The organism is Microbacterium sp. 05T445 (genome assembly GCF_056395865.1).
The window spans coordinates 1-913,132 of record NZ_JBFTKJ010000002.1; the positions used below are offsets into that span (position 1 = coordinate 1).

829 protein-coding genes, 3 tRNA genes, 1 rRNA gene, 4 pseudogenes and 3 riboswitches (1 of these 840 cut by a window edge) are annotated in these 913,132 nt (G+C 71.1%); of the genes and pseudogenes, 482 read left to right on the top strand and 355 right to left on the bottom strand.

Features of this window, described 5'->3' with window-relative positions; all coding sequences use genetic code 11:
- The 5 genes from rrf to AC1DDU_RS09565 form a co-directional block, all read left to right on the top strand.
- A 5S ribosomal RNA gene (rrf, locus tag AC1DDU_RS09545) occupies positions 1-97 on the top strand; the annotation flags it as partial.
- A 151-nt stretch (positions 98-248) separates the two neighbouring features.
- Positions 249-1,007 carry a DUF2520 domain-containing protein gene (locus AC1DDU_RS09550; RefSeq protein WP_477433493.1) on the top strand — a complete coding sequence of 253 codons (759 nt, stop codon included), beginning with the start codon at positions 249-251 and terminating at the stop codon, positions 1,005-1,007.
- Positions 1,004-1,870: a pantoate--beta-alanine ligase gene (gene panC, locus AC1DDU_RS09555; RefSeq protein ID WP_477433495.1), complete on the top strand. Its 867-nt coding sequence runs from the start codon at positions 1,004-1,006 to the stop codon at positions 1,868-1,870. The genes AC1DDU_RS09550 and panC overlap by 4 nt, the downstream gene beginning before the upstream one ends.
- On the top strand, positions 1,870-2,730 hold the full coding sequence (panB, locus tag AC1DDU_RS09560) for a 3-methyl-2-oxobutanoate hydroxymethyltransferase (protein WP_477433497.1): 861 nt from the start codon (positions 1,870-1,872) through the stop codon (positions 2,728-2,730). The genes panC and panB overlap by 1 nt, the downstream gene beginning before the upstream one ends.
- 84 nt (positions 2,731-2,814) lie before the next feature.
- Positions 2,815-3,453 carry a pyridoxamine 5'-phosphate oxidase family protein gene (locus AC1DDU_RS09565; protein ID WP_477433499.1) on the top strand — a complete coding sequence of 213 codons (639 nt, stop codon included), beginning with the start codon at positions 2,815-2,817 and terminating at the stop codon, positions 3,451-3,453.
- Between the two features lies 1 nt (position 3,454).
- Here AC1DDU_RS09565 and AC1DDU_RS09570 read toward each other — a convergent pair whose 3' ends face one another.
- From AC1DDU_RS09570 to AC1DDU_RS09580, 3 genes are read right to left on the bottom strand one after another with little or no spacing between them, the layout of a single operon-like run.
- On the bottom strand, positions 3,455-4,444 hold the full coding sequence (locus tag AC1DDU_RS09570) for a phosphotransferase family protein (protein ID WP_477433501.1): 990 nt from the start codon (positions 4,442-4,444) through the stop codon (positions 3,455-3,457).
- Between the two features lie 22 nt (positions 4,445-4,466).
- Complete coding sequence (locus AC1DDU_RS09575; protein ID WP_477433503.1) at positions 4,467-5,588, bottom strand: Gfo/Idh/MocA family protein; 1,122 nt, start codon at positions 5,586-5,588, stop codon at positions 4,467-4,469.
- Positions 5,588-6,394: a sugar phosphate isomerase/epimerase family protein gene (locus AC1DDU_RS09580; RefSeq protein WP_477433505.1), complete on the bottom strand. Its 807-nt coding sequence runs from the start codon at positions 6,392-6,394 to the stop codon at positions 5,588-5,590. Before AC1DDU_RS09580 ends, AC1DDU_RS09575 begins: the two co-directional genes overlap by 1 nt.
- 112 nt (positions 6,395-6,506) lie before the next feature.
- Between AC1DDU_RS09580 and AC1DDU_RS09585 the strand changes: the two genes are divergently transcribed.
- The 6 genes from AC1DDU_RS09585 (at position 6,507) to AC1DDU_RS09610 (ending at position 13,358) form a co-directional block, all read left to right on the top strand.
- Positions 6,507-7,130, top strand: a complete 624-nt coding sequence (locus AC1DDU_RS09585; RefSeq protein ID WP_477433506.1) for a TetR/AcrR family transcriptional regulator — start codon at positions 6,507-6,509, stop codon at positions 7,128-7,130.
- An 86-nt stretch (positions 7,131-7,216) separates the two neighbouring features.
- Complete coding sequence (locus AC1DDU_RS09590; protein ID WP_477433508.1) at positions 7,217-9,340, top strand: MMPL family transporter; 2,124 nt, start codon at positions 7,217-7,219, stop codon at positions 9,338-9,340.
- Positions 9,341-9,447: 107 nt separating this feature from the next.
- On the top strand, positions 9,448-10,542 hold the full coding sequence (locus AC1DDU_RS09595; RefSeq protein ID WP_477433510.1) for a sensor histidine kinase: 1,095 nt from the start codon (positions 9,448-9,450) through the stop codon (positions 10,540-10,542).
- The gene (locus AC1DDU_RS09600) at positions 10,539-11,162 is read left to right on the top strand and encodes a response regulator (protein WP_477433512.1); all 624 of its coding nucleotides are present in this window, start codon (positions 10,539-10,541) and stop codon (positions 11,160-11,162) included. The genes AC1DDU_RS09595 and AC1DDU_RS09600 overlap by 4 nt, the downstream gene beginning before the upstream one ends.
- A complete protein-coding gene (locus tag AC1DDU_RS09605) occupies positions 11,159-12,802 on the top strand; it encodes an MFS transporter (RefSeq protein ID WP_477433513.1) in 1,644 nt (547 codons plus the stop codon). Before AC1DDU_RS09600 ends, AC1DDU_RS09605 begins: the two co-directional genes overlap by 4 nt.
- Before the next feature lie 100 nt (positions 12,803-12,902).
- Positions 12,903-13,358, top strand: coding sequence for a DUF2871 domain-containing protein (locus AC1DDU_RS09610; protein WP_477433515.1), 456 nt, complete (start codon positions 12,903-12,905; stop codon positions 13,356-13,358).
- A gap of 74 nt (positions 13,359-13,432) precedes the next feature.
- On the opposite strand, the gene AC1DDU_RS09615 is transcribed toward AC1DDU_RS09610, so the two are convergent.
- On the bottom strand, positions 13,433-14,176 hold the full coding sequence (locus AC1DDU_RS09615) for a YidC/Oxa1 family membrane protein insertase (protein ID WP_477433517.1): 744 nt from the start codon (positions 14,174-14,176) through the stop codon (positions 13,433-13,435).
- Between the two features lie 91 nt (positions 14,177-14,267).
- On the bottom strand, positions 14,268-14,639 hold the full coding sequence (locus tag AC1DDU_RS09620) for a DUF6412 domain-containing protein (protein WP_477433519.1): 372 nt from the start codon (positions 14,637-14,639) through the stop codon (positions 14,268-14,270).
- A gap of 64 nt (positions 14,640-14,703) precedes the next feature.
- Here AC1DDU_RS09620 and AC1DDU_RS09625 point away from each other — a divergent pair, with 64 nt between their 5' ends.
- Positions 14,704-16,806 (top strand): DEAD/DEAH box helicase, encoded by a 2,103-nt coding sequence (locus AC1DDU_RS09625; protein WP_477433521.1) that lies wholly within the window; start codon positions 14,704-14,706, stop codon positions 16,804-16,806.
- Positions 16,807-16,821: 15 nt separating this feature from the next.
- On the opposite strand, the gene AC1DDU_RS09630 is transcribed toward AC1DDU_RS09625, so the two are convergent.
- Positions 16,822-17,406, bottom strand: a complete 585-nt coding sequence (locus tag AC1DDU_RS09630; protein ID WP_477433523.1) for a hypothetical protein — start codon at positions 17,404-17,406, stop codon at positions 16,822-16,824.
- A gap of 179 nt (positions 17,407-17,585) precedes the next feature.
- On the opposite strand from AC1DDU_RS09630, the gene AC1DDU_RS09635 reads away from it, so the two are divergent.
- The 15 genes from AC1DDU_RS09635 (at position 17,586) to AC1DDU_RS09705 (ending at position 34,756) form a co-directional block, all read left to right on the top strand.
- Positions 17,586-18,446 (top strand): sulfurtransferase, encoded by an 861-nt coding sequence (locus tag AC1DDU_RS09635; protein ID WP_477433525.1) that lies wholly within the window; start codon positions 17,586-17,588, stop codon positions 18,444-18,446.
- Positions 18,443-19,849 (top strand): NtaA/DmoA family FMN-dependent monooxygenase, encoded by a 1,407-nt coding sequence (locus tag AC1DDU_RS09640; protein WP_477433527.1) that lies wholly within the window; start codon positions 18,443-18,445, stop codon positions 19,847-19,849. The genes AC1DDU_RS09635 and AC1DDU_RS09640 overlap by 4 nt, the downstream gene beginning before the upstream one ends.
- Positions 19,850-20,079: 230 nt before the next feature.
- Positions 20,080-21,720, top strand: coding sequence for a TIGR04028 family ABC transporter substrate-binding protein (locus AC1DDU_RS09645; RefSeq protein ID WP_477433529.1), 1,641 nt, complete (start codon positions 20,080-20,082; stop codon positions 21,718-21,720).
- Between the two features lie 18 nt (positions 21,721-21,738).
- Positions 21,739-22,716: an ABC transporter permease gene (locus tag AC1DDU_RS09650; RefSeq protein ID WP_477433531.1), complete on the top strand. Its 978-nt coding sequence runs from the start codon at positions 21,739-21,741 to the stop codon at positions 22,714-22,716.
- Positions 22,713-23,684, top strand: coding sequence for an ABC transporter permease (locus tag AC1DDU_RS09655; RefSeq protein ID WP_477433533.1), 972 nt, complete (start codon positions 22,713-22,715; stop codon positions 23,682-23,684). The genes AC1DDU_RS09650 and AC1DDU_RS09655 overlap by 4 nt, the downstream gene beginning before the upstream one ends.
- Positions 23,681-25,333, top strand: a complete 1,653-nt coding sequence (locus tag AC1DDU_RS09660; RefSeq protein ID WP_477433535.1) for a dipeptide ABC transporter ATP-binding protein — start codon at positions 23,681-23,683, stop codon at positions 25,331-25,333. Before AC1DDU_RS09655 ends, AC1DDU_RS09660 begins: the two co-directional genes overlap by 4 nt.
- The gene (locus AC1DDU_RS09665) at positions 25,330-26,385 is read left to right on the top strand and encodes a putative FMN-dependent luciferase-like monooxygenase (protein WP_477433537.1); all 1,056 of its coding nucleotides are present in this window, start codon (positions 25,330-25,332) and stop codon (positions 26,383-26,385) included. Before AC1DDU_RS09660 ends, AC1DDU_RS09665 begins: the two co-directional genes overlap by 4 nt.
- Positions 26,382-26,990, top strand: coding sequence for a CMD domain protein (locus AC1DDU_RS09670; RefSeq protein WP_477433538.1), 609 nt, complete (start codon positions 26,382-26,384; stop codon positions 26,988-26,990). Before AC1DDU_RS09665 ends, AC1DDU_RS09670 begins: the two co-directional genes overlap by 4 nt.
- Positions 26,987-27,613: an alkylhydroperoxidase domain protein gene (locus AC1DDU_RS09675; RefSeq protein WP_477433540.1), complete on the top strand. Its 627-nt coding sequence runs from the start codon at positions 26,987-26,989 to the stop codon at positions 27,611-27,613. Before AC1DDU_RS09670 ends, AC1DDU_RS09675 begins: the two co-directional genes overlap by 4 nt.
- On the top strand, positions 27,610-28,215 hold the full coding sequence (msuE, locus tag AC1DDU_RS09680) for an FMN reductase (protein WP_477433542.1): 606 nt from the start codon (positions 27,610-27,612) through the stop codon (positions 28,213-28,215). Before AC1DDU_RS09675 ends, msuE begins: the two co-directional genes overlap by 4 nt.
- Before the next feature lie 41 nt (positions 28,216-28,256).
- The gene (locus AC1DDU_RS09685) at positions 28,257-28,727 is read left to right on the top strand and encodes a helix-turn-helix domain-containing protein (RefSeq protein ID WP_477433544.1); all 471 of its coding nucleotides are present in this window, start codon (positions 28,257-28,259) and stop codon (positions 28,725-28,727) included.
- Between the two features lie 169 nt (positions 28,728-28,896).
- Positions 28,897-29,922 carry a pyridoxal-phosphate dependent enzyme gene (locus AC1DDU_RS09690; RefSeq protein WP_477433546.1) on the top strand — a complete coding sequence of 342 codons (1,026 nt, stop codon included), beginning with the start codon at positions 28,897-28,899 and terminating at the stop codon, positions 29,920-29,922.
- Positions 29,919-31,079 (top strand): cystathionine gamma-synthase, encoded by a 1,161-nt coding sequence (locus AC1DDU_RS09695; protein ID WP_477433547.1) that lies wholly within the window; start codon positions 29,919-29,921, stop codon positions 31,077-31,079. Before AC1DDU_RS09690 ends, AC1DDU_RS09695 begins: the two co-directional genes overlap by 4 nt.
- Before the next feature lie 41 nt (positions 31,080-31,120).
- Positions 31,121-33,148: an oxidoreductase gene (locus tag AC1DDU_RS09700; protein WP_477433549.1), complete on the top strand. Its 2,028-nt coding sequence runs from the start codon at positions 31,121-31,123 to the stop codon at positions 33,146-33,148.
- 48 nt (positions 33,149-33,196) lie between these two features.
- A complete protein-coding gene (locus AC1DDU_RS09705; protein ID WP_477433551.1) occupies positions 33,197-34,756 on the top strand; it encodes an SLC13 family permease in 1,560 nt (519 codons plus the stop codon).
- 53 nt (positions 34,757-34,809) lie between these two features.
- Here the strand turns inward: AC1DDU_RS09705 and AC1DDU_RS09710 are convergent, their stop codons facing one another.
- Positions 34,810-35,844 (bottom strand): SDR family NAD(P)-dependent oxidoreductase, encoded by a 1,035-nt coding sequence (locus tag AC1DDU_RS09710; protein WP_477433553.1) that lies wholly within the window; start codon positions 35,842-35,844, stop codon positions 34,810-34,812.
- Between the two features lie 105 nt (positions 35,845-35,949).
- On the opposite strand from AC1DDU_RS09710, the gene AC1DDU_RS09715 reads away from it, so the two are divergent.
- Together AC1DDU_RS09715 and AC1DDU_RS09720 are read left to right on the top strand one after the other, a co-directional pair.
- Positions 35,950-36,525: a TetR family transcriptional regulator gene (locus AC1DDU_RS09715; protein WP_477433555.1), complete on the top strand. Its 576-nt coding sequence runs from the start codon at positions 35,950-35,952 to the stop codon at positions 36,523-36,525.
- A 20-nt stretch (positions 36,526-36,545) separates the two neighbouring features.
- Entirely contained in the window at positions 36,546-36,866 is a 321-nt protein-coding gene (locus tag AC1DDU_RS09720; RefSeq protein WP_477433557.1) for a DUF7882 family protein, read from the top strand.
- 144 nt (positions 36,867-37,010) lie between these two features.
- On the opposite strand, the pseudogene AC1DDU_RS09725 reads toward AC1DDU_RS09720, so the two are convergent.
- The 3 genes and pseudogenes from AC1DDU_RS09725 to AC1DDU_RS09735 form a co-directional block, all read right to left on the bottom strand.
- Positions 37,011-37,307, bottom strand: a pseudogene (locus tag AC1DDU_RS09725) (DUF7882 family protein); the annotation flags it as partial.
- 78 nt (positions 37,308-37,385) lie between these two features.
- Positions 37,386-38,789 carry an aspartate aminotransferase family protein gene (locus AC1DDU_RS09730; RefSeq protein ID WP_477433559.1) on the bottom strand — a complete coding sequence of 468 codons (1,404 nt, stop codon included), beginning with the start codon at positions 38,787-38,789 and terminating at the stop codon, positions 37,386-37,388.
- Positions 38,790-38,901: 112 nt separating this feature from the next.
- The gene (locus tag AC1DDU_RS09735) at positions 38,902-39,900 is read right to left on the bottom strand and encodes a LacI family DNA-binding transcriptional regulator (RefSeq protein ID WP_477433561.1); all 999 of its coding nucleotides are present in this window, start codon (positions 39,898-39,900) and stop codon (positions 38,902-38,904) included.
- A gap of 80 nt (positions 39,901-39,980) precedes the next feature.
- Between AC1DDU_RS09735 and AC1DDU_RS09740 the strand changes: the two genes are divergently transcribed.
- Genes AC1DDU_RS09740 through AC1DDU_RS09755 form a run of 4 tightly spaced genes read left to right on the top strand, consistent with a single transcriptional unit; the run spans position 39,981 to position 44,459 of the window.
- Positions 39,981-41,192, top strand: a complete 1,212-nt coding sequence (locus tag AC1DDU_RS09740; RefSeq protein WP_477433562.1) for a Gfo/Idh/MocA family protein — start codon at positions 39,981-39,983, stop codon at positions 41,190-41,192.
- Positions 41,189-41,881, top strand: a complete 693-nt coding sequence (locus AC1DDU_RS09745; protein WP_477433564.1) for a ThuA domain-containing protein — start codon at positions 41,189-41,191, stop codon at positions 41,879-41,881. Before AC1DDU_RS09740 ends, AC1DDU_RS09745 begins: the two co-directional genes overlap by 4 nt.
- Positions 41,878-42,957 (top strand): Gfo/Idh/MocA family protein, encoded by a 1,080-nt coding sequence (locus AC1DDU_RS09750; protein WP_477433566.1) that lies wholly within the window; start codon positions 41,878-41,880, stop codon positions 42,955-42,957. The genes AC1DDU_RS09745 and AC1DDU_RS09750 overlap by 4 nt, the downstream gene beginning before the upstream one ends.
- A complete protein-coding gene (locus tag AC1DDU_RS09755) occupies positions 42,954-44,459 on the top strand; it encodes an alpha-N-arabinofuranosidase (protein ID WP_477433568.1) in 1,506 nt (501 codons plus the stop codon). Before AC1DDU_RS09750 ends, AC1DDU_RS09755 begins: the two co-directional genes overlap by 4 nt.
- A gap of 69 nt (positions 44,460-44,528) precedes the next feature.
- Here AC1DDU_RS09755 and AC1DDU_RS09760 read toward each other — a convergent pair whose 3' ends face one another.
- From AC1DDU_RS09760 to AC1DDU_RS09775, 4 genes are read right to left on the bottom strand one after another with little or no spacing between them, the layout of a single operon-like run.
- A complete protein-coding gene (locus AC1DDU_RS09760) occupies positions 44,529-46,826 on the bottom strand; it encodes a beta-xylosidase/alpha-l-arabinosidase (protein ID WP_477433570.1) in 2,298 nt (765 codons plus the stop codon).
- Positions 46,823-47,638: a carbohydrate ABC transporter permease gene (locus tag AC1DDU_RS09765; RefSeq protein ID WP_477436787.1), complete on the bottom strand. Its 816-nt coding sequence runs from the start codon at positions 47,636-47,638 to the stop codon at positions 46,823-46,825. Before AC1DDU_RS09765 ends, AC1DDU_RS09760 begins: the two co-directional genes overlap by 4 nt.
- A gap of 47 nt (positions 47,639-47,685) precedes the next feature.
- A complete protein-coding gene (locus AC1DDU_RS09770) occupies positions 47,686-48,711 on the bottom strand; it encodes a carbohydrate ABC transporter permease (RefSeq protein ID WP_477433572.1) in 1,026 nt (341 codons plus the stop codon).
- Between the two features lie 12 nt (positions 48,712-48,723).
- Entirely contained in the window at positions 48,724-50,013 is a 1,290-nt protein-coding gene (locus tag AC1DDU_RS09775; RefSeq protein WP_477433574.1) for an ABC transporter substrate-binding protein, read from the bottom strand.
- 172 nt (positions 50,014-50,185) lie between these two features.
- Here AC1DDU_RS09775 and AC1DDU_RS09780 point away from each other — a divergent pair, with 172 nt between their 5' ends.
- The gene (locus tag AC1DDU_RS09780; protein WP_477433576.1) at positions 50,186-51,181 is read left to right on the top strand and encodes a LacI family DNA-binding transcriptional regulator; all 996 of its coding nucleotides are present in this window, start codon (positions 50,186-50,188) and stop codon (positions 51,179-51,181) included.
- A 15-nt stretch (positions 51,182-51,196) separates the two neighbouring features.
- Here the strand turns inward: AC1DDU_RS09780 and AC1DDU_RS09785 are convergent, their stop codons facing one another.
- Positions 51,197-52,360, bottom strand: a complete 1,164-nt coding sequence (locus AC1DDU_RS09785) for an ROK family protein (RefSeq protein ID WP_477433577.1) — start codon at positions 52,358-52,360, stop codon at positions 51,197-51,199.
- A 102-nt stretch (positions 52,361-52,462) separates the two neighbouring features.
- Here AC1DDU_RS09785 and xylA point away from each other — a divergent pair, with 102 nt between their 5' ends.
- The 5 genes from xylA (at position 52,463) to AC1DDU_RS09810 (ending at position 57,222) form a co-directional block, all read left to right on the top strand.
- On the top strand, positions 52,463-53,653 hold the full coding sequence (gene xylA, locus AC1DDU_RS09790) for a xylose isomerase (RefSeq protein WP_477433579.1): 1,191 nt from the start codon (positions 52,463-52,465) through the stop codon (positions 53,651-53,653).
- Positions 53,654-53,770: 117 nt separating this feature from the next.
- Positions 53,771-55,075: a xylulokinase gene (locus tag AC1DDU_RS09795; RefSeq protein WP_477433581.1), complete on the top strand. Its 1,305-nt coding sequence runs from the start codon at positions 53,771-53,773 to the stop codon at positions 55,073-55,075.
- Positions 55,076-55,132: 57 nt separating this feature from the next.
- Positions 55,133-55,450, top strand: a complete 318-nt coding sequence (locus tag AC1DDU_RS09800) for a hypothetical protein (RefSeq protein ID WP_477433583.1) — start codon at positions 55,133-55,135, stop codon at positions 55,448-55,450.
- Positions 55,451-55,491: 41 nt separating this feature from the next.
- Complete coding sequence (locus AC1DDU_RS09805) at positions 55,492-56,337, top strand: transposase (RefSeq protein ID WP_477433585.1); 846 nt, start codon at positions 55,492-55,494, stop codon at positions 56,335-56,337.
- A gap of 72 nt (positions 56,338-56,409) precedes the next feature.
- Complete coding sequence (locus tag AC1DDU_RS09810) at positions 56,410-57,222, top strand: GTP pyrophosphokinase (RefSeq protein WP_477433587.1); 813 nt, start codon at positions 56,410-56,412, stop codon at positions 57,220-57,222.
- Between the two features lie 27 nt (positions 57,223-57,249).
- On the opposite strand, the gene AC1DDU_RS09815 is transcribed toward AC1DDU_RS09810, so the two are convergent.
- Positions 57,250-57,840, bottom strand: a complete 591-nt coding sequence (locus AC1DDU_RS09815; protein WP_477433589.1) for a TetR/AcrR family transcriptional regulator — start codon at positions 57,838-57,840, stop codon at positions 57,250-57,252.
- 65 nt (positions 57,841-57,905) lie between these two features.
- On the opposite strand from AC1DDU_RS09815, the gene AC1DDU_RS09820 reads away from it, so the two are divergent.
- Genes AC1DDU_RS09820 through AC1DDU_RS09830 form a run of 3 tightly spaced genes read left to right on the top strand, consistent with a single transcriptional unit; the run spans position 57,906 to position 60,760 of the window.
- The gene (locus AC1DDU_RS09820; protein WP_477433591.1) at positions 57,906-59,024 is read left to right on the top strand and encodes a hypothetical protein; all 1,119 of its coding nucleotides are present in this window, start codon (positions 57,906-57,908) and stop codon (positions 59,022-59,024) included.
- Between the two features lie 54 nt (positions 59,025-59,078).
- Entirely contained in the window at positions 59,079-60,278 is a 1,200-nt protein-coding gene (locus tag AC1DDU_RS09825; RefSeq protein ID WP_477433593.1) for a cation:proton antiporter, read from the top strand.
- Positions 60,275-60,760, top strand: coding sequence for a glutaminase (locus tag AC1DDU_RS09830; protein ID WP_477433595.1), 486 nt, complete (start codon positions 60,275-60,277; stop codon positions 60,758-60,760). The genes AC1DDU_RS09825 and AC1DDU_RS09830 overlap by 4 nt, the downstream gene beginning before the upstream one ends.
- A 3-nt stretch (positions 60,761-60,763) precedes the next feature.
- On the opposite strand, the gene AC1DDU_RS09835 is transcribed toward AC1DDU_RS09830, so the two are convergent.
- Entirely contained in the window at positions 60,764-61,513 is a 750-nt protein-coding gene (locus tag AC1DDU_RS09835; RefSeq protein WP_477433596.1) for a glutamine amidotransferase-related protein, read from the bottom strand.
- A 13-nt stretch (positions 61,514-61,526) separates the two neighbouring features.
- Between AC1DDU_RS09835 and AC1DDU_RS09840 the strand changes: the two genes are divergently transcribed.
- The 4 genes from AC1DDU_RS09840 (at position 61,527) to AC1DDU_RS09855 (ending at position 66,978) form a co-directional block, all read left to right on the top strand.
- Entirely contained in the window at positions 61,527-62,255 is a 729-nt protein-coding gene (locus AC1DDU_RS09840; protein ID WP_477433598.1) for an RNA polymerase sigma factor, read from the top strand.
- Positions 62,245-62,712, top strand: a complete 468-nt coding sequence (locus tag AC1DDU_RS09845; RefSeq protein WP_477433600.1) for a hypothetical protein — start codon at positions 62,245-62,247, stop codon at positions 62,710-62,712. The genes AC1DDU_RS09840 and AC1DDU_RS09845 overlap by 11 nt, the downstream gene beginning before the upstream one ends.
- 72 nt (positions 62,713-62,784) lie before the next feature.
- Positions 62,785-64,416 carry a S8 family peptidase gene (locus AC1DDU_RS09850; protein ID WP_477433602.1) on the top strand — a complete coding sequence of 544 codons (1,632 nt, stop codon included), beginning with the start codon at positions 62,785-62,787 and terminating at the stop codon, positions 64,414-64,416.
- An 84-nt stretch (positions 64,417-64,500) separates the two neighbouring features.
- Positions 64,501-66,978, top strand: a complete 2,478-nt coding sequence (locus AC1DDU_RS09855; RefSeq protein WP_477433604.1) for a CHAT domain-containing protein — start codon at positions 64,501-64,503, stop codon at positions 66,976-66,978.
- Positions 66,979-67,196: 218 nt separating this feature from the next.
- On the opposite strand, the gene AC1DDU_RS09860 is transcribed toward AC1DDU_RS09855, so the two are convergent.
- Positions 67,197-68,021, bottom strand: coding sequence for a LysR substrate-binding domain-containing protein (locus tag AC1DDU_RS09860; protein ID WP_477433606.1), 825 nt, complete (start codon positions 68,019-68,021; stop codon positions 67,197-67,199).
- 35 nt (positions 68,022-68,056) lie between these two features.
- Between AC1DDU_RS09860 and AC1DDU_RS09865 the strand changes: the two genes are divergently transcribed.
- Positions 68,057-68,455, top strand: a complete 399-nt coding sequence (locus AC1DDU_RS09865; RefSeq protein ID WP_477433608.1) for a DUF1304 domain-containing protein — start codon at positions 68,057-68,059, stop codon at positions 68,453-68,455.
- 4 nt (positions 68,456-68,459) lie between these two features.
- Here AC1DDU_RS09865 and AC1DDU_RS09870 read toward each other — a convergent pair whose 3' ends face one another.
- From AC1DDU_RS09870 to AC1DDU_RS09885, 4 genes are all read right to left on the bottom strand, one after another.
- Complete coding sequence (locus tag AC1DDU_RS09870) at positions 68,460-69,029, bottom strand: thermonuclease family protein (RefSeq protein ID WP_477433609.1); 570 nt, start codon at positions 69,027-69,029, stop codon at positions 68,460-68,462.
- 43 nt (positions 69,030-69,072) lie between these two features.
- The gene (locus tag AC1DDU_RS09875; RefSeq protein WP_477433611.1) at positions 69,073-69,480 is read right to left on the bottom strand and encodes a transferase; all 408 of its coding nucleotides are present in this window, start codon (positions 69,478-69,480) and stop codon (positions 69,073-69,075) included.
- 144 nt (positions 69,481-69,624) lie between these two features.
- Positions 69,625-71,034: an aminotransferase class III-fold pyridoxal phosphate-dependent enzyme gene (locus AC1DDU_RS09880; protein ID WP_477433613.1), complete on the bottom strand. Its 1,410-nt coding sequence runs from the start codon at positions 71,032-71,034 to the stop codon at positions 69,625-69,627.
- Between the two features lie 28 nt (positions 71,035-71,062).
- The gene (locus AC1DDU_RS09885) at positions 71,063-72,616 is read right to left on the bottom strand and encodes a CoA-acylating methylmalonate-semialdehyde dehydrogenase (protein WP_477433615.1); all 1,554 of its coding nucleotides are present in this window, start codon (positions 72,614-72,616) and stop codon (positions 71,063-71,065) included.
- A gap of 166 nt (positions 72,617-72,782) precedes the next feature.
- Between AC1DDU_RS09885 and AC1DDU_RS09890 the strand changes: the two genes are divergently transcribed.
- Positions 72,783-74,366 (top strand): PucR family transcriptional regulator, encoded by a 1,584-nt coding sequence (locus tag AC1DDU_RS09890; RefSeq protein WP_477433616.1) that lies wholly within the window; start codon positions 72,783-72,785, stop codon positions 74,364-74,366.
- A 73-nt stretch (positions 74,367-74,439) separates the two neighbouring features.
- Here AC1DDU_RS09890 and AC1DDU_RS09895 read toward each other — a convergent pair whose 3' ends face one another.
- The 10 genes from AC1DDU_RS09895 to AC1DDU_RS09940 all read right to left on the bottom strand — a co-directional run bounded on the left by AC1DDU_RS09895 (position 74,440) and on the right by AC1DDU_RS09940 (position 88,789).
- Entirely contained in the window at positions 74,440-74,781 is a 342-nt protein-coding gene (locus AC1DDU_RS09895; RefSeq protein WP_477433618.1) for a cupin domain-containing protein, read from the bottom strand.
- Complete coding sequence (locus tag AC1DDU_RS09900) at positions 74,778-76,208, bottom strand: NAD(P)/FAD-dependent oxidoreductase (RefSeq protein ID WP_477433620.1); 1,431 nt, start codon at positions 76,206-76,208, stop codon at positions 74,778-74,780. Before AC1DDU_RS09900 ends, AC1DDU_RS09895 begins: the two co-directional genes overlap by 4 nt.
- 169 nt (positions 76,209-76,377) lie before the next feature.
- Positions 76,378-76,935 (bottom strand): cysteine hydrolase family protein, encoded by a 558-nt coding sequence (locus AC1DDU_RS09905; RefSeq protein ID WP_477433622.1) that lies wholly within the window; start codon positions 76,933-76,935, stop codon positions 76,378-76,380.
- A 29-nt stretch (positions 76,936-76,964) separates the two neighbouring features.
- Positions 76,965-78,617 carry an amidohydrolase gene (locus tag AC1DDU_RS09910; RefSeq protein ID WP_477433624.1) on the bottom strand — a complete coding sequence of 551 codons (1,653 nt, stop codon included), beginning with the start codon at positions 78,615-78,617 and terminating at the stop codon, positions 76,965-76,967.
- Between the two features lie 83 nt (positions 78,618-78,700).
- Positions 78,701-79,618, bottom strand: a complete 918-nt coding sequence (locus AC1DDU_RS09915; RefSeq protein WP_477433626.1) for an ABC transporter permease — start codon at positions 79,616-79,618, stop codon at positions 78,701-78,703.
- Positions 79,615-80,538 carry an ABC transporter permease gene (locus AC1DDU_RS09920; protein WP_477433628.1) on the bottom strand — a complete coding sequence of 308 codons (924 nt, stop codon included), beginning with the start codon at positions 80,536-80,538 and terminating at the stop codon, positions 79,615-79,617. Before AC1DDU_RS09920 ends, AC1DDU_RS09915 begins: the two co-directional genes overlap by 4 nt.
- Positions 80,531-81,709, bottom strand: a complete 1,179-nt coding sequence (locus AC1DDU_RS09925; protein WP_477433630.1) for a polyamine ABC transporter substrate-binding protein — start codon at positions 81,707-81,709, stop codon at positions 80,531-80,533. The genes AC1DDU_RS09920 and AC1DDU_RS09925 overlap by 8 nt, the downstream gene beginning before the upstream one ends.
- 40 nt (positions 81,710-81,749) lie before the next feature.
- Positions 81,750-82,925 (bottom strand): ABC transporter ATP-binding protein, encoded by a 1,176-nt coding sequence (locus AC1DDU_RS09930; protein WP_477436789.1) that lies wholly within the window; start codon positions 82,923-82,925, stop codon positions 81,750-81,752.
- A gap of 310 nt (positions 82,926-83,235) precedes the next feature.
- Positions 83,236-84,024, bottom strand: a complete 789-nt coding sequence (locus AC1DDU_RS09935; RefSeq protein ID WP_477433631.1) for a DNA-formamidopyrimidine glycosylase family protein — start codon at positions 84,022-84,024, stop codon at positions 83,236-83,238.
- The gene (locus AC1DDU_RS09940; RefSeq protein WP_477433633.1) at positions 84,017-88,789 is read right to left on the bottom strand and encodes an ATP-dependent helicase; all 4,773 of its coding nucleotides are present in this window, start codon (positions 88,787-88,789) and stop codon (positions 84,017-84,019) included. Before AC1DDU_RS09940 ends, AC1DDU_RS09935 begins: the two co-directional genes overlap by 8 nt.
- A 143-nt stretch (positions 88,790-88,932) precedes the next feature.
- On the opposite strand from AC1DDU_RS09940, the gene AC1DDU_RS09945 reads away from it, so the two are divergent.
- The gene (locus AC1DDU_RS09945) at positions 88,933-89,409 is read left to right on the top strand and encodes a hypothetical protein (RefSeq protein WP_477433635.1); all 477 of its coding nucleotides are present in this window, start codon (positions 88,933-88,935) and stop codon (positions 89,407-89,409) included.
- A gap of 9 nt (positions 89,410-89,418) precedes the next feature.
- Here AC1DDU_RS09945 and AC1DDU_RS09950 read toward each other — a convergent pair whose 3' ends face one another.
- Positions 89,419-89,601, bottom strand: coding sequence for a PspC domain-containing protein (locus AC1DDU_RS09950; protein ID WP_477433637.1), 183 nt, complete (start codon positions 89,599-89,601; stop codon positions 89,419-89,421).
- 263 nt (positions 89,602-89,864) lie between these two features.
- Between AC1DDU_RS09950 and AC1DDU_RS09955 the strand changes: the two genes are divergently transcribed.
- Positions 89,865-90,767 (top strand): hypothetical protein, encoded by a 903-nt coding sequence (locus tag AC1DDU_RS09955; RefSeq protein WP_477433639.1) that lies wholly within the window; start codon positions 89,865-89,867, stop codon positions 90,765-90,767.
- Here the strand turns inward: AC1DDU_RS09955 and AC1DDU_RS09960 are convergent.
- On the bottom strand, positions 90,650-92,353 hold the full coding sequence (locus AC1DDU_RS09960) for an ABC-F family ATP-binding cassette domain-containing protein (protein WP_477433641.1): 1,704 nt from the start codon (positions 92,351-92,353) through the stop codon (positions 90,650-90,652). The genes AC1DDU_RS09955 and AC1DDU_RS09960 overlap by 118 nt on opposite strands.
- Positions 92,354-92,652: 299 nt before the next feature.
- Between AC1DDU_RS09960 and AC1DDU_RS09965 the strand changes: the two genes are divergently transcribed.
- Positions 92,653-92,892, top strand: a complete 240-nt coding sequence (locus AC1DDU_RS09965; protein ID WP_477433643.1) for a hypothetical protein — start codon at positions 92,653-92,655, stop codon at positions 92,890-92,892.
- Here the strand turns inward: AC1DDU_RS09965 and AC1DDU_RS09970 are convergent.
- The gene (locus tag AC1DDU_RS09970) at positions 92,889-93,560 is read right to left on the bottom strand and encodes an alpha/beta hydrolase (RefSeq protein ID WP_477433644.1); all 672 of its coding nucleotides are present in this window, start codon (positions 93,558-93,560) and stop codon (positions 92,889-92,891) included. The genes AC1DDU_RS09965 and AC1DDU_RS09970 overlap by 4 nt on opposite strands.
- A gap of 92 nt (positions 93,561-93,652) precedes the next feature.
- On the opposite strand from AC1DDU_RS09970, the gene AC1DDU_RS09975 reads away from it, so the two are divergent.
- From AC1DDU_RS09975 to AC1DDU_RS09985, 3 genes are all read left to right on the top strand, one after another.
- Positions 93,653-94,240, top strand: a complete 588-nt coding sequence (locus AC1DDU_RS09975) for an NUDIX hydrolase family protein (protein ID WP_477433646.1) — start codon at positions 93,653-93,655, stop codon at positions 94,238-94,240.
- Between the two features lie 63 nt (positions 94,241-94,303).
- Entirely contained in the window at positions 94,304-96,247 is a 1,944-nt protein-coding gene (locus AC1DDU_RS09980; protein WP_477433648.1) for a M3 family metallopeptidase, read from the top strand.
- A gap of 256 nt (positions 96,248-96,503) precedes the next feature.
- Positions 96,504-98,189: a coiled-coil domain-containing protein gene (locus AC1DDU_RS09985; RefSeq protein ID WP_477433650.1), complete on the top strand. Its 1,686-nt coding sequence runs from the start codon at positions 96,504-96,506 to the stop codon at positions 98,187-98,189.
- A gap of 92 nt (positions 98,190-98,281) precedes the next feature.
- Here the strand turns inward: AC1DDU_RS09985 and AC1DDU_RS09990 are convergent, their stop codons facing one another.
- The 3 genes from AC1DDU_RS09990 to AC1DDU_RS10000 all read right to left on the bottom strand — a co-directional run bounded on the left by AC1DDU_RS09990 (position 98,282) and on the right by AC1DDU_RS10000 (position 101,708).
- Entirely contained in the window at positions 98,282-99,352 is a 1,071-nt protein-coding gene (locus tag AC1DDU_RS09990; protein WP_477433652.1) for a threonine aldolase family protein, read from the bottom strand.
- Between the two features lie 106 nt (positions 99,353-99,458).
- Entirely contained in the window at positions 99,459-100,145 is a 687-nt protein-coding gene (locus AC1DDU_RS09995; protein WP_477433653.1) for an SDR family NAD(P)-dependent oxidoreductase, read from the bottom strand.
- Between the two features lie 126 nt (positions 100,146-100,271).
- A complete protein-coding gene (locus tag AC1DDU_RS10000) occupies positions 100,272-101,708 on the bottom strand; it encodes a DUF6421 family protein (RefSeq protein WP_477433655.1) in 1,437 nt (478 codons plus the stop codon).
- A gap of 126 nt (positions 101,709-101,834) precedes the next feature.
- On the opposite strand from AC1DDU_RS10000, the gene AC1DDU_RS10005 reads away from it, so the two are divergent.
- Entirely contained in the window at positions 101,835-102,305 is a 471-nt protein-coding gene (locus AC1DDU_RS10005; RefSeq protein ID WP_477433657.1) for an Lrp/AsnC family transcriptional regulator, read from the top strand.
- Positions 102,306-102,347: 42 nt separating this feature from the next.
- Here the strand turns inward: AC1DDU_RS10005 and AC1DDU_RS10010 are convergent, their stop codons facing one another.
- The 10 genes from AC1DDU_RS10010 to AC1DDU_RS10055 form a co-directional block, all read right to left on the bottom strand.
- Entirely contained in the window at positions 102,348-103,865 is a 1,518-nt protein-coding gene (locus AC1DDU_RS10010; protein WP_477433659.1) for a CoA-acylating methylmalonate-semialdehyde dehydrogenase, read from the bottom strand.
- A 46-nt stretch (positions 103,866-103,911) separates the two neighbouring features.
- Positions 103,912-105,228: an aminotransferase class III-fold pyridoxal phosphate-dependent enzyme gene (locus AC1DDU_RS10015; protein ID WP_477433661.1), complete on the bottom strand. Its 1,317-nt coding sequence runs from the start codon at positions 105,226-105,228 to the stop codon at positions 103,912-103,914.
- Between the two features lie 76 nt (positions 105,229-105,304).
- Positions 105,305-105,970 carry a uridine kinase family protein gene (locus AC1DDU_RS10020; protein ID WP_477433663.1) on the bottom strand — a complete coding sequence of 222 codons (666 nt, stop codon included), beginning with the start codon at positions 105,968-105,970 and terminating at the stop codon, positions 105,305-105,307.
- Between the two features lie 240 nt (positions 105,971-106,210).
- Positions 106,211-107,386, bottom strand: coding sequence for an ABC transporter substrate-binding protein (locus AC1DDU_RS10025; RefSeq protein ID WP_477433665.1), 1,176 nt, complete (start codon positions 107,384-107,386; stop codon positions 106,211-106,213).
- Between the two features lie 40 nt (positions 107,387-107,426).
- Complete coding sequence (locus AC1DDU_RS10030) at positions 107,427-108,248, bottom strand: ABC transporter permease (protein WP_477433666.1); 822 nt, start codon at positions 108,246-108,248, stop codon at positions 107,427-107,429.
- The gene (locus AC1DDU_RS10035; protein ID WP_477433668.1) at positions 108,245-109,084 is read right to left on the bottom strand and encodes an ABC transporter ATP-binding protein; all 840 of its coding nucleotides are present in this window, start codon (positions 109,082-109,084) and stop codon (positions 108,245-108,247) included. Before AC1DDU_RS10035 ends, AC1DDU_RS10030 begins: the two co-directional genes overlap by 4 nt.
- Positions 109,081-110,010: an ABC transporter permease gene (locus AC1DDU_RS10040; RefSeq protein WP_477433670.1), complete on the bottom strand. Its 930-nt coding sequence runs from the start codon at positions 110,008-110,010 to the stop codon at positions 109,081-109,083. The genes AC1DDU_RS10035 and AC1DDU_RS10040 overlap by 4 nt, the downstream gene beginning before the upstream one ends.
- Positions 110,007-111,026: a TIGR03842 family LLM class F420-dependent oxidoreductase gene (locus AC1DDU_RS10045; protein WP_477433672.1), complete on the bottom strand. Its 1,020-nt coding sequence runs from the start codon at positions 111,024-111,026 to the stop codon at positions 110,007-110,009. Before AC1DDU_RS10045 ends, AC1DDU_RS10040 begins: the two co-directional genes overlap by 4 nt.
- A 105-nt stretch (positions 111,027-111,131) precedes the next feature.
- Positions 111,132-112,574, bottom strand: a complete 1,443-nt coding sequence (gene hydA / locus AC1DDU_RS10050) for a dihydropyrimidinase (protein WP_477433674.1) — start codon at positions 112,572-112,574, stop codon at positions 111,132-111,134.
- A gap of 10 nt (positions 112,575-112,584) precedes the next feature.
- On the bottom strand, positions 112,585-113,433 hold the full coding sequence (locus tag AC1DDU_RS10055) for a nitrilase-related carbon-nitrogen hydrolase (RefSeq protein WP_477433676.1): 849 nt from the start codon (positions 113,431-113,433) through the stop codon (positions 112,585-112,587).
- 300 nt (positions 113,434-113,733) lie between these two features.
- Between AC1DDU_RS10055 and AC1DDU_RS10060 the strand changes: the two genes are divergently transcribed.
- From AC1DDU_RS10060 to AC1DDU_RS10070, 3 genes are read left to right on the top strand one after another with little or no spacing between them, the layout of a single operon-like run.
- Positions 113,734-114,972, top strand: coding sequence for a sensor histidine kinase (locus AC1DDU_RS10060; RefSeq protein ID WP_477433678.1), 1,239 nt, complete (start codon positions 113,734-113,736; stop codon positions 114,970-114,972).
- Between the two features lie 40 nt (positions 114,973-115,012).
- Positions 115,013-115,651: a response regulator gene (locus tag AC1DDU_RS10065; RefSeq protein ID WP_477433680.1), complete on the top strand. Its 639-nt coding sequence runs from the start codon at positions 115,013-115,015 to the stop codon at positions 115,649-115,651.
- 22 nt (positions 115,652-115,673) lie between these two features.
- Positions 115,674-116,084, top strand: a complete 411-nt coding sequence (locus AC1DDU_RS10070) for a VOC family protein (protein ID WP_477433682.1) — start codon at positions 115,674-115,676, stop codon at positions 116,082-116,084.
- A 24-nt stretch (positions 116,085-116,108) separates the two neighbouring features.
- On the opposite strand, the gene AC1DDU_RS10075 is transcribed toward AC1DDU_RS10070, so the two are convergent.
- Complete coding sequence (locus AC1DDU_RS10075; protein ID WP_477433684.1) at positions 116,109-116,798, bottom strand: hemerythrin domain-containing protein; 690 nt, start codon at positions 116,796-116,798, stop codon at positions 116,109-116,111.
- 141 nt (positions 116,799-116,939) lie between these two features.
- Between AC1DDU_RS10075 and AC1DDU_RS10080 the strand changes: the two genes are divergently transcribed.
- Both AC1DDU_RS10080 and AC1DDU_RS10085 read left to right on the top strand, forming a co-directional pair.
- The gene (locus AC1DDU_RS10080) at positions 116,940-117,725 is read left to right on the top strand and encodes an ABC transporter ATP-binding protein (RefSeq protein ID WP_477433686.1); all 786 of its coding nucleotides are present in this window, start codon (positions 116,940-116,942) and stop codon (positions 117,723-117,725) included.
- 29 nt (positions 117,726-117,754) lie between these two features.
- Positions 117,755-119,212, top strand: coding sequence for an ABC transporter permease (locus AC1DDU_RS10085; RefSeq protein ID WP_477436791.1), 1,458 nt, complete (start codon positions 117,755-117,757; stop codon positions 119,210-119,212).
- Between the two features lie 64 nt (positions 119,213-119,276).
- Here AC1DDU_RS10085 and AC1DDU_RS10090 read toward each other — a convergent pair whose 3' ends face one another.
- From AC1DDU_RS10090 to AC1DDU_RS10100, 3 genes are all read right to left on the bottom strand, one after another.
- Positions 119,277-120,608: an MBL fold metallo-hydrolase gene (locus AC1DDU_RS10090; protein ID WP_477433688.1), complete on the bottom strand. Its 1,332-nt coding sequence runs from the start codon at positions 120,606-120,608 to the stop codon at positions 119,277-119,279.
- Positions 120,605-122,392, bottom strand: a complete 1,788-nt coding sequence (locus AC1DDU_RS10095; protein ID WP_477433690.1) for a hypothetical protein — start codon at positions 122,390-122,392, stop codon at positions 120,605-120,607. The genes AC1DDU_RS10090 and AC1DDU_RS10095 overlap by 4 nt, the downstream gene beginning before the upstream one ends.
- A gap of 184 nt (positions 122,393-122,576) precedes the next feature.
- A complete protein-coding gene (locus AC1DDU_RS10100; RefSeq protein WP_477433692.1) occupies positions 122,577-123,080 on the bottom strand; it encodes a hypothetical protein in 504 nt (167 codons plus the stop codon).
- Between the two features lie 66 nt (positions 123,081-123,146).
- Here AC1DDU_RS10100 and AC1DDU_RS10105 point away from each other — a divergent pair, with 66 nt between their 5' ends.
- Positions 123,147-123,806: a 2-phosphosulfolactate phosphatase gene (locus AC1DDU_RS10105; RefSeq protein WP_477433694.1), complete on the top strand. Its 660-nt coding sequence runs from the start codon at positions 123,147-123,149 to the stop codon at positions 123,804-123,806.
- A 5-nt stretch (positions 123,807-123,811) separates the two neighbouring features.
- On the opposite strand, the gene AC1DDU_RS10110 is transcribed toward AC1DDU_RS10105, so the two are convergent.
- The 3 genes from AC1DDU_RS10110 to AC1DDU_RS10120 all read right to left on the bottom strand — a co-directional run bounded on the left by AC1DDU_RS10110 (position 123,812) and on the right by AC1DDU_RS10120 (position 125,860).
- Positions 123,812-124,300: a SprT-like domain-containing protein gene (locus AC1DDU_RS10110; protein WP_477433696.1), complete on the bottom strand. Its 489-nt coding sequence runs from the start codon at positions 124,298-124,300 to the stop codon at positions 123,812-123,814.
- 50 nt (positions 124,301-124,350) lie between these two features.
- Positions 124,351-124,878: a hypothetical protein gene (locus AC1DDU_RS10115; protein WP_477433698.1), complete on the bottom strand. Its 528-nt coding sequence runs from the start codon at positions 124,876-124,878 to the stop codon at positions 124,351-124,353.
- 118 nt (positions 124,879-124,996) lie between these two features.
- Positions 124,997-125,860 carry a spermidine synthase gene (locus AC1DDU_RS10120; protein ID WP_477433700.1) on the bottom strand — a complete coding sequence of 288 codons (864 nt, stop codon included), beginning with the start codon at positions 125,858-125,860 and terminating at the stop codon, positions 124,997-124,999.
- Positions 125,861-125,936: 76 nt separating this feature from the next.
- Between AC1DDU_RS10120 and AC1DDU_RS10125 the strand changes: the two genes are divergently transcribed.
- Together AC1DDU_RS10125 and AC1DDU_RS10130 are read left to right on the top strand one after the other, a co-directional pair.
- Positions 125,937-126,692 carry a LamB/YcsF family protein gene (locus AC1DDU_RS10125; protein ID WP_477433702.1) on the top strand — a complete coding sequence of 252 codons (756 nt, stop codon included), beginning with the start codon at positions 125,937-125,939 and terminating at the stop codon, positions 126,690-126,692.
- A 40-nt stretch (positions 126,693-126,732) separates the two neighbouring features.
- The gene (locus AC1DDU_RS10130; RefSeq protein WP_477433704.1) at positions 126,733-128,298 is read left to right on the top strand and encodes a 5-oxoprolinase subunit B/C family protein; all 1,566 of its coding nucleotides are present in this window, start codon (positions 126,733-126,735) and stop codon (positions 128,296-128,298) included.
- Between the two features lie 9 nt (positions 128,299-128,307).
- Here the strand turns inward: AC1DDU_RS10130 and AC1DDU_RS10135 are convergent, their stop codons facing one another.
- The 3 genes from AC1DDU_RS10135 to AC1DDU_RS10145 all read right to left on the bottom strand — a co-directional run bounded on the left by AC1DDU_RS10135 (position 128,308) and on the right by AC1DDU_RS10145 (position 135,550).
- Positions 128,308-130,494 (bottom strand): caspase family protein, encoded by a 2,187-nt coding sequence (locus AC1DDU_RS10135; RefSeq protein WP_477433706.1) that lies wholly within the window; start codon positions 130,492-130,494, stop codon positions 128,308-128,310.
- A gap of 43 nt (positions 130,495-130,537) precedes the next feature.
- Positions 130,538-132,745, bottom strand: coding sequence for a CHAT domain-containing protein (locus AC1DDU_RS10140; RefSeq protein WP_477433707.1), 2,208 nt, complete (start codon positions 132,743-132,745; stop codon positions 130,538-130,540).
- A gap of 165 nt (positions 132,746-132,910) precedes the next feature.
- Positions 132,911-135,550 (bottom strand): ATP-binding protein, encoded by a 2,640-nt coding sequence (locus tag AC1DDU_RS10145; RefSeq protein WP_477433709.1) that lies wholly within the window; start codon positions 135,548-135,550, stop codon positions 132,911-132,913.
- A gap of 297 nt (positions 135,551-135,847) precedes the next feature.
- On the opposite strand from AC1DDU_RS10145, the gene rpoB reads away from it, so the two are divergent.
- The 3 genes from rpoB to AC1DDU_RS10160 all read left to right on the top strand — a co-directional run bounded on the left by rpoB (position 135,848) and on the right by AC1DDU_RS10160 (position 144,044).
- Positions 135,848-139,348, top strand: coding sequence for a DNA-directed RNA polymerase subunit beta (gene rpoB / locus AC1DDU_RS10150; RefSeq protein ID WP_477433711.1), 3,501 nt, complete (start codon positions 135,848-135,850; stop codon positions 139,346-139,348).
- 41 nt (positions 139,349-139,389) lie between these two features.
- Positions 139,390-143,262, top strand: coding sequence for a DNA-directed RNA polymerase subunit beta' (gene rpoC, locus AC1DDU_RS10155; RefSeq protein WP_477433713.1), 3,873 nt, complete (start codon positions 139,390-139,392; stop codon positions 143,260-143,262).
- Positions 143,263-143,429: 167 nt separating this feature from the next.
- On the top strand, positions 143,430-144,044 hold the full coding sequence (locus tag AC1DDU_RS10160) for a hypothetical protein (RefSeq protein WP_477433715.1): 615 nt from the start codon (positions 143,430-143,432) through the stop codon (positions 144,042-144,044).
- Positions 144,045-144,060: 16 nt separating this feature from the next.
- Here the strand turns inward: AC1DDU_RS10160 and AC1DDU_RS10165 are convergent, their stop codons facing one another.
- Positions 144,061-144,651 (bottom strand): hypothetical protein, encoded by a 591-nt coding sequence (locus tag AC1DDU_RS10165; protein WP_477433717.1) that lies wholly within the window; start codon positions 144,649-144,651, stop codon positions 144,061-144,063.
- A 135-nt stretch (positions 144,652-144,786) separates the two neighbouring features.
- On the opposite strand from AC1DDU_RS10165, the gene AC1DDU_RS10170 reads away from it, so the two are divergent.
- The 46 genes from AC1DDU_RS10170 (at position 144,787) to rplQ (ending at position 185,975) form a co-directional block, all read left to right on the top strand.
- Positions 144,787-145,767, top strand: coding sequence for an ABC transporter (locus tag AC1DDU_RS10170; RefSeq protein WP_477433718.1), 981 nt, complete (start codon positions 144,787-144,789; stop codon positions 145,765-145,767).
- 42 nt (positions 145,768-145,809) lie between these two features.
- Complete coding sequence (locus AC1DDU_RS10175; protein WP_477433720.1) at positions 145,810-146,364, top strand: hypothetical protein; 555 nt, start codon at positions 145,810-145,812, stop codon at positions 146,362-146,364.
- Positions 146,365-146,435: 71 nt separating this feature from the next.
- The gene (locus AC1DDU_RS10180; protein WP_477433722.1) at positions 146,436-147,104 is read left to right on the top strand and encodes a spermidine/putrescine ABC transporter substrate-binding protein; all 669 of its coding nucleotides are present in this window, start codon (positions 146,436-146,438) and stop codon (positions 147,102-147,104) included.
- A gap of 155 nt (positions 147,105-147,259) precedes the next feature.
- A complete protein-coding gene (locus AC1DDU_RS10185; RefSeq protein ID WP_477433724.1) occupies positions 147,260-148,396 on the top strand; it encodes a serine/threonine-protein kinase in 1,137 nt (378 codons plus the stop codon).
- Complete coding sequence (locus tag AC1DDU_RS10190) at positions 148,396-154,353, top strand: Ig-like domain-containing protein (protein ID WP_477433725.1); 5,958 nt, start codon at positions 148,396-148,398, stop codon at positions 154,351-154,353. The genes AC1DDU_RS10185 and AC1DDU_RS10190 overlap by 1 nt, the downstream gene beginning before the upstream one ends.
- Before the next feature lie 41 nt (positions 154,354-154,394).
- Positions 154,395-155,360, top strand: coding sequence for an AAA family ATPase (locus AC1DDU_RS10195; protein ID WP_477433727.1), 966 nt, complete (start codon positions 154,395-154,397; stop codon positions 155,358-155,360).
- On the top strand, positions 155,357-156,790 hold the full coding sequence (locus AC1DDU_RS10200) for a DUF58 domain-containing protein (protein ID WP_477433729.1): 1,434 nt from the start codon (positions 155,357-155,359) through the stop codon (positions 156,788-156,790). Before AC1DDU_RS10195 ends, AC1DDU_RS10200 begins: the two co-directional genes overlap by 4 nt.
- Positions 156,787-159,333: a transglutaminase domain-containing protein gene (locus tag AC1DDU_RS10205; RefSeq protein WP_477433731.1), complete on the top strand. Its 2,547-nt coding sequence runs from the start codon at positions 156,787-156,789 to the stop codon at positions 159,331-159,333. Before AC1DDU_RS10200 ends, AC1DDU_RS10205 begins: the two co-directional genes overlap by 4 nt.
- Entirely contained in the window at positions 159,330-160,967 is a 1,638-nt protein-coding gene (locus tag AC1DDU_RS10210; protein ID WP_477433733.1) for a DUF5684 domain-containing protein, read from the top strand. The genes AC1DDU_RS10205 and AC1DDU_RS10210 overlap by 4 nt, the downstream gene beginning before the upstream one ends.
- Positions 160,964-161,638, top strand: coding sequence for a hypothetical protein (locus tag AC1DDU_RS10215; protein WP_477433735.1), 675 nt, complete (start codon positions 160,964-160,966; stop codon positions 161,636-161,638). The genes AC1DDU_RS10210 and AC1DDU_RS10215 overlap by 4 nt, the downstream gene beginning before the upstream one ends.
- Before the next feature lie 292 nt (positions 161,639-161,930).
- Positions 161,931-162,299: a 30S ribosomal protein S12 gene (gene rpsL, locus AC1DDU_RS10220; RefSeq protein WP_071044913.1), complete on the top strand. Its 369-nt coding sequence runs from the start codon at positions 161,931-161,933 to the stop codon at positions 162,297-162,299.
- Between the two features lie 5 nt (positions 162,300-162,304).
- Positions 162,305-162,775, top strand: coding sequence for a 30S ribosomal protein S7 (gene rpsG / locus AC1DDU_RS10225; protein ID WP_106816549.1), 471 nt, complete (start codon positions 162,305-162,307; stop codon positions 162,773-162,775).
- A gap of 83 nt (positions 162,776-162,858) precedes the next feature.
- A complete protein-coding gene (gene fusA, locus AC1DDU_RS10230) occupies positions 162,859-164,973 on the top strand; it encodes an elongation factor G (RefSeq protein ID WP_477433737.1) in 2,115 nt (704 codons plus the stop codon).
- A gap of 155 nt (positions 164,974-165,128) precedes the next feature.
- Positions 165,129-166,322: an elongation factor Tu gene (tuf, locus tag AC1DDU_RS10235; RefSeq protein ID WP_477433739.1), complete on the top strand. Its 1,194-nt coding sequence runs from the start codon at positions 165,129-165,131 to the stop codon at positions 166,320-166,322.
- A gap of 153 nt (positions 166,323-166,475) precedes the next feature.
- Positions 166,476-166,694 (top strand): hypothetical protein, encoded by a 219-nt coding sequence (locus AC1DDU_RS10240; RefSeq protein ID WP_477433741.1) that lies wholly within the window; start codon positions 166,476-166,478, stop codon positions 166,692-166,694.
- 471 nt (positions 166,695-167,165) lie between these two features.
- Positions 167,166-167,474 carry a 30S ribosomal protein S10 gene (gene rpsJ / locus AC1DDU_RS10245; protein ID WP_106816553.1) on the top strand — a complete coding sequence of 103 codons (309 nt, stop codon included), beginning with the start codon at positions 167,166-167,168 and terminating at the stop codon, positions 167,472-167,474.
- An 8-nt stretch (positions 167,475-167,482) separates the two neighbouring features.
- On the top strand, positions 167,483-168,142 hold the full coding sequence (gene rplC, locus AC1DDU_RS10250; RefSeq protein ID WP_477433743.1) for a 50S ribosomal protein L3: 660 nt from the start codon (positions 167,483-167,485) through the stop codon (positions 168,140-168,142).
- Between the two features lie 4 nt (positions 168,143-168,146).
- A complete protein-coding gene (rplD, locus tag AC1DDU_RS10255) occupies positions 168,147-168,809 on the top strand; it encodes a 50S ribosomal protein L4 (protein ID WP_477433745.1) in 663 nt (220 codons plus the stop codon).
- Positions 168,806-169,105, top strand: coding sequence for a 50S ribosomal protein L23 (gene rplW, locus AC1DDU_RS10260; RefSeq protein ID WP_045301485.1), 300 nt, complete (start codon positions 168,806-168,808; stop codon positions 169,103-169,105). The genes rplD and rplW overlap by 4 nt, the downstream gene beginning before the upstream one ends.
- Positions 169,106-169,129: 24 nt before the next feature.
- Positions 169,130-169,969 (top strand): 50S ribosomal protein L2, encoded by an 840-nt coding sequence (gene rplB / locus AC1DDU_RS10265; RefSeq protein ID WP_477433747.1) that lies wholly within the window; start codon positions 169,130-169,132, stop codon positions 169,967-169,969.
- A gap of 12 nt (positions 169,970-169,981) precedes the next feature.
- Positions 169,982-170,263, top strand: coding sequence for a 30S ribosomal protein S19 (rpsS, locus tag AC1DDU_RS10270; RefSeq protein WP_045275479.1), 282 nt, complete (start codon positions 169,982-169,984; stop codon positions 170,261-170,263).
- Positions 170,264-170,285: 22 nt separating this feature from the next.
- Positions 170,286-170,684, top strand: a complete 399-nt coding sequence (gene rplV / locus AC1DDU_RS10275; RefSeq protein ID WP_109210486.1) for a 50S ribosomal protein L22 — start codon at positions 170,286-170,288, stop codon at positions 170,682-170,684.
- Complete coding sequence (gene rpsC, locus AC1DDU_RS10280) at positions 170,684-171,466, top strand: 30S ribosomal protein S3 (RefSeq protein ID WP_426323912.1); 783 nt, start codon at positions 170,684-170,686, stop codon at positions 171,464-171,466. Before rplV ends, rpsC begins: the two co-directional genes overlap by 1 nt.
- The gene (gene rplP / locus AC1DDU_RS10285) at positions 171,466-171,885 is read left to right on the top strand and encodes a 50S ribosomal protein L16 (protein WP_029145865.1); all 420 of its coding nucleotides are present in this window, start codon (positions 171,466-171,468) and stop codon (positions 171,883-171,885) included. Before rpsC ends, rplP begins: the two co-directional genes overlap by 1 nt.
- A complete protein-coding gene (gene rpmC, locus AC1DDU_RS10290; RefSeq protein ID WP_045301493.1) occupies positions 171,885-172,199 on the top strand; it encodes a 50S ribosomal protein L29 in 315 nt (104 codons plus the stop codon). The genes rplP and rpmC overlap by 1 nt, the downstream gene beginning before the upstream one ends.
- On the top strand, positions 172,199-172,531 hold the full coding sequence (gene rpsQ, locus AC1DDU_RS10295) for a 30S ribosomal protein S17 (protein ID WP_477433750.1): 333 nt from the start codon (positions 172,199-172,201) through the stop codon (positions 172,529-172,531). The genes rpmC and rpsQ overlap by 1 nt, the downstream gene beginning before the upstream one ends.
- The gene (gene rplN / locus AC1DDU_RS10300) at positions 172,528-172,896 is read left to right on the top strand and encodes a 50S ribosomal protein L14 (protein ID WP_191172194.1); all 369 of its coding nucleotides are present in this window, start codon (positions 172,528-172,530) and stop codon (positions 172,894-172,896) included. Before rpsQ ends, rplN begins: the two co-directional genes overlap by 4 nt.
- Positions 172,897-172,899: 3 nt before the next feature.
- Positions 172,900-173,259, top strand: coding sequence for a 50S ribosomal protein L24 (gene rplX / locus AC1DDU_RS10305; protein WP_159846873.1), 360 nt, complete (start codon positions 172,900-172,902; stop codon positions 173,257-173,259).
- 2 nt (positions 173,260-173,261) lie between these two features.
- Positions 173,262-173,852 (top strand): 50S ribosomal protein L5, encoded by a 591-nt coding sequence (gene rplE / locus AC1DDU_RS10310; protein ID WP_477433753.1) that lies wholly within the window; start codon positions 173,262-173,264, stop codon positions 173,850-173,852.
- A 131-nt stretch (positions 173,853-173,983) separates the two neighbouring features.
- Positions 173,984-174,382 carry a 30S ribosomal protein S8 gene (gene rpsH / locus AC1DDU_RS10315; protein ID WP_318354393.1) on the top strand — a complete coding sequence of 133 codons (399 nt, stop codon included), beginning with the start codon at positions 173,984-173,986 and terminating at the stop codon, positions 174,380-174,382.
- Positions 174,383-174,388: 6 nt separating this feature from the next.
- Positions 174,389-174,925, top strand: coding sequence for a 50S ribosomal protein L6 (gene rplF / locus AC1DDU_RS10320; RefSeq protein WP_477433755.1), 537 nt, complete (start codon positions 174,389-174,391; stop codon positions 174,923-174,925).
- A 2-nt stretch (positions 174,926-174,927) separates the two neighbouring features.
- Entirely contained in the window at positions 174,928-175,287 is a 360-nt protein-coding gene (gene rplR, locus AC1DDU_RS10325; RefSeq protein WP_336398083.1) for a 50S ribosomal protein L18, read from the top strand.
- On the top strand, positions 175,284-175,973 hold the full coding sequence (gene rpsE, locus AC1DDU_RS10330; RefSeq protein WP_141892567.1) for a 30S ribosomal protein S5: 690 nt from the start codon (positions 175,284-175,286) through the stop codon (positions 175,971-175,973). Before rplR ends, rpsE begins: the two co-directional genes overlap by 4 nt.
- Positions 175,973-176,158 carry a 50S ribosomal protein L30 gene (rpmD, locus tag AC1DDU_RS10335; RefSeq protein ID WP_018171461.1) on the top strand — a complete coding sequence of 62 codons (186 nt, stop codon included), beginning with the start codon at positions 175,973-175,975 and terminating at the stop codon, positions 176,156-176,158. Before rpsE ends, rpmD begins: the two co-directional genes overlap by 1 nt.
- Positions 176,158-176,793, top strand: coding sequence for a 50S ribosomal protein L15 (gene rplO / locus AC1DDU_RS10340; protein WP_477433757.1), 636 nt, complete (start codon positions 176,158-176,160; stop codon positions 176,791-176,793). Before rpmD ends, rplO begins: the two co-directional genes overlap by 1 nt.
- A 99-nt stretch (positions 176,794-176,892) precedes the next feature.
- Complete coding sequence (gene secY, locus AC1DDU_RS10345; protein ID WP_477433759.1) at positions 176,893-178,215, top strand: preprotein translocase subunit SecY; 1,323 nt, start codon at positions 176,893-176,895, stop codon at positions 178,213-178,215.
- Positions 178,212-178,805, top strand: a complete 594-nt coding sequence (locus AC1DDU_RS10350; protein WP_477433761.1) for an adenylate kinase — start codon at positions 178,212-178,214, stop codon at positions 178,803-178,805. Before secY ends, AC1DDU_RS10350 begins: the two co-directional genes overlap by 4 nt.
- 3 nt (positions 178,806-178,808) lie before the next feature.
- Positions 178,809-179,651 carry a type I methionyl aminopeptidase gene (gene map / locus AC1DDU_RS10355; RefSeq protein ID WP_477433763.1) on the top strand — a complete coding sequence of 281 codons (843 nt, stop codon included), beginning with the start codon at positions 178,809-178,811 and terminating at the stop codon, positions 179,649-179,651.
- A 14-nt stretch (positions 179,652-179,665) separates the two neighbouring features.
- The gene (locus AC1DDU_RS10360; protein ID WP_477433765.1) at positions 179,666-180,364 is read left to right on the top strand and encodes a DsbA family protein; all 699 of its coding nucleotides are present in this window, start codon (positions 179,666-179,668) and stop codon (positions 180,362-180,364) included.
- An 88-nt stretch (positions 180,365-180,452) separates the two neighbouring features.
- Positions 180,453-182,696 (top strand): choice-of-anchor A family protein, encoded by a 2,244-nt coding sequence (locus tag AC1DDU_RS10365; protein WP_477433767.1) that lies wholly within the window; start codon positions 180,453-180,455, stop codon positions 182,694-182,696.
- Positions 182,697-182,846: 150 nt separating this feature from the next.
- Positions 182,847-183,068, top strand: a complete 222-nt coding sequence (gene infA / locus AC1DDU_RS10370) for a translation initiation factor IF-1 (RefSeq protein WP_018171468.1) — start codon at positions 182,847-182,849, stop codon at positions 183,066-183,068.
- Positions 183,069-183,157: 89 nt separating this feature from the next.
- Positions 183,158-183,274 carry a 50S ribosomal protein L36 gene (rpmJ, locus tag AC1DDU_RS10375; protein WP_005050492.1) on the top strand — a complete coding sequence of 39 codons (117 nt, stop codon included), beginning with the start codon at positions 183,158-183,160 and terminating at the stop codon, positions 183,272-183,274.
- Positions 183,275-183,432: 158 nt separating this feature from the next.
- Positions 183,433-183,807 (top strand): 30S ribosomal protein S13, encoded by a 375-nt coding sequence (rpsM, locus tag AC1DDU_RS10380; RefSeq protein WP_141892573.1) that lies wholly within the window; start codon positions 183,433-183,435, stop codon positions 183,805-183,807.
- Positions 183,808-183,840: 33 nt separating this feature from the next.
- Positions 183,841-184,239, top strand: a complete 399-nt coding sequence (rpsK, locus tag AC1DDU_RS10385) for a 30S ribosomal protein S11 (RefSeq protein ID WP_018171470.1) — start codon at positions 183,841-183,843, stop codon at positions 184,237-184,239.
- Between the two features lie 142 nt (positions 184,240-184,381).
- Entirely contained in the window at positions 184,382-185,371 is a 990-nt protein-coding gene (locus AC1DDU_RS10390; protein ID WP_116194480.1) for a DNA-directed RNA polymerase subunit alpha, read from the top strand.
- A 46-nt stretch (positions 185,372-185,417) separates the two neighbouring features.
- Complete coding sequence (rplQ, locus tag AC1DDU_RS10395; protein WP_477433770.1) at positions 185,418-185,975, top strand: 50S ribosomal protein L17; 558 nt, start codon at positions 185,418-185,420, stop codon at positions 185,973-185,975.
- A 313-nt stretch (positions 185,976-186,288) separates the two neighbouring features.
- On the opposite strand, the gene AC1DDU_RS10400 is transcribed toward rplQ, so the two are convergent.
- A complete protein-coding gene (locus AC1DDU_RS10400) occupies positions 186,289-188,325 on the bottom strand; it encodes an acyltransferase family protein (protein ID WP_477433772.1) in 2,037 nt (678 codons plus the stop codon).
- A 145-nt stretch (positions 188,326-188,470) separates the two neighbouring features.
- On the opposite strand from AC1DDU_RS10400, the gene truA reads away from it, so the two are divergent.
- Both truA and AC1DDU_RS10410 read left to right on the top strand, forming a co-directional pair.
- A complete protein-coding gene (gene truA, locus AC1DDU_RS10405) occupies positions 188,471-189,331 on the top strand; it encodes a tRNA pseudouridine(38-40) synthase TruA (protein ID WP_477433774.1) in 861 nt (286 codons plus the stop codon).
- A 68-nt stretch (positions 189,332-189,399) separates the two neighbouring features.
- On the top strand, positions 189,400-189,993 hold the full coding sequence (locus tag AC1DDU_RS10410; RefSeq protein ID WP_477433776.1) for a hypothetical protein: 594 nt from the start codon (positions 189,400-189,402) through the stop codon (positions 189,991-189,993).
- Here AC1DDU_RS10410 and AC1DDU_RS10415 read toward each other — a convergent pair.
- Together AC1DDU_RS10415 and AC1DDU_RS10420 are read right to left on the bottom strand one after the other, a co-directional pair.
- Positions 189,971-191,146, bottom strand: a complete 1,176-nt coding sequence (locus AC1DDU_RS10415; protein WP_477433777.1) for a hypothetical protein — start codon at positions 191,144-191,146, stop codon at positions 189,971-189,973. The genes AC1DDU_RS10410 and AC1DDU_RS10415 overlap by 23 nt on opposite strands.
- Positions 191,143-192,804 carry a sensor histidine kinase gene (locus AC1DDU_RS10420; RefSeq protein WP_477433779.1) on the bottom strand — a complete coding sequence of 554 codons (1,662 nt, stop codon included), beginning with the start codon at positions 192,802-192,804 and terminating at the stop codon, positions 191,143-191,145. Before AC1DDU_RS10420 ends, AC1DDU_RS10415 begins: the two co-directional genes overlap by 4 nt.
- A gap of 223 nt (positions 192,805-193,027) precedes the next feature.
- Here AC1DDU_RS10420 and AC1DDU_RS10425 point away from each other — a divergent pair, with 223 nt between their 5' ends.
- Positions 193,028-194,476, top strand: coding sequence for a glycosyltransferase family 2 protein (locus tag AC1DDU_RS10425; protein ID WP_477436793.1), 1,449 nt, complete (start codon positions 193,028-193,030; stop codon positions 194,474-194,476).
- Positions 194,477-194,646: 170 nt separating this feature from the next.
- On the opposite strand, the gene AC1DDU_RS10430 is transcribed toward AC1DDU_RS10425, so the two are convergent.
- From AC1DDU_RS10430 to AC1DDU_RS10440, 3 genes are all read right to left on the bottom strand, one after another.
- A complete protein-coding gene (locus tag AC1DDU_RS10430) occupies positions 194,647-195,552 on the bottom strand; it encodes a response regulator transcription factor (protein WP_477433781.1) in 906 nt (301 codons plus the stop codon).
- Between the two features lie 121 nt (positions 195,553-195,673).
- A complete protein-coding gene (locus tag AC1DDU_RS10435; RefSeq protein WP_477433782.1) occupies positions 195,674-196,678 on the bottom strand; it encodes a glycoside hydrolase family 6 protein in 1,005 nt (334 codons plus the stop codon).
- 56 nt (positions 196,679-196,734) lie between these two features.
- Entirely contained in the window at positions 196,735-197,184 is a 450-nt protein-coding gene (locus AC1DDU_RS10440; RefSeq protein WP_477433784.1) for a hypothetical protein, read from the bottom strand.
- Between the two features lie 187 nt (positions 197,185-197,371).
- Here AC1DDU_RS10440 and AC1DDU_RS10445 point away from each other — a divergent pair, with 187 nt between their 5' ends.
- Positions 197,372-198,088, top strand: coding sequence for an endonuclease/exonuclease/phosphatase family protein (locus AC1DDU_RS10445; RefSeq protein WP_477433786.1), 717 nt, complete (start codon positions 197,372-197,374; stop codon positions 198,086-198,088).
- A 3-nt stretch (positions 198,089-198,091) separates the two neighbouring features.
- On the opposite strand, the pseudogene AC1DDU_RS10450 reads toward AC1DDU_RS10445, so the two are convergent.
- The 3 genes and pseudogenes from AC1DDU_RS10450 to AC1DDU_RS10460 all read right to left on the bottom strand — a co-directional run bounded on the left by AC1DDU_RS10450 (position 198,092) and on the right by AC1DDU_RS10460 (position 200,826).
- Positions 198,092-199,401, bottom strand: a pseudogene (locus AC1DDU_RS10450) (UDP-glucose dehydrogenase family protein).
- 124 nt (positions 199,402-199,525) lie between these two features.
- The gene (locus tag AC1DDU_RS10455; RefSeq protein WP_477433788.1) at positions 199,526-200,374 is read right to left on the bottom strand and encodes a hypothetical protein; all 849 of its coding nucleotides are present in this window, start codon (positions 200,372-200,374) and stop codon (positions 199,526-199,528) included.
- A gap of 89 nt (positions 200,375-200,463) precedes the next feature.
- Positions 200,464-200,826, bottom strand: a complete 363-nt coding sequence (locus AC1DDU_RS10460; protein ID WP_477433790.1) for a hypothetical protein — start codon at positions 200,824-200,826, stop codon at positions 200,464-200,466.
- 241 nt (positions 200,827-201,067) lie between these two features.
- Between AC1DDU_RS10460 and rplM the strand changes: the two genes are divergently transcribed.
- The 5 genes from rplM (at position 201,068) to AC1DDU_RS10485 (ending at position 205,329) form a co-directional block, all read left to right on the top strand.
- A complete protein-coding gene (gene rplM, locus AC1DDU_RS10465; protein WP_045301568.1) occupies positions 201,068-201,514 on the top strand; it encodes a 50S ribosomal protein L13 in 447 nt (148 codons plus the stop codon).
- A 25-nt stretch (positions 201,515-201,539) separates the two neighbouring features.
- Positions 201,540-202,016 (top strand): 30S ribosomal protein S9, encoded by a 477-nt coding sequence (rpsI, locus tag AC1DDU_RS10470; RefSeq protein ID WP_477433792.1) that lies wholly within the window; start codon positions 201,540-201,542, stop codon positions 202,014-202,016.
- A 16-nt stretch (positions 202,017-202,032) separates the two neighbouring features.
- Positions 202,033-203,391, top strand: coding sequence for a phosphoglucosamine mutase (gene glmM / locus AC1DDU_RS10475; RefSeq protein WP_477433794.1), 1,359 nt, complete (start codon positions 202,033-202,035; stop codon positions 203,389-203,391).
- A gap of 126 nt (positions 203,392-203,517) precedes the next feature.
- Complete coding sequence (locus AC1DDU_RS10480) at positions 203,518-204,357, top strand: universal stress protein (RefSeq protein ID WP_477433796.1); 840 nt, start codon at positions 203,518-203,520, stop codon at positions 204,355-204,357.
- Between the two features lie 210 nt (positions 204,358-204,567).
- Positions 204,568-205,329, top strand: a complete 762-nt coding sequence (locus AC1DDU_RS10485; protein ID WP_477433798.1) for a hypothetical protein — start codon at positions 204,568-204,570, stop codon at positions 205,327-205,329.
- Between the two features lie 21 nt (positions 205,330-205,350).
- Here the strand turns inward: AC1DDU_RS10485 and AC1DDU_RS10490 are convergent, their stop codons facing one another.
- From AC1DDU_RS10490 to AC1DDU_RS10515, 6 genes are all read right to left on the bottom strand, one after another.
- A complete protein-coding gene (locus tag AC1DDU_RS10490; protein WP_477433800.1) occupies positions 205,351-206,295 on the bottom strand; it encodes a Ppx/GppA phosphatase family protein in 945 nt (314 codons plus the stop codon).
- A 31-nt stretch (positions 206,296-206,326) separates the two neighbouring features.
- Positions 206,327-207,085 (bottom strand): SDR family NAD(P)-dependent oxidoreductase, encoded by a 759-nt coding sequence (locus AC1DDU_RS10495; protein WP_477433802.1) that lies wholly within the window; start codon positions 207,083-207,085, stop codon positions 206,327-206,329.
- Positions 207,075-208,220, bottom strand: coding sequence for an ATP-NAD kinase family protein (locus AC1DDU_RS10500; protein ID WP_477433804.1), 1,146 nt, complete (start codon positions 208,218-208,220; stop codon positions 207,075-207,077). Before AC1DDU_RS10500 ends, AC1DDU_RS10495 begins: the two co-directional genes overlap by 11 nt.
- 6 nt (positions 208,221-208,226) lie before the next feature.
- Positions 208,227-209,801, bottom strand: coding sequence for an aminomethyl-transferring glycine dehydrogenase subunit GcvPB (gene gcvPB, locus AC1DDU_RS10505; protein ID WP_477433806.1), 1,575 nt, complete (start codon positions 209,799-209,801; stop codon positions 208,227-208,229).
- Complete coding sequence (gcvPA, locus tag AC1DDU_RS10510) at positions 209,798-211,192, bottom strand: aminomethyl-transferring glycine dehydrogenase subunit GcvPA (protein ID WP_477433808.1); 1,395 nt, start codon at positions 211,190-211,192, stop codon at positions 209,798-209,800. Before gcvPA ends, gcvPB begins: the two co-directional genes overlap by 4 nt.
- A 91-nt stretch (positions 211,193-211,283) precedes the next feature.
- Positions 211,284-213,497, bottom strand: coding sequence for a beta-galactosidase (locus AC1DDU_RS10515; protein WP_477433810.1), 2,214 nt, complete (start codon positions 213,495-213,497; stop codon positions 211,284-211,286).
- Between the two features lie 180 nt (positions 213,498-213,677).
- Between AC1DDU_RS10515 and AC1DDU_RS10520 the strand changes: the two genes are divergently transcribed.
- From AC1DDU_RS10520 to AC1DDU_RS10535, 4 genes are all read left to right on the top strand, one after another.
- Positions 213,678-214,334 carry a GntR family transcriptional regulator gene (locus AC1DDU_RS10520; RefSeq protein ID WP_477433812.1) on the top strand — a complete coding sequence of 219 codons (657 nt, stop codon included), beginning with the start codon at positions 213,678-213,680 and terminating at the stop codon, positions 214,332-214,334.
- Between the two features lie 121 nt (positions 214,335-214,455).
- A complete protein-coding gene (locus tag AC1DDU_RS10525) occupies positions 214,456-215,769 on the top strand; it encodes an ABC transporter substrate-binding protein (RefSeq protein WP_477433814.1) in 1,314 nt (437 codons plus the stop codon).
- Positions 215,770-215,849: 80 nt separating this feature from the next.
- Complete coding sequence (locus AC1DDU_RS10530; RefSeq protein ID WP_477433816.1) at positions 215,850-216,683, top strand: carbohydrate ABC transporter permease; 834 nt, start codon at positions 215,850-215,852, stop codon at positions 216,681-216,683.
- Positions 216,680-217,588, top strand: coding sequence for a carbohydrate ABC transporter permease (locus tag AC1DDU_RS10535; protein ID WP_477433818.1), 909 nt, complete (start codon positions 216,680-216,682; stop codon positions 217,586-217,588). Before AC1DDU_RS10530 ends, AC1DDU_RS10535 begins: the two co-directional genes overlap by 4 nt.
- A 59-nt stretch (positions 217,589-217,647) precedes the next feature.
- Here AC1DDU_RS10535 and AC1DDU_RS10540 read toward each other — a convergent pair whose 3' ends face one another.
- From AC1DDU_RS10540 to AC1DDU_RS10555, 4 genes are read right to left on the bottom strand one after another with little or no spacing between them, the layout of a single operon-like run.
- Positions 217,648-219,327, bottom strand: coding sequence for an amylo-alpha-1,6-glucosidase (locus tag AC1DDU_RS10540; protein ID WP_477433820.1), 1,680 nt, complete (start codon positions 219,325-219,327; stop codon positions 217,648-217,650).
- Entirely contained in the window at positions 219,327-220,271 is a 945-nt protein-coding gene (locus tag AC1DDU_RS10545; protein ID WP_477433822.1) for a carbohydrate ABC transporter permease, read from the bottom strand. Before AC1DDU_RS10545 ends, AC1DDU_RS10540 begins: the two co-directional genes overlap by 1 nt.
- Positions 220,268-221,227: a carbohydrate ABC transporter permease gene (locus AC1DDU_RS10550; RefSeq protein ID WP_477433824.1), complete on the bottom strand. Its 960-nt coding sequence runs from the start codon at positions 221,225-221,227 to the stop codon at positions 220,268-220,270. Before AC1DDU_RS10550 ends, AC1DDU_RS10545 begins: the two co-directional genes overlap by 4 nt.
- 2 nt (positions 221,228-221,229) lie before the next feature.
- Positions 221,230-222,531 carry an ABC transporter substrate-binding protein gene (locus tag AC1DDU_RS10555; protein WP_477433826.1) on the bottom strand — a complete coding sequence of 434 codons (1,302 nt, stop codon included), beginning with the start codon at positions 222,529-222,531 and terminating at the stop codon, positions 221,230-221,232.
- 161 nt (positions 222,532-222,692) lie between these two features.
- Between AC1DDU_RS10555 and coaA the strand changes: the two genes are divergently transcribed.
- From coaA to tsaE, 5 genes are all read left to right on the top strand, one after another.
- On the top strand, positions 222,693-223,646 hold the full coding sequence (coaA, locus tag AC1DDU_RS10560; protein WP_477433828.1) for a type I pantothenate kinase: 954 nt from the start codon (positions 222,693-222,695) through the stop codon (positions 223,644-223,646).
- A 60-nt stretch (positions 223,647-223,706) separates the two neighbouring features.
- Positions 223,707-225,557, top strand: a complete 1,851-nt coding sequence (gene glmS / locus AC1DDU_RS10565; protein WP_477433830.1) for a glutamine--fructose-6-phosphate transaminase (isomerizing) — start codon at positions 223,707-223,709, stop codon at positions 225,555-225,557.
- Positions 225,558-225,657: 100 nt separating this feature from the next.
- On the top strand, positions 225,658-226,038 hold the full coding sequence (locus tag AC1DDU_RS10570; protein ID WP_477433832.1) for a holo-ACP synthase: 381 nt from the start codon (positions 225,658-225,660) through the stop codon (positions 226,036-226,038).
- On the top strand, positions 226,035-227,159 hold the full coding sequence (gene alr, locus AC1DDU_RS10575; protein ID WP_477433834.1) for an alanine racemase: 1,125 nt from the start codon (positions 226,035-226,037) through the stop codon (positions 227,157-227,159). The genes AC1DDU_RS10570 and alr overlap by 4 nt, the downstream gene beginning before the upstream one ends.
- The gene (gene tsaE, locus AC1DDU_RS10580; RefSeq protein WP_477433836.1) at positions 227,156-227,689 is read left to right on the top strand and encodes a tRNA (adenosine(37)-N6)-threonylcarbamoyltransferase complex ATPase subunit type 1 TsaE; all 534 of its coding nucleotides are present in this window, start codon (positions 227,156-227,158) and stop codon (positions 227,687-227,689) included. Before alr ends, tsaE begins: the two co-directional genes overlap by 4 nt.
- Here the strand turns inward: tsaE and csrA are convergent.
- The 28 genes from csrA to AC1DDU_RS10720 all read right to left on the bottom strand — a co-directional run bounded on the left by csrA (position 227,686) and on the right by AC1DDU_RS10720 (position 249,902).
- Positions 227,686-227,934 (bottom strand): carbon storage regulator CsrA, encoded by a 249-nt coding sequence (csrA, locus tag AC1DDU_RS10585; protein ID WP_477433838.1) that lies wholly within the window; start codon positions 227,932-227,934, stop codon positions 227,686-227,688. The genes tsaE and csrA overlap by 4 nt on opposite strands.
- 9 nt (positions 227,935-227,943) lie before the next feature.
- On the bottom strand, positions 227,944-230,010 hold the full coding sequence (locus AC1DDU_RS10590) for a flagellar biosynthesis protein FlhA (RefSeq protein WP_477433840.1): 2,067 nt from the start codon (positions 230,008-230,010) through the stop codon (positions 227,944-227,946).
- Positions 230,007-231,098 (bottom strand): EscU/YscU/HrcU family type III secretion system export apparatus switch protein, encoded by a 1,092-nt coding sequence (locus AC1DDU_RS10595; RefSeq protein WP_477433842.1) that lies wholly within the window; start codon positions 231,096-231,098, stop codon positions 230,007-230,009. The genes AC1DDU_RS10590 and AC1DDU_RS10595 overlap by 4 nt, the downstream gene beginning before the upstream one ends.
- Positions 231,095-231,856 (bottom strand): flagellar biosynthetic protein FliR, encoded by a 762-nt coding sequence (locus tag AC1DDU_RS10600; protein WP_477433844.1) that lies wholly within the window; start codon positions 231,854-231,856, stop codon positions 231,095-231,097. Before AC1DDU_RS10600 ends, AC1DDU_RS10595 begins: the two co-directional genes overlap by 4 nt.
- Position 231,857: 1 nt before the next feature.
- Complete coding sequence (gene fliQ, locus AC1DDU_RS10605) at positions 231,858-232,133, bottom strand: flagellar biosynthesis protein FliQ (RefSeq protein ID WP_477433846.1); 276 nt, start codon at positions 232,131-232,133, stop codon at positions 231,858-231,860.
- Complete coding sequence (gene fliP / locus AC1DDU_RS10610; RefSeq protein ID WP_477433848.1) at positions 232,130-232,972, bottom strand: flagellar type III secretion system pore protein FliP; 843 nt, start codon at positions 232,970-232,972, stop codon at positions 232,130-232,132. The genes fliQ and fliP overlap by 4 nt, the downstream gene beginning before the upstream one ends.
- Complete coding sequence (locus tag AC1DDU_RS10615; RefSeq protein ID WP_477433850.1) at positions 232,969-233,394, bottom strand: flagellar biosynthetic protein FliO; 426 nt, start codon at positions 233,392-233,394, stop codon at positions 232,969-232,971. The genes fliP and AC1DDU_RS10615 overlap by 4 nt, the downstream gene beginning before the upstream one ends.
- A gap of 49 nt (positions 233,395-233,443) precedes the next feature.
- Positions 233,444-234,106 carry a FliM/FliN family flagellar motor switch protein gene (locus tag AC1DDU_RS10620; protein ID WP_477433851.1) on the bottom strand — a complete coding sequence of 221 codons (663 nt, stop codon included), beginning with the start codon at positions 234,104-234,106 and terminating at the stop codon, positions 233,444-233,446.
- Complete coding sequence (locus AC1DDU_RS10625) at positions 234,103-235,032, bottom strand: flagellar motor switch protein FliM (protein WP_477433853.1); 930 nt, start codon at positions 235,030-235,032, stop codon at positions 234,103-234,105. Before AC1DDU_RS10625 ends, AC1DDU_RS10620 begins: the two co-directional genes overlap by 4 nt.
- Before the next feature lie 70 nt (positions 235,033-235,102).
- A complete protein-coding gene (locus AC1DDU_RS10630) occupies positions 235,103-235,909 on the bottom strand; it encodes an OmpA/MotB family protein (protein ID WP_477433855.1) in 807 nt (268 codons plus the stop codon).
- On the bottom strand, positions 235,906-236,739 hold the full coding sequence (locus AC1DDU_RS10635; protein ID WP_477433857.1) for a motility protein A: 834 nt from the start codon (positions 236,737-236,739) through the stop codon (positions 235,906-235,908). The genes AC1DDU_RS10630 and AC1DDU_RS10635 overlap by 4 nt, the downstream gene beginning before the upstream one ends.
- Positions 236,739-236,963 carry a flagellar FlbD family protein gene (locus tag AC1DDU_RS10640; RefSeq protein WP_477433859.1) on the bottom strand — a complete coding sequence of 75 codons (225 nt, stop codon included), beginning with the start codon at positions 236,961-236,963 and terminating at the stop codon, positions 236,739-236,741. The genes AC1DDU_RS10635 and AC1DDU_RS10640 overlap by 1 nt, the downstream gene beginning before the upstream one ends.
- Positions 236,964-237,089: 126 nt before the next feature.
- A complete protein-coding gene (locus AC1DDU_RS10645) occupies positions 237,090-238,250 on the bottom strand; it encodes a flagellar hook protein FlgE (RefSeq protein WP_477433861.1) in 1,161 nt (386 codons plus the stop codon).
- 21 nt (positions 238,251-238,271) lie between these two features.
- Positions 238,272-238,691, bottom strand: a complete 420-nt coding sequence (locus AC1DDU_RS10650) for a flagellar hook assembly protein FlgD (protein WP_477433863.1) — start codon at positions 238,689-238,691, stop codon at positions 238,272-238,274.
- 12 nt (positions 238,692-238,703) lie between these two features.
- Positions 238,704-239,966 (bottom strand): flagellar hook-length control protein FliK, encoded by a 1,263-nt coding sequence (locus tag AC1DDU_RS10655; RefSeq protein ID WP_477433865.1) that lies wholly within the window; start codon positions 239,964-239,966, stop codon positions 238,704-238,706.
- Positions 239,963-240,385, bottom strand: a complete 423-nt coding sequence (locus AC1DDU_RS10660; RefSeq protein ID WP_477433867.1) for a flagellar export protein FliJ — start codon at positions 240,383-240,385, stop codon at positions 239,963-239,965. The genes AC1DDU_RS10655 and AC1DDU_RS10660 overlap by 4 nt, the downstream gene beginning before the upstream one ends.
- A complete protein-coding gene (locus tag AC1DDU_RS10665) occupies positions 240,382-241,677 on the bottom strand; it encodes a FliI/YscN family ATPase (protein WP_477433869.1) in 1,296 nt (431 codons plus the stop codon). The genes AC1DDU_RS10660 and AC1DDU_RS10665 overlap by 4 nt, the downstream gene beginning before the upstream one ends.
- Positions 241,674-242,276, bottom strand: a complete 603-nt coding sequence (locus AC1DDU_RS10670) for a FliH/SctL family protein (protein WP_477433871.1) — start codon at positions 242,274-242,276, stop codon at positions 241,674-241,676. The genes AC1DDU_RS10665 and AC1DDU_RS10670 overlap by 4 nt, the downstream gene beginning before the upstream one ends.
- Positions 242,266-243,267 (bottom strand): flagellar motor switch protein FliG, encoded by a 1,002-nt coding sequence (gene fliG, locus AC1DDU_RS10675; protein ID WP_477433873.1) that lies wholly within the window; start codon positions 243,265-243,267, stop codon positions 242,266-242,268. The genes AC1DDU_RS10670 and fliG overlap by 11 nt, the downstream gene beginning before the upstream one ends.
- Positions 243,264-244,910 (bottom strand): flagellar basal-body MS-ring/collar protein FliF, encoded by a 1,647-nt coding sequence (gene fliF, locus AC1DDU_RS10680; RefSeq protein ID WP_477433875.1) that lies wholly within the window; start codon positions 244,908-244,910, stop codon positions 243,264-243,266. The genes fliG and fliF overlap by 4 nt, the downstream gene beginning before the upstream one ends.
- The gene (fliE, locus tag AC1DDU_RS10685) at positions 244,910-245,212 is read right to left on the bottom strand and encodes a flagellar hook-basal body complex protein FliE (RefSeq protein WP_477433877.1); all 303 of its coding nucleotides are present in this window, start codon (positions 245,210-245,212) and stop codon (positions 244,910-244,912) included. Before fliE ends, fliF begins: the two co-directional genes overlap by 1 nt.
- Positions 245,212-245,604: a flagellar basal body rod protein FlgC gene (locus AC1DDU_RS10690; protein WP_477433879.1), complete on the bottom strand. Its 393-nt coding sequence runs from the start codon at positions 245,602-245,604 to the stop codon at positions 245,212-245,214. Before AC1DDU_RS10690 ends, fliE begins: the two co-directional genes overlap by 1 nt.
- Positions 245,601-245,945 (bottom strand): flagellar basal body rod protein FlgB, encoded by a 345-nt coding sequence (locus tag AC1DDU_RS10695; RefSeq protein WP_477433881.1) that lies wholly within the window; start codon positions 245,943-245,945, stop codon positions 245,601-245,603. The genes AC1DDU_RS10690 and AC1DDU_RS10695 overlap by 4 nt, the downstream gene beginning before the upstream one ends.
- Before the next feature lie 106 nt (positions 245,946-246,051).
- On the bottom strand, positions 246,052-246,327 hold the full coding sequence (locus AC1DDU_RS10700; RefSeq protein ID WP_477433883.1) for a hypothetical protein: 276 nt from the start codon (positions 246,325-246,327) through the stop codon (positions 246,052-246,054).
- Positions 246,324-246,716 carry a flagellar export chaperone FliS gene (gene fliS / locus AC1DDU_RS10705; protein WP_477433885.1) on the bottom strand — a complete coding sequence of 131 codons (393 nt, stop codon included), beginning with the start codon at positions 246,714-246,716 and terminating at the stop codon, positions 246,324-246,326. The genes AC1DDU_RS10700 and fliS overlap by 4 nt, the downstream gene beginning before the upstream one ends.
- Entirely contained in the window at positions 246,713-248,095 is a 1,383-nt protein-coding gene (gene fliD / locus AC1DDU_RS10710; protein WP_477433887.1) for a flagellar filament capping protein FliD, read from the bottom strand. The genes fliS and fliD overlap by 4 nt, the downstream gene beginning before the upstream one ends.
- Before the next feature lie 73 nt (positions 248,096-248,168).
- Positions 248,169-248,993 (bottom strand): flagellin N-terminal helical domain-containing protein, encoded by an 825-nt coding sequence (locus AC1DDU_RS10715; RefSeq protein ID WP_477433889.1) that lies wholly within the window; start codon positions 248,991-248,993, stop codon positions 248,169-248,171.
- 102 nt (positions 248,994-249,095) lie between these two features.
- Positions 249,096-249,902, bottom strand: coding sequence for a sigma-70 family RNA polymerase sigma factor (locus AC1DDU_RS10720; protein ID WP_477433891.1), 807 nt, complete (start codon positions 249,900-249,902; stop codon positions 249,096-249,098).
- A 218-nt stretch (positions 249,903-250,120) separates the two neighbouring features.
- Between AC1DDU_RS10720 and AC1DDU_RS10725 the strand changes: the two genes are divergently transcribed.
- The 8 genes from AC1DDU_RS10725 to AC1DDU_RS10760 are packed head-to-tail and all read left to right on the top strand — an operon-like array spanning position 250,121 to position 256,104.
- Positions 250,121-250,603, top strand: a complete 483-nt coding sequence (locus AC1DDU_RS10725; protein ID WP_477433893.1) for a flagellar protein FlgN — start codon at positions 250,121-250,123, stop codon at positions 250,601-250,603.
- Positions 250,604-250,616: 13 nt separating this feature from the next.
- The gene (gene flgK, locus AC1DDU_RS10730; RefSeq protein WP_477433895.1) at positions 250,617-252,026 is read left to right on the top strand and encodes a flagellar hook-associated protein FlgK; all 1,410 of its coding nucleotides are present in this window, start codon (positions 250,617-250,619) and stop codon (positions 252,024-252,026) included.
- 13 nt (positions 252,027-252,039) lie between these two features.
- Positions 252,040-252,924 (top strand): flagellin N-terminal helical domain-containing protein, encoded by an 885-nt coding sequence (locus AC1DDU_RS10735; protein ID WP_477433897.1) that lies wholly within the window; start codon positions 252,040-252,042, stop codon positions 252,922-252,924.
- Positions 252,921-253,292: a flagellar assembly protein FliW gene (fliW, locus tag AC1DDU_RS10740; protein ID WP_477433899.1), complete on the top strand. Its 372-nt coding sequence runs from the start codon at positions 252,921-252,923 to the stop codon at positions 253,290-253,292. The genes AC1DDU_RS10735 and fliW overlap by 4 nt, the downstream gene beginning before the upstream one ends.
- A gap of 52 nt (positions 253,293-253,344) precedes the next feature.
- On the top strand, positions 253,345-254,004 hold the full coding sequence (gene tsaB, locus AC1DDU_RS10745; protein WP_477433901.1) for a tRNA (adenosine(37)-N6)-threonylcarbamoyltransferase complex dimerization subunit type 1 TsaB: 660 nt from the start codon (positions 253,345-253,347) through the stop codon (positions 254,002-254,004).
- The gene (gene rimI, locus AC1DDU_RS10750; protein WP_477433902.1) at positions 254,001-254,486 is read left to right on the top strand and encodes a ribosomal protein S18-alanine N-acetyltransferase; all 486 of its coding nucleotides are present in this window, start codon (positions 254,001-254,003) and stop codon (positions 254,484-254,486) included. The genes tsaB and rimI overlap by 4 nt, the downstream gene beginning before the upstream one ends.
- Positions 254,483-255,550, top strand: a complete 1,068-nt coding sequence (gene tsaD, locus AC1DDU_RS10755) for a tRNA (adenosine(37)-N6)-threonylcarbamoyltransferase complex transferase subunit TsaD (protein ID WP_477433904.1) — start codon at positions 254,483-254,485, stop codon at positions 255,548-255,550. Before rimI ends, tsaD begins: the two co-directional genes overlap by 4 nt.
- Positions 255,547-256,104 (top strand): hypothetical protein, encoded by a 558-nt coding sequence (locus AC1DDU_RS10760; protein ID WP_477433906.1) that lies wholly within the window; start codon positions 255,547-255,549, stop codon positions 256,102-256,104. Before tsaD ends, AC1DDU_RS10760 begins: the two co-directional genes overlap by 4 nt.
- A gap of 21 nt (positions 256,105-256,125) precedes the next feature.
- On the opposite strand, the gene AC1DDU_RS10765 is transcribed toward AC1DDU_RS10760, so the two are convergent.
- Positions 256,126-257,313 carry a THUMP-like domain-containing protein gene (locus AC1DDU_RS10765; RefSeq protein WP_477433908.1) on the bottom strand — a complete coding sequence of 396 codons (1,188 nt, stop codon included), beginning with the start codon at positions 257,311-257,313 and terminating at the stop codon, positions 256,126-256,128.
- A gap of 163 nt (positions 257,314-257,476) precedes the next feature.
- Here AC1DDU_RS10765 and AC1DDU_RS10770 point away from each other — a divergent pair, with 163 nt between their 5' ends.
- The 4 genes from AC1DDU_RS10770 (at position 257,477) to AC1DDU_RS10785 (ending at position 262,510) form a co-directional block, all read left to right on the top strand.
- Positions 257,477-258,538: a hypothetical protein gene (locus tag AC1DDU_RS10770; protein ID WP_477433910.1), complete on the top strand. Its 1,062-nt coding sequence runs from the start codon at positions 257,477-257,479 to the stop codon at positions 258,536-258,538.
- A 211-nt stretch (positions 258,539-258,749) separates the two neighbouring features.
- Positions 258,750-259,019, top strand: coding sequence for a hypothetical protein (locus tag AC1DDU_RS10775; RefSeq protein WP_477433911.1), 270 nt, complete (start codon positions 258,750-258,752; stop codon positions 259,017-259,019).
- Positions 259,020-259,101: 82 nt separating this feature from the next.
- The gene (locus AC1DDU_RS10780) at positions 259,102-260,967 is read left to right on the top strand and encodes a dynamin family protein (protein WP_477433913.1); all 1,866 of its coding nucleotides are present in this window, start codon (positions 259,102-259,104) and stop codon (positions 260,965-260,967) included.
- Positions 260,968-260,980: 13 nt separating this feature from the next.
- A complete protein-coding gene (locus tag AC1DDU_RS10785) occupies positions 260,981-262,510 on the top strand; it encodes a GTPase (RefSeq protein WP_477433915.1) in 1,530 nt (509 codons plus the stop codon).
- On the opposite strand, the gene AC1DDU_RS10790 is transcribed toward AC1DDU_RS10785, so the two are convergent.
- The 4 genes from AC1DDU_RS10790 to AC1DDU_RS10805 form a co-directional block, all read right to left on the bottom strand.
- On the bottom strand, positions 262,451-263,086 hold the full coding sequence (locus AC1DDU_RS10790; protein ID WP_477433917.1) for a hypothetical protein: 636 nt from the start codon (positions 263,084-263,086) through the stop codon (positions 262,451-262,453). The genes AC1DDU_RS10785 and AC1DDU_RS10790 overlap by 60 nt on opposite strands.
- Positions 263,087-263,094: 8 nt before the next feature.
- Entirely contained in the window at positions 263,095-263,883 is a 789-nt protein-coding gene (locus AC1DDU_RS10795; RefSeq protein WP_477433919.1) for an IniB N-terminal domain-containing protein, read from the bottom strand.
- 106 nt (positions 263,884-263,989) lie between these two features.
- Positions 263,990-266,527 (bottom strand): LuxR C-terminal-related transcriptional regulator, encoded by a 2,538-nt coding sequence (locus AC1DDU_RS10800; RefSeq protein WP_477433921.1) that lies wholly within the window; start codon positions 266,525-266,527, stop codon positions 263,990-263,992.
- On the bottom strand, positions 266,527-268,269 hold the full coding sequence (locus AC1DDU_RS10805) for an Hsp70 family protein (RefSeq protein ID WP_477433923.1): 1,743 nt from the start codon (positions 268,267-268,269) through the stop codon (positions 266,527-266,529). The genes AC1DDU_RS10800 and AC1DDU_RS10805 overlap by 1 nt, the downstream gene beginning before the upstream one ends.
- Before the next feature lie 439 nt (positions 268,270-268,708).
- On the opposite strand from AC1DDU_RS10805, the gene groES reads away from it, so the two are divergent.
- A complete protein-coding gene (groES, locus tag AC1DDU_RS10810) occupies positions 268,709-269,005 on the top strand; it encodes a co-chaperone GroES (protein ID WP_045275440.1) in 297 nt (98 codons plus the stop codon).
- Between the two features lie 107 nt (positions 269,006-269,112).
- Positions 269,113-270,120, top strand: a complete 1,008-nt coding sequence (gene rarD / locus AC1DDU_RS10815) for an EamA family transporter RarD (RefSeq protein ID WP_477433925.1) — start codon at positions 269,113-269,115, stop codon at positions 270,118-270,120.
- 15 nt (positions 270,121-270,135) lie between these two features.
- Here the strand turns inward: rarD and AC1DDU_RS10820 are convergent, their stop codons facing one another.
- Genes AC1DDU_RS10820 through AC1DDU_RS10830 form a run of 3 tightly spaced genes read right to left on the bottom strand, consistent with a single transcriptional unit; the run spans position 270,136 to position 273,022 of the window.
- Positions 270,136-270,456 (bottom strand): metal-sensitive transcriptional regulator, encoded by a 321-nt coding sequence (locus AC1DDU_RS10820; RefSeq protein WP_477433927.1) that lies wholly within the window; start codon positions 270,454-270,456, stop codon positions 270,136-270,138.
- Between the two features lie 44 nt (positions 270,457-270,500).
- The gene (locus AC1DDU_RS10825) at positions 270,501-272,813 is read right to left on the bottom strand and encodes a heavy metal translocating P-type ATPase (protein WP_477433929.1); all 2,313 of its coding nucleotides are present in this window, start codon (positions 272,811-272,813) and stop codon (positions 270,501-270,503) included.
- A complete protein-coding gene (locus AC1DDU_RS10830) occupies positions 272,813-273,022 on the bottom strand; it encodes a heavy-metal-associated domain-containing protein (protein ID WP_477433931.1) in 210 nt (69 codons plus the stop codon). The genes AC1DDU_RS10825 and AC1DDU_RS10830 overlap by 1 nt, the downstream gene beginning before the upstream one ends.
- Positions 273,023-273,258: 236 nt before the next feature.
- Here AC1DDU_RS10830 and AC1DDU_RS10835 point away from each other — a divergent pair, with 236 nt between their 5' ends.
- The gene (locus AC1DDU_RS10835; protein ID WP_477433933.1) at positions 273,259-274,536 is read left to right on the top strand and encodes an ABC transporter substrate-binding protein; all 1,278 of its coding nucleotides are present in this window, start codon (positions 273,259-273,261) and stop codon (positions 274,534-274,536) included.
- A 180-nt stretch (positions 274,537-274,716) separates the two neighbouring features.
- Here the strand turns inward: AC1DDU_RS10835 and AC1DDU_RS10840 are convergent, their stop codons facing one another.
- The 4 genes from AC1DDU_RS10840 to AC1DDU_RS10855 form a co-directional block, all read right to left on the bottom strand.
- A complete protein-coding gene (locus AC1DDU_RS10840; RefSeq protein ID WP_477433935.1) occupies positions 274,717-275,454 on the bottom strand; it encodes an ABC transporter ATP-binding protein in 738 nt (245 codons plus the stop codon).
- Positions 275,455-275,525: 71 nt separating this feature from the next.
- Positions 275,526-276,473: an ABC transporter ATP-binding protein gene (locus AC1DDU_RS10845; RefSeq protein ID WP_477436795.1), complete on the bottom strand. Its 948-nt coding sequence runs from the start codon at positions 276,471-276,473 to the stop codon at positions 275,526-275,528.
- 103 nt (positions 276,474-276,576) lie between these two features.
- A complete protein-coding gene (locus AC1DDU_RS10850) occupies positions 276,577-277,584 on the bottom strand; it encodes a branched-chain amino acid ABC transporter permease (RefSeq protein ID WP_477433937.1) in 1,008 nt (335 codons plus the stop codon).
- A 2-nt stretch (positions 277,585-277,586) separates the two neighbouring features.
- Entirely contained in the window at positions 277,587-278,951 is a 1,365-nt protein-coding gene (locus AC1DDU_RS10855) for an ABC transporter permease subunit (protein ID WP_477433939.1), read from the bottom strand.
- Between the two features lie 298 nt (positions 278,952-279,249).
- Here AC1DDU_RS10855 and guaB point away from each other — a divergent pair, with 298 nt between their 5' ends.
- The gene (guaB, locus tag AC1DDU_RS10860; RefSeq protein WP_477433941.1) at positions 279,250-280,752 is read left to right on the top strand and encodes an IMP dehydrogenase; all 1,503 of its coding nucleotides are present in this window, start codon (positions 279,250-279,252) and stop codon (positions 280,750-280,752) included.
- A gap of 110 nt (positions 280,753-280,862) precedes the next feature.
- Positions 280,863-281,486, top strand: a complete 624-nt coding sequence (locus AC1DDU_RS10865) for a TMEM175 family protein (RefSeq protein ID WP_477433943.1) — start codon at positions 280,863-280,865, stop codon at positions 281,484-281,486.
- Positions 281,487-281,615: 129 nt separating this feature from the next.
- On the opposite strand, the gene AC1DDU_RS10870 is transcribed toward AC1DDU_RS10865, so the two are convergent.
- Positions 281,616-283,082, bottom strand: coding sequence for an MFS transporter (locus AC1DDU_RS10870; RefSeq protein ID WP_477433945.1), 1,467 nt, complete (start codon positions 283,080-283,082; stop codon positions 281,616-281,618).
- Between the two features lie 97 nt (positions 283,083-283,179).
- Here AC1DDU_RS10870 and AC1DDU_RS10875 point away from each other — a divergent pair, with 97 nt between their 5' ends.
- From AC1DDU_RS10875 to AC1DDU_RS10925, 11 genes are all read left to right on the top strand, one after another.
- Positions 283,180-283,857 carry a TetR/AcrR family transcriptional regulator gene (locus tag AC1DDU_RS10875; protein WP_477433947.1) on the top strand — a complete coding sequence of 226 codons (678 nt, stop codon included), beginning with the start codon at positions 283,180-283,182 and terminating at the stop codon, positions 283,855-283,857.
- 175 nt (positions 283,858-284,032) lie between these two features.
- Positions 284,033-284,317 (top strand): DUF2277 domain-containing protein, encoded by a 285-nt coding sequence (locus tag AC1DDU_RS10880; protein WP_477433949.1) that lies wholly within the window; start codon positions 284,033-284,035, stop codon positions 284,315-284,317.
- Positions 284,318-284,442: 125 nt separating this feature from the next.
- Positions 284,443-286,131: an ABC-F family ATP-binding cassette domain-containing protein gene (locus tag AC1DDU_RS10885; RefSeq protein WP_477433951.1), complete on the top strand. Its 1,689-nt coding sequence runs from the start codon at positions 284,443-284,445 to the stop codon at positions 286,129-286,131.
- 235 nt (positions 286,132-286,366) lie between these two features.
- Positions 286,367-287,485: a GuaB3 family IMP dehydrogenase-related protein gene (locus AC1DDU_RS10890; RefSeq protein ID WP_477436797.1), complete on the top strand. Its 1,119-nt coding sequence runs from the start codon at positions 286,367-286,369 to the stop codon at positions 287,483-287,485.
- A 59-nt stretch (positions 287,486-287,544) separates the two neighbouring features.
- Positions 287,545-288,366, top strand: coding sequence for an SURF1 family protein (locus AC1DDU_RS10895; protein ID WP_477436799.1), 822 nt, complete (start codon positions 287,545-287,547; stop codon positions 288,364-288,366).
- Positions 288,367-288,421: 55 nt separating this feature from the next.
- Entirely contained in the window at positions 288,422-288,922 is a 501-nt protein-coding gene (locus AC1DDU_RS10900; RefSeq protein ID WP_477433953.1) for a DUF3817 domain-containing protein, read from the top strand.
- A complete protein-coding gene (gene guaA / locus AC1DDU_RS10905) occupies positions 288,919-290,502 on the top strand; it encodes a glutamine-hydrolyzing GMP synthase (protein WP_477433955.1) in 1,584 nt (527 codons plus the stop codon). Before AC1DDU_RS10900 ends, guaA begins: the two co-directional genes overlap by 4 nt.
- A 70-nt stretch (positions 290,503-290,572) precedes the next feature.
- Positions 290,573-291,964, top strand: a complete 1,392-nt coding sequence (locus tag AC1DDU_RS10910; RefSeq protein ID WP_477433957.1) for a glycosyltransferase — start codon at positions 290,573-290,575, stop codon at positions 291,962-291,964.
- Positions 291,965-292,129: 165 nt separating this feature from the next.
- Positions 292,130-293,422, top strand: a complete 1,293-nt coding sequence (locus AC1DDU_RS10915) for a hypothetical protein (RefSeq protein ID WP_477433959.1) — start codon at positions 292,130-292,132, stop codon at positions 293,420-293,422.
- 77 nt (positions 293,423-293,499) lie between these two features.
- The gene (locus AC1DDU_RS10920; protein ID WP_477433961.1) at positions 293,500-294,129 is read left to right on the top strand and encodes a ClpP family protease; all 630 of its coding nucleotides are present in this window, start codon (positions 293,500-293,502) and stop codon (positions 294,127-294,129) included.
- Complete coding sequence (locus AC1DDU_RS10925; RefSeq protein ID WP_477433963.1) at positions 294,126-294,728, top strand: ClpP family protease; 603 nt, start codon at positions 294,126-294,128, stop codon at positions 294,726-294,728. The genes AC1DDU_RS10920 and AC1DDU_RS10925 overlap by 4 nt, the downstream gene beginning before the upstream one ends.
- A 155-nt stretch (positions 294,729-294,883) precedes the next feature.
- Here the strand turns inward: AC1DDU_RS10925 and ligD (AC1DDU_RS10930) are convergent, their stop codons facing one another.
- Together ligD (AC1DDU_RS10930) and AC1DDU_RS10935 are read right to left on the bottom strand one after the other, a co-directional pair.
- Positions 294,884-296,140 carry a non-homologous end-joining DNA ligase gene (gene ligD / locus AC1DDU_RS10930; RefSeq protein ID WP_477433965.1) on the bottom strand — a complete coding sequence of 419 codons (1,257 nt, stop codon included), beginning with the start codon at positions 296,138-296,140 and terminating at the stop codon, positions 294,884-294,886.
- Positions 296,141-296,194: 54 nt separating this feature from the next.
- Complete coding sequence (locus tag AC1DDU_RS10935; protein ID WP_477433967.1) at positions 296,195-296,536, bottom strand: helix-turn-helix domain-containing protein; 342 nt, start codon at positions 296,534-296,536, stop codon at positions 296,195-296,197.
- Between the two features lie 250 nt (positions 296,537-296,786).
- On the opposite strand from AC1DDU_RS10935, the gene AC1DDU_RS10940 reads away from it, so the two are divergent.
- Entirely contained in the window at positions 296,787-299,903 is a 3,117-nt protein-coding gene (locus AC1DDU_RS10940) for a S8 family peptidase (protein WP_477433969.1), read from the top strand.
- 129 nt (positions 299,904-300,032) lie between these two features.
- Here the strand turns inward: AC1DDU_RS10940 and AC1DDU_RS10945 are convergent, their stop codons facing one another.
- Together AC1DDU_RS10945 and AC1DDU_RS10950 are read right to left on the bottom strand one after the other, a co-directional pair.
- On the bottom strand, positions 300,033-300,371 hold the full coding sequence (locus tag AC1DDU_RS10945; protein ID WP_477433971.1) for a hypothetical protein: 339 nt from the start codon (positions 300,369-300,371) through the stop codon (positions 300,033-300,035).
- Positions 300,372-300,560: 189 nt separating this feature from the next.
- Positions 300,561-301,478 (bottom strand): Bax inhibitor-1/YccA family protein, encoded by a 918-nt coding sequence (locus tag AC1DDU_RS10950; RefSeq protein WP_477436801.1) that lies wholly within the window; start codon positions 301,476-301,478, stop codon positions 300,561-300,563.
- A gap of 156 nt (positions 301,479-301,634) precedes the next feature.
- Here AC1DDU_RS10950 and AC1DDU_RS10955 point away from each other — a divergent pair, with 156 nt between their 5' ends.
- From AC1DDU_RS10955 to AC1DDU_RS10965, 3 genes are read left to right on the top strand one after another with little or no spacing between them, the layout of a single operon-like run.
- Entirely contained in the window at positions 301,635-302,645 is a 1,011-nt protein-coding gene (locus tag AC1DDU_RS10955) for a glycerophosphodiester phosphodiesterase family protein (protein WP_477433973.1), read from the top strand.
- 54 nt (positions 302,646-302,699) lie between these two features.
- Positions 302,700-303,776: an ABC transporter ATP-binding protein gene (locus AC1DDU_RS10960; protein ID WP_477433975.1), complete on the top strand. Its 1,077-nt coding sequence runs from the start codon at positions 302,700-302,702 to the stop codon at positions 303,774-303,776.
- Positions 303,773-304,867, top strand: coding sequence for an ABC transporter permease (locus tag AC1DDU_RS10965; protein ID WP_477433977.1), 1,095 nt, complete (start codon positions 303,773-303,775; stop codon positions 304,865-304,867). Before AC1DDU_RS10960 ends, AC1DDU_RS10965 begins: the two co-directional genes overlap by 4 nt.
- A 75-nt stretch (positions 304,868-304,942) precedes the next feature.
- On the opposite strand, the gene AC1DDU_RS10970 is transcribed toward AC1DDU_RS10965, so the two are convergent.
- Entirely contained in the window at positions 304,943-305,407 is a 465-nt protein-coding gene (locus AC1DDU_RS10970) for an SRPBCC domain-containing protein (RefSeq protein ID WP_477433979.1), read from the bottom strand.
- A 16-nt stretch (positions 305,408-305,423) separates the two neighbouring features.
- Here AC1DDU_RS10970 and AC1DDU_RS10975 point away from each other — a divergent pair, with 16 nt between their 5' ends.
- Positions 305,424-305,747 carry an ArsR/SmtB family transcription factor gene (locus AC1DDU_RS10975; protein WP_477433981.1) on the top strand — a complete coding sequence of 108 codons (324 nt, stop codon included), beginning with the start codon at positions 305,424-305,426 and terminating at the stop codon, positions 305,745-305,747.
- Positions 305,748-305,749: 2 nt separating this feature from the next.
- On the opposite strand, the gene AC1DDU_RS10980 is transcribed toward AC1DDU_RS10975, so the two are convergent.
- On the bottom strand, positions 305,750-306,526 hold the full coding sequence (locus AC1DDU_RS10980) for an alpha/beta fold hydrolase (RefSeq protein WP_477433983.1): 777 nt from the start codon (positions 306,524-306,526) through the stop codon (positions 305,750-305,752).
- A gap of 157 nt (positions 306,527-306,683) precedes the next feature.
- On the opposite strand from AC1DDU_RS10980, the gene AC1DDU_RS10985 reads away from it, so the two are divergent.
- Positions 306,684-307,328 carry a hypothetical protein gene (locus AC1DDU_RS10985; RefSeq protein WP_477433985.1) on the top strand — a complete coding sequence of 215 codons (645 nt, stop codon included), beginning with the start codon at positions 306,684-306,686 and terminating at the stop codon, positions 307,326-307,328.
- Positions 307,329-307,367: 39 nt separating this feature from the next.
- On the opposite strand, the gene AC1DDU_RS10990 is transcribed toward AC1DDU_RS10985, so the two are convergent.
- Positions 307,368-308,978 carry a LuxR C-terminal-related transcriptional regulator gene (locus tag AC1DDU_RS10990; protein WP_477433987.1) on the bottom strand — a complete coding sequence of 537 codons (1,611 nt, stop codon included), beginning with the start codon at positions 308,976-308,978 and terminating at the stop codon, positions 307,368-307,370.
- A 205-nt stretch (positions 308,979-309,183) separates the two neighbouring features.
- On the opposite strand from AC1DDU_RS10990, the gene AC1DDU_RS10995 reads away from it, so the two are divergent.
- On the top strand, positions 309,184-314,925 hold the full coding sequence (locus tag AC1DDU_RS10995; protein ID WP_477433989.1) for a DUF7507 domain-containing protein: 5,742 nt from the start codon (positions 309,184-309,186) through the stop codon (positions 314,923-314,925).
- Positions 314,926-314,982: 57 nt separating this feature from the next.
- On the opposite strand, the gene AC1DDU_RS11000 is transcribed toward AC1DDU_RS10995, so the two are convergent.
- On the bottom strand, positions 314,983-315,720 hold the full coding sequence (locus AC1DDU_RS11000) for a TetR/AcrR family transcriptional regulator (protein WP_477433991.1): 738 nt from the start codon (positions 315,718-315,720) through the stop codon (positions 314,983-314,985).
- 66 nt (positions 315,721-315,786) lie between these two features.
- On the opposite strand from AC1DDU_RS11000, the gene AC1DDU_RS11005 reads away from it, so the two are divergent.
- From AC1DDU_RS11005 to AC1DDU_RS11015, 3 genes are all read left to right on the top strand, one after another.
- Positions 315,787-316,167, top strand: a complete 381-nt coding sequence (locus AC1DDU_RS11005) for a VOC family protein (RefSeq protein WP_477433992.1) — start codon at positions 315,787-315,789, stop codon at positions 316,165-316,167.
- 249 nt (positions 316,168-316,416) lie between these two features.
- A complete protein-coding gene (locus AC1DDU_RS11010; protein WP_477433994.1) occupies positions 316,417-317,790 on the top strand; it encodes an aspartate aminotransferase family protein in 1,374 nt (457 codons plus the stop codon).
- Positions 317,791-317,898: 108 nt separating this feature from the next.
- On the top strand, positions 317,899-318,927 hold the full coding sequence (locus tag AC1DDU_RS11015; RefSeq protein WP_477433996.1) for an NADPH:quinone reductase: 1,029 nt from the start codon (positions 317,899-317,901) through the stop codon (positions 318,925-318,927).
- Between the two features lie 9 nt (positions 318,928-318,936).
- Here the strand turns inward: AC1DDU_RS11015 and AC1DDU_RS11020 are convergent, their stop codons facing one another.
- Positions 318,937-319,404: an Hcp family type VI secretion system effector gene (locus AC1DDU_RS11020; protein ID WP_477433998.1), complete on the bottom strand. Its 468-nt coding sequence runs from the start codon at positions 319,402-319,404 to the stop codon at positions 318,937-318,939.
- A gap of 155 nt (positions 319,405-319,559) precedes the next feature.
- On the opposite strand from AC1DDU_RS11020, the gene AC1DDU_RS11025 reads away from it, so the two are divergent.
- The 3 genes from AC1DDU_RS11025 (at position 319,560) to AC1DDU_RS11035 (ending at position 325,714) form a co-directional block, all read left to right on the top strand.
- Positions 319,560-321,800, top strand: coding sequence for a hypothetical protein (locus AC1DDU_RS11025; RefSeq protein ID WP_477434000.1), 2,241 nt, complete (start codon positions 319,560-319,562; stop codon positions 321,798-321,800).
- 92 nt (positions 321,801-321,892) lie between these two features.
- On the top strand, positions 321,893-323,281 hold the full coding sequence (locus AC1DDU_RS11030) for a sigma 54-interacting transcriptional regulator (protein WP_477434002.1): 1,389 nt from the start codon (positions 321,893-321,895) through the stop codon (positions 323,279-323,281).
- 390 nt (positions 323,282-323,671) lie between these two features.
- A complete protein-coding gene (locus tag AC1DDU_RS11035; RefSeq protein ID WP_477434004.1) occupies positions 323,672-325,714 on the top strand; it encodes a vWA domain-containing protein in 2,043 nt (680 codons plus the stop codon).
- Positions 325,715-325,776: 62 nt separating this feature from the next.
- Here AC1DDU_RS11035 and AC1DDU_RS11040 read toward each other — a convergent pair whose 3' ends face one another.
- Positions 325,777-325,911, bottom strand: a complete 135-nt coding sequence (locus AC1DDU_RS11040) for a hypothetical protein (protein ID WP_477434006.1) — start codon at positions 325,909-325,911, stop codon at positions 325,777-325,779.
- Positions 325,912-326,047: 136 nt separating this feature from the next.
- Between AC1DDU_RS11040 and AC1DDU_RS11045 the strand changes: the two genes are divergently transcribed.
- Positions 326,048-326,212 carry a hypothetical protein gene (locus AC1DDU_RS11045; RefSeq protein WP_477434008.1) on the top strand — a complete coding sequence of 55 codons (165 nt, stop codon included), beginning with the start codon at positions 326,048-326,050 and terminating at the stop codon, positions 326,210-326,212.
- A gap of 79 nt (positions 326,213-326,291) precedes the next feature.
- Positions 326,292-326,606: a TraR/DksA family transcriptional regulator gene (locus tag AC1DDU_RS11050; protein ID WP_477434010.1), complete on the top strand. Its 315-nt coding sequence runs from the start codon at positions 326,292-326,294 to the stop codon at positions 326,604-326,606.
- A gap of 231 nt (positions 326,607-326,837) precedes the next feature.
- On the opposite strand, the gene AC1DDU_RS11055 is transcribed toward AC1DDU_RS11050, so the two are convergent.
- Positions 326,838-326,913 (bottom strand) — tRNA-Met (locus AC1DDU_RS11055).
- Positions 326,914-327,445: 532 nt separating this feature from the next.
- Between AC1DDU_RS11055 and AC1DDU_RS11060 the strand changes: the two genes are divergently transcribed.
- The 4 genes from AC1DDU_RS11060 (at position 327,446) to AC1DDU_RS11075 (ending at position 331,273) form a co-directional block, all read left to right on the top strand.
- Positions 327,446-327,997, top strand: a complete 552-nt coding sequence (locus tag AC1DDU_RS11060) for an RNA polymerase sigma factor (protein WP_477434012.1) — start codon at positions 327,446-327,448, stop codon at positions 327,995-327,997.
- On the top strand, positions 327,984-328,760 hold the full coding sequence (locus AC1DDU_RS11065; protein WP_477434014.1) for an anti-sigma factor: 777 nt from the start codon (positions 327,984-327,986) through the stop codon (positions 328,758-328,760). Before AC1DDU_RS11060 ends, AC1DDU_RS11065 begins: the two co-directional genes overlap by 14 nt.
- 136 nt (positions 328,761-328,896) lie before the next feature.
- Positions 328,897-329,487 (top strand): fasciclin domain-containing protein, encoded by a 591-nt coding sequence (locus tag AC1DDU_RS11070; RefSeq protein WP_477434015.1) that lies wholly within the window; start codon positions 328,897-328,899, stop codon positions 329,485-329,487.
- Positions 329,488-329,725: 238 nt separating this feature from the next.
- Positions 329,726-331,273, top strand: a complete 1,548-nt coding sequence (locus AC1DDU_RS11075) for a hypothetical protein (protein WP_477434017.1) — start codon at positions 329,726-329,728, stop codon at positions 331,271-331,273.
- A 119-nt stretch (positions 331,274-331,392) separates the two neighbouring features.
- Here AC1DDU_RS11075 and AC1DDU_RS11080 read toward each other — a convergent pair whose 3' ends face one another.
- The 5 genes from AC1DDU_RS11080 to AC1DDU_RS11100 form a co-directional block, all read right to left on the bottom strand.
- On the bottom strand, positions 331,393-331,884 hold the full coding sequence (locus tag AC1DDU_RS11080; RefSeq protein ID WP_477434019.1) for a heme-degrading domain-containing protein: 492 nt from the start codon (positions 331,882-331,884) through the stop codon (positions 331,393-331,395).
- Positions 331,885-331,967: 83 nt separating this feature from the next.
- Positions 331,968-332,720 carry a patatin-like phospholipase family protein gene (locus tag AC1DDU_RS11085; protein WP_477434021.1) on the bottom strand — a complete coding sequence of 251 codons (753 nt, stop codon included), beginning with the start codon at positions 332,718-332,720 and terminating at the stop codon, positions 331,968-331,970.
- A gap of 236 nt (positions 332,721-332,956) precedes the next feature.
- Entirely contained in the window at positions 332,957-333,397 is a 441-nt protein-coding gene (locus AC1DDU_RS11090; RefSeq protein WP_477434023.1) for a MarR family winged helix-turn-helix transcriptional regulator, read from the bottom strand.
- Positions 333,398-333,407: 10 nt separating this feature from the next.
- On the bottom strand, positions 333,408-335,132 hold the full coding sequence (locus AC1DDU_RS11095) for an MDR family MFS transporter (RefSeq protein ID WP_477434025.1): 1,725 nt from the start codon (positions 335,130-335,132) through the stop codon (positions 333,408-333,410).
- Positions 335,133-335,339: 207 nt separating this feature from the next.
- Positions 335,340-336,329 carry a helix-turn-helix transcriptional regulator gene (locus AC1DDU_RS11100; protein ID WP_477434027.1) on the bottom strand — a complete coding sequence of 330 codons (990 nt, stop codon included), beginning with the start codon at positions 336,327-336,329 and terminating at the stop codon, positions 335,340-335,342.
- A gap of 61 nt (positions 336,330-336,390) precedes the next feature.
- On the opposite strand from AC1DDU_RS11100, the gene AC1DDU_RS11105 reads away from it, so the two are divergent.
- From AC1DDU_RS11105 to AC1DDU_RS11170, 14 genes are all read left to right on the top strand, one after another.
- Positions 336,391-337,500 carry an ATP-binding cassette domain-containing protein gene (locus AC1DDU_RS11105; protein ID WP_477434029.1) on the top strand — a complete coding sequence of 370 codons (1,110 nt, stop codon included), beginning with the start codon at positions 336,391-336,393 and terminating at the stop codon, positions 337,498-337,500.
- Complete coding sequence (locus AC1DDU_RS11110) at positions 337,497-338,291, top strand: ABC transporter permease (protein ID WP_477434031.1); 795 nt, start codon at positions 337,497-337,499, stop codon at positions 338,289-338,291. Before AC1DDU_RS11105 ends, AC1DDU_RS11110 begins: the two co-directional genes overlap by 4 nt.
- Before the next feature lie 153 nt (positions 338,292-338,444).
- Positions 338,445-340,616, top strand: a complete 2,172-nt coding sequence (locus AC1DDU_RS11115; RefSeq protein WP_477434033.1) for an adenylate/guanylate cyclase domain-containing protein — start codon at positions 338,445-338,447, stop codon at positions 340,614-340,616.
- 3 nt (positions 340,617-340,619) lie between these two features.
- Positions 340,620-342,041: a mechanosensitive ion channel domain-containing protein gene (locus tag AC1DDU_RS11120; protein ID WP_477434035.1), complete on the top strand. Its 1,422-nt coding sequence runs from the start codon at positions 340,620-340,622 to the stop codon at positions 342,039-342,041.
- A 191-nt stretch (positions 342,042-342,232) separates the two neighbouring features.
- Positions 342,233-345,271, top strand: coding sequence for a hypothetical protein (locus AC1DDU_RS11125; protein WP_477434037.1), 3,039 nt, complete (start codon positions 342,233-342,235; stop codon positions 345,269-345,271).
- Positions 345,272-345,408: 137 nt separating this feature from the next.
- Positions 345,409-346,698, top strand: a complete 1,290-nt coding sequence (locus AC1DDU_RS11130) for a sugar ABC transporter substrate-binding protein (protein WP_477434039.1) — start codon at positions 345,409-345,411, stop codon at positions 346,696-346,698.
- A 12-nt stretch (positions 346,699-346,710) separates the two neighbouring features.
- A complete protein-coding gene (locus tag AC1DDU_RS11135; protein ID WP_477434041.1) occupies positions 346,711-347,685 on the top strand; it encodes a carbohydrate ABC transporter permease in 975 nt (324 codons plus the stop codon).
- A complete protein-coding gene (locus AC1DDU_RS11140; protein ID WP_477434043.1) occupies positions 347,682-348,509 on the top strand; it encodes a carbohydrate ABC transporter permease in 828 nt (275 codons plus the stop codon). Before AC1DDU_RS11135 ends, AC1DDU_RS11140 begins: the two co-directional genes overlap by 4 nt.
- A gap of 1 nt (position 348,510) precedes the next feature.
- Entirely contained in the window at positions 348,511-349,917 is a 1,407-nt protein-coding gene (locus AC1DDU_RS11145) for a glycoside hydrolase family 3 N-terminal domain-containing protein (protein WP_477434045.1), read from the top strand.
- On the top strand, positions 349,914-351,104 hold the full coding sequence (locus AC1DDU_RS11150) for an anhydro-N-acetylmuramic acid kinase (RefSeq protein ID WP_477434047.1): 1,191 nt from the start codon (positions 349,914-349,916) through the stop codon (positions 351,102-351,104). Before AC1DDU_RS11145 ends, AC1DDU_RS11150 begins: the two co-directional genes overlap by 4 nt.
- The gene (locus AC1DDU_RS11155) at positions 351,101-351,997 is read left to right on the top strand and encodes an N-acetylglucosamine kinase (protein ID WP_477434049.1); all 897 of its coding nucleotides are present in this window, start codon (positions 351,101-351,103) and stop codon (positions 351,995-351,997) included. The genes AC1DDU_RS11150 and AC1DDU_RS11155 overlap by 4 nt, the downstream gene beginning before the upstream one ends.
- Positions 351,990-352,922 (top strand): N-acetylmuramic acid 6-phosphate etherase, encoded by a 933-nt coding sequence (gene murQ / locus AC1DDU_RS11160; protein ID WP_477434051.1) that lies wholly within the window; start codon positions 351,990-351,992, stop codon positions 352,920-352,922. The genes AC1DDU_RS11155 and murQ overlap by 8 nt, the downstream gene beginning before the upstream one ends.
- Positions 352,922-353,803 (top strand): MurR/RpiR family transcriptional regulator, encoded by an 882-nt coding sequence (locus tag AC1DDU_RS11165; RefSeq protein ID WP_477434053.1) that lies wholly within the window; start codon positions 352,922-352,924, stop codon positions 353,801-353,803. The genes murQ and AC1DDU_RS11165 overlap by 1 nt, the downstream gene beginning before the upstream one ends.
- Positions 353,804-353,874: 71 nt before the next feature.
- Positions 353,875-354,390 (top strand): hypothetical protein, encoded by a 516-nt coding sequence (locus AC1DDU_RS11170; protein WP_477434055.1) that lies wholly within the window; start codon positions 353,875-353,877, stop codon positions 354,388-354,390.
- A 154-nt stretch (positions 354,391-354,544) separates the two neighbouring features.
- On the opposite strand, the gene AC1DDU_RS11175 is transcribed toward AC1DDU_RS11170, so the two are convergent.
- From AC1DDU_RS11175 to AC1DDU_RS11185, 3 genes are all read right to left on the bottom strand, one after another.
- A complete protein-coding gene (locus AC1DDU_RS11175; protein ID WP_477434057.1) occupies positions 354,545-355,714 on the bottom strand; it encodes a Cmx/CmrA family chloramphenicol efflux MFS transporter in 1,170 nt (389 codons plus the stop codon).
- A 252-nt stretch (positions 355,715-355,966) separates the two neighbouring features.
- Positions 355,967-356,632 (bottom strand): hypothetical protein, encoded by a 666-nt coding sequence (locus AC1DDU_RS11180; RefSeq protein WP_477434059.1) that lies wholly within the window; start codon positions 356,630-356,632, stop codon positions 355,967-355,969.
- Positions 356,633-356,640: 8 nt separating this feature from the next.
- Entirely contained in the window at positions 356,641-358,224 is a 1,584-nt protein-coding gene (locus tag AC1DDU_RS11185) for a PspC domain-containing protein (RefSeq protein WP_477434061.1), read from the bottom strand.
- A gap of 114 nt (positions 358,225-358,338) precedes the next feature.
- Here AC1DDU_RS11185 and AC1DDU_RS11190 point away from each other — a divergent pair, with 114 nt between their 5' ends.
- Complete coding sequence (locus AC1DDU_RS11190) at positions 358,339-359,688, top strand: ATP-binding protein (protein WP_477434063.1); 1,350 nt, start codon at positions 358,339-358,341, stop codon at positions 359,686-359,688.
- Positions 359,681-360,361 (top strand): LuxR C-terminal-related transcriptional regulator, encoded by a 681-nt coding sequence (locus tag AC1DDU_RS11195; RefSeq protein ID WP_477434065.1) that lies wholly within the window; start codon positions 359,681-359,683, stop codon positions 360,359-360,361. The genes AC1DDU_RS11190 and AC1DDU_RS11195 overlap by 8 nt, the downstream gene beginning before the upstream one ends.
- A gap of 3 nt (positions 360,362-360,364) precedes the next feature.
- Here AC1DDU_RS11195 and AC1DDU_RS11200 read toward each other — a convergent pair whose 3' ends face one another.
- Complete coding sequence (locus AC1DDU_RS11200) at positions 360,365-361,072, bottom strand: DUF1684 domain-containing protein (protein ID WP_477434067.1); 708 nt, start codon at positions 361,070-361,072, stop codon at positions 360,365-360,367.
- Between the two features lie 89 nt (positions 361,073-361,161).
- Between AC1DDU_RS11200 and AC1DDU_RS11205 the strand changes: the two genes are divergently transcribed.
- The 5 genes from AC1DDU_RS11205 to AC1DDU_RS11225 are packed head-to-tail and all read left to right on the top strand — an operon-like array spanning position 361,162 to position 368,302.
- Positions 361,162-363,807, top strand: a complete 2,646-nt coding sequence (locus AC1DDU_RS11205; RefSeq protein WP_477434069.1) for an ABC transporter substrate-binding protein — start codon at positions 361,162-361,164, stop codon at positions 363,805-363,807.
- Entirely contained in the window at positions 363,804-364,799 is a 996-nt protein-coding gene (locus AC1DDU_RS11210) for an ABC transporter permease (protein ID WP_477434071.1), read from the top strand. Before AC1DDU_RS11205 ends, AC1DDU_RS11210 begins: the two co-directional genes overlap by 4 nt.
- Positions 364,796-365,659 (top strand): ABC transporter permease, encoded by an 864-nt coding sequence (locus tag AC1DDU_RS11215; RefSeq protein ID WP_477434073.1) that lies wholly within the window; start codon positions 364,796-364,798, stop codon positions 365,657-365,659. The genes AC1DDU_RS11210 and AC1DDU_RS11215 overlap by 4 nt, the downstream gene beginning before the upstream one ends.
- Positions 365,656-367,233 carry a dipeptide ABC transporter ATP-binding protein gene (locus AC1DDU_RS11220; protein WP_477434075.1) on the top strand — a complete coding sequence of 526 codons (1,578 nt, stop codon included), beginning with the start codon at positions 365,656-365,658 and terminating at the stop codon, positions 367,231-367,233. Before AC1DDU_RS11215 ends, AC1DDU_RS11220 begins: the two co-directional genes overlap by 4 nt.
- A gap of 1 nt (position 367,234) precedes the next feature.
- The gene (locus AC1DDU_RS11225; RefSeq protein WP_477434077.1) at positions 367,235-368,302 is read left to right on the top strand and encodes a peptidase C39 family protein; all 1,068 of its coding nucleotides are present in this window, start codon (positions 367,235-367,237) and stop codon (positions 368,300-368,302) included.
- Positions 368,303-368,379: 77 nt separating this feature from the next.
- Here the strand turns inward: AC1DDU_RS11225 and AC1DDU_RS11230 are convergent, their stop codons facing one another.
- Entirely contained in the window at positions 368,380-368,772 is a 393-nt protein-coding gene (locus AC1DDU_RS11230; RefSeq protein ID WP_477434079.1) for a YccF domain-containing protein, read from the bottom strand.
- 82 nt (positions 368,773-368,854) lie between these two features.
- On the opposite strand from AC1DDU_RS11230, the gene AC1DDU_RS11235 reads away from it, so the two are divergent.
- Both AC1DDU_RS11235 and AC1DDU_RS11240 read left to right on the top strand, forming a co-directional pair.
- A complete protein-coding gene (locus tag AC1DDU_RS11235) occupies positions 368,855-369,736 on the top strand; it encodes a CHAD domain-containing protein (RefSeq protein WP_477434081.1) in 882 nt (293 codons plus the stop codon).
- A gap of 70 nt (positions 369,737-369,806) precedes the next feature.
- A complete protein-coding gene (locus AC1DDU_RS11240; RefSeq protein ID WP_477434083.1) occupies positions 369,807-372,296 on the top strand; it encodes an ATP-dependent helicase in 2,490 nt (829 codons plus the stop codon).
- A gap of 106 nt (positions 372,297-372,402) precedes the next feature.
- Here AC1DDU_RS11240 and AC1DDU_RS11245 read toward each other — a convergent pair whose 3' ends face one another.
- The 4 genes from AC1DDU_RS11245 to AC1DDU_RS11260 form a co-directional block, all read right to left on the bottom strand.
- Positions 372,403-374,331, bottom strand: coding sequence for a glycoside hydrolase family 5 protein (locus AC1DDU_RS11245; RefSeq protein WP_477434085.1), 1,929 nt, complete (start codon positions 374,329-374,331; stop codon positions 372,403-372,405).
- A gap of 222 nt (positions 374,332-374,553) precedes the next feature.
- Positions 374,554-375,021, bottom strand: coding sequence for a peptidase inhibitor family I36 protein (locus AC1DDU_RS11250; RefSeq protein WP_477434087.1), 468 nt, complete (start codon positions 375,019-375,021; stop codon positions 374,554-374,556).
- Complete coding sequence (locus AC1DDU_RS11255; RefSeq protein WP_477434089.1) at positions 375,018-376,040, bottom strand: hypothetical protein; 1,023 nt, start codon at positions 376,038-376,040, stop codon at positions 375,018-375,020. The genes AC1DDU_RS11250 and AC1DDU_RS11255 overlap by 4 nt, the downstream gene beginning before the upstream one ends.
- Positions 376,027-376,548 carry an RNA polymerase sigma factor gene (locus AC1DDU_RS11260; RefSeq protein ID WP_477434091.1) on the bottom strand — a complete coding sequence of 174 codons (522 nt, stop codon included), beginning with the start codon at positions 376,546-376,548 and terminating at the stop codon, positions 376,027-376,029. The genes AC1DDU_RS11255 and AC1DDU_RS11260 overlap by 14 nt, the downstream gene beginning before the upstream one ends.
- A 292-nt stretch (positions 376,549-376,840) precedes the next feature.
- On the opposite strand from AC1DDU_RS11260, the gene AC1DDU_RS11265 reads away from it, so the two are divergent.
- Positions 376,841-379,096, top strand: a complete 2,256-nt coding sequence (locus tag AC1DDU_RS11265; protein ID WP_477434093.1) for an MSCRAMM family protein — start codon at positions 376,841-376,843, stop codon at positions 379,094-379,096.
- Positions 379,097-379,177: 81 nt separating this feature from the next.
- On the opposite strand, the gene AC1DDU_RS11270 is transcribed toward AC1DDU_RS11265, so the two are convergent.
- Entirely contained in the window at positions 379,178-379,822 is a 645-nt protein-coding gene (locus AC1DDU_RS11270) for a MerR family transcriptional regulator (protein WP_477434095.1), read from the bottom strand.
- A 76-nt stretch (positions 379,823-379,898) separates the two neighbouring features.
- Between AC1DDU_RS11270 and AC1DDU_RS11275 the strand changes: the two genes are divergently transcribed.
- The 3 genes from AC1DDU_RS11275 (at position 379,899) to ligD (AC1DDU_RS11285) (ending at position 382,884) form a co-directional block, all read left to right on the top strand.
- Positions 379,899-380,315, top strand: a complete 417-nt coding sequence (locus tag AC1DDU_RS11275; protein WP_477434097.1) for a hypothetical protein — start codon at positions 379,899-379,901, stop codon at positions 380,313-380,315.
- 67 nt (positions 380,316-380,382) lie between these two features.
- On the top strand, positions 380,383-381,510 hold the full coding sequence (locus AC1DDU_RS11280) for an SseB family protein (protein WP_477434099.1): 1,128 nt from the start codon (positions 380,383-380,385) through the stop codon (positions 381,508-381,510).
- A gap of 330 nt (positions 381,511-381,840) precedes the next feature.
- Entirely contained in the window at positions 381,841-382,884 is a 1,044-nt protein-coding gene (gene ligD, locus AC1DDU_RS11285) for a non-homologous end-joining DNA ligase (protein WP_477434101.1), read from the top strand.
- Between the two features lie 149 nt (positions 382,885-383,033).
- Here ligD (AC1DDU_RS11285) and AC1DDU_RS11290 read toward each other — a convergent pair whose 3' ends face one another.
- From AC1DDU_RS11290 to AC1DDU_RS11315, 6 genes are all read right to left on the bottom strand, one after another.
- Positions 383,034-384,083 (bottom strand): serine hydrolase domain-containing protein, encoded by a 1,050-nt coding sequence (locus tag AC1DDU_RS11290; RefSeq protein ID WP_477434103.1) that lies wholly within the window; start codon positions 384,081-384,083, stop codon positions 383,034-383,036.
- Positions 384,084-384,252: 169 nt separating this feature from the next.
- The gene (locus tag AC1DDU_RS11295; protein ID WP_477434105.1) at positions 384,253-385,299 is read right to left on the bottom strand and encodes an ATP-dependent DNA ligase; all 1,047 of its coding nucleotides are present in this window, start codon (positions 385,297-385,299) and stop codon (positions 384,253-384,255) included.
- Positions 385,300-385,418: 119 nt separating this feature from the next.
- A complete protein-coding gene (locus tag AC1DDU_RS11300) occupies positions 385,419-388,325 on the bottom strand; it encodes a helix-turn-helix transcriptional regulator (RefSeq protein ID WP_477434107.1) in 2,907 nt (968 codons plus the stop codon).
- Between the two features lie 58 nt (positions 388,326-388,383).
- Positions 388,384-388,605 (bottom strand): hypothetical protein, encoded by a 222-nt coding sequence (locus AC1DDU_RS11305; protein ID WP_477434109.1) that lies wholly within the window; start codon positions 388,603-388,605, stop codon positions 388,384-388,386.
- Positions 388,606-388,816: 211 nt separating this feature from the next.
- A complete protein-coding gene (locus tag AC1DDU_RS11310; protein WP_477434111.1) occupies positions 388,817-389,020 on the bottom strand; it encodes a hypothetical protein in 204 nt (67 codons plus the stop codon).
- A gap of 165 nt (positions 389,021-389,185) precedes the next feature.
- Positions 389,186-390,418, bottom strand: a complete 1,233-nt coding sequence (locus AC1DDU_RS11315) for an acyl-CoA dehydrogenase family protein (protein WP_477434113.1) — start codon at positions 390,416-390,418, stop codon at positions 389,186-389,188.
- A 131-nt stretch (positions 390,419-390,549) separates the two neighbouring features.
- On the opposite strand from AC1DDU_RS11315, the gene AC1DDU_RS11320 reads away from it, so the two are divergent.
- Positions 390,550-391,086: a GNAT family N-acetyltransferase gene (locus AC1DDU_RS11320; RefSeq protein ID WP_477434115.1), complete on the top strand. Its 537-nt coding sequence runs from the start codon at positions 390,550-390,552 to the stop codon at positions 391,084-391,086.
- 25 nt (positions 391,087-391,111) lie between these two features.
- Here the strand turns inward: AC1DDU_RS11320 and AC1DDU_RS11325 are convergent, their stop codons facing one another.
- A complete protein-coding gene (locus tag AC1DDU_RS11325; RefSeq protein WP_477434117.1) occupies positions 391,112-393,832 on the bottom strand; it encodes a cation-translocating P-type ATPase in 2,721 nt (906 codons plus the stop codon).
- 65 nt (positions 393,833-393,897) lie between these two features.
- Complete coding sequence (locus AC1DDU_RS11330; protein ID WP_477434119.1) at positions 393,898-394,587, bottom strand: TetR family transcriptional regulator; 690 nt, start codon at positions 394,585-394,587, stop codon at positions 393,898-393,900.
- Between the two features lie 211 nt (positions 394,588-394,798).
- On the opposite strand from AC1DDU_RS11330, the gene sucC reads away from it, so the two are divergent.
- Together sucC and sucD are read left to right on the top strand one after the other, a co-directional pair.
- On the top strand, positions 394,799-395,962 hold the full coding sequence (gene sucC, locus AC1DDU_RS11335) for an ADP-forming succinate--CoA ligase subunit beta (protein ID WP_477434121.1): 1,164 nt from the start codon (positions 394,799-394,801) through the stop codon (positions 395,960-395,962).
- 32 nt (positions 395,963-395,994) lie between these two features.
- A complete protein-coding gene (gene sucD / locus AC1DDU_RS11340; RefSeq protein WP_477434123.1) occupies positions 395,995-396,897 on the top strand; it encodes a succinate--CoA ligase subunit alpha in 903 nt (300 codons plus the stop codon).
- 59 nt (positions 396,898-396,956) lie between these two features.
- Here sucD and AC1DDU_RS11345 read toward each other — a convergent pair whose 3' ends face one another.
- Positions 396,957-397,193 (bottom strand): tautomerase family protein, encoded by a 237-nt coding sequence (locus tag AC1DDU_RS11345; RefSeq protein WP_477434125.1) that lies wholly within the window; start codon positions 397,191-397,193, stop codon positions 396,957-396,959.
- A 56-nt stretch (positions 397,194-397,249) separates the two neighbouring features.
- Here AC1DDU_RS11345 and AC1DDU_RS11350 point away from each other — a divergent pair, with 56 nt between their 5' ends.
- Positions 397,250-397,690 (top strand): nitroreductase family deazaflavin-dependent oxidoreductase, encoded by a 441-nt coding sequence (locus AC1DDU_RS11350; RefSeq protein WP_477434127.1) that lies wholly within the window; start codon positions 397,250-397,252, stop codon positions 397,688-397,690.
- 81 nt (positions 397,691-397,771) lie between these two features.
- A complete protein-coding gene (locus AC1DDU_RS11355; protein WP_477434129.1) occupies positions 397,772-398,515 on the top strand; it encodes a formylglycine-generating enzyme family protein in 744 nt (247 codons plus the stop codon).
- Between the two features lie 169 nt (positions 398,516-398,684).
- On the opposite strand, the gene AC1DDU_RS11360 is transcribed toward AC1DDU_RS11355, so the two are convergent.
- Entirely contained in the window at positions 398,685-400,160 is a 1,476-nt protein-coding gene (locus AC1DDU_RS11360; protein WP_477434131.1) for an NCS2 family permease, read from the bottom strand.
- A gap of 126 nt (positions 400,161-400,286) precedes the next feature.
- Between AC1DDU_RS11360 and AC1DDU_RS11365 the strand changes: the two genes are divergently transcribed.
- The 7 genes from AC1DDU_RS11365 to AC1DDU_RS11395 all read left to right on the top strand — a co-directional run bounded on the left by AC1DDU_RS11365 (position 400,287) and on the right by AC1DDU_RS11395 (position 410,525).
- Positions 400,287-401,930 (top strand): cell division protein PerM, encoded by a 1,644-nt coding sequence (locus AC1DDU_RS11365; protein ID WP_477434133.1) that lies wholly within the window; start codon positions 400,287-400,289, stop codon positions 401,928-401,930.
- A gap of 46 nt (positions 401,931-401,976) precedes the next feature.
- A complete protein-coding gene (purN, locus tag AC1DDU_RS11370) occupies positions 401,977-402,579 on the top strand; it encodes a phosphoribosylglycinamide formyltransferase (protein ID WP_477434135.1) in 603 nt (200 codons plus the stop codon).
- A 26-nt stretch (positions 402,580-402,605) separates the two neighbouring features.
- The gene (gene purH / locus AC1DDU_RS11375; RefSeq protein WP_477434137.1) at positions 402,606-404,210 is read left to right on the top strand and encodes a bifunctional phosphoribosylaminoimidazolecarboxamide formyltransferase/IMP cyclohydrolase; all 1,605 of its coding nucleotides are present in this window, start codon (positions 402,606-402,608) and stop codon (positions 404,208-404,210) included.
- Positions 404,211-404,319: 109 nt separating this feature from the next.
- Positions 404,320-405,888 carry an AlkA N-terminal domain-containing protein gene (locus AC1DDU_RS11380; protein ID WP_477434139.1) on the top strand — a complete coding sequence of 523 codons (1,569 nt, stop codon included), beginning with the start codon at positions 404,320-404,322 and terminating at the stop codon, positions 405,886-405,888.
- The gene (locus AC1DDU_RS11385; RefSeq protein ID WP_477434141.1) at positions 405,885-406,394 is read left to right on the top strand and encodes a methylated-DNA--[protein]-cysteine S-methyltransferase; all 510 of its coding nucleotides are present in this window, start codon (positions 405,885-405,887) and stop codon (positions 406,392-406,394) included. The genes AC1DDU_RS11380 and AC1DDU_RS11385 overlap by 4 nt, the downstream gene beginning before the upstream one ends.
- 436 nt (positions 406,395-406,830) lie before the next feature.
- Positions 406,831-408,717, top strand: a complete 1,887-nt coding sequence (locus tag AC1DDU_RS11390; RefSeq protein WP_477434143.1) for an ABC transporter ATP-binding protein — start codon at positions 406,831-406,833, stop codon at positions 408,715-408,717.
- A complete protein-coding gene (locus AC1DDU_RS11395; protein WP_477434145.1) occupies positions 408,714-410,525 on the top strand; it encodes an ABC transporter ATP-binding protein in 1,812 nt (603 codons plus the stop codon). The genes AC1DDU_RS11390 and AC1DDU_RS11395 overlap by 4 nt, the downstream gene beginning before the upstream one ends.
- Before the next feature lie 207 nt (positions 410,526-410,732).
- Here the strand turns inward: AC1DDU_RS11395 and AC1DDU_RS11400 are convergent, their stop codons facing one another.
- The 4 genes from AC1DDU_RS11400 to AC1DDU_RS11415 all read right to left on the bottom strand — a co-directional run bounded on the left by AC1DDU_RS11400 (position 410,733) and on the right by AC1DDU_RS11415 (position 415,963).
- Positions 410,733-411,623, bottom strand: coding sequence for an endonuclease domain-containing protein (locus tag AC1DDU_RS11400; protein ID WP_477434147.1), 891 nt, complete (start codon positions 411,621-411,623; stop codon positions 410,733-410,735).
- A gap of 230 nt (positions 411,624-411,853) precedes the next feature.
- The gene (locus AC1DDU_RS11405) at positions 411,854-414,331 is read right to left on the bottom strand and encodes a glycoside hydrolase family 2 protein (RefSeq protein WP_477434149.1); all 2,478 of its coding nucleotides are present in this window, start codon (positions 414,329-414,331) and stop codon (positions 411,854-411,856) included.
- A gap of 48 nt (positions 414,332-414,379) precedes the next feature.
- Complete coding sequence (locus AC1DDU_RS11410; RefSeq protein ID WP_477434151.1) at positions 414,380-415,348, bottom strand: acetylxylan esterase; 969 nt, start codon at positions 415,346-415,348, stop codon at positions 414,380-414,382.
- Positions 415,349-415,510: 162 nt separating this feature from the next.
- The gene (locus AC1DDU_RS11415) at positions 415,511-415,963 is read right to left on the bottom strand and encodes a GNAT family N-acetyltransferase (protein ID WP_477434153.1); all 453 of its coding nucleotides are present in this window, start codon (positions 415,961-415,963) and stop codon (positions 415,511-415,513) included.
- A 148-nt stretch (positions 415,964-416,111) separates the two neighbouring features.
- Here AC1DDU_RS11415 and AC1DDU_RS11420 point away from each other — a divergent pair, with 148 nt between their 5' ends.
- Positions 416,112-418,325 carry an NADP-dependent isocitrate dehydrogenase gene (locus tag AC1DDU_RS11420; protein WP_477434155.1) on the top strand — a complete coding sequence of 738 codons (2,214 nt, stop codon included), beginning with the start codon at positions 416,112-416,114 and terminating at the stop codon, positions 418,323-418,325.
- A gap of 75 nt (positions 418,326-418,400) precedes the next feature.
- Here the strand turns inward: AC1DDU_RS11420 and AC1DDU_RS11425 are convergent, their stop codons facing one another.
- On the bottom strand, positions 418,401-420,629 hold the full coding sequence (locus AC1DDU_RS11425; protein WP_477434157.1) for a L,D-transpeptidase family protein: 2,229 nt from the start codon (positions 420,627-420,629) through the stop codon (positions 418,401-418,403).
- 221 nt (positions 420,630-420,850) lie between these two features.
- Between AC1DDU_RS11425 and AC1DDU_RS11430 the strand changes: the two genes are divergently transcribed.
- From AC1DDU_RS11430 to AC1DDU_RS11460, 7 genes are all read left to right on the top strand, one after another.
- Complete coding sequence (locus AC1DDU_RS11430; RefSeq protein ID WP_477434159.1) at positions 420,851-422,050, top strand: ROK family transcriptional regulator; 1,200 nt, start codon at positions 420,851-420,853, stop codon at positions 422,048-422,050.
- A 105-nt stretch (positions 422,051-422,155) separates the two neighbouring features.
- Complete coding sequence (locus AC1DDU_RS11435; RefSeq protein ID WP_477434161.1) at positions 422,156-423,493, top strand: extracellular solute-binding protein; 1,338 nt, start codon at positions 422,156-422,158, stop codon at positions 423,491-423,493.
- Between the two features lie 75 nt (positions 423,494-423,568).
- A complete protein-coding gene (locus AC1DDU_RS11440) occupies positions 423,569-424,525 on the top strand; it encodes a carbohydrate ABC transporter permease (protein WP_477434163.1) in 957 nt (318 codons plus the stop codon).
- Positions 424,525-425,445, top strand: coding sequence for a carbohydrate ABC transporter permease (locus AC1DDU_RS11445; protein WP_477434165.1), 921 nt, complete (start codon positions 424,525-424,527; stop codon positions 425,443-425,445). Before AC1DDU_RS11440 ends, AC1DDU_RS11445 begins: the two co-directional genes overlap by 1 nt.
- 43 nt (positions 425,446-425,488) lie before the next feature.
- The gene (locus tag AC1DDU_RS11450; RefSeq protein ID WP_477434167.1) at positions 425,489-426,439 is read left to right on the top strand and encodes an ROK family protein; all 951 of its coding nucleotides are present in this window, start codon (positions 425,489-425,491) and stop codon (positions 426,437-426,439) included.
- On the top strand, positions 426,432-427,211 hold the full coding sequence (locus tag AC1DDU_RS11455) for a glucosamine-6-phosphate deaminase (protein ID WP_477434169.1): 780 nt from the start codon (positions 426,432-426,434) through the stop codon (positions 427,209-427,211). Before AC1DDU_RS11450 ends, AC1DDU_RS11455 begins: the two co-directional genes overlap by 8 nt.
- Positions 427,212-427,227: 16 nt before the next feature.
- Positions 427,228-427,935, top strand: a complete 708-nt coding sequence (locus AC1DDU_RS11460; RefSeq protein ID WP_477434171.1) for a hypothetical protein — start codon at positions 427,228-427,230, stop codon at positions 427,933-427,935.
- 26 nt (positions 427,936-427,961) lie between these two features.
- Here AC1DDU_RS11460 and AC1DDU_RS11465 read toward each other — a convergent pair whose 3' ends face one another.
- From AC1DDU_RS11465 to AC1DDU_RS11485, 5 genes are all read right to left on the bottom strand, one after another.
- Positions 427,962-429,353: an FAD-binding oxidoreductase gene (locus AC1DDU_RS11465; RefSeq protein WP_477434173.1), complete on the bottom strand. Its 1,392-nt coding sequence runs from the start codon at positions 429,351-429,353 to the stop codon at positions 427,962-427,964.
- Positions 429,350-429,760 carry a YrdB family protein gene (locus AC1DDU_RS11470; protein ID WP_477434175.1) on the bottom strand — a complete coding sequence of 137 codons (411 nt, stop codon included), beginning with the start codon at positions 429,758-429,760 and terminating at the stop codon, positions 429,350-429,352. The genes AC1DDU_RS11465 and AC1DDU_RS11470 overlap by 4 nt, the downstream gene beginning before the upstream one ends.
- Positions 429,761-429,851: 91 nt before the next feature.
- Positions 429,852-431,687 (bottom strand): sigma-70 family RNA polymerase sigma factor, encoded by a 1,836-nt coding sequence (locus tag AC1DDU_RS11475; protein WP_477434177.1) that lies wholly within the window; start codon positions 431,685-431,687, stop codon positions 429,852-429,854.
- 350 nt (positions 431,688-432,037) lie between these two features.
- Complete coding sequence (gene nagA, locus AC1DDU_RS11480; protein ID WP_477434179.1) at positions 432,038-433,174, bottom strand: N-acetylglucosamine-6-phosphate deacetylase; 1,137 nt, start codon at positions 433,172-433,174, stop codon at positions 432,038-432,040.
- A 14-nt stretch (positions 433,175-433,188) separates the two neighbouring features.
- Positions 433,189-434,703, bottom strand: coding sequence for a family 20 glycosylhydrolase (locus AC1DDU_RS11485; RefSeq protein ID WP_477434181.1), 1,515 nt, complete (start codon positions 434,701-434,703; stop codon positions 433,189-433,191).
- A 219-nt stretch (positions 434,704-434,922) separates the two neighbouring features.
- Positions 434,923-435,008, top strand: a riboswitch (ZMP/ZTP riboswitch).
- A gap of 37 nt (positions 435,009-435,045) precedes the next feature.
- Here AC1DDU_RS11485 and glyA point away from each other — a divergent pair.
- Both glyA and AC1DDU_RS11495 read left to right on the top strand, forming a co-directional pair.
- Positions 435,046-436,320, top strand: a complete 1,275-nt coding sequence (gene glyA, locus AC1DDU_RS11490) for a serine hydroxymethyltransferase (protein ID WP_477434183.1) — start codon at positions 435,046-435,048, stop codon at positions 436,318-436,320.
- A 149-nt stretch (positions 436,321-436,469) separates the two neighbouring features.
- Positions 436,470-437,351: a bifunctional methylenetetrahydrofolate dehydrogenase/methenyltetrahydrofolate cyclohydrolase gene (locus AC1DDU_RS11495; RefSeq protein ID WP_477434185.1), complete on the top strand. Its 882-nt coding sequence runs from the start codon at positions 436,470-436,472 to the stop codon at positions 437,349-437,351.
- Positions 437,352-437,389: 38 nt separating this feature from the next.
- On the opposite strand, the gene AC1DDU_RS11500 is transcribed toward AC1DDU_RS11495, so the two are convergent.
- The 3 genes from AC1DDU_RS11500 to AC1DDU_RS11510 all read right to left on the bottom strand — a co-directional run bounded on the left by AC1DDU_RS11500 (position 437,390) and on the right by AC1DDU_RS11510 (position 440,016).
- Positions 437,390-438,802, bottom strand: a complete 1,413-nt coding sequence (locus tag AC1DDU_RS11500; RefSeq protein WP_477434187.1) for a flavin monoamine oxidase family protein — start codon at positions 438,800-438,802, stop codon at positions 437,390-437,392.
- A gap of 93 nt (positions 438,803-438,895) precedes the next feature.
- Positions 438,896-439,543, bottom strand: coding sequence for an NAD(P)H-dependent oxidoreductase (locus tag AC1DDU_RS11505; RefSeq protein ID WP_477434189.1), 648 nt, complete (start codon positions 439,541-439,543; stop codon positions 438,896-438,898).
- Positions 439,540-440,016, bottom strand: coding sequence for a MarR family winged helix-turn-helix transcriptional regulator (locus AC1DDU_RS11510; protein ID WP_477434191.1), 477 nt, complete (start codon positions 440,014-440,016; stop codon positions 439,540-439,542). Before AC1DDU_RS11510 ends, AC1DDU_RS11505 begins: the two co-directional genes overlap by 4 nt.
- A 160-nt stretch (positions 440,017-440,176) precedes the next feature.
- On the opposite strand from AC1DDU_RS11510, the gene AC1DDU_RS11515 reads away from it, so the two are divergent.
- Positions 440,177-440,479 carry a hypothetical protein gene (locus AC1DDU_RS11515; RefSeq protein WP_477434193.1) on the top strand — a complete coding sequence of 101 codons (303 nt, stop codon included), beginning with the start codon at positions 440,177-440,179 and terminating at the stop codon, positions 440,477-440,479.
- A gap of 48 nt (positions 440,480-440,527) precedes the next feature.
- Here AC1DDU_RS11515 and AC1DDU_RS11520 read toward each other — a convergent pair whose 3' ends face one another.
- The 13 genes from AC1DDU_RS11520 to AC1DDU_RS11580 all read right to left on the bottom strand — a co-directional run bounded on the left by AC1DDU_RS11520 (position 440,528) and on the right by AC1DDU_RS11580 (position 454,184).
- Positions 440,528-440,908: a hypothetical protein gene (locus AC1DDU_RS11520; RefSeq protein WP_477434195.1), complete on the bottom strand. Its 381-nt coding sequence runs from the start codon at positions 440,906-440,908 to the stop codon at positions 440,528-440,530.
- A gap of 52 nt (positions 440,909-440,960) precedes the next feature.
- Complete coding sequence (locus AC1DDU_RS11525) at positions 440,961-442,199, bottom strand: MFS transporter (protein WP_477434197.1); 1,239 nt, start codon at positions 442,197-442,199, stop codon at positions 440,961-440,963.
- Between the two features lie 142 nt (positions 442,200-442,341).
- The gene (locus tag AC1DDU_RS11530; protein ID WP_477434199.1) at positions 442,342-443,922 is read right to left on the bottom strand and encodes a hypothetical protein; all 1,581 of its coding nucleotides are present in this window, start codon (positions 443,920-443,922) and stop codon (positions 442,342-442,344) included.
- Position 443,923: 1 nt separating this feature from the next.
- Positions 443,924-445,087: a hypothetical protein gene (locus AC1DDU_RS11535; protein ID WP_477434201.1), complete on the bottom strand. Its 1,164-nt coding sequence runs from the start codon at positions 445,085-445,087 to the stop codon at positions 443,924-443,926.
- 37 nt (positions 445,088-445,124) lie between these two features.
- Positions 445,125-446,183, bottom strand: coding sequence for an RNA polymerase sigma factor (locus tag AC1DDU_RS11540; protein ID WP_477434203.1), 1,059 nt, complete (start codon positions 446,181-446,183; stop codon positions 445,125-445,127).
- Positions 446,183-446,563, bottom strand: coding sequence for a YciI family protein (locus tag AC1DDU_RS11545; protein ID WP_477434205.1), 381 nt, complete (start codon positions 446,561-446,563; stop codon positions 446,183-446,185). Before AC1DDU_RS11545 ends, AC1DDU_RS11540 begins: the two co-directional genes overlap by 1 nt.
- Positions 446,564-446,636: 73 nt before the next feature.
- Positions 446,637-447,200: a hypothetical protein gene (locus AC1DDU_RS11550; RefSeq protein ID WP_477434207.1), complete on the bottom strand. Its 564-nt coding sequence runs from the start codon at positions 447,198-447,200 to the stop codon at positions 446,637-446,639.
- Between the two features lie 45 nt (positions 447,201-447,245).
- Positions 447,246-448,049 carry an HpcH/HpaI aldolase family protein gene (locus AC1DDU_RS11555; protein ID WP_477434209.1) on the bottom strand — a complete coding sequence of 268 codons (804 nt, stop codon included), beginning with the start codon at positions 448,047-448,049 and terminating at the stop codon, positions 447,246-447,248.
- On the bottom strand, positions 448,034-448,819 hold the full coding sequence (locus tag AC1DDU_RS11560) for a 2-keto-4-pentenoate hydratase (RefSeq protein ID WP_477434211.1): 786 nt from the start codon (positions 448,817-448,819) through the stop codon (positions 448,034-448,036). Before AC1DDU_RS11560 ends, AC1DDU_RS11555 begins: the two co-directional genes overlap by 16 nt.
- Positions 448,820-449,123: 304 nt before the next feature.
- Positions 449,124-450,269 carry a 3,4-dihydroxyphenylacetate 2,3-dioxygenase gene (gene hpaD, locus AC1DDU_RS11565; RefSeq protein WP_477434213.1) on the bottom strand — a complete coding sequence of 382 codons (1,146 nt, stop codon included), beginning with the start codon at positions 450,267-450,269 and terminating at the stop codon, positions 449,124-449,126.
- A gap of 81 nt (positions 450,270-450,350) precedes the next feature.
- Entirely contained in the window at positions 450,351-451,883 is a 1,533-nt protein-coding gene (gene hpaE, locus AC1DDU_RS11570; RefSeq protein WP_477434215.1) for a 5-carboxymethyl-2-hydroxymuconate semialdehyde dehydrogenase, read from the bottom strand.
- 58 nt (positions 451,884-451,941) lie between these two features.
- On the bottom strand, positions 451,942-452,652 hold the full coding sequence (locus AC1DDU_RS11575; RefSeq protein WP_477434217.1) for a GntR family transcriptional regulator: 711 nt from the start codon (positions 452,650-452,652) through the stop codon (positions 451,942-451,944).
- Positions 452,649-454,184, bottom strand: a complete 1,536-nt coding sequence (locus AC1DDU_RS11580) for a fumarylacetoacetate hydrolase family protein (RefSeq protein ID WP_477434219.1) — start codon at positions 454,182-454,184, stop codon at positions 452,649-452,651. Before AC1DDU_RS11580 ends, AC1DDU_RS11575 begins: the two co-directional genes overlap by 4 nt.
- Positions 454,185-454,300: 116 nt before the next feature.
- On the opposite strand from AC1DDU_RS11580, the gene AC1DDU_RS11585 reads away from it, so the two are divergent.
- On the top strand, positions 454,301-455,683 hold the full coding sequence (locus AC1DDU_RS11585; protein WP_477434221.1) for an MFS transporter: 1,383 nt from the start codon (positions 454,301-454,303) through the stop codon (positions 455,681-455,683).
- A gap of 514 nt (positions 455,684-456,197) precedes the next feature.
- Here the strand turns inward: AC1DDU_RS11585 and AC1DDU_RS11590 are convergent.
- Positions 456,198-456,806 carry a TetR/AcrR family transcriptional regulator gene (locus AC1DDU_RS11590; protein ID WP_477434223.1) on the bottom strand — a complete coding sequence of 203 codons (609 nt, stop codon included), beginning with the start codon at positions 456,804-456,806 and terminating at the stop codon, positions 456,198-456,200.
- A gap of 112 nt (positions 456,807-456,918) precedes the next feature.
- On the opposite strand from AC1DDU_RS11590, the gene AC1DDU_RS11595 reads away from it, so the two are divergent.
- The 11 genes from AC1DDU_RS11595 to AC1DDU_RS11645 all read left to right on the top strand — a co-directional run bounded on the left by AC1DDU_RS11595 (position 456,919) and on the right by AC1DDU_RS11645 (position 467,232).
- Positions 456,919-457,656, top strand: coding sequence for an enoyl-CoA hydratase/isomerase family protein (locus AC1DDU_RS11595; RefSeq protein ID WP_477434225.1), 738 nt, complete (start codon positions 456,919-456,921; stop codon positions 457,654-457,656).
- Positions 457,653-458,573 carry a 3-hydroxyacyl-CoA dehydrogenase family protein gene (locus AC1DDU_RS11600; RefSeq protein ID WP_477434226.1) on the top strand — a complete coding sequence of 307 codons (921 nt, stop codon included), beginning with the start codon at positions 457,653-457,655 and terminating at the stop codon, positions 458,571-458,573. The genes AC1DDU_RS11595 and AC1DDU_RS11600 overlap by 4 nt, the downstream gene beginning before the upstream one ends.
- Positions 458,570-460,681: a phenylacetic acid degradation bifunctional protein PaaZ gene (paaZ, locus tag AC1DDU_RS11605; protein ID WP_477434227.1), complete on the top strand. Its 2,112-nt coding sequence runs from the start codon at positions 458,570-458,572 to the stop codon at positions 460,679-460,681. The genes AC1DDU_RS11600 and paaZ overlap by 4 nt, the downstream gene beginning before the upstream one ends.
- A complete protein-coding gene (gene paaI, locus AC1DDU_RS11610; protein WP_477434228.1) occupies positions 460,678-461,103 on the top strand; it encodes a hydroxyphenylacetyl-CoA thioesterase PaaI in 426 nt (141 codons plus the stop codon). Before paaZ ends, paaI begins: the two co-directional genes overlap by 4 nt.
- 22 nt (positions 461,104-461,125) lie before the next feature.
- Positions 461,126-462,436: a phenylacetate--CoA ligase PaaK gene (gene paaK, locus AC1DDU_RS11615; protein WP_477434229.1), complete on the top strand. Its 1,311-nt coding sequence runs from the start codon at positions 461,126-461,128 to the stop codon at positions 462,434-462,436.
- Between the two features lie 72 nt (positions 462,437-462,508).
- Positions 462,509-463,483: a 1,2-phenylacetyl-CoA epoxidase subunit PaaA gene (gene paaA / locus AC1DDU_RS11620; RefSeq protein ID WP_477434231.1), complete on the top strand. Its 975-nt coding sequence runs from the start codon at positions 462,509-462,511 to the stop codon at positions 463,481-463,483.
- Positions 463,483-463,788: a 1,2-phenylacetyl-CoA epoxidase subunit PaaB gene (gene paaB / locus AC1DDU_RS11625; protein ID WP_477434233.1), complete on the top strand. Its 306-nt coding sequence runs from the start codon at positions 463,483-463,485 to the stop codon at positions 463,786-463,788. Before paaA ends, paaB begins: the two co-directional genes overlap by 1 nt.
- A 59-nt stretch (positions 463,789-463,847) precedes the next feature.
- On the top strand, positions 463,848-464,759 hold the full coding sequence (gene paaC, locus AC1DDU_RS11630) for a 1,2-phenylacetyl-CoA epoxidase subunit PaaC (RefSeq protein WP_477434235.1): 912 nt from the start codon (positions 463,848-463,850) through the stop codon (positions 464,757-464,759).
- Positions 464,753-465,265 carry a 1,2-phenylacetyl-CoA epoxidase subunit PaaD gene (gene paaD, locus AC1DDU_RS11635; protein WP_477434237.1) on the top strand — a complete coding sequence of 171 codons (513 nt, stop codon included), beginning with the start codon at positions 464,753-464,755 and terminating at the stop codon, positions 465,263-465,265. Before paaC ends, paaD begins: the two co-directional genes overlap by 7 nt.
- Positions 465,265-466,461 (top strand): 1,2-phenylacetyl-CoA epoxidase subunit PaaE, encoded by a 1,197-nt coding sequence (paaE, locus tag AC1DDU_RS11640; RefSeq protein WP_477434238.1) that lies wholly within the window; start codon positions 465,265-465,267, stop codon positions 466,459-466,461. The genes paaD and paaE overlap by 1 nt, the downstream gene beginning before the upstream one ends.
- A gap of 9 nt (positions 466,462-466,470) precedes the next feature.
- On the top strand, positions 466,471-467,232 hold the full coding sequence (locus tag AC1DDU_RS11645; protein ID WP_477434240.1) for an enoyl-CoA hydratase/isomerase family protein: 762 nt from the start codon (positions 466,471-466,473) through the stop codon (positions 467,230-467,232).
- Here the strand turns inward: AC1DDU_RS11645 and AC1DDU_RS11650 are convergent.
- The 5 genes from AC1DDU_RS11650 to AC1DDU_RS11670 are packed head-to-tail and all read right to left on the bottom strand — an operon-like array spanning position 467,219 to position 472,715.
- Positions 467,219-468,643, bottom strand: coding sequence for an aldehyde dehydrogenase family protein (locus AC1DDU_RS11650; protein ID WP_477434242.1), 1,425 nt, complete (start codon positions 468,641-468,643; stop codon positions 467,219-467,221). The genes AC1DDU_RS11645 and AC1DDU_RS11650 overlap by 14 nt on opposite strands.
- A complete protein-coding gene (locus tag AC1DDU_RS11655; protein ID WP_477434244.1) occupies positions 468,627-469,532 on the bottom strand; it encodes a fumarylacetoacetate hydrolase family protein in 906 nt (301 codons plus the stop codon). The genes AC1DDU_RS11650 and AC1DDU_RS11655 overlap by 17 nt, the downstream gene beginning before the upstream one ends.
- A 36-nt stretch (positions 469,533-469,568) precedes the next feature.
- The gene (locus tag AC1DDU_RS11660; protein ID WP_477434246.1) at positions 469,569-470,441 is read right to left on the bottom strand and encodes an SMP-30/gluconolactonase/LRE family protein; all 873 of its coding nucleotides are present in this window, start codon (positions 470,439-470,441) and stop codon (positions 469,569-469,571) included.
- Positions 470,438-471,496, bottom strand: a complete 1,059-nt coding sequence (locus AC1DDU_RS11665; protein WP_477434248.1) for a zinc-binding dehydrogenase — start codon at positions 471,494-471,496, stop codon at positions 470,438-470,440. The genes AC1DDU_RS11660 and AC1DDU_RS11665 overlap by 4 nt, the downstream gene beginning before the upstream one ends.
- A gap of 19 nt (positions 471,497-471,515) precedes the next feature.
- A complete protein-coding gene (locus tag AC1DDU_RS11670) occupies positions 471,516-472,715 on the bottom strand; it encodes a mandelate racemase/muconate lactonizing enzyme family protein (RefSeq protein WP_477434250.1) in 1,200 nt (399 codons plus the stop codon).
- Between the two features lie 137 nt (positions 472,716-472,852).
- Here AC1DDU_RS11670 and AC1DDU_RS11675 point away from each other — a divergent pair, with 137 nt between their 5' ends.
- From AC1DDU_RS11675 to AC1DDU_RS11700, 6 genes are all read left to right on the top strand, one after another.
- Entirely contained in the window at positions 472,853-474,688 is a 1,836-nt protein-coding gene (locus AC1DDU_RS11675) for a right-handed parallel beta-helix repeat-containing protein (protein ID WP_477434252.1), read from the top strand.
- Between the two features lie 70 nt (positions 474,689-474,758).
- Positions 474,759-476,075, top strand: a complete 1,317-nt coding sequence (locus AC1DDU_RS11680) for an ABC transporter substrate-binding protein (RefSeq protein ID WP_477434254.1) — start codon at positions 474,759-474,761, stop codon at positions 476,073-476,075.
- Positions 476,076-476,999: a carbohydrate ABC transporter permease gene (locus AC1DDU_RS11685; RefSeq protein ID WP_477434256.1), complete on the top strand. Its 924-nt coding sequence runs from the start codon at positions 476,076-476,078 to the stop codon at positions 476,997-476,999.
- Positions 476,996-477,919, top strand: coding sequence for a carbohydrate ABC transporter permease (locus AC1DDU_RS11690; protein WP_477434258.1), 924 nt, complete (start codon positions 476,996-476,998; stop codon positions 477,917-477,919). Before AC1DDU_RS11685 ends, AC1DDU_RS11690 begins: the two co-directional genes overlap by 4 nt.
- A 55-nt stretch (positions 477,920-477,974) precedes the next feature.
- Positions 477,975-478,772, top strand: coding sequence for a FadR/GntR family transcriptional regulator (locus AC1DDU_RS11695; protein ID WP_477434260.1), 798 nt, complete (start codon positions 477,975-477,977; stop codon positions 478,770-478,772).
- A 258-nt stretch (positions 478,773-479,030) separates the two neighbouring features.
- Positions 479,031-480,425 carry a glyceraldehyde-3-phosphate dehydrogenase gene (locus AC1DDU_RS11700; RefSeq protein WP_477436803.1) on the top strand — a complete coding sequence of 465 codons (1,395 nt, stop codon included), beginning with the start codon at positions 479,031-479,033 and terminating at the stop codon, positions 480,423-480,425.
- A gap of 209 nt (positions 480,426-480,634) precedes the next feature.
- Here AC1DDU_RS11700 and AC1DDU_RS11705 read toward each other — a convergent pair whose 3' ends face one another.
- Positions 480,635-481,450: an LLM class flavin-dependent oxidoreductase gene (locus tag AC1DDU_RS11705; RefSeq protein ID WP_477434262.1), complete on the bottom strand. Its 816-nt coding sequence runs from the start codon at positions 481,448-481,450 to the stop codon at positions 480,635-480,637.
- Between the two features lie 81 nt (positions 481,451-481,531).
- Positions 481,532-483,202 carry a thiamine pyrophosphate-binding protein gene (locus AC1DDU_RS11710; RefSeq protein WP_477434263.1) on the bottom strand — a complete coding sequence of 557 codons (1,671 nt, stop codon included), beginning with the start codon at positions 483,200-483,202 and terminating at the stop codon, positions 481,532-481,534.
- A gap of 141 nt (positions 483,203-483,343) precedes the next feature.
- Between AC1DDU_RS11710 and AC1DDU_RS11715 the strand changes: the two genes are divergently transcribed.
- The 3 genes from AC1DDU_RS11715 (at position 483,344) to AC1DDU_RS11725 (ending at position 484,891) form a co-directional block, all read left to right on the top strand.
- Positions 483,344-483,652 carry a hypothetical protein gene (locus AC1DDU_RS11715; RefSeq protein WP_477434265.1) on the top strand — a complete coding sequence of 103 codons (309 nt, stop codon included), beginning with the start codon at positions 483,344-483,346 and terminating at the stop codon, positions 483,650-483,652.
- Between the two features lie 105 nt (positions 483,653-483,757).
- Positions 483,758-484,327 (top strand): VanZ family protein, encoded by a 570-nt coding sequence (locus AC1DDU_RS11720; protein WP_477434267.1) that lies wholly within the window; start codon positions 483,758-483,760, stop codon positions 484,325-484,327.
- Between the two features lie 60 nt (positions 484,328-484,387).
- On the top strand, positions 484,388-484,891 hold the full coding sequence (locus AC1DDU_RS11725; protein WP_477434269.1) for a DUF2510 domain-containing protein: 504 nt from the start codon (positions 484,388-484,390) through the stop codon (positions 484,889-484,891).
- Positions 484,892-484,946: 55 nt separating this feature from the next.
- Here AC1DDU_RS11725 and AC1DDU_RS11730 read toward each other — a convergent pair whose 3' ends face one another.
- Positions 484,947-485,657, bottom strand: a complete 711-nt coding sequence (locus AC1DDU_RS11730) for an IclR family transcriptional regulator (RefSeq protein ID WP_477434271.1) — start codon at positions 485,655-485,657, stop codon at positions 484,947-484,949.
- A 149-nt stretch (positions 485,658-485,806) separates the two neighbouring features.
- On the opposite strand from AC1DDU_RS11730, the gene AC1DDU_RS11735 reads away from it, so the two are divergent.
- The 3 genes from AC1DDU_RS11735 to AC1DDU_RS11745 all read left to right on the top strand — a co-directional run bounded on the left by AC1DDU_RS11735 (position 485,807) and on the right by AC1DDU_RS11745 (position 490,798).
- Entirely contained in the window at positions 485,807-487,699 is a 1,893-nt protein-coding gene (locus AC1DDU_RS11735; RefSeq protein ID WP_477434273.1) for an FAD-dependent monooxygenase, read from the top strand.
- 123 nt (positions 487,700-487,822) lie between these two features.
- Complete coding sequence (locus tag AC1DDU_RS11740; protein ID WP_477434275.1) at positions 487,823-489,265, top strand: aldehyde dehydrogenase family protein; 1,443 nt, start codon at positions 487,823-487,825, stop codon at positions 489,263-489,265.
- A gap of 3 nt (positions 489,266-489,268) precedes the next feature.
- On the top strand, positions 489,269-490,798 hold the full coding sequence (locus AC1DDU_RS11745) for a GMC family oxidoreductase (protein ID WP_477434277.1): 1,530 nt from the start codon (positions 489,269-489,271) through the stop codon (positions 490,796-490,798).
- A 61-nt stretch (positions 490,799-490,859) separates the two neighbouring features.
- Here AC1DDU_RS11745 and AC1DDU_RS11750 read toward each other — a convergent pair whose 3' ends face one another.
- Genes AC1DDU_RS11750 through AC1DDU_RS11760 form a run of 3 tightly spaced genes read right to left on the bottom strand, consistent with a single transcriptional unit; the run spans position 490,860 to position 494,867 of the window.
- Entirely contained in the window at positions 490,860-492,503 is a 1,644-nt protein-coding gene (locus tag AC1DDU_RS11750) for an amidohydrolase (RefSeq protein ID WP_477434279.1), read from the bottom strand.
- Positions 492,504-492,505: 2 nt separating this feature from the next.
- Positions 492,506-493,339: a MoaF C-terminal domain-containing protein gene (locus tag AC1DDU_RS11755; RefSeq protein WP_477434281.1), complete on the bottom strand. Its 834-nt coding sequence runs from the start codon at positions 493,337-493,339 to the stop codon at positions 492,506-492,508.
- Positions 493,340-493,385: 46 nt separating this feature from the next.
- Positions 493,386-494,867, bottom strand: a complete 1,482-nt coding sequence (locus AC1DDU_RS11760; RefSeq protein WP_477434283.1) for an APC family permease — start codon at positions 494,865-494,867, stop codon at positions 493,386-493,388.
- 211 nt (positions 494,868-495,078) lie between these two features.
- On the opposite strand from AC1DDU_RS11760, the gene AC1DDU_RS11765 reads away from it, so the two are divergent.
- Together AC1DDU_RS11765 and AC1DDU_RS11770 are read left to right on the top strand one after the other, a co-directional pair.
- A complete protein-coding gene (locus tag AC1DDU_RS11765; RefSeq protein WP_477434285.1) occupies positions 495,079-495,852 on the top strand; it encodes an SDR family NAD(P)-dependent oxidoreductase in 774 nt (257 codons plus the stop codon).
- Positions 495,853-495,863: 11 nt separating this feature from the next.
- Complete coding sequence (locus AC1DDU_RS11770; RefSeq protein WP_477434287.1) at positions 495,864-496,676, top strand: SDR family NAD(P)-dependent oxidoreductase; 813 nt, start codon at positions 495,864-495,866, stop codon at positions 496,674-496,676.
- Positions 496,677-496,740: 64 nt separating this feature from the next.
- On the opposite strand, the gene AC1DDU_RS11775 is transcribed toward AC1DDU_RS11770, so the two are convergent.
- From AC1DDU_RS11775 to AC1DDU_RS11840, 14 genes are all read right to left on the bottom strand, one after another.
- Positions 496,741-497,439: an ABC transporter ATP-binding protein gene (locus tag AC1DDU_RS11775; RefSeq protein WP_477434289.1), complete on the bottom strand. Its 699-nt coding sequence runs from the start codon at positions 497,437-497,439 to the stop codon at positions 496,741-496,743.
- Positions 497,436-499,223, bottom strand: coding sequence for a branched-chain amino acid ABC transporter ATP-binding protein/permease (locus tag AC1DDU_RS11780; protein WP_477434291.1), 1,788 nt, complete (start codon positions 499,221-499,223; stop codon positions 497,436-497,438). The genes AC1DDU_RS11775 and AC1DDU_RS11780 overlap by 4 nt, the downstream gene beginning before the upstream one ends.
- Positions 499,210-500,070 carry a branched-chain amino acid ABC transporter permease gene (locus AC1DDU_RS11785; protein ID WP_477434293.1) on the bottom strand — a complete coding sequence of 287 codons (861 nt, stop codon included), beginning with the start codon at positions 500,068-500,070 and terminating at the stop codon, positions 499,210-499,212. Before AC1DDU_RS11785 ends, AC1DDU_RS11780 begins: the two co-directional genes overlap by 14 nt.
- A 77-nt stretch (positions 500,071-500,147) precedes the next feature.
- Positions 500,148-501,326 carry an ABC transporter substrate-binding protein gene (locus tag AC1DDU_RS11790; protein ID WP_477434295.1) on the bottom strand — a complete coding sequence of 393 codons (1,179 nt, stop codon included), beginning with the start codon at positions 501,324-501,326 and terminating at the stop codon, positions 500,148-500,150.
- A gap of 169 nt (positions 501,327-501,495) precedes the next feature.
- Complete coding sequence (locus AC1DDU_RS11795) at positions 501,496-501,897, bottom strand: nuclear transport factor 2 family protein (RefSeq protein WP_477434297.1); 402 nt, start codon at positions 501,895-501,897, stop codon at positions 501,496-501,498.
- A gap of 11 nt (positions 501,898-501,908) precedes the next feature.
- Positions 501,909-502,718, bottom strand: coding sequence for a MoaF C-terminal domain-containing protein (locus AC1DDU_RS11800; RefSeq protein ID WP_477434299.1), 810 nt, complete (start codon positions 502,716-502,718; stop codon positions 501,909-501,911).
- 219 nt (positions 502,719-502,937) lie between these two features.
- Positions 502,938-503,888, bottom strand: coding sequence for an AraC-like ligand-binding domain-containing protein (locus AC1DDU_RS11805; protein ID WP_477434301.1), 951 nt, complete (start codon positions 503,886-503,888; stop codon positions 502,938-502,940).
- 61 nt (positions 503,889-503,949) lie between these two features.
- Entirely contained in the window at positions 503,950-505,971 is a 2,022-nt protein-coding gene (locus tag AC1DDU_RS11810) for a primary-amine oxidase (protein ID WP_477434302.1), read from the bottom strand.
- Positions 505,972-505,994: 23 nt separating this feature from the next.
- A complete protein-coding gene (locus AC1DDU_RS11815) occupies positions 505,995-507,185 on the bottom strand; it encodes a multidrug effflux MFS transporter (RefSeq protein WP_477434304.1) in 1,191 nt (396 codons plus the stop codon).
- Positions 507,186-507,276: 91 nt separating this feature from the next.
- Complete coding sequence (locus AC1DDU_RS11820; RefSeq protein WP_477434306.1) at positions 507,277-508,245, bottom strand: alpha/beta hydrolase; 969 nt, start codon at positions 508,243-508,245, stop codon at positions 507,277-507,279.
- A 1-nt stretch (position 508,246) separates the two neighbouring features.
- The gene (locus AC1DDU_RS11825) at positions 508,247-509,248 is read right to left on the bottom strand and encodes an alpha/beta hydrolase (protein WP_477434308.1); all 1,002 of its coding nucleotides are present in this window, start codon (positions 509,246-509,248) and stop codon (positions 508,247-508,249) included.
- Positions 509,249-509,257: 9 nt separating this feature from the next.
- The gene (locus AC1DDU_RS11830; protein ID WP_477434310.1) at positions 509,258-510,208 is read right to left on the bottom strand and encodes an aldo/keto reductase; all 951 of its coding nucleotides are present in this window, start codon (positions 510,206-510,208) and stop codon (positions 509,258-509,260) included.
- A complete protein-coding gene (locus tag AC1DDU_RS11835; protein WP_477434312.1) occupies positions 510,205-511,323 on the bottom strand; it encodes a zinc-binding dehydrogenase in 1,119 nt (372 codons plus the stop codon). The genes AC1DDU_RS11830 and AC1DDU_RS11835 overlap by 4 nt, the downstream gene beginning before the upstream one ends.
- Positions 511,324-511,352: 29 nt before the next feature.
- Positions 511,353-512,096 carry an SDR family NAD(P)-dependent oxidoreductase gene (locus AC1DDU_RS11840; RefSeq protein WP_477434314.1) on the bottom strand — a complete coding sequence of 248 codons (744 nt, stop codon included), beginning with the start codon at positions 512,094-512,096 and terminating at the stop codon, positions 511,353-511,355.
- 105 nt (positions 512,097-512,201) lie between these two features.
- Here AC1DDU_RS11840 and AC1DDU_RS11845 point away from each other — a divergent pair, with 105 nt between their 5' ends.
- From AC1DDU_RS11845 to AC1DDU_RS11885, 9 genes are all read left to right on the top strand, one after another.
- Positions 512,202-513,176 (top strand): aldo/keto reductase, encoded by a 975-nt coding sequence (locus AC1DDU_RS11845; protein ID WP_477434315.1) that lies wholly within the window; start codon positions 512,202-512,204, stop codon positions 513,174-513,176.
- A 164-nt stretch (positions 513,177-513,340) separates the two neighbouring features.
- Positions 513,341-514,876 (top strand): ABC transporter substrate-binding protein, encoded by a 1,536-nt coding sequence (locus AC1DDU_RS11850; RefSeq protein ID WP_477434317.1) that lies wholly within the window; start codon positions 513,341-513,343, stop codon positions 514,874-514,876.
- A gap of 77 nt (positions 514,877-514,953) precedes the next feature.
- Positions 514,954-515,895: an ABC transporter permease gene (locus AC1DDU_RS11855; protein ID WP_477434319.1), complete on the top strand. Its 942-nt coding sequence runs from the start codon at positions 514,954-514,956 to the stop codon at positions 515,893-515,895.
- Entirely contained in the window at positions 515,892-517,802 is a 1,911-nt protein-coding gene (locus AC1DDU_RS11860) for a dipeptide/oligopeptide/nickel ABC transporter permease/ATP-binding protein (RefSeq protein ID WP_477434321.1), read from the top strand. Before AC1DDU_RS11855 ends, AC1DDU_RS11860 begins: the two co-directional genes overlap by 4 nt.
- The gene (locus AC1DDU_RS11865) at positions 517,799-518,644 is read left to right on the top strand and encodes an ATP-binding cassette domain-containing protein (protein ID WP_477434323.1); all 846 of its coding nucleotides are present in this window, start codon (positions 517,799-517,801) and stop codon (positions 518,642-518,644) included. The genes AC1DDU_RS11860 and AC1DDU_RS11865 overlap by 4 nt, the downstream gene beginning before the upstream one ends.
- A 23-nt stretch (positions 518,645-518,667) precedes the next feature.
- Positions 518,668-519,255: a TetR/AcrR family transcriptional regulator gene (locus AC1DDU_RS11870; protein ID WP_477434325.1), complete on the top strand. Its 588-nt coding sequence runs from the start codon at positions 518,668-518,670 to the stop codon at positions 519,253-519,255.
- 37 nt (positions 519,256-519,292) lie between these two features.
- Complete coding sequence (locus tag AC1DDU_RS11875) at positions 519,293-520,024, top strand: alpha/beta fold hydrolase (protein WP_477434326.1); 732 nt, start codon at positions 519,293-519,295, stop codon at positions 520,022-520,024.
- Positions 520,025-520,089: 65 nt separating this feature from the next.
- Positions 520,090-521,079, top strand: coding sequence for a methyltransferase family protein (locus AC1DDU_RS11880; protein ID WP_477434328.1), 990 nt, complete (start codon positions 520,090-520,092; stop codon positions 521,077-521,079).
- Positions 521,080-521,327: 248 nt separating this feature from the next.
- Positions 521,328-521,690 (top strand): hypothetical protein, encoded by a 363-nt coding sequence (locus AC1DDU_RS11885; RefSeq protein WP_477434330.1) that lies wholly within the window; start codon positions 521,328-521,330, stop codon positions 521,688-521,690.
- Between the two features lie 33 nt (positions 521,691-521,723).
- Here AC1DDU_RS11885 and AC1DDU_RS11890 read toward each other — a convergent pair whose 3' ends face one another.
- Positions 521,724-523,070: an amidohydrolase gene (locus AC1DDU_RS11890; protein ID WP_477434332.1), complete on the bottom strand. Its 1,347-nt coding sequence runs from the start codon at positions 523,068-523,070 to the stop codon at positions 521,724-521,726.
- Between the two features lie 258 nt (positions 523,071-523,328).
- On the opposite strand from AC1DDU_RS11890, the gene AC1DDU_RS11895 reads away from it, so the two are divergent.
- Positions 523,329-524,798, top strand: a complete 1,470-nt coding sequence (locus AC1DDU_RS11895) for an NAD-dependent succinate-semialdehyde dehydrogenase (RefSeq protein WP_477434334.1) — start codon at positions 523,329-523,331, stop codon at positions 524,796-524,798.
- Between the two features lie 167 nt (positions 524,799-524,965).
- Positions 524,966-525,292 carry a hypothetical protein gene (locus AC1DDU_RS11900; protein WP_477434336.1) on the top strand — a complete coding sequence of 109 codons (327 nt, stop codon included), beginning with the start codon at positions 524,966-524,968 and terminating at the stop codon, positions 525,290-525,292.
- Positions 525,293-525,435: 143 nt separating this feature from the next.
- Here the strand turns inward: AC1DDU_RS11900 and AC1DDU_RS11905 are convergent, their stop codons facing one another.
- On the bottom strand, positions 525,436-525,705 hold the full coding sequence (locus tag AC1DDU_RS11905; RefSeq protein ID WP_477434338.1) for a hypothetical protein: 270 nt from the start codon (positions 525,703-525,705) through the stop codon (positions 525,436-525,438).
- Positions 525,706-525,923: 218 nt separating this feature from the next.
- On the opposite strand from AC1DDU_RS11905, the gene AC1DDU_RS11910 reads away from it, so the two are divergent.
- Both AC1DDU_RS11910 and AC1DDU_RS11915 read left to right on the top strand, forming a co-directional pair.
- Positions 525,924-526,346, top strand: coding sequence for a VOC family protein (locus tag AC1DDU_RS11910; protein WP_477434340.1), 423 nt, complete (start codon positions 525,924-525,926; stop codon positions 526,344-526,346).
- A 19-nt stretch (positions 526,347-526,365) separates the two neighbouring features.
- Positions 526,366-526,683, top strand: a complete 318-nt coding sequence (locus tag AC1DDU_RS11915) for a hypothetical protein (RefSeq protein ID WP_477434342.1) — start codon at positions 526,366-526,368, stop codon at positions 526,681-526,683.
- 424 nt (positions 526,684-527,107) lie between these two features.
- Here AC1DDU_RS11915 and AC1DDU_RS11920 read toward each other — a convergent pair whose 3' ends face one another.
- Positions 527,108-527,473 carry a DUF7882 family protein gene (locus AC1DDU_RS11920; RefSeq protein WP_477434344.1) on the bottom strand — a complete coding sequence of 122 codons (366 nt, stop codon included), beginning with the start codon at positions 527,471-527,473 and terminating at the stop codon, positions 527,108-527,110.
- 617 nt (positions 527,474-528,090) lie between these two features.
- On the opposite strand from AC1DDU_RS11920, the gene AC1DDU_RS11925 reads away from it, so the two are divergent.
- Positions 528,091-528,600, top strand: a complete 510-nt coding sequence (locus tag AC1DDU_RS11925; protein WP_477434346.1) for a MarR family winged helix-turn-helix transcriptional regulator — start codon at positions 528,091-528,093, stop codon at positions 528,598-528,600.
- Between the two features lie 46 nt (positions 528,601-528,646).
- On the opposite strand, the gene AC1DDU_RS11930 is transcribed toward AC1DDU_RS11925, so the two are convergent.
- A complete protein-coding gene (locus AC1DDU_RS11930) occupies positions 528,647-529,000 on the bottom strand; it encodes a protein-L-isoaspartate carboxylmethyltransferase (RefSeq protein WP_477434348.1) in 354 nt (117 codons plus the stop codon).
- 191 nt (positions 529,001-529,191) lie between these two features.
- Here AC1DDU_RS11930 and AC1DDU_RS11935 point away from each other — a divergent pair, with 191 nt between their 5' ends.
- Positions 529,192-529,776, top strand: a complete 585-nt coding sequence (locus AC1DDU_RS11935; RefSeq protein ID WP_477434350.1) for a sugar O-acetyltransferase — start codon at positions 529,192-529,194, stop codon at positions 529,774-529,776.
- A gap of 74 nt (positions 529,777-529,850) precedes the next feature.
- Positions 529,851-530,561: a lysophospholipid acyltransferase family protein gene (locus tag AC1DDU_RS11940; protein ID WP_477434352.1), complete on the top strand. Its 711-nt coding sequence runs from the start codon at positions 529,851-529,853 to the stop codon at positions 530,559-530,561.
- A 455-nt stretch (positions 530,562-531,016) separates the two neighbouring features.
- Here the strand turns inward: AC1DDU_RS11940 and AC1DDU_RS11945 are convergent, their stop codons facing one another.
- Positions 531,017-531,556 carry a YdeI/OmpD-associated family protein gene (locus AC1DDU_RS11945; RefSeq protein WP_477434354.1) on the bottom strand — a complete coding sequence of 180 codons (540 nt, stop codon included), beginning with the start codon at positions 531,554-531,556 and terminating at the stop codon, positions 531,017-531,019.
- 125 nt (positions 531,557-531,681) lie between these two features.
- On the opposite strand from AC1DDU_RS11945, the gene AC1DDU_RS11950 reads away from it, so the two are divergent.
- Together AC1DDU_RS11950 and AC1DDU_RS11955 are read left to right on the top strand one after the other, a co-directional pair.
- Complete coding sequence (locus AC1DDU_RS11950; protein WP_477434356.1) at positions 531,682-532,362, top strand: DUF2461 domain-containing protein; 681 nt, start codon at positions 531,682-531,684, stop codon at positions 532,360-532,362.
- Between the two features lie 66 nt (positions 532,363-532,428).
- A complete protein-coding gene (locus AC1DDU_RS11955) occupies positions 532,429-532,896 on the top strand; it encodes a hypothetical protein (protein WP_477434358.1) in 468 nt (155 codons plus the stop codon).
- A gap of 22 nt (positions 532,897-532,918) precedes the next feature.
- Here the strand turns inward: AC1DDU_RS11955 and AC1DDU_RS11960 are convergent, their stop codons facing one another.
- The gene (locus tag AC1DDU_RS11960) at positions 532,919-533,680 is read right to left on the bottom strand and encodes a hypothetical protein (protein ID WP_477434360.1); all 762 of its coding nucleotides are present in this window, start codon (positions 533,678-533,680) and stop codon (positions 532,919-532,921) included.
- 183 nt (positions 533,681-533,863) lie between these two features.
- On the opposite strand from AC1DDU_RS11960, the gene AC1DDU_RS11965 reads away from it, so the two are divergent.
- Together AC1DDU_RS11965 and AC1DDU_RS11970 are read left to right on the top strand one after the other, a co-directional pair.
- A complete protein-coding gene (locus AC1DDU_RS11965) occupies positions 533,864-535,237 on the top strand; it encodes an FAD-binding oxidoreductase (protein ID WP_477434362.1) in 1,374 nt (457 codons plus the stop codon).
- A 57-nt stretch (positions 535,238-535,294) separates the two neighbouring features.
- The gene (locus tag AC1DDU_RS11970; RefSeq protein ID WP_477434363.1) at positions 535,295-535,672 is read left to right on the top strand and encodes a hypothetical protein; all 378 of its coding nucleotides are present in this window, start codon (positions 535,295-535,297) and stop codon (positions 535,670-535,672) included.
- A gap of 137 nt (positions 535,673-535,809) precedes the next feature.
- On the opposite strand, the gene AC1DDU_RS11975 is transcribed toward AC1DDU_RS11970, so the two are convergent.
- The gene (locus AC1DDU_RS11975) at positions 535,810-536,829 is read right to left on the bottom strand and encodes a helix-turn-helix transcriptional regulator (RefSeq protein WP_477434365.1); all 1,020 of its coding nucleotides are present in this window, start codon (positions 536,827-536,829) and stop codon (positions 535,810-535,812) included.
- Positions 536,830-536,891: 62 nt separating this feature from the next.
- On the opposite strand from AC1DDU_RS11975, the gene AC1DDU_RS11980 reads away from it, so the two are divergent.
- Positions 536,892-538,088 (top strand): epoxide hydrolase family protein, encoded by a 1,197-nt coding sequence (locus AC1DDU_RS11980; protein WP_477434367.1) that lies wholly within the window; start codon positions 536,892-536,894, stop codon positions 538,086-538,088.
- A 92-nt stretch (positions 538,089-538,180) separates the two neighbouring features.
- On the opposite strand, the gene AC1DDU_RS11985 is transcribed toward AC1DDU_RS11980, so the two are convergent.
- From AC1DDU_RS11985 to AC1DDU_RS11995, 3 genes are all read right to left on the bottom strand, one after another.
- Positions 538,181-538,675: a hypothetical protein gene (locus tag AC1DDU_RS11985; protein ID WP_477434369.1), complete on the bottom strand. Its 495-nt coding sequence runs from the start codon at positions 538,673-538,675 to the stop codon at positions 538,181-538,183.
- Between the two features lie 77 nt (positions 538,676-538,752).
- Positions 538,753-539,169 carry a VOC family protein gene (locus tag AC1DDU_RS11990; RefSeq protein ID WP_477434371.1) on the bottom strand — a complete coding sequence of 139 codons (417 nt, stop codon included), beginning with the start codon at positions 539,167-539,169 and terminating at the stop codon, positions 538,753-538,755.
- 41 nt (positions 539,170-539,210) lie between these two features.
- Entirely contained in the window at positions 539,211-539,882 is a 672-nt protein-coding gene (locus AC1DDU_RS11995; protein WP_477434373.1) for a VOC family protein, read from the bottom strand.
- Positions 539,883-540,045: 163 nt separating this feature from the next.
- On the opposite strand from AC1DDU_RS11995, the gene AC1DDU_RS12000 reads away from it, so the two are divergent.
- The 6 genes from AC1DDU_RS12000 to AC1DDU_RS12025 all read left to right on the top strand — a co-directional run bounded on the left by AC1DDU_RS12000 (position 540,046) and on the right by AC1DDU_RS12025 (position 544,214).
- Positions 540,046-540,186, top strand: a complete 141-nt coding sequence (locus tag AC1DDU_RS12000; RefSeq protein WP_477434375.1) for a hypothetical protein — start codon at positions 540,046-540,048, stop codon at positions 540,184-540,186.
- Between the two features lie 72 nt (positions 540,187-540,258).
- Positions 540,259-541,785 carry a M1 family metallopeptidase gene (locus AC1DDU_RS12005; RefSeq protein ID WP_477434377.1) on the top strand — a complete coding sequence of 509 codons (1,527 nt, stop codon included), beginning with the start codon at positions 540,259-540,261 and terminating at the stop codon, positions 541,783-541,785.
- A gap of 85 nt (positions 541,786-541,870) precedes the next feature.
- Positions 541,871-542,077, top strand: coding sequence for a dodecin family protein (locus tag AC1DDU_RS12010; RefSeq protein WP_477434378.1), 207 nt, complete (start codon positions 541,871-541,873; stop codon positions 542,075-542,077).
- 98 nt (positions 542,078-542,175) lie between these two features.
- The gene (locus tag AC1DDU_RS12015) at positions 542,176-542,775 is read left to right on the top strand and encodes an N-acetyltransferase (RefSeq protein ID WP_477434380.1); all 600 of its coding nucleotides are present in this window, start codon (positions 542,176-542,178) and stop codon (positions 542,773-542,775) included.
- The gene (locus AC1DDU_RS12020) at positions 542,772-543,095 is read left to right on the top strand and encodes a hypothetical protein (RefSeq protein ID WP_477434381.1); all 324 of its coding nucleotides are present in this window, start codon (positions 542,772-542,774) and stop codon (positions 543,093-543,095) included. Before AC1DDU_RS12015 ends, AC1DDU_RS12020 begins: the two co-directional genes overlap by 4 nt.
- Before the next feature lie 51 nt (positions 543,096-543,146).
- Positions 543,147-544,214 carry a winged helix DNA-binding domain-containing protein gene (locus AC1DDU_RS12025; RefSeq protein WP_477434383.1) on the top strand — a complete coding sequence of 356 codons (1,068 nt, stop codon included), beginning with the start codon at positions 543,147-543,149 and terminating at the stop codon, positions 544,212-544,214.
- Positions 544,215-544,223: 9 nt separating this feature from the next.
- On the opposite strand, the gene AC1DDU_RS12030 is transcribed toward AC1DDU_RS12025, so the two are convergent.
- Both AC1DDU_RS12030 and AC1DDU_RS12035 read right to left on the bottom strand, forming a co-directional pair.
- On the bottom strand, positions 544,224-545,918 hold the full coding sequence (locus AC1DDU_RS12030) for a vWA domain-containing protein (protein ID WP_477434385.1): 1,695 nt from the start codon (positions 545,916-545,918) through the stop codon (positions 544,224-544,226).
- Between the two features lie 219 nt (positions 545,919-546,137).
- Complete coding sequence (locus AC1DDU_RS12035) at positions 546,138-546,503, bottom strand: DoxX family protein (RefSeq protein WP_477434386.1); 366 nt, start codon at positions 546,501-546,503, stop codon at positions 546,138-546,140.
- Between the two features lie 114 nt (positions 546,504-546,617).
- Between AC1DDU_RS12035 and AC1DDU_RS12040 the strand changes: the two genes are divergently transcribed.
- Positions 546,618-547,049, top strand: a complete 432-nt coding sequence (locus AC1DDU_RS12040; RefSeq protein ID WP_477434388.1) for a winged helix-turn-helix transcriptional regulator — start codon at positions 546,618-546,620, stop codon at positions 547,047-547,049.
- A 54-nt stretch (positions 547,050-547,103) separates the two neighbouring features.
- On the opposite strand, the gene AC1DDU_RS12045 is transcribed toward AC1DDU_RS12040, so the two are convergent.
- Positions 547,104-547,892 (bottom strand): FadR/GntR family transcriptional regulator, encoded by a 789-nt coding sequence (locus tag AC1DDU_RS12045; RefSeq protein WP_477434390.1) that lies wholly within the window; start codon positions 547,890-547,892, stop codon positions 547,104-547,106.
- Between the two features lie 105 nt (positions 547,893-547,997).
- Here AC1DDU_RS12045 and AC1DDU_RS12050 point away from each other — a divergent pair, with 105 nt between their 5' ends.
- From AC1DDU_RS12050 to AC1DDU_RS12070, 5 genes are all read left to right on the top strand, one after another.
- The gene (locus tag AC1DDU_RS12050) at positions 547,998-549,098 is read left to right on the top strand and encodes an enolase C-terminal domain-like protein (protein WP_477434392.1); all 1,101 of its coding nucleotides are present in this window, start codon (positions 547,998-548,000) and stop codon (positions 549,096-549,098) included.
- A gap of 37 nt (positions 549,099-549,135) precedes the next feature.
- Entirely contained in the window at positions 549,136-550,479 is a 1,344-nt protein-coding gene (locus tag AC1DDU_RS12055; protein ID WP_477434394.1) for an ABC transporter substrate-binding protein, read from the top strand.
- A gap of 89 nt (positions 550,480-550,568) precedes the next feature.
- The gene (locus tag AC1DDU_RS12060) at positions 550,569-551,480 is read left to right on the top strand and encodes a carbohydrate ABC transporter permease (protein ID WP_477434396.1); all 912 of its coding nucleotides are present in this window, start codon (positions 550,569-550,571) and stop codon (positions 551,478-551,480) included.
- On the top strand, positions 551,480-552,397 hold the full coding sequence (locus AC1DDU_RS12065) for a carbohydrate ABC transporter permease (protein ID WP_477434398.1): 918 nt from the start codon (positions 551,480-551,482) through the stop codon (positions 552,395-552,397). Before AC1DDU_RS12060 ends, AC1DDU_RS12065 begins: the two co-directional genes overlap by 1 nt.
- Before the next feature lie 117 nt (positions 552,398-552,514).
- Positions 552,515-553,528, top strand: coding sequence for a winged helix DNA-binding domain-containing protein (locus tag AC1DDU_RS12070; RefSeq protein WP_477434400.1), 1,014 nt, complete (start codon positions 552,515-552,517; stop codon positions 553,526-553,528).
- 318 nt (positions 553,529-553,846) lie between these two features.
- Here the strand turns inward: AC1DDU_RS12070 and AC1DDU_RS12075 are convergent, their stop codons facing one another.
- Positions 553,847-555,283 carry a helix-turn-helix domain-containing protein gene (locus AC1DDU_RS12075; RefSeq protein ID WP_477434401.1) on the bottom strand — a complete coding sequence of 479 codons (1,437 nt, stop codon included), beginning with the start codon at positions 555,281-555,283 and terminating at the stop codon, positions 553,847-553,849.
- Positions 555,284-555,425: 142 nt separating this feature from the next.
- Here AC1DDU_RS12075 and AC1DDU_RS12080 point away from each other — a divergent pair, with 142 nt between their 5' ends.
- From AC1DDU_RS12080 to AC1DDU_RS12100, 5 genes are all read left to right on the top strand, one after another.
- Complete coding sequence (locus tag AC1DDU_RS12080) at positions 555,426-557,315, top strand: phosphoenolpyruvate carboxykinase (GTP) (protein WP_477434403.1); 1,890 nt, start codon at positions 555,426-555,428, stop codon at positions 557,313-557,315.
- A gap of 131 nt (positions 557,316-557,446) precedes the next feature.
- Positions 557,447-559,189, top strand: a complete 1,743-nt coding sequence (locus AC1DDU_RS12085; RefSeq protein ID WP_477434405.1) for a class I mannose-6-phosphate isomerase — start codon at positions 557,447-557,449, stop codon at positions 559,187-559,189.
- A 41-nt stretch (positions 559,190-559,230) separates the two neighbouring features.
- Entirely contained in the window at positions 559,231-560,082 is an 852-nt protein-coding gene (locus tag AC1DDU_RS12090) for an ROK family protein (protein WP_477434407.1), read from the top strand.
- Complete coding sequence (locus AC1DDU_RS12095) at positions 560,079-561,089, top strand: LacI family DNA-binding transcriptional regulator (protein WP_477434409.1); 1,011 nt, start codon at positions 560,079-560,081, stop codon at positions 561,087-561,089. The genes AC1DDU_RS12090 and AC1DDU_RS12095 overlap by 4 nt, the downstream gene beginning before the upstream one ends.
- A gap of 147 nt (positions 561,090-561,236) precedes the next feature.
- Positions 561,237-561,572 carry an L-rhamnose mutarotase gene (locus tag AC1DDU_RS12100; RefSeq protein WP_477434411.1) on the top strand — a complete coding sequence of 112 codons (336 nt, stop codon included), beginning with the start codon at positions 561,237-561,239 and terminating at the stop codon, positions 561,570-561,572.
- Between the two features lie 40 nt (positions 561,573-561,612).
- Here the strand turns inward: AC1DDU_RS12100 and AC1DDU_RS12105 are convergent, their stop codons facing one another.
- Both AC1DDU_RS12105 and AC1DDU_RS12110 read right to left on the bottom strand, forming a co-directional pair.
- A complete protein-coding gene (locus AC1DDU_RS12105; protein ID WP_477434413.1) occupies positions 561,613-563,613 on the bottom strand; it encodes an ABC transporter ATP-binding protein in 2,001 nt (666 codons plus the stop codon).
- 26 nt (positions 563,614-563,639) lie between these two features.
- Positions 563,640-563,855 carry an AsnC family protein gene (locus AC1DDU_RS12110; RefSeq protein WP_477434415.1) on the bottom strand — a complete coding sequence of 72 codons (216 nt, stop codon included), beginning with the start codon at positions 563,853-563,855 and terminating at the stop codon, positions 563,640-563,642.
- A 151-nt stretch (positions 563,856-564,006) separates the two neighbouring features.
- Here AC1DDU_RS12110 and AC1DDU_RS12115 point away from each other — a divergent pair, with 151 nt between their 5' ends.
- From AC1DDU_RS12115 to AC1DDU_RS12135, 5 genes are read left to right on the top strand one after another with little or no spacing between them, the layout of a single operon-like run.
- Complete coding sequence (locus tag AC1DDU_RS12115; RefSeq protein WP_477434417.1) at positions 564,007-564,948, top strand: ABC transporter ATP-binding protein; 942 nt, start codon at positions 564,007-564,009, stop codon at positions 564,946-564,948.
- A gap of 50 nt (positions 564,949-564,998) precedes the next feature.
- Complete coding sequence (locus tag AC1DDU_RS12120; RefSeq protein ID WP_477436805.1) at positions 564,999-565,886, top strand: ABC transporter permease; 888 nt, start codon at positions 564,999-565,001, stop codon at positions 565,884-565,886.
- Positions 565,883-566,710, top strand: coding sequence for an ABC transporter permease (locus tag AC1DDU_RS12125; protein ID WP_477434419.1), 828 nt, complete (start codon positions 565,883-565,885; stop codon positions 566,708-566,710). The genes AC1DDU_RS12120 and AC1DDU_RS12125 overlap by 4 nt, the downstream gene beginning before the upstream one ends.
- 48 nt (positions 566,711-566,758) lie before the next feature.
- Entirely contained in the window at positions 566,759-567,163 is a 405-nt protein-coding gene (locus AC1DDU_RS12130) for an ArsR/SmtB family transcription factor (protein WP_477434421.1), read from the top strand.
- Entirely contained in the window at positions 567,100-567,642 is a 543-nt protein-coding gene (locus tag AC1DDU_RS12135) for an SRPBCC domain-containing protein (protein WP_477434423.1), read from the top strand. The genes AC1DDU_RS12130 and AC1DDU_RS12135 overlap by 64 nt, the downstream gene beginning before the upstream one ends.
- 53 nt (positions 567,643-567,695) lie before the next feature.
- Here the strand turns inward: AC1DDU_RS12135 and AC1DDU_RS12140 are convergent, their stop codons facing one another.
- The 6 genes from AC1DDU_RS12140 to ribD form a co-directional block, all read right to left on the bottom strand.
- Entirely contained in the window at positions 567,696-569,192 is a 1,497-nt protein-coding gene (locus AC1DDU_RS12140; RefSeq protein ID WP_477434425.1) for an MFS transporter, read from the bottom strand.
- A 213-nt stretch (positions 569,193-569,405) separates the two neighbouring features.
- Complete coding sequence (locus tag AC1DDU_RS12145; protein WP_477434427.1) at positions 569,406-569,759, bottom strand: Fe-S protein; 354 nt, start codon at positions 569,757-569,759, stop codon at positions 569,406-569,408.
- Between the two features lie 72 nt (positions 569,760-569,831).
- Positions 569,832-570,308, bottom strand: coding sequence for a 6,7-dimethyl-8-ribityllumazine synthase (gene ribH / locus AC1DDU_RS12150; RefSeq protein WP_477434429.1), 477 nt, complete (start codon positions 570,306-570,308; stop codon positions 569,832-569,834).
- Positions 570,305-571,579 carry a GTP cyclohydrolase II gene (gene ribA, locus AC1DDU_RS12155; RefSeq protein ID WP_477434431.1) on the bottom strand — a complete coding sequence of 425 codons (1,275 nt, stop codon included), beginning with the start codon at positions 571,577-571,579 and terminating at the stop codon, positions 570,305-570,307. Before ribA ends, ribH begins: the two co-directional genes overlap by 4 nt.
- Entirely contained in the window at positions 571,576-572,265 is a 690-nt protein-coding gene (locus AC1DDU_RS12160) for a riboflavin synthase (protein WP_477434433.1), read from the bottom strand. The genes ribA and AC1DDU_RS12160 overlap by 4 nt, the downstream gene beginning before the upstream one ends.
- The gene (gene ribD, locus AC1DDU_RS12165) at positions 572,265-573,311 is read right to left on the bottom strand and encodes a bifunctional diaminohydroxyphosphoribosylaminopyrimidine deaminase/5-amino-6-(5-phosphoribosylamino)uracil reductase RibD (protein WP_477434435.1); all 1,047 of its coding nucleotides are present in this window, start codon (positions 573,309-573,311) and stop codon (positions 572,265-572,267) included. The genes AC1DDU_RS12160 and ribD overlap by 1 nt, the downstream gene beginning before the upstream one ends.
- 65 nt (positions 573,312-573,376) lie before the next feature.
- A riboswitch (FMN riboswitch) is annotated at positions 573,377-573,539 on the bottom strand.
- 138 nt (positions 573,540-573,677) lie between these two features.
- On the opposite strand from ribD, the gene AC1DDU_RS12170 reads away from it, so the two are divergent.
- From AC1DDU_RS12170 to AC1DDU_RS12190, 5 genes are all read left to right on the top strand, one after another.
- On the top strand, positions 573,678-575,402 hold the full coding sequence (locus AC1DDU_RS12170) for a glycerol-3-phosphate dehydrogenase/oxidase (RefSeq protein WP_477434437.1): 1,725 nt from the start codon (positions 573,678-573,680) through the stop codon (positions 575,400-575,402).
- A gap of 64 nt (positions 575,403-575,466) precedes the next feature.
- Positions 575,467-577,002 (top strand): glycerol kinase GlpK, encoded by a 1,536-nt coding sequence (glpK, locus tag AC1DDU_RS12175; RefSeq protein ID WP_477434439.1) that lies wholly within the window; start codon positions 575,467-575,469, stop codon positions 577,000-577,002.
- 65 nt (positions 577,003-577,067) lie between these two features.
- A complete protein-coding gene (locus AC1DDU_RS12180) occupies positions 577,068-577,832 on the top strand; it encodes a GntR family transcriptional regulator (protein WP_477434441.1) in 765 nt (254 codons plus the stop codon).
- A 148-nt stretch (positions 577,833-577,980) separates the two neighbouring features.
- Positions 577,981-582,798 carry a LamG-like jellyroll fold domain-containing protein gene (locus AC1DDU_RS12185; protein ID WP_477434443.1) on the top strand — a complete coding sequence of 1,606 codons (4,818 nt, stop codon included), beginning with the start codon at positions 577,981-577,983 and terminating at the stop codon, positions 582,796-582,798.
- The gene (locus AC1DDU_RS12190) at positions 582,788-584,158 is read left to right on the top strand and encodes a HupE/UreJ family protein (RefSeq protein WP_477434445.1); all 1,371 of its coding nucleotides are present in this window, start codon (positions 582,788-582,790) and stop codon (positions 584,156-584,158) included. Before AC1DDU_RS12185 ends, AC1DDU_RS12190 begins: the two co-directional genes overlap by 11 nt.
- A 7-nt stretch (positions 584,159-584,165) precedes the next feature.
- Here AC1DDU_RS12190 and AC1DDU_RS12195 read toward each other — a convergent pair whose 3' ends face one another.
- The 9 genes from AC1DDU_RS12195 to sdhC form a co-directional block, all read right to left on the bottom strand.
- Positions 584,166-585,026: an Fpg/Nei family DNA glycosylase gene (locus AC1DDU_RS12195; protein ID WP_477434447.1), complete on the bottom strand. Its 861-nt coding sequence runs from the start codon at positions 585,024-585,026 to the stop codon at positions 584,166-584,168.
- A gap of 50 nt (positions 585,027-585,076) precedes the next feature.
- Positions 585,077-585,643 carry a GNAT family N-acetyltransferase gene (locus AC1DDU_RS12200; protein ID WP_477434449.1) on the bottom strand — a complete coding sequence of 189 codons (567 nt, stop codon included), beginning with the start codon at positions 585,641-585,643 and terminating at the stop codon, positions 585,077-585,079.
- 22 nt (positions 585,644-585,665) lie between these two features.
- A complete protein-coding gene (gene trpS / locus AC1DDU_RS12205; protein WP_477434450.1) occupies positions 585,666-586,673 on the bottom strand; it encodes a tryptophan--tRNA ligase in 1,008 nt (335 codons plus the stop codon).
- A 78-nt stretch (positions 586,674-586,751) separates the two neighbouring features.
- The gene (locus AC1DDU_RS12210; protein ID WP_477434452.1) at positions 586,752-587,618 is read right to left on the bottom strand and encodes an exodeoxyribonuclease III; all 867 of its coding nucleotides are present in this window, start codon (positions 587,616-587,618) and stop codon (positions 586,752-586,754) included.
- 41 nt (positions 587,619-587,659) lie between these two features.
- Positions 587,660-588,994, bottom strand: coding sequence for a YihY/virulence factor BrkB family protein (locus AC1DDU_RS12215; protein WP_477434454.1), 1,335 nt, complete (start codon positions 588,992-588,994; stop codon positions 587,660-587,662).
- A 143-nt stretch (positions 588,995-589,137) separates the two neighbouring features.
- Complete coding sequence (locus AC1DDU_RS12220; RefSeq protein ID WP_477434456.1) at positions 589,138-589,908, bottom strand: succinate dehydrogenase iron-sulfur subunit; 771 nt, start codon at positions 589,906-589,908, stop codon at positions 589,138-589,140.
- The gene (sdhA, locus tag AC1DDU_RS12225) at positions 589,908-591,731 is read right to left on the bottom strand and encodes a succinate dehydrogenase flavoprotein subunit (protein ID WP_477434458.1); all 1,824 of its coding nucleotides are present in this window, start codon (positions 591,729-591,731) and stop codon (positions 589,908-589,910) included. Before sdhA ends, AC1DDU_RS12220 begins: the two co-directional genes overlap by 1 nt.
- Positions 591,732-591,774: 43 nt before the next feature.
- Complete coding sequence (locus AC1DDU_RS12230; protein WP_477434459.1) at positions 591,775-592,224, bottom strand: succinate dehydrogenase hydrophobic membrane anchor subunit; 450 nt, start codon at positions 592,222-592,224, stop codon at positions 591,775-591,777.
- On the bottom strand, positions 592,224-592,649 hold the full coding sequence (gene sdhC / locus AC1DDU_RS12235) for a succinate dehydrogenase, cytochrome b556 subunit (protein WP_477434461.1): 426 nt from the start codon (positions 592,647-592,649) through the stop codon (positions 592,224-592,226). Before sdhC ends, AC1DDU_RS12230 begins: the two co-directional genes overlap by 1 nt.
- A gap of 395 nt (positions 592,650-593,044) precedes the next feature.
- Between sdhC and AC1DDU_RS12240 the strand changes: the two genes are divergently transcribed.
- The 9 genes from AC1DDU_RS12240 (at position 593,045) to AC1DDU_RS12280 (ending at position 604,139) form a co-directional block, all read left to right on the top strand.
- A complete protein-coding gene (locus AC1DDU_RS12240; RefSeq protein ID WP_477434463.1) occupies positions 593,045-594,208 on the top strand; it encodes an endo-1,4-beta-xylanase in 1,164 nt (387 codons plus the stop codon).
- A 100-nt stretch (positions 594,209-594,308) separates the two neighbouring features.
- The gene (locus AC1DDU_RS12245; protein WP_477434465.1) at positions 594,309-595,424 is read left to right on the top strand and encodes a mannose-1-phosphate guanylyltransferase; all 1,116 of its coding nucleotides are present in this window, start codon (positions 594,309-594,311) and stop codon (positions 595,422-595,424) included.
- Between the two features lie 175 nt (positions 595,425-595,599).
- The gene (locus AC1DDU_RS12250; RefSeq protein WP_477434467.1) at positions 595,600-596,748 is read left to right on the top strand and encodes a BMP family lipoprotein; all 1,149 of its coding nucleotides are present in this window, start codon (positions 595,600-595,602) and stop codon (positions 596,746-596,748) included.
- Positions 596,749-596,841: 93 nt separating this feature from the next.
- On the top strand, positions 596,842-598,359 hold the full coding sequence (locus AC1DDU_RS12255; RefSeq protein WP_477434469.1) for an ABC transporter ATP-binding protein: 1,518 nt from the start codon (positions 596,842-596,844) through the stop codon (positions 598,357-598,359).
- Positions 598,356-599,756, top strand: a complete 1,401-nt coding sequence (locus AC1DDU_RS12260) for an ABC transporter permease (protein WP_477434471.1) — start codon at positions 598,356-598,358, stop codon at positions 599,754-599,756. Before AC1DDU_RS12255 ends, AC1DDU_RS12260 begins: the two co-directional genes overlap by 4 nt.
- Positions 599,753-601,036: an ABC transporter permease gene (locus AC1DDU_RS12265; protein WP_477434473.1), complete on the top strand. Its 1,284-nt coding sequence runs from the start codon at positions 599,753-599,755 to the stop codon at positions 601,034-601,036. The genes AC1DDU_RS12260 and AC1DDU_RS12265 overlap by 4 nt, the downstream gene beginning before the upstream one ends.
- Before the next feature lie 207 nt (positions 601,037-601,243).
- On the top strand, positions 601,244-601,645 hold the full coding sequence (locus AC1DDU_RS12270) for a cytidine deaminase (RefSeq protein WP_477434475.1): 402 nt from the start codon (positions 601,244-601,246) through the stop codon (positions 601,643-601,645).
- Positions 601,642-602,931: a thymidine phosphorylase gene (locus AC1DDU_RS12275; protein WP_477434477.1), complete on the top strand. Its 1,290-nt coding sequence runs from the start codon at positions 601,642-601,644 to the stop codon at positions 602,929-602,931. Before AC1DDU_RS12270 ends, AC1DDU_RS12275 begins: the two co-directional genes overlap by 4 nt.
- 92 nt (positions 602,932-603,023) lie before the next feature.
- Complete coding sequence (locus AC1DDU_RS12280; protein WP_477434479.1) at positions 603,024-604,139, top strand: adenosine deaminase; 1,116 nt, start codon at positions 603,024-603,026, stop codon at positions 604,137-604,139.
- A gap of 63 nt (positions 604,140-604,202) precedes the next feature.
- Here AC1DDU_RS12280 and AC1DDU_RS12285 read toward each other — a convergent pair whose 3' ends face one another.
- The 11 genes from AC1DDU_RS12285 to AC1DDU_RS12335 all read right to left on the bottom strand — a co-directional run bounded on the left by AC1DDU_RS12285 (position 604,203) and on the right by AC1DDU_RS12335 (position 614,828).
- Positions 604,203-605,159, bottom strand: a complete 957-nt coding sequence (locus tag AC1DDU_RS12285; protein WP_477434481.1) for an SDR family oxidoreductase — start codon at positions 605,157-605,159, stop codon at positions 604,203-604,205.
- A complete protein-coding gene (locus tag AC1DDU_RS12290) occupies positions 605,156-606,142 on the bottom strand; it encodes a bile acid:sodium symporter family protein (RefSeq protein ID WP_477434483.1) in 987 nt (328 codons plus the stop codon). The genes AC1DDU_RS12285 and AC1DDU_RS12290 overlap by 4 nt, the downstream gene beginning before the upstream one ends.
- Positions 606,139-607,512, bottom strand: coding sequence for a flavin-containing monooxygenase (locus AC1DDU_RS12295; RefSeq protein ID WP_477434485.1), 1,374 nt, complete (start codon positions 607,510-607,512; stop codon positions 606,139-606,141). The genes AC1DDU_RS12290 and AC1DDU_RS12295 overlap by 4 nt, the downstream gene beginning before the upstream one ends.
- A 115-nt stretch (positions 607,513-607,627) precedes the next feature.
- On the bottom strand, positions 607,628-608,350 hold the full coding sequence (locus AC1DDU_RS12300; protein ID WP_477434487.1) for a TSUP family transporter: 723 nt from the start codon (positions 608,348-608,350) through the stop codon (positions 607,628-607,630).
- 40 nt (positions 608,351-608,390) lie between these two features.
- On the bottom strand, positions 608,391-609,137 hold the full coding sequence (locus AC1DDU_RS12305) for an alpha/beta hydrolase (RefSeq protein WP_477436807.1): 747 nt from the start codon (positions 609,135-609,137) through the stop codon (positions 608,391-608,393).
- Between the two features lie 61 nt (positions 609,138-609,198).
- Positions 609,199-610,353, bottom strand: coding sequence for a mannitol-1-phosphate 5-dehydrogenase (locus tag AC1DDU_RS12310; protein ID WP_477434489.1), 1,155 nt, complete (start codon positions 610,351-610,353; stop codon positions 609,199-609,201).
- Positions 610,353-610,790: a PTS mannitol transporter subunit IIA gene (locus AC1DDU_RS12315; RefSeq protein WP_477434491.1), complete on the bottom strand. Its 438-nt coding sequence runs from the start codon at positions 610,788-610,790 to the stop codon at positions 610,353-610,355. Before AC1DDU_RS12315 ends, AC1DDU_RS12310 begins: the two co-directional genes overlap by 1 nt.
- Positions 610,791-610,904: 114 nt before the next feature.
- Positions 610,905-612,461 carry a PTS mannitol transporter subunit IIBC gene (locus AC1DDU_RS12320; protein WP_477434493.1) on the bottom strand — a complete coding sequence of 519 codons (1,557 nt, stop codon included), beginning with the start codon at positions 612,459-612,461 and terminating at the stop codon, positions 610,905-610,907.
- A 40-nt stretch (positions 612,462-612,501) separates the two neighbouring features.
- Positions 612,502-614,157, bottom strand: coding sequence for a phosphoenolpyruvate--protein phosphotransferase (gene ptsP, locus AC1DDU_RS12325; RefSeq protein WP_477434495.1), 1,656 nt, complete (start codon positions 614,155-614,157; stop codon positions 612,502-612,504).
- Between the two features lie 2 nt (positions 614,158-614,159).
- Positions 614,160-614,438 carry an HPr family phosphocarrier protein gene (locus AC1DDU_RS12330; RefSeq protein WP_477434497.1) on the bottom strand — a complete coding sequence of 93 codons (279 nt, stop codon included), beginning with the start codon at positions 614,436-614,438 and terminating at the stop codon, positions 614,160-614,162.
- A 30-nt stretch (positions 614,439-614,468) separates the two neighbouring features.
- A complete protein-coding gene (locus AC1DDU_RS12335) occupies positions 614,469-614,828 on the bottom strand; it encodes a PTS sugar transporter (RefSeq protein WP_477434499.1) in 360 nt (119 codons plus the stop codon).
- A gap of 118 nt (positions 614,829-614,946) precedes the next feature.
- Between AC1DDU_RS12335 and AC1DDU_RS12340 the strand changes: the two genes are divergently transcribed.
- On the top strand, positions 614,947-616,890 hold the full coding sequence (locus tag AC1DDU_RS12340; protein ID WP_477434501.1) for a BglG family transcription antiterminator: 1,944 nt from the start codon (positions 614,947-614,949) through the stop codon (positions 616,888-616,890).
- 131 nt (positions 616,891-617,021) lie between these two features.
- Here the strand turns inward: AC1DDU_RS12340 and AC1DDU_RS12345 are convergent, their stop codons facing one another.
- Together AC1DDU_RS12345 and AC1DDU_RS12350 are read right to left on the bottom strand one after the other, a co-directional pair.
- On the bottom strand, positions 617,022-617,567 hold the full coding sequence (locus AC1DDU_RS12345) for a hypothetical protein (RefSeq protein ID WP_477434503.1): 546 nt from the start codon (positions 617,565-617,567) through the stop codon (positions 617,022-617,024).
- A gap of 723 nt (positions 617,568-618,290) precedes the next feature.
- Complete coding sequence (locus AC1DDU_RS12350; protein ID WP_477434505.1) at positions 618,291-618,875, bottom strand: GNAT family N-acetyltransferase; 585 nt, start codon at positions 618,873-618,875, stop codon at positions 618,291-618,293.
- A gap of 148 nt (positions 618,876-619,023) precedes the next feature.
- On the opposite strand from AC1DDU_RS12350, the gene AC1DDU_RS12355 reads away from it, so the two are divergent.
- From AC1DDU_RS12355 to AC1DDU_RS12375, 5 genes are all read left to right on the top strand, one after another.
- The gene (locus tag AC1DDU_RS12355; RefSeq protein ID WP_477434507.1) at positions 619,024-620,589 is read left to right on the top strand and encodes an ABC transporter substrate-binding protein; all 1,566 of its coding nucleotides are present in this window, start codon (positions 619,024-619,026) and stop codon (positions 620,587-620,589) included.
- A 104-nt stretch (positions 620,590-620,693) separates the two neighbouring features.
- A complete protein-coding gene (locus AC1DDU_RS12360) occupies positions 620,694-621,653 on the top strand; it encodes an ABC transporter permease (protein ID WP_477434509.1) in 960 nt (319 codons plus the stop codon).
- Positions 621,650-622,519, top strand: coding sequence for an ABC transporter permease (locus AC1DDU_RS12365; RefSeq protein WP_477434511.1), 870 nt, complete (start codon positions 621,650-621,652; stop codon positions 622,517-622,519). Before AC1DDU_RS12360 ends, AC1DDU_RS12365 begins: the two co-directional genes overlap by 4 nt.
- On the top strand, positions 622,516-623,358 hold the full coding sequence (locus tag AC1DDU_RS12370; RefSeq protein ID WP_477434513.1) for an ABC transporter ATP-binding protein: 843 nt from the start codon (positions 622,516-622,518) through the stop codon (positions 623,356-623,358). Before AC1DDU_RS12365 ends, AC1DDU_RS12370 begins: the two co-directional genes overlap by 4 nt.
- Positions 623,355-624,272 (top strand): ATP-binding cassette domain-containing protein, encoded by a 918-nt coding sequence (locus AC1DDU_RS12375; protein WP_477434515.1) that lies wholly within the window; start codon positions 623,355-623,357, stop codon positions 624,270-624,272. Before AC1DDU_RS12370 ends, AC1DDU_RS12375 begins: the two co-directional genes overlap by 4 nt.
- Positions 624,273-624,323: 51 nt before the next feature.
- On the opposite strand, the gene AC1DDU_RS12380 is transcribed toward AC1DDU_RS12375, so the two are convergent.
- On the bottom strand, positions 624,324-626,255 hold the full coding sequence (locus tag AC1DDU_RS12380) for a phospho-sugar mutase (protein ID WP_477434517.1): 1,932 nt from the start codon (positions 626,253-626,255) through the stop codon (positions 624,324-624,326).
- The gene (locus AC1DDU_RS12385) at positions 626,252-627,085 is read right to left on the bottom strand and encodes a purine-nucleoside phosphorylase (RefSeq protein WP_477434519.1); all 834 of its coding nucleotides are present in this window, start codon (positions 627,083-627,085) and stop codon (positions 626,252-626,254) included. Before AC1DDU_RS12385 ends, AC1DDU_RS12380 begins: the two co-directional genes overlap by 4 nt.
- 114 nt (positions 627,086-627,199) lie before the next feature.
- On the opposite strand from AC1DDU_RS12385, the gene AC1DDU_RS12390 reads away from it, so the two are divergent.
- Entirely contained in the window at positions 627,200-628,648 is a 1,449-nt protein-coding gene (locus AC1DDU_RS12390) for an NAD(P)H-quinone dehydrogenase (protein WP_477434521.1), read from the top strand.
- A gap of 123 nt (positions 628,649-628,771) precedes the next feature.
- Here AC1DDU_RS12390 and AC1DDU_RS12395 read toward each other — a convergent pair whose 3' ends face one another.
- The 4 genes from AC1DDU_RS12395 to AC1DDU_RS12410 form a co-directional block, all read right to left on the bottom strand.
- Positions 628,772-629,071, bottom strand: a complete 300-nt coding sequence (locus tag AC1DDU_RS12395) for a hypothetical protein (protein ID WP_477434523.1) — start codon at positions 629,069-629,071, stop codon at positions 628,772-628,774.
- 41 nt (positions 629,072-629,112) lie between these two features.
- Positions 629,113-629,616: a hypothetical protein gene (locus AC1DDU_RS12400; RefSeq protein WP_477434525.1), complete on the bottom strand. Its 504-nt coding sequence runs from the start codon at positions 629,614-629,616 to the stop codon at positions 629,113-629,115.
- 78 nt (positions 629,617-629,694) lie between these two features.
- A complete protein-coding gene (locus AC1DDU_RS12405) occupies positions 629,695-631,461 on the bottom strand; it encodes an acetyl/propionyl/methylcrotonyl-CoA carboxylase subunit alpha (protein WP_477434527.1) in 1,767 nt (588 codons plus the stop codon).
- Between the two features lie 122 nt (positions 631,462-631,583).
- Entirely contained in the window at positions 631,584-632,261 is a 678-nt protein-coding gene (locus AC1DDU_RS12410) for a Maf family protein (RefSeq protein WP_477434529.1), read from the bottom strand.
- 45 nt (positions 632,262-632,306) lie between these two features.
- Between AC1DDU_RS12410 and AC1DDU_RS12415 the strand changes: the two genes are divergently transcribed.
- From AC1DDU_RS12415 to AC1DDU_RS12445, 7 genes are read left to right on the top strand one after another with little or no spacing between them, the layout of a single operon-like run.
- The gene (locus AC1DDU_RS12415) at positions 632,307-633,647 is read left to right on the top strand and encodes a class I SAM-dependent RNA methyltransferase (protein ID WP_477434531.1); all 1,341 of its coding nucleotides are present in this window, start codon (positions 632,307-632,309) and stop codon (positions 633,645-633,647) included.
- 55 nt (positions 633,648-633,702) lie between these two features.
- On the top strand, positions 633,703-634,392 hold the full coding sequence (locus tag AC1DDU_RS12420) for a glycosyltransferase family 29 protein (RefSeq protein ID WP_477434533.1): 690 nt from the start codon (positions 633,703-633,705) through the stop codon (positions 634,390-634,392).
- 22 nt (positions 634,393-634,414) lie between these two features.
- Positions 634,415-634,792, top strand: a complete 378-nt coding sequence (locus tag AC1DDU_RS12425; protein ID WP_477434535.1) for a hypothetical protein — start codon at positions 634,415-634,417, stop codon at positions 634,790-634,792.
- Positions 634,789-635,772 (top strand): UDP-N-acetylglucosamine 4,6-dehydratase (inverting), encoded by a 984-nt coding sequence (gene pseB / locus AC1DDU_RS12430; protein ID WP_477434537.1) that lies wholly within the window; start codon positions 634,789-634,791, stop codon positions 635,770-635,772. Before AC1DDU_RS12425 ends, pseB begins: the two co-directional genes overlap by 4 nt.
- A gap of 4 nt (positions 635,773-635,776) precedes the next feature.
- Entirely contained in the window at positions 635,777-636,907 is a 1,131-nt protein-coding gene (locus AC1DDU_RS12435; protein ID WP_477434539.1) for a DegT/DnrJ/EryC1/StrS family aminotransferase, read from the top strand.
- On the top strand, positions 636,904-637,635 hold the full coding sequence (locus tag AC1DDU_RS12440) for a cytidylyltransferase domain-containing protein (RefSeq protein ID WP_477434541.1): 732 nt from the start codon (positions 636,904-636,906) through the stop codon (positions 637,633-637,635). The genes AC1DDU_RS12435 and AC1DDU_RS12440 overlap by 4 nt, the downstream gene beginning before the upstream one ends.
- 5 nt (positions 637,636-637,640) lie before the next feature.
- Positions 637,641-639,062 (top strand): GNAT family N-acetyltransferase, encoded by a 1,422-nt coding sequence (locus tag AC1DDU_RS12445; RefSeq protein WP_477434543.1) that lies wholly within the window; start codon positions 637,641-637,643, stop codon positions 639,060-639,062.
- Between the two features lie 26 nt (positions 639,063-639,088).
- On the opposite strand, the gene pseI is transcribed toward AC1DDU_RS12445, so the two are convergent.
- Entirely contained in the window at positions 639,089-640,144 is a 1,056-nt protein-coding gene (pseI, locus tag AC1DDU_RS12450; RefSeq protein ID WP_477434545.1) for a pseudaminic acid synthase, read from the bottom strand.
- Positions 640,145-640,212: 68 nt separating this feature from the next.
- Between pseI and AC1DDU_RS12455 the strand changes: the two genes are divergently transcribed.
- From AC1DDU_RS12455 to AC1DDU_RS12465, 3 genes are read left to right on the top strand one after another with little or no spacing between them, the layout of a single operon-like run.
- Positions 640,213-640,890 (top strand): response regulator transcription factor, encoded by a 678-nt coding sequence (locus AC1DDU_RS12455; protein WP_477434547.1) that lies wholly within the window; start codon positions 640,213-640,215, stop codon positions 640,888-640,890.
- Entirely contained in the window at positions 640,880-642,130 is a 1,251-nt protein-coding gene (locus tag AC1DDU_RS12460; RefSeq protein WP_477434549.1) for a sensor histidine kinase, read from the top strand. The genes AC1DDU_RS12455 and AC1DDU_RS12460 overlap by 11 nt, the downstream gene beginning before the upstream one ends.
- Positions 642,127-643,227, top strand: coding sequence for a hypothetical protein (locus tag AC1DDU_RS12465; RefSeq protein ID WP_477434551.1), 1,101 nt, complete (start codon positions 642,127-642,129; stop codon positions 643,225-643,227). Before AC1DDU_RS12460 ends, AC1DDU_RS12465 begins: the two co-directional genes overlap by 4 nt.
- Positions 643,228-643,553: 326 nt before the next feature.
- Here the strand turns inward: AC1DDU_RS12465 and AC1DDU_RS12470 are convergent, their stop codons facing one another.
- Positions 643,554-643,793 carry an acyl-CoA carboxylase subunit epsilon gene (locus AC1DDU_RS12470; protein ID WP_477434553.1) on the bottom strand — a complete coding sequence of 80 codons (240 nt, stop codon included), beginning with the start codon at positions 643,791-643,793 and terminating at the stop codon, positions 643,554-643,556.
- Positions 643,790-645,379, bottom strand: a complete 1,590-nt coding sequence (locus AC1DDU_RS12475) for an acyl-CoA carboxylase subunit beta (protein ID WP_477434555.1) — start codon at positions 645,377-645,379, stop codon at positions 643,790-643,792. The genes AC1DDU_RS12470 and AC1DDU_RS12475 overlap by 4 nt, the downstream gene beginning before the upstream one ends.
- Before the next feature lie 157 nt (positions 645,380-645,536).
- Between AC1DDU_RS12475 and AC1DDU_RS12480 the strand changes: the two genes are divergently transcribed.
- The 6 genes from AC1DDU_RS12480 (at position 645,537) to AC1DDU_RS12505 (ending at position 651,394) form a co-directional block, all read left to right on the top strand.
- Complete coding sequence (locus AC1DDU_RS12480) at positions 645,537-646,355, top strand: biotin--[acetyl-CoA-carboxylase] ligase (RefSeq protein ID WP_477434557.1); 819 nt, start codon at positions 645,537-645,539, stop codon at positions 646,353-646,355.
- Between the two features lie 67 nt (positions 646,356-646,422).
- Complete coding sequence (locus AC1DDU_RS12485) at positions 646,423-647,007, top strand: PH domain-containing protein (RefSeq protein ID WP_477434559.1); 585 nt, start codon at positions 646,423-646,425, stop codon at positions 647,005-647,007.
- Between the two features lie 64 nt (positions 647,008-647,071).
- Positions 647,072-648,208, top strand: coding sequence for a 5-(carboxyamino)imidazole ribonucleotide synthase (locus tag AC1DDU_RS12490; protein WP_477434561.1), 1,137 nt, complete (start codon positions 647,072-647,074; stop codon positions 648,206-648,208).
- 112 nt (positions 648,209-648,320) lie between these two features.
- Positions 648,321-648,788: a 5-(carboxyamino)imidazole ribonucleotide mutase gene (gene purE, locus AC1DDU_RS12495; protein WP_477436809.1), complete on the top strand. Its 468-nt coding sequence runs from the start codon at positions 648,321-648,323 to the stop codon at positions 648,786-648,788.
- Positions 648,785-650,260 carry an LCP family protein gene (locus tag AC1DDU_RS12500; protein ID WP_477434563.1) on the top strand — a complete coding sequence of 492 codons (1,476 nt, stop codon included), beginning with the start codon at positions 648,785-648,787 and terminating at the stop codon, positions 650,258-650,260. The genes purE and AC1DDU_RS12500 overlap by 4 nt, the downstream gene beginning before the upstream one ends.
- A gap of 3 nt (positions 650,261-650,263) precedes the next feature.
- Positions 650,264-651,394: a glycosyltransferase gene (locus AC1DDU_RS12505; RefSeq protein WP_477434565.1), complete on the top strand. Its 1,131-nt coding sequence runs from the start codon at positions 650,264-650,266 to the stop codon at positions 651,392-651,394.
- An 11-nt stretch (positions 651,395-651,405) separates the two neighbouring features.
- Here AC1DDU_RS12505 and AC1DDU_RS12510 read toward each other — a convergent pair whose 3' ends face one another.
- From AC1DDU_RS12510 to AC1DDU_RS12565, 12 genes are all read right to left on the bottom strand, one after another.
- Positions 651,406-652,833 (bottom strand): hypothetical protein, encoded by a 1,428-nt coding sequence (locus AC1DDU_RS12510; RefSeq protein ID WP_477434567.1) that lies wholly within the window; start codon positions 652,831-652,833, stop codon positions 651,406-651,408.
- A 37-nt stretch (positions 652,834-652,870) separates the two neighbouring features.
- Complete coding sequence (locus AC1DDU_RS12515; protein ID WP_477434569.1) at positions 652,871-653,611, bottom strand: ABC transporter ATP-binding protein; 741 nt, start codon at positions 653,609-653,611, stop codon at positions 652,871-652,873.
- Complete coding sequence (locus tag AC1DDU_RS12520; RefSeq protein WP_477434571.1) at positions 653,595-654,461, bottom strand: ABC transporter permease; 867 nt, start codon at positions 654,459-654,461, stop codon at positions 653,595-653,597. The genes AC1DDU_RS12515 and AC1DDU_RS12520 overlap by 17 nt, the downstream gene beginning before the upstream one ends.
- A 79-nt stretch (positions 654,462-654,540) precedes the next feature.
- Entirely contained in the window at positions 654,541-655,428 is an 888-nt protein-coding gene (locus tag AC1DDU_RS12525; RefSeq protein WP_477434573.1) for a glycosyltransferase, read from the bottom strand.
- Between the two features lie 69 nt (positions 655,429-655,497).
- Positions 655,498-656,370, bottom strand: a complete 873-nt coding sequence (locus AC1DDU_RS12530; protein ID WP_477434575.1) for a glycosyltransferase family 2 protein — start codon at positions 656,368-656,370, stop codon at positions 655,498-655,500.
- Between the two features lie 191 nt (positions 656,371-656,561).
- Entirely contained in the window at positions 656,562-658,787 is a 2,226-nt protein-coding gene (locus tag AC1DDU_RS12535) for a hypothetical protein (RefSeq protein ID WP_477434577.1), read from the bottom strand.
- Between the two features lie 312 nt (positions 658,788-659,099).
- Positions 659,100-659,831 carry a glycosyltransferase gene (locus tag AC1DDU_RS12540; protein ID WP_477434579.1) on the bottom strand — a complete coding sequence of 244 codons (732 nt, stop codon included), beginning with the start codon at positions 659,829-659,831 and terminating at the stop codon, positions 659,100-659,102.
- A 170-nt stretch (positions 659,832-660,001) separates the two neighbouring features.
- A complete protein-coding gene (locus AC1DDU_RS12545) occupies positions 660,002-660,922 on the bottom strand; it encodes a glycosyltransferase (protein ID WP_477434581.1) in 921 nt (306 codons plus the stop codon).
- 2 nt (positions 660,923-660,924) lie between these two features.
- Positions 660,925-661,317, bottom strand: a complete 393-nt coding sequence (locus tag AC1DDU_RS12550; RefSeq protein ID WP_477434583.1) for a DUF2304 domain-containing protein — start codon at positions 661,315-661,317, stop codon at positions 660,925-660,927.
- Positions 661,314-662,060 carry a glycosyltransferase family 2 protein gene (locus tag AC1DDU_RS12555; RefSeq protein WP_477434584.1) on the bottom strand — a complete coding sequence of 249 codons (747 nt, stop codon included), beginning with the start codon at positions 662,058-662,060 and terminating at the stop codon, positions 661,314-661,316. The genes AC1DDU_RS12550 and AC1DDU_RS12555 overlap by 4 nt, the downstream gene beginning before the upstream one ends.
- A gap of 40 nt (positions 662,061-662,100) precedes the next feature.
- Positions 662,101-664,047 carry a DUF6541 family protein gene (locus AC1DDU_RS12560; RefSeq protein WP_477434586.1) on the bottom strand — a complete coding sequence of 649 codons (1,947 nt, stop codon included), beginning with the start codon at positions 664,045-664,047 and terminating at the stop codon, positions 662,101-662,103.
- Between the two features lie 163 nt (positions 664,048-664,210).
- Complete coding sequence (locus AC1DDU_RS12565) at positions 664,211-665,020, bottom strand: glycosyltransferase (protein WP_477434588.1); 810 nt, start codon at positions 665,018-665,020, stop codon at positions 664,211-664,213.
- Positions 665,021-665,230: 210 nt separating this feature from the next.
- Between AC1DDU_RS12565 and rfbA the strand changes: the two genes are divergently transcribed.
- The 3 genes from rfbA to rfbD are packed head-to-tail and all read left to right on the top strand — an operon-like array spanning position 665,231 to position 668,510.
- Positions 665,231-666,100: a glucose-1-phosphate thymidylyltransferase RfbA gene (rfbA, locus tag AC1DDU_RS12570; RefSeq protein ID WP_477434590.1), complete on the top strand. Its 870-nt coding sequence runs from the start codon at positions 665,231-665,233 to the stop codon at positions 666,098-666,100.
- The gene (gene rfbB, locus AC1DDU_RS12575) at positions 666,100-667,098 is read left to right on the top strand and encodes a dTDP-glucose 4,6-dehydratase (protein WP_477434591.1); all 999 of its coding nucleotides are present in this window, start codon (positions 666,100-666,102) and stop codon (positions 667,096-667,098) included. Before rfbA ends, rfbB begins: the two co-directional genes overlap by 1 nt.
- Positions 667,098-668,510 (top strand): dTDP-4-dehydrorhamnose reductase, encoded by a 1,413-nt coding sequence (gene rfbD / locus AC1DDU_RS12580; RefSeq protein WP_477434593.1) that lies wholly within the window; start codon positions 667,098-667,100, stop codon positions 668,508-668,510. The genes rfbB and rfbD overlap by 1 nt, the downstream gene beginning before the upstream one ends.
- Here rfbD and AC1DDU_RS12585 read toward each other — a convergent pair.
- On the bottom strand, positions 668,492-669,640 hold the full coding sequence (locus tag AC1DDU_RS12585; RefSeq protein ID WP_477434594.1) for a hypothetical protein: 1,149 nt from the start codon (positions 669,638-669,640) through the stop codon (positions 668,492-668,494). The genes rfbD and AC1DDU_RS12585 overlap by 19 nt on opposite strands.
- Positions 669,641-669,729: 89 nt before the next feature.
- Positions 669,730-670,794: a hypothetical protein gene (locus AC1DDU_RS12590; protein WP_477434596.1), complete on the bottom strand. Its 1,065-nt coding sequence runs from the start codon at positions 670,792-670,794 to the stop codon at positions 669,730-669,732.
- 140 nt (positions 670,795-670,934) lie between these two features.
- Here AC1DDU_RS12590 and glf point away from each other — a divergent pair, with 140 nt between their 5' ends.
- The 10 genes from glf to AC1DDU_RS12640 all read left to right on the top strand — a co-directional run bounded on the left by glf (position 670,935) and on the right by AC1DDU_RS12640 (position 679,903).
- Positions 670,935-672,071 carry a UDP-galactopyranose mutase gene (glf, locus tag AC1DDU_RS12595; protein ID WP_477434598.1) on the top strand — a complete coding sequence of 379 codons (1,137 nt, stop codon included), beginning with the start codon at positions 670,935-670,937 and terminating at the stop codon, positions 672,069-672,071.
- Between the two features lie 2 nt (positions 672,072-672,073).
- Complete coding sequence (locus AC1DDU_RS12600) at positions 672,074-674,185, top strand: acyltransferase family protein (RefSeq protein ID WP_477436811.1); 2,112 nt, start codon at positions 672,074-672,076, stop codon at positions 674,183-674,185.
- Positions 674,186-674,370: 185 nt separating this feature from the next.
- Complete coding sequence (locus AC1DDU_RS12605) at positions 674,371-674,736, top strand: hypothetical protein (RefSeq protein WP_477434600.1); 366 nt, start codon at positions 674,371-674,373, stop codon at positions 674,734-674,736.
- Positions 674,733-675,368: a hypothetical protein gene (locus AC1DDU_RS12610; protein ID WP_477434602.1), complete on the top strand. Its 636-nt coding sequence runs from the start codon at positions 674,733-674,735 to the stop codon at positions 675,366-675,368. The genes AC1DDU_RS12605 and AC1DDU_RS12610 overlap by 4 nt, the downstream gene beginning before the upstream one ends.
- A gap of 149 nt (positions 675,369-675,517) precedes the next feature.
- On the top strand, positions 675,518-675,922 hold the full coding sequence (locus tag AC1DDU_RS12615) for an SGNH hydrolase domain-containing protein (protein ID WP_477436813.1): 405 nt from the start codon (positions 675,518-675,520) through the stop codon (positions 675,920-675,922).
- A complete protein-coding gene (locus AC1DDU_RS12620; RefSeq protein ID WP_477434604.1) occupies positions 675,919-676,725 on the top strand; it encodes an ABC transporter permease in 807 nt (268 codons plus the stop codon). The genes AC1DDU_RS12615 and AC1DDU_RS12620 overlap by 4 nt, the downstream gene beginning before the upstream one ends.
- Entirely contained in the window at positions 676,725-677,474 is a 750-nt protein-coding gene (locus tag AC1DDU_RS12625; protein ID WP_477434606.1) for an ABC transporter ATP-binding protein, read from the top strand. Before AC1DDU_RS12620 ends, AC1DDU_RS12625 begins: the two co-directional genes overlap by 1 nt.
- Before the next feature lie 101 nt (positions 677,475-677,575).
- Positions 677,576-678,622: a GDP-mannose 4,6-dehydratase gene (gmd, locus tag AC1DDU_RS12630; RefSeq protein ID WP_477434608.1), complete on the top strand. Its 1,047-nt coding sequence runs from the start codon at positions 677,576-677,578 to the stop codon at positions 678,620-678,622.
- Positions 678,619-679,602, top strand: a complete 984-nt coding sequence (locus AC1DDU_RS12635; RefSeq protein WP_477434610.1) for a GDP-L-fucose synthase family protein — start codon at positions 678,619-678,621, stop codon at positions 679,600-679,602. Before gmd ends, AC1DDU_RS12635 begins: the two co-directional genes overlap by 4 nt.
- Before the next feature lie 4 nt (positions 679,603-679,606).
- Positions 679,607-679,903, top strand: a complete 297-nt coding sequence (locus tag AC1DDU_RS12640) for a Dabb family protein (protein ID WP_477434612.1) — start codon at positions 679,607-679,609, stop codon at positions 679,901-679,903.
- Here the strand turns inward: AC1DDU_RS12640 and AC1DDU_RS12645 are convergent.
- From AC1DDU_RS12645 to AC1DDU_RS12660, 4 genes are read right to left on the bottom strand one after another with little or no spacing between them, the layout of a single operon-like run.
- Positions 679,884-680,372, bottom strand: coding sequence for a DUF4916 domain-containing protein (locus tag AC1DDU_RS12645; RefSeq protein ID WP_477434614.1), 489 nt, complete (start codon positions 680,370-680,372; stop codon positions 679,884-679,886). The two genes, AC1DDU_RS12640 and AC1DDU_RS12645, sit on opposite strands and share 20 nt — an antisense overlap.
- Complete coding sequence (locus AC1DDU_RS12650) at positions 680,373-681,359, bottom strand: glycosyltransferase family 2 protein (protein WP_477434616.1); 987 nt, start codon at positions 681,357-681,359, stop codon at positions 680,373-680,375. It abuts the gene before it with no gap.
- 56 nt (positions 681,360-681,415) lie between these two features.
- Entirely contained in the window at positions 681,416-682,771 is a 1,356-nt protein-coding gene (locus tag AC1DDU_RS12655; protein WP_477434618.1) for an O-antigen ligase family protein, read from the bottom strand.
- A complete protein-coding gene (locus AC1DDU_RS12660; protein WP_477434620.1) occupies positions 682,768-684,198 on the bottom strand; it encodes an O-antigen ligase family protein in 1,431 nt (476 codons plus the stop codon). Before AC1DDU_RS12660 ends, AC1DDU_RS12655 begins: the two co-directional genes overlap by 4 nt.
- 84 nt (positions 684,199-684,282) lie before the next feature.
- Between AC1DDU_RS12660 and manA the strand changes: the two genes are divergently transcribed.
- The 4 genes from manA (at position 684,283) to AC1DDU_RS12680 (ending at position 690,315) form a co-directional block, all read left to right on the top strand.
- Positions 684,283-685,431: a mannose-6-phosphate isomerase, class I gene (gene manA, locus AC1DDU_RS12665; protein WP_477434622.1), complete on the top strand. Its 1,149-nt coding sequence runs from the start codon at positions 684,283-684,285 to the stop codon at positions 685,429-685,431.
- Between the two features lie 181 nt (positions 685,432-685,612).
- Entirely contained in the window at positions 685,613-685,936 is a 324-nt protein-coding gene (locus tag AC1DDU_RS12670) for a WhiB family transcriptional regulator (protein WP_477434623.1), read from the top strand.
- A gap of 117 nt (positions 685,937-686,053) precedes the next feature.
- Positions 686,054-688,912 (top strand): glycosyltransferase, encoded by a 2,859-nt coding sequence (locus AC1DDU_RS12675; RefSeq protein ID WP_477434625.1) that lies wholly within the window; start codon positions 686,054-686,056, stop codon positions 688,910-688,912.
- Positions 688,909-690,315: a DUF5719 family protein gene (locus AC1DDU_RS12680; protein WP_477434627.1), complete on the top strand. Its 1,407-nt coding sequence runs from the start codon at positions 688,909-688,911 to the stop codon at positions 690,313-690,315. The genes AC1DDU_RS12675 and AC1DDU_RS12680 overlap by 4 nt, the downstream gene beginning before the upstream one ends.
- 25 nt (positions 690,316-690,340) lie before the next feature.
- Here AC1DDU_RS12680 and AC1DDU_RS12685 read toward each other — a convergent pair whose 3' ends face one another.
- On the bottom strand, positions 690,341-690,781 hold the full coding sequence (locus tag AC1DDU_RS12685) for a metallopeptidase family protein (protein ID WP_477434629.1): 441 nt from the start codon (positions 690,779-690,781) through the stop codon (positions 690,341-690,343).
- Between the two features lie 174 nt (positions 690,782-690,955).
- On the opposite strand from AC1DDU_RS12685, the gene AC1DDU_RS12690 reads away from it, so the two are divergent.
- On the top strand, positions 690,956-691,162 hold the full coding sequence (locus tag AC1DDU_RS12690; RefSeq protein WP_477434631.1) for a DUF3499 family protein: 207 nt from the start codon (positions 690,956-690,958) through the stop codon (positions 691,160-691,162).
- Between the two features lie 22 nt (positions 691,163-691,184).
- The gene (ahcY, locus tag AC1DDU_RS12695; protein ID WP_477434633.1) at positions 691,185-692,684 is read left to right on the top strand and encodes an adenosylhomocysteinase; all 1,500 of its coding nucleotides are present in this window, start codon (positions 691,185-691,187) and stop codon (positions 692,682-692,684) included.
- A 36-nt stretch (positions 692,685-692,720) separates the two neighbouring features.
- Here the strand turns inward: ahcY and AC1DDU_RS12700 are convergent, their stop codons facing one another.
- Positions 692,721-693,566 (bottom strand): RDD family protein, encoded by an 846-nt coding sequence (locus AC1DDU_RS12700; RefSeq protein ID WP_477434635.1) that lies wholly within the window; start codon positions 693,564-693,566, stop codon positions 692,721-692,723.
- A gap of 16 nt (positions 693,567-693,582) precedes the next feature.
- On the opposite strand from AC1DDU_RS12700, the gene AC1DDU_RS12705 reads away from it, so the two are divergent.
- The gene (locus tag AC1DDU_RS12705) at positions 693,583-694,578 is read left to right on the top strand and encodes a stage II sporulation protein M (protein WP_477434636.1); all 996 of its coding nucleotides are present in this window, start codon (positions 693,583-693,585) and stop codon (positions 694,576-694,578) included.
- Between the two features lie 28 nt (positions 694,579-694,606).
- Here AC1DDU_RS12705 and AC1DDU_RS12710 read toward each other — a convergent pair whose 3' ends face one another.
- Entirely contained in the window at positions 694,607-695,395 is a 789-nt protein-coding gene (locus AC1DDU_RS12710) for an aquaporin (RefSeq protein ID WP_477434638.1), read from the bottom strand.
- A gap of 219 nt (positions 695,396-695,614) precedes the next feature.
- Between AC1DDU_RS12710 and AC1DDU_RS12715 the strand changes: the two genes are divergently transcribed.
- Positions 695,615-696,262: an MIP/aquaporin family protein gene (locus AC1DDU_RS12715; protein WP_477434640.1), complete on the top strand. Its 648-nt coding sequence runs from the start codon at positions 695,615-695,617 to the stop codon at positions 696,260-696,262.
- Positions 696,263-696,387: 125 nt separating this feature from the next.
- Here AC1DDU_RS12715 and AC1DDU_RS12720 read toward each other — a convergent pair whose 3' ends face one another.
- The 5 genes from AC1DDU_RS12720 to AC1DDU_RS12740 are packed head-to-tail and all read right to left on the bottom strand — an operon-like array spanning position 696,388 to position 702,082.
- Positions 696,388-697,689 (bottom strand): DUF58 domain-containing protein, encoded by a 1,302-nt coding sequence (locus AC1DDU_RS12720; RefSeq protein ID WP_477434642.1) that lies wholly within the window; start codon positions 697,687-697,689, stop codon positions 696,388-696,390.
- A 34-nt stretch (positions 697,690-697,723) separates the two neighbouring features.
- The gene (locus tag AC1DDU_RS12725) at positions 697,724-698,737 is read right to left on the bottom strand and encodes an AAA family ATPase (RefSeq protein ID WP_477434644.1); all 1,014 of its coding nucleotides are present in this window, start codon (positions 698,735-698,737) and stop codon (positions 697,724-697,726) included.
- Positions 698,734-699,933 (bottom strand): DUF4350 domain-containing protein, encoded by a 1,200-nt coding sequence (locus AC1DDU_RS12730; RefSeq protein WP_477434646.1) that lies wholly within the window; start codon positions 699,931-699,933, stop codon positions 698,734-698,736. Before AC1DDU_RS12730 ends, AC1DDU_RS12725 begins: the two co-directional genes overlap by 4 nt.
- Positions 699,930-700,616 carry a DUF4129 domain-containing protein gene (locus tag AC1DDU_RS12735; RefSeq protein WP_477434648.1) on the bottom strand — a complete coding sequence of 229 codons (687 nt, stop codon included), beginning with the start codon at positions 700,614-700,616 and terminating at the stop codon, positions 699,930-699,932. Before AC1DDU_RS12735 ends, AC1DDU_RS12730 begins: the two co-directional genes overlap by 4 nt.
- A complete protein-coding gene (locus AC1DDU_RS12740) occupies positions 700,607-702,082 on the bottom strand; it encodes a DUF7847 domain-containing protein (RefSeq protein WP_477434650.1) in 1,476 nt (491 codons plus the stop codon). The genes AC1DDU_RS12735 and AC1DDU_RS12740 overlap by 10 nt, the downstream gene beginning before the upstream one ends.
- Before the next feature lie 227 nt (positions 702,083-702,309).
- On the opposite strand from AC1DDU_RS12740, the gene mtrA reads away from it, so the two are divergent.
- The 5 genes from mtrA to hpf all read left to right on the top strand — a co-directional run bounded on the left by mtrA (position 702,310) and on the right by hpf (position 707,957).
- The gene (mtrA, locus tag AC1DDU_RS12745; RefSeq protein WP_477434651.1) at positions 702,310-702,990 is read left to right on the top strand and encodes an MtrAB system response regulator MtrA; all 681 of its coding nucleotides are present in this window, start codon (positions 702,310-702,312) and stop codon (positions 702,988-702,990) included.
- Positions 702,991-702,997: 7 nt separating this feature from the next.
- On the top strand, positions 702,998-704,731 hold the full coding sequence (gene mtrB / locus AC1DDU_RS12750; RefSeq protein WP_477434653.1) for an MtrAB system histidine kinase MtrB: 1,734 nt from the start codon (positions 702,998-703,000) through the stop codon (positions 704,729-704,731).
- Positions 704,728-706,419, top strand: a complete 1,692-nt coding sequence (locus AC1DDU_RS12755; RefSeq protein ID WP_477434655.1) for an LpqB family beta-propeller domain-containing protein — start codon at positions 704,728-704,730, stop codon at positions 706,417-706,419. The genes mtrB and AC1DDU_RS12755 overlap by 4 nt, the downstream gene beginning before the upstream one ends.
- Before the next feature lie 93 nt (positions 706,420-706,512).
- Positions 706,513-707,175, top strand: a complete 663-nt coding sequence (locus tag AC1DDU_RS12760) for a ComF family protein (RefSeq protein ID WP_477434657.1) — start codon at positions 706,513-706,515, stop codon at positions 707,173-707,175.
- 122 nt (positions 707,176-707,297) lie between these two features.
- On the top strand, positions 707,298-707,957 hold the full coding sequence (hpf, locus tag AC1DDU_RS12765; RefSeq protein WP_477434659.1) for a ribosome hibernation-promoting factor, HPF/YfiA family: 660 nt from the start codon (positions 707,298-707,300) through the stop codon (positions 707,955-707,957).
- Between the two features lie 43 nt (positions 707,958-708,000).
- On the opposite strand, the gene AC1DDU_RS12770 is transcribed toward hpf, so the two are convergent.
- Both AC1DDU_RS12770 and AC1DDU_RS12775 read right to left on the bottom strand, forming a co-directional pair.
- Entirely contained in the window at positions 708,001-708,693 is a 693-nt protein-coding gene (locus AC1DDU_RS12770) for a GntR family transcriptional regulator (protein WP_477434660.1), read from the bottom strand.
- Between the two features lie 23 nt (positions 708,694-708,716).
- Positions 708,717-710,192 (bottom strand): chlorohydrolase family protein, encoded by a 1,476-nt coding sequence (locus AC1DDU_RS12775; RefSeq protein WP_477434662.1) that lies wholly within the window; start codon positions 710,190-710,192, stop codon positions 708,717-708,719.
- A gap of 145 nt (positions 710,193-710,337) precedes the next feature.
- Here AC1DDU_RS12775 and AC1DDU_RS12780 point away from each other — a divergent pair, with 145 nt between their 5' ends.
- Positions 710,338-711,549 (top strand): amidohydrolase family protein, encoded by a 1,212-nt coding sequence (locus AC1DDU_RS12780; RefSeq protein ID WP_477434664.1) that lies wholly within the window; start codon positions 710,338-710,340, stop codon positions 711,547-711,549.
- 46 nt (positions 711,550-711,595) lie between these two features.
- On the opposite strand, the gene AC1DDU_RS12785 is transcribed toward AC1DDU_RS12780, so the two are convergent.
- Complete coding sequence (locus AC1DDU_RS12785) at positions 711,596-712,171, bottom strand: TetR/AcrR family transcriptional regulator (RefSeq protein WP_477434666.1); 576 nt, start codon at positions 712,169-712,171, stop codon at positions 711,596-711,598.
- A gap of 53 nt (positions 712,172-712,224) precedes the next feature.
- Here AC1DDU_RS12785 and AC1DDU_RS12790 point away from each other — a divergent pair, with 53 nt between their 5' ends.
- Positions 712,225-712,698 carry a DUF1772 domain-containing protein gene (locus AC1DDU_RS12790; protein WP_477434668.1) on the top strand — a complete coding sequence of 158 codons (474 nt, stop codon included), beginning with the start codon at positions 712,225-712,227 and terminating at the stop codon, positions 712,696-712,698.
- A gap of 77 nt (positions 712,699-712,775) precedes the next feature.
- Here AC1DDU_RS12790 and AC1DDU_RS12795 read toward each other — a convergent pair whose 3' ends face one another.
- Positions 712,776-714,134, bottom strand: coding sequence for a coiled-coil domain-containing protein (locus AC1DDU_RS12795; protein WP_477434670.1), 1,359 nt, complete (start codon positions 714,132-714,134; stop codon positions 712,776-712,778).
- A gap of 251 nt (positions 714,135-714,385) precedes the next feature.
- On the opposite strand from AC1DDU_RS12795, the pseudogene AC1DDU_RS12800 reads away from it, so the two are divergent.
- Positions 714,386-716,017, top strand: a pseudogene (locus tag AC1DDU_RS12800) (SulP family inorganic anion transporter); the annotation flags it as partial.
- A 105-nt stretch (positions 716,018-716,122) separates the two neighbouring features.
- On the opposite strand, the gene AC1DDU_RS12805 reads toward AC1DDU_RS12800, so the two are convergent.
- The 6 genes from AC1DDU_RS12805 to AC1DDU_RS12830 form a co-directional block, all read right to left on the bottom strand.
- Complete coding sequence (locus AC1DDU_RS12805) at positions 716,123-717,952, bottom strand: DEAD/DEAH box helicase (protein WP_477436815.1); 1,830 nt, start codon at positions 717,950-717,952, stop codon at positions 716,123-716,125.
- Between the two features lie 253 nt (positions 717,953-718,205).
- Positions 718,206-718,856 (bottom strand): PadR family transcriptional regulator, encoded by a 651-nt coding sequence (locus AC1DDU_RS12810; protein ID WP_477434671.1) that lies wholly within the window; start codon positions 718,854-718,856, stop codon positions 718,206-718,208.
- Between the two features lie 33 nt (positions 718,857-718,889).
- Complete coding sequence (locus AC1DDU_RS12815) at positions 718,890-720,101, bottom strand: ABC transporter permease (RefSeq protein ID WP_477434673.1); 1,212 nt, start codon at positions 720,099-720,101, stop codon at positions 718,890-718,892.
- A complete protein-coding gene (locus AC1DDU_RS12820) occupies positions 720,098-720,988 on the bottom strand; it encodes an ABC transporter ATP-binding protein (RefSeq protein ID WP_477434675.1) in 891 nt (296 codons plus the stop codon). The genes AC1DDU_RS12815 and AC1DDU_RS12820 overlap by 4 nt, the downstream gene beginning before the upstream one ends.
- Positions 720,976-721,905, bottom strand: coding sequence for an efflux RND transporter periplasmic adaptor subunit (locus AC1DDU_RS12825; RefSeq protein WP_477434677.1), 930 nt, complete (start codon positions 721,903-721,905; stop codon positions 720,976-720,978). Before AC1DDU_RS12825 ends, AC1DDU_RS12820 begins: the two co-directional genes overlap by 13 nt.
- 108 nt (positions 721,906-722,013) lie before the next feature.
- Positions 722,014-724,434 carry a glycoside hydrolase family 5 protein gene (locus tag AC1DDU_RS12830; protein ID WP_477434679.1) on the bottom strand — a complete coding sequence of 807 codons (2,421 nt, stop codon included), beginning with the start codon at positions 724,432-724,434 and terminating at the stop codon, positions 722,014-722,016.
- A 308-nt stretch (positions 724,435-724,742) separates the two neighbouring features.
- Here AC1DDU_RS12830 and secA point away from each other — a divergent pair, with 308 nt between their 5' ends.
- From secA to AC1DDU_RS12845, 3 genes are all read left to right on the top strand, one after another.
- Positions 724,743-727,577 (top strand): preprotein translocase subunit SecA, encoded by a 2,835-nt coding sequence (gene secA / locus AC1DDU_RS12835; RefSeq protein ID WP_477434681.1) that lies wholly within the window; start codon positions 724,743-724,745, stop codon positions 727,575-727,577.
- An 81-nt stretch (positions 727,578-727,658) separates the two neighbouring features.
- Complete coding sequence (locus AC1DDU_RS12840; protein ID WP_477434683.1) at positions 727,659-728,888, top strand: pyridoxal phosphate-dependent aminotransferase; 1,230 nt, start codon at positions 727,659-727,661, stop codon at positions 728,886-728,888.
- 70 nt (positions 728,889-728,958) lie between these two features.
- Positions 728,959-729,315, top strand: a complete 357-nt coding sequence (locus AC1DDU_RS12845; RefSeq protein ID WP_477434685.1) for a hypothetical protein — start codon at positions 728,959-728,961, stop codon at positions 729,313-729,315.
- A gap of 89 nt (positions 729,316-729,404) precedes the next feature.
- Here AC1DDU_RS12845 and AC1DDU_RS12850 read toward each other — a convergent pair whose 3' ends face one another.
- Positions 729,405-729,842: an Rv3235 family protein gene (locus tag AC1DDU_RS12850; protein ID WP_477434687.1), complete on the bottom strand. Its 438-nt coding sequence runs from the start codon at positions 729,840-729,842 to the stop codon at positions 729,405-729,407.
- Positions 729,843-729,993: 151 nt separating this feature from the next.
- Between AC1DDU_RS12850 and AC1DDU_RS12855 the strand changes: the two genes are divergently transcribed.
- Positions 729,994-730,602: a hypothetical protein gene (locus tag AC1DDU_RS12855; RefSeq protein WP_477434689.1), complete on the top strand. Its 609-nt coding sequence runs from the start codon at positions 729,994-729,996 to the stop codon at positions 730,600-730,602.
- A 27-nt stretch (positions 730,603-730,629) separates the two neighbouring features.
- Here AC1DDU_RS12855 and AC1DDU_RS12860 read toward each other — a convergent pair whose 3' ends face one another.
- On the bottom strand, positions 730,630-730,911 hold the full coding sequence (locus AC1DDU_RS12860; protein ID WP_477434691.1) for a helix-turn-helix domain-containing protein: 282 nt from the start codon (positions 730,909-730,911) through the stop codon (positions 730,630-730,632).
- A gap of 98 nt (positions 730,912-731,009) precedes the next feature.
- Between AC1DDU_RS12860 and AC1DDU_RS12865 the strand changes: the two genes are divergently transcribed.
- The 3 genes from AC1DDU_RS12865 to AC1DDU_RS12875 are packed head-to-tail and all read left to right on the top strand — an operon-like array spanning position 731,010 to position 734,478.
- A complete protein-coding gene (locus tag AC1DDU_RS12865) occupies positions 731,010-731,642 on the top strand; it encodes an SAF domain-containing protein (RefSeq protein ID WP_477434692.1) in 633 nt (210 codons plus the stop codon).
- Positions 731,639-732,970 carry a CpaE/TadZ family protein gene (locus tag AC1DDU_RS12870; protein ID WP_477434694.1) on the top strand — a complete coding sequence of 444 codons (1,332 nt, stop codon included), beginning with the start codon at positions 731,639-731,641 and terminating at the stop codon, positions 732,968-732,970. Before AC1DDU_RS12865 ends, AC1DDU_RS12870 begins: the two co-directional genes overlap by 4 nt.
- 23 nt (positions 732,971-732,993) lie before the next feature.
- Positions 732,994-734,478, top strand: coding sequence for a sensor histidine kinase (locus AC1DDU_RS12875; protein ID WP_477434696.1), 1,485 nt, complete (start codon positions 732,994-732,996; stop codon positions 734,476-734,478).
- 116 nt (positions 734,479-734,594) lie between these two features.
- Here the strand turns inward: AC1DDU_RS12875 and AC1DDU_RS12880 are convergent, their stop codons facing one another.
- A complete protein-coding gene (locus AC1DDU_RS12880) occupies positions 734,595-734,843 on the bottom strand; it encodes a WhiB family transcriptional regulator (protein WP_018171995.1) in 249 nt (82 codons plus the stop codon).
- A gap of 245 nt (positions 734,844-735,088) precedes the next feature.
- On the opposite strand from AC1DDU_RS12880, the gene AC1DDU_RS12885 reads away from it, so the two are divergent.
- A complete protein-coding gene (locus AC1DDU_RS12885) occupies positions 735,089-735,523 on the top strand; it encodes a histidine kinase (protein ID WP_477434698.1) in 435 nt (144 codons plus the stop codon).
- Between the two features lie 71 nt (positions 735,524-735,594).
- Here AC1DDU_RS12885 and bcp read toward each other — a convergent pair whose 3' ends face one another.
- Genes bcp through aroA form a run of 3 tightly spaced genes read right to left on the bottom strand, consistent with a single transcriptional unit; the run spans position 735,595 to position 738,604 of the window.
- The gene (bcp, locus tag AC1DDU_RS12890) at positions 735,595-736,065 is read right to left on the bottom strand and encodes a thioredoxin-dependent thiol peroxidase (protein WP_477434700.1); all 471 of its coding nucleotides are present in this window, start codon (positions 736,063-736,065) and stop codon (positions 735,595-735,597) included.
- A 46-nt stretch (positions 736,066-736,111) separates the two neighbouring features.
- On the bottom strand, positions 736,112-737,170 hold the full coding sequence (gene rsgA, locus AC1DDU_RS12895) for a ribosome small subunit-dependent GTPase A (RefSeq protein ID WP_477434702.1): 1,059 nt from the start codon (positions 737,168-737,170) through the stop codon (positions 736,112-736,114).
- A gap of 60 nt (positions 737,171-737,230) precedes the next feature.
- Positions 737,231-738,604 carry a 3-phosphoshikimate 1-carboxyvinyltransferase gene (gene aroA, locus AC1DDU_RS12900; protein WP_477434704.1) on the bottom strand — a complete coding sequence of 458 codons (1,374 nt, stop codon included), beginning with the start codon at positions 738,602-738,604 and terminating at the stop codon, positions 737,231-737,233.
- A 111-nt stretch (positions 738,605-738,715) separates the two neighbouring features.
- Here aroA and AC1DDU_RS12905 point away from each other — a divergent pair, with 111 nt between their 5' ends.
- Positions 738,716-739,381 carry a sigma-70 family RNA polymerase sigma factor gene (locus AC1DDU_RS12905; RefSeq protein WP_477436817.1) on the top strand — a complete coding sequence of 222 codons (666 nt, stop codon included), beginning with the start codon at positions 738,716-738,718 and terminating at the stop codon, positions 739,379-739,381.
- Positions 739,378-739,623, top strand: coding sequence for an alpha-ketoglutarate decarboxylase (locus AC1DDU_RS12910; RefSeq protein ID WP_477434706.1), 246 nt, complete (start codon positions 739,378-739,380; stop codon positions 739,621-739,623). The genes AC1DDU_RS12905 and AC1DDU_RS12910 overlap by 4 nt, the downstream gene beginning before the upstream one ends.
- Before the next feature lie 58 nt (positions 739,624-739,681).
- On the opposite strand, the gene AC1DDU_RS12915 is transcribed toward AC1DDU_RS12910, so the two are convergent.
- Positions 739,682-740,587 (bottom strand): diacylglycerol kinase, encoded by a 906-nt coding sequence (locus tag AC1DDU_RS12915; RefSeq protein ID WP_477434708.1) that lies wholly within the window; start codon positions 740,585-740,587, stop codon positions 739,682-739,684.
- Entirely contained in the window at positions 740,584-742,251 is a 1,668-nt protein-coding gene (locus AC1DDU_RS12920; protein WP_477434710.1) for an FAD-binding oxidoreductase, read from the bottom strand. Before AC1DDU_RS12920 ends, AC1DDU_RS12915 begins: the two co-directional genes overlap by 4 nt.
- Positions 742,252-742,285: 34 nt before the next feature.
- Here AC1DDU_RS12920 and AC1DDU_RS12925 point away from each other — a divergent pair, with 34 nt between their 5' ends.
- The 3 genes from AC1DDU_RS12925 (at position 742,286) to AC1DDU_RS12935 (ending at position 745,960) form a co-directional block, all read left to right on the top strand.
- Positions 742,286-742,867: a TetR/AcrR family transcriptional regulator gene (locus AC1DDU_RS12925; protein ID WP_477434712.1), complete on the top strand. Its 582-nt coding sequence runs from the start codon at positions 742,286-742,288 to the stop codon at positions 742,865-742,867.
- Between the two features lie 55 nt (positions 742,868-742,922).
- Complete coding sequence (locus AC1DDU_RS12930) at positions 742,923-744,482, top strand: glycerol-3-phosphate dehydrogenase/oxidase (protein ID WP_477434713.1); 1,560 nt, start codon at positions 742,923-742,925, stop codon at positions 744,480-744,482.
- An 83-nt stretch (positions 744,483-744,565) separates the two neighbouring features.
- Complete coding sequence (locus AC1DDU_RS12935; protein WP_477434715.1) at positions 744,566-745,960, top strand: APC family permease; 1,395 nt, start codon at positions 744,566-744,568, stop codon at positions 745,958-745,960.
- Between the two features lie 39 nt (positions 745,961-745,999).
- Here AC1DDU_RS12935 and AC1DDU_RS12940 read toward each other — a convergent pair whose 3' ends face one another.
- Positions 746,000-749,728: a multifunctional oxoglutarate decarboxylase/oxoglutarate dehydrogenase thiamine pyrophosphate-binding subunit/dihydrolipoyllysine-residue succinyltransferase subunit gene (locus AC1DDU_RS12940; RefSeq protein WP_477434717.1), complete on the bottom strand. Its 3,729-nt coding sequence runs from the start codon at positions 749,726-749,728 to the stop codon at positions 746,000-746,002.
- Between the two features lie 177 nt (positions 749,729-749,905).
- Here AC1DDU_RS12940 and guaB1 point away from each other — a divergent pair, with 177 nt between their 5' ends.
- Positions 749,906-751,363 (top strand): GMP reductase, encoded by a 1,458-nt coding sequence (gene guaB1 / locus AC1DDU_RS12945; protein WP_477434719.1) that lies wholly within the window; start codon positions 749,906-749,908, stop codon positions 751,361-751,363.
- A gap of 46 nt (positions 751,364-751,409) precedes the next feature.
- On the opposite strand, the gene AC1DDU_RS12950 is transcribed toward guaB1, so the two are convergent.
- Positions 751,410-752,285, bottom strand: coding sequence for an LLM class flavin-dependent oxidoreductase (locus AC1DDU_RS12950; RefSeq protein ID WP_477434721.1), 876 nt, complete (start codon positions 752,283-752,285; stop codon positions 751,410-751,412).
- 200 nt (positions 752,286-752,485) lie between these two features.
- Between AC1DDU_RS12950 and AC1DDU_RS12955 the strand changes: the two genes are divergently transcribed.
- Positions 752,486-753,814 (top strand): hemolysin family protein, encoded by a 1,329-nt coding sequence (locus AC1DDU_RS12955; RefSeq protein ID WP_477434723.1) that lies wholly within the window; start codon positions 752,486-752,488, stop codon positions 753,812-753,814.
- A complete protein-coding gene (locus tag AC1DDU_RS12960) occupies positions 753,811-754,869 on the top strand; it encodes a hemolysin family protein (RefSeq protein ID WP_477434725.1) in 1,059 nt (352 codons plus the stop codon). Before AC1DDU_RS12955 ends, AC1DDU_RS12960 begins: the two co-directional genes overlap by 4 nt.
- Before the next feature lie 61 nt (positions 754,870-754,930).
- Here AC1DDU_RS12960 and AC1DDU_RS12965 read toward each other — a convergent pair whose 3' ends face one another.
- Complete coding sequence (locus AC1DDU_RS12965; RefSeq protein ID WP_477434727.1) at positions 754,931-755,995, bottom strand: NADH:flavin oxidoreductase/NADH oxidase; 1,065 nt, start codon at positions 755,993-755,995, stop codon at positions 754,931-754,933.
- Between the two features lie 41 nt (positions 755,996-756,036).
- On the opposite strand from AC1DDU_RS12965, the gene AC1DDU_RS12970 reads away from it, so the two are divergent.
- The 5 genes from AC1DDU_RS12970 (at position 756,037) to AC1DDU_RS12990 (ending at position 760,719) form a co-directional block, all read left to right on the top strand.
- The gene (locus AC1DDU_RS12970; protein ID WP_477434729.1) at positions 756,037-756,900 is read left to right on the top strand and encodes an ADP-dependent NAD(P)H-hydrate dehydratase; all 864 of its coding nucleotides are present in this window, start codon (positions 756,037-756,039) and stop codon (positions 756,898-756,900) included.
- Between the two features lie 135 nt (positions 756,901-757,035).
- Positions 757,036-758,247 (top strand): hypothetical protein, encoded by a 1,212-nt coding sequence (locus AC1DDU_RS12975; protein WP_477434730.1) that lies wholly within the window; start codon positions 757,036-757,038, stop codon positions 758,245-758,247.
- A 51-nt stretch (positions 758,248-758,298) separates the two neighbouring features.
- Positions 758,299-758,625 (top strand): thiamine-binding protein, encoded by a 327-nt coding sequence (locus AC1DDU_RS12980; RefSeq protein ID WP_477434732.1) that lies wholly within the window; start codon positions 758,299-758,301, stop codon positions 758,623-758,625.
- 78 nt (positions 758,626-758,703) lie between these two features.
- The gene (locus AC1DDU_RS12985; protein ID WP_477434734.1) at positions 758,704-759,921 is read left to right on the top strand and encodes an MFS transporter; all 1,218 of its coding nucleotides are present in this window, start codon (positions 758,704-758,706) and stop codon (positions 759,919-759,921) included.
- 39 nt (positions 759,922-759,960) lie between these two features.
- Positions 759,961-760,719, top strand: coding sequence for an NUDIX hydrolase (locus AC1DDU_RS12990; RefSeq protein WP_477434736.1), 759 nt, complete (start codon positions 759,961-759,963; stop codon positions 760,717-760,719).
- 7 nt (positions 760,720-760,726) lie between these two features.
- Here AC1DDU_RS12990 and metX read toward each other — a convergent pair whose 3' ends face one another.
- Positions 760,727-761,932, bottom strand: a complete 1,206-nt coding sequence (gene metX / locus AC1DDU_RS12995) for a homoserine O-acetyltransferase MetX (RefSeq protein WP_477434738.1) — start codon at positions 761,930-761,932, stop codon at positions 760,727-760,729.
- A gap of 100 nt (positions 761,933-762,032) precedes the next feature.
- Between metX and AC1DDU_RS13000 the strand changes: the two genes are divergently transcribed.
- Positions 762,033-762,278 (top strand): hypothetical protein, encoded by a 246-nt coding sequence (locus AC1DDU_RS13000; protein ID WP_477434740.1) that lies wholly within the window; start codon positions 762,033-762,035, stop codon positions 762,276-762,278.
- Positions 762,279-762,337: 59 nt separating this feature from the next.
- Here the strand turns inward: AC1DDU_RS13000 and AC1DDU_RS13005 are convergent, their stop codons facing one another.
- Complete coding sequence (locus AC1DDU_RS13005) at positions 762,338-763,660, bottom strand: bifunctional o-acetylhomoserine/o-acetylserine sulfhydrylase (RefSeq protein WP_477434742.1); 1,323 nt, start codon at positions 763,658-763,660, stop codon at positions 762,338-762,340.
- 189 nt (positions 763,661-763,849) lie between these two features.
- Between AC1DDU_RS13005 and AC1DDU_RS13010 the strand changes: the two genes are divergently transcribed.
- The 5 genes from AC1DDU_RS13010 to AC1DDU_RS13030 all read left to right on the top strand — a co-directional run bounded on the left by AC1DDU_RS13010 (position 763,850) and on the right by AC1DDU_RS13030 (position 767,435).
- A complete protein-coding gene (locus AC1DDU_RS13010; RefSeq protein ID WP_477434744.1) occupies positions 763,850-764,638 on the top strand; it encodes an SDR family oxidoreductase in 789 nt (262 codons plus the stop codon).
- Positions 764,635-765,501: a metal-dependent hydrolase gene (locus AC1DDU_RS13015; protein ID WP_477434746.1), complete on the top strand. Its 867-nt coding sequence runs from the start codon at positions 764,635-764,637 to the stop codon at positions 765,499-765,501. The genes AC1DDU_RS13010 and AC1DDU_RS13015 overlap by 4 nt, the downstream gene beginning before the upstream one ends.
- 99 nt (positions 765,502-765,600) lie before the next feature.
- Positions 765,601-766,110 carry a phosphoribosyltransferase gene (locus tag AC1DDU_RS13020; protein ID WP_477436819.1) on the top strand — a complete coding sequence of 170 codons (510 nt, stop codon included), beginning with the start codon at positions 765,601-765,603 and terminating at the stop codon, positions 766,108-766,110.
- A gap of 1 nt (position 766,111) precedes the next feature.
- Positions 766,112-766,804: a uracil-DNA glycosylase gene (locus tag AC1DDU_RS13025; RefSeq protein WP_477434748.1), complete on the top strand. Its 693-nt coding sequence runs from the start codon at positions 766,112-766,114 to the stop codon at positions 766,802-766,804.
- A gap of 19 nt (positions 766,805-766,823) precedes the next feature.
- Positions 766,824-767,435, top strand: coding sequence for an N-acetyltransferase family protein (locus tag AC1DDU_RS13030; RefSeq protein WP_477434750.1), 612 nt, complete (start codon positions 766,824-766,826; stop codon positions 767,433-767,435).
- A 1-nt stretch (position 767,436) separates the two neighbouring features.
- Here AC1DDU_RS13030 and AC1DDU_RS13035 read toward each other — a convergent pair whose 3' ends face one another.
- The 8 genes from AC1DDU_RS13035 to AC1DDU_RS13070 form a co-directional block, all read right to left on the bottom strand.
- Positions 767,437-767,820 carry a hypothetical protein gene (locus tag AC1DDU_RS13035; RefSeq protein ID WP_477434751.1) on the bottom strand — a complete coding sequence of 128 codons (384 nt, stop codon included), beginning with the start codon at positions 767,818-767,820 and terminating at the stop codon, positions 767,437-767,439.
- Positions 767,789-768,868, bottom strand: coding sequence for a M4 family metallopeptidase (locus AC1DDU_RS13040; RefSeq protein ID WP_477434753.1), 1,080 nt, complete (start codon positions 768,866-768,868; stop codon positions 767,789-767,791). The genes AC1DDU_RS13035 and AC1DDU_RS13040 overlap by 32 nt, the downstream gene beginning before the upstream one ends.
- 35 nt (positions 768,869-768,903) lie before the next feature.
- Complete coding sequence (locus tag AC1DDU_RS13045; protein ID WP_477436821.1) at positions 768,904-769,656, bottom strand: ABC transporter ATP-binding protein; 753 nt, start codon at positions 769,654-769,656, stop codon at positions 768,904-768,906.
- A gap of 44 nt (positions 769,657-769,700) precedes the next feature.
- Positions 769,701-770,489: an ATP-binding cassette domain-containing protein gene (locus AC1DDU_RS13050; RefSeq protein ID WP_477434755.1), complete on the bottom strand. Its 789-nt coding sequence runs from the start codon at positions 770,487-770,489 to the stop codon at positions 769,701-769,703.
- Entirely contained in the window at positions 770,486-771,415 is a 930-nt protein-coding gene (locus AC1DDU_RS13055) for an ABC transporter permease (RefSeq protein ID WP_477436823.1), read from the bottom strand. The genes AC1DDU_RS13050 and AC1DDU_RS13055 overlap by 4 nt, the downstream gene beginning before the upstream one ends.
- Before the next feature lie 26 nt (positions 771,416-771,441).
- Complete coding sequence (locus AC1DDU_RS13060; RefSeq protein WP_477434756.1) at positions 771,442-772,392, bottom strand: ABC transporter permease; 951 nt, start codon at positions 772,390-772,392, stop codon at positions 771,442-771,444.
- Positions 772,389-773,933, bottom strand: coding sequence for an ABC transporter substrate-binding protein (locus AC1DDU_RS13065; RefSeq protein ID WP_477434758.1), 1,545 nt, complete (start codon positions 773,931-773,933; stop codon positions 772,389-772,391). Before AC1DDU_RS13065 ends, AC1DDU_RS13060 begins: the two co-directional genes overlap by 4 nt.
- A 165-nt stretch (positions 773,934-774,098) precedes the next feature.
- Positions 774,099-775,046 carry an alpha/beta fold hydrolase gene (locus tag AC1DDU_RS13070; protein ID WP_477434760.1) on the bottom strand — a complete coding sequence of 316 codons (948 nt, stop codon included), beginning with the start codon at positions 775,044-775,046 and terminating at the stop codon, positions 774,099-774,101.
- A gap of 67 nt (positions 775,047-775,113) precedes the next feature.
- Here AC1DDU_RS13070 and AC1DDU_RS13075 point away from each other — a divergent pair, with 67 nt between their 5' ends.
- The 4 genes from AC1DDU_RS13075 to AC1DDU_RS13090 all read left to right on the top strand — a co-directional run bounded on the left by AC1DDU_RS13075 (position 775,114) and on the right by AC1DDU_RS13090 (position 777,581).
- The gene (locus AC1DDU_RS13075; protein WP_477434762.1) at positions 775,114-775,623 is read left to right on the top strand and encodes a carboxymuconolactone decarboxylase family protein; all 510 of its coding nucleotides are present in this window, start codon (positions 775,114-775,116) and stop codon (positions 775,621-775,623) included.
- Positions 775,620-776,411 carry a tyrosine-protein phosphatase gene (locus tag AC1DDU_RS13080; protein WP_477434764.1) on the top strand — a complete coding sequence of 264 codons (792 nt, stop codon included), beginning with the start codon at positions 775,620-775,622 and terminating at the stop codon, positions 776,409-776,411. The genes AC1DDU_RS13075 and AC1DDU_RS13080 overlap by 4 nt, the downstream gene beginning before the upstream one ends.
- Positions 776,412-776,477: 66 nt before the next feature.
- Positions 776,478-776,969, top strand: a complete 492-nt coding sequence (locus AC1DDU_RS13085; RefSeq protein WP_477434766.1) for an SIP domain-containing protein — start codon at positions 776,478-776,480, stop codon at positions 776,967-776,969.
- A 51-nt stretch (positions 776,970-777,020) separates the two neighbouring features.
- The gene (locus AC1DDU_RS13090; protein ID WP_477434768.1) at positions 777,021-777,581 is read left to right on the top strand and encodes a hypothetical protein; all 561 of its coding nucleotides are present in this window, start codon (positions 777,021-777,023) and stop codon (positions 777,579-777,581) included.
- A 4-nt stretch (positions 777,582-777,585) separates the two neighbouring features.
- Here AC1DDU_RS13090 and AC1DDU_RS13095 read toward each other — a convergent pair whose 3' ends face one another.
- The 4 genes from AC1DDU_RS13095 to AC1DDU_RS13110 all read right to left on the bottom strand — a co-directional run bounded on the left by AC1DDU_RS13095 (position 777,586) and on the right by AC1DDU_RS13110 (position 781,839).
- Positions 777,586-778,044 carry a Fe-S oxidoreductase gene (locus AC1DDU_RS13095; RefSeq protein ID WP_477434770.1) on the bottom strand — a complete coding sequence of 153 codons (459 nt, stop codon included), beginning with the start codon at positions 778,042-778,044 and terminating at the stop codon, positions 777,586-777,588.
- On the bottom strand, positions 778,041-778,877 hold the full coding sequence (locus AC1DDU_RS13100; protein WP_477434772.1) for an arginase family protein: 837 nt from the start codon (positions 778,875-778,877) through the stop codon (positions 778,041-778,043). The genes AC1DDU_RS13095 and AC1DDU_RS13100 overlap by 4 nt, the downstream gene beginning before the upstream one ends.
- Positions 778,878-779,004: 127 nt before the next feature.
- Positions 779,005-779,742 carry a PspA/IM30 family protein gene (locus AC1DDU_RS13105; RefSeq protein ID WP_477434774.1) on the bottom strand — a complete coding sequence of 246 codons (738 nt, stop codon included), beginning with the start codon at positions 779,740-779,742 and terminating at the stop codon, positions 779,005-779,007.
- A gap of 93 nt (positions 779,743-779,835) precedes the next feature.
- Positions 779,836-781,839, bottom strand: a complete 2,004-nt coding sequence (locus tag AC1DDU_RS13110; protein ID WP_477434776.1) for a TPM domain-containing protein — start codon at positions 781,837-781,839, stop codon at positions 779,836-779,838.
- A gap of 255 nt (positions 781,840-782,094) precedes the next feature.
- Here AC1DDU_RS13110 and AC1DDU_RS13115 point away from each other — a divergent pair, with 255 nt between their 5' ends.
- The 8 genes from AC1DDU_RS13115 (at position 782,095) to AC1DDU_RS13150 (ending at position 791,007) form a co-directional block, all read left to right on the top strand.
- Complete coding sequence (locus tag AC1DDU_RS13115; RefSeq protein WP_477434778.1) at positions 782,095-782,943, top strand: DUF3097 domain-containing protein; 849 nt, start codon at positions 782,095-782,097, stop codon at positions 782,941-782,943.
- A gap of 121 nt (positions 782,944-783,064) precedes the next feature.
- Positions 783,065-783,730, top strand: a complete 666-nt coding sequence (gene trmB / locus AC1DDU_RS13120; RefSeq protein ID WP_477436825.1) for a tRNA (guanosine(46)-N7)-methyltransferase TrmB — start codon at positions 783,065-783,067, stop codon at positions 783,728-783,730.
- The gene (locus tag AC1DDU_RS13125) at positions 783,727-785,064 is read left to right on the top strand and encodes an MFS transporter (protein ID WP_477434780.1); all 1,338 of its coding nucleotides are present in this window, start codon (positions 783,727-783,729) and stop codon (positions 785,062-785,064) included. The genes trmB and AC1DDU_RS13125 overlap by 4 nt, the downstream gene beginning before the upstream one ends.
- 29 nt (positions 785,065-785,093) lie before the next feature.
- Complete coding sequence (locus AC1DDU_RS13130; RefSeq protein WP_477434782.1) at positions 785,094-786,029, top strand: CPBP family intramembrane glutamic endopeptidase; 936 nt, start codon at positions 785,094-785,096, stop codon at positions 786,027-786,029.
- A gap of 44 nt (positions 786,030-786,073) precedes the next feature.
- Positions 786,074-786,138: riboswitch (guanidine-III (ykkC-III) riboswitch) on the top strand.
- A gap of 10 nt (positions 786,139-786,148) precedes the next feature.
- A complete protein-coding gene (locus AC1DDU_RS13135; RefSeq protein ID WP_477434783.1) occupies positions 786,149-786,469 on the top strand; it encodes a DMT family transporter in 321 nt (106 codons plus the stop codon).
- A 186-nt stretch (positions 786,470-786,655) separates the two neighbouring features.
- Complete coding sequence (locus AC1DDU_RS13140; RefSeq protein WP_477434785.1) at positions 786,656-788,176, top strand: M28 family metallopeptidase; 1,521 nt, start codon at positions 786,656-786,658, stop codon at positions 788,174-788,176.
- 285 nt (positions 788,177-788,461) lie between these two features.
- Positions 788,462-789,295, top strand: a complete 834-nt coding sequence (locus AC1DDU_RS13145; RefSeq protein ID WP_477434787.1) for a mechanosensitive ion channel family protein — start codon at positions 788,462-788,464, stop codon at positions 789,293-789,295.
- Positions 789,296-789,360: 65 nt separating this feature from the next.
- Complete coding sequence (locus tag AC1DDU_RS13150) at positions 789,361-791,007, top strand: SulP family inorganic anion transporter (protein WP_477434789.1); 1,647 nt, start codon at positions 789,361-789,363, stop codon at positions 791,005-791,007.
- Here the strand turns inward: AC1DDU_RS13150 and AC1DDU_RS13155 are convergent.
- The 3 genes from AC1DDU_RS13155 to AC1DDU_RS13165 all read right to left on the bottom strand — a co-directional run bounded on the left by AC1DDU_RS13155 (position 790,997) and on the right by AC1DDU_RS13165 (position 792,334).
- Entirely contained in the window at positions 790,997-791,524 is a 528-nt protein-coding gene (locus AC1DDU_RS13155; RefSeq protein ID WP_477434791.1) for a DUF1269 domain-containing protein, read from the bottom strand. The two genes, AC1DDU_RS13150 and AC1DDU_RS13155, sit on opposite strands and share 11 nt — an antisense overlap.
- 163 nt (positions 791,525-791,687) lie before the next feature.
- Complete coding sequence (locus AC1DDU_RS13160; protein WP_477434793.1) at positions 791,688-792,179, bottom strand: hypothetical protein; 492 nt, start codon at positions 792,177-792,179, stop codon at positions 791,688-791,690.
- 89 nt (positions 792,180-792,268) lie between these two features.
- Positions 792,269-792,334, bottom strand: a tRNA-Ser gene (locus AC1DDU_RS13165).
- A gap of 286 nt (positions 792,335-792,620) precedes the next feature.
- On the opposite strand from AC1DDU_RS13165, the gene AC1DDU_RS13170 reads away from it, so the two are divergent.
- The 4 genes and pseudogenes from AC1DDU_RS13170 to AC1DDU_RS13185 form a co-directional block, all read left to right on the top strand.
- Complete coding sequence (locus AC1DDU_RS13170; RefSeq protein ID WP_477434795.1) at positions 792,621-793,271, top strand: type IV toxin-antitoxin system AbiEi family antitoxin domain-containing protein; 651 nt, start codon at positions 792,621-792,623, stop codon at positions 793,269-793,271.
- Positions 793,177-794,034 carry a nucleotidyl transferase AbiEii/AbiGii toxin family protein gene (locus tag AC1DDU_RS13175; RefSeq protein WP_477434797.1) on the top strand — a complete coding sequence of 286 codons (858 nt, stop codon included), beginning with the start codon at positions 793,177-793,179 and terminating at the stop codon, positions 794,032-794,034. Before AC1DDU_RS13170 ends, AC1DDU_RS13175 begins: the two co-directional genes overlap by 95 nt.
- Before the next feature lie 270 nt (positions 794,035-794,304).
- Positions 794,305-794,667 (top strand): hypothetical protein, encoded by a 363-nt coding sequence (locus tag AC1DDU_RS13180; RefSeq protein ID WP_477434798.1) that lies wholly within the window; start codon positions 794,305-794,307, stop codon positions 794,665-794,667.
- A 13-nt stretch (positions 794,668-794,680) separates the two neighbouring features.
- Positions 794,681-794,993 (top strand): annotated as a pseudogene (locus AC1DDU_RS13185) (site-specific integrase); the annotation flags it as partial.
- Between the two features lie 189 nt (positions 794,994-795,182).
- Here the strand turns inward: AC1DDU_RS13185 and AC1DDU_RS13190 are convergent.
- Positions 795,183-795,255 (bottom strand) — tRNA-Arg (locus tag AC1DDU_RS13190).
- 44 nt (positions 795,256-795,299) lie between these two features.
- Positions 795,300-796,124, bottom strand: coding sequence for an SGNH/GDSL hydrolase family protein (locus tag AC1DDU_RS13195; protein WP_477434800.1), 825 nt, complete (start codon positions 796,122-796,124; stop codon positions 795,300-795,302).
- Between the two features lie 161 nt (positions 796,125-796,285).
- Here AC1DDU_RS13195 and AC1DDU_RS13200 point away from each other — a divergent pair, with 161 nt between their 5' ends.
- From AC1DDU_RS13200 to AC1DDU_RS13250, 11 genes are all read left to right on the top strand, one after another.
- Positions 796,286-797,152 (top strand): transglutaminase-like domain-containing protein, encoded by an 867-nt coding sequence (locus tag AC1DDU_RS13200; protein ID WP_477434802.1) that lies wholly within the window; start codon positions 796,286-796,288, stop codon positions 797,150-797,152.
- Between the two features lie 38 nt (positions 797,153-797,190).
- Positions 797,191-798,858, top strand: a complete 1,668-nt coding sequence (locus tag AC1DDU_RS13205; protein ID WP_477434803.1) for an arginine--tRNA ligase — start codon at positions 797,191-797,193, stop codon at positions 798,856-798,858.
- 2 nt (positions 798,859-798,860) lie between these two features.
- Positions 798,861-799,688, top strand: coding sequence for an LmeA family phospholipid-binding protein (locus tag AC1DDU_RS13210; RefSeq protein ID WP_477434805.1), 828 nt, complete (start codon positions 798,861-798,863; stop codon positions 799,686-799,688).
- A 184-nt stretch (positions 799,689-799,872) separates the two neighbouring features.
- Positions 799,873-801,324 (top strand): diaminopimelate decarboxylase, encoded by a 1,452-nt coding sequence (lysA, locus tag AC1DDU_RS13215; RefSeq protein WP_477434807.1) that lies wholly within the window; start codon positions 799,873-799,875, stop codon positions 801,322-801,324.
- Positions 801,321-802,634 carry a homoserine dehydrogenase gene (locus AC1DDU_RS13220; RefSeq protein ID WP_477434809.1) on the top strand — a complete coding sequence of 438 codons (1,314 nt, stop codon included), beginning with the start codon at positions 801,321-801,323 and terminating at the stop codon, positions 802,632-802,634. Before lysA ends, AC1DDU_RS13220 begins: the two co-directional genes overlap by 4 nt.
- 36 nt (positions 802,635-802,670) lie before the next feature.
- Complete coding sequence (gene thrC, locus AC1DDU_RS13225) at positions 802,671-803,759, top strand: threonine synthase (protein ID WP_477434811.1); 1,089 nt, start codon at positions 802,671-802,673, stop codon at positions 803,757-803,759.
- Positions 803,756-804,703: a homoserine kinase gene (gene thrB / locus AC1DDU_RS13230; protein WP_477434813.1), complete on the top strand. Its 948-nt coding sequence runs from the start codon at positions 803,756-803,758 to the stop codon at positions 804,701-804,703. Before thrC ends, thrB begins: the two co-directional genes overlap by 4 nt.
- A gap of 201 nt (positions 804,704-804,904) precedes the next feature.
- Positions 804,905-807,019 (top strand): transcription termination factor Rho, encoded by a 2,115-nt coding sequence (gene rho, locus AC1DDU_RS13235; protein ID WP_477434815.1) that lies wholly within the window; start codon positions 804,905-804,907, stop codon positions 807,017-807,019.
- Positions 807,020-807,025: 6 nt separating this feature from the next.
- Complete coding sequence (gene prfA / locus AC1DDU_RS13240; protein WP_477434817.1) at positions 807,026-808,108, top strand: peptide chain release factor 1; 1,083 nt, start codon at positions 807,026-807,028, stop codon at positions 808,106-808,108.
- Positions 808,109-808,161: 53 nt separating this feature from the next.
- A complete protein-coding gene (locus AC1DDU_RS13245) occupies positions 808,162-808,560 on the top strand; it encodes a hypothetical protein (RefSeq protein WP_477434818.1) in 399 nt (132 codons plus the stop codon).
- 62 nt (positions 808,561-808,622) lie between these two features.
- Positions 808,623-811,427: an ATP-binding protein gene (locus tag AC1DDU_RS13250; protein ID WP_477434820.1), complete on the top strand. Its 2,805-nt coding sequence runs from the start codon at positions 808,623-808,625 to the stop codon at positions 811,425-811,427.
- Positions 811,428-811,458: 31 nt separating this feature from the next.
- Here the strand turns inward: AC1DDU_RS13250 and AC1DDU_RS13255 are convergent, their stop codons facing one another.
- Positions 811,459-812,058 (bottom strand): TetR/AcrR family transcriptional regulator, encoded by a 600-nt coding sequence (locus AC1DDU_RS13255; protein ID WP_477434822.1) that lies wholly within the window; start codon positions 812,056-812,058, stop codon positions 811,459-811,461.
- 124 nt (positions 812,059-812,182) lie between these two features.
- Between AC1DDU_RS13255 and AC1DDU_RS13260 the strand changes: the two genes are divergently transcribed.
- The gene (locus AC1DDU_RS13260) at positions 812,183-812,968 is read left to right on the top strand and encodes an SDR family NAD(P)-dependent oxidoreductase (protein WP_477434824.1); all 786 of its coding nucleotides are present in this window, start codon (positions 812,183-812,185) and stop codon (positions 812,966-812,968) included.
- 64 nt (positions 812,969-813,032) lie between these two features.
- Here AC1DDU_RS13260 and epsC read toward each other — a convergent pair whose 3' ends face one another.
- From epsC to cysK (AC1DDU_RS13275), 3 genes are all read right to left on the bottom strand, one after another.
- Positions 813,033-813,617 (bottom strand): serine O-acetyltransferase EpsC, encoded by a 585-nt coding sequence (gene epsC, locus AC1DDU_RS13265; protein WP_477434826.1) that lies wholly within the window; start codon positions 813,615-813,617, stop codon positions 813,033-813,035.
- Positions 813,614-814,567 carry a cysteine synthase A gene (gene cysK / locus AC1DDU_RS13270; protein ID WP_477434828.1) on the bottom strand — a complete coding sequence of 318 codons (954 nt, stop codon included), beginning with the start codon at positions 814,565-814,567 and terminating at the stop codon, positions 813,614-813,616. Before cysK (AC1DDU_RS13270) ends, epsC begins: the two co-directional genes overlap by 4 nt.
- Before the next feature lie 94 nt (positions 814,568-814,661).
- The gene (gene cysK, locus AC1DDU_RS13275) at positions 814,662-815,600 is read right to left on the bottom strand and encodes a cysteine synthase A (protein ID WP_477434830.1); all 939 of its coding nucleotides are present in this window, start codon (positions 815,598-815,600) and stop codon (positions 814,662-814,664) included.
- Positions 815,601-815,770: 170 nt separating this feature from the next.
- Here cysK (AC1DDU_RS13275) and prmC point away from each other — a divergent pair, with 170 nt between their 5' ends.
- The 13 genes from prmC to AC1DDU_RS13340 all read left to right on the top strand — a co-directional run bounded on the left by prmC (position 815,771) and on the right by AC1DDU_RS13340 (position 826,982).
- Positions 815,771-816,649 carry a peptide chain release factor N(5)-glutamine methyltransferase gene (prmC, locus tag AC1DDU_RS13280; RefSeq protein ID WP_477434832.1) on the top strand — a complete coding sequence of 293 codons (879 nt, stop codon included), beginning with the start codon at positions 815,771-815,773 and terminating at the stop codon, positions 816,647-816,649.
- Between the two features lie 60 nt (positions 816,650-816,709).
- A complete protein-coding gene (locus AC1DDU_RS13285; protein ID WP_477434834.1) occupies positions 816,710-817,504 on the top strand; it encodes an L-threonylcarbamoyladenylate synthase in 795 nt (264 codons plus the stop codon).
- A complete protein-coding gene (locus AC1DDU_RS13290; protein ID WP_477434836.1) occupies positions 817,501-818,700 on the top strand; it encodes an MraY family glycosyltransferase in 1,200 nt (399 codons plus the stop codon). The genes AC1DDU_RS13285 and AC1DDU_RS13290 overlap by 4 nt, the downstream gene beginning before the upstream one ends.
- The gene (locus AC1DDU_RS13295; RefSeq protein ID WP_477434838.1) at positions 818,697-819,182 is read left to right on the top strand and encodes a hypothetical protein; all 486 of its coding nucleotides are present in this window, start codon (positions 818,697-818,699) and stop codon (positions 819,180-819,182) included. The genes AC1DDU_RS13290 and AC1DDU_RS13295 overlap by 4 nt, the downstream gene beginning before the upstream one ends.
- Before the next feature lie 201 nt (positions 819,183-819,383).
- Entirely contained in the window at positions 819,384-820,145 is a 762-nt protein-coding gene (gene atpB / locus AC1DDU_RS13300; protein ID WP_477434840.1) for a F0F1 ATP synthase subunit A, read from the top strand.
- 46 nt (positions 820,146-820,191) lie between these two features.
- Complete coding sequence (gene atpE / locus AC1DDU_RS13305) at positions 820,192-820,425, top strand: ATP synthase F0 subunit C (protein ID WP_477434842.1); 234 nt, start codon at positions 820,192-820,194, stop codon at positions 820,423-820,425.
- Positions 820,426-820,455: 30 nt separating this feature from the next.
- Positions 820,456-821,010 carry a F0F1 ATP synthase subunit B gene (locus AC1DDU_RS13310; protein WP_477434844.1) on the top strand — a complete coding sequence of 185 codons (555 nt, stop codon included), beginning with the start codon at positions 820,456-820,458 and terminating at the stop codon, positions 821,008-821,010.
- Positions 821,010-821,801: a F0F1 ATP synthase subunit delta gene (locus AC1DDU_RS13315; protein ID WP_477434846.1), complete on the top strand. Its 792-nt coding sequence runs from the start codon at positions 821,010-821,012 to the stop codon at positions 821,799-821,801. The genes AC1DDU_RS13310 and AC1DDU_RS13315 overlap by 1 nt, the downstream gene beginning before the upstream one ends.
- 60 nt (positions 821,802-821,861) lie before the next feature.
- On the top strand, positions 821,862-823,499 hold the full coding sequence (gene atpA / locus AC1DDU_RS13320; RefSeq protein WP_477434848.1) for a F0F1 ATP synthase subunit alpha: 1,638 nt from the start codon (positions 821,862-821,864) through the stop codon (positions 823,497-823,499).
- Between the two features lie 20 nt (positions 823,500-823,519).
- Positions 823,520-824,416, top strand: coding sequence for a F0F1 ATP synthase subunit gamma (locus AC1DDU_RS13325; protein WP_477434850.1), 897 nt, complete (start codon positions 823,520-823,522; stop codon positions 824,414-824,416).
- A gap of 36 nt (positions 824,417-824,452) precedes the next feature.
- Positions 824,453-825,901, top strand: a complete 1,449-nt coding sequence (gene atpD / locus AC1DDU_RS13330; protein WP_477434852.1) for a F0F1 ATP synthase subunit beta — start codon at positions 824,453-824,455, stop codon at positions 825,899-825,901.
- Positions 825,902-825,903: 2 nt separating this feature from the next.
- The gene (locus AC1DDU_RS13335) at positions 825,904-826,164 is read left to right on the top strand and encodes a F0F1 ATP synthase subunit epsilon (RefSeq protein ID WP_378811590.1); all 261 of its coding nucleotides are present in this window, start codon (positions 825,904-825,906) and stop codon (positions 826,162-826,164) included.
- Between the two features lie 68 nt (positions 826,165-826,232).
- Positions 826,233-826,982: a YaaA family protein gene (locus AC1DDU_RS13340; RefSeq protein ID WP_477434854.1), complete on the top strand. Its 750-nt coding sequence runs from the start codon at positions 826,233-826,235 to the stop codon at positions 826,980-826,982.
- A gap of 20 nt (positions 826,983-827,002) precedes the next feature.
- On the opposite strand, the gene AC1DDU_RS13345 is transcribed toward AC1DDU_RS13340, so the two are convergent.
- A complete protein-coding gene (locus AC1DDU_RS13345) occupies positions 827,003-827,473 on the bottom strand; it encodes a DUF4282 domain-containing protein (RefSeq protein WP_477434856.1) in 471 nt (156 codons plus the stop codon).
- Between the two features lie 178 nt (positions 827,474-827,651).
- Here AC1DDU_RS13345 and AC1DDU_RS13350 point away from each other — a divergent pair, with 178 nt between their 5' ends.
- The 7 genes from AC1DDU_RS13350 (at position 827,652) to AC1DDU_RS13380 (ending at position 838,832) form a co-directional block, all read left to right on the top strand.
- Positions 827,652-828,470, top strand: a complete 819-nt coding sequence (locus tag AC1DDU_RS13350) for a large exoprotein (RefSeq protein ID WP_477434858.1) — start codon at positions 827,652-827,654, stop codon at positions 828,468-828,470.
- Between the two features lie 81 nt (positions 828,471-828,551).
- Positions 828,552-829,535: an aldo/keto reductase gene (locus AC1DDU_RS13355; RefSeq protein WP_477434860.1), complete on the top strand. Its 984-nt coding sequence runs from the start codon at positions 828,552-828,554 to the stop codon at positions 829,533-829,535.
- A 136-nt stretch (positions 829,536-829,671) separates the two neighbouring features.
- A complete protein-coding gene (locus AC1DDU_RS13360; protein ID WP_477434861.1) occupies positions 829,672-831,405 on the top strand; it encodes an ABC transporter ATP-binding protein in 1,734 nt (577 codons plus the stop codon).
- On the top strand, positions 831,402-833,471 hold the full coding sequence (locus tag AC1DDU_RS13365; RefSeq protein ID WP_477434862.1) for an ABC transporter ATP-binding protein: 2,070 nt from the start codon (positions 831,402-831,404) through the stop codon (positions 833,469-833,471). Before AC1DDU_RS13360 ends, AC1DDU_RS13365 begins: the two co-directional genes overlap by 4 nt.
- Positions 833,472-833,519: 48 nt before the next feature.
- A complete protein-coding gene (locus AC1DDU_RS13370; protein ID WP_477434863.1) occupies positions 833,520-834,320 on the top strand; it encodes a PP2C family protein-serine/threonine phosphatase in 801 nt (266 codons plus the stop codon).
- A gap of 66 nt (positions 834,321-834,386) precedes the next feature.
- Positions 834,387-837,257, top strand: coding sequence for an FtsK/SpoIIIE domain-containing protein (locus tag AC1DDU_RS13375; RefSeq protein WP_477434865.1), 2,871 nt, complete (start codon positions 834,387-834,389; stop codon positions 837,255-837,257).
- Between the two features lie 9 nt (positions 837,258-837,266).
- Positions 837,267-838,832 (top strand): APC family permease, encoded by a 1,566-nt coding sequence (locus AC1DDU_RS13380; RefSeq protein WP_477434867.1) that lies wholly within the window; start codon positions 837,267-837,269, stop codon positions 838,830-838,832.
- A gap of 101 nt (positions 838,833-838,933) precedes the next feature.
- Here AC1DDU_RS13380 and ald read toward each other — a convergent pair whose 3' ends face one another.
- Both ald and AC1DDU_RS13390 read right to left on the bottom strand, forming a co-directional pair.
- Positions 838,934-840,049 (bottom strand): alanine dehydrogenase, encoded by a 1,116-nt coding sequence (ald, locus tag AC1DDU_RS13385; RefSeq protein WP_477434869.1) that lies wholly within the window; start codon positions 840,047-840,049, stop codon positions 838,934-838,936.
- A 57-nt stretch (positions 840,050-840,106) separates the two neighbouring features.
- Positions 840,107-841,096 (bottom strand): asparaginase, encoded by a 990-nt coding sequence (locus AC1DDU_RS13390; protein ID WP_477434871.1) that lies wholly within the window; start codon positions 841,094-841,096, stop codon positions 840,107-840,109.
- Positions 841,097-841,148: 52 nt separating this feature from the next.
- Between AC1DDU_RS13390 and AC1DDU_RS13395 the strand changes: the two genes are divergently transcribed.
- The gene (locus AC1DDU_RS13395; RefSeq protein ID WP_477434872.1) at positions 841,149-841,628 is read left to right on the top strand and encodes an OsmC family protein; all 480 of its coding nucleotides are present in this window, start codon (positions 841,149-841,151) and stop codon (positions 841,626-841,628) included.
- Between the two features lie 18 nt (positions 841,629-841,646).
- On the opposite strand, the gene AC1DDU_RS13400 is transcribed toward AC1DDU_RS13395, so the two are convergent.
- Complete coding sequence (locus AC1DDU_RS13400; RefSeq protein WP_477436827.1) at positions 841,647-842,348, bottom strand: lysophospholipid acyltransferase family protein; 702 nt, start codon at positions 842,346-842,348, stop codon at positions 841,647-841,649.
- Positions 842,349-842,532: 184 nt separating this feature from the next.
- On the opposite strand from AC1DDU_RS13400, the gene AC1DDU_RS13405 reads away from it, so the two are divergent.
- On the top strand, positions 842,533-843,471 hold the full coding sequence (locus tag AC1DDU_RS13405; RefSeq protein WP_477434874.1) for an FKBP-type peptidyl-prolyl cis-trans isomerase: 939 nt from the start codon (positions 842,533-842,535) through the stop codon (positions 843,469-843,471).
- A gap of 115 nt (positions 843,472-843,586) precedes the next feature.
- Positions 843,587-844,672 carry a 1-deoxy-D-xylulose-5-phosphate reductoisomerase gene (gene dxr, locus AC1DDU_RS13410; protein ID WP_477434876.1) on the top strand — a complete coding sequence of 362 codons (1,086 nt, stop codon included), beginning with the start codon at positions 843,587-843,589 and terminating at the stop codon, positions 844,670-844,672.
- A gap of 19 nt (positions 844,673-844,691) precedes the next feature.
- On the opposite strand, the gene AC1DDU_RS13415 is transcribed toward dxr, so the two are convergent.
- From AC1DDU_RS13415 to AC1DDU_RS13430, 4 genes are read right to left on the bottom strand one after another with little or no spacing between them, the layout of a single operon-like run.
- The gene (locus tag AC1DDU_RS13415; RefSeq protein WP_477434878.1) at positions 844,692-845,426 is read right to left on the bottom strand and encodes an HPr family phosphocarrier protein; all 735 of its coding nucleotides are present in this window, start codon (positions 845,424-845,426) and stop codon (positions 844,692-844,694) included.
- Positions 845,423-846,064 (bottom strand): dihydroxyacetone kinase subunit DhaL, encoded by a 642-nt coding sequence (gene dhaL, locus AC1DDU_RS13420; RefSeq protein WP_477434880.1) that lies wholly within the window; start codon positions 846,062-846,064, stop codon positions 845,423-845,425. The genes AC1DDU_RS13415 and dhaL overlap by 4 nt, the downstream gene beginning before the upstream one ends.
- Positions 846,065-846,083: 19 nt before the next feature.
- On the bottom strand, positions 846,084-847,076 hold the full coding sequence (gene dhaK, locus AC1DDU_RS13425) for a dihydroxyacetone kinase subunit DhaK (RefSeq protein ID WP_477434882.1): 993 nt from the start codon (positions 847,074-847,076) through the stop codon (positions 846,084-846,086).
- A 19-nt stretch (positions 847,077-847,095) separates the two neighbouring features.
- Positions 847,096-847,860: an MIP/aquaporin family protein gene (locus AC1DDU_RS13430; protein ID WP_477434884.1), complete on the bottom strand. Its 765-nt coding sequence runs from the start codon at positions 847,858-847,860 to the stop codon at positions 847,096-847,098.
- A gap of 145 nt (positions 847,861-848,005) precedes the next feature.
- On the opposite strand from AC1DDU_RS13430, the gene AC1DDU_RS13435 reads away from it, so the two are divergent.
- On the top strand, positions 848,006-848,779 hold the full coding sequence (locus tag AC1DDU_RS13435) for an IclR family transcriptional regulator (protein ID WP_477434886.1): 774 nt from the start codon (positions 848,006-848,008) through the stop codon (positions 848,777-848,779).
- Here AC1DDU_RS13435 and AC1DDU_RS13440 read toward each other — a convergent pair whose 3' ends face one another.
- The 3 genes from AC1DDU_RS13440 to AC1DDU_RS13450 form a co-directional block, all read right to left on the bottom strand.
- Entirely contained in the window at positions 848,780-850,444 is a 1,665-nt protein-coding gene (locus AC1DDU_RS13440) for a Mur ligase family protein (protein WP_477434888.1), read from the bottom strand. It abuts the gene before it with no gap.
- Between the two features lie 184 nt (positions 850,445-850,628).
- Complete coding sequence (locus AC1DDU_RS13445; protein WP_477434890.1) at positions 850,629-851,330, bottom strand: YcnI family copper-binding membrane protein; 702 nt, start codon at positions 851,328-851,330, stop codon at positions 850,629-850,631.
- Between the two features lie 137 nt (positions 851,331-851,467).
- Positions 851,468-852,031, bottom strand: coding sequence for a hypothetical protein (locus AC1DDU_RS13450; protein ID WP_477434892.1), 564 nt, complete (start codon positions 852,029-852,031; stop codon positions 851,468-851,470).
- Between the two features lie 107 nt (positions 852,032-852,138).
- Between AC1DDU_RS13450 and AC1DDU_RS13455 the strand changes: the two genes are divergently transcribed.
- From AC1DDU_RS13455 to AC1DDU_RS13465, 3 genes are all read left to right on the top strand, one after another.
- Positions 852,139-853,440: a M50 family metallopeptidase gene (locus tag AC1DDU_RS13455; RefSeq protein WP_477434894.1), complete on the top strand. Its 1,302-nt coding sequence runs from the start codon at positions 852,139-852,141 to the stop codon at positions 853,438-853,440.
- Between the two features lie 108 nt (positions 853,441-853,548).
- Positions 853,549-853,917, top strand: coding sequence for a YciI family protein (locus AC1DDU_RS13460; RefSeq protein ID WP_477434896.1), 369 nt, complete (start codon positions 853,549-853,551; stop codon positions 853,915-853,917).
- A gap of 14 nt (positions 853,918-853,931) precedes the next feature.
- Positions 853,932-855,170: an RNA polymerase sigma factor gene (locus AC1DDU_RS13465; protein ID WP_477434898.1), complete on the top strand. Its 1,239-nt coding sequence runs from the start codon at positions 853,932-853,934 to the stop codon at positions 855,168-855,170.
- A 26-nt stretch (positions 855,171-855,196) separates the two neighbouring features.
- Here AC1DDU_RS13465 and AC1DDU_RS13470 read toward each other — a convergent pair whose 3' ends face one another.
- A complete protein-coding gene (locus AC1DDU_RS13470; protein WP_477434899.1) occupies positions 855,197-857,149 on the bottom strand; it encodes an anthranilate synthase family protein in 1,953 nt (650 codons plus the stop codon).
- Positions 857,150-857,446: 297 nt separating this feature from the next.
- Between AC1DDU_RS13470 and ispG the strand changes: the two genes are divergently transcribed.
- Positions 857,447-858,598: a flavodoxin-dependent (E)-4-hydroxy-3-methylbut-2-enyl-diphosphate synthase gene (gene ispG, locus AC1DDU_RS13475; protein ID WP_477434901.1), complete on the top strand. Its 1,152-nt coding sequence runs from the start codon at positions 857,447-857,449 to the stop codon at positions 858,596-858,598.
- A gap of 14 nt (positions 858,599-858,612) precedes the next feature.
- Here ispG and AC1DDU_RS13480 read toward each other — a convergent pair whose 3' ends face one another.
- A complete protein-coding gene (locus tag AC1DDU_RS13480) occupies positions 858,613-859,203 on the bottom strand; it encodes a YdcF family protein (protein ID WP_477434903.1) in 591 nt (196 codons plus the stop codon).
- An 88-nt stretch (positions 859,204-859,291) separates the two neighbouring features.
- Positions 859,292-860,575 (bottom strand): hypothetical protein, encoded by a 1,284-nt coding sequence (locus AC1DDU_RS13485; protein ID WP_477434905.1) that lies wholly within the window; start codon positions 860,573-860,575, stop codon positions 859,292-859,294.
- A gap of 179 nt (positions 860,576-860,754) precedes the next feature.
- Here AC1DDU_RS13485 and AC1DDU_RS13490 point away from each other — a divergent pair, with 179 nt between their 5' ends.
- Together AC1DDU_RS13490 and AC1DDU_RS13495 are read left to right on the top strand one after the other, a co-directional pair.
- Complete coding sequence (locus AC1DDU_RS13490; RefSeq protein ID WP_477434907.1) at positions 860,755-861,498, top strand: metallophosphoesterase family protein; 744 nt, start codon at positions 860,755-860,757, stop codon at positions 861,496-861,498.
- Complete coding sequence (locus AC1DDU_RS13495) at positions 861,495-862,700, top strand: benzoate/H(+) symporter BenE family transporter (protein ID WP_477434909.1); 1,206 nt, start codon at positions 861,495-861,497, stop codon at positions 862,698-862,700. Before AC1DDU_RS13490 ends, AC1DDU_RS13495 begins: the two co-directional genes overlap by 4 nt.
- A 15-nt stretch (positions 862,701-862,715) precedes the next feature.
- On the opposite strand, the gene AC1DDU_RS13500 is transcribed toward AC1DDU_RS13495, so the two are convergent.
- From AC1DDU_RS13500 to AC1DDU_RS13510, 3 genes are all read right to left on the bottom strand, one after another.
- Complete coding sequence (locus AC1DDU_RS13500; protein ID WP_477434911.1) at positions 862,716-863,006, bottom strand: hypothetical protein; 291 nt, start codon at positions 863,004-863,006, stop codon at positions 862,716-862,718.
- Positions 863,007-863,087: 81 nt separating this feature from the next.
- Positions 863,088-863,723 (bottom strand): pyroglutamyl-peptidase I, encoded by a 636-nt coding sequence (gene pcp / locus AC1DDU_RS13505; protein WP_477434912.1) that lies wholly within the window; start codon positions 863,721-863,723, stop codon positions 863,088-863,090.
- A 9-nt stretch (positions 863,724-863,732) separates the two neighbouring features.
- Entirely contained in the window at positions 863,733-865,175 is a 1,443-nt protein-coding gene (locus AC1DDU_RS13510) for an RNB domain-containing ribonuclease (RefSeq protein ID WP_477434914.1), read from the bottom strand.
- 130 nt (positions 865,176-865,305) lie between these two features.
- On the opposite strand from AC1DDU_RS13510, the gene AC1DDU_RS13515 reads away from it, so the two are divergent.
- From AC1DDU_RS13515 to AC1DDU_RS13545, 7 genes are all read left to right on the top strand, one after another.
- Positions 865,306-865,845, top strand: a complete 540-nt coding sequence (locus AC1DDU_RS13515; protein WP_477434916.1) for an RNA polymerase sigma factor — start codon at positions 865,306-865,308, stop codon at positions 865,843-865,845.
- Positions 865,836-867,038 carry a hypothetical protein gene (locus AC1DDU_RS13520; protein ID WP_477434918.1) on the top strand — a complete coding sequence of 401 codons (1,203 nt, stop codon included), beginning with the start codon at positions 865,836-865,838 and terminating at the stop codon, positions 867,036-867,038. The genes AC1DDU_RS13515 and AC1DDU_RS13520 overlap by 10 nt, the downstream gene beginning before the upstream one ends.
- Positions 867,039-867,072: 34 nt before the next feature.
- Positions 867,073-868,869, top strand: a complete 1,797-nt coding sequence (locus tag AC1DDU_RS13525) for a proline--tRNA ligase (RefSeq protein WP_477434920.1) — start codon at positions 867,073-867,075, stop codon at positions 868,867-868,869.
- 187 nt (positions 868,870-869,056) lie between these two features.
- Entirely contained in the window at positions 869,057-870,322 is a 1,266-nt protein-coding gene (locus tag AC1DDU_RS13530) for a glycosyltransferase (protein ID WP_477434922.1), read from the top strand.
- A gap of 89 nt (positions 870,323-870,411) precedes the next feature.
- On the top strand, positions 870,412-871,461 hold the full coding sequence (locus tag AC1DDU_RS13535) for an LOG family protein (protein ID WP_477434924.1): 1,050 nt from the start codon (positions 870,412-870,414) through the stop codon (positions 871,459-871,461).
- Positions 871,462-871,667: 206 nt separating this feature from the next.
- Positions 871,668-873,695 (top strand): PhoX family protein, encoded by a 2,028-nt coding sequence (locus AC1DDU_RS13540; RefSeq protein ID WP_477436829.1) that lies wholly within the window; start codon positions 871,668-871,670, stop codon positions 873,693-873,695.
- A gap of 160 nt (positions 873,696-873,855) precedes the next feature.
- Entirely contained in the window at positions 873,856-875,769 is a 1,914-nt protein-coding gene (locus tag AC1DDU_RS13545; RefSeq protein ID WP_477434926.1) for a lipase family protein, read from the top strand.
- A gap of 7 nt (positions 875,770-875,776) precedes the next feature.
- On the opposite strand, the gene AC1DDU_RS13550 is transcribed toward AC1DDU_RS13545, so the two are convergent.
- The gene (locus AC1DDU_RS13550) at positions 875,777-876,376 is read right to left on the bottom strand and encodes an acetate uptake transporter family protein (protein ID WP_477434928.1); all 600 of its coding nucleotides are present in this window, start codon (positions 876,374-876,376) and stop codon (positions 875,777-875,779) included.
- 149 nt (positions 876,377-876,525) lie between these two features.
- Between AC1DDU_RS13550 and nusA the strand changes: the two genes are divergently transcribed.
- From nusA to rbfA, 4 genes are all read left to right on the top strand, one after another.
- Positions 876,526-877,515: a transcription termination factor NusA gene (gene nusA, locus AC1DDU_RS13555; RefSeq protein ID WP_477434929.1), complete on the top strand. Its 990-nt coding sequence runs from the start codon at positions 876,526-876,528 to the stop codon at positions 877,513-877,515.
- A gap of 43 nt (positions 877,516-877,558) precedes the next feature.
- Positions 877,559-877,831: a YlxR family protein gene (locus AC1DDU_RS13560; protein ID WP_477434931.1), complete on the top strand. Its 273-nt coding sequence runs from the start codon at positions 877,559-877,561 to the stop codon at positions 877,829-877,831.
- A 56-nt stretch (positions 877,832-877,887) separates the two neighbouring features.
- Positions 877,888-880,695, top strand: a complete 2,808-nt coding sequence (infB, locus tag AC1DDU_RS13565) for a translation initiation factor IF-2 (protein WP_477434933.1) — start codon at positions 877,888-877,890, stop codon at positions 880,693-880,695.
- 63 nt (positions 880,696-880,758) lie between these two features.
- Positions 880,759-881,193, top strand: coding sequence for a 30S ribosome-binding factor RbfA (gene rbfA, locus AC1DDU_RS13570; protein ID WP_477434935.1), 435 nt, complete (start codon positions 880,759-880,761; stop codon positions 881,191-881,193).
- Positions 881,194-881,264: 71 nt separating this feature from the next.
- Here the strand turns inward: rbfA and AC1DDU_RS13575 are convergent, their stop codons facing one another.
- Positions 881,265-882,131, bottom strand: coding sequence for an HhH-GPD family protein (locus tag AC1DDU_RS13575; protein ID WP_477434936.1), 867 nt, complete (start codon positions 882,129-882,131; stop codon positions 881,265-881,267).
- A 149-nt stretch (positions 882,132-882,280) separates the two neighbouring features.
- Between AC1DDU_RS13575 and AC1DDU_RS13580 the strand changes: the two genes are divergently transcribed.
- From AC1DDU_RS13580 to AC1DDU_RS13610, 7 genes are all read left to right on the top strand, one after another.
- Positions 882,281-882,895 (top strand): hypothetical protein, encoded by a 615-nt coding sequence (locus tag AC1DDU_RS13580; RefSeq protein ID WP_477434938.1) that lies wholly within the window; start codon positions 882,281-882,283, stop codon positions 882,893-882,895.
- Between the two features lie 43 nt (positions 882,896-882,938).
- Positions 882,939-883,619, top strand: a complete 681-nt coding sequence (locus AC1DDU_RS13585; protein WP_477434940.1) for a nucleoside/nucleotide kinase family protein — start codon at positions 882,939-882,941, stop codon at positions 883,617-883,619.
- Entirely contained in the window at positions 883,619-884,518 is a 900-nt protein-coding gene (gene truB / locus AC1DDU_RS13590; protein WP_477434942.1) for a tRNA pseudouridine(55) synthase TruB, read from the top strand. Before AC1DDU_RS13585 ends, truB begins: the two co-directional genes overlap by 1 nt.
- Positions 884,515-884,883 carry a hypothetical protein gene (locus AC1DDU_RS13595; protein ID WP_477434944.1) on the top strand — a complete coding sequence of 123 codons (369 nt, stop codon included), beginning with the start codon at positions 884,515-884,517 and terminating at the stop codon, positions 884,881-884,883. The genes truB and AC1DDU_RS13595 overlap by 4 nt, the downstream gene beginning before the upstream one ends.
- Positions 884,884-884,945: 62 nt before the next feature.
- The gene (locus AC1DDU_RS13600; RefSeq protein WP_477434946.1) at positions 884,946-885,389 is read left to right on the top strand and encodes a hypothetical protein; all 444 of its coding nucleotides are present in this window, start codon (positions 884,946-884,948) and stop codon (positions 885,387-885,389) included.
- Positions 885,386-886,357, top strand: a complete 972-nt coding sequence (locus AC1DDU_RS13605; RefSeq protein ID WP_477434947.1) for a bifunctional riboflavin kinase/FAD synthetase — start codon at positions 885,386-885,388, stop codon at positions 886,355-886,357. The genes AC1DDU_RS13600 and AC1DDU_RS13605 overlap by 4 nt, the downstream gene beginning before the upstream one ends.
- On the top strand, positions 886,354-887,142 hold the full coding sequence (locus AC1DDU_RS13610) for a hypothetical protein (protein WP_477434949.1): 789 nt from the start codon (positions 886,354-886,356) through the stop codon (positions 887,140-887,142). The genes AC1DDU_RS13605 and AC1DDU_RS13610 overlap by 4 nt, the downstream gene beginning before the upstream one ends.
- Positions 887,143-887,232: 90 nt before the next feature.
- On the opposite strand, the gene AC1DDU_RS13615 is transcribed toward AC1DDU_RS13610, so the two are convergent.
- Positions 887,233-887,436: a hypothetical protein gene (locus AC1DDU_RS13615; protein WP_477434951.1), complete on the bottom strand. Its 204-nt coding sequence runs from the start codon at positions 887,434-887,436 to the stop codon at positions 887,233-887,235.
- A 189-nt stretch (positions 887,437-887,625) separates the two neighbouring features.
- Between AC1DDU_RS13615 and AC1DDU_RS13620 the strand changes: the two genes are divergently transcribed.
- The 4 genes from AC1DDU_RS13620 to AC1DDU_RS13635 are packed head-to-tail and all read left to right on the top strand — an operon-like array spanning position 887,626 to position 892,017.
- Positions 887,626-888,570 (top strand): sugar-binding transcriptional regulator, encoded by a 945-nt coding sequence (locus AC1DDU_RS13620; protein WP_477434952.1) that lies wholly within the window; start codon positions 887,626-887,628, stop codon positions 888,568-888,570.
- Between the two features lie 51 nt (positions 888,571-888,621).
- The gene (gene deoC, locus AC1DDU_RS13625) at positions 888,622-889,629 is read left to right on the top strand and encodes a deoxyribose-phosphate aldolase (RefSeq protein WP_477434954.1); all 1,008 of its coding nucleotides are present in this window, start codon (positions 888,622-888,624) and stop codon (positions 889,627-889,629) included.
- Positions 889,630-889,666: 37 nt separating this feature from the next.
- Positions 889,667-891,157, top strand: coding sequence for an aldehyde dehydrogenase family protein (locus AC1DDU_RS13630; protein WP_477434956.1), 1,491 nt, complete (start codon positions 889,667-889,669; stop codon positions 891,155-891,157).
- A complete protein-coding gene (locus tag AC1DDU_RS13635) occupies positions 891,154-892,017 on the top strand; it encodes an aldehyde dehydrogenase family protein (protein WP_477434958.1) in 864 nt (287 codons plus the stop codon). Before AC1DDU_RS13630 ends, AC1DDU_RS13635 begins: the two co-directional genes overlap by 4 nt.
- Before the next feature lie 149 nt (positions 892,018-892,166).
- Here AC1DDU_RS13635 and AC1DDU_RS13640 read toward each other — a convergent pair whose 3' ends face one another.
- Positions 892,167-892,883 carry an NRDE family protein gene (locus tag AC1DDU_RS13640; protein WP_477434960.1) on the bottom strand — a complete coding sequence of 239 codons (717 nt, stop codon included), beginning with the start codon at positions 892,881-892,883 and terminating at the stop codon, positions 892,167-892,169.
- Positions 892,884-892,952: 69 nt separating this feature from the next.
- Here AC1DDU_RS13640 and coaBC point away from each other — a divergent pair, with 69 nt between their 5' ends.
- The 5 genes from coaBC (at position 892,953) to AC1DDU_RS13665 (ending at position 899,509) form a co-directional block, all read left to right on the top strand.
- Positions 892,953-894,188, top strand: a complete 1,236-nt coding sequence (gene coaBC, locus AC1DDU_RS13645; RefSeq protein ID WP_477434962.1) for a bifunctional phosphopantothenoylcysteine decarboxylase/phosphopantothenate--cysteine ligase CoaBC — start codon at positions 892,953-892,955, stop codon at positions 894,186-894,188.
- A gap of 78 nt (positions 894,189-894,266) precedes the next feature.
- On the top strand, positions 894,267-895,163 hold the full coding sequence (locus AC1DDU_RS13650; RefSeq protein ID WP_477434964.1) for a glycerophosphodiester phosphodiesterase: 897 nt from the start codon (positions 894,267-894,269) through the stop codon (positions 895,161-895,163).
- Between the two features lie 139 nt (positions 895,164-895,302).
- Positions 895,303-895,923 carry a hypothetical protein gene (locus AC1DDU_RS13655; RefSeq protein ID WP_477434966.1) on the top strand — a complete coding sequence of 207 codons (621 nt, stop codon included), beginning with the start codon at positions 895,303-895,305 and terminating at the stop codon, positions 895,921-895,923.
- Between the two features lie 238 nt (positions 895,924-896,161).
- Positions 896,162-898,315 carry a DEAD/DEAH box helicase gene (locus AC1DDU_RS13660; protein WP_477434967.1) on the top strand — a complete coding sequence of 718 codons (2,154 nt, stop codon included), beginning with the start codon at positions 896,162-896,164 and terminating at the stop codon, positions 898,313-898,315.
- Between the two features lie 165 nt (positions 898,316-898,480).
- Complete coding sequence (locus AC1DDU_RS13665; protein ID WP_477434969.1) at positions 898,481-899,509, top strand: ATP-dependent 6-phosphofructokinase; 1,029 nt, start codon at positions 898,481-898,483, stop codon at positions 899,507-899,509.
- A gap of 72 nt (positions 899,510-899,581) precedes the next feature.
- Here AC1DDU_RS13665 and AC1DDU_RS13670 read toward each other — a convergent pair whose 3' ends face one another.
- Together AC1DDU_RS13670 and AC1DDU_RS13675 are read right to left on the bottom strand one after the other, a co-directional pair.
- Entirely contained in the window at positions 899,582-900,547 is a 966-nt protein-coding gene (locus AC1DDU_RS13670; RefSeq protein WP_477434971.1) for an SIS domain-containing protein, read from the bottom strand.
- Positions 900,511-901,680, bottom strand: a complete 1,170-nt coding sequence (locus tag AC1DDU_RS13675) for a hypothetical protein (protein WP_477434973.1) — start codon at positions 901,678-901,680, stop codon at positions 900,511-900,513. Before AC1DDU_RS13675 ends, AC1DDU_RS13670 begins: the two co-directional genes overlap by 37 nt.
- A 119-nt stretch (positions 901,681-901,799) precedes the next feature.
- On the opposite strand from AC1DDU_RS13675, the gene AC1DDU_RS13680 reads away from it, so the two are divergent.
- Genes AC1DDU_RS13680 through AC1DDU_RS13695 form a run of 4 tightly spaced genes read left to right on the top strand, consistent with a single transcriptional unit; the run spans position 901,800 to position 905,815 of the window.
- Positions 901,800-902,906 (top strand): polyamine ABC transporter substrate-binding protein, encoded by a 1,107-nt coding sequence (locus AC1DDU_RS13680; RefSeq protein WP_477434975.1) that lies wholly within the window; start codon positions 901,800-901,802, stop codon positions 902,904-902,906.
- Positions 902,907-902,920: 14 nt separating this feature from the next.
- Positions 902,921-903,823: an ABC transporter permease gene (locus tag AC1DDU_RS13685; RefSeq protein WP_477434977.1), complete on the top strand. Its 903-nt coding sequence runs from the start codon at positions 902,921-902,923 to the stop codon at positions 903,821-903,823.
- Positions 903,816-904,673, top strand: coding sequence for an ABC transporter permease (locus AC1DDU_RS13690; RefSeq protein WP_477434979.1), 858 nt, complete (start codon positions 903,816-903,818; stop codon positions 904,671-904,673). The genes AC1DDU_RS13685 and AC1DDU_RS13690 overlap by 8 nt, the downstream gene beginning before the upstream one ends.
- Complete coding sequence (locus tag AC1DDU_RS13695; RefSeq protein WP_477434981.1) at positions 904,670-905,815, top strand: ABC transporter ATP-binding protein; 1,146 nt, start codon at positions 904,670-904,672, stop codon at positions 905,813-905,815. The genes AC1DDU_RS13690 and AC1DDU_RS13695 overlap by 4 nt, the downstream gene beginning before the upstream one ends.
- Here the strand turns inward: AC1DDU_RS13695 and AC1DDU_RS13700 are convergent.
- A complete protein-coding gene (locus AC1DDU_RS13700) occupies positions 905,797-906,405 on the bottom strand; it encodes a TetR/AcrR family transcriptional regulator (RefSeq protein ID WP_477434983.1) in 609 nt (202 codons plus the stop codon). The genes AC1DDU_RS13695 and AC1DDU_RS13700 overlap by 19 nt on opposite strands.
- Before the next feature lie 135 nt (positions 906,406-906,540).
- On the opposite strand from AC1DDU_RS13700, the gene AC1DDU_RS13705 reads away from it, so the two are divergent.
- Genes AC1DDU_RS13705 through AC1DDU_RS13720 form a run of 4 tightly spaced genes read left to right on the top strand, consistent with a single transcriptional unit; the run spans position 906,541 to position 911,660 of the window.
- Positions 906,541-907,842: a glycosyltransferase gene (locus AC1DDU_RS13705; RefSeq protein ID WP_477434985.1), complete on the top strand. Its 1,302-nt coding sequence runs from the start codon at positions 906,541-906,543 to the stop codon at positions 907,840-907,842.
- Positions 907,839-909,257 (top strand): NAD(P)/FAD-dependent oxidoreductase, encoded by a 1,419-nt coding sequence (locus AC1DDU_RS13710; protein WP_477434987.1) that lies wholly within the window; start codon positions 907,839-907,841, stop codon positions 909,255-909,257. The genes AC1DDU_RS13705 and AC1DDU_RS13710 overlap by 4 nt, the downstream gene beginning before the upstream one ends.
- A 10-nt stretch (positions 909,258-909,267) precedes the next feature.
- Positions 909,268-910,725 (top strand): aminobutyraldehyde dehydrogenase, encoded by a 1,458-nt coding sequence (locus AC1DDU_RS13715; protein WP_477434989.1) that lies wholly within the window; start codon positions 909,268-909,270, stop codon positions 910,723-910,725.
- 41 nt (positions 910,726-910,766) lie between these two features.
- A complete protein-coding gene (locus AC1DDU_RS13720) occupies positions 910,767-911,660 on the top strand; it encodes a UTP--glucose-1-phosphate uridylyltransferase (RefSeq protein WP_477434991.1) in 894 nt (297 codons plus the stop codon).
- 75 nt (positions 911,661-911,735) lie between these two features.
- On the opposite strand, the gene AC1DDU_RS13725 is transcribed toward AC1DDU_RS13720, so the two are convergent.
- On the bottom strand, positions 911,736-913,132 hold the 3' portion of the coding sequence (locus AC1DDU_RS13725; RefSeq protein ID WP_477434993.1) for a S9 family peptidase. Its footprint extends 727 nt past the window's final position; 1,397 of the gene's 2,124 nt are visible here — the last part of the coding sequence; its start codon lies beyond the right edge, outside the window; the stop codon is at positions 911,736-911,738.

Genomic DNA, 913,132 nt, shown 5'->3' on the forward strand with positions numbered 1-913,132 from the left:
GGAAACGCCCGGTCACATTCCGAACCCGGAAGCTAAGCCTCTCAGCGCCGATGGTACTGCAGGGGGGACCCTGTGGGAGAGTAGGACACCGCCGGACACCCATTACACGGAATGGCCACCCAACGCAGGGTGGCCATTCCGCGTTAACAGAGGTTCTCGAAGACAACCTCCAGAGCTCTGAACGTCAGGCCTTCTTCCGCAAGGTATTTTTGAACCTGGTCCACCAGGCGATACGACGGGAGGCGACGATGCCGGAGCTCTTCTCCGATGCGCCGGGCGCTCTCGGTCGCGTCGCCGTCGTGGGAGACGGCCGGGTCGGACGCGTGCTCGCCGAGCGTCTGCGCGCTGCCGGGATCGAGGTGAGCGGGCCTCTCGGACGCGGCGCGACGGGCGCCGGCGTCGACATCGTGGTGCTGGCCGTTCCGGATGCCGAGATCGCGAGGGCTGCGGCATCGGTGGTTCCGGGCCCCCTCGTCGGTCATGTGTCGGGCGCGACCCCGCTGTCGTCGTTGGCACCGCATGAGGCGTTCGGAGTGCATCCGCTGATGACGATCACCGGCACCGGACCGGGCGCGGACTTCACTGACGTGCCGGCGGCGATCGCGGGCACCACCCCGCGTGCTCTCGCCGTCGCGCGCACGCTCGCCGACACCCTCGCCCTGCGTGCGTTCGAGATCGCCGATGCCGACCGTGCGGCGTACCACGCGGCAGCGTCGATCGCGTCGAACTTCCTCGTCACGCTGGAGACCTTCGCGGCCGATCTCGCCGCGACCGCCGGCGTGCCGCGCGACGCGCTGGCGCCGCTCGTTCGCGCGACCGTCGCGAACTGGGAGGCGACCGGCGCTGCGGCGCTGACGGGCCCCATCGCACGTGGCGACGACGACACTGTCGCACGCCAGCGGGCGGCGGTGCTCGAGCGGATGCCGGACCGCACCGCGCTCTTCGACACCCTGGTCGTCGCGACGCGCGAGCTCGGCGCGACGCCGCGAGAGGAGGTCGCGCCGTGATCGTCGTTCGCACCGTCGCCGATCTGCGCACCGTGCTGCGGGAGCGTCGCGGCGGGACCATCGGATTCGTCCCCACCATGGGTGCGCTCCACGAGGGGCATGCCACGCTGCTGCGCGCTGCGCGCGCGGGCGACGACACGGTGGTGCTGTCGATCTTCGTCAACCCGGCGCAGTTCAACGAGCAGGCCGACCTCGCCGCCTACCCCCGTACCGAGGACGGCGACCTCGCCATCGCCGAGGCCGAGGGCGTCGACGTCGTCTTCGTCCCCGCCGTGACCGAGGTCTATCCGGCCGGATTCGCGACCACCGTGAGCGTGACCGGGCCCATCGCCGAGACCCTCGAGGGCGCCGAGCGCGGCCGGGGACATTTCGACGGCGTCGCGACGGTGGTGACGAAGCTGCTGCTGGCGGTGCTGCCGGATCACGCCTACTTCGGCGCGAAGGACGCCCAGCAAGTGGCGGTGATCCGCCGCATGGTCGTCGACCTCGGCATCCCGTCGCGCATCGTGGTGTGCCCGACATCCCGCGACGCCGACGGGCTCGCGCGGTCCAGCCGCAACACGCGGCTCTCGGCGGACGAGCGCGCCCGGGCGCTCGCGATCCCCCGCGCGCTGCGCGCGGTGACGGATGCCGCGGCCGACGGCGCCGCCGACCCCGAGGCGCTGCGCGCCCGCGCCCTCGCCGTGCTCGAGGCGGAAGGCATCCATCCCGAGTACGTGGCGCTCGTCGACCCGGCGACGTTCGAACCCGTCGCCGCCGTCGTCGCCCCGGTGCTGGTCGCGATCGCGGCCCGCGTGGGGAGCACCCGGCTCATCGACAACACGATCGTCGGCCCCGGTGCCGGCACCCCAGGAGGTCCGTGATGCGTGCACCCGTGACGCTGCAGCGGCTGGCCGAGATGAAGTCCCGCCGGGAGCCCATCGTGATGGTGACCGCGTACGACTACCCGACCGCACGCACCGCCGAGCAGGCGGAGGTCGACATGGTGCTGGTGGGCGACTCCGGCGCGCAGGTCGTGCTCGGGCACGACTCGACGGTCGCGGTCACCGTGGACGAGATGCTCGTGCTCTCGCGCGCCGTGCGCCGCGGTGTGAGCTCGGCGTTCGTCGTGTGCGACCTCCCGTTCGGGTCGACCGAGGTCTCGGACGAGCAGGCCGTCACGACCGCGGTGCGGTTCGTGAAGGAGGCCGGCGCCGACGCGGTCAAGCTCGAGGGCGGCGGCGAGGCCCGGCTCAGCCGCATCCGCGCCATCGCCGACGCCGGGATCCCGGTCGTTGCGCACGTCGGGCTCACACCGCAGACAGCGGTTGCCCTCGGCGGCCTGCGCGCGCAGGGACGCACCGAGGAATCGGCCGCCCGCGTGGTGCGCGAAGCGCTGGCCGTGCAGGACGCCGGCGCGAGCGTGCTCGTGATCGAGGCGGTGCCCGCCGACGTCGTCGCCGTCGTGCTGCCGGCGTTGCAGATCCCGGTGATCGGCATCGGCGCGGGGCCGGCCGACGGTCAGGTGCTCGTCATCCACGACCTCCTGGGTATCACCGAGGGGAAGACCGCCGCGTTCGTGAAGCGCTACAGCACCATCGGCCCCGACATGGTCGCCGGGGTCGCCGCATACGCGCGGGAGGTGCGCGGCGGCGAGTTCCCTGGCGCCGAGCACGGGTACGCCGCCACCGAGGTCGCCGTCGCCGCCGCGCGCGCCGAGCTCGACGCGCACGACCGGCGCTGATCCCGCGCGCCTGCCGGCCCACCCCTTCCGTTCGCCGGGAGAGGGGCGTAGGACGGAAGCAGGAACGATGTCAGGGAGCGCGAGATGGATGAGAACCCGTCCGCAGACGCGGACGAGACGGATGCCGCCGACCACGGTGAGGCGAAGGGCGCCGGCGGTGCCGAGCACCTCGTCGCCGCGAACGGCGTCGAGCACCTCTCCACGGCGGTGTGCTGGGAGCTGATCGAGGGCACCGCGCTCGGGAGGCTTGCGCTGGTGCGCGAGGACGGCGGACCCGACATCTTCCCCGTGAACTACCTCGCCTACGAGGGGTCCCTCTACATCCGGACGGCGCGGGACAGCAAGCTGCTGCACATCGCCCACCACCACGTCGCGGCGCTGGAGATCGACGGCGAGACGGACGGCGAGTGGTGGAGCGTCGTGGTGCGCGGGCCGGTCGACCGCGTCACCAGCGATGCCGAGCTGCGCGCCAGCGGCGCGCGGGGACTGCACTCGTGGAGCCCGACCCTCAAGCTGTTCGTGATCCGGGTGACGGCGAGCACGGTGACGGGGCGCCGGTTCGTGAAGACCGAAGGCCCCATCGGGCAGGCGCGGGCGTTCAGCGGCATCCCGCAGTCGCCGCAGCCGCCCTCGCCCGAGCAGCCGCGGGCCACGCGCCCGACGCCGATCCCGCACCGCACGCCGACCGGCGCGATGCCGATCATCCCGCCGCCGCCCGGGTGATTCAGCGGGTGCGGCCGAGGAGCGCCATCACCTGCACCAGCGTCGCGCGCGCCATGTCGTACTGCCCCGGGTCCTCATGGCCCCGGTACGAGGTCTCGATGATCATGACGAGCACCAGATGCAGTGTGTACAGGTGGCGGCGGGTCCGCTCCGCGTCGGTGAGCGGTGCCGCCCCGTAGCCGCGCATGAAGGCGTCCGAGTCGCCCCACCCGGGAAGGTCGGTGCCGACGAAGCCCGCCTCCATGAGCGGATCGCCGTACAGCGCCCGCTCGTGGTCGATGATCGCGACGATCTCGCCCTCACGGACCATGACGTTGCCCGGCCAGAGGTCCCACTCCACGAAGCGCGGCTCGGTGACCGCCTCCAGCGCCGGAGCGTGCTCCGCGATCGCGGTGCGGACCTCGTCGTAGCCCCACCCGAGGTCGACCCCGGCCCGCTCGCCGTCCTGCAGCACGTCTTCGAGGATCCTCGTGAACGCCTCCCGCCAGCTCGTCGCGGTGGGCGAGAGGAGCGGCCCGAACCCGGGGCCGACGATGCCGTTGAGCTCGCGGTTGAGCGCACCGAGGCGCTCGATGAGCAGGGCGGTCTCGCCGGCGCCGACAGCGCCCTCCTCCTGCAGGATGCCGAGGTTCGCCGCGTCGATGAGGGGCATCACGAACCAGTCGGCGTCGCAGAGCTCGCCGCTGCCGTCCGCGAAGTCGATCCGGGGCACCGGCACGGACGTCTCGTCGGTGACCAGCCCGATCGCCGCCCATTCGTTGCGCATCATGCGCTGCTCGTACGTCATGACGGCGACGTCGGCAGGCGGTGCGATCTTCAGCACCGCCTGCCGTCCGTCGCGCAGGCGCAGCCGGTAGGCGACGTTGAACCAGCCGTGGCCGAGCTCGGCCGCGAAGTCCTCGCCGTCGGGCACCTGGTCGGCGCCGTACGCGCGCTCGATCATGGCCTTCAGGACCGCTGTGGACTGGCGGTTCTTCGTGATGCTCTCCACGAGCGGTCCCTTCGCGCGTGGATCAGAGGGTCGCGGCCAGCGGATCGAAGTCCCCGGGCAGGGACCCGACCTCGCCGAGGGTGCTCTCGACCGCGACGTAGCTGTGCGACGCCGCGGCCTCCTCGATCGACAGCAGCGTGTCGAGCACGTGGTACCCGAACTCGCCGGTCGCGACGTGCGGGCGCCCGTCGCGGATCGAGCGCGCCATGTCGAGCAGGCCCAGGCCACGGCCGACCAGCACGCCCTCCTGCGGCACCTGGAGAATCTCCTGCTCGCGCACCGACACGTCGGTCAGCGGACGGGTGATCGTGATGTCGCCGCCGAACGTGTTCGGGTCGGGGATCACGATGGTGCCCTCGGTGCCGTTGATCTCGACGATGCCGTGACGCAGCAGCGGCGAGTCGGTGCTGTACAGGCTCTGCGCCTGACCGCCCTGCTCGAAGTCCATGAGCACCGACAGCGTGGACGGGATCTCGACGGGGAACTCCTGGCCGGCCAGCTCTCCGGACTTCACGGTGCGCGTCGGGACGCCCTGGAGGCCGAGGGCGGCGACGGAGGCGACCGGTCCGAACACGTGCACGAGCGTGGACACGTAGTACGGGCCCATGTCGAGCAGCGGGCCTGCGCCCTTGGCGTACAGGAAGGCGGGGTTGGGATGCCACAGCTCCGGGCCCTGCCACTGGAACGTCGTCGTCGCGAACAGCGGCCGGCCGATGTCGCCGCGCGCGATCGCGCGCTTGGCGGTCTGCACGCCCGGGCCGAGCACGGTGTCGGGGGCGACGCCGACGCGCAGGCCCGCGGCATCCGCCTTCTGCAGCAGTCGCTGCGACTCCTCGCGGTCGATGCCGATCGGCTTCTCGGTCCACACGTGCTTGCCGGCGGCGATGATCGCCTCGGAGACCTCGACGTGCACCGCCGGGATCGTGAGGTTCACGACGATCTCGATGTCGGGGTCGTCCAGCACGCTCTCGACGCTGCCGCCGCGCGGCACGTCGTACTTCGCCGCCTGGGCGCGGGCGCGGTCCTCGAGCAGGTCGCCGATGGCGAGCACGCGCACGTCGGGGAAGCTCGACAGGTGCGTCAGGTACTGGTCGCTGATGTTCCCGGCGCCGATGATGCCGACGCCGACGGGAGCGCCCGCCATCAGACGGCGACCTTCTCGTCGAGGAAGACGCGGCTCTGCTCGACGGCGTCGAACAGATCGCCGTCGAAGTGGTCGAACTCGACGATCGCGACTTCGAGGGCGGATGCCGCGGCGATCGCCTCTTCGAGCGGGACGACGCCCTGGCCGGCCGGAACCTGATCGGCCGGCGGGTAGGCCGCGACGGCCTCCGGGTCGAGCGTGCCGTCCTTGACGTGCACCGCGATCACGCGGTCGCCGAGCGTGCGCAGCAGGGTGGGGGAGTCGACGCCCGCGCGGGCGACCCAGTAGAGGTCGACCTCGAGCACGACGCGGGGGTCGAGCAGGTCCGCGAGCACCTCGAGGCCGGTCTTGCCGTCGAAGGTCGCCTCGAGCTCGTGGGCGTGGTTGTGGTAGCCGACGCGGATGCCGCGCGCGGCGCCGATCTCGGCGGCGGCGTTGAGCAGGCGCGCCGTCTCCTCGATCTGCTCGACGCGCTCCCAGCGGGCCGGCTCCGTGTAGGGGTCGATGACCGTGGTCATGCCGAGCGTCTCGGCGGCGTCGAAGACGACGTCGGGCGCCGGGACGGGGAGGGTCGTGCCGCTGCCGTCGGGGTTCACGAACGAGGTGGAGGCGAGGAACGCGTGGCCGGTCGGTGCCGCGATGCCGTTGGCCTTCAGCGAGGCGGCGAGGGGCTCGGCGCGGCGCACGAAGTCGTAGGGCTCGGCGGCGGTGAAGCCGCGCGAGGCGAGCTCGGCGAGGGTGCCGTCGAGGTCGGCCTCGAGCGCTTCCCGGACGGTGAACAGCTGGATGGATGTCTGGACCGGCATCGGTCGCGCTCCTTCGGTGTCGTCGGTGACGGGCGGGCATGTCGCGCCCGGTGGCGAACACGCTACCACCAAAAACCTCCATGTGGAGGTTTTTGCTCGCTATGATTCACACATGTCCGACCAGGAGCAGCCGGCGGCCCCCCGCGGGTCGTACGCCAAGGGCGTCGCGCGGCGTCAGGAGATCCTGGACCGCGCGATCGAGGTGTTCGCGAAGCGCGGCTCCGACCGCACCAGCCTGCGGGCGATCGCCGAAGAGGTCGGCGTCACCCACGCGGCGCTGAAGCACTACTTCGGCTCGCTCGAGGAGCTGCTGGTCGCCGTCTACCGCGAGGCCGAGCGGCGCGGCGACGAGCATCCGGCGGACCCCGACACGACCCCCATCGAGATGCTGCAGGAGTGGACCGAGTCCAACCGCGAGGTGCAGGGGATGGTGCAGCTGTACTCCACGCTGGTCGCGTCGGCGCTCGAGGAGGGGCATCCCGCCGCCCGCGAGTTCGCGACCGCCCGCTTCGCCCGCGTGCGCGGCGAACTCGCGGAACGCGTGCGTCACAACCAGCGCACCGGGCGCATCCGCGGCGACGTGGACCCCGATGCCGTCGCGGCCCTGGTCATCGCCGCCTCCGACGGCCTGCAGACCCAGTGGCTGCTCGACGCGGACGCTCCGCAGGACGCGGCGCTGCGACTGCTCGAACAGCTGCTGTCGCCGCCGGATGCCGCGGCCCCCGGCACCGCCTGAGCCCTCCCGCCATCCATCGATCGGTTGACATCGGTGTCGACTCGCCGCGCGACGCGCGCATCGCGCGCTGCGCGTGAACTGGATGGGTGCACCGCTTCATCGATTCGCTCTCGCATCGCCTGACCTCCCGTCGAGGCGCCTGGATCTCGCTCATCCTGGGCGCGCTCGCCCTGGTGGCGCTCATCGGCGTGTTCGGCCGCGCCGACATGGCCGCGGGCGGGGACGCCGTCCCGCCGCAGTCCGAGAGCGGGCAGGTGGCGGCGCTGGCCGACGAGTTCCCGAACGCCGACGACGAAGCGCTCCTGGTCGTCGCGACCCGCGACGACGGCGGGAAGCTGACCCCCGCGGACCTCGAGGCGCTCACGGCGCTGGTCCCCGAGCTGGACGCCGAGACCGGCGGCACCTCGATGGGCCCGCTTCCCAGCGAGGACGGCGAGGCGGCCGTCATCCAGTCCACCGTCACGATCGGCGACGAGGAGGATGCCGCCGATCACGTCGTGGACGGCCTGCGCGGCGTGATCGCCGACAACCCGATCGACGGCGTCTCGGTGCAGGTCACCGGGGGTGCCGCGTTCGGCGTCGACGTCGCGTCCGCGTTCGACGGCGCCGACTTCACGCTGCTGATGGTGACCATCGGCATCGTGGCGCTGCTGCTCATCGCGACCTACCGCTCGCCCGTGCTGTGGCTGATCCCGCTGACCGTCGTGGCGTTCGCCGACCAGCTCGCCGGCAAGGCGACCGCCGCCCTGGGCACCGCGCTCGACCTCCAGTTCGACACCGGCATCGTGAGCGTCCTCGTCTTCGGCGCGGGCACCAACTACGCGCTCCTGCTCATCTCCCGCTACCGGGAGGAGCTGATGCGCGACGAGGATCGCCGCGCCGCGCTCGCCCGGGCCTGGCGTGCGAGCCTGCCCGCCATCGTCGCCTCCAACGCGACGGTCGTGATCTCGCTGCTCACGCTGCTGCTCGCGGTGATCCCCGGCACCCGGGGTCTCGGGATCGCCTCGGCGCTGGGCCTGCTCATCGCGCTGGCCGCGGTCGTGTTCGTGCTGCCGCCCGCGCTCGCGGTGTGCGGGCGGGGCGTGTTCTGGCCGCTCGTCCCGCGTCCGGGGCGCCCGCAGCGCCGCGTCGGCGCATGGCGCGTCATCGGGGCCCGCGTCGTGGCGCGTCCGGTGCTGCCGGTGGTGGCGGGCGTGGTGCTGCTCGGCGTCATGGCGGCCGGCCTCCTCGGCACGCAGCTGGGCCTCAGCCAGGTCGAGCGCTTCCGGGTGCCCTCCGAGTCGGGGGTCGGCCTCGAGGCGCTCGGCGACCACTTCTCGCCGGGCGAGGCCCAGCCGATGGTCATCATCGCGGACTCCTCCGATGCGGATGCCGTCGCCGACGCCGTCGACGAGGTGCCCGGCGTCGAGCGCACGACGGCGGTCGCCGAGAGCGAGGACGGCTCGCTCGTGAAGATCCTGGCCGTGGGCGACGCCGAACCAGGCTCGCCCGAGAGCCTGCAACTCGTGCGCGACGTGCGCGACGCCGCGCACGAGGCATCCGCCGACTCCCTCGTGGGCGGACCGGCCGGTGCCGCCGTCGACGAGCGCGACGCGAACATCCGCGACTTCCTGGTGATCGCGCCGCTCGTGCTGCTGGTCACGTTCATCGTGCTCGTCGTGCTGCTGCGCGCCCTGGTCGCCCCGCTCGTGCTGCTGCTGGTCAACGCCCTGAGCGCCGTCGCGGCGATCGGAGCCGGCGCCTGGCTCGGCAAGGTGCTGTTCGGATGGCACGCGCTGGACCTCCAGGTGCCGCTGCTGGCGTTCCTGTTCCTGGTGGCCCTCGGCGTGGACTACACGATCTTCCTGGTGCACCGCGCCCGCTCGGAGGCGGCCACCGCAGGCACGCGCGCCGGCATGGTGAACGCCGTCGCGGCGACCGGTGGCGTCATCACCAGTGCCGGCGTCGTCCTGGCCGGCGTGTTCGCGGCCCTCGGCCTCCTGCCGCTGGTGACACTCGGGCAGCTCGGCCTGATCGTCGGCGTCGGGGTGCTGGTCGATACCCTGGTCGTGCGCACCCTCGTCGTGCCCGCGCTGTTCTCGCTGGTCGGCGACCGGATGTGGTGGCCCGGCCGGGTCCGCCCGGCCGTCGCTCCGCGCGACGGTGAGGAGCGTGACCCAGAGGAAGGAGCGGCTGCGGATGCCTCAGCTATCCGCCAACCCGTCGGCTGACGCCGGGCACGGCGCGCAGGCCTCACGGCCCTCCCGCTCGTGGCGCGGCCTGGTCGGCTCGATCCGGGTCGGGCAGTCCGTGATCACCGCGGCGCTGATCGTGATCGGTGCCGTGGGTGATCGCCGTCTCGGTGGTGTTCGGCGGCTGGTACTTCGGCGGCCTGCTGCTGAGCGAGCGCACCCGCGACCGCGGCGTGGCGGCGGGCTGGCTCGTCGGGCTCGCGCTGATCTGGATCGGCGCCGTCGCGATCTCGCCGGAGTTCGTGTGGCTGGCCTTCCCGCTGTGGCTGCTGGCCGGGTTCGTGCTGCGGATGCGGTGGGCGATCCCGTTCAGCATCGTCGTGCTCGCGGTGGTCATCGCCGCGCCCGTGGTGCACACCGGCACCACCAGCTACGCCAACGTCATCGGGCCGGTGGTCGGCGGGGTGTTCGCGCTCGGGATCTCGCGCGGGTACCTCGAACTGGTGCGCGACGGCCAGGAACGCAGCCGCCTCATCACCTCGCTCGTGAGCGCCCACACCGAGATGGCCGAGCTGCAGGACGAGCTCGCCCTCGCCCAGCGCGACGCGGGCGCCGTCGCCGAGCGCACGCGCCTGTCGCGCGACATCCACGACACCATCGCGCAGAGCCTCACCTCGATCGGCATGATCGCCACCGCCGCCGCACCCGACGCGTCCGAGACCTCGGCCCGCGCGTTCGCCCAGATCGGCGACCTCGCCCGCGAGGGGCTCGCCGACGCGCGCCGCATCGTCAACGCCCTCATGCCCGCCGAGCTGGAGGGATCCGCGCTCGCCGACGCGCTGCAGCGCATGCTGGACCGGCTCGCCGAGGAGACCGGCATCCGTACCGAGCTGCACGTGGACGACACCGTCCCCGCCCTCCCGGTCGTGGTCGAGGTCGCGCTGCTGCGCACGGCGCAGTCGGCGCTGGCCAACACCCGCGTGCACGCCCAGGCGGGGCGCGTGGTCGTGAGCCTCGTCGACGGCGGCGACAGCGTGCGCCTGGACATCGTGGACGACGGCGTCGGGTTCGACGTGGCGCGGTGGGAGACCCTTCCCGCCGGTTCGGGCGGCGGCTACGGGCTGCGCGCCATGCGGGAGCGCCTGCGCGAACTCGGCGGCGGGCTCGACGTCGAGAGCACCCCCGGATCGGGCGCCGCGCTGTCGGCATCCGTCCCCATCGTGGCGGGAGCGGCGCGATGAGCGGGCTGCGCGTGCTGATCGCCGACGACCACCCCATCGTCCGCGCCGGGGTGCGGTCGCTGTTCGCGTCCCACGACGACATCGACGTGGTCGGCGAGGCGGCCACCGGCGAAGAGGCCGTGGCCCTCACCCGCCACCTCGCCCCCGACGTCGTGCTGTGCGACCTGCGTATGGGCGAGGGCATGGACGGCGTGCAGACCACGGCGGCCCTGCGCGCCCTGGACCCCGCGCCGGCGGTCATCATCCTCACCACGTTCGATCGGGATGCCGAGATCCTCGGCGCGATCGAGGCCGGCGCCTCCGGGTACGTCCTCAAGGACGCGCCCGCCGAAGCCATCGTGCGCTCGGTGCGCGAGGCCGCGGCGGGGCGCCTGGCGCTGACCCCCGAGCTCAGCGAGCGTGTGGTGCAGGTGCTGCGCGCACCGCGCGTGCGCCTGACCGAACGGGAGCACGAGGTGCTGCGCCTGCTCGGTGAGGGGGCGTCCAACCCGCAGATCGCCAAGACGCTCTTCGTGACCGAGGCGACGGTCAAGACCCATCTCGTCCACATCTTCGCCAAGCTGGGTGTCGACAGCCGCTCGCGAGCGGTCGCCGTCGCCCGCGACAGGGGGATCCTATGACCGGCACCGACATCGATTCCGACACCGAGGTCACCCCACCCACCCGCCGCGAATGGATGGCGCTGGCCGTCCTCTCCATCGGCCTCGGCCTGATCGTCCTGGACGGCACCATCGTGGGCGTCGCCCTGCCGGACATCGTCGCGGACCTCAAGCTCGACCTCACCGACGCGCAGTGGGTGAGCAGCCTGTACGCGGCGATCCTCGCGGCGCTGCTGCTGTCGACCGGACGGCTGGCCGATCGATGGGGGCGCAAGCGGCTCTTCCTCGCCGGGCTCGTCGTGTTCGTCGCCGGCAGCCTCATGGCGGCAGCCTCGGACGCGGCGGGACCGCTGATCGGCGCGCGCGCGGTCCAGGCGCTCGGCGCGGCGCTCATCATGCCCTCGACACTCTCCACGGTCAACGCGGTGTTCCGCGGGCGCTACCGCGCCGCCGCGTTCGGAGTGTGGGGAGCGGTGATCTCCGGCGCTGCGGCCGTCGGACCGCTCGCGGGCGGCGCGCTCACCGAGTACGCCTCGTGGGAGTGGATCTTCCTCGTCAACGTGCCGATCGGCATCGCCATCTTCATCGCCGCGATCTTCGTGGTGCCCGAGACGCGCGGTTCGACTGCGGGACCGGGCATCGACGTCGACGGCGCGCTGCTGTCGGCGATCGGGTTCGGCGCTCTCGTGTTCTCGGTCATCGAGGGCTCGGAGCTCGGGTGGATCAAACCGGCATCCGAGTTCCACATCTTCGGGTGGACATGGCCCGCCGACGCGCCCATCTCCGTCATCCCGATCACCTTCGCGATCGCGATCGTCTCACTGACCCTGTTCGTGCTGTGGGAGCGTCATCGTGCGCACAACGGCCGTTCCGCGCTGCTGGACCTGCGCCTGTTCCGGCTGCCGACGTTCACATGGGGCAACATCACCGCGGGAGCCGTCGCGGTCGGCGAGTTCGCCATCATCTTCGTGCTGCCGCTCTACCTCGTGAACGCACTCGGCATGAACGCCATGGGCGCGGGCCTCGTCCTGGCCGCGATGGCCGTCGGCGCGTTCGGGTCGGGCGCCGCGGCGCGCCACGTCGCGGCACGCCTCGGCGCACCGGGAACGGTGCTGCTCGGACTCGGCCTCGAGGTCCTGGGAGTCGCGATCATCGCGCTGGTGGTCACGGCGACGACGCCCGGATGGGTCATCGCGCTCCCGATGGTGCTGTACGGGCTCGGCCTGGGCCTGGCATCCGCCCAGCTCACCGGCACGGTGCTGCGGGACGTGCCCGTCGAACAGTCCGGGCAGGGGTCGGCCACCCAGAGCACGGTGCGGCAGGTGGGTTCGGCTCTGGGCACGGCCTTCGCGGGCGCGGTGCTGTCGGTGACGCTCGCGCTGACGCTTCCCGCCGCGCTCTCGGCGGCCGGCATCACGGGGTCGGAGGCCGACAAGCTCGCCGACACGACCCGCCAGTCGGCAGGAACGACGATCACGCAGCTCCGGGCGGAGGGTTCGTCCAGCCCGCTGGGCGATCAGACGTCGAGCGCGGTGGACGCGCTGGCGGCAGGGTTCGCGGATGCCACCCAGTGGGCGCTGGTCGTGGCCGCCGGCTTCCTCCTGCTGGGCTTCGTGAGTGCCGTGCTGCTGCGCCGCGCGGCTCGCCGCGCCGTGGTGTGAGCCAGACCGGGGTGTGACCCGACCCCGGGAACTCAACCTTTCGATGGATCCCCTCCGGCCCCGCGGCGACGAGGCTGGAAGGAGATTCGAGAGGAATGCCATGCGAAAGCTCTACTACGCAGCCTTTGCCTACATGCTCGCCGGGGTCGCCTCCGGCCTGTTCTACCGCGAGTTCACGAAGATCAACGACTTCCCCGAGGGGCAGTTCACGCAGCTCGGACTCGCCCACACCCACCTGCTCACGCTCGGCTTCATCATCCTGCTGATCGTGCTCGTGCTCGAGAAGGTCTTCACCCTGTCGAACTCGAAGCTGTTCGGCTGGTTCTTCTGGCTGTACAACGCCGGTGTGATCCTCACCTCGGCGATGCTCATCTGGCACGGCTCGCTCACGGTCCTCGGCCAGGAGTCGTCGAAGATGATCGCCGGCATCGCCGGCACCGGCCACATCCTGCTCACCGCGGGCATGGTGCTGCTGTTCCTGGCGCTCGGCAAGGCGCTGCGCCCCGCGAAGAGCGCGCCGCAGGCCGTCGCGGCGGAGGCCGCCCAGGTCCGCTAGGCCGGTCGCGCACTTCACCCAGGGGACGCTCGTCGCAACCGCGGCGAGCGTCCCCTCTCGGTGCCGCCCGTCGCTCACGCCACCACCGGCGGATACACGCGTCGCAGCACCAGACGCTGCACGAGCGTCCACGCGACGGTGGTGGCGAGGTACAGCGCCGCGGCGAGCGGCACGAACAGTGCGAAGACGGCGGTCGTGAACTGCAGGACCCCCGCGAGCCGCACCATGGCGCCGCCCAGGGGCGCGGCATCCGCTCCCGCCGGCGGCCGGAACGCGCGCCGCGTCAGCTCGGCCACCACGACGATCACCGCGATCACGCCGCCGAACACCGCGAGGGTCGCGGCGGTCGCCGTGCCTGCAGCGACGACCCCGACCGCGCTGACGCCGAGCGGCACGCCCAGCAGGTGCTCCGCGAGCAGCGCGTTGGCGTGCCCGGCGATCGAGGTGTGCAGGAACAGCGCGTACACGACGGCGACCACGGGCGCCTGCGCGAGCATCGGCAGGCACCCCGCGAACGGCGACACCTTCTCGTCGGCGTACAGCTTCATCGTCTCGCGCTGCAGCCGCTCCGGGTTTCGCCGATGACGCTGCTGGAGGTCGCGCAGCCGCGGCGCCAGGCGGCTGCGTGCCTGCTCGGCCTTGGCCTGCGCGATGCCCGCGGGGATGAGCGCCGCGCGCACCAGCAGGGTGAGCAGGATGACGGCCGCCGCCGCCGCGGCGGAGCCGGCGAGCGGCTCGAGCAGCGCCGTGAGCCACATGAGGGCGGAGGATGCCGCGTCGAGGATCGCGGCGATGGGCGGGAAGGCGTAGAGGTCCATGGGGTGTCCGTTCGTCCGGTGTCGATTCGTGGCGTGCGGCCACGAAGGCACCGGCGGACGTCCCGCACGGCAGGCGGGGACGGGCGACGGGCTAGGCGGCCAGGGCCGCGAAGCCCGGTGCGCGCGGACGGGAGTGTCCCGGGGCGTCGGGATGGGATGCCGTCAGCCGTGTCGCATCGTCGATGGCACGGCGCGGGTGCGGGGCCGCCGCGACGGCCGCAGCCGGCGAGAGGCGCACGCCGAGCGCGACGGCGAGCAGGGCGAGGGTCGCGACCACGGCGACGGCGAGGACGAGGACGCCCGCCTCTCCGGCCTGCACGGCCGGAGCGGCCTCGAACAGCGAGCGGAGCGAGGCCCCGACGAGCTCGGCGACGGGGCGCAGCAGTGCGTCCACGGCCTCCGAGACCAGGCGCAGCAGCGCGAGGATCGTCTCGAGCATGCGCACCCCCTCCGTCGCGCTCACGGTAGCACGGTGCGCTCGGCCGCTCGGGCGCCCAGTGTCAGGAGCATGGGGCAGGCTGGAGGGCGTGACTGCGACGACCACGACCCGCACCGAGGCCCTCGAGGTGCTGCGCGCGCTCGTCGGGCGCGAGGACGCCGACTTCCACGACGGGCAGTTCGAGGCGATCGAGGCGCTGGTCGACGAACGGCGCCGCGCCCTGGTGGTGCAGCGCACCGGGTGGGGCAAGTCCGCGGTGTACTTCGTCTCGACGCTGCTGCTGCGCCGTCGCGGCGCCGGCCCGACGGTGCTGGTCTCACCGCTGCTCGCGCTGATGCGCGACCAGATCGCCGCCGCGTCGCGGGCGGGCGTCCGAGCGCTGAAGATCGACTCGACGAATGCGCACGAGTGGGGCGACGTACTGTCGCAGCTGGACCGCGACGAGGTCGACGTGCTGCTGGTCTCGCCCGAGCGCCTGAACAACCCGGCGTTCCGCGACGAGCAGCTGCCCCAGCTCGTGGCGCGGATCGGCCTGCTCGTCATCGACGAGGCCCACTGCATCAGCGACTGGGGCCACGACTTCCGCCCCGACTACCGCCGCCTGCGCGACCTCATCGCCCGCATGCCCGAGGGTGTCCCCGTGCTCGCGACGACCGCGACGGCCAACAGCCGCGTGGTCGCCGATGTCGCCGAGCAGCTGGATGCCGGGGGCCGCGGCGTGCTCACGATCCGCGGCCCGCTCGCGCGGGCGTCGCTGCGGCTGGGCGTGCTGCAGCTGCCCAATCCGCCGAGCCGCCTGGCGTGGCTCATCGGGCACCTCGGCGAGCTGCCGGGCTCGGGGATCATCTACACGCTCACCGTGGCCGCTGCCAACGACACCGCGCGGCTCCTCCGCGATCGCGGCTACGACGTGCGCGCCTACACCGGCCAGACCGACCCCGACGAGCGCGAGGAGTCCGAGGCGCTGTTGAAGGACAATCGCGTGAAGGCCCTCATCGCCACGAGTGCGCTCGGCATGGGCTTCGACAAGCCCGATCTCGGCTTCGTGGTGCACCTCGGGGCGCCGTCGTCGCCGGTGTCGTACTACCAGCAGGTGGGGCGTGCCGGCCGGGCGACGGCATCGGCCGACGTGCTGCTGCTGCCCGGCGCCGAGGACCGCGACATCTGGCACTACTTCGCCACCGCGTCGATGCCCGACCGCGAGCGCGCCGAGCGCGTGCTCGGGGCGCTGTCGACCCACGGGGCGCCGATGTCGACGCCGGCGCTCGAGGCCGTGGTCGACATCCGGCGCACGCCTCTCGAGCTGCTGCTGAAGGTGCTCGACGTCGACGGCGCGGTCGAGCGGGTGAAGGGCGGCTGGACGGCCACGGGCGCGCCGTGGACGTACGACGAGGAGCGCTATCGGCGCATCGCCGGCGAACGCGTGGCCGAGCAGCAGCACATGATCGAGTACGAGCAGACCTCCGCCTGCCGCATGGAGTTCCTGCAGCGCTCGCTCGACGACGACAGCGCCCAGCCCTGCGGGCGGTGCGACAACTGCGCCGGGGCGTGGTTCGCGGAGGCGATCGCCACGGAGGCGACGGATGCCGCCACGGCCGCCCTCGATCGTGTCGGCGTGCCGATCGAGCCGCGCCGGCAGTGGCCCACCGGCGCCGACCGGCTGGGCGTCGCGGTCAAGGGCCGCATCGCCGCGGACGAGCAGGCCGCCGAGGGGCGCGCGCTCGGCCGGCTCACCGACCTCGGCTGGGGAGGGCAGCTGCGGGCGCTGTTCGCGGCGGGCGCCGCCGACGCGCCGGTGCCGCAGAACGTGCTCGCCGCGTGCGTGCGGGTGCTCGCGGACTGGGGATGGGAGGAGCGCCCGGTCGCGGTCGTCGCGATGCCGTCGCGCACGAAGCCGCAGCTGGTGGATTCGCTGGCCCGCGGCCTCGCCGACATCGGCCGGCTTCCGTACCTCGGCGCGCTCGACCTCGTCGACGGCGGGCCGAGCGGGCAGCCCGGCGGCAACAGCGCGTTCCGGGTGGCCAACGTGTGGGGCCGGTTCGCTGCGGCGGGGATCGATGTTCCCGCCGGCCCGGTGCTGCTCGTCGACGACCGCGTCGACAGCGGCTGGACCCTCACCGTCGCCGCGCGCGAGCTCCGTCGCGCCGGCGCGGGCGCCGTGCTCCCGTTCGCCCTCGCGCTGCGCGGCTGAACCGCCGGCCGGGTCTCAGCTTCCGGTCGGTGGCCGTCGGCGGCGTGGCCGGCGCACGATGAGGTAGGTCACCGCAGCGGCCACGAGGAGACCGAGCACCACGATCCACGGCACCCAGGCCGCCGCCGACGCGGCGTTGTCGGACGCCGCCGCGGTGGGCGTGGGCGACGCCGTGGGCGTGGGCGTCGGCGTGGGTGTCGGCGTGGGTGTCGGCGTCGGAGTCGGTGTCGTCACGGGCGTGGGTGTGGACGTCGGAAGCGTGGTGGGCTGCGGCAGCTGGGTCGGCAGCGGCGCGGGCGGGGTGGGTGTCGGCTCGGGCACGAGGGTCGGCTCGGGTGAGGGCACCGGCGACCGCGTCGGCAGGATCGGCGTGCGCGTCGGCTCGGGGGAGACGGTCGGCGTCGGCTCCGGCGCCGGGCTGCGTGAGGGCAGCGTGCGCGTCGGCGAGACGGTGGGCAGTGCCGTCGGCGTGGGGAGCGTCCCGTCGCCGCAGCCGGCGAGGAGCGTGAGGCCCGCGGCGATCGCGAGCGCGGCGAGGGCGCGTCCGCCACCGCGGGTCCGCGACGGGCCGGGATCGTGTGCGCGGCGAGGGTGCGGCATCCGCTCCTCCTGTGGTCTCTGCGCGCATCGTACGACCGCACGCGCGCGCTGCGGCGCCGCCGCGCGAGGACACGCCGCGGGTGTCGTCCGCCGTGGATGTGTGACGCCGCATGTCGTCGTGTCGCGGTGTGTGTCGCCCCGACGATCCGGCGGTGCCGCGACGAGACGAGCATGAGCCCATGCCATCGCCACTCATCTCGCCGACCGAGCTCGCCGACCTCATCCGTGCGGGGACGCCGCCGCGGATCCTCGATGTGCGCTGGCGCCTGGATCAGCCCGAGGGCCGTCCGGCGTACCTCGACGGGCACCTGCCCGGTGCGGTGTACGTGGACCTCGACCACGAGCTCGCCCGGCGCGGCGACCCGCGGGAGGGGAGGCATCCGCTTCCTCCGCGCGAACAGCTCGAGGCGGCGGCGCGGCGATGGGGCATCCACGCCGGCGACAGCGTCGTGGCCTACGACGACGTGCACTCGGTCGCGGCCGCACGCGCGTGGTGGGTGCTCACCCGCTCCGGGCTCGCCGACGTGCGCGTGCTCGACGGGGGACTGCGCGGGTGGCTGGCCGAACGGCTGCCGCTGGAGACCGGCGACGTGCTGCCCCGGCCGCCGGGGGATGTCGTGCTCGCCGAGATCACGGAGGGCGTGGCCGACATCGACGGCGTCGAGGAGTGGCCCGACCACGGCCTGCTGCTCGACGTGCGCGCCCCGGAGCGGTATCGCGGCGACACGGAGCCGCTGGACCCCGTCGGAGGCCACATCCCCGGAGCGGTGAACCTCCCGACGACCGTGCACCTGGCCGCCGGGAAGTTCCGCTCGCCCGAGGAGATCCGCGCGGAGTTCGCGGCCGCCGGCGTGGCCGAGGGCGTTGCGGTGGCCGCATACTGCGGTTCGGGCATCGCGGCGACCCACACCGCGCTGGCGGGGGTGCTCGCCGGCATCGACGTCGTGGTCTACCCGGGCTCGTGGAGCCAGTGGTCCCGCTCGCGCGGCCGGCTAGCCGCCGTCGGCCCCGCGCCGTCGCTGGATGTGGTGCCGGTATGACCGCGCCGCTCATCGTCGGCGCCATGGTGCGCACGCTCGGCGCCTATCCGTCGGGCTGGCGGCATCCGGGCGCGCACGCCGACCCGCAGACGGATGCCGCCACCCTGCGCCGCATCGCACGCCTGGCCGAGGACGCCGACCTGGACTACCTGTTCTTCGGCGACTGGCTGGCCACCGGGCCCGACCTGGAGTTCCGCGACCCCTACCTGCTCGCGCGCATCGACCCGCTGAGCGCCGTGCTGTACCTCGCCGGCGTCACCGAGCGCATCGGGCTCATCGCGACCGTGAACTCGACCTACGCCGACCCGTACGCGACGGCGCGGGCGACGGCATCCCTCGACGTCCTCACCGGCGGCCGCGGCGGCGTGAACCTGGTCACCGGCGCCGAGCCGCGGGCGGCCGCCAACCACGGACGCGAGGCCCACGCCGACAACGAGACCCGCTACGACCGCGCCGAGGAGTTCGTGCGCGCGCTGCGGCTGCTGTGGGAGTCGTGGGACGAGGGCGCCTGGGTCGCCGACGCCGACAGCGGCGTGCTGATCGACGCCGACCGGCTGCGGCCGGCGTCGTTCACGGGGTCGCAGGTGCGGGTCGAGGGTCCGCTGAACGTGGCGCGGCCGCCGCAGGCGCATCCGCCGATCGTCCACGCCGGCACGTCGCCGCGATCGCGGGCGCTGGCGGCCACCGAGGCCGATCTCGCGCTGATCGCGGCGGGCGACCCCCCCGCCGCCGCGGCCGTGCGCACCGAGCTGAGGGCCCTGGCGGCGGCGTCCGGCCGCGACCCCGACGACCTCAAGGTGATCGTGCCGGTCGTTCCCGTGGTGGCCGAGACGGATGCCGCCGCCCGCGCCATCGTCGACCGCCTGCTGCTCCTGGTGCCCATCGACGACGGGATCTCGGGGCACGCGGCGCGGCCCGGGTTCCCCGCGAACCGGTCGCTCTCCTCGTTCCTCGACGCCGCCGGCGTCGCGTCCGACGACGCGCTTCGCACGGCGCCGGTCGACGCCGCGGTGCCCGCTGCCGCGGCGGCGCGGTTCGCCGAGCCTGCGGCCCGCACGCTCGAGGCGGTGCGGGGGCGCACCGGCCGGGATCTCGACGGCGCCCACCCGGTGACGTGGCGGCACCTCATCGCCGCGCATGCCGTCCCGGCCGCGTTCGTGGTGGGCGCACCCGCGGCGATCGCGGACCACGTCGAACTCTGGCGCGACGCCGGGGCCGCCGACGGCTTCAACGTGCTCTCGGCCTTCCAGCCCGGGCAGTTCGAGGCGTTCACGCGCTTCGCGGTCCCCGAGCTTCGTCGCCGCGGGCTCATCGGGCGCCGCGGCGACACGCTGCGCGAGCGGCTCGGGCTGGGCGCTCCGCGTCTCGTCCACGAGCCCGCCGCCGTCTCCGCCGGCCGCTGAGCGCGCGACGCGGAAAGCCCCGATCTCCAATGGGATCGGGGCTTTTCCACGTGCCCGCGTCGTCGCCGCCGTCCTGCCCGTGTTACGCCGCGTGACCGCCGGTGACCTCCGCTTGCGCACGGTGAACAGCCGTAACGCGCCGACCCGCGGCCGAGGCATGCCGCTGCCTACGGTTGCGAGCACCCCTTCACCACAGCCCGAACACGGACCCGAAAGCACCAGGAGAACCCATGTCCCGTCCCGCATCGCGCATCGTCGCCGGCGTCACCGCCGCGCTCGTCGCCGCGGCATCCCTCACCGCCTGCGCGTCGCAGCAGCCTGCCGCGGGCGGAGCGTCCGCCGCCGGCGAGCCCGTCTCCGGCGGCGCGCTGACCTACCTCGAGTACCAGCCCTACACGAACCTCTACCCGCCGCAGGCGGGCTTCTACCCGAACGGCGGCCTCGTCAACAACATCACCTCGCGCCTCACGTGGCAGAACCCCGAGACGCTCGAGATCGAGCCGTGGGTGGCCACCGACTGGACGGTGAACGCCGACGCCACCGAGTACACGTTCGACCTGCGCGACGACGTCACCTTCTCGGACGGCACGGCGCTGGACGCCGCGGCGGTCGCCAAGAACTTCGACACGTACGGTCTCGGCAACGCCGACCTCGGCCTCACCGTCTCGGAAGCGATCAACAATTACGCCTCCAGCGAGGTCGTCGACGCCGACACCGTGACGTTCCGCTTCTCGGCACCGGCGCCCGGCTTCCTGCAGGCGACGTCGACGATCAACTCCGGGCTGCTGTCGCCGGCGACCCTCGACCGCTCGCTCGAAGAGCTCGGGGCCGGCAACGCCGCCGACATCGTCGGATCCGGCCCGTTCGTCATCTCCGACGAGAAGCTGGGCACCGAGCTGACCCTCCAGGCGCGCGACGACTACGACTGGGCGCCGCCGAGCTTCGAGCACCAGGGCCGCGCCTACCTCGATGAGATCCACCTCATCGTGACGCCCGAGGACAGCGTGCGCATCGGCTCGCTGCTGTCGGGTCAGGCCGACTACATCCGCTACGTGCAGGCCTTCGACGAGGCGCGCGTGGAATCGGGCGGCTTCGAGCTCTACGCTCCGCAGACCCGCGGGGTGAACAACTCGCTGAGCCTGCGCTTCACGAACCCGCTGCTCAGCGACATCCGCGTGCGCCAGGCCCTCGTCGCCGGCGTCGACAGCCAGGAGGTCGTCGACACCGTCTTCACCGAGAACTACCCGCGCGCGACGTCGGCCCTGAGCGCCTCGGCGCTGGGCTACAAGGACGAGTCGGAGTACTACGAGTACGACCCCGACAAGGCCGAGGAGCTGCTCGACGAGGCCGGCTGGGAGCCGGGGGGCGACGGCATCCGCGAGAAGGACGGACAGCGTCTCTCGCTGGACGTGTACGAGGCGAAGGCCCAGCCGCTGTCGAAGCAGACCCTCGAGCTGGTGTCGCAGCAGCTGAAGAAGATCGGCGTCGAGCTGAACGTGAAGTCGGCGGATGCCGGCACCTACGCCGAAGACATCAAGGACCCGCTGAAGACCCCGCTGTACCACTCGATGGTCGGACGCGCGGACCTCGACGTCATCAAGAGCCAGTACTTCACGAAGAACCGCAACACGCTGCTCTCGGACGACGCGAAGCTCGACGCGCTGCTGCTGGCCGTCGCCTCGACGCCGGACCCCGACGAGCGGGTGGCCGCCTCGCAGGCGGTGCAGGACTACCTCGCCGAGCAGGCCTACGTCATCCCGCTGTTCGAGGAGCCGCAGGTGTACGGCGCCGCGCCGTACGTGCACGGCATCGAGTTCGAGTCGGTCGCGCGTCCGCTGTTCTACGACGTGTGGCTCGACGAGAAGAAGTAGGGCTCGGGAGCTGAACCGATGAGCTACGCGCTCCGACGCGCCGGGCAGGCCGCGATCGTTCTGATCGCGGCCTTCACGGCCACCTTCATCCTGCTGCAGCTGCTGCCGGGCGACGCGATCCTGATCAAGTACGAGAACCCCGAACTGGGGCTGACGCCCGATCAGATCGAATCGATCCGGGTCGCCTACGGCGTCGACTCGTCGTGGTGGGAGCAGTACTGGGCCACCCTCACCGGCTACGCCCACGGCGACTTCGGCTACTCCACGCAGTACGGCACCGGCGTGCTCCAGCTCATCGGCGAGGCGCTCCCGCCCACGGCGGCGCTGGCCACCCTCGGGTTCACTCTGGCCGCCGTGATCGCCGTCGCGATCGCGTTCCTCTCGACGCTGGCGCCGTTCGCATGGCTGCGGCAGGGGCTCCAGGCCCTGCCAGGCGTGTTCGTGGCGGTGCCGGTGTTCTGGCTCGGCATCCTCCTCATCCAGGTGTTCTCGTTCGGACTCGGGTGGGTGCCGATCGTCGGCGCCGACCCGGTCGCCGGGCTCGTCCTGCCGGTGATCACGCTGGCCGTGCCCATCTCGGCGCCGCTGGCGCAGATCCTGGTGCGCAGCATCGACGAGGTGCAGCTGCAGCCGTTCGTCACGGTCGTGCGCGCCAAGGGCGCCTCGCCGTCGTGGGTGCTCTGGCGATCGGTCGCCCGCAACGCGCTGCTGCCGACGCTGACGATCGCCGGTGTCCTGTTCGGCGAGCTCATCGGCGGCGCCGTCGTCACCGAGACCGTGTTCGGGCGTCCCGGTATCGGCAGGGTGACCGAGCAGGCCGTCGCCAACCAGGACATCCCGGTGCTGCAGGGCGTCGTGGTGCTCGCCGCGCTCACGTTCGTCGTGGTGAACCTCGTCGTCGACCTGCTGTACCCGGTGCTCGATCCACGGCTGCGCAGCGGCCGGCGCGCCGCGCGCACGGCGTCCGCACCGGCCCTTCAGGAGGTGACCGCATGAGCACTCCGCTGCGACAGGCCACGACGGTGGACGAGGACACCGAGGCCGCGACCGCCGCTCGAGCGCGGGACGAGGCATCCGGAACCGTCGTCGACCCGCTCGCACGCGACGCGGGCGCCTCCGATGGGCAGCCCGAGCGCCGTGCCAACATCGCGCGCCTGTTCGCCCGCGGGCGGCGCCCCTCGTGGACACTCGTGCTGGCGCTCGCGGTCATCGTGATCGCGGTGCTGTGGGCGGCGGTGCCGTGGCTGTTCACGTCGTACGACCCGATCGACGGGGTGCCCGCCGACAAGCTGCTGCCGCCCGGCCCCGAGCACTGGTTCGGCACCGACGCGATCGGGCGCGACCTGTACGCGCGGGTCGTCTACGGCGCGATCCACTCCCTGTCGGGTGCGCTCATCGCGGTCACCGTCGGGCTCGCCGCCGGCACGCTGATCGGCGTCCTGGCGGGTTCGATCGGCGGCTGGATCGACGACGTGCTGATGCGCCTCGTGGACGTGCTGCTGTCGATCCCCGGCCTGCTGCTGATGCTGTCGGTGATCATCCTGCTCGGCTTCGGCACGGTCAACGCCGCCATCGCGGTGGGCGTGGTGAGCGTCGCATCCTTCGCACGGCTGTCGCGGTCGGAGGTCGTGCGGGTGCGCCGCACCGACTACGTCGAGGCCGCGTTCGGCAGCGGCGGATCCTTCGCGGCGGTGCTCGCCCGGCATGTGCTGCCAAACTCCCTCACCGCGGTCGTGGGGCTGGCGGCGCTGCAGTTCGGCACGGCGATCCTCGCCATCTCGACGCTCGGCTTCCTCGGCTACGGCGCTCCGCCGCCCACGCCCGAGTGGGGCCTGCTCATCGCGGAGGGCCGCAACTACGTCGCCACCGCGTGGTGGCTGACGACGCTGCCGGGCCTCGTCGTGCTCGTGGTGGTGCTCAGCGCCAACCGCATCAGCCAATCGATCGGAAGGGGTGCGCGATGAGCGTGCTCGACGTACAGGGACTGCGCGTGTCGTACCGCACGCGCACCGGGCGCCGCGAGGTCGTCCACGGCGTGGACGTGACGGTCGGGGAGGGCGAGGTCGTCGCCCTCGTGGGGGAGTCCGGGTCGGGCAAGTCGACGACCGCGCACGCCCTCATCGGGCTGCTGCCCGACGGCGGCCGCGTCGACGGCGGCTCGATCGCGCTCGGCGGCGTCGACATCACCGCGTGGAGCCAGAAGCGGCTGCGCGCGGTGCGCGGGGCGCAGGTCGGTCTCGTGCCGCAGGACCCGGTGTCGTCCCTCGATCCGGTGCGCCCGATCGGCGTGCAGGTGGGCGAGATCCTCCGGCTGCACGGAGTGAGGGATGCCGCCACCCGCCGCCTCCGCGTGCTCGAGCTGCTGGAGCGGGTCGGCCTGGACGATCCGGCGCTGCGGGCGAAGCAGCATCCGCACGAGCTGTCGGGCGGGATGCGGCAGCGCGTGCTCATCGCGATCGCCATCGCGCTGCGCCCGCGGCTGATCATCGCCGACGAGCCCACCAGCGCCCTCGATGCCACCGTGCAGCGGCGGATCCTCGACCTCATCGACGGCCTGCGGCGCGAGGAGGGCACCTCCGTGCTGCTGGTCACCCACGACCTCGGGGTGGCGGCCGACCGGGCGCAGCGCGTCGTCGTGCTCAATCACGGCCGGGTGGTCGAGCAGGGGCCGAGCTCCGGCATCCTGTCGTCGCCGTCCGACACGTACACCAAACAGCTGCTGGCCGACGCGCCCGCGCTGGCGACGGACGGGTTCCGCCGGGCGGCTCCGCCGCTGTTCCTGCGGGATGCCGCAGCCGCCGCCGCCGAGAACCCCTACGCCATCACCGCCGAGGGACTGGTCAAGGAGTTCGCGGTCCCGGGGCGCGGGCGCACGCCGTTCCGCGCGGTGGACGACGTGTCGTTCCAGGTGCGCCGGGGGACGACGCACGCGCTGGTGGGGGAGTCCGGATCGGGCAAGACCACGACGGCGCGGCTGATCACCCGGTTCCTGCACCCCGACGGCGGGCGCATCGAGCTCGCAGAGCGGTCGGGTCGGCCGGCCGACATCGCCGACCTGCGCGGCGACGGTCTCCGCCAGCTGCGCCGGCGCGTGCAGCTGGTCTACCAGAACCCGTTCTCGTCGCTGGACCCGCGGCAGAGCGTCGCGCAGATCGTCGCCGAGCCGCTGCACAACTTCCGAGAGGGGACCCGCACCGAGCGCGCGGCCCGCGCCGCGGAGCTGGTCGACCGCGTCGCCCTGCCCGCCGACGTCCTGACGCGCTCGCCGCGGGAACTGTCGGGCGGGCAGCGGCAGCGCGTCGCGATCGCCCGCGCCCTCGCGATCCGGCCGGGCGTGGTGGTGCTCGACGAGGCGGTGTCCGCGCTGGACGTGACAGTCCAGGCGCGCATCCTCGAGCTGCTCGAGTCGCTCCAGCAGGAGCTGGGCCTGACCTACCTGTTCATCTCGCACGACCTCGCGGTGGTGCGCCGGATCAGCCACACGGTCTCGGTCATGCGCCGCGGCCGGGTCGTCGAGGCCGGCAGCACCGAGGACATCTTCCTCTCACCCACCCACGACTACACGCGCGAGCTGCTGGCAGCCGTGCCCGGACGATCGGAGGTCACCGCATGAGCGTGTCGTCTCTCGCCTTCTTCACCCGCCTGCTGGACGACGCGCCCGCCGCCGAGCGGTACCGCCTCGCCACCGACCAGATCCGGCACGCCGAGCGGTTCGGCATCGGACGCGCCTGGGTCGCGCAGCACCACTTCCGCGCCGCGGAGGGCGGACTGCCCGCGCCGTTCGTGTTCCTCGCCCACGTCGCGGCCGCCACCAGCGAGATCCGCCTGGGCACCGGCGTCATCACGCTGCCGCTGGAGGACCCGGTGCGCGTCGCGGAGGACGCCGTGGTCGCCGACCTGCTCTCGGGCGGCCGGATCGACCTGGGCCTGGGCAGCGGGGGCACGCCGTCGTCGTTCCTGCCGTTCGGCCAGGACGTCGCCACGAAGGCCGCGGTCTACGGCGAGAAGCTGGCAGCGCTGCAGGACGCGCTCGCCGGCCGTGAGATCGGCGGCGGCAACACGCTGTACCCCGACGCGTCCGCGGGAGCCGTGCCGCTGGGCGACCGGGTGTGGCAGGCGACATTCTCCCCGGCGGGCGGCGCGCGGGCCGGCATCCACGGCGACGGGCTGCTGCTGTCGCGCACCCAGCCGCGCAGCGCCGAGGCGCCGGGCGCGACGCTCGCCGACCTGCAGGACCCCATCATCGACCGGTACCTCGAGGCGCTTCCGGGTGGCGTCGCACCGCGGATCACGGCATCCCGCACCGTCTTCGTCGCCGATGACCGGGCGCAGGCGCTGCGATTCACCGAGGCCGGACTGCGCCGGGCCGCCGAGGGATTCCGCCGCGCCGGGCAGCACATCCCTGGCGACACCCTCGAGGACCTCATCGCCGCGACCGACACCCACGTCGGCACCGCCGAGGACGTCGTCGCCTCCCTCGCCGCCGACCGCACGCTGTCGCGCGCCACCGAGGTCGCCTTCCAGGTGCACTCGGTCGACGCGCCGCACGATCACGTGCTGCGCTCCATCGAACTGTTCGCGACGGAGGTCGCGCCGGCGCTCGGCTGGGGCGCATCCGAGCGCCCCCTCGAAGCCCTCGGACGTCTCGGAAAGGAGACCTCATGACCACCGCCACCCTCGACGTCGTCGACGAGCTGGCCGGCGTGCGCGCCGGCGCGCCGCTCGACGCGCTGCGCCGTCGGCGCCCCGTCACCCGCGAGCAGCTGCAGGCCAGCTACGACGCGCTGTTCGCACCGCTCGACGACGTGGCATTCCCGCTCGCCGAACGCCTGCTCGTCGCCGCGTTCGCGACACGATCGACCGCGGACGACGCCACCGCGGCCTTCTATGCGGATGCCGCGCGCACCGCCGATGCACACCGTGCGGCGATCGTGGCGGCCGAGGCGTCGGCCGGCGCCACCGCCGGTCCGTTCGGCGCCTACCACGAGGAGGGCCTCCACGACGAGAGCACCGACGGGCGCCGCTACGAGCCGGGGATCGCGGCGCGCGACGGGCTGGGCGAGCGCCTGACCGCGGCCCTCGCCCACGCGCACCTGCTCACCTTCCGCCCCCGCGAGGCGGGCGCCGCCGATCACCGCCGGCTCATCGACGCCGGCTGGAGCGCCGACGGCATCGTCACGCTGTCGCAGCTCGTGTCGTTCCTCGCCTTCCAACAGCGCGTGGCCGCGGGACTGCGCGTGCTCGCCACGACCCAGGAGGTCTCCGCATGACCGGCACCACCACCGCTCCCGTCGTGCTCGTCCACGACGAGCCGTACCCGCACGCCTTCACCCGTGCGGAGGTGGGGTGGCTCCCGTGGCTGGAGCCCCTTCCCGTCGACGAGCTCACCGAGCGCCACTACGAAGGCCTCGTCGACCGGCAGCGGGCATCGAGCGACTACTTCCGGCTGCTCGCACGCGACCCCGAGATCCTCCGCGCGCGCACGCTCGTCGACAAGGACATCTTCTACAACACCGCCGAAGGCCTGCCCAGGGCTGAGCGGGAGCTGGCGGCGGCCGCGGCGTCGCGCGTGAACGGGTGCGTCTTCTGCGCCTCGGTGCACGCGCGGTTCGCGGCGCACCATGCCAAGTCGCCGGAGCTGATCGACCGCCTGCTGGCGGAAGGGATCGACGCAGAGCTCGGCGACCGGTGGGACGCGATCGTGGCGGCCGCGGCGGCGTTGACGGCCACACCGCCGGCGTTCGACGCGACCCACGTCGCGCGCCTGCGGGCGGTGGGCCTGGACGACCTGGAGATCGCGGATGTCGTGCACGGCGCCGCGTTCTTCAACTGGGCGAACCGGCTCATGCTGTCGATCGGGCGTCCGGTCGCCCCGCCGGAGGCCGCCCAGTGAGCGCCTTCGACGGCAGCGCCGTGCTGGGCGGCGACGCCCTGCGCGTCGTCGGGGTCTCAGGCTCGCTGCGCGAGCCCAGCCGCACCACCGCGCTGGTGCGGACGATCCTCGCGACGATCGCCGAGCGCGTTCCGACGGAGTCCGAGCTCGTCGAGGTGGCGACCCTCGGACCCGGGTTCGCGGGGGCGCTCCGGCGCGACGACGTCGCACCGGAGGTCGAGCGTGCGCTGCAGTCCATCGAGTCCGCCGACCTCCTCGTGGTGGCCAGCCCCGTCTACCGCGCGTCGTTCACCGGCCTGTTCAAGCACCTGTTCGACTTCGTCGGCCAGTACGAGCTCGTCGGCACGCCGGTGCTGCTGGGCGCGACCGGGGGCGGCGAGCGCCATGCGCTCATCATCGAGCACCAGCTGCGGCCCCTGTTCGGCTTCTTCCAGGCGTTGACGCTGCCGATCGGCGTCTACGCCTCCGACGGCGACTTCACCGGCGGCGAGCTCGTCTCGCCCGACGTGGCCCGGCGCCTGCAGGAGGCCGTCGACCGCTCGCTGCCGCTCGTGGAGCAGGCCGCGCGGGTGCGCAGATCGGAGTACGTCGCGATCTGGTGACGCCGGCGTCATGAAACGGCCATCGCGGAGTCCTGTCTCATGTGAGCCTGGACTCGATCCCTTCCCGCCGCGGCACCGGCGGCTCCCCGTTCCTCACGGTGGCGGCCGCCGCGCGGCTGGCCGGGCTCGCGCCCGCCACGTTCGGCAGACGGCTCGCGAACGGGGAGTTCCCCGGCTACCGGCTGGGCTGCCGATGGTTCGTGCCCGAGGCGGAGTTCCGCCGGCACCTGCGCCGGCGGGCATGGATGGTGCAGACGGATGCCGCGCCCGACCTGGTGCGCGAACTCACCCGCGCCCTGCCGCCGGTGCTGGGCAGCGACGACCTCGAGCGGTTCTTCGGGCTGCGCCTGCCGCTGGTGTACGAATCGCTGCGGATGCCCGTGTTCGCGGGGCTCGCCGTCCGCGGCGGCGCCACGACGATCGCGGTGGTCGAGCGCACGCTGTTGGACGCCCGCAACGGCTGCGCGCCCTGCGTCGCCCAGGGGGTGTGGGCGGCGCGCGACGTCGCCTGAGGCGGGCCGCCCCGATGCCGGGTGTGCGTCGCTGTGCGGCATCCGTCTCGACTCCGGCGCGATGCTGCGTCTAGACTGACGCCCGTGTTGACCTGTCGGTGTTGTCGCCCCTGCTGTTGAAGCCCTCGCTTCACGCAGACCTCAGCGACCCCGACAACCCTCCGCGCGCGTGCGCGGCAACACCACAGGACTCATCGTGCGTTACGCCCAGAGCGTGGCCGACCTCGTCGGCGAAACCCCTCTCGTCCAGCTGAACCGCGTCACCGACGGCATCGCCGCGACGGTGCTCGCCAAGGTCGAGTACTTCAACCCCGGCGGCTCCGCCAAGGACCGCATCGCCCGGCGCATCATCGACGCCGCCGAGCGCGACGGCCTCCTCCGCCCCGGCGGCACCATCGTCGAGCCCACCAGCGGCAACACCGGCGTCGGGCTCGCGCTGGTGGCCCTGCAGCGCGGCTACCGCATGATCTTCGTCGTGCCCGACAAGTTCGCCGGGCCCAAGGTCGACGTGCTGCGGGCGTACGGCGCCGAGGTCGTCGTGACCGACACCAGCGTGCCGCCGGAGGACCCGCGGTCGTACTACCGCGTCTCCGACCGGCTCGTGCGCGAGATCCCCGGCGCGTTCAAGCCGAACCAGTTCGCCAACCCGAACGGCCCGCTCAGCCACTACGAGACGACGGGACCCGAGATCTGGCGCGACACCGAGGGCCGCGTGACGCACTTCGTCGCGGGGATCGGCACCGGCGGCACGATCACCGGCACCGGTCGCTACCTGCACGAGGTGTCGGGCGGGGCGGTGCGCGTGGTCGGCGCCGACCCGGACGGCTCGATCTACTCCGGCGGACCCCTGCACGGCTACCTCGTGGAGGGCGTCGGCGAGGACTTCTGGCCAGACAGCTACGACCCGTCGGTGCCTGACGAGATCCACCGCATCTCCGACGCCGAGACGTTCGCGATGGCCCGACGCCTCGCCCGCGAGGAGGGCCTGTTCGTCGGGGGATCCAGCGGCATGGCGGTCGTCGCGGCGCTGCGCACGGCGCGGGAGCTCCCCGCCGACGCGGTCGTGGTCGTGCTGCTGCCCGACCACGGACGCGGATACCTCGACCGGTTCTACGACGACGACTGGATGCGCGAGCGCGGCTTCGAGGTCGACTCGCCCGCATCCCACACCCCCGACGAAGGAGCACGCGCATGACCGAGCCGACCGCCGACCGAGGCTTCGAGACCCGTGCGGTGCACGCCGGGCAGGCCTTCGACCCCACGACGGGTGCCGTCATCCCGCCCGTGCACTTCTCCACGACCTACGCGCAGGACGGCATCGGCGGACTCCGGGAGGGGTACGAGTACGGCCGCAGCGGCAACCCGACGCGCACCGCGCTGGAGACGCAGCTCGCGGCCCTCGAAGGGGGCGCCCACGCGCTGTCGTTCGCCTCGGGGCTGGCCGCCGAGGACGCACTGCTGCGGGCCGCGCTGAAGCCCGGCGACGAGGTGCTGCTCGGCAACGACGTCTACGGCGGCACGTACCGCCTCATCGCGCGCGTCCTCGGGGCGTGGGGGGTCGGCGTCCGGGTGGTCGACATGAGCGACCTCGCCGCGGTGCGCGCGGCGCTCGAGGAGCGCGCGGCGCGCATCGTGTGGGTCGAGACGCCCAGCAATCCGCTGCTGCGCATCACCGACATCGCGGGGCTCGCGCAGCTCGGGCACGACGCCGGGGCGCTCGTCGTCGTCGACAACACGTTCGCCTCGCCGGCGCTGCAGCAGCCGCTCGCCCTCGGCGCGGACGTCGTCGTGCATTCGACCACCAAGTACCTGGGCGGGCACTCGGACGTCGTCGGCGGAGCCCTCGTGCTCAACGACGACGCCCTCTACGGCGAGGTGAAGTTCCTGCAGTTCGCCGTCGGCGCGGTGTCGGGCCCGCTGGACGCGTGGCTCACGACCCGCGGCATCAAGACGCTCGCGCTGCGCATGCAGCGGCACAGCGAGAACGCGCAGGCGATCGCCGAGTTCCTGTCGGGACACGGCGCGGTCGCCCGCGTGTACTACCCGGGCCTGCCGTCGCACCCGGGTCACGAGCTGGCCGCGCGGCAGATGAGCGGGTTCGGCGGGATCGTGTCGGTGGCGCTGGCGGATGCCGCCTCCGCACGCCGCTTCGCCGAGTCGACGCGGCTGTTCCAGCTGGCAGAGTCGCTCGGCGGCGTCGAGTCGCTCATGAACTACCCCGACGAGATGACGCACGCCTCGGTGCGCGGCACCGAGCTCGCCGTCCCGCCGGAGGTCGTGCGTCTTTCGGTCGGGATCGAGTCCGTGGCCGACCTCGTCGCGGACCTCGACCAGGCGCTCGCGCGGCTCTGAGCCTCCGGCGGAGCGAGCCCGCTCCGCCGTAGGCTCGAAGGATGACCGCGAGCCCCGGCATCCGTCCGTCCCTGCTGGCACAGCCGCTGCGCATCGGCGCGATCACGGTGGCGAACCGCATCATGCAGACGGCGCACTCGAAGCAGTACTCCGACCGGGTCGAGTCGGACCGCGAGACGGCGTACTACGTGCGCCGCGCCCGCGGCGGCTGCGGGCTGTTCGTCGCGGGCAACCACTTCGTGCACCCGACCGGGTCGATCCGCGGGTTCGAGGACGCGTACCGCCCCGAGGGCGTCGCGGCGTCGAAGCGGATGACGGATGCCGTCCACGACGCCGGCGCGAAGATCTTCGTGCAGCTCAACCACCACGGCGCGCAGGCGCAGCCCGACGGTCCCGACGGCCCTCGGACCGTGTACGCGCCGTCGCGGCTGATCTCGCCGTCGACGGGGCACGCGACCCGCGAGATGGACCACGCCGACATCGCGTCCTTCGTCGAGGGGTGGGCGCTGTCGGCGGCGCACGCGCGCGACGGCGGCTTCGACGGCGTCGAGATCCACATGGCGCACGGGTACCTGCTGCACCAGTTCCTCTCGCCCCTCTACAACGCCCGCGGCGACGAGTACGGCGGCGACCTCGAGGGGCGCACCCGGTTCCCGCGCGAGGTGCTGCGGGCGGTGCGCGAACGCGTGGGCGACGACTTCACCGTGGGCATCCGCATCGTCGCGAACGAGTTCCACCCCGACGGGATCGACGGCGCGGGCATGCGCGAGGTCATCGCTCGGCTGCGGGCCGAGGCGCGCATCGACTTCCTCGACCTCGCCGCCGGCGGGTACCACAACGTGCACTACGTCTTCCCGTCCTCGCCGATGCCGTACGCGTGGCTGCGCGACGACGTCGCCGCCGTGAAGGCCGCGAATCCCGACGTGCCGGTGTTCGGCGTCGGCGCCGCGCGCTCCGTGGAGGAGGCCGAGGAGGTCGTCGCCTCCGGCGCCGCCGACATGGTCGCCCTCACGCGCGCGCAGATCGCCGACCCCGACCTCGGCCGCAAGCTCATCGGCCTCGAACCGGTCGACGAGGGGGAGCGCGGCATCCGTCACTGCATCCGGCTGAATCAGGGATGCCTCGGCCGCGGCAGCCGGGGACTCGCGATGTCGTGCACCGTCAACCCGCTCGCCGGCCGCGAGCTCGAACGAGGCCCACGGCCGCGCACCGCGACCCCGCAGCGGTGGATCGTCGTGGGCGGGGGACCAGCGGGCATGAGGGCGGCCGTGGAGCTCTCGACCGACGGGCACGCCGTGACGCTGCTCGAGCGCTCGGACGCGCTCGGCGGGCAGCTGCGGCTCGCGCGGCGCGTGCCCGGGCGCGAGAGCGTAGGCCTGCTCGTGGACGACCTCGAGCGCGACCTCGCCGCCGTCGGCGTCGAGGTGAGGCTCGGCGTCGAGGCGACCGGTGCGATGCTGGCGGCCGAACGCGCCGACGGCGTCGTCGTGGCCACCGGGGCGGTGTCCCCCGCGACGACGTCGCTCGCCCTCGGCGGCGCGTACGCCGGCGGGTTCCCGAAGACGGGCACGATCGACGCGTTCACGGCGGTGTCGACGGCGGCCGACCTCGGCCGCCGGATCGCCGTCGTCGACGCCGACGGCACGGCCTACGCGGCCGGCATCGTGCTGACGCTGCTCGGCCGCGTCGACGAGCTGGAGCTCGTGACGCCGTACGAGTCGGTCTTCCCGCACATCGGCGCCGGCTACGACCGGCCGCTGCTGCTGGAGCGCCTCGGCGCGCACCCGGGGTTCCGCCGGCGCGCCACCCACCGGGTCGACGCGATCCGGCCGGGGACGGTCGCCGTGAGCGACGCGCTCACCGGCGTCGCGACGACGATCCCCCACATCGGCGCCGTCGTCGCGATCGAGCCGCGCGCGTCGGTCGCCGTCCCCGGGCTGGAGACGGATGCCGCGCCCCGCGTCGTCACGATCGGCGACGCGTTCGCACCCCGCACGATCGACGCGGCGGTGTTCGAGGCGGTCGAGCTCGCCTACGACGTGGCGGGACTGGCGACCTTGCGCGGCTGACCGCCCGCCGGGGACCGCCACGTGGGGGCGGTGGCTACGCTGGGGCCCGTGGACCCCGTCGTCGCAACGCTCGTCATCCTGGTCCTCGCGGTGATCGCCTTCGTCAGCAACCGCGTGCCGATCGGCATCGTCGCGATCGGCGTCGCCCTCGCACTCTTCTTCACCGGCGTCCTCACGCTGCCACAGGCCCTCGCAGGATTCGGCGACCCGACGGTGCTGTTCATCGCGGCGCTGTTCGTGGTGAGCGAGTCGCTCGATGCCACGGGCGTCACGGCGTGGGCGGGTCAGAAGGTGATCGGTCGCGCCGGCACCAAGCGCACGACGCTCGTGATCGTGATCGCGCTGCTCGTGGCCGGGCTCACCGCCCTCATCAGCATCAACGGGGCGGTCGCCGCGCTCCTGCCGCTCGTGGTCGTCGTCGCCGCCCGCGCGGGCATCGCATCGTCGAAGCTCCTCATGCCGCTCGCGTTCGCGGCATCCGCAGGTTCGCTGCTGCTGCTGACGGGCACCCCGGTGAACATCATCGTGTCGGAGTTCGCCGCCAACGCGGGCGGTCGGGAGTTCGGGTTCTTCGAGTTCGCGCTGGTCGGCATCCCGATCCTCGTCGGAACCGTCGTGATCCTCCTGCTGGGCGGAGGTCTCGTGCCCGAGCGCAAGGGCGCCCTGATGCCGCTGGACCTCGTGCGCCACGCGCGCCTGCTGCGCCAGCAGTACTCGCTCACCCTCGACACCGGCATGCTGCTCGGCCCTGACAGCGGGGTCACCGAGGTGGTGGTGGCACCCCGCTCGCCCCTCATCGGCAAACACGTGTGCGCGGGCATGACCACGCCGGACGGCGACCTCGTGGTGCTCGCCGCCCGTCGCGGCGACGAGCAGCTCAAAGGCACCGAGTTCGTCGTCCAGGCCGGCGACGCGCTGCTGCTGCAGGGGGCCTGGGACGACCTCACGCGCAAGACGAACGACCCGGGCGTGCTCGTCGTCGACGATCCCGCGCAGCTGCGCCGGTCGGTCCCGCTCGGTCGCGGTGCGAAGCGCGCGATCGGCATCCTGCTCGTCATGATCCTGCTGCTCGCGACCGGCCTCGTGCCGCCGGCGGTCGCCGCGCTGCTGGCGGCGTGCGCGCTCGTGCTCACCCGCACCGTCACCGTGACCCAGGCGTACCACTCCATCTCGTGGACCACGGTCGTGCTCATCGCCGGCATGATCCCGCTGTCGACGGCGTTCATCAGCACCGGCACGGCCGACCTCGTGGCGAACTGGATGCTGTCGTTCCTGGGCGACGCCGGCCCGCACGTCGCCCTGCTGGCCCTGTGCGGGCTCACGGTGGTGCTGGGGCAGCTGATCAGCAACACCGCGACCGTGCTGATCGTCGCCCCGATCGCGATCTCGGTGGCCCAGGCCCTCGACCTGTCGGTGCAGCCGTTCATGATGGCGCTCACCGTCGCCGGGGCCGCCGCCTTCCTCACCCCCATCGCGACGCCGGCGAACCTCATGGTGATGGAGCCGGCAGGCTACCGCTTCAGCGACTACTGGCGGCTGGGCCTGCCGCTGGCGCTGTTCTTCCTCGCGGTGGCCGTCCTCTACGTGCCGCTGGTCTGGCCGTTCTGAGATGCACGATGCCCCGGCGGTTCGGGTCCGCCGGGGCATCGTGGGTCTGTGGGTCAGGCAGCCGACCAGCCGCCGTCGCTGGCGAGGTTCTGGCCGTTGACGTTCACGCCGTCGTCGCTCAGCAGGAACGTGATCGACGCGGCCAGACGGTCGGCGGCGACCGGAGGCGTCATGACCGACATGCCGGTGCGCACGCGGTCGGCGCCCAGCGGCGAGTTGAACTTCGCCTCGATGTTGGTGATCACCGCTCCCGGGGCGACCGCGTTCACGCGGATGCCGCTGGGGCCGTACATGAAGGCGCTCGACTTGGTGAGGCCGACGACGGCGTGCTTCGACGCGGTGTACGCGGCGCCGGCGGCCGACCCGCGCAGCGACGCCTCCGACGAGGTGTTCACGATCGAGCCGCCGCCCTGCGCGATCATCGCGGGGATCACCGCGCGCATGAGCTTCATCGTGCCGGTGACGTTCACGCGGAAGACGCGCTCCCAGACCGCGTCGGTGACGTCGCCGACGGGGGTCATGTCGTCCATGATCCCGGCGATGTTCGCGAGCCCGTCGATCCGGTCGCCGGCCGCCTCGATGATGCGGGCGACGCCCTCGTCATCGGTGATGTCCGCGGTGAGAGCGACGACGTCGGCGCCGGCGTGCGCGGCGACGAAGTCGTCGAGGCGTTCCTGGCTCACGTCGACGGCGATGACCCGGCCGCCCTCGCGGGCGACGCGGGAGGCGGTGGCGCGGCCGATGCCGGAGCCGGCGCCGGTGACGATGACGGTCTGGCCGGTGAAGCGGCCGGCGGAGACCTTCTCGGCCCATTCCGCCTTCGGGGCGTCGTCCACGGCGGCCGCAGCCTCGGCGGGCACGCCGTCGGGGTTGACCTGCGCGACGAGCGCGTCCAGCGCCGCCTGCGGGAAGGCGCCGCCGCTCATCGCGACGAGATTGCTGATCGGCAGGCCCGCGATCGGGGCGAGGGCCTCGGCGCTCTGGCCGCCCTGGGCCAGGAGGCCGCGCAGTGCGGCGCCGCCGGCCGGGTCGTCGAGCCACGTCTGGATCGTGGAGGCTCCGGTGAGGGGAGCGGTGGTGGTGCTCATGGTGTTCCCTTTCTTCATGCAGTGCGTCGGGGCTGCGGGTCCGGGGATGAGGATCCTTCGGGGCGGCTCCTACCGGACATCCTTGTCCGGTACTAGGCTACACCCGTGCCCAGCACCGCATCCCCCCGTGCGCTTCCCCGCCAGAATCGTGGTCCCGCCGCCGCCGCCGAGAACCGTCGTGCCCTCATCGCCGCAGCGCGCGAGGTCTACGCGGAAGGCGGACTCGGCGCCCCGTTCAGCGCCGTCGCCAAGCGCGCCGGCGTCGGCCAGGGAAGCCTCTACCGCCACTTCCCGGATCGCACGGCGCTGGCCGTCGCGGTGTTCGAGGACAACGTCCGCGACCTCGAGGAGTACACCGCCTCCGCCGACCGGACGATCGACGACCTGCTGGACCGCGTCGTGGATCAGGCGGTCGTCTCGACGGCGTTCATCGAGCTCATCACGGCGGACCTGGGCGATGTCCGCATCGCCCCGCTGGGCGCGCGGTTCCAGGCGCTCATCGAGCGTCTCGTGGCGCGCGACCATGCCTCCGGGCTCATCGGCGCGCACGTCGAGGCGGAGGACGTCATGATGGCGACGGGGATGCTCGCCACCGAGCTGGCGCGCTCCGATCCCGACCAGCGACCCGCGGTCGCCACGCGGGCGCGGGTACTGTTCGCCGCCGCCTTCGCGCCGCGCTGACGCCGGGATAGGCTCCACGCATGGGACGGTTCATCTACGACACGAACGCCAACTCGGTCGACATCGACGATCGCACGCTGGCGCACCTGCGCATCGTGATGATGAACAAGCTGCGCCGCTCCGAGCCGTTCATGTTCGATGTCGAGATCGGTGACGGCAGTGGTCGTCGCAGCTTCTGGATCCACCCGTCCGTGCCGCTGCAGTTCCACTTCTTCGGCAGCCGTCAGCCGCAGATCAACCGCACGTGGATCGAAGAGCTGATGGCGGCGGCAAGTGGACCCTCCGGCCTGACGATCGTGCCGGAGCCCGACGAAGAGGACAGTCCGCCGCGAGAGGCCTGAGCCCTAGTCGGAGCCGTCGTCCGGCTTGACCTCGGCCCCGGCGACGGTGAGGCGCTCGACGTCGAGGCTCTCGACATCCACGTTGCCGAGCGTCACGTCGGCGACAGGGCCGTCGGCCTGGGGCGCGGGCACCGGGCCGGTGGTCAGATTCTCGGCGACGAGCATGATGCCGCCGGTCGAGCTGGCCGAGCTCGCCAGGTCTTCGATCCACTCACGGCTGATCTCGGTGGGCTCGGGGTCGTCGAACACGAACCTCAGCGGGATGGACGGGTGCACCCAGATCGTGCTGCGGCCGCGCGGCTGGTCGTCGGGGTGCCGCCACGACACCGTGAAGCTCTCGTCGCGGCGCAGCTTGGTCGCGATCACGACTTTCAGATGCGCGAGTGCGCGGTCCTCGATATGGATCGGAGTCTCGCCCCCGCCGTAGTAGATGGTGCCCACGCGCCAACAATAAGCCCGCGCAGACGCGAGGGGGAGATCCGGCTGCAGCTGCGCCCGGATCTCCCCCTCGATGCGTCGTCAGAGGCGCGTCCACGCCTCCGTCAGGACGCCGCGGAGGATCTGCTCGATCTCGTCGAACTCCGCCGGTCCGATCGTCAGCGGCGGTGCGAGCTGGATGACGGGGTCGCCGCGGTCGTCGGCGCGGCAGTACAGGCCGGCGTCGAAGAGCGCCTTGGAGAGGAACCCGCGCAGCAGGCGCTCGGACTCGTCGTCGTCGAAGGTCTCCTTCGTCGCCTTGTCCTTCACCAGCTCGATGCCGAAGAAGTACCCGTCGCCGCGGACGTCCCCGACGATCGGCAGGTCCGTGAGCTTCTCGAGGGCCGAGCGGAACAGCGGCGAGTTCTCGCGCACGTGCTCGTTGAGCCCCTCTTCTTCGAAGATGTCGAGGTTCTCCAGGGCGACCGCGGCCGACACCGGGTGCCCGCCGAACGTGTAGCCGTGGTAGAACGCGGTGTCGCCGTGGGCGAAGGGCTCGTAGATGCGGTCGCTGATCACGGTCCCGCCCAGCGGCGAGTACCCGCTGGTGACGGCCTTGGCGAACGTGATCATGTCGGGCTGGTAGCCGTACGCGTCGCACGCGAACATGTGGCCGATGCGGCCGAACGCGCAGATGACCTCGTCGGAGACCAGCAGCACGTCGTACTTGTCGCAGATCTCGCGCACGCGCTGGAAGTAGCCGGGCGGCGGGGGGAAGCATCCGCCCGAGTTCTGCACCGGCTCGAGGAAGACGGCGGCGACGGTGTCAGGCCCTTCGAACTGGATCATCTCCTCGATGCGGTCGGCCGCCCACACGCCGAACTCCTCGAGGCTGCCGGTCGGGGCGCCCATGTCGGAGGCGCGGTAGAAGTTGGTGTTGGGCACCCGGAATCCGCCGGGCGTGAGCGGCTCGAACATCGCCTTCATCGCGGGGATTCCGGTGATCGCCAGCGCACCCTGCGGCGTGCCGTGGTAGGCGACCGAGCGCGAGATGACCTTGTGCTTGGTGGGCTTGCCCTGCAGCTTCCAGTAGTACTTGGCGAGCTTGAATGCGGTCTCGACGGCCTCTCCGCCGCCGGTGGAGAAGAAGACCTTGTTGAGGTCGCCCGGCGCGTACGACGCGATGCGGTCGGCCAGCTCGATGGCGGCGGGGTGCGCATACGACCAGATCGGGAAGAACGCGAGCTGCTCGGCCTGCTTCGCGGCGACCTCGGCGAGGCGGCGGCGGCCGTGGCCGGCGGCGACGACGAACAGGCCGGCGAGTCCGTCGATGTACTGCTTGCCCTGCGAGTCCCAGATGTGGTGGCCCTCGCCCTTGACGATGATCGGGACACCGGGCCCCTCGGTCATCACCGACTGGCGCGCGAAGTGCATCCACAGGTGGTCCTTCGCCATCTGCTGCAGCTCCGCCTCGGTGCGGGCATGGCGTTCGGTCGTGGTCGACATGGGTGGCCTTCCGTTGAGGTGGTCCCACGCTACTCGCGGGACCCCGGCGAGAGGGTGCGACGGTTCGTACGGTTCGGATGCCGCGCGCACCGGACCGTCCGGCGTGCGGCGCTCAGGTGGAGCCGCGCAGGATGAGCTGGGTGGGCAGCACGATCGGCGAGGGCGGGAGGGCCGCGCCTGTCGCGGCGTCGACGAGCGCCGTGACGGCGGCCGCGGCCATCTCGCGGATCGGCTGGCGCACCGTGGTCAGCGGCGGAGTGAGCCAGCGTGCGCTGCGCAGGTCGTCGAAACCCACGACGAGCACCTCGTCCGGGATGCGGCGACCGGTCGCCGCGGCGGCGGAGTACACGCCGGCGGCCATCTGGTCGGAGCACGTGAACACCCCGAGGCGCTCGCCGGGGCGCAGGCCGCGCAGGACGGGCAGGATGGCTTCCCGGGCGGACGACCTCCTCCAGTCCGCGTGCACGGCGACGAGGTCGGCGCCGGGGTGGGCCTGGCGCAGTCCCTCGCGGAAGCCGGTGTTCCGCGCGCGCCCGTACCGGTAGGGCGGCGACCCGAGGACGATCGCGAACCGCGTCGCGCCGCTCGTCACGAGGTGCGTCGCCGCCGCCACCCCGCCCTCGCGGTCGGTCGTGCGCACGCTCGTGAGCCCGCGCGAGGTCTCGGCCTGCGGGTCCATCAGCACGACGGGGATGTCGGTGTCGGCGAGCGCGGCCAGCTGGGACGCCGTCGGCGAGATGAGCCCCAGCACCACCCCGGCGGAGCCTCTGCGCCGGATGCGCATCGGCCAGTCGTCGTCGGGGGTGTCGCGCTCCTCGGTGAGGACGAGGTCGTAGCCCGCCGCGGCGGCGGCGCTGCGGGCCCCGGCGGTGACTTCGTCGGAGTAGGCGTTATGGTACCCGCCCAGCACGAGGTCGACGAGCCGGGACGAGCCGGGCGGGCGTCCGCCGGCGGAGGGATCGCGCACGTACCCGATGGCACGCGCCGCGGCGAGCACGCGCCGACGGGTCGCCGCCGAGAGGTCGCCGCGCCCCGACAGTGCTCGCGAGGCCGTCGCGACGCTGACGCCGGCGTCGGCCGCGACGGCGGCGAGGGTCACGCGGGTGGGCACCCGACCAGTTTTGCGCAACGACCTCGACCGGCGCGACCCCGTGGTGGCATCGTCGGTGGCTGGAAAGGTCACTCAACACGATGACGACGACGACATCGCCGCTGCGGATCGCCATGATCGGCACCGGCTTCATGGGTCGCATGCACACCCACGCCTGGCGCACGGCCCCGCGCTTCTTCGACCTGCCGCTGGCGCCGGAGCCGCTGCTGCTCGTCGGCCGCCGTGCCGATGCCACGGCCGAGGCGGCGGCGCGCGGAGGCTGGCCGGAGCACTCGGTCCACTGGCGCGAGGCCGTCGAGCGCGACGACATCGACGTGATCGACATCTGCACGCCCGGCGACAGCCATGCCGAGATCGCACTGGCGGCGCTGGCCGCCGGCAAGCACGTGCTGTGCGAGAAGCCCCTCGCGAACACCGTCGCGCAGGCGCAGGAGATGACGGATGCCGCGGCCGCGGCATCCGCTCGCTCCGGCGCGGTCGCGATGTGCGGCTTCAGCTATCGCCGCACCCCCGCGCTGGCCCTGGCGCGCGAGCTCATCGCGGAAGGGCGCGTGGGGGAGGTCCGGCATGTGCGCGCGCAGTACCTGCAGGACTGGCTGAGCGACCCGGACTCGCCCCACACCTGGCGCGTGGACCGCGACCTCGCCGGCTCCGGCGCACTGGGAGACATCGGCGCGCACAGCATCGACACGGCGCAGTGGCTCACCGGCCAGGACATCACCGCGGTCTCCGCCACCCTCCGCACGTTCGTGACCTCGCGGCCGCGACGCTCGGCCGTCGAAGGGCTCGGCGGTGTCGCCGCCGACACGTCGGACCGGCTCCCGGTCACGGTCGACGACGCCGCCGCGTTCACCGCCCGCTTCGACGGCGGCGCCCTCGGCGTCTTCGAGGCGACGCGCATGGCGAGCGGCCGGCGCAACGCCAACCGCATCGAGATCAACGGCGACCGGGGCGCGATCGCGTTCGACTTCGAGCGCATGAACGAGCTCGAGGTGTACGACGCCGCGGCGGACGCCGCGCAGGGATTCCGGCGCGTGCAGGTGACCGAAGCGCACCACCCGTACGCCGGTGCGTGGTGGCCCGCGGGCCACGGGCTCGGGTACGAGCACCTCTTCGTGCACCAGGCCGTCGACTTCGCGCGCGCCGTCGCCGGCGAGATCCCCGCGTCGCCGAGCTTCGCCGATGCGACCCGGGTGCAGCGCGTGCTCGCCGCCGTCGAGCAGAGCGCCGTGCACGACAGCATCCTCACCCCCGTCGCCGGCGGCGACCACGACGAAAGGACCTCCGCATGACCCGCACCGCCCTCGTCGTCCGCGGCGGCTGGGACGGCCATCACCCGGTCGCGGCGACCGAGCTGTTCCTGCCGTTCCTCCGGGAGAGCGGCTTCGACGTGACCGTCGAAGACGATCCCGAGGTGTACGCCGACGCGGACCGCATGGCGACCACCGACCTCGTGGTGCAGTCCGTCACGATGTCGCAGGCCTCGCGCGAGGCGGTGAAGGGGCTGCGCGACGCCGTCGCCGCCGGCACCGGGCTCGCCGGCTGGCACGGCGGCATCGCCGACTCGTTCCGCGCGAGCTCGGACTACCTGCAGCTGGTGGGCGGCCAGTTCGCGACCCATCCGTCGAAGCACCCCGACGAGGTGCACGGCGACCAGACCGACAACTACCTCGACTACACGGTCGAGATCACCGACCTCGGCCGACGGCATCAGATCACCGCAGGGATCGACGACTTCGGCCTCACGACGGAGCAGTACTGGGTGCTCCACGACGACCTCATCGACGTGCTCGCGACCACGACGCACCCCGTGCAGCCGTACCACCCGTGGCACCGGCCGATCGTCTCGCCGGCGGTGTGGACCCGCGACTGGGGCCAGGGCCGGGTGTTCGTCTCCACGCCGGGGCACAGCCTCGACGTGCTGCAGGACGCGAACGTCCGCACGATCATCGAACGGGGGATGCTGTGGGCCGCGCGGTGACCGACATCGGGATCGTCGGACTCGGCGTCATCTCGCGCCAGTATCTCGACACGCTGCTGAGCGCGGCGAGCGTGCGCGTCGCGGCCGTCGCCGACCTCGACCTCGCGCGTGCCGAGGGTGCGGCCGCGGCGATCCCCGGATGCCGCGCGCTCACCACGGGCGAGCTGCTCGCGGATCCCGGCATCCGCACCGTCCTCAACCTCACGATCCCCGCCGCGCACGCCGAGGTCGCGCTCGCCGCGATCGCGCACGGCAAGGACGTCTACGGCGAGAAGCCGCTCGCGGCGATCCTCGCCGACGCCGTACGGGTGACGGATGCCGCGGCCGCCGCGGGCGTGCGGCTCGGCGGTGCGCCCGACACGGTGCTGGGCACCGGCGTGCAGACCGCCCGGGCCGCGATCGACGACGGCCGCATCGGCCGGCCGGTGTCGGCGGCGGCGACGTGGGTCTCCGCCGGCCACGAGTCGTGGCATCCGCACCCCGACTTCTACTATCGCGAGGGCGGCGGGCCGCTGCTGGACATGGGCCCGTACTACGTCACATCGCTCGTGCAGCTGCTCGGGCCGGTCACCGCGGTCTCCGGCGCCGGCTCGCGCTCTCGCGACGAGCGCGTGATCGCCTCGGGGCCCCGCGCGGGGGAGCCCATCCCCGTCGAGGTCGACACGCACCTCACCGGCATCCTGCACCACGCGTCGGGGGCGATCTCGACCGTCACGATGAGCTTCGACGGCGTCCGATCCACTGCGGCGCCCATCGAGGTGCACGGCGTCGACGGATCGCTCCTCGTGCCCGACCCCAACGCGTTCGCCGGCGACGTGCGGCTGCACCGCCGCGGCGGCTCCTGGGAGACGCTCGCGGCGTCCGCCGGCTACGTCGATGCCGGCCGCGGTATCGGGCTGCTCGACTTCATCGCGGGTCCCGCTCGCGCCGATGGCGCGATGGCGCTTCACGTGCTCGAGATCATGACCGCGCTGGCGGTCTCGGCAGCCTCAGGCGTGCGGGAACCGCTGCGCACGACCGTCGAGCGGCCGGCGCTGGTCCCCCTCACCCCCGCAGCGAACTGGAGAAGCCTGTGACCACGGCCCGCGCCGTCATCGACCTCGACGTCCCCGGAGACGTCATCAGCCGCCACCTCTACGGCCACTTCGCCGAGCACCTCGGCCGCTGCATCTACGGCGGGTTCTGGGTCGGCGAGGAGTCGGACATCCCGAACGTGCGCGGCATCCGCTCCGACGTCGTCGCCGCCCTGCGCGCCCTCGGCATCCCGAACCTCCGCTGGCCGGGCGGCTGCTTCGCCGACGAGTACCACTGGCGCGACGGCGTCGGCCCGCGCGATGAGCGCCCGCAGATGGTGAACACGCACTGGGGCGACGTCGTGGAGAACAACCACTTCGGCACGCACGAGTTCATGGACCTGTGCGAGCTGCTCGGCGCCGATGCGTACGTCAACGGCAACGTCGGCAGCGGCACGGTGCGCGAGATGAGCGAGTGGGTCGAGTACCTCACCCGCGACGGCGACAGCCCGATGGCGCGCCTGCGGCGCGAGAACGGCCGCGACGAGCCCTGGAAGGTGCCGTTCTGGGGCATCGGCAACGAGGCGTGGGGCTGCGGCGGCAACATGACCGCCGAGCAGTACGCGCTCGAGGCGCGCCGCTACGGCACCTACTGCCGCAACCACGGCGGCAACGAGCTGTACCGCATCGCCGCCGGGGCGTCCGACGACGACATCACCTGGACGCGGGCGCTGATGGAATCCCTCGGATGCCTCACCTGCGGCTCGAACCCGACGCCGGTGTTCCAGGGCGTGTCGTTCCACTACTACTCGCACGCCGGATCGGGCATCGACACCGAATCGGCCACCTCGTTCACGCCCGAGGAGTTCTACGGTACGATGCGCAAGGCGCTCGACGTCGAGCGCGTGATCCGCCGGCACGAGGCCGTCATGGACTCGTACGATCCCGACCGCACGATCGGCCTCGTCCTCGATGAATGGGGCACGTGGTGGAACGTCGAGCCGGGCACGAACCCGGGGTTCCTGTTCCAGCAGAACACCGTGCGCGACGCGCTGGTGGCGGCCGTGCACTTCGACGCGTTCCACCGCCACGCCGGGCGCCTGAAGATGGCGAACATCGCGCAGACGCTCAACGTGCTGCAGGCGATGATCCTCACCGACGACGACGGCGCGATGGTGCTCACCCCGACGTACCACGTGTTCGAGATGAACCGCGGCCACCACGACGCCACCGCGCTCGCCGCGCACGTGCTGTCGGCGCCGACCGCGGCGGGCGACGTGCCCGGCCTGTCGGTGTCGGCGTCGACGACCGAGGGCTCGGCGCTGGTGTCGCTGTCGAACCTGTCGCTCGACGAGCCGCTCGAGGTGCGCATCGACCTGCGCGGGCGCGGGGCCTCGGTGCGCCGGGCCCGCGTGCTGACAGGGACGGATGCCGCCGCCCACAACACTCCCCAGACCCCGGATGCCGTCGCTCCGGCTCCGCTCGAGACGTCGCTGGACGCCGGGGTGCTCGCGGTGTCGCTGCCCCCGCACGCCTTCGCGACCGTGGAGCTCGACCTCGCGTAGGAGCGGGTATGACGACGAGGCCCCGGGTGCGCAACGCACCCGGGGCCTCGTCGTCGGCGATGCGCGACGTCAGCGGTGTTCGGCGACCAGGAGGGAGACCTCGGCCGTCGCGACCCGCGCGGAGTCCGGGGTGAGCGCGTGGACCGGGCCGGTGAGGCGGATGAGCGTCTCGGTGTCGCGCTGCGCGCACGACGGACCCACCCACAGCTCGACCGCGCCGGGCTCGACGATGCGGCGCTCGTCGCGTCCCGAGAAGGCCAGCCGCGACGCCGGCACGGTGAAGGTCACCGTCGCCGAGCCGCCGGGCTCCAGCGTCACCCGCTGGTAGGCGAGCAGCTGCGCGACGGGGCGGGTCACGGAGCCGACGACATCGCGGGCGTAGAGCTGCACGACATCGGTGCCGACCCGCGCGCCGGTGTTGGACACCCGCACGCTCGCGACGATCGTTCCGTCGGTGGGCGCGTCCGACGCATCGAGCTGCTCGCGCGTGAACGTGGTGTAGCTCAGCCCGTGGCCGAACGGCAGCGCCGGGGTGTTGTCGGCGCTGGTGATCTCCGTCGGGCCGCCGAGCACGGGGTGCAGGTACGTGTACGGCTGAGCGCCTGCGGACCGCGGCAGGGAGACGGGGAGCCTCCCCGAGGGCTCGGTCGCACCGGAGAGGATCCGCGCGATCGCGGGGCCGCCTTCCTCGCCCGGGAAGAACGCCTGCAGCACCGCGCCGGCGGCGGCGGGGCCCTCCAGCATCCATCCGATCGCGTACGGGCGACCCGAGATCACCACGACGACCGTGGGGGTGTCGGTCGCCACGACCGCCTCGACGAGGCGGCGCTGCAGGCCGGGCAGCTCGAGATCGTCGACGTCGTTGCCCTCGCCGACCGTGCCACGGCCGAACAGCCCAGCCCGGTCGCCGACCACGACGATCGCCACGTCCGCGTGCGTCGCGGCGGCGGCGGCCGCCTCGATGCCGGCGGGATCGGGGTCCTCGACGTCGCACCCGCGCTCGAGCACGATCGACGCGTCCGGCAGCTGCGCCCGCAGCGCCTCTGCGACGGTCGGGATCTCGAACCCCAGCGGGGTTCCGGGGTGGTGCGCGAGGACGTGGTTCGCGAACGAGTAGCAGCCCATGAGCGACTCGGCGGCATCCGCGTTCGGCCCGATCAGCGCGACCGTGCGGGGCGCGGCGAGGGGCAGCATCCCGTCGTTGCGCAGGAGCACGACCGACTCCTCGGCCGACCGGCGGGCGAGCTCTCGCAGCTCGGGACCGTCGAGCTCCACCGCTGTCGGAGCGGAGGAGAAGTCCTCGTCGAGCAGGCCCAGCTCCTCCTTCTGCGACAGCACCCGGAGCACGGCGCGATCCACATCGGCCAGCCCCTGGGGATCCGACGCCAGGCGTTCGCGCAGCGGCGAGACGAAGGCATCCCCCGTGGGCAGCTCGATGTCGATCCCCGCCCGCAGCGCCAGCAGCGCAGCCTCGCCGAGATCGGCCGCCACGCCGTGCAGGGCGTGCAGGAACGCGACCGAGAAGTAGTCGGCGACGACGGTCCCGTCGAATCCCCACTCGTCGCGCAGCAGCGCGGTGAGCAGCTCGGGGTTGGACGCGACCGGCACGCCGTCGATCTCGGCGTACGAGTTCATGACCGACCGCACCCCGCCGTCGCGCACGGCCATCTCGAACGGCGGCAGGATGACGTCCTGCAGGCGCCGCCGGCCCATGTGCACCGGCGCGTGATTGCGCCCTGCCTGCGAAGCGGAGTACCCCGCGAAGTGCTTCAGCGTGGCGTGGACTCCGGCGGATTGCAGCCCGCGCACGTAGGCGGTGCCGATCGTGCCGACCACGTACGGGTCCTCCGAGATGCACTCGTCGACACGACCCCAGCGGGCGTCCGTCACGACGTCGAGCACCGGGGCGAGGCCCTGATGGATCCCGAGCGTCGCCATGGAGCGGCCGATCGCCGCGCCGATCTGCTCGGTCAGCTCGGGGTCGAAGGCGGCGCCCCAGGCGAGCGGCGTCGGGAACGTCGCGGCCTTCCAGGCGGCGAGGCCCGTGAGGCACTCCTCGTGCACGATGGCAGGGATGCCGAGGCGGGACCGCTCGCGCAGCCGCCGCTGTTCGCTCCACAGCCACTCGGCCCGCTCGACGGGGTCGACCGGTCGCGTGCCGTAGACGCGGGTGAGGTGGCCGATCCCGTGCGCGGTGGCGTCCTCGTACGCGGTCGAGGAGACCATCTCGCCCGCCATCGGCGCGACGACCTCGTCGCCCTGGTCGACCCAGTAGCCCACGAGCTGCGCGAGCTTCTCGTCCAGCGTCATCTGCGCGTGCAGCGACCGCACCCGCTCCGAGACGGCGGGCATGTCCACGCCGCTCATCCCTTGACCGCCCCCGTCAGCCCGCCGACGATGCGTCGCTCGAACAGGCTGAAGAACGCCAGCGCGGGGATCATCGACAGCGACGTGAAGGCGAGCACCTTCGCCGTGTCGACGGAGTATTGCGACGAGAAGGCCTGCACACCGAGCGGCAGCGTGAAGTTCGCGTTGTCGTTCAGCAGGAACAGGGGCAGCAGGTAGCTGTTCCAGCTTCCGATGAAGGCCAGGATGCCGACCGTGATGACTCCCGGGACAGCGAGCGGAAGCACCATGCGCCAGAAGAATCCGAGGCGGCTGCATCCGTCGATGAAGGCGGCCTCCTCGATCTCGTCGGGGATCGCACGCAGGAACGGCACGAGGATGATGATCGTGGTCGGCAGCCCGAACGCGATCTGCGGCAGGATGACGCCCCCGAGCGAGTTGATGAGCCCGAGGTCGCGCACCACGATGTACAGCGGCGTGACGGCGACGACGATCGGGAACATGAGCCCCGCCGCGAAGAGCGCATACAGTGCGCCCTGGCCGCGGAACCGGTAGCGGGCGAGCACGTAGCTCGCCATGAGGCCGAGCGCGATGACGCCCACGGTGGTGGCGACGCCGACGATGGTGGAGTTGAGCACGAGCTGCCAGAAGACGCCGCCCGTCAGCACGTCGAGATAGTTAGTCCACACCCACGGGTTCGGGAGGCCCCCGGGGTCCGTCGTGATCTGAGAGTTCGTGCGGAATCCGCCGAGGATGATGTAGAGGACGGGCCCCAGCATGAGGGCGACGACAACGAGGGCGACGAACCACACGGCGGGCGTGGCCGCCCGCATGCGCTGACGTCGGGGCGGCGGCAGCTCAATGGTCGCCATGGCGGCGGTCATCGGGTGGTCCTTTCGGTGAGTGCGCCCGCGGTGTCGCGGCGCAGCACGAAGCGCTGGTAGATCAGGGCGGCGATGAGGGAGATGAGGAAGATGACGACGGCGACGGCGTTGCCGTACCCGAAGTTGCCCGCGTTGCGGCCGTTGGACACCATGTAGGTCGCCATCGTCGAGGTGCCGGCCACCGGCGCCACGTACTGACCCCAGATGATGTAGACCAGGTCGAACAGCTGGAGTGCGCCGATGATCGACAGGAACGCCCAGATGCGCAGCGTCGGGCCGAGCAGCGGGATCGTGATGCGCCGCTGGATCTGCCAGTAGCTGGCGCCGTCGATGGCGGCCGCCTCGTAGAGCTCGTCGGGGATGCCCTGGAGGCCGGCCAGGAAGAGGATGACGGCGAAGCCGACGTACTTCCAGGTCAGGATGCCCATCAGGGTCCAGATCGCGATGCTCGGATCGGCGAGCCAGTCCCGGGTCAGTCCCGACAGGCCGAGGTTGTCGAGCACGCCGTTGAGAGCGCCGTTGGTCGCCAGCAGGAGGCTGAAGCCCGTGCCGACGACGACCTCGGCGATCACGTACGGCACGAAGATGAGCACCCGGATGAGCGACTGCCCCCGCATCTTGCGGTTGAGAAGGAGTGCCAGCAGCAGGGCCACGGGCAGCTGGATGACGATCGACATCACGACGATGAAGAGGTTGTGCCCGAACGCTTCCTGGAAGTCGGGGTCGGTGAGGATCGTGACGTAGTTCTTGAGGCCGACGAAGTCGATCGCCGGGCCGTAGCCGTGCCAGTTGAAGAAGCCGTAGTACGCCGCCATGATCACGGGGAAGATGACGAAGCCGACGAAGACGATGATTGCCGGCCCTGCCAGCAGGGCGATCTCGAATCGGCCCGACCAGCCGATTCCTCGGGGTCGGCGGCGCGGCGATGCCGAGGGCGGCGGCGTGACGCCACCGCCCCCGGTGCGCTGCGCGAGATCCGTCTCCGGGCGATCGTCCGTCTCCGGTGTCTCGCTTGATCTCATGGGAAGTGCTCCTTAGCCCTTCGCGCCGGCCTTGTTGGCCTCATCGATCATCTGCTGCGGCGTGCTCTGGCCCGCGAGCATCGAGACGACGGCGACGTTCAGCGCGTTGCCGACGTTCTGGCCGAGGACCGTGTCGAGCCATTGCGAGACGTACGGAGCCTTGTTGTAGGCCTCGAGGATCTGCTGGAGGTAGGGCTCCTGAACGCCTGCCTGCGCCTTCGAGTTGACAGGCGGCGAGTTGAACGCCTTGTAGTAGGCGGTCTGCTGCGCGTCGGATGCGATGAAGTTGAGGAAGTCCACGCACTCCTTCGGCGCCTGCGCCGAGCACGAGTATCCGTCGACGCCACCCATGATGGAGCCGGGCTCGCCCTCGCCGCCCGATACCTCGGGGAACGGGTACCACGCCAGGTCGGCCAGCGGCTTCTGGTCGGGGGTGAGCGATGCGATCACACCCGGGTCCCAGGCGCCCATGAGCTCGCCGCCCGCCTTGTGGTTGGCCACGAGACCGGCCGAGCTGCCCGCGCCCTGCTGGGCGGACGTCGTGAGGAAGCCGTCGTTGAACGGCTCGGTCGCGGCGAAGTCCTCGAGGTCCTGCGCGGCCTTGAGCCAGCAGGGGTCGCTGAAGTCCTTCGAGTCGCCCGTCTCCTCCATCGTCTTGGGCGCGCACTCGCGCAGCGCGAACCAATAGAACCAGTGCGCGGCCGGCCAGGCGTCCTTCGCGCCGAGGGCGAGCGGAGCCACGCCGGTCGCCTTCAGCTTGTCATTGGCGGCGACGAGCTCATCGATCGTGGTGGGCGTCTCGGTCACGCCGGCGGCGTTGTAGAGGTCCTGGCTGTAGAAGATGCCGCCGGGAAGCACCGACAGCGGCATGGCCCACACCTTGTCCTGGTAGGTCTCGGCCTTGAACGAGCCCTCGGAGATGTTCTCCTTCGCCTCGCCCTCGATCTTGCCGGTGAGGTCCATGAGCTGGCCCGCCTGCACCATGGCGGCCATCTTGCCGCCGCCGCGCTGGAGGAAGATGTCCGGCGGGTCGCCGGCGTTGAGCGAGGTCTGGAGCTTGCCGTCCATGTCCTCGTTCTGGATGGACTGCATCTTGATCGTGACGCCCGGGTTGTCCTTCTCGAACGCGGTGATGGCGTCCTTCCAGAACTGCTGGCCCGGGCCCGTCGTCGAGTTCTGCCACAGCGTCATCTCGACGTTTCCGTCGCTGCTCTCGTCGGAGCCGCCGGCACTGCAGCCGGCGAGCGCGAGCGCGCCGATGACCAGTGCAGCCGAACCCGCGAGGATTCTCTTGCCCATCATGTGATTCCCGTCTCTTCTTCGAGGGGCACCTCGGCTTCGAGGTGCTGGTGGTCGACGCGATCGGGTCGCGTACTGCTCGGCGTGCAGACCGAGCGGTAAAAGTCTGTGTTCGCAACAAATCTGTTGTCAAACGTTTTCAATAACGGTTTCGAGGCCGTTATGCTTTCGAAACATGAGCCGTCGCCCCACGATCACGGATGTGGCCGCCGCCGCCGGCGTGTCGGTCGCGACCGTGTCGAAAGCGGTCAACGGCCGGTACGGCGTCGCGAGCGAGACCGTCGATCGCGTGCTCGCGGTCGTCGCTGAGCTCGGGTACGAATCGAGCCTGATCGCGAGCAGCATGCGCTCCCGCACCACGGGGGTCATCGGCGTGCTGGTCGCGGATTTCGAGCCGTTCAGCGCCGAGATCCTCAAGGGCGTCGGCCAGGCGCTGCGCGACACCCGCTACGACCTGCTCGCCTACTCCGGCTCTCACGGTGCGGCCGAGGGGTGGGAGCGGCGTTCGCTGTCACGGCTCAGCGGCACGCTCATCGACGGCGCGATCATGGTGACCCCGACGGTGGTGAACGTCGGCGCCGAGGTCCCGGTCGTCGCGATCGACCCGCACACCGGGCCGGCCGATCTGCCGACGGTGGAGTGCGACAGCTACGGCGGCGCGCTGCTGGCGACGAGGCACCTCATCGATCTCGGTCACTCCCGCATCGGCTTCATCGCGGGCCGGCGCGACCTGCGATCCTCGATCGCCCGCGACGCCGGGTACCGGCGCGCGCTGACCGACGCCGGCATCCCCGTCGATCCGGGTCTGGTGGGGTCGGGCAGCTACCGGCAGGATGCCGTGCGGGTGGCGGCCCTCGAGATGCTCCGGCGCCCCGATCGGCCCACCGCCATCTTCGCGGCCAACGACATCTCGGCGCTGGAGATCGTCCGGGTCGCGGACGAGCTGGGGCTGGACGTGCCGCGCGAGCTGTCGGTGATCGGGTTCGACGATGTGCCGGAGGCGGCCAAGGCGACCCCGGCACTGTCGACCGTGCGCCAGCCCATGCAGAAGCTCGGCGCAGAGGCGGCCGGGCTCCTCCTCACGCTCATGCAGGGCGACAAGCCCGCGGCGACGCACATCACGCTGCCGACCCGGCTCGTCCCGCGGGAGACGACGGCCCCGCCGGCGTGACCGCGACGCGCGGGTTCAGCCCAGCGCTGCGCCCGACGGGTCTCTCAGCAGCTCTCCGAAAGCCGCCTCGGCGGCGCCGATGAGCAGCCGATCCTCCGCGAGCGCCGCCGGCCGGATCTCGAAGTCCTCGCCGTTGGCGTGCATGGTCTGCGCGGCGACCGCCTCGGTCAGCCCTTCGAGGTCGTCGGCCGCGAGCATCGCGAGGAATCCGCCGAGGACCACGACGGAGGGGTTGAGCACGTTGACCGCGTTCGCCAGAGCGGTCGCGAGGATGCGGCGCTGCCGGGCGATCTCGGCGCGGACCTCGGCGGTGTCGGTCGTGCGCAGCATGAGGGCGAGGGCGGGCTCGTCGACGTTGTCCCGTCCGAGGATCCCGAGCAGGCGTGCGCGACTCACCTCGTCCTCGAGGACGCCGTCGTCGGCCCGCCGGTCGTCGGTGGACGCGATGCCCGGGCGATTCTGGCCGAACTCGCCGGAGTAGCCGGAGGCGCCGCCGACCGGCATCCCCTGCACGATGAGGCCGCCGCCGATGCCGCTGGCGCCGCCGTTGAGGTAGACCACGTCGTCGCAGCCGCGCGCGGCGCCGAACAGGTGCTCGGCGACGACGCCCAGCGCCGCGTCGTTGCCGACGGCGGTCGGCAGACCCGTCGCGGCCTCGACGAGTTCGCGCAGCGCGGTGTCGGTCCATCGCAGGTGGGGGGCGTCGCGCACCAGGCCGTCCGACGCGCGCACCAGACCCGGCACCGCGATGCCGATCCCGGCGATCGCCGCGTCGGCGAGCTCGTCGGCGCGCCACGCCGCGACGCGCTCGCCGATGAGCTCGGCGGTGCGCTCGGGGCCGATGAGGCCGGTCATCTCGATGCGCTCGCGCAGCCGCACGGTGCGGTCGAGCCCGACGACGGCGAGCGTGAGCGCGTCGATCTCGGGGTTGACCGCGATCGCCACGACGCGGGGGTGGGCGCTCACCAGCGGCGACGGCCGGCCGACGCGCCGGCTGGGATCCGGCGCGCGTTCCTCGACCACGCCGAGCGTCACCAGGTCGCCGACGAGATCGGCGATGGTCGAGCGGTTCAGCCCGGTGGCGCCCGTCAGCGTCGCGCGCGAGACCGGGCCGTCGAGGTGGACGAGTCGCAGGATCCGGGACAGGTTCGCTTGGCGGCTGCCCACGGGCTCGTTCATACCCTCACTGTAGAGGGACCCGGGAGCGGCTCGGTGCGGGCTGGACGCGGCATCCGTTCTGGTATACGTTGTCGGCAGCAACAATTCTCGCGAAGGAGCGTCATGCCCACCCCCACCCGCGCCGACAAGTTCTCGTTCGGCCTCTGGACCATCGGCTACAACGGCACCGACCCGTTCGGTGGGCCCACCCGCAACCACCTCGACGTCGTGCACGCCGTCGAGAAGCTCGCCGAGCTCGGCGCCTACGGCCTCACGTTCCACGATGACGACCTGTTCGCCTTCGGGTCGACCGATGCCGAGCGCCAGACGCAGATCGACCGCCTCAAGGGCGCGCTCGCCGACACCGGCCTCATCGTGCCGATGGTCACCACCAACCTCTTCTCGGCCCCCGTCTTCAAGGACGGCGGCTTCACCTCCAACGACCGCGACGTGCGCCGGTTCGCGCTGCGCAAGGTCTTCCGCCAGCTCGACCTCGGCGCAGAGCTCGGCGCCAAGACGTTCGTCATGTGGGGCGGCCGCGAGGGCGCCGAGTACGACTCGGCAAAAGACATCCGCGCCGCTCTCGAGCGCTACCGCGAGGCCGTGAACCTCCTCGGCGACTACGTCACCGACAAGGGCTACGACATCCGCTTCGCGATCGAGCCGAAGCCCAACGAGCCCCGCGGCGACATCCTGCTGCCGACGCTCGGCCACGCGATCGCGTTCATCGACTCGCTCGAGCGCCCCGAGCTCGTCGGCCTCAACCCCGAGGTCGGCCACGAGCAGATGGCGGGCCTGAACTTCGCCGCCGGCATCGCGCAGGCGCTGTACCACGGCAAGCTCTTCCACATCGACCTCAACGGTCAGCGCGGCATCAAGTACGACCAGGACCTGGTGTTCGGCCACGGCGACCTGCACAACGCGTTCGCCCTCGTCGACCTCCTCGAGAACGGCGGCCCCGGCGGCGTGCCGGCCTACGACGGCCCGCGCCACTTCGACTACAAGCCGAGCCGCACCGAGGACGAGGCCGGCGTCTGGGACTCGGCCGCCGCGAACATGCGCACCTACCTGCTGCTCAAGGAGCGCGCCGCGGCCTTCCGCGCCGACCCCGAGGTGCAGGAGGCGCTCGCGGCCGCCAAGGTCGACGAGCTCTCGACCCCGACGCTGAACCCGGGCGAGTCGTACGACGACCTCCTCGCCGACCGCTCCGCCTACGAGGACTTCGACACCGACGCATACCTCGGCGGCAAGGGCTTCGGCTTCGTGCGCCTGCAGCAGCTGGCCACCGAGCACCTGCTCGGCGCCCGCGGCTGACGCGCGGCCGGCAGGAATCGACTCGCCGGGACACGCCGGGAAGGGATCGCACCTTCCCGGCGTGTCCTGGCACTCGCGGGACCCGCGATGAACAGCACTCGAAGTGGAGGAGGGCGCATGGCGCTCGTCATGGGGGTCGACTCGTCGACGCAGTCGTGCAAGGTCGTGATCGCGGATGCCGCGACCGGCGCCGTGGTCCGCCAGGGGCGCGCTCCGCACCCCGAGGGGACGGCCGTCGATCCGGAGGCGTGGTGGACGGCGCTGCAGGCCGCGATCGCGGATGCCGGCGGCATCGACGACGTCCAGGCATGGGCGATCGGCGGGCAGCAGCACGGCATGGTCGCGCTCGATGCCGACGGCCGTGTGGTCCGTGACGCGCTGCTGTGGAACGACACCCGCTCGGCGCAGGCCGCGGCCGACCTCACCGCCGAGTTCGGCGCCGATGAGCTCGCCCGACGGACGGGCCTGGTGCCCGTGGCATCCTTCACGATCACCAAGCTCCGGTGGCTGCGCGACGCCGAACCGGGCAACGCGGCACGCGTCGCGGCCATCGCGCTGCCGCACGACTGGCTCACGTGGCGGCTGCGCGGGTTCGGACCCGAAGACGTCTCTTCCCGCGGTCCCGTGCTCGACGAGCTCGTCACCGACCGGTCGGACGCCTCGGGCACCGGCTATTGGGATCCCGCCACCGGGGGCTACGACCGGGAGCTGCTCATCGCCGCGCTCGGCCATGACGCGGTGCTGCCGCGCGTGCTCGGGCCGGACGAGTGGGTGACGGATGCCGCCGGCCGCCGCGTCGGCGGCGGCGCCGGCGACAACGCGGGCGCGGCCCTCGGGCTCGGCGCCGGTCCCGGAGACGTGGTCGTGTCGATCGGCACGAGCGGCACCGTGTTCGCGGTCAGCGCGGAGCGCACGATCGACCCCACCGGCACGGTGGCCGGGTTCGCGGACTGCACCGGACGGTTCCTGCCGCTGGTGGCCACGCTCAACGCGGCGCGCGTGCTCGACGCGATCGCGCGCGTGCTGGGCGTGGACCATGCGGAGCTCTCGCGGCTCGCGCTGGCCGCACAGCCGGGGGCGGCGGGCCTCACGCTGGTGCCCTACTTCGAGGGCGAGCGCACCCCCAACCTGCCCGACGCGACGGCCTCGCTGACGGGCATGACGCTCGCCTCGTCCACGCGCGAGAACCTCGCGCGCGCCGCCGTCGAGGGCATGCTCTCGGGCCTGGCGGCGGGACTCGAGGCGCTGCGCGGTCTGGGCGTGCCGCTGGATCGTGCGCTGCTCATCGGCGGCGGCGCGCAGTCCGCGGCGGTGCGCGAGATCGCGCCGCTGGTGCTCGGGCTGCCGGTGGAGGTGCCCGAGCCGGGGGAGTACGTGGCGGTCGGCGCCGCACGCCAGGCGGCCCAGATCCTCGCGTCCTGAGGCGACTGCCGGGACTCGGCGATGTATCGGGCGGGGCGGCATCCGCTTCTTCTGTGTATGGACGCTGCGACGCTCGCCGGCACGGTCTCGACCGTGCTCTTCGCCGCGGCCAACCTGCCGATGGTGATCAAGGCCGTGCGCTCGGGCGACCTGAGTTCGTACAGCCTCAGCGCGCTCGCGCTGGGCAACATCGGGAACCTCGTCTACACGGTCTACGTGGTCAGCCTCCCGTTCGGGCCGATCTGGGTGCTGCACGCCTTCTACCTCGCGACGATGGCGATCATGCTCGTGCTGTACGCGCTGTCGGTGCGTGCGCGGCGCCGCACTCGCGGTGAGCAGCCGGCCAAGAGGCCCCGCCGCGCTCGAGCCGGCTGAGGCCGCTACCCTTCGCGGGTCGTGGCGGCGAGAATGGGCGGATGCCGCAGGCCGACGCAGACGCAGAGCTCGACGCCATCGCCTCCGAGTTGTACGTGCTGCCGCCGTCGGAGTTCACGGCGGCGCGCAACGCGCGTGCGGGACTGGCCGCACCCCCGCTCGCCCAGCGGCTGCGCGCCCTGCGCAAGCCGACCGTCGCCGCGTGGGCGGTGAACCTGCTGGCCCATGACGGGCAGCTGTCCGAGGCGGTCGAGCTGTCGGCGGCGCTGCGCGAGGCGCAGGACGACCTCGATGCCGCGGAGTTGGGGCGTCTGGGCCGCCAGCGACGACAGCTGGTGGCGGCCCTCGCGGCACAGGCGGTCGGTCTGGCTGAGGGGGCCGGAGGCAGCGTCGCCGCCCCCGCCCGCGACGACGTCGAGAAGACGATCAACGCGGCGGTGATGGATGCCGCGGCCGCGGCCGCCGTCCTCACCGGGCGGCTCGTGAAGCCCCTGGAGGCCGGCGACATCGAACCCGCCGCGCTGGCCGACGCGGTCGGCGGATCGGTGCCGGGCGTCGTCGAGGCGCCGCCACGCGACGACCTCGCGGAGCGGCGGGCCCGCAAGTCGGCGGAGAAGGCGGCGCGGGACGCGGAGCGGCTCGCGAACGAGGCCGAGCGCGAGCTCGCGCGCGTCGAGGCCCGGCGTGCGAAGGCGCAGGAGCGCGTCGACCACGTCCGCGAGCGGATCGGCGATCTGCGGCGCGACCTCGCGGCGCTCGAGGCCGACGAGGAGGCCGCCGCCGGCAAGCTGGCCGGCGTCGAACGCGAGCACGCGGACGCGACGGCGAAGGCACGCGCCGCCGCCCAGGACTCCGACCGGGCCCGGCGCACGCTCGACGAGCTCTGACCGCGGCTGCGCAGAGGCGCGGCATCCTCGGTTCACAGGACTCTCGTAGGCCGCACGCCTAGCGTGAATCGCATGGCGACTCCCGCACCTCTGGTGCCCGCGACGACGTCCGAACCCGGCGAGATCACCGTCTCCGCCGCGGAACTGCGGGAACTCCGCGACGAGCTGCAGCGATTCCTCATGGAGTACCGCTTCGGCCTGCAGGAGGTCGAGACGAAGATCGACATCCTGCGCGACGAGTTCCTGCTGACGCACGACTACAACCCGATCGAGCACGTGTCGAGCCGCGTGAAGTCGCCCGACAGCCTGGTGGAGAAGGTGCAGCGCAAGGGCATCGACGGCGACTTCGCCTCGATCCGCCGGCGCATCACCGACATCGCCGGCATCCGCATCACGTGCAGCTTCGTCGCCGACGTGTACCGCCTGTTCGACCTGCTCACCGCGCAGGACGACGTGCGCGTCATCCAGGTGAAGGACTACATCGCCGACCCGAAGCCGAACGGCTACAAGAGCCTGCATGCGATCGTCGCGGTGCCGGTGTTCCTGTCGACCGGTCGCATCGAGGTGCCCGTCGAGGTGCAGTTCCGCACCATCGCGATGGACTTCTGGGCCAGCCTCGAGCACAAGATCTACTACAAGTACGCCACGCGGGTGCCCGACGAGCTGCTGGCGAGCCTGAAGGATGCCGCCGACACCGCCGCCGAGCTCGACGAGCGCATGGAGCGGCTGCACCGGCAGATCCGCGGCGGCGGCTCCGGGTCGCTCAGCGGGGGAGCGCACCACATCGTGAACACGCCGGTCACCGTCCGGGAGATCTCTGCTGCGCCGACGGCGACGGATGCCGCGACAGCGCGCGACGACGACTCCGAGCCGCGTCCGGTCTGAGCAGGGCGCCGGGGTCCCGGCGGAGGGTCACCCGCCGAGGACGGCGGCGGCGCTGTCGAGGTAGTCCTCGGGGTCGCGCGGTCCGAAGACCGCGGTGTTGGCGATGTAGCCCTGCGCGAGGGCGGCGATCGTGCGGGCGGTGCCGGCCGCGAGCGCCTCGGCGGCGGCGGGTGAGGCGGCGTGCGCGCGCGCCCAGGGCAGGACGGCCGACGACAGGCCCGCGAGCAGGTGTCCGGCGGTCTCGACCAGCTGCGCGTGCATCTCGGCGTCGGTGAGCGCCTCGCCCCAGAACTGCACCACGACCGAGGGCGGCAGCCCGGTCGAGCTCAGGGCCGTCAGCACTCCCGCGAGCGTCTGGCGCGGTGCCACCACGTCGCCCCGGTGGCCGCCCGCCTCGAGCTCGTCGATGCGCGGGAACAGGAACCTGCCGACGATGTAGCGGGCCAGCTCGGCCTTGTTCGTGAAGTGCGAGTAGATCGCGCCGGTGGACAGGCCGGACTCCTCGACGATGTCGGCGATGGACGTGTCGTGCACGCCCTTGCGCTCGAGACACCGGAGCGCGGCACGGGCGATCTCGTCACGGCGTGCCTCGCGATACTCCTTCGACACCTTGGGCATGGAAACAGAATAGTGGTTCTGTTATTCTCGCAACCAGAACACTCATTCTTTTTTAGGAGGACGCGATGAGCATTCGTCGCGAAGAGGCATCCGCCCGGCCCACCCGGTGGGGCGTCGCCGCGATGTTCGGGCTGATCGGCTCGATCGTCGTCGCCATCGTCGTGATGGCGTTCGTCTGGCCCGCCGCCACGTCGCAGCCCCAGAACCTGCCCGTCGGCATCTCCGGCCCCGCCGAGGCGGTGTCGGCCGTCGAGGACAAGCTCGCCGAGCAGGACCCCGCACCGTTCGACCTGCACGAGGTCGGCTCGCGCGACGACGCCGTGGAGCAGATCCAGACCCGTCAGCTGTACGGTGCGATCCTCCTCGGCGAGAAGCCCGAGGTGCTGATCGCGACCGCCGCGAGCCCGGCCGCGGCCGCCGCACTGCGGGGCGTCGCCACCCAGCTGCAGCTGCAGATCGACGGCGCCGCGCAGACGGCGCTGACCGACCAGCTCACCGCGATCGTGGGTGCGCTGGCGTCCGGGCAGATGCCGCAACTGCCGGATGCCGCCGCCTCCGGTGCGCCGCCGCAGGTCCCCACCGTCGAGGTCACCGACCTGGTGCCCCTCGCCGAGGGCGATGCCACCGGCGCCGGGCTCGCGGCATCCGTCTTCCCGCTCGTGCTGGGCGGCATGATCGGCGGTATCCTGCTCACCCTGCTGGTGCAGGGCGTCGTGCGGCGACTGGTCGGACTGGTCGTGTTCGGCATCGCCGCCGGCGCGCTCATCACCCTCGTGATGCAGACGTGGTTCGGCATCCTGCAGGGGGACTGGCTGCTCAACGCCACCGTGATCGGACTGGGCGTGACGGCGACGTCCGCCTTCATCGTCGGGCTCGCGGCGCTGATGGGCCCTCCCGGGATCGCCGTGGCCGCGATCGTCACGATGCTCATCGCCAACCCGATGGCGGGCGCCGCCGCACCGCCGCAGTTCCTCCCCGCGCCGTGGGGCGCGGTCGGCCAGTGGTTCGTGCCGGGCGCCTCGGCGACGCTGCTGCGATCGACGGCGTACTTCCCGGATGCCGCGACCGCGACGCAGTGGCTCATCCTCGGCGCGTGGGCGGTGGGAGGTGTGATCCTCGCCCTCATCGGCCATCGCCGTACCCGGGCCGAGCTCACCCCGCCCGCCGAGCAGCTCGAGGCCTGACCGCGCGGGGGCTCCGCCCTGACCGTGGAACCCCCGCCTCGCTAGTCTGTCGGGGTGGAACCTCCTCACCCGTTGACGTTGCTGCTGGTCCCGCTCCTGGCGGTGCTGGCACCGTTGCTGGCGCGCGGTCTCGGGCGCTGGGTGCGCGTGCCGGTGGTGGTCTTCGAGCTCGTGCTCGGCATCCTGATCGGTCCCGCGGTACTGGGCTGGGCGGCTCCCGCGGCCTTCGTCGAGACGCTGTCCGACTTCGGCCTGGCGATGCTGTTCTTCGTCGCAGGAACCGAGATCCAGTTCTCGTCGTTCCGCGGCCGGCTGGGACGACGCGCCTCGCTGGGCTGGCTCATCAGCCTCGCCGCGGGCATCGCCGCCGGATTCCTGCTGGCGCCGGGCGAGGCGGCGGTCGTGATCGGCGTCGCGCTGTGCTCCACCGCGCTCGGCACGCTGCTGCCGATCCTGCGCGACGCCGGCGAGCTGCCCACGCCGTTCGGGCAGGCCGTGTCGGCGATCGGCGCCGTGGGCGAGTTCGGGCCCCTCATCGCGATCTCGATCTTCCTCGGCGGGCGGGAGCCCGGCCTGTCGACCATCGTGCTGGCGGTCTTCGCGCTCGTCGCGGGACTGGCCATCTGGCTCGCGTTCAAACTGCCGCGCGGTGCGATGCACGCGTTCGTGAGCTCGACACTGCACACGTCGGGGCAGTTCGCGGTGCGCGTGGTGTTCCTGATCCTGTGCGCCCTCATCGCGCTGAGCATCGTGCTGGACCTCGACATGCTGCTGGGCGCGTTCGCCGCCGGCGTCATCTGGCGCCTGATCATGCGGGACGCATCCGAGGCCGATCGAGAAGCGGTCGAGAGCAAGATCGAGGGCGTCGCCTTCGGCTTCCTGGTGCCGGTCTTCTTCATCTACACCGGCATCACGTTCGACCTGGAGTCGCTGCTGGAGCAGCCCGCGCTGTTCCTGCTGCTGCCGGTGGGCCTGGTGGGCCTGCTCGTCGTACGGGGGATTCCGTCGATGCTCGCCGCACCCGAAGGATCGTCGCGGCGCGAGAAGTTCTCCATCGCCCTGCTGGGCGCCACCGGACTGCCGATCATCGTCGCCGTCACCGGGATCGGTGTCGACGAAGGCATCCTCACCTCCGTCCAGCAGTCGGTGCTCGTGGCGACCGGCATGCTGTCGGTGCTCCTGTTCCCGCTCATCGGCATGTCGCTGCGCGGCGAACGCGTCCGCGGCGACGAGCTCCAGGACGACATGGCGTGAGCGCGCTCGAACTGTTCGACGCCGCGCGCGGGCGGCTGGCCGGCGCGCCGCGCGAGGCCCTCGGCGAGGTGGTCGTGCCCCGGCGGGTGCTGGGCATCGCGCGCGCCCCGCGCATCGAACCGCGTGGCACGGCCTGGCACCTCGGCGTGCTGCTGCTCACCGACGACGCGGTGCTCGCCACGGGCGACGTGATCCGTGCCCGCCAGGAGGCCCGCCGCGGCTACACCGCCGAGTCCCAGCGCCATCGGGCCGAACTGGCCGCCGCGGCTCGCCGTGGCGGCTTCGCCGAGGGCGAGGCGGTCCACATCGGCTGGCGGATGCTGCAGCCCGCCGCTGTCGACGACGGGGAGGCATCCGGCCCTCTCGCTCTCGCCGGCGGGGTGCCCAGCGTGCGCTGGAGCGCCGCGGGCGGGCTCATGCCCCTCGAGGCCTATCTCGCCGAGCGCATCGCGCTGCTGCTCGAGCCCCCGGCGGGCGCCTGAGGGTCAGTCGGCGTCGGATCCGAAGCGCGCGGCGAACGCCTGCAGCAGCCGGGCCGGTTCGGTGACGGATGCCGCCAGCACCCGCCCCGCGATGGTGTCGTAATCCGAGGAGTCGAAGTAGCCGTCGTCGCGGTACACCGCCATGCGCTCGGTGAACGCCTTCGCCGTCGGCTCGGGGTGGAACTGGGTCGCATAGAGGCGGTCGCCGACGCGGTACGCCTGGACGCGGCATCCGTCGTTCCTGGCGAGCAGCGTCGCACCGGGCGGGAGCTGTTCGGTGCCCTCCTTGTGCGCGGTGAGCGCGGTGAAGCGGTTCGCCAGCCCGCCGAAGACCGGGTCGGTCGCAGCCTCGGCGGTGAGCTCCACCGACACCGGGCCGGTGTCCTCGGGGAACGCCCGGCTCACCGTCCCGCCCAGGGTGCGGGTCGCGATGCCGATGCCGTAGCAGGTGAACAGGGCGGCCGGCCCGTCGCCGGATGCTGCGCGCTCGGCGATGCGGGCGAGGTCGGCCTCGAGGCGCCGCTGGGCGTCGGTCTTCGTCGACTCGGGGTCGGCGACGTTGAACGGGCTGCCGCCGACGAGGAACCCGGAGAACCGCTCGAACGCATCCTCAGGGAGCGGATCGCGCACCAGGTCGTGGTGCGCGAGGCGGCTCTCATCGAGGCGCATCGCCGTGCGGAACGACTCGTACTCGGCCGCCGCGGCGCCCTGCTGCGGGCGCACGCAGACATAGAGCAACGGCACGGTCGTCATGCCCGAATTCTAAATGCCCTCGTGGCGGTCGAGCGAGGTGCACGACATTCGCGGTATTCACCGCGTATTCGTGTATCAAACCCGCACTATCGCGCTCGGGCATGGTGTGGACAGAATGGGCGCTATGACGCAGGCTGGCGCCGAACCATCCGTCGACTCCGTGGAGCCGGCGCGATGGGAGCGTGCCGCCGCACTCTTCGTGCGGTGGCGCGAAGGGGACAGCCGTGCGATGGATGAGCTCGTCCGCCTGATGACGCCGCCCCTGTGGCACGTCGTGCGGGCGTACGGACTCGACCATGCGCTGGCACAGGACGTCGTGCAGACGACCTGGCTGACGCTCGTACGCCGTCACGAGACCATCAACGACCCCCTCGCGGTGTCGGGATGGCTCACGATGTGCGCCCGCCGCGAGGCGTGGCGGGTCGGCAAACAGCATCGGCGTGCCGATGCGACAGAGGCCGACACGCTCGAACCGCACCTTCCGGTCCACGAATCCGCCGAGCAGACCGCCGCCCAGGACGACGAGACCCGTCGCCTGTGGACAGCGGTCGCAACGCTCAACGACCGATGCCAGCGCTTGCTGCGGATCGTCGCGTTCGAGGACCGCCCCGATTATGCGCGTATCGCCGAAGACCTCGCGATGCCCATCGGATCGATCGGACCGACCCGCCAGCGCTGCCTTGCAAAGCTCCGCGCCGTTCTCGAGGGCGACGGATGGAGAGGTGACGACAATGGTGACTGAGGACTTCGCAGCCGACGCCGCGCTCTTCGCACGCATGCGCCGAATGTGGGAGGACGTCGATCCGATGCCGGCCGACCTGGTCGACCGTATGGTGGCCGCGGTCGCCGTCGAGGACCTCTCGCGCGAATACGCGCTGCTGACGCTGGTCGAGGGCTCCTTCGCCGCGGTGCGCGGCGAGACCGACACCGCGACGCTGCAGTTCAGCGACGGCACGACGAGCGTGCTGCTGCACGTGACGGCCACCGAAGGCGGCGGCCGCCGAGTGGACGGATGGGTGGATGCCTCGGCTCTCGCCATCCGGCTGATCCAGGACGACCGTGAGTGGTCGGCCGAACCGGGCGAGCACGGGCGCTTCGCCTTCGACGAGGTCACGCCAGGGGTGGCGCGACTTCGCCTGGTCGTGCGCGACGCCGAGGGCGAGCTGCGCGACTTCCAGACCCCGCAGTTCGAGGTCTGACAAAGCAGTTCGAGTACTGATCCGGATGCCGCGGCCTGGGGGCCGCGGCGCCGACGTGTGTGAGGAGAAGACATGACCGATATCCCACCGAGCGGATCCGACAGCGGGGGAGCCGGGCGGACCTTCGACTGGAAATCGCGGTACGACGCCGCGCGGGCGCGGGGCGTCCCGCTCGACCCGAGGACGGAGCCCGTTCCGAATGTCGACGCCTATCCGACCGCGTACGACTCCGACCACCTGATCATCACCGACGGCGGACGCATCCAGGAGGTGCTCGAAGTGCTGCGCGCCGCCGCCTCCGAGTTCGGCTGGGGGATCGAGCTGCAGCGCGTCAGCGGCGAGCCCGAGGACTTGGGCGCCGCCGTCGCGCGGGCGCGCGACGGACGCGACCGCTTCGATCTGCCGACGCTGTATCGCGTGCGCATCTTCCCGCAGCCGCGGCCCGACAGGGACGACGAGCCGGTGCCCCCGGTCGACGCGTGGCGCCTGCTGCAGCGGGTGCGTGCGCGGTTGGGGCGGGACTTCGTCGGCGCAGCGCTCGACCATGTGCTGAGCGTGGATCAGCTCGAGGTGAATCCGTTCGGCCGGACGAACCCGTTCGGCCGGACGAATCCCTTCGGCCGGACCAATCCCTTCGGCCGCACCAACGCGCCGGGCATCGAGAGCTATGCCGACCCGGGCAGCGGCGGGCGCCAGGTGGTCGGCTATGTGGGCGCCGCCCCGTTGCGGCGGAAGGAGCGCGGGCCCGGCCGGCGCGCCGTCGTGGCCGTGCTCGACACCGGGTGCGGCCATCACGACTGGCTCCCGGACGGGATCGTCAACCGCCACCCGGTCGTGGACGGGACGCCGGTCGGGCTCACGGATCCGAACACGGACCCGGAGGTCCACGGCGATCTGGTCGGACCGCTCGACGGCGGCATCGACGACGCCGCAGGCCACGGCACCTTCATCGCGGGGATCATCCGCCAGGTGGCGCCGGAGGCCGACATCATCTCGGTGCGGGTCGCCGACAGCCAGGGCACCGTGCTGGAGAGCCAGTTCATGGTCGCCGTGCGCAGCCTCGTGAAGTGGATGTCGCTCGAGGAGGGCGGACAGCCCATCGACGTGCTGAACCTGTCGCTCAGCTACTACCACGAGACGCCCGAGGACGAGCTGTTCGACCGCACGCTCAACGAGCTCCTCGTCGCCGCGCGCCGGCAGGGGTGCGTCGTGGTCTGCTCTGCGGGCAACGAAGCCACCGAGCGACCGGCCTTCCCCGCGGCGCTGTGGCAGTGGCCGGGGGCCGAGTTCATCGTCGACGACCCGGCGGACGCCGCTCCGCACCTGTCGGTCGGCGCGCTCAATCCGAACGGGACGATGGCGCTGTTCAGCAACATCGGACCCTGGGTGCGCACGTGCGCGCCGGGCGTGGCGGTGCTCAGCACGTCGCCGCCGTTCGTCGGGGGCGTCCAGTCCGGATCGCGCAACGATCGCGACGGGTTCCGGCGCGAGACCATCGACCCGGACGACTTCTCCGGAGGCTTCTCGCTGTGGAGCGGGACGTCGTTCGCGGCGCCGTTCGTCGCAGCGCTCTATGCGCGGTCACTGGACGAGGATCTCGCCGCCGGGGGCCTGACGACCCCCGCGGACCGCGTCGCCGCCGCGCAGAGCGCGGAGGGCCCGATCGAGCAGGAGCTGATGCTGATGGGCCCGCGCCGGGTCTGAGCGGGGCGGCCGAGGCGACCGGCCGTCGGGATCGTGTCCCGGCGCAGCATCGCCTCGGCCGCCGCGGCACGCCAAGATGGGACCGTGCCACGCTCCGCCGAAGCCCTTCACCGCATCGCGGTCGATCGCGCGAACCGTGGCCTGTACGCCGAAGCCAGGCGACGACTTGCGCAAGCGGCGGAGCTCACCGACGATCCGGACCTCCTCGGACGGATCGCGGGAACCCAGGCTTACGCCCTCGCGCGGACGGGAGACCTGGCGCGCGCGATGACAGTGTGCCGGACGGCGATGGAGAACCCTCGTCTGGGCGCGCACACCGTCGCCGTCCTCGCGGGTCAGATGGGCGCGCTCGCTGAGCAGGCCGGCGATCTCGATGAGGCCGAGCGGTGGCTGACGAGGGGTGTCGAGGGCCTCGACAGCGACGACGAGGCCCGCGCGAACCTGCTCATGAACAGAAGCCTGATCAACATGCGACGCCGGGCCCTCGCCAGCGCGTCGCGCGATGTGGCGCAGGCGCGGGGCATCTTCGCCGGCCTCGAGATGCCCATCGCCGAAGCGCAGGCACGGCACAACGAGGGCTACATCGCGCTGCTCGAAGGCGATCTCGTCAGCGCGAATCAGTCCATGCTGAGCGCGCGGGGGACGCTCGCCCACACATCGGCCGTCATCGCGGCCATCTGCGATCTGGACCGAGCCGAAGTGCTGCGCGACGCCGGTCTCACCACCGAGGCGGAGGAGATCCTCCGGCGGGTCGCGTCGACCTTCGGCAGGCACCGGATGCCGCAGTCCCGAGCGGAGGCCGAGTTCCAGCTCGCCTGCTCGCTGCTGACCCACGACGCCGGACGTGCGCGCGTGACGGCGCGGATCGCCGCGGCCCGGTTCCGTGCCCTCGGCAACGAGACCTGGGCGGCCCGGGCGGAGGGCGTCGGCCTGCGTGCGGACCTCGTCGATCACACCGCGGGCAACCGCGGCGCGCACGGGCCGCGGCGAAGGCGTCGCGCTCCGGAGCGCGAGGCCGTGGACGCGGTCGCGACGCGGCTGGCTGAGCGGGGATTCGGCAACGAGGCCGCCGCGGTGCGGATGTCTCGCATCCTGGCCGAGACCCGACGCGATCCGGACGCCGACCGGACGCCGATCCGCGTCCCGTCGTCAGCGTCGATGGAGGTGCGGCTGCTGGCGCACGAGGCGCGCGCAGCGCGCGCGGCGGCCGCCGGTCGGCATGCCCTGGCGCGGCGGAGCGCGGCGGCGGGGCTCGACCTGCTCGCGCGGTGGCAGGAGTCGTTCGGAAGCCTCGACCTGCAGTCCGCGATCGCGATGCACGGCGGTGGGCTGATCTACGCCGGTCTCGATTCCGCGCTGCGATCCGGGCGCCCCGACGTGGTGTTCGAGTGGTCGGAGCGCGCTCGCCACCTGAGCCAGCAGATCGTCCCGCTGCGCCCGCCCCCGGACCCTGCCGTTGCGGAGGACATGGCTGAGATCCGCATGCTCCGTGCCGACGATCCGGCCTGGCTGTCCAATCCGCGGGTCGCCGAGCTGCGCGACCGCGCGCGCCAGCGGCAGTGGTCGGGGACGGGAACCGCCGCAGTCGAGCAGCGCGCGGACCTGGAGGAGATCCGGGCGAGCCTCGACGCCGAGACCGCGCTGATCGCCTTCGTGTACTCCCGCGACGCCCTGTCCGCCCTCGTCGTGACGGCCGAGCGCACCTGGCTGCGCCCGATCCCCCGATGGGAGGACGTCCGGCTCTCGTTCCGGGGCCTGCGCGCCGACCTCGACATGGCCGCATCCGTGCGGGGCTCGATGGGGGAGATCGTCCGCCGCTCCCTCGCGGAGCGGCTCGCCGTCGTGTCGGACGGGCTGCTCGCCGATCTGCCGGCACTGACGGACGCCCGCAGGCTCGTCATCACCGCGCCCGGTGTCCTGAGCGGCGTGCCCTGGGCGATGCTGCCGGCGCTTCGCGGGCGCGTGTTCACGCTGGCCGCGTCGGCGACGCGGTGGGCTCACAGCAGGGGAGGCGAGCGCCGGACGGCGGGGATCGCCGGCTTCGCGGCCGGACCTCGTGTGCCGCGGGCGACGGAGGAGATCGAGGCGGCTTCGCGCGCCTGGCGCAAGCCTGTCCTGTTGCGCGGGCCGGAGGCCTCGGTCGCGCGCGTCACCGAGATCGCCTCCAGCGCGGACGTCCTGCATGTGGCGGCGCACGGGCGCCACGCGGTGGACAACCCGATGTTCTCCGGCCTCGAACTCGCCGATGGGGCGTTGTTCGGCTACGACATCGACGTGATCGCTCAGGTGCCCGACACCGTGGTCCTGTCGGCGTGCGAGGTGGGGCGCTCCTCCGTCCGGTGGGGCGAGGAGGCCGTGGGCATGACGCGCGTGTGGCTCCATGCCGGCGCACGCTGCGTCGTCGCAGCCCCCGTGGTCGTCGCCGACGACGACGCGTGCGAGCTGCTGGCGGCGATGCACGAGGACCTCGCAGCGGGTGCCGAACCGTCCGTCGCGCTGGCAGCGGCATCCGACCGCACCGGCATCGTCGCCCCTTTCCAGGTGCACGGCGCCGGCTTCTGAGAATTTCTCGCCGTCGCGTGTATCAGGGGTGATGTTGCGGACTCCTGGTCACTGGAACGGTTCGCGCAAGCCGGCGGGGGGTCGGGGAGCGCGGCGGGAGGTCGACTCGGGGGACGCAAATCGGGTTGCGGGCCTTCCACGCCGGTCCGTGAGGGGTGCTGCACTGGGGACTGGGGCGGCACCCCTCGTATTCGCGCCCGGACTCGTCCTCGCGGCCGTCAGCCGCGGGACGAGTTCGCGGTGCGGCCTCGTACGATCCCGATGAACACGTCGACCGCCGGGGTCGTGCGCTCGGCGCTCCAGGCGAGGGCGACGGTGGATGTCGGCCCGTGGAGCAGCGGCCGGTGCTCGACGTCCTTGCGGTGGTGCAGGCGAGCGAGCGACATCGGCACCACGACGATGCCGACGCCGGCGGCCACCGTGGCGATCGCCTCGGCGGTGTCGGCCGGGGGCGCGAAGCGCGGCGCCTCGGTGCCGGGGAGTGGACCCCACCGCCCCGAGGCTCCGGGCGCCGCGCCGGCGGCGTCTGGAGAGGGCGGACGGAGGATGCCGAGCACGTCGTCCGCCGGGACGATGAGCACCTCGCCCGCAAGGTCGGCGGTGTCCAGCTCCTCGGCGGCGGTGAGGTGGGAGTCGCGCGAGCAGACCACGACCGGCACCTCGTCGTAGAGCGGAATGACGTGCAGCCCGTCCTTGTCCAGCGGCAGGCGCACGAGGGCAGCGTCGACGTCTCCGTCGACGAGCGCGCGGCGCTGATCGGCGACCTCCAGCGGCACGAGCTCGAGTGCGGTCCGCGGCATCCGCGTCTTCCACGTGTCGATCCATTTGCCGGGTGTGGCACCCGGGATCGCGCCGAGGAGGAAGGTCGCGGGCACCGGCGGCTCGACGGGCGCCGGCGCGGGTGGGCGCTGCTGCGCCGGCTTCGGCTTGCGCTGCTGCGCCGGCTTCGGCTTGCCCTTGCCTGCGGAGCCGGAGCCGCCGGCTGGACGCCGTGACGAGGCATCCCTTCCCCGCGCGCTTCCGCGCGACCCGCCTTTCGCCATACCGTTCAGCGTAGCCGTGGCGCTATCGTTCGCTCATGGTGGCGATTCTCGCAGTGGTCTTCGCGGCGCTGGCGGCGCTGCTGCACGTCTACATCTTCGTGATGGAGAGCGTGCAGTGGACGCAGCCGAAGATCTGGAAGCGGTTCGGCGTCGCCGACCAGGCCGCCGCCGAGATCACCAAGCCGATGGCGTACAACCAGGGGTTCTACAACCTGTTCCTCGCGATCGGCGCGGTGATCGGCATCGTGCTGTTCTTCGCGGGGTCGGATGCCGTATCCGTGCGCGCCGCGGGACTGGCCCTGGTGCTGTTCGCGCTGGGCTCGATGGTCGCGGCGGCGCTCGTGCTGCTCACGACGGGGCTGAAGTACCTGCGTCCGGCGGCGATCCAGGGCACGCTGCCGCTGATCGGGTTCGTGCTGTTCCTGTTCGCCTGAGGCCTCAGTCGCACGCGCTCCACTGACCGGCGCCCGACGCGGCCGCAGTCGACTCCAGGGAGCGCAGCAGCGACTCCTGCGCGCGGTTCGGTGAATAGACCTCGACCCGTGCGTCGCCCTGCGCGACCAGCTCGCCGTTGACGAAGCGCCCGTCGGGGGTCCACACGTACAGCAGGGTGCGGCCGTACCGGTCGTGCACCTCCGCGTCGGGAGCCACCCAGATCGTCGACCCCACCGGGGCGAGGGACGCCAGCTTCGCGGTGGCCTCGGCCCCCCAGCAGTCCAGCGCGGGCGCGATCTCGGGGGTGTCGATGCCGAGCAGACGGACGCGCGTGGACTCGAGGTCCTCGACGACCGTGTTCGGCGCGGCGACGTGCGCGCGCAGCGTGTCGCCGTCGTGCACGCTCTCGACGGTCATCTCGAACGCTCCGGCAGGGATGCCGGGCATCGTCGGCGCCGCGGTCGGCATGGCTGGGGCGATGTCGGCGCGCTCGTCGGTACGCCCGACGAACCACCACAAGACCGCGCCCGCGAGGACGAGCAGCAGGATGCCGATGAGGACGCGTCGGGTCACCTCGCGAGCCTATGGCCTGCCCGCGACGTGTCGCGGCGGGACCTCAGGCGGCCAGGCGCAGACCGCGCTTGTCGGTGGCGACGCGCTCGCCGTCGGCGATCGTCTCGTCGTCGCCGATGAGCGAACCCCCTGCGACGCGGGCGTCATGCCCCACCTGGGTGCGCACGCCGATCTTGGCGCGCGGTCCGATAGCGGCGCGCGGCCCGATGTGGGCGTGCGGTGCGATCTCGGCGTCCGGCCCGATGACGGCATCCGTCTCGACCCACACGCCGCGGCCGACGTGCGCGCCTGCGGCGATCTGCACGCCCGGTTCGACATACGCCCCCGCCTCGACGACGGCGCTGGGGTGCACCTTCGCTCCGTGCGCGATGAGGCCACGACCGTTGACGTGCTTGCGGTAACGCAGCGTCTCGCCGTGGTCGTTCTCGATGTCGATGTAGTTCTTGCCCACGTTCCCCTCCTGGAGCAGCACATGGTGCTGAGTATCAGGACAACGTGTACTGAGGCCCTGATATTCCCCGGCTCGGAACGATTCGGCGACGGAACGGTGAAGGCCCCGTCTCCGGTCGGAGACGGGGCCTTCAGAGGTGTCGGATCAGCGCGCGACGTACTCGTCGGCCGCCGACAACGCGCGGTCGATCACGTCGAGGCCGCGCAGCAGCTCGTCCTCGGTGATGACCAGCGGCGGGGCCACGTGCACGCGGTTGAAGTGCGTGAAGGGCCACACGCCGTCGCGCTTGCACGCCGCGGCGACCGCGGCGATGGGAGCGGCATCCGCCCCCGCGGCGTTGAACGGGACGAGCTGCTCGCGGGTGTCGCGGTCCTTGACCAGCTCGATCGCCCAGAACAGACCCATGCCCCGCACGTCGCCCACGGAGGGGTGACGCGACGCCATCTCGCGCAGGCGGGGTTCGACGACGCGCGTGCCGAGGTCGCGGACCCGCTCGAGGATGCCGTCGCGCTCGAACACCTCGAACGTCGCGACACCGGCCGCGCACGCCAGCGGGTGGCCCGAGTACGTGAGGCCGCCCGGGAACGAGACGGTGTCGAAGTGCGACGCGATGCGCTCGGAGATCACGACGCCGCCCAGCGGCACATAGCCCGAGTTCACGCCCTTCGCGAAGGTGATGAGGTCGGGCTGCACGTCGAACGCCTGGAAGGCGAACCACTCGCCCACGCGGCCGAAGCCCACCATGACCTCGTCGGCGATGTAGACGATGCCGTACTTGTCGCAGAGCGCCCGCACACCGGCCAGGTAGCCCGGCGGGGGCACCAGGACGCCGTTGGTGCCGACGATCGTCTCGATGATGATCGCCGCGATCGTCGACGCGCCCTCGAGGACGATGGTCTGCTCGAGGTGCTCGAGCGCACGCTGCGTCTCCTCCTCGGCGCTGGACGAGTGGAACGCCGACCGGTACGGGTACGGGCCGAAGAACTTCGCGGTCGAGCCGTCGGCCGGCTCGTTCGGCCAGCGGCGCGGGTCGCCGGTCAGCGAGATCGCGGTGGTGGTGTTGCCGTGATAGCTGCGGTACATCGACAGCACCTTGCGGCGGCCGGTCACCAGACGCGCCATGCGCACCGCGTTCTCGTTCGCGTCGGCGCCGCCGTTGGTGAAGAACACCTTCTCGAAGCCGTCGCCGGCGACCTCGGCGATGCGGCGGGCGAGCTCGCCGCGCACGTCGTTGGCCATCGAGGGCTGGATCGTCGCGAAACGGCCGGCCTGGCGCTGGATCGCCTCGACGAGGTCGGGGTGCTGGTGGCCGAGGTTGAGGTTCACCAGCTGCGAGCTGAAGTCGAGGTAGGCGTTGCCGGAGTAGTCCCAGAACGTCGAGCCCTCGCCCGCGGCGATCGGCAGCGGGTCGATGAGCGCCTGCGCGCTCCACGAGTGGAAGACGTGGCCGCGGTCGTCGGCGCGCACCTGCGCGTCGGCGTCGAGGTCGGGAAGGGCGCGGCGGTCGCCGGCGGGGTCGGTGTACGCGGCGGCCTGCGCGAGCGTGTCGGTCATGTGAGTCCTTCGGATCCGGATGCCGGTGTCAGTTGTTCTGGGGGAAGCCGAGGTTGATGCCGCCGTGGGTGGCGGGATCGAGCCAGCGGCTGGTGATGGCCTTCTCGCGCGTGAAGAAGTCGAAGCCGTGGACGCCGTAGGCCTTCGCGTCGCCGAACAGGGACTTCTTCCAGCCGCCGAAGGAGTGGTAGGCGACGGGCACGGGGATCGGCACGTTGATGCCGACCATGCCGACCTGGACCTCGTTCTGGAAGCGGCGGGCGGCGCCGCCGTCGTTGGTGAAGATCGCGGTGCCGTTGCCGAACTGTCCGGAGTTGATCAGGTCCAGCCCCTCGTCGTAGGACTGCACGCGCACGACCGAGAGGACGGGTCCGAAGATCTCCTCCTGGTAGGCGCGGGAGGTGGTCGGCACGTTGTCGATGAGGGTGGGGCCGAAGAAGAAGCCGTCCTCGTGGCCGTCGACGGTGAAGCCGCGGCCGTCGACGACGATGTCCGCGCCGTCCTGCTCGGCGATGTCGACGTACTCGGCGACCTTGTCACGGTGGACGCCGGTGATCAGCGGCCCCATGTCGGGCTCGACGCCGTCCTGCCCGGCACCGTTGCCGATCCGCAGGCGGCTGATGCGCTCGGAGATCTTCGCGATCAGGTCGTCGGCGACCGGCTCGACCGCCAGGACCACCGAGATCGCCATGCAGCGCTCGCCGGCCGCGCCGTAACCGGCGTTGACGGCGGCGTCGGCGACCAGGTCGAGGTCGGCATCCGGCAGCACCAGCATGTGGTTCTTCGCGCCGCCGAGGGCCTGCACCCGCTTGCCGTGGCGCGACGCGGTCTCGTAGATGTACTGCGCGATCGGGGTGGAGCCGACGAACGAGATGGACTGCACGTCCGGGGAGGTGAGCAGGCCGTCCACGGCGAGCTTGTCGCCCTGCAGCACCGTGAACACGCCGTCCGGGAGGCCGGCCTCCTGCCACAGCTGCGCGAGCCACAGCGCCGCCGACGGGTCCTTCTCGGAGGGCTTGAGCACCACGGCGTTGCCCGCGGCGATCGCGATCGGGAAGAACCACATCGGCACCATCGCCGGGAAGTTGAACGGGCTGATGATGCCCACCACGCCCAGCGGCTGCTTCAGCGAGTACACGTCGATGCCGGTCGAGGCGTTCTCGCTGAACGCGCCCTTGATCAGGTGCGGGAACCCGGTCGCGAGCTCCACGACCTCCTGGCCGCGCAGGATCTCGCCCATCGCGTCCGAGACGACCTTGCCGTGCTCGGCGGTGATGATCTCCGCCAGCTCCGGCTTGCGGGCGTTCAGCAGCTCACGGAAGGCGAACAGCACCGACTGGCGCTTCGCGACCGAGTACCCGCTCCACACCTGGAATCCGGCCACCGCCGACGCGATCGCCGTGTCGATCTCGGCCTGATCGGCCAGCGCGACCTGCGCCGTGACCGCACCGGTGGCCGGGTTGTAGACGGGGGCGGTGCGACCGCTCGTCGACGGACGCTCGGCGCCGTCGATCCAGTGCGAGATGACACGCACATCGGTGTCGGAGGATGCGGGCGCCACAGCGCTCTCAGCAATGCTCATGGAGGGTTCCTTCGGTGTCGGACAGATCGTGTGGCGATCCCCTAGGCTTGACGGGTCCCAGCCTGTCAGAGAAGAAGAGGCGAGAACGGTGCCCGACCGTCGCGAAGATCGGACGATCCACACGGATCGTCCGGCGGATCGATCCGCTGACGAGACCCTCCCGACCGTGCGCGAGGTGATCGCTCTCGAGGCGGTCGCGCAGGGCGTGCCCGAGGTGATCGTCGGAGACGAAGCGCTCGACAAGCGCGTGCGCTGGCTGCACGTGTCCGACAGCGCGGGCGTCGCCCGCCTGCTGGACGGCGGGGAGCTGCTGATGTCGACGGGATCGTCGTGGCCGGCCGAACCGGCCGATCTGCACCGGTTCATCGACGCCCTCGCCGATGCCGGACTGTCGGGCCTGGTCCTGGAGCTCGGCACCCACTACCGCTACGTCCCCGCCGTCGTCGTCGAGGCCGCGCGCGCCCGCGGGCTGGCGCTGATCGTGCTGCACCGCGAGGTGAAGTTCGTCACCCTCACCGAGGCGGTGCACAGCCGCATCATCACCGGGCAGACCGATGCGCTGCGCGCCCGCGACGAGGTGCGCGAGCGCTTCACCGCGCTCGTGCTGCGCGGCTCGCCCGCCGACTTCATCGTGCACCAGCTCGCCCAGACGCTCGGCGCACCCATCGTGCTGGAGAACCTCGGCTACGAGGTCGTGGCCGCCGAGGTGCCGCTCGCCCTGGAGGAGGAGCTGTTCACCGAGTGGGAGCTGCGCTCGCGGTCGGAGCACCGCCGCTCGGAGCAGCGCAGCGACCGCGGCACGCCGCCGGGCGCGGAGGACTGGCTGATCGTCCCGGTCGAGGCCCGCGGCATCCGCTGGGGCAATCTCATCGCCCTTCCGGGGCCGGATCACCCCGCCGGGCGCATCGCGGTGCTCGAGCAGGGGGCGATCGCCCTCGCCGTGGGGCGTCTGGCCGACGGCGATGCCGACGAGTGGGCGCGCATCGGCCGCCGCCGCCTCGTCGACGGACTGCTCGCCGGTCGGTTCGCCGGCGTCGGCGGCGCCGCCGCCCGGCTCGAGGCGGCTGGGCTCCCGCTGCGCGGTGCGAAGCTCTACGGCCTGGTCGTCTCCGGCGCGCCCGTCGCGGCGGAGCGGGCGGATGCTGCAGCCCGCGCTCTGCGCGGCCGTGCCCTGGCGGGTTCGGCGCCGACCGGAGTCCTCGCCCCCGCCGCGACGCTGCTGGTGTCGCTGCCGGCCGACGTCGTGTTCGACGACGCCGCGGTGCTGGCGTTCGTGCGCACGCTCGTCGACGCCGCCGACGCCGACCGGGTCACGGTGTCGGTCGGCCGTGCCGCGGAGGGGATCGACGCCGCCCTCGCCTCGGTGCACGAGGCGGTCGACCTCGCGGGCGGGCGCCGCCGCCGCGCCGGGCGCGGCCCGCAGCTGCGCCGCGCCGACAACCGCCCGCTGGTGCAGCTGGTCACGGCGCTGCGCGACGACCACCGGGTGCTCGAGCACGGTGAGCGCATGCTCGCGCCGCTGATCGCCCACGACCTGTCGCGGTCGGGCGACCTGCTCGACGTGCTCGAGGCCATGCTCGCCCACCCCGGCAACCGCACCGCGGCGGCCGGGGCATCCCATCTCTCGCGGTCGGTGTTCTACCAGCGGATCGCCCTCATCGAGGAGCTGCTCGGCTCCGACCTCGACGACGGCGAGACGCAGACCGCGCTGCACCTCGCACTGCTGGTGCGCCGCTCGGCGGGCCGCTGAGCGTTCGGCGCCGCAGACGCGGAACGGGCCGGACCCCGCGGGGTCCGGCCCGTTCGTCGTGCACGCGTGCGCGTCAGCCCGAGATGTAGACCTTCCGCAGCGTCTCGTCGATCGTCCAGACCGTCTTCATGCCGGCCGTCAGGCGCACCACGGCGCCCGGCGCGAGCGTGATCGGCTCGAGCCCCGGGTCGTCGAACGCGACCGTTCCCGAGCCCGACAGCACGACGAACACCTCGTCCGCCTCGACGTCGGTCGAGGTGCCGGGAGTGTGCTCCCAGACGCCGATGCCCGCGCCGGCGATCTCGCCGAGCTCGAGGTACCCGGTCGTCGGCGCACCCGCCACCACCTGCTCGGCGGGCAGCGGCTCGTGCGCGAGCGTCAGGGACGCGGCATCCGTCACGATCCCGGGGTTCACGAGTCGAATCCCAGTCCGAGCGCGTCGAGCGTCTTCAGCAGCAGATTGCGCTTGCCCTTGTTGTGGTCGGCGCGGTCCAGCGACCAGCGTGTGGCGTTGATGCCCATCGAGGCGGCGGGCTCGGGCGGGAACGGCAGCGGGCGCTTGCGCACCATCTCGAGCTCGGTGCGCTCGTTCTCCACGCCTTCGAGCAGGTCGAGCATGACCTCGCCGGCGAACCGGGTGGAGCCGACGCCGAGGCCGGTGAAGCCGGCGGCGTAGGCGACGCGCTTGTCGCGCGCGGTGCCGAAGAACGCCGTGAACTGCGTCGACGTGTCGATCGCGCCGGCCCACTGGTGCGTGAAGCGCAGGCCCTCCAGCTGCGGGAACGTCGTGAAGAAGTGGTTCGCGAGCTTGCGCCACGTCTCGGGACGGTTCTCGTACTCGGAGCGCACCTTGCGGCCATAGTGATAGATCGCGTCGTACCCGCCGAACAGGATCCGGTTGTCCTTGGTGATCCGGTAATAGTGGAACTGGTTCGCCATGTCGCCGATGCCCTGACGGTCCTGCCAGCCGATCGAGGCCAGCTGCTCGTCGGTGAGCGGCTCGGTCATGAGCACGTAGTCGTACACCGGCACCGTCATGAGGCGGTTGCGCTTGATGAGCGACGGGAAGACGTTGGTGGCGAGGACGGCACGGGATGCCTCCACCCGCCCCTGGTCGGTCACGACGACGACGCCGGGGCCACTGGTGTCGAGGTCGGTGACGTGCGAGCGTTCGAAGATCTCGACGCCGCGCTCCTCGCAGACGCGAGCGAGCTCGGCGGCCATGCGCGCGGGGTGCACCATGCCGCAGGAGTCCTTCTCCCACACCGCCGCGAGGTAGGTGGGGGAGTGCACGGATGCCTGCACCTCGGCCCGGTCGAGGTAGACCGCGCCCTCCTCGCCCTCGGCGGCCCACTCCTTCAGCCAGTCGACCTGGTGGGGCTCGATGGCGGGGGCGAGCATGCCGGTCCGCTCGAACTGGAAGTCCATGCCGTAGCGGCCCTCGGACGCCTCGATCGCGTCGAGGTTCTCCCTGCCCAGGCGCTCGAGCGTCGGCATCTCCTTCGGCCAGCGGGCCATGCCGTTCTCGTGCCCGTGGGTGAGGCTCGCCTCGCAGAACCCGCCGTTGCGACCGGATGCCGCCCAGCCGGCGCGCTGCGCCTCGACCACGACGACCTTCGCGCTCGGGTCGCGCTCGGTGGCCAGCAGCGCCGTCCACAGCCCCGTGTACCCCCCGCCTACGACGACCAGGTCGGCGCGGTGCGTGCCCACCAGGGCCGGCCGGTCGGGGGTGAGGTCCGCGGGGAGGTCGTCGCGCCAGAACACGGAGTGCGCCGTGTCGGCGAGAGAGTGCTCAACGACGGATGCGGTCGGCCGCTGTCGTTCGAAGACGGTCGTGCCCACGGTTATCAACTCCGATGCGATGTAGGGTCGTTCCCCATCCTCGCGGGTCGGCACCGGGCATGTCGCCGGCTCGTGTCAGGAGTTCCGGGTGCGGCCGGACAGGTTGTCGGGCCGGGCGCTCGCGCGCTCGGTGCGCCGGACACCCTGTCGCGCGGTGGGAACCCCGGAGTCAGCCGGCGACGAGCTCGCCGACGAACGTCTCCACATCCGCCACCCGGGCATAGCTGCCGTCGAGTGCGGCCATGAAAGCCAGGTGCACCTGCGTGCCGGGCACCGTCCGGCCGTCGTAGGCGAGGTCGGGAGCGGCGCAGGCGTCCTGCGCGACCGCGATGCGGAAGCCCAGATCGGATGCCGCACGCACCGTCGCGTCGACGCACATGCTCGACATCATGCCCGCCACGACGATCTCGTCCGCGTCCGCGGCGCGCAGCAGCGCCTCCAGGCCGGTGCCGAGGAACGCATTGGGCTCGTGCTTCACGACGACGTGCTCCTCGCCGTCGGGCGCCACGCGGGGATCGAACTCCACCCCGGGGGTGCCGGATGCGAAGAACGCGGCATCCGGTCCCTCCCACACGTGCTGCACGTGCACGACCCGCTCGCCCGACGTGCGGAACGCGGCAAGCAGCCGCGCGGCGGCGTCGGCCGCGGCATCCGGGTCGACCAGCGGATGACGCCCACCCGGGAAGTAGTCGCGCTGGATGTCGATGAGCAGCAGCAGTCGGGTCACCGCTACAGCATAGGGGCGCCGAAACGGGCTCAGGCGTCGGTTGCGGCGTAGACCCGCTCGCCCTCCACGAACGTCTGCAGCACGCGGGTGGCGCCGATCTGGTCGGCGGGCCCGGCGAACGGGTCGCGATCGAGCACGACGAGGTCGGCGAGCTTGCCCGGCTCGATCGTCCCGGTGACGTCGTCGAGATGGTTCACCCAGGCCGAGCCCGCGGTGTAGGCGACCAGCGAGGTCGTCAAGTCGATGGCCTGCTCGGGGTAGAAGGGGTCGTAGTCGCCCTCCTCGTGGCCGGGCACCGCCATCCGGTTGACGGCGGTGTGGATCGCCGCCAGCGGATCGGGGGTCGACACCGACCAGTCGCTGCCCGCCGCGAGGACCGCGCCCGACCGCTGCAGGTCGCCGAACGGGTACTGCCAGGCGCTGCGCGTCTCGCCGAAGAACGGCAGCGTGAGCTCGACCATCTGCGGCTCGTACGTCGCCCACAGCGACTGCATGTTGGCGGCGACGCCGAGCTCGCGGAAGCGCGGGATGTCGTCGGGGTGCACGACCTGCAGGTGCGCGATGTGGTGGCGGCGGTCGCCGCGGCCGTTGCGCGCGATCGCGTGCGCCACGGCATCCAGGCACTCCCGCACGGCGCGGTCGCCGATCGCGTGGAAGTGCACCTGGAACCCTTCGGCGTCCAGGAGCGGCACCGCCTGATCGAGGATCTCGGGCGGCACGAACGAGATGCCCGCGTTGTCGGTCGCGTGCCCGTGGCCGTCGCAGTACGGCTCGAGCATCGACGCGGTGAAGTTCTCGGCGACGCCGTCCTGCATGATCTTGACGCTCGTCGCGGCGAAGCGTCCGGCGCGGTAGGCCTCGCGGCGTTCGAGGATCGACGGGATCTGCTCCAGGCCGCGCGTGCGGTCCCACCAGATCGCGCCGACCACGCGGCCGGTAAGACGCCCGTCGGCGGCGGCCGCGAGATACGCGGGCGCCGGGTCGCCGGCATCCCCGTACGATCCCACGATGGCGTCCTGCCACGCCGTGACGCCGAACGAGTGAAGGTACTGCTGGCCGACGAGGAGGGCCTCGGTCAGGCGCTCGAGCGACTCCTCGGGCAGCAGCCGGTTGACCAGGCTCATCGCGCCCTCGTGGAGGGTTCCCGACGGATCGTCGTGGGCGTCCCGCTCGATGCGCCCGTCCGCGGGGTCGGCGGTGCCGCGGTCGATGCCCGCGAGGCGCAGGGCGGCCGAGTTCACCCACGCGCCGTGGCCGTCACGGTTCGGCAGGAAGGCCGGACGAGACCCCGTGACGGCATCCAGCGCCGCCGCCGTCGGTGTGCCGCCCGGGAACGCCGACATCTGCCAGCCGCCGCCGAGGATCCACTCGTCGGACGGATGCTCCTTCGCGTAGCGGCCGACCGCGTCGAGGTACTCGTCCGCGGTGGCGTACTCGGACAGGTCGCACCGGAGCATGTCCAGGCCGCCCCACACCGGGTGCACGTGTGCGTCCTGGAAGCCGGGGACGAGCATGCGGCCGCCGAGATCCACGACCTCGGTCGCGCCGCCGACGAGCTCGCGCACCCCCTCGCCGACCGCGACGATGCGGCCGTCCCGCACCGCGACGGCGTCGGTGCGGGAGCGGACGGCGTTCGCGGTGAACACGGGGCCGCCCGTGAAGACGAGGTCGGCGAAGGTCATGGGTACTCTCCTCGGGTTGTCGCGGGGTCGCGCCGCCTCGCCGCGCCGGCGGGACCGGCGGGCGGGCGCAGCGAAGGGTCGGGTCAGCCGCCCGCCATCGTGCGGGCGATGTCGGCCGCCGAGTCGCCGGCGCGCTTGAGCACGATCGCGACCACGGCCAGCGCGACGAGGGTCAGCAGCAGCATGATCGTCGACACCGCGGCGATCTCGGGGCGCAGACCCGTGCGCACCGACCCCAGGATGTACACCGGCCACGGCGTCGATCCCGACACCGAGACGAACGCCGCGATGACGGTGTTGTCCAGGCTCAGCGTGAACGACAGCAGGAAGCCGGCGAGCACCGCCGGCAGGGCGAGCGGGAAGGTCACGCGGCGGAACGTGGTGAACGGGGTCGCGTACAGGTCGGCGGATGCCTCCTCCAACTGCGCGTCCAGGCCGATCAGCCGCGCCCGCACCAGGTACGAGACGATCGCGATCGAGAACAGCGAGTGGCCGACGACGAGGCGGACGATGCCGTTGTTGAACAGCCCGAGCCCCCAGTCCTGGCCGAGCGTCACGAGCCACGGCAGCAGCGCCACCGCGTCGACGATCTCGGGCGTCACCGACACCAGCAGCAGCAGCCCCAGGAACCACCACACCCACTTGCCGGGATGCCGCGCCATCGCGATGCCGGCGAGGGTGCCCAGCACGCTCGCGAACACCGCGGCGATGAAGCCGGTCTGCACCGAGATGAGCACCGCGTCGCGGATCACGTTGTTGGTGACGATCGCGGCGAACGAGTCGAACCCGAACTGCGTGAACGAGGTGAGCAGGCGCCCGGTGTTGAACGAGTACGCCACCACGACCGCGATCGGCAGGAACAGGAACGCCAGCACCGCGATGCCCCAGATCGTGAATCCGACGTCGCCGCGGGAGCGCTTGGCACGCGGCCGGACGGTGCTGCGGGCCGAGAGGATCGTGCGCGTGTCGTCGGCGACCGGGCGCGAGTCGACGGCGGTCATGCGGCACCTCCTGCGGGAACGGCCGCGGCGGCGGCCGGAGACGGGACGGGGTCGAGCACGACGCGGTTGTGCAGCCGGAAGGGGATGCCGACGAGCCACACGAGCGCGAACGCCACGCCGGTGGTGAGCATCACGATGAGGATGAGCATCACCGCCATGGCCGAGCCGAGCGCCCAGTTCTGCGCGGTCTGGAACTGGATCGCCACCATCTGGCCGATCATGTTGCCCTTGGCCCCGCCGAGGATCGTCGCGGTGATGTAATCGCCCATGAGCGGGATGAACACCAGCAGCACGCCCGCGACCAGGCCCGGTCGCGCGATCGGCAGCGTCACACGCAGGAAGGTCGTCCAGCGTGCGGCGCCGAGATCCTTGGACGCCTCGCGCAGCGAAGGGCCGACGCGGTCGAAGGCGACGAACAGCGGCAGGATCATCAGCGGCAGGTAGTTGTACACGACACCCAGCAGGACCGCCTGGCGCGTGTACAGGATCTCCAGAGAGCCGAGCCCCATCGACTGCGTCACTCCGGACAGCCAGCCGTTGGGGGCCAGGATGATCTGCCACCCGATCGTGCGCACCAGGAAGTTGGTCCAGAACGGCACCATCACCAGGGCCACGAGGAGGCCGCGGCGTGACGGCGGTGCCTTCACCGCCATCCAGTACGCGACGGGTGCGCCGATCGCCAGACACGCGAGCGTGCCGACGATGCCGATCCACAGCGTGTTCTGGAAGGTGGCGAAGAACGTCGGCGTGAGCACCTCGAGGTACCGGTCGAACGACAGGACGTCGTTCGCGTGGGTGCCGAAGATGCCGGGCTTGTAGCCGAAGCTGAACCAGACGACGTAGCCGACTGGGATGACGAAGAAGAAGAGCAGCCACGCCCACGCGGGGAACGCGAGGGCGATGCCCGCCTTCTTACGCACCTGCCGCCGCCTTGACCTTGTTGTAGATGTCGATGACGCGAGGCAGCGCGTCGTTGACCTCGCCCTCCTCCATCGTCGCCAGCTGCTCGGGCGTGAAGAACACCATGTCGAGGAGGGGGAGGCCCGCATCGGCGGCCGCCTGCTCGATGTCGGCGACACCGGTGTGATACCCGATGTAGTCGAGCTCCTTGAGTGACACCTCGGGGTCGAGCACGTAGTCGATGAACGCGTGCGCGGCCTCGGGGTGAGGGGCACCGACCGGGATGGCCCAGTTGTCCATCCAGATCTCGGTCTTCGGGCCGGCCAGCACCCACTGCCAGCGGTCGGGCTCGCTGCTCTCCATCAGGGCGAGGCGCACATCGCCGTTGTAGGCCTGCATGAGCACGTGCGAGGCCTGCTGGATCGCGCCGCCGCCCGGGTACGAGTCGAACGCCTCGATGTGCGTGGCGAGCGTGTTCACCAGGAAGTCCTCGGCCGCGTCGAGGTCGGCGGTGTCGGTCGTGGTCCACGGGATGCCGTTTGCCCAGAAGTAGGCGCCGGTCAGCTCGCCCGCGTCATCGAGCATCGACGTCTTGCCGCTGGCCTCGTTCTGCGCGGCATCCAGGAAGTCGGCCCACGTGGTGAGCTCGCGCGTGATCACGGTCTTGTCGTAGACGAACCCGGTGGTGCCCCAGTCCTTGCAGATGGAGTACTCGTTGTCAGGGTCCCACGCGCGGCCGACGAACGCCGTGTCCAGGTTCTTGAAGTTCGGGATCAGGTCGCGGTTGAGCTTCTGCAGCAGCCCGTTCTGCACCATCTGCTGGATGTAGACCCCGGTCGGGACGACGATGTCGTAGCCACCGGTGCCCTTGGCGGCGGTGAGCTTGGCGATCATCTCCTCGTTGGAGTTGAAGGACGACATCTCGACCTTCGGGCCCTTCTCCTTCGTGAACGTCTCGACGACCTCGGGGTCGTCGTAGTCGCCCCACGTGTAGATCGACAGGTCGCCCTCCAGCGCCCCGCCGGTCGCGGCGGGCGCAGCAGACGCGCCGCCGCCCGGAGTGCAGGCGGTGAGGATCGCGGCCGCGCCGGCCGCGGCAGCCACGCCGAGGAAGCCGCGGCGGGTCAGCTCGCGGCGGATCGTGGGGGCCGCGTCGCTGCTGACCAGCATGCGGATCGGGGACTGGGGCATCGTTGTCTCCTGGGGGTCGGGCGCGAGAAGAGCGAGTGGATCAGGCGGCGGGGGGAGCGACGTAGCCGCTGTCGGCGGCGGCCTCGTCGGCGGGGAAGAGCAGGACGTTCTCGGCATCCCACGAGCACAGCACCGCGTCGCCGACGGACAGCGACGGGGCCTCCGGGGTGGGGCGGCGCGCGATGATGCTCTTGTCGTCGCTGACCCGCACGAGGTACTGCATCGTCTCGCCGAGGTGTGCGACGCCCAGGAGCGTGCCGCGGACGGAGTTGACGGATGCCTCCGCCCCGCCGTCGGCCGCGATGCGGACGAACTCGGGGCGCACGGCCGCCTGGCCGGTCGCCAGTCCCGCGAGGCCCTGGGCCGTCGCACGCACCCGCGCCACGGGGGAGTCGACGGCGCTGCCGTCGTCGGTCACGGCTCCGGTGAAGAAGTTCTGCTGCCCGACGAACGCCGCGACGTAGGCGGAGGCGGGGCGGGCGTACACCGTGTCGGCGTCGGCGATCTGCTCGATGCGGCCGTGCCGCATGATCGCGATGCGGTCGCTCATCGACAGCGCCTCGCCCTGGTCGTGCGTGACGAACACGAACGTGATGCCCAGGCGCGACTGCAGCAGCTTAAGCTCGAGCTGCATCTCTTCGCGCAGCTGGCGGTCCAGCGCCCCGAGCGGCTCGTCGAGCAGCAGCACGGCCGGGCGGTTGACGAGCGCGCGCGACAGCGCGATGCGCTGCTGCTGGCCGCCCGAGAGCTGGGTGGGCTTGCGGTCGGCGAAGCCGCGCATCTGCACGAGGTCGAGCGCCTCGGCGACCCGCGCGCGGATCTCGGCCTTGGGGGTCTTGCGCTGCTGCAGCCCGTAGGCGACGTTCTCGGCCACAGTCATGTGCGGGAAGAGCGCGTACGCCTGGAACACTGTGTTGACGTTGCGGCGGTACGGCGGCTGGCCGAGCACCGAGGCGCCCGAGATGCGGATGTCGCCGGCATCGGGCTGCTCGAAGCCGGCGATCATGCGCAGCGTGGTGGTCTTGCCGCAGCCCGAGGGGCCCAGCAGCGAGATGAACTCGCCCGGCTGCACCGTGAGCGACAGGTCGTCGACCGCGATCTGGTCGCCGTAGTACTTGGTGATCCCCGACAGGACGACCGCTCCGCGCGCCGCCTCGTCGGTGGGAGCCTGATCGCCCTGCGTCGCCTGCGCTGCGGGGGCCGTACCTGTCGACATCGTCACTCGTGAGGTCCTTCTCGTGGCGGGTCGTGCGACGGTGCACGACCTGTTCGGGTGTGTGAGGTATTCAATATCGCAGGGTGACCGGTCGCAATGCGGCCGACGCCGAACCAGACGATCGGGGTGTGTCTCCCGTCTGGCACGACAGAACGTCTGGGTGGGCGTGACGGCCAGGAAACCGCCGTGTTTCCGGGGTGTGGCGGGCATCGGCGGCGGACCGGCCCGGCCGGGGCGACAGTCCGTCCGTTGCACGATCGAGACCTGACCGGCGTGCCGGCAGGCACGGGCGGGAGCGGATCGGGCAGGTTCAGCGCTGGCAGGACGGGCACCAGAACACGACGCGTTCGCGCGTCGGGTCGGCGCCGAGCCGGCCGCGCCGGATCAGGGTGCCGCAGCGGCGGCACGGACGTCCTTCGCGGCCGTAGACCCACGTGGTGCGGCCGCGACGCGCGTCGCCGGTGAACGTGCGGTCGATCCGGTCGCGGTTGGCGCGGATCATGCGGGCGCCGAGATCCACGAGGGCGGCGGCATCCGTCTCGTTCGCGGGAGTGGTCGGGAGGATGCCGCGCACGAAGAGGATCTCGTTCGCGTACTCGTTGCCGAAGCCGGCGATGTTGCGCTGGTCCTGGATCGCGACGTGCACCGGGCGGGCGTCGGCGGCCAGATGCGCGGCGGCCGCCGCCGGATCCCACGCGTCGGAGAGAGGGTCCGGGCCGAGGTAGCCGACCAGCTCCTCCTCCGTGGCGGTCGGGACGACCGAGATCTCGGCCAGGTCGAACCCGACGGTCTCCCATTCTTCGTCGCCGGGCGTCGTCGCGCCGATGATGGCCCGTGCACGGAACGCCGGGGCACGCCAGCGCTCGCCGCGGCGATAGACGTGCCATTCGCCCTCCATCTTGAGGTGCGTGTGCAGTGTCCACGAGCCGATGCGGTGGAGCAGGTGCTTCCCTCGGGCGACGACCTCGTGGACGAGCTCGCCGCGCAGATCGACCGTCGCGACCTGCGGCACGCGGAGCTCGAAGCGCGTGACCGTCGCGCCCGCGAGCGCCGCGTCGAGCTTTCGGGCCGTGCGGAAGACGGTGTCGCCCTCAGGCACGCGCGCCCTCGCGGATCGCGTCGCCGGCGGTGAGCCGCCGCAGCGTGAGCCCGCGCGGCGACTCCACGAATCCGGCATCCCGCAGGGCGCGCCCGACCGACGTGCCGTACACGAACGCCCCGTTGACCTGCTCGATCGTGAGGGTGTCCAGGCGCCGGGCGCGCGCAGTGGCCGCGAGTGCCTGCGTGGCGGCGGCGAGCACCGGCTCGTCGCCGGTGAACGCGAGCGCCGATTTGCCGCCGCGCTCCAGGTACAGCGCGAGCGCGCCGTCGACCAGGACGACGAGGGCTCCCGCCTTGCGCCCGGGGCGATGCCCGACGCCCTCGAGCGCGGGCCACGCGAGGGCCGCGCCGTAGGGATTGGCCGGGTCGGTGGCGGCGAGCGTCACCGCCCGCAGCGGCGGAGGATCGGAGAGGCCGGCGAACTCGCGCAGCCGGTCGACGGTGGCGGATGCCGCGAACTGCGCCGCGCCGAGCTTCTCGATGACGTAACCGCGGCGGCAGTGCCCCGCCTCCTCGAAGCCTGCGAGCACGCGGTACGTCTGGGCGAACCCGCCGGGCACGCCCTCGGCCTGCACCGCGCCGCGCGTGACGACGCCGTAGCGGTCGAGCAGGAGGCTCGCCGTGGCGGTCGCCCGCAGTGCGGGATCGGGCTCGGGGGCGGCCAGCAGCGACCATCGTCCGCCGATCGCCGGCGGACGCGCGGGGACGGTTGCCGCCACCGTGCGCACCGCGGCGCCCCGGTAGAGGCGGGCCCGGGGTGTGCGCCGGCTCACGCGATGGGCCTGCGAACCGCCCGACACGAGGGAGCGCACGGGGGCGAACGTGTCGTTGGTCACCAGGCCGGCCCATGTCAGCCGCCAGAGCGCATCGATCACGGACTGCTCGTTCTCGGCGCCGGTCGCCTGCCGCAGCTGCGCGGCGAAGTACGCCCCGCCGCCGGCGAGCGCGGCCAGCAGCTGGGCGTCGAGAGAGCCGGGCGGCACCTCCTCCGCCTCGTCGGGGAGCGCGAGCGTGAGCGGCACCGCGTCGGCGGGATGCAGCGCGATCCAGCCGTCCCGCCCGGGCAGGCTGCCGTGCCCCGACCACACCACCTCGCCGGTGGCGGTGAGCTCGTCGAGCATGCCCGGTGCGTAGTCTGCGACGCGCGCCGGGAGCACCAGCGACTCCCACGCGCTGGCCGGGATGGGGACGCCGGCGAGCTGCTCGATGACCGCGGCGACGCCGTCGACGCCCTCGAGCGGGCGGGTGACGTGCTGCCACACCGGGAGGAACCGGGCGTAGGCGTGCTGCGGCACCGGCTCTACGCTTCCTCGGATCGCCGCGAGCGAGCGCATCCGCAGCCGGCGCAGCACCTCGCCGTCGCACCATTCGGTCTCGTCGGCGCGGGCGGTGGTCGCGGTCTGCGGGAGGAAGAAGCCGCTGGTGACGCGTCCCTGAGACTCGAGCCGCTGCAGCGTGAGTCGCGCGACGGCGACGCCGATGCCGAGGCGGTCGGCGACGGCATCCGCGGTGAAGGGGCCATGCGTGCGTGCGAACCGTGCGATCAGATCGCCGAGGGGGTCGGCGACGGGCTCCAGGAACGCGGTCGGGATGCCGACGGGCAGCGCCGCGCCCAGCGCGTCGCGCAGCCGCCCCGCGTCTTCGATCGCGGCGACGCGGGTGCGGCCGGCGATCGTCACCGGGATCGCACGTCGGGCCGAGACGAGCGCGTCCAGGAGAGCGGATGCCTCCGCCTCGGTGGCGTGGGCGGCGACGGCGTCCGGATCGAGGCCGGCCTGCAGCCGCTCGGCGACCTCGGCGGCATCGAGCGGACCGAGCAGCCGCAGCAGATCGGCGGCGCCTTCGAGCCCGCGGGCGCGGCGCTCGGGATCCAGGCGCTGCGCCTCGCGCTCGAACTGGGCGATCACGTCGGGGTCGAGCAGCTCCCGCATCTCGACCTTGCCGAGCAGCTCCGACAGCAGGGCCGGGTCGACCGAGAGCGCAGCGGCCCGGCGCTCGGCGAGAGGAGAGTCGCCCTCGTACATGAATGCGCCCACGTAGCCGAAGAGCAGGTCGCGGGCGAACGGCGACGGCTGCGCGGGCTCGGTCTCGATGAGCCGGATGCGGCGCTCGCCGATCCCGCGCATGAGGCGCAGCAGCGACGGGACGTCGTAGACGTCCTGCAGCACCTCGCGGAGCGTCTCGAGGATGATCGGGAACGTCGGATACCGCCGCGCAACCTCGAGCAGCTGCGCAGAACGCTGCCGCTGCTGCCACAGCGGTGTGCGCTTGCCGGGGTTGCGGCGCGGCATCAGCAGCGCGCGGGCAGCGCACTCCCGGAACCGGGAGGCGAACAGCGCCGACCCGCCGACCTCCTCCGTCACGATCTGGTCGAGCTCGTCGGGATCGAACACGAAGAGGTCTGCGCCGGGCGGCTCGGCTGCGGCATCCGGGATCCGCGCGATGATCCCGTCGTCGCTGGCGACCGCCGACCCGTCGACCCCCAGCCGCTCGCGGATGCGCGCGTTGACGGCGAGCGCCCACGGCGCGTGCACCTGCATGCCGTACGGGGAATGGAGGATGACGCGCCAGTCGCCGACCTCGTCGCGCCCGCGCTCGACGGTGAGCTGGCGGTCGGTCGGCAGGGTTCCGGTGGCCTCGCGCTGCTCGGCGAGATAGGCCAGCAGATTGTCTTGCGCGAACTCGTCGAGCCCGGCGTCGCGCAGCCGCGACTCGGCCTTGTCGGGTTTCGCCGCCGACACCTCGCGCGAGAACCTGCCGAGCGCCTCGCCGAGCTCGGCGGGACGGCCGATGCCGTCGCCGTGCCAGAACGGCACCTTGCCGGGTTGCCCGAAGGCCGGCACCACGTTGACGCGGTCGTGGGTGATCTCGACGATGCGCCAGCTCGTGGTGCCGAGGGTGAAGACGTCGTTCACCCGGGACTCGTACACCATCTCTTCGTCGAGCTCCCCGACGCGGGCGTTCTGGGACTCGCCGGCGACGAAGACGCCGAACAGGCCGCGGTCGGGGATCGTGCCGCCGCTGGTCACGGCGATGTGCTGCGCGCCGGGGCGCCCGGTGAGCACACCGAGATCGCGGTCCCAGATGACGCGCGGACGCAGCTCCGCGAACTCGTCGGACGGGAACCGGCCGGCGATGAGGTCGAGCGTCGCCTCGTAAGCGGACCGGGGGAGCGAACGGAAGGGCGCGCTGCGCTTGAGCGTCTCGTACCAGCCCTCGACGTCGACGGGGCCGATCGCGGCGGCGGCCACGGTCTGCTGAGCGAGGATGTCGAGCGGGTTCTGCGGGATCGCGATCGCCTCGATCTGCCCGGCGAGCATGCGCTCGGTCACGATCGCGGTGTGCAGCACGTCGCCGCGGTGCTTCGGGAACAGCGCCGCGCGGCTCACCTCGCCGACCTGGTGACCCGCACGGCCGATGCGCTGCAGGCCGGATGCCGCGCTCGGGGGCGCCTCGACCTGGATCACGAGGTCGACCGCCCCCATGTCGATGCCGAGCTCGAGGCTCGACGTGGCCACGACACAGCGGAGGATGCCGGACTTCAGCTCCTCCTCGACCTGTGCCCGCTGCTCCTTCGAGACCGAGCCGTGGTGCGCCTTCGCGAGCACCGGCTCGGCGCCCGCGGTCGCGCCGGCCTGCGCCATCATCGCGGCGGGGACGGTCTGCTCGGGCAGATCGAGCCCGAGGCGCTCGGAGTAGATCTCGTTCAGTCGCCCGGTGAGGCGCTCGGCGAGGCGGCGCGAGTTGCAGAACACGATCGTCGAGCGGTGCTGCAGGATGCGGTCGACGATCGCCTCTTCGACGTGCGGCCACACCGAGCCGGTCATCTCGGTCTCGCCGGCGCCGGACGCGCGGCGCGACGAGGCCGACTGGCCGTCGGCGAACCAGTCCTCGTCGATGGGCTCGTCGTCGCTCGCGTCCGATCCGTCGCCGGAGCCGTCGGAGTGGTACGGGCTCGGAGGCGGCGGCGGGTTCAGCATGTCGCCGATCGGCACCACGACCTTCATGTCGAACGCCTTGGTGGCCCGCGGGGCGACGATCTCGACGGGCTCGGCGCCGCCCAGGAACCGCGCGACCTCGTCGATCGGTCGCACCGTGGCCGACAGCCCGATCCGCTGCGCCGGTGCGGCATCCGGAGCGAACGCGCGCCGCAGCGCATCCAGCCGCTCGAGGCTCACCGCCAGGTGCGCGCCGCGCTTGGTGGCGGCGACGGCGTGCACCTCGTCGACGATCACCGTGTGCACGTCGCGCAGCGTCTCGCCCGCCCGGCTCGTCAGCATCAGATAGAGCGACTCGGGCGTCGTGATGAGGATGTCGGGAGGCGTCTGCACGAGCTTGCGCCGGTCGCCGGCGGGGGTGTCGCCCGAACGCACGCCGACGGTGACGTCGGGCACGGTCAGCCCCAGGCGCCGCGCCGACTGCCCGATCCCGACCAGCGGCGACCTCAGGTTGCGCTCGACGTCGACGCCCAGCGCCTTCAGGGGCGAGATGTAGAGGATGCGCGTCGCCGGGGCGGCGGCATCCGCCCGCCTCTTCCTGCCTGCCGGCACGGGGGGAGCGGCCGCCTTGTCGTGGAAGACGCGGTCGATCGCCCAGAGGAAGGCCGACAGCGTCTTGCCCGACCCGGTCGGCGCCACCACCAGCGCGTGCCTGCCGGCGGAGATCGCCTCCCACGCGCCCTTCTGGGCGGCGGTGGGCGCATGGAAGGCGCCCCGGAACCAGTCCTGCGTGGCAGGACCGAACCGTTCGAGGACGTCGCCCATCTCTCCATCTTCGTCGCGATCGCCGACATCCGGCCAGATCAGGCCCGCATCGGGTCGCCAGACGCGCCGGACCCGCGCCGCGGGGTGTCGGGTAGGCTCGTCGTCGCGTATCCCCCGCACGCGCTCATCGCCGAGGACCCTTCATGGAATCGACGCCATCGAGCGGGTCGCCCGCCCCGGCGCCGCTCACGCGGCGTGCCGTCATGGCACTGGACCGCGCCGGGCTGCGCTCGCGCCGCGCGCAGACGTTCGGCCTGGGCGCGCTGTGCGGCGCCCTCGGCGTGGCGCTCGTGATCGTCGTCGCCTCGATCTTCGCGGCGTCCGCCGCGCGTCCGCCGCTTCTCCCTGAGCAGCCGGTGTCGGAGGTGCGCAGCACCCCGCGCGCGACCCCCACGCCTGCGGCGCCCACGCCCACGCCCACCCCCACGTCGACGCCGTCGCCCGATGGGTCGACGGACACCGCCGACAGCGACGTCGCCGCCGACCCGCCGGTCGCGCCCGCTCCGGCGCCGGCGCCGGCGCCCAGCCAGACGACGGAGCCTCCCGCGGACGAGGCGCCGGTCAGCCCCGGCAACAGCGGCAGCGCCCCTGGCCACACCAAGCCGCCGAAGAACCCCTGACCCGGGGCGTCAGCGCTCGGACGGCACCAGGATCCAGAGCAGGATGTAGGCCCACAGCGACAGGCCGAAGAAGACGACCGCGATCACGCTGAGGATGCGCACGAGCGTCACGTTCCATCCGAAGCGGTTCGCCACGGCGGCGCAGACGCCCGCGATCCATCGGCCCTGCTGCGGTCTCACGAGTGCGTTCATGGTTCCATCCTGCCGGGGCCCGCGCGCCCGGGCACGGGTGCTGGCCCCCGGATCGCACGGGGGCGCGCAACCGTTGTGCGATCGTTCCCGGCTGCGGCCGTGACCGCAGCGCCGGCTCGGTTAGATTCTCACCACCGGACGGATAGGAACCCCCATGCGACGTTCTCCCCTCGCCGCGCTCGGAGCGGTGGCGATCGTGCTGATCCTCGCCTCATGCGCATCGGCTCCCTCGGCCCGGCCGAGCCCGACGCCGCCGACGGTCGATGCGACGCCCGACGGCGACACCCGCGCCGGAGCCGAGGCTCATCGAGGCGGGGACCCTCCCCCCGGCGGTGTTCGGCGGAGACTGCGCGGTCGCCGTTCCGGCGGACGAGCTGACCGCGGCCACCGGCGTCGCGGGGATCGAAGTGACTCGACGGGATGCGACATGGACGCGCTCGATCGACAATGTCGGCGGCCTCGTGTGCGAATGGCAGGGCGAGAACGTGTCGGGCAACGTGACGATCCTCCCCAAGGGCGCGCTGGACGGCGCGCAACTGGCGGCTGACGTCGCGGACCAGTACTTCGGACGATGCGACTGGGAATGCGGGTGGCGGGTCGAGTCCGAAGAACTCTGGGTCACCGGGTACTCCAGCGACCTCTCGGAGCGCGGTCGTGCCGAGGCGGACAGGATCGGCGCCGAGATCGCGGCCGGCATCGCCGCGCGCTCGGCGGCGGCGGGTCTGGACTGGCGCCTCGATCGCGCCGCCTGGTGGCCGGTGCGCTCGTGCGAAGAACTCGCGTCCCAGCTCGCGACTCGGCTCGGGATGCCGGTCACCACGCAGGAGGCCGGCTACCACGATCCCCCCAACCCGGCGACCCTCCTGGCCGACATCGCATCGCGTCGCGCGTGGTGCGCTTTCGAGGCGGGAGGCCGGCAGATCGCGCTCGCGGTGTTCGAGTCCGGTCCGGCGTGGGACGTCCCCTGGGCCGAGCTCGGGCGGCCGGTGGATCTGGGTGTCTCCGGGGCGAAGACCTTCATCTCCAGCCAGGGGGGCTACCTGGGCGGTCAGGCGTACGAGGCCACTGACGGCGTCAACGTGATGACCGTGGAGATCGCGCCCGACTCGGGCTGGGCGCCGGACGAGCTTGCGGCCGCGTTCGTGGCCACCTTCGTCACGCCCTGACTGCGGCGCCGGCGCCGACGCAGGCCGCGGCATCCGTCTCCGTTCCGGGAGCGGATGCCGCGGTAGGCGGCGATGGCGTCGACGAGCTGGTCGACCGTGTCGAGGTCGAGGTTGTTCGTCGGTTCGTCGAACACCAGCAGCTGCGGCGGCGGGTCGGCGAGCATGAGCCGCGCGAGCGCGACCCGGAACCGCTCGCCCCCCGACAGCGTGCCCACCGGGCGCGCCACGGCGGCTCCCCGGATGAGGAATCGCGCCAGCCGGTTGCGCAGCTCGACGACTGTCACGTCAGGTGCCGACGGGGCGACGTTGTCGAGCACGGATGCCGCCTCGTCCAGCCCGTCGACCCGCTGCGGCAGGTACCCCACGCGGTCGGTGTGCAGCGTGCCGTTCGCCGAGCCCTGGAGGGCGCCGTCCAGCGCCTCGTCGGTGCCCTGTGCGTCGGTCCCCACGAGCCGCTCGAGCAGCGTCGTCTTGCCGGCGCCGTTGGGGCCGATCAGCGCGACCCGCTCGGGCCCCTGGATGATCCAGGAGCGCTCGCCGTCGCCGAGGGTGGCGATGCGCCGGCCCGCGGGAACGCCGGGATCGGGCAGGTCGATCTTCACGGTGTCGTCGTCGCGCACGCGGCGCTCGGCGAGATCCAGCGCCTCGCGGGCGGATGCCTCACGATCGGCCTTCTCGCCGCGCAGCTTGCCCGCAGACACCTGCGCCGCCATCCGGCGACCGTTCGCGACGATCTTCGGCACGCGCTTCTCGTCGAACGCCTTCTGCCCCATCGCCGCGCGACGCGAGAGGGTGGTCTCGGCCTCGATGCGCTGACGCTTCTCGCGTTTGACGGCCTGTCGCGCGGCGCGCTCCGCGTCGCGGGCGGCGCCCTGTTCGGCATCCAGCCACGCCCGCCACTGGGAGTATGGGCCGCCGAACACCGACAGCTCGTTCGCGTACAGCTCGGCGGTGTCGTCCATCAGCTCCAGCAGCGACGTGTCGTGGCTGACGACCACGAGCGCTCCCCGCCACGAGCGCACCATGTCGTGCAGGCGCGCGCGGGCCTCGCGGTCGAGGTTGTTCGTCGGCTCGTCCAGCAGGGTGACGGACGAGCCGCGCAGACGGATGCCGGCGATCGCGGTGAGCACCGCCTCGCCACCCGACAGCTGCCCGACGCTGCGGTCGAGCATGTCGGGCGTGAGTCCCGCCTCGGCGAGCGCGGCGTGGGAGCGGGCCTCGACGTCCCAGTCCGAGCCGATCGCGTCGAAGTGACGTGGGTCGGCGTCGCCGGACTCGATGGCGCGCAGCGCCCGGAGCGTGTCGCCCACGCCGAGCAGGTCGGCGACGGGACGGTCCACGTCGAGGGTGAGTCGCTGCGGGAGGTAGGCGGCATCCGCTGTCCGTGCGATGTGTCCGCCGGACGGGGTGAGCTCGCCTGCCACCAGACGCAGCAGCGTCGACTTGCCGGAGCCGTTGCGGCCGACGAGGCCGGTGCGTCCGGTGCCGAACGATCCGGAGACGTCGGCGAGGGCGGCGGTGCCGTCGGGCCAGGTGAACGAGACCCGGTCGAGGATGACGGCAGGGGTGAGAGTGTGAGCGGGCATGAGGCCTCCTGTGTCGGACATGCGCTGACACCGAGGCCGCGCAGCCGTCACCCGGGCATGCCGGAGAGAGGGAGGAAGCGGCGGATCGACGTGCAGCGCGAAATGGTCAAGCGCTGGCACGTCGAGAGTCGACGGAGCAGCGCGATTACAGCGCGGACGCGTCGATCAGCTTCAAGGGAGTTCCTCACCGAGGGGACAAAGGCCGTCAGCCACCATAGCGGAAGATGCGGACGTGTGGCTGAGAGATCTCCGCCTCACGGCGGAGGCGGCGGCTCCGGCACGGTCGTAGCGTGGGGCCCATGACCGATGACCCCGCCGCCACGCCCGCACCGAACCCCGCCGCAAGGGTGTGGGGAACCGCACTCGGGACCGGAGTCGGCGTGGGCGTCGGCACGGCGCTCGGAGCCGCGCTGGGCAACATCGCCGTGGGTGTGTCGCTGGGCCTCGGCCTCGGCGCAGCCCTGGCGAGCGCGTTCGCCGTCGTCGTCCTGCGGAGGCGGGGCGAGGCCGCGGGCAACGAGCCGGCCGCGGAGGTCTAGCTCGCTCCCTGCTCGTCCAGGGCCTCGAGCTGCTTGTCGAGGAAGATGCGGACGTCGGCGAGCTCCTGCTCCGACACGCTGTGGGTGAGGCCGGGGTACACGCGCCCGCTCAGCTCGACGCGTTCGGGCAGCCACTGCGTGGTGTGCTCGACGAGGAAACCCGGGATGACGTCGTCGTTGGTCCCGCGACCCCAGAACACGGGCGGCCTCAGCTCGGCGAGCTCGGCATCGCGGGGCAGGTCGCCCGGGGTCACGTAGCCCGACAGGTTCACGGCGAACGAGAAGCGCGCGGGGGCGAGCCGCATCGCCTGCAGTGAGACGGCGGCACCCTGCGAGAAGCCCAGCAGGCCGACGGATGCCGCGCCCGGCGCATGCGCGTCGACCCATGCCAGCACGGCTTCAGCCGCCCGCGTGACGTGCGACGGGTCGCGGCCGTCCAGTCCGTCGATCGGGTACCAGGAGCGCCCAGGAGCCGGCCACGGCGGGACCAGCGGCGCGGCGAGGCTCGCAACGGCGAACGCGTCGGGCAGATATCCGCGCAAGGGGTAGAGGTCGTGCTCGTCGGCGCCGTAGCCGTGGAGCAGGAGCAGCAGGTGTCGCCCGGCGACCGCGGCGGGATCGGTCGACCACAGCACGGCATCCGCGTCGAGGACGAGCGATTCCGGCATGCCCTCATCCTGACACGGCGTGCCGACACCGGACAGCGCCGAAACCGCGCCGGAACCTCGTCGTGGACCCTCGAGCGGGGTATACAGGAGGCATGTCCGTGCGCACTCCCGACCCCGAACCTGCGGGCGACGAGCCGTTCGGCCCGCCGGCGGGCAACATCTCCAACCCGGCGTGGCTGAGCGACATCGAGCTCGAAGAGGCCCGGCGGCGTCTGCCGATGCTCTACGTCGAGGGCGTCCCGGTCCGCACCGACGGCATGGGGCAGGTGACCGCGGTGGGGATCCTGTTGCGGGCGACCCCGCTCGGCGAGATCTCGCGCACCATCGTCTCGGGGCGGGTGCGGTACGGCGAGACGGTCCGCGACGCCCTGTTCCGCCACCTCGAGAACGACCTGGGACCCATGGCGTTCCCGATGCTGCCGCCGCAGCCGACGCCGTTCACCGTGGCCGAGTACTTCCCGCTCCCGGGCGTGAGCGCCTACCACGACGACCGCCAGCACGCCGTGTCGCTCGCGTTCGTGGTGCCGGTCACCGGCACGTGCGAGCCGCGTCAGGACGCGCTCGAGGTGACGTGGCTGACACCGGAGGAGGCGGCATCCGATGCCCTCTCCGCCGAGATGGAGGGCGGGCGCGGCACGCTCGTGCGACTTGCCCTGGCGAGCGTCGGCGCCCTGCGCTGAGCGGTCCGGCGCGGGACCGTCGAACCCTCGCGCACGTCTGCGCCGCGGAATAGGGTCGCTAGGGTGACCCTCGACTCCCTCCCCTTCCCCGTCGACGCGGCCGGATGGGCCGCCTTCGCCACCGAGCGCCCCGCGGAGCGGATCGCGCGCGTCCGTGACCTCGACCGTCGGCTGATCGACGAGCCCGCGCTGTCGACGGCGGAGCGGCTCGAGCTGTGGAACGACGCCGACATCGCCCTCAGCGAGGCCATGAACGAGGCGTACGTCCTCAGCGAGGCCCACCCCGACGCTGCCGTGCGTGCGGCGGCGGAGGCGCAGGTGCAGGCGGTCGAGTCGCTGTCGGCTGCGCGCCTGCTCGATCCGGAGCTGTGGGGAGCCTTCGCGGATGCCGCCGCCGACGGTCTCGACGACGACCAGACGCGGCTGCTCGCCCACCTGCAGCGGGATTTCCGACGCGGTGGGGTGCAGCTGGGCGATGCCGACCGAGAACGGGTGCGCGAGCTCGCCGACCGCGACACCGAACTCGCGCTGGCCTTCTCACGGAACATCCGCGACGGGCGCCGCGAGATCACCGTCCCGGCCGAGGGCCTGGCGGGGATGCCGCAGGACTTCGTCGACGCCCACCCCGCCGACGAGCACGGGCGCGTGACGCTCTCGACGGACTACCCCGACCTGATGCCGATCCGGGGCTACGCGAGCGATCGCGCCACCCGCATCGCGCTCGTGAGCGCCTACAACGACCTCGCCTGGCCGGGCAACGACGAGATCCTCGCGGAGCTGCTCGCGGTGCGCGCCGAGCGCGCGCGCCTGCTCGGCTATGCGGACTGGGCCGACTACGAGACGGCGACCCGCATGATCGGCGCGGGCGCCGAGATCCCCGCGTTCCTCTCCCGCGTCGACGAGGCGTCACGGGATGCCGCGGACGCGGAGTACCCGCTGCTGTTCGAGCGCCTGCGCGGCGACGTCCCCGACGCCGAGGTCGTCACGATCGCCGACTTCTGGTACCTGCTGGGCACGATCAAGCGCGAGCAGTACGACGTCGACGCGCAGCTGGTCCGCTCGTACTTCCCGTTCGAGCGGGTCGTCGCGGGGGTGCTCGACGTCACCGGGCGCCTGCTCGACGTCTCGTACGTGCCGGTCGACGCGAACGCCTGGCACGAGGACGTGCGATCGTTCGACGTGATGCGGGCGGGGGATCGCCTCGGGCGCATCCACCTCGATCTGCACCCGCGCGAGGGCAAGTTCAGCCATGCCGCCTGCTTCCCGCTGGCGCCGGGGGTCAGCGGCCGGGTGCTGCCCGAAGCCGCCCTGCTGTGCAACTTCTCCCGCGGCCTGCTCGAGCACGACGAGGTCGTGACGTTCTTCCACGAGTTCGGGCACCTGGTGCACGACATCCTCGGCGGACGCCAGCGGTTCGCGCGCTTCAGCGGCGTCGCCACCGAGTGGGACTTCGTGGAGGCGCCCAGCCAGCTCCTGGAGGAGTGGGCGTGGGATGCCGACGTCCTGGCGTCGTTCACCGGCAACGCGGACGGCGAGCCCATCCCGGCCGACCTGGTCGCGCGGATGCGCACCGCCGACGCGTTCGGACGCGCCCTCGAGGTGCGCCGCCAGCTGGGGCACGCGAACGTGTCGTACCGCCTGCACGTCGACCGTCCGTCGGATCTGCAGGCCGAGACCGAGCGCGTGTACGCCTCGACGAGCCCTGTCCAGCCGCTGCCCGGGCTGCACCCGTACGCGGGCTTCGGCCACCTCACGGGGTACGGCGCCTGCTACTACACCTACCAGTGGAGCCTCGTGATCGCCCGCGATCTGCTCAGCGCCTTCGAAGGCGGACTGATGGATCCGCAGGTCGCGCACCGCTACCGCACCGAGGTGCTCGAGCGCGGCGGATCGCGCGACGCGAAGGATCTCGTCGAGGCGTTCCTGGGGCGGCCGAGCTCGTTCGACGCCTACCGGGAATGGCTGGCCGCAGGCGCAGACGAAGGCCTCCGCAGACCGACGGAATGACCTGCGGATGCCGCGGTCCGAGGCATCCGTCCGGCTCTCGGATCGCGTCGTTTCGCGCACACAGCCCGGCGGGGTATGGTTCACCTACGCATGCGCAGTCACCCCTGCGACACAGACCCCCCGGGTGTCGTCGAGGGCGACGCGGCCCCCGCTGTCCGCGCGCTCGGCGAACGTGTCGCCGGAGCGGTGCAGCCGACCGCCCGCCACCGCCGAGCGCACTCGCCGATACAGTGAACCCCAGAAGCGGAGACACACGATGTCCGACCACGCCGTGAGCGCCGGAAACCAGGGTCAGGACGACCCCACGCCGTTCGACAATCTCATCGGAGACACGTCGGCCACCGCCTTCGGGTCGGGTTTCACCACCACCTTCCGCGGGTACGACAAAGAAGAAGTGGATGCCGCGATCGCCGGTCTCGACGCGCGTGTGCGCGCTGCGCACGACGAGGTCACGCAACTGAAGCAGCACCAGCGTCGCGCCGGTGCCGCCGTCGCGCAGAGCCGTGCCAAGGCCGAGCGCCTCGAGGCCGAGCTGCAGGCCGCCACCGAGCGGCGCCAGGCCGAGGTCGACGCGGCCATCGCCGCGCGCCAGGCAGAGATCGACGCCACGCTCGTCGCCCGCCAGGAGGAGATCGACCGGCTCCAGGCCGCGCTCGACGAGGCCGAGGAGCTCCGTCGCGCCGACGTCGAGCGCGTCGCGGCCGAGGCGTCGGCCGCGCGCGAAGAAGAGGGCGACGCCGTCGCACGCCTGCAGGGCGAGCTCGAGGTCGCCGGCGCCAAGCTCGCCGACGCCGAGCAGCGCATCCAGGCGCTCAGCGACGAGCTCGTCGGCGCCACCACGGAGTCGCCGAACCGCCAGAAGTTCGAAGAGGTGCTGCGCGTCGCCGAGGACCAGGCGAGCCTGCTCATCCGCAACGCGACCATCCAGGGCGACCGCCTCCTCGAGGCCGCCCGCGAGGAGATCGCCAACCGGCGCAGCTCGGCGCAGGCCGAGGCCGAGGCCATCGTGTCGCAGGCGCAGCACGACGCCCAGCAGGTGCGCCTGAAGATCGACACCGAGTCGACCGCGCATGAGGCGCGCATCGAGCGCGAGGCCGCCCACGCCGCCGAGAAGGTGTCGCAGGCCGAGCGCGAGGCCGCCGCGATCCGCTCCGAGGCGGAGAAGGGCGCCGCGGTGCTGCGCTCCACCGTCGCCCGCGAGACGGCGCGCGACCGGTCCGAGGCCGAGGAGGCGGTGCGCGAGCTGCGGCTGCGCGCACTGGAGTTCGAGGCATCCCTCACCCGTCGCCAGGACGACGCGCACCAGGAGTTCCTGGTGCTGCACAACCAGGCCGTCGCGCACGCCGAGCGCATCACGCAGGACGCCAACGAGCAGGTCGCCGCGTCGCTCGACCACGCGCAGCGCGTGTCGGTGAAGGCCGAGGACTTCGAGCGCCTCATGCGCGCCCAGTCGCAGCAGATCGAGGCCGACGCGCAGCTGCGTGCCCGCGAGCACCTCGAGCAGGCGCACGTGAAGGCCGAGCGCATCATCGACCTGGTCACCTCGCACTCGCAGGCCGTGCTGCACGACGCCGAGGACCGCACCCGCCAGCTGCGCTGGCAGCAGCACCAGCTGATGAGCTTCATGGCCGAGGTCAAGGAGCTCATCCGCCCGCACGGTCCGCTGGCCGCGTCGTCGACGGAGGACGGATCGGATGCCGACGCAGCGGAGCCCGCTGACGCCGAGGCAGAGGACGCCACGGTCGAGGTCGCCGAATCCGAGGCTGCGGTCGACACCGCCGAGCCGGTGCAGGCCGACGCCGAGGTTGAGACGGACGCCGACGAGGTTGCCACGGACGCCGACGAGGACGCCGTCGAGCCGGAGGACGCCGACGAGCCGTCCGGCGACGAGCCGGCCGACGGCGCCGACGCGTCCGACGAGTCCGAATCCGACGAGGACTGACGCCGGCCCGCAACGCCGGCGCCCAGACGCCCGACACGCCGAACGCCCCGGACCTCCGACGAGGTCCGGGGCGTTCGGCGTGAAGCGGCGGGTCAGGCCGCCGTGGTCTCGCGCGCGATCGCGGCGAGGAAGGCGTCGATGTCGTTCTCCGACGTGTCGAACGAGCACATCCAGCGCACCTCGTTCTTCGCGGCATCCCAGTCGTAGAACCGGAACGACTGACGCAGCCGGTCGGCCACGCCGTCCGGCAGCGTCGCGAACACGCCGTTTGCCTGCGTGGGCTGCGTGAAGGCGACGCCCTGGATCGAGCCGTCGGCGAGCCCGGCCTCGATGCCGGCCCGCAGGCGATGCGCCATCGCGTTGGAGTGCGACGCGTTGCGCAGCCACAGGTCGCCCTCGAGCAGCGCCAGCAGCTGGGCCGACACGAAGCGCATCTTCGACGCGAGCTGCATGTCGAGCTTGCGCAGGAACTTCAGGCCCTGCGATGCCTCCGGGTTGAGCACCGCGACGGCCTCGCCGAGCATGGCGCCGTTCTTGGTGCCGCCGAAGCTCAGCACGTCGACGCCCGCGTCGCGCGTGAAGGCGCGCAGCGGCAGGCCGAGGGACGCCGCCGCGTTCGAGATGCGGGAGCCGTCCATGTGCAGGTGCATGCCGAGCCCGTGGATGTGATCGGCGATCGCGGCGATCTCGTCGACGGTGTACAGCGTGCCCAGCTCGGTCGACTGGGTGATCGAGACGACCAGCGGCTGCGCGCGGTGCTCGTCGCCCCAGCCCCAGGCCTCGCGGTCGATGAGCTCGGGAGTGAGCTTGCCGTCCTCGGTGGGGACGGTCAGCAGCTTGATACCGGCCACCCGCTCGGGCGCACCGCCCTCGTCGACGTTGATGTGCGCGGTGCCGGCAGACACCACTGCGCCCCAGCGGGGGAGCATCGACTGCAGCCCGACGACGTTCGCGCCGGTGCCGTTGAACACCGGGTACGCCTCGACGCCCTCGCCGAAGTGGCGGGCGAAGACCTCCTGCAGGCGCTCGGTGTAGACGTCGTCGCCGTAGGCGACCTGGTGGCCGTCGTTGGCGGCGGCGATCGCCGCGAGCACCTCGGGGTGGATGCCGGAGTAGTTGTCGCTGGCGAAGCCGCGCAGGTTCGGGTCGTGGATCGTGGTCACGGAAGTCCAATCTAGTTCGGGCGAGCAGGCGCGAACTCCGCAGAAATCCTCGCGGTACGCGGCCGGGAGCGGCCCGGTGGGTCCACCCGGCCGTGGAGCTGAGGAGTTACGGCAGCGTCAGGTCGCGGGTCGTGTCGTTGACGTCGGCGGCTTCGGCGTCGAACAAGCCGACGAAGGCGTCGGCGAGGGCGTCTTCCAAGCCCGCGAGGGCCTTCACGCGGAAGATGACGGATGCCGCGGCCAGCGGCCGGCCGGCATCCCGGGCGTCCTTCGCGAAGCCCTGTGCGACGGCGCGCGTCCACGCCTCGGTCGCGGCCTTGACCGCGGCGTAGTTCGCGCCGCCGGCGAGCGGCCGCGCCACCGCCGTGGATGACACAACGGCGAGACGGCCCGCGACGGAGGCCCGCAGGTCGGCGTCGAACGCGCGGCTGACATGCCGCAGCGTCGTGAGGGAACCCTCGAGGAAGCGGTAGTCGGCGTCCGTCTGCCCGGCGAGCCCGCCACCGCCACGCCAGCCGCCCACCAGATGCAGCACTCCGTCGACGGCGCCGTGGGCGGCGTGCACGCGCTCGGCGAGGCGCGCGACGTCGCCCTCGTCGGTCAGGTCGCACACCTCGGTGCGCACGCGCTCCGCCTCCTCCGGCGCCAGGGCGTCGACGAGCTCGCCCAGCTTGCCGGCATCCCGGCCGACGGCGACCACCCTCGCGCCCGCGGTGCTGAGGGCGCGGGCCGCGGCGAGCCCGGACGCGCTGGTCGCTCCCGCGACGATGACGAGCCGGTCTGCGACGCTCATGACTCCACCCTCCCACTGATCGTTCGGCGAGAACGTGCGCTCTCGCCGAACGGATATCTCATCGCCGTCGACGACATGCGTGCTCGGCGAGACCACACGGTCTCGCCGAGCACGGCACGTTGAGGGTCAGGAGGAGTCGCGGCCGGTGATCCCGGCGGTGGACTCGATGACCGTCTTCATCTTCTTGTCGAGCGCCTCGAAGAACATCGACAGCGGGAACTCGTCGTCCATCACCGCGTCGGTGTAGCCCTTCGGCGCGCCGGCGAGGATCTCGTCCGGAAGGCCACGCGCCCACTGCGAGGCGGGGTTGGGCGTGAGCGTCGAGCGCACGAGATCGTAGGCGGCGAGCCAGTGCGCCGTCTTCGGGCGGTCGATCGAGCGCCAGTACAGCTCGTCGATCGACTCGCCGAGGGCGACGACCGCGGCCGGCACGTCCTCCCAGTCGAACGCCAGCGCCGTGTCGGTCCAGTGCAGGACGTTCCGCTGGTGCAGCCACGCGAACAGCAGCTGGCCGCCGAGCCCGTCGTAGTTGCGCACGCGCGAACCGGTGATCGAGAACCGGAAGATGCGGTCGAAGATCACCGCGTACTGCACGAGCTTCGCGTGCTCGAGCATTTCCGCCTCGGTCGCGTCGAGCGTCTCGCCGGCGTCCACGCGCGCCGTGAGGCGCTTCTGGATCGCGACGCACTCGCGGAACGCGGTGAGGTCGCAGCGCAGCTCTTCCAGCGAATACAGGAAGTACGGCATCCGCTGCTTGATCATGAACGGGTCGAACGGCAGGTCGCCGCGCATGTGGGTGCGGTCGTGGATGATGTCCCACATCACGAACGTCTTCTCGGTGAGCTCCTGGTCATCGAGCATGCGCGCGGCGTCGGCGGGCAGGTCGAGCTTGGTGATCTCGGCGGCGGCGCGCACGACGCGGCGGTACCGTGCGGCCTCGCGGTCCTGGAAGATCGCGCCCCACGTGAACGTCGGGATCTCGCGCATCGCGACCGTCTCGGGGAAGAGCACGGCGCTGTTGGTGTCGTACCCGGGCGTGAAGTCGACGAACCGCAGCGACACGAACAGCTTGTTGCCGTAATCGCCCGCCTCGAGCTGTGCGATGAACTCGGGCCAGATGACCTCGACCAGCACCGCCTCGACGTGTCGGTCCGACGATCCGTTCTGGGTGTACATCGGGAACACGACGAGGTGACGGATGCCGTCGACCCGGTGCTGCTGCGGCTGGAACGCCACGAGCGAGTCGAGGAAATCGGGGATGCCGAAGCCCTCGGCCGCCCAACGCTCGAAGTCGCGGACGGAGGCGGCCAGGTACTCGGCGTCGTGCGGGAAGGCCGGGGCGAGCGCATGGATGCCGGCGACGATCTCGGCGACGTGTCCGCGGGCGGCGTCGTGGGACGCGGCATCCGGAATCGAGCCGTCCTTGATCTGCAGCGGCTGGATCGCCGCCGCGGCCGCCTTCAGGCGCAGCCAGGCGTCACTGCGCTCAGCGAGTCGGGCGTCCTCGACGACCTCGGGTTCTCCGACGACGGCCTTCGCGGTGTGAAGGGTGCTGCTGGACATGGTGAACCTCCGATCCTGGGTCGAGGATGATCTCGCCGACGATTCTACGGGAGAAGTTCCGGAGATTTCCATCCGTGACCGGAAGAGTTCCTGTGGCCCCGCAGGGCCACTGATAGTCTCGGCGGCATGAGCGAACGCGGCCCGGGGCGGCTCGACGACGACATCGACGAGGGCATCGTGCGCGAGGTCTCGCGCAACGCGCGCGCGACCCTGGCCGAACTGTCGGCGGCGGTCGGGCTGTCGGTGTCGGCGGTGCAGACGCGGCTGCGCCGCCTCGAAGCGCGCGGCGTCATCACCGGCTATCGCGCCCTCGTCGACGCCGAGGCGGTCGGCAAGCCCCTCGCCGCGTTCGTCGAGATCACCCCGCTCGACCCCGCCCAGCCCGACAACGCGCCTGAGCTGCTCGAGCACCTGACCGAGATCGAGGCGTGCCACTCCATCGCCGGCGACGCCAGCTACATCCTGTTCGTGCGGGTGGCCTCGCCGCGGCACCTCGAGACGCTGATCCGCGACATCCGCACCGCCGCCTCCGTCCGCACGCGCACCACGATCGTCCTGCAGACGTTCTACGAGAACCGCCCGGTGCTGCCCGCGTGAGCTGCAGGAGCGGATGCCGCGGGCCGCGGCATCCGCCCTCGCTCAATCGTGCTGGGGGAAGCCCAGGTTGATGCCGCCGTGCGACGGGTCGAGCCAGCGCGACGTGATCGCCTTCTCGGCCGTGAAGAACTCGAAGCCGTGCGGGCCGTACGCCTTGGCGTCGCCGAAGAGGGACGCCTTCCAGCCGCCGAACGAGTGGTACGCCACCGGGACGGGGATCGGCACGTTGATGCCGATCATCCCGACGGTCGCCTCGCGCTGGAAGCGCCGGGCCGCGCCGCCGTCGTTCGTGAAGATCGCGGTGCCGTTCCCGTAGCGGCTCGAGTTGATGATGTCGAGGCCCTCCTCGTAGCCCTCGACGCGCACGACGGACAGCACCGGGCCGAAGATCTCGTCGGTGTAGACCGTCGAGGTCGTCGGCACGTTGTCGATCAGGGTCGGTCCGAGCCAGAAGCCGTTCTCGTCGCCGTCGATCTCGACGTCGCGCCCGTCGACCACGACCGAGGCGCCGTCGGCTCCGGCGACGTCGAGGTACGACGTCACCTTGTCGCGGTGCTGACCCGTGATGAGCGGACCCATGTCGCAGCCGCGGGTGCCGTCGCCCACCTTGAGTCCCGCCATGCGCTCGGCGACCTTCGCGACGAACGCGTCGGCGACGGTGTCGACGGCGAGCACGACCGAGATCGCCATGCAGCGCTCGCCGGCAGAGCCGAAGCCCGCGTTCACGGCGGCGTCCGCGGCGAGGTCGAGGTCGGCGTCCGGCAGCACCAGCATGTGGTTCTTCGCGCCGCCGAGCGCCTGAACGCGCTTGCCGTGCGACGTCGCGGTCTCGTAGACGTACTTGGCGATCGGCGTCGAGCCGACGAACGAGATCGCCCGCACGTCGGGGTGCTCGAGCAGCGCGTCGACCGCCTCCTTGTCGCCGTGCACGACGTTGAAGACACCGTCCGGGAGCCCCGCCTCCGTGAGGAGGCCGGCGAGCCAGTTCGCCGCCGTCGGGTCCTTCTCGGAGGGCTTCAGCACGACCGCGTTGCCGGCGGCCAGCGCGATCGAGAAGAACCACAGCGGCACCATCGCCGGGAAGTTGAACGGGCTGATGATGCCCACGACGCCGAGCGGCTGCCGCAGCGTGTACACGTCGATGCCGGTCGAGACGTTCTCGGAGTACGCGCCCTTGGTCAGGTGCCCGAGGCCGCACGCGAACTCGACGACCTCCATGCCGCGCGCGATCTCGCCGCGCGCGTCGGAGAGCACCTTGCCGTGCTCGGCGGTCAGGATCTCGGCGAGCTCCTCCTTGCGGGCGTTGAGCAGCTCGCGGAACGCGAACAGCACCGTCTGACGCTTGGCGATCGACGCGTCGCGCCACTGCAGCCACGCCGCGGACGCGGCATCCACCGCTTCGCCGACGTCTTCACGCGACGCGAACCGCACCTCCTTCTGGACCGTTCCCAGCGCGGGGTTGAACACCTGGCCGGTGCGCTCGGATGCCCCGGCCCAGGGGGCGCCGTTCACCCAGTGATCGAGAACAGCCGTCTCGGTGCGCGGCATGGTGTCAGTCATCGTGTTCCTCCTTCGGAAACCCTCCTCGTGAGAGGGCGTGCACGTGTCACGCGAGGTCGCCTTCGACCTTCGTCAGGGCTTCATCGTAGATCGCCAGAGCCTCCTGCACCTCCTCGTCGGTGACGACGCAGGGCGGCACGACGTGGATGCGGTTGTCGGCGGCGAAGGGGAGGAGCCCCCTCGAGGTGAGCTCCTTCTTGAGGCGCCCGATGACGTCGGCGCCGACCGGCTCGCGGGTGTCGCGGTCGGCCACGAGCTCCAGCGCCCAGAACACGCCCTCGCCTCGCACCTCGCCGATGAGGGGGTGCTTCTCGGCCAGCGCCGCGAGCCCCGGGCCGATGGCGTCCTCGCCGACCCGGCGGGCGTTCTCGACGATGCCTTCGGACTCCATCGCGTCGATCGAGGCGACGATGGATGCCGCAGCCAGCGGGTGGCCGGAGTACGTGAGCCCGCCGGGGAAGACGCGGTCGTCGAAGGTCGCCGAGATCGCGTCCGAGATGATCACGCCGCCCACCGGCACGTAGCCGGAGTTCACGCCCTTCGCGAACGTGATGAGGTCGGGGACGACGTCGTAGCCCTGGAACGCGAACCAGCGCCCGCTGCGGCCGAACCCGGCCATGACCTCGTCGAGGATCAGCACGATCCCGTACTCGTCGGCCAGCGCCCGCACGCCGGCGAGGTAGCCCGGCGGCGGCAGCATGATGCCGGCGGTGCCGGGGATCGACTCGAGCAGCAGGGCCGCGATCGTCGACGGGCCCTCGGACTGGATGACGCGCTCCAGGTGGTGCAGCGCGCGCTCGGACTCCTCTTCGGGGGTCGTCGCCCAGAACTCGGTGCGGTACAGGTAGGGCCCGAAGAAGTGCACGTGTCCGCGGGCGAACTGGTTCGGCATCCGTCGCCAGTCGCCGGTCGCGACGATCGCCGCCCCGGTGTTGCCGTGGTACGAGCGGTAGGTCGAGAGCACCGTGTCGCGCCCGGTGTGAAGCCGCGCCATGCGGATGGCGTTCTCGATCGCGTCGGCGCCGCCGTTGGTGAAGAACACCTTCGCGAATCCGTCAGGTGCCTTGTCGAGGATGCGCTGCGCCGCCTGACCCCGATGGAGGTTGGCGGTGGCGGGGCCGATGGTGGCGAGCCGCTCGGCCTGCTCGCGGATGGCGGCGACGACGGCGGGATGCTGGTGCCCGATGTTGACGTTGACCAGCTGGCTCGAGAAGTCGAGCATGCGGTTGCCGGCGTGATCCCACACCACCGTGCCCGAGCCGCCGGCGATGACGGGCAGGTCGAGACCTGCCTGAGCGGACCAGGAGTGGAACACGTACGCGCGGTCGAGGTCCTTCGCGAGGGCGTCGAGGTCTTCGGTCATGCGGCCACGTTGCTCGATCGCGCCGGCCGGCGCAAGACCCGGAGCGATGCGGTCCGCCGGGGTCCGGCGGGCGGGGTCAGCCGCGGACGAGCGCTCCCGGCGCGCAGGCGACCGCGCCGTCGGGGACATCGAGCACGGGCGTCCCGGCGACCACGACGTCGGCGCGCTCCCAGGGGCGGTCGCCGGCGAGGAACGGGCGCTCCACGCCGATCCACTCGAACCAGAACGCGATCGTCTGCGCCTCGTCGCCGTTGACCCCCTCGGCGATGTCGCGGGCGATGCCGCGCTGCTCGGTGAGGGCGTCGTCGGACTGCACCCAGACGACGGCGTCCAGGAGGTCGGCGACCTCTCGCTGGGACGCCCCCACGCCTTCGACGACGACGAGCCCGGTCCCGGGCGGGACGATCACCGCGCCCTTGCGGCCGCGGGCCGCCCACGCCGGCGGGGTGAAATCGAGCGCGCCGGTCTCGTGCAGTTCGACGAGCGCGTCGCGCAGCACGTGACCCCACCCGAAGAAGGGCTCGTGCCACGCGAAGTCGTCGGTGTGGACGACCTGGCCGCCACCGGACGCCGCGGCCAGGGCTGCGGCGAGCGTGCTCTTGCCCGCGCCGCTGCGACCGTCCACCGCGACGATCGCCGGGCGGCCCGTCATCGCCGCGCGCGCGAGGAGATCCGCGACGAGATCGGCGTGGGTGCGGACGGACCAGGGGCCCGCGGGCGGTTCTTCCGGCTGCAGCTGCACGCCGCCCATCCTAGGGTGCAAGCGCTTGCAATCGGCAAGGTCCGACCTCCGGGCCGTCCCTTCGAGTCTCTGAGCCCGTCGAAGAGCGTTTCGTCTCGCTGCGCTCGCTCAACGACCGGGGCGCTTCGTCTTGCTGCGCTCGCTCAACGACCGGGGCGTTTCGTCTTGCTGCGCTCGCTCAACGACCGGAGAACCGGTCGTTGAGCGAGCGAGGAACGAGCGAGACGAAATGCGACCGACCTACTGGCCGCCCTCGGTGAGCGTGACGTCGATCGGCGTGTACTCGCCGGCGACCTCGACCCCCTCGTCCTTCAGTTGGGCCAGCGCCTTCTCGATGTACTCGTTCGAGTACGCCGAGTCGGCCGGCTCGGTGGTGATGAGCTCGAGGTCGTCCTGGTTCTTCGCCGACAGCGCTCCGGCCACGGTCTTGTCCCAGGCCGCCTTGTCGACCAGGCCGAAGTCGGCACCCGTCCAGATGAGCTTGTTGACCTCGTTCATCTGCCACTGCTGGTGCACGGGACCCACCGGGAACGCGGCCTCCGCGTTCGAGGCGATGTCGTAGACGATCGACGCCGCCTCCTCGGGATTGTCGCGCGCGAAGATCCAGCCCTTCGTGACCGCCTTGAGGAACCGCACCGCCGCGTCGGCGTAGGCGGGGTCCTCGTCGAGGCGCTGGGTGTCGGCCCAGATCGCATCCTGCAGCATCGCGCCCTCGGTGTCCTCGTACGAGATCACGTCGAAGTCCTCGGGCTGGTAGAGCTGACCGGTCGCGGGGTTCACGACCTCGAGGATCTGCGCCCACTCGTTGTACGTCATCGCCTGCGCGGCGTCCACGTCCTTGTCGAGGAGGGCGTTCATCGAGAAGTCCTGCGTCGTGATCGACACGGTCGTCGAGTCGAGGTCCTCTGCGGCCATCGCGGCGAAGATCTCCCACTCGTTGCCGAAGCCCCACGACCCGATGCGCTTGCCCTCGAAGTCGGCGACCGAGGTGATGCCGTCGCCCTTCCACGACACCTGCAGCGTGCCCGACTTCTGGAACACCTGTGCGATGTCGGTGAGCTCGACCCCCGTCGCCTCCAGCGTGCCCAGCACCTTGGGGACCCACGCGATGGCGAAGTCGACGTCGCCGGCGACCAATGCGTCCTGCGGCACGATGTCGCCGCCGGACGGGATGATGTCGACCTTGTCGAAGCCCTCCTCCTCGAAGTACCCCTTCTCCTGCGCGACGTAGTAGCCGGCGAACTGCGCCTGCGGCAGCCATTGCAGCTGCAGCTTGATCGAGGTCAGCGGTTCGAAGTCCTCCCCGCCGTCCGTGCTGTCGCCGGAACCCCCGGACCCGGAACAGGCGGCGAGCGCGAGTGCCGCCACGGCGACGACCGATGACGCGGCCAGGCCGCGTCTCATGCTGTGTCTCATTGCGTTCCTTTCGTGTGGTGCGTCGGGTACTGCCCGCCGGTCAGTCCGGCGACCGCCTCGTCGCCAGCCGCTCCAGGAGCGAGGTCACGAGGAAGAACACGAGGCCGATGAGGATGCCGCCCAGCACGTACGCCCACGCCAGCGCGGCACGACCGGACTTCGCGTAGGTCGCGATGGCCGTGCCGATGCCGTCGGCGGGACCGCCGAAGTACTCGGCCACCAGGGCCGCGATCACCGCGAGGGAGCTCGCGATCCGCAGCCCGGTCATGAGGTACGGCAGCGCGGTGGGGAGCGTGAGGATGCGGAAGGTCTGGAAGCCGGATGCCGCCGACGCGCGCAGCAGGTCGCGGTGCACCGGGCGGGTCTGGCGCAGCCCCCGCAGCACGTTTACGAACACCGGGATGAACGCCGCGATCGTCGCGACGGCCTGCCGGCCGAACTGGCTCGACGCACCGAACATCGTGTTGAGGATCGGCGTGACCGCGACGATCGGAATGACCGCGAGCGCCGACACGAGGGGTGCCAGCATCCCGTCGATGGGACGGGCGGCGGCCGCGAGGCCGGCGAACAGCAGGGCGAGGAGCGACCCGACGATCAGGCCGATGAGCGCGTTCGTGGCGGTGATCGACATGTCCTGGAGGATGATCGGGAACCGCTTGACGAACTCCTGGGCGATCGCGACGGGACTGGGCAGCATGCGCGGCGCCGTGCCGAGCACGTCCACCCAGAACGTCCAGATCGCAAGGATGAGGATGCCGACCACGATCGGCGCCACCCACCGCAGCCATCCCGGGAGCGTGCGGGGGGCGGCCGGCGGACGTGCGCCCGTCGTGCCGGTCGTCGCCGGGATGACGGCGGTCACGATTCGCTCGCCCTCGTGACGGGGGAGCCGTGGAGCGCCTCGCGGACGGCGGTGACCCGGTCGAAGAACACGGGCGACTCGCGCAGCGCCTCGTCGCGTGCCTCACCGAGTCCCGTCTCGATGACGTCGGTGATGCGGCCGGGGCGCGGGCTCATCACGACGACCCGGTCGGAGAGGAACACCGCCTCCGGGATCGAGTGCGTGACGAACACGACCGCGGCGGAGGTCTCGGCGGCGATCCGGGCCAGTTCGGACTGCAGACGCTCGCGCGTCATCTCGTCCAGCGCACCGAACGGCTCGTCCATGAGCAGAAGCCTCGGCTGCGCGGCCAGGGCGCGTGCGATCGCGACGCGCTGCTGCATGCCGCCGGAGAGCTGGTCGGGGTACCGGTCGACGAAGTCCGACAGGCCCACGAGTTCGGCGAGCTCGGCGACGCGCGAGGCGCGCGCGGCCTTTCCGGCGCCGTGCAGCTCCAGGGGCAGCGCGATGTTCGCGCCGACGGTGCGCCAGGGAAGCAGGCCCGCCTGCTGGAAGGCGATGCCGTAGTCCTGGTCGGCGCGGGCGCGGCGCGCGGGCTTGCCGAAGATCTCCAAGGTGCCCGTCGTCGCCTGGTCGAGGTCGGCGATCAGCCGGAGCAGCGTCGACTTGCCGCAGCCCGACGGCCCGATGAGCGCCACGAACTCGCCGGCCGACACCTCGAGCTCCACGTCGGTCAGTGCCACGACCTCGCCGGAGGCCGTGGGGAACACCTTCCCCACGGCCGAGGCGCGCACCGCCGGCGCGGCCGGGGTCGCGGCATCCGCTGTCGCGAGCTGATCCTGGGATCGAGGGGTCATGCCGACGCTTCTCCTCTGCGGTAGTTGGCGAGGCCGAGGCCGATGAGTGCGACCGAGCCCGCCGCGATGAGTCCCAGGGCGATCGAGCCGAAGCTCGGTCCCCACGGGGCTGCGGGGTCGCTCGAGGCCTGGCCGGCGAGCTGGATGAGCATGCGGCCGATGCCGCCGCGCATGCCGATCGACACCTCGGCGACGACGGCGCCCAGCACCGCGTTGGCCGCCGCGAGCCGCAGCGCCGGAAGGAGGTGCGGCACGGCTGCGGGCAGCCGCAGGCGCAGCAGCGTGGCCCAGTACCCGGCGGCGTAGCTGTTCATGAGGTCGAGGTGGATGCGGTCAGGCGACGCGAGACCGCGCAGCACGCCGACGGCGACGGGGAAGAACGCGAGGTACGAGGCGATCACCGCGACCGACAGCCATTGCGGCCACGTGCCGCCGCCGCGGTCGATCTGGTTGCCGATGGCGTTCACGACCGGCGCGAAGGCGATGAGCGGCACGATCTGGCTCACGACGATCCAGGGGAGCAGGCCCCACTCCAGCAGCTTCCACCGCTGCATCACGAGGCCGAGCACGGCGCCGACCGCGACGCCAATCAGCCACCCGACGGCGGCGATCCCGAGCGTCACCAGGGCGGCGCCGGCCACCGAGACCCACAGCGGCGGGGTCTGGCCGCCGCTGGTCGGCGCGAAGAGGCGCGCGACCATGTCCCACACGTGAGGCATCGCGCGGTCATGCGTGCGGGGGAGGAGCATCACGCCGGACCCGGACTGACCGGCCACCGCGCCCACCACGAACCCCTCGCGGGGCCCCAGGAACTTGTACAGCTCCCACAGGACCAGCACGGCGAGCACGCCGAGGGCGCCCCATCCGGCGGCGATCCAGCCGCGCAGCTCGCCCTGCCTGCGCGCCGACCAGCGCACGGGCCTCATGTCTTGGCCGTCACGTGGGCCTGCAGGGCAGGGATCACCGTCTCGCCGTAGACGCGGAGGGTCTCCTCCTTGTTGTCGTGCTGCAGGTAGCCGGCGAACTGCGTCACGCCGAGTTCGCGCAACTGCTCGAGCTTGGCGATGTGGTACTCGGGCGAGCCGAGGATGCAGAACCGGTCGACGATCTCGTCGGGCACGAAGTCGACGTGGTCGTTCTCCGCCCGACCGTGGGTGTTGTAGTCGTAGCCCTGGCGGCGCTCGATGTAGTCGGTGAGAGCCTCCGGTACCCCCTCGCCGTGATGCCCGTACTTCGCGACGATGTCGGCGACGTGGTTGCCGACCATGCCGCCGAACCACCGGCACTGGTCGCGCATGTGCTCCCAGTCCTCCCCGATGTACATCGGGGCGGCGACGCAGAACGACAGCGATTCGGGGTCGCGGCCGGCGGCGGCCGCGGCGTCCTTGACCGTCTTGATCATCCACGCCGCGATGTCGACGTCCGCCAGCTGCAGGATGAAGCCGTCGCCGACCTCGCCGGTGAGCTTCAGCGCCATCGGACCGTACGCGGCCACCCACACCTCGAGCTCGGAGCCGCGGCTCCAGGGGAACTGCAGGGTGGAGCCGTGGTATTCGACGGGACGCGAGTTCGCGAGCTCGCGGATGACGTGGATCGACTCGCGCAGCTCGGCCATCGTCGTGGGCCTGCCGTTGGTCACCCGCACCGCCGAGTCGCCGCGGCCGATGCCGCAGATCGTGCGGTTGCCGTACATCTCGTTGAGGGTGGCGAAGACGGATGCCGTCACCGTCCAGTCCCGCGTCGCCGGGTTCGTCACGAACGGGCCCACGGTGACGCGCTTGGTCTCGGCGAGGATCGCCGAGTGGATGACGTACGGCTCCTCCCACAGCAGGTGCGAGTCGAACGTCCACACGTGGCTGAAGCCGTGCGCCTCGGCGAGCTTGGCGAGGTGCACCGTGCGGGCGGCGGGCGGGTTGGTCTGCAGGACGACACCGAAATCCATGGTTGCTCCTAGGTTCGCGACGTTTCGTCTCGCTCGTTCCTCGCTCGCTCAACGACCGGAAGACACCGGTCGTTGAGCGAGCGAAGCGAGACGAAACGCGCCATGTCAGATCAGGTACTGGCTCAGGCCGCGCTTGAGGAACCGGCCGTCGCCCTTGGCGCCGAGGTACTCGCCGCCGTCGACCACGACCTTGCCGCGGGAGACCACCGTGTCGACGTGGCCGTCGATCTCGTACCCCTCCCACGCGGAGTGGTCCATGTTCATGTGGTGGGTGCGGCCCTCGCCGAACCCGATGGACGTGTGGCCGTTCGGGTCGTACACGACGACGTCGCCGTCGGCGCCGGGCTGGATGACGCCCTTCCTGCCGTACAGGCCGAACATGCGCGCCGGCGTGGTCGAGGTGAGCTCGACCCAGCGCTCGAGCGTGATCTTGCCGGTCACGACACCCTGGTACATGAGGTCCATGCGGTGCTCGACGGAGCCGATGCCGTTCGGGATCGCCCGGAAGTCGTCGAGGCCGAGGTCCTTCTGGCCCTTCATGCAGAACGGGCAGTGGTCGGTCGACACCATCTGGATGTCGTTGGTGCGCAGCGCCTGCCACATGTGGTGCTGGTGGCCCTCCTGGCGGCTGCGAAGCGGCGTCGAGCACACCCACTTGGCGCCCTCGAACTGGCCCCACTCCTCGCTGAAGGCCCCGAGCTGCTCCTCGAGCGACAGGTACAGGTACTGCGGGCACGTCTCGCCGAACACGTTCCAGCCCTGATCGCGCGCCCACGCCAGCTGGTCGACCGCCTGCTTCGCGCTCACGTGCACCACGTACAGCGGAGCGCCGGTGAGGTTCGCCAGCATGATCGCGCGGTGCGTGGCCTCCTCCTCCATCTGCCACGCGCGGGCGATGCCGTGGTAGTACGGCGCCTTCTTGCCGGCATCCGCCAGCTGCGCCGCCAGCACGTCGATGGCCGGGCCGTTCTCGGCGTGCATCATGGTGAGAAGGCCCGTCTCCTGCGAGACCTGCATGGCCTTGAGCACCTGCGCGTCGTCGGAGTAGAAGACCCCCGGGTAGGCCATGAAGAGCTTGAAGCTCGAGACCCCCTCGTCGACGAGGCCCCGCATCGCCGCGAGCGATTCGTCGTCGACGCCGCCGACGATCTGGTGGAAGCCGTAGTCGATCGCGCAGTTGCCTGCGGCCTTCTCGTGCCACGCGGCCAGGCCGTCCTGCACGCGCTCGCCGTAACGCTGCACCGCGAAGTCGATGATCGACGTGGTGCCGCCCCAGGCCGCAGCCCGGGTTCCGGTCTCGAACGTGTCGGAGGCCTCGGTGCCGCCGAACGGGAGCTGCATGTGCGTGTGTGCGTCGATGCCGCCCGGGATCACGTACTTGCCGGTGGCGTCGATGACGGTGTCGACGGATGCCGCGACATCCGTCCCGAAAAGATGCGAGCCGGGGACGAGCACGGCCGCGATCGTCTCGCCGTCGATGAGCACGTCGGCCTCGCCGCGGCCGGTCGCCGAGACGACGGTGCCGCCCTTGATGAGTGTGGTCGCCATGTCGCCCCCCTTACGGCTTCGCGATCCGGGTGTACGAGTCGGGGCGACGGTCGCGGTAGAACTGCCAGTCGTCGCGCATCTCGAGCACCATGTTCAGGTCGAGGTCGCGCACCAGCAGCTCCTCGTGATCTCCCGAGCCGCGCTCGCCGACGAAGTTGCCGCGGGGGTCGATCACCTGGCTCGTGCCGTAGAAGTCGACCGCGAGGTCGCCGTACTCGTTGTCCTCGCGCCCGACCCGGTTGGGCTGCAGCACGAAGTAGCCGTTGGCCACCGCCGCGGCAGGACCCTCGACCTCCCACAGCCGGTTCGAGAGGCCGGGCTTGGTGGCGTTCGGGTTGAACACCATGTGCGCGTCGGCGAGGCCGAGCTCGCGCCATCCCTCGGGGAAGTGGCGGTCGTAGCAGATGTACATCCCGACCCGCCCGACCGCGGTCTCGAACACCGGGTAGCCGAGGTTGCCGGGGCGGAAGTAGAACTTCTCCCAGAACCGGTCGAGGTGCGGGAGGTGGTGCTTGCGGTACTTGCCGAGGACGGTGCCGTCCGCGTCGACCAGCACGGCGGTGTTGTAGTAGACGCCGGTCTGGTCCTCCTCGTAGATGGGGAGCACCATCACGATCCCGAGCTCCTTCGCGACCGCCGCGAACCGCTGCACGATCGGCCCGTCGGCCTGCTCGGCGAAGCGGTAGTACTTCTTGTCCTGCGTGATCCCGAAGTACGGGCCGTAGAACAGCTCCTGGAAGCACATCACCTGGGCGCCCTGGGCCGCGGCATCCCGTGCGAAGCCCTCGTGCTTGTCGAGCATCGACTCCTTGTCGCCGGTCCAGGTGGTCTGCGAGATCGCTGCGCGTACCGTCGTCATCGTTCCTCCGTTCGCGAGACGGCGGATGCCGTGCTCGATGGGTCCCTCCGGGCGGGGACCGACGGGGTCCGATCGAGGGAGCAGCCCCGCTCCTCGATCCTGTCGACTCGACGTTTCCCGTCGGTTTCGGCCTGTGACGCGACAGTAAAGCCTCGGTACCCGCGGCGCAATGGTCGGCTGGGCAGACCTTTCGAGGGCGGCCAGCGGCATCCGGCGTACATCTCACGACGGATGCGGCGGCCCCGCCGGTTACAGCCGGGGACGGATGCCGCGGCGCGCGGCGTCCCGTAGCGTGAAACGGTGTTCCGCCGCATGAAGAGGTACCAGATCGTCGTCGACGTGGTCCTGGCGGTCTGCTTCTTCCTCGTGGCGTGGCCGATCGAGCTCGTGCTGGTGAACTGGACCGGCGTGGAGATGCGGTTCACCCCGGTTGTCATCGCGATCGCCGGGGCGACCGTCGCGGCGCTGTTCAGCATCGCCCTCGCGCTGCGCCGCCTCTCGCCGGCGCTCGCCCTCGGCGTGGCCTGGGCGGGAGCCCTGCTGCAGGTCGGGCTCGGCCGCCCGCCGAGCTTCTCGGATCTCGCGATCTTCGCGGTGCTGTACGGCACCGCTGCCTACGGCACGCGCGTGGTGTACTGGGCGGGCCTGGGGTCGACTGTGCTCGGCGCGCTCATCATCACCGTGTACCTGATGGCCGACCCGGTGTTCGCCGGCGGGGGGCTCTCGTGGGAGCGTCTGCCGCTGGCGCTGGTCATGCTCGTGGCGGCCGCCTTCGCGCTGGGCCTGTCGTGGACGATCGGCGCCCTGGTGCGCACGGCCGTGCGTGCCAGGGAGAACCGCGAGGCGCAGCAGCGCGCCGAGGCCGAGACCGTCGCCGAGCAGGAGCGCGTGCGCATCGCGCGCGACATGCACGACGTCGTCGCGCACTCGCTGGCCGTGGTGATCGCCCAGGCGGACGGCGCGCGCTATGCGGCGGCATCCGATCCCGCGGTCGCGAGCCAGGCGCTGACGACGATCTCGAGCACCGCTCGCGCGGCCCTGGCCGACGTGCGGCTGCTGCTCGGCCAGCTGCGCCACCAGCAGGGCGACGGTCCGCAGCCCACGATCGCCGACCTCGAGGAGCTGTACGCGCAGGTGCGCGCCGCGGGGGTGCCGCTGCGGGTCGACGTCGACCCGGCCCCGCCGGGCGAGCCGCCTGCGGCCGTGCAGCTCGCGGTCTACCGCATCCTGCAGGAGGCGCTCACCAACGCGCTGCGTCACGGAGCCTCCGGAAGCCCGGTCGGCGTGCGGCTGGCGTGGCTGGCCGACCGCGTCGAGCTGACGGTGCACAACCCTCTTCCCTCCTCCGGCCACCCGCGGCATCCGGCGGGTGTCGCCCCGGGCGACCCGCGGGTCGCCGCGGGGGAGCACGCCGCGGCGCGCGGGCACGGGCTCATCGGCATGCGCGAGCGCGCACAGCTCGTCGGCGGGCGACTGGATGCCGGTGCCGACGGCGACGCCTTCGTCGTGCGTGCGACGATCCCCATCGGGGCGGCATGACACGCTGGTCACGACGGTCCACGCCGAACCGAGGAGTCTCATGATCCGCGTCGCCCTCGTCGACGACCAGGCGCTGTTCCGCGCCGGCATCCGCATGCTCGTCGACTCGCAGCCCGACCTCGAGGTCGTGGCCGAGGCATCCGACGGCCGCGAAGGGGTGGCCGTCGTGCGGCAGACCCGTCCGGACGTCGTGCTGATGGACATCCGCATGCCGGTCATGGACGGCCTGGCCGCGACCGCCGAGCTGCTCAACGACCCCGAGCCGCCGCGCATCGTGATGCTCACCACGTTCGACCTCGACGAGGCGGCCGCGCGCGCGATCCGGCAGGGGGCGAGCGGGTTCCTCCTCAAGGACGCCGACCCCGAGTTCCTGCTGGCCGCGATCCGCACCGTGCACTCCGGGTCGGCGGTGATCGCCGCCTCCGCGACCCGGGACCTGTTCGAGCGGTTCGCGGATGCCGCTCCCCAGCCGATCCCGCCCGCCTACGAGGAGCTCACCGACCGCGAGCGTGAGATCTTCGCGCTGGCCGCCCGCGGGCTCTCCAACGCCGAGATCGCCGCCCGCGAGTTCCTCTCCGAGGCCACCGTGAAGACGCACATCAGCCGGATCCTCACCAAACTGGCGCTGCGCGACCGCGTGCAGCTCGTGGTGTTCGCGTTCGAGCACGGCCTCGCCTAGCCCGACCCGGCAGAATCGGGCCATGGAACTGCAGTTGAGCATGGTCGTGCTCGAGGTCTCGGACCTCGAGGCGTCGGTCCGCTTCTACCGCCGGCTGGGGCTCGACCTCCCTGACGCGGTCGCCGGCAGGCCCGTCGTCGCCCACCGCATGGGAAGCGGCGTGACGCTCCTCATCACGACGGCGTTCGCGTCGGTGTACGACCCGACATGGGCCCCGCCGACGGCCGGCGCAGGCTACTCGCAGATGCTCGAGTTCTTCGTCGGCGAGGACGCCGTCGTCGACAGCACGTGGGCCGACCTGGTCGCGGCGGGATACCGCGGGCGCATGGCGCCGACGCAGACCGCGGGCCCGTATGCCGCGCTCGTCGAGGACCCCGACGGCAACGTCGTGCTGCTGACCTCCGACGAGGCCGCGTCGCCCGAGGCCGGCTGACCCGGCGGGGGGACGGGAACGGACTCAGCGCCCCTCGAGGGCGGCGCGGTGCGCCGCGTACCTGCGACGTCCGATCCAGCGCCATGCGAGCCGGGCCGGAGCCGGCATGTGCTTGTGCAGCCACTGGTCGCCGCCGTCGGGCTGCGCCGCGAGGATCTCGCCCAGCTGCTGCCACGTCTGTCCCTTCGGGATCGCGCGGCGACCGTGCTCGGAGAACCACTCGATCTCGGCCTCGGTGATCGTGTGCTCCATGACGGGCACGATGTTCGTCTCCTCGTCGGGCAGGTGCACGGCGATGGCCGCGTTGACGCCCTCGAGGGCGGCGAGCACGGGCCCGGCATCCGCGGTCGCCGCCGACGCCCGCCACGCGGGCAGCGCGCGATCGAGTGCAGACAGATGCACGAGGAGTTCGGCGTGCTGCGCCTTCATGCGCTCGACATGCGCCGCGCACGACGGTGCGCGCTCGTCCAGCGCGGGCCAGAGCCGCTCGTCCTCGCCCTCGTGATGGGCGTGCAGCCCGAGCGACAGCGTCTCGAGCTGCGTCGCGACGACGGCGGCGTGGGCGGCGTCGCCCTCGCGGACTCCTCGCACGAGGTCGGGGGCTTCGCCGAAGCCGCGCCGGAACAGCCGATGGATCTCGACCATCCCGCCGGCATCGCACGTCTTGGGGCCGGTGGGCAGGTCGCCGCTGGGCGGCAGGGGGGTGGCGGGCATCTCGACTCCTCGCTCGGGCGCGTCGGCTGCACGCGACGTTAGTCCCGGCGGCGCGCGCGCGGAAGATCCTCCTTGCGATGTACGCGGGATGCCTCCGCAGGCCGACGCGCGCGACCGGCCGCCGTCCATACCGTCGGAGGCATGGAACTTTCATCGACCGACCTGGGCCTGGCCGCCCGGGTGCAGCAGCTCACCAAGACCTTCGGCACCGGCGAGAGCGCGGTGCACGCACTCGACGGGGTGAGCGTCGGCATCCGCCGCGGCGAGTTCACCGCCGTGATGGGCCCGTCGGGATCGGGCAAGTCCACGCTCATGCACATCATGGCGGGTCTGGACGCCCCGACCTCCGGTCGCGCGTGGATCGGCGACACCGACATCACCGGGCTCTCCGACCTCGAGCTCACCATCCTGCGCCGTCGCCGCGTCGGATTCGTGTTCCAGGCCTTCAACCTCGTGCCCACGCTCGACGCGCTGGGCAACATCCTGCTGCCCTTCGACCTCGACGGGCGTCGCCCCACCGCGCTCGAGCGCGCGCGCATCGACGGGCTCGTCGAGCGGCTCGGGCTGACGAGCCGTCTCAGCCACCGCCCGCATCAGCTCTCCGGCGGGCAGCAGCAGCGCGTCGCGATCGCGCGGGCGCTGGCGACGGCCCCCGACCTGCTGTTCGCCGACGAGCCGACCGGCAACCTCGACTCACGGTCGGGCCGCGAGGTGCTGGCGCTGCTGGCCGCGGCGAGCCGTGAGCAGGGGCAGTCCATCGCGATGGTGACGCACGACCCGGTGGCCGCCTCGCACGCCGACCGGGTGCTGTTCCTCGGCGACGGCCGCATCGTCGCCGACAAGCCGCGCCAGAGCGCCGAGGAGATCTCGGCCTACATGCTCGCCTCCGAGCTGGGCGCCGGCGCGCCTGCGGCGGTGGCGTCGTGAGCGCGGTCGTCGACACGTCGAGAGAGCGGATGCCGCGGGTCGTGGCATCCGAGTCCCTCGCACGGAGCGGGGGCGCCCCGCTGGCGTGGCTGCGCGAACGCGGCATGGGCGCGAGCGTCCTGGTGGCGGCGATCTCGAGTGCGTTCGGTGCGATCCTGCTGAGCGCGACGGGCTTCATCGCGGCGGTGCTGCGGGCCGACCCCTTCATCGGCGACAGCGGCACGCTCGCCGTGGTGCTCGCGATCATGAGCGTGCTGCTCATCGGGGTCGCGGTGTACGTGGCCGCGATCGTCACCGCGAACACCTTCGCCACCGTGATCGCCGGGCGCACCCGCCGCATCGCGCTGCTGCGCCTCATCGGCGCGTCGGCCCGGTCGCAGCGCGCCGAGGTCGCCCGTCAGGGGCTCCTCGTCGGCGTGATCGGCGCCCTGGTGGGGCTCGTCGCGGGCACGCTCGCGTCGTGGGCGGGCGTCGAGGTGGCCGTCCGCCTCCTCGGCATCGACGGCGTCGACTACGCCGTCCTGCAGCCCGTGCTCGTCGCTCCTGCGGCGGTGGTGGCGCTGACCACCTGGGCGGCCGCGTGGGCCGGATCCCGGCGCGTGCTGACCGTCACGCCCCTGCAGGCGCTGGGCGGCTCGGTGGAGGCGTCCCACGACGACCAGGTGCGCCGCGGCGCGCGCAACGGCGTCGCGATCACGCTCTTCGCGATCGGCGCCGTGCTGCTGGCGGGCGGCATCGTGCTCGGCCTGGTCTCGCCGCTCGGCGTGATCGTCGCGTTCTTCGGCGGCATCTTCTCGTTCACCGGGCTCGCGATGGGGGCGACGCTGGTGATGCCGCCGGTGCTGCGCCTGGTCGGCCGGCTGTTCGGCTCGTCGGCCACCGCACGCCTGGCCGCCGAGAACGCCCTGCGCTACCCCGAGCGCTCCAGCCGCATGGCCATCGGCGTCGTGATGGGCGTCACGCTCGTGACGATGTTCGCCGTCGCGCTGGAGTCCGTGAAGGTCGTGCTGACCACCTCGGCGGGGGGCGAGGCTCCGGCCGAGCTCACCACGATCATCGACACGTTCTCGGGCATCATGATGGGCCTGGTGGCGGTATCGGCGGTGATCGCGGCCGTCGGGCTGGTGAACCTCCTCACGATCGGCGTCGTGCAGCGCCGCCGCGAGCTGGGCCTGCTGCGCGCGCTCGGCGTCTCGACCGGGCAGGTGCGCGGCATGGTGCTGCTGGAGGCCGCCCACATCACGATCGCCGCGACCCTCACCGGTCTCGTGCTCGGCGTCGCCTACGGATGGGCGGGGGCGCAGTCGCTGCTGGGCGCCGTGCCGATGCCGCCGTCGTTCTCGGCGCCCACCCTCGTCGCACCCGCGGTGCCGTGGCTGCCGGTCGCCATCATCGTGGTGGCGACGGCCGTGCTCACGCTCGTCGCGGCGGTCGTGCCGACCCGCCTGGCGACGCGGGTGGCCCCCGTGGCGGCGCTCGCGGAGTGAGGGCTGGCCGAGGGGGGAGACGGATGCCGCGGCGCAGGCTTCGCGCCGCGGCATCCGCCATCCGTCATTCGACCTTGAACGGCTGCCGGAACGGGCCTCGCCGGGCATCCGCCTCGAGCTCGAGGAACGGCGCGGGCCCGAGGTCATCGGTCGAGTAGACGGTGCTGACCTTCTCGAGCGCCGCGACCAGCGTGGAGCGGGGGACCGCCGTCGCCTCGGTCGTGCCGTGCTTGCCGGGGCGCGTCGACATCAGCGACGTCATCTTCGGCAGGTCGTCGGGACGTGCCTCCCACAGGGCGTGCAGCGAGCGAGGGGTGGCGTTGCGACTGCCGTGGTGGCCCACCTTGTAGAGGTCGATGCACGTCAGATCGTGTTTGAGGACGGGGTCGGTCTCGAGCTGCGCGAGCGTGCGGCGCCAGTTCTCGATCTGCGCGTCGCCCGGGAACAGCATCGACAGTCCGCCGACCTTCAGCAGCAGGATCAGGCTGGTGTTGTTGAGGGCGTCGTCGAGATCGCGCACCAGGCGCGCGGCCGAGTGCGAGCGCTGCTTGGCGAGCCGCGTGACGAGCCACCGCACGGGGCCCGGGCCGAGCGGCATCGGGCGCGTGCTGGGCGCCTCGGCCTCGGCCTTGGCCACGCCCTCGATCGCGGCGCCGAGCCGGAGCATCCAGTACTGCGGATCCCGGGACTTCTGCTTGCCGACCCCGGCGTCCTGCTCCACGGTGGGCGGGCCGAGCACCGTCGCCGTGAGACCGGGGATGGCATCCTCGAGCCCCGCGTCCGCACCCGCGAACAGGTAGCGGCCGCCGTGCTCGCCCGCCAGCTCGTCGAGCAGGCGCACCGCGTCGGCGTTGGGCAGCTGCTCCTCGGCCTCCTCCTGCACCTCCGCGCCCAGGGCCTTCGCCCGCGCCAGCGCGTGGACGTGGCCCTGCGCGGCGGCGAGGAGCCGTGCGTACCGGGCGGATGCCGTACCCGGAGGTCCGTCCGAGGGCTCGGTCTCGGCGAGCCCGGCGCCGGAAGGGCCGTCGGCGGTGGACGGCAGCGTCGGGTTCTCGGTCCAGGGTCGCAGCACCAGTCTCGGCTTGAGCGTCGCCATGATCGCCGCGCTTGCGGCATCCCCGAAGCCGGACAGGTGGTCCTTGTGCCGATGGGTCACCACGAGGGCGTCGAGCTCGCCGCCGGTGTGCTGCTTGATGAGCTCGGCGACCTCGGCGGTGGTCCCCGGCGCCCTGGGCGGGCGGGACGGGCGGGGCGGGCCGGTGGTGCCGAAGTCGATCAGCAGGTGACGGGCCTTCCGCCCGTCGGCGAACGCCTTGTCGTACTCGACCGACACCAGGAAGCAGTCGCCGAAGCCGACCTGGTACATGCGGACGCGGACGCGGACGGGCTTGCTCACCATGCCTCCCCGGAGCTGAGCTGCGAACTGTGGAGTTCGGCGAACGTCTGGCCCGTCGGTGTGCCGTCGGAGAACCCGAGCCGCCGGGAGGCGTCGCGACGGCCGGTGACGTCGAGGTACTCGATGCGCCGCTTCTGACGCCGCCAGTCGTCCAGTCGCTTGTAGATGTGCAGCTTCAGCCGGCCGAACTGGTCGAACACGAGGGTGCCCCCGCCGAAGACCTGCACCTCCGTGGTGGGGTCGACTCCCTCCGGGAGGGGGAGCTCGGACAGCCGCTCGAACTCTCCCGCCGTCAGCGACATCATCTGGACGTAGGTGGCCACGGACTCCGGCACGATGAGGCCGTCGGGCGCGATGCGCTGGGTGGGCAGCACCGATTCGACCGAGGTGTAGTACCGGGTCGGGATGTCCAGCCGCCGGGCGTTCTGCCACAAGAAGCGGAACACCTCGTCGCGATCGCTGCGCAGTCCCGCGAAGTTGATGCCGAGGTAGTAGGGCTTCAGCTCCGCGTCGAGCACGTTCACGACGCGGTCCCGCGGGCGGTGGATGCCGGCCGCCGCGAACCCGGCGACGAGCTTCTGCCGGTACTTGAGGTCGTCGTCGGGGACCACCTCGGTGTCGGCCAGCAGCACGGCATCCAGGAGGTCGGCGAACTCGAACTCGACGGGCGGCAGGTAGTCCAGCCCGCGGATCAGCATGGTCAGCAGCTGCGACGCGGCCCGCGCGCCCTCCTCGGCGGCGCGGGAGCGGTCCACGGTCCCCGTGGCGGCGGCACCGTCGCCGCGGGGGGTGCTGGTGGCGCCGGCGGCGGCATCGCCGGTGGTGGCGACGCCGGGCTGGGAGAACAGCGCCTCCAGGCGGGTGGTCCAGATGTCGATCAGCACGTCGAGGACGATCGCCACGAGCACCTCGCCGCGCCGGTGCGGCTCGGCGTAGAGCGGGCTCAGCGCCCAGTCCGGCGGGGGAGGTGCGAGCGCCGAGCGTCGCAGAGCGCCCCGCCCCTGGGTGAGGACGTCGCCGATCTGCTCGGCGATCCCGAACAGCACGTTCTCCTTGAGCGCCTGCTTCTCGACCTTGGCCCGGTCGATCCGGCCGTCGGGACCGGCGGCCCCGAGCGCCTTCTCCACGACGGGTCGGATCGAGAACACGGACAGCAGCGCGACGATGTCGGCGAAGCCCTCGTGGAAGGCGGCCTGATCGGGAAGGCTCGGCTCGAGGAAGCGGCTGCGCAGCCCGTCGAGGATCGCGTGCGTCGTCTCGTGCACGATCACGTCGTAGCTCAGACACGTGTAGACGACCGGCTCGTCCTTGTCGTCGGAGGGGACGTAGCCGAACAGCACCGCGTGGTCCTCCGACGAGTAGAACGCGTTCGCCTCGGCGAAGGCGTGCGGCACGAGGTACAGCTGGTGGCCGTCGAAGCTCCACGCGAGCCGGCGGCCGAGCGCGGTCTCGAACGCGGCGAGCGTGCGTGCCGCGGCGCCGTAGACCTGCTGTGCGTGGAACGCGAAGTCCCGTAGCAGCTCGGCGTCGGGCTTGCCGGCGAACGGATCCTCGTTGCCGATCGGCAGGTGCTTGATGTACTGGCCGGTGACGGCGTCGTAGTCCACGACGTGCAGCCGCGCGCCGCGCGGCCCGTCCTCCATGCGCGACCACGGCACGCGGACGTCCGCGGTGAGGATCCTGCCGTCCTCGCCCTTGACCTCCGGGTCCTGCGCGATGAGCCGCAGCGTGACGTGCGTGCGCGGCTCGTCGGCCGGCTCGGAGAACTCGACACCGTCGTTCATGTCACACCCCCAGGTCCGCAACGCCCCCGTCGCGGTCGTCCCGCGGTGGAGGAGGCGGACCTCGGCGCCCCTGATACCCCTGGCGCACTCACCGCGGGTGTGTGTGCTCACCGTAGCCCCGTGATGCCTCCAGCGGAACGGATGCTGCGGCACGCAGCATCCGTCGCCCCTACGCGAGCGGGACTCAGGCGGGCGGGATCGGGTCGTGCGCCCACGTCGGGGCGAGGGCGCGCAGGCGCGCCGCGCGCCATTGCCACATGCCCCACAGCACAGGCCAGAGCAGCGGCGCCGTGGGGCCGCCGATCACCAGGCGGTCCCGCCACAGCGTCCTGCGCGGATCGCCGGGCGCCGGCGACACCGCCATCTGGTGGTCCCAGACGTCGAGGCTCGCGAGCGGTCCGGTCAGCGGGATCCCGCTGTCGCGGAAGATCCGCACCCGTCCACCGGGCTCGTCGACGTACCGCTCGCTGACGTGGATGAGCTGCCGGCCCATCGGCACCTCCCCGAACGCCGACAGCTGCACCGGCACGTCGTCACCGGGTGTCCACGCCGTGGGCAGACCGCTCGGCACGAGCGGCGCGAGGTCCAGCACCGGGCCGTAGAGCTCGGCGACGGCCCGCGGGGAGTGCACGGCCCGCCACGCGGCGTCGGGGTCGCAGTCGAGGACGAGCTTCAGCAGGATCCGCATGCTCCAGTGTCGCATCGCGTCCCGCGCACGCGCGGGTGGCGACGGCGGCGCGCCTACGCTGGACGGATGCCGCACACGCCGTTCGATCAGCACCGCTACCAGGTCCGGCTCGACTGGGGCCTGGACGGACTGCGGCGCCTGGCCCCCGCCGACATCGTCGTGGTGGTCGACGTGCTGCGCTTCTCGACGTCGACGACGGCCGCGCTCGAGCGCGGCGAGAGCGTGCCCCTCGACGGCTCTGCCCACGCGGTGTCGATCAACGGAGCGGCGGTGGCGGAGGCCGCAGGGGCGACGGGCGCCGTGGTGCTGCTCGGATGCCTGCGCAACGCCCGCGCCGTGGCCGACGCGGTGCTCGACACCCAGCGTCGCCGTGCCGCGCGCACCAGCGTCGCCGTCATCGCGGCGGGCGAGCTCGCCGGGCGCGAACCGGGTGCCGCGCTGCGGTTCGCCGTCGAGGACCAGTTGGGTGCGGGGGCGATCGTCGATGCGCTGGGAGTGCGCGGGGTCGACCACACCTCGCCCGAGGCGGCCGCCGCGGGGGAGGCGTTCCGGGGTCTGCGGGGAGCCGTGCGGCACCTGCTCACGGCGAGCGGCTCCGGCCAGGAGCTGCTGCTGCGCGAGGACCGGCCGGTCGAGGAGTCGCGGGGCGAGGTGCTCGACGCGGCGGCCGTGGACGCGGCATCCGTCGTCCCCGTCCATCGTGACGGCGCCTTCGTCGCGTACTGACCGCCTCAGCGCGGCGTCATCGCCGCCAGGCGGGTCGCGCGGGTGATGTCGCGCCGCGTCCAGGTGAACACGTGGCGCTCGTCGAAGTGCGGCGCGCACTTGGCGCACGACGTCGGACGGGTCGCCTTGCGGTGACGATAGGCGACGTGGCCGGCGGGGCACACGCCGATCCAGGGAGCGAGGTCGGTCGCCGTCTCGCCGTTGTGGGTGGTGCCGCCGACGTAGCCGAGCTCGCGGGCCACCGCCTTCCAGCGAGGACCGTGACCGGCGCGCGGCCCCGCGAGCGCGTGCGCGACCTCGTGCAGCAGCGTCTGGTGGTTGGTGTCGTCGTCGTAGCGCGCGGCGAGGTAGCGCGACACGCTGATGCGCTTGTGCGTGTAGTCGCACAGGCCCGCGCGGCGCTTCGCGTTGTCGAACGCGAACGTCCACGAGGGATCGAGGTGGGCGGCGATGAGGGCCTCGGCCCAATGCCGCACGCGTGGCAGTTCCGACATGGCGCGAGGCTAGAACATATCTCCGACATCCACCGGACGCGCTCCCCGCCTCAACTGGCGACGGATTCGGCGGCCCGGCGGCGGTCGACGGTGTCGATCGCCAGCAGCACCGACTCGAGCTGGTCCTCGGTGGCGCCGGCCTCCTGGCGGAGGAACAGCGTGCGCTTGAAGTCCTTGCGCGCGGCGTCGAAGTCGCCCGCGTCGAAGTTCACCTTGCCGCGGTGCTGGTACGCGAACGCGCCGATCCCGGCCCATCCCTGCCCCTCGGCCTCCTCGGCGCACATGGTGAGCTCCTGGTCGGCGGCGGCGTACGCGCCCCGCGCCTGCAGCACCGTGGCGTGCAGGATGCGGGCGCGCAGCAGATCCTTGCGGGTGCCGGCCATGCGCGCGACGCGCACCGACTGCTCGGAGATGACCAGGGCGTCCTCGGAGCGGTCCAGCACCTTCAGCAGCCACACGCGCTCGAGCAGGGCAGGCAGGCTGCGCTGGTCGCCGATCTCTTCGAGCCGCTCCCGGCACTCGCTGGGGTCGACCAGCTCCCGGAGCGTCTCGGGGTCGTACCCGCGGATGTAGCTCACGTCTGACTCCCTTCGCCGCGCCGATGGCCCTTCCAGTGTGCCGTCCGCGCGGGCGCGCGACGGGGTGCCACGCCGCGTGCGCCGGCCCCTCCGCGCGACACGCCGGTCACCGGGGCCGTCAGCGGGTGAACAGGGATGCCGAGGGCTTGGGCGACGGGGTCGCGTCGGCGTCGGTGGCCACCCGCGCGCCGCGCGCGAAGTCGTCGACCTCGCGGCCCTCGGCGACCTTCGCGGGGTGCGGACCGGCGGCCATCAGGCGGGGGAGCCACTCGGTCGGCAGTGGTGCGCGGGATGCCGCGATCACGAGGTTGCCGAAGCGGCGGCCCTTGAGCGTCTGCACCTCGGCGAGCACGATGACGTGCTCGAGCACCGCCTGCACCGTCGCCACCTCACGTCGGGCGAATGCGAGACCGGCGCCGTCGGCGACGTTGACCAGCAGGACGCCGTCGGGCGCGAGGAAGCGCACGGCCTCGGTGAAGAACTCCACGGTCGTCAGGTGGGCCGGCGTCTGGGCGCCGGAGTACACGTCCGACACGACGAGGTCGGCCGCACCCACGAGCCCGGCGGGGAGGCGGCCGAGCGCCTCGCGCGCGTCGCCGATGCGCACGCGGATCGAGGCGCCGCGGGGGAGCGGCAGGTTCTCGCGCACCAGGTCCCACAGCGCCGGCTCGAGCTCGACGATCTGCTGGCGGGAGCCCGGCCGCGTCTGCTCGACGTACCGCGGGATCGTGAGGGCGCCCGCTCCCAGGTGGATCGCTGTCAGCGGCTGCCCCGGCATCCGGAGCCGGTCGATGACCGCACCCATGCGCGCGACGTATTCGAAGTGCAGATGCGTCGGATCGTCGAGGTCGACGTGCGACTGCGGCGTGCCGTCGACGTCGAGCTCCCAGCCTCCGCCGAAGGGCGACGGCACGACGCGGGCGATCGTCCCGTCCGAGAGCCGGACCGAGGGGGCGGGTGACTCATCCCTCGCGCGTGCCATGGCCCCACGTTAGCCGCTGCCTCCTGTCGGAGCAGGCGCCGGGAGGCTCGGCCCGGCGCCGCAGTAGCGTGGAGCCATGGCGGTGATCGATCTCAACGCGGACCTCGGAGAGACCGTCGACGGCGTGCCGACCGCCGACGACGAGGCGATGTTCGCCGTGATCTCCAGCGCCAGCGTCGCGTGCGGCGGGCACGCCGGCGACGAGGACTCGATGCGGGAGTCCGTCGCCCGGGCGGCGCGCTTCGGGGTGGCCGTGGGCGCCCATCCGTCCTACCCGGACCGCGCGGACTTCGGCCGCACCGCCCTGGCGATGGACCCCGCCGACCTCGGCGCCGCGGTGGCGGAGCAGCTGGCCGCGCTCGTCGCGGCGGGCGCGGACCTGCGCTACGTCAAGCCCCACGGTGCGCTCTACCACGCCGTCACGACCGACCGGGCGCAGGCAGAGGCCGTGGCCCGCGCGATCGCGGACTGCGCGGACAAGCTCGGCCGGCCCCTGCCCGTGCTGGGTCTGCGCGGCGAGATCGCGGGGGCCGCGGCATCCGTCGGCCTGCCGTTCGTGCTCGAGGCGTTCCTCGATCGCGGCTACCTGCCGGACGGCTCGCTGGTGGCGCGCAGGCAGCCGGGTGCGCTTCTGGACGACCCGGAGCTCGTCGCGGCACGGGCGGTGCGGCTCGCCCGCGAGGGCATCGTGGAGGCGATCGACGGCTCGGTGGTGCGGGCGGATGCCGCCTCCCTGTGCGTGCACGGCGACTCCCCCGCCGCCGTCGAGATGGCGCGGGCCGTGCGCGCGGCGCTGGACGCCGCCGGCGTGGAGGTGCGGGCGCCGTGGTGACCGCGCGCGGGTCGTCGACGTCGCCGGAGGAGGCGCCGCGATGGTGACGGTGCAGGTGCGGCCGATGGGGGAGCGTGCGTTCCTGCTCGAGGTCGCCGCGCTCGAGGACGTGCTCCCCCTGCACGCGGCGCTCGCCGCCTCGCGCCCCGCCGGAGTGGTCGACCTCGTGCCGGCGGCGCGGACCGTGCTGGTGCGCGTCGACCCGCGCACCCTGGCACCCGCGGCCGCGAGGGCGTGGGCGCTCGGCGCGGCGGCGGATGCCGAAGCCGGCGCCGCGGCCGGCGGGCCGCTCGTCGAGCTGGACATCGTGTACGACGGCGCCGACCTCGACGAGACCGCGCAGCTGCTCGGCGTCGCCGTCGACGAGCTCGTGGCGCGCCATGCCGGGGCGACGTGGCGGGTGGCGTTCACCGGCTTCGCGCCGGGCTTCGGATACCTCGTGAGTGACGACTGGCCGTTCGACGTGCCGCGCCTCGATTCGCCGCGCACCCGCGTGCCCGCCGGGTCGGTGGGCCTGGCCGGCGCCTTCAGCGGAGCGTACCCCCGAGACACGCCAGGGGGGTGGCGGCTCATCGGGACGACGGCGGCGCGCCTGTTCGATGCGGATGCCGCATCCCCCGCCCTCCTCGCACCCGGGACGCGGGTGCGGTTCCGTCCGGCCCAGCAGCGGGCGCGAGACTCCGCGGACGCTGCCACGGCGGCCGCGCCCGATGGGTATCCGCCGGCCGCGCCGGCGCGCGGCATCCGGATCCTCGAACCCGGCCTGCTCGCGACGGTGCAGGATCTCGGGCGGGAGGGGGCGGCATCCGTCGGCGTCGCCGTCTCGGGCGCCCTCGACCGTGGCGCGCTGCGCACCGCCGACCGGCTGCTCGGCAACCCGGAGGGGGCGGCGGGCATCGAGGTCACGATGGGCGGGCTGCGCGCGGTCGCCGAGACCGACCTGTGGGTGGCGGTGACCGGCGCCTGGGGCACCGTGCGCCTCGACGGCCGCGAGGTCGACCCCTACCAGGCCCACGCGTGGCCGGCAGGTGCGGAGCTGCACGTCGACTGGTTCGCGCACGGCGCGCGCGCCTACGTCGCGGTGCGCGGCGGCTTCGATGCGCGGCAGGTGCTCGGCTCCCGCGCCACCGACCTGCTCGCGGGGCTCGGGCCGGCGGCGTTGCGCGCCGGCGACGCCGTCGGCGTCCGCGACGACGCCGTCGCGCCCATCCCGGTCGCACCGCCGGCGCCGTGGGGTGCGCCGCACGACGATGAACTCGAGCTGGAGCTCGGCCCCGGCCCGCGGGCGGACTGGTTCTCCGCCGACGCCATCGCGACGCTCTACGACACCGTGTGGACCGTGTCGAACCACGCCGACCGGGTGGGCGCGCGTCTCGAAGGCCCCGCGCTTGACCGGGTGCGCGCCGGTGAGCTCGCGAGCGAGGGCATGGTCCCGGGTGCGCTGCAGGTGCCCCCGAGCGGCCGGCCCACGATCCTGCTCGCCGACGGTCCGGTCACCGGTGGCTACCCCGTCATCGCCGTGGTGACGGATGCCGCACTCGACCTCGTCGCGCAGGCCCGGCCGGGCACGCGCATCCGGTTCCGGCACGCCCGCCCAGGGCGCTGAGCCCTCGGGTCAGTCCGCGCCGCCGGCCTCCAGGAGATCGGCGGTCGCCCGCAGGATCGCGACGACGGCGGCGGTGCGCACGCCGTCGCCCGCGAGGCGGGCGATGTCGGCGACCACGACCGGCGCCGCGACCGGAGCCGCCTCGGAGACCGCACCCACGGGCGAGAGCAGCGGGGAGTCGGACAGCCCGATCCCGGGCTCGAACGTGGGCTTCTGCTCCCACAGCTCGGCCATCGCGTCGCGCACCGCGGCGTGGAACGCCCGGTTCGTCGCGGTCGGGTTCTCGTTGAGGATCTTCGTCGCGTTGGTGGTGAAGACCCCGTTGCCACCGGTCTCGAGGGCCACCTGGTCGGGCTGGCACGCACTGAAGAGCACCTCGCGCACGGCCCGCGGCGCATCCTCGACGGCCCTGCCGCTCTCGGAGGCGACGACCCGCTCCCAAGCGGTGCGGCGCACCGGGTCCTCCAGCGACGCGGCGCGGGCGGCGCGGAACCTGTCGCGCTCCTCCGCGGTGAGCGTGATCGATCGCGCGGTGGCATCGGCGGGCACCTTGATCTCCGCCTTCTGCGTGTCCGAGATCTCCCGGTTGGCGCTGCCGGAGTGGCACGAGTCGAAGAACAGCGTGACCGACACCCCGTCGGGGATCGCGTCCCACACGACCGCGAGGTCGTCGTCGAGCACGATCTGCCCGTCGAAGAAGTCGACGGGGCACAGCGCCTCGTCGGACGGGCCGAACGAGTCCACCTCATCGTGGTCGAGGTCGGGGACAGCGGTGCCGTGCCCCGCGTACTGGATGGCCACCACGTCGCCTGCCTTCGACGAGGTGACCAGGTCGAGCATCGCCCGCAGCATGGCGTCGCGGGTGGCGTCCTTGTCGCGCAGCCGCGTCACGTCGAACCCGAGCGCGCGGAAGGCGTCCTCCCACGTCTTCGCGTCGGCGACGCAGCCGCTGAGCGGCTGGCGCTCGTAGGCGTCGATCCCGATGCACAGCGCCCGCTTGCGCGGGGTCGCGAGGGCCTCGCGCGATCCTGCCGGCTCGGGCAGCGGCGTCGGGAAGGCCTCGCGGCTCTCCGCGCCGAACACCGCGGGCACGTCGTCGTCGGCATCCGACGCGCGCGTCCCCACCACGCGGCGGACGAGGCTCATCATCGTCGGCACGTCGTTGTCGAAGTCGCCGTGCGAGGTCGCCTGCGTGCTGGTGCGCTTGCCGGTGTTGGTGGGGCCCAGCACCAGCCGCTCGGACTCCTGCTTCAGATACGCCATCGTCGGACCCGCCTGGCGCAGGTGGTCGGCCAGGCCCAGGATGCGGGCCTCCTTCTCGACCTCGAACGAATGCGAGACCAGCCACAGCAGCGACTTGCGGTAGACGCCGGCCGTGTTGTCGCGCTTCTCCTGGTCGGGGTTCATCGTGAAGATCGAGAGGTCCTCGATGCTGCCCGAGCGGGCCAGCGGCAGCAGGCTCTGCTCGAAGGTGTCCACGCGGACCGCAGGCGCGAGGAACGTCACGGTCTTCACGCTCGGCACGGCGTCGGCGCCCTGGAACAGGAGCGGCACGAACGCGCTGTGGTAGATCGACCCGGCGCTGTGGCCCGCCGCGTGCAGCGTGATCGACTTCGGATTGCGCTGCATGTAGTCGCGCAGCGCCGCGGCCAGCACGAACCCGCCGCCGGGCGCACCGCCGTCGATGCCGCCCAGCGAGGCGGCCGAGGCATCCACCTTCATGTCGTCCCAGAACTTGCGGCCGCCCAGCAGGCGCGCCGCGGCCTCGACGGCGAGGTCGGTCAGGTCGGTGAATCCGCGCTGGCCCGCCTGGGTGCCGCCGATCACGTCCTCGAGCGTGGTCCAGAATCCGCTCTCCCACACGGCGTGGATGGGGAACACGCCGTTGGCCAGCCACCACGACACCTGGCGGTGCGCGGTGGCCATGCCCTGCGCCTTGGTCGTGAGGCCGCCGTGGGCCCAGATCAGCACCGGCACCGGCGCCTTGCGGGTCTTGGGCATCTTCTCCTGCTGCGCCTGCACGAACGCGTCCAGATGCGTGTCGACGATCGCCTGCACGTCGGCGGCGGTGCTGTGGAAGTCGTCGACGGTCTGCGGATCGGGCACGGACTTCGTGGCGAGCATGCCGTCGGCGGTGTACACGACATGGCGCCGGAGGTCGGCGAGGTCGCCTGCGGTGAGGGTGGGATCGGACATTGCCGTGCCTTTCGATCGGTGACGCCCGGAGGCGGTGGTGTGCTCAGGTGCGGACGACCCGCGCCCGCGGATCGGCGTAGACGGTGAAGGCGAGCGCCGTGAGGTCGTGCGCCGCGCGGGCGGCGGCGCGGGCGGCCGCGGCGGCCTCGCCGAGCGTCTCCCCGCGGACGAACAGGTGGTCGTACAGGGTCGTGGCGAACTCCGACGTGACGTCGTCGCGCACCGCCCAGCTGCAGCCGATGAACACGCCGGCGCCGCCGCGCAGGAACACCTCCGCGAAGCCGCCGAGGCCCGTCGAGCCCGGCTGCAGGCGGCCGACGTCGCACGCGCTCAGGAAGACGAAGGGGGCGGATGCCTCCTCTCCGGCCGCCGCCGTGAAGTCCTCGCGGGCGTCGGCATCGGAGTATGCGGCGGACCCGTCGTCGTGGGCCTTGGCGTAGGCCGCGAGCGCGATCTCCTGTCCCCGCGGATCGCTGTCGCGCCACCGGCCGTGACCGGCGAAGTGCAGCAGGTCGAATCCCGAGCCGATGCGTTCGCGCACCTCGGCGCGCGTCACCGCCCCGAGCGGCTTCTTCGTGAGGGCGACGGCCAGCGCCTGGACCTCGTCCTCGGTCCCGGACAGCCGCAGCGTCTCGTCGTCGTAGAGCGGCGCGATCGCCACCGCCCTGTCGGCGGCGACGGCCAGCCGCGTGGGCCGGCGGGTGCCCCACAGCCAGCGGGTCATGCCCTTGTCGGCGAGGAACAGCGAGGTGTCGTCGTGCGCCGCCTCGCCGACGCGCACGAGGTGCACGATCTCCCACGGGATGTCGAGCTCGCCGGAGGTCTGCACCACCAGGTGGTCGAGGCGATCGCGGCGGTCCCACAGCAGGGCGTTGATCTCGTCGCCGAACAGCTCCCGTGCGATGCGCACCCCGAGTTCGCGCACGCCCTCCTCCGCCTGCGAGAGCGCCGCCTCGGCCGGAGTCTTCGCGTGGACGGCGTCCACGTAGTCCGCGCGGATCTCCGAGAGCTTCGCGTAGATGCCGTCGACGTAGCCGGCCTTGTCGAGGAGGCAGACCTCGCTGACACCGCTCGCGCGCCCGACCTTCGCGGTGATGCGGAGCACGCTGTGCCCGTGCGAGAAGGTCTCCTCGATCGCGATGGTCGGCAGCTTCGCGATCGCTGCGGGCGGGGCGCTGACGACGGTCTCGCCGCGCAGCGGCTCGCCGTCGACGGGCGCGGCGGGCGCCTCGTCGGCGGGAAGGATCATCGACGAGAGCGCGATGACGGCCAGCGGCGTCACCGACGGGGCCTGCTGCACGACGACGCTGACCCGCCCGATCCCGGGCTCTCCCGGCACCAGATGGAAGCGGTGCTCCGACACGGCGCCGCGCGCCGGCAGCTTCACCACCGCCTCGGACGCCTCGCCGGCGGCCACCTCCATCCCCTGCGCCTGGACCGAGATGCGGATGTCGCCGCGCTTGCGCACCCGGATCGGCTTGTCGTCGCCGGCCGCTCCGCGAGCGATCTTCACCTCGTCGCGTGCGAGCGTCACCAGCAGCTCGAAGGGCACGCCATCGAACAGGCCCGCCGGCATCTGCGCGGCCACGTGCGCGTCGATGAGGGTGCCGCCGTCCACGCCGGGCTTCGGCGTCGGTCCGGGCTCCGGCTCGGGCTCGGGGCGCGCTGCCGCCACCGGCGGTGGCGCCGGCGCGGGCGGCGGGATCATGTCGACCGGCGGGGGAGCCAGCGCAGCGTCCCCGCCGAACCCGCCGCCCAGTCCGCTGCCGAATCCGCCGCCGAAGCCGCCTTCGATTCCGCCGTCCGGTTGCCTGTCCTCCACGAACGCCTCGACGGGGGGCTCTTCGGCGGACTCCGCCTCTTCCGCGCCGCCGGCTCCCATTCCGCCCTGCGCGACCTGCGCCTCGAGCTGGGAGAGCGCGGCCGCGGTCAGGCTCATCACGACGGTGAGGTGCAGCGTCTCGCCGGCGGCGAGAGGGATCTCCACCGCAAAGCCGGCGCGACGGCGTTCGAGCCCCCGCAGCTGCGCGACCCCGTCCCGCACGAGGATCACCGCGTAGAGCAGCTCGTCGGTGCGGTGCACCCGGACCGTCGCGACGGTGTCCGCGCGCCCCTGCAGCACCACGTCGGCCAGCAGCGTGATCCCCGACGGATCGGCGGCCGTCCCCGGCGGGGCGGCGTCGATGCGCGCGTCAAGGTCATCGCCGACGATTTCGACCACGTCGTGCGATCCGTCTGCAGCACGAGCCATCCCGACCCCCTCGCACCGGCGCACGGCCCCCACGTGCACCGTCACCCCACGATTCCGAGAGCGCAGCCCGTTGCACAGCCTACGAGCGCGTTCCTCACCGCACCAGAGACCTGCGTGGGCGCCGATGATACGTGCGGATACCGGATGCCGCGGCCCCCGTCCGTCTCACCAGGCGCGCAGCGCCTCGGCGACGGCCGCGAACTCGTGCTCGGGCAGCGCCACCTGCATGGCCTCTGCCACGGTCATCTCGGCGCCCGCGGTCTCGCCCGCCGCCACGCTCTGCGGATCGCGTCCGCGGAGGATGTCGAGGTACGGCGTGTGCACCGTGAACGCCTCGACGTCGAAGATGCCGATGCGCCGCCGGATCTCTCCCGCGGCCACCGCGAGCGCCGCCGCCCGCCACGCCTCGCCGTGCGCGGCCGCGACGGCGCAGACGCCCTCCAGCCCGTAGGCCACGCCTTCCTCGTAGTGCAGCCCGACCGACAGCAGCAGCGTGTGGACGAACTCGGCCTCCGCCTCCTCGACGTGCCCGAGCTGGAACGTCAGGCGCGCACGCAGGTTGCCCGCGACGATCGTCGTGAACAGGTCTCCGCCCGCCTCGGCGACCGATGTCGCGCGGTCGAAATGGGCCAGCGCGTCGTCGGTCGAGCCTCGCAGCCACGCCAGGCGCCCGAGCGAGACCTCGGTGATCGCCTCCGCCCACGCGTTGCCCCGCTCGCGGAGGGTCACCACCGCTTCGCGCAACTCCGTATCGGCCTTGTCGGCGTCGAAGTTCGAGAACTGCACGCGGGCCGTCGCACGCGCGGCGAGCGCCATCGCCGCGGCATCCTCGTCACCCGACTCGGTGAACAGGCGCACGCACTCCCCGAGGCCCGCGACCACCTGCTCGCTGGGGCGCTGCCACATCTCCCCCCACAGCGCGAAGAACCACGCGATCGCCCGCGTGTGCGGCGTGATCGGCTCGTCGTGCTGCTTCTCCAGGAGCTCCAGCATCCACACCCGCACCTCGGCGAAGAACCCCGAGATCCACCAGTAGATGAGCAGGCTCCACGCGAAGTCGCCGGCGTCGTCCAGCCGGTTCGTGTACACGAGGTGCCGTACCGCCGCCCGGAGGTTCGGAAGCTCGAGCCCGAGCCGCACGACGGCCTCGGCCTGCCCGCGCCCGCCGAGCTCCGGCGCCACCCGCTGCACGAGAGCCCGGTAGTAGTCGGCGTGCGCGCGGCGCACCCGCACGGCGTCGCCGCGCTCCTTGAGCCGCCCGAGCGCGTACTCCCGCACGATCGCGAGCAGGGAGAACACGCGTCGGCCGCCGAGCTCGGACTGCTTCACGAGCGAGGCGTCGATGAGCGCCGTCAGCGCGTCGATCGCCTGCCCGTCCCATGCGCGTCCTGCGCCGAGCGCCTCCACGGCATCCAGCGTGAACCGTGTCGCGAACACCCCGAGGTCCTCCAGGAGCTCGCGCTGCGCGTCCGGCAGCAGGCTCACGCTCCAGTCGATCGTCGCGCGCATCGTACGGTGCCGCTCGGGAAGGTCGCGCACCGCCGCCGTCAGCAGCGGCAGGCTCTGCTCGAGCCGGTCGGCGATGTCGGCGGGACTCAGGATCCGCACCTTCGCGGCGGCGAGCTCGATCGCCAGCGGCAGGCCCTCCAGCGTCCGGCAGATGTCGGCGAGGTCCCGTGCGTTCTCGTCGGTGACGTCGAAGTCCGCGTCGATCGCGCGGGCGCGGTCGACGAACAGCGACACCGCCGCCGACCTCGTCGTCCGGTCCATGCTCGCGGGGCCGTCGCCCGGAGGGGTCGTCAGCGGCGGCACGTCGTACACGCGCTCGCCGCGGATGCGCAGCACGATGCGGCTGGTCACCAGGAACTCCGCCGTGGGTGCGACCGTGTACAGCCGTACCAGGACGGGTGCGGCATCCACGATCTGCTCGAAGTTGTCGAGCACGATCAGGACGCGCCGCTCGGCCAGCGCGTGCGCGATGCGCTCCTCGAGGGCGGCCTCGCCGTTGTCGCGGATGCCGAGATAGTAGGCGATCGTCGGCAGCAGCAGCCCGGGCTCGAGCACGCCCTCCAGCAGCACGAAGTACACGCCGTCGGGGAAGAGATCGCGGCACGCGAGCGCCGACTCGATCGCGAGGCGGCTCTTGCCGATCCCCCCGGGGCCCACGAGGCTCACCACGCGGTCGGTGCCGCGCGCCAGGAGCGTGCGCACGGCGTCGATATCGTGCTCCCGGCCGATCGTCGTCGTGTACGGGACGGGGATGCGGCCCACCAGAGTGGGCGTCGCGTCGTCGTCGTCGTCGGGTTCGGGGCCGGGGGAGCGGGACTCGTCGAAGCGCTCGGCCAGCAGCATGGCGAGATCCTCGGCGACGCTGTCCGCGAGCTCGTCGGCGGTGCTGAAGTGCAGATAGGCCGCCGTGTCGTCGCTCTGGATCCGCGCGATGAGCTCGCTCAGCCGCTCGTCCCGGCCGTCCCCGTCCTTGACGTAGATGAGCTTGGGCATCGATGCCGGGGCGAGGTTGTACTCGTCCTCGAGACCGGAGACCTCCTCGTCCGGCGCGACCCAGCCGTAGCTGGCGCCGTAGATCCCCACGAACACGTCGCTCTGCGCCAGATACGAGCGATACAGCTCCCGCGGCGGATGCGGGCGGGCGCCCAGCTCGAACATCACCGGAGCCAGCCGCAGCCGTTCGATGGCCGACCTCACTGCTTCGCGTTCGTCCGCGAGTTCGCGCAGGGTCGAACTCACGAACACCCGGATCCGCTGGTCGGGCGTGCGGATCACGGGGGCTCGTCCCCCAGTCATGTGCACATCATGGACCCGATGGGACCGTTCCCGCCACGGTTGAGTACAACGGCGTATCGAACCGCGTGACCTTATACCGCAGCATCCGAAAGTCGTCAAGAATTCGACTGGACACGGCGCGTCGTACGTCGTATAGTGGGTCTTTGCGCTCTTGGATTCCCCCTGCCCTCATATGGTGGTCGGCTGTGCCCGCGCCCCTCGCGTTCACGTGAGGTGTGCCGCGCGGGCTTCGGGGACGAAGAGCACTCCACCTGACGACAAGGAAACGAGCCCCACGGGCCCACGGAGGTAATCCCCTTGGCTGCTGCGCGCAACGCATCCAACCCCACCACCACCCCGAAGAACGGACGCGGAGCTTCCCGCCTCTCGTTCGCCAAGATCTCCGACACGCTGACGGTCCCCGACCTTCTCGCGCTGCAGACCGAGTCGTTCGACTGGCTCGTCGGCAACGAGGCCTGGAAGGCCCGCGTCGCCGACGCGAAGGCCGCCGGCCGCACCGACGTGCCCGAGGTCTCGGGACTCGAGGAGATCTTCGAGGAGATCTCCCCGATCGAGGACCTGAGCGAGACCATGCAGCTCTCGTTCACGAACCCCTACCTCGAGCCCGAGAAGTACTCCATCGAGGAGTGCAAGGAGCGCGGCAAGACGTACGCCGCCCCGCTCTACGTCGAGGCCGAGTTCATGAACCACCAGACCGGTGAGATCAAGACCCAGACGGTCTTCATGGGCGACTTCCCGCTCCAGACCGACAAGGGCACGTTCATCATCAACGGCACCGAGCGCGTCGTCGTGTCGCAGCTCGTCCGTTCGCCCGGCGTCTACTTCGACAAGACCCCCGACAAGACCTCCGACAAGGACATCGTGTCGGCGCGCGTCATCCCCTCGCGCGGTGCCTGGCTCGAGTTCGAGATCGACAAGCGCGACCAGGTCGGCGTGCGCATCGACCGCAAGCGCAAGCAGTCGGTGACCGTCTTCCTCAAGGCCCTCGGCCTGACCAGCGAAGACATCCTCACCGAGTTCGCGGGCTTCGACTCGATCGAGGAGACGCTCTCGAAGGACACGATCCTCACCAAGGAGGACGCGCTCCGCGACATCTACCGCAAGCTCCGTCCGGGCGAGCAGGTCGCCGCCGAGGCCGCCCGCGCGCTGCTGGACAACTTCTACTTCAACCCGAAGCGCTACGACCTCGCGAAGGTCGGCCGGTACAAGATCAACCACAAGCTCGGTCTCGACAAGCCGCTCACCGACTCGGTGCTGACGGTGGACGACATCGTCGCCACGATCAAGTACCTGGTGCGCCTGCACCGCGGCGACGTCACCTTCGACGGCATCCGCGGCGGCAAGCCCGCCGAGATCCGCCTGGACGTCGACGACATCGACAACTTCGGCAACCGTCGCATCCGCGCCGTCGGCGAGCTCATCCAGAACCAGGTCCGCACCGGTCTGTCGCGCATGGAGCGCGTCGTCCGCGAGCGCATGACCACGCAGGACATCGAGGCGATCACGCCGCAGACCCTGATCAACGTCCGCCCCGTCGTGGCCGCGATCAAGGAGTTCTTCGGAACGTCGCAGCTGTCGCAGTTCATGGACCAGAACAACCCGCTCGCGGGTCTGACCCACAAGCGCCGCCTGTCGGCCCTGGGCCCCGGTGGTCTGTCGCGTGAGCGCGCGGGCGTCGAGGTCCGCGACGTCCACCCGTCGCACTACGGCCGCATGTGCCCCATCGAGACGCCGGAAGGCCCGAACATCGGTCTGATCGGCTCGCTCGCCTCGTTCGCGCGCATCAACGCGTTCGGCTTCATCGAGACGCCGTACCGTCGCGTCGTCGACGGCAAGGTGACCGACCAGATCGACTACCTGACCGCCTCCGAGGAGAGCGACTACATCGTCGCGCAGGCCGGTGTCGAGCTGGACAGCAAGGGCAAGTTCGTCAACGACCGCGTGCTCGCGCGCAGCGGCCACGACGGCGAGGTCGACCTGTACCACGCCGAGGAGATCGGCTACATGGACGTCTCGCCGCGCCAGATGGTGTCGGTGGCGACCTCGCTCATCCCGTTCCTCGAGCACGACGACGCCAACCGCGCCCTCATGGGTGCCAACATGCAGCGCCAGGCCGTTCCGCTTCTCCGCTCGGAGTCGCCGGTGGTCGGCACGGGCATGGAGGGCTACGCCGCCATCGACGCGGGTGACGTCGTCACCGCCGACAAGGCCGGTGTGGTCGTCGAGGTCTCGGCCGACGTCGTGACCGTGCAGCTGGACGAAGGCGGCACGCAGGACTACTTCCTGCGCAAGTTCGACCGCTCGAACCAGGGCACGTCCTACAACCAGCGCGTGGTCGTCTCGGCCGGCGAGCGCGTCGAGGCCGGCGAGGTCATCGCCGACGGTCCCGCGACCGAGAACGGCGAGCTCGCGCTCGGCAAGAACCTCCTCGTCGCGTTCATGACGTGGGAGGGTCACAACTTCGAGGACGCGATCATCCTCAGCCAGGACCTGGTGAAGGACGACACCCTCTCCTCGATCCACATCGAGGAGTACGAGGTCGACGCCCGCGACACGAAGCTCGGCAAGGAGGAGATCACCCGTGACCTCCCCAACGTGAGCCCGGACCTGCTGAAGGACCTGGACGAGCGCGGCATCATCCGCATCGGCGCCGAGGTGCGTCCCGGCGACATCCTCGTCGGCAAGGTCACGCCCAAGGGCGAGACCGAGCTGTCGGCCGAGGAGCGCCTGCTCCGTGCGATCTTCAACGAGAAGAGCCGCGAGGTGCGCGACACGTCGCTGAAGGTCCCCCACGGTGAGCAGGGCACGATCATCGCGGTCAAGGAGTTCAACGCCGAGGACGGCGACGACGAGCTCGGCTCGGGCGTCAACCGCCGCGTCGTGGTCTACATCGCCCAGAAGCGCAAGATCACCGAGGGCGACAAGCTCGCCGGTCGTCACGGCAACAAGGGCGTCATCGCGAAGATCCTCCCCGTCGAGGACATGCCGTTCCTCGCGGACGGCACGCCGGTCCAGGTCATCCTGAACCCGCTCGGCATCCCCGGTCGAATGAACTTCGGCCAGGTCCTCGAGCTCCACCTCGGCTGGATCGCCAAGCAGGGCTGGAAGGTGGAGGGCACCCCGGAGTGGGCGGCCCACCTGCCGCAGGAGGCACTCGAGGCGCCGGCCGGCACCAAGGTCGCCACGCCCGTGTTCGACGGTGCGTTCGAGGCCGAGATCGCAGGGCTCCTCGACTCGACGCTGCCCACGCGCGACGGCGAGCGCCTGATCGACTCCTCGGGCAAGACGCAGCTGTTCGACGGCCGCTCCGGCGAGCCGTTCCCGGCTCCGATCTCGGTCGGCTACATGTACATCCTGAAGCTGCACCACCTCGTGGACGACAAGATCCACGCGCGCTCGACGGGTCCGTACTCGATGATCACCCAGCAGCCGCTCGGTGGCAAGGCGCAGTTCGGCGGTCAGCGCTTCGGTGAGATGGAGGTGTGGGCCCTCGAGGCCTACGGCGCCGCGTACGCGCTCCAGGAGCTCCTCACGATCAAGTCCGACGACATCCTCGGCCGCGTCAAGGTCTACGAGGCGATCGTCAAGGGCGAGAACATCCAGGAGCCCGGCATCCCCGAGTCGTTCAAGGTGCTCATGAAGGAGATGCAGTCGCTCTGCCTGAACGTCGAGGTGCTCTCGGCCGACGGCACGGCGGTCAACCTCCGCGACACCGACGACGACGCCTTCCGCGCCGCTGAAGAGCTCGGCATCAACATCTCCAGCCGCTTCGAGTCCTCGTCGATCGACGAGATCTAAGCGCGCCAGGTAACGAACGAATTTCCGACACAGGAGAACCAGTGCTCGAATCAACCACTTTCGATCAGCTTCGCATCGGCCTGGCCACCGCTGACGACATCCGTCGTTGGTCCTACGGCGAGGTCAAGAAGCCCGAGACCATCAACTACCGCACCCTGAAGCCCGAGAAGGACGGTCTGTTCGGCGAGCAGATCTTCGGCCCCTCGCGCGACTGGGAGTGCGCCTGCGGCAAGTACAAGCGCGTCCGCTTCAAGGGCATCGTCTGCGAGCGCTGCGGCGTGGAGGTCACCAAGTCCTCCGTCCGCCGCGAGCGCATGGGCCACATCGAGCTCGCCGCGCCCGTCACCCACATCTGGTACTTCAAGGGCGTGCCCTCGCGCCTCGGGTACCTGCTCGACATGGCGCCGAAGGACCTCGAGAAGGTCATCTACTTCGCCGCCTACATGGTGATCTCCGTCGACGACGAGGCGCGCCACCGCGACCTCCCGACGCAGGAGAGCAACATCCGCCTCGAGCTGAAGACGCTCGCCGACCGCCGCGACGCGCGTGTGGCCGCCCGCCTCCAGAAGCTGGAGGAGGAGCTCGCCGCGCTCGAGGAGGAGGGTGCCAAGGCCGACCAGAAGAAGAAGGTCAAGGACGCCGCCGAGAAGGAGATGGCCGCGATCCGCAAGAACGCGGACGACCAGGTCACGCGCCTCGAGAAGGTGTGGGAGGACTTCCGCAACCTCGAGGTCGGCCAGCTCAAGGGCGAGGACGAGATCTTCCACGAGCTGCAGGACCGCTTCGGTCAGTACTTCGAGGCCCACATGGGCGCCGAGTCGATCAAGCGCCGCCTCGAGAGCTTCGACCTGCAGGCCGAGGCCGACAGCCTCCACCTGCAGATCTCGGAGGGCAAGGGCCAGCGCAAGATCCGTGCGATCAAGCGCCTGAAGGTCGTCAACTCGTTCCTGCAGACCGGCATGAGCCCGGCCTCGATGGTGCTGGACGTCGTCCCGGTGATCCCGCCGGAGCTGCGCCCGATGGTGCAGCTGGACGGTGGCCGCTTCGCGACCTCCGACCTGAACGACCTCTACCGTCGCGTGATCAACCGCAACAACCGCCTCCGTCGCCTGATCGACCTCGGTGCCCCCGAGATCATCGTCAACAACGAGAAGCGGATGCTGCAGGAGGCCGTCGACGCGCTGTTCGACAACGGCCGCCGCGGTCGCCCCGTCACCGGCACCGGCAACCGCGCCCTCAAGTCTCTGAGCGACATGCTCAAGGGCAAGCAGGGCCGGTTCCGCCAGAACCTGCTCGGCAAGCGTGTGGACTACTCGGGCCGTTCGGTCATCATCGTGGGTCCGCAGCTCAAGCTCCACCAGTGCGGTCTGCCCAAGCAGATGGCGCTCGAGCTGTTCAAGCCGTTCGTGATCAAGCGTCTGATCGACCTCGGTCACTCGCAGAACATCAAGGCCGCCAAGCGCGCCGTCGAGCGCACGCGTCCCGAGGTCTGGGACGTGCTCGAGGAGATCATCCGCGAGCGCCCCGTGCTGCTCAACCGTGCACCCACGCTGCACCGCCTCGGCATCCAGGCCTTCGAGCCTCAGCTCGTCGAGGGCAAGGCCATCCAGCTGCACCCGCTCGTGTGTGCTGCGTTCAACGCAGACTTCGACGGCGACCAGATGGCCGTGCACCTGCCGCTGTCGGTGGAGGCCCAGGCCGAGGCCCGCATCCTGATGCTGGCGTCGAACAACATCCTCAAGCCGTCGGACGGCCGTCCGGTCACCCTGCCCTCGCAGGACATGATCATCGGTCTGCACCACCTGACCACGGTCAAGGAGGGCGCCGCCGGTGAGGGTCGCGTGTTCGGCTCGGTCGGCGAGGCGATCCTGGCCAAGGACGAGGGCACCCTCGACCTGCAGGCCAAGGTCCGCATCCGCATCCCGGGTCTGGCCTTCCTCGAGGGCGAGGCTCCCGAGGGCTACGAGCGCCACGGCCTCGTGGACGCGTCGCTGGGCCAGGCGATCTTCAACGACACGCTGCCCAAGGGCTACCCGTTCGTGCGCGAGCAGGCCGACAAGGGCAAGCTGTCGCAGATCGTCAACAAGCTCGCCGAGGAGTACCCGAAGGTGGAGGTCGCGGCTTCGCTCGACCGCATCAAGGACGCCGGCTTCTACTGGGCCACCCGCTCGGGTGTCACGGTGGCGCTGAGCGACATCCTCACGCCGCCCAACAAGGGCGAGATCGTCGCGGGCTACGAGAAGCAGGCCGCGAAGGTCCAGGCGCAGTTCGAGAAGGGTCTCACCACCGACGCCGAGCGTCGTCAGGAGCTCATCAAGATCTGGACCGAGGCGACCGACGAGGTCCAGAAGGCGATGCGCGACCACTTCCCGGCCGACAACACCATCAACCGCATGGTCTCGTCGGGCGCCCGTGGTAACTGGCTGCAGATCCGCAACATCGCGGGTATGCGAGGCCTGGTGAACAACCCGAAGGGTGAGATCATCCCCCGCCCGATCATCTCCTCGTACCGCGAGGGTCTGTCGGTGGCGGAGTACTTCATCGCGACGCACGGTGCCCGTAAGGGTCTGGCCGACACGGCCCTCCGTACGGCCGACTCGGGTTACCTCACGCGTCGTCTCGTGGACGTCTCGCAGGATGTCATCATCCGCGAGGAGGACTGCGGCACGACCAAGGGCCTCGAGTTCACCATCGCCGCCTTCGACTCGACCGGCACGCTGGTGCGCGACGCGAACGTCGAGAACTCGGTGTTCGCCCGTACGCTCGCGGCCGACGCGGTCGACGCGAAGGGCGAGGTCGTCGCCTCTGCCGGTGAGGACGTCGGAGACGTGCTCATCGACAAGCTCGTCGCGGCGGGTGTCGAGTCGATCAAGGTGCGCTCGGTGCTCACCTGCGACTCGGCGGTCGGCGTCTGCGCGAAGTGCTACGGCCGTTCGCTCGCGACCGGCAAGATCGTCGACATCGGCGAGGCCGTCGGCATCATCGCGGCCCAGTCGATCGGTGAGCCCGGCACGCAGCTGACGATGCGTACCTTCCACACCGGTGGTTCGGCGTCGGCAGACGACATCACGCAGGGTCTTCCCCGCGTGCAGGAGCTGTTCGAGGCCCGCACCCCGAAGGGCGCGTCGCCGATCGCCGAGGCCGACGGCCGCATCACGATCGACGAGACCGAGAAGGCCAAGAAGGTCATCCTCACGCCCGACAACGGCGACGAGCCGCACGTCTACCCGGTCCTGAAGCGCGCGACGCTCCTGGTCGAGGACGGTCAGCACGTCACGGTCGGCCAGCCGCTGCAGGTCGGCACGCTGGACCCCAAGGAGGTCATGCGCGTGCAGGGTGCCCGCGAGGTGCAGAAGTACCTCGTCAACGGCGTCCAGGGCGTGTACCGCTCGCAGGGTGTGCCGATCCACGACAAGCACATCGAGGTCATCGTCCGTCAGATGCTGCGGAAGGTCACCGTGGTCGACCACGGCGACACGACGCTGCTGCCGGGTGAGCTGGTGGACTTCAAGAAGTACCAGAACATCAACCGCGAGGCGGTCGGCGAGGGCAAGCGTCCCGCGTCGGGTCGTCCCGAGCTGATGGGTATCACGAAGGCGTCGCTCGCGACCGAGTCGTGGCTGTCGGCCGCGTCGTTCCAGGAGACCACCCGCGTCCTGACGCAGGCGGCCATGGAGGGCAAGAGCGACCCTCTCATGGGCCTCAAGGAGAACGTCATCATCGGAAAGCTCATCCCCGCCGGAACCGGACTCGCGAAGTACCGCGACGTCACGGTCGAGGCGACGGAGGAGGCCAAGAGCGAGCGGTACCCCAACCGCATCTTCGCCTCGGACGGCGCGTACACCGACGCCGACCTGAGCTACGTCGACTTCGACAGCTTCTCGACGGACGGTTTCACCACCGACTACAACTGAGTCCCGCGCCTCCGCTGAGCGGAGCAGGACGAAGCGTCACGAAGGGCCCCGGCATCGCGCCGGGGCCCTTCGGCGTCTGTCGGGCGAGCGGATGCCGGCTGCCGCGCGCGCCGCGGCGCGGCATCCCGATCCGCGGCTTACCGTGGGAGTGCGGAGGTGGGGGCCCCATGGCGCGGATCGGCGGTCGGAACTCGTGGATCGCCGTGCCCGCCGGGGTGCTGTGCGCCGCGGTCGTCGGGGCGCTGGTGTGGCTGTCGCTGCCGATGGCGCCGGTGACGATCACGTGGGTCGGTGAGACGCTGCGCAGCGCCACGGCGCCGCAGACCGCCGCGACACGGCAGCAGACGCCCGCTCAGGCCGCCCTCGACGGGAAGGCGGTCGACTGCCGCACCCTCTACGCCGACGATCTGTGGAACGAGCTGACGTGGCGTCCCGGATCGCTGCTCGGGCAGTCGCTGGCGGCACCTGCCACCTCGGCGACGGCGTTCGCCGACGCGGCCGCCGCCCAGGTGCTCGTCACGTGCACGTGGCGGTTCGACGCGGGCGGCATCGCCACGACGCTGGCGAAGGTGGATGCGGATGCCGCATCCGTCGCCGAGGCGGCGCTGTCGGGCGACGGCTTCTCGTGCGCACAGGCGGGGAGCGGGATGGTGTGCACGCGCACGCGGGACGGCGTGCGCGAGGAGCAGACGCTGCGTGACGGGCTCTGGCTGGTGAGCGTCGAGACCCGCTGGCACCCCGAGGACTACGGCGCGAGGCTGGACCGCACGGTGTTCGGCTGACCCCGCCGCCGACCGCTCAGCCGAAGATGCTCGCCACCACGGCCGCCGTGTACCCGGTGGGGGCGAGGTTCGAGTAGGCGGTGTCGATGAGGATGCCGTCGCGCCAGAACAGGGTGCGCCCGTCGGTGACCGGGTACGTCGGGTTCGGCCAGGTCTTCTCGCAGCGCGTGCCGCCGTCGGGGGTGTAGCAGGAGTACCCCTCGTCGGCGACGAGCTTGTTGAGCATGTCGAGGGCGGGACCCCGCGACATCGCGGAGATGGTGGTGACCAGGCCCGTGGTGTCGGCTGCGGGATCGCGCCACACGCAGATGAGTCGCCCGTCGGGCTGCGGGCCGGAGGCGCCGAAGGCGGGGTCGTTGAGCGGCACGCCCTCCAGCTGCGCCAGCACGTCGGCGGTGAGGATGGTGCGGCAGTCGTCGGGGATCTCGGCCTGGGCGGTCGGCGTCGGAGTCGGGGTGGGGGTCGCCGTCGACCCCGCCGCGGGCGTCGGCGTGAAGGTGAGCTCGCCGTCGCCGGGCGAGGGGTCCGGCGCGCACCCTGCGAGCGCGACGACGGCGCAGAGGAGGGATGCCGCCACCGCGGCCGCCCACGGGGTCCGGGGTGCCATACGCCCACGCTAGTGGGGCTGCGCCGCTCGTGACGGATCGGGCGCGCCATTCGCCCGGCACGCCTCCGCCGGATGGGCCGGGCGCGGGTCTACCCTCGCACTGCGGGGACTGTCCCCGCGTGAGGAGTGCCTGCGATGAGTGACCCCCAGTCGTCCTACGGCGAGCCGGTCGACGAGCCTCGCGACGTCGACGACGTCGTCGGTCGTGCGAACGAAGGCCTCGCCGACGCGGAGGCCGCCGGCCGTGACGCCGTCGGCGCCGAGTCCCCCGCCGCTGCAGACGCTCCCGCCCCCGACGCTCCCGCGGGCGATGCCCCGGCGGACGACGCACCCGCCGCGGCGACCCCCGCGGCCGAGGCCGACGCCGCCGACGCCGCCCCCGCACCCGAGCCCGACCCGTGGGACTCGCCGGAGGCGGCGACCCTCGACTACACCTCGGCCGCGCCGACCGCCGCGGACGAGACGCCGACCGTGGTCGCCGCTCCCGTCGTGACGCCCTCCGAGCCTGTGATCGCCGAGGCTCCCGTGGTCGTGGCCGCGGCGGCGCCGCAGCCGATCTTCGTGCAGGCGCCCGAGGCGCCGCGTCCCCGTGGGAACCGCGCGGCCGCCGGCGCGATCGGCCTGCTCGCCGCGCTCGCGTTCGCGGTGCTGTACCTCGCCGTGTCGCTCGGCGTGGGGGCCGTGAACGGGGTCGTTGGTCCCGACAACATCGGCACGGTCGCGCTCGACCTCCTCGGCACCTGGTCGCTGTGGGTGCCGGTCGTGGTGTTCTTCGTCGCATTCTGGCTGCTCGGCGCGATCATCAACCGCGGTCGCTGGGGGGCCTGGGTCGTCTTCGGCCTGCTCGTGGGCGTCGCCGCGTACGGCGGGCACATCCTTGGCGTGCTGTTCCAGGCGCCGTTCTGGGAGCTCACCGCGAGCGAGGGCGGTGCACTGGCCGAGAGCCAGCTGCTGGCCCCGCTCGCGATCGCCGCGTTCGTCATCGGCCGCGAGCTCACGATCTGGTTCGGCGCATGGGCGGCGGCGCGCGGCAAGCGCGTGACCGAGCTCAACATCGAGGCGCAGCGCGAGTACGAGCGCACGCTCGAGGCGGGTCCGCAGCTCGTCCAGCAGTGAGATCGGGCCGCATCGGCACCACCGCCGACGTAGGCTGGCGGCATGGCCGGTGACGGTGGTGGCGCCGCGCCGTACGAGCCCGTGCGGCCGCCGGTCGCCCTCGCGTTCGCGACGATCGGCTTCGCCGCGCTGACGATCTTCGGCCTGGGCATGACGAGCCTCGCCACCGGCGAGGACGTCATCGCGACACCCGGACTGGGACAGCTTCCCGGTGCCGCGGGCGTCGTCTGCGCCCTGCTCGCGTTCGCGGGCGGTCTGTGGGCCGCCATCGGCCGCGCCGGCGGGGGAGCGGATGCCGGGACCGCCGCGGGCGCCGGGACGACCGCAGGCGCGGGGCGGCGGCATCCGTCGTTCTGGGGCGCCGCATGGACGACGGCCGCCGCGTTCCTCGCCTACCTCGGCGGGGTGTGGTTCGGGGCGCTGTTCACCGGCACCGACATCGGCGTGGCGACCGGCGTCGTCGGGCGACTCGCGACCTCGTGGTTCGGCCTGGTCGTGGCGGCCGCGGCGTTCGTGTCGGCGTGGGCCGGCATCGCCCTCGTGCGCACCCGCGCCCACCGGCCGCGCTGGCCCTGGGAGGACGAGTTCGACGAGTGAGTCCGGCGATGAGACGCCGGTCATCGCGGGAATCCGGGCAGCGAGGGATGCCTCGTACTACCGTTGAGCCCGTGGAGCGCTCGCTCGAGACGCAGGTCAGCCAGGCGGTGGACGCCTGGCTGGCATGGCTGCCCCGGTGGGAGCCCGCGACCCACCGCGGTCGGACGGCGCCCTGCCGGCGCTGCTTCGGGTCGCCGGTGCTGTCGGCGGCGGGGCTCGGCGCGGATGTGCCGCACGGCGTGCAGCACGGGCTGTCCACCCGCATCAAGACGATCGTCGATCGCTCGGTGGCCGAGTACACGGCGCTGAACCTGCCGATGCTTCAGGCCGAGCTCGATCAGCAGGCGGCACGCAACCGGGCGCGCAGCTACCGCCCCGGCGAGGGACTGGACCCCGAGTTCGAGGGCCTGCCGCTGGACCCCGAGCCGTTGCCGGGGGCCCCGTTCCTCTTCACGATCGCCGGCATGGCCGAGGAGGCCGATGCCGACGTACCTGCACTCCCGCCGCTGAGCGACGAGGCCAAGGCGGCGCTGCGGCAGGAGGTCGGGCTGGCCGACGACTACGCGAACATGGTGGGCCGGGAGGTGTGCACGATCCTGCTGCACCACCGGCTGCGCATCCAGGCGGCGATCGGCGAGTTCGTCGAGCCGCAGATCGAGGCGATGCTGGCCGACCTCACCCGCTCGCTCGACGCGCCGTTCGACCCGCACGATCCCGGCGAAGGAGGCAGACCCGATTGAGGTGCGGACCCGTCGACGTCATGATCCGGGCGCGCCAGGCGTGCCGTCCACAGCAGGGGAGCGGGCCCCGTCCGCACAACCGATTTTGTTAGCATTGCCAGGTTTGCTGCCGTCTCGACGGCAGAAGCGATGCACAGCAGCGGCGAGGAGGTGAGGTGGCCACACGCCTTCCCTCGGCGCCCCCGATCCTGCCGGGGCTCGCCTACATCCGCCCACTCGGCTCCGGCGGATTCGCCGATGTCTTCCTGTACGAGCAGGACATGCCCCGCCGCAACGTCGCGGTCAAGGTCATGCCGAGCGACGTGCGCGATCCGGAGCTGCGGCGCATGTTCAATGCGGAGGCGGACGTGCTTGCGCACCTGTCCGCGCACCCGTCGATCGTGACGGTGTACCAGGCGAGCATCTCGGCCGACGGCCGGCCCTACATCGTCATGGAGTACTGCCCCGGCTCGCTCGCCCAGCGATACCGCGTGGAGCGGGTCCCCGTCGAGGAGGTGCTGGCCGTCGGCGTGCGGATGGCGAGTGCGCTCGAGTCCGCCCACCGTGCCGGACTCATCCACCGCGACATCAAGCCGAGCAACATCCTCGTCACGACCTTCGCCACGCCGGTGCTCGCCGACTTCGGGATCTCGGCATCCCTGCAGCGCAAGAGCGGCGGTGAGGTGCTCGCGATGTCGATCCCCTGGAGCGCGCCCGAAGTGGTCGCCGAGCAGACCAGCGGGACCGTGGCGAGCGAGGTGTGGAGTCTGGGGGCAACGGTCTATTCGCTGCTGGCCGGTCACAGCCCCTTCGAGCGGCACGAGCGTGGCCAGAACACGAAGGACCTGCTGCGGCGGCGCATCGCCCGCGCCACGTACGTCCAGATCCCCCGCGCCGACGTGCCGCCTGCGCTGCAGGCCGTGCTCGCGACCGCGATGAGCCGTGACCCCGCACGCCGGCATCCGTCCGCCGGGGCACTGGGCGAGGCGCTTCGTCAGGTCCAGATCGAGCTCGGCCTCCCCCCGACGCCGCTGGAGATCCCCGATTCGGACTGGTCGCCCGCATCAGGGCCGGTCGATTTCGCCGATACGGCCCTGCGGGGGCCGGCGCGATCCAGCGTGGAGCGGGACCTCACCCGCAAGGTGCACGCGGGGAGCGGGGTCGCCGCGCTCGCGCGGGACGAGGACACCGAGATCTCCGGCCCGATGCGACGCAGGCGCCGCGTCCCGCCGTGGGTCGTCGGGGTGGGCGCGGGGGTCCTGATCGGCGCCGGTGCTGTCGTGGCCGTGCTGTTCGCGACGGGGGCGCTCTGATGCGACGCGGCACGATCGCCGGGCTCGTGGCCGCGGGAGCGGTCGTGGTGACGGTGATCGGCGTGAGCGTCGTGTGGCCCGGTCTGGACGCGCAGGAGACCCCCGACGTCGACACCGCGGTCTGGGCTCTGCAGACCGGTGAGGGCCGCCGGTATGCGCGCGTGAACACGTCGGTGGGCGAGCTCGACACGGTGCGCAGCATCAGCAATCCCGACCAGGTGGTGCAGACCGGTGACGCCGCCTATCTCTTCAGCGACAGCTACAGCACGGTGACGCGCATCGACGCCGCGATGCCCACCGACCTCGACGAGACCGCCCTGCAGGCCTCCCAGAAGACGCCTGCAGGCACGACGGAGGTCGTCACCGCCGGGGACTACGCCGCGTACCTGACGGACTCCGGCGCGGTCTTCGCCGGACGACTCTCGGCGGGGACGACGACACAGGTCGACCCGTTCCGTTCGGGTGACGCGGACACGCCCCAGTTCACCGCCGCGGCGATCGCGATCGACGCGCGCGGCATGCTGTTCGCGTACTCGCGCACCGACGGCTCGGTGCTGCGCTATGACGCGCGTGACGGCGAAGTGCGAGGCCGCGATGAGCTCTCGGTCGAGGGGCTGTCGACGCCGGCGATCACCGCAGCGGGCGACGCCTGGGCCGTCGTCGACACCGACGACGGCGAGGTCTGGCTGCGCGGGCAGGATGCCGCGGTCCAGACGCAGATGGCCGGTTCGCTGGTTGTCGGAGCCCCCGACGCAACGGGCTCGGCCGTGTACATGGCCGACGAGACCTCGCTGGTGCGCGTACCGGTGGACGGCTCCGCCGTGGATGTCGAGGTGGGCGGCGGCGACGCCCCAGTGCTCGGAACACCGGCGCAGCCGATCGCCCATGACGGAGAGACCTACGCGGCGTGGCTCGCACCGGGGGACGGTGGCGGCCTGCTCTGGCGCTCGGGCGGCGCCACGGTGGTGCTGGACTACGGTGCACGGACCATGGCCGATCAGCGTCGCCCGGTGTTCGTCGCGAGCGACTCCGCCGTGATCCTCAACGAGACCCGCTCCGGATGGGCGTGGTCGGTGCCCGATGGCGCCCTCGTGCCGTCGAGCCAGGACTGGAGCCTCGACGACCGCACCGACCCCGATGCCGTGCCGAGCGAGGAGCAGCTGCAGGTCGTCCTCGACCCGAAGCCTCCGATCGCGGAGCCCGATGCGTTCGGCGCGCGCGCCGGAGCACTGGCATCCCTTCCCGTGCTGATGAACGACCACGATCCGAACGAGGACGTGCTCACGATCGACCCGGCATCGGTGACCGGCCTCGATCCCGGATTCGGTGCGGTGACCGTCACCGACGACGGCCAGCGCTTCGCCGTGCGCGTGGAGCCCGGGGCCACCGGGTCGGCCACGTTCGCCTACGCGGTGACCGACGGCACCGCCGAGAACGGGCTGCTCTCGGAGCCGACCACCGTGACCGTGACCGTGGCGGACGCCTCGACGGAGTCGGCGCCGCAGTGGTGCGGCGTGGAGCGCTGCCTCGTCGAGTGGCCGCAACCCGAGGTGGCCCGTGGCGGCACCGTCACGGTGCCGGTCCTCCCCGGCTGGGTCGACCCCGACGGAGATCCGCTCCTCCTGCTGTCGGTCGAGAACCTGTCAGGCGGAGGGAGCGTCGCCGCCACGCCCGGCGGTGAGGTGGTCTACCAGCACAGTGACACGGGCGACGGCGGCGAGGAGCTGGTCGAGCTCGCGGTGACGATCGCCGACACCCAGGGGCAGACGGCGGTGAAGTCGCTCATCGTCAAGGTCTCGCCGCAGCCGATGCTGGCGGCGCAGTCGTTCGCGGTGACCGACACCGTGGCGTCGGGGATCACCGTCGACGTCGCCGACCACGTCACGGGCACCGCGGGCACGCTGTCGCTGGACTCGGTGCGCGTGCTCGACGACGCGGCGGCCACCGCCACCGTCGTGGGGGGATCGACGTCATTCGACTTCACCGCGAAGAGCGCCGGCACCTTCCGCGTGGACTTCACCGTCACCGACGGCGCAAGCGAGGCGACGGGCACGGCGAGGATCACGCTGCTGCCCGCCGATGCGCCTGCGCAGCTGGCGACCTCGCCCGTGGTCGCCTTCGTGCATCCCCAGCAGGACGCGACGCTGAAGGTCTTCGACGCGGTCTCCAACCCGACCCGCCGTGTCCTGCTGCTCAGCGACGTGACGGCGCAAGCAGACGCCGGGGCCACGCTGTCGGTCGACGCCGTCGGCCAGAACTACCTCAGGGTCTCGGGCACGACCGCCGACGGTGCGGCAGGCAGGCTCGGCACCGTGACCTACACGGTCAGCGACGGCACCGAGGACGCCGGCGCCAGCGTTCAGGGCGAGGCGACGGTGTACCTGCTGCCGCCGGCGCCCGAGCTCGCGCCGATCGCTGTCGACGACGCGATCGTGGTGCGCGCCGGGGCGCAGATCGACATCCCCGTGCTCGACAACGACATCTCGCCCGCGGGCGGACGTCCGACGCTCAACGCCGCCTCGGTCACCTCCTCGACGGATGCCGCACTCGCGTTCGCCTCAGGCGACCTGCTGCGCTATCTCGCGCCCGCCGACGCCGGCGAGTACACCGTCGACTACTCGGTGTTCACCACCGGCTCGCCCGCACTCGCCGACACCGCGACGGTGCGCGTCCGCGTCATCGACGACGACGCGAATCGCTCACCGACCGCGGACACGCTGGAAGGGCGGGTGCTCAGCGGGCAGTCGACCCTCATCGGGTTCGACGGCTTCGGCATGGACCCCGACGGCGACGTGGTGAGCCTCGACCGCATCGTCGCGCAGCCCGAGCGCGGCGCTGCGATGATCTCCGCCGACGGCACCTCCATCATGTACACCAGCGTTCCCGGCGACAGCGGCCAGGTGTCCTTCCGATACCGGGTGGTCGACTCCTTCGGCCAGACCGCCGAAGGTACCGTGCGCGTGGGGGTGCTCGACGGCGAGGCGAACCCGAGCCCGGTCACCTTCACCGACTACGTGCAGGTCCAGGCGGGCGAGGACAACCGGATCCGCGTCAGCCCCCTGTCCAACGACGTCGATCCGACGCTGGGCCAGCTTCGGGTCACGGACATCCGCCCTGACGTGCCCGCCACGCTCGTCGACGGCAGCGACAACCCCGAGTACGCGCGGCTCGACCGGCAGATCCTCGACGTCGACGACACGACGGTCGTGGTCGCGGCTGGCGAGGAGCCGGGCACGATGTCGTTCCTGTACGACGTCGAGTCCTCGTCGGGCAACACGGGCCGCGGTCTCATCGTCGTGCGCGTCGTCCGGGAGAGCGTTCCCGACTACCCGGTGGTCGCCGACACGACGCTCACCGTCGAGACCCGCGACGGCTTCCGACGCGGTGTCGACGTGCTCACCGGCAGGGTGACCTGGTCGGGCGGCGACGTGGCGGATCTGAAGCTGTCGTTGTGGGGCGACCCCGAAGGTGTGTCGGCGCAGGGCTCCCGGTTGCGGGGGGAGCTCCCGGCGAAGACCCGACTCATCCCGTTCGCCGTCACCGGAGAGGGCGCGTCCGGGCCCGTGACGTCCTACGGTTTCCTGCGCGTGCCCGGCGATGACGACCTCGCTCTCACGCTGCGCGCCGGTGCGCCATCCCCTGAGGTGACCGAACTGGAGTCGACGACCTTCGACATGGCCGCGCTCGTCGCCCGGCCGCGCGGCGCGAGCATCGAGGTCGGGGCGGACGTGCGTTCGTCGGGAGCACGCGACGAAGGACGGTGCACCGTCGACGCCGGCACCGTCATACGGTACGACGCCGGAGCGGGCGCGCCATGGGTCGACGCCTGCCAGGTCCCGGTGCGTCTGCTGGGCCAAGAGGACTGGACGTACCTCTCGGTCGCCGTGATCGTGCGGCCGCGCGACCCGCAGCCCGAGCTGCGCCCGGCGTCGATCACGGTCGGTCCCGGGGAGACCGCACGATTCGACCTCAAGAACATGACGACATGGCAGCTTCGAGAGGACTGGGCCGGCATCGCCTACGCCATCGAGCACTCCGGAACGTCGTTCGATGTGACGCAGGACGGTTCCATCCTGACCGTGACGGGTGCGGATCGCGCGACTCCCGGATCGGAGGAGGCGGTGCTGGTCACCGTGACCAGTCACCCGTCGGTCACGCCCGCCCGGCTGATCCTGCGCGTCGGTGCCGCGCCCTCGACGCTGCCGCAGGGCGGTTCAGCGGTGCAGCAGTGCACCGAGGCGTCGGGCTCATCGTGCACGATCCCGGTGATCGGTGCCAGCGGTGAGGTGAACCCGCTGCCGCGCACTCCGCTGGAGGTCGTCGACGTGCGTCCCACCGGCGCCTGCGTGGGTGTGACGCTGACGGTGGCGTCCGCCACCGCCATCACCGCGGCATGGACGGCGGATGCCCCGGGCGCGACGTGCACAGCCACCTTCTCGGTGCGCGATGCCCAGGGCCGCGTCACGAACGGCGAGCGTGACGGCCATGTGCTGCTCGACCTGCTCGGATATCCCAAGGCCCCCGCGAGCATCGTCCAGACCGCCTATGCCGACACCGCGGTGACCTTGCGCGTCGATCCCGGCGAGGCGCGACTGGCCTACCCGGCGCTCACCGGCTTCGTCGTCAGGTCGGCGGGAGCGGAGGTCGCCCGGTGCACGGCTGACGGTGTGTGCCCCGTGATCTCGGCGCCCAACGGCGAACAGCGCACGTACGAGGCATGGGCCGTCAACGCCGTCGGCGAGTCGAGGGCGAGCGTGCGCACCGTGGGGTGGGCCTACGACGCTCCGCTGGCTCCCACGAGCGTGACCGCCGAGCCGGTGGTGACCGGGGACGGAACCGGCGGTGTCGTCGCGCTCGTGATCGACGGGATCGAGACGGCGGAGACCGGCAGTCTCGAGATCTCGAGCCCCTCCGGCGAACGGGTGCAGGTGCCCGTGGGCCGCAACCAGACCCGCGTGGAGGTGCCCGCCTATCGCGTGGGAAGCAATGTCCGCTCCCTCATCACGGTGACACCCCTCTCGAGGTTCCCGCTGCCACCGGGACTGGGCGGAAGCGCCACCGGCGCATCGTCGAGCGTGCTGGCCAACGGCATCGGGAACCCGCTGGCGCCGCAGCTCACCCTCTCCTCGGTGTCCAACGGCGACGGCACGGCGACCATCACCGCCAGCGCTTCGGCTCAGCTCAACGGCGAGGGATCGAGCCTGCGGTACGGCATCGTGCCGGAAGGACAGCGGTGCGAGGTGGCCGAGACCGGGTCCACAGCGACCTTCTCCGGCCTCGCCGACGGGGAGGAGTACACGTTCCGGATGTGCGTCGAGTCGTGGTGGTCCGACACCCGGTTCGGGCGGGCCGAGACCACGGCGACCGTGCGTGCGCAGCAGGCGGGCCGCGCACCGCAGGGGTGGACGTTCTTCGTGGACGCCACCGCGAACGTTCAGCCGCAGCGGGCGGACTGGGTCATCCGCGCCGACCCGGTGACGACCGAGAGTCTTCCGAACCGCAATCGCGCCGAGTTCTCGGGGTGGGGTCCAGGCACGACGGTGTTCGGGCGTGACCCCGGCATCCAGGTGCGCTACGTCCACCAGGTGTGGGGAACGGCCACGGGGTGGTCCACGGTGACGCCGCGGGCGGGGAGCGCCCCGTACCAGGTGCAGGCGACGTGGGAGGCGACCTCGTGCGTGGGCGGAGGCATCCTCACCACCCGCGGGCAGTCCTCGAACGCGCCCGACGGCTCGTCCGCGGCGTTCGCGTTCGGCGATGCCGGGCTGCGCTTCTACGACGCGCAGGGAGCGCCCCTTGCCTACACGCCGGGCAGCTGGCAGGTTCCCGTCGGCGCGGCGCGCGTGGAGGGCATCGCGGTGAGTGTCAACTGGGATGCTCAGGGGTGGGGCCTCGCGCCGGTCAACACCGCCTTCTCCGCATCCTGCCAGCCGAACAACCCCGTTCCCGGCCCCTGAGCGCCGCAACCGAGACGACCGCCGAGACACGAGGAGATGACATGACGATCACGCAGGAGCAGGCCGACTGGTTCGCTCAGACGTTCGGCCAGATCGCCGACAACCTCGAGCGCGCCGTTCTCGGCAAGCGCCACGTGGTCGAGCTCGTGCTGACCGCGATGCTCAGTGACGGGCATGTCCTCCTCGAGGACGTTCCCGGGACGGGCAAGACGTCTCTCGCGCGCGCCATGGGACAGTCGGTGCAGGGCTCGAACACCCGCATCCAGTTCACCCCCGACCTCCTGCCGAGCGACATCACCGGGTTGAGCGTGTACGACCAGAAGGAGGGCGTGTTCGAGTTCCACGCCGGCCCGATCTTCGCCAACATCGTGCTCGCCGACGAGATCAACCGCGCGAGCCCGAAGACGCAGTCCGCCCTGCTCGAGGTGATGGAGGAGGGGCGCGTCACCATCGACGGCGTATCGCGTGAAGTGGGCGTGCCGTTCCTCGTGCTGGCGACGCAGAACCCCATCGAGCAGGCCGGCACGTACCGGCTTCCCGAAGCGCAGCTCGACCGCTTCATGATGCGCACCTCGCTGGGCTACCCCGACCACGCCGCAACCGTCCGCATCCTCGACGGCGCCGCCGTCGCGACCGCCGAGCTGGCGCCGATCATCACGCCCGAGGCGCTCGTGGGCATGGCGGACCTCGCCGCGCAGGTGTACGTCGACGCCCTCGTGCTGGACTACGTCGCACGCCTCGTCGACGGCACGCGCGCGGCCGACGAGGTGCGGCTCGGTGTCAGCATCCGCGGCGCCCTCGCACTCACGCGCGGGGCGCGTACGCGTGCCGCGTCGCAGGGGCGCACGTACGCGACCCCCGACGACGTCAAGGCACTCGCCGTGCCGGTGCTCTCGCACCGGCTCATCCTGCACCCCGAGGCCGAGTTCGACGGGGTCACGCAGGAGACCGTGGTCGGGCAGGTGCTGCTCGACGTCGCACCGCCGTCGAGACGCGAAGCGGTATGAGCGGCGACGAGCCTCGGGCCGGCACGACGACCGACCGGTACACGCGCAGCGCCGTCGAGGGGCGCCTGACGCGCACCGTGCAGTCCACGGGGAGCGTCGGTCGCACGCATGCGACGTCGACGTCCACGTCGACGAGCGTGGGCCCCACCCGTCGCGGGCGCGCCTTCGTGCGGGCCGCCGTGTGGGGCAACGACGCCTGGCGCGGGGCGGGGTCGGGCATCGCGACGCTCGCGGACTGGGCGGCGCGCACGATCCGTCCTGCCGGGGCGCTCGTCGCAGCGGCCGCGACGGTCGGGTTGATGCTCGGCATCGTGTTCGGTTGGGTGGAGGCGATGGTGGCGGGAGCGGCATCCCTCCTCCTCCTCATCGCCGCCGTGCCGTTCCTGTTCGGGGCGCGCGCGTACGAGGTCGACCTCGCGCTCACCCACGAGCGCATCGTCGCCGGCGACGACATCGCCGGACGCATCGTGGTGCGCAACGACGGACACCGCATGACGCTTCCGGGCAGGATCGATCTCCCCGTCGGGGCCGGGCTGGTGGAGTTCGGCGTGCCGCTGCTGCGCCCGGGGCATGAGGTGGAGCAGCCGCTGGACATCCCGGGGCTGCCGCGCGGCATCGTCGCAGTGGGCCCCGCCACCACGATCCGCAGCGACCCGATCGGCCTGCTGCGTCGCGAGCACTCCTTCCGCGACGTCCACGACGTGTACGTGCACCCGCGTACCGCCTCGCTGCCCTCGACCAGCGCAGGGCTGATCCGCGACCTCGAGGGAAGCCCCACCCGCCGCCTGGTCGACGCCGACATGTCCTTCCACGCCATCCGCGAGTACGCGCCGGGCGACTCGCGTCGCCAGATCCACTGGCGGTCCACCGCCAAGACCGGACGGCTGATGGTGCGTCAGTACGAGGAGTCCCGGCGGTCGCGCATGGCCGTGGTGCTGGCGGTCGCCGAGAACGAGTACGTCGACGCGGACGAGTTCGAGCTGGCGGTCTCGTGCGCGGCATCCCTCGGGCTGCGGGCGGTGCACGACGCGCGCGACGTGCAGATCGTGGTGGGTTCGGAGATCCCGCGGGTCGTGCGCGGGCGCCTGCGCGCGATCCGGCACGTCCCCGCGGCGGCGCCGCGCCCGATGCTCGACGGCTTCAGCGGCATCGAGATGCTCGAGAACACGATGCCTGTCGGCGAGGTGTGCAGGCTGACCGCCGAGTCCGGCGAGCGCCTGTCGGTCGCGTTCGTGGTCGTGGGATCGAGGGTGTCGCTGTCACGGCTCCAGCAGGCGGCGCTCACGTTCTCGGCCGACACCGCGGTCGTGGGGCTCATCTGCGACGAACGCGCCCATCCGCGCATGCAGCCGCTGTCGGGCATGACGGTGCTGACCGTGGGCACTCTCGACGACCTGTCCGGCCTCCTCCTGCGGGGAGCGACGGCATGAGCGGACCGATTCCGATGCGGGGGAGCGCGGATGCCTCGTCCAGCGGTCTCGTCACGGTGCCGGGGCGGCGCTCGCCGGCGTTCGTGCCGCGCATCGCCGCGGGCGGCGTGTTCGCCGCGGTCATCGCGGCCGTCGCCGCCGTCGCGGCGTGGCCGATCTACCGGTCGGGGAGCTTCGTCCTCCTGGTCCTGGTCGGAACCCTCGCCGGCGTCGGCATCGCCGCGGTGGCGTGGCGACGACGCTGGAACGGCGCGATCGTCGCGGGCACCCTCGCCGCCGCGGTCCTGGTGCTCGGCGTGCCGCTGGCGGTGCCTTCGCGCCTCGGATCTCCGGCGGAGCTGGTGCGCGGATTCGGCGAGCTGGCGAGCGGGCTGGTGCTGGGGTGGAAGGACCTGGTCACCGTCGATCTCCCCGTAGGCTCCTACCGCAACCTGCTCGTCCCGGCGCTGGTCGTCTTCCTCGTCGGCACATGCCTGCTGCTGCTGATCGCATGGAGAGCGGATGCCGCCGCCTACGCCGCCGTGCAGGTGGCGGTCGGCATGGTCTCGTTCGGGCTGTTCTTCGGACGCACCACGGTGAGTCCGCCGCTGGTGCTCGGACCGGTGGTGCTCTACGCCCCGGCGGAGACCGCGGTCGGGCTCTGCGCGCTCCTGGTCTGCCTCCTGTGGCTCTCCTGGCGCACCCATGACCAGCGCATGCGCGCACTGCAGCGTGCGGCGGCGTCCAGCGGGGTGCGCATCTCCCGCCGGCCGACGCGTGCCGACCGCCGCCGCACCGCGCTGGGCGCCGGGATCGTGGCTGCCGCGCTCATGATCGCGGTGGCCGTCGTCCCGTACGCCGCGCGGGGTGCGGAACGGGAGGTGCTCCGCTCGGCGGTCGGCCCCGACGTCGATCTGTCGGCCGAGGTCAGCCCGCTCTCGGAGTACCGCTCGCTGTTCTCGGACGACCGCGCCGACGATGTGCTGTTCACGGTCGAGGCGGTGCCGGGGCCGCTGCCCGAGCGGGTGCGGATCGCGACCCTGGATGCGTACGACGGCGAGGTGTTCCGATCCGGCGCCGAGGGCGCCGTCGACGCCGGCCGCTTCGTGCGGGTGCCGTCGGCACTCGATGCCGGGGACGGCTCATCGGTCGCAGCACGAATCGACATCGGGACGTGGGATGCGATCTGGATGCCGACAGCAGGCCGTCTCGCGACCGCTGAGTTCGACGGGGCCCGCTCCGCGTCGCTCGCCGACAGGTTCTACTACAACGCGGCGGCCTCGGCAGGGGTCCAGACCGCCGGCGGGGGCTTGGAGTCCGGCGACGCGTACGTGGTGCGCGGGGTCGAGCCGGAGGCACCCGACCTCGCTGCGCTCGAGGCGCCGGGCAGTCCCGGCGGCGTCGCCGCGCCGGAGAGCCTCCGCGCGTGGATGGACGAGCATGCGACGGGGTCAGGGGGCGCCGCGCTCGCCGGCCTGGTGACGCTGCTGCGCGACCGGGGCTATCTCAGCCACGGACTGGCCACGGGCGACCAGGAGCCGGTCTGGGCGCGAGCGCTTTCCGGCTATGCGTTCCAGCCGAGCGCATCGGGGCATTCGCTCGCGCGCATCGACACGATGTTCTCGCGGCTGCTCGAACGCGAGACCGACCCGCGGGCAGCGGCATCCGGCAACTACGTCGCAGCGATCGGAGATGACGAGCAGTTCGCGGTGGCGGCGGCGCTCATGGCCCGTGAGCTCGGCTTCCCGTCCCGGGTCGTGCTGGGGGCGCGGCTGTCGTCGGCGGAAGCGGGGCTCGCGACATGCCGAGACGGCGTGTGCCGGGCGCAGGACCTCGCGGCGTGGACGGAGGTGGAATCCGCCGACGGGCATTGGGTCGCCATCGATGTGACGCCACAGTACGCGCAGTCGCCGAGCCTGGACGTCACCGAGCAACGCGACCCCGAGAACGTCACCGAGGTGCGTCCGGACTCCGTCGAGGAGGTCGTCCCCCCTGAGCCCGCGCAGGAGGATTCGGCCTCCGATCGCCCGGACGACGACGGCGCCGCCCTCGATCTCGCCTGGCTCTGGCCCATGCTGCGCGCCGGCGGTGTCGCGCTGCTGGTGGTGGGGCTGGCGATCGGGCCGTTCGTCATCGTGATCGCCACGAAGGCGGCTCGCCGACGGTCGCGGCGCCACGCACGCTCTCCGGTGTCGCAGATCGCCGGAGGGTGGGACGAGTACGTCGACGCGGCGATCGACACGGGCCGCGTGGCCGCACGCACGCTGACCCGCAGCGAGCTCGCCGCCGTGTTCGCCACGCCGTCGGGGGCGACCCTCGCGCACGACGCCGATCGGGCGGTGTTCTCGCCCGCGACGCTGTCCGACGCCGACGTCGAGCACTACTGGGAGATGGTGGACGCCGAGCGTGCCGGACTCCGTGCCGAACATGGGTTCTGGCGCGGAGCGCTCACGACCGTATCGTTGAGATCGTTGTTCCGTCCGTGGGCGCCTGAGCAGGGGGCCCGCACGAGAATTTCCGAGAGGGGAAGACGGCGGGCCCAGCCCGTGCGTCCCATGCCATGAACGCCACCGATGCCACCGCCGCCACCGCTGCCGTCCTGGGCACACTGTTCGGCCTGCTGCTGATCGCGGGTCTCTACGTCTGGATGTCGCTCGCTCTGTCGGAGGTCTTCCGCAAGTCCGGCGTCGAGGGCTGGAAGGCGTGGGTCCCGATCCTCAACAGCGTCGTGCTGCTCCAGCTGGCGGGCTTGTCCCCGTGGGCGCTCCTGGTCGCCCTGGTCCCGGTGCTCGGCTGGATCGCCCTCGTGGTGCTGTTCGCGCTGGCCTACTACCGCCTGAACGTGGCGTTCGGCTTCGGCGCCGGCATGACGGTCCTCGCCGTCCTGGCGGCGCCGGTGTGGGCGTCGGTGATCGGCTGGGGGAGCGCCCGCTGGGTCGGACGGGAGACGGATGCCGCATCCCGCACCCGCGGCGCCGGGCCGCGCCGCATCGGCATCGATCCCGGTCCGCTGCTTCCGTCGTTCGCGCCCGCGGCGGATCCCGACGAGGTCGCGATGTCGTCCCAGGCGTCGCCGACCGACGGCGCAAGCGCCTTCGCACCGCCGCCCCCGTATGTGCCGCCCGCCGCCGCCGCTGCGCCCCCCACGGGTCCGGTGCGGACGCTCCCGCCGGCCGACCAGGCCATCCCCGCTCCTGCCGCACCGGCTCCTGCCGCACCCGCTCCCGCCGCGCCGGCGCCTGCCGGGCCGATGCGTGGTGCGGCCGCCGACAGGGTGGACGAACCGACGCCGGCACCGGCGGTCGCCGCACGCGCGGCGGATGCCCAAGAGGTCCCCGCCTCCTCCGCCGGCGGCTGGACGCCGGCCTCGGCGTTCCGTCCCGACTCCGCCGAGCCGCACTCGGCGGACGTCGGCGGGTACGACGCGGATGCCGGGCGATGGCAAGGCTTCGCGCTCGATGCCGCCGACCTGAGCGCCGAAGTGACCGGCGCCGTGCCGGGGGCGCCGTCGCCGATCTCGGCGGTGCCCGCCGTCCCGACGCCCGCAGTGCCGATCCCCCCGCAGCGCGAGGCGTTCGGTGTCCCCGATGCCGCCACGACGGCCGGAGGGATCACGCGACCGCCGGTCACGCATGTGCCCCGTGCGGCGGCATCCGTCGACGACCGGGAGCCATGGGCGCCGCGCCGCTCGTCGATGAGCGAGGCCGACGCGTTCCCCGAGGCATCCGGCCCGGTGTCGGCGATCGCAGGTGCGCCGGATGCCGGAGCGCCGCGCTCCGCACGATCCTCGGTGTCGGCTTACCACGGCAAGCCCGAGATCCCCGAGGAACAGGACGTCCTCGAGCACACGATCGTCGCCCGTCGCAAGCGCACCGACTGGACTCTCGTGCCTCCCACCGGCGCCCCGATCGCGTTGTCCGCCGATGTGGTCATCCTGGGACGCCGCCCGGCGGCCGACCCTGCGTTCCCCGGCGCCCAGCTCGTCTCGATCCATGACGGGACGGTGTCCAAGACCCATGCGCGCCTGCAGCTGCGCGACGACCGCTGGTACGTCACGGATCTCGACTCCACCAACGGCGTGCTGTTCGCGACGGTGCTCGGCACCGAGGTCGAGGCACCCGCGGGCGAAGAGGTCGAAGCGGGGGACCGGTTCCTGCTGGGCGACGCGGAGGTCCGGCTGCACCGGAGCGACGGATGATCGAGCCTGACGACGAGCAGACGGATCGCGCGCGCCGCGGACCGTCGTCGTCGCGGCCGGACGAACCGGTCGACGTGGACGATGACGACACGACGACCGTGATCCGTGCCGGCCGTCCGAGACGGACCGGGCTCGCGACCGGCAGGAGGACTGGCCGTGCCGCGGCACCGGATCCCGAGACCACCGCCGTCTCGGCGCGCGCCGCCGCGTCCATGCCTCCGCTGTCGACGCCGGCACCGACGGCCTCGGGAACGCCAGGACCACGACGGACGGGCCGCGTGGCGCCGCCGGACACCGGCGGCATCTCGACGGTGGACGTGCGGGCCGGCTCCGCGTCGCCGTCCTCGATGCCGCAGGAGGCGCATCACGTCGGTGGGCAACGCGAGGCGATGCCCGAGAGCCCCGGCGTGGATGCCCCCGCGAGACCCGGCCGCGCCGCACATGCGCCGCTGGTCGGGCCGATCTCGTATCGCGTGAGGTCCGTCGCGTCGGCGACGGTTCCGCGCGCCGTGCCGGTGAGACCCCCGGCACAGACGGTCGCCGACACCGCCGCGACGGAGGCCGCCGGCCGCCGACACCGTCGGATCCGTGCGATGGCGGTGGTGCTCGCCGCGATCGCGCTCTTCGCGACCAGCGCGATCGCGCTGGTCGCGCTGTTGCTCGCCGGCTGAGCCTGCAGGGGGTCGCGTTTGCCCGACCCCCGAAACCCACGTATCATAGATCGGGTGTGCGCCCACGCGCGCCGTCAGTCATGCCCCGGTGTGGCGAACGGTGTGGGTGCCGCATCTCAGGGAACGGCCTGCGAACAGGCCACCCCCACGGCATATCCACCAGCGAAGACGTGACAGTCATTCTGCCGCGTCGGTGGGTCCGCGTGAGCCCGCGGCGTCACGGATCGCAAGATCCGCGGAGCGGCGGGGGAGACCACGACGCTGTCACCGTGCAGCACAACTAGGAGAGAACGTGCCAACCATTCAGCAGTTGGTTCGCAAGGGCCGCTCGCCCAAGGTCGCGAAGACCAAGGCGCCCGCGCTCAAGGCGAACCCGCAGCAGGCGGGTGTCTGCACCCGCGTGTACACGACCACCCCGAAGAAGCCGAACTCGGCGATGCGCAAGGTCGCCCGTGTCAAGCTCCGCAACGGCACCGAGGTCACCGCGTACATCCCCGGCGAGGGCCACAACCTGCAGGAGCACTCGCTCGTGCTCGTCCGCGGCGGTCGTGTGAAGGACCTCCCCGGTGTCCGCTACAAGATCGTCCGCGGTGCGCTCGACACCCAGGCTGTCAAGAACCGTAAGCAGGCTCGCAGCCGCTACGGCGCGAAGAAGGGCTGAGAAAGATGCCTCGCAAGGGACCCGCCCCGAAGCGCCCCGTCGTCAACGACCCGGTGTACGGCGCCCCCGTCGTCACCCAGCTCGTCAACAAGATCCTCGTCGACGGCAAGAAGTCGCTCGCCGAGTCGATCGTCTACGGCGCCCTCCGCGGCGTCGAGGCGAAGAACGGCCAGGACGCCGTCGCCACCCTCAAGAAGGCGCTCGACAACGTGCGCCCCACCCTCGAGGTCAAGTCGCGCCGCGTCGGCGGTTCGACCTACCAGGTGCCGGTCGAGGTCAAGCCTCACCGCGCCAACACGCTCGCTCTGCGCTGGCTCGTGAGCTACGCCAAGGGCCGTCGTGAGAAGACGATGACCGAGCGCCTCCAGAACGAGATCCTGGATGCCTCGAACGGCCTGGGTGCCGCGGTCAAGCGCCGCGAAGACACCCACAAGATGGCCGAGTCGAACCGCGCCTTCGCGCACTACCGCTGGTAATCAGCGCTCCGGTGGCCGGCCGGGGACGAACTCCCCGGCCGGCACCCCGCGACATCCCTCACCACACGTAAGGAAGACACCCCGTGGCACAAGAAGTGCTCACCGACCTCAACAAGGTCCGCAACATCGGCATCATGGCGCACATCGATGCCGGCAAGACGACGACGACCGAGCGCATTCTGTTCTACACGGGCGTCAACCACAAGATCGGTGAGACGCACGACGGCGCTGCCACCACCGACTGGATGGAGCAGGAGCAGGAGCGCGGCATCACGATCACGTCGGCCGCCGTGACCTGCTTCTGGGACAAGAACCAGATCAACATCATCGACACGCCCGGCCACGTCGACTTCACGGTCGAGGTCGAGCGTTCGCTGCGCGTCCTCGACGGCGCGGTCGCCGTCTTCGACGGCAAGGAGGGCGTCGAGCCCCAGTCCGAGACGGTGTGGCGCCAGGCCGACAAGTACGACGTGCCCCGCATCTGCTTCGTCAACAAGATGGACAAGCTGGGCGCCGACTTCTACTTCACGGTCGACACCATCGTCAACCGCCTGAAGGCGAGGCCTCTCGTGATCCAGCTGCCCATCGGCGCGGAGAACGACTTCGTCGGTGTCATCGACCTCGTCGAGATGCGCGCGCTGGTGTGGCCCGGCGATGCCAAGGGCGACGTGACCATGGGCGCCAAGTACGAGATCCAGGAGATCCCGGCCGACCTCGCCGACAAGGCCGCCGAGTACCGCGAGAAGCTGCTCGAGACGGTCGCCGAGTCCGACGAGCACCTGCTCGAGAAGTATTTCGGCGGTGAGGAGCTCACGGTCGCCGAGATCAAGGGCGCCATCCGCAAGCTCACCATCGCTTCGGAGCTCTACCCCGTGCTCTGCGGCTCGGCGTTCAAGAACCGCGGCGTGCAGCCGATGCTCGACGCGGTCGTGGACTACCTGCCGTCGCCGCTGGACGTCCCCGCCATCGAGGCGAAGGACCCGAAGAACGAAGAGATCATCATCGAGCGTCACGCCGACCGCGAGGAGCCGTTCGCGGCGCTCGCGTTCAAGATCGTGACGCACCCGTTCTTCGGTCGCCTCACCTACATCCGCGTCTACTCGGGTCACCTCGACTCCGGCGCCCAGGTCGTCAACGCGACCAAGGGCAAGAAGGAGCGCATCGGGAAGATCTTCCAGATGCACGCCAACAAGGAGATGCCGGTCGACTCGGTCACCGCCGGGCACATCTACGCCGTCATCGGCCTCAAGGACACCACGACCGGTGACACGCTGTCCGACAGCCAGAACCAGGTCGTCCTCGAGTCGATGACGTTCCCGGAGCCGGTCATCGAGGTCGCCATCGAGCCGAAGACCAAGGCCGACCAGGAGAAGCTGGGTCTCGCGATCCAGAAGCTCGCCGAAGAGGACCCGACGTTCCGCGTCGAGCAGAACTCCGAGACCGGCCAGACGGTCATCAAGGGCATGGGCGAGCTGCACCTCGACATCCTCGTGGACCGCATGAAGCGCGAGTTCAAGGTCGAGGCCAACGTCGGAAAGCCCCAGGTGGCCTACCGCGAGACGATCCGCAAGACCGTCGAGCGTCACGACTACACGCACAAGAAGCAGACCGGTGGTTCGGGTCAGTTCGCGAAGATCCAGTTCGCGCTCGAGCCCCTCGAGGTCACGGCCGACAAGACGTACGAGTTCGAGAACAAGGTCACCGGTGGCCGCATCCCGCGCGAGTACATCGAGCCGACCAACCAGGGCTTCCAGGACGCCATGAACGTCGGCGTGCTCGCCGGCTACCCCATGGTGGGCGTGAAGGCCATCCTCACGGACGGCGCGTCGCACGACGTCGACTCGTCCGAGATGGCGTTCAAGATCGCGGGCTCGATGGGCTTCAAGGAGGCCGTCCGCAAGGCGAACCCCGTCATCCTCGAGCCGCTCATGGCGGTCGAGGTGCGTACTCCCGAGGAGTACATGGGCGACGTCATCGGCGACCTGAACTCGCGTCGTGGCCAGATCCAGTCGATGGAGGACGCCCAGGGCGTCAAGGTCGTCCGCGCGCTGGTACCGCTCTCGGAGATGTTCGGCTACATCGGCGACCTGCGCTCGAAGACCTCGGGCCGCGCCGTGTACTCGATGGAGTTCGACAGCTACGCCGAGGTTCCTCGCAACGTGGCTGACGAGATCATCCAGAAGACCAAGGGCGAGTAAGCCCTGCCGGATGCCGGGGGCCCCGGCCCCCGGCATCCGTCCACAACTTCACACTGCTTCAACAGAACCCCTCTACTAAGCTAGAGAAATCCCCGTAGACGACCGGCGCACACCAGCGCCCGGAACATCTACACGAACGTCCTGAGGAGGACCCAGTGGCTAAGGCCAAGTTCGAGCGCACCAAGCCGCACGTGAACATCGGAACGATCGGTCACGTCGACCACGGCAAGACCACGCTCACCGCAGCGATCTCGAAGGTGCTCGCCGACAAGTACCCGTCGGCCACCAACGTGCAGCGCGACTTCGCGTCGATCGACTCGGCTCCCGAGGAGCGTCAGCGCGGCATCACGATCAACATCTCGCACGTCGAGTACGAGACCCCGAAGCGTCACTACGCTCACGTCGACGCCCCGGGTCACGCCGACTACATCAAGAACATGATCACCGGTGCCGCTCAGATGGACGGCGCGATCCTCGTGGTCGCCGCCACCGACGGCCCGATGGCGCAGACGCGCGAGCACGTGCTGCTCGCCAAGCAGGTCGGCGTGCCGTACCTGCTCGTCGCGCTCAACAAGTCGGACATGGTCGACGACGAGGAGATCCTGGAGCTCGTCGAGCTCGAGGTCCGCGAGCTGCTGTCGTCGCAGGACTTCGACGGCGACAACGCTCCCGTCGTGCGCGTCTCGGGCCTGAAGGCTCTCGAGGGCGACGAGAAGTGGACGCAGGCGATTCTCGACCTCATGGAGGCCGTCGACGAGTCGATCCCGGACCCGATCCGCGACAAGGACAAGCCGTTCCTGATGCCGATCGAGGACGTCTTCACCATCACCGGCCGTGGCACGGTCGTGACGGGTCGCGCCGAGCGCGGCACCCTCGCGATCAACTCCGAGGTCGAGATCGTGGGTCTGCGCCCGACGCAGAAGACGATCGTCACCGGTATCGAGATGTTCCACAAGCAGCTCGACGAGGCATGGGCCGGCGAGAACTGTGGTCTGCTCCTGCGCGGCACCAAGCGTGACGACGTCGAGCGCGGCCAGGTCGTCGTGAAGCCCGGTTCGGTCACCCCGCACACCAACTTCGAGGGCACGGCGTACATCCTGTCCAAGGAGGAGGGCGGCCGTCACAACCCGTTCTTCACGAACTACCGTCCGCAGTTCTACTTCCGCACCACCGACGTCACCGGCGTCATCACGCTGCCCGAGGGCACCGAGATGGTCATGCCCGGCGACACCACCGACATGACGGTCGAGCTGATCCAGCCGATCGCCATGGAGGAGGGCCTCGGCTACGCCATCCGTGAGGGTGGCCGCACCGTCGGCGCCGGCACGGTCACGAAGATCCTCAAGTAAGTTCTTCGCAACTGCGCAGCGAGAAGCCCCCGGGAATGATCCCGGGGGCTTCTCCGCGTCTGCGGGCGAACCCGATGGGCCAGGGTGTTGCCGAAGCCGCATCCGGCGACAGAATGGCAGGGATGCCCCACCGGGGGGAACGAAGGAGTGAGCATGGCTGGTTTCGACGACCTCGTCAATCAGGGCAAGGAGCTCTACGAGCAGAACAAGGACAAGATCGGCGAGTTCCTGAAGTCCGAGCAGGCCGAGGACATCAGCGACAAGGTGCTCGACGGCGCCTCCGATCTCGCCAAGAAGGTCGTTCCGGAGGAGCACCACGACACGGTCGACGACCTCCGCGGCAACGTCGACGGAGCAGTCGGCAACCAGTAGGCGTTGGATCCACGGAGAGGGCGGTCGCTCGGCGCGGCCGCCCTTTCGCATCGGGTTTGCAGCACCCACGCGGTGCGTCTTCTGGGAAACGGCCGAGCATACCCGCGTCGCGACACGCCCGAGTTTGCGACACGCCCGGGCTGCACGTAGACTAGTGAGGTTCCACATTCCGACGCCCCTCTTGGCGTGCGTCGGATCACTGCCAGGGCAGTGCATAGGCGGCGCACATGCGCAGGGTCCTAGGCCGCGGGCAGCAGAACCACCACATCTCGAATCCACCCACGGCGGAGCCTTGCTTCGCGCGCGGGGGAGAACGGATGCCGGGAGCAGCGCTTCGGCGCGATCCCCGGATTGACAGCAGAACAGCGGTGCAGCACGCCCCGCGAAAGCGGTGCAGAAGTGCCATGGCGCTTTGCGCCACGTGCGTCCAATGCCACAGGGGTATGACGCGAGAAAGAGAGTGAGCAGACAATGGCGGGACAGAAGATCCGCATTCGCCTGAAGTCGTACGACCACGAGGTCATCGACTCGTCGGCGCGCAAGATCGTCGACACCGTGACCCGTGCGGGCGCGACGGTCGTGGGCCCCGTGCCCCTTCCGACCGAGAAGAACGTGATCGCTGTGATCCGTTCTCCTCACAAGTACAAGGACAGCCGCGAGCACTTCGAGATGCGCACCCACAAGCGTCTGATCGACATCGTCGACCCGACGCCGAAGGCCGTCGACTCGCTCATGCGCCTCGACCTTCCGGCCGATGTCAACATCGAGATCAAGCTCTGAGGTTCGACATGGCTGACATCAACAACAAGGTTTCCAAGGGCCTGCTGGGCACCAAGCTCGGCATGACCCAGGTTTGGGACGAGAACGGCAAGCTCGTTCCCGTCACCGTCATCGAGATCGCTCCGAACATCGTGACCCAGGTCCGCACGCCGGAGAAGGACGGCTACAAGGCCGTCCAGATCGCGTACGGCCAGATCGACCCCCGCAAGGTGAACAAGCCCCAGACGGCCCACTTCGAGGCCGCCGGTGTCACCCCGCGCCGTCACCTCACCGAGATCCGCACCGCGGACGCCGCTGACTACTCACTCGGTCAGGAGCTCACGGTGGACGGCACGTTCGAGGCCGGCCAGCTGGTCGACGTCGTCGGCACCAGCAAGGGCAAGGGCACCGCGGGTGTCATGAAGCGCCACAACTTCAAGGGCGTCTCCGCTTCGCACGGTGCGCACCGCAACCACCGCAAGCCCGGTTCGATCGGCGCCTCGTCGACCCCGAGCCGCGTGTTCAAGGGCATGCGCATGGCCGGCCGTATGGGTGGCGAGCGCGTGACCGTCCTCAACCTCAAGGTGCACGCCATCGACGCCGAGAAGGGTCTGCTGCTCGTCAAGGGCGCCGTCCCCGGTGCTCGCGGCCGCATCGTCTACGTCCGCAACGCAGTGAAGGGTGCCTGATCTCATGGCTGACTCGACTCTCGCGCTCGACGTCGTGAAGGCAGACGGCAAGAAGGCCGGCTCCATCGAGCTGCCCGCCGCTCTGTTCGACGTCAAGACGAACATCCCGCTCATCCACCAGGTCGTCGTCGCGCAGCTCGCGGCGGCTCGCCAGGGCACCCACTCGACCAAGCGTCGCGGTGAGGTCTCGGGCGCCGGCCGCAAGCCCTTCAAGCAGAAGGGCACGGGTAACGCCCGCCAGGGCTCGATCCGCGCGCCGCACATGACCGGCGGTGGCATCGTCCACGGCCCGAAGCCGCGTGACTACTCGCAGCGCACCCCCAAGAAGATGATCGCGGCCGCCCTGCTGGGCGCGCTCAGCGACCGCGCTCGCGGCGAGCGCCTCCACGTCGTGGAGTCGTTCGGCATCGAGGGTGCTCCGTCGACCAAGGCCGCCGCTGCGGTCCTGACCGGACTCGGCGCCACCAAGAACGTGCTCGTCGTCGTGGACCGTTCGGACGACCTGAGCGTCCTGAGCGTCCGCAACATCCCGTTCGCGCACGTGCTGCCGGCTGACCAGCTCAACGCATACGACGTGCTCGTCTCGGACGACATCGTCTTCACCAAGGCCGCCTACGACGCGTTCGTCTCGTCGAAGACCGCCGCCACCGAGGAGGCCTCGGCATGACCGCCGTCAACAAGGACCCGCGCGACATCATCCTGAAGCCGGTCGTCTCGGAGAAGAGCTACGGGCTCATCGACGAGGGCAAGTACACCTTCCTGGTGGACCCCCGCGCCTCGAAGACCGAGATCAAGCTCGCGATCGAGAAGATCTTCGGTGTCAAGGTCGCCGCGGTCAACACGCTCAACCGCACGGGCAAGGCCCGCCGCACCCGCTTCGGCACCGGCAAGCGCAAGGACACCAAGCGCGCCATCGTGACCCTGAAGTCGGGCACCATCGACATCTTCACGGCAGTCGGCTGACGGTCGGGATAGAGGACTAGAGATATGGCTATTCGCAAGTACAAGCCCACGACCCCGGGTCGCCGCGGCTCGTCGGTGGCCGACTTCGCCGAGATCACCCGATCGACGCCCGAGAAGTCGCTCCTCCGCCCGCTCAGCAAGACCGGTGGTCGCAACAACCAGGGCCGCATCACCACCCGTCACATCGGTGGTGGCCACAAGCGCCAGTACCGCGTCATCGACTTCCGTCGCAACGACAAGGACGGCGTCAACGCCAAGGTCGCTCACATCGAGTACGACCCCAACCGCACCGCGCGCATCGCGCTCCTGCACTACTTCGACGGCGAGAAGCGCTACATCATCGCGCCGAACAAGCTGTCGCAGGGCGACATCGTCGAGTCGGGTCCCTCGGCCGACATCAAGCCGGGCAACAACCTGCCGCTGAAGAACATCCCCACCGGTACCGTGATCCACGCGATCGAGCTCCGCCCCGGCGGCGGCGCGAAGCTGGCCCGCTCGGCCGGTGCGTCGGTTCGCCTCGTGGCGAAGGACGGCCCCTACGCCCAGCTGCGTCTGCCCTCGGGCGAGATCCGCAACGTCGACGCGCGCTGCCGCGCGACCGTCGGCGAGGTCGGCAACGCCGAGCAGTCGAACATCAACTGGGGCAAGGCCGGCCGTAACCGCTGGAAGGGCATCCGCCCGACCGTCCGCGGTGTCGCCATGAACCCGGTCGACCACCCGCACGGTGGTGGTGAGGGCAAGACGTCCGGTGGTCGTCACCCGGTTTCGCCGTGGGGTCAGGCCGAGGGCCGCACCCGTCACGCGAACAAGGAAAGCGACAAGTACATCGTCCGTCGTCGCAACGCCGGCAAGAAGCGGAAGTAGGAGTAGAGGAAGATGCCTCGCAGCCTTAAGAAGGGCCCCTTCGTCGACGAGCACCTGCTTCGCAAGGTCGTCGTCCAGAACGAAGCCGGCACCAAGAACGTCATCAAGACCTGGTCGCGCCGTTCGATGATCATCCCGGCCATGCTGGGTCACACCATCGCCGTGCACGACGGACGCAAGCACATCCCCGTGTTCGTGTCCGAGACCATGGTCGGCCACAAGCTGGGCGAATTCGCGCCCACCCGCACCTTCCGCGGCCACGTGAAGGACGACAAGAAGGGCCGCCGCCGCTGACGCGGGGGCAGAGGAGAGAGAAATGGTGGAGTCCATCGCACGCGTGCGACACATCCGCGTGACCCCTCAGAAGGCTCGTCGTGTCGTCGCGCTCATCAAGGGCAAGCAGGCTGAGGAGGCCCTGGCCATCCTCAAGTTCGCGCCGCAGGGTGCGAGCGAGCCGATCTACAAGCTCGTCGCCTCGGCGATCGCGAATGCTCGCGTGAAGGCCGACAAGGACGGCGAGTACCTGGACGAGCAGGACCTGTACGTGAAGAACGCGTACGTCGACGAGGGCACGACGCTCAAGCGTTTCCAGCCCCGCGCACAGGGTCGCGCCTTCCAGATCAAGAAGCGCACCAGCCACATCACCGTCGTGCTCTCGACCCCCGAGGTCGCGGAGACGGCGCCGGCTGCCAAGAGCAAGAAGGCGAGCAAGTAATGGGACAGAAGGTCCACCCCTACGGCTTCCGCCTCGGCATCACCACTGACCACGTGTCGCGTTGGTTCTCGGACTCGACGAAGCCCGGGCAGCGTTACGCCGACTACGTCGCCGAGGACATCCGTATCCGCAAGCTCCTGCAGACCCAGCTCGACCGGGCCGGCGTGAGCAACATCGAGATCGAGCGCACCCGTGACCGCGTTCGCGTCGACATCCACACCGCCCGTCCGGGCATCGTGATCGGTCGCCGCGGCGCCGAGGCCGAGCGCATCCGCGCCGACCTCGAGAAGCTCACCGGCAAGCAGATCCAGCTGAACATCCTCGAGGTCAAGAACCCCGAGGCCGACGCGCAGCTCGTCGCGCAGGGCATCGCCGAGCAGCTCAGCGCTCGTGTGGCGTTCCGCCGCGCGATGCGCAAGGGCCTGCAGGGCGCTCAGCGCGCCGGCGCCAAGGGCGTCCGCATCCAGGTCTCCGGCCGCCTCGGCGGCGCCGAGATGAGCCGTTCGGAGTTCTACCGCGAGGGTCGTGTGCCGCTGCACACGCTGCGCGCGAACATCGACTACGGCTTCTACGAGGCGAAGACCACCTTCGGCCGCATCGGCGTGAAGGTCTGGATCTACAAGGGCGACCTGACCAACAAGGAGCTCGCCCGCGAGCAGGCCAACGCGCCGAAGTCCGACCGTCGTCGTGACGACCGTCGTGGCGGCCCGCGTGGCGACCGCGGCGAGCGTGGCGGCGACCGCCGCAACGAGGCCCCCGTGGCAGAAGGAGCGTCGGCGTAATGCTCATCCCCCGCAAGGTCAAGTACCGCAAGCAGCACCACCCCGGCCGCAGCGGCCAGGCCACCGGCGGCACGAAGGTCTCCTTCGGCGAGTTCGGCATCCAGGCCCTGACGCCCGCGTACGTGACGAACCGTCAGATCGAGTCCGCTCGTATCGCGATGACCCGTCACATCAAGCGTGGCGGCAAGGTGTGGATCAACATCTACCCCGACCGTCCGCTCACCAAGAAGCCGGCCGAAACCCGCATGGGTTCCGGTAAGGGCTCGCCGGAGTGGTGGGTCGCGAACGTCAAGCCGGGTCGCGTCCTCTTCGAGGTCGCCGGCGTCAACGAGCAGCTCGCTCGCGAGGCCCTGACCCGTGCCATCCACAAGCTGCCGCTCAAGGCACGCATCATCAAGCGCGAGGAGGGCGACGCGTAATGGCGATCGGCACCAAGACGCTCGCTCCGAGCGAGCTCGACACGTTCGAAGACCAGCGCCTCGTCGAGGAGCTGCGTAAGGCCAAGGAAGAGCTGTTCAACCTGCGCTTCCAGTCGGCCACCGGCCAGCTCGAGAGCCACGGCCGCATCCGTGCGGTCAAGCGTGACATCGCGCGGCTCTACACGGTGATCCGTGAGCGCGAGCTCGGCATCCGTGCCACGCCTGCGCCGCTGGAGACCGCGACGAAGGCGAAGAAGACGAAGGCCAAGAAGGCGGATGCCGCTGACGAGGCCGCGAAGGAAGAGGCCGAGTGATGGCTGACACGAAGAAGGCCGCTGCCGCGGTCGAGACCAAGGGCCACGAGTCGTCCGAGCACGACGTGCGCGACGCCGACGCCCGCGGCTACCGCAAGGCGCGCCGTGGCTACGTCGTCAGCGACAAGATGGACAAGACCATCGTCGTCGAGGTCGAGGACCGCGTGAAGCACCCGCTTTACGGCAAGGTCATCCGCCGCACCTCCAAGGTGAAGGCGCACGACGAGACCAACTCCGCCGGCATCGGCGACCTCGTCCTCATCAACGAGACCCGACCGCTGTCCGCCACGAAGCGCTGGCGTCTGGTCGAGATCCTGGAGAAGGCCAAGTGATTCAGACCGAGTCCCGCCTCAAGGTCGCCGACAACACGGGCGCCAAGGAGCTGCTCACGATCCGCGTGCTCGGTGGTTCCAACCGCCGTTACGCCGGTCTGGGCGACATCATCGTGGCGACCGTCAAGGACGCGATCCCCGGCGGCAACGTCAAGAAGGGCGACGTGGTCAAGGCCGTCGTCGTCCGCACCGTCAAGCAGACCCGTCGTCCCGACGGCTCGTACATCAAGTTCGACGAGAACGCCGCCGTCATCCTGAAGAACGACGGGGAGCCCCGCGGCACCCGTATCTTCGGCCCGGTCGGTCGTGAGCTTCGCGACAAGAAGTTCATGAAGATCGTCTCGCTCGCACCGGAGGTGATCTGACCCATGGCCAAGATCAAGAAGGGTGACCTGGTTCAGGTCATCACGGGCAAGAAGCAGGACAAGGGCGGCGACCGCGGCAAGCAGGGCAAGGTCCTCGAGGTCCTCGCCGAGCAGAACCGCGTCATCGTCGAGGGCGTCAACTACGTCACGAAGCACAACCGCGTCGGCCAGTCGCAGCGCGGCACCAAGACGGGCGGCATCGAGACGATGGAAGCCCCGATCCACATCTCCAACGTCCAGGTCGTCGACCCCTCGACCAAGAAGCCGACGCGTGTCGGTCACCGTGTCGAGGAGCAGACCAAGGACGGCGTGAAGCGCACGGTCCGCGTGCGCTACGCGAAGAAGTCAGGCAAGGACCTCTGAACATGAGCACCACCACTGCCGTGGAGGCTGGCAAGATCCAGCCCCGCCTGAAGCAGAAGTACAACGCCGAGATCAAGAAGGCTCTGCAGGAGGAGTTCGGCTACCCGAACGTCATGCAGATCCCCGGCCTGGTCAAGGTCGTCGTGAACACCGGTGTCGGCGAGGCAGCTCGCGACAGCAAGGTGATCGACGGTGCGGTCGAGGACCTCACCAAGATCACCGGTCAGAAGCCGGTCGTCACCAAGGCTCGCAAGTCGATCGCGCAGTTCAAGCTGCGCGAGGGCCAGGCCATCGGCGCGCACGTCACCCTCCGTGGTGACCGCGCGTGGGAGTTCCTGGACCGCCTGGTCAACCTCGCCCTGCCCCGCATCCGCGACTTCCGCGGTCTGTCGGCCACGCAGTTCGACGGTCACGGCAACTACACCTTCGGTCTCCAGGAGCAGTCGGTGTTCCACGAGATCAACCAGGACAAGATCGACCGCGTCCGCGGCTTCGACATCACTGTGGTGACGTCGGCGACGACGGATGCCGAGGGCCGCGCGCTCCTGCGTCACCTGGGCTTCCCGTTCAAGTCGGACGACGCCCAGGCGTGATTTCACGGATGCCTCGGTCCGGGCGCGAGCGCGGGCCGAGGCATCCTGAATGCATAACTGAATACGGACATCATGGAAGGTCGTCTGGCGTGTAACGCCAGCCGAAACCTCGTGAACAAAGGAATCAACAAATGACAATGACAGACCCGGTCGCAGACATGCTGACCCGTCTGCGCAACGCGAACTCGGCGCACCACGACTCCGTGTCGCTGCCGAGCTCCAAGCTCAAGACCCACATCGCCGAGATCCTCAAGCAGGAGGGCTACATCTCGTCCTGGGAGGTCAGCGACGCCCGCGTCGGCCAGACCCTCACCCTGACGCTGAAGTACGGCCCGAACCGCGAGCGGTCGATCGCCGGCATCAAGCGCGTCTCGAAGCCCGGCCTCCGCGTCTACGCGAAGTCGACCGAGATCCCCCGCGTGCTGGGCGGCCTCGGCGTCGCGATCCTGTCCACCTCCTCCGGTCTCCTCACGGACCGTCAGGCCGAGCAGAAGGGCGTGGGTGGGGAAGTCCTCGCCTACGTGTGGTGATCTGACATGTCGCGTATCGGTCGTCTCCCGATCGACATCCCCGCTGGTGTGACCGTCTCGGTCGAGGGCCAGGATGTCGCCGTCAAGGGCCCCAAGGGCGAGCTCACGCTCTCCGTGGCGCGTCCCATCGAAGTCAAGGTCGAAGAGGGCCAGGTCGTCGTGACCCGCCCCGACGACGAGCGCGCCTCGCGTTCGCTCCACGGCCTGACCCGCACGCTCATCAACAACAACATCATCGGTGTCACCCAGGGCTACACCAAGGGTCTCGAGGTCGTCGGCACGGGTTACCGCGTCGCGCAGAAGGGCACGGCGGTCGAGTTCGCTCTCGGCTTCTCGCACCCCGTCCTCGTCGAGGCTCCCGCGGGCATCACCCTGACCGTCGAGGGCAACAACAAGCTCACGGTCTCGGGCATCGACAAGCAGGCTGTCGGCGAGGCCGCGGCCAACATCCGCAAGATCCGCAAGCCCGAGCCGTACAAGGGCAAGGGTGTGCGCTACGCCGGCGAGGTCGTCCGGCGCAAGGCCGGAAAGGCTGGTAAGTAACCATGGCTGTGAAGTCGAAGTCCGACGCGCGCGCGCGTCGTCACGCCCGCCTTCGCAAGAAGGTCGTCGGCACGCCCGAGCGTCCGCGCCTGGTCGTCACCCGTTCGGCGCGTCACGTCTTCGTGCAGATCGTCGACGACAGCAAGGGCCACACGCTGGCCTCGGCCTCGACCCTCGAGACCGACCTGCGTGTGTCCGACGCCGACAAGACCGCCAAGGCCCGCAAGGTCGGCGAGCTCCTCGCGGAGCGCGCCAAGGCCGCCGGTGTCTCGGATGTCGTGTTCGACCGTGGCGGCAACCGCTACGCCGGCCGTGTCGCGGCGATCGCCGACGGCGCCCGCGAGGGAGGTCTGAACCTGTGAGTGACAACAAGGAGAACATCGTGACCGAGCAGGCTGCTGCCGAGGCTCCGGCCGAGGCCGCCACCGCGCCCGCCGAGCGCGAGCGCGAGCCGCGCCGCGGTGGTCGCGAGCGCAACCAGACCCGCGGTGACCGCGGTGGCCGCGACCGCAACGAGAGCCAGTTCCTCGAGCGCGTCGTCACCATCAACCGCGTGTCGAAGGTCGTCAAGGGTGGTCGTCGCTTCAGCTTCACCGCGCTCGTCGTCGTCGGCGACGGCAACGGTGTGGTGGGCGTCGGCTACGGCAAGGCCCGCGAGGTGCCGCTGGCGATCTCGAAGGGTGTCGAAGAGGCCAAGCGCAACTTCTTCCGCGTGCCCCGCGTCGGCTCGACCATCCCGCACCCGGTGCAGGGTGAGGCCGCTGCCGGTGTGGTGCTCCTGCGCCCGGCCGCTGCCGGTACCGGTGTCATCGCCGGTGGTCCGGTGCGTGCCGTGCTCGAGTGCGCCGGTATCCACGACGTGCTGTCGAAGTCGCTCGGCTCGTCGAACACGATCAACATCGTCCACGCGACGGTGGAGGCCCTGAAGCAGCTCGAGGAGCCCCGTGCGGTCGCCGCGCGTCGTGGCCTCGACTTCGACCAGGTCGCCCCCGCTCGTCTCGTCCGTGCCGAGGCTGAGGCCGCGGCCGCTGCGAAGGCAGGTGTCTGATGGCTGCGCGTCTGAAGGTCACGCAGGTCAAGTCCAAGGTGAGCGAGAAGCAGAACCAGCGCGACACGCTGCGTTCGCTCGGTCTGAAGCGGATCGGCGACTCGGTCGTCCGTCCCGACGACGCGCAGACGCGCGGTTACGTGCGGACCGTCGCCCACCTCGTGAAGGTTGAGGAGATCGACTGATGGCTGAGAAGAACGAAGCCGTCGAGGCCGAGAAGGCCCCGAAGAAGGCTGCCGCTCCCAAGGCTGCTGCCGAGAAGAAGGCGCCTGCGAAGGCTGCCGCTGCCAAGGCGGAGAAGGCTCCGGCCAAGGCTCCCGCCAAGAAGGCCGCGCCGAAGAAGGATGCCCCGGCCTCGCGCCCGGGCGTGCTCAAGGTGCACCACCTGCGTCCGGTCCCGGGCTCGAACACCCCCAAGACCCGCGTGGGTCGCGGTGAGGGCTCGAAGGGCAAGACCGCGGGCCGCGGTACCAAGGGTACGAAGGCTCGCTACCAGGTCAAGGTGGGCTTCGAGGGTGGCCAGATGCCGCTGCACATGCGCACCCCGAAGCTGCGCGGGTTCAAGAACCCGTTCCGCGTCGAGTACCAGGTCGTGAACCTGGACAAGCTCGCGGAGCTGTACCCGGCCGGTGGCGACGTCACCGTCGGCGACCTGGTCGCCAAGGGTGCGGTGCGCAAGAACGAGAAGGTCAAGGTGCTCGGCACCGGCGACATCTCGGTGAAGCTCAACGTGTCGGTCGACAAGGTCTCGGGTTCCGCCGAGCAGAAGATCGTCGCCGCGGGCGGCACCGTCGCGGCGGCCGCGGCAGCCGTCAAGTAGTACACACACAGTGGGGGTCGGAGCTTGCTCCGGCCCCCACTGGGTTACCCTGGACGTCGGCACGTCGTGCGTGCCGGCATCCCCTCTGGAGGAGTCCTCTTGTTCAGCGCCATCGCGCGGGTCTTCCGCACTCCCGACCTGCGGCGGAAGATCGCATTCACTCTGGCGATCATCGCCCTGTACCGCTTCGGCGCGCACGTGCCGGCGCCGTTCGTCGACTTCCCGAACGTGCAGTCGTGTCTGCAGCAGTCCTCGGGGACCGAGGGACTGCTCTCGCTGGTCAACCTGTTCTCGGGCGGGGCGCTGCTGCAGCTGTCGATCTTCGCGCTCGGCGTCATGCCGTACATCACCGCGACGATCATCGTGCAGCTGCTGCGTGTGGTCATCCCGCACTTCGAGGCCCTCTACAAGGAAGGCCAGGCGGGTCAGGCCCGGCTGACGCAGTACACGCGCTACCTCACGATCGCGCTGGCTCTCCTCCAGTCCACGACGCTCGTCACCGTCGCCCGCAGCGGTCAGCTGTTCGGCACCACGAACGTCCCCGAGTGCGAGCAGCTGCTCACCAACGACGTGTGGTGGGCGCAGCTCCTCATGATCATCACGATGACCGCCGGAACCGGCCTCATCATGTGGTTCGCCGAGCTCGTCACCGAGCGCGGCATCGGCAACGGCATGTCGCTGCTGATCTTCACCTCGATCGCCGCGCAGTTCCCCGTCGCGATGTGGGCCATCTGGCAGTCGAAGGGCTTCGAGGTCTTCCTGCTCGTCCTCGCCGTCGGCATCGTCGTGGTCGCGCTCGTCGTCTTCGTCGAGCAGTCGCAGCGCCGCATCCCGGTGCAGTACGCCAAGCGCATGGTGGGTCGCCGCACCTACGGCGGCACCAACACCTACATCCCGATCAAGGTGAACATGGCCGGCGTCGTGCCCGTCATCTTCGCCTCGTCGCTGCTGTACATCCCCGCCCTCATCGCGCAGTTCAACCAGCCGCAGGCGGGCGAAGAGGTTCCGGGCTGGGTCTCGTGGATCCAGCTGTACCTGGTGCGCGGCGACCACCCGCTGTATATGATCCTGTACTTCCTGCTCATCGTCGGGTTCACCTACTTCTACGTCGCGATCACGTTCAACCCGGTCGAGGTCGCCGACAACATGAAGAAGTACGGCGGCTTCATCCCCGGCATCCGCGCGGGCCGTCCGACGGCCGAGTACCTCGACTACGTGCTCACGCGCATCACCCTCCCCGGCTCGATCTACCTCGGTCTGATCGCGCTCCTCCCGCTCATCGCTCTGGCGACGGTCGGCGCCAACCAGAACTTCCCGTTCGGCGGCGCCTCGATCCTCATCATCGTCGGCGTCGGCCTCGAGACGGTGAAGCAGATCGACGCGCAGCTGCAGCAGCGCCACTACGAAGGGCTCCTCCGATGACGCGACTCCTGATCGTCGGCCCGCAGGGTTCGGGCAAGGGCACGCAGGGCATCCGCATCGCGGAGGCGTTCGGCATCCCCTCCGTCTCGACCGGCGACGTCTTCCGCGGCGCCGTCGCGGCCGGCACCGAGCTCGGCACGCAGGTCAAGGCCATCATCGAGGCGGGCGACCTGGTCCCCGACGAGCTGACGAGCGCCGTCGTGCGCGAGCGTCTGTCGGAGCCGGACGCGGCCGAGGGCTTCCTCCTCGACGGCTACCCGCGCAACCTCGTCCAGGTCATGCACCTCGACGAGTTCCTCGAGGGCTTCGACGAGGCGCTGGACGCCGTCATCGAGCTCGACGTGCCCCGCGACGAGAGCATCGCCCGGCTGTCGCGCCGTGCCGCCGAGCAGGGCCGCAGCGACGACACCGAAGAGGTCATCGCGAACCGTCTGGCGATCTACGAGCGCGAGACCGCGCCCATCCTCGACGTGTACCGCACACGTGGCATCGTCGACCGCATCGACGGCGTCGGCTCCCTCGACGAGATCACCGGCCGCATCATCGCCGCGCTCGAGGCCCGTGGTCTCGTGCGTGCCGCGGCCGCCTGAGCCGTGGCGCTGCGTCGTTCCATCTACAAGTCGCCCGCTCAGCTGCGGGCGATGGTCGAGCCGGGCCTGATCACCGCGGCCGCGCTGGACGCGGTGCGGGGACTGATCGCTCCCGGGGTCACCACGGGCGAGCTGGATGCCGCGGCATCCGCCGTCATCACCGCTCGCGGTGCGAAGTCCAACTTCCAGATGGTGCGCGGCTACCGCCACACGATCTGCGCGTCGGTCAACGACGAGGTCGTGCACGGTATCCCGGGCGATCGCGTGCTCGCGGCCGGTGACATCCTGTCGATCGACGCCGGCGCCGAGTTCAAGGGCTGGAACGGCGACTCCGCCTTCACCGTGGTGCTGCCCGACGACGCCCGGCCGGAGGTCGTCGCCGAGCGGCAGCGGCTGTCGGACGTGACCGAGGGCTCGCTCTGGGCCGGCATCGCAGCCCTCGCGACGGCGACGCACATCGGCCAGGTGGGCACCGCCATCCAGGAGTACATCGAGGCGAACTCGCCGGAGTCCGGCACGTACGGCATCCTCCGCGAGTACGTCGGCCACGGCATCGGCCGCAAGATGCACGAGTCGCCGTCGGTGTTCAACTACCGCGTGGCAGACCCGGGACCGGAGGTGCGTCCGGGGCTCGTCCTCGCGATCGAGCCGATGGTCGTGATCGGCGACCAGGCCACCTTCATCGAGGACGATGGATGGACGGTCTCGACGGTCGACGGCACGATGGGCTCCCACTGGGAGCACAGCGTGGCCGTGCACGATGACGGAATCTGGGTGCTGACGGCACCCGACGGCGGTGCCGCGGGCCTGGAGGCCTTCGGCGTGACACCCCGCGCGATCGCCTAGGGAGGCTCCACGAGATGGCACAGGCAGCACGTAAGACGAACTGGTTCGCGATCTGGGTGACGGCGGGCGTCGTCGTGGCGCTGGTCCTCGTCACGGTGCTCGTCGTGACGCTGAACAACGCGGCGACCCCGAAGCCCCTCCCCACGGAGGTGAACACCCCCTCCGCATCGAACATCGACGCCGAGACGGGCGCGATCGCCGTCGGCAGCGGTGACAACCGCCTCGACACCTACCTCGACTTCATGTGCCCGATCTGCGGCCAGTTCGAAGAGGTGTACGGCCCCGAGATCGAGGGCATGGTCGACGACGGCAGCCTGACGCTCGGCATCCACCCGATCTCGATCCTCGACCGCGCGTCCAACGGCACGCAGTTCTCGACGCGGTCCGCGAACGCGGCGTACTGCGTCGCCGTGGAGGACGGCGACAAGTCGCTCGCGTTCATGCAGGCGATGTTCGCCGGCCAGCCGGAGGAGAACTCCAGCGGCCTGACCAACAAGGAGATCCTCGCGATCGCCTCGAGCGTCGGCGTGACCGGCATCGACTCGTGCGTCAACGACGGCACCTACGCCGGCTACGTGACCGAGATCACGGCCAAGACGCCGATCCAGCCCGGCGCGAGCGGAATCGCGACTCCGACGATCGCCGTCAACGGCCAGGTCATCGCGAACTCCTCGCTGCCGCCCGCAGGCCAGCTGTCGACGCTGTTCCAGTGATCCCGGAAGGAGAGCGGATGCCGCGGCTGCGGCATCCGCTCTCCTTTCTCCGTGCGGTCGCGTGACGCACCCCTGATAACTTCGGAGGATGTCTGGCCCGAAGACACCTCTCTTTCGCGTACCCGCGCTCGCCCTGGTCACCGCCCTCCTCATCCCGCTGGGCGTCGCGGTCGGCGCGCCTCCGGCCGCGGCAGTGGAGGGGGAGTGCCCGCCGGGATTCCTGCCGGGCCCTGGCAATGACAACGAGATCTGGACCGATGACAACGTCGCCGTCTTCGCGGGCGGCGACTTCCTCGCCGACGGCTCGGCGGCGGAGTCCGAAGGGCTCATGGTCGTGATGGGCGACGCCACCTTCGACAAGGACTCCGGTGGCAGGTTCAATGTCGGGTGGGTCGGCGTCGGTTCGGGAACCGCCCCGACCCCCGGAAGCGTCATGCTGGCCGTCGGCGGCGGCCTCCAGGTGGGCGGCTCGACCGTGCTCGACGTCGGGTCGGGCGCACGTGACGAGAACGGCGACCTCGTCGGCGGCGGCGTGGAGGTCGGGGGTGCGGCGCAGCCGACCTTCCCGGCCACGCAGTACGAGCTCAACAACGGCACGCTCGAGGTCGGCATGGGCGCCGACGCGGTCGCGGACTGGGCGACCTTCGGCGCCAGCATGGCGACCGACTCGGCCGCGTGGACGGCGATGCCCGACACGAACCCGAGCATCGTGGCCGGGGTGCAGCTCACGTTGACCGGGGACGGCACGTCTGACCTCCAGGTCTTCACGGTCACCGCCGCCCAGCTGAACGCGATCGGCGAGGTCTACTTCACGAACATCGCCGACGACGCCGGCGTCGTCATCAACGTCGTCGGCACGGAGCCGGTGACGTTCAGCCCGAACTACTTCGCCGAGGACGGCGTGCGGGCCGACGACATGACGTCTCCGCTGTTCGGCCAGGTGTCGCAGCGGACGATGTGGAACTTCGCCGACACGACGAGCGTGACCTTCGGCGGCTCGAGTCAGTTCCTCGGGTCGGTCCTCGCGCCGTCGGCGGACTTCGACATCACCGCGAGCATGAACGGCCGTGTCTACGCCGGCGGCGACATCCACATGCACGGCGTCGGCAACGAGTTCCACAACTACCCGTGGAACGGCGGCGACGACTACGACTGCATCCCGGCCCCGGACATCGATGGGCTCGGCGCGGTGACGCTCACCAAGGTGCTCGAGAGCACCGGGGTGGTCGCTGCGGACCGGGAGTTCTACGGCTGGATCGAGTGCCACGGGGACGGCATCGAGGGCGAGTACTACAAGGAGGGCGTCATCCGGGCGGGGGATACCCTCACGCTGACCGATCTGCCGGTCGGCTCGGTGTGCCGGATCTTCGAGGACCCGGAGCGTGTGCGGCCCCTCCAGGGCCCCCTGCTCCCGGGCTTCGTCTGGGCGGAGCCCGTATGGACCATCAACGGCGTGGTCGTCGAGGTGCCGGAGTTCACGGTGGTCGATCCCGATGACCCGACGCAGGTGGCAATCACGCTCGCTAACACGCTGCTCGGGCGGTTCTCCGTGACGAAGGTCGTCGACGGGCCCGAGGGCGCCTACATCGGCACCCGCCCCTTCGAGATCTCGTACACGTGCGACGCCGAGGCGTTCGACGACACCGGCCGCCCGCTCGGCGACGGCTCCGACACCGGAGTGTTCGATATCGAGGCCGGACAGACCGCGACGAGCCCCTGGTACCCGGTGGGCACCACCTGCCGCGTCGCCGAGCAGACCCCGACGGTCCTCCCGGGAGATTTCGCCGGCGACGAGCAGTGGCAGACGCCGACCATCGACCCGGACGCGATCACGATCGGGGCCGGCGACCTCTCGCCGGTGACGGTGCAGGTGACGAACACCTTCAGCGCACCGGTCGAACGCACGGGGTCCTTCACGATCGACAAGGTCGTGCGCAACCCCGAGGCCCTCTCGTTCGACGATGCGTTCCGCGGCGGGTGGACGTGCACGCTCGGCGACCAGCGCCTGTCGGGCACGTGGTCGGTGAGCTCCACCGGGGCACCGGTCGTCGTCTCCGGCATCCCCGTCGGCGCCCAGTGCGCCGTCAGCGAGGACGCCCCCGCGGCGCCTGCGGGCGGAGGCACCTGGTCGGCTGCGGTGATCTCGCCCGCGACCTTCACGATCGCCGACGAATCCACCGTCATCGCGGTGACGGTGACCAACACGCTGCGCGGTGACCTTCCGGCCACGGGCGGGAGCGTCCCGTGGTGGGCGATAGGTCTCGGCGGGACGCTCCTGGTGGCGGGCGCAGCCGTCACGACGCTCGCGATCGCCCGGCGCCGCAAGGGCTGAGCCGGCGAGGGGCGCCGCCTCGGGTCAGGTTGCCGAGGCATCCGCTATCACGTATGCTTGTTCTTTGGTGCGTTGCGCCTTCATTGGCGTGTCGTAGCACCGATCCCATCCACCGCAGATCGACCGGTCTGCACAAGTGTTAGCGAGCGTATGGCGAAGAAAGACGGTGTCATCGAGATCGAGGGCGTCGTGTCCGAGGCTCTGCCCAATGCGATGTTCCGCGTTGAGCTCTCCAACGGACACAAGGTTCTCGCCACGATCTCAGGCAAGATGCGGCAGAACTACATCCGCATCATCCCCGAGGACCGTGTCGTCGTGGAGCTGTCGCCCTACGACCTCACCCGCGGGCGCATCGTCTACCGCTACCGCTAGACCGGTCGAGAAGTAACACCCCTGCTTCGACAGGCTCAGCAACCGAGTCCGAGAAGTATGCCCGGTGAAGACAGCGAAGAGAAGAAATCATGAAGGTCAACCCCTCCGTCAAGCCCATCTGCGACCACTGCAAGGTCATCCGTCGCCACGGTCGCGTCATGGTGATCTGCAAGAGCAACCCGCGTCACAAGCAGCGCCAGGGCTGACCTCAGGTCTGACCGGATGCCGCGGCACGCGGCATCCGGCTCCCCACAACTGAATACGAACTCAGGCAGCGTCAGAACCTCTCCGGAGGGGACACCTCGGGCTGGGGGCCCGGGCACCGACACTGCTCCACACCTCCACCAACTCTCAGGAGAACCGCATGGCACGTCTTGCCGGCGTTGACATCCCGCGCGACAAGCGCGTGGTGATCGCCCTCACGTACATCTACGGCGTGGGCCGTACCCGCTCGAACGAGATCCTCAAGGCGACGGAGATCGACGAGAACATCCGCGTCAAGGACCTCAGCGACGACCAGCTCGTCGCGCTCCGCGACTACATCGAAGGCAACTACAAGGTCGAGGGTGATCTCCGCCGCGAGGTCGCCGCCGACATCCGCCGCAAGGTCGAGATCGGCTCCTACGAGGGTCTGCGCCACCGTCGCGGCCTCCCGGTGCGCGGTCAGCGCACGAAGACCAACGCACGTACCCGCAAGGGCCCGAAGCGCACCGTCGCCGGCAAGAAGAAGGCGCGCTAAGGCGCGGCCCCCAGGGTTTAGGAGAACACGCACATGGCACAGGCCAAGTCCGCCGCGCGCAAGCCGCGCCGCAAGGAGAAGAAGAACATCGCGCTGGGCCAGGCCCACATCAAGTCGACGTTCAACAACACGATCGTCTCGATCACCGACCCGTCGGGCGCCGTCATCAGCTGGGCGTCGTCGGGTGGCGTGGGCTTCAAGGGCTCGCGCAAGTCGACGCCGTACGCCGCCGGCATGGCCGCGGAGTCCGCTGCCCGCCAGGCGCAGGAGCACGGTGTCAAGAAGGTCGACGTCTTCGTGAAGGGCCCGGGTTCGGGCCGCGAGACCGCGATCCGTTCGCTCACGGCTGCCGGCCTCGAGGTCGGCTCGATCCAGGACGTGACGCCGCAGGCCCACAACGGCTGCCGTCCGCCCAAGCGCCGCCGCGTCTGACATCCCGGAGCCGGGGCACCGTCACGGTGCCCCGGCTGCCACACGCTTACGGATGCCTCTGCCCGAGGCATCCCGATCAAAACTCAACACCTCACTCACCGCACGTGTCATATAGCGGGCACGTGATCGAAAGGAACACATAGTGCTCATCGCACAGCGTCCCACTCTGACCGAGGAGAAGATCGGGGAGTTCCGCAGCCGTTTCGTCATCGAGCCGCTCGAGCCCGGCTTCGGTTACACGATCGGCAACGCGCTGCGTCGCAGCCTCCTGTCGTCCATCCCCGGCGCAGCCGTGACGTCGATCCGCATCGACGGCGTCCTCCACGAGTTCAGCACCATCCCGGGTGTCAAGGAGGATGTCACCGAGATCATCCTCAACATCAAGCAGCTGGTCGTCTCCAGCGAGCGCGACGAGCCCATCACCGCGTACCTGCGCAAGACCGGCGCCGGTGAGGTCACCGCCGCCGACATCTCGGCGCCGGCCGGTGTCGAGGTGCACAACCCCGAGCTCGTCATCGCGACGCTCAACGACACCGCCAAGTTCGAGCTCGAGCTCACCATCGAGCGTGGCCGCGGCTACGTCTCGGCCACGCAGAACCGCAACGAGTACGCCGAGGCCGGTCAGATCCCGGTCGACTCGATCTACTCGCCGGTCCTGAAGGTCTCGTACCGCGTCGACGCGACGCGTGCCGGTGAGCGCACCGACTTCGACAAGCTCGTGCTGGACGTCGAGACCAAGTCCTCGATCGCCCCGCGCGACGCCGTCGCGTCGGCCGGTCGCACGCTGACGGAGCTCTTCGGCCTGGCCCGCGAGCTCAACGTCGAGGCCGAGGGCATCGAGATCGGCCCCGCGCCGGTCGAGACCGTCCTGTCGAACGAGCTGTCGATGCCCATCGAGGACCTCGACCTGTCGGTGCGTTCGTACAACTGCCTCAAGCGCGAGGGCATCAACACCGTGTCGGAGCTCGTCGCCCTCTCGGAGACGCAGCTCATGAACATCCGCAACTTCGGTCAGAAGTCGGTCGACGAGGTGCGCGACAAGCTCGTCTCGCTCGGCCTGTCACTGAAGGACTCGGTCCCCGGGTTCGACGGCGCGCACTTCTACGGCGGCTACGACGACGAGACCGTCTGATCCCGCCGGTTTTCCGACCGACTTTTCCCCACTGGAGTAACTGAGAATGCCCAAGCCCACCAAGGGTCCCCGCCTCGGAGGCGGCCCCGCCCACGAGCGCCTGCTGCTTGCGAACCTGGCCGCCGCGCTGTTCACCCACAAGTCGATCAAGACGACCGAGACCAAGGCCAAGCGCCTGCGTCCGCTCGCCGAGCGCCTCATCACGTTCGCGAAGCGCGGCGACCTGCACGCGCGTCGCCGCGTGCTGTCGGTCATCGGTGACAAGGAAGTCGTGCACGTCCTGTTCACCGAGATCGCGCCGCTGGTCGCGGACCGTGAGGGCGGCTACACCCGCATCACCAAGGTCGGCAACCGCAAGGGCGACAACGCGCCCATGGCCGTGATCGAGCTCGTCCTCGAGCCCGTGAACAAGAAGCCGTCGGCGAAGAAGGCCGCCGCCGCCAAGGCTGCTCCGGCCGCCGAGGAGGCTCCGGTCGAGGAGGCTCCCGTCGAGGAGACGCCCGCCGCCGACGAGGCCGGCGCCGAGTCGCAGGAAGAGGGCGCTGCCGCCGAGGCTGCTGCCGAGGAGGCCGTCGAGGCTCCCGCCGAGGAGAAGTCCGAGTAATCGGGCCGCCGGGCGTCGCCGCCCGGCAGGTCGCGGCACACGTGCCCGGCCACCCTTGCACCGCGAGACCCGTCACCCGTCAGGGTGGCGGGTCTCGCTGCGTCTGCGGACGAGGAGCGGATGCCGTGGGCCCGTTCTCGCTGAGGGTGGCGGCACGGCGGTCGCGACGCCCTGCGGCGCGTCCTGACCCGGCGCTCTCGCCGGCGGAGGGACGTCGCGTCCTGCGACCCGTCGCGGGACGGGCGCTCCGCCGGCGGGAGGAGCGCGGCAGCACCGCGACGGTGCGCCGTGGCGGCCCTGCGCCCTGGCCGGACTACGGCGTGAGGTCGAGGCCGAGCTGCTCCTCGGCGGCGCGGGTGTAGTCCGCGGCGCGCTCGCGGCGCTCGTCGGCGAGCTCGTCGACGGCCTGGGCCACGGTGTCGGCGAAGATCTGCCCGCCCGCGCTTCCAGGATGGATGCGGTCTCCGGCGAGAAGGTCCTCGTGCGGGGCGATGGCGCCGGACCAGTCCGCCACGACGACGTTGCTGCGTGCGTCGGCGAAGGCCTGCAGCTCGGCGTTGACGCCCGGGATCCAGTCGCGCGGGGCGTAGGCGTTGACGAGCACGAGCCCGCGCTGCGGGCCCACCGTGGACGCCAGCTGCCCCAGCGTGGCCGGGTCGATCGGACCGTTCGTACCCAGCGCCACGACCACGTAGGGCCGCAGGCGGCCCGACGCGTCGAGCGAGTCCAGAATGCCGGGCCCCGCGCGCATCGGACGGGACACCTCCGCGTCGACCTCGATGCCGGGCAGGCGCTCGACCAGGCCGCCGGCGGAGGCCAGCATCACCGAATCGCCGACCGCGCTGATCTGATCGCCGGGAACCTCATCGGGCGCGGAGGAAGCGGCATCCGAGTCCGCGTCCGATCCCGGACGGGGAGCCAGCGGTGCCGGCGGATCGTCCTTCGCCGCCTCGAGCGCGGCTCTGCCGGCCGCGACGGCCGCCTCGGCGCTGGACTGATCGGGGGCCGCAGCCAGGGCCGCGCCGGTGCCGGCCAGCATGAGCAGGCCGGCCAGCGCGAAGCCGAGCGCGCGCATGCGCCCGCGGGGTCCGCCCCGGAGACGGGCCAGCAGCGTGCCCATCGACGCGCGCAGGCGCCGCCGGCGCACCGGCGTCTCGATGAAGCGGTACGACACCGCAGCCGCGGCGAGGGTGGCCGCGAGCACGGCGAGCCCGGTCAGCGGAGGAACGGATGCCGTGGAGCCCGTGCCGTGGAGCGCGGCCATCGCGAGCACGAGCAGCGGCCAGTGCCACAGGTAGATGCCGTACGAGCGGTCGCCGACCCACCGCAATGCGCGTACATCGAGGGCGCGTCCGAACCAGGAGCCGGGCCACACGCCCGCGGTGATGGCGACGGCGCTCAGCAGGCTGGCGACCAGGAGCATGCCCGGGAACGTCGCCGCGGAGTCTCCCGGCGGGAGCATGGTGAGGGCGACGAGCCACACCAGGGCGAGCACGCCGAGCCCTCCCGTGATGTGTCGCGCCGCGGGGGCGTCGACCCAGCCGGGCCGGGTCGCGGCCGGGCGCGGAGCCGACGGCGGGAGCACGATGCGCCAGCGAGGCCCTTTGCCCGCGCCGGCGGGTGCGGCCAGGACGCCGTCGACAGAGGGCACCCGTGCCGCAGCGGGACGCCACAGCGGTTGCAGCAGGAAGGCCAGGCCGACACCCAGCAGCAGCCCGAACGCATGCGTGTCGGTCCCGAAGTAGGCGCGGGTCGGGTCATCGCCCCCGGCGACCACGACGCCCATCCACACGGCCGACGCCGTGGCGAGGGCGAAGGCGGCCGCGGTGCGCATCCACGCGCGCGGCAGCAGCAGGAACAGCGGGAACAGCAGCGGCCAGAGCACGTAGAACTGCTCTTCGACCGCCAGCGACCAGAAGTTGCGGAACAGCTCGGGGGCCGTCGCCGAGAAGTAGCCGCCGCCTGCGGCGATCGACAGCCAGTTGTAGCTGAAGGTGGCAGCCCCCAGCACCTGGGCGTCCAGGCTCACCAGCACGTCGCCGCCCACGATCCATGCCAGCGTCGAGCAGACCGCGACGACCACCGCCAGCGCCGGGAGCAGCCGTCGGACGCGCCGCTGCCAGAAGCGGCCCAGCGCGATGCGCCCGATCGCGGTGCGCTCGCGCAGCAGCAGGCTCGTGATCAGGAATCCGCTGATGACGAAGAACACGTCGACCCCCACGAAGCCGCCCGGAAGCAGTGCGGGCGGGAACAGGTGGTACACCACCACCAGCCCTACGGCGATCGCGCGCATGCCGTCGAGCCCGGCGAAGCGGGCGGCGGGGAGGAGTGAGGGCGCGGTCGACGTCATGGGTTCTGTGCGAACGGAAGGGGAGGGGAACGGCAATTCTACGTCGGCTGCCTGTGGCCTCCCCGCGCGAGGCCGGTGCGGCGGGCGATGCGCGGGCCCGGTGGTGCCGCGTCGTCGGCGTGGAGCCCGTCGGTAGGCTGGGCGGGTGCGGATCCGCCTCGACATCGCCTACGACGGCACGCAGTTCCGCGGATGGGCGCGCCAGCCGCGGCTGCGCACCGTGCAGGAGACCCTCGAGTCCGCGCTCGCCCGCGTCGTCGGCGGCGATCCCCGGCTCGTGGTCGCCGGACGCACCGATGCGGGAGTGCACGCGTCGGGACAGGTCGCCCACGTCGACCTCGACCAGGCGCAGCAGCAGCGCATGCTCGTCCGGCACGCGCGTCCGTCCGCCGAGCCGCCCACCGTCCACGACCGCGCCGGCGCGCTCGCGGCCCGCATGACCGGTGTGGTCGGCGCGTACGCGGACGTGGCCGTGCTGCGCTCGGCCGTCGCCGCCGAGGGGTTCGACGCGCGGTTCTCGGCCGTGTGGCGCCGCTACCAGTACCGCATCGCCGACACGGTGACCGGATACGACCCGCTCGAGAGGCACCGCACCACCTCGGTGCGGGCGCCGCTGGACGCGGAGGCGATGGATGCCGCGGCCCGCGCCCTCATCGGGCTGCACGACTTCGCCGCCTACTGCAAGCCCCGCGAAGAGGCGACGACGATCCGGACGCTGCTCGAGTTCGACTGGCGTCGGGACCACGCCGGCGTGCTGGTCGCGAACGTCAAGGCCGACGCGTTCTGCCACAGCATGGTGCGCGCGCTCGTCGGAGCGTGCGTCGCCGTGGGCGAAGGGCGGCTCGACGTGGACGACGTCGTCGACATCCGCGATGCGCAGGAGCGGGTGCCCGAGGTGAAGGTGCTCGCGGCGCGCGGGCTCACGCTGACCGAGGTCGGCTACCCGGCCGACGACCTGCTGGCGCAGCGCGCCGAGCAGACGCGGGCGCGACGCGACCGGGAGTGACGTCCCGGCCGACGCCGGCGACCTGGCTAGACTGTCCGGACGCCCGGCGGGGCGGGTTCGGGGGTCGCATGCGCACGTTCTACCGGTTCGCCGGCATTCTCACCGCGGGGACGCTGGCCGCAGCCGCGTTGGCGGGATGCGGCCCGGCGCCGTGGGAAGAGGATGCCGGGGCGACGGCATCCGCCTCGCCCACGGCCGTCGCCACTCCCGTCCCGAACGATCTCTCGGGTGGCGCCACCCAGCGCGAGATCGTCGCCGGATCGGTCACGGCGACGATCGACTACTGGTCGACGCTGTCGATGGCCGACTGGACGGCCGAAGCGCTCAAGCCGGTGACCCTCTCGATGACGACGACCGTCGAGCCCGCCGACGGACAGAAGGTGTACCTGCAGCGGGTGACGATGACGGCCGTGCCGTCGTCGAAGTCGGGGCCGATGGACCCCCTCGACGCGCAGGTCGACGCCGCGACGGTCAGCCCCGGTTACCTCGTGCTCGACCCCTACAGCTACTCGCAGACGTTCACGGTCGGCCCCGTGCCTGCGGAGGCGACCTCTGTCGCCCTGCGGTTCAGCTACGACTTCCTGGTGCAGTCGACGCCCACGTCGAGCGATTACGCGAAGCAGACCGCGACGGACACGGTCACTGTAGCTCTGGCAGGTTGATCAGCCGTTCGACCACCGTGGCTCCCACGCGCTCCCACCGGTCGCCGCCCTTCTCGCTGGCCAGCGTCGCGGCCTCCCGGCCGGTGTACACCAGTGCCGCGAGGTCGTAGCCGAGCACGGATGCGGGAGCCCAGCCCGCGCTCGCCGTAGGTCGGATGGGGATCGCCCCGTCGACGTCGAGCAGCGTGACGCGCTGGAGGATCGCCTTCAGGAGGTCGCGCACTGCGACATCCGATCGCGGCACCAGTACGACCACCGTCCCGGGCGACGGCGAGCCGACGTCGGACTCCGCAGGGAACACCGCGCGCGCTTCGTCCTCGAAGCGCCGAGCCAGGTTCGCGAACGCGGTCGCGCCCGCCGTCTGCCTGATGTCGGCAGCATCGTCCAGGCGCAGATACACGATCGACCACGACTCCGCGTTGGTCTGCGCGCGGGCGAGTCGGTCCGTCGCGATGCCCTCGAACTGCTGCCATGCAGACGACACCGGCGCCGTGCGTGCGAGCCCGCTGTCGCGCGCGCTGGTGCCGACGACCGCGACCAGGGCGCAGGCGACGTAGATGAGCATCCCGATGGACGAGATCAGGCGCACCAGGACGAAGTCGTCGCCGCCGGAGGGAGGGAAGAACAACGCCGCCAGAAGCGTCGCCGCGCCGGTGACGAAGAACGCGATCGACACGATCGCGAGCGGCATGAGCAGGCGGTCGGCTCGGCGGGACGGCACGCGGATCCAGTCGAACGCGAACAGCCCCGCGAACACGGATGCCACGAAGAAGACGGCGCGGTAGGCGGTCGTGAACCACGCGACATCCGGAGCGACCGCCAGCGCGAGCGCGGAACCCGCAGCCACCGCCGCGCCGACCCACAGATGCGCGCGGGATCCCCACGCCGCGCGGAAACCCGACCACAGGAAGGCGGGAGCGCCCATGAGGGCACCCAGCGACGCACGACGGAGCACCTCGGCATCGTTGATCTCCCCGGCGACCACGCCGTAGGTGGCGATCATCGCGAGGGTGAACGCGAAGCTCCAGGCGAGCGTGGGCAGCCCCGGTCGCACTAGGAACGCGATGCCGATGGTGAGCGCGGTGGCGAGCGTCGTGATCACGGCCTGCGCGATGCCCAGATCGAACGCCGAGCCGGCGAGGAGGTCGGTCATGCGCGTCCCTTCGGGTGGTCCTGCGCGCCGGCACCCGCCGACCGCGGCAGACGCACCGCGACCGTGGTGCCCGCCCCGGCCACGCTCTCGATCGAGAGCGAGCCGCCGTGCGCGGTCACGATGTCGTTGGTGATGCCGAGACCGAGGCCGGTCCCGCCGGCGGTGTCCCGCGCGTCGGCGGCACGGAAGTACGGCGTCAGGATGTGGGGCAGATCGACCTCGGAGATGCCGATGCCGGTGTCGGTGACGGTGAGGGAGACCGCATCCGCGTCGGCGGAGCCCACGATGCGCACCTGTCCGTCGCGCGGCGTGTACTTGATCGCGTTGCTCACGACGTTGTCGACGACCTGGCGGAGCCGGAAGCCGTCGGCGGTGATCGGCAGCGGCTCGTCGACGCGCACGTCGATCGCCACATCGTGGGCGAGAGCGGTGGGGCGGAACGATGCGACGGAGTCCAGCAGGATCTGCCGCAGGTCGATGTCGTCCAGATCGTGGCGGCCGCCGAAACCCCCGCGGGACGTCGAGACCAGGCTGTCGGACATCTGCCGCATCCGTTCGCTCGCCGAGACGATCGTCTCGAACCGCTCCCGGGTGCGGGGGGTGAGATCGTCGAGCTCCAGCGCGAGCTCGGCGTTGCCGATCACGACGGTGAGCGGATGCTTCAGCTCGTGGGAGGCCATCGCGGTCAGGCGTTCGCGCTCGCGCTGCGCGTACGTCAGCGCCGTCACGTCGTGGACGAGCAGGAGGATGCTCGAGGACTCCTCGCCGTGCCTCGCGAGTCGCTTGGCTGTGACGGACAGCGCCCGCCAGTCGCCCTCCGGCGTGAACAGCCACACGGAGGCGGCGGTGAAGGTCTCGCCGCGGGTCGCACGCGTGAACGGGCGCTCCGACGGGGGGACCGGCATCCCTCGGAGAGCGGTGTACTCGACCGAGCGCGCCGGCAGCATCGGGTCGAGCGGATCCAGCCCGTACAGCCGCGCGTAGGCGTCGTTGACGGCGAGCACCGAGCCGTCGGAGGAGATGCGCGCGATGCCGGTGTCGACGCCGTTGAGGATCTCGGTGGTGCGCCGCTCCTGGTCGGAACGGCGGGCGAGCGTGGCGTTGAGGCGGCCAGCCTGCCGCCCCAGCAGGCGTCGCAACGACCGGGTGCGCCGGAGCGAGAGGTGGGCCGTGATGCCGATGAAGGTCAGCGACAGCAGCACCACGAACACCCGCAGCGCCGCGTTGCTCCCCGGATTCAGGGCCGAGTCGACCATCAGGATCAACCCGATCAGGGCGAGCACGGCGGCCAGCGCCGTCGCGCGGAAGTGCATCGCCACCCACATCACCGGGAAGCCCCACAGGTAGCCGAGCCGCAGCTCCGTACCGCTGGACATCAGCCCGATCGCCACCGCGTCGGCGAACGGGATCGCCAGCACGGCCTGCGGCGGGACCCGTGCCCACGGCACGGCGAGCGTGACGAGGGTGAGCGCGACGACCGAGAACGCGCCTACCAGGAAGTTCCAGCGACCGAACACGGCCGGCTGCAGCGCCATCACGAGGATGCACGTGAGGACGACACTCGCGGCCAGTACGAGCTGCGTCAGCCAGATCGACCGGGTGCGCGCGTCGGGCGTGCTCACGACGAACGTCGCCTGCGCCGACCCCCCGGTAGCCATGGACCGAGTCTATGCGGCCGGTTCGAGCGGGATCGGACGCCGGGCGGGGAGACGGCGGGGCTTTCTTGCGGAACCCTTGCGCCAACCTTGCGGTACCCCTCATGGCCCCTCGGCGGTCTCTTGCGGTCGGTCGCCAAGACTGGACATCGTCGCCGGACACCCCGGCGCTCCTGATCCGAAAGCGATGATCGTGACCGACCTCGTCCGCACCCGCAACGCGCAGATGCCCCACTCGGCGGCCTCCGGCGCGACGCACGGCGACCCCGCCGACGGTACGCCGCTCGGGTTCGCCGACGACTTCGACGCGGTGCTCGACGACACCTCGGTCCACCGTTCCACGATCGGCTGCGTCATCCCCGCGTACAACGAGGAGGAGTCGATCGCCCAGGTGATCTCGTCCCTGCTCGCCCAGACCCGCGTTCCCGACGTCATCCACGTCGTGGTCAACAACACGTCCGACCAGACCGTGAAGGTCGCCTCGCAGTTCGCCGGCCCGCACGAGATCGTCACCGATCTCGGCGAGCAGTTCACCGAGGTGTTCGTCCACGACATCGGCAAGAACCCCGACAAGAAGGTCGGTGCGCTCAACTACGGCTACACCCTCGTGGAGGGCTACGACTTCCTGCTCGGCGTCGACGGCGACACCGTGGCCGACGCGAAGGCGGTGGAGTACCTCGAGTCGGAGGCGACCTCCGACAGCCGCATCGGCGGCATCTCGGCGATCTACTCGATCGACGAGAAGCCGATCAAGGGCGGGATCGCGAAGTTCCTCATCACGGGTCAGCGCGCGCAGTTCGCGGCCTTCAACCTCCACAATCTGCTGCGCGGCCGCAACATGGCGGTGCTCGGCGGGCAGTTCTCGATCTTCTCCACGCAGGCGCTGCGCGAGGTCATGAAGCAGAACCGTCAGTCGACGCCGTGGGTGAAGGACTCCGAGGTCGAGGACTCGCTGCTGTCGCTGCAGATCAAGAGCGCCGGCTACCTCACCAAGATCAGCCCGTTCGCCCGCGCCGACGTCGGCGGCATGACCACGCTGCGGGCACTGGACGCCCAGCAGGTGAAGTGGACGTACGGTGCGATCGAGCTCATGTGGCCCGGTCAGCGGGGCGACACCAAGGGGCAGCCGTTCCACCCCAACCTGCGGGTGCGGTGGCTCGAGAACTTCGGCATGCTCACCAACCTGTTCGTGCGCGTCGCGTTCGTCGCGCTGCTGGCAGGATCCCTGTCGATCGACGCGTTCGTGTTCTCGGCGTGGTGGCTGCTGCCGCCGGTCGTCGCGATCCTGCTGAACACCCGCATGGCGCTCACGATGGCAAACCGCACGCCGCGCGACATCCTGTTCGCTGTGACGCTCGTGCCCGCCGAGGTGTACATGTGGCTCCGTCTGAGCTACTTCGCCCGGTCCTGGACGCGCTTCCTGTCGCGCAAGAAGGTCGACAATTGGGCCATGCAGGCCAAGGCCGAGCGCGGGGCGGGGCTCGGCCATTGGACGCCGCTGATCGTCGCGGTCGCGGTGGTCGTCGCGATGGTCGTCATCTGGTCGATGCTCGGCCCGATGGTGCAGTCCACGATCCTGTGGATCGGCTGGCCGATCGTGGGGGTCGTCACGGTGCTGCAGACCCTGTCCATGTTCTTCAAGCTCATCCGTCGCCAGCACGGATACAAGGTCTGATGCGTCACCCGAGCGTGTCGGAACTGGGGAGAGGCGCCGCAGCTGGGGAGCCGGCGCCGGGGGAGGAGGCGAGGGCATCCGTGCCCGAACACGGAGGCCCTCGCCAAAGCCGGTGAGGCATCCGCTCGTCTGGGGCGAGCGGATGCCTCCACCACCGGAGCCGGGGAGGCTCAGACCGCGTCGGACGTGAGGCGGTAGCCGACGCCGCGGACGGTCTCGATGTACCGGGGGTTGGCGGCGCTGTCGCCGAGCTTGCGCCGCAGATTCGTCATGTGCGCCTCGACGGCGCGCTTGTCGGCCTCGCCGACGAAGTAGCTCGTGACGTACGACTCGCCGCGGAGCACGAGCGTCAGGTCGGCCTTGCTGCGCACACGCCGCTTCGACTCCAGCAGCGTCGCCAGCAGGTCGAACTCGGTGCGGGTGAGGTCGAGCTCCGACCCGCCCAGCACCACGACGCGGTCCTCGGGGTGCAGGCGGAGGTCGCGGTGCACGAGCCACGTGCCGTCGGGTTCGCCCGCGGGTGCGGCGACCTCGGAGGGGACGGGGGATGCGGGTGCCGCCGACGGCGACGCGGGCGCCTCGTTCGCCGGCTGCGTGGGAATGGACGAGGTCGCCAGGCGTGCACCGGGGAACGAAGGCCCCACGCTGCCCTGCGCCGGGGGCGCGGCAGGCGCCGGCGCGCCGGGCGGGGTGGTGCGCGCGCGACGCAGCAGGGCCTCGACCCGAGCGCGGAGCTCGCGGGGACGGAACGGCTTGAGGAGGTAGTCGTCGGCGCCCGCACCCAGACCGGCGATGACATCGGCCTCGTCGCTCAGGCCCGTGAGCATGATGATGAACGTGTCGGACTGCGCCCGGATGCGGCGGGCCGCCTCGATCCCGTCGATTCCCGGCATGTTCACGTCGATCGTGGTGAGGACGGGCTTGTAGGTCAGCACGGCGCGGACGCCGTCGATGCCGTTGCCGACCGACACCGTGGAGAAGCCCGAGGACTCGAGCACCTCGGCGAGGACGTGACGGATCTCCGCGTCGTCCTCGATGATGACGGCGGTCTTCAGATCATCGGCTGGGGTGGTCACGTGCTGGGCGTCCTCTCTCGGACGGTCTCGGACGACTGCGCAGGACACCGACCCCAGCGCGGCCCCCGACGCGACGCAAACTACTTCCGATGCTACATGCCCGGGAATGCCTGATCCGGCGTTATTCCGCGATGGCGTCCCGGGTGAGCTCGACGGCGGCCTCCGGCCACCAGCGTCCCGCCGCCGGGCCACCGTTGCATTCCCCGTCGCTCTCGCCGGGCGGCTTGACCCACAGGTTGGTGTCGACGACGTCGTCGCCGAGCGATCCGCCGGGCTCACCCACGAGCCGCCCGGGGGGATTGCACCACTGGCCGTCGGACCCCGCCCCGTTGCGTGACGTGTCGATGACCGCGTGCAGCCCGTCGAGGTGCCGGGCGACCTCGTGCGCATAGGCGATCTCGTCGGCGGTGGCGCGGTAGTTCGACACGTTGGTCGCGAAGCCCCGGATGGCGCCGCCGCGCTCCGTCGTCGCGGCGTCCACCTGTGCGATGAGCCCCGCCATCTGCGCCGCCGGGAGCCAGGCGGAGTGCCCGCCGTCGACATAGATCCAGGTGCGCTCGCCGGTGATCGCCGCAGCGGCGTCCGACAGCTGGGCCACCCGTTCGGACACGTCGCCGCATTCGGGCGCGAGCGCGAGGCTGTCGGGCTCGAGGATCACGATCGGCCCGGTGTCGGCCGCCGCGCTCAGCGCGTCGCCGATCGCCCCGGTCCACTCGGTGTACTCGGCGGGCGCGAGCCCGCCCGCCGAGTGCCCGGAGCAGTCGCGGCCGGGAAGGCCGTAGACGACCACCGCGACCCGCGCGGACTGTCTCCGCGCCTCCTCCGCCAGGGCGGCGATGCGGTCCTCCACGACCTCGGTCGGGTCGGACTCGGGCGTCAGCCACACCGCGGTGGGCTGTGCGGCGAGGAATTCCGACGCGGCGTGCTCGGACGTGCCGTCCGCAGCCCCGGCCGCGGCGACCGCCGCCTTCGAATGGGCGGACGCGACGATCACGGTCCCCCGCTGCGGTGGCCCGGCCGCTGCGCCGATCGAGGACACGACCACCGCCACGACAAGGGCGGTCGCGGCGACGGCCAGGAGCGCCACCACCCCGACCACGGCGATCGTTCGGCGGGAGGTGGTCACGGGGGGACTCTAGCGGGCGGCGCGCGCGGAGCGGCGGCATCCGCGCCCCGCCGCCGTCACGCGGTGCGGGGTCTGGTGCCGCGCAGGCGCACGGCCGGCGCGGGGCGCCGGGCGGACGCGAGCGCCGAGCGGCCCCGTGCGGCACCGCTGCGTGCGGCTCCGATGAGGTCGAGCAGCGCGGCGGCCACCGGTTCCGCGGTCGCCGCGGTGTCGACGGCGCCGGCGACGACGACCGCCGCGCGCTCGAACTCCCTGGCGCGCTCGACCGCGGCCCGGCGCTCGGCGACCGTCAGGTCGGCGGCGGCATACTCGGCGCGCAGCCGCGCGCGCTCGTCCTCGTCCAATCCGGGCCGCGCGGCGCTGCGCTCCAGCGCCTCCGCGGCGTGGTTGCGGAGGAAGATGCTGCGGCGCAGTTCGCGCTCGACGTCCTCGCGGGCGAGGCGGCTCGCCGCCACGGCCTCGGCGAGGTCGGTGCGGGCGGGGGCGGCAGGGCTCGTGGCGGTCATGGTCTCTCCTGGGTCTGTCGGGCCGGCCGGCCCGCTCGAGGCGGACCGGAAACCGGGCACATCACCCCAGAGCGGCGGCTCCCGGTTTTCGTACATGGCACGTCAACTTCGTGCTCGCTGTGAGGTCTCGGTGCGGACGCCGCACGGACACCCGCGGGCGACATCGGCGGAATAGGCTGGCCTGGACATGAAGGTCATCTCGTACAACCTGCGCAAGCACCGGGCCGCGGGCGAGCTCGCCCACCTGGTGGAGCGCTACGGCGCCGACGTGCTGTGCCTGCAGGAGGCGGACACCACCGACATCCCCGAGGAGATCTCCGGGCTGCGGCTCGCGGAGTCCACGCAGCGCAACCGCCTGGGCCTGGCCGTCTACTTCCGCGAGAACACGTACCGCGCCGTCGAGGTGCGGGCCCTCGCCCTCAAGAAGTCCCTTCACGACCGTGTGCTCAAGCCCGCGGAGGAGCGGATGCTGGGGGTCCGGCTGCACGACATCGACGAGAACGCCGACGTCATCGTCGCCTCATTCCATGCCGCGCCCCTCACCGCCTTGAACTCGCTGCGGCGTCACCAGATCCGCACCGCGCTGGGGGAGCTGCAGCAGCTCGGCGAGGGAGTGCCGGCGCTGATGGTGGGCGACTACAACTACCCCGTGTTCAAGGAGAAGCTCGGTCAGCACGTGCGCGAGCAGGGCTACGAGCTGAACCTCAGCGACTCCCGCACCTACACCCGGTACCGCTTCTTCCGAGGCCACTACGACTTCGCGACGTCGGTCGGCTTCGAGATCGACCGCGTGCGCACGCTGCCGCAGGGCCTCAGCGACCACCTTCCGATCCTCGTCACCGCACACGCCGCCACCGGGGTGCGCCGGCTCGTCGAGGCTCCCGTGGAGACCGGCGCCGCGTAGCGGCTACGGCCGGCCCATGCCGAGGTAGGTCCATCCCGCGGCACGCCAGGCTGCGGCATCCCATCCGTTCCTGCCGTCGACGACGATCCGGCCGGCGGTGAGGGTCGCGGCGTGCTCGGGGGTGAGGTCGCGGCGGTACGCGTCCCATTCGGTGACCAGCACGACCGCGTCGGCGCCGCGGATCGCGTCGTCGCGCTCGGTGACGTAGGTGAGCTGCGGATGCAGCCGCCGCGCGTTCTCGATCGCCGCCGGGTCGGTCACCACGACGTCGGCACCGAGACCCTTCAGACGCACGGCGACCTCGAGTGCGGGCGAGTCGCGCACGTCGTCGCTGAACGGCTTGAAGGCGGCGCCCAGCACCGCGATCCGCTTGCCGTGGGGTGCGCCCCGCAGCCCTTCGACCACGAGCCCGACGGCGCGGTCCCGCCGGCGCAGGTTGATGGCGTCCACCTCGCGCAGGAACGCCACCGCCTCGCCGCGCCCGAGCTCTTCGGCCCGCGCCGAGAAGGCGCGGATGTCCTTGGGGAGGCAGCCGCCCCGAAGCCGATGCCGGCGCCGAGGTAGCGTCGGCCGATCCGGGTGTCGTAGCCGAGCGCGTCGGCGAGCTGCGTGACATCGGCACCGGCGACCTCAGCGATCTCTGCCATCGCGTTGATGAACGAGATCTTCGTCGCCAGGAAGGCGTTCGCGGCGACCTTCACCAGCTCGGCGGTGGCCCAATCGACGACGAGGAACGGGATGCCTGCAGCCACCGCCGGCTCGTACACCCGGCGCAGCGTGTCCGCCGCCGCCTCGCCGCGCGCGCCCGGCGCTGCGCCGACGACGAGCCGGTCCGGCTCGATCGTGTCCTTGACCGCCCACCCCTCGCGGAGGAACTCGGGGTTCCACACCAGCGTGGCTCCGGCGGTGTCGATCTGCGGCGCGAGGCGGGCGGCGGTGCCGACGGGGACCGTGGACTTGCCCGCCACGACGTCGCCCGGACGCAGCTGCGGCAGCAGGGCGTCGACCGCCGCGTCCACGTAGGCGAGGTCGGCCGCGTGCGATCCCTTCCGCTGCGGTGTCCCCACGGCGAGGAAGTGCACGTCGGCGCCGCGCGCCCGCGACATGTCCGTCGTGAAGGTCAGCCGTCCCGAGGCGATGCCGGCGGTGAGCAGACCCTGCAGGTCGGGTTCGAAGAAGGGAGCCTCGCCGCGGGAGAGCGCCTCGATCCTGGCCGCATCGACGTCGATTCCGACGACGTCGTGCCCGAGCGACGCCATCGCCGCGGCGTGGACGGCCCCCAGGTATCCGCAGCCGATGACCGACAGGCGCATGGTTCTCCGTCCCCGCGCGACCGTCGGGGACCGCGCGCGGGACAGGACTACAGCGGCGAGATGACCGCGCGGTTGCCGGTGCGTGGCCGGCGGGCGGCGGGCGGCTCTTGCCGCCGCCCGCGGATCACGTCGCGATGATCGCCGGGTCGGGGTCGGGCCACTTCTCGATGCCCTGCACCACCCAGAACGCGAAGAAGAGGACCAGGGCGAGGGCCTCCACGATCAGCACGACGGGCGCGCCGGACGCATCGGCCCACGGCAGCAGCACCGCATAGGCGATGAGCACCAGCACGAGGCCGGCGGCGATCGCGAGGTAGAGGATGCGGAACACGCGCGAGGGCTGCGGGCCGCGCCGCGGGAACGCGCTGAGCAGCGCCACCGCCGCGAACAGGGCGAAGAACGCGGTGGTCGCGACGAAGTGCGCGTACTGCAGGAACGCCTCGCGGGCGAAGCCCCACAACGCCGCGGTGAGTGCGAGGACGGCGACGGTGATGAGCAGCGACGGCCACACCGCGGCGAGCGACACCTGCCGGAGCAGGGCGAGCAGGAACACGACCGCGACGGTGAGCGCGCCCAGCACGAGGTACACGATCACGCCGTTCGCGGCATCCGCTTCGAACTGCGGCGGGAAGCAGCGCTCGGGGCACGGCAGGGCGACGCCGGGGACGACGCCCTGCGCGAGCGTGGTCGGCACGAGGGCGATGAGCGGTGCGAACAGCGCGGCCGCATCGAGCAGAGCACGCTCCGCGCCGTGCCCGGACAGGGCGAACAGGGCGAGGGATGCCGCGATCAGCGCACCCACGAACACGTCGCGTGCAGGAGTGTAGAAGTAGTCGCTCACCGAGGTGAGCCACCCGGCGGTGGCCGCGGCCTGACCCACCGCCACGAAGATCGCCACGACCGTGCCGGCGACGCCGATCCGCAGGTACCGGTAGGTGCGCTCGAGCGACGTGGAGGCGACGGTGCCGGTCATGCCGCCACGATAGCCGCGCCCGCCGACGGCGGCGCCCGCCCCGGCGGGCGTGCCGCGTCAGGAGCCGAAGTAGGCGCGGGCGTGCCGCGTCAGGAGCCGAAGTAGGCGCGTGCGTCCCGCGTGTAGAGCAGTGCCAGCCCGATGATCGACAGCGCCGCTCCGCCGAGCACCGACCAGAAGCTCTCGCCGGCGAACAGCCCGAGCGCCTCCAGCACGATGGTGATGGTGAAGACGATGGCCGCGATCGTGCGAGCGGTGGGGTTGCCGCGCCACAGCCCGACGCCCACCGCGAGGGTGACGATGCCCACGATGAGGCTCAGCCAGCCGAGGATCGCGGGCCACGTGATGAACAGGCCGGCGATGATCGCGAAGATCGACCCGATGATCTGGAAGAAGCCGGACAGCCACGCGATGATCGCGACGAGGGTCACACCGAGGGGTCGGTTGGTCATGCGGTTCTCCTCCGGTCGGGGCCGCCGGTGCGACCGCGCTCGCGTCCACCGTAGCGAGGAACCCCGCATTTGGACGGGACCCTCGGATGCCGTAGACTCAACCTTTGGTGTTCGGCTCGGCTGACCCGGCACCACGAACGTGAGCCCTCCACTGGCGTGTTCAGCCTCTCATCGAGGGGCGGAACCACCCCGGAGTGGGATTCACGAACCTCTCCGTTCGATTCAAGAAAGCAGCACTACTGTGACGCGCACTTACACCCCCAAGGCTGGCGAAGCCCAGCGCGAGTGGCTGGTCATCGACGCGACTGACGTCGTCCTCGGCCGCCTCGCCTCGCACGCTGCCGCGCTCCTGCGTGGCAAGCACAAGGCGACCTTCGCCCCCCACGTCGACATGGGCGACTTCGTCATCATCATCAACGCCGAGAAGGTCGCCCTCACCGGCCAGAAGCTCGAGCAGAAGAAGGCCTACCGTCACTCGGGCTACCCGGGCGGCCTCAAGTCGGTCACCTACTCGGAGCTCCTCGAGAAGAACCCGGTCCGCGCCGTCGAGAAGGCCGTCCGCGGCATGCTCCCCAAGAACACCCTCGGCGCCAACCAGCTGTCGAAGCTCAAGGTGTACCGCGGTGCCGAGCACCCGCACGCCGCGCAGAAGCCCACCGCGTACGTTTTCGACCAGGTCGCCCAGTAAGCGCCGCACAGAACAGGACACACTGATGGCGAACATCGAAGAAACCCCCACGAGCTACTCCACCGAGACCGCGGTCGACGAGACCGTCGTCGAGGCCTCGCGCCCCGTCCTCTCCGTCTCGGGCGCCGCAGTCGGCCGCCGCAAGCAGGCCATCGCCCGCGTGCGCGTCATCCCCGGCTCGGGCACCATCACGGTCAACGGCCGTGCGTTCGAGGACTACTTCCCGAACAAGCTGCACCAGCAGCTCATCACCGACCCGTTCACGGTGCTCAACCTCACCGGTGCGTACGACGTCATCGTCCGCATCTCGGGCGGTGGCCCCTCGGGCCAGGCCGGTGCGCTCCGTCTCGGCATCGCCCGCGCGCTGAACGAGATCGACGTCGAGAACAACCGCCCGACCCTCAAGAAGGCCGGCTTCCTCTCGCGCGACGCCCGCGTCATCGAGCGCAAGAAGGCCGGTCTCAAGAAGGCCCGCAAGGCTCCGCAGTACTCGAAGCGCTGATCGGACTTCCCTCCGTATGCCGCTCTTTGGCACGGACGGGGTGAGGGGGCTGGCCAACGGCCCCCTCACCGCCGATCTCGCCCTGTCCCTGGCCCAGGCGACTGCCGTCGTCCTGGGCCAGGGCCGTTCTGCCGAGGCGCGCCGCGCCGCGGGCAAGCGGCTCACCGCCGTCGTCGCCCGCGATCCGCGCGTGTCCGGCGAGTTCCTCTCCGCCGCGGTCCAGGCAGGTCTGGCAGCATCGGGCGTCGACGTGTTCGATGCCGGCGTGCTCCCCACCCCCGCGACGGCGTTCCTCATCGCCGACATCGACGCCGACTTCGGCGTCATGGTGTCGGCATCCCACAATCCGGCGCCCGACAACGGCATCAAGATCTTCGCCCGCGGCGGAGTGAAGCTGCCCGACGTCGTCGAGGCGCGCATCGAGGCCGCGATGACCGGCCCCAAGCTGCTGCCCACCGGCGCCGCCGTGGGGCGCATCCGCCGGTTCGCCGACGCCGAGGACCGGTACGTCGTGCATCTGCTCGGCTCGCTGCCCCATCGCCTGGACGGCCTGCACGTGGTGCTCGACTGCGCGCACGGCGCGGCATCCGGAGTCTCTCCCGAGACGTTCCGGGACGCCGGCGCGCGGGTGACCGTCATCGGCGCCGATCCGGACGGCCTCAACATCAACGACGGCGTCGGCTCGACGCACCTCGACGTGCTGGCGAAGGCCGTGATCGAGAACGGTGCCGACGTGGGCATCGCTCACGACGGCGACGCCGACCGGTGCCTCGCGGTCGACGCCACCGGCAAGGTCGTCGACGGCGACCAGATCATGGCGATCCTCGCGGTTGCGATGAAGAACCGCGGACACCTGAAGGACGACACCCTCGTCGCGACCGTGATGAGCAACCTCGGCCTGCACCGCGCGATGTCGGCGCACGGCATCCACGTCGAGACGACCGCGGTCGGCGACAGGTACGTGCTCGAGCGCATGAACGAGCACGGCTTCTCGCTGGGCGGCGAGCAGTCCGGCCACGTCATCATGAGCGAGTACGCGACCACCGGTGACGGCCTGCTCACCGGCCTCCACCTGGTCGCCGAGATGGCGCACAGCGGAAAGTCACTGGCGGAGCTCGCCGGGATCATGACCGTGTTTCCGCAGGTGCTGCTGAACGTGAAGGACGTGGACCGCTCGCGGGCCGCGACCGACGAGGGCGTGCAGGATGCCGTGGCCCGCGCCAGCGCCGAGCTCGGCCTGTCGGGCCGCGTGCTGCTGCGCCCGTCGGGCACCGAGCAGCTGGTGCGCGTGATGGTCGAGGCGGCCACCGAGGACGAGGCCCGCCGTCACGCCGACGCACTCGCCGGCGTCGTGCGGGACCGTCTCGCGCTGTAGCCCTCCGCCGATCACCGCGGCCCGCTCCCGTCTTGCACGGGAGCGGGCCGCGGTGTTTGTCACGGCGCCCGCCCCGGTGCGCCGGAGCGTGCCGGGCTAGCCTGGAGGCATCCGAGAGGAGTCATCGTGGGTGAAGCGATCGTCGTCGGAATCACGGATGCGCCGGTCTCGCGCCGGGCCCTTGACTGGGCCGCGCGGCGGGCGGTCGAGCGCCGACAGCCGCTGGAGCTGCTCACCGTCGTCGGCGGGGCGGTCGGCGCGGTGGGGGAGGATGCCGTCCTCGACGCCGCCCTCGACGCGGCGCGCGAACTCGTCGAGGGGGCCGCATCTCGTGCCGGCGCGCTCGGAGTCGACGTCCGCGCCCGGGTGGAGCGCGGCAACCCGGTGGCCGAGCTGCTGGAGGCGTCGGGCGACGCGGCGCTGCTGGTGATCGGAAGCGACTTCCAGGGACCGGGCTCCCGCTCCGCGCGCGGAGCGCACGGCCTCCGGGTCGCGGCCGGGGCCCACTGCCCGGTCGTCGTCGTCCCCGACTTCGACGTCGACGGGCGTTCCGGCGTGGTCGTCGGCATCGACGGCTCGGCGGTGTCGGAGAAGGCGGTCGCCTTCGCGGCCGCGGAAGCGGATCGGCTGGGCGAGCCGCTGATCGCGGTGTCGGTGTGGACGCCGCTCGAGGTGCCGCGCAACATGGGCGCCTACCCGGTGGAGTACCTGGAGAACATGGAGAAGCTCACCGCGGAGGCGCAGGGGCTCGCCCTCGCCGGGCTGCGGACGCAGTACCCCGACCTCGTGATCGATCGGCGCGTCGAGCGCGGGTATCCGTCGCAGATCATCAACGAGCTGGCCGCTACCGCACGCCTGAGCGTGGTCGGGTCCCACGGCAGGGGCGCCCTCGCGCGGTTCCTGCTGGGCTCGATCAGCCAGGAGGTGCTGGCCCGGCTCGCGACCGCGACCGCCGTGGTGCGCTGACGTTCCTCAGCTGGTTTGAGATATGAGACTTCAAGTCTTTAGGCTGGAAGCGTGCACGAGTCGGGGGGCTCGCGCACGCGATCCTCACGACGGCCCCATGCCGGCGTGCGTGGTCTGGTCGGTGCCGGGTTCTGGGGACCCGGCACCGCGACTTTCTGCGGGAGCGACGACGCTCACCGGACAGCACCGGGCGAGGGCGATAATCGAGTGGTGCAGCAATCCGCCTCACGATCGCGACGGCCGGCGGGCCAGACCCGTGCGCTGCTGCTCGCCGTCGCCGTCGAGCGCGTCAAGACGGAGGGGCTGCTCCTCGATTACGCGAACATCGAGCTCGAAGATCTGATCCGCACCGCCGGCGTGCCGCGCTCGACCGTCTTCCGGATCTGGCCGGATCGCGTCGCCTTCGTCGCCGACCTCGTCCGGGCCCTGTTCGAGGCGGATCCCGGCTTCGATACCGGGTTCGACGACGAGACGCTCCGTCGTCTCGAGGAGGCGGTCGCCGCGGACCCCGATGCCCTCAGCACCCGGGAAGGTCGGCAGGGCGCCCTCCGCGAGGCGATCCGCGTCACCGTCACCCACAACATGGCCGCCGTCGAGGGCACCGTCGCCTGGCGCGCGTACCGGACGATGTCGGCCGCGCTCTCCAGCGGCGACGCGGTCCCCGGCGGCGAGGAGATCCGCGCGCTGCTGTCGGAGATCGAGGACCGGTACCTGACCCGGATGGCTGAGATCTACCAGGGGCTCAACGCCGCGTTCGGGCTGCGGATGCGCGAAGGCGTGACCGAACGCGACCTCGCGGTGGCCGTCGTGGCGATGATCGAAGGCATGAGCGACCACCGCCGCATCGACCCTGCGCTCGTCGATGCGCCCCGCATCATCGCGCTGGGACCGGAGGGCCCGCGCGACTGGCATCTCGCGGGTCTCGCGGTGTACGGGATCTACACGGCGTACACCGAGGCGCTCGACGCGTAGCGTGCGCGCCGTCGCCTCGCGTCAGGCGTCGGGCGCGCTCCAGCTGAGCGCTTCGATGTAGCGCAGCAGCACGCCCTCGCGCAGGGCCCACGGCGACACCTCGAGCTCGTCGACGTCGAGCGCGCGCATCGCCTCGTGCAGGACGACGGCGCCCGCGACGATCTGGAACGTGCGGTCGGGGGTGATGCCCGGCAGTTCCTGGCGGGCCGAGGCCGGGATGCGCGCGAGGCGCGGGATCCACGAGCCGAGGGAGGCGCGGGGCAGCAGCATCCGCTCGATCCCCGACCAGCCGGGTACCGGGTAGCCCACGAGCTTGGCGAGCGAGCGGATCGCCTTGGACGAGCCGACGACGTGGTCGGGACGCGCGAATGTGCGGAACGATTCGGCGACAGGGGCCAGCGTGGCGCGCGCGTGCGCCCGCAGCTGTTCGACGGCGGCCTCGCCCGGCGGGTCGTCGGGAAGGAACTGCACGGTCATGCGTCCGGCGCCGAGCGGGACGGATGCCGCCGCGTCAGGCAGCTCGTCTGCTCCGGCCGCGAGCTCGAGCGAGCCGCCGCCGATGTCGAAGAGCAGGATCTGCCCGGCGGCCCACCCGAACCAGCGGCGCACCGCGAGGAACGTGTACCGTGCCTCGGTCTCGCCGCCGAGCACCTGCAGCGGTTGGCCGAGGGCCTCCTCGATGAGCGCGATCACCTCGGGTCCGTTGGCCGCCTCCCGCACCGCGGAGGTCGCGGTCGCCAGGAGCTCGTCGACCCGTTCGGCCGCCGCGATCTTGCGGGCCTCGGTGACCGCACCGACCAGCGCGGTGACGCCCTCCTCGGTGATCGAGCCGTCGGGCGCGAGGTAGCGCATGAGACGCAGCACCGTGCGCTGGCTCGTGGTCGCCAGCGGGCGTCCGCCGGGGCGGACGTCGGCGACCAGCAGGTGGACGGTGTTCGAACCGATGTCGAGGACTCCGAGGCGCACGGGAAAAGAGTATCGGTGCGCGCCCCGGACGTTACGCGATGCCGCCGCCGTCGACCACGAGCGCCGACCCGGTGACGTACGACGACTCGTCGCTCGCGAGCCACACCACGGCCGCGGCGATCTCGTGCGGCTGGCCCATGCGCTGCAGCGGCCGGTCGGCGGCCTCGGCGAGGAACGAGCCGGTGTCCTGCGCGAGCTGGCGCGCCTCCTCGCGGAGCATGCCGGTGTCGACGTCGCCCGGGTTGACGGAGTTGACGCGGATGCCCTGCGGGCCGTGGTCGATCGCGAGCGCGCGCGTCATGTTGACCACGGCGCCCTTGGACGCGCAGTACGAGATCGCCCGTCCGCCGCCCTTGAGGCCCCACCCGGAGCCGGTGTTGACGATGGAGCCGCCGCCGGCGGCCGCCATGATCGGCACGACGTGCTTGCACATGAGGAAGATCGCGCGCACGTTCACGCCGAAGACGCGGTCCCATTCCTCGACGCTGGTCTCGACGGCGGTGGTGCGCCGGATGATGCCGGCGTTGTTGAACACGACGTCCACGGTGCCGAACGCGTCGACTGCTGCTGCGACGACCCGCTCGATGTCGGGTTCGCTGGAGACGTCGGCCGCCAGCGCCATCGCGGTGCCGCCGGCATCCCGGATCTCCTGCGCGACGGCCTCGGCGGCGTCGGCGTCGAGATCGACGACGGCGACCGCCGCACCCTCGGCGGCGAGGGCGAGGGACGTGGCGCGGCCGATGCCGCCTGCTCCGCCGGTGACGATGGCCTTCTTGCCGTCAAGACGCATGGGATTCCTCCGTGAGTTCGGGTGCGTGGACAGGATAGAGACTGGATGCCGCGTGCCCCGTGATCACGCGGACGAACCCGGCCAGGGCGGCATCCGTCGCCGGATCGCCGGTGTCGACCAGCAGGGGCCGGCCCTGCAGCTCGATGAGCTTGGATTCGGGGGCGACGACCACGAGCGGGTCGTCGCCGAGGGCGCGCACGACCCGCGCCGAGAGCTGCTGGTTGCCGCGGCCGAGGAGGAACCCCTGACCGCCGATCACCGAGACGACCGCCTGCGACGGGCCATGGGCGATCTCGTCGAGCAGCTCCGTCTCGCTCGCCCCGCGGCGCACGATGCGGCCGTCGAGGACGACGTCGACGCCGAGCGGCGTCTTCTCGACGCCCAGCGCCCGCGCGAGCTCGGCCATCGTGCCGCCGGGACCGAGGAGGTACCGCACGCCGGGGCGGAGAGCGGATGCCGCCCCTCGCGCCGCCGCGACGATCGCGGCGTGCTCCGAGGCCGGGGTGGCGGCCTTGCGCGCCTGCGTGCGGCCGGCGCGGTACGGGACGCGGAGCTCCCCGAACAGCCGGGGCTCGACGCGGGCGCGCCGGAGCGCGGCCTCGTCGACGTCGAGCACCTCGCGGGGCTGCACCGGCAGCGCGCCGTCGAGCCACGCGGCGGCCAGGCCTCCGGCGGCACGCGGGCTCACCGCGAACACGGGGGAGTACATCTTCACTCCCGCGGGGATACCCAGCGCGGCGACCTCCGCGACGTCGCCGAGCGCGGCCGCGACGTCGCGGGCCGTCCCGTCGCCGCCCGCGAACAGCACCAGCGTCGCTCCGGCGGCGACGAGGGCGCGCACGGCCGCCGTCGTGTCGGCGGGACTGGTGGGCGAGTCGACCCGGGTCCGCTCCGGGGTGTAGACGATCCGGGGGGTGAGGCCGGCGGCGAGGACGGCATCCGCTCCCATCGCTCCGGAGGCTGTCCGCACCGTCGTCCCCGCCGGCAGCGCCGACAGCGCGATCGCGGCGCGCTCGCCGGAGTGCGGCGCCGCGCCGCGCGCGGTCGCGAGCGACTGCACGTCGGCGCCGTCGGAACCGGCGAGCCCTGCGGGCCCGCCGATTCCGGCGACGGGGTTGACGACGAGACCGATCACGACGGGCTACGCGGCGGCTTCGCCGAAGTACTTCCGGCGGTACGCGCGCCAGGTGATCGCCCAGCGCTCGGGGTCGTCGAGGTCGTCGTGGTGGGTGTGGTGCACGGTCTGGTTGTGCGGCGCGGTGCGGACGACCTCGGGCCGTTCGCGGGCCTCCCGTGCGACCTCCGCCAGCGCCGCGACGTACTCGTCGATCTCGGCCTTCGAGTAGCACTCGGTCGGCTCGAGCGTGAACGGCTGGGGCACGACGTACGGGTGGTGGCTGGTCCAGTAGTGGAAGCCGAAATCGGCCATGCGGATGCCGATCTCCTCGCTGGAGACACCGGTCTCCTCGAAGAGCTCCTGCCACGAGTACCGCACCTGCTCGATGCGGCGCCGGCCCGTCGCGTACGGCGCCGAGGCGCCGGGGATGCGCGTGACATGGTGCATCAGGTAGTTGTTGTTGAGCACGGCGATCTCGGACGCGGTGCGGATGCCCTCGGCCCCGAGCGCCATGATCCAGGCGTACGCGCGCACCACGTGCAGCACGACGCCGAAGCCCGGCGCGACGTGGCCGATCGACAGCGGCCCCGGCTCGTTCACGACGAACGCGTCGCCGTCGCGCTCGATGCGCGGCCCGGGCAGGAACGGCGCCAGTGCGGCGCTGACCGCGTTGGCCGCCGCACCCGGCCCGCCGCAGCCGTGCGGCGCGGAGAACGTCTTGTGCAGGTTGAACTGGCACACGTCGAAGCCGGCGTCGCGCGCCCGCGTGATGCCCAGGATGCCGCTCGCGTTGGCCTGGTCGTACGAGGCCAGCGCGCCCACGGAATGCGCGGCATCCACCCACTCCTTGATGGCGGGGTTGTAGATGCCGGTGTCCTCGGGATTGGTCACCATGATCGCCGCGGTGCGCTCCGACAGCGCCGCCTTCAGTGCGGCGAGGTCGGGGTAGCCGTCGGCGTCGGGGTAGATCGTGATGACCTTGTAGCCCGCGACCTTCGCCGCCGCGGCGTTGGACGGGTGGCTGAAGATCGTCGTGATGACCTCGTCGCGCTGCGCGGCCTCGCCGCGCGAGGCGTGGTAGGCGCGGATCATCGCGATGTTCGTCCAGATGCCCGCGGAGCCTCCCGGCGACTGCAGGGAGACGGCATCCATCCCCGACAGCTCGGCGATGAGGTTCTCCAGGCGCCACGTGATCTCCAGCGCGCCCTGCACGTCGGCCGGGTTCTGCGCCGGGTGCAGATCGCGCAGCTCGGGCACCTCGATGAGCTGGTCGTTGATCTTGGGCGAGTACTTGATGGTGCAGGTGCCCTGGCCGATGTCGACGTTGAGATCGGAGCCGAGGGTCTCCTGCGAGAGACGCAGGTAGTGCTTGAGCACGCGCATCTGGCCGATCTCGGGGAGGGCGGGCGGCGTCTGCCGGCGAAGTCCCTCGGGCAGGTCGGCGACGACGTCGCCGACGGCGGCGCGGACGGCGGGCTCCACCGGCGAGACGACGACGCCGCGCTCGCCGGGGCTCGTGAGCTCGAAGACGATCGGCTCGTCCCACCGGGCCTGGTGGAAGCGCCGCGGGCTCGGCTTGGGGGCGACGGGAAGGCTCATGCGTTCTGCTCCTCGAAGACGGCGGTGGATGCCTCGACGCCCAGTCGCGCGATCGCGCCGGCGAGACGGTCGATGTCGGCCTGGGTGGTGACGTCGGTCACGCACACCAGCAGGGTGTCGTCGGCGAGCGGGATGCCGGGCTCGATGCCGTCGCGGCGGAGCGCGTCGACGACGTCGGCGGCCGTGCGACCGGCGAAGGCCACGGTGAACTCGCGCAGGTGCACGGCGGTGTCGCCGAGCGAGACACCCGGGATGGCGGCCAGCGCCTGCTGCGCGTACCGGGTGCGGGCCAGCAGCAGCTCGCCGAGCTCGGCCATGCCCTGCGGGCCCATCAGTGCGAGGTAGACGCCGGCGGCGATGCCCCACAGCGCGGCGGCCGTGCCGACCCACTCCTTCCCCTCTTCGCGGTGCGCGAACGACGTTCGGTCGTAGGCGACGTCGCCGAACCCGTACTCGCCGGGGACGTCCGTCGTCGCCAGGCCGAACAGGCGGGAGGGCATCTCCATCACGAATCGCGGGTCGTCGTGCACCGCGATGAAGCCGGCGTGCGCGCCGCCGAACCACTGGTGCAGGCCGAGGGACTGGATGTCGCCCGTGACGATGTCGGCGCCCTGCAGCGCCGGGGGCGTGAGCACGCCGTAGCCCACCGGGTCGGTGCCGACCACGAGCACGGCGCCCGCGTCGTGCGCGGCGTCCGCGATCCGCCGCATCGCGGTCTCGAGGGCGCCGGTCGCGCTCGGGGTCTCGATCCACACCGCGGCGACGTCGTCGCCGAGCCGGGAGACGACCTCGGTCGCGTCGGCGACCCCGTCGACGGTGGCGACGTGCTCCAGGGCGAGGTGGGCACGCACGTAGTCGGCGACCTTCGACAGCTTCTCGGGGAGCACGTCGCTGGCCACGAGCACGCGCGAGCGGCCCGTCAGGCGACCGGCCATGGCGAGGCCCGTGGCCGTGGCCTGGAAGCCGTCGTAGGTCGGCACGTTCACGACGTCCATCGCGAGCAGCTCGGCCATCAGCGACTGGTACTCGAACAGCGCGTGGAACCGGCCGTGGTCCTCGTAGGGCTCGCCCGCGTAGGCGGTGAGGAACTCGCTGCGACGGATGATCTCGTCGACCACCGCGGGCACGTAGTGCTGGTAGGTGCCGCCGCCGAGGAAGCTCAGCACGGGACCGGTGGGGCGGTTGCGCCCCAGGATGCCGCGGACGTGACGCGCGAGGTCCTGCTCGGCCGGCAGCGGCTCGGGCAGGTCGAGCGCGTGGCGCACGCGCAGGCTCTCGGGCACGTCGGCGTAGAACTCGTCGACGGATGCCGCGCCCACCGTGGCGAGCATCTCGGCCTTGGTGTCGGGCGCGGTGTTGGGGATGTAGGGATGCACGAACGGCTGGGTCACGTCATCCTGCTTTCTGGTTCGGGCGGTCACGGGGGTCAGGGGTGTCTCGGGAGTCCGGGGCGTTTCGTCTCGGTCGCTGGCGCTCCCTCGCTCAACGACCGGTGGAACCGGTCGTTGAGCGAACGGGGGCTCCGGTCGCCGAGCGAACGGGGGCTCCGGTCGTTGAGCGCACGGGGGCTCCGGTCGTTGAGCGAGCTGGGGCTCCGGTCGTTGAGCGAGCGGAGCGAGACGAAACGGCGTCGGCGTCGGCGTCGGCGGCGAGGGTGAGGAACGGCGGACGGTCGGCGCGCGGCGTCGCGAGCACCGCGACGCCGTAGCGGTCGAGGGTCAGGGTCTTGCCCGTCCGCTCGCCGGTCACGAGGTCGAGCGCGCCGTCGGGCACGCGGATCGACAGCGGCGTGCGGCCGTGATTGAGCGCGAACGTGTAGTCGGTGTCGTCGCTCGAGCGGGTCACCGCCTCGAAGTCGACGTCGCGCTCCCGACGGGCAGGAAGGCCGGCGCCACCGAGGACCTCGGTGAAGACGGCGACCAGGCCCTCGTCCTCGAGCATCGCGCTGACGTACCAGGCCGAGCCCGTGCCGGCGGTGCGGCGGGTCACCGCAGGCCGTCCGTCGAGCTCGCCGGACGCGTAGACGCCGCGCACCTCGGTGGCGGCATCCGGTTCGATCCATTCCGCCCACGCCGGGTTGTCGTAGGTCGACCCGGAGATCGCCACGCGTTCGGCGGCGCCGTCGGCGTGCGGCCACTGCTCGTCGACCTCGATGCCGAGAAGATTCCGCAGCGGGCCGGGCGCGCCGCCGTCGTGCACCTTCTCGGTCTCGTCGACGACGCCCGAGAACGGGCCGACGACGACATGCCCGCCCGCCTCGGCGAACGCGGTCAAGGCCGCCGCCTGCGCGGCATCGGCGATGTAGAGGTTGGGCACCAGCACGACGTCGTAGCCGTCGAACGGACCCGCGGCCCGGACGGCATCCACCGGCTGCCCGAGCAGGTGCATCGCACGGTGCCATGCGCGCGCCTGCCGCGCCCAGTTCAGGCGCTGGGAGGGCAGCGATTCGACGGCGCTGGAGCCCCACCACGAATCCCAGTCGACGACGAGCGCGACGCGCGAGCGGACGCGCGTGCCGCGCACGGGCTCGAGCCGCTTCAGCTCGAGGCCGAGGGCCTTGGTCTCCTGGTAGGTGCGCGACGCCTCGCCGCGGTGGCCGAGCATCGAGGAGTGGAACTTCTCCTGGCCGTACTTGGCCTGGCGCCACTGGAAGAACATCACGGCGTCCGAGCCGTGGGCGACCGCCTGCAGGCTGTCGACGCGCATCCTGCCGGGGGCCTTGGGCACGTTGACGTCGCGCCAGCTGGTGCCGCTGGCCGACGACTCGAGGAGCAGCCACGGCTGGCCGCCCTTGAGCGAGCGCATCAGGCCGTAGTTGAGGGCGGCGCCGGCGTGGGCGATCGGATCGGCGGGGTCGGGGTAGGCGTCGTCGGTGACGATGTCCTCGGCTGCTGCGAAGTCCCAGTAGTCCAGATCCCGGAACATGCTCATGAAGTTCGTGGTGACGGGGAGGTCGGGGGTGACCTCGCGCAGCACGTCGACCTCGAGCTGGAAGAGCTCCAGGAGCGCGTCGGACGAGAAGCGCTCGAAGTCCAGCAACTGGGTCGGGTTCACCGGCCCCGGCGCCTTCCGCGGCGTCTCGACGTGGTCCCACGACGTGTAACGCTGGCCCCACACGTTGACTCCCCACGCCTCGTTGAGCCCGTCCAGGCTGCCGTAGCGGTCCTGCAGCCAGCGGCGGAAGTGCCGGGTCGATTCGGGGCACCAGCAGCGCGACGTGTGGTCGCCGTACTCGTTCGAGACGTGCCACAGCACGATGCCGGGATGCCGGCCGTAGCGTTCGGCCATCGCCCGTGCCATGCGCGCCACGTTCTCGCGCCACACCGGCGAGCTCGGGCAGTACGCCTGCCGTGAGCCGAACTCGAGGCGGTGGCCCTCGGCATCCATCGGCAGCATCTCGGGGTGCGCGCGCAGCAGCCACGACGGCGGCGTCGCGGTGGCGGTCGCCAGATCGATGCGGATGCCGGCTGCCCACAGCTTGTCGAGGATCCGGTCCAGCCAGCCCCAGTCATAGACGCCGGGCTCGGGCTCCAGCTGCGGCCAGCTGAAGATCGGCAGGCTGACGATGTTGACGCCCGCCTCGAGCATCAGGCGGATGTCCTCGTCCCATACGTCCTCGGACCACTGGTCGGGGTTGTAGTCGCCGCCGTAGGCGAGCGCGTCCAGCCGCAGCGGGCGGGGCGTGGGGTCGGCCATCGGGTTCCTCTCTGAACGGAGCCTGCGCAGGGGCGCGGATCGTGCGCCGGGATGCCGGGGGAGTCCGTTTCGGGGCTAGCCGTCGGCGATTGCGCACTGTATTCTGTATACACGAGGGTAAGGCGAATCAAATCCTCGGTCAAGCCCTAGGCTGACTGCGAGCTCCTGAAGGACGAGAAGATGGCGATCGAACGGAAGAACCTGCGGTCGCAGGTACGCGACGAACTCCTCGCGCGGATGCGGGCGGGCGACGTGGCCCCCGGCGAAGGCATCAACGAGGTGCAGCTGGCCGCCGAGCTCGGCGTCAGCCGAACGCCGCTGCGCGAAGCGCTCATCGCCCTCGAGAGCGAAGGCCAGATCGAGAGCCAGAACGGCAAGGGCTTCCGGTTCGTGCCGCTGAGCGCGAGCGAGTTCGAGGAGCTCGCGCCGATCATGGCGTCGCTGGAGGGGCTCGCGCTCGAGCTCAGTCCCGTCGACGAGCTGCGCACCCTCGGCGATCGACTGGGCGCGCTCGCCGCGGAGTTCGACCAGGAGGTGGTCGAGCACTCCCTGGTCATCTCCAAGGACGACGAGTGGCATGCCGTGATGCTGTCGGCCTGCCGCAACGAACGGCTGCTCGCGCTCATCGAGAGCGTGCGCGGAGCCTTCCACCGCTACGAGTCGCTCCTCGTGCCCGATGACGTCATGGTCGAGCGCGTCGCCGCCGAGCACGCGGCGATCGCGCGGCACCTGTCGGAGGGCGATGTGCCGGGCGCGATCGCCGCGCTCCGCGACAACTGGATCCACGGCATGCGCCGCATCCTCGACAACGCGTCGAGCAGCTACTTCGTCGCTTGACCCCCGCCTGACCGCGAGAGAGCGGATGCCGCGTGCCGCGGCATCCGCTCTTCTCTTTCGCGCGTTGCGTGTGACGTTATGTGTACTGTATACAGAATTCAGTACTGACGAGGAGGTCATGATGAAGCGACGCTTCGCCTTTGCCGGAACCACCGCGGCCCTTGCCGCGGTCGCGCTCACCGGCTGCGCTTTCGGAGGCGGCGCCGGTGCCGCGGCTCCGACGCTGGATCCGGACGCCGAGCTGAAGGGCGAGATCACCGTGTGGTCGTGGGACGTCGGCGCCACCGCGCTGGAACGGCTCGCCGGCGAGTTCGAGAAGCAGCACGACGGCACCACCGTGAATGTCGTCGACGTCGGCTACGACAATGCGTACGACAAGATCTCGGTCGGCCTCCAGGCCGGCAGCGGCCTGCCCGACGTCGTCACGATCGAGACCGACCGGGCGCCCGGGTACATCAACGAGTTCCCGAAGGGCTTCACCGACCTGACCCCGGTCATCGGCGACGACGAGGCCGACTTCGACCCGTTCAAGTGGAGCGCGCAGTCCGACGCGGAGGGCCGCATCATGATGGCGCCGTGGGACTCCGGCACGGTCGGGCTGTACTACCGCACCGACATCCTCGACGAGGCCGGTGTCGACCCCGACCAGGCGCAGACCTGGGACGAGCTGATCGCGGCGGGCGAGCAGATCAAGGCCACGACCGGGCACACGCTGCTGTCGACCGACGTGTCGACAGGCGGTCTCTTCCAGATGCTCCTCCAGCAGCAGGGAGAAGGGCTGTTCGACGACGCCGGCGACATCACGGTGAACTCGCCAGAGGCGGTCGAGGCGCTGACCTTCCTGCAGACCCTGAACGAGAAGGGGCTGCTCAAGAACGTCGACGGCTGGGACGGCCGCGTGAGTTCCGCCAAGGACGGCGACTCGGCCTTCACCGTCGAAGCGGTGTGGTGGATCGGCACCCTCACCGGCGAGATCCCGGAGCTGTCGGGCTCGTACGGCGTCCGCGAGCTCCCCGGCTTCACCGCCGACGGCGCCCGCACCACCAACAGCGGCGGCTCGGCGCTCGCGGTGCCGGCCCAGTCGAAGAACCCGGCGCTCGCGGCCGCATTCGTCGACTTCGCGCTCGCCGACGCCGGCAGCCAGCTGTCGATGATGAAGAGCGAAGGCCTGTTCCCGGCGTACCTGCCGGCGCTGGAGGATCCCTTCTTCGCCGAGCCGAGCGACTACTTCGGCGGGCAGCAGGTGTACCAGCTGTTCGCGGAGCAGACCGCGCAGATCCCCGCGATCACGTTCACGACCGACAACGCGAAGGCGAGCGACATCGTCGCCAACGCCGTCGTCGCCTCGGTGCTCAACGGCGCCGCCCCGCAGGCGGCGCTGGACGACGCCGCGCAGCAGATCGCCACCGCCACCGGCCGCGAGATCGCGGGCTGATGGCCACGGCATCCGTTCCGGCCGGCGGCGGGTGCCGTCGGCCGGGGCGGGCCCTCGGCGCCCGCCTCCAGCGCCCCGGGATGTGGTTCGTCCTGCCCGCGGCCGTGCTGCTCCTCGTCTTCTTCGGCTATCCGCTGGGCACCTCGCTGCTGCAGAGCCTCACGAGCACGTCGGGCGGCGTCACGACGTTCGTCGGCCTCGAGCAGTACGCCCGGCTGTTCGCCGACCCGCTCGTGGCCAAGAGCCTCGGCAACGCGCTGCTGATCCTGGCGATCCAGGTGCCGCTCATGATCGCGCTCGCGCTGGGGCTCGCCTACCTCCTCAACCAGACCTGGCTGCGGTTCCGCTCGGGATTCCGCCTGATGACCTTCCTCCCCGCCGTGACGACGCTCGTCGCCTACGCCGTGGTGTTCCGGGTCATGCTCGCCACCGACGGGGGAGCGGTCAACCAGTTGCTCGGACTGGTCGGCGTCGCCCCGATCGACTGGCTCAACAACGAGTGGTGGGCACGCGTGGCGCTCATCGCCGCGGTGACCTGGCGATGGACCGGCTACAACATGGTCATCATCCTCGCCGGGCTCCAGTCGATCCCCGCCGAGCTGCACGAGGCCGCGCGCATCGACGGTGCCGGCCGCTGGCAGATCTTCACGCGCATCGTCATCCCGCAGCTGCGGCCGGCGCTCATCTTCACCATCGTCACCTCGACGATCGGCGCCCTGCAGCTGTTCGACGAGAACTACATCCTCACCGAGGGCGGCCCCAACGACGCCACCCTCACCCCCGTCCTCTACCTGTACAAGGTGGGATTCCGCCAGTTCGACTTCGGCTACGCGTCCGCCATCGCGTGGATGCTCGTCGCCCTCACCGCGATCATCGCCGTCGTCCAGTTCCGCGTGCTCCGGGAGAAGCCATGACCACCGCCACCGCGACCACGCAGACGCTGACCACCGGCCGCGCGCCGAGGGACGGCATCCCTCGCGAGACGCACCTGGCGGGCCGGCGGAGGTTCCTGCTGCGCGCGCCCGTGTATGCGGTGCTCGTGGTGGCGAGCGTGCTGGCGATCGTGCCGTTCCTGTGGATGGTCATCGCGTCGACGCACGAGACGAAGGACCTGTTCGGCACACCGCTGCCGATCCTGCCGGGCGGGCAGCTGTGGGAGAACCTCGCGCGCCTCCAGGAGGAGGTGAACTTCGGCCAGGTGATGCTGAACAGCCTGGGCGTCGCGATCGTCTACACGGTCTTCAGCGCCGCGGTGAGCGTGATGTGCGGCTACGGCCTGGCCACCTACCGGTTCCGCGGGCGAGGGATTCTGCTGGGCGTCGTCCTGGTGACCATGATGATCCCGATGCAAGTGCTGCTCGTGCCGCTGTTCCAGATGATGGCGAACGTCGGCTGGATCGACAGCTATCAGGCGGTGATCCTGCCGTTCCTCGCGAACGCGTTCGGCATCTTCCTCATGCGGCAGGCGTTCCTCGACTTCCCGCACACGCTCATCGAGGCGGCCCGCATCGACGGCGCGAACGAGTTCCGCACCTTCTACGGCATCGTCCTGCCGGTGGCGCGCCCGCAGCTGGCGGCACTGGTCATCTACACCTTCATCAGCCAGTGGAACGCCTTCATCTGGCCGCTGCTCATGCTCAACACCGAGGACAGGTACACGATCCCGGTGGCGCTGAACACGATGATCGGCATGACCCGCATCGACTACTCCGGCCTCATGCTGGGGTCGCTGCTGGCGACCCTCCCGCTCATGCTGCTGTTCCTGGTCTTCCAGCGGCAGTTCGTCGCGGGGCTCATGGGCGGCGCGGTCAAGGGCTGAGACCGCAACGAGAAGGGGGACGGATGCCGGCGGCATCCGTCCCCCTTCTCGTGGTGCCGTCAGGCCGACAGCCGCACCGCCAGGTCGACGAACAGCGCCGCCGACCAGCCGAACGCGGTCGTCGCCGTGCCCGCCTTCTGCCCGGTGAACGGGTTGAAGTACTCGTGCGGGCCGCCGCCGTGGATCACCAGCGCCACGGTGCGCTCCTCGAGGGCGCGTGCACGCTCGGGGAGGCCGGATGCCGCCAGCCCCGCCGCGACGAGGGTGTTGGTGTTGACCCACACCGGGCCGCGCCACATGCGCTCCGGAGAGAAGTCCGGGTCGCCGGCGGCGACGGTGGGCAGCCCCCACGGGGTGCCGTAGCGGGCGGGATCGTCCAGGGCCGCGACGAGCACGTCGCGCACCTCGGCGGGCAGGCGCCCCGTGAGCAGCGGCATCAGCCCGACGATCGCATCCGAGGTCACGGGCTCGCCGGCCGCGCGAGCGCGGAAGACGCCGCTGCCGGCATCCCACATGTCCATCAGCTTCGCCAGCGTGCGCTCGGCACGCGCGCGGTGCGCAGCCGCGTCGGCGTCGCCGAACTCGTCGGCGAACCGGGCCAGCTCCAGGTCCTGCAGCACGAGGTAGGCGCCGAGGTCGGGCGCGGTCGTGGGCAGCGGGCCGTCGAAGATGGGGCTGTCGTCCAGGCCGGAGGAGTATGGGTGCCCGTACTCGGGCATGCCGTCGCCGTCGAGGTCGGACCCGGCGAACCACCAGTCCTGCGAACGCCGGATCGTCTGCAGATGCCGGCGGGCCCACTCCTCGGTCTCGGGCGTGCGGGGGAGTACCTCGAGGACTTTGCGCAGCGCCCACGCCGCGAGCGGCGGCTTGGTCAGCGGCACCGGCGCATGCGGATCGGCGATCTGCGAGCCCGCGCGGCGCAGCCGGTCGCGGTCGGCCTGCGGCAGGTCGTCGCTGGTGGCCAGCACCCCCTCCTCGTGCACGACGTCGGGCAGCTGCCCGTTCGCGGACGGGAAGCCGAAGGCGAGATCGAGCTGCTCGCGGGCCAGATCGGGGGCGCCGTGACGCAGTCCCGCCGCGATGAAGTAGGCGTCCCACTGCCACAGCCCGACGTAGCCGATCTTCGACGGCACCACCGCGCGCACCTCGCCGAGCTGTTCGCGCAGCCGGGGGAGCGAGACGACGTTCGCCCCCAGCACCCACCAGCAGAACGCGGTCATCTCCTGCAGGTCCTCGCGCACCGCCGGGCAGCGCGCGAACCAGTCGTGCCAGACCTCCCGGCTCGCCGCGGCATCGGCCTCGTGCGCGGTGGATGCCTCCACCCGCACGCCGCGGCCGGCGGCGACGTCGATGCGCACCGCGGGGGCGAGCGGGGTCAGCCGCGTGCTCCCGTCGGGCGTCGTCCACTCCACGGAGAACCCGGGCGCCGAGGCGCCCAGCGAGAGGGCCCCGGTGTCGGCGAAGACGAGGGTCGCCGCGCCGTCGCCGAACACGATGCGGTCGGGGAGGACCTCGGTGATCGGGACCGGGCGGGACGCGGCATCCGTCACCGTCAGCGCGTCCAGCACCCGGCACTCGTCGAGCCACCGCTCGTACTCCGACGTGTGCACGCGCACGCCGTCGCCCTCGCGGAACACGATGATCCGCGACGACGGGAGAGTGAAGGGCGCGCGGACGAGGTCGAGGTGACGCCCCGCGAGCGCGGCGAGCGTCGCGGCGTCGGTCGTCGCGTTCGTCATCAGCGCCCTCCGAGGCCCGATGCGGCCATGCTGTTGAGGATGCGGCGCTGGCCGATCACGAACACGATGAGCATCGGGATCGTCGAGATCGCCGATGCCGCCATGACCAGGCCGTAGTTGACCGAGCCGAACTGGCCCTGGAACGCCGACAGCAGCAGCGGCACCGTGAACAGGTCGGGCGTGTTCAGGAGCACGAGCGGGAACAGGAACGCGTTCCACACGCCGAGGGACACGATGATGCTGAGCGCGGCGAGTCCCGGCTTTAGGTTCGGGAGGATGACGCTCCAGAATATGCGCCAGCGCCCCGCGCCGTCGACGATCGCGGCCTCCTCGAGCTCCTTCGGCAGCGACAGCACGAACTGGCGCATCAGGAACACGGCGAACGGGTTCGCGAGCATGCCCGGCACGATGAGCGCGAGGTGGGAGTCGACCCACCCCAGCTGCGACATCAGCAGGTAGAACGGGATCAGCGTCACCTGCGCGGGGATCATCTGCGTCGCGAGGAACACGATGAACAGCACGCGGCTGCCGCGGAACGGGATGCGTGCGAAGGCGTACCCGGCCATCGACGCCGTGATGAGCGTGCCGATCACCACGAGCACGGCGATGTAGATGCTGTTGAGGTACGCCTGGCCGAACGGCACGGCGTTCCACGCCTCGACGTAGTTGTCGAAGGTCCACGGGTCGGGCAGGAACGCCAGCGGGTCCTGCAGCAGCTGCGGCAGCGACTTGAACGAGGTCAGCAGCATCCACAGGAACGGGAAGACCATCGCGATGCCCGCGACGATCAGCACGACGTGCAGGATCGTCGCGTTCACGCGCCGGGCGGCGCGGTCGCGCACCGGTGCGGTGCGCGGACGACGGCCGGGAGCGGCGAACGCGATCGTCGAGTCGGTGACCGGCTCTCTCGTGCCGTCGCTGAGACGGGCGGTTGCCTGGCTCATGCCGCGTCCTCCTCGTAGTGGACGAACTTCTTCTGCGCGCCGAACTGGATCGCCGTGATGATCAGCGTCAGGACGAGCAGGATGACGGATGCCGCACTGGACGGGCCGAACTCGAACCGCCCGAAGCCGAGATCGTAGATGTGGTAGACGATCGTGCGCGTGGCGTTGTCGGGTCCGGCGTTGGAGACCAGCACGTAGACGGTGTCGAAGGTCTGCAGCGACGAGATGAACGCGACGACCGACGAGAAGAAGACGATGGGCGACAGCAGCGGGAGGCGGATGCTCCAGAAGATGCGCCATGCTCCCGCGCCGTCGATGCGGGCGGCCTCGATGACCGCGGGCGAGATGTTCTGCAGGCCCGCGAGGAAGATGACGACGTTGAGGCCCAGCGACGACCAGATCGTCACGATGCACACCGCCAGCAGCGCGAGCTTCGGGTCGCCCAGCCAGTCCGGGGGAGCGATGCCGAAGATCTTCGAGATCGTCGTGGACAGCACGCCGTCGGCGCGGAACATCTGCTGCCAGATCATGGCGACCGCCACCGTCGACGTCACGACGGGGGCGAAGAAGAGCACGAGGTAGAGCGTGCGGGTCTTGAGCTTCTCGAGAGCGACGGCGATGACGACCGCGAGCCCGAGACCGATCGGGACGGTGACGACGGCGATGATCAGGGTGTTGAGGATCGAGCGCCACAGCAGGTCGTCCTGGAACTGCGCCGTGAAGTTCTCGAAGCCGACCCACTCGAGGTCGGACAGGCCGTCCCAGCGGGCGAAGGCCAGGACCATGCTCGCCGCGAACGGCAGCACGACGAACAGCGCCATGCCGATGAGCTGGGGACCGATGAACAGGTAGCCCCAGCGCCGGTCGCGCCGGCGCCAGGTGGATTCTCGGCGGGCCGGAGCGGGCGCTGCAGGAAGCTCCTGCAGCGCCCGCTCACCCGCGGCGATGCCGCTCACGCTTACTGCCCCGACTTCTCCGCGACGAGGTCGGCGATCTCGTCGAGGGTGGTCTGCGCGTCCTGCTTGCCCTCGTAGAGCTTCAGGAAGATGTCGCTGATGTCCGTCGACATGCTCGGGACGTTCGCCTCGGCCGGGTAGTCCTCGAAGCCGATGTCGCGCATGTCGAGCATCGTCTGCGCGTGGGCCGGGTAGTCGCCCTCGAGCACGACCTCGTCGGCGCCCTTGATCGACGGGACGGCGTTGCCGCCGCCCTGCAGGCGGAAGGTCTGGCCTTCGGCGCTGAGGAACTCGGTCCAGAACGTGAACGCGGCATCCTTCGACTTGGTCGCCTTGTTCATCGCGAGGAAGCTCGTCGCGACCCCGGTCGGTGCCGGCTGGCCGTCGGGGGTGGGCCAGCGGACGATGTCGACCTGGTCCTGCGTGCCGGCCGCCTCGACGGTGCCGATCGTGTAGCGACCCTGTACGAAGAAGCCCGCCTTGCCGGTGACGAACATGCTGTCGGCGCCTGCTCCGTCGGGGAGCGTGTCGGCGACGACGAACTTGCCGTCCTGGAAGTACTTGCCGAGCGTCTCCACGTCGGCGACCGTCTGCGCGTCCTCGTTCGCGACGAACGCGCCCGACTCGTCGTACGGGGCCGGGTCGCCCTGCGACGACAGCCAGCTCCAGTGGGTGGCCCAGTAGTTCCAGAAGAGGGTGCCGGAGATGCCGGCATCCTTCAGCTTGTCGTTCATCTCGAGGAACTTCGCCGTGGTCCACTCGCCGTTCTCGGCGAGCGTCGCGGGGTCCTCGGTGATGCCGGCGGCCTCGAGCGTCTTCTTGTCGTACCAGAGCACGTCCGGGTTGGAGTCGTTCGGGGCGGCGTAGTACTCGCCGTCCTTCTGCGCGGCGCCGAACAGGCCCGGATAGAAGTCGTCGGGCTTGGTCTGGCTGTCCTTGGACTCCATGAGGTCGGTCATGTCCATGAGCCGGCCGGAGTCGACGAACTGGCCGATCTTGTCGTCGCCGACGTAGAACACGTCGGGGGCGGTGTTGCTCGCCAGCTGCGCGAGCAGCTTCGAGTGGTAGTCGCCGTAGCCGGCGACGGGCTGGAACTTGACGGTGATGTCGGGGTGGCGCTTCATGAAGTCCTCGTTGAACTCCTTGTAGCGCGTCAGCTCGTCGGCTGAGCCCCACGTCGACCACACCACGGTGTTCTCGTCGTGGGCGGATGCTCCGCCGCTGCAGGCGCCGAGCGACACCGTGAGAGCGGCGACGGCTCCGGTGACGACGACGAACTTCGTGACTGACTTCGGGCGCGGCATCGGGCTACCTCTTTCGTTGCGGGAACGACTCTGTCCGTCAGTATTTTGTATACAGAACACAGCGGATGTCAATCACTCGTGATGAATCCGTGATCAGAAAACCGTGGCGGCCTGCTGTCCGCGGCGGCATCGCGCCCGCGCGCACGGTTACGATGGGCGCGATGTCCGGCGATGAAGCGACCACGGTCACCCCCGCCCTCTCGCTGTACCGCGAGATCGACCGCGCAGACTGGGCGCGCTTGGCGGCGGGCAGGACCCAGCCCCTCAGCGAGACCGAGATCGTCCAGATCCGCGGCCTCGGCGACCGGCTCGACATGGCCGAGGTGGCGCAGGTGTACCTGCCGCTTTCGCGGCTGCTGTCGCTGTACGCGGAGTCGACCAAGCGCCTCGGCGCCGAGGAGTCCGCCTTCCTCGGCGAGGCCGACTCGACGACGCCGTTCATCGTCGGCGTCGCGGGCTCGGTGGCCGTCGGCAAGTCGACGATCGCGCGTCTGCTCCGGGAGCTCACCAGCCGCTGGCCAGGCACGCCGCGCGTCGAGCTCATCACGACCGACGGCTTCCTCTACCCCAATGCCGAGCTCGAGCGGCGCGGTCTCATGGAGCGCAAGGGCTTTCCCGAGTCCTACGACCGCCGCTCCCTGGTGTCGTTCCTCACCGAGGTCAAGAGCGGGGCGCCGGAGGTGCGGGCGCCGTTCTACTCCCACATGCGCTACGACATCGTGCCCGATGCGGTCATCACGGTGCGCCGCCCCGACATCGTCATCGTCGAGGGGCTGAACGTGCTGCAGCCCCCGCCCTCACCGAACGAGGTCGCGGTCAGCGACCTGTTCGACTTCTCGATCTACGTGGACGCGGATGCCGCCAACATCGCGCAGTGGTACGTCGACCGCTTCCTCGCCCTCCGCCGGGCGGCGTTCAGCAACCCGAGCTCCTTCTTCAACGTCTTCGCGCAGCTCTCCGACGAAGAGGCGGTGCAGCGCGCCCTCGGATTCTGGAACACGATCAACCTGCCCAATCTCGAGGAGAACGTGCTGCCCACCCGTCATCGGGCGAACCTCGTGCTGCAGAAGGCGGCCGACCACACCGTCGAGACGGTCCTGCTGCGCAAGCTCTGACGCCGCTGCGACGGGATTCGTAAGGATGCCTTGCGAAACCGTCGGCCTAGCATGGACGCCATGTGTGGAATCGTCGGATACGTGGGCCCGCGCCAGAGCCAGGCCGTCCTGATCTCCGGGCTGTCACGGCTCGAGTACCGCGGGTACGACTCCGCCGGCATCGCCGTGATCGACGCGGACGGCGACCTCGGCATGCGCAAGCGCGCCGGCAAGCTGCAGGTGCTGCGCGACGACCTCGCCGCCCGCCCGCTCGCCGACGGCACCACCGGCATCGGGCACACCCGCTGGGCCACCCACGGCGGCCCCACGGACGGGAACGCCCACCCGCACCTCGCCGACGACGACAAGCTGGCCGTCATCCACAACGGCATCATCGAGAACTTCTCCGAGCTGAAGGACGAGCTGCTCGCCGACGGCTTCACGTTCCGCAGCGAGACCGACACGGAGGTCGCCGCGGTGCTGCTGGGCCGCGAGTACCGCCGCTCGGGCGACCTCACCACGGCGTTCCGCGCCGTCGTCTCCCGCCTCGAGGGCGCCTTCACGCTGCTGGCGATGCACCAGGATCAGCCGGGCCTCGTCGTGGGCGCGCGGCGCAACTCGCCGCTGGTGATCGGGCTGGGCGAAGGTGAGAACTTCCTCGGCTCGGATGTCGCCGCCTTCGTCGAGCACACCCGCCACGCCCTCGCGATCGGCCAGGACCAGATCGTCGCGATCACGCCCGAGGCGGTCACCGTGACCGACTTCCACGGCAACGCGGTCGAGGTCGAGCCGTTCGAGGTGACGTGGGATGCCGCGGCCGCCGAGAAGGGCGGCTGGTCGTCGTTCATGGCCAAGGAGATCTCCGAGGAGCCCGAGGCCGTCGCCAACACGCTGCGCGGACGCGTCCGCGACGGCGAGGTCGTCATCCCCGAGCTCGACGGCCTGGACGAGCTGTTCCTCGGCATCTCGCGCATCATCGTGATCGCATGCGGCACGGCCGCGTACGCCGGCCAGGTCGGCAAGTACGCGATCGAGCAGTGGACCCGCGTCCCGGTCGACGTCGAGCTCGCCCACGAGTTCCGCTACCGCGACCCGGTGATCGGCCCCGACACGCTCGTGGTCTCGATCAGCCAGTCCGGCGAGACGATGGACACCCTGATGGCCGTCAAGTACGCGCGCGAGCACGGCGCGAAGACGCTGTCGGTCTGCAACACGCAGGGGGCGACCATCCCGCGCGAGTCGGACGCCATCGTCTACACGCACGCGGGGCCGGAGGTGGCCGTCGCGTCGACGAAGGCCTTCGTCGCACAGATCACGGCGCTCTACCTCATGGGGCTGCACATCGGCCGGGTCCGCGGCGCGGTGTCCGCGACCGATGCCGCCGACCACGTCCGCGAGCTCGAGGCCGTGCCCGGCAAGATCGCGCAGATCCTCGAGCGCGAGCAGCCCCGCATCGAGCAGATCGCGGGCTGGATGGCCGACACCCGCTCGGTGCTGTTCCTCGGACGCCACGTCGGCTATCCCATCGCGATGGAGGGGGCGCTCAAGCTCAAGGAGCTCGCCTACATCCACGCGGAGGGCTTCGCGGCCGGCGAGCTCAAGCACGGCCCGATCGCGCTCATCGAGCCCGGCCAGCCGGTGTTCGTCGTCGTCCCCTCCCCGCGCAGGTCGGCCGAGATGCACAAGAAGGTCATCTCGAGCATCGAGGAGATCCGCGCCCGCGGCGCCCGCGTCATCGCGATCGCGGAGGAGGGCGACGCGGCGGTGCTGCCCAAGGCCGACGAGGTGCTGCGCATCCCGCTCGCGGGGCCGTTCTTCGAGCCGCTGCTGGCCGTCGTGCCGCTGCACATCTTCGCGATGGGCCTGGCCACCGCCAAGGGCCTCGACGTCGACCAGCCGCGCAACCTCGCCAAGTCCGTCACGGTCGAGTAGCCGCCGCGCGGCCCGCGGCGGGCTCGCCCGGAGGAGCGGGTGCGCGGCGGCGCCGGGTAGTCTGGCGGATGCCGCGTCCGCGGCGCGGCAGGAGGTTCCCGTGATCGTCGGCATCGGCGTCGACCTCGTCGACATCCCTCGGTTCGAGCGGACGATCGAGCGCACGCCGCGGCTGATCGAGCGGCTGTTCTCGGAGCGGGAACGCATTCTCAAGCCGCATTCCCTCGCTGCGCGCTATGCCGCGAAAGAGGCGCTCATCAAGGCGCTCGGCGGCTCGGACGGCGTGCATTGGACCGAGATCGAGGTCGCGTCGGAGGCATCCGGCCGCCCGCTGTTCCTGCTGTCCGGGTCGACGGCCGCCGTCGTCGCGGCGCGCGGGATCACCGCCGTGCACCTGTCGATGTCGCATGACGCCGGGTTGGCCACGGCGTACGTCATCGCCGAAGCCGCCGCCCCCGCCCACCTGGAGGACCCCGCATGACCCGACTGCCCGCCGGAACGCTGCGCGAGGCGACCGTCGACGTCGGCGCCATCGAAGACAACGTGCGGCACCTGCGCCGGCTCACCCAGTCGGAGGTCATCGCGGTGGTGAAGGCCGACGGATACGGCCACGGCGCGGTGCGCTCGGCGCGGGCGGCGCTCGCGGGCGGCGCGACCCGCATCGGCGTCTCCGACATCACCGAGGCGCTGGCGCTGCGCCGCGCCGGGATCGACGCGCCGCTGTTCGCGTGGCTGCACGCGCCGGGCGCCGACTTCTCCGCGGCCGCCGCGAGCGGTGTGGAGCTCGGGGTGTCGACCTTCGACCAGCTGCAGCGGGCGGCGGCCGCGGCATCCGCTGATCGCCCCGTCACGGTGCACCTGAAGCTCGAGACGGGGCTCTCGCGCAACGGCATCGCGCCCGAGGACTACCGCGTCGTGTTCGCCGAGGCCGCGCGCCTGGAACGGATCGGACGCCTCCGCGTGGTCGCGCTCTTCAGCCACCTCTCCAACACCTCGGCCGAGGACGACCGCGCCGCGCTGCGGGCGTTCGAGGAGGGCGTCGGCGTCGCCGCCACGCTCGGGCTGGCGCCGCCGCTGCGGCACATCGCGGCGACGCACGCCGCGATCGACCTGCCGGAGTCGCGCCTGGGCTGCGTGCGCATCGGCATCGGCCTGTACGGCCTGTCGCCTTTCGCCGGCCGTACGTCGGCCGACCTGGGCCTGCGTCCGGCGATGACCCTGCACGGTGCGGTCGCCGCAGTGCGGCGCGTCCCCGCAGGCAAGGGCGTGTCGTACGGCTACGACTACCGCACGGATCGCGACACGACGCTGGCGCTCGTGCCCCTCGGCTACGCCGACGGCGTGCCGCGGCAGGCGTCGGGGTCGGGGCCGGTGGTGATCGGCGGGAAGCGCTTCACCGTCGCGGGGCGCATCGCGATGGACCAGTTCGTCGTCGACGTGGGAGACACGCCGGTGGCGGTAGGCGATGAGGCGGTGCTGTTCGGCGACCCGACCCTGGGTGCGCCGTCGGCGGCCGACTGGGCGGATGCCGCCGGCACCATCGACTACGAGATCATCACGCGCGTCGGACCCCGCGTGCCGCGTCGCGAGGTGTCGGAATGAGCGAGGTCGCGCCGCGGGGGATCGACGCGCTGGTCGGAGTCCGTGAGATCGCCTCGCCGGGCGAGATGGAGGTACTCGGCGCCGAGATGGGACGGATGCTGCGCCCCGGCGACCTGATCGTCCTCACCGGTCCGCTGGGCGCGGGCAAGACCACGCTCACCCGCGGCATCGGCGCAGGCCTCGGGGTGCGGGGACCGATCCAGAGCCCCACCTTCGTGCTCGCCCGCACCCACCCGTCGCTCGTGGGCGGTGCACCGCTCGTGCACGTCGATGCGTATCGGCTGGGTTCGGCCGCCGAGCTCGACGACCTCGACATCGATCTCGACGGCTCGGTGGTGATCGTGGAGTGGGGCCGCGGCATGATCGAGGGCCTTCGCGACGTGTGGTGGGAGGTCGAGCTCGAACGTGAGTGGCACGGTCACGGCGTCGACGACGCCTGCGGCACGGTCGCCCACGAGGCGGAACTGGATGCCGACACCCCGCGCCGGGTCACGATCTCGCGCCGGACGGCGGGCGACGGCGCCGCCTAGTCCTGCGCGGTGCTGCGGCGCCGCACGACGGCGTCGAGGATCGTCTGCTCGGCGTCGGCGCCCGCATCGGCCGCGGACGCGTTCTCGCTGCCGACCGCCTCGAGGATCTCGGCGCGCTGGATCCGCGTCTCTCGGGGCGCCCGGATGCCGATGCGCACGCTGTCGCCCTTGATGTCGAGGAGCGTGACCTCGATCTCGCCGCCGATGAGCACGCTCTCGCCCACCTTACGCGTCAGCACCAGCATCGGATCAGCCTACTGGGCCGGGACGACGTCGGACGCCGGAGCGAGCGCGCTCGCCGCATCCCGGACGACGCCGACCGTCTCGATCGTCAGCGATGCGGCGGTGGCCTCGGTGTACGAGAGGACCGGCACCCCGTCGGTCTGGGCGGCGACCATCCGCCGCACCGCAGGGCGCAGCGGGGGCGCGCACACGAGCACGGGTTCGCTGCCGTCGCCGGCGGCGGCGAGCGCCTGCGCGACCGACGCGATCACCGCCTCCAGTCGTTCCGGCTCGAAGACGATCTGGGTGCCGTCGGGTCCGGTGCGCAGGCTCTCGAGCATGGTCTGCTCCAGGAGCGGGTTGAGCATCACGACCCGGAGGACGCCGCCCTCGGCGAACCTCGCGGCCACGGCGGGCCCCAGGGCCCCGCGGGCGGCCTCGATGAGGCCCTCCGGCTCGGTGGAGGCCTTGGCGCGCAGGGCGAGCGCCTCGTAGATGCGGGCGAGGTCGTTGATGGGGATGCGCTCGGCGAGCAGCCCCTGAAGCACCTGCTGGATCTCAGCGAGCGAGAGCAGGGTCGGGGTGAGCTCCTCGACGGAGGACGGGGAGACGCGTTTGAGTGCGTCGGTCAGCTGCCGCACGTCCTCCCGGCTGAGCAGGCGCGCCGCGCCGTTGTGGATCACGCTCGACAGGTGCGTGATGATCACACTGCCGCGGTCGATGACCGTCGCGCCGGCGAGCTCCGCGCTGTGGCGCATCTCGAGCGGGATCCACTTCCCCTCCAGGCCGAACACGGGGTCGTGCGCGGCGGTGCCGGGAAGCGCGTCCAGTCCCTGTCCGAGCGCGAGCAGGGCTCCCGACGGGGCGGTGCCGCGGCCCGCCTCTACGCCCGCGATGCGGATCACGTAGGACGAGGAGGCGAGCTCGACGCTGTCGCGGGTGCGCACCGGGGGCACGACGATCCCGAGGTCCAGGGCGATCCGGCGCCGCAGCGCCTTCACACGGGCGAGCAGGTCGTCGGGACCGCCGGTGACGAGGTCGACGATGTCGGGCGCGAGCAGGATCTCCAGTGTGTGGACCCGCATCTGCTCGATGAGCTCCTCCGGCTGCTCGGATGCCGCGGGCGCCGGCGCCTGCGCCTCGGCGGCGGCCGCCGCACGGGCCTGGCTGACCTTCACACGCTGCGCGGCGAACATCAGGAGGGCGCCGATGGTGACGAACGGGAGCACCGGCATCCCGGGGACCAGCGCCATCACCACCGCCGCGCATCCCGCGATAGCGAGGGCGTTGCGCGACTGGCCCAGCTGCGCCGACGCCGCGGTGCCCATCTCGGCCTCGGCGTTGGAGCGGGTCACGATCATGCCCGTCGACACCGCCATCAGCAGGGCCGGGATCTGGGTCACCAGTCCGTCGCCGATGGTCAGCAGGCTGTACGTGCCGACGGCTTCGTCGATCGACATGCCGTGCTCGGTGAGACCGATCGCGATGCCGCCGACCAGGTTGATGATGATGATGACCAGGCCCGCGATGGCATCGCCCTTGACGAACTTCGACGCGCCGTCCATCGCGCCGTAGAAGTCGGCCTCTGCGGCGACCTCGGCCCGGCGCTGGCGGGCTTCGGCATCCGTGATGAGCCCGGCGTTCAGGTCGGCGTCGATCGCCATCTGCTTGCCGGGCATGGCGTCCAGCGTGAAGCGGGCACCCACTTCGGCCACGCGTTCGGCGCCCTTCGTGACGACGACGAACTGGATCACCACGAGGATGAGGAACACCACCGCACCGATGATCAGCGACCCGCCGACCGCGATCGCGCCGAAGGCCTCGATCACCTGGCCGGCGTACGCCTCGCCCAGTACCAGGCGGGTCGAGGCGACGTTGAGGCCCAGGCGGAACAGCGTGGCCACGAGCAGCAGCGACGGGAACACCGAGAAGTCCAGCGGCTTCTTCACAAACATCGTGGTCAGCAGGATGACCAGCGCGAACATGATGTTGAGGATGATGAGCGTGTCCAGCAGGCCCGCCGGCACGGGGACGACGAGCAGCAGGATGATGCCCACGACGCCGACGGGCACCGCGAGCTTGCGCATGAGGTCATTCATGTGTTCCTCCTCGGGGGAAGGGAGTGGATGCCGCGCGCGGCGCCGCGCGCCCGCAGCGACGAGACGAACACGAGCACGTGCGCGATCGCGGTGTACAGGTCCTCGGGGATCTCCTGGCCGAGCTCGCACGCGGCGTGCACGGCACGGGCGAGCGGGATGTCGCGCACCATCGGCACGCCCGCCTCGACCGCCTTCTCGCGGATGCGGTCGGCGACGACCCCGCTGCCCTTGGCGACCACGCGCGGCGCCGACTTGCCGACGTCGTACCGCAGCGCGACGGCGACGTGCGTCGGATTCACCAGCACCACGTCGGAGCCCGCGACCGCCGCGATCATGCGGTTGCGACTCATCGCGAACTGCCGCGACCGGCGCTGCTGGCGGATGAGGGGGTCGCCCTCGGAGCTCTTGCTCTCGTCGCGCACCTCGCGCTTGGTCATGCGGGTGTGCTTGGTGTTCCGTCGCATGACGACGAACACGTCGATCACGGCCAGCGCGAGCCCGACGGCGATCGCGGCCTGCAGCACCGCCGCGACGGCATCCGCCGCGATCGCGAGCAGCCGGGCGAGGGAGTGCGCACCGCTCGCGGAGAGCACCGGCACCAGACCGCTGATGACCAGCCACAGCGCGCCGACGATGGCGGCCGTCTTCAGCAGGGCCTTGGCGCCCTCCCACAGTGCCCGCACACCGAAGATCCTGCGCAGCCCGGCGACGATGTCGAACTGGTCGAACCGCGCGGTGAGCCCTCGCAGGTGGACGCCGCCTTGGACCACGGCGCCGAGCATGGTCACCAGCGCGACGACGACCAGCATCGGGCCGAGCGTCGGCAGCACGGACGCGAGCCCCCGCTGGAGCGTCTCGATGGCGGTCGCCGGCGTCGGGTCCTCCGTGACCGCGGTCACCGCCAGCAGCTGCTCGGTGCCGGCCATCGCGCCGGCGGCCACCACCCCCTGCAGGGTGAGGGCGGCCGCGCCGATGCCCAGCCATGCCGTGAGGTCCTGGCTGCGCGACAGCCGGCCCTTCTTGCGCGCTTCGCGCAGCCGGCGGTCTGTCGCGCGCTCGGTCCGCTCCCCGCTGTCGGCATCGCTCACGGCATCACCCCCTGCAGCAGCCGCAGTGCGTCGGAGGTCAGCGCGTCCACGATCCCGGGAAGCCCGATGTAGACGACCCCGGCGAGGATCAGCGTCAGCAGGATCTTCACGGGGAAGCCCATCGCGAAGGCGTTGAGGGCGGGCGCGACGCGGGTCACGAGACCGAGTCCCAGGTCGGCGAGGAACAGCACGAGCACGAGCGGGCCGGCGATCTGCACCGCCGCGAGCACCATCTGAGACACCGCGAAGAGGATGACCTGCACCGGATCGACCAGACCCATGGCGCCGTCCACCGGCACGGCGTCGAAGCTGCGCGCGAGTCCCGCCACGATCAGCTGGTAGCCGCCCGACGCGAACAGCAGCGCCAGGGCGGTCATGTGGAAGAGGCGCGTGAACTGCGCGCCGTTGACCAGGGCGTACGGGTCGAACGCCTGCGCGAGCTGGAACCCGCCGAAGATGTCGATGAGGCCGCCCGCCGCCTGCACGGCGGAGAAGCACACCATCACCAGGAACCCGAGGAGCGCACCGGTGACCAGCTGCAGCACGAGCGCCCCGAGGAACGCACCGGTCGGCAGCGGCTCGTAGCCGGGGGCGACCGCCCCGCTCATCGAGAGCGAGATGCCGATCGCGAGCATCGCCTTCACGCGCGCGGGGATCGCCCCATACGAGAACGGCGGGGCGATGAAGATGAACGCCGTCACGCGCACGGCCACGAGCATCGTCGCCTCGAGCCATGCGAAGTCGACGGGGATGTTCACGTCAGCCTCCGCTCAGCAGCTGGGGGATGCGCGCGAACATCTCGTTGGTGAAGGCGACGGCTTCCGAGATCATCCAGTTCCCCGCGATGAGCAGGGCGATCCCCACGGCCACGATCTTCGGGACGAACGAGAGGGTGACCTCCTGCACCTGGGTGATCGACTGGAGCAGCGACACCGCGAAGCCGACCACGAGCGCGGTCACCAGCACCGGCGCGGCCAGCTTCGCGGCCAGCAGGAGCCCCTGCGTGCCGATGTCGATGACGGCCTCGGGTGTCATCCCGCACCTCCGTAGCTCTCCAGCAGCGAACGCACGATGAGTCCCCACCCGTCCACGAGGATGAACAGCAGGATCTTGAACGGGAGCGAGATCATGACCGGGGGCAGCATCATCATGCCCATCGACATCAGTGCCGCAGCCACCACCAGGTCGATCACGAGGAACGGCACGAAGATGACGAAGCCGATGATGAACGCGGCCCGCAGCTCCGAGATCATGAAGGCCGGGATCAGCGTGTACATCGGGACGCTCTGCGGGTCCTCGGGGTTGGGGAGTCCCGCGACCCGGGTCATCAGCGCGAGATCCTCCTCGCGCGTATAGTGCAGCATCCACTCCCGCAGTGGAACCTGCGCCACATCGATCGCCTGCGCGAAGGTCAAGGTGCCGTCGATGTACGGCTGCACGGCGAGCGTGTTGATGTCCACGAGCACCGGCCACATGATGAACAGCGACAGGAACAGCGCGAGCCCCGCCAGCACCGGGTTCGGCGGGATCGTGGGCAGCGACAGCGCGTTGCGGGTCATCGCGAGCACCACGAAGATCTTCGTGAACGACGACATCATGAGCAGGAGCGCCGGTGCGACCGACAGCAGCGTGATGCCGAGCAGGACGAGGATCGACGCCGAGGGGGAGCCGTTGATCCCGTTGATGTCGATCGTCACGCCGGTGGGGGCCTCGGTCGGGGCGACGGGCGGCTGAGGGTCGTCGGGCGCGACCGGCGCCGCGTGCGCGGCGGCACCTCCGACGTGCAGCGAGAGGACCAGCACCGCGACGGCGACCGCGAGCAGCAGCATCCATCGCAGCGTGCGCCCGCGAGTCGCGGACGGCGTGGTCCTCATCGTGCGCGCCGGAGCGCTTCGGCGGTCTGCCGCCAGGTCTGTGCCGAGAGGATCGATCCGCGCAGCGGGTCGTTGCGCTGGCGCACGCGCAGCGGGTAGGGCTGCTCGAGGGTGTTCGCGTCGGATGCCGCGGCCAGGGCGTAGTCGAAACCCGCCACGCGGTCAGCGCGCGGCGGAGCGACCTCGGCCTCGACGGGGGTCTCGGCGTCGTCGACCCCGGCCCGCGCGGGGAGCCGGTCGACGACCTCCACGCGCTGCTCGGTCACGGCCAGCACATAGCGCGCGTCGTCGGTCTGCACGACGAACAGGTGCGCCTTGGAGCCGAGGCCCTGGCGACCGAGCACGGTGATGCCGTCGCCGTCCTTGCGGCGGGCGGGACGGCGCGAGAGGCGGCGATGCAGGTACCAGAACAGCCCGAGCACGGCCGCCAGCGAGACGGCGACGCGCAGCGCGAGCAGCAGATCGTCCAGTTCAGGCCTCGACGTTCTCGAGGATGCGTGTGATGCGCACCGCGTAGTCCTGATCGACGACGACGACCTCGCCGTGCCCGATGATGCGACCGTTGAGCTTGAGGTCGGCCGGGGCGCCCGCGGCCCGGTCCAGCTCGACGATGCGGCCGGGTTCGAGGTCGAGCACATCGCGCACCGCCATCCGGGTGCGTCCGATCTCGACGGTCAGCTCCATCTCGACCCCGGCGATGCGGTGCAGGCGGCGTGCCGGCGTCGGGGCGGCCGTGGCGGGTTCGCGGGTGATCCGCACCGCGAGCCGGCCGACCGTGCGCTCGGCGTCGTCGACCAGGTCGAACACCTGGGTGAGGGGATGGGCAAGGAGTGCGGATGCGTCGCCGACGATGGGCTCTCCGAGCACACCCGGGCCCAGTGCGACCGCGGCGGCGTCGAGCGCGTCGTGCAGGCGCGCCGGCAGCGCGACGTCGGCGAGGCCGTCCACGAGCGCGCCGGGATCGAAGAGCTGGACCGCGAGCTCCGCGCTCGCCTCCCCGACGTAGGTGACGACGACGGCGTCCCCGGTGTCGCCGGAGGCCTGCGACGCCCGTGCGACGACCGGCTCGGGGGTCGGCAGGCGTGCCGCGAAGGCGGCGGCGACCGCGGACTCGTAGGTGGTTGTGCTGGTCACGCGTACTCCTCGGCTGGGGGATCGGGAACGGTGGCGGTGACCACGCAGGCCAGACGCGCGCCGGCGGTGCCGGCGGCGGCGGTGCCCACGGGCTGATCCGAGATGACCAGGTCGAGCGGGCGGTCGACCGCGTGCGGGATCGTGAGGACGTCGCCCACCGCGAGGTCGAGCACCTCGCCGGGACGGACGGTGCGAGGGGCGAGCCGCAGCACCAGTTCCACCGGCGCCTCCTCCACCTGTCGCCGCATCAGGCCGGGCACGGCGACCGTGGGCGCGGCGCCGTCGGGCTCCAGCCGGTCGAGCACCATCGGCGCGGGCAGCACCACGCTCGCCGGGACCGTGCGCCCGCCCTGCCGCAGCGCCATCCGCGCGACGACGACGAGCTCGCCGGCGGCGGCCACCTGGGCGAACTGGGAGCTGAATTGGATGCCGGCCACCGACGCGCCGGCCGGGACGACCCCGCCCAGCGCGTGCGTCAGGTTCTCCAGCGCCTCGTCGGCCAGCGCGCGGATGAGCGCCTGCTCGAGCGGCGTGAGCACCCGGTCCTCGGCGGTGTCGGTCGGCCGCCCGCCGACCATCTGCACGATCCACGACGTCGCGGCGGAGAGGGGGAACTGGATGAGCACGCTGCCGGCCGTGTCGGGCAGCGCGCACACGATCATCGTCGTGGTCGCCGGCAGCGAGTCGGCGTACTCGTCGTAGGTCTGCATCGACACGGACTCGAGCGAGATCTGCGCCCGCCCGCGGATGCGCGACGACAGCTGGGCCGCCCACTGCCGCGCGAACGTCTCGAACGCGAGAGCGAGCATGCGCGCGTGCTCGCGTGAGAGGGCGGCGGGCCTGTCGAAGTCGTAGACCTCGACCTCGGCGGTCATCGAGCGCGCCCCGGAGGGCACGGAGACGTGCGCGCTGTCTTCGATCACCACGACTTCGACTATCGGGCGGTGAACGGCGCGCGTAAGGGGAGTGCCGGATCCGTCTTGCGGGACGGGTGGGTCAGGACGGGGGCGCCCCCGCGACATCGGGGAGCAGCCGGCGCACCTCCTCCGCGGCATCCGAGAGGATCACGATGTCGACGCGCCGGTTCTGGGCGAGGTCGGCTTCGCTGGAGCCCGCCGCGACAGGCCGGGTGTCGCCGTAGCCGACGGCCTTCACGTGGGAGCCGTCCAGACCCTGGGCCTCGACGAGGAATCGCAGCACCTGCGTGGACCGGCCGGCCGACAGCTCCCAGTTCGTCGGGAAGGGGGCTGCGGACGAGCGCTGGTCGGCGTGGCCCTCGACCGAGATCTCGTTCGGCGTCTGGACGAGCACGCCGCCGAGCGCATCGAGCACGGCGACCGCCTTGGCGCTGAGATCGGTGCTGTTGGTCGCGAAGAACGTCTCGGCGCTGACGAGCCCGACCGTCAGGCCGCGCGCGTCGATCGTGAAGGTCACGGTGTCTTCCAGGCCGCGCTCGGCCAGCGCCTGGCGCAGGCGCTCGCGGAGGGCCGAGAGGTCGTCGAACTCCGCCCGTGCGGCGGCGATCGCCGTCTCGGCGAAGCCGACGCCCTGCTCGTGGAGCAGCTCCGGCGGCACGACGACGCCATCGGAGACGTCCTTCGCCTCGGACGGCACCTGGCCGAACCCGGTCGCGAGCGAGGCGCTGAGCTGCTCGAACTTCTCCTGGTCGACGGTCGACATCGCGAACAGCACGATGAACATGCACATCAGCACGGTGACCATGTCGAGGTACGACGCCATCCAGCGTTCGTCGGGACCGCTGTGGCCGTCCTGCGGAACGCGTCGCCGGGTGCGGACGCTCACCGGACCGCCGCCGTCTCCTGCGGCTCGGTCTGCTCGGGTGCGGGGGTGCCGCCGCCGCGGCGGCCCCGTCGGTCGGAGGACGCCGGGCGGTCGGAGACCAGCGCGTTGAGTCGCTCGCGCACCAGCTGCGGCGGCGACCCGGCCTGGACCGCCAGCATCCCCTCCATGAGGAGGGTCATGCGCTCCACCTCGATCTCGCCGATGCGCTGCAGCCGGCCACCGATCGGCAGCCAGATGAAGTTCGCCGACAGCAGGCCCCACAGCGTGGCGACGAAGGCCGCGGCGATCAGCGGGCCGAGCGTGCTGGGGTCGTCGAGCTTCTCGAGCACGTGGGTGAGCGACACCACGGTGCCGATGATGCCCACCGTGGGGGCGAATCCGCCGAGGGTCATGTAGAAGCGCGACGAGGTGCGGCTGCGTGCCGCCGCGGAGGCGATCTCGTCCTCCATCACCAGGCGCAGGTCCTCGGCGTCGACGCCGTCGGCGATGCCCTGCAGCGCCTGCCGCAGGAACGGGTCGTCCTCGTCCGACACCGCCTGCTCGAGGGCCAGCAGCCCTTCGGCGCGCGCCTTCTCGGCGTACGCGACGACGGTGTCGATCATGGTGGCCGGGGTGCGCTTGTCTCCCGTGAACGCGCGCGGCAGGGCTTTGAGCGCGTGCTGGGCGTCGCGCAGCGTGCCGCTGGCGATGCCGACGGCGATCGTCGCGCCGAACACGAGCACCATGGGCGCGGGCAGCAGGAGGGCGTTCAGCGATGTGCCCTCGAGGCCGATCATGGCCAGGAGCGCGCCGAAGGCGAGGACGAGGCCGATGATGAGTGCCGGATCCATCATTCCCACCCTTCGTCGGGGTCGGGGCGCCAGGACGCCGCCGCCGCGAGGACCCGCGCGCGGAACCGCACGATGCGCTCGATCACCTCGTCCATCGACTCGGTCACGACGAAGGTGGCGCCGTCGATCATCGTGATCGTCGTGTCGGGCGCGGCTTGGATGCGCTCGACCAGGTCGGGATTCACCGCGAACCGGGTGCGGTTCAGACGCGTGACGACGATCATGGGCTCCATCCTGGAACTGTCGGCCTCGCACGAGGTGCGAGGGCCTGACGGCCCGTCCTGGACCGTCGTGGGGGACTGTCGGCACCCGACCGCGTCCCGTTAGGAGCGGCCGGATGCCGAGAGCGCTCAGCGCTTGAGGTTGGTCAGCTCCTGGAGCACCTCGTCGCTGGTGGTGATGATGCGGGCGTTGGCCTGGAAGCCGCGCTGCGCGACGATCAGGTTGGTGAACTCCTGCGACAGGTCGACGTTGGACATCTCGAGGGATCCGCTGATGATGTCGCCCATGCCGTCGGCCCCGGCGGTCCCGATCGTGGGCTGGCCGGAGTTGACGCTGGGGCGGTACTGCGACGAGCCCGCCTTCTCGAGGCCGCCCGGGTTGAGGAATCCGGCCAGCGCGACGCGCGCGAGCACCGCCGACTCGCCGTTGGTGAAGGTCCCGATGAGGCTGCCGTCGTCGGACAGCGCGTAGGAGCTGAGCGACCCGGCCGGCTTGCCGTTCTGCCCCGTGATGGCGACCGTGCTGACGTCGGCGTAGCCGGTCACGGCCGACAGATCGACCGTGATGCCGCCGGAGACCAGTGAGGATGCCCCCGGCTGGCGCCCGTTGGTGAACGTGAGGGACGTCGTCCCGCCGGCGCCGTCGGCCACGTCCCAGCCGGTGGCCGTGCGCGTGAACGTCAGCCGCAGCATGGATGACTCGCCCTCGGCGTCGTAGACCTTCACATCGCGCACCAGCTGCTCGCCGACCGCGGTGCCCGAAGGCAGGTTCCCGGTGACGCGCGCCGTGGTCGTCGCCGTCGCCGGCACGGTGGCGCTGACGGGGAGGACGATGTCGCCCAGCCCCTGGCCCGGGGTGATGACGCCGTTCTGGGCGGTCCAGCCCTGCACCAGCGCACCGTCCGCGGTGACCAGGCGCCCGCTCGTGTCGAAGGAGAACCCGCCGTTGCGGGTGTAGAGGGTCTCGGCACCGGATCGCACGATGAAGAAGCCGTCGCCCGCGATCATGAGGTCGGTCGGGACGCCGGTGGACTGCGGGGCACCCTGCGCGAAGTTCGTGCTGACGCCGGCGACCTGCACGCCGAGTCCCACCTGGGCGGGGTTGGAGCCGCCGGTGTTCTGCTGCGGCAGCCGCGAGTTGCGGACGAGCTGCGACAGCGAGTCCTGGAACTGGGCCGCCGAGGCCTTGAAGCCGGTCGTGTTGACGTTGGCGATGTTGTTGCCGGTGACATCGAGCATCGTCTGGTGCGAGCGCAGGCCTGAGATGCCGGCGTACAGGGAACGGAGCATGATCGTGCCTTTCTGGAGGGGTCAGGAGGAGACGGAGAGGCCGGAGACGGCGTCGAGCGGGATGGAGGCGTCGCCGATCTTGACGATCGGGACGGCGCCGGTGAACGAGACGGAGGTGACGACCCCGGTGTGCGTCACGCCGTCGGGGTCGATGTACTGGGCTTCGCGTCCGATGAGCGCGGCGGCGGTCTGCCGCATGCTGAGCGCGAAGTTCTCCGTCGAGGTGGTGGCCAGGGCCGTGAGCTGCTCCATCGAGGCCAGCTGCGTGGTCTGGGCGAGCATCTCGTTGGTGTTCATCGGCGAGCTCGGGTCCTGGTTCGACAGCTGCGCGACGAGCAGCTTCAGGAACACCTCGGAATCCAGCGCGGTCTTGCGCTCGGTCGGGGTGGTGGTGCTGCCGGTCTGCAGTCCGGTGGCGGCGAGAGGAGCGACGGCGGTCATGATTCTCCTGGTTCAGGCGTAGACGTCGATGCCGTCGGCGGGCGGCGTCGTCGGCGGTTCGGGGAGGGGGACGGGCGCCGGCCGGGCGGTCGGATGCTGCCGGCCGTCGCTTCCGCGATCTGACGGCGTCGCATGGCCGCCGGGCGTCTGGGAGTGGGTGGAGCTCGAGGAGCCCGGCGCGGTGTCCTGGGTGGCGACGGCGAGCGACGCGTGCGGGGCGGCCGAGGCCAGATCGCGACGGAGATCGGCCAGGACCGCGCGCAGCGCCTCGCGCCCGATGTCGGACGGGGCGTGGAGCTCGATGTGGATCGACCCGGCGGCGATGCGGGCGCGCACCGTCACGGGGCCCAGGTTCTCGGGGGCGACCGTGAGGGTGATCCGGTGCTCGCCGTCCGTCGACCGCGCGAGCGCGACGACGGGATCGGACAGCTGCTGCCGCAGCGGCGGGGCCCCCGCGGGCGTTCCGCGTTCGGCCGGAGCGGCCGCCGCGACCGTGGCCGCCGAGACCGGCGTGAGGGGCGCCGGAGCGGCGAGGCCGGGCGGCGCGGACGTCGAGGGAGCGCCCGCGGGTGCGGCCGGAGGGCCGGCCGGGGGACCGTCGGATGCCGCGTCCCGCGTCGCGTCGCCGACCGCGTCCGGCGGGGAGACGGCGGGTGCCGTCGCTGCGGGCACGCCCGCGACGCCTGCCGCGCGAGGAGAGGGGACGGTGTCGACGGATGCCGCTGCCGCGGACCTCGCCGGCGTCGGCGCGTCCTGCCGTGCCACGGCGGCGGTGCTCGACGGGGCGGGCGGTGCGGCATCCGCCTTCGCCTCCGCTCCCGACGCGACAGCGGTGGCTGCCGGGTGCTCGGGGATCGCAGGCGCGCCGGCGGCGCCGAGGCGGGACGGCGTCACGGCGGCATCCGACGGTGCGGGTGCGGGAACGCCCGTCACGGCGGTCGCTTCCGTCGACTCCGTCGCCGGCGCGGTCGGCGTCGTCAGAGCCGCGGGCGGCGCCGCCATGGCGAGGGCCCCCGCCGCGGCGCTGTCGGGGAGCGGAGAGGGCGCGGCGCCGGGCAGCAGCGCGGCGGCCGCCGTCGTCGCATCCTCTTCGGGCACGGCGGCATCCGTCTTCGTGTCCTCCGGCTGGGGCGCGGCCACGCCGTCGGCCGAGGTCTGCACCTGCGTGACCGCGGCGGCGAACGCGAGCGCGGTCGCCGGCGATGCCGCCCGCCCGCGGGGCGCGTTGGCGGGGGCTGCCGGGTCGAGGCCTTCGACGATGCCCATGAGCGTCATGGTCGTCCCCCTTCTGCGGTGCGTGCGGCGATCTCGTCCAGCTCGGCCTGCTCCGCCTTCGCCTCCGTCGCGCGTTCGCGCACGGCGTGCGCCTCGGCGAGGCGTTCGATGCCGCGCATCTCCCGGCGGGCGTCCTCGTGGTCGCCGCGGGCATCGCTGAGGGCCGCCTGCTGCAGTTCGGCGATCGATCCGAGGTCGGCGAGCAGCGATCGGGCCGCCACACGCGCGGCGGCGAGTGCGGCGAGCGAGCGGACGTCGGCGGCATCCGACCCGCTCGCGGACAGCGCCGCGCGCAGATGCCGATCCCGCGCGGCCGTCTGATCCGCCTCGATGGCGGCCCGCGAGAGGCGCTGGGCCGCCGCCCGCTCCTGGATCGTGCGCACCCGCAGCAGGCCGGAGAGCGAGAAGCCGCGGGTCATATCGCACCTCCGAAGGCCGAGACGAGGTCGTCCAGGCGCCGCCACGACTCGTCGGCCGTGGCGGCCTCGTCCAGCGACTGGGTGAGGAACGCCGAGATCGCGTGCTCGTTCGCGATCGCCGCATCCACGCGGGCGTTGGCGCCGGCCTGGTAGGCCCCGATGTCGACGAGGTCGCGCGCGCCGTGCCGCGCGGCGAGCACGGCGCGCAGGCTCGAGGCCAGCCGGCGCTGCGGAGCGCTCGTGATCTTGCCGGCCACGCGCGACACCGACGCCAGCACGTCGATCGCGGGGTGGTGGCCCGAGTGGGCGAGCGTGCGGTCCAGGACGATGTGACCGTCCAGGATCGAGCGCACCGCGTCGGCGACGGGCTCGTTGTGGTCGTCGCCGTCGACGAGCACGGTGTAGATGCCGGTGACGGAGCCGCCGCGGTCGGTGCCGGCGCGTTCGAGGAGTCCGGCCAGGAGCGAGAACGTCGACGGCGGGTACCCCCGTGTCGCGGGGGGCTCTCCCGCCGACAGCCCGATCTCGCGCTGCGCCATCGCCACCCGGGTCAGCGAGTCCATCATCAGCACGGCATGGGATCCGGCGTCGCGGAACGCCTCCGCGATGCGGGTCGCCGTGAACGCCGCGCGCAGGCGCGCCATCGCGGGCTGGTCCGACGTCGACACGACGACGACCGAGCGCGCGAGCCCCTCGGGTCCGAGATCGTCCTCGATGAACTCGCGCACCTCACGCGCACGCTCGCCGACCAGCGCGATCACGCTGACCTCGGCCGCCGTCCCGCGCGCGACCATCGACAGCAGCGAGGACTTGCCCACGCCGGATCCGGCGAACAGGCCGACCCGCTGCCCGCGCCCGATGGGGACGAGCGTGTCGATCGTGCGGACGCCCGACGGCATCGGGACGGCGATGCGGTCGCGGCCCATGATCGGCGGCGGCTCGTGGTCGAGGGTGACGCGGGGCGCGTCGATAGGGCCCTTGCCGTCGATCGGCTCGCCGAGTCCGTCGAGCACGCGACCGAGCAGCGCCGGGCCCACCGGCACGCGCAGCCGCGCGCCGAGCGTGCGTGCCTCGCTTCCCACCGTGAGCCCCGGCGCGGGGGCCAGGGGCATGCACCGCAGCCCGTCGTGACCGGTCGCCACGACCTCCGCGCGGACGCCGTCGCCGATGACGACGATGTCGCCGACCGCGCTGGTGAGGCCGCGGATGCCGACACTGAGGCCCTGCACCTGCGAGACCCGCCCGACGCGCTCCGGCCGTGCGGCATCCCGTACCGCGGCCCACCGGGTCACGATCCGGCCTCCAGCGCACGTCGTGCCCGCTCGAGCGCGGCGCGGATGCGCGCATCGACGAGGCCGTCCTCGAGCGTCACGATCGCGTCGCCGCGCGAGAGGGACTCGTCGGCGGTGAAGGCCAGGTCGACCGGGCACGTGCCCGCGCCCTCGAGCACGCGCAGATCGTCGGGATGCAGGCGCACCTCCCGCACGTCCTCGCCGTCGGCCGCCGCCACCGCGCGGCGGAGTGCCGCGGACGCGGATGCCTCGCCCTCGGCCAGTTCCGCCGACAGGATCAGCTCCGCCAGTTCGACGGCGTGCGCGAAGACCTGGGTCTGCGTGGCCGCGGTCAGCGCCGCGGCCCGACGCTGCAGTGCGTCGGTCGCGGTGCGCAGCGCCCGGACGGCGGCCTCGACGGCCCGCGCCTGCTCGGCCTCGCGTGCCGCGCGGTCGGCGTCGGCCCGCGCCTGCGCCGCGGCGGCCGCCGCGGTGGCCACGCGGTACCCCTCGGCGTGACCGTCGGCGTACCCGCGCACCCTCTCGCGCTCCCGCTCGGCCTGCGCCGACGACGGCAGCAGGCGCGGAAAGCTCGCGGGTGCGAAGGCGTCAGTAGACATACTCGTCCTCGTCGGAGCGCTGCACGGTGATGTCGCCGGCCGCCTCGAGCGCGCGGATCGTCCGGACGATCTCGGCGCGCGCCTCCTCCACCTGCGACATGCGGGCGGGGCCGAGGGCCTGCGACTCCTCGTCGAGGTTCTCGCGGTTGCGCTCCGAGACGTTGCGGCGGATGACGTCGGCGATCGCCTGGTTCGCGCCCTTGAGTGCGAGCGCGAGGGAACGGATGTCGGTGCCCCGTAGCACCCGCTGGGCGTCACGGTCCTCGAGCTTGACGATGTCGTTGAACGTGAACATGCGCGAGCGGATGTCCTCCGCCAATGCGCTGTCGCGGGCCTCGATGCTCTCCAGGAGCGCCTTCTCGATCCCGGCGTCGGAGCGGTTGATGATCTCGACGAGCGGCTCGACGCCGCCGAGCGTCTCGGGCGCCTTGCGCGAGGCGAACACGCCGGTCCGCGCGCGCAGCGCGTCGGCGACGATCGAGATCGCCTCCTGGGTCGCCGTGCCCATCGTGGCGATCGCCTGCGCGACGTCGGTGCGAGCGGTGTCCGGCAGCTCGGCCAGGACCGCCGCCGCGTGATCGGGAGGGAGGTGGGCGAGCACCAGCGCGACGGTCTGCGGCAGCTCGCCGTCCAGGAGCGTCGCCAGCTGCTCGGGCTCGGCGTCGGCGAGGAACTCGAACGACGGGTTGGACCCGCTGCTGGCCCGTCCCAGCACGGCGGAGGCGCGCTCGGCACCGAGCGAGGCTTCGAGCAGTCCGGCGGCGACGTCGCGGCCGCCGCGTGCCGGAGGAAGCTGCCCGGCCACGATCCGCTGGAACGCGCCGAGCGCGCCGGCCGTGGTGGCGGCATCCAGCTCCTGCAGACCGATGATCTCGGCCGCGACGGCCTCGGCCTCGGCCTCGGAGAGGTGCCGCATCACCTCGACCGCCTGGGCGCGGTCGAGGTTCATCAGTACGACGGCGGCGGTCTGCCGGCTCGTCAGGACGTTCATACGCGCTGCCCTACGTCGATGAGCCCGCTCAGCAGCTCGGCGGTGCGCCGGGGATCGGCACGCGTGAGGGCGTCCAGCTCGGCCCGGCGGCGCTGCAGGCTGATCTGGGCGGGCTCGGGGTCGGGCTCGGGCTCCAGGCCAAGCGGCGCCGCAGGCTCCGGCTCGGGCGCGTCGATCGACAGCGGCACGGTCGGCGCCGCCGCGGTCAGCGCGGCCGTCTCGGCGGCGGCGGTGAGCGCCGACAGCGGCGGCGGACGCTCGCCGAACAGCCGGTCGAACTCCGCAGCCGGGCTCGAGCGCCGGCGCGCGCGGATGATGAGGGCGACGACGCCGACCATGAGCGGCACGGCGACCGCCGCCGCGATGACCGCGGCCCGCAGCAGCGCGCCCAGCCGGTCGGCATCCGCGGCATCCTTCGCCGCCTGCAGTGCCGCCTGGGCGGCCTCGGCATCCGTCGCCCCGAACTGGACGAGCTCGACGGCGACGACGTCGCCGCGGGTGTCGTCGATCCCGGCGGCCGCGTTGATGAGCTCCGTGAGCTTGCCGACGCCCACCGTGCTGCCGGCGTCGGCGTCCACGGCCACCGAGACCGACTGCCGGGTGAGCGAGCCCGCCGGGGTCGTCGTGGTCTCCACGGTCTTGTTCACGGGGTTGTTGCGCGTCTGCTCCGTGGACTCGTACGTCGACCCGTCCTCACCCTCAGGGACGGCGATGTTGTCGGGGCCGAGCACCCCGGCGTCGCCGCCGCTGCCGGTGCGGGTCTCGGTGCGGGTCTGCTCCGACACCGGCGGGGCGCCGTCGGACGGCGTGTAGGTCTCGTCGAGCCGCTCGCTGACAGAGCGGTCGATCTCGGCGACCACGGTGACCGTCGAGTTGCCGGTGCCGACCACGGAGTCGAGCATCTGCTGCACGCTGGTGGTGACGCGGGCCTCGTAATCGCTCGCCTGCCGATCGGCGCCGCCGGCGACGTCCATGCCGGCGGCCGAGAGCGTGTGCCCCGCCTGATCGACGACCGTGACGTCGGTCGGCTCCATGCCGCTGACCGACGCGGAGGTCAGGTGCACGATGGCCTCCACCTGCGTCGGCGACAGCGTCGTGCCGTTGCGGGTCTCGACGAACACCGACGCCGTGGGGGCGACCTTCTCGGCGACGAAGACGCTCTCCTCGGGGATCGCCAGCTGCACCGAGGCGGCGGTCACCCCCTCCAGCGAGGAGATCGTCGCCGCCAGCTCGCCCTCGATGGCGCGCTTGTACGTGACGGACTGCTGGAACTCGGATGTCGTCACGCCCATGTCGTCCAGGAGCGAGTAGCCATCGGAGCCTTCGCTGGGAAGACCGGATGCCGCCGCCGCGAGCCGCTGGTCGTACACCTGCTCTTCGGGCACCAGCACGGTCGCACCGCCGTCGGCGAGCTCGTACGGCACGGAGGCCGACCGCAGCTGCTCCACCACGGCGTTGGCGTCTGCGGCGCTGAGCCCGGAGAACAGCGGGGTGTAGGTGGGCCGGGACAGCCAGCTGGACAGCGCGATGATCCCGAGCACGACGCCGGCCACGCCGATGATGGCGATCGTGCGCTGGGCCAGGGAGAACCCCGCGATGACGTCCCTGACCCGCTGGAACGCCCGGGCGACCGGCTGCGGCATCAGGCCTGCATCCTCATGATCTCGTTGAAGGCGTCGACGCCCTTGTTGCGCACGGCGGCGACGAGTTCGAGGGTGACCGCCGCGCGCGTGGACGCGATCATCGCCGAGTGGATGTCGTTGAGGTCGCCGGTGACGGCGGCGACGCCGAGCGTCTCGGACTGCGACTGCACGGCGCGCAGGTCGTCGATCGCGCGGGCGATGCTGGTGGCGAACCCGGAGCCGTCGGATGCGGCCGCCGGCTGCGTGGGCGAGGTCTGTGCGAGGGCCGAGACGATCCCCTCGACGCGGGAGACGGCATCCATCAGCCGCGTCCGATCTGCAGCGCCGCCTCGTAGGCGTTGCGGGCGCGGTCGACGACGCCGGCGCTGGCCTGATAGCCGCGCTGGGCGAGGATGAGCTGGCTCATCTGCGAGCCGAAGTCGATGTCGGGCAGGCGCACATAGCCGTTCTCGTCGGCGAGCGGGTGGTCGGGCTGGTGCACGAGCCGGCCCTGCGCGTCGCCGAGCGCGGTGCCGGCGACGTACACGCCGGGCGAGTTCTGGCCGGTCTGCACGAGCACGTACCGCTCCCGGAACGCCTCGTCGCCCGGCGCCACCGCGGTGTTGATGTTGGCGATGTTGTCGCTGAGCGCGTCGAGCCACTTGCGGTGCACGGTCAGCCCGGTGCCGGCGATGCCGATGGCGTCGAAGGTCATGACGTGGTCCTCATCGCGGTGCGCACCGAGGAGAACGAGCCGTTCACGGCCTGCGATGCGAACTGGTACCGCAGCACGGTGTCGATGCTGGAGAGCGTCTCGGTGTCGAGGTTGACGTTGTTGCCGTCCAGGCGCGTCGGCTCGAGGGACTCCGCGACGCTCGGCGACACCCTGCCGTCGCCGGAGCGGACCGCGGCGGCCAGCGCCTCTTCGAAGGCGACGCGCTTGGCGTGATAGCCCGGGGTGTTGATGTTGGCGATGTTGTCGGCGATGGCCCGCTGGCGCAGTGAGAGGCCGTCGAGCGCGCTCGTCAGCGCGGAGATGCTCACAGAGTCGAACACGAACCCGTTTCCCGTCGATGGGCGGTGGCCGATCCCTGGCCGCTGCGTCGAGCGATCCCTGCTCGACATGCACTATCGGCGGTGCGTCCGGGTTCGTTAGGCGAGCTCACGCATCGACGTCGAGATACACCGGGGCGTCGGTTCTGGCCGCCGGCACCTGCCGGAGAGCGGTCAGCTGCTCCTGGACGCCGTCGAGCTCGTCCCGGATGCGGCGCATGCGCTCCTGCTGCCGGCGCAGCACGTCTTCCGCGCGTGCGGCGAGCTCCGCCGGCAGCGGTGCCGTGGGCAGCTGCCACGGGCCGAGGACCGGTTCCGTCCCGTCGAGGTCGCGCTCGAAGCGGTCCAGCAGCGCCGTCCACTCGGCCGTCGCGGCATCCGTCACGAGGTCGCTCCGGACAGGGTGTCGGCGGCCGCGTGCCACGCGTCCCGCAGCGGTGCCACGAGGTCGCGGCACGCGCGGGTGAGCTCGGCGTCGCGGCCGACGTTGGCGTCGATCAGCGTGCGGGAGAGGAACGCGTACAGCCCCCGCAGTCCCGCGCTGCCGTCCCACGTGTCCTTGAGGGACGACGACAGCTCGGCGACGATCGACTGGGCGTGCAGCAGCTGCGCGGATGCCTCCTGCCAGTCGCCCGCGCGCTGGGCGGCCTCGCCGCGCTCGATGTCCAGGAGCAGGCGGTCGTAGAGCATCGTGAGCAGGCGCTCGGGCGGCGCCGAGAGCACGGCATCGTCGCGGTAGCGCTGCTGCGCCCGCAGGGCGGCGCCGGTGCTCACGACTTCGATCCCGACCCGGAGCCGCGCAGGCTGTCCAGCTGCGAGGCGAGGTAGGACGACTGCGCCTGCATCTGCGACATCATCGTCTCCAGCCGCGCGTAGGTGCGCTCGAGCGTCGCCTTGCGCTGCTCGAGGCGGACGTCCCAGCGCACGATCTGGTCGCCGAGCGCTTTGACCTCGTCCTGCTGGCCGGTGATCCGGGCGGTGAGCAGGCCGTCGTATCGGTCGGAGTACGCCGTGGCCGTCTCCTCCACCCGCGCGGCGACGCCTGCCAGCATCGACGTCACCCGGTCGGGGTCGGCGGCCACGGCCTCGCCGAACTTCTTCTCGTCGAAGGCGAGGACGCCGTACCGGTCGATCGAGATGCCGATGCTCGACGGGGAGACCCCGCCGATGGGATGCTGCACCGCGTCGCCGAGCGCCTGGCGCAGGGCGCGCACGGTGCTGTCGCCGGTGAACACGCCGAGCTTCGTGGTGCCGCCGGCGTCGGTGGCGACCGTCGCGGTGGAGCCCTTCGCGATCCGCGCCAGGATCGATGCGATGCCGTCGATGAACTCGCCGGCCGCCTTGGTGCGTCCTTCGGTGTCGGCCCCGACGGTGATCTGCACCGGCGTCGCCGACGCCTTCGAGACGGAGACGTCCACCCCGGGGAACAGCCCCGTGAAGGTGTTCGTCGCCGAGGTCACGACCTGCTCCGCAGGTGTTCCGGCCCACAGCCGGACCTGCGCGTCCGTCCCGGTGGACGTGACGGCGGCGCCGGGCTGCGTCGACAGGTCGGTGGCGGTGCCGGCCTGGACGGCGGAGACGTCGCCGCGGTACACCCGGAAGGCGCCGGCCGCGCCGGTGTCGGTCGCCGTGAGCTGCAGCCGGTACTGCGCCACGCCCGCCACGGTCACCGGGACGGCCGTCGCGGTGATGCCGAGGTCGGCGTCGGTGAGGGCGCGTGCGACGTCGCGGGCGGATGCCGATGCCGCGGTGATCTGCACGCGTTCGCCCGCGGCGTTCTCGACCGTCAGCACGGGCGGATCGTCGGGCCACGACGTGAACGGCGCGGTGACGACCGCGTGGGCCTGCGCGAGGCGGTCGACGACGACCTCCGTCGACAGCGGCGCGGCACCCGTGCCGACCTTGACGGTGACGGCGTCGGAGGACGCTCGGCCGGTGAACAGCGCGACGGCGTCCGGCTTGGTGAACTTCCCGGCGCGGGTCGCGAGGTCCTGGATCGAGGTGTTGAGGGTCTGCAGCTGGCTGATGACGGTGTTCTTGTCGTCCATCTTGGCGCGCAGCAGCGACCGCGGAATGGCCTGCACATCCATGAGGGCCTTGATCATCTCGGTGGTCTTCAGACCGGAGACGAGACCGTCGATCGAGAATCCCATGGGCGCCTTTCCGGGTTCGAGGAGGGACGATCCGGGTGGGGAGCCGACGGCTCCCCACCCGGATCAGACGGGCTCAGCGCAGGAGCTGGAGCACGCCCTGGTTGGCCTGGTTGGCCTGGGCCAGCATGGCCGTGCCCGCCTGCGACAGGATGTTCGCCGACGTGAACTTGACCATCTCCGACGCCATGTCGGTGTCGCGGATGCGACTCTCGGCCGCCGCCAGGTTCTCCGCCGAGACGTTCAGGCTGTTGATGGTCGACTCGAAGCGGTTCTGGAGCGCACCGTAGCCGGCACGCGCCGTCGAGACCGACTTGATCTGAGTGTCGACCGCCGCGAGCGTGGTCAGCGCGTTGGCCGCCGTGTCGACCGTGAGCCCCTTGACGGTGGCGCCCAGGCCCGCGAAGTCGGTCAGCGCGATCGAGATCTGGTCCTCAGCCGCGACCGCGCCGGCACCGACCTGGAACGTCAGCGTGTTGCCGCCCGAGAGCAGCTTGATGCCGTTGAAGTTCGTGCTGGCCGCGACGCGCGTGAGCTCGTCGCCGAGGGCGTCGATCTCGGTCTTGATCGCGGCGCGCGAGTCGGCGTTGTTCGAGTCGCTGCCGGCCTGGACCGCGAGGTCGCGGACACGCTGCAGGATCGAGTGGACCTCGGTCAGGGCGCCTTCCGCGGTCTGGATGACCGAGATGCCGTCCTGGGCGTTGCGGGACGCGACGTTCAGGCCGTTGACCTGCGAGCGCAGGCCCTCGGAGATCGCCAGACCCGCGGCGTCATCCGCCGCACGGTTGATGCGCAGACCGCTCGAGAGCTTCTCGAGCGACTTCGACAGGTCGTTCTGCGTGTTCGAGAGGTTGCGGTAGGCGTTGAGCGCCGACACGTTGGTGTTGATCTGCATACCCATGGGTTCTCCTCCGTGACTGGGTCGAGCTGGAGCCCTTCCGTGGGCTCCGATGACACCTATCGGCGGAGTCGGGGGATGCGTTAGCCGCGCCGGCGAGGACGGCTAGGCGATCGCGGGCACGTGGTCGGGCACCGCATCGGTCCGCCCGGCGCGCAGCGCCTGCGCGATGCGCTCGAAGAAGGCTTCGCGGGCGCTTGGGGACACGCGGGAGGCGGGGGCGGGAGGCGTCGCCTCCCCGAAGTACAGCTCCAGGGCGTCGCGCAGCAGACGCACCGCCTCCGAGCGATGCTGCGACACCGCCGAGTGCGAGACCCCGAGCTCCTCGGCGATCTCCTTGACGGGCCTCTCGTCGAAGTACACCGCCTGGATGATCCGCCGCATGCGGTCGGGGAGGGCCACGATGGCGCACTCGAGCACCCGTCGGCGCTCGCGCAGCACGAGGGACTCCTCCGGCAGCAGCAGGTCGGCGGGCAGCTCGCTCGCGGTCGGCTCGTCCAGCGTCGTGACCGTGCGGTCGGCGTCGGCGAGGGCCTCGGCGACCGCGTCCTCGGCGATGCCCATGGCCGTGGCCAGCTCGGAGACGGTGGGCGTGCGGCCGAGTCCGGAGGTGAGCGTCTCGCGCACCGCCACGGTCTCCTTGATGCGCTTGCGGATGCCGCGGGACGCCCAGTCCATGGCGCGCATCTCGTCGGCGAACGCGCCGAGGATCCGCCGCCGGGCGTAGGCGCCGAAGGGCACGCCGAGCGTGGGGTCGAAGGCATCCGCCGCCATCACGAGCGCGAGGGCGCCGGCGGAGGCCAGCTCCTCCCGCGGGATGTGGGTCGCTCTGGCGTGGGTCTCGGAGGCGAGGTAGCCGACGAGGGGAAGGTTCTCTTCGATGAGTCGATTGCGCTCGGCGCTCGTCGGCATCTCGGAAACCTCTCTAAAGTCTGGACCGGACCGGACGACGGGCAGGAGGCGGGTTGTGGGCCTCCATCGATGCGACGAGCGTGTGGCTCACCGCAGTTTCTCATCAAACTCTCACATAACCCTCACACAATTCTCATGTAACCAGGTTCACGACGCGGCCGATAGTGTCTGCTGAACCGTCGGACGACGGACCACTCACTGGGCGAGATGGATCATTCATGGGATCAAACGAGCTTTCTATGCAGCTATGGCGCGAGCGCGAACTGCTGGAGATGCTGCTGTTCAAACTGGAGGAGGAACAGCTGCTCCTGGCGGCGGGCAGGTCGCGCTGGGTCCAGTTCGCCACGCGTGAGATCGAACAGGTGATCGAACGACTGCAGGTCTCGGGTATGGCGCGCGTCGTAGAGTCCGAGGCCGTCGCGGACGCCTGGGGAGCCCCCGAAGGGGCGACCCTTCGCGAGCTGATCGACCACGCGCCCGAAGGGCCGTGGCGAGACGTGTTCTCGGAGCATCTGCGCGCGCTCACGCAGCTCACGGCCGAGATCGGGCAGCTGCGCGACGCGAACGAGCAGCAGCTGCGGGTCGCGCTCCGGGCGACGCAGGAGACCGTCGCATCGCTCGGCATCGACACGGGCGCGTACACGAATCAGGGCGATCGGGCGCGAGACGACTCCGCCCGCATCGTCGACACGAACATGTGACCAGGAAGGCAGCATGTCGACATTCAGCGGGATCAGCACGGCCGCCTCGGCGCTGGCCGCCGCACGTCGGGGCATGGACGTCGTCGGGCAGAACATCGCGAACCAGAACACCGAGGGGTACACGCGCCAGCGCGTGACGACCCACGCGGTCGGACCGGTCGCGCAGCTCGGTCGCTTCAGCACCGGCGTCGCCGCCGGCAACGGCGTGGCCGTGACCGGCATCGCGCGCCTGGGCGACGCCGTGCTCGACGGACGAGTGCGCGAGACGGTCGCCGCGTCCGGATACTGGTCGACCCGGGCGCTGGCCGCCACCGCGGCCGAGAAGGCCCTGGCCGAGCCCACCGCCGACGGGCTGTCCGCTCGGCTGTCGAAGTTCTGGGCCGGGTGGCAGGATCTCGCGAACACGCCCGACTCGGGTGCGGCGCGCGCGGTCGTGCTCGAGTCCGGCAAGGAGCTCGCCCAGCACATCGCATCGGGTTATCGAGCGGTCGCCGGGCAGTGGACGGATGCGCGCGCCTCGGTCGATCGCACCGTGGAGCAGGTCAACGCCGCCGCCGATCAGATCGCCGCGCTCAACCGCGAGATCCGCGATGCGCTCGCCTCGGGCCGGTCCGCCAACGAGCTGATGGATCGACGTGGCGTGCTCGCGCAGGATGTCGCGCGCCTGTCCGGCGCCACCGCCGCGCTGGAGGCGGACGGCACGATGACCGTCCGGCTCGACGGCAACGCCCTCGTCGCCGGTGTCGATGCTCGCCGGCTCGTGGCGGCAGGGCCGACCTCGATCGAGGCGGCCGGCCGGGTCGCGATCTCGTGGGCGGACGCACCGGGCGTCGACGTCCCCGTGACGGCGGGCGAGCTGGGAGGCATGCTCTCCGTGCTCGCTCCGGCCGACGACGGCGGGATGCTCGCCGGGCTCGCCCGGACCTACGACTCCCTCGCGACGGCGATCGCAGGCAAGGTCAACGCGCAGCATCGGGCGGGCGCGACGGCCTCCGGTCTGCCCGGCGGCGACTTCTTCGCGCTCGATCCGGCGGGACCGGCGGCGCTCGGCCTGAGCGTGGCCATCGGCTCCGCGGCCGACCTGGCGCTGGCGGCGCCCGGTGCCGGGGCCAACGACGGGACCAACGCCGACGCCCTCTCGCAGCTCGGACGCGGCCCCGGGTCGCCGGACGCACTGTGGACCGATCGCGTGATGAGCTTCGGCGTCGCCACGGCAGGAGACGTGCAGCGCGCTCGGCTGTCCGAGAAGACGACGGCCACGGCGATCGCCGCGCAGCAGTCGGTCGCCGCCGTCGACGGCGACGAGGAGACGATCAGCCTGATGACGTACCAGACCGCGTACCAGGCCGCGGCCCGCGTGCTGACGGCCGTGGACGAGGCGCTGGACGTCGTGATCAACCGCATGGGCGTGGTCGGCCGATGAACGGAGGAGCATCATGATCTCGCGTGTGACAGCCCCCGGGATGACCCAGGCGGCGATGCGCCACCTGCAGGCCAACCTGTCCGAGCTCGCGCGGCTCCAGGAGCAGGCGACCTCGCAACGGGCGTTCTCCGTGCCGTCGGAGGACCCGGCCGCCGCAGCGACCGCCCTGGGCCTGCACGCCGAGCAGCGCCGCGTCGAACAGTACAGGCGCAACATCGACGACGGCCTGGCCTGGGTCACCACCATCGACAGCGCCATCACGGCATCGACGTCCCTGTTGGGGCGCGCCCGCGACCTGACGCTGCAGGGCTCCAACGACGGCGCGCTGGACGCGACCGCGAAGGAGGCCATCGCCGTCGAGCTCGAGGGCATCCGCGCCGAGCTGTTCGCCAAGGCGAACACGAGCCTGCTCGGGCGCACCGTCTTCGCCGGCACGTCGGATGCCGGTGCCGCCTTCGCGGCGGACTACAGCTTCAACGGCGCCACCGGTTCGGAGGTCGTACGGCGGCTGTCCGACAGCGCGACCGTGCGCGTCGACATGAACGGCGCGGAGGTGTTCGGTGAGGGCGCGGCATCCGTGTTCGCCCTCCTCGACAACGTCGTCGCCGATCTGCGTTCCGGGGTGAACACGGGGGCGCGACTGGGTGAGATCGACCAGAGGCTCACCACTATGCTCAGTGCGCAGGGCGCCGTGGGGGCGCGACAATCTCAGATCGAACGAGCGAGGGGGGCTCAGTTGGCGGATTCGGTATCACTCGAAGCGCGCCGCGCGGGGGTGGAGGACGTCGACTCGGTCGAGGTCCTGGTGCGGCTGCAGGCGCAGGAACTCGTGTACCGCTCGGCACTGGCGGTGACGGGGCGCGTGCTCCAGCCGTCGCTGCTGGAGTACCTGCGATGACGGCGCGGCTGACGTTCATCGCGCCGCCGCCCGGGCTCGCGCCGCACACGGAGTTCGCCCTCGACCCGGTCGACGGCGCCGAAGGGCTGTTCACCATGCGGGCCGTGGATGCGGGCGATCCGAGGCTGTACCTGGTCGATCCGGGCACCGTGGTGGACGGTTACGCACCGATCCTCTCCGACGCGCAGACCGCCGGGCTCGGGCTGACCACGCCCGACGAGGCCATGCTGCTGGCCGTCGCCCGGCCGACCGGCGCAGGCGTGACCGTCAATCTCCTGGCGCCCGTCGTGATCAACCGCACGACCGGGGCCGCGTCGCAGGTCATCCTCGAGGACCAGGACTACCCGCTGCGCGCCCCGCTGGGGTGACGGCGGTCCTCTCCCGGGCGATCACCGCCGCGCGCCGACTACCCTGGAAGGCGTGATCCTCGGCATCGACACGTCCCTCGGCTCCGCGGTCGCCGTGGTCGAACCCGACGGCGTCGTGCGCTCGCAGGTGCACAGCTCCGACCCGCGCGGCCACGCCGAGGTGATCGGCACGCTGATCGAGCAGGCGCTGGCGGAGGCATCCGTCACCCCCGCCGCGATCACGCATGTCGCCGCAGGCATGGGTCCCGGGCCGTTCACCGGCCTGCGCGTGGGGATCGCCGCCGCGCGCACGTTCGCGCTGGGTTGCGGGGTGCCGGTCGTGCCGGTGGTCAGCCACGATGCGGCCGCCCTCGAGCTCCTGATCCACGACGCCCTCACCGGCGGCTACGAGGATGCCGCCGACCTCGCGTTCGCGGTCGTCACCGACGCCCGCCGGCGCGAGTTCGCGTACACGCTGTACCGCGGGCTCGACGACGACGGTCTGCCGCGGCGCCTCGCCGACCCCGCGTTGACGCCACGCGACGAGCTGGACGCTCGCCTGGCGCAGGCCGGAGCGATGCGTCGCGACGCGGAGCGCATCCCCGCCGGGATGCTCGCGCTCGCCGCCGCCCGTGCGCTCGCCGCCGGACGCACGATCGGACCGGCCGACGCACTGTACCTGCGCTCGCCCGACGTGACGCTGCCGCACGCGCCGAAGCGGGTGGTCGCGTGACCCTCCGCCGCGCGACCGGCGACGACCTCGCCGCCATCATGACGCTCGAGCGCGCCTCGTTCCCGACCGACGCGTGGTCCGAGGCGATGATGCGCGAAGAGCTCGCCTCGCCGCACGGCTGGTACGTCGTCGACGACGAGGCCGGGCGCCTCGTCGGGTACGCAGGGCTGCGCGCGGTCGGCGGAGCGCGGGATGCCGACATCCAGACCATCACGATCGCCGAGGCGGCGCGGGGCCGCGGTCGGGGGCGCGCGCTGCTGCGGGCGCTGCTCGCGGAGGCCCACCGGCGCGGCGTCTCGGACGTGTTCCTCGAGGTGCGGGCCGACAACCCCGTCGCGCAGGCGCTCTACGTCTCGGAGGGGTTCCACGAGATCGGCCGCAAGCCGCGCTACTACCAGCCCGACGACGTCGACGCCGTGGTGATGAAGCTCGACCTGCGCGGCTGGAACGGCCGCGACGGCGACGGAGGGGTGTGCACGTGAACCGGGTCGAACCGCTGGTGCTCGGCATCGAGACGAGCTGCGACGAGACCGGCATCGGCATCGTCCGCGGCCGTACGCTGCTGTCGAACACGATCGCGAGCTCGATGGACGAGCACGCCCGCTACGGCGGGGTCGTGCCCGAGGTCGCCGCCCGCGCGCACCTGGAGGCGCTGCAGCCGTCGATCGAGGCGGCGCTCGCCGAATCGGGGGTCGCGCTCGCCGACCTCGACGCCGTCGCCGTGACGAGCGGTCCGGGGCTCGCCGGTGCCCTCATGGTCGGCGTCGGCGCGGCCAAGGCGCTCTCGGTGTCGCTCGAGAAGCCGCTGTACGCCGTCAACCATCTCGTCGGGCACATCGCCGCAGACATCCTCGACGCGGACGCCCCGCCGCTGGAGTACCCGACGGTGGCGCTGCTGGTGAGCGGCGGTCACACCTCGCTCCTGCTGGTGCGCGACCTCACCACCGACGTCGAGCTGCTGGGCGAGACGATGGACGACGCCGCGGGGGAGGCCTTCGACAAGGTCGCCCGCCTGCTCGGTCTGCCGTACCCGGGCGGTCCCGAGATCGACCGGGCCGCGGCATCCGGAGATCCGAAGGCGATCCCCTTCCCGCGGGGACTCTCTCGCGCCTCCGACATGGCGGACCATCGCTACGACTTCTCGTTCTCGGGGCTCAAGACGGCCGTCGCCCGCTGGGTCGAGCAGCGCCGCGCCGCGGGCGAGGAGGTGCCCGTCGCCGACGTCGCCGCGAGCTTCCGCGAGTCCGTGGTCGACGTGCTCGTCACCAAGGCCCTCGCGGCATGCCGCGACCACGGCGTGCCGCGTCTGCTGCTCGGCGGTGGCGTCATCGCCAATCGGCGACTGCGCGACGTCGCCCTCGAACGCGCGGCCGCGGAGGGCGTCACCGTCCGCATCCCGCCGCTGTCCCTGTGCACCGACAACGGCGCGATGATCGCGGCGCTCACCTCCGAGCTCATCATGTCGGGGCGTGCCCCCTCGACGCTCGGCTTCGGAGCGGATTCGACGCTGCCGGTCACCGAGATCCAGGTGGCGGAGTCGGCATGACCGGCGAACGGATGCCGTCCCCCGACGACGCGGCCACGCCCACGGCGGGCGCGGGCGCCGGGCGGGCCGAGCCCCCGGCATCCGATCCCGCGCCGGAAACCGAGACGGCGGCCGCGGGACCGACGGTCGCTCCGGTGTCTCCGGACGTCGACCTCGCGCAGGACGCGTCGCCGCTGCCCGGTGTGCACCGGGGCGGGTTCCTGCGCCTGCCGACGGCGCCCGTCGCGGTGACGACGGAATCGGCCCCCGCCGAGCCGGGCGGCGAGTTCACCCCCGACGCGACGTCGTGGCCCGCATCGGAGTCGTCCTCGATCCTGCGCGGCTTCGCCGGGTGGGCCCTGGGGTTCGCGATCGTCGGGCTGGTGGCGTCGCTGTTCGTCGGCTGGGGGTTCCCGCTCGGCGTCGTGGCCGTCGTGCTCGCGATCGTCGCGCTGCGCCGGCCGCTGGAGAGCCGTGCCGTCGCGATGTGGGCGATCTGCCTGGGGGCCGCGTCGATCCTCTACAGCGCGGGCTGGCTGCTGTACGCCGCGCTGCGCGCGAACCTCATCGGCTGAGCGCCCGCGGAGCCACCGCGCTCAGACGCGGTCTGCGAGGATCGCCAGGCGCCGCGCGCCGACCCGGGTGAGGATGAGCGTCGCCGACTGCGAGCCGCGCAGCTTGAGCCGGGTGCGCAGCGCCGCAGGATCGACATCCACTCCGCGCTTCTTGATCTCGACGCGTCCGATGTCGCGCGCGCGCAGCGCCTTCGCCAGCGCCTTCTCGTCGGCGGGCAGCACCTCGCGCACGCGGAAGGTCGCCACGAACGGCGAGGTCAGCGCGGCGTCGGAGGTGAGGTAGGCGATGTGCTCGTCGAGCATCCCGGCCTCCAGGGAGCGGGCGACCTCGCCGATCAGGCGAGCGCGGATGACGGCGCCGTCGGGTTCGTGCAGGAAGGCGCCGAGCTCGCGGACAGGTTCGTCCGCGGCATCCGTGTCCGCTGTCAGCTCGTGGGCGCTGTCGCCGCGGATGACGAGGGCGGCGCGGCGCACCCCCTCGCGCGCGAGTGCTCCCGACCACAGCACGAGCTCGACCGTCGAGCCGTCGGCGCTCACCCACTGCGCCTCGACATCGCCGGGGATGAGCTCGCGGTCCAGGCCCGGGCCGAGCTTGACGCCGACCGGCCGGCGGCGCGCGAGATCGAAGACCCAGTCCAGCGACGGCGACCAGTCCTCGGGGCGCGTGCGTGCGGTCTCGCTGTGGCCGGCGGTGCGACGGGCGGGGTCCAGCCACACCGCGTCGATGCCGTCGAGGTCCGCGTCTTCGGCGGTGCCGTGGCGCACCTCGACGTCGTCGCCGAAGGGGGCGAGGTTGTAGGCGGCGATCGCCGCGGTCACCTCGTCGGCGTCCACCGCCGCGACCCGCAGGCCCAGCGCCGCCAGGCCCAGGGCGTCGCCGCCGATGCCGCAGCCGAGGTCCGCGACACGGGTGAACCCGGCGTCGCGGAACCGCGCCGCATGCCGTGCGGCGATCGGCAGCCGTGTGGCCTGCTCGAGACCGGCCCGCGTGAACAGCATCCGCTCGGCCAGATCGCCGAACTTCGTCCGCGCCCGGGTGCGCAGTCGCGCCTGCCCGACGACCGCCGACACCAGATCGGGGGAGTGACCGTCACGTCGCAGCCGTGTCACCGCACGCGCCACATCGTCGGAGGAGTCCATCGCCGGCATCGCGTCGAGCAGGCGCAGCCCCTCGGCGGTCAGCAGCGCCTCGAGTTCGCGAAGTTCCACCTGCTGAGCCTACGGCCACGGCCCCCAGGGATCCCCGGCACCCCCTACCGGAACCCCTTGTCCCCCGACGGAGAGTGCGGGATCACTCCCGATGCCGTGGCGCGCGCTCGACAGCACACTCGGATCAAGAGCCGACTGGCACCTGTCAAGAAGGAAGAACATCATGGCCGACGACAACACCAACCTGCTGGGTCTTCAGACCAATCTCGACGTCGCGGACTCGTTCAACGACAACTCGGACAACTCCGACAACTCGGACAACTCCGACAACTCGGACAACTCCGACAACTCGACCGACAACTCGACCGACACCGACGACTCGTTCAACGACAACTCGGACAACTCGACCGAGACGGACGTCGACGTCGACGTCGACGACTCGTTCAACGACAACTCCGACAACTCGACCGAGACCGACGTGGATCTCGACCTCGACGTCGACGACTCGTTCAACGACAACTCCGACAACTCGACCGACAACTCGACCGACGACTCGTACAACGACAACTCCACCGACGTGGACGTCGCCATCACGGACTCGTTCAACGAGCAGACCCTGAACGACCACTCCATCACCACGGGCGTACGTCAGTACTCGACGGGCTTCCGTGACCTCAACCTCGGGGGCGGCGCCGGCGGTGCGGGTCTCGCGGCGGGTGCAGGTGGGCTGACGATCGACAACCGGTCGGCGATCTTCGACCAGTCGGTCAACCAGAACATCTGGGCGAACGGCTCGGTCTCGCAGATCTTCGGCCAGCAGGGCGGGATGGCCTCCGGTGACGGCGCGGTCGCCGCCGGTGACGACGCGGACGTCGACGCCTCCACCAACTGGGACATCGACGTCGACATCGACGACTCCTTCAACCCGGTCGACGTGGCCATCTCGGACGCGTTCAACGACAGCTCGGACAACTCCGACAACTCCGACAACTCGGACAACTCGGACAACTCCGACAACTCGACGAACTGGGATGTCGACCTGGACGACTCGTTCAACGACAACTCCGACAACTCCACCGACGTGGATGTCGACCTGGACGACTCGTTCAACGAGGACAGCTCGACGAACACCGACGTGGACGTCGACGACTCGTTCCAGGACAACTCGCTCGACGCGGATCTGGCCGACTCGTTCAACGAGTACGACACCGACGTCGATGTCGACCTCGAGAACAACGGCATCGTGAACAGCCCCGACGCCGAACAGAACGAGTTCGATTTCTGACGGACGCAACGCACCCGATCGCCACTGAGCGATCGGGTGCGCCAGCACCGCTCGCTGCGACGGGGGGACTGGGGGAGCGCGCCCGGCCACTTCGGCGGCCGGGCGCACGCGCTCACCGTCGCGAGCCGCGCACCCGCTTCCGGCGCCGCGGCCGGAGAGGGATACTGAGGAACGAACGCCGGAGACACGACCGGCGAAGGAGGCGAGCGCAATGGCGGATCGCGCCGACTGGGAGGACGTCGACGGCATGTCCGCCGACGCCAGTGCGCACGTGGCCGCCGACATCGACGACTCCGCCGTCGATTGGGCTCCGCAGGAGGACGTCGTCGACGACGACCCCTTCGCGAACGCGTTCACGGACGAGATCGTGAACGTCACGGCATCCGACTGGGATGTCGACGCCGACGCGCTGTGGGGTGCGGACGCCTCGCCGGACGTCGGATTCGACCCCGGTCCGGGCGCGTACGACTTCCCGGTGTGACGACCGGCATCGCAGTCATCCGAGGCGTGAGGGAACCGATCCGTTGGCCGACGAGCATCAGACCGCATCTGCGCACGCCGGCGTGAGCTCTGACGGCGCCGCCCCCGGAGGACGCGATGTCGCCCTCTTCGACCTGGTGGACAAGGTCGGCCGGGCGGCAGCGCAGGCGGGGCGGCGCGATCTCGTGAGACGGCTCGTGAACACGCGCGACCGACTGCGCGACCCGCACGTCCGCGTGATCGTCGTCGGGGAGTTCAAGCAGGGCAAGAGCAAGCTGGTCAACGCGCTGGTCAACGCCCCCGCGTGCCCCGTCGACGACGACATCGCGACGACCGTTCCGACGACGGTCGGCTACGCGGCCGAGCCGTCGGCGACGGTGCTCGTCCAGCCCGAGGGCGAGACGCGCGGGGAACCCCGTCGCGAGAGCATCCCGCTGACGGAGCTGGCCGAGTACGTGTCTGCCAAGGGCAATCCCGACAACGTGCGCCGCATCGTGTCGGCCGAGGTACTGCTCCCGCGCGAGATCCTCCGCGGCGGACTGCGGCTGGTCGACTCGCCGGGAGTCGGCGGGCTGGACTCGCGCAGCGCACTGCTCACCCTGTCGGCGCTGTCCAGCGCCCATGCGGTGATCCTGGTCTCCGATGCGTCGCAGGAGTACACCGAGCCCGAGATGCAGTTCCTGCGCCACGCCATGCGGGTGTCGCCCAACGTCGCGGCGGTGCTCGCCAAGACCGACCTCTACCCGCAGTGGCGGGAGATCGAGCACATCGACCGTGGGCACCTCACCCACATCGGCGACATCCCGATCTTCGCCGTGTCCAGTGACCTGCGCCTGCTCGCTGCGCAGCAACAGGATGCCGACCTGAACGACGAATCGGGCTTCCCGGCGCTCGTGACGCATCTGCGTCAGGACATCCTCGAACGTGCGGAGCTGATCCACGAGCGCAGCGCCGTGCACGACCTCGCCTCCGTCGTGGATCAGCTGACGATGGCTCTTCGCTCGGAGCTGACCGCCCTCGTCGACCCGGAGGTGACGCCTCAGCTCCTCTTCCAGTTGGAGGAGGCGAAGACGCGTGCCGATGAGTTCCGGAGCCGTTCGGCACGGTGGCAGGTGACGCTCACCGATGGCGTCGCCGATCTGATCGCCGACATGGAGCACGACCTCCGCGATCGGCTGCGCAAGGTGCAGCGCGAGGCCGAGGCATCCATCGACGACGGCGACCCGGGCCCGATCTGGGACGAGATCACGGAGTGGCTCGATCAACGGATCTCGGCAGCGGTGTCGGAGACGTTCGTATGGACCGACGAGCGCGCACGGTGGCTGTCGGAGCAGGTGGCGGAGCTGTTCCTCGAGGGTGAGGAGAGCATTCCCGCGATCGACGTGGCCGACGCCGCCGGCGTGCTCGATCCCGTCGATGCGATCGGCGCCCTCGACGAGGGTCGCATGAGCGCGGCCGAGAAGATCTTCATCGGCGTGCGCGGGTCGTACGGCGGTGTGCTCATGGTCGGGCTGGCGACCGGACTCATCGGGCTTCCGCTCATCAACCCGCTGTCGTTGCTGGCCGGCGTGATCGTCGGCAGGCGCGCATTCCGCGAGGACATGGGCGCCCGGCTCGCCCGACGACAGGCGGAGGCGAAGAACATCGTGCGCAAGCACATCGATGAGGTGGTCTTCCAGGCGGGCAAGCAGCTGAAGGATCGGCTGCGGATGGTCCAGCGCGGCGCCCGCGACCACTTCGGCGCGATGGCGGACGAGCTGCACCGGTCGTTCACCGAGGCGGTGACGGCTGCGAAGCAGGCGGCGGGAGTCGAGAGCGGCAAGCGCGAAGAGCGGGTCAAGCAGCTGCGCATGCAGCTGCGGCAGCTCGACGGGCTTCGCGCAGAGGTCGCACCATCGCCGATGCCGCTGCCCGTGACAGCGGCGCGGACGCGAGCGGTGACCCGATGAGGGGTCCGGAACGATGAGGGAGCCGGCCCTGGCCGACGCGCGACACGTGGCGCAGCGGGCCCTCGAGCTCTACGCGGACGACCCGGAGGCGACCTCGGTGATCGCGGGTTTCGACCGGCGCCTCCAGGGGCCGCTGCGCATCGCGCTGGCGGGAATGGTCAAGGCGGGCAAATCGACCCTGCTCAACGCGCTGCTCGGAGAGGTGCTCGCCGCGACGGATGCCGGCGAGTGCACCCGCGTCGTGACCTGGTATCGACGGGCAGACACGCCGACCGTCACGCTGCATCCTCGCGAGGGGGAGCCGCGGCGTCTCCGTTTCCAGCGGGAGGGAGGGCGGATGACGCTCGACCTGGGCGCCACCACCGCTGACGAAGTGGACTGGATCGACGTGGGGTGGCCGTCCGAGAGCCTGCGCTCGGTGATCCTCATCGACACACCGGGCATCGCGTCGCTGTCGACCGACGTGTCCGCCCGTGCGCACGGATTCCTGACGCAGCGCCGCAGCGCCTCCGCCGCAGACGCGGTCATCTACCTCATGCGCCATCTTCACTCGTCCGACCGCGGGTTCCTCGAAGCCTTCCGCGACGTGTCGATGGGCGGCTCGCTCACCGTCAACGCGGTGGTCGTGCTTTCGCGTGCGGACGAGGTGGGTTCGGCGCGCATCGACTCGCTGGTGTCGGCGGGTCAGGTGGCGCGCCGCTACGCGGACGACACCGAGCTGCGCGCGCTCGCGTTGGACGTCGTTCCGGTGGCAGGGCTCCTCGCGGAGACGGCGCGCACCCTCCGCGAAGACGAGTTCCGTGCGCTGTCCGGCATCGCGCTGCTCGAGCGCGACACCCGGGAGCGTCTCCTCGTCTCGGCCGATCGCTTCGCGTCGCTCGAGGGGGTCACGCCGCTGTCCGAGTCGAAGCGGCGGGATCTGCTGGCGAGGTTCGGGCTGTTCGGCATCCGCCTGTCGGCCGCGTTGATCCGAGGAGGCGCGTCGACGTCGACCGCGCTCGCCGACGGGCTCGTGCAGCAGAGCGGGCTCACGACGCTGCAGGCGTTGATGCGAGATCACTTCCGTTCCCGAGCCGACACGCTGAAGGTGTACGGCGTGCTCCCCGGACTCGATGAGGTGCTGCGCGAGCGCCCGCGACCGGGATCGGACGTCCTTCTCGCCGAGATCGAACGCATCTTCGCCACGACCCACTCGCTGCGCGAGCTGGCGGTGCTCTCACGCACACGCGCCGGAGGATACCCGCTGCCGCCCGGGCTCATGGCTGAGGCGGAGCGGATCGTCGGCGGCGCGGGCGGCGACGACGCCGTGCGCGTCGGCCTCGATGCGACCGCGGGCCACGCGGCGGTGCGAGGCCGCGCCGAGGAGCTGCTCGCGCGATGGCGCGCGGTGGCGGAGTCCCCGCTCACGGAGCGCGCTGCGGTCGGCCTGTGCCACGTCGTCATCCGCAGCCTCGAGCAGGTCGCAGCGGGCGCCGGCGCCGGATCATCCCCCGCCGCGGACCTCACCTGGCTGCTGACGGACGACGTCGTGCTTCCGCGCTGACCAGGCCAGCGCCTTCGGCATCACGCTCGCGAGCAGCGCAAGGAGCACGAGTGCGCACTGCGCGGCCAGGATCAGCCGCAGCGGTGCGGCACGCTCGCCGGTCAGCACGATGTCCAGCGCCAGCCCGATCGTGACGACCTGGACCACCCACGTCAGCAGCTGCCACCACCGCATCTGCGGCCGGCGTGCCATGAAGGACACCAGCAGCGTGATCTGGACCAGCAGGACGCCCACCAGCACGCCGAACACGGACCAGAAGACGATGTCTGCGGCGGTCGCGTACGTCTGTTCGCTGCGTGTCGCATCGACGGTCCTGACCGCGTCCGAGATCAGCGGAAGCTGCTCCTTGCGGATGATGAACAGGTAGACGATGGCGAAGCCGCCGCCGATGAAACTGAGGATCCAGAACAGCTCCGCGACGCGGATCGAGAACGGCGGGGTCAGTTTGGCCAGCACCGGCGCGGTGTTGGGATTGGCGAGCGTGGGCCGCGCCGGCGGCGTCTTCGGCGGCTCGCCGCCGGTGCCCGCCCGTGGTTCGGAGGCGGGCCGTCCGGCCGGCGGCTTCGGATCGGTCACCGGTGTGTCTACTGGTCCTCGAGGTCGTCCGGATAGACGACCTCCTCGACCTCGACGGAGTCGACCGGTTCGCTCCACACCGCGTCATCGACCTCTGCGGGCGGTGCCTCGTACGCGACCGGCGGCGCGGCTGACGCGGCGGCGTCATCGACGACGGCGGTCGCCTCCGGCGGGACGCCGGCATCCTGGGCGGTGGTCAGCTGATCGATCGGCGGTGCGTCCTGTGCGTCGGGGGCCGGAGGAACGGTGTCCTCCTGGTCGGCCACGTCGGCGAGCCCGGTGCCGAGCTCTTCGAGTCCTGCGGCGGCATCGTCCGGGATCCCCGGCAGGTCGGCGAGAGTCGGCTCCTCGTCGGTCTCGTCGCCCGGGTTCGGCCCGACGGTGAAGTCGTCGCCGGCGGCCATCGACCCGTCACCGGCTGCGACGCCTGCGGTCTGGTCGAAGACCTGGGTCACGTCGCCGCCTTCGGTCCAGATGTTCTGGTTGACGGACTGGTCGACGATGGTCGAGCGACTGTCGATCGTCGTCCAGTTGTTCGTGATCCGCGTGATCTCGTTGAGCACGTCGTTGGTGGTGTGCGACGGCGACGCGGGTGTGCTGCGGGGCACGACATCGGGGCGGTCGTAGATGATGGGGGCCACCGCGCGCACATCGTCCGCGCAGATGCTCCCCACCTTGTGCTTCGCGAGGGCCGCTTCGGGGTCCTTCTCGAGTTCGGCGAGCGCTGCAGGATCCCGCAGCAGGCTCAGGATGAACTCGATGATCGAGTTGGCGACGGTCACCAAGGGCGTGGTCATGTGACGACACCTCCGCACTGCATGTCGATGGCTGTTTCAGGGTAGGTCGCGATGTCTGCGACGGCATCGGGGTTTCGTCCGATGAAGTGGGGGTCTCGATGCGGGGTCATCCCCTCGGCCCCCCTGGTTCGGTGTCGAGCTGCATGGAGGCGACGCCGTCGAGCGCGATCCGCAGCTTCGACAGGAGGTCGGAACGCGACGTCGCGTTGAGGCGGCGTCGGATGTGCGCGATGTGGTGCTCCGCGGTGCGCGGTGAGATGAAGATCGCGGCGCCGATCTCGACGTAGGTCTTGCCCTGCAGCACGAGCTCCGCGACCTCGCGTTCGCGTTCGCTCAGGGAGCCGTCGCCCGCGTCGGCGAGGGGAGTGGGCTGTCCCTCGTCGTCGAGGTGCGAGGGCTCCCGCGGGTGCAGTTCCCGCGCGCAGGCGAGGAGGCGTGCCATCACCTTGCGGTCGTCGGAGCGGCTCGCACCGTGTCCCGCAAGACGAGCGCCGTCCCACGCCAGCCCGACGACCGCGAGGCCGCGGGCGGCGCCCTCGACCGCGTCGGCGTCGACGACGCCTGCCAGGACCGACGTCCAGACCTTCCCGGCGTGCGCCATGCGTGCGGCGAGTCGGTTGTGCGGTGCGGCGCCGACGAGCGCGCGCGCGTGCGGGGCCAAGGCGTCGGGCTGATTGAGGAGGATGCCGCGCTGGATGCCCGCCCAGTGCAGCGGTGCCGACCAGATCGGCGGACTGCCGAGCGCGGCGACGATCTGGAGCGCCCGATCGAATGCGGGCTGCACCGACACCGCGTCGCCGAGCCGGGCGGCCGCGATGACCAGCTCGCTCAGCGCGAGCAGGGAGAAGAGGTCGGGTTCGGTGCGGGACACCCGTGCCTGCGAGGCGTCCCATTCGGCGGCGAGCGCCGCAGCGTCGTCGTAACGTCGCGCCAGCCCGATCGTGATCGTCGCGGCCAGGGCATCGTCCCGTGGCGTCAGCGGCCGTGTCGCCGACGCGCGTGCGAGCGCTGCGCGGGCGTCTGCGGGGCGTTCCCGTTGCAGCGCGACCCAGGATGACCACAGCTCGAGCCGCGCACATCGGCTGGCGCCTCCCTGCCCGCCGTGCAGCGCATCCTCGACGATCGTCTGTGCGCTCTTGGGGTCGCCTACCCCGATCGCGGCCGTCGCGGCGATCACGGCCGGCAGTTCGACGTACGGAGACGCATCGGCGGATGCCGTGTAGAGCTCCGAGGCGCGCTGGAGCGCAGCGACCCCGGCGTCGGGGTCATCCCCGAGCGTCGCGGTCAGACCGCTGTCGAGGAGTTCGTTCGCGACTCCCAGCGCCGAGGGCGGTCGGCGGCTGCCGGGTGCCTTCGTGGCGGGGCTCCCGGATTCGTCCGCACGGCCGGCGGCGACGGCCGCGATCCGCATGCGGACCGCGGCCCCCATATCGTCGGGCTGACGGGACCGGTACGTGTCGTCGGCGAGCGACATGAGGCCGCGCTCCGCCCAGACCGCGGCGGCGAGATCTGCCTCGATCCCTGGCGTGCCGGGGCGCTCCTGCAGCTCATCGAGCAGCACCCCTGCATCGTCGAGGCGGCCGCTCGCCCACGCGCTCAGAGCGCGGTCCAGCGCCAGGGGATCCGGGTCCGCACCGCAGGAGATCGCACGTTCGAAAAGGGCGCTCGCGAGCTCCGGGTCGTGGCGGATCTCGGCCCGGGCGCGCGCGACGAGTACGTCGGCGGCGGACGCATCGTGCAGGCCGTCCAAGGTGGCGACGAGCGGATCGTCGCGGAGCGCCGCGCGCGGGGCGTGCTCGATCACGTCGACGATGCGTGCGAACGGAGTCGTGGCCCGGACGGCGGCTGCGATGGCTGGGGCGGGACGTCCGTCGTCGGTCACCAGGCCCTCCGCATAGGCCTCCGCGATCAGGTCGCCCGCGACGTCGTCCGCCGCTCCGGTCCCCGGCGCGACCCGCAGCGAGAGATCCTCCAGGAGCCGGCGCACGCCGGGGGAGACGGACGACATCCGATGCAGGATGCGTGGGCGGATGGCACGCTGCAGGACCCTGTGCGACGGGTCGTCGCGGCAGTCTCGCTCGTCGTGCGCGGCGAGGCACTCGTGCACGAGCCACGCCACGCCGCCGGTGAGGCGCAGGACATCGTCGTCGCACGCGCCGAAGCCCGTGGTGGTGGCGCGGAGGCGGACGTGCGTCACCTCGCCGAGCAGGACGATGGGGCGACTGCGTTCGAGCAGGCGGGTGAGCGCCACGAGGTCGGGGCGTGACGGCCAACTGCGCAACGCGACCACCATGCCGGCGTCGGGGTCCTCCGCACGGGCCCTCAGGGCGGTGATGCGCTCCTGGTCGAGCAGATGCGCGTCGTCGACGAGGAGCACGACCTCCGGAGGCATCGTGCCGACGTCCGTGGTCTCGCGCAGCGGTGCGGTGGAGGTGTCCTCTGATGAGAGGAGACCGGCGATCCGATGCAGCAGCGTGGTCTTACCCGATCCCGCGCTGCCGGAGACGACGGCCCGCGCGGCTTCGCCGGGGAATCGGAAGGCGTCGAGCTCGCCAGACGACGCCGACGGCATCGCGACCGCGACCGGCGGGGCGGCATGGAGTGCGGAGCTGTCGAGCCGCACCAGGTTCGAGGCGCTCGACATCACTGGGGCTCCGGGACCGATGCGGCAGGTGGCGACGGCTCGGGCTCGGGCGCCGGTGGTTCGGGCTCCGGCGCCGGGGGGTCCGGCGCGGGAGGGTCGGGCGTCGGATCCGGCGCAGGCGGGTCGGGGTCGGGCTGCGGGTCCGGCGACGGTTCCGGCTGAGGATCAGGAGCCGGCTCCGGCTGGGGGTCCGGAGACGGCTCGGGCTGGGGGTCCGGAGACGGCTCCGGCTGGGGGGCGGGGTCGGGCTGCGGGTCCGTTCCGGTGGGGACGGCCGGGTCGTCCGCCGTGCCGGATGTCCCGGTGCTCGTGCTCGGCGAGGTCGGCGACTCTGCGCCGGGCTCCAGCCCCGCGGCCTCCTGCTGACGCTCCTCGGCGCCGCGCTCGGCGATCCGGCGACGGGGATTGGGGGAGGATGCGTCCTGCGGCGGGGTGCCCTTGGCCGGTGGGGGTGCCGCATTCGTAGCGTCCTGAGGGTCGGCGGCATCCGGTTCGGCCGCCGCGGCCGACCCGCCGCTCAGCCTGGTGCCGAGCCAGTCGGCGAAGGAATCGACGCCGGCATCGCTGGGCGCTCGCGTCCCGTTGCCCAGTTCGGTGGCGCCGGCCAGCACGATGCCACCGGCGAGGACGAGCGAGCCGGCAGTCAGTGCGACGGTGGCGGGGATCGGGCGGAACCAGCGCCGGCGACGCGCGTGGTCGTCGGCGCTGTCGGGCCCGGGCGCCGAGCCGGTCGCGGGAGCTTCCGTTCCTACCGCAGCCATGGCGGTCTCGGCGGCTGCCGTCGCACTGCTCGGCGTTGCACCGCGGGCGAGTCCGTCGGCGATGATGCGTGCAGCCCCCAGGGCGACGACCGCCTTCGGGTCGGCATCGACGGCGATCGGCGCATCGCACCGCTCGGACAGCAGCTGAGCGACCCGCGGGATGCGCGACGAGCCCCCGGTCAGGAGCACGGCCTCCAATCGGCCGCCGACATCGCTGCTCTCCAGCGTCGACTGGAGGAGGTCGATCGTGCGTTCGACGCCGCGTTCGATGAGCTCCTCGAACTCGGTGCGCGTGATGCGCACCGTCGTGCTCGCACCGGCGAGGAACACCGGGATCGCGGCCTCGGAATCGAACGAGAGAGCCTCCTTCGCCTCCACGCACTCTCGGCGCAGCGAAGACAGCGCGATGCGGGCGTCGGGGTCGTCGGCGAGGTCGGCCCCCGACAGGCCTGCCGCGGTGATCGTGTGCCTGAGCACGATGTCGTCGAAGTCCGCGCCCCCGAAGTCCGAGATCCCGGTGGGCGTCCCGACGATCCGCAGCCAGTGGTCGGGTGAGCTCCCCACGAGAGCGATGTCGAAGGTTCCGCCGCCGAGGTCGTACACGGCCAGCACGCCGTCGGGGCCGAGCGGGGACGATGCGGTGTAGTGCCATGCCGCGGCGATCGGCTCGGCGACCAGGTCGACGGGCACGGTCAGCTCCCGTGCCAGCGCTCCCATGAGCAGGCTGCGGCGGTAGTCGCCCCACGTCACCGGCACAGTGGCGACGATCGCTTCGGGCTGACGGCCCTCCCGTTCCGCGACCGCATCCGCCACCCACGTCACCATGCGCGCGAACAGGTGCTCCGGCGCGTACGTCCGTCCGGCGACGACGAGCGGGACGTCATCGCCGATCCGTCGTTTGAACTCGCGGACCAGGCGATCGGGCTGCACGAGCCCTCGCCGCTCTGCGGCCTCGCCGAAGAGGAGGTCGTCGTCTGACACGAAAACCGCGGTCGGTGTACTGTCTGTCCGCCGGCCGAGTGCGAATCTCGCTGCCTCGACGATTCCTTCAGTATCAACCCTCGCCGTGGACGCGGCGGTACGGCTTGTGCCGATGTCCACGGCAAGCACATATGCGCTCGTCATCGCCCGAACTTCCCAGATTCAGGACATGTCCCCTGAGATCAGGTCTACCACTGCGAGCGGGTGAGCGCGAGGGGGTGAGGTGGGATGGTGGTCATGCGTTGGGGGAGCCCGCGAACCCCGGGCCTGATACATCGGGCGACCCGCATCCGATGCCCGATGCGGCCTCACGCGAGCTGTGTGTCGCAGGATTGGCACTCACGTTGCGGGAGTGCCAGCGCGTTGCCTAGACTGGCGTAAGCACTCTCTATGTCAGAGTGCTAACGAGTCTTCAGTCTCAAGAAAGAAGAGGTAGACCGTGTCGGTTTCCATCAAGCCGCTCGAGGACCGCATCGTCATCAAGCAGGTCGAGGCCGAGCAGACCACGTCCAGCGGTCTGGTCATCCCCGACACCGCCAAGGAGAAGCCCCAGGAGGGCGAGGTCGTGGCGGTCGGCCCCGGCCGCATCGACGACAACGGCAACCGCATCCCGCTCGACGTCGCCGTCGGCGACCGCGTGATCTACAGCAAGTACGGCGGCACCGAGGTCAAGTTCGGCGGCGACGAGTTCCTCGTCCTGTCGGCTCGCGACGTCCTGGCGGTCGTCGTCCGCTGAGTTCCGCGCACCGCGCGTACCGAGAGGGTCGGATGCCTCGGCATCCGACCCTCTCGTCATGTCCGGGCGCGACCTGCGCGCCCCCGCCTCGGCCATAGGCTGGGGGGATGAGCCGCGATCCCTCCTCGACGCACCAGTCGGCGGGGGTGGGCGATCTGGCCGATGCGGCGGCATCCACGGCGGGCATCGCGCTTCCGCCGCCGTCGTTCGAGTCGGCCCGCGAGCGCTCGCTCGGCGGTTTCTACGCCTTCGGGGCGTACCTGCTGTGGGGCTTCCTGCCGCTGTACTTCCTGCTGCTGGTCCCCACCGGCCCGTTCGAGCTGGTGGCATGGCGCATCCTGCTGTCGCTGGTGTTCTGCGCGCTGCTGCTCACGGTGACCCGCACCTGGGGCCGGCTGGTCGCCATCATGCGGCAGCGGCGCCTGCGGTGGTTGACCGCGCTCGCCGGAGCGCTGATCTACATCAACTGGCAGGTGTTCATCCTCGGCGCCCTGAGCGGGCACGTCATCGAGACGAGCCTCGGCTACTTCATCAACCCGATCGTGACGGTGCTGCTGGGCGTGCTCGTGCTGCACGAGCGGCTGCGTCCCACGCAGTGGGTCGCGATCGGCATCGCGGTGGCTGCGGTGGTCGTGATCATCGTCGGCTACGGCGCCTTCCCCTGGATCGCGCTGACGCTCGCGGCATCCTTCGGCGTCTACGGACTGGTGAAGAAGCAGGTCGGGCCGTCGGTGGACGCCGTCAGCGGGCTGACGCTCGAGACCATGTGGCTGACGCCGATCGCGGCGATCGTGCTCGCGGTCGTGGGCGCCACCCAGGGGCTCACGATGGGCGCCTACGGCTGGCAGCACGCGGCGCTGCTGAGCCTCACCGGTGTGGTCACGGCGGTGCCGTTGCTGCTGTTCGCGGCCGGAGCCCGGCGCGCGTCGCTCACCACGATCGGCCTGTTGCAGTTCGTGGCGCCCATCCTGCAGTTCCTCACCGGGTGGCTCGTGCTCGGCGAGGCCATGCCCGTCGGGCGCTGGATCGGATTCGGGCTGGTGTGGGTCGCGCTGATCCTGCTCACCGTCGACTCGGTGCTGCACGCGCGTCGGCAGCGCGTCCTCGCCCGCTGAGCTGGCGCGCGGGGCTCAGCGCACGAGGCGCGCGATGGCCTGCGTGGCCTCGGTGATCTTCGCGTCGGCCTCCGCGCCCCCCAGACGCGCCGCGTCGACCACGCAGTGGCGCAGGTGGTCGTCGAGCAGGCCCACCGCGACCGCCTCCAGGGCGGAGGTGAGCGCGCTGATCTGGGTGAGGATGTCGATGCAGTACTTCTCGTCCTCGACCATCTTGTGGATGCCGCGGGCCTGCCCCTCGATGCGCTTGAGGCGGTTGAGGTACTTGTCCTTGTCGGTGATGTAGCCGTGGTGGCCGTGCTCGTGGTCGAGCGGGGTGGCGGTGTCGATCGTCATGGCTGGTCCTTCATCCTGATCGATGTTCATTATGTCCGAGCGGGTCATGCGACGGGCGCCGGCTCTGCGATGGCCGCCGGGCGGGTGTGCGCCGGGGTGCGGCCCGCCCGGCTGCGGAACCTCCGCAGTCGCAGGCTGTTGCCGACGACGAACACGCTCGAGAACGCCATGGCGGCCCCCGCGATCATCGGGTTCAGCAGTCCCAGGGCCGCCAGCGGCAGTGCCGCCACGTTGTATGCGAACGCCCAGAACAGGTTGACTTTGATGGTTCCCAGGGTCGCACGGGAGAGGCGGATCGCGTCGGCGGCGCTGCGCAGGTCGCCGCGGACGAGGGTGATGTCGGATGCCTCGATCGCGGCATCCGTCCCCGTTCCCATCGCCAGCCCCAGGTCGGCCTGAGCGAGCGCGGCGGCGTCGTTCACGCCGTCGCCGACCACCGCGACGACCCTGCCCTCGGACTGGAGCCGTGCGACGACGGCGACTTTGTCCTGCGGCAGCACCTCGGCGATGACGCGCTCGATCCCCACTTCGTCGGCGATCGCGCGGGCGGCGGCGGCGTTGTCGCCGGTCAGCAGCACCGGCGTCAGGCCGAGCGCGCGCAGCTGCGCGACCGCCTCGGCGCTGGTGGGCTTGACCTGGTCGGCGACGACGAGGAGTCCCCGCGTCTCGCCGTCCCAGGCGACGAGCACGGCGGTGCGCCCGAGCGACTCGGCAGCACTCTTGGCGGCGGCGATGTCGACCGGCACGGCGAGCGTCCAGTCGGCGAGCAGGGCCTCGCGCCCGACGAGCACCGCGTGCCCGTCGACGACACCGGTCACGCCCTTGCCGGGGATGTTCTGGAACGCCTCGACGTCGGGCAGCGCCCCCGTCTCGTCGGCGGCGGCGCGGGCGACCGCCTGTGCGATCGGGTGCTCCGAGGCGTGCTCGAGGGCGCCGGCGAGCCGCAGCAGCTCCTGTCGGTGCGTCGTCCCGGCGGTGATCGCATCGACGAGCGACATGCGGCCGCTGGTGACCGTGCCGGTCTTGTCGAGCACGACGGTGTCGACGGTGCGGGTGGACTCGAGCACCTCCGGGCCTTTGATCAGGATGCCGAGCTGCGCGCCGCGGCCGGTGCCGACCAGGAGCGCGGTGGGCGTGGCGAGCCCGAGCGCGCAGGGGCACGCGATGATCAGCACGGCGACGGCCGCGGTGAACGCCATCGACGCCGGCGCGCCGGTGAGGAGCCAGCCGGCGAGCGTGCCGAGCGAGATGAGCAGCACGATGGGCACGAAGACGCCCGAGATGCGGTCGGCGAGCCGCTGGACCTTCGCCTTGCCCGACTGGGCGTCCTCGACCAGGCGCGCCATCTGCGCCAGCTGGGTGTCATCGCCCACGCGGGTCGCGCGCACGACGAGTCGGCCACCCGCGTTGACCGTGGCGCCGATGACGGGATCGCCCGGCGCGACCTCGACGGGGACCGACTCGCCCGTAACCATCGACGCGTCCACCGCCGAGGTGCCCGAGACCACGACGCCGTCGGTGGCGATCTTCTCGCCGGGGCGGACCACGAACTCCTCGCCGGCGCGCAGGTCGGCGATCGGCACGCGCACCTCGTCGACGCCGGTGGCCGACGGCCGCAGGACCGCGACATCCTTCGCGCCGATCTCGAGGAGGGCGCGCAGCGCGGCCCCCGCGCGCCGCTTGGAGCGCTGCTCGAAGTAACGCCCGGCGAGCACGAATGTCGTGACCCCGGCGGCGACTTCGAGATAGATGTCACCGGCTCCGTCACTGGGGGCGACCGACCACTCGAACGTGTGGGTCATGCCGGGCATGCCGGCGTGGCCGAAGAACAGCGCGTACAGCGACCACAGGAATGCGGCCGACACCCCCAGGGAGATCAGCGTGTCCATCGTCGCCGCGCCGTGCCGGAGGTTGATCCAGGCGGCGCGGTGGAAGGGCCACGCGCCCCACACCACGACCGGCGCGGCCAGCGCCAGCGAGGCCCATTGCCAGTAAGTGAACTGCAGCGCGGGGATCATGGCGAGCAGGATCACCGGCGTCGACAGCACGATCGATCCGATGAGCCGCTGGCGCAGGCTCCGCAGTTCGGGGTCGGGCGCGTCTTCCTGCAGGGCGGGCTCCGTCGCGACGGGTGCCGGGAGGGCGGCGGAGTAACCGGTCTTCACGACCTCGTCGATGAGCGCCTGCGGGTCGAGCCCCGCCGGCGCGCTGACCAGCGCCTTCTCGGTGGCGTAGTTGACGGATGCCTCGACCCCGTCCATCCGGTTCAGCCGCTTCTCGATCCGCGCGGCGCACGAGGCGCACGTCATGCCGCCGATCTCGAGCTCGATCCGGGCGGCAGGGGCCGAGGCGGCCATCAGGCGCGGACCGCGCTGTAGCCGGCCTCGTCGACGGCGGCGATGACGGCCTCGTCGGCGAGCTCGGCGGAGGAGACGATGCGGAGCGTCCCGGCGGCGGCGCTCACCTGGACGTCTTCGACGCCGGCGATCTTCGACACCTCGCCGCGCACGGATGCCTCGCAGTGCCCGCAGCTCATCCCCGTCACCTTGTACTCGACCTCGGCCATGTCCTCTGCCCTTCTCGTTGATCTCCAGGATGCCCCTGTGGGGTACCTGGCATCCATCGTATACCCAAGGGGGGTATGCAAGGGTCGGATGCCCGCGAAACGAGGCGAAAACCCCCGGTGTGCACCCGTTACACATCGTTAACGAATGGCAACATTGCGGAACGCTTCCCGCGATTAGGTTTGTCGCATTGGGGCGGCGCCCGAGTCGTTCCCCGGCTGAATAAACAAGGAGCAACATGAGCGTCTTCACCCGCTCGCGCAAGACCACCGTCCTCGGTGGCATCGCGCTCGTCGGCGCCAGCGCCCTCGTCCTCGCCGGCTGCGCCGGCGGCGGTGGTGGCGGCAGCAGCGAGACTCCCGCGGAGACCCGCGACCTCACCCTGAAGATCGGCACGATCCTGCCGCAGACGGGCACGCTCGCCTTCCTCGGCCCGCCCGAGGAGGCCGGTGTCGGCCTCGCCGCCGCCGACATCAACGAGGCTGCCAAGGGCGTCACCATCCCGGACATCGTCTGGGGCGACTCGGGCGACACCGACAACAAGGCCTACGCCACCACGATCCAGAAGCTGATCTCGGAGAAGGTCTCCGCCGCCATCGGCGCCGCGTCCTCCGGCGTGACGAAGCTGTTCCTCGACGACGCGGTCGCGGCAGGCATCATCACGTTCTCGCCGGCGAACACGTCGCTGGACTTCACCAACTGGGACGACAACAACCTCTACTGGCGCACGGCTCCGGCCGACACGCTCCAGGGCGAGGTGCTGGGCAACCTCGTCGCCGAGGACGGGCACGAGAACGTCGCGGTGCTCTACCAGAACGACTCCTACGGCACCGGCCTCAACAAGGTGTTCCAGGACACCTTCACGAGCTCGGGCGGCAAGATCGTCGCTGAGCAGGCCTACAACACCGGTGACACGAACTTCGACGCGCAGATCTCCGCGATCCTCGCCTCGAACCCCGACGCCATCGCGCTGATCACGTTCGACGAGATCTACACGATCGGCCCGGCGCTCATCGCAGCGGGCTACCCGGCGGAGAACCTCTACCTGGTCGACGGCAACCTGAAGAACTTCGGTTCGGACGAGAAGTGGCCGGCCGGCGTGAGCATGGAGGGTGCGAAGGGCACGACCCCCGCGGGTCCGGCTCCCGACACCGAGTTCCAGGGCCGCCTGAACGACTGGTGGACCGGCGAGGGCAACACCGAGCTGACCGACTTCTCGTACGCCAACGAGGCTTACGACGCCGTCGTGCTGCTCGCGCTCGCCTCGCTCGCCGCGAACTCCACCGATCCCGCCGACATCGCCGGCAAGCTCCAGGAGGTCTCGGGCGGTTCGGGCGACGGTAAGAAGTGCACGACGTTCGCCGACTGCGCCGACATCATCCTCGGTGGCGGAACGGCCGACTACGACGGCTTCTCCGGCCCGATCACGTTCGACGAGCACGGTGACCCGACCGAGGCCACCATCGGTGTCTTCCAGTACGGCGCCGACAACCTCTACACGCGCATCGACCTGTAATCCAGGAAACCACGCAGCAGCAGGGCCCCGGAGCGATCCGGGGCCCTGTCGCATGTACGGGAGGCCGCAGAACCGGCGGTCGCGGACGCGCGGACGTACAGACGAGATGACCTGCGGACGCCAAGAAGAGAGGGGACGGATGCCGCGGCATCCGTCCCCTCTCTTCTTGCGGCTGTCGTCTCAGACGCCGTCGGCGCCTAGGCTCCCGAGGTACAGGCCGATCACCTTCGGGTCGCTGAGCAGCTCGCGGCCGGTTCCTTCGTACGCGTCGCGGCCCTGGTCCAGGACGTAGCCGCGGTCGCAGATCTGCAGGCAGCGGCGGGCGTTCTGCTCGACCATGATGGTCGTCACGCCGGCCTTGTTGATGTCGGAGACGCGGATGAACGCGTCGTCCTGACGCACCGGCGACAGGCCGGCGGACGGCTCGTCCAGAAGCAGCACCGAGGGGTCCATCATGAGCGCACGCGACATGGCGACCATCTGGCGCTCGCCGCCCGAGAGCGACCCGGCGCGCTGCTTGAGGCGCTTGCCGAGCTCGGCGAAGATGCCCGTCACGAAGTCGAGGCGCTCGGCGTAGACCCTGGGGCGCTGGTAGAGGCCCATCTGCAGGTTCTCCTCGATCGTGAGCGAGGGGAACACGTTGTTGGTCTGCGGCACGAAGCCGACCCCGCGCTGCACGAGCTTGTCGGACTTGAGCCCGACGACGCTCGCGCCGTCGACGGTGATGTCGCCGCCGCGGACCTTCACCATGCCGAAGATGGCCTTCAGCAGCGTCGACTTGCCGGCGCCGTTGGGGCCGATGATGCCGATCAGCTCGCCCTTGTGGGCGATGAGGTTCGCGCTGTTGATGATGTTGATGCCCGGGAGGTAGCCGGCGGTGAGGTCCTTGACCTCGACGACGACCGTCTCGGTCTTCATGCCCTGCACGCGAGCTGCTCCGGGATCGGGAACGGCCGATCCGGGTGTCCGGGGGTTCGGCGACGCATCGCTCACTTCTTCTCCTCCTCGGCCTCGGCGATCGAGGCCTCCTCGGCCTCCTTGATCTCCTCGAGCAGCTCTTCGGCGGACTCGTCGAGCTCACCGGCGACACGTCCGGTCACGACGCCGAGGTCGACGTCCTGGTGGCTGCCGAGGTAGGCGTCGATGACCGCTTTGTCCTGCATGACGGTCTCGGGCGGGCCCTCGGCGACGACCTTGCCCTCGGCCATCACGACGACCCAGTCGGCGATGTGGCGCACCATGTGCATGTCGTGCTCGACGAAGAGCACGGTCATGCCGAGGTCCTTGAGGTCGAGGATGTGATCGAGGAGGGACTCGGTCAGTGCCGGGTTGACGCCGGCCATCGGCTCGTCGAGCATCACGAGGGTCGGGTCGCTCATCAGGGCGCGGGCCATCTCGAGGAGCTTGCGCTGACCGCCCGACAGCGAGGCCGCGTAGTCGTCGGCCTTCGCGTCGAGCTTGAACCGCGCGAGCAGCTCCATCGCCTTGTCCTCGATGGCGTCGTCCTGCTTCCGCCAGATGGCGGGGATGACGCTCGACCAGAGGCTCTCGCCCTTCTGGCCGGTGGCGCCGAGCTTCATGTTCTCGAGCACCGTGAGCAGCGACAGCGCCTTGGTGAGCTGGAAGGTGCGCACCTGGCCCATGCGAGCCACCTTGAACGACGGGATGCCCGACAGGGCCGTGCCGTCGAAGCTCCAGGTCCCGGAGTTGGGCTTGTCGAAGCCGCACAGCAGGTTGAACAGCGTCGTCTTGCCGGCGCCGTTGGGGCCGATGAGCGCGGTGATCGCGTGACGGGGGATCTCGAGGTGCTCGACGTCGACGGCCGTCAGGCCGCCGAAGCGCCGGGTGACGTCGTCGATGACGAGGATCGGGTCGGTCTTGGCGACGCCGGGGACGGCATCGCCCTTCGCGAGACCCTGGGTCTTCGGGCGACGGATGCTGCCGGTCGCGGTGGTGACCGTGCCGGTCGGCGTGGGCTCCGCCTGCGCCGCCGGCTCCTCCGGGACCACCGGTTCGTCGGCGGGCGGGTTGCTGGGCGGGTTACTTGACAAAGGTCAGCTCCCTCTTGTTTCCGAAGATGCCCTGAGGGCGGAAGATGACGATCAGCATGAGCGCGACGCCCACCAGGATGAACCGCAGGGTCGCGGCCTGCTGGCTCGACAGCAGCGAGATGATCGGGATGTCGGACTGCGCGAGGACGGGCAGCACGTTGTCGAGGAAGCCCATGATGACCCAGAAGATCACCGAGCCGACGACCGGCCCGAACACGGTGGCCGCACCGCCGAGCAGCAGGATCGTCCAGATGAAGAACGTGAGGCTGGTCGTGTAGGTCGCCGGGACCACGGCTGACGGCAGGGCGAACACGACACCGCCCAGGGCGCCGAACACACCACCGATCATGAGGGCCTGCATCTTGTAGGAGAAGACGTTCTTGCCGAGCGATCGCACGGCGTCCTCGTCTTCGCGGATGCCCTTGAGCACCCGGCCCCACGGGCTGCGCATGAGCGCCCACACGAGGTAGACCGCGATCGCCAGCAGGATGATGCCGAACACGCGCACCCAGAGCTGGTCGGAGGTCCACTGCCACGGACCGAAGCCGTAGATGATCGGCTCGCCGTCCGCCCCGGTCTTGGGGAACGGGTTCGCCCCGCGGAAGCCGGCGTGATACCCGCCGAGACCGTCGGCGGAGTTCGTCCACTCGTCGAAGAGCTGCGTGGTCAGCAGCAGGCGCACGATCTCGGCGGCCGCGATGGTCACGATGGCGAGGTAGTCCGCCCGCAGCCGCAGGGTCGGGATACCGAGGATCAGGGCGAAGATGACGGCCGCGACGCAGCCGACCAGGATGCCGACCCACCAGGGCCAGCCGAAGCTCAGGATCGAGATCGCGTACCCGTACGCGCCGAGGGCCATGAAGCCCGCCATACCGAAGTTGAGCAGGCCGCCGAAGCCGAACTGCACGGCGAGGCCGGTCGCCGCCAGGGCGTACGCGATGGTCTCCGGGCTGAAGACCCAGTAGGCGGTGTTGTTGAGAATCTGTCCCCAGTCCATGACTAACCGAGCCTCTCTTTCCGGCCCAAGATGCCCTGGGGTCTCACCAGCAGGATCAGGATCAGCACGGCCAGCGCGCCGACGTACTTCATGTCCGGCGGGATCCAGAGGGTCGAGATCTCGACCAGGATGCCGACGATGAGCGAGCCGATGAGGGCGCCGAACGCCGTGCCCAGCCCGCCGAGCGTCACCGCCGCGAAGATGAGCAGCAGCACCTGCACTCCCATGTCCCATTTGACGCCGGGACGGAAATAGGCCCACAGCACACCGGCGATGGCGGCGAGGGCGGCGGCGAGGATCCACACGATCCGCACGACGCGGTCGACGTTGATGCCGGAGGCCGCGGCGAGACCGGGGTTGTCGCTGATCGCGCGGGTCGCCTTGCCGATGCGGGTCCGCAGGAGCCAGTAGGCGACCGCGATGAGGAGCACGATGCTGATGCCCATCGACGCGATGTCGATCCACGACAGCGAGATCGGACCGAACGTGATGTCGCGCGGGGCGCCGGCGCCGGGCAGCTGGTAGGTGCCGCCGCCGATGAAGAACTGGAAGACGTAGCGTCCTGCCAGCGACAGGCCGATGCTCACGATCATGAGCTGCACGAGCCCGAGGCCACGGCGCCGCAGCGGTCGCCACAGCCCGGCATCCAGCACATAGCCGAGCACGGCGCCCAGGACGATGACGATCGGGATCGTCAGCCACATCGGCACCTTGAGCCACACGCCGAAGATGAGCGCCATCACCGCGCCGTAGGTCAGCATCTCGCCGTGCGCGAAGTTGCTGAGGCCGGTGGTGCCGAAGATCAGCGAGACGCCGACGGCGGCCAGCGCCAGCAGCAGGCCGAAGTTGATGCCGTTCATCAGGCGCTCGATGAGCTGATCCCAGAACGAGGTCGTCACCCGCTCGCCCTCGCCGAGGAAGAGGTTCACGATCTTCGATCCGGTCAGGCCGAACGTGACCTCGAACGAGGCGGTCGTGCCCTGCTTGGGCTGGATGCCCTCCGGCAGCTGCGCCGGGTCGACGATGACGCCCTCGGGCAGCGTGTCCTCGTCGACCGTCAGCACGTAGTCGGCCTTCTCGGGCACGTACAGACGCCACTTGCCGTCGGCGTCCGTCACCGTCTCGGCCTTGAAGCCGTTGCCCTCGATCGACATCGTGACGCCTTCGACGGGCTGGTCGTCGTACTTGATGACGCCGCCGAAGTAGAAGTCGGTCTGCTCCTGGTCCCCGCCGGGGGTGTCAGGGGCCTCCGCCGCCATCGCGCCGCCGGGTGCGGACAGCAAGACCATGCCTGCCGCGAGCAGCAGTCCGAAGAGGACGACGATCCAGCGGCGGCTGTTGATCGCGGTCGCAGTCGTAGGACCCACAGAACCTCCAGTTCGGCACCACGCGCACACCGAAGTCCGGGTCGCATCCACCGTGATGAACGACGGTACGACTGTAATGTGTCGTCGCTGTTTCGCCTACGGTCACTTGTGGATACGTGATCCGATCGCAACCGGACAACGCGCGGCCTCCCGAACCCCTCTCGCGCGCGTACGCGCGTGCCGTTCTGCCGGGAACAAACCGCCCCGCGCGGCGCTTAGAATCGAGTACGGAGCGTCACGAGCGCACCGGCCGTCGTCGTCCACCCCGAACAGAACGCGCCGCGCGCGAGGAGACCCCATGGAGCACAACGACCCCTTCGGCTTCGTCGGATTGACCTACGACGATGTGCTGCTGCTGCCCGGCCACACCGACGTGATCCCCAGCGAGGCGGACACGTCGTCCCGCGTGACGCGACGCATCACGGTCGCCACGCCGCTCATCTCGAGCGCGATGGACACTGTGACAGAGTCGCGCATGGCGATCGCGATCGCCCGCGAAGGCGGTCTGGGGATCATCCACCGCAATCTCTCGATCGAGGATCAGGCCTCGATGGTCGACCGCGTCAAGCGCAGCGAGTCGGGCATGATCACCGACCCGATCACCACGACTCCGGACGCCACCATCGAAGAGGTCGACAACCTCTGCGCGACCTATCGCATCTCGGGGCTCCCGGTCGTCGACGACGAGGGGCGCCTGGTCGGCATCGTCACCAACCGCGACATGCGGTTCGTCTCGGGCTTCGAGCGCCAGACCACCAAGGTGCGCGACGTGATGACCGTCGACGGCCTGGTCACCGGCAGGGTCGGCATCAGCGCGGGCGAGGTCATCGCCCTGTTCGCGCAGCACCGCGTCGAGAAGCTGCCGCTCATCGACGCCGACGGCAAGCTCGCCGGCCTCATCACGATCAAGGACTTCGACAAGAGCGAGAAGTACCCCCTCGCCACCAAGGACGAGCAGGGCCGTCTGCGCGTCGGCGCCGCCATCGGCTTCTTCGGCGACGCCTGGCAGCGTGCCGAGGCGCTGCGCGACGCGGGCGTCGACGTGCTCGTCGTCGACACCGCCAACGGGCAGTCGGCCGGCGTCATCGACATCGTCCGTCGGATCAAGGCCGACGCGAGCTTCGACCACATCGACGTCATCGGCGGCAACGTCGCCACGCGCGAGGGCGCGCAGGCGCTCATCGATGCGGGCGTGGATGCCGTCAAGGTCGGCGTCGGGCCGGGTTCCATCTGCACCACCCGCGTGGTCGCCGGCGTCGGCGTGCCCCAGGTGACGGCCGTGTACGAGGCATCCCTCGCCGCCCGCGAAGCGGGTGTGCCGGTGATCGCCGACGGCGGCCTGCAGTACTCGGGCGACATCGCCAAGGCGCTCGTCGCCGGCGCCGACACGGTCATGCTGGGCTCGCTCCTGGCCGGCACCGACGAGTCGCCGGGCGAGATCGTCTTCCAGGGCGGCAAGCAGTTCAAGCAGTACCGCGGCATGGGTTCGCTGGGTGCGCTGCAGACGCGCGGCAAGAAGACGTCCTACTCGAAGGACCGCTACTTCCAGGCCGACGTGCCCACCGACGACAAGCTCATCCCGGAGGGCATCGAAGGCCAGGTGGCCTACCGCGGCCCCGTGTCGGCGGTGGCCTACCAGCTCGTCGGCGGCCTGCGGCAGTCGATGTTCTACGTCGGCGCCCGCACGGTCGAGGAGCTCAAGGCGAAGGGCAAGTTCGTGCGCATCACCGCGGCGGGCCTCAAGGAGTCGCACCCGCACGACGTGCAGATCGTCGTCGAGGCGCCCAACTACAAGAAGTAGTCCCGCAGGGACCGAGCGGATGCCTCGACCCGGCGCACGCGCGCCGGGTCGAGGCATCCGCTGTTCCACGCAGTTCGCGTGCCTGCGACCTGTGTCGCTACCCTGGCGCCATGATCCGTCAGCGGCGGCACCCTCGGGCGACTCAGCGGACCACGCGCCTGGAGGCGTTCACCGACGGCGTGTTCGCGATCGCGGCGACGCTGCTCGTGCTCGATCTCACCCAGCACTCGCTCGGCAAGGTGACGTCGGACGCGCAGATGTGGGGCGCGCTCGGCGACATGTGGGAGCTGTTCCTCAACTTCGCCCTGAGTTTCGTCCTGCTGTGCCTCATGTGGATGGTGCACGTGCAGCAGTTCGAGCATGTCGCCCGCGTCGATGCGACGACGATCTGGCTCAACAACGCGCGGCTGCTGTTCATCGTGCTCGTGCCCTTCGCGACGAATCTGACCACCGAGTACTCCGACTGGCTCGCGGGACGGCTCGCGATGCCGGTGACCTTCTTCCTCGCGATCCTCTGCAGCTGGCTGCAGTGGGGCTGGGCGGTGCGGCATCGCGATCTGCTGATGCCCGACATGACCAGAGAGGATGCCGTCGCCTTCGGCCGCAGCTCCCTCAGTGCGCTTCTCATCGCCGCCGTCGTGGTGGTGCTCGCGCCGTGGATCGGGTCGCTCGCCTTCCTGCTGTTCCTGCTCGACGGCGTGCTCACGAGACTGCTGCGCGGCGCCAACGTGTGACGCCGGGCCGCGGCTGCGGTCCCGGCGTCACCGGCGTCGATACCGTACGTCGTCGCCGAGGGGCCATGTCGTCAGCGCGGATGACGTGCGGTCTCGGCGAGAACGTACGGTCTCGCCGTGGAGGAGGGGTCAGACCCCGGCGGGCACGGCCGCGACGGAGGCGGGCTCGGAGGTCTCGGCGTCGACCGAGGCGGCGGCATCCGTCGCCCGTCCGGCGGGCAGCCACAGCGCCACGACCGTCGCGGCGAACAGGACGGCGGCACCGGTGAACACGGCGGGGCGTGCGGCGTCGACGTACAGGTCGGGCAGCAGCTCGCCGCCGGCGCTGACGAAGATCGCGGTCATGACGGCCGTGCCGAGGGCGACGCCGAGCTCGCGGACCGTCGAGCTCACGCCCGAGGCCTTCGCGTGGTCGATGAGCCCGAGGGTCGCCAGGAGCGCCGTCGCCGAGGGCGCGAACACCAGGGCCATGCCGACGCCCGCCATCACGAACGGCGCGATGAGCGTGGGGTAGTCCAGGTCGGTCGACATGACCGCGGCGATCCAGGTGAGCGCCACGCCCTGCAGCGCCAGGCCCAGCACCAGCAGGATGCGAGTGCCCACGCGGGGCGCCAGGATGCCGGCGATCGGGGCGATGAACATCGGCGCGAGCGTCCACGGGGTGGTCTGCACCGCCGCCTCCAGCGGTGAGGACCCCTGCACCACCTGCAGGTACTGGATGAGGATGAACACCGCGCCGAAGGTGCCGAAGCTGAACGCGAAGCCGACGATGTTGGTGATCGAGAACGAGCGGTCCCGGAACAGGCGCAGCGGCACCAGCGGCGCCTTCGCGCGCAGCTGCCAGACGAGGAACGCGGCCACCAGCACGGCGCCCAGCGCGATCTCTGCGATCACGCCGAACGAGTCCCAGCCGTCGTCGTTGCCGCGCACGATCGCGTGCACGAGTGCCAGCACGCCGGCGGCCGCCAGCACGGCGCCGGGGACGTCGATGCGGGAGCGGGCGCCGAAGTCGTTGTTCAGCACGATGAGGGCGAGCGGGATCGCGACGAGTGCCACGGGCACGTTGATCCAGAAGATCGCCTGCCAGTTCCAGCCCTCCATGATGGCGCCGCCCACGAGCGGCCCCACGGCGACGCCGAGCCCCGACACCCCTCCCCAGATGCCGATCGCGAGCGGGCGCCGCTCCTTCGGGACCGCGCCGCTGAGCAAGGCGAGGGACAGCGGCATGACGCCGGCGCCGCCGAGGCCCTGCACGGCGCGGGCGGCGATGAGCTGCCCCGGGTCGGTGCTGAGCGCGGCGAGGATCGACCCGGCGCCGAAGACGGCGATGCCGATCGCGAAGACGGTGCGACGGCCGAAGCGGTCGCCGAGCGCCGAGGCGATGAGGATCGAGCCCGCGAAGGCGAGCGTGTACGCGTTGACGAACCACTGCAGCTCTTCGACGCTGGCGCCCATCTCGCTGTGCAGCACGGGGAGGGCGTTGGTCATGACGAGGTTGTCGAGCGTGGCCATGAACATCGGGAGGGATGCCGCGGCCACGATGAGGGCGAACGGGCGCGACCGTCGTGCGACGGCGGCGGGTGATGCTGCGGACATAGGAGGCTCCGGTTGTAATTGGATGATTACCTGCTAGGAAGACAATGTAGTAATCGACTGATTACAAAGTCAAGTCATTCGCTGATAACCTTCGGATATGACTACCGCCGGACTGGACAGCGACAGCGCGGTCGCACGGGAAGAGACCACCGACCCGGGCAGGCGCCTGTCGTCGGAGGAGCGCCGCCGCCAGATCCTGGTGGCCGCGCTCGCCGTCTTCGGCGCCCGCGGCTACGAGGGTGCGACGACCGACGAGGTCGCGCGGGCCGCCGGCGTCAGCCAGCCGTACGTCGTCCGGCTGTTCGGGTCGAAGGAGAACCTCTTCCTCGCCGCGCTCGACGATGCCCTGTCACGCCTGCTCGCCGCGTTCCGCGCGGCGCTGGCGGCCGACGACGCTCCCCACGACACCGAGATCACGCCCGAGAAGGCAGCAGGCAAGCGGATCGGGCAGGCGTACGTCGACCTCATCGAAGTGCGCGGGCTGCACCAGACGCTCGCCCACGCATATCTGCTGGGCAGCCACCCCACGATCGGCGCAGCCGCACGCAAGGGCTTCGCGACGGTCTGGCGCTTCTTCCGTGACGAGATGGGGCTGGACGCCGACGAGGCCCGCACGTTCATGGCGGAGGGCATGCTCATCAGCACCATGATCGGGCTGCGCATCGTCGACGACTACGGCTCCGACCCGCAGATCACCGAGCTGTTCCGCTCGTGCTTCCCCACCGAGCTCCCGCACGTGCTCGACGTCCTCCCGCGCGGCGACGAACGCTGGTAGCCGCGCCGCGCGCTGAGGTCGCGGCATCCGTCGACTCCGTACGTCGTCGCCGAGCGACCACGTTCGCCTGCGCGGACGACCTGCGGTTTCGGCGAGGATGTACGGTCTCGACGCCGGCGAGGGGGAGGATGCCGCGCCCTGGCCGGCGTCCGAGGGGCGGCGTAGGGTCGGGGGCATGTGCCGGAACATCCACACGCTCCACAATTTCGAGCCTGCGGCGACCTCCGACGAGGTGCACGCCGCGGCGCTGCAGTACGTGCGCAAGATCGCGGGCACCACGAAGCCCTCGAAGGCGAACCAGGACGCGTTCGACCACGCCGTCCATGAGATCGCGCACCTCACGCAGCACCTGCTCGACGACCTCGTCGCGACCGTGCCGCCGAAGAACCGCGAGGTCGAGGCCGCGAAGGCGCGCGAGCGCGCGATCCGCTCCGGCAGGTACGCCGCGCCCGCGGCGTGAGCCTCTCGGCCCTGCCCCCGCGGCGCCGGGATCGCGCGGCGATCGGCGTCGGGCGTTGCGAAGTGGGGTAGTCTGGTCGGCTCCCCATCGGACGGACCGGTTCTGCGGAGCAGACAGGGAAGACCGTGGGCTACATCGACATCGCCGCCGTTTCGTACGCGCTCCCCGACGGCAGGCCGCTCCTGGATGAGGTCTCGTTCCGCGTGGGCGAGGGGTCGACGACCGCGCTCATCGGTCAGAACGGCGCCGGCAAGACCACGCTGCTGCGGATCATCCGAGGCGAGACCGCGGCGCACGCCGGTGTCGTCTCGATCGACGGCGGCCTCGGCGTCATGGACCAGTTCGTCGGGCACGGCGAGGCCGGACAGACCGTGCACGACCTGCTCATCGCGGTCGCGCCCGACCGCGTGCGGCGCGCCGCGCGTGAGCTCGAGGACGCCGAGGCCGCGATCATCGAGCGCGACGACCTCGACACCCAGATGCGGTACGCGGGAGCGCTCGCCGACTACGCCGAAGCGGGCGGCTACGAGTACGAGACGGTGTGGGACACCTGCACGACCGCGGCGCTCGGCATCCCGTTCGCCCGGGCCCGCTATCGCGAGCTCACCACGCTGTCCGGCGGCGAGCAGAAGCGGCTCGCACTGGAGGCGCTTCTGCGCGGACCAGACCAGGTGCTGCTGCTGGACGAGCCCGACAACTACCTCGACGTGCCCGGCAAGCGGTGGCTCGAGGAGCGGCTGCGCGAGACGCCGAAGACCGTGCTGCTGGTCTCGCACGACCGCGAGCTGCTGGCCCGGGCCGCCGACCGGATCGTGACGCTCGAAGCGGGCGGTGCGGGCAGCACGGCGTGGGTGCACGGCGGCGGGTTCGGCTCGTACCACCAGGCGCGCGACGACAGGATGGCGCGCCTCGACGAGCTGCGGCGGCGCTGGGACGAGCAGCACGTCAAGCTCAAGGAGCTCGTGGCGACCCTCAAGGTCAAGGCCACCGCGAACGACAGCTTCACGTCGCGCTACCGCGCGGCGCAGACGCGGCTGCGCAAGTTCGAGGAGGCGGGGCCCCCGCAGGAGCGCCCGCGCGAGCAGGAGCTCGACGTCCGCTTGCGCGGTGCGCGCACCGGCCGTCGCGCGGTCGTCGCCGAGCAGCTCGAGCTCAGCGGGCTCATGAAGCCGTTCGACCTCGAGGTGTGGTTCGGCGACCGCGTCGCGGTGCTCGGCTCGAACGGCTCGGGCAAGTCGCACTTCCTGCGGCTGCTCGCCCGCGGCGGTACCGACCCCGACGGCCGGCTCGGGCACCTGACCACGACGGGCGCCGGGCTCGAGCCTGTCGCGCACACCGGGCGGGGCATCCTCGGGGCGCGCGTCGTGCCAGGGTGGTTCGCGCAGACCCACCGCCACCCCGAGTTCGACGGGCGCACGCTCCTGGACATCCTCCACCGCGGCGAGGACGCCCGCGCCGGGCTCCCGCGGGACGCGGCCTCGAGCGCGCTGGACCGCTACGGCCTCGTCGCCCAGGCCGAGCAGACCTTCGACAGCCTGTCGGGCGGCCAGCAGGCGCGGTTCCAGATCCTGCTGCTGGAGCTGTCGGGCGCGACGCTGCTCCTCCTCGACGAGCCCACCGACAACCTCGACCTCGTCTCGGCGGAGGCGCTGCAGGACGCCCTCGCCCGGTTCGAGGGCACGGTGCTGGCGGTCACGCACGACCGCTGGCTGGCGAAGTCCTTCGACCGGTTCCTGGTGTTCGGCTCCGACGGGCGCGTGTTCGAGTCCGACGAACCGGTGTGGGACGAGTCGCGCGTCGCGCGGGCACGCTGAGGGGAAGCGGATGCCGCGGCCCGCGGCATCCGTCCCCCCTGCCCATGGGCCCGTTCGGCGGATCCGGTTTTCGGAGTCGCGCGGGCGAATCGGGCCTTGAGCGGCGCGTCGGTCCGAGAACCGTGCGATCGTCCGGAATTCGGATGCAGCGCAGACGGCCGAACAGCGGCCGGAAACCCGCGGAATCCGGGGATCGGGCCGGGCGGAGACCGGAAGGTAGGCTGGACAGGTGAGCATGGACATCGAACTCGGCAGGTCCAAGCGCGCGCGGCGCGCGTACACGTTCGACGACATCGCGGTGGTGCCCTCGCGGCGCACGCGCAACCCCGAGGACGTCTCGACCGCGTGGTCGATCGATGCGTTCAGCTTCGACATCCCGGTGCTCGGCGCCCCCATGGACTCGGTGGTCAGCCCGCGCACGGCGATCATGCTGGGCCAGCTCGGCGGCCTCGGCGTGCTCGACCTCGAAGGCCTGTGGACCCGCTACGACGACCCCGAGCCGCTGCTGGCCGAGATCGCCGGCCTCGAAAAGGCCGCCGCGACCCGCCGCATGCAGGAGCTGTACTCCGAGCCGATCAAGCCCGAGCTCGTGCGCGACCGGCTCGCCGAGATCCGCGCGGCCGGGGTGACCGTCGCCGGCTCGCTCACGCCGCAACGCACGCAGGACCTGTACGAGACGGTGGTCGCCGCCGGCGTCGACCTGTTCGTGATCCGCGGCACCACCGTGTCGGCCGAGCACGTCTCGAGCGTCGACCAGCCGTTGAACCTCAAGAAGTTCATCTACGACCTCGACGTGCCGGTCATCGTGGGCGGCGCGTCCACCTACACGGCGGCCCTCCACCTCATGCGCACGGGCGCTGCCGGGGTGCTCGTCGGCTTCGGCGGGGGAGCGGCATCCACCACCCGTGCCACCCTCGGCCTGCACGCCCCCATGGCGACGGCCGTCGCGGATGTCGCCGGCGCGCGCCGCGACTACCTGGACGAGTCGGGCGGGCGCTACGTGCACGTCATCGCCGACGGCGGTGTGGGCACCTCGGGCGACATCGTCAAGGCGATCGCGATGGGCGCCGACGCCGTCATGCTCGGCGTCGCACTCGCGCGTGCGACGGATGCGCCGGGCCGCGGCTTCCACTGGGGTCCCGAGGCGCACCACGCCAAGCTGCCGCGCGGTCGCCGCGTGAAGGTCGACCAGGTCGCCCCGCTCGAAGAGATCCTCTACGGCCCGGCGCCCGTCGCCGACGGCACCGCGAACCTCATCGGGGCGCTGCGCAAGTCGATGGCCACGACCGGGTACTCCGACCTCAAGGAGTTCCAGCGCGTCGAGGTCGTGCTCGCCCCGTACGCCGCCGGATGAGCGAGCCCGCGCACCCGGAACGGCCGCAGGAGGTCTTCCCCCCGACGCTGCGCGAGGTGATGCTGCGTCCCCGCTGGATCGGGATGCTGCTGCTGTGCCTCGTGGTCGCGGGGGTGTTCGCGTGGCTCGGGCAGTGGCAGCTGGGCCGTGCCGTGCAGACGAACCCGGTGCCGCCCGGAGCGACCGAGGAGGTGCAGCCGATCGCCGACGTCGTGGCGCCCGGCGAGTACCTCCCCGAGCCGCTGGTGGGTCAGCGGGTCGAGGTGAGCGGCACGTGGGTGCCCGGCGACTTCCTCATCGTGGAGTCGCGCTACAACGACGGCGTCAAGGGCTACTGGGTGACCGGGCAGCTGCGCGTGGCCGGCACAGACGAGCCGACGTCGCTCGCCGTCGCCCTCGGGTGGGCGTCGACCGCCGACGAGGCGCAGAACGCCGTGGATCAGCTCGAATGGGATGCCGAGGCCCCCGACGCGGCGGAGAACCCGGTCACGGTGACCGGCCGGATCATCTCGGACGAGGGACCGGTGCCGCCGCGACAGGATGCCGACCCGCAGACGATGACGCGGATGTCGCCGGCGGCGCTGCTCGGCCGGTGGCACGACGCCGAAGAGCTGAACGTGTACCGGCCTTATCTGGCGTCCGAGACGGCGCCGCGGCTGCTCCTGGACATCTCCTCGCCCGCGCCGCAGGAAGGGTCGGGCCTGAACTGGCTCAACATCTTCTACGCGGTCGAGTGGGCGGTCTTCGCCGGGTTCGCGTTCTACCTCTGGTACCGCCTCGCGAAGGACGCGTGGGAGAAGGAGCTCGAGGACTTCGAAGACGACGAGGCCGATCGCGACGACGCGTCCGCGCCGGCGGACGGTGCGCCCGCGGCATCCTGATCCGGGCCCGATTCGGCCCGACGGAGGCGCAGGATCCCGCGGGTAGACTGGTGTCATGCCCCGCGCCCCGAAGCTCGCTTCCTTTCCGGCGATCCGCGGAGCCCTGAGGTTCTACCAGATCTGCTCGATCATCACGGGCACGATGCTGCTGCTGCTGGTCGCCGAGATGATCGTCAAGTACGTCGTCGGCTACGAGCTGTTCCTGGGCGGTTCCGGCGGGTTCCTGTGGTTCGCCCCCGTGGTCGAGACCGCGTCGGGCCTCGAGTCGACCGGTGACGGGTTCAACCTGTCGCTGGGCATCCTCGTCGCCCACGGCTGGTTCTACGTCGTCTACCTGATCTCGTGCTTCCGCGTGTGGAGCCTCATGCGGTGGAACCTCGGGCGCCTCGCCCTGCTCGCCGCCGGTGGCATCGTGCCGCTGCTGTCGTTCTTCATGGAGGCCCGCGTCGCGCGCGAGGTCAAGACCTACCTGACGGAGCGTGAGGCTGCAGAGCTGCACAGCCGCTCCGACCACTCGTCCCTCACACACGCCATTCCTACGGAGAACAAGCGTTGACCGAACAGCCTGAGACCGCCCAGCGGCCCGTCCTCGTCGTCGACTTCGGCGCGCAGTACGCGCAGCTGATCGCACGCCGCGTCCGCGAGGCCGGCGTCTACAGCGAGATCGTGCCGCACACGGCATCCGCCGCCGACATCGCCGCGAAGAACCCGGTGGGGATCATCCTGTCGGGCGGCCCGTCGTCGGTGTACGAAGAGGGCGCGCCCGCGCTCGACACCGGCGTCTTCGATCTCGGCGTGCCGACTCTCGGCATCTGCTACGGCTTCCAGGTCATGGCGCAGGCGCTCGGCGGCGAGGTCGCGAACACGGGACTGCGCGAGTACGGAGCGACGGATGCCGCGGTCACGGGTGACGGCGGCGTGCTGCTGGGCGGCCAGCCGGTCGAGCAGAACGTGTGGATGAGCCACGGCGACCAGGTCGCCAAGGCGCCCGAGGGCTTCGAGGTGCTGGCGTCGACCGGCGCGACCCCGGTGGCGGCGTTCGGCAGCGACGAGCGCCGCTTCTACGGCGTGCAGTGGCACCCCGAGGTGAAGCACTCGGACTACGGCCAGAACGTCATCGAGAACTTCCTCCACAAGGCGGCGGGGCTGCCCTCCGACTGGAACAGCGGCAACGTCATCGCCGAGCAGGTCGAGAAGATCCGCGCCCAGGTCGGCACCGGTCACGTGCTGTCGGCCCTGTCGGGCGGCGTCGACTCCGCCGTCTCCACGGCGCTCGTGCACAAGGCCGTCGGCGACCAGCTCGTCGCGGTGTTCGTGGACCACGGGCTCCTGCGCAAGGGCGAGCGCGAGCAGGTCGAGCAGGACTACGTGGCTTCGACCGGTGTGCGCCTGGTGACCGTCGACGCCCGCGAGCAGTTCCTGAACGCCCTCGCCGGCGTCAGCGACCCCGAGCAGAAGCGCAAGATCATCGGCCGCGAGTTCATCCGCGCGTTCGAGCAGGTGCAGGCCGACCTGGTCGCCGAGGCGGCCGCCGAGGGCGAGCCCATCCGCTTCCTCGTGCAGGGAACGCTCTACCCCGACGTCGTCGAGTCCGGCGGCGGCGCCGGCACCGCGAACATCAAGTCGCACCACAACGTCGGCGGCCTGCCGGAGGACCTTCAGTTCGAGCTCGTCGAGCCGCTGCGCACCCTCTTCAAGGACGAGGTTCGCGCCATCGGCCGCGAGCTGGGCCTTCCCGAGGTCATCGTCGCCCGCCAGCCGTTTCCGGGCCCCGGCCTCGGCATCCGGATCGTGGGTGAGGTCACCGCTGACCGTCTCGAGATTCTGCGGGATGCCGACGCCATCGCCCGCGAGGAGCTGACCAAGGCGGGCCTGGACGGCGAGATCTGGCAGTGCCCGGTCGTGCTGCTGGCCGACGTGCGCTCGGTGGGCGTGCAGGGGGACGGCCGCACGTACGGCCACCCCATCGTGCTGCGCCCGGTCTCGAGCGAGGACGCGATGACCGCCGACTGGACACGCCTGCCCTACGACGTGCTGTCGAAGATCTCCAACCGCATCACCAACGAGGTGCGCGAGGTCAACCGGGTCGTGCTCGACGTCACGTCGAAGCCCCCGGGGACCATCGAGTGGGAGTGATGTGAGCGGATGCCTCGGACTGCGGTCCGAGGCATCCGTCGTTTCCGGCATCGTGCGAAAGGATGGACGGGTGACGGATCCCGCAGACATGCTGCCCGACGCCGACTACGTCGTGCTCGGCAGCCGCATCGCCCTGGGGCTCGACGGCGGATTCGCGGTGGCGGTGCCCGCGCGGCTGCGGCTGCTGGAGGCATCCGGGGCTCGTGAGCCGCTCATGCTGAGCATCGACGGCGGGTCGCCCGCCGACCACGCGGCCCAGCGTCAGGCGTTCGTCGACGGCGGTCACGTGTCCGACGCCGCGCACGTGAGGAACCTCTTCGACGAGCTGCACGCCGGCGCCGACTGGCTCCTGCGGGCGGGGGTTCCGGGGGAGCGCACGCCGGGGGTGCAGTACCGGACGATCACGGTCCCCGGCGCGTCGAGCCCGGTCGTGTCGCTGCCGGTGTTCGAGAACGACCCCGAATGGCACCTGCGGGACGCCGCCGTCGTGGTGCACGCGCCGGACGGCGACCGCGTGCTGGCGGGGTTCGGGGGGCTGTACATCGCGTGGCTCCAGCACATCGCCGCCGAGCGTCGCGCCGCGGCCGGCGATCGCGACCGGCTGCTGGTCGTGGTGTGCGAGTCGCGGCAGGTGGGCGAGGCGCTGGTGGGCTGGGACGACCCGCGCGTGCGCATCGTCCACACGATCCACAACTCGCACCTCCCGGCACCCCACGATGACCCCGAGGCTCCGGTCACCGGGCTGTGGGAGCGATGGTTGCGCACGATCGAGGCATACGACGCCGTGCTGTGGCCCACCGCCGCGCAGCGCGACGAGATCGCGGAGCGCTTCGGCGATCCGGGCACGTTCCACGTCGTGCCGAACACCATCGACCTCGGACCCGAGCCGTCCGGCGGCGAGGGGCGTGATCCGCACCGTGTCGTGATGCTCAACCGGCTCGCGCCGCAGAAGCGCGTCGATCTGGCGATCCGCGCGTGGCCCAGGGTCGTGGCCGCGGTGCCCGACGCGCGCCTGGACGTCTACGGCGACGGGCCGCTGCGCGACGAGCTGCAGGCGCTGATCGACGAGCTCGGGGTGGCGGGATCCACCACCCTCCACGGCACCACCGCGCAGCGCGATGCCGTGTTCGCGCGCGCCTCGCTCTTCCTCACGTCGACCGCATTCGAAGGGCAGGGCCTCTCGATCGCCGAAGCGCTCGCGTGCGGTCTGCCGGTGGTGTCGACCGACGCCCGCTACGGGCCGCGGGAGGCGGTCGGCGACGCCGGGGTCATGGTGCCTCCCGGTGACGTCGACGCCCTCGCGGACGCGGTGATCGACGTGCTGCGCGACGACGCACGCCGGGTGGAGCTCGCAGCACACGCACGCCGGGCCGCGGCCGCCTTCAGCCCGGAGGCCGTGCAGCCCGGGTTCGTCGAGGCGCTGCGGGCCGCCGTCGAGAGCCCTTCGCGCCGCGCACGCTGAGCGGAGACGCAGCCGGGGGAGTTATCCACACGGTGGACGAATCGCCGGGCGGCCTTGGGCTCCCGGCTACACTGGCGCGAGCCGCACCCTCGTGGGTGTTGACCGGGTGACGCCGAGAGAGGCGCCGGGGCATGGCAGCGACCCAGCGAAAGGCGGTCCCCCGGCATGGATGATCACGTCCCTCCGACGGATGCACCTGACGAGACTCCCTCCGACGGCCCGGGCGAGACGCCCGCCGATGCCGGACAGGCACAGACGCCGGATCCCGCAGAGGTGAGGGATGCCGCGGCCGCACCGGAAGCAGATGCCGCGGACGCGACGGAGGTGGAGGCCGCGACGCAGGAGCCGGTGGCGGATGCCGCAGCGCACGTGCCGGCGGCGGACGGCGAGGCTCCCGTCGATGCCGGCATCCTCGCGACCCCCGGTTCCGGCGTCCCCACGCCTGCGGTGACCGGTGCGGCGACTCCTGGTTCCGGCATCCCTCCGTCCGAGACGTCCCCTGCCCCGGGCGCCGCGGCTCCCGGTCCTGGCGTTCCGCCGGCCGCAACCTTCGGTGCTGCGCCCGCTCCCCGGCGCTCGCGGGGAGCGATCGTCGCGATCAGCATCCTGGCGGTCGCGCTCGTGCTCGCCATCGGCGCCGGCGCATGGGTCGCCGTGCAGTGGATGCAGGCGCAGCAGCGGATCTCGGAACAGCACGACGAGATCGAGCAGCAGCAGGACGAGATCGACGAGCAGCGCGACCTGATCGAGAAGAAGGAGGAGTTCGGCGCGGCGATGACCGGACTCATGGGCTCGACCGCGAAGTTCGACGGCGTGCTCACCGCGACGATCGTGCCGTGGGAGGACTATCGTCGTCTCGCCGACCGGGCATGGTCGCACCGCTGGGACGCCACGAAGCTGGCCGCAGACACGGAGCAGGCCGAGCTCGCGGCAGACCAGCTCGAGCTCGTCTGGAGCACCGCGCAGCAGGAGGCGAGCACGAACGCGAGCGGCACCACCTACGAATCGGTCATCGATCGGCTGGGCGCGGGATTCGTCCGCTCGGTGCTGGACGACGAGCGCTGCGGCAGCGACGACGACAGCATCCTGGGCTGCGTGCTCGAGAACGACCCGTACCTCGTCCACTTCGACGCCCCCGCGAACACGCTGCCGTACATGACCGACGAGCTGCGCACCGGGATCGCCTACCACGAGTTCGCGCACGTGCTGCAGTTCACCAATCGCGCCGCGACCGAAGCCACCCTCCCGGCGTTCTCCGGCGACTTCGAGGTGATGGCCGACTGCTTCGCGCTGACGTTCCTCGACGGCTGGAAGCTCGATCACCGCGTCTGGGTCAGCTCCTACGAGTACTGGGACGTCAACATCGGGTACGGGCAGACCTGCTCCGAACCGCAGCGGCAGGCCATGCGCGACTGGTACGCGCAGCTCGGAGTGCAGCCGCCTGCCGCGGCGAGCTGACTCCCGCTCCGCCCACGGCAGAGCCGCCCGGAGCGGAAACGGATGCCGCCGCCTCGGCCCGCGCGCAGGCTGAGGGCATGGCAGAAGAAGGCAAGATCCCCCAGTTCGGGGCCGAGGCGCGACGCGAGCTGTTCCACCAGCGCGTGCTCGTGCTGGACGGCCCGCTCGACGACGACAACGGCACGCTGATCGCGACGCAGCTGCTGGCGCTCGCGGCCGAGGACGAGGCATCCGACATCGCGCTGTGGATCCACTCTCCCGGCGGGTCGGTGCCGTCGATGCTCGCGATCCGCGACGTCATGAACCTCATCCCCAACGACGTCGCGACCCTCGCGCTGGGCCTGGCGTGCAGCGCGGGGCAGTTCCTGCTGTCGGCGGGCGCGCACGGCAAGCGGCGGGCACTCCCGCACGCCCGCATCCTCATGCACCAGGGGTCGGCGGGCATCGGCGGCTCGACCGTCGACGTCGAGGTGCAGGCCGACGACCTCCGCTACACGCGCGACACCGTGCTCGACCTCATCGCCGAAGACACCGGACAGAGCCTCGAGCGCGTCTTCGAGGATTCGCTGCACGACCGCTGGTACACCGCCGCGCAGGCCCGCGACTACGGGTTCATCGACGGCATCGTCGACCACTTCGCGCAGGTGGTGCCGCGTCGCCGACGCCCCGCGGGGCTGGGGCTCGGACCGGCGGAGGTGGCGGCATGACCTCGTACACGATCCCCAACGTCGTGGCGCAGCATCCGCGCGGCGACCGCATCATGGACGTCTACTCGCACCTGCTCGCCGAGCGGGTCGTGTACCTCGGCACCGGGATCGACGCCGGCGTCGCGAACGCGCTCATCGCGCAGCTGCTGCACCTGGACGCCGACAGTCCCGAGCGCGACATCCAGCTCTACATCAACTGCGAGGGCGGAGACCCCTCGGCGATGCTCGCGGTGTACGACACGATGCAGCACGTGCGACCGGATGTCGCCACCACGGTCGTCGGGCAGGCGATCGGCGTCGGCGCGGTCATGCTCGCCGCCGGCGCGCCCGGCAAGCGGTCGGTGCTGCCGCACGCGCGCGTCGTGCTGCACCAGCCGGCCGGGCAGGGGAGGGGCGCGATCCCCGACCTCATCCTGCAGGCCGACGAACTGGTGCGCGTGCGCGGCGAGGTGGAGGAGATCCTCGCGCGTCACACCGGGAAGGATGCCGCGCAGCTGCGCGCCGACACCGACCGCGATCGCGTCTTCACCGCGGCCGACGCGGTCGCGTACGGCATCGCCGACCACGTGCTGGACCGCGGGGTGGCATCCGGTCGTTGAGCGAGCTCGAGCTCCGGCGTCCGTGTGCTTCGTCTCGTCGCTGACGCTCCTCGCTCAGCGACCGGGGCCTCGGTCGTTGAGCGAGCGGAGCGAGACGGAACGCGCACCGAGGACCGACGTCCGTTGCGCTTCGTCTCGTCGCTGGCGCTCCTCGCTCAGCGACCGCGGGAGGTGCCCGGGGCTCCGGGCCAGACCTTGCCCTCCCAGGGGTCGTAGTCGGCGATCAGCGGCTCCTGGGGCGGGCGATCCGCCTCGGCGACGTGCTGCAGGTTGACCCGCACGCGGTACCAGAGGGAGCTCGAGCCGCGCATCCCGTCGATCATCACGTCGGCGGGATGCAGCTGCTCCGCGGCGACCGGATGCCGCTTCAGCCACTCGTCGAGCGCGGCCACGGATTCGGACTTCGCCTTGGTGCGGGCGACCTCGATGAGCGGCATCGTCGACACCCGCCGGCCCGACCCGTCGCCGCCGCGCGGCGGCTTCTCGGCGGGTCCGAGCTCCTCGGCGAGCCGCAGCAGCCCGTCGAGCGTGCCGACGGCGTCGTCGATGCCGGCGTGCGGGTCGCCGAGCTCGGCGTAGCGCGCCGGCACCGTGAGCACCGTGAACTCCGCGGGGCGCCGCTCGCGCACCTCGTCCCAGTCCAGCGGCGTCGACACGCGCGCGTCGGGGAGGGGGCGGATCGAGTACGCCGAAGCCACGGTGCGGTCCTTCGCGTTCTGGTTGAAGTCGACGAACACGCTCTCGCCGCGCTCCTCCTTCCACCAGCGGGCGGTGGCAAGGCCCGGGGCGCGGTTCTCGACCTCGCGCGCGAGGGTCTCGGCGGCCAGGCGCACCTGCTTGTAGTCCCACTGCGGCGCGATGCGCACCAGGATGTGCATGCCGCGCGAGCCGCTCGTCTTCGGCCATCCCACCAGCCCGACGTCGTCGAGCACCTCGCGCGCGACGAAGGCGACGTCCACGATCTGAGACCAGTCCACTCCCGGCATCGGGTCGAGGTCGATGCGCAGCTCGTCGGGGTGGTCGAGGTCTTCCGCGCGCACGGGATGCGGGTTGAGATCCAGGCAGCCGAGGTTGACCACCCAGGCCAGGCCCGCGGCATCCCGGATCACCGCCTCTTCGGCCGACGTGCCGCGCGCGTAGTGCAGCGTCGCGGTGTCGACGAAATCGGGGTGGTTCTCGGGCACGCGCTTCTGGAAGAACGGCTCGGCGTCGATGCCCTTCGGAAAGCGCTTGAGCACCATCGGGCGTCCGCCCGCCCCGCGCAGGGCGCCATCGGCGACGGCGAGGTAGTAGCGGACCACGTCGAGCTTCGTGATCCCGGGCTCGGGGAACACGATCTTGGTGGGGCTCGAGATGCGCACCTCGTGCCCGTCGATCTCGAGGTTCTCGGCTTCCGACTTCGCGGGCGTCACCCGGCCCAGGCTAGCGACGCCCCACGACAACGGCCAGGGGCGTGCACGGGCGGATCAGGCGGCGAGGGCGTACGCGGTGCGGCATCCGACGGCCGCACGCTCGGTGGCGCGGGAACGGAGGTCGTCGACGACGGCCGCGGTGAGGTCGATGAGCGTCACGTCGAGAGCGCCCGCGACGGCCGCGATCATCTCGCTCGAAGGCTCCTTGAGACCGCGCTCGATCTCGGAGAGGTACTGCGGCGAGACGCCCGCACGGTCGGCGGTGTCGGCGAGGCGCTCGCCCCGTTCGTGGCGCAGGCGACGCAGGCGCTCGCCGAGCGCGTCCCGCCACAGCGGCTCCGGGTCTCTCGGCGTGCGGGCCGCGGGCTTCGTCGGCAGCGGGATGATCTCGGCCATGCGCTCACGATAGAACGGCGGGGCGCGGCATCCCAGGCTGTTCCGCTCTGAGCAGAACGCGCTCCGTCGACGCGACGCCGCACATGCACGCCGACCCGTCCGGTTGCGCGGGCTGCGCGGATCGGCCCGCTTCGCCCCGGTCGCGTTGGGCGGTCTGCTCAACCTGAGAGATTCCTGTTGACCTTTTGAGAATTCGCACATAGCTTGCCGCCCGTACTGCTTCTTCTTCCCCATGAGAAAGTAGGTCCCCTTGTTCCGACGCTCTCTGGCGGTTGCCGGCGCTCTCGCGCTCGCCATCGCGACTCCCACCGCGGCCCTGGCCGCCACCCCGGACGACGATCCGTCGTCGCGGTTCGAGAAGTCCGACGCGAAGGGAGCGGTCGGGACGACCGTCCGCCCGATGAGCGTCGGTGCCGACGGGCGGGTCACCGTCATCGTCGAGATGGCCGGCGACCCCGTCGCCGTAGCCCAGGCCAACAAGGGCAGCGAGCTGACGGCCGCCGAGCGCAAGGCCATCAAGAACGCCCTCAAGAAGAACCAGGATGCGATCGCGGGCTCGCTCAAGAGCAAGGACGCCCGCATCGAGGCCACGATGCAGTCGGCCTACAACGGCATCCAGGTCTCCATCCCGGCCGACCAGGTCGACGCCGTGGCGGCGCTGCCGAACGTCGTCGCCGTGCACCCCGTCAAGAACTACACGCTCGACAACGCCGTCTCGGTGCCGTTCCTGGGCGTGCCCCAGGTGTGGCAGAACACGGGGTTCACCGGGGAGAACGTCAAGGTCGCGATCATCGACACCGGCGTCGACTACACCCACGCGAACTTCGGCGGCGTCGGAAGCCCCGAGGCCTACGCCGCGGCGAACGCGGCCGAGGCGCAGCCGGCCGATCCGACGCAGTTCGGCCCGAACGCGCCGCGCGTCAAGGGCGGATACGACTTCGTCGGCGACTCGTACAACGCCGACCCCGCCTCGCCGGACTACCAGCCCGTTCCCAAGCCCGACGCCAATCCGCTGGACTGCAACGGCCACGGCAGCCACGTCGCCGGCACCTCGGCCGGCAGCGGCGTGACCGCCGACGGCACCACCTACACCGGCCCCTACGACGCCTCCACGGCGTCGGCCGAGTGGACCATCGGACCGGGTGTCGCGCCGAAGGCCGACATCTACGCCCTGCGCGTGTTCGGATGCGGCGGCTCGACCGACGTCGTCGTGCCCGCGATCGACTGGGCCGTCGAGAACGGCATGGACGTCATCAACATGTCGCTCGGCTCGCCGTTCGGCCGTGGTGACGACCCCGACGAGGTCGCGGCGGCCAACGCCATCGGTGCGGGTGTCGTGGTCGTGAAGTCGGCGGGCAACGAGGGCCCGAGCCCCTACCTCGCCGGCAACGGCGACGGCGTGGTCTCGGTCTCGGCCGTCGACAGCACCGCCACCTTCCCGGGCGCGATGATCACGGTCGACGGCGTCGGGGTCCCCGCGATCAACGCCAACGGCGCGGTGCTCACCGGGCTTCCGGGCATGACGGTCGTGCGGCTCGCCGACGACCCCAGCACGCCGAACGAGAACGAGGCGCTGGGCTGCTCGGTCGCGGCGTACCAGAAGGCCGGCGTCGCCGCGGGTGGGAACCAGCTCGCCGTGTCGACGCGTGGCGTCTGCGCGCGCGTGGCGAAGGCGATCTACGCGCAGCAGGCGGGTGCGGCGGCCGCGGTGATGATCAACACCACCAACGACTACCCGCCGTTCGAAGGCACGATCACGAACAACCCCGACACGGGCGAGGACTACACCGTCACGATCCCGTTCCTCGGCGTCCGTTCGTCGGACGGCGCCACCTTCGTGAACGGCAAGCCGGCCACGGTCGTTCCGGCACCGCTGGACAACCCCGGCTTCCGCGGGTATGCGTCGTTCAGCTCGAGCGGACCGCGCAGCGGCGACAGCGCGCTGGGCGTGGATGTCGCGGCCCCCGGTGTCTCGATCGTCTCGACCGGCGTCGGCACGGGCAACGGCCCGGCGACCATCTCGGGCACGTCGATGGCGGCGCCGCACGTGGCTGGTGTCGCGGCGCTCGCCGTGCAGGCGCACCCGACCTGGTCGGCCGCCGAGGTGGCGTCGGTCCTGGTCTCGACGGCCGACCCCGACAAGGTCGCGGGGCAGAACCTCGTCCGCGGCGGTGTCGGCCTGGTCGACGCGGCACAGGTCGTGGCCCAGCAGGTCACGGCGAACGGCGACTCGTTCAAGACCGAGGACGGCAAGCTGCGGCAGTCGGGGCTCAACTTCGGCTTCGCCGAGAGCGCCAAGTCCTTCCAGGGCAAGAAGACCGTGACCGTCACGAACTACGGCACCCAGCCGGTGACGTACAACGTCGGCACGGAGGCGTCGGCGCAGTCCGCCGCCGCCACGGTGAGCGCGAGCCCGAGCCAGATCACGGTCCGGCCGGGCAAGACCGAGAAGGTCACGGTGAACCTCAGCGCCCCGGTGAGCGCCGTGGGCAGCTCGACGGCGGGCGGCTTCGCCTTCTACGAGTTCTCCGGTGACGTCGTGCTCACGTCGGCGACCGACACGCTGCGGGTCCCGTACCTGCTCGTGCCCCGGGCGACGACCGATGTCTCGACGTCGGGCGATCTGAAGGTGACCAAGAAGAACCAGCCGGTCGACGGCGATGTCATGGTCTCGCTGAAGAACAACCGCGGCGCCTTCGCCGGCGACGCGGACTTCTACACCTGGGGTCTCGAGGACAAGAAGGACGCGCCCAAGTCGTTCACCGACACCGGGTACGACCTGCGAGCAGCGGGCGTGCAGTCGTTCGACATCGGTGGTGACCAGCTGCTGGTCTTCGCGGTCAGCACTCACAACCGCTGGTCGAACGCCGCGGCGAACGAGTTCGACGTCCTGCTCGACACGAACCGTGACGGGAACCCGGACTGGATCGTGTTCTCGGCCGACGGCGGCCTCGTCACGGCCGGAGACGCCAACGGCATCTCGCAGGTGTTCGCCTACGAGGTGGCCACGGGCGACACGATCGCGACGGGCTTCAACGCCTCGGCACCGACCGACAGCAGCACCATCCTGCTGCCGGTGGTCGCGAGCGACCTGGGCCTGACCGCCGGAGCGTTCGACTACATGGTCGAGAGCTTCTCGTCGGTCAACGACGGCGAGGACGTGATCGACGGCAAGGCGACGTACGACCCGTGGGCGCCTGCCCTCACGAACGGCCAGTTCGAGAGCGTTCCGGTCGGCGGCAAGGTGGACGTGCCCGTGACCGTCAACGGTGCGGCCTTCACCGCGCAGAAGCCGCTGGGCGTCATGGTCGTCGTGATGGACAACGCGGCGGGCAAGGACGAGGCGCTGCTGGTCAAGGCCAAGTAACCTCGGCCGAACCCCCGGCGAATCACACGTGGCGCCCCGTCCTCGGACGGGGCGCCACGTCGTGCATGCGGCGGCGGTGGACGAGGGGAAGCGGATGCCGCGGCGCGGGGCCGCGGCATCCTTTCGCCGTCAGCGGGTGCAGAGCTTCGGGGCGTCCGAGGTGCCGAAGCGATAGTCGTAGGTCGTTCCGTCGACGGTGACCACGACGCGCATGCCGTCGACGAGCGCCTGCGTGTACGAGACGCCGGGGGAGGGGCATCCCAGCGCGCCGTTGTTCCAGGTCACCGCCCACGCGGACTCGAGCTCCGGGGTGCCGGTCACGCCGCGGTCGGCGAGGTCGGCGACGATCGCGTCCCAGCGCGCCGGTGACACCGTGGCGGGTTCTCCGGTGGGGGCGATGGGGCCGCGCGTGGTCGTCTCGAACGGCGTGCGGCTGGATGACGGCTGGGGCGTCGTGGGCTCGGTCATCGGGGCTCCTGAACACGCGGTGAGGCAGAGCAGCAGTGCTGCCGCACCGAAAGCCATCCGACGTCGAGCCATGCCACTCCTCGGTCCGGCTTCAGCCTAGGCGGGGTGCTCGCCGACCGTAACCCGGGCCCGTGACGCGGAACGGCCGCCCGGAGAACCGGGCGGCCGCTCGTGGTCTTACGTGAGGCGTCAGCCGTCGCCGCGCGCGATCGCGAGGATGCGCAGGATCTCGAGGTACAGCCAGACGACCGTCACCATGATGCCGAAGGCGCCGAGCCAGCCGTACTGGCGGGGAGCGCCGTTGCGCACGCCCTGCTGGATCTGGTCGAAGTCGAGCACCAGCGAGTACGCGGCCATGATCACGACGAGGACGCCGATGATGAGGCCCAGCGGGATGCCGGCGACCTTCTGGCTGAGCAGACCGAACGCGCCACCGGCGACCGGCACGTTGAAGAGCATCAGCATGATGTTGAGGAGCGAGAACACGAGGTAGCCGACCATCGCGATGAGGAAGACCTTCGTGGCGCGCTTGGAGGCGCGGATCTTGCCGCTGGCGAAGAGCGCCAGCGTCACGCCGACGACGGCGAACGTCGCAAGAGTCGCCTGCACGACGATGCCCGGCCACAGGAACTCGAAGAACGCCGAGATCGCTCCGACGAAGAGACCCTCGAAGGCGGCGTAGCCGAAGATCAGTGCGGGGCGGATCTTCTTGCGGGAGGTGAAGATCACGACGAGCGACAGCACGAAACCGCCGAGCGCGCCGATCATCCAGGGGAGGATCGACGGGTTCGGGTTCAGGGCGGAGACGCCGGCCATCGTCCACACCCAGCCGACGGCTGCGGTGACGAGGAGGATCGCGAACAGGCCGACGGTCTTCCAGATGGTGTCTTCGTACGACATGCGACCGGTCTCGACGGCGCCTGCGGCCGGAGCGGCGTACATGCCCTCGAGCTGCGCCTGGGCCGCGGCATCCGTTCCGGCGCGCTGCGCCGTCGCGAACTGCGTCTGGCCGCCGAGGCTCGCCGCCTGCGAACCGCCGGGGTAGGTCTGCACGGCCTTCGGGTCCTGGAAGGCCGGGTTGTTGAACGCGGGGTTGTTGAGGGCCACTGCTCTCACACTCCAATGTCAAGGGAATCCCAGCACGATGCTGTTGATCAACACTATCCGACCGCCACTTGCCAGGCACGGACGGGCGCTGTGAGAGGGCTATGAACGGACGCCGCGACGCGCGGTCCGCTCCCTTCACGCGGCTAGCCTGGAGCGATGCCGCGCCGCCATCCGCTCGTCTTCGGCCACCGCGGTGCTCCGGGTTACCGCCCGGAGCACTCCCGCTCGTCGTACGCCCTGGCGTTCGAGATGGGGGTCGATGCCGTCGAACCGGACGTCGTCGTGTCGCGCGACGGCGTGCTCGTCGTGCGGCACGAGAACGAGATCTCGGGCACGACGGATGTCGCCGACCGGCCGGAGTTCGCCGACCGCCGCACGACGAAGACCGTCGACGGCGCGGAGCACACCGGCTGGTTCACCGAGGACTTCACGTGGGACGAGCTGTCGACGCTGCGCTGCCGCGAGCGGATCTCGGACCTGCGGTCCTCGAGCGCGAGCTTCGACGGCGAACAGCCGGTGCTGCGCCTGCGCGACGTGCTCGACGCCGCGCGGGACGCGTCGCTCGAGTACGGCCGCGAGATCGGCGTCGTGCTCGAGATCAAGCACGCGACCTATTTCGCCTCGCTCGGGTGGGATGTCGCCGCCCTCGTCGACACCGAGCTGCGCGAGGCGGGCTGGGGCGACGGGGCGCTGCCGCTCACGATCGAGGCGTTCGAGTCGACCGTGCTGTTCTCGCTGCAGGAGCGGGGCATCCGCGCCTCGTACATCTACCTGCTGGAGCACGCGGGGCGGCCGTTCGACCTGTTCGCCGCGCAGGGCAAGGCGGCGCCGACGTATCGGCAGACCGCCAGCCCGGAGGGTCTGGACGCCCTGGTCGGACGCGTCGACGGCATCAGCGTCGACAAGCGCAGCATCCTCGCCCCCGACAAGCTCGGTCGCACCAGCGGGCCGTCGTCGGTGGTCGCCGATGCGCACGAGCGCGGGCTGCGCGTCTTCACCTGGACATGCCGGCCCGAGAACCGCTTCCTCATCGGCCAGTTCCGCCTCCCCGGCGGCCCCGAGGCGTTCGGGGACTGGGAGGCCGAGTGGGGCGTCATCCGGGACTCCGGCGTCGACGGAGTGTTCGTCGACCATCCCGATCTCGGGGTGTCGTTCTTCCGGCGGTGACGCCCGCGCGGCGAATCCCGAGCAGCGGCCGGCGCTCTGACTAGGGTGGGGCGCATGACCAATGCCGGCATCGTCGTCGACGGGGTGCGTCGGGCCTTCGGTGAGGTGCAGGCGGTGCGGAGCGTGACGCTGCAGGCGCACGCGGGTCGCGTCACCGGCCTCGTCGGGCCGAACGGATCGGGAAAGACCACGCTGCTCCTCATGCTCGCGTCGCTGCTCGCGCCCGACGCGGGGTCGATCCGCATCGACGGCGTCGACCCGGTGACCCACCCGCAGGAGGCCCGCGCGCTGCTGGGCTGGATGCCCGACGCGCTGGGCGCGTGGGGCACGCTGTCGTCCCGCGAGACGCTGACCGTGACGGCACGGCTGTACGGGATGCCGAAGCCCGAGGCATCCGCTCGTGCCGCGCAGCTGCTGGCCGACGTCGGACTCGTCGACCTCGCCGACGCGCCGGCACGCGTCCTCTCGCGGGGCCAGAAGCAGCGCCTCGGCCTCGCACGGGCGCTCGTGCACGACCCGCGGGTGCTGCTGCTCGACGAGCCGGCATCGGGCCTCGACCCGCAGGCGCGCATCGACCTGCGCCTGCTGCTGCGGCGCTTCGCCGCAGAGGGCCGCACGGTGCTGGTGTCCAGCCACATCCTCTCCGAACTCGAAGAGGTCGCCGACGATGCCGTGTTCCTGCTCGGCGGGGTGACCGTCGACCCGGCGCGCGTCGAAGCGGCCTCCCGCCGCGCACGGCCGTGGCGGGTGCGGATCGCAGGGGCGGAGGCATCCGAGGCCGCACCGCACGTCGCCGCCGCGCTGCGGCTGGGCGCCGAGCAGGTGGGGGTGGACCGGCGCGATGTCGTCGTGTCGTTCGAGACGGAGGATGCCGCCGCCGCGGCGCTGCGCGACCTCCTCGGCGCGGGGCTCTCCGTCGTGGAGTTCGCCGCCGCGCAGGGGACGCTCGAGCGCACCTTCCTCGACCTCGGCGACGGCCGGGCTCCGCAGGCGCCGGCGGGGGTTGCGTTCGACCCCGCGCCGCCGACGGTGGACGCGACTTCGACGGACCCGGCGAGCGCGCCGCCGCCGGGGGATGCGGCATCCGCAGACCCGCGCGCGGCGACCGACGAAGGCGAGGCGACCTCGTGAACGGGCAGCGACTGGGCGCCATCGTCGGCCTCGAGCTGACGCAGCGCACCCGCAGCGTCGCCTGGTACGTGCTGCTCGGCGTCTTCGCGGTGCTGCTGGCGATCGTGACCGGGCTGTCGTTCCTCGCCTGGGGGTCGGTGTACCGGCCGGGCGGCGCGATCTACTCGACGATCGTGTACATCACGCTGCTGCTCGTCGTGCTCGTGTCGCCGACGCTGAGCGGCAACGCGATCAACGGCGACCGGGATGCCGCGACCCTCGCACCCGTGCAGGTCACCCTCGCGACGACGTTCGAGATCCTCTTCGGCAAGTTCCTCGCGGCGTGGATCACCGGCCTCGCGTTCGTCGCGGTGGCGATCCCGTTCCTCGTGATCGCGACGCTCGCCGGCGGCGGCGACCCGGCGACGATCACGGTGTCGCTGCTGGTGCTCGTCTTCGAGGTGGGCGTGATCGCGGCCATCGGCGTCGCGCTCAGCGGCATCCTGTCGCGCCCGCTGTTCTCCGTCGCCACCACCTACCTCGTCGTCGCGGCACTGGTGCTCGGCACGGTCATCGCCTTCGGACTCGTCGGGATGTCGATCCGCTCGGAGGCGACCAGCAGCTACCGCAGCTTCGACTACGGCGAGTACGGGGAGATGCCGTGCATGCCCGGTGAGGAATCCAGTGAGTCGTACCCGTGCGACGAGGACGCCGAACTCACGTGCGGCCAGTGGCAGACCTCGACGTACGAGATGCCGCGCTTCGACCACGTGTGGTGGCTGCTCGCCGCGAACCCGTTCGTGATCCTCGCCGACGCGACGCCCACGCAGTTCGACCCGCACGGCTACCCGCAGGACCTCTTCGGCCAGATCAAGTTCGCGGTGCGGTCGGCGCAGCAGCCGCCGGACCTCGACCAGCGGTGGGACGACTGCGCACCGCGGCAGCAGCAGGACGGGCAGCCGACGGCGGAGCGGGTCATCGACCACTCCACGCCGAGCTGGTTCGTCGGCATGGCGCTGCAGGCGCTGCTGGCCGCCGGGCTGATGTGGTGGGCGTGGGCGCGAACGCGCACGCCCGCGCGGCGGCTGCCGTCGGGCACCCGTATCGCGTAGCGGCGCGGCCCCGGGCGCATCGCGTAGCGGCGGGCGCGGGGCGAAGCCGGCGTCGTCTCGGCGCGGGCGGCCGCGTCAGGCGTAGAAGCCCTCGCGCAGGTTGATGCCGTGCTCGACCCACGCCTTGAGGGCGGCGAGCATGCCGGTCCAGCCTTCGCAGTTGCCGAAGGCACTCTTCGCGCCGTCGGCGGTGGCCTGCCACGCCGATTCGGTGATCGTGACCAGGGTGCGGGCGCCGTCGTCGACGGGCTCGAACTCGAACGTCGTCGTGGTCTCGGCCTCGACGCCGGCGCGGGCCTCCCAGCGGATCACGAGCCGCCGCGGCGGGTCGGCCTCGACGACGGTGATCGGGAACCTGCCGGGGAAGTCGGCGAAGTCCCACGTCACGTCGGCGCCCTTCTCGAGGCGTCCCCGCGCGCCACCGGTGGTGAAGTACCGGGAGAGCTGCTCGGGATCGGCGACCGCCTCGTAGACGTCGGCGACCGGCCGCGCGACACGCCCCGACACGGTGAAAGACAGGGCGGTGAGTTCTTCAGACATGTTGTAGTTTTATAACATGACGGCTGCCGAGCGCAAGGGGTCGGACGACGACCTGGTGTTCAAGGCGCTCGCCGCGCCGTTGCGACGCCGCATGCTGGACGCGCTGAAGGACGAGCCGCTCGCGACCGGGGCGCTGTGCGCGCGGTTTCCCGAGGTCGATCGCACGACGGTGCTCCAGCATCTGCGCGTGCTGGAGCGGGCCGAGCTGGTGACCGGTCGCAAGATCGGCCGGGAGCGGCACCTGGCGCTCGCACCTCTGCCGATCAAGCGCATCCACGACCGCTGGATCGGGGAGTACGCCCGCGCCGCGGTGGACCTCCTCGACCGGCTGAGCGACTGACGTCAGCCGATGCGTTCGCTCACGACCCGTGCCGTCGCGGCCGGGTCGGGGCGGTGCATGACCGACTCGGGCACGATGACGAGCTCGGCTCCGTCGATCTCGGCGGCGAGACGGTCGGACGCCGAGATGAGGATCGGGAAGGTCTGCTCGCCGCGCAGCACCGTGATCGGCGCGTCGACGGCGAGCATCTCGGGCGTCGGCGTCGACACCGCCGCGACCAGGTTGGTGTCGTAGACCGTGGACTGCGCGAGGGGCACGAGGTCGGCGAACTGCTCGCTCGCACGCATCGCCTCGACCATCTCGCGCGGCAGGCCGACGTTCTCGAGCTGGAACGTCGTGATCGCGTCTTCGGGGTGGCCCTCGTCGACGAAGCGCTGCAGGCGTTCGGCGAGGTCGCCCGCGGGCTCGTCGACGCCGAACCGGAGCGGCGGCTCCGAGAGGAACAGCGCCCGCACCGGTACGCCGAGCGAGGCCGCGTACAGCGCGAGGACGGCGCCCGACGAGTGTCCCAGCACGGCCGCGTCGCCGCCCACGGCGTCGATGACGGCGGCGAGGTCCTCGGCCTCGCGCTCCGGCGTGGAGCCGCGGGCGTCACCGCTGTCGCCGCGGGCGCGGCGGTCCCAGGTGACGGTGCGGAAGCCGGCATCCGCCAGCGCATCGGCCAGTCCTGCGGCGTCGACCGCCCTCGACATGGCCCCGTTCACGATCACGACGACAGGCCCGTCCCCGGTCTCGTGGTACGCGATGCGGGTGCCGTCTGCGGAGGTCACAGTGTCCATGCTCCTCAGCCAACCACGGGTGTCCGACATGCGTCAGGGAGACAGCGGCCCGGCACCGCGACCCCTGATCCGCCGCACCCTTGGCGTGGCGACGCGGCGCAGCGGCGGTCTTCGAGCTGCTCGGCGATTCGGCAGAATCGGAAGCCGGGGGTGGACGGTGACCGAGAACCGAAGTGATCACGGCCGCGAACGCGGGCGTGCGGCGACCGAAGGCACGGCGGTCACGGGCGGCAAGCCGTCACCGACGCGGTCGCGTGCGCGGTCGCTCACCCGCGACCTCATGATCGCCGCCGCGTTCGGGGCGATCGGCGCCGTGCTCCTCGTCGTGGTCGCGCCGCTGACGACCTCGCTCGCGGCGACGTTCCCTCCGGCGTACGCGGCGGTCGCCGGCGTCCACAGCGTGCTGCCCTACCTCGCGCGACGGCTGCTCGTGCTGCCGTTCGCGGCGACCCTGGTCGGCGGCCTCGTCGGGGTGCTGTCGTTCGCGTCGACCGCCCTCGGACCGCTGATCCTCTTCTCGCTGCTCGCAGCCACGCTGCCGTTCGACCTCGTCCTGAACGCCGGCCGTCGCTTCGCGCCGGCGCTGCGCGCACGGCACTACGCGATGGCGGCGGTCGCCTCGGCCGTCGTGCTGTTCCTCGTGTCGCTGCCGGTCTTCTCGGCCGAGCGCCTGACCGTCTGGATGGCGGTCGCCGTGCTCGCGGGTCGCCTCATCGGTCAGTGCGCGGCGGTGTGGTTCTCTGCACTGATCGCGGATGCCGTGCACCGGGCCGGGATCCGCCGGAAGGCGCCGGCCGGCTGAGCGCGGCATCCGTTCCCGAACGAACCGACCCGGCAGGGTCTATGCGCGCGAGGACGTCGGCACCAGCAGGTGGCGGTCGAGTCCGATCGCGATGGCGTCCTCTCGGCTGGCGGCGCCGAGCTTGCGGTAGAGGCTGCGCAGCTGCGTCTTGACGGTGTTGGGCGAGACGCCGAGCGCGCCGGCCAGCTCGCTGACGCTGGCGCACTCGGGCAGCCGGGCGAGCAAGGCGAGCTCCCGCTTGGTGAGCGAGAGGACCGGGAGCGCATCCAGGAGCAGCGATCCCGGGATGTCCGCCGCGATGTCGTCGGCACCCACGCGGGACAGCTCGCCCAGTACGCGATGAAGGTCGTCCGACGGCAGCAGCGCCAGCGGCAGCCGAAGCCCCGAGCGGGTGAGCAGCGCCGCCAGTCGCATCACCAAGGCGTTGAGGCGAGGGCGCGGGGGATAGCGGGTGAGCACGGCGATCTCGAGCGCCGCCGCCTCGGCCGAGCTCCGGGGCGACAGCGTCGACCCGGCGATCACCTTGAGCTCCTTGAGCGCCGTGCCCGGCTGCCCCATCGCCAGCGCCACCCGCGCGCGCTCGATGTGCGCGCCGGCACCGGCGCGCGGATCGCGCTGCGCGATCGCGGATGCCGCGTCGAGGTCTCCCAGCGCGAGCTGAAGCAGCCCGCGCACGCGCGCGAGCTGCTGGCGGGTGTGGGTGGAGCGTCCCTCGGCGCCCCGCAGGCCGGTCGTGGCCTCCAGCTGCGCCAGTCCGTCGGCGGCGTGCCCGTCGACCAGGGCGACCAGCGCCTCGGTCTCGGCGACGGCCAGCCAGTGCTCGACGACCCGGCGATTCGGGGCGGCATCGGCGAGCTGGCGTCGGGCCGTGCCGGCGTCGAAGCGCTCCAGTGCGAGCGTGGCCTCGGCGATGCGGTAGAACGTGCCGGTGTACCCGCTGCGCTCGTGCGCGAGCGATGGTTCGTCCCGCATCCGGTCGACCAGCAGTCGGGCTTCGTCGAGCTGGCCGTCGCGGGCATGGATGCCGGCGAGCATCGCCATACTGCCGAAGCCTTCGATCGGCGCCGACTCGGGCGCCTCGGCGACCCCCTTCGCGAACGCGCCGATCGCCTCGGTCGTGCGCCCGCCGTAGTAGAGGGTGATGCCCGCTTGCGCGTACAGCCGACTCACGTTGCGGGCGTCGGCGCGCTCCGAAGTGGTCAGCTGATCGAGCGCTTCCACCGCGCGGCGAGCGGGTTCGACGCCGAGCGAAGGCCGACCGAGCAGCCGCAGCGCCGCGCTCTGACCCGTACGGATGAGAGCGCGATCCATCGGCGGGAGCTGCCTGTCGCCTTCCCGACGCGCGGCGACGGCGGCGGCGGCGAAATACCGCAGCGCCCGCGCCCGCTGGAACAGGTTCGCGTTGTAGACCAGTCCCAGCATCATCAGCAGGACGGGCTGGTCCTTGAGGTCCGAAGCGGATGCCTCTTCCAGCAGTTCGCGAACGACCCGGCCCCGCAGCGTCAGCATCTCGTACCAGCCGGCGCGCGCCGCCTCCGACGCGGCCGAGTAGTCCCCCGCGGCGAGGGCGCGCCGCATCCGCTCGATGTACAGGTCGGCGACGGCCGCCGCCGCCGCATCCGGGCTCGCTGAGGCGGCGCTGTCTGACATGTCTCGGTCGTCCCCCCGGGCGTCCTCGGCGGCTGGGTCCGCCTGCACCAGGCTCTCACACGGTGTCGTCGCCGCGGCGATCTGTGACCGGGCGCCCCGGGGTGAGTCCGGGGTGAAGCGGGAGGAACCGGACGCCGTCCGACCGCTAGCTTTTCGCGGGGTGAGCGCCCATCGGCGCGCCCGTGAGCATCGACAGGGGGCGGCAATGGCCGAGAAGACGAGGGTCCGTGCGCGTCGGGACCGCGGGAACACGCGGGATCTCACGCTGCGTGGCGCAGGGAGGCGCACCGCCTGGGTCGCATTCCTCGCCGCACTCGTCGTCGCCCTGGCGACCGTCGCCGTGCCGGCGGCTCCCGCGGTGGCCGCCGGTACGGCGATCACGCTCACGCCGGCCACCGCGACGTTCAAGAGCGGTGTCGCGACCCCGTTCACCCTGACCGTCAGCTGCAGCACCGACGGCGGCTGCACCGAGTCGACGGTCACCATCCCCACGACCTCGATCACCGGGACCCCCGCGATCACCGATTTCGGGTCGTGGATCGGCAACAGCTCATGCGCGGGCGTCACCAAGACGGTGACGGCCGGGCAGGTCGTGTTCCACTACGGGACGCTGCCGACGGGGTCGAAGCAGTGCACGTTCACGCTCACCGCGCCCGAGTACAAGACGTTCGACAACACCGTCGTCACGATGACCCCGACGCTCGCGAGCGCGAACTCCGACCCCAGCACGGGGGTCCCCGCGACGGCGACCATCACGGCGGGCCGCAACGTGAGCCTCACGAACGGGTCGCCCGCCCGGGTGATCGCCGGCAACCAGTTCGAGTACACGGTCACGCTCTACTGCGGCCTCAACGGGCAGTACACCGGCGACGTCGGTCTGTCGGCGCTCAGCATCTCGGCGACCCTCCCCGCCAACTTCGAGTACCAGTCGTACCGCACCCGCAACAGCATCCCCGGCACCTTCTCGTACGACGCCGCGACGCGTGTGTTCACGTATTCCGACCCGACGGGCACGGCGTGCGGCAATCCGCCGCTGAACAGCGGCAACTTCGTCACGATCTACGTCGCCGGGAAGGCGTCCACGGGCGGCGTGCCCAACCCGGTCGGAAGCCGTGTGTGCAACGCGGCCTCGGCCTCCTGGACGTATCTCGACGGCGTCACCGGCTCTGCCGCCGCGACGCAGGTCTGCAGCCCGGTCGTGGACATCGCCACGACCGTGGCGAAGTCGACCACCGCGCCCTCGACCCTGAGCAACATCGGCCAGTTCGCCCCGGCGGACGGCGCCGGGCGCGCGTCGCACACCTACCCCGGCAACTGGGACGGGACCGGCGCGACGACCTACTACGACATCACCATGAACACTGTGCCGGCCACCGTCAACGGCGGGCTGTCGTACGACATCAAGGACCCGATGCCCTGCCTGGCGAACGGATCCGGCGGAAACTACACGTCGAACGCCGTCGGCACGTACTGCGCGAACCCCGCGTTCGTCCCGACGCTCATCGTGCCGACCGGTTTCGCCCTGACCGCCGCCGACGCCATCACGGTGATCCGCACCGACGGCACGAGCGCGACGATCCCGTACACCGCGAACAAGGGCTGGGTCGTCCCCACCTCTCCTGCGGTCGCGCAGGTGAACGTCCCGCCGTTCGCGTCGCAGGGATCGAACTCGGCCGCCACGATGCGCCTGCGGATGTTCGGCTACGCGTCGAGCGATGTGCCGGCGCCCGCCGTCCTCACGAACAAGGTCACCTCGACGCCGTACACGGCCGGGGACACCGGGACCCCGCTCTTGGCGGACCAGACCGCGACCTCGCGACTGCAGGTCGAGCGTCCGCCGGCGAACGACGCGGCGTTCGTCTACCCCGGGCTCACGACCGTCCAGGTGGGCACCACGTGCAGCGCCAACGCCTACCTCAACAGCAGCACGAACGGCGCCTACAGCAACCGCATCGAGCTGCCGTCGGCGCCCTCGAAGGCTGTCTACATCGACTATCTGGCACCGGCGGGCACCGTCGCGGTCGCTCCCGCGGCCACCGCGTTCAGCTTCGCGTCGATGAACGCGAACGGCAGCGGCGGCAAGACCTACACGTCGCCCGTGGTGACGCCGACGACGACGCCGGACTTCAACGGCACCGGGCGCACGCTCGTGCAGTGGAAGATCCCCGCGGGCGTGGTGACCGTGCCCGGCTACTACAACATCCGGACCTCGTCGCCGCTCGCGTCGCTCACCCTCGAGCCTGGCTGCGCCGGCGACTACACGGGCGACCTCACGGTCGGCTACGACGCGCCGATCGCGCAGTGCTACTTCAACAACTACGTGAGCGCCCACGTCGAGCCCGCGCCGATGTACCCGTTCGGCACCACCGGTCTGCGCTCGAACGGCGCACCCGACGCCGACAACTACTGCGGCTACTCGAGCAACCTGAAGATCGCGGCGATCAACGCGGGCTTCACCGTCGACAAGACGGTGCAGGGCAATCTCGATGCTGCGCCCATCGGCAGCGGCGGCACGGGCCACGTGAGTGTCGACGGCGGCACCGCGTCGTACACGGTGACCTTCACGAACACCGGCGAGTCGACGCTCACGAAGCCGGTCATGTACGACCTGCTGCCGCGGGTGGGCGACACGCGCGCCTCGTCCACGGCGCCGCGCGGCTCGCAGTTCCCTGTCACCCTGACCGGCATCGATCCGCTGCCGGCCAAGCTCGCGGTCGCGTACTCGCAGGCGGCGAATCCGTGCCGCCCGGAGGTGCTGCCGACCAACCCCGGTTGCGTGGACGACTGGACGACGACCGCCCCGTCCTCGCTGGCGTCGGTCACGGCCCTGCGCTTCGCGTACGAGGGCACCGTGTCGGTCACGAAGGGGTTCGCGGCGACGTACACCGTCAGCACCCCGCCCTCGGCGGCCGGCAACGTCGCGTGGAACAGCATCGGCACCAACGTGACCGCCGGCGACAAGCTCGTCGGCGAGGCCGAGTCGTCGCTGACAGGGCTGCAGGCGCAGAGCGCGCAGCCCGCCATCACGAAGACGGCGGACCGCGCGACGGTGGATGCCGTGGGCCAGCCGGTGGTGTTCACCTTCACCGTGACGAACAACACCGCAGTCACGCTGAGCGACGTGCGCGTCACGGACGCCTTGGTGAACTCGGCCGCGTCGAGCGAGGCGCCCGTTCCCACGTGCTCGTCGCTCACCGGGCCCGCCGGAGCCTGCTCGGGCGCGTCGACCAGCCTCGCTCCCGGCCAGTCCGCGGTCTTCACGGCGACGTATGTGACGACGCAGGCCGACCTCGACCACGGCTCCGTGTCGGACCAGGCGACCGCGACCGCGGCGCCGCCCTCGGGCCCGGCGCTGAGCAACAGCACGGACGTCGTCACCGTGAACGCGGCGCAGAACCCCGCGCTCACCCTCACCAAGAAGGCGGCGCCGGGCACCGTCGACTCGGTCGGCGACGTGATCGACTACACGTTCTCGGTGCGCAACTCCGGCAACGTGACGCTGCGGAACGTGGCGATCGACGAGACGGCGTTCAGCGGCAGCGGCGCGCTCTCGGCGATCACGTGCCCCTCGGGTGCGCTCGCCCCCGACGCGACCGTGGACTGCACGGCCACCTACCCGGTGACCCAGGCCGACCTGACGGCCGGCGCGGTGACCAATACCGCGACCGCCACCGCGACGGGCCCCGCCGCCGCCGTCACCTCGCCCGCGTCGTCGGCCACCGTCGACGTCGAGCAGGTCGCATCCCTCGACCTCGTGAAGTCGGCGACGCCGGCGGGAGCGGATGCCTACAACGCCGGTCAGCTCATCACCTACACGTTCGTCGTGACCAACACGGGCAACGTTCCGGTGACCGGCATCTCGGTCGACGAGACCGCCTTCACCGGCACCGGCACGCTGTCGGCGATCGACTGTCCGGCCACCGAGCTCGCCCCGACCGAGCAGTTCACCTGCGAGGCGACGTACACCCTCACGCAGGACGACGTCGACTCGGGGTCGCTCTCGAACACCGCGCGCGCCACGGGGACCGCGCCGACCGGCCCGGTATCCGACGCGTCGACGGTCACGACCCCGCAGACCCCGCTGGCGCGCCTGACGCTGTCGAAGACGGCGAGCACGGCGTTCGTGAACGCGGCGGGGGAGAAGCTCACGTACACGTTCACGGTCCGCAACACGGGCAACGTCACGCTCCACGACGTCGCCGTCGACGAGACCGGCTTCACCGGCAGCGGCACGACGCCCGTCGTGGCCTGCCCGGCCGATGTGCTCTCGCCCGGCCAGCAGCTCGTCTGCACGGCGGAGTACACCGTCACGCAGGCCGACATGAACCGCGGTGGCATCACCAACACGGCACGCGCCACCGGCCTCGACACGGCCGACGCCGACGTCCGGTCGGCCGACTCGACCGTCAAGGTCACGGCGAACGCCGCCCCGGCGATCAGCATCGCGAAGTCCGCGGACGTCGCCTCGTACGACGCCGTCGGCGACGACATCGAGTTCCGGTTCGTCGTCGCCAACATCGGCAACGTGAGCCTCTCCGGCATCGAGATCGCCGAGGTCGCGTTCAGCGGCACCGGCGCGCTCGGGGCGATCGACTGCCCGGAGACGAAGCTCGCACCCACCGAGTCGTTCACGTGCACGGCCCCGTACGAGGTGACCCAGGCCGACATCGACGCCGGTCGCCTCGTGAACACGGCCGAGGTCTCGGCCGAGGCGCCGTCGGGCGACGCCCTCGTCTCAGAGACGTCGACGGTGACCGTGGATGCGGTGCAGTCGCCCCTGCTCGTGCTCGAGAAGAAGGCGACCCCGGACGAAGCGGATGCCGCCGGCGACGCGATCCGATACACCTTCCACGTCGCGAACGAGGGCAACGTCACGGTGACCGCGCTGCAGATCGTCGAGTCGGCGTTCTCCGGCACCGGTGCGTTGGCCGCGGCGGAGTGCGCGAAGGTCTCGCTCGCCCCGGGCGAGGACGTGACGTGCGAGATGGCCTACGCGCTGACGCAGGCGGATGTGGATGCCGGTGCGGTGACGAACACGGCGGTGGCCACGGCATCCGCTTCCGGCACGCCGACGACCACCGACCCGTCGACCGCGACCGTCACGATCGACCGCGCCCCGGCGCTGTCGCTCGTGAAGTCGGCCCAGGTCGCGACGCCCGGCGAGATCCGCGCAGGCGACCAGATCACGTACTCGTTCGTGATCACGAACACCGGCAACGTGACGATCGCCGACCCCCACGTCGAGGAGGGTGCGTTCACGGGAACCGGCCCGCTCGACGACCCGGCCTGCGAGAACGGCGATCCGCTCGCTCCCGGTGACCAGCTCGTGTGCGCGGCGACGTACACCGTCACCCAGGAGGATGTCGACTCCGGCGAGATCGCGAACTCCGCGGTCGCGCGCGGCACCGGGCCGGCGGGCGTGCAGCCGCCGACTTCGCCCGCGTCGAGCGTGACGGTGCCCGAGCCCGCCCGCCCTGCCCTCGGCCTGGTGAAGTCGACCGAGGCGACGAAGGTCACCGCGGCGGGGCAGCTCGTCACCTACGCCTTCACGGTCACCAACACCGGCAACACCACGGCACGGAACGTGGCCGTGAGCGAGGGCGCGTTCAGCGGCCGCGGTGCCGAGGTCGTCGTCGACTGCCCGGCCGGCACCGACCTGCTGCCGGGCCAGAGCACGGTCTGCACCGCGGGCTACACGGTGGTCGCCGCCGACCTCGACGGCACCGCGCTGGTCAACACCGCCACGGCGGCCGGCGTGGCTCCTGACGGCAGCGGCATCGCGTCGGCGCCGTCGACCGTCCGGATCGACGACGTGGTGAAGGCTGCGGCATCCGATGATCTCGCGGTGACCGGCGGGGTGATCGCGTGGAGCGCCGCGGTGCTCGGCGCGGGTCTGCTCGTGGTCGGCGCGATCCTGGTGACGCTGCGCCGCCGCCGGCTCAGCTGACCCGATACTGCGGAGCCCCTGAGCGATCGGGGGCTCCGCCGCGTCGGGGAGCGGGACTCAGTCGGTGTCGCCGGGCTGGCCGTCGAGGCCGCCGAGCCCTGCGATCACCCGCGTGAGGCCGAACTCCCACGCCCGCGCGGCGTCGTAGGGGCCGCCCATGGCCTCGCCGGCGGCCCGACCCACCCGCCGGGCGAGCGGGAAGTCGTCGCCGACGTAGCCGGCCAGGGGTTCGGCCGACTGCTGCCACACCTCCGCGAAGTCCTCGGCGGCGGCGCGCTCGACGAGGCGGCCCGCCGCGGCGCGCACGAAGTCGAGCACGAACGTCAGCGCCGCATCGCGCTCGACGTCACCGATCGACGTACCGTCGAAGGCCTGCAGCTCGTGGTCGTACTTCGCGATGGTGCCGGGCCCGAGCGCGATGCGCGGGTCGTCGATGTCGAGCAGCCAGGGGTGCGCGCGCAGGAGCGCGAGGTTGTCGTCGGCGACGTGGCGCAGGCGCGTGCGCCAGCCCGCGCGGCCGAACGGCTCTCGCGGCATCACGGCGTGCGCATGGTCGGCCATGAGCACGAGGAGGTCGTCGCGGCTGTTGACGTGGGTGTAGACCGACATCGTCGTCATGCCGAGCGACTGGGCGAGTGCGCGCACCGTGACCGCGGCGAGGCCGCCCTCGTCGGCGAGGGCGATGGCGCGCATGACGACGTCGCCCGTCGAGTGGCGGGCCTTGGGGCCGCGGCTGCCACCGGTGGGGATGTCGGCGCGGTCGCGCCACAGCAGGTCGACCAGCGGTCGGGGCACGACGCACCTCCTGGGGAATGCTCATCAAATACTGTACGTTGTACAGAGTTTATGACGGGAGAATCCATGAACATCACTCGGACTGCCATCTCGCTCAACGTCGCCGACGTGGAGGCCTCGGCGAGCTTCGCCAAGACCCACTTCGGGTACGAGGAGGCGATGGCGGCCGACGGATTCGTGTCGTTGCGGCATCCGTCCGTCGGCACGAATCTGATCTTCCTCGCGACCGGGCTGGCGACCTTCACGCCGCAGGAGATCGCCGGCGCGGCCGGCGACGGGATGCTGCTGGTCTACGTCGTCGAGGTACTGGACGACGAGTTCGCGCGGATCGCGGCGGCCGGCGCGCGCGTGGTGACGCCGCCCGAGACCGAGCCGTGGGGCGAGCGGTTCTGCCAGTTCGCCGACCCGAACGGGCTCATCTGGCAGCTCGTGGAGTGGGTGTCCTGACGCTTCGCGCCGTTCTCGAAGCAGCTGCGCCACTCCTGCAACGGGCACCGGTCCGTCCTCGCCGCGCCGCCGTGACGGCGAGGTCCTGCGGCCGCGCACGACCCGGTCATCGGCGAGATGCGCGGCCGGGTGGAATGCGATATGTTGCTGGCGTCTCCGGACCGCTCCCGGCGCCAGGCCGACCGAGGAGCGCTTCCCTGCAAAGGATGCCGACGCCAGGCCGGTCGGCATGAGTCCTGCGGAGGAAGCATGACTGTCACCATCGACCGCGCTCGCATCGCCGAGCTGACAGCCCGTGAGGCGGCCCGACTCGACGCGCGGACCACCGCGTCGCGCGACCTGTACGAGCGCGCCCGCGTCCACCTGGCCGGTGGCGTGGCCTCGTCGTACCAGCTGCGCGACCCGTGGCCCATCTACATCGAGAAGGGCTCGGGCCCGAGGGTCTGGGATGTCGACGGCAATCGGATGTGGGACTTCCACAACGGGTTCGGCTCCATGGTCCAGGGGCACGCGCACCCCGCGATCGGCGCGGCGCTCGCCGCGCGCTACCCGCAGGGCACGCACTTCGGCTGCCCCACCGAGGACGACGTGATCGTCGCCGACGAGCTCGCCCGCCGGTTCTCGCTGCCCAAGTGGCGCTACACGAACTCCGGGTCCGAGGCGACGATGGACGCGATCCGCATCGCGCGGGCGCTCACCGGCCGCGACACCGTGATGAAGATCTTCGGCTCGTACCACGGCCACCACGACACCGTGATGGTGTCGATCGGCGTCGAGTACGACAAGATCGGCGATCGCGAGAACCTCGCGTCGCTGCCGTACGGCGCCGGCATCCCGCAGTCCGTCGTCGACATGACGGTCGCGGTGCCGTTCAACGACGCCGGTGCGATGGAGCGGCGCATCGAGGCGCTCATCGCCGAGGGTCGCAAGCCGGCCTGCGTCATCATGGAGGCCGCCATGATGAACCTCGGCGTGGTGCTGCCCGAGGACGGCTACCTGCAGGCGGTGCGCGACATCACCCGCGAGCACGGCATCGTGCTGATCTTCGACGAGGTAAAGACCGGCCTGTGCATCGCCCCCGGCGGCGCGACCGACAAGTTCGGCGTCACACCCGACATGGTGACCCTCGCCAAGGCCCTCGGCGGCGGGCTGCCGTCGGGCGCGATCGGCGCCACCGAAGAGGTCATGGCGGTCGTCGAGGACCACTCGGTCTACCAGGTGGGCACGTACAACGGGAACCCGCTCACGATGGCGGCGGCCCGCGCGTCGCTCACCGAGGTGCTCACGCCCGACGCCTACGCGCACCTGAACCACCTCAACGACCGCATCGTCAACGGGTGCCAGGCCGTCGTCGACAAGTACGAGCTGCCCGGCTACGCCCTCGGCATCGGCTCGAAAGGCTGCGTCACGTTCTCGACGAAGAAGGTCGTGGACTACGAGACCTTCAAGGAGAACCAGGATGCCGAGCTCGCCGACCTCGCGTGGCTCTTCAACCTGAACCGGGGCATCTTCATGACCCCGGGTCGCGAGGAGGAGTGGACGCTGTCGGTCACGCACACCGACGAGGCGATCGACGCCTACGTCGCGGTGTTCGAGGAGCTGGCCTCCGAGCTGACCGCCTGACGCGGTGGACGACGGGAGGCCGCTGCGCTGAGGCGTGGCGGCCTCCCTGTATGCACGGGGCGTGCTCGCGCGGGAAATGCGCAGGCCCCCGCATGCGTTGGCTGTCGCATGCGATCCATCGTCTACTCCCGCACCGGCACGTCGTCCGTCCTCTCGCTCGCGGAGCGTGCGCCCGCGCAGCCGGGCCCGGGAGAGGTGCGCGTGAGGGTCGCGGTCTCGGGCGTCAACCCGACCGACTGGAAGGCGCGCGCGGGCAGCGGCGCGGCCACGGCCTTCGCCGAGGTCGTGCCGAATCAGGACGGCGCGGGCGTGATCGACGCCGTCGGCGAGGACGTGGCAGACCTCGCGGTCGGCGACCGCGTCTGGGTGTACCTCGCTCAACACCAGCGCCCCACCGGGACGGCGCAGGAGTACACGGTCGTGCCCGCGGAGCGGGCGGTGAAGCTCCCCGAGGGGGTCGGCTTCGACGTCGCGGCGAGCCTCGGCGTGCCCGCCATGACCGCGCACCGGGCGCTCACCGTGCACGAGTCCGGACCGGCCCGGCTGTCGCCAGGGGCGTTGGAGGGCCGTATCGTGCTCGTCGCCGGTGGGGCGGGTGCCGTCGGGCACGCCGCCATCCAGCTCGCCGTATGGGCGGGGGCGACGGTGATCGCCACGATCTCCAGCGACGAGAAGGCCGCTCTCGCGCTCGCCGCGGGCGCGCACCACGTCGTGAACTATCGCCAGGAGGATGCCGCCGCCCAGATCGCCGCTCTCGCTCCCCAGGGCGTCGATCACGTCGTCGAGGTGTCGCTCGCGCAGAACGCGGTGCTCGACGGGCAGATCGTCGCGAACCACGGATCGATCGCCTACTACGCCGACAACGGGGGCGACCAGGCCACCCTCCCGGTGCGGCCGACCTTCGCGAAGAACGTGCGCATCCAGGGGCTGCTGCTGTACACGGTCGGCGACGCCGCGCTGACGGCCGCTGCCGAAGACATCACCGCCGCTCTCCGCGACGACGCGCTCCCCGTCGGCGACCAGGCGGGGCTGCCGCTCTCCTGGTTCTCGCTCGAAGCGACCGCGGCCGCTCACGACGCGGTCGAGCAGGGCGCGGTGGGCAAGGTGCTCATCGACGTCACGGGCGACAACCGCTGACGGCGTCGATCACCTCTGGACGTGACCGATCGTGACCGAGACCGGATCGCCGAGCGAGCCGTCGGGCAGGGTCGGCTGATAGGTCAGCGTCACGGTCGCGAATCCCAGGGTGATCTGCACCACGGGCTCATCGCCTGAGAAGCCGGTGGCCGCCGACGTCACGACGGCGTCCTGCAGGCGCACCGTGACGTAGTCGCCGGTCATGCCCGCGCGCCGCGCCGACAGCAGGACTTCGTTGAGGTGGATGCCGCGTGCGCAGGCATCGAAGAGGCGCGGCGTCGCGGCATCCACACGCAACGACACGGCGACCTCCGTGAGCGTCGGCTTGCCGATCCGGCCACCGCCCGCACCGCCGCCGGCGGGCGGGGCGTTCGACACGGCCCAGCTCCAGCTCAGCACCTCGATGGCGCCCGGATGCCGGTCGTCGACGGCCTCGCCGGGGATCGACGGGATGGTGAGGAACTGCTCATCGGTCATGGCCGGCTTCCCCCGTCCGTCTTCGCGATTCCCCCGGCCGCGCTATCGCGCGCGCAGCCACCCCACAGATACTCCCGGCAGGCGGCACCCGCAAGAGGGCCGGGTATCAGGATGCCGCGTCCTTCGCTCTTCCCTTCGTCACCAAGGGGGGAGTGATGGAGTTCTCATCGCCGACGAGCACGCAGTCCGTCGAGCCCGTCGATTCAGTGGTCGCCTGGGTATTCGGCTCCTGGCTCCTGGCGTCACTTGTGATGTTCGTCGTGCTTCTCGTGTGCGCTCGGCTGATCGTGTTCTTCCCCGGCAATCGAGATGCTCGTGCGACCCGTGATTTCGCTCGCTCAATGAGACGCCGCGGGTATTGGCTGACAGCCTCCGGATCCGTCATCGTCGGACTGGGGTACAGCGCGCTGCGGCTCACCGATGATGCACTCTTCTCCGCGGTGTTGATCGTCGTCGGCCTCGGGGGACTCGCCCTGAGCGTCTATGGCGCGCTGGCGCTGTCCGTGGGCCTCGCGACGTCGCCGCGCGTCGATGCGCGGGCGGTCTCGCCGGACGGGCAGAGCAACCCGGCCTGGGCCATCGATGTGCTGACGCAGATCCGCTCGGCCCATGGGTCAGGCGGGGACAGGTCCGCTTCGCATGGTGGAGGCAACCAGCCCGATTTCGGGAAGCTCATCGATGTCGCTGACAAGAGCGGCAACGGGATGGCGTCGCTCGTCGCGGCGGTGTTCCAGCTCCTTCTCAACACGTCGCCGTGGCTCATCGACGTCACGATTCTCGATGGCGTGACGGCGATGGTTGTTCTTCGCAGAAACGGCAACGACATCGAGGAGGAGGTCCTCAGGCTTCCCTTCGGGGACATGTCAGAGGACCACCATCGAGAGCTTCTGACCATGGCCGCGACCTTCGCCGCCATTCGGGTGGCCGCCCGCTACACGGATATCAACGGCTTCTACGGGGTGGAGAACTGGCGGTCATCCGCGCTCACCTCGGTAGCGATGATCACGGGCGGTTCTGACCGGCAGGCGTGCATCCACCAGGCGCTCGAAGAGGACCCGTCGAACCTCGTGGCCGAATACGAAGAGGTTTATGAGTACGCCGGGACGCATACCGATGCTGACGTCCTCTTGCGGCGAATAGACCGGCTGGAGCCGATGATCGACCTGGCGGCGGTGCTCTGCGGTGAGGAGCCCGTACTCTCCGTCGACCCGTTGGCGTGGCACGAGGATGCCGCCAAACGAAGCACGCGCAGGCTCGCCGGGGATGTGAGCGACCCTGCGCCACGACTGCAGCGGATCGTATGCGTCCTCCCGTTCGACCGGGTCCGAATCCGTGACGGCGTGCGGCCCGAGCCACCCCTGATGATGCTGCGTCTCATGCAGTGGTACCTCAGTTCGGTACGCAATTGGCTGGCGCTGGAATGGTCTCGTACCGGGAGGTTTCCTGCCCTGGCCACTGTTCAAGGTGATGGTCGGCTGCTCGGCCACCGCGTCGCAGCCGTGCTCGCCCGCATGGTCGTGGATCTGAAGGCGCCCGATGTCTTGTACCGCCTGGGCGGGGAGGCAGAAACCATGCGGATGACGCTCGCCATCGACGCCGAGGTTCTTACGCCGTGGGTGCGTCCTCGATTCGACTTGTCGTCGCAGGCGCTCTTGACCAAATGGCTTCACGACGCGGAGTCGTCAACTGACCTCGGTATCCAGCACTCGCTCGCATGCATGTACGCGCAAGAGTTGCGAGCGAGTGAAGACACTCATTTCCAGGAAGGGCGGTTGAAGCTGATCGAGGCCAGCCTGAGCTACGCGCACTTCAAACCGTATTGGGCGGAATGGAGCGTCCGAGACCCAGAACTTCGGCTTGTGGGTGGTTACCCCGCAATCCGCGAGGTCGTGCTGTCCGACATTCAGGAGGCCTGGGCCATCGAGAGGTTCGCTGCCGTCAAAGACCGGTTGCCGGTGCGGGCTCTGCTCGACCCGACCCTGATGACCGAGCGCGTTCTCGCAGAGCTGGTGGTGGCACCCGACATGACCCATGATGCCGTGCAGTCGATCGGTGACGGCGCCGCGATTCTCCGCGAGGCGCGCGCGGCGAAGGTGCTTGACGAGGCCTCGGTTCTGCGAGCGGTGAGGTTCCTTCTGGACGGAGAAGGGCACGATGTGAACTCGCTCACATTGGGATGCGAGTACGACTCCGAGCGGATCGTGAACGGCGTCGCGGAAGCCGTGTACTGGGTGCCGAGCGTCGAGGAGCGCAGCATCATCGCGGCATTCCTGAGCGCGGTCGTCCGCGCGCTCAACGCCCAGGTCGTCCGAACCGACCGACCGACGCTCGCACACGCGGAACGCGGTGTGGCGGCACCTTCCATCGCCCCTGCCGCCGGCGCCGCGCCGTCGTAGCCCGCAGGAGTGGTCGCACACCACCGCCCCGCCACGCAAGGAATGTCGCCGATCCGGCCCCCACCCCCGCGCACCAGGCGTAGCGTGCCGACATGACGCCTTCACCAGCGATCACCACCGCCGGCCGGCTGCGCGCAGCGGGTCACACCTACCGGCCGATCCGCGTCGAGATCCGCGAGAACCTCCTCGCCGCCCTCGCGAACGGCGACGACCCGTGGCCCGGCATCCACGGCTTCGACACGACGGTCATCCCGCAGCTCGAGCGCGCCCTCCTCGCCGGCCACGACATCGTGCTGCTCGGCGAGCGGGGGCAGGGCAAGACGCGGCTCCTCCGCAGCCTCAGCGGCCTGCTCGACGAGTGGGCGCCGGTCATCGAGGGGTCCGAGCTCGGGGAGCATCCGTTCCACCCGATCTCACCGGCATCCGTCCGTCGTGCCGGCGAGCTGGGCGACGACCTGCCCGTCGCGTGGCGCCACCGCAGCGAGCGGTATGCCGAGAAGCTCGCCACCCCCGACACGTCGGTGGCCGACCTCATCGGCGACGTCGACCCGATCAAGGTCGCCGAGGGCCGCTCGCTCGGAGACCCCGAGACGATCCACTACGGGCTCGTGCCGCGCAGCCACCGCGGCATCGTCGCGATCAACGAGCTGCCCGACCTCGCCGAACGCATCCAGGTGTCGCTGCTGAACGTCATGGAGGAGCGCGACATCCAGATCCGCGGCTACGTTCTGCGACTCGACCTCGACGTGCTCGTGGTCGCCACCGCCAACCCCGAGGACTACACGAACCGCGGCCGCATCATCACGCCTCTGCAGGACCGCTTCGGCGCCGAGATCCGCACGCATTACCCGCAGACGATCGACGAGGAGATCGCGGTCATCCGCCAGGAGGCCGATCTCGTCGCCGAGGTTCCCGCGCACCTGCTCGAGATCCTCGCGCGCTTCACGCGCAACCTGCGGGAATCGGATGCCGTCGACCAGCGCGCGGGCGTCTCCGCCCGGTTCGCGATCGCCGGCGCCGAGACGATCGCCGCAGCCGCCCTGCATCGCGCGACGCGTCAGCACGAGGAGGTCGCCGTCGCCCGCCCCGTGGACCTCGAGACCGCCGTCGACGTGCTCGGCGGCAAGATCGAGTTCGAGACCGGGGAGGAGGGCCGCGAGCGCGCCACCCTCGAGCACCTGCTGCGCACCGCCGTCGCCGACACCGCCCGCGCCCACCTGCGCGGGCTCGACTCCCGCGCGCTCGCCGAGGCCCTCCACGACGGCGCGACCGTGATGACCGGCGAGCAGGTGACCGCCGCCGACGTACTCGCGGCCCTGCCCGTGCTCGGCGAGTCCGATCTCTACGACCAGGTCGCCGACCGTCTCGAGGCCATCACGCCGGGGGAGCGGGCGGGTGCCCTGGAGCTGCTGCTCGAGTCGCTGTACCTCGAGCGCAAGATCGGCAAGGACAGCGCTGGGGGTGAGATCGTCTATGGCTGACGCATTCCCTCGGTCTTTGAGCGAGCGCAGGCGCTTCGTCTCGCTGGCGCTCGCTCAGCGACCGACTGCCTCCGCGTATCGCGCCGACTCCGTCCTCCGGTCGTTGAGCGAGCGCAGGCGCTTCGTCTCGCTGGCGCTCGCTCAGCGACCGACTGCCTCCGCGTATCGCGCCGACTCCGCTCCCCGGTCGTTGAGCGAGCGAAGCGAGACGAAACGCACCCTGGTCTCCCGGTCGTTGAGCGAGCGAAGCGAGACGAAACGCACCCTGGTCTCCCGGTCGTTGAGCGAGCGCAGCGAGACGAAACGCACCCTGGTCTCCCGGTCGTTGAGCGAGCGCAGCGAGACGAAACGCGCCGAGCCTCCGGCGCGCGCAGGAGGAGGCATCCCGTAATGCCCCGCAGCTTCCATCGCACGCCCGCGCACACCGCGCGGTACGGGCGCTACACCGGCGGCGACCCGCTCGCGCCGCCGGTCGAAGTGCAGTCCGCGCTCGAGGCGATCGGGCAGGACGTCATGTCGGGAACCTCCGCTGACCGCGCGCTGCGCGAGTACCTGCGCCGCGGCGACCGCGACCGGCTCGGCCTCGACGACCTCGCCCGCCGCGTGCGCGAGCGTCGCGCCGAGCTGGTGAGTCGGCACCGGCTCGACGGCACCCTCGAAGAGGTACGGAGGCTGCTCGACCACGCCGTGCTGGAGGAGCGCAAGCACCTCGTGCGCGACGTGAACCTCGACGACGACGTGCGCGCCTTCGCCGAGATGCGGCTCGAGAACCTGCCGCAGAGCACCGCCACGGCCGTCAACGACCTCGCCGACTACGACTGGCAGAGCCCGAGCGCGCGGGCCGACTACGACCGCATCCGCGAGCTGCTGGGCCGGGAACTCCTGGATCAGCGGTTCGCCGGCATGAAGAACGCTCTCGAGAACGCGACGGATGCCGACCGCCAGGCCGTTCGCGACATGCTCAACGATCTCAACGACCTGCTCGAGAAGCGCCGCATGGGCGAAGACACGCAGGAGGACTTCGACGAGTTCATGCGCAAGCACGGGGACCAGTTCCCCGAGAGCCCGCAGAACCTCGATGAGCTGCTGGATGCCATGGCCCAGCGTGCTGCGGCCGCTCAGCGCATGCTCAACTCGATGACCCCCGAACAGCGCGACGAGCTGCTGAGCCTCGCCGAGCAGGCGTTCGGCTCGCCCGACCTGATGCAGTCGCTGTCGCGCCTCGACGACAATCTGCGCTCGCTCAGGCCCGGCGAGGACTGGTCGGGTTCGGCATCCTTCTCCGGCGATCAGCCGGCGGGTCTCGGCGAGGCGACCGGCCTCATGCAGGACCTCTCCGACCTCGATGCGCTGACCGATCAGCTCAGCCAGGCGTACCCGGGCGCGCGCATGGACGACATCGACCTCGACGCACTCGAGCGGCTCATGGGCGAGGAGGCATCCGTCAGCGCCCGCACGCTGCGCGAGCTGGAGCAGGAGCTGAGGGACACCGGGATGCTGCAGCGCGCGTCCGACGGTCAGCTCCGGCTCACACCCCGGGCGATGCGGCAGCTGGGGCGTGCGCTGCTGCGCGACATCGCGACGCGGCAGTCGGGTCGCACGGGCCGCCGCGAGACGCGCAACGTCGGCGCCGCCGGCGACCGCACCGGTTCGACGCGCGAGTGGGCGTTCGGCGACACCGAGCCGTGGGACATCCCGCGCACGGTGTCGAACGCGGTGCTGCGGACGGTGCTCGACGGGGGAGACGTGTCGGCCGGCGTGCGGCTCGATACGCGCGACGTCGAGGTGGTCGAGACCGAGCAGCGCACGCAGGCTGCGGTCGCGCTGCTCGTGGACACGTCGTTCTCGATGGCGCTCGACGGTCGGTGGGTGCCGATGAAGCGCACGGCGCTGGCGCTGCACCACCTCATCTCGACGCGGTTCCGCGGCGACAAGCTGCAGCTGATCGCGTTCGCGCGTCACGCCGAGGTGATCGACATCGAGCAGCTCACCGCGAGGGATTCCGAGTGGGACAAGGGCACCAACCTGCAGCACGCGCTGATGCTGGCGCAGCGGCATTTCCGGCAGAATCCCACGGCGCAGCCCGTGCTGCTGATCGTGACGGACGGCGAGCCGACGGCCCACCTCCGGCCGGACGGGAGTGTGTTCTTCGCCTACCCGCCGGATCCGCGGACGGTGGCGGTGACGGTGCGCGAGCTCGACAATGTGCAGCGGATGGGCGCGCAGACGACGTTCTTCCGGCTGGGGGAGGATGCAGGGCTCGCCCGGTTCATCGACGCGCTCGCGCGGCGAGCGGATGGGCACGTGGTGGCGCCGGAGCTGGACGACCTCGGGCGAGCCGTCGTGGACAGCTATCTCGGGGCTCGGCACACCGGTCGCGGGACACCGGAAGACTTCGGCGACATGCTGCAGGGGCGCAGCTGGTGGTGGTGACGCGGGTCTCAGTCGGTGCCCGGTAGCGCGGGCTCCCCGTGCCGAGGAGCCCGCCTCGTTCGTCAGCCGGACGCACCCTTGCGCGGCTTGATGAACGCTCGCGGCTCCTGGGCAGCGCGCTTCTCGGCGCGCTTCTCCTTGGGCGACAATTTCGCGACCTTCTTGGTGTCGCGTGCATGGGGTGATTTACCGGACATGAAGACTCGCTTCCCCTGTTTGGCTGGCGGGTGAACCACCGACCATAGCCGCCTTCCCGGGAAAGTCAATTCGTGCCTGCGGTGGCAGAAATGCCGCTGATTTGCCCTTTTTCGGAACCCGGCTATGGTGAGGGCCATGACCACCACGACATGCCGGCACCGCGCGGAGCGTCTCTCCGACGCGTCCGTCGTGACGGCCGTGGTCGACATCGCGGGCGCCCGTCACGAGGTGCTCCCGCCCTTGCGCAACGCCGCGAGTGGATCGTCCATGCAGCCCACCACTCGCACCGCGCCGCCGTGAGACCCGTCCCCGGACGGTTCACCCTCACACCCCAGCGCGTCGCACCTGCGGCGCCTTTTTTGTACCCAAGGAGCACACCATGACCGACCGCGTCATCGACTCCGCCGCCCTCGCCGGCATCCGGCGCGACCTCGAGCAGCAGCTCGAGGAACGGCTGGCCGTTCTCCAGGAGTTGAGCCCGTTCGCGCTTCCGAGCGTCGACCCCGTCGCCTTCCAGACGGCGGAGGCCCACCGCGCCACGGTCGCGCAGATCAGCGCAGCATTGAATCGGATCGACGAAGGCACGTACGGCCACTGCACCCGTTGCGGGAGGCAGATCGCGCCCGCCCGCCTCGAAGCGCTCCCGTACGCTTCCGCCTGCATCGAATGCCAGAGCCATGTTGACGCCGCGTAGCCGCAAGCCGATCAGCATCCCGTCCGTTCCGCCCGTCGGTGGGGAGGACCGGCCTCGAGGGGTGTTCCGTGCGCGTGGGGAGCGTCGCTCGGCGCATCGCCGGCTGACCGAACCCCGTCCTGCTGCGCCGATCCCCGTCGTGCGCGGCAGCGATCCAACGGACAAGCCCGGAAGCACGTTCCACGGCGCAACCGCCCGGTGGGTCGCGTTGGGCTGACCGTCCGGATGGGATGGACGCGACGGCGGGAGTCGAACCCGCAACGCTCCCGGGTATGAACCGGAGCCCGGGACCGCCCGGATCGCCGCGATGCCCTTCGTCTCGCTCAGGGACGGCTCCACCGTAACTCCGCATCCCCACGAACGCGCTCAGCGTGAACCGAGGTTTCGCTGTGCGACTTCGCGTGACGTCCGCTGCCGAGTCCTTCCAGCACGGATCCAGCGACGGCAAGCGACATCACCCCGCGCCCGGCATTCCTCGTCGCGGCTGCATCCAAACTCCCTCTTCCGCAAGAAGAACTCTTCGAACACGGCACCGGGCTGTTCGGAGAAGGAGGGACATCGTGCGAACGAAGGCTCTCGCGGCGATCGCCGTCGGCCTCGCCGCGGCCGCCGGGCGAACCGCTGACGCACCGGCAACGGCGCAGCGTCTGCTCCTACCCGAACGCGGAGCCCGCCGGGTGATGCGTTGTTCGCCCGATCGCGCACGCGGAGCCTCGGGCTGATCACGTGCGTCGGACAGTTCGACTCCCGCACCGGCCCGTGCACGGATAACGTGGTCGCCATCGCGACCCCGATCACGTGAGCCGGCGAAGGCGCCGGACGATCAGAGGGGAACCAGCGTGGACGACGAGGAAGAGCGCGAGCTGTGCGGCCGTTTCGCCGCCGGTGAAGAGCGCGCCCTCGAGCAGATCTACCGACGGTGGTCGCCGATCGTATTCACGCTCGCGCTGCGGGTGCTCGGCGACAGAGGGGATGCCGAGGATGTGACGCAGAAGACCTTCGTCTCAGCGTGGACGTCGCGGGCGTCCTACGACCCGGCAAAGGGCCGGCTGTCGACGTGGCTCGTCACGATCACCCGCCGCCGCATCGCCGACACGCTCGATGCGCGCCGGCGTGTGCGCGAGCTGCACGAGAAGCTTCAGCGGTTCGCCGTCACCGAAGTGACGACCTCCGCTGAGCTGGACCTCGGAGACCGGCTGCTGCTCGCCGACGAGATCGACCGCCTCGAGCCCGATGCGCAGCGCGTGGTACGACTGGCGTTCTACGACGACCTCACCCACCAGCAGATCGCCACGCGCCTCGACATGCCGCTGGGTACCGTGAAGAGTCACATCCGCCGAAGTCTCACCCGCCTGCGCGACCGATTGGAGGTGTCTCATGTCGCACCTTGATCCCGAGCGCCTCGCGCTGGTCGCCGTCGGAGAAGAAATGACGGATGCTGAGCACGACCACCTCGAGACCTGCGACGCCTGCTCGCTCGAGCTGGCCGAGCTCGAGCACACCGTGGCGGTCGGCCGGTCCACCATGACCCTGGGCGAGCTCGAGACGCCACCGGAGCGGGTCTGGGACGGCATCCTCGATGAGGTGCGGTCGCCGCAGCCGACGGCCGTGGCCTCCGGCGCGAGCGCCGGCGCTGCCGTCGCTGCGCCGGCCGATGCATCCGTCGCTCCGGACGTAGATCCGCAACGGCCCGCGGAGGAGCAGGCGAAGCGACGACGCCTCTCGCGCGGCGGACGGGTGCTGTTCGGCTTGGCCGCGAGCATCGCCATCGTTCTGGCGGTGGTCGGCGTGTGGAATCTCGTGCGACCGCCGCAGCCCGTCGAGATCGCGTCGGCGACCCTGGCTGCCTTCCCCGCTCATCCCGATGCCGCCGGTACGGCCCTCGTGACGGAGCGGTCCGGGGAGCGCATGCTCACCGTGACACTCGACGACGACGAGGACGGCGACGGGTTCCGAGAGGTCTGGCTCATCACCGCGGATGCCTCGGCGCTGGTGAGTCTCGGTGAGCTCGACGGGACGAAGGGGACCTTCGTCGTTCCCGCAGGCGTCGACCTGCGCGACTACGTGCTCGTCGATGTGTCGAAGGAACCTCTCGACGGCGATCCCGCCCACTCCGGCGACTCGATCGTGCGCGGAGAGCTCGAGTTCAGCTGACCCGGCGCGGGTCGCGGGCGTCGAGTCTGCATCGAACTCCTGGCCGCTGCATCCGTCTGCGCGGCTTCGGGCGAATACCTCTATGGCACCCTCCGTTCGGACCGTGCCGGGCATCGCATCGAAGGAGATCGGAATCATGAAGAAGACCCGTCTGGCCGTAGCGGCGGTCGCCGCCCTGGCTCTCGTGTTCACTGCCACGCCCGCCCAGGCTCACAGCGGTTCGGCCCCCGCGGGCACCATCGTGGACGTCGCCGTCGCCGCCTCCGGCGGGGGCACTCCCGACAGCAACCCCTGGGACTACGACATCCTCGTTCAGGCGGTGCTGGCCACCGGGCTGAACGGCGCGCTCGCCGACACGAGCCAGACCTATACGGTGTTCGCGCCGAACGACCGCGCGTTCCTGCGGCTCGTGACCGACCTCACCGGATCGGAACCGGCCAGTGAGGCCGCCGCGCTGTCGGCCATCACCTCGACGTTCACGGCGCAGCAGATCTCGAACATCCTGCTGTACCACGTGGTCGCGGGCCAGAAGCTCGGCCCGGTGAAGGTGATCACGGCTCGTTCCCTCACGATGGCCAACGGAGGGGTCGTCCAGCCCCGCGGCATCACCCTGCGCGACGAGACGCCCGCGCTCCGCGACCCGCGGCTGGTGTGGTGGGCGATCAACATCCCCGCGACCAACGGCGTGATCCACACGATCGACCGCGTCCTCGTTCCCGCGTCCTAGCGGCGGGCGGCTCGGCTGTGGTGGGCCTCGATGATGCGGGGGAGGCCCGCCACCGTCCGGCGCCGCGCGGCAGGACGGCGAAGCTGGGGCCGGTGAGGTGACACGACCCCGAGCCTCGCGGCGACGGCCTTGGCGGCGTCGATCGGGTGCCGGCGCAGTATCAGTCGGCTGGGCGCGCCACTCCTTCTGGGTAGTTGCCTGCGACGATGCAGGCGACGGAGTCGCCTAGGGGGTTGTCATGACCCAAGCGGATCCGACCTCGGACGTGGGGTCGGCGGTGCCGCCGCTCGACATGAAGACGGTGAGGTTCCCGGCCGAGCCGTCACGCTTCGTGCTGGCGATCGTCTCGGTGCTGGCGGTCTTCGCGGGGCTCATCGTGTGGTTGATCGCTGTGGACGTCTCTCTCCTGCTTTACGGGACGCTTCTCCTGGTCTTCGTGTCGGCGACACTCTGGCTGAGCCTCCAGCTCGCCCGTGTCCGCCTGCTGGGAGACGCGGTGCTTGTCAGCTCGCAGACCCTGCCCGATCTGCAGAGCGCAGTCGACGAAGTGCGGGCGACGCTGCAATACGACCGTCGCGTCGACATCTTCGTCGTGCCGAATCTCTCACCCCGCATACGCCTGACGAGCTACTTCGGCGTGCGCGCCCTCCTGATCGAGGGCGGGGCGGTCGCGGACATCACGACGCCCGCCCACCGCGGCGAACTCCTGTTCCTGCTGGGCACCTACTTCGGCGCATTCAAGGCGAAGCACGATCGCTGGGCGGTCGCCGAGCTCATTCTCGACAACGCAGGCATACGCAAGCTGCTCGCCCCCGTCGTCGCGCCGTGGCTGCGATCGACGGTGTACACCGGCGACCAGATCGCGTTCGTGTGCTGCCGCGACTTCCGAGTGAGTCTCGCCGCCGTCTACCGGCTGCTCATCGGGCGGGAGCTCAGCTCGCAGCTCGCCGCGCCCGGGCTCATCCTGCAAGCCGAGCGGGTCGCCCATTCGCCGTACCTGCGCATGGCCGAGATGTTCCGCTCCGTGCCGCACACGACCAACCGCTTCCTGAACATCCTGCGGTTCGCCCAGGAGGTCGACCCCGTAGCTGTGAGCGCGTTCCGAGCGGGGCTCGCCCCCGACGTCAACCGCACGCTCGACCAGGCGCTCGCGCGCATGACACGAACGGCGCGACGTCAGGCCGGTCCGGTCGTCACAGCGATCGCGGTGCCCGTGCTCACTGCCGTCGTGGTGGCACTCCTGATCTCGCCGTCGTGGTCGGTGCCCTATCAGGAGCCGCCGGTCGCGGATCCCCTGCCGGAACCGGTGCCGACCACGGAACCCGCGGATGAGCCGATCCCACCAGCGCCCAGTCCGGCCGAACAGCTGGCAGCGGGCCTGCCGACCGAGTTCGCCGGGTCGTGCACCGAGCTGTCTGCGCCGGCCGGTCTGTCCAGCGGCCTCGTCGTGGCGGTGACCTGCACATCGTCGACGGGCGTGGGGATGGATGTCGTCGACGCGTACAGCTACGACTCGTCGTCGGCCCTCGATGACGCAGTCGGCTACATGGTGGAGGGGCTCGACAGTGACGACTGCTCGAACGGGGGATGGAGCGGCTGGCACGACGGTACGCAGGTCGATCGTGGCGTGCTCGCCTGCTGGGACAGCCCCGACGGTGCCTATACGCTCGCTGGGTGGAGCTACGACGCTGACCTCGTACTCGTCGTCGCCGCCGGAGAGCCGATGTACTGGGAAGACGCCTACGCCTGGTGGCAAAGCGCGGTCGGGGCCTTCGCGTTCGAGTGAGCTTCCCGCTTGCGGACGACGCGCGACGGGCATGCTGCCCTGGGGGCGGAAGGATGCCTCGAGGTCGGCGTCTGGCGGATCCGCCCGGGCAGAGGCTCGGACGCTGGGAGCGGCGTCCGCTACGCCTCCGGGCGCGAGATGTCGGCGAGCCAGCTTCGCACGTGCTCGACCACGAACGCGTGGTCCTCGGCCTGCGGCAGGCCCGAGACGCCGACCGTCCCGACGACCCCGACACCGGCGATCGTGATCGGGAACACCCCGCCGTGCGCGGCGTACACCGAGGTGTCGAGCCGGGCGTCGGTGTCGAAGTCCTTGCCGGCGGCGCGGAACGACAGGCCCACGCCGAACGACGAACGGCCGTAGCGGCGGGCGACCCGGGTCTTGCGGTCGAGCCAGCCGTCGTTGTCGGCGCTCGAGCCGGGGAGTGCCGTGTGGAAGACCCGTGCCTCGCCGAGCGTGATGCCGATCACGATCGGCAGCCGGGCTGCCAGCGCGGCCTCGCGCATGCGCGAACCCAGAGCCCAGGCATCCGCCAGATCGAAGCGGGGGAGCACGAGCTCGGCCTCCTCCGCGGTCACGCGCGCAAGCCGGGCGGCGATGTCGTCGGTCATGCGTTCAACGTACCTTCGCCCGGAGTGCGGAGGGCGCGCAGGTTCTGGCGCCGCCGCGTTTCGCGGAGGTCGCTCGCGCTCGATCAGCCGTGCGTGTCGAGGGCTTCGGCTGCGGCGCGGCGTCCTTCGGCGATGAGCCGGGGGACGTCGCGCATCGTCCACTGCGCCATCCGCTCCATCTCGGGCTGGATCAGCACGACGGTGGGGTCGGCCGCGAGGGCGCTGATCTTGGTGGTGGAGCGCATCATCCTGACGTTCTCCCACTTGGCGTGCAGGTGGACGACGATGACGCGCTCCGCGCCCAGCGCGCGGGCCGCCGCGTGCGGGACGTTGTCGACCATCCCTCCATCGGCCAGCACTCTGCCGCCGAGGCGCACGGGCGGAAGGAGTCCCGGCACGGCGATGCTCGCGCGCAGTGCCGCGCTCAGTGGCCCCTTGTCGATCGTGAAGGCCTGACGCGTGCGCAGATCCGTCGCGACGGCGCCGAGCCGACGCGGCAGGTCCTCGATGCGCGGGTCCTCGCCGAGCAGCCGGTGGATCGAGTCCGTGACGGCATGCGTGTCGAGCAGCCCCCACCGAGGCTGGAAGCTCCAGCGCGCGATCCGCCCCCAGTGGAAGCGCATGGCGAGCTTCTCGATCTCCTCGCCGCCGATGCCGGCCGCATAGGCCGACCCGACGAGCGCCCCCGAACTCGTGCCCGTCACGATGCCGGGGTGGATGCCGCGCTCCTCGAGCACCTGCAGGACACCCACGTGCGCGGCACCGAAGGCTCCGCCGCCGCTCAGCGTGAGCCCGAGATGCGGGTCATCGCCCGGCAACCGGTTCCCATGGTGCACGTCGCGAACGTATCACCGGGGGATGGATGCCGGCCGTGTGGGCGTGCGCCAACACGAACGGCGTTGCTGGGTATCCACGGGCACCTCGGCGATGGCGTTTCGTCGCGTGAGTCGGTCGCTGAGCGAGGAGCGCAGCGACGAGACGAAGCGCCCTCGCTCGCTCAACGAACCGGGTCGGCGCCAGCGGCAAAACGGAAGGGCCGCCCGAACGGGCGGCCCTTCCGGCATCCGACGTCCTACGCCGCCGAGATCTCGGCCAGCACCTCGGCGAACAGCCGCAGGTCCTCGGCCGAGCGCGTCTGCAGCGCTCCGCGCAGCCGGGACTTGTTGCTCTCTCTCACTGCCAGCGCCTTCTCGAGCCCCGCCGAGGTCGGCACCAGCACGCGGCAACGCCCGTCGGTGGCATCCGGACGGCTCTCGACGAGCCCGAACTCCTCGAGCGTGCGCACCTGGCGGCTCACGGCGCTCTTGTCCATGTCGAACAGCTGGGCCAGCGCGTGCGCGTTCGTCTCGCCGAGGCGCACGATGGTGCTGAAGAGCTTGTAGCCCGCGGGCTGCAGCTCGGGGTGCACCTGCTCGGCCGCCTCCTTCCACACGGCACGCGACCGGTTGAAGAGGACGGACAGCTGCTGTTCCACGTCGAGGATCGCGTCGTCGACGGCGGAGTCCGGGCTCATGACCGACATGCTACGAGCGATCCCTGCGGGCGTCGGCTCGCGTGACCGGCACGGAGCCGGTGAGCACGCGGTCGGCCTCTTCGATCTGCTCGGCGACCATCGCCACGGAGGCCCCGACCTCGGCCTCGGCGAGCTCGATCGCGACGTTCTCGGCCTCCTCCTGCAGCTCCTGCGCCGCCGACTTGGTCGACAGGCGCTTGTTGGGGAGGAACGCGATCGCGATGAGGGCCATGACCGCGAGCGGCACGGCGATCCAGAAGACGTGCGCGATGCCGTCGGCGTACGAGGCCTCGATGATCACGCGGATCGTCTCGGGAAGCTCGTCGACCTTCGGCACCGTGCCTCCGGCGAGCCCCTGCAGCGCGGTGACCTCTTCAGCGGTGGTGGGCACGAACCCCTTGAGGCCGCCGGTGATGTTCGTCGTCACCTGCGTCGCCAGGAGCGACCCCATGATCGTCACGCCGATGGTGCCGGCGATCGAACGGAAGAAGTTCACGTTCGACGACGCGGCGCCCAGCTGCGAGGCGGGGGTGTCGTTCTGCACGATGAGGGTCAGGTTCTGCATGACCATGCCGAGCCCGGCGCCGAGCACGAAGATGAACACCGCGACCCACACGAACGGGGTGTCGTAGTGCAGCGTCGTCAGCAGGTACGTGCCCGCGATGGTGAGCACCGAGCCGACGAGCATGAACCCCTTCCAGCGGCCGAACTTGCTGATCAGCGCGCCGACGGTGATCGAGGCGCCCATCTGGCCGATGATCATCGGGATCGTCATGAGGCCCGATTCGGTCGGGGTGGCGCCGCGCGCCAGCTGGAAGTACTGCGCGAGGAACACACTCGTCGCGAACATCGCGACGCCGATCGCGAGCGAGGCGATCACCGAGAGTGCGAACGTGCGGTTCTTGAACAGCGACATCGGCACGATCGGCTCGGGCACGAAGAACTCGACGATGATGAACGCGACGATCGCCGCTGCGGCGACGCCGATCATGACGAAGCTCGTGACCGAGTCCCACTCGAAGCCGCCCGCGTCGGGCTTGCCGCCCAGCGTGATCCACACGAGGGTGAGTGCGACGCCCAGCGCCATGAGCATGGCGCCGACGTAGTCGATCTTGATCGGGCGCTTCGGCATCTTCGGCAGGTGCAGGGTGAACTGCAGCAGCACCAGCGCGATGATCGCGAGCGGCACCGGCAGGAAGAAGTTGGCGCGCCAGCCCCACGCGTCGGTGATGACACCGCCGAGGAGCGGCCCGCCGATCGTGGCGACGGCCATGATGCCGCCGACGACGCCCATGTACTTGCCGCGCTCACGCGGCGAGATGATGAGCGCCACGACGATCATGACGAGCGACATCAGGCCGCCCGTGCCGATGCCCTGGATCACGCGGACGGCGATGAGCGTGCCGGCATCCTGTGCGAAGCCCGAGATCGCGCTGCCCAGCACGAACAGCACGATCGAGATCTGCAGCAGCACCTTGCGGTTGACGAGGTCGGCGAGCTTGCCCCAGATGGGGGTGGTGACGGCCGTGGCGAGCAGGCTCGACGTGATGACCCAGGTGTACGCGGACTGGTCGCCGCCGAGGTCGGCGACGATGAGCGGCATCGAGGTGGAGATCACGGTGCCCGAGAGCACGGCGACGAACATCGTGACGATGAGTCCCGAGAGCGCGACGAACACCTCGCGCGGGGTGCGCTCGGCGGTCGCCGGCGATGACGTGTCGGAGAGTGTCGACAAAGGGGGTTCCTCCGAATAGAAAGTTGATAGCGGTCAACTATATATCATTTAGTTGATCCAGGTCAACTGTGGACCGCGATCAACTACCTTCGAAGGAGAGTGGATGCCGCCACCCGTGCGCCGTCCGCAGGGCCCGGGTCGTTTCGTCTCGCTCGTTCCTCGCTCGCTCAACGAGCGGGGTCGTCGATGAATCGGTGCGCGAGCCGGTCAGCTCTCGGCGGCCGGGGCGGGTGCGGCATCCAGCGCTCGCAGCATCCGCTCCAGCACCTCGCGCATCTCGCCGCGCGCGGGTTCGCCCAGCGTCACCGCGTACTCCACGCCGGCGGGGATCCATCCCAGCGCGTACATCACCTCGCGGATGTCGCCGCCGCCCACCGGCCACCGCGTCCGGTGCTCGTCCTCGGCGGACGCACCCTGGCCCCACTGCCCGAAGTACGCCCGCATCTCGCCCAGTGGCAGCTCCATCACGGCGTCGGACTCGACGTTCTGCCGCGTCCACGACCGCGCCACGGCGATGAACTCCGCCACCTCCTTCGGGGTGAGCGGGTGGGGGGTGAACAGCACGCGCGTGTGCTCGACGTCCGCCAGGCGATCCACGCGGAACGTGCGCCAGTCCTCGCGCTCGAGGTCCCAGCACAGCAGGTACCAGTGGCGGTCCGCGGGCACGAGCGCGTGCGGCTCGACGCGGCGCCGCGTCACCTCGCCCGAGGCCGCGGTGTAGGTGAAGCGCACGCGCTCGTGGTCGCGGGTGGCGAGGGCGAGCTCGCCGAGCACCTCGCCCGAGACGGCGGCGCCGGAGCGGATGCCGGCCGGCTGCACCGTCTCGGCCAGCGCGTTGACGCGGCGGCGCAGCGGCGCGGGCAGCACCTGCTCGAGCTTCGCGAGCGCGGTGACGGTCGTCTCGGCGCCGCTCACGAGCCGCTGGGATGCCGCGACCCGCAGCCCGATCGCCATCGCCACCGCCTCCTCGTCGGTGAGCAGCAGCGGGGGCACCGCGCTGCCCGCCTCGAGCCGGTAGCCGCCGGCGGCGCCGGGGGAGGACTCGATGCGGTAGCCGAGCTCTCGCAGGCGCTCGACGTCGCGCCGCACCGTGCGCTCGGTGACGCCCAGCCGATCGGCCAGCTCCGACCCCGGCCAGTGCCGGTGCGTCTGCAGCAGATTGAGGAGCGAGAGGGCTCGTGTCGTCGTATCGGACATGCGAAAAGAATCCCATGCATCGCGGACCGAAGCTGTCCGCATTGGTTCCTAGCGTGGCGGCATGGCGAACGAATCGATCATCAAAGCGCAGGGACTCACCAAGCGCTTCACCGTGAAGGGCAAGACCGTCGAGGCCGTCACCGACCTCGCGTTCGAGGTGGCGCGCGGCGAGCTCGTCGCGTTCCTCGGACCCAACGGCGCCGGCAAGTCGACGAGCCTGCGCATGCTCACCACCCTCATCCCGCCGACCTCGGGCACGGCGCGGGTCGTCGGGTACGACATCCTGAAGCAGCCCGCCGAGGTGCGCGCCCGCATCGGCTACGTCGGCCAGCTCACCAGCGGCAGCTTCTCGCAGCGCGCCCGCGACGAGCTGCTCAGCCAGGGCGCGTTCTACGGCATGTCGAAGGCGGCCGCGCGGTCGCGAGCCGACGACCTCATCGAGTCGCTCGACCTCGCAGGCTTCGCGACCCGCACCGTGCAGCAGCTGTCGGGCGGACAGAAACGCCGGCTCGACGTCGCGCTCGGGCTCATGCACGCGCCGCCGCTGCTGTTCCTGGACGAACCGTCGACCGGACTCGACCCGCAGAGCCGCGCCAACCTGTGGCAGCACATCCTGGAGCTTCGCCGCAGCCACGGCACGACGGTCTTCCTCACCACGCACTACCTCGAGGAGGCCGACCGCTACGCCGAGCGCGTCATGGTCATGGACAAGGGACGCGTGATCGCCGACGACACCGCGACGCGCCTGAAGGCCGAGCTCGCGGGCGATGTGCTCACGTTCGGATTCGAGAGCGAAGCGGATGCCGCCGCCGCCGTCGCCGTGATCCAGCGGCTGACCGACCGCGAGGTGCGCCGGGTCGAGCCGGGCGCGGACCCCGACGGCGCCGGCGAGGCCGCGGCGCGGGCAGGGATCGCCGGGATCGTCACGGTCACGGCTCCCGATGGCGACGCGCTGCTGCCGGCGGCGGTGCGCGCGCTCGACGCCGCGCGCCTCACCGTCGGCACCGCGACCGGCGTGCCGCCCACCCTCGACGACGTGTTCCTGGCGCTCACCGGACGCACGCTGCGCGAGGCGGGCGAGGGGCAGAGCGAGGAGACCGACGAAGAACCGGAGGTCACGGCATCCGCACCCACCGAATCCGTGATCCAGACGACAGGAGCCCAGCGATGACCACCCTGACCCAGACCCGGCCCGACACGGCGGTGCGGGCCAACCCCGCCCGCGACACGTGGAACGTGCTCACGCGGGAGCTCAAGCCCGTCGTGCGCGACCCGTTCACGCTCATCTTCAGCCTGGTGCAGCCGCTGGTGTTCCTCGGCCTCTTCGCCCCGCTCCTGGTCGGCTCGTCGGGGGCGCCGGTGGGGGAGACCCTGCAGTGGTTCGTGCCGGGTGTGCTCGTCATGATCGTGCTGTTCGGCACCGGCGCGACCGGATCCAACCTCCAGTACGAGATGATGACCGGCTCGCACGAGCGCACCCTGGTCGCGCCGCTCGCGCGGTCGTCGCTGCTCGTCGGCCGGGCGCTCAAGGAGATCGCGCCGATCGTCGTGCAGGCGCTCGTGATCGTGCTGATCGCGTGGCCGTTCGGGTTCACGATCAACGTGCCTGGGCTCGTCTTCGGGCTGGCGCTGCTCGCGGTGTTCGGCATCGGCCTCGGGGCGCTGTCGTACACGCTGGCCCTGAAGACCAAGGACCGCGAGTGGCTGTTCTGGGGCGTGCAGCAGACGCTGATCTTCCCGCTGCTGATCCTGTCGGGCATGCTGCTGCCGCTCGACGAGGGCCCGGCGTGGATGCGCGCGGTCGCGACCGTCAACCCGGTCAACTGGGTCGTCCAGGCCGAGCGCGCGCTGTTCGCCGGCGACCTCGGAGCCATCGAGGTGCTGTGGGGCTGGGTCGCGGCGATCGCGCTGGCGGTGGTGGGCCTGGCGGTCGGCATCCGCGCGATGCGCAAGAGCAGCTGAGGACGAGCGGATGCCGCGGCCCCGGGCCGCGGCATCCGTCTCTCGCTCGTGATCAGCGGAAAATCCTTGATCAGGCGTGAAAGCTGTGGCTAGAGTGACGCACGTGCCTACCGGGGGGTATGCCGCGTGACTGCGACTGAAACGCACGGTCCTGTGACCGAATCCGAGCGCCTGCGCGCCGACGAGACCGCACGATACGAGGCGCAGCTCGCGCCGCCGAAGGAACGCCGCCGCAGACGCGGGGGCCTCAGCATCCAGTCGAAGCTGCTGATCATGCTGCTCGCGGTGAGCGTCGTGTCGGCGACGATCGTCGGCATCATCGGCTACGTCAGCGGGCGCGAGTCGCTGCGGGCGTCGGCGCTGGATCAGCTCACCACGATCCGCGAGATGCGCGTGCACGAGCTCGAGACGTCGATGGCCGGCATCCAGCGCGGGGTGCAGCTGGACTCGCGCAACCTCAGCGCCCAGACGGCGTCCAAGGCGCTCAACGCCGGCTGGGACGAGCTGCAGTCCCGCGAACTCACCCCCGACCAGGAGGCCGAGCTCGAGGCGTACTACGCCGACACCTTCGTGCCGCAGCTGCAGGAGCGCTCCGGCGACGAGTACAGCGACACCGCGTTCATTCCGCAGTCCAACGCGGGGCGGTGGCTGCAGTACCACTACACCGCGCAGCACGACGACTTCGACGAGGCGCTCGCCGACGACGACGCCGGCGACGGCTCGACGTTCTCGGCGGCGGCGATGCAGTACGGCGACTACCTCTCACGGCTGGTCGGTCAGGTCGGCTACGAAGACCTGCTGCTGCTCAACCTCGACGGCGACGTCGTCTACTCGGCGTACAAGGCGGTCGACCTCGGCACCAACCTCAACGACGGCCCGTTCCGGGACTCGCTGCTGGCGGATGCGTACCGCGACGTCGTCGCGAGCAACTCGGTGTCGACCGTGCGCACCACCGACTTCGAACGCTGGATCCCGTCGCTGAACGTCCCCACCTTCTGGGTGGTCTCGCCGGTGGGCAACGACTCGCAGATCACCGGCGTGCTCGCCGCGCAGATCTCGCTCGACAAGGTCAACGACATCCTCACCGGCGGTGAGCAGTGGGCCGAGCAGGGCCTCGGAGACACCGGCGAGGTGTACGTCGCGGGTCAGGACAAGCTCATGCGCAGCGTCTCGCGCGAGCTGATCGAAGACCCCGAGAAGTTCGAGAAGGATGTCGTGGCCGCCGGCACGCCGCCGGCCACCGCCGCGCGCGCGGTCGAGGTCGCGGGCACCACGCTGATCCAGCCCGTCGACACCTATTCGGTCAACCAGGCGCTCAAGGGACGCACGGGCACCGCGGTCGCGCCCTCCTATCTCGGGCTCGAGAGCATCGTCGCCTACTCGCCGGTCGAGATCGACGGGCTCAACTGGGTCGCCGTCGCCCACATCACGACGGCCGAGGCCTTCGCGCCGGTGGCCGACTTCACCCGCAACCTCGTGCTGTCGCTGCTGGCGATCATCATCGCGGTGTCGCTGCTGTCGCTGCTGCTGGCCCAGACGTTCTCGCGGCCGGTGCGCAAGCTCGTCGACGCCGTGCGGCGCCTGGCCGGCGGCGATCTCGCGGTGCAGGTTCCGGCGGGCTCCCGCGACGAGTTCGGTGACCTCGGCAACGCCTTCAACGACATGGCCGCGAGCCTGCGCATCAAGCAGGACCTCATCGACGAGCAGCGCATCGAGAACGACAAGCTGATGCACACGCTCATGCCCGAGACGGTCGCCGAGCGCTACAAGCAGGGCGAGGAGGCGATCGCCGAGGATCACGACAACGTCTCGGTCGTGTTCGCCGAGCTCGTCGGGTTCGACGACTTCGCCGCGGGGCTGTCGAGCAACGAGGAGATCGCGCAGCTGAACGTGCTCATGCGCGGCTTCGACGAGGCGGCGGGCCGCGCGGGCGTCGAGAAGGTGCGCACCCTCCGCGGCGGCTACCTCGCGAGCTCCGGCCTCATCGTGCCGCGCGTGGACAACGTGCGCCGTGCGGTGGAGTTCGCCCGCGAGATGCGTGCCGTGGTGCACCGCTTCAATGCGCAGAACGGCACCGAGCTGGACCTCCGCGCCGGCGTAGACACCGGCACCGTGACGAGCGGCCTCGTCGCACGCACGAGCCTCGCGTACGACCTGTGGGGGGATGCCGTGAACCTCGCGTACCGGGTGCGTGGGGCGACAGAGCAGCCCGGCGTGTTCGTGAGCCAGGCCGTGCGGGACCGCCTGCGCGAGGCCTACGCCTTCGTCGAGGCCGGCACCGTGGAGCTCCAGGGCAAGACGCAGTCGGTCTGGCGGGTGGAGTAGCCGATGGACGCGCTGCGCGACGGCTGGATCTGGTGGGCGCTGGCGATCGGGCTCGGCGTCCCGATCCTCCTCGTCGTGCTGACCGAGATCCTCGGCAGCCTCACCCGCCGCGGGCATCCTGCGGCCAAGCCGGTGCGGCTGCTGCGCAACTGGGTCGTCCCCGTCGGAGCCCTGCTGGCCCTGCTCGCCTTCGCCTCGCTGTCGCCCGCGGAGTTCGTGTGGGTGCGGGTCGTGGCGACGGTCTTCGGGTTCCTGCTGATCCTCCTGCTGCTGTCGGCGCTCAACGTCAGCTTCTTCGGCAATGCGCGCGAGGGGTCGTGGCAGCAGCGCATCCCGCAGATCTTCGTGCAGATCGCGCAGCTCATCCTGATCGTCGTCGGCCTGGCCCTGCTGTTCCAGTGGGTGTGGGGCGCGGATGTCGGCGGCCTCATCGCCGCGCTCGGCGTCACCTCGATCGTCATCGGTCTCGCGCTGCAGAACGCCGTGGGCGGCGTCATCTCGGGCCTGCTGCTGCTGTTCGAACAGCCCTTCAAGATCGGCGACTGGCTCGACACCGGCAGCGTGCAGGGGCGCGTCATCGAGGTGAACTGGCGTGCCGTGCACATCGACACCGGGTCCGGCATCCAGATCGTCCCCAACTCCACGCTCTCGGGCGCCTCGTTCACGAACAAGAGCCTGCCGGTCGGGCCGTTCTCGGCGACGACGACCGTGACCTTCACCACCGACGACCCGCCCCACGAAGTGGTGGCGCTGCTGGCCGACGTGTCGTACTCGCTGCCGATGCGCATCCCGGGGGAGCAGGCGAGCGCCGAGTACCTGGGCGGCGGGGCGTACACCGTGACGCTCCCCATTCAGGGGCCCGACCTCGAGCAGCGGGCCCTCAGCCTCTACCTGTCGTGGCTCTGGTACGCGGCGCGGCGCCGCGGACTCGCGCTCGACGGCGACGCCACCGATCCGATCGCCGAGCCCGGGCGCCTGGAGCAGGCCCTCCCTGTCGTCGGCCCGACGCTGCACCTGGGACCCGACGACCGCGAGCTCATGCTCGGCACGGCCCGCCTCGAGCGGTACGGCGTCGGCGAGATCGTGGTGCCGGCGGGGGTCGTGCCCGACGAGATCCGCTTCATCGTGCAGGGCCACGTGCGGCTCGGGGTCGACGCCGCGGGCGGACGCCTCGACGTCGCGACGGCCGAGCCCGGCGACTACATCGGGCAGACCGCTCTCACCCGCGAGAAGGCGCTGCTCACGGCGGTCGCCGCCGACGTGCTCACCGTGATGGTCGTCCCGCTCGCCACGATCGACGAACTGGTGCGCACCCGCCCGCTCCTGGCGAGCGAGATCGGCCAATCGATCGAGCTCAAGCGCAGGCTCGCCGCCGACGCGGTGGCCGGCGCCGGGGTCGCCGCCGGCGCCATCGACGTGCGCTGACGCGCCGCGGGCCGACACGGTCCGCGCGAACCGCCTCTTGCCTGGGGAGGCTCGCGCGGACTCTGTGGGCCCGCGGTGCGGGGGCGCGCACGGCCGTGGCACCGGGTCGCGGCATCCCTCGGAGACAACGGGTCTGCAACGGGTTGGGCCGATGGCTCAGAGCCGGTTCGGCGCACACCTAGGATCGGAAGATGGCGACGGCGCGAGGCAGAGGCATCCTCGCGATCGTCACGGCCGTGGTCCTGGTGGCCATGGGCGCGGGCGTCGCGCTCGCGGTCGGCGATGCGCTCGGCATCCGCACCGAGCCCTCCGCCCAGATGCAGCCCGCCGACCCCGTGGTCGCCGCGTCGGCGGAGCCCGTCGCTCCGCCCGAGATCACCGCGTTCGACGTGCCCGACACCGTGCGTGTCGGCGTCGCCGTCGATGAGCTGCGCGACGCCGTGGCCGAAGCGCCCGAGCGCGTGGGGGAGGCATCCGTCACCGTCGAGAGCATCCCCGGCGGGGGCGACGATTCCGACGACGCGTACGTGCTGGAAGGGGATGCCGCGGCCCTGCGCATCCGCGCCGGCTCCGAGTCCAGCGCGGTCAGGGTGATCTACGACCTCGCCGCCCAGGTGCGTGCCGCCCAGCCGCTGACCGGCCTGATCGGCGAGCACGAGGCATCCCGACTGCCGATGCGGATGACCGACCTCGGCGCCGTGGGCGTGACGCCCGACCCCGCCGAATGGGAGTCGGGCACGGACTACTCGCACGCGTCGAAGGCGTTCGCCGACGTGTTCCAGCCCGAGGCGCCCTACATCGACCAGACCGCGCTCGCCGCGGCGTACGACGACTTCGACGCCTTCCTGCGGCACTCGCTCGCGAACGGGTTCAACGCCGTGGCGTTCCCCGGGTTCGTCGAGTTCGTCACGTTCGACGACGTGCCGGGCGTGTACGCGGAGGGCGACGACCACCGCGACAAGGCCCTCGCGCTGCGCGAGGCGTTCGCGCCGTTCTGGGAGCGCGCCGACGAGCTCGGCATGAAGGTGTTCCTGCGCACCGACATGCTCGCCCTCACGGGCCCGCTCGAGCAGTACCTCACCGGCCGGTTCGGGTCGCTCGACACCGAGAACCCCGAACTGTGGGACGTCTACACCGCGGGCCTCGACGAGCTGTACGACGCCGTCCCCGCCCTGGACGGCGTGCTCCTCCGCATCGGCGAGGCCGGGCCCGTCTACGACGTGGGCGGGTGGGACTACTACTCCGCGCTCGCGGTGACCTCGGTCGACGCGGTGCGTACGATGCTCGAGGCGTTCACGGGCCAGGCGGAGGCATCCGATCGGGAGGTGATCTTCCGCACCTGGTCGGTCGGCGTCGGCGCCGTGGGCGACATGCACACCAACAGCGACTCGTACGAGGCGGTGCTGGGCGGCATCGACTCGCCCGCGCTCATCGTGTCGACGAAGTACACGCTGGGCGACTTCTACAGCTGGCTGCCGCTGAACGACACCCTCGAGCAGGGGTCGCAGCGGCGCATCGTCGAGTTCCAGAGCAGGCGCGAGTTCGAGAACTTCGGCGCCTTCCCCAACGACCTGGGCCCTCAGTACCAGTGGGCGCTGCAGCAGCTGCTCGCCGCGAACGACAAGGTCGAGGGCATCTGGGTGTGGACGCAGGACGGCGGGCCGTGGCGCGCCGGACCCATGACCCTCTACCTCAAGGCCGGGTTCTGGCAGCTGTACGAGCTGAACACGCAGCTCGCGGCATCCCTCGCCCGCGATCCCGACACCGACGTCGCCGCGATCACCGCGGCGTGGGCCCGCGAGTGGTTCTCGGACGACCCCGCCACCGTCGACGCGATCAGCCAGGCCATGACCCGCTCGCGCGTGGCGATCACGCAGGGCATGTACATCCCGCAGTTCGCGCAGCAGCGGGTGTTCGCGATCGGTCTCGAGCCGCCGCCCATGATGTGGATCTTCGAGTGGGACATCCTCACCGGCGACTCCGCCGTGCTCGACGTGCTCTACGCGATCGTGCGGGACTCGGGCGCCGCGGGGAACGGCGGTGTCGACGCGGCGATCGCCGACGGCGCCGATGCGGTGGCCTCCGTCGAGCAGATGCGCGACGAGGTGACATCGACGGATGCCGCCACCTGGCGCTCGCCCGAGATGCGCGACGCGTTCGTCTCGACGCTCGACTACGAGCTCGACACCCTGCGGCTGCTGTCGTCCTACCGGGCGATGATCCTGCATCAGGGGGAGTGGCACGACACGCTCTCGCCCGAGGCGCGAGCCGCGTGGGATGCCGACCGGGCCGAGTTCGAGAAGCTCGCCGCCGCCCACCTCGAGACCTACGAGGGCGACGTCGACCACCCCGCGTTCAACCTGACCGCGGCGCAGCTGGGCGTCGAGCGCGGCGAGCGCGACGAGACCATGGCCTGGTTCGCGCGCGGCCTCCTCGTGCTCGCTGTCGCGTGGGTCGTGATCGGCATGATCGCCGCGCGCACCCGCCTGGTCGCCAAGCCCGGCGCGGCCGCCGCCCGCGCCACGTGGATCTCGTCCACCCGGCCGTGGCGGGCCCGCGAGTCGACGCTCGGGATGCTGGAGCTCGACCGCTGGCTGCTGCTCATCGTGCCGGCCGCGCTCCTGGTGGCGACCCGGGCCGTGCAGACCTCGTTCCTGTCGTGGACCCACCTCGCGGTGATCATCGGCGCGTGGGTGATCTTCGCCCTGGTGCTGCGACTGTTCGTGTGGAAGCGCTCGCCGTGGCCGGTCATCGCCGCGGTGGGCGGCGTCGTGATGCTCCGCTGCATCCTGACGCTGTTCGCGTTGTCGTTCACAGGCCCCGGCGGCTACTGGTTCGGCTTCTGGACCGACCCGGTGCTGCGCACGGCCTACATCACGGTGGCCTTCGCACTGTTCGTGTGGGTGTTCGTCGCCGCGGGCTGGGCGCTGTCGGCCCAGATCCGCGCCCGCCGCGCCACCGGCTACGTGCTCGCCGCCGTCGGTGCCGGCCTGCTGGTGCCCGCGGTCGTGGTCGGCGCGATCGGCCTCGAGACCGCGCTCACGGCGTGGAACGACGAGATGGGCCTGCTGCCCTGGGGCCTCGCCCGGATCCTGGGCATCACGACGTACCTCGAGATCCCGGATGCCACCCCCTGGGCCGCTGCCGCCTTCGCCGCCGTGCTGCTCGTGGTCGGGGTGCTGCTGGCGCTGCCGTGGCGCCGGCGGCGGGACGCGGCATCCGCTTCCTGACGTCCGCCGTCCCCCGGAAGGTTCCCTCGCTCGTGTTCGAGCGTGATCGGTAGGAAATTCCGAACACGGCGTGACATTCGGGGGTTTCTTCCATAGTGTGGATCGCGGCCGGAAGGCCGACGCACAAGGGAGTTCACATGAGGAAGCGCATCTTGCCCATCGCCGTGTTGGGTGTAGCAGTACTCGGCATCACCGCCTGCAGCGGCAGCGGCGGCAACTCGGACGATTCGGCCTCGGGCGACGGCAAGACGCTCGACGTCTGGATCATGCAGGGCACCAACCCCGACGCCGAGCCGTTCTTCGACGAGGTGGCCGACGCGTTCAAGGAGGAGACCGGGGCGACGCTGAACGTCGAGTTCGTGCAGTGGGCCGACGCCCACGACCGATTCGTCACGTCGATCGCCGGCGGCACCACCCCCGACGTCGCCGAGACCGGCACCACCTGGACGCCGGAGTTCGCCGACGCCGGCGCGCTCGCGCCGATCGGGGACTACGTCAAGGACGACGGCCTGGACGACGACCTCGTCGAGGGCCTCGTGAAGTCGGGCACCTACGACGGCGAGCTGTACGGCATGCCGTGGTACGCCGGTGTGCGGTCGCTCGTCTACCGCGCCGACATCTTCGAGGAGCTGGGCCTGGACGCCCCGACCAACTGGGACGAGCTGCGCGACGCGGCCCTGGCCATCAAGGCGGCCCACCCCGACATGACCGCGGTCGCCGTTCCCGGCGACGCCGAGTTCACGGTGTACCCGTGGGTGTGGGGCGCCGGCGGCGAGGTGGCCACCGAGGACGGCGGCGAGTGGACCAGCGAGCTGGACTCGCCGGAGTCGGTCGAGGGCCTGGAGTTCTGGACGGGGCTCGCCACGCAGGACGGCCTGTCGTCGGCGGGCGCCACCACGTGGCGTGAGACCGACGTGCTCGACGCCTTCGCGGCCGGCACCGTCGGCATGGCGATCATGGGCTCGTGGACGCCGTCGGCGATCGTCGAGAAGGGCCCCGACATGGAGGGCAAGTTCGCGGCGGTCCCGATCCCCGGCAAGGACGGCGACATCGCGCCGTCGGTGCTCGGCGGCTCGCACCTCAGCGTCTTCGAGACGGCCGACGACAAGGACCTCGCGTTCGCGTTCGTCAAGATGATGACCACGGGCGAGTTCGCCGAGAAGTGGGGCGAGCAGAGCGGGTACTTCCCGGGCCAGAAGTCCCTGCTGGAGACGTCGATCGAGAACGCCGACCCGATGGTCGTGCCGTTCGCGACGCAGATGGTCGACGGCGGGGCATCCGTGCCCGTCACGCCCACCTTCGGTGCGGTGCAGGCCAAGAAGACGACCAGCGCCATGATGCAGGCGATCCTGTCGGGCACGAAGGACGTCAAGACGGCGGCGGCTGATGCCGCGGCCGAGATGACCGCCACCCTCAACGGAAAGTAAGCGGTCCGACGCATGGCACTCATGCCCCCGGCGCCGGCGGTGGAGGAGCGCACCTCCTCCGCCGCCGGCGCGGCGGTCGCCGGCGGCTCCCGCCGCCGCCCGATCGACCGCCTCCGGCCCTGGATGCTGCTCGCCCCGGCGCTCATCGTGCTGGCGGGGCTGCTGCTGTGGCCCCTCATCCGCGTCGTCCTGTTCTCGTTCCAGGACTACGGCCTGCGCGAGATCGTCTCGGGCGAGCCCAACTTCAACGGCGTCGACAACTATGTCGAGGTGCTCACGAGCCCGACGCTGTGGACCGTCGTGCTGCCCAACACCGTCGGCTTCGCGGCGCTCGCCGTCTTCGGCACGGTCGCGTTCGGCACCCTCGTGGCGCTGCTCCTGCAGTCGCTCGGCACGTTCTGGCGCACGGTCGTGGCCAGCGCCATCATGGCGGCCTGGGCGATGCCCGCCGTCACCGGCACCTATGTGTGGATCTGGATCTTCGACGCCGACCGCGGCATCGTCAACCAGCTGCTCATGCAGCTCGGGCTCATGGACGAGCCCTACAACTGGTTCACCAACCGGTGGTCGTTCTACGCCATCGTGCTGCTGAACGTCATCCACCACGGCTTCCCGTTCGTGGCGGTCACGATCCTCGCCGGACTCCTCGGGGTTCCGAAGGAGACGCTGGAAGCGGCATCCCTCGACGGCGCCGGCGCCTGGCGCCGCTTCTGGAACATCACCTTCCCGCAGCTGAACCAGGTGTTCGCGGTCGTCATCATCCTTTCGACGATCTGGGACTTCAAGGTGTTCGCGCAGGTGTACCTGATGCCCGGCGGCGCGGGGTCGAACCGCGACGTGCTGAACCTCGGCGTGTGGTCGTACGTCGAATCCTTCGGGCAGAACCGCTACGGCTTCGGCTCGGCGATCGCGGTGCTGCTTACCCTGCTGCTGCTGGCCATCACCGTCGTCTACGTGCGACGGCTTCTCAAGGAGGACCAGCTGTGACCCGGCCCTCGCCCGGGCGGCGGATCCTCAAGGGCCTCGCCGTCCTGCTGCTGCTCGTCTTCACGCTCTTCCCCACCTACTGGATGCTGGTGAGCGCCTTCGACGAGAACCCGTCGGGCGGCGCCGAGCTGGTGCCGCGCCAGTTCACGCTCGACCACTTCGTGTTCGTGTTCACCGACGGCGGTTTCGCGACCTATCTGCGCAACTCGCTCGTCGTGGCGCTCGTCGTCGTGGTGGCATCCGGTCTGCTGGGCCTGCTGGCCTCGATCGCGGTGGCGCGCTTCCGCTTCACGCTGCGCACCCAGATCGTCATGATGATCCTCGTCGTGCAGATGGTGCCGCTGGAGGCGCTCGTCATCCCGCTGTTCGTGCAGGTGCGCGATCTGCAGCTGCTCGGCACGCTGCTGGGCCTCATGGTCGTCTACACGGCGCTCGCGCTGCCGTTCGGGATCTGGATGCTGCGCGGCTTCGTCGCCGCCGTGCCGGTCGAGCTCGAGGAGGCGGCGTACATCGACGGCGCGTCATGGTGGCGGATGTTCCGCTCCGTGCTGCTGCCGCTGGTCGCACCGGGACTGGTGGCCACGAGCGTGTTCGCGTTCATCACCGCGTGGAACGAGTTCATCTTCGCCATGACCCTGTTGGGCGGGGCGACCGAGAACTACACGGTCTCGATCGGGCTGCGCCAGTTCTTCGGTGTGCATTCGAACGACTGGGGCTCGGTGATGGCCGCATCGACGGTCATCACCATCCCGGTCATGATCTTCTTCATCATCGTGCAACGGCGCCTGTCGAGCGGGCTCGTCGCCGGAGCGGTCAAGGGCTGACATGGACATCGAACGACTCGTGCCGGGCGTGCTGCTGCCCGGATTCGCCGGAACGTCGCTGCCCGAGTGGGTGCGCGACGAACTCGAACGAGGACTGGGCGGGGTGTGCCTGTTCGCGGGCAACGTGGACGCCGCCGACCCGGATGGCACGGCCGCGCTGTCCGCCGCGATCCGCGAGGTGCGGCCGGCGACGCTGGTCGCCGCCGACGAGGAGGGCGGCGTCGTGACGCGGCTGGAGGGACGGAACGGCTCGACGCTGCCCTCGCCCGCCCAGCTCGGGCTCGTCGCGCCGGAGACGGCGGAGCGGATCGGCGCCCTGCTCGCCGAGCGCGTCCGCCGTGCGGGCATCGACCTGGTGCTCGCGCCCAGCGCCGACGTCAACGACAACCCCGCCAACCCGGTGATCGGCGCGCGCTCGTTCGGCGCCGACCCGCACGAGGTCGCCGTGCGCGTCGCGGCGACGGTGCGCGGCATCCGCTCGCGTCGTGGTGTCGCGGCCTGCGTCAAGCACTGGCCCGGCCACGGAGACACCGACGTCGACTCGCACCGCGGGCTGCCGACGATCCCCGCGTCGACGGCGGCACGTCACGCGCTGCCGTTCGTCGCGGCGATCGACGCGGGAGTCCCCGCCGTCATGACCGCGCACATCGTGGTGCCCGAGTGGGGCGCCGAACCGGTCACCGTGAACCCCGACGCGATCGCCCGGCTGCGGGCGGCGGGCTTCGACGGCGTCGTGGTGACGGATGCCGTCGACATGGCCGCCATCGCCGACACCTACGGCATCGGGGGCGGGGCCGCCCGGGCCCTCGCCGCCGGAGCCGACCTGGTGTGCCTGGGCAACCCCGAGCTCAGCGGCATCGACGCGGCCGGACAGTACGCCGAGGTCATCGACGCGATCGTCGCGGCACTGCGCGAGGGCCGGCTCGCGCCCGAGCGGCTCCGCGAGGCGCACGACCGGGTCGCCCGCCTCGCCCGCGACACCGCCACGCAGCGCGAGAGCGCGGGGACGGATGCCGCCACCGCGGTCGACCCCGCCGACACCGCGGCGATCGCCGCGGCGCTGGTCGCGGCATCCGATTCCTCCGCCGTCGCGGCACTGGCGCGCATCGACCGTGTCGTCGACGCCCGCGCGGGCGCGACCCAGGCGGCAGCGACCCGCGCAGTGCCTGTGGCCGACGCGCTGCGCGCGCTCGCCGCGTCCGGCGGCGGGGTCACCGCCGTCGTCGCGGATCGACCCAGCGCCGCACAGCTGGCGGCGCTGGAGCGGGCCCGGTCCGAGGGGGAGTGCGTCGTGGTGAACGTGGGCGCGATGCCGGGCCGGTTCGACGCGGCGACCGTGCAGCTCGGGGCCGACTCGGTGTTCTCGGCCGACCTGGTGCGGTCGTGGGCCGCGGGGCAGGGCGCATGAGGATCCTCGCGCTGCAGTCCGGCACGAGCGCGGACGGCATCGACGCGGCCCTCGTCGACGTCTCGGACGCCGGCGACGCGCTCGAGCTCGACGTCGTCGCGTGGGGCACCGAGCCCTGGCGCGCCGACGAGCGCGACCTGGTGATGCGCGCGGTTTCCGGGGACCGCCTCGATCCGCGGGAGTGGTGCGCGCTCGAGACGACCGTCGGGCAGGCGTTCGCCCGCGCCGCCGTGCGGTTCGCGGGGAAGCATCCCCGCCCCGACCTGGTGTGTTCCCACGGGCAGACGGTGTTCCACGGCGTCGCCGGCGACGGCACGGTGTGGGGCACGCTGCAGGTGGGCGAGCCGGCGTGGATCGCCCGCGCCACCGGCTGCCCCGTGCTGTTCAACGTGCGCGTCGCCGACGTCGCCGCGGGCGGCATGGGCGCCCCCCTCATCGCCGTGTTCGACGCGCGCTGGCTGCGCACGGCGGCTGAGGAGGCCGCAGCGCCCATCGCGTCGCTGAACCTCGGCGGCATCGCGAACCTCCAGGTCGTGCGCCCCGACGGGGCGGTGGCCGGGTTCGACACCGGCCCCGCCAACGCGCTGCTGGACGCGTGGGTCGCACGGCACACCGAGGGTGCCGAGACCTTCGATCGCGACGGCCGCCACGCCGCCGCAGGGCGGGTCGACGACGGCCTGCTGCGCCGGCTGCGCGCGCACCCCTACTTCGCGCTCCCCGCCCCGAAGACGACGGGCCGCGAGACGTTCACGCTGCAGACGGTCGACGAAGCCGTGGGCGCGGTGGATGCCCGCTTCGAGGACGTCTGCGCGACGCTCGTCGAGCTCACCGCCTCGACGGTCGCCGACGCACTCGCCACCGCCGCGCCCGGCGTCGCCCGCGTCGTCGTGTCGGGCGGCGGTGCCCGCAACCCCGTGCTGCTGGCGCGGATCCGCGAACTCGCCGGCGTCCCCGTCGAGCCGAGCGACGCGTGGGGCATCCCGTCCGACGCGCGCGAGAGCGTCATGTTCGCGGCACTGGCCTACCTGTCGGCGGCCCGCGTGGCGCTCGAGCTGCCGGGAACCCCCGCCGGCCGCGCCGCCGTCGCCGGGCAGTGGGACCTCTCGGTCGCACCGCTGCCCGTCATCCCTGAGACTTCGCACCGGGCCCGTCGGCTGCGCGTGCGCACACGAGAGGAGCGAGCGTGAGCATCGTCGCGGTCGACTTGGGAAAGACCGGATGCCGCATCCGTGCGACATCCGGAGATGCCGTGTCATCGGCGCAGGGCGCGGGAGTCCCCGGCCTCGCCGACAGCGACGGCGATGCGCGCGCTTTCGACGCCATCGTGGCGACGCTGCGCGGGCTGCCCGCGCAGCTGCGCACGCCGGTCGCGTCGATCGGCGTGGGCGCCGCCGGCGCCGAGGCCGCGCCCGCCGCGGCACGGGCGCTCGCCGAGCGTGTCGGCATCCATCTCGATGCTCCCGTCGCGGTCACGAGCGACGCGGTCACCGCGCACGCCGGCGCGTTCGCAGGCGAGCCGGGCACCATCGTGATCGTCGGCACCGGAACCGTGCTGCTCACGCTCGACGACGCCGGCGAGCTGTCGCAGGTGGACGGCTGGGGTCCTTGGCTGGGCGACGAGGGCAGCGGCCGCGCGATCGGCCAGGAGGGGCTGCGGGCGGTGCTCGCCGCCCACGACGGCCGCGGACCCGCGACCGCGCTCACCGAGGCCGCCCTCGAACTGCACGCACCGCTCAGCACCCTGCCGCGCTGGGTCGCCGACACCGCGGCACCCGCCCGGCAGCTCGCGCGTTTCGCGCCGCATGTGCTCGAGGTGGCGGGATCCGGCGACGAGGTCGCCCGCGGCATCGTCGACCGTGCCGTCGGCGCCGTGGTGCGCGCGTGCGCCGCCACGTCCGGCCCGTACTGCCTGTTCGGCGGGATCGCGCGCTCCGAGGCGTTCGGCGACGCGCTGCGCGCGCGGTTGCGCGAACGCGGGCTCGACGTCGTCGAGCCGCGCGGCGACGCGCTTGCCGGGGCGGAGTACATCGCCCGCATGCCCGCGAGCGCGTACGAGGGAAGCGTGGTGCGCCATGGTTGACATCGACGACCTGCGCCGCCAGCTCGCGGAGCTGACCACCGAGGCGGTGGACCCCGACTTCGGCGGGCTCGACCTGATGACCACGCCCGAGCTCGTCGCCGCCATGATCGATCACAACCGTCAGGTCACCGCGGCGCTGTCGGCCGCGGCCGACGACCTCGCCCGCGCCGTGGACGCGGCGGCCGAGCGCATGCAGCGCGGCGGCCGGCTGGTGTACGTCGGCGCGGGCACCCCTGGGCGGCTCGGGGTGCTCGACGCGAGCGAGATCCCGCCGACGTTCGGCGAACCGGCCGAACGGGTCGTCGGCATCATCGCCGGCGGCGAGACCGCGATCCGCTCGGCCGTGGAGAACGCCGAGGACGACGCCGACGCAGGCGGCGACGACATCGCCCACGCGGAGATCGGCCCCGACGACTGCGTCGTGGGCCTGACGGCATCCGGGCGCACGCCCTACGTGCTCGGGGCGATCGCCGAGGCGCGCCGGCGCGGAGCCGCCACCATCGGCGTCAGCTGCAACCCTCGCTCCGAGCTGTCGGCCGCCGCCGACGTGGGCGTCGAGGTCGTCGTCGGACCCGAGCTGGTCGCCGGGTCGACGCGCCTGAAGGCGGGCACCGCGCAGAAGATCGTGCTGAACACGATCTCGACCCTCGCGATGGTGCGCATCGGCAAGACGTACGGCAACCACATGGTCGACCTGCGCGCCACGAACGAGAAGCTCCGGGCCCGCGGTGTGCGCACCGTCATGGCGGTCGCCGATGTCGACCCCGCCATGGCGCGTCGCGCACTCGCCGACACGGACTGGGAGGTCAAGCCCGCGATACTGATGTGCATGAGGGGACTGACCGCGGATGCCGCGGCACACGCGCTGACGGACGCCCAGGGCCGGCTGCGCGAAGCGCTGGACCGCACCCGCGGGGCGGTGTGATGGACGTCCTGCTCCGCGTGCGCCAGTCGCGGGACCGGCTGAGCGCGTCGGAGCGCCGCGTCGCCGACGCCGTGCTCGCCGACCCGGAGCTCGTGCGCACGTCGACGATCATGCGGCTGGCCGACGTCAGCGACGCGTCGCAGTCGACGGTCGCCCGGTTCTGCCAGAGCCTCGGCTACCCGGGGTATCGCGAGTTCCGGCTCGACGTGATCTCTGCGCTCAGCAGGGATCAGGCGCAGCGGGTCAGCTTCGACATCGCCGAGGGCGAGATCGGGCCCGACGACTCGGTCGCCGACACTGTCGCCAAGATCGCGTTCCAAGAGGTGCAGGCGATCCAGGACACCGCCCAGATGCTCGACACGGATGCCGTGGCCCGCGCGGTCGCCGCGATCCGCGGTGCGCGCCGCATCGAGCTGTACGGCGCCGGGGCGTCGTCGCTGAGCGCGCAGGACCTCTTCCAGAAGCTCAGCCGCATCGGCAAGCCCGCCGCCGTCTCGGTCGACATCCATCTGGCGCTCGTCCAGGCGGCGCTGCTCGACGACGCCTCGGTCGCGATCGGCGTCTCGTTCCGCGGCGAGACGCGCGAGACGCTCGACTTCCTCACCGTCGCGCGGCGCACCGGCGCCCTGACGATCGGGATCACTAACGCCGCCGAGTCGTCGCTGGACGACGTGTGCGACATCGTGCTGCACACCAGCGTGCGCGAGAGCCGGTTCCGCAGCGGCGCGATGGCGAGCCGCATCGCGCAGCTCGCGCTCATCGACATGCTGTTCGTGCTCGTGCTGCGGCAGGACTTCCCGCTCATGACCGAGAGCCTGCGCCGCACCTACGACGCGGTCCAGTCGCGTCGCCCCGAACCCGGCGGTGCGCACAGCGGCTGATGTGGTCCGACCACCTGTTTCGGAGGGGTACCGTAGAGGTATCCCCGAAACGATTCGAAGAGGTGTTCGTCATGCGCTCGCGCAGTACTGCAGTCCTGTCCATCGTCGCCGCTTCCGGCCTTCTCCTCGCCGGTTGCGCCTCGTCCGCTTCCACCGACCCGGGCTCGACGCCCTCGGCCACCGCTCCCGCGGTGACCTTCGTCGAGTCGTCGCTCACGGAGCCCGCGGCCGTCGGTGAGCGCGTCGGAGCAGACGGCAACATGCTCGAGGTGTGGAGCGGCATCGTCCCCGACGACACCATGGGCGCCGCTTCCGAGGGCATGCTCTGGGTGACCACCAACGTGGCCCAGTGGGTCACTGAGGAGGGCCTCACGGGCGCCGACGTCGCCCCCGTGCTGCGCTCGACGACCGACGAGTCCTTCGCCGGCACCGCCGTCGCGCAGCAGAACGTCGACGTCGAGATGAAGCCCGGCAAGTCGTACAGCTACGTGTGGAGCTTCGAGGTTCCCGAGGCGCTCGTGAGCGCCGAGAACCTCGTCCTCTGCGTCGGCGAGGGCGACGAGGGCTGCAGCAGCCTCAGCAAGTGACCCGACGGCGCCGCGAGAGCCGCGCCTGACACAGCCGTTCGCGCCGTGCTCCCGCAAGGGGGCACGGCGCGAATGTCGTTTCAGGGACCGCTAGACCGAAGTCGTCCCGCCAGGCGTCGTGGCATGCGTCAAGTGAGAACGGCGGTCGCGTGTGTCACCCGTGCACCGCCACCGGCGCCGTCGTGAGCTGACGTCTCGACAGCAGCATGACCACCAGAGCCAGGGCAGTGAGCCCCGCCGCGACCCAGACGGGGGCGAGCGTGCCGGCTCCGGTCGCGAGTCCGAGTGCGCCGAGAACCGGTCCCACTGCGGCACCGAGATTGAGCGCCGCCGTCGCGTACGAACCACCCATCGTCGGCGCGCCGGTGGCGGCGTAGAGCACCTGCGCGATCACGGTGCTGCCCACACCGAACGAAAGCACTCCCAGGACGAGGACGAGGATGACCAGGAGCGCGGGATACGACGCGAGCAGGGCGAGTGCGATCCATCCCGCGAGCAGGAGCGGGCCCCCGACGCCGAGCACCAGCCCCGGCCTGCTGTCCGACAGCCTCCCCGCGGCTGTGACACCGAGGAACGATCCGACGCCGAACATGACGAGCACCACGGCGATCCAGGCCTCTCCCAGCCCTGCCGTATCGGTCACGATCGGCGCCAAGAAGGTGAAGGCCGCGAAGGTGCCACCGTTGACCGATGCGCCGAGCGCCATCGTGAGAAGCAGGCGGGGTGAGCGCAGCTGATCGAGCTCGGTGCGAAGCCGGGGCGCCCCGGCCGTGCTCTCCACGCGATTCCGGATCCCTCGCAGGATCCCGATCGCGGCAGGTATGCACAGCAGGGCGATCGCCCAGAAGGTGGCACGCCACCCGGCCGCCGTGCCGAGCAGTGCCCCCGCGGTAACCCCCGCGACCGTGGCGATCGTCGTGCCGGACAGCAGGACGGCAAGGGCTCGCCCTTTCCGGGTTTCGGCGACCAGGGTCGTCGCCGTCGACAGCGCGACCGCGAGGAAGCCGGCGTTGGCGAGAGCGCTGACCACACGGGCGGAGAGCAGGATGGCGAAGACGGATGTGACAGCGGCCGCCATGTGACAGGCGGCGAAGACGAGCAGGCAGACGAGCAGCGCCGTCCGCGGGGGCCAGCGACGAGCGAGGGCGGCCATGAGTGGCGCGCCGACGACCATTCCGATGGCGAATGCGGAGGTCAGCAGGCCCGCGGCACCGACGGTGACGTCGAGACCAGCAGCGATGGCGGGTAGCAGACCCGCCAGCATGAATTCCGAGGTGCCCATGACGAGAACCGCCAGGGCAAGCATGTAGAGGGCGAAAGGCATCGAGTACTCCGAGGTGAGTTGCAGAAGGTGGTTCTTCTGGTCACCACGGCCAGCGACCCGGAGTATGCCGAGCACGCTCGCGCAGATCGCGAGCGGATGTGCTCAGAGGTGTGCGGGGCTGGCGGCGCGACCGACAGCCCCTGACCTGTCCGACTCAGGACTCGACATGCCTCGAATGCTACAGGCGGTCAGGGCTCATCGAGCCGGGGGCCGCCTCGTGGCCGCGCGCGGAGGAACGACGCGGCTGGGCGATCACAGCTGGTGAGCGGATGCCGCACGGCGACGTTCGCCCACGCGCTGGGCGCGCCGGGCGAGGCCGACGAGGCCCGCGACGAGCGCGAACCCGCCCAGGATGAGCACGGCGTACGCGACCGCCGCCGCGGGGCTGAGGCCCAGCATCCACTCCACCAGCGCGGTCTGGCGGCTCGCGTCGGTGAGGATCCACACGCCCGTCGCGGCGATCCCGGCGAGCACGAGCCCCCACAGGATGCCCGCCCAGCGCACGCGGGGTCCGGTCGGCGGTGCGGCCGCCGCTGCGCGCTCGGGAGCTGGAGCGGTGAGCGCAGGCTCGACGCCGGTGTACGCGGGCGGGAGCGCGGCGGGAACCGGCGGAGCCAGCGGCGCGGACGGTGCCGGGTCGGCGAACGGTGCGGTCCCGGATGCCGGGAGCCCCGGGGTCGCGGTGGCCTCAGGCAGCGGCGGCTCGAGGTCGGCGAGCACCGCCGTCTCCGCGTCGGCAGGTGCGGGTTCGAGGTGGGAGAGCACGACCGTCTCATCAGCATCGGCAGGTGCCGGTGGCTCGAGGTCGGCGAGCACCGCCGTCTCGTCGGCGTCGGTGAGCGACGGCATGCTGGCGTCGGGGTTCGTTGGCAGTGCGTCGGCGCCGGATGCGGCATCCGGATTCTCGAAGGTGCTCATGTCGGTGCTCATTTCTCGTAGATCGTGATCTGGACCGAGCCGGCGGTCTGGTCGAGGGCGATGTGCTGGGTCGTGGTGACCCCCGTGTCGTCCTTGCTGCTGGCCACGAACCGCCAGACTCCATCGCCGTCCGGCTTCAGGGAGCCGGATTTCAGAACTTGCCCGGTGGGTCCGTTGACGCGGTCGTAATGGACACTGCCGTCGCCGAGTTCGGCCTCGAGTTCGAGCGACGTCCCGGGAAAGACCTCGATGGTGGTCGTACCGAAGCCCTTGCGCACGACGACCCCGCCGGCTTCGACGTCCTCGCTTTCGGAGGACGACGCCACGGTGATGAGCATGTCGCCGAACGGCTGCACCACGCGTTGCTCGTAGCTCGCGGTGCCGAGATTGACGCTCCCGATAGTGACGGCCTGGGGACCGGATGCCGCCGCCACGGAGCCGCCGATCACCAGGAGCACGATCGTGACCGCGGTGAGGAAGCCGCTGCGGCGGCGGAACGCGCCGGCGACGACCATCGCCAGGGCGGTGACCAGCGCCGCGGTGAACACGCCGATCGCGCCGGCGTAGGGGGCGGTCTCCGACCCCGGACTGGCAGCGGTGAGCACGGCGAGCGCGCCCGCGACGATGGCCGCACCGAGCGCGGTCAGGACGAACGCGAAGCTCGTGCGGGGGCGGGTCACGCGGCGCACGCGCCGGCGCTCCTCGGCCTCGAGGGCGAACGCGGCTCCGGTGGCCTGACGTTCGCGGCGGGCCTGCTCGCGGGCGGCGCGGTCGGCGTCCTGCTGGCTGCGACGCCACGCGTGATCGTGCGCGCGCCAGGTCTCCTGCCGGGCGCGCCAGTCGGCGACCTGCGCGTCGTCGGGCGTGGCGGCTGCGTCGGCGAAGGAGGCATCCGTTCCCGTCGCGGATCCGACCGGCGCCCGACCGGCCGGATCCACGGCCGCCGCGGAATACGCGGCGAGGGGAGGGGTCGCGTCGTCACCCGAATCGGACGCGCCCGGAGAGGCGGGCTGCGCGGAAGCCATCGGCGCACCCGCCCGTGCGAGCCGGTCGGCGTGGGCCGACCGGACGATGAGGTAGATCAGGCCGCCGAGAAGGGCGAGCCCGAGAAGGATGCCGAACACGTCGAGCATCGAGACGCCCGAGCCGCAGTCCCGCGCCCACGGCGCGAACCCGGTGAGGGCCCACACCGGCCACAGCAGCACGTTGCGCAGCCACGGCACGACGGGCACGAAGCCGACGATCGCCATGATGAACACGCCGGTCATCGCGGCGTCGTAACGGCCGTGGAACAGCTCCCGCAGGTGGATGCGGCCGTCGGTGTCGGGCAGCAGCGCCCACGCGATCGCATAGACCAGCAGCGCCGGGAAGCCGAACAGAGCCACCACGACGAAGATGCCGCGGACGATGAGCGGGTCGATCCGCAGCCGCGCCGCGACACCGCCGCAGACGCCGCCGAGCCACGCATCGGCGCGCACGATGCCGAGCCCTCGCACCCACGAGAAGAACCGCTCCGAGCCCGTCGGCAGCCCCGGAGGAGCGGTCGGCGGCGGGCCCGGGTCGGTGGGGAGAGCGGAGGCGGTGTCGGTCATGGTTCCACCCTGGCGGCCGGCGCGAGAGCCTCGCTATGGGGTGATCCCCTGACCCGACCCTGATCCCGGGCACCCGGACGGGGTCAGGGGCGCAAGGAGTGATTGGATGCCGGTATGCCCTCTTCCGCGAACGCCGACGCGACTGCGGCCGCGCTTGGTCTCGCTGACGCTCGCTCTGCGATCGGGGCAGAGGGGGCGGCATCCGCTCGTCCGCCGCTGCGTCGTCCCCGCGACTGCGCGGTTTCTGGTGTCTCGGCAGGACTCGCCCGCCATCTCGGCTGGCCGCTGTGGGTGGTGCGCGCGGCGTTCGTGGCGCTGACGCTGGTGTGGGGCGCGGGCGCACTGCTCTACGCATGGCTGTGGGTGTTCGTGCCGTGGGACGACGCCGGCGACGGCACACGCAGCGCGGGTGCGGCATCCGGTTCCGAGACGCCGACGCGGCGTGCGCCGGTCGCCTGGATCCTCACCGGCGCGTCGATCGCTGCGGTCCTGTTGACCATGGCCGGCATCGCGTTGTTCGGGGCGAACGGCGTCGGCTGGACGTCGCTGCCCGCCTGGGTGGGGGGCGTGTTCCTCGCGACGGCGCTCGCGGTGGCCGCGGGCGCCTGGGCGACCCTCGTCGACCGGCACGACCCGGCACGCGGTCCGCGACACGAGAACTTCGTCCGGATCGTGGCGACGGTGGCGCTCGTCGTCCTGCTCGTGGCGCAGCTGTCGGCGCTGCGGCAGACGGGGATCGCCGGGTTCGTGATCGCGCTCGTGCCGATCGCCGGCATCGTGCTGGTGTACTCGTCGATCCTGGTCGACCGGTGGCGCGAGCTATCGGGGGAGCGGATCCGCCGCATCCGCGAGGAGCAGCGCGCCGAGATGGCCGCGCACCTGCACGACTCCGTGCTGCAGACGCTGGCGCTGATCCAGAACCGCGCGGGCGCCTCCAGCGAGGTCGCGCGACTGGCTCGCGCACAGGAGCGCGAGCTGCGGGCATGGCTCTACGACGGCGACGCCCCGGCCGACAGCGATCTGCCGACCGACCTGCGCGACTACGCCGCCGCGCTCGAACTCGACTACCCGGTGCGCATCGACGTCGTCTCGGCGGGGCTTCCCGCCGAGCGGGCCAGCGGCGAGGTGGCTGCGGCATCCCGCGAGGCGATGCTCAACGCCGCGCGGCACGCCGGTGGCGACGTGTCGGTGTACATCGAGGGCAACGCGAACGCGGTCGACGTGTACGTCCGCGACCGAGGCCCCGGCTTCGACGTCGACGGCATCCCGGCCGACCGGCTCGGCGTCCGTCAATCCATCCTCGGCCGCATGCGTCGGGCCGGCGGCTCGGCGACCGTGCGTCGCGGGGCGAGCGGGGGCACCGAGGTGCACCTGCGGTTCGCCGCCTCTCCCGCGAGCGCCCCGCCCGCCGGCCGGGGCGACGCCGCCGCGCCAGAAGACACCCCGGAGGCCCCTGGTGAGTGAGACCCCCGTGCGCGTCGTGATCGTCGACGACCACTCGATCTTCCGCTCCGGCCTGCGCGCCGACCTCGACGCATCGGTCGAGGTCGTCGGCGAGGCCGCCGACGCGGCATCGGCCGTGGCGGTCATCGAGGCGACGAACCCCGACGTCGTGCTGCTGGACGTCCACCTTCCCGCCGGCCCCGGCACCGCGGCAGGCCCTGACGCCGCAGGCGGGGAGGCCGTCATCCGCGCCGCCGGCCCAGCCGTGCCGACGACGCGCTTCCTCGCGCTGAGCGTGTCGGATGCCGCGGAGGACGTCGTGCGGGTCATCCGCGCCGGCGCCCGCGGATACATCACGAAGGGGTCGTCGGGGGCAGAAGTCAGCCGCGCCGTGCACGCGGTCGCCGGAGGGGACGCGGTGTTCTCGCCGCGCCTGGCCGGCTTCGTGCTCGACGCCTTCGGCGCCGCCGTCGGCGAGACCGCCGCGACCAGCGACGAGCTGGACCGGCTGTCGTCGCGCGAGCAGGAGGTGATGCGCCTCATCGCCCGCGGCTACGCCTACAAGGAGGTCGCCGCCGAGCTGTTCATCTCGATGAAGACCGTCGAATCGCACGTGTCGGCGGTGCTGCGCAAGCTCCAGCTGTCGTCGCGGTACGAGCTCACCGCCTGGGCGTCGGCGCGACGCCTGCTCTGAGCGTCAGCGCACCAGCAGCTCGCCGCCGGCGACGGGCACCTGCCAGCGGTTGCCGGGCGGCGGGAACACGCACACGTAGTGGTCCGAGAACGCGCAGGGCGGCAGGTAGGCGCGGTTGAGGTCGACCTCGACGTGGCCGTCGTCGTCGGGCGCCGGCAGGCGCAGGAAGCGGAACCGGTAGCTCTCGGTGCCGCTGGTGGCATCGGCGAACGCGGCGAAGAGCGAGCCGTCGTCGTCGCTCTCGACGGTCAGTGCGAGCGGGATGCCGTCGAGCTCGAAGAAGACGACGCCGTCGTACACGGTGTCGGAGCGGTGGCCGTCGACGGCCTGGGTCGCCGCCTCGCGGGGCTTCGGCGCGAACACCCCGGTCACCCGCCGCGACGGGTCGTAGGGGGCGCGGACGATGGCGGAGATCCCGCGGCGGGAGGCGGCATCCGGATCCCATACCCGCAGCGCGACCGCACCGTCGCGGGCCATGCCGCGCAGCGTCAGGTCGCCGATGCGGGCCTCTTCGGCAGGGGCGAGCCGCAGGTCGGCAGGGGTGTCGCGGCCGACCGCCGCGGCGCCGTCGGTGCGCCACCAGCCGGGCACGCCGTCGAACTGCCGCTCGACGGCGTCGAGCCAGTGGGTGGCCGCGAGCGCTGCGATGCCGTGCGGCGCCCAGACGGCGGCATCCCGGTCGGCGATCCATCGCTTGTGGGCTGCATTCATGGGGTCACGTCCTCGTGATTGTGACGGCGTGCGTCGAACAGATACATATTGTTACACCATCGAAACATGAGTGTGAATAGCATCCACCTATGGACAGCAACGAGGCGCCGGAGATCGACGCACTGACGCGAGCACTCGATGTGCACTCGCTGCGCATCCTGGTCGCGATCGACCAGGAGGGGTCGATCAGCGCGGCCGCCCGCTCGCTGGGCTACACGCAGCCGACCATCACGCAGCACGTCCAGCGGCTCGAGGCCCGGCTGGGTGCGGCGCTCGTCGCCCGCACCGCCCGTGCGGCGACCCTCACGCCCGTGGGTGCCCTGCTGGCGCAGCACGCCCCCCGCATCGACGCGAGCCTGACGGCGGCGGCCACCGAGCTCGCCCGCGTGCTCGGCCGCCGCACCGGCGTGGTCCGCTTCGCCGCCGCCGTCGAGAGCGTCGCGCACGTGATCGCCCCGACTGTCGCCCGCCTCGCGGCCGAGATCCCCGGCATCGAGCTCACCGTGCACGAGACCGCCGACGCCGCCGAGGCGCTGGACCTCGTGCGCGGCGGCCGCGCCGACATCGCGGTCACCACCGACATCGCCGAGGCCGGCGGCCGGCGCAGCGCACCGCGCCGCAACGGCGCGCGCTCGACCTTCCTCTTCGCCGAGGAGGTCATCGCGCTCACCGCGGCCGACGTCGACGCCCCCGGTGGCCGCATCGACGCCCGCGCGCTGTCGGCGCTGCCCTGGATCCGCGGGCGGGGCACCTGCAGCGACGTCGTCGCCGAGGCGATCGGCCGCATCGAGCGCTCCGACGACATCGTGGTGAGCCGGCCCGACGCCGCGATCGCGCTCGCCTCCCACGGCGTGGGCACCGCGTTCGTCGCCGAGTCCGACCTCACCGGTGTGACGCTCCCGGTGGGGCTGCGAGCGCTCGGCATCTCGCCGTCGTTCACCCGCCGCACGTCGGCGACGACACTCGTCGAGGCCGCGTCCATCCCCGCCGTCGCCGCCGCCGTCCGCACGCTCGCCACCCATCGTCCGACGCCCGTCGAGGTCGAGGCCATCCTCGACGCCCGCCGACGCAGCGACGGCCACCGCGCCCGATTCCGCACCGCAGCACCCACACCCGAGGAGAGCCCGACCATGCCGTTCCCGTCCACAGCCCGCATGGCGAAAGCCGCGACCGTCGCCGCCGCCGGCGCGCTGCTGCTGGCCGCCTGTTCCAGCCCCGCACCCGAGAGCACCGCCGGCCCCGATACCGGCGCCGAGATCGACCACATCACGGTGGCCCTGCCCGGATCGCTGTCGAGCCTGTACGTCGGCCAGGAGGCCGGCATCCTGAACTACTACATCGCCTCGATCGCGCAGGAGGGGCTCGTCTCCATCGACGCCCAGGGCAAGATCCAGCCGGGACTGGCGGAGTCGTGGGAGCAGACCGACGACGTCACCTACGTCTACGAGCTGCGCGACGACGCCGAGTTCCAGGACGGCACGCCGGTCACCGCCGACGACGTCGTCTTCAGCCTCGAGCAGGCGCGCGACGAGACCAGCTCGCCCGGCCTGGCTTACTACCTCACGAACGTCGACACGATCGAGAAGACCGGCGACGCCGAGGTGACCATCACGCTGACCGAGCCGGACGCCGCGTTCGCGGCGAACATGAGCACCGGCGGCGCCGCGTTCATCACGTCGAAGGCGTTCTGGGAGGAGCACGACGGCAAGGTCGGCACCGCCGACGCGCTGCTGCTCGGCTCGGGCCCCTACCGGGTGACCGAGTTCGCACCCGACTCGCACGTGACCTTCGAGCGCGTCGACACGTGGTGGGGCGATCTGCCGAAGGTCAAGGAGATCACCGTCAACTTCGTGCCCGACGAGTCCACGCGCCTGCTCGCGGCGCAGTCGGGCGACGTCGACGTCGCCTTCAACGTCCCGCTCGCGCAGGCGCAGCAGTGGGAGAACCTCGACACGATGCGCGTGGACTACGTCAACGACCTGTCGTACGTCGGGCTGTACTTCAACACCAGCATCGCGCCGTTCGACGACCCGAAGGTGCGTGAGGCGTTCGCGCACGCGGTCGACCGCGACGCGTACGTCGAGAAGCTGCTGCGCGGCCACGGCGAGGCGGCCACGGCGATCATGACGCCCGAGTCGCTCGGCAAGGCGTACAGCGCCGACGAGGCGCGCGACGTGCTCGCCGACATCCCGCAGTGGGACTACGACCTGGATGCCGCCAAGAAGGCGCTCGCCGCATCGTCGGTGCCCGACGGCTTCGAGGCGGAGCTGCTGACCCCGAACACCGGCCCGCAGCTGGGCACCGCGGCGCAGGCGCTGGCGCAGAACCTCGCCGAGGTCGGCATCACCCTCACCGTGCGCGAGGTGCCGATCGAGGAGTGGCTGGCGAGCCTGGATGCCTCCTCCGACCACGGCGTGGGCCTGATGTGGTACTTCTCGACGCTGGGCGACCCGGCCGAGGTGCCGAGCTACCTCCTCGGCGCCGGCAACCCGGCCGCCTACGACAACCCCGCGATCGTCGACCTGCTCGCCCAGGCGGGTGCCGAGTCCGACCCGGCGGCGCGCATCGATCTGCTCGTGCAGGCCGAGACGCTGCAGGCCGAGGACGCGGTCAACGTGCCGCTGTGGTGGGGGCAGTCCGCCACCGCCTTCGCCGACGACCTGGGCATGAACGACTACAGCTCGTTCGCGTTCATCTCGTCGTGGCCGACCCAGCTGTACCGGGCGGGGCAGTGACCCAGCCTCTTCCCGTCCGAGCGCGCGCATCGCGGTACCGGTCCGTCGGCCGGCTGCTCGCGGTGCGCGTGCTCGGCGTGCTCGCCGTGCTGCTGGTGCTGTCGGTGGTCATCTTCTCGCTGATGCACCTGGCACCCGGAGACATCGTCAAGAACCTCCTCGGCAACCGGCCGGCCTCGCCCGAGGCCGTGGCGGCGATCCGGGAGCAGTACAACCTCGACGATCCGGTGTGGCTGCAGTACCTGAAGTGGCTCGGCGCGTTCCTCGTCGGCGATCTCGGCCAGTCGATCCGGCTGCAGGTGCCGGTCGCCGACGCGATCGCCCAGAGGGTCGGCATCACGATGCTGCTGTGCGGTCTCGCGTTCGTCGTCGCGCTCGCCGTCGCGGTGCCGCTCGGGGTGCAGAGCGCCGTGCGTGCCGGCGGCTGGACCGACCGCACCGCGAGCAGCCTCGCGGTGGTGGGGCTGAGTGCCCCGACCTTCGCGGTCGGGCTACTCCTGCTATACGTCTTCGCCTATTACGTCCGCTTGTTCCCGGTGTACGGCGCGGGCTCGGGCGGGCTCGACACGCTCTGGCACCTCGTACTCCCCGCCGTCACGCTCGCACTCGGGCTGGGCGCGATCATCGTGAAGCTGACGCGCACGGCGATGCTGCGCGAGCTCGAGACGGACTATGTCACCAGCGCCAGGGCGCGCGGCATCCCGGAGTCGCAGGTGCGCCGCATCGCCCTGCGCAACGCGGCCATCCCGATCGTGACGGGGGCGAGCCTGGTACTGACCTTCCTCGTCGGCGGCACGGTGCTCGCCGAGACGACCTACGCCCTTCCCGGCCTCGGGACGCTCCTGCAGGACTCGGTGCTGTTCAAGGACATCGCCGTCGTGCAGTCCCTGACCCTGCTGGTCGCCGTGGTCATCGCCGTCATCGCGCTGCTCGCCGACCTCGCCTACCTGATGCTCGACCCCCGCATCCGTCGCAGGGAGATGACTGCATGACCGCCGCGATCGACCTGCTCAGCGCCCCGGGGCGCACCCGCCGCCGGCGCCGCCTGCCGGTGACCATCGCGCTCGCGTTCGCGGTGCTCGCGGCGGCCGTGCTCGCCGTCGTCTTCGGCGGTGTGCTCTACCCCGACGCGATGCGCCAGGACATCCTGTCGGGCCTGCTCCCCGCGGGCACCCCCGGCCACCTCCTCGGCACCGACGAGCTCGGGCGCGACGTGTGGGCGATGACGGTCGCGGGAGCGGCATCCGCTCTCATCGGCCCGGTGTGCGTGGCGATCGGCTCGATGCTCCTCGGCATCGTGCTCGGCACGCTCGCCGGCTACGAGCGCGGCTGGCTCGACGTCGTCATCAGCCGGTGGACGGACCTGCTGCTGGCGCTGCCGGTGCTGCTCGCGGCGATCGTCGTGTCGGGCGTCTTCGGCGGCGGCTACTGGGTCACCGTCGTGCTGCTCATCCTGCTGTTCTCGCCGTCCGACATCCGCATCGTGCGGGCGGGGGTGCTCGAGCAGTCCAGCCGGCCGTACATCGAGGCGGCACGGATGCTGTCGCTCTCGCGCTGGCGCGTCATGTTCCGGCACATCCTCCCCAACGTCTCGACCCTCGTGATCACCAACGTCATGCTCAACATCGCCTTCGCGCTCGTCGCCTTCTCGTCGCTGTCGTTCCTCGGCGTCGGCGTCCCCCCGGGGACCGCCGACTGGGGGCGCCAGCTCACCGACAACCGGGCGATCATGTTCGACAACCCGTCCGCCGTGATCGTTCCGGCGCTGCTGATCATCGTCGTCGCCTCGGCCGTCAACCTCGTCGGCGACTGGATGGGCCAGCGCCTCTCGCAGGTGGGGACGGCGCTGTGAGCGGCGTCGTCATCGAGGGCCTCACGGTCATCGGGCACGACGGCCCGATGGTCCTGCCGCTGGACGCGCGCATCGAGCCCGGGCGCACGCTCGCCGTGATCGGGGAGTCGGGCTCCGGCAAGACGCTCACCGCGAAGTCGCTGGTGGGGCTCCTGCCCCGCGGATTCCGGGCGAAGGGCTCGGTGCGCGTGGGCGACCGCGCGCTCCCGCTCGACGCCGGCCAGCCCTCGTGGCGTGCGGTGCGGGGCGGCACTGTCACGCTGCTGCTGCAGGATCCGTTCACGAGCCTGTCTCCGGTGCACCGCTGCGGCGAGCAGATCGGGTGGACCCTGGATGCCGCCGCCGGCGGCCGGCTGTCGCGCGCAGACCGCGACCGAGCCATCGCCGAGCGGCTCGCCGAAGTGAAGCTGCCCGAGCGCGTCGCGCGTGCGTACCCGCACGAGCTGTCGGGAGGCATGCGCCAGCGCGTCGCCATCGCGGCGGCGCTCGCCGCCGACCCGCAGCTGATCATCGCCGACGAGCCGACGACGGCGCTGGACGCCTCGAACCAGGCCGAGATCCTGGACCTGCTGCGTTCGGTGCAGGAGGCGCGGAGTCTGTGCGTCATCCTCATCTCGCACGACCTCGGGCTGGTGCGCGGCCGCACCGACGACGTCCTCGTGATGCGCCATGGCGAGGTCGTGGAGCGCGGCGCCACGTCGACGGTGCTCGCCGATCCGCAGCATCCGTACACCCGTGCGCTGATCGAAGCAGATCCGACGCTCGCGGTCGCGCCGCCGCCGGCGGTCGACCCGGAGGCGCCGCAGGACCGCGACGCGCTCCTGCGGGCGACCGGCATCGTCAAGCACTTCGGCGACCGCCTCGTGCTCGACGGCGTCGACCTCGACATCGTGCCCGGACGCATCACCGGTGTCGTGGGGGAGTCCGGGTCGGGCAAGTCCACACTCGCCAGGTGCATCGCCGGACTCGAGTCCGAGGACGGCGGCGAGGTCGTCTTCGACGGCACGGTGCTGGCCCCCGGGCGCGCATCGCGCACCCCGGACCAGATGCAGATCGTGTTCCAGGACCCGTACTCGTCGCTGAACCCGATGATGACGGTGGGCGCGATCCTGCGTGAGGCGCTCGGCGTCGCAAAGCGGTCCGCCGACGAGGTGCCCGAGCTGCTGCAGACGGTGGGGCTTCCCGCCGAGTTCGCCCGCAAGCGCCCGGCAGAGCTGTCCGGCGGTCAGCGTCAGCGCGTCGCGATCGCCCGCGCGCTCGCACCCCGGCCGCGCGTGCTGATCTGCGACGAGTCGGTGTCGGCGCTGGACGTCTCGGTGCAGGCGCAGATCCTCGCGCTGCTCATGAAGCTGCGCGACGAGCTCGGCCTCGCGATGCTGTTCATCTCGCACGACCTCGCCGTCGTGCGCATGCTCGCCGACACGGTGACCGTGCTCTGGAACGGCCGCGTGGTCGAGTCGGGCACGTGCGAGCAGGTGCTCACCGCACCCCGCCATGAGTACACGGCCCTGCTGGTGGCCGCCGCGCACCGCGAGAACACCGCGACCGCCCGACACAACCTGGAAGAGGACTGACATGCCCACTGCGCTCAGCGTCGACGATGCAACACCGGTCGACATCGCCGACGAGCTCGAGGCCGGCGGGGTCGCCGGCTCGCGGCTCGAGGGCTGGCGTATGCCGCGCGATGCATATCGCCCCGCCGCGCACGTCGCGCGCGACGCCGACGGGGCGCCGGCGGCGGCGGTGCTCACCAGCGCCCGCCCCGCCACCGCGGCGACGAAGATCGTCGATCTGTGGTGGCGCGACGAGGCGGCAGCCGAGGGCCTGATCGACCACGTCCTCGAACAGGCGCGCGCCCGTGGCGACGTCGCCGTCAAGTGGCAGGCTCCCGGCGGCGCAGAGCTCCCGGCGGTCGCGGCCGAGCGCGGGTTCGCCCCGATGCGCCGGCCGTGGGCGGCGGTGGGCACGGAGCACGTCGACGGTTACGTCCTGTGGCTCGCCCCGAGCGTGCACGCCGAGCCCGGCTACTACGCGCAGACGACGCTGTTCACGTGCGGCGCCGTCGCGGCGCTCATCGCCTCGGAGGGCGCGACGGCCGGCGGGTTCGCCGGAGACGACGGCGACCGCGACGTCGAGGTCGGCCTGTGGCGTCGCGCGAGCAACTACCCCGCGTGCGAGCCCGTGGGCCTTGCCGTCGCGCTCCACGACCACCTCGCCCACGCCCCCGTCGAGGTCGCGCTCGACCTGGACGGCCCGGCGCTCGTCGAGGAGTACACGGGCTTCGACCGGTCGTTCCGCGAGGTGCTGCAGCAGGATTCGCTGCGCCAGGCGGAGGAGCGCGGCATCCCGGTCCGTCGCGACCGGGTCGACGTGGCCGAGATCGCCGCACGCGTCGGCGCGGGCGAGCGGGCGCTGCTGCTCATCGACGAGGCGCCGATGCACGGTGAGGCGGGTCCGCACTGGATCGTCGCCCACGCGGTCGTCGGCGATGCCGTGATCGTCGAGGACCCGTGGATCAACGTCGACGCCGGGGAGACGTGGGTCGATACCCACGAGCTGCCGGTCCTGCCCGAGGGGCTCGATCAGCTCGTGCGCTGGAGCGCCGACGGCTACCGGGGTGTGATCTTCACCCGCGTCGGCTGACGGCGCGATGACGGATGCCGCGACCCGACGGTCGGGCCCACGCGGCCGGAGGGGTCGTGGGGACCGTCATCGTCGTCTCACGCGGCGACGCGCACCTGGTCGGTCGGGACGATGTCCTTGCCGAGCGGCATGAGCGAGATCGGCACCAGCTTGAAGCTCGCGATGCCCAGCGGGATGCCGATGATCGTGATGCACAGCGCGACGCCGGTGACGATGTGGCCGATCGCCAGCCACCAGCCGGCGAGGATCACCCAGATGACGTTGCCGAGGAACGATCCCACGCCCGAGGTGGGCTTGTCGACGATGGTGCGCCCGAACGGCCACAGCGCGTACATGCCGATGCGGAACGAGGCGATACCCCACGGGATCGTGAAGATCAGGATGCACAGCAGCACGCCCGCCAGAAGGTAGCCGAGGAACATCCAGAAGCCCGACAGCACGAGCCAGATGATGTTGAGGAGGGTGCGCATGCCTCCATCATCCCAACGCGCGGCTGTGAGCCCGCCCGGCCCGGGGATCGCGCGCCGGAGGCGGCATGCCTAGGCTCGGGACGTGCGCAGGTCGCGGAAGACCCCCACGCTCGGCGAGGTGCTCGCAGCGGTCGTGAGGCAGGTCGTGGACGAGGTCGAGGCGACCCTGCCCGCCGCGCTCGCCGACGAGCCGGACGGCGTGCATCAGCACCGGGTGCGGGTGCGACGGCTGCGCAGCGTGCTCGGCGGCTTCCGCGATGCGCTCGACCGCCGAGGAGCCGACCGCGTCAGGGTCGCGTACGCCGAATGGGGGCGTGAGCTCGGTGTCGTGCGCGACATCGAGGTGCGCGCCGCCGTCGCCGAAGAGACCCTCGCCGTCGCCGGCGTCGACGATCCCGCCGTCGTGCGCCGGCTGGTGGCCGGCGAGCGCGAGGCCTACGCCGTCGCGCACCAGCGGCTCGTCGAGCTCGCGCGCATCCCGCGGGCGGTGGAGCGGGTGCGCATGCTCCGCGAGTTCGGGGATGCCGCGATCGTCGTCGAGCCCGAACGCCCTGCCGCGGACGTGCTGGGCGCCGTGCTGTCGGCACAGGCACGGCGCGTCGAGAACGCCCAGTCGCGGCTCGACGGCGGTGAGGAGCGGTATCACGACCTGCGCAAGGCCGCCCGCCGCATGAGGTACGTGGCGGAGGCCGTCGCCGAAGCGGCGCCGGGACTGTTCGTGAAGCAGGTCGCGGCGCTCGCGGCCGCCGGGGACGATCTGCACGACGCACTGGGCGCGCACCGCGACGCCCTGCTCCTCGCGCAGCAGGTGCGCCGCGAGGGCGCGCTCGCCGGGCGCGCCGGCGAGGCGTCCGACGCCTACGACATGATCGGTGCTCGGGCGCGCGACGAGGCGGCGAAGCAGCTCGACGTGCTGCCGCCGGCGATGCGACGGCTGCGCGCGGCGGCATCCCGCCTCCCGTGAGGGGCGGGGCGGTTCCCCTGGCCGGTGGCGTCAGGTGGGTGTCGGCGTGCGCGCCTAGACTTGGAGGGTTATGACCGATGCCTCCGCGGCCGCGCCGGGCGCGGCATCCGTTCGTCCGATCGTCCTCGACGGAACCGCTGCGCCGTTCGCCGGCGCGCGCCCCGACGACGACCTGCTCGAGGGGCTCAACCCGCAGCAGCGCGAGGCCGTCACGTACCGCGGTCAGGCGCTGCTCATCGTCGCGGGCGCCGGCTCCGGCAAGACGAGCGTGCTGACCCGGCGTATCGCGTCGCTGCTGCGCAATCGCGAGGCGTGGCCGAGCCAGATCCTCGCGATCACGTTCACGAACAAGGCCGCCGGCGAGATGCGCGAGCGCGTCGAGCACCTCGTGGGCGATTCCGCGCGCGGCATGTGGATCTCGACGTTCCACTCCGCCTGCGTGCGGATCCTGCGCCGCGAGGCCGAGCAGTTCGGGTTCACGAAGTCGTTCACGATCTACGACTCCGGCGACTCGCGCGCGCTCATCAAGCGCCTGGTCAAGGAGCACGAGGCCGACGCGTTCGGGCTCACCCCCGCGGCGACGCAGTCGAAGATCTCGCGCCTGAAGAACGAGCTGGCGGATGCCGAGTCCTACGCGCGCACCGCCAACATGAGCGACCCCGCCGAACGCGTGTTCGTCGAGCTGTTCGGGGCGTACCAGCGCGAGCTGCAGAAGGCGAACGCGTTCGACTTCGACGACCTCATCGCGCAGACGGTGTTCCTGTTCCGGGCGTTCCCGCAGGTGGCCGACGTGTACCGCCGCCGGTTCCGGCACGTGCTCGTCGACGAGTACCAGGACACCAACCACGCGCAGTACGCGCTCATCCACGAGCTGACGAGGCCGCCGGGATCGGATGCCGCGCCGCTGGCGGGTTCGGGCGGCATGATGATCTTCGAGCCCCCTTCGTCGGGCTCAGGGACCGGTGAAGAGGAGGGCGCGTCGCTCACCGTCGTGGGCGACTCGGACCAGTCGATCTACGCGTTCCGCGGCGCCGACATCCGCAACATCAGCGAGTTCGAGAAGGACTTCCCGGGCGCCAAGGTGGTGCTGCTCGAACAAAACTACCGCTCGACGCAGAACATCCTCTCGGCGGCCAACGCCGTCATCGGCCACAACTTCGACCGCAAGGACAAGCGGCTGTGGACCGACGTCGGCGAGGGCGAGAAGATCATCGGCTTCACCGGCTACTCGCAGCACGACGAGGCGCAGTTCGTCGCCGACGAGATCGAGGCGCTGCGCCGCGGCGGCGTCGACTACTCGCAGATGGCCGTCTTCTACCGCACCAACTCGCAGTCGCGTGCGCTGGAGGAGATCTTCATCCGCTCGGCCCTGCCGTACAAGATCATGGGCGGCACCAAGTTCTACGAGCGCGCCGAGATCAAGGACGCCCTGGCCTACCTCGTCGCCGTCGCGAACCCCGCCGACGAGATGGCGATGCGCCGCATCATCAACAGGCCGCGGCGCGGCATCGGCGACGTCACGATCGAGACCATCTCCCGCTACGCCGAGGACCAGCAGATCACCTTCCGCGACGCCCTCGCGAACTCGTCGGCTCTCGGTGTGGGCCCCAAGATCCAGGCCGCGATCGCGCACCTGGACGCGGTGCTGGCCGAGGCGTCCGAGCTCATGCTGCCGGCGTCGGGCGAGCTCGCCCCGCCGACCGCGGTCGCCGAAGGGCTCTCGCTGCTGCTGAACAAGAGCGGCTACTACGACGCGCTGCGGGCCAGCAAGGACCCGCAGGACGAGGCCCGCATCGAGAACCTCGATGAGATGGTGGCGGTCGCCCGAGAGTTCGCGCGCAACAACCCCGACGGCACGCTCCTCGACTTCCTCACCGAGGTCGCGCTGGTGTCGGATGCCGACGACCTCGAAGACGCGTCGGGCTCGGTGTCGCTCATGACGCTGCACACCGCCAAGGGCCTCGAGTACGACGCGGTGTTCCTCACCGGCGTCGAGGAGGACCTCATCCCGCACCGCATCTCGGCGGGCGAGCCGGGCGGCCCGCAGGAGGAGCGCCGGCTGTTCTACGTCGGGATCACGCGCGCCCGCCAGCGCCTGTACCTGTCGCTCGCGATGACCCGCGCCCAGTTCGGCGAGGTGTCGGTCGCGATGCCGAGCCGCTTCCTGCAGGAGATCCCCGTCGAGCTGCTGCACTGGCGCCAGTCGCCGGGCGACGTGAACTCCCGCGGCGGCACGCAGTCCCGCGCGCTCAACGCGCGGCGGGGCTCGGGGTCCGGCTACGGCGGCTCGGGCAAGCGTTACGGCGACGACCTGGTTCCGCTCGCACGCCGCGAGCCCAGCGGGTCGATCGACCGGTTCGCGAACAAGATCCCCTCGAAGGTGCGCGACAACGGCGACCTCGAACTCGTGCCCGGCGACCGCATCCGCCACGACGACTTCGGCGAGGGACGCGTGGACGCCGTCACCGGCGAGGGCGCCAAGCGCGTGGCCCACGTGCGCTTCGACAGCGCCGGGCCCAAGAAGCTGCTGATCAAGATCGCGCCGATCGAGAAGCTCTGACGCCGGGCGGCGGCATCCGCTTCCAGCGCTGACGCGCGAGCGAGCGGTCGCCGCTCGACGAAGGGCCGGGCCGCCCACGGCGACCCGGCCCCTCGTCAAGGACCGCTCAGGAGAGCGGCTTGCACAGCAGCGCGTCAGGCACGCCGCCGTGGTTCCAGCGATAGGTGAACGCCACGCCGGCGATGTACTCGTTGTCCTTGCACTGGCCCTTGTAGTTGCCCGGGGCCCAGTCGCTCGCGGTCGAGCCGCCGCCGGACGGACGGTTGTCGCCGTTGTCGAACCAGATCACGCGGCCCTGGCTCGCGGGCAGCGGCGTCGTGCTCGTCGCGCACAGCAGGTTCCACATCGCCGCCTTGGTGCCGCCGCCCGTGCCCAGGCTGTAGCCGACCGCGACCTCACCGGGGTTGCACTGCAGCTTGCCGTAGCCCGAGGCCCAATCGGTGGTGATGTTGCCCTCGCCGCTCTGCACGCGCGGGTTCGAGGTGGTGATGCCGCCGATGTCGGTGCACAGCCCGCGGTTCGTGCTCCGCGCGATGCCCTGCAGGCGCTGGCTGTCGGGGCACGAGCCCTTCCACTGGCCCGGTGACCAGTCGGGCCGCTGCAGCATCGTCATCGAGGACTGGCTGTCGACGAAGCTGCCGCTGCCGATCATGTTCCAGCGCGGCACGGAGGCCACCTGACCGGTCTTGCCGGTCGCGTTGACGAGCTTCGTCCACTGCGGGAAGCGCCAGTCGTCGGCGATGCTGAGCTTCGTGCCGTCGGGCTTGTACGCCAGGAGCGAGTAGCCGTCGGCGAAGTTGCCGGCAGCATCGGCTCGCGTCACGAGGGGCCACGCGGCGAAGTCGCTGTCGTTCGCGATGAGGATGTCGGTGAAGTTCGTCCACCATGCCTTGTCGAGGGCGCCGGTGTCGGCGGCGTGGCCGATGCCGAACTCACTGAACCACACGGGCGCGGTGTAGTGCTGTCCGGCCGTGTTGACGTACGCGGCGGCCCGGTTCACCTCGGCCACGAGCTCGCTCTGGCTGAGGTCGCGGTAGCGGGGGTCGTGCGTCTCGCCGAGTCCCGTCGCTCCCGTGTGCTTGGGTCCGGTGTAGGAGTAGATGTGGGCCGCGTAGACGAGCTTGTTCGTGTACGGGAGGGCGTTGGAGAGGTTCGCGACGGGCTTCAGGGTCGGCCGGTCGTGGAAGATGCCGTCGAGCGGGACGCCCTGCCAGTTGATGCCCTCCATGATGACGAGCACGGCGGGGTTGGCCTGCTGGATGGCGATTCCGGCCTTCTGGTACGCCTGGTAGAGGTCGTTGCCGTCGCCCATGCCCCAGTTCGGGTCGTTCCAGATGTCGCGGCGCACCTCGTTGCGCAGGTCCATGCCGACCACGCGCGGGTTGTTCTCGTAGCGCTCGGTCAGCATGACCCAATCGCTGATCCACTTCTCGGTGGTCTGGCTGCTGTACCACTTGGAATTGCCGTCGTCGGCGCCGCAGCACCAGCGGGAGGTGGTGGTGTGGTTGTTGAGGATCACCGCGAACCCATCGGCGGTGAGCGCCTCGACGACCGCATCGAACACCTGCAGCGGGGTCTTGCCGCGCAGCTGCGGGTTCGCCGCCACCGCGACGTCTGGCACCGGGGCGGTCATCCCGAGCATCTCGTTCGAATACGACAGGCGGATGCTGTTGAGCCCGAGTTCGTGGAAGTCGCTCATCAGGGTCGCCATCGGCGCGCGGTCGAGCCCCATCGGGATGTCGTAGCTGATGCCGCTGTTGTGGTTGGCCGGATCGTTCTTGTCGCCACTGCCGGTCCAGTGGCCCTGGGCGCCGTCCCAGTTGCCGGACTTCAGCTTGAACCGGTCGCCGTCGGCGTCGACGATGTAGCGGCCGACGGTGCTGAGCGGTGCCGTCCACGAGTCGGCCAGCTGCTGTCCGGTGAGTGCCGTGATCGAGTCGTCAGCGGTGGTCGTGGCGTAAGCGGGACTGGCGATCCCGGCCACGAGGGCTGCGGTCGCGAGTCCGACCGCGAGCCGTGGGGCACGACGTTGCATTCTGTGAACCTCTCTGTTCTGCCGGACGGCTTGCGCCGCGATTCGTCTGGGGACGGCGGGGGCCCGGCTGCCGGAGACGCCAGGCTATGGGCGCCCGTGAAGAAATGTCAACGTAAACATTTGGACGAATGAGAACGCAAACATGAACGGGTGGCCAGCGCGGGGGAGACTCGTCGAACTTCTACAAAACGCTGCGGGCGCTGACCCCGGACGCCGCGTTCGTCAGGAGCAGTTGAGCTTGTCGATGCCGGCGGGAACGGACGTGCGGCCTGTGCCCGGCGCGAGGGTCGCGATGAGGGCCGAGCCGTCGTAGGCGCGGACTGTCCCGGAGGTGCGGGCGTTCGCGATCGACCGGACGGTGCCGAGTGCGGCGACGGAGTTGCCGGTCGTGCACCCGATGAAGGTGAGCCTGTTGCCGCTGTAGCCGAAACCGGAATAGGCGCAGAAGGCACCTGTCGCGCAGCTGCCGACGGCGCGAAGCGCGACACCGTCCGAGGCCAGGGTGAGCACGACGGCACCGTCTTCCCACGACACCTCGTTGGATGCGGTCTGGGTGCCGCCGAACTCGGCGATGACGGCATCCACGCGCTCCTGCAGCGGGTCCGACGCGGCCGATGCCGGGGCGGCACCGACGGTGAGCGCGCCGACGAGGAGGGAAAGCCCGATCAGGGCGCGGGACGTGCGCGTCATGGCTTCCTGCTTTCGAACGCCTGGTATGAGACGACGGACGGGGAGGGGATGTCCGTGCGGTCGTGGCCGACCCACACGGTCTCCATCGCGACGATGTGACCGTCGGGGGACACCAGGACCCGGTCGACCAGATCGACGTCGCTCGGCGGCGTCTCGAAGACGTACGCGTCGCGACCGAGCCTGTCGGTCGTCGTGCCGGCGTAGTCGAGATCGAGTCCTGCCAGCACGTCGAGCACCGCAGCCTCCTCCTTCGGGCGGAGCACGCGTTCCATGAGCAGGCCGTCGACGAGTGACAGCCACTCGTTGGGCGACGACTCGTCGGCGAACCCGATGTCGAGCATCAGTTGCCGCAGCTCGTCGGGATCCTCGGGGATCGGATCGGGGAAGAGGTAGTAGTGCTCGCCGGCGGCCTCGTCGATGCGCCACAGCTCGGTGCCCGGCGCGGGCGCAGCCGGATCGTCGACGGGCTTTCCCTGCGTGTCGTACGGCGAACCTGCGACGACGACCTGCGACCAGGCGCCGTCCGGGTATCGCGTGAGCGTCATGTTCTCCGGTGCCACGTAGGGCGGGGGCACGTCCTCGCCCTCGGCGCCGACGGTCGTCACGAGTCCCCAGGACTGCATGTTGATCACCTGCGGCTGGCCGGGCGGTGCCGGGTCGGGCTCGTCCGATGCGCGCAGCCCTTCGGCCAGGTCCGTGAGGAGCCGTGCGGCGTCGCCCGGTTCCGGCTGGTCGGCCGGGGTGATCTGCAGCATCGGCGGAGTCGCGGCGTACGACGGCGTCGGCGTGGACACCAGCGAAACCGTGATCGCCACGACGGCGACGATCGCGGCGGCGACCGAGGCGAAGGCGATGGCGCGTCGCGGCACGCGGGGGCGTGGCCGGGTGGCCCGGGAGGTCGCTGCTGCGGCGTCGAGGATCGCACGCCCGCGGGCGATGTCGATCGCGTCGTCGGTGAGGTGCTGGGCCGGGTCGAGGCGGCGAAGCTCCGCGGCGAGGTGTTCGTCAGTCCACTTCAAGGGAGATCACACCTCCTCCGTGCGGCGCGTGGCCATTGCGGGTGAGGATGCCGCGCAAGCGCTCTCTGGCGCGGCTGCTGCGCTTCCACACCGTCGACGGGGAGAGGCCGAGGGCCGTCGCGACGTCTGCGGACGACAGGCCGTCGACGTGCAGCATCACGAGCAGCTCGCGGTCGTGGGCGTTGAGCTCGCCGAGCGCACCGACCAGTGGTGACTGTTCGGTCTCCGTCTCGGCGGTGATCGTCGTGGACAGGGCGTGCAGCAGTCGCTGCTCGCGCTCGCGACGGCGGTACGTGTCGCCGATCAGGTTGCGCGCCGTGCCGTACAGCCACCCCGCGTTGATCTCAGTGCGATGCTGCTGCCGGAGCGCCCGCACGTAGCACTCCGCGGCGAGGTCCTCGGACAGCTGGCGATCGCCGATCCGCCGGAACACGAAACGCACCAACGACGGGTAGTGCGTTTCGAACAGCGACTCGAGCGTCGCCGTCGGGTCGGGGGGATCGGTCACTCGAGGTCCTTCAGGCGTGAGCGCTCAGCGTAAGCACACTGAGGGTGCGGTTTGAGACGTGGAATCTCCAATGCCTGGACTTTTCCGTGGTGGTGTTACGGAATCGTGATCCTGGGTGGTCAGGATCACGCGTGCTCGCACAATGAGCGGTGCAGACGGTGCGCGCCCTCCGGGAGTCCGCCGCCGGGCCCGGCGATGTCGGCGCCCATCCGGAGGATTCGTCTTCGCGGTGGCGCACTCCGGTCGGGTCGGGCGGAAGCGCACCGGACCGTACCGAGAGAAAGAAGGATCTATGACAGCTCCCTCCCCGCGCGCGCCGTTCGCACGTGCCGCTGCGCGAATGTGGTCGACGTTCGCCGTCACCGGCGCACTCGTGGCCGGCCTGATGGGTGGGCAACCAGCGTGGGGAGTCGAGTCGGATCCGCCGCCGGAGCCGACGGGCTCGATCTCGGGCGTGGTGACGACGGAGTCGGGCGCGTCGACGAACGGAGTGACGGTCACCTCGTATCGATACAACGCCGAACGGAACTCCTGGACGTGGGGGCCCTGGGCCTCGGTGGGTGCCGACGACGGCGCGTACGAGCTGTCGGGGCTGCCGGACGGCGAGTACCGCATCGAATTCAGGGCGCAGGCCCTGATAACGAACCTCGTTTCGGAGTGGTGGTCGGACGCCGCGGACCTGATGTCGGCGACCACGATCACGGTGTCGAGCGGGGCCGCGATCACCGGCGTCGACGCGAGCCTCGCGACAGGCGGGACCATCACGGGCACGGTCGTCGATGAGGCGGGTGCCCCGGTTCCGCAGGTCTCGGTCCGCGCCTCCGGCTCGGCGAGCGGGGCTGGGAGCGGCTACACGATCACCGACAGCAATGGCTTCTACCGGGTCGCCGGACTGCGTACAGGCGACTACCGCGTCGAGTTCGCACCGATGGCGGACAGCGGCCCCGTCGCCGGCGAGTGGTGGAATGATGCACCCTCGGCGGCCGAGGCGGATGTCGTCGCGGTCACTGCGGGCGCGGAGACGCCCGGAATCGACGCCGTGCTCGCCGGAGCCGGCGCGATCGCGGGCGTCGTGACGGACGAGTCCGGCGCACCGGCTTCCTACGTCTACGTCGCTGTCTACCGTGCCACATCCGACGGCGCCGGCGAGTGGGTCAGATCGATGACCACTGACGCATCCGGCGCCTACACGATCTCGGGCCTCGCCGCGGGTGCCTACAAGGTGCTCTTCTCCGCTTCGGGTCCGCTCCTCAGCGAGTGGTACGACGACGCTGCAGATGCGGCGTCGGCGGCGGTCGTCGCCGTGTCGGCAGGGAAGACGGCCGCAGTCGACGGCGCGCTCGCGGTCGGAGCGAGCATCACCGGCGTCGTCACGGATGAGTCCGGATCGCCCGTCGAGAATGTCGTCGTCTGGGCGCACCGGGTCACCGAGAACGGCCTGGGGCCCGGCGCGGGGGCAGCCACCGGCGCAGATGGGGCCTACTCACTCGTCGGCCTCCCGTCGGGTCGATACAAGCTCTACTTCGAGACCGCCAACGCCGCGTCCAACCTCGTCGGCGAGTGGTGGGACGACGCGATCGGCGAAGCCGACGCGACCGTGATCTCCGTCCAGAACGGAGGGGTCACGACGGATGTCAGCCCGCGACTCGCGCCGGGCGCGGAGCTGTCGGGCGTGGTCCGCGATGGCGACGGCGAGCCCCTCGTCGATGCAGAGGTCGCGCTGCGTGATGTCGACGGCACCTGGATTCGGAACGTCTACACCGGTCCGGACGGCGCTTACGCCCTCAAGGGGGTCGGCGCCGGCAGCTACCGCGTGGTCTTCCGGGCCTCGGTGGATCTCGGCGCGTTCCTCAGTGAGTGGTGGAACAACGCGCCGGACTTCGCCTCGGCGAACGACGTCGTGGTCGCCGCGGGTCAGACGGTCGACACGCTCGACGCCACGCTCTCGGTGGACGACGGGTCGGTGCTCGAGACCTATTCGGCATCGCTGTCGGGCGTCGTGACCGATGCTCTGGGCAACCCTCTCGAAGGCGTCTCGGTCTCGGTCGACGGCGGCGACTGGGGTGACGGCGCGCAGACCGATGCGAACGGCGCATGGTCGATGACCTCGTTGCCCGCGGGCTCCTACCGCGTGTCGTTCACGGCGGAGATCGACGGCACCCTCTTCACGGAGTGGTGGGATGGCGCGGCGGACCACGATTCGGCCACCGTCATCTCTCTGGTCAATGCCGAGCAGCGCACCGGCATCGACGCGGTGCTGGGCACCGAGGCTCTCCCGCCGCTCGAGTCGTCGACGCCGAAGATCACCGGTCCGCTGCGGATCGGCAAGACGGTGAAGGCGCATCCGCGCGGATGGACCGAAGGCGCCCAGTTCTCGTATCAGTGGTTCGCGGATGACGTGCCGATCCCGAACGCGACGGCCGCCTCGCTGGGCATCACTCCCGATCTGGTGGGTGCGCGCCTGACGGTGGCCGTGACGGGGTCGCTCGCGGGCTACCAGAGCGTCACGGAGACGTCGGCGAAGACGGCACCCGTGCCGGCGAAGTAGCACCGCGCGAACTGTGGGTCGGTCCCGTCGCCGTGACGGGGCCGACCTCAGCCATGTCGGGGCGGCTCGCCTGAGCAGTGGTCAGGCGGGCGAGGTCTCCCCGGCGGCAGGTGCAACGGGCTCTGTGGCTCCCTCCACGAGGAGGTGGTGGTGCGCGAGCCGGCGCAGCGCGAGCATCACCGGCTCGTACAGCGCGGTCCCCAGCACCGCATACGTCACGGTCTCGGCGCCGGCCATCTCCGCCATCGGCGCGAGCTCGTCGGCCGCGACCAGCCGCATCGCGTCGCCGTAGCGGCGCAGGACCGCGGGGGAGGCATCCAATCCCGCCGCCTCCAGCGCGCGCAGCGCCTCGTCGAGCTGTGGGACGGCGGTGAACCCGGGGTCGTACGTCAGGCCCAGGGCGGCGATCGCGGCCCGGGCTCGGGGGTAGTCGTCGCGGTCGGCGTCGACGTAGGGCGGGAGGGCGCCGACCGCGCGGCCGAGAGTCTCGATCGGGTCGTCCTCGGGGGCGTCGACGAGGGCGAGGATGTCGCGGACCCGCGACAGCGGGAGCCCCCGCACGTCGGCGAGTGCGGCGATGAGCCGCAGCCGGGCGAGATGCTCGTCGCCATACTCCGCGCGCGTCGCCGAGACGGCCTCGCCGCGGGGGAGCATGCCCTCGCGGATGTAGAACTTCACCGTCGCGACGGGGACGCCGCTGCGCTCCGACAGTTCCGAGATCTTCATCCCGCCCTCCTGGTCTTGATATTGGATACTATAGCTATCCAATATTGGAGAGCGAAACTATCCAACGGAGGTCAGAATGGATCCGATCCTCACGATCGTCGCCGGGACGACGATCCTCACCGTCATCGGCATCATGTCGGGCGGCACCTTCCTGCTGCGGATCGCCTCGCGCGGACTGCCGTTTAACGGACTGCAGAAGACGTTCTTCCGTGCCGGCCACGCCCACGCCGGCGTGCTCGTGCTGCTGGGGCTCGTGAGCCTGCTGCTCACCTCCGCGGTGGGAGCCGCGCCGGCGTGGCAATGGGCGTCCGTCGGCGTGCTCGCCAGCGCACTGCTCATCCCCGGCGGGTTCTTCCTGTCGGTGCTGGGGCGCGACCCGCAGCGCCCCGGCCGGGCGATCGCGCTGCTGTGGGTCGGGGCGGTCGTGCTGGCGGCATCCCTCCTCGCGGTCGGCATCGGCGTGATCGCGGCGGGGGTCGCCGCTCTGCCGTGATCGCAGGGGGCCGCGCGGCTCCGCAGGGAGGGGCGTGCGCTGCCGGGCGGCGGGTTAGGCTCGCACAATGGCATTGTTCTCGCGCCGCCCGAAGAAGCCCGGCGACCAGACGCCGGCGTCCGAGCCTTCGCACGGCGACGAATCGACGGCTCCCGCCGAAGGCGCCGCCGACGTCGCGCCCGCCGCCGAACCCGCAGCCCGCGAGGCGGACGCGCCGGCGGAGACCACGGCCGATGCAGAGGCAGACACGGATGCCGCGGCATCCGTCTCCATCTCGGTGTCGTCGTTCGCCGGGCTCGGCGCCGCCCCCGCCGCCGCTCAGCCCGCCGACGAGGAGGAGACCGTCGCCGCCGCGCCGGACTCGCGCCCGCGCCTGGGCACCCGCGAATGGATGCGGACCGCCCCCGAGCAGACCGAGACGGTCCCCGGTCTGCGCGACAACGTGCTGCTGCGCGACGCGCTCGGCCGGGTCGGCGACGCCCCGGCGTCGCAGGCGCTGCTCGACGTCGCTCGGCAGCTGATGCAGGGTCATGTGTTCCTGCGGGTCAAGGGCGACGCCCGCACGCTCCTCGCCGAGGGCAAGGGACTGCCGTTGGCCGTCGCGACCGCCGGCGACCGCACGTTCGCCATGGTGTACTCCGGCGGCGCGGCCCTGCAGCAGAGCCTCCGTGCCGACGGCGACGCCGACACCTCGGCCATGGGCCAGCCCGTGCTCACGGTGCTGCGGCACGTCTTCGCGAGCTCGTACGACGGGATCATCCTCGACCCCGCCTCGACGCCGTCCCGCGCCGTGCTGCCGAAGGAGTTGCTGCAGCGCGCGGTCGACGCGGCGGACCCCGAGTTCACCGTCAAGACGCTGCTCGCCGCTCCGCGCACCGACGACATCGCGGGCCGGATCGCCGAGGCCCTCACGCGCGTGCCGCTGTGGGTGGCGGTCGGGTCTGCCGAGGGCGGCACACCGGGCGTCGCCGAGGGAACGGATGCCGACGGACGGCGGTTCATCGAGGTGTACTCGCACCCGCTCGAGGTCGCGGTCATGGGCCGCGGCGACAACGCCGCGCCGATCACGGCCGCGCAGCTCGCCCGCGCGATCCGCAGCGACGATGCCATCACCGGACTCGTGGTCGATCCTGCCGGGCCGTGGATCCGGCTCAGCCGCGCCGAGCTCGCGCCGGTGCTCGCACTCGCCGACTGAGGCGCGGATCGCCTGACCTCCCGCGCACCCCGGTCGCTGAGCGAGCGCAGCGAGACGAAGCGCCACGGGCAGGGGCGCGTTTCGTCTCGGTCGCTGCGCTCCCTCGCTCAACGACCGGGACTCGGCCGCGGGCCCTGCGCCCCCTGCTCAACGACCGGGACCCGGCCGCGGACCCTGCGCCCCCTGCTCAACGACCGGGACTCGGCCGCGGGCCCTGCGCCCGCTGCTCAAGGGACCCGGCCGCGGGCGCTGCGCTCCCTCGCTCAACGACCGGGACCGGGCCGCCCGGGCAGGTGACGCGTGTCGCCGCCCGCGCCTAGGGTGAGACCCATGGCGTCGGAACGCATCACCCTCACCGTGCCCGGTCCCCACGGCGACCGCGAGGTCGGGCTCTCCAGCCCCGACCGCGTCATCTGGCCCGCGCTCGGCATCACCAAGCACGAGCTCGCCGAGTACCTCATCGCCGTGCAGGCGCCGTTCCTGGCCGCCAACGGCGATCGGCCGGTGTCGCTCGAGCGGTTCCCCGAGGGCGTCGACGGCGAGCGGTTCTACTCGAAGAACCCGCCGAAGGGCGCACCGGGGTTCGTCGAAGCGCAGACCGTCACCTACAACAGCGGACGGCGGCATCCGCAGATCGTCCTCACCGAGATCGCGGCGGCGGTGTGGGCCGTGCAGATGAACACGATCGTGTTCCACCCCTGGGCGTCGCTCACCGCGAACACCGACAACCCGGTGGAGCTGCGCATCGACCTCGACCCGCAGCCGGGGACCGACTTCGCGGATGCCGCGGCCGTCGCGCCCGCGATGCGCGACGTGCTCGCCGAGGCGGGTCTGACCGCATTCCTCAAGACGAGCGGCAATCGCGGCATCCACGTCTTCTGCCCGATCGAGCCGGAGTGGGAGTTCCTCGACGTGCGGCACGCGGTCATCGCCGCCGGACGTGAACTCGAGCGGCGCATGCCCGACAAGGTGACGATGAACTGGTGGAAGGAGGAGCGCGGCGAGCGCATCTTCATCGACTTCAACCAGGCGAACCGCGACCGCACCATGGCGGGCGCGTACAGTCCGCGCGCGCTGCCGACCGCGACAGTCTCCACGCCGCTGACATGGGACGAGCTGGCGGCGGGCGTCGATCCGACCGCCTTCACCGTGCGCACCGTGCCCGAGCGCCTCGCCGACGTCGGCGACCCGTGGGCCGCGCTGCTGGAGAAGCCGGGACGCATCGACCCGCTGCTCCAGTGGTGGCAGCGCGACCTCGACGCCGGCCTCGGGGAACTGAACTTCCCGCCGGACTTCCCGAAGATGCCCGGCGAGCCGCCACGCGTGCAGCCGAGCCGCATCAACCCCGAGAACTGGCCGAAGGACGACGCCTGACCGACGCGCTTCGTCTCGCTTCGCTCGCTCAGCGACCGGGACGGGCGCGCTTCGTCTCGCTTCGCTCGCTCAGCGACCGGGTGGGGGTGCTTCGTCTCGCTTCGCTCGCTCAGCGACCGGGTGGGGGTGCTTCGTCTCGCTTCGCTCGCTCAGCGACCGGGTGGGGGTTCGACGACGGTCGCCGACGTGAGTGCCCGGTTGGCGAACTCGTCGTCGATGGTGACGTCCGACGCGATCACCGCCACGGCATCCGCACGCCGGTCGACGACCACCGTCGTGCCGGGGCCGGCCGCGAAGAACACCCCGCGTGGAGAGTCCACCCACCACTGGTAGCCGTAGCTGATCGTGCCGTAGCCGGGTGAGGCGACCACCGGAGTCGTCGCCTCCACCGCCCACGAGGGGGAGACGACCTGCTCGCCCTCCCAGGCGCCCTCGCGGAGGAACAGCTGACCGATCCGCAGCAGGTCCCGCGGATGCAGCCTCAGGTGCGTGTAGCCGAGGTTGATGCCCTGCGGATCGGCGAGCCACGCCACGCCCGCCTCCTCGAAGGACTGCTGCACCGCGCCCACTTCGGCTCCCGGACCCAGGCGTTCCTCCCACAGCGGGTCCGCGTCGATCCCGAGCGGCGTGAACAGCACATCCCGGGCGAACTGAAGGGGCGACTGACCCGTGGCCTGCGCGACGACGGCCGCGAGCACATGCGCGCCGACGTCGGAGGAGTCGAACGAGCCGTCGCCCGGGCCTCGCGCGGCGCGGTCCTGCAGGATCGCGGCGATCCAGTCCGAAGCGGTTTCGAGGTCGGCGCCGTACGGCGGCCCGGGGAAGCCTGCGGTGTGGGTGAGCGCCGCCCTCAGCGGGATCGCGGCCGTCTCGGGGGTGAGGACCGCCGCCGAGCCGGGGAGGAGTTCGCCGAGCGTGGCATCGACTCCACGGATCAGACCGCGATCGATCGCGATGCCGATGAGCGTCGAGGTCACCGCGCGGGCGATGCCCCGCACGTCCCAGGTGTCGTCGGCCGTGGAGTCGATGTACTGCTCGTACACGGGCTCGCCGTGCTGCTGCACGATGATCGCGCGCACGGCGCCTTCGCCGTACGCGTTGTCGAACGCCGTCGCGATGTCGTCCTGCATGGCGTCGGCGGGCGGGCGTTCCGGTACGGCGGCCGAGCAGCCCGTGGCGGCCAGGCAAGCGATCGCCACGCACGCCGCCGCGACCCGGATGCCGGCGCGGCACCGGAGTGGGAGGTGGTCGAGACGCGCCATGGCAAGCCCCCGTCAGCGGTGGCCTTGGCCGCACCGTACACCCGCGCGTCGACGGCGGCCAGGGGGTGCGCGCAGCGGCCGGGTGACGGCATCCGCGCGCCGCTGCTCAGACGAGGACGTCGGACAGGTCGTACGCGGCGACGACCTCGAGCTGATCGTAGGTGCACGACGACGGGTCGCGGTCGGGGCGCCACCGCTCGAACTGCACGGTGTGGCGGAACCTCCAGCCCTCGAGCTGGTCGTAGCGCACCTCGAGCACGCGCTCCGGGCGCAGCCGCACGAACGACGAATCGGCGCGCCCCGCCTGGAAGCGCGACTTCTCGCCCTCGCCGCGCAGCGCCTCGCCGTCGGCGTCGCGCTCCACCAGCGGAGCGAGCTCGTCGATGAGCTCGAGGCGTCGCTTGTCGCTCCAGGCGGCGACGCCGCCCACGGGGTAGAGCGTGCCGTCCTCGTTGTAGAGACCGACCAGCAGCGAGCCGACGCCCGCGCCGGACTTGTGGATGCGGTAGCCGAGCGCCACGACGTCGGCGGTGCGCGCGTGCTTGATCTTGAACATCGTGCGCTTGCCGGGCGCGTAGGGCTGACTGAGCGGCTTGGCCACCACGCCGTCGAGCCCCGCGCCCTCGAACTCGGCCAGCCATCGCCGGGCGAGATCGGGATCGTCGGTCGCGCGCGTGACGTGCACCGGGTCGGGCACGTCGCGCAGCAGCTCGACGAGCGCGGCGCGGCGCGCCTCGAACGGCTCGTCCTGCAGGTGGCGGTCGCCGACGGCGAGCAGGTCGAACGCGATGAACATGGCGGGCGTCTGCTCGGCGAGCATGTTGACACGGGATGCCGCGGGGTGGATGCGCTGCGACAGCGACTCCCAGTCGAGCCGCCGTCGCCCGTCGCGATCGATCGGCACCACGATCTCGCCGTCCAGCAGGCACGGCTCGGGCAGCAGCCGCGCGAACGCCTCGACCAGCTCGGGGAAGTACCGCGTCAGCGGCTTCGCGCCGCGCGACCCGATCTCGACGTTCTCGCCGTCCCACGAGACCAGCGCGCGGAAGCCGTCCCACTTCGGCTCGTAGCTGAGCCCTCCGGCCACCTTCGCCGGGTCGGGCACGTCGGGCACGGACTTCGCGAGCATCGGCGCGGGGATCTCGTACGGCATGCGCCCCATCCTGCCGTGGCCCGCCGACACCCGACAGCCCTGCATGCGGTTCGGAACGACGCGCGCTCCGCTGCCCGCCCGCAGTCCGGGCGGATGCCGCCGCTCCCGCCGGCCGGAGCTCAGGCGGACGCCGAGGTCGACGCCGACGCCGCGTACAGCGCCGCCGCCTCGGCGCGATTGGTGGCACCGATCTTGGCCAGGATCGCCGAGACGTGCACCGATGCGGTCTTGGGGCTGATGAACAGGCGCTGCCCGATCTGCGGGTTGGTGAGGCCTTCGGCGATGAGCTCGAGCACCTGGAGCTCGCGCGGCGTGAGCCCCGCGACGACCCCGCCGGCCGCGCCGGTGGCCGCCGATCCCGCGAGCCGGGCGTGTGCGGCCAGTTCCGTGGCCCATCGTGCGACGCGCGCGACGCCCTGGTCGGGCGCCTGCGCGGCGACGTCGGCCAGGATCCGTGCGGCCTCCTCGCGCTCGCCGGCGTCGATCAGCGCCCATGCCAGGCGGCACCGCGCCGTCTGCAGGTGCCACACCGGCAGACCGCCGTCGTCGGCTGCGGCGAGCACGCGGCGCCAGGCCGAGATCCGATCGGCGGGCGTGGAGCCGTCGGCGTCGACCAGGAGCGCACGGACGACGTCCGCCAGAGCACGTGAGCCCTCGTGGTCGGGCAGCGCGTCCAGCGCCGCCGCGATCCGCTCGCGCACGGCGTGGTCGCCCGGCCGGCCGGCAGGGAGGGCGGCGAGCCCCGCGGTCACGAGGGCATAGCGGCGGATCGCCACCGAGCCCGTGTCGCGTTCGGCGACCGCCAGCACGTCGCGCGCGGCATCCGTCTCCGCCTCCGTGCCGGCGATCGTCAGCACCGCTTCTGCGCGCTCGATGACCCACCACCCCTCCTTGTCGGGATAGCGGCGTTCGGCGTCCTCGATGGTCGCGCGCTCGCCGGCGAGCAGTTCGTCCCGCTCGGCGGCGCGGTCGTCCCACGACAGGTGCGAGGCGATCAGGCGCAGCACCGAGGCGCTGTCGATCGGGTTGATGAAGCGGCGGGCGCGCTGCGCGTAGCGCTGGGCGGCCTCGGGGCGGCCCAGGGCGAACAGCGCGAACGACAGCGAGTGCGCGATCGACGGGCCGGAGCCGCGTTCGATGCCGGCGCGCGCGACGTCGTCGTAGTGCTGCGCGCCGACGACCGCCGACTCGTCGAACCGGCCCACCCGCAGCAGCATGTCGGTCAGCGCGGCTCCCGCATACGCTCGCAGCGGCGGGTCCAGCCGCAGCGTGACCGCGCGCTGCAGCGGAGCGAGCGCCGCGGGCTCGTCGCGTCCGTCGTCCGCGATCCGCCACGCCTCGACGGTAAGCGCCACCGCCAGCGCGTCGTCGTCGCCGGCCTCCTCGGCCAGGGCGATCGCGCGGGCGGCATGGGATGCGGCATCCTCACCGTGCTGGTCGATCGCCATGTTCGTGAGCACGCGCGACAGCAGCACGCGTGCGCGCCGCTCGTCGATGCCCTCCAGCAGCCGGACGGCCTCGGCGAGGTCGTCGGGGCGTCCGCGGTGCTCGAGGTTGAACGTCTCGACGAAGCGCTGCCGCAGGAGCGCGGCGCGGGTGATCGGGTCGTCGGGGCACACCGCGAGACCCTCGTCGGCCGAGCGCAGCGAACGTGCCGGGTCGCCCAGGTCGTGCCACGCCTGCGCGGCGTCGAGGTGCAGGGCGGGCAGAGTCGTGCCGGCGCGGGTCTCGGCGTCCGGCACCTGGTCCCACAGTTCGGTGAGGCGCTCGGCGAGCTTCGCCGACGTCGCCGGCGAGAAGCGCGACCGCGACTCCTGCAGCGCCGCCACGGTCGCGTCGAACGCAGCGGACAGGTCGCGGGCGGCGAGCCAGTGCTCCGCGACGGCGGAGGCGTCGTCGGGGGAGTCCCCGCGATGGTCCCGCAGATGCTCGGCGTAGCAGCGGTGCACGCGCACCCGCTCGCTGGGCAGCATCTCGCCCTCCACGGCCTCGCGGGTGAGCGCGTGCCGGAACCGGTATCCCGCCCCGTCGGCGAGGATCACGCGGGTGTCGATCGCCTCGCGCACCGCGTGGTCGAGCGCGCGCTCATCGAGGGGAGTGACGGCGGCGAGCACGTCGTGGTCGACGTGCATGCCGCCGGCGGCCATGCGCCGTACGGTCTGCTGCGCGTCCTCGCCGAGCCGCGCGTAGCGGGCGAGCACGAGTTCGCGGAGGGTGTCGGGCAGGGCCCGGTCGCCGAGGTCGACGAGCTCCTCGACGAGGAACGGGATGCCGCCGCTGCGCTCGGCGAGAGCCTCGACGACGCGCGGGTCGACGCCGGCCGCGAGCTGCGCGACCTGCTCGGCGACCTCGTCGACGCTCAGCGGCGTCACCTCGACGCGCAGCACGGACCGGGTGCGGTCGAGCTCGGCCAGCACCGGGCGCAGCGGGTGGAACCGGTCGATGTCGTCGGAGCGGTAGGTCGCGACGATGGTGAGGCGGCGGCCGCGGAGGGTGCTGGCCAGGGTCTTCAGCAGCGCCATGGTCGAGGCATCCGCCCACTGCAGGTCTTCGAGCACGACGACCACGTGCCGGCGCTGCGACAGGTGCTCGAGGAGGACCTCGATGGCCTCCGCGAATGCGCCGGCGGGCTCGTCGGACTCCGGCGCCTCGTCGGCGATGCCGGGAACGAGGGCGGCCAGGCTTGCGATGGCGGCCGCGGATCCTGCGGCCTCGCGCAGCGCATCGGTGCCGACGGCCGCGTGCAGATCGCGCAGCACGCGGCGGATGGGGCCGAACGGCGCGCCGATCGGGCCGAGGTCCACGCACTGTCCGAACGCGACGACGGGCGCGTCGGGGTCGTGCGCGGGTTCGGGGGCGACGAGGGAGAGGAACTCCTGTACGAGCCGCGTCTTGCCGACGCCCGCCTCGCCGCGCACGACGACGGTGCGCGGGGTGCCGGCGGCGCCCTCGTCGAACGCCTCGAGCAGTGCGGCCAGTTCGCTGTGCCGGCCGACCATTCGCGAGCTCGAGGAGAGTGCGGGCATGCTCATATCGTGGCACCTCCGGCGCGCTGCGGCTCCGCCTGCGGGCGACGCGTCGGCGTCACCGCGCGACGAGGGCCGACGAGCGGCGGGCCGGACGGTGCACGCGCCGTGCGCGGCGGGTGGGGACGGATGCCGCCACCGCGGCGGTCGCGTCGCGATCCGTCTCCGCACCGGCCTCGGCGTCGCGCTCGGCGCGGAGGTTCAGGATCTCGACGTCCCGACGCAGCTGCGCGGCGCGGTGCGCGTCGAGGATCGAGGCGAGGTACGTCGTGTCGTTCATGTGCGGCTCCTGTCGGGGCGAACCGCACCGGGCGGTTCTGTGTCGTAGCTACGACTGTCCTCCCTAAGGGGTGCCCTCCCCATCGGGCGGATGCCCTATCTCCGGCGTCCTGAGCCTCAGATCCGCGCGGTCCGCCGTAGACGCGGAGAGGGGCGGACCCGATCGGCTCCGCCCCTCTCCGGCTCCGTCGCACGCGCTCCGGCCGGGCCGCTCAATGGCTCGACGCGATCGCGGCGGCGCCGCCGGCACGGGCGGGCCGGTGGGTGACGGTGCGCAGGCGGTCGGCGAGCGAGCGCCGGCGCACCGGCACGGCCTCGCCGCGCTCGCGCCGCACCCGCCGCAGCTCGACCTCGCGGGCGAGGTCGTCGGCGCGGTGCGCGTTCAGGACGGTGGCGGTGAAGAGGATGCTGTCCATGAGTCGTTCCTGTCTGTGGGGGACTCTCCCGGAGTCCCGGCTGTGCTGACAGGAACGACTTTCGTCGCTAAGGGGGGTGCTCCCCATCGGGCGGATGCCTCGTCTTGAGGCCTGCCGGTGCCTTAGACGTCGCCGCCCGGCGACGAGGGCACCTCAGTCACGGGCTTAGGCGAACGCGCTCATGCCCGTGATGTCACGGCCGATGAGCAGGGCCTGCACGCTCTCGGTGCCCTCGTAGGTGTGGATCGCCTCGATGTCGGCCATGTGCTGCATGACGCCGTTCTCGAGGAGGATGCCGTTGCCGCCGAGCATGTCGCGGGCGGTGGACGCGATCCGGCGCGCCGCGCGGGTGTTGTGGTACTTCGCGAGGGAGGCCTGCGTGGGCCGCAGCTCGTCGCGCTCCTCGAGGTCGGCCATCCAGCGGCAGTACAGCTGCATGGCGGTCAGCTCCTCGAGCATCTGCGCGAGCCGCTCCTGCACCATCTGGAACTTCGCCAGCGGCTTCCCGAACTGGATGCGCTGCTGCGAGTAGGCGAGGGCCGCCTCGTAGCAGGCGGTCGCGTGCCCGAGTGCCGACCACGCGACACCGGAGCGCGTCGAGTACAGCACGGTGGAGGCATCCTTGAAGCTCTTCGTGCCCGGAAGCACGGCGTCGTGCGGCACGCGCACGCCGTCGAGCACGATGTGCGCCTGATGGATGCCGCGCAGCGACGCCTTGCCCGTGATCACGGTGCCGAGGTAGCCGGGGGTCTCCTGCTCGACGAGGAAGCAGCGCACCGCGCCGTGGTGCTCGTCGCCGGGGGAGTCCACACGCGCCCACACGAACGTGATGCCGCCCGAGGCGCCGTTGCCGATCCACTTCTTGGCGCCGTCGATGACCCACTCGTCGCCGTCGCGGCGGGCCGTCGTCTCGAGCGAGACGGAGTCAGATCCGTGGTCGGGTTCGGTGAGGGCGAAGGATGCCGCCACCTGCCCGCGGGCGACCGGCACGAGCCAGCGGTCCTGCTGCTCGTCGCTGCCGAACAGCGCGAGCGTGCGCAGCGCCAGTCCGCCCTGGACCGCGAGGACCGTGCCGAGCGAGCCGTCGCCGCGCGAGAGCTCCATGTTGACCAGTCCCGCCGCGAGCGGCGAGAAGCGTGTGAGCGCCGGGTGCACGATGCCGTCGTTGAAGAGGTCGAGCTCGCCGGCCCGCATGGCGATGTCGAGCGGGTAGTCGGCGGCATCCCACGCGTCCTGCATACGCGTGCCGACCTCGTCGATGTACGCCTCGGCGCGCTCCCACGCCTCGCGGTCGGCCACGGGGATGTCGGCGAACACGGCGTAGTAGTCGGTGCCGCGACGGGCGGTGACGTCGTAGCCGGCGACGCTCTGACCGGGACGAGGCTGGAAGTCGGCCATGATCGGGACTCCTGACGGGCGGGAACGGTGGCGCGGATCCGATTCTCCTGGAACTGAATCCCACCAGCAATAGTACTGAGTCCCACGCCGTGAGTCCGTCACCGCCGGATGGCGCCTGGCAGAATGCCGGAATGGCACCTGAACCGGCGCTGACCGCGCTCGGGACCGATCGGCTGCTGCTACGGCGGGCCCGGATCGGCGACGCCGAGGTCTACCGGCAGCTGTGGACCGAGCGCGACCCCCGGGTGCCGCCGCATCGGCGCGTCGGTCCCGACGACCGCCCCACCGTCGAAGACGTCGCCGCGCAGATCCGCGCCGAGGCCAGCGGCTCGGGACCGGCGCTGCTGACGGTCGAACGCCGGGCGGAGGGAGACGTCATCGGCTACTGCGGCGTGGTCTTCGCCGGCAACGGCTCGTCCGACGAGCCGGAGCTCGCCTTCGAGCTGCTGCGCGCGGTCCACAACCGCGGGTACGCGACCGAGGCAGGCGGCGCCGTGCTCGCGTGGGCGGCCGCCGCGGGATATCCGCGCGTGTGGGCGACGGTCTGGGACTGGAACGTCGCATCCCGGCGCGTGCTCGGCAAGCTCGGCTTCCGCGAGACCGGACCCGACGGCAAGGAGAGCGAGCACGGCCGGAGCCTGCTGACGGTGTGCGACCTGTCGGCGTGACCGGACGGGATCCCGGGCCGCGGGGCTAGGCGATCACCCCACGGCGGCGGAGACGGGCCCGCCGCGTCCACTTCTCGAGCTCGATCAGCACCGGGACCAGCAGCGCCAGGCCGAGGGCGATGAGCCACTCGTTGCCCGACAGGCTCGTCGTGCCGACGAGGCGCTGCATGAAGCCGACCTCCACGGCGACCACGGTGAGCGCCAGCGGGATCGACAGCCACTTCACCGCGTCGATGATCGGTGCGGCAAGGCCCGACTCCGGGTCGCGGCGCATGACCAGTCCGCCGAAGATCGAGCCCAGGGCGCACACCACGAACGCCATCGTCACGGGCACGTTGGGCTCGGTCGAGCTGAGCTGGTCGGGGTAGATCAGCAGCGGCACCAGCGTCGTGACGAAGATCAGCCCGCCGTACACGAACCACAGCGTGACCGCGGCCGGGTTGGCGATCGTCTTCTTCGGGTCGCGCGGCGGCTTCAGCATGATGCCGTCCGGCACCGGGTCGAGGAGGATCACGATCACCGGGAAGATGGCGATGAAGAAGTTCAGGAACAGCACCATGATCGGCGTCAGCGGGACGCCGTCGTTGATATCGAAGATGCTCGCCACCAGGAACAGCAGCACGAGCGAGAACAGCTGCGACATCTGGAAGCGGACGTAGCTGACGATCTTCTCGTAGATCCCGCGCCCGAGCCGGACAGCGGTCACGAGGGTGCCGAAGTTGTCGTCGACGAGGATCATCTTCCCCGCCTGCTTGGTCACGTCGCTGCCGGAGCCCATCGCGACGCCGATGTCCGCCTGCTTGAGGGCCGCGGCGTCGTTCACCGCGTCGCCGGTCATCGCGACGACGGCGCCCTGCTCCTGCATGAGGCGGGCCAGACGCAGTTTGTCCTCCGGCGTGACGCGCCCGAACATGTGCAGCCGGGGGAGCGCGGCCTTCAGCTCGTCGTCGCTCATCGCCTGGATCTCGGCGCCGCTGGCGGCGCCCTCGCCGAGACCCAGCTTGCGGCCGATCGCGGCGGCGGTGATCGCGTGGTCGCCGGTGATCATGCGGACCTCGATGCCGGCGTCGCGCGCGATGCGCACCGCCTCCATCGACGACGGCCGCAGCGGGTCGATGATGCCCACCAGCCCGACGAACGTGAGGTCCTCGATCTCGGCCATCGGATCGCTGGGCACGGGCGCGCCGGCGGCGTAGCGACGGAACGCGAACGCGAGCACGCGCAGCCCCTGCTCCGAGAGGGTGCGGTTCGCCTCGAGGATCTGCTCGCGCTGGTCGGCGATCGGCACGACGCCCTCCATCGTCGCCACCGCGCTGCAGCGCTCGAGGACGACGTCGGGGCCGCCCTTCACGTAGGCCACGAGCGTCTCGGTGCCCTCGACCGGGATGCGGTGGAAGGTGCCCATGAACTTGTACGCCGAGTCGAACGGCACCTCGGCCACGCGGGGGAACTGGGTGCGCGTGAGCTCGGCGTCTGCGCCGAGCTTGGCGGCGAGCACGACGAGGGCGGCCTCCGTCGGGTCGCCGATCACCGCGCCGTCGTCGGAGACGGTGGCATCGCTGCAGAGGGTGAGGCCGAGCGCGAGCTGCACGAACTGCGGCACCGGCAGGCCCGCGGTGTGACGCACCTCGCCCGCCTTCTCGTAGCCCGAGCCCGCGACGGTGAACCACTCGCCGCGGTAGTACAGCGACTCCACCGTCATCTCGTTCATGGTGAGAGTGCCGGTCTTGTCGGAGTTGATCGCGCTCGTCGCGCCGAGCGTCTCGACATCGGTCAGGTTCTTGACGACGGCCTTGTGCTCGGCGAGCTGACGCGATCCGTACGAGAGCATCGCCTGCACGAACGACGGCATGCCCGTCGGGATCGCCGAGATCGCCATCGAGATGCCGAGCAGGATCACCGAGGTGATCTCCTGGCCGCGCAGCAGGCCGGTCACGATGATGACAGCGACCGCGCCCCACGCGATCCAGCCGAGCACGCCGGTGAGCGAGTCGAGCTCGCGCTGCAGCGGCGACTTGGCAGGCTTCACCGACGAGAGCATCGAGGCGATCTGGCCCATCTGCGTCTGCATGCCGGTGTCGGTGACGACGATGGCTGCGGTGCCGCGGGTCACCTGGGTGTTCTGGAACACCATGTCGGTGCGGTCGCCGAGCGTGGTCTGCGGATCGGCGAGGGTGCCGGCATCCTTCGCGATCGGCGCGCTCTCGCCGGTCAGCGCCGCCTCCTGCGTCTCGAGGGTCGCCGACCGGACGATGCGTCCGTCGGCGGGCACGATGTCGCCCGCCTCGAGCGCCACCATGTCTCCGGGCACCAGCGTCCTCGCGTCGACCTGCACGAGGGTGCCGTCGCGCACCACCTTCGCCTGCGGGATCTGCATTTTCGCCAGGGCGTCCACCGACGCCTTGGCCTTCAGCTCCTGGCGCGTGCCGAGCACGATGTTCAGAACGACGAGAGCGCCGACGAGGATGCCGACGCTCACCTGGCTGATGAAGAGGCTGATGATGGCGACCGCGACCAGCATCACGTTCATGGGGTCTGCCAGCTGGCGCAGCGCCACCTGCCAGGTCGACGGCGGCTTCTCCGCCGCAATGGCGTTGGGGCCGTGATCGGCCAGGCGCTTCGCGGCCTCGGCGGCGGTCAGCCCCCGTTCGCGATCGCTGCCCAGGGCCGCGACGACGGCATCGGGGTCTTGCGTGTACCACGGGGCGGCAGCCGGCGTGCCGGCGGTGGTGTCCACGGCGCTCATGGCTTGAACATACCGCCGGGGCGCTTCACCGCGGCAAGGAAATTCTCCGGCGTGTCCGGCGGGTTTCAGTCGTCGAGGTGCTCTCGCAGCCGGCGGGCGAGCTCCGCGGTCGGCATCGTGCGCGGGAACACCGCGACGACGACCTCGTCGCCGGCCGGGTCGGCGTCGCCCTCGGGGAGCACGCCGAACCGGCGGCGCGCGTCGTCGAGGGCCGTGCGTAGCACCGACACCGGCACCTTCTTCGGACCGCGGATCAGGCGGCGCAGCACGTGGTTGTGGATCGCGGTCACGAGCGCGGCGAAGCCGACGGCATCCACGGGGTCCAGCCCGGGCAGCGAGGCGCGCAGGTATTCGTCGAACAGCCGCTCGTAGCGGAACACCGTCACGATCTCGCGGTCGCGCAGCGCCGGCACGCCGCGCACGACGGTGTAGCGCCGGCGTGCGAGCTCGGGGTCGGCGGCGAAGTGCGCGTAGACGAGGAGGGATGCCTCGCACACGGCCGCCCACGGGTCGCGGTGCGGCTGCGCCAGGAACTCGCGCAGCCGGTCCAGCAGCACCTCGTGGTCGGTGAACACCACGTCGTCCTTGCCGCCGAACTGGCGGAAGAACGTGGAGCGCGAGACGCCGGCGGCCTGAGCGATCTGCTCGACGGAGGTCTGGTCGAAGCCCTGCTCCGCGAACAGTTCGAGCGCGGCGGCGACCACCGCCGCGCGAGAGGCGGCCTGGGCGACGGAGGCGGCAGCGGTGTCGGACATCTCGGGGGAGAGCCTAGTGCGCCCGCCCACCGCAGATGCGGCATCCCGCCGCGAACCGCCGCGCGGGAGCTGCCGCAAACTCCGGGCGCGTCGCTGCTGTCAGAACCGGACGATGAGCGGTAGTAGGCTGGGGGATTGGTCGATATCTCGACGTCGAGACGCTTTTCGGGCGTCATCCCACCCCCATTCGCCACCTGCGAAGGAATGCACTGTGGATCTGTACGAGTACCAGGCACGAGACCTTTTCGAGAAGTACGAGGTGCCGGTGCTCGCCGGCATCGTCGCGGACACGCCGGAGGAGGTGCGTGCCGCAGCCGAGAAGATCGGCGGAGTCGTCGTCGTCAAGGCCCAGGTCAAGACCGGCGGCCGCGGCAAGGCCGGCGGCGTGAAGGTCGCCAAGACGCCCGATGAGGCCTACGAGGCCGCGCAGGCCATCCTCGGCCTCGACATCAAGGGCCACGTCGTCAAGCGCGTGATGGTCGCCCAGGGCGCCCGCATCGACAAGGAGTACTACTTCTCGGTGCTGCTCGATCGCGCCAACCGCTCCTACCTGTCGCTGTGCAGCGTCGAGGGCGGCATGGAGATCGAGGAGCTCGCGGTCGAGCGTCCCGAGGCGCTCGCGCGCATCGCGGTCGACCCGCTGCAGGGCATCGACAAGGAGAAGGCGGTCGCGATCGCCGAGGCCGCCGGCTTCTCGGCCGACCTCGTCGACAAGGTGAGCGACGTCTTCGTCAAGCTCTACAACGTCTACAAGGGCGAGGACGCCACGCTCGTCGAGGTCAACCCGCTCGTGCTCACCGAAGAGGGCGATGTCATCGCGCTCGACGGCAAGGTCTCGCTCGACGAGAACGCCGACTTCCGTCACCCGGGCCACGCGCTGCTCGAGGACAAGGCCGCGGCCGACCCGCTCGAGGCCAAGGCCAAGGCCAACGACCTCAACTACGTCAAGCTCGACGGCGAGGTCGGTGTCATCGGCAACGGCGCGGGCCTGGTGATGTCCACGCTCGATGTCGTCGCGTACGCCGGTGAGAACCACGGCGGCGTGAAGCCCGCCAACTTCCTCGACATCGGCGGCGGCGCCTCTGCCGAGGTCATGGCCGCGGGCCTGGACGTCATCCTCGGCGACCCGCAGGTCAAGTCGGTGTTCGTCAACGTGTTCGGCGGCATCACCGCGTGCGACGCGGTCGCCAAGGGCATCGTCGGCGCGCTCGCCGAGCTCGGCTCGTCGGCCTCGAAGCCGCTGGTCGTTCGCCTGGACGGCAACAAGGTCGAGGAGGGCCGCGCGATCCTGCGCGACGCCAACCACCCGCTCGTGACCCTGGCCGAGACGATGGACGAGGGCGCCGACAAGGCCGCCGAGCTCGCCAACGCCTGACCCCCAGCATCCGGAACTAGGAAAGAACAGACATGTCGATCTTCCTCAACAAGGACTCCAAGGTCATCGTCCAGGGCATCACCGGCGGCGAGGGCACCAAGCACACCGCGCTCATGCTCAAGGCCGGCACCCAGGTCGTCGGCGGCGTGAACGCCCGCAAGGCCGGCACCACCGTGCTGCACACCGACGCCGACGGCAACCCGGTGGAGCTGCCGGTCTTCGCGTCGGTCGAAGAGGCCATCGCGGCCACCGGCGCCGATGTCTCGATCGCGTTCGTGCCCCCGGCGTTCACGAAGGACGCCATGGTCGAGGCCATCGACGCCGAGATCCCGCTCCTGGTCGTGATCACCGAGGGCGTGCCCGTCGGCGACACCGCCGAGGCGTGGGCCTACGCGCAGTCGAAGGGCGACAAGACCCGCATCATCGGCCCGAACTGCCCCGGCATCATCACGCCGGGCGAGTCGCTGGTGGGCATCACCCCGGCGAACATCACCGGCAAGGGCCCGATCGGCCTGGTGTCGAAGTCGGGCACCCTGACGTACCAGATGATGTACGAGCTGCGCGAGATCGGCTTCTCGACGGCCATCGGCATCGGCGGCGACCCGGTCATCGGCACCACGCACATCGACGCGCTCGCCGCGTTCGAGGCCGACCCCGAGACCAAGGCGATCGTCATGATCGGCGAGATCGGCGGCGACGCCGAGGAGCGCGCAGCCGACTTCATCAAGGCGAACGTGACCAAGCCGGTCGTCGGCTACGTCGCGGGCTTCACCGCCCCCGAGGGCAAGACCATGGGCCACGCCGGCGCCATCGTCTCCGGCTCGGCGGGCACCGCGCAGGCGAAGAAGGAGGCCCTCGAGGCCGCCGGCGTCAAGGTCGGCAAGACGCCGTCCGAGACCGCCGCCCTCATGCGCGACATCATCGCCGGCCTGTAAGGCGGATCACGAGGGGCGGATGCCGCGGCCACAGGCTGCGGCATCCGCCCCTCGTCGTCTCAGTCCGAGGCCGCGCTGCCGCCGAAGCGCGACACCTGGCCGGCGCGGCCGGCGTCTTCGCTGGCGAGCACGCCCCCGTTCGCGACGAAGTCGGCGGCGACCTCCTCGAACATGATGCGGACGTCCTGCTGCCGGGCGCCCAGAGCCTCGACGGCGGCGCGGGTCACTTCTTCCGCGAAATGACGGCGCTGATCCACGGTGCGTCCAGGCAGGAGTTCGACTCTGATGTTGGGCATGCCTCGACGATACGGGGCCGGCCCGACCCCCTGCCGCGCCGCCGTACGCTGGTGCCATGCCGCTGACCGGAGAGTACAAGCCGTCCACGTCCGACTGGGCCCGCAAGCAGGCCGAAGCCTTCGAGGCGTCCGCCGGTGAGAAGGCGAACACCCTGCGCGGCGTGCCGATCATCGTGCTGACCACGGTCGGCGCCAAGAGCGGCGCGTTGCGCAAGACCGCGCTGATGCGCGTCGAGCATGACGGCCGCTACGCCGTCGTGGCGTCCAAGGGCGGTGCTCCCGACGAGCCGAAGTGGGCCGAGAACATGCGCCGCCACCCGCACGTGGAGCTGCAGGACGGCGACGTCAAGCGGGACTACACGGCGAGGGAGCTCTCCGGCGACGAGCGTGCGCAATGGTGGGAGCGCGCCGCCGCGGTGTGGCCCGACTACGACAACTACCAGAAGCGCACCGCCCGGCAGATCGCGATCTTCGCCCTCGACCCGCGCGACGGCTGAGGTGCGTCCCACGCCCGCAGCGGACCCCGCGCGACCGCCGGTGATCCGCGCGGTCCCGGGCGCCCGAGCGGCGGCGGAGCGATGACCGACATCGAGCTCGCGCCGATTCCGGGCGGCGCGGTGACGCTGCACGACGCGCGGCGCAAGACGCGTTGGAGCGTCGACCTCGAACCCTTCGAGATCGGCGTGTACGCGGTCACCCAGGAGCAGCTCGCCGAGCTGCTGGGTGAGACGGCGTCGCACCCGCGTCGCCCCGCGACCGACGTCAGCTGGCTGCGCGCCGTCCGGTTCTGCAACGCCGCGTCGGAGTGGGAGGGGCTCGACCCCGCCTACTCGTTCGACGGCGAGGACGTCACGTGGCACGTCGACGCCGACGGCTTCCGCCTGCCGACGGAGGCGGAGTGGGAGCTCGCGTGCCGTGCCGGCTCGACCGGCCCGCACTACGGACCGCTCGCCGAGGTGGCGTGGACGAGCGCCGACGGCGTCGCCGCGCCGCAGAACGTGGGTGGCAAGCTGCCGAACCTCCACGGGCTGTTCGACACTCTCGGCAACGCCTGGGAGTGGTGCTGGGACCTGCTCGACCCCGCGCGCTACGGCGACTACCGCGTGTTCCGCGGCGGCGGGTTCGCCGACGACGCCTGGAGCGTGCGCGCCTCGACCCGTCGCGGCGGCGCCCCGCGCATGCACCACGACGACGTCGGGTTCCGCGTCGCCCGCGGCGGCTTCGACGCGGTCGACGCCGCCCAGGGCTGGTCCGCGCGCGCCGATGCCGAGCGCGCCGCCTACCACGGACCGACGCCGCCCGGCTGGACCCCGCGGCGCTGATCCCCGGCGTCCATCCGGGGTTCGGGGCGGATTCCGTCCGTTGGGGCGCAAGAGATGCGCCCCAACGGACGAGACGCGCCCCAAACCCCGGGGAGACATGGGGTGGCGGGAACGACGAAGGGGACGGGATGCCGCAGGCCGCGGCATCCCGTCCCCTTCGAGGCGGGACTCAGCCCAGCAGGGTCTCGAGCGGTCCGCGCGCGAAGTAGAGCACGAAGCCGGCCGCCACGATCCACAGCAGCGGGCTGATCTCGCGGGCCTTGCCCGACAGCGACCGCACCACGACCCAGGCGATGAAGCCCGCGCCGATGCCGTTGGCGATCGAGTACGTCAGCGGCATGACCGTGATCGCCAGGAACACCGGCAGCAGGATCGAGAAGTCCGAGAAGTCGATGAAGCGGATCTGCGACATCATCAGCGCACCGACGATGACCAGAGCGGATGCCGCGACCTCGGTGGGCACGATCGACACGAGCGGCGTGAAGAACATCGCGACGAGGAACAGTGCACCGGTCACGACGTTCGCGAGGCCCGTGCGGGCGCCCTCGCCGATGCCGGCTCCGGACTCGATGAACACGGTGTTGGACGAGCTGGACGTGAAACCACCCGCGACGGCGCCGACACCCTCGACGATGAGCGCCGACTTGATGCGCGGGAAGTCGCCCTTCTCGTTGGCGAGGCCGGCCTCCTTCGACAGGCCCGTCATGGTGCCCATGGCGTCGAAGAAGTTCGTGAAGACGAGCGTGAAGACGAGCATCAGGGCGGCGAGCACGCCGATGCGCTCGAACGAGCCGAACGAGATCTGGCCGACCAGCGACAGGTCGGGCACGCTCACCAGCGACGTCGGCAGCTCGGGGACCGACAGGCCCCAGCCGCCCGGGTTGACCTCGTCGCCGGCGAACTTCGGGCCGATGTTCCAGATCGCCTCGACGATCACGGCGACGACGGTGCCCGAGACGAGGCCGATGAGGATGCCGCCCTTGACCTTGCGGGCGACGAGGATGCCGGTCAGCAGCAGCGTGAAGACGAAGATGAGCGTCGGGACCGTGGCCACCGAACCGCCCACGCCGAGCCCGACCGGGGGAGAGGAGGCGCCGGTCGCCGTGACGAAGCCCGCGTCGACGAAGCCGATGAACGCGATGAACAGGCCGATACCGACGGTGATGGCCAGCTTCAGCTGGATCGGCACGGCGTCGAAGATCATGCGCCGCAGGCCCGTGGCCGCCAGCAGCACGATGATCACACCGTTGATGACCACGAGGCCCATCGCCTCGGGCCAGGTCACCTGGCCGACGACCGAGACGGCGAGGAACGAGTTGATGCCCAGTCCCGCCGCGAACGCGAAGGGAAGGCGGGTCACGAGGCCGAACAGCACCGTCATGACGCCGGCGGTCAGCGCCGTGGTCGCGGCGACCTGCGTGAACCCGAGCGTGTTGCCGGCGACATCCGTGCCGCTGGAGAGGATGATCGGGTTCAGGATGACGATGTAGGCCATCGTCACGAAGGTCACGACACCGCCGCGGACCTCGGTGCCGATCGTCGATCCTCGGCGGGTGATCTCGAAGAACCTGTCGAAGCTGTTCTTCGGCTCCGGAGTCTCGGTGTTCTCTGGCGCTTCGGGCGCCGTGGACGGGGCTGTGCTCATGTGGGGGACCTCCGTGAGAAACGTTAGTCGTTCGCGGCCGAACCTGAGGATTCGCTGAACGGATGCCTCCTCTCCGCGCGCGGGCGACCAGGACGTCCGGCCCGCTCGAAGTAGGGTCGATGGCGCATGCACCGCCTCATCGTCGCCCTCCTCGCCTCCGTCGACGCCGCCATCGCCGCCGCCGTCGGCCTTGCCGCGACCCTGGCCCCGCTCACCCTGCTGTGGGTGTTCGGCTTCGGCCACGGCGCCGACTGGGGGATGCTGTGGCAGGCCGCCGTATCGGTCTGGCAGTTCGGCAACCTCGTGCCGCTGCACATCACGCTGCCGCCCGAATACCTCGCGTCGGCGGGGATCGCGACCGACGCGGCGTCCTTCGTCCTCTCGCTCGCGCCGCTGGCGTTCGCCGCCTTCACGGCGATCTTCGCGGCCCGGTCGGGGGCGCGCGCATCGCACGCGGACGCGTGGCTCACCGGCGTGGTGAGCTCGACCGTCGTGTTCGCCGCGCTGGCGATCGGTGCCGCGTTCACCGGGGCGAACGAGATCGCCCGCGTCGAGACCTGGCAGGCCATCCTCCTGCCGACACTGGTGTTCGCGCTGCCGGCTCTGGTCGCCGCGATCGTGACGGAATGGACCGAGGCCGGCTCCGGCGCGGTCGCGCGGCTGCGTGACCGCATCGAGGCCGCGCCGCACGGCTGGGGCGACGTGCCCGCGGTCGTCGCCCGCGGCGCCGCGGTCGCGGTCGTCGGTCTCATCGGCGCGGGGGCCGCGGCGGCCGCGGTGGCGCTGTTCGCGCGCGCCGGGCAGATCGTGGCGCTGTTCCAGGCCGGGGACGTCGACGTGCTGGGTGCCGTCGTGATCACGCTGGGGCAGCTGGCGTACGTGCCGACCCTCGCGGTGTGGGGGCTGAGCTTCCTCGCCGGACCCGGGTTCGCGGTCGGGGAGGGCACCGCGGTGTCGCCCGCCGGCACGCAGGTCGGGGTCATCCCCGGGCTTCCGGTGCTGGGCGCCGTGCCCGAGTCCACGACGTCGTGGCTGCTGCTGCTCGCGCTCGTCCCGGTCGCGCTCGGCGCGCTGGCCGGGTGGGTCGCCCGCTCCCGCATGATCCACCCGGTGCCGCGCGGCGGAGGGATGCCGGAGCGCGACGCGCTCGCCGCGTCGTCGCGGTTCGACTCCGGCCGCACCGCTGCCCTCACCGGCCTGCTGTCGACGACGGGGGGTGGGTCCGCCGAGGAGGACACGGGCCCCGACGTCGTCGACGATCCGATGGGCGCGCGAGTGGTCGCCACGGTGGGCATCGCCGTCGTGGCAGGCGCCGCCGCCGCGCTCCTGTCGTATCTGGCGTCCGGCTCGCTCGGTCCGGGGCGGCTGGCGGAGTTCGGCCCGCAGCCCGGCCCGGTCGCGCTCGCGGTCGCGCTCGAGGTGCTGCTGGGCGCGGCGATCCTGCTGCTGTCGCCGCGCGGATCGCGCCGGGGCGCGGCATCCGCTCCCCGCGACAGCGTGCCGGAGGCCGATGAGGCCCCCGAGACTCTCCGCGACGACGTCGCGGACGACGACGGCGCCGCCCGCCTGGCAGGGGGCGATGAGGCGCTCGCCGCCAGCGCGTCCGCGCTCGCGCGTGCCCGGATGGGCGGCGCGTCGGAGCGGATGCCGTCGGCCGGGGCCGCGCAGACGACCGCGGCGGCGGGCCGCACGGCATCGTCCCGACCCGCCCCGGAACGCCCCCGCATCGCCGAGCCCGAGGCCACGACCGAGCCCATCGACCTGCCCTGACGGCGGGCGCCCGGTGCACCGGACAGTTGCCCACTAAACTAGGCGGGTGCTCACGGTCGCCGTCCTCATCTCGGGCACAGGGTCGAATCTGCGCGCTCTGCTCGACGCGGCGGCCGATCCCGAGTTCCCCGCCCGCATCGTCGTCGTCGGCGCCGATCGCGAGGCCGAGGGCTTCGCGCATGCCGAGGAGTACGGCATCCCGACCTTCATGGTGCCGTTCGCGCAGTTCGCGAGCCGCGAGGAGTGGGGTGCCGAGCTCGCCGCCCAGCTCGACGTGTGGCGCCCCGACCTCGTCGTGCTCAGCGGCCTCATGCGCCTGCTGCCGGCCGACCTCGTCGACGCCTGGTCGCCGCGCATCGTCAACACCCACCCGGCCTACCTCCCCGAGTTCCCCGGCGCGCACGGTGTGCGCGACGCACTCGCCGCGGGGGTCGCCCAGACCGGGGCCAGCGTGATCATCGTCGACAACGGGGTCGACTCGGGGCCGATCCTCGCCCAGGAGCGCGTGCCCGTGCTCCCCGGCGACGACGAGCACGCCCTGCACGAGCGCATCAAGCCCGTCGAACGGCGCCTCCTGATCGACGTGGTCCGCCGCGTCGCCACCGGCGACCTCGACCTCGCGGCCGTGTCCGCGAGCGCCCCGCTCTGACCCCATCCCCACCGAGGAGATCTGCCATGGCCGGACCGAGCCACGACCCCGCCCTGTACCGCCCCCGCGATGTCGTCCCGGTCCGCCGGGCACTGGTGTCGGTGAGCGACAAGACCGATCTGCTGGCCCTCGGCGCGGCGCTGGCCGAGGCCGGTGTCGAGATCGTGTCGACGGGCGGCTCGGCGACGCTGCTGCGCGAGGCCGGCTACGACGTGACCGACGTGGCGAGCGTGACCGGGTTCCCCGAGTCGCTCGACGGCCGTGTCAAGACGCTGCACCCGAGCGTGCACGCGGGCCTGCTGGCCGACCTCCGTCTCGAGGACCACGAGCGGCAGCTCGAAGACCTCGACATCGCGCCGTTCGAGCTCGTGGTGGTGAACCTGTACCCGTTCGTCGAGACCGTGCGCTCGGGCGCGCAGGGCGACGACGTCGTCGAGCAGATCGACATCGGCGGCCCCGCGATGGTGCGCGCGTCGGCGAAGAACTACGCCAACGTCGCGATCGTCGTCTCGCCGTCGTCCTACCCGGCGGTCATCGAGGCGGTGCGCGCCGGCGGCACCTCGCTCGTGCAGCGCCGCGAGCTCGCCGCGCGCGCCTTCGCGCACACCGCCGAGTACGACCGCGCGGTCGCGACCTGGTTCGCCGAGGGCACGCTCACCGAGGACGACCTCCCCGCGCACCTCACGATCAAGGCCGAGCGCCTGGCGACGCTGCGCTACGGCGAGAACGCGCACCAGCGCGCCGCGATCTACACGCGCAACGGCGGCCACGGCATCGCTCAGGCCACGCAGCTGCAGGGCAAGGAGATGTCGTACAACAACTACGTCGACGCCGATGCCGCCCTCCGCGCCGCGTTCGACATGGTCAAGCCGGCTGTGGCGATCATCAAGCACGCGAACCCGTGCGGCATCGCCGTGGCCGCGCCCAACGCCCTCGATCCGATCGCCAGCGCCCACCTGCGCGCGCACGAGTGCGACCCGGTGTCGGCCTACGGCGGCGTCATCGCCGCCAACGGCACCGTGACGCTCAAGATGGCCGAGAACCTCAAGGACATCTTCACCGAGGTCATCGTCGCCCCCGCCTTCGAGCCGGCTGCGCTCGAGGTGTTCAAGGCCAAGAAGAACCTCCGCCTCCTGCAGCTGCCCGCCGACTGGCAGCAGGAGCGCATGGACGTGCGCCTGGTCTCGGGCGGCCTGCTGCTGCAGGACGCCGACCGCTTCCCGTCCGACATCGACTCGGTCGCCACGAACTGGGAGCTCGTCTCGGGCGAGCGCCCCGCGCCGGAGGCGATGCAGAACCTCATCTTCGCGTGGAAGTCGTGCCGCGCCGTGAAGTCGAACGCCATCGTGCTGGCCAAGGGCTCGGCCACGGTCGGCATCGGCATGGGCCAGGTCAACCGCGTCGACTCGTGCCGCCTCGCGGTCGAGCGGGCGGGCGACCGTGCCGCGGGGTCGGTGGCGGCATCCGACGCGTTCTTCCCGTTCGCCGACGGCCCGCAGGTGCTGATCGACGCCGGCGTGACCGCGATCGTCCAGCCGGGCGGCTCGGTGCGCGACGACGAGGTCATCGCCGCCGCGAAGGCCGCGAACGTCACGATGTTCTTCACGGGCGAGCGCCACTTCTTCCACTGACGCCGGTGAGGCGGCATCCGATCGCGTCCCGTGAGAGCGTTCCGGATGCCGCCACAGCCGTGTCCGATTTCCGCGAGCCGATGTCGGGGGAGCGTGCCAGGCTAGACGCATGAGCCTGGCGATGACCTTCGAGGAGCGGTACCGCGCGATCGACTCGCGCGACGCGCGGTTCGACGGTCAGTTCGTGACCGCGGTGCGCTCCACCGGCATCTACTGCCGTCCGAGCTGCCCCGCCCGCACGCCGAAGCCGTCGAACGTCACGTTCTATCCGACCAGCGCCGCCGCGCACGAGGCGGGGTACCGCGCCTGCAAGCGATGCCTGCCCGAGGCCGCACCCGGGTCGCCGCAGTGGAACCTGCGCGGCGACACCGCGGGCCGCGCCATGCGGCTCATCGCCGACGGCGTCGTCGAACGCGAGGGGGTTCCCGGACTCGCCCGGCGGCTCGGCTACTCGCCTCGCCACCTCACGCGACTGCTCACCGCCGAGCTCGGCGCCGGGCCGCTCGCGCTCAGCCGCGCGCACCGCGCGCAGACCGCGCGCATGCTGCTGGTCGGCACCGACCTGTCGGCCGCCGACGTCGCGTTCTCGTCGGGGTTCGCCAGCGTGCGCCAGTTCAACGACACGATCCGCGAGGTGTTCGGGATGCCGCCCCTCGACCTGCGCGCGCGCCGCCGGGTGTCCCGGCACGACGAGCGCCCCGCCGCAGCGCCCGGGGTGACGATCGACCTCGCCCTGCCGCACCGCGGCCCGCTGGACGCGTCCGGCGTGTTCGCGTGGATGGCCGCGCGTGCCGTCACCGGGGCCGAGGCGGCCACCGCGACGACGTTCGCCCGCACGCTGCGTCTGCCGCACGGGCCGGTGTGGTTCGAGCTGCGCCAGGACGACCTCGGCCGGGTGCGGCTGCGGGCGGCGCTCACGAACCTCGCCGACCTCTCGACGCTGGTGACGCGCGCCCGGCGCCTGTTCGACCTCGACGCCGATCCGCAGGCGGTCGACCAGTCGCTGTCCGAGCACCCCGAGCTGGCGCCGCTGGTCGCCGGGCTTCCGGGTATCCGCGTGCCGGGCGCCGCCGACCCGCACGAGATGCTCATCCGGGCCATGGTCGGACAGCAGATCACGGTCGGCGCCGCGCGCACCGCCCTCATCTCGCTGACTGACGCCCTCGGCGAGGAGGTGCCCGCGTTCGCCGGGGCCCTCGGCGACGCCGGCGATGCCGAGGCGCCCGTCCGGCTGTTCCCGACGATGGATGCGATCGCCGCCCACGGCCACGAGGTGCTGCGCGGGCCGGCCGCGCGCATCCGCGCCGTCACCGGCGCCGCGCAGGCCCTCGCCGCGGGCACGCTGACCCTCACCACGGGCGACGACGCCGACGAGCAGCGCGCGGCGCTGCTGGCCATGCCCGGCATCGGCCCGTGGACCGCCGACTACGTGCGCATGCGCGTGCTCGCCGACCCCGACGTGTTCCTCCCCGGAGACGTCGCCGTGCGCGCGGGCGCCGCCGCGATCGGGCTGCCCTCCGACCCGCGCGCGCTCACCGACTGGGCCGCGCGCACCGCGCCGTGGCGCAGCTACCTCACCGCCCACCTGTGGCGGTCCGTTCCGCCCAAGCCCGCCGCGTCGCGCCGGGCCGCGGCATCCGTTCCCGTTCTCGCATCGACTCCCGGAGGCACGCCATGAACGCCACCATCCAGACCCTCGACACCCCCGACGGCGCCTTCACGATCCTCGCCGACGACCGCGGACGCGTGCTCGCGTCCGGCTGGACCGCCGATGCTTCGGCGATCCTCGCCCGGCTGCCCGAGCGCGTGCGACCGTCTCGCGTCGACGCCGGGATCACGGATGCCGCTGCCGCCGTCGTCGCGTACTACGACGGCGACCTCGCCGCGATCGATGACGTCCCGGTCGCGCAGCACGGCACCGAGATGCAGCTGGCGGGGTGGAAGGCGCTGCGGCGCATCGCCCCCGGCCGGCCGCTGACCTACAGCGAGTTCGCCGTCGAGCTCGGGTCTCCGAGCGCCGTGCGGGCGGCGGCATCCATCTGCGCCCGCAACGCTCCCGCGCTGTTCGTGCCGTGCCACCGGGTGCTGCGCACCGACGGCACCCTGGGCGGGTTCGCGTGGGGGCTGCCGGTCAAGCGCCGGCTGCTCGACCGCGAGGCCGCGGTCCCCGCGCTCATCGTCTGATCCCGGTGCCGCCCCGGGCCCGCCGTCGGCGGCCCGGGGCGTCGGCGTGCGCGGCTGTGAAGGATTTCCGGGGGTGCGGAAAGTTTTCGTTGCGCTCAGCGATTTCCCAGGTATACGCTGGAGGGCTGGCGTGTCACTTCAGGTGACACCCGGTCCGTGTCCCACGATCCGAGGAGGAAGCCATGTATCAGGCCGTCGTCAACACGAAGCCGAGTGCCCTCCTGCCTATCGCCGGGACGATGCGCGTCGCCTCAGAGGGATAGTTCCCCGGGCCGACCTCCGCCGATCCGCCGCCCCCGCGGCATAGGATCACCCGCCTCCGCGTTCTGGCTCAACAGGACGACTCTTCGGCGTCCCCGCACGACGTCTGTGCGCCTTCGCCGTCCCCGCCGTTCACCGCGGCATCGATTCCACCCCGCAACACCCCACAAGGATCATGACCACGTCTTCCGCTGAGAGACTCTCCACTCCGCGGGCGCTCGCGCGCCTCTATCCCTTCGTCAAACCCGCCCTTCCGCGCATGATCGGCGGCTTCTTCACCGCTCTCGGTGCCGCGGTGATGACGCTGATCATCCCGCTGGTCCTCCAGGCGACGGTGGACGGCCCCATCCAGTCCGGCGACCTCACGCTCATCGTGTGGGCGTCGATCGGCGTGCTCGCCCTGGGCGCGCTCGAGGCGCTGTTCATCTACCTGCGCCGCGCGTTCGTGCTCACCCCTGGCACCGCCGTCGAGTACGAGATCCGTCAGCAGTTCTACCGCCGACTGCAGCGCCTGCCCGTCGCGTTCCACGACAAGTGGCAGTCGGGTCAGCTGCTCAGCCGCATGATGCAGGACATCAACCTGATCCGCCGCTGGCTGATCTTCGGTCTCATCCTGCTCGTGGTGAACGTGCTGACGATCATCGTCGGCTCCGTCCTGCTGTTCCGCTGGCACTGGGCGCTCGGCGCGACGTTCCTCGTCGTGTCGATCCCGCTGTGGTTCTTCGGCTACAACTTCGAGCGCAAGTACGGCGTGCTGGCCCGACAGAGCCAGGACCAGGCCGGAGACCTCGCCACCTCTGTCGAGGAGAGCGTGCACGGCATCCGCGTGCTGAAGGCCTTCGGGCGCGGCAAGCACGCGCTGCAGAAGTTCCAGCGCCAGGTCGAGACCCTGCGCGGCACCGAGCTGCGCAAGGCCCGCGAGGTCGGCGTGCTGTGGTTCTGGCTCGAGGTGATCCCGATGATCGCCTTCGCGCTGTGCCTGCTGCTGGGCATCTGGCTCACCAGCGGCCAGCAGCTCACCGTGGGCGAGCTGTTCGCGTTCTTCGCAATGGCCACCGCGCTGCGCTGGCCGCTCGAGTCGCTCGGCTTCCTGTTCTCGTTCCTCGTCGACGCCCGCACCGCGACCGACCGTGTGTTCGAGGTGCTCGAGGAGGAGAACACGATCGTCGACCCGGTCGAGCCGAAGACGATCGCCGACCCGAAGGGCGAGCTCGCGTTCCGGGGCGTGCACTTCCGCTACCAGGATGCCGCCGCCTCCGAGCGCGACCTGCTCGACGGCGTCGACCTCGTGCTGCGGCCCGGCGAGACGATGGCGCTGGTCGGCCTCACCGGCTCCGGCAAGACGACGCTGACGACCCTGCCGACACGGCTGTACGACGTGACCGGCGGCACCGTGGAGCTGGACGGCGTCGACGTGCGCGACCTGCGGCTCGACGAGCTGCGCACACACATCTCGATGGCGTTCGAGGACGCGACGCTGTTCTCGGCATCCGTCCGCGAGAACGTGCTGCTGGGCCGGGACGATCTCGACCCGCACAGCCCGGAGGCGCAGGCGGTGCTGGACGAGGCGCTGCAGATCGCGCAGGCGCACTTCGCGTACGAGCTGCCGGACGGCGTCGACACCACCGTCGGCGAAGAGGGCCTGTCGCTCTCGGGCGGCCAGCGTCAGCGGCTCGCGCTCGCCCGCGCGGTGGCGGCCAAGCCTGCCGTGCTGGTGCTGGACGACCCGCTGTCGGCGCTCGACGTCGACACCGAGGCGCTCGTCGAGGCGGCGCTGCGCCGGGTGCTGGCCACCACGACCGCGCTCATCGTCGCCCACCGTCCGTCGACGGTGGCGCTCGCCGACCGCGTCGCGGTGCTCGAGGCCGGTCGCATCACCGCGGTCGGCACCCACTCCGACCTGCTGCGCGAGAGCGAGCACTACCGGCACGTGATCTCGAGCCTCGAGGCCGCGGCCCGCGACGGGCAGGAGCCCGCCCGCGAAGAAGCGGTCGTCGAGTCCCAGATGGTCGCCGATGCGCGAGAAGCGCTGGCCGAGGAAGAGATGGAGGTGAACCTGTGAGCACCATCACCGGAACCCAGGGCGAAGAGCGGCACGACTACACCAAGGCCGAGAGCCGCGTCATCCGCCAGCGTTCGCTGCGACTGCTCGGGTCGCTCCTGAAGCCGCGGCGCCCGCTCGTCGTGCTCACGGCGATCGTCATCGTGGTATCGACGGGTCTGCGCGTGCTCGGCCCGGCCCTGATCGGGTACGGCATCAACCAGGCGCTGCCGAGGGCAGTGGAGCAGGCCGACTGGCTGCCCGCCATCGGCGTCACGATCGTCTACATCGTCACGGGCGTCGCCGGTGCTGCGCTCATCGGCTGGTTCGTCGTGCTGTCGGCCCGGCTGACCCAGGCGGTGCTGATGGACCTGCGGCTGCGGATCTTCCGCCACACGCAGCGCCTGAGCCTCGAGTTCCACGAGTCGTACACGTCGGGCCGCATCATCTCGCGCCAGACGAGCGACCTGGACTCGATCCGGGAGCTCCTGGACGGCGGGCTCAACCAGCTCGTGCAGGGCACCCTGTACGGGGTCTTCACGCTGGTGATGCTCTTCATCCTCGACCCGCAGAGCGGCTTCGTGATCCTCGCGATGGGCATCCCGCTCGCGTTCCTCATGCGGTGGTTCTACATCCAGTCGCAGAAGGGCTTCCGTGAGTCGCGCGTGGTCAGCGCGAAGCTCATCGTGCAGTTCGTCGAGACGATGACGGGCATCCGCGCCGTCAAGGCGTTCCGCAAGGAGCAGCGCAACGACGCCGAGTTCGGCGAGGTGTCGGCGGACTACCGCCGCATCAACCTCAAGCTGATCAGGCTGTACGGCATCTTCGACCCGGGCCTCATCCTGCTGGCCAACATCACCCTCGCGGTGGTGCTGCTGTGGGGCGCGTTCCGCGTCGTCGACGGCACGCTCCTCATCGGAACGCTGCTGTCGGTGGTGCTGTACGTGCGCAACTTCTTCAGCCCGCTGGAGGAGGTCGCGATGTTCCTGAACTCCTACCAGTCGGCCACGGCCGCGCTGGAGAAGGTGTCGGGTGTGCTGGAGGAGGAGCCCACCGTTCCCGATCCGAAGCAGCCGGTCGACCTGTGGACGGCGAAGGGGCACCTCGAGTTCCGCGATGTGGAGTTCGGGTACGGGAACGGCAAGGTCATCCTGCCGGACTTCTCGCTCGACATCCCTGCCGGGCAGACGATCGCGCTGGTCGGCACGACCGGCGCCGGCAAGTCGACGCTCGCCAAGCTCGTGTCGCGGTTCTACGACCCGACGCGCGGCTCGGTGAACCTCGACGACGTCGACCTGCGGTCGCTGCACCCGAAGGACCTGCGCCGCGCGATCGTCATGGTCACGCAGGAGGCGTACCTGTTCAGCGGCACGGTCGCCGACAACATCGCGCTGGGCAAGCCCGAGGCGACGCTGGAGGAGATCAAGGCCGCTGCGCGGGCGGTGGGGGCGGATGCCTTCATCCAGGCGCTTCCGGACGGGTACGACACCGACGTGAACAAGCGCGGCGGTCGTGTGTCGGCGGGGCAGCGTCAGCTGCTGTCGTTCGCACGGGCGTTCCTCGCCGACCCGGCGGTGCTGATCCTCGACGAGGCCACGGCGTCGCTCGACATGCCGTCCGAGCGTCAGATCCAGGATGCGCTGCAGACCCTGCTCGCCGACCGCACCGCGATCATCATCGCCCACCGTCTGTCGACGGTGGCGATCGCGGACCGCGTGCTGGTCATGGAGCACGGCCGCATCATCGAGGACGACGCCCCCGAGACGCTGATCAGCGGCACCGGCAAGTTCGCCCAGCTGCACAGCGCCTGGCGGGAGTCGCTCGTCTGACGCGTCCCTCCGCAAGACCCGGATGCCCCGGCCCCCTGTCCACACTCAGGGCCGGGGCATCCGCCGTTCCACCGCTCGTCGCGGCCTCCCGATTTCGGAGATTCTCACGTTCTTCGGAGCACACGAGCGCGCCCGTTCCGTAGACGTGTGAGAACTCCGAATTTCGGATGCCGCCACCGCGGCGCGAGCACCCACTGGTTGCCCACGCTACGACGCGAGATGGGCGCCGGCGGCGACCGCGCGGGCGATCGTGCGCTCGACCTCGTCCCACGCGTGCGCGACCTGTGCATAGGTGAACCGCAGCACCGTGTAGCCGTTGAGCACGAGCTGCGCGTCGAAGGCGACATCCTTCGTGCGCTGGGCCGACGTCGAGTGGTGCGCGAACCCGTCGATCTGAATGACCAGACGCTCGCCGATGAGCAGGTCGACGGGGCGGCCGAGGATCATCGCCTGCTGTTTCATCGGCAGTCCCCAGCCGCTCAGCCTGACGACGAGGATCGTCTCGAGCCCCGAGTCCGACTGATCCGAGGCGTGCTCGGCGCAGGCTCGAGCCTGCGGTGTGCGCCACCGTACGCGCCGGATCGCCTCCGGGATGATCTTCTCGACCTGCAGTGCGGAGTTCCAGACGACCTGGGCGGAATCGGGCGGCAGGCACAGCGCCACGTGCGCGAGCGTGTCCTCGACAGACTCGACCAACGCGAACCCGGGAGCGGGTGCGATGCGCTCCGTCCAATGCGCCGTGACGGGGGTGACCGGAGATGCCGCGTGGGGCGCCAGCCGGATGTGGATGTCGTCGGGGGCGTCCTCCGGCATCCACCATCCGCGTCGGCGCGCGGCCGAGACGCAGCTGAGGCTCGCCCCGTTCTCGGCCGCGGTGACCAGATCCAGGGGAGCCGTCTCGGTGGCGAGCCAATCCCGGCGGACGCGGCGAAGGGCGCCGGAACGCACCGCGTCACGGCGCACCGCGACGGAGAATCCCGCATTCGCCGCGGCGTACCGGTGCGCGATCCCGCCGGCGGACGCCACCCACTCGCGGAGGCGTGCGACGGCGACGGAATGACCGCGGGCGGGAGACTGCCTTCCGTCGACGGGGTTCACGTCAGCGATCGTGCCCTCACCGACGGCGTCGGAGCCGTCTGTCCACAGCTCGCATCGAGGCGCTGTTCCGACGCGAGGCTGGGGAGGAACCGGCTGACGCCGACGTCGCGCGGCCCGCGGCATCCGAAAATCGGAGTTCCGCCCGCCCTCGGGCTCCCGTCGGGCCTGAGGTCCGAAGATGGCGCGAGAATCCGAAATTCGGATGCCGTCGGCCCTGCACCGGATCCGGCTCAGCGCGCGACGAGCTCGTTCGCGGTGCGCAGCACGCGGGGGTCCGAGAGAGCGGATGCCGCGGGCCCCGGGCCCTCGTGGCGCACGAGCAGCGTCGCGCTCTCGCCGGGGAGCAGCGTCACGAGCGCGTCGGAGGCCACGGCGGCGGGGTCGAGCTTGTCGACGAGGAGTGCGAGGTCGCGCACCAGCGACCCGGCGGTGACCGTGACGAGCGTGCCCTGCTCGACCGGTTCGGTGCGCAGGTCGACGCGCGCGGCGGCGAGGGCGCTGTCACGCGGCTCGACGAAGAACCAGAAGCCGCGCACATCGCCCACCCCGGCGACGACGAGTTCGGCGGCGGCCTCGCCGGCTGTCGCGACGTCGGCGGGCAGGTCCACCGTGAGCGTTTCGCGCGGCGAGAGTGAGACCACCGCGGTGAAAGCCGCGCGCTCGTCGCCGCCGAACCCGACGCGGCGGGCGGTGAGTTCGCCCGCCCACGTCTCGGCGGTGTCGTTCACCAGCACGACGGCGAGCCCACCGTCACGCGGCTGCACGGTCGCCAGGCGCGGGGCGAAGGCCTGCTTCATGCCGTAGTACAGCGGCTTCGGCCGCTCGTCGCCGTCGATCGCCGCCCACGACGTCACCGGCCAGCAGTCGTTGAGCTGCCAGACGATCGCGCCCTGCGTGTGCGGCGCCCACGAGCGGAAGTGCTCCAGCGCGGTGCGGACGGCGAGGGCCTGGTTGAGCTGCATCGCCCAGTGCCAGTCCTCCATGGCCTCCGGCATCCGGAAATGGGGGACGAGGCCGCCGGTCAGCTTGGTGTTCCCGTCGGCGGCCTTCTGGTGCACGATCATGCCGGGCGACTCCGGGGTGAGCGGATCGTCCGACACCGAGCGGACGAGGGTCGACCACGTGGGCGGGCCCTGCCAGCCGAACTCGGCGACGAACCGCGGCCGATGGTCGCGGTAGGTCGTCCAGTCGAGGCGGTTCCACTGCTCCCACAGGTGCATCGTGCCGTGCCGCTCGTCGTTGGGGTGCGCGCCGGTCTGGGCGGTGCCGTCCCAGCTCGCGCCCGGGCTGAACGGGCTGCCCGGCGCGTACGGCACGTGCGGCGCGAGCTCGGCGACCAGCGCCGGGAGGAGCTCGTAGTAGTAGTGGGCGCCCCACGTCTTGCCGTCCAGGCGCGACTTCCACCCCCAGTCCTCGTAGCCCCACAGGTTCTCGTTGTTGCCGGTCAGCAGGACGAGGCAGGCGTGGTGGCCGAGCCTCACGAGGTTCTCCCGCGCCTCCGCCTCGATCTCGGAGCGCAGCGGCTCCTCCTCGGCGTAGGCGGCGCACGCGAACGGGAAGTCCTGCCACACCAGCAGGCCGCGTTCGTCGGCGAGCTCGTAGAAGTCGTCGGACTCGTACAGCCCGCCGCCCCACACCCGGATGAGGTTGAGGTTCGCATCCAACGCCTGCGTGAACCGGCGTTGCAGCCGGTCGCGCGTCACCCGCACCGTCAGCGCGTCGTCGGGGATCCAGTTGACCCCCTTGACGAACACGGGCCGGTCGTTGACGACGAGCGCGAACGGCGTCCCCGCCCCATCGGGGGTGGTGTCCCATCGCACGTCGCGGAAGCCCACCCGGCGCGTCGCCCGGTCGAGCACCGTGCCGTCGGATGCCGCGACCTCCACCGTGACGTCGTACAGCGGCTGCGCGCCGTACCCCACCGGCCACCAGAGCTCGACCTCGTCCCGTGCGAGGGTCAGGGCGGCGTCGGTCCGCCCGGCCGGGAGGGGGACGGATGCCGCGGCCTCGCCCGACCGCACGGTCACGGTCACGGTGTCCTCGCCGGCGCGTTCCAGCTCGACGTCGACCGCGATCGTGCCGCCGTCGCCGACGGGCGACGCGACCACGCGCGTCTGCGCCAATCGCGCGACCGACCACGACTCGAGCCGGACCGGGCCCACGATGCCGCTGGTGTACGTCGCAATGCCCCAGTCCCATCCGAAGCTGCACGCGGCCTTGCGGATCGCGTCGTAGGGCAGCGGGTACGGGCGCTGGCGGGCGCCGAGCGCGACGCTCTGCTCGTTGGCGTACTTCACCGGCGAGCGGAACCGCACGACGAGCTCGTTCTCGCCCTCCACGAGGGCGGCGCGCGCATCGAACCGGTACGAGCGGTGCTGGTTCGCCGTGGCGCCCAGCTCGTGGCCGTTGAGGAGGACCGTCGCCACGGTGTCCAGGCCCGCGAACGTGAGGTCGGTGCGGTCGGCGTTGTCGGGAGCCCACGCGAACGACGTGGAGTACGTCCAGTCCACGAGGCCGATCCAGGCGAGCGCCGACTCGTTGTCGTCGAGGAACGGGTCGGGGATGAGCCCCGCCGTGAGCAGATCGGTGTGCACGCAGCCGGGGACGGTCGCGGGGATGCTGCCGTCGTAACCGGCCGGGACGGGACCGGATGCTGCGCGCAGCGACCATCCTGACGCGAGCGGTCGGATGTCGATGAAGGAGGTCACGGAAGGCTCCTCGCGTGTCGGGTCGATCGGTGCCCGCGCGGCGGTGGGTCAGACCAGCTCGGCGAGGAACCGGGCCTGCGCGAGGAACTGGTAAGCCTGCCCGCCCTCGTGGCCGTTGTGCGTGTACACCTCGATGCTCTTGGAGCCGCCGCCATGCCGGTTGTACGCGGCGTACACCGTCGACGGCGGGCAGATGGTGTCCATCAAGGCGACCGAGTACAGCGCGGCGGCATCCGCCCGCTTGGCCATGTTGACGCCGTCGAAGTACGACAGCGTCTCGAACACGTGCTCGTCACGGCCGCGGTGCACAGACAGGTAGCGCACGACCTCCTGGTAGGGGTCGTCGTCGGTCAGACCGACGGCGCGTTCGAAGTGACACAGGAAAGGCACGTCGGGCATCACTGCCACCAGTCCCTCGGACAGGCCTGCGGCGGCGATCGCGATGCCGCCGCCCTGGCTCCCACCCGTCACGGCGACGCGATCGGCGTCGACCTGGGGGAGCGAGCGCACGGCGTCGACGGCGCGCACCGCGTCGGTGAAGACGCGGCGGTAGTAGTACGTCGAAGGGCTCTCGATGCCGCGGGTCATGAAGCCCGACGACGACGGGCCCGTGCCGTGCGGGTCGAGGGTGTCGCCGCCGGCGCCCCACATCGAGCCCTGGCCGCGGGTGTCCATGAGCAGGTGCGCGTAACCGGCGACCGCCCAGCCGAGGCGTTCGCCGGGAAGACCGCGCCCGCCGCCGTACCCCTGGTACTCGACCACGGCGGGAAGCGGACCGTCGGCGCCGGCGGGCAGTGTCAGCCATCCCTTGACGGGGTCGCCGCCGAAGCCGGGGAACGTCACGTCGTACACGTCGACCACCGTGAACGGAGTATCGATCCGGGTCAGCTCGGGGGCGGCATCCCATCGCCGGGAATCCGCGATCGTCGCGGCCCAGAAGTCATCGAAATCGGAGGGCTCTCGCACGTCGGGCTGGAAACGCTCGAGCTCAGCGGGGGATAGATCGAATCTCGGCACGGGCCCACCCTAATGCCCAGTCGATCGCCGCGATCGGTCAGCGGCGGAGAGGGCGACGAGGCCTCGATGGGGGAGGGGTATTCGAGGCCCCGCCGCCGGTCTCAGGAGCGCCGAAAAGGCGCTGATCGTCCGCTCCCCAGATCGGACGCCGGTTCGCCGAGGTCAGAGCCTGATCTCGGCGATGACCTCACCGTACTCGGTCTCCCCGACCGGTGTGAAGCCCACGCGCTCGAAGAAAAGCTGCGGTCCGCCGGTGCCCGCCTCGTAGATGACGTCGACGTGGTCCATGCCCCGGTTGCGCGCCTCTTCGATGAGCCCTGCGACGGCGAATCGGCCGATCCCACGGCCCTGGTCGTCGGCGTCGACGTTGATGCGCCACAGCACCGAGCGGAAGTGCTCCTGGGGGTCTTCGGGGTCGAAGTTCGCGCTCACGAAGGCGACGACCTGCTCTCCGTCGAGCACGACGCGCTGCCAGGTGGTCTGCGGGTTCACGACGGTCGCGGCGATGCCGTAGCTCACGGGGGAGAGGTACTCCTCCTGGCCGGGCTTGAGCGACATATTGTTGACCGCCACGATGGTCGCGGCGGACAGTTCGACGAGTCGCAAGTCACCCATAAGCCCCAGGCTAGCCCGGATAGCGGCATCCGGCACCGAGCAGTTCACGGATTTACACGGTGTTCATATCCGGAGATATCTTGACGTCGAGATAACTCCAGGGTGCTTGCGATAGGCTGAACGCCGACCCGCAAGAAGGACGTGACTGGTGACCGACTCGACCATCATCTACACCTACACCGACGAGGCGCCGGCCCTCGCGACCGCTTCGTTCCTGCCGATCGTGCAGGCCGTGACCCGCCAGGCGGGAGTGGACGTCGAGACCCGCGACATCTCGCTCGCAGGCCGCATCCTCGCGGCATTCCCGCAGAACCTCACGCCCGAGCAGCAGGTGAGCGACGCGCTCGCCGAGCTGGGCGGCCTCGCGACCCTCCCCGAGGCGAACATCATCAAGCTGCCGAACATCTCGGCCTCCATCCCGCAGCTGAAGGCGGCAATCGCCGAGCTGCAGTCCCAGGGCTACGACATCCCGGACTACCCGGACGAGGCGCAGTCGCTGGAGGAGAAGGACGTCCGCGCCCGCTACGACCGCATCAAGGGCTCGGCCGTGAACCCCGTGCTCCGCGAGGGCAACAGCGACCGCCGCGCCCCGCTCTCGGTGAAGAGCTACGCGCGCAAGCACCCGCACCGCAACAAGGCGTTCGCCGAGGGCTCGAAGACCCGCGTCGCGACGTTGGGTCACGACGACTTCAAGTCGAACGAGACCACCACCGTCATCCCCGCCGACGACGTGCTCTCGATCCAGCACGTCGCCGCCGACGGCACCGTCACGTCGCTGAAGACCGGCATCAAGGTGCTCCCCGGCGAGATCGTCGACGGCACCTTCCTGTCGGCCGCGGCGCTGGACGCCTTCCTCGCCGAGACGCTCGAGACGGCTAAGGCCGACGACGTGCTCTACTCGGTGCACCTCAAGGCCACCATGATGAAGGTCAGTGACCCGATCATCTTCGGCCACGTCGTGAAGGCGTACTACGCCGACGTGTTCGACAAGTACGGCGACAAGATCGCCGAGGCCGGCCTCACCCCCAACGACGGCCTCGGCGCCATCCTCGCAGGTCTGGCGAACGTCGACGGCGGCGCCGAGATCGCGGCCGCCTTCGCCGCCGCGACGGACGTGCCGCGCCTGTCCTACGTCAACTCCGACAAGGGCATCACGAACCTCCACGTGCCCTCCGACGTCATCGTGGACGCGTCGATGCCGGCGCTCGTGCGCAACGGCGGCAAGCTGTGGGGCGTCGACGGCGGCGAGGACGACACGCTCGCCGTCATCCCGGACTCGTCGTACGCAGGCGTCTACCAGACCGTGATCGACGACGTCATCGCGCACGGCCCGCTCAACCCCGCCACGATCGGCACCGTTCCGAACGTCGGGCTCATGGCGCAGGCCGCCGAGGAGTACGGCAGCCACGACAAGACGTTCGAGCTCGCCGCCGCGGGCACGGTGCAGGTCCTCAACCAGGCTGGCGACGTGCTGCTCGAGCACGCGGTGCAGCCGGGCGACATCTGGCGCGCGACGCAGACCAAGGATGTCGCGATCCGCGACTGGGTGAAGCTCGCCGTCACGCGTGCGCGCGCCACCGGCGCTCCCGCCGTGTTCTGGCTCGACGAGAACCGCTCGCACGACGCCGCGCTGATCGCGAAGGTGAAGACGTACCTCGCCGACCACGACACCGACGGCCTCACCATCGAGATCCTCGCGCCCGCAGCGGCGACCCAGTACTCGCTGGACCGTCTGCGCAAGGGCGAGGACACCATCTCGGTCACCGGCAACGTGCTGCGCGACTACCTCACCGACCTGTTCCCGATCCTCGAGGTCGGCACGTCGGCGAAGATGCTCTCGATCGTCCCGCTCCTCGCGGGCGGCGGTCTGTTCGAGACCGGCGCCGGCGGATCGGCCCCCAAGCACGTGCAGCAGCTGCTGGCCGAGGACTACCTGCGCTGGGACTCGCTCGGCGAGTTCTTCGCGCTCGCCGCCTCGCTCGAGCACCTCGCCGGCTTCACCGGCAACGGCAAGGCACAGGTGCTGGCAGACACGCTGGATGCCGCGACCGGCACGTTCCTCGAGAACGACAAGTCGCCGGGGCGCGCACTCGGCACCATCGACAACCGTGGCAGCCACTTCTACCTGGCGCTGTACTGGACGCAGGAGCTCGCGAAGCAGCAGGCCGACGCCGAGCTCGCCGCAGCGTTCGCGCCGGTGGCAGAGGCGCTCGCCGCGAGCGAGCAGAAGATCGTCGACGAGCTGATCGCCGTGCAGGGCTCGCCGGTCGAGATCGGCGGCTACTACCGTCCCGACGCCGAGCTGGTCGCGGGCGTCATGCGCCCCTCGGCCACGTTCAACGCGGTGATCGACGCGCTGTAGGCCTTCGTCACGCAGAAGAAGAGCGGATGCCCCGGGCCGGGGCATCCGCTCTTCTCGTCGACTGTGCGGGTCAGCTCACGACTGGACGCGCACCTCGGTGCCCATCGGCGCCCAGTCGTAGAGGAACTTCGCCACGTCGACCGGGAGGTTGACGCAGCCGTGGCTCATCCGGTGGCCGAAGTTGTTGTGCCAGTACGCGCCGTGGAGGGCCTGGTCGCCGTTGAAGTACATGACCCAGGGCACGTTCTTCGTGTAGTAGTACGGTGCCTTGGTGAGGTCGGGGTTGCCCATGTTCTGGATCGCCAGCTTCGCGCGGATGCGGAAGTTGCCGGTGTGCGTGTCGTGGCCCGGCAGGCCGGACGACATCCGGGTGGAGCTCACCACGGCGCCGTTCTCGTAGAAGTACACGGACTGGTCGCTGAGGTCGATGACGATGTTCCGCGCGAGCGTGGTGACGCTGACCGGCACCTCCTCGACGGGCAGCTTGTACGCGGCGTCGCCGGTTGCGAGCTGATCGGCGAAGGCGTCCGCGACGCCCGACGTGTCGCCGAGCTGGCGGCCCGACTGGCCGGCCGCGATCTCCTTGAGGATCTTGCCGCCGGTGTCGGTGATCTCGATCGCGTTCTCCGGGGCACGGTTGATCGTGGCGGCGAGCGTGTCGACGACCGGCTGGATGCCGGCGGCGTCGGCGGAGATCGCGAAACCCTCGCCCTTCGGGGTGACGGTCAGCCAGGACGCCGCAACGGCCCGGTCGATCGGCACGGTCCGTTCGTCGCCGACGTAGAAGCCGGCGGCGTCGAGCATGCCGTTGAGCTTGGCCACGGTGGCGTCGGCGACCGCGGTCGAGATGGTGGCGGGCACCTCGGCCTGGACGGCGTCGAGCTTCACGCGGGTCTTGCCCGCCTCGAACGCCGCCTGCAGCGCCGCCTGCACGGTGCCGACGTCGATGCCGGTGCCGGGGACGGCGGGCGTGGCGACGTAGGTCGCCGAGGCGGCGTCGAAGCCGAGCGTCGCGTCGACGGGGTCGGTGTAGAGCTTCGGTGCGGCGTCGCGGAGAGCCTCCGTCGCCGTCGCGGTGTCGAGCTCGACGGAGGCGCCCGTCTCGGCGAACCACGCCGTCGGGTTCCACATCGGGTGCTCGGCGAACGCCGCGTCGGCGAGGGCCTTCGCGTCGACCGAGGCACCGAGGTCCGCACCGGTGAGCTCGGCGTCGCCGCCGTCTCCGGTGAGCACGATCGTCGTCTCGGCGAGGCGCTGCGAGATCGCGTCGGCAGCCGCACCCGGGGTGAGCCAGCCGACTGGCACCCCCGCCACCGCGGTTCCGGGGGCGATGAGCATCAGCGAGGAGGCGACGAGCCCGATCGCTGCGACCGCGGCCGCCGCGCTGATCCACACGGCGGTGTGCTTCTTCTTGGGCTTCGGCTCGGCCGGAGCCCACGCGTACACGGGGGAGCCGTCGCCGGGAGCGCCGCCTTCCGCGGTCGCCTCCGCGACGGGAGCGGAAGGCGCGGGCGCGAGCACCGCCGTCGCCGTCGCGGCGTCCTCGGCGGCGGCCGTCGTCAGCGCCGCAGGTGCGGAGTCGTCCGACGCCTCGGACTCGGGGGCGAGGGCATCGGATGCCGCGGCCTCGGCCGCGGTGGAGTCTTCGGTCTCGGACGGGTCGACATCCGCATTCGCGTCGGCGATGTCGTCCGTGGCGTCCGCCTCGGCGTCTGCAGCGAGGTCGTCTGCGGCCTCCGTCTCGTCGGCTGCGTCCGCTTCGCCGCCGGTACCGGCCTCGACACCCTCGTCTGCGGCGTCCGTCTCATCGACAGTGTCCGGGGCGGCGGTGGTGTCCGTCTCGTCGGCGGTGTCCGTCTTGTCCGCGTCGGCGTCCGACTCATCGAGAGCGTCTGCCTCGTCGACCGTGTCCGTCTCGTCGTCGGCGGCACTCGTCTCTTCGGCGACGGCGGCTTCGTCCTCGACGGCGTCCGTCTCGTCGACGACGGCGGCTTCGTCCTCGACGGCGTCCGTCTCGTCGGCGGCGTCCGTCTCGTCGGCGACGGCGGCTTCGTCCTCGACGGCGTCCGTCTCGTCGGCGGCGTCCGTCTCGTCGACATCGGCGGCTTCGTCCTCGACGGCGTCCGCCTCGTCGGCGGCATCCACCTCGTCGCCATCGTCGACGACGGCATCCGTCTCGTCGACGGCATCTGCCGTGGAGGTCTCGGCCTGTGCCGATGCCTCGCTCTCGACGGCCTGCTCGGCCTCGACGGCGCCGTCCCCGGACGTCTTCTCGGCCTGCTGCTCGGTCGCCAGATCCGTCACGCCACACCCCCGAATGTGATCAACGCTTCCCACCCATGGTAGGCGACGGTGCTGGGTGTTGAGGTCACGGCCTCATCACACACGAACCGCCGGTCACACGGGGAAAGCGCGGACGCATGCGGGGAGCCGCGACGCGCCGTATGTCACAGTTTTGTAAAGCATCCGATCAAATCCGGTCGACGGGCTTGCGAAAAGTTAGTTCGTAAGGTCTACTAACAAACATGCCCAACTCGGAAGCGCAACGCGGCACTTCCACGATCGACACGCCGCAGAGTCCCGCCGCGAACGCTCGCGCCTTCGCTCCCGGTCGCACGCTGCGGCAGGGAGCCAAGGTACTGCCTGAGCACGCCCGCGGCCACAACCGCGCGCTCGTGCTGCAGACCCTGTTCCACCAGGGGGCGATGAGCCGCGCCGATCTCTCGCGCGAGACCGGACTCACGCGAGTCACCATCTCCGACCTCGTCGCCGAGCTCATCGCCGACGGCTTCGTGGCCGAGAAGGGCATCCGTGAGGCCTCCGGCCCCGGAAAGCCGGCGATCCTCGTCGACCTCGACCACGACGGCCACCGCATCATCGGCCTGGACCTCTCGGGCAGCGACACGTTCATCGGCGCCGTCCTCACCCTCGACGGCGGCATCGTCGCCCGTCGCGAGGTGCCGGTGCCCGCCGACGAAGACCTCGTCGCGACCGTCGTCGACCTCGCCCGCACGCTCGTCGCCGACTCGCACGCGCCGGTGCTGGGCATCGGCGTGGGCACCCCCGGTGTCGTCGACGACCACGGCGTCATCCTCACCGCCCCCAACTTCGGCTGGGCGGGCTTCGACCTCGAGGGCGCGCTGCAGGGTGCGCTGGGACTGCCGGTCCTCGTCGCCAACGACGCCAACGCCGCCGTGCTCGCCGAGTACACCTTCGGGGGAGCCCCCGACGACGTGCTGCTCGTCAAGGTCGGACGAGGCGTCGGCTCCGGCCTGCTGCTGGCCGGGCAGCCGATGCGCGGCAGCCGCTTCGCCGCGGGCGAGATCGGTCACGTCACCGTCGGAACCGACGGCGGGCCGCAGTGCGCGTGCGGGAAGGTGGGATGCCTCGAAGCATGGCTGTCGGTGCCCTCGCTGACCTCGCGGCTGCGCGCGGCATCCGATCCCGCCGCCCACGAAGGCATCCTGCGCGACGCCGGCGAGCGGCTGGGCATCGCCCTGGCCCCCGTGGTGGGCGCCCTCGACGTGTCGGAGATCGTGCTCTCCGGCCCCGCTGATCTTCTCGGCGGTCCCCTCGCGGACCAGACCGTCGAGACTCTCCGCGCGCGCACGCTCGCGCCGTCCGTCGACGAAGGCGTGCGAGTGCGGATGACGGAGCAAGGCCAGGACATCGTCCTGCGCGGCGCCGCCGTCATGGTCCTGTCTGGACAACTCGGGGTGTCCTAGACGAAAGCATGATCCTCCGGCGGGCCCGCGCCCTCCGGAACCCCGATCCCCCCGGATGGGCCACCCGGCCCTTCCGAACACCAAGAAGAACACGAAGGAATCACCATGAAGAAGACGCTCGGAGCTGTGGCGCTCATCGGCGCCTCGGCACTGGTGCTCGCCGGTTGCGCCGGCGGCGGTGGCACGTCGGGCGGCTCGTCCGACACCTCGGGCTTCGACCCCGAGGGCGCCAAGGACCAGAACATCACGTTCTGGGTCATGGGCGGCGACACGCCGGACGAACTGCGCGACTACCTCAAGGACGAGTACAAGAAGGCCACTGGCGGCACCCTCACCATCGAGGAGCAGTCGTGGGGCGACGCGCTCACGAAGCTGGCCAACCAGCTGCCCGACGCGAAGAACACCCCCGACGTCACCGAGATCGGCAACACCTGGTCGCCGACCTTCACCACCTCGGGCGCGTTCAGCGACCTCAGCGGCGTCTACGACGACCTCGGCGGCTCGGACCTTCTCAAGTCGTTCGTCGACATCGGCACGGTCGACGGCAAGCAGTACGCCCTGCCGTACTACTTCGGTTCGCGCTACATCACCTACCGCAAGGACATCTGGACCGCGGCGGGCCTGGATGTGCCCAAGACACTCGACGAGTTCAACGAGGACGTCAAGACGCTGCGCACGGCCGACCAGTCGGGCTTCTACATCGGTGGCGAGGACTGGCGCAACGGCATCTCGTGGGTCTTCGCCAACGGCGGTGAGCTCGCCAAGAAGGACGGCGACAAGTGGGTCTCGACGCTGAGCGACGAGAAGACCATCACGGGTCTCGAGCAGTTCCAGGACCTGTTCCAGAACGCCTCGAACGCCCCGGCCACCGAGGACGACAGCACCCCGTGGGTCAACATCAACAACGACAAGAACGGCAACCCGCCGACGGCCGCCACGATCATCGCACCCGGCTGGGCGCACTGGTCGATCGGTGACTTCGTCGAGGAGAAGACCGCTGACGACGGCACCGTGTCCGAGGTCCGCGAGTGGAACGACGACACCTTCGGCGTCTTCCCGCTGCCGGGCGTCAACGAGGGCGAGGCGGCCCCCGTCTTCGCCGGTGGCTCGAACCTCGGCATCTCGGCCAAGAGCGAGAAGCAGGCCGGCGCCAAGGAGCTGCTGCGCATCATCTACTCCGACGAGTACCAGCAGATGCTCGGCCAGAACGGCCTCGGCCCGGCGAACACCAAGTTCGTCGACTCGCTGGGTGACGACATCTTCGCCTCGGCTCTCATCGAGTCGGCCCTGAACTCGAAGCTCACCCCGGCGGCGCCAGGCTGGGCGGCGGTCGAGGGCCAGAAGATCCTCGAGGAGTTCTTCGGCAAGGTTGCGGCCGGTGGCGACATCCCCGCCCTCGCCAAGGAGTACGACGAGAAGATCGACGCCATCATCAACGGCTGACATTCAGCCACACCGGGGTCGCGGGCAGCGGCCCGCGACCCCGGACCCCTGCGAGACCCCCCGAAGGAGGCGGGCATGGCGGTTCCTGCCCCCACCACCCTCGAGCGCGACAGCAAGACCGACGAATCCGTCGGAGCGCGTCGTCGCTCGCCTGTTCCCTACTTCCTGCTGATCCCCGCGATCGCCATCCTGCTGTTCGGCATGGGCTATCCGGTCGTGTGGCAGGTCATCACGTCCTTCCAGAAGTACGGCGCCCTGCAGCAGCTCGGCGGCAAGGCCCCCGACTTCGTCGGACTCGACAACTACATCGCCGTCGCCACCAGCCCGACGTTCTGGGAAGTGGCGGTGCGCTCGGTGCTCTTCTGCCTCGTCACCGCGGCCGTCACGGTCGTCATCGGCATGGCGCTGGCACTGCTCATGACCCGGGTGCACTCGGCTGCGCGCATCACCTTGCAGCTCGCTCTGCTGCTGGCCTGGGCGATGCCCGTCGTCGCGGCCATGACCGTCTGGATCTGGCTGTTCGACCGTCGCCGCGGCGTCGTCAACTACCTGCTGGATCTCATCCCGGGCGTCGAGATGAACCAGTTCAACTGGATCGGCGGTGAGCCGTTCGTGTTCTTCATCGTCGCGTCGATCATCGTCACCTGGATGTCGGTGCCCTTCGTCGCCTTCTCGGCGTACGCCGGCCTGACGCAGGTGGGTGCCGAGATGATGGAGGCCAGCCAGCTCGACGGCGCCACCGGATGGCAGCGCCTGCGCTACATCATCCTTCCCGTCATCAAGCCGGTCATCATGATCGTGCTGCTGCTCAATCTGATCTGGGACCTCCGCGTGTTCACGCAGATCACGATGCTGCAGGACGCCGGCTCCAACTCGAGCGACTACGACCTCTTGGGCACGTACATCTACAAGATGGGCGTCGCCGGCCTGAACTTCGGTCAGGGCGCGGCGATGGCGATCTTCGTGCTCGCCCTCACGATCGTCCTCAGCTGGTTCTACATCCGCAGTCTTCTGAAGGAGGACCAGGTCTGATGTCCGCGTCCGCACAACTCGCGCCCGCTGCGGCGCCGACCCGGTCGGGGTCCTCGCGACCCGCGGCACCGGCGCCCACGCGCCGTCGTCCCCGCGGGTCGGCCGCGAAGTGGGGCTGGAGCGTCTTCGCGATCCTCATCGCGCTGATCTGGGTGTTCCCGGTCTACTGGATGGTCAACTCGTCGATGCTCTCGTCGGCGACCCTCGAGTCCTTCACCCCGACGTTCCTGCCCTTCGGCGGCTCGTTCGCGAACTACAAGAGCGTCATCGACGGCTCGTTCTTCGGCGCGCTGGGCATCAGCCTCTCGGTGACGATCATCGCGGTGTTCTGCTGCCTGCTGTTCGCGTTCCTCGCGTCGGTCGCGATCAGCCGGTTCCGCTTCCGCGGACGCGTGTCGTTCGTGCTCGCGATCCTCATCATCCAGATGCTGCCCGCCGAGGGTCTGTTCATCGCGCAGTACAAGATGATGAGCGAGCTCGGGCTGCTGTCTAACGTGCTGGGCCTGAGCCTGCTGTACATCGCGGCAGTCGTGCCGTTCACGGTGTGGATGCTGCGCGGCTTCGTCGCCGGTGTCCCCGCGGAGCTCGAGGAGGCGGCGATGGTCGACGGCCTCAGCCGCACCCAGGCGTTCATGCGCATCACGCTGCCGCTGCTGGCCCCCGGGCTCGTGGCATCCGGCGTGTTCGCCTTCCTGCAGTGCTGGAACGAGTTCACGGTCGCCCTGGTGATCATGAACGCCGAGAACCAGACCCTTCCGCTGTGGCTGCGCGGCTTCGTGCAGCAGAGCACCACCCGTGCGATCGACTGGGGCGACGTGATGGCGGCGTCGACCATCGTCGCGATCCCCGTCATCGTGTTCTTCGTGATCGTCCAGGGCCGCATGACCAGCGGGCTCGTGGCGGGGGCGGTCAAGGGCTGATGCACGTGCGTGGACGAGCCGCCTCCCGCAGGGAGGTCGGCCGATGAAGGTCGGGCTGGACGTCGGAGGCACCAAGACCGACGCGGTCGCGGTCGATGCCGCCGGCGCCATCGCCGGACGGGTGCGGATGGCGACAGGATGGGGCCCGGATGCCGTGGCCCAGACCGTCGTGGACGCGGTGCGCGCACTCGGCTCCGAGGCGGGCATCGACCTGTCGGCGGTGCGGTCGGTGGGTGTCGGCATCCCCGGTCAGATCGAGCCGGGGACCGGACGCGTCGTGCACGCCGTGAACCTGGGCGTGGAGGAGCTCGACCTCGCGGCGGCGGTCGCCCCGCAGCTGGGCGTGCCGGTGCAGGTCGAGAACGACGTGAAGGCGGCCGCGCTGGGCGCGCATGCGCTGCACGCCGTCGCCGGCCGGTCGCAGGGCTCGATGGCCTACCTCAACCTCGGCACCGGGATCGCCGCCGGCATCGTGACGAACGGTCACCTGTGGCGCGGTGCCCGTGGCACGGCCGGCGAGGTCGGACACATCTCGGTCGACCCCAACGGACCCCTGTGCCGCTGCGGCCAGCGCGGCTGCATCGAGGCCTTCGCCGGCGGCGGCGCCATCGCCGAGCGGTGGGCGCAGCGCTCCGCACTCCCGGTGCGCGACGTGTTCGACGCGGCCGATGCCGGCGATCCCGCCGCGCGGCAGCTTCGCGCGGGCCTGGCCCGTGGCGTCGCCTCGGCGATCCGGGTACTGGTGCTGACCGCGGACGTCGATATCGTGGTGCTCGGAGGGGGTGTGACGGCCTTGGGCGATCGACTGATGACGGATGTCGCAGCCGAGCTGTCGGCCAGTGCCGAGGCATCCCCCTTCATGCGCTCACTGCACCTGACGCAGCGCGTCGAGCTGCTGCCGCCGGGCTCGCCGGCCGCCGCTCTCGGCGCCGCCATCGTCGGAGCGCAGGGAGACGCCACACACGACACCGAGGAGGCATTGGTTCATGGCTGAGATCGTCATCGTCCGAGACAAGGCGGCGGCGGGCGCGCTGGTCGCCGACCACATCGCGCAGCTGCTCCGCTCGAACCCCGAGACCGTTCTCGGGCTCGCGACCGGGTCCACGCCGCTGCCGGTCTACGAGGCGCTGCGTTCGAGGCTGGACGACGTCGACGTGTCGCGCGTGCGCGGCTTCGCGCTCGACGAGTACGTCGGCATCGATCCCGCCCACCCCGAGAGCTACCGCTCCGTCATCACGCGCGAGGTCGTCGAGCCGCTGGGCCTGAACCCCGCACTCATCCGCACGCCGGACGGCTCGCCCGAGGGCATCGAGCACCACGGTGAGGAGTACGACGAGGCGATCCTCGACGCCGGCGGCATCGACCTGCAGATCCTCGGGATCGGCACCGACGGCCACATCGGCTTCAACGAGCCGGGCTCGTCGTTCGCCTCGATCACGCGCGTGAAGACCCTGACCGAGCAGACCCGTCAGGACAACGCGCGCTTCTTCGACTCGATCGAGGACGTGCCGATGCACTGCATCACGCAGGGCCTCGGCACGATCCTGCGCGCGCGTCACCTCGTGCTGCTCGCGTTCGGCGAGGGCAAGGCGGCGGCCGTCGCCGGTGCGGTCGAGGGGCCGGTGTCGGCATCCCTTCCGGGCTCCGCCATCCAGCTGCACCCGCACGCCACCATCGTGGTCGACGAGGCGGCGGCGTCCCAGCTGACCCGTGCCGACTACTACCGCTACGCGTTCGACAACAAGCCCGACTGGCAGGGCATCTGAGTCCTATGCTGACGGCATGACACAGCCGTCGCAGACGCCGGCGGCGGGGGATGGCGCATCCTCCGCCGCCGTTTCGTACGCCGCCGCCTCCGACCTCCGCGATGCCCGCACGACCTGGATCCTCGGCGGCTCGCTGCTCATCGCGAACGCCGTCCTCGTGCTGGCCGCGAACGGGTACCCGCTGCAGGTCATTCCTGGTCTGAGCTTCGTCTTGAACGGGCTGTGGGCGGCGGCGCTCCTCGTGTTCGCGTTCGGGGTGCGGGGCCGCGGCAGCGTCGTAGCACGTCGGCCGCTCGGGGTGATCGCACTCGTGATCGCCGCGCTCGTGCCGTTCGCGTCCATCGCGCTGTCGGCCATGCTTCCCGTCAGCGGCTGGGACGAGGCTGTGTCCTCCATGGTCTGGTACGCCGTGACCGTGCTGTCGCTGGCGTCGTTGCTCGTGGCGGCCGTCGTGATCGGCCGGGCCGGAGCGGTGCCGTACCGGCTTCGCTGGGTGCCGCTCGTCGCGCTCGCCGTCGGCGCCGGTGCACAGGTCGTCGCGCAGCTGTTCCTGGTCACGGTCCAGGGCACCATGGTGCGCCCCGACATCACGGCGCTGGTGTTCGGCACCGCGATGATCGGCACGCTCGGCGTGCTGCTGCTCGGCATCCTGGCGATCGTGTTCGCCCCGCGTGAGGAGCCGCGGCCGGCAGCGCCCACGCAGGTCTACCCGCCCGCCTCCTGAGGCGCAGGGGGAGCGGATGCCGCGCCTCAGCGCGCGAAGACCTTGCCGGGGTTGAGGATCCCCTGCGGGTCGAACACGCGGGTGATCCGGCGCTGCAGCTCCCACTGGTCGTCGCCGAGCTCGTCGGTGAGCCACCGGCGCTTGAGCACGCCCACACCGTGCTCGCCGGTGAGCGTTCCGCCCAGGCGCAGCGCCGCGCGGAACAGGTCGTCGGCGGCGCGCCAGATGTATTCCGGGGCCTCGACGACGCCGAACTCGTCGGGTTCGCCGTCGAAGATGAAGTTCGGGTGCAGGTTGCCGTCGCCGGCATGCGCGACCGTGGGGATGACGATGCCGTGGTCGCGCTCGACGCGGGCGATCTCGTCGAACATCGCGGGCAGGGCGCTGCGGGGGACCGACACGTCCTCGATGAGGGCGGTGCCGAGCGTCTCCATCGCGGGGTGCATGGAGCGGCGGATCGCGAGCAGCCGCTCGCCCTCCTCGCGATCGTGCGAGACGGCCACGGTGCCGCCCGACGCGCGCAGCACCGCCGCGATCGCATCGGCCTCGGTGACCGCTGCAGGGCCGTCGGTCTGGATGGTCAGCTGCGCCGCGCCCGGTGTGGGGGCGTCGAGCGACAGCAGGCTGTGGACGGCCGCGAGGGAGGCGGCATCCATCAGCTCCATGATCGCGGGCTGCACTCCCGAGGCCGTCACCGCCGCGGAGGCCGACGCCGCGGTGCGCACGTCCGGGAAGGTCGCCGCGATCGTGCACACCTCGCCGGGCACCAGGCGCCGCAGCTTGAGCGTGGCGCCGACGACGACGCCCAGGGTGCCCTCCGAGCCGATGACGAGCGACGTCAGGTCGAGACCGGTCACGCCCTTGACGGTGCGATGCCCGAGGTGCAGGAGCCGGCCGTCGGCGAGGACGAGATCGACGCCGAGCACCGCGTCGCGCACGACGCCGTACTTTGCGCACAGCAGGCCGCCCGCGCCGGTGGCGATGTTGCCCCCGACGGTCGAGATCGCCCGGCTGGCGGGATCCGGCGCCCACCACAGGCCGTACTCGGCGAGCTGGGCGTTCAGGTCGGCGTTGAGGATGCCGGGTTCGACCACCGCGAGCAGGTCGTCCGGACGCACCTCGAGGACGCGGTCCATGCCGCGCACCGAGAGCGCGATCTCGCCGTGGCCCGCGTTCGCGCCGCCTGCGAGGCCGGTGCCGGCGCCGCGCGTGACGACCGGCGTGCCGGTGCGGCTGGCGATGCGCAGGGTCTCCTGGACGTCCTCGACGCGCTTCGCGTGCACGACGGCGAGAGGCTGGCCGGATGCCGCGTGCCCCGACTTGTCGGCGCGGGCGGCGGCGAGCGCGGCCGGCGTGGTGTCGACGCGGTCGCCGAGCGCTGCGCGCAGCAGGGCGAGCGCGTCCGCTCCGGACGTCACGACAGGCGCCGGCGGCCGGCGATCACGCCCGCGGTGACCGCGACGACGCCGAAGGCGAGCCCGATCCAGGCGTTGCCCATCATCCACCACGCGACCGTGGCGGACGCGTAGACGAGCAGCTCGACGATGGCGCGGATGAACGGGTGCACGGCGAAGACGGCGCGCGGCGACACGAATAGGGCCCAGACGACGATCGCCGCGGCGGGGGCGCCGATGCCGGCCACGATGTTCCACGGGAACGGCCACATCGTGAAGCCCCACAGCGCGAGCGTGCCGAACGCGAAGATCTCGCACAGGAACGCGATGATGTCGACGGCCGAGAGCGGCGCGCGCATCCCGGGGGCCATGTCGCCCTGCGGCGCGTCCTTGCTGGAGGGCGCGGGCGGGACGTTGGGCATGTCGGACATGGCTTCCAGTCTACGTGGGGGGAATGCCGTGGCCTCGGCCACGGCCCCGGCAGCCGCCGTCGCGTGCGGAACCCCCTGGGGGCGTCGGGGGTCAGAGCTGCGCGGGGCTCACCGGGGTCGCGCCGTCCGTCGGCGAGTCTGCGGCGTCGGCGGACGCTCTCGTCTTCGTCGCGGCCGGCGCTTCGCGGCCGAGCCCCTGCGGCGGGTCGACGGATCCCTTGTCGTTCCCGTTCCCGTTTCCGTTTCCGTTTCCGTTCCCGTTCCCGTTCCCGTTCCCGGTGGTGCCGCCATTGCCGGCACCGGTGCCGTTGGTGGGGGTGCCGTTGCCGGTGGCGCCTCCGTTGCCGGTCACCCCGCCGTTGCCGTTGCCTCTCCCGTTCGTCGGAGTGCCGTTGCCGTTGCCCGTCGTGGTGTCCGGTGCGCCGGCGTCGCTCGCCGAACCGGTGTCGGCGGTTCCGCTCGACGATCCACCGGCGTTGCGCGTCGCTCCAGTCGCATTGCCGTTCCCGCCCTTCGCCGCGCCCGTACCGCCGGTCGCGGCGGTGGGCGATGTCGGTGTGACACCGGCTGCGCCGGGTGCCGCGGCATCTTCGCCGGTCGTGCCCACGACGGGAACGTCCGCCGGTCCGGGCCCGGCGGGCGGAAGACCCAGCGCAGGATCGTCGGCATCCGATCCGGGAACGAGCGCCGGCGCGACCGGGGCGACATCCGTCACGACCTGCTGCGTCGGTGCCGGTGCCGGTGCCGGTGCCGGTTCCGGTGCGAGCGTGGGGAGCGAAACGGTCGCGGCGACCACGCCGCCGACGATCAGTCCGGCCGCCGCGAGACCGGACGCGGCGCCGAGTCCGGCCACCGCCGACCCGCCGGCCACCCCGGACGATGCGACAGCAGTGGCGGCGACGGTGCCGACGGTCGTCGCTCCCGCCGTCGTGCTCGCTGCCGCGGCGCCGGCGCCGATCCCCGTTCCGGCCGTGGTGCTCGCCGCCGCCCCGGTACCGGCGACGCTGCTCGCCGCTGCGCCGCCACCCGCTGTCGCGCCTGCCATGCCGCCGCCGGGGACGACGCTCACGGCGCCCGGAGTCACGCTCGAGGGCATCGCGGCGAGGGCTGCCAACGGGGCACCGCCACCCTGGAGCGTGGCGAGGTAGCTCGCTGATCCGACCGCACCCAGCGCGAGCGGGAGCAGCACGAGTGCGAGCCGGCTCGAGACCTCCCGCGCCTCGCTCGCGACGATCGCGCAGCCCACGCACTCCGCAAGGTGACGGTCGATCTTGGCATCGTCACGGCGACCGAGGTTGTGGCGTGAGTACGCACCGAGCCGCTCGATCGTCCATTGGCACTCGGAGCCGTCCGCCACGGCGCGCAGATGCGCCTGGATCCACGCCTCGCGCAGGCCCTCCCGGGCACGGAAGGTCAGCTGCGCGACGGCGGTGGCCTTCATGCCGAGCAGCGGGGCGATCTCGGAGGGCTTCATCTGCTCGATCTCGGAGTACCACAGCACTTCCTGCCACCGCGTCGGCAGACTGCGGAAGGCCCGGTGGGTGAGGCCGCGATCCAGCGCCGCCTCGCTGGCGTGCGCGTCGGACTCCGGGTCCTCGACGCCGTCGAGTTCCTCGTATGCGGTCTCGCGCCGGGCGCGTCCCCAAGCAGCCGCAGTGTTGCGGATGCTCGTGAACAGATACGCGCGGAACGATCCGGTCGGCCCGCCGCCTCCGACGATCGCCTGGTAGATCCGGGTGAACGCCTCTTGCACCAGGTCGTCCGGGTCCAGACTCGAGGTCAGGTTCCGGGCAACGGTGACTCCGGCGCGGTAGTGGCGCCGCCACAGCTCGCCGAAGGCACTGCGGTCGCCCGCTCGCGTCCGCACCACGAGGTCGGCGTCGGCCAGAGCCGACGGATCGGGCGCGCGCACCTCGTCGTCGTCCATGTACGCACCCCCAGCCCCAGGCATCCGCTGTGCGGCGTGAATCCGACGCGACGCCCCAGCGCGTCGCGATGGTGTCCATTGTCGTCGCGCGGAGGCGGTTTCGCCAGCGGCCCCGCACGGGTCCCCCTCTTCAGCCCTCGGTACAGGAGATTGCCCGCCGAACTCGCGTAATAGTTTCGCCGCCCGCTCGTCTCTCTAGTCAGAGTGGCAGGTCGCGAGCGCGTGGGGCCGACTGCGACCGCCCCCGCGGATCACCGCGGAATAGGCGGGGCTCGGAAGGATCTCGGGGGAGGGACTTCCGGCCCCGCCTTCATCTGTCCTGAGGCGGCGACGTCGAGTGGCGCCCGGCGTCAGATCGGCGCGCCGGCCACCCAGACGCGGCTGACGGCGAGACCGCCGTCGAGCAGCACCGCGTCGGCGGACGAGCCGACGTCGAGCCGGCCCAGATCGGCGCGCCCGATCGCGCGGGCGGGCGTCTCGGTCGCGGCGCGCACGGCATCGGCCAGAGGTACGCCCACGCCCGCCAGATTGCGGACCGCGGCGTCCTGGGTGAGCGTCGACCCGGCGATCGAATCCCCTTCGACCAGGCGTGCGACGCCGTTCACCACCTGCACTGCGAGTCCGCCCAGTTCGTAGCGTCCGTCCTGCGAGCCGGCGGCGGCCATGGCGTCGGTGATGAGCGCGATGCGGTCGCCCTGCGCCGCGAACAGCGTCGCGATCAGCTCCAGGTCGACGTGCACGCCGTCGGCGATGATCTCGAGCGTGACGCGCTCGTCGCGCAGTGCGGCGATGACCGGTCCAGGGGCGCGGTGGAGGATGCCGGGCATGGCGTTGAACGCGTGGGTGAGCAGCGTCGCGCCGGCGTCGAACGCGCGACGCGCGGTGTCGGCATCCGCGTTCGTGTGCCCGACCGCCACGGCCACGCCCGCCTCGACGAAGCGGCGGATGGCGTCGAACGCGCCCGGCCGCTCGGGTGCGAGGGTGACCTGCCGGATCGTGCCGCGGCCGGCCTCGAGCAGGCGGTCCACGGATGCCGCGTCCGGCGCCCGCAGCAGCGACTCGGTGTGCGCGCCCTTGTGACCGGGGTCCAGGAACGGGCCCTCGAGGTGCGAGCCGAGGATCGTCGGGTCCGATTCGGTCAGGTCTGCGACCATCGCCACGCGTGCGGCGAGGTCGTCGATGGGTGCGGTGATGAGCGAGAGCACGGCGCGGGTCGTGCCGTGGGCGCGATGGACGGCGCGGCCGGCGCGGATCGCCTCGAGACCGTCGTCGAAGCTCGCGCCGCCCCCGCCGTGGCCGTGGATGTCGACGAACCCGGGGACGAGGCATCCGCCCCCGCCGTCGATCCGCTCGTCGGCCGCGGGGAGCTTTCCGCCCACGCCGGCCGCGGTCACGCGACCGCCGTCGAACAGCGCCCACGCGTCCGCGCGGTCGGAGTCGACCCCTGCGGAGCCGAACAGGCGGACGGCGTGGACGAGTGTGCTCATGCGGTGCTCCGTGCTTACTCGGTGGCCCAGGGGATCTCTTCGGACGGGTGGAAGCCGATGCCCATGCTGGTCCACAGCGGGCCGAGGGTGCCGACGCGCTCGCGGAACGACGCCCACGTGCGCAGCTCGCTCTGCCCGGTGGCGGGCGACCAGGCGGCCTCGGCCGCGGCGGCGATGCGCGGGAAGACCATCGTGTCGATGTCGGCGGCGGTGCGGATCGTCTCGGTCCACAGCGGCGCCTCGACGCCGAGGATGCCGGTGTCGTCGACGCCCGGCACAACGTCGGCGGGCTCCCACGAGTAGGCGCGTTCGACGCTGGTCGGGCCGTTCGCCCACGTGAGGCCGAGCTCGGGTCCGGTGGGGTACTTCATGTCGAGGTAGATGGCGTCGGCGGGGGAGAGGATCAGCTGTGCGCCGTTGTCGACGAACGTGCGCGCCTTCTCGGCCGTGCCCTCCTGCGGCGTCATGAAGCCCCAGTACTGGCCGACGGTGGTGTCGGCGATGGTGGTCGCCGCGCCCGCCTCGTGCCAGGCCACCGGCGTCTTGCCGAGGTCGGCGATGATGGCGCTGGCGCGGGTGACGAAGGTCGCGAAGTCCTCGTCGCTGGTGGCCAGCGACTCGTCGCCGCCGAAGTGCAGGTACGGCCCCGGGGTCATCGCCGCGAGCTCGCCGAACACGTCGGCGACGAAGTCGTACGTCGCCTCGTCGTCGATCTTCAGCGACGAGAAGCCGACGGCCATGCCGTCGAAGGGCTCACCGGCGACAGGCTCTTCGCCGCCGTACTCGGTGAGGACCGCGCGCATGTGCTCGCTGATGACCGGCGCCTCGGTGATCTCGGGGTAGGCGAGGCCGACCGCGTGGGTGTGGCCGGGCATGTCGATCTCGGGCACCACGATCATGTGACGGGATGCCGCGTACTCGACGATCTCGCGGTAGTCGTCCTTCGTGTAGAACCCGCCAGGGTCGCCGCCGACCGAGATGGAGCCGGCGACCTCGGTGAGCTCGGGGCGCGAGTCGAGCTGGATGCGCCAGCCCTGGTCGTCGGTGAGGTGCAGGTGCAGCGCGTTCATCTTGAGCGACGCGGCGTGGTCGATGTACGCCTTCACCGTGTCGACGCCGTGGAAGTGGCGGGCGACGTCGAGCATGACGCCGCGATACGCGAAGCGCGGGGCATCCTCGATGGTGACGGCGGGCACGCTCCACGCGTCGCCGTCGCGGGCGATCAGCTGGCCGAGCGTCTGGACGCCGTAGAACAGGCCCGCAGCGTCGGCTCCGGTGACGACGACGGATGCCTCGTCCACCGCGATCCGGTACGACTCAGGCGCCCCGCCGGCCTCGACGCGCAGGTCGATGTCGGCGCCGTCCGAGGCCGCGGCCGGCGTGAGGCCGGTGCGAGCCGTGAGGATCGCGGTGAGGGCGGCGGCGGCATCCGCGTCTCCGGCGATCGTCGTGGCGGACGTGAGCCGGAACGGCGCACCGGAGCCCGCCTCGATCGAGGCGGGCGCGGGGACGACGGCGGGAAGCGACACGGTGTCTCCATTCTGTGCGACCGGGACGCACCCGGCCAGCAGCGCAACGACGAGGAGCGCTGCTGCAGCAGCCCGTCCGCGTCGACGAATCATCATGTAAAGAGTCCTAACAAAAGGAGTGGCACCAGCCTACCGGTCCCGCCCGCGCCCCCGCATCGTTCGCTCACGCCACGTGCGCATGACACACGGCTTCGGCTGCGAGGGCCGCGTCCGTTATGCTCGGGGTGTCGCGACTGGCGTTGAGGTGGGACACCACCGGGAAGCGACCGACAAACGGCATTCGACCGCACGCCTGGGCCGATGTGGGACCTTCTATCCGAAAGCCGTGAGTCTGGAGATCGTATGACCGATCAGTTCTTCAACGCCCCCCTCGCCGAGGTCGACCCCGAGATCGCGCAGGTGCTCGATCGCGAGCTGGACCGCCAGCGCGGTTACCTCGAAATGATCGCCTCCGAGAACTTCGTTCCCGTCTCGGTGCTGCAGTCGCAGGGCTCGGTGCTGACCAACAAGTACGCCGAGGGCTACCCGGGCCGCCGCTACTACGGCGGCTGCGAAGAGGTGGACGTCGCCGAGGAGCTCGCCATCCAGCGCGCGAAGGCGCTGTTCGGCGCGGAGTTCGCCAACGTCCAGCCGCACTCGGGCGCCACGGCCAACGCCGCAGTGCTGCACGCCATCGCCCGCCCCGGCGACACGCTGCTCGGTCTCTCGCTCGACCAGGGCGGACACCTCACGCACGGCATGAAGATCAACTTCTCGGGCCGGCTCTACAACATCGTCGCCTACGGCGTCGACCCCGAGACGAGCCTCGTCGACATGGACGAGGTGCGTCGCCTGGCCATCGAGCACCAGCCGAAGGTCATCATCGCCGGCTGGTCGGCCTACCCGCGCCAGCTCGACTTCGCGAAGTTCCGCGAGATCGCCGACGAGGTCGGTGCGCTGCTGTGGGTCGACATGGCGCACTTCGCCGGCCTCGTCGCCGCGGGCCTGCACCCGAACCCGGTGCCGCACGCGCACGTCGTGTCCTCGACCGTGCACAAGACCATCGGCGGCCCCCGCTCGGGCTTCATCCTCACCAACGACGCCGACATCGCCAAGAAGATCAACAGCGCGGTGTTCCCGGGGCAGCAGGGCGGCCCGCTCATGCACGTGATCGCGGCGAAGGCGACCGCGTTCAAGCTCGCCGCGACGCCCGAGTTCAAGGAGCGCCAGGAGCGGGTGCTGCGCGGCGCGCACATCATCGCCGAGCGCCTCTCGCAGCAGGACGTGAAGGATGCCGGCATCGCGGTCCGCTCCGGCGGCACCGACGTGCACCTCGTGCTGGTCGACCTGCGCGACGCCGAGATCGACGGCAAGCAGGCAGAGGACCTCCTGCACGAGATCCACATCACGGTCAACCGCAACGCCGTCCCGAACGACCCGCGCCCGCCGATGGTCACCTCGGGTCTGCGCATCGGCACGCCGGCGCTCGCGACCCGCGGCTTCGGCGACGCCGAGTTCACCGAGGTCGCCGACGTCATCGCGCTGGCCCTGCAGCCGGGTGCCGACGTCGAGGCACTGCGCCTGCGCGTGGCGGCGCTCACGGCGGCCTTCCCGCTGTACCCCGACTTCCGCCACTGAGCGCACGCGCCGCCTCCAGGGGCGGCGCTGCCGACACCACTTCCGACGAGGATGCCGCGGCTCGACGCCGGGCCGCGGCATCCGCTCGAACCCGCTGCCGTCGGCGACGGGAGCACACGGGATCGGGCGAAGCCAACGAAGGAGCGGACATGACCGCACAGAGACTGGACGGCCGCGCAGCCGCGGCCCAGATCAAGGACGAGCTGCGCGAGCGCGTCGCCGCACTGCGGGCGCGGGGGATCGTGCCCGGCATCGCGACGGTGCTCGTGGGCGCCGACCCGGCGTCGCAGCTGTACGTCGGCATGAAGCACCGCGAGTCCGAGGCGATCGGCATGAACTCGATCCAGGTCGAGCTGCCCGCCGAGGCCACGCAGGAGGAGGTCGAGGCGGTCATCGATGGCCTCAACGCCGATCCGGCATGCCACGGCTACATCGTGCAGCTTCCGCTGCCGAAGCACCTCGACACCGACGCGGTCCTCGAGTGCATCGACCCCGCGAAGGACGCCGACGGCCTGCACCCGACCAACCTGGGCCGGCTCGTGCTGAACGTCAACGGCCCGATCACGACGCCGCTGCCGTGCACGCCGCGCGGGGTCATCGAGCTGCTGCTGCGCAACGACTACGACCTCAAGGGCAAGGATGTCGTGGTCGTCGGCCGCGGCGTCACGATCGGCCGCTCGATCGGGCTGCTGCTCACGCGCCGCGAGATCAACGCCACCGTGACCCTCACCCACACCGGAACGGCCGACCTCGCGCACCACCTGCGCCAGGCCGACGTGATCGTGGCGGCGGCGGGCGTCAAGCACATCGTGCGCGCCGAGGACGTCAAACCCGGCGCAGCTGTGCTCGACGTCGGCGTCACGCGCGAGGACGACCCCGAGACGGGCAAGAGCAAGGTGTTCGGCGACGTGCACCCGGACGTCGCCGAGGTCGCGGGCTTCGTGTCGCCCAACCCCGGCGGTGTCGGCCCGATGACGGTCGCGCTCCTCATGACGAACGTCGTCGAGGCTGCCGAGCGCGCCGCGGGCTGAGGCATCCGCTCTCCGCCCGCCGCGGATCGGGCGGGCGGCTACCCGGCGGCCAGCAGCGCGTTTGCGGCACGGACGCCCGAGTCGCGCGAGCTGTGGATCGTGCTGGTCGTCATGCCGGCCCAGTAGAGCACGCCGGCGACCGGGTCGGTGAGGCCGGTGCGGCGTGACAACGGGCCGGGATAGGCGCCGCGCGCGAACTCGTCCTTCGACCAGTCGTAGGTCGACGTGTGCACCGGCGTCAGGGCGGGATCGCCCGCGGAGACGCGCACGCTCTCGAGGGCGGCTGCCATGCGCTCGGTCTCGGGGAGGTCGAGCAGCGCCTGCGCGCGGCCTCCCGTCATCCACGACACGACCACCTCGCCGCTGTAGCCGGGCGTGCCGATGGACGCGTTCCACAGGCTCGGCGGGTTCTGCGACATCGTCGCGAGCACGTCCCACGACGGCGCGGCCGGGTGGCTGCTCGGGAGCACCGGGTGCGCGAACTCGAGCAGCCCCTTGAAGACGGACAGGTAGCTGATCTGCTGGATCGCGTCGCGCCGATCCGCAGGCAGCGGCGGGTCGAACGTGATGTCGCCGTGCTTCAGCACCCCGCCGGGCAGGGCGACGACCACGCGCTTGGCCTTGAACGACCCGCGTCCGGTATGCACGTCCACCCGGTTCTTGCCGTATTCGATCGTGTGCACGACGTGCCCGAGCCGCACCGGGATGTCGCGGACGAGCGGCACGAGCACCTGCTTGTAGCCGCCGATGACGCGGTAGTCGCCGTACTCCTCGGGCGGCATGGGGCCTGACAGGCCCTGCAGCTCGAGGGCGTCGGCGACGGCGCCGACGACGAAGCGGGCGGGGAGCACGTCGAACTGCTCGGTGTCGACCTCGATGGCCGCGATCGCGAGAGGGTAGTTCTCCCGGGGGATGCCGGCGCGGTTCAGCCACTGCAGCGCGGTCTCGCCGGGCTGCGCCGCCGGAAGGCCGTTCGGGAATTCCGGCGCGCCGAGCGGGAAGTGGAAGGTCTCGAAGTCGAAGGCCGAGATCCACGGCGTCTGCGGGGTGAGTCGGCCGGTGATGCTCGTCTGCCGGTGGGTCGAGAGCCCCTGTTCGTCGATGAGGCCCCACGTCGACACGTCGGAGCCGTGGACGAGTTCGGCACCGCGTTCGACCGGGATCGACATCGACGTGGTGTCGGTCCACATCCTCCCTCCGATGCGGTCGCGTGCCTCCAGCACGAGGACGCGCCGCCCCGCGTCGGCGAGCACCCGTGCCGCACCGAGTCCGGAGGCGCCGGCGCCGATGACGATGGCGTCCCACATCCGGTTGTCGGCGCCCACGGCCGCGAAGGCGGAGCCGGTGCCGGTGAGCAAGAGGCCGGCCGCTCCGGCCGCACCGAGTCCCAGCAGGGATCGGCGGCTGATCGGCGTGGCGAGGACGGACTGGCGGTCGGACTGCGGATGCATCGTTGCTCCTGACGTCGTCGTCGGTTTCCCCACAACCTAGAGATACGTCAACAGCTCTGTCAACAGTGTTGACTCACGACAGGTGCCGCGAGGTCAGGCCGCGACGAGCGCTTCGCGTGCGCGGGGCGTCACGGACTCGGCATCCGTCGCCCCGAACGAGGCCATGCCGCGCACCCAGCGCTCGCGGGCGGCATCCGCGCGGTGGCGAACCTCCGACAGCCGCGTGACCCCGCGCACCTTGATGCCGCAGTACTCGAGCGTCGCGTTGCGCACAGTGCGGATCGGCGCATCGCGATAGACCCAGGCGTTCCACGCCGACGGCGAGTCCATCGTCATCACGATGCGGGCGGTGCGGCCGCTGAGCAGCTTGTCCCAGAGGCGCCCGGTCGGGCGGTAGCGGTACGCGAAGCCGCGCACGAAGACCCGGTCGATCCACGACTTGAGTGCAGCGGGGACCGATCCCCACCACTGCGGGAAGAAGAACACGAGGTGATCGGCCCAGTCCACGTCGGCGATGTATCCGGCGACGTCCGGTGACAGCGGCACGTCGGCGTCGGTGCGGGGCAGTCGCACCTCGTCGCGCAGGGACGGATGCCCCGGCACCGCGTCGCGGGCGAGGTCGACGACGCGCACGTCGGCGCCGGCGGTCCGTGCCGCATCGACGTACGACTGCGCGAGCGCGTGGTTGAGGCTGCCGGCGAGCGGCGTGCCGATGACGACGAGGATGCGGGGGGCGTTCATGCGGGGATCTCCTCGGGGCGGACGGCGCCGGCGGGTGCCGGCTGCTGCTGGATGAAGGCGGTCAGGGCGGCGAGCTGCGCGTTCAGGCGAGGCGCGTCGATGGGGTCGCCGGCGAGGGCCGGGTGGGTGAGCATCGCGGCGAACTCGCGTTCGAGCACCTCGCCCGCGTCGCGCACGAGCGCGGCGCCCTTCGGGGTGAGGGACAGCAGGATGCTGCGCCCCCCGCCGGGCTGGGACTGCGCGGTGATCCACCCGTCGTCGACGAGGGCGGGCACGCGCTTGCTCACCGCCGCCTTGGTGACGCCGAGGCAGCGGGCGAGCGTCGTCATGTCGGCTGGCTCGACGTCGGAGAGGATCGCGAGGAACTGGAAGTGGTTGAACGTCACGCCCCACCCGGCGCGCAGGGCCGTGTCGGCGTAGGCGTCGAGCTCGGCGATGAGCTCGTGGAGGGTGAAGGTCAAGCGATCGGACACACTGCGAGTAAACCAGTTGACTCATCGTAAGTCAACAGGTTGACATCTGCGGTCGGGCGAATCGGGCGGGGCAGGAGTCGAAGGAGTGCGTGGTCGCCGTCCGCGGGAGCAGAATGTCCTCGACGGCCGGATGGCCGAGCATCGACGAGAGGTGGACGCCGTGGCCGCGATCGACGGACAGTGGGCGGTCGAGGTCGCGACCCTCGCGGGTTCCCATCACTTCGACCTGACGCTGGCGACCGTCGGGACCACGCTCAGTGGCACGGCGATCGGGCCCACCGGCCCGATCGCGATCCGCAACGGCACCGCGGTGGGAGACACTGCCGAGTTCCGGCTCGATCTCGTCGCACCGATCCCGATGTCGCTCGTCGTCCAGCTGTACGTCGTCGGCAACAGCCTGACCGGCACGGCGCAGGCGGGGCCCTATCCGCCGTCGACCGTGGTGGGCACCCGCACCGGCTGATGCGCGTCGCCCGCGCGCGGCCGACGGCCAGGGCGCCGGGCCGTGGGATCAGCGGTTGAGCAGGTCGACGTCGGCGACGCTGTCGAGGCGCGTCATCAGGAGGTCGCCTGCGGCGGCCATGCCCGACAGCGCGGTGACGGTGATCACCGCCGCGATGACCAGCATCGCCAGGATCGCCGGCCAGGCGTACCGGCGGGTGATCGTGAGGACGACCGCGGTCACCCCGCTGAGGATCGCGATCGTCTGACCCGCCACCGATGCGGCTGCCATCCGCCACGCGCTTTCGGCGGTGAGCGGGCCGTAGCTGTTCGCCACGGCGGACAGCCCGATCGGGATCACGACGACTCCCAGCGCCAGGACGAAGCCGCGGCTGATCCGGGGGCGGGGTCTCGTGCGTGCCGTCGGCTCCTGCGCCGTGGGTGCGGTCATGCTGCGACCTTAGCGATTCGCCGCCCGATCGGGCCAGCGATGCTCGACGGTCCTACGCCTCCGCCTCTGCGGTGACCTCGCGGGCGGTGTCGGCCGGAGGACGCTGCGCTCTGCTCAGCAGGACGAACGGGACCGCGACCGCCGAGATCACGCCGCTCCAGATCATCGAGGCGCCGTAGCCTCCGACATCCGCCACCCGCCCCAGCACCGGCTGGAAGACCACTCCGCCACCGGAGCCCATCAACGAGTCGAAGGAGAGCACCGTGGCACGCTGCTTCGACGGGATCATGTCGTTGAGGTAGGCGCGGTGGACCGGGTCGTCGATCGAGGAGGCGATGCCCCACAGCGCCACCAGGGCGATGGCGAGCCAGAAGTCGCGCACCAGCCCGAGCCCGAGCAGCACCAGCGCGCTGGAGACGGTCGCCAGCAGGATCGCCGACGTGCGACGGCGGAAGAGGCGGCGCACCCACGGGGCGAGGGTGCCGCCGAGGATCGCGGCGCCCGACAGCAGCGCCGCCGCGAGACCGGCGATCGAGTAGGCCCCCTCGTCGCCCCACAACTCCAGCAGGTACGGCTGCAGGGCGTAGAACACGTAGATGCCGACACCCGCCGTGAACGGGCTGGTGAGCATGAGCCAGCGCACCGGAGGATCGCCCAGTCCGTATCGCAGCGACGCCCGCAGGACCGTTCGCGTCGCGCGAAGCGGCGTCTCGCTCTTGTCGGGTGTGAACCCCAGATCGCGCATGAGCAGCGCGGCGACGATGAGCATGAGGAGCAGGATGGCGCCCCGGATCAGGAACGGCACACCGAGGTTCGTCGCCTGGGCGACGATGCCGCCGAGCACCGACCCGGAGAGCATCGCGATGCCGCCGACGATCTGCGCCCGGCCGAACACGGTCTCGAGACTGCCCTCGTACCCCGTCGCCTTCAGCGCATCGACGAGCCAGGCATCCACCGCTCCCGAGAAGAACGTGAAGCCCAGCCCGAGGAGGACCGACACCACGGCCCACGCCCAGAACGGGGAGTGCCACACCCACAGCAGCCAGTACATGACGGTCGTCACCGCCAGCGTGACCGTGCCGAGCAGGTACGACGCGCGGCGCCCGACGGTGTCTGCCACGACGCCCGTCGGGATCTCGAAGATCAGCATCCCCGCCGTGAAGAACGCGTTCGCCGAGAAGGCCTCGAGGTTCGACAGGCCGGCGTCCAACAGGAACAGCGTGTTGACGCCCCAGATGAACGAGGCGGCGAGGGTGTTGCCCAGCAGCAGCGTGTAGTAGATCCCCTGCACCCGGCGCGGAGTGGGCAGAGCGGGTGCGGCATTCGTCCTGGAGATGGCGGCACCGCCTCAGTCACGGGATCATGACGACACCGCGACAGTATTCCCGTTGTGCCGAGCCGTCCAGGGGGTGTCCGCGGTCCTGCGGCGCACGTCACAGGTTCTGCAGGAACTCGCGCAGGAACCGCTTCGTCTTCGGCGGGAAGCCGGGGCTCTTGTCGACCGTGCCGTCGTGGCCGCCCCATTTGCCCGGGAACGACCGCAGCACGAGGATGTCGTCGTGCGCGCCGTCGTAGACGTGCGCGTCGGCGCTCATCGCCAGCGTGAACGTGTGGGTCGCGACCGCGGCCGGGTCGCTGTCGGGGTCGCTCCCCGGACCGCCGTGAACGCCGTCGGCGGAGGTGAAGTCCTCGGTGTCGATGAAGTGCTCGAGGATCGCGAGGATGATCGAGATCGGCAGCACGAGCGGCGCGAGCACCCACAGGTCGTTCTCGTCGACGAATCCCCAATAGTCGCCGTAGTCGACCAGGTCGTGCGTGCCCGGGTCGAGGTACGTGGCATGACTGCCCCCGGCGATGTAGACGTCGAGTTCTACGCCGTCGCGGGCGAGGGGGCCCGGGCTTGCCGGAGCCGGGATGCGGCGGAAGAGGTCGGCATCCTGGAACTCCTCGTGCACGGATGTGATGATCGCGCGCGGACGGACGGTGCGGATGTCGCCACCCGCCGCCGCGTTCACATCGCGGCGGTGGAACACCAGGCAGCATCCCTCGTCGTCGCCCTCGTGCTCGTTGTCGAAGATCGCCGTCTGCCACCGCTCGAAGTCGTTGTAGGCGTAGAAGAACGAGTACTCGAGGAACGCATGGTCGGTCACCGCGCGCCAGGTCTGCTCGTGGCGTGTCCACCCGGGTGGCGGGTCGGGCAGGGCACCGCCCGATGCTTCGGCCTCGATCATCTCGAGCAGCAGGTCGCGTCGCGTCTTGTCGATCTCGCGCGGCGTGGGCGGCGGGGTCGTCGGGTCGGTCTGCGGGTCGTGCGAGAGGATCCAGCCGGCGATGTCGAATGCGCGGCGCATCGCGTCGGGCGGGTAGCGGCGTCCCTCCGCCTCGGCGCGCTCGATGAGCAGCTCATAGCGGAGCACGTCGACGAGGTTGACGTACTGCGCGAGCACCGTCATGCGCGGGCGACGGTCGTCGGGCCCTCCGCCGGGGTCGCGCTCGTCGGCACGCGGGATCCACGGGTTGCCGGGCACGGCGGTGTTGCCGCCGGACAGCAGCCGCGTCGAGCCGAAGTGCTCGTTCGCGAACGTGAACGACGCCCCGTTCGTGACGTACGTCTCATCGTCGACCTCGGGCGCGTCCATCGCGTCGCGGGTCGTCGCGCCGTCGGCGAGCGGCCGCGACACCTTGCGCTGGGACTGGAACGCGAAGCCGTCCCTTCGTGCCAGCACGGTCGGGTCGTGGAGCACGGACTGAGCGAGGCCCGGAGCGCCGGGCACACGCTCGGAGAGCGCCACGCGCCACTGCTCGCGAGCCTGCGGCGTGAGGTCGTCGAGGTGGTCCTGCACCATCTCGAACACGTCGGACAGCGCGATGGGGTGGAAGCGCTCATCCTCGTGGAAGTGCAGGTTCGGCAGCCAGTACGCCGCGAGCCGGCGCACCTGCTCCGCGCGCAGCGGGGCGGTCAGTCCGAAGCCGTTCTCCTCGGCGAAGTCGTGCAGACCGGTCAGGTCGGCCATGTCAGTTCCCTTCTGCGACGGCGCGCACCCGATCGGATGCTGCGGTGAGCAGGTCGATGAGCGGTGCGAGTTCTGCGCGCTGGGCGTCCAGCGCCTGCGTCATGACCGGACGGCACTCCTCAGGTACGACGGGCAGGTCGCGAAGTTCGGCCGCGAGCGAGGAGAACTCGGCCGCAAGCGTGTCGTGGAGGATCCGCAGGAAGGCTTCGAAGGGCACGAGGAACGCCTCGGGGGCGGAGTAGTCGGCTGTGCGCATCATGTCGAACAGCGCCGCCCCGGCGGCGACGGCGAGTTCGTGGGCCTCGGTCGCCGCGGGCTCGAAGGGGCCGGCGGCCGGTCCCCCCGGCGCCGTCCACGGCCGGGTGAGTGCTGCGTGCGCCTGCGACATGAACGCCCGCAGGCGGTCGACGGTGCGCAGCACGTTGCCCTGTGCGATGAGACGGCACTTCTGCAGCAGGTCGTCGTCGGAGTCGGCGGGAGCGGGGAGACGGCGCGTGAACGCCGCGAGGGTGTCGGGTCGGGCCAGGGCGCGCACGAAGACGCGCGTGACCGTGAAGCGCCGGGCCAGCCGGTGGAACTCCTCAGGCTCGGGCACCGGCAGGCCGAAGGCGACGCGATCCAGCTGCAGCACCGCACCCGGCGCGACGGCGTTGTGGTAGCCGACGTGGCGGCCGTCGGCCCACACCCGCGCCTGGCCGCTCGTGTGCCAGTCCATGCGGAGGTCGGTGAACCCGTCGAGGGTGGGCAGGGCCGCGGGGAAGTCGATGCCGGCCGCTCCGGCGCGCACGGTGGCGTCGGTCGGCCGCGACGACGAGAACCGCGGCCGGCGGATCAGGAGGTCGAGGTCGACGCCGGCGGAGAATCGGAACAGCGCGCTCGAGATGAAGCCCGAGGTCGATCCCTTGACGCGCAGGCGCATGCTCACGCCGATGATCTCGCGCAGCGGCTGCGCGGGGGCGAACTCGAACATCTGCCCCGCCAGGAGCGGGAGCGCGAAGCGATCCGCGGCCGGCTCCAGCGCCAGCGCCTGCGTCGTCGGCGAGACCGCGCCGGGGAGGGACTGGAAGCTCCGGATCCGCGGATCCGGGAACTCGTGCAGGAACACCGAACGCCACATCGCGACCCCTTCCCTCACGACGGTCTGGCTGCCGCCGAGGAGTGTCACTCAGACAGAGGCGCGTCGGCGCCGACGGATACATCCGTCAGAGTGCGCCGCGCCGCTGCCGTGCCTCCGTTGCGGCCAGCGCCGCCCGCGCTCCGTCGGTCGGGGCGATCGCGACGAGCCCGCGGTAGAGCTTCACGAGCGCCGCGGTGTCGAGTTCGCCGGTGCGGGCGCGGTCGCAGTGCACGGCCTGGATCGCCGCTTCGAGCTGGAAGCGTCCGAGCGGCCGTCCCAGCGCCGACGCCCGCCGCAGCATCGCGGCCGCCTCGGCGATGAGGGCACGATCCCACAGCTCGGGGTCCTGCTCGTCCAGCGGCGGCCACGGGCTCTCGGCACGCGCCGGCGCCCGAGATTGCGCGTACGTGAGCAGCGCCGCGAGCCCCCAGGCCTCAGGCTCGTCGTCGAGGAGGGTCGCGGTGAGCACCGCCAGCCACCTGGCCTCGTCGGCGAGCGAATCGCGCGGCTCGTCGCCCTGGTCGAGCCACCCGATGGCGTACGCGCCGTAGATCGCCTCGAGCACCGCCGGCAGCCGCGCGGGCATGTCGGCCCGGGTCGGAACGCGGAAGGGGATGCCGGCATCCCGGATCCGCCGTTTCGCGCGCACCAGCCGCTGCGCCATCGTTCCCGGCTCGACGCCGAACGCCCGTGCGACCTCGGCGGCCTCGAACCCCAGCACCGTCTGCAGCATCAGCGGCGTGCGGATCGCGGGATCGATAGCCGGGTGCGCGCACGCGAACAGCAGCTCCAGCCGCTTGTCGGGGATCGCCTCGCGGCGCTCCAGTGCAGCGACGGCGTCGGTCGCCCGGTCGTCGGCGAGGGCGGCGGCCAGGCCGTCGTCCAGGGCCACGCCGGTGCGCCGGGCCGCCGAGCCCAGCGCGTCGCGCAGGCGGTTGCGTGCCACGGTGACCAGCCACCCTTCGGGATGGGTCGGGATGCCGGCATCCGGCCACGTCCGCAGCGCCCGCTCGAAGGCGTCGGCGAGGGCGTCCTCGGCCAGGGCGACATCGCTCGTCGACGCCGCGACGACCGACAGGATGCGGCCGTACGACTCCCGCGCGGCGCGCTCGGCGACCGCGCGGGCGTCGGGGGCCCCGGGCATCAGTTCGCGAACGGGGTCCAGGCGCCGTCGCGGAAGTACGTGGCGCTGGGTCGCACCTCGACGGCGCCCCAGCCGGCCGAGGGCGCCTTGCCCGCCCACGCGATCGCGGCATCGAGGTCGGCGACCTCGACGACGAACGTGCCGCCGAGCTGTTCCTTCGTGTCGGCGAACGGGCCGTCCTGCACGCGCAGGGTGCCCTCCGGCGCGGTGACCGTCGTCGTCACGGATGACGGCTGCAGCACCTCGGCCGACACCAGCACGCCGGCGGCGTCGAGGGCCTTCGCGTATTCGTCGAACTCGCGCATCCCCTCGGCCCAGGCGTCGGGGCCCAAGTCGTCGGGGGTCATCTCGGGGTAGTGGAGGAGGAGTGCGTACCGCATGGTGTCGTCCTTTCTCGTCGGTTGCGACACCTGTATGACGATCGAGGCCGGCCCCGATCGACAGGCGGGCGGATCAGCCGTTGCCGAGTTCGTCCAGCATGCGGCGCTGCTCGTCGGTGAGCCCGTCGTTCAGCTCGCGCCGGCCCGCCGACGCCTCGGGGGTCGGGATGGCGGGGGCCGCGGCATCCGGGCTCTCGCTCTTCGTGCCGGTCGCCCTGTCGTAGAGCGCTCCCGCACCCGATTCGACCTTGTCGTCGACGGCGCCGTAGATCGCCCAGCCGATGAGGAGGATCACCGGCGGGATCACGTAGCCCCAGAACGCGCCGAGGATGCCGCCGCCGATCGAGACGCCCGACAGCAGCACCGTGGCGATCCAGACCAGGAACGCGATCGCGAAGGCGAGGAGGAACTCCACGAGCTTCTCGCCCGCCTTGGTGCGCTGGCCCGCCGACTTCGCCGCCATCGAGCGGAACCACTTCTCCACCAGCGGCTTGACCCAGATCACCAGCGCCGTCATGACGATGCCGGCCCACAGCGCGGCCCAGCCGACGCGGGCAGGCGTCAGCCACCCCACGATGAGCAGTACGACGATGTTGAACACCAGCAGCGACGCGAACCGCACGACCCACTTCTTCATGGCTTCACTGTGCCATGTCCGCCCGGTGGTCGGGAACGCCGACGGTCAGTACGAGGCGCGCTCGCCGCGGTCGCCCGCCGGGATGAACCGCGCGGCGAGCGCCTCCGAGCCGCGGGCAAGGAGCGCGACATCGGCTCCGACGAGCACGAACGACGCGCCGGCCCCGACGTAGGCGTCGGCCGCTGCGGGGTCGAAGGCGTTGACGCCCACCGGCTTGCCGGCGGCGCGCACCGCGTCGAAGGCGCGCAGCGCCGCGGCGACGACGTCCGGGTGCGTCTGCTGGCCGAGAAGACCCATGGATGCCGCCAGGTCCGACGGACCGACGAACACGCCGTCGATGCCGTCGACGGCCGCGATGTCGGCGGCCGCCTCGACGCCGGCCGACGTCTCGATCTGCACGAACAGCGACACGTGGTCGTCGGCGTGCTGCAGGTAGCCGTCGACGCGGTTCCACCGCGCAGACCGGGCGAGCGCGGAGCCCACGCCGCGGGTGCCGCGCGGCGGATAGCGGACGGCGGCGACCGCGGCCTCGGCATCCGCTCTCGACGAGATCATCGGCACCAGGATGCTCTGGGCGCCGAGGTCGAGCACCTGCTTGATCGTCACGACGTCGCCGATGGGCACGCGCACCACCGGCGTCACCGGGTACGCGGCGACGGCCTGCAGCTGCGTGAGGACCGACTCGAGGTCGTTGGGGGAGTGCTCCATGTCGATGAGCACCCAGTCCATGCCGGCGCCGGCGCAGATCTCGGCGACCAGCGCGGATCCGGAGCATACCCAGATGCCCGCGAGCGGACGGCCGGCGCCGGCGAGGGCTTCGCGGAAGGTGGGGCTCAGACGAAGCGGCATTCGATGACTCCCATGGGTCCGTAGTCGCATCTGACGCTATCGCCTCGCTGCACCCACATGGGGCGCGTGAACGAGCCCGCGAGGATGATCTCGCCGGCCTCCAGCCGCGCTCCGTGCTGGTGGAACTTGTTCGCCAGCCACGCCACGCCCGTTGCGGGGTGGCCGAGAACGCCCGCCGCGACCCCGGTCTCCTCGATCTCGCCGTTGCGGCTGAGGACGCCGGGCACCCAGCGCAGGTCGATCTCGTCGGGACGCTTGTGCACGTCGCCGAGCACCATCGCACCGTATGCGGCGTTGTCGCTGATGGTGTCGACGATGGTGCGGCCTTCGAGCTCGATGTGCGAGTTCAGCACCTCGAGCGCGGGAACGGCGTAGTCGATGGCCGCGAGTGCGTCGTCGAGGGTGCAGTCCGGGCCCTCGAGCGGGGTCTTCAGCACGAACGCGAGCTCCACCTCGATGCGCACGTTGGAGAAGTTCTCGACGGGGATCTCGGCGCCGGAACGGTACACGGTGTCGTCGAACATCACGCCGTAGTCGGGCTCGGTGATGCCCGTCGCCTGCTGCATCGCCTTCGAGGTGAGGCCGATCTTGCGGCCCACCAGCGTGCGGCCGGCGGCGATGTTCTGGTCGCGCCACACGCCCTGGATCGCGTACGAGTCCTCCACGGTGGCGTCGGGGTACCGCGCCGTGATCCGCGGGATCACGCCGTGCGTGCGGTCGGCCTCGGCCAGCTCCGCGGCGATCGTCGCGATGTCTTCGGGTGACAGCATCCGGTTCTCCTCGTATCGGGTCGTGATGGGCGCTTCGTCTCGCTTCGCTCGCTCAGCGACCGGGGTGGTGGCTCGCTCAGCGACCGGGGTGGTGGCTCGCTCGGCGACCGGGGTGGCGGATCGCTCAGCGACCGGGGTGGCGGATCGCTCGGCGACCGGGGTGGTGGATCGCTCGGCGATCGGGGTGGTGGATCGCTCGGCGATCGGGGTGGTGGATCGCTCGGCGACCGGGGTGGCGGATCGCTCAGCGACCGGGGATGAGCCGGTCGCTGAGCGAGGGAGCGAAGCGACCGAGACGAAGCGCTTACAGCTGGTTGCCGAGCTTGTACTCGGGCATCGCCTCGTCGCCCTTGCGGGTGTACGAGAAGCCGTCGGCGCCGATCGTCACGGCCATCTCGGACGAGTCGGTGCGGGCCACGACCGGCTGCGGGTTGCCGTCGAGGTCGAGCACCAGCGAGGCCTCGGTGTACCAGGACGGCACGACCGGGTTGCCCCACCAGTCGCGGCGCTGGTTGTCGTGCACGTCCCACGTGACGACCGGGTTGTCGGGGTCGCCGGTGTAGTAGTCCTGCGTGTAGATCTCGACGCGGTGGCCGTCGGGGTCGCGCAGGTACAGGTAGAACGCGTTCGAGACGCCGTGGCGGCCCGGGCCGCGCTCGATGGCGTCGGAGCGGCGCAGCGCCCCGAGCTTGTCGCAGATCGCGAGGATGTTGTGCTTCTCGTGCGTCGCGAACGCGACGTGGTGCATGCGCGGGCCGTCGCCGCCGGTCATCGCGGTGTCGTGCACGGTGGGCTTGCGGCGCATCCACGCGGCGTAGACGGTGCCCTCGTCGTCCTGGATGTCCTCCGTGACGCGGAAGCCGAGGTCCTGCATGAACTTCACGGCGCGCGGCACGTCGGGGGTGACCTGGTTGAAGTGGTCCAGGCGCACCAGCTCGCCCGGCGTGTGCAGGTCGTAGCGCCACGACAGCCGCTCGACGTGCTGCACGTCGTAGAAGAACTCGTAGGGGAATCCGAGCGGGTCGATCACGCGCACCGAGTCGCCGATGCCCTGCGTGAACCCGTCCGCGTTGCGGCGCACCTCGCAGCCGAGCTCGGTGTAGAACGCGACGGCCTTGTCGAGGTCCTCGGGGGTGCGCACGCGGTACGAGAACGCGGCGACCGCCGCGACCGCGCCCTTGCGCAGCACGAGGTTGTGGTGGATGAACTCCTCGGTCGAGCGGAGGTAGATGCTGTTCTCGTCCTCCGCGGTGACGTACAGCCCGAGCACGTCGACGTAGAACTCGCGCGACGCGAGCAGGTCGGTGACGACGAGCTCCATGTAGGCGCAGCGCAGGATGTCGGGAGCCGGGCTCGTCGGCGTCGGCACCGGGTTGTCGGTGTGGATGGGCGCCTCCTGGCTGACGTAGAAGCCGGAGGAGGTGAGGGTCATGTCGTCACGGTTGGTCATGTCGCGTCCTTGCGTGGATTCGGGTTCGGGTAGTGGTGCGGACGCCGCGCCGGAGTGCAGACCTGCAGCGCGGCATCCGGGTCAGTGGGCCGCGGCCCCCGCCTTGCCGAAGGTGGGGTTGTGCGCCGGGCCGAGCGTGATGTGCACGGCCTGCTGGTCGGTGTAGAAGTCGATCGAGCGGTAGCCGCCCTCGTGGCCGAGGCCGGAGGCCTTGACCCCGCCGAAGGGGGTGCGGAGGTCCCGCACGTTGTTCGAGTTCAGCCACACCATGCCGGCCTCGATCGCCTGCGAGAAGTTGTGCGCACGCTTGAGGTCGTTGGTCCACACGTAGGCGGCGAGGCCGTACTTGACGCCGTTGGCGAGCTCGAGGGCCTCCTCGTCGGTGTCGAACGGCGTGATCGCGACCACCGGGCCGAAGATCTCCTCCTGGAAGATGCGGGCGTCGGGGGCGACGTCGGCGAACACCGTGGGGCGCACGAAGTTGCCGGTGTCGAAGCCCTCGGGGCGGCCGCCGCCGGCGACCAGGCGCGCCTCGGTCTTGCCGAGCTCGACGTAGCTCATGACCTTGTCGTAGTGCTCGGGGTGCACCAGCGCCCCGACCTCGGTGGCCGGGTCGTGCGGGTAGCCGACGATGACGCGGTCGGCCTGCGCCGCATAGCGCTCCACGAACTCGTCGTAGATCGGGCGCTCGACGAGGATGCGCGAACCCGCGGTGCAGCGCTCGCCGTTGAGGGAGAACACGCCGAAGATGCAGGCGTCGATCGCGGTCTCGAGGTCTGCGTCGGCGAAGACGACGGCGGGCGACTTGCCGCCGAGCTCCATCGACAGGCCCTTGAGGAACGGCGCGGCGTTGCCGAAGATCAGCTGACCGGTCGAGCTCTCGCCGGTGAACGAGATGAGCGGAACGTCGGGGTGCTTCACGAGCGCGTCGCCGGCGTCCTCGCCCAGGCCGTTGACGAGGTTGAAGACGCCCTTCGGCAGGCCCGCCTCCTCGAAGATGCCGGCCCACAGCGATGCCGACAGCGGCGTGAACTCGGCGGGCTTGAGCACGACGGTGTTGCCGGTCGCGAGCGCGGGCCCGAGCTTCCACGACTCGAGCATGAAGGGGGTGTTCCACGGCGTGATGAGTCCCGCGACGCCGATCGGCTTGCGGTTGACGTAGTTCATCTGGCGGCCGGGCACCTTGTAGGCATCGTCGGCCTGCGCCACGATCAGGTCGGCGAAGAACCGGAAGTTCTCGGCGGCGCGACGGGCCTGGCCGAGCGCCTGCGTGATCGGAAGACCGGAGTCGAACGACTCGAGCTCGGCGAGCCGGGCGTCGCGCGACTCGACGATGTCGGCGATGCGGTGCAGCACGCGCGAGCGCTCGCGCGGCAGCATCCGCGGCCACGGTCCCTCGGTGAACGCGCGGCGCGCGGCGGCGACGGCCCGGTCGATGTCGGCCTTCTTGCCGGCGGCGGCCTTCACGTACGTCTCGTTGCTCACCGGGTCGAGCACGTCGAACGTGTCGCCGTCGAGCGAGTCGACGAACTCGCCGTCGATGTAGTGCTGGATGCGCGTGGGCAGGCCCTCGGGCTGGTGGCGCGCAGCGGTGGCGGTGGCGGTGTCGGTCATTGCCTCTCCTTCGTCGGAGGTCGTGTTCCGGATGCCGCAGCCGCGGCATCCGGAGGGTTCAGAACGCCGGGAGGCCCAGGGCCTCGTCGGGGTGTTCGTGGATCATGTAGGCGTCGAGCGTGGCCGCGCGGTGACGCCGGGCGGCCTTCTCGATCTCACCGAGGGGAGCGCCCGTCTCGATGAGCTGCACGATGTTCTCGTGCTCGCGGACGGACTCCTGCGCGCGGCCGGGCACGAAGCTGAACGTCGAGTCGCGCAGGTGGCCGAGCCGGCCCCACTCCGCGTTGACCAGCTCGAGCATGCGGGGGTTCGCGCACTTCGAGTAGAGCGTCGCGTGGAACTCCTGGTTGAGCGCGGTGAACGCGCGCGGGTCGAAGTGCTCGAGCGTCTCGATCATGAGCTCGTTGATGCGCCGCGCGGCCCGCAGGTCGTCGGCGGTGAGCCGGCGTGCGGCCAGGGCGGTCGCGGTGCCCTCGAGGATCGACAGCGCCTGCATGCTGTGGCGGTACTGCGAGTCGTCGACCATGGACACGCGGGCGCCGACGTTGCGCTCGAACGTGACGAGCCCCTCTGCCTCGAGCTGACGGATCGCTTCGCGCACCGGCACGACGCTCATGTCGAGCTCGCCCGCGATGCTGCCCAGCACGAGCCGGTAGCCGGGGGTGAACTCCTGGTTGGCGATGCGCTCCTTGACCCAGCGGTACGCCTGCTGCGACTTGCTGAGCGCGGCGTCGTTCGCTGCCGCGGGCAGGGCCTCGAGCGGGCTCATCGGGCACCTCCGGTTTCGGCGTCGAAGCGGGCGCGCCATTCGGCGTTCATCGGGAAGAGCCCGTCGACCGGATGCCCCTCCGCGACGCGCGCGGCGATCCAGGCGTCCTCGTCCTCCTGGGCGAGGGCGGCGTCGACGACCTCTTCGACGATCCCCGGCGGGATCACGACCACGCCGTCGGCGTCGCCGACGATGACATCGCCGGGCTGCACGGTGGCGCCGCCGCAGGCGATCGTGATGTCGCCGTCCCACGGCACGTGCTTGCGGCCGAGGACGGCGGGGTGCGCGCCGGCGGTGTACACCGGGATGCCGACCGCGGCGACGGCTGCGGCATCCCGTACTCCGCCGTCGGTGACCACGCCCGCCGCGCCGCGCGAGTGCGCGCGGATCGCGAGGATGTCGCCGAGGGTGCCCGAGCCGGACTCGCCGCGCGCCTCGATGACGACGACCTCGCCTTCGCCGACGGCGTCGAACACGCGCTTCTGCGCGTTGAAGCCGCCGCCGTGCGAGACGAAAAGGTCTTCGCGGTTCGGCACGAAGCGCAGGGTGCGGGCGGTGCCGACCAGCTTGGATTCGGGATGCAGCGGCCGCACCCCGTCGATGTGCACGTTGTTGAGCCCACGCTTGCGCAGCTGGGCAGACAGGCCCGCGACGGGCACGGCCTCGAGCTTCGCGCGCAGTGCGGGGGAGAGCCCGGCCGCTGAGCGAGCGGAGCGAGACGAAGCGTCGGCGGCGTCCTCGGCCGGCAGGCCGGCGGCCTCGCGGGAGCCCCACGCCTCGGTGCGCTGCAGGTCGTCGACGGCGGGGAGCGAGCCGATCCCGGCGTCGAACGCCGCGGCGCCCTGCACGACGGTGGTCACCAGGCGCCCGGTGCTCGGGCCGTCGGGCACGTCGACCTCGACCTCGACCACGTCGCCGGGCTGCGCCACCGACGAGCCGGCGGGTGTGCCGGTGAGGATGACGTCGCCGGTCTCGAGCGTGAAGTGCTGCGACAGGTCGGCGACCAGCTGCGCCAGCGGGAAGATGAGGCCGGCCGTGGTGTCGTCCTGGGCGATCTCGCCGTTGACCCAGGTGCGCACCCGCAGCGCGTCCGGGTGGACGGTGCGGGCGTCGATGAGCGACGGTCCGATCGGGGTGTACCCGTCGCCGCCCTTCGATCGCACGTTCGAGCCCTTGTCGTTGGCGCGCAGATCGTAGAGGCCGAAGTCGTTGGCGGCGGTGACCCAGCCCACGTGCGACCACGCGTCGGCGAGCGACACGCGGCGGGCGGGCGTGCCGATCACGAGGGCGATCTCGCCCTCGAAGGCGAGGAGCTCCGTGCCGGCGGGGCGCTCGATGGCGCTTCCCGAGGCGGCGACCGAGCTCGACGGCTTGAAGAAGTACGACGGATGCTGCGGCCGTCGGCCGCGCTGGTCGGCGCGGGAGGCGTAGCTCAGGTGGATCGCGATGATCTTGCCCGGGCGCGTGGGGAGCGCCGCGAATCGGGGGTCGACCAGGGATTCCGTTGCGGCATCCGTCGGCGTCTCATCCATCCGAGCTCCCTCACTCTTGCGTCGTATCCGAAATCGTATATGATCATCCAACATCCGGCAACCATCCCGATCGTTCGCCGGTGACGACGACGTCAGCCCCCGACACAGGAGTCACAATGAGCACATCACAGCCCCAGGCAGGGTTCACCCCGACAGGAACCATCGCCTCGACCACCGACCGCCGCCGGGTCGTCTTCGCGACCGTCGTCGGCACCACCGTCGAGTGGTACGACTTCTTCATCTACGCGACCGCGGTCGGTCTGGTCTTCGGCCAGCTGTTCTTCGCGCCGCTCGGAGCCAACAGCGCCATCGTCGCGTTCGCGACCGTCGGCGTGAGCTTCCTCTTCCGTCCGCTCGGCGCGTTCCTGGCCGGTCACTTCGGCGACAAGTACGGACGCAAGGTCGTCCTGATGTGGACGCTCATCCTCATGGGTGCGGCCACCGCGCTCATCGGCGTGCTGCCGACCTACGAGGCCATCGGCGTCGCGGCCCCCATCCTCCTGGTGCTCCTGCGCATCATCCAGGGCATCTCGGCCGGCGGCGAGTGGGGCGGCGCGGTCCTCATGGCCGTCGAGCACGCTCCCCGCACCCGTCGCGGCGCATTCGGCGCCTCGCCGCAGATCGGTGTGCCGCTCGGCCTCCTGCTCGCCTCGGGCGTCATGGCGCTCATGGCGATGATCGCGCCCGGCGACGCGTTCCTGGTGTGGGGCTGGCGTGTGCCGTTCCTCCTCAGCGTCGTGCTGATCCTCGTCGGCTACTACGTGCGCCGGCGCGTCGAGGAGAGCCCGGTGTTCGCCGAGCTCGCCGAGCGCAAGGAGAAGGCGAAGATGCCGATCGTCACGCTCTTCCGCAAGCACCTGCTGCTCGTGATCATCGCCGCGCTGGTCTTCGCCGGCAACAACGCCGTGGGCTACATGACCACCGGCGGCTACATCCAGGGCTACTCGACCAACCCCGAGGGCCCGCTGGCGCTCGAGCGCGGACCGGTGCTGTGGGCCGTCGCGGGCTCGGCCATCACCTGGCTCCTGTCGACCCTCGCTGCCGGCTTCGTCTCCGACCGCATCGGCCGCCGCTCGACCTACATCATCGGCTGGATCCTGCAGCTCGGCGGCGTGTTCCTGCTGTTCCCCCTCGTGAACACGGGCAACATCTGGCTGCTGTTCGCAGGCCTCGCGATCCTCACGATCGGCCTCGGCTTCACCTACGGCCCGCAGGCGGCGCTGTACTCCGAGCTGTTCCCGGCATCCATCCGCTTCTCGGGCGTCTCGATCTCGTACGCGATCGGCGCGATCCTGGGCGGCGCGTTCGCCCCGATGATCGCGACGGCGCTGGTGCAGGCCACCGGATCGACGATGGCCGTCACGTGGTACCTCGCCGGCATGACCGTCGTGGGCCTGATCGCGACGCTGCTGCTGCGCGACCGTTCCGGCATCCCGCTCGGCCCGGACCACGAGGCGGAGCAGTCGGTCAGCCCGATCTACGGTCTGTCCAAGGCCTGACCCGACAGGTCTGCGGATGCCGCGCCCCGAGCCGCTGTGCGTGCTCGGGGACGCGGCATCCGTCGTTCGCGCTTCGTCTCGCTGCGCTCGCTCAGCGACCGGTGCCTGGGCGGTGGAGCGCAGGGGGTCAGGGGTCGAGTACCGGTCCCTGAGCGAGGAGCGCAGGGGGTCAGGGGTCGAGTACCGGTGCCTGGGCGAGGAGCGCAGGGGGTCAGGGGTCGAGTACCGGTGCCTGAGCGAGGAGCGCAGGGGGTCAGGGGTCGAGTACCGGTCCCTGAGCGAGGAGCGCGGGGGGTCAGGGTCGAGTACCGGTCCCTGAGCGAGGAGCGCAGCGACGAGACGAAGGGGCGGGAGAAGAGCGCGCTTCGTCTCGCTGCGCTCGCTCAGCGACCGGGGGTTGAGCGTGGAGCGCCGTGGCCTAGCGGTATCCGTCGTTCGCGCTTGGTCTCGCTGCGCTCGCTCAGCGACCGGCACCGGTCCCTGAGCGGGGAGCGCAGCGACGAGACGAAGGGGTTCAGCGGGTGCGCATGCCGTCGAGGGCGACGGCCACGACGTCGTGGGCGAGGCGCTCGCGGTCGACCGGGCCGCCGGGGCGGTACCACTCCACGATGGAGTTGACCATGCCGAACACCAGACGCGTGGCGACGGCGCCGTCGACGTCTGAGCGCACCTGGCCGGCGCGCTGCGCCTCCGCCACGAGCGCGCTCACGCGGTGGTCGAACGCCCGGCGCCGTTCCAGCGCGGCCCGCTCGACATCGCTGTTGCCGCGCACCCGGAGCAGCAGCGTGACGTAGGGGAGCTTGTCGACGAGCACCCGGACGGCGCCGCGCAGCACGCCCGCGAGGCGCTCGGCCGCGGTGCCTTCGGTGGCCTCGGGCGTCTCGAGTGCTCCTTCGAGGCCGTCGAGGGCCTCGTCGAGGGCGAGCGCGAGCAGCTGCTCCTTCGAGTCGAAGTGGTGGTACAGCGCGGACTTCGTCAGGCCCAGGCGCGTCGCGAGGTCGGCGACCGACGTGGCGTCGTACCCCTGCTCGTTGAACAGCCCGACCGCGACCTGCAGCACCTGCTCGCGGTCGTATCCGGGGCGGCCGCGGCGGGCGGGGACGGGTTCGGCGCTCGCTGACATGCGCCCAGTCTGGCACCCCCTCGCGTAGTATCCCCGTCGCCACAGGGTGAATACTGAACGATCGGTTAGGTATTATGTGGGCACCGCAACGAGGCGGACCGAGAGGATGCCGATGCCCGAGCCCCTGCGCGTCGAACACCATGCCGACCGCGTCGTCGCCACGCTGTCGCGGCCCGAGGTGCGCAACGCGATCGACCAGGACACCATCGACCGCCTCCACGACCTGTGCGGCGAGCTGGAGAGCGAACCGCGCACGCTGATCCTCATCGGCGCCGACGGCGTCTTCGCCTCGGGCGCCGACATCGCGCAGCTGCGCGAACGCCGCGCCGCCGACGCCCGCCGCGGGATCAACACGCGTGCGTTCCAGCGCATCCGCAACCTGCCGATGCCGGTCATCGCCGCCATCGACGGCTACGCCCTCGGCGGAGGTGCCGAGCTCGCGTACGCCGCCGACATCCGCATCGGCACGCCGCGGCTGCAGATCGGCAATCCCGAGACGGGCCTCGGCATCATCGCCGCCGCGGGCGCGACCTGGCGGCTGCGCGAGATCGTCGGGGAGGCGCGGGCGGCCGAGATGCTGCTGACCGGACGGATCCTGGATGCCGCCACCGCGGCCGCGTGGGGCCTGGTGTCGTCGCTGTTCGAGCCCGACGAGCTGCTGCCCGCGGCCCATGCGCTGGCCGACCGCATCGGCCGCAACGACGCGCTCGCGACGCGCCACACCAAGACGGCGCTGCTCGCCCCGCCGGCGGCGCACCCCGAGCTCGAGCTCGAGCTGCAGGCCGAGCTGTTCGAGAGCCCCGAGAAGGAGAAGCGGATGACGGCGTTCCTCGAGAGGCGCACGCGATGAGCGATCAGGGGTCCTCGCGGGTGCGTGGCGCTTCGCCTCGCTCCGCTCGCTCAGCGACCGGAGGAGACGTGCCGGGCGAGGTCGGCGTGATCGGCGGCGGCCGCATGGGCGCGGGCATCGCGCACGCGTTCGCGCTCGCCGGCGCCGAGGTCGTTGTCGTGGAGCGGGATGCGGATGCCGCGGCCGCGGCATCCGCTCGCCTCCTGGAGAGCCTGCGCCGCAGCGTCGAGCGCGGCACCACCGACAGGCCGTTCGCCCCGCTCGCCGCGGCGGTTCGGACCGCGACGGATGCGGCGGAGCTCGCGGGATGCGGACTCGTGGTCGAGGCGGTGCCGGAGGACCGTGCGCTGAAGGCCGACGCGCTCTCCCGCGCCGAGCGGGCCATCGAGCCCGGCGCGGCGCTGGCCACGAACACGTCGTCGATCTCAATCGACGACCTCGCCGCGGGGCTGGAGCGCCCCGGCCGGTTCCTCGGTCTGCATTTCTTCAATCCGGTCCCCGCCTCGCGTCTCGTCGAGGTGGTGACCGGCACCGCCACCGAGCCCGCGCTCGTCGCCGACGCGCGGACGTGGATCGAGGCGCTCGGCAAGACCGCCATCGTGGTGCGCGACAGCCCCGGGTTCGCGTCCAGCCGCCTGGGGCTCGCGCTCGGGCTCGAGGCGATCCGCATGCTCGAGGAGGGCGTCGCCTCGGCCGCCGACATCGACGCCGCGATGGAGCTCGGGTACCGGCATCCGGTCGGCCCGCTGCGCACCACCGACATCGTCGGGCTCGACGTGCGGCTGGGCATCGCCGAAGAGCTGCACGCCGAACTGGGGGAGAGGTTCGCGCCCCCGGCGCTGCTGCGACAGCTCGTCGCCGACGGACATCTCGGCCGCAAGAGCGGCCGCGGCTTCTACGAATGGAGTGATCAGTGACCGACATCCTCCCCAGCTACCTGCGGGGCGCATGGTGGACGCCGGCGTCCGACGCCGGCGCGACCCCGGTGCGCGACGCGTCGACCGGTGCGGTCGTGACCCGCGTGAGCACCGAGGGCATCGACCTCGCGGGCGCGATCGAGTACGCGCGCACGGTCGGGCAGGCGAGCCTCGGCGCGCTGACGTTCCACCAGCGCGCGCTGCTGCTCAAGCAGTTCGGCATCGCGCTGACCGCGCGCAAGGAGGAGCTCTACGAGCTGTCCAAGCGTGCCGGCGCGACGGTGCGCGACTCCCTCAGCGACGTCGACGGCGGCATCGGCGTGCTCTTCACGTACTCGTCGAAGGGGCGCCGCGAGCTGCCGAACGCGCAGGTGTACCTCGACGGACCGGTGGAGTCGCTGTCCAAGGACGGCTCGTTCCTCGGCCGTCACTTGTACACGCGTCTTCCCGGCGTCGCGGTGCAGATCAACGCGTTCAACTTCCCGATGTGGGGGGCGCTCGAGAAGTTCGCTCCCGCATTCCTCGCCGGCGTGCCGACGATCGTGAAGCCCGCGACGCCGACGGGGTACGTCGCCGAGGCGTGGGTGCGCATCCTCGTCGAGACGGGGCTGCTGCCCGCCGGTTCGCTGCAGCTGGTCAGCGGCGCCGTGCCCGGGCTGTTCGACCACCTCGGCCTCGGCGACCTCGTCGGGTTCACCGGCAGCGCGACCACCGCCGACCGGCTCCGTGCGCAGGCCGCGCCGGGTGTCCGTTTCATGAGCGAGACCGACTCGATCAACGCCTCGGTGCTCGGCCCCGACGCAGTGCCCGGCACCCCGGAGTTCGACGCGTACGTCAAGCAGCTCATGGTCGAACTGACGACGAAGGCGGGTCAGAAGTGCACGGCGATCCGCCGCGCCATCGTTCCCGCCGGCGCGGTCGAGCCGCTCGTCGAGGCGCTGCGCGCGAAGATCGCCGAACGCGTCGTCGTGGGCGACCCGCACGCCGAGGGCGTCACGATGGGGCCGCTGGTCTCGCTCGCCCAGCGCGACGAGGTGCTGCGCGCCGTGGCGCAGCTCGAGGCGGCCGGCGGCCGGCTCGTGCTCGGAACGACGGATGCCCCCGACGTGACGCGCGCCGACGGCACCACCGGCCCCGCTCCCGACGGCGCGTTCGTCGGGCCGATCGTCATCGGGTTCGACGGCGACGCCGCCGCGCTCCCCGACGCCGTGCACGACATCGAGGCGTTCGGTCCGGTCGCGAGCGTGCTCGCCTACCGCACCGTGGACGAGGCCGCCGACCTCGTCGGACGCGGCGGCGGGTCGCTCGTCACGAGCGTCGCCACCGCCGATCCCGCGGTCGCCGTGACTCTGCTCGCCCGCACCGCGGCGTACAACGGGCGCCTGCTGTTCCTCGACCGCGACGACGCCCGCACCTCGACCGGCCACGGCGCCCCCGTCCCCCACCTCGTCCACGGCGGGCCGGGCCGCGCCGGCGGCGGCGAGGAGCTCGGCGGCATCCGCGCCGTGCTGCACCACATGCAGCGCACCGCGGTGCAGGGCTCGCCCGCGATGCTCACGGCGCTGACCGGCGTGTGGCATCAGGGCGCGGCCTCCCGCTCGGACCGGCACCCGTTCCGCAAGTCGCTGGCCGAGCTCGCGATCGGCGACCAGCTCGCGTCGCCGCTGCGGGTGGTGACCCTCGACGACATCGAGACGTTCGCGAACTTCACCGGCGACCTGTTCTACGCCCACATGGACGAGGAGGCCGCCGCGGCGAACCCGTTCTTCCCAGGCCGCGTCGCGCACGGCTACCTGCTGGTCTCGTGGGCCGCCGGGCTGTTCGTCGACCCCGAACCGGGCCCGGTGCTCGCCAACTACGGGCTCGAGAACCTCCGGTTCATCACGCCCGTGTCGCCCGGCGACGAGATCCGCGTCGTGCTGACGGCGAAGCAGATCACCCCGCGCGAGACCGACGAGTACGGCGAGGTGCGGTGGGATGCCGTCATCCTCAACCAGGACGACGAGATCGTGGCGACCTACGACGTGCTGACGCTGGTCTCGAAGACGCTGGAGCAGCCGGATGCCGCGGCATCCGGAACTCCCGCATCCGCCGAGGTCGGGGCATGAGCGACCCCGCCGCGCACTTCGTCGGGCAGCGCCGCATGCTGCAGCGCGATCGCGCGTCGGCGGCACTGGGCATGGTCGTGGAGCGCGACGAACCGGGGGAGGCCGTCGTGTCGATGCGCGTGCGCGACGACATGACGAACGGCTTCGCGATCACCCATGGCGGCATGGTGTTCGCCCTGGCCGACACCGCGTTCGCGATGGCCTGCAACGAGGACGACGACGTGACGGTCGCCGCCGGCGCCGACATCTCGTTCCTCAAGGCGACGCAGGCGGGGCAGACGCTGACCGCGCACGCGCGGCGCCGCATCCTCTCCGGTCGCAACGGTCTGTACGACGTCACGGTGACCGACGAGACCGGAGACGTCGTCGCCGAGTTCCGCGGACGCTCGCTGACCACTCGCCGCACCCACCCCACGGATTGAACCCACGAAGGCCGAGACCGCCATGTCGACGATGACACCGAACCCCTCCGCCACCGCGCCCGCCCTCGACGCCCAAGAGCGGATGTCGCGCGACGAGATCCGCGCGCTGCAGCTAGAGCGCCTGCAGTGGACCGTGCGGCACGCGTACGAGAACGTGCCGCTGTACACGCGCAAGCTGGACGAGGCGGGCGTCGCGCCGAGCGACATCCGCACGCTCGAGGACGTGCAGCGGCTGCCGTTCACCACGAAGGAGGACCTGCGCCAGACCTACCCGTTCGGCATGTTCGCGGTGCCGATGGCCGACGTGCGGCGCATCCACGCGTCTTCGGGAACGACCGGGCGCCCCACCGTGGTCGGGTACACCCAGGGCGACCTCGACCGCTGGGCCGACCTCGTCGCACGGTCGCTGCGCGCCAGCGGCGTGCGGCCGGGCATGAAGGTGCACAACGCCTACGGCTACGGCCTGTTCACGGGAGGCCTCGGTGCGCATGCGGGCATCGAGCGACTCGGCGCGACGGTGATCCCGATGTCGGGCGGGCAGACCGCACGGCAGGTGCAGCTCATCCACGACTTCGAGCCCGACGTCATCATGTGCACGCCGAGCTACCTGCTCACGATCGCCGATGCGATGGCCGAGGCGGGCATCGACCCGCGCTCCACGTCGCTGAAGATCGCTATCCTCGGCGCCGAGCCGTGGAGCAACGAGATGCGCGCCGAGCTCGAGCGTCGCCTGAACCTCGACGCCGTCGACATCTACGGGCTCAGCGAGGTGATGGGGCCCGGCGTCGGCAACGAATGCGTCGAGACGAAGGACGGCCCTCACCTGTGGGAGGACCACTTCCTCCCCGAGATCATCGACGACGACGGGATGCCGCTTCCCGACGGTGAACGCGGCGAACTGGTGTTCACCTCGCTCACCAAGGAGGCCTTCCCGGTGCTGCGCTACCGGACGCGCGACCTCACCCGGCTGCTGCCCGGAACGGCCCGCCCCGGCATGCGGCGCATGGAGAAGATCACCGGCCGCAACGACGACATGATCATCCTGCGCGGCGTCAACATCTTCCCCACGCAGATCGAGGAGCTCGTGCTCGGCATCGAGACGCTCACTCCGCACTTCGTCATCGAGCTCACCCGCGAGGGCGCTCTCGACGCGATGGCGGTGCGCATCGAGCGGCACCCCGACCTCTCCCGCGAGACGTGCGAGGCGGCCGCCGAGGTGCTCGCGCAGCGCATCAAGGTGCACGTCGGCTCCACGGTCGCCGTGCGGCTCGAGGAGCCGGGCGCGCTGCCGCGCAGCGAGGGCAAGTACAAGCGGGTCTACGACCTGCGATGAGCGCCGGGATGCGGCATCCCACCCGCCGTTGTAGACTTACTGAACGAACGGTCTGTAAATAAGGAGTCGACGATGACGACCGAACTGCTGATCGACGAGGCCGCCGAGCAGGCTGCGTTCGACGCGATCATCGAGGCCGACTCGCGCATCGAGCCGCGCGATTGGATGCCGGCTGCCTACCGCAAGACGCTGATCCGGCAGATCTCGCAGCACGCGCACTCCGAGATCATCGGCATGCAGCCTGAGGGCAACTGGATCACGCGGGCACCGAGCCTCAAGCGCAAGGCGATCCTGATGGCGAAGGTGCAGGACGAGGCGGGCCACGGCCTGTACCTGTACTCCGCCGCGCAGACCCTCGGCATCACGCGCGACGAGATGACCGAGCAGCTCATCGAGGGGCGTGCGCGGTACTCGTCGATCTTCAACTACCCGACGCCGACGTGGGCCGACATGGGCGCGATCGGCTGGCTCGTGGACGGCGCCGCGATCTGCAACCAGGTGCCGCTGTGCCGCGCGTCGTACGGTCCGTACGGCCGCGCGATGGTGCGCATCTGCAAGGAGGAGTCGTTCCACCAGCGGCAGGGGTTCGAGATCCTGCTGACGCTGATGCAAGGCTCGCCCGCGCAGCGCGAGATGGCGCAGGATGCCGTGGACCGTTGGTACTGGCCGAGCCTCATGATGTTCGGGCCTCCCGACGACGAGTCGCCCAACTCGGCGCAGTCGATGGCGTGGAAGATCAAGCGGTTCTCGAACGACGACCTGCGGCAGCGCTTCATCGGGATGCTGGTGCCCCAGGCGGAGGTGCTGGGCGTCACGCTGCCCGACCCCGAGCTGCGGTGGGATGCCGCGACGGAACGGTGGCACACGAGCGAGATCGACTGGACGGAGTTCCACGAGGTGCTCGCCGGTCGTGGCCCGATGAACGTGGAGCGCATCCGCAACCGCCGCAACGCCCACGAGGACGGGGCGTGGGTGCGCGAGGCCGCCGCCGAGTACGCCCGCAAGCAGGCCGTGCGTGACGCGGCCGCGATGAAGGGAGCCGCGTGATGACGACGCCAGGTGCCTCGCCACGCGAGTCGTGGCCGCTGTGGGAGGTGTTCGTGCGCGCGGGCCGTGGCCTCAGCCACGTGCACGCCGGGTCGTTGCACGCCCCCGACGCCGAGTTCGCCCTGCGCAACGCGCGCGACCTGTACACCCGCCGTGGCGAGGGCACGTCGATCTGGGTCGTGCCGGCGGACGCGATCACGACGAGCGACCCCGACGCCAAGGGCGCCTTCTTCGAGAGCCCCGCGGGCAAGAACTACCGCCACGCCCGGTACTACACGGCGTCGGAGGGGGTGCCGCACCTGTGACCGAGGTTCGTCCAGGGTTCGAGGACGCTTCGTCTCGCTCCGCTCGCTCAGCGACCGGAGTGGAGGGCGCTTCGTCTGGCTCCGCTCGCTCAGCGACCGGGCTCGAGGACGCGGCGGGGTCTGGCCCGGTTGCTGAGCGAGGGAGCGCAGCGACCGAGACGAAGCACGGCGAGGTCACCGTCGAGCAGGTCGAGCTGTCGGCCGAGCTCGCGGGCGGCGAGGGGCGCGCCGCGAGCGCCGACGTCGCGGAGTACGCGCTGTGGCTCGGCGATGACGCACTCATCCTGTCGCAGCAGCTCGGCGAATGGATCGCTCGCGCGCCCGAGCTCGAGGAGGATGTCGCACTCGCCAACATCGCCCTCGACCTGCTCGGTCACGCGCGCTCGTTCCTGCGCTACGCGGGCACCTTCGACGACCGCACCGAGGACGACCTGGCGTACTGGCGCGACGAGCCGCAGTTCCGCAGCGCGTGGCTCTTCGAGCAGCCCAACGGCGACTTCGCGCAGACGATCGCGCGCCAGCTGGCGGCATCCGTGTATCTCTTCGAGCTGTACACGGCGCTGCAGGGGTCGACCGACGCGACGCTCGCCGCGATCGCCGCGAAGGCGGTCAAGGAGGTCGAGTACCACCGCGACCACGCCGTGCAGTGGACGCTGCGCCTGGCCGGCGGCACCGACGAGTCGCGGCGGCGCATGATCCGGGCGGTGGGCGACGTGTGGCCGTACGTCGGCGAGCTGTTCCGCGACGAGCCGCTCATCGACCGGCTCGACGGCGTCGCGGTGCGGCCCTCGGCGTTGCAGCCGGGGTTCGACGCCGTCATCGCGGCGGTGTGCGCCGAAGCCGAGCTCGAGCTCCCCGCCACTCCGATGTCGTCGGCCGGCGGGCGCCAGGGCCGGCACTTCCCGACGCTCGGGTACCTCCTCGCCGAGATGCAGGTGCTCGCGCGGCAGCACCCGGGGGCGACATGGTGACCGGGGTCTCGTCTCGCTCGACCACCGGTGCCGTCTCGCGCGCGTGGGAGGTGGCGGCATCCGTCCTCGATCCCGAGGTTCCCGTCCTCACCATCGAGGATCTCGGCGTGCTGCGCGACGTCGCCGTCGACGGCGACCGCGTGACGGTGACCATCACGCCGACGTACTCCGGGTGCCCCGCGATGGACGCGATCCGCGACGACGTCGTGCTCGCGCTCACCGCGGCGGGCTTCGCCGACGTCGACGTGCGCCTCGTGCTCGCGCCCGCATGGACGACGGACTGGATGACGGATGCCGGCAAGCACAAGCTCGTCGAGTACGGCATCGCCCCGCCGACGGGGCGTGCCGCCGTGAACGGTCCGATCCGGCTGCAGCTGTCGGTGCGATGCCCGCGCTGCGGATCGCTGGACACCCGCGAGATCGCCCGGTTCGGGTCGACCTCGTGCAAGGCGCTGTACGAGTGCCGCGCGTGCCTGGAGCCCTTCGACCACTTCAAGGTGCACTGATGCGCGCGGAAGACCTGGCGTCCGACGAGACGCAGCGCATCGCCGAGAACCTGCTCACCACCGCGGTGGGCGGGCCGCGCGAGCGCAAGCACCGGGCGCGGTTCCACACGCTGCGCGTCGCCGCCGTGCGGCCGCTGACCGATGCCTCGGTGGAGGTGACGTTCGCGATCCCCGAAGAGATCCGCGACGAGTTCGACTACTTCGCGGGGCAGCACGTGGCGCTGCGCACCGTCCTCGACGGGCACGAGGTACGCCGCTCGTACTCGCTGTGCCGGGCGGAGGATGCCGGCGGTGCGGGCGACGGTCCGCGCACGATCAGCGTCGCCATCAAGCGGGACCTGGGCGGACGCTTCTCGACGTGGGCGCAGACCGACCTCAAGGTCGGCGACGAGCTCGACGTGATGAGCCCGCAGGGCACGTTCACCTCGAAGCTGGCCGACCTCGACGGTGCGCACGTCGCGGGCATCGCCGCAGGCTCCGGCATCACGCCGTTGATGGCGCTCGCCGCCACCGTGCTCGCGCGCTCCGACACGTCGCAGTTCACGCTCGTCTACACGAACCGGTCGAGCCTGGACGTGATGTTCCTCGACGATCTCGCCGATCTCAAGGACCGCTACCCGACGCGCCTCGCGCTGCACCACGTGCTCTCGCGCGAGCAGCGCACCGCGCCGCTCCTGTCGGGCCGTATCGACGAGCCGCGGCTGCGCCGCATCCTCGAGGCGCTCGTGCTGCCCGACACGGTCGACGAGTGGTTCCTGTGCGGGCCGTTCGAGCTGGTGCAGCTGTGCCGCGACACCCTCGCCGACATCGGCGTCGATCCCGCGCACGTGCGGTACGAGCTGTTCACGACGGGGGAGGGCGAGCGGGCCGAACCCGCGGCCGGACGGCCGGTCGTCGTCGCCGCGGACGAGCCGGTGCGCCGCATCGAGTTCACGCTCGACGGGCAGTCGCAGAGCGTCGACAGCCCGGTCTCGGCGCACGAGTCGATCCTCAACGCGGCGCTGCGGGTGCGCCCCGACGTGCCGTTCGCGTGCGCGGGCGGTGTGTGCGGCACGTGCCGCGCCCGGCTCATCGAGGGGTCTGTCACGATGACCGAGAACTACGCGCTCGAGCCCGACGAGCTGGAGCGCGGGTACGTCCTCACCTGCCAGTCCCACCCGACGACCGACGCCGTCGTCGTCGACTACGACGTCTAGGAGCACGCCATGATCGATCTCGCCATCGACGGCGCCGTCGCCGAGATCACGCTGAACGCGCCCGACAAGCTCAACGCCCTGTCGCTGGAGGCGCTGCGGCGGCTGGACGACGCGTATGCCGAGGCGGCGGCATCCGGGGTCCGCGCCCTCGTGCTGCGCGGCGAAGGGCGCGCGTTCTGCGCCGGGCGCGACATCGCCGGCGTCGACCCCGAGACCGACGACGTGCCGGGCTACCTCGGCGCCGTCGAGCAGGTGATGCGGCGGATGGCCGCCTTCCCTGCGCCGACGTTCGCGGCGGTGCAGGGCGCGTGCCTCGGCGTCGGGCTCGGGCTCGCGATCGCGACCGACGTCGTCTACGTGTCCGACACGGCCAAGGTCGGCTCGCCGTTCGCGAACCTCGGCGCCCTCCTCGACTCCGGCGGCCATGCGCTGCTGTACGAAAGGCTCGGCGCGCATCGGGCGCTCGACCTCATCTACACCGGCGAGCTGCTCACCGGTGCCGAGGCGGTCGCCGCCGGGCTCTTCAGCCGCGCCGTGCTCGCCGAGGCGCTGCTCGCGTTCACGCGCGAGCGGGCGATGCGCGCGGCATCCGGTCCCACCGCGGCGTTCGTCGCGTCGAAGCGCCTGATCGCCCACATGCGCGACGAGCGGCTGTGGGATGCCGTCGCCGACGAGACCCGCGGGCAGGAGGCCCTGCGGGCCACCGCCGACTACCGCGAAGGGTTCGCGGCGTTCCAGGAGAAGCGAAAGCCGGGCTTCACAGGGAGGTAGGCCGCAGCGCCTCCGGCAGGAACGCGACCGGGAAGTTCTGGTAGGCGATCGGACGGAGGAACCGCGCCATCGCGTGCGGCCCCACGCTCGTGTGGAGCGGGTTCGTCGTCGCCGGATACGGACCGCCGTGGAACTGGGCACGCGTGACCGACACTCCCGTCGGCCATTGGTCCCACAGCAGCCTCCCGGCGATCTGTTCGAGGACGGGCAGGACCACGCGCATGAGGGCCACGTCGTGGTCGTCGGCGAAGACGGCGGCGGTCAGGTTGCCGTGCAGCGACCGGAGGGCGAGCATCAGGTCCGGCTCATCCGAGTACGTCACGACGAGGGCTGCTGGACCGAAGCACTCGACGAGCAGGCCGTCGGGTTCGGCGGCGAGTTCCCCCGCGGTCGTCCGCAGCACGGTGGCGGTCAGCGTGCTCTCGCCCGGCTCGCCCACGACGGTCCGCGCGCCGGCCGCGGCCACGCGGGCAACGCTCGCGGTGAAGCCTTCATGCAGCGCTTCGGTGAGGAGCGGATGCACGGACGAGGCAGCGATCGACCGGCCGAGGTCGTCGGCGAACGGAACCGCGTCGGGCCAGAAGAGCAGTCCGGGCTTGGTGCACAGCTGACCGCTCGAGCCGGTGACGGAGGCGGCGAACCCCGCGAGGATCTCCGCCCCGCGTGCCGCCGCAGCAGCCGGGGCGACCACGACTGGGTTGAGGCTGCCGAGCTCTCCGTAGAAGGGGATCGGAACGGGCCGGGCTGAAGCGATGTCGAAGAGTGCCCGCCCTCCCGGCACTGATCCCGTGAACGTCGCTGCCGACACCCGCGGATCCTTCAGCGCCGCGATCCCCGCGGCGCGCCCGAACACGATGCCGACCGTCCCCGCGGGCGCGCCGGCGGCCCGCAGTGCTTCATCCATGACGTCGAACGTCGCCTCGCTGAGCTGAGGGTGTCCGGAGTGGGCCTTGATCACGACCGGGCAGCCGGCGGCGAGGGCTGACGCGGTGTCGGTGCCCACGACGCTGAACGCGAAAGGGAAGTTGCTCGCGGCGAAGTTGAGCACAACGCCGATCGGTCGTGACGTGAGCCGGAGGTCGGGGCGGGGCGCGGGGCTGGCGGACGCATCGGCGAGATCGTGCTCGGCGCGCGTCTCCGACTCGATCGCGTCGCCGTAGCAGCGGAACTGGTACGACGCACGTGCCAGCTCTCCTCGTAGGCGCGTCTCCGTCAGGTGCGTCTCCGCCATGGCCAGAGCGACCAGCGGCCCCGCTGCCCCGTCGAGGGCGTCGGCGACGCAGTTCAGGAGCATCCGCCGCTGCGAGGCCGACCGCGCAGCGAGCCACGCGCGCGAGCGATCCGCTGCATTCAGGGTCCGCTCGAGGTGGTCCGTCGTCGTATCCGCGCGGTGGTCACGCACCGGCGCCACCCGTCGGCGCGCCGGTGCGCTCGAAGAACGCCGGGGAAAAGGCATCCTTCCCGATCGCGACGACGTTCGACAGCACCCCGATCCCTTCGACGGCGATCGTGACGATGTCGCCGGCCTCGAGAGAGACGTCCAGCTCCGGCACGATGCCCGTTCCGGTCGACAGCACGATCCCGGCTGGGTGGTGATCGCCCCGGAAGACCCACTGGAGCAGATCGTCGAACCGGCGGTGCATGCGGGCGGTCGACGTCGACGCGGCCCACACCGTGCGATCCCCGCGCACGATCGAGCCGGTGACGCCGAGGGCGTCCGGGTCGGGCACGGCGCCCCAGAGGCGAATCCTCCGGTGCAGGGCGCATGCGCCTGCGTACACCTTCGCCTGAGGAAGGTAGAGCGGGTTCTCGCCCTCGATACTGCGAGAGCTGACGTCGTTGCAGATCGTGTAGCCGACGATCTCGCCCAGAGCGTTGGCGACGACCGCCACCTCCGGCTCGGGCACGTTCAGCTCGCTGTCCGCGCGGACGCCGATCGGCTCGCCGTCGGTCACCACCCGCCACGCCGGCGATTTGAAGAACAGCTCCGGCCGCTCGGCGTCGTACACGGCGGTGTAGACGTCCTTGACCTGGCTCTCCTCGACGCGCGCCTCGCGCGACCTCATGTAGGTCACCCCGGCCGCCCACACCTCGGTCCGTCCGGCGACGGGAGGAAGCCACGCGACGGAGCCTTCGACCGCGGCACCCGGGTGAGCGATCACGTCTTCGATCTCGGCACGGCCCAGGGCGAGCAATTCGGGCAGGTCGTCGACGGAGAGCCGGCGGAGCGTGCCGTCTTCAGCCTCCAAGCCGACGCGGTGGGCGCCTGAGAGCGGGTCGACGAAGCGGGACAGGTTCATTTCGGTCCTTCCGAGGGGGGATGCAGGCGGTAGAGCTCAGGGAAGCCAAGGGGTCGCGGCGGGGCCGGACACTCCGGCGTCGAACGCGAACACCGAGCCCGCGAGCGACTGGCGCTCGAGCTCGGCGGGCGAGAGCATGAAGCGGGCGCTCGTCACGGCGATCGTGGTGCGATCGGCACCGGCGAAGCAGAGACTCGTGACCTGGGTGGCCGGGACCGCGACCGTGCGTACGCACCTGCCGTCGGGTGCGAACCTGCGCACCTGTCCGGCGCCGTGCAGGGCGATCCAGACACAGCCCTCGTCGTCCACGGCGAGTCCGTCGGGAAGGCCCTCGGAGCGGGGGATCTCGGCGAACACGCGACGGTTGTGCGGGATGCCCGAATCCACGTCGTAGTCGTACACGTAGGTCGTCTGGGCGCCGCTGTCGGTGAAGTAGAACCGGGTGCCGTCCGGCGACCAGCCGAGGCCGTTCGCCAGCCGCACGTCCGCCTCGACCTCGACGAGGTTCGGGCCGGTGAGGCGGGAGAGCGCGCCGAGCGGCGGCCCGTTCTGCCAGTCGTACGCCATGGTGCCGCCGAACGCGCGCCCCCGCGGGTCCACCTTGCCGTCGTTGAACCGCACAGCGGGGTTGTCCGACAGGGGAAGACACAGGTCGCGGACGGCGCCGTCCGCCCCGCGCAGCTGGAAGCCGTCCCGCACCATCAGGAGCTGCTCACCGACGTCGGCGGTCGGCAGGATGGCGCCCAGGTGACGGTCGATCGTGAACGTCCCCGTCTGCCCGTTCAGGTCGTTCCAGTGCCCGGTGGAGGCGAGGATGTCGACCCACCACAGGATGCCCGTCCGCGCGTCCCAGGCCGGTCCTTCGCCGACGATCGCCTCGGCGCGCTGCAAGACGTCGACCTCGATCATGACTGCTCCGATCCGATGGTCGGGTCCACGAGCACCTTCGCCAGGGTGTTCGGCGACGCGAGGTCCTCGAGTGCCGATGCAACGCCCTCGAGCGGGACGACCTTGCTGATGAGCGGACGCGGATCGACGACGCCGTCCGCGAGCAGCCGCACCGCGGTCAGGACGTCCACATCCCACATGTGCGCGGCCGTCCCGACGAGCCGCTTCTCGGAGAGGACGACGTCGCGCCAGGGAAGCGGTGGCTCTTCCGCGTGCAGCCCGACGAGGACGACGGTCCCTCCGGCGCGAGTCAACGCGACCGCGTCCGAGAATGCCGACGCGCGTCCGGCGCACTCGAAGACGACGTCGGCGAGGCGCCCAGCGGTCGTCGCACGAACAGCCGCCTCGGACCGGGCGCGGTCCGCCGTGGCGGTGAGGCCGGCGGCGCCGGCGAGCTCGCGACGATGGGATGCCGGATCCTGGACGACGATCGCGGCGCCGTGCGCTTGCGCGACCTGCGCTACCAGGTAACCGACGACTCCGGCGCCGACCACGGCCACCGTGGCGCCGCGCAGATCTCCGGCCTTGGCGACGGCGCGGGCCGCGACCGCGACAGGTTCCGCGAAGGCGGCGACGTCGACATCGAGCCCCTCGGGCACGGCCACGAGCGACTCGGCGCGGCAGGTCATGTACTCGGCCATCCCGCCCGGCGCGTGCTGACCCAGCACGACCAGGTCCGGGCAGAGCCCCTCCTCGTGACGTCGGCACCAGAAGCAGGTGCCGCACCCCTCCACGACGTCCGGCACGACACGCCGACCCACCCACTCGGGGTGGTCAGGGCATTCCACGACCGTGCCCAGCACCTCGTGGCCCATCGCGAGGGGTGCGCGTGCGCCGCTTCGCGGATGCGCGGAGCCCACGGGGATGTCGAGCGGACCGTGCAGGTACTCCTCCAGGTCCGTGCCACACAGGCCGACGCGTTCCACGCGGACGAGGGCTCGGCCCGCATCGGCCGTCGGCCGCTCGACCCGGTCCAGCCGGAGGTCTCTCGCCCCGTACCACCGCAGACTCCGCATGTTCCTCATCCTGTCGTGTTCACAGCGCCGTGACACGGCGGGCGAAGACACCACTGTCGAAGATGTCGGGTCGGATGCTGACGCCGTGACCCGGTGCGTCCGAGATGGTCATGATCGATCCGTTCATCGTCGGCAGCCCCTCCACCAGCTCCGCGTACCACGTGCGGAGGAACGCACGCACGGTCTCCTGGATGAGCCCGTTCGGCTGACTGGCGGTGAGGTGCGCGCACGCAGCGAGGGTCGCCGGGCCCGTGCAGTCGTGCGGCGCGACGGGGACCCCGTACGCGTCCGCCATGGCCGCGATCTTGCGTGCTTCGCCGATGCCACCGCACCACTGCACGTCGACGGTGGCGTAGTCGACGACTCCGGCCTGCAGCAGCGGCAGGAAGCCGCGCCGCCCGGTCGCCGTCTCGCCGATAGCGATCGGGACGTCGACGTCGCTGCGCAGCCGGACGAGCGCGTCGACGGCGTCGGGCCGGATCGGGTCCTCGACCCACATCGGGGCGAACTGCGCGACCTCGCGCATGATCGTCGTCGCGGCGGGACGGTGCCACAGGCCGTGAAGCTCGAGCATGATGTCGACGTCCCGGCCGACGGCGTCTCGGATGTCGGCGAACACCTTAAGGCCCGCGTCGAGTTCGGCCGACGATATCGCAGTCCCGTTGGTGCGTTCCGCTGCGCGGTCGAAGGGCCAGATCTTCATGGCGGTGATGCCCTCGGCGCGCAGACTCCGCGCCAGTTCTCCCGGACGGTTGAGGAATGCGTCGAGGTCGTCCAGTTCTCCCGCGGTGTCGCCCTTCAGGCCCCAGTTGCTCGACGTCTGGCGGGTCGAGCCTCGCACGTAGTCGGCTCCCGCGCAGGTGTTGTACGTGCTGAGTTCGTGGCGGATCGGTCCGCCCAGGAGGCGTCCGAGACTGCTGTCCGATTGCTTCCCGATGATGTCCCAGAGGGCGAGTTCCATTGCCGCGTTTCCGCGCGTCTCGGCGCTGCCACCCTGATAGCCGAGGTACGGGCGGAGGGCGACGGCTGCCGCTTCCGGGGTGGCATCAGGCAGCGACAGCACGATCTCCGCGGCCGTCTCGTGGATGTACGCCTCGACCGTCGCCGCCCCGAAGAACGACTCGCCGAGACCGACCGTCCCATCGTCCGCCGTGAGAAGGACGAACAAGAGGTTGGGCTGGATTGCGGGGCGGAGCGTCTCGACGCGGGTGATTCTCATGGTGCTCCTGTCGGTGCTGCGGACCTTCGGCGGCAGTGCGGATGACGAGTGTGGGCCTGAGCATACAACTGATCAGACCGGTCTTGCCAGTTAGACCAAGATGGCCTACTGTCGGTGATCAACCAAGAGGAGGCCCAGTGGCAGCGACATTCCACGTGGCGATCACCGGCGATGACGCGAACGACGGCAGCATCGACCGGCCCTTCCGCACGATCGGCGCGGCGGCCGCGCAGGCATATGCGGGCGACACGATCCAGGTGGGTGCCGGCGTCTACCGTGAACACGTCGATCCGCCGCGAGGAGGGCGCTCGGCGGAGGAGCCGATCACTTATACGGCGGCCCCGGGCGCGCATGTGGTGATCACCGGCTCCGACCCGATCACCGGGTGGAGACGGCGTGATGCCGGTCTCTGGGAACTCGTCGTTCCGAGCTCCGCCTTCGGCGCCTTCAACCCGTATGCCGAGCGCGTGCACGGCGACTGGTTCGACGGCCGCGGACGCATCCACCGCCGCGGGAACGTCTTCCTCGACGGAGTGTGGCTTCCCGAAGTCGAAACCCGCGCGGCACTGCAGGCAGGCGCAGGTCTCGGGTGGACGTCGACGGTCGACGGCCTCGTGGATGGTCCCGCTCCGGAGCTCTACGGTGTCGAGGGCCACGCAGCGTTCGAGCCTGCCGTGTTCGCACCGGACGGGAAGACGACGATCCTCGCCCGGTTCCCGGACGAGGTCGATCCGAACGCCGGCCGTGTCGAGGTCTCGGTGCGGCCGACCGTCTTCACTCCGACCGCTGAGCACATCGACTTCATCACCGTCCGTGGCTTCGAGATGCGCAACGCCGCGACCAACTGGGTCGCGCCCACGGCGGGCCAGGAGGGAATGGTGACCGCCTACTGGAGCCGCGGCTGGGTCATCGAGGACAACGAGATCTGCTACTCCCGGTGCGCGGGCATCGCCCTCGCGAAGAATCGCGACGAGTTCGATGGCGAGCGCGGCACGACGGACGGCTACTACCTCACCATCGCAGACGCGCTGGACCGCGACGGCTGGTCGCGCGAGACCATCGGGTCGCACATCGTGCGCAACAACCGCATCCACCATTGCGGCCAGGTGGGCATCGTCGGGTCGCTCGGATGCGCGTTCAGCACGATCGAGGGCAACGACGTCCACGACTGCAATCTCCAGGGCATATGGAGCGGGGCCGAAATGGCCGGCATCAAACTGCACGGGGCGATCGACGTCACGATCCGAGGCAACCACATCCACCGATGCGGCGAGCCTGCCGGCATCTGGCTCGACTGGATGGCGCAAGGCACGCACGTCGTCGCCAATCTCCTGCACGACAACGTGCGCGACATCTTCACGGAAGTGAACCACGGGCCGATCCTGATCGCCGACAACATCATGCTGTCCGACCGCGCGCTCCTCTCGAACTCCCGCGGGGTCGTCGTCGCCCACAACCTCCTCATGGGGAGCCTCGAAGTGTGGCACGACGATCGTGAGACCCCGTTCATGAAGCCGCACAGCACCGGACTGGCCGAGATGCGGCGCGTGTGCACGGTGGGCGACGCCCACTGGGCGAACAACATCCTCGGTCCCGCCGTCGACCTGCACGAGTACGACAAGGCGGCGGACGACCTTCCCTGCACGTTCACCGACAACGTCACCCTCTCCGCAGTCGCCGGGCTCGTCGGGGCGACGGTTGCGGGCGTCGCCCTGGAGGATGTCAGGGGCTCCTGGTGGCTCTCGATGTCGACGCCCGTCGAGTGGCACGGAACCGGAGCGCTGCTGTCCACGGACTCATTCCCTCCCGCTGCCGTCCCGCGGCAGGCCGTCGCCCACGCCGACGGAACTCCCGTCGTGCTGGATCAGGACTACCTCGGCGCGCCGAGAGGAGCCCGTGTCGCACCCGGCCCGTTCGAGCGGGGGGCCGTCGGGGCCGTCGCAGTGTGGCCGCGACCGAGCGCGGCCGGCTGAACCGGCCGCAGCATCCCGGATCTCGATCGATTCGACCGCGCACTACCCCTTCAAAGACGAAAGGAACAGCATGACTCCCCACAACCCTGCCCCCGGTCTCTCGCGTCGCGGGTTCCTCGTGGGCGCCGCCGGCGCCGCAGGCCTCGCCGCGCTCGCTCCGCTCCTGGCGGCCTGCGGGGGCACCGCCGCACCCGACCCGACGGGCAAGGTCAGCGTGTCGGTCTGGACGAACGACAAGAACTATCCCGCGTTCTTCAACACCCGTGCGCAGGCGCTGAGCGCGAAGGGCGGGTACCAGTACACCGTCGTCCCGGTCGTCTCCAGCGACATCTGGACGAAGTCGCTCGCCGCCTACGCGGCCAAGTCGACGGTCCCCAGCATGCTCGGCATCGAGATCAGCCAGTTCTCGCGGTACATGAAGAACAACATCGCCTCGGACATCTTCGTCGACCTGAGCGGCCAGATGGGGGCGCCGAATGACGCCTTCCTCGCGTCGCGCGTGGACCCCTACCGCGTCGAGAAGAACATCTACGCGATGGAGTCGGCGACCACGATCGTGACGCTCTACAAGCGCACCGATCTGTGGGAGAAGTACAAGATCCCATCGGCCCAGACCTGGGACGACTACCTGAGGATCGGCGGCGAGCAGTTCTCGAAGAACGGCATCCATCTCGGCATGCTGAGCTCCGTCGACGCGGACATCTTCCCCAACCTCCTGCTGCAGCGCGGCGGGAGGGTGTTCGACGACGACGGCACGTCGGCCATCGATTCGCCGGAGGCCCTCGAATGCCTCACGCTCATGAACGACGGCGTGAAGAACGGCACCTTCATCCTGACCAATGCGATGTGGGGTGCGAACGGCATCGGCATCATGAAGTCGAACAAGGTGGCGGCGCTCTGGTCGGCCGACTGGTTCAACCCGTTCTACCTGGTGCCGAACCTGCCGGAGCAGAAGGGGCTGTGGCACATCGACAATCCGCCGGTCTTCAGCGGCGGCGGGTATGCCACGAGCGTCTTCGGAGGCACCGGCTTCGCCGTGTCGAAGGGCCGGCCGGAGACCGAGGCGACTCTGAAGCTCCTCCAGGACGCGTACGGGACCAAGGACGGCCAAGTGGCGCGCTTCACGACGCTCGGCTACCTCCCGACGATGAAGTCGGCGTGGGACGACCCCACTGTCCTCGGCAAGCAGGACGCCTACCTGGGGGGACAGAAGGTGATGGACATCTACAAGCCCTTGTCCACGCAGCTGCCCACCCAGATCCAGGACCAGAGGTACGGCGACTTCCTGGCGGCGGCCAACACCGCGATCAGCGACATGCACGCCGGAAAGCTCACGCCCGCGCAGGCGCTCAAGCAGATCGACTCGAAGCTCAAGAGCGGCAGCTGAATGGCCACCACCCTTCTGGCAAGCCCGATCGGCGCGAACAGGCGCTCGAGCCGTCGAAGCGGCAAGGGCGCCCCCTACGTGTTCACGGCGCCGTTCTCGGTCACGTTCCTCGCGTTCATCGTCGGACCGGCCATCTTCGCCGTCTACCTCAGCCTGCAGTCGTGGGCGGGGCTCGGGTCCTTCACGTTCGTCGGTCTGTCGAACTACGTGGCGCTGTTCAGCGACACCGACTTCCAGGCGGCGGCCGGCAACACGGCGATCTACATGCTGGCCTCGCTGTTCCTGGTGGTGCCGTTGGCGCTCTTCATCGCATCCGTGCTCAATGCGCGAGGAATGCGGTTCAAGAGCCTGCTGCAGACGGCCTACTTCCTGCCGATCGTCCTGTCGCCGGTCATCATCGCGCTGGTGTTCAACATCGTCTTCGATCAGGAGTCGGGCCTGTTGAACAGTGTCCTCACAGCAGTCCTCGGCATCCCGCCGATCGGTTGGCTGGATGACCCGGACTGGGTGAAGGTGACGATCGTGATGCTGCTCGTCTGGCGGTACACCGGCTACCTGATCATCTTCTTCCTCGCGGGTCTGCAGAGCGTTCCCCGCGAACTCTATGAGGCCGTCGCACTCGACGGAGGCGGGCGATTCCGTTCCTTCACCACGGTGACGCTCCCGAGCTTGAAGCCGATCATGGCCTTCGTGACGGTGATCGTCGTGGCAGGCTCCGCCCAGATCTTCGAGGAGCCGTACATCCTCACGAAGGGCGGTCCCGGTAACGCCTCGATCAGCGTGACGATGTACCTCTACCGGGCTGCCTTCGAACAGAGCAACTTCGGCTTGGCCGCGGCGTGCGGTGTCGTCCTCTTCGTCGTCATCTTCGGTCTGGGTCGGCTGCTGACCTGGGCATTCGGAATCGGGAGCGAGCACGAATGACCATCCTCAACGACACCCGGATCGCGGACGAGGAGGCGACAGCGACCGAGGCGCTGGTCACCGTGGGCCGCCGGCCGCGATCGGCTCGTTCCTACCGCACAGGTGATCGCCTCCGCCGCGGGACCATGTACACGGGCCTCGTCGTGTGGCTGGTGCTGTCGATCGCACCGCTGCTCTACGGCCTGTCGGGCTCGTTCAAGACGACGGGCGACCTGTTCACGCCGCCCCAGACACTGATCCCTCGAGATCCGACCATCGACAACTACGTCAACCTGCTCACGCAGGCGCCGTTCATCCTGTGGTTCGTGACAAGCCTGACGCTCGCGGTGGTCGGCAGTGCGATCGCCACGTTCCTGTGCGCACTGGTGGGCTACGGGCTCGCGAAGTACCGATTCCCGGGCCGGAACCTCATCTTCAGCCTGGTGCTCGGGGCGCTGATGATCCCCTTCGCCGTCATCCTCGTCCCGCTGTTCGTCGAGGTGTCGAATCTGGGTCTCACGAACCAGTACGTCGCGTACCTCGTACCCTTCATCTGCCCCGCCTTCGGTGTGTTCCTGATGAGGCAGTTCATCGTCGGGGTTCCGCAGGAGCTCCTCGAAGCGGCCCGAATCGACGGCGTCGGCGAGTTCGGGATCTTCCTTCGCATCATCCTCCCGGTCGTCCGTCCCGCGCTCGGCGCGCTGTTCGTGTGGACGTTCCTCGGCATCTTCAACGACTTCCTCTGGCCGAACACCGTGATGAACATCCCCGAGCGATACACCCTCACGCTGGGTCTGAACTCGCTGCGGACAGCGTTCTCAACGGACTACTCGCTCGTGCTCGCCGGCACGATGCTCTCCGCCATCCCGACCGTCATCATCTTCATCCTGCTGCGGCGGCAGTTGATCGAGGGACTGACGGCGGGTGCGGTCAAGGGGTGATCGAGGGGCGCGTGAGGACGGATCGGATGCGAGGACGAGCGGGTAGGGTGCTCACATGACGTCGCTGGCATACCTCGCTGAGGCCGGGCCTTCCGTCGGCGTCCAGCAGATCGTCGACGCGATCGAGCACGAGATCGTCTCGGGTCGTTGGAGGGCCGGGTCCAAGCTGCCCGGGGAGCGGCCTCTGGCCGACGAGATCGGCGTGTCCCGACCTGTGATCCGCGAAGCGCTGCGGGTGATCGCCGAGCGCGGTCTCATCTCGGTCGTGCCCGGGAAGGGCAGCTTCGTCCGCAAGTTCAACCCCGCCGGCGAAGGTGCCAGTGCCGATGTCCTGGTGCGCAGTTCGCCGGTGACCGCGCGGCACCTCGTAGCCGCGCGGGTGATGCTCGAGGGCGAGGCCGCTTCGCTCGCCGCCGAGAACCGTACCGACGAAGACCTCACGACGATGAAGAACCTCCTGGCGGGCTTCGACACCGTCCCGATCGACGGTGCGGCGGATCTCGATCTGGCGTTCCACGAGGCCATCGCGATCGCATCGCACAATCCCGTACTGCAGATGATGTTCGGCTCGATCCGGCCGCTCTCGCACGGCATCATGCTGAGGAGCCTGTCGGACCACGAGGTGCGTCATGCGGCGGCGCCGCTTCACGGCGTGATCCTCGACGCGATCGAACGGCAGGATGCGGCGGTCGCCAGAAGGGCGATGACCGAGCACCTGGATGCCGCCGTGAAGTACTACGGCGCGGATCTCGATCGGCCACTCGTCGAGGTCCTGCGGCAGCGCGCGACCAGCATCCCGAGTCTCGCCTCGGTGCTGCGAGACGTGAGCGCGCAGATCCCCGGTACGGAGTAGCCGCGGGCGCCGGGCAAGACCGCAACGAGGCGTCCCGCCGCGCTTCATCGCGCCTCGTTAAGAACAGCCGTTCTTGACACCTCGGAGAGGCGAAAGTCGCGGGGATCCGCGAATGGCGGCCGGTATCGTAGACCCTTGGTGTCGGTGTCATAAGTACCGACTGCCCTCCGCGACACGCAGATCCGCAACGAAAGGCACCACGTGGTCGACGAACAGCAGACCGAGGACTGGGCAACGCGAGAAGACCTCGCTGAACGGATGATCCCGATCATCGGCCGCCTGTATCGCAACCACGGTGTGGTGACGTCGCTGCACGGGCACCGCATCATCAACCTCTCGGCCACGGGCCTGCTGGGCGTGCACGAGCGTGTGAGCCAGCTCGGCCACGACGAGCTCGACCCCGCCGAGACGCTCGCCGTGCTCACCGAGCTCGAAGCCCTCGCTCCCGGCGCCTCGTCGATCGACGTGGGGCGCCTGGCGACCATCGCCCGGGGAAGCACCGAGGCGCTCGCCGACCAGCTCGCCTCGGAGCTCGCCGACGTGCTCGGCGACGCCGGCGCGAGCCCGGCCGGCGCGGACGTCGTGCTGTACGGCTTCGGCCGCATCGGGCGTCTGCTGGCCCGCATCCTGATCTCGCACGCGGGCGGCGGCAGCGGCCTCCGACTGCGCGCCATCGTGGTGCGCAAGGGCGGCGCGAACGACCTGCAGAAGCGTGCCAGCCTGCTGCAGCGCGACTCGGTGCACGGCCCTTTCGCGGGTTCGGTCTCGATCGACGAGGACGCCCAGCAGATCATCGCCAACGGCACCCGCATCCAGGTCATCTACGCGGACGACCCGGCCGCCGTGGACTACACCGCGTACGGCATCGCCGACGCGATCGTCGTCGACAACACCGGCCGCTGGCGCGACGAGGAGGGGCTCTCGCAGCACCTCCGGGCTGCCGGGGTGGCGCGCGTGCTGCTCACGGCGCCGGGCAAGAGCCCGCTGAAGAACATCGTGCACGGCATCAACGACGACGCGATCACCCCTGACGACCGCATCCTGTCGGCCGCCTCGTGCACCACCAACGCCATCACCCCCGTGCTCGCGGCGATCGACGAGGCTTACGGCGTCGTGCGCGGCCACGTCGAGACCGTCCATTCGTTCACCAACGACCAGAACCTCATCGACAACTTCCACCGTGGTGACCGCCGCGGACGCTCGGCGGTGCTGAACATGGTGATCACCGAGACCGGCGCAGCCACCGCTGTCGCCAAGGCGCTGCCGCAGCTGGCAGGCAAGCTCACCGGCAGCTCGATCCGCGTTCCCACGCCGGACGTCTCCCTCGCGGTGCTGCACCTCACCCTCGAGCGCCCGGCGACCAAGGAGCAGGCGAACGACTACCTGCGCCGCGTCTCGCTGCACTCGAAGCTCCGCCAGCAGATCGACTACGTCGAGTCTCCCGAGGTCGTCTCGACGGACTTCGTCGGCTCGCACCGCGCCGGCATCGTCGACGGTCTCGCGACCATCGCCACCGAGGACAACCTCATCCTCTACGTCTGGTACGACAACGAGTTCGGTTACTCCTGCCAGGTCATCCGCGTGCTCGAGAAGATGGCCGGCTCGCACCCGGTCGTCCGTCCTGCGCGCCGCGAGGTCAAGCTCGACGCGTAGGAGAGCGGATGCCGCGGGCTGCGGCCCTGAGAGCGCCGAGGCCTCGGTCGCTGAGCGAGCGAAGCGAGACGAAGCGTCTCCGCCCCACCCCGGTCGCTGAGGGAGCGGAGCAAGACGAAGCGTCTCCGCCCCACCCCGRTCGCTGAGCGAGCGAAGCGTCTCCGCCCCCACCCCGGTCGCTGAGCGAGCGAAGCGAGACGAAGCGTGGCTCAGCGCCCCGAGAGCGCGGCGACCAGCGGCACCAGCCGGTCCGACAGCTCGTCGGGCACGGTGAAGAACGACACGCCCGTCGCCTCGCGCAGCGCGGTCAGCGCCTCGGTGTCGCGCGCGACGTCACCCGAGAGCTGAGCCACCGCGCCGGCCTCCCGCAGCCCTTCGGGCGTGAGCCCCATGCTCTGGCGCAGCCACGCGGGCAGGTCGTCGCCGATCCCGACGAGCTGCAGGGACAGCTCGAGCGGCTCGCGGTCCGGCGGCGTCGAGGCCCGCACGCGGTCGGCGACCTCGGCCACCGCGGCGGCATCGGCCTGCGGCCCGAGGGGGAGCGCCACGGTGCACGCGTGACGGCCGGCGATCCGCATCATCCGGTCGCCGGCGGCAGCGAGGGTGATCGGCAGTTCGTCGCCGAGCCCCTCGCGCACGGCGGCGATCGTGGCCTCCACCTGGTCGACCCGCTCGCGCCCCGAGCCCCACGGCACGCCGAGGGCGGCGGCATCCCGCTCTCCCTGCGGCCTGCCCGCACCGAGACCGAGCTCGAACCGCCCACCCGAGAGTTCGACGAGCGTGCGCGTGTCGCGCACGGTCGCGGCGGGGCTGCGCAGCGGCGCGGCGAGCACCCACGTGCCCAGCCGCAGGTCGTCGGTGGCGGCCGCCACCGACGCCAGCGCGAGCAGTGGCGACGGGGTGTACACGGTGTCGGGCACGAGCAGTGCCGAGAAGCCGTCGCCCTCGAGCTGCCGTGCCTTGTCGCTCCATGCGCGGGCATCGCCGTGCGCGCCGCTGACGACGCCGAATCGGAAGGGTGTCATGCCACCCATGCTCGTCGTGCCGAGGCAAGGGCGCATCCGCCCGGGGGAGGCATCCGCTCTACTCCGCCCGGCGGACGCCGGTCACGAGTTCACGCGGATGATCTCCTGTTGGTACGGCGCGACGACTCCGCCCGAGATGCGGCAGTCCAGCACGAGGAAGCGGCGGGATGCCTCCGGCTCGGCCGCCCAGCTCGCCAGCCGGTCGAGGTCGGCAAGCGTACGAACCACGACGCCCTCGGCGCCGACGCCCTCGCCGAGCGCGGCGAAGTCGACCTCGGGGATGAGCATCGGCTCCTTCGCGAGGCCCTTGAGTCCGTAGAGGTTGACCTCGGCGCCATAGGCGGCATCGTTCCAGACGACCGCGATGCCGCGTCCGCCCGCGACCCGCACGGCGGTCTCGAGGTCGGCGAGGGCCATGAGCCCGCCGCCGTCGCCGGTGGTGAGCACAACGGTCGAATCGGGCTTGGCGTACGCGGCGCCGGCGACCGAAGGCCAGCCGAGGCCGATCGACTGGAACGCCGTGCCGACCATCGCCATGCGGTCGGGCGACGCCACGGGCCAGTACATGTTCGCCCAGCCGATGAAGTGGCCGCCGTCCGAGACGACCACGCGGTCGACAGGAAGCATCTCGGCGATGCGGGCTGCGACCGAGCGCGGGTCGAGTCGCCCGTCGGCAGCGAGGTCGTCGCCGGGCTCGTATGCCCGCAGCGGCATGAGGTCGACGGACTCGCGCCAGCCGCTCGGCGCGGCGGCGCGCTCGCGCAGGCCCGCAGCCACCGCGGCCGCGACCACGGCGGCATCCCCGCGTACGTAACCGCCGACGTGCGGGTGCGTCGCGGCGGGCGCCACGTCGACCTGGAAGACCCGGGTCCCCGGCGCGAACAGGTCGCCGAACCGCATCGTGAACTGGTTGAGGGATGCCCCGAACACGACGGCGACATCGGCTTCGCGCACCAGCTCCATGGCGCCCTCGGCGCCGAAACCGCCGGTCACGCCGAGGTCGAACTCGCCCCGCGGGAAGATGCCGCGCCCGAGCGCGGTGGACGCCGTGACCGCGCCCGTCACGTCGGCGACCTCGCCGAGCGCGTCGGCTGCGCCCGCGATCCAGGCGCCGCGGCCGGCGAGCAGGAACGGGCGCTCTGCCGTCGCCAGCGCCTCGACGAGACCGTCGATCGCTCCCGCGGCGAACGGTCCGGTGGGCACCAGCGGCGACGGCAGACGGGGCTCCGGCGCCTCGGGAACCGGTCCGGCGTCGCGGGCCGCGACGTCGTAGGGGATCGCGAGCACCGTCGGCACCCGGTAGGTGAGGGCGTGCTCGATCGCGATGATCGTGGTGGCCGCGGCATCCGCCCGCCCCACGGTGTAGGTGCGGGCGCCGACGGCCGACGCCAGCGCGATCTGGTCGACGTCCCACGGGCGCGGGCCCGACGTGGGCTCGTCGCCGACGACGAGCACGAGCGGCACGTGCGCCTGGACCGCCTCGGCGAGGGCGGTGAGCGTGTTGGTGAAACCGGCGCCGTACGTCGCCGTCGCCGCGGCCAGGCGGCCCGACGCGCGGTGGTAGGCGTCGGCGGCGACGACCCCGCCCTGCTCGTGGCGCACCGCGGTGAAGTGCACGTCGGTGGAGCGCTCCAGCGCGTCGAGGAAGTAGGCGTTGCCGTTGCCCATCACGCCGAACACGTGGTCGATGTGGCGGGCGAGCGTGAGGGCGACGTGCGCGGAGACGGAGGTGACGGGGGAGACCGCGGGCATGGCGGAGCCTTTCGAGACGGAACGGGTCAGGGAGCCGTATGTGTCTCGCGCCGATGCGCTGCGTGCCCATTTTTCGAGCACCGGCGGGCGTCGATGCCGCCGGACGTGTCGAGTATAGGGACATCCGCCAAGATGGGAGTCATGAAGACGACCCAGCTGCGCCGGTACACGCTCGTCGAGGGGGAGTACGACGCGTTCGTCGCCTGGTGGCACGAGTGGATGCCGCGGGTGCGGCCCGCCGCGGGCTTCGCGATCGAGTTCGCCTACGGCATCCCCGAGACGAACGAGTTCGTGTGGGCCGTCAGCGCCCCCGGCGATGCCGACGCCTTCCGTGCGCTGGAGCAGGAGTACATGGCCTCCGCCGGCCGCGCCGAGGCCTTCGACGGGGTTCCGCAGCGGGTCGCGGTCTCGGACACCCGCATCGTGACGGAGTTCGCGACCACCCCGTAGCGGATCCGTCTCGTTCGGTCCGCGGGGCTTCCGGTCCTCGAGCGAGCGCAGCGAGACGAAACGCCCCGTTCGGTCGTCTCCGAGGGTCTCGCGGGAAGATGTCCTGTGACCTCTTCGGACCGGCATCCGGCACGCCGCCGCGGCATCCTGATCCTGGCGTTCGCGGTGTACCTCGCGCTGCTGGCGTGGGTGGTGCTGTTCAAGCTCGAGGTGCCGTGGATCGGCGATGCCGCGGGGCTGGCCCGACCGATCAAGCTCGTGCCGTTCGTGGCGAGCGGCGACGCGGGGGCGAGTTCGCCGGTCGAGATGCTGATCAATCTGGTGCTGTTCGTGCCGTTCGGCCTGTTCGTCGGGGCGCTCGCGCCCACCTGGTCGTGGTTCACGGCCGGCATCGCCGCACTCGGGGTGAGCTTCGTGCTGGAGACGGTGCAGCACCTCCTCTCGACCGGCAGCTTCGACACGACCGACCTCATCGTCAACACGTCGGGCGCGCTGGTCGGATGGGCGATCTTCGCCGCGGTGCGTCGATCCGCGGGCGAGCGGACCTCGGCGGTCATGACGCGCACGTGCGTCATCGTCACGGCGATCGCTCTCGTCGCCGTGGTCGCATTCGTCGCGTCTCCGCTGCACTACGGCCCGCAGCGCGATGTCGTCGTGGAGCGCTCGGCACCGTAGCCCCGTCGGAGTTGCGCGATCGTTTACGCTGCGCACACCCCGGCTCGATAGCGTGGCCGCATGTCTGATCCGCGTCCGCTGAACATCGAAGCGGGCCCGGCGTGGTACCCCGATCCGACGGGCCGGTTCCCTCTGCGCTGGTGGGACGGCCGTGCGTGGTCCAGCGATGTGCACGGGCCGTCGGGGCACTCGTACGACCCGCTCGCCGGCGCATCGGGCGCGTCGGATTCGTCCGGCGGAAATGTCGGTCCCGTCGTCGGCTTCCTCGCTGCGTCGCTGTTGCCGACCGCTCTCGCAGGACTCTTGTCGGGGCTGGCCATCGCGACTGCGCTCAGCAATCCGGTCGAGGGGATGGCGACCATCTCGTTCTGGTTCATGAGTGTGCTGTTCAGCATCGCCGCCGGTGTCCTTGCGATCACGGCCCTTGCCGTGGCCTCGGACCGAGCTCTGGCGCGTCGCGCCCGTCGGACCGTGTTCGGCCTGGGCATCGGCGTGATCGCCGTCAACTTCGCTCTCGTCGTGGCGCCTCTTCTCGGCACCGTCGTCGACGGCGCGTTCGGCTAGCGCTCGGGCGCGGGTCCGTTGGGCAAGATCCCCGGTTGAACCATCCCCGCCCGGGTCAGCCGCCGAGCGCCTCGCGGATCGCCGTCGCCGAACGCGTCAGCCGTGCGGCGATCTCCGCGTCGGTGTGCGTCGTGGCGACGAACACCACCGCGATCGCCGCCGGGCCCCGGCCGCGCAGTGCGAGCGGCACAGCCACCGCCCGCAGGCTCGGGATGACCTCGTCGTGGCTGATGGCGAAGCCGCGGGCGGCGGCATCCCGGATCTCGTGTGCCAGTTCGACGCCCACCCCGCCCGGCCACGCGCTCTCGGGCACCAGCGACAGGATCGCCTTGCCGGGGGCGCCGCGGGTGACCGGATGCCGCGTACCCGGCCGCTGCGCGACGGGGTTCACCGCGTGGCGGGGCTCGATGCTCGACAGCGTCACGCACTCGTCGTGGTCGCGCACCACGAGGAAGCAGGTGGCGCCGAGGTCACCGGCGACGGCGGTCAGCTCCGGGAGCGCCTCGGCCTGCAGATCGTGCGCGACGCCTGCCGCCAGGGCAGCCATGCGCGGTCCGAGCTCGATGCGGCCTGCGGAGTCGCGCACGACGAGTCCGTGGTCCTCGAGGGTGCGCAGCAGCCGGTAGGCGACCGAGCGGTGCACCTCGAGGCGCCCCGCGATCGCGTCGATCGAGAGCGGCTCGCGGGCGTCGGCGAGCACTTCGAGAATGCGGATGCCGCGGCTCAGCGTCTGCGACGCGGGCGGGGTGGGGGCGTCAGCGGCCATCTGCGCTCACCTTCCTGGGCGTGCGGCGACCTTGCCGCCTCGGCACGGGTCGTATACGATCTGTTCAATAGTAGAACGGCGTGTTCGAATATAGAACACGTTCCTCGTAGGCCGCAAGACCTCGACACCGTCGTCCGAGGAGGACACCGATGCAGTTCCACCACCACGGCTACGTCTCCGCAGACCCGCGTGTGCAGGACGCCGCCGGCACCGGCATCGACCGCCCCGCCGAGCTTCCCGACGAGATGGACGTGCTCATCGTCGGGTCGGGACCGGCCGGCATGCTGCTCGCCGCGCAGATGTCGCAGTTCCCGGCCGTGACCACCCGCATGATCGAGCGCCGCGACGGCCGCCTCGTGCTGGGTCAGGCCGACGGCATCCAGCCGCGAAGCGTCGAGACGTTCCAGGCGTTCGGGTTCGCCGAGCGCATCGTCGCCGAGGCCTACAACATCGCCTGGATGAACTTCTGGGGACCCGACCCCGAGAACCCGGGCAACATCATCCGCACCGCGCGCACCGAGGACTACGCGTTCAAGATCAGCGAGTTCCCGCACCTCATCGTCAACCAGGCGCGCGTGCTCGACTACTTCGCCGAGGCCGCCGCGCACGGCCCCGGCCGCATCCTCCCGGACTACGGCATCGAGTTCGTCGGGCTCACCATGCACGACGAGGGCGAGTACCCCGTCGAGGTGCGCGTGCGCCACACCGCGGGGGAGCGCGCCGGCGAGGAGCGCACCGTGCGGGCCAAGTACGTCGCCGGCTGCGACGGCGCCCGCTCGGGCGTGCGCGAGGCCATCGGTCGCAAGCACATCGGCGGCATCTCGGCGCACGCGTGGGGCGTCATGGACGTGCTCGTCAACACCGACTTCCCCGACTGGCGCACCAAGTGCGCGATCAACGCCGAGGCCGGCAACATCCTGCACATCCCGCGTGAGGGCGGTTACCTCAGCCGCATGTACATCGACCTCGGCGAGGTCGCGGCCGACGACGACCACCGCGTGCGGCAGACGCCGATCGAGGAGATCATCCGCAAGGCGAACGCGATCCTGCACCCGTACTCGATCGACGTGAAGCAGGTCGCCTGGCACAGCGTCTACGAGGTCGGGCACCGCGTCACCGACAAGTTCGACGACGTGGACGTCGACCAGGGTCACGACCCCCGCGTCTTCCTCACCGGCGACGCCTGCCACACGCACAGCGCGAAGGCCGGCCAGGGCATGAACGTCTCGATGCAGGACGGCTTCAACCTCGGCTGGAAGCTCGGGCACGTGCTCACCGGCCTCAGCCCCGCGTCGCTGCTGTCGACGTACTCCGCCGAGCGCCAGCCGGTCGCGCAGCAGCTCATCGACTTCGACCGCGAGTGGTCGGCACTCATGGCCCGCAAGCCCGAAGAGATCTCCGACCCGCAGGAGCTCGCCACCTTCTACCTCGGCACCGCCGAGTTCCCGTCGGGGTTCATGACCCAGTACGGCGCGTCGATGATCGTGACGGATGCCGCGCACCAGGCGCTGGCCGAGGGCTTCCCGCTGGGCAAGCGCTTCAAGTCGGTCGAGGTCGTCCGGGTGAGCGACGGCAACCCGATCCACCTCGGCCATCACGCCAAGGCCGACGGTCGCTGGCGCATCTACGCGTTCGCCGACGCTCCCGCCGCGGGCGAGGCATCCGCCCTCTCCTCGTGGGCCGAGTTCATGGCTTCGGACGCGTCGCCGATCGCCCGGTTCACGCCGGCGGGCGCCGACGTCGACGCGGTGTTCGACGTGAAGGCGATCTACCAGCAGGCGCACGAGGATGTCGACATCTCGAAGGTGCCGGGGCTCTTCCTGCCGACCTCGGGCCCGCTCGGCCTCACCGACTGGGAGAAGGTCTACGCGGCCGCGCCCAGCGCGTGGACGACAGACGACATCTTCGAGGAGCGCGGCCTGTCACGGGGCGGCGTGGTCGTCGTCGTGCGCCCCGACCAGTACGTCGCAGCGGTGCTTCCGCTGGAGGCGACCGACGAGCTCACGGCCTTCTTCGCGGGGGCGTTCCTGCCCCAGCGCTGACCGTTCGCGGGGGGTCATGCGCACAGCGCTCCCAGACAACCGAGGCCGACGGCCGGCTGCCCACAATGGAGGGCAGCCGGCCGTTCGCGTCGGTGCATGCGCCGCGATCCGAAGGAGACGCCGATGTCCGATTCCACCCTGGTCCTCGACGAGGCCGCACTGCTGGCGCGCGTCGCCGCGCCGGAGGAGGAGGGTCGCGAGATCCTCGACGCCGCCACTCGCGAGGTCATCGGCCGGGTCCCGGTGCAGACCGCCGAGGAGCTCGACGCCGCGGTCGCCCGTGCGAAGGCCGCGCAGCCGGCGTGGGAGGCGCTCGGACACGAGCAGCGCTCCGAGCTGCTGCTGAAGGCCGCCGACGCGATCGACGCCAATGCCGAGCAGCTCGCGCGGCTGCTGTCGCGGGAGCAGGGCAAGCCGCTCAACGGCCCGAACGCGCGCTTCGAGGTGGGCGCGTGCTCGGCCTGGCTGCGTGCCAACGCGACGACCGTGCTCGAGCCGCAGGTGCTCGTCGACGACGAGACCCTGCACGCCGAGCTCGTCTACAAGGCCGCCGGTGTCGTCGGCGCGATCAGCCCGTGGAACTGGCCGATGATGATCTCGATCTGGCAGATCGGACCGTCGCTGCGGATGGGCAACACCGTCGTCATCAAGCCGAGCAGCAACACGCCGCTGAGCGTGCTGGCCCTCGTCTCGGTCATCAACGACGTGCTGCCGCCGGACGTCCTCATCGCCGTCGCCGGCCCCGGCGCGATCGGCGGGCGCCTGGCCGCGCACCCCGATGTCGCCAAGGTCATGTTCACGGGTTCCACCGAGGTGGGCCGCCAGATCATCGAGAGCTCGGCGGGCAACCTCGCGCGCCTCACGCTGGAGCTGGGTGGAAACGACGCGGGCATCGTGCTGCCCGGCACCGACGCGAAGGCCATCGCGCAGGACCTGTTCTGGGGCGCCTTCATCAACACCGGCCAGACGTGCGCGGCGCTCAAGCGCCTGTATGTGCACGACTCCGTCTATGAGGACGTCGTCGCCGCGCTCGCCGAGGTGGCCGCGCAGACGCCGATGGGACCGGGGCTGGACGAGAACAACGTGCTGGGCCCGGTGCAGAACCAGAGTCAGTTCGACATCGTGAAGGACCTCGTCGAGGACGCGAAGGCCAGGGGCGGGCGCATCGTCACCGGTGGCGAGCCGGCACCCGAGCTCGGCGAGCTGTTCTACCGCGCCACGATCGTGGCCGACGTCACCGACGGCATCGCGATCGTCGACGAGGAGCAGTTCGGCCCCGTGCTTCCCGTCATCCGGTACACCGACGTGGACGACGCGTTCGCGCGGGCCAACGCCGCCGAGGTCGGCCTCGGCGCCTCGGTGTGGTCGAGCGATCCCGACCAGGCGCGCGAGTACGCGACGCGCATGCAGTCGGGCACGGTGTGGATCAACTCCCACGGCGGCCTGCACCCGATGGTGCCCTTCGGCGGTGTCAAGGGCTCGGGCTACGGCCTGGAGTTCGGCGTCGAGGGCCTGAAGTCGGTGGCGGTGCCGCAGGTCGTCAGCGGTCCGGGCCGGAAGGGCTGACCCGTGACGACGGCGATCGTCGTCGGCGGCGGATCGGCGGGCGCGGTCGTCGCCCGCCGCCTCGTCGACGCGGGTGTCGAGGTGACGCTGCTCGAAGCGGGTGGCGAGGACACCAACCCCGCGATCCACGACCCGATGCGGATGGGCGAGCTCTGGCACAGCCCCGACGACTGGGACTATTTCACCGTGCCGCAGGAGCACGCCGCCGGCCGGCGGCTGCACCTGCCGCGCGGCAAGGTGCTCGGCGGCTCGCACGCGCTCAACGCCATGATCTGGGTGCGCTGCGCGCCGCAGGACTTCGACCACTGGGCCGCCCTCGGCAACGACGGGTGGGGCTGGGACGACGTGCTGCCGGTGTACCGGAGCATCGAGGCGTTCTCCGGTGGGGCGTCCGCACTGCGCGGGGATGACGGCATCCTCCCGGTCACCGACGCCTATCCGCTCGCCCCGATCCAGGCCTCGATCGTCGCCGCTGCCGTGGAGGAGGGGCTCGAGCACAACGCCGACTACAACGGCGACCACCTCGACGGCGTCTCGCAGGAGCAGGTCACGATGCACGTGAACGGCTCCGGCGGCACGCGTGCCAACACGTGGACCGAGTACCTGAAGCCGGTCCGGGACCGGGTCGGCATCCGCACCGGGAGTCACGTCCGCTCGGTGATCGTCGAGGACGGCCGCGCCGTGGGCGTGCGCTTCCGGCAGGACGGCGAGGACCGTGAGCTGCGGGCCGACGTCGTCGTGCTCTCGGCGGGCGCGCTCGACTCGCCCGCCGTGCTCCTGCGATCGGGCATCGGCCCGGCGGACGAGCTCGCCGACCTCGGGATCGACGTCGTGCGCGACGCACCCGGCGTCGGCCGCAACCTGCACGACCACTTCCTCGCGCCGGTGATCTTCCGCACCGACGCGAAGCCGGTCGGGCCGCCGACGCCGGGCGTCTCGGTCACGCAGACGCACCTGTTCTGGCGGTCGCTGCCCGAGCTGGAGGTGCCCGACACGCAGCCGATCCACTTCTCGGTGCCGATGTACGGCGAGACGCTGAAGCCGGCAGGCGACGACGGCTTCTCGCTCATGGCGGGCATCGTCACGCCGAAGAGCCGCGGCACGGTGCGCCTGTCGGGGGCGGGGCTCGACGACCCGCTCCTGATCGACCCGCAGGTGCTCGCCGACCCCGACGACGTGCGTTCGCTCACGGCCTCCGTGCGGCAGTGCCGCTCGATCGGCCGACAGCCGGCGCTCGCCGGAGAGTGGGGAGCCGCCGAGGTGTACCCCGGCGCGGACGTAGCCGATGACGAGCTCGACGAGTACGTCCGCCGCAACGTGGCGACCTACCACCACCAGGTGGGCACGTGCCGCATGGGAGTGGATGCCGAAGCCGTGGTGGACCCGCGGCTGCGCGTCGCCGGGATCGACGGGCTGCGGGTGATCGACGCGTCGATCATGCCCCGCATCACCACGGGCAACACCAACGCACCCGCCGTGCTGATCGGCGAGCTCGGCGCCCGGTTCCTCCTGGAGGATCTCGGACTGGCCTGAGTGCGAACACGAAGCGGGGGCGTCCATTCCGGACGCCCCCGCTGTCGTGTGTGCGCGGAACTCAGTCGGCGGCGAACACCCGTCGACCGGCGAACCACGTCTCGAGGACCCGCGTGCCGATGATCGCGTCGGCGGGTCCGGCGACGAAGTCGCAGTCCACGATCACGAAGTCGGCCGACTTGCCCGGGGTGAGCGAGCCGGAGACCTCATCGAGCCCCATCGCCTGCGCGGCGTTGATCGTGAAGACCTCCAGCGCCTCGGCGGCGGTGATCGCCTGCTCGGGCCACAGCACGCCCGCTGCGCGGCCGAGCGGGTCGGCGCGGGTGACGAGGCCCTGCATCCCCTCGAACGGGTTCGGCGACTCGCTGACCGGCCAGTCGGATCCGCCCGCCACGAGCGCCCCGGCGTCCAAGAGGGACCTGTTCGGCTGCGAGTGCTCCGCGCGGTCGTGGCCGAGCACCTCGGCCAGAGCCGTCGGGATCACCCCCGGGAACCAGATGAACGGCGAGATGTCGGCGGCCACGCCGAGGCGCGGCATCCGCTCGATGTCTTCGTCGGACAGGAACTGACCGTGGGCGATCTGCACCGGCACGTCGATGCCGTCGGCGCGAAGCCGTTCGACGACGTCGAGCAGCAGGTGCGCCGAGCCGTCGCCGGTGCAGTGCACCTTGGCGCCGAGGCCGCGCGCCGCGACCGAGCGCAGCCAGCCCTCCAGCTCGTCGGGCGTCATCGTCGTGGTGCCGTGGAAGTGGGCGCCGTGCGCATCGTCGGGGATGTACGGCTCCAGGAACGAGGCGGTGCGCGCCGGCGGCACGCCGTCGAGGAAGATCTTCACGAAGTCGGGGCGGTGATGCTCCGACCGGTACTGCTCGCCCAGCGCGACGAGCGGCTCGCCGACCGGGTCGAAGCCGAAGATCTCGTCGTTGACGGTGAGGCTCGAGACGACCCACGCGTTCAGCTCGCCGGCCTCGTCGAGCGACTGCAGCGCCGCGAGGATGTCGCGGGAGACCGCGGCGTCCTGGAACGCGGTGACGCCGTAGCCGTTGAGCATCTCGATCCCACGCTGCGACGAACGCCGGTGCTGTTCGGGCGAGAGACCGCCGCTTCGTGCGAGCGCCTCCTCCACCGGGATGCCGGCGGCCTCCAGCAGGATGCCGGTCGGCTGCCCGTCGTCCGGATCGAGCACGGTCACCCCGCCGTCGGGGATCGCATCGGCGGTGATGCCGGCCAGCTCCAGCGCGCGGGTGTTCGCCCAGCGGTTGTGGCGGCTGTCCTCCATGATGACTGCCGGGCGTCCGCCAGCCGCCTCGTCGAGCCGGGCGCGGACGGCCGAGGTCGACAGCTCGGCCATCAGCGTGCTCGGGTAGGGACCGCCCGAGATCCAGGCGTCCTCGGGGAGCCTGGCGGCGTAGGCGCGCACGCGGTCGAGGATCTCGTCCAGCGACAGCCCTGCCGGCAGCGCCAGCTCGTACAGGTCGGTGCGCCCGGCCAGCGCGTGGTGGTTGTGCACGTCGACGAAGCCCGGATACACCGCCGCGCCCGCGAGGTCGCGCACCTCGGTGCGTTCATCGCGGAGCGCGAGCACTTCGTCGCAGGTGCCGACGGCGAGCACCCGCCCGTCGCCGAACGCGATGGCGTCGGCGACGGGGCGGGTGCGGTCGGCGGTGCGCACGACACCGCCGGTGAGGATGAGGTCGGCGGTCACCGTCAGCGCTCCAGCGGGTGCGACGGGTCGTACTCGCCCGGGTGCACGGTGTTCGACAGCAGCCGGCCGTGCGCGCCGAACGTGAAGTGGGTCGGGATGCCGCCGTCCTCGCCCTCGCCGAAGAGCACGCCGTGCGAGCGCAGCGCCCTCTGGTCGCGGTGGTCGGCGATCGTCACCGACCCGCAGGGGATGACCTTCTCGCGCCACGTGAACACGTAGATGCCGGGACGCAGGCGCCACACGGTGTTCTCGTCGGTGTCGGCCAGGCCCTGCTCGGGGCCGGCGAGGCACTGCCACGTGTACCAGTGCGGCGAGAGGTAGACGTGCTCGTAGGCGTGGACGCTGGAGTACACCCACAGCACCCGGCGGCCGATCAGCTCGGTGGTCGGGGCCGGCGGCTCGCCGTTCTGCGCGAGCTCCTCGATGCGGCCGACGCCGAACAGGTGCTGCACCGCGACGCGCTCGCGCGTCTTCTCGCCGAGGACGCTGAGCACGGCGAGCGAGTATCCGCTGCGCAGGTCGAGCAGGAGCGACACCGCCTCGTTCGGCAGGTAGTCGTGGTGGAACTGGGCGTAGTAGAGGTCCTCGTCGACCCGGACCACCTCGCACGCGTCGGTCTGTGCCGCGGGTGCCGTGGGGTCGCCGGCGCCCGGGGTGTACTCCCACGACACCGTGCCGGGGCCGAAGGTGTGCACGATGCGCGTGCCGCGGTCGTCGACGACCGTGAACGTGCGCCCGTCCAGATCGCTCGACAGCTCGGCCTTGCTCGCATCGAAGCCGGGGGCGAGGCCGTCCAGGGGCAGCCAGGTGGACGTGTCGGACAGGTTCACGGTCATGATGATGTCTCTTCTCGGTGTCGGATGGGGAGTCGGGATGCCGGGGTCACACGCTCGGCTCGGGGATGTGCGGCGCCTGGTCGCCGTGGGAGACGTGGACGTTGAACTTCTCCAGGTCGGTGGCGAGGGCGTCGTACACCGCGGGCTTGCGGCGCTTGAGGTACGCCGCGTAGACGATGCCGCCGACGACCGCGAGGGCGAGGAGCCACGGCAGGGTCAGGATCACCGGGTTCTGGGTGCCCGCGACGACGTCGAAGTTGAACAGGGCCAGCAGTGCGATCGAGATGAGCCCCAGGAAGCCGAGCCCCGGTGCGATGAGTGTGCTCCACCAGCGGGGGTCGCGCTGCCGCCGGAACCACACGACGATCGACAGCGCTGCGAGCGTCTGGAGGACGATCACCGACAGCGTGCCGATGCCGAGCATCGCGGGCACGACCAGGAGGATCGGGTCCAGCTGCGCGAGGGCGAAGCAGCCGGCGACGATGGCCGCGAACAGCGCCTGCACGAATCCGGCGAGCTGCGGCGCGCCGTTGGCACGGGTGCGCGACAGGGCGTGCGGCAGCACGCGTGCGCGCCCGAGCGCGTAGAGGTAGCGCGTCGCCGAGTTGTGGAACGCGAGCATCGCGGCGAACAGGCTCACCAGCAGCAGGATCGTGGCGATGACCGACATCGGCTCGCCGAGGTACTGCGCGATGAGCGAGAACAGCAGGTCGCCCGCCTCGAGGTGGTCCAGCGACGCCTGCTGCGCGTTCGCGACGCCGGTGGCGCTGACGACGGCCCAGGTCGACACGCCGAGGATGAGCCCGATCGCGATGATCGCGCCGTAGGTCGCGCGGGGGATCGTCTTCAGCGGGTTCTTCGCCTCTTCGCTGAACAGCGCGGTGGCCTCGAACCCGAGGTAGCCGGTGGCCGCCAGCAGCAGGCCGATCGGGAGCGATCCCGAGAACACCGCCGCGGGCGAGAACGCCGAGACGTCGAAGCCGGTCTGCATGAGCACCGCGACGTCGAACACCACGAGGATCGCGACCTCGAGCACGAGCGAGACGCCGAGCACCTTCGAGCTGAAGTCGATGCCGGTGCGCGCCATCAGGAAGCACACCGCGATCGACAGCAGCCCCCACAGGTACCAGTGCATGTCGAAGCCGGTGAGGTCGGCGATCACGATCTGCATGAAGAAGCCGCTCGTGCCGATCGTGCCCACCACGAAGAGGTTGTAGCCGATGGTCGCGATGAGCCCGGCGACGAGGCCGCCGGTGCGGCCGAGCCCCTTCACGACGAACGCGTAGAACCCGCCCGCGCTGGCGAGCTGCTTCGACATCTGCGCGTAGCCGACGGCGAACAGCAGCAGGATGATCGCGACGATGAAGAAAGATGCCGGGGCGCCGCCGCCGTTGCCGAAGGCGATCACCAGCGAGGCGACCACCACGATGCCGGTGAGCGGGGCGACCGCCGCCAGCACGAGGAAGACGATGCCGGCCACGCCCAGCGCGTTGCCGCGCAGCCCGGTCGGTGAAGCGGAATCGGTCACAGCGGCTCCTTTGCCTGTGATGCGCCTGCCGGGGCGGACGCTCGGGGGCGAGGCAGGGTGACCTCGCTCTTCGATTGTGCGAGCGGGGGCCGTGCGGGCACTTGACGCAGAGCGTGCGGGGCTGTTGCACCAGCGCAGGGAACGCTCCGTCGCGCCTGGGCTGGATGCATGATCGGTGCGAGCCCGCAGCGGGCGCGAGCGGAGGTCGGCGATGGAGTTGGGCATCCGGGGGCACCGGGTCCTCGTCACAGGGGCCGCGGGCGGCATCGGACGCGCCGCCGCGCGAGCGTTCGGTGCCGAGGGTGCGTGCGTCGTGCTGACGGACCGGGATGCCACGGACCTGGCCGCCGTCGCCGCGGAGCTGCGTGCGGCGGGGGTGGAGGCATCCGCTCTTCCCGCCGACGTGACGGACGAGGCCCAGGTCGACGCAGCCGTCGCGTACGCCGTCGATCGGCTCGGCGGGCTGGACGCGGTCGTCGCGTGCGCGGGGATCTCGGGTCCGGCCGGCACCGCGCTCGCCGATACGCCGCTGCCGGCGTGGGACGACGTGTTCGCGGTGAACGTGCGCGGCACCTTCCTGGTGCTGCGCGCCGCGGTCCCCGCCCTGCGCGTCGCGGGCGGCGGCACCGTCGTCGTGGTCGCGAGCGACTCCGCGCTGGTCGCTGCGCCCGGCATGGCGGCGTACTGCGCCTCGAAGGCGGCGGTGCTGCAGCTGGCACGCGCGGCTTCGGTCGAGCTCGCGACCCACGGCATCCGGGTGAACGCGGTGTGCCCCTCGATCGTCGACACGCCCATGAGTCGCGGCGATCTCGGCATCGGCTCGGAGGACCCCGCCGGATTCGCCGGGATGGACTATCCCGTGCAGACGGCCGATGAGGTCGCCGCGCAGCTGGTCTTCCTCTCCTCTCCGGTCTCGCGCCCCGTCAGCGGCGCCGCACTCGTCTCGGACTTCGGGTACTCCGCCCGGTCGAGCTTCCCCGCCTGAAAGGACACAGCATGGGATACGCAGGAGCAGGCACCGCCGGGAAGGTCGTGCTGATCACCGGCGGCGGCACCGGAATCGGGGCCGCCATCGCCGAGCGGTACGCCGCAGAAGGTGCGCACGTCGTCGTGGTCGGCCGCCGTAAGGCGGTGCTCGATGAGGTCGCCGAGCGCATCGGCGCGCTCGCGCTGGTCGCTGACGCCGCCGACGCCGCGAGCGCTCGCGGCGTCGTCGAGGCCACCGTCGCGCGCTTCGGACGGCTCGACGTGCTCGTGAACAACGCCGGCGGCCACGGGTTCTCCGCCGTGGGCGACACCGACGACGCGTCGTGGGCGGCCTCGCTGCAGGCGAACCTCAACACGGCGTTCGTGATGTCGCGCGAGGCGCTGCCGTCGCTCATCGAGTCGAAGGGGCAGATCGTCATCATCTCGTCGCTCGCGGGGCTGTTCGCGGGGCCGTCGGTCGCCGGATACACCGTCGGCAAGCACGCCCTCGTCGGGCTGACCAAGACGCTGGCCCGCGACTACGGCAAGCACGGGGTGCGGGTCAACGCGGTGTGCCCGGGCTGGGTGCAGACGCCGATGGCCGACGCCGAGATGGACGAGTTCGCCTCCCACGCCGACCTGGGCTCGCGCGAGGAGGCGTACGCGACGGTCACCGCCGACGTGCCGCTGCGCCGCCCGGGCGCGCCCAGCGAGATCGCGTCGGTGGTGCGCTTCCTCGGCTCGGGGGAGTCGTCGTACATGAACGGCGCGGTGCTCGTCGTCGACGGCGGTGCGCACGTCGTCGACCTCCCCACGATCGCGTTCGACCACGCCGGCATGTAGCAGGCACGCAGAGAGAGGGGGCGGATGCCGCGGCATCCGCCCCCTCTCTCATGCGGTGTCCGGGTCAGCCGCCCAGGTAGGCCCGGTGCAGCAGCTGCGGCTCGTCGCGCAGGCGCGCGGCGTCGCCCTGGAACGTGACCTGGCCGCTCGCAACGACGATGGCCTCCTTCGCGAGCCCGAGCGCGAGCCCGGTGAACTGCTCGACCAGCAGCACGCCGACGCCCGACTCGGCCAGCGTGCCGACCATCGGGAACAGGCGGGTGAACACGACCGGCGCGAGGCCGAGCGACATCTCGTCGATGAGCAGGAATCGCGGCTTGGCGGCGAACGCGCGCGCGAGCACGACCATCTGCTGCTCGCCGCCGGACAGCAACTGGGCGGGGGAGTCGATCCGCTTCTCCAGCTCGGGGAAATGCGCCAGCGCGGCGTCGATCTGGGCGGGCGTGCGCGCGGTGAGCGACAGGTTCTCGCGCACGGTGAGCGACGGGAACACCGCCCGCCCCTGCTCGATGTGCACGATGCCGCGACGAGCCCGCGCGACGCGCGACAGCTTGTCGATCGGCTCGCCGTCCAGGCGGATCGTGCCGCCGGAGTGCGCGACGACGCCCGAGATCGACTCGATGAGACTCGTCTTGCCGGCGCCGTTGGGGCCGACCAGGGCGAGCACCTCGCCCGGCCGGACCGTCAGCGACACGTGGGAGATCACCGGCCCGGCGCCGCGGCTCACGGTCACGTCGTCGAGCTCCAGCAGGTCCTCGGTCATTGCAGCAGCTCCGTCTCGCCCATGTACGCCTTGATCACGGCGGGGTCGTCGAGGACCTCCGCCTGCGGACCCGATGCCAGCACCCTGCCGAAGTCGAGCACGGTCAGGCGCGGGCACACCGAGCGGACGAGGTCCAGGTCGTGCTCGATGATGACCAGCGAGATGCCGAACCGCTCGGGGAGGTCTCGCAGCCGGACCGCCAGCGCGAGGTGCTCCTCGTGCGAGAGGCCGGCGGCGGGCTCGTCGAGGATCAGCAGGCGGGGCTTGGCGAGCACGTTCGCCGCCACCTCGACCAGGCGGCGGGTGCCGACGTCGACGCCCGACAGCCGGGCGCGAGCGAGCGGGCACCCGAAGAAGGCGAGTGTGCGCTCGATCTCGTCGCGGTCGAGCCGACGGCGCGCGACGAAGCGCACGTACGCCTCGACCGTGAGCGACGGCGGCACGCGATCCTGCTGGTACGTGCGGCGCAGGCCCAGTCGTGCGCGCCGGGTGGGGGAGAGGCCCGCGAGGTCGGCGCCGTCCAGCACCACCCGCCCGCCGTGGCGGGGGAGGAACCCGCTGATGGCGTCGACGAACGTCGACTTGCCGGCGCCGTTGGGCCCGATGAGGCCCATGATCGTGCCGGCGGGCACCTCGAACGACACGTCGTCCAGCGCCTTGAGTGCGCCGAACTCGACGGTCAGCCCGTCCACCACGAGCACCGGCGCGTTCGCGTCCTTCACCGGGTCGATCGTGGCGACCGTCGTGGTCGAGATCTCGGGAGCAGCCTCGGCGCGAGCGGATGCCGCGGCCGCGGCATCCTTCTCCGCCTCGGTCCGCGCCGCCAGCCGCTTGTCGGCGCGGCGGTAGTAGAGGTTGCGGATGCCCTGGCCGAGGTTGGTGCCGCTGGTGAGGGCCTGCACGCCCAGTGCGCCGAAGATGACGAAGCCCCAGTCGAGCTTGATGCCCCACTGCTTCAGCAGTTCGGGGACGAGCACCCACAGGATGCCGCCGAAGATCGCCATGTCGATGAGGTAGGCGCCCGACATGACGGCCAGGACGTACAGCGCGAGCGACTGCAGCGGTGTGAAGCTCGACGCGAACGGCAGCTGGACCTGGCCGGCGATGAGGCCGCCCGAGATGCCGCCGAGCGCGGCGCTGATCGCGAACGCGGTCAGCTTCGCGCCGGGCACGCTCTGGCCGGCTGACGCGGTGCCGCGCTCCGAGAAGGCGACCGCCTTCCAGCTGGAGCCCCATCGGCCGCGCTGCAGGAAGAACACCGCGAGCCCGCACACCGCGAGGACGATCACGCTGAAGAAGAAGTACGAGCGGTCGTTCGAGAAGAGCTCGGGGCGCTGCACCGCGGTGCCGTCGGCGGAGCCCGGGAACTGGATCTGCACGAGGGTCACGTCGGCGGCCGCCGCGAACCCGAGCGTCACGACCGCGAGGTTCACGCCGCGCAGGCGCAGCGCGGGCAGGCCCACCAGGATGCCGACGATCCCGGCGCCGATGCCGCCGGCGAGCAGCCACACCGCGAACCCGCCCGGAGCGTCGATGTAGCTGAGGCCGGCGACGATCCACGCGCCGATGGCGGCGAACGTCAGCTGGCACAGGGCGATCATGCCCGCCGAGCCGGTGATGATGCCGAGGCCGAGGATCGCGATGGCGGCGGTCACCGCCGACACCGCGAGGAACACGAAGTACCCCGAGAGCCCTTCGCTCAGCGCGTAGCCGACGACGATGCCGACGAGGGCGACCGCGAACGGCCACGTCAGGCGGAACCAGGAGCGGTCAGCGAGCGGCATCCCACACCTCCTTGCGCTGCGTCCACAGGAGCAGGACGACGATGAACAGGAACGGGAGGAAGTTGCGGATCAGCGCGACCTCGTCGATCTGGGCGACCAGGCCCGACAGCATGCCGAGGACGAGTCCGCCGACGACGGCGAGGTCGAGGCGGCGGAACCCGCCCAGCAGGGCGGCGGCAGCCGCGGGCACGATGAGCATCGACAGGCTCGTGGCGTCGTTGGACTGCGACGGCGCGACGATGATGATGACGATCGCGCTGATGAGACCGGTGACGAACCACACCGCGATCGACAGCGGGCGCGAGCGGATGCCGAGGAGCTCCGCGGTCGTGGGGCGCTCGGACAGCGCGCGCAGCCGCGTGCCGATCGGCGTCTTCGTCAGCACGAGGTGGACGCCGAACGCGACGACCAGCGCCAGGCCGACCGTCCACAGCGTCACCTGGCTGATCACGACGCTGCCGACTGTGAACGCGGGGCCCGCGATGATCGGCGTGAACGGCTGCGGCTTGTTGCCGAACAGGATGAACGACAGCGAGATGAGCAGCAGCAGCGGTCCGACCGTCATCGCGGAACGGGTGGTGAGGGAGGCCTCCGACAGCCAGGTCGCGGCGATCCAGCCGATCGCCGCGGCGAGCAGGCCCCCGATGAGGATGCCGATCACCGAGGCCAGCCAGATCGGCAGGCCGGCGCTGGTGACCAGCCACACCGCGCAGAAGCCGCCGAACATGCCGGTGGCCGCCTGGGCGAAGTTGACGACGCGGACCAGCCGCGCCATCAGGGTCAGGCACACGCCGAGGACGGCGTACAGCCCGCCCGCGGCGAGCCCGGAAAGGGCGCCTTCGATCATCGTCGATCCTCCGAGTCGTTCGGTCGGGTGGGATTGCGCGGCGGCCGGGGTGCCCCCACCTCCGGCCGCCGCACGTCTCATTCGGCGGGGATGCGGAACCAGTCGTCCGCGACCTGCTCCCACGCGTTCGTGCCGCTCTTGAGCGCGATCGGCCAGCCCGAGGTGGGCACCACGCCGAACTGGTAGGCATCGCCGACCATCGGGTTCTCGACCGGGTCCATGCCCTTGATCGCAGCCGTCACCGACTCACGGGTCACGTCTCCGTCGATGGACTTCAGCGCCTCGATGAAGTACGTCGCGGCGAGGTAGCCGCCCTGGCTGAACGACGTCAGCGCGATGTCGTTCTCCTCCATGAGGCTGCGCCAGTCGGCGTTGATCTCGTTCTCCTCGGTGAAGGGGTAGAACTCGGCGGGCACGTAGATGCCGGCGCCGGCGTCGTCGATGGCCGCGGCGAAGTTCTCGCTGTAGACGCTCGTGAGGTACAGCCACGTGACGTCGTCCCATCCCTGCGCGTTGGCGGCCTTGACCTGGCCGATCGCGTCGGGCTCCACCGGGTTGATCGCGAGCGCCTTGCAGCCCTCCTGCTTGGCCTTGACGATGTAGGGCGTGTAGTCGCTCGCGCCGTACGGCACGGTGTCGTCGACGTACAGCGGCTTCTTGCCGGTGATCTCGGTCCATTTGTCGATCGCCGCCTGGTAGGCGGGGCGGGTGGACCCTGCGATCTCGAGCAGGATGCAGATGTCGGTGAGACCGAGCTCCTCCGAGCCGTACAGCAGCGTCAGGGTCATGTCGTTGAACGGACCGACGTTGGCCGGCGAGATGTTCTCGCTGTCGAAGCAGCCCGTGTCGACGCCGATGCCCGGGATCGACAGGATGCCCTCCTGCGCGTAGTAGTCGGCGTTGAGGTCGCACTCGATGAGGCTGGCCGAGCCGATCATCGCGACCGCTTCGTCGCTGCCCACGATCTCGCGTGCCGCGGCAGTGGCCGACGCCGGATCGCCCTTGTCGTCGAGGGCCTTGTACTCGATCATCCGGCCGTCGAGTCCGCCGTCCTCGTTGAACTTGTCGAACACGGCCTGGGCGGCGGCGGATGCCTCCGGGAACGTGGCCGGGCCGCTGATGGTGTTGACGGATCCGACGACGATCGGGGCGCCCTCGCCACCGGCGGCTCCCGCCTCGTCGGAGCCGCGGCATCCGGTGAGGGCGATCGCGGCCACGGCGAGCATCGTGGTCGCTGCAAACAGGGTCTTCTTCATCGCTTTGCCTGCCTCTCGGGTCGTGCCGCGACGTCGGCGTCGCGGTACAGGTTGCGACCGCGCCGGTGCGTCGCGCGGTCCGTGGCTCCGACGCTAGGAGCCGGGTGGTGCCGGTGCTGTGCCGTGCGAGCACGGCTGTTGTCCAGGACGGCACGGCCTGGGCGATCGGTCAGCGCTCGCGCGCGTCCCCGGTCGCACGGGCGACGAGCAGCGTGTCGGTGAACTGCTCGAAGGCCGTGACGCGGCCGTCGGCGAGCCGCCACACGTGGGCGACGCGGGCCGCGAAGAACCGGCCGGTGCCCTTGTGGGTGCCCGAGTAGGTGCCGATCCCGACGACCGTGTCGCCGCCGTCGATCACCTCGTCGATGGCGAGCGTGTAGTCGTCCCAGTCCTCGCCGAGCCGGAGGAACACGCCGTCGACGACCGCCCGCGGACCGACGTAGGTGCCTGCCAGCGGGAAGCCGGCGGCCTCGGTCCACCGGACGTCGTCGGAGAGATCGGCGATCATGCCCTCGATGTCGCCGCGGTCGGAGGCCGCGTAATGCGCGCGGATGACGTCTGCGTTGCTCACGATGCCCTCCCTCAGACCGGCTGCACGTCGGGGTACGAGACCGATCCGAGCGGATAGATGTGGCCACCGCCACGCGAGTGCTCCGACTCACCTGCGCCGTTGAGCCCGAGGAAGATGCCGGTGGTCATCAGCTGGTAGCCGAGGTCGTGCAGCCAGACGCTGGCCACCGCGATGCGGAACTCGCGGAAGCAGAACAGGTACAGCCCGTCGGCGAACTTCCACACGGTCGACAGGTCCATGTCGCCGTGGCCGCGCTGCACGCCCTCGAGGCACTGCCACGCGTACCGCTGCGACGACACGTAGACGTGCTCGTACAGATGGTGCGGGCTGTAGCGGTAGACGTTGCGCTTGCCGATGAGGTCGCGGCTGGGTGCGGGGGCCTCGCCCGTGGGCGGGCCGTCGTCGGTGACGCCGGCCCAGAACCGCTGGGTGACCCGGGGCGTGCCCTCGACGTCCTCGTCCGAGATGTGCGACAGCGCCGCGAGGGCGCGGTGGGTGGTCGTCGAGTAGACGATCGTGAGCGCCTCGCGCTCGCGGGAGGTCAGCGGCAGGTTCACGAAGACGACGTCCTCGCGTACGGCCACGGCGTCATACGGGTCGGTTCCGGATGCCTCGTAGCCGCCCGTCGCCGACCACGACACGGTCTCGGCTCCGAAGTCGAGGGCCAGGGCGGTCCCGTCGTCGAGTGTGATCCGCAGCGACGTGCCGTCCAGGTCGGTGTTCGGAAGCCGGTAGGTGTCGATGCCGGCGGCGAACTCGTCGTACGTGCGCCACTCGTCGAGGGCCGGATCCCCGGGGGAGCGGGCGGTGTGCTCTGTCATGCCGCCATCGTCGGGGGACGGCATCCGCCCCCTCAAGCGTTCGCGGGGGTTCCCGCGCGAGGAGTCAACCCGCGTGCCGGGGCGGTCAAGGACCGGTCGTTGAGCGAGCGAAGCGAGACGAAACGCGGCGGCGTCAGTGCCCGGCGCGGTACTCGCTTGCTCGACGGGCGGGAGAGGACCGGTCGTTGAGCGAGCGAAGCGAGACGAAACGCGGCGGCGTCAGTGGCCGGCGCGGTACTCGCTCGGCGAGATGCCGAACGCCGACTTGAAGGCGCGGCTGAAGTGCGCGGCATCCACGAAGCCCCAGCGGGCGGCGATCGCGGCGACCGGGCGGTCGGCGAGCACCGGGTCGACGAGGTCGCGGCGGCACTGCTCGAGGCGGCGGGTGCGGATCCACGTCGACACGGTGGTGCCCTGCTCCTGGAACAGGCCGTGCAGGTGCCGCGTCGAGATGAAATGCGCCGCGGCGATCGAGGTGGGGTCGAGGTCGGTCGAGGCGAGGTTGCGGTCGATGTGGCCGCGGATGCGCTGCATGAGCGCGCGGTGCGGGTCGGCAGTGACGCCGTCCAGGCCCAGCTCGCGTGCGAACACGGTCGCGACGAGGTCCAGTGCGCTGTGAGCGAGGCGCGCGCCGGTGGATCCGGCGAGCTGGTCGAGGTTGCCGGCGAGCTGCGTGAGGTACGGCGTCACGACCGAGCCGAGCCCCTCGGAGCCCGAGATCCGCACGGCGGTCAGCTGTCCCACCATGTCGGGCGGCAGCGTCAGCAGGTGCCGCGGGAACATCACGACCATGGTGCGGAAGTCCTGGTCGAACACCAGCGAGTACGGCCGGCTGGTGTCGTACACGGCCAGGTCGCCCGCCGTCAGCACGGCCTCGCGGTCGTCCTGGATCAAGAGGCCCGTGCCGGCGAGCATCAGGCTCACCTTGAAGTACGGGCGGTCGCCACGGGCGATGAGCTCAGGCGTGCGCTCCACGACATGGTCGGTCGCCCTCACGTCCGAAACGTGCACCTCGTCGATGCCGGCGCCGCGGATCATGCCGCGGAACCGGTCGGGATGAGAGCTCGTCACCTGCAAAGGCACGAAGGAGTCGTTGACGGCCGCGCGGAAGTCGCTGATGTTGCGAGCGATCCGCGTGGCGACCGTGTCGGGAGTCACAGCATTGTGCACGGAAGCTCACCTCGATCATTGAAGGCGTTTCCAGCATCGTATACGATCCGGCCGGTGCGGTCTAGTGCGCGCAGGTGCAGGCGGCTCCCTGTCCGCAACCGCCGTCCGCCGCCTGGTGCGCCTGGCTCGACTCGGGCACGTCCATCGCGGGGTTCACGTCGAGGAAGCCGTAGGGCTTGAACCAGAACCCGGCGTAGTCCACCGGCATGATGGGCCAGTCCTCGGGGCGCGGGATGTGGGTCAGGCCGAACGTGTGCCACAGCACGAGGTCTTCGCCGTCGATCGACCGGTCGTCCCCCGTGTACGCCGGAAGCCCCGCGCCGCCCTGGTGGGCGTTGGGGTAGCGGCCGGCGGGCCAGCGCTCCTCGTGGTCGTACGCGGTTCCCCACAGGTGCTTCGTCGCGAACGCGGCGCGCGCCGCGACCGACGAGGCCGGGTCGGCCATGAGCAGCGCCGTGGGCTGCGGCAGCAGGTGGTACGCGGTCGGCTTGCCGATGTAGTTCTTCTTCGACGCGCTGCGCACCTCCCAGACCCGCGCGACCGACGTGTCGGCGACGCGCTGGGCCTCGGCCTCGGTGCGCAGCGGGGTCTCGGTCCACGTGAACGCGTTGCCGAACGGGTTCTGCTCGCCCATCGGGATGCGGGCCGCGTCGATCTCGACGAGCTGGTTGTCCTCGCCGTCGATCGCGACGTCCAGCCGCGCGGAGAACAGGTGCTGGTGCACCGGGGCGAAGACGCCCGGGGCGATCTCCGGCGCGTGCGGGTTCGTAGAGCCCGGGTGGCCGCCGCCGACGAACACGATGCCGGTGGCCTTCGCCTCGAGCTGGATCGAGCCGTCGAGGTAGAAGTACCAGTAGAAGCCGTAGTCGTAGTTGCCGATCGTCGAGAAGTACGAGACGACCAGGCGCCGCGACCGGCGAACGTGCGAGCCGACGGGGCCCTGCTCGGTGTGCTTCCAGAGGATGCCGTAATCCTCCTCGTGCATGCACACGACGTTCGGGATGGTGACGGGGTTGCCGTGGTCGTCGGCGACGTGGCCGTCGAAGTAGCGGATGACGCCGAGGCAGTCGCAGCCGAGCTCGAGGTGGTTCGCGTTCTTGCCCAGCAGGTACTCGCCGGCGTCGAAGTAGCTGATCCAGAAGCGGGTGTTGGACGTGTCGCCGTAGGGCACGACCATCTCGGGCACGCTCGCGCGGGTCAGCACCGGGCGGTCGTCGAAGCGCACGTCGTGCAGCACGAGCCCCTCGCGCGCGTTGAAGTCGACGCGCAGCGACCAGTTCTCCCACTGCACGTGGGATCCGTTGACGGCGAAGCTCGGGCCCTCGGGCTGGACGATCTCGATGGGCTTGAGGCTCGTGCGGGCGGGGCCGACGGCATCCGGGGTGTACTTGCCGCTTCCCGCGGGCACCGGCACGTCGCCGACGTCCTCGATGCCGATGACCGTGTTCGACACCAGGTCGACGTGCACGATGAGCCCCTCGACGGGGTGCGCCCACGGGATGTCGTCCTCGCTGTCGCGCAGGAAGGTGAGCGAGCGGATGACGCGGCGCCCGACTTCGTTCTCACGCCCGACGAAGCCCGGGGCCAACGGTGAGCAGAACGCCAGGTCGATGCGGTCCGCCAAGCCGCGGCGCGCCATCGCGGCGCGCCACTCGGGGGAGGCCTTGACGATGTCGGCCGCGCGGTCGTACTCCTCGAACAGGTACTGCGGCTGGCCGTAGGGCGCCTGCGACGGGTCGAGCTCGCGCACCTCGGCGACGTCGCCGCGGGAGACCGAGACGATGACCTCGCTCACGGCGCCGGTGGCGGCATCCATCAGCGTCACGTCCACGCGACGATCGAACGGCGTCCCCGGCGTCCACGCGGCGAGCTCGTCCTTGGTGGGCTCGTCGGGCAGCAGCATCGGCACCCGCACGGTCTCGCCGAGGAGGCCGGCGGCCACGAGGATCTCGCGCGCACTCGCGATCTCGGCGGCGGTGAGCGGATCGAGCGGATGCCGCGGCGCGCGGTCGGCCGTCACCCGCAGCGGGATGAGCCCCACGCCGTGGCCGCCGTGGTCGTGGTCGTGCTCGTCGTGCGTCATCGCAGTCTCCTCGATCGTCACGTTCAGTGTGCGCCGCGCCGGCGCCGGTCGTCTTGTCTGCCCGCGCACGGAGCGTGATCGTCCGCGCGGCATTCCGGTGCGCGTGCCGCGGGGCGGACGGCGGTCCACGCGATGACGGCGGCGATGAGGGATGCCGCGCCCATCGTCGCGGTCATCGTCAGCGCCGTCGTCCCCGTCAGCGACGACGCCAGCGGCGCGATCACGGGCCCGAGCGCGAACTGCCCGAAACCCAGGAATGCCGCGGCGGTGCCGGCGCGCGGGCCATGATGGGCGAGCGCGAGCGTCGAGCCGTTGGGGCCGCCGAGGCCGCTGGCGAAGAGATAGACGGCGAGGGATGCCACCACCGCGGCCAGTCCCAGCCCGGCCAGGCTCGAGGTGAACGCGGCCAGGGCGACCGCCGCGGCGGCGGTGACGCCCGTGAGGTACATCCGCAGGGGGCCCGCGCGACGCACGAGCACGCGGCTCAGCTGCCCGCCGGCGATGTTCGCGATCGCGTTCGCGGCGAACACGAGGCTGAACTGCTGCGGCGTGAGACCGAACTGCCCCTCGAGGACGAAGCTCGACATCGACAGGTAGGTGAAGAACGCGGCACCGCCGAAGGCCGCGGCGGCCAGCACCGCCACGAACAGCCGGTCGCGCGAGACCGCGGCCAGGTGCCCGCCGAGGTCGCGCACGCCGCCCGCGTGGCGCCGCTCGGGCTCGAGCGACTCCGGCAGCGCGAACACGACGATCGCGAGCAGCCCGGCGCCGATGACGGCGAGGACGCCGAAGATGCCGCGCCAGTCCATCACGAGGGCGAGCTGGCCGCCGATGAGCGGCGCCAACACCGGCGCGGTGCCCGACACGAGCAGCAGCAGCGACAGCATGCGCGAGAGCTCGACGCCGCTGTACAGGTCGCGGGCGACGGCGAGCGCGATCACGATGCCCGCCGAGCCCGCGATGCCCTGGAGGGCGCGGGCCACCAGCAGCACCTCGATCGTGGGGGCGAACGCGCACACCAGCGACAGCACCGCGAACGCCGCGACGCCGACCATGAGGGGCGGGCGGCGCCCGAACCGATCGCTGAGGGGGCCGGCGATCAGCTGCCCCAGCCCGAGCCCCAGCATGCACGCCGACATGGTCGCCTGCGCGAGCGCGTCCGAGGCGCCCAGGCTGTCGGCGAGATGGGGCAGCTGCGGCAGGTAGAGGTCCATCGACAGCGGCCCGAACGCCTCGAGCGCGCGCCCAGCACGAACATGGCGCGCACCGGGCTCATCGTCGCGCGGCGCCCGCGCTCGCGCACCGTCACGGGGCGAGGATGCGGCGCAGCCAGCTGTCGCGCGCCGCGTTCGCCGCGTGAGACACGACCGCGTCGGGGGAGAAGCCGCTGAACCCGTGGTAACCGCCCGCCCACACGTGCAGCTCGGCCTGGCCGCCCTCGGCCCAGATGCGGGTCGCGTACGCGACGGCCTCGTCGCGGAAGGTCTCGGCGGCGCCGACCTCGATGAACGCCGGCGCCAGGCCCGCCAGCGACGACGCGCGAGCCGGGGCGGCGTACGGCGAGACGCGGTCGCTGAACCGGTCGGCGCCGGCGATCGCGTCCCACGCGGTGTCGTTGTTGTGGCGGTCCCACGCGCCGATGCCGTCGTACTGCCGTGCCGAGGCCGTCTCGTTGCGGTCGTCGAGCATCGGGAAGCCGAGCAGCTGCCCGGCCAGACGGGGTCCGCCGCGGTCGCGGGAGAGCAGCGCCACGGCGGCCGAGAGCCCGCCGCCCGCGCTCGCACCCGACGCGATGATGCGCTCCGGGTCGATTCCGAGCTCCTCGGCGTGCGCCGCCATCCACTCCAGCGCGGCGTAGCAGTCCTCGGCCTGCGCGGGGCCGGGGTGCTCGGGCGCGAGCCGGTACTCCACGGCGACACCGACCGCGCCGAACCGCTCGGCGAGGTCGATCAGCTCGGGGGTGCCGAAGAAGCGCGTTCCGAGCACCATCCCGCCGCCGTGGATCGACAGCACCGCCGGCGCGGGCCGGGCTGCGGCATCCGACGGCCGGACGATCGTGATCTCGATGTCGTGCGCCCCGACCGGACCGGGGATGACGCGATCCTCCCACGTCACCGCACGACCGGCGACCTGCTGCTGGATGGGCGGGATGATCGTCGCGAAGTGCGCGCGGTTGGCGAGGATCGTGTCGGCGCGCAGCGGGATCACCTCGACGAGGTCGACGAAGGCGTGCAGGCCTGCGACGAGCTCGGGGTCGTATGGAACCGGCTCCACGTCACGCCTCCCGAGCGCGCAGGCCCAGCACCCGCCGCAGCCACGACGAGCGCGTGGCGAGCGCGGCGCCGGAGATCTCGGCATCCGGCATGTACATGTCGAACCCGTGCGCGCCGCCGGCCCACACGTGCAGCTCGGCCTGGCCGCCGGTCGCCCAGATGCGCGTGGCGTAGTCGGCGTCCTCGTCGCGGAAGAGCTCCGCGGCGCCCACCTCGATGAACGCCGGCGGCAGGCCCGACACGTCGGTCGCACGCGACGGTGCGGCGTAGGCGGGGGCGTCCTCGCTGAACGCGAGATCGTCGCCCAGCACGCAGGCCCACGCGAGCAGGTTCGTCTCACGGGTCCAGGTTCCGAGGCCCTCGTACTGGCGGCTCGCGATCGTGGTGTTGGTGTTGTCGATCATGGGGCACAGCAGCAGCTGCCCGGCCATGTGCGGACCCTGCCGGTCGCGCGCGAGCAGGGCCACCGCGGCAGTGAGCCCGCCGCCCGCGCTGCCGCCCATGACGACGATCCGCTCGGGATCGACGCCGAGGGATGCCGCGTTCTCGGCGAGCCACACGAAGCCGGCGTAGCAGTCCTCGACGCCGGCGGGGTAGGGATGCTCGGGAGCGAGCCGGTACTCGACCGTCACACCGACGACGCCGAGCTCGTCGACGAGGTCGACCACTCGGCCGGTCTCCCACGAGCGGTGGCCGACGATCATGCCGCCGCCGTGGATGTTGTACAGCGCGGGAAGCGCCTCGCCGTCCCGGCCACGCGGGCGGAAGATCGTGATCTCGATGTCGGGGGCGCCCTCAGGGCCGGTGACGATGCGGTCCTCCCAGTCGATCGCACGGCCCGCGATGACGTCGTCGTTCGACGGGAACATCCGGTCGGTGCCTTCGCGCGGCAGGTTCTCGCGGGTGAGCGGCGGCTGCGGGGTCGCCGCCATCGCGTCGAGCACCGCCTGCACCTCGGGGTCGAAGGGCACCGGCGCGGGACGGGTGTCGGTCAGGTCGGTCATGACTGCTCCTCAGGGTCCTTCGGGGTCGACGATGTCGCGGTCGGCCCAGAACGGCTCGACCAGCTCGCGGATGCGGACGGCGCCGACGCGCTCGACGAGGTCGGCGGCGGCGAGATTGGCGTGCAGCTGCTCGAGGCTGGTCGCCCCGAAGAGGGTCGTCGCCACCGCCGGGTGGGTCAGCGTGAAGGCGAGGCCGAGCTGCGCCGGCGTGGTGCCGAGGCCGTCGGCGATCTCGGTGAACGCGGGCACCGTCGCGACGATCGCGTCGCGGATCTCTCCGGGGTCGCGTCCGACCTGACGCGTCGGCGCCGTCTTGCCGGCGAGGATGCCGCCCTCCAGGCTGTCCGACGCCTGCAGGCTGACGCCCTGCTCCCAGATGCGCGCGAACGGTGCGCCGTCGGGGATCGACCGGCGGGCGACGGAGTACTTCAGCTGCGCCAGCTGCGGCCCCGGCACGCCCTCGGCCGCGGCGATGTCGATGAGCTGCTGCACGGTCGTCGCCGACCAGTTGTTGACGCCCCACGCGCGGACGAGTCCGGCGTCGGCGAGCCCGGCGAGGTCGAGCACCAGGGTGCGCAGGTCGAGAGGGGAGTCGCGCAGGTCGCCGAGCACCACGAGGTCGGCGTGCTCCTCGCCGACCCGGAACAGCGCGTTCTCGAGCTGAGGCCGGAAGCCGTCGGGGCCGTAGCCTTCGAGCCACAGCTTGCTCGACAGCATCCACTCGTCGCGTCGCAGTCCCGCGGCGCGCACGATGGCCGAGAACAGCACGTCGGTGAACACCGGAGGCATGCCGGGGAAGGAATACACCCCGACGTCGAACAGGTTCACGCCCGCGTCGACGGCCGCGCGCACCATCGCCACGGCGTCGCCGAAGTCCATGCGGTCGTAGGTGTGCCACGAGCCGAGTGCGAAGATGCCGGTCTCGAGGTCGCTCGTGCCGATCCGGCGCTGCGCGATCATGCGGCCACCTCCGCGTCGAGCCGCGGGTCGACGACGGCCTTGACCTCGCCGAGGCGGTCCATCGAGGCGATCTTGGCGGATGCCTCGGCCAGGCCCACGGGCGCTGAGAACAGCTCGTCCCACGGGAACCGGTCGGCGAAGGACTCGAAGAACGCGATCGACCGCGCGTAGTCGGCGATGTCGCCGTTGAGCGAGCCGGTGACGGTGAGCTCCTTGCCCATGATCGCCGAGAGTGCGAACGCGTCGCCGACCGGGCCGGTCGATCCGACGACGGTGAACGTGCCGCGCACGGCCGCCATGCCGACGGCATCGGGGCCGACGCTCGCGGCGCCGGCGAAGTCGAAGACGTGGTCGGCGCCGTGGCCGCCGGTCAGCTGCATCACCTGCTCGACGACACCGCCGTCGGCGATGTCGACGACCGCGTCGGCGCCGAACCGGCGCGCGAGGTCGAGCCGCGCCGTCGGCGCGCCGATCGTGATGACCTGGGCCGCGCCCGAGATCTTGGCGACGGCGCCGGCGAAGATGCCGAGCGCGCCCGAACCCTGGATCGCGACGCGTGCGCCGGTGCGGATGCCGCCCATGCGGTCGAACGCGCGCAGCACGGTCTTGGCGGCGCACCCTGCCATCGAGGCCCACGTGTCCTTGACGGCGGCGGGCAGCAGCAGCTTCGCGGCTCCGGGCGTGACGTATGCGTAGTCCGAGAGTCCCGCCGTCGCGTAGGGAGGCATGTCGGAGCGCTGCAGGAAGCCGTAGCCGCGGCGGGAGCAGTGGACCGGCTCGCGCAGCACGACGCAGCCCTCGCACTCGCCGCACGTCGACTCGGACCAGCCGATCCGGTCGCCCGGGCTCAGCTGGCGCCCGAGGGCGTCGTGGGTGCCCGTGCCGACCGCGACGATCTCGCCGACCATCTCGTGGCCGAGCACCATCGGCAGCATGCCAGGGAAGGTCATGGTGCCCGACCAGATCTCGATGTCGGTGCCGCACAGCGTCGCGCAGGCGATGCGCACGAGCGCCGCGCCGGGCTCGATCTCGGTGGGCAGGGGGAGGTCCTGCAGTTCCAGCGGGGCGCCGTGCGTGGTGAGCACGGCCGCACGGGTGGTGGCGGGGAGGGTCATGTGCGTCCTTTCGAATGTGGGCGGCGGCGTCAGACCAGCAGTTGGCCGCCGTCGACGGGGAGGCTCACACCGGTGATGTGCGCGGCCTGTGGCGAGGCGAGGAACACGGCCGCCGCGGCGACCTGTGCCAGGTCGGCGAACTGGTGCAGCGGGATGCGCGACAGCCAGGCCTCGCGGGCGGGCGACCCCTCCGGCATCCCTTCGCGCAGCATGGGGGTGTCGACGGGACCCGGAGCGACGGCGTTGACGCGGATGCCGGATGCCGCGAGCTCGACGGCCGCCCAGCGCGTGAGTGCGTCGACGGCCGCCTTACTCGACTCGTACGCGCCCATGCCGGGGGTGGGCTGGCGTGCGCCGATCGACGAGACGTTGACGATCGCCCCCCGCGTTCCGGTGGCGATCATGTGCCGGGCGACGGCCTGGGTCATCGCGAAGGTGCCGAGGATGTTGACCCGGATGGTGGTGTCGAAGTCGGCGACGGCGAGGTCGGTGACGGTGCCGTGCAGGTGCAGGATGCCGGCGTTGTTGACGAGCACGTCGATCGGCCCGTGGGTGGTGGCGACGTCCTCGACGGCGGCGGCGACGGCTGCGGCATCCGTGATGTCGATGCCGATCACGGCGACGCCGAGCTCGGCTCCCACGGCGTCCAGCCGGTCGCCGGGGAGGTCGGCGAGGACCACGAGGTCGCCCCGGTGGGTGAACGCCTGCGCCAGGGATCGGCCGATGCCGCCGGCGCCGCCGGTGATGAGGATGCACCTCGGAGTGCGGGTCATTCGTGCTCCTCTCTGAGCGTCTCGCCGGGCTGTCGCGGCGTCAGCGGCGACGTTATTATACAAACGTAGAAAAACACAACCCGTGATCCGGAACCGGAGGCGACGATGCCCGAACCGACCCTTGCCCGCAGGCCCCTCGGCCCTGGCGGCCCTCTCGTCCCGCCCCTCGGGCTGGGCTCATGGAACACCTGGGACCGCATGACGCCCGACGAGGCGGTCGGCATGATCCGCCGCGCGGTCGACGCCGACGCAGGCTTCTTCGACGTCGCGTACTACAACATGGGGCCGCACGCCGAGAACTCGAAGACCGACATCCGGTTCGGCGAGGCGCTGCGTGCCGGCGGCGTCGACCGCGGCGACGTCTTCCTGTGCGGCAAGCTGTGGCTCTGGGGCTGGCCGAACCAGGGGTTCCGCGGGCAGCTCGAGGAGAGCATCGCGCGCGCAGGCATCGACCGCTTCGACGCCGTCGTCGTGGGTGACTACATGGCCGCGCCCGACACGGACCGGCTGGTGGCCGACGTGAACGAGCTCATCGCCGACGGACTCTTCGACACGTGGGGCATCAACAACTGGGTGATCGACGACACGAATCGGGCGATGGATGCCGCGGCCGCGACCGGTGCGGTGCCGCCGACCTTCGCCCAGCTGAAGTACGGCATCGCCCGCCGTGCCATGGCAGAGGGGGAGCACTACGGCCCCCTCCTGCGGGACGGGGCGCTGGGGTTGCAGGCATCCGACGCGTTCGAGGGGGGAGTCCTGCTGGGGCGTGTGCCGGAGCGCAGGATCGGCGCCGACGTGGGGGGCATCCGCGAGCGCATCGCGGCCGCCGCGCCCGAGGTGGCGCGCATCGCCGACGACTTCGGTGCGACGCCCGCGCAGCTGGCGATCGCGTTCTGCCTGGCGAACCCGGCGACGGCCAACGTGCTGTTCGGCGCGTCGCGTCCCGCGCAGCTCGAGGAGAATCTGGGTGCGCTCGCGCTCGCCGCCGCGCACGGCGCCGAGGTGCGCGAGGCGCTCGCGCACCTGCGCCTGGACGCAGAGGTGGCGGCGGATGGGCGCTGGGCCCCGGCGGCATCCTGAGTGTTATCTACGTGCGTGGAAAAAAATCTGACGAACTCTTGACCTCTTTTTCCACGCATGTAGAATAACCAGCACGACACAGCGGAGTGGCGTCGCGATCCGGCTCTCACAGCGGGGCGAGGCAGCTCCACCTCCTTCCACACCCGCACCGAGAGAAGGACTCGATGAAGAAGACACACCTGGCCGCGACCGCCGCCGTGCTCACGGCGACGGCCCTCGTGCTCGCCGGCTGCTCCGGCAGCGACGCCGGCACCGGCGGCGGCGGTGGCGACGACGCCTCCGGCATCACCGACCTGAAGATCGGCAACTTCCTCGACGTCACGTCGTGGGACCCGTCGCTGGCCGACATCGGCTTCGACGGACCGTACCTGTCGGCGGTGTACGACGCGCTCATCGCGCTCGACGCCGACGGCAACCCCGTTCCCTCGCTGGCGGAGAAGTGGACCGTCGCCGACGACAAGCTGTCGATCGACCTCGACTTCCGCACCGGCACCGAGTTCAGTGACGGCTCGCCCGTCGACGCGGATGCCGTCGTCAAGAGCCTCGAGTACCTCAAGGCCGGCGCCCGCTCGAACGAGGCCTACCTGAACGTCTCGTCGTTCGAGGCCGTCGACGACGACACCGTGCGCATCAATCTCACCCAGCGCGACGACACGATCCTGTACCTGATGGGCCTCGGCCGCAGCTACGTCATGTCGCCCGCCGCGATCGATGCCGGCACGCTCGGCAAGGAGCCGGTCGGTTCGGGTCCGTACACCCTCGCCGACGACAGCGTCGCCGGGTCCGAGTACCACTTCGACAAGGTCGACGGTTACTGGGATGCCGCGACCTACCCGTGGACCGACCTGGCGATCTTCCCGATCCTCGACGCCACCGCCCGTCAGAACGCCATGCTGTCGGGGCAGATCAACGTGCAGTACGGCGACGTCGCCAATGCCGACGCCGCCGAGCAGGCGGGCTGGAACACCGCCTCCCGCGTGTCTGGCTGGGCCGGTCTCGTCTTCACCGACCACACCGGCGCGAAGAACCCGGCGTTCGGCGAACTCGACGTGCGCCAGGCCCTCAACTATGCGTTCGATGGTGCGGCCATCCTGAACGCCGTGGGCAGCGGTGCGGGTGTGGCGACGAACCAGGTCTTCCCCGACGGCGGCAACATCAACGACCCGGCTCTGAACGACCGTTACGCCTACAGCATCGACAAGGCCAAGGAGCTCATGGCCGACGCCGGCTACGCAGACGGGTTCGCGCTCAACATGCCCATGTCGCCGGTGTTCCAGGTGTGGCAGCCCTCGGTCGAGCAGGCGCTCGGCGAGATCGGCATCACCGTCACGTGGGACAACGTGCAGATGCCCGACTACCAGCTGAACGCCCCGAACTACCCGGTGTTCATCTCGTTCCTCGCGATGGACGGCAACGACATGGCCACCGTCAACCGTCAGGTGGCGACCCCGCAGTGGTTCAACCCGACCCCCGACTGGGAGCAGAACGAGGTCATCAAGCCGCTCGTGGAGGACGTCTACGCGGCCGACGGCGACGACCAGACCGCCGCGATCAAGGCGCTCAACGAGGGACTCGTCGAGCAGGCCTGGTGGGCGCCCTGGTACCAGGCGAACAACACCTACTACAGCGTGAAGGGCATCGAGGTCCAGCCGATCATCGGCATGATGTTCCCGACGCTGCGCTACATCACGCAGGGCTGAGCCCCCGCCGGGGCGGGCCGAGACCGGCCCGCCCCGGCATCCGCTCGCTCCGGCATCCATCCCCCCGAGAGGTCTTCATGCTGCTGTTCACGCTGAAACGGCTGGGCGCAGGTCTCGTGCTGCTGTTCGTGGTCTCGATCGCCACGTTCTTCCTCGCGCACTTCGCGATCAGCGACCCGACCGCCGCCCTGCTCGGCACGTCCGCCACTCCCGCCCAGCAGGCGGCGCTCGCCGAGAAGATCGGCATCGACCAGCCGATCCTGGTGCAGTTCTGGAACTGGTTCTCGGGTGTGCTGCACGGCGACTTCGGCTTCTCGTGGCGCAACTTCCAGCCGGTGGGGGAGCAGCTGGCGCTGAAGGTGCCCGTCACGCTGTCGGTCGTCACGTTCGCGACGCTGATCATCGCGGTCGTCGGCACCGCGTTCGGCGTCACCGCGGGACTGCACCCGGGCGGCTGGTTCGACCGTGTCACCAAGGCGATCTCGGTCGTGCTGTTCGCGCTCCCCGGGTTCTGGGTCAGCCTGGTGCTCATCACCTGGTTCGCGATCGACCTGATGTGGTTCCCCGCCGTCGGCTACGTCCCGTTCGACCAGTCGGTCACCGGCTGGCTCCGCTCGATCACCCTTCCCGCGGTGTCGCTCGCGCTGGGCGGCATCGTGGCGGTGGCCGAGCAGCTGCGCAACGCGATCCTCGCCGCCAACCGGCAGGACTACGTGCGCACCCTCCGCAGCCGCGGCCTCGGGCAGCGCTCGATCACCCTCCACCTGCTGCGCAACTCGTCGCCGGCCGCACTCACGACGCTCGCCCTGATGTTCGTCGGGCTGCTGTCGGGCTCGGTGGTCGTCGAGGGCATCTTCAGCCTCCCCGGCCTCGGCCAGCTCACCAACCAGTCCTCCCAGAACGGCGACATCCCGATGCTGCTGGGCATCACCGTCATCTCGGTCGTGTTCGTCGTCATCGTCAACCTGGCCCTCGACCTCGTGCTGGCCTGGCTCAACCCGAAGGCACGCGTGCAATGAGCGCCACGACCCTCACCGGCACCCTCGACCCGGCGCGCGCCCGCCGCTCCGGCCTGTTCCTCCGCTTTCTGCGCCGTCCGGCCGGCGTCATCCCGCTCGCGATCTTCGTCCTCATCGTGCTGGTCGCGGTGTTCGCGCCGCTGCTCGCACCGTACGACCCCAACTACGTCGACCTCGCCGTGGCGAAGTCGCCCCCGAGCCCCGAGCACCTGCTGGGAGCGGACTCCACGGGCCGCGATATCCTGAGCCGTCTCATCTGGGGCACGCGCACCACGCTGTGGGGAGCGCTCATCACGATCGTGACCGCCGTCGTGCTCGGCGTGCCCACGGGCATCGCCGCCGGCTACTTCGGCCGCACCTTCGACAAGATCGCGATGTGGATCAGCGACGCGCTGCAGTCCGTGCCCGGCATGATCATCCTGCTCGTGGTCGCGGCCGGAACGCGGTCGGACTTCGTGATCCTGATGGCCACCGTGGGTGTGTTCATGGCACCCGGCTACTTCCGCATGGCGCGCTCCACGACGCTCATGGTGCGCGGCGAGACGTACATCGACGCCGCCCGCGTGTCGGGGCTCACCAACGGCCGCATCCTGTCGCGGCACGTCATCCGCTCGACCTATGCCCCCGTCACGATCCAGACCGCGCTCACCGCGGGCATCGCGATGGGCATCCAGGCGGGACTGCAGTTCCTCGGCATCGGCGACGCCAATACCCCGAGCTGGGGCGCGATGATGAGCGAGGGCTTCCGCGTGATGCTCTCCAACCCCAACATCCTGCTGTGGCCGTCGCTCGCGCTCGGCATCACGATCGCGGTGCTCGCGCTCATGGGATCGACGCTGGCCGAGCTCATCCAGCTGCGCTCGCCCGAGGCGAAGAAGGACCGCGCGCTCGCCCGCAAGGCGCGCAAGGGCGCGCCGGGCGTCGCCGTCGTCACCGAGGAGGAGGTGCGGCCCGAGCCGCCCGCGCTCACGACAGGCACGCTGCGCCACATCGCCGAGTCGTCGACCATGCGCGTCGAGAACCTCCGCGTGACGTATCGCACGTCGGCGGGGCTCGTCGAGGTCGTGCACGGCATCTCGCTCGACATCGCCCCCGGCGAGGTCGTCGGCGTCGTCGGCGAATCGGGGTCGGGCAAGTCGCAGACGGTGTTCTCGATCCTCGACCTCCTGCCCGAGGGCGGCGAGGCGCACGTCGACGGCATCTGGATCGGCGGGAAGGAGGTCACCGGCCTCGACCGCGCGAAGCGCCACGAGCTGCTCGGCAAGGAGATCGGCTACATCCCGCAGGAGCCGATGTCGAACCTCGACCCGTCGTACACGATCGGCTACCAGCTCACCGAGCCGCTGCGGAAGGTGCACGGCCTCGGCCGTGCCGAGGCGAAGGCCCGCGCGCAGGCGATGCTCGAGCGCGTCGGCATCGTCGACGCCCCGCGCGTGCTGCGCAGCTACCCGCACCAGATCTCGGGCGGCATGGCGCAGCGCGTGCTCATCGCCGGTGCGATCTCGGGCCGCCCGTCGCTGCTCGTCGCCGACGAGCCGACCACAGCGCTCGACGTCACGGTGCAGGCCGAGGTGCTCGAGCTGCTGCGCGAGCTGCAGGCCGAGTACGGCATGGCACTGCTGATCGTGACGCACAACTTCGGCGTCGTCGCCGACATCTGCGACCGCGTCGTGGTGATGCAGCACGGCGACGTGATCGAGGAGGGGCAGGTGGACGCACTGTTCGCCGCGCCCGCCGACCCCTACACGCGCGAGCTCATCGCGGCGTCGCTGGACGACGCCGAAGGACGCGCCGAGTTGGATGCCGCATGGGCGGCGCCCGCTCCCGTCGGGGCGGCGCCCGTGCCCGGCGAGCACGACGGGCCGCAGGTGGCGGCATCCGCAACCGAGAGGGAGGCGACCCGATGACCGACGTACCACTCCTGGACGTCCAGGACGTCGTGGTCGACTACGGCCGCGGGCGGCGCGCGTTCCGCGCGCTGCGCGGAGTGTCGCTCGACATCGCCCCGGGCGAGTGCGTGGGCCTGGTCGGCGAGTCCGGCTCGGGCAAGTCCACGCTCGGCAAGGCCGTGCTCGGGCTCGCGCCGGTCTCGCAGGGGCGCATCGTGTTCGACGGCCGCGACATCACGCATGCCAAGGGAGCGCAGCGCCGGGCGCTGGCCGCCGACATCCAGGTGGTGTTCCAGGACCCGTACGGGTCCCTCGACCCGGCGATGACGATCGGCGACATCCTCGCCGAGCCGCTCACCGCGGGCGGCATGGGGCGCCGCGAGGCGCGCGGCCGCGTCGCCGAGATGCTTGACCGCGTGAAGCTCCCGCAGGCATCGGCCGAGCGGTTCCCGAACGAGTTCTCGGGCGGTCAGCGGCAGCGCGTCGCGATCGCCCGCGCCCTGGTGCGCCGGCCGCGGCTCATCGTGTGCGACGAGCCGGTGAGCGCGCTCGACCTCACGACGCAGGCGACGATCCTCGACCTGTTCATCGAGCTGCAGCGCGACACCGGGGTCTCGTACCTGTTCGTCTCGCACGACCTCGGCGTGGTGCGCCGGGTCTGCCACCGGGTCGCGGTGATGTACCGCGGCGAGCTCGTCGAGACCGGTGCGGGGGAGCAGGTCACGCGTGCGCCCGCCCACCCGTACTCCGAGCGTCTGCGGCTCGCCTCACCGATCGCCGACCCTGCCGCGCAGCGCGTGCGCCGCGAAGCGTGGCTGCAGACCCGCTCCGCGTCGGACGCACCGGCGCCGGTAGCGTAGCGGCAACGCAGAGAGGGCAACGGATGCCGAAGATCATCGATCACGACGAGCGACGCCGCGAGATCATCGAGGTCGCCAAGGGGATCATCCTCAAGGGCGGCTTCGATGCGGCGACGATGCGGTCGATCGCCGCCGAGGCGGGGTTCGCCAACGGCGCGCTCAAGCACTACTTCCCCGGCAAGGACAGCATCGTCGCGGCCACGTTCGAGAGCATCCTCGATCAGATGGGTCACGCGGTGACGGGCGCCGACGACGGGGGCGACGCCGGCGACCGGCTGCGCGCGTTCCTGCAGGCGCCGCTGCCGCGCACGCCCGACGACATCGCGGCCGGGCGCGTGCTGCTGGCGCTGTGGGAGTACGCGATGTCGAACGACGACCTCGCCGAGCTCTATCGACGCCACCTCGCGAACTGGCGCCAGACGTTCCTGGAGCGCTTCGCCGAGGCGCGCGAGGCCGGCGCCATCGCGGTCGATCCGCCCTACGAGCCGCTGGCGAACGAGTACATCTCGGTGACGATCGGCGCCGCAGTGGTGAACCTGATGTACCCCGACGGCGCGCGCGTGCCCGACTACGACCGCTATCTCGACGACTTCCTCGCGCGCCTGCGCTGAGCCTGCCGCGGCGACGCCGCGACCCGAAAGGACCCCCATGACCGCTCTGTCCGTGCACCGTGTCGCCGCCGACGCCCCTTCCGGCCCCGCCGTGCTGCTCGTGCACGGGCTGGCCTCGCGCGGCCGGGTGGACTGGCCGGATGCCGAGTGGGCGACCCCGCTGGCCGCGGCCGGCCGCGACGTCTATGTCGTGGACCTCCCCGCGCACGGCGACGCGTCGCGCCCCGAGGCGCCGGTCACAACGAGCGAGGTCGTCGACCTGCTCGCCGCGATCGTGGCGGAGGCGGGTGGTCCGGTCGACGTGATCGCGTACTCGCTGGGTGCACGCCTCGCGTGGGACCTCGCCGGGCGCTCGATCGACGCCGACCCCGCGGTGCGCCGCCTCGTCCTGGGCGGACTCAGCCCGTTCGAGCCGTTCACGATGGTCGACCTCGGCGCCGCGCGCGGGGCGCTCGCCGGGGGCCCGGAGCCCGCGGACCCGCTCACCGGCATGATCCTGGGAATGGCGCGGATGCCGGGTCTCGAGCCCGCCGCCGTGCTCAACCTCGTCGAGGGTCTGGCCGCCGAGCCGTTCGATCCCGCGGCCGCTCCGCCGGCGGTGCCGGTGCTGCTCCTGGGCGGCACGGACGACCCCATGGCGCAGGGCATCGACGGTCTCGCCGCCGGCATCCCCGACTCCCGTGTGGTCCGTGTGCCGGGGGACCACCTGGCCGCCCTCCACGACGCCGCCTTCCGCGACGCTGCGTTCGCGTTCGTCCTCACCGACTGAACCGACCGCCCTCGATCGCGGCATCCGTCCGCCCTTTATTTTCAACGTCTGTAGAAAGGAAATCCATGACCACCACAGAGACGCCCGACGCCGCCCGCATCCTCGACATCGCCACCGGCTACATGGCCGCGCAGCAGTTGTTCCAGGCGAGCCGCATCGGCTTGTTCGCCGCGCTCGCCGACGGCCCGCTCGATGCCGACGCCCTCGCTGCCGCCACCGGCGTCACGCCCCGCATGGCACGGATCCTCGCCGACGCGCTCGCTGCGAAGGGGCTGCTCGCGCGCACCGACGGCGCGTACAGCCTGGAACCGGATGCCGCCGCCTACCTCGTGGGCGAGGCATCCGCCATCGACCTCGCGCCGTTCCTCACCTTCCTCGCCGAGATCAGCTACCCGCACTGGCTGCAGTTCGCGCGCACGGTCGACACCACCGAGCCCGGCGACCTGCAGATGGACGACGCCCGCTGGGGCACGTTCATGGCCGGCGTCATGACGTACAACCGCCTGCACGGCCAGGAGTTCGGCCGGCACGTCGACCTGTCGGGCGCGACCAACGCGCTCGACTTCGGCGGGCTGTCGGCGAGCTTCGCGATCGAGGCGATGAAGCGCAACCCGGGGCTGCACACGACGTTCGTGTACGCGCCCGGCTTCGAGGACGGTGTCGCGGACGCGCTCGCCGAGGCCGGCCTCGCCGACCGCGCGATCGTCGAGCCCGCCGACACTGCGACCGCCGCACCCGAGGGCGAGTACGACGCCGTGTTCGTGAACCACGTGATCCACCGGTTCTCGGCCGAGGAGAACGTCGCCATCCTGCGCCGCCTGCGCGCGGCGGCCGTGCCGGGCGCGACGCTGACGCTGCTCGACTTCTTCCTCGACGACGACGCCGACCAGCGCGCGCTCGACGCCGTGCACGCGGGGGAGTACCTCGTGATCGACGGCACCGTCGTCTACCCCGAGAGCGAGGTGCGCGCGTGGTTCGCCGACACGGGCTGGCAGGTGCGCGAGAAGGTCGTGCTGCCCGCGAGCCCCCGCGTGCTTGTGGCCACTGCGGTCTGAGACGTCGGGTACGAAGGGTGCGGGGGCTGCGGCTCCCGCGCCCTTCGTGTGCGAGGGCGGTGGCACAGGTGGATCGGATGCCGCAGTTGTCAGGCTGCGGCGGCGCTGAGCGCGACCCCCAGCCCGTCGACATCGGCAACGTCGCAGAAGTCGCAGAAGGCGATGGGTGCTGACTGCGCTCTCATCGTCCGCTACCCGACCGGTGCCCGGAGCCGACCGACTCAGGTGAGGTCTCGTACGATGTCCACGTGCTGAGAACCCCAGCCCCTGACGCGAGCCTCGACCCGTTCCGGGATGGCATAGCGGTTCTGACACGGGATGGAAAGGTCGAAGGCCACGTCGCGTCGACCGTCGGTACGTTCTGGTCCCCATCACGTCCCTTCGCAAAGCAGTGGTGGGTGTGGTTCATCGTCGTGTGGTGCAACGGCGATCGCGAGAACCCATTCGAGGACTATCCGCCGGACTGGATAACCGTGAGCGAGCTCAAGGCCGGTCGATTCGATTGGACTGGTGACGGGATACACCGCGGTAGTTACAGCGCCGAGTGGTTGGCACCAGAGGAAACCGCCCACCTGCGTCAGGAGCTCGGGATCTCCATAGACGACTTCTAGCAAACCGCAGGGTCGACGACCCGCTGACGGGCGCTACTCGACGGGCGAGCTGACGCCGCGCTGGTAGACCATGCGCCCGTCGACGATCGTCGCGGCCACCCCGATGTCGGCAAGGCCGCGGCCGGGCTCGAGCGGGTCCTCGTCGAGGATGCAGAGGTCGGCGTACTTGCCCGCCTCCAGCGAGCCCTTCACCGCGGTGGCGCCGTCCTGCGCCGCCGGCGCGGTGGTCATGCCGTGCAGCAGCCGCCGGCGCACCGCGGCGTCGTCGGACCCGAGCAGCGCGAGCGCGGCGTCGATGCTCGCACGCCAGTCGGGGGTCGCGATCGGCGCGTCGCTGGTGATCGTGGTCTGCACGCCGCGGGCGAGCATCTCGCCCAGGGGCCATGCGCGCCCTGCCCGCTCGGGGCCGAGCTGCGCGCTCGCCCACGCGTGGGTGGCCGCGGCGATGAGGGGCTGTACGGCCACACCGACGCCGAGCGCCTGCATCCGATCGAGCTGTTCGGGTGTCGCGAGGTCGCCGTGGACGACATAGTGCGGATGCCGCGCCTCCGGCGCACCGAGCCGCTCGAGCTCGCTCAGCAGCTCGTCGATCGACCGGTCGCCCGTGGCGTGCACCGCGATCTGCAGGCCGGCCTCGTGCGCGGCGGCGATCATGCCGCGGTAGGCGCCGACCGGATCGCTGTCTCCGTGGGTGAGCAGCTCGCCGTGCGAGCCGTCGAGGTAGGGGTCGGCCACCCATGCGCTGCGCATCGGCGGGATGCCGTCGGCGAAGATCTTGACGCCCGTGATCGACAGCCAGCGGGGATCGGTCGCCGGGGCGGCTTCGGCGACGCCCGCCTGCACGTCCTCGAGGCGGGAGTCGCCGTCGATCCGCCCGAACAGGCGCAGCAGCGTGACGCGCGAGGTCTGCGCGTGCTCGCGGTGCAGGGCGAGGTAGGTGCCGAGCATGTCGGAGCCGAAGCATCCGGTCTCGCCCTCGTCCTCGCCAGGGCCGATCCCCGGTTCGGTGTAGCTCGTGATGCCGAGCGAGGCGAGCAGTCGCCACGCGCGAGTCAGCGCGGTGCGGCGCTCGGCCTCGGTGGCGACCAGGGTGCCGTCGGGGGAGTGCCCGTGGTCGACGTCGCCGAAGAAGAGGCGCGGCCAGCGCGCGCCGAGCCATGCGGCGTGGAGGTGGGCGTCGTTGATGCCGGGGAGGGCGGTGCGTCCGTCCAGCTCGATCACCCGCGTCGCGGGACCGCTCAGCGCGTGGGCCGCATCGCCGGTCGCGACGACGAGGCCGTCTCGCAGGGCGATCGCGTCGACGTCGGTGTCGTGCGCATCGAACGTGTGGATGCGTCCGCCGCGGACGATGGTGTCGGCGGCTGCGTCATGGTGGTCCACGGCGCCCCTCTCGTTATTCCACCAGTGTAGACGAACGATGGGTGACATGTGAGGATGATCCGGCCGCATGTGGAGCATCGGATGCGCAAAAACCCTGCGTGTACGCGATGTCGAATGCGCGACCTCCTTTCGCCGTGACGGCGAGCGCATTCGGCTTGTCTGGAAGCGCATGATAGGAGCACAGGCGCGCGTGATCGTATACGATCCAAGAGTGCGCTGCTCAGGCATCCGCACCCCACCACAGACGAGGGAGTCCCCGTGACCGAAACCCGTGAGACCGAACTGCTGGCGTCCGTACCCGACGGGCTCTACATCGCAGGCGAGTGGCGTGCGGCCGAGGGCGGCAAGACGCTGAAGGTCTACGACCCCTCCACCGGCGAGGTCATCCGCGAGATCGCGTCCGCGTCGGCGAACGACGCCAAGGCCGCGATGGATGCCGCAGCCGACGCCTTCCCGGCATGGGCGGCGACCCCGGCCCGGGTGCGCGGCGAGATCCTGCGCAAGGCGTTCGATCTGCTGCAGGAGCGCAAGGAGGACTTCGCGCTCCTGATGACCCTCGAGATGGGCAAGCCGCTCGCCGAGGCGCGCGGCGAGGTCGCCTACGGCGGCGAGTTCGTGCGCTGGTTCAGCGAGGAGGCGCCGCGCATCCAGGGCCGCTACGGCGCGAACCCCGAGGGCACCGGCCGCATGGTCGTGTCGCAGCATCCGGTCGGCCCGTGCTACCTCATCACGCCGTGGAACTTCCCGCTCGCGATGGCCACCCGCAAGATCGCACCGGCCCTCGCCGCCGGCTGCACCGTGGTCGTCAAGCCCGCCGCGCTGACGCCGCTGACCACGCTGTTCTTCGCGAAGCTGCTCGAGGACGCCGGCGTTCCCGCCGGTGTCGTCAACGTGCTCACGACCACGTCGTCGGGTGCCGTGTCGGAGCCGATCATCACCGACCCGCGCCTGCGCAAGATCTCCTTCACCGGCTCCACCCCGGTCGGCGTGAGCCTGCTGCAGCAGGCGGCGCCGGGGGTGCTGCGCACCTCGATGGAGCTCGGCGGCAATGCGCCGTTCGTCGTGTTCGAAGACGCCGACCTCGACAAGGCAGTGGATGGCGCGATCGCCGCGAAGTTCCGCAACATCGGCCAGGCCTGCACCGCCGCCAACCGCTTCATCGTGCACCGTTCGGTCGCCGACGAGTTCGCCCGTCGGGTCACCGAGCGCGTGAACGGCTTCAAGACCGGCCGCGGCACCGAGGACGGCGTCACCATCGGCCCGCTCATCGACGACCGCGCCGTCGCCAAGGCCGCGCAGCTCGTCGAGGACGCCGTCTCGCGCGGTGCGCAGCTCCGCACCGGCGGCAAAGCCATCGACCGCCCCGGCACCTTCTTCGAGGCGACCGTCGTCTCCGACGTGCAGCCGGGCAGCGAGATCCTCCGCGAGGAGATCTTCGGACCGGTGCTGGCCATCGTCCCGTTCGACGACGAGGACGACGCCGTGCGCATCGCCAACGACACCGAGTACGGCCTGGTGTCGTACGTCTTCACCGAGAACCTGGCGCGCGGCCAGCGCATGATCGAGCGCCTCGAGACCGGCATGATGGGCCTCAACGTCGGCGTGGTCTCCAACGCCGCCGCCCCGTTCGGCGGTTGGAAGCAGTCCGGCCTCGGCCGTGAGGGCGGCGCTGAGGGCATCCACGAGTACCTGCAGACCAAGTACACGCTGACGCCCAACCCCTTCTGAATCGATAAGGCCAGAAGAGCGGATGCCTCGGGGGGAGGCATCCGCTCTTCTTCTCTGTGGCCCGGGCGGGGGTCTTCAGGCACCGGCTGCAGCTGCCACTCTTCTTCGTCAGGTTCGTTTTCCACAGCCTTCGCAGCTCGTGGATCAGCGGTGAGTACCGTGAACCAATGCGGAAACTCCTGGCATCGTCGCTCGCGCTCGTCGCGATGGGCGCTGCGCTCAGCGGCTGTGCCACGCTCTTCGAAGCGGGGAGCTTCAAGACCGCCTGGGACGCGTGCATCGAGAGCTTCGAGCACCAACCGATGCGCCAGTGGGAGGACGGCGAGATCGTCGAGACTGTGCCGGCGACTCGATCCTGCACCGCCTACGTCGAGGACCTCGGGAACGATGAGTTCGCCCTCAGCTTCAACACCCCTATGTGGGTGGCGGCGAAAGAGGACAACCGGCGGATCATGGATGTCTACAATGACGGCCGGCGCTCAGACGGTGACTAGGGAACTCGCTCGGGGTTCATTCGAGTGCCAACCGTGCACCGGTACAGGCGGACATCGACTCCGGGCATGCCAGAACCCCGCGGGGATGCCACGGGGTTCCAGGTTTCGTGTGCGACTCAGGCACTGACGTCGATCACCCGCTTCTAGGGGAGCGGGAAGGACGTGATGGGTGGTTGGTGGATCCGCACCCGCCTTCCATTCACAATCATGATGAGCCAGGTGCAGCCAGAGGAAGTCGCTTTGAGCGTCGTCTCGACTTCGACCTTGAACTCCTCTTCGAATCCGCCATCTTGATCGCTCATCTTCTCCAGCGCTTCCTCGAGGACAGCAGCAACTATGCTGCGACCGAAGGATTCGTAGGTGTGAGCGCCTAAGTGATCCTCGACGTACTTCCTGTCGAGCTTCTCGGGCATGTTGTCCTCCATCCCTTCTCTTATCGACAGGAACGGCGCGGCGCGCGTTCGAGTTCGCACCCCACACGCTCCACATCGAGCTTCGTCTCGGCGAGCGTCGCGGTCAACAGGCCTTCTCAACGCCGCAGGAGTGGGCGAACTGGCGACGGCCTCAGTCGCGGTTGAAGACAGCACGCGACGGCGAAGGCGACGTCGCAGGCGGCGAGTAGCGTGACCCCATGCGTTACGAGGATGCCTACCCTGTCGTGTTCGTGCACGACCTCACGACGACAACGGAGTTCTACGTCCGCACGCTCGGCCTGGACGTGCTCTTCGAATCCGACTTCTTCGTGCTCTTCGCGCTGCCCGGAGAACCGCGCGGCGCGATCGGATTCGTCCTCGAGGACCACCCCACAGCGCCACCCGAGGGCCCTGCCGTCACTCCCGGTGCCAGTGCATTCCTGACACTCCAGGTGGCCGACGCCGCAGAGGCACACGAGCAGCTCGCGCGAAGCGGCACCACCATCACTTACCAGCTTCGTGACGAACCGTGGGGGCAACGGCGCTTCGGCCTTCTCGATCCCAACGGCCTGTACGTGGACGTCGTCGAGCAGATCGCACCAAGTCCGGACTTCTGGGCCCACCATGGCGCCGGTGGCTGACGAGAAGCACAATGGCGGCATGACAGCGCAGAAGGCCATTGTCCGGATGTGGCGGGGCAGTGTGCGGAGTGAAGACACCGACGAGTACGTGGCGTACATCGAACGCACCGGCATGAGCGAGTATCGGGAGACTCCGGGGAACCTCGACGCGTGGATGCTGACACGCGACCTCGGCGACGGGACCACCGAGATCGTGACGGTGTCGCGTTGGCAGAGCCTTGAGGCGATCAAGGGCTTCGCGGGCGCGGACATCGAGAGCGCCGTGTACTACCCGGAGGACGACCGGTTCCTCGTCGAGCGCGACGACAAGGTCCGGCATTGGACCCAGGTGTCATAGCGCGCAAACCCGCCGGCTGCGGAGCGGCCTACGCGCGAGCGGCCCAGTGGTAATCGGTCCGCCGTCGCGGTCGTTGCCGGCACCGTCGGCGAACCAGTCCTGGCGTCCGCTTGCGTCGGTCGTCGCCCGAGGGGCGAGCCGAGGGCGCTGAACATCGTCACGCCGCCGTCGTCAGGTCGCGGCTGAGCACAGCGGCGCCGGCAGTCCCCTTCTTCGGAAGCTGGGTGATGCGCTCGTTCACCGCTGTGCCGTCTGGATGGCCGGCGGAGCGCCTGCGTCATGGCACCGCTCCCGCGAGGGTGACGCAGGCCCCCGTCAGCGAATCATGACGGCCCACGTCGGAGACCGCGTCGATCGGCCGGTCGGTTCCCGTCGGTGCGTGGAGTTCGCTGTGCCCAAGCGTTGTTCCAGGCCCGTGGCGGCTCTAGGCGGCCACCGCGCTGATGTGGCGCGGTGCCTCGGCGGGTGTCAGATCCGCGGGAACGCAATCCGGCGTCTCCTGCCATTCGATGACGATGCCACCGTTCCTGCTCGCTGCCTGCGAGAGCTCCTGCAGGTAGGAGGGATCGATCTGCTCCGGTTCGGCGGAATCGAACACGAACTTCAGAGGGATCGCCGGCTGGATCCAGATCGCGGTGCGGCCGCCAGGAACTCCATCGGGGTGCTTCCAGCTGAGGGTGAAGCACTCGCCTCGGCGCAGCTTCGTGGTGGCGACCACCTTGACGTGCGCGAGTACGTGATCCGGGATGACGGCGGGCTGCGTCTCGGCTCCGTAGAACAACTGTCCCATCGGGGTGTCCTTTCGAACTGGGAGGTGCGGGGTGGGTCAGGCTGCAGCGAGCGCGCGGCCGCGCTCGCGTCGGTTGTGGCGGTGGACAGCGAGCAGGTCCGCAAGGCCGCCGCGGCCGAGGGGGCGGATGCTCGGAACAAGGCTGAGGCCGGGCTCACGGCCTTGTGCGGCGTGCGGCCGTGCGGCGCGACGCTCGCTGAGATGGGGAAGCGGTGCAGCAGTGGCGTTCGTCATCGTCGTACCTCCAAAGGTGATGACACTAGAGAGCCATAAGTCACACTCTATGTCAAGTCCACGATGTATGTAATACAGATGATGTGACATTATTGGTGAGGCACAGCCGATGTCGAGTATGCTGAGGAGCGCAAAGTTGACAGTGATCGAAATTGACGGACGTCCGGCTCGCACGAAGAAGGCCGTACGCACCGTGTGGTGCCAGGTCGAACCAGGTTTCTGGGCCGGCAGCGCCGACGGCGAGTTCCTCGGAACCGTCGAAAGACTTGAAGACGGCGGATTCCGTGCGCGTGGCGCGACGGCGGAGCGTGTCGGAGAGTTCTCCACCCTCGCTCAGGCGAGGATTGCGATCAGAACCGAACCGGGGAGTCTGGGAGGCACTCATGCCCAAGACCGTTGTGCGACACGAGGGTGAGCATCTCTATGCCGACCAGCCGCTCTCCGAGGCGGGACAGCGCCTGAGCAAGGCAATCCTTCACCTGCGGCGCAGCGAGCGCGTGCAGGCCGATCGGGCAGTGCGCGCATCGCTGTTGTCGAGCGTCGACCTCACGGCGCTCCGCTATCTCGTTCAGGGTCAGCGCGACGACCGCCGGCTGAGCCCCAAAGACCTCATCGTCATGCTCGATACGTCGAGCGCAACGGTCACCAACGTGGTCGAGCGGCTCGTCGCTCGCGGATACATCACCCGCGTGCAGCATCCGACCGATCGCCGTGCGCACTACCTCGTGCCCACCGATGAGGCTGTGGCACACGTTGACGCCGCATACGCCGCGCGGGATGCGGCCGTGGTGGCCGTCATCGATCGGCTGGGCGACCGCGACGCCGAGTCCGCGGCCGAGATCATCGAGGAGATCGCCCAGGTGCTGGAATCCTTGGACGGCGAGCCGCGCTGACACGCGGCATCCGACTGCGCTTCCGCGGCTGCGCAGCGTGCTGTCGTCAGTGCGCTTCGGAGTGGGCGTGCAGCGCGTCAGTGCGCGTCTGCAAGTAGGTGCACAGCAGCGACACGAGCTGGAGGTCGGCGGCGAGCCTGGCCACCCCGGCTCCGTCGAGCTCGAACCCCTCGTCGCGCGCGGCGAAATGCACTCGCCACGTCGGGACGCCGTCGTCGAGCACCGTGGGCTGCACCGAGGTGATCGTCGAGGCGGAGCGCAGTTGCACCACAACGAGTCCGGTCTCAGGCCCCTCGGTGAAGTACTGCTCTATGACCGACAGGTCGGGCGTGCCACCCTCGTACGTGCTGAGGAAGTCCGCTACCCAAGACTGGACAGTGGTGTGGTCTCGATACGGCATCGCACTCCGCTCTCGCGCGGATGCCGGATGCACCCTCCCGGAGAGTGTACTCGCGGCCGCTGCCAGAAGAGTGAGACCGAATTCCAACGAGACGACCCGACGTCTCGCTCGGCGATGCGTCGCGGGCCGCAACCTGAGTCCACGAAAGCCTGAGGCTACGATGTGGGTCGATATCCGCTGCGGAGGGGACGATGGACACGGATTACTTCGCCGGCGACGACCGGACCAACTACCAGCGGATGCTCGCCGGGGACTTCTACATCGCTGACGATCCCGACATCGAGTTCGCGGTGCACCGGGGTGTGCGTCTGGTGCGCGAGTACGAGCAGGCGGTGGTCGCCGACGACGGCCGGGCCGGCAGCATCCTCGCGGAACTGGTCGGCACTCTGGGCGAGGGTGTATGGCTCAAACCCCCGTTGTTCGTCGACCTCGGGCGGAACATCCACATCGGCGCCCGCACGTTCATCAACTCCCATCTGACGGCGTTGGATGTCGCGGCCATCACGATCGGTGAGGACTGCCAGATCGGCCCGAACGTACAGCTGCTCACGCCGACCCACCCGCTCGACGCCCAGCGCCGGCGCGACAAGCTGGAGGCCGCGCAGCCCATCACGATCGGCGACAACGTCTGGCTGGGTGGCGGGGTCATCGTGTGCCCTGGCGTGACGATCGGTGACAACACCGTGGTCGGTGCGGGTGCCGTCGTCACCCGCGACCTGCCTTCCAACGTGCTCGCCGTCGGCAACCCGGCTCGCGTGATCCGCGAGCTCGGCTGAACTCCGCGTCGGCGGCAGGGCGAAGGCGCGCGCACGCGGGGATCGAACCCGACGATGACGGATAGGGTGGCGAGGTGACAGCGCCTGCCCCGTCGAGCCCCACCCCGGCACCACGGCCGGGCGCCATCTACTTCCTCGGGCGGGTGGTCCTGCGGCCGCTGTTCTGGCTGATGTACCGCCCGCGCATCGTCGGCCGAGGGAACGTGCCCGAGCGCGGGCCGGTGCTCCTTGCGAGCAACCACCTCGCGTCGCTCGACACGCTCATCATCCCGACATCCGCGGCCCGCCCTGTGCAGTTCCTCATCAAGTCTTCGTACTTCACGGGCTCCGGGACGCTCGGCCGCGTCAAGCGCTGGTTCTTCACGTCGATCGGCGGTGTCCCGGTGTACCGTGCGACGGGTCGCGATGCACGCGCCGCACTCGACGCCGGCAGCAGCATCCTGCGAGCCGGGAGCGTGTTCGCGGTCTTCCCCGAGGGAACCCGCTCGCGCGACGGGAAGCTGCACGAGGGGCACGGCGGCGCGGCATGGATGGCGCGCGACACCGGCGCCGCGGTCGTGCCCGTCGGACTGATCGGGAGCGGAAACGTCACGCCGCTGAGCCATCTGCTGCCGGGGAGGCCGCGCGTGGAGGTGCACTTCGGCGAACCGCTCGACCTCACCGACCTCGAAGGGGTGCCGGACGGCAAGGCTCGCCGCGAGATCACCGAGCGCATGATGGCCGCCATCGCACGCCTGAGCGGACAGGAACGCTCCGGCAGCGTGAACGCGACGTCGCGCGACTGAGCCCGCTCCTGGTTCACTGCGGAGTCATGGACGAACTGCTGAGTGACGGTGAGGTCGCGGTGCGGGCGAGCCTGGCTGGGGCGGCAGTCGCTCGAGCCCGTGCGCGGCTGCTGCTCGACAACACGATCCGGTCGAGGTTCAGCCCGCGCTGCTTGTCGAGTACCTTGGCGCTGGCATGGGTGGCGACGGGCCGACAAGCGGCCTACGTCACGGGTGGAGACCTTCGGGGCAGCGTTCACTGGGCAGCGGGCATCGCGCTGTGCCAGGCCGCCGGCGCCGTCGGGCGCTGCACACCGGCGACCACGGGATGCTGGCCGCCGCCGACGCGGAAACACACGCATTTCTGCTCGAGGCGATTCGCTAGGTCGAAGGGGCAGGGAGTAGCAAGCCGACGCCTGAGGCCAGCCGCGGAAGTGAGGCGCGTCCGGAGGATCCGCGCGAATGCGCTGTGGCCGTCAGTGGAGGGTCTCGCCGCGCTTCAGCATCTCGACGTACTCGGCGACGCGGGCGGCTCGGGACGCCGGCCGCTTGAGATTAGCCACGCGGAAGGCCATCGCGAACCGGTTCTGCGCCGACTGGCTCGCGAAAGCCTTGGCGATCTCGGGATCCGCATCCAACGCCTCCTTCAGCTCCGCGGGCAGGTCGCCGTCGCGCTGCCGATACGCGTTGTCCCATCGCCCGTCCGCCTTGGCGCGGTCGATCTCGTGCTGGCCTTGCGGCCGCATCCGACCTTCCTCCATCAGGCGAGTCACGTGACCGATGTTGACCTTCGACCAGATGCTCCTGGGCCGACGTGGTGTGAAGGTCTGCAGGAAGAAGTCGACATCGAGGGATTGCGACTGGCCATCGATCCACCCGAAGCACAGCGCGACGTCGAGCGCTTCGGCATACGTGATCCCGGGTTGCTTCGAGGCCTTCTTGCGCAGTCTTAGCAGGACCCCGATCGGGCCGGGGTCGGAGTCGAGCCAGGCTTCCCACTCCGCGACCGTGTCCACGTGCAGCACGGGTTTGCTTACGCGAGTGGCCATGACGGGAGGATAGCTCTCACCTCCGACTCCAGCGCCCGAGAGCCGACGCCTGCCGCGACCCTGCCGCGGCATCCGCTCGCTACGATCGGCGAGTGGGATTCGAAGGACTCGATCGCGACGCCGTCTCGTTCTATGCCGAGCTTCGCGCAGACAACACGAAGGCGTGGTGGACGGCCAACAAAGCCCGCTACGACAAGGCCGTTCGTGGACCGTTCGAGGCACTCGGCGCGGAACTCGAGCCCGAGTTCGGCGCGGTGAAGATCTTCCGCCCGTATCGCGACGTCCGCTTCAGCGCCGACAAGACGCCCTACAAGCTCCACATCGGCATGGTCTCGCAGGCGACCGTGGCGCATTATGTACAGCTGAGCGAGGAGGGCCTGATGCTGGGCGGCGGCGTGTATGACGTGCCACCAGCGGCGTTGGCACGCTTCCGCGAAGCGGTCGACGATCCGCGCACCGCAGAGGATCTCGTTGCGCTGCTCGACGAGCTGCGCAGCGCAGGCTTCGAGCTGCTCCGTGACGGCGCCCTCAAGACCGCGCCGCGCGGGTACCGCGCCGACCACCCGCGCCTTGAGCTGCTGCAGCTCAAGCGGCTCGCGGTCGGCACCCACGAGCCCCCGGCCGACTGGATGTGGACGCCCGACGCGTACGACATCATCGCCGACGGCTGGCGCACGGTCTCGACCTGGTGCGCCTGGATCACCGAGACGCTCGGTGCCGAGCTGCTCGAGGCCGCCGAGTCGTCGAGGCGGGGCCGCGGCGGCGGGATGTGACGACAGGGCGCGCTGCCGAGGGGGAGGCCTCAATCCTGTCGTTCCTATTGATGATTGACTGGGTCGGTGGCCGACATTCCCACCCATCTGGACATCGCCGGAGCAGCGTTCACCCGCATCGACTCGCCCGATTCGATCGCGTGCTGGACGGCGAGTGTTGATTCCGCAGGCGGAGGCGGGCCTCGACCGGTGAGCATCGTCATCGACCCGGCCGCTCCGCCCGGGCACAGCGAGTTGGAGCTCGCCGCCGTCGTGGTGACCCGATTCGACGAGTTCGCCGATCTCGCCGCCGGGTACCTTCAACAGCGACTCGATGAACCGCGATTCGGGCTGACGGATGCCGAACTGCTGGCTCTGCAGAGCACGGAACCGCCATTCGATGAACCTGAAGCGGTGATCTGGGCTGATGGCAGCTGGATGCTGCGATTCGCGGAGTCACGGCTCGAGATGGCGGACCCATACGGAATCGGGGTCCTCTTCGAAGGGACGAGTCCGTGCGGGATCGAGGACCTGTCCGACGCCGACGAAGCGTAGATACTGCTCCGGTCTCTGGCGACTAGGCGAACATCTGGCGGAGCACGTCCAGGTCTCCCGCGTCGAGCGCCTTCGCGATCATGTCTGCGTCGGCCGGGTTGGGGTAGAGGCCGGACAGGTCGTCGGCGAAGATCGCGCGCATGGCGTCGATGTCGCCTGCGGCAGCTGCCGCGCTCATCGCCTCGACGGCGAGCTGGTACGGGATCTGCTGGTATCCGGCAGGCGCGTCGACCGGGTTGAAGTACGGCACCCACGGGATCGAGCCGTTCGGGTGGAGCAGCAGCACCTCGCCCGGCTGGATCGTTCGAGTGTGGTTGAGTTCGGCGATCGCCAGCGCGTTCGCCAGGCAGAATCGATCACCGATCGCGTACAGCGCGTCGCCGGGCGCGACGGTGTAGGTCACGATCCGGCCCACGGAATCCAGGCCCGCGGTGCCCGCGGCGAGGTCGCGTGCGCCCCGGTCCACCAGGTCCCCGCTCAGGTTCGCGCTCATCCCGCCGATGTGGAGCCAGGTCGGTTGGTCGCACCCGGCAGGACTGCCCTTCGGGATCGCGGTGCCGTTCCCGACGTACACGTAGCCGTCGCCCAGCTCGTCGATCATCGTCTTGCCGATCGGGTCGTCCGCCGCGGACGTCGGGCCGACGGTCGGCTCCGGAGTCGGCTGGAAGATCGCCCACGATGACATCGCCGCGTACGACGCCGATACGGTCGGCACAGCGAGGGCGACGAGGCCGCCGACGACGAGCACGGCAAGGCCCGTGGTGATCTTGGCGGCGCGGTTCATGAGGACGAACGTACTGGGACTGGGTGTACCAAAGCCAGCATCGGCCTACTCCACCACGCTCTCCGGGTGACGTCTTGACGGTGCGCAGGGAGCCGAGGATCGTGGGTCTCGAACCCGGCACTGGCGCTCCGTGCGCACCGTGCGGTTGCTCCATGCCCGTTGCGACCGAGGGAGAGTGCTGTCATGTCCACTGTCGTCGAGTCTCTGCGAAGCACGCTGGCCGATGCCGTCGTCGCCGAGGGCGACCCTCGCTACGACGAGGCGCGGATCGTGTACAACGCGATGATCGATAGACGGCCGGCGGCGGTCGTTCGGTGCGGAAGCGCTGCGGATGTCGCAGCCGTCGTGCGCGCCGCCGCGGAGTCGGGGACCGATGTCGCCATCCGTGGTGGAGGGCACAGCGTGCCGGGATTCGGCACGGCGGACGGCGCCCTGGTCGCCGATCTCAGCTGGCTCACGTCGGTGCACGTCGATCCGGCTGCGGCTACGGCAGAGGTCGGCGGGGGAGCGACCTGGGGGATGTTCAACGAGGCGGCGGGGGCGTACGGACTTGCGACAACGGGAGGGATCATCTCCACGACCGGGGTGGGCGGGCTGACGCTCGGCGGTGGGATCGGCTATCTCGCCCGCGGTTACGGGCTCTCCTGCGACAACCTGCTCTCCGCGGAGGTCGTGCTCGCCGACGGCAGGGTGGTCACCGCGAGTGCGGACGAGGAGCCCGATCTGTTCTGGGCCCTTCGGGGAGGGGGTGGCAACTTCGGCGTCGTGACGAAGTTCCGCTTCCGGCTGCATCCCGTATCCGAGATCTACGGCGGGCCGACGTTCTTCGAGCTCGCCGACGGGCCGGCCATCCTGGAGCACTTCCAGGAGGTCGTGCGCACGGCTCCTGGAGCCTTCGGCGGATTCCCGGCGTTCCAGATCGCGCCGCCGCTGCCGTTCGTTCCCGAGGACCGCGCCGGCGAGCCGTTCATGGCCGTCATCTTCTGTTACAACGGGCCCGCCGCAGAGGGCGAGAAGATCGTGCAAGGGTTCCGTGACGTCGCCACGCCGGTGGCGGAGGCGGTCGGGCCCATGCCTTACCCAGCGCTGAACGGTGCCTTCGACGCCCTCGTGCCTCCCGGTCTCCAGCACTACTGGAAGGCCTCGTTCGTGGACGAGCTCACGCCCGAAGCGATCGCCGCGCATATGGCGCACGGGCCACTCGTGCCCACGGTCAACTCGACCGTGCACTTCTACCCGATCAACGGTGCATGCCACGATGTCGCGCCGGAGGCGACCGCGTTCGGGCACCGCGACGCGAACTTCGCGATCGTGATCGCGGGCATGTGGCCCGACCCGACGGAGAACACCGCGAACACCGCATGGGTGAAGGACTACTTCGGGGCGATCGAGGGATTCGGGCAAGGAGGCGGGTACGTCAACTTCCTCTCCCAGGACGACCAATCGCAGACACCCGCGAACTACGGTGCGAACTACGCCCGGCTGCGACAGGTCAAGCACGCCTACGATCCCGAGAACGTGTTCCACATCAACCAGAACATCGTTCCCGCGGCCTAGCGCACGTCGACAAGCGCGAGGGTAGTCCCGGAGTGCGCAGGGGGATATGGTCACAGCATGGCGGAGAGACTGGTCGAGAAGCTCGCCGGGTCCGTCCCCTCTTGGGGCGCCCGCATCGCGTACGGAGAGAAGTCGACGGTCGGCGGGCAGGACATCGTCCCGGTCGCGATCGTCGCGTTCGGGTTCGGCGCCGGGGAGGGGTCCGGCGAGACGCCCCCCACCGAGAAGCTCCCTCAGGGCAAGGGCGAAGGCTCGGGTGGAGGCGGAGGCGGGATCGCGTTGCCCATCGGCGCCTACGTCCCTGGCCCCAGCGGGACTGTCTTCAAACCCAATGCGATCGCCCTGGTGATCGCGGTCACGCCGATCGTCATGAGCGTCGCCGCCGCCATCGCCAGCGTGACCGCGGTGCGAAGCGCGGTCAAGTTCTTCCGCTGACCCGCCGGTCGTGTCCGCCGCGGACTCGTCGTCACGCGGCCGTCGACCGAACTGCACTGCACCGCGCCATCCTTACGAGGCATCGGTGCACCCACTCGACGGATGCCCCGCTACAGCGGAGGCGCGCGAAAGTCCTCCTACTCGGCCGGAGCCACCGCCCGGTCGTCACCGGGCGGCCCGGCTGCAGCGAGGTACCGCTGCCCGAGGGCACGCAGGTGCGACCTGAGTTCGGCCGGTTCATCGACGGTGAAGTCCAGCCCGAGCATGCCGAGGTACGCGGCGATGCGCTCGAGGCTGTCGGCCCCCGTGACCAGCGCCGACGTCGACTCGTCGAGCAGCTCGACGGTGCCGACCGTCGCGTCGATGCGGGCAAGCACCTCGTCCGCGGGTGCCTGGACGATGACCCGGGCGTGGGCGCGCCAGCCGGCGCCTGCAGCTCCGCGCAGGACGAGGGTCGAGGCATCCGCCGGCAACGCTCTTCCGTCGAAGCGGCGGAACGTGCGCCCGCTGAGCTCCATCCGGTCGGCACGGAACGTGCGCCAGTCCTCGCGGTCGAGGTCGTAGGCGACGAGATACCAACGGCTGTTCCAGGCGACGAGCCGATACGGCTCGACGCGTCGTTTCTCCGACGGGCCGGATGCGTCGCCGGCGGCGACCTTCGCGTAGCCGAACCGACACCACTCGGACTCCTGGATCGCCGTCGCGAGCCCGGCGAGCACCGCGGGCGCGACGGGCGACTCGTGGCGTCGCGCGCGGGCAGGGGTCTGCGGTGTCTCCGTGGCGTTCCGCAATGCGGTGACCTGCTGCCGAAGCCGTGAGGGGATGACCTGCTCGAGCTTCGCGAGCGCGCGCGACGCGCTCTCATCGATGCCCGCGACGAGCTGCGGTGCGAGCGTCGACAGGCTGATCGCAATGGCGATCGCCTCGGCGTCGTCGAGCAGCAGTGGAGGCATCCGCGCCCCCGCCTCCAGGCGATAGCCACCGTGGACGCCGCGGTCGGTGGCGACCGGGTAGCCCAGTTCGCGCAGCCGATCGATGTCGGTGCGGATCGTGCGGCCGGAGACACTCAGTCGTTCGGCGAGCTCGGGACCGGTCCACGTCGGCCGCGCCTGCATGAGCGAGAGCAGCGCCAGCAGGCGCACGGCGGTCGTGGACATTTCTCGAGCATGGCAGATGAATCAGGAAGCAACCTCGCCACATTCACTCATACCTTCAGATCATGAGCGAAACCACCACCCCGTCCGTGTCCGCCACCGCCTTCGCCCCCGCCGCCCAGGCGGAGACGGGTGCCTCGATCAGGCCGTTCCGCGTCGAGATCTCGGACGCCGAGCTCGCCGACCTCCGCGATCGGCTCGCGAACGCCCGCTTCGCGCCGCCGGCACCCGGCGACGACTGGTCGTACGGTGCACCCACCTCCTGGGTGCGGCAGATGGCCGAGCAGTGGCGCGACGAGTTCGACTGGCGCGCCGTCGAGTCGAAGATCAACGACTACCCGCAGTTCCTCACCGAAATCGACGGGCAGCGCATCCACTTCTTCCACGTGCGCTCGGCCGAGGCCGACGCCCTGCCGATCGTGCTCAGTCACGGGTGGCCGGGATCGTTCCTCGAGTACATCGACCTCATCGACCTGCTCACAGACCCTGTCGCGCACGGCGGTCGCGCCGAGGACGCGTTCCACGTCGTGATCCCGTCGGTGCCGGGGTACGGCTTCAGCTCGCCGCTCAGCTCGGGCGGCTGGTCGTCGGCGAGGATCGCGGCCACCTGGGACACGCTCATGAAGCGCCTCGGGTACGAGCGGTACGGCGCGCACGGCGGCGACGGCGGCTCGCTCATCGGCCGCGAGCTCGGGCTGCTCGCTCCCCAGGGGTTGGTCGGCACGCACGTGCTGCAGCTGTTCTCGTTCCCGTCGGGCGACCCGGCCGAGTTCGAACGCCTGACGCCGAGGGACCACGAGGCCCTCGGCATCCTCGCGAACTTCCAGGCCCGTGCCGGGTTCTCGGCGATGCAGTCGACCCGCCCGCAGACGGTCGCGCACGCGCTCGCCGACTCTCCGGTCGGGCTGCTCGCGTGGAACGAGCTGATCGTCGGCTTCGGCGACGGCAATCTCCTCACGGCCGACCAGGTGCTTGCGAACGCCTCGGTGTACTGGTTCACGAACACGTCGGGCTCCGCCGCGCGCCAGTACTTCGAGGACGCACGCGTCGCCCCGCACGGTCAGCCGGCTCCGGTCAACCACACGCCTACAGGCGTGTCGGTGTTCGCGAACGACTTCCGCACGATCCGTGCCTTCACCGAGCGCGACAACGACAACATCGTGTTCTGGGCCGAGCACGAGGAGGGCGGACACTTCGCGGCGATGGAGGTGCCCGCGGCGCTGTACGGCGACATCCGCGAGTTCTTCGCGCCCCTTCGCTGACGCACGATGCCGGTGCGACGAGCGCCCGACGGCCCGCCGATGGCGGGTTCGTCGGGTGCTCGCTCCTTATGAGAGACCCGCACACCGCTCCGTCACCACTCGCGGGAGTCGCCCGTGTTCTCGTGGTCGAAGCTCACCCAGCCCGGCACACCGTGGCGGTGGTGCGTCCTTCCACCGTCGACGGGGGCGGTCTCGTGCCCAGCCAGCTGGTGGATCCACGGCGGCTGGTGGTCCAACGTCAGCGACCCTGTGCCAGTCGTGAAGTACGCGGCGATGGGAGGGCTCGCGACGAACGCGGCGGCCACGACAGCGCCATCGCGGACACGCACCAGCGCGTCGCGCGCCAGCAGATTGCGCATGAGCGTGGCGAACCCGCTGGGATCGACGGATGCCGGTTCCTGCGGCGCATCCGGCAGCTCCGAGCTCAGCTGGGCGACGATATCCGCACGCTGGACTGCCGAGAGTCGGGAGAAGGCGGCCGCGTACGCCTTGTCGGCGACACTCGCCGGCACATTCCCCAGGACGTACGCGTATCGCGCGATCTGCTCGTCCGAGGTGATCTCGTGGTCAGTGTGCCGCCTTCTCACGATCCCTCCCGGCCTGATGAGCGCCAGAGTACGCTGACCGGAGCGCCCGGTCGATGGGCGCGCAGCGGAGCGGGGTCTCAGTCGCCGTGCAGCTCCTCGAAGTACGAGAGTCCCACCAGCATCCCTTCGGGGCTGAGCAGCCGCGCGGTCGTCTGGCCCCACGGTTCGACCTGCGTCGGGGTGAGGATCTCGTGGCCCGCGTCGCGCAGCTCGCGTTCTCCCTCAGCGACGGCCGCGGGCGAGGCGAGTTCGAACTCGAGCCACGCCTGCGGTACGGCGAGATGTGCGGGCCACGCGGCCGTGCCGAACGTCGACTGAGCGGCATCCGTCAATCGCCACAGGGCGAAGGCCTTCACTCCGCCGAGCGCGTTCGTGTGGAGGTAGCCGGGCGGCGACTCGTCGAGCGGAAGGCCCAGGTCGTCTCGATAGAACGCCTGGGAGGCGGTGTCGTCGCCGACGATGGGGCCGAATCCTGCCACGAATTGCACGTCCATGCGCTCACCATAGGGGGCGGGCCCGACAGTGATGCGGGGCGTCACCCGCAGGTGTCGGTCCACGCCGCGATGTCGACGCCGTGGTTGTCGGGCGAGGCGAGCGACCACCACATCGGTGCATGCGAGGCGTCGGCGAGTCTGCCGCCGGCGGCGAGGGCGGCATCCACTCGCGCCTGTGCCTGGTCGGCCGGGACGAAGACGTCGAAGTGCGTGCGGCCGCGGGCGGGGGAGTCGCCGGTGATCGGATTGAAGGCGAGCTGCGGTCCGCACCGCAGCGGATCGACGGCATCCGTGTCGCCGAACGCGTCGTAGCCCAGCGCGGCGATGAAGAAGGGGCGCACGTCGGCCTCGGAGTGCTGCGCGACGTAGATGCCGACCGACTGCGCGCGCGAGGCGTCGGGAGTCAGGCGCAGGTCGGCGGCCGCCCGCGACACGTCCGCCGCGAACTCCGTGGCCGCCGCGGGAATGCACTCCGGGTCGCGATACGGCACGCGGACCACGACCGCCTCGGGCCGCACGTCGATGTCGGGAAGGATGCCGCACCTCTCGGCCGCGGCGACGATGGGCGCCATGAGGCCCGCGGCGTGGGCGAGCGAGGTCGCGGTGAACACGGCCTGCGGCCCCGTCCCGGTGACACGCCAGTCCGCGACACCCGGCGCCCGGTGGAACTCGGCGGGGGAGATCCACTCCGCCCCGCTCGTCGACTCGCTCATCAGGGCCTCCTTCGACACGTGGCGCCGTCCCCGGCCGCAGACGAGCCGGGAACGCATGCGGGCACCACGGTACTCCGGAGCGAGCGGATGCCGCCGCCCCGGCCGCCGCTTCACAGTTCGATGATCCCGATCCCACGCTCGATGGCGTCCTCAGGCTGGGGGGATGGACACGCCCGCTGCAGATCCGATGGTCTGCCCGACCTGCGGCGACCCCCTGCGGTTCGAGATCCTCGACGATGAGCGGTTCCTCGTGGCGTGGTCGTGCGTCACCTGCGGTCTGATCCGCACGACCGAACCGATCTAGGGGGTCTATCCCGCCGAGCCGCGCACCCGCTAAAGTCCGGTGCAGCGCGCGTCGAGCGGGGGGAGCCCAGCCATGGTCGGTATGCGAACGAGGATCGGCGCGACGGTCACGGCCGCCGCGCTCGTCGTGGGAGTGATCGGCGCCTCCAGCGCGGCGGCAGCACCCGACAAGCCCGGACAGCCTCGGTACACGGCGGGAGCCGCGGGCGCGGGGGATGCCTACTTCCCCTCGTCGGGCAACGGCGGCTACGACGTCCGGCACTACGACCTCGCGGTGACCTACACGCCGCCCGCAGCCGCGCCGGCACCGCTCGAGGGACAGTTCAGCGGGGTCGCCACGATCGACCTCGTCGCGGTGCAGGACCTCGACCGGTTCAACCTCGACCTGCGCGGGATGACGGTGCAGTCGGTGACGGTCGGCGGCAAGGCTGCGGCATCCATCGCCCCGCCCGCCCCCGGCGCCATGGTCGACGGTGCGGCGTTCTGGCAGGTGCAGGACGACGCGAACCGCGTGTGGGAGTTCACCATCCAGCCGCGCCCGAAGATCAAGGCCGGCCAGACCGTGCGCGTGGTCGTCGGCTACGGCGGCACCACCACGCGGCCCCTCGACATCGAAGAGGCGCTCTACGGGTGGGTCACGACGCGCGACGGCGCGATGGTCGTGAGCGAGCCCGAGGGATCGATGACCTGGTATCCGGTGAGCGACCACCCGACCGACAAGGCGAGCTACAGCTTCGCCATCACGGTGCCGCAGGGCAAGGTGGCCGTCGCGAACGGCACCCAGCCGAAGCCGGCGACCACCGCGGCGGGATGGACCACCTGGTACTGGGATGCCCCCGACCAGCAGGCCAGCTACCTGACGACGGCATCCGTCGGCGACTTCGACCTGCGCCGGACGTACACCTCGGCGAGCGGCGTGCCGATCATCGACGCCGTCGACACCAAGCTGTCCCCGCAGCGCCTGACCACGACGAACGCCAGCCTCGCGCTGCAGCCGGCGATGATCGACTTCTTCGAATCGCAGTTCGGGCCCTACCCGTTCGCCTCGTTCGGGGCCATCGTCGACAACGACTCCGTCGGCTACGCCCTCGAGACGCAGACGCGCCCGGTGTACTCCAGCCAGGCGAGCCAGGGGACCGTCGCCCACGAACTGGCCCACCAGTGGTTCGGCAACTCCGTGAGTCCGAAGCGGTGGCAGGACATCTGGCTCAACGAAGGCTGGGCGACCTACGCGGCGTGGATGTGGACCGAGCACACCGGCGGCCGCACCACCCAGCAGGCCTACAACGCCTGGTACGCGCAGAACCGGCCCGCCCAGTACTGGACGCTGCCCATCGCCGACCCGGGCGCTCTCGGCCTCTTCGCCTCGCAGGTCTACGACCGCGGCGCGGCGACTCTGCAGGCTTTGCGGGTCGAGGTCGGCGACACCGCGTTCTTCGCGGGCACGCGGCTCTGGCTGGAGAGGTACAACGACTCCACCGGCACGAGCGAGGACTTCCAGGCGGTGTTCGAGGAGGCATCCGGCGAGGACCTCGACGCGTTCTTCCAGACCTGGCTCCACGACCCGGTGAAGCCGCCGGCGACCTGGACGACTCCGTAACGGGCGGTGCGCAGGTGGGGCCCTTCCCTGGAGGTGCGCGCGAGACCACTATGGACGTGTCGGCATCGAGTGGTGAGGGGTCGAGATGAGCGTTTACCGAGTGATCGACGTGATCGGCACGAGCGCGACGTCGTGGGAGGAGGCGGCTCGCGAGGCCATCGACACGGCTGCGGGTTCCCTGCACGATCTGCGCGTCGCCGAGGTGGCGAAGCTGGACGTCGTCGTCGGCGACGACGGGACGCTGCTGTTCCGCGCACGGGTCCAGCTCTCGTTCAAGTACGCGCCGGAGTAGGCCGGCGATCGACGGCGGAGGAACGCGTCACCACCTCGCGTGAACGCGGGGGGACAGGTGGAGGGATACGGGGTGAGGTGGGCCTGACGAGTACGCACGTGATCAAGCCGCTCACCTCCGAGACCTTCCCGGCGTGGCTCGCACTCGCCCAGAAGCACAACGGGGTCTGGGGAGGGTGCTACTGCTCGTACTTCCACGGCGACACCGAGCACACCGTCAAGAGCGAATACGACGGGCCGACGTTCAAGCAGCGCCTCGTGGAGGAGGGCGTCGCACACGCGGCTCTCGTCTTCGACGGCGACGACGCGATCGCGTGGTGCGAGTACGGCAGCCCCGTCGAACTGCCCGGCATCTACCACCGCAAGGAGTACGACGCCGGCGAGACCCACCCGGCGCCGTGGCGCATCACCTGCTTCTTCGTCGACCGCGATCACCGGCGCTCCGGTGTGGCGCGGGAAGCGCTGGACGGCGCACTCGACCTGATCGCGCAAGCCGGCGGCGGCGAGGTGGTGTCGTTCCCCAACGAGCTCCCCGAGGGCAAGAGGACGTCGTCCTCGTTCCTCCACAACGGCACGCGAGCCATGTTCGAGAAGGCCGGGTTCACGTTCGAACGGCACATCGGCAAGAACAAGACAGTGATGCGCAAGACGATCCCGCCGGCCTACGCCGAGGGTTCACGTGGTGTGATGGAGCGGTGATCACACCCGACAACGCCCTGTCGCTCACCATCGCCGGAACCCCCGACTTCGGCAGCGAGGTGCTGAAGGCGCTGTACCGCATCACGGGCCGCTCCACCGTCGAACTGCGCCGCGCGATCAGCCAGGGCGAGCCGGTCTACGTCGCGGGGCTGTTCGGCAACGACCACATCCAGGTCGTGCCCCGGCTCGAGAAGACCGCCGCCTACCTCGACGCCCTCGGCATCCCGTTCGCGATCCACGAATGGGTCGATGGGGAGCGCGAGGAGATCTCGCGCGACGTGATGCGGCAGATCATCGAATCCGCCGACGGGGTGTCCTGACCCGCCCCGCGATGCGTCGCCGCGAACGCACCCGCCCCCTACGCTCGTCGTGTGCTCACCGATCGTGACATCGCCCGCTGGCGACTGACCTCGCAGCATCTCGCGGCACCCGTCGGCGGCGCGACGGACGTCGTGCGCTCGCTGCTGGCCGTGCAGGCCGAGAACACGTCGCAGTCGGCGTGGGCGGTCGCCACCCGCACGCGCGACCCGCGCCAGGGCGACCTCGCCGGGCTGCTCGCGAGCGGACACGTGCTGCGCACCCACGTGCTGCGCCCGACCTGGCACTACGTCCATGCCGACGACGCCCTCTGGCTGATCGAGCTCACCCGCGACCGGGTGCTGCCGACCGTGGACCAGCAGCTCGTGCCGCTCGGCGACCGGCTGGGCGCTCTCTCCGACACCGTGCTCGAGACTCTTGCCGACGCGCCCGATCGCACCCGCAGCGACCTTGCCGACGCGCTCGCGCGGCGTGGCCACGAGCTCACCGGCATGCAGCTCATGCTGCTGGCGGCGCACCTCGAGCTGCACACGCTGATCTGCAGCGGCGCTCCCCGTGACGGCGAGCACACCTACGCCCTGTTCACCGACCGGGTCGCCGCGCCGCGACGCCTCGACCGCGAAGAGGCGCTCGCCGAGCTCGCCTTGCGTTACGCCACCGCGCACGGGCCCGTCACCGACCGCGACCTCGCCTACTGGGCGACACTCACCCTCACCGACGCGCGCCGAGGACTCGCCGGCGCGGCCGACCGCCTCGCCTCGTTCGAGCACGACGGTCGCACGTACTGGCACGCTCCCGGAGAGCCCCCGGCATCCGCTTCGCCTCCCGGCCACCTGCTGCAGGTGCTCGACGAGATGTACCGCGGCTATCAGGACTCCCGCTGGGTGCTCGATGCCGACGGCCTGCTGTCGCGCGGCCGCGAGACCGCGATCGGCATGGCCCTCGTCGACGGGCAGATGGTCGCCGGAATGAAGCGCGCCGTCACGAAGCGCGCGGTGACGTTCGAGATCCGCTCCCTGCGGCGTCTCACCTCCGCAGAGGGGGACGCGATCGAGGATGCCGCCTCCCGCTACGCCCGCTACCTCGACCTCGAGCCCCGGCTCACGTGGCCGGAGCCGTAGCAGCAGGCGCTAGCCGCAGTTCGGGCGGCAGCCGCGCTGGGTGACCGCGTCGATCAGCACCGTGCCGATGTCGGTCGGCTGGAGTGCCTGGTACGCGGCGCCGTCGGTGGCCGCGGCGATCTGCTCGAGGGCGGACTGGTCGGTGTCGGGGCCGTAGCCGATCGCGATGACCGCGACTGGCTTCGCCGGATCCCGCAGCTTCTCGAGCTCGGCGAGCAGGCCCGGAAGATCGAGCCCGTCGTCGTCCTCGTTCACCCCGTCGGTGTTGAGCAGCACCAGGTTGACCTGACCGGGAACATACGTGTCGCGCATGTACTGCACCGCGGCCAGCACGCTGTCGTAGAGTCCCGTCCCGCCGCCGACGAGGCTGTCCAGCCCGTTCGCGGTGTCGATCGTGCGCTGCTTGTGCGCCGGATCGCTCAGCGGACCGAAGGGGACGACCTCCTGCCAGTCCTGCCCGCCGATGCGCCGGCTCGAGAACACCCACGTGGCCAGCGACGAGTCGGCGGACAGCGAGTTGATGGCGCGGACGGCGGCCTGCTCGAACAGGTCGATGCGTCGCATGTCGGCGGTCGCCGGCTGGAACATCGAACCCGAGACGTCGTTGAGCGACAGCATCCGGGACGGCGCCGTGAGCATCTGCCACGTGCGCAGCGCCTCGGCCTGGTTGGCGCCGTCGATGGGGGCGGATGCCTCGTCCCCGCCGTCCGCGGTGGACTCCGGCGCGGTGCCCGCCGCGTCGCGCAGCCCGTACTCGGTGAGGCGGGCGCCTCCGTCCGCCACGGCCGCGGAGAGCGCCTTCACGGCCGCGCGCGTGTCGTCCGACGCGTCGGCGAGCGTGACGAGGGGAATGCCCACCGAGGCCTTGACGTCGGCGGGATAGATGGGCACGAGGGGCGTCTGCGCGTCGTCGGCGTACTCCTGCACCGCCTGCTCCGTCGTCACGGCGACCGTCGGCGTCGTCGCGGCGGACACCGCCGCGAGCGCATCGGCGGTGGTGGGCACGACGCCGGTGTCGAGACCGAGGACGAGTGCGGTGAACAGCCTCGCGTCTCCGCCGACCGCCGTCTGCAGGGCGAGCAGCGCGGCGGAACTGGCGCCGACGGTCGTCGGATCGGGCAGCACGGCCGCCGCCGAGCGGGCCGCCAGGCTCGAGAACCCGGCGCCCGCCGTCCCGAGCGCGGTCGCCGTGGGCTCCGTCGCCGCGAAGACGACCGGGGTGCTCGCAATCGGGTCGCTGACCACCAGGTCGGCCGCGTCCACGCCAGTGAGCTCCGCCTGGCCGGCCGCCCGCGCGGGCCACATCGCCGAATCGGGCACCCAGACGTCGAAGCCGGGCTCCGACCCGGCTGCCAGCGCCGCCGCCGTCACCGAGCTGTCCTCGGGCAGGACCGTGACGTCGGGGCAGTCCGAGCCCGAATCGGCCAGGTCGGCGACGATCGCCTCGAGCGCCTCGGCCACCGCCGGATCGGCGGTGATGCGAAGACCCGACGGCAGGCATTCGCTCGCCGCCGCCGGCTCCTGCGCGGGCTCGTCGGCGGCACCACGCAGGAAGAGGATGCCGAGCACGACGGCGAGGGCGACGACAAGGAGGACGATGACGCCCAGCAGGATCAGCGAGCGCCGGCGTCGCTGCGCGGCACGCACCGCCGAGCGCGTCGGGGCATCGCTGCCGGCGGGCGTGTTCGGCTGCACTCGAACCACATGCACTCCGATGGACGGCGGGTGGGGCCCGCATACGGGGATACGACGTCGTATCGGGGGAATACGTCATCGTACGTGGGGGGATACTCCACGGGAGTCTAGGCGACAGGTGCGCAGAGCCGAAACAGTCCGCCACGACGCGGTCGGCTCCGATGCCGACAGCCGAGAAGAGCGGATGCCTCGACCCGAGGCATCCGCTCTGCTGCTCGTGAGATCGGGTCAGAGCACCACGAGGAAGCCGAGCACCGCGCTCGCCGCAGACAGCACGCCGAGGACGATCGACGGCGTCGCGTTCTCCTTACGGCGGACGTGGACGGCGATCGCGCCGATCATGACGATCGTGAGGGCGGTCGCGGCGAGGGGGGTGAGGATCGGGGCGATGCCGGTCAGCAACGGCAGGATGAGGCCGATGCCGCCGACGAGCTCGGCGGCGCCGATGAGCTTGACCGTCGGGTCGGCGAAGTCGTCCGCCCAGCCCATGCCGGCGGCGACGAGGGCGGACTTCGGGCGGGCGACCTTCATCGAGCCGGCGGTGATGAAGGCGAGGGCGAGCAGTGCGTTGAGGATCCAGAGCGCGATGATCATGCAGGTCTCTCCAGGTAGAGATCGTGGGGTCTGTTACTGTTTGTAAGCGACCTCATGATGCGTCATCTTCGGAAGGCGTGCAAAAGGCACACGGATGTAAGCAGGTGACATGCGATGGCGAACACGCTGACCGTCGAGATGCCGGGCGCACCGGCGCCTACCGGCTACGAACGATCCTGCGAGGACGGGCCCGCCGGAGGTGACCACGGCCGAGCCATCCGCGAGGTGCTCGACCGCATCGGTGACAAGTGGTCGCTGCTGGTCGTGGGCACCCTCCGCCGGGAGCGGCTGCGGTTCACCGAGCTGCAGCGGCACATCCCGGGCATCTCGCAGCGCATGCTGACGCTGACGCTCCGCCAGCTCGAGCGTGACGGCCTCATCACGCGCACCGTGCACGCCGAGGTTCCGCCGCGCGTCGAATACGAGCTCACCGCGCTGGGCGGCACGCTCATCCAGCTGGCGATGGCCCTCGCAGATTGGGCGATCGCCAACCACCCGGGCATCGAAGAGGCCCGCGCGGCCTACGATGCCGCGCACCAGCGCTGACCCTCGCGTCGCGAGTCGCCGGAGAGGTCGGAGGTCTGCCGAGATCCCGCGGTATCAGGGTGCGTCGGACGGACGCCAGACCCAGAGCTCGCGGATGTGCCGGTCGAGCGCGGCAGCAGCATCCTCGACGCGTCCGTCGCGAAGAGCCTCGTAGATGTCCCAGTGGTCGCGGTTTGCGCGGTCGTACATCGCGCGAGGTTCGCGGACGATCCGCTCGGGCGGGGGCATGTCCTCGATGAGCAGCTTGACGATGCTCGACTTCAGCTCGTTGCCCGAGCGTTCCCGGTAGACCCGGTGGAACGCGAGGTCGGCGCGCTGCAGATCGATCAGCTCCGTCGCCGTATCCATCGTGCGCAGGTGCTCGAGCATGGTGGCGAAGTCGATGTCGGTCAGATTCGCCGCCCCATCCACGAGCAGCGCGCCGTCGAGCTCCGCGCGCAATGAGATGGCGTCGTCGGTCAGCCGGGACCCGATGTCGTACGCGAGAGCAACGGGGAGTACACGGGGATCGAGGATGCTCCATTGCCCGCGGTCGCGGACGACCGTGCCGTCGCCCTGTCGAATGGAGACCAGTCCCGAGGACTCGATGGACTTGACCGCCTCGCGGATCACCGGCCGGCTGACGTTGAACTCCTCGACGAGGACGGGTTCCGGGGGCAGCGCGGTTCCGACCGGGTACTCACCCGCTACCACCCGGCGGAGCAGCTCGTCGGCGATCGGCGCGCTGAGACGCTGCGGACGGCGGCGTGAGGGCGACCGATCGGCTTCGAAGACCGCGCGGGCGTCCGGCAGCGCCCCTTCGCGCTCGGATGAAGCTGGGCTCGACACCGTCGGCATGCGCATCTCTCAAATCTCTCGTCGATCTGGATGAAACAATACCTTGTACGTCAAACATTAGACGTGTAACGTCTGATCAATCAACCGATGATGGACTCGAGGAACTGCTCAATGAAGATCACCCATATCGAGGTGCACCCGGTCAAGGTGCCTGCGGTCGACCCGCCGTTCCGGTGGCGCGCGGGCCTGCCCGGGAGCGCGGACTACGGCCCCAACGAGGGTGCAGTGCTGCGGATCGGCACGGATGAGGGCGTCGAGGGGTCGGCATTCTTCTCGCGCCTGGGTGCCACCGCACTGCTGGAATCCCTCGTCGAGCACGTCTACCGCCCCGAATACATCGGCAAGGACCCGCTGATGCGCGAGTGGCACTACGAGCGGATGTGGGAGCTGGATCGTCTGCACGAGTTCCCGTTGCCGGTGTTCGGCCTCTTCGATGTGGCCCTGTGGGACCTCGCCGGCCGTGCCGCGGGTCTCCCGGCGTACAAGCTCATGGGTGGCATGAGGGAGTCCATCCCCGCCTACGCGTCCACGGTCACCTTCGACACGACCGAAGAGTTCCTGGATGTCGCCTCGCAGTGCATCGAGCTGGGGTTCCCCGCCATCAAGCTCCACGCCTGGGGCGACGCGAAGCGCGACGCCGCACTGTGCCTCGCCCTGCGCGAGCATGTCGGCGACGAGATGGACCTCATGTACGACGGATCGGCCGGCTTCGATCTGCCCGACGCGATCTACCTCGGACGAGCCCTCTCGGACGCGAACTACCGCTGGTACGAAGAGCCGATGCGCGAGTTCAGCGTGAGCGCCTATCGCGAGCTCGCGCGCGCCGTCGACGTCCCGCTGCTGTCCGCCGAGACATCCGACGGCGCGTACATGAACAGCGCGGACTTCATCGCCTCCGGCGCGGCGACGTTCGGGGTCCGCACCAGCGCGGGACTCCGCGGCGGCATCACCGGCGCCATCCGCACGGCGCACCTCGCCGACGCGTTCCGCATCCGCGCCGAGGTGCACGGCGGGGGCGTCCACGCCGAGCACCTGTGCATGGCCATCTCGAACACGACGTACTACGAGTCGCTCGTGCATTCCAGCACGGTCACGCGCGAGGCCGTCGTGGACGCCGACGGGCTGGTGCATGCACCCACCGAGCCCGGCATCGCACTCCCCCCTGGTCTCGAGTACCCCGAGGCCGTCCGTCATCTCGCCCGGGCCGCATAGGCGCAGTCCGCGCGACAACCAAGAAAGGGCAATCACAGTGAAGTACAACCCTCAGCAGCGTCGTCTCCGGCAGGGAGCGGCCGCGGTCGCGGCCATCGCCGCCCTCGCGGTGCTCGCCGGATGCGCGAGCGCCGCACCGACCCAGACCGACAGCAACGGCGCCTTCACGCCCGTCGAGCAGGACGACAAGGCCACGCTCAACGTCCTGGTCGACCCGACGCGCCAGGCGGCCGTCGAGGCGTACCAGGAGGCGCACCCCGATGTGAAGCTGACCATCGAGACGTTCGACGGCACAGGTCTGCAGACCAAGATGTCGCTGTTCGACAAGTCGGGGTCCGGCTGGCCGGACGTCGTGTTCTCGCCGGTCACGTCCGACGTGGCGTGGGCGTCGAAGTCGAGCGGCGGCGGCGCTCAGCCGTACGCGGCACCGCTCAACCAGGATCTGATCCCGCAGTCCACGCTCGACGGCTGGGCCGAGGGCTCGCTGTCTCCGTGCGAGGCGAACGGCAACACCTACTGCCTCCGCAACGACCTCGCCCAGACGGTGCTCTGGTACAACAAGGCGATGTTCGACGAGTGGGGCTACGACGTCCCCGCGACCTGGGAGGAGTTCCAGGCGCTGGGCCTCAAGGTGGCGCAGGAGCATCCCGGATACCTCGTCGGCCAGTTCGGCGACCCGAACGCGCTCGACACCTACTTCTGGGCCAGCCGCTGCTCGGTCCAGGAGACGACGGACGACCCGAACACGCTGAAGATCGACATGACGACTCCCGAGTGCACGAAGATGGCCGGGCTCCTCGACACGCTGCTCGACGCCGGTGTCATGGGCAAGCAGAGCTACTTCGAGAAGGGTCTCGACGGCTCGAAGATGCTCATGGCCGTTGGCCCGTCGTGGTTCGGCAAGTACCTGTTCGAGGCGACGTACAAGACGCCGGCCGGTCAGATCGGCGTCGCGGACCAGCCGCAGTGGGAGGGCGACTCGACCGCGTCGAACGGCAACGTCGGCGGCGGCGTCTGGATGGTCTCCTCGCACAGCAAGAACCTGAAGACCGCGACCGACCTCGTCACGTGGGCCACCAGCGACACCGACTTCCAGAAGTCGGCGCCGACGTACCCGGCGAACAAGGACGCCGCGGCCGCGTGGCTGACGAACCCCAACAACATCTCCTACTTCGCGACGGACGTGGAGGCGCCCCTGCAGAAGGCCGCCGACCAGGTCTGGAAGGGCTGGGCGAACACCACGTTCCTCGACCAGGATCCCTTCAAGAACGTCGTGCTGACCGGGATCAACGCGGGCAAGAGCGTCACCTCGCTGCTGCCCGACTGGCAGACCGAGCAGACCAACACCGCGAAGGCCGCCGGCTACGAGGTCGTGCAGTAAGCAGCACCCCTGATGCGTCCGGGCGAGGCGGCGACGTCGTCTTGCCCGGACGCACCGCACAGCAAACCCGATCAGAGAGGATCTCACCGGTGACCACCCACGCGCAGCCGCTGAAGCAATCCGCACCGCGAGAGCGGAGCAACAAGGCCGGCTACGTGTTCGTCGCCGGGTACGCGGTCCTGCTGATCGCCTTCGGCGTCGTCCCCACCGCATACGCCCTGGCGCTCGCCTTCACGAACGACCAGTGGCAGTTCACCGGGCTGGGTCAGTTCATCGTCGTCGTCACCGACTTCCGGTTCCTGCGGTCGATGGGCAACCTCGCCGCATACATCTCCTTGTGGCTGATCGTCATCGTCGTGTTCGCCGTCGGGCTGGCGCTCGTGCTGCGCAACCACATCCGCGGCCGGATGTCGGTGTTCTGGCGGTTCCTGTTCTACCTCCCCGGGGCGCTGGCCGGGGTGGCGAGCGCGCTGGTGTGGATGTTCATGCTGTCGCCGCAGGTGAGTCCCCTCGCACCGCTGCTTCAGGCGATCGGCTGGACCGACTTCGGCAAGATCGTGCAACCGCAGAACCTCCCGGTCATCTTCACCGTGATGGCCTTCTGGGTCGGTGCCGGCGGCTGGATCATCATCATGTACGGCGCCGTGAACAACATCTCCGACGAGGTCATGGAGGCGGCCCGGATCGACGGCGCCTCGACGTGGCAGCTGGCGTGGCACATCCAGATCCCGATGATCCGCCAGTGGATCGTCTACATGGTGATCCTCGCGTTCGCCGCGGGCACCCAGATCTTCGTCGAGCCGCAGATGCTGGGCGTCGCCAGCAAGCAGGTCGACATCACGTGGTCGCCCAACCAGCTCGCCTACCAATTCGCGTTCGGCCCGATGTCGAACGCGAACGCCGCAGCCGCACTGTCGGTTCTGCTCCTGGTCGTCGGCCTGGTGGTCGCGATCTTCCTGGTCGCCCGATCGGGGCTGTTCGATGTGGAGGCCGAAGACTGATGACTGAGACACGGACCCTCGTGGCGCCCAGCGTCACCCAGGTCGCCACGCGCCGCCGCCCCATCGGGCAGATCCTCGTCTGGCTGATCCTCATCGCCTTCGGCGTGTTCTTCGTGCTCCCGATGGTGTGGCTGCTGCTCGCCCCGACGAAGACGGCGTACGAGGTCGAGCACCTGTTCCCGTTCGCGTTCGGTTCGCTCGCCGCGGTGGGGGATGCCTGGCAGAACCTGGTCGCGTTCCAGAACGGCATCATCTACCAGTGGTTCGGCAACTCCGCGCTCTATGCGTTCGGCGGTCTCGCACTGTCGCTGATCTGCAGCATCCCCGCCGGCTATGGACTCGCCCTCACCCGGTTCCGCGGCCGCAAGGTGCTGCTGATGGTGACGCTGGTCGTCATGATCATGCCGGCGACCACGCTCGTGATCCCGCTCTTCCTCGAGCTGAACGCGATGAAGCTCATCGGAACGCCGCTGGCGCTGATCCTGCCGTTCGCGTTCTTCCCGTTCGGCGTGTACCTGACCTACATCTACTTCTCGACGAGCCTGCAGCGATCCATGCTCGAGGCGGCACGGATCGACGGGGCCAGCGAGATGCAGATCTTCTTCCGCATCGCCCTGCCGCTTGCCCGCCCGATCATCGCTCTCGTCGCGTTCTTCGGGTTCGTCGGCAACTGGCAGAACTTCTTCCTGCCGTATCTGGTGATGCCCTCCAGCAGCCAGCAGCCGATCCAGGTGGGACTGAGCCAGCTCATGTCGTCCTCGCCGGCGTTCAACCCCGGCGGAACCGCGAACCTCGGCATCGACACCCCCGAGCTGGCGCTGGCCATCCTGCTGTCGGTCATCCCCGTGCTGGTGCTGTTCCTGTTCGCGCAGCGTTCACTGGTGGCCGGGATGTTCGCCGGCGGCACGAAGGGGTAACGGGGCCGCCCGCGGACATCTGCTGTCCGCGGGCTGCGCCATGATGGGCGGGTGGATGCCTCGACCTTGCGTCACGAGCGGCTCCGGTCCCACCGGCTGAGCGCGCCCGCGCCTACGGTGGCAGACGCCGCCCGGCACATGCTGGCGACGCAGAGCCAGGAGTTCTGGGGCGGACGCTGGGCGCTCGCCGCCCGCACGCGTGGCCGCACCAGTGTGCGCGACGTCGACGCCGCGTACGACCGCGGCGAGATCGTGCGCACCTGGACGCAGCGCGGCACGATCCATACGATCCCCACCGCCGACCTCGCGTGGGTGCTCTCGCTCACCGCCGAACGGCAGCGCAAGCAGGCGGCTGCCGTCCACAGGCGCGAGGGCATCGACGCGGACGAGGTCGACCGCGCCGAACGCCTGGCCCGCGCCGCGCTCAAGGGCGGCAACCGCCTCACCCGCAAAGAGCTGTTCGAGGTGTGGGAGCAGGGCGGCGTGTCCACGGCGAAGCAGCGCGGCTACCACCTGCTCGTCTCACTGTCGCTGCGAGCTGTGGTGTGCCAGGGGCCGGTGGTGCCCCGGGCGAGCGGGCCCACGCGCGAGCAGTTCATCGTGCTGACCGACGAATGGATCACGGATGCCGCGACCCCGGCCGATCCGCTCGCCGAGTTCTTCGTGCGCTACATCGCCTCGCACGGTCCCGCCGGCGCCCGCGACTTCGCGTGGTGGACCAGCCTCCCGCTGGGGGTCGCCCGCAGCGCCGCGGAGGCGGCATCCGATCGGCTCACGGCCGTCGCCGACGAGCCGGAGACGCAGTACGTCGTCGCGTCGGGCGCGCCGCGGCGCACTCCGAAGGCGCCCGAGGTGGTGGCGCTGCCGCCGTTCGAGGAGTACTACCTGTCGTACGTCGACCGCACCGTGCCGTGCGCGCCGGAGTTCCTGAGCGCGATCGGCCCGAGCATGAACGGCATCGTGCGGCCCATCCTGGTGGCGCGGGGCGAGGCCGTCGGCGTCTGGACGCACTCGCTCGCGGTCGGCCGCCACGCCGACGCCCCGGTGCCGGAGCTGTTCACCCCGGGTGCGGCGACGGATGCCGAGATCGCCGCCGCCCTCGACCGCTACCGCGACTTCATCACCGCTTAGGCCGGGTCATCCCCGGCCGCCCAGCGACCGGTGCTGTGCCGAGATGAGGGGATGCGCCCGGGTGCGGAGGCTGCCGCGCGATTCGCTCCGCCGTTCGGCGCATCTCCGCATTCCGGCTCGCCCGTGCGGATCGCCGCCGCCCTCGACCGCTACCGCGACTTCATCACCGCTTAGGCCGGGTCATCCCCGGCCGCCCAGCGACCCGTGCTGTGCCGAGATGAGGGGATGCGCCCGGGTGCGGAGGCTGCCGCGCGATTCGCTCCGCCGTTCGGCGCATCTCCGCATTCCGGCTCGCCCGTGCGGCCCGGCGCTCGCGCGTCAGGCATGGCGGTCGAGGAAGTCGTACACCTCGTTGTCGTCGACGCCCGGGAACGCGCCGCGGGGGAGCGGCGAGAACATCTGCATGTGCACGCGCGCGCTCGGCCACGCCTTGCCCGACCAGCGGTCGGCGACATCGGAGGCCGCGCGCCGGCAGCAGGACTCGTCGGGGCAGGTCGAGGTGGCGCGCTTCTGCGTCTCGCGCCCGCGGAACCAGCGCGCGTCGTCGAACGGCACGCCGACGGTGATCGAGAACTCGCCGGCCGACGTCGTGCCGGTCTGCGTCGAGCACCAGTACGTGCCGGCCGGGGTATCGGTGTACTGGTAGTGCTCGGTGGTGCGGTTCTGCTCCGAGAACGCCGCGCGCGCCAGGAACTTTCGGCACGCGATCTGGCCGTCGACGGCGCCGGTCACGTCCATCGGCAGCGGCAGGTCGTCGTTCTCGTAGACGCGGGTGATGGCGCCCGAGCCGTCGACGCGCAGGAAGTGCAGCGGGATGTCGAGGTGCTTGGTCGCGAGGTTGGTCAGCCGCATGCCGGCCGCCTCGTGGGTCACGCCGAACGCGTCGCGGAAGTCCTCGACCGCGAGGTTGCGGTCCTTCTTCGCCTGCGCCAGGAATGCCACCGACGCGGTCTCGGGCATGAGGCAGCACGCCGCGTAGTAGTTGATCTCGAGCCGCTGCTGCAGGAAGTCGGCGTAATCTGTGGGCTGCTTGTGGCCGAGCAGGCGATGCGCCATCGCCTGCAGTGCCATCGACCGCAGACCGTGGCCGCCGGGGATGGACGCCGGCGGCAGGTAGATGCGGCCGTGCTCGAGGTCGGTCACCGACCGGGTCGAGTGGGGCAGGTCGTTGACGTAGATGAGCTCGAAGCCGAGCTTCTCGGCCATGATGCTCACGGTGCGGTGCGTGAGCGCGCCCGACACGTGCCCCGCCGACTTCAGCTGCTTCTCGGCGAGCTTCTCGATCTCGGGCAGGTAGTTGTCGAGCTCGCGCATCTTCAGCCGCAGCTCGGTGTTGGCGCGGCGGGCCTCCTCAGGCGTCGCGATCGCCTCGCGCTCGCGGCGCTGCAGCTCGCGGTGCAGGCCCAGGATCGATTCGAGCGTCTCGTCGGTCATACCCTTCGACACCTTGACCGGGACCACCCCGAGCTGGCGGAACACCGAGCTCGACTGGGCCCGCTCGAGCTCGATCTCCAGCGCCGCCCGGCGGTTCGGCGGCTCGGCCGACAGCAGGTCGCCCACGTCGACGCCGGTGGTCGAGGCGATCGCCTGCAGCAGCGACAGCTTGGGCTCGCGCTTGCCGTTCTCGATGAGGCTCAGCTGGCTTCCGGCGACGCCGACGAGCGCGCCGAGCTCGTCCAGCGTGTATCCGTGGGCGAGGCGCTGATGACGGATGCGGTGGCCCAGGGTCGACAGTTCGAGAGCGGTAGGCGGCATTCCTTGATGCTAGCGAAAGAATTGCAACTCTTGACACCAGATTTCGCCGGAAGACGCACGCAAAGGCGGGGAAAGTAGAGGAAGAGCACGAATCTGCATCGTCGAAACCACTCCGACGGTCGAATCAACGAGGAGCGACACCATGGCCCTTGCCGATATCTTCACCCGAACCGAAGGCTCCACCTCCGCCCGTCCCGCCGTCGTCGGCACCACCCGGACGTATGGCGAGCTGCCCACTGTTCAGGGTGAGGGCATGGCCGCCCTGCGTGAATGGGTCGACGAGATCGCGGCGCTCACCCAGCCCGCCCGCATCCACTGGGTCGACGGCTCGCGCGCCGAGAATGAGGCGCTGCTGCGAGAGATGGTCGACGAGGGCAAGCTCATCAAGCTCAACCCCGAGTGGCGCCCGGGCTCCTACCTCGCCCGCTCGCACCCGAGCGACGTCGCCCGCACCGAGGCGCGCACGTTCATCGCTTCGGAGCGCGAGGAGGATGCCGGCCCCACGAACAACTGGGCGAACCCGGCCGAGATCCGCGCGACCATCACGCCGCTGTTCGAGGGCTCCATGAAGGGCCGCACGATGTACGTCGTGCCGTTCTCGATGGGTCCGGTCGGCGGCCCGCTGTCGCACATCGGCGTCCAGGTCACCGACAGCGCCTACGCCGTCACGTCGATCGAGATCATGACGCGCGTCGGCACCGACGTGCTCCGCGAGATCGCCGGTGGTGCGCCGTGGGTCAAGACCGTGCACTCGGTCGGTGCCCCGCTTCAGCCGGGAGAGCAGGATGTCGCCTGGCCGTGCAACGACGAGAAGTACATCGTGCACTTCCCCGAGACGCTCGAGGTCTGGTCGTTCGGTTCGGGCTACGGCGGCAACGCGATCCTCGCGAAGAAGTGCTTCGCGCTGCGCATCGCCTCGGTCATCGGCCGCGACGAGGGCTGGCTCGCCGAGCACATGCTGCTCATCCGCGTCATCGACCCGGCCGGCCGCGCCTACCACGTGGCCGCGGCGTTCCCGTCGGCGTGCGGCAAGACGAACCTCGCGATGCTGCGCCCGACGATCCCCGGCTGGCGCGTCGAGACGCTCGGCGACGACATCGCGTGGCTGCGTCCGGGCGAGGACGGGCGCCTGTGGGCGATCAACCCCGAGGCCGGCTTCTTCGGCGTCGCCCCCGGCACCGGCGAGTCGACCAACGTCACCGCGGTCGAGACGCTGTGGGGCAACACCATCTTCACGAACGTCGCGCTGCGTCCCGACGGGGACGTGTGGTGGGAGGGCCTGACCGACGAGGCTCCGGCGGAGCTCATCGACTGGGAGGGCAAGCCCTGGACTCCGGCATCCGGTCGTCCTGCCGCGCACCCCAACTCGCGCTTCACCGTCGCCGCCGCGCAGTGCCCGCAGATCGCCGACGACTGGGACGCCCCGCAGGGCGTGCCGCTGGATGCGATCCTGTTCGGCGGTCGCCGCGCGACCAACGTGCCGCTGGTCGTGGAGGCCACCGACTGGACCCACGGTGTCTTCATGGGCTCGAACGTGTCGTCCGAGCGCACCGCGGCCGCCGAGGGCACCGTCGGGGAGCTGCGCCGCGACCCGTTCGCGATGCTCCCGTTCTGCGGCTACAACATGGCCGACTACTTCGGCCACTGGCTCAAGGTCGGGCAGAAGCTGCGCTTCGACCGGGCGCCGCGCGTGTTCCAGGTGAACTGGTTCCGCAAGGGCGCAGACGGCCGGTTCCTGTGGCCGGGCTTCGGCGACAACTCGCGCGTGATCGACTGGATCATCCGTCGCATCGAGGGCGAGGTCGGCGCCGTCGACAGTCCGATCGGCCGCCTGCCGATCACCTCGGACCTCGACCTGGACGGCATCGAGGTGTCGCAGGCCGACCTCGACGAGCTGTTCGCCGTCGACCCGCAGCTGTGGCTGCAGGAGGCTGACCTCACGGAGGAGTTCTACCGCACCTTCGAGGGGCGCGTCCCCGCTCCGCTGTGGGCCGAGCTCGCCGCGCTGCGGTACCGCCTGCAGCGCGCCTGAGACCCCGGCACCAAGGGGAGGGGATGCCCCGGCCACACCTGTGCGGTGGCCGGGGCATCCTTCGTCAAAGGCTCGCGATGAACGATGGTATCGTTACCATCAACCACCATCCTTCGTGAGGAGACGAGCCCATGTACGACCCGTTCCCGACGACCCCGCTGCCGGCAGGAGCCACCATCCAGACGGGCCAGGAGGTGTTCCGCGAGCTGCGCAGCCGCGCCGAGCTGCGTGCCGGCGCTCCCGCGATCGTCATCGACGTGTATCCCGGCGCCGACCTCGGCCGCCTCGCGGCGCAGGCCGGGGAGGCGCTGACCGGCTACGAGCTGATCGACGTGGAGGACGCGGCGCTGCCGGCGAGCGTCCGCGAGGAGCGCTTCGCCGACACCCTCACCGACGACCGCGTGCTGGGGGTCATGTCGCACGCGACCATCGACCAGCTCTACGACGCCGCCGCGGTCCAGACGCTCCGGGACCGCATCGCCAAGCGGACGGGCCCGGTGGTCGTGCTCGGCTGGGGAGCCGGGTGGGTGTGGCCGGATGCCGATGTGCTCGCCGTCGCAGGACTCGCCCGTTGGGAGATCCAGCAGCGGTATCGCGCCGGGATGCCGAACTGGCACGTCGACAACGCCGACGAGGACGTGCTGCGCAAGTTCAAGCGCGGCTATTTCCTGGAGTGGCGCATCGCCGACCGCCTCAAGACGCAACTGCTTCCGGCGGCCGACGCCGTCATCGACGTCGACGACCCCGCCGAGCCCAAGCTGCTCGACGGCGCGGTCTTCCGCGAGGCGCTGGCCGGGCTCGCCCAGCGCCCGTTCCGGCTCGTGCCGTACTTCGACCCCGGCGTGTGGGGCGGGCAGTGGATGAAGGAGACGCTGGGTCTGGACCGCCCCGAGTCGAACCTCGCGTGGTCGTTCGACGGCGTGCCCGAGGAGAACAGCCTGCTGCTGACCGACGGCGCCCACGTCTTCCAGTTCCCGGCGATGGACCTCACCAAGATGCAGCCGCGGGAGCTCCTCGGTGAGCGGACGTTCTCGCGGTTCGGCGCGGAGTTCCCGATCCGCTTCGACTTCCTCGACACGATGGGCGGCGGCAACCTGTCGCTGCAGGTGCACCCGCTGGCGGAGTACATCCGCGACCGGTTCGGCATGCCGTACACCCAGGATGAGAGCTACTACCTGCTCGACGCCGACGACGACGCGGTCGTGTATCTGGGCCTCAAGGAGGGCATCGACCAGGACGCGATGGCCCGCGACCTGCGCGCCGCGCAGAACGGCGGCGGGCCCTTCCCGGCCGAGGAGTACGTCAACGTGTTCCCCGCCCGGAAGCACGACCACTTCTCGATCCCCGCCGGCACGGTGCACTGCTCGGGCGCGAACTCGATGGTGCTCGAGATCTCGGCGACGCCCTACATCTTCACGTTCAAGATGTGGGACTGGGGGCGCGTGGGCCTGGACGGCGTCCCTCGCCCGATCCATCTCGACCACGCGCTGGCAAATGTCCAGTGGGAGCGCGACACCGACTGGGTCGCGGCGAACCTCATCGGGCCGCCGGACGCGATCGCCTCGGGCGAGGGCTGGCGCGAGGAGCGCACGGGCCTTCACGAGCTGGAGTTCCTGGAGGTGCGCCGCCACTGGTTCTCCGGGCCCGTCGCGCACGACACCCGCGGAACGGTCAACATGCTGAACCTCGTCGCCGGTGAGGCGGCCGTCGTGGAGTCGCCGACCGGCGCCTTCGACCCGTTCGTCGTGCACTACGCCGAGACGTTCGTGATCCCCGCCGCGGTGGGGCCTTACACGATCCGCCCGCACGAGTCCGCGACCGGCGCCGAGCTGGCGACGGTCAAGGCGTACGTGCGTGGGACCGAACGCGGGTGACGGGTTCGCTCGGCGGACCCGTCAGGCGAGAGGATGAGTGCGTGCATGGTGTGATCGAGATCGGTGGAACCCACGTGACGACGGGGCTCGTCGACCCCGGCGGACAGACCCACGGGCTGACCCGCCGGCCGCTCGACCCCCATGCGTCCGCCGACGAGCTGCTGGGCGTGTTCGCCCACGATGCGGCGACGACGGATGCCTCCTCCTCTCGCTGGGTCGTCGCGATCCCCGGTCCGTTCGACTACGCGCGAGGGATCGGCGAGTTCCACGGCGTCGGCAAGTTCACGTCGCTGGATGGCGTGGACGTGCGCGCCGGGCTGCTCGAGCGCCTTCCGGCCGTCGACGAGCTCGCGTTCGTGAACGACGCCGACGCGTATGGCGTCGGGGAGTGGGACGCCCGCGGGCGTCCCGCCGGCCGCGCGCTGTACATCGCGCTGGGCACCGGCATCGGCTCGTGCTTCATCGACGACGGCAGGCCGGTCGCCGACAGCCCCGGCATCCCCGAGGGCGGCCGGCTGCACCTGCTGCAGTGGCAGGGGCGTCCCATCGAGGAGACGGTGTCGCGCCGCGCGATCCGCGCGCGGTTCACGCAGGCGTCCGGTGAGGACCTCGACGTGCGCGAGATCGCCGAGCGCATGCGGGCCGGCGACCCCGTCGCGACCACCGTGCTTCATGAGGCGTTCTCGGCCCTCGGCGAGGCCGTCGCGCCGGTCGTCGAGGCGTTCGGCGCGAGCGAACTGGTCGTGGGCGGCTCGATGGCGAAGTCGTGGGACCTCATCGAGCCCGCACTCGCCGAGGGCCTCCGCCGCGGCGGAGCCGACGGCATCCGTCTCGCGGTCGCCTGCGGCGGTGAGGAGGCTCCGCTGGTCGGAGCGCTGCTGGCGGCCCGATGAGCGAACGGTCCGCACCGCGCATCGGCGACGTCGCCCGGGTGGCCGGCGTCAGCCCGATGACGGTGTCGCGCACCCTCGCGGGGACGGGCACCGTGGCGCCGGCGACGCAGGAGCGCGTGTGGGCCGCGGTGCGCGAACTCGGCTACCACCGCAACGAGAACGCCCGCAGCCTGCGCCCGGGACAGCCGTCGGGCCTCATCGGCGTCGCGGTGACGAACTTCGCCAACCCCTACTACGGCAGCCTCGCGGTCGGCGTCGAAGAGCTCGTGGCGGCGCAGGGCAAGCGCATCCTGCTCGCGAGCACGGGGGAGGACCCCTCCCGCGAGGAGCAGGTGATCGCCGATTTCGCCGGCCGCCAGGTCGACGGCATCGTGCTCGTGCCGTCGACCGACGCCGCCGAGGCGGTCCGGGTGACCGCGGCCTCCGGCATCCCGCTCGTCCTCGCGTCCCGCGGAGCGCCCGATTCCGACGTCGACTCCGTGGTGCTCGACGACGGCGGGGGAGCGCAGCGTGCAACGGAGATGCTGCTGGCGGCCGGGCATACGCGCATCGCATTCCTCGGCAACCAGGCGTCGGTGTGGACCGGGCGCCGCAGGCTCGAGGGATTCCTCGCCGCCCACGAGGCGGCGGGCGTCACGGTCGACGACGCTCTGGTGCGACAGGGGCAGCAGGCGAGCGCCGACGTGCACGCCGTGGTGCGGTCGCTTCTGGCGCTCCCCGACCCGCCGACCGCCTACTTCGCCGCGAACAACCGCAACACCGTGGGGCTGCTGCAGGAGCTCGCCTCCTCGGGAGGGGGACGGATGCCGCAGATCGCGGCCTTCGACGCCCTCGAGCTGCAGGAGCTCCTCCCCGTCGACCTCACTGTCGTCACCCACGATCCGGCTGCCCTCGGGCGCGCAGCGGCCGAGCTGCTGCTGGCGCGGCTGGGCGATCCGGACCGCCCGACGCGACGTGTCGAGGTGCCGGTCGGGGTGCAGCGCGTACGTCGCGCCCCGGCTCCGTGATGCGGGTCATCGTGCCGTCGCCGAATCACGGAAACAACCCTCACATCAAGACATCAGACGTTTAAGATGGTGAAAGTGGCCGAGTCGGCCTCGTGATGCCTATTCCACGCGAATCGCGATCCCTGCCTTGATGAAGGAAAGACGAAGATGTCGGAGCACTGGACGTTGCACACCCGCCTGCGCCTCGGTTGCGGCCCGGGCTACGAGGCCGCCCACCGCGCCATTCCCGCCGATGTCGACGCCGCGATGCGGGACGCCGGGTGCGAGGACTGGGTCATCCGCCGGCGCGGCGAGATCCTCACGCATGCGGTGACCGCGCGTTCGCGCAGCGAGATGGAGGCCGCGCTGCACGACGACCCGGCGAACCGCGCGTGGCAGGCCGAGATCGGCGCCTACCTGTCGACGATCCCCGTCGCCCCGCACGAGACCGAGGGGCGCGACCCGGGAGTCTTCGTGTGGAGCTTCGACAGCCCCACCCGCTGAACGCCGGCGCCCGGGCCCCGGGCGCCGGCGAGCGGCATCCTCAGACCAGCAGCTGGTGCTTGGCGAGGTCGCGATACAGCGGCGTGGTCTGCACGAGCTCGGAGTGCGTGCCCTGACCGACGACGCGGCCGTGGTCCATCACCACGATGTGGTCGCTGTCGACGACGGTCGACAGGCGGTGCGCGATCACGATGAGCGTGCGTCCGGCGGCGACGGCGTCGATCGCCTCGCGCATGCGCTGCTCGTTGAGGCCGTCCAGCGACGACGTCGACTCGTCCAGCAGCAGGATCGGGGGAGCGGCCAGCAGCGCCCGCGCGATCGCCAGGCGCTGGCGCTCGCCGCCCGAGAGCATCACGCCGGACTCGCCGACCGGCGCGTCGACCCCGAGCGGGTTGCGGTCGAGCACCTCGCCGAGGTTGACGGCGCGCAGCACGGCTTCGCAGTCGGCATCCGATGCCTCGGGCGAGGCCAGTCGCAGGTTGTCGCCGATCGTCCCCGCCAGGGTGGGGGCGTCCTGCTCGACGTAGCCGAGCTGCGCGCGCAGTGCGTCGCGGTCGAGGCCGCGCACGTCGGCGCCGTCCAGGAGGATCGCGCCGCCGGTGGGGTCGTAGAAGCGCTCGATGAGCGCGAGCGTCGTGCTCTTGCCGGCCCCGGAAGGGCCGACCAGGGCCACGCGGGCGCCCCGCGGCACCGAGAACGACACGCCCCGCAGCACGTCGCCGTCGGCGGAGGCGGATGCGGCGGCATCCGCATGCCCGTCGGTGGCGACCTCGGTGGTCATGCTCCCGCCCTCGAGGGTCAGGGTCGACGTGTCGACGTGGGCGCTCTCGAGCACCGCGAGCGCCTCCGACTCGGCCCTGCGACGGGCCTCGACGACGTTCTCGGGGTAGCGGAAGCGTACGTCGCGGAACTCGATGGCGGCGGCGGGCGTCGAAGGCGCGACCTCGGCGGTGCTCACGCGGGCGGCGATCTCGGCGTCGTCCTGCGCCTCGGTGGGAAGGTCCAGCACCTCCTGGATGCGTCCGAGCGCGCCGAGTGCCTGGCTCACCGACGTGATCGCGCCGAAGAACGAGCCCAGCGGGGCGATCAGCATGAACAGGAACATGATGAAGGTGACCAGGCTCGCGATCGTCAGCGCGCCGGTCGCGACGCGGAAGCCGCCCAGCCCGATGACCACCAGCAGCGACACCTGCAGCGCGATGCCGGCGATCGGCACGACGAGCGCCGACACCTTGGCGATGCGCACCCCCACGGTGTAGGCATCCGTCGCCTTCGCCGTGACTTCGTCGATCTCGCGGCCGGTGGCGCCCGAGGCGCGCACCGTGCGGATCGACCCCACCGCGCGCTCCACGCCCGACGCGAGGGCGCCCACCTTCTCCTGCTGCTCGGTCGAGGCGGTGCGGATGCGGCCGCTGAGCGCCACGACCCCCACCACCGAGATCCCGATCACGAGCACGATGATCGCCAGCAGCACCGGGTCGATGATCGCCATCGCGATCAGCGCGCCGGCGAACAGCAGCGCGTTGCCGATCGAGTCGGCCAGGCCCTGGGTGAGCGCCGCGTAGAGGAGGGTGGTGTCGCTGCCGACGCGTGAGACGAGGTCGCCGGTGCGGCGCGCGTCGAACTCGCTGATCGGCAGGTGGAGGATGCGGGAGATCAGGCGTCGCCGGCTGGAGTACACGACGGCGGTGCCGGTGCGCTGCAGCAGGTAGTGCTGCCAGCCCGAGATGACGGACGCAAGGATGACGAAGGCGACCAGCGCCCACACCAGCAGGCCCAGGTCGAGGTTGTCCTGCACGCGCGTGATGACCTGGCCGACCAGCAGCGGCTGGACGAGCGAGGCGCCGGCGCTCAGGATGCTGAGCACCACCACGACCGCGAGGGTGCGCTTGTGCTCGAACAGGTAGGGCAGCAGCTGCCCGAACGTCGCGCGGGGGCCCTCCTCCTGCTTGCCGCGTCGGGAGCGGAGGCCGCGGCCGCGCGCCGTGGAGCGCGCCGGGGCGGCGGGGGCGGGGGCTTCGTCGAGTTCGGCGGAGGGCATGGGTGTACCTCGTTCGTGAAGGGGGCTTACCTTCGACCGTACTTCTTGTGGACGGCCTGTCTGCTCACGCCCAGGGCGCTCGCGATCGCCTGCCACGAGAAGCCGAGGTTGCGGGCCTTGCGCACCTGCACCTCTTCGGCGCGGGCGAGCTCGCGCCGGACGTCGGCGAGGCGGTGCAGCTCGGCGAGCGGCTCGCGCTCGCCGGCGGCGCCGATCAGGGTGGTCAGCTCGTCACCGCTCATCGCCCGCCCTCTCGTGTCAGGACGGATGCCGCAGGCTGCGGCATCCGATTTGTCAACCGTAGTTGACGTGGCGAGGGCTGTCAACATCAGTTGACGACCCGTCGCGTGCCGACCTGTGAACGGTGTCCGAGCGGAGCGCTAGTGTGGTCCGGTGCCCGCCCCCGTGATCACCGCTGAGAACCTCGTCAAGGCCTACAAGGTCAAGGGCAAGCCGGACTTCGTCGCTGTCGACGGCCTCTCGTTCGAGGTCGCGCCGGGCGAGTCGTTCGGTCTGCTCGGCCCGAACGGCGCCGGGAAGTCGACCACGATGAAGATGGTCGGCGCGGTGTCGACCCGCACCGGCGGAGAGCTGTCGATCCTGGGCCTCGATCCCGACCGCTACGGACCGGAGATCCGCTCGCGCCTGGGCGTCGTGCCGCAGCAGGACAACCTCGACGGCGAGCTCAACGCGCGCGAGAACCTCTACATCTACGGCCGGTACTTCGGCCTGCCCGCCAAGGTGTGCCACGAGAAGGCCGACGAGCTGCTCGCGTTCGCCGCCCTCGAAGACAAGGCCAAGAGCAAGGTCGACCAGCTCTCGGGCGGCATGAAGCGCCGCCTCACGATCGCGCGCGGCCTCATCAACGACCCCCGCATCCTGCTGCTCGACGAGCCGACCACCGGCCTCGACCCGCAGGCCCGGCACGTGCTGTGGGACCGCCTGTTCCGGCTCAAGGAGCGTGGCACGACGCTCGTGCTGACGACGCACTACATGGACGAGGCCGAGCAGCTGTGCGACCGGCTCGTCGTCGTCGACAAGGGCCGCATCATGGCCGAGGGAACGCCGGCCACCCTCATCCGCGAGCACTCCAGCCGCGAGGTGCTCGAGGTGCGCTTCGGGTCCGACCGCAACGAGCAGGTCGCACCGCAGCTCGAGGGCATCGGCGACCGTGTCGAGGTGCTGCCCGACCGTATCCTCGTCTACGCGCACAACGGCGAGGAGGCGCTCGAAGCCGTCACGCACCGCGGGCTCGAGCCGATCACGTCCCTCGTGCGCCGCTCGAGCCTGGAGGACGTCTTCCTTCGGCTGACCGGAAGGTCGCTGATCGAATGACCCTCCCTCCCGAAGACGACGCGTCGGCGGGCCTGCGCGACGGGTCGCGAATGCCCCAGCCCGGCCCACCCGTCGGCTCGCCGGCATCCGCGACGCTCTCGCAGCCCTCGCTCGACGAGCTGCGCGCCGAGGCGATGCAATGGGGTCGCAAACCCCGCGCGTTCGGCACCTGGTACGTCACCGAGCACATGGTGCGTGCGATGCGCGCCTACGGCTGGACGATCTTCGTCGGTGCCCTCGGCCAGCCGATCCTCTACCTGCTGGGCCTCGCGGTGGGCCTGGCCGCGCTCATCGACGCGCCGATCACGCAGAACGGGGTCGAGGTGTCGTACCTCGTGTTCGTGGCCCCGGCGCTGCTCATGACCGCCGCGATCTCGGTCGCGTCGGAGGAGTTCTCGTACCCGGTCATCGCCGGCTTCAAGTGGCGGCGCTACTTCTTCGGATTCAGCGCGTCGGCGCTGTCGCCCGGCCAGATCGCGGGCGGCGTGGTCGCGGGGGCATCCGCGCGCATCTCGTTCGTCGTCGTGGCGTACTACCTGTTCCTGTGGCTGTTCCAGGCGGTGCCCGACCCGGCGACGGGGTGGCTCACGATCCCGATCGGGCTGCTCGCGGGTCTCGCGTTCGGCGCGCCGTACATGGCGTACTCCGCGTCGATCAAGGACGACAAAGGTCAGGTCGCGCTGGTGCAGCGCTTCATCTTCATGCCGATGTTCCTGTTCTCGGGGACGTTCTACCCGCTGGCGACGCTGCCGCTGTGGCTGCAGTGGATCGGCTGGGTCTCGCCGCTGTGGCACGCGACCGAACTCGGGCGCATCGTCACGTACGGGCTGCCCGTCGAGCCGTTCGCGGTCGTGGTGCACGTGGGCTACCTGCTCGCACTGACGGTGGGTGGGTACCTCTTCGCCCGACGGATCTTCCAGAGGAGGCTCGGCGAATGAGCGTCGCAACCGGAGCCACGACCGCGACCCCGCGCGCCGGTGGCGTGCGGGCGCTGTGGGCCGGCAATCCGCAGTCCGTCGTGCAGCGCGGCCTCATCGCCGCGCGCTCGTCGAGCTGGGCCGTCGTGCTGTCGGGCTTCTTCGAGCCCGTCTTCTACCTGGCCTCGATGGGCATCGGCCTCGGCGCCCTCATCGGTGACGTGCAGACCTCCAGCGGCGTCGAGGTGCCGTACGCCGCCTTCATCGCGCCCGCATTGCTGGCGGTGTCGGCGATGAACGGTGCGATCTACGACTCGACGTGGAACGTGTTCTTCAAGCTCAACTACGGCAAGCTCTACGAGGGGATGCTGGCGACCTCGCTCGGTCCGCTCGATGTCGCGCTGGGCGAGATCCTCTACGCCCTCCTGCGCGGTCTGCTCTACGCGACCGGGTTCATGATCATCATGCAGTTGCTCGGGCTCAACCTGGCGTGGACCGCGATCCTTGCCCTTCCTGCAGTGCTGCTCATCGCCTTCGGCTTCGCGAGCCTCGGCATGGCGGTCACCAGCTACATGAAGACGTTCCAGCAGATGGACTGGATCAACTTCGTGTTGCTGCCGATGTTCCTCTTCTCGGCGACGCTGTACCCGATCACCGTCTACCCCGAGTGGATCCAGCACATCATCATGGCGTTCCCCCTCTGGCACGGTGTCGAGCTCGTGCGCGGTCTCACCACCGGCATCCTCACCCCCGACATGTGGTGGCACGTCGTCTACTACCTCGTCATGATCGCGGTGGGTCTCGTCTTCACCACGAAGCGGCTGAGGGCGCTCTTCCTCGACTGACAATACGTACCCTTGTGGGTACGTACCCATACGGGTACGCTTTGCTGCATGAGCATCGTGTTCCACGCCCTCTCCGACCCGCACCGGCGCGCGATCGTCGAGCGGCTGGCGGAAGGCCCCGCGACGGTCACCGACATCGCGGAGCTGATCCCCGTCGCCCGCCCGGGCGTGTCTCGACACCTGCGGGTGCTGCGCGAGGCCGGGCTGGTGTCGGTGTCCAGCAGCGGACAGTTCCGGCACTACCGTCTCGACCCTGCCCCACTGGCCGAGCTGGACACGTGGCTCGGTCGCTACCGGGAGCTCTGGACGCATCGCCTCGATGCTCTGCACACCGAGGTCGAACGCGGCCGCCGCACGGCAGCCGACGCCCGAACGAACGAGGAGGAAGCATGCGCGCACACGAGATCATCGGATCCACCGCGACCGACGGCGGCGTCGGAGTCGTCGTGGTGAGCAGCGTCTACCCGGTGCCGCCCGCCGAGCTGTGGCAGGCGATCACCTCCATCGATCGGCTGCGGAACTGGTTCGGTGAGCTGGAACCCGACGGCGACCGCTCCTACCGCGCAGCCCTCACGACGGGGTGGAGCGGCGAGCTCGTCGTCGTCGCGTGCGAGCCGCCGCGGCAGCTGCGCGCCGAGCTCGGCGACGCGGAGGCCACCACGACGGTGACCGCGACGCTCGAACCGGTGCCCGGCGGCACGCGCCTTGTCATCGAGGAACGCGGCCTCGACGTCGAGGGGCTCGTCGACTACGTCGCCGGCTGGCATGCCCAGTGCGACCAGCTGACGGCGCTGCTCACGGGCGCCGACGCGGTCGACTGGCGGCCCCGCTGGGAGGAGCTGCGCACGCAGTATCGGGCCGCCGCCGAGCGTCCGAGGCGCGTGGCCGCCGGTCCCGAGCACTCTCCGGCCCGCGCCGAGCGGATCGAATGAGAGACGGGGATGCCTCGCACCGTCGGTGCGAGGCATCCCTGTCCCATTCCGGATCAGAGCGAGCCGGTCGCCCCCACGCCCAGATCGGCGTCGTAGTCGACGTCCTTCGTCTCGGGCGACAGGATCAGCGCGATGAAGGTGAGCACGCTCATCGCCGACAGGTAGATGCCTACAAGCCACGGGCTGCCGTCGGCCGCGGCCCACAGCGCGACCGCGACGATCGGGGCGAGCGCCGCGCCGAGGATCGACGACACGTTGTACGAGATCGCCGAGCCGGAGTACCGCACGTTCGTCGGGAACAGCTCGGGCAGGATCGCGCCCATCGGTCCGAACGTCAGGCCCATCAGCATGAACCCGAAGACCAGGAACGCCTGCACGAGGGCTCCGGTGAACTTCGGGTCGGCCTGCGGGAGCAGGAAGAAGTTGAACGTCAGGCCGAACACGACGATGAGGCCCGTCACCCACAGCAGCAGGCGGCGTCGGCCGATCGCATCGGCGATCGGGCCCGACAGCAGCGTGAACACGCCGAAGAACACCACGCCGAAGATCTGCATCAGCACGAAGTCGGTGTAGCCGAACCCGAGGCCCGGGTAGAACTGCGCGGCGAACGCGGTCGCGTCGAACGGCTTGCCTGCGGCGTCGGCCGCCGCCTGCGCCGCGGCCGACGCGGTCTCGAGATCGCCCGCCTTCGTGCCGTACGACAGCGTGAAGTTCGTCATCAGGTAGAACAGCACATACGTCGCCAGCATGATGAACGTGCCGAGGATGAGGTGCCACCAGTGGTGGCGCAGGACGGTGGCGAGTGGGAACTTGCGGATCGCCCCCTTCTTCTCGGCCTTGACGAACGTCTCGGACTCGACCAGGCGCAGCCGCACCCACAGGCCGATGATCACCATGACGGCCGAGAACAGGAACGGCACGCGCCAGCCCCACGCCAGGAAGTCGGCAGAACGCTGCGCGGCACCTTCGGGGTGGGGGAGCAGGAAGTTGATCGCGAGGAAGATCGAGTTCGCGATGATGAAGCCCAGCGGTGCGCCCAGCTGCGGGAAGGTGCCGTACCAGGCGCGCTTGCCCTTCGGGGCGTTCTCGGTGGCCACCAGTGCGGCGCCCGACCACTCGCCGCCGAGGGCGAAGCCCTGAGCGAGGCGGAGGATCAGCAGCAGCAGGGCGGCCCACCACCCGATGTCGTTGTACGTCGGGAGGCATCCGATGAGGAACGTCGCGATGCCCATCGTGAGCAGCGACGCGACGAGGGTGGCCTTGCGGCCGAACCGGTCGCCGAAGTGGCCGAAGACGATCGCGCCGAGGGGGCGTGCGATCATCGCCGCGCCGAAGACGCCGAACGAGGCCAGCAGGGCCGTCGTGTCATCGCCGGTGGGGAAGAAGAGGACGGGGAACACGAGCACCGCGGCCGTGGCGTACACGTAGAAGTCGTAGAACTCGATCGTGGTGCCGACGAGGCTCGCGGTGATGACGCGGGAACGGGGATTGACGGGGGCCGCCGGGATGGCGGTGGACGTGGTGGGGGAGGTCATAGTCACCTGGGGCATGCGCGGGACGGAGCATCCGGATGGGATGCGGCGGTGGGCGTCCGCACGGCGCAGGGTGACGCGTCAGGCGGCACTGCACTGGATCACCGTGAGTGCGGGCGGTGTCACCCGGCACGAGGATCGAGTCTACTCCCGGCTCGCAGGTCCGGCTCCGAGACGACGAAGCGGATGCCGCGGCCTCGGCCGCGGCATCCGCTTCGTTCGCTCGTGGAATCAGCGCCAGAGCACGGCGATGCCGGCATTGACGAGGGTCAGCACGCCGATCGACCAGAAGATGCCGCCGGGGACCGACCCGGTCTTGCGCTGGCGGGCCGAACCGATGCCGATGAGAGCGCCGATCGCGACCAGGATCACGAGCTTGGTGCCGAGCTTGGCGTAGTTCAGCGAGTAGTCGATGCCCCACGGAGCGGCCAGGATCAGCCCGGCGGCACCGGCGATCGCGAGGCCCCAGTTCATGAGAGGCGTGACACGGTGCTTGCCGCCCACCGCCTCCACGACCCAGGCGCCGAACAGGATCGCGAAGCCGACCAGGTGGATGAGCACGACGACATGCCGGAGGATTTCCATGAGCGCCACGCTAGGACCAACCGGCGCGTCGCGCCAGATAGGCACACCTCACCCGCCGCCGCGGGCGGCCGTTCAGCCGCGCAGGTCGCGGATCACCAGGGCCGTGCGGATGGCGGCATCCGCGGCCTCGAACCCCTTGTCCTCCTGCGAGCCGGGCAGACCCGCGCGGGCGATGCCCTGGGCCTCGTCGTCGAGCGTCAGCACGCCGAAGCCGACGGGCTTGCCGGCGTCGAGGGCGACCCGCGTCAGGCCGTCGGTCGCCGCGTTCGAGACGAACTCGAAGTGGGGCGTGCCGCCGCGGATGATGACGCCCAGCGCCACCACCGCGTCGGCGCCGGCATCCAGCGCCGCCTTCGCGACGACCGGCAGCTCGAACGAACCCGGCACGCGCACCAGACGTCCCGAGGCGCCGTAGGCGTCGATGGCGCGCTGGGCGCCGGCGATGAGGCCGTCGGTGATGACCTCGTGCCAGGTCCCGGCGATGACGACCACGTCGAGGCCCGTCGCGTCGACGGTGCCGGTGGTCTGGGGTGCGCCCTTGCCGCTCAACGCTCTGCTCCTTCGTGCATCTGGGCCAGTGCGTCGGCCAGGTCTTCCTCGGCGATCAGGTGGCCCATGCGGTCGCGCTTGGTCTCGAGGTACTGGTGGTTGTTCGGGCCGACGCCGACCAGCAGCGGCACCTGCTCGACGATCTCGAGCCCGAGCTCGCGCAGCTGCTTGACCTTGTCGGAGTTGTTCGTCAGCAGACGGACCTTCTCGACGCCGAGGTCGGCGAGGATGCCGGCGGCTGCGGCGTAGTCGCGTGCGTCGGCGGGAAGGCCCAGCGCCAGGTTGGCGTCGACGGTGTCGAGCCCGCGCTCCTGCAGCGAGTACGCCCGGAGCTTGTTGATGAGCCCGATGCCGCGGCCTTCGTGACCGCGCATGTAGATGACGACGCCACTGTCCTGCTCGATCGCGTCCAGCGCCGCCTCCAGCTGGGGGCCGCACTCGCACTTGAGCGAGCCGAACGCCTCACCGGTGAGGCACTCCGAGTGCACGCGCACCAGCGGCGCCTCCGAGAGCTCGCCCGAGACGACCGCGATGTGGTCGGTGCCGGTGACGCGGTCCTTGTACGCGAGGAAGCGGAACGCGCCGTGCGAGGTCGGCACGTGGGCCTCGGCGCGCAGGCTCACCCGACGACGGTGGCCGCTGCGGATCTCGGGGTCGCAGGGGACGTTCTCGTCGAGATAGGCGGTGAGCTGCTCGATGGTGATGACCGGGATGCCGTACTCGGCGCCGAGCTCCTGCAGACCGGGCAGGCGCATCATGCTGCCGTCCTCGGCGACGACCTCGCCGATCACGCCGACCGGCGCGAGCTCGGCGAGCTTCATCAGCTCGACGGCGGCCTCGGTGTGCCCGGCGCGCTCGCGGACGCCGCCGTCGACGGCGCGCAGCGGCAGGATGTGGCCAGGGCGGATGACGCTCGTGGGCACGGACGCGGGGTCGGCGAGCACGTTGAGGGTGTGGGCGCGATCGGTCGCGCTGATGCCGGTCGAGACGCGGTCGGCCGCGTCCACGCTCACCGTGTAGGCGGTGCCACGGGAGTCCTCGTTGTTCTCGACCATGGGCGGCAGGTCGAGGCGGTCGGCCCAATCGGCGGGCATCGGCGCGCACAGGAAGCCGCTCGTCCAGCGGACGGTCCAGGCGACCCACTCGGGGGTGGCGAGCTGGGCCGACAGGATGACGTCGCCCTCGTTCTCGCGATTCTCATCGTCGGCGACGATGACGGGCCGTCCGGCGCGCAGCGCCTCGATGGCCTCGGGGATCGTGGCAAGGCTCATTCGGAGCCTCCTTCCGTCGGTGCGGACGGGTCCGCGGGGAGTTCGGGGGACGACGCCGGTGCGACCGCAGGGGCCGTGGGCGTCGTGAAAGAGAGCAGGCGCTGTACGTGGCGCGCCAGGATGTCGGTCTCGAGGTTGACGCGGTCTCCCGGCCGGCGGGAGCCGAGGGTCGTGGCAGTGAGCGTCTCGGGGATGAGCGACACCTCGAACCAGCCGTCTCCGGGGCCCGCGGGGCTCGCGGCGCTCACGGTGAGCGAGACGCCGTCGACGGCGATCGAGCCCTTGTCGACGACGAGCGGTGCCAGGGCCGCGGGTACCGAGATGCGCAGCACCTGCCACTGCGCGCCGGGGCGAACCTCGAGCACCTCGCCGGTGCCGTCGATGTGGCCCTGCACGATGTGGCCGCCCAGGCGCCCGTGCGCGGCCGTGGCCCGCTCCAGGTTCACGGCGCGGCCGGCGGCGACGCCCTCGAGGGTCGACATGTCCAGCGTCTGCTTCATGACGTCGGCGGTGAACCAGTCCGCGCCGCGGTCGACGACCGTCAGGCACACGCCGCTGACCGAGATGGAGTCGCCGTGCGCGGCATCCGACACCGCCTTCGGACCTTGCACCGTGACCCGCACGCCGTCTCCCGACGGATCGACCGCGGTGACCTCGCCCACTTCTTCGACGATTCCGGTGAACATCACTCGTCTCCTTCCGAGGACGGGGAGTCCGCGCGCTCGGGCGCGGGGTGGGCGACGTACAGCACGTCGTCGCCGAGGGGGAGGACGGATGCCACGGCCAGACGGCGTGCGTCGGAGATCGTGGTCACGCCGATGTCGCGCAGGGCCAGCCGGTCGCCGCCGAGCAGCACAGGTGCGACGTACACGAGGAGCTCGTCGGCGAGCCCTTCGCGCAGGAACGAGGCGGCGACGGCGGGACCGCCCTCGACGAACACGCGCTGCACGCCGCGGGTGCGCAGGTCTTCGAGCATCGCGGGCAGGTCGCCGGCGTACTGCAGGAACGCGTGCGGGTGGCGGCGCAGCGCGGCGTCCTCCGGCACCGCGCGGGCGCCGACGACGACGGGTACGGGCTGGTGGGGGAGCAGCGACCCGTCGGCGGCGCGTGCCGTGAGCGCCGGGTCGTCGGCGAGCACCGTGCCGGTGCCGGCGACGATGGCGTCGGCCAGCGCCCGACGCCGGTGCACGTCGGCCCGGGCGGCAGGACCGGTGATCCACTGGCTGGTGCCGTCGGATGCCGCGGCCCGCCCGTCGAGGCTCTGCGCCCATTTGACGGTGACGTGCGGGCGCCCGAGTCGCTGCACGGTGAGCCACGAGTCCAGCAGCGCCTGAGCCTCCTCGGCGAGGAGCCCCTGCTCCACGTCGACCCCGGCCGCGCGCAGGCGGGCGCCGCCGCCGGAGGAGTGATCGCCGGGATCGGCGATGGCGTACACGACGCGCGTCACGCCGGCTGCGATGAGCGCTTCGGAGCACGGCCCGGTGCGTCCGGTGTGGTTGCAGGGCTCGAGCGTGACGACGGCGGTCGCGCCCGAGGCCGCCCCGGGGGCGAGCTTCGACAGTGCGTCGACCTCGGCGTGAGGAGTCCCGGCGCCGTCATGCCAGCCCTCGGCCAGCACCTCGCCGGCGGGCGAGAGCAGCACGGCGCCGACCTGCGGATTCACGCCGCGCGGGCCGCGCAGGGCGAGCTGCAGCGCCAGACGCATCGCGTCCTGTTCGACTGTGCTCGCCATCCTGGTCCTCGTGTCGTCGGTCTCGACGCTCCGGGGCAGGGGAAGCGGCGGCGCACGCGACGCCGCTCGTGCTGCCTCCCATCCGGACTAGCGACGGATTCCCGTCGCATCACCGTCGGTTCCGGAATCACACCGGATCGGCCGCGGCGGCATCCGAATCGGATGCTGATGCCTTGGCTCGCGGACTGTCACCGCCGGTTCGGATTCTCACCGACCCCGGAGCACGTTGATGCTCTCGAGTGTAGTCAACGCGGCATCCGCCCATTCATTCCATGTCTCCGAATGAACCGTGCGCTCCGGCCGGACCTGGCGCGGCGCGGCCCGATGTCCGCGCGTCGTCGTAGCCTGAGAGGGGATGGTGAGGCGATGAGCACGGCGGGCACGACACCGGGATTCGGCGACCTGGCGGCACGTCCGTACGCCGACGTCCTCATCATCGGAGGCGGGATCAACGGCCTGGCGACGTTCCGCGACCTGGCGCTGCAGGGCGTCGACGTCGCGCTCGTCGAGCGATCCGACTTCGTCGGCGGCGCCTCGGCGGCCTCGTCGCACATGATCCACGGCGGGATCCGCTACCTCGAGAACGGCGAGTTCCGCCTCGTCCACGAGGCGGTGACCGAGCGCAACGGCCTGCTGCAGATCGCGCCGCACTACGTGCGCCCGCTGCAGACCACCATCCCGATCTTCTCCACGTTCTCGGGCGTGCTCACCGCTCCGCTGCGATTCCTGCGGCACGGCGCCGGCCGACACCGCGAACGCGGCGCCGCGCTCATCAAGATCGGCCTCGTGATCTACGACTCGTTCTCCCGCGGCGGCGGGCTGTTCGGGCGCGGCACGGTCCCACGGCACACCTTCGACGGCCGCCGGCGCTCGCTCGCGCAGCTGCCCGACCTCACCCCCGACGTGAAGTACACCGCCACCTACTGGGACGCCTCGCTCCACGATCCGGAGCGGCTCGCGCTCGACGTGCTGCGCGACGGCCGTGCAGCCGGCGGTGACCGCGCCCGCGCCGCGAACTACACCGCGGCGGTCGGCGTGAAGGAGGGCCGCGTCGTGCTGCGGGATGCCGAGACCGGCGCCGAGACGCCGTTCACGGCATCCGTCGTCATCAACGCGTCGGGCCCCTGGACGGACCTCACCAACCTCGCCCTCGGCGATCCGACCCGCTACATGGGCGGCACCAAGGGGTCGCACGTCGTGCTCGACCACCCCGAGCTGCTGGCGGCCACCGGCGGCCGCGAACTGTTCTTCGAGAACGCCGACGGCCGCATCGTGCTGATCTACCCGCTCAAGGGGCGCGTCCTGGTGGGCACCACCGACCTCGAGCACGACATGGCGGATCCGGTGGTGTGCACCGAGGCGGAGGTCGACTACTTCATCGACCTGATCGGCCAGGTGCTGCCGCACGTCGTCGTCGACCGCGCGCGGATCGTCCACCGGTTCGCGGGTGTGCGGCCGCTCCCCGGCCACGGCGACCTCTCGCCAGGGTTCGTCTCCCGCGACTACCGCATCGAGTCCGCGCCGCTCGTCGGCGCCGACACCACCGTCCTCTCCCTCGTCGGGGGCAAGTGGACCACCTTCCGCGCATCGGCGGAGCACCTCGCAGATCGCGCGCTGGCGCTCCTGGCCCGGCCGCGCCGCGGCTCCACGAAGGGTGTGCCGATCGGCGGCGGTCGCGGATACCCGACGACCGAGCGCGCCCGGCAGCAGTGGATCGCGGCGCATCCGGGTGTCCCTGCGGCACGGGCGGCCACGCTCCTCGATCGCTACGGCACCGTCGCCGGCGACGTCATCGACGCGATCGCCGCCGACCCCGACGACGCGCCGCTCGCGCACGCCCCTGACTACAGCACGGCGGAGCTGCGCCACCTCGCGACGACCGAGTCGGTGGTGCACCTCGACGACCTCCTGCTGCGCCGCACGTCGCTCGCCTTCCTGGGCGAGGCGACGCCGGAGGCGGCGCGTGAGGTCGCCGACGCGGTCGCGCCGGTGCTCGGATGGGATGCCGCGCGCACGGCGCTGGAGACCGATCGCGGCCTCGAGCGCGTGCACGCCGCCGACCCGACGTGGGCCGCCACGTCGGCGCGATAGCCTGACCGCACGCGGCGGCGGGACCGCCGACGAGGGGCGCTCCCCTCGAAGGAAGGAGACGAGGTTGTCCGAACACGTGCTGGCCATCGACCAGGGCACGACCTCCACGCGTGCGATCGTCTTCGACGCCGACGGCGGCGTGGTCGCCGTCTCGCAGCGCGAGCACGAGCAGATCTTCCCCCGGGCCGGCTGGGTCGAGCACGACCCGGTGGAGATCTGGACGAACACCGAATGGGTGATCGCCTCGTGCCTGACGCGCGCCGGGATCGGTGCGGCCGACGTCGCGGCGATCGGCGTGACCAACCAGCGCGAGACCGCGATCGTGTGGGAGAAGCGCACCGGCCGGCCCGTGCACAACGCCCTCGTCTGGCAGGACACGCGCACCCAGCCGCGTATCGACGCCTTGAGCGCGGAGCTCGGCGCCGACCGCTTCGCCGACGCGACCGGCCTGCCGCTGGCGACTTACTTCTCGGCGTCGAAGGTCGCGTGGATCCTCGAGAACGTCCCGGGCGCACGCGCCGCGGCCGAGTCGGGCGAGCTGCTGTTCGGGACCCCCGACACCTGGGTGGCGTGGAACCTCACCGGCGGGTCGCGGGGCGGCATCCACGTCACCGACGTCACCAATGCGTCACGCACGCTGCTGATGGATCTGCGCACGCTGGACTGGTCGGAGGACCTGCTTGCCGTGTGGGGGATCCCGCGGGCGATGATGCCCGAGATCCGCTCGTCGTCCGAGGTCGTCGGACACTCGCAGTTGCCCGCGGTGCTCGACGGCGTCCCGATCGCCGGCATCCTCGGCGACCAGCAGGCCGCTACCTTCGGGCAGGCCGCGTTCGACGCGGGGGAGTCCAAGAACACCTACGGCACCGGCAACTTCCTGCTGGTCAACACCGGCACCGACATCGTCCGCTCCGGCAGCGGCCTGATCACGACGGTCGGCTATCGCATCGACGGCGAGCCCGCCCACTACGCCCTGGAGGGCTCGATCGCGGTGACCGGGTCGCTGGTGCAGTGGCTGCGCGACAACCTCGGCATCATCCAGCGCTCGGAAGACGTCGAGACCCTGGCCGCGAGCGTCGACGACAACGGCGGCGCGTACTTCGTGCCCGCCTTCTCGGGACTTTTCGCCCCCTACTGGCGGCCCGATGCGCGCGGCGCGCTGGTGGGGCTCACGCGATACGTCAACAAGGCGCACATCGCCCGCGCGGCGCTGGAATCGACGGCGTTCCAGACCCGCGACGTCATCGATGCCGTCGTCGCCGACACCGGACGCACGCTCGACGAGCTGCGGGTGGACGGCGGCATGACGCGCGACGACCTGCTCATGCAGTTCCAGGCCGACATCCTCGGCATCCCGGTCGTGCGCCCGAAGGTGGTCGAGACGACGGCGCTCGGCGCCGCGTATGCCGCCGGGCTCGCCACCGGGGTGTGGCGCGACCTGGACGAGCTGCGCGCGCACTGGCGGGAGGACGTGCGGTTCGAGCCGCGGATGCCGCAGGACGAGCGGGAGCGCCGCTACCGGCAGTGGCGCAAGGCCGTGTCGAAGTCCCTCGACTGGGTCGACGACGACGCCCGGGTGCTGATGGGCACGACCGGCTGAGCCCGCGAGCGGTCGACACCTCCGCGCAGGATGCCGGTGGTAGCGTCGCGCCGGAAGGGTTCGACGTGGGTGACGAGGCGGTACCGGACGCGCGCGGCGCGGACAACGAGATCGATGCGCTCGCAGACCTGCGCCGGCGCATCATCGCCGGGGAGTTCCTCGTCGGGACGCGACTGCCCAGCGAGGTCGAGCTCGCCGTCCATTACCGCGTCTCGCGCCGGGCCGTCCGGACCGCCCTCGCTCTGCTCGCACGGCGCGGGCTGATCGAGGCGCGCGCGGGCACCGGCTGGTTCGTCCAGCCCGGGCAGACGCAGGGGTTCGACCGCATGCGCTCGTTCAGCCAGTGGGCCGCCGCCCGCGGGCACGATCCGGGTGGCCTGATCGTCGAGCGTCATCGCCGACGGGCCACCGCCCGCGAAGCGCGCCTGCTCGACATCGGCACCGGAGACGAGGTGCTGCGATTCACGCGGGTGCGCACCCTCGACGGCCGCCGCGTGATGGTGGAGCGATCGACGTGGGCGCCGTGGATCGGGCACATCATGCAGGCGCTGCCCGACGATGTGCGCTCCACGACGCAGGCGCTGGCGGGCGCCGGCATCGCCGTCGCGTTCGGCAACCACCGCATCGAGGCGGTCGCGGCGTCGACGGAGGATGCCGGGCTCCTCGACGTGCGCCGCTCGAGTCCGCTCCTGCAGGTGCGCCGCGAGACGTTCGCCTCCAACGGCCGCCCGATCGAGGTCGGCGAGGACCGCTACGTGCCGCACACGATCGCGTTCGAGGCCCAGGCGGCAGGCGTCGCCGAGCCACCCGTCCACCGCGCCGGGCGATAGCGGCGCTGCGGCCCGGTGTGCACAGCGGGTCCGCGGGATCGGCCGGGATACGGCATCCGCGCCATCCGGCGGCCTGGCGTTCACGTGACGGTCACCTGCCGCCGCTTCGCTGGCGTCGTTCCGGTCCCGGCCTCTCGAAGGACTCCCCGTGTCGAATTCCCCCCGCGTCGCCCGCCCCCCGCGTATGCGCCGCCTGCTCACCCGCGTCACCGCCACGATCGCCGCCGCCGCGGTGATCGCGGCGGGCGCCGCCGCACCGGCCCAGGCGGCGATCGATCCCGCCGGGCTCACGCTCGAACAGCTGCGCAAGCCGCTTCCTGCGGCCGACCTGCTCGACGTCGACTTCGCCGGCGGCACCGCCGTCGACCACTCGCCGAAGGCGCGACCGCTCACCCCCGGCGCGGCGGCGAGCGTCGTCGACGACGCCGACCTCGGCATCCCGGTCGCCGTCGGCGCGGAGGGCACCGCCACCGCGTTCAAGACGCCGGCCTTCGACGCCGGCGACTACGCGGCGCTGGCGGACGGGTTCACCGTCGAGACGGTCGTCCGCGTCGACGCGATCGCGGGGTCGTACGTCGACCTCGTGAGCGGCCAGGAGAGCGGCGGCATCGGGCTCGAGGCCAACCGCATCAACGGCGACGCGAGCCGCTTCCGCCTCGACGTGTGGACGACCTCCAGCGGAACGCGTCCGGCGGTGACGCTCGAGTACGGCAAGTGGTACCACGTCGCGGCGACGTGGGACGGGACGAAGGCGCAGCTCTTCGTCGACGGCGGCGTCGTCTCGACGACCACCGCCGGCTTCGACGTCGACCCGGCGAACACCGCGGCCCGCTACCTCGCCATCGGCGGCGACGCGAACCCCGCCGGTGCGCTCGACAACAAGACGTTCAGCGGCAGGCTCGCCCTCGCGCGCCTGTACTCGGCGCCCGTCACCGAGCTCGATGCGTACCGGCTCTCGCGGCTCGCGCTGCCGCGCCTGGACACGGTCGCCCCCATCATCGAGCCCTCCGGCACCGTTCCCACCGACGGGAGTATCGGCGACACCATCACCTTCCCGGGTGCGGAGGCGATCGACGACACCGGCGTCGTGGCCGAGGTCGTCGTCACCGTCACCGGGCCCGACGGCGTCGTCGCCGCGATAACCCCCAACTCCGACGGTACGTACAGCTTCGTCCCGGCCGTGGCGGGCGACTACACCGTGAGCTTCGCGGCGACCGATGCCGCGGGCCACACCGGCGATGAGACCGCCACGATCGCCGTGAGCGGCGACGGCACCGAGCCGACCGATCCCGAGGGGCCGGTCGACCCCGAGCAGCCGACTGCGCCGGGCGAGCCCGACATCCGCTTCGCCGCGATCGGCGACATCCACGACAACTGGAGCGAGCTCGCCGAGGCGTACGACTTCTGGAACGAGCAGGGCACAGACGCCGCGCTGTTCGTCGGTGATCTCACCAACAGCGCGACCGCGTCGGAGTACCAGGGCCTGAAGGACACGATCGACTCGAAGGCCGGCTACGGCATCGATCTGGTGGCGGCGCTGGGCAACCACGACGTGAACGCCATCTCGAGCTACGACCTGTTCACGCAGTCCACCGGCGGTCAGAAGCCGAACGCCGACTACGTCATCAACGGGTACCACTTCATCACGGTGGCTCCCGGTGCGGGCACGCTCGACGAGACCACCGGCAAACCGTCGGTCGCCAACTCGGGCAGCTACGCGTACGCGTCGTCGTGGCTGCAGCAGCGTCTGGCAGCCGACACGGCCGAGGACCCGACCAAGCCCGTCTTCGTGCTCGTGCACCACCCGCAGCGGTGCACGCACTACGTGTCGAACGAGTGGTACGGCACGGGCCTGACGACCGGGTGCGGCAACGACTTCCAGTCGGTGTTCGACGCCTACCCGCAGGCCGTCGTGTGGGCCGGGCACATCCACACCCCGCAGAACATCTCCTCCTCGATCTGGCAGGGCCAGGAGAACCGCGCCGGCGCGCTCGCCGACAAGGGGTTCACCACCGTGAACGCGCCGCCGCTGGCGTACTACGAGTTCGAGCGCGGGGTCATCAACACCAACCCGACGAGCCGCACGTCCGACTCGACGCCCGACGACGCCGGTGACAACCGTCAGACCACGATCGTCGAGGTGTACGGTTCGCAGGTCACCATCAAGAACTACGATCTGCTCTCGGACCGCTGGATCGACCAGACCTGGACGTGGGACGTCGCGGACTCCGTCGACACCGGCAAGTCCTACGACGAGCGGTTCCCGCTCAACAGCACGTTCCGGGCGAGCCAGACCTCGGCGCCGGTGTGGCCCGCGGGGTCCGCGGTGACCGTGAGCGGCGTGTCCGGCGACAAGGCGATGGTCGCGTTCCCGCAGGCCGTCCCGGCGGCCAACCCGGTGCAGGACATCGTGCACAAGTACCGCTACACCACCGTCGACGTCCAGACGGGGCAGACCGTCAACACGTTCCTGCAGTGGTCGGGCTTCTACAACCTGCCGATGCCGGCGAGCCGCAACCACGAGGTGTGGAACCTGACGGCCGGACGCGAGTACGAGGTGCGCATCACCCCGATCAACACGTGGGGCAAGGAGGGCGCCGCGCTGTCGGCCCGCTTCGTCGCCGGGGGATCGACCGATCCAGGGGATCCGCCGTTCGACCCCGCCACGCTGACCTTCGACGACCTCGCGGCTGCGATCCCCACACCCGACCTGCTCGACGTCGGTTTCGAAGGCGGCACCGCGGTCGACCTCTCGCCGCGGCAGCGGACCATGACCGCGGGGGCCGACGCCAGCGTCGTCGCCGATCCGGATGCCGGCGGGCCCGTGGCGGTCGGACGCCAGGGCGCGGCATCCGCCTATCGCACCGGGCTGTGGTCGGATGCCGACTACGCGCTGCTCCAGGACGGCTTCACCGTCGATGCGACCTTCAAGATCGACTCGATCGACAAGGGCGTGGGCGGCTACGTCGACGTCTTCGGCGGGATGCAGAGCGGCGGAATCGGCCTGGAGGCCGTGCGCACCGCATCCACGACGTCGTACGAGCTGGAGTTCTGGTACGCCGACCCGCGGCCGGTGGTGACGCTCGAGTACGGCCGGTGGTACCACGTGACCGGCTGGTACGACGGCACGGATGCGCGACTGTACGTCGACGGCCTGAAGTCGGTGTCGACATCGGGGGTCTCGTTCCCGGTGAAGCCGTCGACCGCCGCCGCGCGGTACATGGCCATCGGCGGCGACGCCAACGGCAGCGGCTCGCTCGACGACGCGACCTTCAACGGCCGCATCGCAGGCGCCGGGCTGTACAGCACGCCGCTGGCGGACAAGGACGTGTACCGCTCGGCGATGCACGATCTGACCAAGCTCGACGCGGTGCCGCCGCAGGTGCGGGTCGTCCCGGCTCCGCCGGCGCAGGCGACGGCCGGCAAGGTCTACACCGCCCCGCCCGCGCAGGCGGTCGACAACTCCGGACGGGTGACGGCGAAGCTGGAGGTCACCGACCCGAAGGGTGCGCCGATCGCGGCGCAGCCCGTCGAGGGAGGAGGGTTCGCGTTCACGCCCGCCGCGGCCGGCACCTACACGCTGAACTACACCGCCACCGACGCCGCCGCGCGTCAGGCGAACGTGTCGTTCGAGGTCGTGGCGTCGCCCCCGGCCGACACCACCGCGCCCATCGTCACGGTCAAGACCGACGCGACCACGATCCCCGGCGGGGCCCAGGGCGCGTACGAGCAGGTCTCGTTCAAACTGTCGGATGCCGGCAAGATCGACCGTGTCGTGCTCAACGGTGTCGTCAAGGACCTCGTCGACGACGTGTGGAGCGACCTCAACAAGGTGCGTCCCGGGGTGTTCGGAGCCGTGCTCGGCGCCAACACGCTGCAGGTCTACGACGTCGCGGGCAACGTGACGACCGTGACCTTCACGCTGGTAAAGCGCCACCCCGTCACGGTCGTCGCGGGCGAGCACGGCACGGCATCGGCCGAGCCGGGACGCGCCCAGCCGGGGACGACCGTGACGTTGGCGGCAGACCCGGACGACGGATACCACCTGGGCGGGTGGCGCCTGACGCCGACCGACGTCGTGGTGGCCGCCGACGGCACGTTCGTCCAGCCGGACGCTCCCGTCACCGCGACCGCCGGGTTCGAGGCCAACCGCTACACGATCTCCTTCGACGCGAACGGCGGCGAGGGAGCCCAGTCGGCGCTGGAGGCCGTGTACGACCGCGACGCGCCGCTGCCCGTCGTGACGCTGAGCCGCGAGGGTCACGCGTTCGCAGGATGGGCGCGCGGCGCGTCGGGCGAGGTCGAGTTCGATGACCGGCAGACCGTGCGCAACCTCACCGCGGAGCAGGGCGGAACCGTCACGCTCTACGCGGTGTGGAAGGCCACTGCTCCGGAGGCCGTCGTGGCGCCGAGCATCACCGGCACCGCCCGTGTCGGCGGCATCCTGTTCGCCACCCCCGGCGAATGGGACGGCGCCGGGCTGACCTTCGCCTACCAGTGGCGGGCCGACGGCGTCGCGATCGACGGCCAGACCGGTGCGACGCTGCGGGTGGGGTCGTCCCTGAACGGCGCGACCATCAGCGTGCGGGTGACCGCGACGCACCCCGAGCGCCCCGACGGGCGTGCGACCTCGGCGGGCACCCGCGTGGCGGCGCTCCCGGCGTGGCAGACCGCCCGCGTCTACGTCGAGGGCGACACCGTGCTCTCCGGCGGCAAGGTGTACCGCGCGCTGTGGTGGACGAAGGGCGATCTGCCCGGCGCCTCCGCCAAGGGGGCGTGGGCCGAGCTGGGGGCGGAGGTGAGCACGCCGCAGGGCGTGATCCCGGCGTGGACGGCGTCGTGGGTCTACCTCGGCGGCGAGAAGGTCGCTTTCGGCGGCCACCTCTACCAGGCCTCCTGGTGGACGCGGGGGCAGCAGCCCGGCGGCGGCAAGCACTCGGCCTGGAAGGATCTCGGTGCGTACTGAGCTGACGTCGCGTCGCGCCCGTGCGCGGCGGCGGACCCTACGAGGTGCGCTGGGTCTCGCCGCCGCGCTCGGCGTGGTGCTCAGCGCCACCCCGGCCGCCGCGCACAACTACGCGGCCACCGTGTACGCCGCCCTCACCGAGCCCGAACCGGGCGTCGTGCGGACCGAGCTCGACCTCGAGTACGTCCTGCTCGCGACCGACGGCGCCCGCGCGATGGGCGACGCGCAGTTCGAGCAGGACGCCTACGAGGACGTGCAGGCATCGGGGCAGGACCCCACCAAGCTCACGACCCGGGTGCTGGAGGAGCACACGGCGACGGTCGACGGCTACGTCCTGCCGCGCTTCACGATCGCCGCGGGCGGCGAGACGGATGCCGCGCCCTGCCCGGCCGAGATCGTCGCGCCGTACGCGATCACCTTCTACGAGGGCGTCCCGCACGTCCGTCTGGTCATCGAGGCGGACTGTCGCGCGCAAGTCGGTGCGGAGGCAGCGACGTACCGCGTCACGACGCAGCTCTTCCCCGGCACGGCCCCCGGCGGCCAGACCACCACCGTCGTCACCTACGACCTGGATGCCGGCGCCGGCGTGGCGAGCCTCGACACCGACACGAACCCGACCGTGGTCACGACGCAGGACTGGGGCACACGGATGTGGGAGTTCTTCGTGCTCGGCGCGGAGCACCTGCTCTTCGGCATCGACCACATCCTGTTCCTGCTCGCCCTCATCGTCGCCTCGCGGCGCCTCCGCGACATCGTCGTGGTCGCGACGGCGTTCACCGTGGCGCACTCGGTGACGTTCATCCTCGCCGCGCTGGGTGTCGTGAGCGTGCCGGCGGCCATCGTCGAGCCGCTCATCGCGCTGTCGATCGCGGTCGTCGCTCTCTGGTACCTGTGGGGGCAGTGGCGCTCGCGCGGCCCCGTCGAGGGCCTCGCGCCCGCGGACCATCCCGGCGCGATGGGACGGGGCGCGACACCGCCGAGGTCCGGTGGCGGCACCGCGCTGCTCGAGCGGGCACCGGTCGTCGTGCTCCCAGCTCCCGTCTCCGGCCTCGCCGGATTCACCAGGGCCGATTGGCTGCGCGTGGGCGTCGTGTTCGCGTTCGGGCTCGTCCACGGCATCGGGTTCGCCGGCGCCCTCGGGATCGACGAGCAGTTCTCGTGGGGCCTGCTCGGCGCGCTACTCGTGTTCAACCTCGGCATCGAGGTCACCCAGCTCACGATCATCGCCGTGACCTTCCCGCTGCTGTCGCTGCTGCGGCGGCGCAGCCCTCGCGCGGGACGGTGGGTCGCCCTGGTCGTATCCGCCGCCGTGGCGGCGGTGGGACTGTTCTGGTTCGTGGAGCGGCTTCTCGGCGCCTGAGCGGCGGCTACTTCAGCAGGCGCGACAGCCGGCGGTCGGCGAGGATCTTGCCGCCGGTCTGGCACGTCGGGCAGTACTCCAGGGAGTTGTCGGCGAAGAAGACGCTGCGCACCTCGTCGCCGCACACCGGGCACTTCTCGCCGCGACGGCCGTGCACCTGCATGCCGCGCCGCTTGGCGTCCTTGAGTTCGGCCGGGGGCTTGCCGGATGCCTCCGCCACGGCATCCGTCAGGGTCTCGGTCATCGCGTCGAACAGCCTCGCGACGTCGTCGTCGGACAGCGACGTGGCGAGCGCGTAAGGCGACATCTTCGCCGCGTGCAGGATCTCGTCGGAGTAGGCGTTGCCGACGCCCGCGATGATGGACTGATCGCGCAGCACGCCCTTGATCTGCGTGCGCCGGCCCTCCAGCAGCGACGCGAAAACGTCGCGCGTGAAGCCCGGGTCGAGCGGATCAGGGCCGAGCCGCGCGATGCCGGGCACGTCGGCGGGATCGCGCACGACGTAGACCGCGAGCGACTTCTTCGTGCCCGCCTCGGTGAGATCGAATCCGGCGCCGTCCGAGAGCGCGACCCGCAGCGCGATCGGGGTCCTGCCCGGGCGGATGATCGTCTGCGGCAGCGCGTCGTACCAGCGCAGCCACCCGGCCTTCGCGAGATGGAACACCAGGTGCGGCCCGGTCGTGGTGAGGTCGACGAACTTGCCATGGCGTGCCGCTCCGGTGATCTCGGCATCCTTCAGCGCCTCGATCGGCGGGTCGTACGTCTTCAGCGCGGCGATGTTCGCGACCGTCGCCCGCGTGATGCGCACACCGGTGAGGCGCTCGCGGAGGAAGTCGACGAGTCCCTGCACCTCGGGCATCTCGGGCATGCGCTCATCCTGCCATGCGGCGGTGACACGCGGACCCGACTAGGGAGGGGTCAGGGCTCCAGCACGGCCCAGGGCTGCGGCATCCGCTCTTCGTCCACGAGCAGGCCCGCGATCCAGCCGTCGTCGCGGCCGCGCGGCCCGACGAGCGCCTGGCGCAGCAGCCCTTCGTACCGGAAGCCGAGCGCCCGCGCCACGCGCGCAGACGCGACGTTGCCCGCCACGGCGCGCCACTCGATGCGCACCAGGTCCAGTCCCTCGGACGAGAAGCCCCAGTCGATCACCGCCCGTGCCGCCTCGCGCAGGTGCCCGCCGCCGCGCGCGCCGGGCGCCATCCAGTAGCCGATCTCGCCCGAGCCCCTGCCGTCGAGACGGTAGAACCCGATCGTGCCCAGCAGGCGCTCGCCCTCGCGGATCACCCACGTGAGGTGGATGCCGCCCTCCCAGTCCTTCGGCACGCGCTCGACGAACGCCTCGGCGTCGCTGCGCGCGTAGGGGGAGGGGATCGGCGTGAAGCGCTGGATGTCGGGATCCTGGCACGCCGCGAACAGGTCGTCGACGTCGGCCTCGCGCGGCAGGGTCAGCTCCAGCCGCGGCGTGCGCAGGATGACGGGTTCCACGTCGGAGTCCTGGCGGGGCGCGTCAGCGGGCGCGGCGCAGCAGGCCGACCTTGTCGTAGACGTCGACGAGCGTGCGGTTCGCGACCGCCTCGGCCTTGTCAGCGTTGACGGCGAGGACGCGGTCGAGCTCGGCGGGGTCGTCGAGCATCTGCAGCGCGCGCTCGCGCACCGGCCCGAACTCGTTCACGACGACCTCGGCGAGGCCCTTCTTGAAGTCCCCGTATCCGCGGCCGGCGTACTCGTCCTCGATCGCCGGGATCTGACGGCCGGTGAGGGCCGCGTAGATCACCAGCAGGTTCGACACGCCGGGCTTCGCCTCGCGGTCGTAGCGCACCGAGCCCTCGGAGTCGGTCACGGCGCGCATGACCTTCTTCGCCGATACCGCCGGGTCGTCCAGCAGCCACAGCACGCCGGCATCCGACTCGGCCGACTTCGACATCTTCGCGGTCGGGTTCTGCAGGTCGTAGATGCGCGCCGTCTCCTGCTGGATGACCGGCATGGGCACCGTGAACGTCTTGCCGAATCGGCTGTTGAAGCGCTCGGCGAGGTCGCGGGTGAGCTCGACGTGCTGCTTCTGGTCGTCGCCGACCGGCACGATGTCGGTCTGGTACAGCAGGATGTCGGCGGCCATCAGCACCGGGTAGGTGAACAAGCCGACCGACGTGGCGTCGGAGCCGTAGCGCTGCGACTTGTCCTTGAACTGCGTCATGCGTCCGGCCTCGCCGAAGCCCGTGATCGTGGAGAGGATCCACGCCAGCTCGGCGTGCGCGGGCACGTGCGACTGCACGTACAGCGTCGACTTCGACGGCTCGATGCCGGCGGCGATGTACTGCGCGGCCGTGCGACGGGTCTTCTCGCGGAGGTGCTCCGGATCCTGCGCGACCGTGATCGCGTGCAGGTCCACCACGGAGAAGAAGGCGTCGTAGGACTCCTGCAGATCACGCCACTGCATGAGAGCCCCGATGTAGTTGCCGATCTGGAGCGAGTCGGCGGAGGGCTGCATGCCGGAGTACAGGCGGGGTCTGCTCATCCGTCAAGTCTATAAAGCGGATGCCGGAGCTCCGCGCCAGCCGCGGGGCTCCGGCATCCGTCACCTCGGTCGAAGCGCTCAGCGCCCGATCGTGTAGTCGGCGACGACGGGGGAGTGGTCGCTCCAGCGCGTGTCCCACGAGGGTGCGCGCACCACGCGGTAGTCCGCCACGCGGTCGCCGAGCTCCGGCGTCGCGAGGTGGTAGTCGATGCGCCACCCGGTGTCGTTGTCGAACGCTCGTCCGCGCATCGACCACCAGGTGTACGGCCCGTCGACGTCGCCGTGGAAGCGGCGTCCGACATCGACCCAGCCGAGGCCGCGGCCGGTCGAACCGTCGGCGCCGGTGACCTCGGCGCCCTCGTCGCCGAAGAAGCGGTCGAAGTAGGCGCGTTCGCGAGGCAGGAACCCGGCCTTCTTGACGTTGCCCTTCCAGTTGCGGATGTCGAACTCGCGGTGGCCGACGTTGAGGTCGCCCATCACGAGCGCGAGGGGAGACGCGGCCTTCAGCTGCGGCATCCGCTTCTCCATCGCGTCCAGGAACGCCCACTTGGCGTCCTGCTTGGGGGTGTCGGCCTCGCCGGTGTGCACGTACGCGCTCACGACGATCAGCCGCTCGCCGTCGATGTCGAAGTCGGCCTCGATCCACCGGCCGGCGCTGTCGAGCACCTCTGCCGCGTCGTCGGCGGCCGGGCCGAGGACCTTCCGCACCTCGACGGAGGGGATGCGGCTGGCCACCGCCACACCCGCGCGACCCTTCGCGAGGGCCTCGTCGTTGACGATCTCCCAGCCGGGGAGAGCCGTGCGCAGCTCCTCCTCGGTGGCGCGGACCTCCTGCAGGGCCATCACGTCGATGTCGGCTTCATCGAGCCACTCGAGCATGCCCTTGCGCGTCGCCGCGCGGATTCCATTGACGTTGACAGAAGCGATGCGAACACGACGAGACACGACGGCAAGACTATCCGGGGCCGCGGACATGATCGGGTGCCTCAGCCGCGGTGGGAGCCGTTCCGCGAGGGATCCACGGGTGCCTTCTGGCGCTTCCCCGACTTCGTCTTCGCGGGGGCTTCCGCGGTCGCGGGGACCGCAGCCTTCGCTGGGGCAAGCGGTGACGGCGGCGTCGAGGGGGCCGGGGTCGCCGCCTCGACCTGGCGCAGCTCGTCCTCGGCCTCGCGCACGTTCCGCTCGGCCACCCACACGCGGTACCAGGGTGCCTGATCGCGGGCGTCCTGGGCGGTGCGCAGGCGCACGCGCGCCGCGAGGAGGAGGGCGGCGTGCTCCGCGGCGACGCGCTCGGCCTCGGTCGGCGGCAGGAGGACGACGTCGTGATCCTTCGCGGCGACGGCGATCCAGGCGGCGGCGACGAGCATGACGATGCCGAGCAGCCGGAACCACAGCAGCATCCCGATGAAGATCGCGAAGGTCGCCAGCAGCGGGTTCGAGGGCGTGTAGCTCAGCAGCAGCCCTGCGCCGAGCTGGAGGACGGAGATGCCGAACCCGCCCAGCATCGCGCCCGGCCAGATGCGCCGCCACGGCAGCTTGGTGCCGGTAAGGAAGCGGAAGAACCCGACGAGCGCCGTGGAGGTGACCGCGAAGCCGATCAGCAGTGAGCCGACGCTCACGCTGATCGTGGTGATGGCGCTGGTGTCCTTCCACCCGATCAGCGAGAAGATCCAGTTCATCGCCAGGGTGCCCACCGTGCTCAGCGCGGCGCCCAGGATGAGCGCGGCGCCGAAGATGAGCGCCGCGAGGAAATCGCGCGCCTTGAGCAGGAAGTAGCTGCGCCGATCCGGCGGGATGGCGAAGAGCTCGCGCACCGCCCGCCGCGAGTACGTGACCCAGTCGATCGCCGTCCAGATGAGGGCACCGAGCGCGATGATGCCCGTCCAGCCCAGCACGCCGGAGTTCTGCGACGCGATCGCCTGCACAGCCTCCGGGGTGGCGATGCCGCCCTCGGGTGCGATCAGGCCCGGGATGTACCGGTTGATGAGGTCGATCAGAGCCTGGACTGCCTCGGGACTGCCGCCGAGCCAGAACCCGGCGAGCGCGAACGCCAGGTAGATCGCCGCGAAGCACGCGAACAGCGCGACGTAACTGACGCCGGCCGAGAGAAGGAACCCGTTCTCGATGAGGAAATGCCGCCACACCCGCACCGGGAACCACGCCAGGGTGGCCTGGGTCAGTCGCGTCGCCCGGCTGATCGGTGCGTCGAAGCGCTGCCGGAGGTTGTGCTCCGTGGCCTCCCAGCGCTCCCGGAGGGACTCCTCCTCGCGCTGCGCGGCGTCCGCCGCCGCGCGGGCGTCAGGCGGGGGCGTGTGGGTCACGGTGTTCAGATTAGCGAGTACGCCACGACCGGCGGGCGCATCGCGCCGGTGTGGCCGGGCCGGGCGCCGCCGCGTCGACGGCCGAAGACGACGGATGCCGCATCACGTGGTGATGCGGCATCCGTCCGTACGAGTGGTGAGAGCTATGCGCGTCCGCGGAGGACCGCCTGCTTGACCTCGGCGATGGCCTTGGTGACCTCGATGCCGCGGGGGCAGGCCTCGGTGCAGTTGAAGGTCGTGCGGCAGCGCCACACGCCTTCCTTGTCGTTGAGGATGTCCAGGCGCACGTCGCCGGCGTCGTCGCGCGAGTCGAAGATGAAGCGGTGCGCGTTGACGATCGCGGCCGGGCCGAAGTACTGACCGTCGGTCCAGAACACCGGGCACGACGAGGTGCACGCGGCGCACAGGATGCACTTGGTGGTGTCGTCGAAGACCTCGCGGTCGACGATCGACTGGATGCGCTCCTTGCCGGCCTCGGGCTTCGAGTTCGCGATGAGGAACGGCTGCACCTCGCGGTACGACGCGAAGAACGGCTCCATGTCGACGACGAGGTCCTTCTCCAGCGGCAGGCCCTTGATGGCCTCGACGTAGATCGGCTGCGAGATGTCGAGGTCCTTGATGAGCGTCTTGCAGGCCAGGCGGTTGCGGCCGTTGATGCGCATCGCGTCGGAGCCGCAGATGCCGTGCGCGCACGAGCGGCGGAAGGTCAGCGAGCCGTCGACCTCCCACTTGATCTTGTGCAGCGCGTCCAGCACGCGGTCGGTCGAGTACAGCTCGACGTCGTAGTCGACCCAGCGAGGCTCCTCGTCGACCTCCGGGTCGAAGCGCCGGATGATGAAGGTGACGAGGAACGACTGGATGCCGGTGTCGTTCGTGGTCTCGGTAGCGGAATCCGCGTCGGCGACGAGCGTCATCAGTACTTCCTCTCCATCGGCGGGTAGTTCAACTCGCCCTTCTCGTTCTTCGTGAAGACGACAGGCTTCCAGCCCAGGCGGATGTGGTCCTCGGCGTTGGACGAGTGCGGGTCGCCCGACAGGTACGCCATGGTGTGCTGCATGTAGTTCTCGTCGTCGCGCGTGGGGAAGTCGTCGCGCATGTGGCCGCCGCGGCTCTCCTTGCGGTTCTTCGCGGTGACGACGACGACCTCGGCGATGTCGAGGAGGAAGCCGAGCTCGACGGCCTCGAGCAGGTCGGTGTTGAACCGCTTGCCCTTGTCGTCCACGTGCACGTTCTTGTACCGCTCGCGCAGCTCTTCGATGGTGAGCAGCACCTCGCCCAGCGACTCGTCGGTGCGGAACACCTGGGCCTTGCGGTCCATCTCGTCCTGCAGCGTCTTGCGGAGCACGGCGATGCGCTCGGTGCCCTGGTTGGTGCGCAGACCCTCGATCATGTCGCGGACCTCGGCGGCCGGGTCCTCGGGGAGCGGCACGAACTCGGCGGACTTGACGTACTCGACCGCGTTGCGCCCGGCGCGCTTGCCGAACACGTTGATGTCGAGCAGCGAGTTGGTGCCCAGGCGGTTCGAGCCGTGCACCGAGACGCACGCGCACTCGCCGGCGGCGTACAGGCCCGGGACGACGGTGGTGTTGTCGCTCAGCACCTGCGCGTCGTTGTTGGTCGGGATGCCGCCCATCGCGTAGTGCGCGGTCGGCATGACCGGGACCGGCTCGACGACCGGATCCACGCCCAGGTACGTGCGGGCGAACTCGGTGATGTCGGGGAGCTTCGTCTCGAGCACCTCGGCGCCCAGGTGCGTGCAGTCCAGCAGCACGTAGTCGCGGTGCGGACCGGCTCCGCGGCCCTCCGCGACCTCCTGCACCATGCAGCGGCTGACGATGTCGCGTGGCGCGAGGTCCTTGATGGTGGGGGCGTAGCGCTCCATGAACCGCTCGCCCGAGACGTTGCGCAGGATGGCGCCCTCACCGCGGGCACCTTCGGTGAGGAGGATGCCGAGGCCTGCGAGGCCGGTCGGGTGGAACTGGAAGAACTCCATGTCCTCCAGCGGCAGGCCCTTGCGCCAGATGATGCCGACGCCGTCACCGGTGAGGGTATGCGCGTTCGAGGTCGTCTTGAAGATCTTGCCGAAGCCGCCGGTCGCGAAGATGACGGCCTTCGACTGGAAGACGTGCAGCTCGCCGGTGGCGAGCTCGTATGCGACGACGCCCGCGATCTGCTTGTCCTTGCCCTCGCCGACGGTGATCAGATCGAGGACGTAGAACTCGTTGAAGAAGTTGATGCCGAGCTTGACGCAGTTCTGGAACAGCGTCTGCAGGATCATGTGACCGGTGCGGTCGGCGGCGTAGCACGCGCGGCGCACCGGGGTCTTGCCGTGGTCGGCGGTGTGACCGCCGAAGCGGCGCTGGTCGATCTTGCCCTCGGGTGTGCGGTTGAACGGCAAGCCCATGTTCTCGAGGTCGATGACCGCGTCGATGGCCTCCTTGGCGAGGATCTCGGCCGCGTCCTGGTCGACGAGGTAGTCGCCACCCTTGACGGTGTCGAAGGTGTGCCACTCCCACGAGTCCTCTTCGACGTTGGCCAGTGCCGCCGCCATGCCGCCCTGCGCCGCGCCGGTGTGCGAACGCGTCGGGTACAGCTTCGAGATCACGGCCGTCTTCGCGCCGGGTCCGGCCTCGATGGCCGCACGCATGCCGGCGCCGCCGGCGCCCACGATGACGATGTCGAACTGGTGGTAGTGGACGCCGTCCTTGACGTAGCTGTCGGTGGTCTCAGTGCTCACGCTGAATGCTTTCGGTGGTCGGTGCTCGGGGGAGACCCGGGCGCTATGCGCAGATGCCGATGATGGTGCTTGACGCCGTCTCGGGGTCGAAGCCGATGCACGGGTCGAACGTGAAGACGACGAGCGTGCCGAGCACGATGAGGAACGCGGCGGCGAGCCACAGCGCCCACACCAGCACGCGGCGCGTGCCCTGGTGGGTCACGTAGTCGTTGACGATCGTGCGCATGCCGTTGGCGCCGTGGATGAGCGCCAGCCACAGCATCAGGACGTCCCACCACTGCCAGAACGGCGAGGCGTACTTGCCGGCGACGAACGCGAAGTCGATGCCGTGGATGCCCTCTCCGAGCATGAGGTTCACGAACAGGTGGCCGAAGATCAGGACGATCAGCAGCACGCCGGAGGCGCGCATGTAGATCCAGCCCCACTTCTCGAGGTTCGGGCCCTTCCGGCGCACGGCGACGCGGGGGGCGCGGGGATCGGCGATGGCGGTCATCAGTTGCCCCCTCCGAACGCGAGCATCAGGTGGCGCGGGACGAAGCCGAGCATCGTCACCAGCCACAGGCCGAGCACGCCCCACCACAGCTGGCGCTGGTGGCGCGTGGCCCATGACCACATGTCGACCAGGATGATGCGCAGTCCGTTGTAGGCGTGGTAGGCGATCGCGCCGACCAGGGCGACCTCGCCCAGTGCCATCACCGGATTCTTGTAGGTGCCGATGACCGCGTCGTACGCCTCGGGCGACACCCGGATGAGCGCCGTGTCGAGGATGTGCACGAGCAGGAAGAAGAAGATGGCGACGCCGGTGATGCGGTGCAGCACCCACGACCACATGCCCTCGTTCCCGCGATACAGCGTGCCGCGGGGAACTCGGGAAGTGGTCTCGGATACCGACGGTGTGACGCGTGCTGGTGCAGACACGTCCGTCCTCCCTGGATCGAAACGATGGGGCGGCCTCATGACGTGGGGACGGCCCCCGAAGGCGGCCCGGAACGGGGCGCATCGGGGCATCGGCGTCACGCGGGCGCTGCGACCATCCTATTCCCGCATCTCGAGCACCGGCGACGAAGGCCACCCTTACCGTCCCCTCTTCCGGGGGGATCTTCGCCCGCGTTAAGAACCCGCCGTCTTTCGCCGGAGGGGATCGGCGGCGCGGCCCCGGCCGGGAAATGAGGCATTCCGTGCCCCACGGCGTCGGCGTCGAAAATGCGCCGAAAGTCGTTGCCGCCTCCGTGAGGGCGCCCTAGCTTTTGTTGGACCAAAGAACATATGCGCCGCCACCGGTGACGCAGACGATGATGTCAAGGAGTTCTCCCATGCGCCGATCGATCCGATCGCTTCTGGCCGCGGCCGCCGCCGCAGCCCTCGTGGTCCCCCTGTGGACCGCGACCGCGGCGAACGCCGCTCCGCCCGGATTCAGCAACGCCGACAAGGCCGCACTGCGCAACCAGGCGCCGCGGGACCTGGCCGTGGGCAGCGCCGTCTGGGCGCAGCGGGACCTCCTCGGCTACGACCGGAAGGCGCCCACCGAGTTCCAGAGGGTGCTCGGCGCCCAGTTCTCCTCCGTGACGCCCGAGAACGACATGAAGTGGGACGCCATCCACCCCGCTCCCGGCGTCTACGACTTCACATCCGCCGACGCGCTGGTCGCCTTCGCCGATGCGAACCACCAGCAGGTCCGCGGTCACACGCTGCTCTGGCACAGCCAGAACCCGGCGTGGGTCACCGCAGCGAGCCGCACGTGGACGTGCGACGACGCCCGAGCGGTGCTCGAGGACCACATCCGCACGGTGGTCGGCCACTTCAAGGGCCGGATCTACGAGTGGGACGTCGCCAATGAGATCTTCCAGGACACCTGGGACGCGGGCGGCGTCCGGCTGCGCACCGAGGCCAACCCCTTCCTCAAGGCCTGTGCCGACGACCCGGTCGCGCTCATCGAGGATGCCTTCCGCTGGGCGCATGAGGCGGACCCCGGCGCCGCGCTCTTCCTGAACGACTACAACGCGGAGGGCGTCAACGAGAAGACCGACGCGTACTATGCGCTCGCACAGCGGATGCTCGCCGACGGTGCGCCGCTCAGCGGATTCGGCGCGCAGGGGCACCTCAGCCTGCTGTACGGCTTCGACACCTCCATCCAGGCCAACTTCGAGCGGTTCGCCGCGCTGGGGCTGAAGGTCGCCGTGACCGAGGCGGACGTGCGCATTCCGCTGCAGGCCGGGCAGACCGGCCCGACGCCGGCCCAGGTCGCGGAGCAGGCGGAGCGCTACGACGCGATGCTCACCGCGTGCCTGAACGTCTCCGCGTGTTCGTCGTTCACGGTCTGGGGCTTCCCCGACTCCCACTCATGGGTGCCCGCCGTCTTCCCCGGTGAGGGCTGGGCGACGATCTTCGAGGACGACTTCTCGCCGAAGCCCGCCTTCGACGCCATGCTCGCCTCCTTGCGCGACGCGACGCCCGGCACCTCGCCGAGAAGGGGCTGAACCGCCGCGCCGGCGGCGGGCCGGAGAGCCCGCCGCCGTCGTCGCGCCCGCGCCCGGCGATCCCCACCGCCCGCACCATCGGCCGGATAGCCTGGGGTCCATGTCCGGACGCATCGACGATTTCTACGCCGTGATCCCCGCCGGCGGCATCGGCAGTCGACTCTGGCCGCTGTCGCGCGCCGATGCCCCGAAGTTCCTGCACGACCTCACCGGGTCGGGGCAGACGCTGCTGCGCGACACCTGGGATCGGCTGGAGCGGCTCGCCGGGTCCGATCGCATCGCCGTCGTCACGGGGCGGGCGCACCGCGCCGCGGTGGAGAAGGAATTGCCGGGGATCTCCGACAAGAACGTCTTCCTGGAATCCGAGCCACGCGATTCGACCGCCGCGATCGGCCTGGCCGCCGCGGTCCTGTCGCGTCGCGATCCCGACGTCATCATCGGGTCGTTCGCCGCCGACCACGTGATCCGCGTGCCGCAGCTGTTCGAGTGGGCTGTCGAGCAGGCGGTGGCCACCGCCCGCGAGGGCTACATCTGCACGATCGGCATCCAGCCGTCCGAGCCGTCGGTCGGCTTCGGCTACATCAAGAAGGGCAAGGCGCTCGCGGTCGAGGGCGCCCCGGAGGCCGCGCTGGTGGACAGCTTCGTCGAGAAGCCCGATCTCGAGACGGCCAAGGAGTACTTCGCCGACCGCAACTACCTGTGGAACGCGGGCATGTTCATCTCGCGCGCCGACGTGCTCCTCGGCGAGATCGCCGAGAACGAGCCGCACCTGTACGCGGGCCTCATGGACCTCGCCGAGGCATGGGACGACCGCGAGCAGCGCGGCCCTGTCGTCGACCGGGTCTGGCCGACCCTCAAGAAGATCGCGATCGACTACACCGTCGCCGAACCAGCCGCCGCCAAGGGGCGCCTCGCGGTCATCCCCGGGCACTTCGACTGGGACGACGTGGGCGATTTCGCCAGCCTCGCCAAGCTCAACTCGCACGGCCGCAAGAACGACCTCGCCATCCTGGGGGAGAACGCGCGCATCCTCTCGGATGCCGCCAGCGGCATCGTCGTCAGCCAGACGCGCCGCGTCATCAGCCTCATCGGCGTGCGCGACATCGTCGTCGTCGACACCGAGGACGCATTGCTGGTCACCACCAGCGAGCACGCCCAGCGGGTCAAGGGCGTCGTGGACGCCCTCAAGCTCAGCGGCCGCGGCGAGGTGCTGTAGCGGATGCCGCGAGGCGCGGCATCCGCTTTCCTCACCGTTTTCTCATCGCGCCGCAGATTGCGTCTTTGTAACCTTTCGCGCACGGTGCGGCACGAAGCATGCAACCGCGCCGTCACAGTGGGTAACTTTGTGCAGTCCCCGTGAAGGACTCGGGGCGATTCCTGTGGAGGCTGAGTTGACCATCTCACGCACCAAGAAGCTCGTCGGCGTCACCGCCGCCGCGGGTATTCTGCTGGCCCTCGCGGGCTGCGGCTCCGCGCCCGAGACGAGCCCGACCGACTCCGGCAACGCCGGACCCAAGGTCGAAGGCTTCACCCCGTGCATCGTCTCCGACGACGGTGGCTTCAACGACAAGTCGTTCAACCAGTCCGCCCTGGAAGGCATGCAGAAGGCCTCCGACGAGCTGAGCGTCAAGCTCATCCAGGTCGAGTCCGAGTCGGCCAACGACTACGCGCCGAACCTCGAGAACCTCGTCGCCGAGGGCTGCACGTTCATCATCTCGGTCGGCTTCAAGCTGTCGGCCGCGACGGTCGAATCGGCGCTGGCCAACCCCGACATCGAGTACGCGATCATCGACGACCGTGCCGACAACACCGGCGGCAAGACCGACGACGGCAAGGACACCGGCGACGGCAAGACCGACGCGCCGAACATCAAGCCCCTGCTCTTCGACACCGTCCAGGCCGCGTACCTCGGCGGCTACGCCGCCGCCGCGTGGTCGGCTGCGTCGGGCGTGAACAGCGTCGGCACCGTCGGCGGCATCCCGATCCCGCCGGTCACCATCTTCATGGACGGCTTCATCGACGGCGTCGAGAAGTACAACGAGGACAAGGGCGCGAGCGTCGCGACCTACGGTTGGGACGTCGCGGGCCAGACCGGCCAGTTCACCAACAACTTCGACGCGAACGACGACTCGAAGCAGGCGATGCAGACCGCTCTCGACCAGGGCATCGACGTGCTCCTGCCCGTCGGCGGCCCGATCTACCAGAGCGCCGCGCAGGCCATCCGCGACACCGACAACGGCGCCGTGATGCTCGGCGTCGACTCCGACCTCGCGGTCGCCGACCCGTCGGTCGCCGACCTGGTGCTGGTCTCGATCATGAAGCGGATCGACACCGCCGTCCACGACGCGACGATGGCTGCGGCCAACGACGAGTTCGAGGTCACGCCGTACATCGGAACGCTCGACAACGACGGCGTGGGACTCTCCTCGTTCCACGACTTCGAGTCGCAGCTGCCCGACGGTCTCCTGGACGAGCTGGACGCTCTGAAGGAGCAGATCATCTCCGGCGACCTCGAGGTCACGTCGCCCAGCTCGCCGTAACCCGAGCGAAGTCATGCCGCGGCCGGGTGGATGCGATATCCACCCGGCCGCGGTTCTTCCTCGCCCGCTGTCTCAATCGCTAAGGTGCACAGTATGAAGCTCGAGCTCCGTGGAATCACGAAGCGGTTCGGGTCTCTCGTCGCGAACGACCACATCGATCTCGTGGTCCGCCCCGGTGAGATCCACGCTCTCCTGGGGGAGAACGGTGCCGGCAAGTCCACCCTCATGAACGTCCTCTACGGCCTGTACCAGGCCGACGAAGGCGACATCCTGCTGGACGACGCGGTCCAGCACTTCCGCGGCCCGGGCGATGCCATGGCCGCGGGTATCGGCATGGTGCACCAGCACTTCATGCTCATCCCCGTCTTCACCGTCGCCGAGAACGTCATGCTCGGTCACGAGACCACCACCGGCCTCGGCGCGCTCGACCTGAACGCGGCCCGTCAGCACGTGCGCGACGTCGCCGCGCGCTTCGGGTTCGAGGTCGACCCCGATGCGATCGTGGGCGATCTCCCCGTGGGCGTGCAGCAGCGCGTCGAGATCATCAAGGCGCTCGCGCGCGACGCCAAGGTGCTCGTCTTCGACGAGCCCACCGCGGTGCTCACGCCGCAGGAGACCGACGAGCTCATGGCGATCATGCGCCAGCTGCGCGACGAGGGCACGTCCATCGTCTTCATCACCCACAAGCTGCGCGAGGTCCGCGCGGTGGCCGACCGCATCACGGTCATCCGGCTCGGCAAGGTCGTCGGCGAGGCGGAGCCCACCGCGACCAACGCGGAGCTCGCCTCGCTCATGGTCGGGCGCGCCGTGGAGCTGACCGTGCACAAGAACCCGCCCCGGATCGGAGAGGGCGGACTGATCGTCCGCGACGTCCGGGTCATCACCTCCGAGGGCGCCGTCGTGGTCGACGACGTGAGCTTCGACATCCGACCGGGCGAAGTGCTCGCCATCGCCGGGGTGCAGGGCAACGGTCAGACCGAGCTGGTGGAGGCCATCGTCGGTCTCGGCGAACGCGTCGACGGCTCCATCGTGCTGGACGGCGTCGAACTGGTCGGCAAGAGCATCCGCGGCATCCTCGACGAGGGAGTCGGGTTCGTGCCCGAGGACCGTACCGAGGACGGCCTGGTCGGCACCTTCACGGTCGCCGAGAACCTGATCCTCGACCGTTCCGGCGACGCGGACTTCGTCCGCGGCGGCACGATCCGCCGCGGAGCGCTCGAGGAGTTCGCGAAGGCGCGGATCACCGAGTACGACATCCGCACGCAGGGTGCCGACGTTCCTGCCGGCACGCTGTCGGGCGGCAACCAGCAGAAGGTCGTGATCGCGCGCGAGATGAGCCGCGATCTGCGGCTCCTCGTGGCGGCGCAGCCCACGCGCGGTGTCGACGTGGGGTCGATCGAGTTCATCCACACGCGCATCGTGGAGACCCGCGATGCCGGCGTGCCCGTGCTGGTCGTGTCCACCGAGCTGGACGAGGTCACGGCCCTCGCCGACCGGATCGCGGTCATGTACCGCGGTGCGATCGTCGGCATCGTGCCCAGCGACACGCCCCGCGACGTCCTTGGTCTGATGATGGCGGGCGAAACGCCCGAGAGCGGAGCAGCCGCGTGAACGACGAGTCCCCGGCGCAGACTCCCGGAGTCCCCGACCCAGCGCGAGGGCTGCCGCCCGAGCAGCTGCCGCCCGTTTCGGGCCCCCTCACGGGATCGCCCGACCTGCCCGCCCCGACGGCCGAGGCCCCGGGCGCCGGTGACAGCGGCGTCGCGCCGCCACCCCGGCAGAACGTGTTCATCAAGGAGGTGCTGCGCGGCAGCGCCGTGACCACGATCCTCGCGATCGTGGCGGCCATGATCGTCGGCGGCATCCTCATCGCCTTCACCGACGAGGACGTGCGCACGGCATCCGGGTATTTCTTCTCCCGTCCCGGCGACACGTTCGTCGCGATCTGGAACTCGGTGTACGGCGGGTACGAGGCGCTGTTCCGCGGCTCGATCTTCAACGCGCGGGCGGCCGACTTCGCGACGCAGATCCGCCCGCTCACCAACACGCTCGGCTTCGCGGCGCCGCTCATCGCGGCCGGTCTCGGTGTCGCGCTCGCCTTCCGCGTGGGCCTGTTCAACATCGGTGGCCGCGGCCAGATGCTCATCGCCGCCGCCACCGCGGGCCTGGTGACCTTCAACCTCGACCTGCCGATGTACCTGCAGCTGCCCCTCACCCTCGCTGCCGGCATCGCCGGCGGTGCGATCTGGGGTGGCCTGGTCGGTGTCCTCAAGGCCCGCACCGGCGCCCACGAGGTCATCCTCACGATCATGCTCAACTACGTCGCGCTGTACTTCGTGATGTGGCTCGTGCGCACCCCCGGACTGCTGCAGGCGACCGACAGCAACCAGCCCATCTCGAATCCGACGCCCGCGAACTCGCAGTTCCCCGAGCTGTTCGGTCCGCGCTTCCCGCTGCTGGACTGGGGCTTCGTCGTCGTGCTCGGCGCGACCGTGTTCGTGTGGTGGCTCATCGAGCGCTCCAGCCTCGGCTTCCGCCTGCGTGCGGTCGGTGAGAACCCGCACGCCGCACGCGCGGCGGGCATCTCGGTGCAGCGCATGTACATCTACGCGATGCTGTTCGCCGGTGGCCTGTCGGGTCTGGCGGCGATGAACCAGATCCAGGGATCGGTCGTCAGCGGCTTCGACGCCTACATCGACGCCGGCATCGGCTTCGATGCGATCACCGTCGCCCTCCTCGGGCGCAGCCGCGCCTGGGGCACGTTCGCCGCCGGCATCCTGTTCGGCGCGCTGAAGGCCGGGTCGTTCACGATGCAGGCCTCGCAGGGCATCCCGGTCGACATCGTCCTCGTCGTGCAGTCGCTCATAGTGCTGTTCATCGCGGCGCCGCCGCTGGTGCGCACGATCTTCTTCCTGCCGAAGACGGATGCCGAGAAGGCCGCCAAGGCCCGCGCGAAGGCGGCTAAGCGACCTGCCGAGCCCGCGAACGAGAAGGCGGTGTCGGCATGAGCGCGACCGCGGTCACCACTGCCCCCGCCGCCTCGACGGCGACGCCCGTGAAGCTGCGCCACTACAAGCTGGCGGTGTCGCTGTCGATCGTCACCGTGCTGCTCGGCCTACTGTTCCTGCTCGCACCGCGTACCGGCGAGAGCCGATTCCGCCTGGGCGACCCGCGCTCCGCGCTCGACCTGCCGACGGTGGCGGTGCCGACCGCGGCGACGAGCTGGGCGGTGTGGGTGATCCTGCTGCTGCTCACGCTGTATGCGCTGTACGCGGCCTACACGTACCGGCGCCCAGGGCCGTGGCTCCCGATCGTCTACGGCATCCTCGGCATCTTCGCGTTCCTGGTGTGGGCGGCCTCGGGCGGTCTCGTCCCGGTCACCGGACTGCTGTTCGGCGCGGTGTCGCTGTCGATCCCGCTCATCTTCGGCGCCCTGGGAGGTGTGATCGGCGAGCGGTCCGGCGTGGTCAACGTCGCCATCGAGGGTCAGTTCCTCTTCGGCGCGTTCGTGGCGGCGCTGCTGTCGAGCATCACGCGCAACCCGTTCGTCGGGCTGATCGGCGCGATGATCGGCGGTGTGCTGGTCGCTTTCGTGCTGGCGGCGTTCTCGATCAAGTACCTCGTCGACCAGGTGATCGTCGGTGTCGTCCTGAACGTGCTCGTCGCCGGCCTCACCGGCTTCCTGTACGGGGCGCTGCTGGTGCCGAACGAGCGCGCGCTGAACAGCGCCGTCGTCTTCGAGCGCTGGAAGATCCCGCTGCTGGGCGACATCCCGATCATCGGCCCGGTGCTGTTCAACCAGACCTTCATCGGCTACCTGATGTACGTCACGGTCGCGCTCGTCGCGTGGGGGCTGTACCGCACCCGCTGGGGCCTGCGTCTGCGCGCCGTCGGCGAGCACCCGCAGGCGGCCGACACCGTCGGCATCCGGGTGAACACGACGCGCTTCTGGAACGTCTCGCTCGCCGGCGCGATCGCCGGCATCGGCGGCGCGTACTTCACGCTGGTGTCCGTGCCGCAGTTCACCAAGGACATGACAGCGGGCCTCGGCTTCATCGCCCTCGCCGCCGTCATCTTCGGTCGCTGGGACCCGATCCGCGCCACGTTCGCCGCCCTGCTGTTCGGCTTCGCGACGAACCTGCGCAACCTGCTGTCGGTGCTCGAGACGCCGATCCCCGTCGAGTTCATGGCGATGCTGCCGTACATCGTGACCATCCTCGCGGTCGCCGGTTTCGCGGGCCAGATCCGCGGCCCCGCCGCCGCCGGCAAACCATACATAAAGGGGTGACGTCGTGCCCGCCGCGCGCCTGACGAACGACGGATGCCGCGCCGCGGCATCCGCGCCCGCCTCAGCCGACCCTCCGGATACCGGGGGAGTCGAGCGGCCCTCGCGCCCGCACCTCGCCGCGCCGACGCGCTGCGCGGCGCGGCGCGGCGTGCGTGCGCGACCGCGGACCCCCGTGAAGCCTGTAATCACCGTGAACGGAGTCCTGTGGTGACCGATATCGACTGGGATGAGCTGCGAGCCGCTGCCACGGAGGCGATGAAGCGGGCCTACGCCCCGTACTCGCGCTACAAGGTCGGTGCGGCCGCGCTCGTCACCGACGGGCGCATCGTGACCGGCTGCAACGTCGAGAACGCGTCGTACGGCGTGACGCTGTGCGCCGAGTGCGGGCTGGTGAGCGAGCTGGCGATGTCCGGCGGCGGCGGGCTGGTGGCCTTCGTGTGCGTCAACGGCCACGGCGACACGATCATGCCGTGCGGGCGCTGTCGGCAGCTGCTGTACGAGTTCGCGATCCCCGGGATGCTGCTCGAGACGGTCTCCGGCATCCGCACCATCGACGAGGTCCTGCCCGACGCCTTCGGGCCCCGTGATCTGGAGGAGGCGGCACGATGACCGTTGAAGCATTCGACGCGGTCGACGTCATCCGCAGCAAGCGCGACGGCGGCACGGTGTCCGAGCCGGCGCTGCGCTGGATGGTGGATGCGTACACGCGCGGTTACGTCGCCGATTCGCAGATGGCGGCGTTCGCGATGGCGGTGCTCCTGAACGGCATGTCGCGCGACGAGATCCGCGTGATGACGGATGCGATGATCGCGTCGGGAGAGCGGATGAGCTTCGCCGGGCTCGGCAAACCCACCGTCGACAAGCACTCCACCGGTGGCGTGGGAGACAAGATCACCCTGCCGCTGGCGCCCCTGGTCGCCTCGTTCGGCGTCGCCGTGCCGCAGCTGTCGGGTCGCGGCCTCGGTCACACCGGCGGCACGCTCGACAAGCTCGAATCGATCCCCGGCTGGCGTGCGGCGCTGTCGAACGACGAGATGTTCGCGCAGCTGCAGGACGTCGGCGCGGTCATCTGCGCCGCAGGCTCCGGCCTCGCGCCGGCCGACAAGAAGCTCTACGCGCTGCGCGACGTCACCGGCACCGTCGAGGCGATCCCGCTGATCGCATCGAGCATCATGTCGAAGAAGATCGCCGAGGGCACCGACGCGCTCGTGCTCGACGTGAAGTTCGGTTCGGGCGCCTTCATGCGCGACGTCGATCGGGCGCGCGAACTCGCCCGCACGATGGTGGCGCTCGGCACCGACTCGGGCGTCTCGACGACTGCCCTCCTCACCGACATGAACACGCCGCTGGGCCTCGCGATCGGCAACGCGAACGAGGTGCGCGAGTCGGTCGAGGTGCTCGCCGGCGGCGGCCCCGCGGACGTGGTGGAGCTGACCGTGGCCCTCGCCCGCGAGATGCTCGCGCTGGCGGGCCAGCCCGACGCCGACGTCGAGTCGGCGCTGCGCGACGGTCGCGCGATGGACGCGTGGCGCGCCATGATCCGTGCGCAGGACGGCGATCCGGATGCCGCCCTCCCGACGCCGAACGAGACCCACACGGTGACGGCGACCGAGGACGGCTACGTCACCGGCATGGAGGCGCTGCCGTTCGGCATCGCCGCCTGGCGCCTGGGTGCCGGACGCGCCCGCGCGCAGGACCCTGTGCTGCACGCGGCCGGCATCGACCTTCACGTCAAGCCCGGTGATCAGGTGTCGGCCGGACAGCCGCTGTTCACCCTGCTCGGCGAGGATGCCTCCCGGTTCGAGCGCGCCCTCGAAGCCCTCGACGGCGCGTGGGAGATCGGTCCGGACGCGCCGGAGCGCACTCCTCTCGTCCTGGAACGCATCACCGCCTAGGCTGGGTCAGCCCCGCCGGGCGCCGGCGCGGCGCCGGCGCGCGGCATCCGTCATCACACCCCACACTCGCGATCGCATTCGAGGAGAACCCCATGCCCATCGACCAGCACGGCGACGCCATCCTCGACGGTCTGTCGATCCGCAGCCTGCCGAAGGTGTCGCTGCACGACCATCTCGACGGCGGTGTGCGCCCCGCGACGATCATCGAGCTGGGCCACGCGATCGGGCTGGACGTGCCCGAGTCCGACCCGGACGACCTGGCCGACTGGTTCGCCGAGAAGAGCGACTCGGGCTCCCTGGTCGAGTACCTGAAGACGTTCGATCTCACCACCGCGGTCATGCAGACCCGTGAGGGGCTCACGCGGGTCGCCCGCGAGTTCGTCGAGGACCTCGCCGCCGACGGCGTGATCTACGGCGAGGTGCGCTGGGCGCCCGAGCAGCACCTCGCGCGCGGCCTCTCGCTCGACGAGGTCGTGGCGGCGGTGCAGGAGGGCATCGAGGAGGGTGAGGATGCCGCGGAGCGCCGCGGTCACGACATCCGCGTCGGACAGCTCATCACCGCGATGCGCCACACCGACCGCTCGCTCGAGATCGCGCGGCTGGCCGTGCAGTGGCGCAACCGCGGTGCCGTGGGCTTCGACATCGCCGGCCCCGAGGACGGCTTCCCGGCGTCGAACCATCGCGCCGCGTTCGACTACCTCGCGTCGGAGTTCTTCCCGGCCACGGTGCATGCCGGCGAGGCCGCGGGTCTGGAGTCGATCCGCTCGGCCCTCATCGACGGCCGCGCCCTGCGCCTCGGTCACGGGGTGCGCCTCGCCGAGGACCTCGAGGTCGTCTCGCGTGCGGGCGAAGAGGTGCTCGTGCAGTTCGGCGACCTGGCGCGCTGGGTGCGCGACCGCGAGATCCCGCTCGAGCTGTCGCCCTCGTCGAACCTGCAGACCGGTGCGATCGAGCGCTGGGGCACGACCCTCGAGGACCACCCGTTCGACCTGCTCTACCAGCTGGGCTTCGCGGTGACGGTGAATGTCGACAACCGCACCATGAGCCGCACGTCGCTGACGCGGGAGCTGGCGCTGCTCGCCGAGACCTTCGAGTACGGCCTCGACGACCTCGAGGCCTTCCAGCTCAACGCGGCGGCCGGCGCGTTCCTCCCCGTGGAGGAGCGCGAGGAGCTCATCGAGCTCATCGCCGAGGGCTTCGACGCGTAGCGCGCAGACGTCACGAAGGAGCGGATGCCTCGGAGCCCGGGGCATCCGCTCCTTCGCGTCTCGTCAGCGGCGCGCGACGCCGGGGTGGGTGTCGAGGTACGCCTCGAAGGCCTCGGCGGACGTCTTGGCCGGCGTGTATCCGAAGTCGCGCGTGAGCGCGTCGTTGGCGAGCACGGGCCGGTAGCGGAGGAAGCCCACCTGCTCGGGGCCGTGCACGGTGAGGCGCAGCATCCGTCCCACTCGCAGGCCGAGGCCGAGGATGCCCGCGGGCACGGTGACGACGGGCTTGCCGAGGCGCCGGGCGATCTCGCGCACGGTCACCCTGCCGTCGCCGGCGACGTTGTAGATGCCGGGAGGGCCGTCGGTGGCGGCGCGGGCCATCGCGCCGGCGACGTCGTCGACCCACACGAACACGAACGGCGAGTCCGATCCGCGCACGGCGAGGAGCGCGCGTCCGTCCCACAGCGCGGTGATCTGGTTCTGCACGGTGGGGCCGAGGATCGTGCCGATGCGGAACACGACCTGCTCGAGCCCGGGATGCTCCTCGCGATAGGCGGCGAGCATCTCCTCGACGAGGCGCTTGTGCTTCGAGTATGCGAACTCGTCGTTGCCGCGCACCGGGTCGCTCTCGCGCAGCCACTGCGGGCTGTCGGCGTGGTAGCCGTAGGCGGCGCCGGAGGACGAGACGACGATGCGCGTCACGCCGGCCTCGACGCAGGCCTCGAGCACGTGACGGGAGCCGTCGACGTCGACGCGGTACTCGAGGTCGTGGTCGCGGCCGGGATTGACGATCGCCGCCAGGTGCACCACGACGTCGATGCCGTGGCGGCGCAGCAGGGGGACCAGCCCGTCGGGGCGGGTCACGTCGCACTCGTCGTATACGACGCCGTCGATCGGATGCTGCGGCCGGCGTACGTCGCCGGCCACGACGAGCTCGACATCGGGCCGGGCGAGCAGGGCGGCGGCGACGTGCGAGCCGAGGAAGCCCGAGCCTCCCGTGACGAGGACGCGGCGGCTCACGACGCGGGCTCCGCGGGCCCGGCCGCGCCGTCCGCGCGGGCCGCGCGCACCGCGTGGCGGGACGCATCGCCCTTGGCCGACCCGGTGCGGCGGCGGGTGTGCCCAGCCCACAGGGCCGCGACGACGAGCCCGGCGATGATGTCCCAGATGCCCCACCAGCCGGCGACGATCGCCATCCCGCCGAGGCCGCCGAAGAAGGCGAACACGAGGCCCAGGCCGAGCCCGGCGTTGCGGATGCCGACCTCGAACGTCATCGCCTTGCGCTCGCGGGTGCCGAGGCCGCCGACCACGGCGGTGGTGTAGCCGATCCCGAGCGCCACCGCGTCGTGGATCGTCACGACGAGCACGATGATGCCGAGGAACGCGACGAAGTACGCCCAGTTGCCCGCGAGCGCGGCGACGATGAAGCCGACGAGGGCCAGCAGCGAGAACCACTTCACGAACGGCTGCACGCGCTTGGCGAAGGCGGGGAAGCGGTGGCGGATGAACAGGCCGAGCGCGAACGGCACGCCGATGATGAGCAGGATGTCGCCGAGCATCGACCAGGGGTTGAGTTCGACGGCGACCAGCAGCTCCCGCGCCGTCGGATGCAGCGACCCCCAGAACGCGACCGACAGCGGCAGCACGAAGATGTAGATGAGGTTCGACACCGCCGTCATCGACACCGAGAGGGCGACGTTGCCGCCGGAGCGGTGCGTGAGCACCTGCGAGATGTTCCCCGGCGGGCAGCACGCGACGAGGATCATGCCCAGCGCCATCGACGGCGTCACCGGCAGGATCAGGGTCAGCCCGAAGGTCACCGCAGGCAGCACGATCAGCTGCGCGAGGATCGCGATCACGAACGGCTTCGGCTTGCGGGCGACGACCTTGAAATCGTCGAGCGTGGTGTCCAGCGCGATGCCGAACATGATGAGCCCCAGCACCACGTTGAGGATCACCAGCGTCCCCGGGTTGAAGTTCAGGAGGACGTCGTCGGGGTTCATGCCGTCACCTTCTTCTTCGCGACGGGCGCGGCGGTGCGGGTGCGGATGCCGCGCCGCGGCGTGCGGGCTGCGGCATCCGCCCGCAGGCTCCCGGTGGCGGCGCGCACCGCGCGACGGTAGGCATCCTTGTTGACGTAGTACGACATGCGCTCGAGCCCGAGGTAGTTGTAACCGCCGGTGAGATCGGGCCATGCCTCGCCCGTGACGCGCCGGCGGAACGCGGCGGCGCGCTCCGGGTGGCGCTCGAGCGCGGAAAGGTAGGCCGCGATGAGCTCGGCCTGCTCGTAACGGCCCTGCCAGCCGATCCCGGAGGCCTCGATCATGCCCATGACGTACAGCCCGTTGAACGATGGCGGGAAGACGTTGAGGAACAGGCGCGGCGCCATGCCAGACCATGCGAGCTCGTCGCGGTCGACGAAGGGGTAGTCCAGCCGGTACCCGGTCGCCAGCAGGACCGTGTCGTACTCGCCCGACGATCCGTCGCGGAAATGGACGGTGCGCCCGTCGAACCGGTCGATGTCCGGCACGATGCGCAGGTCGCCCTGCCCGAGGTGGTTGAGGATCAGGGTGTTGACGATGGGGTGCGACTCGTAGATCTTGTAGTCGGGCTTGGGGAACCCGAAGCGCACCGGGTCGCCGGTGAAGGCGCGCAGCACGCGCCGGTCGAGTGCCTGCTTGAGCCGGGCGGGCAGCGGCTTGCCCTGGTTGAGGGTGTCGGAGGGCTTGCCGAAGAGGTACCGGGGCACGAAGTAGTAGCCGCGGCGCACGCTCATGTCGACCGATGCCGCGTGGTGCACCGCATCCACCGCGATGTCGCAGCCGGAGTTGCCGGCGCCGATGATGAGCACCCGCTTGCCGGTGAGCTGCGTCGCGGACTTGTAGGCGCTGGTGTGGAGCAGTTCGCCGGTGAACTCGCCGCGGAACGCCGGGACATTGGGTTCGGCGAGGGTGCCGTTGGCCAGGATCACACCGTCGTACCGCGCTTCGACGGGACCTTCGGGGCCGTCGGCCCGCAGCATCCATCCGCCGTCGCCGTCCCGCTCGAGCGCGGTGACCTTGGTGTCGAAACGGAAGTGCCCGGTGAGCGCGAACCGGTCGGCGAAGTCGCGGAAGTAGGCGATCAGCTCGCGATGGCTCGGGTAGTCGGCGGTGGAGCGCATCGGGAACTCGGCGAACTCGGTGGTCGTGCGCGAGGAGATGAGGTGCGCCGACTCGTACATCGTCGAGCGCGGGTTCTCGATGTCCCACAGCCCGCCGACGCCCCGCGAGGCCTCGAAGCCGTCGAAGTCGATGCCCGCCTTCTGCAGCGCGCGCGCCGCGGACAGCCCGGATGGCCCGGCGCCGATGATGGCATACCGAAGGTTGCTCATTGTTCCCTCACGTCTGTTCGCACGTCGTCGTGTCGGCGTGACGATCCCGCCCCGTCAGAACCCTAAGCGTTCCCCGGCGCTGATCGAAATCGCCGGTCCCGGCCGCATCGCGGGGTCAGGCGACGAGGGCGAGGATGCCGCGCACCAGCACGACCGTGGCACCCGCCCAGGCGATGGCCAGCATCGCGATGCGGGCGATGCCGGGTGCCACGTTGCGCGAGAGCACGGTGCCGATCGCGATGCCTGCGACGGTCGCGATCACCAGCGTCCAGACGTCGTCGACAGGAGAGGTCGGCAGACCGCGCAGCGCGACCGAGACGATGCTGAACACGGCGAAGATCACCTGGGCGCTGGCCGCGAAGCGACGCTGCGGCCAGCGGTCGCCCACGGCGTACGCGGCCAGCGGCGGGCCGGACAGCCCGCTCGCGACGTGCATGAAGCCCGCGGCGGACCCGGCCACGACGGCGCCCATGCGGCCGGTGAGCGAGGCCGAGAGCGCAGGGAGGTGGCCGGCGACGAGGGCGAAGTAGGCCATCGCCGCGATGAGCAGCAGCAGCGCTGCGTCGGGCAGCACGTGCACCAGCAGCGCACCGAACGGCGCCGCGACCAGCCCGGGCCAGATGAGCCACCACGACCGGCGCCAGTCGATGTGGCGCCAGACCAGCGGGATCGCCGTCAGTGAGGCGACCAGCGCCAGCAGGACGCCGAGGGTCACGCCCTCGACCGGCCCGTACAGCAGCACGATCGGGCCGACGAGCACCAGGACGAAGCCCAGTCCGGTGATGCGCTGGATCACCGCGGCGACGAACGCCGCGATCGCCGCGAGGATGACAGTCACGGAATGCCAGTCTAGGCGGGGATGCCGGGTCCGCCCGGCCTCAGCGGGCGAGCGCGAACGCGCCGACGAGCTCGGTGATCTGCTCGCGCATGTCGTCGTCCGAGATCGTCGGGGTGCCGTCGCCAGGCTGAAGGCCGTAGTCGCCGAACGACGAGTGCGCGGCGCCGGCGACCTCCTGCATCTCGGCGTCCTCCGGCAGCAGCGGCCTGGCGTCGGCGATCTTCTCCGGCGTCGAAAGTCCGTCCTCGCTGCCCGACACGCTGATCACCGGCAGCCCCGAGGCGGAGAGGTCGTTGGCGCAGTAGGAGGCGAACAGGGCAAGGCCGTCGGCATCCGTCGCCAGCTGGCACGCCCGCACCCCGCCCAGCGAGTGTCCGCCGACGAGCCAGGTGTCGATCCCCGGCACCAGGTCGGTGAAGGCCGACAGCGGACGCAGGTCGAAGAACGCGAGGTTCAGCCACGGCTTGGTGATGACCACCGTGACACCGTCGTCCGCGACCAGCCCCGACAGCTTGTCGGCGTATGCCCACGGATCGACCTTGGCACCGGGGATGAACACCAGGCCGACGTCGGCGCTCCCTCCGGTGGGCGCGAGCACGATTCCTGCGTCGGTGTCGGTGATCTCGATCGCCGGGTCCTCGCGGACCGCGGCGAGCGGCCCCGGCTCGGCGGCCATGACTCCGACCTGGCTCCACACGACGACGCCCGCGACGCCGAGGACGACGAGGGCGCCGAGCGCACCCAGGATCCACCACAAGACCCGCCGGCGGCGGCGGGTCTTGGGCATCGGCTCGGGCGCGGCATCACTCGTGGTCACGCGACGAGCGTAGACCGCCGCGTCGCCCCCGTCAGACGCCGAGCTCCTCCTGCCGCGCGGCGACGACGGCCTCGACCTTGGAGAAGAGCGGATGCTGCGGCTCCAGGCCGGTGACCGAGGCGGTGAAGCTCGCGGCATCCTGTTCGCGCAGCATCCGCTGCAGATCGACGGACTGGGCGTCCTCGGTGTCGTCGAAGGCGAGGGCCGCGCCCATCGCCCCGACGAGCGCGTCGACGGCGAGGCCGCGTTCGGCCGCCTCGGCGGCGGGGCCGACGAACCGTTCGTGACGCGAGAGCTTGCGCAGCGGCTGCCGTCCGACCCGCCACACCGTGTCGGGCAGGGCCTTGTTGCGGAACCGGTCGAGGATCGTGGCGCGGTAGGTCGCGAGCGCGCCGGCGTCCAGACCGTGCTTGGCCACCAGCAGCGCCGACGTCTCTTCGAGCGCCGCCGCCACGCGCGGGGCGATCGCCTCGTCGGAGAGGGCGTCGGCGATCGCCTCGATGCCCGCCTGCGCGCCGAAGTACGCCGTCGCGGCGTGGCCGGTGTTCACGGTGAACAGCTTGCGCTCGATGTACGGCGCGAGGTCGTCGACGAAGTGCGCGCCGGGGATGTTCGGCGGGTCGTCGTCGAACGGCGGCCGTTCTATCGCCCACTCGAAGAAGGGCTCGACCGTCACGTCGACGCCCGCGCCCTCGGGCTGGGCGGGGACGATGCGGTCGACGGCGGTGTTGGCGAACACCGCACGGGAGGCCAGCGCATCCCACGCATCGCCGGCGAGCGCCTTGATCTCGTCGCGGAGCAGATCGGTCGCGTTGATCGCGTTCTCGCACGCCATGATCTGCAGCGGTGGACTGGACGGGTCGCGCAGCGCGAGCCCTGCGACGATGTGCGGGGCGACGAACTTCAGGATCGTCGGGCCGACCGCGGTCGTGACGACGTTCGCGCCGGCGATCTCCTCGATCACCTCGTCGGGGTGCTCGGCGCTGTTGATCGCGCGGAACCCGGTGACGACGGTGTCGCGGCCGCCCGCGCCGACCTCGTGGACCGTGTAGTGGTCGACGGCGTTGATCGCGTCGACGAGCGGCGCGGCGACGTCCGAGAACACCACCTGGTAGCCGCCCTGGTGCAGCAGCAGCCCGACGAAGCCGCGGCCGATGTTGCCGGCGCCGAAGTGGACGGCCTTCATCACACGCCCGCCGCCGAGACCAGGCCGAACAGCTCTTCGGGCGTCTGCGCCGCCTTGAGGCGGGAGACGTCGTCCTCGTCGGAGAAGAGGATCGCGATCTGCGACAGGATCTCGAGGTGCTCGTCGCCCTTGCCGGCGATGCCGACGACGAACGTCACCGGGTTGCCGTCCCAGTCGACGCCGCCGTCGTATCGCACGACGGACAGCGCGGAGTCGAGGATCTCGTCCTTGGTCTCGTTGGTGCCGTGCGGGATCGCGAGCTCGTTGCCCATGTACGTCGAGACGGTCTGCTCCCGCTGCAGCATCGCGTCGTAGTACGCCCCCGTGACGGCGCCCGCCGACTGGAGGATGTCGGCCGCCTCCTGCATCGCCTCGTTGCGGGTCGCGCCGCCGGAGTGGATGCGCACCTGGCCGATGCTCAGAACCTCGCGTGCCATGTCATCGCCTTTCTCGTCGTTCGTCTGCGGATGTCGTCATCCGGCATGCCGGGGTGCCGAAGGCGGTGAGGCCGGGGGCGGTGATCGCCCGCCCGGCCCCACCGCCGGTCTCAGCTACTGACCATCCTCGTGCTGGGATCGGACGAGGTCGACGACCTCGTCGTACCGCGGCGAGTTCATGAAGTTGTCGACCGAGACGTGCACCGAGTCCGGCGTCTTCTGCCGAGCCCGATCGGTGAGCTGGTTCTGCGTGATGACCAGGTCGGCCGACGAGTCGAGCGCGGCGATCGCCTTGTTGGTGACCGTGACGTCCTCGATTCCCGCCTTCTTGATCTTGTTGCGCAGGACGCTCGCGCCCATCGCCGACGAACCCATGCCCGCGTCGCACGCGAACACGATGTTCTTGATCTCGCGCTCGGTCATGGTCGCCGGCTCGATGCCCGCGTCCGCGGCCGTGGCCGCCCCGCCACGCAGGCCGTCGAGGTGCGACGACGACTTGCCCTTGGCGGCCGCGGTCTGCGTGATCGCCGCGCCGAAGGCGTCGTCGGTCGCCGCCATCGCCTCGAGGTCCCGCTTGCGCGAGGCCCGCAGGATGACCCACGAGATGAGGAACGTCACCGTCGCCGCCAGCGCCACCGAGAGGAGCACCGCGAAGTACGAGTTGTTCGCGACTTGGGCGATCACCGCGAAGATGCTGCCTGGTGCGGCTGGAGCTCTCAGCGCGCCGCCGAGGAGCATGTTCGTCGTGACGCCCGTCATGCCTCCCGCGATCAGCGCGAGGATGAGCATCGGCTTCATCAGCGCGTACGGGAAGTACACCTCGTGGATGCCGCCGAAGAACTGGATCACCGCGGCGCCCGGGGCCGACGCACGTGCCGCGCCGATGCCGAAGAACGTGAACGCGAGGAGCAGACCCACACCGGGACCGGGGTTGGCCTCGAGCAGGAACAGGATCGACGACCCGGTGTCGGCCGACTCCTGGATTCCGAGCGGGGTCAGCACACCGTGGTTGATGGCGTTGTTGAGGAAGAACACCTTCGCCGGCTCGATGATGATGCTCGTCAAGGGCAGCAGGTTCATGGAGACCAGCCAGTCGACGGCGTTGCTCAGGATCTGCATGATGCCGTTGACGACCCAGGCGATCGGGTAGAACCCGATGATGGCCAGCACGAAGCCCCAGATGCCCGCCGAGAACATGTTGACGAGCATCTCGAAGCCCGCCCGGATCTTGCCCTCCCACAGGCCGTCGAGCCACTTCATGGAGTAGGCGCAGATCGGGGCCATGATCATCGCGCCGATGAACATGTGGACCTGGCCGAGCTGGTTGTCGGCCGGCAGGTCGGCGTTGATCTGCGCGATGAGGTAGTCCGACCCCGCGATCGCACCGAACGTGCCGATGGACGCGACGACGCCGCCGCGCACCCCGTAGATGATGCTGCCGCCGGTGTAGGCGATGAGGATCGGCAGGAGGTAGTGGATGAACGGCCCGACGAGTGTCGCCAGGGCCGGCACCGGAGTCCAGCCGACCGCGATGAAGAACGCGGTGAAGATGCCCCACGCGATCAGCGCGGGGATGTTCGGCATGATCATGCCGGACAGGAACGTGCCGAAGCGCTGCACTCCGACCCGTGCCTTGCTGGCGCCCGTGGTGGGCGCTGACGCCGTTGTCATTGCTGTCTCCTTGTTCGGTTCGTTGCGCCGCCGAGGCGGCTTATCGGGTGGCCGCCTGTTGGGCTGCGGACCGGGCGGATGCCGCATCGTTCGCGGCGAGGGCGGCCGAGGCGATGTCGCGCGCCTGGGCGATGGTGTGCTGCAGGAGGGTGGCGCGCACGTCGGCGAGGGCCGTGGGTGCCATGGACAGGCTCGTGGCGCCGAGGCCCACGAGCACGACGGCCAGCAGCGGATCCGCCGCGGCCTCGCCGCAGATGCCCACCGGCTTGCCGTTCGCGCGGCCGGCGTCGCCGACCTCGCGGATCAGGCGCAGCACCGCAGGGTGCCACGGGTCCTGGAACGACGCGACCGACCCGAGCAGGCGGTCGGCGGCGAGCGTGTACTGCGTGAGGTCGTTGGTGCCGATCGAGGCGAAGTCCGCGTTCACGAGGATGCGGTCGGCCAGCAGCGCCGACGAGGGCACCTCGACCATGACTCCGGCGGTCTTGATGCCGTAGTCGCGCGCGAGGCCGACGAAGTAGTCCGTCTCCTCGACGGTGGCGATCATCGGCGCCATCACCCACAGGTCGGCGTCGGTGGCGGCATCCGCCTCGGCCAGCGCCGTCAGCTGCTCGCGCAGGATGTCCTCGCTGGCGCGCAGGGCACGGATGCCGCGAAGGCCGAGCGCCGGGTTCTCCTCGTGCGCGTCGTTGAGGAAGGCCAGCGGCTTGTCGGCGCCCGCGTCGAGGACGCGCACCACGACCTTCTTGCCCGGGAACGCCGACAGCAGCTTCGTGTACGCCTCGCGCTGCTGCTCGACGGTGGGCGCCTGGTTGGCGCTGAGGAACAGGAACTCGGTGCGGAACAGGCCCACGCCTTCGGCGCCGAGGGCGACCGCATCGGCGGCTCCGTCGGGGTTGCCGAGGTTCGCCAGCAGCGGCACGGCGGTGCCGTCGGCGAGCGCGCCGTCGGTGATCGGAGCGGATGCCGCCGACGCACGCGCGTCGGCGCGGTTCTGCGCCCGCTCGAGCTCGTCGGCGGTGGGTTCGGTCGTCACGACGCCGGCGGCGGCATCCACGATCACCGTCTCGCCGTCGCGGAGCCCGGTCGCAGAGGTCGCGCCCACGATCGCGACGATCGACTTCTCACGCGCCAGGATCGCGGTGTGCGAGGTGGGGCCGCCCTCGGTGGTGATGAGGGCGAGAACCTTGTCGAGGTCGAGGAGCGCCGTGTCGGCCGGTGCGAGGTCCTTCGCGACGAGGACGAACGGATGCCCCGGATCGGGCACGCCGGGAGCGGGGACTCCGCGCAGCCGGGCGATCACGCGCTGCGCGACGTCGTCGAGGTCGGCGGCGCGCTCGCCGAGGTAGCCGCCCATCGCCGTGAGCTGGTCGCGGAACGACGCGAACGCGTCGAACACCGCGAACTCGCCGGTCGAGCCCTGCGCGAGGCGCGCGCCGATCTCGTCGGCGAGGGTCGGGTCCTCGGCCATCATGGCCTGCGCCTCGAGCACCTCCTGCGCGGCGCCTCCTGCCTGCGCCCCGCGGGCCTCGAGCTCGCGGGCGACGGCGGCGACGGCATCCGTCACGCGTGCCTGCTCTTCGTCGGCGCTCAGCTCGCTGGGTGCGTCGGACGGCGCCGGCGCCGGCTCGGCCATGCGCGCGACGGGTCCCTGGGCGACGCCCAGTCCGATCCCCACACCTCGCAGCTCAGTCATGTTCAGGCCTCCGCGTCGTGGTCGGTGGTGAGGAGCTCTGCGAGCGTGTCGAGCGTCGACTCGGCGCCGTCGCCGTCTGCCGTGAGGGTCACGTAGTCGCCCCGTTCGACGCCGAGCGCGATCACGCCGAGGATGCTCGCCGCGTTGACCGGGCTGCCCGCGTCCTTCGCGATCGTGACAGGGATGCCGGCATCCTTCGCCGCCTGCGCGAACAGCTTCGCCGGGCGCGCGTGCAGCCCGTGCGCCGATCCGATCCGGACGGTGCGGGAGATGGGTGGCATGTCGTGACCTCTCTGTCGTGGTTCAGCGTGTCAGTCGGCGGAAAGGGGCTCCGGGTCCGCACCCGCGGCCGGGAGCGGCCCCCCGGGGCTCCCGGTCGCGGCGCGGACCAGCTCGAGGGTGCGGGTGCCGTCGCGGTCTCCGAAGATGTCGGACGGCAGCAGCACCACGGTCGTGCCGCGGGCGGCCGCGTCCCGCTCGATGCGCTCCAGCGCATGAGCGAGGTGCGGACCGACCAGCACCACGTCGGCGGCATCGAGATCGACCGGAAGCGACTGCTCGGTGCCGGCGAAGGCGGAATAGTCGAGTCCCTGCGCGTGGGCCGCGTGACGCACGCGCTGAGCGACGAAGGTGCTCGAGGCACCCGCTCCGCAGACCACCAGGATCCTCATCGATCCGCCTCCTCATGGCCATTCTTGTGAGAACGCTGAGAGGGGACAACCAGTCCTTCTTCCGCGGGGGCGGAAACGCGGCGGCCCCGGTGCGGTGTCCGCGTGGTTGACTGGGCGGGTGACCCGGGCCCGGCAAGATCGCGTGCTCGGCATCCTCCTGCGCGACGACGGGTGGCTGACGGCATCCGCCCTCGCCGACGCCTTGGGCGTGACCCCGCGCAGCATCCGCTCGTACGTCACCGCGGCAAACGCCCGCGTGGCGCCGGGCGTCGCGGTCGAGTCGGGGCCGCAGGGGTATCGGGCCGGGCCCGATGCGGCGGCGGCGCTGCGGGCGGGCGGCGACGGCGGCACGCCGCGCGACCGGCTGCACACCCTCGTGCGTGCGCTCCTGGACGCCCCCGACGGCATCGACGTGTTCGAGACCGCCGACTCGCTGCACGTGTCCCCGGCGACGCTCGACGCGGATCTCGCTCGCGTGCGCGGGCTGCTCGGCGGCACCGAGCTCACCTTGGAGCGCTCCGCCTCGCGCGCTCGGCTGCGGGGCACCGAGGGTGCGCAGCGTCGCCTGCTCTCACGGCTCGCCCACGACGAGATGGATGCCGGATCCTTCGACCTGGCGGCCCTGCGACGCACCCTGGGCGAAGGGTCGGTCGGGGCGGAGGGATTCGGTCCCTTCAGGAACGACCTCGTGACCCGCCTCGGCGACCTCGGCTGGTTCGTCAACGAGCTGGGCATCGCCGACGTCGTGATGCACATCGCGATCGCCGCCGACCGCACCTCGCGCGACCGTCCGCTGGATGCGGGGGAGTCGGATGCCGCCGCCGCCGGGGAGCGCCCCACCCAGACGCAGGTGGCCGAGATCATCGCCGACCTGTCGGAACGGCACCTCGGAGTGCGCCTCGGCGGCGCCGACCTGCAGCACCTCGCCACGCTGGTGCTGACCCGCGTCGTGGCCCCCGCAGGGCGGGAGGGCGAGGCATCCCGTCCGCCCGTCTCGAACCTCGACCCGGAGGTCGAGGCGGCGGTGCGCGACGTGGTCACCGCGGCGGCCGACGAGTTCCTGGTGGATCTCGTGCACGACGACTTCGTCGCGCGGCTTGCACTGCACGTGCAGAACCTGCTGCACCGCGCCCGCGAGCAGGCATGGTCGCGCAACCCGCTGACGCGCTCGCTGAAGTCGACGTACCCGATGATCTTCGAGGTCGCGGTGTTCATCGCCAGCCGCCTGCAGCAGCGGCTGGGCATTCCGCTGCCCGACGACGAGATCGCGTACATCGCCATGCACATCGGCGGCCGCCTCGAACGCAGCCGCCGGGCTGACCAGCTGCTGACGGCGACGATCGTGTGCCCCGGCTACTACGACCTGCACGAGCTGCTGCGCTCCAGCGTCGACCGCTCCCTCGGGCAGGCCGTCGAGGTCGTCGGCGTCGAGACGCGCGTCGATCCCGACTGGGGCTCCATCGACACCGACCTGGTGCTGACCACGATCGACCCGCCGGTGCCCGGCGAGCGGATCGTGCGCATCCAGCCGTTCCTCACGGACGCCGACGTGGAGCGGGTGCAGTCCGCCGCCGGCCGCATCCGCCGCTCGCGACGGCTCGCCCGGCTGCGCGCCGAGCTCGAGCGCTACTTCGAGCCGTCCGCGTTCGTCCGCGGCCTCGACGAGGCGCACGGGGAGGAGGGCGTCATCCGCGCGCTCGGCGACCGGCTGCGGGCGGTCGGCGTCATCGACGCGGACTACGTCGAGCGCACCATCGAGCGCGAACGGCTCTCGTCGACCGCGTTCACCGATGCGCTGGCAGTGCCGCACGCACTGGAGATGACGGCATCCCGCACCTCCATCGCCGTGGGGATCGCCGACCCCATAATCGCGTGGGGCGACGGGCGCGTGCAGGTCGTGGCGCTGGTGGCGTTCTCCGAGACCGACCGCGAGGCGTTCCAGACCGTGTTCGAGCAGTTCGTCGAGGTCTTCAGCGAGCGCGACAGCGTGCAGCGCATCGTCCGCCGCGCCACCGACTTCAACGCCTTCCTCGACGAGCTCGTCGCCGTCATCGACGGCTGAGCCGCGGCATCCCGCCGTCGCCTGTGCGCTGCTGGGGTCTCGACGTCGCTGACGGGTTTGGGGCGGATTTCGTCGTTTGGGGCGCCCCAGACGCGCCCCAAACGACACGATGCGCCCCAAACGCGCACCGGTCAACGCGGAGGGTGGATGCCGAAGGCGTGGAGGCGCGCGCCGAGAGCGGCGGCGGACTCGAGGTGCGGCCAGCCCCAGCGGGCGCAGCGACGTTGCGTGGTGCCGCGGATCCAGTCCTCGCGCTGCTTCTCCTCGTCGAAGACCTGAGAGGCGGAGCGGCCGTCGACGATCCTGCCGTCGACGTACTTGATCGAGCCGTCGAACTCGCCGAACGCGCGTGAGTCTTCCAGGCCGAAGTCGACGAAGTAGCTTCGGCCGGTCGGAGCGGGGACGGCGACCTGGAGCCGGATGTCGCGGAATCCGAGCGCGCGCAAGCGGATGCGGCTGACGCTCTCGCCGGGTAGTTGCGCACGTCCGTCGGCGAACCGCACCACGCGCCGCGCACGGCTGACGCCGTGTGAGGATCGTTGGGCAAGGTCCAGCGCAGCGAGTGCGAATCGCTCAGCGCCGTAGGCGTCGTACTGCCCCGGTCCCGAGACGTACCGCCGTCGAAGCGCGCCGTCGGCGATCGTCACGGACTGCTCGAACATCGCGGTGCGTGCCACGTCGGCCACCGTTCTCAGTAGCGAGGTGCAGAGAAGCCCCTCAAGCTCGACGATGTCCGACGGCGCGAGCTCACCACGATGGCGAACGACGCCGTCCGCCGCTCCCGGTCGTGTGACGGGCGCGATTGTATGAACTCGGTCCCGGGAAGGGCGGTAGAGCGCCAGACCGTGCACAGCCGCCGCCGTTTCGTGGGAGAAGACGGGACGAGTCGTCGAGACCAGCGCCAGTGCTCGAGCGAGCGCGATCGTGCGTCGTTCGGGCACCGCGGCGCGCCACATCTCACCGTCGGCGAACACGCCGGGACGAACCCGCTTCAGTGATCCGTCGCGTTCGGCAGCCGCGATCCGACTCGGCGTGTAGTCCCGCTCCAGCAGATCAATTCGTCGGAAGATCTGGATCGCCGCGACCATCTGTCGAGTCTGACCTCTCGGTGGTCACGCCTGAGACGAGGCGGTCGCGCCTGGGGATTGCGGGCATCTCCCCGGCAGATCGCAAACATGTGGAGGAGTCACCGCGCCCACACTGCGTCCCGACCTCGGCATCTCCTGCCTCACCCACCGACGCCCAGCGTCCACCGGGTTTGGGGCGCGATTCGTCATCCGGGGCGCGTCGGATGCGCCCCACATGACGAATCGCGCCCCAAACCCCGATGGGACCGGGTGAGAGCGGACGGGCGCGACGGCCGAGACGCCGCGGACGAAGGGGGATGCCGCAGGGCGCGGTCAGCCGCGGGCCAGGCGCTCGGTCAGGTCGAGGCGGACGGCAGGCCACTCGGCCGGGAGGATCGAGAACACCACGGTGTCGCGGAGCGTGCCGTCGGGGCCGAGGCGGTGGTTGCGCAGCACGCCGTCCTGTTTCGCGCCGAGCCGGGCGATCGCGGCGCGGGACTGCCGGTTGTGCCAGTGCGTGCGGAACTCCACCGCGATCGCGTCGCAGGCCTCGAACGCGTGACCGAGCAGGAGCAGCTTCGACGCCGTGTTGACGGCGGTGCGCTGCGCCTCCAGGCCGATCCAGGTGTGGCCGATCTCGACGTGCCGGTTCGGCTGGTCGATGTTGCAGAAGGTGGTCGTGCCCACGACGCGGCCGGTGTCGAGCCGGCGCACCGCCCACGGGTTCATGGTTCCGGCATCCCGCCACGCGAGGCGCTGCGCGATGTCGGCCGCCACGCCCCCGGGACGCGGCACCGACGTGTACCAGGTGTGCTCCAGGCCCACCGCGGCGGCCGCGAGATCGGCTTCGTGGTCGAGCGAGAGGGGCTCCAGGCGCACGTACGCGTTCTCGAGCGTGATGGGCAGGGTGAGCAGCATCCTCCGAGCCTACGACCCGATCTGCGCGGCCCCGCGCCGACATACTTCGCAATTCTTCTGCCGTTTCGAGCCCGACCGGACAGGGCCCGCCTAGGCTCGTTCAGGCGTCCATCCGGGCGCATGCACAGCGAAGAGGATCCGAAACACGATGAAGACGAAGAGGCGAGTGATCGCGCCGATCGCCCTGGCGCTTGCGGCGACCATCGGACTGGCCGCCTGCGCGCAGGGCGGGGCGGAGCCGGAGGCATCCGGTGGCGAAGCGACCGGACAGCTCACGTACGTGATCGCGAGCGACCCGTCGTCGCTCAACCCGATCAACGTCAGCGACCGCTGGGGTCTGACCGTCACCAACATCGTCTACTCGCCGCTGGCGCGCGTGGAGGGCGACGGCACCGTCGTCAACGAGCTGGCCGAGTCGATCGAGCCGGCCGAGGACGGTCTCTCGGTCACCGTGACCCTCAAGGACGGCCTGAAGTGGTCCGACGGCGAGCCGCTCACGGCCGACGACGTCGTCTTCACCTACACGAACAAGGCGGTGCGCGAGAACGGCAACGCCGACCTGCTCTACGTCGGCGACCAGCCGATCACGGCGGAGGCCACCGACGCGCGCACCGTGGTGTTCCACCTGCCGAGCGTCAGCGCGGCGGCCCTCAGCAACATCGCGACCGAGACGTACATCATCCCGAAGCACGTCTACGGCGACGTCACCGACTTCTCGGTGACCGAGCTCGACCCGCTCGCGGTGGGCTCGGGCCCGTACAAGCTCAAGGAGTACGAGCGCGGCCAGTACCTCACGTTCGAGGCGAACGAGAACTACTACGGCGAGGCTCCGAAGATCCCCGAGCTGACGCTGCGCATCGTGTCGAACGCCGACACGGTGAAGACCGCGCTGCAGACCGGTGAGGCGGATGCCTCGTTCGCGACGCCCGACCAGATCTCCGAGCTCGAGGGCGCCGGCCTGAACGTCCACCCCTACGCGGAGGGCCGCGTCGCCTACCTGGGCCTGAACGCCGCGAAGATCACCGACCCCAAGGTGCGCCAGGCGATCTTCTTCGCCCTGGACCGCGACGAGATCAACACCGCCGCCTTCCTCAGCGACGAGTACTACAAGAACGCCTACACGATCCTCCCGCCCGGAAACGCCTTCGCGACCGAGGACGTCGAGAAGTACGAGCAGGACGCGGATGCCTCGGCAGCGCTCCTGAAGGAGGCCGGCGTGTCCGACCTCACGTTCACCCTCGCGTACGCCGGGGCCGACCCCGCGCAGACCACCGAGGCGACGCTGATCCAGCAGCAGCTGAAGGATGCCGGCATCACGGTGGAGCTCGCAGGCGTCGAGCCGGCCGCTGTGTTCGACGAGATCCAGAAGGGCGCGGACTCGCAGTACGACGCGTTCCTCGGCGGCTACATCATGGGCCAGGACCCCGACGCGTACAGCCTGCTGTACCGCACCGGCGCCTCGGCCAACTACTTCTCGTACTCGAACCCGGCCACGGACGCACTGTTCGACAAGGGTGCGGTCGAGCTCGACCCCGACGCCCGCAAGGCCGTCTACGCCGACCTGCAGGCGCAGATCGCCGAGGATGCGGTGGTCTTCCCGCTCGCCGACAACCTCAAGATCCTCGCCGTGAACCCGCGGATCGGCGGCGTCGACGACGCCAAGCTGGTCCCGATCTACACGTTCGAGAACTTCGGGCTCCTCACCGAGCAGTAAGTCGCCGACGCGTCACGGGCACCCGCACGGGTGCCCGTGACGCCGTCGTGTGTCGGGCGGACGTCGCGTGAGCGGCATCCGCCCTCCGCCGCGAAAGGAGAACGATGGCGGTCTACATCCTCCGCCGCCTGCTGCAGGTCGTGCCGATGCTGCTGGTCGTGACCTTCGTCGTCTTCGCGCTGCTGCATGCGGCGCCGTACGACGTCGTCGACACGATCACGACGCCGCAGATGTCCGAGGAGACCAAGGCCGCCATGCGCGAGCGGTACGGTCTCGACCAGCCCATCGTCGTGCAGTACGGGCTGTGGCTCGGCCGGGTGCTGCAGGGCGACCTGGGCTACTCCCTCGCGAGCCGCCACTCCATCGCGGAGGAGCTCGCGGTGCGGATCCCGAACACGATCATGCTCGTGGCTCCCGCGTACCTCGCCGCGCTCGTGCTGGCCGTCGTGCTCGGCCTCATCGCGGGATCGCGCCGCGGCACCCTCGTCGACAAGGGCATCGACGGACTGGCCGGCATCGGGATCGCGACGCCGTCGTTCTGGTTCGCGCTGCTGGTGATCTACCTCTTCGGGTACCAGCTGCGGTGGTTCCCGATCATCGGCATGCATTCGGTGGGCAAGCAGGGCGACCCCGTCGACTTCCTGATGCACTTCGTGATGCCGTTCCTGGTGCTCGTGGTCGCCTTCTTCCCCGAGCTCGCCCGGTACGTGCGCTCGGCGACGATCAGTCAGCTGTCGCAGGACTACGTGCTCGTCCAGCGTGGGTTCGGCGCCTCCAGCCGGCAGGTGCTGACCCGTCACGTGAGCCGCAACGTGATGCTCCCGATCATCACGCAGCTGGGACTGGCGCTGCCGATCCTCGTCACCGGCGCGATCGTGACGGAATCGATCTTCGGCTGGCCGGGCATCGGACCGTACTTCCTCACCGCCACGCGCAGCCTCGACTACCCGGTGGTGCTCGCGGTGCTGCTGCTGTCGGCGGTGCTCGTGATCGTGGGCAACCTCATCGCCGATGTGCTCTACGTGCTCGTCGATCCCCGGATCCGGATCGGAGCGGGCTCATGACCACCACCCCCAACGTGGCCGCCGCCATCGACGCCACGACGCTCGTGCACCGCACGCGGTCGTTCCGCTCGGTCTCGGCCGTCCTCGCGATCGCCTTCCTCGTCATCGTCGGCGCCGTGTCGCTGCTCGCGCCCCTGCTCCCGCTGGATCCGACCACCACCGATCTCGCGATCCGCTGGCAGCCGCCCAGCGCCGAGCACTGGTTCGGCACCGACGAGCTCGGCCGCGACTACTTCTCCCGCGTCGTGTACGGCGGGCGCATCTCGCTGACCGTCGGCATCCTCGCGATGGCCGCCGCGACGGCCATCGGCGTCGTGGTGGGCCTCGTGGCCGGGTACGCGGGCGGTCGCGTCGACGACGTGCTCATGCGGTTCGTCGACTTCCTGTCGTCGATCCCGTGGATGGTGCTCGTCATCGTCGCGAGCGTGTTCCTCAAGCCCGGGCTGTGGACGATCATCTTCGTCATCGGCGTGTTCTCGTGGATGGCGACCGCGCGCCTGGTGCGCGCCGAGACGCTCAGCCTCCGTGAGCGCGCCTACGTCGGGTACGCCCGCTACATCGGCGTGCAGCGGGCGCTGGTGGTGTGGCGGCACGTCGTGCCCGATGCGGCGCCGACCATCATCGTCGCGGCGACGGCGAGCATCTCGACCGCGATCCTCACCGAGTCGGCACTGAGCTTCCTCGGCCTCGGCATCCAGCCGCCGATGGCGTCGTGGGGGAGCCTGCTCGAGACGGCGCAGGGCAGCCTGCAGACGGCGCCGTACCTGGCGCTGATCCCCGGCATCCTGATCCTGCTCACGGTGCTGTCGTTCAACGTGCTCGGCGACGCGCTGCGTCAGTCGGTGAGCGAAGGAGGAGCGTCATGACGGTCGCCACGACGGACGTCCTGCTGGGCGTCGACGGTCTCGTCGTCGACCTGCCCGGCCGCACCGGCGGGCAGGTGCGCGTGCTCGACGACGTGTCGTTCGACGTGCCGCGAGGGCGTGTGGTCGGCATCGTCGGCGAGTCCGGATCAGGCAAGACCATGCTGCTGCGCGCGCTCATGGGCATCCTCCCCGCAGGGGCGGACCGGCGGTGGCGCAGCGTGCTGCTGGACGGCGAGGACGTCACCGCCACGCTGGGACGCCGGCGGCTGCCGGCGGCGATGGTGTTCCAGGACCCGATGACCTCGTTCAACCCGCTGGTGCGGATCGGCGCCCACCTCACCGAGGTGGCGCAGCGCTTCCAGCGGGTGGGGCGCCGCGAAGCGACCGCGCTCGCGCGCGAGGCGCTCGTCGCGGTGCGCATCCCGGATCCTGATCGGGTGCTGGCGCAGTATCCGCACGAGCTGTCCGGCGGCATGCGCCAGCGTGCAATGATCGCGATGGCCCTCCTCGCCCGTCCCGAGCTGCTGCTGGCCGACGAGCCGACCACGGCGCTGGATGCCACCATCCAGGCGCAGATCCTGGCGCTGCTGCGCACGCTCCAGGCCGAGCGGGCGCTCACCGTGCTGATCGTGACGCACGACCTCGGCGTGGTCGCGGCCGTGTGCGACGACGTGCTGGTGATGAAGGACGGCCGGATCGTGGAATCCGGGGACGTCGACAGCGTGTTCCGCGAGCCGCAGCATCCGTACACGCGGGAGCTGCTGGATGCCGCACCCGACGCACCCGCCGAGCTCGCGCCGCCGGCGGAGCCAGGCGACGAGAAGGGGGCCGACGCATGAGCGACCAGGCACCGACCCGGACCGCCGACCTCGTCGAGGTCCGCGGTCTGGTCAAGACCTTCCGGCAGCGCAACGCGTGGGGCCGCACCACCGGCACGACCCGCGCCGTCGACGGCATCGATCTGACGATCCGGCGCGGTGAGACGCTGGCCCTGGTGGGGGAGTCCGGCAGCGGAAAGTCCACGCTGGGGCGCTGCATCCTGCAGATGGAGGAGCCCACCAGCGGCACCGTCGCCTACGAGGGCGTCGACCTCACGGCCCTGCCGCGCGCGCGCCGCGCGCCGTACCACCGCTCGATGCAGGTGATCTTCCAGGATCCGTTCTCATCGCTGAACCCGCATCGCACGGCGCTGCAGAACGTGATGGAGCCGCTCACCGTGCTCGCCCCCGACGCCGATCCGCGCGCGCGGGCGATCGAGGCGCTCGCCGCGGTCGGGATCGAGGGAGATGCCGTCCACCGCCGGCCGCGGGCGTTCTCGGGCGGTCAGCGCCAGCGCATCGTGATCGCACGCGCGATCGCCGTCCGGCCCGGTTTCGTCGTCTGCGACGAGCCGCTGTCGGCGCTGGACATGTCGATCCAGGCGCAGGTGACCGACCTTCTGCTCCGGCTGCAGCGCGAGCTCGAGCTCACCTACCTGTTCATCTCGCACGACCTGTCGGTGGTGCGGGAGATCGCCACGCGCACCGCGGTCATGAACCGCGGCCGCATCGTCGAGCTCGGCCCGACGGCCGAGGTTTTCGCCTCGCCGCAGCACCCGTACACCCGGCATCTGCTCGATGCCGCGCTGTCGACCGATCCGGCGCAGGCGCGCCGACGGCTCGAGCGGATCTCGACCCGCCCGGAGCCGGTCGGGCTCGAGCCCGACGGCACCGCGCTGGTCGAGGTCTCGCCCGGCCACCTCGTGCTGCGCTGACGCGAGGAAGGGGATGCCGCGGGTCGCGGCATCCCCCCTTCCCGGTGCGGATCAGCCTCCGTATTCGGCGAGCAGCGCGCTGGCGCCATCCGCCAGCGCCGCGATGCGCGCCGTGGCGTCGTCGCGAGACTCGCCGCGCACGTCGAGGTAGAGCTTGAGCTTCGGCTCGGTGCCGCTGGGGCGCACGATGACGCGCGACCCGTCGGCGAGCCACAGCCGCAGCACGTCGCCGGGAGGCAGGTCGTCGGCGCCTTCGAGCAGGTCGTCGATGCGGTCGACCGCGACGTCGCCCACAGACTCGGGATGCCGTTCCCGCAGCGCCGCCATGATCGCGCCGATCTGCGACACGTCGTCGACGCGGATCGACACCTGGTCGCTGGCGAACGCGCCGAACGTCTCGTCGAACTCGACGAGGAGGTCGGCGAGGCTCGCGCCGCGGCCTCGGGCCTCTGCCACCATCCCGAGCATCGCGACCGCGGCCGAGATGCCGTCCTTGTCGCGCACGGTCCCGGGGTTCACGAGGTAGCCGAGCGCCTCCTCGAAGCCGAAGACGATGCCCGGCGCGCGCGAGATCCACTTGAAGCCGGTGAGGGTCGCGTGGAAGTCGAGCCCGAAGTGCTCGGCGACGGCCTGCAGCCCCGGCGACGACACCAGCGAGCATGCCAGGGACGCACCCTCGGCCGGGCCGTCGGCGGTCGCGAGGCGCGCGGCCCGCCAGCCCAGCAGGAGCCCGATCTCGTTGCCGGTGAGCCGGCGCCAGCCGCCGTCGGCGGACTCGTCGGGGAGGGCGACCGCGAGGCGGTCGGCATCCGGGTCGTTCGCGATGACGAGTTCCGCGCCCGCGTCGCGCGCGGCCTCGAAGGCGAGGTCCATCGCGCCCGGTTCCTCGGGGTTCGGGAAGGCGACGGTCGGGAACGCCCCGTCCGGCTCGAGCTGCGCCGTGACCGGCACCGGGGCCGGATAGCCCGCTCGCTCGAGGATCCGCGAGAGGGTCTCCCAGCCGACGCCGTGCATCGCGGTGTACACCCACCGCAGGCCCTCGGCCCCTGCCGGGGCGGGGGAGACGGCGGCTGTCGCGGCGATGTAGTCGTCGACGACGCTCTCGGTGGCCAGCTCGAAGCCGAGCGAGCGGGGGAGCGTGCTGATGTCGCCGGCCTCGGCGACGCCCTCGATGTGCGCCGCGATCTCGGCGTCGGCGGGCGAGACGATCTGCGAGCCGTCGTCCCCGCCGCCGAGGTAGACCTTGTACCCGTTGTCGTCGGGCGGGTTGTGGCTGGCGGTGACCATGACGCCGGCTGCGGCCCCGAGGTGCCGCACCGCGAACGCGAGCACCGGTGTCGGCAGCAGGCGGGGCATGAGGATGGCGCGCAGCCCCGCGCCGGCGAAGATCTCGGCCGAGTCGCGGGCGAACACATCGGAGTTGCGGCGCCCGTCGTACCCGATCACCACGATCGGCGCGTCGTCGAGGATGCCGGGCACCTCGGGCCCTTCCGCCTCCAGCGCGTCGGCCGACGGGGCCTCGGTGAGTTCGGGTGCCGAGGGCTGCGCCTCGGCGTCGTGCCCGTCATCCGAGGTCTCCTGCGCGGCCTCCGGCTCGGAGGAGTCCGGCGTCTCGTCCTCCGTCTCGGCGGGGGGAGCGGATGCCTCCGCCCCGGCGTCCGCAGACGCACCCTCGCCGGCGGCCACCGGCGGCAGACCCGCCTTCTCGCGGACGTACGCCGCGAGCCCAGCGGCGGCCTGGGCGACCAGGACGCGGTTCATTCGGTTGCTGCCGGCGCCCAGCGCGCCCCGCAGCCCCGCGGTGCCGAACGCCAGGCGTCCGGAGAAGCGGTCCTCGAGCTCCGCCGTGGCGGCAGGGTTGCCCGACTCGGCAGCCTCGATCAGCGCCCGCAGCTCCGTGCGGGTCTCGCCGTCGGGGTCCTGCGACAGCCACGCCTGCGCTCGCGCGAGGACGTCGGCCGCGGCATCCCGCGCGGCGTTCACAGCGCCCCGATCACGCGGGCCAGCAGCGACGAGATGACCGGCTCGGCCTCGCGGCCGGCATCGAGCACCTCCTGGTGGCTGAGCGGGGTCTTCTGGATGCCGGCAGCCATGTTGGTGATGAGCGAGAAGCCGAGGATCTCCATGCCGGCCTGCCGCGCGGCGATCGCCTCCAGCGCGGTCGACATGCCCACGATGTGGCCGCCGAACGACTTCGCCATCTGCACCTCGGCGGGGGTCTCGTACTGCGGCCCGCGGAACTGGCAGTACACGCCCTCGTCGAGGCTCGGGTCGATGGACCGCGCGAGGTCGCGCAGACGCAGCGAGTACAGGTCGGTGAGATCGATGAAGGTCGCACCCTCGAGCGGCGTGTCGCCGGTGAGGTTGATGTGGTCGCTGATGAGCACGGGGCGCCCGGGGGTCCAGGTGTGCTTGATGCCGCCGGCGCCGTTGGTGAGCACCATGGTGCGCGCGCCCGCCGCGGCGGCGGTGCGCACGCTGTGCACAACGCGGCGCGCGCCGTATCCCTCGTAGTAGTGGGTGCGCGCGCCGATGACGAGCACGCGGCGGCCCTTCGGCGTGACGATGCTGCGCAGCGTCCCGACATGACCGGTCAGCGCGGGTGCGCTGAAGCCCGTCACCTGGGTGGCGGGGAACGTCGCGGTCGTCTCGCCGAGGAGCTCCGCGGCCTTGCCCCAGCCGCTGCCGAGGGTCAGCGCGATGTCGTGGCGCTCGACGCCGGTGATGCGGGCGATGTCCTCCGCGGCGGCGCGGGCGACCTCGAAGGGGTCGGCCGTGGGGTCGTCGAGAGGATTGCCGGTGGTGTCTGACATGCCACCACTTTAGGAAGCGGCGAGCACGAGGGCCAGCGGACGCCGTTCGTCGCGCGCCCGGGTGTGTCGCCGGGGTGTCGTGTCCGGGGTCCTCGGCAGGGGAGAATGGAACCCATGTCGACCAGCTTCGAGACCACCCAGAGCGTCGCCGTCCTCGGCGGTGGACCCGGAGGCTACGAGGCGGCGCTCGCCGCCGCCCAGCTGGGAGCCGAGGTGACCGTCGTCGAACGGGCCGGCATCGGCGGCTCGGCGGTCATCACCGACGTCGTCCCCTCGAAGTCGCTCATCGCGACCGCCGACGCGGCCGTCGCGATCGCCGGCGCCGGCGACCTCGGTGTGCAGCTGTTCGCGAAGGGCAAGGACGGCAAGCCGCTCAAGCCCGAGATCGCCATCAACCTCACCGCCGTCAACAAGCGCCTGCTGACGCTCGCCCGGCAGCAGTCCGACGACATGCGGGCCACCCTCGCCGAAGCCGGCGTGCGCATCATCTCGGGCCACGGGCGTCTCGAGGGCGGCAATGCCGTGGTCGTCTCGACGGGCCCCGGCGGCACCGACTTCGACCGCATCGAGGCCGACACGCTCGTGGTCTCGGTCGGCGCGTCGCCGCGGGAGCTGCCCACCGCCAAGCCCGACGGGCAGCGGATCCTGACGTGGACGCAGCTGTACAACATGACCGAGCTGCCCGAGCACCTCATCGTGGTCGGCTCGGGCGTCACCGGCGCCGAGTTCGCCGGCGCCTACATGAACCTCGGCGCCAAGGTCTCGCTCGTGTCCAGCCGCGAGCAGGTGCTGCCGGGGGAGGACAAGGATGCCGCCGCCGTCCTGGAGCGCGTCTTCAAGCGCGGCGGGATGAAGCTGCTGTCGAAGTCGCGCGCCGACAGGGTCGAGAACACCGGCGACGGCGTCGTGGTCACGCTCTCGGACGGCCGCACCGTCGAGGGCAGCCACTGCCTCATGGCGGTCGGCTCGATCCCCAACACCAAGGGCATCGGCCTCGAGGAGGCCGGCGTGCAGATGACCGAGTCGGGTCACATCCAGGTCAACCGCGTCGCGCGCACCTCGGTCCCGAACATCTACGCCGCCGGCGACTGCACCACGTTCGTGCCGCTCGCCTCGGTCGCCTCGATGCAGGGCCGCACCGCCGTCTTCCACGCGCTCGGCGATGTCGTGATCCCGCTCGAGCGCCGCCGGATCACGTCCAACATCTTCACCGCTCCCGAGATCGCGACCGTCGGCTGGCAGGAGAAGGACATCGAGGACGGTCACATCAACGGCGTCGTCCACAAGCTGCCGCTGGCCGCCAACGCGCGCGCGAAGATGATGGGCGTCAAGGACGGCTTCGTCAAGATCATCGCGCGCGAGGGCAGCGGCACCGTCATCGGCGGCGTCATCGTGGCCCCGCGCGCCTCGGAGCTGATCTACCCGATCGCGATCGCCGTCGAACGCCGTCTCACCGTCGACCAGGTCTCGCGGGTGTTCGCGGTCTACCCGTCGCTGTCGGGCAGCATCACGGATGCGGCACGCGCGATGCACGTCGTCGACCACAACGTCTACGGCGGCTGACGCGGGGTCCGCACCGTACGTTCTCGCCGAGTGCGCCCGTCGTTCGCGCGCCTGGCCGGCGTCGTCGGCGAGGACGTATGAAGGGGACGGATGCCGCGGCGCACGGCGCGACCGCGCTCCGGCTCAGTCGAGGCCGGTGTTGCCGCGCCAGAGCTCGGCGGCACGATTCGCCGCGGCGTCGACCAGCGCGCGCAGTTCGGGGCGATCGGGCATCGCGAACGACACATAGGCGCCGCGCCCGCCGGCAACCGGTCGCCCGTACGCCTTCACCGCGAGCGAACGGTCGGGCAGCAGGCGCACGGTGAGCGTCTGCAGCTCGAACTCCTCGCCGCGTCGGATATCGGTCCAGCGCAGGGCCGGGGGGATCACGACGTTGATGGCCAGCGCCGACACCTCGGGCGCGCGCTCGGGGGAGGCATCCATTCCGCCATCCTGCACTGCCGGCGGGGGAGCGTCGAGCGGTGTCAGCCGGACGCGGAGCCGGTGTCGGTCGCGATGAGGTAGGCGCCGGGTTCGCCGTGGCTGTCGACGCTGACGGTGAGCCCCTCCACGTCCGTCGTGATCGCGAGGCTGGCGCTGCCCGGGCAGCTCACGTCCCCGGTGACCGCGGTCCGGGCTCCGCCTTCCGTCGTGCCCGGCGTCAGCTGGACCGAGACGGCCGCAGGCCCCGCGCACTCGACGGCGACGATGTGGTCGCCGGCGATGAGCGTGGCATCCGTCCAGCCGACGGGCGACACCGCGTCGGGGGTCCCGAACTCGCCCCACGACACGCTTCCGCCCGCGCCGCCGAGCTCGGCCGCGCGGGCATCGAAGTGCCCTGCCCAGGAATCGGGCGACGGGGAGGCCGGCCCCTCGGCGACGGAACGCGAAGGGCGCGGCGCGTCGGCAGCGGGCGGAGCGGCCGTGCAGGCGGACAGCGCGACGACGGCGAAGAGCAGTGTGGCGGTCGCCGAGACGCGAGCAAGCATGGGATCAACCTAGCGACGAGGAAGCGGCATCCGATCGGCGGCTGTGGACAACCCGCGCGACCGCAGACCGCGACCGCGTCAGGAGATCGTGAGGAGCTGGTGACCCGCGGCCACCGTCGTGCCGGGGTCGGCGTTGATCGCGCCGATGACGCCGTCCTTGTGGGCCTGGATGGGCTGCTCCATCTTCATCGCCTCGAGCACGACCACGAGGTCGCCCTTGACGACCTGCTGGCCCTCCTCGACGGCGACCTTGACGACGGTCGCCTGCATCGGCGACTTCACGGCGTCGCCCGAGGCGCCTGCGACCACCGTGGGCGCGTGCGAGCGGCGCGACGGCGGCACGGCGGCCGGGCGGCCGGCCACGCCGGGCGCGGTCACGACGCGGTCGGGAAGGCTCACCTCGAGGCGCTTGCCGGCGACCTCGACGACCACGGTGTGGCGTGCGGCCGCGGATGCCGGTGCCTCGAGCTCTCCGTCCCACGGCGCGATGTCGTTGACGAACTCGGTCTCGATCCACCGCGTGAAGACGCCGAAGCGGCCGTCCTCGGCGGTGAACGCGGGGTCACGCACGACGGCGCGGTGGAAGGGCAGCACGGTCGGCAGGCCGGACACCTCGAACTCGTCCAGCGCGCGACGCGAGCGCTCGAGCGCCTCGGCGCGGTCGCGGCCGGTGACGATGATCTTGGCGAGCAGCGAGTCGAACGCGCCCGAGACGCTGTCGCCTGCGGTGACGCCGGAGTCCAGCCGGATGCCGGGGCCGCCGAACGTCTTGAAGACGTGGATCGGTCCGGGCTGGGGGAGGAACCCGCGGCCCGGGTCCTCGCCGTTGATGCGGAACTCGATCGAGTGGCCGTCGGCGACCGGGTCGTCGTAGCCGAGCTCCTCGCCCTCGGCGAGACGGAACTGCTCGCGCACGAGGTCGATGCCGGTGACCTCCTCCGACACCGGGTGCTCGACCTGGAGGCGCGTGTTGACCTCGAGGAATGAGATCGTGCCGTCGGCGCCGATGAGGAACTCGCACGTGCCTGCGCCGACGTAGCCGACCTCCTTGAGGATGGCCTTCGACGAGTCGTACAGGGTCTTGTTCTGCTCGTCCGAGAGGAACGGCGCGGGGGCCTCCTCGACGAGCTTCTGGTGGCGGCGCTGCAGCGAGCAGTCGCGCGTGGAGATGACGACGACGTTGCCCGCGGCATCCGCGAGGCACTGGGTCTCGACGTGACGCGGCTTGTCGAGGTACTTCTCCACGAAGCACTCGCCGCGGCCGAACGCGGTGATCGCCTCGCGCGTGGCCGACTCGAACAGCTCGGGCACCTCTTCGAGGGTGCGGGCGACCTTGAGGCCGCGGCCGCCGCCACCGTAGGCGGCCTTGATCGCGATCGGCAGGCCGACCTCTTCGGCGAACGCGACGACCTCGTCGGCGCCGGCCACCGGGCCGGGGGTGCCGGGGGCGAGCGGCGCGCCCACCTTCTCGGCGACCGCGCGCGCGGTCACCTTGTCGCCGAGCGCCTCGATGGCCTCAGGCGATGGGCCGATCCACACCATGCCCGCCGCGATCACGGCGCGGGCGAAGTCGGCGTTCTCGGCGAGGAAGCCGTAGCCGGGGTGCACCGCGTCGGCGCCCGAACGGCGCGCGACGGAGAGGATCTTGTCGATCGACAGGTACGTCTCGGCGCTCGTCGCGCCATCGAGGGCGTACGCCTCGTCGGCGAGCCGCGCGTGCATGGCGTCGCGGTCCTGGTCGGCGTAGACGGCGACGGAGGACTTCCCGGCGTCGCGGGCGGCGCGGATGACGCGGACGGCGATCTCGCCGCGGTTGGCAACGAGAACCTTGGCGATCTGAGGCATGGATGCCAGCCTACCGACGGCATCCCCTGCGCTTTTGAGCGGTTCGTACAAGAACCGACGAGAAACGTGGGATTCCTACTACAACGCCGGATGTCCGTCGGCGCGCCGCATCGCTCGCTGACCTACCGCGCGGGCGTGTCGTCGAGCGACGGGTCGATGGTGTTCCACAGCGCGGTCCACTCTCCGCCCAGCTCCCGCACGAGGCGGCGCAGCGTCGAGACCGACATCCCCACCACGGTCGAGGGATCCCCGTCGACTCGGGAGATGAAGGCCCCGCCGAGACTGTCGACGGTGAAGGCTCCGGCCACCAGCAGTGGCTCGCCGGTCGCCACATAGGCCTCGATCTCGGCATCCGTCACATCGTCCACGAAGGAGACGGATGCCGCCGCCGTCGCGTGCGCCTCGCGCGGCGTCGCGTCCGGCTGCACGCGCACGACGGCGTGGCCGGAGTGCAGCACGCCGGTGCGTCCGCGCATCGCCTGCCAGCGGGCCACCGCGTTCTCGGGGGTGTACGGCTTGCCGAGGATCTCGCCGTCGATCTCGAACATCGAGTCGCCGCCGATCACGATGCCGTCGAAGTCGGGGATGTCGTCGCGCAGCCGTGCCGCGACGTCGGCGGCCTTGCGGCGCGCGAGCAGCAGCACGTGCTCGTCGGGTGCGAGCGTGCGTCCCTCGGCCGCCTCCACCGTCGCGATCACGGCCTCCTCGTCCACATCGGGCGCGAGGGTGAGGGGGCGGATGCCGAACTGCTGCAGCAGCATGAGCCGGGCGGGCGAGGTCGAGGCGAGGCAGACGCGCATGCGTCCACGGTACTCAGCGGGCGGGCACGCGCCTAAGCTCGACGGGTGAGTGAACCCGGCGACATCATCGACCTCGAGATCACCGACGTGGCGCACGGCGGCGTGTTCGTCGCCCGTCACGAGGGCCGTGTCGTGTTCGTGCCCGACGCCATCCCGGGCGAACGTGTGCGCGTGCGACTGGCGGACACCTCGAAGAAGGCGTTCTGGCGCGCGGAGACACTGGAAGTGCTGGATGCCTCCCCGCACCGTCGACCGCATGTGTGGCGGCAGGCCGACGTCGACGTCGCGCCGGAAGACCGCCCAGGGGGCGCCGACTTCGGTCACATCGAACTCGCGCACCAGCGTGAGCTGAAACAGCGGGTGCTGCTCGACGCCCTGCGGCGGTTCGGCGGCATCGACTCCCCGGAAGCGAGCATCGTCCCGCCCACGCCCGTGCTGTTGGCGGACGGCGCGGTGCTCGCCGACGAGACCGCGGACGGCACCGGATGGCGCACCAGGGTGAGCCTCCACGTCGACGCCGATGGGCGCATCGGGCCGTACGCCGCGCGCAGCCATCGCGTCATCGCGGTCGAGGACCTGCCCCTGGCGACGGCGGAGGTCCAGGAGGCGGGCCTGGCGCTCCGCGGCGGCGCTCCCGGCCGCATCGACCTCGTGCAGCCTGCCGACGGCCGCGTGCGGGTCGTCGCCCGTCCTGAGGAACGCCGTCACGACCGAGGCCGTCGCCGCGGCGCGCAGGGCGCAGCATCCTCCGCCCGCAAGGATCCCGCCCGCGAGATCGTCGTGGAACGGGTCGACGGACGGGACTTCCGCGTCGACGCCGGAGGCTTCTGGCAGGTGCACCGGCTCGCCGCGCACTCCCTCACGAACCTCGTCGAGTCCTCGCTCCAAGGTCTCTCGGCGGACGCCGCGGTCGATCCCGACGCGTGGCACCTCGACCTGTACGGCGGTGTCGGGCTCTTCGCCGCGACGCTCGGCGATCTCGGCGGCCCAGGCACACGTGTCACCACCGTCGAGTCCGATGCCCGCGCCACCGAGCACGCCGGCGAGAACCTCGCGGACTGGGTCGGCGCGCGAGCCGAGACCGGCCGCGTCGACCGATGGCTGGCACGCCTGGGAGCGGAGGCATCCGTCACCGAGCGCGAGCGCCTCTCGCGGGGCGTCGTGCTCCTGGACCCGCCTCGCGCCGGCGCCGGCCGCGAGGTCGTCGAGCACATCACCGCCCTCGCGCCCCGGACCGTCGTGTACGTCGCGTGCGACCCCGTCGCGCTGGCCCGCGACATCGCGACCTTCCGGTCCGGCGGATTCGCCCTCGAGAGCGTCCGGGCGGTCGACCTCTTCCCCAACTCGCACCACGTCGAAGCCGTCGCGGTCCTCACCCGGGAGTAGCCGCACCCCGATCGACGAGCGTTCGACGTCGAACGCCGGATAGGCTTGCGCGATCATGAAAGCCGACCCTGCTGCGCCATCGACGCCGCCCGATGCCGAGGACTTCTACGACGTCCTGCGGCCGCTCGCCACGACCTACGCATCCCGTCGGTCGATTGAGCGCGTGGCGGTCGTCGGCAATCAGCCGCTCGCCGAGTCGAAGGAGCGGGCCGAGCTCATCGACTCGGCCGACATCGTCTTCCGCGTCAACGGATTCCGGCTCGATGAATCCGCCGATCCCCCATCGCTCGGCACCAAGACGGATGTCGTCGTGTTCAACCGCGGCGTCCGCCCGACGCCTTGGTTCTTCTCGGGGTATCGAGAGCGGCTGTACCTCATGATCGAGCCCGGACGGATGCAATGGGAGTGGGAGATCTACCCGAGATTCTGGCCGCAGGACCTCGGTTTCGTCACCGTCCCGAATCGCGACGTCATCATCCCGCTCAATCGCGAAATCGGTCTCGACCCTGAACGCGACGGGCAATGGGCGACGACGGGAACTACCATGATGTGGATCGCCGCACACCTCTTCCCGAATGCGACAATCGATGTCACCGGTCTGTCATTCGTCGACGAACCCGACCAGACCTCCTGGGAACATGCCTATGGGGACGCCTGCATCGTGGGCCCGGAGCATCTGATTGCGAACGAGGGGCGACTCGCACATCAATGGATCGACAGCGGTCGCATCCGTTTCCATCGTTGAAGTCCCACATCAGAGGATCACCATGTTCAATCGGATCAAGAATCGGCTGACGCTCGCGGTCGAGCATCGGGTTGATCGACGATTCGACGAGCGCATCGACGAGCTCGTCCGCGAGCGCGACGCGCAGATCAGCGCGGTCCGGGCGGAGCTTGCCCGCGTCACCGACCGCTTCGCCGCCGACTACGGTCACATGAGGACCGAGTTCGACCGAGTGGCGCCACAGATCGCGGCGCTGGAGTATCGCTTCGAGTCGCTCCGCAGCCAGCTCGTCATGCCGGAACCCGATTCGGCTGATGCTCAAGCTCGCGCCGAGCTGGAGCACGAGCGCGCCCGCCTGCGGTTGGAGCTCGTCAGCCACTACGAGGAGCGCTTGCGCCGCCTCGAGGAGCCGCGCTCGTGAGTTCGGTCCTCGACGGGAGTTCGATCCTCATCACCGGCGGTACCGGCTCGCTCGGAAAGGCGCTGACTCGGGAGCTGCTCGAGAACCGCAACGTCGGACGGCTCGTCATCCTCAGCCGCGACGAGCTGAAGCAGTTCGAGATGCGGCAGCAGTTCGGCGACGACCCGCGGCTGCGATGGTTCCTCGGTGACATCCGTGACGTCAGCCGCCTCCGCCGCGCGATGCACGGCGTGGACTACGTGATCCACGCGGCCGCGCTGAAGCAGGTCGATACGGCCGAGTACAACCCGTTCGAGTTCGTCGAGACCAACGTACGCGGGTCGCAGAACGTGATCGAGGCGTCGATCGACGCGGGAGTGCATCGCGTCGTCGCGCTTTCGACCGACAAGGCGTCCAGCCCCATCAATCTCTACGGGGCGACGAAGCTCGCGGCCGACCGCATGTTCATCGCGAGCAATCACTACGCCGCGAACTACCGCACTCGGTTCGCCGTCGTCCGCTACGGCAACGTCTCCGGCTCTCGCGGAAGCATCGTGCCCAAGTGGCGCGCGCTCGCGAGCGAAGGGCGGCCGCTGCCGATCACGGACCTGCGGATGACGCGCTTCTGGATCACCCTTCCGCAGGCGGTCGAGTTCGTCCTGTCGTCTTTCGACGTCATGACGGGCGGCGAGCTCTACGTCCCTCGGATTCCCTCGGTCCGCATCTCCGAGCTCGCAGAAGCCGTCGCTCCCGGCGCGGAGACGATCGAGATCGGCATCCGCCCGGGGGAGAAGCTCCACGAGGAGATGATCGCCGAGGACGATGCTCGTCGCACGCTCGTGCTGGGGGACCGCTTCGTCGTGCAGCCGCATCTCAGTGGATGGGGGTACACGGCCCCGGAAGGCGGCAAGCCCTTCCCCGAGGGCGAGAGCTACCGGTCCGACCGCAACGACCGTTGGCTGAGCGTCGACGAGCTGCGCGCGATCCTGAACGCGGGGTGAGTCGTTGATCCAGTACGGACGCCAGTCCATCGACGAGTCCGACGTGGCAGCCGTCGTCGCGGCGCTCCGCTCCGATTGGCTGACGACCGGGCCCGCGGTCGACGCGTTCGAGGAGGACGTGAGCAGAGTCGCCGGGGTGGAGCTTCCCGCCGTTGCGGTGACCAGCGGAACGGCCGCGCTCCATGTCGCGTATCACGCAGCGGGCGTCGGACCGGCGAGCGAAGTCGTCACCTCGCCCCTCACCTTCGCAGCGACGGCGTCGACGGCGGCGCTGCTGGGCGCCACGATCGTGTTCGCAGATGTGGACGAGACCACCGGAAACCTCGATCCGGATGCCGCATCCGCAGCGGTGACCGACCGCACGGACGTGATCGCCGGAGTCGATTACGCAGGCGTTCCCGTCGATGCCCCGCGTCTGTCGGAGGTCGCCCACCGCGCAGGGGCGGTGTTCCTCGAGGATGCAGCCCATTCGATCGGCAGCACGCTGGCCGGTCGTCCCGTAGGCAGCCTCGCCGATGTCACCACGTTCTCCTTCTTCCCGACCAAGAACGCCACCACCGCGGAGGGCGGCGCGGTCGTCACACGTGTCGGCGGCCTCTGGGAGCGGGCACGGTCCTTCCGCAACCACGGACTGGTCCGCGAGCGTGACCGGCAGAGGTGGCCCGATGAAGGCCCTTGGCATCAGGAGATCGCCGCGTTCGGTCTGAACTATCGGCTCCCGGACGTGCTGGCCGCTTTGGGATCGAGCCAGCTGCTCCGACTCGCCGCCTTCAAGGCGCGGCGCGCGGCGGTGTTCGACCGCTACCACGCGGGCCTCTCGGGTATCGACGGGCTCGAGCTGCCCACCTGCCCGCCCGGGGCGGACCCGATGTGGCATCTGTACCCGCTGCGGGTGCCCGCGGTCGACCGGCGGCGCATCTTCGACCAGCTCCGCTCGGACGGCATCGGCGTCCAGGTGAACTACATCCCGGTCTATTGGCACCCGGTCTTCGCGGACCTCGGATACCGTCGCGGCCTGTGTCCCGTCGCTGAGGACTGGTATCGCCGGGAGATCTCGCTTCCCATGCACGCCTCGCTCGCAGACGACGACGTGGATCGGGTGATCGACGCGGTCAGGAAGGCGGTCGGCGCGTGAGAGCTCGTGTGGTCGCCATCGTCCAGGCGCGCATGGGATCGACCCGGCTGCCCGGGAAGGTGCTGCGCGCACTCGACGGCAGACCCGTCCTCGACTGGGTGGTCGATGCCGCGAGGTCGGCCACCGAGATCGACGACGTCGTCGTGGCGACCTCGACGCTCGACGTCGATGACGCGATCGCTGTGTGGGGCATCGATCGATCGGTGTGCGTCATCCGCGGGAGCGAGAACGACGTCCTCTCCCGGTTCGTGCTCGCCGCCGACGAGAGCCGGGCTGATGCGGTCGTGCGGCTGACAGCGGACTGTCCACTGCTTGACTCCACGCTCATCGACCAGGTGGTCGCGTTGTGGCGGCGCGACCCCGAGCTCGGGTACGTCGCGACGACTCTGGAGCGCACGCTCCCGCGCGGCTTGGACGTCGAGCTGATCACCCGCGACGTGCTCGAAGAGACCGATCGTGTCGCGGCGGGCCACGACAGGGTTCACGTCACCAGTCGCGTGTATGCGGCCGGATCCTCCGTCCCTCGGGCGGGAATCGTGGTGGAACCCTCTTCGTCGCATCTGCGCGTGACGCTCGACGTCGAGGAGGACGCGGCTCTGCTGGATGCCCTCGTGCCGCTGCTGCCCCGGCCGCCGCGTTGGCGCGATGTGGTCCGACTGCTCGAGACCCATCCGGAGCTGGTGGCACTGAATGCCGGAGTGATCCAGAAGCGGGTCGACGAGGGATGAGCGCGGTGCTGTTCCGTTGCGATGCGACCGTGCGGGGCGGGATCGGCCACTTCGTGCGGACTCTCGCTCTCGCGCAGGAACTCGCGGCGCGCGGCCGTCGCGCCGTCATCTCGGGCGACATCGAGGCCGAGCTGGCGCACGAGATGCTCCGCGGCACCGACATCGAGGTGCTGCCGGCGGCGAAGACCGCGGACGAGCTTCTGGCGCAGGCTGCGGCCGTTCGCGCACGGGTGGTCCACCTCGACCGATATGAGGGATTCCCCGACATACGGGCGGCGGCGGACTCGGAGGATCGCGTGATCTCCACCGCCACGGATGCCGAGTACGGTCGCCGATCCGCGGACGTCATCGTCGACGGTTCCCCGCGCGCGACCCGGGAGTTCGATGAGCTCTACGGCGACGCCGATGTGTGCCTCGGGTCCGACCACGTGCTGCTGCGTCGTGAGCTGGTCGGCGCTGGCGGCGATCAGGCTGACGTCGCCGAAGCGGGCGGGCTCAAGGTGCTGGTGCTGATGGGGGGGACGGATGCCGCCGGCTACGGGATCGCTGTCGCCCGCGCCGCGGTCGGCACCCCCGGTGTCGCGCGCGTCGGACTCGTCGGCGCCACGGAAGCGACGCCGCGAGTGGCTTCGGTGCCGCGTCTGGCAGATCTGCCCTCGCTGGTCTCGCATTGGGACTTCGTCATCACCGCCGCGGGCACGACCGTGTGGGAGTTGGCGGCGATGGGGATCCCCATGGCACTGGTGGGGGTCGCCGAGAATCAGCGGGATCACTACGACACACTGCTCGCCGAGGGTGCGGCGATCGGCCTCGGCTTCCTGCCGCCTCCCGATGACGTGCCGATGGCCGAGCTCGCGCGAATGGCCTTGGACTCGCCCGCTCGCCGAGCGATGGCCGAGCGCGCCCGCCGCATGGTGGACGGACGCGGCGCGGCGCGGGTCGTCGACGCGTGGGATGGGGCCGTGCGGGATCGCCGGACGTCGTCGCTCGAACTGCGGCCGGCTGAGCTGCGCGACGCGGGCCGCCTCTACGCGTGGCGAAACGATCCGTCGGTGCGACGGCAATCGCGAAACACCACGGCGCTTCGCTGGCCCGACCACCTTTCATGGCTGACGGGATCCCTGAGCCGCGCCGACCGCAGGCTGCTCGTGGCGACGCGGCGTCGCCCCGTCGGGACGGTGCGGCTCGATGCGCTCTCACCTGGTGAGTGGGAGATCTCGGTCACCGTCGCACCCGGAGAGCGTGGCCGAGGCATCGGCGGCAGCATGATCGACCGGGCGCTCGCTTCGCTATCACCCGAGGCCGGCAACCGTGTCGTGGCTGAGCTCCGCGAATCCAATGAGGCGTCCCGCGCCTTGTTCCGGCGTGCGGGATTCCTGCTCGCGGGGTCGGCCGATGGCTGGGAACGGTGGGCCATCGGGTTCTGAGCTCGCCGGGAAAGCGGGCGCTCGGCTCAGATGAGGTCCCACGAGAGCGCCGTGCCGCGCCGCACGGACCGTCGGAAGGGGCGACCGACGACGACCTCCCACTCCGCGGGCGGAAGCCCGCCCGCGGGACGAATGGAACGGACGCAGTCCGCAGTCACCAGCTCGCCCGCCTCGACATCTTTCACCACCCAGAGCGATCGCCGAAGTCTCCGGCTCTCGGATTCGCCCGACGTCACCATCGGCGTGACAGACCCGAGCGCCTCCCACGCGCGTCTCGTCTCTTGAGTCAAGGCGGCGAACTCGCTCGGCTCGAGCGAGAACGCGGCATCGACGCCGCCTTCGGCGCGCGAGAGCGTCAGGTGCTTCTCGATCACGCTGGCGCCGTGAGCGACTGCCGCCAGCGCCGCACCGATGCCCGGCGTGTGGTCGGAGAATCCGACTTCGACATCGAGGGCATTGCGCAGCGTCGGGATGCTGCGGACATTGGCCTCACGCGGATCTGCCGGGTAGGACGACACACACGAGAGGAGAACGATCTCACGGGCGCCGGCGTCCCGGAGCGTCTGGATCGCCTGGGTCGCCTCGAGCATGCTGGCGGCACCGTTGGAGATGATGACCGGCTTGCCGGTCGCGGCGACCGCGCGCAGGAGACCGGTGTCGCCGAGTTCGAGCGAGGCGATCTTGTAGACAGGGGCGTCGAGCCGCTCGAGCAGATCGACCGCCGTGGTGTCGAACGGGCTGGAGAAGGGGATGAGCCCGCGCTCACGGGCGCGGGCGAACATCTCTTCATGCCACGCCCAGGGCGTGTGAGCCTCGGTGTAGAGGTCGTAGAGGGTCCTTCCACCCCAGAGGCCGTGCTCATCCGACACGCGGAATGCCGGCCCGTCGGCGTCGATCGTGATCGTGTCGGCCGTGTAGGTCTGGAACTTCACGGCGTCCACGCCGGCGTCCGCTGCCGCATCGATGATCGCCAGGGCCCGACCGAGGTCGCCGCCATGATTTCCCGAAACCTCTGCGATCACGAACGGCGGGTGCTCGATACCGACGGGGCGACCCGCGATGGTGACTGCGTGGGGGATCATGACTGCCTTTCTGTCTCATCAGGCTACAAGGTCACCGGTCTCGGCCAGGGTCTCGGTAGGCTGACGGCATGACGCGCGTGGCCTTCATCGACGACCACGAGTCTGTCCGGCTCGGACTCGAGGCCGCCTGCGCGCGGACCGGGGGCATGCACGTCGCCTTCTCGGGCAGCACGGTCACCGAGTATCTCGACTGGCGGGCCTTCTCACGGGAGGCGCCGGCGGACGTGGTCGTCCTCGACCTCACCCTCGGCGACGGCACCACCGTGACCGAGAACGTGCGGCGCCTGGTCCTGGACGGCTCGAGCGTGATCATCCACAGCGTCGCCGACCGCCCGGCAGCGGTCCGCGAGGCTCTCGCCGCGGGGGCGGCCGGCGTCGTCAGCAAATCGTCGCCGATCGGCGACGTGATCGCGGCCGTGCGCACCGTCGCGAAGGGCGAGCCGCTGAACAACGTGGAGTGGGCCAGCGCCGTGGAGGGCGACAGGGCGTTCGCCGACGCGCAGCTGTCGGCGCGCGAGCGCGACGTGCTGCGGCTCTACGCCGCAGGGCTGCCGCTGAAGGTCGTCGCGGACCGGCTGGGCGTCGCGTACTCGACCGCCAAGGAGAACATCACGCGCATCCGGGTGAAGTACGTGGAGGTCGGGCGCCCCGCCCCGACCAAGATCGACCTGCTGCACCGGGCGGTCGAGGACGGCATCCTCGACGAACCGTCCGCCGACGCCGGAGAGGGTGCACGTGGCCGCTGACGGACAGGGTGCGGTCCTCGCCGCGGCCTGGGGGCAGATCCCCCACTCTTCGCAGGCGACGGCCGGGATCGGTTCGTTCACGCGCTCACGTGTCGAGCGCATCATCTCGCTCGTCGCCGGCGGCTTCGGCTCGCTGATCCTCGGCGTGCAGGCCTTCCTGTCGGCGCTCGGTCCCTCCGACGAGCGGCCGGGCTGGCACGAGTCGCTGATGGTCGTGGTGTTCGGCTCGCTCGCGGTGATGATCCTCGCGTGCGTCATCGGCCGGGGCGTGCGCATCGCGGCCGGGGCCTTCGCGGTGATCTACATCGTCGCCCTCCTGCTGTGGCCGGTCGCGACGGCGGGCATCGTGCCGAGTTCGGTCGACGAACCGTGGATCTGGTACCTCGTCAACATCGCGACGCTGGCGGCGGTGCTCGCCTTCAGCTTCCCGCTGCAGATCGCGTGGACGATCGTCGCGCCGGTCCTCTTCGGGCTCGTGCGGCTGATCCAGTGCGGATTCGGCGGGGAGTACCTGCTGACGGTCGGCCTGGACGTGTCGTTCGCACTCATTCTCGGCGGCGTCATCCTCACTCTCGGCTGGCTGTTCCGCTCGGTGGCCGTCAACGTCGACGAGACCCGGGCGCGCGCCGTCGCTTCCTATGCCGATGCGGCCGCCGCCGACGCCGCGGAGCAGGAACGCGTCGCGGTGGCGGCCCTGATGCACGACAGCGTGCTTGCGGCGCTCATCGCCGCCGAGCGTGCCACCACGCCCCGCGAGCGCACCCTCGCCGCCACGATGGCGCGTGAGGCGCTCACCCGGCTGGCGAACACGGAGCAGGACGCGCACGAAGGCACTGACGAGCCCAAGGATGCCGAGGCCCTCGGCGACGACATCGCGGCTGCCGCGCGCGAGCTGGGTGTCGATGTGGACGTCCAACGCAGCATCGCCGCCGACGCGACACCGCTGCCGGGTCGCGTCGCCCGCGCTCTCACCCTTGCGGCCACTCAGGCGGTGGCCAACGCCATCCAACACGCCGAGGGTGCCGGGCTGGGCATCGCCGTGATCGCCCAGGGTGCGCGCGTGCGCGTCGAAGTGCACGACGCGGGAGAGGGATTCGATCTGGATGCCGTGCCCGACGACCGTCTCGGGATCCGCGCGTCGATCGTGGCACGGGTGGCCGCGGTGGGCGGCCAGGCCGACCTCGAGAGCGGCCCCCACGGCACCGTGGTGCGACTGACCTGGCAGGAGCCGGCGGCATGATCAGCGTCAAGAACGTCCTCGTCCTGCTCGCTGTCGCGTTCACGGCGTATCTCGCGGCCCGCGGGCTGTGGTGGGACGGCACCGTGGCGTATCCGCTGCTGGTGGTCGTCACGCTCGCGTTCTATCTCGCGACGACATGGCTCTGCATCTTCTGGGAGCGCTCGCCCGCCCGGGTGTCCGCCGCCCCGGTGGCCGGCTCCGTGCAGGCCGAGGAGAGCGCACTCACGACCGGCGCGGTCCGCACCGACGGCGTCCGCGGTCCCGCGCGGCTTCCGCTCGTCGCGCAGATCCTCGCTCTCGCGTGTGCGTTGATCGTGCCGACCGCGATCTCGGTCGGCGTGGGCAGCGCCTCCCGCACGGCCTCGTTCGCCACCTGGTATCTCGGTGGGATCGGTGCGCTGATGACGATCGTGATGGTTCGGCGGCGGCCTTGGGCGGCATGGTCGGGCACGCTGGCGCTGGCGGTCGCGTCGATGGTGTGGATGGGACCGGGGACGGCGCTCGCGCTGGGGCTCGTCGGTTCCATCGTGTGGGTGACCTGCGCGCAGCTGCTCGTGCGGTCGATGGACCGCGCCGCGCGGGACACCTCACGGCTGACGCGACTTCAGCGCGCCGCCACCGCGTGGCAGACCTCGCAGGTGGTGCGTCAACGTGAGCGACGAGTGCAGGTGCAGCGCGCCCTGGCCGTCGCGGGTCCGGTGCTGACCCGTACCGTCGCTCATGCCGGTGCGCTCACCGACGCCGATCGGCTGGAGGCGCGCATCGCCGAGGGTACGCTGCGTGACGAGATGCGCGGCCCTCGCCTCCTCGACGACGACGTCCGCGCCGAGCTTGCGCGGGCGCGACGACGAGGGGCCAACGTGACCGTTCTCGACGAGGGGGGTCTCGACGACGTCGGCGAGGAGGGGCTGGCGGTCATCCGCGCTCAGCTTGCCGACACGCTCCGCTCCGCCAGCTCCGACCGGCTCTACATCCGCACCTCGCCCGACGAGCGGATCGCCGTCACAGTCGTGGGGCGTTCGACTCCCGTCGGGGCGCCCAGCGACGAGGACGCCGTCGACCTGTGGCGGGAGATCCCTCACCCCGGCGCCGCCTGAGGCGGTCGCCCGCGCGATGCGGCGCCCGTTCACGCGATGGCGGGGGGCGCACACGCCCCCCATCCGGCTGGGGGAGGGGATGCCGGATGGAGAACGGGAGAGGAAGAGGCGAGGGGCGGCGAAGCCGCCCGCCCCTCGCCCGGCGAACGGTTACCCGAAAACCGTTCGCATGGCCGGATCCGGGACTATCCGCAGAACGGATTCGGATCGGCCGAACGCAAAAGCGTTCCAGCGGAACAAGTATCTCTAGATCGTAAGTCCCATGTCTGTAGGTATTTCGGGGGACAAATCCTGGGAGTCCGCGGTGCGACCGGTGCTGGGATCGGTCAGCCTCCGAAGCGTCCCCACCCCAGGTCGCGATCGAGCGGCCGGCGCACCGTGCGCTGGGAGAGCTCCCAGCCGGTCCGGTGCGCGCGGTCCTCGACGACCGCCTCGGCGGCCTCGCCGAGGTAGGCCTGGCTCACGACGGCGATGAGCGCCGCCAGCTCCTCCTCCGTGGGCATGCCGCGGAGGACATCGATCGTGACGCCGTCGCCGGCGGCATCCGTCTCCTCGGCGCTGCTCACAGCGGGATGTTCCCGTGCTTCTTGGGCGGCAGGCTCGCGCGCTTGCCGCGGAGGGATCGCAGCGCCTTCGCGATCGACACGCGGGTCTGCGCGGGCTCGATGATGCCGTCCAGCTCGCCGCGCTCGGCCGCGAGGAACGGAGACGCGACGTTGTAGGTGTACTCGTTCGCCAGGCGCGTACGGACGGCGGCGACGTCTTCGCCGGCCTCCTCGGCCTTCTTGATCTCGCCGCGGTAGAGGATGTTCACCGCGCCCTGGCCGCCCATGACGGCGATCTCGGCGGTCGGCCACGCCAGGTTGATGTCGGCACCGAGCTGCTTGGAGCCCATCACGATGTAGGCGCCGCCATAGGCCTTGCGGAGGATGACGGTCACCAGCGGAACGGTCGCCTCGGCGTACGCGTACAGCAGCTTCGCGCCGCGGCGGATGACGCCGGTCCACTCCTGGTCGGTTCCCGGGAGGTAGCCGGGCACGTCGACGAGCGTGACGATCGGGATCGAGAACGCGTCGCAGAACCGCACGAACCGGCTCGCCTTCTCGCCGGCCTCGATGTTGAGCGTTCCCGCCATCTGCGACGGCTGGTTGGCGATGATGCCCACCGAGCGGCCCTCGATGCGACCGAAGCCGATCACGATGTTGGGGGCGAACAGCGGCTGCACCTCGAGGAAGTCCTCGGCGTCGACGATGCCGCGGATCACCTGGTGGATGTCGTAGGGCTGGTTCGGCGAGTCCGGGATGATCGCGTTGAGCGCGCGGTCGGCATCCGTCGTCTCGAACTCGAAGCCGGTCTCGTAGACCGGAAGCTCCGCCATGTTGTTGTCGGGGAGGAAGCCGAGCATCGTGCGGACGTAGTCGATCGCGTCGTCCTCGTCTTCGGCGAGGTAGTGCGCGACTCCCGAGCGGGTGTTGTGCGTGTGCGCGCCGCCCAGCTCTTCCATGCCGACGTCTTCGCCGGTGACGGTCTTGATGACGTCGGGGCCGGTCACGAACATCTGGCTGGTCTTGTCGACCATGACCACGAAGTCGGTGAGGGCGGGGGAGTAGACCGCACCGCCGGCGGCGGGGCCCATGATGATCGAGATCTGCGGGATGACGCCCGAGGCACGGGTGTTCAGGCGGAAGATCTCGCCGTACTTGCCGAGGGCGACGACGCCTTCCTGGATGCGGGCGCCGCCCGAGTCGAGGATGCCCACGATGGGGATGCCGCTGCGCAGCGCGAACTCCATGACCTTGATGATCTTCTCGCCGGCGACCTCGCCGAGCGAGCCGCCGAAGGTCGAGAAGTCCTGCGAGTACACCGCGACGGTGCGGCCGTGGATCGTGCCGACGCCGGTGACGACCGAGTCGCCGTAGGGCCGGGAGCGGTCCATGCCGAACGCGGTGGTGCGGTGGCGCACGTACTCGTCGAGCTCGACGAAGCTGCCGGTGTCGAGCAGCTGCTCGATGCGCTCGCGCGCAGTGCCCTTGCCCTTGGCGTGCTGCTTCTCCTTGGCGACCTCCTCGGGATCGAGGACGGCCTCCTGGAAGCGGGCGCGGAGGTCGGCGATCTTGCCGGCGGTCGTCGAGAGGTCGGGCTGCTCGGTCACGGATTCCACCCTATCGGCGGGTCCGCGCGAACGGTTGGAGGGTTCGCACAAGGGGTTGCGGCATCCGCTGTCGACGACGGCGACGGATGCCGCCACCCCGGGCTGTCCGGTCGGCGCCGGGGTGCCGTCACTCGACGCCGGGGGTAGCGTGGCTGGCATGTCGCTCGAGTCCGGGGGATACCCCCTCGCCGCCGCCGTGAGTCCTCGGGTGCAGGTCGCCGTGACGACCGACTCCACCAACGCCGACGTCGTCCGCCATGTGACGACGGCGCCCGACGAGTGGCCGCACCTGTCGCTCCTGCTGACCACCGACCAGCGCGCCGGACGCGGACGCCTCGATCGCACGTGGGTGACGCCTCCGGGGAGCGCCCTGGCGCTGTCCGTCGTGGTCCGCGTGCCGGAGATCCCGCCCGCCGCCCGGGGATGGGTCCCGCTGGTGGCGGGAGCCGCGATGACGCGGGCGATCGCCGCCCAGCTCGTGGGCACGGCCCACGCCGCGCGGCTGAAATGGCCGAACGACGTGCTGATCGACGGGATGAAGGTCTGCGGGATCCTCGCGGAGGTCGTGCCGGGGCATCCGGATGCCGTCGTCATCGGCTCGGGCGTCAACACCCGGATGGCCTCGGTCGACCTCCCGGTGCCCACCGCGACGTCGTTCGCCGCCCTGGGCCGCACGTGCGACGACGACCGCCTGATCGCCGACTACCTGACGGCGCTCGACGAGCAACTCACCGCGCTCGCCGCCGCAGGGGGCGACGCGGCCGCAGCCGGCGTGCTGGCCGAGATCGAGGCGCTGTGCGGCACGCTGGGGAGCGAAGTGGCCGTCTCGCTCCCCGACGGCGAGACCCTGCGCGGCCGCGCACAGCGGATCGACCCCGACGGCAGGCTCGTGGTCGTGCAGGACGGCGAGTTCGAGAGCGTGGTGTCGGCCGGCGATGTCGTCCACGTGCGCACGCCCCCGCCGAGCGGTCTCTGACCGTCCTGGATGACGCCAGACGGCGGGTGCGCAGCGCGCAGGCGTCCGGTCATCGCACAATGGGTGCATGACGCAGCCGGTGAGCTACGGGGGGAGGCCCCTGACGCCGGCCCCCGGCGCGCCCACGCCCGAGCTGCTCGTGGCGCGGTTCCGCGCCCACGCGCGGCGTCTGGCATGGTCGGCGCTGGTGCTCATCGTCGTCGCCGGCGCCTGCGGCTACTTCTACGGCAACCTCCCGGCGCCGTTCGAGAACTGGATGCTGCTGACCGCCGCCGCCGCCGTCGTGCTGCTGCTGGTCGTCCTGCCCTATCTGCGGTGGTGGGCGCACGTCTACACGATCACGACGCGGCGGGTGATGGAGCGACGCGGGGTGTTCGCGGTCAAGCGCCGCGAGCTCGCCCACGTGCGGGGCTACACGCTCACGGTGCGGCGCGGCATCCTGCAGCGCATGTGGGGCGCCGGGACCATCACGCTGAAGAACGGCGTCGACGAGCCGCTGCGTCTGGCGAACATCCCGAGCGTCGACCTCGTCCATGAGGCTCTGGTCGACCAGGTCGAGGTCAATCAGATCCTGGCGCACCGCGACGCGCAGCCCCTCCCGCCCGGTCCGCCGCCACCACTCCCGCCGCAGGCGCCCGCCCCGACGGCCTGAACGTCGTCTTCCTCCGCCCCGGGTGCGGGATGATGGAGGGAGTGTGCAGTCGAGAGGGAGTGGCATGACGCTGCGAGTCGGAGTCGTCGGGGGCGGGCAGCTGGCCCGCATGATGATCGCGCCGGCGGTCGAGCTCGGGGTCGAGCTGCGGGTGCTGGCAGAGGACGCGGGGATGTCGGCATCCCTCGCCGCCACCGCCGTGGGCGACTACCGCGACGCCGCGACCGTGCTCGCGTTCGCGCGCGAGGTCGATGTGGTCACGTTCGACCACGAGCACGTGCCGCAGGACGTGCTGACGGCCCTCGTCGCCGAGGGGATCGCCGTGCACCCCGGTCCGGATGCACTGCGATTCGCGCAGGACAAGCTCCTGATGCGCGCGCGACTGCAGGAGCTCGGGATGCCGCAGCCCGACTGGGCGGCCGTCACGAACGCCGACGAGCTGCAGGCGTTCATCGAAGACCACGGCGGCCGCGCCGTCGTGAAGACCCCGCGCGGCGGATACGACGGCAAAGGCGTGCGCGTCGTGTCGGCGGGCACCGAGGCGGACGACTGGTTCGCGACCCTCGCCGAGGACGCCCACGGCGGCGCACTCCTGGTCGAGGAGCTCGTCGAATTCACCCGCGAGCTCGCGCAGCAGGTCGCGCGGCGCCCCTCCGGTGCCGTGCGCGCGTATCCGGTCGTCGAGACGGTGCAGCGCGACGGCGTGTGCGCCGAGGTGATCGCGCCCGCGCCCCACTCGAGCGAGCGGCTGCAGCAGGTCGCCGCCGAGATCGGCGTCGCGATCGCCGACGGCCTCGGCGTGACCGGCATGCTGGCGGTCGAACTCTTCGAGACCACCGACGAGCGCCTGCTCGTCAACGAGCTCGCGATGCGTCCGCACAACAGCGGCCACTGGAGCCAGGACGGCGCCGTGACCGGCCAGTTCGAGCAGCACCTGCGCGCTGTGCTCGACCTGCCGCTGGGCGCGACCGAGCCCGTCGCCGAATGGGCGGTCATGGTCAACATCCTCGGCGGTCCGGTCGAGGACGCCCTCGACGCGCGCTTCGCCGCGGCCATGGGCGAGCACCCGCAGGCAAAGGTCCACACCTACGGCAAGGCGCCCCGACCCGGCCGCAAGGTCGGGCACGTGAACGTCGTGGGCGGCGACCTCGACGACGTCGCCTACCAGGCACGGGCGGCGGCATCCTTCTTCCTGGACTGATCGCTGCGGCCCCCGCAAGCGCGCCGTTGCGGTGATCTTCAGCCTCGACCCCTACCCTTGACGAGTGACTGCGCCCCTTCATTCCTCCGACGCGCCGCTGGTCGGCGTCGTCATGGGCTCCGACTCGGACTGGCGGGTCATGAGCGACGCCTCGCAGGCCCTCACCGACTTCGGCATCCCGCATGAGGTCGAGGTCGTCTCGGCGCACCGCACACCCGACAAGCTCATGCGCTACGGACGAGAGGCGCGGGACCGCGGCCTGCGGGCGATCATCGCAGGAGCCGGCGGCGCCGCGCACCTGCCCGGCATGCTCGCGTCGGTGACGGCGCTGCCCGTCATCGGCGTACCGGTGCAGCTCGCGACGCTCGACGGCATGGACTCGCTGCTGAGCATCGTGCAGATGCCGGCCGGCATCCCGGTGGCCACGGTGTCGATCAACGGCGCGAAGAACGCCGGACTCCTCGCCGCGCGGATCCTCGGCGCCGCCGACCCCGCCGTCGCGGAACGGGTCGAGGCGTACGCCCGCGACCTGGAAGCACAGGTCGAGGAGAAGAACCGGCGGCTCAAGGAGTCGCTGTGAGCGTCGCCAGCCCTGCTCGGAGCACCGCGCGCCCCACCGGGAGCGCCGGAGTGGTCGAGGAGCGCCCGATGCGCAATCCGGATGCCTCCTCCCGCGCCGTCATGACCCGCCGCGGCTGGTGGCTCGTCGCGCTGAACTTCCTGCTGCCCGGCTCCGCACAGGTGCTCGCCGGAAACCGCAGGCTCGGCCGTTTCGGCATCGCCTCGACGCTCACGCTCTGGGTGATCGCGGTCGTGGCACTGCTGTTCGCGCTGCTTGCGCCGACCGCGGGCATCAGCATCGCCACCAGCGCGTGGCTTCCCGACTGGCTGGGGCTGCTGCGGCCCGTCCCGCTGCTGCTCGCGCAGGGTCTGCTGCTCGCGTACGCAGTGCTCTGGGTCGTGCTGACGATCGACACGCTGCGCCTGGTGCGCCTGGTCAAGACCGGCACGTGGGCGCGGTTCGCGATCGCGATCGTCGCCGTGGGACTGATGGTGGTGGCCAGCGGCACCGCCGCCTACGCCTCCAGCACCGTCGGAACCATCCGCAGCACGATCAGCACCATCTTCGGGGCGAGCGGGCCGACCGTGCCCCCGTCGGACGGCTACTACAACATCCTGCTGCTCGGCGCCGACAGCGGCGAGGGTCGCGACTCCATGAGGTTCGACAGCATCTCGGTGGTGTCGGTCAACGCCCAGACCGGCGCGACGACGATCACCGGCATCCCTCGCGACATGCCCCATTTCCCGTTCGCGAAGGGGCCGATGCAGGACCGCTACCCCGAGGGGCACCAGGGTCAGGCCGACCCGACATGCGGCTGGGGGAGCGGCATCAACCAGCTGCGCACAGAGGTCGAGGTCTGCCAGGACGGCAAGGAGCTGTATCCGGATGCCGAGGCCAACGGCTCGGAGCCCGGCATCGAGGCGACCAAGGACGCCGCCGAAGGCATCCTCGGGATCAAGATCCCGTATTACGTCTTCGTCGACATGCACGGATTCGCCTCGCTCGTCGACGCGCTCGGCGGGGTCGACATCAACGTCACCGAACGGCTCCCCAAGGGCGGACCGCCCGACGGCGTCGACCCGCACGATGTCGACCGCTGGGCGATCGGCTGGATCGAGCCCGGGCAGCAGCACATGGACGGCGACACCGCCCAGTGGTACGCCCGTTCGCGGTACACCACGAGCGACTTCGACCGCATGAAGCGCCAGCGCGAGCTCCAGTCGGCGATCCTGGCGCAGTTCACCCCGCAGGTGGTGCTGACGCGCTTCCAGGACGTGGCCGCCGCCGGCGCCGACATCGTCAAGACGGATCTGCCCCAGTCGCTCATCCCGACGCTCGTCGACCTCGCGCTGAAGGCCAAGGAGCAGCAGGTGCAGACCATCGAGCTGACGCCTGCCGGCGGCATCGACGAGTTCAACCCGGACTACGCCTACATCAAGGAGCTCATGCAGACGTCGCTGCACCCGCCGACCCCGACGCCCGAGGGCTGACCCGTGGTCGCCACGCTGCGCATCGTGCTCGATCAGCTGGTCGCACCGACCGAGCCCGAGCTCGCGGAGGCGTCGCGGGAGCTCGCCCGTGCGCTGGTGATCGGCGTCCCCACCGGCTGCGAGGTCGAGGCGATCGCCCCCGCCGGCGGCGACGAGTCGGCGTTCGCCGCTGTGCCCGGTCTCGCCGGCGTACGGCGCACCGCGCTGCCGCGCCGTGAGCTCGCCGCCGCGCTCCAACTGGGTGTCGGCACCGGCATCGGGGGCGGCATGATCCACGCACCGTCGCTGTTCGCGCCGCTGGTGCGCCACGACCGCGTGCACGACCACGACCAGACGGTCGTCACCGTGTGGGATCTGCGCCCGTGGGAATCGCCCACCGAGCTGCCGCGATCGGCAGCCGCCTGGCACAAGGCGATGCTCAAGCGCGCCGTCAAGCACGCCGACGCCGTCGTCGTGCCGACGCACTCGCTCGCCGAACGCCTGCTCGAGATCGCACCGCCCCTCGGGGATCGGATGCGCGTCATCGCAGGCGCGTCGCCGCTGGGCTTCTCGGTGCCGGTGGACGAGGTCGGACGTCGCCGTGCGCTGGGCCTCCCGGAGGGCTACCTGCTGCTTGCCGCGGGGCCGTTGGCCTCGGAGGGACTGGATGCCGGGCTCGCCGCCGTCGCGGCATCCCGCGTCGACCTCCCCGTCGTCGTGATCGACGTCGAGGAGGGGCACGAGCCCGCCGTCGCCGACATCGCTTCGGCGGCCGGGATTCCGGAGCGCGCCCTTCACGTGCGGGGGTCGTTGGATGCCGCCGATCGCGCGGCGGTGTTCGGCGGGGCTGTCGCGTTCCTCGCGCCGTCGCGGCGCGCGGCCTTCCCGTGGCGCGTCGTCGACGCGCTGACGCTCGGTGTGCCGGTGATCGCCGCCTCGTCCGGCGTTCACGACGAGGTCGTGTTCGACGGGGGGGTCCTGGTGTCGGGGGCCGACGCGGCGGAGCTCGCGGACGGGATGGGTTCGGCGCTGGCGTCGGGTCTGGGGTCCACCGCCGCGGCGGAGCGCCTCGGAGTGCTCGCCGGCGACCGCGGGCGTGCGTTCTCGTGGCGCGAGGCCGCCGACAAGGTGTGGATGCTGCACGCCGAGCTGTGACGGACGGGCGCTTACGGACGTGGGGGGCGCTCTGCGCGGATCTCTGCGCGCATGACCTCGACGATGCGCCGTGCCGCACCCGGCGCACCGAACAGCCGCCCCACATTGGTCCGCTGGACGTCCGCGAGCGGATCCCCGTCTGCGATCGCGGAAGCGACCGCGCGCGCGCGAGCGACGTCCGGGACGCGATGGACGCCGGTGACGATGACATCCCCGAGTGAATTGAACTCGACGTGGTCCTCGCGTTCCAGGAAGACGGTGGGAATCGTGAGCACCTGCGACTCGGTGATCATGCTGGGGCCGTCGGTGACGAGCAGGTCCGTCGCGGCGAGCAGCGAGGCGTACGGCCCCCGGTCGTAGAACGTGTTCGATAGCCGCTGCCACTCTGCCAGCCAGTTCTTGAACTCGCTGTCGGTCAGGGGGCTGTCGGATCGGCGGATCGAGCCGCGCAGATACGGGTGATGGGTGAATACGAACTCTGTGCGCGGTTCCTCACGTGCCCACCGCAGCATGTCGTCCTTCACGCGGGGAAGCATCCCGAAGTCGTTCCACCCGTCGAGGATCGAATGGTGCGCCGACCACAGCACGCGGCGAGGTCGACCCGGTGCGTCTTCGTGCCCCGGCCAGCGTGCGGGCGTCCTGCGCAGTGCATCAGCCTTCGGATGCCCCACGACGCGGAACTGCCGGGCGCCAGTGAGAGAGTCCGCGCGGGCGATGTCGAGTGCTTCCTCGTTCGCGCAGAACACCAGCCATGCCGCGCGATGCAGGTGCTGGTCCACCGCACTGTTGACAGGCGGGTCATCCCACGGCACGTTGTGCGTGGGATTCATCGTCTCGTACGGCACGATCGCCAGTCGCGTCCACGCCAGGCTCGCCGGTGAGAACGCCGCATCCACGTCGGCGTCCCATTGGCTCTGGCGGAACACGACATCCGGATCCAAGGCGAACAGCAGTTCGGTGGCAGAGGCGAGATCGTCGTTGCGCAGCCGAAGGTGAGGGACTGACCGATCCGACAGGAATCGGTGCACTCTCCCCTCGCCCCGGGGGGCGGCATCGCCGCCGTACTGGTGTGGGATGCTCACGACGATCGGTTCGAAGTCAGATTCGGCCCGAAGGATGTCGATCAGCTCGCCGATGGCATCCCATGCGTCGCGATTGTGGACCAGGAAGATGACGCGGGCCCGATCCCGCCGCAGCGACGCTCGCTGGGCGGCCCGGCCGGCCATCGCAGTGGTGTGCTCGAGTGCGGTGCGCGTCTCGACGAGGAGTCGGTGCGTCTGCTCGGAATCACCGTGCAGGGCACCCGCCTGGGCGCCCAAGGCGTTGACCTCGGTGCGGAGTCGGCCCAGCTCCTCCTGCAGCGATTCGACGCCCTCGCTCATCGCACGCACCCGTGCGACGAAGTTCCGCGCGCGCTCCGCCGGATTCCAGATCCTCATCCCCTGACGCTAACCCGCTCACGAGGGCACAGGCGCGTCACGCGCGCATACTCGCCACGGCCTGGTCGCTCGGACCGTCGAACGCGATCTTGCCGCCCCGGAGGAGGATCCCACGCTCGCAGAGGGAAGAAACCATGTCGAGATCATGACTGACGACCACCAGTGTCTTGCCCTGGCCGTGCAGCTCCCGGATGCGTGCCAGGCATTTCTTCTGGAACGGCTCGTCACCCACGGAGAGAATCTCGTCGATGAGCAGGATGTCGACCTCGGTGTGGATAGCCACCGAGAACGCGAGTCGGAGGAACATGCCCGACGAGTAGTGCTTGACTTCGGTGTCGATGAACTGCTCGATCTCGCTGAACTCGACGATCTGGTCGTACCGCTCGTCGGTCTCCTTCTTGGTCATACCCAGGATGGCCGCGTTCAGGTATATGTTCTCGCGCCCGGAGAGGTCGGGGTGGAAGCCGGCGCCGACCTCGATCAGCCCCGCGACCCGACCGCGGGTGAGCACCTTGCCTTGATCCGGCGTGAGCACGCCGGAGATGAGCTTGAGCATTGTCGACTTGCCTGACCCGTTGAATCCGAGCAGTGCGACGGACTCTCCCTCGCCGATCTCGAAGCTGACTCCGTCGAGAGCGTGGAAGTCGGTGGTGAGCGGCTTGCGCTTCACCGCCGCGACGAAGGTCTCCTTGATCGAGTGTGTGTGGCGGAGCTTGAAGTCCTTGTGAACCTCGTCCACGATGATGCGGGGCAGTGTGGCCTCAGAGATCCTGGGCAAAGCGACCCTCCAAGCGGCGGAAGACGAACTGGCCGAACACCAGGACCAGCAGCGCGATGACCAGCGCCCAGCCGGAATAGGTCCAGAGGTCGGGGAGCGGCTGAGCGCCGCGCGGATCGAGGGGGAACCAGATTCCGTAGTGGAACAGCTCCACGGCCGGCGTCAGCGGGTTCAGCCGATAGAGCACGAAGAGCCAGTCCGGCACCTTGGACGCCACCATCTCCCACTGGTACATCACCGGCGACGCCCACACGGCGCACATGACGATAATCTCCACGAAGCTCTGGGCGTCGCGGAATGTCACATTGACTGCACCGAAGAGCATGCCCAGTCCGGTCGCGAGCAGCGCCACGATGACGAGTCCGAGCAGCAAGGCCGCGATCTGGAGGACCGTCGGCGCCCAGCCGAAGAACAGCGCGATCGCGATGACGACGATGATCTGGGGAACGGTGTTCACCAGCGCGACCAGCATGCTCGAGATGGGGAACATCTCGCGTGGCAAGTAGATCTTCTTGATCAACGCAGCATTGTCTACGAGCGAGCGCGTCCCGTTCGAGAAGGCCTCGTTGAAGAAGGTGACGATCGTGATGCCTGCAAGGATGTAGATCGCGTAGAAGTCGATGCTCTTGTTGAGTGCCAGGAACACGCCGAGCGCGACGTAGAACACCAGGAACTGCACCAGCGGCTTCACATACGACCACAGCCAGCCGAAGATCGAGCCGCGATAGCGGATCTGGATCTCCTTGCGGACGATCAGGTTCAGCAAGTGACGATGAGAGAAGACGTCTGCCAGTCCGCGGCTCCGGCCGGGCTCCTCAAGCACGGCGGCGTCGCTTGTGTCGCGGCGCATGGGTCCCTCCGGGCGGCAGTCGGTGCCCTGTCGCGGGCAGTTGGATGATCGGCATGGGTAGGAGCTCTTCGTAGGGCGCTCAGCGCACCGGTGCGGTGACTGGAGTGACCTGCTCGGCCTGGGGGTTGAACCCGATCGAGGCGAACAAGCGGCCGGTGATCCGGCGACGCAGGCGCCAAGCGACGTGTCCGCGGTGCATGAGGATCTGAACGCGCGCGAAGAATCGGAGGTACGAGAGGACTGACTCGTGGTGGAGGTGGTAGGAGCCTTCGTTGCGAGCGCCGAAGGCGAACTTCCAGATGTTCTGGTCGTCGACCTTCGAGAAGTCGCCCGCGACATTGGTGGGGGTGTCGTGGATCACCTTGCTATCGAGGATGCAGACCCCGGGGCCGATGCCCACGCTCGCCATCCGCGCATAGGCGGCGTCGTCGAACCAGATGAAATACTCCCGCAGCGGCAGCCCGATGCGCTCGACCGTCTCCCGCGAATACAGCGCGGACACGAAGGAGCACGTCTGAACGAGGAAGGCGCGCTGGCCCTGCACCCACAGCCGCGCCCACTTCCAGTCGGGGGCGGCGATGTTCATCTCGGCGAGCTCATTGTGATCGAAGTAGACCAGGGAGCAGGCGAACGGTACGCCGCCCGGCATCGCCTCCATCGCCTGGCTGTGACCGGTCACGAGATGGTCCAGCGCCTCCGCTTCCGGGTAGCAGTCGTCGTCCATAAGCCAGAAGAGGTCAGCTCCGAGGTCGTACGCGCGCTTCATTCCCGTCGCGAAGCCGCCGGCGCCGCCGGTGTTGTCCGCGAGTCGGGTGATGTCCAGTGAGGGTTCGTCCAGGGTGGCGAGGTACTCCGCGGTGCCGTCGCTCGATGCGTTATCGACGATGACGATCCACTCGGGCGGGGTCGTCTGTCCGCGGACCGAGCTGAGGACGGTCTTGAGTTTCTCAAGCCGGTTGTAAGTCACGATGACCGCTGCGACCCGTTTAGACACGCTGAAGGACCTTTCCTGGGGACTGAGACGTTGGGGAGCCGGTCAGCGGCGCCGGATGCGCAGCTTGCTGCGGATCCGGCTCAGCGCGCGGCGGACGGTCTGCTGCAGGGAATAGTGCCGCACCGTCTCTTCGATGTACTTGGAGAGGTAGAGCAGGCCGCCGATGCCGTTGCGATCGACGTACTCCCTGATGGCCTGATCGCGAACGAGTCGATCGAACTGCATGTGGTCGAGACTCTCGCCGAATACGCTGTTGGATGCCGCGCCCGTCGCGTGCGGCCGCTGGTGCCAGAAGGCGAGCGGCTGCTCGCCCACGAACGGGACGCGACCGTGACGGACGAGACGAAGGTTGAACTCCCAGTCTCCGACCGCCTTGAGCGCCGGATCGTACCAGCCGATCTCGTCGTAGACCCGACGGCGGACGAGGAGGCCGATCGGCACCACACGATTGGTTTGGAGTAGGTCGTAGATGGTCACCATCTCACCCGGCGGCACGAAGGGCGCGCGGCCGAGTTCGACGGCACGGTCGCCCTCGATGCGCTCGAAGATGATCTCGGTGCGGGCGGCGGCCGCCACAGCCTCGGGATCGGCATCGAGGGCATCGACCATTACTGCCAGGAACTCCGGCGCCCAGGTGTCATCGTCATCGTGGATGATGACGAACTCGCCGCGCGCTCGCTGGGCGCCGAGGTTGGCGGCGGCTTCCATGGAGCCCGTGCCGCCGTCGACGTGGATCACTTCCGCGCGTCCGTCCAAGGCGCTCTCGCGTTCAGCCAGGAGCGTGTCGACAGGACCGGGGCGGCCGCCATCGTTGACGACGACAAGATGCCAGTCCTCGAGGGTTTGCGCGATCACGTCGTCCAGCGCGCGAGCGAACAGTCGCTCGCGGTTCTTCGTACGGATGACGACGCTCACTCGCTCGCGATACTGGGACACTCGTTACGACCTCGGGGTGGGCACGGCATCGCCGACTGTCGGCGAGCACAAGCGTCAATTGTATCCGACGCATCCTGAGCGGAAAGAAGCCCCGGCCACGTGCGTTTTCCGTTGTCGACGGGTCGTTCCGGGCGCAGTGGAGCGGGGCGCCTGGACGTGAGGGACACGCGCTAGAGCGGCGCGCCGAACCGCCAGGACGCCCAATCCTGCAGCGGGAGCTGACGGATCGGCGGAACGCGGCCGCCGCCCAGGGCGACGAGCGTCTCCAGCCGCTGAACGTGGCGTAGCTCGTTGTTGCTCACCAGGTACACCTCGCCGGTGCCGGAGAACTGTACGAAGGTCCCGTCAGGTAATGACGGCGGAGCGCCGATCGGTGACCCCACCGGATAGGCCGAGGCGACCGTGGCGGGCACGGTGACGATCGCCGGCTCGCGCCCGCCGCCCAGGTAGATGAGGGTGGCGTAGTCGGTGATGTGGTGCAGCTCGCCCCTGGCGTAGCGGTAGATCTCCCCACTTCCGGAGAAGCGGACGAACATGCCTTCCGTGACGAGCGGGACGCCGGCGATTGGATCGCCGAAGGCGTATGACTGCGCGTACGCCGCTGGTACAGGACTGATAACAGGAAGCCGGCCGCCGCCGAGGGCGACAAGGCTGCTGTAGTCGGTCACATGGTGCAGCGCGTTGTCGGAGTACCGGTAGACCTCACCGCGCCCCTCGAAGCGGATGAACTCGCCGTTGAAGAGCAGGGGGGCACCGAAGCCCTGCGCGGTCATCGTGTCGGCTCGCCAGCGCAGAACCACGAGCGGACGGCTGCCGTTCAGTGCCATGAGCTGCGCGTAGCCGTGCACGTGACGGAGCTTGCCGTCCATGACGGCGTGCACATCCTGTCCCGTCGTTGCCTGGACGAACAGCGGCGCGGCGACGGCCGCTCCCTGAGGGAAGGCGGCGCAGTCCGGGGCCGCGAGCTGCGTTACGCCGAGACCTGTGGCCGGTCCGCTCAGGGGGCGGATGACGCCGGACGCGGCGACGAACTGCTGGGTTCCACAGGACACGACGGGTTCGAGGGAACTGGTGGCCGGGACGCTTTTCGTGAGCATCGCATCCGCGACCACCTTGTAGCTGGTGGCGCCGAACTCGGCCGCGAGCGCGAAACTCGGAATGTGCACGATCGTGCTGCTCGGCGTTGTCAGGTACACGTCGCCGGAAGACGTGCCCTTGACGAGGGTGTTCGGTGTGAAGAAGTTGGCTCCCCGCGGGATGCGGGCGTGAGCGGCGGCATCCATCGTCGCGATGTAGCTGCTCTTGCCGCGGGCCGCGTACGCGTACGCGGGGGTGTCGTAGACGTATCGCAGTGCGCCGCCGTCGAGATAGAAGACTTCGCCGGTCCCGCCCGCCGACCTCGAGAACTGCCCGACCTCGCCACCCGTCGGGAACGCGTCGACCAGACGTGGCTCGAGGTTCACATAGGAGTTGAAGGGGTACCCGAAGAGACTGACCTGATCTGCGGTGACAAGGTGGTGCTTGGTGCCGTCGACCTCGAGCAGGTAGAGCGTCCCGGTGCGTGGATCGTGGATATACCGGCTGACGCTGGGCCCGATGGGGATGCTGTCCAGGTAGCTGGAGGGGACCGACCGCAGGCCGCCGAGCGCCGCACCGAACGCCTGCAGATCGGTCGGCGACGAGATCGGGAACTTGTACCCGCTGTTGAGGAGGTATGCCCGATCGCGCGCAGGCCCGGTGACGAGTGGACTGTAGGGTGCCTCGGTGCTTCCGAACCAGTCCGTGAAGTAGTTGTAGAAGTTGCGGTTTCCGTAGGCGGAGCAGGAGTCGCCCAGCCCGTACCCCGCCCGCAGCGCAGCGGCGTTGGGCTGGTAGGGCGTGTAGTAGTAGAGGTTGGCGGTCGCCTGGTTCTCGATGTACACCGGCGAGGTGCCGCACCCCGCGTTGGGGTGGAAACGCAGGTTCCACGTCTTACCGGGTGCATACCAGGTGAAGTACTGACTTGTGCCGGGCGGATTCGCGTACCGTTTGAACTGCCAGGCCGCGCCGAACACTTGGTTGAAGAAGCCGTAGTAGCGGACGTCGCACCCTGCGGTGTCGGGACAGCCTTGACCCATCGCGATCCGATACCGATCGCTGGTCGGCGTCTGGTGCGTCACCAGGCTCTGCTCCTTCTGCAGGGTAACCAGGATCACCTGGGGATTGATCCCGCAGGCCTGTGCGACCTTGAAGATGATCCGGGACGCGCGTTCGGACCCGCCCCCCTGATACGCGCCGCACATCGCATCCGCCCCGATCGATCGGGAGGTGTCGTACCAGTCCTTCAGGCACGTGTACCCCGCGCGGCAGCTGGGGACCTTCGATTCGAGGAAGGACTGGATCTGGGCTTCCGTCATCGTCGTCGAGTCGAAGAACACTGCGTCGGTGATGATCCGACCCGGCCGGAACTGTGTCAGGTCCGCTGCCGCCCGGATCTCCGAGTCGGTGACCTGAGCCGCCGCCGCCTCGCTGGCGGGCGCCTGCGCAAACGCCGGGGAAGAGGGCAGCACGGATGCCGCCATCAAGACTACGGCGGTGGCGATCGCAAGCGCGCCGAGAAAAGGCGGGGTGCGATCAGCAAACGGTCTCACGTCCTTATTGTGGCGGACGAAGCGGATGTGAACAGTGTGACGGAAGTGGCGTGTCTTGATTCCGTGCCGCGGAGAGGATCAGCGTCGGGCCGCGGCGAGGTAGGCCCGCCATAGCATCCAGCGAGCGCGCAGCACCTTGGAGAGCGATCGTGGTGTGGGCGTCGAAGCGTTCGTCGCGTGTACCCGCCTGCGAAGGGTGGGCTGCGCGACGTGAGTCATGAGCCCATGGCGATTCGCCACGGTCGCGATCCATAGGTCGTGCGACTCTGTCAGGAAAGTGGGGAAAGGGGTGATCCGCGGCACGATGTCTCGGCGAACCGCCATTGTGCAACCGTAGTACGGGATATCGCCGATCAGGATCAGGAACTCGTTGTGGACCCTGCGGTCCGAATCAGTCTCCTCGACCCGCCAGGGTCTTCCGGTGAGCGGTGACTTCAGAGGCTCTCCGGAGTCCAGGAGGACCAGATTCGAGGCGGCGACCCCTTTGGTCATCGCTGCTCGGACGAGGACGTTGCGGCGCCCGGGAATCCACTCGTCGTCCTGATCGGACAACAGCAACACGTCGCCGGTAGCTTGCCGGAGCGCTCGCTCGAAAGTGCGCACATACCCCTGGTTCTGCGGCTGCCGGAGCAGACGGATCCGGGGATCGCCGAAGCGCTCGATGATCGAGACGGTGTCGTCGATGCTCGCGTCGTCGACGATGACGACCTCGTCGCCGGGAGCGAGCTCGTCGAGAATCGTCCTCAGCTGGTCCGCGATGTACTCCGACCCGTTGTAGGTCGCCATGCAGACGCTGACACTTTCATTCATGAGGGGCATGTACCTTCCGGCCGGTGAACGCGACGAGAAGGAATGCGCACCAGCAGAACCGACCGGGTGCGAGATCCCCACCGGCGATCGCCCCTACATCATACGTTGCGAGGCCCGACTGCCGATCGGAGCGTGCCAGGTCGGCAGGAGCTGTCCGCCGGGCGACGATGTCAGTCTTCGAGACGATCCGCCGCCCAGTGGATGCGCGCAGCGCGCTGCAGAACCTCGGCGGGCGCCCTGCCGCCCTGCCCGCGCCTTCCCGCCCGCGCCCCTTCACGCAGGACGGCCCACAAGTCCCGGCGGTGGCGAGCCAGTGAGAGCGCGATGAGGAAGTGCAGGCGATCCGTGACACCGTCGCGGAGCAGTCGGATTGGGAACCGCCGGCGGTAGACCTGTTCGAGAAGGATCCGATTGCGCATCCGATAGAAGTACCGGAACGGCGTGCTCAGAGTGACGACGCGCAGCACCGGCAGCCTGCCGCGGCGCCGGTAGCGCGCCCCCAGCCGGTGCGGAAGCCGCAGACCCGGCACGGCGCACACGGGACGGCCGGCCGCGACGCAGCGCAGTTCGAACTCCGTGTCCACCAGATCGATGAAGAAGTCGGCTCTGAGGGGGCCGACCTGCTGCATGAGCCGGCGGGAGATGAGCATGCCCGACTGGATCGAGTTCTCGGCGATGAGTCGCCCCTGCGCGTCCGTGCCTCGCGCCTGGCTCACGTCGGCGAAGTACTGCGGGACGATCGGGCCTGCCGGGATCCCGGCCGTCTCGAGCTCGTCGTGCAGAGCCACGAGCCGGGCGATGAAGTCGGCAGGGACTTGCGAGTCCTGGTCGAAGGTCACCACCGCGTCGGCGCCGGCGTCGAAGGCTGCGGTGATCCCGTTGTTGAGGGCGACACCGATGCCGACGTTCTCGGACAGTTCTCTGACATCCGCTCCGAGCACGCGGGCGCTCTCCAGCGCGTCCGCCGCATCCTGGCCGCTGCCGTCGTCCACAACGATCACTCCTGCTGCCTGCGCGAGGAGCGGGGTGAGCACACCGAGGAGACTCTCCGGACGGTACGAGGTCACGACCGCCCAGACGGACCCGAGCACGGTCAGTCGTCCTCGGGCGTCCGGCGCTGCCGTGCCTCGGCTTCCAGATCTGCGACGCGACGCTCCAGTTGCTCGATCGCCGTGCCCGCCAGCGCAGCCTCCTCCGCGAGCCGGCGGATCTCGTCCTCCGCCTGCGAGAGCTCCCACGACAAGTGGAGTGCAACGCCGAGGAGGAGCACTATTGCCAACGCGAACAGCAGATTCGACGGCAGCTGCACCCCGAGCAAGTCAGTTGCGGAGACCAAGAGTTGGGGGAATAGTCCGAGGATCAGAACCGCGATGGCGATGATCAGCCACATCACCGCGTACTTCTCTCGCAGCGTGCGAGTCAGCAGCATCCAGATCACGATGGCCAGGATGATGACGGCCAGTGCGAGGCCGAGGAAGACGATCATGACGGCTGCCCCTCCGGGAGGCCCTGGCGCTGCGCGCGACGAGGGCGGATCACAGCGAGACCGAGCGCGAATACCGCTCGGAGCAGGTACTTCATGGCCCCGAAGGTTCCCTGCGTCGAGGTGCCGTGCATGCGGGCACGCATGGCTACGGGCACCTGGGTAACGGTGAGACCCGCGTGGCAGGCGGCGACGAGCGAGTCGAGGGTGTCGCCGAAATACTCAGCGGGGTAGTACTGGACGTATTGCGCGATCGCGCGCGGGCCGGCGGCGCGGAATCCGCTCGTCGCATCCGTCAGCCGGGTCTTGGCGACGCGCGAGAGCGTCTTGGCGAGCACGATCATCGCCCAGCGCCGCGGACCCCTGACATCGTAGTCGCCGACCTCGGCGAACCGGGCGCCGATCGAGATATCCGCCCGTGTGAGGCCGTCAAGGACCGCGTCGATGTCCGCCGGGTTGTGCTGACCGTCCGCGTCCACCTGGATCGCCCGGGCATAGCCGTGGCGCTGGGCGAACGTGAAGCCCGTTCGCATCGCCCCGCCGACGCCGAGGTTGAAGGGGAGCTGGATCACGGTGGCGCCGGCTTGGCGGGCCACCGCGGCGGTGCGATCGGACGAACCGTCGTCGATGACGACGACGTCATAGTCGGGCCGCGCGGCGAGGATCTCGGAGACGGTGTGTCCGACATTTCGCTCTTCGTTCCACGCCGGCACGATGATGAGAGTCGGTGCGATCGAGTCAGTCATTCTTCACACACCCTAGAGGGGGAGCGCTCGGCCCGTCGCATCATCGCGTGCACCCGACCACTTCGTAGAGTCGGGCATCACCCTCGTGGTCGATCAGTCTGACTGCATCCGAGTCCTTGAGATCCGTCAGGCCGGGGAACACGTGGTTTGCGCCGTGGACCTCGCGGGTTCCGAAGTCGAGGACGAAGCCGACTCCGAGTTCGTCGATGGCGTCGCACACGCGCGAGCCGGGGGTGGCGTCGTTGAGATCGTCGTTCACCTCCGCCAGGGCGTCGGAGATCTCCATCTGGATGTGGGGCATCAGAACGCGGCGACCCGTGAGCGCGTATGCCACCGACGTGCCGGTCCACGGGCTGCCAGCGATGACGGCGTCCGCAGGAACGTGCTCATCTAGCCGCGCGATCAGGGCAGCTTCGTCGCTGTTGAGCAGCGGGGAGTCGTCCGTGAGGGCGAACGAAGCGGACGCGACTCGCTGCGCCTCGGGCATCGCCGACAGCGGACCGACCTGCAGCAGCACGACGATGATGCCGACGACGCCGGCGGCTGCGAGACCCACCACTCCCTTCGATGCACCGCCGCGCTGCAGTGCACGCCGGAACCGATACCACGACACGGCCATGCCGTAGGCCGCCAGGGGTACGGTCGCCACCAGGAGGAGAGCGGCGATCCTGGGGATGTTGTTATACCAGGGCGCCGTGAATAGATCGCGGAACGGGAAGGGGATCGCCGCGACGACGATGAAGAGGATCCCTGCGACCGCGTACATGCCCAGCGCGGTGAGTGACGATCGGGTCCGCGCGGCGACTGCCCAGACGATGCCCACCACGGCCGCGATCGCGACGATCAGCGGCGCGGACGGATACCACGGGGCGGTGGTGAGAACCTTGACGATCGCGTCGTTGACGCTCATCTCGGGCTGCCACCCTCGGGCGCCCGACGGCGGACGCAGGACGTAGACCATCGCCGCCGAGACGATCAGATAGAGGATGGTCGCCGAGACGAGGATCGTCCGGGCGCGGCGGATCGGCACGCTCCGCCAGCGGCTCACGACGAAGACCAGAGCCATCGGGGCGGACAGCGCGAGCCATCCCATGAGTGCGCCGGGGTGAACGAGCGCGATGCCCGGCAGCACGCCGAGCAGCGCGATCCCCCACCACAGCGTGCCCGTCGAGTCGGGCCCCGCCGGGAGCCGCAGAAGGCGCGCGGTAACCGCAAGCGCGATCGGCAGGAGCGCGACTCCCAGCTGGAAGGGGTACAGCACGCCGTAGTCCATCAGCATGAGCGGCAGCGGCAGGGACGCGGCGACGAGGCCGGTAGACACGGACAGCGCGGGCGAACGTCCGAACAGCGTGCGGCATAGGAACACGATGCCCAGCGGCCAGACGAAGGCGGAGACGGCCAGGACGACACCGTTAATCGCGACCGGCACCTCGGCGCCGGTCAGCTGGGCGACGAGCGTCACGACGCCGTGCCAGCCGGAGGGGTAGAAGGTCGGCGGACCCGCTGGGTTGGTCATGTAGCCGATCTCGAGCGCTGAGGCCGAGCCCGTGTCGAGCACCCAGCGGACCGCGTTCAGGTGGAACACGTTGTCGAAGGTCTGTGAGATGCTGTCAGGCTCTTGGAGCACTGCGACGATGCGCCATGTGATCAGCACCGCCGCTACGACGAGCGCCGTGAAGAGCCAGAGGTCGAAGCGACGCTCCTGGGGGCGGGGCGTGGCGGTGCGCGAACGGCGTGTCAGCCAGCGCACCCCGGCCAGGACCAGTCCCACCAGGACGGCTGCGACGGCCACGCCGAGCGGCGACCACGCGACGCCGAGCCAGGGGAGGACGATGGAAGCGCCGCAGATGATCGTGAGGGCGAACGCGGGACCGACCGCGATCGAGGTGAATCCGCGCAGGCCGATGACGCGAGCCAGCGGAACGCCGACGACGAGCAGCAGCACCACGGTGACCACCGCCACCGCGGCCAGAGAGAGCCAGAGCAAACTGAGACCTTCCGTGAGACAGAGCTCGACTACGCGTGCGGGACGGTGTCGACGTAACAGGTGCCTATGAGCGTCGTCAGGCGCGAGGCATCCTTAGGGTTCCGAGGCGCCACAGGGCTGGCGCCCGCCGAACACAACGCTTCAGCGTAACCCACCCGTCCCGTCAGACCCCTGAGGGCGTGGTGTCTGCCAAAGCCTTCGCCTTGGCCGTCACGTTGCTTGCGGCCCGGCGGGAGGCGAGCCTCACCGGAACGTCCCACAGCGGGCTGAGTGGACGCAGCCAGCGGGGCAGGTGGCGCCTCTTGACGGCTTCTGATTCGCTGCTCGAGCCCGAGCGGTCCGACACTGTGAGGGAGTCCGGGTGCCACCGGAACGCCGAGACGAACTTCCGTGTGGCAAGGAAACGGCCATGCTTTCGCAGAGACAGGAAGGCGTCGAGGTCCATCGCGAACCGCAGAGATTCGTCGAAGCCGCCGATCGCCTCCAGCGCGTCGAACCGGATCATCGCGGACGGGTTGGGAATGAGGTCGGGGCCCCACGGCAGGAGGAAGAGCGCCAACTTCCCCATCGCGCTGGTCCATACGGTGCGGCCCTCGGGATCGATGTACCGGCAGCCGCCGTAGGCGACGACGGCACGCTCATCTGATTCGAGCATGTCGCGAAGAAGCCCGAGGCCACCCTCCAGGAACATGTCGTCGTCGCCGATCCAGGCGTAGTAGCGCTCATCGGTGCGTGCTCGCAGTCCGCAGTTGATCGCCGCGGAGATGCCCTGCTTCGGGTCGTCGATCAGTACCGCGCCGTAAGAGTTCGCGAGCTCGCGCGCTGCGGTTGCACCGGGAGGTGAGACGACGACGAGCGTCAGATCGACCGCTGTGCGCTGTGCGTGAACGGACTCGAGGGTCTGGGCGAGGAAGTCCAGCCGATCACCCAGGGTGGGGAGGACGACCAGGACGCTCGGCTTGGTTCTGCTCAATGTTCTCTCTGGGTCTGGAGGAGGGCGGCGGGCCGCAATGTGTCGCGCGCCTGTGCGCCGCCCAGGGTGATGTGCAGGTCGCGCGAGGCGATCGGCGCGAGCCGCTGACGGCTTCGCGCCCGACGATCCTAGTCGCCGCGCCTGTGCGGCAGGTCGGAGGAGGACGAGGGCAGCAGGTCGCCGGCCTCCGCCATGAAAGAATCGACGGTTATGAAGGGAATCATCCTCGCCGGCGGCTCGGGCACTCGGCTGCACCCCATAACGCTCGGGGTCTCCAAGCAGCTGATCCCCGTCTACGACAAGCCGATGGTCTACTACCCCCTGTCGACGCTCATGCTGGCCGGGATCCGCGAAATCCTCGTGATCACGACACCTCACGATGCTCCGGCCTTCGAGCGTCTGCTCGGCGACGGATCACAGTTCGGCATCCGCCTCCGGTTCGCGCAGCAGGAATCGCCCGACGGCCTCGCGCAGGCGTTCACGATCGGCGCCGACTTCATCGGCGATGACAGCGTCGCCCTCGCGCTCGGCGACAATCTGCTCTACGGCCCCGGTCTCGGCACTCAGCTCAAGCGGTACGCGGACGTCGACGGCGGCGCCGTCTTCGCGTACTGGGTCGCAGAGCCAGCGGCGTACGGCGTGGTTGAGTTCAACGAGCGGGGCCGTGCTGTCTCGCTGGAGGAGAAGCCTGCGGTGCCCAAGAGCAACTTCGCCATTCCCGGCCTCTACTTCTACGACAACGATGTTGTCGAAATCGCACGCGGGCTCGCTCCGTCCGCTCGTGGTGAATATGAGATCACAGACGTCAACCGCGCTTACCTCGAGCGCGGCAAGCTGCAGGTCGAAGTGCTCCCGCGTGGCACGGCGTGGCTGGACACCGGCACCTTCGATCAGATGACGGATGCCGCGGAGTACGTCCGCACCATGCAGCGCCGGACCGGGCTCAGCATCGGCGTGCCAGAGGAGGTCGCCTGGCGCCAAGGATTCCTGTCGGACGACGAGCTGCGCACGCGGGCTGAGCTGCTCGTCAAGTCCGGATACGGCACCTACCTGCTCGAGACCCTGGAGAGGGGACGCTGATGTCGAAGCTGTTGGTCACGGGAGGCGCCGGTTTCATCGGGTCCAACTTCGTCCACCACGTGGTTGAGCACACTGACCACGAGGTGACGGTCCTCGACGCGCTGACGTACGCGGGAAATCTGGCCTCGCTCGACGGCCTGCCCGAGGATCGCGTCACCTTCGTGAGGGGTGACATTACCGACGCGCCGCTCGTCGACGAGCTGTTCGGCACGGTCGACGCGGTAGTGCATTATGCCGCCGAGTCGCACAACGACAACTCGCTCCACGATCCCCGGCCGTTCCTGGACACGAACATCGTCGGCACCTACACGCTGCTCGAGGCGGCACGCCGCCACGATCGCCGCTTCCACCACATCTCGACCGACGAGGTGTACGGCGACCTCGAGCTCAACGATCCCGCCCGGTTCACCGAGACGACGCCGTACAACCCATCCTCGCCTTACTCCTCCACCAAGGCGGGCAGCGACCTCCTCGTGCGTGCCTGGGTGCGTTCCTTCGGGGTGCGGGCGACGATCTCCAACTGCTCCAACAACTACGGTCCGTACCAGCACGTGGAGAAGTTCATCCCGAGGCAGATCACGAACGTCATCCGCGGCATCCGTCCCAAGTTGTACGGAAGGGGCGAGAACGTTCGCGACTGGATCCACGCGGATGATCACTCGGCCGCCGTTCTCACGATCCTCGAGAAGGGAGCGATCGGCGAGACGTATCTCATCGGCGCCGACGGCGAGAGGAACAACCAGGACGTCGTCGAGATGATCCTCGCACTGATGGGTCAGCCGATCGATGCTTACGATCACGTCACGGATCGCGCTGGTCACGATCTCCGCTACGCGATCGACTCAACCCGCCTCCGCGAGGAGCTCGGCTGGACACCCCGCTACGGCGACTTCGAGGCTGGCCTGGCGGCGACGATCGATTGGTATCGGGACAACGAGTCTTGGTGGGCCGACGCCAAGGACGGCGTCGAGGCGTTCTACGCGTCGAAGGGGCAGTAATGGCCGAGTTCGGCAAGCCTCTCGCTGTCGCCCAGACTCCGATCCCGGGAATGCTCCTGTTCGAGCTACCGGTGCACGGCGACGCGCGCGGCTGGTTCAAGGAGAACTGGCAGCGCGAGAAGATGGACGCGCTCGGGCTTCCGGACTTCGGGCCGGTGCAGAACAACATCTCGTTCAACGACGCGGTCGGCACGACGCGAGGCATCCACGCGGAGCCCTGGGACAAGTGGGTATCGGTGGCGACCGGCCGCATCTTCGGGGCTTGGGTGGACCTGCGGGAAGGGCCCTCATTCGGCACCGTTTTCACTGCGGAGCTCGATCCGTCCCGCGCCATCTTCGTCCCGCGGGGTGTCGGCAACTCCTACCAGACGCTCGACCCCGACACCGCGTACACGTATCTGGTCAACGACCACTGGTCGCCGGAGGCCTCCTATTCGTTCCTCAATCTCGCGGACGAGACGGTGGCGATCGATTGGCCGATCCCGCTGTCCGAGGTCGAGGTATCCCCGAAAGACCGGAGGCATCCCCGCCTGGCCGAGGTGACGCCCGTTCCGCCGCGTAGGGTCCTGGTCACGGGTGCGAACGGCCAGCTCGGTCGCGCGCTGCGCGCCGAGTTCGGCGACGCCGAACACGTGGAGTTCGCCGACCGGTCGACGCTGGATCTGGCGTCTTCGGACCTCGCCCTCGGGAGGCGGTGGCGGGACTACGGCACGATAATCAACGCTGCGGCCTTCACTGCAGTCGACCGCGCCGAGACGGCCGAGGGTCGCGCCGAAGCCTGGGACGTCAACGTCGCAGGGGTGTCGGCACTGGCGCGGATCGCGGCCGAGAACCGGATCACGCTCGTCCACGTCTCCAGCGACTACGTGTTCGACGGCTCGTCTGGTGCGCCGTACCACGAGACCGACCCGGTGGCGCCGCTGGGCGTCTACGGGCAGACGAAGGCAGCGGGCGACGCGATTGTCGCCACCGTCGCCCGCCACTACATCCTGCGGACGAGCTGGGTGATCGGACAGGGCTCGAACTTCGTGCGGACCATGGCTTCGCTGGCGCAGCGCGGGATCGCGCCGAAGGTGGTCGGCGACCAGGTAGGCCGTCTGACGTTCACCGAGGATCTCGCGCGCGCGGCTAGGGCGCTTGTCGAGTCGCAGGCGCCCTACGGCGTGTACAACGTCACGTCTGAAGGAGATCCCGCCTCGTGGGCCGACATCGCGCGTGCCGTGTTCGAACTGACCGGCCATGATCCGCAGGCGGTGACGCCAGTGACGACGGCTGAATACTTCGCATCCGCCACCGGACCGGTCGCACCTCGTCCGCGCAACAGCGTTCTCGCCCTCGACAAGCTGCACGCCGCCGGCATCCGAACCCGGAACATGCGCGAGGCCCTGCGCATCTATCTGGCCGAAGGCTGACCCGAGATCGCGCCCTTCTTGCGCAGCGCCAGAAACGCGATGACCTGAACGACGACGACCACGACCTCGGAGATCGCGAAGCCGAACGCGGCGCCCGCGGCACCGGCGGAGGTTGCGCCCACGATCATCCCGGGTACGCCGACCGCGGCGCCGATGAGCGTGCTGATGGTCACCCATCCCACGAGGCCGAAGGGTATGAGCAGCAGCCGCCCGACTCCGGTGTTGAGGGCAATGGCGAAGAACGCCAAGCCGATCGCCACGGCCGTCGGCGTATCGATCGCGAGGTTCGCACCGAATAGGAGCGCCGTGGCGAGCGGGCCGAGGAACGAGCACGCCGCGAATCCGAGCGCGCCCAGAGCCGCCAGAATCGTGATCGACCGTGCAGCGCGGCGCAGCTTCACCTCTGGGTTCTCGTCCTCGGCCACCCAGCCCTGGACGGCGTTGGTCGTCGCGACGATCGCCGTGAGGGATGCCTTCAGGAGCTTGTCCGCGCTGACGAAGACCGCCGCCACCGGCACCGTGGCGACTGCCGTGACGACCGCCACCGTGGCCGAGCTGTACGCGCCACCCGCGATGACCGCGACCGCCGCGTGCCCGTCACGTCGTAGCGCCGCGGCCCCGCCGCGCCATGACGTGAGCCGCCGGAGGTGTCCGAGGGTGCCTTCTCGCACGAAGAACACCGTCTGTGCGATGACCGTCGCCGCGAGCAGGATGACGGGGTACCACACGACTTCACGGGTGAGGAGGACGACGCCGATTCCTGCGAGCCCGCCCGCGATCCGTGGGAGCGACTCGGCACCGGCCAAGGTCAGTGGGCGGCTGCGGCCGATGAGGTACCACGCGGGTGACAGACCCAGGATGCCGTTCGCGGCGGTCGCCAGAAGAGCGAGCGCCGCAGTGCCGGGCGGAGCGATGGCGACCGCGACGATTCCCAGGGGGACCGATGCGACGGCCAGCAGGATGATGCGGCTCGTCAGGCTCGCCGTGAGATCGGCCCGTGCATCCGCGGGCGCGGCGGGAGCCACCCGCGCGGGTCCAACGAGTGGCCAGGCGTATCCGATCGTGAGCGCAGCGATGGCGCCGATCGATTCGCCGACGCCGAGCGCGACCCACTCGGTCTCACTCGCCACGCGAGCGATCACGGGCAGAGCGAGAAAGGGGACGAGCAGTGAGAGGAACGGAAGGGCTGCGAGGCCGCCGAAGCGACCGACCGCCGACCTCATGCCGGGGGTGGCAGCAGCGGGGTGTCGTCCTCCCACCGCTGCCCGGTGAACACGCGCTCGAGCTCCAGGTCGAACCTCGCGCGGTCGTCGGCGATCCAGTCCCGGTACCCCTGTTGCGCGGCCACCGAGGCCTCGGGTGCTTCGAACACCCCGGTGAGGGTTGCCGCCGTGTCCTCGAGGAAGGCCGGCCCTGGGGAAACCTTGTGCTCCCACGGGATGGGAACGTCGTCCCAGAACGCACCGGAACCTCGGCGCGCGACGACGGTGACGGCGCCGTGGACGGCAGCCTCTCGGGGCATCCGGTCGCGACCGGGGTGGAACCCCGGGTCGAAGTAGACAGCGGTGCGGGACAGCAGGTCCGCCACGCCGGTGCTGGTGAGGCCCGCGAGGGGACGCCAATCGACGTCGCTGATGCGCGGGCCGAGGAGTTCCGGTACCCACGGCGCCTTACGCGGGTTGTATGCGATCGAGCGGCCGCGCGTACCCGCGGGGGCGAGCGCGCCGGGCGCCGGGCGCTCCAGGGGAAGGTAGTCGCTCACGACGGCGGCCGACACTCCGAGCGACGACAGGAGGTACGCGCGCGCATAGGCGGACTGCGCGAGGTGCAGCGAGCTCTCCAGGAGCGATCGCCAGGGGCGCCGCGCGACCATCCGCCGGTACGTGAAGGACGCAGCGTTCGGCGACCAGTCGGCATGGGGGGCGCCGATAGAACGCGTGAACCGGCGGTCCCGCGCCTCCTGCCTGGGCAGGAATGGGGCGGAGTTGTCGATGCTGAGCCACCAGCAGATGCGCTGGGCCCGCCGCACCTGAGGCAGATGCTCGAGCATGCCCTCCGGGACGATGACGGCGTTAGCGGGGTCGTCGATCAGCTCGGACTCGGGGGCGTCGTACCTCTCGTACGCGCTCGCTCGCGGCACGCCTGCGGTGCTCTTCAGCGGCACGAGGGAGGCATCGTGACCCTGCCTGCGAAGTGCGTCGACGATCTGGTGCAGGGCTTCCGGACCTCCGGTCTGTGCCCCTCTCGGGTAGAGCACGAAGATCCGGTTGAAGCCGTCAGCCATCTGTCCTCGTAACGTTCTTCGCTGTCATGTCGCCGCAAGTCTACTTGGCGCGGCCACTCGTCCCGGTGGCGGGGAAGAAGGCGGCGAGAGCCGACTACACTATTACGGGCGCGCCCGCGCCAGGAAGGCCACGGCGCTCAATGGATCTCCTTATTGTCGGTTCGGGATTTTTCGGACTCACCATCGCAGAACGGGCCGCGGCAGCCGGCCGTAAGGTCACGGTGATCGACCGCCGGAACCACATCGGCGGCAACGCGTACAGCGAGGACGAACCGACGACCGGAATCGAGGTGCATCGCTACGGTGCGCACCTGTTCCACACGTCGAATCCGGGGGTCTGGGAGTACGTCAACCGCTTCACGACGTTCACGAACTACATCCACCGCGTATACACGAACCATAGCGGCGTCGTGTTCCCGCTGCCCATCAACCTCGGCACGATCAACCAGTTCTTCCAGTCGGCCTACTCGCCCGACGAGGCCCGAGCGCTGGTGCACGAGCTGGCGGGGGAGTTCGACGCCAAGGAGGCGGCGAACCTCGAGGAGAAGGGCATCTCGCTCATCGGGCGCCCGCTGTACGAGGCGTTCATCCGCGACTACACCGCGAAGCAGTGGCAGACGGATCCCAAGGAGCTGCCGGCCGAGGTCATCAGCCGACTCCCTGTCCGTTACAACTACGACAACCGCTACTTCAACGACACGTGGGAGGGCCTGCCGACGGACGGCTACACCGCGTGGCTGGAGCGGATGGCCGACCACGCCAAGATCGAAGTCAAGCTCGACACCGACTTCTTCGACGAGTCGCAGCCGTTCAACAAGAAGGCGACGGTGGGTCAGGTGCCGATCGTCTACACCGGTCCGGTGGATCGCTACTTCGACTACGCCGAGGGTTCGCTGTCATGGCGGACGCTCGACTTTGAGCAGGAGGTGCTCGAGATCGGCGACTATCAGGGCACCCCGGTGATGAACTATGCGGATGCCGAGATCCCCTACACCCGTATCCACGAGTTCAAGCACTTCCACCCCGAGCGTTCCGACCGCTATCCCACGGACAAGACGGTGATCATGCGGGAGTTCTCGCGCTTCGCGTCACGCGACGACGAGCCGTACTACCCGGTCAACACGCCCGAGGACCGCGCCGGGCTGATCGCGTACCGCGAGCTTGCGAAGGGTGAGCAGGACGTGCTGTTCGGCGGTCGCTTGGGCACATACCAGTATCTCGACATGCACATGGCCATCGGTTCCGCGCTGTCGATGTGGAACAACCAGCTCGCGTGAGCATGCGCAGCGCCGGCGACGTCGCCCTCGCGACCCCTTCGCGCACCCGCGAGGACCGGCGCTTCCGTCTCGACGTCCAGGCGCTGCGTGCGGTCGCGATCGGGGCGGTGGTGCTCAATCACCTGTGGCCGAGCTACGTCGGCGGCGGCTACGTCGGCGTCGACGTCTTCTTCGTCATCTCGGGATTCCTGATCACAGGGCACCTGGTGGGCGAGGCGAACCGCACCGGCGGCATCCGTCTCGGCGCGTTCTATGCGCGGCGCATCCGGCGGCTGCTCCCGGCGTCGCTGCTGGTGCTCGCCGTCTCCGCGGTGCTCGTCTGGCTGTACCTTCCCTACCCCCGCTGGGAGCGCAACGCGGCGGAGGTCGCCGCGAGCGCGGGCTATGTGGAGAACTGGCTGCTCTCGACGCTGTCGGTCAACTATTCGGCGGCGAACGACTCTGCGAGTATCGCCCAGCACTTCTGGTCCCTGTCGGTCGAGGAGCAGTTCTACCTGATCTGGCCGGTGCTCATCGTGCTGACGCTCGCGGCGATGGCGTGGCGCGGACGACGCGTCGACCGGACCAGGACCATGGTGGCGGTGCTGGTCGGCATCCTCGTGGTGTCGCTGGTCGCAAGCGTCGTGTACACCGCGGTCGCGCCGCATCAGGCGTACTTCGTCACCTTCACGCGCGCGTGGGAGTTCGCTGCGGGTGGGACGATCGCTGTCCTCGGATCACGGATCCGGATGCCGCGACTGGCGGCCAATGCAGTGGCGCTGCTGGGCTTCGCGGCGATCGGCGTGTCGGTCTTCTGGTACGGATCGCAGACGCCCTTCCCGGGAGTCGCCGCCCTGCTGCCCGTCCTCGGTACTGCGGCGATCATCGCGGCGGGAACGGCGCACGCGCGACTTTGGCACTCGTGGATCACCGATCGCAAGCCGGTGCAATGGCTGGGCGGGGTCTCGTACTCGCTGTACCTCTGGCATTGGCCCCTGATCGTTGTCACGCCGTTCGCGCTGCAGCGTGAGCTCTCGGGCACGACCCGCGCTGGCGTGCTCGTGGTCGCCGTCGCCCTGGCCTGGGCGACGAAGCTCCTCGTCGAGGATCCTGGCCGTACCTGGACGTTCTGGAGCACCTCGACACGGCGGTCGGTGGGCCTGATGCTCGCCGGGATGGCGACCGTCATGGCGCTGGCTGGAGCGCTGCTCGTCGGCTATCACGTGCAGAGCGCGGCGGACTCGCCGGAGCTTCCTGTCGCCACGGGATCGTGCGTGGGGCCCGCCGCTCTGGCCGATCCCAAGTCGTGCACGGATCCGTTCGGCCCTCCCGCTTCCGCGGTGATGACCAAGAAGAACGAGTACTACTACGTCCCTCCCGAGTGCGATCCGGAATCCCCGCGCATGGCGGACGGCCGCGAGCTCAAGCACGTCGTGTGCGACTTCTCGCGTCCCGGCGCCGCGGCGGAGGAGGTTTGGCTCGTGGGGGACTCTCACGCGCAGCAGTGGCAGGGCGCCGTGTTCGAACTGGCCCGGCAGCGTGGCTGGCGGGTCACGACGACCTATCTGGGCGGGTGCCCGGTGGCAGATGTCGCCTTCGTCGGCTTCCGTTCACCGGCGGCGCCCAGTGACGCGAGCGCGTGTCGCGAGTGGTCGCGCAGCGTGTCGGCGGCGATCCTCGACGCCAAGCCGAACGTCGTCTTCACGGCCATGGCCGCGCGTCTGCAGCTCGTCGACGACGGCTCGGGCCGCCCTGCGTCCGATCAGTTCGTCGACGGACTGGTCAAGGACTGGAACCGGTGGGCGGACGCGGGTATCCGTGTCGTCGGCATCGCCGACCCCCCGTTCAACGCCGAAGTCCGCAGTACCGACTGCGTCCTCCTCAACGCCGCGGATCCCGTCGTCTGCGCCCGCCCACGTGCCGATGCGCAGCCCGTCGATCCGATCGTGCTCGCGGGCGAGCGGGCCCTCCGTCCCAGGATCGGCGTGGTAGATCTGACCGACCGCTTCTGTGATACGCAGCAGTGCTATGCGGTGGTGGGCGGCGTGCCGGTCTACTTCGACCCGGACCACCTGAACCTACAGTACGTGCGGATGCTCGCTCCCGACCTCGCTGAGGCCCTGGACGCGCTATAACGCTGTCCGACGCCCGCGCGATCGGCGGCGCCCGGCCTCACATCGCGAACGCCCGCTATCGGCCCGACATCGCCGGCCTGCGGGCGTTCGCGATCGCGCTCGTCGTCGTTTAGCGCGTGTGGTTCGGTCGAGTCTCGTGCGGGGTCGACGTGTTCCTGCTGATCTCGGCGTAGCTCACCGAGTCGGTGCTCGAACGCCTCGAAGGCGGCGCATCGCCTCGTCTCGGATCGTTCTGGTCGCGCCGCTTCGCCCGCCTCCTGCCGGCGGAGGTGGTCACGATCCTGCTCACTCTGGTGTCTGCGGCGGTGCTCCTGCCATCGTCGATGTGGTCGGGAATCTGGGGCCAGTTCTGGGCATCGCTGCTGTACTACGAGAACTGGCAGCTGGCCGGCGCCTCGGTGGAGTACTATGCCCGCTACGAGACTCTTCCCAGCCCGCTCCAACACTTTGGTCGCTTTCCATCCGGGGCCAAGTGTTCCTGCTTTGACTGGCCGACACTCGCGGCGGTCGCGGTGATCCTCGCCGGTCAGGCGACCCTGCCGGGTCGGTGACGCGGTTGCTGTCGTCGCCCTCGGTTCGCGCCTTCTGCACCATCGCATACTGCCTCTACTTCGCGCTTTTTCCCATCCTCATCGGCTATCTGACGCTGACCGGGCGCACCAGCGTGGGTCCTCTCGGCGGTGCCGCGATCGTCACCACATCGATCGGGGCAGCGGTGCTCCTGCACTGGCTCGTCGAGCGTCGGCTGCGCTCCGGCCCTCTGCGCCGGTCGCACTTGGTGACCATCGTCGCGAGCCTGCTGGTGGTGGCTCTTCCGCTCTCCGTCTGGCAGGGGTTCGAGAAGGTGCGCAGCGCCCTGGTCCAGACCTCGGCGAATCCCGGAGAGGCGACCCCGCTCCAGGGCGCGCTCATCGAGATCCCGGAAGGAGCCGAGCGGGTGCCGCTCGGCTCGGCGCTCGCCGATGAGTGGATCGCCCTCGAGTCGTCCTGCAGCGGGCGGATCGCGCCGAGCCTCGACATCGTGGCGCAGACGTGCCGGCAGACGCGGGCGGTCGACTCGGACGCGCCCGTCGTGCTGGTGCTCGGAGACTCCCATGCGCAACGGTGGATGGGAGCGATCACCCCCTCGCCGCGGCGAACGACTGGCACCTCGTCTCCGTGCTCAAGGGCGGATGCTCGTTGACGGTGGGGGAGACGCGCAAGGTGGACACCGAACGTCGTGCGTGGCAGGCCGGAGCCCTGCACTACGCGGAGAGGCTGCAGCCGGACGTCGTCGTCACCGTCGGCACGAAGGCCTAGTCCGAGGGCGCGGGGGAGCGAGTCCCGAGGGGACTGGACACCGTCGTCGACCGACTCGTCAGCGCGGGGCCGGAGGCGGTCGCGGTCCGGGACAATCCCCGGTTCGACACCGACATGTTCCGGTGCGTCGAAGCCCTCGGCCCCGACGCGTCCGAGTGCATGTGCGACCGCGAAGCCGTGATGGCGCAGTCGAACCCTGCCGAGGTCCTCGCGGGCGACCGCGTGCACATCGTGGATCTGTCGGACCTCTCGTGCCCGGATGGAACCTGCTTGCTGGTGATCGGCAACGTGGTCGTCTACCTGGACACTAATCACCTGAGTGGCAGCTACCGCGCACGATGGCCCCGGCGATGGAGCCGGCGCTCAGGGCTATCCGCCCCTGAGCGAGTGGCGCGCGACTCGCCCGTTCGTTCCGGCGAACTAGACTCGATTCCGTGAGCACTGCCGCCGTCGGCGCCCCCGGATCGCCCCGGCGCTACCTCCACTCGCTGTGGCTGCTGTCGGCGCGCGATCTCAAGGTCCGGTACTCGACGAGCGCGCTGGGATACCTGTGGTCGATCCTCGATCCGCTCGTCATGAGCGCCATCTACTGGTTCGTGTTCACCCAGGTCTTCAAGCGCACGGTCGGGCATGAGCCGTACATCGTGTTCCTCATCACGGCACTTCTGCCCTGGGTGTGGTTCAACTCATCGGTCTCCGACTTCACCCGCGCGTTCAACAAGGATGCTCGCCTCGTGCGATCGACCGCGATCCCGCGATCGATCTGGGTCAACCGGATCGTGCTGAGCAAGGGCATCGAGTTCCTGTGCTCGCTGCCGGTGCTCGCGCTGTTCGTCGTGCTGTCGTACTTCACGAAGTACCCTGCGGAGCTCAACTGGGGGCTGTTGTGGATCCCCGTGGCCGTCATCCTGCAGGCGGTTCTGCTGGTCGGGCTGGGGCTGCTCGTCGCACCGCTGTGCGTGTTGTGGACCGACCTGGAGCGCACCACGAAGCTCATCCTGCGCGCGCTCTTCTACGCCTCGCCGGTGATCTACGGCGTGGAGGACCTCCCGGGCGCGTTCGAGACGCTGGCAGCTTTCAATCCGCTGTCCGGCATCTTCGCCCTGTACCGCGTCGGGTTCTTCGCCGAGGAGTGGGACCCCTGGGTCATCGGCATCGGCGCGATCATGTCGTTCCTGTTCCTGGCCCTCGGTGTCTTCGTCTTCCGACGGCTCGAGCGCCCCGTGCTGAAGGAGCTGTGATGACGGCATCCGATCTCGCGATCGAGGTGCAGGGCCTCGGAGTGCGCTTCCGCCGCAACCGCCGCGGCCGGCGCAGCATCAAGGATCTCTTCTCCGACTCGACCCGACGCTCCAAGCCGGGTGAGTTCTGGGCCCTGCGCGACGTCAGCTTCGACGTGAAGCCCGGCGAGTCGATCGGTGTCGTCGGCCGCAACGGCCAGGGAAAGTCGACGCTGCTCAAGCTCGTCGCCGGCGTGCTGCTCGCGGATGAGGGCACGGTAGAGGTCAACGGGGGAGTGGCGCCGCTGATCGAGATCACCGGCGGCTTCGTCGGCGATCTGACCGTGCGCGAGAACGTGCGTCTCACCTCGGGCCTGCATGGGATGTCGAAGGCCGAGGTCGCGCGTCGATTCGACGGCATCATCGAGTTCGCCGAGCTCGAGGACTTCGTCGACACGCCGTACAAGCACCTCAGCAACGGCATGAAGGTGCGCTTGGCGTTCGCGGTGGTGTCGCAGCTCGAGGAGCCGATCCTGCTCGTCGACGAGGTGCTCGCGGTGGGAGACAAGGCGTTCCGTGAGAAGTGCTACGCGCGTATCGACGAGCTCCTCGCCGATGGGCGCACGTTGTTCTTCGTGTCGCACAGCGAGCGCGACCTGCGTCGCTTCTGCACGCGCGGCCTCTACCTCGACAAGCACCGTCTGGCGATGGACGCCCCCATCGGCGAAGTGCTCGACCGGTACAACGCCGACTACCCGACGGGGATCTGAGCCCGGCGGCGCCGCCCGGCGAGAGCACTGGGCGGGCAGGTAGGCTTGAGGTTCGATTTCGATGCACCTCCCGTGAGGCATCCAGAACCACGAAAGCGCGCATGACTAAGACGGCACTCATCACAGGCATCACCGGTCAGGACGGCTCGTACCTCGCGGAGCTGCTCCTCGCGAAGGGGTACGAGGTGCACGGACTGATTCGCCGGGCCTCGACCTTCAACACTCATCGGATCGACCATCTCTACGTCGATCCGCACGACTCGAACGCCAAGCTGTTCCTGCACTACGGCGACCTCAGCGACGGTGCACGGCTGGTGACTCTGATGGCGCAGATCAACCCCGACGAGGTGTACAACCTGGCGGCCCAGTCTCACGTGCGGGTGTCCTTCGACGAGCCGGAGCACACCGCCGACACCACGGGGACCGGGACGATCCGTCTGCTGGAAGCCGTGCGGCTCTCGGGGATCGACACCAAGTTCTATCAGGCTTCGACGTCGGAGTTGTACGGGGCGACGCCGCCGCCGCAGAACGAGGAGACGCCGTTCTATCCGCGCTCGCCGTACGCGGCGGCGAAGCTGTACAGCTACTGGATCACGAAGAACTATCGCGAGGCATACAACATGTTCGCGGTCAACGGGATTCTGTTCAACCACGAGTCGCCGCGTCGCGGCGAGACTTTCGTGACACGCAAGATCACCCGCGCTGTCGCCCGCATCAAAGCGGGTGTGCAGAAAGATCTGTACCTTGGCAACATCGACTCGATCCGTGACTGGGGATACGCCGCGGAGTACGTTGAGGGCATGTGGCGGATGCTGCAGGTCGACGAGCCGGAGGATTTCGTACTCGCGACGGGTGTCGGATACACCATCCGCGACTTCCTGGAGACTTCATTCGGCCACGTCGGATTGGACTGGCAGGAGTTCGTGAAGTTCGATGAGCGCTACCTGCGGCCCACTGAGGTCGACGCGCTCATCGGCGACCCGTCGAAGGCGGGCGAGAAGCTCGGGTGGACGCCTACGATCGACGGCAGGCAGCTGGCCACCCTGATGGTCGATGCGGACGTGGAGGCACTGGAGAAGGGTCCTGAGTGGATCGACACCGTCGATCTCCCCTCGTGGACGACCGCGGCGACGTTGGGCGCGCGGTGAGCGCCGCGAGCGACGGCCTCCAGTACGCCCCAAGCGAGCTGGACCGAGACGCGACGTTCTACGTCGCGGGCCACCGCGGCCTCGTCGGGTCGGCGATCGTTCGCCGGTTGGAGGCAGCGGGGTTCACGAACATCGTGGGCAAGACGTCCGCCGAGCTGGATCTGAGGGATCGAGACGCTGTCTTCGACTACATGGCAGAGATCAAACCGCGCTACCTCGTGCTCGCGGCCGCCAAGGTCGGCGGCATCCTGGCGAACAGCACCTTTCCGGTGGACTTCCTCAGCGACAACCTCCGCATCCAGTCGAACGTGCTGGACGCCGCGCTGTCGAACGAGGTCGAGCGTGTCGCCTTCCTCGGATCCTCCTGCATCTACCCGAAGCTCGCCGAGCAGCCGATCCGAGAGGACTCGCTGCTCACTGGGCACCTGGAACCCACCAACGACGCGTACGCGATCGCGAAGATCGCCGGCATCCTGAACGTGCAGGCCGTGCGCCGCCAGTACGGGTTGCCGTGGATCTCGGCGATGCCCACAAATCTCTACGGGCCCAACGACAACTTCTCCCCGAAGGGATCCCACGTCCTTCCGGCGCTGATCCGCCGTTACGACGAAGCCGCGAAGTCGGGCTCCGCATCGGTGACCAACTGGGGCACGGGTTCGCCGCGTCGCGAGTTTCTGCACTCCGACGACATGGCCGACGCCGTGCTGCACCTCCTGGAGCACTACGACGGACCCGAGCAGGTCAACGTCGGCACCGGCTCCGATGTCACGATCCGCGAGATCGCTGACACTATCGCCGGTGTCGTCGGGTTTTCGGGTGAGACGGAGTGGGATACCTCCAAGCCGGATGGCACTCCGCAAAAGCTGCTCGACGTGTCCAAGCTGGCGCAGGCTGGTTGGACGCCGAAGATCACGCTCGAAGAGGGCCTCGACCGCACGGTCGCCTGGTATCGGGATCACGTCGACACCATCCGAGAGTGACTCAGTGGCATATCGCCACATCGTCCTCTTCCGGGTGCGCGACGAGGTCGACGATGCACGACTGCATGCGGCTGTACTGGCCCTGAAGGCGTTCGCTCATTTCCCAGGCGTCGAATCGTGGGTGATCACGTCGTCCTTGGACGCTCGCAAGGGGCGCATCGTCATCGAGGATGCGACATTCGCCGACCGCGAGGCGTTCGACGCGTTCCGCCGTGACGACGGACATGTCCGCGTGGGGCGGATGATGTCGGACGTCTCCGACTGGTGGATCGGAGATTACGTCACGCCCGTCGACGAATAAGCTCGCCGATCAGCTGCGCCGAACCCGGCCACATCGGATCCGGCAGGCGGAGCGGGTCGGCGAATCGGAAGTCCAGGGCTTCGTTGCCCGGATCCGGCTCCGCGTCGATTTCCACCAGGAACGATAGCCCGATCGCGTGCTTTCGCGGATCATTGCCGTGGCCGGTGCCATCTCGAGGAGCGACGGGCGGCGGGAACCACTGATAGACGAAGTCGGGCTGCGGGTCAGGCGCGACGATCGGAATCACGCCGATGGTGTCGACGCTGTGACGGACGATCGCCTGACGTACGGTCTCTCCGTAGCGGATGCGCCCACCGAGGTGACACCAGACCCGACCGAACGGCGACCGCCGGAGGATCAGACCGACCTCCAGCCCTGTGCCGGATCGGCGGACCGGGACGAAGTCGACGCACGCCACCGGGATCGAACGCTCGATGGTCGCGTAGAGATCGTCGGGCAGGAAGGACACTCAGGTCCTGCTCGTCGCGGCCTCGAGCGGCGGCATCGGCTGCCACGAGGCATCCTTCGCGATCGTGCGACCGTCGCGGAGTCCCCGGAACAGGTTCGACGTGCCGCGCACGGTGCGCTCGACGAAGACGAGCCGGATGAGCTCCTTGCCGAACGTCAGGCTCGTGCCGAGGCCGAAGGCCAGCGGGTTGTAGACGCCGAGGGACCGGTAGTACTTCTTGATGTAGGCACGGTTGCGCATGATGTAGTAGCGGTACGCGTTGCTCGACGCGTTCATGTGGCGGATGCCCATGTCCCACTGCTTGATCTCGCGGGTGCGGCGCAGCACGAACTCGTCGACGATGACCGACTGCGTCTTGCGCGACGCGAGCCAGCCGTACATCTGGTCGTCCCAGTAGATGAAGAATCGCGGGTCGGGCAGGCCGATCTGCTGCACGATGTCGCGGTGGATGAACATGCCCTCGAAGCAGCCCGAGTTCATCGGCTTGTAGCCCGATGCGTCGAACTCCGCCGGCGCGAAGGGGATCGGGATGCCGAGGGGCTCGGCGACCCGGTACTGCCAGTAGAACGCGCTGCCGTCGTAGTCGTAGCGCCGGCCCTGGATGCTCTTGAATCGCGGGGCCCACTTGCCCATCTTCGCGAGGCCGTCGGGGAGCACCTCGACGTCGTCGTCCATGAGCCAGATCCACTCGGAGCCGAGCTCGTATGCGACGCGCATGCCTTCGCTGAACCCGCCGGAGCCGCCGGTGTTGGTCTCCATGCGGCGGTACACGAGCGTCGACGGCTCGAGACTCTCGCGGAAGGACTCGACGACATCGGTGGTGTCGTCGGTCGAGGCGTTGTCGATGACCACGATGTGACCGGGCTTCGGGTCCATCTCGGAGATGCTCGTGAGCAGGCGCGTCAACAGGCCGGACCGGTTGTAGGTCACAACTGCGATCGTCGCGGTGGACGGGTCGAACTGCGCGGCGGAGGGAACGTTGCTCACGGGGCTGATCTCCGAGGAAGTGTGATGGGCGCCGAGACGTCGGGCCGCACAGAAGCCTACCCCGTCGGCCCCGGCTCTCCCTGGGCGTGGGGGAGCCCTGAGCCCTCCGCGGCGCCGGGGCCGCCGGCATCCGCTCCCGTGTCGAGCTTCTCGCGCCATGAACGCGACTGTCCGGCGCGCACGGCGCACAGCACGAGCATCATCCACCCGAGGCCGGTGAGCGTGAAGCTCTCGAACATCGAGTCGATGAGGAGGGTGACGAGGATGAGGGGCGTCCACGCGTAGACGACCGACCGCCGTTCGCCGGCGACCAGCCACGACCGGGCGAGCGCCAGCGCTCCGAGCGCGAGGAACAGCACCAGGCCGACCCAGCCGAGCTGCAGCGCGACATCGAAATAGGCGTTGAGGCCCGTCGCGTGGTTGCGGTTGAGCAGGTAGTTGATGGCGTTGAAGGGGTACTGCTCGGGGTCCCACACACCGAACCACCCGAAGCCCTGCACCGGCTTCTGGCGCAGGAAGTCCACCATGCGGTTCCACAGGTCCACGCGCATCGAGAAGTCGGTGCCTGCGCCCAGCAGCGCGATGATCGGATGCCGCGCTGCGTAGCCGACGAACACCGCGACGATGACGAGCACGCCGAGCACGAGCTGCAGTCCGGCGCGCCGGTCGGGGCGTGCGTGGCGCACGAGGGCCAGCGCCGCGACCGCGAGGCCGACGCCGATGGCGAGCACCACGACCGTGGGGGAGTCGCTGAGCACCGCCAGGCCGCCCGCCAGCACCACCGAGGCGACCGACAGCCCCGGTCGCACCGACTGGGTGCGGTACTCGATGAGGAAGGTGATGAGTGCCAGCACCGCGACGAAGCCGAGGAGGTTGCGGGTGCCGAAGATGCCCTGCACCGGGCCGAGCTGCGCGATGTTCCCCTGGACCGCGAGGAACGTGAAGGGGATGTCGAGCAGGATGCCGGAGAGCACCTCGACCGCGAGCGAGACGGCGAGCAGGGCCCTCAGCACATCCCCGAGCGCGCGAACGGTCTGCAGGGTGTCGCGCACGTGCCCGATCACGACGGCGAGGAAGGCCATCGCGGCCATCGACACCCAGCTCCACAGCGACGTCACCGGCTCGCCGCTCCAGAAGATGCTCGCGAACGCCCACACCACGAACACGACGACGGTCGTGGGGACCAGGCGCAGCAGCGTGATCTCGCGGCGGCGCGCGATCATGATCCCGACGCCGATGAGGCAGAGTCCCACCACGATCGTGACGTACGTGACGCGCCCGGCGATCCGCTCGATCGCGAAGGCCGAGAAGACGGCGGTGAAGACGACGAACGTGTAGGCGCGGGCGAAGGATGCCGAGGCCAGCAGCGTGCTGAGCCATCCCGGTGACGCGGCACGCGGCGAGTCGGTCACGCGGTCCGCCCCGGCCCGTCCTCATCGCCGGACGGGGCGGAGGCGAGCGGCTCGCCGCGCTCGATCGCGGCGGTCTGCTCGGCGGGGCCGACCCCCACATGCGGCGACTGCTTGATCTTCGCGCCGAACATGACGATGAACAGCCATCCCCACAGCAGCAGCGGCGTCGACTCGGCCAGGCTCTGGACGAGGAGGATGGCCCCCACGAGGGTCGGCAGCAGCGTCAACGGCGAGTACGGGCGGTCGGCATGGAGGTCCCACCGCGGCCGGTCGACGGCGAAGAACCACGCCCGCCACACGAACGCAAGATAGAGGAGTGCGAGCAGCACGACGCCGATGATGCCGAGCTGCATCGCGACGTCGATCCACATGTTGTGGGCCTGCATGACGAGCTGGCCATGGTCGGTGATCCGGATGTCGAACGCCGGGTCGCCGGTCACCCACGGGGTGGCGAAGCCCCACCCGGTCCACGGGCGCTCGCCGGCGCGCGCCAGCACCTTGCCCCAGATCCCGTCGCGTCCGGTGAGATCAGCACTGCGGCCGAGGAGGGAGAAGATCGTGTCCCGCAGCAGCCACACCGCGACCGCGCCGCCGATGCCCACGACGGCGTATGCGACGTAGTACTTGGTGCGCTCGCCGGGCTTGGTGGCGCGGCGCATGAGGAGGACGGTGACCAGCACGACGGCGACGGCCGTGGCCGCGATGTACGCCGTCGCGGAGGACGCCCGGACGAAGAGGAAGACGGACAGTCCGATCCAGATCCACAGGAACACGCGCCGGGGCGCTCCCGAGGCCAGACGGATGGCGAAGACGACGATCGCGAGCAGCGCCACGGGCGCGAGCAGGTTCGCGTTGCCCATGATCCCCTGCAGGCGCCCGCCGTCGAAGAGGTTGTTGCGGGACCAGTACTCGATCGGGTCGCCGGCCTTGTCGACGACGAAGCCGGGCAGGATCGGCGCGCGCACGAACACCGAGACCCACAGTTCGAACACGAGCGACAGCGCCATGACCCACTTGAGGGCCGACGCGATCGCGCGGATCAGCTCCCGCCAGGTGAGGACGCTGCCCACGAAGAGCGCCTGCAGCGTCGTGATGTACAGCAGGAGCAGGGTGAGGGCGGTGGTCTCGGGCCATGCCGACCACGTGAGCGACAGCGTCGCCCAGGCGACGTAGGCGACCACGAACCAGGGGAGGCGGCGCCATTGCACCGGTGGCCGTACCACCGCCCACAGCACCGCCGACAGCACGCCGCCGGCGATCGTGACGACCGCCGCGGGGAGCTCGCCGAACGCGTTGACCCATGCGGTGCCCGACAGGGCCATGAACACCACGAAGATGCACCAGCCGCGCAGCATGAGGTGGCCGGTCTTCTCGCGGACCGGCGGTCCCGGCGGCGCCGACGCCGGGTGCTTCGAGTGGACGGCCATCGCCTCTCAGGGTACCCGGCGCCCGCGCGGTTCCGTCGCGCGCGCGGCGAGGGGACCCGGGGCGCGGCTGGCTAGGCTGATCGGATGCTGATCCCGGTAGCCAACGCCCCCCGCGACTACGCGTGGGGATCGACGTCCCTGATCGCCGCGCTCGAAGGGCGTGAACCGTCCGGCCGCCCGGAGGCCGAGGTGTGGTTCGGCGACCACCCGGGCGACCCCGCCGAGACGCCCGACGGGCGCACCCTCGACCGCTGGATCGCCGACGAGGGCGCCGAGGTCGGCCTCGGCGAGCCGCTGCCGTATCTGCTGAAGCTGCTGGCGGCGGCATCCGCTCTGTCGATCCAGGCGCACCCGTCGAAGGCTCAGGCCGAGGCGGGCTTCGCGCGCGAGGAGGCGGCGGGGATCCCGCGCGACGCCGCGGAGCGCACCTATCGTGACGCGAACCACAAGCCCGAGCTCATCGTTGCGCTCAGCGACACCTTCCGTGCGCTCGCCGGGCTGCGCGACCTCGAGGCCACGCGTCGCCTCGTCGCACAGCTCGGACCGGGCGCCGCACCGCTGGCGGAGCGGCTCGCGCCCGAGGACGCGTCTCTCGCGGCCATCATCGGCTGGCTGTTGTCGGACGGTGTCGAGGCCGCCCGGGATGCGATCGCGGCCGCGGTCGCCGCGCAGTCCGACGAGTTCGCCGCCGAATTGGAACTCGCTCGGACGCTGGATGCCGGGTTCCCCGGCGACCCGGGGATCGTCGTGGCGCTGCTCATGAACCTCGTCACCCTCCGCCGGGGCGAAGGGCTCTTCGTGCCGGCGGGGGTCCTGCACGCCTACCTCGAGGGTCTGGGCGTCGAGCTGATGGCCGCCAGCGACAACGTGCTGCGTGGCGGCCTCACCCCGAAGCACGTCGACGCCGAGGATCTCGTGCGCGTGCTCGACCCGGCGCCTGGACTGCCGCCCGTGGTCCGCGCGCGCGCGGTGGGCGACGGCATCCTCCAGTACGACGTCCCCGTCGCGGACTTCGCCCTGCTGGCCGTGTCGGCGACGCCGCACGGTGTCGTCGTGCCGCTCGAAGGCCCGGCGATCGCGCTCGCGACGGCCGGCTCGCCCGAGGTCACCGGCCTCGCCTCGAGCTCCGCGGCCATGCTCGTCCCCGGTCGTGCCGTGCTCGTCACCCCGGACGAAGGCGGGGTTCGCGTGGCGGGGGAGGGCGACGTGTTCATCGCCCTGCCCGGTCGCTGAGCGGCCGCCTCATCGATTTCTCATCGGACCGTTATAGAGAGCAACACGCCGTCGGCGCGTCGTGAAGGTTCAAGAGGCGGTTGAGCCTTTACTATCTGCGACTTGACCTCGGTGAACTACACGGGTGTAATTATCCGTACACGCACCAGCGTGGAGCAGGATCACGGGGGGTGAGAACGACATGACGGTTTCCCAATACCGTTCCGGCGTTCCCGACGACTGGTTCGTCGATCCGGTTCAACTGGGGGTTCCGGGGGTACGCCGCAACACCGATGCGGAAGACAATCCGCTTGCATGGCAGACCGACGCACTTTGTGCGCAGACCGATCCGGAGGCGTTCTTCCCCGAGAAGGGCGGCTCCACGCGTGATGCCAAGCGCATCTGCACGTCGTGCGACGTACGAGGCGAATGCCTCGAGTATGCGCTGCAGAACGACGAACGGTTCGGCATCTGGGGTGGCCTCAGCGAGCKGGAGCGTCGCAAGCTCAAGCGCCGCGCGGGCTGAGACCCGCGCACGCGTCTGAAAGACCGAGCGATCGCGCCCGGGCCTGCCGGAAGTATCCGGCCGGCCCGGCGCGTTCGCCCGGGTCTGACCGGCGCGCCCGCCTAGGCTGACGAAGACATGCCCCCGAACACGTCGAACCGAGTTCACGCCGTCGTGGTCGTGCGTCCCGACGGTCGCACCCCGGCCGCGTTCCATCTGCGACGGACTCTCGCCGCGCTCGCCGAGCAGACCCGTCCGGTCGATTCCCTCACGATCGTCCTGTGCGGCGGCGACGCCCACCTGCGGGAGGTCGCGGATGCCGCGGGCGCACAGTCCGTCGTGAGCGCCCCGGCATCGACGGGTTTCGCGGCGGCGACCGTGCAAGCCGCGTCGGGAGTGGACGCCGGCGCGCTCTGGCTGCTGGCGCAGGACACCGCCCCCGAGCCCGACGCCCTCGCGCGGCTCATGGGCGCGCTCGAGGTCTCGCCCTCGGTCGCCTTCGTGGCACCGAAGCTGGTGCGCTGGGACGAGCGTACGGAGATCGTCTCGCTGGGCGTGGCGATGACCCGCTTCGGCCGCACCGTGGGGCTGGCCGACGGAGAGCTCGACCAGGGGCAGCACGACGCGCACGAAGACGTCCTCGGCGCCGACGTTCGCGGCATCCTGGTCCGAGCCGACGCATGGACGAGGCTCGGTGGGCTGGACCGCGGCCTTGCGGGGGCGGACGAGGGGCTCGACCTCGGCGTGCGGGCCCGTCTCGCCGGTGCGCGGGTGTCGCTCGTTCCGACAGCGCTCGTCGCGGTGGCCGGCGACGGCGTCGCAGGACCGCCGGCACCGCTGACCGCGCAGCGGGTGCGTCGCGCCGCGTATGCGGAGCGTGCCGCGCAGCTGCATCGCAGGCTCGCCTACGCGCCCGCGGTCACCGTGCCGCTGCACTGGCTGTCGCTGCTGCCGTTGGCGCTGTGGCGCACGATCGTCGATCTGGCCCGCAAGCAGCCGGGCCGCGTCGGCCCGGAGTGGGGTGCGGCCGTCGTCACCATGGTGGCGATCCCGCGCGTCTGGCGGGCACGCCGACGTCTGTCCGCCGCGCGGACGGCATCGTGGGCACAGGTGGCGCCGCTGCGTGCGAGCTACTCAGACCTCAGGGAGCGGCTGGACGACGAGCCGGAGATCGCGATCGGCGGGCATCGACGCCGCGAGCTGCGGTTCTTCGTGGGAGGCGGCGCGTGGCTCGTGCTCGCCGCGCTGGTCGTCTCCATCGCCGCGTTCCCGGCGCTGCTGGCCTGGCCGGTGCTCGGCGGGGGAGCACTGCAGCCGCTCGCCAGCACGGTCGGGCAGCTCTGGAACGACGCCGCGTACGGCCAGCGCGCGCTGGGCCTGGACACCATCGGTCCCGCCGATCCGTTCGCGGCCGTGCTGGCGGTGCTCGGATCCCTGTGGCCATGGGCGCCGTCGCGCGCGCTCGTGCTGCTGTGGGTGCTCGCGCTGCCCCTCGCCGCGCTGGGCGGTTGGTTCGCGGCGACGCGGGTCACCGAGCGCTCGGGGCTGCGCCTCCTCGGCGGCGCCGTGTGGGCGCTGGCTCCCACCCTCCTCGTCGCGCTGACGCAGGGTCGCCCCGGGGCTGTGATCGCGCACCTTCTGCTGCCGTGGCTGTTCTACGCGGGCTCGGTGGCGCACCGCTCGTGGGCGGGGGCGGGGGCGGCATCGCTCCTGCTCGCGGCAGTGGTCGCGACGGCGCCGTCGCTCGCACCCGCTCTGGCGGTCATCTGGACCGGCGTCGTGCTGCTGGCGATCATCCTTCGCGCGGGCCGTGGCGTGGCCCGCCTGGTCTGGGCGCTCATCCCCGCGGCGGCGCTCGCGGCGCCGTTGGTGTGGAACGCCGTCGCCGATGACCGCCTGTGGGGGCTCGTCGCCGACCCCGGCGTGCCGTGGGCGGGACCGCAGGTCGCCGCCGACAGCGCCGGGCGGGCGCTCCTGGCCGCCGGCATCCCGACATCCGATCTGGCGGGATGGACCACGTTCTTCGACGGGCCGACGTGGTGGGTGCCGCTGCTGAGCATCCCGCTCGCGCTCCTCGCCCTCGCGGCGCCGCTGACGCAGCGCTGGGCCGCGGGTACGACGCTCCTCATCGTCACGGCGCTGGGACTGGGCACGGCGTTCGCCGCCGTGGGCGTGTCTGTCGCGTTCTCGCAGTCGGTCACCGTTCCGCTGTGGCCGGGGACCGGCTTGAGCCTCGCCTGGCTCGGCGCGCTCGGCGGCGCCCTCGTCGCGCTCGACGCCGGGCTGGCCCCGCGCGTGGCGCTGCTGCGCGGCATCGCCGCGGCGCTGGTCCTCGCGGGGTCCGCGGTGCTGGCGGTTCCCTCGCTCACCGCCCTCGCCCGAGGCGAGTCCACCGTCGCGAACGGTCCGGCCAGCACCCTCCCGGCGTTCGTCGCGGCGGAAGGGCGTGATGACCCCGACGTGGGGACGATCGTGCTGACGCCGCAGGACGGCGGCGGCGTCGCCGCCCAGGTGGTGTGGGGCGCGAGCGAGACCCTGGGTGGGCAGACCACGCTGCTCTCCACGCGCACCGAGGCGTCTGCGGAGGACGACCGGCTGGCCGACCTCGCCGCCGACCTCGTCACGCCCTCGTCGGCGGACGTGGTGGAAGAACTCGGTGGTGCGGGGATCGGGTTCATCCTCCTCGCCCCGGCTCCGCAGCCCGAGACCGACGCCGCGCGCACGATGCGTCTGTCCGCGATGACGGCGCTGGGACAGCGTGACACGGTCGTCGTGGTGGGGGACACCGCGAAGGGCGCGCTGTGGCGGGTCGTGGCCGACGTCGCCGATAGACCCCAGGAGGCGGCATCCGTCGCCGCACTCGCCGGCTGGATCGGCGTCGCGCAGCTCGCCGTGTTCGGCGTCGCACTGCTGCTGGCCGTGCCGACGGCGACGTCGGTGCGCGAGGCGCGGCGCACCCCACGCGTGGTGGGCCCCCACTGGCAGGAGGGACGATGAGCGATCGGCGTGTGTTCCGCTGGGCGACCACGAGCGCCCGGCTCCTGATCGGCACCGTGGTGTCGGTGGGTGCGGTGGTGGCGGTCGTCACGGCGGTCTCGATCCCGTGGCCGACCGTCGAACGCGAGCCGCTGCGCATCGACGCGACGCCGGCGCCTGCCGCGTCGGTGGCGGTGTGCGACGGGTCGCTGCTGGCGATCGGGCGCGACCCGACCAAGGCCGGGGCGCTCGCTCCCGCCGCCTCGCAGGCGGTCGTGAGCGGCGTGTCGGCGGGGGACCCGCCGCACGAGCAGCGGCTTCTCACCGCGGACGTCGGCTCCGGGCCGCTGGCCTTCACCGCGGCACCCGTCGAGGACCGCGCCGTCGACGTCGCCGCGGCCGGTGCCGCGACCGCCGACCAGGACGACCTCGCGGGATTCGCCGCGTCGGCGTGCCGCCCGCCGCTGCTGGACTCGTGGCTGGTCGGCGGGTCTGGCGCCACCGGCGCCGCCGACCTCGTGCTGCTGGCGAACCCGGGATCGGTCCCGGCCACCGTGCAGCTCACGGTCTTCGGCACGAACGGGCCGCAGGTCCCGCCGGGCGGCGCGGACCTCATCGTCGCTCCGGGCACGCAGCGGGTCGTACCGCTGGCGGGCATCGCCCTCGGCGAGGAGACCCCGGTCGTACGGGTGTCGGCCGTCGGCGCCCCGATCCACGCGTCGCTGCAGACGAGCGTCATGCGCACGCTCACGCCCGGGGGCGTCGACCAGGTCGGCCCCGTGGCCCACGCCGAGACGACGCAGACGATCACCGGCGTGGCGGTGCTGGGCGAGTCGACGGACGACGGGGCGTCGGGCGCGGCGACGGTGCTGCGGATGCTGTCGCCCTCGGCGGCGGCGACCGCTCGCGTCACCGTGACCGCGGTGGGGCGGACCACGCCGGTCAGCGAGGCGCAAGAAGTCGATCTCGCCGCCGGCAGCCCGATGGAGCTGGCGCTGAACGGCCTGAGCGCCGGGACGTACACGGTCGTGGTCGAGGCCGCCGTGCCCGTCGTCGCTGCGGTGTGGCAGTCCACCGGCGCGAGCGAGGGCGACGACTTCGCCTGGTACATCCCCGCGCCCGCGGTGGCGACGTCGTCGCTGTTCGCGGTGCCGAACGGGCCTTCGCCGTCCCTGACCGTCGTGAACACGGGCGACGAGGCGGTGACGGTGGGCGTGACCCCGATCGACGGGGGTGCGCCGCTGGAGCTCGCCATCCCCGCTCACGGCTCGGTGCTCGCGGCGCTCTCACCGCGCACGGTCTACCAGGTCGATCCGTCGGCGCCGGTGCGGGCCGCGGTGTCGTTCGTCGCGACCGGCGCGCTCGCCGGCATGCCGGTGTGGCCGGCGGATGTCGCCACCCCCGAGATCGTGGTCTACCCCTGAAACCGGGAGCGCACGACGCGCGGCGTCAGAAGTAGCGGAAGCGCTCGGGACCGAGGTCCCACGGGTCGCGATCGAGGTACTCGGCCGCGGCGCGGAACACCGCTCCCTCGACGAGCATGCGCCGGTGCAGCTCGTCGTCGCGGTGCAGGTGGCTGAGCCGCTCGATGGGCAGGCGGTAGAGGATGATGCGCCCCGCGTCGGGCAGGACCGTCCAGCGGGGGATGCCGTCCTCGTCGGTCGCCGCGGGCATGTCGGCGACCTCGAACCGCACGTCGCGCAGCTCCGGCCAGGCCGACCGCAGGAACTCGGCGGCGGTGCCGACCGACAGGTCGAATCGATCGACGCGGGTGTCCAGCGGCGGGAGCGGCGGGCGCACCACGGAACTGCGCCCTTCGCGGCCGTGACGACCGTGCCGGGACGCACGTCGCGGCGCGTGCTCGCTGATCCGGGTCCGACGCCACGCCATGCCCCCATCCTAGGTCGAGGCGAGGCGTGCGGCCCCGACCGGATCGCAGCGGAGACGGAGCGTGGCAGGGCTCGGCCGATCCGCATCCGCACGCGCATCCGCGGGGGAGAGGATGCCGTCTCCGTGCGGCGCGGCATCCGCTCTGCGCCGACGGGCAGCGGTAGCGTCGTGCCGATGCGCGAGAGAGTCTGCTCCAAGGTCGGGTGCGCCCGTGAGGCCGTGTCGACCCTCACCTACGACTACGGCGATCAGATGGCTGCGCTCGGCCCGCTCGGCGCCGCCGGTGATCCGCACGCCCACGATCTCTGCGCGATCCACACCGATCGCCTCTCCGTGCCGAAGGGCTGGGTCGTCGTCCGCCACGAGACCCTCCGCACCTGAGGCGGCGTGGGAGAATGGCGGGATGCCGACCCACACCCCTGTCGCCACGCCTGCCGGTTCCGCGGTCCCCGAGTCCGCTGAAGGGTTCGAGTACGAGGTCGCCGACCTCGCGCTCGCCGCGGCGGGGCGCCATCAGCTGCGTCTCGCCGAGAACGAGATGCCCGGCCTCATGGCGCTGCGCGAGGAGTTCGGTGCGTCGCAGCCGCTGAAGGGGGCGCGCATCGCCGGCTCGCTGCACATGACGGTGCAGACCGCGGTGCTGATCGAGACGCTGGTCGCGCTGGGTGCGCAGGTGCGCTGGGCGAGCTGCAACATCTTCTCCACGCAGGACGAGGCCGCCGCGGCCGTGGTCGTCGGCCCGACCGGAACGGTCGACGCTCCCGCGGGCGTTCCGGTGTTCGCGTGGAAGGGCGAGACGCTCGAGGAGTACTGGCGCCTCGCCGACCGCATCTTCGACTGGACCGCCGAGGGCTTCGACGGCCCCAACATGATCCTCGATGACGGCGGCGACGCGACGCTCCTCGTCCACAAGGGCGTCGAGTTCGAGAAGGCGGGCGCTGTTCCGGATGCCGCGGCCGACGACTCCGCCGAGTACCGGATCGTCCTCGACACGCTCCGCGTCAGCCTCGCGCGCGACCCGCAGCGCTTCACACGCATGGCGGCGGGCCTCCTCGGCGTCACGGAGGAGACGACCACGGGTGTCCACCGCCTGTACGAGCTGGCGGCATCCGGCGAGCTGCTGTTCCCCGCGATCAACGTCAACGACTCGGTGACGAAGTCGAAGTTCGACAACAAGTACGGCATCCGCCACTCGCTGCCCGACGGCATCAACCGGGCCACCGACGTGCTCATGGGCGGCAAGGTCGCCTTCGTGTGCGGCTACGGCGATGTCGGCAAAGGTGCCGCCGAGGCGCTGCGCGGCCAGGGCGCGCGTGTGGTCGTCAGCGAGGTCGACCCGATCTGCGCGCTGCAGGCCGCCATGGACGGCTACCAGGTGGCGCGCCTGGCGGATGTCGCCGGTCAGGTCGACATCGTCATCACCGGGACCGGGAACAAGGACGTCGTGACCGTCGACGACCTGCTGCAGCTCAAGCACCTCGCGATCGTCGGCAACGTCGGGCACTTCGACAACGAGATCGACATGGCCGCCCTCGAGGCGCTTCCGGGCGTCGAGAAGATCGAGATCAAGCCGCAGGTGCACGAGTGGCGTCTGCCGAACGGGCGCAGCGTGCTCGTGCTCAGCGAGGGGCGACTGCTCAACCTCGGCAACGCCACCGGGCACCCGTCCTTCGTCATGAGCGCGTCCTTCACGAACCAGGTGCTCGCCCAGCTCGAGCTGTTCACGAAGCGCGACGAGTACCCGACCGCGGTGTACGTCCTGCCGAAGCACCTCGACGAGAAGGTCGCCCGCCTGCACCTCGACGCCCTCGGCGTGCAGCTGACGGAGCTCACGCCCGAGCAGGCGTCGTACATCGGCGTGCCGGTCGAAGGTCCCTACAAGCTCGACCACTACCGTTACTGACCCCGGCGGTCCCGGGGGCTTCGTGCCGGAGGCGGATCAGCGCTCGGGGAAGCCGCGCGGCGGCGCCGACACCGGCCCGGCGAGGGCGTCGGCGCGCGCGGTCTCGAGCCGGAGGGCACGCAGCTCCCGTTCGCGACGGACTGCCACGACGCCGATGAGGAACGTCTCCGGATCGACGGCCGGCACCGGTGACACGTGCTCCGCCGCTTCGGCGGCGAGGGATGCCGCCACCCTCGCACGAGCGCCGGGCTGCATGTTCGGCGCCGAACGGGAGAACTGCGACAGGCGGCGCGCGAGCCGTTCGGGAAGACGCGCCACGTCGGCGACGGCAGCCCACTCCGCGAGGATCGGCGGGATGCCCAGTTGCACGTCGGGCAGGCGCGGCGTGCGCGTGCGCTCGGAATAGGTCCCGGCGAGCAGGTCGCCCAGGCGCTGCGAACGCGGCGTGAACGCTCCGACGAGCGCCGCGACGGCTCCGAGCGTGAACCACAGCTCGAACACGCCGACCAGCGCGCGGATGAACGCGTGCCGGAACCCCGCCGCGCCGCCGTCGGTGCGCACGATGCGCCCGCCGACGGCGAGCTTGCCGAGGCTGCGCCCGTGGGTCGTGGTCTCGACGACGGTCGGGATCACGATCATGACCAGCACGAGGATGACGATCGTCAGGATCGGCACGACGGCCGGGTCGATCGCGCCGAGGGACACCAGCCAGCCGGTTCCCCACGCGACCAGCAGGAACAGCGCGACGCCGAGCAGCATGTCGATGAGGACACCGAGCGCGCGCAGGAAGAACCCGATCGGCTGCACGTCGAGCGCGACGGCCTCACCGGTGAGCACCTCGTCCTGATGGATGTCGACGATCGCGGTGCCGGGAGCGCTCATGGCTACAGTGAAACACATGGATCTCGATGCCCTCACGGCCGCACGACGGGAGGAGTGGGCGCGCCTGGACGAGCTCAGCCGCACCCGGCGCCTGTCGGGGACGGAGGTCGACGAGCTCGTCACGCGCTATCGCGCGGCATCCGCCGACCTCGCCGACGCGAAGACGTCGGCCGGGCGCAGCATCCAAGGCGACCACATCTCGACCATGCTCGCCCGCGCGCGGCTGCGGCTCACCGGCGCGCCCGAGAACGTGATGCGCCAGATCCCGAGGTTCTTCGCGCTGCAGCTGCCCGCGGCGCTCTACCGCGTGCGGTGGACCACGTTGGCGATCGCGGTCGGCTTCGTGATCATCGCGACGGTCGTGGCGCTGTGGGTGTCGGGCGACCCGGCACTGGTGGCGAGCCTGGGCAGCAGGGCGCAGCTCGAGCAATACGCCGAGAACACGTTCACCGACTACTACAGCGAGAACCCGGCCGCGGTGTTCGCCGGCACGGTGTGGACCAACAACGCCTGGATCGCGGCGCAATGCGTGCTGTTCGGCATCACCGGGGTGTGGCCGATCATGGTGCTGGTGCAGAACGCCATGGGGGTCGGCACCGCCGCCGCCGTCCTGGCCGCCTTCGACCGGGCCGACGTGTTCGTGCTCTACATCCTCCCGCACGGGCTGCTCGAGCTGACCTGCATCTTCGTGGCCGGCGCCGCCGGGCTGCAGATCTTCTGGGCATGGGTCGCACCGGGTCCGCGTTCACGCGGAGAGTCGCTGGCCTCCGCCGGTCGTTCCCTCGCGACGATCGCGATCGGCCTGGTCATCGCATTGGCCGTCTCGGGGATCATCGAAGGCTTCGTGACGGCACAGCCGTGGCCGTGGGCGGTGAAGATCGGGATCGGCGCCACGGCGCTCGCGCTGTTCCTCGTCTACATGCTGCTGGTCGGAGGGCGCGCCGCGCGGCGCGGGGAGAGCGGGGACCTCGGCGAGTACGAGGCGGGCACGCCGACGCTCGTCGCCGGCTGACACCTCGTCGCCGGGGCGATCGGCCCGGTCAGCGCACGCGCGCCTCTGCCGGCGCCGGCGGGACGCTGCCCTGCGGCTCGAAGAGCGCCCGGTGCAGCAGGCCGGCGAGCACCCCGCCGATGATCGGGAAGACGATGAACACCCACAGCTGCAGCAGCGCCTCGCCGCCGCCGTAGATCGCGGTGGCGATCGAGCGCGCCGGGTTGACGGAGGTGTTGTCGATGGGGATCGTCGCGAGGTGGATCAAGGTGAGCGTGAGACCGATCACGAGCCCCGCGAAAGCCGGGTTGCCGCGCTTCGGGTGCGTGACCCCGAGGATCACCATGACGAAGACCGCGGTGAACAGCACCTCGACCACGATCGCACCGCCGATCCCGAAGCCTGCCGGCGACAGGCGGTCCCAGCCGTTGCTGGCGAAGCCGCCGTCTTGCGCGGACGCGAGCCATTTGTCGGGTCCGAACAGCCCGATCAGCACGATGAGCGTCGTCGCGATCGCGCCGCCGAGGACCTGGGCGATGACGTAGGAGAGCGTCTTCGACCACGGGAACCGACCCGCGGCGGCCAGTCCGAGCGTGACGGCCGGGTTGAAGTGGCCGCCCGAGATCGGCCCGAACATGTACACGCCGGCGATCACCGCGAGCCCCACCGCGAAGGAGACACCGAGGAACCCGACGCCCTTGTCGGCGGCGTCAGTGCCCTCGCCGAACCCGGCCGCGAACAGAGCCGTCGCCACGACGCCGAGCACGAGAAGGAACGTCCCCAGCGCCTCGGCGACGAGGGCGGTGGTCGCGGACGGCGCGGTGGTCGAGTCGCTCATGCAATGCTCCTTCGCTCGGGCGGGCTGGCCGCGGCGCCGCACCGACGGAGGGGAACGCAGCCTCCGCGATCTTACGACGGGGTCGCGACGCCCGAGAACCCGGACGTCCGGCGGTTGCCGGGATACGGCGTGCGTTCCCTGGGAAGAGCCTGACAGTGGGCTACTGTCGCTGTGGTGACGCGCACGGTTCGCGTCTCGTTCTTACAGGAGGAGAACCTCATGACGGGCACGCTTCGCAGTGCAATCGCCGAACTCGTCGGCACCTTCATCTTCGTCTTCGCCATCATCGGCGCCGTCAACAGCGGCAGCGACCTCACGCCGCTCACCATCGGCTTCGCGTTGATGGTGATGGTGTACGCCACCGGGCACATCTCGGGTGCGCACCTGAACCCGGCCGTCTCGGTGGGCGTCTGGCTGCGCGGCGCGATCGGCGTCGTCGGCCTCGTGTCGTACATCGTCGCGCAGCTGGTCGGCGCGGCACTGGCCGCGGCCGTGAGCTTCGCGCTGTGGCCGGTCGCCGAGGCCCCCCTCGAGATCGAGGTCGGCCCCGCGTTCCTCGTCGAGGCGCTGTGGACGCTCGTGCTGGTCTACGTCGTCCTCAACGTCGCCACGTCGAAGGACCACCCCAACAACTCGTTCTACGGTCTCGCGATCGGCTCCACGGTGTTCGTCGGCGCGGTCGCCGTCGGCGGCATCTCCGGTGGCGGGTTCAACCCGGCCGTCGCGCTCGGCCTGTCGATCACGGGCCAGTTCGCATGGGGCTCGTACTGGCTGTACTTCGTGGCGCCGATCGTCGGTGCTGCCGTCGCCGCGGTCATCTTCCGCGTGCTCAACGCGCACGACAAGCTGCCTGCGTCCAGCAAGTAGTCCCTACGCAGCGAACGGCCCGGGCGGGAATGCGCCCGGGCCGTTCGTCGTCCGCGGAGGGGGACGGATGCCGCGGCCTGCGGCATCCGTCCCCTTCCGCGCTCAGCGGGGCATGGCGCCGGTGCTCACAGGCGGCCGGCGGCCTTCAGCGCGAGGTAGCGGTCCGCGATGCGCGGCGGCAGGTCTTCGGGGCTTGCGGCGATCGCCTCGCCGCCGGCGCGGCCGATCGCGGCGGCGACGATGGCCGCGTCGTGCGCGCTGCGCTCGATCGCCGCGGCGCGGTAGACGTCTGCTGCGTCGGGACGGTCGGGCAGCGGCTCGGTCTCGTCGGTGACGGTCCCGACCAGCACGTGCGCGGAACGGGCGAGCGCGGGGAGCGACCCGAGGAAGCCGCGCGCCGCTTCGGCGGCATCCTGCGCGGTCAGCAGCACCACGAGCGACGGGCGCGAGGTGAGGGCGCGAACCTGGGCGAAGGCCGCATCCCAGTCGGTGTCGATGAGCTGCGGTTCGACGGGTGCCATGGCGTCCACCAGCGCGGGCAGCAGCGCCGGGCCGTCGACGCGGGTGACACGGGCGCGGATCGTCCGGTCGAACATCAGGAGGTGGACGTGGTCGCCCGCCCGGGTCGCGAGTGCCGCGAGCAGCAGCGCCGCCTCCATCGCGGCATCCATCCGCACCCCGTCGCCGACGCGCGCCGCCGCGGTGCGGCCGGTGTCGATCACGATCACCACGTGGCGGTCGCGCTCGGGCCGCCACGTGCGGAGCATCGTCGTGGACGCGCGGGCGGTCGCGCGCCAGTCGATCGAGCGCACGTCGTCGCCGCGCACGTACTCGCGCAGGCTGTCGAACTCGGTACCCTGCCCGCGCACCTGCACGCTGGTGTTGCCGTCCAGCTCGCGCAGGCGCGCCAGGCGCGACGGCAGGTGCCGGCGCGCGGTGAACGGCGGCAGGACGCGGATCGCGCCGGGCTCGTCGATCCGCGCCTGGCGGCCGGCCAGACGCAGCGGGCCGTCGGAGCGCACCGCGACGAACCGCGACCGCAGCTCGCCGCGGCGGCGGGGGAGGAGCGGGATGCCGACAGCCCGCGCCTCGCCGGCAGGCACCGAGACCGCGGGGTGGTCGGCGGGCGCCCCCGCCGTGGGCTGCCACGCGTCGCGGACCCGGCCGCGGAGCGTCCGGTCGCCGGCGTTGCGCAGGAGGAGCTCGGTGCGCACGGGCTGTCCGAGGAGCACGCGGCGCGGCATCCGCCGCAGCACCGTCACCCGGCGCGGATCGGGTGCCGCGGCCGCGTCGCCGAGCGCCACGAGCAGGCACAGCAGCACCCACCCCGCGGCGGCGAGCCACGCGTCCACGCCGGCCGTCGACAGCAGCACGACGGGCAGCGCTCCGAGTGCGACGAGCAGCGGCAGGCGACCGGTGACGTACATCTTCTCTTCGAACCTCGTTCCCGGATCCGGCGCGTCAGATCGGGACGCGCGTCTGCTGCAGGACCGAGCCGAGCACGGCGTCGACCGAGACGCCCTCCAGCTCCGCGTCGGGGCGCAGCCGGATGCGGTGCCGCCACGTCGGGACGAGCATCGTCTGGACGTGGTCGGGGGTGATCGCCGGGTAGCCGCCGAGCCACGCCCACGCCTTGGCCGCCGCCAGCAGCGCGGTCGCGGCGCGGGGGCTCACGCCCAGCTGCACCGAGGGGCTGCGCCGGGTGGCCTGTGCGAGGTCCACCACGTAGCCGAGCACGTCGTCCGAGACGGTGACGGATGCCGCCGCCCGCTGCGCCGCCCGGATCTCGTCGGCGCTGGCCGCACGACGCAGGCCGGCTCCGGCGAGGTCGCGCGGGTCGAAGCCTCCGGCGTGGCGGCGCAGCACCGCCAGCTCTGCCTCCCGCGCCGGCACCTCGACGATCAGCTTGAGCAGGAACCGGTCCAGCTGCGCCTCGGGGAGGGTGTAGGTGCCCTCGTGCTCGATGGGGTTCTGCGTGGCCGCCACGAGGAACGGATCGGGCAGGGCGCGCGTCACGCCGTCGGTGGACACCTGGCGCTCCTCCATCGCCTCCAGCAGGGCCGCCTGCGTCTTCGGCGGCGTGCGGTTGATCTCGTCGGCGAGCACGACGTTGGTGAACACGGGGCCCTCGCGGAACTCGAACTCGCCGTTCTTCGCGTCGTAGACGAGCGATCCCGACACATCGCCGGGCATGAGGTCGGGCGTGAACTGGATGCGCTTGGTGTCCAGGCCGAGCGCCGTCGAGAACGCGCGCACGAGCAGCGTCTTGGCGACACCGGGGACACCCTCCAGCAGCACGTGGCCGCGTGCCAGCAGCGCGATGAGCAGGCCCGTCACGGTGCCGTCCTGGCCGACGACGGCCTTGCCGACCTCGATGCGCACACGGTTCATCGCCTCGCGCAGCGCGGTGTCGTCCAGCGGCTGCGCAGCGGCGGCCTCGGCGGTCGGGGCCGGGGCTTCGGGCGTATCCGTCATCGTGGGTTCCTTTCCGGGCGGACGGCCGCACGCACGGCGTCCTCGAGGTCTCTCAGGCGGGTGCTCAGCGCGACGAGGTCGGCATCGCTGCGGGGGATGTCGTCGATCAGGATGCCGCGCACCGCCGCACGGTCGGCGCCCAGGCGGCCTGCGGCCGCGTCGGCGATCTCGGGGGCGGCGGCGGTGGGGCCCAGTCCGAGCAGGGCTGCGAGGCGCTGCAGTGCGCCGATCCGGAGCCGGTCGGCGGCGTGGAGCGGGTCGCCGGCGCGGGCGTACAGCCGTGCGCGGCCCTCCGTCGTCTCCGAGGCGCGCACGGTGACGGGCAGCCGTTCGGCCACGAGCGTGCCGAACCGGCGGCCACGCCAGATCCCCGCGGCGGCGCCGGCCACGAGCAGCAGCACGATGACGGGGCTCACCCACGGCGGCGTGAGCTCTCCCAGCGTCGGGTCGGCGTCGGTGAGGTCGGTGTCGCCGATGCCCGGCACGTACCAGACGACGAGCGGATGCCGCCCCATCAGGTTGACCGCGAGCGCGGCGTTGCCCGACTCGGCGAGATGCTCGTTGGTGAACAGCGCCCGCCCGTCGACGGCGCTCACGCCATCGCCGTCTGCGCCACTGGTCAGCAGCGCGAAGCCGTCGCCGGACCGGTAGCACGCCGCCACGTCCGCCCCGGCCGAGTACACCGATCCGGGGGTGATCTCGCCCGCACGGCGCGCCGCGTCGAGGTCGCAGTCCGCGGCGACCGCCGAGTCCGCCGCGACGCCCGCGGGCGCCGAACCCGGCAGCAGCAGGTCGAGGGTGCGGGCGCGGGGCTCGACCAGCACGACGTCGGTGGCGGCATCCGTCAGCGCCGTCAGGGCGTCGTCCGACAGCGCGGGGGCGTCGGGGAGCACGAGGGTGGCAGGGGCCGACGCCAGGGCCTCCGCCGCCGCCGTGCGATCGCGCACCACCTCGACGGCGACGCCGTGGTCGCGCAGGATCTCGGCGAGGGCGCGCGTGCCGGAGGGGCCGGCGGAGTCCGGGTCCAGCGCCTCGCGCGCGGCCCACTGGTTCGCCGCCGAGATCGCGCCGCCGATCCCGCCGACCACGAGGAGCGCCAGCCCGATCGCGATCCACGTCGCGACGCGGCGACCGCGCCGTGGCGCCGTCGATGCCGCGTCTTCGCGCGGAGGAGACGGGGTCGTCGTAACGCTCATGCCGGCACCCCTTCGCGGACGAGCGGCCGCGCGCCGGCGACCTGATCGTCAACCGACGCGACGAGCTGGTAGAGCTCGGCGGTGCCGGGGCGGCGGAGGTAGCGGACGTCGTCGAACGCGGTCGCCGCGGAGTCCAGCGCCGTCGCCTGTGCCGGGAACGCGCGTGCAGCCGCACGCGCGAAGCCGTGGACCGTGGCGCCGGGCGGCGGGTCGACGACGCCGCGCTCCAGGCAGCCGCGGGCGAGGGCGCGGAAGCGCAGCACGATCGCCGCCTCCCAGTCCGCCGCCCGCGCGCGCTCCTCGGCGGCGGCGCGCAGTTCGGCGGCCGATCGATGCTCCGCCTCGCCGAACAGCAGCGTCGCCCGGGGCGCGGCTCGCCGTGACATCCGCGGCACGCCCCACACCAGGAAGGCGGCCACGATAACGACCCCCACGACGATCGCCGCGATGACCGCGAACGCGGACCCCCAGCCGCCGGAGAGGTCGGGGTTGAGCAGCGAAGCGATGAAGTCGCCGATGGCGCGCGCGATGCGGTCGAACGGCGTCGGCTCGGCGATGTCGTACGCGGGATCCGACAGCTCCTTCTCCGCCCAGCGGCGTGCTTCGTCGCCGTCCGGCGTCAACGGGGGGACGGCATCGGCCGCGCGCGCGAGCGCGCCGAGCACCACGGAGGTCAACGCCACGGCGCCTCGGGGTCGCCGCCGGCGTCGGCGGCGCCCGGAGCCGTCCACGCCGTGGGCGCCGGGTCGTCGGCCGCCGGTGCAGGCGCAGCCGCCGGCTGCGCCGACGGATGCGGCGCCGCGGGCACCTGCGGCGCTGCGGGCGGCGTCGCGTACCCGTGCTGCCCGGGGTCGGCGCCCGGGACAGGCGGGGCCGGCGGGGCGCCATAGGCAGCCGCGGCCGGCGGGGCGCTGTAGGCGGGCTGGGCGCCGTAGACCGGCTGGGCGCCGTACGTCGCGGGCTGGGCGGGCGGTGCGCCGTACATCGGCGGCGCGCCATACATCGGCTGCGCGCCGTACGTGGGAGGAGCGCCGTAGACGGGCGGCGCCGGGTAGCCCGCGGGCGGGCCGGCGTGCCCCGGGAACGCACCCGGCATGCCACGCGGAGCGATTGCGCGGCCGACGTGCTCGCGGTAGGGATCGGCGAGGGCGGGGACTCCGGCATCCCTCCGCTCCACGTAGGCGAGCAGGTCGAGATCGAGGCCTTCGCGGCGCATGCGGCAGTCGATGTAGATGAGCGAGGTCGCGGTGGCCTGCACGACGACGGCGACGGACTGCAGCAGCAGCGTCAGCACCTGGGTGAGGAGCGTCGCCGCGAGGAGGCCGATGATCGCGGTCGGCTCGGGCGCGCCGGTCGGCGCGATGATCGTCGTGAGCCCCATCGAGAGGAAGCTCATCGGCAGACTCACCACCTGCGCGACCGCCGCGAAGATGATGCTGATGATGATGATGACGCCGAACGCGGGCCAGAAGCGTCCGCGCGTGAGCGTCCACGAGCGTGACAGCGCCTGCAGGATCGTGGTGTGCTCGACGATGATCGCGGCCGGAGCGAGCAGCAGCTTGATCATCAGCCACCAGTAGAGCGGGATCGCGGCCAGGATGACCAGGACCGTCAGCACGATCGCCGCGGGCGGCGCCACGATGGCGATGCCCACGATCGTCAGCACGGCCACCGCGACCAGTGCGACGCCGGCCAGCACCACCAGCAGCGAGTAGCCGATGAGGCGCCACACGATGGGCTTGATCTGCCGCCACAGCGCGCCCAGCGTCAGCTTCTCGGCCACCGCGGCATGCGTGACCTCGACCACGACGATGCCCTGCACGATCACGCTCAGCGCGCCCGCCGCGAGGGACAGCACGATGCCGGCGACGGCGGTCAGCCCGATGGAGCCGGCCATGACCGTGTCGTACTCGTCGGTGCCCGGCTGCAGCGTGTCCAGCCGTGAGAAGGACGCCCACCCCACGGCGAGCACCCCCGCCAGCACCAGGATGTATGCGAGCGTCTGCACCACCAGGGCGAAGCCCAGCAGCACGCGCGGGTTCTGCCGCAGCGCGGAGAACGACCGGCCCAGGATCGTGCCGAAGGTCAGCGGGTGCAGCGGGATGATCCCGGGGCGTGACGCAGGCGTCCATGCCGGGTACGCGGTCACGGTGATCCCCTCTCCGTCGGCGCCGCGTCGTCGGTGCGCGGCGCGGGTCGGCCGTGCCCCTATCGTTCCACATCGACCGGATGCCGAAGCCGCCCTCCACAGGCTCTCGGCGCACGCTCGGGCGAGGCTCGGGCCGTCTGCAGGCGGCGTCGACTACGCTGTGGTGAGCGCATGGGGACGGCGCGTGTCGTCGCCTGTGCCGGGGAGAGAAGGAACGAACGCGCGCGATGACTTCACGCATCCTGGTGGTCGACGATGACACCGCCCTTGCCGAGATGATCGGGATCGTGCTGCGCACGGAAGGATTCGACACGGTCTTCTGCGCAGACGGCGCCCAGGCCGTCGACGCGTGGCGCACCGAACGACCCGACCTGATCCTGCTCGACCTCATGCTGCCCGGCATGGACGGCATCGAGATCTGCACGCGGATCCGGGCCGAGTCCGGCATCCCGATCATCATGCTGACGGCGCGCACCGACACCGCCGATGTCGTGAAGGGCCTCGAGTCCGGCGCCGACGACTACATCGTGAAGCCCTTCAACCCGAAGGAGCTCGTCGCGCGCATCCGCACGCGACTGCGCCCGGCCGCCCAGTCGACCGGCGACACGCTGCGCATCGGCGACCTCACGGTCGACGTCGCCGCGCACGAGGTGCGCCGCGGCGACGGTCCCATCGCGCTCACACCGCTGGAGTTCGAACTGCTCGTGGCGCTCGCCTCCAAGCCGCAGCAGGTCTTCTCCCGCGAGATGCTGCTCGAGCAGGTGTGGGGCTACCACTACAAGGCCGACACGCGCCTGGTGAACGTGCACGTGCAGCGACTGCGGGCCAAGGTCGAGAAGGATCCCGACAACCCCAGGATCGTCACGACCGTGCGCGGCGTCGGGTACCGCGCCGGCGCCGTCGTCTGAGGCCCGGATGACCGCCCCGACCACGGGCGTCTCTGTGACGCGGGCGCCGCTGACGGGGTGGCGCCTGTGGCGGGCATGGCCGGGAAACATCGCGGCGCTGTGGCGCCGGTCGCTGCGCTTCCGCACGATTCTCGTGACCATCGCCCTCACGGCGCTCGCCGTCGTCGTGGCGTGCCTGTGGATGGCGTTGGCGATCCAGAACGACCTGTTCACCTCGCGCAAGGACCAGGTGCTCGCCGACGCCGAGCAGGCCCGCGCCGCCGCCCAGCGCACGCTCGACGCGGCGACGCAGAGCGACGCCGTCCAGACGCAGAACGTCATGACGCTGGCCTTCACCTCGCTGCGTGACCAGTCCTCGGCCCAGATGATCGCCGCGTACCGCATCGGGCCGCCGGTTCCCAGCGCCCCGCAGGACCGCAGCACGGCGGAGGGCGTCATCGACGACCTCCTGACGGTGCCCATGCGCTCGCTGGTGCGCACCAACCCCGATCAGCAGATCTGGCAGCGGATCGCCCTTCCCCAGGGGGACGGGACGGTGCCCGGGATCATGGTCGGCCAGCAGCTGCACATCGATCGCGTCGCCTCGTACGAGCTCTACCTCGCCTACGACCTCGCGAACGCGCCGCAGACCCTGACCTTCGTGCAGGGGACGCTGTGGCTGGTCGGCATCGGGCTGGTGCTGCTCATCAGCGGCATCGCGTGGTTCGTGCTGAGATCGGTGACGACCCCGATCAGCGAGGCCGCCGATACCAGCGCCATGCTCGCGGCGGGGCAGCTCGACGTGCGTCTGGAGGTGCACGGCGAGGACGAGCTGGCCACGCTCGGCCGATCGTTCAACGCCATGGCCGACAGCCTCGAATCGCAGATCAAGGAGCTCGCCGAGCTCTCCCTCGTGCAGCAGCGCTTCGTGTCGGACGTGTCGCACGAGCTGCGCACGCCGCTGACCACCATCCGCCTGGCCGCCGACATGATCAACGACCAGCGCGACGAGTTCGACCCCGCCACCGCGCGCGCCGCCGAGCTGCTCAACGCCCAGGTGCAGCGGTTCGAGACGCTGCTGTCGGACCTCCTCGAGATCAGCCGCTACGACGCGGGATCGGTGCAGCTCGAACTCGAGCCGACCAGCCTCGCCCACCTCGCCGAGGACGTCATCGGGTCGATGCAGCAGCTCGCCGAGCAGCACGGCACCGACGTGCGGCTCGTCGCGCCCGGCGGCTACTCGCCGGTCGACATGGATCCTCGTCGCGTGCGGCGGGTCGTGCGCAACCTGCTGGGCAACGCCATCGAGCACGGGGAGGGGCGTCCCATCGTGGTGACCGTCGACAGCGACCAGCAGGCCGTCGCCATCGGGGTGCGCGACTACGGCATGGGGATGAAGCCCGAGGACGTCGAGCACGTGTTCGACCGCTTCTGGCGCGCCGACCCCTCGCGCAAGCGCACGATCGGCGGCACCGGCCTGGGCCTTTCGATCGCGATGGGCGACGCCAAGCTGCATGGCGGCGAGCTGGAGGTGTGGTCGGAGCCCGGCCGCGGCACCCACTTCGTGCTGACCCTCCCGCGACAGGGCGTGCTGCGTCCGGGCGAGTCGCCGATCCCGCTGGAACCGGGTGACGACGGCGCCGCTCCGCTCGACGATCTGGGGCTCACCGAGCCGATCGACCTTCCCGGCGCCCGCGACACGGCCCCGGCGCCCGGCTCCGATCGCAACGGACCGGCCACACCGCAGGGAGGGCGCGCATGACGCGGGCACGCGGCATCCTGGCGTCCGTCCTCGCCCTGTGCACACTCGTCGTCACGGGGTGCGCGGGCTTCGCGACCAGCGGGCCGCCGGAGTACGGACTCGAGAACGGCGGCACCGGCGACGGCTCGCAGAACGTCGCATTCATCCCGAACCGGCCGCAGCCCGGCGCCACGCCCGAGCAGATCGTCGAGGGCTTCATCGACGCCGGGTCGGGCCCGGGCATCAACGACGACTGGGCGGTCGCCAGGGAGTTCCTCGCACCGGCGCTCGCCAAGGACTGGATGCCGGAGACCGGCGTCAACGTCGACCAGCGCGCCGAGCGCAGCTACGTCGAGACCGATGAGGGCGTCGTCGAGTTCGCCTACGACACGGTCGCCACTGTCGACGACAAGGGCGCCTACGAGCCGGTCAGCATCGCGGAGGACGCGAAGCCCTTCACGCTGGCGAAGCAGTCCGACGGCGAATGGCGCATCACGGACGCGCCTGACGGCATCTGGCTCGACGAGGCGCAGTTCCCCACGGTGTTCCATCGGTACCCGCTGATGTACTTCGACCCCACCTGGCAGTATCTGGTGCCGGACGTGCGATGGTTCACCGTCACCAAGGCGCCCACGAACATCACCGCGGCGCTGGTGAACAAGCCCAAGAGCGAGTGGCTCGCCGACTCGGTCGCCAGCGCGTTCCCCGACGGCGTGAGTGCGGTGCCGTCGGTCCCCGTCGAGGACGGGGTCGCGCAGGTGGAGCTGTCGGACGGGGTGGTCGGCGCCAGCGGCGACGCACTGGATCGCATGCTGACGCAACTGCGGGAGAGCCTCCGTGCGGCCGGCGTGACGGATGTCGTCATGAGCGTGGGGTCCACGCCGATCGATGCGCAGCCCGTCGCCGTGCGCTCCACCCGCGTGCCCATCGCGCCGCTCGTGCTCACGGCGGACGGGTTCGGCTTCCTCACCGGCGAAGAGATCGACAAGATCCCGGGGCTCTCGGCCGCCGTGGAGGCCGCCGCTCCGGTGAGCGTGCAGGTCGGGCCAGAGCGCGACGTCGCCGCCGTGCGGCTCTCGTCGGGGGCCGTCGCACGGCTGAGCGCCGACGCGAGCGCCGCCGAGACGATCGACACGCGCGGGGGACTGGTCGATCCCACGATCGACGGGTTCGGCATCGTGTGGAGCGTGCCGCGCGATCAGCCGGCCGCGCTGCACGCGACGCTGCCGTCAGGCGACGTCGTGGACGTCGCCGACGCCTGGAGCGAGGCCACGGCGATCGCGGCGATGGCGCTCTCGCGCGACGGCACCCGCATCGCGGCGGTCGTGACCGCCGGCGGGCGCACCGTGCTGTGGGTGGCGGGAGTCGTCCGCGATCGCGACGGCGTGGTGCCGGTCCGCCTGGGCACGCCGATGCCGCTCGCGGTGGTCGGAGCGCCGGGAGTCGGCGTGACGTGGATCGACGACATGTCGATCGCGGTCCTGGGCGGCGGCGAGGGCGATTCGGTCATCGTCGAGCAGCCCGTGGGCGGCCCGACCGCGACCTCGTCGGCATCGGCGGGCATGGCATCGATCGCGGGCGGCACCGGCATCTCCAGCCTGCGGATGCGCGCGCCCGACGGCACCCTCTACGTCAAGCGCGGCACGGCGTGGCAGCCCACCGCGACGGGCGTGCTGGTGCTCGCGACGCAGCAGGGCTCGCCGCAGTAGCCGGCGGCTCCCCACCGCCGCGGTCGGGCGAGTTATCCACAGGGCCGACGTCCGCGCGCCGACGGACCCGCCCACGCGGCCACCCTGGACTCCGTGTTGACGGAGTTCGGGCACGTGGTGCGTGCAGCCTGTGCCGACGCGCTGGCGTTGGTGCTGCCGGTGTCGTGCGCGGGCTGCGACGAACCCGACGTCGTGCTGTGCGAGCGATGCGCCCTCGATCTCGCGCCCGCACCGTGCCTGCGGTTCGTCGACGCGCCGGGAGGTGAGATCGCGGTGTGGAGCGGGCTGCCGTTCGACGGCGTGGCCGCGCGCGTGCTGCGGGCGATCAAGCAGGACGGCAGGACCGCGCTCGCCCGTGCGCTGGCGCCCGCGCTGGCGGCGGCTCTCGCGTGCGCCGACGCCGCTGATGTCGTGCTGGTGCCGCTGCCGACCTCCCGCGCCGCGTACCGGCGGCGCGGCTTCCGGGTGCCCGACCTCCTGATCCGCCGCGCCGGCCTGCGACGTCGCACGCTCCTGCGGTACGCGCGGCGCACCGCGGATCAGCGCGGCCTCGATCGTGAGGAGAGGCGACGGAACGTGCACGCGAGCCTCGTGGCGAGGGATGCCGCGGGCCTGCGCGTGGTCGTGGTGGACGATGTCGTCACCACGGGTGCGAGCCTCGCCGAGGCGGTGCGCGCGTTGCGTGAAGGGGGTGCCGACGTCGTGGCGGCGGTGACCGTCGCCGCCACGCCGCGCCGCGCTGTCATGCCTCGGTGAACAGCCGCCTGCCGCATCTGAAACTCACAGGTGACAGAGTCCGAACGCCCGGCTAGCGTGGGGATGACAAGGCGACTGATGGTCCGCCCTTGGCCGGGTGGACCGGAACAAGGAGGTCAGGGATGGAAACCAGCATCGTCGGCGTGGGAGTGGGTATCACGGATCGCTTCCGCACTGTCGTCGAGGAGAAGGCCGCCCGCATCGAGAACCTCGCACCGCGCGCGCAACGCGTGGAAGTCAAGGTCACCCACCGCGCGTACCACAACGGACGCATGGAGGACGAGACCGTCGAGCTCACCGTCGACGGCAAGGGTCCTGTCATCCGGGCCGAGGCCACCGACGGCGACAAGTTCACCGCCCTCGATCTCGCGGTCGACAAGTTGTGCGAGCAGCTGCGCCGCGCGAAGGACAAGCGTGTCGACGCGCGCAATCACCCGCGTGGCGCGAAGTTCGAGAAGGGCAGCGGCGCGCTGGAGGGGATCGACCTGCAGCCCGCGTCGGTGGACGTGCTCCGCGCCGTCGCCACCGGCGAGATCCCCATCATCACGGGCAACGAGGAGGAAGAGGGGTACACCCCCGTCGTCATCCGCACGAAGGAGTTCCACCCCGAGTGGATGTCGGTGGAAGAGGCGGTCGACCGCATGGAGCTGGTCGGCCATGACTTCTTCCTGTTCATCGACGCCCGCACCGACCACCCCAGCGTCGTCTACCGGCGCAAGGGCTGGGACTACGGTGTCATCTCGCTGACGACGCTGGCGCAGCCGGTCGAGCTGGCTTCCTGACAGCATCCACGTCGGGCGCCGCCGTGGCGGCGCCCGACGTGCGTCACGGGGCGAGGAACGGCTGCAGGGCCGCGAGGGCCGGGCCGCGGCCGCGCTCGATGTGGGCGTACACGGTCGCGGCGGCCAGATCGCCGCTGCCGGCGAGGATCGCATCGAGCACGATCCGGTGCTCGCGCAGCTGGTCGGGCTCGCCGGTCTGACTGGTGAGCCGGAAGATCCACTCCATGCGGCCGAGCATCGGCTGGAGGCTCCGCCCCAGCAGAGAGTTGCCCGACAGGCGGACGACCTCTGCGTGGAAGCGCAGGTTCGCGCCGATGCCGTCGGCCTCCGCGCCGTCGGCGAAGCTCTTCTCGGACGCCGCCACGATCTCGATCAGCGCGTCTGCCGCTGCCGCGCCCGCCCCCACGCGGATCGCCGCCTGCCGTGCGGCGAACGGCTCGATGCACAGGCGTGCATCGAAGAGCTCCTCGACGTCGCCGGCGGTGACGGGGGAGACCACCGCACCGCGCCGTGGGGCCGTCCGCACGAATCCCTCCGACTCCAGACGATGCAGGGCCTGCCGCACGGGCACGCGGGACACGCCGTAGCGCTCCGACAGGTCGCGCTCCTTGAGCCAGGTGCCCGGACGCAGACGGTCGGCCACGATATCGCGCAGCAGGGCACGGTAGACGCCGTCGGGCAGATCCTCGGCGCCGTCGAGCGCGGTGTCCGCGGTCGTGGGATCGTGCGGGGGCATGGGTCCTCCTCGGCGGCGGTGGGTCACACGACGGGGTACACCGGCGGGAACAGCTCGTCCTGCCTGTCACGGTACTGGTCGCGCAGGCGGTCGCGCTCGCCGTAGGCGGCCCGCATCGTGGCGAACAGGCGCTGCATGTCGCGCCGCACCTCATCGAGGTCGACGCCGGGGATCAGGCCGTCGCGCATCACGACGCGACCGCCCACCATGGTGAGGCAGGCGTCGCGCGCCGTGCCGGCGAGCACGAGCGTGCGCAGCGGGTCGTCGACGGCACCCATACGCACGTCGTCGAGGCGGAACGCGGAGAGGTCGGCGGTGGCTCCCACCGCGATGCGCCCCAGGTCTGGACGGTGCAGCGCCGCCGCGCCGCCGAGGGTGGCGGCATCCACATACGCGGCGACATCGCCGGCGCCGGTGTCGCCGTGCTGCACCTTCGCGGCCGACACGCCGGCGTCGATGCCGCGGATCAGGTCGGGTGGGAACGAGTCGGTGCCGAGAGCGAACGCGACGCCCGCCTCGCGGTACCGCGCCAGTGTCACGAGCTCGGCGCCGTAGCGGGCGTTGGTGAGCGGGCAGTGCACGATCGTCACGCCCGCCTCGGCGAGCAGCGCGAGATCGCCGCGGTCCTCGCCGTGGACGCGGGGGTTCACGTCGATCACGACGCCGTGCGGAACGAGGAGCCGATCGTTGAGCAGGCCGTGCGCGGCGATGTGCTCGAGCGGGGTGCGCCCGTAGCGCTCCATGACGAAGGCGCGCTCGAACTCGCCCTGCAGCGCATGCAGGCGCACCAGCGCGCCGCGCTCACCGGCGGCGTGGGCCGTGGCTTCGAGCAGGTCCGGGGTGAGGGTCTCGATGCGGCAGGGGAGGAACACCCCTGTCAGCAGCGGGTCGCGGAGCTCTCGGATGCCGTCGACGAACCGGATCGCATCCGCCAGCCCTTCGCTGCCCGCCTGCTCGTCGAACCGGACGTCGCGTCGGCCGTCCGCGGTGACGACGTTCACCCCCGAGCGGTAGGAAGGACCGAGGAAGCCGCGCAGTCCCAGTCGCCGGGAGAACTCGGCCATCGCGAAGAAGTCGTCGGCCGTCTCGGCCCAGGCCGAGTGCACCTCGGAGGCGATCGGCATGTAGCTGGTGATTCCGTGCAGGGCCAGCTGCACGAGCGCGACCTCGCGCACGCGGCGGCGCTCGGCCTGCGTGAACACCTCGCGGCGCCGGTCGAAGTAGTCCTCGGACCACTGCAGACGCGAGGCGTGCTCGGCATCCGCCCACGCGTCCAGCAGGAGGTGGTCGACGTCGGTGAGGGCGTCCAGATCGATGAGTCCCGGCATGAGGACGGCTTCGCCGAGGTCGATCCGCTCGTCGACGTCGGACGGGGCGGCGGGTGCGCGGCCGACCAGGGCGATGCGATCGTCCTCGACGAGCACGGCGCCGTGCTGCAGCTCGGTGTGCCGTGAACCATCGAAGGCGATCACGTGATCGGCGGTGAGAAGAGTGCGCATCGGCCTGTTTGGTATCCCAAGCACGAACTGAATCGGCGTTGACGATGACTCTAGCCTGGCTCGGAGCAGTTTGGTATACCATGATCGCGGATGCCGGGGCCGGGCTGCGGCATCCGCTCGTCCGCCGTGACCGAAGGGATCAGTCGTGATCATCCGCAACGTGCGCCCGTGGGGCGCAGCCGCCGCCGACCTCGTCGTGGAGGGCGCCCGCATCACCGATGTCCGCCCGCACGACGCCTCCGCGCCCAGCGCGCCGGGCGACGTCGACGGGCGCGGGCGGCTGGCCCTCCCCTCGTTCAGCGATGTGCACGTGCACCTCGACTCGTCGCGCATCGGACTCCCGTTCCGGCCGCACACCGGCGCCCCGGGAGTGTGGGGCATGATGCTCAACGACCGCGACAACTGGCGGAACACCGACGTGCCGCATGCCGAGATCGTCGCCGGCACGCTGGAGCAGATGATCGCGAGGGGCACCACGCGGGTGCGCACCTACGCGCAGGTCGACGTCGACTGCAAGCTCGAGAAGTTCGCCTCCGTCCTCGCCGCCAAGGAGAAGTTCCGCGAGCACGCCGACGTGCAGATCATGACCTTCCCGCAGGCCGGGATCCTGCGCGAGGCCGGCACGGTCGAGTACCTCGAGGAGTCCCTCAAGCAGGGCGCCGACGTCATGGGAGGCATCGACCCGAGCCAGCTCGATCGCGACCCGGTCAAGCACCTCGACATCGTCTTCGGCCTGGCCGAGAAGTACCAGGTCGAGGTCGACATCCACCTCCACGAGCCGGGCGAGCTCGGCGTGTTCAGCACCGAACTCGTGCTCGAGCGCACCCGTGCGCTGGGCATGCAGGGCAAGGTCACGATGTCGCACGCGTACGACCTCGGCTCGGTGTCGGAGGCCGTGAGCCGTCGCCTGATCGAGGAGTTCGCCGAGCTCGACATCGCGATGGCGACCGTCGCGCCGTCCACGACCGGGCACCTGCGCCTGGTCGACCTCGCGGAGGCGGGCGTCCGCGTCGGCCTGGGCGAGGACGGCCAGCGCGACTACTGGAGCCCCTACGGCAACTGCGACATGCTCGATCGCACCTGGCAGCTCGCGTTCGTGAACGGGTTCCGTCGCGACGAGCACGTCGAACTGGCGCTCGCGGTGGCCACGATGGGCGGCGCCTCGATCATGAGCCACTCGTCGCCGCGCGTCGCGGGCGTCGGCGACCGTCCCGGCGTGCGCACGGGCGACCGTGCCGACCTGGTGCTCGTCGACGGCGAGACTCCGACGAGCGCCGTGATGGACCGCGGTGCCGACCGGACCGTGATCCACGACGGCCGCGTCGTCGCCGACGGCCTGCGGGTGCTCGGCCTCTGACCGGCCGGACGCTGCCGCGCCGTCGCCGGCGGCCGCTTCGCCGAGGCTACGGCGTGCGGAAGAGTGCGACGATCGCGCTCTCGCGCACGTCGTCGAGGCCGACGTCGAGACGGTCGTGGGCGGCCAGTTGGCTCGCGCCGTGGAGCAGGCTCCACAGGAGTTCGGCGCGCACGGCGCGGTCGCGGGCATCCGTGCCGCCGACCGCGTCCTCGAGGATGCCGAAACCCTCGCGCAGTGCGGCGGGGGTGTCGCTGGACGCGAACGCGATGCTGGTGCGCGCCGACGCCATCGCCTCGTACACCGCAGGGTGCTTGCGCGCGAAAGCCAGGTAGCTCGCCACCAGCAGGCGCAGCGACTCGTCCCGGCCCGACGCCTCGGGGGCGGGGGAGCGCATCACCGAGGCGAGGTCGGCGTACCCGCGGATCACCACGTGCTCGACGATCTCGTCGCGGCCGCCGGGGAAATGGCGGTACAGGATCGGCTGGCTCACGCCGATCGCGTCCGAGAGCCGGCGAACCGTGAGCGCGCCCCAGCCGTCGCTCTCCGCGATCTCGCGCGCCTGGTCGATGATGCGCGTCTCGCGGTCGCGGAATCTCTGGGCCTCTTGCGCGGATCGTGCCATGTCGCTACGTTAGCACCGCTAACTGTTAGCAGTGATAACACTTGGAGTGAGACATGGACTTCTTCATCGCCGTGAGCGCCACCATCGCGATCCTCGCCCTCGCCGTCATCTTCGGCACCGATGTCGTCGCGGCCGTCGTGCAGCGGCCGGTGTACGCCGAGATCGACGACCGCAGCCTGACGCAGGTCCTCGGCCGCGGCCATTACTACGGCGACCGGCGTCTGCCGATCGTCGGGATCCTCGGCACCGTGCTCACCGCGGTGACGGCGGTGCTCGCGCTCGTCTGGGGCACGCCGGTCACCGGCGTGCTGTCGATCGCCGCGCTGCTGCTGCTGGTGGTGTGGCTCGCGCTCTTCGCCCGCATCTCGGCGCCGATCAACAAGGTCCTCACGCGCGCCGCGCTGGCCGGTGAGGTCCCCGCGGACGTCCGCACGCTGCAGGACCGCTGGGAATCGATCATCGTGCTGCGCGCGGTGCTGATGGGAGGATCGCTGCTCCTCCTGTGCGCGACGATCGCCCTCCGCTGACCTCGGAACGCGGATGCCGCGACCCGGCGCTCCGGCGCGGTCGCGGCATCCGCTCGCGCGAAGGGGGAGGGCGGTCCTCAGTCGAAGATGCCGTCGAGGATGCTGCCGATCACGAGACCGCCGAGGATGCCGCCCATGACGTCTCCGCCGCCGCCGTTGCCGCGACCGCGGCCGTAACCCTGGCCGTAGCCCGGGCCGCCCCACTGATCGGGCTGCGGGCGGGCGGCGTCGATGTCGCGCTGGGCGAGCTGGAGGGCCTCGCTCGCGAGGAAGGCGGCGCGGCGGGCCATCGCGAAGGCCTGCTCGCGGTGGTCCTCGTCGATCGCGGTGACCGCCGCGGCGGACGCGCCGAGGTACCGGTCGAGGTCCACCCGGATGCGCTCGGCCTCGGCGAACCGGGTGCGCGCATCGGCGCCGATCCACCCGCGATGGCCGGCGATCACGTCGCGGGCGACGGCGATCTGACGATCGGCGTCGTCGATCGCGTGGCGCACGTGCTCCAGGGGCGGGATCGGTCGGGCGGCGCGCTCACGGGCGGCCGCGATCGCGGCATCCAGTCCCGAGTTCGCCTCCCGCAGGCGGGTGAGCTGTTCGAACGGGTCGGTGTTCACGCCGGCGGCCGGGAGTGCCGCGAGCGCCGCCTGCAGTTCGTCGATGGCGGCGCGCACGGCGGGGGAGTGCGGCTCCTTGAGCGCGACGACCAGATCGCCGCGGGAGTCCTCGACGATCGCGGCCAGCGTGGACTCGGCGCGCAGCGCCTCGACCTCGAACGTCTCGACCGCGTCGATCAGCGTCTCGGCGCGGCGCACCGACTCGGTCGACGCCTCGAGAGCCATGTTCGCCTGCTCGCGCTGACCGGCCTCCCGGCGGCGCTCGGCGACGCCCGCGCTGTGCTCGGCGAATCCGAGCAGCTGCTCCGCCTCCGCCGGATTCGCATCGATCTGGGCGAGCGCGTTCGGCGAGTAGCGGAACGCCAGGCGCTCCACGGTCGCGCGCGCGTCGGGGACCCGCAGGCGCAGGCGCGCGGCATCCGCCCGCACCTTCGCGATGATCTCGGGGGCGCGACGGGCCCGCTCGATGGAGGCGGCGAGCGCCTCGGTGCGGTCGTCGAGCAGATCCTGCGCCCATTCGCACAGCTGCACGATGCGGGCGTTGCGGGTGCGCAGCTCTTCGGCGGTGTCGGGGATCTCGTCGTGGTTGAGCTGGTGCAGGTGGAACGCCTCCTGCATGTGCGTGCGCACCGACTCGAGGGCCTCGCGCAGCTCCTGGGTGGGTCCGGCGCCCAGCTCGGCGTCGGCGAACGAGAGCTCGTCGGTGGTCAGGCGCATCCGCTCGTCCGCGGCGACCAGAGCCTGCTGCGCACGGCGCGCGAGATCCGCGTCCTGTGCTGTCAGCTCTTCCTGCTCGCGCTTGCGTCTGCCCCAGAATCCGGCCATGCATCGATCCTACGGGCGCCGCTGAGAGCAGGCTGAGCCGGGACCCCGGCGCGGGGCGGTGTTCGCGCAGAGCGTGGCCCGCAAGCCCCGCCGACGCGCCGCGTGCAGGGGAAGGGATGCCGCACTCTGGCGCGCGGGCCCCCGGCGGGCCCACAATGAGCGCAAGCATCGCGCTGCCGGGTCCTGGGGGCCCGCAAGGGCGCCCTCGTCGTCGCGAGGAGCCCGGCGCGATCCGGTGCAAGGAGTGGCGCATGGCCCTGCCCAAGTTCCTCGTCCCCGTCTCGCTGCGCGGGTACCAGGCGGCGTGGCTCCCGCGCGACATCATCGCCGGCGTGACCCTGGCGGCCGTCGCCATCCCCGAGGTGATGGGGTACACCTCCATCGCGCAGACGCCGATCGTGACCGGCCTCTACACGATCCTGCTGCCGCTGCTCGCGTTCGCCCTGCTGGGGGCGTCGAAGCTCCTGGTCGTCGGCGGCGACTCGGCGACCGCGGCGATCATGGCCTCGGGCCTGCTCGCCGCGGGCATCGCCGGACTCGACCCGGGGTCACCGCAGTGGGTGGCGCTGTGCGGGCTCACGGCCCTCGTGTGCGGGCTGCTGCTGATTCTCGCCCGCGTGCTGCGGCTGGGCTTCATCGGCGACTTCCTGTCGGCGTCGGTGCTGATCGGCTTCCTCACCGGTGTCGGCATCCAGGTCGCCACGAGCCAGATCCCCGACATCCTCGGCGTGCCGAAGGGGTCGGGCAACTGGTTCCAGCAGCAGTGGGCGTGGATCACCGAGCTCGGTCAGGTGTCGTGGCCGACCCTCGCGTACGGTGCCGCGACGATCGCGATCATCTTCGTGTTCAAGGTCTTCCTGCCGAAGGTCCCGGGCGCGATCATCGCGGTGGTGGGCCTGCTGATCCTGGCGACGGCGACGAACGCGTCGAGCTACGGGGTCGAGGTCATCGGCGCGATCCAAGGCGGGTTCCCGCCGATCGGACTGCCCACCGGAATCTCGTGGACGAGCGTCCCCGCGGTGCTCTCGACGGCCTTCGCGTGCTTCATCATCATCATCGCCCAGAGCGCCGCGACCTCCCGCAGCTTCGCCGCCAAGCACGGCGACCGGGCGGATGTGAACCGCGACATCATCGGACTGGCGGCATCCAATCTCGCCGCCGGTCTCAGCGGCACATTCGTCGTGAACGGGTCGCCGACCAAGACCCAGATCCTCGACGGGCAGAAGGGCCGCACGCAGGTGGCGAACCTCACGGTCGTCGCGGTGACGCTCGTGGTGCTGCTGTTCCTCACCAACCTGCTCACCGACCTGCCCAAGGCGGTGCTCGGTGGCGTGGTGTTCGTCATCGGTCTCGAGCTCATCGACATCCGCGGGCTCGTCCGCGTGTCGCGGGTGCGGCGAGGCGAGTTCCTCATCGCGCTGGCCACCGCGCTCACCGTGTTCATCGTCGGCGTCGGGGCGGGGGTGATCCTGGCGCTCGCGCTGTCGCTGCTGGACGTCGTGCGGCGCCAGTACCGCCCGCGCGACTTCGTGCTGGGCGTGCGCGGCAAGGACGGCTACGACTACACCACGGCGGCCCCCGGCGCGCAGACCGAGCCCGGGCTCGTGGTGTTCCGCTACGACGCCGACCTGTTCTACGCGAACGCGTCGCGCTTCGTCGACGACGTGCAGCAGGTCGTGCAGAACGCCCCCGACAAGGTCGAGTGGCTCGTGCTCGACTGCGCCGGGATCTCGGACATCGACTACTCCGCCGGCGAGGCGTTCGCGGGACTGCTCGACTGGCTCGACACCCGCGGCGTGGTCCTCGTGCTGGCCCGGCCCGAGACCGCCGTCAGCGCCGAGTTCGACGCCTACGGGCTGGGCACGCGCATCCCCGCCGACCGTGTGTACGCCGATCTCGACGCCCGCGGTGCGGGCGTTCCCGGCGCGGCGGGGCGCAGCCGGCTGAGCCCGGCCGCGGCCCTCACCGCGGGCAGGGGAGCGGATGCCTCAGCTGTCGCCGCGCTTGTGCCGCGGCTTGCGGTCACCTGCGTCGCGGTGCGAGCCCTGCGGGCCCGAATCGCGGTACGAGCCCCGGCTGCCACGGTCGCCGTAGCCGCTCTCGCGGCGGGGACGGTCGCCGTAGCCGCGGTCGTCGCGGCGGGAGGCGGCGTCCGTCCGGCGCTGCGGGCGCCCGGTGTCGGGCCGCAGCTCGATGAGCTGACCCGAGATACGGGTGTCGGCCAGGCGGTCCAGGGCCTCGCGCGGGAGGTCGGCCGGAAGCTCGACGAGCGAGAAGTCGGGCAGGATCTTGATCGCGCCGAAGTCGTCGCGGCGGAGTCCGCCCTCGTTCGCGAGGGCGCCGACGATCTGTCGCGGCTCGACGCGCTGGCGCTTGCCGACGTTGATGCGGTACGTCGCGAAGCCCTCGCGCGGCGTGCGGCGCTCGCCCCGCTCCGGACGGTCGGCGCGGTCAGGACGATCGCCGCGGTCGGGCCGGTCGGTGCGCTCGCGGCGTGCCGCGGGCTCGGGGTCCGGCTCCAGCAGCAGCGGCGTGTCGCCCTGGGCGACCACGGCCAGAGCCGCGGCGACATCCGCCTCGGGAACGTCGTGGTTGCGCACGTAGTGGGCGACGATGTCGCGGAAGGCCTCGATGCGCTCGGCCTCGCCGAGGGCGGCGGTGATGCGGTCGTCGAAGCGCGAGAGGCGCGTGACGTTGACCTCGTCGACGCTGGGCAGCGGGATCTCGGTGAGATCCTGGCGCGTGGCGCGCTCGATCATCTTGACCAGGCCGCGCTCGCGGGGCGTGACGAAGCTGATGGCGTCGCCCGTGCGCCCCGCACGACCGGTGCGGCCGATGCGGTGGACGTAGGACTCGGCATCCGTCGGGATGTCGTAGTTGACGACGTGCGAGACGCGCTCGACATCGAGGCCGCGGGCGGCGACGTCGGTGGCCACGAGGATGTCGAGCTTGCCCGACTTCAGCTGGTTCACGGTCTTCTCGCGCTGCGGCTGGGCGATGTCACCGTTGATGGCGGCCGCGGAGTAGCCGCGGGCGCGCAGCTTCTCGGCGATCTCCTCGGTGACGCTGCGGGTGCGGCCGAAGACGATCATGCCGTCGAAGTTCTCGACCTCGAGGATGCGCGTGAGGGCGTCCATCTTCTGCTGCCAGGCCGTGATGAGGTAGCGCTGCGAGATGTTGGCGGAGGTCTGCGTCTTGGCCTTGACCGTGATCTCTTCCGGGTCGTGCAGGTACTGCTTCGACATGCGGCGGATCTGGGCGGGCATCGTCGCCGAGAAGAGGGCGACCTGCTTGCTGTCGGGCGTCTCGGCGAGGATCGTCTCGACGTCCTCCGCGAAGCCCATCTTGAGCATCTCGTCGGCCTCGTCGAGCACGAGGTACTGCAGCTGCGAGAGGTCGAGCGTGCCCTTCTCGAGGTGGTCGATGATGCGTCCGGGGGTGCCGACGACGATGTGCACGCCGCGACGCAGCGCCGACAGCTGCACGCCGTAGCCCTGACCGCCGTAGACGGGGAGGATGTGCACGTCCTTCAGGTGGCCCGCGTACTTCTCGAACGCCTCGCAGACCTGCAGGGCGAGCTCGCGCGTGGGGGCGAGCACCAGCGCCTGCGGCGTCTTCTGCGACAGGTCGAGCCGGTCCACGATCGGCAGCGCGAACGCCGCGGTCTTGCCGGTTCCGGTCTGCGCCATGCCGACGACGTCGCGTCCGGCGAGGAGCGTGGGGATGGTCGCCGCCTGGATCGCCGAGGGAGTCTCGTAGCCGATCTCGCGCAGCGCCTTGAGGACGGGCTGGCTGAGCCCGAGGTCGGAGAAGGTCATCGCTGCGGGCTCGGTCGGAGCCTCGGTCTCGATCTGGTCGGCGTCGGTGTGCACAGTTCAGCGTACCGGGGTCGCCTGTGAGGAGACAGGATGCCACGGCCCCGCGCCGTCTGCGGCTTCAGTGTTCAGGCGTGTCCAGGGCCACCAGCTCGGTGATGTCGATCGGCTGCGTCGGAGGCAGGACGATCGACGCGGGGTCGACGGGATCGATGACGTTCATGCAGCATCCTCCACGAGCGCCGGGACGACGGGCTCACAATGCGGGTGTCGTGCGCGGCCCGATCGTCTCGCGCCGCGCTGCGGAGGGCGCCTTCGACTTCGCCTTCGCCGGGCGTCCGCGTCGGGGCTTCTCGGTGGACAGCTCCAGCGCCATGGCGTGGTCGGGATGCTGCGCGAGGCGCTTCTCGGAGTGGTCGAGCCAGCGCACCTCGGCCTCGGCGGCGAAGATCATCGAGTCGACCACGAGCGACCACGCGAGCTCCTCCGGCCCCTCCGGCGAGGCGCCGGCGTAGGCGGCCCGGTTCAGGTCCTGCAGCTGCGCGAGCGATGCGCGGCGCTGCGTCTGGATGATGCCGGCGACGTCGACGCCCGGCAGCGTCGCGGCGACGGCGAGCTTCACGGCGAGCTCGTCGCGGGTGCCGTGCGCGCGGGGGACGGGCGAAGCGAGCCATTCCCGCACCTCCGCGGCTCCGGCATCCGTGATCCGCCAGTAGACGTGACCGTGCTCGTCGACGTCGCCCTTCTCGACGAGCCCGTCGCGTTCGAGGCGGTCGAGCGTGTTGTAGATCTGACCCACGTTGAGGGGCCAGGTCGAGCCGGTGCGCCGGTCGAACTCGGCGCGCAGCTGATACCCGTAGCACGGGCCCTGATCGAGGATGGCGAGCAGGCTCTGTCGGACGGACATGGGATCTCCTTCGGGACGGAGGGTGCGAGGCGGCTAGAACCGCAGCGCGTCGATGACGTTGGAGCGCACGGCCGTGAGTGCGGGTATGAATCCGGCCAGCGCACCGATGACGACCGCGGCGACGAGTCCGGTGACTGCGGCGCGGACGGGGAAGGGCGGGATGTCCTGCAGCCCCTGGAACATGTCCAGCACGAACGGGGCCTTGAGGATCGCGACGGCGATCGCGATGCCGATGACGCCGGCGACCGCGGTCGCGACGACGCTCTCCAGCAGCACGGACGTGAAGATCCGGCCGCCGGTGGCGCCGAAGCTGCGCCGCACCCCGATCTCGCGGATGCGCTGCCGCATCGCCACGAGCTGGATGTTGACCAGCCCCAGCCCGCCCAGGAGCAGCACGAGGCCGGCGATGGCGCCGGTGACGAGCTCGAACACCGCGGCGGAGCTCTGCATCTCGGGTCGCGATGCCCAGTCGGTGCGCGACACCGTCACCTCGATGCCGTCGTCCAGTCCCGCCCGCAGGTCGGCGGCGAGCAGGGGGCCGATGTCGGCGACCTGGGCCTCCGGCATCCACACCTCCCAGGCGACGGGAGTCTCCGCCGGCAGCTGATCGGCGCGCGCGGCGTACGAGTCGAACAGCATGATCAGGCGCTTCTCGCCGTCGCCGTCGTACTGCCTCGGGATCACGCCGATCACCGTGTACAGCCCGCCGACCTCGCCCTGCAGCCGCAGGGCGAATCCGGTGCCGAGGTCGGGGCGGCCGTAGACGTCCCACAGCGCCTCGGTGATCACGACGGGCGGTGCGAGCAGCTCGGCATCGGCGTCCTGGAACCAGCGCCCCTCCAGCAGGGGAGTGCGGTGGATCACCGGGTACGCGGGGTCGACGAGCCACGCCGCCACCGACCGCACCTGCTCGGGCGTCTGCACCTCGACGGCGGCGGAGTTGACCAGCCGCGACCGGTGCGAGAACGCGTAGCGCTCCGACACCTGCTGCACGTGCTCGTCGAACGCCGCCCAGTCCATGGCGGAGCCGTCGGAGCGCATGGCCGAGATCGACACGGTCGCCGGCCGCCCGCCGTTCACGTCGGACTGCTCCTTCATCTGCTGCTGCTGGTATTCGCTGAGCGCGACGACCGCGGTGAGCGCGCCCACCGACACCGCGATGCCGATGAGGCTCAGGAGCACCCGCAGCTTGTGGTGCCGCAGCTCCGACCACGCTTCGCCCAGTGCGCCGATGAGGCCTGTCACGAGACCACCTCCACCGCGTCGTCGGGTGCGTCGGCACGGTCGGATGCCGCTTCCCCGGCGTCGGCCCCAGGGCGCGGTTCGTCCGGGCCGGGCAGATCCGGCGCCGCGGGTTCGGCGACGCTCTCGGCGAGCTCCGGCGCGACGGTGATGCGGTCGTAGGCGGCCGCCGCCGCGGCGCCGGCCGCGGGCGCCGAGAGGTCGAACGGGGTGAGGACTCCGGCGTCGAGCCGGTAGTGCCGACGGGCGCGGGCGGCGACGTGCAGATCGTGTGTGATCGTCACGAGGGCAGCATCCTCCTCCGAGGCGATCTCGTCGAGCAGCGCCATCACGCCGGCACCGGTCTCGACGTCGAGCGCACCGGTGGGCTCGTCGGCGAGGATCAGCGCGGGACGGCGCACGAGCGCCCGCGCGATCGCCACTCGCTGCTGCTCGCCGCCCGACAGCTGCTCGGGCGGCGACTCGAGGCGGTGCCCGAGACCGACGCGCTCGAGCATCGCGGTCGCGGTGCGCCGCCGGTTCCAGAACGCCTTCCCCGACGCGTAGCCGAGGGGCATCGCGACGTTCTCGAGCGCCGTGCGCCCGGCGAGCAGATTGAACTGCTGGAACACGAAGCCGACATTGCGCCCGCGCAGCCGATCGAGTCTGGCTCGCCGCATCGCGCGCACGGGCTCGCCGCGGAACCACACGGCGCCCTCCGACGGCCGGTCGAGCATGCCCATGAGGTTCAGAAGCGTCGACTTGCCCGACCCGCTGCGACCGACGATCGCGACGTGGTCGCCCGCGCCGATGTCCAGCTCGATGTCGCGAAGGATGTCGAGGCGGGTGTCGTCGGGCAGCATCACGTGCTTGGCGACCCCCTCCAGGCGGACGAGGCTCACCAGTTCCATCCCGCCGGCTCGCAGTACTGTCCGCCCATGCCGTCGTCGGTGCAGGTCTGCTCGTCCCCGGTGGCGACGCCGGGCACGTACTGGCGCACCTGCTCGCCCTCCTCGAGCCCGGCGGCGACCTCGACGATGCTGCCGTCGCTGACTCCGAGGGTCACGTCGCGCTCTTCGAGCTCGCCGGTGCCGGCATCCACCCACACCACACCCGTTCCCGCGCCGCCCTTGACGGCGGTGGTCGGCACGACGAGCACGTCCGACACGGTGCCGAGGTCGATGTCGAGCTGCGCCTGCAGCCCCGCGAACACGGTCTGGTCGGCGGGCACGGCGCACGTCACCGTGGTGGTGCCGTCCTCGGCGACCTCGACCTTCAGACCCGTGCACGTGAACGGCGCGGGACCGCCCTGGATCGTGACGGACGCCTCGGTCGGCGCGTTCAGCAGGCGGTACAACTGCACCGGCTCGACGGTCGCCTGCACGTGGTAGCGGGCAGGGGTGAGCTTCACGAGGTCGCCACCGATCGACGCCGGCTGCCCCTTCACGACCTCGAGCTCGCTGAGCTCCCCGGCCTCCGGGGCGACGACGTCGACGTTCTTGACGGGGTCGTTCTGCTTGATCGTGAAGAGCTTCTGGCCGGCGGCGACCGACTGCCCCTCCGACACGTCGACCGACGTGACGACGCCGTCCACGCCGGAGCGGACCGGATAGGCGCCATCGCGGGCGACCGTGCCGGTCAGGCTCAGCGCGTTGACGACCTCGCCGCGCTCGACGGCCACGACCGGGTCGGCGATCTCGGCGTTCGGCTGGAGCGCGGCGGCGGGCGCCTGGTCCGGGAAGAACGCGATCTTGACGAGGGCGGCCGCGGCCAGCCCCAACGCGAGCACCAGGAGGATCGGGAAGATCCATCGACGCCAGACAACCATGTCGCACCTCTCCGTCGGGGGCATACCGAGTATGTAGTGACCGAGTATATGCATACCTGGCATGCACCCGCGGAGAGGCGATGGGGCCACCGTCCGGCGGCCGCCGGGTCAGTCGGTCGCCACGCTGTACTCCCCATCGGCACAGCCCGTGAAGCGCCACCCGCCGGGCACCTGCGTGAGGCTCCCGTCGGAGATTCCCTCGGTCTTCATCGAGGGCTCGGCGTCTCCGGGGATCCACACGTCCAGCCCGCACGATCGCTCGCTGGTGGAGCCCGACATCGACAGCTTCGACCAGGTCCTGGTCGCCGAATATGAGCCGGCGGATTCGGCGTGCAGCGACAGCACCCGTCCGGGTGCGGACTGCGGATACGCCCGTGTGAGGATGTCGAGGACCTCCCGGTTGGGACCCTTGTCGTCGCCGGTGGTGCAGCTCTGCAGGATCAGGCCGTTGCCCACCGGGCCGATGCCGTTCTGCGGGTCGCCGCACGCCTGCTTCCACACCCAGTACGCACTGCCGAGCACATAGCGGTCCTCTTCGGCCGCGTAGCGTTCGAGGCGCCCGCGGATGTCGTCGCCCCAGTAGCCGTACTCCCCGGACCACAGCGGCACGCCGTACTGGTCGGCGGTGCGGGTGGCGAGCTCGAACTGGCGCTCGATGCTCACGAAGGGCGGCAGTCCCAGGTCGCGATCCATCGTGATCGACTCGGCATACAGGTGGGGCGAGAAGACGAGGTTGCCGTCGGAGGTGAATCCGGGTCGGGGGCCGGTGTCGAAGCCGAGCCCGGACCACATGATGCTCGGCTCGAGGAAGATGATCTGCGGCGAGCCGGCCGATCGGATCTCGGCGATCGCGCGCGCGTAGAACCGCCCGAGCTGGGAAGACGTCGTCACCGGCGCCGTCTCACCGAATCCAGGCTCGTTGAGCAGGTCGTAGCCGGCGACCGCGGGGTCGTCGTGGAACCGCTCCGCGATGACCCCCCACGCCTTCACCAGGGCCGTCTGGATGCCGTCGGTGTCGAAGTAGAAGTGCTCGAACGAGCGGTCGCCCGCGGGGGAGATGTCGCGCCCCTGGAACTGGCAGCGCGGCGCGCCGTCCGAGATCGTCGCCCACATCGGTGCGCCGTCGTACCCCCACATCGGGTCGGTGCCGGGGCGGCACGACTCGGCATCGGTGGTGGCGATGTTCGACCACGAGTCCTGGTGCATGTCGATCACGACGTGGATGCCGTGGGCCTTCGCCTGCTCCACAGCCCGGGCGATGCGGTCCAGGTACGTCTCGTTGTATTCCCCCCGCGCCGGCTCGAGAGCCGACCACGAGATGCCCAGCCGCACGGCATTGAAGCCGTACGACTCCATCGCCGCGAAGTCCGCATCGGTCAGCGGGCGCGTCGCCGACACCTCGGCGCGCGGCTGATAGAAGTCCACCAGCTGGTTCACGTTGACCCCGCGCAGCAGCACCTGGTCGCCGTCGCCGTCGGTGATGATGTCCCCGTCGGCGCGCAGGAACGCGTCGGGCACCTCGACATCCGCCGGCGTCGAGCGCGTCGCGGCCTGTGCGGCGACGACGCCTCCGCAGACGAGGGCGATGACCACGAGGGCGGCCGCCGAGGTCAGCACGGGCACGCGTGCGGCGCTCCGGCGGGTAGCCTGGACGGCTCCTTCCGCCTTCGCAGCCCGCCGAGCAGCGATGCGTTCGGCCGCCCACAGCGCCACGGCCGGGATCCAGCCCACGGCCGCGCCGAAGGAGAGCCCCTCCGCGACGAACGTGTACGTCGCCATCGCGCCCCACACATCGCCGTCGAAGCCGTTGTCCACGATGATGGCGACGCCGCCCTGGACGACGCCGAGCATGCCGCCGGCGACGAGTGCGCCGAGCCAGATCGCCAGTGCCCCCTCGACACGGCGTCGCATCCACCGCATCGTGAGATAGGCGATTCCCGCGAGCAGCAGCGTGCCGGTGATGAGCGCGAACGCGCCGTGATCGAGGCGAGGGGCCGGGACCCACGGCGTGTAGGCCACGGTGGTCCACCACATGCCGGCCAGCAGCGGTGCGATCGCGCCGAACAGGACCGCGTACGGCCACACGGTTCCCGCGGCGTGCAGCGGGAGCCTGCGGGACGCGCGGTCGAGCTTGTGAAGGCGCCCGCAGTCGGGGCAGATGTTCTCTGGGGTGCGAAGCTCGAGTGTGCGCGGACCTGCGGCCAGCCGCGTCACGCCCGCGATGATCAGCGCGGTCGGCACCGCCTTGGCCGTGACGTAACTCGCCGCCCACCCGGCGAGCATCGCGTTCCCCGTCATCGCGAGCACGGTCGCGGCCTGCGCGAGCAGCACGGCGAGGGTCACTCCGGCCGTCATCGTCCAGAAACGTGCCCCTGCCCGGACCGCGCACCACCACACCATGCCGAGGAGCACGGGCAGGAACACCACGTAGCGGGCGAGTGGCCACCACAGCTGTGCCTGCGGCGTGCCGCCGGGCCACCCGACGAGGACGAGCAGGCCCGTCGGATCGATGAGCGCTTGCAGGACCACGAGGGCTGCGGTGGAGCCTACGGCGACCAGGGGTCGGCGGACATGCATCAAGAACACTCCTTCGTGCGGGGATCGGATCATGTTTGCGTCAACATCCCCGATCTGCAAGCCGATGCGTCCAGGTGTTCTCAGATCGTTGTCAAAACAGGTTGAAGAAACCGCCCCCATCCGCCCGCCGCGACAGTCCACACCCAGCGCACACCAAGGTCACGGGTGGATAACATAGGCAGGTATGCCTGGGGCCATGCACCCAGGCGGCACCGGCGCCATAGCGCCGGCATACGACAGCCTGAAGATGGAGACACTCCGTGGCGAACCCCCTCGAGAAACTGCTTCGTGCCGGTGAGGGCCGCATCCTCCGGCGGCTCCAGCAGGTCGTGAAGGCCGTCGGCGCCCTCGAAGAGGACTACGAGCACCTCACCGACGAAGAGCTCCGAGGCGAGACCGCCGAGCTGCGCGCCCGCTACCAGGCGGGGGAGACGCTCGACCAGCTCATGCCCGAGGCGTTCGCCGCGGTGCGCGAGGCGGCCAAGCGCACCCTCGGCCAGCGTGCGTACGACGTCCAGCTCATGGGCGGCGCGGCCCTGCACCTCGGCAACATCGCCGAGATGAAGACCGGTGAAGGCAAGACGCTCACCGGCGCGTTCCCCGTGTACCTCAACGCCATCGCGGGCGAGGGCGTGCACGTGGTCACCGTCAACGACTTCCTCGCGTCGTACCAGTCCGAGCTCATGGGCCGCATCTACCGCGCCCTCGGCATGACGACCGGCACGATCGTCGCCGGCCAGACGCCCGAGGTCCGCCGCGAGCAGTACAACGCCGACATCACCTACGGCACGAACAACGAGTTCGGCTTCGACTACCTGCGCGACAACATGGCGTGGCGCAAGGAAGACCTCGTGCAGCGCGGCCACTTCTACGCCATCGTCGACGAGGTGGACTCGATCCTCATCGACGAGGCCCGCACGCCGCTGATCATCTCGGGGCCCTCGTCGGGCGAGGCGAACCGCTGGTTCGTCGAATTCGCGAAGATCGCCAAGACCCTCGAAGCGGGCGTCGACTACGAGGTCGACGAGAAGAAGCGCACGATCGGCGTGCTCGAGCCCGGCATCGAGAAGGTCGAGGACTACCTCGGCATCGACAACCTGTACGAGTCGGCGAACACGCCGCTCATCTCGTTCCTCAACAACTCGATCAAGGCGCTGGCCCTCTTCAAGCGCGACACCGACTACGTCGTGATGAACGACGAGGTCATGATCGTCGACGAGCACACCGGGCGCATCCTGGTCGGCCGCCGCTACAACGAGGGCATCCACCAGGCCATCGAGGCCAAGGAGGCCGTGCCGGTCAAGGCCGAGAACCAGACGCTGGCCACCGTCACGCTGCAGAACTACTTCCGCCTGTACGACAAGCTCGCCGGCATGACCGGTACCGCCGAGACCGAGGCGGCCGAGTTCATGTCGACCTACAAGCTCGGCGTGGTGCCGATCCCGACGAACAAGCCGATGATCCGCAAGGACCAGTCCGACCTCGTCTACAAGAACGAGACCGCGAAGTTCGCACAGGTCGTGGAGGACATCGCGGGCCGCCACGAGAACGGCCAGCCCGTCCTCGTGGGCACCGTGAGCGTCGAGAAGAGCGAGTACCTCTCGCGGCTGCTCGCCAAGAAGGGCATCAAGCACGAGGTCCTCAACGCGAAGAACCACGCTCGCGAGGCCGAGATCGTCGCCCGTGCCGGGCGCCTGGGCGCCGTCACCGTCGCCACCAACATGGCCGGCCGCGGCACCGACATCATGCTGGGCGGCAACGCCGAGTTCCTCGCCGTGCAGGAGATGAAGGCCAAGGGGCTCGATCCCGTGGAGACGCCGGACGAGTACGAGGCCGAGTGGGATGCCGTGTACGAGGCGGTCCGCGACCGCGTCGCCACCGAGGGCACCAAGGTCGTCGAGGCCGGCGGCCTCTACGTGCTGGGCACCGAGCGCCACGAGTCCCGTCGCATCGACAACCAGCTGCGCGGTCGCTCGGGCCGTCAGGGAGACCCCGGCGAGAGCCGCTTCTACCTGTCGCTCACCGACGACCTGATGCGGCTGTTCCAGTCCGGCGCCGCCGAGGCGATCATCGCCCGCACCAACTTCCCGGACGACGTCGCGATCGAGTCGGGCATGGTCACCCGCGCCATCAAGTCGGCGCAGAGCCAGGTCGAGGGGCGCAACGCCGAGATCCGCAAGAACGTCCTGAAGTACGACGACGTCCTCAACCGGCAGCGCGAGGCGATCTACTCCGATCGCCGCCACATCCTGCAGGGCGACGACATCGCCGACCGCGTCCAGCACTTCATCGAGGACGCCATCAACGCCGTCATCGACGACCACACCGGGTCCGGTCACAACGAGAGCTGGGACTTCGACTCGCTGTGGACCGAGCTGAAGACGCTCTACCCGGTGGGCGTGACCATCGACGAGGTCGTCGCCGAGGCGGCCGGCCGCAAGGGCGGCATCACGGCAGAGGGACTCAAGCGCGAGATCCTCTCCGACGCCCGCATCGCGTATGAGAAGCGTCAGAACGCCCTCGGCGAGGCCGCGACGCGCGAGCTCGAGCGACGCGTGGTGCTGCAGGTGCTCGACCGCCGCTGGCGCGACCACCTGTACGAGATGGACTACCTGAAGGACGGCATCGGCCTGCGTGCCATGGCCCAGCGCGACCCGCTCATCGAGTACCAGCGCGAGGGCTACCAGATGTTCCAGGCGATGATGGGGCAGATCAAGGAGGAGTCGGTCGGCTACCTCTACAACCTCGAGGTCGAGGTGCGCCGCCAGGGCGAGGCCGGAGCCGAGCAGGTGACGCAGGTGGAGGCCAAGGGCCTGGGCGCTCAGCCGGTCGAGGCCCAGCGCCTGCAGTACACGGCATCCAACGATGCCGGCGAGGTCGAGGTGCGCAACGAGCGCGGTCAGGTGCAGCAGGCGGCGACCCGTCTGCGTCAGGCCGCCGCGGCCGCCGCCGCGACACCGGCGCAGCAGCAGGCGCCCGCCGCCGAGCCCCAGCGCGGCGCGTTCGGTCAGCGCACCGACGGCGATGCCCCGGCTTCGCCGCAGGCGCCGTTGAACCGCGCGCAGCGACGCGCGGCCGAGCAGCGCAAGAAGTGATCCCGTCCCGCAGCCGGCGTGAGCCGGCCGCGGGCCACCGGGCGTTCATTGGCCCTCGCGGGCCGCGGATATCCTGATGCGATGAGTCCCCTCCGCCCCCTCGACCAGTCGAGCAAGCTCCAGAACGTTCTCTACGAGATCCGCGGGCAGGCACTGGCAGAGGCCGACCGGCTGGAGAACGAGGGCCACACGATCCTCAAGCTCAACACCGGCAACCCCGCGGTGTTCGGCTTCGAGGCGCCGTTCCAGATCGTGCGCGACATGATCGAGGCCATCCCGCACGCGCACGGCTACAGCGACAGCAAGGGCATCATGTCGGCCCGTCGCGCCGTCGTCTCGCGGTATGAGAACGTCCCCGGCTTCCCGTCACTGGACCCCGACGACGTGTACCTCGGCAACGGCGTCTCCGAGCTCATCACGATGACGATGCAGGCGCTGCTCGACGAGGGCGACGAGGTGCTGATCCCCGCACCGGACTACCCGCTGTGGACGGCGATGACGAGCCTGGCCGGCGGCACGCCGGTGCACTACCGCTGCGACCCCGACGACGGCTGGCAGCCGAGCCTCGACGACATCCGCGCGAAGATCACGCCGCGGACCAAGGCGATCGTCGTGATCAACCCGAACAACCCGACGGGCGCGGTGTACACACGCGAGGTGCTGGAAGGGATCGTCGAGATCGCACGAGAGAACTCGCTGCTGCTGCTCTCCGACGAGATCTACGACCGCATCCTGTACGACGGGGCGCAGCACATCCCGCTCGCCACGCTCGCTCCCGACCTGCTGTGCCTGACGTTCAACGGGCTGTCCAAGACCTACCGGGTCGCGGGATACCGCTCCGGGTGGCTGGCGATCACGGGCCCCAAGAAGCACGCCGCCGGATTCCTGGAGGGCATCCAGCTGCTCGCCTCGACCCGCCTGTGCCCCAACGTGCCCGCTCAGCACGCCGTGCAGGCCGCGCTGTCGGGCGTGCAGTCCATCGATGCGCTCATCGCCCCGGAGGGCCGTCTGCACGAGCAGCGGGATGCCGCGTGGGAAGGCCTCGAGCGCATTCCCGGCGTCACCTGTCTGAAGCCGCAGGGCGCGCTGTACGCGTTCCCGCGCCTCGACCCGAACGTCTATGAGATCCGCGACGACGCCAAGCTCGTCTACGACTTCCTCGTGGCCGAGCACGTGCTGCTCGTGCAGGGCACCGGGTTCAACTGGCCGACCCCCGATCACCTGCGCATCGTCACGCTGCCCGAGGCGCGCGTGCTGTCGGAGGCCGTCGAGCGCCTCGGGAACTTCCTCTCGTCCTACACGCAGGGCTAGCGGGATGCCGCATTCCGCGGCATCCGTCAACCCCCTCGTGCGCGCTGGGGCCGCGGCCTAGCGTCGCGGCATGTCCATCGAACTGAACCAGCCGGCGCTGCGCAACGCGCGCGCGCTCATCCGGGAGGGCAAGGTCGTGCGGGACGAGCGCGACGATTGGTCGGAGGCGGCGCCGACGGCCGACGAGGAGAACTCCTTCATCGAACGGGAAGGGTGGACCCAGTACGCGCACTGGCACCTGGGGATCGACCACCGCGAGAACGAGGAGACCAAGCAGGCGTACTCGTTCCCGATCGGGGACTTCAAGAAGGTGCACCGCGCGGGGGTGATCTCGGCGGAGAGTCGCGCCGGTCAGCATGACCACTACGAGATCCGCGACGCGCTGAAGTCCCTCCTGGACCTCATCGACGAGGACGCGAAGAACTGACGACGGGGCCGGTCGCATCGTCGGGGCCGGCTCCGTCGGTCGGGGCGCGCGCGGCGGTTCCGCCGCGCGCGGATCTCAGCGCGTGAGACTCACAGCAGCGCGAGGGATGTCGCGCGCCAGCGCCCGTCCATGCCCTCGATGCGCATCGGGAGCGCGCGGGTGCGCGCCGGGCCGCGCACGACCACGACGGCCTCGATGATGCCGTCGGCGGGCGAGGACTCGTGCACCGAGATGATCGTGTGCACGGGGCGACGTGCCGGCACGCCACGAGCGCTGCGTGCGCGAGCCGCGAGATTCGCTCTCGTGAGCAGCTTGCGGTACGCATCCTCGGTGAGCCAGCGGGCGAGCTGGTCCACCTCGCGCACGCCCGCGAACACCTCGAGCACACCCAGCGCGAGGTTGCGCAGGAACGGCTCGGGCGCGGGGAGCGCGATGGACGGGGTGCGTTGCGGCGCGAAGAACTCTGCGAGCGCAGTACTACGGCTCGCAGCGGAGATGCGGGCGCTGCCCGCGGGCGTCATTGCCATGGGTGCCTATCTCGACAGGGGGGAATGTCGGCGACATCTGGGAAATGTCGTGGAGACAGTACAACATACGGCGAACTCACAGGAAAACCGCATTAGTCCATCTTGTGGATAACTCGCGGGCGCGGCCGCCGCCGTGCCCTACGCTCGCGGAGTGCGCTGGGACCGCTTCTTCGACGACCTCGAGGATCAGCTCGCCTCCGAGTGGGAGGCAGAGCGCGCGGCGCTGGACACCGAGGCCGAGCGGCTGCGGCTCTCCCGCGTGCAGCTGTCCGAGCGGCTGACGCTGCTCGCGACGCGGGATGCCGCGCCCGGCGCGGTCGCGTCCTTCGATCTGGCCGACGGCACGACCCTGCGCGGGAGCGTCACCGGCGTGGGGGCGGACTGGGTCGCGCTGGCGCCTGCGGAGGGGGCGAGCGGGGCGCTGGTGGTGCCGTTGCGGTCGCTGATGGCGATCGGGATGCCGCATGCCGACCTGCTGCGCACCGCGCGCCCTGCGCCCACTCGGTCACCACTGGCCGATCGGCTGACTCTCGGGTTCGTGCTGCGCGACCTGGTGCGCCGTCGCGCGGGCGTCGCGGTGCACCAGATCGGCGGCCGCGTGCTCACCGGCACGATCGACCGCGCCGGCGCCGATCACCTCGACATCGCGCTGCACGAACCCGGGGCGCCGCGCCGGGCGGATGCCGTCGCCGGCTACCGCCTGGTGCCTTTCGCGGCGATCGCGTGGATCCGTGCGGACGAGACGCCGAACCTGCTCTGACCGCGCGCGCCTGGCTCGGGAAGCTCCTCAGTCCGGGTTGCGCACGGCGCCGCTGCCCCACAGCTCGGGGAAGCTGGCCGTCTGCGACTGCTGCCACAGCGCCATGCGCCGTGCCTCCTCGGCCTGGTCGTCGAGGTACTCGCCGACGCTGGCGGCATCGACGCGCCAGCGCGCGGGAGCACCGACCCGCAGGCCCCGCAGCCGCCCTTCGAGGACGAGCGTCATCACCTCGTCGACCGAGACGCCGAGGACTTCGCCCACCTGCGCGGGGGCGAGCAGACGCACGTCGGACGTCGGGTCATCGGGCATGCCCCCATTATGGACCTGGGTACCCGGGTACCGCCGGGAGCCCCAGGTCCTGTGGATAACGAGCGACGGCCTTTCTGCGCCTGGGTGACGATGGACCCATGACCGCCCCCGCCGAACCTCTTCGCCACCCGCGCCGCGCCTTCTGGGGCGATGCGCGCTTCTTCCTCGGCGTGCTGCTGGTGGTGGCGTCGGTCGCCGGCGTCTGGCTGGTCGTCTCGGCCGCGAGGCAGACCGTGCCCGTCTACGCGGCCGCACACACGATCGTGCCGGGCGAGGTGATCGGCACGGGAGACCTCAAGGTCGTGGAGGTCGCGCTCGGGTCGCTCGCCGGCACCTACCTCGGCGCCGGCGAGCTCGAGGGCACGGTGGTCGCCACGCGCACGATCGAGGCCGGTGAGCTCCTGCCCGCGGCATCCGTCGGCGATCCCGACGCGGCGCGCACCACGAGCGTGGTCGTGCGCAGCGCGGTGGACGTCCCGGCCTCCGTCGAGGCGGGCAGCGTCGTCGAGGTGTGGTCGGCGCCGCTGCTCGACAAGGGTGCATACGACGAACCCCGCGTGCTGGTGGCCGACGCGACCGTCGTGTCGGTCACGCGGGACGATTCGATGATCGGCGGGGGAGCGGCCGCGCTCGAACTCGTGATCCCGCGCGCGGACGTCTCGGCCACGCTGGCCGCGATGGCCGACGAGGCGGCGCTCTCGATCGTCCCGACGGCAGGCGTCGGATCATGAGGATCGTCGTCGCCGTCGACGACGCCGGCGTGCTGGTCGAGGGACTGCGGCGCGAGGGGATCGACGTGATCGCGCGGGTCCCGGCATCCGCCCCCGCGCTCGCCGCGGCGGACGGCATGCTGGGCGACGACGCCGAGCACCTGCTGCGGGCGCTCGCCGAGGCCGACGCGATCGTCATCGAGGTGACGCGATCCACGATGTCGCCGACCGTCGTGGCGCTGTGCGATCGCGCGGGCATCCGCATCGTCCCGCTGGTCGCGGATGCGGAGGGGGAGCGCCTGGCGCAGACGTACGGCCTCGAGGCGCCGCTGGCACGGGAGGTCGAACCGTGGCGGATCGCCGAGGCGCTCACGGGTGGCGCGCCCGTGACGGCGTCGGAGTCCGGCGCTCGTCCGGCGGCCCCGCGCGTCATCGCGGTGTGGGGTCCGGCGGGCGCGCCGGGACGGTCCACCGTCGCGATCGAGCTCGCCGTCGAGCTCGTGCGGGGCGGCCGACACGTGGCCCTCGTCGACGCAGACACGCACGCGCCATCGCTGGCGCTCGCCCTCGGGCTCGCCGACGAGGGGCCCGGGTTCGCCGCGGCGTGCCGGCAGGCGGAGCTCGGCGGGCTCGATGCCCGAGAGCTCGCGCGGATCGCCGTCCCGCTCGGGCGCACCGGAGTCGACGTGCTCACGGGGATCAACCGTCCCTCGCGGTGGCCTGAGCTGGGCCAAGCGCGCGTGACCGCCGCGCTGGCCGCATGCCGCGACTGGGCGGACTACACCGTCGTCGACATCGCCTCGTCGCTCGAGCGCGACGAGGAGATCGTGAGCGACCTCGACGGGCCGCGTCGCAACGCGGCCACGCTCGCGGTGCTGCGCGCCGCCGATCTCGTCGTGGCCGTCGTCGGCGCCGACCCGGTCGGGATCTCCCGGTTCCTGCGCGGACACGCCGATCTGCACGCCACCGTGGGGGCGACGCCGGTGGCCGTCGTCGCGAACCGCCTGCGTCCGGGCACGCTCGGCGTCGACGCCCGTGGACAGGTGCGACGCACGCTCGACCGGTTCGGCGGCGTGCAGGACGTGTGGTTCCTTCCGCAGGACCCGCGGTCGGCGGATGCCGCCATCCTCGCCGCGCAGCCGATCGCCGAGGTCGCTCCCCGGTCGCCGTTCACGCTGGCGCTGCGCCGATTCGTGGGCGAGGCCCTCGTCCCGGCGCCCGACCCCCGACCGTCCGCGAAGCGTCGAGCCCGCGGCATCCGCACCGCCGCGGGCGCAGCCGGTCGCGTCGGCCGGTCCGGACGCGCCGGCGCGGGCGGTGCCGATCGTGTCGGCGCACCGGCCGCCTGACCGGCGCGCTCTAGGCTAGGTCCGTGTCGACCCTCAGCGATCTCGTCTACGCCCAGGGCCGCTCCAGCGCAGAAGACGTGGAGTGGTTGCATCGTCTCGCAGGGGACGGCCAGCTCCTCGCCGATCTCGCGTTCGCCGACATCGTGCTGTGGGTGCCGACCTCGGACGACTCGTTCGTCGCGGTCGCGCACACGCGACCGGGCGGTGCGGCGACGCTGTTCTACCGCGACATCGTGGGCGACCGCGTGCGGCCGCAGTGGCGCACCCAGGTGCGCGAGGCGTTCCAGACCGGTCGCATCGTCGACTCCGCCTCGCCGGACTGGTTCGAGGAGACCCCGACCCGCGTGCGGGCGGTCCCGGTGGCGCGCGTGCAGGGCGGCGAGCTCTCGGTGATCGGCGTGGTGACGCGTCACACCAACCTGGGCGAGGCGCGCACACCGTCGCGGCAGCAGATCACGTTCAACGACTGCGCCGACGACATCTTCGGGATGGTCGCGTCGGGTGACTTCCCCGACCTGTCGGCCCCCACGTCGCCACGCCGCGGCGCGCCGCGGGCGTCCGACGGACTGATCCGGCTCGACGTCGACGGCGTCACGACGTTCGCGAGCCCCAACGCGCTGTCGGCGTTCAACCGCCTGGGCTTCGACGACGAGCTCGAGGGGGAGTCGCTGGTCGAGGTCGTCACCCAGATCCTCCCCGCCAAGCGTCAGTTCGACGAGTCGCTCCCCGTGGTCGTCACGGGCCGGGCGCCGTGGCGCACCGACCTCGAGGCGCGCGGGGTGACCGTGTCGCTGCGCACCATCCCGCTGCGCGACCACGGCACGCGCATCGGCGCGATCGTGCTGTGCCGCGACGTCACCGAGATCCGCCACCAGGAGCAGGAGCTCATCACCAAGGACGCGACGATCCGCGAGATCCACCACCGCGTCAAGAACAACCTGCAGACGGTCGCCTCGCTGCTGCGCATCCAGGCGCGGCGCTCCCACTCCGAGGAGGCGCGCGACGCGCTCACGCAGGCGATGCGGCGCGTGTCGGCGATCGCCGTGGTCCACGACACGCTGTCGGAGGGCCTGGCGCAGAACGTCGACTTCGACGAGGTGTTCGCGCGGGTGCTGAAGCTCGTCGCCGAGGTGGCTGCGGCGCCCAACACGCGCGCCAAGACGCACTCGACCGGGCGGTTCGGCACGCTGCCGAGCGAGTACGCCACGCCGCTGGCGCTCGCCCTCACCGAGCTGGTCACCAACGCCGTCGAGCATGGCCTGGCGGGCCAGGAGGGCGACGTGGAGATCATCGCCGAGCGCAGCGACGAGCGCCTCGAGGTGCGGGTGCGCGACACCGGCTCGGGCCTTCCCGAGGGTCAGGTCGGTCGGGGCCTCGGCACGCAGATCGTGCGGACCCTCATCCAGGGCGAGCTCGGCGGCACCATCGACTGGCACACCATCATGGGCAGCGGCACGGAGGTCACGATCGACATCCCGCTGCGCTACATCGAGCGGGCCAAGAACTGACGAGGCGGGATGCCGCGGGCCGCGGCATCCCTCCGTCCGCGGTCACCTGTGCACGGGTCAGCCGCACACGCGACGACACCCGGGCGCCGAAGCGCCCGGGTGTCGTCGTGAAGATGTCAGGAGGCGCGGCGCGCGCGAGCGGCGCGGCGCTTGAGGGCGCGGCGTTCGTCCTCGGAGAGACCGCCCCACACGCCCGAGTCCTGACCGGTCTCGAGGGCGTACTGCAGGCAGATCTCGGTGACGGTGCAGCGTGCGCACACCGACTTGGCCTTCTCGATCTGATCGACGGCCGGTCCGGTGTTCCCCACGGGGAAGAACAGTTCGGGGTCGACGGTCAGGCAGGCGGCCTTGTCGCGCCAGTCCATGGTGGTGCTCCTTGTTACAGAGGGTGGGGAAGGGCGGCCCGGTTCGGGTCCGGTACCCTGTGGGATATACGAGTTCTCTCGTCCCACGTCAGTGTGGGAGCACACGGCTTCACCAATCGTCCCATAGCGGTTTACCTGAATCAAGGGTTGATCGGCGCGTTCATGCGGTACTTGCTGAATGTTCCCCGTGCGGCATGGAGGGTTCGCACAAACCGCTGACGGCGGGGAGAGGGAGTCGACGGAGGATGCGGACAAACCTGTCCGGAAGAATCGCCGCGGTGTTCGTGGGGCTCGAGGGTCTCGGCCTGGTGGCGCTGGTGGTGTGGCAGATCGTCGCGATCGTGCGCGGTGACACCGACTCGTTGGAGAGCGCGATCGCGCTCGTCGTGCTGACGCTCGTGGGCGCGGTGGCGGTGCTCGCCTTCGCGGTCGCGATCTGGCGCGGCCAGTCGTGGGGCCGTTCCGGCGGCATCGTGACGCAGCTGCTGATCCTCGCGGTCGCGCTCGGCGCGGCGACGGGGGCGTTCGCGGTGCCCGGCGTCGCCCTCGAGCTGGCGCTCCCTGCGGTGATCGTGCTGGTGCTGCTCGTGCTGGCCGTGCGCGACGCCGGCCGGGCGGCCCGTCGAGCTGCCGAAGACGCCGCGGGCGACGACGGCGGGCGAGGCGCGGCATCCCGCTGACCTCGCCGTGACGCATGCCTCCGGCGGCACGCGACTCCGCCGCGCCGTCTTGGAGCGCAGCGGGACGGCCGCTAGAGGCCGAGCAGCGTCCGCACGCGCGCGACGTGGCCGGTCGCACGCACGTTGTACAGCGCGTGCTCGATGCGGCCCTTCTCGTCGATGACGAACGTGGAGCGGATGACCCCCATGAACGTCTTGCCGTAGTTGACCTTCTCGCCCCACACGGCGTACTTCTCGTGCACCTTGTGGTCGGGGTCGCTCAGCAGGTCGTAGGTGAGGCCGTCGCGCTCGCGGAAGCGGCGCAGCTTCTCGGGCAGGTCGCGGGAGATGCCGAGGATCGTGTAGCCGGCGGCCTGCAGGGGCGCGAGGCTGTCGCGGAAATCGCACGCCTCCTTGGTGCACCCCGGCGTCATCGCCTCGGGGTAGAAGAAGAGGATCACGCGCCCGCCGCGCAGGTCCTTCAGCGACACGGCCTTCTCGTCCTGATCGATCAGGGTGAAGGCGGGGGCGAGGGATCCGGGTTCGAGGCGCGTCGTGGTCACCGTTCCACTCTAGGCGGCGACGTCGCGAGGAGCCGGGTCCCGACGGCTAGGCGCCGGAGTCGTGGGCCTTCTTCGCGAAGGTCTCCAGCAGCCGCTGCAGGGAGTCCAGCCGTGCGGGTCCGCCGGGGCCGAGCCGGCCGGCCTCGACCGCCTCGACGATGGCGCAGTCGGGGGCATCCGGCAGGTGGGTGCAGCCGCGCGGGCACTCCTCGGCGATCTCGGCGAGGTCGGTGAAGGCGCGCAGGATGTTCGCGGGGTCGACATGGCCGAGCCCGAACGACCGGACGCCCGGGGTGTCGATGACCCAGCCGTTGCCGCCCGCGCCGCGGTAGCGCAGCGACACGGTGGAACTGGAGGTGTGGCGTCCGCGTCCTGTGACGACGTTCACGTGGCCGGTCGCGCGGTGGGCGTCGGGCACGAGCGCGTTGACGAGCGTGGACTTGCCGACGCCGGAGTGGCCCACGAACACCGTCGAGTGGCCGATCAGCGCGGCGCCGATCCGCTCCAGCGGCATGTCTTCGCGTCCGCTCGTGAAGACCTCGAGGTCGAGGCCGTCGAAGTGCGCGAGGAACTCCGCAGGGTCGGCGAGGTCGGTCTTGGTCACCACCAGGAGGGGACGGATGCCGGCATCCAGCGCCGCGACCAGATACCGGTCGACGAGCCGGGGCCGCGGCTCGGGATCGGCCGCCGCGACGACCACCAGCATCTGGTCGGCGTTGGCGACGACGACGCGCTCGACCTGGTCGGTGTCGTCGGCGCTGCGGCGCAGCAGCGACGTGCGCTCCTCGATGCCCACGATGCGTGACAGCGTGCCGTCACCGCCGGAGGTGTCGCCGACGATGCGGGCGCGGTCGCCGGTGACGATCGGCGTCTTGCGCAGCTCGCGGGCACGAACGGCGAGCACCGTGCGTTCGCCGGGGAGGTCCTCGTCCACGAGGACCGTGTAGCGGCCGCGGTCGACGCCGAGCACCCGGGCGATCTCGGCGTCGCTGTGCGCAGGGCGTCGCTTGGTGCGCGGCCGGTTCGCCTTCGGATTCGGCCGCATCCGTATGTCGGCCTCGTCGAACTCGAGTTCGTCGTCGTCGAAGTCCTCGAGCCAGCTCATGCCGTGGTCCGCTTCACCGTGTTCGTGCCGAGGCGCGTCGCGAAGGATGCCGTGCATCCATCACGAGGCGCGCATCGTCTCCTCGGAGACGCCGTCGGCGGCGTGGTCGCCGTCGAGCATGCGCTGCCAGATCTGCGGGAACTCGGGCATCGTCTTGGCGGTGGTGCCGATGTCGTCCACCTTGACCCCCGGCACGGCCAGTCCGATGAGGGCGCCGGTGGTGGCCATACGGTGGTCGTGGTGCGCGTGCCAGGTGTCGCCGTGGAGCGGGCGGGGCACGATGCGGATGCCGTCGGCCAGCTCTTCGGCCTCACCGCCGAGCGCCCGCAGCTCGGAGACGAGCGCCGCGATGCGGTCGGTCTCGTGCCCGCGGATGTGGCCGATGCCGTGCAGGGTCGACGGCGACTCGGCGAAGGCGGCCAGCGCGAAGATCGTCGGAGTGAGCTCGCCCGCCGCCGAGAGGTCGAGATCGACCCCTTGGATGCCGGCTCCCGCCGTCACCGTGAGCGCGCCGCCGCGCCGCGACACGCGCGCGCCCATGAGGGACAGGATGTCGGTCAGCATCGCACCGGGCTGCGTCGAATGGGCCGGCCAGCCGGTCACCGACACCGAGCCGCCGGCGACCATCGCCGCCGCCAAGAAGGGCGCCGCGTTGGACAGGTCGGGCTCGATCGCGACGTCCTTGCCGCGGATCGCGCCCGCAGGCACGATCCACTCGCCCACACCGGGACGCTCGACGTGCACGCCGCGGTGGGCGAGCGCCTCGACCGTCATGTCGATGTGGGGGATGCTGGGCAGTCGCTCGCCGGCGTGCACGAGGTGCAGCCCGACGTCGAACCGCGGGGCCGCCAGCAGCAGTCCCGACACGAACTGGCTCGACGCGCTGGCATCGATCGTCACCTCGCCGCCCCGCACGTGACCGTGCCCGCGGACGATGAAGGGGAGCGCCCAGTGGCCGCCGTCGTCGATGTCGACACCGACATCGCGCAGGGCGGTGATCATGGCGCCCATCGGCCGGTGCAGCGCGCTCTCGTGCGCCGTGAGCGTGACGTCGCCGCGCGCGAACCCGCCCAGTCCCGCGACGAAGCGCATGACGGTGCCCGCCTGGCCGCAGTCGACCTGGGTGTCGCCGCGCAGCGGCCAGATGGGGGTGACCTCGATGTCGTCGCCGTAGCGGCCCGTGCCTTCGACGAACTCGATGCCGATGCCGAGCGAGCGCAGCGCATCGATCATGCGGGCCGAGTCGTCGGAATGCAGCGGGGCGATCAGCCGGCTCGGGGCCTCGGCGAGAGACGCGAGAACGAGCTCCCGATTGGTGAGCGATTTGGAGCCCGGAACGGTCACCGTCGCGTGCAGCGCGCCGTCCGCGACGGGCGCGTGCCAAGGGCCGCGCCCTCGCGGCGCGGAAGTGGGGGAATACCCGTCGACTGTCATCGGGTTCTACCCTACTGAACCCGGTCGACAGCGGCCGGAAACACCCCCAGAGAGCGGAGCCGGATGTTCGCCACCCTCGATCGCCTGGATGTCGAGGCCGCCATGCGCCCGATGTCCGTCACCGCCGTCACAGGCGGCGCCGAAACGGCCGCCGTAGACTGGCGCGTGATGAGCGACCCGATCGACACGACGGACCAGGCGCAGGATCCGCGCGCGCAGTTCGAAGAGCAGGCGCTGCCCTTCATGGACCAGCTGTACGCCGCGGCCATGCGCATGACCCGCAATCCCGCGGACGCCGCGGACCTCGTGCAGGAGACCTTCGTCAAGGCGTTCGCCTCGTGGAAGACCTTCACGCAGGGCACGAACCTCAAGGCGTGGCTGTACCGGATCCTGACGAACACCTACATCAACACGTACCGCAAGAAGCAGCGCGAGCCCTATCAGGGCACGATCGACGACCTCGAGGACTGGCAGCTCGGCGGCGCCGAGTCGACCACCGCGACGAGCACCCGCTCGGCCGAGGCCGAGGCCATCGACCACATGCCCGCTTCGGTCGTGAAGGACGCGCTGCAGTCCATTCCGGAGGACTTCCGGCTGGCGGTGTACCTCGCAGACGTCGAGGGCTTCGCCTACCAGGAGATCGCCGACATCATGAAGACCCCCATCGGCACGGTCATGAGCCGTCTGCACCGTGGCAGGCGGATGCTGCGTGAACTGCTGGCCGACTACGCGAAAGAGCGCGGCATCGCCACCGCCGCCACGAGGAGCACGAAATGACCGACTGCGGCTGTGACAAGGCGCGGCGCGACCTGGAGGAGTACCTGCGCAACGAGGTCTGCAAGACCGAGCACTCCGACATCGCCGAGCACCTGGAGCATTGCGCCGGATGCCGCGACGAGGCGCTCGTCGCACGCACCCTCACCGAGGTGCTCGCCCGGGCCTGCAAGGAGAGCGCGCCCGAAGAGCTGCGCGATCAGGTGATGGCGAAGCTGCGCGCGGTCCAGGCGGCCGCGCACTGACGCAGGTGACGGTGGTCTCTCACGCCGTCGCTCCTGCTCCGAGGAGAAGCGCCCGGGCTCAGCCTGACGGGGTGAACACCTCGAGTGCGCCCGGCACGACATCGACCGTGAGCGGCAGCGCCCCGATCGGGTCGCCGTCCGCGTAGGCGGTGACCCCGGGGGCCGACAGCCGCACGGAGCGCACGCGCCGCATCGACACCTCCGGCACGGTGGCGTGGGTGCCCTTGTAGACCCGCGGCAGCAGCCGCAGCAGGCGCAGTCGTCCGGCCGGTCGCACCAGCACGGCATCCAGCAGCCCGTCGGCGGGATCGGCGTCGGGACAGATCGGGATGCCGCCGCCGTACGTGCGGCCGTTGCCCACGGTCGCCATCACGAGGTCGCCGCGGAACTCTTCGCGGGTGCCGTCGGCGAGCTCCAGCTCCACCTCGTACGGGATCCCGGTGAGGGTGAGGAACTCGACGAGGATCGCGATGTTGTAGCGCGAGCCGCCTCGCGGCCAGCGCATCGCGTTGGCGCGGTCGTTGACCTTTGAGTCGAACCCGCTCGCGAGCACCGACCCGAAGAGGGCGGTGGATCCGTCGCCGCGGGTCACACGGGCCAGGTCGACGCTCCGGGTGACGCCGCCGGCGATGGCGTCGGCGGCCGCGGTGACGTCCAGCTCCCGCAGTCCCAGCGTCGCGGCGAAGTCGTTGCCGGTGCCCGCGGGGACGATGCCGAGCGGGATGCCGGTGCCGGCGACCTCCTGGATTGCGAGGTTGACGGTGCCGTCGCCGCCGGCCACGGCCACGGCGTCCACGCCCACCTCGATCGCGGTGCGCAGCAGAGCCGAGGACTCCTCGGCGCTGCCGCCGCTGACCACGATCGTCTGCACGCCGTGGCTTCGCAGCCGCTCGGCCGCGTTCATCGCGGCCCCCGTGTGCGCCCCGGCGCGCGCAGCCGGGTTGACGAGCAGCGCGACCCTCATGCCCGGTCGGCCGCGTCTGCGGGCGCCACGAGGGCACCGGGGTTCATGATCCCGTTCGGGTCGAGGGTCGCTTTCACGGCGTGCAGCACGGCGACGCCGAGCGGCCCGATCTCGGTCTCGAGGTAGGGGCGGTGGTCGCGGCCGACGGCATGGTGGTGGGTGATGGTGCCGTGGGCCCGGCCGATCGCGCGGGAGGCGGCATCCTTCGCCCCCGCCCACTGGGCCTGCGGATCGTCGGTGAGGGCGGCGACCACGGTGAAGTAGAGCGAGGCCCCCGCCGGATACACGTGCGAGATGTGGCACATCACGATCGGCTTCGTGCCGCCCGCGGCGAGGTCGGCCGTGAGCGCGTCGGTGACGGCGCGCTTGAGTCCCTCCAGGTTCGACCAGGTGGTGGCGGTCTCGAGGGTCTCGGCGAGGACGCCGACATCCATGAGGGTGTCGCGCAGCGCGGGGGCCGAGAAGCGGCCGCGCTCCCACGAGCGGGCCGGGTCCTCGCCGCGCGACTTCGCGCCGTGCGCGCGGAAGACCGCGTCGAGCGCCTCGCGCGTGGCCTCGGCCTCGGCGGCGGTGGTGCCCTCGAAGGTGGCCACGGCGAGGCATCCGCGCAGCCGCGTGAGATGCCCGCCCATCGCGGCGTTCACCCGCGTCTCGGTCTCGTCGCTGATGCGCAGGACGGTGGGACGGATGCCGCGCTGCGTCGCTTCGCGGAAGGCCGCGGCGCCGGCGGCGAAGTCGGGGAACGTCCACGCCAGGTACGCCGTCGCGGCGGGCACCGGGCGGATCCGCACCGTGACCTCGGTGAGCACGCCGAACGCGCCCTCGGATCCGAGCAGGAGCTCGCGCAGGTCGGGACCCGCGGCGCTGGCGGGGGAGCGGCCCAGGTCGAGATCGCCCGCGGGCGTGGCCGCGCGCAGGGCGTGCACGAGGTCGTCGAAACGGCCGTAGCCGCGCGAGGCCTGGCCGCTGGAGCGCGTCGCGGCGTAGCCGCCGAGCGAGGCGTACATGAAGCTCTGCGGGAAGTGCCCGAGGGTGTACCCGCGGGCGCCGAGCAGCTCCTCGGCCTGCGGGCCCGTCGTGCCGGCGCCGAAGGTCGCCAGCAGCGACACCTCGTCGAGGTCGATGAGCGCGGCGGTGCGGGAGAGGTCGAGTGCGATCACGGCGTTGTGCGCGCCGCGCACCGGGTCGACGCCGCCGACGACCGAGGTGCCGCCGCCGAACGGCACGACCGCGATGCCGCGGTCGTCGCACACGCGCAGGATCGCCGCGACCTCGTCATGGTCGGCAGGGGAGATCACGGCATCGGGGGCCGCTTGCGGGTCGTCCAGGCGGCGGCGCAGCAGGTCGGGCGTGCTCTTCCCCCCGAGGTGGAGCGCGCGCACCGCGTCGTCACGCGTCGCGTTGTCGGCGCCGACGACCGCGGCGAGGGCAGCGAGGTCGGCGTCCTCGACGACGGAGGGGGTGAGGGTGGGGGCGTCGCGGTGCGGAACCGGGTGCGCCTTGCCGGGGATCAGCGTCGCGACGATCGCCTTCGCGGCGGCCGGGAGGCGGGCGGGCTCCGAGCCCCAGGCGTCCCAGCCGCCGCGCGGGCGCGGCGCGGGAACGGCGAGCGGGCGGGGGATCGCAGGAACACTCGTGGCATCGGTGTGCGCCGTCGCAGACATGGCGACAGTATGACACATTCTGTATGGTTGTCACATGGCCGATGGCGCACTCGACACCGAGACGGCGATCCTCGACGCCGCGCTCGCAGAGGTGCTGGCACACGGGATCCGCCGGACGACGGCATCCGACATCGCGCGACGCTGCGGCATCGCGCGGCAGACGCTGTACCGCTACTGGCCCGACGCGCAGGCCGTGTTCGCCGCGCTGGTCACCCGCGAGCTGGTCGCGGCGCTTCCCGCCCAGAGCGGGGAGTGCGCCGACCTCGACGGTCTGGTCGAGCTGCTCGTCGAGACGGCCGACCGCGTGCGTCGGCTGCCGCTGGTGGACCGCCTGCGCGACACCGACCCCGAGCTGTTCGCCCGCTACATCCTCGACCGGCTGGGCACCAGCCAGCTCGCGATCCACGCCGAGACCGCGCGGCGCATCGAGGCCGGCCAGCGCGCGGGCTTCGTGCGCGCCAGCGACCCCGCGCAGCTGGCGGCGATGGTGCTGCTCATCGCCCAGTCCGCCGTGCAGTCGGCGCCGCTGGTGGCCGGGTGGCTTCCGGAGCCCGCGTGGCGTGCGGAACTCGCCCACGCGCTGCGCGGCTACCTGGGCACGGCCGGAGCGGCATGATCCGGCGACCGCGCGGTGCGCGAACGGGACCCACGATCGACAGGAGTCACCACGCATGAGCCCGCGCATCACGGGGCGCACGCCCCACCCCTCGGCGCTGTCGGCCGCCCGGCGAACGCGCGAGCTGGACGCGCTGGCCACCGCCGGTGAGATCGACGTCCTCGTGATCGGAGGCGGCATCACCGGGGTGGGGATCGCGTTGGATGCCGCGGCCCGCGGCCTGCGCACCGTCCTCGTCGAGCGCCACGATCTCGCCCACGGCACCAGCCGCTTCAGCTCGAAGCTGGTGCACGGCGGCCTGAGGTACCTCGCGTCGGGTCAGATCGGCATCGCGCGCGAGAGCGCCCTCGAGCGGCACATCCTGCTGACGCGCACCGCGCCGCACCTGACGCGCGCGCTCGCCCAGGTGGTGCCGCTGCACGACCCCGGGGCGATCGCCCGCGGCGCCTACATCGGGCTCGGCTACGAGCTCGGCGACGGCCTGCGTCGTGCCGTCGGCACTCCGGGGGCCGTGCTGCCGCCGCCCGGCGCGATCGGCCGTGAGGCGACGCTGCGCCTGGCGCCGGCGGTGCGCGCCGACGACCTGCGCGGCGGCGTGCGCGGATGGGACGGGCAGCTCATCGACGATGCGCGCCTGGTCGTCGCGGTGGCCCGCACCGCCGCCGGCTACGGGGCATCCATCCTCACCCGCGTCGAGGCGACCTCCGTCGGCGGCGGTGAGGCCGCGCTGCGCGACGTCGTCACCGGCGCGACGCTGAACGTGCGCGCCCGAGCCGTCGTCAGTGCGACCGGCGTCTGGGCGGGCGAGCTCGACCCGGGCGTGCGGCTGCGCCCGAGCCGCGGCACGCACCTCGTGGTGGCGACCGAGCGCCTGGGCGGGTCGGACGTGTCGCTCACCGTGCCGATCCCGGGCTCGTCGAGCCGCTTCGTGTTCACCCTGCCGGCGCAGCACGGCCGCACCTACATCGGCCTCACCGACGTCCCCGCCGACGGGCCGATCCCCGACGTCGCCCACGCGACCGACGCCGAGATCGACATGCTCCTGGACACCGTGAACACCGTCCTCGCCGATCCGCTGGAACGGTCCGACGTGCTCGCGACGTTCGCGGGCCTGCGGCCGCTGCTGGCGGGCGCAGGCGACGACGACACCAGCGACCTGTCGCGCCGGCACGCCATCATCGAGTCCGCCACGGGCGTCCTCAGCATCGTCGGCGGAAAGCTCACGACGTACCGGCGCATGGCGGAGGACGCGGTGGATGCCGTCATCCGGCGCGATCCGTCGCTGCCGTCGCGTCCGTCGCCGACCCGGACGATCCCGCTCGCCGGCGCGTGGCCGCGTCAGCGGCTGGGCGAGATCGCCGCGGCAGCGCGCCTGGTGCGCCGGTTCGGCGCCGAGGCGCCGTTCGTCGCCTCGCTCCAGGACGGCCCCGCCGCCGCGCGCGGCGTCACCGCGCAGGAGCTCGAGTGGGGTGTGCGCGTCGAGGGCGCCCTGAGCGTCGGCGACCTCCTCGACCGGCGCACGCGGCTGGGCATGGTCGCGTCCGACCGCGAGGAGTCGGCGGATGCCGCCGCCGCGGCGTTCGCCCGCGCCGGCGTCGCGCCGCTGGAGACCTGAGCGTCGCGCGATTGGCAGGATTCCGCCCGTGATGGTCGGGTGACCCGGCCGCGCATGTCGGCTGCCGCCGTCAGACTGGAGCGGTGACTTCGAACCATCCGCGCGGCGGTCTGGGTGTCGTGCAGGGCACGGCGCTGTACATCGCCTCGGTGCTGGGTACCGGACTGCTCGTGCTGCCCGGGCTCGCGGCGGATGTGGCGGGCCCGGCCTCGATCGTCTCGGTGCTCGCGGTCATCGTGCTCGCGGTCCCGCTCGCCGGCACGTTCGCGGCGCTGGCGGCCCGATACCCCGACCCCGGCGGAGTGGCCAGCTATGTGCGGCGCGCGCTCGGCGGCACGGCGGCGCGCGCGACCGGGTACTGGTTCTACTTCGGCGTGGCCGCCGGATTCCCCGTGCTGGCCGTGCTCGGCGGCGAGTACCTGACAGCGATCCTGCACATCGACCGCGCGGCGGTGCCGATCCTCGCGTTCGCGATCCTCATCCCGCCGTTCGCGGTCAACATGCTGGGGGTCCGGGTCGCCGGCTGGGTGCAGTTCGTCCTGACCGGGCTGCTCGTGGCCATCGTCGTCTTCGTCGTCGGCGCCGCCTTCCCGGCCGTCGAGGCGTCGAGCTTCACGCCTTTCCTTCCGCACGGGTGGGTGGGCGTCGGCACCGCGGTGAGCCTGTTCGTATGGGCCTTCGCGGGCTGGGAGGTGGGCACGCACATCTCGGGGGAGTTCCGCGACCCGCGGCGCAGCATCCCGATCGCCACCGCCATCGCGCTCGTCGTCACCGGGCTCGCCTACCTGCTGCTGCAGGTCGTGACCGTCGGCGTCCTGGGGGACGACGCCGGCGCCGGAGCGGTGCCGCTGCTGTCGCTCGCCGAGGCCGTGGCCCCCGGCTTCGGGCCGACCGCCGTCGGCGCGGTCGCCGCGATCGTCGTGCTCGGCGTGATGAACGCCTACCTCGCCGCGTTCGGCAAGCTCGGAGCGTCGCTGGCGGCCTCGGGCGATCTGCCGCGCTTCCTCGCTCCCGGCGCCGAGGCCGGCGGAGTCCCGCGCCGCGCCCTGCTGCTGACATTCGTGATCGCCATGACGTACTGCTCGATCGCGATCGCCACCGGCGGCGACCTTCAGACGTTCATCCTGATCCACACCAGCAACATGGTCTCGATCTACGCGGCAGGCATGATCGCCGCGACCCTCATCCTCCCGAGGTTCACGGCCGGGTGGTTCATGGCCGTCCTCGCGGCCGTCCTCTCGGTGGGGCTGCTGCTGCTCGCGGGGGCGAACCTGCTGCCGGCGGCGGTCCTCGCCCTCGCCGCCGTCCTCGTCACGGTGTGGCGGCGACTGCGTCGTCCGCGCGGTGCTGCGCCCGCCCCCGCCGACGAGGGCAGCGGTGCAGCGAGAGACGCAGATTCCGGGTCCGCCGTCGGGGTGAAGACGACGGCGATCCCGGCCGAGACCCGTTCGGCCCTGGACGCCCCCTCGCAGAGCTGAGGGCGAACCAGGGCCGAACGGGCACGGCGTCGTCGACGCCTAGAGGGTCAGCGCCTCCTGCATGATCGCGGCCTGCTCGGCCGCGTGCACCTTGGGTGAACCGGTCGCAGTGGACGCGGCGGCGGCCCGCGACACACGGCGGATCGTGCGACCGTTCAGGTGCTTGACGACCTCGAGGGCGATGAACGGCCAGGCGCCCTGGTTCTCGGGCTCGTCCTGCACCCACACCAGTTCGGCGTTCGGGTAGGAGTCGATGATCGCGTTGAGCTCGTCGATCGGCGCCGGGTAGTACTGCTCCAGGCGCACGAGGGCGATCTCGGGGTTCGGGTTCTTGTCGAGCTCGGCGCGCAGATCCCAGTGGATCTTGCCGGCGTGCAGCAGCACGCGCTTGACGGCCGCCTTGTCGACACCGCGGTTGTCGTCGAGCACGGGCTCGAACCGGCCGGTGAGGAAGTCCTCCACCGGGCTGGTCGCACCGCGCAGGCGCAGCATCGCCTTCGGCGTGAAGACGATCAGCGGACGGCGCGGGCGGGCGTAGGCCTGACGACGCAGCAGATGGAAGTACGACGCGGGGGTCGACGGGCGCGCGACCGTCATGTTGTCTTGCGCGCACATCTGCAGGTACCGCTCGATGCGGGCCGACGAGTGGTCGGGTCCCTGGCCCTCGTAGCCGTGGGGGAGGAGCAGCACGACGCTCGACTGCTGGCCCCACTTCTGGTCGGCCGACGAGATGAACTCGTCGATCACCGACTGGGCGCCGTTGGCGAAGTCGCCGAACTGCGCCTCCCACAGCACGAGCGAGTCGGCGCGCTCGACCGAGTAGCCGTACTCGAACGCCATGGCCGCGTACTCGCTGAGCAGCGAGTCGTAGACGTAGAAGCGACCCTGGTCCTCGCTGAGGTTGGTGAGCGGGATCCACTCCTGGCCGTTGGAGCGGTCGTGCAGCACCGCGTGACGCTGCACGAAGGTGCCGCGACGCGAATCCTGGCCTGCCAGGCGCACGTTCGTCTTCTCGAGGAGCAGCGAGCCGAAGGCCAGCAGCTCGCCGAAGCCCCAGTCGATCGAGCCGCTGCGGCTCATGTCGAGGCGCTTGTCGAGCAGCTGCTGCAGCTTGGCGTGGACGGTGAAGCCGCCGGGCTTGTTGACGAACGTGTCGCCGATGAGGTTCACGACCTCCCGCGAGACGCCGGTCGTCTCCGGCTCACCGGCGGCGGGCTGGGCCGCGGCATCCGCGACGAGCACCGGCGAGGAGCCGGTCTCGGCGGCATGTGTCTCGGCGAACGCGATCTCCAGGCGGTTCTGGAAGTCCTGCTTGGCCTTGTCGTACTCTTCCTCGGTGATGTCACCGCGGCCGACGAGCGCCTCGGTGTACAGCCGGCGCACCGAGCGCTTCGCCTCGATGAGGTTCGTCATGAGGGGCTGCGTCATCGACGGGTCGTCACCCTCGTTGTGGCCGCGGCGACGGTAGCAGACGAGGTCGATGACGACGTCGCGGTGGAACCGCTCACGGTACGCGAAGGCGAGCTGCGCGACGCGGGTGACCGCCTCGGGGTCGTCGCCGTTGACGTGGAAGATCGGCGCCTGGATGGTCTTGGCGACGTCGGTCGAGTACACCGACGAGCGGGCGTCGACCGGGGTCGTCGTGAAGCCGACCTGGTTGTTGACGACGACATGCACGGTGCCGCCGGTGCGGTAGCCGCGCAGCTGCGACATCTGCAGCGTCTCGACCACGACGCCCTGGCCCGCGAACGCGGCGTCGCCGTGGACGAGGATCGGCAGCCACGTGAACGTGCCGATCGGCTTGCGGTCCTGCTTGGCGCGGACGATGCCCTCGAGCACGCCGTCGACGGTCTCGAGGTGCGAGGGGTTCGCCGCCAGGTACACCGGCAGCTCGGCCTGGTTGTCGGCGCTGAAGGTGCCCTCGGTGCCGAGGTGGTACTTCACGTCGCCCGAGCCGCTCTTCGAGCCGATCGCGACCGAGCCCTCGAACTCGCGGAACACCTGGCCGTAGGTCTTGCCGGCGATGTTGGTGAGCACGTTCAGGCGACCGCGGTGGGCCATGCCGATCGCGGCGCCGTCCAGGCCGGCCTCCGACGCGCCCTGCAGGATCTCGTCCAGCAGCGGGATCAGCGACTCGCCGCCCTCGAGGCTGAAGCGCTTCTGTCCGACGTACTTCGTCTGAAGGAAGGTCTCGAACGCCTCGGCCTGGTTCAGCTTGTCGAGGATGCGCAGCTGCTCGTCGTGGCCGGGCTTCTGGTACTTGACCTCGACGTTCTCCTGGAACCAGGCGCGCTGCGCCGGGTCCTGGATGTGCATGTACTCGATGCCGATGGTGCGGCAGTACGAGTCGCGCAGCACGCCGAGGATGTCGCGCAGCTTCATCTGGCGCTTGCCGCCGAAGCCGCCGGTGACGAACTCCCGGTCGAGGTCCCAGAACGTCAGGCCGTGGTTCTCGATCTCGAGGTCGGGGTGCGTGCGTTGCACGTACTCGAGCGGGTCGATGTCGGCCATCAGGTGACCGCGGACGCGGAACGAGTTGATGAGCTCCTGCACGCGCGACTGCTTGTCGACGCGCTCGGCCAGGTCGACGTTGATGTCGGCGGCCCAGTGGATCGGGGCGTACGGGATGCGCAGCGCGGCGAAGATGTCCTCGTAGAAGTGACGCTGCCCGATGAGCAGCTCGTGCACCTTCTTGAGGAACTCGCCCGAGCCGGCACCCTGGATGACACGGTGGTCGTAGGTGCTGGTGAGCGTGATCGTCTTGCCGATCGCGAGGCCGTTGAGCGTCTTGTCGCTCGAGCCCTGGAATTCCGCCGGGTACTCGAGGGCGCCGGCGCCGACGATGCAACCCTGACCCTTCATGAGGCGCGGCACCGAGTGCACGGTGCCGATGCCGCCGGGGTTGGTGAGCGAGATCGTCGTGCCCTGGAAGTCGGCCGCGGTCAGCTTGTTGCCGCGTGCGCGCGTGACGAGGTCCTCGTACGTGGTGAGGTACTCGCTGAACGTGAGCTGCTCCGCGCGCTTGATGCTCGGCACGAGCAGGGCCCGGGTGCCGTCGGGGCGGGGCAGGTCGATCGCGATGCCGAGGTTCACGTGCGCGGGCGCGACGACGGAGGGCTTGCCCTCGACCTCCGCGTAGAACACGTTCTGGCTCGGGAACTCCTTGAGCGCCTGGATGATCGCCCAGCCGATGAGGTGGGTGAAGCTCACCTTGCCGCCGCGGGTGCGGGCCATGTGGTTGTTGATGACGATGCGGTTGTCGATCATCAGCTTCGCGGGCACCGTGCGCACGCTCGTCGCGGTGGGGACGGTCAGCGACTCGTCCATGTTCGCGGCGAGGGTCTTCGGCATGCCCTTCAGCGCCGTGACGACGTCGGCCTCGGCCTGGCCGTCCGCCGAGGACGGCTCGGCCTTCGGGGCCTGCGCCGGGATCGGCTGCGGGGCGGCGGGGCGAGCCGTCGTGCGGGCGACCGGCTGCGCGCCGATCACCGGGATCGGCGCCGTGACCGGACGAGGCTCGGATCCCGGCGCCTGCGTCGCCGCAGGCGGCGCGCCCTCCGAGACTGGCGCGGCCGGCGGCGGGGGTGCCGCAGCGCCCGTCGGTGTCGCGCCGTCGGCGGGGTGGTAGGCCTCGAGGACGGGCCACCACACCTTGTCGACGGAGTTCCGGTCGATCTTGAACTGCTCGTACAGCTCCTCGACGAGCCACTCGTTGGCTCCGAACTCTCCCTCGTTCGAAACCCCGACGCCCGTCACCTGGCTCGACACGCTGAATCGCCTGCTTTCATCGGTGAAGTTCTGGGATACGCGCGCGGCTGCTGGCGCCTGCACACGCATCGGTTAAGCCTAGCCCAGTCTGGGCGGCGCCGTTCCGGACAACCGGCGTCGAAACTGGGAGTCCGCGCATGATCGGCCGCACAGGAACTGTCACTACCCTTGGCGGACATGGAGTTCTACGGCGAAGCACCCGACGTCGACCTGACCTACTCTGACGTCTTCCTGGTTCCGCGACGATCCGCGGTCACCAGTCGGCTGGATGTCGACCTGGCCCCCGGCGACGGCACGACGGCGACGCTGCCGCTGGTCTCGTCGAACATGAACTCGGTCACCGGCGCCCGTCTGGCGGCGACCCTCGCCCGGCGCGGCGGGCTCGGCGTGCTGCCCCAGGACATGCCGCTGCAGGAGCTGGACGCCGCGATCCGCTGGGTCAAGGCGCAGCCGGTGGCGTGGGACACGCCGCTGGTCCTCCCCGCCGATGCCACGGTGGCGGACGCCGCGCGGCTGCTGCCTCCGACCGAGGGTCACGGCATCGTCGTGGCCGACGCCTCGACGGGCCACGTCGACGCCGACGACATCCTCGGCGTCGTGCCCGCGACACGCCTGGGCACGGCCCTGCCCGATGCGCGCCTGGGCGACCTGGCGCGCGGGAGGGCGGCATCCGTCGACGCGGACGACATCGAGAGCGCGCGCCACGCGTTCGACGTCCTGGTCGCCGCCGGCGCCGAGACCGTGTGCGTGCTGCACCACGGACACCTCGTCGGCACCCTCTCCCAGCGCAGTGCGCTGCGCTCGACGCTGTACCGTCCCGCCGTCGACGCGTCGGGCCGCCTCATCGTCGCGGCCGCCGTCGGCATCAACGGCGACGTCGCCGCCAAGGCGAAGGCCCTGGCCGGGGCAGGGGTCGACGTGCTGGTGGTCGACACCGCGCACGGTCACCAGGAGGGGATGCTGCGGGCGCTGCGCGCCGTCGCCGACCTCGACCTCGGCATCCCGATCGCCGCCGGCAACATCGTCAGCGCCGAGGGCGTGCACGATCTCGTCACCGCCGGCGCGACGATCCTGAAGGTCGGCGTCGGGCCCGGCGCGATGTGCACGACCCGCATGATGACCGCGGTCGGCCGTCCGCAGTTCTCCGCCGTGCTCGAGACCGCGGAGGCGGCCCGGGTGATGGGCGCCCACGTGTGGGCCGACGGCGGCGTGCGCTATCCGCGCGACGTGGCGCTCGCCCTGGCGGCGGGAGCGGCATCCGTCATGATCGGCTCGTGGTTCGCCGGAACCATCGAGGCTCCCGGCGAGCTGCAGCTGGACGAGTCGGGCCGCGCCTACAAGGAGTCGTGGGGCATGGCCTCGACCAAGGCCGTCCACGAGCGCTTCGGGCGCCTCGACCCCTACGAGCTGGCACGCAAGGAGCTGTTCGCGGAGGGCATCTCGTCGTCCAGGATCTACCTCGACCCGCTGCGTCCCGGCCTCGAAGACCTCCTCGACATGATCACGTCGGGCGTGCGGTCCTCCTTCACCTACGCGGGCGCCTCGACGGTCGCCGAGTTCCACGACCGTGCCCGCGTGGGGCTGCAGTCCGCCGCCGGTTACGAAGAGGGCAAGGCGCTCCCCGTCAGCTGGTGAGGAATCCCGGATGCCGCGGCCCGCGGCATCCGGAGCATTCGGCGCGTCAGCGCAGCCGGGCGAGGGCGCGCTCGTGGACGGCGGGGTCGGACCCCATGCCGGCGGGGGAGTCGGGCCCGTAGACGACGAGCTCGCTGAAACCGAGGGCCTCGGCGCGCTCTGCGGCCGCGACGAAGTCCTCGGCGCTCGTGGTGGGACGCACCCGGCCGAACCCGAGCAGCAGCGACCGGCGCACCGCGCCGGGCTCACGGCCGGCGGTGCGGCACGCCGCGTCGAAGCCCTCGGCCTGGCGGCCCAGCAGCGCCCAGTACTCCTCGGGCTCCGGCGTCGTCGACCCGGGTCCGCCGTAGCTGTTCCAGGTGTCGGCGTGCGCGGCGGCCAGCGCGAGCGCCCGCGGGCCGTGCGCCGCCAGAAGCAGCTCCGGCCGCGCCACCGACTCGGGGGCGGGCAGGGTCTCGAGGCCTGCGAACGACGTCGTCCCGCCCTGCCATTCGGTCGCGCCGTCGAGCACCGCGCCGTACCCGCGGACGACGTCGGCGAACCGCGCCGACATCTCGGCCGGCTGCTCCCGGGCGCCGTGGTCGGCCAGCGCGCACGACGCCGCGCCCATGCCGAGGCCGAGCACGAGCCTGCCGCCGGTGATGTCCTGCACGGTCATCGCCACGCGTGCCAGCGCGACCGGCGTGCGGAACGCCGCCGAAGCGACGAGCGTGCCCAGCCGCACGCGTCCGGTGACCGCCGCCGCCGCGGTGAGGGTGGTGAACGCCTCGCTCAGCCAGAGCCCCGGCGCCGTCGCGTGGGTGAGGTGGTCGTACGTGTAGACGACGTCGTAGCCGACATCCTCCGCCCAGCGGTACCAGCGCTCCTGCGCGCGCCACGGGCCGACCGGGGGGACGACGAGGCTGATCCTGTCCAATGCCATGGCGACATGCTCCCACTGCGGCCCCGCCGGGCACGCCAGCGGCGTGATGGATCGCGGATGCCGGGGCCTGCGGCATCCCCGATCCGTCTCGGCTGTGCAGGGGAGGCCTGCCGTAGAATGGTCGGCACGATGGACGACCCCCCTAGTTGCAGACGTTCGCCCCACCGACCCGACTCCCGTACGAACGGGGGTGACGCGTGATGGAATACGTCATGTTGGGCGTGGGGCTCCTGCTCACCATCGGCACCGGACTGTTCGTCGCGAGCGAGTTCGCGCTGGTGAACCTCGACCGGGCCGATCTCGAAGCCCGTCAGGCCGCGGGCGAGACCCGGCTCGCGCTCACGATCAGCGCACTGCGGATCACCTCGACCCACCTCTCCAGCGCGCAGCTGGGCATCACGCTGACGACGCTCCTCACCGGTTACACGATGGAGCCCGCGATCTCCAGCCTGCTCGCGCCGGTGTTCGACGCGTGGGGCATGCCCACCGCGGTGTCACGACCGCTCGCGGCGATCATCGGCGTGTCCATCGCGACGGTGTTCTCGATGATCCTCGGCGAGCTGGTGCCGAAGAACTTCGCGCTGGCGATCCCGCGTCAGACCGCCAAGCTCGTGATGCCGTTCCAGGTGGCGTTCACGACGGTGTTCCGCCCGGCCATCGTGGTGCTCAACGGCAGCGCGAACGGCGTGCTGCGGGCCGTGGGCGTCGAGCCCAAGGAGGAGCTGTCGGGCGCCCGCACGGCCGAGGAGCTGTCGAGCCTGGTGCGCCGTTCGGCCAGCGCCGGGCTCCTCGAGGAGGACACCGCTTCGCTGCTGGACCGCAGCCTCACCTTCGCGCGCCTGACCGCCGCCGATGTCATGACCCCGCGCCCGAGCGTGCATGCGCTGGCCTCCGACGACTCGGCCGAGGATGTCATCCAGCTCGCCCGCCGCACCGGCCACAGCCGGTTCCCGGTGTACGGCGAGGACATGGACGACATCACCGGCATCGTGCACCTGAAGGCCGCCGTCGGCGTGCCCCGAGAGCGCCGGGCCGACGTGCCCGCCGCCGCGCTGGCGACCGAGCCGGTGCGCTTCCCCGAGGCCGTCCACCTCGACGTGCTGGTGGCCGAGCTGCGGGCCCGCGGGTACCAGATGGCCGTCGTCGTCGACGAGTACGGCGGCACCGCCGGTGTCGTCACCCTCGAAGACCTCGTCGAAGAGATCGTCGGCGAGGTGCTCGACGAGCACGACCGACGCCAGGCGGGCATCGTGCGCGTGGACGACACCGTGAGCTTCCCCGGCGAGCTGCGACCCGACGAGGTGCGCGATCGCACCGGCATCCGCATCCCCGAAGGGGACGTCTACGACACCGTCGGGGGCTACATCATGAGTGTGCTCGAGCGCATCCCCGTCGTCGGCGACACCGTCGAGGTCGAGGACGGCACCCTCGAGGTGCAGCGGATGGACAGCCGCCGCGTCGACCGCGTCCGCTTCACGCCCACGCCGATGCCCCACGAGGACGCGAGCGAAGGGGGTGAGCGCCGATGAGCGACTGGGCCGGAATCGCCTGGCTGGTGGTGCTCCTCATCGCCAACGCCTTCTTCGTCGGCGCCGAGTTCGCCGTCATCTCCGCACGCCGCTCCCAGATCGAGCCTCTCGCCGAGAAGGGCTCGCGCGCCGCCAAGACCGCGCTGTACGCCATGGAGCACGCGACGCTGATGCTGGCGACCAGCCAACTCGGCATCACGATCTGTTCGCTGCTGATCCTGAACGTGTCGGAGCCCGCCATCCACCACCTGCTGGCGGAGCCGCTGGGGCTCACCGGCTGGTCGGAGGCCGTCGTCGACGGCATCGCGTTCGCGGTGGCGCTCGTGCTGGTGTCGTACCTCCACGTGGTGTTCGGCGAGATGGTCCCGAAGAACCTCGCGTTCTCGGTGCCCGACCGCGCCGTGCTGATGCTCGCGACGCCGCTGGTGTGGATGTCGAAGGTGTTCCACCCGATCATCGTGAGCCTCAACTGGATCGCCAACCACGTGGTGCGCCTGTTCCGCGTCGAGCCCAAGGACGAGGCGGCCTCGACCTTCACGCTCGAGGAGGTCGCGACGATCGTCAACCAGTCGCGCATCGAGGGCGTGCTCGACGATGCGGCCGGCACGGTGGCGGCCGCGGTGGAGTTCACCGACAAGAAGGCCGCCGACGTGGCGGTGCCGCTGTCGCAGCTGGTGACCCTCCCCGAGGTCACGACCCCCGACGAGATCGAGCGCGCCGTCGCCAAGCACGGCTTCTCGCGTTACGTGATCGTCGACGGCGCGGGAGTGCCGGTCGGCTACGTGCACCTCAAGGACATCCTGCGGGCCGCGGAGGGACCGGATGCCGCCACCGACGTCGCGCGCCCCATCACGACCAAGCGCATCCACCACATGGTTCCGGTGCTCGAGTCGACCGACCTCGAGGACGCCTTGGCGGTCATGCGCCGCGCCGGACGCCACCTCGCACAGGTGCGCGACGACAGCGGCCGGACCACCGCGGTGCTGTTCCTCGAGGACATCATCGAGGAGCTCATCGGCGAGGTGCAGGACGCGACCCGTCGCCGCGCCTTCTGACGAACGACGATGAGCGGATGCCGCGGCCCCGGGCTGCGGCATCCGCTCATCGCGTTCGAGGTCAGCGGCGGGCGCGGAGGTACTGCGCGGGCCAGTAGTCGATGTCGACGCCGAGCTCGGTCGCGGCGCGCAGCGCGTAGTGCGGGTCGCGCAGCCATTCGCGGCCGGCCATGACCGCATCGGCGAGGTCTTCGGCGAGCACGCGCTCGGCGTGGGCGGCGTCGTCGATCATGCCGACGGCGTTGACGGGCACGCCGGCCTCGCGCCGCACGCGCGCCGCGAGCCCGACCTGGTACCCGGGACCGGTCGTGAGCTTCTGGTGGGCGACGAGGCCGCCGCTGGAGATGTCGAAGAAGTCCGCGCCGCGCCCTGCCGCCCAGCCGGCGACCGTCGCCGTCTCGTCGGGGTTCCAGCCGCCGTCGGCCCAGTCGGTGGCGGAGAACCGCACGATGACGGGGATGCCGGGGGCGGCGTCGGTCACGGCGTCCAGCACACGCAGCAGCAGGCGCGCGCGGTTCTCGAGCGAGCCGCCGTACTCGTCGTCGCGATGGTTCGACAGCGGCGAGAGGAATTGGTGCAGCAGATACCCGTGAGCCCCGTGCAGTTCGAGCACCTGGAAGCCGGCTTCGACGGCGCGGCGCGCGGCCGCGGCGAAGTCCTCGACGACGCGCTCGATGCCCGCGTGGTCGAGGGCTACGGGTTCGGCGTAGCCGTCGAACGCGATCGCCGAAGGGGCGGCGGTCTGCCAGCCTCCGTCCGTTGCGGCGACCGAGCCGCGGCGGCCGGAGAACGGCGACCACGTCGAGGCCTTTCGCCCCGCGTGGGCGAGCTGCACCCCCGCGACGGCGCCGCGGCTGCCGATCGCGGCGACGATCGGCGCCCACGCGTCGCGCTGCGCGTCCGTCCACAGCCCGGTGTCCTCGGGGGAGATCCGTCCCTCCGGCGACACCGCCGTCGCCTCGGCGACGATCAGGCCGGCGCCGCCCGACGCGAACTGCGCGAGGTGGGTGTGGTGCCACTCCTGGGGCACGCCGTCGACGGCGCTGTACTGGCACATCGGCGACACCCACAGGCGGTTGCGCACCGTCACGTCGCGCAGGGTGAGAGGGGTGAACAAGCGGCTCATCGGGCCTCCGGATCGGATCGGGTGCGCGGTACTGTGGCCGCATGGTGAGGACGTGGACGCGCGTCGATGCCGCCCGCGCCGTGCGCCGGCCGACCGCCGACGACGACAAGTATTCCCGAGGCGTGCTGGGCATGCGCACGGGGTCGGCGGCCTATCCGGGCGCCGCCGTCCTCGGTGTCGAAGCGGCCTGGCGCACCGGCCTCGGCATGGTGCGCTATCTCGGCCCCGAGCGGCCCACGGCCCTCGTGCTGGCCCGCCGCCCCGAGACGGTGACGGTCGACGGCCGCGTGCAGGCGTGGGTGATCGGCTCGGGAACGGATGCCGCCGTCCGCACGCCGGCCGACACCGGGGCGCTGCGGGCGGTGCTCTCCGACACCGACCCCGTCGTCGTCGATGCGGGGGCGCTCGACCTCGCCGCGGAGGCCACGGCACCGCGCATCCTGACGCCGCACGATCGCGAGCACGCCCGCCTGCGCGCGGCGCTCGGGCTCGGCCACACGCCCGTCGACCGCGTCGCCGCCGCGCGCGAGACGGCCGAGGCCACCGGCGCCGTCGTCCTGCTCAAGGGTGCGGTGACGGTGGTCGCGGCTCCCGACGGATGGACCGCCACCGTCGACTCGGGCACGCCGTGGCTGGCCACCGCCGGCACCGGCGATGTGCTGGCCGGTGTCATCGGGGCGCTCGTGGCCGGCGCGATGGCGCGGGGGGAGCACGCGGATGCCGCATCCCTCGCCGCGCTCGCCGCCTCCGGTGCGTGGCTCCACGGCCGGGCGGGGCGGATCGCCGCCGCCGGCGCGAGCGTGGCCGCCGCGCCGAGCTCCCCGCCGTTCGGCGACGGGCCGATCACCGCACTCGACGTGGCCGCGGCGCTCCCGCGGGCGGTCGCCGAGACGCTGCGCGCCTGACGCGGCGCCCGGCGTCGCGCACGGAATCGGACGGGTTCGGCGACACGCCGGGTTGCGGCACCCGGCGTGTCTGCGACGTTCTCCGGCGTCATGCGCTCGCGCGGCCGGCGACCCGGGCCTCTCTAGGATGGTGGGGTGTCTCGGCGGGCGGTGGTGTGGGTCGCGTTCGCCCTGGTGCACGCGATCGTGATCTGGCTGGGGTTCACCGGCGATCACGCGTCCTCCTGGGACGTCGACCAGCTCTACCGCTGGTGGGCGGGGCGCGCGCTCACCGGCGAGGCGTTCCCGGGCATCACAGAGAACTGGATCTACCCGGTGGTGGCCCAGCTGCCGATCCTCCTCGTGGGCGTGTTCAGCCCGCTGATCGACTACACGCTCGGCTGGGGCCTGCTCGTGACCGCGCTCGACGCCGCCGCGTTCGCGGTGCTGGTCGGACGCGGCCGTTCGCGGGGACGGATGCTGGCGGCCTGGTTCTGGCTGGCGGCGATCCTCGCGCTGGGCGGGGTGGGCATGTTCCGGCTCGACGCGGTGACGGTGCCGCCGGCCGTCGCGGGGTCGCTGTGGCTGGTCGGCCGTCCCTGGCTCGGCTCGGCGCTGCTGGCCGCGGCCACCTGGATCAAGGTGTGGCCGGCGGCCCTGCTGGCGGCGGCCGTCATCGCGGTGCGCCGGCGCGGCGCGGTGCTCGTCGCGGCGGCCGCGGTCTCGGCTGCCGTGATCGCCGTGGTCCTCGTGGCGGGCGGCGGTGCGCACCTGTTCGGCTTCGTCGGCGACCAGACGACGCGGGGCCTGCAGATCGAGGCGCCCGTCAGCACGGTGTACATGCTGCTCGCCGCTGTCGGCGTGCCGGGTGCCGCCGTCGTCTACGACCGCGATCTCATCACGTTCCAGGTCACCGGGCCCTCCGTCGACGCGGTGGTCGCCGTGATGACCCCCGTCCTCATGATCGGGATGCTGGCCATCGTGGTGGTGGGCGCGCTCAAGGCGTGGCGGGGCGCCGCGTTCGTGACGCTGTTCCCGCCGTTGGCGGCGGCGCTCGTGCTCGGGTTCATCGTGCTGAACAAGGTCGGCTCGCCGCAGTACATGACCTGGCTCGTGGCGCCGATCGTGGTGGGGCTCGCCTTGGATCGGCGGCGCTGGGTGCGACCGGCGGTCCTCGCGGTCGTGATCCTGGCGCTCACGCAGCTGATCTTCCCGTTCTGGTACGACGCGATCCTCACCCTCGTCCCGGCTGCGGTCGGGCTCCTGGTGCTGCGCAACGTGCTGCTGGTGGCGCTGTTCGTGTGGGTCGTGGTGCGGCTCGCGCGGGTGCGCACGCACCGACCCGCCGTGGCGCCCGTGTCACAGTAGACGTCGGCGGCGGCATCCGTCGTCGTCCCGCCCCCCGAACCGGAGGTTCCCATGCTCGTCGCCTTCTCCGTCGCCCCCAGCGGAACCGGCCGTGCCGACGGCTCGGTGCATGACGCGGTGGCCGCGGCGGTCCAGGTGGTCCGCGACAGCGGGCTGCCGCACCGCACCACCTCGATGTTCACCGAGATCGAGGGGGAGTGGGACGACGTGTTCGACGTCGTCAAGCGCGCCACCGAGGCCGTGGCACCGTACGGCTCGCGTGTCTCGCTCGTGCTGAAGGCCGACATCCGCCCGGGGTACTCCGGTGAGCTCGACGGCAAGATCGAGCGCCTGGAGGCCGCCATCGAGCGGCAGACAGGCGACGCCGAGGCGTCCTGACGACATCCGGCGACATCTGGCGGGCCGCATCGCCGAATCGATTCGACAGGATGCCGCGACCGCCGGTAGCATCGCGCCGTGACCTCCTCGAACATGAGGAGGGGTGCGGCGACGTGGGCGCTCCTCTCCCTCGCCGTCGGCAGCTTCGGCATCGGCATGACCGAGTTCGTCGTCATGGGCCTGCTGCCGAACATCGCCGAAGACCTGCTCCCGACGGTGTGGGCGACCGGCCAGGAGGACGCCATCGCCCAGGCGGGCTGGCTCATCTCGCTGTACGCGCTGGGCGTCGTGGTCGGGGCACCCACGATCGCGGGCGCGGTCGCGAAGTACCCGCGCCACCACGTCATGGTGGGGCTCGCGCTGGCCCTCACGGTCTTCAACGCGCTGACCTTCCTGGCGCCGACCTTCGAGTGGGTGGCGGCATCCCGTTTCCTCGCAGGCCTGCCGCACGGCGCGTACTTCGGCATCGGGGCGCTGGTGGCCGCCGACGTCCTCGGGCCAGGGATGCGCGCGAAGGGCGTCGCCTTCGTGCTCACCGGCCTCACCGTGGCCAACGTGGTGGGAGTGCCGCTGGGCACCTTCCTCGGACAGCAGCTCGGCTGGCGCACGGCGTTCATGATCGTCGCGGCGATCTTCGCTCTCGCGACGATCCTCATCGCGCTCTTCGTCCCCGAGCACGCGGGCGATCCGAGCCGCACGATGCGCGCCGAGCTCAAGGTGTTCCGCATCGGGCAGGTGTGGCTGGCGCTCGGCGTCGGGGCGATCGGCTTCGGAGGGTTCTTCGCGGTGTACAGCTACGTCGCCCCGATGGTGACCGAGGTGGCTGGGTCGCCGGAGTGGGTCGTGCCGATCGTGCTGGTGCTGATGGGCCTCGGCATGACGATCGGCAACCTCGTCGGCGGTCACCTCGCCGACGTGGATCTCAAGCGCACGCTGGTGGGCGGACTCGTCGCACTCGCCGTCGTGCTGGCGCTGCTGGCGGTGACCGCGCAATGGATCTGGGCGCTCGGCTTCTTCGTTTTCGCGATCGGGTTCGTCGCCTCGGCGCTGAGCCCGACGATCCAGACACGCCTGATGGACGTCGCGCAGGACAACCAGTCGATCGCCGCCGCGCTCAACCATTCCGCGCTCAACATCGGCAACAGCCTCGGCGCGTTCCTCGGCGGAGTCGTCATCGCCGCCGGGCTCGGCTTCGCGGCGCCGGCGTGGGTCGGTGTCGCGCTCGCCCTCGGCGGCCTCGGACTGGCCGGGGCGAGCCTCGTCGCCGAGCGGCGCCGCGCGCTCGTCGCCGCCTGAGCGCGGACGTACACCGCGCGGAAGGGCTAGCGTGGGCGGATGCCCGACTCGACGCCGACCGACCGCGTGCTGCGCACCCTGACGGACGGGCTGGACGGCGCCCGCGCCCGCCGGCCCGAGGATGCCGCCGACCCGGCGATCCCGGTCGCGGCGACGGTGGTGCTGCTCCGGGATGCCGCGGACGGGCAGGGCGTCGAGGTGCTGATGATCGAGCGGCCCGACCGCGGGTCGTTCGCGGGAGCGTGGGTCTTCCCCGGCGGCAAGCTGGAGGAGGCCGACGGCACCCCCGGCCGTGAGCCCGAGGAAGCGGTGGCGCGGCGCGCCGGGGTGCGCGAGACCGTCGAGGAGACCGGACTGGGCGTCGACCCCGCCGGCCTCGTCACGCTGTCGTGCTGGGACCCGCCGCCGGGGCTCGCACTGCGCATCCGCACCTGGTTCTTCCTCGCCCCCGAGCCGCCGGGCGAGCTCGTGCTCTCACCCGACGAGGTCGTGGCCGCCGAGTGGGCGCGCCCCGCCGACCTGCTGGCGCGTCACGGGCAGGGCGCGGTGACGCTCTACCCGCCGACGTGGGTGACGCTGCACGGACTCCTGGAGCATCCCGACACCGCGTCCGTCCTCGGCGCGGCGCGGCTCGGCGGCGTCCAGACCTTCGAGACCGTGGCTCGTCGCGGCGGCGAGGGGCCCATGCTGCTGTGGCAGGGGGATGCCGAGTACGAGCCGGATGCCGCGGCCGCGGCATCCGCTCGCCATCGCCTCGAGATCGGGGCGCTGCCCTGGATCTACACCCGCACCGCCTGACGGCCGGTCAGGACGAGAGCAGGCGGCGCAGGTGCGCGCCGACGGCGGCGGTCTCGATGAGGAAGCCGTCGTGGCCGAAGTCGCTGGAGAGCACCACCGCGCGGTCGCCGTCGAGCGTGTTCGGGATGCCGCGAGCGATGCGGTGCTGACCGTCGATCGGGAACAGCCGGTCGCTGTCGATGCCGAGGACGAGCGTGGTCGCCGTGACGCGCGCGAGGGCGTCTTCGACGCCGCCGCGCTCGCGGCCGACGTCGTGCGAGTTCATCGCCTCGACGAGCGTGATGTACGCGTTCGCGTCGAAGCGGCGCGTGAACTTGTTGCCGTGGAAGTCGAGGTACGACTCCACGGCGAAGCGCCCGCCGTGTCCGAGCGGGCTGACGCCGGACTGCCACGTCCGCTGGAACCGCTGGTTGAGCTCGGTGGGGGAGCGGTAGTTCAGCAGGGCCATGCGGCGGGCCAGCGCGAGGCCGCGCGTCGGGCCGTCGCCGTCGCCGGCGTCGTAGTACTCGCCGCCCTGGAACCGCGGGTCGATCTGGATCGCCTCGATCTGCACCGAGTTCAGCGCCACCTGGTCGGCGGTGTTGACCGGCGGCGACGACAGGATGCCGACACGCTGCACGCGGTCGGGAAGCCCCACCGCCCACTCCAGGGCGTGCATGCCGCCCATCGAGCCGCCCACGACCGCAGCCCACACGTCGATGCCGAGCGCGTCTGCCAGGCGCACCTGCGCGGCGACCTGATCGCGGATCGTGAGGTACGGGAACCGCGAGGCCCACTCGTAGCCGTCGGGACCGATGGATGCCGCACCCGTCGAGCCCTGGCATCCGCCCAGCATGTTGGGGGCGATCACGAACCAGCGATCCGTGTCGATCGGGGCGCCCGGTCCGACGATGTCCTCCCACCAGCCGGACGTGGGATGCCCCGCCCCGGCCGGACCGCGGACGTGGCTGTCGCCGGTCAGTGCGTGCAGCACGAGCACGGCGTTGTCGCGCCGGGCGTTGAGCTCGCCCCACGTCTCGTACGCGAGACGGTACGCCGGAAGCTCGCGCCCTCCCTCGGTGCGGAACGCGCCGAACGCGGCGAACTGCCGGTCGCCGACGGGATCGCCGTCGCGCCATGCGCCGGTCGCCGGAGGACGACCGCCCAGCAGGCGCGCGTCGGCCTCCGTCACGGGTGCGCTGGGCACCGTGTCTTCGGAGGTCTGCCAGTCCATCCGTCCATTCTCGCCTGCGCATGCGTGCGGAGGCGGTCTGTTACACCCCTCGGCGCGGCGCGGGCCTTTCGCGGACACCCGCGCGTGGCAGAATGCGCGCATGTCCAGCGCCGAGCCCTTCATGCCCGCCCACGAGCCCGCCGCGCCGGTCCCGCCGCAGGAGCACGACATCGACCACGACGTCGACGTGATCCTCGAGGTCGCAGACGAGTCGGACGAGCAGGCGGCGGGGAGCGAGCCGTGGCACACGGACGCCACCGCGCCGACGCTTCCCCGCCCGGTCCCGGGTGCGCACCTCACCGCGGAGCAGCTGGCCGCCGACCTCGAGCCCGGCGAGCCGGAATGACGATGCCCCGCCCCCGCGCGGTGCGCAGGGGCGGGGCATCCGTGTCCCGAGGAGGGGGATCAGGCGCGAGCGGCCTCCGATACGCGGCGTGCCGCGGCGAGGGCCTGCTCGAGGTCGGCCTTGAGGTCCTCGATGTTCTCCAGGCCCACAGAGAGGCGCACGAGGCCCGGCGTGACGCCGGTCGTGAGCTGCTGCTCGGGCGTGAGCTGCGAGTGCGTGGTCGAGGCCGGGTGGATGACGAGCGAGCGCACGTCGCCGATGTTGGCGAGGTGGCTGAACAGGCTCAGCGAGTTGACGAACTCGCGACCCGCCTCGACGCCGCCCTTGAGCTCGAACGACAGCACCGCGCCGACGCCCTTGGGGGCGTAGTTGTTCGCGGCGGCGTACCACGGCGAGGTCGGCAGACCGGAGTAGTTCACCGAGGCGACGTCGGCGTGGTTCTCGAGCCACTCGGCGATCTCCTGCGCGTTCTGCACGTGGCGCTCCACGCGCAGCGACAGCGTCTCGATGCCCTGGATGAGCAGCCAGGCGCTGTTGGGCGAGATGGCCGCGCCGAGGTCGCGCAGCAGCTGCACGCGGGCCTTGATGATGTAGGCGAGGCCGTCGCCGACCGCCGCGGTGTACGAGGCGCCGTGGTACGACGGGTCCGGAACGGTCAGGCCCGGGAACTTCTCGACGTTCTCGGACCAGGCGAAGGTCCCGCCGTCGACGATCACGCCGCCGATGGTGGTGCCGTGGCCGCCGAGGAACTTGGTGGCCGAGTGCACCACGATGTCGGCGCCGTGCTCGAACGGACGGATGAGGTACGGGGTCGCGATCGTGTTGTCGACGATGAGCGGCACGCCGCTCTCGTGCGCGACGTCGGCGACCGAGCGGATGTCGAGCACGTTGATCTTCGGGTTGCCGATGGTCTCGGCGAAGAACAGCTTCGTGTTCGGGCGCACCGCGCGGCGCCACTCCTCGACGTCGTCCTGGTTCTCGACGAACGTCGTCTCGATGCCGAGCTTGGCGAGGGTGTACTTGAAGAGGTTGTAGGTGCCGCCGTAGATCGAGCTCGACGAGACGATGTGGTCGCCGGCCTCGGCGATGTTGAGCACCGCGAAGGTGGCCGCGGCCTGGCCGCTGGCCAGCAGCAGCGCGCCGGTGCCGCCCTCGAGTGCGGCCAGGCGCTCCTCGACGACCGCCTGGGTCGGGTTCTGGATGCGCGTGTAGATGTTGCCGAACTCCGCCAGCGCGAAGAGGTTGGCCGCGTGGTCGGCGTTGTCGAAGACATACGACGTGGTCTGGTAGATCGGCGTCGCACGAGCCTTCGTCACCGGGTCGGGCTGAGCCCCCGAGTGGATCTGCTTGGTCTCGAAACGCCAGTTCTCGGGTGCGGACATGGCCTTCTCCTGCGGGTTCGGACGCCGGGGACGACGTGCCCCCAGCCGAGATCGAGAGTACGGACATCGGCCGGTTGTCAACAAAGCGCGGGAAATGTGACGTAACGCGCTGCGGCCCGCAGCCGGCGCCGCCGAGACCGCGGCCGCCGCGCTCTCGGGATGCGGGGCGAAGGTGGGTAGCGTGGAGGCATGGCGAACAGACGTGCGGTGGTGACCGGGGCGAGCTCGGGGATCGGCGAGGCGGCCGTGCGCGCGCTGCGCGCGACCGGCTGGGACGTGGTGGCGGTGGCGCGACGCGCCGATCGACTGGCGGCCGTGGAGGCCGAGACCGGTGCGGTCGCCTTCGCAGCCGATCTGACGACGGATGCCGACGTCGAGGCGCTCGCCGACTTCCTGGCCGAATCGGGCCCGGTGAACGCGCTCGTGCACGTCGCCGGCGGCGCCCGCGGCACCGACCGCGTCGAGGACGGACGCACCTCGGACTGGCAGTGGATGTTCGACGCGAACGTCCTGTCGGCCCAGCGCCTCGTGGCGGCTCTGCTTCCGCAGCTGCGGCGGGCGGCGGCATCCGACGGCCACGCCGACACCCTCTTCCTGACCTCCACCGCCGCGCAGAGCGCGTACGCCGGGGGAGCAGGCTACAACGCCGCCAAGGCCGGCGAGGCGATGCTCGCGCACGCGCTGCGCCTCGAGCTCAACGGCGAACCCATCCGGGTCATCGAGGTGGCGCCGGGCATGGTGCACACGGAGGAGTTCACCCTCAACCGTCTCGGCGGCGACACCACCGCGGCCGAGCGGGTCTACGAGGGCGTCGAGAACCCGCTGACCGCAGGCGACGTCGCCGACGTCATCGCGTACGCGCTGAACGCCCCCGGCCACGTCAACCTCGACCTCATCACCATGCGCCCGGTCGCGCAGTCGGCGCACTTCCTCCTCGCTCGCGGGCCGCTGCGTCCGCGCGGGACGGACGAGCGATGATCCCCGCGCGCGGCACCGTGGTCACCTACCCGGCAGGAGCCACCGTCTCGCGGGGCACGGTCGTGCACGTCGCCGACGCCGGCGACGGACGCACGGCCGTCGTGCTCGACGAGACCGCGTTCCACCCGATCGACACCGCCTGGCCCGACCAGCCGGCCGACCGCGGCGTGCTGCGCGCGGGCGGCGACGAGCTCGTCGTCGTCGACGCGGTCGTCGGCGCGACGCAGGGCGACGGGCTCCTGCTCGGCCCCGACGTGCCGGTGCGCACCGGCACCGACGGCTGGACCTTCGTCGTCGCGCATCTCGTCGAGGGCACGGCTCCGGCGGAAGGCGATGTCGTGGAGGTGGAGGCGGATGCCCGCTACCGCGCAGCGCTGTCGGCCGGTCACACCGCGTGCCACCTCGCCTCGCTCGCGCTGGACGCGGCGCTGGCAGGCGCCTGGCGCAAGGAGGCGCCCACCGACGCGCTGGGCGCACCGGCCTTCGACGCCCTGGCGATCCAGGAGTCGCGGATCCTGCCCGACGGCTCGCGCGACGTCTACCGCATCGGCAAGTCGCTGCGGCGCAAGGGCTTCGACCCCATCGCGCTCGACGACCTCGACGGCCTCGCGGCCCAGGTGGACGCGCAGCTGGTCACCTGGATCGCGGCAGGGGGAGAGGTGCGCATCGACCGGGAGGGCGAGACCCTGGCCGATCGCCGTTCCTGGGTGTGCGAACTGCCCGGCGCCACCGCCCGCATCCCCTGCGGCGGCACGCATGTCGCCTCGCTCAGCGCCCTCGCGACCGCGACGGTCGCCTTCACCACGACGGCCGTCGACGGAGGTCTCGAACTGGTGATGACGACCACCGCCACCCGCGCCTGACGGCGGGATGCGGCATCCCGTCGTCCCGTGGGTACGGCACGGACGCCTAATCTGGACGTGACGGCGCCCGCCCGCGGCGCCCGCGGCGAGGAGGACGGCGTGGACGAGACGCCCGTGGCACGCGAGACGCTCACCTGGGACGGCTTCGGCGCGGCGACCCGCACGCTGAGCCGCGCGATCATCGCCGACGGGTTCGCCCCCGAGGTGGTCGTCGCGATCGCACGCGGCGGACTGCTGCCGGCCGGGGCGATCGCATACGGCCTGGGCGTGAAGAACTGCGGCGCGATCAACGTCGAGTTCTACACCGGCATCGGCACCGTGCTCGATGCGCCGGAACTGCTGCCGCCCGAACTCGACATGTCCTACCTCGAGGGCCGTCGCGTGCTGCTGGTCGACGACGTCGCCGACAGCGGACGCACGCTCGCCCTCGCGGTGAAGCTGCTGCGCGACCAGGGGGCCGAGGTGCGGTCGGCGGTGATCTACACGAAGCCGACCACCATCGTGCAGCCGGACTACTCGTTCCGCGACACCGGGCTGTGGATCGACTTCCCGTGGTCGGCGCAGGGGACCGTCGTCGAAGAGGACGCCGGCGCAGAGGCATCCGCCTGACATGGCGCTGACGCTCCCCGAACTGGCCGAGGCGGGCCTGATCGACCAGGACTGGTCGCAGGCCCTCACCCCCGTCGCACCCGACATCGCCGCACTGGGCGAGCGCCTGCGCGCCGAGGTCGCCGCCGGTCGCCACTACCTCCCCGCCGGCGACCGCGTGCTGCGGGCGTTCCAGCGTCCGCTGCGCGGCGTCAAGGTGCTCATCGTCGGGCAGGACCCGTACCCGACGCCGGGGCATCCGATCGGCCTCTCGTTCGCCGTCGACGCGCACGTGCGGCCGCTCCCGCGGAGCCTGTCGAACATCTACCAGGAGCTCGAGTCCGACCTCGGCGTCCCGCGCGCCCCGCACGGTGACCTGTCGGCGTGGAGCGACCAGGGCGTCATGCTGCTCAACCGCGTGCTCACCGTCGCGCCGGGGGCTCCGGCATCCCATCGCGGCTGGGGCTGGGAGAAGGTCACCGAGCACGCCATCCGCACGCTGGTCGCCCGTGACGAGCCGCTCGTGGCGATCCTGTGGGGGAGGGATGCCGCGAACCTGCGTCCGCTCCTCGGCGCCACCCCGATCATCGAGTCGCCGCACCCGTCGCCGCTGTCGGCGAGCCGGGGGTTCTTCGGCTCGAAGCCGTTCTCGCGCGCGAACGAGCTGCTGGCGCAGCAGGGCGCGGAGCCCGTCGACTGGGCGCTGCCCGCCTGAACCGGTCCGGAGGAACCGCATGCTCGAAGAGGAATACGAGAAGGACCGGCGTCGCCTGCCGCGGCACCTGCAGCGTCAGCCCGAGCCCGAGCGGCCCTTCGCGTTCACGATCCGCCCCGTCGAGGATCGCGATATCCCCGACATCCGCGAGATCTACAACTACTACGTGACCAACTCGGTCGTCACCTTCGACGAGGACACGTGGTCGCTCGCGCAGTGGCGCACCAAGCGCGACCATCTCGCGAAGCTCGGCCTGCCGTTCCTGGTCGCCCAGTCGCCGAGCGGACAAGTGCTCGGGTACGCCCTCGTCCAGCCGATGTCGAGCAAGTCCGCGTACCGGTTCTCGGTCGAGAACTCGATCTACCTGGGCCACGCCGCCACCGGCAAGGGCCTCGGCCGTGCGCTGCTGGAGGCGCTCATCGCGGCGAGCGAGGAGGCCGGCATCCGCCAGATGGTGGCGGTCATCAGCGACAAGGGCGCCGAGGGGTCGATCGCCCTGCACGAGCGGCTCGGCTTCGTCGAGGTCGGGCGCATGGGCCGCGTCGGCTACAAGTTCGGCCGCTGGCTCGGCACGATCTACCTGCAGAAGTCGCTCAGCCCCGTCAAGAAGAAGACGCTGTTCGGGCGCTGACTCAGCGGGCCGGATGCCGCTCCCCGGCGTCGTGCGCGTTCCAGTCGCGCACCGCGTCGACGAGGTCGCGCCACGCGCCGACCAGCTCGTCGTCGGGCAGTTCGGCCCGGCGGGGATCGGTCCCCGACCACACCGCGCGGATCACCCACACGAACCCGTCGGGCACCGGCTCGCGCCTCGGATCGGCGTCCGGATCGACGGGGCCGGCCTCATCCCACGGGCAGCCTTCGATGAGCGGGATCCACTCGGATGCCTCGTCCCCTGCGGGCTGCGCCGACCACCGGCGGGTGAGGCCGGCGATGCCGCCGGTGCGCGCGACGTCGACCTCGACGGCGGGTGCGTCGGGGGACGGGTCAGTGCTGCGCGGTGCGGGTGTGTGCGTCATCCGGGATCACGCCGACGCCCGCCCACCCGGCGCGGACGGCGTCGACCTCCTCCGACTTCTCACCGTACTCCGCGGCCGCGGCGGCCAGGGTGGCGTGCGCGAACGTCGTGAAGTCGGTCGTCTTGGGGAGCGTCCCCGAGGTGAGGGCGCGGTACCAGATGAGCCCCGCGCGCTCCCACGCGTGACCTCCCAGTGCGGTCGCGACGAGGTAGAACGCGTGGTTCGGGATGCCGGAGTTGATGTGCACGCCGCCGTTGTCGTCGGAGGTGTGGACGTAGTCGCGCATGTGGGCCGGCTGCGGGTCCTTGCCGAGCACGTCGTCGTCGTAGGCCGTGCCGGGGGCGGCCAGGGATCGCAGCGCACGTCCCTGCACGGCATCCGTGAAGATGCCCTCGCCGATCAGCCACGACGCGGCGTCGGCGGTCTGGCCGGCCTGGTGCTGCTCGGCGAGGGCGCCGAACACGTCGGCGATCGACTCGTTGAGCGCGCCGGACTGGTCGCGGTAGAGCAGGCCGCCCTCGTCCTCGACGACGCCGTGCGCCAGTTCATGGGCGATCACGCTGAGCGAACCCGTGAACCCGCGGAACACCTCGCCGTCGCCGTCGCCGAACACCATGCGCTCACCGTTCCAGAACGCGTTGTCGTAGTCGCGGCCGTAGTGCACCGTCGCCAGCAGCGAGCTGCCGGAGCCGTCGATGCTGTCGCGGCCGAACGCGTCCCACCAGAAGTCGAAGGTCGCACCCAGCCCGTCGAAGGCCTCGTCGACCGACGCGTCGCCGGTGGGCGGGTCGTCCTCGCCCCGCGCCCGGACTCCGGGCACCGCCTCGCGGTGCTGCGCGTCCGAGATCTCGCGGTCGGGAGCCGGCGACGTCTCGGCGACGAGCGTGCCGGGCTCCGGGATCGACAGGCGCAGCCGCGACCGCACCGGCTCGTAGTCCCGGGGGGCCGCGAGCGTGCGGTGGGCGGCATCGGCGGCACGCGCCCAGCTCTCCTCCTGCACGGCGGCGATGCGGGCGAGGAGGTACGGCGGGACGATTCCGGGTGCCATGCTCTGAACCTATCCCCGCCCGCCGACGCCGGCGATCAGGACGCGTCGGCGTCGATGACGGGGATGGATGCCAGCAGCCGCCGCGTGTACGACACCTGCGGCTGCAGCAGCACCTTCTCGGTCGGGCCCTCCTCCACGATGCGGCCGTCCTTCATGACGACGACCTCGTCGCAGAGGTTCTGGACGACGCCGATGTCGTGCGACACCAGCAGGAGGGTGAGCCCGTCCCGCGCGCGCAGCTCGCCGAGCAGCTCGAGGATCTGCGCACGCACGGTGACGTCGAGCGCCGACAGCGGCTCGTCGCCGACCAGCACCCGCGGCCGGTGCACGATGGCGCGGGCGAGGGCGATGCGCTGCCGCTGGCCGCCCGAGAACTCGTGCGGGAACCGCTCGGCCATGCCGGCGTCCAGGCCCACCTCCTCGAGCACCTCGCGCACGCGCGCGCGGCGGTCGCCGTCGATGCCCAGCGCCCACAGCGGCTCGCCGACGATGCGCCCCACGCTCATGCGGGGGTCCAGCGACGCGTACGGATCCTGGAACACGATCCCGGTCTGGGCCCGCAGCCAGTGCAGCGACCGCGCGGAGGCCTTGGCGTCGACGGGGCGGCCGCCGAACTCGACGGTCCCGGTGCTCGGCGCATCCAGCGCCAGCAGCAGCCGCACCAGGGTGGACTTGCCCGACCCCGACTCGCCGATGATGCCCACCGACGACCCCTCGCGGACGTCGATGTCGGCATCCTCGAGGCCCGTCGTGAACGACGTGCGCTCGAACAGGTGGGTCTTGGGCATCGGGTAGCGACGCGACAGGTTCCGGCCGCGGATCAATGCATCGCTCACGGCGCACCCCCCGGCCGCCACAGCGTGGCCGTCGCGTCGCGCAGCAGGCCCTGTGTGACAGGGGACGCCGGAGCCGACAGCAGCCGCGACACCGGCGCCTCCTCGACGACGCGGCCGTCCTCGAGCACGACGCCGTGCGTGGCGATCTGAGAGAGCACCGCCAGGTCGTGCGTGATGAAGACCAGCGACATGCCGTCGTCGCGCACGAGCGACAGCAGCAGCTCGAGGATCTCGGCCTGGATCGTCACGTCCAGCGCCGTCGTCGGCTCGTCGGCGATGAGCAGCCGCGGCCGGCACGCCAGCGCCATCGCGATCGCCACGCGCTGGCGCTGGCCGCCCGACAGCTGGTGCGGATAGCGGGCGACGATGCGGTCCGGGTCGGGCAGGGCGACACGGGATGCCTCGGCCACGGCGCGAGCGACGGCATCCCGCTTCGAGATCCCCTCGTGGATGCGGATCGACTCGGCGATCTGCCGCCCGACAGGGCGGATGGGGTTCAGCGCCGTGCGCGGCTCCTGGAACACGATGCCGATCTCGTCGCCGCGCAGCTCCGCCAGCTCGCGGTCGGCCAGCCCGAGGATCTCGCGCCCATTCCAGCGCACGCTGCCCGACGCGGTCGCGCCGTCGGGCAAGAGCCCCAGGATCGCCAGCGCGGTGAGCGACTTGCCCGACCCCGACTCCCCGATGAGCCCGACGCGCGCGCCGTCGGGCACGGCGAACGAGACGCCGTCGACGACGCGACGCCCGTCGATCTCGATCGTGAGGCCGTCCACTTCGAGGCTCATGCGACCACCTCCGGGATGTGCAGGCGGGCGCGACGCGTGGCGAAGGGGCTCCGCGAGAGCGTCGGATCGGTGGCCTCGCGGAGGCCGTCACCGAGGAGGTTGAGTCCCAGCACGGTGAACGTGATGGCCAGGCCCGGCCACACCACCGACAGCGGGTAGACCTGGATGAACTGCTGCAACTGGGCCAGCAGCAGGCCCCACGAGGGTTCGGTGACCGGCGCCCCGAACCCGAGGTACGACAGGCCGGCTTCGGCGAGCACGGCGACCGCCATGCCCCACGACAGCTGCACGATGAACACCGGCGCGACGTTGGGCAGCAGGTGCCGCCACAGGTTCTGCGCGGGGGTGAGGCCGGACGCGCGTCCGGCCAGCACGAAGTCGCTGTGCAGCACGCCGCGCAGCTCGGGACGCGTGACGCGGGCGATGTTGACGCCGAAGCCGATGCCGACGGCCCAGATGACGACCCACAGCGACCCGCCCCACACCGCCGAGATCATCATCGCGATGATGAGCACCGGGAACGCGATGAGGATGTCGACGAGCACCGCCACCGACTCGCGCACCCACCGCACCGTGAGGGCGCCGAGCGCTGCCAGCGCGATGCCGATCACGGTGGCGACGATCCCGGCGCCCACCGCGACGAACACCGTGGTGCGCGCGCCCGCCATCAGCAGGCTCAGGATGTCGCGCCCCGACCCGTCGGTGCCCAGCAGGTGGGGCCACCCCGGGGGATCCCAGCGGTTCGAGATCTCGACCTTCTGCGGGTCGAACGGCGTCCAGAAGCGGGCGACGAGCGCCGTCAGGGCGACGACCGCGACGACGATGAGCCCGAACCGGCCGGTCGACAGCGCCCACAGGCGCCCGAGCCACGCCCAGCGCGATCGGCGTCGTGCCGCGCGCGGCGCGGCGGTCGCGGCATCCGTCATCGCCGCGGAAGGGGTCGTCGGATCGGTCACGATGCCTCCCGCTGCCGTGGGTCGATGACCCGGTGCACCAGGTCGACGACGAAGCCGACGATCAGCACGAAGCCGGTGAGCGCGAGCAGCTCGCCCTGCACCTTCGGCAGGTCGCGCGCGGCGACGTCGGCCACCAGCATCCGTCCGATGCCGGGAAGCGAGAACAGCTGCTCGATGACGACAGCTCCGACGATGATGCCGGCGACCTGCAGGCCGAGCACCGTGATCACCGAGAGCCCGACGACCGGCAGCCCGTGGCGGATGAGCGCCTGGTCGCGCGTGAGACCCTTCGCCGCGGCGGTGCGCACGAAGTCCTGGCCGACCGCCTGCAGCGTCGCGCTGCGCACGAACCGCAGCAGCATCGCGCCCTCGACGATCCCGATCGTGAGGGCGGGGAGGATCAGCGAGCGCAGCGCCGCCCACGGGTCGTCCCATCCGGCGCGCGGGAAGCCCTGCGCCGGCAGCCACCCGAGCCAGACCGCGAACACGACGACGAGCATCATGCCCGCCCACACCACCGGCACCGCCGCGAGCGTCTGCGCCCCGACGCTGAGCGCCGTCCCGTCGGCGCGCCCGCGGCGCATGGCGGACAGCACGCCCAGCGGCACGCTGATGAGCACGGCGATCAGGAGCGAGAGGATGCCGAGCGGCACCGTCACCTCCGCCTTCTGGGCGAGCTCGTCCACGACGCTGGTGCCCGTGAGCAGCGACGTGCCCAGGTCGCCGCGGAACAGCCCTCCGATCCACGTCAGGTACTGCTCAGGCAGCGGACGGTCCAGACCCAGGCGCTCCCGGATCGCGGCGAGCTGTTCGGGGGAGCTGTTGACCCCGCCGATCAGCTGCGCGATGTCGCCGGGGAGCACCCGGAGGGTGACGAAGATCAGCACGCTGGCGACGAGAAGCCCGAGCAGGAGCAGGGCGAATCGGGTCAGCGTGTACCGGATCACCCGTTGCTCTTGGCGATCTCGGCGACGTTCAGACGCTCGTTCACGTTGATCGACGGCATACCCGAGATGTTAGTGCCGACCGCCACGACGGAGGCCCCGTTGTACAGCCAGTCGGCCGCGGCGTCCTCCGAGACGATGCGCGCGGCCTGCTTCAGCAGGTCGGCCGCCTTCGTCTCGTCGGTCGCGGCGATCGACTGCGCGTACAGCTTCTGCACCTCGGGGTTGTCGTAGGTGAAGTAGTAGTCCGGGTCGGCCCAGTTCTCGAAGTCGCGGGCTTCGGTGTGCAGCACGAAGCTCAGCTCGTAGTCGTGGTTGGTGTACACGTCGGTCAGCCACGTCGAGAAGTCCACCGACTCGACCTCCAGCGTGATGCCGACCTCGTCGAGGTCCGACACCAGGATCTGCGGGATCGTGGTCGCGTAGAAGTTGGGGATCGTCAGCGTCAGGTCGAGGTCCTCGTAGCCGGCATCCTTCAGGAGCTTCTTCGCGGCCTCGGGGTCGTACGGGGCGACGTCCGAGAGGTCCTCGTAGCCCGGGTCGAGCTCCGGGATGGGGCCGTACTGGGTCTGACCCGACGCGAGCGCCTCGATGATCGCGTCGTGGTCGATCGCCTGGCGGATCGCCTGGCGCACGCGCTTGTCGGCCAGCGGACCCGTGGTCTGGTTGAACGCCAGCGTGCCCTTGTCGGTGGACTGGCCGAGCACCAGCGAGAAGTCGCCGTTCGCCTCGACCTGGTCCTTCAGGTTCGCGTCGAAGCCGGTGAGCACATCGACCTCGCCGGCCAGGGCGGCGTTGAGGGCGGCCTGGTTGTCGGGGATGTAGTCGAACACGACCTCGGCGGCGGCCGCCTTGTCGCCCCAGTAGGCGTCGTTGCGCGCGAGGGTGATGCTGTCGCCCTGACGCCAGCTCTTCAGGACGAACGGACCGGTGCCGTTGGCCTTCGTCTTGTAGTCGACGGTATCGCCCTCCTTGAAGACGATGCCGGCGCGCCCGGTGAGGTTCCACAGCAGGCTCGAATCGGGCGTGGCGAGGGTGAGGACGATGTCCTGGCCGTCGGCGGTGATGGTCGACACGTGCGACAGCGCGCCGCCCACGACCTTGCCGGACGGGTCGACGACGTCGGCGTCGACCCACGTCGGCGTGCTCTTGTGGGCGGTGAGGGACCACACCACGTCCTGCGGGGTGAGCTCCTGGCCGTCGTGGAAGGTCACGCCCTCGCGGAGCGTGAACGTGTAGGTGAGGCCGTCCGGCGAGACCGTCCAGTCGCTCGCGAGCGCGGGGACGATGTCCTGCTCGGGCGTGCGCGCCACCAGTCCCTGGTAGATGTTGTCGACGAGGATCTGGTCCAGCGCCGAACCGGCGGTCTCACGGATGTCGAGGTTGCCCGGCTCCAGCACGAGCCGCACCGCGACGGACGCATCGGGGTCGGGCTTGCCCGACGACGTCGGCGTGTTGTCGCCGCCCCCGCCGCTGCAGGCGGTGAGGACGAGGAGGCCTGCGGTGAGCAGGGAGGCCGCGGCGAGGGTGGTGCGACGGAGCATGAAGGTCCTTTCGGGAGGGTCCCGCGTGCTGTGCGGGCACCGGCGCCGGATCGGGGCGGCGCGGTGCGGGTATCAGCCTAGGGATATCGCGGTGGCGAACGGCAACCCGCTACTCGGAACGCAACAGAAGCGTTAATGCTTCCGTGCGCGCCGGGCGGGCGGTGATCAGTCGGTCGTGGCGAGGTCGCGGAGCCGCTCGCCGAGGGGCTGCGGAAGCTCCTCCTGCACGTTGTGCCCGGACGGCACGACGACGACGGATGCCGCAGGCACACGTCGCGCGAACTCCTCGGCGTCCGCGTCGGCGACGTACCCGCGGTCGCCGCGGATGAGCGTCGTGGGAGCCGTCACGGCGGCGAGGTCCTCCCATCCGGCCTCGCCCAGCACCGCGGTGAGGGCGTCCTGCGAACGCGCAGCCGACGCGGGGGAGGCCGCCATCGCGTTGGCGAGGTGGGCGAAGTGGTGCTTCCATTCGACGCGGCCGTCGGGGCGGATGCGGGAGTTGAAGAACACGCCGCGCTCGGCCTTGCGCCGTGTGCCGCCGCCGAGTCCGAACGCGATCGCGCGGTCGACGAGCTCGTCGCGAGCGGCCCAGTCGCTCGGTCCTGAGAAGAAGTCGCGGATCTGCGTGGGTCCCGCCTCCGAGTCCACGCCGGGGGTGATGTCGATCACGACGAGCTCGCGCACCAGCTCGGGACGGGATGCCGCCACCGCCGCCGCGACGAGCCCGCCGAGCGACTGCCCCACGAGCAGCTGCGGCGCCGCGGTCCAGGCATCCATCGCCGCCGCCACATCGGGGGCGAGCACGCGGGCGACGTAGGCGGCGTCGTCGCGCCATGAGGAGTCGCCGTGGCCGGGCAGGTCGATGGCGAGCGCCGGCAGGCCCAGGGCGAGGACGGTGGTGTCCCACGTGTGGGCGTTGAGCCCCGCACCGTGCAGGAACGTCACGACGGGGGCCGCGTCCGGCGCGTCGGCGGGGGCGAACCGCAGCGCACTGAGCGCACGGCCGTCCGGGAGGGTCAGGGTGACGCGCTCGCCGTGGGGGATCGGCCGGTCGATCCCGGCCTCCGCCGCCTGCTCGGGGAGGAACGAGAACTCGTCGATGGGGTCGCTCACCCGGCCATTGTGCCCCACCCCGCGGCGGCCCGGCCGCGGGACCCCGGGTCCTCGGTAGTCTGGCGTCATGACGGCAGAACACCGCGTGCACCTCTCGCGAGCGGCGCGACCCGCCTACCAGGCGCTCTCGGCCTTCTCGAAGACCGTGGGCGGCATCGCGGCCGAGAACGGCATCGACGACCGCCTCAAGGAGCTGGTGCAGATCCACGCGTCGCAGCTCAACGGCTGCGCCTACTGCGTGCGTGTGCACGTCGAGCGGGCGACCGCCGCGGGAGTGACCGCCGACGTGCTCGCGCAGCTGCCGGTGTGGCGCGAATCGGGCGTGTTCACCGACCGTGAGCGCGCCGGACTCGAGCTGGCCGAGGCGTACGTCTTCATCCACGAGGACGGCATCCCCGACGAGGTCTACGACCGCGTCGGCGGCGTGCTCAGCGAGAAGGAGTACGTCGCGCTCAGCTGGATCCTGGTCTCGATCAACGCGTTCAACCGCATCGCGATCGCGGGGCGCTACAGCGTGCCGCCGCGCGACGACCTGGTCGGCGAAGACAAGGACGCCGCCGCAGGCGCGGCGTGGTGACCGTCCCCACACCTCCCTCACGCGACGCCCGCCCGTCGCGCGGAGCCGCCGGACACGCAGACCCCGCCGTCGGCGACCCGGTGATCCCGGGCGCGGTGAACCTGCGCGACGTCGGCGGTCTGCGCGCCGGTACGACGACGACGCGCCACAGCGTGCTGTACCGCTCAGGCAACCTCGCGCGGCTGGATGCCGGGGGATCCCGCGCGCTCGCCGGCCTGCGGCTGCGCCGCATCATCGATCTGCGCGCCGACGACGAGATCGCGCGCGACCCCAGCCGTCTGGGCGGCATCGAGGTCGTGACCCAGCGCGTGCCGCTCTTCCTCGGGTCGGTGGAGTCCTTCTTCCGCGACGACCTCAGCCTCGAGGAGATGTACCGCCGCATCGTCGACGACTCGTCGGCCGGCGTCGTCGACGTGGTGAGGGGCATCCTGCAGGACCAGCCCGTGCTCGTGCACTGCACCGTCGGCAAGGACCGCACCGGGGTGACGGTCGCGCTGACCCTGGCGGCGGTCGGCGTCGATCCGGACGAGGTGATCGCCGACTACGCCCGCACCGAGACCCTGCTGCCGGCGCGGCGCAGCCGGCGGGTCCTGCGGACGCTGCAGGCGATGCATCCCGAGGCTGTGCACCTGGAGGAGCTCGCGACGAAGTCGCCGGCGCCGGTCATGCACGCCCTGCTCGAGGACGTGGGTGCGCGGTACGGTTCGGCGGCGGACTATCTCCGTGCTCATGGTCTCGCCGACGACGAGATCGCGGAGCTGCGCCGCGTCCTGCTGCGCGACGACTGAGCATCGTCACGCGGCGGCAGGCAGTGAGGTAAGGCAACCCTTTGTTCGGGGTATAGTGGAGGAGTCATGTCCTACACCTCCCCGTCCCGCAGCGCCGTCGACCCCCGCGACGCGCACAGCGCGTCGGCGTGCCGTTCGTCGCGCCACACGCGCGTGCAGCACCTCATCACGGCCGACGAGTCGTCGCTGGCCGAGCTCGAGGCCGTGCTCGCGACGCTGCCGATCTGCTCGACGGGCCGGGTCTTCATCGAGATCCCGGACGCCTCGTGGCTGGCGGACATCGCCGCCCCGAGTCGGATGATCGTGACGTGGCTCGACCGCTCGCAGCGCTCCGGCGCACCGGGCACCGGTCGCGGCTGCACCTCGGGCGAGGCGCTCTCGCGCGCGGTCACCGCGTGGGCCGACGAGATGCTCTGCACCGAGGACGACCAGACCCGCATCCACCTGCTCGGCGGCTACCTGGGTACGGCCGACATCGTCGACCACCTCGTCGCCCTCGGCATCCGCTCCGAGGCCATCCACGCGCCCGAGCAGTACGGCCTGGCCACCGCGCACTGACGCTCCCTGCGGTTCGCGCGCGCCTCGCGGGCGATCTGTACAGTCGTGCGCATGACGCAGACCACCGCCGCATCCGCTCCGTCCGCCGCCGAGGTCGACCCGCGCGACCTGCGCATGCCGACCTGGGTCATCGTCTGGCTCACCGCCTCGGCGATCATCCAGACCTACGACGCCTGCTACGTGCTGCTCGGACCCCTGTCGCACGCCGGTGGGCCGCTGGCCGGCCTGTGGCCGGGCCACGTCTTCTACGGCACCTTCGATCACCGCTACGGGCAGTTCGACGCCTTCGGGAGCGCCCAGAGCTGGGCGAACCTCATCGAGGTCGTCTTCATCGTGTGGGCGCTGTTCCACGCCCGCCGCTGGTCGGGGGTCGTGGTGGGCCTGCTCGTGACGGTCGCGACGTTCTGGAAGACGGTGATCTACTTCCTGGTCGAGGCATCCAGCGGCCTGGAGATGACGCGGCAGTCGCTCGAGCGGGGCGACCTCGTCGGGTTCCTCATGGTCGCCGTGCTGCCGAACCTGTTCTGGATCGGCTTCCCGCTGGCGGTCGTGATCGTGCTCGGCCGGCAGGTCTACCGCGTGGGCCGCGCCGCCGCGCTGCGCACCGCGTGACGGCTCAGGCGGCGCCGCGCGGGATGTAGTTGCCGTCGACCAGGCCCGCCTCGATCTCGAACCGGTTGCGCAGCGGATTGCGCCCGGCCAGCAGGTACAGCAGCGGCATCAGCAGTCCGTAGCGCTGCCACTGACGCTTGTGCACGGCCTCGTGCCGCAGCAACGCCTCGGTGAGGCGCCCGTCGCCGGTGAGGAAGCATCCGCCGACACACGATCCGCCGCGCGGGAACGTCCAGCGCGGCATCCCGCGGAACACCCACAGTCCCTGCTGCTTCTCGATCGGTCCGGTGCTCCACAGCGTCCCCCAGATCCAGCCGACCGCGCAGCCGTACCAGTAGCCGACGCGGCTGACGGGGGAGTCGAGCAGGAACGACGGGATGCGCGCGTCGAACCGGCGACCGCGGATGACGGCGCGCTCGGCGGCGGCGCGCCATCCCGGCGGCGGCGTAGGGATGGGGCTCACGCGAGCGCCCCGATCACGCGCAGGATCGCGCCGAGGTCGTCGTCGGCGGCGGCGAGCGAAGCGGGGGAGTAGCCCGCGAGGGATGCCCCGACCAGCGGCACCCGGGCGCGCAGGCGCGCGAGAGCCGCCGTCAGCTCCGCCACCGTCACGCCGAAGGGCTCCGGGTGGGCGTTGCCGGCGATCTCGGCCGGGTCGAGCGCGTCGATGTCGACGTGGACGTAGACCGCGTCGGCGCCGGTGGCGAGGACCGCCTCGGCGAGAGCCTCGCCGTCGCGCAGCGCCTCCACGGTGAGCGCGGTGATGCCGAGCTCCGACACCGCGGCCAGTTCGGGGTCGTCGAACGAGCGTGCGCCGCCCACGACGATGCGCCCCGCGGCGACGGTGCCCTCGGGCAGCGACAGCCCGGGGGCGCCGTCGCCGATCACGGCGCGCAGCACCATCCCGGCGAACGCGCCGGACGGCGAGGAATCGGGCGAGTTGAGGTCGGGGTGGGCGTCGATCCACACCACCGCGAGCTCCGGGAAGCGGCGCGCGGCGTGCGCGATCGGCGCGAGCGCGATGCCGCAGTCGCCGCCGATCGTGAGCACGGGCTCGTCGGGCGCTGCCGCGGCGTGCGCGTCGAGCGCGTCGGCGACCATCGCGCGCACGCGCTGCAGGGCGCTGAGCCGGTGGATGCCGGTGCCCAGCGACTCGCCGGCCTCCATCGGCACGTCCAGCACCGTGGTGGCGCTGCGAGGCAGGTCTCCGGCGATCGCCTGGGCTCCGTCGATGAGCTGCATCGCGCGCGAGGACGGGCTTCCCTGCCACTGCGGGACCACGAGGTATCGCGTCATCCCCTCATCTTCGCGCAGACGGGGGCGCGCAGCATCCGTCTGGGCCTCCGTTCGCTCCCGGCAGACGCCAGAACGGGCGAAGGGCGCCGGGCCGTCGACGGCCCGGCGCCCTTCGGCGTGGTGCGGGTTACTGCTCGATCGCGGTCTGCACCGGGGTGCCGGCCTTCAGCGCGGTCAAGCGCGCCTCGACCTCGGTGAGCTCTCCGACATCGTCGAGTGCGTTGAACTGGGCGTCGAGCGTCGACGCGGCCAGCTCCTGCTTGCCGGTGGCGAGGGCCTCCTGGCGGCGGACCTTGTCTTCGAACCGGCCGAGCTCGCTCGTCGGGTCGAGGACGTCGATCGACTTGACCGCGTCGTGCACCTTGTTCTGCGCCTCGGCGACCTTGGCACGCGAGAGCAGCTCGGCCCGCTTGGCCTTGAGCTGCTCCAGCTTCTGCTTCATGCCGTTGAGGCCGTCCTTGAGCTTGTCGACGACCTCGTTCTGCGCGGCGATGGTCGGTGCGATGGCCTTCGCCTCGTTCTCCTCGCTGATCTGACGCTGCAGCGCGATCTTGGCGAGGTTGTCGAACTTGTCGGCGTCGGGGGTGTTGCCCACCTGACGCAGCTCGTCGGCCTTGCGGCTGGCGGCGAGGGCCTTGTTGCCCCACTCCGACGCGGCTTGGATGTCTTCCTGGTGGTCGCGCTCGAGCAGCCGCAGGTTGCCGATCGTCTCGGCGATGGCCGACTCGGCGTCGGCGATCGAGTTGGTGTAGTCGCGCACCAACTGGTCGAGCATCTTCTGCGGGTCCTCGGCCGAGTCGAGGAGTGCGTTGATGTTCGCCTTCATGAGGGTCGAGATACGACCGAAGATGGACTGCTTGGCCATCGGATTTCCTTCCTATCGGACTTCAGATCTGGGTCGGTTGGAGCGGAGGACGGTCGTCCCGGGCGCGGCGCGCGCCGGTTCCGCGGGTACGGGTCAGAAGCGGCCACCCCCTCGGCGGCCGCGGGTGCCGCCGCCTCCGAAGCTGCCGGGACGCATTCCACCGCCCGCCGACGGACGGCCTCCGCCGCCGCCGAACATGCCGCCGAGGCCGCCGCCGGACGACCGCCCGCCGCCGCTGAGCATGGAGTTCAGCACGATGCCGCCGAGCACGGCGCCCAGCATGCCGCCGCCGGACTGGCCGCCGCCCTGTGGGGCGCCGAACCCGCCGCCCATGCCGCCGTCGAAGGCGCCGACGTCGTTCTGGGCGAGCTGGATCGCCTGGCCGGCGAGCTGGTCGGCGCGCTGCGCCTGCTGCATCGCCTGCTGCGGGTCGCTCGCCTGCAGCGCCTGGGCGCGGGCGAGCGAGGCGCCGGCCTCGGCCAGCCGCGTGCGGGCCTGGGCGCCGACGGCGCCGCGGCGGGCCGTGATGTAGTCCTCGGCTGCCGACACCTGCGCCTGCGCCTGCAGCATGACCTGGCCCACCATCTGGCGTGCGCGCTGCGCCTGGGCCTCGGCATCCCGCACGCCCTGCATGAGCGAGTCGATCTGCGTGTTGGCCGCTTCGAGGCTCTGCAGCGCCACCAGCGGGCGCTTGGCGGTGCCGGTGAGCTGGGTGCGCGCGGCGTCGAGCTGCTGACGGGTCGCGGCGATCACGCCGGCGATCCGCCCGTCGGGGTCGGGGAGGGCGGATGCGGTCGCGATGTCGGTCTCGAGCTCGGTCACCAGGGCGGCCGCGCTGCGCTCGCCTTCGGCCAGGTCGGTCGCGAGCTTGTCGATGGCGTTCTCGAGCAGCGTCGCCTGGCCGACGGCCTCCTCGGCGGCGCGGATCCCCACGGCCGCCTCGCCGCCGTCGCCGGAGCCGATCGACGCCTGAGCGGCGGTGAGCTGCTCGTCGGCGAAGGCGAGTCGCTGGCGCGCCTGCTCGGGGTTGTCGGCCACCGTCGCGAGTGCCTCGGGCGCGTACGCCGCCTGCAGGCTCTGCAGTCGCGCCGCCGCCTGATCGAGGGATGCCGCGGCCTTCGCACGCTCCTCCTGCACGCGGGCGAGGGCCTCGGGCGCGTTCTGCTCGAGCTTGCGCAGCTCGTCGAACGCGGCCGCCTTCTCGTCGAGGAGGGCGTTGGATGCCTCGCACAGCGCGACGATGCGCTCGTTCCAGGCACGGGCGTCCTGCTCGGAGTCGGGGGTGGCGTCGTCGAGCTTCTGCTTGAGCCCGAAGGCCTCGTCGAGACTGCGCTGCGCGGTAGCGAGGGCCGCCTCGAACTCGGTGGTGGCGGCATCCCCGAACTGGGCCTTGGCGAAGCCGAGCTCCTGCGCACTGGTCTTGAGGGCGTCGTCGGTGGCGACCAGCAGCGACGAGGCGCGGCGCTCGAGGTCTTCGAGGCTCGGCTGCGGGGCGCCGGCAGGACCACCCGCGACCGCGCCCGGCTTGCGGCGCCGGCGCAGGAACATCACCAGCAGCACGATGCCGATCGCCACGACGGCGATCACGAGGATCCAGGTGAGCCAGCTGCTGCCGCCGCCGGAGGCAGCGGCACCCGATCCGCCGCCGTGGGCGTCGGTCATGCCGTCGGCGGCCGCGTCGACCGCGCCGAGCCAGTCGTCCTGGGCGAGCGCGGGCTGGATGCGCTGCTGCTCGATGGCGTCCAGCTGGTCGCCCGTGAGCGGCCCCGCCGAGTCGCCCGACAGGTAGTACTGGCGGCCCTCTGTCGAGATCGCCAGCAGGTACTGGGTGGTGCCGAGGCCGTTGTCCTCGGCGGTCTGGTTCGCCCAGTCGACCCGGTCGGACGGGTCGGTGAACTGATCGACGTAGACGACCCACAGGTCCAGCCCGGTGTCGGACTTGAGCTGCTCGAGCCGGTTCTGCGCCTCGGACTCCTCGGACGGCGACAGCACGTCGGCGTCATCGAGCACGTATCCGGAGCCGAGCGTGACCGGGGGCGTGGCGAGCGCGGCGGTGCCGCCGATCGCCGTGGCCGCGACCACCGCAGCAGACATCATCGCTGCAGCCCATCGCAGTCGCATCGATCCCCCCTCTGGGACGCGGATTCCCCTGCGGCGAGTCTATTGAGCCGCGGTGACACGACGATAGCCCACGGCCCAGGCGTCACTTGTGCGTTCGCCGAGAGCGCCGTGCGCCTGCGCCTGGCCGACATGTCGGCCACCGAAGGAGGAGACGCCGGCCGCGCGCGAACGCGGGTCGCTCCCGCGCCCCGCGGCATCCAACGGGTAGCCTTTCCGATCCGGAGGAGGACGATGGACGATCACTACGGCGCCGATGTGCTGGCCACGGGCTGGAAGGGCCACGGGGTGCGCGAGCTGCCGCGGGTGGCGGCATCCCGCGATCTCGTGGTCGAGATCGCCGCCGACGGCTTCTGCGGCGCGGTCGTCAGGGTCGGCAGCGGCATGGTCGAGCTCGAGGACCGTCTCGGCCGGCGGCGGCTGTTCCCGCTCGGACCGGGCTTCCTCATCGACGGGAAGGACGTCGTCCTCGGGCCGCCCGTCGCGGCCCCGGCGCAGAAGGGCCCGCAGCGCACCGCCTCGGGGTCGTTCGCAGCGCCCGAGACGCGGGCGCGCACGGCGCGGGCGAGCCGCATCCTCGTCGAGGGGCGTCACGACGCCGAACTCGTCGAGAAGGTGTGGGGCGACGACCTGCGCGGCGAGGGCGTGGTCGTCGAGTACCTGCAGGGGATCGACCTGCTGGATGCCGCGCTCGACGAGGAGCCGCCCTCGGCCGATCGCCGGTACGGCGTGCTCGTGGACCACCTCGTGCCCGGCTCCAAGGAGTCCCGCATCGCCGACGCCATCGCCCGGGGCCGGCACGGCGCGCACGTGCTCATCGTGGGACACCCCTGGATCGACGTGTGGCAGTGCGTGACGCCGAGGACCATGGGCATCGAGCGCTGGCCCGAGGTGCCGCGGGGCATCGAGTTCAAGGTCGGCGTGTGCCGTGCACTCGGCTGGCCCGCCCGCGACCAGGCCGATCTCGCACGCGCATGGCAGCGCATCCTCGCCTCGGTGAAGAGCTACCGCGACCTGGAGCCCGCCTTCCTCGGCCGCGTGGAGGAACTCATCGACTTCGTCACGGTCGGTCCCGAGCGCTGACCGGCCACTGCACGTCGGGCGCCCTCGGTAGCCTGGGAGGGTGACGAACCCTGCCACGCCTTCCCCCGAGTCCCGCACGTTCCGCGAACGGCCGGTGTCGTTCGTACGCCGCAGCGGCCGGATGTCGGAGGCGCAGGAGCGCGCCTGGACGGAGCTCGCCCCTCAGTACGTGATCGCCGCGCCGCGCGACGTCGCGGCGACCAGCATCCGTCCGGGGTCGGCGATCGACCCCGCCGCGGTGTGGGGTCGCCAAGCGCCGCTGGTCGTCGAGATCGGCTCCGGGCAGGGCCACGCCATCGTGCACGCGGCATCGTCGCGCCCCGACACGGACTTCCTCGCGATCGAGGTCTTCCGCGCGGGACTGGCGCGCACCATGCTCGACGCCGACCGCGCCGGGGCGCGCAACCTGCGCCTGGTCGAGGCGAACGCGCCGGAGGTGCTGCAGCACCTGCTGCCGGCGGCATCCGCCGACGAGCTGTGGGTGTTCTTCCCCGACCCGTGGCACAAGAAGAAGCACACCAAGCGCCGCCTGGTAGCCGACGGCTTCGCCGCGCTCGCCGCGGGAGTCCTCAAAGACGGCGGCATCCTGCGCCTGGCGACCGACTGGGAGGACTACGCGCTGCAGATGCGCGAGGTCATGGGCGCCGCCGCCGACTTCGAGGCGACCTTCGAGGGGGAGTGGGCGCCGCGTTTCGACGGGCGCGTGCTGACGGCGTTCGAGCGCAAGGGCGCGCGCGTGGGCCGCGACATCCGAGACCTCTCGTACCGCCGCGTCGCGAGGTCATGAGCGGATCATCCGGCCCCCTCACCGGTCCGGTGCCGTTGCCGGACCCGGCGGCGACCGAGACGGCACTCCGCCGCGATCCGTGGCGCTTCGTCCGCCCGCTCGGACACCGCGACTTCCGGATGCTGTTCGGCGCGGTGGTGCTGTCGATCTTCGGCGCCGGCATGTGGGCGGTCGTCATGGTCTACACGGTCATCGGCGCGGGCGGCGGCCCGGTGGAGCTCTCGGCGGTGGCGGCGGCGAACGCCGTCGGGCTGCTGGTGTGCGCGATCCCGGGCGGCATCGCCGCCGACCGCGTGCCGCGACGGCTGCTGCTGCGTCTGGTCGAACTGGTGAACCTCCTCGCGATCACCTCGGTCGCGGTGGCCGGCGTCTTCGGCGCCGTGACGATCCCGCATCTGGCGGTCGTCGCCTTCGTGCTGGGGGCGGGCGCCGGGTTCTTCTTCCCCGCGTACAGCGCGATCCTGCCCCGCATCCTGCCGCCGGCTCAGCTGCTCGCGGCCAACGGGCTCGAGGGCGCGATCCGGCCGGCCCTCCAGCAGGCCGCGGGGCCGGCCGCCGCCGGTCTCATCGTCGCCGCGGTGCTGGCGCCCGCCCACGCGGCGTGGGGCGTCGTCGCCGCGCACGCGGTCGCGCTGGTGCTGCTGCTGTTCGTGCGTCCGGAGCCGCCGGCCGCTCCCGGCGAGGAGCATGAGGCGCCCGCGGGTGTGCGCGGCGTGCTCCACGACCTGCGCGAGGCCGTGGGCTTCACGATCCGCACACCGTGGCTGCTGTGGACGCTGCTGTTCGCCACCGGGTGGGTCCTGGTGTTCGTCGGCCCCGAGGAGGTGCTGCTGCCCTTCGTCACGCGTGAGCGCATCGGCGAGGACCCACGGCTGTTCGGCTTCCTCCTGGCCGTCTACGGGCTCGGCGGCGTGCTGGGGTCGATCGTGGTGTCGTCGATGAAGCTGCCGCGCCGCTACCTCACCATGATGATGGGCGTGTGGGGCGTCAGCACGCTGCCGTTCGTCGTCGTCGGCATCACCCACCAGTACTGGCTGATGGCGCTGTGCCTGTTCCTCGTCGGCTTCGGCTTCAGCTACGGCAACGTGATCTGGGGCACCCTCCTGCAGCGCCGCGTGCCCCGTCACATGCTCGGCCGCATCTCGAGCCTCGACTTCTTCGTCTCGCTCGCGCTGATGCCGCTGTCGATGGCGCTGGCAGGACCCCTGGCCGAGGTCGTGCCCGTCGAGGTGATCTTCCTGGCCGCGGGAGTGATTCCGCTCCTCCTCGGCGTGCTCGCGTATCTCGTGGCGCGCATGTCGAAGGATGAGATCGCCCACCCGCTCGACCACTGACCCGTCCGCACCGTCTCGGAGCCCCGCGCATGCCCGCACATCCCGACGCCCCGCCCGCGCCGGTCGTTCCCGCCTGGTCGTGGCGCCTCGCGCCGGCCCTCCTGGTGTGCCTCGCGGCGCCGGCGTTCTTCGTCGTCCGCGTGCCCTGGCTCGGCTGGGTGCTGCTGGCGGCGGGCCTCGCGGTGGCCGTGGTGATGGAGCGGACGGATGCCGCGACCCGGCGCTCGCCGCGTGCCGCGCCCGTGGCCGGCGAGGTCCGGGCGGGCACGACGCTCGAGACGGCGATGACCGTCGGCATCCGTCCAGCCTCCCTGGTGCGCGACCTGTCGCTCATCGCCGTCGGCCTGCTCATCGTGAGCGCCATCGCCCTCAAGGCCGAGCTCGACGATGCAGCGATGGTGCGGTTCGCGCTCGCCCTGGGCGGGGCCGTCGCGGTGCCCTACGCGATCTCGCGGTGGGTCTACCGCGACCGGGCGATCCGGTTCCCGTGGCGTGGCGGCGGCCGCTGGACGCGGTTCCAATGGGTGTGGCTGGTGGCCGTGCTCGGGCTCGGGTGGCTGATCCTGCCGTTCTACTTCATCACCTCGGGGGTCTACCTCAACTGGCCGGTCGTGGACACCCCCGAACTCATCGCGCGGCTGTTCGTCGGCGTGGGGGCCGTGGGGATCTGGGACGAGCTGTTCTTCATCTGCACCTGCTTCGCGCTGCTGCGCCGGCACTTCCCGTTCTGGCAGGCCAACGTGCTGCAGGCGATCGTCTTCGTGTCGTTCCTGTGGGAGCTCGGCTACCAGGCGTGGGGGCCGCTGCTCACCATCCCGTTCGCACTGCTGCAGGGCTTCATCTTCATGAAGACGCGCTCGCTGGCCTACGTCGTGACGGTGCACCTGCTGTTCGACGCGGTGGTGTTCCTCGTGCTGGTGCACGCCCACAACCCGGGAATGCTCGACGGCCTCTTCCTGGTGTGAGCCGTCCTGCCCAGGCCCTGCCCAGGACGGACCGGTAGGCTGTCACACGGATCCCCACAGGATCCCCGGACGACGGATCAGTACCCGGTGTGCGACAAGACTGGCCAGGAGGAACAGTCATGTCGTGGGTCATCCTCATCGTGTCCGGCGTTCTCGAAGCCGTCTGGGCCACTGCGCTGGGCAAGTCCGAGGGCTTCACCAAGCTCTGGCCATCGGTCATCTTCGGCGTCTCGCTCGTGGCGAGCATGGCCGGGCTGGCCTGGGCCATGCGCGACATCTCGACCGGCACCGCCTACGCGGTGTGGGTCGGCATCGGCGCATCGCTCACCGTCGCCTACGCGATGATCACCGGCGACGAGGCGTTCTCGATCGTCAAGATGCTCCTCATCCTCGGCCTCGTCGGCTGCGTCGTCGGGCTGAAGCTCGTCGGCCACGAGTGACGGACGGGACGGATGCCGCGGCATCCGTCCCGTCCCTCGCGGCGCGGCGCCCGCACGAGGCGGGCGGGCGCCGCGCAAGGGTCTGGTGACGGCTGCGGGCGTGTGCCAGCATCCTGCCAACCGATAAGTCCGTGACGACGATGTCGCGGACGGGAAGGCACGACCATGCCGAACAGGAACAGACGCATGTGGGCCATCGCCACCGCGGTGGCGCTCACCGCGACGGTCGCACTCGCGGGCCCCGCGTACGCGGCTCCGAACAACAACTCCGTGGCCAAGATCACCAAGGCCGTCACCCTCGAGGGCGTCATGCGTCACCTGCAGGCGCTGCAGGCGATCGCCACCGCCAACGGCGACCGCGCCGCCGGTCGTCCTGGGCACCGCGCGTCGGTCGACTACGTCGTCGGGCAGCTCCGGGCCGCGGGCTACTCGCCCCAGGTGCAGGAGTTCTCGTTCGACTACTTCGACGAGAACAACGCACTGGTCCGCGTCTCTCCGAACCCCACCACCTACGCCGACGAACGGGACTTCACCCGCAACACCTTCGACTCGGGCAGCCCCGAGGGCACGGCGACCGGCCAGCTGGTTCCCGTGGGCATCGTGGTCCCCTCAGCGTCGCTGCCGCCGAACAGCAACACCAGCGGGTGCGAGGCGGCCGACTTCGCCGGGTTCCCGGCAGGCGGAATCGCGCTCGTGCAGCGCGGCAGCTGCGGTTTCGCGGTGAAGGTGCTCAACGCACAGGCCGCGGGCGCGGCAGGCGTCATCGTCATGAACGAGGGGCAGCCCGGTCGCACCGGCCTGGTGGGCATGATCGGCGATGCGACGGGGCTCACGATCCCCGCCGTGTTCGCCACCTCGGCCACCGGTGAGGAACTCGCGTCGACCCCGGGAGCGACCGTCACCGTCACCGTCTCGTACGAGGCCGACGTGCGCACCGCGTACAACGTGACGGCCGAGACCGCGGCAGGCAACGACGCCAACACCGTCATGGCGGGCGCACACCTCGACAGCGTGCAGGACGGCGCCGGCATCAACGACAACGGCACCGGCAGCGCCGCGCTGCTGGAGACGGCGATCCAGATGTCCAAGGTGAAGCCCAACAACACCGTGCGCTTCGCGTGGTGGGGCGCGGAGGAGAGCGGCCTGCTCGGCTCCGAGCACTATGTCAGCACGCTGACCGACGAGCAGAAGGGCGACATCGCGCTGTACCTCAACTTCGACATGATCGGCTCGCCCAACTACTTCCAGGGCGTGTACGACGGCGACAACTCGAGCGGCACCGCTCCGGCCGGGTTCATCCCCGAGGGGTCGGCGCAGATCGAGGACGTGTTCGAGGCGTTCTACACGAGCCGCGGCGAGCCGTTCGAGGACACCGAGTTCTCGGGTCGCAGCGACTACGGTCCGTTCATCGAGGTGGGCATCCCCGCCGGCGGCCTGTTCACCGGCGCCGAGGGTGTGAAGACGGCGCAGCAGGCGGCGATCTACGGCGGCACGGCAGGCGTGGCCTTCGACTCCTGCTACCACCAGCCCTGCGACACGATCACCAACCTCAACGCGCACGCGCTGGACATCAACTCCGACGCCGTCGCGGCGTCGGTGATGACGTTCGCGTTCGACACGTCGAGCGTGAACGGCGTGCGGGCACCGGGCAAGTCGCACGGTGCCGGCAAGAGCGCGGACGCGATGAAGGACCGTTTCGCCGACTGAATCGAGCGCCGGATCTCACCCTCAACCTGATGTCGAGATGACTTCCTCGTGAACTCTTGACGGCATCGGTGGCGAGGAGGACATTCGGTATTGCGAACAGACAACGGAGACGAAGAACCCGCAAGGGAACGTGACACAGAAACCAGACCTCGCATTGACGATCCCCCCGGCGCTTCGGCACCGAGGGGATCATCATTTCCGCCCGGCCTCGTCGGGGCTTCGCGCGATGCGGGGGCCCCGGCGAGGCGGAGCTTTCGCCGCCGCCGCCCCCCATAGTCTTTCGACGTGGATTTCAGCCAGTTCCTGACGACGCCCATCACGTGGTGGCAGGTGCTCTGGGCGGTCCTGGCCGTGCTGGCCGGATGGATCCTCTCGCGGATCGCCAAGCGGGCCGTCACCGGGCTCATGGTCCACGTGCCGACGGCGACTCCCGCCGTGACGCGGTTCGCCGCCCGGTTCGCGCAGTACACGATCCTGCTCCTCGGCCTGGGGATCGCGCTGGCCTTCCTCGGCGCGAACGTGCAGCCGGTGCTGGCCGTCGTGCTGATCCTCATCGTCGTCTCGGCGCTGGTGCTGCGCGGCGTGGCCGACAACTTCGCGGCGAGCGTGCTCATCGCCACCCGCAAGCCCGTCGTGTTGGGGGAGGACATCACGGTGGAGGGCCCCGACGGCAACCCCATCACGGGGACCGTCGTCGAGTTGAACTCACGTGCCGTGGTGTTCACGACCCCCGACGGCCGCACGGCGCACGTGCCGAACTCGAAGCTGCTCGCCGAGACCCTCGTCAACAACTCGCGCCACGGTGCGCGCCGCAGCGAGGTCCAGGTGCGGGTCGAGCGCGACGGTGCGGCGGTCGACGACATCGTCGCTGTGCTGACGGATGCCGCCGCCGCGGCCGACGGCGTGCACGGCGACCCGGGGGTCGTCGTACTGGTCTCCGCGGTCTCGACCGCGCGCCTGACCGCGCGCGTGCAGTTCTGGCACGATCCGCTGCGGGGGCTGTCCGTCACGTCCGCGGTCGTCGCGGCGCTCACGGCGGGTCTCGCGCAGCGCCGATGGCCGGCCACCGTCACGAGCGAAACCGTCGTCCCGCCGTTGGTTCCCGGCGATCCCGTGTGATCCGCCGCACGACGAACCCACATGCCATGGTGGACGGGACGTCCCTCACACAACCAGGAGCCGGAATGCAGCGACCTCTCGCGGGATTGACCCGGCGCAACCTCGTCACCGAGCTCACCGCGGGCGTCACGCTCCTCGCGATCGCCATCCCGTTGAACATCGGCTACGCGCAGATCGCGGGGCTGCCTCCGACCGCCGGCCTGTACGCCCTCATCGTGCCGACGCTCATCTACGCGCTCACGGTCTCGTCCCGTCAGCTGGTCGCGTCGCCGGATGCCGCGGCCGCGGCGCTGGTGGCCTCCTCGATCGGTGGGCTGGCCGCTGCAGGCAGCGCGGACTACGCGACGCTCGCGCTGGCTCAGGCGATCATCAGCGGCATCCTGTTCCTGCTGATGGCGGTGTTCAAGCTCGGCTTCCTCGCCAACTTCCTGTCCAAGCCCATCCTCGTCGGGTTCGTCGGCGGACTGGCGTTGGACATCATGGTCAGCCAGATCGCGAAGATGCTCGGGGTCAAGATCGATTCCGGCGGCGAGTTCGTCGACAAGGTGTCGGGGCTCATCCTCGGGATGAGCACGTTCAACGCGTGGTCGCTGGCGGTCTCGGCCGCGTCGGTCGCCGTGCTGCTGCTCGGTCGTCGGTTCCTGCCGGTGGTGCCGTGGGCGCTGGTCGTGCTCATCGTCTCGACGGTGGTCGTGGTGCTCGCCGACCTCGATCAGAAGGGCGTCGACGTCCTCGGCGAGGTGCCCTCGGGCCCGCCCACGCTGACGTGGCCGATCCTCGACTGGACGATGTGGTTGGCCCTCATCCCTTCGGCGATCGCGCTCACGCTCATCACGACGGCGGAGGGCCTGCTGGTGTCACGGTCGTACGCCGAGAAGCACGGCTACCCGTTCCACGCGAACCGCGACCTGCTCGCGTTCGGGCTCGGCAACATCGCCACCGGCGCCCAGGGCAGCTTCGCGATGGGCTCGTCGACGTCGCGCACGGCGGCGATGGACCAGGCGGGCTCCCGCACCCAGCTGCCCTCACTCGTGCTCGCCGCGGGGACGCTGCTGCTCCTCCTGTTCGGCACCGTCCTGCTCGCCGACATTCCGTCGCCCGCGATCGGCGCGGTCGTGGGCGTCGCGATCCTGCCGCTGCTCGGCATCCGCGAGTTCGCTCAGCTGTGGCGTCAGGACAGGTTCGAGTTCGCCGTCGGCGCCGTGTGCTTCCTGGTGACCCTGTTCGTCGGCGCGATCCCCGGCATCGTGGTCGCGTTCGTCCTCGCCCTCATCAACCTCGCCAAGCGCGCCGCCAACCCGGCGATCGACGTGCTCGAGGCGGACGAGGACGACGCCAAGCGCTCTCTCCTGGAGGACGCCCCCAACGGTGCCGTCACGGCCCCCGGCATGGTCGTGGTGCGGCTGGCCGCCCCCCTGTTCTTCGCCAACGGCAGCGTCTTCACGACCGCGGTGAAGCGGGCCGTGACGGGCGCCGAGGAGCCGGTCCACCACGTCGTGATCGACATGGAGGCGGTCACCGACATCGACGTCACCGGCGCGGAGGCCTTCCAGGCGCTCGAGGAGTGGCTCGGCGACCAGGACATCGCGCTGGCGTTCAGCCGTGTCCGCCCCGAGACCAAGCAGCGTCTCGAGAAGCTCGGGCTGGTCTCCGATCAGGCGTTCTTCGATACGAACCGGGCCGCCGTCGCCGCCCTGGCTTCTAGGAGTTGATCTGGTCGATGACGTCGTCGGCCGATTGCTCGATCGCGGTGCGCAGCTTCTCGTAGTCGTCCGACTCGATCGCCTTGCTGATGCGCTTGTCGGAGCGCTGGAGCGCCCTCTCGACCTTGTCGGCCCACTTGTCGTCGACGACGGCGACGACCGCCGATGTTCCGGGGGCGAGGTACTCGTCGACGTCGACGCCGAACTGCTTCTCCTCGTGGTTCTTCTTGATCTTGCCGAGGATCGCGCCGATTCCGGCGCCGATCGCCGTCGCCGCCAGCAGCGGGGGCGCGAACAGGCCCACGACCACACCCGCGCCGGCGCCCCATGCGGCGCCCTTGCCGACCGACTTGTCTCCGTGCTCCTTGACCTGGACCTTGCCGTCCTTGTCGCGGTCCAGCACCACGGCGCCGATGATCTCGTATCCGCCGGCGTCCTGGCCGCTGCGCAGGGCCTGGTAGTCCTGCGACGCGGCGTTCGTGTCGTCGTACGAGCCGACGACCAGTGCGAGGTTCTGCGTACCCATCGATCTCTCCTTCGGTTGATCTCCGAGGCGACCGGCCGGTCGCTTCGCGACTCTGTGGCGTGAGAGTGCTGTGATCCTATTGCGCAGCGCGTGGTGATGGCGAGGCTCCGGAGGCGAACTCTCAGGGGCCTCGGCTCGATCGGTTCCCGGCCGTCGTGTTCGATCAGTCCGTGGGCTCGGGCGCGGGGCATCCCGTGAGACTCGTCGCGGCTACGAGGTCGTTGCAGGAGCTCTTCGTCCACTGCGGATCGCCGCCGTACGAATCGAATGCGTTCGTCGTGTACACGGTGACCTCGTCGCTGCCGGCGGTGACGACCGCGAACTGCACGATCGGATCGCCCTCCGTCGTGGGGAAGCTCCACGCGAGCTCGGCGTCGTCGTCCGCAGCTTGTGCCGCGATCAAGCACTCGACGGCGTCGGCGGGGACCACTTCTCCCTGACCCAGCACGAACGCCCCGCAGCTGGTTTCGGGGTCGCCGTCGCGCACCGCATCGGGCGCGTCCGGCAACGCCGCGGCAGCCACGATCGGATCGCCGCTCGGCGCGCGGGGGATCGGGTACGACTGCGCGCATCCGGCCAGCGGTGCGACGAGCACGACCAAGGCGAGCATGCCGCTCAGCCGCTGTGCCGTGTGCGCTCCGCGCTGGTGTCGCATGGCATCAACGTAGCGGGCGGCCGTGATCGGCCGGAATGAGACGCCGGACACGCGAAAGGCCGACCCTTCGGGCCGGCCTTTCGCGGTGGTGGTGCCCCCGACAGGAATCGAACCTGCGACCTTTGGTACCGGAAACCTCATTCGTGCCGCGCGGCCGCATCCTACTCGCCGAAAACCGCGGAATTCCGGGCGGTATGGACCTGGCTCGATCAGCCGGATCCACCCCGTTCTTCGCCAGATGTCGTCAGAAAGTTGTCAGGGTGCGGCGCCGCCCGCGCTAGTTGCTCGATCTGGAGCTCAGATGACCAGCCTCGCGGATCAGACGCGGCCGCGGCCTCACTTGCGGCTAGCCCCAGTTGTAGCGCTGCCCGTGAACTTGGTGACTTACTTTATACAGGTATACCGCCCGCGTATACTGGGATAAACAAGGTAGGTGGTGGAATGCTGACCGACGTCGAACTGCTCCGCAGAATCGAGCGAGCTCCGCTGCGGACGGCGCGCTATGCGGACCTCGAGGAGCTCGGCAGCAACGTCTGGCGCGCCCTCGATCGGCTCGCCGAGCAGGGAGCGGTCGCCCGGATCGCCAAGGGCGTGTACACGGTGCCGCCTGCCGGTGAGGACGGTCGCACCTGGAAGCCGACGATCGAGGCGGCTGGCCTGGCGGTAGCAACCGCTCGCTTCGGAGAGCGCAACGCTATCCTCATGGGCCTCGGCGCTGCGCGCCACTGGACGGCGATCCCACGCGCGATCGCGGTCACGACGGTTGCTGTGCCCGAGCTCCGACAGCCGGTGAGGCTCGACGGCGGAGGTACCGTGCACATGATCCCTCGCGACCTCGACCGGGTGGAGGCGCAGCTCGAAGACACCGAGCTCGGCGAGGGCCTGGTGACCACGCCGCGTCAGACGATGTACGACCTGCTCATGAGGCCGAACCAGGGCAAGCTGCCGGATGCGGCTCGTGATGCCGCGCGGAATTTCCGCGGGCAGGTAAGCGGCGATGATCTCGCAGAGATCTGCGAGTGGTACGGCCGGGCTAACGACGCCGTGCGAGACATGGTCCGCGACCTCAGGAATGGACTCTTCGTTGCCTGACCGGACGATCCCCGGCGTTCTCGACCCGCAGGAGCGCCGCGCGGTCGAGGAGCAGTTCGGCGTCGGCGCCCGGCAGGTCGTCCGCGACCACGTCATCTCGCATGGGCTGGCCGCGATCGCGGCGGCCGCGCAGGGCGACGTCGTCTTCTTCGGCGGGACGGCGCTCTCTCGAACGCTGCTGCCGCACCTGCGGCTGTCTGAGGACATCGACCTGATCGCCCTCGGCAACCGGCGTGAGGTTGGCGCGCGGATCCAGGCGGAGGTCCAGCGCCGGTTCCGGCGCAGCCTGGGCACTGTGACGTTCATCCCGCCCCTCGGTGAAGCGCCGCACTCGCAGCCGTCGATCCTTGAGGTGAAGGGCACGCGCATCCGGGTGCAGCTGCTGACCTCGGAGGGTTACCCGCCGTGGCCGTGGCAGCTCCTTGACATCGAGCAGCGGTATAGCGACGCCCCGCCCGCGAGGCTCAAGGTGCTCACTCCGCCAGCGTTCGTCGCGTCCAAGCTCGCCGCCTGGGAGGACCGGCACGCACCACGCGACCTGTACGACCTCTGGGCTCTGGCGGAGAGGGGCTGGATCAACGAGGATGCCGCGGCGCTCTATTGCCGCTACGGCCAACACACGATCCTCTCGAGAATCTCCTTCGCCGAAGTGCCAAGCGAGCGTGACTGGGAGGGGTCGCTCGCACATCAGTGCGTCATCACGACGACGCCTCAGAACGCTGCGAACGTCGTGAAGGAAGCGATCACAGCGCTCTCGTCATGAGGACGACGGTCTCGTCGAGGACGAAGATCATGACGGGGCCTTCGTCACGTGGCTCCTCGTTGCGGCGCAGTGCGCGCACCAGGCCGCGTGCGCAGACGCTGTCGCCAGTGAACCGCAGCGCGTATGGCGGTCCCTCTCTGCGGGTGCGGCTTGGCACGTCTACGGCTCCAGCCCAACGGCAACCGCCTAAAGCAGTGATCCGCGTCGACTGCGCGAGGCAGAGGTTGGCCTGCGTTGCGGGTAGACGCGAGGGCGCTGTAGGAATGCCGTGTGGCTCAGAGAACGCCTGAAGAAGATTTGTTGGTCGGCGGCCTCGACGACTGGGCTGACTGTGGATGGGCCATGCAATCCGTGCGCTTGTCCGGCGAGACTGACCTGGCGGCCCTGCGCGAGGCGACTATCGAGCTGATCGACCGAGTGATGAGAGCTGGGCTGATGGTGCCCGGTGACCTCCAAGACGGCGTCCACATCACCTGGGACGGAGACCCGGACGAGTGGACCGCAAGGATCTCTCGCGAGTGGATCATCGAGTGGGGGACGAAAGCGCCCACTCCTGGTGCCATCACGTGGCTGAACAACACAGCGGCGGGCGACGACATCGCGCGAGCCATCCTCGCTCGTGAGGCACCGTGATCGGTCCAGGAACGGTACGCCGAAGACGCACCGGTCGCGGTCCGTCCCGTATCCCGAGTTTCTGGCGACGCCACTTGACCTATTAGCCGCAGGCAAAGCGTCTGAGGAGCTTCTGCTCGGCGGCTGCGTCGCTTGCCGTCAGCAGCGGTGCGCACGTCAAAGCGGTGCAGCGGATGCTCGGACAGGCGTCGGCTGCGATGACGCTCGACGTCTATGCGGACCTTTTCGACGACGATCTGGACGCCGTTGCGGCCGCTCTCGATCGCGCCAAGCGCGCTGCAGGTGTTGTCAAAGTGTTGTCGCGAGAAAGGGATCGAGAGTCCTGAAGACTCTCGATCCCTTGTCCCGACTGGTGCCCCCGACAGGATCCCACCCGCCCCTCCATACGGCGGTGGCGCGCCGCGCGGAGCCTCCAGCGGGCGGGGCCCACGCACAGCCGGCTGCGCCGGCGATTCGATTGCTGTCAACGCCAGAAACGCCGAAGGCCGACCCTTCGGGCCGGCCTTCGGCGTTTGTGCCCCCGACAGGAATCGAACCTGCGACCTTTGGTACCGGAAACCAACGCTCTATCCCCTGAGCTACGGAGGCGTGCCGATCGAGGTTACCATCCCGGCGGGGTCCGCCCTGTCACCTCAGGGCTCGACGGGGTCGTCCTCGTGGGGCGCGTCGGCGACGATCGCGGGCTGCTGCTCGAGGCGCTCGAGAGCGTCGGCGAGGCGTCCTGCGAGGTACGCGTGTCCGTTCGTCGAGGGGTGGTCGCGGCCGATCGGGCCGGTGTCGATCACGTCGAGGTAGTTGGCGTCGGTGATCCACTCCTCGGCGATGGGGGAGATGTACCACCAGCCGCGCGCGCCCGCGAGCTCGCGCAGGTCCGCATCGATGCTCTGCGTCGCCTTCTGCACAGGCAGCACCTGCGGGGAGGGCCCGAGGATCACGATCTCGGCGTCGGGGTAGCGGGCCTCGAGGGCGTCCCAGGCGGCGGTGACGGCATCCCGATACCCGTCGGGATACAGCCGACGGTCGTTGATCGACCCCTCGACGATGATGATGTCGGGTTCCAGCGCCGGGTCGAGGGCGGCGATGCGCTCGCCGTAGGCAGGGCCGTCGAGCCCGGGCTTGAGATAGCCGCTGCCGCGCACGCCGTCGACGATGGTCTCGACGCCGAGGTCGTCGGCGAGCAGGTACGCGAACCCCTGCGTCGGGACGGTCGCGGCCGAGCCGTAGACCCACGAGTCGCCGAACACCAGCACGCGCGTCTCGTCGCCGACCACGAGCGGCGCCGGAGGGACGGATGCCGGAGCCGCCGCCGCGTGCTCGTCGGCGGCGATCGGCGCGACGGTCTCGGGGGCGCCCCAGGGGCGCAGCACGGCCACCGTGCACACCGCGGCCACGGCGAGCGCGGCGCCGATGAGAGGGAGCCCCAGCCGCCGTGCGCGGGAGTGACCGTGCGCGTGCATGTGAAGAGGGTAAGTCACGTCCTGACGTGCTCCGGCCGGCGGCGGCGAACTGGCGAGAATCCGGGGTGGATCCTGAGCTTCGGGAGCGCTTCCAGCGGTCTCGCAGCAACCCTTGTGGAGGCTCGTACGAAGTGGCCGTCGCGGCGTGCGAGGATACTTCGGTGCAACGCCTCGTGACCGCTGAGATGGACCTCGAACTGGGGGCATCCGTCGACCTCATCTTCCAGATCGCCGCCGCCCAGGCGGTGCCGGTCTCGAGCGAGCAGCTGACGTTCACGCAGGGCGATCGCGTGTACACCCCGACCGAGATCGTCGACCAGTCCGGCAGCCGGCTGCACCGCCTCACCGGCGAGCCCGGACGCCTCGAGATCCGCTACCAGGCCACCGTCGACGGCCAGGCCGCGACGAGCCGCACGAGCGACCTGGAAACCATCACCTACCTGCGCCCGAGCCGCTACGCGCAGTCCGACGAGGTCTTCCAGCAGGCACGCCGGCAGTTCAAGGGCCTGTCGGGGCACGAGCTCATCGCCGCGGTGTCGGAGTTCGTCTCGACGAGCACGACCTACACCCCGGGTCTCAGCCACGGCACCGACAGCGCCGTCACCACGCTGATGACCGGCCAGGGCGTGTGCCGCGACTACGCGCACGTCGTCATCGCGCTGCTGCGCGCGATGGACATGCCCGCCCGCTACGCCGCCTGCTATGCGCCGGGCCTGCGGCCGATGGACTTCCACGCCGTCGCCGAGGCCTACTTCGACGGGGCGTGGTACGTCATCGACGCCACCCGGCTCGCCAACCGCAGCGCGCTGGTGCGGATCGCGACGGGGAGGGATGCCGCCGACTGCGCGTTCCTCAGCTACTACGGCGGCTACGTCGGCCTCAAGCGCCTGCGCGTGGACGCGTCCGTCGTTCCCGACGCCGTCACCCTCGACGGGCTGGAGATGCTGCCCGGCATGACCGACGCGGGCCTGCCGGCGTTTGCCGATCCCTCGCTCGACGATTTCGGGGCTCTCGTCCAGATCGCCTGATCGGGCGCGCGAAGGCGGCCGATTAGACTGGGTCGTCTATGGATCCTGAAGCCCTCTCCGCCGCCCTGCTCGCCGTCGTCGCCCCGCTCGCGGAGGCGCGACGACCCGGTGCGGCCGAAGGGCTCACCGCCGCGGACCTGCCGCTGGAGCGGCCCAAGAACCGCGACCACGGCGACTGGTCGTCCAACGCGGCGCTCAAGCTCGCCAAGGCGGTCGGGGCCAACCCGCGCGAGTTCGCCGCCGAGATCGCCGAGGGGCTCGGGCAGGTCGACGGCGTCGCCGAGGTCGAGGTCGCCGGGCCGGGCTTCATCAACATCCGGCTGGATGCCGCTGCCGCCGGCGCGCTGGCCAAGATCGTCGTCGACGCCGGCGCCGCGTTCGGCACCAACCAGTCGCAGCGCGGAAACACCATCAACCTCGAGTTCGTGAGCGCGAACCCGACCGGGCCGATGCACATCGGCCACACCCGGTGGGCGGCCCTGGGCGACTCCATGGCGCGTCTGCTGCTGGCCAGCGGCGCGACGCTCGTGCGCGAGTTCTACGTCAACGACGCCGGCGCCCAGATGGAGCGCTTCGGCCGTTCCGTGCTCGCCGCGGCCAAGGGCGAGCCCACCCCGGAGGACGGCTACCCGGGCTCGTACATCGACGATCTCGCGCAGCGCGTCCTCTCCGCCGTGCCGGAGCTGCTGACGCTCCCCGACGACGAGCAGCTCCTCGTCGCGCGCGACCGCGCATACGAGCTGCAGCTGGGCGACCTCCAGGCGTCGCTGGAGAAGTTCAACGTGCACTTCGACGTCTTCTTCAGCGAGCGGACGCTCCACGCGAAGGGCTCGGACGGCGAGCCGAGCCTCGTCGACGAGGCGGTCGACCGCCTGCGCGAGCAGGGGCACGTCTTCGACGACGAGGGCGCGGTGTGGGTGCGCACCACCGACTTCGGCGACGACAAGGACCGCGTCATCCGCCGCTCCAACGGCGAGTACACGTACTTCGCCGCCGACGCCGCGTACTACCTCAACAAGGGCGACCGCGGCTTCGCGCACAAGATCTACCTCCTGGGCGCCGACCACCACGGCTACGTGCACCGTCTCAAGGCGCTCGCGGGCGCGGCCGGCGACGATCCCGAGAAGGACATCGAGGTGCTCATCGGCCAGCTCGTCTCGGTGAACGGCGCGCGCCTGTCCAAGCGCGCCGGCAACATCATCGAGCTCGACGACCTGCGCGAGTGGCTCGGCACCGATGCGCTGCGCTACTCGCTGGCGCGCTACCCCGCCGATTCCCCGCTGACGCTGGACCCGGAGATCCTCCGCAAGCGCACGAACGACAACCCGGTGTTCTACGTGCAGTACGCCCACGCACGCACGCACAACGTGGCTCGCAACGCGCACGGCTCGGGCGTGGACCGCTCCGAGTTCGCTCCCGAGCTGCTCACGCACGAGACCGAGTCGGCGCTCCTCGGCGCGCTGCAGGAGTTCCCCCGCATCGTGGCGTTCGCCGCCGAGGTGCGTGAGCCGCACCGCGTCGCGCGCTACCTCGAAGAGCTCGCCGGCCTCTACCACCGCTGGTACGACAACTGCCGTGTGATCCCGCTCGGCGACGAGCCGGTCGAGGCCGTGCACCGCACCCGGCTGTGGCTCAACGACGCCACCGGCCAGGTGCTGCGCAACGGACTCGACCTGCTGGGCGTGAGCGCGCCGGAACGGATGTAGCCATGACCGACGCCGCCGACGCCCAGCCGACCCAGCCGCTGCCCGACGGGCTGGTGGCAGCCGAGCCGCCCGCGCCGCGGCGCCGGCGCGTGTGGCCGTGGATCGTGGCCTTCGCGATCGTCGCGGTGCTCGCGGTGGGAGCGTGGTTCGCCGCGGAGGCGATCGCGCGGCAGGTCGTGACCGGTGTCGTGCAGCAGCAGGTCAAGACGCAGCTCTCGCTGCCGGCCGACCAGCAGGTCGACGTCGAGGTGGCCGGGGCCGTCATCCCGCAGCTCATCGGCGGCACGTTCACGCAGCTCACGATCTCGTCCGACGACGTCCCGTTCGACGGCGTCAGCGGCGACGTGACGGTGGTCGCCCACGACGTGGCGATCCGCGGCGACGTGACGCTCGGCGGCGCGACCGCGACGGTGTCGCTCGACGAGGAGCAGCTGCGCCAGCTGCTGTCGACCGTGGAGGGGTTCCCCGCAGGGACCGTGGGCATCGACGATCCGAACGTCACGATGACCGTCGACCTCCAGCTGTTCGGCGTGAACATCCCTGTCGGCGTGGCGCTGACGCCGTCGGCGGCCGCGGGTGAGATCGTGCTGTCGCCGGACTCGCTGCAGCTGGGGGAGTCCGCGGTCACGGCCGACGCGCTGCGCGACCAGTTCGGCGGCCTGGCCGACGCCGTGCTGCGCGACTGGAACGTGTGCATCGCGACGTACCTGCCCGTGGCGGTGACGCTCACCGGGGTCGAGGTCGACGGGGATCACCTCGTCGCGGACTTCGACGTCGACGGCGGCATCGCCTCCGACCCGGCGCTGCGCGAGAAGGGCACCTGCGCCTGATCCGTCGCCGCGCGTCACACGGCGCAGGGGCGGGATGCCGCGTGCCCTAGACTGCTCGTACTGCCCGGCGCGTGACCCCTCCGGCCGCGGCAGCGGGCCGCTCCGGTCGTCCGGACGGCCGCAGCCGACGTCTGCAGACCGCAGCCGGAAGCCAAGCGTCGAAGCTCCCACCGATTGGTCCACTGTGTCCGCCGACTCGCACCACCGCTCCGTCGCTCCCGCCTGGCTCGAGCGTCCCTCCGACGCGAACGGCCTGGCCGAGGCCGTGTGGCCGGGGAGCGCGACGCGCGACCCGGACGGCGTCCTCGAGCTCGGCGGCATCCCGGTGACCGCCCTGCGCGCCCGCTACGGCACGCCGCTGTACGTCCTCGACGAGGACGAGGTGCGTGCGACAGCGCGCCGCACGCTCGACGCGTTCCGCGCGGCCGCAGCGCTGCGGGGGGTCCAGGCGCGCGTGTACTACGCGGGCAAGGCGTTCCTCAGCACCGAGATGGTGCGCTGGGTGAGCGAAGAGGGCCTCGCGGTCGACGTGTGCAGCGGCGGCGAACTCGCCGTCGCCCTCGCCGCGGGCGCCGACCCGGCCCGGCTCGGCTTCCACGGCAACAACAAGTCGGTGGCCGAGCTCGAGCGCGCGGTGGACGTGGGCATCGGCTCGATCGTCATCGACAGCCTCATCGAGATCGAGCGCCTCGGCGCGATCGTCGAGCGCCGTGGCACGACCCAGGCGGTGCTGCTGCGGGTCAACAGCGGCGTGCACGCCGAGACGCACGACTTCCTGGCGACGGCCCACGAGGACCAGAAGTTCGGCTTCACGCTGGCCGACGCGCCCGGAGCGGTCGCGCGGATCCGCGAGCTGGACGGCCTCGAGTTCGTCGGCCTGCACTGCCACATCGGCTCGCAGATCTTCGGAACCGCCGGGTTCGAGGAGTCCGCGGCGCGTCTGGTCGAGCTCCACGCCGAGCTGCGCCGCGGCGGCGAGCTGCCCGTGCTGAACCTCGGCGGCGGATTCGGGATCGCCTACACCTCCGTCGACGACCCCACCCCGATCGAGGCGCTGGCCGCGGGCATCGTGGAATCGGTGGCACGGCAGTGCGAGGTGCGCGGCATCCCGATGCCGAACCTCGCCTTCGAGCCGGGACGTGCCATCGTCGGCCGCGCCGGGGTCACCCTGTACGAGGTCGGCACCACCAAGCCGGTCGCCCTCGACGGCGGCCAGACGCGGCTGTACGTGAGCGTCGACGGCGGCATGAGCGACAACGCCCGGCCTGCGCTGTACGGCGCGCAGTACTCCGCACGCATCGCCTCGCGCACCAGCGACGCCGATCCGGCGCTCTCCCGTGTCGTCGGACGCCATTGCGAGTCGGGCGACATCGTGGTGGATGCCGAGTACCTGCCGTCCGACGTCGCACCGGGGGATCTGCTGGCCGTGCCGGCGACCGGCGCGTACTGCTTCTCGCTGTCGAACAACTACAACTACGTCCCCCGCCCGCCCGTCGTGGCGCTGCGCGGGGGAGAGGCCCGCGTCATCGTGCGCGGCGAGACGATCGACGATCTGCTCGCGCGCGACATGGGCACGGGGATCGCGCCGGATGCCGCGCGTGTCTCCGAGGACGCACTGACGGAAGGGATCGCATGACCGACTACCGCCGACTCCGAGTCGCGCTGCTGGGGGCAGGGGCCGTCGGCTCGCAGGTGGCCGCGCTGCTGCGCCGCCACGCCGACGAGCTCGCCGACCGGGCGGGCGCGCGTCTGGAGCTGGTCGGCATCGCGGTGCGCGATCTCGACGCCAAGCGCGACGTCGACCTGCCGCGGGAGCTGTTCACGACCGACGCGGAGTCGCTCATCGTCGGTTCCGACATCGTCATCGAGCTGATGGGCGGCATCGAGCCGGCACGGGCGTACCTGCTGCACGCGATCAACTCGGGTGCCGACATCGTGACCGCCAACAAGGCGCTGCTCGCGACGCACGGCCCCGAGATCTTCGACGCGGCCGACCAGGTCGGCGCCGAGGTGTACTACGAGGCCGCCGCCGCAGGCGCGATCCCGATCATCCGCCCGCTGCGCGACTCGCTGGCCGGAGACCGCGTGCAGCGGATCATGGGCATCGTCAACGGCACCACCAACTACATCCTCGACCGCATGGACACCGAGGGCGCGGAGTTCGCCGACGTGCTCGCCGACGCACAGCGCCTCGGTTACGCCGAGGCCGACCCGACGGCCGACGTGGAGGGCTTCGACGCCGCGCAGAAGGCCGCGATCCTCGCGAGCCTGGCGTTCCACACGACCGTGCCGCTGGAGGCGGTGCACCGCGAGGGCATCACCGCGATCGACAAATCGATGATGGATGCCGCGCGCCACGCCGGCTACGTCATCAAGCTGCTGGCGGTGTGCGAGCGCCTGACCGACGAGGCCGGGGAGTCCATCTCGGTGCGCGTCTACCCGGCGCTCATCGACCGCGCCCACCCGCTGGCGAGCGTCCACGGCGCCAACAACGCGGTGTTCGTTCAGGCCGAGGCGGCCGGCAACCTGATGTTCTACGGCGCCGGTGCCGGTGGCGTGCAGACGGCCTCCGCGGTCCTGGGCGACGTCGTGTCGGCCGCCCGCCGCCACATCGCCGGCGGTGTCGGCGTCGGAGAGTCGACGCTCGCGAACCTGCCCATCGTGCCGATCGGACGCGTGACCACCCGCTACCAGATCACGCTCGAGGTCGACGACCAGCCCGGCGTGCTCGCCACGGTCGCCGGCATCCTGAGCGAGGGCCGCGTCTCGATCGCGACCGTCGAGCAGACGGTCGTCGAGTCCGGCGACGGCGAGCCGGGCGTGGCGCGACTGGTGATCGGCACGCACAAGGCACTGGAGCACGACCTCAGCGACACCGTGGCACGCCTGGCCGCGAGCGGCGTGGTGGAACGCGTCGTCTCGGTGCTGCGGGTCGAAGGCGCATGAGGATCGAAGGCGAACGAGGGTCTGAAGGAGACTGAGATGGCACATGTTTGGCGCGGAGTCCTCCGCGAGTACGCAGATCGACTGGGTGTCACGGCTGCCTCGACCGTCGTCACCCTCGGCGAGGGCGGCACGCCGCTGCTGCCGGCACCGGCGCTGTCGCGCCGCACCGGCACCGACGTCTGGGTGAAGTTCGAGGGCATGAACCCGACCGGGTCGTTCAAGGACCGCGGCATGACCGTCGCGGTGTCCCGCGCGATCGACCACGGCGCGAAGGCCGTCATCTGCGCATCGACCGGCAACACGTCGGCCTCCGCCGCGGCGTACGCCGCGCACGCGGGCATCACCGCCGCCGTGCTGGTGCCCGAGGGCAAGATCGCGATGGGCAAGCTCAGCCAGGCGGTCGCGCACAACGGCCGACTGATCCAGATCCGCGGCAACTTCGACGACTGCCTCGAGATCGCCCGCGAGCTCGCCGACAACTACCCCGTGCACCTGGTCAACTCGGTCAACCCCGACCGTATCGACGGCCAGAAGACCGCGGCGTACGAGATCGTCGAGCAGCTCGGCGACGCGCCCGACTTCCACTTCATCCCGGTCGGCAACGCGGGCAACTACACCGCCTACACGCGCGGGTACACCGAGGAGGCTGCGGCGAACGTCTCGACCCGCGTGCCCCGTATGTTCGGCTTCCAGGCCGAGGGCTCCGCACCGCTCGTGCGCGGCGAGGTCGTGAAGAACCCGGAGACGGTCGCCAGCGCCATCCGCATCGGCAACCCCGCCTCGTGGGACCTCGCGCTCGAGGCGCGGGCCGCGACCGACGGCTACTTCGGCGCCATCGACGACGACCGGATCCTCGCGGCGCAGAAGCTCCTCGCGGGCGAGGTCGGCATCTTCGTCGAGCCCGCGTCGGCGATCAGCGTCGCCGGCCTGCTCGACCGCGTCGAGGCCGGCGTCGTGCCCCAGGGCGCGCGCGTCGTGCTGACGGTCACCGGGCACGGGCTGAAGGACCCGCACTGGGCCCTGCGCAACGCCGACGGCTCCGAGGTCGAGCCGACCGTGGTCGACGCGACGACGTCGGAGGTGGCGTCCGTTCTCGAGCTCACGCCCGCGGCGGCGACCGCGTGAACGCAGCCGTCGTCCCCGCACCCGGCCGTCGGGTCGTGGTGCGGGTTCCTGCGACGAGCGCGAACCTCGGTCCGGGGTTCGACACGCTCGGCCTCGCGCTGAGCGTCTACGACGAGCTCGACGTCACCGCGCTGCCCGAGGGCGAGCTCGAGATCGAGGTCGAGGGCGCGGGCGCGGCGGACGTGCCGCGCGACGCGTCGCACCTGGTGGTGCGGGCGATCGCGTACGCGTACGAGTCGGTCGGACGGCGGATGCCGGGGCTCCGGCTCCACGCGAAGAACGTGATACCGCACGGCCGCGGCCTCGGGTCGTCTGGCGCGGCGGTCGTGTCGGGCCTGCTCGCCGCGAAGGGTCTGCTCGAGGGCGATGTCGAGTTCGGACCTGACGCCCTGCTGCGCCTGGCCACCGAACTCGAGGGGCACCCCGACAACGTCGCGCCGGCGCTGTTCGGCGGGCTCACGATCGCGTGGGTCGACGAGGGCGGCCCGCAGCACAAGAAGCTGCTCGTGCACCGCGGCGTCTCGCCGCTGGTGTTCGTGCCCGAGTTCACGATGTCGACCTCGCTGGCGCGGAGCCTGCAGCCCACGCAGGTGCCGCGCGAGGACGCCGTGTTCAACGTGTCGCGCTCGGCGCTGCTGATCGCGGCGCTCACTCAGAGCCCCGAACTGCTGCAGGCGGCCACTGAGGACAAGCTGCACCAGAACTACCGTGCGAGCGCCATGCCCGAGACCGATGGCCTCGTGCGTGGGCTGCGTGCGGAGGGCTTCGCGGCCGTTGTGTCGGGGGCGGGTCCGAGCGTGCTCGTGCTCGCCGACGGCCCCGGTCGCCGGCTGGAAGCGGCCGCGCTCGCGGCGGCCGCGACCGACACCCCGTGGGAGGCGCTCATGCTCGCCGTCGACTTCAAGGGTGGTACAGTGAGGGAGTACGCGGAGGGTTCCACGTAAGACGTGAATCTGGCCTCCGTCGCAAATCTGCGAAACCACCGCACGGCATTCTGACCTGCCGACGACCGCTCCGCATCCTCGCGGTCCTTCACCCCGTCGGCGGGTGTTTCGACCGGCCCTCAAGCCGGTCGGACGGGGCTCCTGCCCCCGGATGCATCGTGCGATCGTGCACAACCCATTCGTATTCACAAGGGAGAACTCGTGGAGTCCATCTCCGAGATCCACGCCGACGTTCCGGCCGACGAGCGCGCGGAAGCGCCCGAGGGCACCGAGAACGTCGACGCCGTCCAGGCCGAGGCTGACGCCGAGGCGCAGGAGGCCGTCATCGAGGCCGTCGCCGCAGAGGAGAACGCCGAAGAGGCGGTCGCCGACGCCGCCGCGGCCGACGAGGTCGCGGCCGAGGCGGTCGTCGAGGCCGTCGTCGCGGAAGCGGTCGCAGAAGCTGCGGTCGCCGCCGACGATCAGGCCGCCGACGCCGTCGCCGAGGCGGTCATCGCCGAGGCCGTGGCCGAAGAAGCGGTGGCCGAGGCTGTCGCTGCCGATGCCGCAGCCGACGAGGCCGTCGTCGAGGCCGTCGTCGCCGAGGCCGTGGCGGAAGAAGCCGTCGCCGAGGCGCCTGCAGCGCCGGCGAAGGCGCCGCGCAAGCGCGCACCGCGTCGCGCCAAGAGCGCCGACGCCGCGCCCGTCGAGGCCCCGGCCGCTCCGGCCGAAGAGCCCGCCGTCGAGGCCGCACCGGCCGAGGCCGCACCCGCCGACGCCGCCGCCGAGACCGAGCAGGCGGCATCCGACGCCACCACCGAGGCGCCCGCCGCTGACGCACCGGCCGCAGATGCGCCCGCCGAGTCGGGCGAGACCGCCGAGGGCGAGGGCGCCGAAACGCCCAGCCGCAGCCGCAGCCGCAGCCGTAGCCGCAGCCGCAACCGCAACGCGGCCCAGGGGGGCCAGGCCGCGCAGGGGCAGAACGCCCAGGGCGGTCAGGCGCAGAACGCGCAGCCGGCCGCCGAGCCCGCCAAGGTCGAGGCCTCGGACGACGAGCAGCCCGCGCAGGGCAACGGTCGCGGCCGCCAGCGCAACAAGCGCCGCGGCACCCAGGCCGCCGGTGACGAGTTCGAGACCGAGATCGGCGAGGACGACGTCCTCATCCCTATCGCCGGCATCCTCGACGTGCTCGACAACTACGCGTTCGTCCGCACCTCGGGCTACCTGCCCGGCCCGAGCGACGTCTACGTCTCGCTCGGCCAGGTCAAGAAGTACAACCTGCGCAAGGGCGACGCGGTCGTCGGCGCGATCAAGCAGCCGCGCGAGGGCGAGCAGTCCAGCCGCCAGAAGTACAACGCGCTGGTCAAGGTCGACGCCGTCAACGGCCTGTCGGTCGACGATGCCGCGACGCGTGTCGAGTTCGGCAAGCTCACGCCGCTGTACCCGCAGGAGCGCCTGCGCCTGGAGACCGCGCCCGAGAAGCTGACGCAGCGCATCATCGACCTCGTCGCCCCGATCGGCAAGGGTCAGCGCGGCCTCATCGTCGCGCCCCCCAAGGCCGGCAAGACGATCGTGCTGCAGCAGATCGCCAACGCCATCGCGATCAACAACCCCGAGGTCCACCTCATGGTCGTGCTCGTCGACGAGCGCCCCGAAGAGGTCACCGACATGCAGCGCACGGTCAAGGGCGAGGTCATCGCCTCGACGTTCGACCGTCCCGCCGAGGACCACACCACGGTCGCCGAGCTCGCCATCGAGCGCGCCAAGCGCCTCGTGGAGCTGGGCCGCGACGTCGTCGTGCTCCTGGACTCGATCACCCGTCTCGGTCGCGCCTACAACATCTCGGCGCCGACCTCGGGCCGCGTGCTCACCGGTGGCGTCGACGCGTCGGCGCTGTACCCGCCGAAGCGCTTCTTCGGCGCCGCGCGCAACATCGAGAACGGCGGATCGCTCACGATCCTCGCCACCGCGCTCGTGGAGACCGGCTCCAAGATGGACGACGTCATCTTCGAGGAGTTCAAGGGCACCGGCAACAGCGAGCTGCGCCTGAGCCGTCAGCTCGCCGACAAGCGCATCTTCCCGGCCGTCGACGTCAACGCGTCGAGCACCCGCCGTGAGGAGATGCTGCTCTCGGCCGACGAGGTCAAGATCACCTGGAAGCTGCGCCGTGCGCTGGCGGGCCTGGACCCGCAGCAGGCCCTCGAGGTCGTGCTGGGCAAGCTCAAGGAGACCCAGTCGAACGTCGAGTTCCTGGTGCAGATGCAGAAGTCGATCCCGGCGCCCGCGAACGGGCACGGCGGTGGCCACAGCCACGCGCACGACAACAGCATCCGCTGATCCTCGATGTTCGAGTCCGTACAGGGCCTGATCGACGAGCACCGCGCGGTCCAGGAGGAACTCTCGGACCCCGCGGTGCACGCCGATGCGGCGCGCGCCAAGCGCGTCAACCGGCGCTACGCCGAGCTGTCGAGGATCGTGAAGGCCCACGAGGACTGGGTGGCGGCATCCGATGATCTGGATGCCGCGCGCGAGCTCGCCCGCGAGGACGACGCGTTCGCCGATGAGGTTCCTGAGCTCGAGGAGCGGCTCGCGCAGGCGCAGGAGCGGCTCCGCCGCCTGCTGATCCCGCGCGACCCCGACGACGCGCGCGACGTGATCATGGAGATCAAGCAGGGCGAGGGCGGTGCCGAGTCGGCGCTGTTCGCCGCCGACCTGCTGCGCATGTACCTGCAGTATGCGGCGTCCAAGGGCTGGAAGACCGAGCTCCTCGAGCGCAACGAGTCCGACCTCGGCGGCTACAAGGACGTCCAGGTCGCGATCAAGGGCTCCTCGTCGGACCCGGCGCAGGGCGTCTGGGCCCACCTCAAGTACGAGGGCGGCGTGCACCGCGTGCAGCGTGTGCCGGCGACCGAGTCGCAGGGGCGCATCCACACCTCCACGACCGGCGTGCTGGTGTTCCCGGAGGTCGACGAGCCCGAAGAGATCCACATCGACCCGAACGATCTGAAGATCGACGTCTTCCGCTCGTCGGGACCGGGCGGCCAGTCGGTCAACACCACCGACTCCGCGGTGCGGATCACCCACGTGCCCACCGGCATCGTGGTGTCGATGCAGAACGAGAAGTCGCAGCTGCAGAACCGCGAGGCCGGCATGCGCGTGCTGCGTGCGCGCCTGCTCGCCAAGCAGCAGGAGGAACTCGAGGCGGCGGCATCCGACGCCCGCAGGTCGCAGATCCGCGGCATGGACCGCTCCGAGCGCATCCGCACCTACAACTTCCCCGAGAACCGGATCGCCGACCACCGCACCGGCTACAAGGCGTACAACCTCGACCAGGTGATGGACGGCGCGCTCGAGCCGCTCATCGAGTCGGCGATCACCGCCGACGAGGAGGCACGCCTGGCGGCCCTCGGCGGCGACGCGGCGTGACACACGGCCGGACGCGCACCGATCACGGGATGCCGCGCCGCTAGGCTTCGAGCGTGCTCACGCTCCTGATCCGCGCCCTGATCTTCCTCGTGTCGGCGGCGCTCGGCCTCATCGTCGCCGACCTGATCCTTCCGGGCTTCTACCTGCACTGGAACGACTGGTGGGGGATCGTGCTCGCCGTGGTGATCTTCGCGGTGCTGCAGAGCATCCTGGCGCCGTGGCTGCTGAAGATCACGCGCCGCCACGCCAACGCCCTCATCGGCGGCATCGGCCTGCTGTCGACGTTCGTCGCGCTGCTCATCGCCGTGCTGATCCCTGCGGCCGGCATCGGCATCGACGGCGCCGTCGCGTGGATCATCGGCACGCTCATCGTGTGGCTCGTGACGGCCCTCGCGACCTGGCTGCTGCCGCCGCTGTTCATCAAGAACAAGGTCCAGGACCGCAACGGCTGACGCGCGAGGATAGGGAATCCTCCCGATCCGCACGCGGCGCCTCAGGCGCCAGGCTGGGTGGGATGATGGGCGATATGCAGGTCGGCAGGGTTCCGCTGGTGGGTCGTCAGGCGGACCTCGAAGCGTTGCACGACGAGGTCGCCGCCGTCGGCCCCGCGGGTCGTGCCGTCGTGGTCTCCGGTGACGCCGGCATGGGCAAGACCCGGCTGCTGCGCGATTTCACGGAGAGCCTCGACGGCGCCGTCGTGGTGCGCGGCTCGTGCGTGGACTCGGGGTCGGGCCCGGCACCGCTGACGGCGGTGACCGATCTGCTGCGCGACCTGGTCGACGCGGTCGGGGTCGACGCCGTCCGCGAGGCCGCAGGACCCGGCGCGGATGCGCTCGGCGTGCTCGTCCCCGCGCTGGCCGCGGCACCCGGCGACGCCGAGCGGCTCGCCGACGTCGTCGTGGAGCTGTTCTCGCAGCTGGCGCGGAGCCGGCGCCTGGTCGTCATCGTCGAGGACCTGCACTGGGCCGACGGCACCACGCTCGAGATCGTGTCGCGGCTGGTGCGTCGCGCCGCGGCGGTACCGCTGTTCCTGCTGCTGTCGTACCGCACCGACGACGTGGGGCGCGGGCATCCGCTGCGCCCCGTGCTCACCGAGCTCGAGCGAGGTCGGCTGCTGACCCAGCGCCCGCTGGCGCGGCTCACGCCGGCCGAAGTCGGCGCCCTCGCCAACGGCGTGCACGGCACGGCCCTGGCCGCCGGCGTCCTGCTCGACATCGCGGCGCGCAGCGACGGCATCCCGTTCTATGTGGAGGAGCTCGCGAGCTTCTCGGGGGAGCGGCTGCCCATCTCGCTGCGCGACGTGCTGCTGCTGCGCTACGAGCAGCTGGATGCCGATGCCCAGCGGTTCGCACGGGTGCTGGCCACCGGTGGCGTCGAGGTGCCGCACACGGTGCTGTGCGCCGTGTTCGACGGCGGCGTGGACGCCCTCGAGACCGCGGCGCGCGCCGCGATCGACGCCCAGATCGTCGTGGTGCGCGACGCCACGTACGCGTTCCGGCACGCGCTCATGCAGGAGGCCGTCTACGCCGAGCTGCTGCCGACCGAGCGCACCCGCCTGCACACGGCCTACGCGACGGCGCTGGAGTCCGCGGCGGCGACCCCGCGTGTGCTCGCCGACATCGCGCACCACTGGCGCGCGGCCCACGTACCCGATCGGGCACTGGCAGCCGCGGTGGCCGCGCAGCGGGGCGCGAGTACGGCGTCGGCCTGGTCGACGGCCGCCGAGGCGGGCGAGCGGGCGCTGGAGCTGTGGGATGCCGTTGCGGACCCCGAGACCGTCAGCGGCACCCCGCGGGTCGAGGTGCTGCGCCGGACGGCGGCGGCGCTGGTGTCGGCCAACCGGCAGGAGCGGGCGCTCGCCTTCGCGCGGGAGGCCGCCGAGACGTGGCCGCAGGACGACCCGGCGGGCAGGGCCACGATGCTCGGGGAGCTCGCGACGAGCGAGTTCCACGCCGGAGTGTCGGACGGCGTCGCGACCATCGAGCGGGCGCTGGAGATCCTCGGCGACGATCCGCGTCACGTCGTGCAGCGGGCGGGCCTGATGGCCAATGCCGCGCGCGTGCACATGCTGAACGACCGGCAGCGCGCCGGGCGGGAGCTCGCGATGGCGGCCAAGGCGCTGGCCGAGCCCGCCGCGGCCGACGGCGACCCGGTCGCGGGGGAGCTCGTCGCGCAGGCGCTGCTCATCGCCGCGACGTGCGCCGCCAGCGGCGAGGACCCCGCAGGGGCGGAGCTGTTCGTGCAGGCGCGCCCGTACGCGGAGGGCTACGTCCGGGCGATGATGCGGTACTTCATCAACTACTCCAACGCGCTCATGCTCGTCGCCCGCTACGACGACGCCGTCGCGGTCGCGCGCGAGGGCATCGAGTACGGCAGCGCGCACGTCGCCGACCGCGGTCCGCTCGTGCTCATCGAATCGAACATGATCGAAGCCCTGATGTACGCGGGGCAGTTGCAGCGGGCCGACGAGCTCGGTTCGGCGCTGGTGCCGCTGATCGAGCCGGGGCTGTACTCCGCGTTCCTGCGGGAGCGGCTGGTGTGCCTGGCGATCTGGCGCGGGCACATCGACGACGCGGAGGCCGCGCTGCGGATCGCGCGCCTCGAACTGGACACGTTCGGCGCGTACGAGTTCCAGACGCGGCTCGGCGTGGCGTACGACCTCGGTCTGCTCGCCCTGGCGCGCGGCGATGCGCGCGAGGCCCTCACCCACGCCGCGCTGGCCCTCGACTCGCCCGGCTCGGCCTCGCTCGCACTGGCGCTGACGTCGATCGCCGCCCGCGCGGCGGCGATGCTGCGTGAGCAGGGGGAGGAAGCCGACATCGAGCCGTACCGCGAGGTCGTCGGCCGGTGGGGCGAATGGCCGGTCACGCCGCTGTGGGCCGCGGTGTTCGCCGCCGAGCTCGGCGAAGGATCCTGGGCGGCGGTGGCCGACGCCGCCGGACCGGCGTACGTGCGGGCCTACGCGCAGGTCCGGCTCGGCGAGGAGGTGCTCGCCGCGGGCGACCGGGGCGCAGCGCGCGAGGTGCTCACCGCGGCGGAGCGTGCGGCCGATGCGATCGGTGCCGACGGGCTGGCGGCACGAGCCCGCGCGGTGATGACGGATGCCGGACTGGCCGCCGACCCGTCGCGCTCGGCGCTCACCGCCCGCGAGGAGCAGGTGCTCGAACTCGTGGCCGAGGGGCTGAGCAACGGGCAGATCGCCGCACGCCTGTACATCAGCGTCAAGACGGTCTCGGTGCACGTGTCGGCGATCCTGCGCAAGCTGGATGCGCCCTCGCGCACGGCGGCGGCCGCCATCCATCGCCGCAGCGCCGCGTGACGCGGCATCCGCTCAACTCCTGATGCGGGCGTCAGACGGGGTCGGAACCGGAGAGCGCGCGGAAGCAGCGCACGGCGAGGTCGACCGGCGCGCGTTCGTCGTCGCCGGCGGCCCACGTCTCGAGCGCGATGCGGATCGCGTCGGTCGCCGCGGCGGCCACGAGTCGCAGTGAGAGATCGTCGGCCTCCGGCGCGAGCCGGGCGAGGGTGGGCAGCAGCTGCTGCTCCGATTCGCGGTTCACGCGGTACCAGACGCCGGCGAGGTCGGGATCGTCGGATGCCGCGCGCAGCAGCCCCCGTGTGTACGGGAACGCGTCGTCCTCCTCGGCGTCGGTGAGGGTGGAGCGGATCGCCTCGGCCACGGATTCGCGCAGCGGCGCTCCGTCGGGGGCGCCCGCGAGGTGCGCGCGCCATGCGTCGGCGCCGACGGTGAGCAGGGGAGCGACCGCATCCTCCTTGCTGCGGAAGTAGCGGTAGAACGTGCGCAGCGCGACGCCGGCCGAGGCCGCGATCGCCTCGGTCGTGGTGCCTTGCGCGCCGTGCTCGGTGAACAGTCGCGCCGCCGCGCGCGCGATGTCGAGCTGCGTCGCGGCCTTGCGGCGTTCGGTCAGAGTGGGTGCCCTGTCGTCCACCCTTCGAGCGTAGTCATCCGTGCGCGATCTGCGTTAGTGGCACAGTGTGCCATCTAGGCGTATCGTGTATGGCGTTTTGAAGAACGCCGGACGCACCCGCACCCGGGACCAGAGAGGGAGAGCGATGAATCGCTATGAAGGACGCCGCGTGCTCGTCACCGGCGGTGGATCGGGCATCGGACAGGCGACCGTGCTGCGCATGCTCGCCGAGGGCGGCCGCGTGGTCGCCGCCGACGTCAGCGAGGCGGGCCTGGCCGACACCGTCGCCAAGGCCGGTGCGGACGCCGACCGCCTCGCCACGGTCGTCATGAACATCTCCGACGAGGCGTCGGTGAAGGCGGGAGTGGCCGCGGCGGTCGCGCAGCTCGGCGGGCTCGACGCACTCGTCAACGCCGCCGGCATCCTGCGCTCGTCGCACACGCACGAGACCTCGCTCGAGGCCTTCGAGACCGTGCTGCGCGTGAACCTCGTCGGCACGTTCCTGGTGATCCGCGAGGCGATCCCGGCGCTGCTCGAGGGCGACGGCGCCGCGGTGGTGAACTTCAGCTCCACCTCCGCGATGTTCGCGCACCCGTACATGGCGGCCTACGCCGCCAGCAAGGGCGGCGTGCAGTCCATGACCCACGCGCTGGCCGCCGAGTACGCGAAGCAGGGCATCCGCTTCACGGCCGTACAGCCCGGATCCATCTCGTCGGGCATGACCGACGGCTCCGGCCAGTCCCAGCAGAGCCAGGGCCCCGGGCTCCCCGACGACGCCGACATGATGCTGTTCATGAAGCTGCAGCCCGCGCTCGGCCAGGGCTTCGCCGGTCCCGAGACCGTCGCGTCGGTCGTGGCGATGCTCGCCAGCGACGACGGCAGTTTCATCACCGGCACCGAGGTGCGCATCGACGGCGGCACGCACTTCTGAGCGCGCCGCACGAAGAGCAGAGGGGGACGGATGCCGCGGCATCCGTCCCCCTCTTCGTCATCGTTCAGATGAAGTACTCGGGCGTGCTCAGCAGCGCCCGCGTGTCCTCTCCCACGCGCCGCGCGCGCGGCTTGGCGGGCACACCGACCAGCACGCTGTCGGCAGGCGCGTCCCTGGTGACCACCGCGTTCGCACCGACGACGGAGCCCGCGCCGATCGTGATCGGGCCGAGGATCTTCGCGCCCGCGCCGACGGCGACGCCGTCCTCGACGGTGGGGTGGCGCTTGCCGCCCTCGCGCTGACGACCGCCCAGCGTGACGCCGTGGTAGAGCATGACGTCGTCGCCGACCTCGGCCGTCTCGCCGATCACCACGCCCATGCCGTGGTCGATGAAGAAGCGCCGGCCGATCGTCGCGCCCGGGTGGATCTCGATGCCGGTGAGCCAACGGGTGATCTGCGACCCGGCACGTGCGACGAAGCGGAGGTCGCGCGTCCACAGCGCGTGCCACACCCGGTGCGCCCAGATGGCGTGCAGTCCCGGGTACAGCAGCGCGATCTCGACGCCGCTGCGGGCGGCGGGGTCACGCAGCTTCGCCGCCGCGACGTCCTCACGAAGGCGCGCGAAGAAGCCGATGCGCTCGTCTGTCACTTCGTGCCCTCCTGCGGGTCGCGCAGGTGCTCGTACAGCGCGGTCGACAGGTACCGCTCGCCGGAGTCGGGCACGATCACCACGATCCGCTTTCCGGCGGACTCGGGGCGGGCGGCGACCTCGAGCGCCGCCGACACGGCCGCTCCGGCCGACATGCCGGCGAGGATGCCCTCGCGGGTGGCGAGGTCGCGTGCGACGCGGATCGCGTCGTCGAACTCCGCGTCGAAGACCTCGTCGACGACCGAGCGGTCGAGCACGGCGGGCACGAAGTTGGGGCCGATGCCCTGGATGCGGTGGCCGCCGGCCCGGCCCTCGGTGAGCACGGGGGAGTCCTTCGGCTCGACGAGCACGACCTTGACGTCGGGATTGCGCTGCTTGAGCACCTGGCCGACGCCGGTGATCGTGCCGCCCGTGCCCGACCCGGCGACGAAGACGTCGACGCGGCCGTCGGTGTCGCGCCAGATCTCTTCGGCGGTGGTCCTGCGGTGGATGGCGGCGTTCGCCTCGTGCTCGAACTGCCGCGCGAGCACGGCGCCCGGAGTCTCGGCCGCGATGCGCTGGGCGGTCTCGACGGCCTCGGTCATGCCCTTGTACGGGTCGGTGAGCACGAGCTCGGCACCGTAGGCCTTCAGCAGCGTGCGGCGCTCCTTCGACATCGAGGCGGGCATCGTGAGGATCACGCGGTAGCCGCGCGCCGCGCCGATCAGCGCCAGCGAGATGCCGGTGTTGCCGCTGGTGGACTCGACGATCGTGCCGCCCGGCTTCAGCTCGCCGGCCGCCTCGGCCGCTTCGACGAGCGCGAAGCCCAGGCGGTCCTTGACCGACGAGCCGGGGTTGTAGAACTCGAGCTTGACGAGCACCTCGGCGTCCAGTCCCTCGGTGAGGGCGTTCAGACGCACCAGCGGTGTCTGGCCGAAGGCGGTGGTGATGTCGGAATGGATGCCGGGCACGTGGTGCTCCCTGGATGCGACGTTCTGCGGTCGGTGCGAAGACGGCGCGCCGGCTCCCGAACGGGTCGGGGAAGCCGGCGCGCCGTGGTGTGGGTCAATCTTCGCGCAGATCCTCGAAGAGCGCTGTCGAGAGGTAGCGCTCTCCCGTGTCGGGGGTGACCACGACGATCTTCTTGCCGGCGTTCTCGGGCCGCGCGGCGACCTGCAGGGCTGCCCAGACGGCGGCGCCGCTGGAGATGCCCACGAGGATGCCCTCCTTCGCCGCGAGGTCGCGCGAGGTCGCGATGGCGTCCTCGAACTCGACGGTGACCACCTCGTCGTACACCGTGGTGTCGAGGATCGGCGGCACGAAGTTCGGGCCGATGCCCTGGATCTTCGCGGGGCCGGGCGTGCCCGTCGACAGTAGCGGCGAGGCGGCCGGCTCGACGGCGACCACCTTGACGTCGGGCTTGCGCTCCTTGAGCACCTGGCCGACGCCCGTGATGGTGCCGCCGGTGCCGACGCCGGCGACGAAGATGTCGACGTCGCCCTCGGTGTCGCGCCAGATCTCCTCGGCCGTGGTCTTGCGGTGGATGAGGCGGTTCGCCTCGTTCTCGAACTGCTTGGCCAGGATCGCTCCGGGCGTCTCGGCCGCGATGCGCTCGGCCTCGGCGACGGCGTTCTTCATGCCGCCGGCGGGATCGGTGAGGACGAGCTCGGCGCCGAAGGCCTTCAGCAGCAGGCGGCGCTCGACCGACATCGAGGACGGCATCGTCAGGATGACCTTGTAGCCGCGCGCGGCGCCGACCAGGGCCAGCGCGATGCCGGTGTTGCCGCTCGTGCCCTCGACGATGGTCCCGCCGGGCTGGAGCGCACCGGACGCCTCTGCGGCGTCGACGATCGCGATGCCCAGACGGTCCTTGACCGACGAGCCGGGGTTGTAGAACTCGAGCTTGGCGTAGACCTCGGCGCCGGCGCCGTCCGTCACGCGGTTGAGGCGGACCAGCGGGGTGTTGCCGAAAGCAGCGGTGATATCGGAGTGGATGCCGGACATGTCGGGCCTTTCGCGGGGTTCACGACGGATCGAGCAACAGCCTAGGGCGAGCCGTTTTCTGTGAGTCCTACTGTGACGAACGCCTGGTGGTGCGCGGGTACTCTTGCCCGCCTCCTCGCTCCTCGCTGCGTCCGGGGCACTCGTCCGCCGGGCCTAGAGTTGATGCGGTCATGGCTCCTTCCGACGATTCCCCTCCGCTGTCCCAGGCCCTGGGTCGCGCCGCCGCGCGCCTGGCCGAGGCGGGCATCGCCGACCCCGCCGTCGATGCCGAGCTGCTCGCCGGATTCGTCCTGGGCGCCGAGCGCGGGGGAGTCCAGGCCGCCGCGATCCGCGGCGACCGTCTTTCCGCCGCCGACGCGGTCCGGCTCGACGAGCTCGTGGCCCGCCGCGCCACGCGCGAGCCGCTGCAGCACATCACGGGCACGGCGCCCTTCCGTCACCTCGAGCTGCGCGTCGGTCCCGGCGTCTTCGTGCCCCGCCCCGAGACCGAGGTCGTGGCACAGCTGGCCATCGACGCGCTCCGGGCCGCGGCATCCGCTTCTCCGATCGCCGTGGATCTCGGCACCGGCAGCGGCGCGATCGCGCTGGCCATGGCGACCGAGGTGCCGCACGCGCAGGTGTTCGCCGCCGAGAACTCGGTCGACGCGTTCGTGTGGACGAAGGAGAACTTCGCCGCCGTCGGCGCCGACAACGCCCGTCTGGCGTTCATCGACCTGGCGCACGCCTTCCCCGAGCTGGACGGCACGGTCTCGGTGGTGGCGTCCAACCCTCCGTATGTTCCGGATGCCGCCATCCCGCGCGACCCCGAGGTGCGCTTCTTCGATCCGGCGGCCGCGCTGTACGGGGGAGAGGACGGCCTGGACGTGGTGCGGGTGCTCAGCAAGGTGGGCCTGCGGCTGGCGCACCCCGGCGGCACGATCGTGATCGAGCACGGGGAGTGGCAGGGGGAGGCGATCCGCGGCATCCTCACCGCCGACGGCTGGCGCGCCGCCGCGACCCATCCCGACCTCACGATGCGCGATCGCGCCACCACGGCGCTGCGGCCCTGAGGGGGCGTCCCGGTCCTCGCCGCGAAAGCCCAGGGCTGCGCAACTAGACTGTCGGGCGACATGTCCCCCATCTTCGACTGCCGTGACGAGGCGCAGCTGCTCACCGGCATGCGTCAGGCGCGCCAGGCCATCGGCCGCGGCGAGCTCGTCGTCATCCCCACCGACACCGTGTACGGCGTGGCCGCCGACGCCTTCGACCACCAGGCGGTCGCGCGCCTGCTCGCCGCGAAGGGCCGCGGGCGCCAGTCGCCGCCGCCGGTCCTCGTCGCAGGCCTCACGACGCTGCGTGCGCTGGTCGCCGAGGTGCCGGAGCCCATCGAGCGTCTCGTCGAGGCGTACTGGCCGGGCGGACTCACGATCGTGCTGCCCGCGCAGCCGTCGCTGTCGTGGGATCTCGGCGAGACCCGCGGCACCGTCGCGGTGCGCATGCCCGCGCACCGCATCGCCCTCGAGCTCCTCGAGGAGACCGGCCCGCTGGCGGTCTCCAGTGCGAACCTCACCGGCATGGCGGCGGGCATCACCGCCGAGGACGCGCAGGGGATGCTGAAGGACAGCGTCTCGGTGTACCTCGGCGACGGCCCGTCCAAGACCGGCATCCCGTCGACGATCATCGACGCGACGAGCCTCGTCGGCGGTGAGGAGCCGCTGGTGCGCGTGCTGCGCGAGGGCGCCGTCAGCCGCGAGCAGCTGCGCGAGGTGCTGGGCGACCTGCTCGAGCCGGATCCCGGCACCGAGCCGGCGGCCGACACCGAGCCGGCGGCCGACGCCGAGCCGGTTGCCACCGCGGACGAGACCGCGGACGTCTCGGTGGCGGGTCCCGACGCGGACGCGCAGCCCGAACCCGGCGACTCGTGAAGCAGTACGTCTTCACCATCCTGCTGACCGCGGCAGTCACGTTCGTCCTGTCCTGGGTCGTGTGGCGGCTGAGCCTGAAGTACAAGCTGTACCCGGGCATCCGCGAGCGGGACGTGCACAAGACGCCCACGCCGCGATTGGGCGGCGTAGCCATGTTCCTCGGCGTGCTGACGGCGTTCGCCGTCTCGTCGCAGCATCCGTACTTCTCGATCGTGTGGGCACACCCGCAGCAGATCTACGCGCTCCTGGGCGCCACCGCGCTCATCGTGGTGATCGGCGTGCTGGACGACCTGTGGGACCTCGACTGGATGATCAAGCTCGGCGCGCAGTTCCTCGCGGCCGGTGTGATCGCCTGGTTCGGACAGTTGCAGATCTACACGCTGCCCGTGGGCGGCATGGCGATCTTCTCGAGCTGGGTGAGCTTCACCCTCACCGTGTTCTCGATCGTCGTCGTGATGAACGCGGTCAACTTCATCGACGGCCTGGACGGCCTGGTCGCGGGGGTCTGCCTCATCGCCAACGGCGTGTTCTTCGCCTACTCCTACATGGTGGTGCGCGACACCGGCCAGAGCACCTTCTTCACGCTCGCGTCGTTCATCGCCGCCGTCCTGATCGGCGCGTGCATCGGATTCCTGCCGCTGAACTGGAGCCCGGCGAAGCTGTTCATGGGGGATGCCGGCGCCCTCATGCTCGGTCTGCTCATGGCCTGCTCCGCGATCTCGCTCACCGGCAACTTCAATCCCGCCATGTTCGCCGACAACGACTCGTTCGGCCGCTCGCAGCTGCTCGGTGCGTTCATCCCGATCCTGCTGCCGGTCGTGGTGGTGCTGCTGCCGCTCCTGGACTTCGGCCTGGCCGTCGTCCGCCGCATGAGCAGGGGCAAGTCGCCGTTCTCACCCGACCGCAAGCATCTGCACCACCGCATGCTCGACATGGGGCACTCCGACCGCGACGCCGTGCTCATCTTCTACGCCTGGACCGCCCTGGTGAGCCTGTCGGTGCTGCTGATGTACATCGGCACGACCCTCGAGTGGCCGGGCGACTACCTCTTCGGCGTCGTCTACGGCGCGGTGGGCATCGCCGCGTGCCTCGTCGTGACGCTGATGCCCTCTCGCCGCCGGCTCGCCGAACGCGCCGCCGCATCCCGTACCGCTTCCGAGCCCGATCCCGCGCCCGCACAGGAGGACGCCCGATGAGCCCCAGTCCCGTATCCAGCACCCCGATCCTGCGCACCGTCCTGGTGTGGTCGGGAGCGGTCACCGCCGGCCTACTGATCGTCGGCGGCCTCGTCGGCTTCCTCGTCGCCGGCCTCGACGGCCTGTGGAGCGCCCTGGCGGGCGTCCTCATCGCAGCGCTGTTCCTCGGGATCACCGCGGCCAGCATCCTCATCGCCAACCGCTGGTTCGGCGACGCGCTGTACGTCCCGATCTTCTTCGGGATCGTGCTGGGCGGATGGCTGCTGAAGTTCGTCGTCTTCCTCGTCGCGCTGTTCGTACTACGCGATCAGCCCTGGATCGTGGGGCCGGTCTTCTTCCTCGCGCTGGTGGCGAGCGTGCTCGCATCGCTCGTGATCGACGTCATCGTGCTGCTGCGCATGCGGGTGCCGGTCGTGGACGTCGAACTGCCGACGGATCCGGAAGCGGGGGAGCGAACGGACGAAGCGTCCGAAGCCTCCTGATTCCGCCTGCGGGCGGATTCAGCCACCTCACAAGTTTGATAGGCTGGACGAGCGCCCGCCCGCTCGCCTTGTGAGCGCCTGCGGAGTGACGCTCACCGACCATCGTCGCAACGGTTTTACACCGGTGCCCCGAAGCTGGAGCCAGCGCTGTCTATTCATGCTGCGACCCTGATCGCCCCCTTTGCCACGGATGAACCGCCCGTGTTCCACGGTCCGTCCATCGACGAGTTCTTCCCCGAGGTCCTCTTCAATGCGTTCGGAGTGATCCCGGTCACCCGGATCCACCTGATCCAGTTCCTCGCGACGCTCGCCGTCATCGTCATCTTCTGGCTCGGCACGCGCCGCATGCGCGTCGTCCCCGGCCGGTTCCAGAGCCTCACCGAGATGGGCCTGGACTTCGTCCGCGTCAACATCGGCGAGGACCTGCTCGGCAAGAAGGACGCCCAGCGCTTCCTGCCGATCCTCACGACGATGTTCTTCATGATCCTGTTCATGAACCTGACGGGCATCATCCCGTTCCTGAACATCGCGGGAACGAGCATCGTCGCCGTGCCGCTGACGCTCGCGATCGTGAGCTACGTGACGTTCATCTACGCCGGCATCAAGAAGAGCCCGAAGAACTTCTTCAAGAACTCGCTCTTCCCCTCGGGCGTGCCGTGGCCGATCTACATCATCGTGACGCCGATCGAGCTCATCTCGACGTTCATCATCCGGCCGGTGACGCTCACCCTCCGACTTCTGATGAACATGATGGTCGGCCACCTGCTGCTGGTGCTGTTCTTCGCCGCCACGCAGTTCTTCATCTTCGAGATGGGCGGCTGGTGGAGCCTCCTCGGCGCGGGCAGCCTCGCGTTCGGCTTCGTCTTCACCCTGTTCGAAATCCTGGTGGCGGTCCTCCAGGCGTACGTCTTCGCTCTCCTCACCGCGGTCTACATCCAGCTCGCGGTCGCCGAAGAGCACTGATACGGGACGGCTTGACAGCCGCCCACAACCGAAAGGAAACACCCCCGTGGACGCAACTACGGTTCTCGCAGCTGTCGAAGGCAACGTCGCGACGATGGGCTACGGCCTCGCCGCCATCGGCCCGGCCATCGGCGTGGGCATCGTCGTCGGCAAGACGATCGAGGGCGTCGCTCGCCAGCCCGAGCTCGCCGGTCGCCTGCAGGTGCTCATGTGGATCGGTATCGCCTTCACCGAGGCGCTCGCCTTCATCGGCATCGCGACCTACTTCATCTTCCAGTAAATCGCCGATCCACAGTCCTAAGGAGACAGGATGCTGAACGCTCTTGTCGCGTACGCGGCGGAGGAGGGGACGACTCACAACCCCCTCATCCCCGCCTGGTACGACATCATCTGGTCGTCGGTCTGCTTCATCGTCATCCTCGTCATCTTCTGGAAGGTCGCCCTTCCCAAGATGAAGACGCTGCTCGACGAGCGCTCGGCTGCTATCGAGGGCAACATCGCGAAGGCCGACGAGGCCCAGCGCAAGGCCGAGGCCGCCCTCGAGGAGTACACCGCCCAGCTCGCAGACGCGCGCAAGGAGGCCGGTGAGATCCGCGACGCCGCCCGTGAGGACGGCAAGAAGATCGTCGCCGAGGCGAAGGACACCGCTTCGGCGGAGGCCGCTCGCCTGACCTCGACCGCGCACGCGCAGATCGAGGCCGAGCGCCAGAGCGCACTCGTGTCGCTGCGCAGCGAGGTGGGCACGCTCGCCCTCGACCTCGCGGGCGGCGTCATCGGTGAGACCCTGTCCGACGACAAGAAGGCTCAGGCCGTCGTCGACCGCTTCCTCGCCGAGCTCGAAGAGTCCGAAGGGGCCAAGGCGTAATGGGCAGCGCGACCACTCAGGCCCTGGCGGCGACGACGGCGGCGCTCAGCGCCGCGTCGGGCGTCGACCTCGACGTCGCCGGCGAGCTGTTCGCCGTCGCGCGCGCCGTGGGCGACTCGTCGCAGCTGAGCGGCGCGCTCGCCGACTCCGCCGCGCCGACCGAGGCCCGCCGCAAGGTCGTCGCCGACGTGTTCGGCGCGGCCGTGAAGCCCACGACGGCTTCGCTGCTGGCCACGGCCGTCGCGCAGCGCTGGTCCTCGTCCGACGACCTGGTCGACGGCATCGAGGACCTCGCGGTGCGTGCCGTGGCGATCGCCGAGACGGACGCCGACGTGGAGGCCGAGCTGTTCGGCTTCTCGCGCGCGGTCGCCGACAACCCCGAGCTGGAGCTCGCGCTGGGCAGCCGCCTGGGCGACGCCGCCGCGAAGGGCGAGCTCGTCGAGAAGCTGCTGAAGGGGCGCGCGAGCGCGGGGACGACGCTGATCGCGGCATCCCTCATCCAGCAGCCTCGTGAGCGCCGCGTGCGTCAGCTGCTGTCGCGCGCCACGAAGGTCGTCGCCGACCAGCGCGGCCGCGCCGTCGCGACGGTCGTCGCCGCGGCACCGCTGAGCGCGGCGCAGAGCGAGCGGCTCACCGCAGCGCTGACCAAGCGGTACGGCACGAAGGTGTCGCTGAACACCATCGTCGACCCGACCGTCGTGGGCGGCATGCGCGTGCAGATCGCAGACGACGTGATCGACGCCAGCGTGTCGTCGCGTCTGGCCGACCTCCGTCAGCGGCTCGCCGGCTGACACAGACTTCCCGCCTCCGCGGAGATTTCGGGGCCGAGGCCCCATGAACGAAGGAAAACAATGGCAGATCTCTCTATCAGCCCCGACGTCATCCGTGACGCGCTGAAGGACTTCGTCGCCGCTTACGAGCCCACGGGCGCTGCGGCGACCGAGGTCGGCACCGTCGTCGACGCCGCGGACGGCATCGCCCACGTCGAGGGCCTGCCCGGTGTCATGGCGAACGAGCTGGTGACGTTCGAGGACGGCACGCAGGGCCTCGCCCTCAACCTGGACGAGCACGAGATCGGTGTCGTCGTGCTCGGCGACTTCGCGGGCGTCGAAGCCGGCAAGCAGGTCACCCGCACGGGTGAGGTGCTGTCGGTCGCCGTCGGCGACGGCTACCTCGGCCGCGTGGTCGACCCGCTCGGCAACCCGATCGACGGACTCGGCGAGATCGCCACCGTCGGCCGCCGCGCCCTCGAGCTGCAGGCGCCCGGCGTCATGCAGCGCAAGTCGGTGCACGAGCCGCTGCAGACCGGCATCAAGGCCATCGACGCCATGATCCCCGTCGGTCGCGGCCAGCGCCAGCTCATCATCGGCGACCGCCAGACCGGCAAGACGGCCATCGCGATCGACACGATCATCAACCAGAAGGCCAACTGGGAGTCGGGCGACGTCAACAAGCAGGTGCGCTGCATCTACGTCGCCATCGGCCAGAAGGGCTCGACGATCGCGGCCGTGAAGGGCGCGCTCGAGGACGCCGGCGCGCTGGAGTACACCACCATCGTCGCCGCCCCGGCATCCGACCCCGCCGGCTTCAAGTACCTCGCGCCGTACACCGGTTCGGCCATCGGCCAGCACTGGATGTACGAGGGCAAGCACGTCCTCATCATCTTCGACGACCTGTCGAAGCAGGCCGAGGCCTACCGCGCCGTGTCGCTGCTGCTGCGCCGTCCGCCGGGCCGCGAGGCGTACCCCGGCGACGTCTTCTACCTGCACTCGCGTCTGCTCGAGCGCTGCGCGAAGCTCTCGGACGAGCTCGGCGCGGGCTCGATGACGGGTCTGCCGATCATCGAGACCAAGGCCAACGACGTCTCGGCCTACATCCCGACCAACGTGATCTCGATCACCGACGGCCAGATCTTCCTGCAGTCCGACCTGTTCAACGCCAACCAGCGTCCCGCGGTCGACGTGGGCATCTCGGTCTCGCGCGTCGGCGGTGACGCCCAGGTCAAGTCGATCAAGAAGGTCTCCGGCACGCTCAAGCTCGAGCTGGCCCAGTACCGCTCGCTCGAGGCGTTCGCGATGTTCGCCTCGGACCTCGACGCGGCCTCGCGTCGCCAGCTCGCCCGCGGTGCGCGCCTGACCGAGCTGCTCAAGCAGCCGCAGTACTCGCCGTACCCGGTGGAGGAGCAGGTCGTCTCGATCTGGGCCGGCACCAACGGCAAGCTGGACTCGATCGAGGTCGAGGACGTGCTGGCGTTCGAGCGCGAGCTGCTGGACTACCTGCGTCGCAACACCACCATCCTCGACACGCTCCGCGACACGAACGTCCTGGACGACGACACGGTGGCCGAGCTGGCGAAGAAGACCGACGAGTTCATCCTCGAGTTCCAGGCGGGCAAGGGCCAGGCGATCGCCAAGCCCGGCCACGAAGAGGTCGCAGCCGCCGAGGCCGACGACGTGAACCAGGAGAAGATCGTCAAGGGCCGCCGCTAAGGCGGGCCTGGGACAACACCATGGGCGCACAACTCAGGGTCTACAAGCAGAAGATCAGCTCTGCTCAGACGACCAAGAAGATCACGAAGGCGATGGAACTCATCGCGGCTTCGCGCATCCAGAAGGCGATGGCGCGTGTGCGCGCGTCGTCGCCCTTCGCGCGGGCCGTGACGCGAGCCGTCTCCGCCGTGGCGACGCACTCGAACATCGATCACCCGCTGACCGTCGAACGCGAGACGATCCGCCGCTCCGCGGTCGTGATCTTCTCGTCCGACCGCGGTCTCGCGGGCGCGTTCAACTCGCAGATCCTCCGCGAGGGCCTCGAGCTCGCGCAGCTGCTGCGCCAGGAGGGCCGCGAGCCGGTGTTCTACCTGGTCGGTCGCAAGGCGGTGGGCTACTTCCAGTTCCGCCGCATGGAGGCCGCCGCGGAGTGGACGGGTGACACCGACACGCCGCACTTCACGACCGCCGAAGAGATCGCGGCCACGCTGCTGGACGCGTACGACCGCGGCGGCGAGGAGAACGGCGTCGACGAGATCCACCTCGTCTACAACCGCTTCGTCAGCATGATGACGCAGACGCCCGAGACGGTGCGCCTGCTTCCGCTGGAGGTCGTGGAGGCCGAGGAGGACGCGTCGGCGCAGGTGTACCCGCTGTACGAGTTCGAGCCGGACGCCGAGACCGTGCTCGACGCGCTCCTGCCGGTGTACATCCAGAGCCGCGTCTTCAACGCCCTGCTGCAGTCGTCGGCCGCCAAGCACGCCGCGACCCAGAAGGCGATGAAGTCCGCCAGCGACAACGCCGACAAGCTCATCACCGACTACACGCGCCTGCGCAACAACGCGCGTCAGGCCGAGATCACGCAGCAGATCGCCGAGATCGTGGGCGGCGCCGACGCCCTGTCGTCCGGCAAGTGATGCTGCGCACCCAGACCACACGAAAGAGAAGAAGCCATGAGCCTCACCGCTGACAAGACCGAGACGGCGGTCGTCGGGCGCGTCGCCCGCGTCACCGGCCCCGTCGTCGACATCGAGTTCCCGCACGACTCGATCCCCGACATCTACAACGCGCTGAAGACGACGATCACGATCGGCGACGAGTCGACCGAGATCACGCTCGAGGTCGCTCAGCACCTCGGTGACGACCTCGTCCGCGCCATCTCGCTCAAGCCGACCGACGGCATGGTCCGCGGCCAGGAGGTGCGCGACACCCACGGCCCGATCACGGTCCCCGTCGGCGACGTCACCAAGGGCAAGGTGTTCAACGTCACGGGTGACATCCTGAACGCCGCTCCGGGCGAGACCGTCGAGATCACCGAGCGCTGGGGCATCCACCGCCAGGCGCCGTCGTTCGACCAGCTCGAGTCGAAGACCGAGATGTTCGAGACCGGCATCAAGAGCATCGACCTGCTCACCCCGTACGTGCAGGGTGGAAAGATCGGCCTCTTCGGTGGTGCGGGCGTCGGCAAGACGGTCCTCATCCAGGAGATGATCCAGCGCGTCGCGCAGGACCACGGTGGTGTGTCGGTGTTCGCCGGTGTCGGCGAGCGCACCCGTGAGGGCAACGACCTCATCGGCGAGATGGAGGAGGCGGGCGTCTTCGACAAGACCGCCCTCGTCTTCGGCCAGATGGACGAGCCGCCGGGGACGCGTCTTCGCGTGGCCCTCTCGGCCCTGACGATGGCGGAGTACTTCCGCGACGTGCAGAAGCAGGACGTGCTGCTGTTCATCGACAACATCTTCCGCTTCACGCAGGCCGGTTCCGAGGTCTCGACGCTGCTCGGCCGCATGCCCTCCGCGGTGGGCTACCAGCCGAACCTCGCCGACGAGATGGGTGTGCTGCAGGAGCGCATCACCTCGACGCGCGGTCACTCGATCACCTCGCTCCAGGCGATCTACGTCCCCGCCGACGACTACACCGACCCGGCGCCGGCGACGACGTTCGCGCACCTCGACGCCACCACCGAGCTCTCGCGTGAGATCGCGTCGAAGGGTCTGTACCCGGCCATCGACCCGCTCACGTCGACCAGCCGCATCCTGGACCCGCGCTACATCGGTGAGGACCACTACCGCGTGGCCACCGCCGTGAAGCAGATCCTGCAGAAGAACAAGGAGCTGCAGGAGATCATCGCGATCCTCGGTGTCGACGAGCTCTCTGAAGAGGACAAGATCGTCGTCGCCCGCGCGCGCCGCATCCAGCAGTTCCTCTCGCAGAACACCTACATGGCGAAGAAGTTCACCGGTGTCGAGGGCTCGACGGTTCCGATCAAGGAGACCATCGAGTCGTTCGACGCCATCGTCAAGGGTGACTTCGACCACGTCGCCGAGCAGGCGTTCTTCAACGTCGGCGGCATCTCCGACGTCGAAGAGGCGTGGGCGCGCATTCAGAAGGAGAACGGCTGATCATGCCGCTCAACGTGAGTCTCGTCTCCGCGGACGCGGAGGTCTGGTCGGGAGAGGCGTCGCTCGTCGTCGCCAAGACCGTCGAGGGCGAGATCGGCTTCATGACCGGTCACGAGCCGGTGCTCGCGATCCTCGCCGAGGGTCAGGTGCGCATCACCGAGACCTCCGGCACGAAGATCATCGCCAACGCGCAGGACGGGTTCCTGTCGATGGAGGGCGACGACCTCACGATCGTGGCCGGCAACGCCGCGCTGATCTCCTGATCCACCACCATTCGCACTCGGCCGGTCCCTCGCGGGGCCGGCCGAGTCGTTTATCCCACCGGAGTGCCATGCTGATCCTTCTGCCGCCGTCGGAGACGAAGCGCGCCGGCGGGGGCGGTGCGCCGCTGGACGTCGCCGGCCTCGCCCTGCCCGAGCTCGCCCCGCAGCGTCGGCAGGTCGTCGAAGCCCTGGTGGCGCTGTCCGCCGACGAGGACGCCGCCGCCCGCGTGCTGAAGCTCGGCCCGAAGCAGCGCGCCGAGGTCGCCGTGAACGCGGCGCTGCCCGAGGCTCCGACGATGGCCGCGATCGACCGCTACACCGGCGTGCTCTACGACGCGCTGGACGCGGCGTCCCTCCCCGCCGTCGCGCGCCGCTGGCTCGGCGCGCACGTGCTCGTCCACTCCGCGCCGTTCGGCCCGGTGGCGGCGCTGGATGCGATCCCCGCGTACCGGCTGGGCGCCGGCACGTCCCTTCCCGGGGTGCCGCCGCTGCGGCGGCTGTGGGCGGATGCCGCCACCGGCGCATTCGCGTCGCGCGAGCCGCGCTTCGTGCTCGACCTGCGCTCGGAGGCGTACGTCGCGCTCGGGCCCGTCCCATCGGGGGCGGCCTCGCGCTACGTGCGCGTCGTGAGCGAGGGCTCGGACGGTGCCGTGCGGGCGCTCAATCACTTCAACAAGCACGCCAAGGGTGCGCTCGTGCGCCGGCTCGCCGAGGACCGCCCGCGCATCGGCTCAGCGGCGGGCTTCGTGCGATGGGCGGATGCCGCGGGCCTGCGCGTGCGCGAGTCCGCGGCCGGGGAGCTCGAGCTCTTCGCCTGAGCGCGGCATCCCCGGCGCGTTCAGCGCTTGGTGTGCTGGGCGGTGCGCTCGGTGTTCTCGGCGATGGCGATCAGCGCGACGACGGCCTCGATCACGAACCGCAGCAGGATGATCGCGAGGAACGTCAGTACCGGCACGATGATGATCGTCGCCACCAACGCGCTGATGCCGGCTCCGGGGTTGAACCACAGCACCGAGATGCCGCTGAGGATGCCCCCGACGAAGTACACGATGAACCCGATCCCGATCGCGATCAGGCCGACGAGGTAGAAGACGCTCGCGAGGCGACGCGTGATGAAGGTGCGGAACGACAGGTCGAACAGCGCGGCGAAGAACCCCTTGCCGACGGCGGAGATCTCGCCCTCGACGGTGGGGACGCCGGTGTCGTCCGGGTCGGCGGCCGATGCGCCGAGCGGGGCGCGGGCTGCCTCCGCCGCCGGCTGCGCGGGTACCGGTGGGGGAGTGAAGGCGGGCGGGGTCTGATCGGTCATGGCGGCCTTTCGGTCGAGGTTGTGCTCAGGCTATCCACCGGCGCCCGAGGGGGCCATCCCCCCAATCCGGCGTCAATGCTGACAGGAAGCTGAGAGCGTCGCTAGCATGTGACGAGCGGAGCAGGGGCTCCGTGGGCGCGTCCGCATGCGCCCGGATCGACTCTCTCGGAGGTCGCACATGGACTACAACGACGGCGGCGGTGCTGGGGCGCTCATCGCCTGGCTCGTGCTCGCACCCTTCTTCTTCCTTCTCGCCATCGCCGGCTACGTCATCGGCTCGTGGTTCCTGATGAAGGTGTTCGACAAGGCCGGAGTGCAGGGCCGCTGGCGCGCGTGGGTCCCGGTGTACAACACGCTGATCTTCGTCAAGCTCGGCGACCTCAACCCGTGGTGGCTGCTCGTGCTGTGGGGTGGCGTGGCCGTGCTCGGCTGGGTCCCCGTCATCGGCTGGCTCATCGGCCTCGCCGCGTTCCTGTATTCGCTGGCCGCCGCCTGGCGCGTCGGTCTGAAGCTGCAGAAGGAAGCCGTCTGGCTCATCCTCTACTTCTTCCTCGCGATCGTCTGGCTCGGCATCAACGCCTTCGACCGCTCGCGCTGGAACACCGCGATCCCGGCCGCCCCGTGGGCCGGCAACTTCCTCGCCGACAAGACCGTGTGGGCGGGCGTTCCCAGCCAGGTGCCGGCCGGCGGATACCCGGCCAACCCTGCCACCACTCCCGGCTACGGCGCCCCCGCGGGCTACCAGCCCCCGGCCGGATACGCCCCTCCGCCTGCGCCTCCCGCCGGCTACTCGGCTCCGCCCGCGCCGCCTGCTGCTCCCGTGCCGCCTGCGGCCGCTCCGCAGCCTCCGGTGACCCCGCCGGCCGCGACGCCGCCCGCCGCCGAGCCGCCGGTGACACCGCCGGCGCCGCCGGCCGCGACGCCGCCGGCCGCGACGCCGCCTGCCGCCGAGCCGCCGGCCGCCGAGCCGCCGGCACCGGAAGAGCCCCGGCCGTAGCACGCCACGACAGCCCCTCGCCCCGCGGCGGGGGGCTGTCGCGTGCGCGGAGCAGGCAGCCGTCGCGGCTAACGTAAAGGCATGACTTCGACCGTTCCGCTGCGCCGCGTGGGCGCGTCCGGCCTCCTCGTCTCCGCCGTCGGCCTCGGCTGCAACAACTTCGGACGAGAGGGCACGCGCACCGAGACCCTGGAGGGCACCCGCGAGGTGCTGGACGCGGCGATCGAGGCGGGGGTGACCTTCCTCGACACCGCCGACATGTACGGCGGCGAGCCCGGCCAGTCCGAGACCCTCATGGGTCAGGCGCTCCGGGGGCGCCGCGACCAGGTGATCCTCGCCACCAAATTCGGGCACCCGGGACGCGACATGGGCTACCCGCCGTCGGGGGCGAAGGCGTCCCGCTCCTACGTGCGACGCGCGGTGGAGGCATCCCTCACCCGGCTGCAGACCGACTGGATCGATCTGTACCAGCTGCACGTGCCCGACAACGACACCCCGATGGAGGAGACCCTCGACGCGCTCGGCGACCTCGTGCGCGAGGGCAAGGTGCGCTACATCGGCCACTCGAACTTCTCGGGCTGGCAGATCGCGGAGGCGCACTTCACTGCCCTGATGCGCCACGGCGTCCCGTACGTGTCGGCGCAGAACCAGTACAGCCTGTTGTCGCGGGATGCCGAACGCAACGTGCTGCGCGCGGTCGAGCGCTACGGACTCGGGTTCTTCCCGTACTTCCCGCTGCACAACGGGCTGCTCACCGGCAAGTTCACGAGGGATGCCGCCCCCGCCGACACCCGCATCATCCGGCAGCGCAGGCACATCTACGACGACGCCCCGTGGGACGCGCTCGAGGCGTACCAGGCCTTCTGCGACGAGCGCGGCATCACGATGCTCGAGGCGACGTTCGGATGGCTGCTGTCGCGCCCTGCGCTGTCGAGCGTGATCGCCGGCGCAACCACGCCGGAGCAGGTGCGGGCCAACGCGGCGGCGGCCACCGCATGGACGCCCACCGCTGCCGACCTCGACGTCATCGACGGGCTGTTCCCGCCGCCTGAGGCCGCCGCCTGAGGCCCGCCGGCCCCGTCCGTCGGGAGTTCGCCGAGGGCGTACGTGTCGGACTGTGCGCGGGGCGCGGGCAGGCGTAGCGTCACTTTCCGTGCGCGGTCCGCGAGAGCGGGCGCCCCGCGCGAAGGAAAGGACCCCCGTGCTCGGAAAGCTCCTGGTGCGCTACCTCAGTCCCGCCTGGCCGCTGATCCTGGCCGTGGTCGTCTTCCAGCTCGCGCAGTCGATCGCATCGCTGTGGCTGCCGACGCTGAACGCCGACATCATCGACAACGGCGTCGTCACCGGCGACATCCCGTACATCTGGTCCACCGGCGGCGTGATGTTGATCGTGAGCCTGGTCCAGGTGGTGTGCGCGATCATCGCGGTCTACTTCGGCTCGCGCCTGGCCATGGGGATGGGCCGCGACCTCCGCGGCGACCTGTTCCACCGCGTCGTCGCGTTCTCGCAGCGCGAGGTCGGCCAGTTCGGCGCGCCGTCGCTCATCACCCGCAACACCAACGACGTGCAGCAGGTGCAGATGCTGGTGCAGGTGTCGGCGACGCTCATGATCTCGGCGCCCATGCTCGCCATCGGCGGCGTCATCATGGCGATCAGCCAGGACGTCGGCCTGTCGTGGCTGATGGCGGTGGCGATCCCGGTACTGCTGATCATCGTCGGCCTCATCGTGTGGCGCATGGTGCCCGCCTTCACGCAGATGCAGAAGCGCATCGACCGGGTCAACCAGATCATGCGGGAGCAGCTCAGCGGCATCCGCGTGGTGCGCGCGTTCGTGCGGGAGCGCGAGGAGCGCGCGCGGTTCGAGGCGGCCAGCGACGACGTCAAGCAGACGGCCCTGCGCGCGGGCAACCTGATGGCGCTGATGTTCCCCGCCGTGATGCTCGTCATGAACCTGTCGAGCGTCGCGGTCATCTGGTTCGGCGCGTTCCAAGTGCAGGACAACGGGGTGCAGATCGGCACGCTGTTCGCCTTCCTCACCTACCTGATGCAGATCCTCATGGGCGTGATGATGGCGACGTTCATGTTCGTCATGATCCCGCGCGCCGCGGTGTGCGCGAACCGCATCGGCGAGGTGCTCGAGACCGAGCCGTCGGTGGCGGCGCCCGCGGTGGCGGCATCCGCTCCCGCTCCGCTGGGCCGCATCGAGTTCGATCACGTCGACTTCGCCTACCCGGGCGCCGAGGACGCCGTGCTGCACGACCTCACCTTCACCGTGGAGCCGGGCACGACGACGGCGGTGATCGGCTCGACGGGCTCGGGCAAGACCACGATGGTGAGCCTCGTGCCCCGCCTGTTCGACGTGACGGGCGGGAGCGTCCGCATCGACGGCGTCGACGTGCGGGAGTACGACCCCGATGAGCTGTGGACGCGCGTCGGCCTCGTGCCGCAGCGGGCTTTCCTGTTCTCCGGCTCGATCGCCTCGAACCTGCGCTACGGCGACGCCGAGGCCACCGACGAGCAGCTGTGGACCGCGTTGGAGCTCGCCCAGGCGGCCGACTTCGTCCGCAGCATGGCCGACGGCCTCCAGGCGCAGATCGCTCAGGGCGGCACCAACGTCTCGGGCGGCCAGCGACAGCGGCTCGCGATCGCCCGCGCGCTCGTGAAACGCCCCGAGGTCTACATCTTCGACGACTCGTTCTCGGCGCTGGATCTGAGAACGGATGCCGCGCTCCGGCGGGCGCTGGACACCCACCTGCCCGATGCGACCCGGCTGGTCGTGGCGCAGCGCGTCTCGACGATCCAGCACGCCGACCAGATCGTCGTGCTCGACCACGGGCGCATCGTCGGCATCGGCGCGCATGACGAGCTCGTGGAAACCTGCGAGACGTATCGGGAGATCGTCGAATCCCAGCTCGCGGCGGAGGCGGCAGCATGAGCGGCGAACGGGCGGGAGCTCAGACGCAGCGCCGGATGCCCATGCAGCGCGGCCCGATGGGCCAGGTCGCCGGCGGCGAGAAGGCCAAGAACTTCGGGCCGAGCGCGAGGCGGCTGCTCGGCACGCTGCGCTCCGACACACCGCAGCTGATCGTCGTGCTGGTGTTCAGCATCCTGTCGGTCACGCTCTCGGTGATCGGGCCGAAGCTGCTCGGCGAGGGCACCAACGTCGTGTTCGCGGGGTTCATCTCGCTGCAGATGCCGGCGGGCGTGACCAAGCAGCAGGTGATCGACCAGCTGGTGGCCTCCGGCAACCAGGATCAGGCGAACATGATCGGCGCGATGGACTTCGTCCCCGGGGCCGGCATCGACTTCGAGCAGCTCGCGCGCATCCTCGCGATGGTGCTCGCGGTGTACGTGTTCGCGAGCATCTTCGGGTGGCTGCAGGCACGCATCCTGAACGGCGTGGTGCAGCGGGCGATGCACCGGCTGCGCCTGCAGGTCGAGGACAAGGTGCAGCGGCTCCCGCTGTCGTACTTCGATCGGGTGCAGCGCGGCGAGCTGCTCAGCCGTGTCACGAACGACGTCGACAACATCGGCCAGACGATGCAGCAGACACTGTCGCAGGTGGTCATCTCACTGCTGACGGTGATCGGCGTGCTCACGATGATGTTCATCATCTCGCCGCTGCTGGCGGTGATCGCGCTGGTCACCATCCCGCTCACGATCGTCATCACCGTGCTGGTGGCGCGGCGCTCGCAGAAGCTGTTCGTGCAGCAGTGGAAGTCGACCGGCGTGCTCAACGCCCGCGTGGAGGAGACCTTCTCCGGACACTCGATCGTGAAGGTCTTCGGCCACCAGAAGGAGGTCGAAGCCGACTTCCTCGCCGAGAACCAGGAGCTGTACCGCGCGAGCTTCGGGGCGCAGTTCCTCTCGGGCGTGATCATGCCGTCGATGATGTTCGTCGGAAACCTGGTCTACGTCGGCATCGCGGTGGTCGGCGGCCTGCAGGTCGCCGCGGGACTGATGTCGATCGGCGACGTGCAGGCGTTCATCCAGTACTCGCGGCAGTTCACCCAGCCCCTCAGCCAGCTCGGATCGATGGCGAACCTGCTCCAGTCCGGCGTCGCCAGTGCCGAGCGCGTGTTCGAGCTGCTCGACGAGGAGGAGCAGACACCCGACGACGACCCGGCCCAGACGGCGCCCGACACGGCGAGCCGGCTGGAGTTCGAGGACGTCTCGTTCCGCTACGCCGAGGACAAGCCGCTCATCGAGGGGCTCACCCTCGCGGCGCGCACGGGCAGCACCGTGGCGATCGTCGGTCCGACCGGTGCGGGCAAGACCACTCTGGTGAACCTCATCATGAGGTTCTACGACGTCGACTCGGGGCGCATCACGCTCGACGGCGTCGACACGCTGCACATGACCCGGGACGACCTGCGTGCGCGCACCGGCATGGTGCTGCAGGACACGTGGCTGTTCGCGGGGACGATCCGCGAGAACATCGCGTACGGACGCCCGGACGCCACCGAGGAGGAGCTGGTGGCTGCGGCCACCGCCGCCTACGTCGACCGCTTCGTCCACGCACTGCCCGACGGCTACGACACCATGCTCGACGACGAGGCGACGAACCTCAGCGTCGGCGAGCGGCAGCTCGTGACGATCGCGCGCGCATTCCTGGCCGACCCGCGCATCCTCATCCTCGACGAGGCGACCTCATCGGTGGACACGCGCACCGAGCTGCTGATCCAGCGGGCGATGTCGCGACTGCGCGAGGACCGGACCGCCTTCGTGATCGCCCATCGCCTGTCGACGATCCGGGATGCCGATCTCATCCTGGTGATGGAGAACGGGTCGATCGTGGAGCAGGGCTCGCACACCGAGCTGCTCGCCGCGAAGGGCGCCTACTGGCGCCTCTACAACGCGCAGTTCGAGGGCGCGATCGAGGACGAGGAGACCGTCTCGGTGCCCGTCGTGCCGCTCGCGCCGCCGCCGACGACGGCGCAGATCGTCGTCGAAGCGCTCGCCGAGTCGGAGGACGGGGCGGACGAACCCACTAGTATGTGATGACGCGGGGGCGACGGGCTCCCACGGCTGCGATGGGGAGGACAGGGCGTGCCCGAGGTATCCACCCAGTCGCTGACGGTCCCGGTCCCCGGGGGCGTGCTCGACCTCTCATGGGCCGCCGCCACCGACACCGGACGGCGCCGCGAGGTCAATCAGGACGCCGTGTTCGCCGCGTACCCGCTGTTCGTCGTCGCGGACGGGATGGGCGGTCACGTCGGCGGTGAGATCGCCAGCGCGAGCGCGATCGAACGCCTGCGTGCGGTCGCCGACAGCGGCACGGTCAACCCGAAGACGATCGAGAAGGCCCTCGCGCGCGCCGTCAAAGACATCGCGTCGCACCCGGAGGCCACCGACGACGGCACCGGCACCACGGTGACCGGCGTATTCCTCGACACCGCGGGGGAGGCCCCGCACTGGGTGACGCTGAACATCGGCGACTCGCGGGTGTACCTGGTGCGCGACGGGGCGATCGTGCAGATCACCACCGATCACTCGGTCGTGCAGGAGCTCGTGGCCGCAGGACGGCTGAGCCCCGAAGAGGCCGAGAACCACCCGTACGGCAACGTGATCACCCGCGCCGTCGGTCCGAGCGACGGCGTCACCCCCGATTACGTGCGGCTCGACGTCGTCGACGGCGACCGCTTCGTGATCTGCTCCGACGGGCTCACGAAGGAACTCACGGACTACGGCATCCGTCACTTCCTGGAAGAGAACGCCGACCCGGCTGATGCCGTCGCGGCGATGCTCGAGGCCGCGCTCGAGAACGGCGGACGCGACAACATCACGATCGTGGTGCTGGACGTCCACGTCCCATCGGCGGACGACGACTCCTCCACAGTCGCCGACTGACCCGAGCGCTCCCCGGATCCACGCGGTCACCGACCGCGCCGCTTCCCCTCGCGGTGGACTGGGCGCATGCGCCCGACCGCTCCTTCGCCGCTCGATGTCGCTTTCGACGACGAGCCGCTGACGCTGCCCCCGGCCTGGACGCCGCCCGCTCGCCCACCCCTGCCCATCATCGCCGCGGTCGTCCCCGTCGTCGGCGCAGTGGGGCTGTGGCTGGTGACCGGATCGCTCTTCTCGCTGTGGTTCGCCCTCCTCGGCCCGCTGATCGCGGCGGCGACGATGCTGGACGCGCGACGCGCGGCGCGGCGCGACGGGCGTCGCGCCGCGACCGAGGCCGCACGAGCACGCGACGCCGTCGCCGCGCAGGTGGACGCACGGCACCGCGCCGAGCGATCGCGGTTGTGGTCCCGGCATCCCGATGTCATCCGCTTCGTCGCGTCCGGGGGCGAGATCTGGCGCGGTGGACGTGTGGTGTCGATCGTCGTCGGAGAGGGCGAGGGGGCGAGCACGGTGCGGGTGACCGGAGGAGAAGGCGATCCGGATGCCGCCGACCTGCGTCGCCGTGCCTCGCGGGTGGGCGGGGTGCCGGTGACGGTGCCGCTCACGGCGGGTCTCGCGGTCGTGGGGAACGAGATCGTGGCGTCGGCCGTGCAGCGCGCGCTCGTGCTTCAGCTGTGCCTGGCGCTGCCGCCGGGCGATCTGCGTCTCGTCGGACCGTTCGCCGCGGGCACGGAGTGGACCTCCGCGCTCCCGCATCGCGATGCGCGGTCGGGCCTGGCGCTCGCCCTCCCCGGTCCAGGCGACGTGGTGCCCGCCCATGCCGAGCTGGTGATCGCCCGCTGTCTCCCGGACGATCCGCCTCCGCCGCGCTGTCAGGCGGTGCTCGTCGTCTCCGCACCCGACGCCGCCCGTCTGCAGTTCGGCGGGGAGACGTGCGAGGTGCGGGCGGAGGCGGTGGGGCGGGCGCAGGCCGACGAGATCGCCGCGGGTCTCGCGGCGCGAGCCGAGCAGAGCCTCGGCATGACCCGCGGCGACACCGGGCCGATCCTGCTCGCTCCGCTGCTCGTCGAGGCTCCGCGCGGCGACCGCGGAGCGCTTCCGGCGGTGATCGGCCTCGCCGGCGCGGAGCCCGTGGTCGTCGATCTCGTCACCGACGGTCCGCACGCCGTCGTCGCCGGCGTGACGGGATCGGGCAAGAGCGAGCTGCTGGTGACCTGGATCCTCGCGCTGTGCGCGACCCGCTCGACGGACGAGGTGACGTTCCTCCTCGCCGACTTCAAGGGCGGCACCGCGTTCGACCCGCTCGCGGGCGTTCCCCACGTGACCGGGGTGATCACCGACCTCGACGGCTCGGGTGCCCGTCGCGCCATCGAGAGCCTCCGCGCCGAGCTGCGGCGCCGCGAAGCCACGATCGCGGCGGCAGGCGCGCGCGATATCCTCGATCCCCGCGTGCGGCTGCCGCGGCTCGTGGTGGTGGTCGACGAGTTCGCTGCGCTCCTCGCCGACCACCCGGAGCTGCACGCGCTGTTCGCCGACATCGCCGCACGCGGCCGGGCGCTCGGCATCCACCTGGTCCTGGGCACGCAGCGAGCGTTGGGCGTGATCCGCGAGAACCTGCTGGCGAACTGCCCGCTGCGGGTGAGTCTTCGCGTGACGGATGCCGCCGACAGCCGCGCGCTGCTGGGGGCCGACGACGCTGCCGGGCTTCCCGGGGGACTCGCGGGACGCGGGCACGCCTTCGTCCGTCGCGCCGGCGACGCGCTGCCGCAGCAGGTGCGGATCGCCCTGTCGGGCCCGGACGACGTCGCGGCGGCGGCGATGCGCATCGGCCACGCGGAGCCCGAGCGGCCGTGGCTTCCCGAATTGCCGCGGCACCTGACGGTGGACGAGCTCGCGGTACGCGCGGCCGGCGAGTCGGCGGTCCTGCCGCAGGGTGCCGTGCTGATCGGGCTCTCGGATGAGCCCGAGCGGCAACGGCAGCCGGTGGTGTGGACGTCGGGGGCCGATCGGGCGCTCCTGGTGCTGGGGGGTCCCGGCTCGGGGGTGTCGAATGCGATCGACCTGGTCGCCGCCCAGTCCTCCGGCGGGCTCGTGCGGCTGCCCGTCGATCCTGAAGGCCTGTGGGATGCCGTGGCCGCGGTGCACGATCACCTCCCTCCTCGCGGTGCGACGGTCGTCGTGGACGATCTGGACGGCATCGCACTGCGCTTTCCGCCGGCGTACGCGCAGGAGCTCCTGGAACGGATCGAGGGGTTCGTACGGCGTGCCGGCGCGGCCGGCGTACTCGTGGTCGCCGGGGCCCACCGCATGACCGGCGCGGTCGCGCGGCTCGCCGAGCTCTTCCCGCGCAGGCTCGTGCTGCCGTACGCCGCGCGCCTGGACCATGCGGCCGCCGGGGGCGATCCGTCCTGGTTCGATCCGGCCGCGCCTCCCGGGCGCGGGCGGCTCGAGGGACGCGCCGTGCAGGTGGCGCTGACGACGCCCGCACCGCGGCCCCAACCCGTGGCAGCCGAACCGTTCCTGCCCGGCTCGCGGCTGACGGGTCTCATCGCGCGCCGTTCTCCGGCGATGCGTGCAGCCGTCGCCTGCTGGGAGAGCGCGGGTGCGTGCGTGCTGGGCGTCGACGCGTACGCGGCCGACCCTGCCGCGGCCGCCACCGCGCGGGTCGTGGTCGTGGGCGAACCCGACGACTGGCAGCGCCACTGGCGGCTCCTCGCCGACGTGCGCGGCGATCATGATCTCGTCGTGGACGCTGCCTGCGCCGCAGAGCTGCGCGTGCTCGGCGGTGTGCACACGACGCCGCCGTACTGCGATCCCGCAGGTGGGCGCGCGTGGCTCGTATCGGCCGGCGCCGATCCCGTCCGCATCGTCCTCCCGCCCGCCGATGTCCAGGCGGATCGTCAGGACACTGCGTTGACCGACCCCTCCCGCACGCCATAGCGTCACTCTGTGGCTACATCCCCGATCGACCTGCAACGCCCCGAGGGCAAAGGACTCGCCGCGGGCACGCTCGGGCTGTGGGGGTCCACCGTCATCGGCCTGGCATCCACCGCTCCGGTCTACTCGCTGGTGGCGACACTCGGCTTCGTCGTGCTCGCCGTCGGTGCGCAGGCGCCCGTGGTGTTCGTGCTCGCGTTCATCCCGATGCTCTTCATCGCTTTCGCGTACCGCGAGCTCAACAACGAGATCCCCGACTGCGGCACCACCTTCACGTGGGGCACCAAGGCGTTCGGTCCCTGGGTCGGCTGGATGGGCGGCTGGGGCGTCGCGGTGGCCGGCATGGTCGTGCTCGCCAATCTCGCCCAGATCGGCGGCATCTACCTGTGGGCCCTGGTGGACGGCATCGTCGGAAGCCCGCAGGACGCACTGCTCTCCGACAACGTCCCGCTCGTCACCGCCACCGGCGTCGTCTTCATCATCGCGATGACGTGGGTCAGCTGGCGTGGTGTCGAGATCGGCGAGCGCATCCAGAACGTGCTGCTCGGCATCCAGTACCTCGCCCTGGTGATCTTCGTGGTGGCGGCGCTGTGGCAGTTCTTCGACGGCACCGCCCCCGACCCCACGCCCTTCGACTGGTCGTGGCTCAACCCCGCGGGACTCACCGACTGGAGCAGCTTCGTCGAGGCGGCGTTGCTGGCGCTGTTCATCTACTGGGGCTGGGACACCTGCCTGGCGCTGAACGAGGAGACCAAGGACCCCAAGCGCATCCCGGGCCTCGCCGCGCTCCTGACCACGATCATCCTGCTGGTGACCTACGTCGGCGTCACGATCGCGGCCATGATGTACGCAGGGCTGGGGGAGTCGGGCACGGGCCTGGGCAACGAGGCCAATGCCGACGACTTCTTCCTCGCCATCAAGGACGGCCTGCTCGGCCCGTTCGGCTGGGTGCTGGTCGTGGCAGTCCTCATCTCGGCGGTCTCGTCGACGCAGACCACCATCCTGCCGACCGCGCGCGGCACCCTCGCGATGGCGGCCTACCGCGCCCTGCCGCGTCGCTTCATGACCGTACACCCGCAGTACAAGACGCCGTCGTTCTCCACGATCGTGATGGGCATCGTCGCGAGCGTCTACTACGTGGGCATGACGCTGATCAGCGACAACATCCTGCAGGACTCGATCCTCTCGCTGGGCCTCGCGATCGCGTTCTACTACGCCATCACCGGATTCGCGTGCGTCTGGTACTTCCGCAAGGACCTCTTCACGTCGGTGCGGGCCTTCTTCTACAAGGGTCTGCTGCCGCTGCTGGGCGCCCTGATGCTGACCTACGCGTTCATCCAGTCCGCGATCGACATGTGGGACGTCGACTACGGGTACACCGTGCTCTTCGGCATCGGCGGCACGTTCGTCATGGGCATCGGATCGCTCGCCCTCGGCGTCGTGCTGATGCTGATCTGGTTCGCGTTCCCCGGCGCCAAGCCGTTCTTCCGCGGCGAGAGCCTGAACCGCGACACACCCGTCCTGGTGCCGGAGGACCCCGCCGACTTCACCCGCTCGATCGACGGCGGCCTGGTCTGAGACCGCTGCGACGGGCCGCGCGAGCGGCGACCGGATGCCGAAAGCCCCGGACTCCTTCGAGTCCGGGGCTTTCGCGTGTCCGGCGCTGCCGGGGCGACGGATCAGACCAGCGCGGCGTCCAGCGGGGCCGCCTCGAGGCCGTGCGCCGTCGCGACGCCCTCGTTGACCACGCGGCCGCCGACGGTGTTCAGGCCGGCGGCCAAAGCTGCGTCGGCGCGCAGCGCCTCCTGCCACCCGCGACGGGCGATCTGGCGGATGTAGGGCAGCGTCGCGTTGGTCAGGGCCGACGTCGACGTGTTCGGCACGGCGCCGGGCATGTTCGCGACGCAGTAGAAGATGCTGCCGTGCACCGGGAAGGTCGGGTCGGCGTGCGTGGTCGGGTGCGTGTCCTCGAAGCAGCCGCCCTGGTCGACGGCGATGTCGACGAGCACCGAGCCCGGGCGCATGCGCGAGACCATGTCGTTCGTGACGAGCTTGGGCGCCTTGGCGCCCGGGATCAGCACGGAGCCGATCACGAGATCCGAGGCGACCACGGCCCGGTCCAGATCGAGCGGGTTGGACGCCGCCGTCTTGACGCGACCCTGGAAGTGGTCGTCGAGGAAGCGCAGCCGCTGGATGTTCGTGTCGAAGATGGTGACGTCCGCGCCCATCCCGGCCGCGATGTAGGCGGAGTTGGCCCCGGCGACGCCGCCGCCGATCACGGTGACGACGGCCTGCCGTGTGCCGGGCACGCCCGACATGAGCAGACCCAGCCCGCCGGCGGAGCGCATCAGCGTCGAGGCGCCGACGATCGGGGCGAGCCGGCCCGCGACCTCGCTCATCGGAGCGAGCAGCGGAAGGCCCCCGCCCGGCAGCTGCACGGTCTCGTAGGCGATCGCGGTCACCCCGTCGGCGACGAGCCGGTCGGTGAGCGGTCGGTCCGCGGCCAGGTGCAGATAGGTGAACAGCACGAGGTCGTCGCGGAAGTACCCGTACTCGCTCGCGATCGGCTCCTTGACCTTCAGCAGCAGCTCGGCCCGTGCCCACACCTCGGCGGCATCGTCGAGCAGCACCGCGCCGGCCGCCTCGTACTCGGCATCCGGCATGGACGATCCCTCGCCCGCGCCGCGCTGCACGAACACCTCATGACCGGAAGCCACCAGGTCGTGCACGCCGGCGGGCGTGAGCGCGACCCGATACTCGTTGTTCTTGACCTCGGTGGGGACGCTGATCCTCATCGCGTGATCCTTTCCGCTCCGCCGTTGGAGCGTATCTGGCTCCCAGCAGGAGCACGTCTAGAAAGCCGGGCGGATGACTCCGACATCCTGTCCGCCGCCGGTGACGGCCAGCGGAAGCCTCGACATGGTGTCTGCGACGTCGGTGGCAGCGAGCGCGCCGTGGCGCTCGAGCAGTCGCAGGGCGACGGCGGTGGCGGCACGCCCGCTGCCGTCGAGCATCTTGAGGGCGACGGTCGTGCCGTCGGGGGCGACCATCACGAGGACGCCTTCGGCGCCGGTCTTGGCGAACACGCCGAGCCGCTCGATCGCGATGGTGTCGGGGCGGCCGGGGCCGTCGATCGTCCAGGGGTTCGCGCGGACGGCCTCCACGAGCGCACCGGCGCTGCGGTGCAGGGCGAACGGCGACGTCGTCGACGAGTTCCCGATCCGGTGGATCGCGCGGGCGAGGCCGAAGAGGGTCATCGCGTACACGGGGGCGCCGCAGCCGTCCACGGCGGTCGCCGACACCTTCTCGCCGATCAGGCGCTCGACGACGTCGCGCACGAGCATCTGCACCGGGTGCTCGGGGGAGAGGTAGCCGGCCGGATCCCATCCGTTCACGACGCTCGCGAGGAGCATGGTGGCGTGCTTGCCGGAGCAGTTCATGCGGATGCGCTCGGGCTGACCGAGCTCGCGGACCAGTTCGTCGCGCGTCGCGGTGTCTCCCGGCCAGGCCGCCGGACACCCCAGCGCCTCTTCGCTGATCTCTCCCGCTGCGAGGATGCTGCGCACCACCGCCACGTGCCGGTCCGTGCCCGAGTGGCTCGCAGTGGCCAGACCGAGCTGCTCACCCTCGAGTGGTGTGCCGGCGGAGAGGCAGGCGAGCGCCTGCAGCGGCTTCAGACTCGACCGCGGCAGGATGAGCGACGTCGGGTCGCCCAGCTTCTGCGCGACCGTCCCGTCGGCTGCCAGGACGATGGCGATGCCGGTGTGGCGCGACTCGACGAAACCGCTGCGTTCGACGACGGCGAGCTCGACGGCGTCGGCTGCGGCGAAGGTCTGCGGCACCCGGCAAGCCTACCTCTGCGGCCGGGTACCGCCCGCATGACAGACTGTGCTCATGTGGGGCGAGCATCGATACTCCGTCCGGACGACGTGGACCGGTGACCGCGGCACCGGCACCTCGGGCTACCGCGATTACGACCGGGCCGTCACGCTCGAGATCGACGGGAAGCCGGCCCTCCTGGCCTCGTCCGACAAGCCGTTCCGCGGCGATCCGTCGCGCTGGAACCCCGAGGACATGCTGCTGGCCGCCCTCAGCGAATGCCACCTCCTGTCGTACCTGCACGCCTGCGTGCAGGCGGGCGTGGTCGTCACCGGCTACGAGGACGAGGCGACCGGACTCATGGTCGAGGACGGCCGCGGCGGCGGTGCGTTCCGTGAGGTGGTGCTGCGGCCGCGAGTGACCGTCGCGGACGCGTCGATGACGGATGCCGCCACCGCCGCGCACGCGCAGGCGCACGAGTGGTGCTTCATCGCGAACTCGGTGAACTTCCCGGTCCGGCACGAGCCGACGATCGTGGTCGCCGCTGCGGTCTGAGCCTCGGCGCGGCCCGCGTCAGCGGCGCTCGTGGGGGAGCACCTGCTTGATGCGCTCGATGGTGTTCTGCGCAGGGACCTCGTTGTAGGCGTTCGCGAGCTCCTGGCCCGACAGGGCGTGGATCGCCGCCATGATCTCGTCGGTGGCGAGTCGGCGCGCCTTGCCCGACGATGCGGGGCCGTGGTGGGCGAGATCCAGCGGCTCGCCGAACTTCACGGTGATGCGGTGCTTCAGCGACGGCATCCTCGCGCCGACCGGCATCACGTCGTCGGTGCCGATGAGTCCGACCGGGACGACCGGCGCGCCGGTCTGCAGCGCGAGGAACGCGACCCCGGTGCGTCCCTTGTAGAGACGGCCGTCCAGCGACCGGGTGCCCTCGGGGTACAGCGCGACGGCGCTTCCCTCCTCCAGCAGCGCGCGCTGCTGGTCGAGCGCGTCGAGGGCGGCCTGGCCCGCACCGCGCTGCACCGGGATCGCGCCGATCGCCGTGAAGAACCAGCGGGACGCCGGCTTCTCGAAGTAGCTCGACTTCGCGAGGAAGTGCACCGGCCGGGGCGCGGCGACGGGGATCGCGATCGAGTCGATGAACGACAGGTGGTTGCTCGCGAAGATGACCGGCCCCGTCTTCGGGACGTTCGCCTTGCCCTCGATGTGCGGGCGGTAGATCAGCCGGGCCAGCGGCGTGATGATCGAGCGACCGACCGCGTAGGTGAGCCCCATCCGCCGTGCGGGCGCCGTGGGCTCCTGCGCTTCTACGTTCTCGTCGGCGCCGGGCACGAGGTCGGAAGTCACCTATCGAGGGTACTCCCGGTTGCATTCCGGTATCGGCATGGCCATTCTCAGCGCGATCAGAGGAAATGTGCGAAAGGATGGGGGTTCCCTTCCCACGACTCGAGGTTGTTCCGTGCGCATTCGCCCGCTCGCCGCCCTGTCCGTCGCCGCGCTGTCGGTGCTCCTTCTGGCCGGCTGCTCCGGTTCCGCTGACGGCGGCGCCACGCCGACGCCCACCTCGACGAGCGCCGACCTCTGCTCGTCCGCCGCTCCCAGCGGCGACGTCGTGACGTCGATCAAGGTCTCGGGCGAGGTCGGCCAGTCGCCGACCGTCGAGTTCGCAGCGCCCCTCACCGTGAACAGCGCCGAGCGCACCGTCGCCGTCGAGGGCGACGGCCCTGCGATCTCCGAGGGCGACTACGTGTCGTTCGCGCTCGCCGTCTACGACGCCACCACCGGCGAGCTCGGCCAGGAGGTCGGCTACGACGGCACCGCGGTCCCGCCGCAGGCCATCACGGTCGGCTCCGGCGCGGACTCGTTCTTCGGCTGCGCCACGGAGGGCTCGCGCATCGTGATGACCGTGCCGGCCAGCAACGGCGGACCGTACGTGTACGTGATCGACGTGATGGACGTCATCCCGGCCGCCGACTGGTGCGCCGTCACCGAGCCGGGCGACGAGTTCCCGACCGCGACCTTCGGCGACGACGGCGCGCCGACGATCACGGTGCCGGCGGCGAACCCGCCCGCTGACGTGCAGCTCGAGGTGCTGAAGGAGGGCGACGGCGACGTCGTCCAGAGCGGCGACAACGTGACCGTGAACTACACCGGCGTCAAGTGGAGCGACGGCTCGGTGTTCGACTCCAGCTGGGAGAAGGGCCAGCCGGCGACGTTCGCGACCACCGGCGTCGTGACCGGCTTCCAGCGCGCGCTCGAGGGCCAGAAGGTCGGCTCGACCGTGATGGTCGTCATCCCGCCGGCCTGTGGCTACGGCGAGGGCGAGATCAACGCGACCGACCTCAAGGGCGAGACCCTGGTCTTCGTCGTCGAGATCATCGAGACCGCGCGCCCCTGATACGCGGAACGGCCCGGCCTGCCTCCTGGCGGGCCGGGCCGTCGCGCGCGTACGGGACGCATCGTCGGTGACCTCACCGACCGCCGTGCGACCGGTGCGTCGATAGGCTGGCCGGATGCGGCGCGTCCTCATCCTCGGTTCCACCGGTTCCATCGGCACGCAGGCCCTCGACGTCGTGCGGGCCAACCCGCGACGGTTCGAAGTGGTCGGTCTCGCGGCCGGCTCCGACCGCGCCGGGCTCGAGGCGCAGGCCGCCGAGTTCGGCGTCGAGAACACGGCGCTGGGCGCCGTGGAGGCCGAGCAGCTGGTGCGCGACGTCGAGGCCGACGTCGTGCTCAACGGCATCACCGGGTCGGTCGGACTCGGGCCGACGCTCGCGGCGCTCGAGACCGGGCGCACGCTCGCGCTCGCGAACAAGGAGTCGCTGATCGTCGGCGGCGACCTGGTGACGGCGCTCGCGAAGCCCGGCCAGATCGTCCCGGTCGACTCCGAGCACTCCGCGATCGCCCAGGCGCTGCGTTCCGGAGAGCACGAGGAGGTGCGCCTGCTCGTGCTGACGGCATCCGGCGGTCCGTTCCGCGGTCGCACCCGCGAGTCGCTCGCCGACGTCACGCCCGCCGAGGCGCTCGCACACCCGACATGGGACATGGGCCGCGTCGTCACGACGAACTCGGCGACCCTCGTCAACAAGGGCCTCGAGGTGATCGAGGCGCACCTGCTGTTCGGCATCCCGTATGCCGAGATCGAGGTCGTCGTGCACCCGCAGTCGATCGTGCATTCGATGGTCGAGTTCGTCGACGGGTCGACGATCGCGCAGGCGTCGCCCCCCGACATGCGGCTGCCGATCTCGCTCGGCCTGGACTGGCCCAACCGGGTCGCGGGCGTGGGGCGTCCCCTCGACTGGACGACCGCGACAGCCTGGACCTTCGAGCCGCTGGACGACGCGGCCTTCCCCGCGGTGCACCTCGCCAAGCAGGTCGGCCGCGCCGGCGGCACCTATCCCGCGGTGTTCAACGCCGCCAACGAGCAGGCCGTGGACGCCTTCCACGAGGGCCGCCTCGGATTCCTCGGCATCGTCGACACCATCGCGCGCGTCGTCGATGCGCACGACGCGCCCGATACGCTCACGCGCGAGGCGCTCGCCGAGGCCGAGCAGTGGGCCCGACGCAAGGCCGACAAGGCGATCGCCGCCGGCGGCTGAACCTCCGGCGGCGCCGTCGTCACGTCTCGCCGAAACCGTCGTCGATCAGCGAGCGAAGCTCATCGAGCACGGCTGCGGCATCCGTCCCCTCGGCATCGATGCGCACATGCGCGCCCTGACCGACACCGAGCGCCATGAGTGCGACGAGGCTCTTCGCCGACACCGGGCCCTTCCCGGTGTCCAGATCGCGTACCTGCACCCGCGCGTCGTGGCGGGCCACCGTCTTCACGAACAGGGCGGCCGGCCGCGCGTGCAGGCCCGAAGGGTTGCGCAGCACGGCCTCGAAGGACGCGGTCCCGCGCGGCGCCGGATCGTTCGAGGCGGGCTCGGGCGCGGCGGGGGCGGCGCCCGCCACCCCCTCGACATGCGTGAGCTTGGCCTCCAGGGCGCCACGGGCCTCGGTCTCGACGTCCTCGAGCGACGCGCCGGAGCCTGCGCTCACCACGGCGGCGATGAGCCCCTCGACGAACGGTCCGGCGCTCAGCCGCACCGGGACCGTCGAGGAACGGAACTCGAGCGACATCTCCGCGCTCAGGATCGCCGACCCGAGGTCGGTGACCACCAGCACGCCGTCGGGGGATGCCGCCTCGTCGATCGCCGCGGCGATGGCGACGGCATCCGTCCCCGTCGCCCCGCCTGCCGCCCCGGCGGCGACGCGGATGCGGGGCGGTGCGTCGCCGGCCATCTCGGACGCCAGGTCCACGGCGGCGATCGCGAGCGCGGGGGAGTGCGACACCACGACGATCCCGATCATGTGAGACCGTCCAGCGCGTCGGCGAGCGCCCGGAACAGCAGCGCCGTGGACGCCGCCCCGGGGTCGAGGTGACCGGCGCTGCGCTCGCCGAGGTAGCTCGCCCTGCCCTTGCGTGCGACCAGCGGGATGGTGGCGTCGCGGCCCGCCACGGCGGCCGTGGCCGCAGCCTCCGCCGTGCCGGAGACGGTTTCGCCACGCGCGACCGCCTCGTCCCACGCGTCCACCGCGGGCGAGAGCGCGTCGACCATGGTCTTGTCGCCCAGCTCGGCCCTGCCGCGGGCCACGATGCCGTCCAGGCCCGCACGCAGCGCGGCGCCGAGCTGGGAGGCGTCCAGCGCGGGGGCGTTGCCCGCGCTCATGCCGAAGCGGAGGAAGAACGTGCCGTAGAGCGGACCGCTCGCCCCTCCGACGCTCGTGACGAGCGTCATCCCCGCGGACTTGGTGAGATCGGCCACGCCCCCGGGCTCCGCGCCGTCGAGCGCGGCGACGACCGCGTTCATGCCGCGCACCATGTTGGCGCCGTGATCGGCATCGCCGATGACGGAGTCCAGCTCGGTGAGCTCGGTCTGGTGCTCGGTGACGAGGGCGCCGAATCGACGCAGCCAGTCGGCCAGGAGTGCGGTGGTGATGTCGCTCATGCTGTCGTCGACCTCTCTGTCAGATGCCCCAGCGCAGGCCGGGAGTACTGACGGGAGCATCCCACAGCCCGAGGATCTCGGCGTCGGCGCGGACGACCGTGAGAGAGGCCCCCGCCATGTCGAGACTCGTGATGTAGTTCCCCACGAGCGAGCGCGCGATCGAGACGCCGGCGGCCTCCAGGAGCGGTGCCACCTCGCCGTAGAGCAGGTACAGCTCGATGAGCGGGGTGCCGCCGAGACCGTTCAACATCACGATGGCGGGCCCGGTGGACGGGTCGTCGTGGAGGATCGGGTCGACGAGCATCTTGGCGACCTCGTGCGCCGAGGCCAGCGGGACGCGGTGACGGCCCGGCTCGCCGTGGATGCCGACGCCGACCTCCATCTCGTCCTCCGGCAGGTCGAACGTCGGCTTGCCGGCCGCGGGCACGGTGCAGCTGGTGAGGGCGACGCCCATCGACCGTCCGGCCGCGTTCACCTTCTCGGCGAGGGCGACGACGGCGTCGAGGTCGTAGCCGGCCTCGGCGGCGGCGCCGACGACCTTCTCGAGCACGACGGTCGTGCCGACGCCTCGCCGGCCGGCGGTCCACGTCGAGTCCTCGACGGCGACATCGTCGTTGACGACGACCGACGCGACCCGCACCCCTTCGGCGGCGGCGAGTTCGGCCGCCATCTCGAAGTTGAGCACGTCGCCGGTGTAGTTCTTCACGATGTGGAGCACTCCCGCGCCGGAGTCGACGGCGACGGTCGCGGCGAGCATCTGGTCGGGGGTGGGCGAGGTGAAGACCTCTCCCGCGCACGCCGCGTCCAGCATCCCCATGCCGACGAAGCCGCCGTGAAGGGGCTCGTGACCCGACCCGCCTCCCGAGATCAAGGCGACCTTGCCGCCGCGCGTCGGGACGCCGCGGTAGATCACGCGATGGTCGTGGTCGACGCGCAGCTCGGGGTGCGCGGCGGCGACGCCGCGGAGGGACTCGGCGAGCACGTCGGCCGGGTCGTTGATGAACTTCTTCATGTCACGCTCCTTCTCGGGTTCAGGATGCCGGGGTCTCGACGGCGGCCGCCACCGGTGCCGCGAGCGCGCGGTCGACCGCGGTGTGGGCGACCACGCCGAACAGGAGCGCGGCCACGATGCCGCCGAGGATCTCGGCGGTGAGGTAGACCGGCAGCTGCTCCCACGCCACCGTGCCGCCGGCGAGCTGCTGCACGAGCATCGGGCCGATCGTGCGAGCGGGGTTGATGGACGCCCCGGTGACCGGTGCGACCGGGATGATCGCGGCGAAGACCACGAGGCCGATCGCCAGGCCCGCCCAGCCGGGGGCGGCCTTGCGGTAGATGACACCGAACACCGCGAACACGAGCAGGAACGTGCCGACGAACTCGGCGACGAACGCCTGCCCCCACGGGGTGTCTGGTCCGTATGCGGCCACGCCGAGACCGAGGTCGCTCGCAGCCTGGCCCATGACGGCGATGATGAGCCCTGCGCCGGCGATCGCTCCCAGCACCTGCGCGGCGATGTAGGGGAGCACCATCGACCACGGGAACTTGCGGGTCACCGCCAGGCCCAGCGTGACGGCCGGGTTGATGTGGTTGCCCGAGACGTAGCCGAAGACGTACACCGTCACCACGACGATGAACGCGAACGACAGCGAGATGAACCCGAGATCGGCGCCGGTGAAGGGCGCGTCGCCGCGGGCGAGCGCCAGCGCCGGCACCGAGCCGACGCCGACGAACACGAGGAAGGCGGTGCCGAGGAACTCCGCGGCCAGTTTCTGCCACAGCTTGTTCTCGTCGTCCATGACGTTCTCCTTTGAACTGAAGGGACTCTGAATCGAAGTGCATTCGATAATGTCGAATATGTCGCGACAAAACTGTCGTGTCAAGCATCAATACGTGAATGCAGTAGGGTTCACTCACGACGCGATCGCAGTGAAGGGGGCGCGGATGATCCAGTCCATCGACCGGGCGGCTCGCATCCTCGCGAGTCTGCAGGGCGCACGACACCTCGGGATCACCGAGCTGTCGGCGATCCTCGACCTTCCGCCGTCGACCGTCCACGGACTCGTCAAGTCGCTGCAGCAGCACGGTCTCGTCGCCAAGGAACCCGGGACGAACCGCTACATGCTCGGTCCCGCACTGCTGAAGCTCTCCAACGTCTACCTCGACACGCTCGACGTGCGCGCCCGCGCCATGCGCTGGACCGCCGAGCTCGCGCGCCGGACGGGGCTGGCCACGCGACTGGGCGTGCCGCTGTTCGACGAGGTGATCGTCATCCATCACAACCGGCGTCCCGACGGGTCGGAGCAGATGCCCGAGATCGGCGTGACGATCCCGGCCCACGCCTCGGCGCTCGGCAAGGTGCTCCTGGCCTTCGACCCCAATCTGGCCGAACCGCTGCTCGCGTCGCCGCTGCGCAGCCTCACCGGCTCGACGGTCACCGATGCCGCCAGCATGGCCGTGCAGCTCGCGCAGGTCGTCGAGCGCGGCATCGCGCACGAGGAGGACGAAGCGGTGCTCGGCGAATCGTCGATCGCCGCCCCGGTCGCCGACCGGTCGGGTCAGGTGGTCGCCGCGGTGGCCGTCGTGATGCCCTCGTCGGAGTATCCGCCGGGTGACACCGTGCTCAACGACCTGCGCGAGACCGCACGCAACATCTCGCGCGAGCTCGGGGCGACCACATGGCCGCCTCCGGTCGCGCCGCGCGCCGACGAAGCCTGATCAGGCGTCGGGGAAGGCCGGACGCAGGGGATCGGATGCCGGAGTCTCGTCCTCCGGGTAGGGCACCGGCCAGTGGGGCTCGGGCACGGGCCAGCCCGCGTCCCGCAGGGCCCGGCGCGCCAGTTCCCGGGCCGAGTAGGGCGTGCGGACGCCGCGGATGTCGCGGTAGTCCTGGTGTCCCGGTCCTGCCCACAGGATCGCGTCGCCGTCGCCGACGAGCGCCACGGCCTCGACGATGGCGCGCTCGGGCGGCGAGAACTCGAGGATCTCGGCATCCGGCTGCTCGCGGCGGGCTCCCTCGAGGAGCGTGGCGCGGATCGAATCGGGATCCTCGTGGCGCGGGTGGTGGTCGGTGATGACGAGGATGTCGCTGCCGACCACACCGGTGCGGCCCATGTCGTGCCGCTTGGTGGCGTCGCGGTCGCCGTCCGCGCCGAACAGCATCACCACCTTGCCGGGGGTGACGCGGCGGACGGCCGCCAGCGTCTTCTCGAAGGCGTCGGGGGAGTGACCGAAGTCGACGTACACGGCGGGGCCGGTCTCGCCCGAGACGAGCTCGGTGCGGCCGGGCAGGTACGCGTCGATGCGGCTGCCGTCCAGCGCCGCGACGAGGCGGTCCCAGGAGTAGCCGCCCTCGAGGATCATGACGATCGCGAGGCCCGCGTTGGCGGCCATGTGCCGGCCGATCACCGGGACCAGGGTCGTGAGCGTACGGCCGTCGCGGGCGGTGAGGCGGAACTCGGTGCCCACCGGGCGCTCGTCCAGGATCTCGACGACCCAGTCGGCGGCGGCCGCGGCCTCAGGATCGGACGCGAGCGCGGGCGTGCCGACCGTGACGGTCGGCACCTCGCTGCGCGAGACGACCTCGGCGCCGTTCTCGGAGTCGATGCACACCACGGCGCGGCGCGAGCGGTCGGCGCGGAACAGCGGCAGCTTCGCCTCGAAGTACTCGCGCATGTCGGCGTAGTCGTCGAGGTGGTCGTGGGTGAGGTTCGTGAAGCCCGCGACGTCGAACACGATGCCGTCGACGCGACGGCGGCTCAGCGCCTGCGCGCTCACCTCGACCGCGACGGCCTCCACACCGCGCTCGCGCATGAGGGCGAGAAGGGCGTGCATCTCGTACGCCTCGGGCGTCGTCAGCCGCGACACGATGATCTGCCCGGCGATGTGGCGCTCGGCCGTGGAGGACAGGCCGGTGGTCACGCCGAGCTGGCCGAGGATGCCCTCGAGCAGGTGCGACACACTGGTCTTGCCGTTGGTGCCGGTGGTGCCGAAGAGCGTCGGCAGGTGGTCGTCGCGGCCGGTGCTGTACACCCAGGCCGACAGGTCGCCCAGCAGTCCGCGCGGGTCGTCCACCAGGATCACGGGCAGGCCGCTCGCGGCGGCGACGTCGGCTCCGGCGGCATCCGTCACCACCGCGACGGCGCCCTTCTCGGCGGCCGCCGCGGCGAACTCCGCGCCGTGGCGGTTCACGCCCTGCACGGCGACGAAGACGTCGCCAGGGCGCAGGTCGGCGGTGGCGAGGGTGACTCCCGTCAGGGCGACACCCGCGACCTCACCGCGGACGTCGACGGCGAAGCGCGCCGCGAGGTCCGCGAGGTAGTGGGTCGGCGGCGCGTCGGGGCGGAGTACCGGGGGCAGGTTCGAAGGCGCGTCGGTCGGCATGGCGCATCCATCTTCGCATGGCGCCCGACCAGTCGCCCGCGGCCCGAGGCGCCCGCGGCGCGGGAGGACGGACGTCCTGGACGACCCCTCGGGTCCAGGACGTCCGTCCGCTTCCGTGCTCGGCCGGCGCACCGTGACGTGTCGTCGCGTGCGCCGGTCCGGTCGGGAGTGCCGGATCGGTGGATCAGGCCCTGCGCCGACCGCGCACGAGCACGACCACCAGTGCCGCGATCCCCGCAGCGAGGCCGCCGGCGGCGAGCCAGCGCGCGACAGGGTCGGCAGCGGGGGCGGATGCCGTGTCCTCGGCGTCCGCGTCGGCCTCTCCGCCGGCGTGGTCGGCGTGGTCGTCGTCTGCTGCGGCCTCGTCGGCGATGGCGCCCACCGCCACGACCGGGGCCGGGCTGTCGAGGTCGTGCTCGTCCTCGCCGTTCTCGGCGATCTGGGTCCACGCCGTCTCGCCGACGACGCACGTCTGCGTCACGGGGAACGCGACCGACGTGTCGGCGGTCGCCTCGGTGAACAGCACGTCCATCGAGACGGCGGCCTTCAACCCGTTCTCGATCGGCGCGTCGGGGGTGAACACGACGCGGGTCGGCACTCCGTCGGCCCCGAGATCGCGGGTGATCGTCCAGCCGCCCTGCACGACGGGCGTCGCGTTGCCGACCCCCTCCGGGATGTCGATCGCGAGGGCGGACGTGGGGGATTCGTCGCAGCCGTGCGAGAACGAGAAGGTCAGCGTGCTGGTGCCGCCGGCCGATGCGGTGCCGGGGTCGACGTGGACATGGGCGGAGGCCGCCAGCGGTGCTCCGATCGCCAGGGCGATGCCGGCGGTGGCGCCGATCGCGATGCGGCGGGCGCGGGAGGAGCGGGATGCGGTGAAGGTCATGATCGTCTTTCGTCTGTGTGGTCGTTCGTCGGCGCGGGCAGCGCCGATCGAGGCGTGGCCGCGGAGCGCGCGCACGCAGGAGAACCCGGCCGCGTCTGGGGCGGGGCCGGCGAGGGTCGCGGCGCGAGGTGCGCCGCTCAGACGACTGCGGGCGGTCCGCGCCTCGACAGGTCGGACAGCGCCGTGGCGAGCGCGGCACGGACGGGGGCGGTGTCGGGAACGACGAGCCGCGGCATCGGCGGGCGCGGAGCGAGGTCGCGTGCATGCGTGAACAGCGAACGGATGCCGCGGCCCAGGGCGCGCAGCATCCGCTCTCCGCCGTACAGCGCGGCGACCGTGGCGATCGCGGCGAGCAGGTGACCGGCGAGCATGGGGGCGTCGGGGAGGACGACAGCGCCGCCGGCGCCCCCGAGGTCCGTCACGTGGTGCCCGTGCTGTGCGGCGGGGTCGGCGTCGGCCGTGATCGCGAAGGCGGCGTGGAAGAGCGTCTGGCTCGCGAGCACCGTCGCGGCGACGCGCCATGCGGACAGCCGCCGCCCGACGAGCAGGACCGCGAAGGGCGCTGCGAGGATGCCGACCGCCGCGACGAACGCGGGCGACGGGGCGCCCCCGCCGGCGAGGGTGTGCGCCGTGGCGGCGGCGACGGTCGCGATCCACGCGGCACCGGTGCCGCGCAGCGCGCGCACGTGGCGTGGGGTCACGGCTCCTCCTCGGGTCGAGCGTAACGGGAGGTGAGGACCCCGTCCCGCAGGACGACGGCACGAGCGGTCACACCCAACTCAAAGCCTGGCGCGGGTACCGTGAACGTGTGGATGTCCTCGCGTTCGTCATCGGCGTCGTGCTCATGGTCGTGGGCCTCGCCGTCTCGATCGCGCTGCACGAGCTCGGCCACCTGTGGCCGGCCAAGAAGTTCGGTGTGCGCGTCGGTCAGTACATGATCGGGTTCGGCCCGACGCTCTGGTCCCGCCGCATCGGCGAGACCGAGTACGGGTTCAAGGCGATCCCGCTCGGCGGCTACATCTCCATGGCCGGAATGTATCCGCCCTCGCCCGCGATGAGCAGGAGCAGCAGGGCCGGGCGTGCCGGCGGCGGTTTCTTCGCCACGATGGTGCAGGACGCACGCGACGCGAACGACCAGACGCTCGAGGGCGACGACGACGCCCGCGTCTTCTACCGCCTGCCCGTATGGAAGCGCATCGTCGTGATGCTCGGCGGGCCGTTCATGAACCTCCTGTTCGCCGTGGTGCTGTTCGCGATCCTCGCCACCGGGATCGGCGTGCAGACGGCGACCACCACCGTCGCCCGTCTGTCGGAGTGCGTGCCGTCGACGTCGACGAGCCAGTGCGCGCCCTCCGACCCGCAGACCCCTGCCGAAGCCGCCGGCATCCGGCCCGGCGACACCATCGTGTCTATCGACGGCGAGCCGGTCGCGGACTTCGCCGAGGCGTCGGCGATCATCCACGCTTCGCCCGGCGAGCAGCTCACCTTCGTGATCGAGAGGGACGGCGCGGAGCAGACCCTCACGGTGACCCCGGCGACGATCAAGACCGAAGTGACCTCGGCGGACGGCACGACCACGACCCAGGAGGTCGGCTTCGTCGGCATCGGCCCGACCTCGGAGTTCGTGTCGCAGCCGATCTGGACCGGCCCCCAGCTGGCGCTGCAGAACGTCGGCGCGGTCGCCGGCATCATCTGGCAGCTGCCCGCGAAGGTGTGGGACACCGGGGTGAGCCTCGTGACCGGCGGCGAGCGGGACCCCAACGGGCCGCTCAGCATCGTGGGCGCGGGCCGGTTGTCGGGAGAGGTCGCGGCCGCGGACTCGCCCGTGCTCAACCGGGTCGCCGGCTTCCTTTCGCTGCTGGCGTCGCTGAACATCGCGCTGTTCGTCTTCAACCTGATCCCGCTGCTGCCGTTGGACGGCGGCCACGTCGCCGTCGCGCTGTGGGACGGGCTGAAGCGGGCGTGGGCGAAGCTGTTCCGCCGTCCGCCGCCGAAGCCGGTCGACGCGACCAAGCTCGTGCCGGTGACCTTCGTCGTCGTGATCGCGCTCATCGCCATGGGAGCGGTGCTGGTGATCGCCGACATCGTCAACCCCGTCCAGCTCTTCTGATCGCGGGCTCCCGCGCCGCTGCGGGAGGAATTCCGTCAGGCCTGTCGAAATCGGTCTTGCCCGTTCGCTGAGGGGGTGAAACGGTTCCACTGACGGAAGGACGACACCGTGAAGTACGTGATCATGTTCACCTCGACCCCTGAGCTCGACGCCGCGGTTCCCGAGGAGCGCCGTCAGGAGGTCTACGGGCGCATCTACGAGTGGTTCGGCACCAACGCCGACCAGATCGACGACTCGGGTGCGGAGCTGCACCCGGTCAGCACCGCGACGACCGTCCGCTCCGGCGAGGACGGGCCGATCGTCGCCGACGGGCCGTTCTCGGAGGCCAAGGAGGTCGTCGGCGGGTTCAGCATCATCGACGTGCCCGACCTCGACGCGGCGATCGCGCTCGTGAAGACCTGGCCGTCGTTCGAGTTCCCCGGCGTCGCCGTCGAGATCCGGCCGATGGTCGTCGACTACAGCCAGTTCGACCAGTGACAGAGCCGGATGCCGTGTCCCCGGCCGACCCGGACCGCTCCGGGCGCGCCGGGGGCACGGCATCCGATCGCCTGCTCGCCGCCGTCGTGCGCGAGGAGTCGGCCCGCATCACGGCGGCGCTCACCGTGTCGTTCGGCAGCTTCGACGTCGCGGAGGAGGCCGTCGCGCAGGCGGTGGAGGAGGCGCTGCGCGAGTGGCAGGTGCGCGGCATCCCGCCCAAGCCCGGCGCCTGGCTCACGCAGGCGGCGCGGCACAATGCCCTCGACCGGGTCCGGCGCGAGCGCGTGCTGCGCGACAAGGTGGCGCTGCTCGGCCCGCCGTCCGCCGGGGACGGCGTCGCCGCGGCGGACGAACGTCTTCCGCTGCTGTTCGGGTGCTGCCACCCGGCGCTCGCGCCGGAGTCCCAGCTCGCACTGACCCTTCGCGCGGTGTGCGGCCTGACCACGGCGCAGATCGCGCGGGCCACGTTCTCGACCGAGTCGGCGACGGGGCAGCGGATCTCGCGAGCCAAGCGCAAGATCGCCGACAGCGGCATCCCGCTGCGCGTGCCGGAGGGCGCGGATGCCGCCGCGCGGCTGGACCTGGTGCTCACGATCGTGTCGGTCATGTACAGCGAGGCGCATTTCGTGGCGGGGGCGGACGCCGCCGCCGACCGCGACCTGGCCGATGACGCGCTGTGGCTGGCCCGTGTCATCGCGGTCGCCCTGCCACGGGAGGCCGAGGCGTGGGGACTGCTGGCGCTGCTGCGGTTCCATCGCGCGCGCGAATCGGCACGGTCCGTGGACGGCGAACTCGTGCTGCTGGCCGACCAGGACCGGTCACGATGGGATGCCGCGCTCCTCGCCGGCGCACGCGACGCGCTGGGACGGGCCGCACGTCTGCGCCGCCCCGGGCGGTGGCAGCTGCAGGCGGCGATCGCGGCGTGCCACGCGGATGCCGCGGACGCGGCCTCCACGGACTGGCTGCAGGTGCTGACGCTCTACGACATGCTGCTGGCGTACGACCGCTCGCCCGTGGTGCGCCTCAACCGCGCGGTCGCGCTCGCCCGCATCGACGGCGCCGCGGCGGCGCTCGTCGAGGTCGACGCGCTCGAGCAGGCGCTGGCGCGCTCGCACCTGTGGCACGCCGTGCGCGCGGCGATGCTGCGCGACCTCGGCCGCGATGACGAAGCCCTCGCCGCCGACCTGAGGGCGCTGGAGCTCACCGCGAACGAGGCCGAGCGGCGCCTGCTCGCTGCGCGCGCCGCACGCTGAGCCGCGGCATCCGTCCTGCCGGAGGATCAGGCGGGGACGGGGGAGAGGGCCTGCGTGACCAGGCGCTCCAGCGTCGTCATGCCGTCGCGCGACAGGATCGACTCCAGGTGCCCCTGCACCGAGGCGAAGCCCGGTCCGCGCAGCGCGTACACGTCTCCGGCGGCATCGGCCGCGACCTCCGCCTCGCCCACGCGCGTCGTCCCCGCCGGGACGCGGGCCGTGAAGGTGTTGTAGAAGCCGATGGATGCCAGCATCCCGAACACGTCCACCGACTTCTGCAGTCCCTGGTGGGGCGCGTCCAGCGGCGCCAGGCCGATGCCGAAGGTGTCGGCGAGGATCTGGTGGCTGAGGCACACCGCGAGGATCGGGCGCCCGGCGTCGCGGCGGCGCGCGACGACCTCGCGCATGCGGCGGATGCGCGGGCTCGCCGCATCCCGCGGGTCGCCGGGGCCGGGGCCGGACACCAGCAGCTCGGCGTCGTCGATCTGCGCGTCGGTGACCTCGCTCCACGGCACGATCTCGGCGTCCAGTCCGAGGTGACGCAGCTGGTGGGCGAGCATCGTGGTGAAGCGGTCCTCGGCGTCGACCACGAGTGCCGAACGGCCCGCGAACGGTCCGGGCTCGCCGGTGCCCTGCGGGTTGAGCCAGAACTCCGCCAGCCGGGAGTTGCGCGAGGCCAGCAGTGCGGCGATCTCGGGATCGTCGGCGAGCAGGCGCGGGGCCGAGGTCGGGGCGTCCTCGTCGATGGCGTCCCTCGCCGACTCGGCAGCCGCGTCGCGCGGCACGGCGCCGATCGCGCCGAGCACGCCAGCGGCCTTGCCGTGCGTCTCGCCGACCTCGCCGTACGGGTCGGAGTGGCGCACGAGCGTGGCGCCCACCGGGACGCGCAGCCGGCCGTCCTGGAGGTAGGCGGTGCGGATGAGGATCGGCGCGTCGAGGTCGTGCGTCGCCTCGCCCGCCGACAGCGTCACCCGAGGCGTGAAGAGTGCCGCGACGCCCGAGTAGTAGCCGCGCGGCGTCGTCTCGTGGCGCGAGATGACGGTGCAGGCGTTCTGCATGGGCGAGCCGGTCACGGTGGGCGCGAACATCGTCTCCCGCAGGATGTCGCGCGGGTCCAGCCTGCTGCGCCCCCGCAGCACGTACTCGGTGTGGGTGAGCCGCGACATCTCCTTCAGGTGCGGCCCGGTGATGCGGCCGCCGTCGGAGCAGACGGCGCTCATCATCTTGAGCTCCTCGTCGACGACCATGAACAGCTCCTCGGTCTCCTTGGTGGAGCGCAGGAACTCGCTGAGGGTCTCGGCGGTCGCGCCGCCGGCGGGGTGGCGGAACGTGCCCGAGATCGGGTTCATGGTCACCACGCCGTCGCGCGCGCTGACGTGCGCCTCGGGGCTCGCGCCGACGGCGACGTGGCCGGGCGTGACCACCGCGAACGTCCAGTACGCCCCGCGCTCCTGCGACAGCAGCGCCCGGAACCAGGTGAGCGCGGCGGTCACGGCATCCGTCGCCACGCCCGCCGTGAAGTCGCGGCGGATGACGAAGTTGGCGCCCTCGCCGCGTCCGATCTCGTCGGCGATGACGCGCCGCACGATGTCGGCGTAGTCCTCGTCGGCGATGTCGAAGCCGGCGTCGTCGAGGGTGACGGGCGCTGTCGGCAGCAGGGCGAGCACCTCGTCGCGGGGGAGCGTCGCACGGTCGGCGACGATGAGGCAGCGCAGCGGCGCTGCGTCGTCGTGGCACTCGAACCCACGCTCGCGCACCTGCCGGAACGGCACCAGCGCCAGCACTTCGCGCGGCGCGCCCGCCTCGTCGACGAGCGGGATGTCGGCGAGCAGGTCGACGTCGACGACGTCTCCGGTGAGCACCTCGACGGTGCTCTCGTCGCGCGCGATGAGCGCGAACGGGGGGATGCCGGACGAGGGCGTCGCCTCGTCGTGCAGCGAGGCGAGCAGATCAGCGGCTCGGGGACCGACCTCGGTCATCGATGGGCCTTCCGTGTCTGTCGGGGCGGGGCCCCGGTGTCATGCACGCGCAGACAAGAAGACCGCCCCGGGGGCGGTCTGTGCAGGAAACGCGAACACACCGCCTAGAAGGCGGGCCACCAGGAGCGGTTCGCGAGCATGCGGTCACGATAGCAGACCGCACGGGCCGCCTCCGGCCCCATGACGCGCCGGCGCCTGGGGTTCGCGTGCACCGGAAGGAGAGCGGATGCCGCGGCCCTCGGCATCCGCTCGGCCTTCCCGCAGCCCGCCCCCCGCCGCCGCGCGTAGGCTGGGGGCGTGCCAGCCGTGAATCTCGGGATGCCCAAGGTCCCCGAAACGCTCGCCCCCCGCCGCAAGAGCCGCCAGATCAAGGTGGGCAAGGTGCTGGTGGGCGGCGACGCTCCCGTGAGCGTCCAGTCGATGACGACGACGCCGACGACGAACATCAACGCGACGTTGCAGCAGATCGCCGAGCTCACCGCCTCCGGCTGCGAGATCGTGCGCGTCGCTGTTCCTTCGCAGGACGACGCCGACGTGCTGCACATCATCGCCGCGAAGAGCCAGATCCCGGTGATCGCCGACATCCACTTCCAGCCGAAGTACGTCTTCCAGGCCATCGACGCCGGCTGCGGCGCCGTGCGCGTGAACCCGGGCAACATCCGCAAGTTCGACGACCAGGTGGGCGCGATCGCCGCCGCGGCCAAGGCCGCCGGGGTGTCGCTGCGCATCGGCGTCAACGCCGGCTCGCTCGACAAGCGGCTGCTCGAGAAGTACGGCAAGGCGACGCCCGAGGCGCTCGTCGAGAGCGCCGTGTGGGAGGCATCGCTCTTCGAGGAGCACGACTTCCACGACTTCAAGATCTCGGTCAAGCACAACGACCCGATCGTCATGGTGAAGGCCTACCGGCTGCTCGCCGAGCGGGGCGACTGGCCGCTGCACCTCGGCGTCACCGAGGCCGGGCCAGCCTTCCAGGGCACGATCAAGTCGGCGACGGCCTTCGGCATCCTGCTCGCCGAGGGCATCGGCGACACCATCCGCGTGTCGCTGTCGGCGCCGCCGGCCGAAGAGGTCAAGGTGGGCCACCAGATCCTGCAGTCGCTGAACCTGCGCGAGCGCAAACTCGAGATCGTCTCCTGCCCGTCGTGCGGCCGTGCGCAGGTCGACGTCTACACGCTCGCCGACAACGTCACCGAGGGACTCAAGGACATGACCGTGCCGCTGCGCGTCGCGGTCATGGGCTGCGTCGTGAACGGCCCCGGCGAGGCCCGCGAAGCCGACCTCGGCGTCGCGTCGGGCAACGGCAAGGGCCAGATCTTCGTGAAGGGGCAGGTCATCAAGACGGTCCCCGAGTCCGAGATCGTGGCCACGCTCATCGAAGAGGCGAACCGCATCGCCGATGAGATGGGACCGGACGCCCCCCTCGGCACCGCGCAGGTCGTCACGTCCTGACGGGCCGGGGCGATTCAGGCTCGCCGAAGACGGGCGCGGTAGCGCGTCGCCTTGATCGCCGCGGCCACCTTGAGCAGCGGCGCCTCGCCGAATCGGTGATCGTCCGCGCGGACGAGACGCGCGGCGAGGTCGGGGCGCAGCTCCCACAGGTACTCGCGGCCCACCTCGGCGTGCGGGGAGTGCGAGACGATCTTGATGGTCTCGGCATCCTCGATCAGCGGGATCGCGTTGCGGATGTTCTCCTCGGTCGTCGTGCTGTCGAGATCCAGCCGGATCGGTCCGGCGTAGCCGCGTTCGCGGGCGTACCTGGCCATGAGTTCCGCCTCCGGCACGTCGCCGGCGACGGTGCCCCCGCACAGCACGAGCACGCTCTCACGGGCCTGCGGGCTCCGCGATCGGAGGCCGACGCGCACGCGGTAGCGGTTGACGAAGTTGGCGCGCTCGCCGTGATCGCGATAGCCCAGCACCACGACCGCCTCGGAGCAGCCGGGGCGCGCGGGTCCGCCGAGCCGGCGGCGGGATGCACGCCAGTCCACGTACTCGGCCCACGCGAGCACGCCACCGGCGACGGCGAGGAGAGTCAGGGGGAGGGCGAGGCGGCGCACTCCTCGACCCTAGGCGCAGAGACGATGTACGCCCCGGTCGGACCCGGCATTCGCGAGCGGAGCCCCCGCACTCGGGAGCCGCGGCGTCTCAGTGGCGCGGACGGACGAGCGCGGTTCGCGATGCTCGCCGGGCGGCCACGCTCAGCGCGGCCCCGCCCGCGATGAGAGCCCCGGCGGCGGCGAGGAGCGGCCACGCAGCCGAGTCGGGCCCCGAAGCGGCGAGCTGAGGCCCCGGCGGGAGGGGAGGCGCGGCGGGGCCGGGAGCGACCGGCGGGACGGCTGCTTCGGGTTGGACCACGACCGTCGGTGCGGTCGCCGTGAGCGTCTGGGGATCGTCGGGGAGACCTGGAAGGGCGATCGGCGCGGGCTCGACGTACCCCGGTGGAACGATCACGACCGCCTGATACCCGGCGTCGGACTGTTCCAGCTCGACGGTGTACGTGCCGGTGGTGGGGTCGACGGGGATGGTGAGGGGCGTGTCGTCGATGCCGAGCACGGGCTCGCCGTTGGGCTGCTCGATCTGGACGACGGTACCCGGCGGCGCGACGGTCCCGGCAGGCGGGTCGGGCGTGGTGACCGTCCCCGTGATGATCACCTTCGGCGCCGGGCTCGCGAGCCACAGCTGCGCGGTGGGGAATCCGTCGCGGATGCCGAAGGTGATGCGGATGCTGCGCACCGCGGCGTCGGGCTGGAACCACCCGTACGCTCCCGCCGTGTCGCGCCCCGCGGCAGGCGCGCCGGGAAGGCTGTTGCCCCGGAGCGTGCCGGGGACGTAGTTGATCCCGTCGAAGGTCTCGTTCGCGGTGACCCAGACCGGCGCATCCGTGTACGGGCCGCTCGCGCACGCGCCGGGCCGAGGGGTCGTTGCGCAGTAGTTGCCGGCCGACTGGAACCCGAGCGCGGTGAAAGGGAGCGGCCCGGTCAGCCCAGGGCCCGAGAACGCCTCGATGAACGCCCAGTCGGCGTCGATGTCGCCGAGGGCGAACCCCCAGCCCGCCGGAGGCGCGGCGTCGAACGAGATGGTCGTGGTCGAGTTGCCGGTGCCTGCCGGCGCCAGGGTGAGGTACGGCTGCGACCGGGTGGAGCCGTACTCGGCGCCGAAATCGGTCCCTGCGCCGAGGAACGCGGTCACACCGGAGGGCGCAGCCAGGGTCGACCCCGTCGAGGTCACCGTGGTGCCAGGGAAACCGGCCGAGGCGGCGAAGGTCGGCGTCGCGGCGAAGGCGCCCGACGAACCGGATACGCTCCACGTCGGGAAGACGCCCACCTCTCCGGCGGCGACGGCCTGCGCGGAGGCCGGGACCGCCGCGAGGAACCCCGCGAGGGCGAGGGCGCAGATGGTCAGGCGGGCGCGCGGGGCCGAGAGCGGCATCCGTTCCTCCGATCCGTCCGGCCTGGCGTACCGGACACCTCCCTGGGCGGCCCTTCCCCGGGGGCCATCCCACCATGCCGGTCGCGGCCCGCACAAGGGCGGATTCACGCGTCGCGGCCTCGGATCCGCGACCCGCAACCCCGCGCGAGCGCCGGGTGCCGGCATGGCATGATCCGAGGGTGCCCCTCGACCGGATCGCCCTCATCGCCGACGTCCACGGCAACCTGACCGCGCTCGAGGCCGTGCTCGCCGACATCGCGGGCCGTGGCATCACCCGGATCTTCAATCTCGGCGACAACGTCGGCAAGGGCCCGCGAGGCAGCGCCGTGACCGAGCGTCTGCGCGACGTCTGCGAGGTGAACCTCCGCGGCAACTGGGACGATCTCATCGGGCACGTCTTCGACGAAGAGCCCGCAGAGTTCCGCTGGTGGCGCGACGAGCTCACACCGGCGCAGCTCGCATGGCTCGAGCAGCTGCCGCTCAGTCACGACCTCGTCATGAGCGGGCGCCGCGTCCGCCTCTTCCACGCCTCGGCGCAGAGTCCGCACGTGCGCGTCGGGCACCGGCACACCGACGCTGAGTTCGACGGGATGTTCCGCAGGACGCCGATGACCGGCGACGGGCCCGAGCCCACCGTCGTCGGCTACGGCGACATCCACCACACGTACCTTTCGGCGCGTGACGGACGCACGCTCTTCAACGTCGGGAGCGTGGGGAACCCGCTCGACGAGCCGAACGCCGCCTATGTGATCCTCGAAGGCGTCCTCGACGCGCCCGACGCCGCCCCGTTCGAGGTCCGCTTCGTGCGCGTGCCGTACGACGTCGACGCCGAGGTCGCCGAGGCGCATCGCGCGCTGATGCCGCTGAGCGACGTGTGGGAGATCGAACTCCGTACCGCCGTCTACCGCGGACGGCAGCGGTGAGCGCAACGGCGGCGACGACACCGCCGGGGCCCGCCGCGCCGTTGTCGCGGCCGATCGTCGCCGGGGTCGTGACGGCGCTCGTCGGCGTCACGAGCTCGTTCGCCGTCGTGCTCACCGGTCTCGACGCCGTGGGCGCGTCGCGCGCGCAGGCGGCGAGCGGACTGCTCGTGCTGTGCCTCACGATGGGAGTATCAGCGATCCTCCTTGCGTGGCGGTACCGCATGCCGATCACGGTCGCCTGGTCGACGCCCGGCGCCGCAGTGCTCGCCGCCACCGGTGCCGTGGAGGGCGGATGGGGCGCAGCGGTCGGCGCGTTCCTCGTGACGGCGGGCCTGATCCTGCTGACGGCGCTGTGGCCGCAGCTGGGCGGACTCATCGCGCGGATCCCGCCCTCGATCGCGCAGGCGATGCTCGCGGGGGTCCTGCTGCCGCTGTGCCTCGCACCGGTGACGGGGCTGGTGGTCAACCCATGGGGCGTCGTACCGGTCCTGCTGACCTGGCTCGTCTTCGTGCGGGTCGCTCCGCGATGGGCGGTTCCGCTCGCGTTCGTCGCGGCATCCGTCGTCGTCGGGGTGCATCTCGCGACGACCGGGGCGACCATCGATCCTGCGGCGCTCGTGCCGCGGCTCGAGTTCACCGCGCCGACGCTGACCGTCGGCGCCGTCGTCGGCTTGGCGCTGCCGCTCTTCCTCGTGACGATGGCGTCGCAGAACGTGCCGGGCGTCGCGATCATGCGCAGCTTCGGGTACGACGTGCCGTGGCGCCCGGCGATGCTCGTGACCGGTGTCGGCACCGCCCTCGGGGCGACCGCCGGGGGCCACGCGATCAACCTCGCGGCGATCAGTGCGGCGCTCGCCGCGGCGCCCGACGCCGACCCCGATCCTCGGCGCCGCTGGGTGGCCGGCGTGTCGACCGGAGCGAGCGGCATCGTGTTGGGCGGCCTCTCGGCGGCGCTGGTGGCGTTGGTCGTCGTCGCGCCGGATGCCGTCATCCCGGCGGTCGCCGGCATCGCGCTGTTCGGGGCGTTCGGCGGCGCCGTGCAGCAGGCCATCGACGACCCAGGGGAGCGGCTGCCCGCAGTCGTCACGTTCCTCGTTGCGGCGTCGGGTGTCGCGATCGCCGGCGTCAGCGCCGCGTTCTGGGCGCTCGTCGCGGGCCTGGTGGTGCGTGAAGTGCTGCACGCCGGGCGCCGCACGCGCTGAGGGGGAGGCGCCGTCTCAGCGGCGAGCGGCTCGCCGCCGGGCGAGCGCGCCGTATGCGCCGAGGAGGCGTGGCACGACGACGTACACGGCCAGCGGCACGACCACGGCCGTCAGCACCAGCGCGCGCAGGATCGGGTGCCACGACTCCGACACGGGGGCCAGCAGCAGCATGCCGATCGAGACGAGGGGGAAGATGGCGAGCCACGTCACGACCGCCCGCACGTGCACCGACGGGGGAGCGGTCGCGGGCACCGGCGCCGCGGGAGTGTCATCGACGGAGGTCGTGTCGGTGGCGGTGTCGCTCATGAGACTCCTTGCGATGGCGGCGAGGCGATGGAGTCATGCAAGCGCGGCGGGCCGCGGTGTATTCCGGCGGCCCGGATGCCGTCAGTGCAGCGTGCCCCCGGGCACCGTCGCATCCGTCGCGACGTCGAGGGTCGTCCGCACCGCGATCTCGAGCGCGCGGGCGATGTCGGCGATCGGAAGGGTGGCGGCATCCGGCGACGGTGCGTGCTCGGCAGACCACGGAACGTGCACGAATCCGGCGCGGGTCGCGGATGCCGCAGCCTCGATCGCCGTGAAGAAGACGTGGTTGCACACGAACGTCCCCGCCGAGTACGAAAGCTCCGCCGGAACGCCGGCGTCGGCGATGCGACGCGTGATCTCCTTGACCGGAAGCGTCGCGAAGTGCGCGGCAGGGGCACCCGGGACGCTCGGCACTTCGATCGGCTGTGCGCCGTCGTTGTCGGGGATGCGCGCGTCGACGAGGTTCACCGCGACGCGCTCGACAGCGATCGCGGCACGTCCACCCGCCAGCCCGACCGCGATCACGGCGTCCGGCCGATGCTCGGCGATGAGCCCTCGCAGGCGCGCGGCCGCGCTGTCGAAGGTCACCGGCAACACGGCGGTGACGAGCCGCTCAGGCCCTGCCCACTGCTCGGCGACCAGGTGGACCGCCTCTCCCGAGGGGTTCGCTGTGTCGCCGCCGAACGGCTCGAATCCGGTGAGGAGCACGGTGGTCATCGGACCAGGCTAGGCGGTCGGCGCGAACACGACGGTGCCGGTCGCGATGTCCGCGGTCACCAGCCGCACGCGCACCGTCGTTCCCGCCGGCGCATCGAGGCCGTCGACCTTGGCCGTCACGGGCGGCTCGGTCAGCTGCACGCGGGCGTCGCCGTTGCGCCGGCCCAGCACCACCGCCTCGAACGTGCGCTCCTCCCTGCCCGAGAGCAGCGCCGCCTCCACCCGGTCCAGCGTCGCCGCGCCGAGGCGTCCGGCGATACCGTCGCTGCGCCCCATGAGCTTCGGCAGCGCGGGGAGGCTCTCGCGCACCCATGCGGGCACGTGGCGGTCGTTCCCGAGCGCTTCGCACACCACGAGCGACCACCGGTCGACGAGCCGGCGCAGCGGCGCCGTGGTGTGGGCGTACGGCGCGCCGATCGCCGCCTGCGCCGGGTCTTCGGGCGGCGTCCCGTCGAACGCGACGTAGCCGGCGCCCCGGAACAGGCCGGAGGCGGCTTCGAGGATCGCCAGCGCCGCGGGCGCTGCCCGATCCAGGCCGCGGAGGTAGTCGCCGTAGCGGACCTCCGGGCGCCAGGGGATGCCGAGCGCCGCGGTCTGTGCGCGGAAAGCAGCGATGTCGTCGGCGTCGGCCGCCGGCATCGTGCGGAGGACTCCCACGCCGCCGCGCAGCATGATCTCGGCGGCGGCCATCCCGGTCAGCAGCGACACCTGGGCGTTCCAGTCCTCGACCGGCAGCGGTGCGTCGCGCTCCAGGCGGTAGCCGGCGTCGTCGCCGACGATGCGGGTCTCCGGCACGTTCAGGCTCGCGCCTCCGCGCTCGGCCTCCCGTTCGAGGCGGAGCGGACCGAACCAGGCGAGCGTCTGCAGCTCGGGCGGTGCGGTCCCCGTGTCGATCGCGGCCTGCGCGCCGGCGTAGTCCCATTGGCGCCGCGAGCGGATGACGGCCCGGCGCAGCGTCGTGCGCACCGCACGCGCGCCCTCGTCGAGATCGAACCGCCACACGTATGCGCGACGGTCGCGCCCCGGCAGGAGGGATGCCGCGTCCTCGCTGATCGCGGGCGGATGCAGCGGAATCCTGCCGTCCGCTGCGTACAGGGTCTGTCCCCGCAGCCGCGCCTCGGCGTCGATCGGTCCGTCCGGCGCCACGAACGCGGGCACATCGGCGATCGCGTAGTGGAGCACGGCCCCGTGCGCGGTGCGCTCGAGGTGCATCGCCTGATCCAGATCCTGCGACCCGGCGGGATCGATCGTCAGGAACGCGATGTCGCGCAGGTCATCCAGCTGTGCGCGCGCCGGATCGAGAGCGACCTCCTGCGCGGCCCGTCGCGCCTCCGCCTCCGCCTCCACGGTGAAGCCGTCGGGCAGGTCGAGCTCGTCGCGCAGCTGCGCCAGCGACTCGACGAGCTCGTCGTGCACACGACTGGGGACGAGTCGAGGTCGGCGTGCGGGCACCCGCTCAGTGTAGGCATCGGCGCCCGACTCGCGTCGGGCATCTTGGGCGTGCAGAGCACCACCACGCGGTCCTCCACAGGCTGTTCGGACTGGTCGGGAACCATCTCCGCGTTCGCGGACACTACTGGATATGAGCGACGACCAAGACGCCGCCCTCTGGGGCCGGGTGCGCACGGGCGACGAGTCCGCGCTGGGCATCCTGTTCGACCGGCACGAGGCACGGCTGTTCCGGCATGCGTGTCGTCTGCTCACTTCGCGGGAGGACGCGAAGGATGCCGTCACCATCGCGTTCTTCGAGCTCTGGCGCAAGCGCGAGAACGTGCGCCTCGTGGACGGGTCACCGCTTCCGTGGCTGCTCAACGCAGTCGCGAACTGTGCGCGCAACCTGGAACGGTCGGGGCGGCGCTACCGGACGCTGGTCGAACGAGCGCCGGTCCGTGACGAGCACGGTCATCCCATCCTCCACGACGAGAGCGGAGTGCTGGCCGCGCTCAAGCGGCTCTCGCCGCGTGACCAGAGCGTGATCGTCCTCACAGTGCTCGAGGGGTACCCCGCGAACGCCGCCGCAGAAGCGCTCGGCATCCCGGTCGGGACGGTGAAGTCCCGCCTCTCACGAGCGAAGGCGAAACTCCGCGACGAGATCTCGGCACTGGAGGCATCATGGGCCTGAACGAAGACGAGCTGACCCCCCTGGAGCGCGGCGCGCTGCGCGAACGCCTGCTGTCGGGGGCGCGGACGATCAAACCCGTCGGGCATCACCGCGCGGCGTGGATCTCGGGCACCGTCGCTGTTGCGATGGTGGCGGTTCTCGCCGGCGGGGTCTTCGGGGTCTCGACCTTGCTCGGAGCCGACCAGCCGGCCCCGGTGAGCACGGACGCGCCGACTCCTTCGGCGAGTCCGAGCCCGACGCCGACGGCTACCCCGACCACGGAGCCGATCGGGCCGGGTGCGGCCGCCTCCCTCGGCGTCATGCCATTCGGCGGTGACTGCTCGAACGTTCTGACCGACAACGAGGCGGCCGACGCGGCGGGCCAGGACATGTCACGTTCCGACTACCCCTGGCAAACGGGCGGGCTCGCGGTCTCAGGTGGGATCGACTGCCTGTGGCTCTCGACCGGCGAGTACCTCGGGGCATTGGTCAACGTGTACGCCTATCCCGATGGCATCGTCCCCGCTGATGTGCGCGCGGTCACGCGCACCGGATGCGAGCCGACCGAAGACGGCGAGCGCATGATCTGCGATGCGAGCGGGGTCCGGGATGGCGTCTGGCTGCTCGTCAGGACGACAGGCTACGCCCAGGCTGTATCGGCTGAGGGCACGCGGGCCGCCTTCGCCGCAGCAGCCGCGCGGTTGGCTGACTTCCGCGCTCCCGAGACAGCCGATCCGACGGAGCTCTGGTGGGGTGCCCTGAACTGCGACGACTTGGCTGGGGATCTCGACCCGAGAACCTACGGATTCGAGCGGGTCACAGTGCTCGACTACTCGCCTGAGGCACCCCAGCAGACGACGCCGCATCCGAATCAGATCGCCTCGCCGGACAGCAGGGCATCCAGCTGCGACCTGCACCTGACGTCGGGGACGGGGCCGGAGTACGCCGACGGCGCCGGCGTAGGGGTCGCGACCGTGCCCGGGGGAGCGGTGAGCTTCGCGACGGTCGAAGCGGCCGAGTACTCGGAACCTGTCGAGGTCACGGGGGCGGTCTCGGCCAGGTGGGTGCCCGGCCTGGATCGTTACGAGGGATCCGCGAACATCCTTGCGGTCTCCGACGGCGTGAACGTCCTCATGCTCTCGGGCGACGGGTCCGTCGACGGAGTCGAGCTTCTCGTCTCGATCGCCGAAGCGGTGCTGGCGGAGCTCGGCTGAGGCGCGGCATCCGCTCGCTCTAGACTTGGTCCTCGTGGTCACCCGTCTGTCGAACTTCTTCCTCCGCACCCTCCGTGAAGACCCCGCCGATGCCGAGGTCGCGAGCCACAAGCTGCTCGTGCGCGCCGGCTACATCCGCCGGCAGGCAGCAGGCATCTTCGCCTGGCTGCCGCTGGGCCTGCGGGTGAAGGCGAAGATCGAGCAGATCATCCGCGAGGAGATGACGACCGCGGGCGCCCAGGAGGTGCACTTCCCGGCGCTGATGCCGCGCGAGCCGTACGAGGCGACCGGCCGTTGGGACGAGTACGGCGACCTGCTGTTCCGCCTGCAGGACCGCAAGGGCGGCGACTACCTGCTCGCGCCGACGCACGAAGAGGCCTTCACGCTGCTCGTGAAGGACCTGTACTCGTCGTACAAGGACCTGCCGCTGACGATCTACCAGATCCAGGACAAGTACCGCGACGAGGCGCGCCCCCGCGCGGGCCTGCTGCGCGGCCGTGAGTTCACCATGAAGGACGCGTACTCGTTCGACGCCTCCGACGCCGGGCTCGACGCCAGCTACATGGCGCAGCGCGACGCGTACGAGCGCATCTTCCAGCGGCTCGGTCTCGAGTACGTGATCGTCCAGGCGGATGCCGGAGCAATGGGCGGTTCGCGTTCCGAGGAGTTCCTGCACCCGACCGCGGTCGGCGAAGACACCTTCGTGCGGTCGGCCGGCGGCTATGCGGCGAACGTCGAGGCGTACACCACGACCGCGCCCGAGCCCATCGCCCTGGATGGCCTCGGCGCCCCGGTGATCTTCGACTCGCCGAACACCCCGACGATCCAGACGCTCGTCGACCACGCCAACGCCCACCTCGACGCTCCTTCGCCGGGGATCGCCGGCCCCGCCACGGCGGACGCCCAGGAGTGGCTCGCCGCCCACACGCTCAAGAACGTCGTGCTCGCGCTCACGCACCTCGACGGCACGCGCGAACTCGTGATCGTCGGTGTTCCCGGTGACCGCGACGTCGACGACAAGCGTGTCGAGGTGGCGTTCGCCCCCGCCGAGGTCGAGGCGGCGACGCCCGAGGACTTCGAGAAGAACCCTCTGCTGGTCAAGGGCTACATCGGTCCGTGGTCCGAGACCGGGGCGGTGCTCGGCGAGGAGTCGGCCACCGGCATCCGGTACCTGCTGGACCCCCGCGTCGTGGACGGCACCGCATGGGTCACCGGCGCCAACATCGACCAGAAGCACGTGCACACCCTCGTCGCCGGCCGCGACTTCGTCGGCGACGGATACGTCGAGGTGGCCACGGTGCGCGAAGGCGACCCGGCTCCCGACGGTTCCGGTCCTGTCGAGCTCGCGCGCGGCATGGAGATCGGGCACGTCTTCCAGCTCGGACGCAAGTACGCCGAAGCGCTGGGACTGAAGGTCCTCGACGAGAACGGCAAGCTCGTGACCGTCACGATGGGCTCGTACGGCATCGGCGTCACCCGCATCCTCGCGATCATCGCCGAGCTCAACAACGACGACAAGGGACTCATCTGGCCGGCCTCGGTCGCGCCGTTCGACGTGCAGGTGGTCGCGGCCGGTCGCGACCAGGTCGCGTTCGACGTCGCCGAGCAGCTGTCGGCCGAGCTCGAGGCATCCGGACTCGACGTGCTCTACGACGACCGCCCCAAGACCTCCCCGGGTGTGAAGTTCGGCGACGCCGAGCTCATCGGGGTGCCGCAGATCGTGATCGTCGGCCGCGGCGCCGCCGAGGGTCAGGTCGAGCTCTGGGACCGCCGCACCGGCGACCGTGAGGTCGTTCCGGTCGCCGAGGTCGTCGCGCGCCTGCGCGGCTGAGTCCGCCCGCTTCGCGAGAGCCGCGAGCACGCCCGATCCGTGGCGTCCTCGCGGCTCTCGCCGTTCGCCGCGGTCGCGCGGCACGCTCGGCGCCCCGACTCCCGTCGCCGGGAACCGGGGCGGGCCGGCATCCGACCCGCGCCCGCCGCCCTGGTGTCGCGGACTCCGGTGGGTCAGGATGACGCGCATGGGGCGGTTCCTGCTGACGACGATGCCGTTCACCGGTCACGTCGCGCCGATGACGGCGATCGCGCGGCACCTGGTGCAGCGCGGTCATGACGTACGGTTCTACACCGGGCCTCGCTTCCGCGCACGGGTCGAGGCGAGCGGCGCGCGACTGGTGCCGTGGCAGGTCGCCCCCGACTTCGACGAGAACGACATGACGGCCACGTTCCCGCGCCTGGTCGGCAAGAAGGGCATGCGGCAGCTGCTCGTCAACGTGGTCGACTGCTTCATCGGCACGGCGGCGGCGCAGGTCGCCGACCTGACCGCGGAGTGGGAGCGCGAGCCGTGGGACGCGCTCGCCGCCGATGAGACCTCGATCGGCGCGGTGCTGTTCAGCGAGCGGAATCGGATGCCGTGGGCCACGGTCGCGCTGCTCCCGCTGAATCTGCCAGGCCCGGCAGGACCGCCGAGCGGCATGGGCCTGCGGCCGGGCACGAACCCCGTCACGCGGCTGCGGGACGCCGCGCTGCGGCGGGCCGTACCGCTCATCTCCCGGTCACTGGTGCGTGCGATCGGCGAGGCGGAGCGCGCGGTGGGCATGGCGCCCAGCGGGCTCACGATGGACCGCCTGGTGTTCTCGCAGACGCTGATCGTCGCCAGCGGCTCGCCGCTGCTGGACTACGGTCGCACCGACCGCCCCGAACACCTCAGGTTCGTCGGTGAGCTGGCGGCGCAGACAGCGCCGTCGCCCGGCGAGCTGCCGGAGTGGTGGCGCGACCTCGATGGGCGCCGCGTGGTGCTGGTGACCCAGGGAACGCAGAACATCGACCCCGACGACCTGCTGCACCCGGCGCTGGCCGCCCTGGCGGGCCGCGACCTGCTCGTGGTCGCGACCACCGGCGTGGCAGGGCGCGACACGCTGCCGATCCCCGTGCCGTCCAACACCCGGGTGATCGGCTTCGCCCCGTTCGGCGCGCTGCTGCCGCGCGTCGATCTCGCGATCACCAACGGCGGATGGGGTGGCACGCTCGCGGCCCTCGGCGAGGGGATCCCGCTCGTGGTCGCCGGCGGAGATCTGGACAAGCCCGAGGTGGCCGCGCGCGTGGCGCACAGCGGCGCCGGGGTGAACCTCCGCACCGGCACGCCGAAAGCCGCCGCCGTCGCCGCGGGCGTCGACCGTGTGCTCGGCGAACCGGCCATCGCCGCGGCGGCTGGGCGCGTCGCGGCCCAGCTGCGGTCCCTGGGCGGCCCGGCCCGCGCCGCGGAGCTGCTCGAGGGCATGCTCTGACGCGCGCACGCCGGGCCGCGGCATCCGCTGTTCACGTCCCGGCCACCACACCGCTCCCGTCGATCCGCCCGGCGTGGCACGCTGGCCTCATGCGCCCGACCGACACCGGAACCATCCCGCACACCGTCACCGAGGAGCTGCGCGCCACGATCGCCGCTGCCGGCATCACGGAGAACGTCGATCTCGTCGCCCGCATCCTCGCGACGGGGATCGGCCTGGGAATGGACGGCGGCGACCGGCTGGATCTGAAGATCGTCAGCGCCGCCCTGACCGAGATGCGGGCGGCGTACCGGCTGTTCGCGCCGTACGAAGACATCCCGAAGGTCACGATCTTCGGCTCCGCCCGCACGCGGGAGGAGGACGCGCTGTACCGGCAGGCGTCCCAGACCGCGTCCGCGCTCGCCGCGCGCGGCTGGATGGTGGTGACCGGTGCCGGCCCCGGCATCATGCAGGCCGCAGCCGAGGGTGCGGGCCCCCACAACTCCCTCGGCGTCTCGATCCGGCTGCCGTTCGAGGAGAAGCCCAACGCCGTGGTCGGCGACAACGCGCGCAATGTCGCGATGAAGTACTTCTTCACCCGCAAGCTCATGCTCGTGAAGGAGTCCCGCGGCTTCGTGTGCGTGCCCGGCGGCTTCGGCACGCTCGACGAGATGTTCGAGCTGCTCACCCTGCAGCAGACCGGCAAGGCGGATCCGACGCCCGTCGTGCTCCTGGACGCCCCGGGCGGGACGTTCTGGGCGGGCCTGCAACGCTTCGTCGACGACCACCTCATCCCGTCCGGAGTCATCTCGGCCCACGACTTCGACCGTGTGCTCGTCACCGACTCCGTCGAGGCCGCGGTCGACGAGATCACGGGCTTCTACCGCAACTACGACTCGCTGCGCTGGGTGGGCAAGCGCCTGGTGCTGCGGCTGAAGGCCGAGCCGACGGATGCCGAGGTCGAGATGCTGAACGCGCGCTTCGGTGCTCTGCTCACCGATGGCCGTATCGAGCGCAGCGCGCCGCTTCCCGTCGAGATCGAGGACGACGACGAACTCGAGCTGCCGCGCCTGGTGCTCCGGCTCGACCAGTTCCGCGTGGGCGAGCTCCACCGGATCATTCGCGCCCTCGACGCGCTGGAGTCCGCCCCCGCCGCGTGATCCGTGCCCGCCTCGAGGGGAGGGCGGCCGGCAGGTGACGGCATCCGCCTCTGGATGAGGCCGTTCTCATCGCGACGTCGCCGAGCGTTCACCGAGGGTTCCGCCGGCCTTCGCCGAGGGCGGAGAGGCTGGGCGGCGTTCGAAGCCCCCGACTCGCCGAGAGGACGCCCGTGAGCATCGTCGAAGGATTCCGCCGCTCCCTTCCCATGGCCGGCCACGTGCAGGGCAAGCGCCTCGCAGCGACCTGCCAGTACAAGTGCGCCAATGCCTGCCTGGGTCCGGAATGCAACTCGTCTCACAACGAGACCTTCCAGGAGGTGGCCTCGGCCGCGCTGTCGCGCCGGGCACTGCTCGGCCTGGGCGCCGCCGGCGCCCTCGCGATCGCCGTGGGCGGCCTGCGGGCTCAGGCGCCGCTGTCGGGCCCGGGCTCAGCCGGTGTCGGGGGAGCGGGCGCGGCGTTCGGCCGCCCTGCGAACGGCAGCCTGTCGTTCGATCCGATCGCGCCGGTGAACCGGCTCGTCGACGAGCTCACCGTCCCGTCGGGATACACGTGGCGGCCGATCATCCGGTGGGGCGACCCGCTGTTCTCGAACGCCCCGGTGTTCGACATCGCCGGGCAGACCCCCGCCGCCCAGTCCCTGCAGTTCGGCTACAACAGCGACTACCTCGACATCGTCGCCGACCAGAGCGGCAAGACCGGCGTGCTGGTCAACAACCACGAGTACGTCAACCCCGAGATCATGTTCCCGCCGTCCGCCGACCCCGTCGAGCTGCGGCGCCGCGGCGACGTCTACAAGGCTGCGCAGGGGATGTCGGTGGTCGAGCTCCGTCGCAGGCGCACCGGCGAGCCGTGGTCGTACGTCGTCGACGGCAAGCGCAACCGCCGCATCACCGTCGAGACGGTGTTCGAGCTCACCGGCCCCGCGGCCGGCAGCGACCTCGTCAAGACCGCCGCCGACCCCGAGGGCCGCTGGGTGCACGGCACGCTCGGCAACTGCGCCGGGGGCACCACGCCGTGGGGCACCATCCTCTCGGGCGAGGAGAACTTCAACGGCTACTTCGCATGGGCGGCCGACACCGCCGCGCAGAAGCGATACCAGTCGTCGTCATCGACGTCGACGTCGACCGGGTGGGAGAAGTACGACCCGCGCTTCGACGCGCACGATCCCGACTACGTCAACGAGCCCAACCGCTTCGGGTACATCGTCGAGATCGACCCGCAGGACCCGACGTCCACCCCGCGCAAGCACACCGCCATGGGCCGCTTCAAGCACGAGGGCGCGAACGTCATCGTCGCGGAGGACGGCCGCGTGGTCGCCTACATGGGCGACGACGAGCGCAACGACTACCTGTACAAGTTCGTCTCGAAGAACCGCATCTCGGGCTCGCGCAAGAAGAACCTGCAGCTGCTGAGCGAGGGCGACCTGTTCGTCGCGAAGTTCTCGGGCAACTCGCCGGCCGGCGAGATCACCGGCACCGGCACGCTGCCGAGCGACGGCCTCTTCGACGGCTCCGGTCGCTGGATCCCGCTCACGCAGAACGGCGTGAGCGCGGTGCCCGGCTTCACGACCGAGCAGGTGCTGGTGCACACACGACTGGCGGCGGATGCCGTGGGCGCGACGAAGATGGACCGCCCCGAGGACGTGCAGCCCAGCCCCAGGACCGGCAAGGTCTACGTGGCGCTCACCAACAACTCGGCGCGCTCGGCGGCCACGGTGGACGAGACCAACCCGGTCACCGGCAACCGCTACGGCCACGTCGTCGAGCTCACCGAGACCGCCGGGCAGTCCGGCACGACCTTCGGCTGGAGCATCCTGCTCCTGTGCGGCGACCCCGCCGTCTTAGCGAACTCGTACTTCGCCGGGTTCCCGAAGGAGCTCGTGTCGCCGATCTCGTGCCCCGACAACCTCGCGTTCGACTCGGCGGGCAACCTCTGGATCTCCACCGACGGCGCGCCCAGCACGATCGGGTTCAATGACGGGCTCTTCCTGGTGCCGCTGGAGGGCGCCGAGCGCGGCCACGTGCAGCAGTTCCTGTCCGTGCCCCGCGAGGCCGAGACCTGCGGCCCGGTGATCCACGACAACGACGGACTGGTGTTCGTCGCGGTGCAGCATCCGGGTGAAGGCGGTTCGTTCGCCGCGCCGACGTCGCTGTTCCCCGACTACGGCTCTACGGCGCCCGGCGACGTGGCGACGGCGCCGCGCCCCGCGGTGGTGCAGGTCTACCGCGCCTGATCGCGCACGAGGCGGCGGCACCGGGTGGATGCCGGAGGCCGCCGCCGTCGTCTGGTCTCGGCGCGCCGGGGGGTTTGCGTCGCGATGAGGCCGTGCGCCGGCGCTCGGTCGAATGCCCGCTCGGACCGCCCGCCCGGGAAGCCGATCTAGCATGGTTCGGATGATCCGCGAGGGCAGCCGGCCACCCAGGACCGGGTGGAGTGTGGTGCCGCGGCTGGTGCGCGGCGCCCCTCCGGTCGTGCTGGCGGCCGTGGGCGCCCTGTCGCTGCTGGTCGGACTGCTGATCGTGACGAGGCCGCTCACGTCGCTGCTGCTGCTCACCGTGTACGTCGGACTCAGCGCGATCTTCGCCGGCCTGGCTCGGGTGTTCGCGGCTCCCGAGACGCCGCTGTGGTCGCGCATCGGATTCGGCGCGGTGTGGATGGTGCTGGGACTGCTGATCCTGCTCGGCCTCGGCCGCACGCTCGAGCTCCTGCCCGAGATCATCGCGGTGCTGCTGGTGCTCGGCGGACTCGCGTCCCTCTACGACGCCGTCACCCGCGGCAGCGTGAGCCAGCGGGTGCTCGCAGGCGTCTGGGGCGGCGCGCAGATCGCCTTCGGCATCCTGTCGGTCGCGTGGCCCGATGTGACGGTGCTCGTCGTCGCCGTGGTGTTCGGAATCCGCACGATCGTGTTCGGAGCGACGCTGCTCGTGCGAGCGGTGCGAGCGTTCGTGGAGGGGAGGCGGTCCGTCCCGGCGACCGGCTCGGGGGAGGGGACGGATGCCGCGCCCCGACCGGGTGCTTTCCAGGGACGCACGGTGCCGCCCGCGCCGCACCCCCTCGCCGCCCGCCCCCGCAGCCGCGCGCGCTCGGCGTGGCTCGCGGCGGGGCGATACGCGCTGTCGGCCCTGCTGGTGGTGCTCGCGGTCGGGGGCTGGTGGGCGAACTCGTGGTTCGAGGACGGCGCGCAGGTGGTGGACGCCTTCTACGATCCGCCGACGGTGGTGCCCTACGAGCACGGACGCCTCATCCGCTCCGACGAGTTCTCGGGGCAGAAGCCGCCCGGGGCGGACGTGCACCGCATCCTCTACACGACCCGCGACGCGGTCGGTCAGCCCGCCGTCGCGAGCGCCCTGGTGATCGTGCCGCAGGATCCGCCGCCCGGACCCCGCCCCGTCGTCGTGTGGAACCACGGCACCACCGGCGTCGCCCGAGGCTGCGCCCCGAGCCTGCGCGACGCGTCCGCGACGAAATGGGCGATCCCCGGCCTCGACGACGCGCTCGCCCGCGGCTGGGTCGTGGTCGCCTCCGACTACTCCGGGCAGGGTGCGCCGGGCGTGTTCCCGTACCTCATCGGTCGCGGCGAGGCGCGATCGTCACTGGATGCCGTCATCGCGGCGCGCGAGCTTGAGGACCTGACGCTGTCGGCGCGCACGGTCGTGTGGGGGCATTCGCAGGGCGGGCACGCGGCGCTGTGGACGACGCAGATCGCCGACGAGTACGCGCCGCAGCTCGACGTGCGGGGGACGGCTCTGCTCGCCCCGGCGGCCGAGCCGGTAAAACTCGCCGAGGAGCTCACCCACGGCGACGCCAACGCCCTGCTGTCGATCCTCATCTCGTGGGTGCTGGTCCCGTACGCCGACACGTACGACGACGTCGACCTGGCGCGCTACATCGCGCCGGGATCGGAGGCGATCGTCCGCGAGATGACGCAGCGCTGCCCGTCCGAGCCCGGCGTGCTGGTTTCGGTGGCCGCGGCGCTGGGCGTCTCGGAGGACCGCCCGCTGTACGTCGGCGACCTCACCACCGGTGCCCTGGGCCGGCGCCTGGCCGACAACACCCCCACCGGTCCGTGGAGCCAGCCCATCCTCATCGCCTGGGGAGACCAGGACGAGGTCATCCCGCCGCATCTGCAGCGCGAGTTCGTCGATCGGCTCTGCGCGGACGGCAACCAGGTCCGCAGCCTCGAGTACCGCGGCTACGACCACCTGCGGACGCTGCTGCCGGGCTCGCATTTCGTTCCGGTCCTCATCGACTGGACGGATGCCCGCTTCCGCCACGCCGACACCCGCATCGACGACTGCCCGCCGTAGGCGGCCCTCAGGATTCGCGGTCCGCGCTGCCCGCGATCCACGGCCGCCCCAGCGGCACCACATGACGCCCCAGGGTGAGCCAGTAGAACTTCTCGATGCCCATGTAGGCGGCCAGGGCCGAGGCCACCAGCAGCAGCACGGAGCCGGCGATCCCCACCCCGGCGTAGCCGCTGAGCACCGCCGCGCCCTGCAGCGCGAGGCCGCCCGAGACCGCCAGCAGCGTCACGGGCAGGACGGTGTTGTGCGTCGCGCCGGCGGGTGCGTACGCGAGCGCGAGCACCGCGAACGAGAGCGCGAACAGTCCCCGGGCGGTCTGGGTGACCTCGAAGAAGCCGAGCTCCTCGCCCAGGAGGAAGCCGGGCACGACGATCCAGTACCACCCGAAGGTGTTGTAGACGAGGAAGTGGAAGTCGTCGCCGCTGAAGTACGACAGCATCCCCGCCGTGACCTGGACGACGCCACCGAAGACCGCCCCCACCCAGAACACCGAGCTCTCGTCCTGCAGCCCGAGATGCTCCAGCTGTGCGGTGACGGTCGCGATGACGAAGCCGAGCAGGCCGATGAGTCCGGGGTCCGCGGTCCGGCGGACGATCGCGCTGGAGGTCACGGGGCTCAGTCTGGCAGGACGCGGGCCGCAGCAGCAGGGGGACCAGGGCATCGATCGGCGCGGCATCCGATAATCTGGAGAGTCGCGGGGTCACCCGCGGACAATCGAACAACGCGAACTGAATACAGACCTGAAAATGGAGGGCTCCCGTGGACATCGATCTCGGACTGCTGCGGACCGTCGAGCGCGAGAAGGAGATCCCCTTCGACGAACTCGTGCACATCATCGAGCAGGCGATCCTGACCGCCTACGCCAAGCACACCTCGCCCACCGGAGAGCTGCCGGAAGGCGCCCGCTCGGAGCTGGACCGCAAGACCGGCCACGTCGCCGTCTACATCCCGCTCCTCGATGACGAGGGCGCCGTGATCGGCGAGGAGGAGTCGACTCCCGAGGACTTCGGCCGTATCGCCGCGTTCGCCGCCAAGCAGGTCATCAGCCAGCGTCTGCGCGACATCGCCGACGACGCGGTGCTGGGGGAGTTCCGCGGCAAGGAGGGCGACATCGTCGCCGGCATCGTGCAGCAGGGTCCGAACCCGCGCATGGTGCACGTCGACCTCGGCTCGGTCGAGGCGATCCTGCCTCCCGAGGAGCAGGTCCCGGGCGAGGACTACGCCCACGGCTCGCGCCTGCGCGTGTACGTGACCTCGGTCGCGAAGGGCCAGAAGGGCCCGCAGATCACGGTCTCGCGCACTCACCCCGGACTCGTCCGCAAGCTGTTCGCGCTCGAGGTCCCCGAGATCCCCGCGGGCCTCGTCGAGATCGTGTCGCTCGCCCGCGAGGCCGGCCACCGCACCAAGATCGCCGTGAAGGCCAACGACCCGTCGATCAACGCCAAGGGCGCCTGCATCGGCGAACTGGGCCGTCGCGTGCGCGCCGTCACCGAGGAGCTCGGCGGCGAGAAGATCGACATCGTCGACTACGACCCCGAGCTGGCGAAGTTCGTGGCGAACGCGCTGTCGCCGGCGAAGGTCACCTCGAGCTTCGTGCTGGATGCCTCCAACAAGGCCGTGCGGGCCCTCGTGCCCGACTACCAGCTGTCGCTCGCGATCGGCAAGGAGGGCCAGAACGCCCGCCTGGCCGCCAAGCTCACGGGCGCGAAGATCGACATCCAGCCCGACAGCATCCTCGAAGAGAGCTGAGCCCGGCGCCACACGGCGCTCGGCCCCACCGCCGAGGTGTAACATGGAACCTGTACGAACGTGCGTCGGATGCCGCACGCGTGCTCCCCGATCCACCCTTCTCAGGGTGGTTTCCATCGAATCCGTCCTCGTCCCCGACGAGCGCGCGTCGATGCCCGGGCGAGGCGCGTGGGTGCATGAGGCGACGGAGTGCGTGGATGCCGCGATCCGGCGCCGCGCCTTCGTGCGGGCATTGCGTGTGTCGGGCCCGCTTGACACGCAGACCATCGAGAAACGGCTGAACGGCTATGGAAACAAAGTGAACGGCTCGAAATGAGACCCGTCCGCGACTAACGGTCTGCCCTGCCTGGGTGGACCCAGACAGGAGAATTTGTGGCTGCCAAACCACGCGTGCACGAGATCGCTTCTGAGCTCGGCGTCGACAGCAAGGTCGCGCTGGAGAAGCTGAAGGCGCTCGGCGAATACGTCAAGAGCCCCTCGTCCACCATCGAACCCCCGGTGGCGCGAAAGCTTCGCGCTGCCCTCGAGGCCGACGGCGCCGGCCAGTCCGGTGCCGCGGTTCCGGCTGCGTCGACGCCGGCCGCGCCCGCGGCCAAGCCCGGTGCACCGGCCGCCAAGCCCGGTCCCGCCGCCAAGCCCGGTCCGGCCCGTCCGGCCGCGCCCGCAGCTCCGGCTGCGCAGGCGGCTCCCGCTGCCCCGGCGGCGAAGGCTCCGGCGGCGAAGGCTCCCGCGGTTGCTGCCGCCGCGCCCGCCGCGGAGGCTGCTCCCGAGGCTCCGGCCTCCGCGCCGGCTGCGCCCGGCGCACCCAAGCCCGGTCCCGCTGCTGCGACTCCGCAGCCGCCGCGTCCGGGTGGCACGCCGCGCCCCGGCAACAACCCCTTCGCCTCGTCGCAGGGCATGGGCCAGCGTCCCGCCGGCCCGCGTCCGGGCAACAACCCCTTCGCTTCGGCGCAGGGCATGGGCCAGCGCCCGACGCCCGGCAACATCCCGCGTCCGCAGGCTCCGCGTCCCGGCGCCCCGCGTCCGGGCGCTCCGCGCCCCGGTGGTGCGGGCCGTCCCGGTGGTGGCGGTCGTCCCGGCGCCCCCTTCCAGCAGCGTCCCGGCGGCCCCGGTCGTCCCGGCGGCGCCGGCGGCTTCCAGCGTCCTGGCGGCGCGCCCGGTGCGGGTGCGCCCGGCGGCTTCGCCGGTCGCCCGGGTGGCGGCGGCGGTCGCGGTCGCGGCCCCGGCGGTGGTACCGCCGGTGCCTTCGGCAAGGGCGGCGGCAAGTCGAAGCAGCGCAAGTCGCGTCGCGCGAAGCGGCAGGAATTCGAGATGCGGTCGGCGCCGGTCGTCGGCGGCGTCAACGTCCAGAAGGGCAACGGCGAGATCATCCGCATGCGCCGCGGCGCATCGATCGCGGACTTCGCCGACAAGCTCGAGGCCCTGCGCGGGTACACCGTGCAGCCCGGCACGCTGGTGACGATCCTCTTCAACCTCGGCGAGATGGCCACGGCCACCGAGTCGCTGGACGAGGCGACGTTCGAGGTGCTCGGCGCCGAGCTCGGCTACAAGATCCAGATGGTCTCGCCCGAGGACGAGGACAAGGAGCTCCTGGAGGGCTTCGGTCTCGACCTCGAGGCCGAGCTGGAGGCGGAGAGCGAGGATGACCTCGAGATCCGTCCTCCGGTCGTGACCGTCATGGGTCACGTCGACCACGGTAAGACGCGACTGCTCGACGCCATCCGCCAGACCAACGTGGTCGCGGGCGAGGCCGGCGGCATCACGCAGCACATCGGTGCGTACCAGGTCTGGACCGAGCACGACGGCATCGAGCGTGCGATCACCTTCATCGACACCCCGGGTCACGAGGCGTTCACCGCCATGCGTGCCCGTGGTGCGCAGGTGACCGACATCGCGATCCTCGTGGTCGCCGCCGACGACGGCATCATGCCGCAGACGGTGGAGGCGCTCAACCACGCCCAGGCGGCGAACGTGCCGATCGTGGTCGCGGTGAACAAGGTCGACAAGCCCGAGGCCAACCCGGCCAAGGTGCGTCAGCAGCTCACCGAGTACGGCCTGGTCGCCGAGGAGTACGGCGGCGACGTCATGTTCGTCGACGTCTCGGCGCGTCAGAACACCGGCATCCAGGAGCTCCTGGACGCGGTGCTGCTCACCGCCGACGCGGGCCTGGACCTCACGGCCAACCCGAACAAGGACGCCCGCGGTGTCGCCATCGAGGCGAAGCTCGACAAGGGTCGCGGTTCGGTGGCCACGGTGCTGATCCAGTCCGGAACGCTGCGCGTCGGCGACGCGATCGTGGCGGGCACGGCCTACGGCCGCGTGCGCGCCATGATCGACGAGAACGGCGACCCGGTCGAAGAGGCCTACCCCTCGCGTCCGGTGCAGGTGCAGGGTCTGAACTCGGTGCCGCGAGCCGGCGACACGTTCATCGTGACCGAGGAGGACCGCACGGCCCGCCAGATCGCCGAGAAGCGTGAAGCGGCCGAGCGCAACGCCCAGCTGGCCAAGGCCCGCAAGCGCATCTCGCTCGAGGACTTCACCCGTGCTCTCGAAGAGGGCAAGGTCGAGTCGCTCAACCTCATCATCAAGGGTGACGTGTCGGGTGCCGTCGAGGCGCTCGAGGAGTCGCTGCTCAAGATCGAGGTCGACGACTCCGTCCAGCTGCGGATCATCCACCGCGGTGTGGGTGCGATCACCGAGTCCGACATCAACCTGGCGACGATCGACAACGCGATCGTCATCGGCTTCAACGTCCGTCCCGACACGAAGGCGCGCGAGCGCGCGGCACGTGAAGGTGTGGATGTCCGGTTCTACTCGGTCATCTACAACGCGATCGACGACGTCGAGCAGTCGCTCAAGGGCCTGCTCAAGCCGGAGTACGAAGAGGTCCAGTCGGGCGTGGCCGAGATCCGCGAGGTGTTCCGCTCCTCGAAGTTCGGCAACATCGCCGGTGTCATCGTCCGCTCGGGCACGATCACGCGCAACGCCAAGGCGCGCGTCATCCGCGACGGCGTGGTCATCGCCGACGGCCTGGCGATCGAGTCGCTGCGCCGCTTCAAGGACGACGTCACCGAGGTGCGCACGGACTACGAAGCCGGTATCGGCCTCGGCAAGTACAACGACATCCAGGTGGGCGACGAGATCGAGACCACCGAGATGGTCGAGAAGCCCCGCGCGTAATCGCGCACGTGAGGGGCGCCCCGGTCCACGGGGCGTCCCTCACGCTTCGGAAGGAGCATCATCATGTCTTCGGAACGTCAGGCCCGCCTGGGCGACCGCATCCGCGTGATCCTGGCCGAGCGGCTCGAGAAGGGCCTTCGCGACCCGCGACTCGGGTTCGTCACGATCACCGACGTCCGCGTGACCGGCGATCTGCAGCACGCGTCCGTGTTCTACACGGTGCTCGGCTCGCCGGAGGAGCGCGAGGCATCCGCCGCCGCGCTGAAGTCGGCGACCGGGATGCTGCGCTCCGAGGTGGGCAAGCACCTCAACATCCGTCTCACCCCGTCGCTGGAGTTCATCCCCGACGCGATCCCCGAGAACGCCGGTCACATCGAGGACCTGCTGCGCGAGGCTCGTGAGCGCGACGAGGCCGTGGCGGGCATCGCCTCGAGCGCGACGTACGCCGGTGAGTCCGACCCGTACCTCAAGCCGAAAGAGTTCGACGAAGCGGACTGAGTCCCACGTCACTCACGACACGCCGTGCCCGGTTCCACCGGTCGCGGCGTGTCCGGTTTCCCGGCCGGTGATCAGGACGGCAGGCGCAGGACCCCGTCGGATGCCTCGGCCAGCCCGTCCGCGATGAGCGAGTCGATCGCGCGATCGCGTTGCAGCGGGTCGGGCCAGTCCGGCACCACCTCGGCGAGCGGAACGGCGTGGGCTGCGGCATCCCGCAGCGTCTTGAGCACCGCGCCCCTCGCCTGCCGGTCGCTGCCCTCGTAGCGCGCCTGCTTGCGGCGGTCGTCTCCGGTGTCGGGGTAGCCGGCGGCGCGCCAGGCGCAGCGGTCGGCGAGCGGGCACTGATCGCAGCGGGGCGTGCGGGCCGTGCACACGGTCGCGCCGAGCTCCATGGCCGCAGCATCGACGACGGCCGCCGTCTCCCGATCCGGCGGGAGGACCGCGGTCATCGCGTCGAGGTCGCGTCGTGCCGGCGGCCCGGGCTGAGCCCTGCCGTCGACGGCACGTGCCAGCACCCGCCGGGTGTTGGTGTCGACGACGGGATGCCGGTCGCCGTACGCGAACACCGCGACCGCGCGCGCCGTGTAGTCGCCGATGCCCGAGAGCGCGAGGAGCGCGTCGACGTCGCGCGGGACGATGCCGTCGTGGCGGTCGCGGATCTGGACGGCGGCGCGGTGGAGCCACAGCGCACGACGCGGGTATCCGAGGTTCGCCCACTGCCGCACGGCGTCGGCGGGAGCGGCTGCCGCGAGGTCGGCAGGTGTCGGCCAGCGCGCGAGCCACGCCTCCAGATGCGGGATGACCCGGTTCACGGGCGTCTGCTGCAGCATGAACTCGCTGACGAGCACGCCCCACGCCCCGAAACCGGGCCGCCGCCACGGCAGGTCGCGGGCGCTGTGCCGGTACCACTCGACCAGGGGAGCGGCGAGTTCGGGCATGCGCTCCAGCCTAAGTGGCCGGGGGCGGTGCTGTTCAGCAACGACCTCGTCACGAACGACGCGATCGAGAACTCCCGCGAAGGGAACTCGCATATCGTTCAGCGAGGCGATCCTGAAGGAGTCATATGCGTCTGTTGGCATCGGCTGCCGTGCTCGCCGTCTGCACGTTCGCTGCGACGGCGTGCAGTTCGGCGGGAACCACGGCGAGTCCGGCAGCCACGCAGTCGGAGGCGGGGCCGGTCGTCTCCGAGCCGGAAGCGACCGCCACGCCGAAGCCCGACCAGCCTTCTGCGCCCGACCCGGACGACCCGTCGACATGGGTCCTCAGCGATGACGGTGTCGGACCTTACCGGCTCGGCATGCCGTTGGCGGACGCTCTGGATGTCGCCCCGGGTTACGAGCAGGTGTGCGAGGGTGCGTTCCTGCGCGAGTTTGATCCGTCCGGGCAGGACGATGTCGATGTCTGGATGGCGGAGTCCGACGGGACTCTGGGGTACCTGACGACGAATTCTCCGAATGGCCCGCGCACGGTGGAGGGGCTCGGAGTCGGCTCGACGACGACCGACGTGCTCGCAGCCTTCCCTGACGCGACCCTGGAGTTTCGCAATTCCCGCTATCTGAGAGCGGGGAACATGATCTTCGGCTTCCACAGCGCGTCCGACTACGACGCCCCCGAGCCGTACCTGGATCCTGAGGGCGATCCCGAGGAGATCACCGAGGTCGGTGTCACGGCAGGAGGGATTCCGTACGAGTTCTGCGGCTGACCCGGGCGCCGGGGCTGCGGCGGCGGCGCCGTAGGCTGGGAGCATGCGCCTTCCTGTCACCCCGACGACGACGCTGTGGCGCGAGCTTCGCGATCGCGTGCGGCGGCGATACTCCGCGGGGCGCGTGATCGTCGCGGTCGACGGACTCGATGGGGCGGGCAAGTCGGTGTTCGCCGACGGGCTGGCCGAGGTGTTCGCCGAGACGGGCGACGCGGTGTTCCGCGCCGGCATCGACGGGTTCCACCGCCCGCGCACCGAGCGCTATGCGCGAGGACGCCGCAGCCCTGAAGGGTTCTACCTCGACTCCTACGACTACGCGACCTTCCGCCGCGTGCTCATCGACCCGTTCCGCGACGGCGCCCAGACCGCCGGGACGACCGGGTTCCAGCTCTCGGCGTTCGACGTCGCACGCGACGCACCGGTCGAGTCGCAGTGGGTGACCGCGCCGCTGGATGCCGTGCTCGTCGTGGACGGCATCTTCCTGCACCGTCCCGAGCTGCGGGACCTGTGGGACTGGTCGGTGTGGCTCGACGTGCCGTTCGAGATCTCGTACGGACGCATGGCGCTGCGCGACGGGTCCGACCCGGACCCCGACGCGCCCTCGAACGTCCGCTATCGCCAGGGGCAGGAGATCTACCTGAACGAGTCGCAGCCGCGGGAAGCGGCATCCGTCGTCGTCGACAACTCCGACCTCGCGCACCCGCGCATCGTGGGGCGCGGCTGATGGCGGCATCCGGACTCCTGCTCGTCGACAAGCCGGGCGGCATCACCTCGCACGACGTCGTGGCCCGCGCGCGTCGTGCGCTCGGCACGCGCAAGATCGGCCACGCCGGCACGCTCGACCCGATGGCGACGGGCCTGCTCGTGCTGGGCGTCGAGGGCGCGACGCGGCTGCTGACGTTCATCGTGGGGCTCGACAAGACCTACGAGGCGACCATCCGTCTCGGCGTGGCGACCGACACCGACGACGCCGACGGCCAGGCGGTGGCGACGACGGATGCCTCCTTCCTCGCCTCCGACGTGATCCTCGACGCGATCGCGCCGCTGACGGGGCGGATCTCGCAGGTGCCCAGCACCTACTCCGCCATCAAGGTCGACGGGCGTCGCGCCTACGACCTCGCCCGCGCGGGGGAGGACGTGCAGCTGAAGGCGCGCGAGGTCACGGTCTCGCGGTTCGACGTGCTCGCCGAACGGCGTCCCACCGATGCCGGTGCGGGAGTGGTCGACCTGGACGTCGTCGTGGACTGCTCCAGCGGCACCTACATCCGCTCCCTCGCCCGCGACCTCGGCGCCGCACTCGGCGTCGGCGGCCACCTGACGGCGTTGCGGCGCACGCGCATCGGCCCGTTCGACGTCGCCGATGCCGCACCGCTCGACGCGCTCGCGGATTCCCGGCTGCTGGAGCCCGCCGCTGCCGCGACCGCCGTGCTCGGGCGGTTCGATGTGACCGCCGACGAGGCCCGCGACCTGCGCCACGGCAAGCGGCTGGGCGGTGCCGCGGAGCGGCTCGGATCCGGCCCGATGGCGGCGATCGACCCCGACGGCACCCTGGTCGGGATCGTCGAACGCCGCGGCGCGGATGTGAAGAGCGCGATGAACATGCCCGAGGAGGCAGCCCCATGATCCTGTGGTTCACGATCGCGCAGGTCGTCGTCGCCGTCGCGGCGGGACTGTTCTGCGTCATCGCCGGACTCGCCGGCCGACGTCCGAGCGACTGGACGGTGGGCTCGCTCGCGCTGGTCGAACTACTGCTGCTGGCGCAGGTCGTCATCGCGATCGTGGCGCCGTTCGCCGGCAACCCGCCGTCGGGCAGCCTGCTGGAGTTCTGGGTCTACCTCGTCTCGGCCGTGCTGCTGCCGTTCGCGGCGGTGGCCTGGGCGCTGCTCGAACGCAGCCGGTGGAGCACCGTCATCATGGGGATCGCGGCGTTGTCGATCGCGGTGATGGTGTGGCGCATGTACCTGATCTGGACCGTCCAGGGCGCCTGAGGGATGCCTCCGATCCTGGGGTGGGCCGAAGGCCCCGGCATCCGAACTAAAATCGTGGGGTTATGTCGTCGCCCGCCCGCCCCCGTATGACCGGCATCGGTCGTGTGCTCGTGATCGTCTACGCGATCATGGCGCTCGGCGCCACCGGTCGGTCCTTCGTGCAGATCGTCGAGCGTTTCGACGAGGCACCCCTCGCCTACACCCTGTCCGCCCTCTCGGCGGTCGTGTACATCGTCGCGACCCTCGCGCTCGTCTTCGCCGGCCGGCGCGGCTGGTACGTCGTCGCGTGGGTGGCGATCGTGTTCGAGCTCGTCGGTGTGCTGGTCATCGGCACGCTGAGCCTCGTGATGCCCGAGCTGTTCGCCCACCCCACGGTGTGGTCGTGGTTCGGCATGGGCTACCTCTTCGTTCCCCTCGTGCTGCCCTTCCTCGGCCTGTGGTGGCTCGCGACCCATCGCCCCGTCGCCGAGGCCGCGGCACCCGCACCGGCGGCGGTCGCGTCGTGATCGTCTTCCGCGATCCGAGCGAGGTCCCCGCCGGGTTCGGCCCGTCGGTCGTGGCCATCGGCAAGTTCGACGGCGTGCACTCGGGTCACCGCGCGGTGATCGATCGGGCGCGGGTGGATGCCGCGGCCGCCGGGGCGCGGGTCGTCGCGGTGACGTTCGACCGCAACCCGCTGGCCCTGCTGCGCCCCGAGATCTGCCCCGACAGCCTGGTCGGCGTGGAGCAGAAGCTGCGCCTGCTCGCCGACGCGGGTGTCGACGCCACACTCATGCTCACCTTCGACCGTGCGCTCGCCGACCTCGGCGCGCGCGAGTTCGTCGAGCACGTCCTCGTCGGCGCGCTGGGCGTGCGGATCGTGATGGTCGGCGCCGACTTCCGCTTCGGCCGCGGCGGCGCCGGCAACCCCGAGCTGCTGCGCGAACTGGGCGCGGAGTTCGGCTTCGACGTCGACGTCGTCGACGACGTGCGCGCCATCGACGCGGGGCGCCGCGTGTCGTCGACGTGGGTGCGCGAGCTCCTGGACGCCGGCGACGTCGCCGGGGCCGCCCGGCTGCTCGGCCGCTCGCACGCCGTGCGCGGCGAAGTGGTGCACGGGCTCAAGCGCGGGCGCGAGCTCGGCTTCCCGACGGCGAACCTGTCGCATGACCTCGAGGGCTTCGTGCCGGCCGAGGGCGTGTACGCCGGTTGGCTCGTGGACGAGGGCGCGCCGGGGGACGGGGCATCCGAGCCGCGCAGCAGCGTGCGCTACCCCGCGGCGATCAGCGTCGGCACGAACCCGACGTTCGACGACGTCCACGTGCGCCAGGTCGAGGCGTACGTGCTGGACGAGACCGAGCTCGACCTGTACGACCACGTCGTGGAGATCGAGTTCGTGGCCCGGATCCGCGGTATGGTCGCGTTCGAGGGCATCGCACCGCTCATCGAGACGATGACCGCCGACGTCGCGAAGGTGCGTGAGGAGCTGACATGACAGATCCGGCGAGCAAGCCGCGCACTCCGGTGTCGCTCGCTCGCCGCATCATCGTCGCCGTCATCGTCGTCTCGTTCAGCGCCGCCGCGATCAGCGGCATCGTGGTCCTGCTCGGCGCGGAGCTCGGGCCGACGGCGTGGCGCGTGCTCAGCACGACGTCCGTGGTGGGGGCGTTCAGCGTCGCCGTGCTGTGCTGCGTGTCCCTCGCGGGACGACGGCTGCAGACGGTCGGCTACGTCGGTGCCGGCGTGTCGGTGCTCGCCGCCGTCCTGGTGCTCGTCGCGGTCTGGGCCCAGCCTGCCTGGGACGCGGAGGGTTTCTGGGACTCGCTGTGGACGGCTGTCGCTGCCTCCGTCGCGTTCTCGTTCGCCTCGCTGCTTCTGCTGCTGGCCGACCGGCGCCGCACGGCCGTGCGTGTCGGGCTGATGGTGACGCTGGCGCTCTTCGCGATCGTCTTCCTCATGGTGGTCGTCCCGATCTGGACCGACGAGTACGGCGGTGAGCTCTACTCCCGACTGCTGGGCATCGTCTCGATCCTCGCGGCGCTCGGCGCCATCGTCGTCCCCGTGCTGTCGCTGCTGCTGCGCGACCGCGCGGTTCCCGGAGGGACGGATGTGCCGTTGTCGGCGGCCTCGGTGTCGCTGCTGCGGGCAGAGGCCGCGCGGCGTGGCGTCACGCCCGACGAGCTCGTGGACTCCCTGCTGCGCGAGACCGCCTTCTCGCCGCCGCCCCCGTACGAGCCGCCGGCGCCGCACGGGACGACCGCGCCGACACCCGCCCCGTAGATCGGCGGCACCCGCAGGGGCACACCTCGAAGCGACGCCGGACGGCGCGGAGCGGTCCTCGTCGTCGGGCGACGTCGGGACCGCGAGGGGTCACTCGGTGGCGTTGCCCGACCAGTTCTTGGAGCGGCGGGTGGCCGAGCCGCGCTCGCGCAGCATGAAGGCGATGGCCAGCGTGACCAGCAGGAGGCCGCCGCAGAACGCGAGGGCGTTGTAGTCGGGCAGACCGAAAGAGGTGCCCATCAGCCAGAAGCCTCCGAGGAAGGGGATCATGAAGATGAGGAAGCTGAGGATCACGGGATCTCCTGTTGTCGGTGCCAATCTCCAAGGATAGTCCGGGTGCACGGGCCGTCCGACCCAGCTCGAACGTGCCGACCAGTGCGAAGCCGTTGCTCGCCGGTGCTGCTCATCTGAGCAAAGTCTCAGCAGATGTTGGCGGGACGCGCTCGCGTGTGCCAGCCTGGAAAGGACGACGAAGGGAGGATCGTGGACGCCGTCGACGAACTCCTCTCGATCCGCGCCGCCGAGCTCTACTACGAGGAGAACCTCACGCAGGAGGAGATCGGCCGCAGCCTCCAGATCACCCGCTGGAAGGTGGGGCGCCTCCTCACGCAGGCGAAGGAGGAGGGCTTCGTGCGCATCGAGATCCTCCACTCCCGCGCACGCCGTCCGCAGCTGGAGCGTCGCCTCCGCGTCGAGCGCGGACTGGCCGATGCCGTCGTGGTCTCGCGCGCCGGCGTGCGCAACGAGGACGAGCTGCAGGAGCGCGTCGCCCAGGCCGCCGCCGACCACCTGGCCGCCCTCCGCCCGAGCCCGCGTGTGCTCGGCGTCAGCTGGGGCCGCACGCTCTCGGACGTCGCCCACCACCTGCGCGACGGCTGGTCGTCGCGCACCGACGTGGTGCAGATCAACGGCGGCGTCAGCATGAGCCAGCGGCCGGGCACCGCCGCGGCCACCGCGGTCAGCATCGCGCAGAAGGGCGGCGGCAGCGCCGCGCTGCTGCCGAGCCCCGCCATCCTCGAGCAGCGGGCGACGAAGGAGGCGATCGAGGCCGATCGTGTCGTCGCGCGCATCCTGGAGACGGCCCGCTCCGCCGATGCCTACCTGTTCAGCGCCGGTGCGGCCGACCATCGGTCGGTCCACGTCGACAGCGGGTATCTCACACCGGCCGACATCGATCGCCTGGTCGCCGCCGGCGCGGTGGGCGATGTCGTGGGGCGCTACATCGACGCCGACGGACGCACCGTCGACCCCGATCTCGACGCCCGCACCATCGGCCTCTCGCTCGACGACCTGCGGGGCGCCGGCACCGCGATCGCCGCGATCGCAGGCGAGGCGAAACGGCCCGTCGCCGCCGCGGTCGTGGCATCCGGTCTGTGCACGGTGCTGGTCACTGACGAGTCCACCGCACGACACGTGCTCGACGGCTGACCGCGGTCTGCCGCACTCCCACATCCCATCCCACGAAAGACAGGTCATGACATGTCAGGCACCTCCATCGTGACGCTGCCCGAGCGGGCCGTCGAGCTGCTCGGCGGGCAGCCCGACGACACCACGCTGCGGCGCTACCTCCACGGGCTCCCCGGAGTCGACGCCGTCGGGCTCGAGCAGCGCGCCGCCGACCTCGGAACCCGCTCCATCAAGACGACGTCGAAGGCGTGGGCCCTCGACAAGATCATCCAGCTCATCGACCTCACCACGCTCGAGGGCGCTGACACCCCCGGCAAGGTGCGCTCGCTGGTCGCGAAGGCGCTGAACCCGGATGCCTCCGACCCGACGTGCCCCCGCGTGGCGGCGGTCTGCGTCTACGGCGACATGGTGCCCTACGCCGTCGAGGCGCTGGGCGCCGCGCACGGCGACCCCGACGACGGGGGAGTGAGCGTCGCCGCGGTCGCCACGGCCTTCCCGAGCGGCCGGGCATCGCTGGAGATCAAGCTCGCCGACACCGCCGAGGCGGTCGCCCACGGCGCCGACGAGGTCGACATGGTGATCGACCGCGGGGCGTTCCTCGCCGGCCGCTACGGGCTCGTCTTCGACCAGATCGCGCGCGTCAAGCAGGCCTGCCGCCGTGCGGACGGCACGTACGCCTCGCTCAAGGTGATCCTCGAGACCGGTGAGCTCACCACATACGACAACATCAAGCGCGCGTCGTGGCTGGCGATCCTCGCCGGCGGCGATTTCATCAAGACGTCGACCGGGAAGGTGCAGCCGGCGGCGACGCTGCCGACGACCCTCCTGATGCTGGAGGTCGTGCGCGACTGGTACCGGGCCACCGGCGAGAAGGTCGGTGTGAAGCCGGCCGGCGGCATCCGCACCTCGAAGGACGCCATCAAGTACCTCGTCACCGTCGCCGAGATCGCCGGAGAGGAGTGGCTGCAGCCGCACCTGTTCCGGTACGGGGCGTCCAGCCTTCTCAACGACGTGCTCCTGCAGCGGCAGAAGCTCAAGACCGGGCACTACTCCGGCGCCGACTACGTGACCATCGACTGATGCTTCGTCAGGCTCAGCAACCGAAAGAGATGCACTCATGAGTTTCCTCGAGTACGCACCGGCGCCCGAGTCCCGCGCCATCCTCAATCTGCGCGACGAGTACGGGCTGTTCATCGACGGCGACTTCCGCCCGGGCACGGGCGAGTCGTTCGCCACGATCTCGCCCTCCGACGAGCAGCACATCGCGACGATCGCCTCGGCGAGTGAGGCGGATGTCGATGCCGCCGTCGCCGCCGCGCGACGCGCCTACGACAAGACGTGGTCGAAGATGAGCGGCCGCGACCGCGGCAAGTACCTGTTCCGCATCGCCCGCCTCGTGCAGGAGCGGGCCCGCGAGCTCGCCGTGGCCGAGAGCCTCGACAACGGCAAGCCCATCAAGGAGAGCCGCGACGTCGACGTGCCGCTGGTGGCCGCGTGGTTCTTCTACTACGCGGGGTGGGCCGACAAGCTCGATTACGCGGGCCTCGGTGCCGACCCGAAGCCGCTCGGCGTCGCCGGCCAGGTGATCCCCTGGAACTTCCCGCTCCTCATGCTCGCGTGGAAGATCGCCCCGGCGCTCGCGGCAGGCAACACGGTCGTGCTCAAGCCCGCCGAGACCACTCCGCTCACCGCGCTCCTCTTCGCCGAGATCCTGCAGCAGGCCGACCTGCCGCCGGGCGTCGTCAACATCGTGACGGGTGCCGGCGCGACGGGGGCGGCGCTGGTGCGGCATCCCGATGTCGACAAGGTGGCGTTCACGGGCTCCACCGCCGTCGGGCGGGAGATCGCGAAGGCGGTCGCCGGCACCGACAAGAAGGTGACGCTCGAGCTCGGCGGCAAGGCCGCGAACATCATCTTCGAGGACGCCCCGATCGAGCAGGCCATCGACGGCATCGTGACGGGGATCTTCTTCAACCAGGGTCAGGTGTGCTGCGCGGGCAGCCGTCTTGTGGTGCAGGAGTCGATCCATGACGAGGTCGTCGACCGGCTCAAGGCGCGTCTGTCCACCCTGCGCCTGGGCGACCCGCTCGACAAGAACACGGACATCGGCGCGATCAACTCGCTCGAGCAGCTCAACCGGGTGCGCGAGCTGTCGCGGATCGGCGATGAGGAGGGCGCCGAACGCTGGACGGCGGACTGCGTGATCCCTGACAAGGGGTTCTGGTTCGCGCCGACGATCTTCACGAACGTGCAGTCGAGCCACCGCATCGCGCGCGACGAGATCTTCGGGCCCGTGCTGTCGGTTCTGACCTTCCGCACGCCCGACGAAGCGATCGCGAAGGCGAACAACACGCCGTACGGCCTGTCGGCGGGAGTGTGGACCGAGAAGGGGTCGCGCATCCTCGCCGTCGCCGACAAGCTGCGTGCGGGCGTGGTGTGGGCGAACACGTTCAACCGGTTCGACCCGTCGTCGCCGTTCGGCGGCTACAAGGAGTCCGGCTACGGCCGCGAGGGCGGCCGCCACGGCCTCGCCGCCTACCTGAAGGGTGCGTCGGCGGCGGCTCGCGCCGTCGAAGCCCGCGCTGCGAAGAAGGAGGTCTCGGCATGAGCAAGCGACTGACCGTTCCCAAGACGTACAAGCTGTACATCGGCGGCGCCTTCCCGCGCAGCGAGTCTGGCCGCACGTACGAGGTGGCCACGCCGAAGGGCGACTTCCTCGCGAACGCCGCGCTCGCGTCCCGCAAGGACGCACGGGATGCCGTCGTCGCAGCTCGCGGCGCCGGCAAGGGCTGGTCGGGGGCCACCGCCTACAACCGCGGGCAGGTGCTGTACCGGGTCGCCGAGATCCTCGAGGGCCGCCGTGCGCAGTTTGTGGACGAGATCGTGCAGCAGACCGGTGTGTCCACGGCCGCCGCGGGCGCCGAAGTCGACGAGGCGATCGACCGCTGGGTCTGGTACGCCGGCTGGTGCGACAAGTTCGGCCAGGTCGCAGGCAACGGCAACCCCGTCGCCGGTCCGTACTTCAACATCTCGGTGCCCGAGCCCACCGGGGTCGTGGGCGTCATCGCCCCGCAGGACACCGCGCTCGTCGGCCTGGTGTCGGCGATCGCACCCGCGCTGGTCACGGGCAACTCCGTCGTCGTCATCGCGTCGCAGCGTTACCCGCTGTCGGCGATCTCGCTCGCCGAGGTGCTGGCCACGAGCGACGTGCCCGGGGGAGTCGTGAACGTGCTGACCGGCTCGCCTGCCGAGATCGCGCCGTGGCTGGCGTCGCACCCCGACGTGCACGCGCTCGACCTCGTCGGCGCCGGAGAACTCGACTGGATCGGTCTGCAGATCGCCGCCGCCGAGACGCTCACCCGCGTGCTGCCGCCCGAGAACGGACCGGATGCCGCGGCCCCGAGCCTGGCCCGCATCACCGCGTTCACCGAGACCAAGACCGTCTGGCACCCGAAGTCGCTCGTGTAGCGGCGCGGAGGTTCGCCGGACGCTTGAGGCGTTTCGTCTCGGTCGCCGGCGCTCCCTCGCTCAACGACCGGGGCAAAGGAACCGGTCGTTGAGCGAGTGAGGAACGAGCGAGACGAGACGTCCCGGAACCCGCGGGCGTTCAGACCCCTTCACGCCAGCTCGAGGCCGCCCCACTGCCCGGGTTCACGCAGCTCGCCGTAGTGCACGTCGACGTCGTGCGCTGAGACGGAGGCGACGCATGCGAGCAGCGACAGCGTCGGGTAGCCGTACGGGCGGTTGTCGCGGATGATGGCGGCGTCGTCGGTGGGCGGCAGCTCGGCGGAGCGCTCGAGCACCTCGACCCACGGCATCCACCATCGCGCGTCGTCCGCGATCGAGGTGTCGCGGAACTCGCCCAGCCACCGGACGATGCGCGGCGTGCCGGGGTCGTCGACGTCGTCGTGAGCGACCATGTGCGTCCCGGGGGCGAGCTCGGTCGTGCGCAGCGTCACGCCGTCCCATGTCAGCACCCGCGCGTGCGGGCCTTCGACCTCGACGAGGTTGAAGCCGTGCGTCGGCGGCTGCCCGGCGGGGGAGTGGCCGGCGACCGCGGCGAGCACGATGCCGCCCCGCGACTGCAGCTCGGATTCGGGGCGGGTGGACTCGTCGGCGCGGTTCAGCAGCACCGCCAGCCGGCCGGCATCCGGGTCGGCGGCCAGCCACGCGCCGCCCGCGCGCACATCGCGCACCCCCACGACGCCGTCGTGGGCCTCCGGCCACCAGCGGCCCAGCGGATTCCACGGCCGTTCCGGGTCCTCGTCGCGGATCGCGAGGACGCGCGTCGGCTCGTCCGCCGATTCGGGGACGCGGATGACGACGGTGCACATTTGCGGACTGCTCGCTTCCTCGGCCCGCGACGCGGGCCGTGTGTCGGGCGATCGTGCCAAGATCGGAGGGTGTTCGTCGTAGTCGGGGTCACCGGTGGCATCGCCGCTTACAAGACGGTTCAGCTCGTGCGCCTGCTGGTCAAGGCGGGGCACGAGGTGCATGTCGTCCCGACCGAGGACGCGCTGCGCTTCGTGGGGATGCCGACGTGGGAGGCGATCAGCCGCCACCCCGTCACCACCTCCGTCCACGATGACGTCGCACGGGTCCGTCACGTCGCGCTCGGCCGGGCGGCCGACCTCGTGATCGTGGCGCCCGCGACGGCGAACACCCTGGCGAAGATGACCGCGGGACTCGCGGACGACCTCCTCGGAACGACCCTACTCGCCACCACGGCGCCGGTCGTCGTGGCGCCGGCGATGCACACCGAGATGTGGCGGCATCCCGCGACGGCCCACAACATGGCGACCCTGCGCGAGCGCGGAGTCATCGTGGTGGGGCCCGAAGACGGCGAGCTCACCGGCGGCGACAGCGGGCCCGGACGGATGTCGGAGCCCGAGGCGATCCTCGAGGTCGCGCTGTCGGCAGTCGACCGTGGCCGCGGCGACCTCGAGGGACTTCGCGTCGTGGTGAGCGCGGGAGGCACCCGCGAGCCGATCGACCCGGTGCGCTACATCGGCAACCGCTCCAGCGGACGGCAGGGCGTGGCCGTCGCGCTCGCGGCGGTCGAGCGCGGCGCCGAGGTGGTGCTGATCGCCGCCCACACCGACGACGGTGTACTGACGGCGACGCCCGGCGGCGCGCGCCTGCGCGTGGTGCACGTCGGCACCGCCGACGAACTCGGTGCGGCGGTCGAGACGGAAGCGCGTGTCGCCGATGTCGTCGTGATGGCGGCCGCCGTCGCCGACTACCGCGTCGCGGAGGTCTCGACCCACAAGCGCTCCAAGGAGTCCGCGCCGGACGGCGCCATCACGCTCGACCTGGTCGAGAACGCCGACATCCTGGCGGGCCTGGTCGCGCACCGGCTCCCCGGGCAGACCATCGTGGGTTTCGCCGCCGAGACGCCGGGCGAGGGGGAGACGCTCCTCGATCGCGGCCGGCGCAAGGCGGCCCGCAAGGGCACCGATCTGCTGGCGGTCAACGAGGTGGGCTGGTCGAAGGGGTTCGAGTCCGCCGACAACGCGGTGACGATCATCGACGCCGGCGGCGAGGTGGTCGCGGCCCGGCGGGGCAGCAAGCAGGACGTGGCGGAGGCGCTGTGGAACGCGGTTCTCGCGGTGCGCGAAACCAGCGCGGATCTTAAGTAACGAAAGAGTAACGGCGCATGTAGAGTGGTCCGCACCACGTCGACGAGGACGTGGCGCACGACCCGGAGGACATGCCCGATGCCCTACTCCGCGGCATCCGATCGCCCGCGCGACCGGATCCACGCCCTGTCTGTGATGTGCCTGCTCGCCACCGCCAGCATCGTGATCGCGTTCCTCGGCGCGACGCCGGCGCGCGTCAGCTCCCACGAGCTCATGGGCGCCGAACGAACACCCGGCGAGGCCGCGTTCATCGCGAGCCATCGCGGGGGAGCGGCGACGGCGCCCGAGAACACGCTGCCGGCCATCACCGCCGCGCTCGCCGGAGGCTTCGAATACGTCGAGGTCGACGTCGCCCTCACCGCCGACCGGCAGCCCGTGCTCATGCACGACGCGACGGTGGACCGCACCACGAACGGCCATGGCAGGCTGGCGACGCTCACGCTGGCCCAGGTGCGCGCCCTCGACGCGGGCGCGTGGTTCGGGTCGGCCTACGCGGGCACCCTCGTCCCCACCTTCGACGAGTTCCTCGACGTGCTGGTCGACGCCGACGGCCGCGCGATCGTCGAGCTGAAGGGCGGGTGGGATGCCGCGACCGTGGGCGCCGCGGTCGACGCGGTCGCCGCGCGCGGCCTCCAGCGCCGCATCGTGTTCGCGAGCTTCGACGCCCGCACGCTGGCGCTCGCCGCGGACCGGTCGGACGTGCTGTCGCGGCTGCTCATCCTCAAGCAGCTGCCGTCGGACGTGGTGAGCGCGGTCGCCGAGGCCGGGGCGCGCGGCGTCGTGGTCAGTCGCAAGGCGGTGCTGGCACGACCGGGCATCGTCGAGGAGCTGCACGCCGCCGGTGCGAGGGTGGTCGTCTACACGCTCAACAGCGACACCCAGTGGGACGCGGTGACCGCGCTGGGCGTCGACGGCATCGTCACCGACGACCCGCACACCCTGTCGGAGTGGCAGAGCGCGTTCGCCGGGCAGTGACGGCGGCATCGCGCGCCTGTTGAGCCGCCGCCGCGGCGTGGCCCGCGGCATCCTGCCGTTCTGGTCGTTAGTGTCGAATCGTCCCGCGCGCCTCGCGGGCGATCGATGGGGGTGCGTGCAGATGGCCGGGCAGTTGCCGATGGGACGGATCGCGATCGGATGCCTCGCGCTGGTGGCAGTCGCGGTCGTCGCCGTGGGATGCCGTCCCGAGCCCGGTGCGACCCCGTCGAGCAGTCCCTCCATCACGATGAAGGAGCCGACGCCCGACCCGTCGCTCTCTCCGATCGAGACGCAGAAGCCGCAGGCGGACTTCGACGTCCCCGCGGACTGCACGCAGATCTACTCCGCCGCGATGCTGGCGCAGCTGCAGACGGCGAACCCGCCGCTGAACGACCCCGGCGTGACGATGCTCTCCACCCAGAACGCCGATCTCCTGGAGATCATCCACGGTGGCGCGCCCACGCTGCGCTGCTCGTGGGGCAAGCCCAGCGAGTACGGCCTGGCGACCAACGTCACCGGCATCGACGCGGAGCAGGCGTCGGCGATCCTGGCGGCGCTCCCCGCCGCCGGCTTCGGGTGCGAGGCGATGGGCGAGGGCACCGTGTGCCGCATCGAGCAGAAGGGCGTCACGCTCGACGACAAGGAGTACACGCGCGGCGAGACGCACTACGTCGGCGGCGGCGGGCTCGTGACGACGGCGTGGATCAACTTCGCCCCCGAGGGGTACACCGAGGACGTCGTCGCGACGCTGTGGGGCTGAGCCGCCGCGCCCGCCGACACGGCGTTCCCCCGTTCGGCCGCATGGGCCGCTAGACTGGGGCGAGGGGAATCCGCTGACGATGTCGCAGCTCGCAGAAGCGAGTGCCCGCGACCGCCGGTGGCGCAACCCCGATCCCGCGTTCGTGACGGCGCACGCGCCGCCCGCGGGAGCACGCTCAACCATCGGTGCAAGCCGATCCTCGCCGGGCCCGTTCCCGGCACTCACGCTCAGGAGGAGCATGCCGACCACGGCACCCGCCCAGACGGCGCAGCGTCGCCGCAAGACCTCGTCCGCACGCCGCGACGACGAGGCCCCCATCATCCCGATCCTCGCCCGCAAGGTGCGCGAGGTCGAGGCCAAGGCCCAGCGCGGGAAGCTCGGGCCGACCAACCGCGTCAAGTTCCAGGTCATCGCGTTCCTGGTGCGCGAGGAGCGCGCACGGGTGAAGGGAGACGCCGAGCTGACGGATGCCGCGCGCGCCGAGCTGCTGAAGCGGCTCGACGGCGTCGCGACCATCCTCGCGAAGACCGCCGCCCGCGACACCTCGCTCATCCAGCTGCTCGAGGTCGATCAGGCCACCTCGCCGGTGGCGCGCCGGATGCGCCGCGACTGGCTGCTCGAGTCGGGCGCGGAGCTCGCGCCGGACGAGCTCATCATCACGGACGTGGCGCCGGTCTCGGCCCCTGTCGTGCCCGCCGCGCTCGCCGAGCGACAGGTCGTTCCGCAGCAGGTGGAGGCCCGCCGCGAGGCCAACCCGTTCCTCGCCCCCGACCTCACGGCGCGCGCGCCGAAGGAGACCCCGCGTCGGCGCCTGGACAGCTGGGAGCTCATGGGCCCGCTGTACAAGGCGTTCGAGACCGGCGCAGGCGGCGCGACCGCGTCGATGGACCTTCCGCCGGTGCCCGAGTTCGATCGGCTCTCGCCGAAGGGCCTCGAGGTCATGCCGCACCAGTCGCGGTTCCTCGAGTCGGTTCGCGCGGGTCACCGCACCTTCCTCCTCGCCGACGAGCCGGGCCTCGGCAAGACGGCGGAGTCGGTGCTGGCGGCATCCGTCGCGAACGCGTATCCGCTCCTGGCGGTCGTTCCCAACGTCGTGAAGATGAACTGGGCGCGCGAGGTCGAGCGCTGGACGCCCCACCGTCGCGCGACGGTGATCCAGGGCGACGGTGAGGACATCGACGCGTTCGCCGACGTGTTCATCGTCAACTACGAGATCCTCGACCGACACCTCTCGTGGCTCAGCTCGATCGGGCTGAAGGGCATGGTCGTCGACGAGGCCCACTTCATCAAGAACCTCACGTCGCAGCGGTCGCAGAACGTGCTCGCGCTGGCGACCCGCATCCGCGAGCAGGTCCACAACCCGCTGCTGCTGGCCCTCACCGGTACGCCGCTGATCAACGACGTCGAGGACTTCGACGCGATCTGGCGCTTCCTCGGCTGGACCACGGGTGAGAAGCCGGGTCCGGTCCTCATGGAGAAGCTCGACGAGACCGGTCTGACGCCGGCGGACAAGGCGTTCTACCCGGAGGCGCGCGACGCGGTCATCTCCATGGGCATCGTGCGGCGCAAGAAGAAGGATGTCGCCGCCGACCTGCCCGACAAGCTGATCGCCGACCTCCCCGTGGAGCTGGACGACGAGTTCGGCCGCTCGATCCGCCAGGCCGAGCGCGAGCTGGGCGAGCGCCTGGCCGCGAAGTACCGCCGCATCATCGAGGCGCGCGGCGACCGCGGCCACGGCCCGGGTCACATCGACGAGGACATCGTGCGTCTCGTCGCGCACAACGAGCTCGAGGAGTCGAAGGCCGCGGGCACCGGGTCGGAGAACGTCTTCACCATGGTGCGCAAGATCGGTCAGGCCAAGGCCGTGCTCGCCGCCGACTACGCCGTGCAGCTGCAGCGCTCGGTCGGCAAGGTCGTCTTCTTCGCCAAGCACATCGACGTCATGGACACCGCCGAGGCGCACTTCGCAGCCGCGGGCCTGAAGACGGTGTCGCTGCGCGGCGACCAGGCCACCGCGGCACGCCAGCAGGCGATCGACGCGTTCAACAACGACCCCGAGGTCGGCATCGCGGTCTGCTCGCTGACCGCGGCCGGTGTCGGCGTGAACATGCAGGCGTCCTCGAACGTCGTCCTCGCCGAACTGTCGTGGACGGCTGCCGAGCAGATGCAGGCGATCGACCGCGTGCACCGCATCGGCCAGGACGAGCCTGTCACCGCGTGGCGCATCATCGCGGCGCACACGATCGACACGAAGATCGCCGAGCTGATCGACTCCAAGCAGGGGCTCGCCGCCCGCGCGCTCGACGGCGAGGCCGTCGACCCGCAGTCGAGCGACTCGGTGCAGCTGTCGGCGCTCATGCACGTGCTGCGTCAGGCGCTCGGCGCCGCGTAGGTCCTCCACACGTGAAGGGGCGGTGCGGGTTCGCGCCGCCCCTTCGTCGTACCCGCGACGCAGATGCCGCGCCTCGACGCGTGTGGCAGGGCGGTGTCCTCCGGCACTAGTGTCGGGAGAAGGCAGCGTCGCCGTCCCTCTTCTCCCGACAGCGAGGAACACAGCATGAAGATCGGCATCCTGACGAGCGGCGGCGATTGCCCCGGACTCAACGCGGTCATCCGCGGCATGGTGCTCAAGGGCACGACGAGCTACGACCTCGAGTTCGTCGGCATCCGTGACGGCTGGCGCGGTGTCGTCGACGCCGACTTCTTCCCGCTGACCCGCCACGAGGTGAAGGGGCTGTCGAAGGTCGGCGGCACGATCCTCGGCACCAGCCGCACCAACCCGTACGAGGGTCCGCGCGGTGGCGCCGAGAACATCGCCAAGACGCTGTACGGCCACCGCATCGACGGCATCGTCGCCATCGGCGGAGAGGGCACCCTGGCAGCCGCCAACCGCCTGTCCAATGACGGCATCAACGTGCTCGGCGTCCCGAAGACGATCGACAACGACCTGCGCGCCACCGACTACTCGTTCGGCTTCGACACCGCCGTCAACATCGCCACCGACGCGATGGACCGCCTGCGCACGACCGGCGACTCGCACCAGCGGTGCATGGTCGCCGAGGTGATGGGCCGGCACGTCGGCTGGATCGCGCTGCACGCCGGCATGGCGGCGGGCGCCCACGCCATCTGCATCCCCGAGGTGCCGATGTCGATCGGCGAGATCGCCGCCCTCGTCACCAAGGCCCACGACCGCGGCCGTGCGCCACTGGTCGTCGTCTCCGAGGGCTTCACTCTCGAAGGCATGGACGAGGCCTACAGCGACAAGGGGCTGGACGCCTTCAACCGCCCGCGCCTGGGTGGCATCGGCGAGGTCCTGGCGCCCGAGATCGAGCGCCTCACCGGCATCGAGACCCGTTCCACGGTGCTCGGGCACATCCAGCGCGGCGGTTCGCCGTCGGGCTTCGACCGCGTGCTCGCGACGCGCCTGGGACTGCACGCCGCCGACGCCGTCGTCGAAGGCGCGTGGGGCCAGATGGTGGCCATGCGCGGCACCGACATCGTCCGCGTGCCCTTCGCCGAGGCGCTCGGCGAGCTCAACACCGTCCCGCGCTACCGCTACGACGAGGCCGCGGCGCTCTTCGGCTGAGCAGGACGCGCGCAGACGGAGAGCGGATGCCTCGGCTCGAGGCATCCGCTCTCCGCTTCCGCTCCGGATGCCTCAGGTCAGCAGGCGGTCGGCGACGAGCTCGCCGACGAGCGGCTCGGTGAGCAGTGCGACGCGCGGATCGGCGTGGTCGTCGAACGGGATGTGCAGCTCTGCGCCCGGAAGCGGGGCGCCGACCGCGGCGTACCGCGACCCGCGCGAGCCCATCCACTCCAGGGCCTGTTCGTCCCAGCGCGACCCTGCGAAGACGACCGCGCGGTAGTCGGTGGTCTTCGTGAGATAGACGTCGACGTGCGACCAGTCGCCCGACTCGGAGGCGAAGGCGGTTCGCCGCGGGACCTCCCGCACCATCAGCGCGGACTGCTGCGCGCTGGAGAGTCGTTCGACGGGGGCGAGCATCCACGCGCCGTCGGGTCCGCCGACGAGCGCGGCGGCCGCGTCCAGCCACGAGCGCGAGCGCTCCAGGAGCCCGGCGTTGGCGGCGGCGGCGCGGCGCAGGATCGCCGCATCGAAGCGCTGTACCGGGGTCCGGCCGACCAGCGCTTCGAGCACGGCGTCCAGCACGGCGAACGTGGCGCGGAACGTCCGGCACGCGACCCCGGATGCCTCGGTCCCAGCCAGCAGGGGCACCACGACGTCGCTGCGGCGTCCGAGCTCGGACTCTGGGCGGTTGGTGACGGCGACCAGGCGGCCCGTGCCGCGGTAGCGCTCGATCGCGTGCAGCACCTCGACGCTCCCACCGGTGGCCGACACGGCGACCACGACGAGATCCGCGGCCGGCGGAGGCAGCTGCTCTGCCGAGGCCCACTCGACCGTCACGGCGGTTCCGACCTCGCGGTGACGGCGTGCCACGACCTCGGCGGCGTACCGGCTCGACCCCATCCCGAGCACGAGCACGCGGCTCGCCCGCAGTGCGGGCAGCCGTTCGAGGCCCGGGAGTCCCGCGTCCAGTGCGTCGGCCAGCGCGTCGAGCGCGCCGGGGATCAGTTCGAGGTCGGATCGGAAGGCGGCGGTGTCCACGGGACCTCCGGGAGTTCGTTCGTCGACGGGTAGCGGTGGGTGATCGCCGCGTCGGGCGCATAGCGCCACACCGGCAGGAACCGGTCGGCGTACAACAGCTCGGCGGTGAGCTGCTCGGCCTCGAAGGCAGGAAGAAGGGCGGCGTCGAAGAGGCCGTCGCGCTGAAGTCCCTCGAGATACGCCCCGAGGAACGCGGCTCGTGCGCGGTCGGCCCATCGCCAGGCGGCGGCGTCGGCGCGTCCGAGGCGCCGCTGCGCGACGGCGGCGACGAGGTCGAACGAGACCAGGAGGTGCGCGACATCGCGGGCCGCGGCATCCGGTCGCTCACGATCCGATGCGGCGAGTTGGGGATCGCCGTCGAAGTCGATCACGGTGTAACGCCGCCCGCCGGCAGCGTCGGGACTCGCCAGCACCTGCCCCACGTGCAGATCGCCGTGGATCGGGAACTCGAGGCCGGGGGAGGTGGCGACGAGAGAGCGGATGCCGTGCTCCAGCGCGCTGCGCCGATTGCGGAGCCGGTTGCGGGTCGGGCCTGCGGTCGCCGCGAGCGCGGCCGCGAGCGTCGCTTCGGCCCGCTGCCGTCGCAGGGCGGGTGCGTCCGGCTCGGCGGGCTGCGCGGCCGCGGCGAGCACGTCGTGGACACGCGCCACGATCTGCCCGAGCGTGCCGGGCCAGTCGGGTTCGGCGGCGCCCTCGAGGGTCGCCACGACGTCGTCGACGGCCCACGTCCAGCCGTCCGCGGCACCGGGGAGGTATCCGGTCACGACGGCGAGCGTCGACTCGCCGAGCGTCGGGTGGCGCCACGCGATGCGGCCGTGCACCGGGGCGACGTCCGCCGAACCGGCCGCCGCGAGCATCGCGAGCAGCTCGCCCGCCCGATCCGCGGCCGCCCAGCGGCCGACCACCTTCACCACGAGACGCCCGTCGACGATCAACGACGTGTTCGTCTGGTCGACCGCGATGGCGGTCTCCGCCGCATCGCCGGGCACGTCCTCGACGACGAGTCGTGCCAGCGCGCGGGCAATGCCGTCGCCGGCGACGGGCCGCAGGCCGTCCACCAGCACGCGTCCGTCTTCGGCGACGGACAGCACGCGTCCGCCGACGACGGGCAGGTCGCCATCGATCGAGTTCATTGAATCCGGATTGTAACAATCATGAAAACTCGGCGCCAGCAATCGTGGGAATCCATTGCGGTTTCTTCAGTGGCGATGCAACAATCGCTCAACCTTTCCGACGTCCCAGGAGGTATCACATGCCCAGCAAGCGTCGCATCGCCGCGGCAGCGGCCGGCGTCTTCGCCCTCACCCTCACCGCGACCGCCTGCGCCGGCGGCGGGGGAGGCGGTGGTGGGGAGACGCTCGATCCCGAGGCGGATCTCAGCAAGCAGACCCTCACCGTGTCGATCTGGGCCGACTACTACCCCGAAGACCTCGCCGAGAAGTTCGAGGCAGCCACCGGGGTGAAGACCACGATCGTGAACCACACCACGAACGAAGACATCGTGGCGAAGCTGACCGCCAGCGCCGACCCCGGCATCGACGTCGCGTTCGTGTCCGGCCAGTACGCCCAGGCGCTCGCCGAGCAGGGCATCCTCGCGAAGCTCGACAAGTCGCTCATCCCCAACGAGGAGAACCTGTACTCCGAGGCGCTGGAGCTGCCCTACGACAAGGGCAACGTGTACTCCGAGCCGTACGCCTGGGGGACGACCGGCCTCTGCTACCGCCCCGACCTCACCGGTTTCGCCCCCACCTCGTGGAACGACCTGCTGAACCCGAAGCCTGAGCTGGCGGGCAAGACCACGATGCTCTCGACCGACCGCTGGCTCGCGATGCCGGCGCTCAAGGCGCTCGGTTACTCGGTCAACACGACCGATGACGCCGAACTCGACGAGGCGAAGGCCCAGCTGCTGGAGACCAAGCCCACACTCCTCGCGTACGACGACACCACCTTCTACTCGAAGCTCGTCTCCGGCGAGGCGGCGATGGTCGAGGCCTGGGACGGCTGGTGCAACTACGGCATCGCCGAGGACCCGAGCATCACGTTCGTCGTCCCCGACGAGGGCGCCGACCTCTGGGTCGACACCATGACCGTCCTGGAGTCCTCCAAGAACAAGGAGGCGGCGATGGCGTTCCTGAACTACATCCTCGACCCCGAGGTGCAGACGTGGGTCGCCGAGAACATCCTCTACAAGGTGCCGAACCAGACCGCCATGGAGGCGCTGGACCCTGCCCTCATCGAGTCCTACCCGACCCTCGGCATCACCGTCGACGAGCTGTTCGACCAGGAGGTCATCGTCGACCTCGGCGAGGACTCGCTCAAGTACGTCGACCTCAACGCCGAAGTGCTCGCGACGAACTGAACCGCCGCGCCGCAGTGACTTCGACGACTCGACCCGCGAACCCCGCCGCGCGCGCCCCGCGCGTGCGGCGGGGGATCGCGGCGCTCCCGTTCCTGGCCCCGGGCACGATCTACCTGATCGTGTTCATGGCGATCCCGGTGGGGCTGCTCGCCTTCTACACGTTCTTCCAGCGCGGGCGCTTCGGCGGGATCGTGTTCGAGTTCACGCTCGACAACTGGATCAAGCTGTTCGAACCGCTCTACCTCGGGGTGATCGCCCAGTCGATCGGGATGGCCCTCGTGGTCACGGCGCTCGCCCTGCTCATCGGCTATCCGATGGCGTACGCGATCGCCGGTCTGTCGCCGAAATGGCGCACCGTGGCCCTGGTCGCCGTCGTGCTGCCGTTCTGGACGAACTTCCTCATCCGCACCTATGCCTGGATCCTGCTGCTCAACAACGCCGGCTGGATCAACAGCTGGCTGCAGGGCCTCGGCCTCATCGATGAGCCGATCAGCATGCTGTACACACCGCAGGCGATCGTCGTCGGGCTGCTGTACATGTACCTGCCGCTCATGGTGCTTCCGCTGTACGCGTCGCTGCAGCAGCTCGATCCGTCGCTGCGCGAGGCGGCCACCAACCTCGGTGCGACCGGCTGGCGCGCCTTCCGCACCGTGACGCTGCCGTTGTCGCTCCCGGGCGCGCTCACCGGCTGCGTGTTCGTGTTCGTGCCCGCGATGTCGAACTTCGTGATCCCCGAGCTCATCGGCGGCGGCAAGACGATCATGATCGGAAACCTGGTCCGCGACCAGTTCTTCGAGGCGCGCGACTGGCCGTTCGGCGCGACCCTCGCGCTCGTGCTGACGATCCTGCTGGTGCTCGTGATCCTCGCGCAGTCCGCCGTCTCGCGGCGTTTCACCGAAGGGGGCCGGCGTGGCTGACACGACTGTCGAGCGGGCATCGAGCCCGTCGACCACGGCGCTGCGTGCGCAGGAGCCCTCGGCGCGACCGCGCGCGGTGCGCAAGGGACGCGGCATCCTGATCCCGCTGTGGCTGGGGTACGCGTTCCTGTACCTGCCGATCCTCGTGGTCGTCATCATGAGCTTCAACGACTCCGAGAACCTCTTCGTGTGGCGTGGCTTCTCGCTGCGCTGGTACCCGGAGATGCTCCAGAACGCGCAGATCATGCAGGGGCTCGGGAACACGCTCATCGTTGCCACCGGTGCGACCGCGATCGCCACCGTGCTCGGCACGCTGCTGGCGTACGGCATCCAGCACTACACCCGGGGCGGCCTCGTGCGGGCGTTCGCGATCGCGCCGGCGATCCTGCCGGATCTCCTCCTCGGGATCGGCCTGCTCACCTTCTTCTCGCTGCTGTCGGTGACTCTGGGGTTGCACTCCGTGATCCTCGCGCACGGGGTGTTCGCCACCGCGTTCGTCACCGCGATCGTGCTCGCGCGGATGGCGAGCCTGGACCCGAGCCTGGAGGAGGCGTCGCGCGATCTCGGCGCGGGCGCGGCGCGCACGTTCCTGCGGGTCACGCTGCCGCAGCTGGCTCCGGGCATCGTGGCCGGTGCGCTGCTGGCGTTCACCCTCTCGCTCGACGAGTTCGTGATCGCGTTCTTCACCACCGCGCCCACGCAGCCGACGCTGCCCATCGTCATCTACTCCATGGTCCGTTTCGGCGTCACCCCCGAGGTGAACGCCCTCGCCAGCGTGCTGCTGCTCGTGAGCATCGTCACGGTGATCGCGGCGCAGCGACTGACCCGACTGACAGGAACCCCGAAGTGACCCACGTCCCCCTGCTCCGCGTCGACGGCGTGCACGCCGTCTACGGCGACACCGTCGCGCTGCACGACATCTCGCTCGAGATCGCCGACAACGAGTTCTTCGCCCTGCTCGGGCCCTCCGGCTGCGGCAAGACGACCCTTCTTCGCTCCATCGCGGGCTTCGAGACGCCTGCGGCCGGCCGCATCGAGGTCGACGGCCGGGACCTGCTGGCGATGCCCGCCCACAAGCGCCCGGTGAACATGATGTTCCAGAGCTACGCGCTGTTCCCGCACATGAGCGTCGAGGCGAACATCGGCTACGGCCTGGTCTCGGAGGGCGTCGGCCGCGCCGAGGTGCGCAGTCGCGTGAACGAGGTCATGGACGTCGTGGGGCTCGGGCACCTCTCCAAGCGGCGTCCCGCGCAGCTGTCGGGCGGCCAGCGCCAGCGTGTCGCGCTGGCACGCGCGATCGTCAAGCGCCCGCGGCTGCTGCTGCTCGACGAGCCGCTGTCGGCGCTGGACCGTCAGGTGCGGGCCTCGATGCAGCTCGAGCTCAAGCGGCTCCAGCACGAGGTCGGCCTCACGTTCGTCGTCGTCACCCACGACCAGGAGGAGGCCATGTCGATGGCCGACCGCATCGCGGTCCTCCGCGACGGACGGCTCGAGCAGCTCGCCACACCGCAGACGCTGTACGCCGCCCCGGCGACCCGATTCGTGGCGTCCTTCATCGGCACGGCGAACCTGCTGGACGGCGTCTCGACCCCGAGCGGCGTCGAGATCGCCGGGCTCGGCGAGGTCCCCGCCGCGCACTCGGCTCCGACGGGAGCGCCGGTGACGGCGGTGGTCAGGCCGGAAGACGTCGAACTGTCGGAGGATGCCGCGACCGCCGGCCTGCGCGGAACCGTCGTCGACACGTACTTCCTCGGCGGAGCATCGACGATCTCCCTCGACGTGCCGGGAATCGCCGGACCTGTCCTCGCGACCGTGCACGGCGCGACGCGCATCGCGCGCGGCGACGTGGTCGGGCTCCGATTCACCCGCGTGGCGGTGGTTCCGGGCGAACCGGGTGGCGCGGCATCCGACGCGCACGCGGCCGCGGAGGCCGCACCCGCCGAGCTCACGCCCGAGGCGGCGGGTTCGGGCGCTCAGGGCGTGAGCGCGTGACCGGTGGCCAGCCGCGCGTAGGCCACGATGAGCTCGAGGGCGGCGTCGTGGTCGATCGTCGGGTGCTGGGCGATGATGCGGTAGCCGTACGCGTCCTCGAGCGCGACGAGGTTGCGTGCGATCACGAGGGACGACTGGGCGAGGGTGAAGATGCCGCGGGCCGCGCCCTGCTCGAGGACCACCTGGTACATGCCCACCTGGCGGTCGTAGAGCGTCGTCAGCAGCGACGCCATCAGCGGGTTGCGGCCGGCGGATCCGCCCAGCTCGCAGAGCAGCCGCACCTCGGTGTCGGCGGGATTGCGGGGCAGTCCCGACTCGGCCAGCGCCATCAGACGCGTCACGGGGTCGTCGGGCAACTGCTCGAGCATGCGCACGCGGCCCTCGTAGAACCGCTCCATGCCGGCGCGGTTGGCCTCGAAGGTGAGCTCCTCGATGTCGGGGTAGTAGTAGAGCACCGCGCCCGAGGTGAGGCCCGCTTCCTCGGCGACGCGGTTCAGCCGCGCCCCGTCCGGTCCGTGCGCCGCGATCGCCCGCTGCGCCGCCGCCACAAGCTGGCTGCGCCGCTCCTCCTGCCGCTTCGGCCTGGCCATGGCGCTCCCTCCGGATCGGACAGATTGTCTGCATCCACCGCCAATTATAGGTCGAACTGACCTGATCATCGTTGATTCACAGCCGACACAATTCTTTCAACAACTACTAAAAGAACGCAGATGAACGGAGCCATCATGACCGCAGCGCGCCGCACCTTCCTGTTCATGCCCGAGAGCGCCTACGGCCCGACCAACAACTGCATCGGCATCGCCGACGTGCTGCGCAACCGCGGACACCGCGTCGTGTTCGCAGCGGAGCGGTCCTGGCAGGGCAAGCTCGCCGCGCTGGGGTTCGAGGAGGATCTCGTCGACCTCGCCCCCGCGCCCGAGGGGGAGGTCGAGCAGGATGCCGGGCAGTTCTGGAAGGACTACATCAAGGAGGTCTCGCCCCAGTTCCGCCGCACGACGCTCGAACAGCTCGAGACGGTGACGCTCCCGATCTGGGAAGAGCTCGCGGCCGGCGCGAAGTACTGCGAGCCGCAGTTGAAGGCCATCATCGAGCGCGTGCGACCCGACGTCGTCATCGAGGACAACGTCATCGCGTTCCCCGCCCTCGTCACCGCGGGCGTGCCCTTCGTGCGCATCGTCAGCTGCAACCCCCTCGAGATGCCCGGCGACGACGTCGCGCCCGTCTTCTCGGGACTCGCCGAGGACGACCGCAGCGGCTGGGACCGGTTCCGCGCCGAGTACGACCGCACCCACCGTGCGTTGTGGACCGCGTACGACGCCTGGGTGCAGGAGCAGGGCGCCCCGCCGCTGCCCGACCTCGAGTTCATCCATCGCGGCACCGAGAACCTCTACGTGTACCCGAGCGTGCTCGACTACGTCGACGAGCGTCCCCTCGACGACACCTGGCACCGCCTCGAGTCGTCGGTGCGCGAGACCGAGGACGCGCCGGCGGGTCTGCCTGCGTCGTTCACCGACGGCACCCGTCCGCTCGTGTACTTCAGCCTCGGATCGCTGGGGTCGGCCGACGTCGAGCTGATGCGCCGCGTCATCGCGGAGCTGGCGCAGCTGCCGGTCAATGTGATCGTCTCCAAGGGACCGCTCCACGACGAGCTCGAGCTCGCCGCGAACATGTGGGGTGCGCAGTTCCTGCCGCAGACGACGATCCTGCCGCTCGTCGACCTCGTGATCACGCACGGCGGCAACAACACCACGACCGAGGCGCTGCACTTCGGCAAGCCGATGATCGTGCTGCCGCTGTTCTGGGACCAGTACGACAACGCTCAGCGCGTCCACGAGCGCGGCTTCGGCATCCGACTGGACACCTACGGCTTCACGCACGAGCAGTTCCAGGACGCTGTGCGCACGCTGCTGGACGACACGGTTCTGCGGGAGCGGGTCGCCGCGGTGGGTGCCGGCATCCGCGCCTCCGACGGCGTCGCGGCCGCGGCCACCGTGATCGAGCGCGTCGGCGCGCGGGAGCGCGTGTGAGCACGGATGCGGCGATGACGGATGCCGCCACCGCGGCGTTGCGCGACGCGGCCCCCGTCGCGTACTGGCTCGATCGGGCCGACGCACCTGATCGGCGCGCCGCGCTGGAGGGCGCGCAGGAGGCGGACCTCGTGATCGTGGGTGCGGGATTCACCGGACTGTGGACGGCGTGGCGCGCGCTGGAGCGGAACCCGGATCGCTCGGTGGTCGTGCTCGAGGCGGAGCGGGTGGCGCACGGGGCCACCGGGCGCAACGGAGGATTCGTCTCGAGTTCCCTGACGCACGGACTGACGCACGGCACCGCGATCTGGCCCGATCAGGTGGGTGCGCTGCACGAAGAGGGCGAGCAGAACCTGTCGGACCTGGTGCGCGACATCGAGGCCGCCGGCATCGACTGCGCGCTGCGACGCGCGGGCAAGACGACCCTCGCGGTGGAGCCGTGGCAGCTCGCCGGCCTCCGCGAGGCCCATGCGCTGGCCGCGTCGCACGGGGTCGCTCTCGAGCTGCAGTCGCAGGACGAGGTGCGCGCCGACGTCCATTCGCCGACGTACCTCGGCGGGCTCCGCGACCGCAGCGGCACGGTGCTCGTCGACCCGGCACGGCTGGCCTGGGGCATGGCCGCAGAGCTCGAACGCCGCGGCGCGCGCATCTTCGAGGACTCGGCGGTCGCGAGCCTGGCGCGCGACACAGGCGGCGTGCGGGTCACCACGGGACGCGGCGTCGTCCGCGCGCGCGACGTCGTCATCGCGACGGCCGCCTACCCGGCACCGCTGCGGCGGCTCGGCGGCTACATCATGCCGCTGTACGACCACGTGCTCATGACCGAGCCGCTCACGCCTGCGCAGCAGGAGGCGATCGGGTGGGCCGAGGGACAGGGGCTCACCGACGCCGGCAACCAGTTCCACTACTACCGGCCGACCGCGGACGGACGGATCCTGTTCGGGGGATGGGATGCCGTGTACTACCGCGGCGGACGGGTCGACGCGAGCCTCGAGCAGCGCGACAGCTCCCACCAGCTGCTCGCGCGGCATTTCTTCGAGACCTTCCCGCAGCTCGAGGGACTGCGCTTCACGCACCGCTGGGCGGGCCCGATCGACTCCACGACGCGGTTCACGGCCGCTTACGGCACGGCCCTGGGCGGCCGTGCGGCGTACGCGGTCGGGCACACCGGCCTCGGTGTGGGCGCCTCGCGGTTCTCCGCGGATGTCGCCCTCGACCTGCTCGCCGGGGAGCCGACCTCGCGGCTGCGCTACGACATCGTGCGGCGACGGCCGTTCCCGATCCCGCCGGAGCCCTTCCGCAACTCGATCATCCAGTTCACCCGCCGTTCGATCCTGGCCGCCGACGCGCACCAGGGCCGGCGCAACCTCTGGCTGCGCACCCTCGACCGCTTCGGCCTCGGCTTCAACTCCTGAAAGGCAGACCATGACCACCACCGGAACCTTCATCGGCGACTACCGCCCCGGCACCGGCGCCGACAGCGTCATCACCAACCCCGCCACCGAGGAGCAGGTCGCGGCCTTCGCGTCGTCGGGCATCGCCGACGTCGACGAGGCGGCCGCAGCGGCGCGCGCCGCCCAGCCCGAGTGGGCCGCGAAGACGCCCGGCGAGCGTTCCCTCGCGCTGCTCCGTCTCGCCGACGCCCTCGAGGCCGACGCCGAGAACCTCGCGAAGCTCGAGGTCGAGGATTCCGGCAAGCCGTGGACCACCGCCTTCGACGGCGAGCTGCCGTTCGGCGTCGACAACCTGCGCTTCTTCGCCGGGGCGGCGCGGTCGCTCGACGGCACCGGTGCGGGGTCGTTCTCCAACGGCTACACGTCGATCCTGACGCGGCGCCCGGTGGGTGTCGTCGCGGGGATCACGCCGTGGAACTTCCCGCTCATCATGGCGATCTGGAAGGCGGGCCCGGCGCTGGCCGCCGGCAACGCCGTCATCGTGAAGCCGGCGCCGGCGACTCCGCGCACCACCCTGCGGTTCGCCGAGCTCGCCATGGCGGCGGGGCTGCCGGCAGGGCTGTTCAGCGTGGTGACGGGCGACGCCGAGGTCGGCCAGGCGCTGGTCACGCACCGGGAGGTCGACATGGTCAGCGTCACCGGATCCACCGAGACGGGCAAGGCCGTCATGCGCGGCGCCGTCGACGGCGTCAAGCGCGTGCACCTCGAACTCGGCGGCAAGGCGCCGGTCATCGTGTTCCGCGACGCGGATCTCGGCGCGATGGCGCACGCCGTCGCCCTCGGCGCGACCTACAACACCGGCCAGGACTGCACGGCTGCGACCCGCGTCTACCTCGAGCGTTCGATCTACGACGACGGCGTCGCGGCGCTGCGCACCGCGCTGTCGCAGGTGGTGGCCGGCGACCCCATGGATCCCGAGACCCACATCGGACCGCTCATCTCGAAGGCGCACCGCTCGCGCGTGGAGGGATTCGTCTCGCGCGCGGTCGCCGAGGGTGCCGAGGCACTCGTCGGCGGTCACGCGATCGACCGCACCGGCTCCTACTTCGCGCCGACTCTGCTGGTGGGGGCCGCGCAGTCGGCAGAGATCGTGCAGGGCGAGGTGTTCGGCCCCGTGCTCGTCGTGCTGCCGTTCGACGGCGAGACGGAGGGCATCGCGCTGGCCAACGACAACGCCTACGGGCTGGCCTCGTCGGTGTGGACCTCCGACGTCGCCCGCGCGCTGCGGGTGAGCCAGTCGCTGGACGTCGGTGTGACGTGGGTCAACGATCACCTGCCCATCGCCTCGGAGGCGCCGCACGGCGGCGTGAAGGGTTCGGGATTCGGCAAGGACATGTCGATCGAGCCGCTGCTGGACTACTCGGTGACCCGTCACCTGATGATCCGGCACGCCGCTCCGCCCGAGACCAGCGGCTTCCGGCCGGCGTGAGAACCGTCGTGCAGACAGGCCTGACAGCGGAGGAGCGGACGATGACGCACGACCGGATCACGAAGGCGGTCATCCCGGCCGCGGGACTGGGGACGCGGTTCCTCCCTGCGACCAAGGCGATGCCCAAGGAGATGCTGCCGGTGGTCGACAAGCCGGCGATCCAGTACGTCGTCGAGGAGGCGGTGGCGGCCGGCCTCGTCGACGTGCTGATGGTCACCGGACGCAACAAGACGGCCTTGGAGAACCACTTCGACCGGGTCGCCGAGCTCGAGGCGACGCTGAAGGAGAAGGGCGACGACGCGAAGCTGCGGCAGGTGAACGAGTCGACGGGGCTCGCTGCCATGCACTACGCCCGGCAGGGCGACCCGAAGGGGCTCGGCCACGCCGTGCACCGCGCGCGCATGCATGTCGGCGACGAGCCGTTCGCCGTGCTGCTCGGCGACGATCTCATCGATGCCCGCGACGCGCTCCTGGTCCGCATGCTCGCCGAGCAGGTGCGGCGCGACGCGTCGATCGTCGCCCTCATGGAGGTGGACCCCGACCAGATCCATCTGTACGGGGCGGCCGCGGTCGAGCCGACGGACGACCCCGAGGTGGTGCGCATCACCGGGCTGGTTGAGAAGCCCGCTCCGGGTACGGCGCCATCGAACTACGCCGTCATCGGGCGGTACGTCCTCCGGCCAGAGGTCTTCGAGGTGCTGGAGCACACGCCGCCCGGCCGCGGCGGTGAGATCCAGCTCACCGATGCGCTGATGACGATGGCCGAGGACGTCGCGGGCACCGGAGGGGTGTACGGCGTGGTCTTCCGCGGGCGCCGCTACGACACCGGCGACAAGCTCGAATACATCAAGGCCGTCATCCAGCTCGCCGCCGACCGCGACGACCTCGGTCCCGACCTGCGCAGCTGGCTCGCCGGGTACGTCGCGGCGATGTGATCCGAGCGGATGCTGCGACGGCCGCCGCCATCATCGATGGCGTCGCGTCGCGGCATCCGCTCGGGATGCCCTTTCTCAGGCGTCCGCGACGCCCAGCACGTCCAGCAGCCACGCCAGTTCGAACGCGCGCTCGCGCCACGCGTTGTACCGGCCGCTGACGCCGCCGTGGCCGGCCACCATCTCGCACTTGAGCAGCGCGTCGGCGCCCACCTCGCGCAGACGCGCGACCCACTTCGCGGGCTCGACGTACAGCACGCGCGTGTCGTTCAGCGAGGTGACCGCGAGGATCCGCGGGTACTCCACGTCGGCGCGCACGTTCTCGTACGGCGAGTACGACTTCATGTAGGCGTAGACGTCGGCGTCGTGCAGCGGGTCGCCCCACTCGTCCCATTCGATCACCGTCAGCGGCAACGACGGGTCGAGGATCGTCGTGAGCGCGTCGACGAACGGGACGTCGGCGAGGACACCCGCGAACAGCTCCGGCGCGAGGTTCGCGACGGCGCCCATGAGCAGTCCGCCCGCGGAGCCGCCCTCGGCCACCAGCTGCGAGGGCGTCGTGTAGCCGTTGTCGATGAGGTGCAGCGCGCTGTCGACGAAGTCGGTGAAGGTGTTGCGCTTGTGGAGCAGCTTGCCGTCCTCGTACCACTGGCGGCCCATCTCGCCGCCGCCGCGCACGTGGGCGACGGCGAAGACGACGCCGCGGTCCAGCTCCGACAGGCGCGGCACCGAGAAGCCGGGCTCGATCGAGTGCTCGTACGAGCCGTACCCGTAGAGGTGCACCGGGCGAGGCGCCGCACCGGCGTCGCCGAAGGAGCGCTTCCAGACCAGGGAGACGGGGATCTGCGTGCCGTCCTGCGCGGTCGCCCACACGCGCGCCTGGGCGTAGTCGTCGGGCTCGTAGCCGCCTAGCACGGGCTGGCGCTTGCGCAGGTGCAGCTCGCCGGTGGCGACATCCAGGTCGTACACCGTGCCGGGGGTGACGAACGAGCCGTACCCGAGGCGCAGCAGCGGGGGAGCCCACTCGGGGTTGCCGCCGGTGCCGACCGAGTACAGGGGCTCGTCGAAGGAGATCTCGTCCACCGCGCCGGTGGCGTAGTCGAGCATGCCGAGCCGGGCGAGGCCGCCGCGGCGGTACCCGACGACGCCCCAGTCGCGGAAGGTCGACACGCCCAGCAGGCGCTCGCCGGGACGGTGGGGGATCACGACCGAGCGCTCGCCGGACGGATCGGATGCCGCCACCCGGACGAGCTCGAAATCGAGCGCGCCGTCGTTGTGGAGGATGAACAGCACGTCCTCGCCGTCGACGACGGCGTGCTCGGAGTCGTACTCGACCCCCTCGGTGCGCGGCCACACCACGCGCGGCTCGCCGCGCAGGTCGTCGGCATCCAGCAGCCATTCCTCCGACGTGATCGACGAGCCGAGGCCGATCATGAGGAAGCGGTCGCTGCGGGTGAACCCGGCGCCGACCCAGA

Excerpts from the sequence above, each read along its gene's own strand:
- AC1DDU_RS09550 (WP_477433493.1), top strand. The coding sequence starts at position 249 with ATGCCGGAGCTCTTCTCCGATGCGCCGGGCGCTCTCGGTCGCGTCGCC.
- panB (WP_477433497.1), top strand. The coding sequence starts at position 1,870 with ATGCGTGCACCCGTGACGCTGCAGCGGCTGGCCGAGATGAAGTCCCGC.
- AC1DDU_RS09565 (WP_477433499.1), top strand. The coding sequence starts at position 2,815 with ATGGATGAGAACCCGTCCGCAGACGCGGACGAGACGGATGCCGCCGAC.
- AC1DDU_RS09575 (WP_477433503.1), bottom strand. The coding sequence starts at position 5,588 with ATGGCGGGCGCTCCCGTCGGCGTCGGCATCATCGGCGCCGGGAACATC.
- AC1DDU_RS09580 (WP_477433505.1), bottom strand. The coding sequence starts at position 6,394 with ATGCCGGTCCAGACATCCATCCAGCTGTTCACCGTCCGGGAAGCGCTC.
- AC1DDU_RS09585 (WP_477433506.1), top strand. The coding sequence starts at position 6,507 with ATGTCCGACCAGGAGCAGCCGGCGGCCCCCCGCGGGTCGTACGCCAAG.
- AC1DDU_RS09600 (WP_477433512.1), top strand. The coding sequence starts at position 10,539 with ATGAGCGGGCTGCGCGTGCTGATCGCCGACGACCACCCCATCGTCCGC.
- AC1DDU_RS09605 (WP_477433513.1), top strand. The coding sequence starts at position 11,159 with ATGACCGGCACCGACATCGATTCCGACACCGAGGTCACCCCACCCACC.
- AC1DDU_RS09610 (WP_477433515.1), top strand. The coding sequence starts at position 12,903 with ATGCGAAAGCTCTACTACGCAGCCTTTGCCTACATGCTCGCCGGGGTC.
- AC1DDU_RS09615 (WP_477433517.1), bottom strand. The coding sequence starts at position 14,176 with ATGGACCTCTACGCCTTCCCGCCCATCGCCGCGATCCTCGACGCGGCA.
- AC1DDU_RS09630 (WP_477433523.1), bottom strand. The coding sequence starts at position 17,406 with ATGCCGCACCCTCGCCGCGCACACGATCCCGGCCCGTCGCGGACCCGC.
- AC1DDU_RS09635 (WP_477433525.1), top strand. The coding sequence starts at position 17,586 with ATGCCATCGCCACTCATCTCGCCGACCGAGCTCGCCGACCTCATCCGT.
- AC1DDU_RS09640 (WP_477433527.1), top strand. The coding sequence starts at position 18,443 with ATGACCGCGCCGCTCATCGTCGGCGCCATGGTGCGCACGCTCGGCGCC.
- AC1DDU_RS09645 (WP_477433529.1), top strand. The coding sequence starts at position 20,080 with ATGTCCCGTCCCGCATCGCGCATCGTCGCCGGCGTCACCGCCGCGCTC.
- AC1DDU_RS09650 (WP_477433531.1), top strand. The coding sequence starts at position 21,739 with ATGAGCTACGCGCTCCGACGCGCCGGGCAGGCCGCGATCGTTCTGATC.
- AC1DDU_RS09655 (WP_477433533.1), top strand. The coding sequence starts at position 22,713 with ATGAGCACTCCGCTGCGACAGGCCACGACGGTGGACGAGGACACCGAG.
- AC1DDU_RS09660 (WP_477433535.1), top strand. The coding sequence starts at position 23,681 with ATGAGCGTGCTCGACGTACAGGGACTGCGCGTGTCGTACCGCACGCGC.
- AC1DDU_RS09665 (WP_477433537.1), top strand. The coding sequence starts at position 25,330 with ATGAGCGTGTCGTCTCTCGCCTTCTTCACCCGCCTGCTGGACGACGCG.
- AC1DDU_RS09670 (WP_477433538.1), top strand. The coding sequence starts at position 26,382 with ATGACCACCGCCACCCTCGACGTCGTCGACGAGCTGGCCGGCGTGCGC.
- AC1DDU_RS09675 (WP_477433540.1), top strand. The coding sequence starts at position 26,987 with ATGACCGGCACCACCACCGCTCCCGTCGTGCTCGTCCACGACGAGCCG.
- AC1DDU_RS09695 (WP_477433547.1), top strand. The coding sequence starts at position 29,919 with ATGACCGAGCCGACCGCCGACCGAGGCTTCGAGACCCGTGCGGTGCAC.
- AC1DDU_RS09700 (WP_477433549.1), top strand. The coding sequence starts at position 31,121 with ATGACCGCGAGCCCCGGCATCCGTCCGTCCCTGCTGGCACAGCCGCTG.
- AC1DDU_RS09710 (WP_477433553.1), bottom strand. The coding sequence starts at position 35,844 with ATGAGCACCACCACCGCTCCCCTCACCGGAGCCTCCACGATCCAGACG.
- AC1DDU_RS09720 (WP_477433557.1), top strand. The coding sequence starts at position 36,546 with ATGGGACGGTTCATCTACGACACGAACGCCAACTCGGTCGACATCGAC.
- AC1DDU_RS09730 (WP_477433559.1), bottom strand. The coding sequence starts at position 38,789 with ATGTCGACCACGACCGAACGCCATGCCCGCACCGAGGCGGAGCTGCAG.
- AC1DDU_RS09740 (WP_477433562.1), top strand. The coding sequence starts at position 39,981 with ATGACGACGACGACATCGCCGCTGCGGATCGCCATGATCGGCACCGGC.
- AC1DDU_RS09745 (WP_477433564.1), top strand. The coding sequence starts at position 41,189 with ATGACCCGCACCGCCCTCGTCGTCCGCGGCGGCTGGGACGGCCATCAC.
- AC1DDU_RS09760 (WP_477433570.1), bottom strand. The coding sequence starts at position 46,826 with ATGAGCGGCGTGGACATGCCCGCCGTCTCGGAGCGGGTGCGGTCGCTG.
- AC1DDU_RS09765 (WP_477436787.1), bottom strand. The coding sequence starts at position 47,638 with ATGCGGGCGGCCACGCCCGCCGTGTGGTTCGTCGCCCTCGTTGTCGTC.
- AC1DDU_RS09770 (WP_477433572.1), bottom strand. The coding sequence starts at position 48,711 with ATGAGATCAAGCGAGACACCGGAGACGGACGATCGCCCGGAGACGGAT.
- AC1DDU_RS09775 (WP_477433574.1), bottom strand. The coding sequence starts at position 50,013 with ATGATGGGCAAGAGAATCCTCGCGGGTTCGGCTGCACTGGTCATCGGC.
- AC1DDU_RS09780 (WP_477433576.1), top strand. The coding sequence starts at position 50,186 with ATGAGCCGTCGCCCCACGATCACGGATGTGGCCGCCGCCGCCGGCGTG.
- AC1DDU_RS09785 (WP_477433577.1), bottom strand. The coding sequence starts at position 52,360 with ATGAACGAGCCCGTGGGCAGCCGCCAAGCGAACCTGTCCCGGATCCTG.
- xylA (WP_477433579.1), top strand. The coding sequence starts at position 52,463 with ATGCCCACCCCCACCCGCGCCGACAAGTTCTCGTTCGGCCTCTGGACC.
- AC1DDU_RS09795 (WP_477433581.1), top strand. The coding sequence starts at position 53,771 with ATGGCGCTCGTCATGGGGGTCGACTCGTCGACGCAGTCGTGCAAGGTC.
- AC1DDU_RS09800 (WP_477433583.1), top strand. The coding sequence starts at position 55,133 with ATGGACGCTGCGACGCTCGCCGGCACGGTCTCGACCGTGCTCTTCGCC.
- AC1DDU_RS09805 (WP_477433585.1), top strand. The coding sequence starts at position 55,492 with ATGCCGCAGGCCGACGCAGACGCAGAGCTCGACGCCATCGCCTCCGAG.
- AC1DDU_RS09810 (WP_477433587.1), top strand. The coding sequence starts at position 56,410 with ATGGCGACTCCCGCACCTCTGGTGCCCGCGACGACGTCCGAACCCGGC.
- AC1DDU_RS09815 (WP_477433589.1), bottom strand. The coding sequence starts at position 57,840 with ATGCCCAAGGTGTCGAAGGAGTATCGCGAGGCACGCCGTGACGAGATC.
- AC1DDU_RS09820 (WP_477433591.1), top strand. The coding sequence starts at position 57,906 with ATGAGCATTCGTCGCGAAGAGGCATCCGCCCGGCCCACCCGGTGGGGC.
- AC1DDU_RS09835 (WP_477433596.1), bottom strand. The coding sequence starts at position 61,513 with ATGACGACCGTGCCGTTGCTCTATGTCTGCGTGCGCCCGCAGCAGGGC.
- AC1DDU_RS09840 (WP_477433598.1), top strand. The coding sequence starts at position 61,527 with ATGCCCTCGTGGCGGTCGAGCGAGGTGCACGACATTCGCGGTATTCAC.
- AC1DDU_RS09845 (WP_477433600.1), top strand. The coding sequence starts at position 62,245 with ATGGTGACTGAGGACTTCGCAGCCGACGCCGCGCTCTTCGCACGCATG.
- AC1DDU_RS09850 (WP_477433602.1), top strand. The coding sequence starts at position 62,785 with ATGACCGATATCCCACCGAGCGGATCCGACAGCGGGGGAGCCGGGCGG.
- AC1DDU_RS09860 (WP_477433606.1), bottom strand. The coding sequence starts at position 68,021 with ATGGCGAAAGGCGGGTCGCGCGGAAGCGCGCGGGGAAGGGATGCCTCG.
- AC1DDU_RS09865 (WP_477433608.1), top strand. The coding sequence starts at position 68,057 with ATGGTGGCGATTCTCGCAGTGGTCTTCGCGGCGCTGGCGGCGCTGCTG.
- AC1DDU_RS09880 (WP_477433613.1), bottom strand. The coding sequence starts at position 71,034 with ATGACCGACACGCTCGCGCAGGCCGCCGCGTACACCGACCCCGCCGGC.
- AC1DDU_RS09885 (WP_477433615.1), bottom strand. The coding sequence starts at position 72,616 with ATGAGCATTGCTGAGAGCGCTGTGGCGCCCGCATCCTCCGACACCGAT.
- AC1DDU_RS09910 (WP_477433624.1), bottom strand. The coding sequence starts at position 78,617 with ATGACCTTCGCCGACCTCGTCTTCACGGGCGGCCCCGTGTTCACCGCG.
- AC1DDU_RS09915 (WP_477433626.1), bottom strand. The coding sequence starts at position 79,618 with ATGACCGCCGTCGACTCGCGCCCGGTCGCCGACGACACGCGCACGATC.
- AC1DDU_RS09925 (WP_477433630.1), bottom strand. The coding sequence starts at position 81,709 with ATGCCCCAGTCCCCGATCCGCATGCTGGTCAGCAGCGACGCGGCCCCC.
- AC1DDU_RS09930 (WP_477436789.1), bottom strand. The coding sequence starts at position 82,925 with ATGTCGACAGGTACGGCCCCCGCAGCGCAGGCGACGCAGGGCGATCAG.
- AC1DDU_RS09940 (WP_477433633.1), bottom strand. The coding sequence starts at position 88,789 with ATGGGCGACGTCCTCGAACGGTTCGGTCCTGCCACGCAGGACTGGTTC.
- AC1DDU_RS09945 (WP_477433635.1), top strand. The coding sequence starts at position 88,933 with ATGGAATCGACGCCATCGAGCGGGTCGCCCGCCCCGGCGCCGCTCACG.
- AC1DDU_RS09950 (WP_477433637.1), bottom strand. The coding sequence starts at position 89,601 with ATGAACGCACTCGTGAGACCGCAGCAGGGCCGATGGATCGCGGGCGTC.
- AC1DDU_RS09955 (WP_477433639.1), top strand. The coding sequence starts at position 89,865 with ATGCGACGCCCGACGGCGACACCCGCGCCGGAGCCGAGGCTCATCGAG.
- AC1DDU_RS09960 (WP_477433641.1), bottom strand. The coding sequence starts at position 92,353 with ATGCCCGCTCACACTCTCACCCCTGCCGTCATCCTCGACCGGGTCTCG.
- AC1DDU_RS09965 (WP_477433643.1), top strand. The coding sequence starts at position 92,653 with ATGACCGATGACCCCGCCGCCACGCCCGCACCGAACCCCGCCGCAAGG.
- AC1DDU_RS09970 (WP_477433644.1), bottom strand. The coding sequence starts at position 93,560 with ATGCCGGAATCGCTCGTCCTCGACGCGGATGCCGTGCTGTGGTCGACC.
- AC1DDU_RS09975 (WP_477433646.1), top strand. The coding sequence starts at position 93,653 with ATGTCCGTGCGCACTCCCGACCCCGAACCTGCGGGCGACGAGCCGTTC.
- AC1DDU_RS09985 (WP_477433650.1), top strand. The coding sequence starts at position 96,504 with ATGTCCGACCACGCCGTGAGCGCCGGAAACCAGGGTCAGGACGACCCC.
- AC1DDU_RS09995 (WP_477433653.1), bottom strand. The coding sequence starts at position 100,145 with ATGAGCGTCGCAGACCGGCTCGTCATCGTCGCGGGAGCGACCAGCGCG.
- AC1DDU_RS10000 (WP_477433655.1), bottom strand. The coding sequence starts at position 101,708 with ATGTCCAGCAGCACCCTTCACACCGCGAAGGCCGTCGTCGGAGAACCC.
- AC1DDU_RS10005 (WP_477433657.1), top strand. The coding sequence starts at position 101,835 with ATGAGCGAACGCGGCCCGGGGCGGCTCGACGACGACATCGACGAGGGC.
- AC1DDU_RS10010 (WP_477433659.1), bottom strand. The coding sequence starts at position 103,865 with ATGACTGACACCATGCCGCGCACCGAGACGGCTGTTCTCGATCACTGG.
- AC1DDU_RS10015 (WP_477433661.1), bottom strand. The coding sequence starts at position 105,228 with ATGACCGAAGACCTCGACGCCCTCGCGAAGGACCTCGACCGCGCGTAC.
- AC1DDU_RS10025 (WP_477433665.1), bottom strand. The coding sequence starts at position 107,386 with ATGAGACACAGCATGAGACGCGGCCTGGCCGCGTCATCGGTCGTCGCC.
- AC1DDU_RS10035 (WP_477433668.1), bottom strand. The coding sequence starts at position 109,084 with ATGACCCCTCGATCCCAGGATCAGCTCGCGACAGCGGATGCCGCGACC.
- AC1DDU_RS10040 (WP_477433670.1), bottom strand. The coding sequence starts at position 110,010 with ATGAGGCCCGTGCGCTGGTCGGCGCGCAGGCAGGGCGAGCTGCGCGGC.
- AC1DDU_RS10045 (WP_477433672.1), bottom strand. The coding sequence starts at position 111,026 with ATGGATTTCGGTGTCGTCCTGCAGACCAACCCGCCCGCCGCCCGCACG.
- hydA (WP_477433674.1), bottom strand. The coding sequence starts at position 112,574 with ATGGCGACCACACTCATCAAGGGCGGCACCGTCGTCTCGGCGACCGGC.
- AC1DDU_RS10055 (WP_477433676.1), bottom strand. The coding sequence starts at position 113,433 with ATGACGACGGTACGCGCAGCGATCTCGCAGACCACCTGGACCGGCGAC.
- AC1DDU_RS10065 (WP_477433680.1), top strand. The coding sequence starts at position 115,013 with ATGATCCGCGTCGCCCTCGTCGACGACCAGGCGCTGTTCCGCGCCGGC.
- AC1DDU_RS10070 (WP_477433682.1), top strand. The coding sequence starts at position 115,674 with ATGGAACTGCAGTTGAGCATGGTCGTGCTCGAGGTCTCGGACCTCGAG.
- AC1DDU_RS10075 (WP_477433684.1), bottom strand. The coding sequence starts at position 116,798 with ATGCCCGCCACCCCCCTGCCGCCCAGCGGCGACCTGCCCACCGGCCCC.
- AC1DDU_RS10080 (WP_477433686.1), top strand. The coding sequence starts at position 116,940 with ATGGAACTTTCATCGACCGACCTGGGCCTGGCCGCCCGGGTGCAGCAG.
- AC1DDU_RS10085 (WP_477436791.1), top strand. The coding sequence starts at position 117,755 with ATGCCGCGGGTCGTGGCATCCGAGTCCCTCGCACGGAGCGGGGGCGCC.
- AC1DDU_RS10095 (WP_477433690.1), bottom strand. The coding sequence starts at position 122,392 with ATGAACGACGGTGTCGAGTTCTCCGAGCCGGCCGACGAGCCGCGCACG.
- AC1DDU_RS10100 (WP_477433692.1), bottom strand. The coding sequence starts at position 123,080 with ATGCGGATCCTGCTGAAGCTCGTCCTCGACTGCGACCCCGACGCCGCG.
- AC1DDU_RS10105 (WP_477433694.1), top strand. The coding sequence starts at position 123,147 with ATGCCGCACACGCCGTTCGATCAGCACCGCTACCAGGTCCGGCTCGAC.
- AC1DDU_RS10110 (WP_477433696.1), bottom strand. The coding sequence starts at position 124,300 with ATGTCGGAACTGCCACGCGTGCGGCATTGGGCCGAGGCCCTCATCGCC.
- AC1DDU_RS10120 (WP_477433700.1), bottom strand. The coding sequence starts at position 125,860 with ATGGCACGCGCGAGGGATGAGTCACCCGCCCCCTCGGTCCGGCTCTCG.
- AC1DDU_RS10125 (WP_477433702.1), top strand. The coding sequence starts at position 125,937 with ATGGCGGTGATCGATCTCAACGCGGACCTCGGAGAGACCGTCGACGGC.
- AC1DDU_RS10130 (WP_477433704.1), top strand. The coding sequence starts at position 126,733 with ATGGTGACGGTGCAGGTGCGGCCGATGGGGGAGCGTGCGTTCCTGCTC.
- AC1DDU_RS10135 (WP_477433706.1), bottom strand. The coding sequence starts at position 130,494 with ATGTCCGATCCCACCCTCACCGCAGGCGACCTCGCCGACCTCCGGCGC.
- AC1DDU_RS10140 (WP_477433707.1), bottom strand. The coding sequence starts at position 132,745 with ATGGCTCGTGCTGCAGACGGATCGCACGACGTGGTCGAAATCGTCGGC.
- AC1DDU_RS10145 (WP_477433709.1), bottom strand. The coding sequence starts at position 135,550 with ATGACTGGGGGACGAGCCCCCGTGATCCGCACGCCCGACCAGCGGATC.
- AC1DDU_RS10160 (WP_477433715.1), top strand. The coding sequence starts at position 143,430 with ATGGCGCGGATCGGCGGTCGGAACTCGTGGATCGCCGTGCCCGCCGGG.
- AC1DDU_RS10165 (WP_477433717.1), bottom strand. The coding sequence starts at position 144,651 with ATGGCACCCCGGACCCCGTGGGCGGCCGCGGTGGCGGCATCCCTCCTC.
- AC1DDU_RS10170 (WP_477433718.1), top strand. The coding sequence starts at position 144,787 with ATGAGTGACCCCCAGTCGTCCTACGGCGAGCCGGTCGACGAGCCTCGC.
- AC1DDU_RS10175 (WP_477433720.1), top strand. The coding sequence starts at position 145,810 with ATGGCCGGTGACGGTGGTGGCGCCGCGCCGTACGAGCCCGTGCGGCCG.
- AC1DDU_RS10190 (WP_477433725.1), top strand. The coding sequence starts at position 148,396 with ATGCGACGCGGCACGATCGCCGGGCTCGTGGCCGCGGGAGCGGTCGTG.
- AC1DDU_RS10195 (WP_477433727.1), top strand. The coding sequence starts at position 154,395 with ATGACGATCACGCAGGAGCAGGCCGACTGGTTCGCTCAGACGTTCGGC.
- AC1DDU_RS10200 (WP_477433729.1), top strand. The coding sequence starts at position 155,357 with ATGAGCGGCGACGAGCCTCGGGCCGGCACGACGACCGACCGGTACACG.
- AC1DDU_RS10205 (WP_477433731.1), top strand. The coding sequence starts at position 156,787 with ATGAGCGGACCGATTCCGATGCGGGGGAGCGCGGATGCCTCGTCCAGC.
- AC1DDU_RS10210 (WP_477433733.1), top strand. The coding sequence starts at position 159,330 with ATGAACGCCACCGATGCCACCGCCGCCACCGCTGCCGTCCTGGGCACA.
- AC1DDU_RS10215 (WP_477433735.1), top strand. The coding sequence starts at position 160,964 with ATGATCGAGCCTGACGACGAGCAGACGGATCGCGCGCGCCGCGGACCG.
- rpsG (WP_106816549.1), top strand. The coding sequence starts at position 162,305 with ATGCCTCGCAAGGGACCCGCCCCGAAGCGCCCCGTCGTCAACGACCCG.
- AC1DDU_RS10240 (WP_477433741.1), top strand. The coding sequence starts at position 166,476 with ATGGCTGGTTTCGACGACCTCGTCAATCAGGGCAAGGAGCTCTACGAG.
- rpsJ (WP_106816553.1), top strand. The coding sequence starts at position 167,166 with ATGGCGGGACAGAAGATCCGCATTCGCCTGAAGTCGTACGACCACGAG.
- rplC (WP_477433743.1), top strand. The coding sequence starts at position 167,483 with ATGGCTGACATCAACAACAAGGTTTCCAAGGGCCTGCTGGGCACCAAG.
- rplD (WP_477433745.1), top strand. The coding sequence starts at position 168,147 with ATGGCTGACTCGACTCTCGCGCTCGACGTCGTGAAGGCAGACGGCAAG.
- rplW (WP_045301485.1), top strand. The coding sequence starts at position 168,806 with ATGACCGCCGTCAACAAGGACCCGCGCGACATCATCCTGAAGCCGGTC.
- rplB (WP_477433747.1), top strand. The coding sequence starts at position 169,130 with ATGGCTATTCGCAAGTACAAGCCCACGACCCCGGGTCGCCGCGGCTCG.
- rpsS (WP_045275479.1), top strand. The coding sequence starts at position 169,982 with ATGCCTCGCAGCCTTAAGAAGGGCCCCTTCGTCGACGAGCACCTGCTT.
- rplV (WP_109210486.1), top strand. The coding sequence starts at position 170,286 with ATGGTGGAGTCCATCGCACGCGTGCGACACATCCGCGTGACCCCTCAG.
- rpsC (WP_426323912.1), top strand. The coding sequence starts at position 170,684 with ATGGGACAGAAGGTCCACCCCTACGGCTTCCGCCTCGGCATCACCACT.
- rplP (WP_029145865.1), top strand. The coding sequence starts at position 171,466 with ATGCTCATCCCCCGCAAGGTCAAGTACCGCAAGCAGCACCACCCCGGC.
- rpmC (WP_045301493.1), top strand. The coding sequence starts at position 171,885 with ATGGCGATCGGCACCAAGACGCTCGCTCCGAGCGAGCTCGACACGTTC.
- rpsQ (WP_477433750.1), top strand. The coding sequence starts at position 172,199 with ATGGCTGACACGAAGAAGGCCGCTGCCGCGGTCGAGACCAAGGGCCAC.
- rplX (WP_159846873.1), top strand. The coding sequence starts at position 172,900 with ATGGCCAAGATCAAGAAGGGTGACCTGGTTCAGGTCATCACGGGCAAG.
- rplE (WP_477433753.1), top strand. The coding sequence starts at position 173,262 with ATGAGCACCACCACTGCCGTGGAGGCTGGCAAGATCCAGCCCCGCCTG.
- rpsH (WP_318354393.1), top strand. The coding sequence starts at position 173,984 with ATGACAATGACAGACCCGGTCGCAGACATGCTGACCCGTCTGCGCAAC.
- rplF (WP_477433755.1), top strand. The coding sequence starts at position 174,389 with ATGTCGCGTATCGGTCGTCTCCCGATCGACATCCCCGCTGGTGTGACC.
- rplR (WP_336398083.1), top strand. The coding sequence starts at position 174,928 with ATGGCTGTGAAGTCGAAGTCCGACGCGCGCGCGCGTCGTCACGCCCGC.
- rpmD (WP_018171461.1), top strand. The coding sequence starts at position 175,973 with ATGGCTGCGCGTCTGAAGGTCACGCAGGTCAAGTCCAAGGTGAGCGAG.
- rplO (WP_477433757.1), top strand. The coding sequence starts at position 176,158 with ATGGCTGAGAAGAACGAAGCCGTCGAGGCCGAGAAGGCCCCGAAGAAG.
- AC1DDU_RS10350 (WP_477433761.1), top strand. The coding sequence starts at position 178,212 with ATGACGCGACTCCTGATCGTCGGCCCGCAGGGTTCGGGCAAGGGCACG.
- AC1DDU_RS10360 (WP_477433765.1), top strand. The coding sequence starts at position 179,666 with ATGGCACAGGCAGCACGTAAGACGAACTGGTTCGCGATCTGGGTGACG.
- AC1DDU_RS10365 (WP_477433767.1), top strand. The coding sequence starts at position 180,453 with ATGTCTGGCCCGAAGACACCTCTCTTTCGCGTACCCGCGCTCGCCCTG.
- infA (WP_018171468.1), top strand. The coding sequence starts at position 182,847 with ATGGCGAAGAAAGACGGTGTCATCGAGATCGAGGGCGTCGTGTCCGAG.
- rpmJ (WP_005050492.1), top strand. The coding sequence starts at position 183,158 with ATGAAGGTCAACCCCTCCGTCAAGCCCATCTGCGACCACTGCAAGGTC.
- rpsM (WP_141892573.1), top strand. The coding sequence starts at position 183,433 with ATGGCACGTCTTGCCGGCGTTGACATCCCGCGCGACAAGCGCGTGGTG.
- rpsK (WP_018171470.1), top strand. The coding sequence starts at position 183,841 with ATGGCACAGGCCAAGTCCGCCGCGCGCAAGCCGCGCCGCAAGGAGAAG.
- rplQ (WP_477433770.1), top strand. The coding sequence starts at position 185,418 with ATGCCCAAGCCCACCAAGGGTCCCCGCCTCGGAGGCGGCCCCGCCCAC.
- AC1DDU_RS10400 (WP_477433772.1), bottom strand. The coding sequence starts at position 188,325 with ATGACGTCGACCGCGCCCTCACTCCTCCCCGCCGCCCGCTTCGCCGGG.
- AC1DDU_RS10410 (WP_477433776.1), top strand. The coding sequence starts at position 189,400 with ATGCGCACGTTCTACCGGTTCGCCGGCATTCTCACCGCGGGGACGCTG.
- AC1DDU_RS10415 (WP_477433777.1), bottom strand. The coding sequence starts at position 191,146 with ATGACCGACCTCCTCGCCGGCTCGGCGTTCGATCTGGGCATCGCGCAG.
- AC1DDU_RS10420 (WP_477433779.1), bottom strand. The coding sequence starts at position 192,804 with ATGGCTACCGGGGGGTCGGCGCAGGCGACGTTCGTCGTGAGCACGCCC.
- AC1DDU_RS10425 (WP_477436793.1), top strand. The coding sequence starts at position 193,028 with ATGCCCCACTCGGCGGCCTCCGGCGCGACGCACGGCGACCCCGCCGAC.
- AC1DDU_RS10440 (WP_477433784.1), bottom strand. The coding sequence starts at position 197,184 with ATGACCGCCACGAGCCCTGCCGCCCCCGCCCGCACCGACCTCGCCGAG.
- AC1DDU_RS10445 (WP_477433786.1), top strand. The coding sequence starts at position 197,372 with ATGAAGGTCATCTCGTACAACCTGCGCAAGCACCGGGCCGCGGGCGAG.
- AC1DDU_RS10455 (WP_477433788.1), bottom strand. The coding sequence starts at position 200,374 with ATGACCGGCACCGTCGCCTCCACGTCGCTCGAGCGCACCTACCGGTAC.
- AC1DDU_RS10460 (WP_477433790.1), bottom strand. The coding sequence starts at position 200,826 with ATGACCAACCGACCCCTCGGTGTGACCCTCGTCGCGATCATCGCGTGG.
- rpsI (WP_477433792.1), top strand. The coding sequence starts at position 201,540 with ATGGCGAACATCGAAGAAACCCCCACGAGCTACTCCACCGAGACCGCG.
- glmM (WP_477433794.1), top strand. The coding sequence starts at position 202,033 with ATGCCGCTCTTTGGCACGGACGGGGTGAGGGGGCTGGCCAACGGCCCC.
- AC1DDU_RS10495 (WP_477433802.1), bottom strand. The coding sequence starts at position 207,085 with ATGCGTCTTGACGGCAAGAAGGCCATCGTCACCGGCGGAGCAGGCGGC.
- gcvPB (WP_477433806.1), bottom strand. The coding sequence starts at position 209,801 with ATGAGCCTTCCCGTCGCCCCCAAGCCGAGCCCGCGGCGCTTCCACCAG.
- AC1DDU_RS10515 (WP_477433810.1), bottom strand. The coding sequence starts at position 213,497 with ATGGCCGACCCCACGCCCCGCCCGCTGCGGCTGGACGCGCTCGCCTAC.
- AC1DDU_RS10520 (WP_477433812.1), top strand. The coding sequence starts at position 213,678 with ATGGCGATCGAACGGAAGAACCTGCGGTCGCAGGTACGCGACGAACTC.
- AC1DDU_RS10525 (WP_477433814.1), top strand. The coding sequence starts at position 214,456 with ATGAAGCGACGCTTCGCCTTTGCCGGAACCACCGCGGCCCTTGCCGCG.
- AC1DDU_RS10530 (WP_477433816.1), top strand. The coding sequence starts at position 215,850 with ATGTGGTTCGTCCTGCCCGCGGCCGTGCTGCTCCTCGTCTTCTTCGGC.
- AC1DDU_RS10535 (WP_477433818.1), top strand. The coding sequence starts at position 216,680 with ATGACCACCGCCACCGCGACCACGCAGACGCTGACCACCGGCCGCGCG.
- AC1DDU_RS10540 (WP_477433820.1), bottom strand. The coding sequence starts at position 219,327 with ATGACGAACGCGACGACCGACGCCGCGACGCTCGCCGCGCTCGCGGGG.
- AC1DDU_RS10545 (WP_477433822.1), bottom strand. The coding sequence starts at position 220,271 with ATGAGCCAGGCAACCGCCCGTCTCAGCGACGGCACGAGAGAGCCGGTC.
- AC1DDU_RS10555 (WP_477433826.1), bottom strand. The coding sequence starts at position 222,531 with ATGCCGCGCCCGAAGTCAGTCACGAAGTTCGTCGTCGTCACCGGAGCC.
- coaA (WP_477433828.1), top strand. The coding sequence starts at position 222,693 with ATGTCCGGCGATGAAGCGACCACGGTCACCCCCGCCCTCTCGCTGTAC.
- glmS (WP_477433830.1), top strand. The coding sequence starts at position 223,707 with ATGTGTGGAATCGTCGGATACGTGGGCCCGCGCCAGAGCCAGGCCGTC.
- alr (WP_477433834.1), top strand. The coding sequence starts at position 226,035 with ATGACCCGACTGCCCGCCGGAACGCTGCGCGAGGCGACCGTCGACGTC.
- tsaE (WP_477433836.1), top strand. The coding sequence starts at position 227,156 with ATGAGCGAGGTCGCGCCGCGGGGGATCGACGCGCTGGTCGGAGTCCGT.
- csrA (WP_477433838.1), bottom strand. The coding sequence starts at position 227,934 with ATGCTGGTGCTGACGCGTAAGGTGGGCGAGAGCGTGCTCATCGGCGGC.
- AC1DDU_RS10590 (WP_477433840.1), bottom strand. The coding sequence starts at position 230,010 with ATGAATGACCTCATGCGCAAGCTCGCGGTGCCCGTCGGCGTCGTGGGC.
- fliQ (WP_477433846.1), bottom strand. The coding sequence starts at position 232,133 with ATGACACCCGAGGCCGTCATCGACATCGGCACGCAGGGGCTCCTGCTG.
- fliP (WP_477433848.1), bottom strand. The coding sequence starts at position 232,972 with ATGAGGACCACGCCGTCCGCGACTCGCGGGCGCACGCTGCGATGGATG.
- AC1DDU_RS10635 (WP_477433857.1), bottom strand. The coding sequence starts at position 236,739 with ATGGATCCGGCACTCATCATCGGCCTCGTCCTCGCCTTCGGCGCGCTC.
- AC1DDU_RS10640 (WP_477433859.1), bottom strand. The coding sequence starts at position 236,963 with ATGATCGTCGTCACGCGTCTGAACCGCACCCGGTTCGCGGTGAATCCC.
- AC1DDU_RS10645 (WP_477433861.1), bottom strand. The coding sequence starts at position 238,250 with ATGCTCCGTTCCCTGTACGCCGGCATCTCAGGCCTGCGCTCGCACCAG.
- AC1DDU_RS10650 (WP_477433863.1), bottom strand. The coding sequence starts at position 238,691 with ATGACCGCCGTCGCTCCTCTCGCCGCCACCGGACTGCAGACCGGCAGC.
- AC1DDU_RS10655 (WP_477433865.1), bottom strand. The coding sequence starts at position 239,966 with ATGACGCTCATGGGCATCGTCGAAGGCCTCGACCCGGCAGCCCCCGCC.
- AC1DDU_RS10660 (WP_477433867.1), bottom strand. The coding sequence starts at position 240,385 with ATGACCCGCGGCTTCTCGCTCTCCGGCCTGCTGCGGGTGCGCACGATC.
- AC1DDU_RS10670 (WP_477433871.1), bottom strand. The coding sequence starts at position 242,276 with ATGTCTACTGACGCCTTCGCACCCGCGAGCTTTCCGCGCCTGCTGCCG.
- fliG (WP_477433873.1), bottom strand. The coding sequence starts at position 243,267 with ATGAACGTCCTGACGAGCCGGCAGACCGCCGCCGTCGTACTGATGAAC.
- fliF (WP_477433875.1), bottom strand. The coding sequence starts at position 244,910 with ATGCCGCAGCCGGTCGCCCGGGCGTTCCAGCGGGTCAGGGACGTCATC.
- fliE (WP_477433877.1), bottom strand. The coding sequence starts at position 245,212 with ATGGATGCCGTCTCCCGCGTCGAGGGGATCGTCTCGGCCCTCGCACAG.
- AC1DDU_RS10690 (WP_477433879.1), bottom strand. The coding sequence starts at position 245,604 with ATGACCTTCGACGCCATCGGCATCGCCGGCACCGGGCTGACCGTGCAC.
- fliD (WP_477433887.1), bottom strand. The coding sequence starts at position 248,095 with ATGGGATTCTCGATCGACGGTCTCGTCTCCGGTCTGAAGACCACCGAG.
- AC1DDU_RS10715 (WP_477433889.1), bottom strand. The coding sequence starts at position 248,993 with ATGGGTATGCAGATCAACACCAACGTGTCGGCGCTCAACGCCTACCGC.
- AC1DDU_RS10720 (WP_477433891.1), bottom strand. The coding sequence starts at position 249,902 with ATGCCGACGAGCGCCGAGCGCAATCGACTCATCGAAGAGAACCTTCCC.
- AC1DDU_RS10725 (WP_477433893.1), top strand. The coding sequence starts at position 250,121 with ATGGGATCAAACGAGCTTTCTATGCAGCTATGGCGCGAGCGCGAACTG.
- flgK (WP_477433895.1), top strand. The coding sequence starts at position 250,617 with ATGTCGACATTCAGCGGGATCAGCACGGCCGCCTCGGCGCTGGCCGCC.
- AC1DDU_RS10735 (WP_477433897.1), top strand. The coding sequence starts at position 252,040 with ATGATCTCGCGTGTGACAGCCCCCGGGATGACCCAGGCGGCGATGCGC.
- fliW (WP_477433899.1), top strand. The coding sequence starts at position 252,921 with ATGACGGCGCGGCTGACGTTCATCGCGCCGCCGCCCGGGCTCGCGCCG.
- AC1DDU_RS10760 (WP_477433906.1), top strand. The coding sequence starts at position 255,547 with ATGACCGGCGAACGGATGCCGTCCCCCGACGACGCGGCCACGCCCACG.
- AC1DDU_RS10770 (WP_477433910.1), top strand. The coding sequence starts at position 257,477 with ATGGCCGACGACAACACCAACCTGCTGGGTCTTCAGACCAATCTCGAC.
- AC1DDU_RS10775 (WP_477433911.1), top strand. The coding sequence starts at position 258,750 with ATGGCGGATCGCGCCGACTGGGAGGACGTCGACGGCATGTCCGCCGAC.
- AC1DDU_RS10785 (WP_477433915.1), top strand. The coding sequence starts at position 260,981 with ATGAGGGAGCCGGCCCTGGCCGACGCGCGACACGTGGCGCAGCGGGCC.
- AC1DDU_RS10795 (WP_477433919.1), bottom strand. The coding sequence starts at position 263,883 with ATGACCACGCCCTTGGTGACCGTCGCCAACTCGATCATCGAGTTCATC.
- AC1DDU_RS10800 (WP_477433921.1), bottom strand. The coding sequence starts at position 266,527 with ATGTCGAGCGCCTCGAACCTGGTGCGGCTCGACAGCTCCGCACTCCAT.
- rarD (WP_477433925.1), top strand. The coding sequence starts at position 269,113 with ATGAGCCGCGATCCCTCCTCGACGCACCAGTCGGCGGGGGTGGGCGAT.
- AC1DDU_RS10820 (WP_477433927.1), bottom strand. The coding sequence starts at position 270,456 with ATGACGATCGACACCGCCACCCCGCTCGACCACGAGCACGGCCACCAC.
- AC1DDU_RS10825 (WP_477433929.1), bottom strand. The coding sequence starts at position 272,813 with ATGGCCGCCTCGGCCCCTGCCGCCCGGATCGAGCTCGAGATCGGCGGC.
- AC1DDU_RS10830 (WP_477433931.1), bottom strand. The coding sequence starts at position 273,022 with ATGGCCGAGGTCGAGTACAAGGTGACGGGGATGAGCTGCGGGCACTGC.
- AC1DDU_RS10835 (WP_477433933.1), top strand. The coding sequence starts at position 273,259 with ATGAGCGTCTTCACCCGCTCGCGCAAGACCACCGTCCTCGGTGGCATC.
- AC1DDU_RS10840 (WP_477433935.1), bottom strand. The coding sequence starts at position 275,454 with ATGAAGACCGAGACGGTCGTCGTCGAGGTCAAGGACCTCACCGCCGGC.
- AC1DDU_RS10850 (WP_477433937.1), bottom strand. The coding sequence starts at position 277,584 with ATGGACTGGGGACAGATTCTCAACAACACCGCCTACTGGGTCTTCAGC.
- guaB (WP_477433941.1), top strand. The coding sequence starts at position 279,250 with ATGGAGCACAACGACCCCTTCGGCTTCGTCGGATTGACCTACGACGAT.
- AC1DDU_RS10865 (WP_477433943.1), top strand. The coding sequence starts at position 280,863 with ATGATCCGTCAGCGGCGGCACCCTCGGGCGACTCAGCGGACCACGCGC.
- AC1DDU_RS10870 (WP_477433945.1), bottom strand. The coding sequence starts at position 283,082 with ATGTCCGCAGCATCACCCGCCGCCGTCGCACGACGGTCGCGCCCGTTC.
- AC1DDU_RS10875 (WP_477433947.1), top strand. The coding sequence starts at position 283,180 with ATGACTACCGCCGGACTGGACAGCGACAGCGCGGTCGCACGGGAAGAG.
- AC1DDU_RS10880 (WP_477433949.1), top strand. The coding sequence starts at position 284,033 with ATGTGCCGGAACATCCACACGCTCCACAATTTCGAGCCTGCGGCGACC.
- AC1DDU_RS10890 (WP_477436797.1), top strand. The coding sequence starts at position 286,367 with ATGGACATCGAACTCGGCAGGTCCAAGCGCGCGCGGCGCGCGTACACG.
- AC1DDU_RS10895 (WP_477436799.1), top strand. The coding sequence starts at position 287,545 with ATGCTGCGTCCCCGCTGGATCGGGATGCTGCTGCTGTGCCTCGTGGTC.
- AC1DDU_RS10900 (WP_477433953.1), top strand. The coding sequence starts at position 288,422 with ATGCCCCGCGCCCCGAAGCTCGCTTCCTTTCCGGCGATCCGCGGAGCC.
- AC1DDU_RS10915 (WP_477433959.1), top strand. The coding sequence starts at position 292,130 with ATGGATGATCACGTCCCTCCGACGGATGCACCTGACGAGACTCCCTCC.
- AC1DDU_RS10920 (WP_477433961.1), top strand. The coding sequence starts at position 293,500 with ATGGCAGAAGAAGGCAAGATCCCCCAGTTCGGGGCCGAGGCGCGACGC.
- AC1DDU_RS10925 (WP_477433963.1), top strand. The coding sequence starts at position 294,126 with ATGACCTCGTACACGATCCCCAACGTCGTGGCGCAGCATCCGCGCGGC.
- AC1DDU_RS10935 (WP_477433967.1), bottom strand. The coding sequence starts at position 296,536 with ATGGCCGAGATCATCCCGCTGCCGACGAAGCCCGCGGCCCGCACGCCG.
- AC1DDU_RS10945 (WP_477433971.1), bottom strand. The coding sequence starts at position 300,371 with ATGACCGAGCCCACGACGCCCCAGCCGTCATCCAGCCGCACGCCGTTC.
- AC1DDU_RS10955 (WP_477433973.1), top strand. The coding sequence starts at position 301,635 with ATGCCGCGCCGCCATCCGCTCGTCTTCGGCCACCGCGGTGCTCCGGGT.
- AC1DDU_RS10960 (WP_477433975.1), top strand. The coding sequence starts at position 302,700 with ATGACCAATGCCGGCATCGTCGTCGACGGGGTGCGTCGGGCCTTCGGT.
- AC1DDU_RS10970 (WP_477433979.1), bottom strand. The coding sequence starts at position 305,407 with ATGTCTGAAGAACTCACCGCCCTGTCTTTCACCGTGTCGGGGCGTGTC.
- AC1DDU_RS10975 (WP_477433981.1), top strand. The coding sequence starts at position 305,424 with ATGACGGCTGCCGAGCGCAAGGGGTCGGACGACGACCTGGTGTTCAAG.
- AC1DDU_RS10980 (WP_477433983.1), bottom strand. The coding sequence starts at position 306,526 with ATGGACACTGTGACCTCCGCAGACGGCACCCGCATCGCGTACCACGAG.
- AC1DDU_RS10990 (WP_477433987.1), bottom strand. The coding sequence starts at position 308,978 with ATGTCAGACAGCGCCGCCTCAGCGAGCCCGGATGCGGCGGCGGCGGCC.
- AC1DDU_RS10995 (WP_477433989.1), top strand. The coding sequence starts at position 309,184 with ATGGCCGAGAAGACGAGGGTCCGTGCGCGTCGGGACCGCGGGAACACG.
- AC1DDU_RS11005 (WP_477433992.1), top strand. The coding sequence starts at position 315,787 with ATGAACATCACTCGGACTGCCATCTCGCTCAACGTCGCCGACGTGGAG.
- AC1DDU_RS11010 (WP_477433994.1), top strand. The coding sequence starts at position 316,417 with ATGACTGTCACCATCGACCGCGCTCGCATCGCCGAGCTGACAGCCCGT.
- AC1DDU_RS11015 (WP_477433996.1), top strand. The coding sequence starts at position 317,899 with ATGCGATCCATCGTCTACTCCCGCACCGGCACGTCGTCCGTCCTCTCG.
- AC1DDU_RS11020 (WP_477433998.1), bottom strand. The coding sequence starts at position 319,404 with ATGACCGATGAGCAGTTCCTCACCATCCCGTCGATCCCCGGCGAGGCC.
- AC1DDU_RS11025 (WP_477434000.1), top strand. The coding sequence starts at position 319,560 with ATGGAGTTCTCATCGCCGACGAGCACGCAGTCCGTCGAGCCCGTCGAT.
- AC1DDU_RS11030 (WP_477434002.1), top strand. The coding sequence starts at position 321,893 with ATGACGCCTTCACCAGCGATCACCACCGCCGGCCGGCTGCGCGCAGCG.
- AC1DDU_RS11035 (WP_477434004.1), top strand. The coding sequence starts at position 323,672 with ATGCCCCGCAGCTTCCATCGCACGCCCGCGCACACCGCGCGGTACGGG.
- AC1DDU_RS11040 (WP_477434006.1), bottom strand. The coding sequence starts at position 325,911 with ATGTCCGGTAAATCACCCCATGCACGCGACACCAAGAAGGTCGCGAAA.
- AC1DDU_RS11045 (WP_477434008.1), top strand. The coding sequence starts at position 326,048 with ATGACCACCACGACATGCCGGCACCGCGCGGAGCGTCTCTCCGACGCG.
- AC1DDU_RS11050 (WP_477434010.1), top strand. The coding sequence starts at position 326,292 with ATGACCGACCGCGTCATCGACTCCGCCGCCCTCGCCGGCATCCGGCGC.
- AC1DDU_RS11065 (WP_477434014.1), top strand. The coding sequence starts at position 327,984 with ATGTCGCACCTTGATCCCGAGCGCCTCGCGCTGGTCGCCGTCGGAGAA.
- AC1DDU_RS11070 (WP_477434015.1), top strand. The coding sequence starts at position 328,897 with ATGAAGAAGACCCGTCTGGCCGTAGCGGCGGTCGCCGCCCTGGCTCTC.
- AC1DDU_RS11075 (WP_477434017.1), top strand. The coding sequence starts at position 329,726 with ATGACCCAAGCGGATCCGACCTCGGACGTGGGGTCGGCGGTGCCGCCG.
- AC1DDU_RS11080 (WP_477434019.1), bottom strand. The coding sequence starts at position 331,884 with ATGACCGACGACATCGCCGCCCGGCTTGCGCGCGTGACCGCGGAGGAG.
- AC1DDU_RS11090 (WP_477434023.1), bottom strand. The coding sequence starts at position 333,397 with ATGAGCCCGGACTCCGCCGTCGACGACGCGATCCTCGACGTGGAACAG.
- AC1DDU_RS11100 (WP_477434027.1), bottom strand. The coding sequence starts at position 336,329 with ATGTCCGATACGACGACACGAGCCCTCTCGCTCCTCAATCTGCTGCAG.
- AC1DDU_RS11105 (WP_477434029.1), top strand. The coding sequence starts at position 336,391 with ATGGCGAACGAATCGATCATCAAAGCGCAGGGACTCACCAAGCGCTTC.
- AC1DDU_RS11110 (WP_477434031.1), top strand. The coding sequence starts at position 337,497 with ATGACCACCCTGACCCAGACCCGGCCCGACACGGCGGTGCGGGCCAAC.
- AC1DDU_RS11120 (WP_477434035.1), top strand. The coding sequence starts at position 340,620 with ATGGACGCGCTGCGCGACGGCTGGATCTGGTGGGCGCTGGCGATCGGG.
- AC1DDU_RS11125 (WP_477434037.1), top strand. The coding sequence starts at position 342,233 with ATGGCGACGGCGCGAGGCAGAGGCATCCTCGCGATCGTCACGGCCGTG.
- AC1DDU_RS11130 (WP_477434039.1), top strand. The coding sequence starts at position 345,409 with ATGAGGAAGCGCATCTTGCCCATCGCCGTGTTGGGTGTAGCAGTACTC.
- AC1DDU_RS11135 (WP_477434041.1), top strand. The coding sequence starts at position 346,711 with ATGGCACTCATGCCCCCGGCGCCGGCGGTGGAGGAGCGCACCTCCTCC.
- AC1DDU_RS11145 (WP_477434045.1), top strand. The coding sequence starts at position 348,511 with ATGGACATCGAACGACTCGTGCCGGGCGTGCTGCTGCCCGGATTCGCC.
- AC1DDU_RS11150 (WP_477434047.1), top strand. The coding sequence starts at position 349,914 with ATGAGGATCCTCGCGCTGCAGTCCGGCACGAGCGCGGACGGCATCGAC.
- murQ (WP_477434051.1), top strand. The coding sequence starts at position 351,990 with ATGGTTGACATCGACGACCTGCGCCGCCAGCTCGCGGAGCTGACCACC.
- AC1DDU_RS11165 (WP_477434053.1), top strand. The coding sequence starts at position 352,922 with ATGGACGTCCTGCTCCGCGTGCGCCAGTCGCGGGACCGGCTGAGCGCG.
- AC1DDU_RS11170 (WP_477434055.1), top strand. The coding sequence starts at position 353,875 with ATGCGCTCGCGCAGTACTGCAGTCCTGTCCATCGTCGCCGCTTCCGGC.
- AC1DDU_RS11175 (WP_477434057.1), bottom strand. The coding sequence starts at position 355,714 with ATGCCTTTCGCCCTCTACATGCTTGCCCTGGCGGTTCTCGTCATGGGC.
- AC1DDU_RS11180 (WP_477434059.1), bottom strand. The coding sequence starts at position 356,632 with ATGAGCACCTTCGAGAATCCGGATGCCGCATCCGGCGCCGACGCACTG.
- AC1DDU_RS11185 (WP_477434061.1), bottom strand. The coding sequence starts at position 358,224 with ATGACCGACACCGCCTCCGCTCTCCCCACCGACCCGGGCCCGCCGCCG.
- AC1DDU_RS11190 (WP_477434063.1), top strand. The coding sequence starts at position 358,339 with ATGCCCTCTTCCGCGAACGCCGACGCGACTGCGGCCGCGCTTGGTCTC.
- AC1DDU_RS11200 (WP_477434067.1), bottom strand. The coding sequence starts at position 361,072 with ATGAATGCAGCCCACAAGCGATGGATCGCCGACCGGGATGCCGCCGTC.
- AC1DDU_RS11205 (WP_477434069.1), top strand. The coding sequence starts at position 361,162 with ATGGACAGCAACGAGGCGCCGGAGATCGACGCACTGACGCGAGCACTC.
- AC1DDU_RS11215 (WP_477434073.1), top strand. The coding sequence starts at position 364,796 with ATGACCGCCGCGATCGACCTGCTCAGCGCCCCGGGGCGCACCCGCCGC.
- AC1DDU_RS11225 (WP_477434077.1), top strand. The coding sequence starts at position 367,235 with ATGCCCACTGCGCTCAGCGTCGACGATGCAACACCGGTCGACATCGCC.
- AC1DDU_RS11230 (WP_477434079.1), bottom strand. The coding sequence starts at position 368,772 with ATGCGCACCCTCCTCAACATCATCTGGCTCGTGCTGTCGGGCTTCTGG.
- AC1DDU_RS11240 (WP_477434083.1), top strand. The coding sequence starts at position 369,807 with ATGACCGATGCCTCCGCGGCCGCGCCGGGCGCGGCATCCGTTCGTCCG.
- AC1DDU_RS11245 (WP_477434085.1), bottom strand. The coding sequence starts at position 374,331 with ATGCAACGTCGTGCCCCACGGCTCGCGGTCGGACTCGCGACCGCAGCC.
- AC1DDU_RS11250 (WP_477434087.1), bottom strand. The coding sequence starts at position 375,021 with ATGACGCGCACGTCCCGCGCCCTGATCGGGCTTTCCCTCCTCGTCGGC.
- AC1DDU_RS11265 (WP_477434093.1), top strand. The coding sequence starts at position 376,841 with ATGACAGCTCCCTCCCCGCGCGCGCCGTTCGCACGTGCCGCTGCGCGA.
- AC1DDU_RS11270 (WP_477434095.1), bottom strand. The coding sequence starts at position 379,822 with ATGAAGATCTCGGAACTGTCGGAGCGCAGCGGCGTCCCCGTCGCGACG.
- AC1DDU_RS11275 (WP_477434097.1), top strand. The coding sequence starts at position 379,899 with ATGGATCCGATCCTCACGATCGTCGCCGGGACGACGATCCTCACCGTC.
- AC1DDU_RS11280 (WP_477434099.1), top strand. The coding sequence starts at position 380,383 with ATGGCATTGTTCTCGCGCCGCCCGAAGAAGCCCGGCGACCAGACGCCG.
- ligD (WP_477434101.1), top strand. The coding sequence starts at position 381,841 with ATGGCGTCGGAACGCATCACCCTCACCGTGCCCGGTCCCCACGGCGAC.
- AC1DDU_RS11295 (WP_477434105.1), bottom strand. The coding sequence starts at position 385,299 with ATGCCGTACGAGATCCCCGCGCCGATGCTCGCGAAGTCCGTGCCCGAC.
- AC1DDU_RS11300 (WP_477434107.1), bottom strand. The coding sequence starts at position 388,325 with ATGCCCGCACTCTCCTCGAGCTCGCGAATGGTCGGCCGGCACAGCGAA.
- AC1DDU_RS11305 (WP_477434109.1), bottom strand. The coding sequence starts at position 388,605 with ATGAACGACACGACGTACCTCGCCTCGATCCTCGACGCGCACCGCGCC.
- AC1DDU_RS11310 (WP_477434111.1), bottom strand. The coding sequence starts at position 389,020 with ATGGACAGCATCCTCTTCACCGCCACCGTCCTGAACGCGCACCGCGCC.
- AC1DDU_RS11315 (WP_477434113.1), bottom strand. The coding sequence starts at position 390,418 with ATGGCCGACTTCCAGCCTCGTCCCGGTCAGAGCGTCGCCGGCTACGAC.
- AC1DDU_RS11320 (WP_477434115.1), top strand. The coding sequence starts at position 390,550 with ATGGCACCTGAACCGGCGCTGACCGCGCTCGGGACCGATCGGCTGCTG.
- AC1DDU_RS11325 (WP_477434117.1), bottom strand. The coding sequence starts at position 393,832 with ATGAGCGCCGTGGACACCACCGCCGGCACGCCGGCTGCCGCCCCGTGG.
- AC1DDU_RS11330 (WP_477434119.1), bottom strand. The coding sequence starts at position 394,587 with ATGTCCGACACCGCTGCCGCCTCCGTCGCCCAGGCCGCCTCTCGCGCG.
- sucD (WP_477434123.1), top strand. The coding sequence starts at position 395,995 with ATGTCGATCTTCCTCAACAAGGACTCCAAGGTCATCGTCCAGGGCATC.
- AC1DDU_RS11345 (WP_477434125.1), bottom strand. The coding sequence starts at position 397,193 with ATGCCCAACATCAGAGTCGAACTCCTGCCTGGACGCACCGTGGATCAG.
- AC1DDU_RS11350 (WP_477434127.1), top strand. The coding sequence starts at position 397,250 with ATGCCGCTGACCGGAGAGTACAAGCCGTCCACGTCCGACTGGGCCCGC.
- AC1DDU_RS11355 (WP_477434129.1), top strand. The coding sequence starts at position 397,772 with ATGACCGACATCGAGCTCGCGCCGATTCCGGGCGGCGCGGTGACGCTG.
- AC1DDU_RS11360 (WP_477434131.1), bottom strand. The coding sequence starts at position 400,160 with ATGAGCACAGCCCCGTCCACGGCGCCCGAAGCGCCAGAGAACACCGAG.
- AC1DDU_RS11365 (WP_477434133.1), top strand. The coding sequence starts at position 400,287 with ATGCACCGCCTCATCGTCGCCCTCCTCGCCTCCGTCGACGCCGCCATC.
- purH (WP_477434137.1), top strand. The coding sequence starts at position 402,606 with ATGGCCGGACCGAGCCACGACCCCGCCCTGTACCGCCCCCGCGATGTC.
- AC1DDU_RS11380 (WP_477434139.1), top strand. The coding sequence starts at position 404,320 with ATGAGCCTGGCGATGACCTTCGAGGAGCGGTACCGCGCGATCGACTCG.
- AC1DDU_RS11385 (WP_477434141.1), top strand. The coding sequence starts at position 405,885 with ATGAACGCCACCATCCAGACCCTCGACACCCCCGACGGCGCCTTCACG.
- AC1DDU_RS11390 (WP_477434143.1), top strand. The coding sequence starts at position 406,831 with ATGACCACGTCTTCCGCTGAGAGACTCTCCACTCCGCGGGCGCTCGCG.
- AC1DDU_RS11415 (WP_477434153.1), bottom strand. The coding sequence starts at position 415,963 with ATGGGTGACTTGCGACTCGTCGAACTGTCCGCCGCGACCATCGTGGCG.
- AC1DDU_RS11430 (WP_477434159.1), top strand. The coding sequence starts at position 420,851 with ATGCCCAACTCGGAAGCGCAACGCGGCACTTCCACGATCGACACGCCG.
- AC1DDU_RS11435 (WP_477434161.1), top strand. The coding sequence starts at position 422,156 with ATGAAGAAGACGCTCGGAGCTGTGGCGCTCATCGGCGCCTCGGCACTG.
- AC1DDU_RS11440 (WP_477434163.1), top strand. The coding sequence starts at position 423,569 with ATGGCGGTTCCTGCCCCCACCACCCTCGAGCGCGACAGCAAGACCGAC.
- AC1DDU_RS11445 (WP_477434165.1), top strand. The coding sequence starts at position 424,525 with ATGTCCGCGTCCGCACAACTCGCGCCCGCTGCGGCGCCGACCCGGTCG.
- AC1DDU_RS11450 (WP_477434167.1), top strand. The coding sequence starts at position 425,489 with ATGAAGGTCGGGCTGGACGTCGGAGGCACCAAGACCGACGCGGTCGCG.
- AC1DDU_RS11455 (WP_477434169.1), top strand. The coding sequence starts at position 426,432 with ATGGCTGAGATCGTCATCGTCCGAGACAAGGCGGCGGCGGGCGCGCTG.
- AC1DDU_RS11460 (WP_477434171.1), top strand. The coding sequence starts at position 427,228 with ATGACACAGCCGTCGCAGACGCCGGCGGCGGGGGATGGCGCATCCTCC.
- AC1DDU_RS11470 (WP_477434175.1), bottom strand. The coding sequence starts at position 429,760 with ATGTCCGACATGCCCAACGTCCCGCCCGCGCCCTCCAGCAAGGACGCG.
- AC1DDU_RS11475 (WP_477434177.1), bottom strand. The coding sequence starts at position 431,687 with ATGGACGACGACGAGGTGCGCGCGCCCGATCCGTCGGCTCTGGCCGAC.
- nagA (WP_477434179.1), bottom strand. The coding sequence starts at position 433,174 with ATGAGCACACTCGTCCACGCCGTCCGCCTGTTCGGCTCCGCAGGGGTC.
- glyA (WP_477434183.1), top strand. The coding sequence starts at position 435,046 with ATGACCGATCAGTTCTTCAACGCCCCCCTCGCCGAGGTCGACCCCGAG.
- AC1DDU_RS11495 (WP_477434185.1), top strand. The coding sequence starts at position 436,470 with ATGACCGCACAGAGACTGGACGGCCGCGCAGCCGCGGCCCAGATCAAG.
- AC1DDU_RS11500 (WP_477434187.1), bottom strand. The coding sequence starts at position 438,802 with ATGCATCCGCAGTCCGACCGCCAGTCCGTCCTCGCCACGCCGATCAGC.
- AC1DDU_RS11505 (WP_477434189.1), bottom strand. The coding sequence starts at position 439,543 with ATGAACGCCCCCCGCATCCTCGTCGTCATCGGCACGCCGCTCGCCGGC.
- AC1DDU_RS11520 (WP_477434195.1), bottom strand. The coding sequence starts at position 440,908 with ATGACCGCACCCACGGCGCAGGAGCCGACGGCACGCACGAGACCCCGC.
- AC1DDU_RS11530 (WP_477434199.1), bottom strand. The coding sequence starts at position 443,922 with ATGGCCGACCTGACCGGTCTGCACGACTTCGCCGAGGAGAACGGCTTC.
- AC1DDU_RS11540 (WP_477434203.1), bottom strand. The coding sequence starts at position 446,183 with ATGCCCGGGGCCCCCGACGCCCGCGCGGTCGCCGAGCGCGCCGCGCGG.
- AC1DDU_RS11545 (WP_477434205.1), bottom strand. The coding sequence starts at position 446,563 with ATGCGGTACGCACTCCTCCTCCACTACCCCGAGATGACCCCCGACGAC.
- AC1DDU_RS11550 (WP_477434207.1), bottom strand. The coding sequence starts at position 447,200 with ATGAAGAAGTGGGTCGTGCGGTTCGCGTCGCTGCTGGTGTTCAACATC.
- AC1DDU_RS11555 (WP_477434209.1), bottom strand. The coding sequence starts at position 448,049 with ATGCCGCTTCGTCTGAGCCCCACCTTCCGCGAAGCCCTCGCCGGCGCC.
- AC1DDU_RS11560 (WP_477434211.1), bottom strand. The coding sequence starts at position 448,819 with ATGCTGTCACCCGAAGACATCGCGACGATCGCCGCGGAGCTGGCCGAG.
- hpaD (WP_477434213.1), bottom strand. The coding sequence starts at position 450,269 with ATGACCAACCGTGACGACATGACCCTCACCTCCTCCGGCTTCTACGTC.
- hpaE (WP_477434215.1), bottom strand. The coding sequence starts at position 451,883 with ATGACCGACACCGCCACCGCCACCGCTGCGCGCCACCAGCCCGAGGGC.
- AC1DDU_RS11575 (WP_477434217.1), bottom strand. The coding sequence starts at position 452,652 with ATGAGCCCGCTCGAGGCCCTGCCCGCGGCAGCGAACGACGCCGCGCTC.
- AC1DDU_RS11580 (WP_477434219.1), bottom strand. The coding sequence starts at position 454,184 with ATGGATGAGACGCCGACGGATGCCGCAACGGAATCCCTGGTCGACCCC.
- AC1DDU_RS11585 (WP_477434221.1), top strand. The coding sequence starts at position 454,301 with ATGAGCACATCACAGCCCCAGGCAGGGTTCACCCCGACAGGAACCATC.
- AC1DDU_RS11590 (WP_477434223.1), bottom strand. The coding sequence starts at position 456,806 with ATGTCAGCGAGCGCCGAACCCGTCCCCGCCCGCCGCGGCCGCCCCGGA.
- AC1DDU_RS11595 (WP_477434225.1), top strand. The coding sequence starts at position 456,919 with ATGCCCGAGCCCCTGCGCGTCGAACACCATGCCGACCGCGTCGTCGCC.
- AC1DDU_RS11600 (WP_477434226.1), top strand. The coding sequence starts at position 457,653 with ATGAGCGATCAGGGGTCCTCGCGGGTGCGTGGCGCTTCGCCTCGCTCC.
- paaI (WP_477434228.1), top strand. The coding sequence starts at position 460,678 with ATGAGCGACCCCGCCGCGCACTTCGTCGGGCAGCGCCGCATGCTGCAG.
- paaK (WP_477434229.1), top strand. The coding sequence starts at position 461,126 with ATGTCGACGATGACACCGAACCCCTCCGCCACCGCGCCCGCCCTCGAC.
- paaA (WP_477434231.1), top strand. The coding sequence starts at position 462,509 with ATGACGACCGAACTGCTGATCGACGAGGCCGCCGAGCAGGCTGCGTTC.
- paaB (WP_477434233.1), top strand. The coding sequence starts at position 463,483 with ATGACGACGCCAGGTGCCTCGCCACGCGAGTCGTGGCCGCTGTGGGAG.
- paaD (WP_477434237.1), top strand. The coding sequence starts at position 464,753 with ATGGTGACCGGGGTCTCGTCTCGCTCGACCACCGGTGCCGTCTCGCGC.
- paaE (WP_477434238.1), top strand. The coding sequence starts at position 465,265 with ATGCGCGCGGAAGACCTGGCGTCCGACGAGACGCAGCGCATCGCCGAG.
- AC1DDU_RS11645 (WP_477434240.1), top strand. The coding sequence starts at position 466,471 with ATGATCGATCTCGCCATCGACGGCGCCGTCGCCGAGATCACGCTGAAC.
- AC1DDU_RS11655 (WP_477434244.1), bottom strand. The coding sequence starts at position 469,532 with ATGAACCTGTCCCGCTTCGTCGACCCGCTCTCAGGCGCCCACCGCGTC.
- AC1DDU_RS11660 (WP_477434246.1), bottom strand. The coding sequence starts at position 470,441 with ATGATCGAGGTCGACGTCTTGCAGCGCGCCGAGGCGATCGTCGGCGAA.
- AC1DDU_RS11665 (WP_477434248.1), bottom strand. The coding sequence starts at position 471,496 with ATGCGGAGTCTGCGGTGGTACGGGGCGAGAGACCTCCGGCTGGACCGG.
- AC1DDU_RS11670 (WP_477434250.1), bottom strand. The coding sequence starts at position 472,715 with ATGAGAATCACCCGCGTCGAGACGCTCCGCCCCGCAATCCAGCCCAAC.
- AC1DDU_RS11680 (WP_477434254.1), top strand. The coding sequence starts at position 474,759 with ATGACTCCCCACAACCCTGCCCCCGGTCTCTCGCGTCGCGGGTTCCTC.
- AC1DDU_RS11685 (WP_477434256.1), top strand. The coding sequence starts at position 476,076 with ATGGCCACCACCCTTCTGGCAAGCCCGATCGGCGCGAACAGGCGCTCG.
- AC1DDU_RS11690 (WP_477434258.1), top strand. The coding sequence starts at position 476,996 with ATGACCATCCTCAACGACACCCGGATCGCGGACGAGGAGGCGACAGCG.
- AC1DDU_RS11695 (WP_477434260.1), top strand. The coding sequence starts at position 477,975 with ATGACGTCGCTGGCATACCTCGCTGAGGCCGGGCCTTCCGTCGGCGTC.
- AC1DDU_RS11700 (WP_477436803.1), top strand. The coding sequence starts at position 479,031 with ATGATCCCGATCATCGGCCGCCTGTATCGCAACCACGGTGTGGTGACG.
- AC1DDU_RS11705 (WP_477434262.1), bottom strand. The coding sequence starts at position 481,450 with ATGACACCCTTCCGATTCGGCGTCGTCAGCGGCGCGCACGGCGATGCC.
- AC1DDU_RS11710 (WP_477434263.1), bottom strand. The coding sequence starts at position 483,202 with ATGCCCGCGGTCTCCCCCGTCACCTCCGTCTCCGCGCACGTCGCCCTC.
- AC1DDU_RS11715 (WP_477434265.1), top strand. The coding sequence starts at position 483,344 with ATGAAGACGACCCAGCTGCGCCGGTACACGCTCGTCGAGGGGGAGTAC.
- AC1DDU_RS11725 (WP_477434269.1), top strand. The coding sequence starts at position 484,388 with ATGTCTGATCCGCGTCCGCTGAACATCGAAGCGGGCCCGGCGTGGTAC.
- AC1DDU_RS11730 (WP_477434271.1), bottom strand. The coding sequence starts at position 485,657 with ATGGCCGCTGACGCCCCCACCCCGCCCGCGTCGCAGACGCTGAGCCGC.
- AC1DDU_RS11735 (WP_477434273.1), top strand. The coding sequence starts at position 485,807 with ATGCAGTTCCACCACCACGGCTACGTCTCCGCAGACCCGCGTGTGCAG.
- AC1DDU_RS11740 (WP_477434275.1), top strand. The coding sequence starts at position 487,823 with ATGTCCGATTCCACCCTGGTCCTCGACGAGGCCGCACTGCTGGCGCGC.
- AC1DDU_RS11755 (WP_477434281.1), bottom strand. The coding sequence starts at position 493,339 with ATGACCGTGAACCTGTCCGACACGTCCACCTGGCTGCCCCTGGACGGC.
- AC1DDU_RS11765 (WP_477434285.1), top strand. The coding sequence starts at position 495,079 with ATGGAGTTGGGCATCCGGGGGCACCGGGTCCTCGTCACAGGGGCCGCG.
- AC1DDU_RS11770 (WP_477434287.1), top strand. The coding sequence starts at position 495,864 with ATGGGATACGCAGGAGCAGGCACCGCCGGGAAGGTCGTGCTGATCACC.
- AC1DDU_RS11775 (WP_477434289.1), bottom strand. The coding sequence starts at position 497,439 with ATGACCGAGGACCTGCTGGAGCTCGACGACGTGACCGTGAGCCGCGGC.
- AC1DDU_RS11780 (WP_477434291.1), bottom strand. The coding sequence starts at position 499,223 with ATGCCGCTCGCTGACCGCTCCTGGTTCCGCCTGACGTGGCCGTTCGCG.
- AC1DDU_RS11785 (WP_477434293.1), bottom strand. The coding sequence starts at position 500,070 with ATGATCGAAGGCGCCCTTTCCGGGCTCGCCGCGGGCGGGCTGTACGCC.
- AC1DDU_RS11790 (WP_477434295.1), bottom strand. The coding sequence starts at position 501,326 with ATGAAGAAGACCCTGTTTGCAGCGACCACGATGCTCGCCGTGGCCGCG.
- AC1DDU_RS11800 (WP_477434299.1), bottom strand. The coding sequence starts at position 502,718 with ATGACAGAGCACACCGCCCGCTCCCCCGGGGATCCGGCCCTCGACGAG.
- AC1DDU_RS11810 (WP_477434302.1), bottom strand. The coding sequence starts at position 505,971 with ATGACGCACGACGAGCACGACCACGACCACGGCGGCCACGGCGTGGGG.
- AC1DDU_RS11815 (WP_477434304.1), bottom strand. The coding sequence starts at position 507,185 with ATGGACCTCTACCTGCCGCAGCTGCCCCATCTCGCCGACAGCCTGGGC.
- AC1DDU_RS11825 (WP_477434308.1), bottom strand. The coding sequence starts at position 509,248 with ATGACCGACCTGACCGACACCCGTCCCGCGCCGGTGCCCTTCGACCCC.
- AC1DDU_RS11830 (WP_477434310.1), bottom strand. The coding sequence starts at position 510,208 with ATGATCGCGCAGCGCCGGATCGGCACGAGCGACCTCGAGACCGGCATC.
- AC1DDU_RS11835 (WP_477434312.1), bottom strand. The coding sequence starts at position 511,323 with ATGACCCTCCCCGCCACCACCCGTGCGGCCGTGCTCACCACGCACGGC.
- AC1DDU_RS11840 (WP_477434314.1), bottom strand. The coding sequence starts at position 512,096 with ATGACCCGCACTCCGAGGTGCATCCTCATCACCGGCGGCGCCGGCGGC.
- AC1DDU_RS11845 (WP_477434315.1), top strand. The coding sequence starts at position 512,202 with ATGCCCGAACCGACCCTTGCCCGCAGGCCCCTCGGCCCTGGCGGCCCT.
- AC1DDU_RS11850 (WP_477434317.1), top strand. The coding sequence starts at position 513,341 with ATGAAGAAGACACACCTGGCCGCGACCGCCGCCGTGCTCACGGCGACG.
- AC1DDU_RS11855 (WP_477434319.1), top strand. The coding sequence starts at position 514,954 with ATGCTGCTGTTCACGCTGAAACGGCTGGGCGCAGGTCTCGTGCTGCTG.
- AC1DDU_RS11860 (WP_477434321.1), top strand. The coding sequence starts at position 515,892 with ATGAGCGCCACGACCCTCACCGGCACCCTCGACCCGGCGCGCGCCCGC.
- AC1DDU_RS11865 (WP_477434323.1), top strand. The coding sequence starts at position 517,799 with ATGACCGACGTACCACTCCTGGACGTCCAGGACGTCGTGGTCGACTAC.
- AC1DDU_RS11870 (WP_477434325.1), top strand. The coding sequence starts at position 518,668 with ATGCCGAAGATCATCGATCACGACGAGCGACGCCGCGAGATCATCGAG.
- AC1DDU_RS11875 (WP_477434326.1), top strand. The coding sequence starts at position 519,293 with ATGACCGCTCTGTCCGTGCACCGTGTCGCCGCCGACGCCCCTTCCGGC.
- AC1DDU_RS11880 (WP_477434328.1), top strand. The coding sequence starts at position 520,090 with ATGACCACCACAGAGACGCCCGACGCCGCCCGCATCCTCGACATCGCC.
- AC1DDU_RS11900 (WP_477434336.1), top strand. The coding sequence starts at position 524,966 with ATGCGGAAACTCCTGGCATCGTCGCTCGCGCTCGTCGCGATGGGCGCT.
- AC1DDU_RS11905 (WP_477434338.1), bottom strand. The coding sequence starts at position 525,705 with ATGCCCGAGAAGCTCGACAGGAAGTACGTCGAGGATCACTTAGGCGCT.
- AC1DDU_RS11910 (WP_477434340.1), top strand. The coding sequence starts at position 525,924 with ATGCGTTACGAGGATGCCTACCCTGTCGTGTTCGTGCACGACCTCACG.
- AC1DDU_RS11915 (WP_477434342.1), top strand. The coding sequence starts at position 526,366 with ATGACAGCGCAGAAGGCCATTGTCCGGATGTGGCGGGGCAGTGTGCGG.
- AC1DDU_RS11920 (WP_477434344.1), bottom strand. The coding sequence starts at position 527,473 with ATGGGACAGTTGTTCTACGGAGCCGAGACGCAGCCCGCCGTCATCCCG.
- AC1DDU_RS11925 (WP_477434346.1), top strand. The coding sequence starts at position 528,091 with ATGCCCAAGACCGTTGTGCGACACGAGGGTGAGCATCTCTATGCCGAC.
- AC1DDU_RS11930 (WP_477434348.1), bottom strand. The coding sequence starts at position 529,000 with ATGCCGTATCGAGACCACACCACTGTCCAGTCTTGGGTAGCGGACTTC.
- AC1DDU_RS11935 (WP_477434350.1), top strand. The coding sequence starts at position 529,192 with ATGGACACGGATTACTTCGCCGGCGACGACCGGACCAACTACCAGCGG.
- AC1DDU_RS11960 (WP_477434360.1), bottom strand. The coding sequence starts at position 533,680 with ATGAACCGCGCCGCCAAGATCACCACGGGCCTTGCCGTGCTCGTCGTC.
- AC1DDU_RS11965 (WP_477434362.1), top strand. The coding sequence starts at position 533,864 with ATGTCCACTGTCGTCGAGTCTCTGCGAAGCACGCTGGCCGATGCCGTC.
- AC1DDU_RS11970 (WP_477434363.1), top strand. The coding sequence starts at position 535,295 with ATGGCGGAGAGACTGGTCGAGAAGCTCGCCGGGTCCGTCCCCTCTTGG.
- AC1DDU_RS11975 (WP_477434365.1), bottom strand. The coding sequence starts at position 536,829 with ATGTCCACGACCGCCGTGCGCCTGCTGGCGCTGCTCTCGCTCATGCAG.
- AC1DDU_RS11980 (WP_477434367.1), top strand. The coding sequence starts at position 536,892 with ATGAGCGAAACCACCACCCCGTCCGTGTCCGCCACCGCCTTCGCCCCC.
- AC1DDU_RS11990 (WP_477434371.1), bottom strand. The coding sequence starts at position 539,169 with ATGGACGTGCAATTCGTGGCAGGATTCGGCCCCATCGTCGGCGACGAC.
- AC1DDU_RS11995 (WP_477434373.1), bottom strand. The coding sequence starts at position 539,882 with ATGAGCGAGTCGACGAGCGGGGCGGAGTGGATCTCCCCCGCCGAGTTC.
- AC1DDU_RS12000 (WP_477434375.1), top strand. The coding sequence starts at position 540,046 with ATGGACACGCCCGCTGCAGATCCGATGGTCTGCCCGACCTGCGGCGAC.
- AC1DDU_RS12005 (WP_477434377.1), top strand. The coding sequence starts at position 540,259 with ATGGTCGGTATGCGAACGAGGATCGGCGCGACGGTCACGGCCGCCGCG.
- AC1DDU_RS12010 (WP_477434378.1), top strand. The coding sequence starts at position 541,871 with ATGAGCGTTTACCGAGTGATCGACGTGATCGGCACGAGCGCGACGTCG.
- AC1DDU_RS12035 (WP_477434386.1), bottom strand. The coding sequence starts at position 546,503 with ATGATCATCGCGCTCTGGATCCTCAACGCACTGCTCGCCCTCGCCTTC.
- AC1DDU_RS12040 (WP_477434388.1), top strand. The coding sequence starts at position 546,618 with ATGGCGAACACGCTGACCGTCGAGATGCCGGGCGCACCGGCGCCTACC.
- AC1DDU_RS12045 (WP_477434390.1), bottom strand. The coding sequence starts at position 547,892 with ATGCGCATGCCGACGGTGTCGAGCCCAGCTTCATCCGAGCGCGAAGGG.
- AC1DDU_RS12050 (WP_477434392.1), top strand. The coding sequence starts at position 547,998 with ATGAAGATCACCCATATCGAGGTGCACCCGGTCAAGGTGCCTGCGGTC.
- AC1DDU_RS12065 (WP_477434398.1), top strand. The coding sequence starts at position 551,480 with ATGACTGAGACACGGACCCTCGTGGCGCCCAGCGTCACCCAGGTCGCC.
- AC1DDU_RS12075 (WP_477434401.1), bottom strand. The coding sequence starts at position 555,283 with ATGCCGCCTACCGCTCTCGAACTGTCGACCCTGGGCCACCGCATCCGT.
- AC1DDU_RS12080 (WP_477434403.1), top strand. The coding sequence starts at position 555,426 with ATGGCCCTTGCCGATATCTTCACCCGAACCGAAGGCTCCACCTCCGCC.
- AC1DDU_RS12085 (WP_477434405.1), top strand. The coding sequence starts at position 557,447 with ATGTACGACCCGTTCCCGACGACCCCGCTGCCGGCAGGAGCCACCATC.
- AC1DDU_RS12095 (WP_477434409.1), top strand. The coding sequence starts at position 560,079 with ATGAGCGAACGGTCCGCACCGCGCATCGGCGACGTCGCCCGGGTGGCC.
- AC1DDU_RS12100 (WP_477434411.1), top strand. The coding sequence starts at position 561,237 with ATGTCGGAGCACTGGACGTTGCACACCCGCCTGCGCCTCGGTTGCGGC.
- AC1DDU_RS12105 (WP_477434413.1), bottom strand. The coding sequence starts at position 563,613 with ATGCCCTCCGCCGAACTCGACGAAGCCCCCGCCCCCGCCGCCCCGGCG.
- AC1DDU_RS12110 (WP_477434415.1), bottom strand. The coding sequence starts at position 563,855 with ATGAGCGGTGACGAGCTGACCACCCTGATCGGCGCCGCCGGCGAGCGC.
- AC1DDU_RS12120 (WP_477436805.1), top strand. The coding sequence starts at position 564,999 with ATGCCCCAGCCCGGCCCACCCGTCGGCTCGCCGGCATCCGCGACGCTC.
- AC1DDU_RS12125 (WP_477434419.1), top strand. The coding sequence starts at position 565,883 with ATGAGCGTCGCAACCGGAGCCACGACCGCGACCCCGCGCGCCGGTGGC.
- AC1DDU_RS12130 (WP_477434421.1), top strand. The coding sequence starts at position 566,759 with ATGAGCATCGTGTTCCACGCCCTCTCCGACCCGCACCGGCGCGCGATC.
- AC1DDU_RS12135 (WP_477434423.1), top strand. The coding sequence starts at position 567,100 with ATGCGCGCACACGAGATCATCGGATCCACCGCGACCGACGGCGGCGTC.
- AC1DDU_RS12140 (WP_477434425.1), bottom strand. The coding sequence starts at position 569,192 with ATGCCCCAGGTGACTATGACCTCCCCCACCACGTCCACCGCCATCCCG.
- AC1DDU_RS12145 (WP_477434427.1), bottom strand. The coding sequence starts at position 569,759 with ATGGAAATCCTCCGGCATGTCGTCGTGCTCATCCACCTGGTCGGCTTC.
- ribA (WP_477434431.1), bottom strand. The coding sequence starts at position 571,579 with ATGAGCCTTGCCACGATCCCCGAGGCCATCGAGGCGCTGCGCGCCGGA.
- AC1DDU_RS12160 (WP_477434433.1), bottom strand. The coding sequence starts at position 572,265 with ATGTTCACCGGAATCGTCGAAGAAGTGGGCGAGGTCACCGCGGTCGAT.
- ribD (WP_477434435.1), bottom strand. The coding sequence starts at position 573,311 with ATGGCGAGCACAGTCGAACAGGACGCGATGCGTCTGGCGCTGCAGCTC.
- AC1DDU_RS12170 (WP_477434437.1), top strand. The coding sequence starts at position 573,678 with ATGAGCACGGCGGGCACGACACCGGGATTCGGCGACCTGGCGGCACGT.
- AC1DDU_RS12195 (WP_477434447.1), bottom strand. The coding sequence starts at position 585,026 with ATGCCCGAGATGCCCGAGGTGCAGGGACTCGTCGACTTCCTCCGCGAG.
- trpS (WP_477434450.1), bottom strand. The coding sequence starts at position 586,673 with ATGAGCAGACCCCGCCTGTACTCCGGCATGCAGCCCTCCGCCGACTCG.
- AC1DDU_RS12220 (WP_477434456.1), bottom strand. The coding sequence starts at position 589,908 with ATGACGCTCGTCGCCGACGCGGATTCCGCTACCGAGACCACGAACGAC.
- AC1DDU_RS12230 (WP_477434459.1), bottom strand. The coding sequence starts at position 592,224 with ATGACCGCCATCGCCGATCCCCGCGCCCCCCGCGTCGCCGTGCGCCGG.
- AC1DDU_RS12240 (WP_477434463.1), top strand. The coding sequence starts at position 593,045 with ATGCGCCGATCGATCCGATCGCTTCTGGCCGCGGCCGCCGCCGCAGCC.
- AC1DDU_RS12245 (WP_477434465.1), top strand. The coding sequence starts at position 594,309 with ATGTCCGGACGCATCGACGATTTCTACGCCGTGATCCCCGCCGGCGGC.
- AC1DDU_RS12255 (WP_477434469.1), top strand. The coding sequence starts at position 596,842 with ATGAAGCTCGAGCTCCGTGGAATCACGAAGCGGTTCGGGTCTCTCGTC.
- AC1DDU_RS12265 (WP_477434473.1), top strand. The coding sequence starts at position 599,753 with ATGAGCGCGACCGCGGTCACCACTGCCCCCGCCGCCTCGACGGCGACG.
- AC1DDU_RS12275 (WP_477434477.1), top strand. The coding sequence starts at position 601,642 with ATGACCGTTGAAGCATTCGACGCGGTCGACGTCATCCGCAGCAAGCGC.
- AC1DDU_RS12280 (WP_477434479.1), top strand. The coding sequence starts at position 603,024 with ATGCCCATCGACCAGCACGGCGACGCCATCCTCGACGGTCTGTCGATC.
- AC1DDU_RS12290 (WP_477434483.1), bottom strand. The coding sequence starts at position 606,142 with ATGAACCCCGACGACGTCCTCCTGAACTTCAACCCGGGGACGCTGGTG.
- AC1DDU_RS12295 (WP_477434485.1), bottom strand. The coding sequence starts at position 607,512 with ATGAGCAACCTTCGGTATGCCATCATCGGCGCCGGGCCATCCGGGCTG.
- AC1DDU_RS12305 (WP_477436807.1), bottom strand. The coding sequence starts at position 609,137 with ATGCCCAAGACCCGCCGCCGCCGGCGGGTCTTGTGGTGGATCCTGGGT.
- AC1DDU_RS12310 (WP_477434489.1), bottom strand. The coding sequence starts at position 610,353 with ATGAAGGCCGTCCACTTCGGCGCCGGCAACATCGGCCGCGGCTTCGTC.
- AC1DDU_RS12315 (WP_477434491.1), bottom strand. The coding sequence starts at position 610,790 with ATGGCACGCGAGGTTCTGAGCATCGGCCAGGTGCGCATCCACTCCGGC.
- AC1DDU_RS12320 (WP_477434493.1), bottom strand. The coding sequence starts at position 612,461 with ATGACAACGGCGTCAGCGCCCACCACGGGCGCCAGCAAGGCACGGGTC.
- ptsP (WP_477434495.1), bottom strand. The coding sequence starts at position 614,157 with ATGACTGAGCTGCGAGGTGTGGGGATCGGACTGGGCGTCGCCCAGGGA.
- AC1DDU_RS12330 (WP_477434497.1), bottom strand. The coding sequence starts at position 614,438 with ATGCCACCCATCTCCCGCACCGTCCGGATCGGATCGGCGCACGGGCTG.
- AC1DDU_RS12335 (WP_477434499.1), bottom strand. The coding sequence starts at position 614,828 with ATGAGGATCCTGGTGGTCTGCGGAGCGGGTGCCTCGAGCACCTTCGTC.
- AC1DDU_RS12350 (WP_477434505.1), bottom strand. The coding sequence starts at position 618,875 with ATGCTGCTCACCCTGCCCATCACGCTCGAGAACGCGTACGTGCGCCTG.
- AC1DDU_RS12355 (WP_477434507.1), top strand. The coding sequence starts at position 619,024 with ATGAAGACGAAGAGGCGAGTGATCGCGCCGATCGCCCTGGCGCTTGCG.
- AC1DDU_RS12360 (WP_477434509.1), top strand. The coding sequence starts at position 620,694 with ATGGCGGTCTACATCCTCCGCCGCCTGCTGCAGGTCGTGCCGATGCTG.
- AC1DDU_RS12365 (WP_477434511.1), top strand. The coding sequence starts at position 621,650 with ATGACCACCACCCCCAACGTGGCCGCCGCCATCGACGCCACGACGCTC.
- AC1DDU_RS12370 (WP_477434513.1), top strand. The coding sequence starts at position 622,516 with ATGACGGTCGCCACGACGGACGTCCTGCTGGGCGTCGACGGTCTCGTC.
- AC1DDU_RS12375 (WP_477434515.1), top strand. The coding sequence starts at position 623,355 with ATGAGCGACCAGGCACCGACCCGGACCGCCGACCTCGTCGAGGTCCGC.
- AC1DDU_RS12385 (WP_477434519.1), bottom strand. The coding sequence starts at position 627,085 with ATGTCAGACACCACCGGCAATCCTCTCGACGACCCCACGGCCGACCCC.
- AC1DDU_RS12390 (WP_477434521.1), top strand. The coding sequence starts at position 627,200 with ATGTCGACCAGCTTCGAGACCACCCAGAGCGTCGCCGTCCTCGGCGGT.
- AC1DDU_RS12395 (WP_477434523.1), bottom strand. The coding sequence starts at position 629,071 with ATGGATGCCTCCCCCGAGCGCGCGCCCGAGGTGTCGGCGCTGGCCATC.
- AC1DDU_RS12400 (WP_477434525.1), bottom strand. The coding sequence starts at position 629,616 with ATGCTTGCTCGCGTCTCGGCGACCGCCACACTGCTCTTCGCCGTCGTC.
- AC1DDU_RS12405 (WP_477434527.1), bottom strand. The coding sequence starts at position 631,461 with ATGCCTCAGATCGCCAAGGTTCTCGTTGCCAACCGCGGCGAGATCGCC.
- AC1DDU_RS12410 (WP_477434529.1), bottom strand. The coding sequence starts at position 632,261 with ATGCGCGTCTGCCTCGCCTCGACCTCGCCCGCCCGGCTCATGCTGCTG.
- AC1DDU_RS12420 (WP_477434533.1), top strand. The coding sequence starts at position 633,703 with ATGAAAGCCGACCCTGCTGCGCCATCGACGCCGCCCGATGCCGAGGAC.
- AC1DDU_RS12425 (WP_477434535.1), top strand. The coding sequence starts at position 634,415 with ATGTTCAATCGGATCAAGAATCGGCTGACGCTCGCGGTCGAGCATCGG.
- pseI (WP_477434545.1), bottom strand. The coding sequence starts at position 640,144 with ATGATCCCCCACGCAGTCACCATCGCGGGTCGCCCCGTCGGTATCGAG.
- AC1DDU_RS12455 (WP_477434547.1), top strand. The coding sequence starts at position 640,213 with ATGACGCGCGTGGCCTTCATCGACGACCACGAGTCTGTCCGGCTCGGA.
- AC1DDU_RS12465 (WP_477434551.1), top strand. The coding sequence starts at position 642,127 with ATGATCAGCGTCAAGAACGTCCTCGTCCTGCTCGCTGTCGCGTTCACG.
- AC1DDU_RS12480 (WP_477434557.1), top strand. The coding sequence starts at position 645,537 with ATGTCGCTCGAGTCCGGGGGATACCCCCTCGCCGCCGCCGTGAGTCCT.
- AC1DDU_RS12485 (WP_477434559.1), top strand. The coding sequence starts at position 646,423 with ATGACGCAGCCGGTGAGCTACGGGGGGAGGCCCCTGACGCCGGCCCCC.
- AC1DDU_RS12490 (WP_477434561.1), top strand. The coding sequence starts at position 647,072 with ATGACGCTGCGAGTCGGAGTCGTCGGGGGCGGGCAGCTGGCCCGCATG.
- purE (WP_477436809.1), top strand. The coding sequence starts at position 648,321 with ATGGGCTCCGACTCGGACTGGCGGGTCATGAGCGACGCCTCGCAGGCC.
- AC1DDU_RS12510 (WP_477434567.1), bottom strand. The coding sequence starts at position 652,833 with ATGAGGATCTGGAATCCGGCGGAGCGCGCGCGGAACTTCGTCGCACGG.
- AC1DDU_RS12520 (WP_477434571.1), bottom strand. The coding sequence starts at position 654,461 with ATGCGCCGCGACACAAGCGACGCCGCCGTGCTTGAGGAGCCCGGCCGG.
- AC1DDU_RS12535 (WP_477434577.1), bottom strand. The coding sequence starts at position 658,787 with ATGACGGAAGCCCAGATCCAGTCCTTCCTCGAATCGAAGGTCCCCAGC.
- AC1DDU_RS12540 (WP_477434579.1), bottom strand. The coding sequence starts at position 659,831 with ATGAATGAAAGTGTCAGCGTCTGCATGGCGACCTACAACGGGTCGGAG.
- AC1DDU_RS12550 (WP_477434583.1), bottom strand. The coding sequence starts at position 661,317 with ATGATCGTCTTCCTCGGCCTCGCACTGGCCGTCATCATCCTGGCCATC.
- AC1DDU_RS12555 (WP_477434584.1), bottom strand. The coding sequence starts at position 662,060 with ATGACTGACTCGATCGCACCGACTCTCATCATCGTGCCGGCGTGGAAC.
- rfbA (WP_477434590.1), top strand. The coding sequence starts at position 665,231 with ATGAAGGGAATCATCCTCGCCGGCGGCTCGGGCACTCGGCTGCACCCC.
- rfbB (WP_477434591.1), top strand. The coding sequence starts at position 666,100 with ATGTCGAAGCTGTTGGTCACGGGAGGCGCCGGTTTCATCGGGTCCAAC.
- rfbD (WP_477434593.1), top strand. The coding sequence starts at position 667,098 with ATGGCCGAGTTCGGCAAGCCTCTCGCTGTCGCCCAGACTCCGATCCCG.
- AC1DDU_RS12590 (WP_477434596.1), bottom strand. The coding sequence starts at position 670,794 with ATGGCTGACGGCTTCAACCGGATCTTCGTGCTCTACCCGAGAGGGGCA.
- glf (WP_477434598.1), top strand. The coding sequence starts at position 670,935 with ATGGATCTCCTTATTGTCGGTTCGGGATTTTTCGGACTCACCATCGCA.
- AC1DDU_RS12600 (WP_477436811.1), top strand. The coding sequence starts at position 672,074 with ATGCGCAGCGCCGGCGACGTCGCCCTCGCGACCCCTTCGCGCACCCGC.
- AC1DDU_RS12625 (WP_477434606.1), top strand. The coding sequence starts at position 676,725 with ATGACGGCATCCGATCTCGCGATCGAGGTGCAGGGCCTCGGAGTGCGC.
- gmd (WP_477434608.1), top strand. The coding sequence starts at position 677,576 with ATGACTAAGACGGCACTCATCACAGGCATCACCGGTCAGGACGGCTCG.
- AC1DDU_RS12660 (WP_477434620.1), bottom strand. The coding sequence starts at position 684,198 with ATGGCCGTCCACTCGAAGCACCCGGCGTCGGCGCCGCCGGGACCGCCG.
- manA (WP_477434622.1), top strand. The coding sequence starts at position 684,283 with ATGCTGATCCCGGTAGCCAACGCCCCCCGCGACTACGCGTGGGGATCG.
- AC1DDU_RS12675 (WP_477434625.1), top strand. The coding sequence starts at position 686,054 with ATGCCCCCGAACACGTCGAACCGAGTTCACGCCGTCGTGGTCGTGCGT.
- AC1DDU_RS12680 (WP_477434627.1), top strand. The coding sequence starts at position 688,909 with ATGAGCGATCGGCGTGTGTTCCGCTGGGCGACCACGAGCGCCCGGCTC.
- AC1DDU_RS12685 (WP_477434629.1), bottom strand. The coding sequence starts at position 690,781 with ATGGCGTGGCGTCGGACCCGGATCAGCGAGCACGCGCCGCGACGTGCG.
- AC1DDU_RS12690 (WP_477434631.1), top strand. The coding sequence starts at position 690,956 with ATGCGCGAGAGAGTCTGCTCCAAGGTCGGGTGCGCCCGTGAGGCCGTG.
- ahcY (WP_477434633.1), top strand. The coding sequence starts at position 691,185 with ATGCCGACCCACACCCCTGTCGCCACGCCTGCCGGTTCCGCGGTCCCC.
- AC1DDU_RS12700 (WP_477434635.1), bottom strand. The coding sequence starts at position 693,566 with ATGAGCGCTCCCGGCACCGCGATCGTCGACATCCATCAGGACGAGGTG.
- AC1DDU_RS12705 (WP_477434636.1), top strand. The coding sequence starts at position 693,583 with ATGGATCTCGATGCCCTCACGGCCGCACGACGGGAGGAGTGGGCGCGC.
- AC1DDU_RS12710 (WP_477434638.1), bottom strand. The coding sequence starts at position 695,395 with ATGAGCGACTCGACCACCGCGCCGTCCGCGACCACCGCCCTCGTCGCC.
- AC1DDU_RS12715 (WP_477434640.1), top strand. The coding sequence starts at position 695,615 with ATGACGGGCACGCTTCGCAGTGCAATCGCCGAACTCGTCGGCACCTTC.
- AC1DDU_RS12720 (WP_477434642.1), bottom strand. The coding sequence starts at position 697,689 with ATGTACGTCACCGGTCGCCTGCCGCTGCTCGTCGCACTCGGAGCGCTG.
- AC1DDU_RS12725 (WP_477434644.1), bottom strand. The coding sequence starts at position 698,737 with ATGACGGATACGCCCGAAGCCCCGGCCCCGACCGCCGAGGCCGCCGCT.
- AC1DDU_RS12730 (WP_477434646.1), bottom strand. The coding sequence starts at position 699,933 with ATGAGCGTTACGACGACCCCGTCTCCTCCGCGCGAAGACGCGGCATCG.
- mtrA (WP_477434651.1), top strand. The coding sequence starts at position 702,310 with ATGACTTCACGCATCCTGGTGGTCGACGATGACACCGCCCTTGCCGAG.
- mtrB (WP_477434653.1), top strand. The coding sequence starts at position 702,998 with ATGACCGCCCCGACCACGGGCGTCTCTGTGACGCGGGCGCCGCTGACG.
- AC1DDU_RS12755 (WP_477434655.1), top strand. The coding sequence starts at position 704,728 with ATGACGCGGGCACGCGGCATCCTGGCGTCCGTCCTCGCCCTGTGCACA.
- hpf (WP_477434659.1), top strand. The coding sequence starts at position 707,298 with ATGGAAACCAGCATCGTCGGCGTGGGAGTGGGTATCACGGATCGCTTC.
- AC1DDU_RS12770 (WP_477434660.1), bottom strand. The coding sequence starts at position 708,693 with ATGCCCCCGCACGATCCCACGACCGCGGACACCGCGCTCGACGGCGCC.
- AC1DDU_RS12775 (WP_477434662.1), bottom strand. The coding sequence starts at position 710,192 with ATGCGCACTCTTCTCACCGCCGATCACGTGATCGCCTTCGATGGTTCA.
- AC1DDU_RS12785 (WP_477434666.1), bottom strand. The coding sequence starts at position 712,171 with ATGGCACGATCCGCGCAAGAGGCCCAGAGATTCCGCGACCGCGAGACG.
- AC1DDU_RS12790 (WP_477434668.1), top strand. The coding sequence starts at position 712,225 with ATGGACTTCTTCATCGCCGTGAGCGCCACCATCGCGATCCTCGCCCTC.
- AC1DDU_RS12795 (WP_477434670.1), bottom strand. The coding sequence starts at position 714,134 with ATGGCCGGATTCTGGGGCAGACGCAAGCGCGAGCAGGAAGAGCTGACA.
- AC1DDU_RS12805 (WP_477436815.1), bottom strand. The coding sequence starts at position 717,952 with ATGACCTTCTCCGACCTCGGGCTCAGCCAGCCCGTCCTCAAGGCGCTG.
- AC1DDU_RS12810 (WP_477434671.1), bottom strand. The coding sequence starts at position 718,856 with ATGTCCGTCCGACAGAGCCTGCTCGCCATCCTCGATCAGGGCCCGTGC.
- AC1DDU_RS12820 (WP_477434675.1), bottom strand. The coding sequence starts at position 720,988 with ATGGAACTGGTGAGCCTCGTCCGCCTGGAGGGGGTCGCCAAGCACGTG.
- AC1DDU_RS12825 (WP_477434677.1), bottom strand. The coding sequence starts at position 721,905 with ATGGTTGTCTGGCGTCGATGGATCTTCCCGATCCTCCTGGTGCTCGCG.
- AC1DDU_RS12840 (WP_477434683.1), top strand. The coding sequence starts at position 727,659 with ATGAGTCCCCTCCGCCCCCTCGACCAGTCGAGCAAGCTCCAGAACGTT.
- AC1DDU_RS12845 (WP_477434685.1), top strand. The coding sequence starts at position 728,959 with ATGTCCATCGAACTGAACCAGCCGGCGCTGCGCAACGCGCGCGCGCTC.
- AC1DDU_RS12850 (WP_477434687.1), bottom strand. The coding sequence starts at position 729,842 with ATGGCAATGACGCCCGCGGGCAGCGCCCGCATCTCCGCTGCGAGCCGT.
- AC1DDU_RS12860 (WP_477434691.1), bottom strand. The coding sequence starts at position 730,911 with ATGCCCGATGACCCGACGTCCGACGTGCGTCTGCTCGCCCCCGCGCAG.
- AC1DDU_RS12865 (WP_477434692.1), top strand. The coding sequence starts at position 731,010 with ATGACCGCCCCCGCCGAACCTCTTCGCCACCCGCGCCGCGCCTTCTGG.
- AC1DDU_RS12870 (WP_477434694.1), top strand. The coding sequence starts at position 731,639 with ATGAGGATCGTCGTCGCCGTCGACGACGCCGGCGTGCTGGTCGAGGGA.
- AC1DDU_RS12880 (WP_018171995.1), bottom strand. The coding sequence starts at position 734,843 with ATGGACTGGCGCGACAAGGCCGCCTGCCTGACCGTCGACCCCGAACTG.
- AC1DDU_RS12885 (WP_477434698.1), top strand. The coding sequence starts at position 735,089 with ATGCGGACAAACCTGTCCGGAAGAATCGCCGCGGTGTTCGTGGGGCTC.
- rsgA (WP_477434702.1), bottom strand. The coding sequence starts at position 737,170 with ATGAGCTGGCTCGAGGACTTCGACGACGACGAACTCGAGTTCGACGAG.
- aroA (WP_477434704.1), bottom strand. The coding sequence starts at position 738,604 with ATGACAGTCGACGGGTATTCCCCCACTTCCGCGCCGCGAGGGCGCGGC.
- AC1DDU_RS12905 (WP_477436817.1), top strand. The coding sequence starts at position 738,716 with ATGTCCGTCACCGCCGTCACAGGCGGCGCCGAAACGGCCGCCGTAGAC.
- AC1DDU_RS12910 (WP_477434706.1), top strand. The coding sequence starts at position 739,378 with ATGACCGACTGCGGCTGTGACAAGGCGCGGCGCGACCTGGAGGAGTAC.
- AC1DDU_RS12915 (WP_477434708.1), bottom strand. The coding sequence starts at position 740,587 with ATGAGGGTCGCGCTGCTCGTCAACCCGGCTGCGCGCGCCGGGGCGCAC.
- AC1DDU_RS12920 (WP_477434710.1), bottom strand. The coding sequence starts at position 742,251 with ATGTCTGCGACGGCGCACACCGATGCCACGAGTGTTCCTGCGATCCCC.
- AC1DDU_RS12925 (WP_477434712.1), top strand. The coding sequence starts at position 742,286 with ATGGCCGATGGCGCACTCGACACCGAGACGGCGATCCTCGACGCCGCG.
- AC1DDU_RS12930 (WP_477434713.1), top strand. The coding sequence starts at position 742,923 with ATGAGCCCGCGCATCACGGGGCGCACGCCCCACCCCTCGGCGCTGTCG.
- guaB1 (WP_477434719.1), top strand. The coding sequence starts at position 749,906 with ATGGAGTTCTACGGCGAAGCACCCGACGTCGACCTGACCTACTCTGAC.
- AC1DDU_RS12950 (WP_477434721.1), bottom strand. The coding sequence starts at position 752,285 with ATGGCATTGGACAGGATCAGCCTCGTCGTCCCCCCGGTCGGCCCGTGG.
- AC1DDU_RS12955 (WP_477434723.1), top strand. The coding sequence starts at position 752,486 with ATGGAATACGTCATGTTGGGCGTGGGGCTCCTGCTCACCATCGGCACC.
- AC1DDU_RS12960 (WP_477434725.1), top strand. The coding sequence starts at position 753,811 with ATGAGCGACTGGGCCGGAATCGCCTGGCTGGTGGTGCTCCTCATCGCC.
- AC1DDU_RS12965 (WP_477434727.1), bottom strand. The coding sequence starts at position 755,995 with ATGAGCCGCTTGTTCACCCCTCTCACCCTGCGCGACGTGACGGTGCGC.
- AC1DDU_RS12970 (WP_477434729.1), top strand. The coding sequence starts at position 756,037 with ATGGTGAGGACGTGGACGCGCGTCGATGCCGCCCGCGCCGTGCGCCGG.
- AC1DDU_RS12980 (WP_477434732.1), top strand. The coding sequence starts at position 758,299 with ATGCTCGTCGCCTTCTCCGTCGCCCCCAGCGGAACCGGCCGTGCCGAC.
- AC1DDU_RS12990 (WP_477434736.1), top strand. The coding sequence starts at position 759,961 with ATGCCCGACTCGACGCCGACCGACCGCGTGCTGCGCACCCTGACGGAC.
- metX (WP_477434738.1), bottom strand. The coding sequence starts at position 761,932 with ATGGACTGGCAGACCTCCGAAGACACGGTGCCCAGCGCACCCGTGACG.
- AC1DDU_RS13000 (WP_477434740.1), top strand. The coding sequence starts at position 762,033 with ATGTCCAGCGCCGAGCCCTTCATGCCCGCCCACGAGCCCGCCGCGCCG.
- AC1DDU_RS13005 (WP_477434742.1), bottom strand. The coding sequence starts at position 763,660 with ATGTCCGCACCCGAGAACTGGCGTTTCGAGACCAAGCAGATCCACTCG.
- AC1DDU_RS13010 (WP_477434744.1), top strand. The coding sequence starts at position 763,850 with ATGGCGAACAGACGTGCGGTGGTGACCGGGGCGAGCTCGGGGATCGGC.
- AC1DDU_RS13015 (WP_477434746.1), top strand. The coding sequence starts at position 764,635 with ATGATCCCCGCGCGCGGCACCGTGGTCACCTACCCGGCAGGAGCCACC.
- AC1DDU_RS13025 (WP_477434748.1), top strand. The coding sequence starts at position 766,112 with ATGGCGCTGACGCTCCCCGAACTGGCCGAGGCGGGCCTGATCGACCAG.
- AC1DDU_RS13030 (WP_477434750.1), top strand. The coding sequence starts at position 766,824 with ATGCTCGAAGAGGAATACGAGAAGGACCGGCGTCGCCTGCCGCGGCAC.
- AC1DDU_RS13035 (WP_477434751.1), bottom strand. The coding sequence starts at position 767,820 with ATGACGCACACACCCGCACCGCGCAGCACTGACCCGTCCCCCGACGCA.
- AC1DDU_RS13040 (WP_477434753.1), bottom strand. The coding sequence starts at position 768,868 with ATGGCACCCGGAATCGTCCCGCCGTACCTCCTCGCCCGCATCGCCGCC.
- AC1DDU_RS13045 (WP_477436821.1), bottom strand. The coding sequence starts at position 769,656 with ATGCCCAAGACCCACCTGTTCGAGCGCACGTCGTTCACGACGGGCCTC.
- AC1DDU_RS13050 (WP_477434755.1), bottom strand. The coding sequence starts at position 770,489 with ATGAGCCTCGAAGTGGACGGCCTCACGATCGAGATCGACGGGCGTCGC.
- AC1DDU_RS13055 (WP_477436823.1), bottom strand. The coding sequence starts at position 771,415 with ATGACGGATGCCGCGACCGCCGCGCCGCGCGCGGCACGACGCCGATCG.
- AC1DDU_RS13065 (WP_477434758.1), bottom strand. The coding sequence starts at position 773,933 with ATGCTCCGTCGCACCACCCTCGCCGCGGCCTCCCTGCTCACCGCAGGC.
- AC1DDU_RS13075 (WP_477434762.1), top strand. The coding sequence starts at position 775,114 with ATGACGGCAGAACACCGCGTGCACCTCTCGCGAGCGGCGCGACCCGCC.
- AC1DDU_RS13085 (WP_477434766.1), top strand. The coding sequence starts at position 776,478 with ATGTCCTACACCTCCCCGTCCCGCAGCGCCGTCGACCCCCGCGACGCG.
- AC1DDU_RS13090 (WP_477434768.1), top strand. The coding sequence starts at position 777,021 with ATGACGCAGACCACCGCCGCATCCGCTCCGTCCGCCGCCGAGGTCGAC.
- AC1DDU_RS13100 (WP_477434772.1), bottom strand. The coding sequence starts at position 778,877 with ATGACGCGATACCTCGTGGTCCCGCAGTGGCAGGGAAGCCCGTCCTCG.
- AC1DDU_RS13105 (WP_477434774.1), bottom strand. The coding sequence starts at position 779,742 with ATGGCCAAGCAGTCCATCTTCGGTCGTATCTCGACCCTCATGAAGGCG.
- AC1DDU_RS13110 (WP_477434776.1), bottom strand. The coding sequence starts at position 781,839 with ATGATGTCTGCTGCGGTGGTCGCGGCCACGGCGATCGGCGGCACCGCC.
- AC1DDU_RS13115 (WP_477434778.1), top strand. The coding sequence starts at position 782,095 with ATGGACGATCACTACGGCGCCGATGTGCTGGCCACGGGCTGGAAGGGC.
- trmB (WP_477436825.1), top strand. The coding sequence starts at position 783,065 with ATGTCGGAGGCGCAGGAGCGCGCCTGGACGGAGCTCGCCCCTCAGTAC.
- AC1DDU_RS13125 (WP_477434780.1), top strand. The coding sequence starts at position 783,727 with ATGAGCGGATCATCCGGCCCCCTCACCGGTCCGGTGCCGTTGCCGGAC.
- AC1DDU_RS13130 (WP_477434782.1), top strand. The coding sequence starts at position 785,094 with ATGCCCGCACATCCCGACGCCCCGCCCGCGCCGGTCGTTCCCGCCTGG.
- AC1DDU_RS13135 (WP_477434783.1), top strand. The coding sequence starts at position 786,149 with ATGTCGTGGGTCATCCTCATCGTGTCCGGCGTTCTCGAAGCCGTCTGG.
- AC1DDU_RS13140 (WP_477434785.1), top strand. The coding sequence starts at position 786,656 with ATGTGGGCCATCGCCACCGCGGTGGCGCTCACCGCGACGGTCGCACTC.
- AC1DDU_RS13150 (WP_477434789.1), top strand. The coding sequence starts at position 789,361 with ATGCAGCGACCTCTCGCGGGATTGACCCGGCGCAACCTCGTCACCGAG.
- AC1DDU_RS13155 (WP_477434791.1), bottom strand. The coding sequence starts at position 791,524 with ATGGGTACGCAGAACCTCGCACTGGTCGTCGGCTCGTACGACGACACG.
- AC1DDU_RS13160 (WP_477434793.1), bottom strand. The coding sequence starts at position 792,179 with ATGCGACACCAGCGCGGAGCGCACACGGCACAGCGGCTGAGCGGCATG.
- AC1DDU_RS13170 (WP_477434795.1), top strand. The coding sequence starts at position 792,621 with ATGCTGACCGACGTCGAACTGCTCCGCAGAATCGAGCGAGCTCCGCTG.
- AC1DDU_RS13175 (WP_477434797.1), top strand. The coding sequence starts at position 793,177 with ATGATCTCGCAGAGATCTGCGAGTGGTACGGCCGGGCTAACGACGCCG.
- AC1DDU_RS13195 (WP_477434800.1), bottom strand. The coding sequence starts at position 796,124 with ATGCACGCGCACGGTCACTCCCGCGCACGGCGGCTGGGGCTCCCTCTC.
- AC1DDU_RS13205 (WP_477434803.1), top strand. The coding sequence starts at position 797,191 with ATGGATCCTGAAGCCCTCTCCGCCGCCCTGCTCGCCGTCGTCGCCCCG.
- AC1DDU_RS13210 (WP_477434805.1), top strand. The coding sequence starts at position 798,861 with ATGACCGACGCCGCCGACGCCCAGCCGACCCAGCCGCTGCCCGACGGG.
- AC1DDU_RS13220 (WP_477434809.1), top strand. The coding sequence starts at position 801,321 with ATGACCGACTACCGCCGACTCCGAGTCGCGCTGCTGGGGGCAGGGGCC.
- thrC (WP_477434811.1), top strand. The coding sequence starts at position 802,671 with ATGGCACATGTTTGGCGCGGAGTCCTCCGCGAGTACGCAGATCGACTG.
- prfA (WP_477434817.1), top strand. The coding sequence starts at position 807,026 with ATGTTCGAGTCCGTACAGGGCCTGATCGACGAGCACCGCGCGGTCCAG.
- AC1DDU_RS13250 (WP_477434820.1), top strand. The coding sequence starts at position 808,623 with ATGATGGGCGATATGCAGGTCGGCAGGGTTCCGCTGGTGGGTCGTCAG.
- AC1DDU_RS13260 (WP_477434824.1), top strand. The coding sequence starts at position 812,183 with ATGAATCGCTATGAAGGACGCCGCGTGCTCGTCACCGGCGGTGGATCG.
- cysK (WP_477434830.1), bottom strand. The coding sequence starts at position 815,600 with ATGTCCGGCATCCACTCCGATATCACCGCTGCTTTCGGCAACACCCCG.
- prmC (WP_477434832.1), top strand. The coding sequence starts at position 815,771 with ATGGCTCCTTCCGACGATTCCCCTCCGCTGTCCCAGGCCCTGGGTCGC.
- AC1DDU_RS13285 (WP_477434834.1), top strand. The coding sequence starts at position 816,710 with ATGTCCCCCATCTTCGACTGCCGTGACGAGGCGCAGCTGCTCACCGGC.
- AC1DDU_RS13295 (WP_477434838.1), top strand. The coding sequence starts at position 818,697 with ATGAGCCCCAGTCCCGTATCCAGCACCCCGATCCTGCGCACCGTCCTG.
- AC1DDU_RS13310 (WP_477434844.1), top strand. The coding sequence starts at position 820,456 with ATGCTGAACGCTCTTGTCGCGTACGCGGCGGAGGAGGGGACGACTCAC.
- AC1DDU_RS13315 (WP_477434846.1), top strand. The coding sequence starts at position 821,010 with ATGGGCAGCGCGACCACTCAGGCCCTGGCGGCGACGACGGCGGCGCTC.
- atpA (WP_477434848.1), top strand. The coding sequence starts at position 821,862 with ATGGCAGATCTCTCTATCAGCCCCGACGTCATCCGTGACGCGCTGAAG.
- AC1DDU_RS13325 (WP_477434850.1), top strand. The coding sequence starts at position 823,520 with ATGGGCGCACAACTCAGGGTCTACAAGCAGAAGATCAGCTCTGCTCAG.
- atpD (WP_477434852.1), top strand. The coding sequence starts at position 824,453 with ATGAGCCTCACCGCTGACAAGACCGAGACGGCGGTCGTCGGGCGCGTC.
- AC1DDU_RS13335 (WP_378811590.1), top strand. The coding sequence starts at position 825,904 with ATGCCGCTCAACGTGAGTCTCGTCTCCGCGGACGCGGAGGTCTGGTCG.
- AC1DDU_RS13340 (WP_477434854.1), top strand. The coding sequence starts at position 826,233 with ATGCTGATCCTTCTGCCGCCGTCGGAGACGAAGCGCGCCGGCGGGGGC.
- AC1DDU_RS13345 (WP_477434856.1), bottom strand. The coding sequence starts at position 827,473 with ATGACCGATCAGACCCCGCCCGCCTTCACTCCCCCACCGGTACCCGCG.
- AC1DDU_RS13350 (WP_477434858.1), top strand. The coding sequence starts at position 827,652 with ATGGACTACAACGACGGCGGCGGTGCTGGGGCGCTCATCGCCTGGCTC.
- AC1DDU_RS13355 (WP_477434860.1), top strand. The coding sequence starts at position 828,552 with ATGACTTCGACCGTTCCGCTGCGCCGCGTGGGCGCGTCCGGCCTCCTC.
- AC1DDU_RS13365 (WP_477434862.1), top strand. The coding sequence starts at position 831,402 with ATGAGCGGCGAACGGGCGGGAGCTCAGACGCAGCGCCGGATGCCCATG.
- AC1DDU_RS13375 (WP_477434865.1), top strand. The coding sequence starts at position 834,387 with ATGCGCCCGACCGCTCCTTCGCCGCTCGATGTCGCTTTCGACGACGAG.
- ald (WP_477434869.1), bottom strand. The coding sequence starts at position 840,049 with ATGAGGATCAGCGTCCCCACCGAGGTCAAGAACAACGAGTATCGGGTC.
- AC1DDU_RS13395 (WP_477434872.1), top strand. The coding sequence starts at position 841,149 with ATGTGGGGCGAGCATCGATACTCCGTCCGGACGACGTGGACCGGTGAC.
- AC1DDU_RS13400 (WP_477436827.1), bottom strand. The coding sequence starts at position 842,348 with ATGGGGCTCACCTACGCGGTCGGTCGCTCGATCATCACGCCGCTGGCC.
- dxr (WP_477434876.1), top strand. The coding sequence starts at position 843,587 with ATGCGGCGCGTCCTCATCCTCGGTTCCACCGGTTCCATCGGCACGCAG.
- AC1DDU_RS13415 (WP_477434878.1), bottom strand. The coding sequence starts at position 845,426 with ATGATCGGGATCGTCGTGGTGTCGCACTCCCCCGCGCTCGCGATCGCC.
- dhaL (WP_477434880.1), bottom strand. The coding sequence starts at position 846,064 with ATGAGCGACATCACCACCGCACTCCTGGCCGACTGGCTGCGTCGATTC.
- dhaK (WP_477434882.1), bottom strand. The coding sequence starts at position 847,076 with ATGAAGAAGTTCATCAACGACCCGGCCGACGTGCTCGCCGAGTCCCTC.
- AC1DDU_RS13430 (WP_477434884.1), bottom strand. The coding sequence starts at position 847,860 with ATGGACGACGAGAACAAGCTGTGGCAGAAACTGGCCGCGGAGTTCCTC.
- AC1DDU_RS13435 (WP_477434886.1), top strand. The coding sequence starts at position 848,006 with ATGATCCAGTCCATCGACCGGGCGGCTCGCATCCTCGCGAGTCTGCAG.
- AC1DDU_RS13440 (WP_477434888.1), bottom strand. The coding sequence starts at position 850,444 with ATGCCGACCGACGCGCCTTCGAACCTGCCCCCGGTACTCCGCCCCGAC.
- AC1DDU_RS13445 (WP_477434890.1), bottom strand. The coding sequence starts at position 851,330 with ATGACCTTCACCGCATCCCGCTCCTCCCGCGCCCGCCGCATCGCGATC.
- AC1DDU_RS13470 (WP_477434899.1), bottom strand. The coding sequence starts at position 857,149 with ATGACCGAGGTCGGTCCCCGAGCCGCTGATCTGCTCGCCTCGCTGCAC.
- AC1DDU_RS13485 (WP_477434905.1), bottom strand. The coding sequence starts at position 860,575 with ATGCCGCTCTCGGCCCCGCGCGCCCGCCTGACCATCTGCGCCCTCGCC.
- AC1DDU_RS13500 (WP_477434911.1), bottom strand. The coding sequence starts at position 863,006 with ATGAGCGACACCGCCACCGACACGACCTCCGTCGATGACACTCCCGCG.
- pcp (WP_477434912.1), bottom strand. The coding sequence starts at position 863,723 with ATGACCACCGTGCTCCTCACCGGATTCGAGCCGTTCGGCGGCGACACA.
- AC1DDU_RS13515 (WP_477434916.1), top strand. The coding sequence starts at position 865,306 with ATGAGCGACGACCAAGACGCCGCCCTCTGGGGCCGGGTGCGCACGGGC.
- AC1DDU_RS13520 (WP_477434918.1), top strand. The coding sequence starts at position 865,836 with ATGGGCCTGAACGAAGACGAGCTGACCCCCCTGGAGCGCGGCGCGCTG.
- AC1DDU_RS13530 (WP_477434922.1), top strand. The coding sequence starts at position 869,057 with ATGGGGCGGTTCCTGCTGACGACGATGCCGTTCACCGGTCACGTCGCG.
- AC1DDU_RS13535 (WP_477434924.1), top strand. The coding sequence starts at position 870,412 with ATGCGCCCGACCGACACCGGAACCATCCCGCACACCGTCACCGAGGAG.
- AC1DDU_RS13540 (WP_477436829.1), top strand. The coding sequence starts at position 871,668 with ATGGCCGGCCACGTGCAGGGCAAGCGCCTCGCAGCGACCTGCCAGTAC.
- AC1DDU_RS13545 (WP_477434926.1), top strand. The coding sequence starts at position 873,856 with ATGATCCGCGAGGGCAGCCGGCCACCCAGGACCGGGTGGAGTGTGGTG.
- AC1DDU_RS13560 (WP_477434931.1), top strand. The coding sequence starts at position 877,559 with ATGGAACCTGTACGAACGTGCGTCGGATGCCGCACGCGTGCTCCCCGA.
- rbfA (WP_477434935.1), top strand. The coding sequence starts at position 880,759 with ATGTCTTCGGAACGTCAGGCCCGCCTGGGCGACCGCATCCGCGTGATC.
- AC1DDU_RS13575 (WP_477434936.1), bottom strand. The coding sequence starts at position 882,131 with ATGCCCGAACTCGCCGCTCCCCTGGTCGAGTGGTACCGGCACAGCGCC.
- AC1DDU_RS13585 (WP_477434940.1), top strand. The coding sequence starts at position 882,939 with ATGCGCCTTCCTGTCACCCCGACGACGACGCTGTGGCGCGAGCTTCGC.
- truB (WP_477434942.1), top strand. The coding sequence starts at position 883,619 with ATGGCGGCATCCGGACTCCTGCTCGTCGACAAGCCGGGCGGCATCACC.
- AC1DDU_RS13595 (WP_477434944.1), top strand. The coding sequence starts at position 884,515 with ATGATCCTGTGGTTCACGATCGCGCAGGTCGTCGTCGCCGTCGCGGCG.
- AC1DDU_RS13600 (WP_477434946.1), top strand. The coding sequence starts at position 884,946 with ATGTCGTCGCCCGCCCGCCCCCGTATGACCGGCATCGGTCGTGTGCTC.
- AC1DDU_RS13610 (WP_477434949.1), top strand. The coding sequence starts at position 886,354 with ATGACAGATCCGGCGAGCAAGCCGCGCACTCCGGTGTCGCTCGCTCGC.
- deoC (WP_477434954.1), top strand. The coding sequence starts at position 888,622 with ATGTCAGGCACCTCCATCGTGACGCTGCCCGAGCGGGCCGTCGAGCTG.
- AC1DDU_RS13630 (WP_477434956.1), top strand. The coding sequence starts at position 889,667 with ATGAGTTTCCTCGAGTACGCACCGGCGCCCGAGTCCCGCGCCATCCTC.
- AC1DDU_RS13635 (WP_477434958.1), top strand. The coding sequence starts at position 891,154 with ATGAGCAAGCGACTGACCGTTCCCAAGACGTACAAGCTGTACATCGGC.
- AC1DDU_RS13640 (WP_477434960.1), bottom strand. The coding sequence starts at position 892,883 with ATGTGCACCGTCGTCATCCGCGTCCCCGAATCGGCGGACGAGCCGACG.
- AC1DDU_RS13650 (WP_477434964.1), top strand. The coding sequence starts at position 894,267 with ATGCCCTACTCCGCGGCATCCGATCGCCCGCGCGACCGGATCCACGCC.
- AC1DDU_RS13655 (WP_477434966.1), top strand. The coding sequence starts at position 895,303 with ATGGGACGGATCGCGATCGGATGCCTCGCGCTGGTGGCAGTCGCGGTC.
- AC1DDU_RS13660 (WP_477434967.1), top strand. The coding sequence starts at position 896,162 with ATGCCGACCACGGCACCCGCCCAGACGGCGCAGCGTCGCCGCAAGACC.
- AC1DDU_RS13665 (WP_477434969.1), top strand. The coding sequence starts at position 898,481 with ATGAAGATCGGCATCCTGACGAGCGGCGGCGATTGCCCCGGACTCAAC.
- AC1DDU_RS13675 (WP_477434973.1), bottom strand. The coding sequence starts at position 901,680 with ATGAACTCGATCGATGGCGACCTGCCCGTCGTCGGCGGACGCGTGCTG.
- AC1DDU_RS13680 (WP_477434975.1), top strand. The coding sequence starts at position 901,800 with ATGCCCAGCAAGCGTCGCATCGCCGCGGCAGCGGCCGGCGTCTTCGCC.
- AC1DDU_RS13700 (WP_477434983.1), bottom strand. The coding sequence starts at position 906,405 with ATGGCCAGGCCGAAGCGGCAGGAGGAGCGGCGCAGCCAGCTTGTGGCG.
- AC1DDU_RS13705 (WP_477434985.1), top strand. The coding sequence starts at position 906,541 with ATGACCGCAGCGCGCCGCACCTTCCTGTTCATGCCCGAGAGCGCCTAC.
- AC1DDU_RS13715 (WP_477434989.1), top strand. The coding sequence starts at position 909,268 with ATGACCACCACCGGAACCTTCATCGGCGACTACCGCCCCGGCACCGGC.
- AC1DDU_RS13720 (WP_477434991.1), top strand. The coding sequence starts at position 910,767 with ATGACGCACGACCGGATCACGAAGGCGGTCATCCCGGCCGCGGGACTG.